At 66.7% G+C, this 922,746-nt stretch carries 814 protein-coding genes, 3 tRNA genes, 1 other RNA gene and 24 pseudogenes (2 of these 842 cut by a window edge); 475 read left to right on the top strand and 367 right to left on the bottom strand.

Features of this window, described 5'->3' with window-relative positions; translation table 11 throughout:
* On the bottom strand, positions 1 to 3,464 hold the 5' portion of the coding sequence (locus C0J29_RS34470; protein WP_120793342.1) for a PE family protein. It extends 1,036 nt beyond the left edge of the window; the window shows 3,464 of its 4,500 coding nt (coding positions 1-3,464); it begins with the start codon at positions 3,462 to 3,464; the stop codon falls past the left edge of the window.
* Positions 3,465 to 3,602: 138 nt separating this feature from the next.
* On the bottom strand, positions 3,603 to 7,190 hold the full coding sequence (locus C0J29_RS33880; RefSeq protein WP_120793341.1) for a PE family protein: 3,588 nt from the start codon (positions 7,188 to 7,190) through the stop codon (positions 3,603 to 3,605).
* 305 nt (positions 7,191 to 7,495) lie between these two features.
* On the opposite strand from C0J29_RS33880, the gene C0J29_RS19985 reads away from it, so the two are divergent.
* The 4 genes and pseudogenes from C0J29_RS19985 to C0J29_RS34825 form a co-directional block, all read left to right on the top strand.
* Positions 7,496 to 17,527 (top strand): PPE family protein, encoded by a 10,032-nt coding sequence (locus tag C0J29_RS19985; protein ID WP_120793340.1) that lies wholly within the window; start codon positions 7,496 to 7,498, stop codon positions 17,525 to 17,527.
* A gap of 256 nt (positions 17,528 to 17,783) precedes the next feature.
* Positions 17,784 to 19,037: a cytochrome P450 gene (locus C0J29_RS19980; protein WP_120793339.1), complete on the top strand. Its 1,254-nt coding sequence runs from the start codon at positions 17,784 to 17,786 to the stop codon at positions 19,035 to 19,037.
* Positions 19,030 to 19,677 carry a TetR/AcrR family transcriptional regulator gene (locus tag C0J29_RS19975; RefSeq protein ID WP_120793338.1) on the top strand — a complete coding sequence of 216 codons (648 nt, stop codon included), beginning with the start codon at positions 19,030 to 19,032 and terminating at the stop codon, positions 19,675 to 19,677. The genes C0J29_RS19980 and C0J29_RS19975 overlap by 8 nt, the downstream gene beginning before the upstream one ends.
* A 92-nt stretch (positions 19,678 to 19,769) precedes the next feature.
* Positions 19,770 to 19,983 (top strand): annotated as a pseudogene (locus tag C0J29_RS34825) (hypothetical protein); the annotation flags it as partial.
* Here C0J29_RS34825 and C0J29_RS19970 read toward each other — a convergent pair.
* Genes C0J29_RS19970 through C0J29_RS19960 form a run of 3 tightly spaced genes read right to left on the bottom strand, consistent with a single transcriptional unit; the run spans position 19,982 to position 23,124 of the window.
* On the bottom strand, positions 19,982 to 20,884 hold the full coding sequence (locus C0J29_RS19970) for a hypothetical protein (protein WP_120793337.1): 903 nt from the start codon (positions 20,882 to 20,884) through the stop codon (positions 19,982 to 19,984). The pseudogene C0J29_RS34825 and the gene C0J29_RS19970 sit on opposite strands and share 2 nt — an antisense overlap.
* Positions 20,885 to 20,926: 42 nt before the next feature.
* Complete coding sequence (locus tag C0J29_RS19965) at positions 20,927 to 21,622, bottom strand: TetR/AcrR family transcriptional regulator (RefSeq protein ID WP_082994128.1); 696 nt, start codon at positions 21,620 to 21,622, stop codon at positions 20,927 to 20,929.
* A gap of 5 nt (positions 21,623 to 21,627) precedes the next feature.
* The gene (locus tag C0J29_RS19960) at positions 21,628 to 23,124 is read right to left on the bottom strand and encodes an FAD-dependent oxidoreductase (RefSeq protein ID WP_065162784.1); all 1,497 of its coding nucleotides are present in this window, start codon (positions 23,122 to 23,124) and stop codon (positions 21,628 to 21,630) included.
* A 108-nt stretch (positions 23,125 to 23,232) separates the two neighbouring features.
* Between C0J29_RS19960 and C0J29_RS19955 the strand changes: the two genes are divergently transcribed.
* Positions 23,233 to 24,444, top strand: coding sequence for a DUF7802 domain-containing protein (locus tag C0J29_RS19955; RefSeq protein WP_133434947.1), 1,212 nt, complete (start codon positions 23,233 to 23,235; stop codon positions 24,442 to 24,444).
* A 435-nt stretch (positions 24,445 to 24,879) separates the two neighbouring features.
* Complete coding sequence (locus C0J29_RS19950; protein ID WP_065162786.1) at positions 24,880 to 26,814, top strand: glycoside hydrolase family 64 protein; 1,935 nt, start codon at positions 24,880 to 24,882, stop codon at positions 26,812 to 26,814.
* A 269-nt stretch (positions 26,815 to 27,083) separates the two neighbouring features.
* Here the strand turns inward: C0J29_RS19950 and C0J29_RS19945 are convergent, their stop codons facing one another.
* On the bottom strand, positions 27,084 to 28,322 hold the full coding sequence (locus C0J29_RS19945; protein ID WP_120793335.1) for an HNH endonuclease signature motif containing protein: 1,239 nt from the start codon (positions 28,320 to 28,322) through the stop codon (positions 27,084 to 27,086).
* Between the two features lie 247 nt (positions 28,323 to 28,569).
* Between C0J29_RS19945 and C0J29_RS19940 the strand changes: the two genes are divergently transcribed.
* The 3 genes and pseudogenes from C0J29_RS19940 to C0J29_RS34815 all read left to right on the top strand — a co-directional run.
* Positions 28,570 to 28,854 (top strand): hypothetical protein, encoded by a 285-nt coding sequence (locus C0J29_RS19940; protein ID WP_240748627.1) that lies wholly within the window; start codon positions 28,570 to 28,572, stop codon positions 28,852 to 28,854.
* Positions 28,855 to 29,495: 641 nt separating this feature from the next.
* A pseudogene (locus C0J29_RS34820) lies at positions 29,496 to 29,714 on the top strand (PE family protein); the annotation flags it as partial.
* Between the two features lie 1,356 nt (positions 29,715 to 31,070).
* Positions 31,071 to 31,163, top strand: a pseudogene (locus tag C0J29_RS34815) (PE family protein); the annotation flags it as partial.
* A gap of 1,182 nt (positions 31,164 to 32,345) precedes the next feature.
* Here the strand turns inward: C0J29_RS34815 and C0J29_RS19930 are convergent.
* A complete protein-coding gene (locus tag C0J29_RS19930) occupies positions 32,346 to 33,191 on the bottom strand; it encodes a CDP-diacylglycerol diphosphatase (protein ID WP_065165938.1) in 846 nt (281 codons plus the stop codon).
* A gap of 190 nt (positions 33,192 to 33,381) precedes the next feature.
* Between C0J29_RS19930 and C0J29_RS19925 the strand changes: the two genes are divergently transcribed.
* Positions 33,382 to 36,132, top strand: coding sequence for a glycoside hydrolase family 2 protein (locus C0J29_RS19925; protein WP_242460491.1), 2,751 nt, complete (start codon positions 33,382 to 33,384; stop codon positions 36,130 to 36,132).
* A 9-nt stretch (positions 36,133 to 36,141) separates the two neighbouring features.
* Here C0J29_RS19925 and C0J29_RS19920 read toward each other — a convergent pair whose 3' ends face one another.
* Positions 36,142 to 37,359 carry an N-acetylmuramoyl-L-alanine amidase gene (locus C0J29_RS19920; RefSeq protein WP_371872416.1) on the bottom strand — a complete coding sequence of 406 codons (1,218 nt, stop codon included), beginning with the start codon at positions 37,357 to 37,359 and terminating at the stop codon, positions 36,142 to 36,144.
* A gap of 407 nt (positions 37,360 to 37,766) precedes the next feature.
* On the opposite strand from C0J29_RS19920, the gene C0J29_RS19915 reads away from it, so the two are divergent.
* Together C0J29_RS19915 and C0J29_RS32900 are read left to right on the top strand one after the other, a co-directional pair.
* Positions 37,767 to 38,090, top strand: coding sequence for a hypothetical protein (locus tag C0J29_RS19915; protein ID WP_133434952.1), 324 nt, complete (start codon positions 37,767 to 37,769; stop codon positions 38,088 to 38,090).
* Positions 38,091 to 38,258: 168 nt separating this feature from the next.
* A complete protein-coding gene (locus C0J29_RS32900) occupies positions 38,259 to 38,582 on the top strand; it encodes a hypothetical protein (RefSeq protein WP_065046814.1) in 324 nt (107 codons plus the stop codon).
* A 54-nt stretch (positions 38,583 to 38,636) separates the two neighbouring features.
* Here the strand turns inward: C0J29_RS32900 and C0J29_RS19910 are convergent, their stop codons facing one another.
* A complete protein-coding gene (locus C0J29_RS19910; RefSeq protein WP_120793330.1) occupies positions 38,637 to 39,830 on the bottom strand; it encodes a TolB family protein in 1,194 nt (397 codons plus the stop codon).
* Entirely contained in the window at positions 39,827 to 40,450 is a 624-nt protein-coding gene (locus tag C0J29_RS19905; protein ID WP_162951518.1) for a hypothetical protein, read from the bottom strand. The genes C0J29_RS19910 and C0J29_RS19905 overlap by 4 nt, the downstream gene beginning before the upstream one ends.
* A gap of 166 nt (positions 40,451 to 40,616) precedes the next feature.
* On the opposite strand from C0J29_RS19905, the gene C0J29_RS19900 reads away from it, so the two are divergent.
* Positions 40,617 to 40,925: a hypothetical protein gene (locus C0J29_RS19900; RefSeq protein ID WP_065046819.1), complete on the top strand. Its 309-nt coding sequence runs from the start codon at positions 40,617 to 40,619 to the stop codon at positions 40,923 to 40,925.
* Positions 40,926 to 40,947: 22 nt separating this feature from the next.
* Here the strand turns inward: C0J29_RS19900 and C0J29_RS19895 are convergent, their stop codons facing one another.
* Positions 40,948 to 41,877, bottom strand: coding sequence for a DUF389 domain-containing protein (locus tag C0J29_RS19895; protein ID WP_065162231.1), 930 nt, complete (start codon positions 41,875 to 41,877; stop codon positions 40,948 to 40,950).
* 97 nt (positions 41,878 to 41,974) lie between these two features.
* A complete protein-coding gene (locus C0J29_RS19890; protein WP_371872415.1) occupies positions 41,975 to 42,472 on the bottom strand; it encodes a glutathione peroxidase in 498 nt (165 codons plus the stop codon).
* Between the two features lie 77 nt (positions 42,473 to 42,549).
* Between C0J29_RS19890 and C0J29_RS19885 the strand changes: the two genes are divergently transcribed.
* Positions 42,550 to 42,945 (top strand): VOC family protein, encoded by a 396-nt coding sequence (locus C0J29_RS19885; RefSeq protein WP_120793328.1) that lies wholly within the window; start codon positions 42,550 to 42,552, stop codon positions 42,943 to 42,945.
* On the opposite strand, the gene C0J29_RS19880 is transcribed toward C0J29_RS19885, so the two are convergent.
* Positions 42,924 to 43,595, bottom strand: a complete 672-nt coding sequence (locus tag C0J29_RS19880) for a helix-turn-helix transcriptional regulator (protein WP_120793327.1) — start codon at positions 43,593 to 43,595, stop codon at positions 42,924 to 42,926. The genes C0J29_RS19885 and C0J29_RS19880 overlap by 22 nt on opposite strands.
* 78 nt (positions 43,596 to 43,673) lie before the next feature.
* Here C0J29_RS19880 and C0J29_RS19875 point away from each other — a divergent pair, with 78 nt between their 5' ends.
* Together C0J29_RS19875 and C0J29_RS33870 are read left to right on the top strand one after the other, a co-directional pair.
* Positions 43,674 to 44,630: an NAD(P)H-dependent flavin oxidoreductase gene (locus C0J29_RS19875; RefSeq protein WP_065046829.1), complete on the top strand. Its 957-nt coding sequence runs from the start codon at positions 43,674 to 43,676 to the stop codon at positions 44,628 to 44,630.
* Between the two features lie 305 nt (positions 44,631 to 44,935).
* Positions 44,936 to 45,337 carry a DUF2599 domain-containing protein gene (locus C0J29_RS33870; RefSeq protein WP_371872496.1) on the top strand — a complete coding sequence of 134 codons (402 nt, stop codon included), beginning with the start codon at positions 44,936 to 44,938 and terminating at the stop codon, positions 45,335 to 45,337.
* Position 45,338: 1 nt separating this feature from the next.
* Here C0J29_RS33870 and mddA read toward each other — a convergent pair whose 3' ends face one another.
* Together mddA and C0J29_RS19860 are read right to left on the bottom strand one after the other, a co-directional pair.
* Complete coding sequence (gene mddA, locus C0J29_RS19865) at positions 45,339 to 46,109, bottom strand: methanethiol S-methyltransferase (protein ID WP_242460490.1); 771 nt, start codon at positions 46,107 to 46,109, stop codon at positions 45,339 to 45,341.
* Positions 46,110 to 46,174: 65 nt separating this feature from the next.
* Positions 46,175 to 47,548, bottom strand: a complete 1,374-nt coding sequence (locus C0J29_RS19860) for an FAD-binding oxidoreductase (RefSeq protein ID WP_120793325.1) — start codon at positions 47,546 to 47,548, stop codon at positions 46,175 to 46,177.
* Positions 47,549 to 47,735: 187 nt separating this feature from the next.
* Between C0J29_RS19860 and C0J29_RS34460 the strand changes: the two genes are divergently transcribed.
* Entirely contained in the window at positions 47,736 to 50,639 is a 2,904-nt protein-coding gene (locus tag C0J29_RS34460) for an ATP-binding protein (protein WP_120793324.1), read from the top strand.
* Positions 50,640 to 50,642: 3 nt separating this feature from the next.
* Here C0J29_RS34460 and C0J29_RS19850 read toward each other — a convergent pair whose 3' ends face one another.
* A complete protein-coding gene (locus tag C0J29_RS19850) occupies positions 50,643 to 50,912 on the bottom strand; it encodes a DUF4242 domain-containing protein (RefSeq protein WP_065046835.1) in 270 nt (89 codons plus the stop codon).
* Between the two features lie 101 nt (positions 50,913 to 51,013).
* Here C0J29_RS19850 and C0J29_RS19845 point away from each other — a divergent pair, with 101 nt between their 5' ends.
* The 7 genes from C0J29_RS19845 (at position 51,014) to C0J29_RS19815 (ending at position 63,455) form a co-directional block, all read left to right on the top strand.
* A complete protein-coding gene (locus C0J29_RS19845) occupies positions 51,014 to 51,910 on the top strand; it encodes a TPM domain-containing protein (RefSeq protein WP_120793323.1) in 897 nt (298 codons plus the stop codon).
* A 352-nt stretch (positions 51,911 to 52,262) separates the two neighbouring features.
* Positions 52,263 to 53,513 (top strand): cation:proton antiporter, encoded by a 1,251-nt coding sequence (locus tag C0J29_RS19840; RefSeq protein WP_242460489.1) that lies wholly within the window; start codon positions 52,263 to 52,265, stop codon positions 53,511 to 53,513.
* 157 nt (positions 53,514 to 53,670) lie between these two features.
* Positions 53,671 to 55,434, top strand: a complete 1,764-nt coding sequence (locus tag C0J29_RS19835) for an NAD(P)/FAD-dependent oxidoreductase (protein ID WP_162951630.1) — start codon at positions 53,671 to 53,673, stop codon at positions 55,432 to 55,434.
* A 186-nt stretch (positions 55,435 to 55,620) separates the two neighbouring features.
* Entirely contained in the window at positions 55,621 to 61,188 is a 5,568-nt protein-coding gene (locus tag C0J29_RS19830) for a type I polyketide synthase (protein ID WP_120794850.1), read from the top strand.
* A complete protein-coding gene (locus C0J29_RS19825) occupies positions 61,185 to 62,036 on the top strand; it encodes an ABC transporter ATP-binding protein (protein ID WP_232004330.1) in 852 nt (283 codons plus the stop codon). Before C0J29_RS19830 ends, C0J29_RS19825 begins: the two co-directional genes overlap by 4 nt.
* Entirely contained in the window at positions 62,036 to 62,893 is an 858-nt protein-coding gene (locus C0J29_RS19820; RefSeq protein ID WP_120793320.1) for an ABC transporter permease, read from the top strand. Before C0J29_RS19825 ends, C0J29_RS19820 begins: the two co-directional genes overlap by 1 nt.
* Before the next feature lie 223 nt (positions 62,894 to 63,116).
* Positions 63,117 to 63,455: a hypothetical protein gene (locus tag C0J29_RS19815; RefSeq protein WP_065046844.1), complete on the top strand. Its 339-nt coding sequence runs from the start codon at positions 63,117 to 63,119 to the stop codon at positions 63,453 to 63,455.
* Between the two features lie 36 nt (positions 63,456 to 63,491).
* Here the strand turns inward: C0J29_RS19815 and C0J29_RS19810 are convergent, their stop codons facing one another.
* Positions 63,492 to 67,982: an amino acid adenylation domain-containing protein gene (locus C0J29_RS19810; protein ID WP_242460488.1), complete on the bottom strand. Its 4,491-nt coding sequence runs from the start codon at positions 67,980 to 67,982 to the stop codon at positions 63,492 to 63,494.
* A gap of 613 nt (positions 67,983 to 68,595) precedes the next feature.
* On the opposite strand from C0J29_RS19810, the gene C0J29_RS19805 reads away from it, so the two are divergent.
* Positions 68,596 to 69,735 (top strand): zinc-binding dehydrogenase, encoded by a 1,140-nt coding sequence (locus tag C0J29_RS19805; protein ID WP_120793318.1) that lies wholly within the window; start codon positions 68,596 to 68,598, stop codon positions 69,733 to 69,735.
* Between the two features lie 5 nt (positions 69,736 to 69,740).
* Here C0J29_RS19805 and C0J29_RS19800 read toward each other — a convergent pair whose 3' ends face one another.
* The gene (locus tag C0J29_RS19800) at positions 69,741 to 70,166 is read right to left on the bottom strand and encodes a nitroreductase/quinone reductase family protein (protein WP_065046848.1); all 426 of its coding nucleotides are present in this window, start codon (positions 70,164 to 70,166) and stop codon (positions 69,741 to 69,743) included.
* A 95-nt stretch (positions 70,167 to 70,261) separates the two neighbouring features.
* Here C0J29_RS19800 and C0J29_RS19795 point away from each other — a divergent pair, with 95 nt between their 5' ends.
* Together C0J29_RS19795 and C0J29_RS19790 are read left to right on the top strand one after the other, a co-directional pair.
* Complete coding sequence (locus tag C0J29_RS19795) at positions 70,262 to 70,816, top strand: TetR/AcrR family transcriptional regulator (protein WP_120793317.1); 555 nt, start codon at positions 70,262 to 70,264, stop codon at positions 70,814 to 70,816.
* Positions 70,817 to 70,931: 115 nt separating this feature from the next.
* Positions 70,932 to 71,762 (top strand): LLM class F420-dependent oxidoreductase, encoded by an 831-nt coding sequence (locus tag C0J29_RS19790; protein WP_120793316.1) that lies wholly within the window; start codon positions 70,932 to 70,934, stop codon positions 71,760 to 71,762.
* Positions 71,763 to 71,849: 87 nt separating this feature from the next.
* Here the strand turns inward: C0J29_RS19790 and C0J29_RS19785 are convergent.
* Positions 71,850 to 71,920 (bottom strand) — tRNA-Cys (locus C0J29_RS19785).
* A gap of 64 nt (positions 71,921 to 71,984) precedes the next feature.
* Complete coding sequence (locus C0J29_RS19780) at positions 71,985 to 72,833, bottom strand: DUF1707 SHOCT-like domain-containing protein (RefSeq protein ID WP_162951517.1); 849 nt, start codon at positions 72,831 to 72,833, stop codon at positions 71,985 to 71,987.
* A 262-nt stretch (positions 72,834 to 73,095) separates the two neighbouring features.
* On the opposite strand from C0J29_RS19780, the gene C0J29_RS19775 reads away from it, so the two are divergent.
* The 3 genes from C0J29_RS19775 to C0J29_RS19765 are packed head-to-tail and all read left to right on the top strand — an operon-like array spanning position 73,096 to position 76,662.
* Positions 73,096 to 75,615, top strand: coding sequence for a SpoIIE family protein phosphatase (locus C0J29_RS19775; RefSeq protein ID WP_242460487.1), 2,520 nt, complete (start codon positions 73,096 to 73,098; stop codon positions 75,613 to 75,615).
* Positions 75,615 to 75,935, top strand: coding sequence for an STAS domain-containing protein (locus C0J29_RS19770; protein ID WP_065046856.1), 321 nt, complete (start codon positions 75,615 to 75,617; stop codon positions 75,933 to 75,935). The genes C0J29_RS19775 and C0J29_RS19770 overlap by 1 nt, the downstream gene beginning before the upstream one ends.
* A gap of 34 nt (positions 75,936 to 75,969) precedes the next feature.
* Positions 75,970 to 76,662 (top strand): GAP family protein, encoded by a 693-nt coding sequence (locus C0J29_RS19765; protein WP_120793313.1) that lies wholly within the window; start codon positions 75,970 to 75,972, stop codon positions 76,660 to 76,662.
* A 65-nt stretch (positions 76,663 to 76,727) separates the two neighbouring features.
* On the opposite strand, the gene C0J29_RS19760 is transcribed toward C0J29_RS19765, so the two are convergent.
* Entirely contained in the window at positions 76,728 to 77,117 is a 390-nt protein-coding gene (locus C0J29_RS19760) for a DUF732 domain-containing protein (protein WP_133448131.1), read from the bottom strand.
* 234 nt (positions 77,118 to 77,351) lie between these two features.
* On the opposite strand from C0J29_RS19760, the gene C0J29_RS34455 reads away from it, so the two are divergent.
* On the top strand, positions 77,352 to 77,477 hold the full coding sequence (locus C0J29_RS34455; RefSeq protein WP_269323258.1) for a hypothetical protein: 126 nt from the start codon (positions 77,352 to 77,354) through the stop codon (positions 77,475 to 77,477).
* Positions 77,474 to 78,766, top strand: a complete 1,293-nt coding sequence (locus C0J29_RS19755) for a DEAD/DEAH box helicase (protein ID WP_120793311.1) — start codon at positions 77,474 to 77,476, stop codon at positions 78,764 to 78,766. Before C0J29_RS34455 ends, C0J29_RS19755 begins: the two co-directional genes overlap by 4 nt.
* Positions 78,767 to 78,790: 24 nt before the next feature.
* Here C0J29_RS19755 and C0J29_RS19750 read toward each other — a convergent pair whose 3' ends face one another.
* The 4 genes from C0J29_RS19750 to C0J29_RS19735 all read right to left on the bottom strand — a co-directional run bounded on the left by C0J29_RS19750 (position 78,791) and on the right by C0J29_RS19735 (position 83,045).
* A complete protein-coding gene (locus tag C0J29_RS19750; RefSeq protein WP_120793310.1) occupies positions 78,791 to 79,096 on the bottom strand; it encodes a hypothetical protein in 306 nt (101 codons plus the stop codon).
* A 185-nt stretch (positions 79,097 to 79,281) separates the two neighbouring features.
* Positions 79,282 to 80,388: an NDMA-dependent alcohol dehydrogenase gene (locus tag C0J29_RS19745; protein ID WP_120793309.1), complete on the bottom strand. Its 1,107-nt coding sequence runs from the start codon at positions 80,386 to 80,388 to the stop codon at positions 79,282 to 79,284.
* On the bottom strand, positions 80,385 to 81,656 hold the full coding sequence (locus tag C0J29_RS19740; RefSeq protein ID WP_120793308.1) for a cytochrome P450: 1,272 nt from the start codon (positions 81,654 to 81,656) through the stop codon (positions 80,385 to 80,387). Before C0J29_RS19740 ends, C0J29_RS19745 begins: the two co-directional genes overlap by 4 nt.
* 102 nt (positions 81,657 to 81,758) lie before the next feature.
* On the bottom strand, positions 81,759 to 83,045 hold the full coding sequence (locus C0J29_RS19735) for a sensor histidine kinase (RefSeq protein WP_242460486.1): 1,287 nt from the start codon (positions 83,043 to 83,045) through the stop codon (positions 81,759 to 81,761).
* A gap of 36 nt (positions 83,046 to 83,081) precedes the next feature.
* Here C0J29_RS19735 and C0J29_RS19730 point away from each other — a divergent pair, with 36 nt between their 5' ends.
* A complete protein-coding gene (locus tag C0J29_RS19730; protein ID WP_120793306.1) occupies positions 83,082 to 83,747 on the top strand; it encodes a response regulator transcription factor in 666 nt (221 codons plus the stop codon).
* Position 83,748: 1 nt separating this feature from the next.
* On the opposite strand, the gene C0J29_RS19725 is transcribed toward C0J29_RS19730, so the two are convergent.
* The gene (locus C0J29_RS19725; protein WP_065046895.1) at positions 83,749 to 83,943 is read right to left on the bottom strand and encodes a ferredoxin; all 195 of its coding nucleotides are present in this window, start codon (positions 83,941 to 83,943) and stop codon (positions 83,749 to 83,751) included.
* 46 nt (positions 83,944 to 83,989) lie between these two features.
* The gene (locus C0J29_RS19720) at positions 83,990 to 85,219 is read right to left on the bottom strand and encodes a cytochrome P450 (RefSeq protein ID WP_120793305.1); all 1,230 of its coding nucleotides are present in this window, start codon (positions 85,217 to 85,219) and stop codon (positions 83,990 to 83,992) included.
* A gap of 137 nt (positions 85,220 to 85,356) precedes the next feature.
* On the opposite strand from C0J29_RS19720, the gene C0J29_RS19715 reads away from it, so the two are divergent.
* The 3 genes from C0J29_RS19715 to C0J29_RS19705 all read left to right on the top strand — a co-directional run bounded on the left by C0J29_RS19715 (position 85,357) and on the right by C0J29_RS19705 (position 87,693).
* Positions 85,357 to 86,010, top strand: a complete 654-nt coding sequence (locus C0J29_RS19715) for a TetR/AcrR family transcriptional regulator (RefSeq protein WP_162951516.1) — start codon at positions 85,357 to 85,359, stop codon at positions 86,008 to 86,010.
* A gap of 101 nt (positions 86,011 to 86,111) precedes the next feature.
* Positions 86,112 to 86,840, top strand: a complete 729-nt coding sequence (locus tag C0J29_RS19710; protein ID WP_174814907.1) for an SDR family NAD(P)-dependent oxidoreductase — start codon at positions 86,112 to 86,114, stop codon at positions 86,838 to 86,840.
* 82 nt (positions 86,841 to 86,922) lie between these two features.
* Complete coding sequence (locus C0J29_RS19705; protein ID WP_065164124.1) at positions 86,923 to 87,693, top strand: SDR family NAD(P)-dependent oxidoreductase; 771 nt, start codon at positions 86,923 to 86,925, stop codon at positions 87,691 to 87,693.
* Positions 87,694 to 87,724: 31 nt separating this feature from the next.
* Here the strand turns inward: C0J29_RS19705 and C0J29_RS19700 are convergent, their stop codons facing one another.
* Positions 87,725 to 88,282, bottom strand: coding sequence for a nuclear transport factor 2 family protein (locus tag C0J29_RS19700; protein ID WP_120793303.1), 558 nt, complete (start codon positions 88,280 to 88,282; stop codon positions 87,725 to 87,727).
* A gap of 129 nt (positions 88,283 to 88,411) precedes the next feature.
* On the opposite strand from C0J29_RS19700, the gene C0J29_RS19695 reads away from it, so the two are divergent.
* Positions 88,412 to 89,275, top strand: a complete 864-nt coding sequence (locus C0J29_RS19695) for an SDR family NAD(P)-dependent oxidoreductase (protein WP_120793302.1) — start codon at positions 88,412 to 88,414, stop codon at positions 89,273 to 89,275.
* A gap of 13 nt (positions 89,276 to 89,288) precedes the next feature.
* Here the strand turns inward: C0J29_RS19695 and C0J29_RS19690 are convergent, their stop codons facing one another.
* A complete protein-coding gene (locus C0J29_RS19690) occupies positions 89,289 to 89,963 on the bottom strand; it encodes a sensor domain-containing protein (RefSeq protein ID WP_308494768.1) in 675 nt (224 codons plus the stop codon).
* A gap of 82 nt (positions 89,964 to 90,045) precedes the next feature.
* On the bottom strand, positions 90,046 to 90,693 hold the full coding sequence (locus C0J29_RS19685) for a GAF and ANTAR domain-containing protein (protein ID WP_308494745.1): 648 nt from the start codon (positions 90,691 to 90,693) through the stop codon (positions 90,046 to 90,048).
* Between the two features lie 305 nt (positions 90,694 to 90,998).
* Between C0J29_RS19685 and C0J29_RS19680 the strand changes: the two genes are divergently transcribed.
* The 10 genes from C0J29_RS19680 (at position 90,999) to C0J29_RS19635 (ending at position 100,712) form a co-directional block, all read left to right on the top strand.
* Positions 90,999 to 91,877: a helix-turn-helix transcriptional regulator gene (locus tag C0J29_RS19680; RefSeq protein WP_162951515.1), complete on the top strand. Its 879-nt coding sequence runs from the start codon at positions 90,999 to 91,001 to the stop codon at positions 91,875 to 91,877.
* Between the two features lie 53 nt (positions 91,878 to 91,930).
* Entirely contained in the window at positions 91,931 to 92,542 is a 612-nt protein-coding gene (locus C0J29_RS19675) for a MerR family transcriptional regulator (protein WP_120793298.1), read from the top strand.
* Entirely contained in the window at positions 92,539 to 95,403 is a 2,865-nt protein-coding gene (locus C0J29_RS19670; RefSeq protein ID WP_120793297.1) for a DUF4349 domain-containing protein, read from the top strand. The genes C0J29_RS19675 and C0J29_RS19670 overlap by 4 nt, the downstream gene beginning before the upstream one ends.
* Positions 95,404 to 95,460: 57 nt before the next feature.
* Positions 95,461 to 95,973: a hypothetical protein gene (locus C0J29_RS19665; RefSeq protein WP_120793296.1), complete on the top strand. Its 513-nt coding sequence runs from the start codon at positions 95,461 to 95,463 to the stop codon at positions 95,971 to 95,973.
* Positions 95,966 to 96,577 (top strand): RES family NAD+ phosphorylase, encoded by a 612-nt coding sequence (locus C0J29_RS19660; RefSeq protein ID WP_120793295.1) that lies wholly within the window; start codon positions 95,966 to 95,968, stop codon positions 96,575 to 96,577. Before C0J29_RS19665 ends, C0J29_RS19660 begins: the two co-directional genes overlap by 8 nt.
* Positions 96,578 to 96,665: 88 nt before the next feature.
* Entirely contained in the window at positions 96,666 to 97,529 is an 864-nt protein-coding gene (locus tag C0J29_RS19655) for a hypothetical protein (RefSeq protein ID WP_120793294.1), read from the top strand.
* 489 nt (positions 97,530 to 98,018) lie between these two features.
* On the top strand, positions 98,019 to 98,948 hold the full coding sequence (locus C0J29_RS19650; RefSeq protein ID WP_120793293.1) for a class I SAM-dependent methyltransferase: 930 nt from the start codon (positions 98,019 to 98,021) through the stop codon (positions 98,946 to 98,948).
* A complete protein-coding gene (locus C0J29_RS19645) occupies positions 98,945 to 99,571 on the top strand; it encodes a class I SAM-dependent methyltransferase (protein WP_120793292.1) in 627 nt (208 codons plus the stop codon). The genes C0J29_RS19650 and C0J29_RS19645 overlap by 4 nt, the downstream gene beginning before the upstream one ends.
* A 106-nt stretch (positions 99,572 to 99,677) precedes the next feature.
* Positions 99,678 to 100,154 (top strand): ATP-binding protein, encoded by a 477-nt coding sequence (locus C0J29_RS19640; RefSeq protein ID WP_162951514.1) that lies wholly within the window; start codon positions 99,678 to 99,680, stop codon positions 100,152 to 100,154.
* Between the two features lie 108 nt (positions 100,155 to 100,262).
* A complete protein-coding gene (locus C0J29_RS19635) occupies positions 100,263 to 100,712 on the top strand; it encodes an anti-sigma factor antagonist (RefSeq protein WP_120793290.1) in 450 nt (149 codons plus the stop codon).
* Between the two features lie 15 nt (positions 100,713 to 100,727).
* Here C0J29_RS19635 and C0J29_RS19630 read toward each other — a convergent pair whose 3' ends face one another.
* From C0J29_RS19630 to C0J29_RS19620, 3 genes are all read right to left on the bottom strand, one after another.
* The gene (locus C0J29_RS19630; RefSeq protein WP_242460483.1) at positions 100,728 to 103,013 is read right to left on the bottom strand and encodes a SpoIIE family protein phosphatase; all 2,286 of its coding nucleotides are present in this window, start codon (positions 103,011 to 103,013) and stop codon (positions 100,728 to 100,730) included.
* Between the two features lie 405 nt (positions 103,014 to 103,418).
* Positions 103,419 to 104,258, bottom strand: coding sequence for a hydrogenase nickel incorporation protein HypB (hypB, locus tag C0J29_RS19625; RefSeq protein WP_120793289.1), 840 nt, complete (start codon positions 104,256 to 104,258; stop codon positions 103,419 to 103,421).
* A 12-nt stretch (positions 104,259 to 104,270) separates the two neighbouring features.
* On the bottom strand, positions 104,271 to 104,612 hold the full coding sequence (locus C0J29_RS19620) for a hydrogenase maturation nickel metallochaperone HypA (RefSeq protein ID WP_065044708.1): 342 nt from the start codon (positions 104,610 to 104,612) through the stop codon (positions 104,271 to 104,273).
* Between the two features lie 175 nt (positions 104,613 to 104,787).
* Between C0J29_RS19620 and hypF the strand changes: the two genes are divergently transcribed.
* The 5 genes from hypF to C0J29_RS19595 all read left to right on the top strand — a co-directional run bounded on the left by hypF (position 104,788) and on the right by C0J29_RS19595 (position 110,078).
* Positions 104,788 to 107,079 carry a carbamoyltransferase HypF gene (gene hypF, locus C0J29_RS19615; RefSeq protein WP_120793288.1) on the top strand — a complete coding sequence of 764 codons (2,292 nt, stop codon included), beginning with the start codon at positions 104,788 to 104,790 and terminating at the stop codon, positions 107,077 to 107,079.
* A complete protein-coding gene (locus tag C0J29_RS19610; protein ID WP_065044710.1) occupies positions 107,070 to 107,345 on the top strand; it encodes a HypC/HybG/HupF family hydrogenase formation chaperone in 276 nt (91 codons plus the stop codon). The genes hypF and C0J29_RS19610 overlap by 10 nt, the downstream gene beginning before the upstream one ends.
* Positions 107,342 to 108,445: a hydrogenase formation protein HypD gene (gene hypD, locus C0J29_RS19605; RefSeq protein ID WP_120793287.1), complete on the top strand. Its 1,104-nt coding sequence runs from the start codon at positions 107,342 to 107,344 to the stop codon at positions 108,443 to 108,445. Before C0J29_RS19610 ends, hypD begins: the two co-directional genes overlap by 4 nt.
* On the top strand, positions 108,438 to 109,505 hold the full coding sequence (hypE, locus tag C0J29_RS19600) for a hydrogenase expression/formation protein HypE (protein ID WP_120793286.1): 1,068 nt from the start codon (positions 108,438 to 108,440) through the stop codon (positions 109,503 to 109,505). The genes hypD and hypE overlap by 8 nt, the downstream gene beginning before the upstream one ends.
* Before the next feature lie 252 nt (positions 109,506 to 109,757).
* The gene (locus C0J29_RS19595) at positions 109,758 to 110,078 is read left to right on the top strand and encodes a DUF3761 domain-containing protein (RefSeq protein WP_120793285.1); all 321 of its coding nucleotides are present in this window, start codon (positions 109,758 to 109,760) and stop codon (positions 110,076 to 110,078) included.
* A gap of 10 nt (positions 110,079 to 110,088) precedes the next feature.
* On the opposite strand, the gene C0J29_RS19590 is transcribed toward C0J29_RS19595, so the two are convergent.
* From C0J29_RS19590 to rpe, 3 genes are read right to left on the bottom strand one after another with little or no spacing between them, the layout of a single operon-like run.
* Positions 110,089 to 110,799, bottom strand: coding sequence for an HAD-IA family hydrolase (locus C0J29_RS19590; RefSeq protein WP_242460482.1), 711 nt, complete (start codon positions 110,797 to 110,799; stop codon positions 110,089 to 110,091).
* A gap of 6 nt (positions 110,800 to 110,805) precedes the next feature.
* Positions 110,806 to 112,812 carry a transketolase gene (gene tkt / locus C0J29_RS19585; RefSeq protein ID WP_120793283.1) on the bottom strand — a complete coding sequence of 669 codons (2,007 nt, stop codon included), beginning with the start codon at positions 112,810 to 112,812 and terminating at the stop codon, positions 110,806 to 110,808.
* On the bottom strand, positions 112,809 to 113,519 hold the full coding sequence (rpe, locus tag C0J29_RS19580; protein WP_120793282.1) for a ribulose-phosphate 3-epimerase: 711 nt from the start codon (positions 113,517 to 113,519) through the stop codon (positions 112,809 to 112,811). Before rpe ends, tkt begins: the two co-directional genes overlap by 4 nt.
* A gap of 164 nt (positions 113,520 to 113,683) precedes the next feature.
* Between rpe and C0J29_RS19575 the strand changes: the two genes are divergently transcribed.
* The gene (locus C0J29_RS19575; RefSeq protein WP_120793281.1) at positions 113,684 to 114,352 is read left to right on the top strand and encodes a response regulator; all 669 of its coding nucleotides are present in this window, start codon (positions 113,684 to 113,686) and stop codon (positions 114,350 to 114,352) included.
* Between the two features lie 2 nt (positions 114,353 to 114,354).
* Positions 114,355 to 115,536 (top strand): GAF domain-containing sensor histidine kinase, encoded by a 1,182-nt coding sequence (locus C0J29_RS19570; RefSeq protein WP_120794847.1) that lies wholly within the window; start codon positions 114,355 to 114,357, stop codon positions 115,534 to 115,536.
* Here the strand turns inward: C0J29_RS19570 and C0J29_RS19565 are convergent.
* The gene (locus C0J29_RS19565; protein ID WP_120793280.1) at positions 115,524 to 116,522 is read right to left on the bottom strand and encodes a class I fructose-bisphosphate aldolase; all 999 of its coding nucleotides are present in this window, start codon (positions 116,520 to 116,522) and stop codon (positions 115,524 to 115,526) included. The two genes, C0J29_RS19570 and C0J29_RS19565, sit on opposite strands and share 13 nt — an antisense overlap.
* 149 nt (positions 116,523 to 116,671) lie before the next feature.
* On the opposite strand from C0J29_RS19565, the gene C0J29_RS19560 reads away from it, so the two are divergent.
* The 4 genes from C0J29_RS19560 to C0J29_RS19545 are packed head-to-tail and all read left to right on the top strand — an operon-like array spanning position 116,672 to position 120,396.
* On the top strand, positions 116,672 to 118,102 hold the full coding sequence (locus tag C0J29_RS19560; protein ID WP_065044718.1) for a form I ribulose bisphosphate carboxylase large subunit: 1,431 nt from the start codon (positions 116,672 to 116,674) through the stop codon (positions 118,100 to 118,102).
* Positions 118,103 to 118,112: 10 nt separating this feature from the next.
* Complete coding sequence (locus tag C0J29_RS19555) at positions 118,113 to 118,538, top strand: ribulose bisphosphate carboxylase small subunit (RefSeq protein ID WP_065044719.1); 426 nt, start codon at positions 118,113 to 118,115, stop codon at positions 118,536 to 118,538.
* A complete protein-coding gene (gene cbbX, locus C0J29_RS19550) occupies positions 118,535 to 119,497 on the top strand; it encodes a CbbX protein (protein ID WP_065044720.1) in 963 nt (320 codons plus the stop codon). Before C0J29_RS19555 ends, cbbX begins: the two co-directional genes overlap by 4 nt.
* Entirely contained in the window at positions 119,494 to 120,396 is a 903-nt protein-coding gene (locus tag C0J29_RS19545; protein WP_065044721.1) for a LysR family transcriptional regulator, read from the top strand. The genes cbbX and C0J29_RS19545 overlap by 4 nt, the downstream gene beginning before the upstream one ends.
* A 54-nt stretch (positions 120,397 to 120,450) precedes the next feature.
* Here C0J29_RS19545 and C0J29_RS19540 read toward each other — a convergent pair whose 3' ends face one another.
* Positions 120,451 to 121,512 carry an AraC family transcriptional regulator gene (locus C0J29_RS19540; RefSeq protein ID WP_120793279.1) on the bottom strand — a complete coding sequence of 354 codons (1,062 nt, stop codon included), beginning with the start codon at positions 121,510 to 121,512 and terminating at the stop codon, positions 120,451 to 120,453.
* A 260-nt stretch (positions 121,513 to 121,772) separates the two neighbouring features.
* On the opposite strand from C0J29_RS19540, the gene C0J29_RS19535 reads away from it, so the two are divergent.
* The 12 genes from C0J29_RS19535 (at position 121,773) to C0J29_RS19485 (ending at position 133,845) form a co-directional block, all read left to right on the top strand.
* Entirely contained in the window at positions 121,773 to 122,324 is a 552-nt protein-coding gene (locus tag C0J29_RS19535) for a DUF1641 domain-containing protein (protein WP_120793278.1), read from the top strand.
* Between the two features lie 65 nt (positions 122,325 to 122,389).
* Positions 122,390 to 123,361, top strand: a complete 972-nt coding sequence (locus tag C0J29_RS19530) for an NADH-quinone oxidoreductase subunit B family protein (RefSeq protein WP_055580998.1) — start codon at positions 122,390 to 122,392, stop codon at positions 123,359 to 123,361.
* Positions 123,362 to 123,413: 52 nt separating this feature from the next.
* A complete protein-coding gene (locus tag C0J29_RS19525; protein ID WP_120793277.1) occupies positions 123,414 to 125,021 on the top strand; it encodes a nickel-dependent hydrogenase large subunit in 1,608 nt (535 codons plus the stop codon).
* 83 nt (positions 125,022 to 125,104) lie between these two features.
* On the top strand, positions 125,105 to 125,884 hold the full coding sequence (locus C0J29_RS19520; RefSeq protein ID WP_120794846.1) for a hydrogenase maturation protease: 780 nt from the start codon (positions 125,105 to 125,107) through the stop codon (positions 125,882 to 125,884).
* A 5-nt stretch (positions 125,885 to 125,889) separates the two neighbouring features.
* On the top strand, positions 125,890 to 126,165 hold the full coding sequence (locus C0J29_RS19515) for a hypothetical protein (protein ID WP_065165927.1): 276 nt from the start codon (positions 125,890 to 125,892) through the stop codon (positions 126,163 to 126,165).
* Positions 126,166 to 126,170: 5 nt separating this feature from the next.
* Positions 126,171 to 127,412 (top strand): hypothetical protein, encoded by a 1,242-nt coding sequence (locus C0J29_RS19510; RefSeq protein ID WP_120794845.1) that lies wholly within the window; start codon positions 126,171 to 126,173, stop codon positions 127,410 to 127,412.
* Positions 127,409 to 128,278, top strand: coding sequence for a NifU family protein (locus C0J29_RS19505; RefSeq protein WP_120793276.1), 870 nt, complete (start codon positions 127,409 to 127,411; stop codon positions 128,276 to 128,278). The genes C0J29_RS19510 and C0J29_RS19505 overlap by 4 nt, the downstream gene beginning before the upstream one ends.
* Entirely contained in the window at positions 128,275 to 129,453 is a 1,179-nt protein-coding gene (locus C0J29_RS19500) for an NHL repeat-containing protein (RefSeq protein ID WP_120793275.1), read from the top strand. Before C0J29_RS19505 ends, C0J29_RS19500 begins: the two co-directional genes overlap by 4 nt.
* Positions 129,450 to 130,283 carry a hypothetical protein gene (locus C0J29_RS19495; protein WP_065044727.1) on the top strand — a complete coding sequence of 278 codons (834 nt, stop codon included), beginning with the start codon at positions 129,450 to 129,452 and terminating at the stop codon, positions 130,281 to 130,283. Before C0J29_RS19500 ends, C0J29_RS19495 begins: the two co-directional genes overlap by 4 nt.
* A 99-nt stretch (positions 130,284 to 130,382) precedes the next feature.
* Positions 130,383 to 130,523 (top strand): hypothetical protein, encoded by a 141-nt coding sequence (locus C0J29_RS32890; RefSeq protein ID WP_162951512.1) that lies wholly within the window; start codon positions 130,383 to 130,385, stop codon positions 130,521 to 130,523.
* Positions 130,524 to 130,534: 11 nt separating this feature from the next.
* Positions 130,535 to 132,397, top strand: coding sequence for an NADH-quinone oxidoreductase subunit L (gene nuoL, locus C0J29_RS19490; RefSeq protein ID WP_120794844.1), 1,863 nt, complete (start codon positions 130,535 to 130,537; stop codon positions 132,395 to 132,397).
* Positions 132,394 to 133,845, top strand: a complete 1,452-nt coding sequence (locus C0J29_RS19485; protein WP_120793274.1) for an NADH-quinone oxidoreductase subunit M — start codon at positions 132,394 to 132,396, stop codon at positions 133,843 to 133,845. The genes nuoL and C0J29_RS19485 overlap by 4 nt, the downstream gene beginning before the upstream one ends.
* 203 nt (positions 133,846 to 134,048) lie before the next feature.
* Here the strand turns inward: C0J29_RS19485 and C0J29_RS19480 are convergent, their stop codons facing one another.
* From C0J29_RS19480 to C0J29_RS19465, 4 genes are all read right to left on the bottom strand, one after another.
* Positions 134,049 to 134,936 carry a phosphoribulokinase gene (locus tag C0J29_RS19480; protein WP_065044729.1) on the bottom strand — a complete coding sequence of 296 codons (888 nt, stop codon included), beginning with the start codon at positions 134,934 to 134,936 and terminating at the stop codon, positions 134,049 to 134,051.
* Positions 134,937 to 134,956: 20 nt separating this feature from the next.
* Positions 134,957 to 136,030, bottom strand: a complete 1,074-nt coding sequence (locus C0J29_RS19475; protein ID WP_120793273.1) for a class 1 fructose-bisphosphatase — start codon at positions 136,028 to 136,030, stop codon at positions 134,957 to 134,959.
* Positions 136,031 to 136,164: 134 nt separating this feature from the next.
* Positions 136,165 to 136,992, bottom strand: a complete 828-nt coding sequence (locus C0J29_RS19470) for an HAD-IIA family hydrolase (protein ID WP_120793272.1) — start codon at positions 136,990 to 136,992, stop codon at positions 136,165 to 136,167.
* A 125-nt stretch (positions 136,993 to 137,117) separates the two neighbouring features.
* The gene (locus C0J29_RS19465; RefSeq protein ID WP_120793271.1) at positions 137,118 to 137,768 is read right to left on the bottom strand and encodes a TetR/AcrR family transcriptional regulator; all 651 of its coding nucleotides are present in this window, start codon (positions 137,766 to 137,768) and stop codon (positions 137,118 to 137,120) included.
* Positions 137,769 to 137,818: 50 nt separating this feature from the next.
* Here C0J29_RS19465 and C0J29_RS19460 point away from each other — a divergent pair, with 50 nt between their 5' ends.
* The 3 genes from C0J29_RS19460 to C0J29_RS19450 are packed head-to-tail and all read left to right on the top strand — an operon-like array spanning position 137,819 to position 142,876.
* Complete coding sequence (locus C0J29_RS19460) at positions 137,819 to 139,177, top strand: glycosyltransferase (RefSeq protein WP_120793270.1); 1,359 nt, start codon at positions 137,819 to 137,821, stop codon at positions 139,175 to 139,177.
* 46 nt (positions 139,178 to 139,223) lie between these two features.
* Complete coding sequence (locus C0J29_RS19455; RefSeq protein WP_120793269.1) at positions 139,224 to 140,969, top strand: ABC transporter ATP-binding protein; 1,746 nt, start codon at positions 139,224 to 139,226, stop codon at positions 140,967 to 140,969.
* The gene (locus C0J29_RS19450; protein WP_371872413.1) at positions 140,966 to 142,876 is read left to right on the top strand and encodes an ABC transporter ATP-binding protein; all 1,911 of its coding nucleotides are present in this window, start codon (positions 140,966 to 140,968) and stop codon (positions 142,874 to 142,876) included. The genes C0J29_RS19455 and C0J29_RS19450 overlap by 4 nt, the downstream gene beginning before the upstream one ends.
* Before the next feature lie 332 nt (positions 142,877 to 143,208).
* Here the strand turns inward: C0J29_RS19450 and C0J29_RS19445 are convergent, their stop codons facing one another.
* Positions 143,209 to 146,376 (bottom strand): type 2 lanthipeptide synthetase LanM family protein, encoded by a 3,168-nt coding sequence (locus C0J29_RS19445; protein WP_162951511.1) that lies wholly within the window; start codon positions 146,374 to 146,376, stop codon positions 143,209 to 143,211.
* 196 nt (positions 146,377 to 146,572) lie between these two features.
* Between C0J29_RS19445 and C0J29_RS19440 the strand changes: the two genes are divergently transcribed.
* Positions 146,573 to 146,752 (top strand): hypothetical protein, encoded by a 180-nt coding sequence (locus tag C0J29_RS19440; RefSeq protein ID WP_065044737.1) that lies wholly within the window; start codon positions 146,573 to 146,575, stop codon positions 146,750 to 146,752.
* Between the two features lie 83 nt (positions 146,753 to 146,835).
* On the opposite strand, the gene C0J29_RS19435 is transcribed toward C0J29_RS19440, so the two are convergent.
* A complete protein-coding gene (locus C0J29_RS19435) occupies positions 146,836 to 150,003 on the bottom strand; it encodes a type 2 lanthipeptide synthetase LanM family protein (RefSeq protein WP_120793265.1) in 3,168 nt (1,055 codons plus the stop codon).
* A 244-nt stretch (positions 150,004 to 150,247) separates the two neighbouring features.
* Here C0J29_RS19435 and htpG point away from each other — a divergent pair, with 244 nt between their 5' ends.
* Complete coding sequence (gene htpG, locus C0J29_RS19430; protein ID WP_120793264.1) at positions 150,248 to 152,194, top strand: molecular chaperone HtpG; 1,947 nt, start codon at positions 150,248 to 150,250, stop codon at positions 152,192 to 152,194.
* Between the two features lie 151 nt (positions 152,195 to 152,345).
* Positions 152,346 to 152,561: a hypothetical protein gene (locus tag C0J29_RS19425; protein WP_065044740.1), complete on the top strand. Its 216-nt coding sequence runs from the start codon at positions 152,346 to 152,348 to the stop codon at positions 152,559 to 152,561.
* Position 152,562: 1 nt separating this feature from the next.
* On the opposite strand, the gene C0J29_RS19420 is transcribed toward C0J29_RS19425, so the two are convergent.
* Complete coding sequence (locus C0J29_RS19420) at positions 152,563 to 153,531, bottom strand: aldo/keto reductase (protein ID WP_120793263.1); 969 nt, start codon at positions 153,529 to 153,531, stop codon at positions 152,563 to 152,565.
* A 78-nt stretch (positions 153,532 to 153,609) separates the two neighbouring features.
* On the opposite strand from C0J29_RS19420, the gene C0J29_RS19415 reads away from it, so the two are divergent.
* Both C0J29_RS19415 and C0J29_RS19410 read left to right on the top strand, forming a co-directional pair.
* Positions 153,610 to 154,125: a VOC family protein gene (locus C0J29_RS19415; protein WP_120793262.1), complete on the top strand. Its 516-nt coding sequence runs from the start codon at positions 153,610 to 153,612 to the stop codon at positions 154,123 to 154,125.
* A 28-nt stretch (positions 154,126 to 154,153) separates the two neighbouring features.
* The gene (locus C0J29_RS19410) at positions 154,154 to 154,939 is read left to right on the top strand and encodes an MBL fold metallo-hydrolase (RefSeq protein WP_120794843.1); all 786 of its coding nucleotides are present in this window, start codon (positions 154,154 to 154,156) and stop codon (positions 154,937 to 154,939) included.
* 1 nt (position 154,940) lies between these two features.
* Here C0J29_RS19410 and C0J29_RS19405 read toward each other — a convergent pair whose 3' ends face one another.
* Positions 154,941 to 155,252 (bottom strand): hypothetical protein, encoded by a 312-nt coding sequence (locus C0J29_RS19405; protein ID WP_120793261.1) that lies wholly within the window; start codon positions 155,250 to 155,252, stop codon positions 154,941 to 154,943.
* A gap of 210 nt (positions 155,253 to 155,462) precedes the next feature.
* On the opposite strand from C0J29_RS19405, the gene C0J29_RS19400 reads away from it, so the two are divergent.
* Positions 155,463 to 156,233, top strand: a complete 771-nt coding sequence (locus C0J29_RS19400) for an SDR family oxidoreductase (protein ID WP_174814906.1) — start codon at positions 155,463 to 155,465, stop codon at positions 156,231 to 156,233.
* On the opposite strand, the gene C0J29_RS19395 is transcribed toward C0J29_RS19400, so the two are convergent.
* Together C0J29_RS19395 and C0J29_RS19390 are read right to left on the bottom strand one after the other, a co-directional pair.
* The gene (locus C0J29_RS19395; protein WP_120793260.1) at positions 156,230 to 156,760 is read right to left on the bottom strand and encodes a superantigen-like protein SSL4; all 531 of its coding nucleotides are present in this window, start codon (positions 156,758 to 156,760) and stop codon (positions 156,230 to 156,232) included. The two genes, C0J29_RS19400 and C0J29_RS19395, sit on opposite strands and share 4 nt — an antisense overlap.
* A gap of 145 nt (positions 156,761 to 156,905) precedes the next feature.
* On the bottom strand, positions 156,906 to 157,514 hold the full coding sequence (locus C0J29_RS19390) for a PaaI family thioesterase (RefSeq protein WP_242460481.1): 609 nt from the start codon (positions 157,512 to 157,514) through the stop codon (positions 156,906 to 156,908).
* Positions 157,515 to 157,601: 87 nt separating this feature from the next.
* On the opposite strand from C0J29_RS19390, the gene C0J29_RS19385 reads away from it, so the two are divergent.
* Positions 157,602 to 158,276, top strand: a complete 675-nt coding sequence (locus tag C0J29_RS19385) for a PadR family transcriptional regulator (RefSeq protein ID WP_371872411.1) — start codon at positions 157,602 to 157,604, stop codon at positions 158,274 to 158,276.
* Here the strand turns inward: C0J29_RS19385 and C0J29_RS19380 are convergent.
* On the bottom strand, positions 158,273 to 159,970 hold the full coding sequence (locus C0J29_RS19380; RefSeq protein WP_174814849.1) for a 3-ketosteroid-delta-1-dehydrogenase: 1,698 nt from the start codon (positions 159,968 to 159,970) through the stop codon (positions 158,273 to 158,275). The genes C0J29_RS19385 and C0J29_RS19380 overlap by 4 nt on opposite strands.
* Before the next feature lie 102 nt (positions 159,971 to 160,072).
* On the opposite strand from C0J29_RS19380, the gene C0J29_RS19375 reads away from it, so the two are divergent.
* Genes C0J29_RS19375 through C0J29_RS19360 form a run of 4 tightly spaced genes read left to right on the top strand, consistent with a single transcriptional unit; the run spans position 160,073 to position 163,281 of the window.
* Complete coding sequence (locus tag C0J29_RS19375; protein WP_065044831.1) at positions 160,073 to 161,209, top strand: 3-ketosteroid-9-alpha-monooxygenase, oxygenase component; 1,137 nt, start codon at positions 160,073 to 160,075, stop codon at positions 161,207 to 161,209.
* A complete protein-coding gene (locus C0J29_RS19370; RefSeq protein WP_120793258.1) occupies positions 161,206 to 161,484 on the top strand; it encodes a ferredoxin in 279 nt (92 codons plus the stop codon). Before C0J29_RS19375 ends, C0J29_RS19370 begins: the two co-directional genes overlap by 4 nt.
* An 11-nt stretch (positions 161,485 to 161,495) precedes the next feature.
* Positions 161,496 to 162,479 carry an NAD-dependent epimerase/dehydratase family protein gene (locus C0J29_RS19365; protein WP_120794840.1) on the top strand — a complete coding sequence of 328 codons (984 nt, stop codon included), beginning with the start codon at positions 161,496 to 161,498 and terminating at the stop codon, positions 162,477 to 162,479.
* Between the two features lie 4 nt (positions 162,480 to 162,483).
* Positions 162,484 to 163,281, top strand: a complete 798-nt coding sequence (locus C0J29_RS19360; RefSeq protein ID WP_120793257.1) for an SDR family NAD(P)-dependent oxidoreductase — start codon at positions 162,484 to 162,486, stop codon at positions 163,279 to 163,281.
* An 18-nt stretch (positions 163,282 to 163,299) separates the two neighbouring features.
* Here the strand turns inward: C0J29_RS19360 and C0J29_RS19355 are convergent, their stop codons facing one another.
* From C0J29_RS19355 to C0J29_RS19325, 7 genes are all read right to left on the bottom strand, one after another.
* Positions 163,300 to 164,373, bottom strand: coding sequence for a hypothetical protein (locus tag C0J29_RS19355; protein ID WP_120794839.1), 1,074 nt, complete (start codon positions 164,371 to 164,373; stop codon positions 163,300 to 163,302).
* Positions 164,374 to 164,460: 87 nt separating this feature from the next.
* Positions 164,461 to 165,375 carry an alpha/beta hydrolase gene (locus C0J29_RS19350; protein WP_120793256.1) on the bottom strand — a complete coding sequence of 305 codons (915 nt, stop codon included), beginning with the start codon at positions 165,373 to 165,375 and terminating at the stop codon, positions 164,461 to 164,463.
* A complete protein-coding gene (locus C0J29_RS19345; RefSeq protein ID WP_120793255.1) occupies positions 165,372 to 166,193 on the bottom strand; it encodes an SDR family NAD(P)-dependent oxidoreductase in 822 nt (273 codons plus the stop codon). The genes C0J29_RS19350 and C0J29_RS19345 overlap by 4 nt, the downstream gene beginning before the upstream one ends.
* Complete coding sequence (locus tag C0J29_RS19340; RefSeq protein WP_065162732.1) at positions 166,190 to 166,669, bottom strand: nuclear transport factor 2 family protein; 480 nt, start codon at positions 166,667 to 166,669, stop codon at positions 166,190 to 166,192. Before C0J29_RS19340 ends, C0J29_RS19345 begins: the two co-directional genes overlap by 4 nt.
* A 66-nt stretch (positions 166,670 to 166,735) precedes the next feature.
* The gene (locus C0J29_RS19335; protein WP_120793254.1) at positions 166,736 to 167,743 is read right to left on the bottom strand and encodes an acyl-CoA dehydrogenase family protein; all 1,008 of its coding nucleotides are present in this window, start codon (positions 167,741 to 167,743) and stop codon (positions 166,736 to 166,738) included.
* On the bottom strand, positions 167,740 to 168,879 hold the full coding sequence (locus tag C0J29_RS19330) for an acyl-CoA dehydrogenase family protein (RefSeq protein ID WP_120794838.1): 1,140 nt from the start codon (positions 168,877 to 168,879) through the stop codon (positions 167,740 to 167,742). The genes C0J29_RS19335 and C0J29_RS19330 overlap by 4 nt, the downstream gene beginning before the upstream one ends.
* Positions 168,879 to 169,664, bottom strand: coding sequence for a crotonase/enoyl-CoA hydratase family protein (locus tag C0J29_RS19325; protein ID WP_120793253.1), 786 nt, complete (start codon positions 169,662 to 169,664; stop codon positions 168,879 to 168,881). Before C0J29_RS19325 ends, C0J29_RS19330 begins: the two co-directional genes overlap by 1 nt.
* A 127-nt stretch (positions 169,665 to 169,791) precedes the next feature.
* Here C0J29_RS19325 and C0J29_RS19320 point away from each other — a divergent pair, with 127 nt between their 5' ends.
* Both C0J29_RS19320 and C0J29_RS19315 read left to right on the top strand, forming a co-directional pair.
* A complete protein-coding gene (locus C0J29_RS19320; RefSeq protein WP_120793252.1) occupies positions 169,792 to 171,684 on the top strand; it encodes a flavin-containing monooxygenase in 1,893 nt (630 codons plus the stop codon).
* Positions 171,681 to 172,568, top strand: coding sequence for an SDR family NAD(P)-dependent oxidoreductase (locus C0J29_RS19315; protein WP_120793251.1), 888 nt, complete (start codon positions 171,681 to 171,683; stop codon positions 172,566 to 172,568). Before C0J29_RS19320 ends, C0J29_RS19315 begins: the two co-directional genes overlap by 4 nt.
* On the opposite strand, the gene C0J29_RS19310 is transcribed toward C0J29_RS19315, so the two are convergent.
* From C0J29_RS19310 to C0J29_RS19285, 6 genes are all read right to left on the bottom strand, one after another.
* A complete protein-coding gene (locus C0J29_RS19310; RefSeq protein WP_120793250.1) occupies positions 172,565 to 173,221 on the bottom strand; it encodes a Dabb family protein in 657 nt (218 codons plus the stop codon). The genes C0J29_RS19315 and C0J29_RS19310 overlap by 4 nt on opposite strands.
* On the bottom strand, positions 173,214 to 173,561 hold the full coding sequence (locus tag C0J29_RS19305) for a hypothetical protein (protein ID WP_065165357.1): 348 nt from the start codon (positions 173,559 to 173,561) through the stop codon (positions 173,214 to 173,216). The genes C0J29_RS19310 and C0J29_RS19305 overlap by 8 nt, the downstream gene beginning before the upstream one ends.
* On the bottom strand, positions 173,554 to 174,477 hold the full coding sequence (locus tag C0J29_RS19300; RefSeq protein WP_120793249.1) for an alpha/beta hydrolase: 924 nt from the start codon (positions 174,475 to 174,477) through the stop codon (positions 173,554 to 173,556). Before C0J29_RS19300 ends, C0J29_RS19305 begins: the two co-directional genes overlap by 8 nt.
* Positions 174,474 to 175,274 (bottom strand): IclR family transcriptional regulator, encoded by an 801-nt coding sequence (locus tag C0J29_RS19295; protein ID WP_065044760.1) that lies wholly within the window; start codon positions 175,272 to 175,274, stop codon positions 174,474 to 174,476. Before C0J29_RS19295 ends, C0J29_RS19300 begins: the two co-directional genes overlap by 4 nt.
* Before the next feature lie 158 nt (positions 175,275 to 175,432).
* A complete protein-coding gene (locus C0J29_RS19290) occupies positions 175,433 to 176,335 on the bottom strand; it encodes a VOC family protein (RefSeq protein WP_197748216.1) in 903 nt (300 codons plus the stop codon).
* A gap of 9 nt (positions 176,336 to 176,344) precedes the next feature.
* The gene (locus C0J29_RS19285; protein ID WP_065044762.1) at positions 176,345 to 177,529 is read right to left on the bottom strand and encodes an acyl-CoA dehydrogenase family protein; all 1,185 of its coding nucleotides are present in this window, start codon (positions 177,527 to 177,529) and stop codon (positions 176,345 to 176,347) included.
* Positions 177,530 to 177,658: 129 nt separating this feature from the next.
* On the opposite strand from C0J29_RS19285, the gene C0J29_RS19280 reads away from it, so the two are divergent.
* The 3 genes from C0J29_RS19280 to C0J29_RS19270 are packed head-to-tail and all read left to right on the top strand — an operon-like array spanning position 177,659 to position 180,537.
* Positions 177,659 to 179,278 carry a flavin-containing monooxygenase gene (locus C0J29_RS19280; protein WP_120794837.1) on the top strand — a complete coding sequence of 540 codons (1,620 nt, stop codon included), beginning with the start codon at positions 177,659 to 177,661 and terminating at the stop codon, positions 179,276 to 179,278.
* Positions 179,275 to 180,066: an SDR family NAD(P)-dependent oxidoreductase gene (locus C0J29_RS19275; protein WP_120793247.1), complete on the top strand. Its 792-nt coding sequence runs from the start codon at positions 179,275 to 179,277 to the stop codon at positions 180,064 to 180,066. The genes C0J29_RS19280 and C0J29_RS19275 overlap by 4 nt, the downstream gene beginning before the upstream one ends.
* Positions 180,067 to 180,072: 6 nt before the next feature.
* Positions 180,073 to 180,537 carry a nuclear transport factor 2 family protein gene (locus C0J29_RS19270; protein ID WP_120793246.1) on the top strand — a complete coding sequence of 155 codons (465 nt, stop codon included), beginning with the start codon at positions 180,073 to 180,075 and terminating at the stop codon, positions 180,535 to 180,537.
* A 156-nt stretch (positions 180,538 to 180,693) separates the two neighbouring features.
* On the opposite strand, the pseudogene C0J29_RS19265 reads toward C0J29_RS19270, so the two are convergent.
* Positions 180,694 to 181,299, bottom strand: a pseudogene (locus C0J29_RS19265) (alpha/beta fold hydrolase); the annotation flags it as partial.
* A 222-nt stretch (positions 181,300 to 181,521) separates the two neighbouring features.
* Between C0J29_RS19265 and C0J29_RS19260 the strand changes: the two are divergent.
* Entirely contained in the window at positions 181,522 to 183,867 is a 2,346-nt protein-coding gene (locus C0J29_RS19260; RefSeq protein WP_120793245.1) for a heavy metal translocating P-type ATPase, read from the top strand.
* 7 nt (positions 183,868 to 183,874) lie between these two features.
* On the opposite strand, the gene C0J29_RS19255 is transcribed toward C0J29_RS19260, so the two are convergent.
* Positions 183,875 to 184,339 (bottom strand): hypothetical protein, encoded by a 465-nt coding sequence (locus C0J29_RS19255; protein ID WP_065165341.1) that lies wholly within the window; start codon positions 184,337 to 184,339, stop codon positions 183,875 to 183,877.
* Between the two features lie 191 nt (positions 184,340 to 184,530).
* Between C0J29_RS19255 and C0J29_RS19250 the strand changes: the two genes are divergently transcribed.
* Positions 184,531 to 185,970: a bifunctional lysylphosphatidylglycerol flippase/synthetase MprF gene (locus tag C0J29_RS19250; RefSeq protein WP_120793244.1), complete on the top strand. Its 1,440-nt coding sequence runs from the start codon at positions 184,531 to 184,533 to the stop codon at positions 185,968 to 185,970.
* Here the strand turns inward: C0J29_RS19250 and C0J29_RS19245 are convergent.
* Genes C0J29_RS19245 through acsA form a run of 5 tightly spaced genes read right to left on the bottom strand, consistent with a single transcriptional unit; the run spans position 185,946 to position 191,291 of the window.
* A complete protein-coding gene (locus C0J29_RS19245; protein ID WP_120793243.1) occupies positions 185,946 to 186,206 on the bottom strand; it encodes an acyl carrier protein in 261 nt (86 codons plus the stop codon). The two genes, C0J29_RS19250 and C0J29_RS19245, sit on opposite strands and share 25 nt — an antisense overlap.
* Before the next feature lie 3 nt (positions 186,207 to 186,209).
* Positions 186,210 to 187,523, bottom strand: coding sequence for a dihydrolipoamide acetyltransferase family protein (locus C0J29_RS19240; protein ID WP_120793242.1), 1,314 nt, complete (start codon positions 187,521 to 187,523; stop codon positions 186,210 to 186,212).
* Entirely contained in the window at positions 187,523 to 188,497 is a 975-nt protein-coding gene (locus C0J29_RS19235) for an alpha-ketoacid dehydrogenase subunit beta (protein WP_065165337.1), read from the bottom strand. The genes C0J29_RS19240 and C0J29_RS19235 overlap by 1 nt, the downstream gene beginning before the upstream one ends.
* The gene (gene pdhA / locus C0J29_RS19230; protein ID WP_120793241.1) at positions 188,494 to 189,468 is read right to left on the bottom strand and encodes a pyruvate dehydrogenase (acetyl-transferring) E1 component subunit alpha; all 975 of its coding nucleotides are present in this window, start codon (positions 189,466 to 189,468) and stop codon (positions 188,494 to 188,496) included. Before pdhA ends, C0J29_RS19235 begins: the two co-directional genes overlap by 4 nt.
* Positions 189,465 to 191,291 (bottom strand): acetate--CoA ligase, encoded by a 1,827-nt coding sequence (gene acsA / locus C0J29_RS19225; RefSeq protein ID WP_120793240.1) that lies wholly within the window; start codon positions 191,289 to 191,291, stop codon positions 189,465 to 189,467. Before acsA ends, pdhA begins: the two co-directional genes overlap by 4 nt.
* Positions 191,292 to 191,514: 223 nt before the next feature.
* Here acsA and C0J29_RS19220 point away from each other — a divergent pair, with 223 nt between their 5' ends.
* From C0J29_RS19220 to C0J29_RS19205, 4 genes are all read left to right on the top strand, one after another.
* Positions 191,515 to 192,492, top strand: coding sequence for an Acg family FMN-binding oxidoreductase (locus tag C0J29_RS19220; protein ID WP_120793239.1), 978 nt, complete (start codon positions 191,515 to 191,517; stop codon positions 192,490 to 192,492).
* 169 nt (positions 192,493 to 192,661) lie between these two features.
* On the top strand, positions 192,662 to 194,692 hold the full coding sequence (locus C0J29_RS19215; protein WP_120793238.1) for an erythromycin esterase family protein: 2,031 nt from the start codon (positions 192,662 to 192,664) through the stop codon (positions 194,690 to 194,692).
* A 51-nt stretch (positions 194,693 to 194,743) separates the two neighbouring features.
* Positions 194,744 to 195,718, top strand: a complete 975-nt coding sequence (locus tag C0J29_RS19210; protein WP_197748215.1) for a 1-phosphofructokinase family hexose kinase — start codon at positions 194,744 to 194,746, stop codon at positions 195,716 to 195,718.
* A 94-nt stretch (positions 195,719 to 195,812) separates the two neighbouring features.
* The gene (locus tag C0J29_RS19205) at positions 195,813 to 196,589 is read left to right on the top strand and encodes a universal stress protein (RefSeq protein ID WP_120793237.1); all 777 of its coding nucleotides are present in this window, start codon (positions 195,813 to 195,815) and stop codon (positions 196,587 to 196,589) included.
* Between the two features lie 6 nt (positions 196,590 to 196,595).
* Here the strand turns inward: C0J29_RS19205 and otsB are convergent, their stop codons facing one another.
* Positions 196,596 to 200,273: a trehalose-phosphatase gene (gene otsB, locus C0J29_RS19200; protein WP_162951509.1), complete on the bottom strand. Its 3,678-nt coding sequence runs from the start codon at positions 200,271 to 200,273 to the stop codon at positions 196,596 to 196,598.
* A 143-nt stretch (positions 200,274 to 200,416) separates the two neighbouring features.
* Between otsB and C0J29_RS19195 the strand changes: the two genes are divergently transcribed.
* From C0J29_RS19195 to C0J29_RS19170, 6 genes are all read left to right on the top strand, one after another.
* On the top strand, positions 200,417 to 201,319 hold the full coding sequence (locus C0J29_RS19195) for a universal stress protein (RefSeq protein ID WP_120793235.1): 903 nt from the start codon (positions 200,417 to 200,419) through the stop codon (positions 201,317 to 201,319).
* Between the two features lie 4 nt (positions 201,320 to 201,323).
* Positions 201,324 to 202,844, top strand: coding sequence for a bifunctional aminoglycoside phosphotransferase/ATP-binding protein (locus C0J29_RS19190; RefSeq protein WP_120793234.1), 1,521 nt, complete (start codon positions 201,324 to 201,326; stop codon positions 202,842 to 202,844).
* Between the two features lie 17 nt (positions 202,845 to 202,861).
* Positions 202,862 to 205,141: a phosphoenolpyruvate synthase gene (gene ppsA / locus C0J29_RS19185; RefSeq protein ID WP_120793233.1), complete on the top strand. Its 2,280-nt coding sequence runs from the start codon at positions 202,862 to 202,864 to the stop codon at positions 205,139 to 205,141.
* A 35-nt stretch (positions 205,142 to 205,176) separates the two neighbouring features.
* A complete protein-coding gene (locus C0J29_RS19180) occupies positions 205,177 to 206,280 on the top strand; it encodes a 3-oxoacyl-ACP synthase III family protein (protein ID WP_065044780.1) in 1,104 nt (367 codons plus the stop codon).
* A complete protein-coding gene (locus tag C0J29_RS19175; protein WP_120793232.1) occupies positions 206,264 to 207,166 on the top strand; it encodes a 3-oxoacyl-[acyl-carrier-protein] synthase III C-terminal domain-containing protein in 903 nt (300 codons plus the stop codon). Before C0J29_RS19180 ends, C0J29_RS19175 begins: the two co-directional genes overlap by 17 nt.
* 110 nt (positions 207,167 to 207,276) lie before the next feature.
* On the top strand, positions 207,277 to 208,149 hold the full coding sequence (locus C0J29_RS19170) for a universal stress protein (protein WP_120793231.1): 873 nt from the start codon (positions 207,277 to 207,279) through the stop codon (positions 208,147 to 208,149).
* 8 nt (positions 208,150 to 208,157) lie between these two features.
* Here C0J29_RS19170 and C0J29_RS19165 read toward each other — a convergent pair whose 3' ends face one another.
* From C0J29_RS19165 to C0J29_RS19155, 3 genes are all read right to left on the bottom strand, one after another.
* A complete protein-coding gene (locus C0J29_RS19165; protein ID WP_162951508.1) occupies positions 208,158 to 208,952 on the bottom strand; it encodes a glutamate racemase in 795 nt (264 codons plus the stop codon).
* Complete coding sequence (locus tag C0J29_RS19160) at positions 208,949 to 210,898, bottom strand: methyltransferase domain-containing protein (RefSeq protein WP_120793229.1); 1,950 nt, start codon at positions 210,896 to 210,898, stop codon at positions 208,949 to 208,951. The genes C0J29_RS19165 and C0J29_RS19160 overlap by 4 nt, the downstream gene beginning before the upstream one ends.
* 118 nt (positions 210,899 to 211,016) lie before the next feature.
* Positions 211,017 to 212,048, bottom strand: coding sequence for a cupin domain-containing protein (locus C0J29_RS19155; RefSeq protein ID WP_120793228.1), 1,032 nt, complete (start codon positions 212,046 to 212,048; stop codon positions 211,017 to 211,019).
* 172 nt (positions 212,049 to 212,220) lie between these two features.
* On the opposite strand from C0J29_RS19155, the gene C0J29_RS19150 reads away from it, so the two are divergent.
* Entirely contained in the window at positions 212,221 to 212,577 is a 357-nt protein-coding gene (locus C0J29_RS19150; protein WP_172834840.1) for a bleomycin resistance protein, read from the top strand.
* On the opposite strand, the gene C0J29_RS19145 is transcribed toward C0J29_RS19150, so the two are convergent.
* Positions 212,574 to 212,966 (bottom strand): DoxX family protein, encoded by a 393-nt coding sequence (locus C0J29_RS19145; RefSeq protein WP_065044838.1) that lies wholly within the window; start codon positions 212,964 to 212,966, stop codon positions 212,574 to 212,576. The genes C0J29_RS19150 and C0J29_RS19145 overlap by 4 nt on opposite strands.
* 75 nt (positions 212,967 to 213,041) lie before the next feature.
* Here C0J29_RS19145 and C0J29_RS19140 point away from each other — a divergent pair, with 75 nt between their 5' ends.
* From C0J29_RS19140 to C0J29_RS19130, 3 genes are all read left to right on the top strand, one after another.
* Entirely contained in the window at positions 213,042 to 213,869 is an 828-nt protein-coding gene (locus tag C0J29_RS19140; RefSeq protein ID WP_162951507.1) for a hypothetical protein, read from the top strand.
* A gap of 11 nt (positions 213,870 to 213,880) precedes the next feature.
* Positions 213,881 to 214,315, top strand: a complete 435-nt coding sequence (locus C0J29_RS19135) for an SRPBCC family protein (RefSeq protein ID WP_065044787.1) — start codon at positions 213,881 to 213,883, stop codon at positions 214,313 to 214,315.
* 127 nt (positions 214,316 to 214,442) lie between these two features.
* Positions 214,443 to 215,228 (top strand): SDR family NAD(P)-dependent oxidoreductase, encoded by a 786-nt coding sequence (locus C0J29_RS19130; RefSeq protein ID WP_065165050.1) that lies wholly within the window; start codon positions 214,443 to 214,445, stop codon positions 215,226 to 215,228.
* Between the two features lies 1 nt (position 215,229).
* On the opposite strand, the gene C0J29_RS19125 is transcribed toward C0J29_RS19130, so the two are convergent.
* Entirely contained in the window at positions 215,230 to 216,423 is a 1,194-nt protein-coding gene (locus C0J29_RS19125; RefSeq protein WP_174814848.1) for a serine/threonine-protein kinase, read from the bottom strand.
* Positions 216,424 to 216,537: 114 nt separating this feature from the next.
* On the opposite strand from C0J29_RS19125, the gene C0J29_RS19120 reads away from it, so the two are divergent.
* Positions 216,538 to 217,722, top strand: a complete 1,185-nt coding sequence (locus C0J29_RS19120; protein ID WP_120793226.1) for an acyl-CoA dehydrogenase family protein — start codon at positions 216,538 to 216,540, stop codon at positions 217,720 to 217,722.
* Positions 217,723 to 217,818: 96 nt separating this feature from the next.
* Here the strand turns inward: C0J29_RS19120 and C0J29_RS19115 are convergent, their stop codons facing one another.
* Positions 217,819 to 218,712, bottom strand: coding sequence for a haloalkane dehalogenase (locus C0J29_RS19115; protein WP_120793225.1), 894 nt, complete (start codon positions 218,710 to 218,712; stop codon positions 217,819 to 217,821).
* A gap of 121 nt (positions 218,713 to 218,833) precedes the next feature.
* Here C0J29_RS19115 and C0J29_RS19110 point away from each other — a divergent pair, with 121 nt between their 5' ends.
* A complete protein-coding gene (locus tag C0J29_RS19110; protein ID WP_120793224.1) occupies positions 218,834 to 219,568 on the top strand; it encodes a 3'(2'),5'-bisphosphate nucleotidase CysQ in 735 nt (244 codons plus the stop codon).
* 11 nt (positions 219,569 to 219,579) lie between these two features.
* On the opposite strand, the gene C0J29_RS19105 is transcribed toward C0J29_RS19110, so the two are convergent.
* Positions 219,580 to 220,410 carry a DUF3159 domain-containing protein gene (locus C0J29_RS19105; protein ID WP_120793223.1) on the bottom strand — a complete coding sequence of 277 codons (831 nt, stop codon included), beginning with the start codon at positions 220,408 to 220,410 and terminating at the stop codon, positions 219,580 to 219,582.
* Positions 220,411 to 220,506: 96 nt separating this feature from the next.
* Between C0J29_RS19105 and C0J29_RS19100 the strand changes: the two genes are divergently transcribed.
* Entirely contained in the window at positions 220,507 to 221,028 is a 522-nt protein-coding gene (locus C0J29_RS19100; RefSeq protein WP_120793222.1) for a PadR family transcriptional regulator, read from the top strand.
* Here the strand turns inward: C0J29_RS19100 and C0J29_RS19095 are convergent.
* A complete protein-coding gene (locus C0J29_RS19095; protein ID WP_242460479.1) occupies positions 221,025 to 221,492 on the bottom strand; it encodes a YkgB family protein in 468 nt (155 codons plus the stop codon). The two genes, C0J29_RS19100 and C0J29_RS19095, sit on opposite strands and share 4 nt — an antisense overlap.
* A 20-nt stretch (positions 221,493 to 221,512) precedes the next feature.
* A complete protein-coding gene (locus C0J29_RS19090; protein WP_120794833.1) occupies positions 221,513 to 222,760 on the bottom strand; it encodes a MalY/PatB family protein in 1,248 nt (415 codons plus the stop codon).
* Positions 222,761 to 222,840: 80 nt separating this feature from the next.
* Here C0J29_RS19090 and C0J29_RS19085 point away from each other — a divergent pair, with 80 nt between their 5' ends.
* The 3 genes from C0J29_RS19085 to C0J29_RS19075 all read left to right on the top strand — a co-directional run bounded on the left by C0J29_RS19085 (position 222,841) and on the right by C0J29_RS19075 (position 225,888).
* Positions 222,841 to 223,719, top strand: coding sequence for a hypothetical protein (locus C0J29_RS19085; protein WP_197748214.1), 879 nt, complete (start codon positions 222,841 to 222,843; stop codon positions 223,717 to 223,719).
* 132 nt (positions 223,720 to 223,851) lie between these two features.
* On the top strand, positions 223,852 to 224,808 hold the full coding sequence (locus tag C0J29_RS19080) for an LLM class flavin-dependent oxidoreductase (protein ID WP_120793220.1): 957 nt from the start codon (positions 223,852 to 223,854) through the stop codon (positions 224,806 to 224,808).
* A 9-nt stretch (positions 224,809 to 224,817) separates the two neighbouring features.
* Entirely contained in the window at positions 224,818 to 225,888 is a 1,071-nt protein-coding gene (locus tag C0J29_RS19075; RefSeq protein WP_120793219.1) for an NAD(P)H-dependent amine dehydrogenase family protein, read from the top strand.
* Here the strand turns inward: C0J29_RS19075 and C0J29_RS19070 are convergent.
* The gene (locus C0J29_RS19070; RefSeq protein WP_065044796.1) at positions 225,885 to 226,730 is read right to left on the bottom strand and encodes an SDR family oxidoreductase; all 846 of its coding nucleotides are present in this window, start codon (positions 226,728 to 226,730) and stop codon (positions 225,885 to 225,887) included. The genes C0J29_RS19075 and C0J29_RS19070 overlap by 4 nt on opposite strands.
* Positions 226,731 to 226,873: 143 nt before the next feature.
* Between C0J29_RS19070 and C0J29_RS19065 the strand changes: the two genes are divergently transcribed.
* Genes C0J29_RS19065 through C0J29_RS19050 form a run of 4 tightly spaced genes read left to right on the top strand, consistent with a single transcriptional unit; the run spans position 226,874 to position 231,152 of the window.
* Positions 226,874 to 227,902 (top strand): LLM class flavin-dependent oxidoreductase, encoded by a 1,029-nt coding sequence (locus C0J29_RS19065; protein WP_120793218.1) that lies wholly within the window; start codon positions 226,874 to 226,876, stop codon positions 227,900 to 227,902.
* A 3-nt stretch (positions 227,903 to 227,905) separates the two neighbouring features.
* Complete coding sequence (locus C0J29_RS19060) at positions 227,906 to 229,102, top strand: cytochrome P450 (protein WP_120793217.1); 1,197 nt, start codon at positions 227,906 to 227,908, stop codon at positions 229,100 to 229,102.
* Positions 229,103 to 229,138: 36 nt separating this feature from the next.
* On the top strand, positions 229,139 to 230,302 hold the full coding sequence (gene efeO, locus C0J29_RS19055) for an iron uptake system protein EfeO (protein ID WP_371872495.1): 1,164 nt from the start codon (positions 229,139 to 229,141) through the stop codon (positions 230,300 to 230,302).
* A gap of 43 nt (positions 230,303 to 230,345) precedes the next feature.
* Positions 230,346 to 231,152, top strand: a complete 807-nt coding sequence (locus tag C0J29_RS19050; RefSeq protein WP_120794831.1) for an MBL fold metallo-hydrolase — start codon at positions 230,346 to 230,348, stop codon at positions 231,150 to 231,152.
* A 6-nt stretch (positions 231,153 to 231,158) separates the two neighbouring features.
* Here the strand turns inward: C0J29_RS19050 and C0J29_RS19045 are convergent, their stop codons facing one another.
* Positions 231,159 to 232,142 carry an alpha/beta fold hydrolase gene (locus C0J29_RS19045; RefSeq protein WP_120793216.1) on the bottom strand — a complete coding sequence of 328 codons (984 nt, stop codon included), beginning with the start codon at positions 232,140 to 232,142 and terminating at the stop codon, positions 231,159 to 231,161.
* Positions 232,143 to 232,155: 13 nt separating this feature from the next.
* On the bottom strand, positions 232,156 to 233,454 hold the full coding sequence (locus C0J29_RS19040) for a M23 family metallopeptidase (RefSeq protein WP_120794830.1): 1,299 nt from the start codon (positions 233,452 to 233,454) through the stop codon (positions 232,156 to 232,158).
* Positions 233,455 to 233,479: 25 nt separating this feature from the next.
* On the opposite strand from C0J29_RS19040, the gene C0J29_RS19035 reads away from it, so the two are divergent.
* Together C0J29_RS19035 and C0J29_RS19030 are read left to right on the top strand one after the other, a co-directional pair.
* A complete protein-coding gene (locus C0J29_RS19035) occupies positions 233,480 to 233,902 on the top strand; it encodes a hypothetical protein (RefSeq protein WP_240743619.1) in 423 nt (140 codons plus the stop codon).
* A gap of 144 nt (positions 233,903 to 234,046) precedes the next feature.
* On the top strand, positions 234,047 to 235,057 hold the full coding sequence (locus tag C0J29_RS19030; protein WP_242460477.1) for a 5'-methylthioadenosine/S-adenosylhomocysteine nucleosidase family protein: 1,011 nt from the start codon (positions 234,047 to 234,049) through the stop codon (positions 235,055 to 235,057).
* 145 nt (positions 235,058 to 235,202) lie between these two features.
* Here C0J29_RS19030 and C0J29_RS19025 read toward each other — a convergent pair whose 3' ends face one another.
* A complete protein-coding gene (locus C0J29_RS19025; protein WP_120793215.1) occupies positions 235,203 to 236,024 on the bottom strand; it encodes a sulfurtransferase in 822 nt (273 codons plus the stop codon).
* A 22-nt stretch (positions 236,025 to 236,046) separates the two neighbouring features.
* Here C0J29_RS19025 and C0J29_RS19020 point away from each other — a divergent pair, with 22 nt between their 5' ends.
* Positions 236,047 to 236,514 carry a hypothetical protein gene (locus C0J29_RS19020; RefSeq protein ID WP_242460476.1) on the top strand — a complete coding sequence of 156 codons (468 nt, stop codon included), beginning with the start codon at positions 236,047 to 236,049 and terminating at the stop codon, positions 236,512 to 236,514.
* Here C0J29_RS19020 and C0J29_RS19015 read toward each other — a convergent pair.
* On the bottom strand, positions 236,511 to 237,233 hold the full coding sequence (locus C0J29_RS19015; RefSeq protein WP_120793214.1) for a hypothetical protein: 723 nt from the start codon (positions 237,231 to 237,233) through the stop codon (positions 236,511 to 236,513). The two genes, C0J29_RS19020 and C0J29_RS19015, sit on opposite strands and share 4 nt — an antisense overlap.
* Positions 237,230 to 238,120, bottom strand: coding sequence for a TIGR03619 family F420-dependent LLM class oxidoreductase (locus C0J29_RS19010; protein ID WP_120793213.1), 891 nt, complete (start codon positions 238,118 to 238,120; stop codon positions 237,230 to 237,232). The genes C0J29_RS19015 and C0J29_RS19010 overlap by 4 nt, the downstream gene beginning before the upstream one ends.
* A 46-nt stretch (positions 238,121 to 238,166) precedes the next feature.
* Between C0J29_RS19010 and C0J29_RS19005 the strand changes: the two genes are divergently transcribed.
* Both C0J29_RS19005 and C0J29_RS19000 read left to right on the top strand, forming a co-directional pair.
* Positions 238,167 to 238,709, top strand: coding sequence for a TetR/AcrR family transcriptional regulator (locus C0J29_RS19005; protein WP_120793212.1), 543 nt, complete (start codon positions 238,167 to 238,169; stop codon positions 238,707 to 238,709).
* The gene (locus C0J29_RS19000) at positions 238,706 to 239,956 is read left to right on the top strand and encodes a cytochrome P450 (protein WP_120793211.1); all 1,251 of its coding nucleotides are present in this window, start codon (positions 238,706 to 238,708) and stop codon (positions 239,954 to 239,956) included. Before C0J29_RS19005 ends, C0J29_RS19000 begins: the two co-directional genes overlap by 4 nt.
* Positions 239,957 to 239,965: 9 nt before the next feature.
* Here the strand turns inward: C0J29_RS19000 and budA are convergent, their stop codons facing one another.
* The 5 genes and pseudogenes from budA to C0J29_RS18975 all read right to left on the bottom strand — a co-directional run bounded on the left by budA (position 239,966) and on the right by C0J29_RS18975 (position 246,690).
* Complete coding sequence (gene budA / locus C0J29_RS18995) at positions 239,966 to 240,727, bottom strand: acetolactate decarboxylase (protein ID WP_082994428.1); 762 nt, start codon at positions 240,725 to 240,727, stop codon at positions 239,966 to 239,968.
* On the bottom strand, positions 240,724 to 242,388 hold the full coding sequence (gene alsS / locus C0J29_RS18990; protein WP_242460475.1) for an acetolactate synthase AlsS: 1,665 nt from the start codon (positions 242,386 to 242,388) through the stop codon (positions 240,724 to 240,726). Before alsS ends, budA begins: the two co-directional genes overlap by 4 nt.
* A gap of 10 nt (positions 242,389 to 242,398) precedes the next feature.
* Positions 242,399 to 243,898: pseudogene (locus C0J29_RS18985) on the bottom strand (FAD-dependent monooxygenase).
* Between the two features lie 10 nt (positions 243,899 to 243,908).
* Positions 243,909 to 245,504 (bottom strand): Na+/H+ antiporter, encoded by a 1,596-nt coding sequence (locus tag C0J29_RS18980; protein WP_120794825.1) that lies wholly within the window; start codon positions 245,502 to 245,504, stop codon positions 243,909 to 243,911.
* Between the two features lie 49 nt (positions 245,505 to 245,553).
* The gene (locus tag C0J29_RS18975; RefSeq protein WP_120793210.1) at positions 245,554 to 246,690 is read right to left on the bottom strand and encodes a DUF5685 family protein; all 1,137 of its coding nucleotides are present in this window, start codon (positions 246,688 to 246,690) and stop codon (positions 245,554 to 245,556) included.
* A gap of 152 nt (positions 246,691 to 246,842) precedes the next feature.
* Here C0J29_RS18975 and C0J29_RS18970 point away from each other — a divergent pair, with 152 nt between their 5' ends.
* The 4 genes from C0J29_RS18970 (at position 246,843) to C0J29_RS18955 (ending at position 250,305) form a co-directional block, all read left to right on the top strand.
* Positions 246,843 to 247,262: a protease inhibitor I42 family protein gene (locus tag C0J29_RS18970; protein WP_065044809.1), complete on the top strand. Its 420-nt coding sequence runs from the start codon at positions 246,843 to 246,845 to the stop codon at positions 247,260 to 247,262.
* A 26-nt stretch (positions 247,263 to 247,288) separates the two neighbouring features.
* A complete protein-coding gene (locus C0J29_RS18965) occupies positions 247,289 to 247,729 on the top strand; it encodes a hypothetical protein (protein WP_156296471.1) in 441 nt (146 codons plus the stop codon).
* A gap of 29 nt (positions 247,730 to 247,758) precedes the next feature.
* Complete coding sequence (locus C0J29_RS18960; RefSeq protein ID WP_065044811.1) at positions 247,759 to 248,454, top strand: mycothiol-dependent nitroreductase Rv2466c family protein; 696 nt, start codon at positions 247,759 to 247,761, stop codon at positions 248,452 to 248,454.
* Positions 248,455 to 248,628: 174 nt separating this feature from the next.
* A complete protein-coding gene (locus tag C0J29_RS18955; protein ID WP_120793209.1) occupies positions 248,629 to 250,305 on the top strand; it encodes a PPE family protein in 1,677 nt (558 codons plus the stop codon).
* Between the two features lie 10 nt (positions 250,306 to 250,315).
* Here C0J29_RS18955 and C0J29_RS18950 read toward each other — a convergent pair whose 3' ends face one another.
* Together C0J29_RS18950 and C0J29_RS18945 are read right to left on the bottom strand one after the other, a co-directional pair.
* Positions 250,316 to 251,461, bottom strand: coding sequence for an acyl-CoA dehydrogenase family protein (locus tag C0J29_RS18950; RefSeq protein ID WP_120793208.1), 1,146 nt, complete (start codon positions 251,459 to 251,461; stop codon positions 250,316 to 250,318).
* A gap of 25 nt (positions 251,462 to 251,486) precedes the next feature.
* Positions 251,487 to 252,029 (bottom strand): TetR/AcrR family transcriptional regulator, encoded by a 543-nt coding sequence (locus C0J29_RS18945; protein ID WP_120793207.1) that lies wholly within the window; start codon positions 252,027 to 252,029, stop codon positions 251,487 to 251,489.
* 32 nt (positions 252,030 to 252,061) lie between these two features.
* Between C0J29_RS18945 and C0J29_RS18940 the strand changes: the two genes are divergently transcribed.
* Together C0J29_RS18940 and C0J29_RS18935 are read left to right on the top strand one after the other, a co-directional pair.
* Complete coding sequence (locus C0J29_RS18940; protein ID WP_120793206.1) at positions 252,062 to 253,480, top strand: serine/threonine-protein kinase; 1,419 nt, start codon at positions 252,062 to 252,064, stop codon at positions 253,478 to 253,480.
* Positions 253,481 to 253,536: 56 nt separating this feature from the next.
* A complete protein-coding gene (locus tag C0J29_RS18935; RefSeq protein ID WP_120793205.1) occupies positions 253,537 to 253,845 on the top strand; it encodes a hypothetical protein in 309 nt (102 codons plus the stop codon).
* 300 nt (positions 253,846 to 254,145) lie between these two features.
* On the opposite strand, the gene C0J29_RS18930 is transcribed toward C0J29_RS18935, so the two are convergent.
* Positions 254,146 to 255,522, bottom strand: coding sequence for an FAD-binding oxidoreductase (locus C0J29_RS18930; protein ID WP_120793204.1), 1,377 nt, complete (start codon positions 255,520 to 255,522; stop codon positions 254,146 to 254,148).
* Between the two features lie 88 nt (positions 255,523 to 255,610).
* Between C0J29_RS18930 and C0J29_RS18925 the strand changes: the two genes are divergently transcribed.
* Entirely contained in the window at positions 255,611 to 257,011 is a 1,401-nt protein-coding gene (locus C0J29_RS18925) for a wax ester/triacylglycerol synthase family O-acyltransferase (RefSeq protein ID WP_120793203.1), read from the top strand.
* Here C0J29_RS18925 and C0J29_RS18920 read toward each other — a convergent pair.
* Entirely contained in the window at positions 257,008 to 258,255 is a 1,248-nt protein-coding gene (locus tag C0J29_RS18920) for a cytochrome P450 (RefSeq protein WP_120793202.1), read from the bottom strand. The genes C0J29_RS18925 and C0J29_RS18920 overlap by 4 nt on opposite strands.
* A gap of 65 nt (positions 258,256 to 258,320) precedes the next feature.
* On the opposite strand from C0J29_RS18920, the gene C0J29_RS18915 reads away from it, so the two are divergent.
* From C0J29_RS18915 to C0J29_RS18905, 3 genes are read left to right on the top strand one after another with little or no spacing between them, the layout of a single operon-like run.
* The gene (locus C0J29_RS18915; RefSeq protein WP_244218044.1) at positions 258,321 to 259,565 is read left to right on the top strand and encodes a M24 family metallopeptidase; all 1,245 of its coding nucleotides are present in this window, start codon (positions 258,321 to 258,323) and stop codon (positions 259,563 to 259,565) included.
* A complete protein-coding gene (locus C0J29_RS18910) occupies positions 259,562 to 260,713 on the top strand; it encodes a M24 family metallopeptidase (RefSeq protein ID WP_120793201.1) in 1,152 nt (383 codons plus the stop codon). The genes C0J29_RS18915 and C0J29_RS18910 overlap by 4 nt, the downstream gene beginning before the upstream one ends.
* Entirely contained in the window at positions 260,713 to 261,165 is a 453-nt protein-coding gene (locus C0J29_RS18905; protein WP_120793200.1) for a VOC family protein, read from the top strand. Before C0J29_RS18910 ends, C0J29_RS18905 begins: the two co-directional genes overlap by 1 nt.
* Positions 261,166 to 261,254: 89 nt before the next feature.
* Here the strand turns inward: C0J29_RS18905 and C0J29_RS18900 are convergent.
* A protein-coding gene (locus C0J29_RS18900) for an IS3 family transposase (protein WP_120793199.1) occupies positions 261,255 to 262,414 on the bottom strand; the annotation gives its coding sequence in 2 pieces (ribosomal slippage) (positions 261,255 to 262,123 and positions 262,123 to 262,414; 1,161 coding nt in all).
* Between the two features lie 69 nt (positions 262,415 to 262,483).
* Between C0J29_RS18900 and C0J29_RS18895 the strand changes: the two are divergent.
* Positions 262,484 to 262,885, top strand: a pseudogene (locus C0J29_RS18895) (amino acid transporter); the annotation flags it as partial.
* A 20-nt stretch (positions 262,886 to 262,905) separates the two neighbouring features.
* Here C0J29_RS18895 and C0J29_RS18890 read toward each other — a convergent pair.
* The 5 genes and pseudogenes from C0J29_RS18890 to C0J29_RS34810 all read right to left on the bottom strand — a co-directional run.
* Positions 262,906 to 264,093 carry an MFS transporter gene (locus tag C0J29_RS18890; protein WP_120794823.1) on the bottom strand — a complete coding sequence of 396 codons (1,188 nt, stop codon included), beginning with the start codon at positions 264,091 to 264,093 and terminating at the stop codon, positions 262,906 to 262,908.
* 114 nt (positions 264,094 to 264,207) lie between these two features.
* Positions 264,208 to 265,029: pseudogene (locus C0J29_RS34985) on the bottom strand (alkaline phosphatase family protein); the annotation flags it as partial.
* 738 nt (positions 265,030 to 265,767) lie between these two features.
* Positions 265,768 to 268,119, bottom strand: a pseudogene (locus C0J29_RS34980) (PGRS repeat-containing protein); the annotation flags it as partial.
* 51 nt (positions 268,120 to 268,170) lie between these two features.
* Positions 268,171 to 268,395 (bottom strand): annotated as a pseudogene (locus tag C0J29_RS34975) (PE family protein); the annotation flags it as partial.
* Between the two features lie 303 nt (positions 268,396 to 268,698).
* A pseudogene (locus C0J29_RS34810) lies at positions 268,699 to 272,763 on the bottom strand (PE domain-containing protein); the annotation flags it as partial.
* Positions 272,764 to 272,948: 185 nt separating this feature from the next.
* Between C0J29_RS34810 and C0J29_RS18875 the strand changes: the two are divergent.
* A complete protein-coding gene (locus tag C0J29_RS18875) occupies positions 272,949 to 273,212 on the top strand; it encodes a hypothetical protein (protein WP_065161851.1) in 264 nt (87 codons plus the stop codon).
* A gap of 17 nt (positions 273,213 to 273,229) precedes the next feature.
* Here C0J29_RS18875 and C0J29_RS18870 read toward each other — a convergent pair whose 3' ends face one another.
* From C0J29_RS18870 to C0J29_RS18855, 4 genes are all read right to left on the bottom strand, one after another.
* On the bottom strand, positions 273,230 to 274,816 hold the full coding sequence (locus C0J29_RS18870; RefSeq protein WP_120793196.1) for a serine/threonine-protein kinase: 1,587 nt from the start codon (positions 274,814 to 274,816) through the stop codon (positions 273,230 to 273,232).
* Between the two features lie 87 nt (positions 274,817 to 274,903).
* Positions 274,904 to 276,625, bottom strand: coding sequence for a GMC oxidoreductase (locus C0J29_RS18865; RefSeq protein WP_120793195.1), 1,722 nt, complete (start codon positions 276,623 to 276,625; stop codon positions 274,904 to 274,906).
* A 23-nt stretch (positions 276,626 to 276,648) separates the two neighbouring features.
* Positions 276,649 to 278,205 carry a succinic semialdehyde dehydrogenase gene (locus tag C0J29_RS18860; protein ID WP_120793194.1) on the bottom strand — a complete coding sequence of 519 codons (1,557 nt, stop codon included), beginning with the start codon at positions 278,203 to 278,205 and terminating at the stop codon, positions 276,649 to 276,651.
* A 190-nt stretch (positions 278,206 to 278,395) separates the two neighbouring features.
* Entirely contained in the window at positions 278,396 to 279,616 is a 1,221-nt protein-coding gene (locus tag C0J29_RS18855; RefSeq protein ID WP_120791834.1) for an IS110 family RNA-guided transposase, read from the bottom strand.
* Between the two features lie 227 nt (positions 279,617 to 279,843).
* Between C0J29_RS18855 and C0J29_RS18850 the strand changes: the two genes are divergently transcribed.
* From C0J29_RS18850 to C0J29_RS18835, 4 genes are read left to right on the top strand one after another with little or no spacing between them, the layout of a single operon-like run.
* Positions 279,844 to 280,404: a hypothetical protein gene (locus C0J29_RS18850; protein WP_065161847.1), complete on the top strand. Its 561-nt coding sequence runs from the start codon at positions 279,844 to 279,846 to the stop codon at positions 280,402 to 280,404.
* Positions 280,405 to 280,409: 5 nt separating this feature from the next.
* Positions 280,410 to 280,904, top strand: coding sequence for an SRPBCC family protein (locus tag C0J29_RS18845; protein WP_120793193.1), 495 nt, complete (start codon positions 280,410 to 280,412; stop codon positions 280,902 to 280,904).
* A 12-nt stretch (positions 280,905 to 280,916) separates the two neighbouring features.
* Positions 280,917 to 282,086, top strand: coding sequence for a zinc-dependent alcohol dehydrogenase (locus tag C0J29_RS18840; RefSeq protein WP_120793192.1), 1,170 nt, complete (start codon positions 280,917 to 280,919; stop codon positions 282,084 to 282,086).
* A gap of 17 nt (positions 282,087 to 282,103) precedes the next feature.
* On the top strand, positions 282,104 to 282,355 hold the full coding sequence (locus tag C0J29_RS18835; RefSeq protein ID WP_120793191.1) for a hypothetical protein: 252 nt from the start codon (positions 282,104 to 282,106) through the stop codon (positions 282,353 to 282,355).
* 6 nt (positions 282,356 to 282,361) lie between these two features.
* On the opposite strand, the gene C0J29_RS34430 is transcribed toward C0J29_RS18835, so the two are convergent.
* From C0J29_RS34430 to C0J29_RS18820, 3 genes are all read right to left on the bottom strand, one after another.
* Positions 282,362 to 284,326 carry a serine/threonine-protein kinase PknD gene (locus C0J29_RS34430; protein ID WP_120794822.1) on the bottom strand — a complete coding sequence of 655 codons (1,965 nt, stop codon included), beginning with the start codon at positions 284,324 to 284,326 and terminating at the stop codon, positions 282,362 to 282,364.
* A gap of 462 nt (positions 284,327 to 284,788) precedes the next feature.
* Positions 284,789 to 285,190, bottom strand: coding sequence for a DUF6636 domain-containing protein (locus C0J29_RS18825; RefSeq protein WP_162951506.1), 402 nt, complete (start codon positions 285,188 to 285,190; stop codon positions 284,789 to 284,791).
* A gap of 113 nt (positions 285,191 to 285,303) precedes the next feature.
* The gene (locus C0J29_RS18820; RefSeq protein WP_242460473.1) at positions 285,304 to 288,582 is read right to left on the bottom strand and encodes a helix-turn-helix transcriptional regulator; all 3,279 of its coding nucleotides are present in this window, start codon (positions 288,580 to 288,582) and stop codon (positions 285,304 to 285,306) included.
* Here C0J29_RS18820 and C0J29_RS18815 point away from each other — a divergent pair.
* A complete protein-coding gene (locus C0J29_RS18815; RefSeq protein WP_120793190.1) occupies positions 288,581 to 289,186 on the top strand; it encodes a hypothetical protein in 606 nt (201 codons plus the stop codon). The two genes, C0J29_RS18820 and C0J29_RS18815, sit on opposite strands and share 2 nt — an antisense overlap.
* Positions 289,183 to 289,962 (top strand): hypothetical protein, encoded by a 780-nt coding sequence (locus C0J29_RS18810; RefSeq protein WP_065162095.1) that lies wholly within the window; start codon positions 289,183 to 289,185, stop codon positions 289,960 to 289,962. Before C0J29_RS18815 ends, C0J29_RS18810 begins: the two co-directional genes overlap by 4 nt.
* Positions 289,963 to 290,026: 64 nt before the next feature.
* On the opposite strand, the gene C0J29_RS32885 is transcribed toward C0J29_RS18810, so the two are convergent.
* The gene (locus C0J29_RS32885) at positions 290,027 to 290,212 is read right to left on the bottom strand and encodes a hypothetical protein (RefSeq protein ID WP_162951505.1); all 186 of its coding nucleotides are present in this window, start codon (positions 290,210 to 290,212) and stop codon (positions 290,027 to 290,029) included.
* Positions 290,213 to 290,384: 172 nt separating this feature from the next.
* On the opposite strand from C0J29_RS32885, the gene C0J29_RS18800 reads away from it, so the two are divergent.
* From C0J29_RS18800 to C0J29_RS18790, 3 genes are all read left to right on the top strand, one after another.
* A complete protein-coding gene (locus C0J29_RS18800; protein WP_120794821.1) occupies positions 290,385 to 291,068 on the top strand; it encodes an Rv3717 family N-acetylmuramoyl-L-alanine amidase in 684 nt (227 codons plus the stop codon).
* A gap of 109 nt (positions 291,069 to 291,177) precedes the next feature.
* Positions 291,178 to 291,924, top strand: coding sequence for a serine hydrolase (locus tag C0J29_RS18795; protein WP_242460472.1), 747 nt, complete (start codon positions 291,178 to 291,180; stop codon positions 291,922 to 291,924).
* 48 nt (positions 291,925 to 291,972) lie between these two features.
* Positions 291,973 to 293,550 carry a serine/threonine-protein kinase gene (locus tag C0J29_RS18790; protein ID WP_120793188.1) on the top strand — a complete coding sequence of 526 codons (1,578 nt, stop codon included), beginning with the start codon at positions 291,973 to 291,975 and terminating at the stop codon, positions 293,548 to 293,550.
* Between the two features lie 10 nt (positions 293,551 to 293,560).
* Here C0J29_RS18790 and C0J29_RS18785 read toward each other — a convergent pair whose 3' ends face one another.
* Both C0J29_RS18785 and C0J29_RS18780 read right to left on the bottom strand, forming a co-directional pair.
* Entirely contained in the window at positions 293,561 to 293,872 is a 312-nt protein-coding gene (locus tag C0J29_RS18785; RefSeq protein WP_120793187.1) for a DUF202 domain-containing protein, read from the bottom strand.
* Positions 293,869 to 294,252, bottom strand: coding sequence for a YidH family protein (locus C0J29_RS18780; protein WP_065043640.1), 384 nt, complete (start codon positions 294,250 to 294,252; stop codon positions 293,869 to 293,871). Before C0J29_RS18780 ends, C0J29_RS18785 begins: the two co-directional genes overlap by 4 nt.
* 15 nt (positions 294,253 to 294,267) lie before the next feature.
* Between C0J29_RS18780 and C0J29_RS18775 the strand changes: the two genes are divergently transcribed.
* Both C0J29_RS18775 and C0J29_RS18770 read left to right on the top strand, forming a co-directional pair.
* A complete protein-coding gene (locus C0J29_RS18775; protein WP_242460471.1) occupies positions 294,268 to 294,990 on the top strand; it encodes a haloacid dehalogenase type II in 723 nt (240 codons plus the stop codon).
* A 5-nt stretch (positions 294,991 to 294,995) separates the two neighbouring features.
* Entirely contained in the window at positions 294,996 to 295,751 is a 756-nt protein-coding gene (locus C0J29_RS18770) for a potassium channel family protein (protein ID WP_065043642.1), read from the top strand.
* 121 nt (positions 295,752 to 295,872) lie between these two features.
* Here C0J29_RS18770 and C0J29_RS18765 read toward each other — a convergent pair whose 3' ends face one another.
* A complete protein-coding gene (locus tag C0J29_RS18765; protein WP_242460470.1) occupies positions 295,873 to 297,168 on the bottom strand; it encodes an MFS transporter in 1,296 nt (431 codons plus the stop codon).
* A 94-nt stretch (positions 297,169 to 297,262) separates the two neighbouring features.
* Between C0J29_RS18765 and C0J29_RS18760 the strand changes: the two genes are divergently transcribed.
* Complete coding sequence (locus tag C0J29_RS18760) at positions 297,263 to 297,859, top strand: class I SAM-dependent methyltransferase (protein ID WP_120794819.1); 597 nt, start codon at positions 297,263 to 297,265, stop codon at positions 297,857 to 297,859.
* On the opposite strand, the gene C0J29_RS18755 is transcribed toward C0J29_RS18760, so the two are convergent.
* Positions 297,849 to 299,144, bottom strand: a complete 1,296-nt coding sequence (locus tag C0J29_RS18755; RefSeq protein ID WP_120793185.1) for a cytochrome P450 — start codon at positions 299,142 to 299,144, stop codon at positions 297,849 to 297,851. The two genes, C0J29_RS18760 and C0J29_RS18755, sit on opposite strands and share 11 nt — an antisense overlap.
* A 120-nt stretch (positions 299,145 to 299,264) precedes the next feature.
* On the bottom strand, positions 299,265 to 299,621 hold the full coding sequence (locus C0J29_RS18750; protein WP_120794818.1) for an MmpS family transport accessory protein: 357 nt from the start codon (positions 299,619 to 299,621) through the stop codon (positions 299,265 to 299,267).
* A gap of 159 nt (positions 299,622 to 299,780) precedes the next feature.
* Here C0J29_RS18750 and C0J29_RS18745 point away from each other — a divergent pair, with 159 nt between their 5' ends.
* The gene (locus C0J29_RS18745) at positions 299,781 to 300,866 is read left to right on the top strand and encodes an NAD(P)H-dependent amine dehydrogenase family protein (protein ID WP_065043646.1); all 1,086 of its coding nucleotides are present in this window, start codon (positions 299,781 to 299,783) and stop codon (positions 300,864 to 300,866) included.
* Positions 300,867 to 300,958: 92 nt separating this feature from the next.
* Complete coding sequence (locus C0J29_RS18740; RefSeq protein ID WP_120793184.1) at positions 300,959 to 302,791, top strand: Hsp70 family protein; 1,833 nt, start codon at positions 300,959 to 300,961, stop codon at positions 302,789 to 302,791.
* Here the strand turns inward: C0J29_RS18740 and C0J29_RS34805 are convergent.
* The 3 genes from C0J29_RS34805 to C0J29_RS18725 form a co-directional block, all read right to left on the bottom strand.
* Positions 302,788 to 303,486: a putative sodium/potassium/calcium exchanger gene (locus tag C0J29_RS34805; RefSeq protein ID WP_120793183.1), complete on the bottom strand. Its 699-nt coding sequence runs from the start codon at positions 303,484 to 303,486 to the stop codon at positions 302,788 to 302,790. The two genes, C0J29_RS18740 and C0J29_RS34805, sit on opposite strands and share 4 nt — an antisense overlap.
* Positions 303,487 to 303,567: 81 nt before the next feature.
* Positions 303,568 to 304,626, bottom strand: coding sequence for a class I SAM-dependent methyltransferase (locus tag C0J29_RS18730; protein ID WP_120794817.1), 1,059 nt, complete (start codon positions 304,624 to 304,626; stop codon positions 303,568 to 303,570).
* A 55-nt stretch (positions 304,627 to 304,681) separates the two neighbouring features.
* Positions 304,682 to 305,635, bottom strand: a complete 954-nt coding sequence (locus tag C0J29_RS18725) for an SDR family oxidoreductase (protein WP_120793182.1) — start codon at positions 305,633 to 305,635, stop codon at positions 304,682 to 304,684.
* A gap of 82 nt (positions 305,636 to 305,717) precedes the next feature.
* On the opposite strand from C0J29_RS18725, the gene C0J29_RS18720 reads away from it, so the two are divergent.
* On the top strand, positions 305,718 to 306,434 hold the full coding sequence (locus C0J29_RS18720; protein ID WP_120793181.1) for an SHOCT domain-containing protein: 717 nt from the start codon (positions 305,718 to 305,720) through the stop codon (positions 306,432 to 306,434).
* 281 nt (positions 306,435 to 306,715) lie between these two features.
* Here the strand turns inward: C0J29_RS18720 and C0J29_RS18715 are convergent, their stop codons facing one another.
* The gene (locus C0J29_RS18715; RefSeq protein ID WP_065043651.1) at positions 306,716 to 307,339 is read right to left on the bottom strand and encodes an MBL fold metallo-hydrolase; all 624 of its coding nucleotides are present in this window, start codon (positions 307,337 to 307,339) and stop codon (positions 306,716 to 306,718) included.
* A complete protein-coding gene (locus C0J29_RS18710) occupies positions 307,339 to 308,424 on the bottom strand; it encodes an S-(hydroxymethyl)mycothiol dehydrogenase (RefSeq protein WP_065043652.1) in 1,086 nt (361 codons plus the stop codon). The genes C0J29_RS18715 and C0J29_RS18710 overlap by 1 nt, the downstream gene beginning before the upstream one ends.
* 32 nt (positions 308,425 to 308,456) lie before the next feature.
* Here C0J29_RS18710 and C0J29_RS18705 point away from each other — a divergent pair, with 32 nt between their 5' ends.
* The 3 genes from C0J29_RS18705 to C0J29_RS18695 all read left to right on the top strand — a co-directional run bounded on the left by C0J29_RS18705 (position 308,457) and on the right by C0J29_RS18695 (position 311,015).
* Positions 308,457 to 309,527 carry a class I SAM-dependent methyltransferase gene (locus C0J29_RS18705; protein ID WP_120793180.1) on the top strand — a complete coding sequence of 357 codons (1,071 nt, stop codon included), beginning with the start codon at positions 308,457 to 308,459 and terminating at the stop codon, positions 309,525 to 309,527.
* Positions 309,528 to 310,373, top strand: coding sequence for a serine hydrolase domain-containing protein (locus C0J29_RS18700; RefSeq protein WP_120793179.1), 846 nt, complete (start codon positions 309,528 to 309,530; stop codon positions 310,371 to 310,373).
* Positions 310,374 to 310,502: 129 nt separating this feature from the next.
* Positions 310,503 to 311,015: a DUF3145 domain-containing protein gene (locus C0J29_RS18695; RefSeq protein WP_055577186.1), complete on the top strand. Its 513-nt coding sequence runs from the start codon at positions 310,503 to 310,505 to the stop codon at positions 311,013 to 311,015.
* Between the two features lie 95 nt (positions 311,016 to 311,110).
* Here C0J29_RS18695 and C0J29_RS18690 read toward each other — a convergent pair whose 3' ends face one another.
* The 3 genes from C0J29_RS18690 to C0J29_RS18680 are packed head-to-tail and all read right to left on the bottom strand — an operon-like array spanning position 311,111 to position 314,170.
* Positions 311,111 to 311,623, bottom strand: a complete 513-nt coding sequence (locus C0J29_RS18690; protein WP_065043747.1) for an Rv2253 family sensor-like surface protein — start codon at positions 311,621 to 311,623, stop codon at positions 311,111 to 311,113.
* 31 nt (positions 311,624 to 311,654) lie between these two features.
* A complete protein-coding gene (locus tag C0J29_RS18685) occupies positions 311,655 to 312,572 on the bottom strand; it encodes a diacylglycerol kinase (protein ID WP_120794816.1) in 918 nt (305 codons plus the stop codon).
* 17 nt (positions 312,573 to 312,589) lie between these two features.
* A complete protein-coding gene (locus C0J29_RS18680) occupies positions 312,590 to 314,170 on the bottom strand; it encodes an FAD-binding oxidoreductase (protein ID WP_120794815.1) in 1,581 nt (526 codons plus the stop codon).
* Between the two features lie 47 nt (positions 314,171 to 314,217).
* Here C0J29_RS18680 and C0J29_RS18675 point away from each other — a divergent pair, with 47 nt between their 5' ends.
* Genes C0J29_RS18675 through C0J29_RS18665 form a run of 3 tightly spaced genes read left to right on the top strand, consistent with a single transcriptional unit; the run spans position 314,218 to position 317,924 of the window.
* Positions 314,218 to 314,790 (top strand): TetR/AcrR family transcriptional regulator, encoded by a 573-nt coding sequence (locus C0J29_RS18675; protein ID WP_065161970.1) that lies wholly within the window; start codon positions 314,218 to 314,220, stop codon positions 314,788 to 314,790.
* Positions 314,790 to 316,325: a glycerol-3-phosphate dehydrogenase/oxidase gene (locus C0J29_RS18670; RefSeq protein WP_120793178.1), complete on the top strand. Its 1,536-nt coding sequence runs from the start codon at positions 314,790 to 314,792 to the stop codon at positions 316,323 to 316,325. Before C0J29_RS18675 ends, C0J29_RS18670 begins: the two co-directional genes overlap by 1 nt.
* Positions 316,326 to 316,364: 39 nt before the next feature.
* On the top strand, positions 316,365 to 317,924 hold the full coding sequence (locus C0J29_RS18665) for an FAD-dependent monooxygenase (RefSeq protein WP_120793177.1): 1,560 nt from the start codon (positions 316,365 to 316,367) through the stop codon (positions 317,922 to 317,924).
* Positions 317,925 to 318,012: 88 nt separating this feature from the next.
* Here C0J29_RS18665 and C0J29_RS18660 read toward each other — a convergent pair whose 3' ends face one another.
* The 7 genes from C0J29_RS18660 to aceE all read right to left on the bottom strand — a co-directional run bounded on the left by C0J29_RS18660 (position 318,013) and on the right by aceE (position 327,751).
* Complete coding sequence (locus tag C0J29_RS18660) at positions 318,013 to 319,434, bottom strand: acyl-CoA carboxylase subunit beta (protein WP_065043660.1); 1,422 nt, start codon at positions 319,432 to 319,434, stop codon at positions 318,013 to 318,015.
* 59 nt (positions 319,435 to 319,493) lie between these two features.
* The gene (gene kasB, locus C0J29_RS18655; RefSeq protein ID WP_197748213.1) at positions 319,494 to 320,747 is read right to left on the bottom strand and encodes a 3-oxoacyl-ACP synthase KasB; all 1,254 of its coding nucleotides are present in this window, start codon (positions 320,745 to 320,747) and stop codon (positions 319,494 to 319,496) included.
* Positions 320,748 to 320,785: 38 nt separating this feature from the next.
* Positions 320,786 to 322,036, bottom strand: coding sequence for a 3-oxoacyl-ACP synthase KasA (kasA, locus tag C0J29_RS18650; protein WP_120793175.1), 1,251 nt, complete (start codon positions 322,034 to 322,036; stop codon positions 320,786 to 320,788).
* Positions 322,033 to 322,374: a meromycolate extension acyl carrier protein AcpM gene (gene acpM, locus C0J29_RS18645; RefSeq protein WP_065043663.1), complete on the bottom strand. Its 342-nt coding sequence runs from the start codon at positions 322,372 to 322,374 to the stop codon at positions 322,033 to 322,035. The genes kasA and acpM overlap by 4 nt, the downstream gene beginning before the upstream one ends.
* A 74-nt stretch (positions 322,375 to 322,448) precedes the next feature.
* Positions 322,449 to 323,357 carry an ACP S-malonyltransferase gene (locus C0J29_RS18640; RefSeq protein WP_065043664.1) on the bottom strand — a complete coding sequence of 303 codons (909 nt, stop codon included), beginning with the start codon at positions 323,355 to 323,357 and terminating at the stop codon, positions 322,449 to 322,451.
* Positions 323,358 to 323,497: 140 nt separating this feature from the next.
* Positions 323,498 to 324,814 (bottom strand): PucR family transcriptional regulator, encoded by a 1,317-nt coding sequence (locus C0J29_RS18635; protein WP_120793174.1) that lies wholly within the window; start codon positions 324,812 to 324,814, stop codon positions 323,498 to 323,500.
* A 135-nt stretch (positions 324,815 to 324,949) separates the two neighbouring features.
* Positions 324,950 to 327,751, bottom strand: a complete 2,802-nt coding sequence (aceE, locus tag C0J29_RS18630) for a pyruvate dehydrogenase (acetyl-transferring), homodimeric type (RefSeq protein WP_120793173.1) — start codon at positions 327,749 to 327,751, stop codon at positions 324,950 to 324,952.
* Positions 327,752 to 327,911: 160 nt separating this feature from the next.
* Here aceE and C0J29_RS18625 point away from each other — a divergent pair, with 160 nt between their 5' ends.
* The 4 genes from C0J29_RS18625 (at position 327,912) to C0J29_RS18610 (ending at position 329,570) form a co-directional block, all read left to right on the top strand.
* Positions 327,912 to 328,496, top strand: a complete 585-nt coding sequence (locus C0J29_RS18625; RefSeq protein ID WP_120793172.1) for a hypothetical protein — start codon at positions 327,912 to 327,914, stop codon at positions 328,494 to 328,496.
* 84 nt (positions 328,497 to 328,580) lie between these two features.
* Positions 328,581 to 328,991: a DUF3052 domain-containing protein gene (locus tag C0J29_RS18620; protein ID WP_065043668.1), complete on the top strand. Its 411-nt coding sequence runs from the start codon at positions 328,581 to 328,583 to the stop codon at positions 328,989 to 328,991.
* Positions 328,991 to 329,452 (top strand): peroxiredoxin, encoded by a 462-nt coding sequence (locus tag C0J29_RS18615; protein ID WP_055577201.1) that lies wholly within the window; start codon positions 328,991 to 328,993, stop codon positions 329,450 to 329,452. Before C0J29_RS18620 ends, C0J29_RS18615 begins: the two co-directional genes overlap by 1 nt.
* 46 nt (positions 329,453 to 329,498) lie before the next feature.
* Positions 329,499 to 329,570 (top strand) — tRNA-Val (locus tag C0J29_RS18610).
* A gap of 82 nt (positions 329,571 to 329,652) precedes the next feature.
* On the opposite strand, the gene C0J29_RS18605 is transcribed toward C0J29_RS18610, so the two are convergent.
* The 3 genes from C0J29_RS18605 to C0J29_RS18595 form a co-directional block, all read right to left on the bottom strand.
* Positions 329,653 to 329,892 carry a hypothetical protein gene (locus C0J29_RS18605; protein WP_120793171.1) on the bottom strand — a complete coding sequence of 80 codons (240 nt, stop codon included), beginning with the start codon at positions 329,890 to 329,892 and terminating at the stop codon, positions 329,653 to 329,655.
* On the bottom strand, positions 329,855 to 332,281 hold the full coding sequence (locus tag C0J29_RS18600; protein ID WP_120793170.1) for an FAD/NAD(P)-binding protein: 2,427 nt from the start codon (positions 332,279 to 332,281) through the stop codon (positions 329,855 to 329,857). The genes C0J29_RS18605 and C0J29_RS18600 overlap by 38 nt, the downstream gene beginning before the upstream one ends.
* An 86-nt stretch (positions 332,282 to 332,367) precedes the next feature.
* A complete protein-coding gene (locus tag C0J29_RS18595; RefSeq protein WP_120793169.1) occupies positions 332,368 to 333,570 on the bottom strand; it encodes a cytochrome P450 in 1,203 nt (400 codons plus the stop codon).
* 149 nt (positions 333,571 to 333,719) lie between these two features.
* Here C0J29_RS18595 and C0J29_RS18590 point away from each other — a divergent pair, with 149 nt between their 5' ends.
* The 4 genes from C0J29_RS18590 (at position 333,720) to C0J29_RS18575 (ending at position 340,494) form a co-directional block, all read left to right on the top strand.
* Positions 333,720 to 336,998, top strand: a complete 3,279-nt coding sequence (locus tag C0J29_RS18590; RefSeq protein ID WP_242460469.1) for a LuxR C-terminal-related transcriptional regulator — start codon at positions 333,720 to 333,722, stop codon at positions 336,996 to 336,998.
* A 78-nt stretch (positions 336,999 to 337,076) separates the two neighbouring features.
* Positions 337,077 to 338,165 carry a phosphotransferase family protein gene (locus C0J29_RS18585; RefSeq protein WP_065043677.1) on the top strand — a complete coding sequence of 363 codons (1,089 nt, stop codon included), beginning with the start codon at positions 337,077 to 337,079 and terminating at the stop codon, positions 338,163 to 338,165.
* Positions 338,166 to 338,192: 27 nt separating this feature from the next.
* Positions 338,193 to 339,410 (top strand): acyl-CoA dehydrogenase family protein, encoded by a 1,218-nt coding sequence (locus tag C0J29_RS18580; RefSeq protein ID WP_065043678.1) that lies wholly within the window; start codon positions 338,193 to 338,195, stop codon positions 339,408 to 339,410.
* Positions 339,411 to 339,441: 31 nt separating this feature from the next.
* Positions 339,442 to 340,494: an esterase/lipase family protein gene (locus C0J29_RS18575; RefSeq protein ID WP_065163858.1), complete on the top strand. Its 1,053-nt coding sequence runs from the start codon at positions 339,442 to 339,444 to the stop codon at positions 340,492 to 340,494.
* A 15-nt stretch (positions 340,495 to 340,509) separates the two neighbouring features.
* Here C0J29_RS18575 and C0J29_RS18570 read toward each other — a convergent pair whose 3' ends face one another.
* The 3 genes from C0J29_RS18570 to C0J29_RS18560 are packed head-to-tail and all read right to left on the bottom strand — an operon-like array spanning position 340,510 to position 343,264.
* Positions 340,510 to 341,031: a NifU family protein gene (locus tag C0J29_RS18570; RefSeq protein ID WP_065043748.1), complete on the bottom strand. Its 522-nt coding sequence runs from the start codon at positions 341,029 to 341,031 to the stop codon at positions 340,510 to 340,512.
* Between the two features lie 2 nt (positions 341,032 to 341,033).
* Positions 341,034 to 342,974: a ferrous iron transporter B gene (feoB, locus tag C0J29_RS18565; RefSeq protein WP_120793167.1), complete on the bottom strand. Its 1,941-nt coding sequence runs from the start codon at positions 342,972 to 342,974 to the stop codon at positions 341,034 to 341,036.
* Positions 342,971 to 343,264 carry a FeoA family protein gene (locus C0J29_RS18560; protein WP_082977845.1) on the bottom strand — a complete coding sequence of 98 codons (294 nt, stop codon included), beginning with the start codon at positions 343,262 to 343,264 and terminating at the stop codon, positions 342,971 to 342,973. The genes feoB and C0J29_RS18560 overlap by 4 nt, the downstream gene beginning before the upstream one ends.
* 275 nt (positions 343,265 to 343,539) lie before the next feature.
* Between C0J29_RS18560 and C0J29_RS18555 the strand changes: the two genes are divergently transcribed.
* From C0J29_RS18555 to C0J29_RS18545, 3 genes are all read left to right on the top strand, one after another.
* A complete protein-coding gene (locus C0J29_RS18555; protein ID WP_065043681.1) occupies positions 343,540 to 344,169 on the top strand; it encodes a pyridoxamine 5'-phosphate oxidase family protein in 630 nt (209 codons plus the stop codon).
* 87 nt (positions 344,170 to 344,256) lie between these two features.
* Positions 344,257 to 344,451: a hypothetical protein gene (locus tag C0J29_RS18550; RefSeq protein ID WP_065043682.1), complete on the top strand. Its 195-nt coding sequence runs from the start codon at positions 344,257 to 344,259 to the stop codon at positions 344,449 to 344,451.
* 10 nt (positions 344,452 to 344,461) lie between these two features.
* Positions 344,462 to 345,598, top strand: coding sequence for an epoxide hydrolase family protein (locus tag C0J29_RS18545; RefSeq protein WP_120793165.1), 1,137 nt, complete (start codon positions 344,462 to 344,464; stop codon positions 345,596 to 345,598).
* Positions 345,599 to 345,684: 86 nt separating this feature from the next.
* On the opposite strand, the gene C0J29_RS18540 is transcribed toward C0J29_RS18545, so the two are convergent.
* The gene (locus C0J29_RS18540) at positions 345,685 to 346,500 is read right to left on the bottom strand and encodes an oxygenase MpaB family protein (protein ID WP_065043684.1); all 816 of its coding nucleotides are present in this window, start codon (positions 346,498 to 346,500) and stop codon (positions 345,685 to 345,687) included.
* 98 nt (positions 346,501 to 346,598) lie between these two features.
* Here C0J29_RS18540 and C0J29_RS32880 point away from each other — a divergent pair, with 98 nt between their 5' ends.
* Both C0J29_RS32880 and C0J29_RS18535 read left to right on the top strand, forming a co-directional pair.
* Complete coding sequence (locus C0J29_RS32880; protein WP_156298238.1) at positions 346,599 to 346,772, top strand: hypothetical protein; 174 nt, start codon at positions 346,599 to 346,601, stop codon at positions 346,770 to 346,772.
* A 34-nt stretch (positions 346,773 to 346,806) separates the two neighbouring features.
* The gene (locus C0J29_RS18535; RefSeq protein ID WP_082977846.1) at positions 346,807 to 347,799 is read left to right on the top strand and encodes a cobalamin biosynthesis protein; all 993 of its coding nucleotides are present in this window, start codon (positions 346,807 to 346,809) and stop codon (positions 347,797 to 347,799) included.
* Here C0J29_RS18535 and C0J29_RS18530 read toward each other — a convergent pair.
* Genes C0J29_RS18530 through C0J29_RS18520 form a run of 3 tightly spaced genes read right to left on the bottom strand, consistent with a single transcriptional unit; the run spans position 347,796 to position 349,796 of the window.
* On the bottom strand, positions 347,796 to 348,632 hold the full coding sequence (locus tag C0J29_RS18530; protein ID WP_065043685.1) for an SURF1 family cytochrome oxidase biogenesis protein: 837 nt from the start codon (positions 348,630 to 348,632) through the stop codon (positions 347,796 to 347,798). The two genes, C0J29_RS18535 and C0J29_RS18530, sit on opposite strands and share 4 nt — an antisense overlap.
* Positions 348,632 to 349,126, bottom strand: a complete 495-nt coding sequence (locus C0J29_RS18525; protein WP_120793164.1) for a low molecular weight protein-tyrosine-phosphatase — start codon at positions 349,124 to 349,126, stop codon at positions 348,632 to 348,634. Before C0J29_RS18525 ends, C0J29_RS18530 begins: the two co-directional genes overlap by 1 nt.
* Positions 349,119 to 349,796 (bottom strand): HAD-IA family hydrolase, encoded by a 678-nt coding sequence (locus C0J29_RS18520; RefSeq protein WP_172834790.1) that lies wholly within the window; start codon positions 349,794 to 349,796, stop codon positions 349,119 to 349,121. Before C0J29_RS18520 ends, C0J29_RS18525 begins: the two co-directional genes overlap by 8 nt.
* 143 nt (positions 349,797 to 349,939) lie before the next feature.
* On the opposite strand from C0J29_RS18520, the gene cobC reads away from it, so the two are divergent.
* From cobC to C0J29_RS18500, 4 genes are read left to right on the top strand one after another with little or no spacing between them, the layout of a single operon-like run.
* Positions 349,940 to 351,010 (top strand): Rv2231c family histidinol phosphate aminotransferase CobC, encoded by a 1,071-nt coding sequence (cobC, locus tag C0J29_RS18515; protein WP_065043687.1) that lies wholly within the window; start codon positions 349,940 to 349,942, stop codon positions 351,008 to 351,010.
* On the top strand, positions 351,007 to 352,128 hold the full coding sequence (locus C0J29_RS18510) for a Nif3-like dinuclear metal center hexameric protein (protein WP_120793163.1): 1,122 nt from the start codon (positions 351,007 to 351,009) through the stop codon (positions 352,126 to 352,128). Before cobC ends, C0J29_RS18510 begins: the two co-directional genes overlap by 4 nt.
* Before the next feature lie 22 nt (positions 352,129 to 352,150).
* Positions 352,151 to 352,888: a zinc ribbon domain-containing protein gene (locus tag C0J29_RS18505; protein WP_065043689.1), complete on the top strand. Its 738-nt coding sequence runs from the start codon at positions 352,151 to 352,153 to the stop codon at positions 352,886 to 352,888.
* Entirely contained in the window at positions 352,885 to 354,015 is a 1,131-nt protein-coding gene (locus C0J29_RS18500; RefSeq protein WP_065043690.1) for a bifunctional RNase H/acid phosphatase, read from the top strand. Before C0J29_RS18505 ends, C0J29_RS18500 begins: the two co-directional genes overlap by 4 nt.
* Here C0J29_RS18500 and C0J29_RS18495 read toward each other — a convergent pair.
* Positions 354,006 to 354,428, bottom strand: coding sequence for a DUF1398 family protein (locus tag C0J29_RS18495; RefSeq protein WP_065043691.1), 423 nt, complete (start codon positions 354,426 to 354,428; stop codon positions 354,006 to 354,008). The genes C0J29_RS18500 and C0J29_RS18495 overlap by 10 nt on opposite strands.
* A gap of 66 nt (positions 354,429 to 354,494) precedes the next feature.
* On the opposite strand from C0J29_RS18495, the gene C0J29_RS18490 reads away from it, so the two are divergent.
* Positions 354,495 to 354,923 carry a MarR family winged helix-turn-helix transcriptional regulator gene (locus tag C0J29_RS18490; RefSeq protein WP_065043692.1) on the top strand — a complete coding sequence of 143 codons (429 nt, stop codon included), beginning with the start codon at positions 354,495 to 354,497 and terminating at the stop codon, positions 354,921 to 354,923.
* A 1-nt stretch (position 354,924) separates the two neighbouring features.
* On the opposite strand, the gene C0J29_RS18485 is transcribed toward C0J29_RS18490, so the two are convergent.
* Positions 354,925 to 355,635, bottom strand: coding sequence for a 2OG-Fe(II) oxygenase (locus C0J29_RS18485; protein ID WP_120793162.1), 711 nt, complete (start codon positions 355,633 to 355,635; stop codon positions 354,925 to 354,927).
* A 103-nt stretch (positions 355,636 to 355,738) separates the two neighbouring features.
* On the opposite strand from C0J29_RS18485, the gene rnpB reads away from it, so the two are divergent.
* Positions 355,739 to 356,166: RNase P RNA component class A (rnpB, locus tag C0J29_RS18480), an RNA gene on the top strand.
* A 43-nt stretch (positions 356,167 to 356,209) separates the two neighbouring features.
* Here rnpB and C0J29_RS18475 read toward each other — a convergent pair.
* Positions 356,210 to 357,745 carry a CYTH and CHAD domain-containing protein gene (locus C0J29_RS18475; protein WP_120793161.1) on the bottom strand — a complete coding sequence of 512 codons (1,536 nt, stop codon included), beginning with the start codon at positions 357,743 to 357,745 and terminating at the stop codon, positions 356,210 to 356,212.
* A gap of 197 nt (positions 357,746 to 357,942) precedes the next feature.
* On the opposite strand from C0J29_RS18475, the gene C0J29_RS18470 reads away from it, so the two are divergent.
* Positions 357,943 to 358,302: a heme-binding protein gene (locus tag C0J29_RS18470; RefSeq protein ID WP_065162509.1), complete on the top strand. Its 360-nt coding sequence runs from the start codon at positions 357,943 to 357,945 to the stop codon at positions 358,300 to 358,302.
* A gap of 176 nt (positions 358,303 to 358,478) precedes the next feature.
* Here the strand turns inward: C0J29_RS18470 and panB are convergent, their stop codons facing one another.
* Entirely contained in the window at positions 358,479 to 359,333 is an 855-nt protein-coding gene (panB, locus tag C0J29_RS18465; protein WP_065043695.1) for a 3-methyl-2-oxobutanoate hydroxymethyltransferase, read from the bottom strand.
* Positions 359,334 to 359,464: 131 nt separating this feature from the next.
* Here panB and C0J29_RS18460 point away from each other — a divergent pair, with 131 nt between their 5' ends.
* The 8 genes from C0J29_RS18460 to C0J29_RS18425 all read left to right on the top strand — a co-directional run bounded on the left by C0J29_RS18460 (position 359,465) and on the right by C0J29_RS18425 (position 370,506).
* Entirely contained in the window at positions 359,465 to 360,856 is a 1,392-nt protein-coding gene (locus C0J29_RS18460) for a WS/DGAT/MGAT family O-acyltransferase (protein WP_120793160.1), read from the top strand.
* 111 nt (positions 360,857 to 360,967) lie between these two features.
* Positions 360,968 to 362,527, top strand: coding sequence for an alpha/beta hydrolase (locus tag C0J29_RS18455; protein ID WP_120793159.1), 1,560 nt, complete (start codon positions 360,968 to 360,970; stop codon positions 362,525 to 362,527).
* A 167-nt stretch (positions 362,528 to 362,694) separates the two neighbouring features.
* The gene (locus C0J29_RS18450; RefSeq protein WP_120793158.1) at positions 362,695 to 364,260 is read left to right on the top strand and encodes an alpha/beta hydrolase; all 1,566 of its coding nucleotides are present in this window, start codon (positions 362,695 to 362,697) and stop codon (positions 364,258 to 364,260) included.
* Between the two features lie 77 nt (positions 364,261 to 364,337).
* Positions 364,338 to 365,678, top strand: a complete 1,341-nt coding sequence (locus C0J29_RS18445; protein ID WP_065043699.1) for a glutamine synthetase family protein — start codon at positions 364,338 to 364,340, stop codon at positions 365,676 to 365,678.
* A gap of 98 nt (positions 365,679 to 365,776) precedes the next feature.
* Entirely contained in the window at positions 365,777 to 368,758 is a 2,982-nt protein-coding gene (locus tag C0J29_RS18440; RefSeq protein WP_120793157.1) for a bifunctional [glutamine synthetase] adenylyltransferase/[glutamine synthetase]-adenylyl-L-tyrosine phosphorylase, read from the top strand.
* A complete protein-coding gene (locus C0J29_RS18435; RefSeq protein WP_120793156.1) occupies positions 368,755 to 369,405 on the top strand; it encodes a PaaI family thioesterase in 651 nt (216 codons plus the stop codon). Before C0J29_RS18440 ends, C0J29_RS18435 begins: the two co-directional genes overlap by 4 nt.
* Positions 369,402 to 370,262, top strand: coding sequence for a TIGR03619 family F420-dependent LLM class oxidoreductase (locus C0J29_RS18430; protein ID WP_120793155.1), 861 nt, complete (start codon positions 369,402 to 369,404; stop codon positions 370,260 to 370,262). Before C0J29_RS18435 ends, C0J29_RS18430 begins: the two co-directional genes overlap by 4 nt.
* Before the next feature lie 22 nt (positions 370,263 to 370,284).
* A complete protein-coding gene (locus C0J29_RS18425; RefSeq protein WP_120793154.1) occupies positions 370,285 to 370,506 on the top strand; it encodes a hypothetical protein in 222 nt (73 codons plus the stop codon).
* Between the two features lie 2 nt (positions 370,507 to 370,508).
* Here the strand turns inward: C0J29_RS18425 and C0J29_RS18420 are convergent, their stop codons facing one another.
* On the bottom strand, positions 370,509 to 371,405 hold the full coding sequence (locus tag C0J29_RS18420; protein WP_120793153.1) for a class I SAM-dependent methyltransferase: 897 nt from the start codon (positions 371,403 to 371,405) through the stop codon (positions 370,509 to 370,511).
* 80 nt (positions 371,406 to 371,485) lie between these two features.
* Between C0J29_RS18420 and pdxR the strand changes: the two genes are divergently transcribed.
* Positions 371,486 to 372,871, top strand: a complete 1,386-nt coding sequence (gene pdxR, locus C0J29_RS18415; protein WP_120793152.1) for a MocR-like pyridoxine biosynthesis transcription factor PdxR — start codon at positions 371,486 to 371,488, stop codon at positions 372,869 to 372,871.
* On the opposite strand, the gene C0J29_RS18410 is transcribed toward pdxR, so the two are convergent.
* A complete protein-coding gene (locus C0J29_RS18410; RefSeq protein ID WP_065043706.1) occupies positions 372,858 to 373,349 on the bottom strand; it encodes a DUF2231 domain-containing protein in 492 nt (163 codons plus the stop codon). The genes pdxR and C0J29_RS18410 overlap by 14 nt on opposite strands.
* Before the next feature lie 172 nt (positions 373,350 to 373,521).
* On the opposite strand from C0J29_RS18410, the gene C0J29_RS18405 reads away from it, so the two are divergent.
* Positions 373,522 to 373,779 (top strand): hypothetical protein, encoded by a 258-nt coding sequence (locus C0J29_RS18405; protein ID WP_120794813.1) that lies wholly within the window; start codon positions 373,522 to 373,524, stop codon positions 373,777 to 373,779.
* Here C0J29_RS18405 and C0J29_RS18400 read toward each other — a convergent pair.
* The 4 genes from C0J29_RS18400 to glnA form a co-directional block, all read right to left on the bottom strand.
* Complete coding sequence (locus C0J29_RS18400) at positions 373,766 to 374,701, bottom strand: alpha/beta hydrolase (protein ID WP_120793151.1); 936 nt, start codon at positions 374,699 to 374,701, stop codon at positions 373,766 to 373,768. The two genes, C0J29_RS18405 and C0J29_RS18400, sit on opposite strands and share 14 nt — an antisense overlap.
* A 57-nt stretch (positions 374,702 to 374,758) precedes the next feature.
* Positions 374,759 to 376,354: a protein kinase family protein gene (locus C0J29_RS18395; RefSeq protein ID WP_162951503.1), complete on the bottom strand. Its 1,596-nt coding sequence runs from the start codon at positions 376,352 to 376,354 to the stop codon at positions 374,759 to 374,761.
* Between the two features lie 121 nt (positions 376,355 to 376,475).
* Entirely contained in the window at positions 376,476 to 379,154 is a 2,679-nt protein-coding gene (locus C0J29_RS18390; protein WP_242460468.1) for an ATP-binding protein, read from the bottom strand.
* 167 nt (positions 379,155 to 379,321) lie between these two features.
* Complete coding sequence (gene glnA / locus C0J29_RS18385) at positions 379,322 to 380,758, bottom strand: type I glutamate--ammonia ligase (RefSeq protein ID WP_065043709.1); 1,437 nt, start codon at positions 380,756 to 380,758, stop codon at positions 379,322 to 379,324.
* Positions 380,759 to 380,986: 228 nt separating this feature from the next.
* Between glnA and C0J29_RS18380 the strand changes: the two genes are divergently transcribed.
* A complete protein-coding gene (locus C0J29_RS18380) occupies positions 380,987 to 381,409 on the top strand; it encodes an RDD family protein (RefSeq protein WP_065162507.1) in 423 nt (140 codons plus the stop codon).
* Between the two features lie 3 nt (positions 381,410 to 381,412).
* Here C0J29_RS18380 and C0J29_RS18375 read toward each other — a convergent pair whose 3' ends face one another.
* The 4 genes from C0J29_RS18375 to lipB form a co-directional block, all read right to left on the bottom strand.
* Positions 381,413 to 383,749 (bottom strand): PE family protein, encoded by a 2,337-nt coding sequence (locus tag C0J29_RS18375; RefSeq protein WP_120793149.1) that lies wholly within the window; start codon positions 383,747 to 383,749, stop codon positions 381,413 to 381,415.
* 377 nt (positions 383,750 to 384,126) lie between these two features.
* Positions 384,127 to 384,879 (bottom strand): DUF4191 domain-containing protein, encoded by a 753-nt coding sequence (locus C0J29_RS18370; RefSeq protein ID WP_065043711.1) that lies wholly within the window; start codon positions 384,877 to 384,879, stop codon positions 384,127 to 384,129.
* A 26-nt stretch (positions 384,880 to 384,905) separates the two neighbouring features.
* The gene (gene lipA, locus C0J29_RS18365; RefSeq protein ID WP_065043712.1) at positions 384,906 to 385,841 is read right to left on the bottom strand and encodes a lipoyl synthase; all 936 of its coding nucleotides are present in this window, start codon (positions 385,839 to 385,841) and stop codon (positions 384,906 to 384,908) included.
* Positions 385,838 to 386,527 (bottom strand): lipoyl(octanoyl) transferase LipB, encoded by a 690-nt coding sequence (gene lipB, locus C0J29_RS18360; RefSeq protein ID WP_120793148.1) that lies wholly within the window; start codon positions 386,525 to 386,527, stop codon positions 385,838 to 385,840. Before lipB ends, lipA begins: the two co-directional genes overlap by 4 nt.
* A gap of 60 nt (positions 386,528 to 386,587) precedes the next feature.
* On the opposite strand from lipB, the gene C0J29_RS18355 reads away from it, so the two are divergent.
* Complete coding sequence (locus C0J29_RS18355; RefSeq protein WP_065043714.1) at positions 386,588 to 386,944, top strand: DUF1622 domain-containing protein; 357 nt, start codon at positions 386,588 to 386,590, stop codon at positions 386,942 to 386,944.
* Between the two features lie 13 nt (positions 386,945 to 386,957).
* On the opposite strand, the gene C0J29_RS18350 is transcribed toward C0J29_RS18355, so the two are convergent.
* From C0J29_RS18350 to sucB, 4 genes are all read right to left on the bottom strand, one after another.
* On the bottom strand, positions 386,958 to 387,617 hold the full coding sequence (locus tag C0J29_RS18350) for an RraA family protein (protein ID WP_120793147.1): 660 nt from the start codon (positions 387,615 to 387,617) through the stop codon (positions 386,958 to 386,960).
* 47 nt (positions 387,618 to 387,664) lie between these two features.
* Positions 387,665 to 388,417, bottom strand: a complete 753-nt coding sequence (locus tag C0J29_RS18345) for a flavodoxin family protein (protein ID WP_065043716.1) — start codon at positions 388,415 to 388,417, stop codon at positions 387,665 to 387,667.
* A 110-nt stretch (positions 388,418 to 388,527) separates the two neighbouring features.
* Entirely contained in the window at positions 388,528 to 389,439 is a 912-nt protein-coding gene (locus C0J29_RS18340) for a TIGR01777 family oxidoreductase (RefSeq protein ID WP_065043717.1), read from the bottom strand.
* Between the two features lie 16 nt (positions 389,440 to 389,455).
* Entirely contained in the window at positions 389,456 to 391,285 is a 1,830-nt protein-coding gene (gene sucB / locus C0J29_RS18335) for a 2-oxoglutarate dehydrogenase, E2 component, dihydrolipoamide succinyltransferase (protein ID WP_120793146.1), read from the bottom strand.
* Positions 391,286 to 391,515: 230 nt separating this feature from the next.
* Here sucB and C0J29_RS18330 point away from each other — a divergent pair, with 230 nt between their 5' ends.
* Positions 391,516 to 393,297, top strand: coding sequence for an SDR family oxidoreductase (locus C0J29_RS18330; RefSeq protein WP_065043719.1), 1,782 nt, complete (start codon positions 391,516 to 391,518; stop codon positions 393,295 to 393,297).
* On the opposite strand, the gene C0J29_RS18325 is transcribed toward C0J29_RS18330, so the two are convergent.
* Positions 393,294 to 393,638: an aminopeptidase gene (locus tag C0J29_RS18325; RefSeq protein WP_065163906.1), complete on the bottom strand. Its 345-nt coding sequence runs from the start codon at positions 393,636 to 393,638 to the stop codon at positions 393,294 to 393,296. The genes C0J29_RS18330 and C0J29_RS18325 overlap by 4 nt on opposite strands.
* Before the next feature lie 166 nt (positions 393,639 to 393,804).
* Between C0J29_RS18325 and C0J29_RS18320 the strand changes: the two genes are divergently transcribed.
* Positions 393,805 to 394,269, top strand: a complete 465-nt coding sequence (locus C0J29_RS18320) for an SRPBCC family protein (RefSeq protein ID WP_120793145.1) — start codon at positions 393,805 to 393,807, stop codon at positions 394,267 to 394,269.
* 148 nt (positions 394,270 to 394,417) lie between these two features.
* Here the strand turns inward: C0J29_RS18320 and C0J29_RS18315 are convergent, their stop codons facing one another.
* Together C0J29_RS18315 and C0J29_RS18310 are read right to left on the bottom strand one after the other, a co-directional pair.
* The gene (locus C0J29_RS18315; RefSeq protein WP_371872408.1) at positions 394,418 to 395,968 is read right to left on the bottom strand and encodes a leucyl aminopeptidase; all 1,551 of its coding nucleotides are present in this window, start codon (positions 395,966 to 395,968) and stop codon (positions 394,418 to 394,420) included.
* Between the two features lie 115 nt (positions 395,969 to 396,083).
* Positions 396,084 to 397,238: an adenylate/guanylate cyclase domain-containing protein gene (locus C0J29_RS18310; RefSeq protein WP_120793143.1), complete on the bottom strand. Its 1,155-nt coding sequence runs from the start codon at positions 397,236 to 397,238 to the stop codon at positions 396,084 to 396,086.
* A 13-nt stretch (positions 397,239 to 397,251) separates the two neighbouring features.
* On the opposite strand from C0J29_RS18310, the gene gcvT reads away from it, so the two are divergent.
* On the top strand, positions 397,252 to 398,355 hold the full coding sequence (gcvT, locus tag C0J29_RS18305) for a glycine cleavage system aminomethyltransferase GcvT (protein ID WP_120793142.1): 1,104 nt from the start codon (positions 397,252 to 397,254) through the stop codon (positions 398,353 to 398,355).
* A gap of 53 nt (positions 398,356 to 398,408) precedes the next feature.
* Entirely contained in the window at positions 398,409 to 399,527 is a 1,119-nt protein-coding gene (locus tag C0J29_RS18300) for a branched-chain amino acid aminotransferase (RefSeq protein WP_120793141.1), read from the top strand.
* A 69-nt stretch (positions 399,528 to 399,596) separates the two neighbouring features.
* Here C0J29_RS18300 and C0J29_RS18295 read toward each other — a convergent pair whose 3' ends face one another.
* From C0J29_RS18295 to C0J29_RS18275, 5 genes are all read right to left on the bottom strand, one after another.
* The gene (locus C0J29_RS18295) at positions 399,597 to 400,802 is read right to left on the bottom strand and encodes an IS30 family transposase (RefSeq protein WP_065048717.1); all 1,206 of its coding nucleotides are present in this window, start codon (positions 400,800 to 400,802) and stop codon (positions 399,597 to 399,599) included.
* Positions 400,803 to 400,897: 95 nt separating this feature from the next.
* The gene (locus tag C0J29_RS18290) at positions 400,898 to 401,638 is read right to left on the bottom strand and encodes an adenosylcobinamide-GDP ribazoletransferase (RefSeq protein ID WP_120793140.1); all 741 of its coding nucleotides are present in this window, start codon (positions 401,636 to 401,638) and stop codon (positions 400,898 to 400,900) included.
* A complete protein-coding gene (cobT, locus tag C0J29_RS18285; protein ID WP_120793139.1) occupies positions 401,635 to 402,717 on the bottom strand; it encodes a nicotinate-nucleotide--dimethylbenzimidazole phosphoribosyltransferase in 1,083 nt (360 codons plus the stop codon). The genes C0J29_RS18290 and cobT overlap by 4 nt, the downstream gene beginning before the upstream one ends.
* Positions 402,714 to 403,247: a bifunctional adenosylcobinamide kinase/adenosylcobinamide-phosphate guanylyltransferase gene (locus tag C0J29_RS18280; RefSeq protein ID WP_120793138.1), complete on the bottom strand. Its 534-nt coding sequence runs from the start codon at positions 403,245 to 403,247 to the stop codon at positions 402,714 to 402,716. The genes cobT and C0J29_RS18280 overlap by 4 nt, the downstream gene beginning before the upstream one ends.
* A 14-nt stretch (positions 403,248 to 403,261) precedes the next feature.
* The gene (locus tag C0J29_RS18275; protein ID WP_065043730.1) at positions 403,262 to 403,936 is read right to left on the bottom strand and encodes a DUF3043 domain-containing protein; all 675 of its coding nucleotides are present in this window, start codon (positions 403,934 to 403,936) and stop codon (positions 403,262 to 403,264) included.
* A gap of 158 nt (positions 403,937 to 404,094) precedes the next feature.
* On the opposite strand from C0J29_RS18275, the gene C0J29_RS18270 reads away from it, so the two are divergent.
* Both C0J29_RS18270 and C0J29_RS18265 read left to right on the top strand, forming a co-directional pair.
* Positions 404,095 to 405,171: a glycerate kinase family protein gene (locus C0J29_RS18270; RefSeq protein WP_065043731.1), complete on the top strand. Its 1,077-nt coding sequence runs from the start codon at positions 404,095 to 404,097 to the stop codon at positions 405,169 to 405,171.
* Between the two features lie 88 nt (positions 405,172 to 405,259).
* Complete coding sequence (locus tag C0J29_RS18265; protein WP_065043732.1) at positions 405,260 to 405,616, top strand: iron-sulfur cluster assembly accessory protein; 357 nt, start codon at positions 405,260 to 405,262, stop codon at positions 405,614 to 405,616.
* Here the strand turns inward: C0J29_RS18265 and C0J29_RS18260 are convergent.
* The gene (locus C0J29_RS18260) at positions 405,613 to 406,287 is read right to left on the bottom strand and encodes an Rv0361 family membrane protein (protein ID WP_120793137.1); all 675 of its coding nucleotides are present in this window, start codon (positions 406,285 to 406,287) and stop codon (positions 405,613 to 405,615) included. The genes C0J29_RS18265 and C0J29_RS18260 overlap by 4 nt on opposite strands.
* 189 nt (positions 406,288 to 406,476) lie before the next feature.
* On the opposite strand from C0J29_RS18260, the gene C0J29_RS18255 reads away from it, so the two are divergent.
* Positions 406,477 to 407,451 carry a carbohydrate kinase family protein gene (locus C0J29_RS18255; protein ID WP_120793136.1) on the top strand — a complete coding sequence of 325 codons (975 nt, stop codon included), beginning with the start codon at positions 406,477 to 406,479 and terminating at the stop codon, positions 407,449 to 407,451.
* Between the two features lie 28 nt (positions 407,452 to 407,479).
* Here C0J29_RS18255 and asnB read toward each other — a convergent pair whose 3' ends face one another.
* Positions 407,480 to 409,465, bottom strand: coding sequence for an asparagine synthase (glutamine-hydrolyzing) (gene asnB, locus C0J29_RS18250; RefSeq protein WP_120793135.1), 1,986 nt, complete (start codon positions 409,463 to 409,465; stop codon positions 407,480 to 407,482).
* A gap of 292 nt (positions 409,466 to 409,757) precedes the next feature.
* Here asnB and ctaC point away from each other — a divergent pair, with 292 nt between their 5' ends.
* The 4 genes from ctaC to C0J29_RS18230 all read left to right on the top strand — a co-directional run bounded on the left by ctaC (position 409,758) and on the right by C0J29_RS18230 (position 412,998).
* Positions 409,758 to 410,753: an aa3-type cytochrome oxidase subunit II gene (ctaC, locus tag C0J29_RS18245; protein WP_240743656.1), complete on the top strand. Its 996-nt coding sequence runs from the start codon at positions 409,758 to 409,760 to the stop codon at positions 410,751 to 410,753.
* 8 nt (positions 410,754 to 410,761) lie between these two features.
* A complete protein-coding gene (locus C0J29_RS18240; protein ID WP_065043737.1) occupies positions 410,762 to 411,181 on the top strand; it encodes a cytochrome c oxidase subunit 4 in 420 nt (139 codons plus the stop codon).
* Positions 411,182 to 411,400: 219 nt separating this feature from the next.
* Positions 411,401 to 412,354, top strand: coding sequence for an MmpS family transport accessory protein (locus tag C0J29_RS18235; RefSeq protein WP_120793133.1), 954 nt, complete (start codon positions 411,401 to 411,403; stop codon positions 412,352 to 412,354).
* On the top strand, positions 412,354 to 412,998 hold the full coding sequence (locus C0J29_RS18230; protein ID WP_065045066.1) for a DUF2561 family protein: 645 nt from the start codon (positions 412,354 to 412,356) through the stop codon (positions 412,996 to 412,998). Before C0J29_RS18235 ends, C0J29_RS18230 begins: the two co-directional genes overlap by 1 nt.
* A gap of 220 nt (positions 412,999 to 413,218) precedes the next feature.
* On the opposite strand, the gene qcrB is transcribed toward C0J29_RS18230, so the two are convergent.
* From qcrB to ctaE, 4 genes are read right to left on the bottom strand one after another with little or no spacing between them, the layout of a single operon-like run.
* A complete protein-coding gene (gene qcrB, locus C0J29_RS18225; RefSeq protein WP_120793132.1) occupies positions 413,219 to 414,901 on the bottom strand; it encodes a cytochrome bc1 complex cytochrome b subunit in 1,683 nt (560 codons plus the stop codon).
* Entirely contained in the window at positions 414,898 to 416,124 is a 1,227-nt protein-coding gene (gene qcrA, locus C0J29_RS18220; protein WP_371872407.1) for a cytochrome bc1 complex Rieske iron-sulfur subunit, read from the bottom strand. The genes qcrB and qcrA overlap by 4 nt, the downstream gene beginning before the upstream one ends.
* The gene (qcrC, locus tag C0J29_RS18215; RefSeq protein ID WP_120794811.1) at positions 416,121 to 416,963 is read right to left on the bottom strand and encodes a cytochrome bc1 complex diheme cytochrome c subunit; all 843 of its coding nucleotides are present in this window, start codon (positions 416,961 to 416,963) and stop codon (positions 416,121 to 416,123) included. The genes qcrA and qcrC overlap by 4 nt, the downstream gene beginning before the upstream one ends.
* Before the next feature lie 40 nt (positions 416,964 to 417,003).
* A complete protein-coding gene (ctaE, locus tag C0J29_RS18210) occupies positions 417,004 to 417,615 on the bottom strand; it encodes an aa3-type cytochrome oxidase subunit III (RefSeq protein ID WP_065045069.1) in 612 nt (203 codons plus the stop codon).
* A gap of 136 nt (positions 417,616 to 417,751) precedes the next feature.
* Here ctaE and trpD point away from each other — a divergent pair, with 136 nt between their 5' ends.
* Positions 417,752 to 418,828, top strand: coding sequence for an anthranilate phosphoribosyltransferase (gene trpD, locus C0J29_RS33835; protein WP_242460465.1), 1,077 nt, complete (start codon positions 417,752 to 417,754; stop codon positions 418,826 to 418,828).
* On the opposite strand, the pseudogene C0J29_RS18200 reads toward trpD, so the two are convergent.
* Positions 418,766 to 420,586, bottom strand: a pseudogene (locus C0J29_RS18200) (DEDD exonuclease domain-containing protein); the annotation flags it as partial. The gene trpD and the pseudogene C0J29_RS18200 sit on opposite strands and share 63 nt — an antisense overlap.
* A 129-nt stretch (positions 420,587 to 420,715) precedes the next feature.
* On the opposite strand from C0J29_RS18200, the gene C0J29_RS18195 reads away from it, so the two are divergent.
* The 4 genes from C0J29_RS18195 (at position 420,716) to pimB (ending at position 424,459) form a co-directional block, all read left to right on the top strand.
* Positions 420,716 to 420,979: a hypothetical protein gene (locus C0J29_RS18195; RefSeq protein ID WP_065045071.1), complete on the top strand. Its 264-nt coding sequence runs from the start codon at positions 420,716 to 420,718 to the stop codon at positions 420,977 to 420,979.
* A 174-nt stretch (positions 420,980 to 421,153) separates the two neighbouring features.
* Positions 421,154 to 422,317 (top strand): peptidoglycan hydrolase RipC, encoded by a 1,164-nt coding sequence (ripC, locus tag C0J29_RS18190; protein ID WP_065045072.1) that lies wholly within the window; start codon positions 421,154 to 421,156, stop codon positions 422,315 to 422,317.
* Between the two features lie 32 nt (positions 422,318 to 422,349).
* Entirely contained in the window at positions 422,350 to 423,174 is an 825-nt protein-coding gene (locus tag C0J29_RS18185) for a hypothetical protein (protein WP_120793128.1), read from the top strand.
* 139 nt (positions 423,175 to 423,313) lie between these two features.
* Entirely contained in the window at positions 423,314 to 424,459 is a 1,146-nt protein-coding gene (gene pimB / locus C0J29_RS18180) for a GDP-mannose-dependent alpha-(1-6)-phosphatidylinositol monomannoside mannosyltransferase (protein ID WP_120793127.1), read from the top strand.
* Between the two features lie 56 nt (positions 424,460 to 424,515).
* On the opposite strand, the gene C0J29_RS18175 is transcribed toward pimB, so the two are convergent.
* Positions 424,516 to 426,318, bottom strand: coding sequence for an AMP-dependent synthetase/ligase (locus tag C0J29_RS18175; RefSeq protein WP_120794810.1), 1,803 nt, complete (start codon positions 426,316 to 426,318; stop codon positions 424,516 to 424,518).
* A gap of 184 nt (positions 426,319 to 426,502) precedes the next feature.
* On the opposite strand from C0J29_RS18175, the gene C0J29_RS18170 reads away from it, so the two are divergent.
* The 5 genes from C0J29_RS18170 (at position 426,503) to C0J29_RS18150 (ending at position 429,928) form a co-directional block, all read left to right on the top strand.
* Positions 426,503 to 426,892: a polyketide cyclase / dehydrase and lipid transport gene (locus C0J29_RS18170; RefSeq protein WP_065045076.1), complete on the top strand. Its 390-nt coding sequence runs from the start codon at positions 426,503 to 426,505 to the stop codon at positions 426,890 to 426,892.
* A 110-nt stretch (positions 426,893 to 427,002) separates the two neighbouring features.
* Positions 427,003 to 427,437, top strand: a complete 435-nt coding sequence (locus C0J29_RS18165; protein ID WP_065045077.1) for an SRPBCC family protein — start codon at positions 427,003 to 427,005, stop codon at positions 427,435 to 427,437.
* Positions 427,434 to 428,696 (top strand): ArsA family ATPase, encoded by a 1,263-nt coding sequence (locus tag C0J29_RS18160; protein ID WP_082978022.1) that lies wholly within the window; start codon positions 427,434 to 427,436, stop codon positions 428,694 to 428,696. Before C0J29_RS18165 ends, C0J29_RS18160 begins: the two co-directional genes overlap by 4 nt.
* Positions 428,684 to 429,082 (top strand): hypothetical protein, encoded by a 399-nt coding sequence (locus C0J29_RS18155; RefSeq protein ID WP_370530838.1) that lies wholly within the window; start codon positions 428,684 to 428,686, stop codon positions 429,080 to 429,082. The genes C0J29_RS18160 and C0J29_RS18155 overlap by 13 nt, the downstream gene beginning before the upstream one ends.
* 96 nt (positions 429,083 to 429,178) lie before the next feature.
* Positions 429,179 to 429,928: a lysophospholipid acyltransferase family protein gene (locus C0J29_RS18150; protein ID WP_065045079.1), complete on the top strand. Its 750-nt coding sequence runs from the start codon at positions 429,179 to 429,181 to the stop codon at positions 429,926 to 429,928.
* Between the two features lie 12 nt (positions 429,929 to 429,940).
* On the opposite strand, the gene C0J29_RS18145 is transcribed toward C0J29_RS18150, so the two are convergent.
* Positions 429,941 to 431,218: a glycosyltransferase 87 family protein gene (locus C0J29_RS18145; RefSeq protein ID WP_120794808.1), complete on the bottom strand. Its 1,278-nt coding sequence runs from the start codon at positions 431,216 to 431,218 to the stop codon at positions 429,941 to 429,943.
* 92 nt (positions 431,219 to 431,310) lie between these two features.
* Here C0J29_RS18145 and C0J29_RS18140 point away from each other — a divergent pair, with 92 nt between their 5' ends.
* The 3 genes from C0J29_RS18140 to C0J29_RS18130 are packed head-to-tail and all read left to right on the top strand — an operon-like array spanning position 431,311 to position 434,146.
* Complete coding sequence (locus C0J29_RS18140; RefSeq protein WP_065161522.1) at positions 431,311 to 432,174, top strand: hypothetical protein; 864 nt, start codon at positions 431,311 to 431,313, stop codon at positions 432,172 to 432,174.
* 43 nt (positions 432,175 to 432,217) lie between these two features.
* Positions 432,218 to 432,724 carry a polyadenylate-specific 3'-exoribonuclease AS gene (locus C0J29_RS18135; RefSeq protein WP_120793126.1) on the top strand — a complete coding sequence of 169 codons (507 nt, stop codon included), beginning with the start codon at positions 432,218 to 432,220 and terminating at the stop codon, positions 432,722 to 432,724.
* 33 nt (positions 432,725 to 432,757) lie between these two features.
* Positions 432,758 to 434,146: a class II 3-deoxy-7-phosphoheptulonate synthase gene (locus C0J29_RS18130; protein ID WP_065045083.1), complete on the top strand. Its 1,389-nt coding sequence runs from the start codon at positions 432,758 to 432,760 to the stop codon at positions 434,144 to 434,146.
* 24 nt (positions 434,147 to 434,170) lie between these two features.
* Here C0J29_RS18130 and C0J29_RS18125 read toward each other — a convergent pair whose 3' ends face one another.
* On the bottom strand, positions 434,171 to 435,406 hold the full coding sequence (locus C0J29_RS18125; protein ID WP_120793125.1) for a protein kinase domain-containing protein: 1,236 nt from the start codon (positions 435,404 to 435,406) through the stop codon (positions 434,171 to 434,173).
* 83 nt (positions 435,407 to 435,489) lie between these two features.
* Between C0J29_RS18125 and C0J29_RS18120 the strand changes: the two genes are divergently transcribed.
* Positions 435,490 to 435,894 (top strand): Rv2175c family DNA-binding protein, encoded by a 405-nt coding sequence (locus tag C0J29_RS18120; protein ID WP_065045084.1) that lies wholly within the window; start codon positions 435,490 to 435,492, stop codon positions 435,892 to 435,894.
* Between the two features lie 10 nt (positions 435,895 to 435,904).
* On the opposite strand, the gene C0J29_RS18115 is transcribed toward C0J29_RS18120, so the two are convergent.
* Together C0J29_RS18115 and idsA2 are read right to left on the bottom strand one after the other, a co-directional pair.
* On the bottom strand, positions 435,905 to 437,428 hold the full coding sequence (locus C0J29_RS18115; RefSeq protein WP_120793124.1) for an alpha-(1->6)-mannopyranosyltransferase A: 1,524 nt from the start codon (positions 437,426 to 437,428) through the stop codon (positions 435,905 to 435,907).
* A 3-nt stretch (positions 437,429 to 437,431) separates the two neighbouring features.
* Positions 437,432 to 438,493, bottom strand: a complete 1,062-nt coding sequence (idsA2, locus tag C0J29_RS18110; RefSeq protein WP_174814904.1) for a bifunctional (2E,6E)-farnesyl/geranyl diphosphate synthase — start codon at positions 438,491 to 438,493, stop codon at positions 437,432 to 437,434.
* Between the two features lie 227 nt (positions 438,494 to 438,720).
* Between idsA2 and C0J29_RS18105 the strand changes: the two genes are divergently transcribed.
* Positions 438,721 to 439,614 (top strand): mycobacterial-type methylenetetrahydrofolate reductase, encoded by an 894-nt coding sequence (locus C0J29_RS18105; RefSeq protein WP_065161519.1) that lies wholly within the window; start codon positions 438,721 to 438,723, stop codon positions 439,612 to 439,614.
* A 49-nt stretch (positions 439,615 to 439,663) separates the two neighbouring features.
* Here C0J29_RS18105 and lppM read toward each other — a convergent pair whose 3' ends face one another.
* Together lppM and C0J29_RS18095 are read right to left on the bottom strand one after the other, a co-directional pair.
* A complete protein-coding gene (gene lppM, locus C0J29_RS18100; protein WP_120794806.1) occupies positions 439,664 to 440,311 on the bottom strand; it encodes a lipoprotein LppM in 648 nt (215 codons plus the stop codon).
* Positions 440,312 to 440,430: 119 nt separating this feature from the next.
* Positions 440,431 to 441,030: a GNAT family N-acetyltransferase gene (locus tag C0J29_RS18095; RefSeq protein WP_065045087.1), complete on the bottom strand. Its 600-nt coding sequence runs from the start codon at positions 441,028 to 441,030 to the stop codon at positions 440,431 to 440,433.
* A 281-nt stretch (positions 441,031 to 441,311) separates the two neighbouring features.
* On the opposite strand from C0J29_RS18095, the gene C0J29_RS18090 reads away from it, so the two are divergent.
* The 21 genes from C0J29_RS18090 to C0J29_RS17990 all read left to right on the top strand — a co-directional run bounded on the left by C0J29_RS18090 (position 441,312) and on the right by C0J29_RS17990 (position 465,370).
* Positions 441,312 to 441,716 carry a DUF3040 domain-containing protein gene (locus C0J29_RS18090; RefSeq protein WP_065045088.1) on the top strand — a complete coding sequence of 135 codons (405 nt, stop codon included), beginning with the start codon at positions 441,312 to 441,314 and terminating at the stop codon, positions 441,714 to 441,716.
* A 400-nt stretch (positions 441,717 to 442,116) separates the two neighbouring features.
* Entirely contained in the window at positions 442,117 to 442,548 is a 432-nt protein-coding gene (mraZ, locus tag C0J29_RS18085) for a division/cell wall cluster transcriptional repressor MraZ (protein WP_065045089.1), read from the top strand.
* A gap of 1 nt (position 442,549) precedes the next feature.
* Positions 442,550 to 443,704 (top strand): 16S rRNA (cytosine(1402)-N(4))-methyltransferase RsmH, encoded by a 1,155-nt coding sequence (gene rsmH / locus C0J29_RS18080; RefSeq protein WP_120793123.1) that lies wholly within the window; start codon positions 442,550 to 442,552, stop codon positions 443,702 to 443,704.
* The gene (gene ftsL, locus C0J29_RS18075) at positions 443,701 to 444,957 is read left to right on the top strand and encodes a cell division protein FtsL (protein ID WP_120793122.1); all 1,257 of its coding nucleotides are present in this window, start codon (positions 443,701 to 443,703) and stop codon (positions 444,955 to 444,957) included. The genes rsmH and ftsL overlap by 4 nt, the downstream gene beginning before the upstream one ends.
* Positions 444,954 to 446,975: a peptidoglycan D,D-transpeptidase FtsI family protein gene (locus C0J29_RS18070; RefSeq protein WP_120793121.1), complete on the top strand. Its 2,022-nt coding sequence runs from the start codon at positions 444,954 to 444,956 to the stop codon at positions 446,973 to 446,975. The genes ftsL and C0J29_RS18070 overlap by 4 nt, the downstream gene beginning before the upstream one ends.
* Before the next feature lie 133 nt (positions 446,976 to 447,108).
* Positions 447,109 to 448,752 carry a PE family protein gene (locus C0J29_RS18065; protein ID WP_120793120.1) on the top strand — a complete coding sequence of 548 codons (1,644 nt, stop codon included), beginning with the start codon at positions 447,109 to 447,111 and terminating at the stop codon, positions 448,750 to 448,752.
* Between the two features lie 167 nt (positions 448,753 to 448,919).
* On the top strand, positions 448,920 to 450,440 hold the full coding sequence (locus C0J29_RS18060; RefSeq protein WP_120794805.1) for a UDP-N-acetylmuramoyl-L-alanyl-D-glutamate--2,6-diaminopimelate ligase: 1,521 nt from the start codon (positions 448,920 to 448,922) through the stop codon (positions 450,438 to 450,440).
* Complete coding sequence (locus C0J29_RS18055; protein WP_120793119.1) at positions 450,437 to 451,957, top strand: UDP-N-acetylmuramoyl-tripeptide--D-alanyl-D-alanine ligase; 1,521 nt, start codon at positions 450,437 to 450,439, stop codon at positions 451,955 to 451,957. The genes C0J29_RS18060 and C0J29_RS18055 overlap by 4 nt, the downstream gene beginning before the upstream one ends.
* Positions 451,954 to 453,033, top strand: a complete 1,080-nt coding sequence (gene mraY, locus C0J29_RS18050; RefSeq protein ID WP_120793118.1) for a phospho-N-acetylmuramoyl-pentapeptide-transferase — start codon at positions 451,954 to 451,956, stop codon at positions 453,031 to 453,033. Before C0J29_RS18055 ends, mraY begins: the two co-directional genes overlap by 4 nt.
* Position 453,034: 1 nt before the next feature.
* The gene (gene murD, locus C0J29_RS18045; RefSeq protein ID WP_120793117.1) at positions 453,035 to 454,480 is read left to right on the top strand and encodes a UDP-N-acetylmuramoyl-L-alanine--D-glutamate ligase; all 1,446 of its coding nucleotides are present in this window, start codon (positions 453,035 to 453,037) and stop codon (positions 454,478 to 454,480) included.
* A gap of 5 nt (positions 454,481 to 454,485) precedes the next feature.
* Entirely contained in the window at positions 454,486 to 456,051 is a 1,566-nt protein-coding gene (ftsW, locus tag C0J29_RS18040) for a putative lipid II flippase FtsW (protein WP_065047793.1), read from the top strand.
* On the top strand, positions 456,048 to 457,226 hold the full coding sequence (gene murG, locus C0J29_RS18035; RefSeq protein ID WP_065047791.1) for an undecaprenyldiphospho-muramoylpentapeptide beta-N-acetylglucosaminyltransferase: 1,179 nt from the start codon (positions 456,048 to 456,050) through the stop codon (positions 457,224 to 457,226). Before ftsW ends, murG begins: the two co-directional genes overlap by 4 nt.
* Positions 457,223 to 458,677 carry a UDP-N-acetylmuramate--L-alanine ligase gene (murC, locus tag C0J29_RS18030; RefSeq protein ID WP_065164033.1) on the top strand — a complete coding sequence of 485 codons (1,455 nt, stop codon included), beginning with the start codon at positions 457,223 to 457,225 and terminating at the stop codon, positions 458,675 to 458,677. The genes murG and murC overlap by 4 nt, the downstream gene beginning before the upstream one ends.
* A 41-nt stretch (positions 458,678 to 458,718) precedes the next feature.
* A complete protein-coding gene (locus C0J29_RS18025) occupies positions 458,719 to 459,681 on the top strand; it encodes a cell division protein FtsQ/DivIB (protein ID WP_120794804.1) in 963 nt (320 codons plus the stop codon).
* 271 nt (positions 459,682 to 459,952) lie between these two features.
* The gene (ftsZ, locus tag C0J29_RS18020) at positions 459,953 to 461,092 is read left to right on the top strand and encodes a cell division protein FtsZ (protein WP_065047804.1); all 1,140 of its coding nucleotides are present in this window, start codon (positions 459,953 to 459,955) and stop codon (positions 461,090 to 461,092) included.
* Between the two features lie 100 nt (positions 461,093 to 461,192).
* A complete protein-coding gene (gene pgeF / locus C0J29_RS18015) occupies positions 461,193 to 461,909 on the top strand; it encodes a peptidoglycan editing factor PgeF (protein ID WP_197748212.1) in 717 nt (238 codons plus the stop codon).
* Positions 461,906 to 462,682, top strand: coding sequence for a YggS family pyridoxal phosphate-dependent enzyme (locus C0J29_RS18010; protein ID WP_120793116.1), 777 nt, complete (start codon positions 461,906 to 461,908; stop codon positions 462,680 to 462,682). The genes pgeF and C0J29_RS18010 overlap by 4 nt, the downstream gene beginning before the upstream one ends.
* A 64-nt stretch (positions 462,683 to 462,746) precedes the next feature.
* Positions 462,747 to 463,424, top strand: a complete 678-nt coding sequence (locus C0J29_RS18005) for a cell division protein SepF (protein ID WP_065047784.1) — start codon at positions 462,747 to 462,749, stop codon at positions 463,422 to 463,424.
* Positions 463,425 to 463,594: 170 nt separating this feature from the next.
* Complete coding sequence (locus C0J29_RS18000; protein ID WP_065047802.1) at positions 463,595 to 463,885, top strand: YggT family protein; 291 nt, start codon at positions 463,595 to 463,597, stop codon at positions 463,883 to 463,885.
* A 258-nt stretch (positions 463,886 to 464,143) separates the two neighbouring features.
* Entirely contained in the window at positions 464,144 to 464,947 is an 804-nt protein-coding gene (wag31, locus tag C0J29_RS17995) for a DivIVA-like cell division protein Wag31 (protein ID WP_065047782.1), read from the top strand.
* A 96-nt stretch (positions 464,948 to 465,043) separates the two neighbouring features.
* On the top strand, positions 465,044 to 465,370 hold the full coding sequence (locus C0J29_RS17990) for a hypothetical protein (protein WP_065164030.1): 327 nt from the start codon (positions 465,044 to 465,046) through the stop codon (positions 465,368 to 465,370).
* Positions 465,371 to 465,377: 7 nt separating this feature from the next.
* Here C0J29_RS17990 and C0J29_RS17985 read toward each other — a convergent pair.
* The 6 genes and pseudogenes from C0J29_RS17985 to C0J29_RS17955 all read right to left on the bottom strand — a co-directional run.
* Positions 465,378 to 466,070: pseudogene (locus tag C0J29_RS17985) on the bottom strand (phosphoribosyltransferase); the annotation flags it as partial.
* Positions 466,071 to 466,383: 313 nt separating this feature from the next.
* The gene (locus C0J29_RS17980) at positions 466,384 to 466,818 is read right to left on the bottom strand and encodes a type II toxin-antitoxin system VapC family toxin (protein WP_012394840.1); all 435 of its coding nucleotides are present in this window, start codon (positions 466,816 to 466,818) and stop codon (positions 466,384 to 466,386) included.
* 3 nt (positions 466,819 to 466,821) lie between these two features.
* Positions 466,822 to 467,276, bottom strand: a pseudogene (locus tag C0J29_RS33830) (type II toxin-antitoxin system Phd/YefM family antitoxin).
* Positions 467,277 to 467,762: 486 nt separating this feature from the next.
* Entirely contained in the window at positions 467,763 to 468,341 is a 579-nt protein-coding gene (locus C0J29_RS17965; RefSeq protein WP_012394838.1) for a carboxymuconolactone decarboxylase family protein, read from the bottom strand.
* Positions 468,304 to 469,476 carry a zinc-dependent alcohol dehydrogenase gene (locus C0J29_RS17960; RefSeq protein ID WP_012394837.1) on the bottom strand — a complete coding sequence of 391 codons (1,173 nt, stop codon included), beginning with the start codon at positions 469,474 to 469,476 and terminating at the stop codon, positions 468,304 to 468,306. Before C0J29_RS17960 ends, C0J29_RS17965 begins: the two co-directional genes overlap by 38 nt.
* A pseudogene (locus C0J29_RS17955) lies at positions 469,473 to 469,841 on the bottom strand (hypothetical protein); the annotation flags it as partial. The pseudogene C0J29_RS17955 and the gene C0J29_RS17960, both read right to left, overlap by 4 nt.
* Positions 469,842 to 470,116: 275 nt before the next feature.
* Here C0J29_RS17955 and C0J29_RS17950 point away from each other — a divergent pair.
* From C0J29_RS17950 to C0J29_RS17930, 5 genes and pseudogenes are all read left to right on the top strand, one after another.
* The gene (locus tag C0J29_RS17950) at positions 470,117 to 470,641 is read left to right on the top strand and encodes a TetR/AcrR family transcriptional regulator (RefSeq protein ID WP_008256180.1); all 525 of its coding nucleotides are present in this window, start codon (positions 470,117 to 470,119) and stop codon (positions 470,639 to 470,641) included.
* Positions 470,642 to 470,694: 53 nt separating this feature from the next.
* Positions 470,695 to 471,132, top strand: a complete 438-nt coding sequence (locus tag C0J29_RS17945; protein WP_041325313.1) for a PaaI family thioesterase — start codon at positions 470,695 to 470,697, stop codon at positions 471,130 to 471,132.
* The gene (locus C0J29_RS17940; RefSeq protein WP_012394833.1) at positions 471,132 to 472,043 is read left to right on the top strand and encodes an alpha/beta fold hydrolase; all 912 of its coding nucleotides are present in this window, start codon (positions 471,132 to 471,134) and stop codon (positions 472,041 to 472,043) included. Before C0J29_RS17945 ends, C0J29_RS17940 begins: the two co-directional genes overlap by 1 nt.
* 92 nt (positions 472,044 to 472,135) lie before the next feature.
* Positions 472,136 to 472,714: a TetR/AcrR family transcriptional regulator gene (locus C0J29_RS17935; protein WP_174814903.1), complete on the top strand. Its 579-nt coding sequence runs from the start codon at positions 472,136 to 472,138 to the stop codon at positions 472,712 to 472,714.
* A gap of 147 nt (positions 472,715 to 472,861) precedes the next feature.
* Positions 472,862 to 473,287: pseudogene (locus C0J29_RS17930) on the top strand (IS1380 family transposase); the annotation flags it as partial.
* Positions 473,288 to 473,356: 69 nt separating this feature from the next.
* Here the strand turns inward: C0J29_RS17930 and C0J29_RS17925 are convergent.
* Entirely contained in the window at positions 473,357 to 474,322 is a 966-nt protein-coding gene (locus C0J29_RS17925; RefSeq protein WP_046188922.1) for a helix-turn-helix transcriptional regulator, read from the bottom strand.
* A 162-nt stretch (positions 474,323 to 474,484) separates the two neighbouring features.
* On the opposite strand from C0J29_RS17925, the gene C0J29_RS17920 reads away from it, so the two are divergent.
* From C0J29_RS17920 to C0J29_RS17900, 5 genes are all read left to right on the top strand, one after another.
* The gene (locus tag C0J29_RS17920; protein ID WP_012394830.1) at positions 474,485 to 474,805 is read left to right on the top strand and encodes a 2Fe-2S iron-sulfur cluster-binding protein; all 321 of its coding nucleotides are present in this window, start codon (positions 474,485 to 474,487) and stop codon (positions 474,803 to 474,805) included.
* Between the two features lie 71 nt (positions 474,806 to 474,876).
* Positions 474,877 to 476,217: a cytochrome P450 gene (locus tag C0J29_RS17915; protein ID WP_046188902.1), complete on the top strand. Its 1,341-nt coding sequence runs from the start codon at positions 474,877 to 474,879 to the stop codon at positions 476,215 to 476,217.
* A complete protein-coding gene (locus tag C0J29_RS17910) occupies positions 476,214 to 477,416 on the top strand; it encodes an NAD(P)/FAD-dependent oxidoreductase (protein ID WP_012394828.1) in 1,203 nt (400 codons plus the stop codon). The genes C0J29_RS17915 and C0J29_RS17910 overlap by 4 nt, the downstream gene beginning before the upstream one ends.
* Before the next feature lie 261 nt (positions 477,417 to 477,677).
* Complete coding sequence (locus tag C0J29_RS17905; RefSeq protein ID WP_016889191.1) at positions 477,678 to 478,088, top strand: SCP2 sterol-binding domain-containing protein; 411 nt, start codon at positions 477,678 to 477,680, stop codon at positions 478,086 to 478,088.
* A 48-nt stretch (positions 478,089 to 478,136) separates the two neighbouring features.
* Complete coding sequence (locus C0J29_RS17900; protein ID WP_081283115.1) at positions 478,137 to 479,753, top strand: fatty acid--CoA ligase; 1,617 nt, start codon at positions 478,137 to 478,139, stop codon at positions 479,751 to 479,753.
* A gap of 56 nt (positions 479,754 to 479,809) precedes the next feature.
* Here C0J29_RS17900 and C0J29_RS17895 read toward each other — a convergent pair whose 3' ends face one another.
* Positions 479,810 to 481,012 (bottom strand): IS110 family RNA-guided transposase, encoded by a 1,203-nt coding sequence (locus tag C0J29_RS17895; RefSeq protein ID WP_174814885.1) that lies wholly within the window; start codon positions 481,010 to 481,012, stop codon positions 479,810 to 479,812.
* A 242-nt stretch (positions 481,013 to 481,254) separates the two neighbouring features.
* On the opposite strand from C0J29_RS17895, the gene C0J29_RS17885 reads away from it, so the two are divergent.
* Positions 481,255 to 482,361: an NDMA-dependent alcohol dehydrogenase gene (locus C0J29_RS17885; RefSeq protein WP_012394825.1), complete on the top strand. Its 1,107-nt coding sequence runs from the start codon at positions 481,255 to 481,257 to the stop codon at positions 482,359 to 482,361.
* Positions 482,362 to 482,638: 277 nt separating this feature from the next.
* Positions 482,639 to 483,739: a BtrH N-terminal domain-containing protein gene (locus C0J29_RS17880; RefSeq protein ID WP_042789224.1), complete on the top strand. Its 1,101-nt coding sequence runs from the start codon at positions 482,639 to 482,641 to the stop codon at positions 483,737 to 483,739.
* A gap of 335 nt (positions 483,740 to 484,074) precedes the next feature.
* On the opposite strand, the gene C0J29_RS34675 is transcribed toward C0J29_RS17880, so the two are convergent.
* Positions 484,075 to 484,359, bottom strand: a complete 285-nt coding sequence (locus C0J29_RS34675; protein WP_012394823.1) for a hypothetical protein — start codon at positions 484,357 to 484,359, stop codon at positions 484,075 to 484,077.
* On the opposite strand from C0J29_RS34675, the gene C0J29_RS34425 reads away from it, so the two are divergent.
* Complete coding sequence (locus C0J29_RS34425) at positions 484,327 to 484,704, top strand: PaaI family thioesterase (RefSeq protein ID WP_016889187.1); 378 nt, start codon at positions 484,327 to 484,329, stop codon at positions 484,702 to 484,704. The genes C0J29_RS34675 and C0J29_RS34425 overlap by 33 nt on opposite strands.
* A gap of 162 nt (positions 484,705 to 484,866) precedes the next feature.
* On the opposite strand, the gene C0J29_RS17860 is transcribed toward C0J29_RS34425, so the two are convergent.
* Positions 484,867 to 485,556: a TetR/AcrR family transcriptional regulator gene (locus C0J29_RS17860; protein ID WP_012394821.1), complete on the bottom strand. Its 690-nt coding sequence runs from the start codon at positions 485,554 to 485,556 to the stop codon at positions 484,867 to 484,869.
* 73 nt (positions 485,557 to 485,629) lie between these two features.
* Here C0J29_RS17860 and C0J29_RS17855 point away from each other — a divergent pair, with 73 nt between their 5' ends.
* Positions 485,630 to 486,499, top strand: coding sequence for a metal-dependent hydrolase (locus tag C0J29_RS17855; RefSeq protein ID WP_012394820.1), 870 nt, complete (start codon positions 485,630 to 485,632; stop codon positions 486,497 to 486,499).
* 166 nt (positions 486,500 to 486,665) lie between these two features.
* Here the strand turns inward: C0J29_RS17855 and C0J29_RS17850 are convergent, their stop codons facing one another.
* Complete coding sequence (locus tag C0J29_RS17850; protein ID WP_074319847.1) at positions 486,666 to 487,298, bottom strand: TetR/AcrR family transcriptional regulator; 633 nt, start codon at positions 487,296 to 487,298, stop codon at positions 486,666 to 486,668.
* Between the two features lie 129 nt (positions 487,299 to 487,427).
* Here C0J29_RS17850 and C0J29_RS17845 point away from each other — a divergent pair, with 129 nt between their 5' ends.
* The 10 genes from C0J29_RS17845 to C0J29_RS17800 all read left to right on the top strand — a co-directional run bounded on the left by C0J29_RS17845 (position 487,428) and on the right by C0J29_RS17800 (position 499,890).
* Complete coding sequence (locus tag C0J29_RS17845) at positions 487,428 to 488,294, top strand: SDR family NAD(P)-dependent oxidoreductase (protein WP_012394818.1); 867 nt, start codon at positions 487,428 to 487,430, stop codon at positions 488,292 to 488,294.
* Position 488,295: 1 nt separating this feature from the next.
* Positions 488,296 to 489,219: a hypothetical protein gene (locus C0J29_RS17840; protein ID WP_012394817.1), complete on the top strand. Its 924-nt coding sequence runs from the start codon at positions 488,296 to 488,298 to the stop codon at positions 489,217 to 489,219.
* The gene (locus C0J29_RS17835; protein ID WP_012394816.1) at positions 489,216 to 490,715 is read left to right on the top strand and encodes a flavin-containing monooxygenase; all 1,500 of its coding nucleotides are present in this window, start codon (positions 489,216 to 489,218) and stop codon (positions 490,713 to 490,715) included. Before C0J29_RS17840 ends, C0J29_RS17835 begins: the two co-directional genes overlap by 4 nt.
* Positions 490,716 to 490,762: 47 nt before the next feature.
* The gene (locus C0J29_RS17830) at positions 490,763 to 492,280 is read left to right on the top strand and encodes a flavin-containing monooxygenase (protein WP_012394815.1); all 1,518 of its coding nucleotides are present in this window, start codon (positions 490,763 to 490,765) and stop codon (positions 492,278 to 492,280) included.
* Positions 492,277 to 493,242 carry an alpha/beta hydrolase gene (locus C0J29_RS17825; protein WP_012394814.1) on the top strand — a complete coding sequence of 322 codons (966 nt, stop codon included), beginning with the start codon at positions 492,277 to 492,279 and terminating at the stop codon, positions 493,240 to 493,242. The genes C0J29_RS17830 and C0J29_RS17825 overlap by 4 nt, the downstream gene beginning before the upstream one ends.
* Before the next feature lie 61 nt (positions 493,243 to 493,303).
* The gene (locus tag C0J29_RS17820; RefSeq protein WP_012394813.1) at positions 493,304 to 494,839 is read left to right on the top strand and encodes a flavin-containing monooxygenase; all 1,536 of its coding nucleotides are present in this window, start codon (positions 493,304 to 493,306) and stop codon (positions 494,837 to 494,839) included.
* Positions 494,840 to 494,954: 115 nt separating this feature from the next.
* Positions 494,955 to 496,412, top strand: a complete 1,458-nt coding sequence (locus tag C0J29_RS17815; RefSeq protein WP_012394812.1) for a cytochrome P450 — start codon at positions 494,955 to 494,957, stop codon at positions 496,410 to 496,412.
* On the top strand, positions 496,409 to 497,062 hold the full coding sequence (locus C0J29_RS17810) for a transglutaminase-like domain-containing protein (RefSeq protein WP_012394811.1): 654 nt from the start codon (positions 496,409 to 496,411) through the stop codon (positions 497,060 to 497,062). Before C0J29_RS17815 ends, C0J29_RS17810 begins: the two co-directional genes overlap by 4 nt.
* Before the next feature lie 14 nt (positions 497,063 to 497,076).
* Positions 497,077 to 498,702, top strand: a complete 1,626-nt coding sequence (locus tag C0J29_RS17805; RefSeq protein ID WP_016889183.1) for a fatty acid--CoA ligase — start codon at positions 497,077 to 497,079, stop codon at positions 498,700 to 498,702.
* Between the two features lie 66 nt (positions 498,703 to 498,768).
* Positions 498,769 to 499,890 carry an acyl-CoA dehydrogenase family protein gene (locus C0J29_RS17800; protein WP_016889182.1) on the top strand — a complete coding sequence of 374 codons (1,122 nt, stop codon included), beginning with the start codon at positions 498,769 to 498,771 and terminating at the stop codon, positions 499,888 to 499,890.
* Positions 499,891 to 500,026: 136 nt separating this feature from the next.
* On the opposite strand, the gene C0J29_RS33815 is transcribed toward C0J29_RS17800, so the two are convergent.
* Complete coding sequence (locus C0J29_RS33815) at positions 500,027 to 500,341, bottom strand: transposase (RefSeq protein ID WP_231973737.1); 315 nt, start codon at positions 500,339 to 500,341, stop codon at positions 500,027 to 500,029.
* A gap of 521 nt (positions 500,342 to 500,862) precedes the next feature.
* On the opposite strand from C0J29_RS33815, the gene C0J29_RS17790 reads away from it, so the two are divergent.
* On the top strand, positions 500,863 to 501,399 hold the full coding sequence (locus tag C0J29_RS17790) for an HD domain-containing protein (RefSeq protein WP_012394808.1): 537 nt from the start codon (positions 500,863 to 500,865) through the stop codon (positions 501,397 to 501,399).
* A 10-nt stretch (positions 501,400 to 501,409) separates the two neighbouring features.
* On the opposite strand, the gene C0J29_RS17785 is transcribed toward C0J29_RS17790, so the two are convergent.
* Together C0J29_RS17785 and C0J29_RS17780 are read right to left on the bottom strand one after the other, a co-directional pair.
* On the bottom strand, positions 501,410 to 501,877 hold the full coding sequence (locus tag C0J29_RS17785) for an NUDIX hydrolase (RefSeq protein WP_012394807.1): 468 nt from the start codon (positions 501,875 to 501,877) through the stop codon (positions 501,410 to 501,412).
* Between the two features lie 5 nt (positions 501,878 to 501,882).
* Positions 501,883 to 502,701 (bottom strand): hypothetical protein, encoded by an 819-nt coding sequence (locus C0J29_RS17780; protein ID WP_012394806.1) that lies wholly within the window; start codon positions 502,699 to 502,701, stop codon positions 501,883 to 501,885.
* 239 nt (positions 502,702 to 502,940) lie between these two features.
* Here C0J29_RS17780 and C0J29_RS17775 point away from each other — a divergent pair, with 239 nt between their 5' ends.
* From C0J29_RS17775 to C0J29_RS17760, 4 genes are all read left to right on the top strand, one after another.
* Positions 502,941 to 503,285, top strand: coding sequence for an SCO3933 family regulatory protein (locus C0J29_RS17775; protein WP_011893911.1), 345 nt, complete (start codon positions 502,941 to 502,943; stop codon positions 503,283 to 503,285).
* A gap of 89 nt (positions 503,286 to 503,374) precedes the next feature.
* Entirely contained in the window at positions 503,375 to 504,808 is a 1,434-nt protein-coding gene (locus tag C0J29_RS17770; RefSeq protein ID WP_012394805.1) for an FtsK/SpoIIIE domain-containing protein, read from the top strand.
* Positions 504,805 to 506,310, top strand: coding sequence for a replication initiator (locus C0J29_RS17765; RefSeq protein ID WP_012394804.1), 1,506 nt, complete (start codon positions 504,805 to 504,807; stop codon positions 506,308 to 506,310). The genes C0J29_RS17770 and C0J29_RS17765 overlap by 4 nt, the downstream gene beginning before the upstream one ends.
* Before the next feature lie 186 nt (positions 506,311 to 506,496).
* A complete protein-coding gene (locus C0J29_RS17760) occupies positions 506,497 to 508,143 on the top strand; it encodes a recombinase family protein (RefSeq protein WP_012394803.1) in 1,647 nt (548 codons plus the stop codon).
* On the opposite strand, the gene C0J29_RS17755 is transcribed toward C0J29_RS17760, so the two are convergent.
* A tRNA-Leu gene (locus C0J29_RS17755) sits at positions 508,125 to 508,210 on the bottom strand. The genes C0J29_RS17760 and C0J29_RS17755 overlap by 19 nt on opposite strands.
* A 239-nt stretch (positions 508,211 to 508,449) precedes the next feature.
* On the opposite strand from C0J29_RS17755, the gene C0J29_RS17750 reads away from it, so the two are divergent.
* From C0J29_RS17750 to C0J29_RS17730, 5 genes are all read left to right on the top strand, one after another.
* Positions 508,450 to 509,808: a M20/M25/M40 family metallo-hydrolase gene (locus C0J29_RS17750; RefSeq protein WP_120793113.1), complete on the top strand. Its 1,359-nt coding sequence runs from the start codon at positions 508,450 to 508,452 to the stop codon at positions 509,806 to 509,808.
* 19 nt (positions 509,809 to 509,827) lie between these two features.
* Positions 509,828 to 510,355: a YbhB/YbcL family Raf kinase inhibitor-like protein gene (locus C0J29_RS17745; RefSeq protein ID WP_065048747.1), complete on the top strand. Its 528-nt coding sequence runs from the start codon at positions 509,828 to 509,830 to the stop codon at positions 510,353 to 510,355.
* 11 nt (positions 510,356 to 510,366) lie between these two features.
* Positions 510,367 to 510,951: an alpha/beta hydrolase gene (locus tag C0J29_RS17740; protein WP_240749009.1), complete on the top strand. Its 585-nt coding sequence runs from the start codon at positions 510,367 to 510,369 to the stop codon at positions 510,949 to 510,951.
* Positions 510,944 to 512,275: a hypothetical protein gene (locus C0J29_RS17735; protein WP_120793112.1), complete on the top strand. Its 1,332-nt coding sequence runs from the start codon at positions 510,944 to 510,946 to the stop codon at positions 512,273 to 512,275. Before C0J29_RS17740 ends, C0J29_RS17735 begins: the two co-directional genes overlap by 8 nt.
* Positions 512,276 to 512,406: 131 nt before the next feature.
* Entirely contained in the window at positions 512,407 to 513,051 is a 645-nt protein-coding gene (locus C0J29_RS17730) for a response regulator transcription factor (RefSeq protein ID WP_065163564.1), read from the top strand.
* A 66-nt stretch (positions 513,052 to 513,117) separates the two neighbouring features.
* On the opposite strand, the gene C0J29_RS17725 is transcribed toward C0J29_RS17730, so the two are convergent.
* The 3 genes from C0J29_RS17725 to C0J29_RS32875 all read right to left on the bottom strand — a co-directional run bounded on the left by C0J29_RS17725 (position 513,118) and on the right by C0J29_RS32875 (position 523,156).
* Positions 513,118 to 514,329 (bottom strand): sensor histidine kinase, encoded by a 1,212-nt coding sequence (locus C0J29_RS17725; protein WP_065163565.1) that lies wholly within the window; start codon positions 514,327 to 514,329, stop codon positions 513,118 to 513,120.
* Between the two features lie 99 nt (positions 514,330 to 514,428).
* The gene (locus C0J29_RS17720; RefSeq protein ID WP_120793111.1) at positions 514,429 to 522,969 is read right to left on the bottom strand and encodes a PPE family protein; all 8,541 of its coding nucleotides are present in this window, start codon (positions 522,967 to 522,969) and stop codon (positions 514,429 to 514,431) included.
* A gap of 1 nt (position 522,970) precedes the next feature.
* Positions 522,971 to 523,156 carry a hypothetical protein gene (locus tag C0J29_RS32875; RefSeq protein WP_133450518.1) on the bottom strand — a complete coding sequence of 62 codons (186 nt, stop codon included), beginning with the start codon at positions 523,154 to 523,156 and terminating at the stop codon, positions 522,971 to 522,973.
* Positions 523,157 to 523,366: 210 nt separating this feature from the next.
* On the opposite strand from C0J29_RS32875, the gene C0J29_RS34420 reads away from it, so the two are divergent.
* Complete coding sequence (locus tag C0J29_RS34420; protein WP_120794803.1) at positions 523,367 to 527,062, top strand: PE family protein; 3,696 nt, start codon at positions 523,367 to 523,369, stop codon at positions 527,060 to 527,062.
* A 20-nt stretch (positions 527,063 to 527,082) separates the two neighbouring features.
* Here the strand turns inward: C0J29_RS34420 and C0J29_RS17710 are convergent, their stop codons facing one another.
* Genes C0J29_RS17710 through C0J29_RS17700 form a run of 3 tightly spaced genes read right to left on the bottom strand, consistent with a single transcriptional unit; the run spans position 527,083 to position 529,468 of the window.
* On the bottom strand, positions 527,083 to 528,168 hold the full coding sequence (locus C0J29_RS17710; RefSeq protein WP_120794802.1) for a quinone-dependent dihydroorotate dehydrogenase: 1,086 nt from the start codon (positions 528,166 to 528,168) through the stop codon (positions 527,083 to 527,085).
* 5 nt (positions 528,169 to 528,173) lie between these two features.
* Positions 528,174 to 528,380 carry a DUF5703 family protein gene (locus tag C0J29_RS17705; protein WP_065162776.1) on the bottom strand — a complete coding sequence of 69 codons (207 nt, stop codon included), beginning with the start codon at positions 528,378 to 528,380 and terminating at the stop codon, positions 528,174 to 528,176.
* A 53-nt stretch (positions 528,381 to 528,433) separates the two neighbouring features.
* Entirely contained in the window at positions 528,434 to 529,468 is a 1,035-nt protein-coding gene (locus C0J29_RS17700; protein WP_370530839.1) for a YncE family protein, read from the bottom strand.
* Positions 529,469 to 529,578: 110 nt separating this feature from the next.
* Here C0J29_RS17700 and C0J29_RS17695 point away from each other — a divergent pair, with 110 nt between their 5' ends.
* The 10 genes from C0J29_RS17695 (at position 529,579) to C0J29_RS17650 (ending at position 538,605) form a co-directional block, all read left to right on the top strand.
* Positions 529,579 to 529,881, top strand: a complete 303-nt coding sequence (locus C0J29_RS17695) for a hypothetical protein (RefSeq protein ID WP_162951502.1) — start codon at positions 529,579 to 529,581, stop codon at positions 529,879 to 529,881.
* 68 nt (positions 529,882 to 529,949) lie between these two features.
* Positions 529,950 to 530,780, top strand: a complete 831-nt coding sequence (locus tag C0J29_RS17690) for an undecaprenyl-diphosphate phosphatase (RefSeq protein ID WP_120793108.1) — start codon at positions 529,950 to 529,952, stop codon at positions 530,778 to 530,780.
* Entirely contained in the window at positions 530,777 to 531,478 is a 702-nt protein-coding gene (locus tag C0J29_RS17685; RefSeq protein WP_065162764.1) for a histidine phosphatase family protein, read from the top strand. Before C0J29_RS17690 ends, C0J29_RS17685 begins: the two co-directional genes overlap by 4 nt.
* 132 nt (positions 531,479 to 531,610) lie before the next feature.
* Positions 531,611 to 532,198 carry a DUF3090 domain-containing protein gene (locus tag C0J29_RS17680; RefSeq protein ID WP_065048537.1) on the top strand — a complete coding sequence of 196 codons (588 nt, stop codon included), beginning with the start codon at positions 531,611 to 531,613 and terminating at the stop codon, positions 532,196 to 532,198.
* Positions 532,182 to 532,997 carry an SCO1664 family protein gene (locus C0J29_RS17675; protein WP_120793107.1) on the top strand — a complete coding sequence of 272 codons (816 nt, stop codon included), beginning with the start codon at positions 532,182 to 532,184 and terminating at the stop codon, positions 532,995 to 532,997. The genes C0J29_RS17680 and C0J29_RS17675 overlap by 17 nt, the downstream gene beginning before the upstream one ends.
* Before the next feature lie 31 nt (positions 532,998 to 533,028).
* Complete coding sequence (locus C0J29_RS17670) at positions 533,029 to 533,850, top strand: 3'(2'),5'-bisphosphate nucleotidase CysQ (protein WP_120794801.1); 822 nt, start codon at positions 533,029 to 533,031, stop codon at positions 533,848 to 533,850.
* 216 nt (positions 533,851 to 534,066) lie between these two features.
* On the top strand, positions 534,067 to 535,302 hold the full coding sequence (mshC, locus tag C0J29_RS17665) for a cysteine--1-D-myo-inosityl 2-amino-2-deoxy-alpha-D-glucopyranoside ligase (RefSeq protein ID WP_120793106.1): 1,236 nt from the start codon (positions 534,067 to 534,069) through the stop codon (positions 535,300 to 535,302).
* Positions 535,303 to 535,326: 24 nt separating this feature from the next.
* Positions 535,327 to 536,205, top strand: a complete 879-nt coding sequence (locus C0J29_RS17660; RefSeq protein WP_065048543.1) for an SDR family oxidoreductase — start codon at positions 535,327 to 535,329, stop codon at positions 536,203 to 536,205.
* 8 nt (positions 536,206 to 536,213) lie between these two features.
* Positions 536,214 to 537,428 carry an FAD-dependent monooxygenase gene (locus tag C0J29_RS17655; RefSeq protein WP_120793105.1) on the top strand — a complete coding sequence of 405 codons (1,215 nt, stop codon included), beginning with the start codon at positions 536,214 to 536,216 and terminating at the stop codon, positions 537,426 to 537,428.
* A gap of 94 nt (positions 537,429 to 537,522) precedes the next feature.
* Positions 537,523 to 538,605: an IS110 family RNA-guided transposase gene (locus tag C0J29_RS17650; protein ID WP_425272096.1), complete on the top strand. Its 1,083-nt coding sequence runs from the start codon at positions 537,523 to 537,525 to the stop codon at positions 538,603 to 538,605.
* On the opposite strand, the gene C0J29_RS33375 is transcribed toward C0J29_RS17650, so the two are convergent.
* Entirely contained in the window at positions 538,583 to 538,723 is a 141-nt protein-coding gene (locus tag C0J29_RS33375) for a hypothetical protein (RefSeq protein WP_162951401.1), read from the bottom strand. The two genes, C0J29_RS17650 and C0J29_RS33375, sit on opposite strands and share 23 nt — an antisense overlap.
* A 606-nt stretch (positions 538,724 to 539,329) precedes the next feature.
* Positions 539,330 to 540,181, bottom strand: a complete 852-nt coding sequence (locus tag C0J29_RS17645) for a PAC2 family protein (protein ID WP_065049926.1) — start codon at positions 540,179 to 540,181, stop codon at positions 539,330 to 539,332.
* 406 nt (positions 540,182 to 540,587) lie between these two features.
* Here C0J29_RS17645 and metH point away from each other — a divergent pair, with 406 nt between their 5' ends.
* The 8 genes from metH (at position 540,588) to C0J29_RS17605 (ending at position 549,869) form a co-directional block, all read left to right on the top strand.
* Entirely contained in the window at positions 540,588 to 544,349 is a 3,762-nt protein-coding gene (gene metH, locus C0J29_RS17640; protein WP_120793103.1) for a methionine synthase, read from the top strand.
* 40 nt (positions 544,350 to 544,389) lie between these two features.
* Positions 544,390 to 545,331, top strand: coding sequence for a cytochrome c oxidase assembly protein (locus C0J29_RS17635; protein ID WP_120794800.1), 942 nt, complete (start codon positions 544,390 to 544,392; stop codon positions 545,329 to 545,331).
* Between the two features lie 36 nt (positions 545,332 to 545,367).
* Entirely contained in the window at positions 545,368 to 545,649 is a 282-nt protein-coding gene (locus C0J29_RS17630; RefSeq protein ID WP_120793102.1) for a phosphoribosyl-ATP diphosphatase, read from the top strand.
* A 2-nt stretch (positions 545,650 to 545,651) separates the two neighbouring features.
* The gene (gene hisG, locus C0J29_RS17625; protein ID WP_120793101.1) at positions 545,652 to 546,497 is read left to right on the top strand and encodes an ATP phosphoribosyltransferase; all 846 of its coding nucleotides are present in this window, start codon (positions 545,652 to 545,654) and stop codon (positions 546,495 to 546,497) included.
* Positions 546,498 to 546,602: 105 nt separating this feature from the next.
* Positions 546,603 to 547,085: a hypothetical protein gene (locus C0J29_RS17620; protein ID WP_055579740.1), complete on the top strand. Its 483-nt coding sequence runs from the start codon at positions 546,603 to 546,605 to the stop codon at positions 547,083 to 547,085.
* Positions 547,082 to 548,458 (top strand): FAD-containing oxidoreductase, encoded by a 1,377-nt coding sequence (locus C0J29_RS17615; RefSeq protein WP_120793100.1) that lies wholly within the window; start codon positions 547,082 to 547,084, stop codon positions 548,456 to 548,458. The genes C0J29_RS17620 and C0J29_RS17615 overlap by 4 nt, the downstream gene beginning before the upstream one ends.
* A 167-nt stretch (positions 548,459 to 548,625) precedes the next feature.
* A complete protein-coding gene (locus tag C0J29_RS17610; protein WP_120793099.1) occupies positions 548,626 to 549,174 on the top strand; it encodes a CsbD family protein in 549 nt (182 codons plus the stop codon).
* Positions 549,175 to 549,176: 2 nt separating this feature from the next.
* Positions 549,177 to 549,869, top strand: a complete 693-nt coding sequence (locus C0J29_RS17605) for an IF2 family translation initiation factor (protein ID WP_242460463.1) — start codon at positions 549,177 to 549,179, stop codon at positions 549,867 to 549,869.
* A gap of 14 nt (positions 549,870 to 549,883) precedes the next feature.
* Here the strand turns inward: C0J29_RS17605 and C0J29_RS17600 are convergent, their stop codons facing one another.
* A complete protein-coding gene (locus tag C0J29_RS17600) occupies positions 549,884 to 550,759 on the bottom strand; it encodes a RecB family exonuclease (protein ID WP_120793098.1) in 876 nt (291 codons plus the stop codon).
* An 84-nt stretch (positions 550,760 to 550,843) separates the two neighbouring features.
* Here C0J29_RS17600 and trmI point away from each other — a divergent pair, with 84 nt between their 5' ends.
* Positions 550,844 to 551,686: a tRNA (adenine(58)-N(1))-methyltransferase TrmI gene (gene trmI / locus C0J29_RS17595; protein ID WP_120793097.1), complete on the top strand. Its 843-nt coding sequence runs from the start codon at positions 550,844 to 550,846 to the stop codon at positions 551,684 to 551,686.
* On the opposite strand, the gene C0J29_RS17590 is transcribed toward trmI, so the two are convergent.
* From C0J29_RS17590 to lppK, 3 genes are all read right to left on the bottom strand, one after another.
* Positions 551,683 to 552,672: an IS481 family transposase gene (locus tag C0J29_RS17590; protein WP_120793096.1), complete on the bottom strand. Its 990-nt coding sequence runs from the start codon at positions 552,670 to 552,672 to the stop codon at positions 551,683 to 551,685. The two genes, trmI and C0J29_RS17590, sit on opposite strands and share 4 nt — an antisense overlap.
* Before the next feature lie 123 nt (positions 552,673 to 552,795).
* The gene (locus C0J29_RS17585; protein WP_065049901.1) at positions 552,796 to 553,089 is read right to left on the bottom strand and encodes a DUF503 domain-containing protein; all 294 of its coding nucleotides are present in this window, start codon (positions 553,087 to 553,089) and stop codon (positions 552,796 to 552,798) included.
* 4 nt (positions 553,090 to 553,093) lie between these two features.
* Entirely contained in the window at positions 553,094 to 553,720 is a 627-nt protein-coding gene (gene lppK / locus C0J29_RS17580) for a lipoprotein LppK (RefSeq protein ID WP_120793095.1), read from the bottom strand.
* Between the two features lie 342 nt (positions 553,721 to 554,062).
* On the opposite strand from lppK, the gene C0J29_RS17575 reads away from it, so the two are divergent.
* From C0J29_RS17575 to C0J29_RS17565, 3 genes are all read left to right on the top strand, one after another.
* On the top strand, positions 554,063 to 555,283 hold the full coding sequence (locus C0J29_RS17575) for an IS110 family RNA-guided transposase (protein WP_120791834.1): 1,221 nt from the start codon (positions 554,063 to 554,065) through the stop codon (positions 555,281 to 555,283).
* Positions 555,284 to 555,452: 169 nt separating this feature from the next.
* Positions 555,453 to 557,282, top strand: a complete 1,830-nt coding sequence (gene arc, locus C0J29_RS17570; protein WP_065049903.1) for a proteasome ATPase — start codon at positions 555,453 to 555,455, stop codon at positions 557,280 to 557,282.
* 44 nt (positions 557,283 to 557,326) lie between these two features.
* Entirely contained in the window at positions 557,327 to 559,123 is a 1,797-nt protein-coding gene (locus C0J29_RS17565) for a hypothetical protein (protein WP_120793094.1), read from the top strand.
* Here C0J29_RS17565 and C0J29_RS17560 read toward each other — a convergent pair.
* Together C0J29_RS17560 and C0J29_RS17555 are read right to left on the bottom strand one after the other, a co-directional pair.
* Positions 559,105 to 559,746 (bottom strand): hypothetical protein, encoded by a 642-nt coding sequence (locus C0J29_RS17560; protein ID WP_120794797.1) that lies wholly within the window; start codon positions 559,744 to 559,746, stop codon positions 559,105 to 559,107. The two genes, C0J29_RS17565 and C0J29_RS17560, sit on opposite strands and share 19 nt — an antisense overlap.
* A 10-nt stretch (positions 559,747 to 559,756) precedes the next feature.
* Entirely contained in the window at positions 559,757 to 560,950 is a 1,194-nt protein-coding gene (locus C0J29_RS17555) for a hypothetical protein (protein WP_197748211.1), read from the bottom strand.
* A gap of 116 nt (positions 560,951 to 561,066) precedes the next feature.
* Between C0J29_RS17555 and dop the strand changes: the two genes are divergently transcribed.
* The 4 genes from dop (at position 561,067) to prcA (ending at position 564,532) form a co-directional block, all read left to right on the top strand.
* A complete protein-coding gene (dop, locus tag C0J29_RS17550) occupies positions 561,067 to 562,563 on the top strand; it encodes a pup deamidase/depupylase (RefSeq protein WP_065049904.1) in 1,497 nt (498 codons plus the stop codon).
* Between the two features lie 93 nt (positions 562,564 to 562,656).
* Positions 562,657 to 562,851, top strand: a complete 195-nt coding sequence (locus tag C0J29_RS17545; protein ID WP_065049939.1) for a ubiquitin-like protein Pup — start codon at positions 562,657 to 562,659, stop codon at positions 562,849 to 562,851.
* Entirely contained in the window at positions 562,848 to 563,708 is an 861-nt protein-coding gene (prcB, locus tag C0J29_RS17540; protein ID WP_120793093.1) for a proteasome subunit beta, read from the top strand. The genes C0J29_RS17545 and prcB overlap by 4 nt, the downstream gene beginning before the upstream one ends.
* Positions 563,705 to 564,532 carry a proteasome subunit alpha gene (gene prcA / locus C0J29_RS17535; protein ID WP_120793092.1) on the top strand — a complete coding sequence of 276 codons (828 nt, stop codon included), beginning with the start codon at positions 563,705 to 563,707 and terminating at the stop codon, positions 564,530 to 564,532. The genes prcB and prcA overlap by 4 nt, the downstream gene beginning before the upstream one ends.
* On the opposite strand, the gene C0J29_RS17530 is transcribed toward prcA, so the two are convergent.
* Positions 564,529 to 565,938 (bottom strand): GAF domain-containing SpoIIE family protein phosphatase, encoded by a 1,410-nt coding sequence (locus tag C0J29_RS17530; RefSeq protein WP_242460462.1) that lies wholly within the window; start codon positions 565,936 to 565,938, stop codon positions 564,529 to 564,531. The genes prcA and C0J29_RS17530 overlap by 4 nt on opposite strands.
* 214 nt (positions 565,939 to 566,152) lie before the next feature.
* Between C0J29_RS17530 and pafA the strand changes: the two genes are divergently transcribed.
* The 7 genes from pafA to C0J29_RS17495 all read left to right on the top strand — a co-directional run bounded on the left by pafA (position 566,153) and on the right by C0J29_RS17495 (position 574,434).
* A complete protein-coding gene (gene pafA / locus C0J29_RS17525; RefSeq protein ID WP_120793091.1) occupies positions 566,153 to 567,511 on the top strand; it encodes a Pup--protein ligase in 1,359 nt (452 codons plus the stop codon).
* 17 nt (positions 567,512 to 567,528) lie between these two features.
* On the top strand, positions 567,529 to 568,533 hold the full coding sequence (locus C0J29_RS17520) for a helix-turn-helix transcriptional regulator (protein WP_120793090.1): 1,005 nt from the start codon (positions 567,529 to 567,531) through the stop codon (positions 568,531 to 568,533).
* Entirely contained in the window at positions 568,530 to 569,510 is a 981-nt protein-coding gene (locus tag C0J29_RS17515) for a helix-turn-helix transcriptional regulator (RefSeq protein WP_120793089.1), read from the top strand. Before C0J29_RS17520 ends, C0J29_RS17515 begins: the two co-directional genes overlap by 4 nt.
* A 100-nt stretch (positions 569,511 to 569,610) precedes the next feature.
* Entirely contained in the window at positions 569,611 to 569,874 is a 264-nt protein-coding gene (gene tatA, locus C0J29_RS17510) for a Sec-independent protein translocase subunit TatA (RefSeq protein ID WP_065049913.1), read from the top strand.
* 26 nt (positions 569,875 to 569,900) lie between these two features.
* Positions 569,901 to 570,854 carry a twin-arginine translocase subunit TatC gene (gene tatC, locus C0J29_RS17505; protein ID WP_120793088.1) on the top strand — a complete coding sequence of 318 codons (954 nt, stop codon included), beginning with the start codon at positions 569,901 to 569,903 and terminating at the stop codon, positions 570,852 to 570,854.
* A complete protein-coding gene (locus tag C0J29_RS17500) occupies positions 570,838 to 573,609 on the top strand; it encodes a DEAD/DEAH box helicase (RefSeq protein ID WP_120793087.1) in 2,772 nt (923 codons plus the stop codon). The genes tatC and C0J29_RS17500 overlap by 17 nt, the downstream gene beginning before the upstream one ends.
* A 90-nt stretch (positions 573,610 to 573,699) precedes the next feature.
* Positions 573,700 to 574,434 carry a DUF4333 domain-containing protein gene (locus C0J29_RS17495; RefSeq protein WP_065049919.1) on the top strand — a complete coding sequence of 245 codons (735 nt, stop codon included), beginning with the start codon at positions 573,700 to 573,702 and terminating at the stop codon, positions 574,432 to 574,434.
* Here the strand turns inward: C0J29_RS17495 and C0J29_RS17490 are convergent, their stop codons facing one another.
* Positions 574,435 to 575,385, bottom strand: a complete 951-nt coding sequence (locus tag C0J29_RS17490) for a 5'-3' exonuclease (RefSeq protein WP_120793086.1) — start codon at positions 575,383 to 575,385, stop codon at positions 574,435 to 574,437. It abuts the gene before it with no gap.
* Between the two features lie 41 nt (positions 575,386 to 575,426).
* Here C0J29_RS17490 and C0J29_RS17485 point away from each other — a divergent pair, with 41 nt between their 5' ends.
* Positions 575,427 to 576,545: a M24 family metallopeptidase gene (locus C0J29_RS17485; protein ID WP_065164972.1), complete on the top strand. Its 1,119-nt coding sequence runs from the start codon at positions 575,427 to 575,429 to the stop codon at positions 576,543 to 576,545.
* 76 nt (positions 576,546 to 576,621) lie between these two features.
* On the opposite strand, the gene C0J29_RS34970 is transcribed toward C0J29_RS17485, so the two are convergent.
* The 6 genes from C0J29_RS34970 to C0J29_RS17460 form a co-directional block, all read right to left on the bottom strand.
* Positions 576,622 to 577,206 (bottom strand): DUF5631 domain-containing protein, encoded by a 585-nt coding sequence (locus C0J29_RS34970; protein WP_162951501.1) that lies wholly within the window; start codon positions 577,204 to 577,206, stop codon positions 576,622 to 576,624.
* A 1,583-nt stretch (positions 577,207 to 578,789) separates the two neighbouring features.
* Positions 578,790 to 579,227, bottom strand: a complete 438-nt coding sequence (locus C0J29_RS32870) for a hypothetical protein (protein ID WP_162951500.1) — start codon at positions 579,225 to 579,227, stop codon at positions 578,790 to 578,792.
* A 116-nt stretch (positions 579,228 to 579,343) separates the two neighbouring features.
* Positions 579,344 to 580,411, bottom strand: coding sequence for an IS110 family RNA-guided transposase (locus C0J29_RS17475; RefSeq protein WP_197519083.1), 1,068 nt, complete (start codon positions 580,409 to 580,411; stop codon positions 579,344 to 579,346).
* A 332-nt stretch (positions 580,412 to 580,743) separates the two neighbouring features.
* Positions 580,744 to 581,691 (bottom strand): hypothetical protein, encoded by a 948-nt coding sequence (locus tag C0J29_RS17470; protein ID WP_242460461.1) that lies wholly within the window; start codon positions 581,689 to 581,691, stop codon positions 580,744 to 580,746.
* Between the two features lie 114 nt (positions 581,692 to 581,805).
* Entirely contained in the window at positions 581,806 to 584,175 is a 2,370-nt protein-coding gene (locus C0J29_RS17465) for a putative alpha/beta hydrolase (RefSeq protein ID WP_120793084.1), read from the bottom strand.
* Positions 584,157 to 584,474 carry a DUF2563 family protein gene (locus C0J29_RS17460; protein WP_242460460.1) on the bottom strand — a complete coding sequence of 106 codons (318 nt, stop codon included), beginning with the start codon at positions 584,472 to 584,474 and terminating at the stop codon, positions 584,157 to 584,159. The genes C0J29_RS17465 and C0J29_RS17460 overlap by 19 nt, the downstream gene beginning before the upstream one ends.
* 246 nt (positions 584,475 to 584,720) lie before the next feature.
* On the opposite strand from C0J29_RS17460, the gene C0J29_RS17455 reads away from it, so the two are divergent.
* The gene (locus C0J29_RS17455) at positions 584,721 to 586,181 is read left to right on the top strand and encodes a phosphoinositide-specific phospholipase C-related protein (protein ID WP_120793083.1); all 1,461 of its coding nucleotides are present in this window, start codon (positions 584,721 to 584,723) and stop codon (positions 586,179 to 586,181) included.
* Between the two features lie 33 nt (positions 586,182 to 586,214).
* Here the strand turns inward: C0J29_RS17455 and C0J29_RS17450 are convergent, their stop codons facing one another.
* A complete protein-coding gene (locus C0J29_RS17450; protein ID WP_065049231.1) occupies positions 586,215 to 586,625 on the bottom strand; it encodes a F420-dependent biliverdin reductase in 411 nt (136 codons plus the stop codon).
* Between the two features lie 35 nt (positions 586,626 to 586,660).
* Here C0J29_RS17450 and dprE2 point away from each other — a divergent pair, with 35 nt between their 5' ends.
* From dprE2 to bla, 5 genes are all read left to right on the top strand, one after another.
* On the top strand, positions 586,661 to 587,410 hold the full coding sequence (dprE2, locus tag C0J29_RS17445) for a decaprenylphospho-beta-D-erythro-pentofuranosid-2-ulose 2-reductase (protein WP_120793082.1): 750 nt from the start codon (positions 586,661 to 586,663) through the stop codon (positions 587,408 to 587,410).
* A complete protein-coding gene (gene cbiE, locus C0J29_RS17440; protein WP_120794793.1) occupies positions 587,407 to 588,579 on the top strand; it encodes a precorrin-6y C5,15-methyltransferase (decarboxylating) subunit CbiE in 1,173 nt (390 codons plus the stop codon). Before dprE2 ends, cbiE begins: the two co-directional genes overlap by 4 nt.
* Complete coding sequence (cobM, locus tag C0J29_RS17435; RefSeq protein WP_120793081.1) at positions 588,576 to 589,331, top strand: precorrin-4 C(11)-methyltransferase; 756 nt, start codon at positions 588,576 to 588,578, stop codon at positions 589,329 to 589,331. Before cbiE ends, cobM begins: the two co-directional genes overlap by 4 nt.
* Complete coding sequence (locus C0J29_RS17430; RefSeq protein WP_371872406.1) at positions 589,331 to 590,056, top strand: cobalt-precorrin-6A reductase; 726 nt, start codon at positions 589,331 to 589,333, stop codon at positions 590,054 to 590,056. The genes cobM and C0J29_RS17430 overlap by 1 nt, the downstream gene beginning before the upstream one ends.
* An 88-nt stretch (positions 590,057 to 590,144) precedes the next feature.
* Positions 590,145 to 591,071: a class A beta-lactamase gene (bla, locus tag C0J29_RS17425; RefSeq protein WP_120793079.1), complete on the top strand. Its 927-nt coding sequence runs from the start codon at positions 590,145 to 590,147 to the stop codon at positions 591,069 to 591,071.
* On the opposite strand, the gene C0J29_RS17420 is transcribed toward bla, so the two are convergent.
* The 3 genes from C0J29_RS17420 to cobG are packed head-to-tail and all read right to left on the bottom strand — an operon-like array spanning position 591,068 to position 594,258.
* Positions 591,068 to 592,534 carry a precorrin-2 C(20)-methyltransferase gene (locus C0J29_RS17420; RefSeq protein ID WP_120793078.1) on the bottom strand — a complete coding sequence of 489 codons (1,467 nt, stop codon included), beginning with the start codon at positions 592,532 to 592,534 and terminating at the stop codon, positions 591,068 to 591,070. The two genes, bla and C0J29_RS17420, sit on opposite strands and share 4 nt — an antisense overlap.
* A complete protein-coding gene (locus C0J29_RS17415) occupies positions 592,531 to 593,157 on the bottom strand; it encodes a precorrin-8X methylmutase (protein ID WP_065049218.1) in 627 nt (208 codons plus the stop codon). The genes C0J29_RS17420 and C0J29_RS17415 overlap by 4 nt, the downstream gene beginning before the upstream one ends.
* A 9-nt stretch (positions 593,158 to 593,166) precedes the next feature.
* Entirely contained in the window at positions 593,167 to 594,258 is a 1,092-nt protein-coding gene (cobG, locus tag C0J29_RS17410) for a precorrin-3B synthase (protein WP_120794792.1), read from the bottom strand.
* Between the two features lie 57 nt (positions 594,259 to 594,315).
* Here cobG and C0J29_RS17405 point away from each other — a divergent pair, with 57 nt between their 5' ends.
* From C0J29_RS17405 to C0J29_RS17395, 3 genes are all read left to right on the top strand, one after another.
* A complete protein-coding gene (locus C0J29_RS17405; protein WP_065049240.1) occupies positions 594,316 to 594,993 on the top strand; it encodes an alpha/beta hydrolase family protein in 678 nt (225 codons plus the stop codon).
* A 70-nt stretch (positions 594,994 to 595,063) separates the two neighbouring features.
* On the top strand, positions 595,064 to 596,479 hold the full coding sequence (locus C0J29_RS17400; protein ID WP_120793077.1) for an FAD-dependent oxidoreductase: 1,416 nt from the start codon (positions 595,064 to 595,066) through the stop codon (positions 596,477 to 596,479).
* A gap of 32 nt (positions 596,480 to 596,511) precedes the next feature.
* On the top strand, positions 596,512 to 597,969 hold the full coding sequence (locus C0J29_RS17395) for a flavin-containing monooxygenase (protein ID WP_065049216.1): 1,458 nt from the start codon (positions 596,512 to 596,514) through the stop codon (positions 597,967 to 597,969).
* Between the two features lie 6 nt (positions 597,970 to 597,975).
* Here C0J29_RS17395 and C0J29_RS17390 read toward each other — a convergent pair whose 3' ends face one another.
* Positions 597,976 to 598,878 carry an oxygenase MpaB family protein gene (locus C0J29_RS17390; RefSeq protein WP_277950725.1) on the bottom strand — a complete coding sequence of 301 codons (903 nt, stop codon included), beginning with the start codon at positions 598,876 to 598,878 and terminating at the stop codon, positions 597,976 to 597,978.
* The gene (locus C0J29_RS17385) at positions 598,875 to 599,702 is read right to left on the bottom strand and encodes an SDR family oxidoreductase (RefSeq protein WP_120793076.1); all 828 of its coding nucleotides are present in this window, start codon (positions 599,700 to 599,702) and stop codon (positions 598,875 to 598,877) included. Before C0J29_RS17385 ends, C0J29_RS17390 begins: the two co-directional genes overlap by 4 nt.
* 169 nt (positions 599,703 to 599,871) lie before the next feature.
* On the opposite strand from C0J29_RS17385, the gene C0J29_RS17380 reads away from it, so the two are divergent.
* Positions 599,872 to 601,413 (top strand): molybdopterin-dependent oxidoreductase, encoded by a 1,542-nt coding sequence (locus C0J29_RS17380; protein WP_120793075.1) that lies wholly within the window; start codon positions 599,872 to 599,874, stop codon positions 601,411 to 601,413.
* 3 nt (positions 601,414 to 601,416) lie between these two features.
* Here the strand turns inward: C0J29_RS17380 and C0J29_RS17375 are convergent, their stop codons facing one another.
* Positions 601,417 to 601,617 carry a hypothetical protein gene (locus tag C0J29_RS17375; protein WP_065049211.1) on the bottom strand — a complete coding sequence of 67 codons (201 nt, stop codon included), beginning with the start codon at positions 601,615 to 601,617 and terminating at the stop codon, positions 601,417 to 601,419.
* Between the two features lie 56 nt (positions 601,618 to 601,673).
* On the opposite strand from C0J29_RS17375, the gene cobN reads away from it, so the two are divergent.
* A complete protein-coding gene (gene cobN, locus C0J29_RS17370) occupies positions 601,674 to 605,258 on the top strand; it encodes a cobaltochelatase subunit CobN (RefSeq protein WP_120793074.1) in 3,585 nt (1,194 codons plus the stop codon).
* Positions 605,259 to 605,283: 25 nt separating this feature from the next.
* On the opposite strand, the gene C0J29_RS17365 is transcribed toward cobN, so the two are convergent.
* Genes C0J29_RS17365 through C0J29_RS17350 form a run of 4 tightly spaced genes read right to left on the bottom strand, consistent with a single transcriptional unit; the run spans position 605,284 to position 609,070 of the window.
* Positions 605,284 to 606,087 (bottom strand): SDR family NAD(P)-dependent oxidoreductase, encoded by an 804-nt coding sequence (locus C0J29_RS17365; protein WP_065163298.1) that lies wholly within the window; start codon positions 606,085 to 606,087, stop codon positions 605,284 to 605,286.
* 13 nt (positions 606,088 to 606,100) lie between these two features.
* Entirely contained in the window at positions 606,101 to 606,739 is a 639-nt protein-coding gene (locus C0J29_RS17360) for a TetR/AcrR family transcriptional regulator (RefSeq protein WP_120793073.1), read from the bottom strand.
* On the bottom strand, positions 606,726 to 607,871 hold the full coding sequence (locus C0J29_RS17355) for a sulfotransferase family protein (RefSeq protein WP_120793072.1): 1,146 nt from the start codon (positions 607,869 to 607,871) through the stop codon (positions 606,726 to 606,728). Before C0J29_RS17355 ends, C0J29_RS17360 begins: the two co-directional genes overlap by 14 nt.
* Positions 607,868 to 609,070, bottom strand: coding sequence for a DUF1214 domain-containing protein (locus C0J29_RS17350; protein WP_120793071.1), 1,203 nt, complete (start codon positions 609,068 to 609,070; stop codon positions 607,868 to 607,870). Before C0J29_RS17350 ends, C0J29_RS17355 begins: the two co-directional genes overlap by 4 nt.
* A gap of 170 nt (positions 609,071 to 609,240) precedes the next feature.
* Here C0J29_RS17350 and C0J29_RS17345 point away from each other — a divergent pair, with 170 nt between their 5' ends.
* Together C0J29_RS17345 and C0J29_RS17340 are read left to right on the top strand one after the other, a co-directional pair.
* Positions 609,241 to 609,630: a PPOX class F420-dependent oxidoreductase gene (locus tag C0J29_RS17345; RefSeq protein WP_065049200.1), complete on the top strand. Its 390-nt coding sequence runs from the start codon at positions 609,241 to 609,243 to the stop codon at positions 609,628 to 609,630.
* Between the two features lie 6 nt (positions 609,631 to 609,636).
* Positions 609,637 to 610,500: a type 1 glutamine amidotransferase domain-containing protein gene (locus C0J29_RS17340; RefSeq protein WP_120793070.1), complete on the top strand. Its 864-nt coding sequence runs from the start codon at positions 609,637 to 609,639 to the stop codon at positions 610,498 to 610,500.
* Here the strand turns inward: C0J29_RS17340 and C0J29_RS17335 are convergent.
* Together C0J29_RS17335 and C0J29_RS17330 are read right to left on the bottom strand one after the other, a co-directional pair.
* A complete protein-coding gene (locus C0J29_RS17335; RefSeq protein ID WP_065049196.1) occupies positions 610,497 to 611,021 on the bottom strand; it encodes a hypothetical protein in 525 nt (174 codons plus the stop codon). The genes C0J29_RS17340 and C0J29_RS17335 overlap by 4 nt on opposite strands.
* Entirely contained in the window at positions 611,018 to 611,710 is a 693-nt protein-coding gene (locus C0J29_RS17330) for a dienelactone hydrolase family protein (RefSeq protein WP_065049193.1), read from the bottom strand. The genes C0J29_RS17335 and C0J29_RS17330 overlap by 4 nt, the downstream gene beginning before the upstream one ends.
* Positions 611,711 to 611,782: 72 nt before the next feature.
* On the opposite strand from C0J29_RS17330, the gene C0J29_RS17325 reads away from it, so the two are divergent.
* From C0J29_RS17325 to C0J29_RS34795, 4 genes and pseudogenes are all read left to right on the top strand, one after another.
* The gene (locus tag C0J29_RS17325) at positions 611,783 to 612,298 is read left to right on the top strand and encodes an FxsA family protein (RefSeq protein WP_065049191.1); all 516 of its coding nucleotides are present in this window, start codon (positions 611,783 to 611,785) and stop codon (positions 612,296 to 612,298) included.
* A 107-nt stretch (positions 612,299 to 612,405) separates the two neighbouring features.
* Entirely contained in the window at positions 612,406 to 613,938 is a 1,533-nt protein-coding gene (locus C0J29_RS17320; protein ID WP_120794790.1) for an amidohydrolase, read from the top strand.
* A 100-nt stretch (positions 613,939 to 614,038) separates the two neighbouring features.
* Positions 614,039 to 615,736: pseudogene (gene lnt, locus C0J29_RS17315) on the top strand (apolipoprotein N-acyltransferase); the annotation flags it as partial.
* 113 nt (positions 615,737 to 615,849) lie between these two features.
* Positions 615,850 to 616,647 (top strand): annotated as a pseudogene (locus C0J29_RS34795) (polyprenol monophosphomannose synthase); the annotation flags it as partial.
* 109 nt (positions 616,648 to 616,756) lie between these two features.
* Here C0J29_RS34795 and rbpA read toward each other — a convergent pair.
* Complete coding sequence (rbpA, locus tag C0J29_RS17305) at positions 616,757 to 617,092, bottom strand: RNA polymerase-binding protein RbpA (RefSeq protein WP_065049184.1); 336 nt, start codon at positions 617,090 to 617,092, stop codon at positions 616,757 to 616,759.
* A gap of 176 nt (positions 617,093 to 617,268) precedes the next feature.
* On the opposite strand from rbpA, the gene C0J29_RS33370 reads away from it, so the two are divergent.
* From C0J29_RS33370 to C0J29_RS17285, 4 genes are all read left to right on the top strand, one after another.
* The gene (locus tag C0J29_RS33370) at positions 617,269 to 617,619 is read left to right on the top strand and encodes a hypothetical protein (RefSeq protein ID WP_082978322.1); all 351 of its coding nucleotides are present in this window, start codon (positions 617,269 to 617,271) and stop codon (positions 617,617 to 617,619) included.
* Positions 617,620 to 617,915: 296 nt separating this feature from the next.
* Positions 617,916 to 630,356 carry a type I polyketide synthase gene (locus C0J29_RS17295; protein ID WP_120793068.1) on the top strand — a complete coding sequence of 4,147 codons (12,441 nt, stop codon included), beginning with the start codon at positions 617,916 to 617,918 and terminating at the stop codon, positions 630,354 to 630,356.
* Positions 630,353 to 632,893 (top strand): NAD-dependent epimerase/dehydratase family protein, encoded by a 2,541-nt coding sequence (locus C0J29_RS17290; RefSeq protein ID WP_120793067.1) that lies wholly within the window; start codon positions 630,353 to 630,355, stop codon positions 632,891 to 632,893. The genes C0J29_RS17295 and C0J29_RS17290 overlap by 4 nt, the downstream gene beginning before the upstream one ends.
* Positions 632,894 to 632,942: 49 nt before the next feature.
* Entirely contained in the window at positions 632,943 to 634,544 is a 1,602-nt protein-coding gene (locus C0J29_RS17285; protein WP_120793066.1) for a PE family protein, read from the top strand.
* Positions 634,545 to 634,564: 20 nt separating this feature from the next.
* Here C0J29_RS17285 and C0J29_RS17280 read toward each other — a convergent pair whose 3' ends face one another.
* Positions 634,565 to 635,218, bottom strand: a complete 654-nt coding sequence (locus tag C0J29_RS17280) for a hypothetical protein (RefSeq protein WP_120793065.1) — start codon at positions 635,216 to 635,218, stop codon at positions 634,565 to 634,567.
* Between the two features lie 78 nt (positions 635,219 to 635,296).
* Between C0J29_RS17280 and C0J29_RS17275 the strand changes: the two genes are divergently transcribed.
* Genes C0J29_RS17275 through C0J29_RS17265 form a run of 3 tightly spaced genes read left to right on the top strand, consistent with a single transcriptional unit; the run spans position 635,297 to position 639,345 of the window.
* On the top strand, positions 635,297 to 636,802 hold the full coding sequence (locus C0J29_RS17275) for a carboxylesterase/lipase family protein (protein WP_065163289.1): 1,506 nt from the start codon (positions 635,297 to 635,299) through the stop codon (positions 636,800 to 636,802).
* Between the two features lie 18 nt (positions 636,803 to 636,820).
* A complete protein-coding gene (locus tag C0J29_RS17270) occupies positions 636,821 to 638,860 on the top strand; it encodes a DUF7064 domain-containing protein (protein WP_065049039.1) in 2,040 nt (679 codons plus the stop codon).
* Entirely contained in the window at positions 638,857 to 639,345 is a 489-nt protein-coding gene (locus C0J29_RS17265) for a gluconokinase (protein ID WP_082994189.1), read from the top strand. Before C0J29_RS17270 ends, C0J29_RS17265 begins: the two co-directional genes overlap by 4 nt.
* 9 nt (positions 639,346 to 639,354) lie before the next feature.
* Here the strand turns inward: C0J29_RS17265 and C0J29_RS17260 are convergent, their stop codons facing one another.
* Positions 639,355 to 640,347 (bottom strand): DoxX family protein, encoded by a 993-nt coding sequence (locus tag C0J29_RS17260; protein WP_120793064.1) that lies wholly within the window; start codon positions 640,345 to 640,347, stop codon positions 639,355 to 639,357.
* A gap of 74 nt (positions 640,348 to 640,421) precedes the next feature.
* Here C0J29_RS17260 and pncA point away from each other — a divergent pair, with 74 nt between their 5' ends.
* Both pncA and C0J29_RS17250 read left to right on the top strand, forming a co-directional pair.
* Positions 640,422 to 640,985, top strand: coding sequence for a pyrazinamidase PncA (pncA, locus tag C0J29_RS17255; RefSeq protein ID WP_065049043.1), 564 nt, complete (start codon positions 640,422 to 640,424; stop codon positions 640,983 to 640,985).
* Entirely contained in the window at positions 640,982 to 641,779 is a 798-nt protein-coding gene (locus C0J29_RS17250) for a nuclear transport factor 2 family protein (protein WP_120793063.1), read from the top strand. Before pncA ends, C0J29_RS17250 begins: the two co-directional genes overlap by 4 nt.
* Here the strand turns inward: C0J29_RS17250 and C0J29_RS17245 are convergent, their stop codons facing one another.
* Positions 641,780 to 642,130, bottom strand: coding sequence for a DoxX family protein (locus C0J29_RS17245; protein WP_120793062.1), 351 nt, complete (start codon positions 642,128 to 642,130; stop codon positions 641,780 to 641,782).
* An 84-nt stretch (positions 642,131 to 642,214) separates the two neighbouring features.
* Between C0J29_RS17245 and C0J29_RS17240 the strand changes: the two genes are divergently transcribed.
* The 15 genes from C0J29_RS17240 to C0J29_RS17170 all read left to right on the top strand — a co-directional run bounded on the left by C0J29_RS17240 (position 642,215) and on the right by C0J29_RS17170 (position 655,221).
* Positions 642,215 to 643,123, top strand: coding sequence for a sigma-70 family RNA polymerase sigma factor (locus C0J29_RS17240; RefSeq protein WP_120793061.1), 909 nt, complete (start codon positions 642,215 to 642,217; stop codon positions 643,121 to 643,123).
* A 110-nt stretch (positions 643,124 to 643,233) separates the two neighbouring features.
* Complete coding sequence (locus C0J29_RS17235; RefSeq protein WP_120793060.1) at positions 643,234 to 644,553, top strand: ABC transporter substrate-binding protein; 1,320 nt, start codon at positions 643,234 to 643,236, stop codon at positions 644,551 to 644,553.
* The gene (locus C0J29_RS17230; RefSeq protein WP_242460459.1) at positions 644,550 to 645,482 is read left to right on the top strand and encodes a carbohydrate ABC transporter permease; all 933 of its coding nucleotides are present in this window, start codon (positions 644,550 to 644,552) and stop codon (positions 645,480 to 645,482) included. The genes C0J29_RS17235 and C0J29_RS17230 overlap by 4 nt, the downstream gene beginning before the upstream one ends.
* On the top strand, positions 645,469 to 646,299 hold the full coding sequence (locus tag C0J29_RS17225; RefSeq protein WP_065163283.1) for a carbohydrate ABC transporter permease: 831 nt from the start codon (positions 645,469 to 645,471) through the stop codon (positions 646,297 to 646,299). Before C0J29_RS17230 ends, C0J29_RS17225 begins: the two co-directional genes overlap by 14 nt.
* A gap of 4 nt (positions 646,300 to 646,303) precedes the next feature.
* Positions 646,304 to 647,374: an ABC transporter ATP-binding protein gene (locus C0J29_RS17220; RefSeq protein WP_120793059.1), complete on the top strand. Its 1,071-nt coding sequence runs from the start codon at positions 646,304 to 646,306 to the stop codon at positions 647,372 to 647,374.
* Positions 647,375 to 647,448: 74 nt separating this feature from the next.
* Positions 647,449 to 648,282: a DUF3097 domain-containing protein gene (locus C0J29_RS17215; RefSeq protein ID WP_065049015.1), complete on the top strand. Its 834-nt coding sequence runs from the start codon at positions 647,449 to 647,451 to the stop codon at positions 648,280 to 648,282.
* Between the two features lie 78 nt (positions 648,283 to 648,360).
* Positions 648,361 to 648,885: an OsmC family protein gene (locus tag C0J29_RS17210; protein WP_065049013.1), complete on the top strand. Its 525-nt coding sequence runs from the start codon at positions 648,361 to 648,363 to the stop codon at positions 648,883 to 648,885.
* Between the two features lie 9 nt (positions 648,886 to 648,894).
* Entirely contained in the window at positions 648,895 to 649,962 is a 1,068-nt protein-coding gene (locus C0J29_RS17205) for an acyl-CoA dehydrogenase family protein (RefSeq protein ID WP_065049011.1), read from the top strand.
* Entirely contained in the window at positions 649,953 to 650,573 is a 621-nt protein-coding gene (locus tag C0J29_RS17200) for an RNA polymerase sigma factor (protein WP_120793058.1), read from the top strand. The genes C0J29_RS17205 and C0J29_RS17200 overlap by 10 nt, the downstream gene beginning before the upstream one ends.
* Positions 650,570 to 650,836, top strand: a complete 267-nt coding sequence (locus C0J29_RS17195; RefSeq protein ID WP_120793057.1) for a hypothetical protein — start codon at positions 650,570 to 650,572, stop codon at positions 650,834 to 650,836. Before C0J29_RS17200 ends, C0J29_RS17195 begins: the two co-directional genes overlap by 4 nt.
* Before the next feature lie 207 nt (positions 650,837 to 651,043).
* A complete protein-coding gene (locus C0J29_RS17190; protein ID WP_120793056.1) occupies positions 651,044 to 652,600 on the top strand; it encodes an HNH endonuclease signature motif containing protein in 1,557 nt (518 codons plus the stop codon).
* Positions 652,601 to 652,765: 165 nt separating this feature from the next.
* Positions 652,766 to 653,647, top strand: coding sequence for a universal stress protein (locus C0J29_RS17185; RefSeq protein WP_120794787.1), 882 nt, complete (start codon positions 652,766 to 652,768; stop codon positions 653,645 to 653,647).
* A 79-nt stretch (positions 653,648 to 653,726) separates the two neighbouring features.
* Positions 653,727 to 654,071 (top strand): ferredoxin, encoded by a 345-nt coding sequence (fdxA, locus tag C0J29_RS17180; protein ID WP_065042784.1) that lies wholly within the window; start codon positions 653,727 to 653,729, stop codon positions 654,069 to 654,071.
* 16 nt (positions 654,072 to 654,087) lie between these two features.
* Positions 654,088 to 654,984 carry a universal stress protein gene (locus tag C0J29_RS17175; RefSeq protein ID WP_120793055.1) on the top strand — a complete coding sequence of 299 codons (897 nt, stop codon included), beginning with the start codon at positions 654,088 to 654,090 and terminating at the stop codon, positions 654,982 to 654,984.
* 48 nt (positions 654,985 to 655,032) lie between these two features.
* The gene (locus tag C0J29_RS17170; protein WP_055580927.1) at positions 655,033 to 655,221 is read left to right on the top strand and encodes a hypothetical protein; all 189 of its coding nucleotides are present in this window, start codon (positions 655,033 to 655,035) and stop codon (positions 655,219 to 655,221) included.
* Here the strand turns inward: C0J29_RS17170 and C0J29_RS17165 are convergent.
* Positions 655,218 to 655,880, bottom strand: coding sequence for a PAS and ANTAR domain-containing protein (locus C0J29_RS17165; protein WP_120793054.1), 663 nt, complete (start codon positions 655,878 to 655,880; stop codon positions 655,218 to 655,220). The two genes, C0J29_RS17170 and C0J29_RS17165, sit on opposite strands and share 4 nt — an antisense overlap.
* Before the next feature lie 104 nt (positions 655,881 to 655,984).
* Positions 655,985 to 656,404, bottom strand: a complete 420-nt coding sequence (locus C0J29_RS17160; RefSeq protein WP_065042787.1) for an Hsp20/alpha crystallin family protein — start codon at positions 656,402 to 656,404, stop codon at positions 655,985 to 655,987.
* Between the two features lie 141 nt (positions 656,405 to 656,545).
* Here C0J29_RS17160 and C0J29_RS17155 point away from each other — a divergent pair, with 141 nt between their 5' ends.
* The 7 genes and pseudogenes from C0J29_RS17155 (at position 656,546) to C0J29_RS17125 (ending at position 660,283) form a co-directional block, all read left to right on the top strand.
* Positions 656,546 to 656,941 carry a MerR family transcriptional regulator gene (locus C0J29_RS17155; protein WP_120793053.1) on the top strand — a complete coding sequence of 132 codons (396 nt, stop codon included), beginning with the start codon at positions 656,546 to 656,548 and terminating at the stop codon, positions 656,939 to 656,941.
* Between the two features lie 331 nt (positions 656,942 to 657,272).
* A complete protein-coding gene (locus C0J29_RS17150) occupies positions 657,273 to 657,893 on the top strand; it encodes a flavodoxin family protein (RefSeq protein WP_120793052.1) in 621 nt (206 codons plus the stop codon).
* 32 nt (positions 657,894 to 657,925) lie between these two features.
* A complete protein-coding gene (locus C0J29_RS17145; protein WP_120793051.1) occupies positions 657,926 to 658,492 on the top strand; it encodes a DUF1360 domain-containing protein in 567 nt (188 codons plus the stop codon).
* Positions 658,493 to 658,508: 16 nt separating this feature from the next.
* Positions 658,509 to 658,922, top strand: coding sequence for a ChaB family protein (locus C0J29_RS17140; RefSeq protein WP_120793050.1), 414 nt, complete (start codon positions 658,509 to 658,511; stop codon positions 658,920 to 658,922).
* Between the two features lie 27 nt (positions 658,923 to 658,949).
* Positions 658,950 to 659,150, top strand: a pseudogene (locus C0J29_RS17135) (uracil-DNA glycosylase family protein); the annotation flags it as partial.
* 51 nt (positions 659,151 to 659,201) lie between these two features.
* Positions 659,202 to 659,597 carry a hypothetical protein gene (locus C0J29_RS17130; protein ID WP_242460458.1) on the top strand — a complete coding sequence of 132 codons (396 nt, stop codon included), beginning with the start codon at positions 659,202 to 659,204 and terminating at the stop codon, positions 659,595 to 659,597.
* Positions 659,598 to 659,599: 2 nt separating this feature from the next.
* Positions 659,600 to 660,283, top strand: coding sequence for an HAD family hydrolase (locus C0J29_RS17125; RefSeq protein ID WP_065042794.1), 684 nt, complete (start codon positions 659,600 to 659,602; stop codon positions 660,281 to 660,283).
* Between the two features lie 158 nt (positions 660,284 to 660,441).
* Here the strand turns inward: C0J29_RS17125 and mbp1 are convergent, their stop codons facing one another.
* Positions 660,442 to 660,675 carry a microaggregate-binding protein 1 gene (mbp1, locus tag C0J29_RS17120; RefSeq protein WP_055580950.1) on the bottom strand — a complete coding sequence of 78 codons (234 nt, stop codon included), beginning with the start codon at positions 660,673 to 660,675 and terminating at the stop codon, positions 660,442 to 660,444.
* 265 nt (positions 660,676 to 660,940) lie between these two features.
* Here mbp1 and C0J29_RS33805 point away from each other — a divergent pair.
* Positions 660,941 to 661,006 (top strand): annotated as a pseudogene (locus tag C0J29_RS33805) (hypothetical protein); the annotation flags it as partial.
* 4 nt (positions 661,007 to 661,010) lie between these two features.
* Here C0J29_RS33805 and mhpA read toward each other — a convergent pair.
* Genes mhpA through C0J29_RS17100 form a run of 3 tightly spaced genes read right to left on the bottom strand, consistent with a single transcriptional unit; the run spans position 661,011 to position 664,611 of the window.
* Entirely contained in the window at positions 661,011 to 662,546 is a 1,536-nt protein-coding gene (gene mhpA, locus C0J29_RS17110; protein ID WP_120793048.1) for a bifunctional 3-(3-hydroxy-phenyl)propionate/3-hydroxycinnamic acid hydroxylase MhpA, read from the bottom strand.
* Complete coding sequence (locus C0J29_RS17105) at positions 662,543 to 663,481, bottom strand: fumarylacetoacetate hydrolase family protein (RefSeq protein ID WP_065164607.1); 939 nt, start codon at positions 663,479 to 663,481, stop codon at positions 662,543 to 662,545. Before C0J29_RS17105 ends, mhpA begins: the two co-directional genes overlap by 4 nt.
* Positions 663,478 to 664,611 carry a VOC family protein gene (locus tag C0J29_RS17100; RefSeq protein WP_370530840.1) on the bottom strand — a complete coding sequence of 378 codons (1,134 nt, stop codon included), beginning with the start codon at positions 664,609 to 664,611 and terminating at the stop codon, positions 663,478 to 663,480. The genes C0J29_RS17105 and C0J29_RS17100 overlap by 4 nt, the downstream gene beginning before the upstream one ends.
* A gap of 110 nt (positions 664,612 to 664,721) precedes the next feature.
* Between C0J29_RS17100 and C0J29_RS17095 the strand changes: the two genes are divergently transcribed.
* Positions 664,722 to 665,354 (top strand): TetR/AcrR family transcriptional regulator, encoded by a 633-nt coding sequence (locus C0J29_RS17095; protein ID WP_082994359.1) that lies wholly within the window; start codon positions 664,722 to 664,724, stop codon positions 665,352 to 665,354.
* Between the two features lie 23 nt (positions 665,355 to 665,377).
* Here the strand turns inward: C0J29_RS17095 and C0J29_RS17090 are convergent, their stop codons facing one another.
* The gene (locus C0J29_RS17090) at positions 665,378 to 666,139 is read right to left on the bottom strand and encodes a universal stress protein (protein ID WP_162951499.1); all 762 of its coding nucleotides are present in this window, start codon (positions 666,137 to 666,139) and stop codon (positions 665,378 to 665,380) included.
* 66 nt (positions 666,140 to 666,205) lie between these two features.
* Positions 666,206 to 667,507, bottom strand: a complete 1,302-nt coding sequence (locus C0J29_RS17085) for an acyltransferase family protein (RefSeq protein WP_120794784.1) — start codon at positions 667,505 to 667,507, stop codon at positions 666,206 to 666,208.
* A gap of 41 nt (positions 667,508 to 667,548) precedes the next feature.
* Here C0J29_RS17085 and C0J29_RS17080 point away from each other — a divergent pair, with 41 nt between their 5' ends.
* Positions 667,549 to 668,523 (top strand): aldo/keto reductase, encoded by a 975-nt coding sequence (locus tag C0J29_RS17080; RefSeq protein WP_120793046.1) that lies wholly within the window; start codon positions 667,549 to 667,551, stop codon positions 668,521 to 668,523.
* Here C0J29_RS17080 and C0J29_RS17075 read toward each other — a convergent pair.
* Both C0J29_RS17075 and C0J29_RS17070 read right to left on the bottom strand, forming a co-directional pair.
* Entirely contained in the window at positions 668,520 to 669,275 is a 756-nt protein-coding gene (locus C0J29_RS17075; RefSeq protein ID WP_120793045.1) for an acyl-[acyl-carrier-protein] thioesterase, read from the bottom strand. The two genes, C0J29_RS17080 and C0J29_RS17075, sit on opposite strands and share 4 nt — an antisense overlap.
* A gap of 11 nt (positions 669,276 to 669,286) precedes the next feature.
* Positions 669,287 to 670,678: an NAD(P)-binding protein gene (locus tag C0J29_RS17070; protein ID WP_120793044.1), complete on the bottom strand. Its 1,392-nt coding sequence runs from the start codon at positions 670,676 to 670,678 to the stop codon at positions 669,287 to 669,289.
* Positions 670,679 to 670,751: 73 nt separating this feature from the next.
* On the opposite strand from C0J29_RS17070, the gene C0J29_RS17065 reads away from it, so the two are divergent.
* From C0J29_RS17065 to C0J29_RS17030, 8 genes are all read left to right on the top strand, one after another.
* Positions 670,752 to 671,555, top strand: coding sequence for an enoyl-CoA hydratase/isomerase family protein (locus C0J29_RS17065; protein ID WP_120793043.1), 804 nt, complete (start codon positions 670,752 to 670,754; stop codon positions 671,553 to 671,555).
* Positions 671,552 to 672,451: an alpha/beta hydrolase gene (locus tag C0J29_RS17060; protein WP_120793042.1), complete on the top strand. Its 900-nt coding sequence runs from the start codon at positions 671,552 to 671,554 to the stop codon at positions 672,449 to 672,451. The genes C0J29_RS17065 and C0J29_RS17060 overlap by 4 nt, the downstream gene beginning before the upstream one ends.
* A gap of 7 nt (positions 672,452 to 672,458) precedes the next feature.
* Entirely contained in the window at positions 672,459 to 673,478 is a 1,020-nt protein-coding gene (locus C0J29_RS17055) for a zinc-dependent alcohol dehydrogenase family protein (RefSeq protein WP_120793041.1), read from the top strand.
* Positions 673,475 to 675,127 carry a tetratricopeptide repeat protein gene (locus tag C0J29_RS17050; RefSeq protein ID WP_120793040.1) on the top strand — a complete coding sequence of 551 codons (1,653 nt, stop codon included), beginning with the start codon at positions 673,475 to 673,477 and terminating at the stop codon, positions 675,125 to 675,127. The genes C0J29_RS17055 and C0J29_RS17050 overlap by 4 nt, the downstream gene beginning before the upstream one ends.
* Before the next feature lie 88 nt (positions 675,128 to 675,215).
* A complete protein-coding gene (locus tag C0J29_RS17045; RefSeq protein ID WP_120793039.1) occupies positions 675,216 to 676,736 on the top strand; it encodes a PE family protein in 1,521 nt (506 codons plus the stop codon).
* A gap of 49 nt (positions 676,737 to 676,785) precedes the next feature.
* Positions 676,786 to 677,472 (top strand): DUF6629 family protein, encoded by a 687-nt coding sequence (locus C0J29_RS17040; RefSeq protein WP_120793038.1) that lies wholly within the window; start codon positions 676,786 to 676,788, stop codon positions 677,470 to 677,472.
* 36 nt (positions 677,473 to 677,508) lie between these two features.
* Positions 677,509 to 678,384: a glyoxalase III HchA gene (gene hchA, locus C0J29_RS17035; protein ID WP_120793037.1), complete on the top strand. Its 876-nt coding sequence runs from the start codon at positions 677,509 to 677,511 to the stop codon at positions 678,382 to 678,384.
* 26 nt (positions 678,385 to 678,410) lie between these two features.
* On the top strand, positions 678,411 to 678,929 hold the full coding sequence (locus C0J29_RS17030) for a cupin domain-containing protein (protein WP_242460457.1): 519 nt from the start codon (positions 678,411 to 678,413) through the stop codon (positions 678,927 to 678,929).
* Here the strand turns inward: C0J29_RS17030 and C0J29_RS17025 are convergent.
* The gene (locus tag C0J29_RS17025) at positions 678,842 to 681,085 is read right to left on the bottom strand and encodes a molybdopterin-containing oxidoreductase family protein (RefSeq protein ID WP_120793036.1); all 2,244 of its coding nucleotides are present in this window, start codon (positions 681,083 to 681,085) and stop codon (positions 678,842 to 678,844) included. The two genes, C0J29_RS17030 and C0J29_RS17025, sit on opposite strands and share 88 nt — an antisense overlap.
* Positions 681,086 to 681,156: 71 nt before the next feature.
* Here C0J29_RS17025 and C0J29_RS17020 point away from each other — a divergent pair, with 71 nt between their 5' ends.
* Both C0J29_RS17020 and C0J29_RS17015 read left to right on the top strand, forming a co-directional pair.
* On the top strand, positions 681,157 to 681,537 hold the full coding sequence (locus C0J29_RS17020) for a DUF1801 domain-containing protein (protein WP_120793035.1): 381 nt from the start codon (positions 681,157 to 681,159) through the stop codon (positions 681,535 to 681,537).
* Positions 681,534 to 682,400: a hypothetical protein gene (locus tag C0J29_RS17015; protein WP_120793034.1), complete on the top strand. Its 867-nt coding sequence runs from the start codon at positions 681,534 to 681,536 to the stop codon at positions 682,398 to 682,400. Before C0J29_RS17020 ends, C0J29_RS17015 begins: the two co-directional genes overlap by 4 nt.
* Before the next feature lie 95 nt (positions 682,401 to 682,495).
* Here C0J29_RS17015 and C0J29_RS17010 read toward each other — a convergent pair whose 3' ends face one another.
* The 7 genes from C0J29_RS17010 to C0J29_RS16980 all read right to left on the bottom strand — a co-directional run bounded on the left by C0J29_RS17010 (position 682,496) and on the right by C0J29_RS16980 (position 693,056).
* On the bottom strand, positions 682,496 to 685,411 hold the full coding sequence (locus C0J29_RS17010; protein ID WP_120793033.1) for an MMPL/RND family transporter: 2,916 nt from the start codon (positions 685,409 to 685,411) through the stop codon (positions 682,496 to 682,498).
* A complete protein-coding gene (locus C0J29_RS17005) occupies positions 685,408 to 685,836 on the bottom strand; it encodes an MmpS family transport accessory protein (protein ID WP_065043383.1) in 429 nt (142 codons plus the stop codon). Before C0J29_RS17005 ends, C0J29_RS17010 begins: the two co-directional genes overlap by 4 nt.
* 243 nt (positions 685,837 to 686,079) lie before the next feature.
* Complete coding sequence (locus C0J29_RS17000) at positions 686,080 to 686,688, bottom strand: TetR family transcriptional regulator (protein WP_065164652.1); 609 nt, start codon at positions 686,686 to 686,688, stop codon at positions 686,080 to 686,082.
* A 61-nt stretch (positions 686,689 to 686,749) separates the two neighbouring features.
* Positions 686,750 to 687,898 carry an AAA family ATPase gene (locus C0J29_RS16995; RefSeq protein ID WP_120793032.1) on the bottom strand — a complete coding sequence of 383 codons (1,149 nt, stop codon included), beginning with the start codon at positions 687,896 to 687,898 and terminating at the stop codon, positions 686,750 to 686,752.
* Positions 687,899 to 687,961: 63 nt separating this feature from the next.
* Positions 687,962 to 689,617 carry a PecA family PE domain-processing aspartic protease gene (locus tag C0J29_RS16990; protein ID WP_120793031.1) on the bottom strand — a complete coding sequence of 552 codons (1,656 nt, stop codon included), beginning with the start codon at positions 689,615 to 689,617 and terminating at the stop codon, positions 687,962 to 687,964.
* 452 nt (positions 689,618 to 690,069) lie between these two features.
* Positions 690,070 to 691,491, bottom strand: coding sequence for a Re/Si-specific NAD(P)(+) transhydrogenase subunit beta (gene pntB, locus C0J29_RS16985; RefSeq protein ID WP_065043377.1), 1,422 nt, complete (start codon positions 691,489 to 691,491; stop codon positions 690,070 to 690,072).
* 29 nt (positions 691,492 to 691,520) lie between these two features.
* Positions 691,521 to 693,056 carry a Re/Si-specific NAD(P)(+) transhydrogenase subunit alpha gene (locus C0J29_RS16980; RefSeq protein ID WP_120793030.1) on the bottom strand — a complete coding sequence of 512 codons (1,536 nt, stop codon included), beginning with the start codon at positions 693,054 to 693,056 and terminating at the stop codon, positions 691,521 to 691,523.
* A 174-nt stretch (positions 693,057 to 693,230) separates the two neighbouring features.
* On the opposite strand from C0J29_RS16980, the gene C0J29_RS16975 reads away from it, so the two are divergent.
* Complete coding sequence (locus C0J29_RS16975; RefSeq protein WP_120794782.1) at positions 693,231 to 694,244, top strand: CobW family GTP-binding protein; 1,014 nt, start codon at positions 693,231 to 693,233, stop codon at positions 694,242 to 694,244.
* Positions 694,245 to 694,280: 36 nt separating this feature from the next.
* A complete protein-coding gene (locus tag C0J29_RS16970) occupies positions 694,281 to 695,108 on the top strand; it encodes an acyl-CoA thioesterase (RefSeq protein ID WP_120793029.1) in 828 nt (275 codons plus the stop codon).
* 10 nt (positions 695,109 to 695,118) lie between these two features.
* On the opposite strand, the gene C0J29_RS16965 is transcribed toward C0J29_RS16970, so the two are convergent.
* Together C0J29_RS16965 and C0J29_RS16960 are read right to left on the bottom strand one after the other, a co-directional pair.
* Positions 695,119 to 696,015, bottom strand: coding sequence for a hypothetical protein (locus tag C0J29_RS16965; RefSeq protein WP_162951498.1), 897 nt, complete (start codon positions 696,013 to 696,015; stop codon positions 695,119 to 695,121).
* A 3-nt stretch (positions 696,016 to 696,018) separates the two neighbouring features.
* Entirely contained in the window at positions 696,019 to 696,879 is an 861-nt protein-coding gene (locus tag C0J29_RS16960; RefSeq protein WP_162951497.1) for a hypothetical protein, read from the bottom strand.
* A 137-nt stretch (positions 696,880 to 697,016) separates the two neighbouring features.
* Between C0J29_RS16960 and C0J29_RS16955 the strand changes: the two genes are divergently transcribed.
* Together C0J29_RS16955 and C0J29_RS16950 are read left to right on the top strand one after the other, a co-directional pair.
* Positions 697,017 to 697,358 (top strand): hypothetical protein, encoded by a 342-nt coding sequence (locus tag C0J29_RS16955; RefSeq protein ID WP_120793026.1) that lies wholly within the window; start codon positions 697,017 to 697,019, stop codon positions 697,356 to 697,358.
* A 161-nt stretch (positions 697,359 to 697,519) separates the two neighbouring features.
* Positions 697,520 to 699,298 (top strand): PE family protein, encoded by a 1,779-nt coding sequence (locus C0J29_RS16950; RefSeq protein ID WP_120793025.1) that lies wholly within the window; start codon positions 697,520 to 697,522, stop codon positions 699,296 to 699,298.
* Between the two features lie 89 nt (positions 699,299 to 699,387).
* Here the strand turns inward: C0J29_RS16950 and C0J29_RS16945 are convergent, their stop codons facing one another.
* Positions 699,388 to 699,957: a nuclear transport factor 2 family protein gene (locus C0J29_RS16945; RefSeq protein WP_197748210.1), complete on the bottom strand. Its 570-nt coding sequence runs from the start codon at positions 699,955 to 699,957 to the stop codon at positions 699,388 to 699,390.
* Between the two features lie 158 nt (positions 699,958 to 700,115).
* A complete protein-coding gene (locus tag C0J29_RS16940) occupies positions 700,116 to 700,466 on the bottom strand; it encodes a hypothetical protein (RefSeq protein ID WP_162951496.1) in 351 nt (116 codons plus the stop codon).
* A 508-nt stretch (positions 700,467 to 700,974) separates the two neighbouring features.
* Between C0J29_RS16940 and C0J29_RS16935 the strand changes: the two genes are divergently transcribed.
* Positions 700,975 to 701,184, top strand: a complete 210-nt coding sequence (locus C0J29_RS16935; RefSeq protein ID WP_065164661.1) for a hypothetical protein — start codon at positions 700,975 to 700,977, stop codon at positions 701,182 to 701,184.
* A gap of 140 nt (positions 701,185 to 701,324) precedes the next feature.
* Here C0J29_RS16935 and C0J29_RS16930 read toward each other — a convergent pair whose 3' ends face one another.
* Positions 701,325 to 701,570, bottom strand: a complete 246-nt coding sequence (locus C0J29_RS16930; RefSeq protein WP_120793022.1) for a hypothetical protein — start codon at positions 701,568 to 701,570, stop codon at positions 701,325 to 701,327.
* A gap of 369 nt (positions 701,571 to 701,939) precedes the next feature.
* On the opposite strand from C0J29_RS16930, the gene C0J29_RS16925 reads away from it, so the two are divergent.
* The gene (locus C0J29_RS16925; protein ID WP_242460456.1) at positions 701,940 to 703,031 is read left to right on the top strand and encodes a DUF2804 family protein; all 1,092 of its coding nucleotides are present in this window, start codon (positions 701,940 to 701,942) and stop codon (positions 703,029 to 703,031) included.
* Between the two features lie 113 nt (positions 703,032 to 703,144).
* On the opposite strand, the pseudogene C0J29_RS16920 reads toward C0J29_RS16925, so the two are convergent.
* The 5 genes and pseudogenes from C0J29_RS16920 to C0J29_RS16900 all read right to left on the bottom strand — a co-directional run.
* A pseudogene (locus tag C0J29_RS16920) lies at positions 703,145 to 703,261 on the bottom strand (TA system antitoxin ParD family protein); the annotation flags it as partial.
* A gap of 145 nt (positions 703,262 to 703,406) precedes the next feature.
* Complete coding sequence (locus C0J29_RS16915) at positions 703,407 to 703,829, bottom strand: type II toxin-antitoxin system VapC family toxin (protein ID WP_162951495.1); 423 nt, start codon at positions 703,827 to 703,829, stop codon at positions 703,407 to 703,409.
* On the bottom strand, positions 703,826 to 704,062 hold the full coding sequence (locus tag C0J29_RS16910) for a type II toxin-antitoxin system Phd/YefM family antitoxin (protein ID WP_082978099.1): 237 nt from the start codon (positions 704,060 to 704,062) through the stop codon (positions 703,826 to 703,828). The genes C0J29_RS16915 and C0J29_RS16910 overlap by 4 nt, the downstream gene beginning before the upstream one ends.
* Before the next feature lie 96 nt (positions 704,063 to 704,158).
* Positions 704,159 to 704,980 carry a PE domain-containing protein gene (locus C0J29_RS16905; protein ID WP_242460656.1) on the bottom strand — a complete coding sequence of 274 codons (822 nt, stop codon included), beginning with the start codon at positions 704,978 to 704,980 and terminating at the stop codon, positions 704,159 to 704,161.
* 154 nt (positions 704,981 to 705,134) lie between these two features.
* Complete coding sequence (locus C0J29_RS16900) at positions 705,135 to 705,959, bottom strand: hypothetical protein (RefSeq protein WP_120793019.1); 825 nt, start codon at positions 705,957 to 705,959, stop codon at positions 705,135 to 705,137.
* A gap of 76 nt (positions 705,960 to 706,035) precedes the next feature.
* Between C0J29_RS16900 and C0J29_RS16895 the strand changes: the two genes are divergently transcribed.
* Positions 706,036 to 707,277 (top strand): L,D-transpeptidase, encoded by a 1,242-nt coding sequence (locus C0J29_RS16895; protein WP_120793018.1) that lies wholly within the window; start codon positions 706,036 to 706,038, stop codon positions 707,275 to 707,277.
* Between the two features lie 17 nt (positions 707,278 to 707,294).
* On the opposite strand, the gene C0J29_RS16890 is transcribed toward C0J29_RS16895, so the two are convergent.
* Positions 707,295 to 707,948: a TetR/AcrR family transcriptional regulator gene (locus C0J29_RS16890; RefSeq protein WP_065164666.1), complete on the bottom strand. Its 654-nt coding sequence runs from the start codon at positions 707,946 to 707,948 to the stop codon at positions 707,295 to 707,297.
* 63 nt (positions 707,949 to 708,011) lie between these two features.
* On the opposite strand from C0J29_RS16890, the gene C0J29_RS16885 reads away from it, so the two are divergent.
* Both C0J29_RS16885 and C0J29_RS16880 read left to right on the top strand, forming a co-directional pair.
* Entirely contained in the window at positions 708,012 to 708,740 is a 729-nt protein-coding gene (locus C0J29_RS16885; RefSeq protein ID WP_240743914.1) for a hypothetical protein, read from the top strand.
* A gap of 76 nt (positions 708,741 to 708,816) precedes the next feature.
* Positions 708,817 to 709,647: an NlpC/P60 family protein gene (locus C0J29_RS16880; RefSeq protein WP_162951494.1), complete on the top strand. Its 831-nt coding sequence runs from the start codon at positions 708,817 to 708,819 to the stop codon at positions 709,645 to 709,647.
* Between the two features lie 27 nt (positions 709,648 to 709,674).
* On the opposite strand, the gene C0J29_RS16875 is transcribed toward C0J29_RS16880, so the two are convergent.
* Entirely contained in the window at positions 709,675 to 710,103 is a 429-nt protein-coding gene (locus C0J29_RS16875) for a cellulose-binding domain-containing protein (RefSeq protein ID WP_120793016.1), read from the bottom strand.
* Positions 710,104 to 710,288: 185 nt separating this feature from the next.
* On the opposite strand from C0J29_RS16875, the gene C0J29_RS16870 reads away from it, so the two are divergent.
* The 4 genes from C0J29_RS16870 (at position 710,289) to C0J29_RS16855 (ending at position 713,064) form a co-directional block, all read left to right on the top strand.
* Positions 710,289 to 710,918, top strand: a complete 630-nt coding sequence (locus tag C0J29_RS16870; RefSeq protein ID WP_120793015.1) for a hypothetical protein — start codon at positions 710,289 to 710,291, stop codon at positions 710,916 to 710,918.
* A 68-nt stretch (positions 710,919 to 710,986) separates the two neighbouring features.
* Positions 710,987 to 711,736, top strand: coding sequence for a HugZ family pyridoxamine 5'-phosphate oxidase (locus C0J29_RS16865; RefSeq protein ID WP_242460455.1), 750 nt, complete (start codon positions 710,987 to 710,989; stop codon positions 711,734 to 711,736).
* Between the two features lie 60 nt (positions 711,737 to 711,796).
* Entirely contained in the window at positions 711,797 to 712,396 is a 600-nt protein-coding gene (locus tag C0J29_RS16860) for a class I SAM-dependent methyltransferase (RefSeq protein WP_065045663.1), read from the top strand.
* A gap of 155 nt (positions 712,397 to 712,551) precedes the next feature.
* Positions 712,552 to 713,064 carry an FKBP-type peptidyl-prolyl cis-trans isomerase gene (locus C0J29_RS16855; protein ID WP_065045662.1) on the top strand — a complete coding sequence of 171 codons (513 nt, stop codon included), beginning with the start codon at positions 712,552 to 712,554 and terminating at the stop codon, positions 713,062 to 713,064.
* Here C0J29_RS16855 and C0J29_RS16850 read toward each other — a convergent pair.
* From C0J29_RS16850 to C0J29_RS34785, 4 genes and pseudogenes are all read right to left on the bottom strand, one after another.
* Complete coding sequence (locus C0J29_RS16850; protein ID WP_065161572.1) at positions 713,061 to 713,528, bottom strand: glucose-6-phosphate dehydrogenase; 468 nt, start codon at positions 713,526 to 713,528, stop codon at positions 713,061 to 713,063. The genes C0J29_RS16855 and C0J29_RS16850 overlap by 4 nt on opposite strands.
* 86 nt (positions 713,529 to 713,614) lie before the next feature.
* Complete coding sequence (locus tag C0J29_RS16845; RefSeq protein WP_065045646.1) at positions 713,615 to 713,872, bottom strand: hypothetical protein; 258 nt, start codon at positions 713,870 to 713,872, stop codon at positions 713,615 to 713,617.
* 25 nt (positions 713,873 to 713,897) lie between these two features.
* The gene (murQ, locus tag C0J29_RS34790; protein WP_371872493.1) at positions 713,898 to 714,788 is read right to left on the bottom strand and encodes an N-acetylmuramic acid 6-phosphate etherase; all 891 of its coding nucleotides are present in this window, start codon (positions 714,786 to 714,788) and stop codon (positions 713,898 to 713,900) included.
* Between the two features lie 117 nt (positions 714,789 to 714,905).
* Positions 714,906 to 715,595 (bottom strand): annotated as a pseudogene (locus C0J29_RS34785) (BadF/BadG/BcrA/BcrD ATPase family protein); the annotation flags it as partial.
* Between the two features lie 207 nt (positions 715,596 to 715,802).
* Here C0J29_RS34785 and C0J29_RS16835 point away from each other — a divergent pair.
* Together C0J29_RS16835 and C0J29_RS16830 are read left to right on the top strand one after the other, a co-directional pair.
* Complete coding sequence (locus C0J29_RS16835; RefSeq protein WP_242460454.1) at positions 715,803 to 716,426, top strand: Crp/Fnr family transcriptional regulator; 624 nt, start codon at positions 715,803 to 715,805, stop codon at positions 716,424 to 716,426.
* Between the two features lie 37 nt (positions 716,427 to 716,463).
* Positions 716,464 to 717,393, top strand: coding sequence for a GGDEF domain-containing protein (locus C0J29_RS16830; protein ID WP_120793012.1), 930 nt, complete (start codon positions 716,464 to 716,466; stop codon positions 717,391 to 717,393).
* Position 717,394: 1 nt separating this feature from the next.
* Here the strand turns inward: C0J29_RS16830 and C0J29_RS16825 are convergent, their stop codons facing one another.
* On the bottom strand, positions 717,395 to 717,625 hold the full coding sequence (locus C0J29_RS16825; protein ID WP_065045644.1) for a DUF167 domain-containing protein: 231 nt from the start codon (positions 717,623 to 717,625) through the stop codon (positions 717,395 to 717,397).
* 221 nt (positions 717,626 to 717,846) lie between these two features.
* On the opposite strand from C0J29_RS16825, the pseudogene C0J29_RS34965 reads away from it, so the two are divergent.
* A pseudogene (locus C0J29_RS34965) lies at positions 717,847 to 718,383 on the top strand (PPE family protein); the annotation flags it as partial.
* 2,170 nt (positions 718,384 to 720,553) lie between these two features.
* Here the strand turns inward: C0J29_RS34965 and C0J29_RS16815 are convergent.
* The gene (locus tag C0J29_RS16815) at positions 720,554 to 721,441 is read right to left on the bottom strand and encodes an HpcH/HpaI aldolase/citrate lyase family protein (protein WP_120793010.1); all 888 of its coding nucleotides are present in this window, start codon (positions 721,439 to 721,441) and stop codon (positions 720,554 to 720,556) included.
* Positions 721,442 to 721,547: 106 nt separating this feature from the next.
* Here C0J29_RS16815 and C0J29_RS16810 point away from each other — a divergent pair, with 106 nt between their 5' ends.
* Complete coding sequence (locus C0J29_RS16810) at positions 721,548 to 722,468, top strand: class I SAM-dependent methyltransferase (RefSeq protein ID WP_120793009.1); 921 nt, start codon at positions 721,548 to 721,550, stop codon at positions 722,466 to 722,468.
* 82 nt (positions 722,469 to 722,550) lie between these two features.
* Positions 722,551 to 723,399 (top strand): aldo/keto reductase, encoded by an 849-nt coding sequence (locus tag C0J29_RS16805; protein WP_120793008.1) that lies wholly within the window; start codon positions 722,551 to 722,553, stop codon positions 723,397 to 723,399.
* Positions 723,400 to 723,415: 16 nt separating this feature from the next.
* Here the strand turns inward: C0J29_RS16805 and zwf are convergent, their stop codons facing one another.
* Both zwf and hrpA read right to left on the bottom strand, forming a co-directional pair.
* Complete coding sequence (zwf, locus tag C0J29_RS16800) at positions 723,416 to 724,921, bottom strand: glucose-6-phosphate dehydrogenase (protein WP_120794778.1); 1,506 nt, start codon at positions 724,919 to 724,921, stop codon at positions 723,416 to 723,418.
* A 134-nt stretch (positions 724,922 to 725,055) separates the two neighbouring features.
* The gene (gene hrpA / locus C0J29_RS16795; protein ID WP_371872492.1) at positions 725,056 to 728,970 is read right to left on the bottom strand and encodes an ATP-dependent RNA helicase HrpA; all 3,915 of its coding nucleotides are present in this window, start codon (positions 728,968 to 728,970) and stop codon (positions 725,056 to 725,058) included.
* A 35-nt stretch (positions 728,971 to 729,005) separates the two neighbouring features.
* On the opposite strand from hrpA, the gene C0J29_RS16790 reads away from it, so the two are divergent.
* The gene (locus C0J29_RS16790; protein WP_120793006.1) at positions 729,006 to 729,473 is read left to right on the top strand and encodes a PPOX class F420-dependent oxidoreductase; all 468 of its coding nucleotides are present in this window, start codon (positions 729,006 to 729,008) and stop codon (positions 729,471 to 729,473) included.
* Between the two features lie 10 nt (positions 729,474 to 729,483).
* Here C0J29_RS16790 and C0J29_RS16785 read toward each other — a convergent pair whose 3' ends face one another.
* Together C0J29_RS16785 and C0J29_RS16780 are read right to left on the bottom strand one after the other, a co-directional pair.
* Positions 729,484 to 729,801 (bottom strand): hypothetical protein, encoded by a 318-nt coding sequence (locus C0J29_RS16785; RefSeq protein WP_065048681.1) that lies wholly within the window; start codon positions 729,799 to 729,801, stop codon positions 729,484 to 729,486.
* A gap of 27 nt (positions 729,802 to 729,828) precedes the next feature.
* Positions 729,829 to 731,658 (bottom strand): adenylate/guanylate cyclase domain-containing protein, encoded by a 1,830-nt coding sequence (locus C0J29_RS16780; RefSeq protein ID WP_120793005.1) that lies wholly within the window; start codon positions 731,656 to 731,658, stop codon positions 729,829 to 729,831.
* On the opposite strand from C0J29_RS16780, the gene C0J29_RS16775 reads away from it, so the two are divergent.
* Together C0J29_RS16775 and C0J29_RS16770 are read left to right on the top strand one after the other, a co-directional pair.
* The gene (locus tag C0J29_RS16775; RefSeq protein WP_120793004.1) at positions 731,657 to 733,123 is read left to right on the top strand and encodes an Rv1453 family transcriptional regulator; all 1,467 of its coding nucleotides are present in this window, start codon (positions 731,657 to 731,659) and stop codon (positions 733,121 to 733,123) included. The two genes, C0J29_RS16780 and C0J29_RS16775, sit on opposite strands and share 2 nt — an antisense overlap.
* Positions 733,124 to 733,201: 78 nt before the next feature.
* Positions 733,202 to 733,849 carry a cutinase family protein gene (locus tag C0J29_RS16770; RefSeq protein WP_162951492.1) on the top strand — a complete coding sequence of 216 codons (648 nt, stop codon included), beginning with the start codon at positions 733,202 to 733,204 and terminating at the stop codon, positions 733,847 to 733,849.
* Here the strand turns inward: C0J29_RS16770 and C0J29_RS16765 are convergent.
* The 4 genes from C0J29_RS16765 to C0J29_RS16750 all read right to left on the bottom strand — a co-directional run bounded on the left by C0J29_RS16765 (position 733,842) and on the right by C0J29_RS16750 (position 737,342).
* Positions 733,842 to 734,429 (bottom strand): TIGR03086 family metal-binding protein, encoded by a 588-nt coding sequence (locus C0J29_RS16765; RefSeq protein WP_120793003.1) that lies wholly within the window; start codon positions 734,427 to 734,429, stop codon positions 733,842 to 733,844. The two genes, C0J29_RS16770 and C0J29_RS16765, sit on opposite strands and share 8 nt — an antisense overlap.
* A 94-nt stretch (positions 734,430 to 734,523) precedes the next feature.
* Complete coding sequence (locus tag C0J29_RS16760; RefSeq protein ID WP_065048670.1) at positions 734,524 to 735,876, bottom strand: PPE family protein, SVP subgroup; 1,353 nt, start codon at positions 735,874 to 735,876, stop codon at positions 734,524 to 734,526.
* A gap of 220 nt (positions 735,877 to 736,096) precedes the next feature.
* Positions 736,097 to 736,531, bottom strand: a complete 435-nt coding sequence (locus C0J29_RS16755; RefSeq protein ID WP_065048668.1) for an SRPBCC family protein — start codon at positions 736,529 to 736,531, stop codon at positions 736,097 to 736,099.
* 1 nt (position 736,532) lies between these two features.
* On the bottom strand, positions 736,533 to 737,342 hold the full coding sequence (locus C0J29_RS16750) for a lysophospholipid acyltransferase family protein (protein WP_065048665.1): 810 nt from the start codon (positions 737,340 to 737,342) through the stop codon (positions 736,533 to 736,535).
* A gap of 449 nt (positions 737,343 to 737,791) precedes the next feature.
* On the opposite strand from C0J29_RS16750, the gene manT reads away from it, so the two are divergent.
* Genes manT through mmpH form a run of 3 tightly spaced genes read left to right on the top strand, consistent with a single transcriptional unit; the run spans position 737,792 to position 740,863 of the window.
* Positions 737,792 to 739,045 carry an MMP alpha-(1->4)-mannosyltransferase gene (manT, locus tag C0J29_RS16745; RefSeq protein WP_120793001.1) on the top strand — a complete coding sequence of 418 codons (1,254 nt, stop codon included), beginning with the start codon at positions 737,792 to 737,794 and terminating at the stop codon, positions 739,043 to 739,045.
* Positions 739,039 to 739,797: a class I SAM-dependent methyltransferase gene (locus C0J29_RS16740; protein WP_065048662.1), complete on the top strand. Its 759-nt coding sequence runs from the start codon at positions 739,039 to 739,041 to the stop codon at positions 739,795 to 739,797. Before manT ends, C0J29_RS16740 begins: the two co-directional genes overlap by 7 nt.
* Before the next feature lie 22 nt (positions 739,798 to 739,819).
* Positions 739,820 to 740,863 carry an MMP endo-(1,4)-3-O-methyl-alpha-D-mannosidase gene (mmpH, locus tag C0J29_RS16735; protein WP_231513425.1) on the top strand — a complete coding sequence of 348 codons (1,044 nt, stop codon included), beginning with the start codon at positions 739,820 to 739,822 and terminating at the stop codon, positions 740,861 to 740,863.
* Here mmpH and C0J29_RS16730 read toward each other — a convergent pair.
* From C0J29_RS16730 to C0J29_RS16720, 3 genes are all read right to left on the bottom strand, one after another.
* On the bottom strand, positions 740,841 to 741,527 hold the full coding sequence (locus C0J29_RS16730; RefSeq protein ID WP_120792999.1) for a class I SAM-dependent methyltransferase: 687 nt from the start codon (positions 741,525 to 741,527) through the stop codon (positions 740,841 to 740,843). The two genes, mmpH and C0J29_RS16730, sit on opposite strands and share 23 nt — an antisense overlap.
* 117 nt (positions 741,528 to 741,644) lie before the next feature.
* Positions 741,645 to 741,923, bottom strand: coding sequence for a hypothetical protein (locus C0J29_RS16725; protein WP_055576655.1), 279 nt, complete (start codon positions 741,921 to 741,923; stop codon positions 741,645 to 741,647).
* Positions 741,924 to 742,033: 110 nt separating this feature from the next.
* Positions 742,034 to 742,906, bottom strand: a complete 873-nt coding sequence (locus C0J29_RS16720) for a cyclopropane mycolic acid synthase family methyltransferase (protein WP_371872404.1) — start codon at positions 742,904 to 742,906, stop codon at positions 742,034 to 742,036.
* 180 nt (positions 742,907 to 743,086) lie between these two features.
* Between C0J29_RS16720 and C0J29_RS16715 the strand changes: the two genes are divergently transcribed.
* Complete coding sequence (locus C0J29_RS16715; RefSeq protein WP_120792998.1) at positions 743,087 to 743,779, top strand: DUF899 domain-containing protein; 693 nt, start codon at positions 743,087 to 743,089, stop codon at positions 743,777 to 743,779.
* A complete protein-coding gene (locus tag C0J29_RS16710) occupies positions 743,772 to 744,242 on the top strand; it encodes an SRPBCC family protein (protein WP_242460453.1) in 471 nt (156 codons plus the stop codon). The genes C0J29_RS16715 and C0J29_RS16710 overlap by 8 nt, the downstream gene beginning before the upstream one ends.
* On the opposite strand, the gene C0J29_RS16705 is transcribed toward C0J29_RS16710, so the two are convergent.
* Positions 744,199 to 745,068, bottom strand: coding sequence for an alpha/beta fold hydrolase (locus tag C0J29_RS16705; protein ID WP_120792996.1), 870 nt, complete (start codon positions 745,066 to 745,068; stop codon positions 744,199 to 744,201). The two genes, C0J29_RS16710 and C0J29_RS16705, sit on opposite strands and share 44 nt — an antisense overlap.
* Positions 745,069 to 745,175: 107 nt before the next feature.
* Between C0J29_RS16705 and C0J29_RS16700 the strand changes: the two genes are divergently transcribed.
* Both C0J29_RS16700 and katG read left to right on the top strand, forming a co-directional pair.
* Complete coding sequence (locus tag C0J29_RS16700; protein WP_065048650.1) at positions 745,176 to 745,610, top strand: Fur family transcriptional regulator; 435 nt, start codon at positions 745,176 to 745,178, stop codon at positions 745,608 to 745,610.
* A 47-nt stretch (positions 745,611 to 745,657) separates the two neighbouring features.
* The gene (gene katG / locus C0J29_RS16695) at positions 745,658 to 747,886 is read left to right on the top strand and encodes a catalase/peroxidase HPI (RefSeq protein WP_120792995.1); all 2,229 of its coding nucleotides are present in this window, start codon (positions 745,658 to 745,660) and stop codon (positions 747,884 to 747,886) included.
* Between the two features lie 90 nt (positions 747,887 to 747,976).
* On the opposite strand, the gene C0J29_RS16690 is transcribed toward katG, so the two are convergent.
* Positions 747,977 to 748,696 carry a C39 family peptidase gene (locus C0J29_RS16690; protein WP_242460452.1) on the bottom strand — a complete coding sequence of 240 codons (720 nt, stop codon included), beginning with the start codon at positions 748,694 to 748,696 and terminating at the stop codon, positions 747,977 to 747,979.
* A 14-nt stretch (positions 748,697 to 748,710) separates the two neighbouring features.
* The gene (locus tag C0J29_RS16685) at positions 748,711 to 749,583 is read right to left on the bottom strand and encodes a DUF1906 domain-containing protein (protein WP_120792993.1); all 873 of its coding nucleotides are present in this window, start codon (positions 749,581 to 749,583) and stop codon (positions 748,711 to 748,713) included.
* A 22-nt stretch (positions 749,584 to 749,605) separates the two neighbouring features.
* Between C0J29_RS16685 and C0J29_RS16680 the strand changes: the two genes are divergently transcribed.
* Positions 749,606 to 750,961, top strand: coding sequence for an MBL fold metallo-hydrolase (locus tag C0J29_RS16680; RefSeq protein WP_120792992.1), 1,356 nt, complete (start codon positions 749,606 to 749,608; stop codon positions 750,959 to 750,961).
* Positions 750,962 to 750,963: 2 nt separating this feature from the next.
* Here C0J29_RS16680 and C0J29_RS16675 read toward each other — a convergent pair whose 3' ends face one another.
* The gene (locus C0J29_RS16675; protein WP_120792991.1) at positions 750,964 to 751,542 is read right to left on the bottom strand and encodes a rhodanese-like domain-containing protein; all 579 of its coding nucleotides are present in this window, start codon (positions 751,540 to 751,542) and stop codon (positions 750,964 to 750,966) included.
* 83 nt (positions 751,543 to 751,625) lie between these two features.
* Positions 751,626 to 752,363: a glycerophosphodiester phosphodiesterase family protein gene (locus C0J29_RS16670; RefSeq protein WP_120794776.1), complete on the bottom strand. Its 738-nt coding sequence runs from the start codon at positions 752,361 to 752,363 to the stop codon at positions 751,626 to 751,628.
* Positions 752,364 to 752,576: 213 nt separating this feature from the next.
* Here C0J29_RS16670 and C0J29_RS16665 point away from each other — a divergent pair, with 213 nt between their 5' ends.
* Complete coding sequence (locus C0J29_RS16665) at positions 752,577 to 753,224, top strand: cutinase family protein (RefSeq protein ID WP_120792990.1); 648 nt, start codon at positions 752,577 to 752,579, stop codon at positions 753,222 to 753,224.
* A gap of 9 nt (positions 753,225 to 753,233) precedes the next feature.
* Here C0J29_RS16665 and C0J29_RS16660 read toward each other — a convergent pair whose 3' ends face one another.
* The gene (locus C0J29_RS16660) at positions 753,234 to 753,521 is read right to left on the bottom strand and encodes a hypothetical protein (RefSeq protein WP_120792989.1); all 288 of its coding nucleotides are present in this window, start codon (positions 753,519 to 753,521) and stop codon (positions 753,234 to 753,236) included.
* 754 nt (positions 753,522 to 754,275) lie between these two features.
* Between C0J29_RS16660 and C0J29_RS16655 the strand changes: the two genes are divergently transcribed.
* The 5 genes from C0J29_RS16655 (at position 754,276) to C0J29_RS16635 (ending at position 759,065) form a co-directional block, all read left to right on the top strand.
* Entirely contained in the window at positions 754,276 to 754,572 is a 297-nt protein-coding gene (locus tag C0J29_RS16655) for a PE family protein (protein WP_120792988.1), read from the top strand.
* Positions 754,573 to 754,604: 32 nt separating this feature from the next.
* Positions 754,605 to 755,789, top strand: a complete 1,185-nt coding sequence (locus C0J29_RS16650; RefSeq protein ID WP_120792987.1) for a PPE family protein — start codon at positions 754,605 to 754,607, stop codon at positions 755,787 to 755,789.
* A gap of 25 nt (positions 755,790 to 755,814) precedes the next feature.
* Positions 755,815 to 757,017, top strand: a complete 1,203-nt coding sequence (locus C0J29_RS16645; RefSeq protein ID WP_120792986.1) for a PPE family protein — start codon at positions 755,815 to 755,817, stop codon at positions 757,015 to 757,017.
* A gap of 70 nt (positions 757,018 to 757,087) precedes the next feature.
* Entirely contained in the window at positions 757,088 to 757,897 is an 810-nt protein-coding gene (locus C0J29_RS16640) for a glycoside hydrolase family 16 protein (RefSeq protein WP_162951491.1), read from the top strand.
* 16 nt (positions 757,898 to 757,913) lie between these two features.
* Complete coding sequence (locus C0J29_RS16635) at positions 757,914 to 759,065, top strand: serpin family protein (RefSeq protein ID WP_120792985.1); 1,152 nt, start codon at positions 757,914 to 757,916, stop codon at positions 759,063 to 759,065.
* A 6-nt stretch (positions 759,066 to 759,071) separates the two neighbouring features.
* Here the strand turns inward: C0J29_RS16635 and C0J29_RS16630 are convergent, their stop codons facing one another.
* The 3 genes and pseudogenes from C0J29_RS16630 to C0J29_RS16620 all read right to left on the bottom strand — a co-directional run.
* Positions 759,072 to 760,118 carry a M48 family metallopeptidase gene (locus C0J29_RS16630; protein WP_065164673.1) on the bottom strand — a complete coding sequence of 349 codons (1,047 nt, stop codon included), beginning with the start codon at positions 760,116 to 760,118 and terminating at the stop codon, positions 759,072 to 759,074.
* A gap of 143 nt (positions 760,119 to 760,261) precedes the next feature.
* A complete protein-coding gene (locus tag C0J29_RS16625; RefSeq protein ID WP_308494742.1) occupies positions 760,262 to 760,414 on the bottom strand; it encodes a hypothetical protein in 153 nt (50 codons plus the stop codon).
* A gap of 202 nt (positions 760,415 to 760,616) precedes the next feature.
* A pseudogene (locus C0J29_RS16620) lies at positions 760,617 to 760,862 on the bottom strand (class I SAM-dependent methyltransferase); the annotation flags it as partial.
* A gap of 118 nt (positions 760,863 to 760,980) precedes the next feature.
* Here C0J29_RS16620 and C0J29_RS16615 point away from each other — a divergent pair.
* Entirely contained in the window at positions 760,981 to 761,991 is a 1,011-nt protein-coding gene (locus C0J29_RS16615) for an NADP-dependent oxidoreductase (protein ID WP_120792984.1), read from the top strand.
* Here C0J29_RS16615 and C0J29_RS16610 read toward each other — a convergent pair.
* Positions 761,988 to 762,599, bottom strand: coding sequence for a TetR/AcrR family transcriptional regulator (locus C0J29_RS16610; RefSeq protein ID WP_120792983.1), 612 nt, complete (start codon positions 762,597 to 762,599; stop codon positions 761,988 to 761,990). The genes C0J29_RS16615 and C0J29_RS16610 overlap by 4 nt on opposite strands.
* 71 nt (positions 762,600 to 762,670) lie before the next feature.
* Here C0J29_RS16610 and C0J29_RS16605 point away from each other — a divergent pair, with 71 nt between their 5' ends.
* Positions 762,671 to 763,591 (top strand): haloalkane dehalogenase, encoded by a 921-nt coding sequence (locus C0J29_RS16605; RefSeq protein ID WP_242460450.1) that lies wholly within the window; start codon positions 762,671 to 762,673, stop codon positions 763,589 to 763,591.
* 3 nt (positions 763,592 to 763,594) lie between these two features.
* Here C0J29_RS16605 and C0J29_RS16600 read toward each other — a convergent pair whose 3' ends face one another.
* Positions 763,595 to 763,963 (bottom strand): hypothetical protein, encoded by a 369-nt coding sequence (locus C0J29_RS16600; RefSeq protein ID WP_065048617.1) that lies wholly within the window; start codon positions 763,961 to 763,963, stop codon positions 763,595 to 763,597.
* A 120-nt stretch (positions 763,964 to 764,083) separates the two neighbouring features.
* On the opposite strand from C0J29_RS16600, the gene C0J29_RS16595 reads away from it, so the two are divergent.
* The 6 genes from C0J29_RS16595 to C0J29_RS16570 all read left to right on the top strand — a co-directional run bounded on the left by C0J29_RS16595 (position 764,084) and on the right by C0J29_RS16570 (position 768,373).
* Positions 764,084 to 764,353 carry an EF-Tu/IF-2/RF-3 family GTPase gene (locus tag C0J29_RS16595; protein WP_120792982.1) on the top strand — a complete coding sequence of 90 codons (270 nt, stop codon included), beginning with the start codon at positions 764,084 to 764,086 and terminating at the stop codon, positions 764,351 to 764,353.
* A 144-nt stretch (positions 764,354 to 764,497) separates the two neighbouring features.
* Positions 764,498 to 765,949 carry an amino acid permease gene (locus tag C0J29_RS16590; protein WP_120792981.1) on the top strand — a complete coding sequence of 484 codons (1,452 nt, stop codon included), beginning with the start codon at positions 764,498 to 764,500 and terminating at the stop codon, positions 765,947 to 765,949.
* A complete protein-coding gene (locus C0J29_RS16585) occupies positions 765,942 to 766,373 on the top strand; it encodes a nitroreductase family deazaflavin-dependent oxidoreductase (protein WP_120792980.1) in 432 nt (143 codons plus the stop codon). The genes C0J29_RS16590 and C0J29_RS16585 overlap by 8 nt, the downstream gene beginning before the upstream one ends.
* A gap of 90 nt (positions 766,374 to 766,463) precedes the next feature.
* Positions 766,464 to 766,733: a hypothetical protein gene (locus C0J29_RS16580; RefSeq protein ID WP_120792979.1), complete on the top strand. Its 270-nt coding sequence runs from the start codon at positions 766,464 to 766,466 to the stop codon at positions 766,731 to 766,733.
* 72 nt (positions 766,734 to 766,805) lie between these two features.
* Complete coding sequence (locus C0J29_RS16575) at positions 766,806 to 767,627, top strand: hypothetical protein (protein WP_120792978.1); 822 nt, start codon at positions 766,806 to 766,808, stop codon at positions 767,625 to 767,627.
* On the top strand, positions 767,627 to 768,373 hold the full coding sequence (locus C0J29_RS16570) for an SDR family NAD(P)-dependent oxidoreductase (protein WP_120792977.1): 747 nt from the start codon (positions 767,627 to 767,629) through the stop codon (positions 768,371 to 768,373). Before C0J29_RS16575 ends, C0J29_RS16570 begins: the two co-directional genes overlap by 1 nt.
* Before the next feature lie 10 nt (positions 768,374 to 768,383).
* On the opposite strand, the gene C0J29_RS16565 is transcribed toward C0J29_RS16570, so the two are convergent.
* On the bottom strand, positions 768,384 to 769,289 hold the full coding sequence (locus C0J29_RS16565) for an NAD-dependent epimerase/dehydratase family protein (protein WP_120792976.1): 906 nt from the start codon (positions 769,287 to 769,289) through the stop codon (positions 768,384 to 768,386).
* A 95-nt stretch (positions 769,290 to 769,384) separates the two neighbouring features.
* Between C0J29_RS16565 and C0J29_RS16560 the strand changes: the two genes are divergently transcribed.
* Together C0J29_RS16560 and C0J29_RS16555 are read left to right on the top strand one after the other, a co-directional pair.
* Positions 769,385 to 771,085, top strand: a complete 1,701-nt coding sequence (locus C0J29_RS16560) for a sensor histidine kinase (RefSeq protein ID WP_174814847.1) — start codon at positions 769,385 to 769,387, stop codon at positions 771,083 to 771,085.
* Positions 771,067 to 771,747, top strand: a complete 681-nt coding sequence (locus C0J29_RS16555; protein WP_120792975.1) for a response regulator — start codon at positions 771,067 to 771,069, stop codon at positions 771,745 to 771,747. The genes C0J29_RS16560 and C0J29_RS16555 overlap by 19 nt, the downstream gene beginning before the upstream one ends.
* Here the strand turns inward: C0J29_RS16555 and C0J29_RS16550 are convergent.
* From C0J29_RS16550 to C0J29_RS16540, 3 genes are read right to left on the bottom strand one after another with little or no spacing between them, the layout of a single operon-like run.
* Positions 771,736 to 774,609, bottom strand: a complete 2,874-nt coding sequence (locus C0J29_RS16550; RefSeq protein ID WP_120792974.1) for an MMPL/RND family transporter — start codon at positions 774,607 to 774,609, stop codon at positions 771,736 to 771,738. The genes C0J29_RS16555 and C0J29_RS16550 overlap by 12 nt on opposite strands.
* A gap of 1 nt (position 774,610) precedes the next feature.
* Positions 774,611 to 775,984, bottom strand: coding sequence for a WS/DGAT/MGAT family O-acyltransferase (locus tag C0J29_RS16545; protein ID WP_120792973.1), 1,374 nt, complete (start codon positions 775,982 to 775,984; stop codon positions 774,611 to 774,613).
* Positions 775,985 to 776,015: 31 nt separating this feature from the next.
* Positions 776,016 to 776,342: a PE family protein gene (locus tag C0J29_RS16540; protein ID WP_162951490.1), complete on the bottom strand. Its 327-nt coding sequence runs from the start codon at positions 776,340 to 776,342 to the stop codon at positions 776,016 to 776,018.
* A 333-nt stretch (positions 776,343 to 776,675) separates the two neighbouring features.
* On the opposite strand from C0J29_RS16540, the gene C0J29_RS34780 reads away from it, so the two are divergent.
* Genes C0J29_RS34780 through C0J29_RS16520 form a run of 4 tightly spaced genes read left to right on the top strand, consistent with a single transcriptional unit; the run spans position 776,676 to position 779,015 of the window.
* A complete protein-coding gene (locus tag C0J29_RS34780; protein WP_120792972.1) occupies positions 776,676 to 777,320 on the top strand; it encodes a PE domain-containing protein in 645 nt (214 codons plus the stop codon).
* 60 nt (positions 777,321 to 777,380) lie between these two features.
* Positions 777,381 to 777,638, top strand: coding sequence for a hypothetical protein (locus tag C0J29_RS16530; RefSeq protein ID WP_065048593.1), 258 nt, complete (start codon positions 777,381 to 777,383; stop codon positions 777,636 to 777,638).
* Between the two features lie 32 nt (positions 777,639 to 777,670).
* The gene (locus C0J29_RS16525) at positions 777,671 to 778,075 is read left to right on the top strand and encodes an NYN domain-containing protein (protein ID WP_120792971.1); all 405 of its coding nucleotides are present in this window, start codon (positions 777,671 to 777,673) and stop codon (positions 778,073 to 778,075) included.
* Positions 778,065 to 779,015 (top strand): NAD(P)H-dependent flavin oxidoreductase, encoded by a 951-nt coding sequence (locus C0J29_RS16520; protein ID WP_120794772.1) that lies wholly within the window; start codon positions 778,065 to 778,067, stop codon positions 779,013 to 779,015. Before C0J29_RS16525 ends, C0J29_RS16520 begins: the two co-directional genes overlap by 11 nt.
* Positions 779,016 to 779,125: 110 nt before the next feature.
* Here the strand turns inward: C0J29_RS16520 and C0J29_RS16515 are convergent, their stop codons facing one another.
* The 15 genes from C0J29_RS16515 to C0J29_RS16445 all read right to left on the bottom strand — a co-directional run bounded on the left by C0J29_RS16515 (position 779,126) and on the right by C0J29_RS16445 (position 792,772).
* A complete protein-coding gene (locus C0J29_RS16515; protein WP_120792970.1) occupies positions 779,126 to 779,437 on the bottom strand; it encodes a DUF4333 domain-containing protein in 312 nt (103 codons plus the stop codon).
* A gap of 424 nt (positions 779,438 to 779,861) precedes the next feature.
* Entirely contained in the window at positions 779,862 to 780,503 is a 642-nt protein-coding gene (locus C0J29_RS16510) for a CAP domain-containing protein (protein ID WP_120792969.1), read from the bottom strand.
* A 1-nt stretch (position 780,504) separates the two neighbouring features.
* Positions 780,505 to 780,849, bottom strand: a complete 345-nt coding sequence (locus C0J29_RS16505) for a DUF732 domain-containing protein (RefSeq protein WP_065162644.1) — start codon at positions 780,847 to 780,849, stop codon at positions 780,505 to 780,507.
* Between the two features lie 10 nt (positions 780,850 to 780,859).
* Positions 780,860 to 781,342 carry a hypothetical protein gene (locus tag C0J29_RS16500; protein ID WP_120794771.1) on the bottom strand — a complete coding sequence of 161 codons (483 nt, stop codon included), beginning with the start codon at positions 781,340 to 781,342 and terminating at the stop codon, positions 780,860 to 780,862.
* A 5-nt stretch (positions 781,343 to 781,347) separates the two neighbouring features.
* Positions 781,348 to 781,923, bottom strand: a complete 576-nt coding sequence (locus C0J29_RS16495; RefSeq protein ID WP_242460449.1) for a mammalian cell entry protein — start codon at positions 781,921 to 781,923, stop codon at positions 781,348 to 781,350.
* Entirely contained in the window at positions 781,890 to 783,314 is a 1,425-nt protein-coding gene (locus C0J29_RS16490; RefSeq protein WP_120792968.1) for an MCE family protein, read from the bottom strand. Before C0J29_RS16490 ends, C0J29_RS16495 begins: the two co-directional genes overlap by 34 nt.
* Positions 783,314 to 784,456 carry a virulence factor Mce family protein gene (locus tag C0J29_RS16485; RefSeq protein ID WP_120792967.1) on the bottom strand — a complete coding sequence of 381 codons (1,143 nt, stop codon included), beginning with the start codon at positions 784,454 to 784,456 and terminating at the stop codon, positions 783,314 to 783,316. Before C0J29_RS16485 ends, C0J29_RS16490 begins: the two co-directional genes overlap by 1 nt.
* A complete protein-coding gene (locus tag C0J29_RS16480; RefSeq protein WP_120792966.1) occupies positions 784,453 to 785,706 on the bottom strand; it encodes a virulence factor Mce family protein in 1,254 nt (417 codons plus the stop codon). The genes C0J29_RS16485 and C0J29_RS16480 overlap by 4 nt, the downstream gene beginning before the upstream one ends.
* On the bottom strand, positions 785,703 to 786,935 hold the full coding sequence (locus C0J29_RS16475) for a virulence factor Mce family protein (RefSeq protein ID WP_120794769.1): 1,233 nt from the start codon (positions 786,933 to 786,935) through the stop codon (positions 785,703 to 785,705). Before C0J29_RS16475 ends, C0J29_RS16480 begins: the two co-directional genes overlap by 4 nt.
* Positions 786,932 to 787,960, bottom strand: coding sequence for a virulence factor Mce family protein (locus tag C0J29_RS16470; protein ID WP_120792965.1), 1,029 nt, complete (start codon positions 787,958 to 787,960; stop codon positions 786,932 to 786,934). The genes C0J29_RS16475 and C0J29_RS16470 overlap by 4 nt, the downstream gene beginning before the upstream one ends.
* Positions 787,961 to 787,994: 34 nt before the next feature.
* Positions 787,995 to 789,329, bottom strand: coding sequence for an MCE family protein (locus C0J29_RS16465; protein ID WP_120792964.1), 1,335 nt, complete (start codon positions 789,327 to 789,329; stop codon positions 787,995 to 787,997).
* Positions 789,330 to 789,334: 5 nt separating this feature from the next.
* Complete coding sequence (locus tag C0J29_RS16460; protein WP_065163193.1) at positions 789,335 to 790,150, bottom strand: ABC transporter permease; 816 nt, start codon at positions 790,148 to 790,150, stop codon at positions 789,335 to 789,337.
* Between the two features lie 9 nt (positions 790,151 to 790,159).
* Positions 790,160 to 790,933, bottom strand: a complete 774-nt coding sequence (locus C0J29_RS16455) for an MlaE family ABC transporter permease (protein WP_065048574.1) — start codon at positions 790,931 to 790,933, stop codon at positions 790,160 to 790,162.
* A gap of 169 nt (positions 790,934 to 791,102) precedes the next feature.
* Entirely contained in the window at positions 791,103 to 791,519 is a 417-nt protein-coding gene (locus tag C0J29_RS16450) for a nuclear transport factor 2 family protein (RefSeq protein ID WP_120792963.1), read from the bottom strand.
* The gene (locus C0J29_RS16445; protein WP_120792962.1) at positions 791,516 to 792,772 is read right to left on the bottom strand and encodes a cytochrome P450; all 1,257 of its coding nucleotides are present in this window, start codon (positions 792,770 to 792,772) and stop codon (positions 791,516 to 791,518) included. Before C0J29_RS16445 ends, C0J29_RS16450 begins: the two co-directional genes overlap by 4 nt.
* 116 nt (positions 792,773 to 792,888) lie before the next feature.
* Between C0J29_RS16445 and C0J29_RS16440 the strand changes: the two genes are divergently transcribed.
* From C0J29_RS16440 to C0J29_RS16430, 3 genes are all read left to right on the top strand, one after another.
* Positions 792,889 to 794,067, top strand: a complete 1,179-nt coding sequence (locus C0J29_RS16440; protein ID WP_065048567.1) for a LuxR C-terminal-related transcriptional regulator — start codon at positions 792,889 to 792,891, stop codon at positions 794,065 to 794,067.
* A 102-nt stretch (positions 794,068 to 794,169) separates the two neighbouring features.
* Positions 794,170 to 794,562 carry a limonene-1,2-epoxide hydrolase family protein gene (locus tag C0J29_RS16435; protein ID WP_065048564.1) on the top strand — a complete coding sequence of 131 codons (393 nt, stop codon included), beginning with the start codon at positions 794,170 to 794,172 and terminating at the stop codon, positions 794,560 to 794,562.
* 56 nt (positions 794,563 to 794,618) lie between these two features.
* Positions 794,619 to 795,797 (top strand): TetR/AcrR family transcriptional regulator, encoded by a 1,179-nt coding sequence (locus C0J29_RS16430; RefSeq protein ID WP_120792961.1) that lies wholly within the window; start codon positions 794,619 to 794,621, stop codon positions 795,795 to 795,797.
* Between the two features lie 41 nt (positions 795,798 to 795,838).
* Here C0J29_RS16430 and C0J29_RS16425 read toward each other — a convergent pair whose 3' ends face one another.
* From C0J29_RS16425 to C0J29_RS16400, 6 genes are read right to left on the bottom strand one after another with little or no spacing between them, the layout of a single operon-like run.
* Positions 795,839 to 796,609: a glucose 1-dehydrogenase gene (locus C0J29_RS16425; protein ID WP_120792960.1), complete on the bottom strand. Its 771-nt coding sequence runs from the start codon at positions 796,607 to 796,609 to the stop codon at positions 795,839 to 795,841.
* A 37-nt stretch (positions 796,610 to 796,646) separates the two neighbouring features.
* Positions 796,647 to 797,717: a 3,4-dihydroxy-2-butanone-4-phosphate synthase gene (locus C0J29_RS16420; protein WP_120792959.1), complete on the bottom strand. Its 1,071-nt coding sequence runs from the start codon at positions 797,715 to 797,717 to the stop codon at positions 796,647 to 796,649.
* Entirely contained in the window at positions 797,714 to 798,223 is a 510-nt protein-coding gene (locus C0J29_RS16415; protein WP_120792958.1) for a flavin reductase family protein, read from the bottom strand. The genes C0J29_RS16420 and C0J29_RS16415 overlap by 4 nt, the downstream gene beginning before the upstream one ends.
* Positions 798,224 to 798,225: 2 nt before the next feature.
* Complete coding sequence (locus C0J29_RS16410; RefSeq protein WP_120792957.1) at positions 798,226 to 799,281, bottom strand: alpha/beta fold hydrolase; 1,056 nt, start codon at positions 799,279 to 799,281, stop codon at positions 798,226 to 798,228.
* Between the two features lie 13 nt (positions 799,282 to 799,294).
* Positions 799,295 to 801,808, bottom strand: coding sequence for an FAD-binding oxidoreductase (locus C0J29_RS16405; RefSeq protein WP_120792956.1), 2,514 nt, complete (start codon positions 801,806 to 801,808; stop codon positions 799,295 to 799,297).
* 27 nt (positions 801,809 to 801,835) lie between these two features.
* Positions 801,836 to 802,945, bottom strand: coding sequence for an LLM class flavin-dependent oxidoreductase (locus tag C0J29_RS16400; protein WP_065043600.1), 1,110 nt, complete (start codon positions 802,943 to 802,945; stop codon positions 801,836 to 801,838).
* 238 nt (positions 802,946 to 803,183) lie between these two features.
* Here C0J29_RS16400 and C0J29_RS16395 point away from each other — a divergent pair, with 238 nt between their 5' ends.
* From C0J29_RS16395 to C0J29_RS16375, 5 genes are all read left to right on the top strand, one after another.
* Positions 803,184 to 804,134, top strand: coding sequence for an enoyl-CoA hydratase (locus C0J29_RS16395; protein WP_065043601.1), 951 nt, complete (start codon positions 803,184 to 803,186; stop codon positions 804,132 to 804,134).
* Positions 804,135 to 804,146: 12 nt separating this feature from the next.
* Positions 804,147 to 805,376 carry an acyl-CoA dehydrogenase family protein gene (locus C0J29_RS16390; protein ID WP_120792955.1) on the top strand — a complete coding sequence of 410 codons (1,230 nt, stop codon included), beginning with the start codon at positions 804,147 to 804,149 and terminating at the stop codon, positions 805,374 to 805,376.
* A 1-nt stretch (position 805,377) separates the two neighbouring features.
* A complete protein-coding gene (locus C0J29_RS16385) occupies positions 805,378 to 806,430 on the top strand; it encodes an acyl-CoA dehydrogenase family protein (RefSeq protein WP_120792954.1) in 1,053 nt (350 codons plus the stop codon).
* 2 nt (positions 806,431 to 806,432) lie between these two features.
* Positions 806,433 to 808,067, top strand: coding sequence for an AMP-binding protein (locus C0J29_RS16380; protein WP_120792953.1), 1,635 nt, complete (start codon positions 806,433 to 806,435; stop codon positions 808,065 to 808,067).
* Positions 808,068 to 808,184: 117 nt separating this feature from the next.
* Positions 808,185 to 808,379, top strand: a complete 195-nt coding sequence (locus tag C0J29_RS16375) for a hypothetical protein (protein WP_065163207.1) — start codon at positions 808,185 to 808,187, stop codon at positions 808,377 to 808,379.
* Here C0J29_RS16375 and tpx read toward each other — a convergent pair.
* Positions 808,349 to 808,843 carry a thiol peroxidase gene (gene tpx / locus C0J29_RS16370; protein ID WP_120792952.1) on the bottom strand — a complete coding sequence of 165 codons (495 nt, stop codon included), beginning with the start codon at positions 808,841 to 808,843 and terminating at the stop codon, positions 808,349 to 808,351. The genes C0J29_RS16375 and tpx overlap by 31 nt on opposite strands.
* A 109-nt stretch (positions 808,844 to 808,952) precedes the next feature.
* Between tpx and C0J29_RS16365 the strand changes: the two genes are divergently transcribed.
* Together C0J29_RS16365 and C0J29_RS16360 are read left to right on the top strand one after the other, a co-directional pair.
* Complete coding sequence (locus tag C0J29_RS16365) at positions 808,953 to 809,903, top strand: GlxA family transcriptional regulator (protein WP_120794768.1); 951 nt, start codon at positions 808,953 to 808,955, stop codon at positions 809,901 to 809,903.
* A 13-nt stretch (positions 809,904 to 809,916) separates the two neighbouring features.
* Positions 809,917 to 810,654: a DJ-1/PfpI family protein gene (locus C0J29_RS16360; RefSeq protein ID WP_065043606.1), complete on the top strand. Its 738-nt coding sequence runs from the start codon at positions 809,917 to 809,919 to the stop codon at positions 810,652 to 810,654.
* Here C0J29_RS16360 and C0J29_RS16355 read toward each other — a convergent pair.
* Positions 810,644 to 811,120, bottom strand: coding sequence for a nuclear transport factor 2 family protein (locus tag C0J29_RS16355; protein ID WP_120792951.1), 477 nt, complete (start codon positions 811,118 to 811,120; stop codon positions 810,644 to 810,646). The genes C0J29_RS16360 and C0J29_RS16355 overlap by 11 nt on opposite strands.
* An 18-nt stretch (positions 811,121 to 811,138) precedes the next feature.
* On the opposite strand from C0J29_RS16355, the gene C0J29_RS16350 reads away from it, so the two are divergent.
* Together C0J29_RS16350 and C0J29_RS16345 are read left to right on the top strand one after the other, a co-directional pair.
* Entirely contained in the window at positions 811,139 to 811,906 is a 768-nt protein-coding gene (locus tag C0J29_RS16350) for an SDR family oxidoreductase (protein WP_120792950.1), read from the top strand.
* A gap of 86 nt (positions 811,907 to 811,992) precedes the next feature.
* On the top strand, positions 811,993 to 812,346 hold the full coding sequence (locus C0J29_RS16345) for a hypothetical protein (protein ID WP_162951489.1): 354 nt from the start codon (positions 811,993 to 811,995) through the stop codon (positions 812,344 to 812,346).
* 87 nt (positions 812,347 to 812,433) lie between these two features.
* On the opposite strand, the gene C0J29_RS16340 is transcribed toward C0J29_RS16345, so the two are convergent.
* On the bottom strand, positions 812,434 to 813,201 hold the full coding sequence (locus C0J29_RS16340) for a YqjF family protein (protein ID WP_120792948.1): 768 nt from the start codon (positions 813,199 to 813,201) through the stop codon (positions 812,434 to 812,436).
* A gap of 57 nt (positions 813,202 to 813,258) precedes the next feature.
* Positions 813,259 to 813,627 carry a SpoIIAA family protein gene (locus tag C0J29_RS16335; protein WP_065043611.1) on the bottom strand — a complete coding sequence of 123 codons (369 nt, stop codon included), beginning with the start codon at positions 813,625 to 813,627 and terminating at the stop codon, positions 813,259 to 813,261.
* 76 nt (positions 813,628 to 813,703) lie between these two features.
* On the opposite strand from C0J29_RS16335, the gene C0J29_RS16330 reads away from it, so the two are divergent.
* Together C0J29_RS16330 and C0J29_RS16325 are read left to right on the top strand one after the other, a co-directional pair.
* On the top strand, positions 813,704 to 814,237 hold the full coding sequence (locus C0J29_RS16330) for a hypothetical protein (protein ID WP_242460448.1): 534 nt from the start codon (positions 813,704 to 813,706) through the stop codon (positions 814,235 to 814,237).
* 102 nt (positions 814,238 to 814,339) lie between these two features.
* Positions 814,340 to 815,080, top strand: a complete 741-nt coding sequence (locus tag C0J29_RS16325) for a peroxiredoxin (RefSeq protein WP_242460447.1) — start codon at positions 814,340 to 814,342, stop codon at positions 815,078 to 815,080.
* A 3-nt stretch (positions 815,081 to 815,083) separates the two neighbouring features.
* Here C0J29_RS16325 and C0J29_RS16320 read toward each other — a convergent pair whose 3' ends face one another.
* Both C0J29_RS16320 and C0J29_RS16315 read right to left on the bottom strand, forming a co-directional pair.
* Positions 815,084 to 815,755 carry a GAP family protein gene (locus C0J29_RS16320; protein ID WP_242460446.1) on the bottom strand — a complete coding sequence of 224 codons (672 nt, stop codon included), beginning with the start codon at positions 815,753 to 815,755 and terminating at the stop codon, positions 815,084 to 815,086.
* 2 nt (positions 815,756 to 815,757) lie between these two features.
* A complete protein-coding gene (locus C0J29_RS16315) occupies positions 815,758 to 818,082 on the bottom strand; it encodes an arylsulfatase (protein ID WP_120792947.1) in 2,325 nt (774 codons plus the stop codon).
* 69 nt (positions 818,083 to 818,151) lie between these two features.
* On the opposite strand from C0J29_RS16315, the gene C0J29_RS16310 reads away from it, so the two are divergent.
* Entirely contained in the window at positions 818,152 to 818,652 is a 501-nt protein-coding gene (locus C0J29_RS16310; protein WP_120792946.1) for a nitroreductase family deazaflavin-dependent oxidoreductase, read from the top strand.
* 10 nt (positions 818,653 to 818,662) lie between these two features.
* On the opposite strand, the gene C0J29_RS16305 is transcribed toward C0J29_RS16310, so the two are convergent.
* Positions 818,663 to 819,478, bottom strand: a complete 816-nt coding sequence (locus tag C0J29_RS16305) for an SDR family NAD(P)-dependent oxidoreductase (protein WP_120792945.1) — start codon at positions 819,476 to 819,478, stop codon at positions 818,663 to 818,665.
* Positions 819,479 to 819,510: 32 nt separating this feature from the next.
* Positions 819,511 to 821,337 carry a fatty acyl-AMP ligase gene (locus C0J29_RS16300; protein WP_120792944.1) on the bottom strand — a complete coding sequence of 609 codons (1,827 nt, stop codon included), beginning with the start codon at positions 821,335 to 821,337 and terminating at the stop codon, positions 819,511 to 819,513.
* Between the two features lie 218 nt (positions 821,338 to 821,555).
* Between C0J29_RS16300 and C0J29_RS16295 the strand changes: the two genes are divergently transcribed.
* Genes C0J29_RS16295 through C0J29_RS16285 form a run of 3 tightly spaced genes read left to right on the top strand, consistent with a single transcriptional unit; the run spans position 821,556 to position 823,490 of the window.
* Positions 821,556 to 822,395, top strand: a complete 840-nt coding sequence (locus C0J29_RS16295) for an SH3-like domain-containing protein (RefSeq protein ID WP_120792943.1) — start codon at positions 821,556 to 821,558, stop codon at positions 822,393 to 822,395.
* Positions 822,396 to 822,413: 18 nt separating this feature from the next.
* Positions 822,414 to 823,118 (top strand): thiocyanate hydrolase subunit gamma, encoded by a 705-nt coding sequence (gene scnC / locus C0J29_RS16290; RefSeq protein WP_120792942.1) that lies wholly within the window; start codon positions 822,414 to 822,416, stop codon positions 823,116 to 823,118.
* 3 nt (positions 823,119 to 823,121) lie between these two features.
* Complete coding sequence (locus C0J29_RS16285) at positions 823,122 to 823,490, top strand: thiocyanate hydrolase (protein WP_174814846.1); 369 nt, start codon at positions 823,122 to 823,124, stop codon at positions 823,488 to 823,490.
* 15 nt (positions 823,491 to 823,505) lie between these two features.
* Here C0J29_RS16285 and lipD read toward each other — a convergent pair whose 3' ends face one another.
* The 3 genes from lipD to C0J29_RS16270 all read right to left on the bottom strand — a co-directional run bounded on the left by lipD (position 823,506) and on the right by C0J29_RS16270 (position 826,849).
* The gene (lipD, locus tag C0J29_RS16280; protein WP_065043742.1) at positions 823,506 to 824,783 is read right to left on the bottom strand and encodes a lipase LipD; all 1,278 of its coding nucleotides are present in this window, start codon (positions 824,781 to 824,783) and stop codon (positions 823,506 to 823,508) included.
* A 67-nt stretch (positions 824,784 to 824,850) separates the two neighbouring features.
* Positions 824,851 to 825,984, bottom strand: a complete 1,134-nt coding sequence (locus C0J29_RS16275; RefSeq protein WP_120792941.1) for a serine hydrolase domain-containing protein — start codon at positions 825,982 to 825,984, stop codon at positions 824,851 to 824,853.
* Between the two features lie 4 nt (positions 825,985 to 825,988).
* Positions 825,989 to 826,849, bottom strand: coding sequence for a lysophospholipid acyltransferase family protein (locus C0J29_RS16270; RefSeq protein WP_120792940.1), 861 nt, complete (start codon positions 826,847 to 826,849; stop codon positions 825,989 to 825,991).
* 99 nt (positions 826,850 to 826,948) lie between these two features.
* Here C0J29_RS16270 and C0J29_RS16265 point away from each other — a divergent pair, with 99 nt between their 5' ends.
* Positions 826,949 to 827,416, top strand: coding sequence for an SRPBCC family protein (locus tag C0J29_RS16265; protein WP_120792939.1), 468 nt, complete (start codon positions 826,949 to 826,951; stop codon positions 827,414 to 827,416).
* A 26-nt stretch (positions 827,417 to 827,442) separates the two neighbouring features.
* Here C0J29_RS16265 and C0J29_RS16260 read toward each other — a convergent pair whose 3' ends face one another.
* Positions 827,443 to 828,606 (bottom strand): LLM class flavin-dependent oxidoreductase, encoded by a 1,164-nt coding sequence (locus C0J29_RS16260; protein WP_120792938.1) that lies wholly within the window; start codon positions 828,604 to 828,606, stop codon positions 827,443 to 827,445.
* A gap of 187 nt (positions 828,607 to 828,793) precedes the next feature.
* A complete protein-coding gene (locus tag C0J29_RS32860) occupies positions 828,794 to 829,219 on the bottom strand; it encodes a hypothetical protein (RefSeq protein WP_162951488.1) in 426 nt (141 codons plus the stop codon).
* Positions 829,220 to 829,998: 779 nt separating this feature from the next.
* On the opposite strand from C0J29_RS32860, the gene C0J29_RS16250 reads away from it, so the two are divergent.
* A complete protein-coding gene (locus C0J29_RS16250) occupies positions 829,999 to 834,840 on the top strand; it encodes a PPE family protein (protein ID WP_120792937.1) in 4,842 nt (1,613 codons plus the stop codon).
* A 107-nt stretch (positions 834,841 to 834,947) separates the two neighbouring features.
* On the opposite strand, the gene C0J29_RS34415 is transcribed toward C0J29_RS16250, so the two are convergent.
* Complete coding sequence (locus C0J29_RS34415) at positions 834,948 to 835,073, bottom strand: hypothetical protein (protein WP_277950724.1); 126 nt, start codon at positions 835,071 to 835,073, stop codon at positions 834,948 to 834,950.
* A 303-nt stretch (positions 835,074 to 835,376) separates the two neighbouring features.
* Positions 835,377 to 841,967, bottom strand: coding sequence for a PE family protein (locus tag C0J29_RS16245; protein ID WP_120792936.1), 6,591 nt, complete (start codon positions 841,965 to 841,967; stop codon positions 835,377 to 835,379).
* An 841-nt stretch (positions 841,968 to 842,808) separates the two neighbouring features.
* On the opposite strand from C0J29_RS16245, the gene C0J29_RS16240 reads away from it, so the two are divergent.
* On the top strand, positions 842,809 to 846,606 hold the full coding sequence (locus C0J29_RS16240) for a PPE family protein (RefSeq protein WP_120792935.1): 3,798 nt from the start codon (positions 842,809 to 842,811) through the stop codon (positions 846,604 to 846,606).
* Between the two features lie 77 nt (positions 846,607 to 846,683).
* Here the strand turns inward: C0J29_RS16240 and aceA are convergent, their stop codons facing one another.
* Positions 846,684 to 848,972, bottom strand: coding sequence for an isocitrate lyase ICL2 (gene aceA, locus C0J29_RS16235; RefSeq protein ID WP_065045149.1), 2,289 nt, complete (start codon positions 848,970 to 848,972; stop codon positions 846,684 to 846,686).
* A gap of 272 nt (positions 848,973 to 849,244) precedes the next feature.
* On the opposite strand from aceA, the gene C0J29_RS16230 reads away from it, so the two are divergent.
* Complete coding sequence (locus tag C0J29_RS16230; RefSeq protein WP_120792934.1) at positions 849,245 to 849,619, top strand: PH domain-containing protein; 375 nt, start codon at positions 849,245 to 849,247, stop codon at positions 849,617 to 849,619.
* A gap of 10 nt (positions 849,620 to 849,629) precedes the next feature.
* Here C0J29_RS16230 and C0J29_RS16225 read toward each other — a convergent pair whose 3' ends face one another.
* Together C0J29_RS16225 and C0J29_RS16220 are read right to left on the bottom strand one after the other, a co-directional pair.
* The gene (locus C0J29_RS16225; RefSeq protein ID WP_120792933.1) at positions 849,630 to 850,334 is read right to left on the bottom strand and encodes an MBL fold metallo-hydrolase; all 705 of its coding nucleotides are present in this window, start codon (positions 850,332 to 850,334) and stop codon (positions 849,630 to 849,632) included.
* Positions 850,334 to 851,605, bottom strand: coding sequence for an RsbRD N-terminal domain-containing protein (locus tag C0J29_RS16220; RefSeq protein WP_120792932.1), 1,272 nt, complete (start codon positions 851,603 to 851,605; stop codon positions 850,334 to 850,336). The genes C0J29_RS16225 and C0J29_RS16220 overlap by 1 nt, the downstream gene beginning before the upstream one ends.
* Before the next feature lie 89 nt (positions 851,606 to 851,694).
* Here C0J29_RS16220 and C0J29_RS16215 point away from each other — a divergent pair, with 89 nt between their 5' ends.
* Genes C0J29_RS16215 through C0J29_RS16200 form a run of 4 tightly spaced genes read left to right on the top strand, consistent with a single transcriptional unit; the run spans position 851,695 to position 853,943 of the window.
* On the top strand, positions 851,695 to 852,021 hold the full coding sequence (locus C0J29_RS16215) for an ArsR/SmtB family transcription factor (RefSeq protein ID WP_120792931.1): 327 nt from the start codon (positions 851,695 to 851,697) through the stop codon (positions 852,019 to 852,021).
* Complete coding sequence (locus C0J29_RS16210) at positions 852,018 to 852,422, top strand: SRPBCC family protein (RefSeq protein ID WP_120792930.1); 405 nt, start codon at positions 852,018 to 852,020, stop codon at positions 852,420 to 852,422. The genes C0J29_RS16215 and C0J29_RS16210 overlap by 4 nt, the downstream gene beginning before the upstream one ends.
* Before the next feature lie 30 nt (positions 852,423 to 852,452).
* Positions 852,453 to 853,457 (top strand): zinc-binding dehydrogenase, encoded by a 1,005-nt coding sequence (locus C0J29_RS16205; RefSeq protein ID WP_120792929.1) that lies wholly within the window; start codon positions 852,453 to 852,455, stop codon positions 853,455 to 853,457.
* Positions 853,458 to 853,499: 42 nt separating this feature from the next.
* Positions 853,500 to 853,943 carry an SRPBCC family protein gene (locus tag C0J29_RS16200; protein WP_065045155.1) on the top strand — a complete coding sequence of 148 codons (444 nt, stop codon included), beginning with the start codon at positions 853,500 to 853,502 and terminating at the stop codon, positions 853,941 to 853,943.
* Here C0J29_RS16200 and C0J29_RS16195 read toward each other — a convergent pair.
* A complete protein-coding gene (locus C0J29_RS16195; RefSeq protein ID WP_120792928.1) occupies positions 853,940 to 855,502 on the bottom strand; it encodes a phytoene desaturase family protein in 1,563 nt (520 codons plus the stop codon). The genes C0J29_RS16200 and C0J29_RS16195 overlap by 4 nt on opposite strands.
* 106 nt (positions 855,503 to 855,608) lie before the next feature.
* Between C0J29_RS16195 and C0J29_RS16190 the strand changes: the two genes are divergently transcribed.
* On the top strand, positions 855,609 to 856,196 hold the full coding sequence (locus C0J29_RS16190; RefSeq protein ID WP_120792927.1) for a TetR/AcrR family transcriptional regulator: 588 nt from the start codon (positions 855,609 to 855,611) through the stop codon (positions 856,194 to 856,196).
* A gap of 11 nt (positions 856,197 to 856,207) precedes the next feature.
* Here C0J29_RS16190 and C0J29_RS16185 read toward each other — a convergent pair whose 3' ends face one another.
* Entirely contained in the window at positions 856,208 to 857,074 is an 867-nt protein-coding gene (locus C0J29_RS16185; protein ID WP_120792926.1) for a LysR family transcriptional regulator, read from the bottom strand.
* Between the two features lie 96 nt (positions 857,075 to 857,170).
* Here C0J29_RS16185 and C0J29_RS16180 point away from each other — a divergent pair, with 96 nt between their 5' ends.
* Both C0J29_RS16180 and C0J29_RS16175 read left to right on the top strand, forming a co-directional pair.
* Complete coding sequence (locus tag C0J29_RS16180) at positions 857,171 to 857,578, top strand: tautomerase family protein (protein ID WP_065045159.1); 408 nt, start codon at positions 857,171 to 857,173, stop codon at positions 857,576 to 857,578.
* Positions 857,575 to 858,543: an NAD(P)H-dependent flavin oxidoreductase gene (locus C0J29_RS16175; protein WP_120792925.1), complete on the top strand. Its 969-nt coding sequence runs from the start codon at positions 857,575 to 857,577 to the stop codon at positions 858,541 to 858,543. Before C0J29_RS16180 ends, C0J29_RS16175 begins: the two co-directional genes overlap by 4 nt.
* Here the strand turns inward: C0J29_RS16175 and C0J29_RS16170 are convergent.
* Positions 858,540 to 859,979 (bottom strand): class I adenylate-forming enzyme family protein, encoded by a 1,440-nt coding sequence (locus C0J29_RS16170; RefSeq protein WP_120792924.1) that lies wholly within the window; start codon positions 859,977 to 859,979, stop codon positions 858,540 to 858,542. The two genes, C0J29_RS16175 and C0J29_RS16170, sit on opposite strands and share 4 nt — an antisense overlap.
* Before the next feature lie 6 nt (positions 859,980 to 859,985).
* Complete coding sequence (locus tag C0J29_RS16165; protein WP_231513352.1) at positions 859,986 to 860,675, bottom strand: hypothetical protein; 690 nt, start codon at positions 860,673 to 860,675, stop codon at positions 859,986 to 859,988.
* Positions 860,676 to 860,881: 206 nt separating this feature from the next.
* Between C0J29_RS16165 and C0J29_RS16160 the strand changes: the two genes are divergently transcribed.
* Genes C0J29_RS16160 through C0J29_RS16150 form a run of 3 tightly spaced genes read left to right on the top strand, consistent with a single transcriptional unit; the run spans position 860,882 to position 862,543 of the window.
* Complete coding sequence (locus C0J29_RS16160; protein ID WP_065045162.1) at positions 860,882 to 861,511, top strand: nitroreductase family protein; 630 nt, start codon at positions 860,882 to 860,884, stop codon at positions 861,509 to 861,511.
* Positions 861,511 to 862,005, top strand: a complete 495-nt coding sequence (locus tag C0J29_RS16155; RefSeq protein ID WP_120792923.1) for an SRPBCC family protein — start codon at positions 861,511 to 861,513, stop codon at positions 862,003 to 862,005. Before C0J29_RS16160 ends, C0J29_RS16155 begins: the two co-directional genes overlap by 1 nt.
* A gap of 49 nt (positions 862,006 to 862,054) precedes the next feature.
* On the top strand, positions 862,055 to 862,543 hold the full coding sequence (locus tag C0J29_RS16150; protein WP_065165970.1) for an Rv1352/Rv1906c domain-containing protein: 489 nt from the start codon (positions 862,055 to 862,057) through the stop codon (positions 862,541 to 862,543).
* A 1-nt stretch (position 862,544) separates the two neighbouring features.
* Here the strand turns inward: C0J29_RS16150 and C0J29_RS16145 are convergent, their stop codons facing one another.
* The 3 genes from C0J29_RS16145 to C0J29_RS16135 form a co-directional block, all read right to left on the bottom strand.
* Positions 862,545 to 862,967 carry an anti-sigma factor antagonist gene (locus C0J29_RS16145; RefSeq protein ID WP_065045165.1) on the bottom strand — a complete coding sequence of 141 codons (423 nt, stop codon included), beginning with the start codon at positions 862,965 to 862,967 and terminating at the stop codon, positions 862,545 to 862,547.
* Between the two features lie 207 nt (positions 862,968 to 863,174).
* Positions 863,175 to 863,573 carry a phage holin family protein gene (locus C0J29_RS16140; protein WP_120792922.1) on the bottom strand — a complete coding sequence of 133 codons (399 nt, stop codon included), beginning with the start codon at positions 863,571 to 863,573 and terminating at the stop codon, positions 863,175 to 863,177.
* A gap of 35 nt (positions 863,574 to 863,608) precedes the next feature.
* Positions 863,609 to 864,676, bottom strand: a complete 1,068-nt coding sequence (locus tag C0J29_RS16135; RefSeq protein ID WP_065165968.1) for an amidohydrolase family protein — start codon at positions 864,674 to 864,676, stop codon at positions 863,609 to 863,611.
* Positions 864,677 to 864,743: 67 nt separating this feature from the next.
* Here C0J29_RS16135 and C0J29_RS16130 point away from each other — a divergent pair, with 67 nt between their 5' ends.
* Positions 864,744 to 866,003, top strand: a complete 1,260-nt coding sequence (locus C0J29_RS16130) for a sialate:H+ symport family MFS transporter (RefSeq protein WP_162951487.1) — start codon at positions 864,744 to 864,746, stop codon at positions 866,001 to 866,003.
* On the opposite strand, the gene C0J29_RS16125 is transcribed toward C0J29_RS16130, so the two are convergent.
* Entirely contained in the window at positions 865,993 to 867,276 is a 1,284-nt protein-coding gene (locus C0J29_RS16125; protein WP_482808818.1) for a competence/damage-inducible protein A, read from the bottom strand. The genes C0J29_RS16130 and C0J29_RS16125 overlap by 11 nt on opposite strands.
* A 44-nt stretch (positions 867,277 to 867,320) precedes the next feature.
* Here C0J29_RS16125 and C0J29_RS16120 point away from each other — a divergent pair, with 44 nt between their 5' ends.
* Positions 867,321 to 868,667: an adenylate/guanylate cyclase domain-containing protein gene (locus tag C0J29_RS16120; protein ID WP_120792920.1), complete on the top strand. Its 1,347-nt coding sequence runs from the start codon at positions 867,321 to 867,323 to the stop codon at positions 868,665 to 868,667.
* Here the strand turns inward: C0J29_RS16120 and C0J29_RS34410 are convergent.
* The 3 genes from C0J29_RS34410 to C0J29_RS16105 all read right to left on the bottom strand — a co-directional run bounded on the left by C0J29_RS34410 (position 868,664) and on the right by C0J29_RS16105 (position 873,184).
* A complete protein-coding gene (locus C0J29_RS34410; protein WP_163761742.1) occupies positions 868,664 to 869,005 on the bottom strand; it encodes a hypothetical protein in 342 nt (113 codons plus the stop codon). The two genes, C0J29_RS16120 and C0J29_RS34410, sit on opposite strands and share 4 nt — an antisense overlap.
* 306 nt (positions 869,006 to 869,311) lie before the next feature.
* Positions 869,312 to 872,656, bottom strand: a complete 3,345-nt coding sequence (locus C0J29_RS16110; protein WP_120794763.1) for a PE family protein — start codon at positions 872,654 to 872,656, stop codon at positions 869,312 to 869,314.
* Positions 872,657 to 872,878: 222 nt separating this feature from the next.
* Entirely contained in the window at positions 872,879 to 873,184 is a 306-nt protein-coding gene (locus C0J29_RS16105) for an MTH1187 family thiamine-binding protein (protein WP_120792919.1), read from the bottom strand.
* 52 nt (positions 873,185 to 873,236) lie between these two features.
* Here C0J29_RS16105 and dtd point away from each other — a divergent pair, with 52 nt between their 5' ends.
* Both dtd and C0J29_RS16095 read left to right on the top strand, forming a co-directional pair.
* Complete coding sequence (dtd, locus tag C0J29_RS16100; protein WP_120794762.1) at positions 873,237 to 873,668, top strand: D-aminoacyl-tRNA deacylase; 432 nt, start codon at positions 873,237 to 873,239, stop codon at positions 873,666 to 873,668.
* 16 nt (positions 873,669 to 873,684) lie between these two features.
* Entirely contained in the window at positions 873,685 to 874,593 is a 909-nt protein-coding gene (locus C0J29_RS16095; protein ID WP_120792918.1) for a class I SAM-dependent methyltransferase, read from the top strand.
* A gap of 4 nt (positions 874,594 to 874,597) precedes the next feature.
* On the opposite strand, the gene C0J29_RS16090 is transcribed toward C0J29_RS16095, so the two are convergent.
* The 3 genes from C0J29_RS16090 to C0J29_RS16080 are packed head-to-tail and all read right to left on the bottom strand — an operon-like array spanning position 874,598 to position 878,494.
* On the bottom strand, positions 874,598 to 875,509 hold the full coding sequence (locus C0J29_RS16090) for a carbon-nitrogen hydrolase family protein (protein ID WP_162951485.1): 912 nt from the start codon (positions 875,507 to 875,509) through the stop codon (positions 874,598 to 874,600).
* 23 nt (positions 875,510 to 875,532) lie between these two features.
* Complete coding sequence (locus C0J29_RS16085) at positions 875,533 to 876,558, bottom strand: zinc-binding dehydrogenase (RefSeq protein ID WP_120792916.1); 1,026 nt, start codon at positions 876,556 to 876,558, stop codon at positions 875,533 to 875,535.
* Between the two features lie 4 nt (positions 876,559 to 876,562).
* Complete coding sequence (locus tag C0J29_RS16080) at positions 876,563 to 878,494, bottom strand: flavin-containing monooxygenase (protein ID WP_120792915.1); 1,932 nt, start codon at positions 878,492 to 878,494, stop codon at positions 876,563 to 876,565.
* A 135-nt stretch (positions 878,495 to 878,629) separates the two neighbouring features.
* Here C0J29_RS16080 and C0J29_RS16075 point away from each other — a divergent pair, with 135 nt between their 5' ends.
* The 3 genes from C0J29_RS16075 (at position 878,630) to C0J29_RS16065 (ending at position 880,808) form a co-directional block, all read left to right on the top strand.
* Positions 878,630 to 878,983, top strand: coding sequence for a hypothetical protein (locus C0J29_RS16075; protein WP_162951484.1), 354 nt, complete (start codon positions 878,630 to 878,632; stop codon positions 878,981 to 878,983).
* 118 nt (positions 878,984 to 879,101) lie between these two features.
* Positions 879,102 to 879,566: a hypothetical protein gene (locus C0J29_RS16070; protein WP_120792913.1), complete on the top strand. Its 465-nt coding sequence runs from the start codon at positions 879,102 to 879,104 to the stop codon at positions 879,564 to 879,566.
* 111 nt (positions 879,567 to 879,677) lie between these two features.
* Entirely contained in the window at positions 879,678 to 880,808 is a 1,131-nt protein-coding gene (locus C0J29_RS16065) for a nitronate monooxygenase (RefSeq protein ID WP_065044243.1), read from the top strand.
* Between the two features lie 2 nt (positions 880,809 to 880,810).
* On the opposite strand, the gene C0J29_RS16060 is transcribed toward C0J29_RS16065, so the two are convergent.
* The 4 genes from C0J29_RS16060 to C0J29_RS16045 all read right to left on the bottom strand — a co-directional run bounded on the left by C0J29_RS16060 (position 880,811) and on the right by C0J29_RS16045 (position 883,395).
* Positions 880,811 to 881,029: an Rv1893 family protein gene (locus C0J29_RS16060; protein ID WP_055578922.1), complete on the bottom strand. Its 219-nt coding sequence runs from the start codon at positions 881,027 to 881,029 to the stop codon at positions 880,811 to 880,813.
* Between the two features lie 79 nt (positions 881,030 to 881,108).
* Complete coding sequence (locus tag C0J29_RS16055; protein ID WP_120792912.1) at positions 881,109 to 881,390, bottom strand: hypothetical protein; 282 nt, start codon at positions 881,388 to 881,390, stop codon at positions 881,109 to 881,111.
* A gap of 14 nt (positions 881,391 to 881,404) precedes the next feature.
* Positions 881,405 to 881,812: a hypothetical protein gene (locus tag C0J29_RS16050; RefSeq protein ID WP_065044245.1), complete on the bottom strand. Its 408-nt coding sequence runs from the start codon at positions 881,810 to 881,812 to the stop codon at positions 881,405 to 881,407.
* Positions 881,813 to 881,949: 137 nt separating this feature from the next.
* Positions 881,950 to 883,395, bottom strand: coding sequence for a PE family protein (locus C0J29_RS16045; protein WP_242460445.1), 1,446 nt, complete (start codon positions 883,393 to 883,395; stop codon positions 881,950 to 881,952).
* 203 nt (positions 883,396 to 883,598) lie between these two features.
* Between C0J29_RS16045 and C0J29_RS16040 the strand changes: the two genes are divergently transcribed.
* The 3 genes from C0J29_RS16040 to C0J29_RS16030 are packed head-to-tail and all read left to right on the top strand — an operon-like array spanning position 883,599 to position 886,484.
* The gene (locus C0J29_RS16040; protein WP_120792911.1) at positions 883,599 to 884,894 is read left to right on the top strand and encodes a cytochrome P450; all 1,296 of its coding nucleotides are present in this window, start codon (positions 883,599 to 883,601) and stop codon (positions 884,892 to 884,894) included.
* A gap of 15 nt (positions 884,895 to 884,909) precedes the next feature.
* Positions 884,910 to 885,923 carry an alcohol dehydrogenase catalytic domain-containing protein gene (locus C0J29_RS16035; protein WP_120792910.1) on the top strand — a complete coding sequence of 338 codons (1,014 nt, stop codon included), beginning with the start codon at positions 884,910 to 884,912 and terminating at the stop codon, positions 885,921 to 885,923.
* A 3-nt stretch (positions 885,924 to 885,926) separates the two neighbouring features.
* Positions 885,927 to 886,484: a YceI family protein gene (locus C0J29_RS16030; protein ID WP_162951483.1), complete on the top strand. Its 558-nt coding sequence runs from the start codon at positions 885,927 to 885,929 to the stop codon at positions 886,482 to 886,484.
* Positions 886,485 to 886,489: 5 nt separating this feature from the next.
* On the opposite strand, the gene C0J29_RS16025 is transcribed toward C0J29_RS16030, so the two are convergent.
* On the bottom strand, positions 886,490 to 887,659 hold the full coding sequence (locus C0J29_RS16025) for a DUF7159 family protein (protein WP_120794759.1): 1,170 nt from the start codon (positions 887,657 to 887,659) through the stop codon (positions 886,490 to 886,492).
* A gap of 575 nt (positions 887,660 to 888,234) precedes the next feature.
* Here C0J29_RS16025 and ag85B point away from each other — a divergent pair.
* Positions 888,235 to 889,215: a diacylglycerol acyltransferase/mycolyltransferase Ag85B gene (gene ag85B / locus C0J29_RS16020; protein ID WP_065044249.1), complete on the top strand. Its 981-nt coding sequence runs from the start codon at positions 888,235 to 888,237 to the stop codon at positions 889,213 to 889,215.
* Positions 889,216 to 889,318: 103 nt separating this feature from the next.
* Here ag85B and C0J29_RS16015 read toward each other — a convergent pair whose 3' ends face one another.
* On the bottom strand, positions 889,319 to 889,885 hold the full coding sequence (locus tag C0J29_RS16015) for a hypothetical protein (RefSeq protein WP_082977915.1): 567 nt from the start codon (positions 889,883 to 889,885) through the stop codon (positions 889,319 to 889,321).
* A gap of 48 nt (positions 889,886 to 889,933) precedes the next feature.
* Between C0J29_RS16015 and C0J29_RS16010 the strand changes: the two genes are divergently transcribed.
* The 6 genes from C0J29_RS16010 (at position 889,934) to C0J29_RS15985 (ending at position 894,152) form a co-directional block, all read left to right on the top strand.
* Positions 889,934 to 890,515, top strand: a complete 582-nt coding sequence (locus C0J29_RS16010) for a chorismate mutase (protein ID WP_120792909.1) — start codon at positions 889,934 to 889,936, stop codon at positions 890,513 to 890,515.
* A 107-nt stretch (positions 890,516 to 890,622) separates the two neighbouring features.
* On the top strand, positions 890,623 to 891,039 hold the full coding sequence (locus tag C0J29_RS16005) for a transglycosylase family protein (RefSeq protein WP_065044287.1): 417 nt from the start codon (positions 890,623 to 890,625) through the stop codon (positions 891,037 to 891,039).
* A 51-nt stretch (positions 891,040 to 891,090) separates the two neighbouring features.
* On the top strand, positions 891,091 to 891,555 hold the full coding sequence (locus C0J29_RS16000) for an SRPBCC family protein (protein WP_065044250.1): 465 nt from the start codon (positions 891,091 to 891,093) through the stop codon (positions 891,553 to 891,555).
* Between the two features lie 23 nt (positions 891,556 to 891,578).
* Positions 891,579 to 892,409: an SDR family oxidoreductase gene (locus tag C0J29_RS15995; RefSeq protein ID WP_065044251.1), complete on the top strand. Its 831-nt coding sequence runs from the start codon at positions 891,579 to 891,581 to the stop codon at positions 892,407 to 892,409.
* A 7-nt stretch (positions 892,410 to 892,416) separates the two neighbouring features.
* Positions 892,417 to 892,833, top strand: a complete 417-nt coding sequence (locus C0J29_RS15990; RefSeq protein WP_065044252.1) for a lipoprotein LpqH — start codon at positions 892,417 to 892,419, stop codon at positions 892,831 to 892,833.
* A 2-nt stretch (positions 892,834 to 892,835) separates the two neighbouring features.
* The gene (locus tag C0J29_RS15985) at positions 892,836 to 894,152 is read left to right on the top strand and encodes a cytochrome P450 (protein ID WP_065044288.1); all 1,317 of its coding nucleotides are present in this window, start codon (positions 892,836 to 892,838) and stop codon (positions 894,150 to 894,152) included.
* Here C0J29_RS15985 and C0J29_RS15980 read toward each other — a convergent pair whose 3' ends face one another.
* Positions 894,153 to 895,082, bottom strand: a complete 930-nt coding sequence (locus C0J29_RS15980; protein ID WP_120792908.1) for a dienelactone hydrolase family protein — start codon at positions 895,080 to 895,082, stop codon at positions 894,153 to 894,155.
* Between the two features lie 84 nt (positions 895,083 to 895,166).
* Here C0J29_RS15980 and C0J29_RS15975 point away from each other — a divergent pair, with 84 nt between their 5' ends.
* Entirely contained in the window at positions 895,167 to 895,610 is a 444-nt protein-coding gene (locus C0J29_RS15975) for a limonene-1,2-epoxide hydrolase family protein (protein ID WP_065044289.1), read from the top strand.
* Positions 895,611 to 895,622: 12 nt separating this feature from the next.
* A complete protein-coding gene (locus tag C0J29_RS15970; protein WP_120792907.1) occupies positions 895,623 to 896,981 on the top strand; it encodes a phenylacetate--CoA ligase family protein in 1,359 nt (452 codons plus the stop codon).
* Here the strand turns inward: C0J29_RS15970 and C0J29_RS15965 are convergent.
* The 3 genes and pseudogenes from C0J29_RS15965 to C0J29_RS15955 form a co-directional block, all read right to left on the bottom strand.
* Positions 896,965 to 898,122: pseudogene (locus tag C0J29_RS15965) on the bottom strand (amidohydrolase family protein). The gene C0J29_RS15970 and the pseudogene C0J29_RS15965 overlap by 17 nt on opposite strands.
* Entirely contained in the window at positions 898,119 to 899,471 is a 1,353-nt protein-coding gene (locus C0J29_RS15960) for a type I glutamate--ammonia ligase (protein ID WP_120792906.1), read from the bottom strand. The pseudogene C0J29_RS15965 and the gene C0J29_RS15960 overlap by 4 nt, the downstream one beginning before the upstream one ends.
* Before the next feature lie 37 nt (positions 899,472 to 899,508).
* Entirely contained in the window at positions 899,509 to 900,003 is a 495-nt protein-coding gene (locus C0J29_RS15955; protein ID WP_065163075.1) for a carboxymuconolactone decarboxylase family protein, read from the bottom strand.
* Positions 900,004 to 900,147: 144 nt separating this feature from the next.
* On the opposite strand from C0J29_RS15955, the gene C0J29_RS15950 reads away from it, so the two are divergent.
* Positions 900,148 to 901,806, top strand: a complete 1,659-nt coding sequence (locus tag C0J29_RS15950) for a PPE family protein (RefSeq protein ID WP_120792905.1) — start codon at positions 900,148 to 900,150, stop codon at positions 901,804 to 901,806.
* Here the strand turns inward: C0J29_RS15950 and C0J29_RS15945 are convergent.
* Positions 901,790 to 903,856 carry an MDR family MFS transporter gene (locus C0J29_RS15945; protein ID WP_065044257.1) on the bottom strand — a complete coding sequence of 689 codons (2,067 nt, stop codon included), beginning with the start codon at positions 903,854 to 903,856 and terminating at the stop codon, positions 901,790 to 901,792. The two genes, C0J29_RS15950 and C0J29_RS15945, sit on opposite strands and share 17 nt — an antisense overlap.
* 76 nt (positions 903,857 to 903,932) lie before the next feature.
* Positions 903,933 to 904,412 (bottom strand): bacterioferritin, encoded by a 480-nt coding sequence (gene bfr / locus C0J29_RS15940; protein ID WP_065044292.1) that lies wholly within the window; start codon positions 904,410 to 904,412, stop codon positions 903,933 to 903,935.
* A 277-nt stretch (positions 904,413 to 904,689) separates the two neighbouring features.
* Here bfr and C0J29_RS15935 point away from each other — a divergent pair, with 277 nt between their 5' ends.
* Positions 904,690 to 904,911: a (2Fe-2S)-binding protein gene (locus C0J29_RS15935; protein WP_120792904.1), complete on the top strand. Its 222-nt coding sequence runs from the start codon at positions 904,690 to 904,692 to the stop codon at positions 904,909 to 904,911.
* A gap of 19 nt (positions 904,912 to 904,930) precedes the next feature.
* Here C0J29_RS15935 and C0J29_RS15930 read toward each other — a convergent pair whose 3' ends face one another.
* The 4 genes from C0J29_RS15930 to C0J29_RS15915 form a co-directional block, all read right to left on the bottom strand.
* Positions 904,931 to 905,686 carry an enoyl-CoA hydratase/isomerase family protein gene (locus tag C0J29_RS15930; protein WP_065163061.1) on the bottom strand — a complete coding sequence of 252 codons (756 nt, stop codon included), beginning with the start codon at positions 905,684 to 905,686 and terminating at the stop codon, positions 904,931 to 904,933.
* 68 nt (positions 905,687 to 905,754) lie between these two features.
* Positions 905,755 to 906,198, bottom strand: coding sequence for a PPOX class F420-dependent oxidoreductase (locus tag C0J29_RS15925; protein WP_065044260.1), 444 nt, complete (start codon positions 906,196 to 906,198; stop codon positions 905,755 to 905,757).
* A 4-nt stretch (positions 906,199 to 906,202) separates the two neighbouring features.
* Entirely contained in the window at positions 906,203 to 906,907 is a 705-nt protein-coding gene (locus C0J29_RS15920; protein WP_197748208.1) for an EthD domain-containing protein, read from the bottom strand.
* A 9-nt stretch (positions 906,908 to 906,916) separates the two neighbouring features.
* Positions 906,917 to 907,864: a hydrogen peroxide-inducible genes activator gene (locus C0J29_RS15915; RefSeq protein WP_120792903.1), complete on the bottom strand. Its 948-nt coding sequence runs from the start codon at positions 907,862 to 907,864 to the stop codon at positions 906,917 to 906,919.
* 102 nt (positions 907,865 to 907,966) lie between these two features.
* Here C0J29_RS15915 and C0J29_RS15910 point away from each other — a divergent pair, with 102 nt between their 5' ends.
* Genes C0J29_RS15910 through C0J29_RS15900 form a run of 3 tightly spaced genes read left to right on the top strand, consistent with a single transcriptional unit; the run spans position 907,967 to position 910,386 of the window.
* Positions 907,967 to 908,554, top strand: a complete 588-nt coding sequence (locus tag C0J29_RS15910) for a peroxiredoxin (RefSeq protein WP_065044263.1) — start codon at positions 907,967 to 907,969, stop codon at positions 908,552 to 908,554.
* Between the two features lie 9 nt (positions 908,555 to 908,563).
* Positions 908,564 to 909,100, top strand: a complete 537-nt coding sequence (locus C0J29_RS15905; RefSeq protein ID WP_065163057.1) for an alkyl hydroperoxide reductase — start codon at positions 908,564 to 908,566, stop codon at positions 909,098 to 909,100.
* 8 nt (positions 909,101 to 909,108) lie between these two features.
* Positions 909,109 to 910,386, top strand: coding sequence for an alpha-amylase family protein (locus C0J29_RS15900; RefSeq protein ID WP_370530843.1), 1,278 nt, complete (start codon positions 909,109 to 909,111; stop codon positions 910,384 to 910,386).
* On the opposite strand, the gene C0J29_RS15895 is transcribed toward C0J29_RS15900, so the two are convergent.
* The gene (locus C0J29_RS15895; protein WP_120792901.1) at positions 910,383 to 910,796 is read right to left on the bottom strand and encodes a DUF1810 domain-containing protein; all 414 of its coding nucleotides are present in this window, start codon (positions 910,794 to 910,796) and stop codon (positions 910,383 to 910,385) included. The genes C0J29_RS15900 and C0J29_RS15895 overlap by 4 nt on opposite strands.
* 33 nt (positions 910,797 to 910,829) lie before the next feature.
* Here C0J29_RS15895 and C0J29_RS15890 point away from each other — a divergent pair, with 33 nt between their 5' ends.
* Positions 910,830 to 912,062 carry an alpha-hydroxy acid oxidase gene (locus C0J29_RS15890; RefSeq protein ID WP_120792900.1) on the top strand — a complete coding sequence of 411 codons (1,233 nt, stop codon included), beginning with the start codon at positions 910,830 to 910,832 and terminating at the stop codon, positions 912,060 to 912,062.
* Here C0J29_RS15890 and C0J29_RS15885 read toward each other — a convergent pair.
* A complete protein-coding gene (locus C0J29_RS15885) occupies positions 912,031 to 913,158 on the bottom strand; it encodes a phytanoyl-CoA dioxygenase family protein (RefSeq protein WP_162951482.1) in 1,128 nt (375 codons plus the stop codon). The two genes, C0J29_RS15890 and C0J29_RS15885, sit on opposite strands and share 32 nt — an antisense overlap.
* A 90-nt stretch (positions 913,159 to 913,248) precedes the next feature.
* On the opposite strand from C0J29_RS15885, the gene lon reads away from it, so the two are divergent.
* From lon to C0J29_RS15850, 7 genes are all read left to right on the top strand, one after another.
* Positions 913,249 to 915,588 (top strand): endopeptidase La, encoded by a 2,340-nt coding sequence (gene lon / locus C0J29_RS15880; RefSeq protein ID WP_120792898.1) that lies wholly within the window; start codon positions 913,249 to 913,251, stop codon positions 915,586 to 915,588.
* A gap of 194 nt (positions 915,589 to 915,782) precedes the next feature.
* Positions 915,783 to 916,223: a hypothetical protein gene (locus C0J29_RS15875; RefSeq protein WP_120792897.1), complete on the top strand. Its 441-nt coding sequence runs from the start codon at positions 915,783 to 915,785 to the stop codon at positions 916,221 to 916,223.
* Positions 916,224 to 916,295: 72 nt separating this feature from the next.
* A complete protein-coding gene (locus C0J29_RS15870; protein ID WP_120792896.1) occupies positions 916,296 to 916,673 on the top strand; it encodes a nitroreductase family deazaflavin-dependent oxidoreductase in 378 nt (125 codons plus the stop codon).
* A 7-nt stretch (positions 916,674 to 916,680) separates the two neighbouring features.
* Positions 916,681 to 917,010 (top strand): TfoX/Sxy family protein, encoded by a 330-nt coding sequence (locus C0J29_RS15865; protein ID WP_120792895.1) that lies wholly within the window; start codon positions 916,681 to 916,683, stop codon positions 917,008 to 917,010.
* Positions 917,011 to 917,052: 42 nt separating this feature from the next.
* Entirely contained in the window at positions 917,053 to 917,688 is a 636-nt protein-coding gene (locus C0J29_RS15860) for an HhH-GDP family DNA glycosylase (protein WP_120792894.1), read from the top strand.
* 7 nt (positions 917,689 to 917,695) lie between these two features.
* Complete coding sequence (locus C0J29_RS15855) at positions 917,696 to 918,427, top strand: DUF72 domain-containing protein (protein WP_120792893.1); 732 nt, start codon at positions 917,696 to 917,698, stop codon at positions 918,425 to 918,427.
* A gap of 9 nt (positions 918,428 to 918,436) precedes the next feature.
* On the top strand, positions 918,437 to 919,654 hold the full coding sequence (locus tag C0J29_RS15850) for an NAD(P)/FAD-dependent oxidoreductase (protein ID WP_120792892.1): 1,218 nt from the start codon (positions 918,437 to 918,439) through the stop codon (positions 919,652 to 919,654).
* 3 nt (positions 919,655 to 919,657) lie between these two features.
* On the opposite strand, the gene C0J29_RS15845 is transcribed toward C0J29_RS15850, so the two are convergent.
* Complete coding sequence (locus C0J29_RS15845; RefSeq protein WP_120792891.1) at positions 919,658 to 921,742, bottom strand: Rossmann-fold NAD(P)-binding domain-containing protein; 2,085 nt, start codon at positions 921,740 to 921,742, stop codon at positions 919,658 to 919,660.
* An 87-nt stretch (positions 921,743 to 921,829) separates the two neighbouring features.
* On the bottom strand, positions 921,830 to 922,746 hold the 3' portion of the coding sequence (locus C0J29_RS15840) for an acetyl-CoA acetyltransferase (protein WP_120792890.1). Its footprint extends 583 nt past the window's final position; 917 of the gene's 1,500 nt are visible here — the last part of the coding sequence; its start codon lies off the right edge, out of view; its stop codon occupies positions 921,830 to 921,832.

The following is a 922,746-nucleotide window of genomic DNA, read 5'->3' as shown; positions in this document are numbered from 1 at the left end:
CCGTTGCCGTTGCCGCCGGCGCCGCCGTTGCCGCCGTTGCCGCCGGCGGCGCCATTGCCGCCATCGTGGCTGGCGTCACCGCTGCCGTTGCCGCCGCTGCCGCCGTTGGCGCCATTGCCCCCGGCTCCGCCTTTGCCACCGCCTGCGCCGCCGTTGCCGCCTTTGCCGCCGCTACCGCCATCGCCGGCGACGCCGCCGTTGCCTCCATCTGAGAACGTGGAGTTGCCGCCCGCACCGCCGTTGCCGCCGCCGCCGGCGTTGCCGCCGTTGCCGGCGTCTCCGCCGCCGCCGGGGACCCCGGCACCCGAGCCATTGGCACCCAACGCATCGCCGCCGTTGCCGCCAATGCCGCCGTTGCCGCCAACGCCGCCCTTCGCGCCCGAATATCCCTGACCACCAATATTCAAAGCGCCGGCGCCGCCTGCGCCGCCGCTCCCGCCGCTGCCGGCGTTACCGCCGGTGCCTGCGATTGCGCCGTAACCGTTGCCGCCGGCGCCGCCGTTGCCGCCAGCACCCCCGTCGCCGCCGGGGCCGCCGTTTTGGCCGGCGAAGTCACTGCCGGAGCCGCCAACCCCGCCGTTGTTGCCGTTGCCGCCGTTGCCGGCGTTGCCGCCCTTACCCCCGCCGAGGCCGCCATTGCCGCCGTTGCCGCCGGCGCCGCCGGTACCGCCGTTACCGGCGGTACCCCCATTGCTGCCCAGTCCGGGTGTGCCACCGTCGCCACCCGATCCGGCGTTCCCGCCTTTGCCCGCATTGCCGCCGTTGCCGCCGCCGACACCATTGAATCCGCTGCCGCCGGCGCCGCCGCTTCCGCCCTTGCCCCCGTTGCCGCCGTCGCCGCCGGCATATCCGTCCGCGAAGGCGGACCACGATCCCCGGGCACCATTTCCGCCGTTACCCGCGTCGGCGCCGTTGCCACCGTTGCCGGCTATGCCGGTTGCGCCGTTTGTGCCCGCAGTGCCGCCGAGGCTGTTGACGCCCGCGAATCCGCCTAAGCCCGCATTGCCGCCGGGACCGCCGCTTCCTCCGTCTCCGCCGGCTCCGCCGGCGGCACCGGCCCCGCTGCCCTCGCCGTACGTGGGGCCGTCGCCGCCGTGGCCGCCATTGCCGCCGTTGGCGCCATTGCCGCCTTTGCCACCGCTACCCGCGGTTCCGCCGTAGGAGGCGCCGCCCTGGCCTCCTTGGCCACCGTTGCCGCCGGCGCCGCCACCGCCACCGGGGTTGCCGTCGGCCTTCGCGTTGTCGGCGCCGTTGCCGCCGGAGCCGGCGTTGCCGCCGGTGCCGCCGTTGCCACCGGTGCCCGCCTTGCCGACGGTTCCCGCGGCGCCGCTACCCGTACCGGCCACGCCGGCTTTCCCGGCGTCGCCGCCTACGCCGCCCTTGCCGCCGTTGCCGCCGTTGCCGCTGTCGGTGTTCAAGTCGGACAGGCCGTTGCCGCCACCACCGCCGAGTCCGCCGATGCCGCCGTTGCCGCCGCTGCCGTTGGTGCCACCGGCGTTGGCCTTGCCGCCGGTTCCGCCCTGTCCGCCGTCCCCGCCGGCTCCACCGGTGGTGCCGTTGATCTGGACGCCCGCGCCGTCTTTTCCAGCGGCGCCGTTACCACCGTTGCCGCCGAGCCCGCCGGTGCCGCCGTCCCCAGATGTGCCGGCGGTACCCCCGGCGCCTCCGGACCCCGCGAGTCCGGCGGTGCCCGCGTTGCCGCCGGTACCGCCCATGCCGCCGGTGCCGCCGCTCTTGCCCAGGGTGACGGCGGTGCCGCCGGCCCCGCCGGTGCCACCTTTTCCGCCGCTGCCGCTGTTGCCGCCGCTGCCGTTGACGCCGCCGCCCCCGCTGTTGCCGCCGGCTCCGCCGTTTCCACCGGCGCCACCGTTAGGCCCGGGGTCGCCGTTCAGGCCGGCCCCGGCCGCGGCCCCGGTCCCACCGTTGCCGCCGAAGCTGCCATTGCCGCCGTTACCGCCGCTGCCGTAGCCGCCCCCGGTCCCGCCGATGCCACCGACGCCGTTGCCACCTCCGGCACCGGCATTACCGCCGTTGCCGCCATTGCCGCCGGCGCCACCGGCCAGGGCGCCGGTGGCATTGGCGCCATGACCGCCCTCGCCGCCGTCCGCGCCGCTGCCGCCCCAGCCGCCGTTGCCGTTGATGGCCAGATTGCTGCCGTTGCCGCCCACCCCGGCGGCCCCACCGGCACCGCCCTTGCCGCCGCTACCGCCGTTGTGGGCGCTGTTCAGCGACGCTCCGCCATTGCCGGCCTTGCCGCCACCACCACCGGCGCCGCCGTTGCCCGCGGCCGCAGTGAGCCCGGCGGCCGCCCCACCGACGCCGCCGTGACCGCCGGCCCCGCCGTCACCGCCGTTGGTCGCCCCGAAGGCGGCGGTGTCGTTAGCACCGGCCCCGCCGATACCGCCGTGACCGCCTGCCCCGCCATGTCCACCGTCGCCGCCCAACCCGAGTAGCGGCGCTTGCCCCGACTGACCGCCGGCCCCGCCGTCACCACCGGCCCCACCGTGGCCGCCGAGCTGGTTAACGCCGCCGGCTCCACCGTCGCCGCCGGCTCCACCGGCACCGCCGAGCCCGCCGACCCCACCGATGCCTATGACACCGGCCTTGCCGCCAAACCCGCCGGCACCGCCCGACCCACCGGCGACACCGTCCACACCGGCCCCGCCGTTAGCCCCGGCACTGCCCATCCCGCCGGCACCACCGGTGCCACCCACACCGATGAACTGCCCGCCGTTGCCGCCCACACCGCCGCTGCCGCCCGCACCACCGCCGGGCCCGCCCATACCCCCGGCACCACCGATGCCGCCGTAGCCGATCAGCGGAGAGACACCGCCGGCCCCACCGGCCCCACCGGTGCCTCCCGCCGTCGTGCTGTTGCCGCCGGCCCCGCCGGCCCCACCCGCACCCCAGACCTGCCCGCCAGTCCCGCCGGCGCCGCCGGATGCACCCGCACCTCCGGCACCACCGGCACCGCCCGCACCGAGCAGGCCGGCGTCCCCGCCGGCGCCGCCGACCTGACCCGCCGCACCGGACCCGCCGTTACCGCCGTTGCCCCACAGCAATCCACCCAGTCCGCCCGCCTGGCCGGTGCCCGCCGCGCCGTTGGTTCCATCACCGATCAGCGGACGTCCCAGTAGTTGCTGGGTCGGTGCGTTGATCAGATCAAGCACCATCTGCCCGACATTGAGTGTCTCCGCGCGCGCATACCCGGCTCCACCGGCGGCCAGCGTCTGCACGAACTGTTGATGCAGCACCGCGGCCTGCCCGGCCAGCTCCTGGTAGCCCAGCGCGTGCCCGGAGAACATCGCCGCGATCGCGTGCGACACCTCGTCGGCGGCCGCGCTGGCCAGCCCCGTCGTCGACTGTGCCGCGGCCGCGTTGGCCGCGGAGATCGTCGAACCGATACCCGCCACGTCCGAGGCCGCAGCCGCCACTATCTCCGGTGAAACCAGCAAAAAAGCCATCAGCGACCTCGCCGTCCCTTAGAGCAACCCGAAAAGCCCCCCGAAACAACCGAAAAAGACACCCACCGAGCTCGGCCCGGAGCATGAGTCGACGCTTCCACTCGAATGCCCGTCCTTTCTTTCACAACGGCCGTGGGACTAAGTGGCACCGCTACCGCCGGTGCCGCCGCTGCCCCCGCTGCCGCCATTCGGGGGTCTGTTGTTCTGCCCGCCGGTCGGGCCGCTGCCGGCCTTGCCGACGGTTCCGAAGTTGCCGAAGCTGCCGTCGGCGGAGTTACCGCCGGTGCCGCCCGTGCCGCCGGTGCCGCCCGTACCACCGAGGCCCGCGTAGTCGTCGTTGCCGAACGTGCTGCCGTTGCCGCCGGTACCGCCCGTGCCACCGTTGCCGCCCGAGGCTGCTTTGCCGCCCAGAGCAGTTGCAGTGCCGCCGGTGCCGCCCACTCCGCCGTTGCCGCCGTTGCCGCCGTTGCCGTTGTTGGTGAGCGGAACCTGGCTGTCGCCGCCGTGACCGCCGGTACCGCCGTTACCACCGGTGCCGCCGCCCCCGGCGTCGCCGCCGAGACCTTTGCCGGAGACGCTGCCGCCGAGGCCGCCGTTGCCGCCCGCACCGCCGGTGCCGCCTTTGCCGCCGTCATACCCGGAGGAGAACGGGGCAACGTTTGTCGCGTCGCCGCCGGTGCCCCCGGTGCCACCATTGCCGGCGAGGCCGCCGGCGCCACCGTTTGCGTCGCGGCCCCGCCCGCCGTTGCCGGCGTCGCCACCGGCTCCGCCGGCTCCGCCGACCCCACCGTTCTGGCCGAAGTCGCCGCCGCCGCCGCCGGTTCCGCCGGTGTTGCCATTGCCGCCGCTGCCGCCGGCGCCTCCCTTGCCGCCGCCGAATCCGCCGTCGCCCCCGATGCCGCCGATGCCACCGACGCCACCGACGCCGCCGGGCCCGCCGTCACCGAAAACGCTCGCTGTGCCGCCGCTGCCGCCGCGGCCGGCCAGGCCGCCGTTGCCGCCGTTGCCGCCGTCGCCGCCGCCGACGCCGGCGACGCCGTTGCCGCCAAGACCTCCGGCACCGCCCTGTCCGCCGCCGCCGCCGGCGCCACCGTTATAACCGTCACCGGTGATTCCGACGGCACCGTCGGCGCCGTTGCCGCCGATGCCGCCGTTGCCGCCGTCACCGCCACGGCCGGCGACGCCCGCGTTGCCCGCGGCGCCCGCGATGCCACCGCCGGTATTCGTGCCGGCCGCGCCGCCCGCGCCGGCGTTGCCACCGGCGCCGCCAGTGCCCCCGATGCCACCGTCGCCACCAGGCGGACCGTCGGAGCCATCGGGCGGCGGCGGCCGCACGCCGGCGACGCCGTTACCTCCCTGGCCGCCCTTACCTCCGTTGGCGCCGTTGCCGCCGGTCCCGCCGCTGCCGGCGGTTCCGCCGTTGCTGGCGCCACCATTGCCGCCCTGACCGCCGCTGCCGCCTTTTGTGCCGTTGCCGCCGGCCCCGCCATCGGTGTTGAAGTCGTTGGTGCCGTTGCCGCCCAATGCGCCGTTGGTGCCGTTGCCGCCGTTGCCGCCGGTGCCTGCCGTGCCGACGGTTCCGGCGGCGCCGGGACCCGTGCCGGCCAGGCCGGCTTTCCCAGCGTCGCCGCCGTTACCACCGTTGCCGCCGTTGCCGCCATCCACACTGGCCGTCCCGGGGAGGCCGATACCGCCGTTGCCGCCTTTGCCGCCGGTGCCGCCGTTGCCACCGCCGCCATTAGTGCCACCGGCATTGGCCTTGCCGCCGGTTCCGCCTTGGCCGCCGTCGCCGCCGCCGCCACCGGTGCCGCCGTTGATGTTGCCGACGGTGCCGGCGGTTCCATTGGCGCCGTTGCCGCCATTGCCGCCGAGTCCGCCTTTGCCGCCGTCGCCGGATATGCCGGCGGAACCCCCGCTGCCTCCGGTCCCGGCGGCGCCGGCGGTGCCGGCGTTGCCGCCGGTCCCACCAATGCCGCCGTCGCCGCCCTTGGTCCCAAGGGCGACGGCCGTGCCGCCCGCCCCACCGGTACCGCCGACGCCGCCGTTGCCGCCATTGCCGCCGCTGCCGTTGACGCCGCCGGGTCCACTGGCGCCGCCGGCCCCGCCGTTGCCACCGGCCCCGCCGTTGGGCCCGGGGTTGCCGCCCAGCCCGGCCCCGCCGGCAGCGCCGGTGCCACCATTGCCGCCGTAGCTGCCGTCGCCGCCGTTGCCGCCGGCGCCGTAGGCACCCGCCGTCCCGCTGACGCCACCGGTGCCGGCCGCCCCACCGGCTCCGGCATTGCCGCCGGCACCGCCGTTGCCGCCCTTGCCGCCGGCCAGAGCCCCGGTGGCGTTGGCGCCATGACCGCCATCACCGCCGTCCGCGCCGCTGCCACCCAGCCCACCGTTGCCGTTGACCGCGTTATTGCTGGCGTTGCCGCCCGCCCCGGCGGCCCCACCGGCACCGCCCTTACCGCCGCTACCGCCGTTGTGGGCGGTGTTCGTCGCGATCCCGCCATTTCCGGCCGCCCCGCCGCTACCGCCGGCACCGCCGTTCCCGGCAACCCCCCCGAGTCCGGCGGCCGCCCCACCGACGCCCCCGTGACCGCCGGCGCCGCCGTCGCCGCCGTTTGCTGCTAATAGCGCGGCGGTGTCGTTGCCGCCGGCCCCACCGATACCGCCGTTACCACCGCCGCCGCCGTTGCCGGCCGAACCGGCCAGCCCGAGCAACGGGCCGCCGCCCGCGCGACCCCCGGCACCGCCGTCACCACCAGCCCCACCGTCACCACCGAGTTGGCCATTGGCGCCGGCCCCGCCGTCGCCGCCGACCGCTCCGGCACCGCCGACCCCGCCGATCCCGCCGGCTCCCAGCAAACCAGCGCTGCCGCCGGCCCCGCCGCTGCCGCCGGACCCACCGGCGACACCGTCCACACCGGCTCCGCCGTTTGCTCCGGCGTTGCCCATCCCGCCGGCACCGCCGGTGCCGCCCACGCCGATGAACTGCCCGCCGTTGCCGCCCACACCGCCGGTGCCGCCCGCACCACTATTAGGCCCGCCCATACCGCCGGCACCACCGGCGCCGCCGTAGCCGATCAGCGGGGACGCCCCGCCGGCCCCGCCGGCCCCACCGGTGCCCCCCATAGTCGCGCTGTTGCCACCAATCCCGCCGGCCCCGCCGGAACCGAACACCCACCCGCCGGACCCGCCGGCCCCGCCGGCCGAGCCGGTACCCCCGGCACCACCGGCGCCGCCGGTGCCAATGAGACCTGCATCTCCACCGGCGCCGCCGGCCTGCCCGGCCGCCCCGGACCCGCCGTTACCGCCGTTGCCGTACAGCAAGCCACCCAGTCCGCCCGGCTGCCCGGTGCCCGGCGCCCCGTCGGTGCCATTGCCGATCAGCGGACGGCCCAAGAGCTGCTGGGTAGGCGCGTTGATCAGGTCTAAAAGCGGCTGCAACGGGCCGACATTGAGCGCCTCCGCGCGCGCATACCCGGCGCCACCGGCAGCCAGCGTCTGCACAAACTCTTGATGCAGCACCGCGGCCTTCCCGGCCAGTTCCTGATAGCCCAGCGCGTGCCCGGAGAACATCGCCGCGATCGCGTGCGACACCTCGTCAGCGGCCGCGCTGACTACTCCCGTTGTGGACTGTGCCGCGACCGCATTGGCCGCAGAGATCGTCGAGCCGATACCCGCCACGTCCGAAGCCGCAGCCACCACCAGCTCTGGTGAAACCACCATAAAAGTCATCAGCGACCTCGCCGTACCTCAGGACAACCCGGATAACCACCAGCAGCGACCAGCGCAGTCAAACACGGTAGCCCAACGTGGACGCACCGTTTACGTTTTCGCGCGAATGCCGTAAATGTTGTGACGCCGCTGAGCGAAGGAGCGGCGCTCGACAAATAAATTCATCGGGCGCTCGAAAATTTTGCGACGAATGTGTGTGAAACCGTCCGTAAAACCGGAGCCGGCCGTACGGTAGGTGCCGTTATACGCCGGTTGATTGGAAACTGACCGCCACCTCGGTGGGGGTTACCCGCGAAGGACAGCGTATGGATTTTGCGGTATTGGCACCCGAGGTCAACTCGGCGCGGATGTTCCTTGGCGCGGGGTCGGGATCGATACTGGCCTCCGCGGCGGCCTGGGATGGCTTGGCCGCCGAATTGTCTTCGGCGGCGGCCTCTTTCGGCTCGCTGACCACCGGCCTCCTGGATTCCGCTTGGCAGAGCTCGGCAGCGGTGGCGATGGCGGGCGCCGCCGCACCTTATCTGGGATGGCTGAGATCGGCTGCGGCCCAGGCCGGCGAAGCGGCGGGCCACGCCCGCATTGTGGCGGCCGCGTTCGAGGCGGCGCAGGCGGCGACGGTCCATCCACTGGTCGTAGCCGCCAACCGCGCTCAGCTGGTGTCGGTGGTGAGAGCGAATCTGCTGGGGCTGAACGCGCCGGTGATCGCGGCCATCGAGGCACAGTACGAGGGAATGTGGGCGCAGGATGTGGCCGCGATGTTCGGCTACTATTCCGGCGCTTCCGCCGTGGCCGCGGGCATGACACCGTTCAGCCTGCCGCTGTCGAATTTGGCGGGCTTGGTGGGGGGCGTGGCGAACGCCTCAAGTGCCATCGTCGCGGCGGCGAATGCCGCCGGCGCTCAGTTCGCGGGCGCGGTGTCGGCCGGCATGGGTACAGCTGCGGCCGGTGCGGGTGCAACTGCGGCCGCCGACGGTGCCGCCCTGCTACTCACCATCAATGTCGGCCTGGCCAATGTCGGCGTCGGCAATCTCGGCAACGCGAACATCGGCAACTACAACGCTGGTAGCGCGAACATCGGCTCGGGCAACCTCGGGCCGGCCAACATCGGTTTCGGGAATATCGGGTTCGGAAACAGTGGTCCCTCGCTGACCGCGGCCCTCCACAACATCGGCTTCGGCAACACCGGCAGTAACAACATCGGCCTGGGAAACACCGGCACCGGCAACATCGGGTTCGGTAACAACGGCAACGGCAATGTCGGTATCGGGCTGACCGGCGACAACATGAGCGGGTTCGGCGGGTTTAACTCCGGCACCGGCAACCTCGGCTTGTTCAACTCCGGCACCAACAACATCGGTTTCTTCAACTCGGGAACCGGAAACTTCGGTCTCGGCAACTCCGGCATCTTCAACACCGGTTTCGGCAACTCCGGGACCGCCAACACCGGCTTCTTCAACACGGGCATAGCCAACACAGGCTTCGCCAACGCGGGCAACTACAACACGGGCAATTTCAACTCGGGCAACAGCAACACCGGCGGTTTCAACCCCGGCAGCTACAACACCGGCTGGCTCAACAGCGGCAACTACAACACCGGCGTGGCCAACGCCGGCAATTTCGACACCGGCGCTTTGATTTCGGGCAACTACAGCAACGGCCTTTTCTGGCGCGGCGACTACCAAGGCCTGATCGGCGGTTCGCCGGGCTTCGGCAACTCCACCACCGTCCCCTCTTCGGGGTTCTTCAACAGCGGCGACGGCGGGGCCTCCGGCTTCCTGAACTCCGGAGGCAATGTTTCGGGCTTCTTCAACTCACCGTCGGGAACCCTCGGCGTCTCGGGCTTGCTGAACACCGGCGTGGGGCTCTCCGGTATCTACAACACCGGCAACACCATTTCGGGCATTTTGAACAGCGCCTACCCGGAGAACCTCACGACGCCCAACTACGTGTCGGGTCTCAACAACACGGGTCCCAACGTGTCGGGCCTGTTCAGCGGGTCCGACCCCACCAGCAACACCGGCTTGGCCAACGTCGGCGTCAAGAACACCGGCTTCGCCAACGTCGGCGACCACAACATCGGTATCGGCAACGTCGCCAACGGAAACACCGGCGGCGGAAACAACGGCCAGGACAACATCGGTTTCGGCAACACGGGTGCGTCGAATACCGGCATCGGCAACTCCGGCATTTCAAACCTCGGCAGCGGAAACCTGGGCAACTTCAACAAGGGTCTGGGAAATCTCGGCGACTACAACACGGGCCTGGGCAACCTGGGCACCAACAACCAGGGATTTGGCAACAACGGTTTCGGCAACATCGGCTTCGGTAACACCGGCAGCGGAAACATCGGAATCGGGCTGTCCGGAACGGGCCTGATGGGCTTCGGGGCCCTGAACACGGGCAGCGGCAACCTCGGCTTGTTCAACTCCGGCACCAACAACATCGGCCTGTTCAACTCCGGCACCGGAAACGTCGGGATCGGAAACGCGGGCATCGGCAACTGGGGCATCGGCAACCCCGGCATCGGCAACACGGGCTACGGCAACGCCGGCAGCACCAACACGGGCTGGTTCAACACCGGCCTCGCCAACACGGGCATCGCCAACGTCGGCAACTACAACACAGGTTTCCTCAACGTCGGCAACATCAACACCGGCCTCTTCAACCCGGGCAATTACAACACTGGCGGCCTCAACCCCGGCGGCACCAATACGGGCCTCCTGAACACCGGCAATTTCAACAACAGCATTCTCGCCTCGGGCGACGGATCGGGCCAGATCGCGATCGACCTTGCCGTCACCATTCCCAGCGTCACATTTGACCAACAAATGGTCATTCCGGTCAACGAAGTGATGCAATTCGGCGGAACCGTATTCACTTTGCCGGGCGGCATGCAACAGTTCTCCACCTTCCTCTCGCCGCCGCCCGACCCGATAACGCTGAACCTGGGACCCGTCAACATATCGAGTTCCACAATCAATCTGCCCCTGGTGACGCTCACTATTGGCGGACCGAACACCAACGTCGGCATCAATATCAGTGGCGCCTTCCAAGGTGGCACTATTCAGCTGCTCAAGGTCAACCCGATGCCGGGCTTCGGCAATGCGACCACCTTGCCGTCATCGGGTTTCTTCAACGGCGGGACCGGCCGCGCGTCCGGCTTTTTCAACGTCGGCTCCGACATATCCGGCATACAGAACTTCGGTGCGCTGTCATCCGGCCTGGCGAACCTCGGCAACACCGTCTCCGGCATTTACAACACCAGCACGGTCAACCTCGCGACGGCGGCCAACCTCTCCGGGCTGGCAAACGCCGGCCAGAACTTGGCCGGGGCCGTCCGCGACAGCGCCGGCGGCCTGATCGTCAACCTGGGCCTGGCGGATCACGGACAGTTCAACCTGGGTAGCGGCAACTTCGGCAGCGGCAACTTCGGCAACGGAAATATCGGCGGCGCGAATATCGGCAGCGGCAACATCGGCAGCACGAACTTCGGCAGCGGCAACATCGGCTTCGGGAACATCGGATTCGGCAACGCCGGCCCCGGATTGACGGCGGCCATTCACAACATCGGGTTCGGCAACACCGGCAGCGACAACATCGGGTTCGGCAACACCGGTAACGGCAACATCGGGTTCGGCAATACCGGTAACGGCAACATCGGCTTCGGCCTCAGCGGCGATCGCCTGCTTGCATTCGGAGACTGGAACACCGGCAGCGGCAATATCGGCTTGTTCAACTCGGGCAACGACAACGTCGGCTTCTTCAACTCGGGATCCGGGAACTTCGGCATCGGCAACTCCGGGAGCTACAACACCGGCTTCGGCAACACCGGCAGCACCAACACGGGTCTTTTCAATACCGGCATCGTCAACACCGGTATCGCCAACGCGGGTTCCTACAACACCGGCGGCTACAACGTCGGCAGCTTCAACACCGGCGCCGCCAACCCGGGCAGCTACAACACCGGATTGTTCAACGTCGGCAACTTCAACACCGGCTTGGTGAACTCGGGCAACTACGACACCGGCGCCTTCATCTCGGGCAACATGAACAACGGCCTGTTCTGGCGGGGCAACGAGCAAGGCCTGATGGGCGGGAGCTACATAATCCATGTGCCCGAGATGCCCGGGCACCTCAACTTGAATGTCCCGATCAACATTCCTATCAATGCGACGATCACCAGCGGTGTCTACAACGGGATCACCGTTGGCAGCATTCCCTTCGATATCACTTATGGATTGTTCTCGGGAATTACCTTGGTTTCCGGAACTATCAATTCGCTCACGATCCCGCCGATCACATTCAACCTGTCCCTGTTGAATGTCAGCATCGGCAATCCGAATGGAACGACGGCGCTGAATGTGCCCGCCACGTTCAGTATCGGCCCCGTCGACTGGACGATCTACAACCAACCGGCGATGCCGGGCCTCTTCAACTCCAGCATCGGTCCGTCATCGGGATTCTTCAACCGCGGTATCGGCGGCAACTCGGGCTTCGGAAACTTCGGTCTCAATAACTCCGGTTTCCAGAACATTTCTTCCGGGCTCTTCGGAAATTCGGGCTTCATGAATTACGGGGCCCTGCAGTCGGGTGTGGAAAACTTCGGCAACAGCGTGTCGGGTTTGTTCAACACGAGCTCGCTCAACCTGTCGACGGCGGCTCACATCTCCGGCCTGTCGAACACCGGCAGCAACCTGGCCGGCCTCTTCCGAAACACCTTCGACGGAACCATCGCCGGCAGCACGAACTTCAACCTGGGCCTCGGCAACGTGGGCGGGCTGAACCTGGGCTTCGGAAACGTCGGCGACTACAACCTCGGCCTCGGGAACCTCGGCGACTACAACATCGGCAGCGGCAACATCGGCAGCCAGAACTTCGGTAACGGGAACATCGGCAGCTTCAACTTCGGGTTCGGCAACAGCGGCCCGGGATTGACGGCGGCCTTAAATAACATCGGGATCGGCAACACCGGCAGCAACAACTTCGGGTTCGGCAACTTCGGTGACGGCAACATCGGCTTCGGCAACACCGGTAGCGGCAACATCGGTATCGGGCTCACCGGCAACAACCAGTCCGGCTTCGGTGCCCTGAACTCCGGCAGCGGCAACGTCGGCCTGTTCAACTCGGGCACCGACAACGTCGGCTTCTTCAACTCGGGCACCGGCAACTACGGCATCGGCAACTCCGGCAGCTACAACACCGGCATCGGCAACACCGGCAGCACCAACACCGGCTTCTTCAACACCGGGCTGGTCAACACCGGTATCGCGAACGCGGGCAACTACAACACCGGCAGCTACAACGTCGGCAGCACGAACACCGGCAGCTTCAACCCGGGCAACTTCAACACCGGCTGGGTCAACACCGGCGACTACAACACCGGGGTAGGCAACTCCGGAAACGTCAACACCGGCCTCTTCAACACCGGCAGCTTCAACAACGGCATCGGCTGGCGGGCCGACTACCAGGGCCTGGTCGACTTCAACGCGACCACGATCATTCCCGACTCCGCTATTCCGCTGAAGTTCGACGTGCCCATCTACCTGTCCGTACCGATCGGCGCGGTACTTCCGACCATCACGATCTCGAGCTTCACCATTCCGTCCCTGACGGTTGACGCCAGCACGATCCTGGGCGACGCGAACCTCGGCCTCGACTCGATCACATTCCCGAACCTGACGATCGGCCTGCCCTTCATCGGTATCAACATCGGCACACCCGTGGGGTCGACCGGACCGTTGATCGACATCACCGGTAACGGCCGGCTGCTGCCGATCACGTTCGCTGGTGTGAACATCAAGCCGGTTCCTGGCTTCGGAAACTCGACCACCAACCCGTCGTCGGGCTTCTTCAACTCCGGAAACGGCACCTCCTCCGGCTTCATGAACATCGGCACCAACGCGTCCGGCCTCTTCAACCTGGTATCCGGCACGTCGGGAATCTCCGGCTACAAGAACTTCGGTGACCTGATCTCGGGCGTCTCGAACCTGGGCAACACCGTCTCGGGTCTGTTCAACACCAGCGACGCCACCAACCTGTTCACCACACCCGCCAATCTCTCCGGGATCAGCAACGTCGGCACCAACCTCGCGGGCTTCCTGCGCAGCAGCGGCGGCGGATCGTTGTTCAACGTGGGCCTCGCCGATATCGGCCAATGGAACGTCGGCAACGGAAACATCGGCGATTTCAACCTGGGCAACGGGAACATCGGCGGCTACAACATCGGCAGTGGCAACGTCGGCATCCAGAACATCGGCAGCGGCAACATCGGCAGCTTCAACTTCGGGTTCGGCAACAGCGGCCCGGGATTGACGGCGGCCCTGAACAACATCGGGATCGGCAACACCGGCAGCAACAACTTCGGCTTCGGCAACTTCGGTGACGGCAACATAGGCTTCGGCAACACCGGCAGCGGCAACATCGGTATCGGACTGACCGGCAATAACCAGTCCGGCTTCGGCGCCCTGAACTCCGGCAGCGGCAACATCGGCCTGTTCAACTCGGGCACCGACAACGTCGGCTTCTTCAACTCGGGCACCGGCAACTACGGCATCGGCAACTCCGGCAGCCACAACACCGGCTTCGGCAATGCCGGAAATTCCAACACCGGTTTCTTCAACACCGGCAGCGTCAACACCGGGATCGCCAACGCCGGCAGCTACAACACCGGCAGCTACAACACCGGCAGCACCAACACCGGAAGCTTCAACCCGGGCAGCGTCAACACCGGCAGCTTCAACACCGGCAGTTTCAACACCGGCATCGGAAACTCGGGCAACGTCAACACCGGTGGCTTCAACGCCGGCAGCTACAACAACGGCTTCATCTGGCGGGACGACTACCAGGGCCTGGTCGGCTTCGACTACACCATCACCATCCCGGAATTCCCCGCCCTCAACCTCGATGTCAACATCCCGCTCAATATCCCGCTGAACATCGACCTCGGCACCCTGCGGGTTTACGGATTCCAGCTGGCGCCAATCAATCTCACGTTCTCGGGCCCGTTGTGGTCGGACGTCAACGCCACCGTCAGCGCTATCCAGATCCCGTCGATCACCGGCACCCTGCCCACAATCACCGGAAACATCGGCAACCCGGACGGTTCAACGGCGATCAACCTGTCCGTGCACAGCACCGCAGGACCCATCCGCGTCCCGCTCATCCACGTCCCGGCGACCCCGGGCTTCGGAAACACCAGCGCCACCCCGTCATCGGGCTTCTTCAACAGCGGCGCCGGTGGCGTATCGGGCTTCGGAAACCTCGCTGCCAACACATCCGGCCTGTTCAACTTCCAAGCCCTGGGAAGCTCGGGCGTCAACAACGTCGGCACGCTGGTCACGGGCTTCTCCAACCTGGGCAACACCGTCTCGGGTCTCTTCAACACCAGCGCCGCCACCAACCTGTTCACGACGCCGGCCAACCTGTCGGGTCTGCACAACGTCGGCACGGACCTCGCGGGCTTGTTCCGCAACGGCCCGAGCGCGTCGAACTGGAACGTGGGCCTGGCCGACATCGGGCAATTCAGCCTGGGCGCCGGAAACATCGGCGATTTCAACCTGGGCAACGGAAACATCGGCGGCCTCAACATCGGCAGTGGCAACATCGGCAGCCAGAACTTCGGCAGCGGCAACATCGGCAGCTTCAACTTCGGGTTCGGCAACAGCGGCCCGGGATTGACCGCGGCCCTGAACAACATCGGGATCGGCAACACCGGCAGCAACAACTTCGGGTTCGGCAACTTCGGCGACGGCAACATCGGCTTCGGCAACACCGGTAGCGGCAACATCGGTATCGGGCTCAGCGGCAATAACCAGGTCGGCTTCGGCGCCCTGAACTCGGGCAGCGGCAACATCGGCCTGTTCAACTCGGGCAGCAACAACGTCGGCTTCTTCAACTCCGGCACCGGCAACTTCGGCATCGGCAACTCCGGCAGCTACAACACCGGCATCGGCAACACCGGCAGCACCAACACCGGCTTCTTCAACACCGGGCTGGTCAACACCGGGATCGCCAACGCGGGCAACTACAACACCGGCAGCTACAACATCGGCAACATGAACACCGGCAGCTTCAACCCGGGCGACTCCAACACCGGCTGGTTCAACACCGGCGACTACAACACCGGGTTGGGGAACTCGGGCAAGGTCGACACCGGTCTGTTCAACACCGGCAGCTACAACAACGGCCTGTTGTGGCGGGGCGACTACCGGGGCGTCCTCACCGGCGGCTACTCCATCACGGTCGACGAGATTCCGATCAACTTCGACGTTCACGCACCGATCAATATCCCGGTCACCGCCACCATCACCAGCGTGAACATGTCGGCGATCAACGTTCCGCAGATCTACATCAGCGGCACCGCCCATGTGCTCGGCTTCATCGACGCTGCCAACTTCAACGTCACCGTCGGTCCCATCAGTGTCCACGGCGGCGCTGCCAACGCGCCCTCGACGACGCCCATCACGGTCGACTTCGGCAGCCAACCCCCGGTCAACACGGTGTCGTTCAACATCGGCGCCCTCGACGGTTCGACTGTCCTTGCCATCGTCGGCAACGCGGGAGTCGGTCCCGTCACGATTCCGCTCATCAACATTCCGGCGACACCGGGCTTCTTCAACACCACGACTTCTCCGTCGTCCGGCTTCTTCAACTGGGGCGCCGGCGGCGTCTCGGGCCTGTTCAACAACGGCGCCGGCAGCTCGGGCCTGGCGAACTTCGCCACCGGCCTCCTCGGAAACTCCGGCATCCAAAACTACGGTTCGCTGCAGTCCGGCCTAGCCAACCTCGGCAACAGCATTTCGGGTCTGTTCAACACCGGATTGGGCGTGCCGGCCAACCTCTCCGGCTTCAGCAACGTCGGCGCCGACCTGGCCGGGTTGTTCCAGAACGGCGCGACCGGAGGCACCACCTTCAGCCTCGGCCTGGGCAATGTCGGTTCCCTGAACTTCGGCAACGCGAACATCGGCGACTTCAACTTCGGTAACGGCAACCTCGGCGGCTACAACCTGGGTAACGGCAACGTCGGCGGAAACAACTTCGGCGGCGGCAACATCGGCAGCCAGAACTTCGGCAGCGGCAACATCGGCAGCTTCAACTTCGGGTTCGGCAACAGCGGCCCGGGATTGACGGCGGCCCTGAACAACATCGGATTCGGCAACACCGGCAGCAACAACTTCGGCTTCGGCAACTTCGGTGACGGCAACATCGGCTTCGGCAATACCGGCAACGGCAACATCGGTATCGGGCTCAGCGGCAACAACCAGGTCGGCTTCGGCGCCCTGAACTCCGGCAGCGGCAACATCGGCCTGTTCAACTCGGGCAGCAACAACGTCGGGTTCTTCAACTCCGGCACCGGCAACTTCGGCATCGGCAACTCCGGCAGCTTCAACACCGGTATCGGCAACACCGGCAGCACCAACACCGGCTTCTTCAACAGCGGCCTGGTCAACACCGGCATCGGCAACGCGGGCAACTACAACACCGGCTTGTTCAACGTCGGCAATACCAACACGGGCAGCTTCAACCCGGGCAGCTACAACACCGGCGACTTCAACGCCGGGAACTACAACACCGGCTGGTTCAACACCGGCAACTCCAACACCGGCATTGCCAACTCCGGCAACGTCGACACGGGAGCATTCATCTCGGGCAGCTACAGCAACGGCTTCCTGTGGAGGGGCGACTACCAGGGCCTCTTCGGTCTCAACTCCTCCTTCACGATCCCGGCGATCCCGTACCACTACGACGTGCCGCTCAACATACAGATACCGATCACGGGCGTCATCGATGCCGTCACAGCGGGCGCGTTCACGTATTCGATTCCGATTCACATCCAGGCCAGTACGATTCTCGGGATCCGAATCACGGACTCCGACAGCAACATTGGACCCGTCACCTTCAACCTGAACACCCTTCAACCGCAAACCCCGATCGATTACCTGTTCACCAATGTCACCAATCTCGCCGGCACCGGTGTTCTGGGCCCCTTCACAATCGGCTCCGGCTTCCAGTCGGGCCCCGGCTTCTTCAACACGGGCCCAGGCCCGTCGTCGGGCTTCTTCAACTCCGGCAATGGCGCATCCGGCTTCTTCAACACCGCATCCGGGGCCGTGTCCGGCCTGGCGAACCGCTTCGTCCAGACTTCGGGTTTGTTCAACGCCGGCGGGATCAACGTGTCGGGCCTGCAGAACTTCGGCACCTTCGAGTCGGGCTGGGCGAACCTCGGCAACTTCGTGTCCGGCGCGTTCAACACCAGTGCCCTCAACCTCGCCACGCAGGCCTTCGTCTCGGGCATCGGCAACTTCGGCACCCAGTTGTCCGGCTTCTTCGGTCAGTAGCGGGTCCGCGCCGGCTGTAGGGCGCGTTTCGTCGCGGTTGGTTGCTTTGGCTTGACAGGGGACGGGTTCCGCCGGCTTACCCTGCTGACGATCAGACGTTCGATCGCTTGAGTGTATGACCTTAGCGAGCCCCCGGGCCATCCTAGCTGGGAATACGTGACATTACCTTGACGTCTTTCGGGGATGGTCATACGCTCCAGTCATAGATGTCCGTACCACCGCCCCCGTCCGGGCGCTATCGGAAGGCGTGACACCAATGAGCGAGAACAGCCCTGCCCCAAACGTTTTCGACGCTGGCCTGCCCACCTTCAACTACAGTCTCACCGCCGCCCCGCAGGACATCCTCGAGGACCTCCGGGCGGCGCAATCGCGCGCACCCATCGCCATCGGGCCCATCGGACCGGAAATCCTGTCCTACGAGCTGGCTCGGGAGATACTGCGCGACAACAGGTTTCGCATGCCGCCAGGTATTACGCTGGCGGCGCAGGGGATCACCTCGGGCCCGTTGTACGACAAACTGATGAGCAGCCTCCTCGGACTCGACGGGCCGCCGCATACCCGCTTACGCAAACTGGTTTCACGAGCGTTCACGCCGCGTGCGACGGCGCGGCTTCAGGACACCATCAACGAGGTGGTGAATGGCCTGATCGATCAGGTAATCGACGCCGGACGTTGCGACATCGTGGCCGACATCGCGCGGCCGTATCCCACTCCCATCATGTGCGCGCTGATCGGTGCGCCGCGCGCAGACTGGCAGTTGTTCTCCCAATGGACCGACGAAGTGTTCAAAGCCTTCAGTTTTCAGACTGACGCCAATTTCGATGAGGCCGCGATCTTGGGAGCGTGGAGCGAACTCGATGCGTACGTCGATGACATGGTCGACGCACGGCGAAACCATCTGACCGATGACCTGCTCTCCGAACTCATCCGCGCTGAGAGCGACGGCGACCGGCTCAATCTCGACGAACTCCGCATGCTGGTGGCCGGCTTCTTGATGGCGGGAACGGACACGACACGGAATCAGTTGGCCGCGTCGGTGCAGGTGCTCTGCGACCATCCGGATCAGTGGGCGAAGCTGGGCGACCAACCAGAGCTCGCGATGCAGACGGTTGAGGAAAGCATGCGCCATTCGCCGGCCGTCTGTCTCGCGCCGCGCGCTGCCATGGAGGATGTCGAGTTCGCCGGTTACCTGTTCCCGGCTGGAACCTTCGTACTCGTGAATACCTTTGCGGCCAATCGTGATCCAGCGATCTACGACGATGCTGACCGCTTCGACATCGCGCGGCGGGACCTGCCCGCCATTCTGACCTTCGGCGGCGGCGCGCACTACTGCCTGGGAGCGAACCTGGCACGTCGGGAACTGGCAGATGCCCTGGCCATCCTCGCCCGGCGTCTCGCTGCACCCCATCGGGTCGGTGCGGCGCCGTGGAAATCCTTGCTGGGAATGTCCGGCCCGACGACACTGACGATCGAATTCGACGCGGAAAGGCTTGTGACAGCGGATGCGTAGTCGCGGCTGGGCGGGAGCGACGCCTGCCTCGGACGAAGAGGCGATCGCCCGCATTCTGGACGCGGTCGACGAGGTGGTCGCCGAAACCGGACCGGCGATACGCCTGGCCGACGTCGCCCGGAAACTCGGGGTCACGCGCCAGACGGTGTACCGGTACTTTCCTAACGCCGACGCGTTGCTGATCGCCAGTGGGATGCGTGCGGTCGACGGATTCCTCGACCAGCTCGCAGAACATGTCCGGGGACTCAACGACCCGGTCACCGCCGTCGTCGAGAGCGTGTCCTTCGGACTCGAAAATCTCAGCGGCGATCCGCAGCTGGAGAGCGTGCTGACGGATCGACGGGAGGGCCAGGCTGTCACGTCGCTGACCTCCGACACGGCAATTACATTTTGCTTGTCAGCTTTTCACCGCCTCGATGTCGATTGGAATCTGCACGGCTTCGATGACGCCGCGCTCGCTGAGCTTGCCGAAATGACCTTGCGTACCGTGCAGTCTCTGTTTACCGATCGCGGGCAGCGGCAGCGCGACGGCGTCGCACTACGCCGCTTTATTACCCGATGGCTCGGCCCAGCGATTCTGTATCAACGGCTGAAGTCGCTGCCGGGCTACGAACGGCATGCGTCCTCGGACCGTCGCTGAATATTTCCCCGGTAATCCCGGGTACAACCACGTGCCGGAGTTTCCGGTGGGTGCCTGCTTCGTCTCGTTGTTCTGAATAGGTTGTCTTGGGCGGCGTGCAGATCGCGATCAGTCCCTTCGACATCCTGGACATGACCCAACTCTCGGCACGCACCGACCGGGTACTGCCCAACGGGGTCTGTCTGCTGCTGCCGTTGAAATCGTGCGAACAAAGGCAATAGTTGCCTGAGTTGCGGACATTTCGCCACCGACGCCACTCACCAAGCAGAGTTGAGTGATCAACACGCCAAAACACTGGCCCTAGTCACTGCTGCGGGATGCCGCCCGTGACGAGTTCTGGTTCTGCAGAGCGGTTTTCGACGTATTCGTGGTGGTCGCGCATGAGGGTGACGAATCGGTAGCCGGTTAGGGCGGCGAAGAAACCGAGGGTCCATAGGGCGATGTTGCCGGCGGTGAGGTTGACCGGGTTGAAGTAGTTGAGCAGGCCCATTACGCCGAAGAACACGATGGGGGCTCCGTCGGACCAGGTCAGGGGACGATCTGCGTTGTGCTGCAGGGTGTTGCGGCCGAGTAAGGGCAGCATGACGAAGGTGAAGACGAGCATGGTGATGAACACGTACATGGCCCATCCCAGGGGGGCTGTGGGGTCACCGAGGAATGCGTCGTCGGCTGAGTAGGTGAGGCTTCGGCCTACCCAGTGGTAGATGTCGAATTTCACGCTGATCGCGTTGGTGACCAGCATGAGCCAGGAATGCACCATGCCGTAGAGCGCGCAGCGCCAGATGGTTTGCCACCAGGTCAGCGTGCGTGGGTCGACGACGACGCGGCCGTCGAGGATCAGGTTGACGGTGGCGTAGGTGGGCCACAGGATGGCGGCCATCATGACCGGGACGGCGACGGGGACGGCGCCCACGTGCACGGAGAACACGCCCAAGTGCCCGTAGCGGATATCGCCCCAAATGAATCCGCCGTAGCTGATGTTGGTCTGTTCGAAAGCCCATTCCAGCACTGAGGCGGTGGCGAAGAACGCGATCGTCAGTTTCAGAGCGAGGTGTTTCCACATATGACCCAGCAGCAGAACCATCATCGCAGCACTCATGACCATCATGGCCGCCGGCGGCAGTCCCATGCCCGCGGGTCCCGCGAGTGCCCATCCGCTCAGGGCCAGGTAGATCACACACGCCGCCAAGACTGCTTTGTCCAGCATTGTGATCGACTTCCTTTCCGTTGTGGTGGTTGCAGGGGTGGATCAGTGGGTGAACAACTCGCCGTCGAAGGCGGCGAGCAGGATGTCGACCATGGCGTCCATGTTGCTGTCGGGTAGGCCGTGGCTGAGCAGCCCGATGCCCATGGCTGCGCCGAGGAACGCCATGATCAGTTCCATATCGGTTGCGGTGGTATGGATTTCGCCGCGGCTGCGGGCAGCGGAGAACATGTCGACCAGCGAGGTCATCAGTTCGGTGCCCTCTTGCAGGGAGGGCAGCAGGTCGGGATGGCGCCGGATTTCGATCGGGATGGAGGCCAGAAACGGTGTGATGGCCGGGGTGTGTCGGTGCGTGCGGGCAGAGGCCCGGAAGATGGCCTTGATCTTGTCCCGGACCGGGCCGTCGAGGTCGATCGCGTCGCGGTAGGCGGGTAGCAACTCGGTCAGGGCGGCGTGAAACGCCGCTTGGTACAGCTCGCGTTTGGAGGCGAAGTATTGGTAGGTCGAGGAGTGGGTGATGCCGGCTGCGGCGGCGATCTCGGTCATCCGGGCACCGGCATACCCGTGCATCCCGAAATGCTGCTGAGCGGCTTCGACCAGGCGTGGGATGGTCTCTTCTGCTGAGCTACCCGGTGGGCGGCCGAGTTGTTTGGCTGCTCCGGTTCGTCGTCGCGAAACGTTGTGGCGTGCCGAGCCACTCATGACGGAGGCCGACGCGTTACGGCTGAGCCCAGCATTCATCGAAGCTACCCGACCGGTGCCAGCGGTTCGGCGGAGCTTTTGCCCATCGCCTTATTACGCAATGCGGTGTAATCGGTGTCAGGCGGCGGCAATTGCGGTGGCACCGGAGGCGGGATTTTGCTGAGCCCGAGCAGCGCTTTGACGGCATACCGCAACAGGCCGGCCACCACTCGCGGATTCCTCAGCAGTTCGAACACGGTTTCTTGCAGGTTGTAGACCCTGTCGAAATGGATCTGCACCGCTTCGTCCTCCCAGCACGCTTGTGACACGAAATGAAAGACCGGCCAGGTGGATTTGCGCATCAGCCGCTTGCGGGCGCCGTCGGGCAGCGCCTCGCTGCCGGTCGCCAGCGGGTAACCGCCGTCGCGGCTCAGCGCCAACGTCCATGCGCCTTTGAGGAATGTGGCTTGCTCGGCATAAAACGCTTTCGGAAACTGCGCCGAGGCCGGATCGATTGTCTGCGACAGGCGCCGCACGATGATTGCCGCGGTGGAGGCACACGACATCCCCTGGGCGTAGATCGGATTGAACGCGCACACCGCGTCGCCGAGGGCGATGAAACCGCGTGGGGGAGCCGCCAGACGGTCGAAGCGCCGCCACACATTGCGCGTCGAGCGGGTGTGGTGGACATCGGACAACGGTTGGGACGCAGCGAGTAATCGGGAGAATTCCCGCGTGCGCGTCTGGCGGGCCGCGGCCTCGTAGGATTCGACATCGGTCGGCATGCTCAGGCCCCACGACCCCATGACCGCGATGAAGCTGTCGTTCTCGATCGGGAAGACCGAACACAGATACTGATGCGGTTCGGGTGCAGCGGGATTCGGGTCCGGGAACGTGGTCAGGAAGCGGTACCACGGCAGGGTGTCTTTCGGCCACTGATACCAGCGCGAGGAATAGCTGACTTTGGCATCCAGGGTGAGTTCTTCAGGCGCCTGGCCGAACTGCTGCATCCATTTCGCGGCGCGGCTGCCCCGGCCACCGGCGTCGACGACGAAGTCGGCGCCCAGCTGCTGGGGTCCACCGTCGGCGTCGCGGTAGGCCACTCCGGTCACGATCGGCCCGCCGGTATCGCTGCGCGACAGCAACTGCTCCACTCGGGACTGCTCGATCAGGGTGATGTCGGGGTCCTCGGCTATGAACTCCCGGATCGTCATCTCGATCATCGGCCGCGAGGCGAAGAACATGCGCATATCGGTGCGCGAGCGGGGCGCCCAGCCGTTGATGAGGCAATTCGCGGCTTGCAGTCCCGGATCGATTTCGCAGCCGCCGTTGGCGAGCAGGCGAGCGGTGAAGCCGGGGAAGAGGCTTTCGATCGCTTCGCGGCCCGCGGCGAGCAGGAAGTGATTGTGCCAGGCCTGCGGGGTGCCGCGCCGGCCTTCGGGAACACCGGGCAGCGAATCCGCCTCGAGGATCGAGACGGTGGCGAAGCGGTGCTGCAAAGCGCGTGCGGCGCACAAGCCGCCGATGCTGGCGCCGATCACAACGGCGTGCCCTTGGCGCATGAACCCCTCCTGACGGTGGTGGAGCGCGTGTCCGGCGACTCTAGCATATCCAACAGACGTGTCTGATAGTTATAGTTGGGCAAGGCGGGACGACCGAAAGGGGTGGCGGTGAATACGTGCACGCCGGAGTTCGCCCGTCTGACCGCACCGATCGAGGGTGTGCGGTGCGACGGGAATCCGTTCCTGACCCTGCGCAATCCATTCGCTCTGCAGCACTGGACGTTTCCGGTGATCGAGGCGCTGTTGATCATCGGCGCGATCGCGTGCCTGGTGCATGCGCTGCGCTGGTATCGCCGGCGCGGGGACTCCTCGAACCTGGTGCTGTGGTGCGCGCTGGTGCTGGCGCTGCTGCTGGTCGAGCCGGTGACCTATTTTCCACAGTGGTTCGGCTTGCAGGATCAGATCGGACTGGTGTTCGCCCACGGGCAGTTCTCGGTGCAGTTCTTCTTCGACCGGTTGCCGGACTACATCGTCGCCATGTATCCAGTATTCGGTTACGTCGCTTACGCGTTGGTGCAACGGACCGGCATCTTCACCCGCTACAACGCCGTCGTCGGCGCAACGTGTGTCGCGTTCGGGTTTCTGTGTTTCTTCGAAGTCATCGACACAGTCGGCCCGCAATGGCGCTGGTGGGTATGGAACACCGAGATCCCCACGGCCAAACCCTCAATGGGAGTGGTTCCCTACGCCAGCCTGCAAGGCTTTTCGCTGATCGTGCCGTTCGCCATCGCACTCGTCACCAGGATTTCGGCCCGCACACCGGCCCACGGCTGGCAGATCGTCCGCAATGTCGTTCTGGCGAGTTTGGGGGTATGGCCGCTGATGGTGCTCAGCAACGTGCTGTCGCTGGCACTTGGCCTGGGCACCTCACAACAGACGGGCCGATTCATCGCGACCTGGCTGCTGATCAGCGCAGCCGCAGCGATCACCGCCTACGCCTTCGTCGGGGCCTACCGAACCCGGCTACATGACCCATCAATCACACCGAAAGATGTTGCCCGCGACCACTTTGCAGCCGTTTGCGCGATCATCTATCTCGCCTTCGGAGCCCTCTTCTGGATTGCTGCACTACCCGACTACCTCGCCGCACGCAACGGAGTCACACCCTCAGGAGACCCGACCGGCTCACTGACCTTCGCCGTCCTCAACTACCTGATGTCCATCGCCTTCACCTGGGGCGCCTACACACACAGCCATGGCCGCCGCGTGATCGGCCGCCAACCGCTGACAAATCACCGATCACGCCTCGCCCAAACGCGTAACGCGAACCGTCACATCCCCGACACCGCCACACACGGGGCATCCAGATCCGACCCATAGATAACACTGTTCCCCACGGCCGGAACTCCCCTTACCCAAAATCACGAGACACAGTCGGACACACCCCTCAATCACTTACAGATAAGCAGAGTTTTGCCGCGAACTCGGTCGCCGCGTCCGCGGGCGCGAGGCTGGTGCGCTGGGCTGTCGGCCAGCACGATGAGTCGCTCCCTCGGATTGGTTGTTCATTCACGATGGCGAAGGCCGCCGATAAATTCCGGCACGCGTCAGAACGATCGTCGGTTTCGTCTCACTCTTAGACACCGATGCCGATCCCTCTCACGAAAGTGGCAGGTCCCGATCCGTCCACGAGATCTCCTCGTCCCGACGCCGTCAAATATTTGTCGCAATGTGTGCGGCCCTGTTGACCTTTGGACATTCGCCGGTAAAGCTCTTTCGAGTATTTCGCGTGAATGGGTTGCCTGGAGGTGTGGAATGTCGTTTGTCTGCGCGGCGCCGGAGATGGTGGTCACGGCGGCCTCGGATTTGGTGCTGATCGGCTCGTCGGTCACGAAAGCCAATGCGGCGGCGGCGGGTTCCACGACAACGCTGCTGGCCGCCGGTGCGGATGAGGTGTCGGCGGGGATAGCCGCGCTGCTGGGCGAGCACGGGCAGGCTTATCAGGCGATCAGCGCGGAGATTGCGACGTTTCAGCAGCGGTTTGTGCAAGCCCTCAATTCTGGGGCCGGCGCGTATGCCGCCGCGGAGGCTGCCAGCGCGGTGTCCTTGCAGTCCATCGAGCAGAGCATCCTCGATGTGATCAATGCGCCCTTCAACCTCTTATTGGGGCGGCCGCTGATCGGCAATGGCCGCAATGGAGCCCCGGGGACCGGTCAGGCCGGTGGACCGGGCGGCATCTTGTGGGGTGATGGTGGTGCCGGCGGGTCCGGCGCGGTCGGACAAACAGGTGGTGCCGGGGGAGCGGCGGGCTTGTTCGGTCGTGGCGGCACCGGTGGCGCCGGCGGAGTCGGTGCTACCGGCAACACGACCAGCGTTGCGGGTCAGACCGGCGGTCCCGGTGGCTCTGGCGGGGCGGGCGGGGTCGGCGGTCAAGGCGGGCTGCTGTTCGGTATTGGTGGCACCGGCGGTGCCGGTGGAGTTGGCGGGACTGGTGGAGTCGGAGGGCCCGCCGATGCCGCAGGAAATTTCGGAGCCGGCGGTCCCGGCGGGACTGGCGGGCTGGGCGGTGCCGGTGGCGCGCCCGGTTTCTTGGGGAGCCCCGGTCATGCGGGTCTCAACGGAGCCAACGGCCTTCCCGGCGGATTTCGCGTTGGCCCTTTCATCAATAACACGGGTTTAAGCAACAGCGAGGTCTACCTGACCCTGCTCGGCCAGACGACACCCGGCCAGTGGTCGTGGATCGACCAGAACGGCATAGCCCACCACATCGACTCCAGTGCCGCGAACGCGCCTGGTCACCTCACCTACAACGGGGTGAATTACGCCAATATGTCGTTCACCCTCGACCAGACCGGTAACTTCTCGATCCCGTCGGAATTTCAGGGCGGCCGGATCTTCATGTCGATGAAGAACCCGCTCTACATCGGCATTGCCGCCGACAACTCGGGCTGGGCGGGTCTCGACCCCGCGAATCCTGCCGATCCGAACTACAACACGGTTTACGACTGGTACGAGATGACCTACAAGTACGGCTCAGTCGCCTTCGGTGGTAACACCACGCAGGTGGACCAGTTCGGGATGCCGTTCTCGTTCGAGCTGGGGCAGAGCTCCACCGGGTTTGACGCCACCCGCGGCATCACACTGACGCGAGCCCAAGTTTTCCAGCAGTACGCGGCCTCGGTCCCGGCCGAGTTCCAGGCATTGGTACTGCACGACGGCACCGGCGACCCGCTGCGGATTTTGGCCCCGCGCAGCGCCACGCCCGGCGGCCTGGCCAGCTGGCTCGATCAACCCATCAACGACTTCTGGTCGAATTATCAAGCCCACCAATTCATTTACGACGGTCCCGGATACACGGTGACCGGAAACATCGACGGCGGCGGACTGTTCCATTACAACGTCACCCCAGACGGCGGAGCCACCTCTACATACACCATGGTCAAGCCCACGACGGCGCAGGTTTTCGCTTCCAACGGCCCATTCGTCGGCGCCGATCAACAGGGGGCGTTCCTCGCCGAACTCAACGCGGCGTTCAACCGCGGCGTGGCGATTGCGCCGGATCAGTGGGCCAACGTCGCCGCCTACTATCCAACCGGAGGGCGGTGGAACAACTGGGCACAGTTCTTCCACACCAACAGCATTGCCAACCTCGCCTACGGCTTCCCCTTCGACGACGTCAACAACCAGAGTTCGGTGCTGATCCTCAACAACGCACAGCCGCCTACGCGTCTTTCATTCATCCTTAACTAGTGCGCCGCGTCTTGCCGGTGGCGAGCCGTCGTCACGGTATTGATGTGTACGCGTGCGGACGCGTCGGCCGGACGTACTCTGAACGCCGGCAGTTCAGCCAGGTATGACTGATTCCGTTGTGGCGCATAGTATTTCATCAGCTGAGTGGGACATGCATTGCTGCGGATGCCGTAAAGCGCAGCGGCGCCAGTGATGCTTCAACCGAACCCGACTTCCGACCTGCTCAGCTGCGGCCTGTCTCAGCCTCGACACGCGGCCGCCGAAACAAGCTAGTTGGTGGTGGGCGGTGGTTGGGGTTGGAAGGGGGTGTACCACATCCATTGGGCGCGTTCGCCGGTGGGCCCGGGGTAAGGCGCGACGTCGGGTGGGGTGCTGGTGGGTGGTCGGGCCAGGGATCCGAGCTGCAGGATGGCGCCGTCGCGGTCGGTGACGGTCAGGTGGTCGGCGTCGCCGGTGATGGTGATCTCCCCGCGGTGATGCTCGCGGTGGTGATACGGACACAGCAGGATCAGATTGATCAGCTCGGTGGGGCCGCCGTGTTCCCAGTGCCGGATGTGATGAGCGTGCAGGCCGCGGGTGGCCCCGCAGCCGGGCACCGCGCAGCAGGGGTGGCGGTGTTCCAGGGCGCGGCGCAGCCGCCGGTTGATCGTGCGGGTGGTGCGGCCGGCGCCGATCGGCTGGCCGTCGCGCTCAAACCACACCTCACAGGTGGCATCACAGGTCAGGTACTGGCGGTCGCCCTCGGTGAGCAGCGGGCCCAGGTGCAGTGCGGCGGCGGGCTTGTCGACGTCGAGGTGCACCACCACGGTGGTGTGCGCGGCGTGTGGGCGGGCGGTGGCCTCAGCGTCCCAGCCGGCCTCGATCAGCCGCATAAACGCATCCATCGTGTCAGGCATCGGCGGCGCCGACTCCGACGCACCCTCGGGGCGGTCGTGTTTCCACTGGGTGATCAGCGCCTCCCGATGCGACGCCAATGCGGCCTCGAACGTCGCCGCCTGCGGGGCCGCCAGGGTGATCCGCCAACACGTGGCCTCATCGGTGCTGGTTTTGCTGATCGCCGGGGGCGGGCGCCGATCCGGTTTCGGGCGCGGTTCGCCCTTGATCGCGGTGCGCAACTGGCTGACCGAGGCATAGCGGGCCAACTGCTCATAATGAGCGTCTGAGCCGTCCCCGGCCCGCGCGGCGATCACCCCGACCTGATCTAGCGACAACCACCCCTCGCGCAGGCCTGCCACACACCGAGGAAACTCCTGGGCCCGCCGCGCCACCGTCGCGATCGTCTCGGCATTGCCCCGGGTGGTGCCCAGCTTCCAGGCCACCACCGCGGCCACCGAGCGCGCCCCGGTCATCCCCCACAACCCGTCCCCGTCGATCTCCGCGACGATCTCCACGATCCGCCCGTCAATCGCGTTGCGCTGCCCCGCCAACTCCGACAACTCCTCGAACAACACATCCACACGCTTGACCGGAGGCCGCTGAAAAGAGCCCGCCAAGGCAGTCACCGACATAACCCCATCCTCCCAGCGGGGTACGACAAGTTAATCCGAGGCGTAACCGGCCGGGCAGGTCCGAGGCGTAATCCGGCCGGGCAGGTCCGGGGCCCGCGGGGCCGGCGGCGATCCGGGATGAGCGCACACACGCCTGACGGGCCCCTGAACGAGGGATGGCACGTGCGTGACGTTTCGGGGTGCCGTACCTGATTGTCGTGCGCGCTCGGGCCACGCGGGCTATGACATTACGGTGAGCAACCACCGTGTGAACCTGACCCTGCAGGAGAGCTCGTTGATCGGCGAAACCCATGCCGACGCTTTGGAGCGCATGGATGAGAAGCAGTTGAAAGATCTGCAGGGCCGGCTCAGGGCTGCGCGGGAGAAGAACTTCAGCCTGTTGCGGCGCCAAGGTGCGGCCCGAGTGGAGGCCGAAGGCGCGCGGGGGGCCGCCCAGCCGGCCAACGAAAGACGCGGTGAAAAGGTCGCGGTTTTCGACGAGGCGCTGACCCGGGTGAACCAGCGCCTCGACTCCATCCGTGAAATCGGCTGACCCGCCCGGTCGCGGGTGCTTCGACGCTTCCGCCGTTGCGGCGGTTGATTTTTCGAGTATGTAGGGCACGTCGCCCGACTTCGACACGCTCACGGCTGCCGCTCTAACCATCAACGGGCGCGCATATCGCCGGCCAGAGTTTGAGGCATCTGCCCCATGATCCAACACCCGGCCCCGGCGAACAATCAGCCTATGAAACGTTATGTGACAACTTATTACGGGACCCAGAGCCACCACTTCCTACGGCCAGCGGGCGGCGGACCACTGGCTGATTAGTCAGATCTGACTATCGCCGGGTGCTGGAAAATGCCTAGTTGTGGTCATGACGGGCCACTGTCTCGCCCCATAGCGTCATGGCATGACCAGCATCGCGTCAGAGGAGCCGGGGCATGAGCCACTCCATCGCAACCGGTGAACCGCTCGGAGACGTAATCCGTTCCGGCGAGTCGAAGTCCAAGAAGCCAGGGCTGACTACCCGCTGAAATTCGCACCCGCATGAATTGCTCCTTCGGCGGCGGCTGAGGCACACCAAGCCGGCCGCCGCTACAACACCAAATCTCTTCAAAGCTCACCAGACGGCGGTCTGGCGATCAAACCACCCGTCACGGCCGTGGGGTCATGACTCGCAGGAAGGTGTCGAAATGTCCTATGTCATCGCGCTGCCGGAGGCAATGAGCACGGCGGCAACAGATTTGGCCGGTCTCGGTTCTTCGCTTCAGTCAGCCAACGCTGCGGCGGCGGCCCGTACCACCGGTCTGCTGGCTGCCGCCGAGGATGAGGTTTCGATCGCCATCGCCGAACTGTTCGGGACGTTCGGTCAGGGTTATCAGAGCGCGAGCGCGCAGGTGGCGGTGTTTCATGAGCAGTTCGTGCAGGCGATGACCGGGAGCGCAAATTCGTACGCGACCGCCGAATCCGCTGCGGCACAGCCTCTGCAGAGCCTGCTCGATGTGGTCAACGCCCAATTTGTGGCACAGACCGGACGCCCGTTGATCGGCAACGGCGCCAACGGAGCCGCCGGGACAGGACAAGACGGTGGCGCGGGCGGATGGTTGATCGGCAACGGCGGGGCCGGTGGGTCAGGAACTTCGACCGCGGGCGCTGACGGCGGCAAGGGTGGTGCCGGTGGAGCCGCGGGACTGTTCGGCAGCGGTGGCGCCGGTGGGGCCGGTGGTACCGCCACGACGGCGGGCAAGGCCGGTGGGGCCGCCGGGTCGGGCGGCAACGCCCTGCTGGTCGGGTCAGGTGGCGCCGGCGGCGTCGGAGGGTCCTCGACCGACGCCGGAGGCGCGGCAGGCGGGGCAGGCGGACGCGGCGGCAACGCCGGCATGCTCTTCGGGGCCGCCGGCACCGGCGGCACGGGCGGATTCACCTTCGGCAACGCGACCGGCGGCGCAGGTGGAACCGGTGGAACCGGCGGGCTGTTCACCGACGGCGGTGTCGGCGGGTCCGGCGGGGCCGGCGCTTCGGGCGGGGCCGGCGGTGCCGGCGGCGATGGTGGAACATTCGGCGCCGGCGGCACGGGCGGTGCCGGCGGGACCGGCACGTCCACCACCGCCGGGACCACCGGCGGGGCCGGCGGCGCGGGCGGTGCCGGCGGAATGTTCGGAGCCGGTGGCACCGGCGGCAGCGGCGGTTCGAGTCTCGGCAGCACCGGTGGGGCCGGTGGGGCAGGCGGCAACGCCGGCATGTTCGGCTTCGGCGATGGTGGTGCCGGGGGCGCCGGCGGAGAAGGACTCAACAACGGCCAGACCGCCGGCGGGGCGGGCGGTGCCGGCGGCAATGCCGGCCTGCTGACCGGCAACGGCGGGGCCGGCGGTGCCGGCGGCCTGGGTCGCACCACCGGCGGCACTGGCGGCGCCGGCGGAACCGCCGGCCAGCTGATCGGCTCGGGCGGCACCGGCGGCAGCGGCGGGGCTGCCGTCACCACCGGCGGCACCGGCGGCGCCGGCGGCAAGTCCGGAGTACTCGGCAACGGAGGCAACGGCGGCAACGGCGGGGCCGGGGTGACCACCGGCGGCAACGGCGGGACCGGCGGCGACGGTGTGCTGATCGGCAACGGCGGCAACGCCGGCAGCGGCGGGACGGGCGGGGTTACCGCGGGCAAGGCCGGCCTCGGTGGCGTCAGCGGGCTGCTGTTGGGCGCCGACGGTTTCAACGCACCGCTGAGCACCAACCCGCTGCACGTCCTGCAACAGGATGCGCTCAACATCGTCAACCAGCCCGTCCAGGCACTGACCGGGCGTCCGCTGATCGGCAACGGCGCCAACGGAACTCCGGGAACCGGAGCAGCCGGTGGGGACGGCGGCTGGCTGTTCGGCAACGGTGGTAACGGCGCGCACGGCGCGACCAACACCGCCGCCGGCGGGGCGGGTGGCGCGGGTGGTGCCGGGGGTGCCGGGGGCATCCTGTTCGGCAACGGCGGCACTGGTGGCGCGGGCGGCATCGCCAACGGAGCCGGTGGCATCGGGGGGACCGGCGGCGCCGGCGGCTCAGCTTTGCTTAACGGCGCCGGCGGCACCGGCGGTGACGGCGGGCAGGCCTTGAACGCCGGTAAGGGCGGGGCAGGCGGGATCGGCGGCAACGCCGGGTTCTTCTCGGGCGCCGCCGGTACGGGCGGTCACGGTGCTGGACCCGGTGCCACCGGGGTGGGCGGGGCCGGCGGTACCGGCGGCCTGTTCGCCGACGGCGGAGTCGGCGGGGCCGGCGGAGCCGGGGCCACGGGCGGGGCCGGCGGCAAGGGGCTGGTGTTCGGCGATGGCGGCACCGGCGGATCCGGGGGCCTCTCCGGCAATGGCGGGGCCGGCGGCACCGGCGGGGTGTTCGGGGCGGGCGGTACCGGCGGCTCCGGTGGTTCTGGCGGCAACAACGGCGGGGCCGGTGGCGCGGGCGGCAACGCCGGCGCGTTGTCCTTCGGCGCCGGCGGGGCCGGCGGCAGCGGCGGGGCCGGCACCTCGACCGGCGGGGCCGGCGGCGCCGGGGGCAACGCCGGCGTGCTGTTCGGCTCGGGCGGCGCGGGCGGCAACGGCGGGCACGGTGGCGCGGGCGGTAGCGGCACCCAGCAGGGCGGCGCCGGGGGCGCGGGCGGCAACGCCGGCCTGCTGTCCGGCTCCGGCGGCGCCGGTGGTGCCGGCGGGTCCGGCGCCAACGCCAACGCCAACGGCAACGGCACGGGCGGTGCAGGCGGGAACGGCGGCAAGGCCGGCGTCACCGGCAGCGGCGGTGACGGCGGGGCCGGCGGATTCGGAGCCACCACCGCGGGCAAGGGCGGAAACGGCGGCGACGCCCAGATCATCGGCGACGGCGGCAACGGCGGCAACGCCGGCAAGGCCGGTGGCACGGCCGGCACCGGCGGCACCGGCGGACTGTTGCTCGGCAACAACGGAAACAACGGCAAGGCGTAAGCGCAGCGCGGCGGTCACAGAACTCGTCTTACGCACCAAATGCGTTGGCGGCGTAGGGGAATAGGCTGTGATCTCAGGAGCGCACGGTCAGCTCCGCGAGATGAGACTGTCGATCGCCTCGGTGCCGAAGTCCTTTCCGATCCGCAGTTCAGGGTTGTGTTCGGGTTCCCCGGCATCGGGTTTGCCCTGCGTACTGAGGATGTAGAAGCCCTTGTTAGGTGCGGCGGAGACGACAGCTATGGACTGCTGGAACATATCGTTTTGCGAGATGTTGTCCTTGACCAGTTTGAAGACGTTCGAGTCGAGGTCGTTCACTCGCACGATTCGGTAGACGTGGCCCATCACGACGTACATGCTCGTGTTCCACTTCGACAGATCCGTCGGGATCCCTTTGAGGCCGTTCAGGTCGGTCCTGGCCTGGTGCTGAAAGCCCGAGAGATGTATGTGTAACTGATCCTGCTTGCGGCCGTGGAAAGAATTGATGCCCAGCATGATGTCAACGCCCTGGAACCGCTTGACCGCCTCATCCCAGGCGGGCTTCCAGAGGTTGAAGGCCTTCGGGCCCCAGATCTCCGCGCATTCGACTCCGGTGACGCGCGCCCGCGGTATCGCCAACAGGTCGTGTTTGCCCTGCCCGCCGTCCTTCAGGGCCCATGATTCGTTGACGAAGATGTTGGGCGAGGGGTTGGCCGGCGGGGGATAGTGGTCTTTGACGGCCTTCCAGAGCTCGAGTCTGGGTCCGCTGTCGTTCGGGGATCCGCAGCTGTCAGGCGGGTGGAAACCCGGGTCGGCAAGAGCCGGCCACGATGACGTCCCAGCCGGCGAGAGACCGACGCCCAGGAGGCATGCAGCGATGACGACTACCACCCCGAACAGGCCTGCAGCAAGACTGATACGCCGTCTGCCGGTGCCGCTGACCGGTGAATCCCCCATGTGACTGCTCCTTGATCAGAATCAGCAGAATTACTGAACCAGCAATATAACTTTCGTCGACGCCTTCCGGCCCGTAATCGACCATGCCCGCGGTCCGCAGTCGTCTCGTAGTCGGCACCCGGCTCTGTTGGCGTCGGCAGACGGACGACGGCATGATGAGGCGAACACACGTGTCGAGGAGCCGAGGAGCATGCTGAAGGTCGCCGTCAAGATCTTCATCATGCTGGCGCTGTCCTCGCTGTCGCTGTGTGCGGCGGCGTACTCGCCACTGGCCACTCATGCTCCCTCCGCTGCACCGGACCGCCTTGAGCTGTCGAACAATTGGACGCTGTCTCCCGCGACGAAGACCTCGATGAACGGCGACGCCCTGTCTCTCGCCGACTATGACGCCACCGCCTGGTACAAAATCGCGCGCATGCCGGCCACCGTGCTGGAGATACTCCGGGAAAACGGTGTCTATCGAGATCTCTACGTAGGCAAGAACCTTCGAGACCACGTGCCGCAGGATCTGTATCGCCAAGATTGGTGGTACCGCACCGAGTTCACCGCTCCACCGGACCGGACGACCTACGTGTTGGACTTTCCCGGCATCAACTACCGCGGTGAAATCTGGTTGAACGGGCACCTGGTAGCCGACCGCACGCAGGTGGTCGGCATGTACGTGACTCACGAATTGGATGTGACGCGGTGGATTCGGCCCGGGCAGTCAAACGTCTTGGCGGTGAAGGTGACGCCCGAGCGTGCGCTTCAAGATGTGGACGGTGTCGAGCTGGCCGACAGTTGGAACGACTGGATCAATTGGGATTACCTCGGCCTACCGTCGCCAGATAATGATCCGGATCGGCGGGGAACATCTTTCGTCGCCGACCGCAATGCCGGCATCTGGAAGCCGGTGTACCTGAAATCGCTGGGAGACGTGGGAATCGGTGCCGCGACCGTCAATTCGGAACTTCCGTTGCCCCGCACCGACAGCGCGCGGTTGACGATTCACGCCGAGGTTCACAATTACTCCGCGCGACGCGCACGCGGCGTTCTGAGCGCCACGATCACCCGGCCGGACGCGTCGACGGTCCGCGTGGAGCAGGCGGTCACCCTGGCACCCGGCGAGAATCGTCAAATCACCGCAACACCGAATGAATTCGCACAATTGAACCTGCACCGGCCGGATCTCTGGTGGCCGTACACCATGGGCCGGCCGGCGCTGCACGATCTGCGGCTGGAGTTCCGCGTCGACAACCGGCCCAGCGATACCAGAGAACTTCATTTCGGCATCCGCACCGTCACCCAGCATCGCGACGAAGGATTCTCCGGCGACGGCGGAGACTTCTATCTCCAAGTCAACGGCAAGAACTTCCCGATCCGCGGCGCGGCTTACACGCCCGATCTGCTGTTCCGGTACGACCCGGACCGGGAGACCACGATTCTGCGATACGCAAAGGATCTGGGTCTGAACATGTTACGACTCGAGGGCAAACTCACCAGCGAACACCTCGTCGAAACGGCGGACGAGCTCGGCATTCCGCTCATGGCCGGCTGGATGTGCTGCAACCAGTGGGAGAAGTGGGCGCAGTGGGATCCCGAAGATGACCGGGTGGCAATGGCGAGTATGCGCTCACAGATCGAATCGCTGCGATCCCACGCATCGGCGTTCATCTGGGCGAATGGCAGCGACGGCCTGCCCCCGCCGGACATCCGGGCGCGATACCGGTCCATCCTCGATGAGTTGCATTGGCAGAACGCCACTGTCGACACTTCCTCCCTCCAGTCGAGGGACGGCGACGGCATGGCCCAATGGGACGGAATCGACATGACGGGTCCCTATACCTGGCGACCGCCCAGCTATTGGTTCAGCCGCCGCTACGGTGCCACCTGGGGCGCGTCCGCTGAACAGGGCAGCAATGAACAGATTCCGCCGTTCGCCAGCCTCAGGAAGTTCATCCCGCCCGACCAGCTGTGGCCGATCAACGACACCTGGTATTTCCACGCCGGGGGCCAACCGAAGAACGGGGCCCTGCTTAGTGCTCAACGGTCGATCGGCCTGCGGTACGGCCCGTCCGACAGCGCCGAGACGTTCGCCGCCAAAGCGCAACTGGCTCAATACGAGTCGGCCCGCGCGCAGTTCGAGGCCTTCGCCGCCACGGGATGGGACCGGCACAAGATGACCATATACTGGATGCTGAACAGTCACTGGCCGTCGTTCTTCGGCCAGCTCTTCGACTACTACCTGCGCCCGGGCGGTGCCTATTTCGGCGCCAAGAAGGGGCTGCGGCCACTGTCGGTCGTATTCGACTCCTACGCCGACGGCGACGGCAACTCGGGACGCATCAGCGTCGTCAACCAGACACAGCAGGACGAGCGTGATCTCCTCGTCCGGATTCGCATCTACGACCTGCAGGGAACACTGCAGGCCGAGCGAATCTCGCAGCGCACCAACGTATCCGCGGGAGGCGCCGCACAAGCCATGACGATACCCCGGGGGCTCGCCAATTCGCCCGTCTTCTTCGTCAGGGCTCAGCTGACTCGCAACACCGGCGAGGTCGTCACCGAGAACGTCTACTGGCAGTCCCAACAGCCCGATGACGTCGGGGATCCCGACAATGACCGTGCGTTCGACTCGATGCAGGTCAGTTGGGCGGACATGACCGCCTTGAGCTCCATGCCGCGGGTGCCGCTCGACGTCACTGCTCAGGCCGCCGACGGGAGCGTGGTCGTCCGGCTACACAACCCCACACACAACGTCGCGTTCTTCGAGCGCGCCGAGGTGATGTCCTCGCGCGACGGCGACGAGATCCTGCCGATCGAGTACGACGACAACTACGTGACGGTGTTTCCGGGGGAGACCGTCGACATCCGGGGAACCACCGAACACCAGGATTCGTCGGCGCTTTGGGTACGAGTGACCGGACACAACACGTCGCCGATCACCGTTCCTGTAGCGTAAGGCCGTGGGTCAGACCCGGTTGCGCGCAGGCGAGAACCGCTCCAGCTGCGTCGGCGGCCCTTCTGCCGACGGGGGCGCCACCAGTGCGGCGATGCCGTCGATCACGCTGGTGACCGTCCGGCTGTGCCGGTCCAGGTTCAGGGTGCCGTGCTGGAAATTCTGCGCGATCCACTCGGGCTCCTGGATTTCGGCGCTGGTCGGCAGCCCGAGTGCACTGTGTTCGTAGCCCAGGGCGCCCCACGCGGCGTAGAGGGAGCCGGTGACCGGCTGGGCCCCACTTGCCGGGGACCAGTACATCGCTCCCTTGTCGAAGATGACGTACCGCGTGCTCCCCGCGCCTTGCGATTCCGGTGATTTGGGCGCGCCGAGTGTGCTGTTCATGCCGCCCATCGCCCGCCACCGGTCGTAGATGGCAGTTCCCTCCAGCGATTGCGCCAGATCTGAGGCACTGGGTCGCGCGGTGAACTGCGCTGCGACGTCGCGAATCTGGCTCATCGAGACATACCCGATCTTGCCGGGGCAATCGGTATCGCTGACATCGCGGTGGGCGAAAATGTTCGGCAGGCTGATGGCGGTGTCGCGGGGGACCCGGGTGTAGGGTCCACCGTCCGATGTCAACGAGGTGCTGCCCCTGGGGTCGATGCCGTCCATGGCCAGCCGCCACCCGAGCAAGCGGCCGACGGTGCGCACCTGAATCGGCGTGGGCGCCATCGCATCGAACTCGCCGATCATGCACACCGCCCACGTGTTGCGGTTGAAGCCGCCGGTGTGCGTGCCCTGGACCGGTCTGGTCATCCCGCCGAACCGGCCCTCGAATACCTGACCGTACTTGTCGACCAGGGCGTTGTAGGCGATGTCCGGCCAGCCGAGGTTCCGGGTGTGGTAGGCGTAGATCGACCGCACGATTGCCGCCGAATCTTGCGGCGCGTACTCGTTCACGGTCGCGGTGTGATGCACGACGCCGGCCTTGATTCCGTTGTCATACACCGGTGGTCGGCTCCGAAGCGATTCCTGGGCGCCCCACTGCGCGCGGCCGACGATGTTAGGCGCCTGCCCGGGGGCTTCGACCGCCGCAACCAAGATCGGGTCCGCCGCCGCGCGGGGAGGTTGGGCCAGCCCGGGTGCGACGGTGCCTAAACCAAGCACGATCGGTGCGGCCGCAACGTATTTGAGAACGTTGCGACGTGAAACAGCGGCCGTCGCTGAGCACCCGCACCAATCCGGCACGGCAACACGGTAACTCGCGTCGGCGTTATCGGCGGCGCGACCCGCCGCAGTGGAAATCCTTTGAGCACAGGGGATTCGCCGTGCCACGAAAGGGTCTTGCCGGGACCAACTGGTCAGCCCGGGCGTCCGATGCCAATTCCGGTGCGGAGTTTTCGCTGAAGGGCCTTTCATTGCGCTCAATGGCCCGTCGGTCGCGCCGGAGAGGTCCCGGAATCTCGCAGACCCAAAGCCTCCGTCTTTGTGCTATAGCAAATCTATGGGGTAACGGCTGCTCTCAGAGAGGACATCAGACCATGACCGTTCCGCGACGCGTTGTCTCTGTCGCCGTGTTCGCCGGGTGGCTCGCTTTCGGGCCGGCTGGAATCGCGTCGGCTGAGCCGGCCATGAGTGGCCACTACATTTCGACGGTGACCTCCGCATCGGGTGAAACCACCACGAGCGACTGGTATTTCACGCCGTGTGGTGCCGGCTGCGCTTCGGTGGCCAACAGTCCCGGCGGACCGGGATTCGGGGAAGCGCGGATGTTCGACGGACAGTGGACGCTGGCCTGGCACTCCGACGCAGTCTGCTCGTCGGGTACCCGAGTGCCCGGGGCGTACGCCAGCTATGCCTCGTGGGATCCGATCACCCTGGAGGGCAAGAACGAATCCGGCATAACAAGGCCCGTATGCGGTTCCGATAAGGGATTGCCGCGCGTCACCCAACATCTGGGACTCACGCAGGCCGGATAGTTCCGTGGCACCGTCCGGGTGAGGCGACGGCGACGATCCGTTTCTGGCAGTCGCGAGGGCACTCGCGGGGGCATTCGCGGCCGGAGACGCCAGAAATTCGCAAGAATGCCGGATTACTTTTGCCCAGACACCGCTGACACGCGGACCTACCGAAACGGAGAACACGAAATGCGGCGAATCATCGCAGGCGCAGCGCTCTCTGGCGCCCTGACGCTGGCAACTCTGGGGCTGGGCACAGGGATCGCACAAGCCGACCCGGGAACGGGCATCTGCAATCAACTGGCGATGTGCAGCAGGGTCTGGTGCCCTGGCAGCCCGCTGCCTATGCCGGACGTGGTGTGGGACATGAACACATGTCATCACTACTACGGCGGCAGTCTCGGACATCCGGGAACCGAGGGCGGCATCCAAGTTGGTGCGCACATCCTCGAGGGAGACCCGTCCCCGGCGAACACCTGCGGCGGATCCCCCATCTGTTTGCCGGGCCTGTGAGAGCGGGTAGCAGAAGTTCCGGATAGCTCGCGCCGGGCCGGCCGCAACGAGTGCTCACCGGGGTGGCCAGGCGAAAGCGTCCACACCCGTGTCGATCTGCTTGGGCGCGTGGTTGTCCACGTCCGTCACGACCAAGTGCTTGCCGGAGTCGACGTACGCGACGATGTCGCCTGGCCCCCACACCGGCCCCTGGCTATCCGCCGTTACGCTCCCGGCCAGTGTGCGGGCCACCGACGAGTGCGCATCGAGAACCTGCATGCTCTTGGCTGATCCGTCCACACTGGTTTGCGTAAATGCCACGGCGCCAGACGAAAGCGCCGCGACGTCCCCGTACCACGCCTGCCCTTTGAGGACCGGTGTCGCCGCCCCAGGTGGGTTTGCGGGTGCTCCGCCGGGGGTGGCGACGGAGTAGATGCCACCGTCGCGGACCGCGAACGGGATCCCGTCGAACATCTCACCGGATGCGTTGCCGTTGGCGAACAAGATCGACTGACCCGCGACGTCATACGTCACGGCGAAGGCATTGGCGGCAGTCACGACAGGCGTCGAGGTACCGCCGACCGTGAGCACGCTGACGTCGACGGGCGAGACATCGCTACGTCCGCCCGTCCAGGCGATGTGTTGCCCGTCGGGCGCCCACGCATAGTTGTCGTCGGCGAACATCCGCTGCTTGTGCGGCACGGTCTGACCGTTCTGGGCGTCCGCGACCAGCAACAGGCCGCCCCCTTGACCGGCCTCGAGGAAGGCGATCCGGTTCCCGGTGGGGGACCAGCGCGGACGCCACACCCGCGGTGGCCCATCGCCGGCCTCCGGGGTCCCGAACCCCGGCGGAAGCGCGCCCGGGTCGACGAGTCGCCGCGGTGCGCCGAGGGGCTCATGCGCGGGCGAGAGATCGAGAACCCATAGTTCGCCGCCATAGTCGGCGGTAGCGGCCTTGTGGATGTAGGCCACGTGCGCGAGGTCGGGCGACGGCGCCGGCTCGGTATCCGCCGGTCCGTCGGTGAGCTTGCGGCCCGGCGTGCCGGCGGGGTCGCTGACGTAGAGCGAGCCGGCCTTGGAATAGAACAGCGAATCGAACAGCGCGCGCTGCGGGCCGCGAGAAAGGCTCGGTGCCACGGGTGTCGGGGAAGGCTTGGGCGACGAAGTGCAGGCGGCCGCCGCCAATGCCACCAGGATCGCCGCGATCCACCGGGTGGCGACGCGTACGCGGCGTCGGTGTTGTTTGTTGGGAACAGGGGCGCCGGTCATGCCTGCGAACGCCCCTGGTACGTCCCATCGACGTACTCGTCGCAGTGGTCGGTGAAGCAGCAGTTCGAATAGTAGATTTCGGCGTCACCGTGCCAGGCCGTGTACTTGCCGCCGGCGGCGGCGCAGTCTCTTTCGAGCTGCGGCCCTCTGACCCAATTGAACAGGCCGGCCGGATACAGCTGACCTTCGTACCTGACGGTTGCCACGCCAAGGAAGTGCTCGGCGTTCCGCGTCCACGCGAGGGCTCCGTTCCTGGCCTGCCAGTCGGCGCCTTCGCCGTGCGCGCAAGCGAAGAAACCCGTCGGTTTGCCGTCCGATCCCAGCACGGCAAAGGGTTCCGGCGACGACTTGCTGGGGCATGACATGGCGATCCATGCGGGATCCTTCAGGCTCTTGGTGAAGGCGTCATACATCCCGGTGTAATCGCGGAACAGCGAATAGGTCGCGAATGTCGGGCCACCGGGCAGGGAATTGTTACGGCACTCCACGGCGGCCAGCGCGCCCGGTGAACCGACAGGTTTGCAGGAGCCACTGCTGTAGCCCGATGGCAGCATGCTCATCAAATCGGCCAGCGGATCCGCGCCGGACCGCGGGGCAACGCCGAGGGCGGTCATCACCACGGTCGCGGCAACACATAACACGCGAAGCATGAAGGTCATATTCGCCCCGCGACGGATTACACGACAGGGACTTTCTACCCTCACGCCCGCGGCTAAATGCCCTACGGCGAGCAAAACCCCGGGCTTACCTTCTGAATCTCTGACACTCTCCCGTGAGGAGCCTTCGATGATTTCGATGACCGTCGCCCGGTTGGCGATTGCAACGGTCCTGATCTGCCCGGTCGCCGGTATCGTCGCCGGTCCCGCGGCGGCCGAACCGGAGACGACACCGTGCGTCACCGGAGAGGGAAACGACCCCACAGACGTGATTCCGGCGCCGGACGCACCGACGACCAGCTGCGACAGCCAGAAGCAGGCGTGTATGTCGGCGAACGTGCAGATAGGCATCTACGGCGAGCGGTACGTGCCGCCCGACGCTGTGGCGCAGTGTATGGAGGCCTATCGGACCTGCATCGCCAGTCGATCGGGGGGATAGGGACACCAGAGTCCGCTGACCCTCAGTGACGGTTCGCCCGATGCCGTGAGCTGGTCCGCAGGTGGACCCAGAGCACCAGGACTCCCGCGAGCACGATCCCGGCCAGGTTGACCCCGAGCTGTATGGCGGACTGCTCGGCGACCTCCCAGTCGCCGACAGTGGCGGCGACAACCGCGAAACCGGCCGCCGGGACCGTCGTCACCGAGATGAAGACTCCCACCAGCGCAGCGGATTTCGCGGAAACCAGGGATAGCATGCCGGCCGCGCCGGCGAGCAGCGCGACCACGAACGACAGCGGTCCGACCTGGAAGATGAAGTCAACCTGACTGAGCTGTCGGATGGTCCCCAGCTTGATCCAGCCGACCGCCTCACCACCCAGCACCGCGATCGCGGTGACGAGCATCGCCACCGGGAAGCCGACCAGCAAGGCCAGCGCGGCCCGCCGGGCAAGGTAGCCGCGGCGCCGCACGACGGCTACCGCGAGCGCGGCGAGCGGCCCGAACTCCGGCCCCACCACCATGGCGCCGACGACCGTCACCGGCGAATCCGTCACAACGCCGACCGCCGCGATGAGGCAGGCCAGGGTCAGGAACGTCAGGAAGGTGGCGTTCAGCGTGGACTCCTCGCGCGACCTCTCGGCCAACTCGTCCCAGACCACCGCGTCGGCGGGATCGCCGTCGGCCTCGTTCTCGGCGCGATAGGCCGCCGTGGACACCACCGTGTCGACCACGTCCAGGGTGATCGCGCCCCGCCGTTTCAGCCCGAGCGCCTTGAGGTCGTCGACGACGTCGTTGGCACTTTCTCGCGCGATGTCGGCCGTGATTTCGTCGCCGGGCGGGTCCAGCGCGGCGTCGCGGTGCACGACGATATGGGTCACCCCCACCTCCCGGCGAAGGACTTCGAGCACCGAATCACTGGACTCGGTCGGCGCGATCACCCGCAGATGGAGCATCACCGCACATTAGCGGCAAACCTGACCGCGTAAACGGCGCCGCTTAAAGGACCGCGTAAACGGCGCCGCTGAACGGACCATCTAAACGGACCACTGCCTATCGGGGCAGCACGGCCTCGATGGCGCTGATGACCTCGGGCGCGTCGGGTTCGGTCCGGGGACGGAACCGATTGACCACCGAGCCATCGGGGGCCACCAAGAATTTCTCGAAATTCCACTGGATGTCGCCGGCCTTGCCGTCGGCGTCCGCGGCCTTGGTCAGCTCGGTATACAGCGGATGGCGGTCCTCGCCGTTGACGTCGGTCTTCGCGAGCAGCGGGAAGGTCACCCCGTAGGTCGTCGAGCAGAACGTCTGGATCTCTTCGGCCGTACCCGGCTCCTGGCCCATGAACTGATTGCACGGAACGCCGACGACGGTCAGGCCCCGGTCGCCATAATCCTTGGCCAGCTTCTCCAGGGCCTCGTACTGCGGAGTCAGTCCGCACTTGGAGGCCACGTTCACGACCAGCGTTGCGCCGTCGGACAATTCGGCCAGCGTCGCCGGTCTGCCGTCGAGGGTGGTCAGGGCTATGTCTTTGAGGTCTGCGAGGGTCACGCCGTCGACGCTAACACTGCTGATGCTGTCCGATTTGTTCATGACGTCCGCACCGGGCGCGATCTACCGTCGCAGTCATGGACAACCAACTCGCATCTGCCGCAGTCGGGATCGTGGCGAGCGACCTCGCGCACTCGCTGGACTTCTACCGCCTGCTCGGTCTGTCGATCCCCGAGACCGACACTCCGCACGTTGAGATCGAACTGCCGGGCGGCAACCGCCTGTTGCTCGACACCGAGGAGACGATCGCCAGTTTCCATGCCGGCTGGCGTTCCCCGGCTTCGCCCGGAAGGGTGACGCTGGCGTTCGGGCTCGGCGCGCCCGCGGAGGTCGACGACCTGTTCAGCCGGCTCACCGCTGCCGGTCACCCCGAAGTCGTGAAGCCTTTCGACGCCCCCTGGGGACAACGCTATGCCACGGTCGCCGACCCGGACGGCATCTCGATCGATCTCTACGCCCCGCAGCCGAGCTGACTGGCACTCACCCCGGCCAGCTCATGCACTTGTCGCGACAGGTGCGACTGGTCGGCATACCCGGACATGGTTGCGGCATCGGCGGCGGACATGCCGGCCTCCAGCAACCGCACTGCTCTGCGGAATCGCAGAATCCGTCGCAATGTCGCCGGACCGTAGCCGTACACCGCGACGCACTGTCGCTGCAAATTCCTTGCTGACCAACCGATTTCACCGGCCACGGAGTGCACCGTGGCTCCGCTGCCCAGCCGCTCGGTGACGTGACGCAGAACGGCAAGTCGCCACGGTGCGGTCTCGCGGGAGGCCTCGTGCTGGAGCAGGCGGCCGGTCAGCGGCATCAGCCCGAGGCCACTGATGTTGGGCCGCAACAGTTCCAGGTCGACTCGGGCGTTGCGTACTTCAGCCGCCGGGATCCCCAGCAGCCTCGGCAACACACCCGGACGAAACCGGATCCCCGTTGCCACAGCGCAACTTTGGTCGCTGATGAATGCGGCGGTGTCCGGACCGGCCACCAGCACCCGACCGTCCATGTCGATGAGGTCCATGCATCCGTCGGGCAGGACCCGCGTGCGCCGCGGCGAGTCGCTGACCCACGTGCACTCCACCAACTCGCGCAGCCGGGCCGGAGCCGGTAGCTCGCGATAGCTCACCTGACCGAGTCTAGGACGCGAGCGAGAGGGCCTGTCGCGACCGACCGGGCAAACCCTCAGGCCGGTAGCCTGGTAGGAATGCCCGCCGTGCTCGATTTGCGCCGCATGGACGTGCCGGTCGTTCAGGCCGGTATGGGCACCGTCGCGGGACACGAACTGGCTGCGGCCGTCTCGGAGGCGGGTGGGCTCGGAACGATCGCGGGCGCGCGTGCCCCGATCGCCGCCGAACTGGCGGCCGCACGCAGGCTCACCGGCCGGCCCGTTGCGGTGAACCTCTTGCTGCCGTTCGTCCGTCCCGGCGATGTGGAGGCCGCGGCCGCCGCTGATGTGATCGTGACGTTCTGGGGCGTTCCCCGCCGGATTGCCGCCACCACCTGGATCCACCAGTGCGGGTCGGTGGCCGAGGCGACGGCGGCGGCCGCCGCGGGTGCAGACGCGGTGATCGCGCAGGGAGTTGAGGCAGGCGGCCATGTCCGCGGCACGACTCCCGCGCTTGAACTGCTCGACCAGGTGCGCCGGGCGGTGGACATTCCGGTCCTGGCCGCCGGCGGAATCGTCGATGCCGAGGGTGTGCGCGAGGCCCTGGACGCCGGAGCGGCCGCGGCCGTCGTCGGCACCCGTTTCCTGCTCAGCGCGGAATGTCGCGCCCACCCGGCGTATAAGAAGCGCTGCCTGGAAGCCAGCGAGACAGTGCTGACCGAACTTTTCGGATTGGGCTGGCCCGACGCCCCGCACCGGGTGATTCCCAATGAGGCCACCCGCCGCTGGCTAGGCGATGACGCCCGGGGCCCCCGCTGGATCCGCGCCGCTAACCGGATGATGTCGCACCTCGCCAACGCGATGCCGGTCACGGCCCAGGATCGTGCTGTCCGCGCGCAGCTGCCCTCGTGGCTGCCGTTCCCGATCGCCCAACCGCCCACCGCGGACGGGCCTGCCGAGTTGGTCGAGGGACGTCCGCTCTACGCGGGCGCCAATGTCGGCCGCATCCACGACATCCGCGGCGCGGCGGAGCTCGTAAGGTTGCTCACCCCTTGATGTTTGGCTAGTCGAGGCCTACGCGTTCACGTGGCGCGCGGCCCTCGAATCCGGGATCCCTCTTTCTCTTCAAGAACTTTCCAAGCGGTGCTGTCCAGACTCTGTCCATCGACACGTCCGACACGACAGCTGAGAGACCCATGACCGCCCCCGCATTCACCGCATCACCCGGAGCCGCGGCTTACGCCGAGCCGGGCCGGGTGACACCGTCGAACAACGGGGTGCGGGACGGCGTCTTCGTCTGGATATTGGTCGCCCTCAGCTCAATCGCGTTCTGCGCCTTCACCGGCATCCAGCACTTCGGCATCACCGGAACCCTTGCGAAGGCCGCCCCGTCACCGGTCGTCCGAGCACTGGCGACGGCGGCACACATCGACCTCGCGGCGTCCGGTCAGAGCTACGTCGCGCGCGCCGAGTGGAGCACGGTCGCGGACGCAGCCAGCTTGCGGGTGTACCCCACCGCCGCCGGCCGTCAGGCGTCGACCCGGCTCGTCGACCCCGGTCAAGCTTGGGCAGAGGTGCTCAGACTTGCTCCGGACGCGGACAAGCCGGGCATGCGCGAGCAATTCGTTTGCCACTGGCGCTTCGCGGAATTCGCCCAACCGGGCAAGGTCAGCTGGAACCTCGAACCCTGGCGGCCGCAGGTGGACACCGCCGCCATGATCACCTCACGCTGCAACCCTGGCGCGGCCGAAGAGTCCGCTTGAATCAGCGCCACACCCGCGGCAGCAGCATCGGCACGCGACCCTGGTAGCGGTGATACTGCTCGCCCAGCTCCTGCACCAGATCGCGTTCCTCGAACCGCACGGCGATCACAATGTAGACGGTGTTGGCCGCCGCGAACAGCAGATGCCCTGCCGTCATCGTCGGCGCGGCCCAGAACGCGATCAGAAATCCCAGCATCAGCGGATGGCGCACCAACCGGTAGAGCAACACGACGCGGAAGCCCTTCTCCACGATGGGCTTTGACAGCAGGTTGTGCAGCACCTGCCGAAGGCCGAAGAGTTCGAAGTGATCGATCATGAACGTCGACGCCAGCGCGATCAGCCAGCCGAGACCAGCTGCTGAATACACCGCGATCCGGGCCGGTGCGGAATCCACCTGCCAGACGGTGACGTCGATCGAACGCCACTGCCAATACATCAGCACGAATACGGCGCTGGACAACAGCACGTAGGTGCTGCGCTCGATCGGCTCGGGGACGAAGCGGGTCCACCACCGCTTGAAAGCGGGCCGGGCCATCACGCTGTGTTGCAGTGCGAACAACAGCAGCAGGCCGAGGTCGATGAGCACTGCCTGTGCGACCGGCGCGTGCAGGGCGCGGTCGACGGTGCGTGGGACCGCGACGTCGGTCACGAAACCCACCAGGTACAGGAAGACTCCGAAGAACACCAGGTAGCTGAGGCCGCCGTAGAGCAGCGCGACTACGCTGAGGAACCTGCCATTTGTCTGAGCGGGTGTCCCGGAATGGTGGAGCACGGGGCACCCGGTGCCTCTATCGTCAACGTTGACACAGTATTTCGGTGTGTTGTTCATGGTCCCGGTCACCTCGCAGGCGTGATATTCTGGTTGATACGGAAGGTGTTCTCAGGGTCGAATTCCGCCTTGATCTCGGTGAGCCGGCGGTAGTTCGGTCCATAGGTGGCGCGGACTCGTTCCTGGCCTTCGTCCATCATGAAGTTGATGTAGGCACCGCCCGCCGAGTACGGATGGGTCGCTTCCCAGTAGTCGGCCGTAAACCGCCGCAGGGCAGGGCCGTTCGCCGGATCGGGGTCGACACCGACGATGACTTGCGAGAAGTTCACGTCGCGGTAGGACCACGCGGTCTCGGTCTGCCCGACCCGGTGCACCGCCCCGTCGATCGGGTACAGGTGCATCGCGGAGTGCATCGTCGGCAGTTCCTCGACGAAGCGGGCGTGCGCACCGACCGCGCCGTCGTCGATCGTCCGGAAGAAGTCGCCGCGCCAATACCACTGCAGCCCTTTGGGATACAGACCGTCGAAGGTCGACTGCAGCGCCGGGTACGGAGCCGCGCCGATGCCGTCGAAGGCCGGCTTCATCTGCCGAACCGGCGCGAACACCTCGTCGGCCCGCGCCGGATCGCCGGTGTAACACCACACGACGGAGCACGCCTTCTGCAGGTGGAACTCCGGCGGGAAGGGATCGCCCGGCGGCACCGTCATCGTCGCGAAGAAGCCGTACAGGTCCTCGTCCTGAGCCGGGATGAAGTCCCGGAACCAGGAGAGGATGTCGGCAGTGGCGGCACCCGGCCACGCCGTCGGCCCACAGATGACCGACTGGACGGGATGCAGCCGGAACGTGAACGAGGTGACCACGCCGAAGTTTCCACCGCCGCCCCGCAGCGCCCAGAAGAGATCGGGGTGATCGGACTCCGAGGCGATCACCACCCGCCCGTCGGCCAGCACCACCTCGGCTTCCAGCAGATTGTCGATGGTCAAGCCGTACTTGCGCGACAGATAGCCGTGCCCCCCACCCAGGGTCAACCCTCCGACACCGGTCGTGGCGATGACACCGGACGGCGTGGCCAACCCGAAACCGTGCGTGGCGGAGTCGACCTGACCCCATGTCGCGCCGCCCTGCACCCGAACCGTGCGCGCGTCGGCGTTCACGTCGATCCGGTCCATCGGCGACAGGTCGATCACGATGCCGCCGTCGACGGTGCCGAACCCCGGACCGCTGTGGCCACCCCCGCGGACCGCGACCGCCAACCCGGATGCCCGGGCGAACGCCAGCGACGCGGTCACGTCGTCGACGGATCCGCACCGCGCGATCATCGCCGGCCGCTTGTCGATCATGGCGTTGTACAGTGCGCGCGCGTCGTCGTAGTCCGCGTCGTGCGGCAGGATCACTCTCCCGCCCAGCAGATTCGGCCGGCCGACCGCACTCGCAGTGGACATGTCCGCCACCTTCCTTGCTTTCTGGAACCCTTGCTTTCTGGAACCCTGGCTTTCTGGAATCGATGCGGTGACGCTACGTCGCTCCGGCGCCACTAGTCATGACCACAACGAAGCATTTCGCTTGCCGTCCAGCAATGGTCATTTCTGACTATCGACGAGGCGACCGCGGTGCCGTTACCTTGGGCAGATGGCGCAGTGGGTGCCGCCACCGCTTCCGGCCGAAGTCGTCGTACGTCGCCGCGGATCTTTCGTGGGCCGCGCCGGTGAACTGGCCGCCCTCGAGCGGGCCTGGGAGCTGGTCGAAAACGGGGACCGTCAGGCCATTTTCGTCGGCGGTGAACCGGGGGCCGGCAAGTCGCGTCTGGTCGCCGACGTCGCCGGATCCCTGGCCGATCACGGAGTCGCGGTCCTTATCGGCAGCTGCACCGCTGATGCCGGCGTTCCGTACGAACCGTTCGTCGAGGCGCTCGACCGGCTGCTGTCGTCAAGTCCCGCCGGATCATTCGCGGAAGCACTGGCCGAGTCCGGGCCGCAGCTGAGCCGGTTGTCGTCGCACGTGCAGCGGCACCTCGCCGGCACGGCGGTCACCGACCACGCGGGCACCGGCCGGCGGTTGCTTCTCGACGCGCTCACCGGTTTCTTTCGCCGGTTGACCAACGACCGGCCGATCGCGCTGATTCTCGAAGACCTGCACTGGGCACAGCTCCCGACGCTGGCGATGCTCGAACACGTGCTCGCCGGTTGCGCCGACGTACGCATGCTCGTGGTGGCCACCTTTCGCACCACGGCGCCGGACCGCTCCGACGAGCTGGTCAACCGGTTGGCGGAGATGCACCGTTTCGACGGCGTGCGCCGCCTGGATCTGGAGGGCCTCGACACCGAGGCCATCGCTGAATTCGTCCGCGGCACTGAGCGATTGAGCCGGTCAGCGCTGCGCACCGCGGCGGCCCTGTTGCGGGACAAAACCGGTGGCAACCCGTTCTTCCTGACCGAGCTGTGTAAAGACCTGGACAGGCGGGGCGGGGTGGCCGCGTTGGGCTCGCACCGGTCCGTTCCCAGCTCGATCGGTGACGCCATCGCCGGCCGGCTGGCCGGTCTGGGGGCCAGCGTGCGCGAGATCGTCGAACAGGCCGCAGTGCTCGGTGAGACATTCGACCTGCCCGCGCTCATCGCCAGCAGCGAGGCCGATCTGGCAGTGACGCTGGCAGCTGTCGATTCGGCCGAGGGCGTCGGCCTGATCAGGGCGGTTCAGGGATCCGACGTGGATTTCTCCTTCGTGCACGCGCTGACCCGGGAGGCCGTGGTCGCCAGGATGGCGGCATCGCGGCTGCGGATATTGCACGCCCGCGCGGCGAAAGGCCTCGAGGGCCGCGCCGATCCCTCGGTCATCCCTCGCCTCGCCAATCACTACCTGCTGGCCCACGTGCTCGGCTACCACGAGCAGGCGCTGCGGTATGCGCAGGAGGCGGCCCGGATCGCCGAGCACAGTCTGGCCTATGAGGACGCGGCGACGTGGTACGAGCGGGCCGCGTCGCTACCCGAGCTCAGCCGCGCGGAGCGGGCCCGGATGCAACTCGGCTCCGCCGCGAATCACGTTCGCGCCGGGGACTTCGCGCGCGCCCGCGGCATGTACGAGAACATCAGCGCCACCGACGACCCGCTGGTGCGACTGCAGGCGGCCATCGGCTACGAAGACGCGAATTGGCGCCCCGGGCTGGCAGATTCGAAGGCGGCCGATCTGCTGGCCGCGGCGCTGGAATCGTGCGGTTTGGACGCCGGTGACCCGCGCTACGTCCGGGCGCTGGGCAGTTTCGGCCGGGCGCTGGCGTTCGCCGGTGAGACGGCGCGCGCGCGGGACGTCAGCAGCCTCGCTATCGACCAAGCCCGCGGCGGCGACGATCCAGCGGTGCTCGTGCATGCCTTGGAGACAAGTCTGTGGCACGGTCTGACGCCGGACATGTGTGAGCACCAACTGGATCGGTCCACCGAGCTGTCGCGAGTGGCGCTGGCCCGGCGTGACTACGAGGCCCTGGGTTCGGCCTCGCACTTCCGGGCGCTGGCCAGTTATCAAGCGGGACGGCCCGAGGACCTCGCCGCGGCGACGGGCGACATGGAGCGCGCCGGCCAGACCTCCGGGCAACCCTTCTTCAGCTTCGTCGGCGCCTGCGCCCAGGGTGGGATGGCCTATCTGCGTGGCGATTTCGATGATGCCGAGCGATGGGCGGAGATCGCTGTGCGCACCGGGGGACTGCTCGGCAGCGACACGACGGAAGGCTCCTACGGAGTCCAGATGTTCATGATCCGGCGCGAGACCGGCGCCCTCAAACGCTTCAGCACGTTTGTCGACGGCAGTGAGACATTCGCCGGTCGCTGGCTGCCCGGACTGCTCGCCCTCTACACCGAGTTGGACTGCGAGCGGGGCATGAACCGTGCTCTGAATCAACTGCTCAGCCGCAATCTCGGGGAACGAACCGAGGCGGCGCGGTGGCCGATGGAATTGATCTTCATGGTGGAAGCGGCGCTGGCCCTGGGCAACCGGGAAGCGGTACACGCGCTACGCCCGTTCGTCGCACGCTACGAAGGCAAGAATGTCATGGCGGGCCAGTTCGTCGCGCTGTTCGGCAGTGCCGACCGGTACCTCGCCCGGATCGCGGCGCTCAATGGCGAAATCGACTCTGCTGAAGAGTATTTCACTTCAGCCCTGGAGATGGACCGGCGGATGGGGTCGGTGGTGCACGTCGCTGAGACGCTCGCCAGACGCACGCTGTTCGCGCTCGCGCACGGTAGTGCCGAGCAGGCCGGACAGTGGGCCGGTGAGGCGCGCGCCATCGCCGCGCCGATCGGCCAGACCCGCGTCCTGGACCTCATGGATGTCGTCATGACCGCCAATGGCCCGGACGGTCTCACCGAGCGTGAGGTTGAGGTATTGCGGTTGCTGGCGGAGGGACTGAGCAACCGCGCGATCGGGGAACGTCTCTACATCAGTTCGAACACCGCCGCCAACCATGTGCGCAGCATCCTGCTCAAAACCGGCGCCGCCAACCGCACCCAGGCTGCGATGTACGCCGCGGATCACGAGTTGCTGGGATAGCGGTCAGATCTCGGCCATTCCTCCCGTGTTCAGGACCCGGCCAGAGACTTCGACGATCACATCCGCCGGAAGGCCGGCCCGCACCGCGGCAGACCTGATCGCCTCGGGCGTCGGTGCCTCGTACAGGCAATACGTCTTGCGCTTATCGGCCGACAGGAAGGAGTACAGCCAGCGAACGCCTTCCTCGTCGTTGATCCGAGTGATGCCGTCGGCGGCTTCCAGGCTGGGTTCCAACTCTTCGGCGTAGTTTCGTTCGACCATGAATATCGGCATTGCGGTCTCCTTCGCACGCGGTCGAACCCCCCGCCACGACCCCTGAAATTCGGAGCCGTGCTTTCTCAAGATAGCCGCTCGCGGCGGGCTAGATTACCCGCATGCGCATTGTTCGCCTGTTCGGTGTAGTCCTGTCGGTCCTCGCGGCGAGTTTGCTGCTGGCGACCCCCTCCGGCGCGCAGCCGCCGTCCAGACTCACCGACCACATCACCGACACCACCGGGGCGCTGACGAACACCGATCGAGCGACGGTCAGCTCCGCGGTCGACCGGCTGTACCGCGATAAGCACATTCAACTGTGGGTGGTCTACGTCGACAACTTCTCCCGATTCAAACCCGAGAACTGGGCCGACCAAACCCGCAGCGCGAGCGGGATGGGCAATAACGACGCGCTGCTGGCCGTGGCGACGAATACCAAGAAATACACCTTCACGGCGCCTGGTGTCGCGGCGGACGAGTTGAGCAGTCTGCAAAGCCAACAAATCGAGCCGGCGGTGAACGCGAAGGATTGGAGCGGCGCCGCAGTGGCCGCGGCAGACGGGTTGAGCAGGACGGCCAGCTCGTCGAAGCGGAGCTGGTTGCCGATCGCGATCGGTGTTGTTGCGGTGGTTCTGGTATTGCTGGTGCTTCTTCTGCTCTACCGCAGGCATCGTCGGCGGCGCGCCGCACGGGGCATCGAAGCCGGCGACGGTCAGGTGAATATCGAGGGACCGGTCAACTCAGCGGGTCCCGCGTTGTCCACCGCGGACGCCCGATTGCGCCAGATCTCCGACTACGCCGCGAAATACCGTCAGCACATCGGAGCCGACGCCAAGGCCCGGCTCGAAGATGCGAAACGGCACCTGGCCGCCGCGCACGCCAAGGCGACAACCAACGAGCGCGAAGCGGTTGGTCATGCCAACCGGGCATCGATTCTGGCCGCTGAGGCGCAGACGCTGGCCAACTCCGACGTGCTGGCGGCACACCGGGCCCGCGGGCCCAGAGGTGCATCACGCTGACCGGCGGCCGCCGCGGTAATGCGTTGAACGGCACAGTCTTTCGTGACCGACTCCAGCATGGACGTCGATAGAAAACGTCGGTCGGCGTAGTCGTCGAGCAGGCCCGCATCCGGGTCGACCGGGCGCGCGATCAGGGCCACCGGAGGGCGCATCGTGGGCGCGTACCGTAGCCTCGATCGAGATGGCCCCATGCCCACGATTCACCGGTCGCAGCATCCGGCGTCCCGAGAGTCTGGCTTGCGCCCTGCCGCCGCCGCTGACCCATAGCTTGAACCTGAGGACCTGATCCATGCCAGCAGCAACCGCCATTCATTTCTTTCTCGAACTGGCCGTCATTCTCGGAGCGTGCCGGTTGGTCGGGTTTCTCGCCAAACGCATCGGGCAACCACAAGTCGTCGGCGAAATGATCGCCGGCGTACTTCTCGGCCCTTCACTGCTGGGCCGGTTCGCACCCGAAATACAACACCACCTATTTCCTTCGGGGCAGGCGAATACGGTGCTGTACACCATGGCTCAGATAGGCCTGGTGCTTTACATGTTTCTAATCGGGCTCAATTTCGATGTGAACCTGATCAAGCATCGCGCCGGAACCGCCGTTGCAGTTTCGGCGGCCGGGATCTTCACGCCGCTGGCCCTCGGAGCGTTACTTGCCATGCCGCTTTTGTCGGCAGGGGTCTTCTTCGACAAAAGCGTCACCCTCGCGATGGCGATGATGTTTCTCGGTGCATCGATCGCCACCACCGCATTCCCCATGCTCGCCCGAATCATCTTCGAACAACGGCTTTCCGGAACGCCACTGGGAACACTCGCTTTGGCATGCGGCGCGGCGGACGACGCGCTGTCCTGGTGCCTACTGGCGATAGTGCTCGCCATTCACCGCGGAAATCCGGTGTTGGCTGCGGTGGCGATAATCGGAGGAATCGTCTACACCGTGGTGCTGCTCACCTTCGGGCGAAGAATGTTCAGTGTGCTCGGCAGCATGTCCGAACGCCAGAATGCGATCACCCCGCCGGTACTCACCACGGTCCTGATATTGCTCATGGCCTGCGCTTGGTTCACCGACACAATCGGCATCTATGCCATATTCGGCGCATTCATCCTCGGCGTCGCCATGCCCTCCGGCTTCTTTGCGGACCGACTCACCGCCGTACTCGAGCCACTGGTCACCACGTTTCTGCTGCCCCTGTTCTTCGTGTATTCCGGACTGAACACTCAAGTAGGCCTGCTGAACAGCGCCTCGCTATGGGCGGTGACGCTCGGAATTCTTCTCGTATCGATCCTCGGCAAGGGGGTCGCGTGTACGTTGGCGGCGCGACTCAAGAAGGTGCCGTGGCGGGAGTCGGTCGCGCTCGGGTCATTGATGAACGCCCGTGGATTGATTGAGCTGATTCTGCTCAACATCGGCCTTCAAGCCGGGATCATCACGCCCGCGCTCTTCACCATTCTGGTGCTGGTCGCGATCTTCACCACGCTCATGGCGACGCCGGTCTTCGAACGGGTCTACGGGCGATACCGGGTCGACGAGGCGCCAGACCCCGAGGCGCCGGACCCCGAGGATCGCGTAACCGCGCCCTCGGACGACACGGCGCAGCTCAGGGGATGATTCAGGCCCGATACTGAGCGTGCCTGACAGGCCTAACAGGCCTAACAGGCTTCGGTGCTCCACCCCGACTTCAACGTTTGCCGGAGCTTGATTTCGTGTAACCTACTTAACTATTAAGCAACTTCGCCAAACGCACCGCGAAGGGGGACGTGTGGACGTGCGAGCGCAGCTGTCTCAACTGAGCTCGGAGGCACGGGAAGCCCTCGCGCGCAAGATCAAGACTCAGCTGTCATCGGCCGAGGCGGTGTCGGCTGACCACGATGTCGCCATCATCGGCGGTGGTACCGCCGCGATGACTCTCGCGCTGGAGCTTCGCAGCGCTCGTCCGGAGATTCGGATTCTGATCATCGAGCCGAACGCCCGCCCGGTGCCGGAGGTGACCCACACCGTCGGTGAGTCCACGGTCGAGATTTCCGCGCACTACCTGCGGGAACGCATCGGCCTCGGCGACCATCTGCAGACTGCGCAGCTCCGCAAAATGGGTCTGCGAATGTTCTTCTCGCACGATACGAACACCGACATCGCGCAGCGGATGGAACTAGGAAGCTCGTCGTTCGTCCCTCAGGTCACCTACCAGATCGACCGTGGACGGCTCGAGAACGAACTGAACCGACGCTGCCAGTCGGCCGGCGCCGAGATAGTCAACGGGCGGTTCAGATCGGTGGAATTCGGTCACGGAAACCAGCCACACACCATTTCTTTCCAGAGCGGTGAAGAGATCACCCACAGGACGGCTCGTTGGGTTGTTGACGCGTCGGGGCGAAATCGGGCGTTGCCCCGGCAATTGGAGCTGAGGCGGCCCAACGAGCACAATTGCAATGCCGTGTGGCTACGCGTAGCCGCCGACATCGATATCGGCCAGTGGAGCGACGACCCGAGTTGGCAGGCGCGCCTGGTCGAAGGCGACCGGTCGCTGTCCACCAATCACCTGATGGGTGAGGGTTATTGGGTGTGGCTCATCCGGCTCGCTTCGGGAGCCACCAGCGTCGGCATTGTCGCAGACCCCGCTTTCCACGCCTTTGACGACTTCAACACGCTCGCAAAGGCCAAATCCTGGCTACGCGAGCACGAACCGCAATGCGCGGCCGTCCTGGCGGAACTCGATCACCTGATCAAAGACTTCCGGGTGATGAAGAATTACAGCCACGGCGCCACAAAAGTTTATGACGGCAGCGAGCGCTGGTGTGTCACCGGGGATGCCGGGATATTCCTGGACCCGCTTTATTCCTCGGGACTGGACCTGATCGCAATCGGCAATGGCCTCATCACGGACATGATCACCCGTGAATTGGACGGGGAAGATGTCGTGGCAAGGGCCGGGATCAGCGATTCCCTTTTCCGGTCCCTGACCGACATGTGGCTGAACATCTACTGCGATCAATACCCTCTCATGGGTTCCGCAGCTGTTATGTCTGCCAAAGTCATCTGGGACATCGCGTTCTACTGGGGCTTCATAGGTTTGCTTTACAGCAACGGCCGATTCGTCAGCGTTGCCGACGATCCTGCGGTGGTCCCTCATCTGAACGGTCTCATCGACCTCAGCAACCGCATGCAGAGTTTCTTCCGGGAATGGGCTGCCATTGAGGATGCGAACCATTCCTCGACGTTTGTCGACTTATACGCGCCGCATAATTTCATGGTCACGCTGCACACCGCGATGATGGGAAGAGCCGCCGATTTCACCGCGCAATTCGACGAGAACACCCGACTGCTCCGGCAGGTCGCGGGTCAGTTGGTCGAGACGGTGGTAGCAGCGAAGTCGGAGAGGTTCTCCGACGACGACGTCATGCAGCAAGTACAGGCATGGCAACGGGATCCCCTGCTGCGGGAGCTGCGATCGGTCTACCGCCACGAGCAGCCGATCAACCCGATCGGCCAGGATTGGATCGTCGGCGCCGCACCCGCACTCGAATTCAGTTGACCCGCATCAGGATCCGCGCAACATGGGGTCTGGCTTACGGCGTGCACGTGACAGCGGTCGCCGCCGCCCGCACCAGTGGCCGGCCGCGCGGGTGACCGGCACACATCCGCAAACGACTCACAGATCCCAGTGGCCGGCCGCGATTCTCACTGACTCGCGACGGGTTGCCGGCGGGAAAGGATGAACATGCGCGCCGAACACGGCACACGAAAACCCTTGGCGATAGTCGGAATCGGATGCCGCTTCCCGGGCGGCGCCAACACGCCGCACGATTACTGGAACCTGCTGTGCGAAGGCACCGACGCCACCCGCGTCGTCCCGGAAACGCGTTGGAACGCCGCGAAGTACTACGACCCCAATCCGGCGAAAGTCGGAAAGATGGTCACCCGCCGCGGCGGATTCCTCAGCGAGATCGATCAATTCGACCCTCAGTTCTTCGGAATCTCGCCTCGTGAGGCGAACCTGCTCGATCCGCAGCAACGGCTGATGCTGCAGACGACATGGGAAGCGCTCGAGGACGGCGGAATCCCGGCGGAAAGCCTGGCCGGCAGTGACGTCGCGGTGTTCATCGGCGGCTTCACGCTTGACTACCAGCTTCTGCAGAATCAGGGCCGCACCAGTCGCTACCGGTTCAAGACTCATTCCGCCACCGGGATGATGATGACGATGCTGGCCAACCGCATCTCCTTCACCTATGACTTCCGCGGGCCGAGCATGACGGTGGACACGGCATGCTCAAGCTCCCTCGTCGCGGTACACCTTGCCGCGCAGAGCATCTGGAACGGTGAAAGCAATCTGGCGCTGGCCGGCGGCGTCAACATCATGATCGGGCCGAACACGGCGATCGCGGAATCCAAGAGTGGGTTTCTGAGTCCTGACGGACGCTGCAAGGCCTTCGATGCGTCCGCTGACGGCTACGCGCGCGGCGAAGGCGGTGCCGTGGTCGTCATCAAGCCGCTGGAGCAGGCCCTGCGCGACGGCGACGAGATCTACGCCCAGATCCTCGGCACGGCGGTCTCGCAGGACGGGCACACCGACTCCATCACCGTCCCCAGCGAAGATGCGCAGCGAGCAGCGATAACCACCGCCCTGCGACGAGCGGGCCTGCACCCCAACGAAATCGGATATGTCGAGGCGCACGGCACCGGGACCCCGGTCGGCGACCCCGTCGAGATGCGGGCCCTCGCCGGTGCGCTCGCCGCCGAGCGGCCGACGACCGAGCCGCTGCTGATCGGCTCGGTGAAAACGAACATCGGTCACCTCGAGGCGGGCGCCGGGGTGGCCGGACTCATCAAGGCCGCGTTGGTGCTCAAGCACGGGTACATCCCGGCCAACCTGCATCTGAAGAATCCCAGTGGGTCAATCCCACTGGCCGAGCTCAAGATCGACATTCCGCGAACCGGTCGCGAGTTTCCGCTAGGCGAGCGGCGGCTGGCGGGAGTCAATTCCTTCGGCTTCGGCGGCACCAACGCCCATGCCGTGCTGGCCGAGCCTCCGGCCCCGACCGCGGCCCCTGCCCACTCGCAGCGTCTGCCGCTGGCGGTCCTCCCCATCTCGGCGCGCAACGAGGACGCCCTGCTGGCGACGGCGCACAATCTGGCACAGCACATCAGCGCGCATCCCGACGTGTCGCTGCCGGACCTCGGCTACACCCTCGCCCGGCGCCGTTCGCATCTGAACTATCGACGTGCCCTCGTTGCAAGCAGCGTCGACGACGTCCGGGACCAACTTCAGGCACTGGCCGATGGCGGTCAGATAGCTGCGAACCGCATCCAGCCGGCCGCGCCGAAACTGGCGTTCGTCTGCACCGGTATGGGCCCCCAGTGGTGGAAGATGTGCCGGGGATTACTGGACGTCTTTCCCGCCTTCACCGACAGCATCCGGCGAAGCGATCGCGAGCTGTCCCGGCACGCCGACTGGTCGTTGTTGGACGAACTTCGAGCCGACGAGGCCGACTCCCGAATGGCGGAAACGGAATTCGCCCAGCCCGCCAACTTCGCCATCCAAGTCGCCCTCGCCGAACAACTCAGAGAATTCGGGATCACACCCGACGCAGTCGTCGGCCACAGCGCCGGCGAAGTCGCCGCCCACCATCTCGCCGGACTGCTCTCCTTCGAACAGGCAATCGAGGTGATCTACCACCGAAGTCGCCTGCAACAACGCACCAGTGGCCTGGGCCGCATGCTCGCCGTCGGACTGGGCGCCGACCTGCTGCTGCAGACCATCGACGACAAAGCCCGCGACGAGATCGGTCGGCGGGTATCCATCGCCGCGATCAACAGCCCGTCGGCCGTCACCATCGCCGGTGACAGCGAAGTCCTGGACGACATCGCCGCACAGCTGGAGGAAGCCACGGTCTTCAACCGGTTCCTCAACGTGCGGGTGCCGTACCACACCCACTACATGGACGCGGTCAAAGACGATCTCTACCACTCCCTCTCGGGGCTGTCGTCGGGCGACGGCGCCATCCCGCTGTACTCCACGGTCACCGGGGAACGCCTGGACGGCTACGCCGCGGGTGCCGCCTACTGGTGGCAGAACACCAGAGCCACGGTACTTTTCGAACCCGCAGCCCGGCGAATGCTCGAAGACGGTTACACCCACTTCGTCGAATTGGGACCCCATCCCGTGCTGGCATCCTCGATCATCGAGATCGCCGGAACCCGAGACCCCAAGACCGATCAGAAGACAGATGTCGCAGTCATGGCGGCCCAACGACGCGACGACGACGACGCGCACACCCTGATGAACTGCGTTGGCGCACTGCACTGTCACGGCCACGACATCGCTTGGGACAGCCTGTATCCGCGGGAAGGCGCGCGCCTGGTCAAACTTCCCACCTATCCGTGGCAGTCCAAACGCTTCTGGAACGAAACCCAGGAAGCGGTGGAGGACCTGCATTACAACCCGGTGCACCCCCTGCTGGGACAACCGGTCAGCGCCGTGCACCCAACCTGGGAAGCGGAGCTGAGCATCACCGCCGTTCCCTTCCTGGCGGACCACCAGGTGCAGGGCAGCGCCATCGTGCCCGGGGCGGTGTTCATCGAAATGGCCTTGGCCGCCGCGGAAGAAGCCTACGGATCCACCGACCACTGCGTGGAGAACCTGGTGCTCAAACGCGCCGTGATCCTGGACGACACCTGTGATCCGATTCTTCGGACCACCCTGAACCAGGACACCGGCGCACTGGAGTTCGCCGCCTTCACGGCAACATCCGACGGGGACGTGAAGTGGACGGTAACGGCGACCGCGGAACTGAACACGCTGCCGAGTTCGGTTGCGCACAGCGATAACCCGCAGGAAGCGGAGCTCATCACCACCCTCAGCGGCGAGGATTTCTACGCCCGTACCCAGGCGATCGGGTTCGCCTACGGTGAAGCTTTCCAGTCCGTCGGCAAGGTCAGGTGTGGGGACGGCTGGGCGGAGGCTCAGATCACCGTTCGGCCGCCCATCGCCGACGAAATCGGTCGATACCGTTTCCATCCGGCGCTCATCGACGGTGCCTTCCAAACGTTGTTCGGCGCCAACTCCGTCGGCCAGGATGCGGCCGACAGCCCTTACCTTCCCACCCGGATTCGGCAGAGCGTCATCTACGGTCCGCCGCAAGAGAACATGACCGTCCACGTAGACGTCGTGTCGGCCACCAGAGAACAGATCGAAAGCGACATCACCGTCACCGACGATTTCGGCGAGACACTGGCGGTCTTCAACGGCTTCACCGTCGAGTCCCTCAGCGCCTCATCCCGGATGTCGTGGGAACGTATCGACAAGGGCCTCTACGAGATGCAGTGGGTGGCAAGCGGCTCGGTGGTCGACGACGGCAGCCGGCAATATCCCGAGGATGGGGTCGGCGAGCGATCCTGGCTCGTTCTGGTGGATGACGCCGGCGTCGGCACCGCCGTTGTTGAGCGGCTCCGCGCCCGCGGTCAACGTGTCCAGGCGGTGCAACACCAGAACGTCGGCGCGCTCACCCGAATGGACGGGGGATACGCGGTCGACCCTCGCCGGCTCGAGCAGCTCCGCGAACTTTTCGCGGCGCATCTCGACATCGAGGGTGACCTCGCCGGCGTCATCAGCTGCTGGCCGCTGGACCTCCACGATGTGGCCGAAACCAACGACGAGCTGGGCGTTTTCGCAGTACTTCACCTCGTGCAGACGATCGCCGAACTCGACACCGCACGGCCGCGCATCTATCTGATCACCGGAAACGCCCAACCGGCACCGGGCACCGACAACCTGTCTGTCGACCAGGCCGCCATCTGGGGGCTCGGCCGGGTCATCGGCCACCAGGAATTCGCCGGTCAATGGGGCGGGCTCATCGACATCGACGATGCCGAGGACCACACACGGACCGCCGCGCACATCTGCGAACACATCCTCACCGACGACGCCGAGGATCAAATGGCCCTCCGCGGTGACACCACCTACGTTGCGCGTCTTCGACTGTGCGCCAACCTGACCAAACCCTTCCCCACCAAACTCGCCCAGGACGCGACTTACGTCGTCACCGGGGGAGCCGGGGCGCTAGGCCGCACCGTCGCCGTCTACCTCGCCGAACGCGGGGCACGACACATCGCGCTGCTGAGCAGGAGCGAAGTCCCGCCGAGGGACCGGTGGCCGGCGCTGGCCGAGGACAGCGCGCACTACGCGACCGTCAACACCATCCGCGCGATCGAACGCCTTGGTGCTCAGGTGATCACGGCAAGCGTCGATATCACCGCCGCCGACCAGGTCGGGTCCTGGCTGGATAGCCACACCCGGGCCGGCGGCCGGCCGGTCCGCGGAATCATCCACGCCGCCGGATCCGTTGACGATCAGCTCCTGGTGAATATGAGCGAAGCCGACTTCGTCAAGGTGATGGCACCCAAGATTGACGGCACCCGGGTGCTGCACAACGCTTTCGCCGGTCGCGAGCTGGACTTCTTCGTGATGTTCGGGTCCGCCGGATCGGTCATCGCCTCGCCCGGGCAGGGCAACTATGCCGCTGCGAACGCTTTCCTCGACGCGTTCGCGCACTACCGGCAGGCCCAGGGCTTGCCCGCGCTCACCATCGGTTGGGGCCCCTGGTCGGTGGGCATGGTCGAAGAACTCAAGCTCGAAAAGCTATACGCGCAGCGGGGAATCGAGCTGATCACGCCGGGAGCCGGTACCCGGATCCTCGATCGGCTCATCAACCAGAAGGTCGCCGGCGTCGTAGCCATCAGCGCGGACTGGAAGCGCGCCCGCAGCGTAGGACTCAGCGGGCAACTGCCGCCGATGTTCTCGGACCTGGGAACCGTCGACACGTCACTGGATTCTTCCGATGCCGACGCGTCGATTCTCGAATCACTCTCCGGGACCCCCGAAGCCGACCGGTTGGACGTCGTCATCGACCTCGTCCGTCAGATCGCGGCCACCGTTTTCGACATCGCGGCCACCGACATCGGCGTCGATGAGACTCTCAATGACATCGGCCTGGACTCAATGATGGCCATGGACTTCAGAGTTCGAATCAACACGATGTTCGCGATCGATCTGCCGGTCCTGGAACTGCTTCGAGGTGTGAGCATCAGCTCGCTCGCCGTTCGCGTGCTCGCCGAGCTGCAGTTGCCCGGATCCGAGGTTCCCGCCGATCAGCGATCGGAACCCGACGCGTCCGAGGACGGGGACGTAGACCGGCTCCTCGAGCAGTTGTCCGAAGCCGAACTACGGGCATTGCTGGCCGAACTCGAAGACGGACCCGCCGTGCCAGAAGAAGACGGGACACAGCCGTGATTGACGCGGAGCGGCCGCCTGCGGTGTACGTCCGCGGTTTGTCCAAGGCATACGGTCAGATCCACGCGGTGCGCGAGCTCGACCTCGACGTCGGGTACGGCGAGATCGTCGCAATCCTCGGGCCCAACGGCGCGGGCAAGTCGACCACCATCGAAATCCTCGAAGGGCATCGCAAACGCGACTCCGGTGACGTACGCGTACTCGGTGAAGATCCCGGCACCGCGGGCAGGTCCTGGCGCGCGAAGATCGGCATCGTGCTGCAGGAGGCCAGCGACTTCGGCATGCTCACGGTGTCCGAAACCATGCATATGTTCGCGAAATGCTATGGGGAGGCACGCATTCCGCAAGAGGTGCTCGACCTGGTCGGGCTCGGCAAGGTGTCCGGCTCCAAGGTGCGCACCTTGTCCGGCGGGCAGCGCCGCCGGCTCGACGTCGCTCTGGGCATCATCGCCGAACCTCAGGTGCTGTTCCTCGACGAACCGACGACCGGATTCGACCCGGAAGCCCGGCGCCAGTTCTGGGATCTCATCAGGCTGTTGGCGGCCGACGGCACGACCATTCTGCTCACTACCCACTACCTGGAGGAAGCCGCCGCACTGGCCGACCGCGTGGCCGTCATCGCCGACGGCAGGGTGGTCGCAGTCGACTCGCCGGCAAAGTTGACCGGATATGTGAACACGGCGGCGACGGTGCGGTGGTTGGAAGGCGACCGGGTCCACGTGGAGGAGACCGATCACCCGACGGATTTGATCCGCGAGCGGTCCAAGGATGGGACGGAATTGACTCAGCTGACCGTGACCCGGCCAACGCTCGAAGACGCTTACCTGCAGCTGATCGGTCGCGCCTGATGGCCATCGACCACGCCAGAAGCGCCCCACGTACCAGACACCGCGCGGCTCAGCGCGATTCAGCGCTGCCGTCGCCGCTGCGCATCGGGCTGTCGCGGGTCGTCCCCGAGCTGAAGATGTTCTACCGCCGCCCCGAGCAGGTGGCGCTGACGTTCTCCATGCCGGCTGTCATCTGCATCCTGCTGGGTTCGATCTTCTCCGCGAAACTTCCCGACAGCGACACCAGCACCGGCGCGGTGATCGCGGCAAGCATGCTCGCCTACGGCATTCTCTCGACATCGTTCATCAATCTGGGCATCAGCATCGCCGCCGACCGTGACACCGGCGCCCTTCGACGACTGCGCGGGACGCCCACGACGGCATCCTCGTACTTCATCGGAAAAATTCTGCTGGTCGCCGTCGCCAGCCTCGCGGAGGCCGTGGTCCTGCTCTCGGTCGGCGTGCTGATCTTCAAATTGCGGCTGCCGACAACCGTATTCGGGTGGTTCACGCTGACGTGGGTGTTCGTGCTGGGGATCATCAGTTGCTCGTTGCTGGGCATCTTCATCAGCAACTTCGCGAGCAACGCGGTGTCGGCGGCCGTTCTGACCAACGGCCCGGCGGTGGGATTGCAATTTCTGTCCGGCACCTATGTTCCGCTGATGGTGTTGCCGGCCTGGATGCTGACGATCGGCTCCATCTTTCCGGTGAAATGGATGGCGCAGGGATTCCGATCGGTGCTGCTGCCGTCGAACATGGTCATCTTCGAACCGGCCGGCAGCTGGGAGCACTGGAACACATTCTTCGTCCTGACGGCATGGAGCGTCGGCGGGTTGATCGCCTGCCTTGCCGTCTTCCGGTGGTCCGACAAGAGCTGACCGCAAGCGATACCCGCCACCGCTGGGCAGTTTGCCGGGTCCGGTTTCGCGGGCCGACCGTTCCCGATTCGGGCGTGACCCGGAATGCATTACGACGCCCTAATTAAATCGATGTTGACACAGCTAATCTGCGGCGTCGTAAACTACCGAAAAGCGCGGCATCCGCAAGTACTGATCACCGCTTGGAATCGGCTGTATTGATTGACCATTCAAGGGAGTCGAAATGGAATTCAAGCTCGCTCGCCGCGGTGCCGCGGTGTTGGGTTGTGCTGCGGCGCTTGCCTTTCCCACGGCGGTCGCCAGCGCTGATCCGCCTGATCCGCACCAGCCGGACATGACCAAAGGCTTCTGTCCCGGCGGACGTTGGGGCTGGGGCAATTTGGCGGTATGCGACGGCGACAAGTACCCCGACGGGTCGTATTGGCACCAGTGGATGAAGACCTGGATGGTCGGACCGCAGTTCTACTACGACTGCGTCAGTGGCGACGAACCGATGCCCGGCCCCCCGCCGCCCGGCGGCTGCGGCGGTGCGATTCCGCCCGAGGGGGCACCCGCAAGCTGACCCGCCGCGGGCGAACATCCGGCCCTGCGGCCTGGTTCACAGCGGCTGGTCGAGTTCGAGGATCGACGGCAACGGCCGCCGTGGGTCGGCGGTCACCACCGTCAAGAGTTTCTGCAACCGTTCGATGATGCTGTCCACGGCCGCCCGGGTGAACACCGAGGTGCGATACTCAACGACCCCGCTGATTCCGGCAGCTGCACCGGAATCTGTGAAGTGTTCCGCCAGCGACAACAAGAAGTTCATTCGCGCGGTCTCGGTATGCACCGGGATCGCCGTGATGTCCAAATCACCGAGTACCAACTCGGCGGGCTTGTTGTTCTGCCAGGCCAGCATGACCTGCGTCAACGGGCCCGGGGGGAACGAACGTGCCGTGTTGATCCGGTCGACGAGACTGCCGTAAGGCATGTCCTGGTGATCGAATGCCTGCAGGCTGCGGGTTCGCACCTGATCCAGCACCTGCACGAAATCCGAGTCGTCGGACAACTCGACGCGCAGCAGCACGGTGTTGACGAAGATGCCGACCAGCTCATCGAGCATCGGGTGGCCTCGCCCGGCCACCGCGATGCCAACGACGACGTCGTCGCTGGCGGCCAGGCGTGAGAGCAGCACGGTCAGGGCCGCCTGGACGACCATGAAGCTGGTGGCGTGGTGCTCACGCGCCAGCGTGGTTACCTTGCGGTGCAACGCCGCCGGCCACAGCACGTCCACCGTATCGCCGTGATTGTCGAACCCGGTGGCGCCGGCATCGGCGTCGGCGCCGACAAGGGACCCGGTTTCGACAAGGGACCTGGTTTCGACAAGGGACAGCGTGGACGGCGCGGGCATGTCCGCAAGCGTCTCTTCCCAATACCGAAATTCGGCGGCGATCATGCTGTCGGCGTCCGCCGGATCACCAAGGTATGCCCGTTGCCACAGGGCGTAATCGATGTACTGGATGGGCAACGGCTCCCAGGCCGGGGCCTGCCCGGCGCTTCGACTGCGGTAGGCCTCGCTCAGATCGGCCGCCAGCGGGGCCAGTGACCAGCCGTCAACGCCGATGTGGTGCAGCACCAGAGCCAGCACGTGGTCGTCGTCGGCCCGCCGATAGAGGCGCGCCGACAGGGGCAGCTGGGTAGCGATGTCGAAAGTGTGGCGGGCTTGGGAGGCAACGACTTCGCGCAGCCGGTCCGGCGCCCAACTGGTGGCATCGATGATCTCCCAGCGGAATTCGGCCTCGTCCACCGGCACGACCACCTGGTGCGGTACGCCGTCGACCGCAGGGTAGATGGTGCGCAACGGCTCGTGGCGACACACCAGATCGGCCAGGGCCTGTGCCAGCGCCTGCGTGTTCAGTTGCCCACGCAACTCCAGCACCCAGGGGATGTTGAACACGGCAGACGGCCCCTGCACCTGGATGACACTCCACATGCGTTGCTGGGCAAGGGATAAAGGTACCGTTTCGGGCCGCACCACGGACGTGAGCGAGAGCAGCGGAGCCGTTCCCGTGTTGACGTGTGGCGCGAGTTCGGCGACGGTCGGTGAGTCGAACAACACCCGCACGGACAGATTCGCGGCCACGGCGGCGTTGACCGCTGCCACGGCGCGCATCGCGAGCAACGAGTCGCCGCCCAGGTCGAAGAACGATTGGTCGGTGCCGACGCGTTCCAGGCCGAGAACTCGCGCGAAGATCCCGGCCACGATTTCCTCAAGCGGCGTGGCCGGTGGCCGATACCCGGTAATCGTGTAGTCGGGGACGGGCAGGGCGGCGACATCGAGTTTGCCGTTGACGGTCAGCGGCAACTTGTCGAGCGCCACCACGGCCGCCGGAATCATGTAGTGGGGCAAGCGTTCTTGGAGCCCGGCCCGCACCGCTTCGGGGTCCGCTCCACCGGTGATGTAGCCCACCAGGCGTTTGACGCCGGGACGGTCTTCGCGGGCGATGACGACCGCGCGGTCCACACCCGCTGACTGGACCAGCGCCGTGGCGATCTCGGTCGGCTCGATGCGGTAGCCGCGAATCTTCACCTGGTCATCGGAGCGGCCCTGGTAATGCAGCTGGCCGTCGGCACCCCAGCGCGCCAGGTCGCCGGTGCGGTACATTCGTTCTCCCGGGGCCGCGGTCCCGGCGAAGGGGCACGCCACGAAGCGCGATGCCGTCAGCCCGGGCCGGCGCCAATATCCAACTCCGACTTGGCTCCCGGCGACGTAGAGTTCTCCGACCACGCCGGTGGGCACCTGGCGTAACCGCCGGTCCAACACGAACAGTGCCGTCGCCGGAAGCGGTCGCCCAATGGGCGCGACCCTCGAACCGGCAGTCAGCGGTGCGCTGATGGACACGCAGACGGTGGATTCGGTTGGGCCGTAAGCGTTCACCATCACCCGCCCGGGCGCCCAGCGGTCCACCACCTCGGCGGTGCAGGCTTCGCCTCCGACGACCAGTGCCGTCTGGGTCAACCCTTCCGTCGGCAGAGCCGCAACCGCCGAGGGTGTCTGGGTCAAAGCGGTGACGTGTTCGGCCACCAGTAATGCGTGAAAGTCGTTGGGGGAGCGGGTCACGTCGTCGCCCACCACCACCAGACGTCCGCCGTGCAGCAGTGTGCTCCAGATTTCCCAGACGGAGAAGTCGAAAGCGTAGGAATGGCACTGGGTCACCACGAGTTTCGGCCGGTCGTTCAGCGGGGTCGGCGCCATCGCGAGTTGCGCGACATTGAGATGCGTGATCGCCACACCTTTGGGCGTCCCGGTGGTGCCGGAAGTGTAGAGCAGATAGGCGATCTGCTCCGCGGCCGGCGCCGGCAGGGCGGTGTCGGGCTGGGCGGCGATAGCGGGGTCGTCGACGTCGATGACCGGCACTTCGTAGCGAGCCACCAGGCGGGCCAACTCGCCGGTGGTGAGCACGGCCACCGGGTTGGTGTCCTGCAGGAGGAGGGTGACGCGGGCCTGGGGGTGGTCCGGGTCGATGGGCAGGTAGGCAGCTCCCACTTTCAGCACCGCAAGGATCGCGACGATGGCCCGGCCGCTGCGGGGCAGCAGCAGTGCCACCACGTCACCGGCACCGATAAGCCGTCCGGCCAGCAGCGACGCCAGTTGGTTGCTCGCGGCGTCGAGTTGCCGGTAGGTCAACGCCACATCGGCAGACGTCACGGCGACTGCTTCCGGGGTTCTGCTCACCTGTGCGGCAAACAATTCCGGAATTGAAGGGCCGGAGGTCACGGGGTGTGTCAACGCAGTGCGGTTGCTCCACGTCTCGAGGGGACGGTCCGCCTGCGGGTCCAGCAAGTCGATCGACGACAGCCGGCGTTCCGGGTGGGTGGTCATGCTTCTCAGCAGCGCAGCCAGGCGGCCGGCCAGCGCGGCGCCCGTGAAAGCGTCCGACGGTGCCCCGATGCCTGCGGTGCTGACCAGCAGCCGCTGCCCGGTGTTCATGAAGAACAGCCCGAACCGGTCCCCGCGGCCGAAGTTGGTGTACACCAGCGAGGCCGGTGCCTCGCCGAATTGCGGCACGCTGGTCGGCGGAAAGAAGTTCAGTGCAACTCCCTGGGCTGGACCGCTCAGGGTGTGCACCGGAAACCGTTGATGCCGAACGATTTCGCGTATTTGCGAGTCCGCGTGCAGGCATAGGTCGGCGACGGAGGACGTCGGCGGTGTGGTCAGCGTAAGTGGGACGACGTCGGCGATCATCCCCGGAATCGTCTTCAACTTCGCGCTGGTGCGTCTGGCTACCGGGAAGTCGAGTACCACCTGGGGCTCGCCGTCCCAGCTCTGCACGAGAAGTCCGCACGCCGCCGCGATGACCGACAATCTCCTGATGCCCAATGTCGCGGCCAGTTCGTCGGTCTGGTGCACGACGACGGGATCGAGCTCCACCGGTTGTGCGGCGATGTAGTAATCGGGCTCAGCGCCGGCGTCGGGGGATCGGTAGTCCACCGGATCTCGGTGCGGCGGAAGGTTGCCGATCCAGAAGTCGCGGTCTGCTTGATAGTCGCTGGACGCTTCGTATTCCGATTCGATGCTGACCAGATCGCGCAGCGTGCCGAACGAGGATTGCGGAACCGGTACGCCGGCGGCGACGGCGGAGTAGATCGCGGCGATTCGATTGACCAACAGCACCGTACTGAACCCGTCGACGATGACGTGATGCAGACAGAAGAACAAGAAGAATTGATTCGGGCCGGTGCGGTACAACGCGAATCGGAACAAGGGCCCGGCCCAGGACATCGGTTCGCGCTGTATCGAGAATGCGAGCCGGTAGGTTTCCGCGACCGGGTCTTGCGTGCCGCTCACGTCGAGGAACGGGACCACCACCGCCGGGTAGTCGACGACTTTCTGGTAGACCTGTCCGTCGGCCTCGAAAATCGCGGCTCTGAGCGGTTCGCAGTCGGCTATCGCCTGCTGGACCGCGCGTTCGATCAGAGCCGGCTCGATGACACCGTCGATCACCGCGAAAAAACTTGCCTGCCAAGGTATTCCCGAGCCGCTGGTCTCCTGCGCGAGCCAGATGTCCAACTGGCTCCGGGTCAACGGCAGAGGCCGCTCCCTATCGGCCATGTCGTGGCCTCCGCCCGTGGCGCCCGGCATCAGGCATCGTCATGTCGCCGAATGGCCAAGACGCGACACCTATCTCTCTTCCGGGGTCTCTTTCCGGGGTATGTGCGCTGACAAATCAGCGCAGCATTTGATCGAGAAGTTTACCCGCTGAACGGCTTCGTTCGTATGACTGTCGGGGCGCGCGGCCCGGGCGGTGGGCTTCGCCGAAGGTCGAAAATCGTGCGGTTCCGGTGTCCACTGTTTGGGGGACATCGCCGCCCTCCCAACGGTCGATTCATCAATCCACTCGATCGATGGCCATCGGGGGGATGTCCCGCTTCTCAAGATTGGGCAAACTTTGTTTTCAAGGATGGCAAGCGCCTCCGACAGTTTCGATCACAACCACCCGAGGAGACGTTCACATGGCCCACGAAATCCTGTTCTGCGAGGCAGAGGCCGCCTTCACCGCCCCCGCTTTCCACGCCGACAACGTCATCGACTGATCTCGGCGCCAAACCGGTAGGAGTTCCATCCGCCTGAAACCAGGCGGGATGGGACTCCTATTGTCGTTAGCGGCAAGGTGAAGACTTAATGGTCTGAGCATCCGTCGCGACACAGGAACGAGGCACCCGTCATGACCGCAGATCTGCCCGACACCGCACTCGAACTGCGTTCTTTGGTGAGTTCCGATGGCACGCTGGAACTTTCGCTACACGAGGTTCCTGTTCCGAAGCCAGGCGCGGACGAGGTGCTGGTACGCGTCGAGGCCGCACCGATCAACCCGTCCGACTTGGGCCTGCTGGTGGCGAGCGCCGACATGACCGCCGCGACGGTCTCGGGCACGTCGGAGCGCCCGGTGGTCACCGCCCCGATCGGGCAGTCCGCGTTGAAAGGACTGTCCGCACGACTTGACCAGTCGCTGCCGGTAGGAAATGAGGGCGCGGGCAGCGTGGTGGCGGCGGGGTCGTCCGAGGCCGCCCAGGCGCTCGTCGGAAAAAGGGTGGCGATCGCCGGCGGGGCGACGTATTCGCAATACCGGGTGGTCGCCGCCGCCGCGTGTCTGGTCCTGCCCGAAGGCGCCACCGCGCGAGACGGAGCGTCGTCCTTCGTCAACCCGATGACGGCCCTCGGAATGACCGAAACCATGCGCCGCGAGGGACATTCGGCCCTCGTGCACACCGCCGCGGCGTCGAACCTCGGTCAGATGCTGGTCAAGTTGTGCCAGCGGGACGGCATACCGCTGGTCAACATCGTGCGCAAGCCCGAACAGGAAGAATTGCTGAAATCAATTGGGGCGGACCATATCTGCAACTCGTCGTCGCCGTCGTTCGCGGCCGACCTGGGTGCGGCGCTCAGGGCGACGTCCGCGACGCTGGCCTTCGATGCCATCGGCGGCGGAACGCTGGTGAGCCAGATCCTCAACGGCATGGAAGAGGCGGCCAACGCAACCGCGGCGCAGTATTCCCGCTACGGCTCGAGTGTGCACAAGCAGGTCTACATCTATGGCGCCCTCGACACCAGCCCCACCGTGCTCACCCGGAACTTCGGGATGGCCTGGGGTGTCGGAGGGTGGCTGCTCACCCCGTTTCTGCAGCAGGCCGGCGGCGAAACCTTTGCGCGGCTGCGCGCGCGGGTGGCAGCGGAACTCACCACCACGTTCGCCAGCAAGTACACCCGCGAGGTGTCCCTGGCCGGCATGCTGCAGCCTGAGGCGTTCAACGAATACGTCAGGCGGGCGACCGGCGAGAAGTTCCTGGTGACTCCGCACGGTTAGTCGCGTCAACCGGTGAAGTCGATGCGCACCGACACCGGCGTCGTCTCCAGGGCCTTGACCACCGTGGCGCCCAGTCGGCCGAACTGGCGACCGCGGGCCACCACGTCGTCATCCGGCCGCAACGTCGCCACCCCGGTGCGCCACCGATTACCCTGGCGCAGCCGAACATTCGGGTTGTCGACGATGTTGCGACCCCAGCCGGAGCGGGTGCCGTGCTGACAGATCAGCCACGCGCCGTTGTCGTCGAATTGCGCGGACACCGGAACCCGGCGCAGCTGTCCCGTCTTGCGCCCGACGGTCTCGAGTTCGGTGGCCAGCGCGGTCCGCAGACCCAGTCTGCTCAACCCCTTCACCACCGGATTGAGCACGTAGCGTCCGATGGCGCGTTCCCGCCGGAACTTCTGCAGCGTCTTGTCTGCCGTCTTCGTCATGTCGACCCTCCGCGTATACCGATTGGTCTACCTGACGTTAGTAGACCAATCGGTATACTGCAAGCGATGAACCCACGGATCCCGGCGGGCAGCCGATGACCGCCCGCGAGCGCCTGATCGAGAGCGCCATCGAGATGCTGCGTCGTCACGGGGTGGCCGGTACCGGCCTGGCCGAACTGCTCGAGCACAGCGGCACGGCCCGCCGGTCGGTCTACGTCAACTTTCCGGGCGGGAAATCGGAGCTGATGACCGAGGCCACCCGGGCGGCGGGCCGGCTCATCGACCCGGCACTGCAGGGCGCGGGGCCGGACGGCGATGTGCGTGCGTCGCTGACGGCGTTCGTCGACTCGTGGAAGGAGACACTGCGCTCCAGCGACTACACCGCCGGATGCCCGGTCGTGGCCGCCGCCCTGGGTCGCACCGAGTCGCCCGCGGCCGCCGATGCCGCGGGCGAGGTATTCACCGCCTGGCAGCAGGTGATCGCCCAGCGATTACGAGACGAGGCGGTCGCGGCCGACGAAGCCGAATCGCTGGCCACCACCATCGTGGCCGCCGTCGAGGGCGCCGTCATTCTCTGTCTGGCCGCCCGGTCCACCGATCCGTTGGACCGGACCGCACGGATGCTCGACCGGTTGGTGCACCGCGGCTAGTGGTCCGGCTCAGTGCGACGGAGCATCGCCACGGGTCATCGGCGAATCTCCTCTCGGGCCGCACACAGCCTAAGGTCGATTAGGTTATGCGGCATCGACCGACAGGGGCAGCGGGATGAAGTTCGGGATCTCTACATTCGTCAACGACGACAGCATCGACACGGTGTCGCTGGCGCGGGCGATCGAAGAGCGCGGATTCGAATCGTTGGTGATCGCCGAGCACACCCACATACCCGCCAGCCGCGAATCCGCCTATCCGCTCGGTGGAGAGTTGCCGAAGATCTATTACCGCACTCTCGACCCGTTCGTCACGCTGGCGGCCGCGGCAGCCGTGACCTCCACGATCGAACTGTTCACCGGAATCGCGTTGCTCATCCAGCGCGACCCGATCATCACGGCCAAGGAGGCCGCGAGCATCGACCTGATTTCGGGCGGGCGGTTCGTGTTCGGGGTGGGCGCCGGATGGAACCTCGAGGAGATGCGCGACCACGGGACCGACCCCAAGACGCGCGGCGCACTGCTGGATGAACGCATCGAGGCGATCAAGGCGCTGTGGACCGACGAACCCGCCGAATATCACGGCAAACACGTGGACTTCCCGCCGTCGTACATCCGGCCCAAGCCGGTGCGACAGCCGCACCCGCCGATCTACATCGGCGGCAACTCCAACGCCACGATGAAGCGCGTGGTCCGGCACGAGGCCGGCTGGATTTCCAACCCGTTCCCGATCGAAGAAGTCACCCGGCGCGTCGAGCAGTTGCGCGGCGCCGCCGCATATGACGTCCCGCTCGCGATGTTCGGCACCCCCAACAACATCGAATACTGGCGTGCCGCAGAGGATTTGGGGTTCGGCCAGCTGGCCTTGCTGCTGCCCACCAAACCTCGCGACGAGTCGCTGCGCTTGCTTGACGATTACGCGGCCCGGGTCGCGCAGTACCGCGGCTGACACCACTTCCCGCGAGCAGTCGCGAAATCGCACCAGCGCCGACGATTTCGTGCGATTTCCCGACTGCTCGCGGGGCAGGGGGCGCGGAGCGAGTGACGGGATTCGAACCCGTGTGTACGGCTTTGCAGGCCGCTGCCTAGCCACTCAGCCACACCCGCGCGAAGCCCCACAGTGCCAGGACCGGGCCACGCGGCCCAGTGTTTGCCTCGCCCTGATCGCTAATTACCGCCGCGGACGGTCGATTTCGGTGACCGCGCCGTCCGCGGAGACCACGATCGATCCGCTTCGGCGGGTGTTGTCCGAGACGTGAACATTGATGTAGAGGGTGCCGTCCTTGCGGCTCTCGACCGCCAGGAACGTCTGCGGAGCGTCATACAACTGCAGAGTCTGCGGGGCGTCGTGCAGCACGCCCATCACCGCCTGCACGTCGAACTTGCTGAGATCGCCGACCCCCGAGCCGGAAGCGGCGGCGGTGCTGGGCCCCAGGTTCGTCCAGCTCCCGTTGCGCAGCATCCATTGCACCACCACGTGCGCATTGGCGGTGTCGGGCCGCAGCACCACCACCTTGTCTTCGTACACGTTGAGCTGATAGCCCAGGGTGTCCCCGAACTGGGTGCGCATCTGCGCGAACACTCCGGTGATTCCGCTCAGCGTCAGCAGCTGTGGGGGAGCCAAGGTCGTGCTCGGAGGCGGTGGCGAGGAAACGGTGATCGCCACAGCGGGTGAGGAGATGGGCTGCGACGTCGGCGGCGCCGACGGTGAGTCGCTGCCGGACAGCCCCCAGGCGAGCTGGATGCCGGCCGCGACAACCGCCAGGCCGATCAGCCCCAGCACCACCCGCCGTTTGTTGATCGGCTTATCGATCGGGTTAGACATTCCCGCCTCGGCGGGACGGATCTGCAAATCCGTTATCAGCGCCCGGAGCTGGCCCAGTGTCGTGGCCTTGGTCGCCGAGCTCACCCGCTGCCGATGCTCCTCGGTCGACAACTGGCCGTCACCGAGCGCCGCGTCGAGCACCTGGCAGGTGTCGTTGCGGTCCTTGTCGGTTGCACGAGTGTTTTCGCTGACCACGATGAATATCGTAGGAGGGGCTGGCCAGCTACCGGTCGCAAGTTTCGCGGCGCACCGGCCCCCAGGCCCGGCCGGGGCCCGAGTTTGCGGACCGGTGTTGGCGGGTAGGGGAGCGGGTGCTGTGATTGAACGGGCGCTTGATTGATGCGGGCAAGATTCGGGCACGGCGCACAATCACTGAATCGACGACGAACCCCGACCGACTAGGCACGAACACTATGAACAACGACCGGCAGTCACCAGGCAGCGCGGGCGTCAGCTGGTGAGCGAACTTCACGAACAGCTCGACGAGCTGAAGGCGGCACGCGACCAGCTGCAGCAATTGGTGCGGGTCATCGTCGAAATCGGGTCCGATCTGGACCTGGACATGACATTGCACCGGATCGTCAACGGGGCGATGGAGCTGACCGGGGCGAGGTACGGGTCGCTGGGGCTGCGGGCGAACGACGGTTCCCTGTCCTCCTTCATCCACGAAGGGATCGGCGACACCACTTCCCAGCGGCTCGGTGACCTGCAGGTCGGCGAGGGTATCCGGGTCGATGATCTGAGTGTGGATCCCCAGTCCACCGCCCTTCGGCCGGACGACCCGCCGATCCGGGCGCTGCTGGCGATACCGATCACCGTTCGGGCGGCCGATTTCGGCAACCTGTATCTCGCCGACGACCGGCCCGGGCGGGTGTTCTCCGATTCCCAGGAGGGCGCCGTGCGGGCGTTGGCCACAGCCGCGGCCGCCGCGATCGACAACGCGCGGCTGTTCGAGCGCGAGCGGGAAACGGCGAGGTGGACCAACGCCAGCCGCGAGATCACCACGGCGCTGCTGTCCGGCGACCCGCAGACCGGGCCCCTGCAGCTCATCGTGAATCGCGCGCTGGAGCTGGCCGATGCCGAGCAGGCGATTCTGTTGGTGCCCGGCGAGCCCGGTCTGCCCGCTTTCGAAGTGAACACCCTGGTCGTGGCCGCGACCGCGGGCCGCTACACCTCACAGGTCGTCGGTCAGCAGGTCCCGATGGACGCCTCCACCACAGGCGGCGTGGCGCGCCGGGGCCTCCCGCTGATCACCGACTCCTTCCAATATCCGATCGAGGGCTTCACCGATGTCGGTGAGCGCTCGGCCATCGTCATACCGCTAGTCGCCGATGAGGCGGTGCTCGGTGTCATCGCCGTCGCGCGCGGCCCCCAGCAGCCGGCCTTCGGCAGTGATTACCTCGAACTCGTCAGTGACTTCGCCCGGCACGCCGCTCTCGCTCTGGCGCTGGCTGCCGGTCGTCAGCACGCGCTCAATCAGGAACTGGCACAAGCAGATTCGGTTGATGACGCGGTGCACGCGGCAGCCGAGGAGCTGCGTCGGTTGTGGCGGGCGCGCCGCGTTCTGGCTGTCACCTTCCCGGCTCGCAGTGACGCCACCAAGTCGGTCGCCTACGGCGCTCCGCTGGTGGTCTCGGTCGGGGAGTCGGTGCAATGGGCGGACCTGCTGCCCGACGAGCGCGAGTTGCTCACCTCGTTGCGCGACGGCGACCTGCTCACCCCAGACACCACCAAGCCTGGGACGGCCGGCATCGCGCTGCGGCACCCCGAGGGGGTGCTCGTCGTGTGGATCGATCTGTCCGAACAGCGACCGTTCACCCTCGAGGACCAGACCCTGCTGACCGTGCTGGCGGGCCGCCTCGGGCAGGGCCTGCAGCGGGTCCACCAGGTCGACCAGCAGCGCGAAACCGCCCTGGCGCTGCAACACGCGATTCTGGGACCCGCGGAGTTGCCGCACGGTTTCGCGGTCCGCTATCAGGCCGCCAGCCCGCCCCTGCAGGTGGGCGGGGACTGGTACGACATCGTCGACCTGGACGACGGCCGCATCGCGCTGATCGTCGGCGACTGCGTCGGCCATGGCCTGGCCGCCGCGACGGTGATGGGCCAGGTGCGCAGCGCCTGCCGCGCGCTGCTGTTCGACAACTCCAGCCCCAGCGCAGTCCTGGCCGGGATGGACCGGTTCGCCGCGCGGCTGCCGGGAGCACCGTGCACCACCGCCGTCTGCGTGGTGCTCAACCCCGACACCGGTGAATTGGTGTATTCCAGCGCCGGCCACCCCCCGCCGATCGTCGTCGACGCCGATGGAACCATCCGCAAACTCGACGACGGCCGCACCATCGCCCTGGGCATGCGGCCCGGTTGGCCACGATCCGATGCCCACGCAACTATGCCGGCGCGCGCCACCTTGGCTCTCTACACCGACGGTCTCGTCGAACGGCGCCGCGTGCCGATCGAGCAGGGGATCTCGCGCGCCGCCGGCCTCATCCAGGACGGCCGGGCCAGCGAACTCGACGGACTGGCAAACCAGATCATGACCGGCCTGGCCCCGAACGAGGGCTATCAGGACGACGTCGTCCTGATGCTCTACCGCCACCCGGCGCCGCTGGAGATGACGTTCCCCGCCGACCCGGAGAACCTGGCGGCGTCTCGGTCCGCCCTGCGCAATTGGCTGTCCCGCGCCCGCCTGGACCAGGAGCAGGCGGCGAAGGTGCTGCTGGCCGCCGGAGAAGCCGTCGCCAACGCCATCGAGCACGGCCACCGCCACAGCCCCGGGGGCTCCGTGACCCTCGGCGCGACGGCTCTGGACGACCAGGTGCGACTGACGATCACCGATACCGGCTCCTGGAAGACGCCGGATCCGGACTCCTATCCACGACGTGGCCGGGGCATCACGCTCATGCGCGCGCTCATGCACGACGTCACGATCGCCTCCGACCCCGCCGGAACCACGGTTCATCTATCCGCGAGGATCTCCTGATGCCCACGTCGCTCACCCTGGACACCGCCCGTGGCAACGACGGCGAACTCGTGCTGACGGCTGCGGGCGAGATCGATTTGAGCAATGTCGACGCATTCGACCGTGCGCTGAGCGCCGCCGCGAACGAGGCGGCCGGGGGCGACCGTAAGCTCACGGTCGACCTCAGCGGCGTCGAATATCTGGATAGCGCCGCAATCAACGCCCTGTTCACCCACGCCGACTACATCCGTCTCATCGCGCATCCGCTGCTGATGTCCATTCTCTCGATGTGCGGCCTGACCGAACTGGTCTCTACCGAACCCGCGCCGGCAGGACACTGAAGCGGCTCGCTGCTAGGCGGTTTCAAGAGACGCTATGTGGATTCCCATCTTGGTGATGGCTCTGGCGGTGAGCCTCGAGCCGTTCCGGATCGGCATGACGGTGCTGATGCTGAACAGGCCCAGGCCGATGCTGCAGCTGCTGGCGTTCTTGTGTGGCGGCTTCGCGATGGGCATCTCGGTAGGGCTGGTGGTCATCTTCGTTTTCCGGCGCCGGCTGGTTGACTCTGCTCACCTCACCCTGCCCACCGTTCAGGTTCTGATCGGGGGGCTGGCCGTCGCGGTCGCTGCGGTGCTGGCAATTCGTCTGGCGGCGGACCACTTTCGGCGCGGGCGCCCACCCGCCGGCGATGTCGTCGAGCGCGAAACCTGGGTGCGGAAGCTGCAGATGTGGCTTCGGCAGCTGCTGACCGGACGGCAACTGTGGGTCGCAGGACTGGCCGGTCTCGGGATCGCGCTTCCCTCAGTGGACTACCTGGCCGCGCTGGCCGTCATCCTGGCGTCGGGTGCCGCGGCCGCCGATCAGGTCGGCGCGCTGCTGCTCTACAACATCGTTGCCTTTGCGTTGGTTGAGGTTTCGCTGCTCGCGTACCTGCTGGCTCCGGGAACGACGCGCCGGTCGTTGACCGCGCTGAACACCTGGGTCGGCTCGCGGCGCCGCGTGGAAGTCGCTGCGCTGCTCCTGGTCGTCGGGCTGGTCCTGATCGGCGCGGGTATCGCCGGCTCCTGACCCAATCCGCTGCCCGGCATGCCGTATCGCAACGGGCTGGGAACTTCTCATCGGCGACAGCCGGATCACTCCACGGGAATGTTCGGCACCACCGGCTCATTGATGGTTGCGTTGTACTGCGGGCAGTAAGCCAGTGTCGCCGCGTTGACGATGTTCAACGCCGTTCCCTCGTCTCCGGTTACCGAACCGGTGCCGAGACCTATGGTTTCGACGCCGTTGCCCTCCACCACGATGTTGGCGGCCTGCAGGTCGGTCTGACCTTGCGCCCGGGCATCGCAGACCTGTTGGGCCAGCGGAATTATCGCCCGTGCCGCGGCTTCCGACGTCGGGGGAGCGAACACACGCGTCATGTAGTCGACGAAGAAGGTCTCGCCGCTTCCCGGCCCTGGCTCCGCGGATGCCACCGGCATGACCGCGAGCGCTAACGATGCCAGACCCGCTATGACACTGCTCACTTTGCCTGACACCGCACCTCCAGCCGATCTGCACCGATTGCCAGGCGAAGGTAGCACCGCAAGGCTGTGAGCGGGGCGACTTCGCGCTGCATTAGGGCCGGACGCGTCGTTGAGATAGACTGACTACAACGTTGGCCTTTTATTGCTACTGCCAACACGTCGTGGAACGTTCCTCATCCCACCGGCGCCAGCCCGAAATTCGCGGCTCCGCGCGTCCGTCCAGATGATCCGTGCATGAAGCACTACGGTCTCGCGGCGATCGATTTTGCCCACCGGCAATCTCGCCAGCTTGTGCCAGCTCTGCGCGAACTCCTCGCGACGATCCGGCGCACCCGATGCCTGAAAGGCACCGAAAAGTGACTGATAACACGACCTTTGCCGACCTCGGCGTGAGCGCACCCTTGGTCGGCGTGCTCGCCGACGCCGGTATCACCGCTCCCTTCCCGATCCAAGTTCAGACCCTGCCTGACACGCTCGCCGGCCGAGATGTCCTCGGCCGCGGCAAAACCGGCAGCGGAAAGACGCTCGCCTTCTCGATTCCGTTGGTCAGCCGGCTCTCGCCGGCCAAACGGCGCCCGTCACGGCCGTCGGGTCTGGTGTTGGCGCCCACCCGTGAACTGGCCACCCAGATCACCGCGACACTCGAACCCTTGGCCGCCGCCCGCAATCTGCGCGTCACCACCATCTTTGGCGGCGTATCGCAGAACCGACAGGTAGCCGCGCTGCAGGCCGGCGTCGACATCGTGGTGGCCTGCCCGGGGCGGCTGGAAGACCTCATGAAACAACGCCTGGTCAGCCTGGACGCGATCGAGATCACCGTCATCGACGAAGCCGACCACATGGCCGATCTCGGGTTCCTGCCCGGCGTCACCCGCATCCTTGCCGCCACGCCGGCCGGTGGCCAGCGCCTGCTGTTCTCGGCCACCCTCGACAATGGTGTCGACAAACTCGTCAACCGGTTCCTGCGCGATCAGGTGCTGCACTCGGTGGACGAGTTGAACGCGCCGGTGTCGGCGATGACCCACCATGTGTTCCATGTCGCCGGCGCCGAAGCCAAGAAGGAACTCGTGCACCGGCTGGCCTCGGGCAGTGGGCGCCGAATCCTGTTCATGCGCACCAAACATCACGCCCGTCGGCTCGCCAAGCAGCTCACCGATGCCGGTATTCCATCAGTTGACTTGCACGGCAACCTTTCTCAGCCGGCACGTGACCGCAATCTGGCCGCCTTCACCACCGGTGAGGCCAGAGTCCTGGTGGCCACCGACATCGCCGCCCGCGGCGTGCACGTCGACGAGGTCGAGTTGGTGGTGCACATCGATCCGCCCGCAGAGCACAAGGCGTATCTGCATCGTTCCGGGCGCACCGCGCGGGCCGGAAATGCGGGCGACGTTGTGACTGTGGTGTTGCCCGAGCAGCGCAACGACACCCGGGCGTTGTTGCGCAAGGCCGGTATCCGGGTCGAGCCGCGGCACGTCACCGCGGATTCCGCCGAAGTGCAGGCGTTGGTGGGCGAGATTGCGCCGTACCGCGCGCCGGCTCCCAAAGCGACTGCGCCGCAACCGGCTAAGCCCGCCAGGCGGCGTGGGTCGGGTGCGGCCGGACAACGGCGTCGTCGCCGGCCGAGCGAGCTGCAACGTACCGCTCGCTAGGACGGCCGATCAGTCAGGCTGCGATCAGGCGGGCTCGCACTCCGGGATCGTGATGTTCTTCAGCTTGAGTTCGTCGCAATAGGCCTGAAAGTCCCTGCCCTGCTGCTCATCCTCGGCGATCTGGTTCTCCAGGCCGCAGGAGTTGTTCAGCAGGCAGGGGTCCTCCGGCGTCGCTGTGATGGAGGCCGGTGCGTTGCTGAGCGTCTGGGCCTCGGTCGCGCCGAAACTGACCGCTACTCCACCGATCACCGCGGCAACCCAGATCAACCGGATCGGCCGGCGCGCGCGCCGGGGCCGCGACTGCGCGGGTGCTGATTTTTCCTCGAACATCTACCACTCCTTGATAGTTGACGGGCCAATCTGGGGTTCCAGACGAGTCAGCGTCGCCGCCGCGGCGCCAACTTTCGGGATCGTAGCTGCTCAGGCGCCAAAGCGCCTGTCATAAGCGACCCATCTGCAACTATTGCACATGGCACTAATTGTGGTCAAGGAGCGTGCGAACGGACCGCGGTTGATCAGAAGCGGATCAGCCCCCGTAGATTCACCCCGGCGTGCATGTCGGCGTAGCCCTCGTTGATCTCCTCGAGCGTGTACTCGCGGGTGACCAGTTCGTCGAGCTTGAGCCGCCCGGCCCGGTAGAGGTCGAGCATCCGGGGAATGTCGCGGCGTGGGTTCGACGAGCCGAAAAGGGAACCGCGGACCTGCTTTTCGTAGAGAGTCAGATCGAAAAGCGACATGGCCACACTCGTGTCGGTGGGGTGGGGGATGGCGGTCATCACCACTCGGCCGCGCTTGCCGACCAGGCTCAAAGCCTGTGCCACATAGGCGCCCTCGGCCGAGTCGGTGCTGACCACGCAGACGTCGGCCAGCTGACCGCGGGTCAAATCGGTGACCAGGGACAGCGCTTCGTCGACGGTCGCCGCCGTGTGGGTGGCGCCGAATTCGAGCGAGCGGTCGCGCTTGTACTCGACCGGATCGAGCGCGACGATGACGCGGGCGCCGGCGATGCGTGCTCCCTGAACGGCGTTCATGCCGATGCCGCCGACGCCCATGACCACCACGGTGTCGCCGTCACCGGCCTCGCCGGTGCGCACCATGCTGCCGTATCCGGTGGTGACGCCGCAGCCGACGAGTGCCGCGGTGTCCAGTGCGGTGCCCTGATCGACCTTGATGACCGAGGCCATCGGGACCACCGTGTATTCGGAAAACGTTCCCAGCACGCACATCTGGCCCAGCCCCTGACCTTTGGCGTGAAACCGGAAGGTGCCGTCGAGTTGCGGGCCGGCGATGATCGCCGCGCCGAGCACGCACAGATTGCTCATGCCGCGCGCGCACGGTTCGCAGCGGCCGCAGGCCGGGATGAAACTCAGCACCACCGAATCACCCTCGGCGACTTCGGTAACGCCCGGGCCGACCTCGACCACCACCCCGGCGCCTTCGTGCCCGCCGACCACCGGCAACTGCATGGGCATGTCGCCGGTGATCAGATGATCGTCGGAATGGCACAGGCCGCTGGCGGTCAGCCTGACCATGACCTCGTTCTCCCTGGGGCCGTCGAGGTCGACCTCTTCGACCTCCCACTTCTGGTGCAGTCCCCACAGCACCGCGGCTTTGGTCTTCATCGTTCCGGCGTCCAGGTCGCGGGCAGGCTGTTGATGCCGTTGATGAAGTTGGCCAGCGCGTATTGCGGCTCCGGCGCCGAGATATCGGGGATGCGGGTGTATACCTCGGTCAGCAGGGCCTTGAGCATGGTGCGCGCCAGTGCGGCGCCGAGACAGAAGTGTGGACCGCCGCCACCGAACGCTATGTGCGGGTTGGGGTTTCGCAGGATATTGAAGGTGTGCGGGTCGTCGAAGACGTCTTCGTCACGGTTGCCGGAGTAGTACCACAGCACCACCTTGTCGCCGGCCTTGATCTCCGCGTCGCGCACGGTGATGTCGCGGGTGGCGGTGCGGCGCATGTGGAGCAACGGTGATCCCCAGCGCAGCACCTCCTCCACCGCAGTGCCGACCCGTCCCTCGACGTCCTCGGCCAGCAGTGCGCGTTGGTCGGGGAATTTCGACAGGGCGGCGATCGCGTGCGCCGAGGCATGCCGGGTGGTGTCGTTGGACGCCACGCCCATCAGGACGAAGAAGGCGCGCAATTCGTCGTCGGTCATCTTCTTGCCGTCGAACTCGGCCTGCACCATCCAGGTCATCAGATCGTCTCCCGGATTCGCGCGCCGCTGCGGGATCAATTCCGATGCCACCGCGTGCAGGTCGAGCACGGCACCCATGAACAGCTCCAGCTCGCTCTGTTCGCCGCGGATGTTCGGGTCGGTCCAGCCCACCAGCCGCTGGGCGGCGGTGACGGCTTTGTCGCGCAGATCGCCTTCGGGTAAGCCGAAGAAGCTGCCGAAGATCCGGCCGGGCAGCTTCACCGACACCAGTTGGACGAAATCACCCTCGCCCAGGTGAGCCATCTCGCTGACCAGATCGTGGGCGTGGCCGCGGATCCAGCTTTCCAATCGGCGCACGTTCTTGGGCTTGAACGCCTCGGTGGTGATCCCGCGCAACTGGGTGTGCCGCGGTGCGTCCATCGCGATGAACGACTGCGCGATCTCGACCGCTTCGGGGGCGAAGTCCTCCATCGTGATGCCCTGGGCCGACGAGAAGATCTCGGGGTGGCGGCTGGCCATCCGGATGTCGTCCTGCTTGGTCAGCGACCAGAAACCCCGGTTGTTGAGTTCGGGGGGCAGCAGGTCCGATTCGGCCGGCCGGCTCCACGACACCGGGTTCTCCGCGCGCAACACGGCGAAGGCAGCGTCGCGCTCCTCGGGCGGTTTGGCCCAGAACGCACGGGCGCTCAGGTCGATGTCCTGGTAGGTGGGATTGGTGGTGGGTGCGGTCATCCGTGGGGTCCCTTTCTCGCCCGATGGACCCAATGGTGATCAGCGCGGGGCGGCGGCGGCACCGGCGCGCGTGCCAATCACTGGCCTTCATGGGCCAATGGGTCAGCCCACCGGGGCGCGGAAGGTGGCGACCAGCCCGCCGCCGTCGCGGGCGGCGAAGTCCACGCGGCCGCCCATCGCCTCGACGATCTGCTGCACGATCCACAGGCCGAGGCCCGCGGTGCCGCGCTGGCCGCCCCGGCTGACGTACTTCGTGGTCAGTTCGCCCAGGTCGTCGGCCGGGATACCCGGACCGCGGTCGGCGACGGCGACCACCAGCTCCTCGCCGTCACGCGAGCACGTGACATCGACGGGCTCGTCCCGGCCGTGCCGGGCGGCGTTCTCCAGCAGATTGGTCAGTACCCGCCGCAAGGCCTGCGCGTCCACCGAAACGGCGCCGGCGTCGACCGTCAGACGCAAGCGCGGCGGCGCCAGGCCGACGGCGTCGGCGGCGGCGAGGATCAGGTCGGCGATTTCGACGCGCCGTACCCGGCCCGTCGAGAACGTCGGGCGACGACTCAACGCGACGTCGGACAGGGCGTCGAGCATGTCGCCGATGTGACGCACGTGCCGCGCGACCAGGTGCAGACTGGCCTCCCGGTCACCGTCGGACATCGGCTGCGGGGAGGTGAGCGCTTCGGTCAGCGCTTCCAAAGAGGTGACAGGCGTCCGGAATTCGTGCACCAGCACCTGCAGTCCGTCCTGCTGAGACTGGTAGGAGCGCAGCAGGCGCGCCCGCAGGTCGCGTTCCTCCTCAGCGGCGGCATGCTCGGCTTCGGCTTCGACCAGCGCCGTCAACCGGGAACGGTGCTCGCGCTCGGCGAGCGCAGACAGGCCGGCGGTGATGATCGCGACGAACAGCAGGTACAGCGCCGACCAGCCCGCCAACAGCGCCGGTGCCGCGGTGACGGGCTGCCGCGGTGACGCAGTCAACGCCACCGGAACATAGGCGGCACCCAAAAGCACTGCGACGAGTAATGTTTCGATCAGCGACAACCGGGCCGCGGAGGCGATGACCGCCAGCGCCAGCACCGACACCACCGGGCTGTACACGCCGCCACTCAAGGCGATGAGCGCGAGGGTGAACGCGGAGTCGAAAGCGGTGATCAGCCACGCGTACCGGGTGCGGCGAACCTCCAGTTGCGGATAGGCCATCAGCGCGGCCGCATAGGCCATCGCTCCGCCGAGCACCGCCACCGTGGCCGCGGCGTGTTCCCGTACCCAGTACGGTCCGATCGCCAACAGCGCGCCGATCGAGATCACCACGGCCACCCGTACCGCCACGACGGTGCGGGCCAGTCCGTAGTCCTGGCCGCCGAAGTCCGTTCTGAGCTGATCGAGCGGTCTCACCCGGCTGACCATAGGGTTTCGTCTAGCATCACGGCAATGACCCGCTCGCCGTATGTGGTGGTCATCGTCGACGACCACGAGCTGTTCGCGCAGGGCCTGGCCCTGTTGCTCACCCGCGAATGGGGCGAGCTGTTCACCGTCGGCGGCCAGACGACGTATGTCGAGGAGGCCGCGGATCTGGTGGCCCGCTGCAAAGCGGACGTGGCGATCATCGACCTGTCCATGCCGCCGCTGGGCGGGGTGGCCGCGATCCGGCACATCAGGGCGCGCCACCCGGAAACCCGAATTCTGGCGCTGTCCGGGACCGACGATCTCGGCCTGGCCGAGGAGGCGTTGCGCGCCGGCGCCGACGGCTTTCTGCCCAAGACCGCACGCCCGGAGGCGCTGGCCGGGCCGTTGTGGACGATCGCCGAAGGGTTGCGGGTGATCGACGGGGTGCTGCTCGACGCCCTGCTGAGCAACACCCGCAAGCCGCCGCCGGCGCTGCTGGAAACTCTGAGCGCCCAGGATCTTCGGCTCTGGACGTTGCTGGCCACCGGAATGGAGACCGGCGATATCGCCCACCGCATGCTGGTGTCCGAGCGCACCGCCAAACGGATGGTCGCCGCCCTGTTGCACAAACTCGGTGTCAACAATCGCATTGCCGCTGCCGCGCTCGCCGGACGTTTCGGGATCCTGGACGAGGCTGCCGAAACCGACTGACTCAGTTCAGGATTCGGATCGCCTGCGCGGGACACATGGCGGCCGCCTGAATCACCAACGGGCGCTGGGCTTCCGGCGGATCCGGGTTGAGCACCACTACCTGATCGGCGCCGTCCGGCAGGTCGAACACCTCCGGTGCGGCCAGCAGGCACTGCCCGTGACCCTCGCACACCTCGTAGTCGACAGTGACGTGCATGAACACCTCCGCATCCCGCTGTTGTCACCCAGTATCTGCGCCGGGCTCATGAAGCGGGCGGTCCGAGCGAGCCAGAAGTGGCCTGTGCGGGCCAGGGCACGCTTGACGGCATCGAGTCCCAGCCGCGCACCGTCGATGTGCGGGAGCGACGTGCGTTGTCGGTGTCGATCTCCCAGGTGGGGAAGCGCTTGAGGACCTCTTCCAATGCGACGCGTCCCTCCAGCCGGGCCAGCGGTGCTCCGAGGCAGAAATGTGCGCCACGCCCGAACGTGAGATGACTGCCGGGTCGACGATGAATGTTGAAGCGATCCGGTTCATCGAAGTGGCGCTCGTCCCGATTGGCCGAGGCGAGCATCAGCAGCAGTGCACTGCCCGCGGGGATTGTGTGGCCGTGATACTCGACGTCCTCTGCCACCCAGCGGGCGACGTGCGGCCCGGGCGGCTCAAAACGCAACAACTCCTCGATCGCACTGGGAATCAGCGCGGGATTGTCGACGAGATGACGGCGTTGATCCGGATTCTCGGCAAGCACCTTTCCCATCCAGCCGAACAACCGACCCGTGGTCTCCACACCGGCACCGGCCACTACGGCAAGAAAAATCAGCAGTTCGTCGGTTCTCAGCCGCCGGGTCTTGCCGGTCTGGTCCTCGAACTCGACGGCGAGCAGTTCGGTGATCAGATCGTCGGAAGGGTTCTTCGCGCGCCAGGCGACGTAATCGGCGAACATGTCACCGTCGAAATAGTGGTCTTTGTTGACCGGCAACGGTTTTCCTGGCTCGTTGCGCAGGACGCGATGAGCTTGCGCCCGCACGGATGGTTGTTCGGCGTCGGGGATACCGACCAGCATGCCGATGGTGCGCATGGGCAGTTCGGCGCCGAGGTCGGTGACGAAATCCAGCCGGCCGGTGCCGGCGACCGGCTCCAGACAGGCGACGCAGAACGCTCGCACCTTGTCCTCGACCTCTCGAATTCGCTTGGGCGTGAACGCACTCGACACCAGTGCCCGGTGAATGGCGTGCAGCGGTGGGTCCTCATTGATGAACACGCCGGGCGGCATCACCGGATCGGCCTTGACCACCTCGAGGATATCGCCCCTGGCGGAGCTGAGCCGGCGGGAATCCCGCAACGCGGCGTCGACATCGGTGTAGCGGCTCAGAGCCCAGAAGTCGTGACGAGCGTTGTAGTAAACCGGCGTTTCATCGCGCAGCCGGCGGTATGTGGGGTAGGGGTCGACGTCGATCTCTACGTCCCAAGGGTCGTAGTACAAGTCGCTCATCCGCCCTCCCAGGATCGCGCGGCACCTCTTCCAGCCCGCTATACGAACGTACAGGGGAGTCGCTGCGTCTCGCTATACATCCGTACAAATCGGGCGAGATGGGATTATGCTCGGGAAGCCGAAAGAGCGAGGTGACAATGGCAGCAGCGCCACGCCGTGTGGGTGCGGAGACGTCCAAGACGCGCGACTCACTGCTGGATTACGTGGAGACGATGATGCTGGAGGAGGGGTACGCCAGCGTCAGCTACCGTGCTCTGGCGACCAGGGCGGGCGTGACCTCGAGTCTGGTCCAGTACTACTTTCCCGCGCTTGACGACATCTTCCTGGCTGCCATCCGCCGCTATTCCGACCGCAATCTCGAGCTGCTGCGCTCCGCTCTGGCGACGCGCAAGCACGATCCCCTGCATGCCATGTGGGAGTACAGCTGGAATGAGGCGACCGGCGCGCTGATCACTGAGTTCATGGCGTTGGGCAACCACCGCAAATCCATTCGTTCGGAGATCGCGAAGGTGACTGAGCGGATGCGAAAACTACAGGTCGATGTACTGGCGGACGCGCTCGGGGCCGACGCGCACCTGAAAGGCGACCTCTCGCTGGATGCGGTGGTCCTGCTGATCACCGGATTGCCCAAGTTTTTGAACCTCGAACGCGGCGTGGGCGTCAAGAGAGCCCACGCCGACGTGGTGCAGGCGGCAGAGCGCTATCTGGACTCGGTGGAACCGCTTACCATCAGCCGCCCGCGCAAGCCTGCCAGGAAGACTCCGCGACCCCGTCGCCAGTCCGCCGATTAGGGGTCCTGTCGGGGGCGGCCGATTGTGCTATACAGATGTATGGCATTCAACGAGTGGCGGGCCCGCGGTATGACGGGGAGTGCGCCGTGAGTCGGGTGGCAATGGTCACCGGCGCCGGATCGGGCCTCGGTGAGTCCATCGCGAGGCAGTTGAGCTGCGACGGGCACCATGTTGCCCTGCTGGACATCAACCGGGACAGCGCCGAGAAGGTGGCCGCTGAATTGTGCGCCAACGGCCCCCGGGCAATCGCCGTCGAGACCGACGTGAGCGATTCCGATTCTGTGGCAGCGGCTTTCAACGTGGTGCGCAGTGCTTTAGGTGCGGTGGACATCCTGGTCACCAGCGCCGCGGTGGCCGGCTTCACCCGATTCGATCGGATCACGCTGGCCGAATGGAATCGCTATCTGGCGGTGAACCTCACCGGAACCTTTCTGTGCATGCAGGCCGCGCTGGCGGACATGGCCGGCAACGGCTGGGGACGCATCGTCACCATCTCGTCGGCGGCCGGCCAACAGGGAGCAGCACGGCAGGGACACTATTCGGCGTCCAAGGGCGGCGTGATCGCCTTATCCAAGTCCGTCGCACTGGACTACGCCGCCAGGGGTATCACGGTGAATTCGGTGCCGCCCTTCGTCATCGATACCCCTATGTTGCGCGAACAGCAGCGCGCCAAAATGCTTCCGGCAGAAGAATTCCTGGTCCAGGCCATTCCGGCGGGCCGACTTGGCGTCGCGGATGATGTCGCGGCTCTCTGCGGGTTTCTGTGTTCGGACGCCGCCGGCTACATCACGGGGCAGGTTATCGGCGTCAACGGCGGCGGAGTGATCTAGCGGGCTGGGTGGACCGGGCACGTTCGCTATTGCAAGGCGTACCGCACGCGACGCGCGGCGGTCCGACGAAGGGTGCGGTGTTGTGACGGACAGGTTTTCCGTGGAGGGCCGGGTTGCTGTCATCACGGGAGGCGGAACCGGTATCGGCCGGGCATCGGCCCTCGTACTGGCCGAGTACGGAGCCGACGTCGTACTTGCCGGCCGCCGGCCAGACCCGCTCAGCGTGACCGCGAGTGATATCGAAGCCCTCGGGCGGCGGGCAGTCGTGGTACCCGCCGACGTAACCCGCGCCGACGAATGCCAGAGCCTGATCGATTCTGCGCTGGCGGAATTCGGCCGCCTGGACATTCTGGTGAACCATGCCGGCGGTGGGCAGACAAAGCCATTGATGAAATGGACAGACGAGGAATGGCATCAGGTTCTCGACCTGAATCTGAGCAGCGCCTGGTATCTGTCGCGGGCCGCGGCCAAACCGATGATCGAGCAAGGCAAAGGCGCAATCGTCAACATCTCTTCGGGGGCCGGCTTGCTCGCGATGCCGCAGGCGCCCGTTTACGCCGCCGCCAAGGCGGGACTGAACAACCTGACCGGATCGATGGCGGCGGCCTGGACGCGCAAAGGAGTACGAGTCAATTGCATTGCCTGCGGCGCGGTACGCACACCAGGTCTGGAGTCTGACGCCCTGCGCCAGGGCTTCGATGTCGAGTTGATCGGACAGACCAACGCGTCGGGGCGCATCGCCGAACCTGACGAAATCGGTTACGGTGTATTGTTTTTCGCATCTGACGCAGCAAGCTATTGTTCCGGCCAGACCCTGTACATGCACGGCGGTCCGGGGCCCGCCGGAATCTGACTTCAGCGCCCGATTTGCCGCGTGTTTTGGTTCACCAGCGATCGACCGATTCGCCGTCCGTGAGCAGGGGGCGAAAGTAGGACGGGTCGGTACGGTCCCACTTTCCTTTGACGAAGCCGTCGATCGCCCCGGAAGTCATCACCGACGAGTCGCAAGTCGTCATCCATTCAACGGTGCACCGTCGAAGGGCGATCTTCCAGACGCCGTCCCGGCGCTCCAGGCGGTCAAGGTAACGACCGCCCATCAGTGACACGACCTTTCCGCCCTTGGCGCGCATCGCCCCGATGACGTAGCTCTCGGCGTGCGCTTCGTCGCCGTTGATCTCACACGTATGGGTGGTGATGTTGTGCAAATGGTCCTCAAACACCTTGCTGTGGACGTTATTTGCCCACTCTCCGTAAGCTGGGCCCGGGTTGACCACCGGACCGTGTTCGTCCACACCGTCTTCGAAGTAGACGCTTGCCATCAGGTCGGCATCGTGCCGATCATGGCCCCGCGCCTGATTCATCACGCAGTCGAGAATCGCCATCCGGTCCTCGATGTGCCGGAGTCGCTGGTGAAGTTGCGCGAGATCGTCAGCTTTGGTCATGACTGTCCCTTTGCCTGCGTGCCGTGCTAGTGATTTGTACAACTGTATAGCACATAGGCAGCGTTCGCTCGCTGTACGAACGTATAGTGTAGGCAGTTACCCGCCCACCTGACGAGGATGAGGTGCTGCATGCCGGACACCGGACCAGTCGCCGTCGTCACCGGCGCCAGTCGCGGCGCCGGAGCCGGCATCGCCCATGCGCTCGGCAGCCACGGTTGCACGGTGTATGTCACTGGTCGCACGCAAGCCGGCGCCGAGCCCGCGAACGCGGGCACCATTGAGCACACGGCCGAGACGGTGACTCGTGCTGGGGGAGAGGGAATCCCGGTTCGCGTCGATCATGCCGACGATGAGCAGGTCCGAGCGTTGTTCGAGCAGATCGGCCGACGGCACGAACGGGTCGACATTCTGGTCAACAATGCCGCGATCATCCGTGACGAGATGATGGGGCGCACCAAGTTCTGGGAGGAGCCGCTCAGCGTGATCGACACCCTTGATGTCGGTTTACGCAGCAGCTACGTCGCCACCGTCTATGCGATGCCACTGATGCTGCCGCAGCGCAACGGCCTGGTCGTGTTCACCTCGTCGTCCGGATCGGTCCACTACGCGTTCGGCCCGGCCTACGGAGTACCGAAGGCAGGGACGGACAAGATGGCCGCCGACATGGCAGTCGACTTCCGCGGCACCGGCATCGCGGCGATTTCCATCTGGATGGGCTCGCTGCTCACCGACCGGGTCCGCAAAATCATCGCGGGTAACCCCGAGAAGTTCGGCCACATCCTGGACAGTGCCGAAACCCCGGAGTTGACCGGTCACGTGATCTGGGCGCTCTACCGCGATCCGGGCATCGAGGAGCTCAGCGGACAGACGCTGATCGGAGCGGAGTTGGCCGTGCGTTACGCGATCACCGATGACGGCGGCCGCCAACCACCGTCCTACCGGGACCTGTTCGACGTCCACCCGCCTCGCCAGTGCTCCCACATCATGCGTTAGCACCAGCATCGAGTCACGAACGTGAGTTCAGCAATTCGTTGATCTTCTTGAGCCGCTTGGCCACCAACGCTCCGACATCCACCGAGCGGTCCGGTGAACAGGTCACGATCTCGGAAATCACATTGGCCTTGGCCAGCACCGCGAAATCACAGATCCATTGCTGCCCAGCCAGATTGGTCGTCCACTGCGCCGCCTCGGGCGGGCTCTGCGTCAGCGGCGCCGGGTTCACCGTCATCCTGCGCGCGTCGTCGCCCCAGGCGGAGACCGGACGCTGGCATCCGGACACGGTCTTTCGAACCGAGTCGAGAAATGCGGGGGCGTCGAGGGCGGCGGGATAGGTGGCGGACACCTCCAACAGTTGGTGCTGGTCGGTCCGATAGTCCTGCTGAGTTCGGGCTTCCCGGCCGGTGTAGTTGGTGGGGAACAGGGGATACCGCCCGAAGCCGACGACACCTTGGCACTGGGCCGGATCGGCGCCGATGAACAGCGCCGACTGCATGTCGTCCTCGGTGAGTGGGTTGCTTGGCACCACCGAGAACGAACCTGACGGCGTCAGCAGATCTTCGAGCAGTGACGGTTGAATGGGTCCGCCGGACGCCGGGCCTCTCCCCGCGGCCCTCGCGCTGCCGTCGACCACGCTGGTGCAACCGGAAAGTGCGACGCAGCAGGCAACCAGCAGCCACCTCACCGCAGCATTGGAGCCCGCGTCACCCACGATCCCAGCATCCACGAAGCGTCCGCCGAGTGCGCGACGAAGTGCGAAACCGACGTCACAAGTCGCTGAAGCTACGCAGGTTGGTGAGCTGGTGGGCCACATCGGCGAGCTTGATGTTGCGTTCCTGCGAGAGGCGTTTGAGCAGTTCGAACGCCTGAACGGCATCGATGTCGAACCGGGCCATCAGGATGCCCTTGGCCTGGCCGATGATGTCACGGCTGGCCAGCGCGCTGAGGAAATGGTCTTCGCGACGCACCGTGTCCCAGGCCAGCGCGGCATGAGTCGCGAGGACGTAGCCGATCTCTTCGGCCGCCTCGTCGAAGGCGTAAGGCTTGTCCGAGTAGAGATTGAGAGCGCCCATCGTCTGCTCGGAGGCAAAGAGCCGGAACGACAGAATCGACTCGATGGACGTCGCGGCCAGTGCGTCCCGCCGGTAGTTCGGCCAGCGTTTGTCGTTCTTGAGGTCGTCGATCCGCACGGTGTGCTGGTGCCAGGCGGCGACGAAACAGGGCCCCTGCCTGTGCCGCTGCTGGATGTCATCGAGCAGGGCGGGATAGCGATGAGTGGTCGCCGGCGTCTCGATGTCACCGGATGGTCTGGCCAGGGTGATGCCCGCGTATTGCGCGCCCGGTACCGCGTAGACAGCGTATTCGACCATGCGTTGAGCAACGACGTCCGCAGCATCTGACGGGCTGCTGTGCAAACTGCGGGCAAGATCGGCAATGCGGTGATGAACGTCCGTGCCGTCGGCGTGCTCAGTCAGCTTCCATCCCCCTGGGTAGATGTCTCTAAACCGAAGATATCGACGGATACCGCGCTGGTGGGGCCGCTATGCGAATGTGAGCGTGACTTTTGCCTTCGCGTAGTGGACACTGAAACACAAGATCGGCTCAACCACGATGCCGTGTGGTTTTTGCCGACTGAATGGAACGTCCGATGTCGACCGTTCTTCTTGATACCACTGACCCAACCGAAGCTGTGAGTGGCATTTGTGCCGCATATGAGCGGGTGCAGCTGTTTCGCCATCCCAGCAGTGAGGTGGGACGCACCTGCATCCGCCGGACTTCTCTGGGGTCGCTCGATGTCGACGAGGTCCGGCTGGGTTGCGAGCTTGGGTTCCGCTCGAATCCGCCCGATCGGATCTATGTCGCCCGGATGCACTCCGGCACCTTCGTCTACGAGTGGATGAAGCACGGGCAGTTGATCTTTGGTCCCGACGACGTCGCCGCCTATGACGGGCTGGAAAACGACGCGTTCACCGGCTGGGCCGCACGCACGCACTGTGACGTGCTCTCTATCGACCGGCAGGTGCTCAGCGAGGTCGCGACCGGCCCGAAGGACGCGCCGGTTCGGCTGACCGGAATGGTGCCGGTCTCGCCGGAAGCCAAACGGCATCTGGTGCGCGCCGTGGACTACGTCTGCCAGAGTGTGTTCGACGATCTGCGGGTGGTCCGAGACCCGTTGATCAGCAGCAGCATTCAGCGCTATCTCGCGGCGAGTCTGCTGGCTGCGTTTCCCAGTACCGCGGTACTCGACGCCAATGTCGCGGACCGGCGCGACAGCACCCCCCAATTACTGCGCCGCGCAATAACTTTCATCGACGACAACGCACATAACGACATCTCGCTGGCCGACATCGCGAACGCGATCTTCGTGACGCCCAGAGCGTTGCAATACATGTTCCGCAAGCACCGCAACTGCACGCCCACCGAGTACCTGCGGCAGGTGCGTCTGCACCACGCTCACCTCGAGTTGGTCGCCGGCACTCGCGACACCACGTCGGTGGGTGACGTCGCCCGCAAATGGGGGTTCGGCCACATGGGCCGCTTCGCTGCGTACTACCGGCAGCACTACGGCCGGAGCCCGCACGTGACGTTGCTCGACTGAGCGCGAGCACTGCACGTTGACAGTGTAACCGTAACAGTGTCAGTATTGGCTGCATGCCGATACAGGCGGCCTGGACGCTGGACGAGCTGGTGGGGCGGGTGTCCGCTGCGCTGGCCGGCGAAGCGTATCCGGGATCGCCCAACGGCCGGGTCCGCGACCTGCCCGACCGCCGGGCCGTGCGCTGGTACACGACGACTGGACTGGTCGACCGGCCGGTCATGCAGGGGCGTAACGCGATCTACCGCACCAGGCACCTGTTACAAGTTGTGGCCGTCAAACGCCTTCAGGCTCAGGGGTATTCGCTAGCCGAGATCCAGGCGAAGCTGGCCGGCGCCACCGACGAGACGCTGCGGCGGATCGCCGATGTGCCCGATGGGCTGCTCACGGCCGAGCCGGGACACGACTCGCCGACGGTGACGGCGAAAGCAGGCACGGGCCGGCGGAGCCGCTTCTGGGCCGAGTCGCCCGCGGCGGAGCCGCCGACCGACGGCGCTGACACTGTCACCGCACTCGCCGCGGTGAGCCTGCCGGGTGGGGCGATGCTGCTGCTGCCGGCACGGCCCGGTGACGGCGACATCCAGGCGATTCGTTCGGCCGCCGCGCCGTTGCTTGAACTACTGGCCGACCGCGGCCTGCTGTCCCTCGATGATCGGAGCCCGTTATGACCGTCCGCATCACGTCGATGACCGACGCTGAGCCGCAGCGCGCTGTCGACGACGCCGGGTTGGGCGCGCTGCGCACCGAGCGCGGCGGCCTCCCGCTCGAACGCATCGACATCCGGGCCGACATCACCGGACTCACCAGCCAGGTCGAGGTGACCCAGGACTTCGTCAACACCTTCGATGTACCGCTGGAAGCCAGCTATGTGTTCCCGTTGCCGGACCGAGCGGCGGTGACCGGGATGCGGATGACCGCCAATGGCCGCGTGGTGGCGGCTGCACTGGCCGAACGCGAAGCCGCCCGGGCGGCTTACGACCGCGCGGTCACGTCGGGTCGACCGGCATCGATCGCCGAAGAGGAGCGGCCCGACGTCTTCACCATGCGGGTCGGCAACATCTCACCGGGTGAAAAGGTCAGCGTGGCAATCACACTCGTGAACCCGCTGGCCTATGCCGACGGTGAGGCGACCTTCCGCCTTCCGCTTGTCGTTGCGCCGCGGCACATTCCGGGTGAGCCACTGGACGACTTCCCCGTCGGAGACGGTTATGCCGACGACACCGACGCCGTCCCCGACGCCTCGCGTATCACTCCGCCGGTGCTGCTGCCCGGCTTCCCGCACCCGATTGCGCTGACCGTCGACATCGGCATCGACCCTGCCGGGCTGACACTGTCCGACGTTCGGTCCAGCCTGCCCACCGAACCCAGCGGCGGCGGGCGCATCCGGGTGCTGCCGGGTCAGCGCGCGGACCGCGATCTGGTCCTGCGCCTGCGGTACGCGGTCGACGATTTCACCGACACGCTCCTGTTGGTCCCCGACGCCGACGGTGACGAGGGAACTTATCAGCTGACGGTGCTGCCGCCGGAGTCCACCAGCATCTTCCCGCCGTCCCGCCCGCGCGATCTGGTGCTGTTGTTGGATCACTCGGCGAGCATGAGTGGCTGGAAGATGACGGCGGCGCGCCGGGCCGCGGCCCGCATCATCGACACGCTCACTGGTGCCGACCGATTCGCGGTGCTGACTTTCAACGACCGGATACAGCGCCCCTCGGGCCTGCCCGACGGGTTGGCCGAGGCTACCGACCGCAACCGGTTTCGCGCGGTCGAACACCTCGCAGGAGTCGAGTCTGACGGCGCCAGTGAGCTTTTCGCGCCGCTGCGGGAGGGGTTGGCGTTGCTGCGGGACAGCGACGGCCGGGACGCCGTCGTCGTCCTGGTCACCGACGGTCAGGTGGGCAACGAGGACCAGTTGTTGCGCGGACTGGCCGCGGACCTGCGCGGGGTCAGGGTGCTCGCGGTTGGAATGGACCAGGCGGTCAACGCCGGTTTCCTGACCCGCCTGGCCGCTGTCGGCGGGGGCCGTTGCGAGCTGGTCGAAAGCGAGGATCGTCTAGACGAGGCGATGGAAGCGATCCACCGTCGCGTCGCCCCACCACGCGCGTATTCGCTGGCACTGCGTACCGAAGGGCTGGCCACCGTCGACGACACGATGACGCCGGCCCGGCTGCCGGACGCTTTGCCGGGGGTGCCGCTGGTGGTGAGCGGGCGATACCGGGGCACCGCCGAGGGCTCGATCGTCCTGCGCGGGAGCGATGGTGGCGGTGGTCACTGGTCGGTCGTCGTCGCGGGCCGGCGCCGCGAAGCACCGGCCGTGACCGCCGCATGGGCGCGCGCGCACCTGCGCGAACTCGAAGACCGTTATACGGCGGCCGCAGGAACCAGTTCCGCGCCCCAGTTGGCGAAGCGGATCGTCGACACGTCATTGCGTTTCGGCGTGCTGTGCCGGTTCACCGCCTACGCCTCACTCGACGGGCCGGTTGTCGCCACCGGTGGATTGCCGCATCGGGTGATGCAGCCGGTGGAAGCGCCGGCCGGCTGGGATCCGGCTTCGGTGGTGCGCCCCGCCGCCCCGTCCGAACTCAAGACGGCGCAGACGCGAACGGTCAAGCTGCGCAATGTGATTGTGGTGGCGGTGGTGAGCGTCCTGGTGCTCGGCGGGGGCTGGGTGTGGTCGCTGGGGCGGGGCGGCCCGTCGGTGGCGACCCGCGACGGCGTGGTGGGCGGCAAAATGACGGAGTCGCCGGAACAGAGCCGTTCCCGGCCCAGTGGTCAGATCCCGACGACGATGGGCGGTGGCATTGCCGACCAGACCACCCTCAGTCCGGCACCGCTGGCGCCTCCGGCCGACAACAACTTCAAGCGCGACATCGTCACCAACGGATCTCTGCACCTGGTCGTCGGCGATCCGGGCACCGTGGCGGACCGGCTCATCACTTCCGTGAATGATGCCGGCGGACGGGTGGATTCGCGATCGGAGCGGTCGGGGCAGTCGTCGCCGGTGGTCGATCTGGTGGTCCGCGTACCCGCGGACAAGCTGGACGGGGTGCTGGCCGACACCAAGAAGCTGGGGACGGTCGAGTCGATGTCGATCAGCCACACCGACGTCACCACCCAACGCGTCGATCTCGACGCCCGCATCGACGCGCTGCAGACGTCGGTCAAGCGCCTCATGGAGTTGATGAGCAAAGCCGGCGACGTCGCCGATCTGCTCGCAGCCGAATCGTCGCTGACTCAACGACAGGCCGAACTGGATTCGCTCAAAGCCCAGCGCAGCACACTGCATGACGAAATCGACTACGCCACAATCACTGTGAACATCTCTTCGCAGTCGACGGTGACCCAGCCGGGATTCTTCGGCGAGTTGGCACGCGGGTGGCACTCGGTGCTGGCGGCCGCGCATGGCGGCGGGCTGACCGTCGGGTTCCTGTTGCCGTGGCTGGTGCTGTTGGCTCTGCCGGTATTGGGCCTGGTGCTGGTGATGCGGCGGCTGTCGCCGCGGCAGGCGGCAACTCCGGCCACGGAAGGCTGACCGGGCCGAGTCTGTTTCAATTGTTTCAATTGCCGCGGCTCGGGATAGAATGTCGGCATGTCTCCCGTCAAGGCGCTCGTCAGCCAGGTCGAGGAACGCGTCCGGCGTGATCCGGATTTCGCCAAGCTCCTCGACACGCTGCTGGACGTGCCGACGGTGCCCATCGAGGAACTGGAACGCATCGCCGCCCGCAAGCTCAACAGCGAGCGCCGCGACGGCGTGCTGAGCGATTTCCGGGCCGGCGCCCTGCCGACGCGGGAAGTCCAGTCGCGGCTGGGTTACGAAACACCCCAGGCCGTCCACGAACTGCGCCGGCGCGGCAAGGTGCTCGGGGTGACGGTCGGCAACAACACCTGGTTCCCGGCATGGCAGTTCGACGGCGGCCGGTTGCGTCCCGACCTTACGCAGATCCTGGTCCTGCTGGCCCGGTTCACCTCCGACCCGGTCGTCGCCGATCGCATCATGCGGATCAAGCGTGACGAGCTGGCGGGCGCGTCCATCTCGGAGGCGCTGCGCCGCAAGAAGACCACGAACACCGCCTGGCAGCTGCTCAACGCCGTCGGTGCCTAGTCTTCCCGGCGGATACCGTCGTTCGCTGCCGTTGCGGCGCCCGCCCGGGCTGGCAAGCCGCACGGTGCCTGCCGGCGTCGAGCTATGGCGGGTCGAAGCGGCCGCACCCGCCGACTGGACCTGGAACGGCTTCCCGCAGCCAAGGTTCCGGTTCGACCCGGTGTCGGGCGCATTCCGCACCCGTTATGCCGCAACGGCTTCCGAGGGCGCCTTTCGCGAGCGCTACCGGGACACCGGCCGCACCATCCCCGCCGACCACGCGTCGCAGTACCTGATCCGGCTTGTCTCGACCCGGCCGCTGCGGATCTTCGACCTGCGGACCCAGCGCAACCTCGATGCACTCGAAGTGGACGACCAGATCAGCACCGGCCAACGCACGCGGGTGTGGCGGCAGTGTCACCACCTTGCCGACGCCGCCAGGCGCTGGTGGCCGGATATCGACGCCATCGTGTACCGGTCGCGCACCACTCCCGAAACCTCGGTCAACTACGCCTTCTTCGCCCTCGACGCGTTCGCCGCGGAGTCATGGGAGCTCGGCAGCCGCACCGATGTCCTGGTGGACCTGGTGCTGCGGCATGACTTCACGGTCAATTGGGAGATCTGACCCGGCACCACCGCCGCAGCCGGGTACCGTGCACGCACAGCCGTTTTGGTAGGGAGACATGTCCGAGACAGAGACGCCCGAGGCGCCCATGGGCCAGCAGGTACGCACTGCGCTGCGCGCCCTGGCCCGTGCGTCGGCCCCCCGTCCGACCGCGGCCCGGCGCGCCGCCGGCGACTTCGAGAAGCCGTTACTGTCCGCGGTGGGCGCCGAGATTCGCTGGGCCTTCCACCCGCCGCGCACCTGGTTGTCGGGTGTCATGGCCAACCTGGTGCTCGCCGCCGTCTGGTTGTTGTTTCAGCCGCTTTCGGTCGTGCACAGCAATCACATCACCCGCCACTTCCATCACAATCAGCTTGACTGGGTGGTCCTGGTCAGCACCTACTTCTCGTCGTTCGTCCTGGCCGACGTGACCACCACCAATCTGCTTGGCGGCGACCACTATCGGGTCGTCCAGGGTTTGGCTGACGGGGTGCCGCTGTGGCGGGTGCTGGTGATCAAGAACCTGGCGCTGATCGTGATTGTCGGGATGCCCACCCTGGCGGTGGCTGCGGCGCTGACGATGTGGAAAGAGGGGGTGCCGCAGATGGCCATGACGATCCCCAATGTCGCGGTGCCGATCGTGTCCTGGCTCGGTGTCGGCAATGTCATTTCGGTGATGCACCCGGTCGGCGCCGAGCCGCTGCTGCGGCGGTGGCGGCAACGGCGAAACCTGCGTCGCACGGCCGGCTGGCTGGTCGCGATCACCCTGCCCTACGCCGTCTACTACGTGGCCGACCCGATGGGTGGGGTCGAACACCGGGTCATGTGGACGCAGATTCCCGCGGCCATCGGACCGGTGTTCGGCCGCGACACCAAGAGCTTCGTGCACCTCGCCATGGCGTCGGGGGTGTGGGTTCTCGGAACCGCCTTCGCCGTCCTCTGGGCGCGCAAGCGTGGGTTGCGGTTCGGTTAGTCCTGGTTAGTCCGGCAAACGCCTACGCGCGGGGCGGCAACGGGTGGACAATTGACCGCGACGTCCGGCGGTCCGGTCGCCGGGCGACGGCATAGGGGAGGCGTGCAGTGGTCAGATTTCTCCGGCGTTGCGCAATCGGCGCGTTGGTTCTGACGTCCAGCGCGCTACCGGCATTCGTGGTGCCGGCAGTGAGTCGGGCAAACGACTGCGCCCCTGGCTGGGCGTGGAGCGTCGAGTTGAACGAGTGTGTGTTCGTGGCTCCGGCCGCGAACGGACCCGGGGGCCCCGGTGGGCCCGGCGGCCCTGGCGGACCCGGAGGTCCCGGCGGGCCGGGCGGTCCCGGAGGCCCGGGCGGACCTGGCGGCCCCGGCCGCTAGATTCGCATCGCACGGGTGAGCTGCTTCACATCTGTTTCCGGGACACGGTCATTAACCTAGCTAAGTGTTAAACTAGCTAAGTATATTTTGGCCGAGCATTTGGGAGACACGCGTGCCACGTACTGAGAACGACACCTGGGACCTGGCTACCAGCGTGGGGGCGACGGCGACCATGGTGGCCGCGGCCCGCGCGATCGCGAGCAACACGGACGACCCGGTCATCAACGACCCGTTCGCTGAGCCGCTGGTTCGGGCCGTCGGCGTGGACTTTTTGACCCGCTGGGCCACCGGCGATCTGGCCGCTGCCGACATCGACGACGAGGATTCGAGCTGGAAGCTGGAGCACATGCCCGCCGCGATGGCCGCGCGGACCCGCTTCTTCGACTCGTTCTTCCACGACGCGACGCAGGCCGGCATCCGGCAGGCGGTGATCCTCGCCTCGGGTCTGGACGCCCGCGCCTACCGTCTGAGCTGGCCGGACGACATGGCCGTGTTCGAAATCGACCAGCCGGAAGTGATCGCCTTCAAGACGGCCGCCCTGGCCGAACTGGGTGCTGCCCCGACCGTCGACCGGCGCACGGTCGCCATCGACCTGCGGCAGGACTGGCCCGCGGCACTTCGACAGGCTGGCCTGGACCCCACTCGGCCTACGGCATGGATCGCCGAGGGGCTGCTCGGGTATCTGCCGCCGGAGGCGCAGGATCTGCTGATGGACAACATCACCGCCCTCAGCGCCGCCGGCAGCCGGCTTGCGGTGGAGGCGATGCCGTCCCGGCCGGAGCGGGACTTGGAGGAAGCGCGGGAGATGATGCGCCGATCCACCGCCAAGTGGCGCGAGCACGGGTTCGAATTCGACTGGGAAGACGTCGGCTTCGAGGGTGAGCGCAAGGACGTGGCCGACTATCTCGACGGGCTGGGGTGGCGCTCGATCGGTACCCCGATGAGTCAACTGTTGTCCGACAACGGACTCCAGGGCCCGCCTGCCGACGACTCGGTGTCGATGGCCGACACCATCTACTACACGTCGGCGCTGGATAAGTGAGCGCACCCCGCCGCACCCTGAACAATGCGGTCACCGGCATGTGGAGCGTGCTGTCCCCGGCCTACGACCTGCCGTTCCTGCAGCACTGGGTCTACCGGCCGCCGCATGACGAGGTGATCGCCCAGCTGCGCGCCCATCAGTCCCGCAGAATCGCCGATATCGCCTGTGGAACGGGTGTGCTCAGTGCCCGGATCGATCGGGAACTGGATCCTGACGAGATCTACGGCGTCGACATGTCCGATGGCATGTTGACGCAGGCGCGCGCCAAGTCCGACCGCGTGCACTGGTTGCGTAGCCCGGCCGAGCAGCTTCCGTTCGACGACGACGCCCTGGATGCGGTGGTGACGACCTCGGCCTTTCACTTCTTCGACCAGCCGGCGGCGCTGCGCGAATTTCATCGTGTACTGGCACCGGGTGGCCTGGTTGCGGTGGCGACTCTGAGCGCTCGACAGCACTTGGTGCAGGTTCCCAGTCGCTGGAAACCGCAGCACAATCCGCCACCGGAGGAGATGCGGGCCCTGTTCGAGGACGCCGGATTCACCATCAGTGACCAGCACCGCGTTCGTCGTCCGATCTGGACCCAGATCATCTCGGACCTGATCACGGTCGGCACCAAAAGCTAGGTTCGCCGTAACGCGGCGGTCACGATAGGACGACAAGACCCCAAAATCTATGGGGGACGGATCACATCAGGTGTATCCGCAGAGCCATTCGGGTAGCCGACTAGCCGTGAGCGGTTCCACGTCAAATGATCCCGTCGGTATCGGAGATGCCGACGAATTATGGCACGCGCACACTGGCACTGCGGACGCGCGGACCGTGGCGGCCTTCCGCCACTCCTTCGGCGAATGGTTGGACCGTCACCTGGAGCTGGGCGAGGAGCGGGTAGCCGACATCGTGCTGGCCACCGACGAAGCGATGTCCAACTGCGCCGATCATGCTTATCGCGTCGTCAACCAGGTCGGGACCATGACATTGCAGATTGTCTACTACCCGGCCACCACCGAGTTGCAGGTCAATGTGGTCGACCACGGGCGCTGGTTGGAACCCGATTTCGACCCGTCCAGTGTGCGTGGTCGCGGCATCGTGTTGATGCGCGCACTCGCCGATGACTGCGCCATCGACGGCGGTCGTGACGGCACCACCGTCTGCCTCCGGTTTCACGGCTGCCCGCCCAAGAGTTACGTCTTCAGCCAGGCAAGTTGAAGCCGGGGTTTCAAGTACCGCGATTACGGCTAATCCTCGACAGGTTCCAGACAAGGGGCTGCCCAGCGTCTGTCCACAGCAGTGGGTCCTGATACCGAGGAGCGCGTGATGAGTCTTGCCGCCACCGAAGTGTTTGCCGCTCCCTTACGGTTGAGCGCAAAGCTGGTCTCCGAACTGGGCGCGGAAACCAGCACCCTGCGGGCGGCGGTCCAGGGCTTCGAAGCCGCGGTCATCGTGTACGTCGGCGGCGAGATCGATGCCCTGAACGACGAGACCTGGCGTTTGCTGCTGACGGAGGCTTCGGCATTTGCCAGCGCCCCCCAACTGTTCATGGTCGATGTCAACAGCGTGGATTTCATTTCGTGCTCGTCGCTGCTGGCCCTGGCCGAGGAGGCCAACCGGTGCCGGGAACGCGGTGTCGGGATGTGCCTGATCAGCCTGCAGCCGACCGTAGCGCGCACCATCGCGGTGTGCGGGCTCAGCGACGTGCTGCCCGTGCACGAGACCGCTCCGCAGTGTCTGCAACTCGTTGAGCACGGGCGCGAGCAGGCCAGCTAATCTGCTGATCGCGTCTTAGGGCCGGCGCAGGGCGACGACCGTTACGTCGTCGTCGATGTTGCCCGAGGCCATCTCCGTCCAGATCCAGGACGCCGGAGCGGTATTGGCACGGCCGAGGGTCTGAGCCAACCGATCCAGACCGTCGTCGATCGACTCGCCGCGCCGCTCCACCAGCCCGTCGGAGTACAGCACCAGCCCATGGCCCGGCTCCACGGTGAAAGCGCTCGGCTCATACCGCACGCCTTTGATGCCGATGGGCGGCGAAAGCCGAATCGGTGCTTGCGTCGCGCTCGGCGCGGCGTTCGTCAGGTAGGGCTTCAAGTGACCGGCGCAGGCCGCCTCCACGTACCCCGAGGAAAGGTCGACCCGGGCGGCGACGACCGTGGCGAACGCGCCGGGCATCATGTGCAGGCAGAAGTCGTTCAGCTGCGCCAGGGCGTCAGCGGGCGTGGCACCGGCGAACAACAGGGCCCGCAGGGCGTTGCGCAACTGTGCCATGGTCCCGGCAGCGGTGATGCCGTGTCCGGCCACGTCGCCGATCAGCACGACCAACCGGCCGTCACGCAGCTCGAACGCGTCGTACCAGTCGCCACCGACGTTGTCGCCGGCGGCGGGCTCGTAGTGTGCCGACAGGTGCCAGTCCGGCAATGCCGGGATCGACTCGGGGAGCAGGCTGCGCTGCACCCGCTCGGCTACCCGCAGGGCGCCCCGGGTGCGGCGGTACAGCGCTTCCACCAGGTGGCGCCGCAGCGACTCGGCAGACTCCGTTTCGCTCAGGGTCCACGGGTCGCTGCGGAGGCGGACGACCTCGCGCCAGCGGTCGAATGACTTACGCGGGCTGAGCCGGACTTCGTCACCCTCACCGCGGACGATCGTCTTGTTGTGCGGGTCGCCGCCCCAATCCACGGAGCGCAGCACCTCACGCCGGAACCAGATGGCGCACTGCCCGTCGGGCAGGTTCAGCGCGAGTGCGCCGGCGGCCAACTGCCGGTCGAGGTTGAGTTCGGGCAACTCGTGCGCCAGGCAGTCGGTGCTGGCGATTTCGTCTCCGGCACCGCGTGCCCAGGTTGCGACAGCGGACACGATCTGTTGCGGCGGGACCGAGCCATGCGTCCGGTAGTCGCCCGCAATGTCGACGACGACACCGTCGGCGGGCACCAGGTCCAGCAGGTCGGGCGCGCCGAGCAGCGCCGCGGAAAGCGGCTCTCCGTCGTCCAGGGCGGCGGCCGTGAGTTTGGCCAGTACCGCCTGGGCGGACAGTCGCTTGTGCAGTTGGTCGCCTTCGAACCGGTCGACCAGCCGGAGCGACAGGGTTGATCCGAGGAACTCCGCGGCCGCCCGCGTGCCGAACGGCGGCAGATGCGGACCGGCGTAGTGGTGGCAGGCGATGAGGCCCCACAACCGGCCGTGGCGCAGCAACGAAATCGACATCGACGCATGTACGCCCATGTTCTGCAGATACTCGATGTGAATCGGCGAGACGCTGCGCAAGGTGGCGTGGGTGAGGTCGAGGGGCGCACCGGAATCGGGGTCCATGGCCGGGACCAGTGGTGCGGGCGTGTAGTCGACATCGTCGATCAGCCGCAACCAGTTCTTTTCGTACAGCGCCCGCGCCTGAGCCGGGATATCGGTGGACGGGTAGTGCAAACCGAGGAACGAATTGAGGTCTTCGCGCTTGCACTCGGCGACCACCTCGCCGTTGTAATCCTGGTCGTAGCGGTACACCATCACCCGATCGAAGCCAGTGAGGTCACGCACCGCGCGCGCGGCGATCGCGTACAGCTCGGCCAGCGAGTCGGCCCGGTTGAGCTCCTCCACCGAGCTGCGCACCGCCTGATAGGTGTTGGGGAAGGAGAACGGCCGCTCGCCGTAAGCGATTTCGATCTCGACCAGCAGAACGCCGCCGGGTCCACGGTGCAAGATCGCGTCGAAGGCCCGGGACTGCCCGTTTACGTCGATGTCGCACTCCAGCGGGTTGCGCTGGCTCAGATCGCCGAAGGTAGCTGCGGCCTGCTCAACCCGGCTTGCCTGCTCGGCGCCCATCAGTACCGACAGGGGCCGGCCTACCACATCGGCGACCGACCGCCCGAGCACTTCGGCGACATTCGCGCTGACCTGGCGTACCTCGAAATCGGGTTCGCGCACCACCGCGAGCACGCCGCGCGGCTGGATGCTGCCGGGGATGTGAATGGGCTCGCGGGCGCAGTTGTCCAAATCGATCGGGGTGCCGACCGGAAGCAGGTCGGGCACCGTCTGACCGTCCGGTATCGACGGCGCGAGACGCGGCTGGCTGCTGGTCACGGCGCTACCGAATCGGTTCTGGTTACCGCCTGCTTGGCAGAGAGCCGACGCACAAGCACAAAATACTCCCGCGGCCCCGCGAGGGGCGTCGCTTTAGTCGGCGGAAAATAATTCGGGCGGATGCCCGCATCCGAGAATTCAATCCGCGCAATATCGACAGGCTGGTAACTCAACCTATAGACAATCTACGCATATGCACGCGTGCCCGCCACGCGGGCCGTCGGCGTTGCGCGTTCTTTTCGCGGGGTTCCGGCGTGTTACCCCGAACACGCCGTGCAGGAAAATTTGGATGAATATTGGGCGGACCAATGGCTTTCGCTGTCTGCCGGCGAATCTGCCACATATTTCAAGTGCCTTCAGGAGCGCCCGCTGACCGTCGGCAATCTCACACTGCTGCCGGCCGCGCTACCTCCTGTGCGCACCCAACCCGGCGAACTGGCGCAACCAGTCGAACCATGCCGCCATGCCCTCGCCGGTGCGTGCGCTCACCGGCAGAATCGTGGCGGTCGAATTCACCTGCCGAACATGGTCGATGTAGGTGTCCACATTCGCGTCCAGGTGGGGAACCAGGTCGATTTTGTTGAGCAACACCACGTCGACCGACCGAAACATCACCGGGTATTTCAGTGGCTTGTCCTCGCCTTCGGTGACCGAGTAGACCATCGCCTTGGCGTGCTCGCCGACGTCGAATTCGGCGGGGCAGACCAGGTTTCCGACGTTCTCGATGACCACCAGATCCAGCTGCGGCAGGTCGAGTCCCTGCAGAGCGCGGTTGACCATGGGGGCATCGAGATGGCACTCGCCGCCGAACCCGTTGTTGGTGTTGAGCAGCGAGATCTGGGCGCCGCGGCCGCCGAGTTTGGCGGCGTCGAGGTCGGTGGCGATATCGCCCTCGATCACGCCCACGGTCAGGTCGCCGGCCAATTCGTCGAGAGTCGCGGCCAACACCGTGGTCTTGCCGGAGCCCGGCGAGCTCATCAGGTTCAGGGCGCGGATGCCGTTGGCTTCGAAGGCTGCGCGGTTGATGTCGGCGCGGGTGTCGTTCTCGGCGAAGATCGACTCCAGCACCTCGATGCGCTGCGAGCCGGTCGAATAGCCACTGTGGTCGCCGTGGTCGTGGCCGTTGGAGTCGTGATCGTGGTGCTCGTGCTCGTGCGCGTGCTCGTGTTCGTGTTCGTGGTGGTCGTGTCCGTCGTGCTCGTGGCTGTGCACCGTGCCGTCGTCGTGCCGGTGAAATCTACCCATCTGCCTGACCTTTCATGACACCTGGACCGAGGTGACCAGAAACTCGTTGCCCCGGACCACCTCCACATCGGCACTCTCGCACTCCGGGCAGCACACCGACCAGCGAGACTCGATCGGCGACCGTTGACCGCAGCCACGGCACTGCACCTCGGCGGTGACGAATTCGAGTTCCAGCGCGGTGCCGGCCATCGTGTCGTCGAGGTGTTCGCACACCAGTGACCAGCAAAATTCCAGCGACTCGGGCACCACCTGGCGCAGGGCACCGACCTGGACCCGGACCACGTCGACGTGACGCCCCTCCGCATGCGGCCTGACCACGCCCGCGATGGCATGGCAGAGCGACAATTCGTGCACTACACCATGCTGCCCCCTCGGGGTTATCGGTGTCGCGAAGATTGGGTGCGGAAAAACGCAGACTTTGTGTGCGAAATTGTGATTGTCGGCACATTTGGGCCGGTCTAGCCTGAGCGAGACCGCCCGTGCCGCCAGCCCTGTAGGCACGGGGGTCCTTGCTGCTCAGGAGGTTCTGATGGGCAGTCGGAGTGGCACGGTGACAAGCGTGCGGTTGCGACTCGACATTGCGGGTGTGGTCCAAGGCGTCGGATTCCGCCCCGCTGTCGCGCGCATTGCCACGCGGCACGGCCTGTCCGGCTGCGTCTACAACGACTCCGGGTCGGTGCACTGCGAGTTGGAGGGCGCGCCGGATGCGGTTGACGCCGCGACGCTCGAGATCAGCACCGATCACCCGCCGATGGCCCGCATCGATTCGATCCGGACTACCCCGGTGGCCCCGACCGGTGAGCCCGGGTTCCGGATCGTCAGCAGCCGCAGCGGCGACGACCGCCGCACCCTGGTGCCACCCGACATCGCGATCTGTGCCGACTGCCTGCGCGAACTGCGCGATCCCGGTGACCGCCGGTACGGCCACCCGTTCATCACGTGCACCAACTGCGGCCCCCGCTACACGGTCATCACCGACCTGCCCTACGACCGCCCCGCGACCACCATGGCGCGTTTCCCGATGTGCGCGCGGTGCGCGACCGAATACCGCAACCCGCTCGACCGCCGCTTCCACGCGCAGACCATCGCCTGCCCGGACTGCGGGCCGACCCTGTCCTGGCACGGCCCCGGCGCCGGCGGCGATCCGATTGGTGCCGCCGCCGCCGCGATCGATGACGGCCTGATCGTCGCGGTGAAGGGGATCGGCGGGTTCCACCTCGCCTGTCGCGCCGACAGTCCCGCCGCGGTATCCGAATTGCGGCGACGGAAAACCAGGCCCGCCAAGCCGTTTGCGGTCATGGTCGCTGATGTCGCTGCGGCTGAACGTATTTGCGTGGTTGACGGGGAGGTGGCGAACCTGCTGCGGTCGCCGGCCGCACCGATCGTGCTGCTGCCCGGGCGGAGCGGTCCGGTGCAGGCCGCGGTCGCTCCGGGTCTGTCGGAAATCGGTGTGATGCTGGCATATTCGCCTCTGCACCACCTGCTGTTCGACCGGTTGGGCCCGGTTCCGCTGGTGATGACGTCGGCCAACAGCGGCGGATCGCCGATCGTCTTCCGCGATGCCGACCTGAGCTGGATCGACGGGCTCGCGGACGCGGTGCTCACGCATGACCGCCCCATTCACGTTCCGTGCGAGGACTCGGTGCTCGCTGTCGACGGCGACGGCAGTGTGGTGCCGATCCGGCGTTCCCGCGGCTATGCGCCACTGCCGGTCTCGGTGCCGGTGACGACGACCCGCGAGCCGATCCTGGCCACTGGCGGCGACCTCAAGACCACGTTCTGCCTGATGTCTCCCGACGGGCACGCGCACATGTCGTCGCACCTGGGCGACATGGCCGACCCGCGCACCCAAACCTGTTTCGAATCCGCGCTGGACCACCTGGCATTCATGACCGGCAGTCGTCCGGGCCTCATTACCTGCGACCTGCATCCGGCCTATGCGACCACCAATTGGGCGCGCCGGCAGGGGCGGCCGGCGGTGCAGATTCAGCACCACCACGCCCACGCCGTGTCGTTGCTCGCCGAGCACGGACGGCTGGGCACGCCGATGCTCGCGGTCGCGTTCGACGGCACCGGATACGGCACCGACGGATCCATCTGGGGCGGTGAACTCCTGATGGTCACTGACCCCGCATCGTTCACCCGAATGGGCCACCTCGCGCCGTTCGCCCTACCGGGCGGTGACGGGGCGGTCCGCCGGCCCGGCCGGATCGCGCTCGATCTGCTGCATCGTGCGGGGATCGACTGGGCGCCAGGCATTCCAGCGGTCGAGTGGATGACTGACCAGGAACTGCATGTGCTGGCTCAGCAGATACCGCGGGGCATCGGTTGTGTCCCGACCAGCAGCATGGGCCGCTTGTTCGACGCGGTGGCCAGCCTGCTCGGCGTCTGCCAGGAGGTGACCTACGAGGGACAGGCGGCCGTCGAACTGGAGCACCTGGCCCGTCGCGGTCGCGCGGTGCCGTTGGAATTCGGCGTCGCGGCAGGTGTTTTGGACCCGGTGCCGCTGATCGTCGGGTTGGTCCGCGGGTTGGGCGAGGGCACCTCGCCGGCCGATCTGGCCGCGGGCTTTCATGAAGCGGTGATCGCGGCGACCGCACAGGCGGTGTGCCAGTCCGCGGCAGGGATCGGCACCGTTGGGTTGACCGGTGGTGTTTTCGTCAACCGGATACTGCGCGAGGGATTGCGCAGTGAGTTGACCGACAAGGGATTTGAGGTTTTGACGCACGCGGTGCTGCCATGCAACGACGGCGGTCTCGCGTTGGGTCAGGCCGTCATCGCGGCGCAGCAACAAGAAAGGGGGACCAGCATATGTGTCTAGGAATTCCCGGCAAGGTAGTCGACACCTGGGAGGAGGCGGGGACGCGAATGTGCACCGTCGACTTCGGCGGCACCACCAAAACGGTGTGCCTGGCGTACCTGCCGGACATGCAGATCGGTGAATACACGATCGTGCACGCAGGGTTCGCGATCACCCGACTGGATGAGGCGTCGGCGCAGGAAACCCTGCGGATGTTCGAAGAACTCGGGGTGCTCGACGAGGAGTTGTCCGGCGACCAGGGTGAGATCAGGAGGGAACTGGCATGAAGTACCTGGACGAGTTCCGCGACCCGGCGGCCGCCCGCACGCTGGTCGACCACATCAAGAAGCGTGCCACCAAGACCTGGACCGTCATGGAAGTCTGTGGTGGACAGACGCATTCGATCATCCGCAACGGGATCGACCAGTTGCTGGAGGGTGCGGTGGAATTCATCCACGGGCCGGGCTGCCCGGTCTGCGTGACGCCGCTGGAGATGATCGATCGGGCCCTGGAGATCGCGGCGCGCGACGACGTCATCTTCTGCTCGTTCGGCGACATGCTCCGAGTGCCGGGCAGTCGCGAGGACCTGTTCGGTGTCCGGGCCCGGGGCGGTGACGTCCGCATCGTCTACTCGCCCCTGGATGCCACCCGGGTGGCCGCGGACAACCCCGACAAAGAGGTGGTGTTCTTCGGGGTCGGCTTCGAGACCACCGCGCCGGCCAACGCGATGGCGGTGGTACACGCTCAACGACTCGGACTCACCAACTTCTCGATGCTGGTGTCGCATGTGCTGGTGCCGCCCGCCATGACGGCGATCCTCAGTTCCCCGACCAACCGGGTCGAGGGTTTCCTGGCGGCCGGGCACGTCTGCACGGTGATGGGCACCGGTGAATACGGCCCGCTCGTCGACGAATTCCACGTTCCCATCGTGGTCACCGGTTTCGAACCGCTGGACCTGCTCGAGGGTGTCCGCCAGGTGGTCGACCTGCTGGAGGCCGGAACACCGGAGTTGCGCAACGCGTATCCACGCGCGGTGACCGCCGCGGGCAATGCCGTTGCCCAACAGACCCTTTCCGAGGTCTTCGTGGTGACCGACCGGCAGTGGCGGGGTATCGGCATGATCCCCAAGTCGGGGTGGACCCTGTCGCCGCGCTACGCGCAGTTCGACGCCGAGTTGAAGTTCGGAGTGGGACACCTGCGCGTGTCGGAGTCCGCCGAATGCCGTAGCGGGGAGGTGCTGCAGGGCCTGCTGAAGCCGAATGAGTGCCCGGCGTTCGGCAAATCCTGCACACCGCGGACGCCGCTGGGTGCGACCATGGTGTCCAGTGAAGGCGCCTGCGCGGCCTACTACCAGTTCCGGCGGCTGGAGGCGCCCGCACATGCCTGAGCCCCCCGTCGCGATCGATCCCGCGGACTGGGTGTGCCCGCTGCCGTTACGCGAGACGAAACGCATCGTGCTCGGTCACGGCGGCGGCGGTGTGCTGTCCGAGGAACTGATCGAAAACCTCTTCCTGCCGGCATTCGGCGGTGCGGCCGGTGTGGCGCGGGACTCGGCGCTGCTCGACGTCGCCGGCGGGCGCATCGCGCTGACCACGGATTCCTATGTGGTGCAACCGCTTTTCTTCCCCGGCGGCAACATCGGAGACCTGGCGGTCAACGGCACTATCAACGACTTGGCCTGCAGCGGAGCCCAACCCATCGGGCTGACGGCCGGGTTCATCCTCGAGGAGGGTTTGGAACTCGACGTGCTCGGCGCCGTCGCGGAGACCATGGGCAAGGCCGCCGCGAGCGCCGGCGTCGGCATCGTCACCGGCGACACCAAGGTGGTAGCCAAAGGCGGCGCCGACCAGATCTTCGTCAACACCGCCGGGGTCGGGGTGGTCCCACCGGGCGTGCACATCGGACCGGAACGGGCGCGGCCCGGCGACCACATCATCGTGTCGGGCAATCTCGGTGAGCACGGCGTGGCGATCATGAGCGTGCGGGAAGGCATCGACTTCGGCACCGTGGTCACCACCGACAGCGCGCCGCTGCACTTGCTGGTCGCGGCCATGCTGACGGCCGGGGGAGCGGCCGTGCACACGCTGCGCGATCCCACCCGGGGCGGACTGGTCGCGTCGGTCGTCGAGATCGCCCGCGCTGCGTCGGTGGGCGTCGAACTGGACTTGGCGGCGATTCCCGTACCGGAGACGGTGTCGTCGGCATGTTCCTTCCTGGGACTGGACCCGCTGCAGGTGGCGAACGAGGGCAAGATGGTTGCGTTCGTCGACCCGTCACACAGCGAGGCCGTGCTGGATGCGATGCGGGCGCGGCCGGAGGGTGCCGATGCGGCGCTCATCGGCCGGGTGGTGGCCGAGCACCCGGGCATGGCGGTGGGTAAGACTCCGTTCGGCACCACCCAGGTGATCGAACGTCAACTGGGCGAACAGCTTCCGCGGATCTGCTGAGCACCCGGGTCAGGCCTGGGCCGTCGTAGCGGTAGCGCCGGTAGCGCCAGGTAGGTGGCACAAGCTGCGGACTTTTGATAGCGCCGGTGATATCAACTTTTTTGAGGCGGTGTGGCCGGAAATTGAGGCACTGGCCATCCAGGTAGCTGCAGCGCCATACATTGGGCGAAGACATCCGGCGATTTCCCGTCCGGCCCCCACCGCTCTGTCTAGACTCCTCAAAGTCTGAACGAAGATTCAAGCGGGGGAAACATGTTTCGTGCACTTGCGGGGGCTGGAGTCCTGGCAGTGGCCATTAGTTGTCCAGTTGTCGCGAGCGGACTCGTTGCCACGTCCGGCCACGAGTCGCCGGCACCGATCGCCCAGTGCCAACCGGGCTACTACAAGAACAGCAGCGGGAACTGTGTCGAAAGGCCGGACCAGAATCCCAGCGGCGGCACGGCAATCTGCCGCGACGGTACCGAAAGTCACAGTCAATCAAGGAGTGGTACCTGCTCAGGGCACGGGGGCGTCTCTCATTGGAGCGGCTGGACTATGAGGCATGTTTCCAGTCCCGATCGGCTGGCGATCTGACCGGGTACGACTAGGCGCGCTCTGCCCACCACCGGTCGTGCACGTCGCGGCAGCTCTCCGCCAGGAGTTGACCTGGCCGGTCGAACCCGGGTCGAACCGCCGCCGCGCCGGTGAAGTCCTGGTCGACGGTGTACCCGTTGGTGACTACCAGCGTGGCCAGCCCGGCGCCCCGTGCCGCCCGCAACCCGATCGCCGAATCCTCAACCGCCAGAACATTTTCGGGAGGTAGGGCCAGCCGGTCCAGCGCCGTCACGTACGCCTCCGGGTCGGGCTTGAGCCGGTCGACGTCGTCGCCGGTGACGATCACCTCCGCCACACCTTCCCCGACCACGTGCCGGACCAGTGGCTCGACCCAGCGTCTGCGTCCGGTCGTCGCGATCGCCACCCGCATACCGGATCTATGCAGTTCGACGATCAGCTTGGACAGCCCGGGACGGGCGCAGATCGCGCCGTTGAGCACGCGCATGGTGAACAGGGCCGTCTTGGTCCGGTGGACGTCCTCGGCCAACCGGCCGGCCCGGGTGCCGAACCCCCGCGCCCGCAGATCATGGGTGATGCGGCGGCGCCCACCCGCGATGGCCAGCAGCCGGCCGTATACCTCTGGCGTCCAGACGATGTCGAGGCCGTGTTTGGCGAACGCGTCGTTGAACGCGAGCCGATGACCGTTGCGCTCGGTATCGGCCAGCGTCCCGTCGACATCGAAGATGACCGCTTGCAGCACCACACGTCACCCGGATGCGCGCGCGATGCTGTGCAGCGCCGCTTCAGCGACCGCGGACGCCGTCAGGCCCAGGTGTGCGGCCACCTCCGGACCCGGTCCGCTGGCGCCGAACTGCTCGATGCCGATCACCGTGTCGCACGGTCTGGCCAGCGCCCGCCACCCGGTGGTGACCCCGGCCTCGATCCACACCACTGGGAGATCCGGCAACGCCGCGATCCGTTCCCGCCACATCACCGAGACGACGATCGCGGCTATCCCGCGCTCCGCCAACAGCTCTGCGGCCTGCATCGCCAGCGCGACCTCGGACCCGCTGGCCGCCAGCATCACTTGCGGGGTTTCGGCGACCGGACGCACCACCCGCATGCCGTACTCGCGGACATCGTCCACGCCCGAGCCGCCGAGTTCCGGCAGGTCCTGCCGGCTCAGCACGAGAACCGTTGGGCCGTCGGTATTGTCGGCGGCGATCTGCCAGGCCAGTGCGGTCTCGGCGGAGTCGGCCGGCCGCAGCACGGTCAGTCCGGGGATGAGCCGCAGCGACTCCAGCTGCTCGACGGGCTGATGTGTGGGGCCGTCCTCACCGACATGCACCGAGTCATGGGTGAACACGTACACCACCGGCAGCTTCATCAACGCCGAGAGCCGCAGGGCCGGCCGCAGATAGTCGGCGAACACCAGGAAGGTGCTGCCGAACGGCCGCAGCCCGCCGTGCAGAGCGATCCCGTTCATCACCGCCGCCATCGCATGCTCGCGGATCCCGAAATAGATTGTGCGACAACTGAAGTCATCCGGTGTGACGTCCCCGCCCGGGATGGCGGTGTTGGTCGAGGCGGCCAGGTCCGCCGACCCGCCGACCAGACCTGGGTACACCGCGGCCAGCGCGTTGAGCGCCTTGCCGGAGGCCTTGCGGGTGGCTGATTTTCCGCCCGCGACGGCCCCGTCGGCCAGCGGTGCCAGTACCGACAGATCGTCGGCCACCGGAATGCAGTCCAGCGGGAAATCCGTGGACAGCTGCGGATGGTCGACCTGCCACGTGGCGTGCGTCCGGGCCCATTGCGCGTGCGCCGCGGCCCCGCGGGTGGCCACCACCGCCGCGGCCGCGCCGACCGCGAGGGGCACGTGGAACTGCTCGTCGGGCCAGTCCAGGCGGGTGCGCATCGCCTGGATCACCTCCGAACCCAGCGGGCTGCCATGGGCTTTCGGTGTTCCTTCGACTCCGGGTGCCCCGAAGCCGATGGTGGTGCGCACCCGGATGAACGTCGGCCGTCCGTCACCGTCGGACGCCTCGGTGAACGCCCGGTCGAGGGCGGGAACGTCGTTGCCGTCGGCAACGCTGAGCACCCGCCACCCGTAGGCGGCGAACCGGCCCTCGACGTCGTCGGCGCAACTCTGCGAGGCCGGACCGTCGATGGTGATGTCGTTGTCGTCGAAGATCACGGTCAGCTTGCCCAGCCGCAACCGTCCGGCCAGTGACGCGGCCTCGTGGCTGATGCCCTCCATCAGGTCGCCGTCGCCGGCCAGCACCCAGGTGCGGTGGTCGACGACGGTGTGTCGCTCGGTGTTGCAGCGCGCGGCCAGCATCCGTTCGGCCAGCGCCATGCCGACCGCGTTGGCAATGCCCTGTCCCAGTGGGCCTGTCGTGGTTTCTACGCCGGGCGTGTGGCCGTATTCGGGATGGCCGGGCGTCGCCGAGCCGAGCTGACGGAACCTGCGCAGCTCGCTGACCGGCAGGTCGTAACCGAAGACATGCAGCAGGGCGTACAGCAGCATCGAGCCGTGGCCCGCCGAGAGGACGAAGCGGTCCCGGTCCGGCCAGCGCGGGTCGGCGGGGTCGTGGCGCAGGTGCCTTGACCACAGCGTCCACGCGATCGCGCTGGTGCCCAACGGCAACCCGGGGTGACCGCTGTTGGCGGCCTGCACCCCGTCGGCGGCCAGGAACCGCAGCGTGTTGATCGCGAGCTGATCCAATTCATCGGTGCGGGTTGATGTTTCGTTGGCGAGCGGTGCGATCGTCATCGGGTCACCAGTCTTTCGTTGGTTTGACGGGCGGCGGCACGGAGCGCCTCGGCGCGCTCCGGCATGGAACCGGCGAACAATGCCGAACCGGCGCAGAACACGTCGGCCCCGGCCGCCGCGGCCCGGCCGATCGTGGACGGGCCGATCCCGCCGTCCACTTCAACCTCGATTTCCAGTCCGCGACTGTCGATTTCGGCCCTGGCGGCCGCGATCTTGGGTTCCATGCTGGCCAGATAACGCTGCCCGCCGAATCCCGGGTTGACGGTCATGATCAACAGCAGGTCGGTGAGGTCGAGCACGTCGACGACCGCGGCCAGGGGAGTGGCGGGGTTGAGTGCCACACCGGCGCGGGCGCCGAGGTCACGGATGCTGGACATGGTGCGGTGCAGGTGACGACACGCCTCGGCGTGCACGATGACGATCCCGCAGCCCGCCTCCACCCACCGCGGCAGCATCGGGTCGGGATCCTCGACCATCAGGTGCGCCTCGAATCCCATCGTCACCACGTCGCGGCAGGCGGCGATCACGTCGGGCCCGAACGTCAGGTTCGGCACGAATCGACCGTCCATGACGTCCCATTGGATGCGGTCGACGCCGGCGTGCTCGATCTCCGCCACGTCCCGGCCGAGTTCGGCGAAGTCCGCCGGCAGCACTGACGCGACCAACACTGGGTCCACCACTTTCACCACCACCTCCGTTACCTCCATGGCCAAACTACGGTGGCCCGGCGCTCGCCGAATCCCCCATCGCGGGGGTAATTCGGGGGTAGAGCGGCGGGCGAGTGTGGAAGGCGCGACGTTTCACCGGCGTGTCGCGCCGGACAATTCGCACTCGGCGGATAAAAAGTTGCTATTGCCTTTATCGTTAATGCATGACGGTGGTAACCGCGACACCTGTTCGCGTCGTTTTGGTCGATGACCATGAAATGGTCATCGAGGGTCTCAAGGCCATGCTCGCGTCTTTCAGGAACCGGGTACGGGTGGTCGGGGAGGCGGTCGGCGCGGAGAATGCGATCGGCGTCATCGAGAGCCTGCAGCCCGACATCGTGCTGTGCGACGTGCGCATGCAGGGCGCCAGCGGGCTCGACCTGTGCCGCGCCATCCGGGAACGCAACCCGGCGTCCAAGGTGATCCTGCTGTCGGTCTACGAAGACGAGCAGTACCTGTTCCAGGCGCTGCGGGTGGGCGCGTCCGGGTACCTGCTGAAGGGCATCAGCAGCGACGAACTGGTGCGCCAGCTCGAGTATGTCCAGGGCGGATCGACCGCCATCGACGCCGGCCTGGCGGCGCGCGCCGCCGATACGGCCGCCCGCCTGCAGCGCGACGAATTCTGGCCGGGGGCGCGCCAGGGCCTCAGTCAGCGCGAGAGCGAGATCCTGTCGTTCGTGGTCGCCGGACTCTCCAATCGGGGCATCGCCAGCAAACTCGTGATCGGTGACGAGACGGTCAAGAGTCACCTGCGCTCGATCTACCGGAAGCTGGGCGTCAACGACCGCACCGCCGCGGTGGCCGTGGCGCTGCGCGAGGGGATCTACCAGTGAACGTGCGCGGCCTGGTGGACGCCGACCGCGAGGTGGCACTGCTGCTCGACATCGTCGCCGCCACCGGTAGCGGGCCGGCGGTCGAACCGGTAGCCGCCGCCGTTGCCCGGCTGATCACCACCGCCACCGCGTCCGACGTTTGCTTCGTGCACGTGCTAGACGACTCCGGCGGCTCGCTGACGCTGGCCGGCGCGACGCCGCCCTTCGACGAGTACATCGGGCAGGTGCAGCTGCGACTGGGCGAGGGGGTTTCCGGCTGGGTGGCGCAGCATCGCGAACCTGTCGTCATCACCAGCGGAAAAGACGAGGACCCGCGCTACGTTCCGATCGCGGCGTTGCGCGGGTCGGACTTCACCTCGATGGCGTCGGTGCCGATGGAGACCGGGCTGGGCCGGCTCGTCGGAGTGCTCAACGTGCACACCGTGGCCCGCCGCGAGTTCACCGAACGCGACATCCAACTGTTGCTGGCCATCGGCCGATTGACCGCCGGGGCCCTCGACCAGGCCCGGGTGCACCGGCAACTCGCCGCCAAGGAACGGGTGCACGGGAACTTCGCCGAGCAGGTGATCGCCGCGCAGGAATCCGAGCGCAGGCGACTGGCCGGCGACATCCACGACGGGATCAGTCAGCGCCTGGTCAGCCTCAGCTACCGGCTCGACGCCGCCGCTCGTGCCGTCGAGATCGACGACTCGGCCGAGGCCACCGAACAGCTGGAGAAGGCCAGAGACCTGGTCGACCTCACGCTGGCCGAGGCCCGCTCGGCGATCGGCGGCCTGCGCCCACCGGTCCTGGACGATCTGGGCCTGGCCGGCGGACTGGCCAGCCTGGCCTCGACCATCCCCGAGGTCGATCTCGACCTCGAATTGGCCGACGAGCGGCTCTCCGAACACGTCGAGGTGGCGCTGTACCGCATCGCCCAGGAGTGCCTGCAGAACGTCGTCAAGCACTCGAAGGCGATGACGGCCATCGTGCGCTTCTCGGTCTCCGGCGGCGAGGCCCGCCTGCAGGTCGCCGACGACGGCGTGGGTTTCACGCCGTCTCCCGGCCGGGCGCCCACCAGCTACGGGATGCTGTCGATGACAGAGCGCGCGGAGCTGGTGGGCGGCCGGCTGACGGTGCGGTCCACCCCGGGATCGGGGACCACGGTCACCGTGACCGTGCCCCTGTCCGATCAGGCCGGCTGAAGCTCACCGCGCAGCCGCAGCGCCGCGGCGTTGGCGTTCACGTGGCTGGACAACGCGTCCTGCGCGGCACCGACCTTCAGCTCGTCACCCCGCCACGCCTTGAGCGCGGGCGACACCAGGGCCCGGCCGAACGAGAACGTCAGCGGCCACGGCGTCCGGTGGGCCTGCAGCGCGGTGAGGTTTGCTGTGGCGCGCTGCGGTGTCTGACCGCCGGACAGGAAGGCGATGCCGGCCAAGTCGCCAGGCCACGCGCGCAGCACCGAGACCGTCGCCTCGGCCACCTGCTGCGCGGTGGCGGTGACGGGGTGGTCCTCACCCTCGATCACCATGTTGGGCTTGAGGACGATGCCAGCCAGGTCCACCCGCAGCAAGCCGAGCTGTTGCCGGACCGCGGCGTGCACACTCGCGGTCACCTCGGCGCACCGCTGGATGCTGTGGTCACCGGTCATCAACACCTCGGGCTCGACGATCGGCACGATGCCGGCCTCCTGGCAGGCGGCGGCGTAGCGGGCCAGCGCGTTCGCGTTGCAGGCGATCGCGCCCCAGCTCGGGGTGTTGTCGCTGATGGTGAACACCGCGCGCCACTTGGCGAACGCCGCGCCCATCGCCGCGTACCGGGCCAGCCGGGCCGGCAGGCCGTCCAATCCTTCGGTGACGGTCTCGCCGGGCAGGCCGGGGCACGGCTTGGCCCCGGTGTCGACCTTGATGCCGGGCAACATGCCGAGATCGCGGACGGCCTGAGCGAACGGTCGCCCGTCGCTGAACACCTGGGCCAGGGTCTCCTCGCAGAAGATGATTCCGGAGACCCCGCCGGCCAGACCCGGTGTGCTGGTCAAGATCTCCCGGTAGGTGCGCCGACTGTCGGCGGTGGCGGTGACGCCCGCCTGCTCCAGCCGGCTCGACATGGTCGCCACGCTCTCGTCGGCGGCGAGGATTCCTTTGCCGGGAGCGGTCATGGCCTGGGCGATCTTCCTGCATGTGTTCATGCGGCACACCGTAGAAACCGCGTCGGCTAACGGTCCTCACCCGAACGGTGGAACCGGCGGGGGTACCTTCGATACTTAATAATTTACTTCAGGTTTGATGGTCTATTCTCGATAGACAGCTTCAGTATCGCAATGCCACGATTCGAGCCATGACACAGAGATGGAACGCGGGAGTGATCCCGTACGCAGAAATGGGTTACTGGCAGCCGGACTACGTGCCGAAGGACACCGACGTGTTATGTGCCTTCCGGATCACGCCGCAAGAGGGGGTGCCCCCCGAGGAGGCGGGCGCGGCCGTCGCCGGCGAGTCGAGCACCGCGACATGGACCGTGGTGTGGACCGACCGGCTCACCACCTTCGAGCACTACCAGGCCAAGTGCTACCGCGTCGACGCGGTGCCGAACACGCCCGGGCAGTGGATCGCCTGGATCGCCTACGACCTCGACCTGTTCGAGGAGGGCTCGATCGCCAACCTGACCAGCTCGATCATCGGCAACGTGTTCGGGTTCAAGCCGCTCAAGGCGCTGCGGTTGGAGGACATGCGGATCCCCACCCATTACGTCAAGACCTTCCAGGGTCCGGCTCACGGCATCGTGATGGAGCGCGAACACCTCGGCAAGTTCGGCCGGCCGCTGCTGGGCGCCACCACCAAGCCCAAGCTCGGGCTTTCCGCCCGCAACTACGGCCGGGTGGTCTATGAAGCGCTACGCGGCGGACTGGACTTCACCAAGGACGACGAGAACATCAACTCCCAGCCGTTCATGCGCTGGCGCGACCGGTTCCTGTTCTGCATGGAGGCCGTCAACCGGGCGCAGGCCGCGACCGGCGAGATCAAGGGGCACTACCTCAACATCACCGCCGGAACCATGGAGGAGATGTACGAGCGGGCCAACTTCGCCGCCGAACTGGGCTCGGTGATCGTGATGATCGACCTGACCATCGGCTACACCGCGATCCAGTCGATGGCCAAGTGGGCCCGCGACAACGGCGTCATCCTGCACCTGCACCGAGCCGGGCACGGCACCTACACCCGGCAGAAGACCCACGGCGTCAGCTTCCGGGTCATCTCCAAGTGGATGCGGCTGGCCGGCGTCGACCACATCCACGCCGGCACCGTGGTCGGCAAGCTGGAAGGCGACCCCAACACCACCGCCGGCTTCTACGACACGCTGCGGCTGGACAGCATCAAAGCTGACCCGGTCAAAGGGTTGTACTTCGACCAGGAATGGGCGTCGATGCCGGGCGTCATGCCGGTCGCGTCGGGCGGCATCCACGCGGGTCAGATGCACCAGCTCATCCACTACCTCGGCGAGGACGTGGTGCTGCAGTTCGGCGGCGGCACGATTGGGCACCCGATGGGCATCGCCGCCGGCGCCGAGGCCAACCGGGTGGCGCTGGAAGCCATGATCAAAGCTCGCAACGAGGGCCGCGACTACTACCACGAGGGTCCCGAAATCCTGAAGAAGGCCGCTTCCCGCAACCGGGCGCTGGACACCGCGCTGGCCACCTGGGGCGACATCACCTTCAACTACGAATCCACCGACACCCCCGACGTCGTCGCGACGCCGACGAGGGTTTAAGGAGCTGGCCATGAGAATCACCCAGGGCACTTTCTCCTACTTGCCCGACTTCACCGACGACGAGATCACCGCACAGATCAACTACGCGCTCGAGCACGACTGGCCGCTGTCGGTGGAATTCACCGACGACCCACACCCGCGCAACATCTACTGGGAGATGTGGGGACTGCCGATGTTCGACCTCAAGGACGCCGCCGGCGTGCTGCTCGAGGTCAACGCGTGCCGGGCGGCCAACCCGAACAGCTACATCCGCCTCAACGCCTATGACGCGAGCTTGGGCAGGCAGACGACGGCGCTGTCGTTCATCGTCAACCGGCCCGCCGAAGAGCCCGGCTTCCGGCTGGACCGTGCCGAGCGGGCCAACCGCCAGATCGGCTACTCCACCTTCGCCTACGCCACCGAACGACCAAGCGGGCAGAGGTACGAGTCGTCATGACCGCGTTCGGCTACCGGCCGGCGCCCGCCGAACCGGACCCCGAACCCGAGCCGGAGATCCTGGACCCGGATGCCGTTGTCGACCTGGCGGCGGCCCGGGCCGACTCGGGCGTCGACGAGGTGCTGTCCGCGCTGGACCGCGAACTGGTCGGCCTGGAGCCGGTGAAGACCCGCATCGCCGAGATCGCGGCGCTGCTGCTGGTCGACCGGATGCGGGAACGGTTCGGTGTGCGGGCCGCGCAGCCGACCCTGCACATGTGCTTCACCGGCAACCCGGGCACCGGCAAGACCACCGTGGCGATGCGGATGGCCGACCTGTTGCACCGGCTCGGTTACCTGCGCCGGGGACACCTGGTGAGCGTCACCCGTGACGACCTGGTCGGGGAATACGTGGGCCACACCGCGCCGAAGACGAAGGACGTCATCAAGCGGGCCATGGGCGGAGTGCTGTTCATCGACGAGGCGTACTACCTCTACAAGGTCGAGAACGAGCGGGACTACGGCGGCGAAGCCATCGAGATCCTGCTGCAGGTGATGGAGAACAACCGCGACGACCTGGTGGTGATCCTGGCCGGCTACGCCGACAAGATGGACCAGTTCTTCTCCGCCAATCCCGGGATGCAGAGCCGTATCGCCCACCACATCACCTTCCCCGACTACACAGTCGGCGAGCTCGAGGACATTGCCGGGCTGATGATCGACGAGCTGGGCTACCGGTTCTCCGACGAGGCGCGGGCGGTGCTGCACCAGTATCTGCACCGGCGGCGTGACCAGCCGTGGTTCGCCAACGCGCGCAGCGTGCGCAACGCTCTGGAACGAGCCCGGCTGCGGCACGCGCGCCGGCTGCTGGCCGCCGTCGAAGAAGGTGCCGCCGCGCCGGTGGGCCTGGCCGAGCTGACGACGATCGAGGCGGTAGACCTGTTGGCGAGCCGGGTTTTCGAGACACGGGAGAGCGCATGACCACGAACGCACGTTTGCGGGCCCTCGTCGAAGTCGCCGACACCGGCTCGGTGCGGGGCGCCGCCGAGCGCCTGGTGGTCACCGAGTCGTCGATCTCCTCGGCGCTGCGAGCACTGAGCCAGGACATCGGCATCACGCTGGTCGACCGGCACGGCCGGGGAGTGCGGCTGACGCCGGCGGGTTTGCGCTACGTCGAATACGCGCGCCGCATCCTCGGCCTGCACGACGAGGCGATCCTGGCCGCGCGCGGCGAGGCGGATCCGGAGAACGGATCGATCCGGCTGGCCGCGGTGACGTCGGCCGGGGAGCTGCTGATCCCGGCGGCGCTGGCGTCATTCCGCGCCGAACATCCCGGCGTGGTGCTGCACGTCGAGGTGGCCGCGCGCAGCGCGCTGTGGCCGATGTTGTCCCGCCACGAAGTCGATCTGGTGTTTGCCGGCCGGCCGCCCGAGGAGCTGCGCCAGAAGGTGCGGGTGCGCGCCATCAGCCCCAACACGCTGATCGTGGTGGGCTGTCCGTCGGTTGCCGACGGGTTCGTTCCGGCGGCGGCCACCTGGCTGCTGCGCGAGCAAGGGTCAGGCACCCGCTCGACGCTGATGACGTTGCTGGAGGACCTCGACGTCGCACCGCCGCAGCTGGTGCTGGGTTCGCACGGCGCGGTGGTGTCGGCGGCGGTCGCCGGCCTGGGCGTCACGCTGGTGTCGCGGCAGGCGGTGCAGCGCGAGCTGGACTCCGGGGCGCTCGTCGAGTTGCCGGTGCCGGGAACGCCGATCAAGCGGCCCTGGCATGTGGTCAGCCAGCCCACCCCGCCGATGGCCACCGAGCTGCTGATCAGGCATTTGGTGTCGCACCCCGAACTGGGCTGGCGGCAGGTCAGCGCGGTGCGGCGCGCGTCGTAGGCTCACCCCGGCCCGGCCACGCCCCCCGACACCCGCGCGGCCTGCGAGGGCAGTTCAACGCCGCAGCGTCTCCGACGGCGCCTCGCCCCACCGCTTGCGGTACTCCACCGCGAAACTGCCCAGGTGGTTGAACCCCCAGCGTTCCGCCACAGCCGTCACCGTCACGCCGTCGGACGGCATGGCGTCCATCAGCTCCTCGTGCACCCGCTCCAGCCGGCGCTCCCGGACGTAGGTCATCGGCGTCATGTTGAGCTCCTCGCGGAAGCCCTGCTGGATCGACCGGACGCTCATGTGCACCGCCTTGGCGAGGTCGTCCATCGTGATGCGCTCGGCCAAGTGATCGTCGATGTAGTTCATCGCGTCGTGCACCACCGCCCGGCGCGGATCCGGCTGCACCGGCTGCAGGAACTCCTCGTGGTAATTGGACGGCTGCAACTGCAGCAGCGTGCTCATCACCAACTCCTCGATCGCCCCGATGCCCTGCCCGCGCTGGATCAGCGAACCCGGATGGAAAACCTCGCTGTGGATCAGCTGCACCACCGTGTGCCAGCGCATCGCGGCTTCGGTCGCCAGGTCGAATTCGGGATCGAACTCGAGCGGCTTGGTCATGCTGCGGCCCAGCAGGCGGGTTAAGTGCGCCGCCATGGCCCGCTGCTCGATCCGGATCAGCAGCTGAGGCGAGTCCAGGTCGAACTGGATGCGCAGGGCCTCGCCGGGACTGGTCACCAGCGCCCGGATGGTGTTGGCCTCGAAGCTGTAACCCCGGTGGTCGACCAGGGCGCGGCCGTTCATCGGCATGTGCACTCCGAAGTACTGGCCCAGCGCCGGAATGTCGACTGTCGCCGCCACGTGGACGTCGAGGTACAACATGCTGACGTTGCGCAGCCGCACACCGTGCATCGTCGCAGCAAACCCTTCGGAGTCCTCCGGACCAACGTGTAACGACAGCGGAGCGAGCGCCTTGGCCATCAGCCGCACGGCCTCGGTCGGGTTCTCGGTATAGAAGATTTCGTTGTCCGCCAGCGCCGGCGGGACACCACGCGAGCGCACCTTGCGTCGCACCGGATGAGCGGTGCGGCGGACGTCGATGTACCCGAGCCTGGTCAGCCGCGACATCGCTCGGCACCCCGGTAACCGGCAGGTAAATCCCCTGGCAGCAGCCACCGAGAACGTGAAGCGTTCACTAAAGAATCGGTGGCGATCATGCAAGCCTCTCAGTCAGCCAGCGCGCGCCAACGCGCTTAACTGTTCGCAATCCTGACAGCTACTGCGCGAAAGCGATAGGCACAGTCCGAACCGGCGGCTAGTTTGTGATCGAGGCCACAGTCCCTCGGAATCGGGACCCAGCCCGCCCGATTCGCCTTAGGAGGTTTCCCATGTCGGCAAACGGTCAGGTTGTCGCGCTGTCGCCGGGCGACCAGCTGCGCGACCGGCTGGACGACCCCGCGATCGCCGCGTCGCTCAACAGCCTGCTCGACCACGCCGACCTGTTGGCGATCCTGGTGACCGGCCTCGACGGCCTGGTGCGACGCGGCGACCAGATCAGCGAGTCGGTGGCCTCCGCCGTCGGCGAGCTCAAGGGTGCCTCGCTGACCGTGCCCGGCTTCGACCAGGTGAAGGCCGAGCTGGGGGCGGTGGACGTGCAGGCGCTCGCGGCGACTCTGGCATCGCTGGCATCGGCGTTGGTGGCAGCGGCGCCCACCCTGAACAAGATCCTCAATTCGCCGCTGGTCGACCCGCAAGCGGCCGACGTACTCGCCGACCTGGGCGAGGCGCTCGTCGAAGGCAAGGCAGCAGCGGCAGCCGACCCGGGTGGCCCCAAAGGCCTGTTCGGCCTCTGGCGGGTCAGCAAGGACAAAGACATCAACCGTGGTCTGGGATTCCTGGTGCAGGTAGCCCGGGCATTCGGACGGCAACTGCCGAAATAACAAAAACTTCAGCCCAACATTAAAAACGTGGTCGCGCCCTCGGCCGCAATTCGAGAGGAGTTCTTATGGCTTCCGTTTTATGGTTTCAGGGCGGGGCATGTAGCGGTAACACAATGTCATTTCTCAATGCTGAGGAACCTAATGTCGTCGATTTGATCGTCGATTTCGGGCTTGATCTGTTGTGGCACCCGTCCCTGGGCCTCGAACTCGGAAAGAACGCCCAGAAGGTGTTCTGGGACTGCGCCAAAGGCGAGCGGCCGCTGGACATCTTCGTGTTCGAGGGCACCGTCATCGAGGCGCCCAACGGCACCGGCCGGATGGATATGTTCGCCGACCGCGCGATGAAGGACTGGGTCACCGACCTGGCCGCCGCGGCCCAGATCGTGGTCGCCATCGGCGACTGCGCCTGCTTCGGCGGGATCCCGGCCATGGAGCCCAACCCGTCGGCGTCGACGGGCCTGCAGTTCCACAAGCGGGAGAAGGGCGGGTTCCTGGGCCCGGACTTCCGGTCCAAAATGGGCCTGCCGGTGATCAACATCCCGGGCTGCCCCGCCCACCCGGACTGGATTACTCAGATCATCGTCGCGCTGGCCACCGGTCGGGCCGGCGATATCACCCTCGACGAGCTGCACCGGCCCGAGACGTTCTTTAAGACGTTCACCCAAACCGGTTGCACCCGAGTGCAATTCTTCGAGTACAAGCAGTCCACGATGTCGTTCGGCGAGGGCACCCGCACCGGTTGCCTGTTCTACGAGTTCGGCTGCCGCGGGCCGATGACCCACTCGCCGTGCAACCGCATCCTGTGGAACCGCCAGTCCTCGAAGACCCGTGCCGGCATGCCCTGCCTGGGCTGCACCGAACCGGAATTCCCGCACTTCGACCTGGCGCCGGGAACCGTGTTCAAGACCCAGAAGGTCAGCGGCATGATCCCCAAGGAAGTGCCCGAGGGCTCGGACCACCTCACCTACATGGCACACGCCGCGGCCGCGCGGATCGCGGCCCCGCAATGGTCCAAGGAAGACATGTTCGTGGTCTGACGACCAGCACGCCAACAGCCCTGGTAGTGCACGAAATCATTTGGGAGGATTCATGACCGCGCTCGACCTGTATGTCAGCCCGCTGGGCCGAGTCGAGGGAGACCTCGACGTCCGCGTCACCGTCGAAGACGGCGTCGTCACCTCGGCCTGGACCGAGGCGGCGATGTTCCGCGGCTTCGAAATCATCCTGCGGGGCAAGGACCCGCAGGCCGGCCTCATCGTGTGTCCGCGCATCTGCGGCATTTGCGGTGGCAGCCACCTCTACAAGTCCGCGTACGCGCTGGACACCGCCTGGCGAACGCACATGCCGCCCAACGCAACCCTGGTGCGCAACATCTGTCAGGCGTGCGAGACGCTGCAGTCGATTCCGCGTTACTTCTACGCGTTGTTCGCCATCGACCTGACCAACAAGAACTACGCCAAGTCCAAGCTGTACGACGAGGCGGTGCGCCGTTTCGCTCCGTATGTGGGCACGAGTTACCAACCGGGCGTGGTGCTTTCGAACAAGCCCGTCGAGGTGTACGCGATCTTCGGCGGCCAGTGGCCGCACTCCAGTTTCATGGTGCCCGGCGGAGTGATGTGCGCGCCAACGCTTTCCGACGTGACGCGCTCCATCTCGATCCTCGAGCACTGGAAGGACAACTGGTTGGAGGCCCGCTGGCTGGGCTGCAGCATCGACCGCTGGCTGGAGAACAAGACCTGGGAGGACGTGCTGGCCTGGGTAAACGAGAACGAGTCGCAGTACAACAGCGACTGCGGCTTCTTCATCCGCTACTGCCTGGACGTCGGCCTGGACAAGTACGGCGCCGGCGTGGGCAACTACATCTCGACCGGTACGTACTTCGACCCGTCGCTGTACGAGAACCCGACCATCGCCGGGCGCAACGCCGCGCTGATCGGCCGCTCCGGTGTGTACGCCAAGGGTCAGTGGCACGAGTTCGACCAGGCCAACGTCCGCGAGGACGTCACGCACTCGTTCTACGAGGGCAGCCGGCCGCTGCACCCGTTCGAGGGCGAGACCATCCCGATCGACCCCGAACAGGGCCGCAAGCAAGGCAAGTACAGCTGGGCCAAGTCGCCCCGCTACGCCGTCGGCGACCTGGGCAACATCCCGCTGGAAGCGGGACCGCTGGCCCGACGGATGGCCGCCGGCGGTCCCAATGCCGCCGCGCACCAGGACAACGACCCGCTGTTCGTCGACATGTACAACAAGATCGGGCCCAGCGTCATGGTCCGTCAGCTCGCCCGGATGCACGAGGCGCCGAAGTACTACAAGTGGACCCGCGGGTGGCTCGACCAGCTCAACCTCAAGGAGAGCTTCTACACCAAGCCCATCGAGCACGCCGAAGGGATAGGCTTCGGTTCCACCGAGGCCGCGCGCGGCGCGCTGTCGGACTGGATTGTGCTGGAAGACAACAAGATCAAGAACTACCAGGTGGTGACGCCGACGGCCTGGAACATCGGGCCCCGGGACAGTTCCCAGGTGCTCGGCCCGATCGAGAGCGCTCTGGTGGGCTCGCCGATCGTCGACCCGGAGGACCCGGTGGAACTGGGTCACGTGGCGCGGAGCTTCGACTCGTGCCTGGTGTGCACCGTACACGCCTACGACGGCAAGACAGGACGCGAACTGTCCAAGTTCGTCATCAACGGGATGGTGTGATCCTGACTGCTTACGACTGCGGACTGGGCGCCCCCGACGACACCCAGGACCTCGCTGAACCTGCTGGGTCATGCGAGGTCCTGGTGATCGGGTGCGGGAACCTGTTGCGCGGTGACGACGGCGTCGGACCCGTTCTGGTCCGGCACCTGTGGGAGCGTGGCGTTCCGGACGGGGCAAAGTTGGTCGACGGCGGCACCGCCGGCATGGACGTGGCCTTCCAGATGCGCGGCGCGCAGCGGGTGGTGATCATCGACGCGGCGGCCACCGGATCGGCGCCAGGGACCATCTTCAAGGTGCCGGGCGAGGAGCTGCAGAACCTGCCGCCGCTGCAGGGCCTGCACACCCACTCCTTCCGGTGGGATCACGCCATCGCCTTCGCCCGCTGGGCGCTGGGTGACGACTGCCCGACCGACATCGCCGTCTACCTGATCGAGGTCGCCGGCGTGGAGCTCGGCGCCGACCTGTCCGAAACCGTCGAGGCGGCAATGGAAATCGTCATCGAACGGATCGAAGCCGAGTATCTCGCCGACCTTCGGCCGGTGCCGGACACCGAAGTCACCGTGGAGTTCACCCCCGACGGCTACCTGCGTATCGACGCATCGCTGGCCGCCAGCCGGTTCCCGTCCGACGCGGTGGTCGCCATGGTCCGCGACGACGAGCTCTGGCTGATCCCGTTGCGGGGCCCGCGCAGCGGGGGATTGCTGCTGAAGCAACGCAACCCCGCCGGCGACCGGTCACTGCTGATCCGCGAGGTCATCGAAGGCAGGGTCGGCGTGACTGGTGCATTCTGGGACGATGCACAGAAGTCGCTGCGGATTCCCCTGCATGACGAATTGCGTGACGCACCGGAGCCGCCGGGGTGATTCTGATGGCTGAGCGTCCGACCGACGGGGGGCAACAGGAGGAGCCGGAGCGCCCGCCGACGGTGGTCCGTGCCGACAGTACGGCCGATGAAGCGCTGGACGTTCAGACCGTAGTCGTGGAAGACCACGGCCGTTGGGCCGTGGAGATTGTCGTGGTGTTCGCCGACGGAGTGGTCCGCCGGCGCATCGACACCCACCACACCAAACGGCGCGCCGAGATATCGGCGAGCCTGATCAAGCGCGCCGCCGAGCGCAATATCCGAGGACCGATCAATGGGTGAAAATCATGACCACCGCGCCTGAGCTGACCCGAGCGGCACTGGCTGTCCGGCCGCAACCGCTCGGTGCCTTCCCGCTGCCGCTGGGCTATCTGCTGGTTCCAGCGGCCGCCGAGACGGTGCGCACGGCACTGCTGGACGGCAACGAACCGGACGCCTGGCCGGAAGATCTTCGGGCGCTTGAACTTGCGCACGGCGGCGACATCGAAGCGGCGCTGGCGCATCTCACCGGTGCGGATCCCGTCACCCGCTACAACCGGTTCGTGCTGCGGCCCGAAGGCGTCGACACCGACACGTTGCGCACGGATCTGGGCGAGTTCGGTGTGCTGGTCGACCTGGTGCTCTTCACCGTCGGCCGCCGGGACACCCCGCCCGATGCCGATGGGGTCACCGGTGAGCTGGCCGCCCTCGCCTTGTCCGCGCAAGCGAGCCATGCTCTGGCCGAAGGGAACCCGCTCAAGGCCCGGGCCCTGCTGGAGCGTGCCGCCGAGGCCGCCGCGACAGTGTCGCGGTGCCTGGAGGGCTCCATGATCGCGGCGGCCGGATCGATCTGCCGCGACCTCCACGACCCGGCGGCCCAGCAGCATCTGGAGCGCGCGCTAGGGCTCCTCGACGGCGCCGAGGGTCTGCGCATCGCCCGCGCCGAGCTGCACCTCACCGTCGCCGGGATGATTCACGAACGCGCCCAAGACAATCCGGGGCTGCTCGCACAGGCCATCCCGCACTACCACTCCACGCTGCAGCTGGTGTTGCGGGAAGAGGCGCCGCTGCTGTGGGCGTCGGCGCATGCAAACCTGGCGACCGCCTACCTGACGATGCCGATGGTCGAGGCCTCCGGACAACTGCGCCTCGGTGTGGCGGCGCAATCGCTGCGGTCGGCCCTGAAGGTGTACACGCGCGAGGAGTATCCCGAGCAGTGGGCCAGTGTCCAACTGAACCTGGCCAACTCCCTGGTCTACACACCGTCGAAGCATCAGGCCGAAAATCTGATGGAGGCAGTGGAACTCTACGAAGGCGTGCTTGCCGCGCGGGACCGCGAGACCGACCCGCTGGGTCGGGCCAGGGTGCTGGCCAACCAGGGCAACGCGCTGGCCCACCTGGGGATCTTCGATCAGGCCAAGGCCAAGCTGTACGAGGCCCGGTTCCTGTTCGAGGAGCAGCAGGACGACGACTCCGTGCGGGCCGTGCGCGGTGTACTGGACGAAATCGCACGGCAGTCAGCACTTTTGCGTTCCGAAGGCGACCAATGACCACCGTCGTGGAACCGGGTCTGGAGGAACTGGCTAAGCGGGTGGACGACGCGGTCGCGGCACTGGCCGACCTCGACCCGAAGGCCCGGGCGGTCGCCGAGGAACTCAAGTCCGCGCTGGAAGCCGTGCACCGCGCTGGGCTGGTGACGATGGTGCGCCGCATGCGCGAAGACGACGGGGCGCGTGCGGTGCTGTTCGAGTTGGTGGATGACCCGGTGGTGCACCTGCTGCTGTCGCTGCACGAGATCATCCGGCCGGACCCGGTCACCCACGCCAACCGGGTGCTGGTCGGCGTGCGACCCCAATTGCAGAGCCACGGCGGCGATGTCACCCTGGTCCGCGTCGAGGACGGCATCGCCTACGTGCGGCTGGAAGGAGCCTGCAACGGCTGCTCGATGTCGTCGGTGACGCTGCGCAACCTGGTGCAGGAGGCATTGGTCGAGGGGGTGCCGTCGATCACCGCCGTCGAGGTGCTGCCGAACGAGCCGTCGCCGACGCTGATCCCCTTGGAGGCATTGCGGATCGGGCCGGCACGGGACGGCTGGGCCAAGTTCGGCGCCGCGGCCGAGGTCCAAGACGGTGACATCACCGTCCGCAACCTGACCACCGAGGCGGGGGAACGAGCCGATGTCCTGGTAGTCAGCGTCGAGCACCGGCTCTCGGCGTATCGCAACGAATGTGCCCACGAGGCAATGCCGTTGGACAATGCGATCCTGGACCTCGACAACGGCACCCTCACCTGCCCGTGGCACGGCTTCTGCTACGACGCATCCTCGGGCGAGTGCCTCAGTGCGCCCGGGGCGCAGCTCGAGCAACTGCCGCTGCGAATCGACAACGGAGACGTCTGGGTCCGAGTGCGCGGATGAGCCGCTACACCGTTCGGCACAACATAGCGGCGTTGCCACCCCGCGTTGATCCGGTCGCCACCACGGACCTCACCGACGGCTGGGCACCGGAGGTCTGGCTCGGCGCACCCGCCCCCGGCGGCTTGAGTCTCCCGGCCGCCAAACCGACCATGGCGTGGATGTATTCACCGCGGGGCGTGTTCCTGGGGGACGAGCATCTGGTGGTCGCCGATTCCGGCAACCACCGCGTACTGGTGTGGCACGGTATCCCGCGCGACGACGAGCAACCGGCCGACGTCGTGCTGGGGCAGCCGGACGGCGAGACCGAAGGCCGCGCGGCCGGCGGGCGGGGACCCGAACGCGGCATGAACCTGCCCACCGGGGTGCTGGTGCACGACGGGCGGCTCATCGTCGCCGACGCCTGGCACCATCGGATCCTGGTCTGGAACAACGTCCCCGAAACCAGCGACGTCGCGCCGGACGTCGTCCTTGGGCAGCCCGATGCGTCCGCCGTGGAGCCCAATGCCGGCGGCGAATGTTGCGCCTCGTCGTTCTACTGGCCGTTCGGCATCGCGATCATCGGCGACACGTTCTGGGTGGCCGACACCGGCAACCGGCGGGTGCTCGGCTGGCGCAACGGGATTCCTGCTCCGGGCCGGCCGGCCGACGTGGTGCTGGGTCAGCCGAGTCCCGCCCACCGCGAGGAGAACAGGGGAGGAATGCCCGGCCCGGCCAGCTTCCGCTGGCCACACGACATCGCGGGACGCGAGGATCTGCTGTTGATCGCGGATGCCGGAAACCACCGCATCCTGGGTTGGGCACCCGCGCCCGGCACTGACTGCCCCGCCGACATCCTGCTGGGCCAACCGGATTTCACCGGTGCGGAGGAGTGGCCGTACGGTCCCCACACCGGCGACCGGTTCCGGTTCCCCTACGCCATCGGACTGGCCGACGACCGCCTGGTCGTCGCCGACACCGCCAACAACCGAATCCTGTTGTGGGACGGCGTTCCCGCTGACGGCCGCGCGGCCGATCATGTTCTCGCTCAGCCGAGTTTCGGCACCAACGGCGAGAACCGCTGGACCTCGGTGCAGCGCGACACGTTGTGTTGGCCGTACGGTCTGTCGCTGCGCGGTGACCGGCTGGCCGTCGCGGACTCCGGCAACAACCGCGTCGTGATCTGGCGGCGGCGGTGAGACCGCGAATCGTCCAGTCCGACGGTCAGATCGGGTTCTTCTGGGCGACTGCGGCCGGCAGGCGCACCTCCCTTCAGTCGTTGGTGGAGGCTGACGACGAACCCGACCGGTTGGTGGCTACCCACCTGGAAGCACTCGATGACGCGTTGATCATCGCGGCAGAGCGGTTCGGCGAAATCTTGGGCGGGGGAAGGGGTCCCGCGAATGCCGACGAGCGCGACGATCTGGTCGACCTGCACCGCACTCTGGACCGGCTGTGCTTCGAGTACGCCGCGGCCGCCGAAACGACCGGATTGAAGCCCGACCTGCGGGCCGGAAAGATCGTCGGGACCGCCGCACTGTTCTCGATCCGCGCCCGCCAGCCGCTCGCTCTGCTGGGCCCGGCGCCCCTCGACGATGAACTCGATGAGCCGGGCCTGGGCGTGGTGGGTGGATTCGGCGAGATGCAGCAGGTGGATCCGGCGCGGCCGTGGCTGGGTGGCCGATGGGTGGTACGAACAGAAGCGGGGCAACGCTTTCCGCTGACGCTGTCGATGCTCATGTTCGACAGCTCGGGGGTGAACAAGGATGCCGCCCGCAAGGAGCACCTGGAAGCGTTGCAGTCCGTCATCGCTTCGGCGCAGCGCGCCGAAGCCGACCCGCTCGCCGTCACCTGTGCGGTGGACTGGCTGCTCTACGACTGGCTGATGGCCCACCGGGACGGACCCGACAGCGCCGAAATCGTCTTCCCGAAAGGTCATGAAGCCGACGCCGGCGTCGTGGTGGCCGCGGCCGCCACCTCGGTGACGGCCCGCGCGACCTTCGACCCGGGCTTAGTGGGACTGGGCTGACTCAGGCTGACTCCGGGCTGACTCGGGGCCCTCAATCACCTTGATGTTCCCCCGATTCGGGGTTCAGCGGGTCAGCGTCACACGGGCAGACTGTCAGGCGTGAACTTCTCTGTTGTGATCATGGTTTTGGCTGCCATCGCGGGGGCGGTCGGGTTCGAGGTACTGGTCGGTTTGACGGTGAACGTCATGCTCAAACGCGACCAGTCCGACTCTGACGCGGCCGGGCTGTTGGGGTCTTGAACGCCGTGGCTGTGTGGTTGCTCATCGCGCTGCCACTGGCCGGTGCGGCGGTGCTCTTGCTGGGCGGTAGATGCGCTGACGCGTGGGGGCATCTGCTGGCATGCGCGGCCGTAGCGGCATCGTTCTGCTGTGGCGCAATACTTTTCGCCGACCTGTTGCGGCGCGCGGCGCCGGACCGTGTCATGCACGAAACGCTGTTCACCTGGCTGCCTTCCCTGCAGATCGATTTCGGCCTGCAGCTGGACGCGTTGAGCGTGTGCTTCGTGCTGCTCATCACGGGCGTGGGTGCGTTGATCCACGTGTACTCGATCGGCTATATGCGAGAGGACCCCGGCCGCCGTCGATTCTTCGGCTACCTGAACCTCTTTGTGGCCGCGATGCTGCTGCTGGTGCTGGCCGACAACTACCTCGGGTTGTACTTCGGTTGGGAGGGCGTGGGTTTGGCGTCCTACCTGCTGATCGGCTTCTGGTCGCACAAGCCCGCCGCCGCCACGGCGGCCAAGAAGGCCTTCATCGTCAACCGCGTGGGCGACGTCGGATTGGCACTGGCACTGATGATCATGTTCGCCCAGCTCGGAACGCTCAGCTACGACGGTGTTTTCGCGCGGGCATCGGGAGCCTCCGAGTTCACTGTGACCGCAATCGGATTGGCGTTGTTGCTGGCCGCCTGCGGCAAGAGCGCGCAGGTGCCACTGCAGTCCTGGCTCGGCGACGCGATGGAGGGTCCCACACCGGTCAGCGCACTGATCCACGCGGCAACAATGGTCACCGCCGGGGTATACCTGATCGTGCGCTCCGGCCCGGTGTTCGACCTGGCTCCCGTCGCACGGACGGCGGTGGTGATCGTCGGCGCCGTCACACTGCTGGTGGGCGCCATCATCGGCTGCGCCAAAGACGACATCAAGAAAGCCCTGGCCGCCTCGACGATGTCGCAGATCGGCTACATGGTGCTGGCAGCCGGTCTGGGACCGGTCGGCTACGCGGTGGCGATCATGCACCTGCTGACGCACGGGTTCTTCAAGGCCGGACTGTTCCTGGGCGCCGGTTCGGTGATGCACGGCATGAACGACGAGACGGACATGCGGCGCTACGGGGGTCTGCGCGCACACATGCCGATCACCTTCGCCACCTTCGGCCTCGGCTATCTGGCGATCATCGGTGTGCCCCCATTCGCCGGCTTCTTCTCCAAAGACGCGATCATCGAAACCGCCTTCGCCACGCACTGGTTCCTCGGCGTCGTGAGCCTGGTAGGTGCCGGAGTGACGGCCTTCTACATGACCCGCGTCATGGTGCTGACCTTCTTCGGCGAAAAGCGTTGGCGACCTGGCAGTCATCCGCATGAGTCGCCGTCCGTCATGACCGCACCGATGCTGGTCCTGGCGCTGGGTTCGCTCGGCGGCGGGGCGGCACTCGCCGTCGGTGGCACCCTGCAAGACTGGCTGCAACCAGTGACCAATCCCAGCGACGCCGCGGAGCCACACCACGCCGTTTCCGGTGCGGCGCTGACCGTGGTCACCCTGGCTGTGGTCGGCATCGGCATCCTCGTCGCGGTCCGTAACTACGTCGCCAGGCCGGTGCGCAAGACCGCGTCCGAGTGGGCATCCGGCCCGGTGATCGCCGCACGCCAGGATCTGTTCGGGGACAGCATGAACGAAGCGGCGTTCATGCGGCCGGGTCTGCGCCTGTCGCGGGCAATGGTCGACGTGGACCTACTGGGCATCGACGGCGTTGTCGAGGGCATCGCCCGGGTTATCGGTAGGACCTCGACGGGTGTTGGGCGGATGCAGACCGGTTTTGCCCGCTCGTATGCCTTGACCGTCTTCTTCGGCGCCGCCGCGCTGCTGTTGAGTGTCGCCCTGGTGGGTTCGGCATGATCCTGACCGCGTTGTGGGTGGCGCCGCTGGCCGGTGCGATGCTGGTGGCGGCGGTGCCCGCCGGCCGGCAGCTGGTTGCCAAGTACACCGCGCTCGGCGTCTCGGCGGGGGTGCTGGTGATCGTGGGTGTGCTGGTGGCCGGCTTTGATCCGGCGGATCCGCAGTATCAGTTCGTCGAAAGTCATTCCTGGATCAGGTCGTTCGGCGCCGGTTACACCGTCGGCATTGACGGTGTCGCGATGGTCCTTATACTGCTGACCACGGTCCTGATGCCGCTGCTGTTGCTCGCCGGGTGGAACGACGCGGGCCGGCCCGGCGTGTACCTGGCGCTGATGCTGGCCGTCGAGTCGATGATGCTGGTCGCCCTGGTGACGTTGGATGTGTTGTTGTTCTTCGTGTTCTTCGAAGCGATGCTGATCCCGATGTACTTCCTGATCGGCCGGTACGGGGGAGCCGGGGCGCCACGTGTGGCACTGAAGTTCCTGCTGTACAACCTGTCCGGTGGGCTGCTCATGCTGGTCGCGCTCATCGGCCTGAATCTGGTCTGTGGGACGTTCGATTCACGCGCCATCGTAGCCGGGATGTCGTCGGGCGACATCGTGGCTAACCCGGACCTCATGCATCTGCTGTTTCTCGGCTTCCTGCTCGCGTTCGCCGTGAAGGCCCCGTTGTGGCCGTTGCACACCTGGTTACCCGGGGTGGCCGCGGAGGCGACGCCGGCGACCGCGGTGCTGATGATGGCCGTCGTCGACAAGATCGGCACGTTCGGCATGTTGCGCTACTGTCTGCGACTCTTTCCCGACAGCGCGGTCTTGTTCCGGCCGTTCGTGATTGCGCTGGCCGTGATCGGGATCATCTACGGCGCCTTGGTGGCAATCGGGCAGAGCGACATCATGCGCGTGATCGCCTACACCTCGATCAGCCACTTCGGATTCATCGTGCTGGGTGTCTTCGCCATGACCAGCCAGGGGCAGTCCGGCGCAACGCTGTACATGGTCAATCACGGACTGGCCACCGCCGCGCTGTTCCTGATCGCCGGATTCCTGGTGTCACGCAAAGGGACTCGGCTCATCGCCGACTACGGCGGGGTGCAGCAGGTGGCCCCGGTGCTGGCCGGGACCTTTCTGGTCGCCGGCATGGCGTCGCTGGCGCTGCCCGGCCTGGCGCCCTTCGTCAGCGAATTGCTGGTGCTGATCGGCACTTTCGCCCGGTATCCGGTGTTCGCCGTGCTAGCGGTGACGGGCCTGGTGCTCTCCGCAATCTATATTCTGTGGCTCTACCAGCGGATCATGACGGGGCCCCGCAGAGAGTCCATGGCCGACTTGGTGCCGCGTGAGCTGACGGTGGTGGTGCCGCTGTTAGCTCTCCTGATCGTGCTGGGCGTGTATCCCAAACCGGCGCTGGACGTCATCGACCCGGCTATCGGCCAGACGGTCGCCGGCCGGTAGCCGCTGACGGCTTGGCGCGATCCGGCGAGGGCGCGGGCAAGAGCGACTGGTCACATCCGTCACTTGGGCACCGGCAGGGCTCGGCACAGCGCCGTCTGAAAGCCGTCTGAAACGTGATATCGCATGTGATACCAGATTTCGCAGCTGGATGGGCCGCCGCTTGCGGGGGCGAGTGTGACTGATGTGACCAATCGGCCGCCGCGTCAGCGCGCCGCGGCCAACTGCGCCCTGCGGCGCTCGAGCAGCCGCAACACCATCGGGGTGAAGATCAACTGCATGGCCAGATCCATCTTGCCGCCGGGACACACGATGGTGTTCGGCCGCGACATGAACGAATCATGCAGCATGGCAAGCAGATACGGGAAGTCGATGCCGTGCGGGTCACGGAACCGGATGATCAGCATCGACTCGTCGGCGGTCGGTATGGACCGGGCGATGAACGGGTTGGAGGTGTCCACCACCGGCACCCGCTGGAAGTTGACATCGGTGTGCGAGAACTGGGTGCACATGTAGTTCACGTAGTCGGGCATCCGCCGCAGGATGGTGTCGGTCACCGCCTCGGAGGTGTAGCCGCGGGAGACCTTGTCGCGGTGCAACTTCTGGATCCACTCCAGGTTGATCACCGGCACCACGCCGATGCGCAGGTCCGCGTGCGCGGCGACATCGGCCTCGTCGGTGACGATCGCGCCGTGCAGTCCCTCGTAGAACAGCATGTCGGTGTCCTCGGGGATCTCCTCCCACGGCGTGAAGGTGCCTGGCTCCTGCCCGAACGGCTCGGCCTCTTTCTCGTCGTGCAGATAGCGGCGCACCTTGCCGGTTCCGGTCTCGCCGTAGGTCTTGAAGAGGTCCTGCAGCTCCTCGAACAGATTGGCTTCCGGACCGAAGTGACTGAAGGTGTGGTCACCGCGCGCGTGTGCGTCGGCGATCGCGGCCTTCATCGCCACCCGGTCGTAACGGTGGAAGCTGTCGCCCTCGACGAACGCCACGTTGATGTCCTCGCGGCGGAAGATCTGGTCGAAAGTCCGCATCACGGAGGTGGTCCCGGCCCCCGAGGAGCCGGTGACGGAGATGATCGGGTGCAGGCGTGACATTTTCGATTACCCCTTACGCTTCAGCCGGCCACGACGCGGTACAAGCCCCGCACGCCGTACAACGGTGAGGTGGAGGGCCGGACGTAGTCCTTGCGGTGGTATTCCTCGATCAACTCGACTTCGTCGGCCGCTCCGAAGATCAGCGGCACCCGCTGATGCAATCCGGTCGGGACCACCTCCATCAGGCGCCCACGCCCGGTGCTGGCCAGGCCGCCGGCCTGCTCGACCAGAAACGCGATCGGGTTGGCCTCGTACAGCAGCCGCAGACGTCCCGGCTTGGCCGGATCCTTCGCGTCCCGGGGGTAGAGAAACACCCCGCCGCGCGTCAGGATCCGGTGTGTCTCAGCGACCAGCGAGGCGACCCAGCGCATGTTGAAGTCCTTGCCGCGTGGTCCCGTTCGGCCCGCCAGGCACTCGTCGATGTAGCGCTGCACGGCCGGTTCCCAAAATCGCCGGTTCGATGCGTTGATCGCGAATTCACCGGTGGTGCACGGAATCCGGATGTCGGCGCGGGTCAGCACGAACTCGCCGAGCGACGGGTCCAGCGTGAACGCGTGCACGCCGGTGCCCACGGTGAGCACCAGCATGGTCGACGGGCCGTAGATCGCATAACCCGCACACACCTGCTGCGAGCCGGGTTGCAGGAAGTCCTCGACGGTCGGATCCGCACCCGGCTCGGCGGCACGCAGAATCGAAAAGATGCTTCCCACCGAGACATTCACGTCGATGTTGGAGGAACCATCGAGCGGATCGAAGATCAGCAGGTACTTCCCGCGCGGGTATTGGGTCGGCAGAAGATAGGGCTCGGCGAGTTCTTCCGAGGCCATCCCGGCCACCTGACCGCCCCATTCGGTGGCCCGCAGGAAGTAGTCATTGGCCAGCACGTCGAGTTTTTGCTGCACTTCGCCCTGCACGTTCACCACGTCCGCGGCGCCCAGCACGCCACCGAGTTCGCCCTGGGCCACCCGGGTGGAGATGGCTTTACAGGCCAGGGCGACATCGAGGATCAACGAGTTCAGATCGCCGCTGGCATCGGGATGACGGCGTCTTTCCTCGATGAGGAACTTCACCAGCGTCGTGTGGTGGGTGAGCATGCGGTACCTCCAACGGGCAGCAAAAGACCTGCACACATGCTCTGATCCAGCCGGCCACGGTCCATCCCCCTGATGGGTGGTCCGGTGGGGGTATCCCCGCGCGTCCGCTCGCGCCGCCGACGACTGGGGGGCTGTCAGCCGGCTGATGACAGGCGCAGCGACTCGAGCCGCAACGAGTCGCTGTCGGCGTTGATGCCGCTGAGGTCTGGCGCGACGAACGAAGGCCGCTGCGCCGCGGGTGCGGCCAGCGCTTCGGCCGCCGTCGTCACTCCGCTGAGCACCAGCAGACTGGGCAACCCGGCGGAATTGGCACCGGCGATGTCGGTGTCCAACCGGTCACCGACCACCAACGGCCGCTGAAAGTCGCCGCGCGACAGGGCGTTCCGGAAGATCGGTGCATACGGTTTTCCGACGATGCGCGGGGAGCGGCGGGTGGCGGCGTGCAACGCTGCGATGATCGAACCGTTTCCGGGGACCAGTCCGCGCTCGGAGGGCAACGTCACATCGGGGTTGGTGGCCACCCACAGCGTGTCCGCGCGGATCGCCAGTGCCGCCTCGGCGAGGTCGCGCCAGCGGATGTCGGGCGAGAACCCCTGGACCACGGCGACCGGTTCGTCAGCCCACCGTCGCACCGGGCGCAGGCCCACTCCGGTCACCTCGGCGGCCAAAGCCTCCGAGCCGACAACCAGAACCGGCGCGCCAGAATCCAATTCGTCACTCAAAGCCTGCGCAGCGCATTGCCCGCTGGTGATGATGTCGGCGGGGCTCGCATCGAATCCCAGCTCCCGCAAATGCTTGGCGACCTCCACCGCACTGCGCGACGCGTTATTCGTCAAGAACAAGGTGCGACAGGCTGTGCCGGAGAGTGTCTCCACCGCACCCGGGATCGGTCGCGAACCCCGGAACAATGTGCCGTCGAGGTCCAGCAACAGACAGTCGTACAGGCTGGCCAGCGATGCCATCAGCGTGCGGTGCTGGTGAGCACACCGGTGGACGTCACCATGCCTCCTAGCGGTGGGGGATGCGCCGACCATACGGTGCAGCAGCGCTACCCGACGCCCCCGGATGGGGGAGTGTGGATGGTAAATCAGCGAAAGACGTTCTCGGCCAACATCCGCCGGCACCAACTTCGGTACCGGTCCGTGGTCCAGCCGTCGCCGGTCACACGAAGATAGGTCTCGATGCTGCCGATCACCGCGGTGGTTTCTACGATCTCGTCGAAGGGCAGGTCCTCGCGAAGCCATCCTCGGTCACGTGCCACAGTGAGTATCCGCCGGATCTGTCCGTTGATGCTTGCGGTCAGACCTTTGAGGTACTGGTCCACTTCCGGGTCGTAGGTAGCGGCCCCGATCAATGCCGGCGCGATCCGTGCCGTCCGCAGGTGTACCTCCGTCTGCGCCTCGACGATGTGGTCCAGCGCCTCCTGGCGGTCCTGGCTCGCCACGATGCGTCGACCTGCGTCCAGATTAAGGACGTTCTCTTCAGCGGGTAAGCCGAACGCGGCGTACTCGACAGCGGCGATGAACAGCGCTGCCTTGGGACCGTGAATCTGCACGGTCTCTGCCGAAACACCGGCCGCTTCACCGATTTTCGCCAGTGTCGTCCGGGCGTATCCATGCTCGGCGAACAGCTCCGCTGCCGCGGCCAACACCCGGGCCCGCGTCTGCTCGGCCTGGCGCTGCCGCAACTCCGACCGATACGCCCGAGTGCCACCCTTAGATATTGACTGCTGTGACATAGTAATGAATACTACTACATCGTAGTGAAGCGAACCCGAGGGGGCGCACCATGGCATCGATCATCATCGGCAGCATCCCCGCGCAGGGCCATGTGACGCCCATGCTGGCGGTCGCTCGAAACTTTGTTGAGCGTGGTGATCACGTGCGGTTCATCACCGGCGCGCGGTTCGCCGACCGGGTGCGCGCGACGGGCGCTTCGCACATCCCGTTGCCGGCCGATGCCGACTACGACGAAACACTCTTCGACACGTTGCCCGAGCGGGCAAAACTCAAGGGCACCAGAGCAGTAGCCTTCGACGTCGAGCACATCTTCGTGCGTCCGGCCAAATCTCAATACGAGGCGGTAATGGCAGCCCATGCGTCCCGGCCCGCAGACGCAGTACTGATCGATCCCGCATTCAGCAGTGGGGCGATGCTCATCGGGCACCGGCGACCGGACAGGCCGGCGATTGTCGTGTGTGGAGTCGTTCCGCTGCCGATCCCCAGCGCCGACACGGCGCCCTTCGGCATGGGATTGCCGCCGGCGAAGTGGGCCAACCGGCCCCGCAATGCCGCACTTGCCGTGCTGCATCGCCGAATCCTGCGTCAGGCCAACATGGTTGGCGGAGAAATCTACCGCCAGCTGCACGGCGCGGAACTACCCCACTCGTTACTGGAGTGGTACTCCCACGTCGACGCCTTCGTGCAGTTCACCGTTCCGGCGTTCGAGTACCCGCGTTCAGACGCGCCCAAGACGCTGCATTTCGCCGGCGCGCTGTGCCCGGCCGGCTCGGACGTCGACCTGCCGGATTGGTGGTCCGACCTGGACGGCACCCGGCCCGTCGTGCACGTCACCCAGGGCACCGTCGCCAACGTCGACTACCGGCAAGTCATCGCGCCGACGCTGCAGGCCCTGGCCGGCGAGGATGTACTGGTGGTGGTGTCCACCGGTGGACGCCCGCTCGACATGCTGCCGCCGCTGCCCGAGAATGCCCGTGCGGCAACCTTCCTCCCGTACGACGAGTTGCTTCCTCGCACCGATGTCTACGTCACCAACGGCGGCTACGGGGGAGTTCAGTACGCGTTGCGCCACGGCGTGCCGATCGTGGCAACCGGGGGCAAGGAGGACAAGCCCGAGGTGGGCGCACGGGTGGCATGGTCGGGCGTGGGGCGCCGCCTGCGGACCGAGCGGCCCACACCGAGAGCGTTGCGCCGGAGCATTCTTGCGGTGCTGGAACAACCGCGCTACCGCGAAGCCAGTGGCCGCATCGCCGCCGAGATGGCCGCGGCCCCGGGCTTTGCCTGCCTGACCGACGTTGTGGACAAACTCATCCGGAGGCAGCCCGGACCGAGCCGGCTCGCTGGTCCGATTGGTCCCGGCCGGCCAAATCCGGCGGCGTCGTCGCCGCGGGTTCCCGAAAAGCGGTAGCACCGGTTTAGTGCCTACTGCCGGCCAGTTGTGCGACAGTAGCCCGATGCTGGCGGAACTGCTGCGGCAGTATGTTCGGCCGTATCGATGGCTGATAGCGGTGGTTGCGGGGCTCCAGATGGTCAGCGCGTTCGCGTCGCTGTACTTGCCGGCCGTCAACGCGTCGATCATCGACGACGGCGTCGCCAAGGGAGACACCCACACGATCATCCGGCTCGGTGGATTGATGCTGCTGGTCACCGGCCTACAAGTGCTGTGCGCCATCGGGGCCCTCTACGCCGGTTCACGCGCCAGCATCGGGTTCGGCAGGGATCTGCGTACCGCCATGTTCGATCACGTCACCGGGCTCTCCGAGCAGGACACGGCCGGCGTCGGAACGCCGTCACTGCTGACCCGCACGACCAACGACGTACGGCAGCTGGAGGTGGTGGTACAGACGACGAGCACCGTCCTGATCGCGGCGCCGATCATGTGTGTCGGGGGCGTCTTCATGTCAATACGCCAGGATGCGGGCTTGTCCTGGTTGTTGCTCATCAGTGTCCCGGTTATGGCGGTCGCCGAATACCTCATCGTCTCGCGCATGCTGCCGCTCTTTCACAACCTGCAGACCTGGATCGACAACATCAATCGCGTCATGCGAGAACAGCTCTCGGGCATCCGGGTTATTCGCGCGTTCGCTCGGGAGCCCTTCGAGGTGGAGCGGTTCGCGATAGCCAACCGCGACGTGTTCACGACTTCGCTCAGGGTCGGTCGCTGGCAGGTGTTGATGGCACCGGTCGCGATGTCGGTGATCAACCTGTCCAGTGTTGCGCTGGTCTGGTTCGGCGGCCTGCGCATCAACGTGGGTCAGATGCAGGTCGGTTCGTTGATCGCCTACCTGTCGTACTTCCTGCAGATCCTGATGGCCGTGATGATGGCTACGGCCTTCCTGGAACTGTTGCCCCGGGCGTCGGTATGCGCCACGCGCATCAGTGAAGTGCTGTCGACCTGTCCCGCAATCACCAGCCCGCAACAACACCGGTCCCCGGCAGCCGGTATCGAGGGCATGGTGGGCCTGAACCACGTGAGTTTCCGCTATCCGAACGCCGATGGTTGTGCATTGCGTGATGTTTCGCTGACCGCCCGACCCGGGACGGTGACGGCCATCATCGGCGGCAGTGGTTCGGGCAAATCGACGCTGGTATCGCTGATTTGCAGATTTTACGACGTGACGGCCGGTGCGGTGCTCGTGGACGGAATTGACGTTCGCGATTATGCGACCGAGCAGCTGTGGTCCGCGATCGGCTTGGTGCCACAGCGGGGTTATCTGTTCTCGGGCACCGTCGCGGACAATCTGCGCTTCGGCAAACCTGACGCGAGTGACGCCGAGATTTGGGAGGCACTCCGGATCGCCGCAGCCGACGAGTTCGTTCGCGAGCATGCGGACGGTTTGCAGATGCCGCTTTCCCAGGGCGGCGTCAACCTGTCGGGTGGGCAGCGGCAGATGTTGGCGATCGCGCGGGCGGTGATGAACCGTCCCGCCGTGTACTTGTTCGATGACGCGTTCTCGGCACTCGACGTGCAGACCGACGCGCGGGTACGGGCTTCATTGCGCGAAGCCGCCCCGGACTCGACGGTGATCATTGTGGCGCAGCGTCTTTCGACGGTCGCGGCAGTTGACCAGATTGTCGTACTGGACCAGGGCGAAGTAGTAGGCGCCGGTACGCACGACGCGCTCCTGCTGAGCTGCCCCGCCTACGCTGATCTCGCCGACCTGCAGTCGGTGAACTCCGATGTGGTGGACTGGCAGTGAGTCGTCCAGAGAGCCTGTCCAGCCCGGACACGTGCGAGGAACCCTCTGGAAGTTTTTCTGGCTTCCGGCGCTCGTTGATGCGGGTGGCGCGTCGCCTCGGGCCGCAGTCGCGGTTGATCGCTGCGGTGGCGGCGCTGTCGGTCGGGAGCATCGCTCTTGCGGTGATCGGTCCGCGCGTCCTGGGCCATGCGACCGATCTCTTGTTCAACGGCGTGATCGGGAAACAATTGCCGGCCGGGCTCACCAAGGACGAGGCGATCCAGACGCTGCGGGCGCGGGGCGACAACGGCTTCGCCGATCTGGTGTCGGGTATGGACGTGGTACCCGGCCGGGGCATCGACTTCGGCGCCGTGGCACGGACTTTGATGATCGCCATGGTGATTTATCTGTCTGCGGCACTGCTGGTTTGGGTCAAGGGACGGATGTTGAACGTCATCGTGCAGCGCACCATCCTGTCCCTGCGTGCCGACGCGGAAGACAAGCTGCACCGCCTCCCACTGTCGTATTTCGACGGTCATCAGCGCGGTGAGCTGCTGAGCCGGGTCACCAACGACATCGACAACATCGAGACATCGCTGTGGATGACGATCAACCCGTTGCTGACGGCACTGCTCACGGTCGGGGCGGTGCTGGCCATGATGATGTCCATTTCGCTGCTGCTCACCGCGATCACGTTGCTCACCGTGCCCCTGTCACTTGTGCTGATCAGGCTGATAGCGCCACGCGCGCAACGGTTGTTCGACGAGCAGTGGTCGGTCATCGGGCGGCTCAACGCTCATGTCGAAGAGACCTACAGCGGACTGGCTCTGGTCAAGACGTTCGGTCAGCGCGCCCGGGCGCAGCAGCGGTTCAGAGATCTCAACTCCAGGGTCTACCGATCGAATTTCGGTGCCGAATTTCTCTCCGGCTTAATCTCGCCGGCCACCGATTTCGTTGCGAACCTCAACTATGTCGTCGTCGCGGTGGTGGGTGGACTGAAGGTGGCGTCCGGACAGATCACGCTGGGCAACATCCAGGCGTTCATTCAGTATGTGCGCCAGTTCAATCAACCGGTCGTCAACCTCGCGTCGATGTACTACATCGCTCAGTCCGGGGTGGCCAGCGCAGACCGCGTCTTCGCGCTGCTGGACGCTTCCGAACAGCAGCCCGACCGCTTGTCGACCCTGCCGCCCGTTGCCGAGTCGGCACCACGGGGGCGGGTGGAGTTCGAGCGGGTCAATTTCAGCTACCGGCCCGGCGTCCCGGTGATCAAGGACCTCTCACTGGTCGTCGAAGCAGGCAGCAGTGTCGCCATCGTCGGACGCAACGGGTGCGGCAAGACCACGCTGGTGAACCTGTTGATGCGATTCTACGAAGTCGATTCCGGCCGGATTCTGATCGACGGCGTCGACATCGCAACGGTGAGTCGGCACTCGCTGCGCTCGCGGATCGGGATGGTGCTGCAGGACAGCTGGCTGCTCGGCGGAACGATCGCGGAGAACATCGGCTACGGACGCCCTGGGGCGAGTCGCGACGAGATCATCTCGGCGGCCAGGGCGGCGTGCGTGGACCGCTTCGTCGACAAGTTGCCCGACGGCTACGACACGATGGTGAGTGACGACGGTGGCAACATCAGCGGCGGGCAGAAGCAGTTGATCACGATTGCTCGGGCATTCTTGGCCCGCCCGCAACTCTTGATACTTGACGAGGCGACGAGTTCGGTGGATACCCGCACCGAGTTGCTGGTTCGGCAGTCGATGCGCGAGTTGCGTCGTGGACGAACCACTTTCGTTATCGCACACCGACTTTCGACTATCCGCAGTGCCGACCTGATCGTCGTGATGCAGGCTGGGGAGATCATCGAGCGCGGCACCCATGCCGAGTTGATGGCGCGGCGGGGTGCCTATTACTCGATGACGCAGGTGTGAACGAAAAGTGCCCCGCCGGGGGACTAAAGGCCCTAGCAGCCACTGCACCCGCGGCCGACAGTAGAGCCTGCAGTGCATGAGTCTGTTCGTTCGATATCCGGGTGCGCAGGCGTAGCGCTCGCTACCACTTACGGGAAGGAACTACGGCTATGGACGACATCAGGACTTCACCGGCCGAGCTGGACGTCTTCATGCGAGACGTCTCCGACGATGCCCTCGAAGCCGCGGCGGGTAGTAGGTGGATCGGATCGAAAAAGACGGATGCGGGTTCGGCATGGTGTTGTGGGGACGAAACGATTCTCCACACATGCGGCGGCTGACCCCCGTTTTGATCACTCCCAGATCAACACATCGGGCAGCGAGTCGTCGACCCGGCGCAAGGCGGTGTAGCCGACGCCTGCCAGCCCGCGGAACAATCCCGGGTTGAACCGACCGCTACTGGCACTCCACCGGTAGTCACCCCGTGAGGCAGCGGCGCAGATGATCCCGGCCAACTGTCGCGTTGCCAGCTCCCGAAGATCAGGCCGGCCCAACGCGGATCCTGCCTCGCTGAGGAATTCGACGCTACCGAGCGACCCGCAGCACAGGGTGTCCCGCAGATGACTTGACCATCCGCTTTCCACCGCTTGCAGAGCATTACGAACGTCGGCCGTGAGAGTCGCGGTATCCGCTTGCGGGAGTTTGGAAATGGCAATGCGTGCCAGACCGATACCTGGTGCCCCGTGGCACCACTGGCTGGGCCAGTGCATTCCTCCGTCGCCGCGCAGATCGGGCCAGTTGTGGTGCTCCCGGCTATAGCTGGAGTTCTCGAACGCGATGCACTCCGACGCTGCGACCGCGAAATCCGGGCGTCCCGTCGCGGCTGCCAAAGAGGACAGAGCATAGGCGAAACCTGCCGCGCCGTGAGACATCCCGTTGAGGGCCTTGCCGGAATTCGGCCTGCTCCAGCTGCGGCGGCCCTCGGGTCCGACCCTGGGCTCGGCAAGCAAATGCTCACCGCATCGAGTCGCGCAATCCAGCACATCGCCGGAACGGGTGTCGCGATACAGACGGAGCAGACCGAGGATCGCGCCGGCGCTGCCACCCATGACGTCCAACTGCTTGTCCGCCGCGATCAGATCGTCGGTGATGAGCGCCGCCACGGCCTGCGCATCGGCCAGCAGTGCTTCATCACGCAAGCATTTCGACATCACGGCAAGCGCATAGACGATTGACGCGAGGCCCGAGCCACCACCTAGTCCCAGCGCACGGGCCGCCGGCGCCGCATTGTGGCCACGCAATTCTTTGCGAAGGTGCGCAACCGCGGCCAGCGCAAGCTCGTGGGAAGGGGTGCACCCCGTCACGGCTGCGTGTGCGGCGAAGAAGAGCGCAATTCCTGATACGCCGTTGTAGAGGTCATGGCCCAGGCAGATCAACTCGAAGGTGTCGGAATCACTCGACCAGTCGAGAGCGATCCAGGCCGCGGCCGTTCCCCGGCGGATCGCGTAACGCGTCAGTTCAGTGGCGACCCGGTCGGCCTCGGCGATGAACATCTCCCGGGTCGGTTCGTTGACATCGCCCGAGCCCGGGCTCGGCTCGACATTTCCCGCCGAGATGCCGGCTGGGCCGCGGAATGACTCCATGTTCTGCCGAATGACCGTGAGTTGCCACGCTATTTCGCGCGGTTCGAGACCGCGGATGCGCGCCCTCGCGCGGTCTACTCCGGAGACCCCTGGCGAGCTGATGGAAATCCCGGTGTCATCGCGGAGGTCGGTGCCATCGCTGGGCGAGGTGAAAAACGGTACGTTCATCGTGAGAAGAGCCGAACGTTCTGCCTCCAGCAAAGGCCATCGTGGGTCGTTGTCGGTATCCCAATCGGCCAGCCTGGCGACGAAGTCGGCTTGCGCCGACCAGAGCACGCCGTCATTCATGGCCCGGTGGTCTCGCAGACGCGACAGCATCATGGCGTAGAACTTGGTCGGGCGGGGCACAATACGGACCGGTAGGCCGGCGAACCCGTCCAGCGCCGCGTCCACCGGCGACGCGGCGAGGAATCCCGCGTAGTCTTCGAAACCCGTCAACAGAGCGTCCAGATGGTCGATGAATCGGGCGTGGCAGCTACCGACACGTGGGAGGTTGGGCGTGGTCTTGCCGGCTTCGCGCGATCGTATGGGGCGCATGGCGTCGGTGTTGATGTCTGTCCAGCGAATCGACGTCTTAACGTTCCAGTCCGAAACCAACCCGCCGCTCGCAAAGACTTTGTTGTCCGCAGAACGTTCGTAGGAAGGGAGCAAGCCCACGCTCATGGCCGAATTTGCGACGATCTCCAGCGCGTCGTGAAACGCCTGGCTCTCGGGGGCCTGGTCCGCAGGCTCCTGCATTGCGGGCTGTAGCAGTGTCTCGACGTCGATCGGCACCGGGTGTTCGCCGGCGGCGATGATGTTCTCTTGGTGTATGTCGCTGGCGGCCAGACAGTGGAACAGGGCCAGCCACGCGCCGGCGCGGGCGAAGTAGCGCTCGAAGCCCTGCTGATCAGCGCAGGGCGCGTGCTCGATGAACTCAGTCCAGCCGTAGCCTGCGCACGCCAATGCGCGGACCGCCCTCAACTCGAGTGGCGGGGCGGCCCGGTTTATCCGGTCAACCAGGTCGCACAGAGCGACGTCGATTCGTAAGTCTTTGGGCTTGTAGACGATTCGTGCGCCATCTGCGAACATCACGATGTGTACCGAGCGGCCGCCCCGGTGTGGGTCGCCGAGATCGCCGTGGATGCCCGTGACGTGACCAGGGTCGGCCCCGCCGAGCAACTCGGTACGGATTGCCGGCAGGTCGGTGTCCAGACGCGTGACGAGTTCTGTTGTGGTGTCGATCCATTGGCGCGTCATGACGGCGATCAGCCGCGACAGCACGGGTTTGGCCTCGAACAGTCGCCGAAAGCCGGCTGCCCCCATCTCGGTGACGAAGTGCTGGTAGCTCGACGCCGCCCGGCTCGCGCGCGCGTTGTCGAACTCCGTATAGAGTGCCGGCGCACACAACTCGGACAGCTGCTGCAGCAGCGCCTGACGCAGGCTTGCGCGGGCTGTGTCGGCGAGCATACCGGCCGCCCGCTCAGCAACGCCGGCCCACATCCGGGCGTCCGCCTGGTGAACCACCGGCAGCAGAAGCTGTTCGAAGGCAACGGGTTTCCTCGATTCGGGGGCGGACTCCGCGGCGTGGCCGCCAGAAGAGCGCAGCGCAGCGTCGATCCAGACCGCGTCGCCGACCCAGGGCGGTGCGGGCGCCGAGGATGTGCGGCGGACGCTGGCGAATCTTTCCAGCACCATGGGAAAATCCCATCCGTCACGGTGCAGTCGTCGGGTGAATTGGCGCCAATCGCCGCTGGCGCTCGAGCGGCACCAGGCCGCCAGACGCAATGCGGCGCGATCGGTGTCGGTCTTCTGACCCGGCAACGGTTCGATGTTCTCGGACATCAACTCATCGATGGTCGACGCGGCTACAACCAGGCGCTCTGAGAATGTTTCCATCTCACCCCTTTCCCACCGCGACACGTCACGCCCATCCTGGCCGGACGAAGTGTAGGTCCCGTCAAAGTACTTCCCGCAGGGTTGACGCGCCGGGGTTACCCGACCTTGAGGACCAAAGCCCCTAGTAGAGAGGGGCGGTCGGAGTGAAAATCGAGGTCCAACATCTCTCATGAGGCCGCGCGAAGGGAATTACGCCATGAATCACATGACTATCGACTTTGCTCCGTCCGAGGAAGACATCTTCGCATTCGGATTCTCTGACGAGGCCATCGAAGCCGCCGCCGGCATGGGCAGCGGTGCCGAGGACACGTTGAACTGCACTCCGTCGAACACCTCGTTGTGTGCGACCTGTAAGTGTAAAGACGACTGGGCCTAACCTTTGGCGCAAGGGTCCGGCATATTGGCCGTCTCCTGGATGTTCACACCGCCGTTCTCTTGGAGCGGGCTGTAGAGCCGTTACTATTCCCAGACCAGGACATTGGGAAGCGTGCCATCGATTCGGCGCAGGATCGTATAGCCGACGCCGGCCAGCCCCCGGAACATGCCCGGGTTGAACCGCCGGGTGCCGCCACCCCACCGATAATCGCCACGGCGAGCGGCGGTTGCCACAACACTCATCAGCCGCTGCGACGAAACCTGTTGAAGCTCCTGCCGGTTCAATGCGGTGCCTGCGGCACTGAGAAATTCGACGCTGCCCAGCGTGCCACAGCACAAGGTGTCGCGATTGACACCGGCCCACCCGTCTTCCACCCCGATCACCGCGTTGGTGATGTCGCGCTGCAACAGCGGGAGGTCGGCGTGTGCGCATCCGGCCATGGCGATCCGAGCCAAACCGATGCCCGGCGCGCCGTGACACCATTTGAACGCCCAGACCTGTCGGCCGTCGCTATCAAGGTCGAACCAGTTGTGGTGCTCTGGGTCGTAGCTGGCATCCTCGAACGCGATGCATTCCACTGCGGCGACAGCGAATTCGTCGCGACCGGTCACCTGGGCCAATGATGCGAAGGCGTAGGCGTAACCCGACGCGCCGTGCGACATACCGTTGAAATCCAACGAGCTCGTACCCTTTCCACTCCAGGTGCGTCGCCCGTGCTCTCCGATCCTGGGCTGCTCCAAGAGGTGCTCCCCGCAACGGATCGCGCTGGCGAGCACCTCGCGAGATCCGCTGTCGCGGTAGAGACGAAGCAGACAGAGGATGGCGCCGGCACTGCCGCCGACGACGTCGAGCCGATTGTCGGCGGCGATCAGATCGTCGGTGAACAGTGCTGCCGCAACTTGCGCGTCGGACAGCACCTCGTTGTCCTGCAAGCATTTTCCTATCAAAGTCAGCGAATAAATGACGGACCCCAGGCCGTCGCCCCCGCCGATGCCCAGCGAGCGGGCGTACCGCGCGGCGTTATGGCTGTTCAGTACCTTCCGCAGGTGCGTCAGGCACGCCAGTGCCAGTTCGGCTGAACTGCTACGCCCCGTCACGGCCGCGTGGGCGGCCAGAAAGACCCCGATTCCGGACACTCCGTTGTAAAGGCCCGGCCCCAGGCAGACCAGTTGGAAGAGATCCGAATCGCCCATCCAGTCGAGCGCGATCCATGCCGCACCGGGTCCGCGGCGAACCGCGTACCGGGACAGGTCCTCGGCGATCCTGTTGGCCTCCACCGCGAACATCTCTGTCGTCAGCGTGCCGCTGTCGTCGGGATCGGGTTGCGGCTCGCCGAATGTTGCTGATTTACGTTCGGACGCAAAGGATTCCATGTTCTGGCGGATAATCGTGACCTGCCAGCGCGTCCCCGCATCGTCGAGGCTGTCGGCCAGAGCCGCCGCGTGATCCAGGCCGGATACTCCGCCGGCGCGAACCGAGATACCGACGCCATCGCGAATATCCATGTCATCGCTGGACATCGTGAAATATGGCACGTTCAACGCCGAAAGTGCCAACCGCTCCGCCCGCACCAGTGGCGACTGTGGATCGAGGTCGTTGTCCCAATCAGACATCCTCGCTACGAAATCCGCTTGTGCGGACCACATTACGCCGTCGTCCATGCGCCGCGGGTCTTTGAGGCGTTGCAGCAACATGGCATAGAACCTGGTGGGACGCAGTACCCTGCGGACCGGCAGGCCGGCGAAACCCTCCAATAGGCTGCCGGGCGCGGTGGAAGCGCGCCATCTGGCGAGAAATCCGGCATAGTCTTCGAATCCCGCGACGAAGGCGTCGACATGGTCGGCGAACTTGGCGTAGCGGCCGCCGACGTGGGGCAGGTTCGGCGTGACGGAACCGGTATCCGGGGCTCGGGTGGGACGCATCGCGTCGGTGTTGATGTCGGTCCACCGGATTCCGCCTCCGGCGGCCCAGCCCGACAGCAATCCGCCGATGGCCCCCACCTCGGTATCGTTCCAGCGCAGGTAGGACGGGATCAGGCGCACCATCATGACCGAATCGGCGATGGTCTTCATTGCGGCCTGATGGGCTTCACTGTCCGGAACGTCTGCATCAGGCCGGTCGAGTGCGGCCTGCAGGATGGTTTCGATGTCAATGGGCACCGGGTGGTCGCCGGCGGCAATGATGTTCTCGTGGTGCATGTCGCCGGCGGCGAAACAGAAGAACAGCGCCAACCAGGCGCCGGCGCGGCGGAAGTAGCGCTCGACGGCCTGCTCATCTGAGCAGCCGGCGTGCTCGATGAATTCGGTCCACCCGTAACCTCGGCGGGCCAGCGCGCGCGGGGCCCGCAGATCGACCGGTGGCCCGGAGCGGTTGAGTCGTTCGACCAGGGTGTGCCAGGCGACGTCGACGCCGAGATCCTTGGGCTTGTAGACGATTCGGGTGTCGTCGGTGAACGTGACGATGTGCACTGAGCGGCCACCGTTGTGTTGGTCGCCGAGGTCGCTGTGTATGCCCGTAACGCGAATTTCCGCGGTCATGACGACCAGATCAGCGCGAAGCACCGACAGGTCGGCGCCGAGTCGTTCAATGAGTTCTCTTGTCGCATCAATCCATTGGCGGGTCATTGTGGCGATCAGACGCAAGAACACCGGCTTGGTTTCGAACAGGCGCTGAAAGCCGTCTGCCTTCATGTCAGCCACGAACTTCCGGTAGCCCGTCGGGCGCACCGTGTCCAACAATGCGTAGAGCGCCGGCGCGCACAGGCCAGACAGGTGCTGCAGCAGCGCATCACGCAGGCCTGCGCGGGCGTGATCGGTGAAGAGAGCCGAAGTCTGCGCGTCGACCCCGGACCACAACCGAACCTCGGCCTCGTCGACCACCGGTAGCAGAAGCTGTTCGAAGGCAACGGGTTTGCCCGATCCGGGCACGGACTCTGCGGCCCGGCCGCCAGCAGAGCGCAGGGCCGCGTCGATCCAGACCGCGTCTTCGATCCAAGCCGGTAGCGGCGCCGAGGGCTTGCGACGAACGCTGGCGAATCGCTCCAACACGAAGGGAAAATCCCATCCTTCGCGTTGCAGACGACGAGCAAATTGACGCCAATCACCACTGGCGCACGAGCGGCACCAGGCCGCCAGACGCCGGGTCGCTTGGTCGGTGTCCGTTTTCTGACCCGGTAGAGATTCGAAATCGTCGGACAACAACTCGTCGATGGTGGCAGCACCAACGATCAGGCGCTCATAGGAAGTGTCCATACCGTGTTCCCTCCGCGCCTCGATCAAGGCTGCGGTCGGCGCGCCGATCCGCCCCAGCGGATGAAGTGTAAGCCCGCGTCTGCGATTCGCCGTTCGGTCCGGTGATGGACGCTTCGTCCAACCGGGGCCACCTTGCCGACCCCCGCCGCGCTCGCTTTCGGCGTCTCGCTACATTCAGGACCGATCGCCCTTACAAGGGGTGATCGCCCTTGGCAGGGCCGAAGTACGTCGCAGGAGGATTGGCATGAACGCGCAGGTCGAGCAGCTGGAATTCCAGGCAGAGGCCCGGCAACTGCTGGATTTGATGGTCCATTCGGTCTACTCCAATAAGGACTCGTTCCTTCGGGAGCTGATCTCAAATGCGTCCGACGCGCTGGACAAGGTGCGGATCGAGGCGCTTCGCAACAAAGAGCTCGATGTGGACACCTCCGACCTGCACATCGAACTCGAGACCGACAAGGGCGCGCGGACCCTCACCATCCGAGACAACGGCATCGGTATGACACGCGCCGAAGTGGTGGATCTGATTGGAACGCTGGCCAAGTCCGGCACGGCGGAGCTGCGTAAGCAACTCAAGGAAGCCAAGACCGCCCAGGACGCTCAGGCATCCGAGGAGCTGATCGGGCAGTTCGGCATCGGCTTCTACTCGTCGTTCATGGTGGCCGACAAGGTCGAACTGCTGACCCGCAAGGCAGGCGAGAGTGAAGCCACCAAGTGGGAATCCAGCGGCGAGGGCACCTACACGATCGAAGCCGTCGAGGGTGCCCCGCAGGGCACCTCTGTCACCCTGCATCTCAAGCCCGAAGACGCCGAGGACGAGCTGCACGACTACACCTCGGAGTGGAAGCTCAAGAGCCTGGTCAAGCAGTATTCCGACTTCATCGCCTGGCCGATCCGCATGCAGGTCGAGAAGCGGACCCCTGCCCCTCAGGAAGAGGGAGAAGAGGGCGGCGAGGAGACCGTCACGCTAGAGACCGAGACGCTCAACTCGATGAAGGCGTTGTGGGCCAGGCCCAAAGACGAGGTCTCCGACGAGGAGTACAAGGAGTTCTACAAGCACATCGCGCATGCCTGGGATGACCCGCTCGAGGTGATCGCGATGAAGGCCGAAGGCACCTTCGAATACCAGGCGTTGCTGTTCCTTCCCTCGCAGGCACCCTTCGACCTGTTCAACCAGGACGCCAAGGTCGGGGTGCAGCTGTACGTCAAGCGCGTGTTCATCATGGCCGACTGCGAAGAGCTGATGCCGGTGTATCTGCGCTTCGTGAAGGGAGTCGTCGACGCACAAGACCTGTCGCTCAACGTTTCCCGCGAGATCCTGCAGAAGGACCGGCAGATCAACGCGATTCGCCGCCGGCTGACCAAGAAGGTGCTGTCCACGATCAAGGACATCCAGTCGCAGCGGCCCGATGACTACCGCACCTTCTGGACTCAGTTCGGCAAGGTCCTCAAAGAAGGACTGATGTCGGACTTCGAAAACCAGGAAGCCCTGCTGGCCGTTTCGTCGTTCGCCTCCACGCACAGCGAGGAGGAGCCCACCACGCTGGCCCAGTATGTCGAGCGGATGAAGGACGGCCAGACGCAGATCTTCTATGCCACCGGGGCCTCCCGTCAGCTGCTGGAGAAGTCGCCGCATCTGGAGGCGTTCAAGGCGAAGGGTTACGAGGTGCTGCTGCTCACCGACCCGGTCGACGAGGTCTGGGTAGGCGTGGTCAACGAGTTCGACGGCAAGCAGTTGCAGTCGGTGGCCAAGGGCGAAGTGGACCTGGACTCCGGCGAGGAGACCTCCGAAGCCGAGCGCGAAGAGCAGCAGAAAGAGTTCGCCGACCTGCTCAGCTGGCTGAAGGAGACCTTGAGCGAGCACGTCAAGGAAGTGCGGCTGTCCAGCCGCCTGACCGACTCACCGGCCTGCCTGATCACCGATGCCTTCGGCATGACGCCCGCCCTCGCTCGCCTGTACCAGGCATCCGGGCAGGACGTCCCGATCGGCAAACGCACCCTGGAACTCAATCCGCACCATCCGCTGGTCAGCGGGCTGCGTCAGGCGCACGCGGACCGGCCGGACGACACCTCGGTCGCCGAAACCGCGGAATTGCTCTACGGAACGGCGCTGCTGGCCGAGGGTGGGGCGTTGGAGGATCCGGCGCGGTTTGCCGAGCTACTGGCCGACCGGCTCACGCGTACCGTGTAGCGGTTCCGGCTCGCGTGCCTCGCCGAGATAGAAGCTACGCACGCCCATCCCTTGAACCCAAGGGCGTGTCGTGTGCGTGGCCTCAGTGTTACGGCTGAGGTCAGGGCAGGTTGTGGGATTGAAAGCCGGCCGGAACGGATATCCGCATCTCATGGCTGTGTTTCGGGCGATCGATCCGCGGGGCGTGATCGTCGCGACCAGGAATTTCGATAACGCGGAGGCTGCGCACCGGTGGTTTGCTGACACCATTGCCGGTCGCTACCAGCTCGGCTGGCGCATGGAAGTGTGCGACGACGGGCAATGGGCGGGCTTCGACGACACGGGAGGCTTCACGGCCCCGTTGAGTCGCCGGCGCGTCTCCAGCTGACCTACCGGCCGAGTTTCTCGCGAACCAGGTCGGTGAGGAAGCGTCCCGTGGACGCCGGCTTGAACGCGCGCGCCGCCTCGGTGAGAGCGTCGCGCGACTCGGCGGGAAGTTCGACTTCGGCCGCCGCCACGTTGAACTCCAATTGCTCCACGCTGGACGCCCCGGGGATGGCGACCACGCCCGGCAAACTGATCAGCCAGGCCAGCGCGACCTGCGCGGGCTGAGCGCCGACGTCGGACGCGACATCGCGGAGCGTTTGCAGCAGCGGTTCGATGCGGCGCAGGTTTTCGGTACCGAACAGGGGGTTGACCGCGCGAACGCCGCCGGGGCGGTTGTCGACGCCGTACTTGCCGCCCAGCAGACCCTGAGCCAGCGGACTGTAGGCGATGACGATGCGGTTCTCCCGCTCAGCAAAGGGAACCATGTGGTCAAGAGCGCGTGGGTGAGCCAGGGAGAAATGCACCTGGTTGCTGATGACGGGGCGGCCCAGCGCCGCGTCGGCCTGCTGCCAGCGGCTGAGTGAGTAGTTCGAGACACCCGCGGCGCCGATCTTGCCCTCGTCGAGCAGGTCGCGCATGCCCGGCATGATCACCGTGTCCGGGACGACCGGGTTGGGCTGATGGACCTGGTACAGCGGAATGCGGTCCAGCTGCAGCCGCCGGGCGCTGGCGCGTTCGCGCTGCTTGATCACCGCGGGGAACGGCGCGACCGGGAAGATCTTGCTGGCGACCGCCACCTCGGCGCGTTCGTCGCCCAGTGCCTCGCCCAGGATCCGCTCGCTCTTGCCCAGGCCGTACACCTCGGCGGTGTCGAACAGGGTGACGCCGAGGGCGCGGGCGCGCTGCACGATGTCGCGTGCGGCCCCGGAGGCGTAGTTGTCTCCGTAACCCCACTCCCGCGAGCCGAACTGCCACGTGCCGAGCCCGATCCGACTGACCTGCCCGACGCCCTCGACCTGAACGTATTTCATAAGCCCCACCGTATATGGGCCGTCACCGGCACGCGGCCGTGGTAGAACTTCGGGATCCGCCTGACGAAGGGGAACCCGGTGAGCCGGATATTCGGCAACATCAGCCAGCTCGGCTACGTGGTGCGCGATATTCAGGCCGCCATGGATCGCTGGATTCAGCACGGTGTCGGGCCGTGGTTCTACATCGAATCGGTCATGCCGGAGCACTTTCGCTACCGCGGGACGGACTCCGACTTGAAAATGAGTGTGGCCCTCGCCAACTCAGGGGATCTGCAGCTGGAATTGATCCAGCAACGCAATGACGCGCCGTCGATGTACAAGGACTTCCTTGACTCCGGCCGCGAGGGAGCGCAACACGTCGCCTACTGGACCACCGACTACCAGGCCCTGTACGACCGTGCCTTGACGGCCGGCTACACGGTGGGCCAGGAAGGCGACATCGGCGGCCGGTTCGCCTATCTGGATACCGAGCACGAGCAGGGCACCGTCATCGAGATCAGTGACATCAGCGGGCCCAAGGGTCATCTATTCGCCTACATTCGGGAGGTCGCCGCCGAATGGGATGGCGCGGAACCGATCCGGGTGCTCGGGTGAGTGCGGCCGGCACGACGGGAAGGACGCGATGAAAGTCCACCACCTCAATTGCGGCACGATCAATACGCCCGGTGTGCCCATGGTGTGCCACGTCCTCCTGGTCGAGACGGACAACGCACTTGTCTTGGTGGACACCGGTTTCGGCACCCAGGACTGCCGGGATCCCGGCCGTGTCGGGCCGCTCCGGCATGTCATCCGGCCGGCGCTTCAACAGAGCGAAACGGCAGTGCATCAGATCGCACAACTCGGATTCCACCGGTCCGATGTGCGTCATATCGTGTTGACCCACTTCGACTTTGACCACATCGGTGGGCTTGCGGACTTTCCCGACGCGCAGGTGCACGTCACCGCGGCCGAGGCGCGCGGCGCTGTCCACGCCCCTTCGCTGCGCGAACGCCTGCGGTACCGCAGCGTGCAGTGGGCCCACGGACCCAAGCTGGTCGAGCATGGCCCGGAGGGCGAGTCCTGGCGTGGATTCGCCTGCGCCAAAACACTTTCCGCTATCAACGACGGCGTGGTCCTAGTGCCGATGCCGGGGCATACCCGGGGCCACGCGGCGGTGGCCGTCTGTGCCAGCGAGGGAGCCGGCGAGAAATGGGTGTTGCACTGCGGGGACGCGTTCTACCATCGCGGAGCGCTGGACCGGTCCGGTGTGCCGTTGCTGCTGCGCACGTACGAAGGCGCCTCGGCCTTCAACCGCCGGCAGTTGCGCGACAATCAGGCGCGGCTCGCCGAACTGTACGAGCGCGGCGAACCCGATCTGGACATCGTCTGCGCACACGATCCGAGCCTGTTCGAGCAAGCCTCCGGTTGAGTCAGCTGGTCGGCGGGGGCGCGGGCCGGTCGGAATGCGCGTCGTGCCAGCGCAGCTCGACGGCACGCACCCGGTTGTGGGTGCGACGCAGCCAAGCCAGGCCTGCGGCGGTCACCAACACCGCGATAACGACTGCTCCGGTGCCGACGCCGGGGTTGCCGGTGGCAAACGCGAACAAGCCGGTGATCAGCGCCGTCACTCCGATGCCGACCGCGGCGATGCCGACCGAATTGGCGCCGTTCTTCATCGCCCCGCCGGCATGCTGACGGGCGGTCCGATCGTGATCGACCGGGTCGGTCCTGGGGTCGTCCAATGCATGCTCCTCATGAGAGATGGTTCCAGCCAAGTTTATTGGCGGTGCCGGTCTTCTCGCGGTGATGGCATACCCGGGGTCTGGACCACTAAACGGGGCCCAACCTGGGACCCACTGTGGGCAACGCCATGCTCCTTAAACGGTAACCCCGTTCTCATTGGTCAGTGACAGTGTGTCATGCTCGGCGGGGAGGTCGCTATGGCAAGAACAGTGGTGATTGGAGCCTCGAGCGGGTTGGGGCGCTGCATCGGTGTCGGTTTGGCGCGGCGCGGAGACCAGGTTGCGCTGCTCGCTCGGCGCCGTGAGCGGATCGAGGCGGCCGCTCAGGAAGCAGGACCGGGCACGATGGCCGTCGAATGCGACATGACCGACCAGGCCTCGGCCCGGGCCGGCATCGACGCCGCCGCAGCGGCGCTCGGCGGTATCGACAATCTCGTTTATTCGCCCGCGATCAGTCCACTGGTCCCGCTGGCTGAGACCGATGCCCAGACCTGGCGGCGCGTCTTCGACACCAACGTGATCGGGGCGTCGCTGGCTACGGCGGCAGCCGTCTCGCACCTGACGGCATCCTCGGGCAAGGTGGTCTATCTGTCGTCCGACGCGGGTACGTTCGGGCCGCCCTGGCCCGGCCTGGGTGCTTACGGGGTCAGCAAGGCGGCGCTGGAACGGCTGGTCGAGGCGTGGCGGGCCGAGCATCCTGGCATCGGCTTCACCAACCTCATCGTCGGCGAGTGCGCGGGCGGCGAGGGTGACGCGCAGACCGGCATGAACTCCGGGTGGGACCGCGACCTGGCGATGCAGGCCTATCCGCTGTGGGTGTCGCGCGGCTGCATGCCGGGGAAGCTGATGCCCGTCGAGGATCTGGTCGAGGTGGTCCACACCATCCTGCGCACCAGCGCATCGACGTCGATGCCGGTGGTGGTTGCCAGAGGCGCGCCCGCCGCCGGGGGAGCGGTGCTCGAGTACGGTCAGCGGCCCTAGCTGCCGGGGCCGACCACGAAACAGCGGCCGCTGCCGCTGTCGAACAGCACTTCGGCGACCGTCGACTTGTCGATGGTCGGGAACTCGAATCGGTGCACCTGCTGACCGGCTTCGATTGTGGCGTCTTGGGTTTCGGTGCTGCCATCCTTCTTGCGGACCACCGCGGTCACCTTGACCGGCGTCGACATGTTCTGCGGCTCATGGAAATACCAGACCTCGATGCCGGCGCCGGACGAGGTGGCCTGCCAGCCGTCGGAGTAGAAACACGCCGGGTTGCCGTCGGCGTCCGGCGGCGGTGGCGGGCATATCGAGAGCCCGACACAGTCCGGTGCGCTGGTGGTCTTCGTGGTCGACGGTGTGTTGGACGACGGTGTCGGCGCGGCGGGTTTGGTGGCGGACGCCACCGGAGTGGCCGGCTTCGCGGAGGTGCCGGAGGAGGGGGCCGGTGCGGCGTGCGGCGATCCGCATGCCGTCAACGTGATCAACCCCGCCGCCAGGAGAGTCAAGAGTCGTGTTGCCTTCGACATCGATGTCCTTTCGCCACGGGTGCCCGGAACCCTAGGGCAGCCTAGGGAAGGCTCAGCGGATCTGTCCCGGAAACGGCGCGGGTTGTCGCTCGGAGGCTGGCCCGACGCCAGTCGGCTCCCCAGGAGACTGGGCGGGCGTCCGTGACTACGCGCTCGAGTTCCGCGGGTGGATGAAAATACCCTCCGCGGACACCAGGACGCCGTCGGCGCCGCTGATCTGACCCATCGCGAAAGTCTTGACGCCCTCCACCCGGTCCACCCATGCGTCCGCCCGCAACGGCTGCAGCAGCGGGGTTCGCTGGTGATAGCGCAACGTCAACGTTCCGGTGTAGGCCGGCCGGCCGGGCCGGTGCGCGGTGGCTCCGAGTATGTGGTCGAGGATCATCGCCGAGACACCGCCGTGCACGTGCCCCATGGGACCTTCGAACGCGGCGCCCAGATTGAACTCCGTCCACACCGATCCGTCGTCCTCATGGTGGACCACCAGCGGCGGAGCCGACGGATTGCGAACGCCGACAACGACATTCCCGGAGGCAATGCCCTGGCCGTCATCGATTCCGCGTTGGCCGAACGTTCCGGGCATCAATTCGGCGCTGAGTTCCGCTGTGACACTGTCGATCTTGGCGGCCGCGGCGGCGATGACCTCGTGGTCCACCTCGGTGCGTATCGTCGCGTCGATCAACCGCCGGACCGACGCCGCCAGCGACTCGTACACCGGCAACGAATCAGTCATCGACTCAAACGAATCCACCATGCCCGTCACCCTAGAGCAGCCACCGATGTCCCATTGAGCGGTCCGTCGTCAGCCGACACCGACCTGCGGGTTGTTAATCTTGGCGGCGTGAACGCGCCCAGCGACAAGGTGAAGTCGGCACTCGCCGCCACCAGCTGGGCCCTGCTCGGCATGATGTCCTACGAGGAGGAAGTCTCCGGCTACGACCTCAAGAAGTGGATCGACTGGAGCGTAGACCTCTACTACTGGAGTCCCTCGTACAGTCAGATCTATACCGAGCTCAAGAAGTTGGAAAGCCTCGAGCTGGTGACGTCTCGGGTCGAGCGTGACGAAGGCACCCGCAGCCGCCGGCTCTACAAGATCACGCCTGCCGGCATGGCCGCCATCACCGACTGGACCAACAACGCGCCCCTGGATCCACCGGTGCTCAAGCACAGCATGCTGCTGCGCGTGACGTTCGGGCACCTCAGCACGCCTGCTCGCTTGAAAGAACTTCTGGCCGAACATGTCGCGTACGCCGAAGCCAGGTACCGCAAAGCGATCGAGGACGCAGAGGGAGCCGAGGTGGAACCCGCCTGGGCCTACTCGGTGATGGCCCTGCGCTGGGCGGCCAAGTACTACGCCGCCGAACGCGAATTCGCACTGGAGTTGATGAAGGACATCGACGAGGCCGCCGCAACCATCGAAAAAGCCGCAAAGGGTGGCTTCGGTAAGCCGCGCCCCACCCCGGGTTATTGGCGCGAAGTCGAGAAGCAGGTGCAAGCCAAGCGCGAAGTGGATTAACGCGCAGCGTTCTGAGCCGCGATATAGCCGTACACCAGGCCCTGCGCGATCGTCGCGCCCGCGCCGGGATAGCTGGTGCCGAACGCGTTGGCCGCGGTGTTCCCGACGGCATACAGGCCGGCGATGACGCTGCCGTCTTCGCGCAGCACCCGGGCCCGCTCGTCGGCCCGTAGCCCGCCGCAGGTGCCCAGGTCGCTGAGCACCAGCTTCACCGCGTAGAAGGGCCCGTTGACCAGCGGGCGCAGGTTGGGATTGGGCCTGACGGTCGGGTCGCCGTAGTAGCGGTCATAGGCGCTGCATCCCCGCTGAAACTCGGGATCGATTCCGGCAGAAGCATTCTGGTTGAACCGCGTCATCGTCTGCACGAACTCCGGCACCGGAACGCCGATCTGCGCCCCCAGATCCGGGAGATTGTCGGCGCGGGCGGCGATCCCGGCCGCATACCAGGCCGACGGCACCCGCATCCGCGGAAATAGTTCTGCGCCAAAGACGTAACTGTTGCGGTACTGCTGGTCGAAAATGATCCACATCGCCTCGACGGCGTTGCCGGTCCGCTCCAGTTGCAGCAGTCGCTGACCGAACGTCATGTAGTCCGAAGCCTCGTTGGCGAACCGGCGACCATGCTGGTCGACGATCAGGGAACCCGGCAGCGACCGTTCGGCCAGCATTACGGCGGGCGGTTTGCCGGGCAGCGGGGCGATTGCCGGGAACCACCACGCCTGATCCATCAGCGCGATGTCGGCCCCCGCTTCCTGGCCCACCCGGATCCCGTCGCCGGTATTCGACGCGGCACCCAGGCTCAGGTTGGCGCCCAGCGACTCCGACTGGAATTTCCACCGCATGTCCATGCTGTGGTCGAAGCCGCCGGTGGCCAGCACCACCCCGCGGCGCGCTGTCACGGTCACGTCCCGGCCCGCGTGGTCGACCACCGCGCCGGTCACCCGGTCGCCGTCACTCACCAGGTGCCGCAACGTGGTGTCGGTCCATACCGGGATGCCGGCCCGCAGTACACCCGCGAACAGGCCCGCGGTCAGGGCCTGCCCACCGGCCGCATACCGGCGACCGATCAGCAACCCGCCGGCCCCCTGGACGATGCGTTTGGCGAACGTCGGAACTCCCTTGTGCGGCACCCGGGCGACCAGGTTCATCCACCGGTAGTCGGCACCCGTCGTGGGGATGGCGAACGCGACTTCCAGCACGCCGGGCCGCAACCGGTTGCGGTACTCGCCCAGCTTTGCGGTGTCGAACGGATAGCACTCGCAGGTACGGCCCTCGACGCTGCCACCGGGCTCCTCCGGGTGGTAATCGGAGTACTCGCGGGCCCAGAAGAACCGCAACGGTGTGGTGCGGCGCAGCATCTCGACCGTCGCGGACAGATGGTGCACAAATGCCGCTGACCGCTGCGGCGGCGCCGATCCCGCGACCACCGCGTCCAGGTAGGTGCTGGCCTTGGCCGGCGAGTCGCTCGCGGCCGCCTCGCGCAGCACCGGACCGGCCGGCAACCACAGGGCGCCGCCGGAGCGGGCGGTGGATCCGCCGACGTGCGAGGACTTCTCCACGATCAGCACCGACAAGCCGAGCTCACGGGCAGCCAGCGCCGCCGCCATCCCGGTGCCCGAGCCGACCACCAGCAGGTCCACGCTCGTGTCGGCGACGGGCAGGCCGGACGGGATGGTCGTGCTGTGCTGGCTCACGTCTGCTAACGCTAGGCCGATGCGGCACCCTCGCGGAATAGTTCTCCTGGTCAGTGGAACAGGTGATCGCACCGGCCTACGGAGAAGCGTTGAATGGACGCCATGAGGCATTCCGACGCCGACGCCGATCAAATACGGTTCATCGAGGCGCAGGCCGCGCCTGCCAGATTCGCCCGCGGATGGCACTGCCTAGGCCTGATCCGGGATTTCGGCGACGGTAAACCACACGCGGTCAACGCATTCGGGCAGAAACTCGTCGTCTTCCGCAGTGGGGACGGTCAGATCAATGTGCTCGACGGTTACTGCCGCCACATGGGCGGGGACCTGTCCAAGGGTGAGGTCAAGGGCGACGCGATCGCATGCCCGTTCCATGACTGGCGCTGGGGTGGCGACGGCCGCTGCAAACAGGTGCCCTACGCCAAACGCACACCGCGGCTGGCCCGTACCGCGGCGTGGACGACGCTGCAGCAGGACGGCATGTTGTTCGTCTGGAACGACCCGGAACGCAACCCGCCGCCGCCGGAGATCACCATCCCGCGCATCGAAGGCGCCACCAGCGACGAGTGGACCGACTGGCACTGGTACACCACCGTGGTGGGCAGCAACTGCCGCGAGATCATCGACAACGTCGTGGACATGGCGCATTTCTTCTACATCCACGGGTCGCTGCCCACCTACTTCAAGAACATCTTCGAGGGCCACGTCGCCACGCAGTACATGAACGGCGAAGGCCGGCCCGACATGGGCAGCGAGGGTGCAAAAATGCTCGGCACCACCTCGGTGGCATCGTACTTCGGCCCGTCGTTCATGGTCGACGACCTGACCTACCACTACGCGGCCGGCGACCAGCAGACGATCCTGATCAACTGCCACTACCCGATCGACGCCAATTCCTTTGTGCTGCAATACGGCATCATCGTCAAGAAATCTCGGGATCTGCCTGACCAAGAGGCCGTCAGGGCCGCGACCAGGCTCGGTGACTACGTCAAATTGGGCTTCGAGCAGGACGTCGAAATCTGGCGGCACAAGGCGCGGATCGACAATCCGCTGCTGGTCGAAGAAGACGGGCCGGTCTACCAGCTGCGGCGCTGGTATGAGCAGTTCTATGTCGACGTCGCCGACGTGCAGCCGGACATGGTGGACCGCTTCGAGTTCGAACTGGACACCAGCAAGCCCTACGAAGCGTGGATGAAGCAGATCGAAGCGAATATCGCGGCGAAAGCGGGCGCGCTGTCATGACCCGGCCGGCGCGCACCGACAACCGCCTGCAGGACATGCCGATGGCACCGGTCGACTGTCTCCGATGCGGTGCCCACGTATCGGTTCGCAAGAGCAGCTGGAACCAGACCAGCGTGCAGTGGAATGCCCAGGCCTCCGCGCTGTGCTGGGAACGGCGCGACACCACCCGGGCCGCCGGGAATCGCTGGGGGTTGTTTCTGGCGTGTGTGGCGTTGCGCGATTCCATCGAGGCCGCCGTTGCGGCCGGAGACCTGGCCGTCGTCGACACCGGATAGGGTTGCTGGCGATGCGAATCGCGGTGACAGGCGGCACGGGATACGTCGGTGCCCATATCGTCCATGCGTTGCTGGCCGCCGGCCACAGCGTGCAGCTGCTGGCCGAGCCAGGCTGGTCCAACGACCTGCTGTTGCACCGGCTGCAGGCCGTCGGAGACGTCTCGGTGGTGCGCGGCGACCTGCGTGCACCGGAGATTCCCGAGGGGCTGTTGGACGGATGCGACGCCGTCATCCACGGCGCCGGGGTGGTGGGCACCGATGACCGGCACGAGCAGTTGATGTGGGACATCAACGCCTATGCCAGCGAACGGATCATGCTGCGCGGTGTCAAGCTCGGACTCGACCCGGTGGTGCTGCTGTCCAGCTACAGCGCGTTGTTTCCGCCGCCGGGCCCGGTCATCGGCCCGGATTCGCCTACCGCACAGGGTAAATCGGCCTATGCGCGGACCAAGTCTTACGCCGACCGGGTGGCGCGCCGGCTGCAGCGCGACGGCGCCCCGGTCGTCGTCACCTATCCGTCCAGCGTCGTCGGGCCGGCGATGTACACCGCGCCGGGCATCACCGAGCAGGGGTGGGCGACCATCGTCCGGTTCGCGGTGGCGCCCAAGGTTGCGGATGCCGGGATGATGATGATCGATGTCCGCGACGTCGCCGACGTGCACGAGCGGTTGATGCGGCCGGGGCGGGGTCCGAAGCGTTATCTGTGTGGCGGGCAGTTGCTGACGTTCGATGACATGATCGCGGCGATCGAACGTGGTTGCGGACGGCGGATCCGCCGGATTCCGCTGAGCCCGGCCGCGTTTCGGTTGCTCGGCCGGGTTTCCGATCTCGCCGCGTCCGTGCTGCCTCTGGGCAGTGGGTTCAGTTACGAAGCGGCGCAGTTGATTACCGCTGCGATACCCACGGATGACTCGGAGACGCTGCGAGATCTCGGGTTGACGTGGCGCTCGGCGCGTGAGGCGATCGTGGCGACGTTTGCCCAGTCACTAGTCTGACCACATGAGCGGTCGGGTTGCGGTGGTGACGGGAGCCAGTCGCGGTGCCGGACGTGGCATCGCCGCCGCGCTGGCCGCCAAGGGCTGGCGGGTGTACGCGACCGGTCGCAGTATCACCGACGCGCCACCGGGCGGCGTCTCGGTTCGGGTCGACCACGCCGACGACGACGCCGTGGCGGGGCTGTTCGCGCGGGTGCGATCCGATGAGGGCCGGCTCGATCTGCTGGTCAACAACGCCGCGGTCGTCTCCGATGAGCTGGTCAGCCTAAACCCGTTCTGGGAGAAGCCGCTTGCGCTGGCGGAGGTGCTGGACGTCGGGTTGCGCTCGTCCTACGTCGCGTCTTGGTACGCGGCGCCACTGCTGGTGGCCGGCGGGCGGGGCCTGGTCGCGTTCACGTCCTCGCCCGGAGCGGCGTGCTACATGCACGGCCCGGCTTATGGGGCTCAAAAGGCCGGGGTCGACAAGATGGCCGCCGACATGGCCGTGGACTTCCGCGGCACCGGCGTCGCGACCACCTCGATCTGGATGGGCATCCTGCTCACCGAGAAGCTTCGCGGCGCGTTCGCCGGCAATCCTGAGGCGCTGGCCAAGACTGCCGAGCATGCCGAAACACCCGAATTCACCGGACTTTTGATTGACGCGCTGTACCACGACCCGGCGCTGCCCGAACTCAGCGGCCGGACGTTCATCGGCGCCGAACTAGCCGAGCGCTACGGCATTACCGACGAGGGCGGACGTCGGCCGCCCTCCCATCGGCACTTGGGCGTGCCGCGGGACCCGAGCAGCGTCGTCATCAGATAGCTCGTCTCACCTGATCGGTCAGAGCTGGAAAGCGCTGATCGGCGCTTCCCCGGGATAGACGCTCGGTCCGCCGATGTCGTAAGCACCATTCAGCGCGGCGATGAACCCCGGGTCGTGCAGCGGCTGGCTGGGGATGTCGAGTTTGGTGCCCCGGGAGTTGATGTCGTCGACCATGATGTCGATGGCCTTCTCGACGGTCAGGTCGTGGGAGCCTTCCATATTCTTCTTCAGTTCGTCGTAGTCGGTGAACACCTCAGCCGACCAGTGCACCAGGAAGCGTAGTTCGTCCGTGCGGTGGCGGGCGATCACATCGTCAGCGTTCTTCAGCAGCCACAGGTCGCGGTCATGGGGATCACCGGTGAATACGGTATCGAACGTCAGGCCGGGCGGAATCTGTTGCTCCAATGGGCCGTTCGCTTCCCCGCGGTGCACCATCATCTCGTTCTGCACCACCACGCCGCGGTTGTAAACGGGAGGCAGGACGCGCTTGGGGGCACCCAGCGGGCCTTCGGGCCAGTACGTGAAGCCGCTGCCACCGTCGAGCGAGAACCACGTGATCACCTGTGCCATCTTGATCAAGTAATCCCGAAACAGGCCCGACTTGCCCATGACGCTGGTCAACCAGGTCGGAGCGTTCTCGTGCCGTACCCCGCGGAAGCTGGGTGAATCCAGGTGCCCCGGATCGCGGTTGGCGCACGGCCCGTTGATGTTGAACAACATCAACTCGGGTTTGGCGTAGTCGGCGGCCCAATAGCTCTTCGCCATTTCAATGAAGCGCTCGTTGTAGAAGCAGTCGTGCAGTTGCGGGTAGAGCACCGCACCGTAATTGGCCAGGTAGCCACGGAAGGTCGGGGTGAGAAAGAGGTCCAGCGATGGTGTATAGCCCTCGGGGAAAAGCCCACTCATGGTGGCGATCAATTCGTCGGCCGACGCGAAGTGCTGGGCGATGATCAACCGCCAGGGGCCTTCGGTGCGCACTACGTCGAGCAACCGGTCATGCTGGTCGTCGGTGTAGACGTTGTCGACCTCGCGGGGTGGTGCGGCCGGCCGCAACACATCGGAAAGCTCCTTCCGCCGCTCCTCGGTGAGCATCATCTGTCTCCTTCTCCAGGTGCCGGTGCATGAGATTCTGCGCAGTTCCGGCACCATTCGAATGCAGGATGTCCGGTGACCGGGACGCTAAAATCCAAGGGGATGAGCGAACTTGGCGCGCAGCAACCCGCCGATCTCGGCGATAGCCAAGCGGCCGCGGGCCGTTGCCTCGGGGCGCATGAGAAATCCGTGGTAGGCGCCGGGATACCGGGTCAGGGTGGTCTGCACCCCGGCGTCACGTAGTCGCGCGGCGTATCGTTCGCCCCAATCCCGAATCGGATCGCAATTCGCCGTCACCACAACGGCTTGCGGCAGCCCCGCCAGGTCGGTCGCGGACGCCGGAATCAAATAACATCCGGTGCCGGGCTCGACGAGCGCATGCAGGTACTCGATGTCGTCGCGGCTGAGCATCGGTGCGTCCGCAAGCAAAGTGATTGAGGGCGCGGTCATGTCGCGGTCCAGGCCGGGATACAGCAGGACCTGGGCGCAGATGGCGGGCCCACGACGATCGCGTGCGGCCAACGCGACGCCCGCGGCCAGCGACCCTCCGGCGCTGTCGCCGACCACCGCGAGCCGATTGGCATCGACACCGAGTTCGGCAGCGTGGCGGGCGACCCAGTCGGTCGCCGTGTAGGCGTCGTCGAACTGCGCCGGTGGCGGGTGCTCGGGCGCCAGTCGGTAGTCGACAGCGACGACGGCTGCGCCGGATGCTGAGGCCAGCGCCCGCGCCAATGGTTCGAACGAGCGATTGCTGCCCATCACAAGGCCGCCGCCGTGCAGGTACACCAGCACGGGTTGGCCGGAATCCGTTGTGGGGTAGTAGATACGGGCCGCGACTGATCGGGGGATCATCACATCCGTGACGGCGGCCATCTCCGGCATGTCGTCTGGCAACTGCGCGGACTCGATGGCCGCCCGCACCGCGGCCAGCCCTCGTGTCCGCATCGGAGGGACCGGACCGAACGAGGCGACCCGCGCGGCGGCGTCCGGATCCAGGGTCATGGCAGAGCGGGGGGACGTTGCTCAGCAAGGACATCGGCGCGGCGCTTCATCGCCGACACGACCGACGGCTGGGTGACCAGATAGAACCGGCCTTCGGCAGCCTGCTCGAACAGCGTCTCGGCGGCCGACAGCGGATCCATGGCCCTGGCTTTCACGTTGAGCATGGCGACCCGCTGTGCCTCCGCGCTTGCGGTGTCACCACCGGATTCGGCACCGCCCGCTGATTCGAAGATGTTGGAAACCACCGCGCCGGGCAGCACGGCTTGCACATGAATGTGGTTGCCGTGCCCGGCGGTTTCCACCTCGAGGTGCAGACACTCGGTCATCGCAAGTACCGCGTGCTTGCTCATGATGTAGGGCGTCTGCAGCGGCATCGCCGCCACCCCACCGACGGACGACAGGTTCCACACCCAGGCCTCGTCCTCGGTGGCCATCATCCTCGGCAGAAACGCCTTGATGCCGTGGAACACACCGCTGATGTTGACGTCGACTACCCGCTGCCAGTTGACCAGCGGCGTATCCCACAGATAGCCGAACTGTTCCACGCCCGCGTTGTTCACCAGCAGCCGCACCGGGCCGATTTCCCGGTAGGTCCGGTCTGCCAACTCCCGCACGGCCTCAGGGTCACGTACATCGCAGACGAAATCCCTTGCCGCGGTGAGCTCCTCACGCAGCGCGGCAATGGCCTCGACATCGACGTCCGCCAGTACCACCGTCATACCGAGCCGGTCTGCGACACGCGCCAGCCCCGCGCCGATTCCGGCGCCCGCACCGGTGATGACGGCCACGCCGCCGGCGAAAACGTCGCGAGCGCTCACGACCCGGCGGTGCTGCCCGCGTGCCGCTCGGAGAGCAACACCGAATTGGTGGTATCGAGAACGACGACCATCTCGGTGAACTCCAAACGTTCTGCCGTCCGGCGCACGCTGACCTCAACGACGCCGCTGGAGACTGCGAACGGCACGAAGTTGGCGACTTGGTTGACGAAGAGGTAGAAGCGTGCGCGGGTGATGTCACCGGATGCGCCGATTCGATGGAGGTTCGTTGCATGGTGACGCAACGGGTAGGGACTTTGTTCGCGGTGCTCGGTCAGCCATTGCAAAACCGCATCGCGCCCGTGCAGTTCCGGTGACATGAGTTCCTCGAAAGGGCTTGCGCCATCGTCGCTTCTGCTGACATAGCGGACGTCCGCGGCATAACGGGCGGCCAGTTCGTCGTAGTGCGCCTCGTCGTAGTGGTACCAGAAGCCGGCGATGAACTCCTGCAAGTCCGACAGCGTGATGTCGTTGCTCATGGCAGTGAGTCAACCGCGGTCAGGCCCGTCGCGACACCCCTCTGCCCGGTCAGTGGAACGCCGGCGTTACCCGCTGATCAGACCCCACAGGCCGCCGGCGCTCGCGTACAGCGCCGCATCGGTGACCTGGTCGTCCCAGTACCGCATCGAACCGAACTCCGACCGCCACGCCAGCGCGGCCCGGGAGAATTCGTGCAATCGGTGCTCACGCGTGGTGCCGATCGCGCCGTGCACCTGATGGGCGTTTCGGACCACAATCGAGGCGGCATGGCCTGCGCAGGAACGGGCCACGGCGACAAGGAACTTCAGGTGGTCTGCGGACCACTGATGGGCGACGCCCGCGCTGAGCGCGGCCTCGGTTGCCGCCCGGGCGAGCGCGGCTTCGGCGGCGATGTCGGACACCAGGTGCTGCACGGCCTGAAATTTCGACAACGGACGGCCGAACTGTATGCGTGAGCCCACGTGCTCGATGCACAGCTGCACGATTCGGTCCAGTGCGGCGCACACCTGTATGGCCCGCACCAGCCCGGACTTCAGCCGCAGCTGATCGATCAGCGCCAGGGCAGCCGGCGCCGACTGCAGACCGACGAGGTCGGCCGTCACCGTGTCACGCGGTTCTCCGATCAGGTTGGTGCCCGGCGTGATGTCGAGCTCGCCGGCGGCGACATCGGCGACGCGGTGCTGGCCGTCAGCTCGCCACACCAGCACCACCCGGTCGACCGTGGCAGCCCAGGGCACGGCGGTCGCTCGTCCAGTTTTATCGAGCATGCAGACCGTGCGCACGGCGCCATCGGATGGAAGTCCGGTGACGTCCAGCAGCCAACAGGCCAATAAGTCGTGCTCCGCCAAAGGGATACGAATCCCGTGCCGCACCGTTGCAGACAGCAGTTCGGCTGCCTCGTACCACCCCGCCCCGCTGCCGCCGAGCTGTTCGGCGCCGGTGAGCCGTACCAGGCCGAGTTCGTCGAGGTGCTGCCAGAGGTCTCGGTCGACTGCCGGACTGGTCGGATGCTTCTCACGGTGGTTCGCGAAGACGGCGTCCATCATGTCGGCGAGTTCGTAATCGACACTCATCGCATGCCCAGTCCACGCGCGATGACCCCGCGCAGCACCTCATTGGTGCCGCCACGGAGGGTGAAACCTGGTCGCTGGTCGACGGCTGTCCCAACCAATTCGGTGAACACCGAATCGGGGGAGTCCTGCAGATCGGCGAACTCAGCGATGTCGCCCTCGGTGGTGGTGCCGAGGACTTTGACCACCGCAGCGGGAACGTCAGCGGGTTCGTGCCGCTCCAGCGCGCCGGCCACCGCGGTGGACATGTGGTGCAGGCCGGCCACCCGTGCGACCAACCGGCCCAGCTCCGCGTCGCGGGGAATGGCGTTCGCTGCCATCCGGTCGGCACAGGCAGCCAGCAGCACGAAGGTGGACAGGAACCGTTCCGGGCCGCTGCGTTCGAAGGCGAGTTCCGACGTCACTTGCCGCCACCCGTCGCCGATCTCACCGAACACCATGTCGTCGGGCACGAATGCCTCGTCGAAGATGACCTCGTTGAAGTGGTGGGCGCCGTTCATCGAGATGATCGGCCGGATCTCGATGCCGGGCCCGTGCAGGTCGACGAGGAACTGGCTGAGGCCGGCGTGCCTGTGCTGCGGGTCCACCGGCGCGGTACGGGCCAGCGCGATGAAGGCGTGCGCGAGGTGGGCACCGGAGGTCCAGACCTTCGTGCCGGACAGTGACCAGCCGCCGTCGACGCGCTCGGCGCGGGTGCGCACGCTGGCCAGATCGGAGCCGGAATCAGGCTCGCTCATGCCAATCGCAAAGAAACACTCGCCTCGCACGATCCGCGGCAGGAAGTGCTGTTTCTGCGCTTCGGTGCCGTACTTGAGCAAGGACGGCACGATCTGGCGGTCGGCGATCCAGTGCGCCGCGACTGGCGCGCCGGCGGCCAATAGTTCCTCGGTGACGACGAAGCGTTCCAAAAAGGATCGTCCGTGCCCGCCGTACTCGACCGGCACGGTCATGCCCAGCCAACCCTGCGAAGCCATCGCGGCGGTGAACTTCTCGTCCCATCGGGACAACCACGCGTCGACGGATGGGGTGAAGGTACGCGAACCCTGCTGTTCGGCGACGAACATGCGCACCTCGGCGCGTAGCGCATCGATCGCCGGATCCTCGATGCCGGCCGGCGGCACCAGTCTGGGCGCGACCATCAGCTTGTCCGCCATTTGGCGATGCGTTGCTCGTGCTCAGGGTCGCGGTGGGCCAGCGGTTGCATGGCCGCGGCCATCCCCAGTGTCGACTCAAGTGAACCGGTACGCGATTCCTGCAGCAGCCGCTTGGCCATCCGCAAGGCGTGCGAGGGGTTCTTGGCGATGCGTTGCGCGAGCTCCTGTGCGGCGGTGAGAAGCTCGTCGTGCGGCACCACTCTGCTGACGAGACCCCATTCCAGCGCTGTCGCGGCGTCGACCCGGTCGCCGGTGAGGGTCATTTCGGCGGCGCGCTGGTAGCCGGCGATGCGTTGCAGGAACCAGGTTCCGCCATCGCCCGGAATCAGTCCCAGTTGCACGAAACTTTCGGCGAATGACGCACGCTCAGAGGCGATTCGGATATCACACATCATCGCCAGGTCGCAGCCGGCGCCAATCGCGGCTCCGTTGACGGCGGCGATCAACGGGACTTCCAGTCGTGACAGAGCGCGTGGAATCCGCTGGATCCCGTCGATGTAGGCGTACCGCTGATCAAGGGCGCTCAAGCCGAACATGCCCGACTGGTCGGCCATCTCTTTGACGTTGCCGCCCGCGGAGAAGATCTTTCCCTCGCCGGTGAGGATGATGGCGCGGACTTCCGTGTCGGCGTTGGCGCTGTCGACGGCCTGCTCGAACCCGGAGATGACGTCGCGGCCGGTGATGGCGTTTCCGACGGAAGGAAGCGTGATGGTCCAGGTCTGGATCGGCCCGTCGGTGCTGATCACGAGTGGCTCTGCGGGATTGCTCATGCTCGCAACTGTAGGGACTCCGGTTGAGTTACCGAACGCGCGGGTGAACGGGATCCACTTGGATTGTTGTCCCGCTCAGAGGAAAGGGCCGTCGGACCGATCGCCGAGTCCCCAGATACTGACAGGCATGAACCGGCCGGATCCCGATGAGTTGCGGGCAAACCTGAGTCTGGGGGACCCGGGCGTGCTGGTCGCCGTACTGGCCCAACTCACCGGTGATCCCTCGGTTGTTGACACCTTCGGACCGCGGATTTCCCATATCCCGGACCCGCCTGAACGTAGGGGCGTCACCGACCCGGTCACCGCCGAAGCGTTAAGCGACGCGATTGTCGCCGCACTTGGAACGACCAGGACGCCCGGATCCCGCGCCGCCGACGACGCCGATCTGTTTCGGCGGTTGCTACCGCTGGCGCTCGGCTCTCCGGTCGACGACGAGTTCGTGCCGCTGCTGCTCGAGCAGGGCGGGTTTCAACTCTCACAGCCGACGTTGCCCCGTTCGGTGCCGATTCCCGATACCACGACGGTGGCCATCGTCGGGGCGGGTATCGCCGGCATCATCGCCGCGCTGGCGGTCGCCGACTCCGGAGTCGCGTACCAGATATTCGATCGCAACAACGAGGTCGGCGGTACCTGGCTGACCACGAACTACCCGGGTATCGGCGTGGACACGCCGTCGGCCTACTACTCGCTGTCGCGCGAGGTGAACCCGGAATGGACGAGCTATTACCCGCAAGGCGCTGAATACCAGGCTTACCTGACGAAACTGGCCGACAAGTACGGGCTCCGCGCGCACACCCGCTTTGGCACCGAGGTCGAGGGCCTGTGGTGGGATGACGATCGCGGCCAGTGGGAGATTCGGTCGGTGGACCGCGACGGCAACCGCGATGTCAGCTATGCGCGCGTGGTCATTACTGCCGCCGGCTATCTCAACCGCCCCCGCTGGCCGGATCTGCCTGGCCGGGAGGCGTTCGCGGGCAACAGTATTCACTCCGCGCAATGGGATCCTTCGGTGGACTTGGCCGGTCGGCGGGTCGCGGTGGTCGGCGCCGGCTGTACCGCGGTGCAGATCGTGGACGCCTGCGTCGACGAGGTCGAACACCTGACGGTGTTTCAGCGGCAACCGCACTGGGTGGCGCCTCGCAAGCGGTTGACCGACGACGTGCCGGACTACCGCCGCTACCTGGGCCGTCACCTGCCGTACTACGCCAACTGGAACAGACTCAAGTCATTCTGGGGCACGGCCGATAACAACTACCCCGTCATCCTGCGGGACCCGGAGTGGGCGTCGACTCACCTGTCGATCTCGCCCGCCAATGACGTGCTGTTGCAAATGTGTCTGAACTACATCGATCAAACCTTCGGAGCGGGTACAGAACTGGCGAAGAAGGTGACGCCGGACTTCGCGCCGTACGGCAAGCGGATCGTTCGCGACCCCGGTGGTTACTATGCGGCGCTGACGCGCGACCACGTCGACGTGGAGGCAAGCGAGCCGCGCGAGGTCAACGCGAAAGGCATTGTCACACAGTCGGGCACGCAGATCGACCTCGACGTTATCGTCTACGCGACGGGCTACCACCTCGATTTCCTCTCCACGATCGACGTAAGGGGACGCGACGGCCGGAAACTTGTCGACGAGTGGGGGGACAGCCCCGCCGCGTACCGGGGTGGCACCGTTCCCGGGTTCCCGAACCTGTTCATCAACTCGGCGCCCAATTACAGTCCCGGACACGGTGCGGGCGCGAACTTCTCGATGGAAGTGATGGCACATTACATCGTCGAATGTCTGCAACTGATGGCGCTGCGCGGTGCCGCCACCATGGAAGTGACCCGGCAGGCCTACGACGAATACGTGGCCGGCATCGACCGGGCCATGGCCGGGACCGTCTGGTGCCACACGCCCAGTGCGCACACCTACTACCGGTCGAATTCCGGTCGGGTCGTGGTGGCCACGCCTTACCGGCTCGTCGATCTCTGGAACGAACACCGGGCGCCCGTCGAAGCGCATTTCGAACTGCGATGACCGGGTTGCTTGCGGGAAGAACGGCTTTGGTGACCGGTAGCAGCCGCGGTATCGGGCGGGCGATCGGCCGCCGACTCGCCGCCGAGGGTGCCACCGTGGTGGTGACGGCCCGTTCACATCAGCCCTCACCGTCGGTCCGGGACCGCGTAGCCGCGGTGTTGCCGGGCACGATCGACGAAACCGTCACTCTGATAGAGGCCGCTGGCGGACGGGCGATCGCGGTACCGGCAGACCTGGAAATCGCTGCACAGCGCGAGCAACTGATCAACGAGGTGATCGGCCGCACGGGCAAAGTGGACATCCTGGTCAACAATGCCGGTTTTGCCGACTATGCCATGGTCGAGCAGATGTCCCCGGAGACCTTCGAAAGGACCATCGACCACTACCTGCGAATACCGTTCGCACTGACGAAAGCCGTTATCCCGCATATGCACAAGCAGGGTGGCGGCTGGATCGTCAACATCGGCTCGGTCACCGGTCTGGCGCCGGTGCGGCCGTACCGGGATTACAACAAGACAGCCGGCGACGTTATCTACGCATCCTGCAAGGCTGCGCTGCACCGCTTCACCCAGGGCGTGGCCGCCGAACTAGTGGACTCCAACATCGCGGTCAACTGTGTCGGTCCGTCCACTGCTGTGCGCACACCCGGTGCCGCCCAACTCATTCCAGATTCATTTCCGACCGAGCCGGTCGAGTACCTGGCCGAGACCGTGCTCGCCATGTGTCATCGGCCCGCGGCGGAGTGCACCGGGTTGGTGGCGTTCAGCCTGCACTATCCCTGGACGCAAGGCTTGCCAGTGCGCAGCCTGGACGGGACCTCGTTACTGCCGCCGCTGGCACCGCCGGACACCGCGAACCCGAACATCCGGCCCGCTGGTCTCTAGCCGTTTGCCCGTTGCTGAGACGACGGGAGATCATCCCAGTTGGCAGTCTCGGGCAGCGCGCAGAAGCTGTGGCATATCCGATCGCGGACAATCACGTCCGGGCATTCGGGATCGAACCAGCGGTCCACGACGGCCCAATGGATGGGGTGCATCAGATACGGGCCCGTGAGCCCATCGACACAGGTGAACGTCTGCTCGAACACATGGGTCCACGGCGACATCCCCACCGCCGAGTCGACGCGACTCAGTTGCCAAGCGGTGATCGTCTGCACATAGCGCGGCATCGATCGGAGTTCCTCTTCGAAGCGCGAGATCGTCCTGGTTGCGGTGTCGGGAGAGACGCGCAGCAGCAGGGTGCGGTAGACCGTGCCGATGGTCGTCCGGGTGCGAACCGGGCTGCCCGGATAGTTGGCGCCATTGATTCGTGTCACCGCGGCGTCAGCGAGGACAGCGGCGAATTCTGTTTCCGAGAAACGCCATTCATCTTCCGAGGCGAAACGCAGATGAACGAGAATGTCGCCGCCGTTACGTGAACCCGCCATGGTCGGCTGCACGATTGAGTAGGGCATGCGGGCCGCGACGACACGCAGGTCGCCGATGATCCGGTCGCGGTCGGGTTCTTGCACGTCAAGCAACCTGATGACGCTATACATCGCACAGACCGTCCACGTCATCTGCGGCTGCGGCGAATGAGCGTGACCGTTCCACTATCAGCTCGCCGATAGCCGACCACCATTCGGCCAAACTGGCATCCGTGCGGCCCTGCCACGTCATGTGCCACCAGGCGGTCACGCTGGGCAGCGTCCAGGTGATCGAGATGGTGTTGACTTCGTCGTCCAACCAAATCGGTGGACTCACCAGAACGTCACGCAGTGTCATGCCGCGCTTCCGTGCACCCGGTGCATAGTCGGCGAGATAGGTCTCGACGAATCTGCGCGCACAACCCGGCCGGGTCACCACGCGATCAATGACAAAGACCTGAGCGTCAGCCATCGGCCGACCCGAGGACCGAGCGGAGCAGCACGCCCACCCGCCGTCGTGCATCCCGAGCAATGTCGAGTGTTGGCATGCTCATGAAACCGTGTATGCCGCCGTCGAATTGAAGCAGCGTCACGGGAACTGCGGCTGAACGCAGGGCGGAGGCGTAGGCGAGCGCCTCGTCGCGAAACGGATCGTGGCCCGCGACGACCATGACGACAGGCGGCAACCCGCGCAAATCGGCGTGCAGGGGTCCGGCGTACGGGTGCGTGCGGTCGGCGGGCGAGGGAACGTATTGATCCCAATACCACTGCATCGCCGGCTTGGGGTTGTAGTAGCCATGGCCGAACAGGCGATAAGACTCCGTGGTGAAGTCGGCCGCAATCACCGGGTAAATCAGCAACTGCGCCGCCAGCTCTGGGCCGCCACGATCGCGTGACATCAGTGCGGTCACCGCGGCGAGGTTCCCACCCGCGCTGTCTCCTCCGACCACGAGCCGGCCGCGGTCTCCGCCAAACATCCCGTTTGCCGCCAAATCGGCAACCGTATACACATCCTCAGCCGCCGCCGGCCACGGATGCTCCGGCGCTAGCCGATAACCGACCGAAACAACCACGGCCGGAGTCGAATTCGCGATGCTGCGGCACAAGCCGTCGTGGCTGTCCAGATCGCAGAACACGAACCCGCCGCCGTGGGCGTAGATCAGGACGGGCAGCTCGTCGCCGGCAGGGCGGTAGATCCGGACCGGAATATCGCCACCGGGTCCGGGAACCAACTCATCCAGGATTTCGGCGATCGGCTCCGGCTCATCCGGCACCACCAGTCGCGAGCGGATGATCGCCCGCGCCTGCGCGCCGGTCATGGTGTGCACCGGCGGGAAGCCGCTGTCCAACTCTGCGATCATCCCAGCGATCTGAGGGTCGAGCTTCACGCGTACTGCAGTGCCGGGCGCAGCGGACGCAACGGCTGCAACGTCGGCGCCACGGAATCGCCCTCGACGCACCGCCAGATGCCCATCGCGGTCATACGTACCGGCGCCGTCAGTCTCTGGTCGAACCGCATGCGATTCATCGGACCGCAGACCGAGACCGCGGCGACGGCCTCGCCGATCTGGCCGATAGGCGCTGCGACACAACCGAATCCAAGCAGCGATTCCTCGCGTTCGAAGGCGACGCCGTGGGCTCGGACCTTGGCCAGTTCGGCGGCCAACTGCGAACCGGTGGAGATCGAGTATTTGGTCCTACCGACGCGCAGATCGACCTGCGAAGCGTCGTCGCAGTACGCCAGCATGGCCTTGCCGACCGCGGTGCAGTGTGCGGGCTGGCGGCCTCCGACGCGGGTGGGAAGTCCGTTGCAGATGCGGTCGCCGATCTTGTCCAGATAGACGACGTCGGTGCCGTCCAGCACCGCAAGGTGCACGACGAGTCCAGTGGCACGGTGCAATTCGTCCAAGAGCGGTTTCGCCGCGCGTACCAGGCGGTCCTGGTGGACGGCCAGTGATCCGAGTTCGACCAGGCGCATGCCGAGCTCGTAGTCGCGTCCGCTGCGGCGCAGCCACCGCAGTTGCACCAGCCGCTCCAGCATCCGGTGCGCCGATGACCGGGGCAGCCCGGTGCGCCGCACAATCTGCGCGAGCGTGAGGCGTCCAGGTCCGTCGAACGCATCGAGGACGAGAGAGATGCGGTCGATGACTGCGCTGGGGGTTGCGGACTCGACACTCGCTGACATGGGATCCTCCCGAACGTAGGCATATTCCTATTAGGAATATGCCTACTTGTATCACATCTATGTGGTCCGTGTCACTCACCGTGCTGCGTCGAGCAGACGCGAAATCGCACATTTCCTCCCGGATAGGTGCGATTTCGCGTCTGCTCGCGCAAGAAAACTCAGGGGCGCATGGCCGCGGGCAACTCGTCGACCCACTGGTGGCCCCAGTAACTGTCTGCGGTGATTTCCTCTGCGGTGTAGGAGTTTTCGTCCACCCGCATGCCGTCGGTGCCGAATTCGATGTCCCAGTCGCCGGGCGCACGGACGTAGAACGAGACCATCTTGTCGTTGGTATGACGGCCAAGGGTTGATGACACCTGAATGCCCTCGGCGTTGACCCGGTCCAGCGCCTGCCCGACGGCGTCGAGGGTGTCCACCTCCACCATGATGTGCACGACGCCGGGGTCGCGCTGGTGCATGGCCGGAGCGATCGCCAGGCTGTGATGGCGTGCGTTGATGCCCAGGAAGCGCACCCGGATCGGGCCGAACTCCGGCGGCGTCGGTATCCGGAACGCCCCGCGGGACCGGAAGCCCAGTATTTCGGTGTAGAAATCGAAGAGCCCGCCCGGGTCGGTGGCGGGCAGCACCACGTGGCCCAGTCCCTGATCGCCTGTTACGAACCGGGCGCCGAACGGTGTGACCACCGGGCTGTGGTCCAGCACCGCACCGTGGAACACCTCGAGGGTGATGCCGGCCGGGTCCTCGAAGGTGATGACTTCTTCGACGCGGCGGGCATCGGCCTCTCGCGCGGACAGTTCCTTGAATGCGATCCCGGCGCCGTCCAGGACTGACTTCAGCCGCCGCAGCGCCGGGCCGTCGCGGACCTCCCAGCCGACGGCCAGTACCCGTTCGCTGTCGCCGGGCACCAGGACGATCCGGGCCGCGCGTTCGTCCATGCGCAGGTACAGCGCGGAGGGATCCGGGCCGGAGCCCTCCGCGAAACCCAGCACACCGAACGCGAAATGCCGCCAGCGCTCGATTTCGTCGGTCGAAATAGTAATGTAGCCAAGGCTTTTGAACACCAGCCACTCCTAGATCAAGGCGCGCAGTGGACCCATCGGAGGCTCGGCGCCGAACGAGCTCAGCGCGGCGGCGTGGTAGGTGGAGCCGGGCACGTGGATGGCGTGCATCTGTCCGACATGCACGTCGCGCCAGTAACGCTGCAGTGGCTTGTCCATCCGCGAGGCGTTGCCCCCGGAGCGGGCGAAGATCTCGTCGACCGCCGAGACCGCGCGCCACACCGCCCGCACCTGAGTGCGCCGCCCGGCAGCGCGGTCGGCGAACGACACCTCTTTCCCGGCGGCGACCATGTCGTAGATGCGGTCGGCGTTGGCCAGTAACTCCTGGCGGGCGGCGTTGATGTCGGCGGCGGCTTCGCCGATCGCGTACATGACGTACGGGTCGTCCTTGATTGCGGTCCCGGTGGCCCCGACGCGCTCACGCTGGTAGTCCAGGTGTGCGGCCAGCGCGCCCTCGGCGATGCCGATCGTCGCCGCCGAGATGCCCAGCGGAAACATCGTCGACCACGGCATCAGGTACAGCGGCTCGGTCATCCCGGCCTCGCGCTGGGCGGTGCCGTCCATCACCTTCGTCGCGTCCATGGTCCGGTAGCTGGGCACGAAAGCGTCCTTGACGATGACGTCCTTGGAGCCGGTGCCGCGCAGCCCCACCACGTTCCACGAATCGTCGACGATCTCGTAGTCCTTGCGCGGCAGGATCATGTGCAGCATCCGGGGCGGCATCAGCGGGATGCCTTTGTCGTCACCGAGCATCGCGCCCAGGATGATCCAGTCGCAGTGGTCGGTGCCCGAGCTGAACTGCCAGCGCCCGTTGAAGACATACCCACCCTCTACGGGCCGGGCCACACCCTGCGGCGCATACGGCGAGGCCATCCAGGTGTCGACGTCGTCCGCCCAGATCTCGGCGGCGACCTTCGGGTCCGCATACGCCAGCTGGTACGGGTGCACGCCTACCACGCCGACGATCCAGCCCGCGGCGGGATCCAGGGCTGCCGTCGCCATTGTCGTCTCGGCGAACTCCCGCGGGTGTACCTCGAAACCCTGGTACTGCTTGGTCTGCAGCAGCCGGATCAACCCGGCCGCCTTCATCATCTTTACCGTGTCGTCGGTGAGCCGGCCGATGCGCTCCGCTTCCGGCGCTTGCTCGCGCAGTTGGTCCGCCATCTCCACGACTCGGTCGAGTACCCGCTCGCTCATGCTGTCGTCCTAACGTTGTCTGGGGCTGTCTTCTGGTCTACCGCAGTCGGAGCTCAAAATCGCCCCCACGGCCCGATGACCGGGAACCTGCTATCGGCAGACGGCCGCGACGCCCTACCGTGGGTCCTTGTGAATGGTGAGCAACCTTCAGACGTGGTGGTGGTGGTGGGTGCCGGCTTCGCCGGCCTGTACGCCCTGCACAAGCTGCGCGCCCAGGGCCTGCAGGTCCGGGTGCTCGAGGCCGCCCCCGAGCTCGGCGGCACCTGGTACTACAACCGCTACCCAGGCGCCCGTTGTGACGTCGAGAGCGTCGACTACTGCTACTCGTTCTCCGAGGAGCTGCAGCAGGAGTGGGACTGGACCGAGAAGTACGCGACGCAGCCGGAGATCCTGCGCTACCTGAACTGGGTCGCCGACAAACTCGACCTGCGCCGCGACATCGAGCTCAACACCCGGGTCAGCTCGGCCGTTTTCGACGAGGACGCGCTGCACTGGACAATCGCCACCGACACCGGGCAACGGCTCACGGCGCGCTACGTGCTGATGGCGACCGGCCCGCTGTCGGACGCCATGACGCCCCAGTTCCCCGGACTGGACACCTTCGCAGGCGAGATTTACCACACCGCGCACTGGCCGCACGAACCCGTCGACTTCACCGGTAAGCGGGTGGCCGTCATCGGCACCGGATCCTCAGGCATCCAATCGATTCCGCTCATCGCCGAGCAGGCCGCGCAACTGACCGTCTTTCAGCGCACCCCGAATTTCAGCGTCCCGGCCGGCAACAAACCGCTGTCCCCTCAGGAACTCGACGAGATCAAGAGCGGTTATGCGGAACGGCGCCGGCTGTCGTGGCGCAGCGGCGGGGGATCACCGCACATCACGGCGACCAAACCAGCCATGCATTTCAGCGCGGAAGAGCGGCGCGCGGCCTTCGAGAAGCGTTGGCAGTTGGGCGGAGTGCTGTACTCCAAGACCTTTCCCGACCAGACGACCGATCCGGCCGCCAACGAAGCGGCCCGCGAGTTCTACGAGGAGAAGGTCCGCGCGGTTATCGAGGACCCGGCCGTTGCCGACCTGCTGATCCCGACCGACCACCCGATCGGGACCAAGCGAATATGCACCGACAGCAACTACTTTCAGACCTTCAACCAACCCAACGTCACGCTGGTCAGCGTGCGGGCCACCCCGATCGAATCGGTGGACAGCAGCGGTATCAACACCACCGACCAGCATTACGACCTCGACATGATCGTTCTCGCAACCGGTTTCGACGCACTCACCGGAGCGCTGGCCAAGATCGACATCGTCGGGCGGGACGGCGCTACGTTGCGCGACCGGTGGGCGCACGGGCCGCGCAGTTATCTCGGCCTGGGCATCGACGGCTTCCCCAACCTGTTCGTGATCTCGGGCCCCGGGGCACCGGCCGTCCTGGCCAACATGGTGTTACACGCCGAGGCGCAGGTGAATTGGATCGCCGATGCCATCGAATACCTGGACGCTCGCGGTTATGCCGCAATCGAAGCCGGCGCCGAAGCGGTCGACAGCTGGGGCGCCGAATGCGCGCGACTGGCCGAGGCGACGCTGTTCACCAAGGCGAACTCCTGGTACATGGGGGCCAATGTGCCTGGAAAGCCAAGGGGCTTCATGTTGTTCATCGGCGGCTTCGCCACGTACAACCAAATCTGCGCAGAGGTTGCTGAGGCCGGCTACAAAGGGTTCGAACTCGTCAAGAAGCCAGGGACGACATGACCGATCCGGCACGGTACGGACCGTGGGCGGTGATCGCCGGTGGTTCCGAGGGCGTCGGAGCGGAGTTCGCCGCGCAATTGGCACGCGACGGGATCAACCTGGTGCTGATCGCACGCAAAACGGCCCCGCTGGACGAGACGGCGCGGCGCTGCCGTGACCTGGGGGCGCAGGTCCGCACGATCGCCACGGATCTGCTTGAGCCCGAATCAATCTCACGTATCGCCACCGACACCGCCGACCTGGAGGTCGGGCTGCTGGTCTACAACGCGGGCGCCAACACCTGCCGGGAACAGTTCCTCGACGCCGATCTGGCCGCGGTCGCGAAGGTGATCGACCTCAACGTGACCCGGATGCTGGAGCTGGTCCAGCATTTCGGCCGTCCGATGCGGGAGCGGCGTCGCGGCGGCATCATTTTGGTCGGCTCGCTGGCGGGCACCTACGGATCTATGCAGCAGTCGGCCTACGCCGGCGTCAAAGCCTTCGGCCGGCTGTTCGCCGAGAGTCTGTGGCTCGAGCTCCGCGAGTACGGTGTCGACGTGCTGGAGCTGGTCCTGGGCGTCACCCGCACGCCGGCCATGGAGCGCGCCGGACTGAACTTCGACATACCCGGCCTGGTGGTGTCGGAGCCTGCGGACGTGGCCCGCGAGGGATTGGCAAATCTGGCGAATGGCCCGGTGCTCATCGCCGGTGACAACGCCGCGGCGTTCGGGTGGGGCAATGGACCCGACCGGGCCGCGATCGTCCTCGGCGCCCACCGCCGCGTCCAGGCCCTCATCGGCCGGAAATAGGAAGCCATGACCGAGATCAAAGACCTGCTGGCCCGGCTGAACCGGCTGGAAGACGAGCGTGACATCGCCAGGCTGATCGCCTCCTACGGCCCAGCGGTGGATGCCGGCGATGCCGACGCGGCGGCGCGCTTATGGGCGGAAGACGGTGTCTACGACATCGACTTGATGCGCATGGAGGGCCGCGACGAAGTGCGCGCCATGGTCAACTCCGGGGCGCATCAGAGGATGGTGGCGCACGGGTGCAGCCACTTCCTGGGGCCGGCCGCGGTGACGGTCGACGGCGACACCGCGGTGGCGGTGTGTGAGTCGCTGGTGCTGGTGCGCGACGGCGACGGCTACCGCGTATGGCGTGCTACCGCAAACCATTTCGCGTTGCGCCGGATCGACGGGCGGTGGCAGATCGGCATCCGCACCAGCCGGGTGCTCGACGGCAACCCACAGGCACGTGCCCTGCTGACCCGAGACTCCTAGCGCGAAAGAAACGCCAGGACAGTACTTTCGAACGCCGCCTTGGCCTCGATCATCGCCCAGTGCCCACAGTTGGGAAACACATGCAGCTCCGCGTTGGGGATGGTGCGCATCGGGATGATGGCCATGTCCAGCGGGCTCACCCGGTCGTCGCGCCCCCACGTCAGCAGCGTGGGGGGCGGCCACCTTGTGCATGACCGCCCACGGCATCGGCCGGTCGGTCGCACCCATCGCCGCCATCATCGCCGCATAGGCGGCCTTGCCGTACATGCGGCGTGCGGCCGCCAGCGTCTCGGGATCGGTGGCCAACTGCCAGCGTTCCTCGATCAGTTCCTCGGTGACCAGTGTCTGGTCGTAGACCATCGACTTGAGCCAGTCGACCAGTCGTTGCCGGGTGGGGTCCTCGGTGAACTCCTGCAGCAGGCGGATGCCCTCGCTCGGACCGGGACTGAACGTGTTGGTGCCGATTCCGCCGATCGTCACCAACCGGTCGATGCGGTCGGCGTAGCGGATCGCGAAATTGATGCCGACGCCGCCGCCCATCGAATTGCCGACGATGTGGACGCGTTCCACCCCGAGCGCGTCGAGGAACGGCGCCACGACGCCCTGAGCGGTGATCATCGGGTGTCCGCCGAAGTCGTCGGTGACGCCGAAGCCGGGGAATTCGAGGATCAGGCACCGAAAGTGCCTGGCGAATGTCGGCAGCACTCCACGAAAGTTGCGCCAGCCGCTGACGCCGGGGCCCGAGCCGTGCAGGAACAGCACCACCGGTCCGTCGTCCCCGTGATCGCCGCCGTGATCGTAGTAGCGCAAAGTACCTACCGGCGTGTCGATTTCACGAAGGCTGTGCTCGGCTGATTCACCACTGTTGGACACGTGTCCACCTTCTCATGTCGGTGCGCTCGGCGGCAGTGGGCGTTCGGTCGCAACGCGACTAATGTTCGGAACCGACCAGCAACAGAGCCCGCGAGCAGAGAAGGATGTCCAGTGTCCGGCGCCCCAGGATCATCGCGAGAGCGTCTGATCTCACGGTTACGCCTGCTGATCGGACCGGCCTTGACCGGGTTCGTCGTCGTCGCCCTGGTCCTCGGCGGCGTTGCCTGGCTGGCCGGGCGGCGAACCGTCGCCGACGCGTGCTGGATCGCGGGGACAATCGCCGCGATCGGGCCCGCTCTGTTCTGGGTGTTGCTGGCGTTGCGGCGGGGGCGGGTCGGTGTCGACATCATCGCGGTGCTGTCGTTGGCCGGCACGCTGTGGGTGCGCGAGTACCTGGCCGGTGCGCTGATCGCGGTGATGTTCGCCGGCGGCAGGGCGCTGGATTCCGCGGCCGAGCGGCGAGCGACGCGTGACTTGCGGGCGCTGCTCGACCGCGCGCCGCGTTGCGCACGGCGACGGGTCGGAACGCAGATCACCATGATCGACCTGGCCGAGGTCGCGGTCGGCGACGTGCTGGTGGTCGGGCCCGGCGAGGTGGTGCCCGTGGACGGGCGGATCACCGACGAGGTCGCCGTCCTGGACGAGTCCGCACTGACCGGTGAACCGCTGCTGGTCGAACGTGCGACCGGCGACACGGTGCGCAGCGGTGTGGTGAACGCCGGCAACGCTTTCGAATTTCAGGCGCACGCCACCGCCGCCGACAGCACCTACGCAGGCATCGTCCGGCTCGCCCAGCAGGCCGGCGCGCTCAACGCGCCGATCGTAAGGTTGGCCGACCGTTTCGCGGTCTGGTTCCTTCCCCTGACATTGGTGGTGGCCGGCGCCGCCTGGTTCGCCAGCGGATCGGCGGTGCGCGCCGTTGCCGTGCTGGTCGTGGCGACTCCATGCCCCCTATTGCTCGCCGCGCCGGTGGCCATCGTCTCGGGACTGTCCCGCGCGTCGCGGGCCGGGGTGGTGATCCGGGGCGGGGGAGCGCTGGAGAACCTGGGTCACGCCAAGACTCTGGTGATGGACAAAACCGGCACCCTGACGATGGGACGCCCGACGGTGGTCGACGTCGTGGCGGAACCGGGGCGCGAGGCTGCCGAGATATTGCGGCTGAGTGCCTCGGTGGATCAATTCTCTCCGCACGTGCTGGCCGAGGCCATCGTCACCGAGGCACTCAGCCGCAAGCTCGAGCTGGCGTTACCCACCGACATGGTCGAGCAGCCGGGACGAGGTGTGACGGCGACGGTCGACGGGCACCGCGTCATGGTCGGCAAGGTGCCCGCCGACAAACTGGCCGGCGGATGGACCACAGCGGTAATAAGTCGCGCCCGCCTGGACGGCGCCGGTATCGCATGGGTCAGCGTCGACGACGTCCCCGCGGGAGCGGTGTTGCTGCGGGATCCGCTGCGCCGGCACGCGCCGCGGACCGTGCGCCGGTTGCGCGAAGCCGGCCTCGAGCGGCTGCTCATGCTGACCGGGGACCGCGCCGAACCCACTCGCGAAGTCGCCAACATTCTCGGACTGGATGAGGTCCGCGCGGACCAGACGCCCGAGGACAAATTCGCCGCCGTGCGCGAGGAGAGCGAACACGCGGTGACGGTGATGGTCGGCGACGGAATCAACGACGCTCCCGCACTGGCCGCGGCCACCGTCGGCGTCGCGATGGGCGCCCGGGGAGCCACCGCGTCCTCCGAGGCCGCCGACATCGTGCTGACCACGGACCGCCTGGACCGGCTTGCCGACGCGATGGACATCGCCCGCTGGTCGCGACGCATAGCCGTGCAGAGTGCCGTCGTCGGCATGAGCCTGTCGCTGATCGCGATGGTGATCGCCGCGCTGGGCTGGCTGCCGCCGGCCGCGGGCGCGCTGCTGCAAGAGGGTATCGACGTCGCGGTGATCCTCAACGCGCTGCGGGCCCTGCGCGGCAATCCGGCCAACGAGGTGCAGGTGGACGCGCAGACCGAACAGATGCTGCTCCGCTTCGCCGCCGAACATGACGCCTTGCGGGACACCATCGGTCTGCTGCGGGAGAGCGCCAATCGCCTGGCCGGCGGTCCGGACGCCCTTCCGCTGGAGTCACTGGCCGCCGTGCACACGCTGTTGGTCGACCGGATCCTGCCCCACGAAGAGGCCGAAGAGACTCAGCTGTACCCGGCCCTGGCCCGCCCACTCGGCAGCAGCGAAGCGACCGCCACGATGAGCCGCACCCACGCCGAGATCAGACGACTCGCCGATCGCATCGGCACGCATCTGGCCCAGGCGCAGGCGGCCGGGGCGATACAGCCCGATCAGGTCGACGACCTGCTGGCGTGCCTGTACGGGCTGTACACCCTGTTACGGCTGCACTTCGTCCAGGAGGAGGAGAATTACTTCATCCTCGCCGAGGACGATTCGGCCGCCAAGGAGTGAACGGCGGCTACGCCGCGTGTCGCAGATCCCGCGGCGCCACTTCGGTTTTCGGCTCGGGTGTCGCCGGTGTAGGACGCCAGCCGACGTAGGTCAGATACAACCCGGCCGCCGCGAGCAGGACGCTTGCCGTCATCCACATGTTGCCCATGCCGATCGTGGCGTTGGCGGCCGACATGAACGCCTTCGGAAAGGCGAGCAGCATCAGACCGCGGAGGGTGATAGCCCAACCCATCACCGAGATCGTGATCGCCGCCGCCCCCCGCCAGTACGGGTGCAGCCCGACGATGGCCAGGCCGACGAGCAGTACCAGCGCACCGGTTACCCAGAACCAGACCGGGCTGGATTCGAAACCGGTTAGCAGCGTGCGCATCTCGGATCCACGTGAGACGGTCGTGATGCCGATGATGGCGAAGTAGGGGCCGAGTACGCGGGCGAAGTCACGCGTGCGTGGTTGTAATTGTGTGGTGCTCATTTCTATTACCTCCCGCTGGGGGACGCGCGTCTCCCATACCACCATCTGAGCACTCGACCGGGGCCGACGGGAGGGACTGAAGTCCCGAACCACCCGGGACATTGGTCGCCGGCAACCGGTTTGGTGACTTAAGCCTCACGACCGGCACTGCCTGGGCGGATAGCGTTTCCACACGGGGCAAGGAGTCCGGCATGAAAGTGAGTCAGCGCGGTCAGCGCGGTCACCGTGCCACCGCCGCGCTCGCGTCCGAACGCATCATCCTGCGGACGGACCGTCGCGCGGCGCGGTTGGCCAGTTCGCTGCTGCTGCTCTGCGTGCTGACTTGGTTGACGGTACTGACCGTGCACGAGCACCCGGCCGCGAATTGGTATGCGGCGGGCCGGTTCGGGTGGTCGGTCGCGCTGCTGGCGGCCGTCGTCCTCATCGCGCGCGGGGTGTTCTTGGGGCGACCGGTGACACCGCGGCACACGGTGGCCTCGGTGGCGCTGCTGTCGGCGGGGCTCTTCGCCCACTTCCTGGCCTTCGGCGGGTGGGGCAATGTGCTGGTCGCCGCCAGCGGTCTGGCGCTGATGTGGCCCACTTCGGCTGAGCCGCAACCGGAGTTGCTGCAGCGGGTGTGGGCGCTTGTCGATGCCACACCCGATGACCCCTTGGCGCCCTTCGCAATGCATTCGCTCAAGGCCTACTACTTCAACGCCGCCGGAACCGCCGCCATCGCCTACCGGACCCGGCTGGGGTTTGCCGTCGTCAGCGGCGACCCGATCGGTGACAGCACGCAATTCGAGCGGTTGGCAATCGATTTCGCCGTCATGTGCCGTTCACGTGGCTGGCGGATCGTGGTGTTGGCGAGTGCGCAGCGCAATCTCGGGCTGTGGACCAAGGAGCTGATCGGGCAGGCGATGCTCGCGGTCCCGATCGGGCGCGATGTGGTGGTCGATGTCCCGCGCTTCAGCCTGGCCGGGCGTCGTTACCGGAACGTGCGTCAGGCCGTGCAGCGCACCCACAACCGCGGCGTCACCACTGAGATCATCGACGAACGCGATCTGGACGCCGGCCTGGTCGCCGAATTGAGTGAGGTGCTCTACGCCTCACACGGTGGGGTGCGCACCGAGCGCGGGTTCTGCATGAACCTCGACGGGGCGCTGCAAGGCCGTTGCCCCGGCGTACGGTTGGCCATCGCCCGCGACAGCGGTGGCCGCGCGGTGGCGTTTCACCGCTACGCGAGCGCCGGCGGCGGCTCGGAGATCACCCTGGACGCGCCCTACCGCCGGCCCGATGCTCCCAACGGGATCGACGAGCGGCTCAGCGTCGATATGATCGCTGCCGCGAAAATCTCTCATGCACAGCGACTTTCGCTGGCGTTCGCCGCCTTCCCGGAAGTCTTCGACGCCGCCGACCCGGCTCCGCTGCAACGCCTTGCCTATCGGTTGATTCATCTGCTGGACCCGCTGATCCGGCTGGAATCGCTCTACCGTTACCTGCGAAAGTTTCACGCGCTCAACGAGCGTCGGTACGTGGTGCTGTGCACGCACCACATCCCGAGCGCGCTGGTGGTGTTGTTGTCGCTGGAGTTTGTGCCGCGGCGCCGCCGGCTACGGCCGGCGCATCACGTCGCGGTGGCCGGTGCGTGAGTCTCGACGTAGCCGACCACGTCTGACAGGGTGCGCAACGTCGCGTAGTCGGACTCCGGGATGTCGACGTTGAACCGCTTGTGGATGCCGAGCAGGAAGTTCAGCCAGTCCATCGAGTCCAGGTCGACCTGGTCGCGCAGCAGGTCGTCATCGGTGATCTCGTCGGCATCGACTTCCGGGGCAATGGTGGTAAGCACGGACAGGACCACACCGCGGGTGTCTTCTTGCGTTGTCATTCTTCACTTCTCCAGGACGTCGGGTTGTTGCATCAGTTCGTTGATCGCGGCCAGGAACATGGCGCCGCGGTGTCCGTCACTGGCCCGGTGATCGGCGGCCAGGGTGCCCTGGACGGCGTTGACCACGCGGATGCCGCCGTCGATGACACACACCTTCTGCGTGGTCTTGCCGAAGCCGACCAGGGCGACCTGCGGCGGGTAGATCACGCCGAACACGGAGTCGACGCCCTGGTCACCCAGGTTGGTGACGGTGATGGTGGGGTCGGACATCTCTGAACTGCGCAGTGAACCCACCCGCGCCCGCGCCACCAGGTCGGTCAGGTCGTTCATCAGCTCGTCCAGCTTCTTTTCGGCCACATCGTGGATGGCGGGCGCCACCAGACCGCCGCCGCGCAGCGAGATGGCGACACCGACGTGCACCGCCGGGGCGGGCTGGAAGCCGTCTTCGCGCCAGAAGCCGCTGAATTCCTTGAAGCGCTGCGCCGCCAGGGCCACCGCCTTGAGTTGCAGGACGGCCGGCAGTACTCGTTCGGTGATGGGCCGCTGCGCATTTCGGGCCGTGAGCCAGGTCAATGCCGTGTCCATCAGGATCTCGTCGGCCAGGTAGTAGTGCGGGATCTCGCGCTTGGATCTGCTCATGGCGGCCGCGATCGACTGACGCATCGCGGCGCCCCGCTCGGCCATCGACATCCGTTCGCCGGCGGGTTTCGGTGCGGGTTTGCGGACCGGTTGCCGGGTTGCCGCGGCGTGCTCGACGTCGATGATTGTCACCGCGCCGCCCGGGCCGGTGCCACTGACCCCGTCGAGGTCGACGCTCAGGTTCGCGGCCAGCCGCCGCGCGGCGGGGGAGACCCAGCGGCGGTGCTGCGGCCCGGCCGGCCGGGTCGGTACCGGTGCCTCGGGGGCCCGCGCCGCGGCGGCCGGCTTGGGTGCCTTGCGCGGCGCCTTGGCGGCCCGTTTGCGGGGCTCCTTCTGCTGCGGTTCGGCGTCGGTCGAAGGGGTGGTAGAAGTGGTGGTCGAAGGGGTGGCCGAAGGCGTGGTGAGAGGGGCCGTCACCGGGGCGGTCGCGGCCGGGGCTTCACCATCGGCCCGCAAGGTGGCCAATACCGTTCCGACTTCCACGGTTTCGCCGACCGGGACCACGAGTGCCTCGATGATGCCTTCCTGCCAGCACTCGATCTCCACCGCGGCCTTGGTGGTTTCGATGACGGCGACGACCTGACCCCGGGTCACCTTGTCACCTGGCTTGACCATCCACTCGTTGAGTGTGCCTTCATCCATGTCGGAGCCCAGGGCGGGCATTTTGAACTCGATCATCATCGATCTCCGAACAGTTCGTGCACGGCGGCGACGATCTTGTGCGGCTGCGGAAGTGCAGCCTCCTCAAGGTGTTTCGCGTAGGGGATGGGCACTTCCTCGCTGCATACCCGGCCGACCGGCGCGTCCAGCTCGTAGAACGCGCCTTCCATGATCACCGCGGAGATCTCGGCGGCCAAACTGCCAGTGCGCCAGGCCTCGTCGATGGCGACCGCGCGGTGGGTCTTGCGAACCGATTCCAGAATGGTCTCGGTGTCCAACGGCCGCAGCACCCGCAGATCCACCACCTCGCAGTCGATTCCGGCCAGGGACAATTCGTTCGCCGCGTCCAGCGCCTTGCCGACGCACCCGCCGTACGCGATCAATGTGACGTCACTGCCCTCGCGGCGTACCGCCGCCCGGGTGATGTCCGTCGGTTCCAGAGTGTCGATATCGGTCGAGGTGTTGTAGAGCTGAACGTGTTCGAAGATGATCACCGGATCGGGATCGGCCAGCGCCGGTCCCAGCATGCCGTAGGCGTCCTCGACGGTGGCCGGTGCCAGCACCTTGATGCCCGGGATGTGGGCGTACCAGGGTTCGAGGCTGTGCGAATGTTGCGCGGCCAGTTGCCGCCCGGCTCCGGTGGCCATCCGTACCACGATCGGCACCGAGAACTGCCCCCCGGACATATGACGCAGGGCCGCAGCGGTATTGACGATCTGGTCCAGCGCCAGCAGGCTGAAATTCACCGTCATCACTTCGACGATGGGGCGCAACCCGTTGAGGGCCGCGCCGATACCGATGCCGACGAAACCGAGTTCGGACAGCGGGGTATCGCGCACCCGCTGCTCGCCGAATTCTTCCAGCAGGCCCTTGGATGCCGCGTACGTTCCGCCGTAGCGCCCGACGTCCTCACCCATCAGAACCACCCGTGGGTCGTCGCGCAACGCGTCGCGGATCGCGTCGTGAACGGCGGTGCGGTAGGTCGTTTTCATCGCGCCGCCTCCAGCGGGGTGAGCACGTCACGGGCCAGATCGGCCACGTCTTCCCGGGTTCCGGCCTCCGCGTAGGCCACCGCGTCGGCGATCTCGGCGGCAGCCGACTCCTCGATGTCACGCACGTCGTCGTCGGTCAGCAGCCCGTCGCCTTTCCGCCGCCGGATGAACAGTTCGATAGGGTCCCGCTCGCGCCAGTGTTCGATTTCCGCCTTTTCCCGGTACAGGTCCGGGTCGAACATCGAGTGCGGGCGGAACCGGTAGGTGCGGAACTCGATGAAGAACGGGCCGCCGCTGCTGCGGACGTGGTCGACACCTTTGCGGGTTGCCTCGTAACACGCTTCGACGTCCATCCCGTCGACGGCCAGCGCATCGACGCGGTAGGCGGCCGCCTTGGCGGTCAGGTCGGTCTGCGACTGTGCCCGATCCAGCGCGGTGCCCATGGCGTAAAGATTGTTCTCGCACAGGAACAACACCGGCAGGTTCCACAACACGGCCATGTTCAGCGATTCGTGGAAGGCGCCCTCGGCCACCGCTCCGTCGCCGAAGTAGCAGGCGGTCACGCGGTTCCGCTTCAGCTGGGCGTCGGCAAGCGCGATGCCGACCGCCAGCGGCAGTCCGCCGGCCACGATCGCATTGCCGCCGTAGAAGTGCCGGCCGGCGTCGAACAGGTGCATGGACCCACCGCGACCGCGGGAGCAGCCTTCCTGCTTGCCGAACATCTCGGCCATGATTCTGGTCATCGGGATGCCGCGCAGCAGTGCGTGGGCATGCTCACGATAGGTCGCCACCACCGCGTCGTCCTCGGTCAGGGCCCGCAGCGAGCCCGCGGCCACGGCCTCCTCACCGACGTACAGGTGCAGAAAGCCGCGAATCTTGGCCGCGCTGTACAGTTCCGCGCATTTCTCTTCCATGCGCCGCACCCGCACCATGTCGGACAACAGCGCGTGCGTCAGGTCCTTCTCCGTCACAGCGACGCTCCTTGAGGTTGGTTGTGTGCTTGTTCGTCCGCGTGTGGTTGTTCCGCCGCGTGTGGTTGTTCGATCGTGGACGTGTCTCCTTCGGGCAGACCCAGTTCGCGGGCCTTCAGCAGACGGCGCAGGATCTTGCCGCTGCTGGTGTGCGGCAGTGAATCGGCGAACTCGATCTCCTTGGGCGCCACGGCCGGTCCCAGCCGCTTACGCGCGTGGCCGAGCAGTTGCAGCCGCAGATCCTCACTCGGCGCGTAGCCGTCCTTGAGGGTGACGAAGGCTTTGATGACGGAGCCGACCGTGGGATCCGGCTTGCCGATCACGGCCGCCTCGGCCACCGCCGGGTGGTCGGTCAGCGCGCTTTCCACCTCGAATGGGCCGATCAGGTGCCCGGCGGACTTGATCACGTCGTCCTTGCGGCCGACGAACCAGAAGTAGCCGTCGGCATCCCGCTTGGCCAGGTCGCCGGTGAGATAGAGCCCGTCGCTGAAGCACTTTCGGTATCTCTCGTCGGCGTGCAGGTAACCGCGGAACATCGACGGCCACCCCGGTTTGAGGGCCAGTTCGCCTTCGACATCCGGTTCCGTGATGACGGTGACGGTGCCTTCGTCGCTAACGGTGTCGTTGTCGCGCACGATGCAGGCCTCGACCCCGGGCAGTGGGCGGCCCATCGAGCCGGGCTTGATGTCGAACGCCGGCGTGTTGGCGATCATGATGCCGCCGGTCTCGGTCTGCCACCAGTTGTCGTGAATCGGCAAGCCCAGCACCTGTTTTCCCCACCACACGGCTTCTGGGTTCAGTGGTTCACCCACGCTGGCGATGAACCGCAGATGCGGAAAACTGAAGCGGGCGGGCAGTTCCGGACCGGCCTTGATCAGCATCCTGATACCGGTCGGTGCCGTGTACCAGACCGACACCTGCTCGTCCTGCAGGATCCGGTACCAGCGCTCGGCGTCGAATTCGGCCTGGTCGATGATGGACGTCACCCCGTGCAGCAGCGGGCTGATGATCCCGTAGGACGTTCCGGTGACCCAGCCGGGATCCGCAGTGCACCAATAGATGTCATCGGGGTGGAGATCGAGCGCGTACAGGCCCGTGACGTAGTGCATGGCGACGGCGCCATGGACGTGGATGGCGCCTTTGGGTGTGCCGGTGGTCCCACTGGTGAAGTGCAGCAGTGCCGGGTCGTCGGCCGTGGTCGGCTCGACCGGGGCGTTGGCGTCGGCGGCGTTCATGCAGTGCCAGAAGTCCAGCGTTCCGGATGGCGGCTCGCCGTGCGTGCCGTCGTCGACCACGATGACGTGTCGCACCGAGGTCAGCCGGCTGTGGATCTTGGCGATCTTGCGTTGATAGATCGCTTTCGTGGTCACGAGTACGTCGGCCTGCCCGATGTCGACCCGGGTGGCGATCGGTTCGGGACCGAAGGCGGAGAACAGGGGGGAGACGACGCTGCCGTTTCGCAGGGCGCCCAGCATGGTGATGTACAGCTCGGGGATGCGGCCCATGATGGCGAAAACCCGGTCGCCTTTGCCGATGCCCAGGGCGCGTAGCACGCCGGTGAACCGGGTCACCCGGTCGCTCAGCTCGGCGTAGGTCAGCTCGTGCGCCCCGTCCTCGGTGAGGAAGCGAAGTGCGGTGTGGGTGCTCTCCGGGCCGTTCGCGTGCCGGTCGACGGCGGCGTAGGCGATGTTGCATTTCCCTTCGCCCATGCCTGCGCACAGCTTCGGCACGTCGGACCACTGGAAGTGCGCCCGGGCTTGCCCGTAGTCGGTGAGATTAGGTGAAACGCGGAAGTCGCGGGGGGTCTTGTGAATCACATCCATGTGCGGGTCCTCATCCCCAGGGGTTGGCTACCTAAGCCTGTTGCGCCAGCCCCGGGCGCAATAGGGAACAAGGTCACCGATCACCCGGTCGTACGTCGATTACTTGTGCCCTATGACGCGACGATGGTGACCAAGGACTCTGGCAGCGGAGCGTCTGGGTGGCGGAGCGTCGTAGTCAGAGCAGACAGTCAGAGCAGACAGTCAGAGCGGAAAGGTGGCTGCGATGACCCGAACGCTGGTCGAAACTGCGGTGATCACGAACGCAGTGGAGTTGGCGTGCCACGCTCCTTCGCTACACAACACGCAGCCGTGGCGGTGGGTGGTCAGGGGCGCCAGCGTCGACCTGTTCATCGACCGGACCCGCATCGTGACCTCAACCGACGGCTCGGGCCGGGAGGCCGTCCTGAGCTGTGGCGCCGCCCTCGACCATCTCCGGGTCGCGATGGCCGCCGTCGGCTGGGACACCCACATCGAACGATTTCCCAACCCGAACAATCTCGACCACCTGGCCTCGGCCGACTTCACGCCGATGGCCTATGTCGGTCGGGCCCGGCGCGACCGAGCCGAGGCGATCACGGTCCGTCGCACCGACCGGCGCCCGTTCCGCGCTCCCAACGATTGGCCGTCGCTGCAACCGCTGCTGCGTAACTGTGTGGACCTGGACCGGGTGGGGCTCGACGTGTTGAGCGACGACGCGCGGCCGCGGCTGGCGGAGGCCACCCGGCTCAGCGAGGCGCTGCGGCGCTACGACGACAGCTACCAGTATGAATTGAGTTGGTGGACAGCACCTTCCAGGGAGCATGACGGTATACCGCAGGCGGCTCTGGTATCCGGGGCCGAAGCCCGGGGTGTCGGCGTCAACCGGGAGTTCCCCACCGGCGCCGACGGCGAGCACACCAGCAGACACGACCAGGCGAAGATCGTGTTGCTGTCGACGCCGGAGAACGCCCGAGCCGATGCGCTCAACTGCGGGGAAGCGCTCTCGGCCGTTCTCCTGGAATGCACCGTGGCCGGCCTGGCGACGTGCCCGATCACGCACGCCACCGAACTGGAGCCCGGTCGTGCCATCCTTCGCGACCTCACCGACGGGCGCGCGGCCGTTCCGCAGGTTCTGATCCGGGTCGGTATCTCCCCGTCCGGTCCGATCCCGGAGGCGACCCCGCGGCGTCCGCTGGATGAGGTGCTCGAGGTGCTCGGCTGATCCTGGTCGGTCTATGGGGGCAGATGGCTCTCATTCGTCGAGATGGCTTAGGTACACCTCAGCCTGGGACTTCGGTCCCTACCGGCAGTGCATGGGGGATTGGTCGAATAAAGCATCGCCACACAGGAGTCGAAGCCGCCGGGGCGATCGGAGATATAAGGAGTACGTCATGACCAGTGCAGCCGAGGCCGGCCGTCCCGCACCGCGGCGAGTGTTCCGCGACCGCCGTGAAGCCGGCCAGGTACTGGCGAACCTGCTGGGCGCCTACCGGGACAACCCGAACGTGATCGTGCTGGGCCTGGCCCGCGGTGGATTGCCCGTCGCCTGGGAGGTGGCGGCGGCGCTGCGCGCCCCGCTGGACGCTTTCATCGTGCGCAAGCTCGGCGCTCCGGGCCACGAAGAATTCGCCGTCGGCGCACTGGCCAGCGGTGGCCGGGTGGTGGTCAACGACGATGTGCTGCGCGGGTTGCGGATCACATCCGCGCAACTGCGCGACATCGTCGAGCGGGAGGGCCGCGAACTGATCCGGCGCGAGGCCGCCTACCGCGGCGGACGCCCACCGGTGCAGGTGGCCGGCCGGACGGTGATTCTCGTCGACGATGGATTGGCCACCGGCGCAAGCATGTTCGCTGCCGTGCAGGCTCTGCGCGACGCCGAGCCGGCGCACATCGTGATCGCCGTGCCCGCCGCCCCGGAATCAACCTGCCGCGAATTCGAGGGCCTGGTCGACGAAGTGGTCTGCGCATCGATGCCGACACCGTTTCTCGCGGTGGGGGAGTCGTTCTGGGACTTCCGTCAGGTCAGCGACGAAGAGGTGCGTGACCTGCTGGCCAAGCCCACCACGGGTCTTACGCTGATCAAGCCCGCGGCACCGACGGCAGCCGAGATGATTGCCGAGGTGGCCGTCGATGCGCCACGGGGCATTCCGCCGCGCGACATCCTCGAACAGATCATCGGGGACGCGCGAGTAGTCCTGATCGGCGAGAGCTCGCACGGCACCCACGACTTCTACGAGGCGCGCTCGGAAATCACCAAGTGGCTGATCGAGGAGAAGGGCTTCTGCGCCGTTGCGGCGGAGGCGGATTGGCCCGACGCCTACCGGGTTAACCGCTATGCGCGCGGCCTGGGCAAGGACACGACGGCCGAGCAGGCGCTGAGCGGTTTCGAGCGCTTCCCGGGGTGGATGTGGCGTAACACCGTCTGCCGCGACTTCGCCGACTGGCTGCGGGAGCACAACAGGAGCGCGCAGCGCCAAGCCGGGTTCTACGGGCTCGACCTCTACAGCCTGCACCGGTCGATGCACGAGGTGATCAAATACCTCGACACCGTGGATTCCGCCGCGGCGGCCCGGGCCCGGGTCCGCTACGCATGCTTCGACCACCCCGCCGGCGACGACGGACAGGCATACGGTTACCAGGCCGCGTTCGGCGCCGGGCCCAAGTGTGAGCACCAGGCGATCGAGCAATTGGTCGAGTTGCAGCGCAACTCCCTCGACTACCTGCGCGCCGACGGCCTGCTCGCCGAGGACGAATTGTTCTACGCCCAGCAGAACGCGCAGACGGTCCGCGACGCCGAGGTCTACTACCGCTCGATGTTCAGCGGCCGGGTCTCCTCGTGGAATCTGCGGGACAAGCACATGGCGCAGACCCTGGAAGCACTGCTGAAGCACCTGGACCGGCACGGCAACAACCCGCCGGCACGAATCGTGGTGTGGGCACACAATTCCCACGTCGGCGACGCCACCGCGACCGAGGCGTGGGCCGACGGCCAGCTCACGCTCGGGCAACTCGTCCGGCAGCGGTACCACGGCGACGCGCGCCTGATCGGACTGAGCACCTACACCGGCACGGTCACTGCGGCCAGCGAGTGGGGTGGCATCGCCGAACGCAAAGTGGTTCGGCCCGCGCTTCCCGGCAGCGTGGAAGACCTGTTCCACCAGAGCGGCAAGGACGCCTTCCTGGTGTCCGCGCGGATCGACGAAAAGGCCGCCGAGCCGATGTCGGCCGTACGGTTGGGCCGCGCGATCGGGGTGATCTATCAGCCCGCAACCGAGCGGCAGAGCCACTACTTCCACGTCCGGCCCGCCGATCAATTCGATGCGATGATTCACATCGACACGACCCGTGCGCTGGAGCCGCTCGAGACGACGAGCGTGTGGATCGCCGGCGAGACGCCGGAGACGTATCCCAGCGGTCTTTAGTTTTACCAAATTCCTAGTCGCAGAAGTCCACACTGACGAGCGGAGTTCACCATGCACGCCGGTTTCGCACCGGGGCTACCGCGGATCGTCACGCTGACGATGAATCCCGCCCTCGACATCACCACCAGCGTGGAAGTGGTGCAGCCCACCAGCAAGTTGCGTTGCAGTGCAACGCGATACGACCCGGGTGGGGGTGGTGTGAACGTGGCGCGGATAGCCCACGTGCTCGGGGGGTCGGCGTTCGCGGTGTTGCCGTCGGGCGGGTCGCACGGCGGTCTGCTGACCAGGCTGCTCAGCGACGCGGGGGTGCCGTTCGGTGAGATCCCGATCGCCGGCGCCACCCGGGAGAGCTTCACCGTCAACGAGACCAGTACCGGACGGCAGTTTCGGTTCGTTCTGCCCGGCCCCGTGCTCACCGCGGCCGAACAGGACAGATGCCTGCAGGAGCTGCGGATGGCCGCGCGGTCCGCTGACTTCGTGGTGGCCAGCGGCAGCCTGCCGCCCGGTGTTCCCGCCGACTTCTATCAGCGGGTGGCCGACGTAGCTCGCGACGTGGGTGCCCGCCTCATTCTGGACACTTCTGGTGGCGGACTGCACGGCGTGTCGTCGGGGGTCTACCTCCTGAAGGCCAGCGTGCGGGAGCTGCGCGAATGTGTGGGACGCGAATTAGTCACTGAGGCAGAACAAATCGCCGCCGCGCGCGAACTCGTGGACAGCGGTCGCGCCGAGGTCGTGGTGGTGTCGTTGGGTTCGGCGGGCGCGCTGTTGGCCACTGAGCACACCTGCCAGCGCTTCGCGGCGGTGCCCATGGAGGGCGGCAGCGGTGTGGGTGCCGGCGACGCGATGGTGGCCGCCATCGCGGTCGGACTGACCCGTGGATGGCCGCTGGCCAAGTCGGTGCGGCTGGGAATCGCCGCGGGCGCGGCGATGCTGCTGACGCCCGGCACCGCGGTATGCGAACGCTCGGACGTGGAACGGCTTTTCGAGTTGACCGGCGAGCCGGTGGAGGTGGGCGACAGCGCGTAGGGGACGAAGGGCATTGCGAACTCAGGCCAAACGACCCCTGCAGAAATGAGCGACCGCGCCATAGATTGATGGTGAGCGAAAGTCAGGAGCCGACATGAACCAGCTGGACGCAAAGTCGGTGGTGGTGGGTGTCAACGGTTCGCAGGCCGCGGTCAACGCGGCGAAGTGGGCGATTGACGAGGCGTTGAGCCGCCAGATGCCACTTCGGCTGGTCTACGTCATCACCGGCAAGGACACGGGGTCGACCCAGGCTTCGGACTGGGAACTCGAACGCGCCGAAATGGTGCTGTCGCAGGCGGAAAGCGCGGTGCTCAGCGCGGCGCAGGCCGAGGGAAAGCCAGTCGAGATCGAGACCGCGATCCGCTCCGGGGACCCGGCGCGGGCGCTGATCAACACCTCTCAGGACGCGGCCCTGGTGTGTGTGGGTACCTCCCGGCGCGGGTGGGCCGCTGATGGGCTGCTGGGTCCCACGGCCGCCGCGCTGGTGACGCACGCGCACTGCCCGGTCGCGGTGATCCGCACCAATCCCGACGGCTCACCCACCCAGGTGGGGGTGATCGCCGTCGTCCTCAATGACGATCCCGACAACGACGAGGTGGTCCGGCTGGCAATGGAGGAAGGTCGGCGCCGGCACGCGATCGTGCGGCAGATCGACCGCCGCCTGGACAGCTGGGTCCGCCGCTACCCCGACGTGCCGGTCCAGATCGTGGCGTCCGGAACCGGTGCCAGGGCAGACGAGAACCACAGTCGCGCAATCGATCTCGCTATCGTCGGAGAGTCCGAGGCGGCGGAGTTGCCGGGACTGGCGACCCCGAACTGCCATCCGATCCTGGGTTATCCGGACTGCTCGGTGCTGCTGGTCCGGCACTGAAAGCCCTTATCCGACTTCGATCGTGCTGCCCGGCAGCAACCGATGGATCCGGCCACGGCACTCGACGTCGATGGGTCCGGTGCTTCCGGACTCCGCGGTCAGTGTCGCGCTGCGCCCCTTGAGTTCGAGATGCAGCCGGTGGCCCCGGTACACGAACGGAAACTCGATGGGCCCCAGCCCTTCCGGCCACTGCGGGCTGAGGACCAGTCGGTCGTCGCGCGTTTCCAGTCCGGTGAAGCACCGCTGCAGCAGATCGATGCTGCCCGCCATGGCCGCCAGGTGGATCCCTTCCGCGGTGGTGCCGCCCTGGATGTCGGTGATGTCGGACCGGAGCACCTGCTGGAAATACTCCAGAGCATTGGCCCGGTTCGCACGCGCCAGCACCCAGGAGTGCACGACCGCGCTCAACGTCGACCCATCGGAGGTGCGGGCCAGGTAGTAGTCGACCGTCTTGGGGATCTGCGCGGGCGTGAAGTGGTAGCCGAGCCGGCCGAACAGGCCGAGCAGTTCTTCCGAGGACAGCAGGTAGAACAACATCAGCGCGTCAGCCTGCTTGGACGCCTTGTAGTTGTTGACGCTGTCATTCTCGGCTTCCAGGATACGGTCGAGTCGCTGAATGTTGCCGTACCGCCGGCGGTAACCCTCCCAATCCAGTTCGGCCAGTTCGGAATAGCCTTCGAATTGACTGATCACGCCGTCGTGGAACGGCACGAACATGCGCCGGCTCACGTGATCCCAGCGCTCCCGCTCCTGGGTTGTCAGGCCGAGCTTCGCGACGAGTTCGAGGCGGTCGCGCAGCGGCAACAGGTCCAGCGCCTCCATCGCCCGCAAGATCACCCAGACCGCCATCACGTTCGTGTACGCGTTGTTGTCGATCCCGTCGTATTCCCGGCCGGGGTAACCGGAATGGAACTCATCCGGCCCGATGATGCCGCGGATCGTGTAGCGGCCCAGGACGGCGTCGAAGTTGGCCAGACCCACCCAGAATCGCGCGATCTCGACCAGCATCTCGGTGCCGTAGTCCACCAGGAACTGGCGGTCCCCGCTGACCTGATAGTTCTGCCAGGTGTTGTAGGCAACGGCAAGACCGACGTGATGTGCCCGCGCGCTGGCGTCGGGCAGCCAGCGACCCGACTGGGGATTGAGATGGACTTCCTGGCTGACTTCGCGTCCGTCGCTGCCCGACTGCCACGGAAACATGGCGCCCAGATGGCCGGCGCGGTGGGCCGCACGACGGGCTTCCGGCAGCCGTCGGTACCGGTACAGCAGCAGCGACCGGGACACATTCGACATCCGCAGGCTCAGTACCGGCGAGATGAACAGCGAGTCCCAGAACACGTGTCCGCGGTAGGCCTCGCCGTGCAGTCCCCGGGCCGGGACGCCGGCGTCGAGTTCGGCGGTGTGCGGAGAGATCGTCTGCAGCACATGCACCAGGTGCAACCGCAGGATCCGCAGCGCGTCGTCTCCGTCGGAAAGGCCGACGTTGCACTGCTCCCACAGCCGCGCCCACGCCCGCTCGTGCGCCTGGTGCAGTTCGGCGTAGCGCCCGGCCGCGTCGAGGCATACGGCCGCGGCGGCGGCCGGTTCGGCGATCGCGGCATCCCGGCCGGTGAAGATGGTCACGATCTTCTCCAGGGTCACCGGCCGGCCGGACTCGACCGCAACCTCGATGCGTTGACCGCCGCGGTTGTGCTCGCGGATCATCGTGTGTTGCACGTCGGCCGGGGTGTCACCGTGCCACACGCTGCTGCGGGCGGCCATTGCGATCGCGATGCGCGACTGCGAGGTCTCGGTGCGCAGCACCACGCCACTGGGCGCGGTCTCGTCGATCACCGCTTCGGTGAGGTGTGCGCTGGACAGCGGCTTGTAGCGTTCGACCATGGTGTTGCGCACGGTCGCGTCCACCAGCGACTCGAACTCGACCGTCCCCGACCAGTTTTCGGGGTGGACGGTGGTTTTCATGCACAGTAGGTGCGGATCGTGCATCGACGCGAAGCGCTGCTGGTCCAGCGTCGTGATCCTGCCGGCGCCGTCGGTGAAACGCACCCTACGCGACAGCGTCGCATGGCGTAGGTCGAATACCTGTCGGTAAGAAAGGATTTCGGCCTGGTCGATGTCGAACCAGGGGCCACCGTCGATCCGCAATGTCAGGGACAGCCAGTTGGGCAGGTTGACCAGGCTCTCGTTCTCGATGGTCCGGCCCGCGATCTGGTCGGCGAGGATGTTGTATACACCGGTGGCGTAGGTACCCGGGTAATGGTGCTGCGACGCGGCGGCTTCGGGAGCGCAGCCGCGGGTGGCGACGTAGCCGTTGCCCACGGTGCACAGCGTTTCGCGCAGCCGTTCGCTCACCGGGTCGTAGTAGTCGTAGGCGAGCTCCCACGCATCGTGGGGAGCCTCCGACTCCTCCCTCAGGTCGTCGGCCAGTAGCTGCAGGAATTCGGTTACAGCAGAGGGGCTTTCGAGACTGAAGCTGGCGGCTGACGGCCGGTCGCCGCCCTCCAGGTGGCGAACCGCGATTCCCACACCGTCGAAGCGGATCGCGTCGAAAGCGTCCTCGTCGCTGATGTCATCGCCGATGAAGATCGGCAGTGTGGTGGCTGACCCCGAATCCCCCTCAGCGGCCAGGTATTCCAGAATCCAGTGCAGCGCCCTGCCCTTGTCCCAGGAGACGTTCGGCCGCAGCTCGACCAACTTGCGTCCGGTCGTGACACGGAGCCCCGTCGCGCGTCCCAGCCGGCGCACCGCCGCGATCACCCGGTCGACGGACTGCGGTTCGGCGTTGCGGTAGTGCACAGCCACCGCGAAACGTTTGCGCTCCACGATCGTACCGGGGACGTCTTTGAGTTCTTCGGCCAAATGTGTTGCCGCACGCACCAAGACGGCGACCGAAGCCGCGGCGTCGGTATTCTGGTGCAGCGTGCCGTCGGGCGCGACCAGTTCGAATCCGTGGCTGCCGGCGAACCACAACCCGTCGACGTCGATCTTGGCGCGGAGGTCGGCCAGGTCGCGGCCGCTGATCACCGCCACCGGGCATTGCCTGCTCAGTGCGCGCAACGCTTCGGCGGCGCCGGGCACCAGCTTCGCCGACTCCGGCTGGCCGACGATGTCGGCCAGGGTGCCGTCGAAGTCGACGAAGGCCACCGGCTGGCGGGCCGTGACGAGTTCCCTGACCTGGCTGTAGACCTGCAGGGCGTCGGTGATGGCCGAGATCACCGCGTCCCCGTTGCGCACCGAGATCTCGGCCAGGTCGGCGATGACGGCGTCAGCCCCGTGCAACGCGAGTTCCTCGGTGCCGTGGTCGAGCCCGATCACCAGGCTGAATCCGGCGGCACAGGCGTCCTCGACCGCGGCCGGATCGTGCTCGATGACGGCGCAGCGGTCGGGGCGGACCTTCAGCCGCGACGCGGTCCGGGTCAGCACCGTCGGGTCGTGCTCGTCGGCGAACTCCACCACGTCGACATCGACCAGATCGTCGATGAGTGCACCCGGCAGCTGCACTCCGCCACGGGCGGCCGAATAGACGGCCGTGCCGATGCCCGCATCACGCAGTCGGCGGAGCAGCGGTCCAGTGGAATCGGAGGCCCGGAAGCCACCCGAAACCGCCGCGGAGAGAACCCCGTCGATATTCAGGATCACCGCATCGTGGTAACGCCGGTCAATGGTGGCGGGCCAGTCGGTCACGTCAGTGACGATGCCACAGCGTGGGCCTCAATTGGCCGCTGAAAAGGCAATGAAGGTCGCACGTCACTGCACTTGGTGACTAAAGCCCCACGACCCAGCTCGGTTCGGGCAATAGCGTTTTCGGTAACGGAGGGAGTACGGAAATGGACGCGCTGGCTGAGCGCCGCGGCATCCTCGTCGGGGTCGACGGTTCGGAACCATCGAACGCCGCGGTGGTGTGGGCGGCACGTGAGGCCGCGATGCGCCATGTTCCCCTGACGCTGATCCACATGGTGAACGCGGCCGTCCCGATGTACCCCGAGATGCCGCTGTCGATGGGCATGGGGATATGGCGGGACGAGGACGGCCGGCGGGTGCTGCAACACGCGGTCAAGGTGGCCGAAGACATCGTCGGTTCGGCCCGGCCGGTGCTGATCTCCACTGAACTGAAATGCTCGCCGCCGGTGCCGACGCTGGTACAGCTGTCCGCGGACGCGGAAATGCTGGTGGTGGGCAGCCACGGTCGCTCGGCGCTAGGCCGGGGTCTGCTCGGCTCGGTGAGCGCGGGCGTGGTGCGACGCGCGAACTGTCCCGTGGCGGTGATCCGTGACGAGCACGCACCCGCGGGAGCTCCGGTCGTCGTGGGGATCGACGGGTCGCCGGCTTCCGAACTGGCGACAGCGATCGCATTCGAAGAAGCCTCCCGGCGCGGGGCCGAGCTCAAAGCCGTGCATGCCTGGAGCGACATCGAGGCCGTCGAACTGCCCGGCCTGGACTGGACCATCTTCAAGGAGGACGCGGACCGCATTCTGGCCGAGCGCCTCGCGGGATGGCAGGAGCAATTCCCGGATGTGACCGTGCGCCGCGTCGTGGTGTGCGACCGTCCCGCACGACAGCTGATCAAGCAGGCCGAGTCCGCCCAGCTTGTGGTGGTGGGCAGCCACGGTCGCGGCGCGGTCGGCACCATGTTGCTCGGGTCGGTCAGCAACGCGGTTCTGCATTCCACCAGCACACCGGTTATCGTCGCGCGACCGGTGCAGACCCCGTCCCGGCGACTGACAGTCTGAAGTCATGGAGTTTGCGATCACCGCCGAACGGTCAGCCGATGCGATGCCTGAAGTGACGTTCCCTTTCCTGGACGTGCGAGAAACCCACACCGGTGTGGTGGTGCTGGCCGGAGACCGGGCCTACAAGGCCAAGAAACCGGTGCTCACCGATTTCGTCGACTTCCGCACCACCGAGCAGCGCGAGCACGCCTGCCGGCGGGAGGTCGAGCTGAACCGCCGGCTGTCGCCGGAGGCATACCTCGGGGTGGCCCACCTGTCAGATCCGGCCGGCGGCGCCGCCGAGCCGATCGTGGTCATGCGCCGCTACCGCGACCAGGATCGGCTGGCATTTCTGCTCAGCCACAAGACGTCTGGTGAATGCGAGCGCCTACTGGACACCATCGCCGCCGTGCTGACGCAGTTCCACGACGGAGCCGAGCGCAGCCCGTTGATCAGCGCCCAGGGCGAGGCCGGCGCGGTCGACCAACGCTGGCGGGCCAACCTCAGGGAACTGCACCAGTTCACCGCGATTCCCGGTGTGACACAGGAAGTCATCGCACGCATCGAGCGTCTTGCCGCGGAGTACATCGCCGGACGGGGGCACCTGTTCGCAAGCCGCATCGACGAGGACAGCATCGTCGACGGCCACGGGGATCTGCTCGCAGACGACATCTTCTTCGTCGACGGCCACCCCGCCCTGCTGGACTGCCTCGAGTTCGATGACCAACTGCGTCATCTCGACCGCATCGATGACGCCGCCTTCCTGGCCATGGACCTGGAATTCCTGGGACGCAAGGACCTTGGCGACCACTTCCTGGCGAGCTACGTCGCGCTGACCGGCGATACGGCGCCGTCATCGCTGCGGCACTTCTACGTCGCCTACCGTGCGGGGGTACGCGCCAAGGTCGATTGCGTGCGGTTCGGGCAGGGCAGGCCGGAGTCCGCCGACGATGCCGCCCGGCACCTCGCAATCGCTGCGGAGCACCTGGCCGCCGGCGCGGTTCGGTTGGCGCTGATCGGCGGGAATCCCGGCAGCGGCAAGTCGACTGTGGCCCGCGGGCTCGCCGAACAGGTGGGCGCGCAGGTCATCTCGACCGACGATGTCCGACGGGAGCTGCGCGAGTCGGGCGCCATCTCCGGGAGTCCGGGAGTGCTGGACTCCGGTCTCTACAGTCCCGACAACGTCGCCGCCGTCTATGAAACGGTGTTGCGCCGGGCCCGTATCCATCTGAGCGAGGGGCATTCGGTGATCCTCGACGGAACCTGGCAGGACCCGGGTCTGCGCGCACAGGCGCACCGGATGGCCGGCGAAACCCGTTCGCGGATGGTCGAAATCATCTGCGCCGTACCGGTGGAGACAACCGCCGGCCGCATCGAGCACCGCGCGCCGGGCAACTCCGATGCGACCCCCGACATCGCTGCGGCGCTGGCCGCCCGCCGGGACGCCTGGGAGTCGGCGTACCGGATGGACACCTCCCAGCCCCTCGAAACCTCCGTGGCACAGGCAGTCAAGGCCTGGCGCCGCGTGACCGACGTCGATCTCTAGCACCGAAAGGAACCCGCATGACCACCAACAACAGCTGCGTCGCCGACATCTCGGCCCTACGTCTGACCGACGCGGAGGAGGCCGGCGGCAAGGGCGCCAACATGGGTGAGCTGGTCGCCGCGGGTCTGCCGGTGCCACCCGGGTTCGTCCTGCTGCGCGGTGGCTACCAGGCGGCGATGCCGGCCGGCGGAGTGGATGCCGAACTCGCTGCGCTGCACCGTGAGGCACTGGCGCAGGTCGACAACAGCGCCCGGTTGGCCGAGCTCTGCCAGCGGATGCAGAAGCTGGTGGGCAAGGCGGGGGTCAGTGACGACGTCCGCACGCAGCTGCTCGACTCCTACGCCAGGTTGGGATCGAACTGCGTTGTGGCGGTGCGCTCTTCGGCAACGGGCGAGGACGGCGCCGACGCATCCTTCGCCGGGATGAACCGGACTCTGACCAATATCACCGGTGGCGAGGACTTGATCGACGCCGTCACGCAGTGCTGGGCGTCGCTGTTCAGCCCACGCGTCATCACCTACCGGGCCAGCCGCGGCTTCACTGCCGACCCCGCCATGGCCGTCGTCATCCAGCAGATGGTCGCCTCCGAGAAGTCCGGCGTCGCGTTCAGCGCCGACCCCAGTACGGGGGAGCGGGACCACCTCGTCATCGAAGCGGCTCTGGGTCTCGGCGAAGTCGTGGTGTCCGGAAAGGTCCAGCCCGACACCTACGTCGTCGACAAGAAGACGCTGCAGGTGCGCGACTTCTCGATCGGCTACCAGGCTTTCAAGATCGAACGTGGTGCGGACGGCCACGACGTCATCATCGACCTGACGCCCGAGGAAGCACAGGCACGCGTCCTGGACGACGACGCGTTGCGCCGGGTCGCCGAACTCGTGGTCGCCGTGGAGAACCACCACGGCTGCCCGCAGGACGTCGAATGGGCGATCGCTGAAGGCAAGACCTGGCTGGTGCAGGCCAGACCCATCACCATGCTGTACGACGACGAGACGTCCGAGGATTCCGGCGAATCCGGCGTGTTGGTGCGGGGGCTGCCCGCGGCGCCCGGTGCGGCCTCGGGACGGATCCGGGTGCTGCGCACGCCTCAGGAGGGTAACCGCCTGCAGGACAACGAGATTCTGGTCGCGCCGATGACCAACCCGGACTGGCTGCCCGCGATCCGCCGCGCGGCGGCGTTGGTGACCGAGACCGGCGGCATGACCTGTCACGCCGCCATCGTCGCTCGCGAACTCCGGGTGCCCTGCGTGGTCGGCGCCCGCGACGCGACGACGATCCTGCACGACGGCCACATCGTCACCGTCGACGGCGCCCGCGGCACCGTCACCGCCGGAGCCGCGACCGCACCGGCGCAAGCTGTGGCGGCGGCCGCGCCCGCCCCGGTGAACACGGTCAGTGAAACCACCGGCACCAAGATCTACGTCAACCTGGCGATCCCGGACACCGCCGAGGCGGTCGCCGCGCAGGATGTCGACGGTGTCGGTCTGTTACGGGCCGAGTTCCTGCTCACCCAGGCGCTTTCGGGACGCCACCCGCGCGACCTGATCGCCCGCGGCGAGCAGGCCGGTCTGGTCGACGCCATGGTGGCCTCGATCGGCCGCATCGCCGCCGCCTTCGGTTCCCGGCCGGTCGTCTACCGTGCGACCGACTTCCGCAGCAACGAGTTCCGTGGATTGCAGGGCGGCGAGACCTACGAGCCGGTCGAGCACAACCCGATGATCGGTTACCGGGGCTGCTACCGCTACGTCAACGAGCCGGACCTGTTCGCACTGGAACTCGAGGCACTGGCGCGGGTCCGGGAACAGAACCCCAACCTGCACCTGATGATTCCGTTCGTTCGGACCCGGTGGGAGCTGGAATCCTGCCTGGCTCAGGTGGATGCGAGCCCACTGGGCAAGCAACGCGGCCTGCACCGGTGGGTGATGGCCGAAGTGCCGTCGGTGATGTTCTGGTTGCCCGAGTACATCGCGATGGGCATCGACGGGGTGTCGATCGGCAGCAACGACCTCACCCAGCTGGTTCTGGGCGTCGACCGCGACTCCGACATCTGCGCCGAACTGTTCGACGAATCCGACGGCGCGGTACTCGATGCGATCGGGCGAATCATCTCGACAGCCCGCAAGCACGGCATCACTTCGTCGCTGTGTGGCCAGGCGCCATCGACCAACCCGGCTTTCGCCGAGCACCTGGTCCGGATGGGAATCACCTCGGTGTCCGTCAACCCGGACGCGGTCACGGCCACTCGGCGCACCGTCGCGGCCGCCGAACGCCGGCTGTTGCTGGAATCGGTGCGCGGTTGACGATGTAGCGACCGCGCTCGCAAGGAGGTATCACGGTGACACGGCACTGGCTGGTGATGGAGACCGATGGCCAGGGCGCCAGGGCGCCCTACGTCGCCCGGCTGGCAGGCGCCGGCCGGCACCTCCCCGAGACCCGCTTGACCACAGACGATTTGATGGCCTCCACCCGCCATCACACGCATATCGATCTGGAGAAGCTGACCGGTATCCGTGAGCGCCGGGTGTCCACCGGCGAAGAGGATTCGCTGTCCCTGGCCACGGCGGCGGCGCTGAACTGCCTGGCTACCGCACAGCAGGATCCCGCCGACATCGATGTCGTGATCAGTTGCAGCATCACGAAGTTCCGCGGCGGCCTCACCCAGTGGCTGGAGCCGACCATGAGTGGCGCGGTGGCCCGCAACGTCGGGGCGTACCGGGCGATGACCTTCGACGTGTCCAACGCGTGCGCCGGAATGCTCACCGGGGTAACGATTCTCAACAACTGGATCCGCCAGGGCATCGTACGGCGCGGTCTGGTGGTCAGCGGCGAATACATCTCGCAACTCAGCCAGAATGCGGCCAAGCACATCCGCAACATCATGAGCAAGGAACTGGCCTGCCTGACGCTTGGGGACGCCGGCGCGGCCCTGCTGCTGGAACGGGCCCCGGCCGGTTCCGCGGGCATCGAACTCGCCGGCTTCACCACGGTCGCCGACTACAGCCGGCTCTGTCTCGCCTATCCGCAGGGCCACGACCCGGGTGCGCGGATGTTCACCAATTCGCGCGCCATTCAGAAGGCCGCGATCGCCAACACGCCGTTGCTGCTGCATGAAGTGCTTGACACCGTGGGTATTTCGATCCACGACATCGACCACGTGATCACCCACCAGACCTCGGCCCGTGCCATCCGCAAGGGGATGACGCGGATGAAGGAGTCGTTCGGTGACAGTCCGCAGCACGATGCGGTGATCACCGTCGACCGGTACGGCAACACGGCGTCGACGACACACACGGTGGCTCTGGTCGAGGAACTGGAGGCCGGCCGGATCCTGGCCGGCGAGCGGGTGGCGCTGCTGGCGCTGGCATCCGGCCTGGAGATCGGAGTGGTCCTGGTGACCCTGGACGAGGATTTGGTGAGCCGCTATGGGCACAGTGATTGACCGGGTCGACATTGCGCATCCGGGGCTGCGTGGCCGGCACAGCGCGCTGCACCTCGCCGTCGCCGCGGCGAAAGGTTGCCTGCGGCAGGCCGGATGTCGACCGCACGAACTGGATCTGGTGGTCAACGCGGGCATCTACCGCGACAAGAATCTGGGGGAGCCGGCGCTGGCCGCACTGATCCAGGACGACATCGGGGCCAACCCGGAGGATCCGCACGGAAGTGACGCCCACGGAAATGACGCACACGGCACCTTCTCCTTCGATGTGGCCAACGGCGTCTGCGGGGTGTTGACCGCGCTGCAGATCGTCGATGGATTCCTGCGAACCCGAACCGTGCGGCGCGCGCTGGTGGTGACCAGTGACGCCGACCCCGGCCACGGGATGAGCGAGCACTTCCCGTTCTCCGCGACGGGGGCGGCAATGCTGTGCGGCTGGACCGATGACGACTACGGTCTGAGTGGGGTGTCCTGGGCGAACGCCGGCGATGCCCTGGATGACCTCGAGACATCAGCTGCGACAGTGGGATTCGCCGACGGCCGCAATGTCCTGCGGTTCCGGCAGTCGGCCGACGCGGACGACAGGTTCGCGGCGGTGGCCGCCGACGCGGCGCGGGACTGCCTCGAACAACAGGGCGTGCCATTGGCGGACGTCGATCTGATCGTTGCCGCTCCGGCGCGTCCGCACTACCGGGAAGCGTTGAGCGCATTGCTCGGCGTGCCCCCCGAAAAGGTCTGCGTCGCAGACGATCACCGCATGCATACCGCGGCTCTGGCTGCGGCATTCGAGCAACACGCCGCCCGGGCGGGTAGTCAGATCCTGTTCGTCGCCGCCGGAGCGGGCGTCGTGGCCGGGGCGGCCCTCTACCGTCAGCCGCCCGCGCACTAGCCGTTCACCCGGGCACGACGCGATGTTCATGTAGTCGAGGACTTAAGGCCCACGACTGAGCGGCGTTCGCGCAATAGCGTTTTCGTGAGTCAAGCGCTGAGGAGAACGAAATGACGACATCAAACACGGGCCTCGTCGTCGGAGTCGACGGGTCGTCGGCATCGAATGCGGCGGTGACATGGGCCGCCCGTGACGCGGCGATGCGGAATGCCCCGCTGACGCTGGTCCATATGCTCAGCGCCTACGTGCCGACGTTTCCGCAGATTCCGCTGCCGGGCGGTGTCGCGGTCTGGCAGGAAGAAGACGGCCGGCTGGTGCTCGAGGAGGCCGCCAAGCTGGCCCGGGAATCGGCGGGTGGGGCCATCGCGGTAACGACCGAGCTGAAATCGTCCCCGCCGATACCGACGCTGGTGCAACTGTCCGAAGACGCCGACATGGTTGTGGTGGGCAGTCACGGGCGCGGCGCGGTCGGGCGGGTGCTGCTGGGTTCAGTCAGTTCGGGCGTGCTGCGCGGGGCGGCCTGCCCGGTCGCCATAATTCCCGACGAGGAGCAAGACGTTCGTGACGACGCCCCCGTGCTGGTGGGCATCGACGGTTCCCCGGCCTCTGAGCTCGCGACGGCCATCGCATTCGACGAAGCGTCACGTCGCGGTGTGGATCTGCGAGCGGTGCACGCCTGGAGCGACGCCGAGATACTCGACCTCGGTGGCCTGGACTGGCCCACACTGCAGATCGAGTCCGAGCAGGTCCTCGCCGAGCGCCTGGCCGGCTGGCAGGAACGCTATCCCGATGTCGCCGTGCAGCGCGTCGTGGTCTGTGACCGGCCGGCCCGCGAGCTGGTCAACCAGTCGAAGTCCGCTCAGCTGGTGGTCCTGGGCAGCCGCGGTCGCGGCGGCATCGCCAGGATGCTGCTCGGCTCGGTGAGCAACGCCGTGGTGCACTCGGTGCACCGGCCCATCATCGTGGCCCGCTCGGAAGACTGAGAGGCTTTCTAAGAGGCTAGAGCGCTGCGGTCCCGTCGCCCGACCGCCCGGGTGGTCAGCAGTGTGCCCCAGGCGTGAGCGGCGTTGTGGCGCATCGCATCCGGATCACCGGTGGTGAGGAACACCTTCCGGGCCGAGCGGCTCGCCCGGGCGGCTTCGGGATAGCGGTAGGCGATCGCCGCGGCCAGGTGCTCGGCCGGATCGATGAGCCGCGTGTCGGGCAGGGCGGCTGCGAACCAGCGGCTGGCCGCGGGGTAGTGCGTGCAAGCCAATACCAGCGCCTGCACCCGCCGGAGCGGCGCGACGATGTCGGTCAGGTCGGCGTGAAACTGCGCGGAGCCGGTACGGCCCGCCTCGATGTGGGCGGACAACGGTTGCGCCACCCGGGCCAACACCTCCCGCCCCGGTCTGGCCAGTCCGCGCTGGTAGGGCCCGGCGTCGATGGTGCGCTGGCCGCCCACCACGCCGACCGAGGTCAGTTCTTCGGGGACGGACGCAAGGCCGTGGGCGATGATTCCCTCCACGAGCACCGGTGCCGCCCCCAGTTCGGCCACCACCGTGCTGGCCGCGTTGCAGGCGAGCACCACCTCCGTCGCGCCGCGCTCGGCCAGCGCGGTAACCACCCGCATCAGGCGGTCGGTCAGTTCGTCGACGCCCATCCGGCCGTAGGGGGTGGCGCCGGCGTCGGACCAGTACACCACCGGCAGCCCGGGGACCAGCCGGTCCAGGGCGTTGACCAGGCCCACGCCGCCGATGCCCCAGTCGATGATGCCCAGGCAGGCTTCGGTATTCACGGCGGTCACGGGTAGGAGAGCGGGGTGGTCTGCCCCTTGGCCAGTGGACCGGAATCGAACGCCACCACGCGGGCTGACCTGGTGGTCGTCAGGGTCTGCAGCCCCCGGTCGGGGAAGCGGCTGCCGAAATACCAGCGGTATTCGTGTTCGGCACGGATCGGGTTGTGCTGCAGCATGTTCCGCCATTCCGGGTGGTTGGTCAAGGTGGCCAGGTCATGGGCGAACTGCGGACGCTGTCGCCGGGTGCGCAGGTGCGCGACGGTTGATCGGGCCAGCACGGGCAAGTCGCGGATCCGCACCGGACGCTCCACCATGTCGACGACCAACAACCGGCCGCCGGGGGCCAGGACCCGCCGGATCTCGGCCATCACCGGGTCCCAATCCAGGTAGCGGAACGACAGGAACGAGATCACCACGTCGACGTGGTTGTCGGGCACGTCGAGCACCGGCCCGTTCACCTTGCCGAAGCGCAGCCGGGACCGGTCGCGGTTGCGTTCGCGTGCCCGGGCCAGCATGCCGGCGGAACTGTCCATGCCGACTGCGAAGTCGATATCGTCATTGTCGTCCAGTGCCCGCAGCAAAGCCCCGTTACCGCAACCGATTTCCAATACCCGTACCCGGCGTCCGAGGTCAGCGTGGGCTGCGGCCAACCGGCCGGCCACCCACTGCCATTCGGCCTCCCGGACACGGATGTCGGAGTAGGCGCGGTCGTAGAGTTCGGCGACGCGATCGTAGGAGCGTTCGTGTTGTGTTGCGGCGGGCCGGCTTTCGACCATCGGTTCGGCGGCGCAACCCAGATATTTGCGCACGCTGCCGGTCAACCCGTGCGATTTCCGGCCGGGAGCGGCGATCAGATAAAGACTCGGGCGAGCCGTCGGTTGACGGCCCGCCCACGCAAACCGGTCCTTACGCGCGGACACGGTCGTGTAGTTGTGGTTGCCGAAGGCGGTGACGCCGAAGACGTCGGCGAAAAACGGTGCGAACCAGCGCGCCGTTCGGCAGGCGTGGAAATAGGCCCGGCCGCCGGGGGCGAAGGGGATCGTCATGTCCCGCCACTCGTGTGGCGAGAACTGTTCGGGCCAGTCCGTCGAACCGAACATCGGACCGTACATGCCGGAGTGGCTGATCAGGTGCAGCTGGCTGATCATCCGGCCCGACGACGCGAACGCGGCGAGTTCGGCGGTGAAGTCGGCCTTGCGGTGCAGACCGGACACCACGACTTCGGCGTCGGGGTGCGCGGCGGCGAGTTCGCGGCCCATGGTGGCCGCGGCAATCGCGAATTCGGCCGAACCACCGCGGTAATGAGTGGTGTTGGCCACCCAGATGACCGGCTTATGGGGCGCGCTTGCCGGCGCGCCGGGGGCCTTCAAGGCTGCGAACGGGATGCGCGGGTGCTCGCCCGGGGGGATCCAGGCGCCGTAGTTGCCGACAAGTTCGAGTACTTCGGCCCGCTCCATGTCGAACACGCGCATGCTCGCCGGCGGCGGACTGTAGAGATGCAGGGACAGCCCGCCCGATCGGGCGGACATGTCGTGAATCACCTCAGGCGAGATCTGAATGGCCGCACCTTGTTGTCGCGCAAGCTGTTCGGTGACGGCTAACCGCGTTCCTTCCCAGCCGAACCGGCGTTCGTCGAATGCGCCCTCGACGGCGATGACGAAACCGCCGGCGCCGCCGTGGTCGTGTGGCGCGCAGCCGTGGCCCGGACGCCAGCGGGCCAGCATGATCTCCACCTGATCGTCGACCCGCAGGATCGAACGCGAATACGGCTCACCGCCGCGGGGGTCGCCGGCCAGGGCCGACAGCGCTGCCCGGGCCGCGGCGGCGCGGGTCAGCAACTGCGCGTCGGGGACCTCGCCGCGCCTGGCGACGGCAGCCAGGTCGTCGAGCAAGGGGGCCAGCTCGGCGAGGTGCTCGCGCGTGGTAGCCGGCAGGTGGTGCGCCGTATCGGTCATGTTCTTCCCCCTTTGACGAGCCCGGCCGGGGAGCCGCCGTAATTGGTTTCGGTTTGGCAACCAAACGGTCTCGCCAGGCTCTTGGAGGATCCTTGGAGGATTCTTGGAACGCGCGAACTCACTCCCCGGCCGCGTGGGCGTCGAGCGGGTTGCGCCGGTTGACGATCAGCGGGTCGGCGCTGGTGAACGGGAAATCGGGCAGGTCGTCGAGGTGGGTGCCGAACGTGGCCGCGAGTACTTCGCGGGAGTAGGCGCTCACCGACGTGCGGTAGCCGATGTCGCCGGGAGTCGGCTGGTCGAAGAAGATGCAGAAGTGCATTTCGGGGGCGTCGAAGACCTCGATGTGGTGGGGGTAGGCGCGCGGGATGAAGTAGACGTCACCCTGGCGCAGGTACCAGGTGTCCAACTCGCCGCCCGGCCCCATGACGGTCATGCGTGCCGCGCCCCGGTTGACGTAGCCCAGCTCCGCGGTGATCGGGTGCCAGTGCGGTTCCCGCATCCCGTCCTCGCGGATGCGCAGCGAGTACATCGACAGGTCCTTCAGTGCCGGCCAGTACTGCAGGCGCGCGGTCCGGGCCGAGCCCACCGCGATGCTCACGGGCGGGGTCATCGCCTCGACCGCGAATTTGTGTGGGTCGTTGAAGAATGCCGAGGCTGGGACGTCGGGCGCCCCGGAGCGGGCCGCCAGCGCGCGGTCGGTGGTGCTGCGGCGCAGCGTCGCGAAGTCCGAGGCCGGCAGGTCGTAGGTGTTGCCCAGCACCGCATCGGTCATGGCGCCGAAGGCCGCTCCCAGGCCGAAGTCTTCGGGGCGTTCGTTGCGGAAGGTGATGATGAATTCGCACACGTCCGTGCCGATGTTCTCGATGTGGTGCAGCGAGCCCGAGTCGATGTGGAACATCTCGCCGGCGCGCACCACGAACGAGGTGAACTGGCTGCCGGTGTCGAGCACCGAGACCAGGGCGGTGCCCGAGACACAGTAGGTGAGTTCGTTGGCGTTGGCGTGCCAGTGCGGTGTCCGCATGGCGCCCGGGTTGATCAGCAGCCGCTTGATCGACATGCCCCGCAGGATCGGGAAGTTGTCGGCCGTCAGCCGCTGAATCGAACCGAGGTCGGACTCCTCCACGATCTCACCGTCGATCAGTGACGCCACGTGTGTGCTTGTCTGCGTGAGTTTCGTCCTCCTGAAACTTCGCGTCGAAAGTGTCGCCTTCAGGATCGCGTGGGGACGGCCGCACCGTCCAACACCCGTTTTGGATGTGTTGATCGGTGGTGGTTATCAACAGGTCCGAACCGGCGGGTGACAGACTCGTGGCATGTCTGACATCGAATTCACCTCTGCGGCAGCGATCGTGCCCGTGCGGAACCTCGACGCTGCCCTCGACCGCTACCGTCGGCTTGGATTCGACGCCCGCGGCTACGAGGGTCCGGAACGCTACGGATTCGTCGACCGCGGTCCCGTCCAGATGCATCTCACCGAGTGGGCCGAGCACGACCCGTTGACCACGTCGTCCAGCGTGTACTTCTACGTCAGCGACGCCGATGCCCTCTACGCGGAATGGAAGGCCCTCGCCGATCTCGGCGGACGGTTGCATCCGCCGCACGACACCCCTTACGGCTTAAGGGAATTCGCTTACGTCGATCCCGACGGCACGCTGCACCGGGTCGGCTCGCCGCTCTAACTGCTGCGGTAGACCTTGATCGCCGCGGTGATCATCGGGAATTGCAGCGGCAGGCGGGCCAGCGCGAGGATGCGCATCGGCAACGGCTTGTCCCACCACAACCGGACCATGTTGAGATTGCCCGGGTAGACGCCGATGAACAGCGCGGCGGCCGCGGCGGCCGCGGGTCGGCGGGTGCCGCGCGGCAACAACAGTGCCCCGATGACGATCTCGGCCACCCCCGACGCGTACGTGTAAAACCGCGCGCTGAACGGCAGTTCGGCCGGGATGATGTCGTCGAACGGCTTGGGTGCCACAAAGTGCAGGGTGCCCACGCCGAGCAACATCGCCGCGAGGCGGTAGGCCGTGGTCTGGGCGGGCGCGCGTTCCGCGAGCGATTCGGTGGTCATGGCGCTAATCATGCCCTGACCGTCCATCGCCACGGCGTGCACGTCAGACCCGGACGGCCGCGTTACCATCCCGGAATGTCTACTCGGCCCGGGGGAGCGGAGCGGCGCGTGGCCGGCTGGCAGCGGGCACTGCGATGGGCCGCGTGGCTGACATTCCTGGGCCTCGCGGTTGCCAACTCCGATCGGGCGTCCTTCGGCGCACCGGAATTTCTAAGCCTCGCGGTGGCGGTCGGCGTCAGCATCTGGTGCCTGGCCCGGCCGCTCGGTGGCCCGAAAGTGGAGATCGACGACCCGGCACAGGTGTCTGGCACGTTCGTGTCCCGCACCAGCTGGGGACTGGTGCTGTTCGGCGCGTTGCTCACCATCGGCGGGGTCGGGGCGATCGGCGCGATCGTCTACGACCTGACCTCCGGCCGCGCCACGGTACGAGATGTGCTGCACGACATGGCGATTTTCGTCGAAGGCTGGACAGTTGAGCTGTTCACCAACTACGCCTACGACGCGGAGCTGGAGAAGACCCACGCGTATGCGCTCTTCGTGCTGATCGTGCCCGGCTTGCTGCTCGTCAGCGCCAACCTCGTTCCGTTCATTCGGCGCGGTCGCGAGTTCCGGGTCGAGCCGGAAGGCATCTCCATCCGGGACAGGCAGGGCTGGTCGCAACTACTGGACTACGAATACGCCGCCGTCGTCGCAGACGGAACGACCATCCGCTACACGCCGGCCTCCGATGCGGCGGCCAGCGTCGTCCTTCCGCAAGCCCGGGTCTTCTGCCGTGAGAACGGTGCCCGGTTGCACCGCAACGTCAGCGGCGAGTTGTTCGGTCAGCGGCTGGCCCGGCGCGGGTTCACCGTCGACGACGTCGACGCGAAGCACGGCCGCTTCCGCGCCCGGCGCGGCGTTTAGCATGAGACCTCATGGTCGAAATTCATGTGCAGCGGACGATCGCCGCACCGGTGGAACAGGTCTTCGACTGGCTCGCCGATCCGGTCAATCTGGTTACGGCGCCGCTGGTTTTGAAGTCCGCCTGGACGAAAGACACGAAGGGGCCCGGTGTCGGAGCCGTTCGCGAGGTACTCGGCACCGGCATGTGGTTCCGGGAGGACATCACCGCCTACGACCGCCCGCACAGCTACACCTACCTCATCGTGCGCTCGGTTCCGGCCTTCGATCACGACGGCGGGACCCTGACGTTCACCCCCTCCGGGGACGGCACCCACGTCGACTGGCTGACCAACTACACCCACCCCCTCTATGCGGGAGGCAAGGTGATGGAGCTGGTCAGCCGACCGCTGCTGCGGTTGAATTTCCTCGCCATCCTGGCAGCCTGCGACAAAGCGCTTGTGAGTTAGCTGTGAAAGTGAATTTCTGCTTGGAAAAACTCGCGACCGCGCCGGGATGGGGTGTAGGACTACCCCTACCTGCCCAATGCGGTTGCCGAGGGGTCAGCCGTATGGGCAGGACAACTCGGGAGCCTCGATGAGCGCCGAACGCGCCGCGGGGCGCACTTTCGTGGTGACCGGCGCCGCCTCGGGCATCGGGCTGGCGACCGCCCGGCGACTACTGGACGAAGGCGGCACCGTCATCGGGGCCGATCTGGCGGCGCCGCCGGATCTGGGTCCGAATTTCCACTTCGTGACCGCCGACGTCAGCGACGAGACGGCGGTGGCCGCGATCTTCGCCGCGGTACCCGACCGACTCGACGGCGTGGTGCATTCCGCCGGGGTGGCCGGCGGGGGCCCGGTCCATCTGCTTCCGCAGTCCGAATGGGACCGGGTCATCAGGATCAACCTCACCGCCACGTTTCTGGTGGCCAAAGCCGCGCTGGCCACCATGATCGAACAGCCCCGGGTGGACGGCGAACGCGGTTCGATCGTGACGCTGGCCAGCGTCGAGGGCCTGGAAGGCACCGCGGGCGGTAGTTCGTACAACGCGGCCAAGGGTGGCGTCGTTTTGTTGACGAAGAACATCGCACTCGATTACGGGCCGAGCGGCATCCGGGCCAACGCGATCTGCCCCGGTTTCATCGAAACACCGCTTGCTGAAAGCGTTTTCGGCATACCCGGGATGGAGGGCCCGCGCGCCGCGATCACCCGCGAACACGCCCTGCAGCGACTGGGGCGACCCGAGGAAGTGGCGGCGATGGCGGCTTTCCTGGTGTCGACCGACGCCTCGTTCGTGTCAGGTCAGGCGATCGCGGTCGACGGCGGCTATCTGGCGGGCCGTGACCACGAGGTGGTCAAGTTGTTCGGACTGCCCGACTGAATCAGTCGCCCTTCGGGCCCTTCGGTTTCTTGCCGGGTTTGCCCGGGGGGCCCGGCGCCTGGGGCGGCGCAGGCGCAAGCTCCGACGTGCTGGCAATCGTCGACGTCTCGGTGGTCGGCGGCGGCAGCGGCGTGGTCGTGCCGGCCGGCGTCGGCGGTGGTGCGGAGAAGGGTGCGCCCAGCGCCATCAGCATGATCACCAGCAGGAGCACGGCGACGATGGCGGCGGCCCACAACTTGCGACTTACCCGGGTCGGCTCGGATTCCACCGGGATATACGTGGAGGGACCCGCCGGTGGCGTGGGCATGACCCGAGTGCGATTCGGCACCGGTGCGGGTACTGGCACCGGTGCGGGGCGGGAAGCGGGGGCGTTCAGGGCCTCCCGCATGGCGCCCGCCTGGTAGAACCGCGCGGCTGGGTTGCGCGTCATCGCCCGCTCGAACACCGCCGCCAACTCCGGGCGCACATCGGGGCGCAGCGCGGCGATCGGCGGCGGCGTTTCATGCAGGATCGCGTTCGCCAGCGCGGGGAACGCCTGCTGCGGGAACGGCCTGCGCCCGGTCAGAGCTTCATAGCCCACCACCCCGACGGCATAGAGATCGTCGGCCGGCGTGGCCGGCTTTCCGGCCAGCCGATCGGGACTCAGGTAAGCCATGGTGCCGACCACGTGGCCCGTCATGGTGCGCGCGCCACCGGCGGTCTTGGCGATGCCGAAATCCGCCAGCTTGGCCTCGCCGGCGGCGGTGAACAGGATGTTGCCGGGTTTGACGTCGCGGTGCAGAATTCCGGCGTCGTGTGCCGAGGCGAGCGCGGCGAGCACAGAATTGAGCACCGTCTGGACGAACGGTTGCGGGAGCGGGCCGCGCGCGATGTGGTCGGCCAGCGACACACCGGGCAGCCGCTCCATCACGATGAACGGCAGCCCCTGGTGCTCGCCGACATCGTGGACGATCACGATGTTCGAACTGCTGAGAGCGGCGGTCGCCCGCGCCTCCGTCTCGAATCGCAGCCGGGTGTCAGGCCCCTCCTCGTCGCCCGGACCTGACTGCAGCAGCTTGATCGCCACCGGGCGGCTCAGCTTGAGGTCCCAACCTTCGCGGACTTCGGACATGCCGCCACGGCCCAAGACCTTGCCCAGTTCGTAGCGACCACTGAGCACGCCGAGCGGCTGCGTCAACGTTTCGCGATACTCCATGGTCATTTCTCTTCTCAAATAACCACAGATATCCGAGCCGAAACTTGTGGCGTACGGTCGACGTGTCGTTATTCGGGGCCCGGCAGTGGTCGGCAATCGCGAATGGAAACACCAATGACGTCGACAACCGAGGTGAGTGGTCAGGTCGTTGCGCTGGCCCGGGGGATGCGGGACCTGGTCCGCGCCGAGGCGGGCGAGTCTGAGCGGGCGCGCACCTTGACCGGCGCCGTGGTCGACGAGATGTGGGACAGCGGCCTGATGACCGCACTGAGCCCCGCCCAGGCCGGCGGCATCGAGCCCTCGCTGGCCGAGATGATCGATACCTGGATCGAAATGGCTTGGCAGGACGGCTCTTTCGGATGGATCGGGATCGCGAACCTGCCGTCCCGATTCGCCGCGGCCAGCTACCTGAACGACGAGGGATTCGCGGAGGTGTTCACCGCCCACGACAATCACGTCACGATGGGCGGCCAGTTCTTTCCCAACGGACAGGGCGTCGTCGTCGACGGCGGTTACCGGCTGAGTGGATCGTGGAGCTTCGGTTCGGGGACCGGCCATTCGCAGTACGTGGCCGCGGGGTTCTTCCCGATGGACAACGGCGAGATGCGCTGGGTCAGCGAGGGCATTCCCGACATGCAGGTGGCCGTGGTGCCGCGGCAGGAGATTCAGTTCAACGACGGCTGGCATGTGCAGGGCCTCAAGGGCACGGGTTCCTACGACTACAGCGCCCAGGACGTGTTCGTGCCCGGCAGCAGGACGTTCGGGCTGTTCGACCGCCGGCCCTACCGGGGGACGTCGCCGGCCGCGCACATGGGACTGATGCCGGTGACCGCCGCCGGTCACGCCTCGTGGGCGCTCGGGGTGGCCAAGAGCATGCTCGATGACGTGGCAGAACTGGCCGCGACGAAGTACCGGATGAGTGACATGGCGTCGTTGGCCAGTCGCCCGACCTTTCAGAAGGGGCTGGCGCACCATGTGTCGGCCTGGCGGGCGGCTCGGCTGCTGGTGCTGGACGCGTTCGGCGCTGCCGAAGCGGCCGTTGCCGCCGGGGACGAACTGACTCCGATGCTGCGCGCGAACATGCGTGCCGCCGCCGTCTTCGCCACCGACACCTCCCGCGAATGCGCGGAATGGGCGCATCTGGTGGCGGGCACCAGTTCGATCCGAGAAGGCAGCCGGCTGGAGCGGGCCTTCCGGGACATCTACACCGGCACCCAGCACGCCTTCATCAGCGAGAAGGTTGCCATGGACTCGGCGCAGATCTGGCTCGGGATCATCGAGGACCAGTTCGGGCTCTAGCCTCGCGCTTTGGTCGCCGTAGGCTCGCGCCGAGCGTGACGTCACGGTGGAAAAATGCGCCGATTTCCGCCATGGCTTCACGCTGGGCGCACGGGTTCACTGCCAGGCCAGGATGCGTTCGGCGAGTTCCGGTCCGCTGTCCTCCTGAATGAAGTGGCTGGCGTTGATCCGGGCGTGTGGCTGCCCCTTCGCGCCGGGGATGTGCTCGATCAGCGGACGGTCCGCCCGTCCGAGAATCGGGTCGCGGTCCCCGAAGATGGCCAGGCATGGCTTCTGCCAACGGCCCAGCGCGTCCCAGGCGGCCCGGTTGGCGGGTATCGCCGGATCGTCGGACGAGGTCGGCACCAACTGTGGGAACACGCGGGCCCCGGCCTGGTACTTCCGGCCCGGGAAGGGTGCGTCGTAGCCGGCGCGCACGCGGGCCGGGACCTTGCGGACCGTGCCGGCCGCGACGATGCGACCGGCCGACAGCATCGGGGTGAAGCGGGCGAACGCGCGCCAGATGTAGAACGCGGGTGGAGTCGGCCGCGTCGCGGTGGGCAGGAAGCCGTTGGCCACCACCAGTCGTGCGACGCGGTCGCTCTGCTCGGCGGCGATGCGCAGCCCGATCAGCGATCCCCAGTCCTGGACGAACAGGGTCACGTCGCGCAGGTCAAGCTTCGCGAACCACGAGGTCACCCATTCCACGTGCCGCAGGTAGGTGTAATCCGTTCGGCTCGTTGGCTTGTCGGACTTTCCGAACCCGATCAAGTCGGGAGCCAGTACGCGGTGCCCCGCGCCGGACAGCGGCGGGATCATGGTGCGATACAGGTAGCTCCAGGTGGGTTCGCCGTGCAGCAGCACGATGGGGGAGCCGGTCGACGGTCCCTCGTCGAGGTAATGCATGCGCAGCGACGGGGTGTCACTTGCCGCGACGTCGACGTAGTGTGGGGCGAACGGGTAGCCCTCCAGATTCTCGAAGCGGGAGTCGGGGGTTCGCAGGACGTCCATGGCGTAGCTCCTTTGCGTTGACCGCGCGTGTTCACCACCGGTGATATCGCATCATGCGTAGCCGGGTAAAGTCGGTTAACATAGCCAACATTTCCCCGGGACATTGAGGAAGCCGCTTGCCATGAATGACCATGCACTGGCCGCTCAGTTGGCCTCGGAAGCCGGCCGGTTGCTACTGGGGGTTCGGGCGGAGTTCGCCGAAGCTGACGCGAGTGAGCGGAAAGCCGCGGGGGACAAGCGATCTCATGACTTTCTGATGGAGGCACTGGGCCGTCAGCGCCCGGGCGACGCGGTGTTGTCCGAGGAGGGCGCCGACGACCCGGTGCGATTGCGCAGCGAGCGGGTGTGGATCGTCGACCCCCTGGACGGCACCCGGGAATTCTCCGAACTCGACCGCGAGGACTGGGCGGTGCATGTCGCGCTGTGGCAGTCCGGCGAACTTGTCGCCGGGGCGGTCGCGCTGCCCGCGCAGCGAGTCACTCTGGCGACGCCGGACGTCCTACCGCCGCCGGAATCTTCGGGCCGGCCGCGCATCGTGGTGTCGCGCACCCGCCCGCCCGCCGTCGCACTGGCCGTCCGCGATGCCCTGGACGGGGAGCTGGTCGAAATGGGTTCGGCGGGAGCCAAAGTGGCGTCGATCGTGCAGGGCCTGTCGGACGTCTATGTGCACGCCGGAGGCCAGTACGAGTGGGATTCGGCCGCTCCGGTAGCGGTCGCGCGGGCCGCCGGATTGCACACCTCCCGCATCGACGGGTCGCCACTGGTGTACAACCGGGCCGATCCCAAGCTGCCCGATCTGGTGGTGTGTCGCCCCGAACTCGCCGAGTCGGTGCTGGGCGTCACCCGGCAGTCCTGACTTTCGGCTGTTCACGCCTGCGCGAGCCGTGCCAGGATGCCGGACACCACGCCGCCGCCCACGATCATCCCGACGGCCACGACGACGTCGATGGATCCGGTGACCAGTCCCACCACACCGGCGACGACGACGAAGTTGGGCAGCCAGTCGACGATCTGCAACACCGAGGGCACGTCCGCCTCCTCGCCGTTGTCCAGGGCGAACATCGCCGAGGCGTAGTCCGGGTAGAACTCGGTGAACGCGACCGCGAAGAAGATGGCCGCGAGTTGCAGGATCCAGCCCGTCCAGAAGTTCTCGGCGTCGTGCAGGATGAGGTTGCCGACCAGTCCGACGGCCGCGGCGAAGGTGAAAGCGCCGCCCCAGACGGCGGTGATCACGTTGTTGATCCGCTTGAACAGTGGGCTGTCCCAATGTTCCCGCGGGGTGCTGTCTTTCGCATAGGCCAGGGTGAACGGCCGGCGGAACAGCAGAGTCAGCCACACGAACAACGCCAGCGAGATGTTGGTCAGCTCGCCGGACCACATCTCGAGGAAGCGGATCACCGCGGCGGAGGCGAACAGGCCCACCACGGCAAGGGCGGCGAAGAAGGCCGCGCCGAACACTTCGAGAGCGTGAATCTTGATGCCGCGCGCCAGTCCGACCAGCATCACCAGCACCGAGAAGCCGAGGGCGGACACCACCGCAATCTCGAAGTGGCCGGGCGAGGCCAGGATCGACAACAGCGCCCACGGCGCGATGCCCGCGAAGGGTGAGGTGAGGAACCCGTCCAAGACGGACATGACGCGATTGGTGTTGTCCTTTGACGGCTGTGCGCCGCGGTCAACGTGTGCCGGCTGGGTCATCGTCGTGCTCCCTAGAATCCGATATTCCTAAATAGACAGGTCGATGTTGACATAAATTATCGTGACATGTCAATTGTGGAACGTTAGGATGGTCCTGTGAGTTTGCGACATGCCGCGTTAGGCCTGCTGTCCCAGGAGCCCGGAAGTGGCTATGACCTGCTGAAACGGTTCAAAGAATCGATGGACAACATGTGGCCGGCCACCCAGAGCCAGCTGTACGGCGAGCTCAACAAACTCGCCGACGCGGGGTTGATCAAGGTGTCCGACATCGGGCCGCGCGGTCGCAAGGAGTATGCGATCACCGATACCGGGCGGGCCGAGTTGCATCGGTGGATGCTGTCGCCGCAGGACGATCCGCCGGTGCGTAACGCCGCGATTCTGCGGGTTTTCCTGCTCGGCGAGCTGTCGCCGGAGCAGGCCCGTGAATATCTGAAGTCCTTGCTGTCGCTGTCCGAGCAGGAGCACGCGCACTATGCGCAGATCCTCGACTCCCACGACTGGACGGCCGACGACGCCTTCTTCGCCCGCGCCGCTCTGGAGCAAGGTCTGCGCTGGACGCAGCACGAGATCGAGTGGGCCCACTGGGTGATCGACGGCCTGGACAAGCGCGGGGGTTAGTCGTTGACCCGCAATGCATCACCCAGGGTCCAGACGGCCACGCCCAGCAGCACAACATCTTTGAGCAGAAACTGGCCCGGCTGGGCGGTCAGGACGGGAATGCCCGCGGCGTGTGAGGCGACCAGTCCGGGCGTCGTGAACAGGAAGCTCAATGTGCCCAGGAACAGCACGATGGCCAGTGCACTGCCCACCGCCGAGGCTCGTGGCCACCAGGGGCGGATCGCAATGAGCAGTGCCGCAACGATTTCCAGTGTCCCCAGCATCCGCGCGACTGTCGTCACGCCGGCGTAGTCGTAGATCCAGCTCATCAGCGGGCTGTGTTCGATCAGCACGCGGGCTTCCATCTTCACGTACTTGCCCAACCCGATCCAGGCCAATACGAGCACCAGTCCGTACCGGCTGATCAGTGCGCCGACGCGTTCGAGCGGAAAACTGCGGTAGGTGATTTGCACGCTGTCGTACACGGATTGCGGCTGTCGCGGGTTCAACCGCCGGCGTTCAAGGCACTCCGCATCCGCGATAGCGCCTCGGTCAGGATGGCTTGGGAGGTAGCGAAGTTCAGGCGCACGTGTCCAGCTCCGCCGGTGCCGAACACGTGGCCCGAGCTCAGTGCCACCCGGGCATGATTGACGAACCAGCGCGCGGGTCCGGACAGGTCCGATACCACCTTGATGCCCGCGGAATGCTCCTCGTCGAAGCCGAGTTCGCGGCAGTCCAGCCAGGCCAGGTAGGTGCCCTGTGGGCGCAACAGCCGGACGCCAGGCAGGTGCTCCTCGACCAGTTGCCCAAGCAGCGTGCGGTTTTCGTCCAGGCCACGCAACAGTGCGTCCAGCCAGTCGCCGGCGCTGCTGAAGGCCGCGGTATGCGCGATGAGGCCCAGATGGCTGGCGCCGTGGCCGACCTCTTCGGGCATGCGCCGCAGTTCGGCCGCGGACTCGGGGCCGGCGATGGCCAGCGCTGCCTTGAGCCCGGCGAGATTCCACGCCTTGGACGCCGACGTCAACGCCAATCCGTTCTCGGCGCCGGGAACGCTGAGGTAAGGGGTGAATCGGGCGCCGGGCATGATGAGTGGCGCGTGTATCTCGTCGGAGACCACTCTGATGTCATACCGTCTGGCGAGTTCGGCTGTGGTCTGCAGCTCTTCAGCGGTGTGCACCGCACCCGTCGGGTTATGCGGATTGCACAGCAGATAACCGACTTTGCCGCTGGGGCCGGCCGACTTGCGTGCCCGGGCGAACGCATCCTGCAGCGTGTTGAAGTCGATTCGCCCGTCGGTGCCCAGCGGCGCTTCGGCGACGTTGCGGCCGTCGTGCGAGACGAACGCGTAAAAGGGTGCGTAGACAGGCGAATTGACGATGACGGTATCGCCGGGGTCGGTGACCAGTCGCAGCATTTCGACCACGCCCAGCATGACGTCCGGCACTACCCGGGTACGTCCGACCGATAACCCGTCCCATTGCCAACGCCGCGTGGCGAATTCGCTGATCGCCTGTGCGTAGCCTTTGCCGTGCGGGTATCCGGTGTCGCCGGCGTCGACGGCGCGGTGGATGGCCTCGGCCACTTCCGGTGCGAGGTTGACGTCCATCTCGGCGACCCACAACGGCAGCACATCCGCCGGGTACGCGCGCCACTTCATGCTGGTGCGGCGGCGCAGCTGCTCCAGCGTCAACTCCTCGAGCGGGTTGCCCTCCTTGCGCGAGCAGTCGCAAACTCGCACAGATTTGTCGGCCATCATGCGATTTTGCGACTGCTCGGCAGCGGTGTCCACAGGGGTGACTGGTCAAGCACCGGTGCTGTGAGCATGCTCGCGCTGTGCTGGCTGACGCGATAGCGCTCATAGAGAAATGCGGGGGATTCGCCACCACCGCTCAACTCCTGACGATAATGACTCGCCAGCAACTCGATGTGCAGGTGAAAGCGGGCCGCATCCAACGGGTATGGCGCGGGGTCTACGCGGCACACGACCCGAATCTGTTGGGACGCTTGACCGCACTGGACATCTTCGCGGGCCGGCGCTTGGTCGTGTGCATGGGTACCGCGGCTCGCTTGTACGGGTTCGACACGGAGAACACTGCCGCCATTCACGTGCTGGATCCCGGTGTTCGCATGCGCCCGACTGTTGGTCTGATGGTTCATCAGCGTACCGGAGCGAGACTGCAGCGGGTTTCTGACCGTTTGGCAACGGCGCCGGCGTGGACTGCGGTCGAGGTTGCCAGACAGTTGCGCCGGCCACGGGCGCTGGCAACGCTGGATGCTGCCCTGCGGTCGAGGCAGTGCAGCCGCGACGAACTTCAGTGCGCGGTTGTCGACCAGAAGGGGCGTCGCGGCATTGTCGCGGTACGCGACTTACTGCAATTTGCCGACGGACGTGCCGAATCCGCAATGGAAAGCGAGGCCCGCCTAGTCGTCATCGACTTCGGGTTGCCGATTCCCGAACTGCAATATGAGATCCGCGGAATCGACGGCGATCTGTTCCGCGTCGACTTCGCCTGGCCCGCGCTGCGTTTGGCTGCCGAATACGAAAGCATCGACTGGCACTCGGGTCGGACCGCGATGCTTAGAGACAAATGGAAGTGGGGCCAGATTCAAGAGGTCGGGTGGACGATCATCCCGATAGTGGTAGACGACGTCAGGCTGTACCCGGCGCGGCTCGCCGAGCGGATTCGCAGCCACCTGAACCGCGCGGCCTAACCCCGGCGAGCAGACGCGAACTCGCACGATTTGCGAACAACATGTGCGAGTTCGCGTCTGCTCGCGCCACAAAGGTGACCGCTCGCACGGCTGGCGTCGAGCCCGGAACAAAGGTTAGGTTATGGTGCAAGGGTGTTCACGCTGCGGTTCGACCTGCGTGCGCCGGACTGGGGCGCCCCGGCCGCGGACCTCTACGCCGCCGCCGTCGACATGTGTGAGTGGGCGGAGACGAGGGGTGCGGTGCTGGTGGTGCTGTCGGAGCACCACGGTGCCGAGGACGGCCATCTGCCGGCACCGCTGATGCTTGCGTCGGCGATCGCGGCCCGCACCCGTCAGCTGGCGATTCTCGTTGCGGCGGTGCCGATTCCGTTGTGGGACCCGGTCCGGCTCGCCGAGGAGATCAGCGTGCTGGACCTGATCAGCCGGGGACGGGTGGCCTACGCCCTCGGCGTCGGCCACCGCCCCGAGGAATACGACCACTTCGGCATCGACATGAGCGTGCGCGGCCGGACCGCAGACGAAATCGTCGCGGTGCTGGGCCCGTTGGTGCGGGGGGAGCCCGTCACCTACCGCGGCCGCCGGGTCCGGGTGACGCCCCGCTGCGCCTCGACGGACGGACCGCCGATGCTGATCGCCGGGGGCAGCAGGGCCGCGGCCCGACGGGCCGGCACCCACGAGCTCGGGTTCATCTCCCAGACAGCCCAGCCCGGCCTCAAGGAGTACTACGAAGCCCAGTGCCGCGAACACGGGCATCAGCCGGCCATGTTTCAGGGTCCGGTACCCGGCTCGGCCACAACGGTTTTCGTCGCCGACGACGTCGATGAGGCCTGGGACGAGCTGGGGCCGCACCTGTTGCACGACGCTCGCATGGCGGCGTCCTACCGGCCGCACGACGACGCGGTCGCGAGCATCACCCGCGCCGACAGCGTGACGGCCTTGCGTGCTGAGGGCGCTGACGGCGGCCCCTACCGGATCCTGACACCGCAACAGGCCGCCGATTACGCGCAGCCGCTTCCGTTGCATCCGCTGTGCGGTGGCCTGGCGCCAGAGGTGGCCTGGCGGTACCTGCAACGCGCCACCGCCGAATGAGAGGGGACAATGCCCGTGCGTGTCGTCGTATGGTCCACCGGGGGAGTCGGGTCCCACGCGATCGAGGCCGTCCGGGGCCGACCTGACCTTGAACTCGTTGGCGTGTGGGTGCATTCGCCCGACAAGGTGGGCAAGGACGCCGGTGAACTCGCCGGCGGCGAGCCACTGGGCCTCCGAGCGACTCATGACGCCGAGGCGCTGATCACCCTGCGGCCGGACTGTGTGGTGTACGCGGCCAGCGGTCCGGAACGCGACGCCGCCGCGGTGCCCGACTACCTGCGACTCCTGCAGGCGGGCATCAATGTCGTGTCGACGTCATCGACGAGTCTGGTGTATCCGCCGTCGTACTTCTCTCCGCAGTGGCGCGACGAGCTGCAGCAGGCGGCGCTCGCCGGAGGGGCATCCTTCTACGCCTCGGGGATCTTCCCCGGCTTCGCCTCGGATCAGCTCGCGTTGATGCTCACCACCCAGTCGAAAAGAATCCGCCGCATTACCGTGAGCGAGGTGTCGCTCAACGACCACTACCCGGTGGCCGACGTGATGGTGAACGGCATGGGCTTCGGCCGCCCACTGGAATTCGAACCGATGCTCAAGACGCCCGGCTTCATCGAAATGGCTTGGAAAGCACCGCTATACCTGATTGCCGACGGACTGCAAGTCCAGATCGACGAGGTGCGCGGCACCCTGGACCGCCAGCTGACCACACGCGATATCGAGGTCGCGTTCGGCACCATCCCCGCCGGCACCTGTGGTGCCGTGCGGACCAGGGCCGCCGCGGTGGTCGACGGCCGGGAAGCCATCGTGATCGAGCACGTGATCCGGATGGCACGCGACGTCGCACCCGACTGGCCGGCCTCGGACAGCGACGCCACCTACCGCGTCGACATCGACGGCGATCCCGACGTGCACTGCGTGCTGACGCTCGGCGCGCCCGAAGGTCATGGCGCCGGCAGAGCGGCGATGGCGGCCACCGCCATGCGCGTGGTCAATGCCATCCCGTATGTCGTCGCGGCGCAACCCGGTCTGCTCAGTTCGCTGGATCTGCCGACGACGTTGCCGCGCCATGTGTTTGGCGGCTAGGCGAGTTGCACGCGGCCGGTGATCAGATCCATGATCGCCTTGCCCGGGGCGAAGGACCCGGTGATCGACGCCATGGCGTGTCCCTGGTCGACGTTCAGCGTGATCCCGTTGACCGAGGCCGCTGCGTCGCTGTTGAGCATGATCATCGCCTTGCCGATGTCCTCGGGAGTCAGGGTCGCGCTGCCGGTGTCGTCGCGGTAGTCCTGAGCGAAGGTCAGCCACAGGTCGGCATTCGCGCGCGCCAGCGGAGTGTCGGTGGGGCCGGGGCAGACCGCGTTGATCCGCACACCCTTCTTCTGGAACGGGTAACCCTGCCACGCGACATACCCGTTGATCGCCTTCTTGCTGAACCCGTAGTGGATGATGCCCTGCGGCTCGCGCTCCTGGCACCAGTCGTGCGCGGACTTGTAGTCCGGCGCGGCCAGGAAGTCCTGAACGAGTTCCAGGTCGTTCTCCCAGCCCATCCCGGCCACCGACGAGATGAAGCAGATGGCCGCGCCACGGGGGAGCAGGTCCTTCTCGAACAACCGCTCGATCAAATGGCGGTGCCCGATGAAGTTGACCCGCATCAGCTTTGGCCCGTCGGCCACACCGGCGGCGGAGAACAGCTTGTGCACCGGCCCGTCCAGCTCGTCGACAGCGCGGTCGATCGCATCCTGGTCGCTGAGGTCCAGTGAGATCACCCGATCGACATCGAAGTCCACCGGCGCGAAGTCCATCACGGTCACATGCGCTCCGAGCGACTTGGCGAGCTGTGCCGCTGCGGCGCCCATTCCGGTCGCGCCGCCGACCACCAGGACGCGCTTGCCCTCGTAGCCCAATAAGTCTGACGCCGTCGTCATCTTCAACCCCTTAATTCCCTGGTGGTTCGTGCACCGACGTTACAGTATCCGGACAAGATGTAAGTTTCAATCGGGTGGTTGACCGTTGTCGCAGATCCCACGTAGCCTACGTGGGACAAATTTTAGGTCAGGCGGAATCAGCTGTGTTCACCCTGCGCTTCGACATGCGGGCCCCTGCTTTCGGGGCCGATCCGGCAGCGTTGTACGCCACCGCGCCGCAGATGTGCGCGTGGGCGGAAGACCACGGCTGCCTGGCCGCCGTCATGCGTGAGCACCACGGCTCCGAGGACGGCTACCTGCCGTCGCCCCTGCTCCTGGCGTCGGCGGTGGCCGCAAGTACGCAGCGGCTGACGTTGAGCCTCATCCTGATCCTGCCGTTCTACGACCCGGTGCGACTGGCCGAGGACATCGCGGTGCTCGACATCCTCAGCAACGGGCGGGCCTCCTACATCATGGCGCTGGGCTACCGGCCGGAGGAATACAAGATCTTCGGGCTCGATCTCGGTGACCGTGGCCGGCTGGCCGACGAGAAGCTGGGCCTGCTGCGCCGGCTGCTTGCCGGGGAGACGGTGGTCCGGGACGGCCGGCAGATCTTCGTGACGCCCCGGCCGCTGACCGCCGGAGGGCCCGCGATGATGTGGGGCGGCGGAAGTCTGGCCGCGGCCCGGCGGGCCGGTAGGTATGGGCTGGGCATGCTGGCCAATGCCAATGTGCCGGGGATGCAGCAAGCCTACGAGGATTCCTGCCGCAAGCACGGCTACCAGCCTGGGCCGACGTTCTTTCCCGACCGCAGCACGCCGTCGGTGTGCTTCGTCGCCGACGATGTGGACGAGGCCTGGGCGGAGTTGGGCGAGTATCTGTTGCACGACGCGCGCACCTATGCGGCGTGGAATCCCGGCAACGAGGTGTCGGCGGGTTTCACTCATGTCGACACCGTCGACGAGTTGCGCGAGGCCGCGGCCTCGCACGTGATCTACTCGGTGCCGGAGGCGATTTCGCGGGTGCGCGCCGGAAAGATGCTGGCGATGTCACCGCTGTGCGGCGGGCTGCCGCCGGAGATCGCGTGGCCGTATCTCAAGCGGGTAGGGGAGGTCGTGCTGCCTGAGGCTTCCGGGACATCCGGAAACAGCGAGAGCACGCTCGGCGAATTGCTGTCGAACAAGAACGGGTGATTGATGACTGGGGCCAGCACCACCGAAATCTATTACGACCCTTTTGACTTCGAGATCGACGACAATCCGTACCCGATCTGGAAGCGGATGCGGGACGAAGTCCCGTTGTACTACAACGAGAAATACAATTTCTACGCGCTGAGCCGCTACGAGGACGTCGCCCCCGAACTGACGAACTGGGAGACCTACCGCTCGGGCCGCGGCACCACCATGGACATCATCATGAGCGGAATCCAGGTGCCGCCCGGGGTGATCCTGTTCGAAGACCCGCCTCTGCACGACCTGCATCGCCGTTTGTTGTCAAGGGTTTTCACGCCGCGGCGGATGGAGGCGATCGAGCCGCTGACCCGGGACTTCTGCGTGCGCGCGCTCGACCCGCTGGTCGGCTCCGGCCGGTTCGACTTCATCGAGAATCTCGGCTCGATGATCCCGATGCGCACCATCGGCTACCTGCTGGGCATCCCGGAAGAGGGCCAGGCGCACATCCGGGACCGCGGTGGGCGCGCCATCAACCTCACCGAGGGCACCTTCCGGGCCGTCGACCACGACCTGTTCGAGAAGAGCTACGAGGTGTTCTCCGACTACATCGACTGGCGGACCCAACATCCCTCCGACGACCTGATGACGCAGCTACTCAACGCCGAGGTCGAAGACAACGGGGTGACCCGGCGCCTGGATCGCACCGAGGTGCTGATGTACACCAGCATGATCGCCGGTGCCGGCAACGAGACGACCACCCGGCTGATCGGGTTCATCGGCCAGCTGCTGGCCGAGCATCCCGATCAGCGCGCCGAGATCGTGGCCAATCCGTCCTTGATCCCGATGGCCATCGAGGAGGTGTTGCGCTACGAGGCGCCGTCGCCGGTGCAGGCGCGCCACGTCGCCCACGATGTCGAGTGTCACGGCACGGTGGTACCCGAAGGCTCAATCATGTTGCTGCTCAACGGGTCGGCCAACCGCGACGAGCGCCGGTACGTGGATGGAGAGCGGTTCGACATCCACCGCGGCGGCGCGCACCTGAGCTTCGGGCACGGTCTGCACTTCTGTCTGGGCTCGGCACTGGCCCGCATGCAGGCGCGGGTGGCCCTCGAAGAAGTGATCAAACGCTGGCCGGAATGGGACGTCGACTACGACAACGCCGTCAAAGCGCACACCAGCAGTGTGCGGGGCTGGGCGAAACTGCCTGTCATCACGGGGTAATGTCGGCCGGTGTTTGCCTACCGGTTGCCCGCCACCATGGTGGCGCTGACATTGGCGGCGGTGGGGTGTAGTCACTCGAGCCAGGCACCGCGGACCAGCAACGCGGTCAAAGTGACGATGACCAACAACGGCGGCAGCAATCGCTGCGTGCTGGACACCACGACCGTTCCGGCCGGTCCAGTGACCTTCACGGTGTCCAATGCGGGCGCACTGGGCATCTCTCACGTGGAGTTGCTCAAAGACCAGCGCATCATCGGCGAGAAGGAAAGCGTGGACCCCGGCGAGGAACCCGTGTCCTTCACCGTCACCCTGGACGGCGGCGCCTACCAGATCTATTGTCCCAGCGCGGGCGTCGAATATCAGACCCTGACCGTGACGGGGCGGGCACCGGCGCCTGCTGACGGGCCGGTGGCAGCTCTATTCCTCAAGGCCGCCAAGGACTTCGCCCCGTACGTTGTCGATCAAATGGGTCAACTCAAAGGTGCGGTGCAGGCACTCGATGCGGCCGTGCAGTCGGGCAACGTCGACGGCGCGAAAGCGGCTTACGCGCAGGCGCGACCGTTCTACGGGCGCATCCAGTCGAGCGTGGACGGTTATCTGCTGCCAGGATTCACCGTCGGTGACAACGCGGGGAATCTCGATTACCTGATTGACATGCAGGAGGCCACTCCCGTCGACGCCAAGGTCGGCTGGAAAGGCTTTCACGCCATCGAGCGCGACCTGTGGCAGGCCGGTGCCATCACGGCCGGCACCAAGGCGCTCAGCACCGAATTGGTCAGCAACATCGGCACATTGAACACCACGGTCGCCACCCTGCGTTTCCGGCCGGAGGATGTGGCCAACGGCGCGGCCGATCTGATCGAGGATGTCTACAACACCAAGATCACCGGTGAGGAAGAAGCGTTCAGCCACCTCGATTTCGTCGACTTCGCCGCCAACGTCGAAGGCGCACAACAGGCCTACAAGTTGTTGCGGCCGGGGCTGAATGAGATCGACAGCAGCCTGGTGCAGCAGATCGATCAGCAATTCCAGGATGTCCAGGCCATGCTGGATCACTACCGTGATCCGACGAAGCTGGGTGGCTACCGGATCTACACGTCGGATGTGCGCGAGCGCGACACGCCCAAGTTGACCGCGGTCATCGCGCCGCTGCATCAGAGTCTGTCCGCCATCGCCCAGAAAGTCGTCACCGCGAACTGACCGGGCGACTGTTCAAACGGTGGTAAACGGGTACGGCAACCCGATGGAGATCACGATCACCTTCGTCGGCAACGCCACCACGTTGATTCGCAGCGGGGATATCACCGTGCTGACGGATCCGAACTTCCTGCACAAGGGCCAACGCGCGTATCTCGGCCATGGCCTGGTGTCCAAGCGCCGCCGAGAACCCGCACTGTCCGCCGACCAGCTGCCCCCGATCGATGCGGTCGTGCTGTCGCACATGCACGGTGACCATTGGGACCGCGTCACCGAAAAGCACCTGGACCGCCGGCTGCCGATCCTGACCACCCCGAAGGCGGCCGGCAGGCTGCGGCAGAAGGGGTTCGAGCAATCCTGCGCAATGTCGACCTGGCAGACGCACACCATCGTCAAGGGCGACCGGCAGCTGACCGTGACATCACTGCCCGGCCGTCACGCCCCGATGTGGGCCAGGGCGCTGGTCCCGCCGGTGATGGGCAGCATGCTGGAGTTCGGCCCGGTCGACGGCCCGCAGCGCCGCCGGCTCTACATCTCCGGCGATACCCTCCTGGTCGACGAACTCGGCGAGATACCTGTTCGGTTCGACGCCATCGACGCAGGCATCCTGCACCTCGGCGGGACCCGGCTACCCGCCGGATCCAGGCTGCCATTCGGACTCACCGTGACGATGGACGGCCAACAGGGAGCCGGGTTGGTCGAACTGCTCGACCTGCCGAAGACGATCCCGATCCACTTCGACGACTACACCGTTTTCGCATCGCCCCTGGCCGAGTTCACACAGGAGATGACGCGCCGCGGAATTGGCGATCGCGTCGTCGAGATCGAGCGGGGTGGTTCCGTCTCGATCTGAGACGATCTAAGCCTGATCGACCAGGACCGCGCCGTCGGGCCGGTCCCCGAGGGTCTGCAGCTGCAGCGCAAGGCTTTCGCCCTGCGCGGTGAGCCTCAGGATCTGGGCCAGCTCGGCGGGCGCGTCACACTGCATGTAGTGATCGGCGCCCGGCACCACCCAGTACCGGCTACGGGACGGCATACCGCGCAGATACGTCTGCCAGACATGGTTCGCGACCCGCAGCGGGGCCACCGTGTCGTGCAGGCCCCAGACCAGCGTGACGTTGACTGGAAGCTGGGAAAGTCTTTCCAGCCAACTCTTTTCATCAGCAGCACGCTCATGCAGATACTGGATGGTGTCCGGCAGCACCCGCATCCCGTCGTTGTAGGCAAAGCACTTCGCCAGTGCCGCGATCTCGGGATTGTCCGGGGTGCGGCGCGGCATGAAGGTGGTGAATCCGAGGCCGGCGGCCAGTAACTCCGGCGTCGTCTCCGCGGCGGTGGCGCGGGCGGTCTTGTCGTTGAGCAGCGCGGTCTGGAACGCCGTCAGGTTCGACAACGGCAGGTAGATATTGCCGTTGGTGAGAATCAGATCACTTGGCAGTGCCGACTTTTCGGCCAGCAGGCCCACCGCGATCATGCCGACGCTGCAGCCGCGGTCGTGCGTGATCATCTGGTAGTCGGTCAGCTTCCACACCTCGGTGATGGCGTGCACGAGCAGACGCGCATCGTCGTAGAGCGAATAGACGTAGGGCTCGGGCGGCTTGTCGGACACGCCGTAGCCGGGAAAGTCCAGGGCGAAGATCTCGAACTCGTCTTTGAGCTCCCGCGCCAACGGGAAGTAGTCGATGCTGGACGTCGGAAACCCGTGCACGCACACCAGTGCCGGCTTACCCGGCGTGCCGTAGCGCCGCAGAAACACCGTGACCGACTGCCCGTCATTGGCTTCGGTGGTTGAGCGCCAACGCAATTCCGTTCCGCCGTTGTTCCATTCGACGAAAATGTCCATGGCTGTGGCCTTTCTAGGCTAGAGGGAACGTCACGACGGACAGGAGGAGCGGTGACTGGTTGCCCTTGAGTTGAGGGGTCGCCAGCATGTCCGGGCCGAAGAACGAGCCGCTGAGGTAATTGTCGGCACTCCACACCTGGGCTGGATTGACCTGGCCCTGGTAGCTGAAACCCTCGATGACGTAGGGCTGGCCGTCGGCCTCGAACAGCGACGGTCCGTTCATCAGCTGGAAGTGCAGGTGCGGTGCGTTGGAGTTGCCGGTGTTGCCCAGCTTGGCGATCTGCTGACCCTTCTTGACCTTGTCGCCGGGCTTGACCAGCAGTGAGCCCTGGATGAGGTGGGCGTACATGGCGTAGAGGCCGTCGCCGATGTCCAGGATGATGTGGTTGCCGTCGACGTTGTCGACGGTCAGCTTGGCGGCCAGGACCGGGTCGGAGGCGGGCAGGATGCCGGGCACGTTGGCTTCGACATTGTCGAGCGTGGACACGACCGTGCCGTCGGCCACCGCGTAGATCGCCGACCCGTAGTCGATGAAGCTCTCGTTCCTGGTCTGATCGCCGGCGTAGAAGTTGCCCTGATCGTTCATCCGCATCCAGTCGATCGCGAAGCGCTGACTGTTGTTGAGCTTCATGTTCAGCGGCAGGATGGCGTCGCGGTGCGCCCAGCCCGGGTCGCAGCACCCGTTGAACGCCACCCAGTTGTTGCCTTTCAGCGGTGCGGCGATGACGCGCGGCATCCCGGCGGAGATGTTGAACGGCGCGCCCAGGGTGTCGAAGGGACCCGGCTCTTTCGACGCCGGGTTGGCCACACCGTTGCCGTGGAACCGGAGCATCACCGCCTTCGGGAAGTCGGACAGGTTGTCCTGGCGGAAATCGATGAGCAGCGACCGCGAAGTGCCCGGTGGGATGGTGAAGTCTGGCGCCGGGGCAGCGGGCAGCACGCGCAGCCGGTTGCAGTTGCCGTAGTTGCATGCGGGATCGACCAATTGGTTGCCGGAGAACGACGCGAGGACCTTGCCGGGCTCCTTCCCGTCGACCACGTCGACGCCGTTCAGCGTGGCAGGCTCCGAACTGGAGTTGGTGACCTGCATGTCGAACGCCAGATGATATTTGTCGTCGGTGCCGGGGAAGGGGAACGTCGGCCGGCTGATCGGGGCGACCGTCAACGGCGTGAAGGCATTGGGGACGGTGACGCCGTTCAGAGGGTCTGGCGGTGCGGGGGTACTCGTGGCGGCGGGTTGCTTTGGCGAGGTGGTACACGCGGCAAGGATGAGCACGAACCCCAGGACCGCCAAACTGCGCCGTTTCGCCATCGGGTGAGCATAGTATTCCCGCCCGGTGTTCCGGCTGCTTACCATGCTGGGCATGTTCAACACGCGGGTGATCGGGCTGGCCGAATACCGGATCCGCGCCGGGCATCCCGGTGTGCTCACCGCCCGCTACCTCACCGCGGGCTCCCGGTCGCTCGGCTCCGGTCGCGCCGCGGGGGATGTGGTCGATGGCTTCACCGGTCGGTACCGCGTCCAATATTTCGATGGCACAGGCAAATTCGCCGGCGACCTGGATCTGCAGATCCAGCCGGCCGGGGAAGGGTATCGACTGACCTGGCGGCACCGCGCCGAGAATGTACGGCTTCCGGTGGCCGTCGGCGAGGTGGTCTATGAAGGCATCGGATTCCTGACGAGTGCCGACACGATGGCCATCTCCTACTGGATGGCCGAAAAGCCGACATCGGCGATCGAGCTGCGGCCGCTGTTGTGAGGAACGGGTACGAATGAAATCGCAATGGTGTAACGACATGAAATCGCTAGTCAAAGAAAACAATAACGAATCTCCAACTATCGGTCGTGTCGCGCCAAAATCATTCGGAGATCGATTCGGCCACACCCGCGAGATAGGGGGATCGTGCTCAAACGGTTCCGCGCTGCTCTGGTGGTGGCCGTCGCATTGTGTCTGGGAGGGGGCTTGGCGACGGCCGATCCCGGGGGGTTCAGGAGTGTGGTGACCCCCGGCTGCGAGCAGCGGACACTGGTCTTGTCCGCGTTTCCAGCCGAATCCGACGCGGTGCTGGCTCATACCCTGCTCGAGCCGAATCCCGTTGGGGTTTATGACAGGCAGTACTACTACCGCGGTTCGATCGCCGGCAAGAAGGTGCTGGTGGCGATGACCCGGATCGGGTTGGTGAACGCGACGGCCGTCACCGAGGCCGCGTTGAGTCGCTTCACCTGCGCTTCGGGCACGTCCATTGGGGCAGTGATCTTTTCGGGGGTGGCCGGTGGTGCCGGCCGGACCAGCGTCGGCGACGTGGCGATACCGGCGCAGTGGACGCTGGACAATGGCGCCACGTACCAACCCGTCGATCCCGGCATGCTGGCGGCGGCGCAGACGCTGACCGTCCAACTCAGCAGCGTCAACAACCTGGGTAATCCGATGTGCCTGTGCCGCCACGTCCCCAACGTGAAGCTGAATGATCTTGGCCGCCAGCCACAGTTGTTCGTCGGCGGCAACGGGTACAGCCACGACGCGAACAACGGCCAGGCGTTTCCGTGTGTCCCCAACGCCGGCGACGTCTTCGGCTGCCAACCGTGCAGCCCGCCCGGTCGCTCGCTGCTGTATACCGGCAATTTCTTCCAGGCCATCGGGCCGTGGCTGGCCAAGGGCTTATTGAGCAACCTGAACATTCAGACCGCCGACAACCCGGCCTACGACGCGGTGGATCAGGAGACGGCCGCGTCACTGGCTGTCGCGACGGCACACGGCGTGCCGTTCCTGGGGATCCGTGGGATGTCGGACGGGCCGGGGGATCCGCTGGGGCTGCCCGGTTTTCCGTTCCAGTTCTTCTTCTACAAGCAGATCGCGGCGGAGAACGCCGCGCGGGTGGTGGAGGCGTTCATGGCGAATTGGGCGGGGCCGTAGCGCGCGGTGTTTGTCGCTCGAAGGCGGGCAGTCATGGTGCCGTCAGGCCGACTTGCGTGATGTGACGTGAGATAAAGGATCTGGGCCAGCCGGGGCCAGCTCGCTGGGAAAAGCGACTAACCACTTGCCCGCCTCGCAGCGACAACTACTCCGTCCCGCGGCCCACCGGGCGTGCGGGATCCGAACTCCACTCCGACCAGGACCCGGGATAAAGCGCGACCTGCCGGCCCGCGGCAGCGCACGCGGCGACAATCACAGCCGCGGTGACGCCGGACCCGCAGTAGACCCCGGTGCCGCCGTCGGGCAACCGATGTTCATCGACGACGAACGTCCCGTCGTCAGCCAACAGCGTCCCGAACGGCAGGTTCTTGGCGCCGGGGATGTGCCCGGCGACGGGATCGAGCGGTTCGACTTCGCCGCGGTAGCGCTCCGGCGCGCGAGCATCGAACAAGTCCACGCCCTCCGCCTGTTCCGCGGTCAACGTGGGTTGCGCGCCGGCGTACAAATCCTGATGCGCCACAGTCACATTGCCCGGTTCCGGGTGGACCTCGCCGGTCTGCAGCTCGCCGCCCGCGGACCGCCAGGCGCCGAGCCCCCCGTCCAGGATGCGGACATCGCCGAGCCCCGCCGCGGTCAGCACCCACCAGGCCCGCGCCGAAGCGGCCCGATTCCAATCGTCGTAGATCACCACAGGCTGCTCCGAGCGAACTCCCCAGCGCCGCAACGCTTCCTGCAGTTGGCTACCAGATGGCAGTGGATGCCGGCCCCGGCCCGCCACCGCGTGGTCGCTCAGGTCGTCGTCCAGCGAGACATACACCGCGCCGGGCAGGTGGCCGTCCAGGTAGGCCGGGTGACCGTCGGGAGCGTCGAGCCGCCAACGCACGTCGAGAATCGTCACCGGTTCCCCCGCGTCGATCCGGCGACCCAACTCGGCGGCTGAAATCAGAACATGGTCGCGCGCAGTCACGCACCAACCCTATCCTCGACTGATGGCGCGATGGTTTTTCCCGTACTGGGCCGCGATTGCGCTGGCCCTGAACCTTGCCACGGCGAGCCCGGCCGACGCCGTACCCAACACGAACTGCACGCTCACCACGCCGGTGCGGGAGGTGCAGCACGTGTCCGAGCTGCCGCCCGAGTTGCGCAGCCTGTTGCCCCCGATCGCCGACATCGGTGCGCCCTTCAACAGCACGGATTCGGTCAATGACCCGAATCTGCCGTTTCGCCGCCTGATTCGCGCCGGCAGCCGGGGCGGCGACTGGTTCGTCTGGTACGAGCACGGCGGAATCGGCTACTTCTGGCAGGCCGTGGTCGCCCGCGTCGCGCCCGGTGGTCAGCCAACCGTGTTGGCCAACGCCGGAACCATTTCCGACACGCTGTGCACGGTGACCGACGGGGCCTTTGCCGGCAAGGTTCCGCCCTACCCGCAAGGAGCGTGGGAGGCGAGTGCTTTTTAGCCGGGCCAGGCGTCCCACCGGATCATGCTGCGCAGCGGGCCGGCGAACACCGGCCGCACGACTCCAGACCGCCACCGTTGTTCGACCAACGGCGCCAGTGCGACGCTAACGGCCAGCGGGTCGTCATCGAGATAGATCACCGTCACGTAGTGCGGGTCGGTGCGCCACCCGCGCGGCGCCGGCGTGCAGATCGAGCCGAACGTCCACGCTCCAGCGACACCGGCGACGGCGAGCAGTGCCGGGTAGTGCTCGGCGCGCAACCACTGCAGCCAAGAATCGGGTGGCCCGCCGGTGGGTTCCTCGACCAGCAACAGCACGCCGCGGTGCGGCCGGAACGGCACCACCTCAGCCGACACCAGTGCCTGCGGCGCTGAATTCCATTGCAGCAGGCGAAGACCGGAGATCTGCAGCAATGGACGCATGGCCGGCATCCGACCGTTTTCGCGCAGCACGCGACCGAGTTCGACGAATTCGCGCAGGGTTTCGGTGACGGATTCGCCGACCAGGTAGTGGACGACGTTGCCGATGTCGCCCAGCGGTCCGTGCCCGACGATGCGGTGCGCGGGGTAGTCGCCGTCGGCGATCCAGCGCAGCCCGTGCACGATTCCGGGCAACTGGTACTGCTCGGGCATGTGGTCGAGCAGGTGCCAGCGCAGATAGCCGTCGTCGGTGGGCGCCGCGGCGGTGAGGCTGAAGACACCCGCCCGGACCCGGTTCATCCGGCGTTCAGTTCGGCGAGGGCGTGCAGGTTCTCCAGGTAGTGCTGCAGTGAATCGTGGCGGAAGGTGGCACTGACGATGGTGGCGCCGTGCGCCACGGTCTCGGCGATCAGCTCGCGGGCGCGATCGGGTTCGTTGAGTGGATCCAGCCGGTGCGCGGGTCCCAGCACCACCTCGAAATCCCGAGGAAGGTCGCAGCGGCCCAACCATTCTCGTGCCTGCGGCAGGCTCACGTTGAACGGCGCCCAGCCGTCGGCCAGGTTCACGGCCCGGCGCAACGACCGCAGCGTGCGGCCGCCGATCCACACCGGCACCCTAGGTTGCACCGCGCACGGGTCGACGACCATGCCGTCGAACGAATAGAACTCGCCATGATAGGCGGGCTCGGACACCGACAGGGCCGCGCGAAGCGCCCGCAATGCGTCGTCGCCGCGCACGCCGCGGTCCTCGAACGGGGCGCCGATTAAATCAAACTCCTCTTTGAGCGAGCCGACGCCGACGCCGAGGATGAGCCGCCCATTGCTGACCTTGTCCAGGGTGCCGTAGCGCTTGGCGATCTCTAGCGGGTGGTGGTAACCCAGCACCAACACGTTGGTGGCCAACCGGATCCGCTGGGTGCGCGCCGCCAGGTAGCCGAAGGTGGCCAGCGGATCCCAGTAGCGCGCGCCGCGGCGGGCCTGCTCGGCGGCGGGTAGCGCGATGTGCTCGCTGCAGGTCAGGTGGTGAAAGCCGAGCCGGTCCGCGGTTTCGGCGACCCGCGCGATCTCCTGGATTGATGCGTCGATCTCCCAGTCGGCGCTCACCCCGGGGAACATCGTCACCACGGGTGTGGCGATCGATATCCGGGGAGACAGCTTTGCGGTCGTCTTTGCGGGCACGGCACTCATCGCGCTAGATTCTAACAGTGCTCGAATTGATTCGAACATGGCTCGAATGACGGCGCGGCGCGCATACGGCGAGTTGGACCGCACCCAGGTGGTGTCCTCGCTGCACACGCTGGCGCGACGCGTCGGGGTGCAACAGGTGACCATGCGCGAGCTGGCCGCCGAACTCGGCGCCGCGGTGCCGTCCGTCTACTACCACGTACCCGGAAAACAGGCCGCGCTGGATCTGCTCGCCGAGTCGGTGCTGGCCGGCATCCCGGTGCCCGAGACCGGCCCGTGGGACGTCCGGCTGGGCGGACTGTACTGTGCGGCACGCGAAGTCATGCTCGATGTGCCAGGGATAGCGGGCATTCTGCAGACCCGCGGCGGCGGGGAGCGGGCCCGTCGCCTGGACCGGCTCAGCCGCTCGCTGCTGGCCGAAGCGGGGCTCACCAAATCCGTTGCCGCAGCAGCGCATACGGTGCTCTACACCTACCTGCTGGGCTCGGTCAGCTTGGACGAGGCGCGTGTCAAGCCAACATCCACCAAGCGTTTCCGCGCCGGTCTGGACGTCATTATCGCCGGTATCAAGGCATCCGAGGGGGAGTCATGACCGTTCCGAAGCTGGGGTCGCTGGTCGTCGAGAACCAGGACACGCAGTCCGATCGCGATGCCGCGGCGGTGCTCAACCCCGACACCTTCATCACCGGCGCGCCCTTCGACGCGATGGCCAGGCTGCGCGCCGACGCGCCGGTGCACCCGGTGCAGATGTCCGGCCTGCCGAGAGCTTGGCTGCTGACCAAGCATGCCGACGTCCGATTGGTCAGCCGCGACACCGACACCTTCACCAGCAACAGGGGTAACACGCTGGTCGAGGTGGAGGCCGGGCCGACCTCGGCGATGCTGCCGGGTATCGACCCGCCGCGACATGTGCACTACCGCAAGCTGATCAACCAGGGCTTCACCGCGCGCAACGTGCTGCGCCTGGAACCCCACATGCGCCAGGTCGCCCGCAACATCGTCGCCGACATCACCGAGAAGGGCGAATTCGACGCCGTGCCCGACATTTCCGCGGAGATGTCGCTGCAGGTGATCGCCGACGTGTTGGGTGTGCCCGCCGAAGACCGGATGGAGGTGTTCCGGTGGAGCAACGCGATCGGCACGCTGGGCATCGAGGACCCCGACTACGCGCCCACTCCGGAGGCGCTCGGGCAGGCGGCCGCCGAGATGTTCCGCTATTGCGGCGAACTCGTCAAGCACCGGCGCACTCATGGCCTGACCGACGACATCCTGTCGGCTCTGCTGGCCGCGGAGGTGGACGGCGAGAAGCTCAACCGTGATCAGCTCAACGAATTCTTCCTGCTGTTGGCCATCGCCGGTAACGAGACCACCCGAAACACGCTCAGCCACGGCATATTAGCGCTGTCCCGACACCCCGAGCAGCAGGCGCTGCTGGCCCGCGAACCGGACGCCGTCAAGCCGGCGGTCGAGGAACTGCTGCGCTGGGCGAGTCCGGTCATGCATTTCCGGCGCACCGTCACCCGCGACGTCGAGATCCGTGGCCGGCAGATCCCCGCCGGTGACTGGGTGCTGATGCATTACCTGTCCGCCAACCGTGACGAGGAGGTGTTCGACCGCGCCGACGAATTCGATGTCACCCGAACGGATGCCGGGCACGCCGCGTTCGGTGGCGGGGGAGTGCACTTCTGCCTCGGCGCCCAACTCGCCCGGCTGGAGCTGCGGGTGATGCTGGAGGAGCTGTATCCCCACGTGCCCGGGCTGACGGTCACCGGAGAGCCGGACCGGCTGCGGTCGTCGTTCTTCCATGGCATTAAACGACTTCCGTGCAGTACCGGCTAGTTACCTTTTCTAGTTGCCTTCAGCCTTCGTGATCTGATCGCCCAGGTCGTCCGCGGCCAACCGCGCCTGCAGGAACGCGCCGGTCGTCGGCAGGCTGAGGTGCAACTGCGAGGCCCCGCTGACGGCGACGTCGCCACGCTCCAGGGTGAAGTCCAGCACGTGGCCGCCGGCAGTGCGGTCGTCATTCAGAAAGTGCAGGTGGTAACCCGCGACGGAGATGCCTTGTTCGAAGTCGGGGGTGCGAAACCCGACCAGGGTGCCGTCGATGTCGGTGAACCGGGTTTCGGCCTGTCCTTCGGTCGCCTCGGTCAGCGGCGGATAGGGCTGCTGCTGTTCCATCACGGTGCGGGTGTGCAGGTCGGCGAATCGGCCGGTGACCCGGATCGCGTAGATCAGGTTGGTGCTGGTGATCTGCTCGTCGATGGCGGCGGTCACCGCGGCGCGGTCGGTGCGTTCCGTGATCGCGATGCCGAAGTCGCGGTGGAACCGGGTGATCGCCGCGAACGGGGTGCGGTCGGTTTGCGCTGCGCGCGTGGCGGTTCCGTCGGCGCGCAAGCGGTAGCAGACACCGTCCAGAATCACCATCTCGCCGTCGAGATGATTGAAGGTGCCCAGCCCGAAGTCGCCGTGCTGCAGGATGTCGGCCACGGTGGCGTCGCCGTCGTATACGCCGTCGAGCAGGGCGCTGATCGTGGAGTACTGGTACACCTCGGACTGGTGGCCGAGCAGCCCGGCCGCCCAACGGCGGAAGTGCTCGCGCGCGTTGCTCATTCGAACGTGTCGTCGTGTAGATGGGCGGCCAGGTCGACGTTGTGGCTGTAGTCGACCGGGACATCGATCAGCGACGGTCCGGGTTCGGCGAGCGCGTGTCGCAGCACGGAGCCGAACTCCTCGAGGCTGTCCACTCGGTAGCCGTGTGCGCTAAATGCCTTGGCATAGGAGACGACGTCGTAATCAGCCAGCTGCACACCGGATTTGCGGCCGTATTTCAGCTCCTCCTGAAAGCCCACCATGTCGTAGCCGTTGTCGCGAAAGATGATGTGGGTGAACGTCAAACCCAGCCGGGTGGCGGTCTCGAGTTCCTGCGCGGAGAACAGGAACCCGCCGTCGCCGGAGACCGATACGACGGGGGTGCCCGGCCGGACCAGGCAGGCGGCCATCGCCCACGGTAGCGCGACCCCGAGGGTCTGTTGCCCATTGGAGAACAACAGCCGGCGCGGCTCGTAGACCCGGAAATGCCGGGCCAGGTAGATGTAGACCGAGCCGATGTCGCAGGCGATGGTCGCGGTGTCGTCGAGTTCCTCGCGCAGCCGCAGCACGACCGCGACCGGGTTCAGCCCCGGGCCGGCCGGAGCCTGATCGCGCGCGGCGTTGTCGATGTGCGCCAAGGTCTTACGCTGAACCTCGATCTCGGCCTGATACTCGGGGGTCACAGCCAGGCCGGCCAGCGAGTCCGTCAGCGCGGTGAGCGTCGCCGCGATGTCGCCGCGCAGTTCCACCGTCGGCAGGTAGTGGTTGTCGACATCGGCCGGGACGGAGTCGATATGCACGATCGTGCGCCCGGCGTTGTTGTTCCACAGCACCGGGTCGTATTCCACCGCGTCGTAACCGATGGTGACGATGACGTCGGCGTGGGCCACGATCACGTCGCCGGGCTGGTTGCGGAACAGCCCGACCCGGCCCAGGAAATAATCCTCCAGTTCGCGGGATATGACGCCGGCGGCCTGGAAAGTCTCCACGACCGGCAATCCCGTCGCGGCCACCAAAGCCCGGAAGGCCGTGCAGGTTTCGGGATCGGCGCCGCGGATCCCGACCAGCAGTGCGGGTCGCTGCGCGGCACGGATCAGGTCGGCCGCCCGCGCCACCAGCTCGGACGGCGCCGCCGCCAGCGGGGGGATGGGCAACAGTGCGATGATGCCTGCGGTGGTCGGGGCGGCCAGCACGTCAGCAGGCAATACGACCGCGGCAGCGCCACGCGGTTCGGTCAGTGCCGCGCGGAATGCGGACACGGTTGCTTCGGCGGCGTTGTCGGGATGATTGATCTCGCCGGTGAATTTGGTGACGGTCCGCAACAGCGCCGCCGCGTCCATCGACTGATGGGTGCGTTTGAGCCGGTCCTCACGCTGCACCGCACCGCACAGCGCCACCACCGGGTCCTGTTCGGTGTTCGCGGTGAGCAGGCCGGTGGCCAGGTTGGCGGTGCCCGGCCCGGAGGTCACCAGGACGACGCCGGGGATGCCGGTCAGGCGGCCGATCGCAGCGGCCATGAACGCAGCGTTCTGCTCGTGCCGGCACACCACGACCTCGGGCCCGCCGTCGAGCAGCGCGTCGTACACCGCGTCGATTTTGGCGCCCGGGACCCCGAAGACGTGCCGCACGCCCTGGGCGGTCAACACGTCGACGATCTTCTGGGCGCTGCGCACGGACGTCACGTCAAGGACGCTACCCGAACCAGCGTTGCAGCGCCGTGTGCAGCGCCTCGCTTGACGCGAATTCGTCTGTCGCCTAGGCGATGTAGCCGTCGGGGCGGATCAGCATCGCCGTGGCGGGCCGGTCGGCGAGCTCCGCCTGGACGATGTCGACGCGGTCGCGCCAGCCGTGCGCCGCGTCCGCGGCCTCGCCGCCACCGAGGTCGAGCAACACGGGGCGCGCGCCGTGCAGTAGCGTGGCGACCCGCCGCCCGTCGTCCAGCGTCAGATCGGGCACCAGCCGGCCCGACAGCGGATGATCGTCGCCGACCTCATAGCGCACATCCGAGCCGGCCAGCAGTGCGGCCATGTGTCGTGCCACGTCCGGGAAGGCGAGGATCTCGCCCATCAACTCGCGCAGCGCGCCGACCTCCGGGCCGGGCGTCATCAGCGCGGTCTGCGCCAGGGAGTGCATCATGACGCGCCGGCCCACCGGGTAGCGCTCGGACTGGTAGGTGTCCAGCAGATCGGGCGGCGCCCAGCCGTTGATCTGGGCCGCGAGCTTCCAGCCGAGGTTCACCGCGTCCTGCAGGCCGAGGTTGAGGCCCGGCCCACCCATGGCGCTGTGTACGTGGGCGGCGTCGCCGAGCAGCAGGACCCGGCCGTCGCGGTAACGTTCGGCGTGCCGGGTGTTCCACCCGTTGATACGCCGAAGCGCATGCGGGCCAGGCCCTTTGGGTTCCTCCAAGGGCAGGTTGGCGCCGAGCAGCCGGCGCGCGCTCTCCCGCAGCTCTTGCAGGCTCATCGGCGGGTCTTCCACGGGCGGGCCGAATTCGAAGGTGCCGAACATGGATCGGCCCGGCTCGAACTCGGCGTAAATCAGCCCACCCTGGTCGACTCGGGTGTGGCCGAATACCAGCCGGCCGTACCCCGGAATGTTGAGTGCGCCAGGGCCGTCGCGGAACTCGTCGGGGATGTGGACATGCGCGAGCCGGCCCACGGTATCCGAGGTGCTGCCGGGAAACCCGATGCCCATCATCTTGCGCACCGGGCTGCGCCCGCCGTCTGCGCCCACCAGATAGTCTGTGGCGAGCACGTATTCGCGTTCGGGTGCGGACACCGTCACGGTCACCGGATCGGCGCTCAATTCGACGAGCCCGTGGCCCCAGCGCACATCGACGCCCAGCTCGCGGGCCCGGTCCGCCAACAGTCGCACCAGTCGCGGCTGCGGCATCAGCATCGCGTACATCGGATTGTCCTCGAGGCAAAGGAAATCCAGCGGCATCGCGGCAAACATCCAGCCGCCCGCAGGCCGCGGCGGGTTGTCGTCGCCGGTGAACGCCTGGTACAGGCCGCGCTGGTCGAGCATCCGAACGACCTGTCCGACAAGGCCGTTGGCCTTCGGCTCGAGGCTGGGTCCGGGCTGCAGGTCGAGCACGACCGGCCGGATGCCGGTCAGCGCCAACTCGCAGGCCAGCATCAGCCCGTTGGGTCCGGCGCCGGAGATGACGACCCGGGTGCGTTCGTCCGCCATGCGGCGCCCCCTATTCCACGTCGGCCGGACCGAGCAGTCGCACCTCTTCCAGGTCCATGGTCTCCTGGATTTCGCGCAGCACGATGTCGTCGATCTGGCGTTGGTTTCGCAGTTCGGTGATGGCCTGCCTTTTGCGTTCGAGCACCCGGAGGTGCACCTCTCGAATCTTGTCCCGCGCCTCTGTCAGGTGGTTGCTGTCGTCGGAGTCGTCGCCGTCGGCTTCGGCCAGCCGGGCCTTCTCCTCGTATTCCTTCTGCAGGCGGGCCATCAGCTTGGGCCCGACGCCGACCTCGGCGGCGACCTCCGGCAGCACCTCCAAAGCCACTTCGGCGCCGCGGGTGCGGGCCAGTTGCACCTCCTCGGCGCGGGCGACGTCTTCGGGCAGCCGCGCCCAGCGGACCACGATGGGCAGCGTGCTGCCCTGGACGAGGACGGTGATCAAGATGACGACGGAGACCACGAAGATGATCAGGTTGCGGTCGGGAAACGGTGCGCCGCTGTGCGTTTCCAGCGGGACGGCCAGCGCCGCGGCCAGCGAGACGGCACCGCGGAAACCGGCCCAGCTGGTGACGCTGCGCTGGCGGAAGGGAACGTGACGGGTGTCCCGGTGCGCGGATTTGTCGATGGCCAAACCCAGGACGGTGGTCAGCTCCACCCAGAGGAACCGGGTCGCGATCACCACACCGCACACGGCGAAGGCGAGATAGAAGGCGTGCCGGATTCCGCCGTGGACGTCGGCGATCCCGCGCATGGCGTTGGGGATCTGGACGCCGACGAAGACCCACAGCGAGCCGTTGAGCAGGAATGTGGTGATGTCCCAGAACGCGTAGGACTGCAATCGGGAGCGGGCCCGGATGACCCGCGGGCTCACATAGGTCAGCATCAGCGCGGACACCAGCACCGCGACCACACCGCTGCAATGGGTGCTCTCCGCGAGCAGGAACGCCGCGAAGGGGGTCAGCAGGCTCAGCGCGCCCTCTTCCAACGGTGCGTCGATGCGGCGGCGCAGCAAGGTCACGAGTCCGCCGACGATCAGCCCGGCGACGATGCCGCCCAGGTAGGAGTAGACGAATCGCAGCGTGAGCGCCATGGGCCCGACCTCGCCGCCGCCGACCGCGACGGACACGGTGACACCGAAGAGCACCAGGGCCGTGCCGTCGTTGATGAGGCTCTCCCCGCGCAGGATGGTCAGCGACCGCCGCGGCAGCTTCTTCGCCAGACCGGCGACCGCCGCGGCGTCGGTGGGCGAGAGCACGGCGCCCAACACCGCGGCAGCATGGGATTCCATGCCCATGGCCCGGGCCACCGTGGACACCGCGAACGCCGTCGCGATGACCAGGCCGATGCTGGTCATCACGATGACCCGCATGTTGGCTTTGATCTCACGGAAGCTGGTGTTCAGGCTCTCCCAGTACAGGATTGCCGGTAGGAACAGCAGCAGCACCAGCTCGCCCTCGATGTGGACATGCGCGAAGCGGGGGATCAGCCCGAGCAGCGCGCCGAGGAAGATGAGCAGGACCGGAGGACCGACGCGAAACCGGCGGCCCAGGAGCGTGCCCAGGACCACAGTGGTAACGAGCGCAACGATGAGAACAAGCGCAAACACCTGTCCCATCCTTGCTTAGGATCGCGCGGCGGGCGCGGCGGCTGGCCTTTCAGCTGCAGTCGCAGCAGTCTCCGCAGTCGCAGCAGTCTCCGCAGTCGCAGCAGCAGCTGTCGCCCTCGCAGCAGGTGTCGCAGCAGCAGTCACATTCGCACTCGCAGCAGCACGCGTCGGTGCAGCTGTCCCAGCATCCTCGTTTGGGCTTGGGCTGCATCTCCGGCGGTAGCTCCCCGGGGGCTCCGGGGTAGTTGCCGAAACCCTGCGGGCCCTGCGGGCCGAAGTTGATGCCGTCCTGCTGGCCGTGCGGGGTCCCGTAGGGGTCGTTGGGGTAGTTGCCTCTGGGGTCGAAGGTGCGCGAGACGGAGCGCTTGAGCTCCTTCGTCAACAGCCGCTTGGGCAGCCGGCCGTCGGTGAAGTCGACGTCGGCCAGCGCGAGTTGGATGCCGAGCACCGCATCGTCACACAGCGTGCGGGCTTCGGCGAGCGTTGTTCCGGTGGCGGCCAACGGATTCCACTTGCCGCGCGCCACGTCGTCGCGGTAGTCCTCGACGGCGTCGAGCAGATGCGCGACCCGTCCGAAGAGCAGGCCGATCTCGCGCAGCGGTGCCTCGTTGGCCGGGCGGCCGGCCAGGACGGCGGTGTGGGCGAACGCGGCGGCGACGGCGGTCTCGGTGGGTTCGGTCACCGTCAGCAGCGAACTGCCCGGGCCGGCTTCGGCTTCCAACTCGGTCTGCCGGTCCATCGCGGCCACCAGCACGCCGGCGTCGAAGCCCAGCTCGTGCCCGGTGTCGGTGCCCTGGCGCACCCAGCGTTCGGCGATGCGTCGCGCGGTGGGACGCACCGCGGCGACCCCGACCAGGCCGTCGCGGTCGTCGACGTGGTCGCGGACCTTGGCGGCGGCCAGTGCCAACGACACCACCGCGGCCAGTCGCACGCATTCGCCGGTCGCCACGTCCGCCCGCTTCATGCCGCGCAACGGGCAGGGTCCGGCCGTGCGTCGGGTGGGCTTTGCCGTCGACTGCGCTTCGACCAGCAGCGAGACGATCAGGCCGTCGTAGTTGGTCGCGATCCGCGCGGCCTGACCGTAGTCGTCGCGCAGAGCCAGACACAGGCCGCAGAGCTGGGCCCGCCAGGCCGCCGTGAGTTCGCTGCCGAGCCGGTGGCGGCAGGGCCGAATGATGCCAAACACGCATTGAAAGTACCGGACGGTTTGCTGGTGCGGGGGTATATGCGACACGTTTGCGTGTGCGGCTACCGCGCCGACTCGGCGATTTTTGGGCCGCCTGCGCACGCTCGAAGCAGTCAGCGCACACTCGGTGCGCAGAGGACTATGGTGCACTGATGAAGGTCAAGCTAATGGCCGTCCTTGCTGCTTTCGTGATGCTCGTGGGGTGTTCGAGCCCGAGCAAGGCGGCGACCAAAACCATCGATGTCTCGATGGACGATGTGTTGAACCAGAGCGCGATCACCCGCGATGTCACGCTCGCGGTCGGTGACACGCTGCAGTTGTCACTGGGCGCCAACCACAGCACCCCGTTTCGGTGGACCGCGGATCCCAAGGTGGGTGACGCGTCGCTGTTGAAACAGGCCAGCCACGAGTACGTGCGCCAGAACACCGACCGGACCGGCGCGCCGGGCACCGAGGTGTGGCAGTTCACGGCGCTCAAGTCGGGGAAGACGACGATCATCGCCAGCTACGGCAGCGTCGTCGGCGATGCCGCGCCGACGTGCGTCTTCACCGCGAACGTGACGGTGCAGTAGTGCCGCGCTGGCCGAGGTTTTCCAATGTGCCTGGCGCGTTGCGCACTGAGCTCGAGGCAGAGGGCATCATCTTTCTGGCGGCGCGGGTGCCGGTGCGCCGCAGCTTCAGCGGCCATGTGCCGGGTGTCTACTCGGCCGCCGGTGTGGCCCGCTATCGCGGCATGTTCGCGTTCAGCGAGCAGCGGATCGTCGCTACGTTCCCCACGGGCGCCGACCCGAATCTGCGTGCCGTCGACTGTCCGTGGGACACCGACCCCGGACCGGCCATCGCGACGATCTCCGCGCGCGGGCTGTCGATCGAGATTGATCTGCGCGACGTCGACCACGCGTTCAGCGGAACGATGAAACTGGATTACCGGCGCGAGATTCCCGACGAGGTGCTGCAGCGCTTGCCGGCCGCAACGGTGAAGTACCGGCTGGAGCCGATGTTCGTGTACCGCGCGGCCGGGGTGCGTCCCCGGCATTAGACGTCCCCGGCATTAGAAAGGAGCTAGCGATGAGCACCATCGACTTTCACTTCGATCCGATGTGTCCGTTCGCGTACCAGACCTCGGTGTGGATCCGGGATGTTCGCGAGCAGCTGGGCATCACCGTCAACTGGCGGTTCTTCAGCCTGGAGGAGATCAACCGCGTCGAGGGCAAGAAGCACCCCTGGGAGCGGGAATGGTCGTACGGCTGGTCGCTGATGCGGATCGGGGCGTTGCTGCGCCGCACCGACATGGAGCTGCTGGACCGCTGGTACGCCGCGATCGGCCATGAGTTGCACGACCTGGGCGGCAAGCCGCACGACCCCGCGGTGGCGCGCCGGCTACTCGGCGAAATCGGCTGTGACGCTGGGATTCTCGACGCCGCGCTGGCCGATCCTTCGACTCACGATGAGGTCCGCGCCGAGCACCAGCGCGTGGTCGATGCGAGCGGATACGGTGTTCCCACACTGTTTTTCGACGACGGACAATGTCTGTTCGGGCCGGTACTGGTGGACCCGCCCAGCGGTGCGGACGCCTTGAAGCTCTGGGATGTGGTCACGGGAATGGCTTCGCTGCCGCATGTTTACGAGCTGCAGCGGCCCAAGACGCCGGCCGACGCCGAACTCATCGGCCGCAGCCTGCGTCCGTATCTGGATGGGCGGGATTGGGTGAGCATCAATCGCGGTGAAGTGGTGGATGTGGAGCGGTTGGCGGGGCGGGCGTAGCCGGTAACGGCCACACGCGGGAAGTGGCAAGACAGCCTCCCAAAGCCACTGCGCATTAGGGCCATTGGGCCCTTATATCCATATCGGCGCGGCCTTAGCGTCTGCATCGGTGACTCGATCCGCTCGGGCATTGGTCGCATCGGGGCGGCCGGGGAATGGGTCAGGAGGTCAATCATGGTGAGTTTTCCGATGCTGCCGCCGGAGATCAATTCGCTGCGGATGTTCAGTGGTGCCGGTGCTGCGCCGATGCTGAATGCCGCGGCGGCATGGAACGGACTGGCCGAGGAGCTGGGTACGGCGGCGGAGTCGTTCTCCTTGGTGACTTCGGGACTGACCGGGCAGGCGTGGCAGGGGCCGGCCGCGGCGGCGATGACCGCCGCGGCCGCGCCGTATGCGGGGTGGCTGAGTGCGGCGTCGGCGCGTGCCGCCGGGGCGGGGGCGCAGGCCCAGGCGGTGGTCAGCGCCTTTGAGGCCGCTCAGCTGGCGACCGTGCATCCGTTGCTGGTGGAGGCCAACCGCAGTGCGTTCGTGCAGCTGGTCCGTTCCAATTTTCTGGGCATCTTCGGGCCGGCGATTGCGGCGTTCGAGTCTGACTACGAGGCGATGTGGGCTGCTGATGTCGCAGCCATGACGGGCTATCACGCGAGCGCGGCGGCGGCCGCCGCCGGGTTGAATCCGTTCGAGCAGTTGTTGCAGGCCCTGCCGTTCAACATCGGCATCGGCAACAAGCCCGGCAGCAACGGCAACATCGGCAACGGCAACTACGGCAACGCCAACATCGGTAGCGGGAACACGGGCAGCGGGAACCTCGGCGGCGGGAACGGCCGGGTCGGGCTCGCGGCCAATGGGAACATCGGCAGCGGGAACCTTGGCAATAACAACTTCGGCAGCGGAAATCGGGGCAACGACAACATCGGTTTCGGAAATCTCGGCGACCCTGCGACCAGCATCAACCCCGGCGCCAACTTCGGCGTGGGGAATTACGGCAACGGAAACTTCGGCATTGGAAACCACGGTGTCGAAAACGTCGGCGCGGGCAACACCGGCAACGGCAACGTCGGCTTCGGCCTTACCGGCAACAAGTTGGTCGGTGTCGGCGGCGCTTACTTCGACTCGGTGACCAGGCAATTCGTCTTCAACGGACTGAACTCCGGTACCGGCAATATCGGCTTCGGCAACTCGGGCACCGGCAATATCGGGTTCTTCAACTCCGGCGACGGCAATGTAGGCATCTTCAACTCCGGCTTCAATCAAATTCCCGCTGACCTGGGCAAGATTCAGGGCATTGGGATCGGACAGTCCGGCTTCGGCAACATCGGTATCGGCAATACCGGCAGTAGCAACTTCGGCCTAGGTAACTCGGGAGCCCTGGATACCGGGTTCTTCAACGCAGGTCAGGTGGACACCGGCTGGGGAAATGCCGGTGGCAACGCGCTCGGTGGCAACACCGGATTCTGGAATTCGGGAAATACCAACACCGGGTGGGGAAATTCAGGTAACACCAACACCGGATTGTGGAATTTCGGCAGCTCGAACACCGGCGTGGGCAGCGTGACCGACCAACCCGGCCCGAACTCGGGCTTCGGCAATACGGGTACCGGTTCGTCGGGCTTCTTCAATACGGCTACCGGCGGTGGCGGCGGATTATTCAACGGTCGCAGCTCGGGCTTCTTCAATTCGGCCAGTGGCGGCACGCTCGGGGACGGCCAGCTATCCGGTTTCTTCAACACGGCTGTAACGAGCGCCGCGAACCCCAACGTCGCCCAGCTGGTCACCGGCTTCCTGAACACCGGCAACCGGGTCGCGGGTCTGTTCAGCATCGTGTCGCTGTTGAGGCAACTGGGCGCGTAGCGGGTCGCCTTTACACCATCGCGGTCGGCGGGATCTTGAGCCCAATTGCCAAGGCGCCAGCCAGTTCTCGGCTGGTGTCGTAGTCGAAGATCACGTGCCCGCTGATCACGTCGACGTCGCGCTTGGCCCGTTGCAGTGGGTTGTCGAGGAAGTGTGCGCTGGCGCCGGATGCTTCGAGGAGGTCGGCGATGACACCGCGGGACTCCTTGACGATGTGCGCGGCGGCCAGGCGCGCGTCGGCGCGTACGGCGCGGGGCACGGTGTTGCCGCTGGCCAGGATGTCGTCGATGCGGCCGGTGGTTTCGTGCAGTAGCCCGTGCAGGGCGCGCAGTCTGACGCGGGCCTGGCCGAGGCGGGCCTGGGCGGCGGGCTTGTCCTTCTGGCTGGTGCCCTCGTAGGCGATGACTCGTTCGCTGAGGCGCTGCGTGTAGATCTCAGTGACTCGTTCGGCGGCGCCGAGCGCCGGCATAGCAGCGGTCAGCGCGAGTGCGGGCACCATGGGCCAGCGGTAGACGTCCGCGTCGTGCAGCCTGGCGCCCGGTGTGGTGCCGGCGTAGATGTCGGTGAGCTTGACCAGGCGGTGTTCGGGGACGAAGACGCTCTCGGCGACGATGTCGTTGGATCCGGTGGCGCACATGCCGTCGGTGTGCCAGACATCGACGATGCTGATGTCGTCCGCCGGGATGAGCGCGAGCGCCGGGTAGATGGCGTCGTCCGGGCCGCAGAGCGCGCCGACGATGGTCCAGTTGCCGTGCATCACCCCGGTGGCCCAGGACCAGCGTCCGCTCAGGGTAACCCCGCCGTCGGTGGGTGTGCCGCGGCCGGTCGGGGCCAGTGGGGCCGAGGCGAGGAAGGGCTGGGTCGCGAAGCCTTCGGCCTGGGCCTGCTCGTCGAAAAGGGACAGCATCCAGTTGTGGATGGTGTAGAACGCGGCGGTCCAGGCGGTGGAGGCGCAACCGTGCGCCATCCGGCGTACCGGTTCGAAAATCGCTGAGAATTCGGCTTGTTGGCCGCCGTAGCCTTTGGGCTTGAGGAGCTCGGTGAAGCCGGACTCGCGGAGCTCTTCGACGGTGGCGTCGGGTAGTCGCCTGTGCCGCTCGGCTTCCTGGGCGCGCTGCTGCAGGCGGCCGACGAAATCGTCGGTGATAGTCGTCATGCTCTTACCATACCTTTTGGTATGTTCACGCGCGAAGCAGGAAGTCGACTAACTTCTCGCGTTGCTCTTTGTCCGGCGTGCCCACGGACAGATGCAGCAGGCCGATGCCGGCGGCGAAGGTGGTGCCGGCGCGTAGGTCGGCTTCGTCGACAGCAAAACCGTAGTCGCGGAACGCTTGTCGTACCTGCTTGAACAACCGGCCGTCGGCGGCGCGGATCGCGGCGGCGATGTTCTCATCGGACCGCGCCCATTCGCGCATGGCGCGTTCCAGGGTCCAGTGCCGCGGCATGATGAGCAGCGCGATCATCTGGGACAGGCGTTCGCGTGGTTCGGTGTCGCCGAGTTCCTCGATCTCGCGAAGCTCGTCGTCTTTGAGCCGGGTCCAGGATTCGATCAGCGCCTTGCGGTAGGCCGCCATGTCGGCGAAATGCCAGTAGAAGCTGCCCTTGGTGACGTGCAGGCGGGAGCAGAGCCGGTCGAGTTTGAGGGCGTTGAGGCCTTCGTCGGCCACCGTTGCGTAGCCGGCCTGCAGCCAATCGTCCACCGTCAGACGGGTGCTGGTCGCCATAGACCGCAGCCTACGTGTGGAAGGATCGGGAGATGACTTCGCCGCGTGGCGGGTCGCGTGTGGGGACCCGATTTGGACCGTATGAACTGCGATCCTTGCTGGGTACCGGCGGTATGGGCGAGGTGTACCAGGCCTTCGACACGGTTCGGGGCCGGCTGGTGGCGCTGAAGCTGTTGCGCCCCGATCTGGCCGCCGACCCGCAGTATCAGCAGCGGTTCCGGCGGGAGTCGCAGATCGCGGCGCGGTTGCAGGAACCGCACGTCATTCCCGTGCATGATTTCGGGGCGATCGGGGGAGTGCTTTTCATCGACATGCGACTGGTCGACGGCGGCAGCCTTCGGGATGTGCTGCAGTCCCGGGGTCCTCTGTCCCCTGCGGATGCGGTGGCTGTGGTGGCCCAGGTGGCGTCGGCGCTGGATGCCGCCCATGCCGACGGTCTGGTGCACCGCGACGTCAAGCCGGAGAACGTGCTGATCAACGCCGAAGGTTTCGCCTACCTGGTGGACTTCGGCATCGCCCGCGGTGAAGGGGATCCCAGTTTGACGGGTGCGGGGTTGCCGATTGGGTCGTATCTGTACATGGCGCCGGAGCGGTTCAACGGTGAGCAGGTGGGGCCGGCCACGGATGTTTATTCGTTGGCCGGCCTCTTGTACGAAAGCCTCACCGGCCGGCCGCCTTTCGACTTCCCCGAACCCGCTGCGGTGATGAGCGCACACCTGTTCTCCGCCCCGCCGCGGCCGAGCATCATGCGCCGCGGGATTTCTCGGTCCTTCGATGGGGTGATCGCCAAGGGGATGGCCAAACAGCCTGCGGCGCGGTTCGTTTCGGCGGGGGACCTGGCCCGGTCTGCCGCGGCGGTGCTGAGCCCGCCTTCGGGCACCCGGCCGTTTGTCACCGATTACCCCAACCCCGAGGACACCGGCTTCAGTCCGTATCCTGCGCCGGCTCCGGCACCGGTGGCTGTGCGTCGCCGTAGTCGCCTGCCATTGGTGCTGGGTGGGTCAGCGGCGCTGATGCTGGTGATCGCCGCCGTGCTGGCGGCGATTCTGATATTCGGCAACCGGTCGAGTCCGTCGACGTCGGCGCTGCCTGGGACGACGTCTTCTGCCCCGACGTTGTCCGGTTCGGTCGACGGCGCGGACGGGTTGGGCTTTGTCGGGCATACGGCGCGCTGCGACCCGGGCAGCCCGCCCGCGGCCGTATTGCGGACCGCGAAGTCTCTGGTGGTGGTGTGCCAATCTGGGCCGGAGAGTTTCTACTATCGTGGCGAGCGGATCAGCGACGGCGCCCACATCGAATTAGCCGGTGCGGTAAGGGCTTCCGGCGGCTTCGACGTGGTGAACCCGGCGAACGGTGTGCGCTACCAGATTCGTCCGGAGATGCTTACCATTCTGAGTGGTAGCCATGTTGATTCGGCGGAACCGGCGCTGCAGTATGCCGGTGCGGGTTGAGGGTGGCGGTGACTCTCACTCGGCGGCGAATCAACGTGCAGAGGAAGGGTCGAGTCATGATCAAGCACATTGTCGGTGTTTGCGCCGTGTCTCTTGCTTTCGTTGCGGCGATCACTGCCGCCCCGGCGGCGAAGGCGGATACCTACTGCGGCAAGTCCAGTCGCGGGGCGTCGGTCTACGCCGGCAACTCGGACACCTCGTGCGAATTCGCGTTGAAGACCGCCGAGACTTACCACGCGGTTGGTAATGGCTCGGCGCCGTTCGACGTCTACAGCCCGGTGACCGGCCGGACTTACTCGATGACGTGTACGGCCGCCGGATCCGTATGCCAGGGCGGCAATAACGCGTTGGTGTACTTGCGCTAGGTCTCGTTGATCTCTTGTGCGAGGTGCGCTTGAGGGCCATCTCGTCGCAGGATTCGCTTGGGCCACGCGAGTCCCTGGCGGAGTCGACTAGTCGTTTGCCCGCCTTTGCGCGACAACACTATTGGGTGCGAGAGGCGCGCCTTGCCCCAGCGCCCGCCGTACTGGTCAACGATGCGGGCCCACCCTACTGGGGCAGTGGGATTGTGTCGCTATGAGGCGGGCACACAGGGCCCCGTCCCCGCCAGGGACGCATGTGACACGTGTGACCGCTGACATCCGCCCTTGGCGCGCCCTTAACCCTTACTCCCCGAACACCACCCCGGGATTGAGGATGCCCGCCGGGTCGAAGCTCTCTTTGATCCGGCGCATCAGCGCCACCTTGGCGGGGTCTTCGAGCTTCAGGTAATACGGCGTCTTGGCGCGTCCCAGCCCGTGCTCGCCGGAGATCGCCCCGCCCAATTCCATTGCCAGCGCGAAGATATCGGTCATCAGCTGCTTGCGGGCCACCTCATCCTTCAGCAGGATCGCCAAGTGCACGTTGCCGTCGCCGGCATGCCCGCAACCCGCCACACCACCACCGGCCGAAGTAGCCAAACCGCGCACCGTAGAAAGGAATTTGGGCATCGCCGAGCGCGGCACCACGGTGTCGATGATGTCGTCGGCGCCGATCGCCTTGGCCGTCCAGAACGCCTTCTCGCGCGCCTCGATCAACCGCCGCGCCGAGCCGCCTTCCAAGACGTACGCGTCCACCGCGCCCAGCTCGGCCAACAACTCACCGGTGCGCTCGACGTCCTCGTCCAGCCGGTCTGACGTCCGATTCTCAAGTCCCACAACGAGATATGCCGCGCAGCTGTCCCGGACCCGGTCCGGAATGCCCAGCTCCAGATTTTGGGTGTGGATGATCGCGGCCATCGTCAGGTTGTCGATGTACTCGAGGATGTAGGGCGCCAGACCGGCGGCCAGCACGGCCGGTACCGCCGTCATCACCTGGTCGAAGTCGGCGAACGGCGCCACCACCGTGGCGCTGTGGTCCAAACGCGGGTACAGCTTGACGGTCACTTCGGTAGCCAGCGCCAGGGTGCCTTCGGAACCGACGATCAGCTGCGTCAGGTCATAGCCCGTCGACACTTTGGCGATCTTGCCGCCGGTGCGGATGATCTCACCCGTCGGCAACACCGCCTGCAACCCGAGCACGTTGTGGCGGGACACCCCGTACTTGACCGCGCGCATCCCGCCGGCGTTGGTGCCAACGTTGCCGCCGACGCTGGCCGACAGTTCGCCCGGATAGACCATGTAGCGCAGGCCGTACTCGTCGGTGGCGGCGTCGAGTTCGGTCAGCGTGATCCCCGGCTGCACCACGGCAACCTGGTTGGTGGTGTCGACCTCGAGGACCTTGTTCATCCGCTCGAACGAGATCAACAGGCCACCCGCCATGGGACGCGCGGCGCCCGACAGGCCGGACCCGGAGCCGCGGGCCGTCACCGGCACCCCGCCCTCGGACGCCGCCTTGAGCAGTTGCGCGACCTCGTCGGCGGTCGCCGGCTTGGCGACGTAGGCCGGTTGCACCGGCGACTGCGTCAACTCCTCGTCGTGGGAGTAGTCCTCGGGGACCGCGTCGCCGGCCAGGAGGTGTTCCGCGCCGACGATCTCGGCGAACCGCGCTGTCATGTCGCTCATCGGCATCAATCTATCCTTCGTTCGGCCCTGGAAGGTGAGGACTTCTGACTCTCACCAGCGCACCCGTTTGGGGCGGATAGTAGCGGCCATGGAGCACCTGACTGCCCTCGACGCCGCATTTCTTGAAGTCGAAGACTCCGATCCCCACGTGAGCCTGGCGATCGGTGGTGTCTCGATCATCGAAGGGCCTCCGCCGACCCACGAGGAGTTCGTCGAAGCCTTCGCCGAACGCGTGCAATCCATTCCGCGCTGCACGCAGGTGCTCAAAACCCACCCGCTCGACATCGGCCCGCCGGAGTGGGTGGACGATCCGCACTTCGACATCTCGCGGCACCTGCACCGGATCGCGGTGCCGCACCCGGGCGGCGACGACGAACTGTTCGACATCGTGGCCGACGTGATGGAACGCCGCCTGGATCGCGAGCGCCCACTGTGGGACTGCTACATCATCGAAGGTCTGAGCGACGACCGGTGGGCGGTGCTCACCAAACTGCACCATTGCATCGCCGACGGCATCGCGACCACCCAGCTGATGGCGAAATTCAGCGACGAGCGCGGCGGCGAGTCGTTCGCCACGGAGATCCACGCCGCCCAGGAGCCGGAGCGGCGGTGGTGGGACGCGAAGGTGAGCCTGAATCCGGTGAGCTGGGCGAGGGCTGCCGCACGCACGGCCCTCGGCGCGGCATCCGCCGTCGAGCACGCCGCGTTGGGCGCGGCCGAGCTGACAGCCAGCATGCTCACCTCGGCGCCGGACACGTCGCTGAGTGGCTCTGTTACCACGAGGCGCCGCTATCGCGCGGCACGGGTCCGGTTGGCCGACCTGCACGAGGTCGGCGACGCGTTCGACGTGACGATCAACGACGTGGCGCTGGCGGCAATCACCGCCAGCTACCGGCAGCTGCTGCTGGGCCGCGGCGAGAAGCCCGGACGCAACTCGCTGCGCACGCTGGTCCCGGTGTCGGTGCGCGGGACGAACCACTTCAACATGACCGACAACGAGGTGTCGGCGATGCTGCCGCTGCTGCCCGTCGACGAGGCGGACCCGGTGACGCAGCTCGAGCTGGTACACAAGCGGCTGTTGCATGCCAAGGGCAGCGGGCAGAGCGAAGGCGGCAGCGCGATGCTCTCGGTGGTCGGCAATGTGCCATTCATGTTCTCGGCGTGGGCGGTTCGGTTGCTCAGTCATCTGCCGCAGAAGGCCGTGGTGGCGTTGGCGACCAACGTCCCGGGTCCGCGCGCCGAACAACGGCTGCTGGGTCGTCGGGTGGTAGAGATCCTGCCGGTGCCGCCGATTGCGCTGCAGTTACGCACCGGCATCGCGATGGTCAGCTACGCCGACCATTTCGTTTTCGGCATCACGGGTGACTACGACGCCGCCCCCGACCTCGAGGCGCTCGCTTCGGGCGTTGAGGACGGGGTGGCGCGGCTGCTCGAGATCAGCAGGGCGCTGCGGGTCAAACGCCGGAAGGCACGTAAGGCGTTGGCCTAAGCCACCTTCGGGGCGAAGGTGATCGGCAGCTTGCCGAGGCCGGTCATGGCGGGGTTGCCGAGGTAGACGGCGACGCCGTCCTCCTCGACCGCATAGTCGGGAATGCGGTCGAGGACGGCCTTGACCATCACCTCGGCCATGGTTCGGGCAAGGTGTGATCCGATGCAGCGGTGGGGTCCGAGGCCGAAGGCCAAGTGGCGGTTCGGGTTACGGTCCAACACGATTTCGCCGGGCCGATCGAACTCGGTTTCGTCGTGGTTGGCGGCCAGCCAGCTGATGATGAGTTTGTCGTTGGCTTTCAGGTGCTGGCCATTGAGCGTGACGTCTTTGGTGACGGTGCGGCTGAGTTGCTGGTTGACGGAGAAGTAGCGCAGGAATTCGTCGGTGGCGGTGCGGTAGAGCTCGGGGTGGTCGATGAGTTGCTGTCGGATTTCCGGGTGGGTGCCGAGGTGCAGCAGGGTCAGTGCGGTTTGTGAGGTGGTGGTGTCGACCCCGCCGCCGATGAGGTTCCAGATGATGTTGAGCAGGTGCTCGTCGGTGAGTCTTTGATTCTCGAACTCGAACTGGAGGAGGAAGCTGGTCAGGTCTTCCTTCGGGTCGCCGCGGCGCAGGGCCGCGTATTCGAGGACGCCTTGCATCATCTCCGGGACGGCGGCGATGGCGGTGGCGTATTCGGGGCTGTCCTGGGGGACGGCCATGACGGCGTGGAAGAGGTTGGCGTAGAGGTGCCAGTTGTCGTAGGGCAGGCCCATCAATTTCATGGTGAGGATGGCCGGCACAGGGCTGGCGAAGTCGAGCACCAGGTCCATGTGTCCTTCGGTGATGTGCTGGTTGAGGAACTCGTGGGCCTTCTCCTCCATGAATGGCCGTAGTTTGTCGACCGCGCCTGGTGAGAAGAACGGGGCCAGGGCGTGTCGTAGCGCCTGGTGGTAGGGGCCGTCGATTTCGCCGATGCCCAATGCAGGCTGCCCGTCGGGGCGCGGGACGCCCATCTCGCCCTGGTAGTCGATGCCGTCTTCGGCGTTCGGCTCGTACTTGTGCGCGAAAGTGTCGCCGTCTCTGGCGGATTCGCGCACCGCGTCGTAGCTGGTGAGAAACCAGAAGCCGCCGTAGTTCTCGTTCCAGGCGACCGGGCATTTTCGTCTGAGCTCGGCGTTGAGGGCGAGTTCGTTGAGATTGAACTCGTCGGAGTGGTGGTCGAAGTCGACGATGATCTCCGGTGGTATGTCGGGCCGGGCTGTCACTGGTCGGTGCCTCTCGGAGTGCGCGTCGGACTGCGCGGCGGAGCGCGGCGCTTTTTACGCTATCTTTGCATTATTACGCGTTAGAGAGGTGTGGGGCCATCGAGGACTGGGCTGCTGGGGCGACGATCGGCGGGCAGGTGATCCCGGCGTTGCCTGATCTGGCTCGGATGCGCCGGGAGCGTTTCGCTCGGTTGCAGGTCGGTTTGGCTTCTGCCAGCTTGGACGGGTTGGTACTGCTCGGGTCCAGCGCGGTGTCGTATGCAACGGGTGCGTTGACGCCGTCGATGGACGTTGACACGGCGGCGTTGTTCCGGGCGGTGGCGGTGTTGGTCGCGGGGGAGTCGGCGCCGCACCTGTTCACGATGTTCGCCGACGGGGCTCCGGACGATGTGGTGATGCATGGGCCGTTGTTTCCGGATCTGGACGGTGGGGCGTTCGGTTCGGAGCTGGCTTCGTTGTTTGGCGCCGGCGCGAGGCTGGGCATTGACCACTTGTCGCACGCCATGTTTCGCGGGCTGACGGGGTATGAGTGGGTGGACGCGTCGGGGGTTTTGGGTTCTGCGCGGTTGCTGAAGACGGTCGACGAGGTGGCGTGTATTCGGCACGCGCAGTTGCTGAATGAGTTGGCCATGGAGGATGCGCTGGCTTTGCTTCGGCCGGGCGTGCGGCAGGTTGACCTGAGTGCGGCGTTTCTGCGGCGGGTGTTCGAGCTGGGGGCGTCGGCGGGCGGGATCGATCCGATCTGGCAGGTGATGGCTCCTTCTCGTTCGTTGGGTCCATGGACGGTGCATGGTGATCTGGCGTACCCGACGGTGACATCGGATCGGTTTTTGCGGTACGGCGACGTGATCTGGGTGGACGCCGGGATCATGTATGAGGGGTATGCGTCGGATTACGGCCGGACATGGGTGGTCGGGTCTGCTTTGAATACTATGCAGCATAGGCAGTTTCGGCGGTGGCGCGGAGTGGTCGATGCGTGCCTGGAGGTGTTGCGGCCGGGAGTTTCTGGTCTGGAGCTGTGCAAGGTCGCGGTGGCGGCCAATGACGGGGTGCGGCCGTGGATTGAGCATTTCTATCTGGCGCACGGGGTGGGGACCGACAGCGCGGAGATGCCGCTTATCGGGACGGACCTCGGCGAGGATTTCGACTCTCGGCTAGTGGTGGAGCCTGGGATGGTGATGGTGTTCGAGCCGGTGATCTGGGACGAGGGATCGGCGGGATATCGGGCGGAAGACATTGTGGCCGTGACGGATAACGGGTGGGTGAAGTTGAGCGGGGATTCGTACTCGCCGTACGGGGCTTCGGTATGAGTCCGGTAGCGCGGGATTCCGGTGTGCGCGTTGGGGTGATGTCGCTGGAGGACTCAAGCCGGGTTGACTTCGCCGCGTTGCGGGCGGAGCGTCGTGCAAAGGTGTTCTCGGGCATGGATTCTGCCGGTATTGACGCGCTGATTCTCGGTGGTGCCGGCAATGTGCACTACGTGTGTGGCGCGCGGTTGTTGGGCCGCGCGGGGGTGTTGCCCTTTGCGCCGGTGTGTGTGGTGGTGCGGTCGACCGGGCGGGTGCATCTGTTGTCGACGTGGGACGAGGGGGTGCCGCCGGAGATCGAGCGCGAGGATTTGTATCCGCTGAGCTGGAACCCGGCGAATTTGATGGCGTCGGTGTCGGCGATTCCGGGGTTGCGGAAGTCGCGGCGGATCGGGACTGATGGCTTGACTGCTTCAACTAAGGCAATGATCGCGTCGTTGGCCTCAGGTGCGGAGGTTGTCGACGGGGGAGCCGTAGTTGAGGCTTGCCGGCGAGTAAAGACGGACGCCGAGATCACGTGTCTTGAAGTGGCGGCGGCGATTTCAGAGTCGGCGCTGAGTGCGATGTCCGCGGCGCTGGGACCGGGGGTTTCGGAGCGGGAGCTGCTGGGGGTGTACTCCGAGCATGTGGCGCGGCTGGGGGCGCCGGTGCCGCCATCGGAGAGTGTGTGTTTTGTTGCCTCGGGGACGGTTGGGCTTCGGTATGTGGCTGCGGACCGGGTTGTGGGGGACGGGGAGTTGGTGGTGTTGGCGCCGGGGGCGCTGTATGCGGGGTATGAGGCTGGGTTGGCGCGGACGCTTGTGGCTGGCTCTAGCGGGGCTGATTCGGCTTTGGATGAGCGTTGCACTGCTGGCCTGGACGCATTGGTGGGTGCTTGTCGTGCCGGGGGTGTCGGGGCTGATCTGTATCGAGCGTGGGAGCGGGCTGGTGTGGGCGCGGCCTCGGTGGTGCTTGCTCACGGGGTGGGGTTGGGCGCTGAGCCGCCGGTGATCGGGTTGGGCCTTGGGCGCGATGCGGTGTTGGAGGAGGGGATGGTGTTGAGCGTGCAGTCGTGGGTTGCTGAGGAAGGCGTCGGCGGGTGCCTTCAGCGTGACACGGTGGTGATTGGCGCTAGCGGCCCTGTGGTTCTGACGCGGTACGGGAGGCCGTAATGGGCTCGCAGCCGGTCGTTTTCAACCATGTCGGGTTGTGTGTGCGGGATCGCGCGGCGTCGCGGCGGTTTTACGAAGGGCTGCTGGGGTTTGAATTCTGGTGGGAGTTGGATGCGCCGGAAGAGGGGACTGCGGCGTTGCTGCAGCTTGAGCGGCCGGTGGGGTTGCACGCGACTTATCTGGTGCGGGATGGGTTGGTGATTGAGCTGCTGGACTATTCAGGTCGTGATGTTTCGGCCGGCGGCGATCGGGTGATGGATCAGGTTGGGCTGACGCATATTTCGTTTTCGGTATCGGATCTTCGTTCAGTGTTGGGGCGGGTGGGGGAGTTTGGGGGGTCTGTGGTGGAAGGGACGGTGTCGGAGGGGGCGGCTATGGTGCGGGATCCGGATGGACAGTTGTTGGAGTTGCTGGGGGATGGGTGGTTGGGAGGGTTGCCGCGGCGGAAGTAGCTGTGTTGTCCGCGCAACGCGGCCCTGCTATGGGGGCTATCGGGCGAAAGGGACTGCCCCGAGTTCAGTTGACTCGCGGGGTGCGAATTTCAGGCCGCGGTTGCGACTGGTGTGTGGAGCAGTTCAAACTCTATCGGGGTGAGCTTGCCGAGTGCGCGCTGTCGGCGGCGTCGGTGGTAGGTCCGCTCGATCCAAGTCACGATTGCCAGGCGCAGTTCGGCTCGGGTAGACCAGCGTCGCCGGTCGAGCACGTTGCGTTGCAGAAGGGCAAAGAACGATTCCATCGCCGCGTTGTCCCCGCACGCTCCCACGCGGCCCATCGAGCCATGTAACCCGGTGTGCGACAGTGCGTGGACGAACTTTCGAGACCGAAATTGGCTGCCCCTGTCGGAGTGAACGATCGTCGCAACGGGTGAGCGCAATGCCACGGCGTGATCCAGGGCAGCCACCGCGAGTGAGGCCTTCATCCGCGAGTCGATCGAGTAGCCCACAATCCGGTTGGAGTACACGTCTTTGATGGCGCACAGGTAGAGCTTGCCCTCCTCAGTGCGGTGCTCGGTGATGTCGGCCAACCACACCTGGTTGGCGGCCGCGGCGCTGAACTGACGCTCCACGAGGTCGTCATGGACCGGTGGGCCGGATCGACGGTTCAGTCCTCGCTTTTTGGCGAAGATTGACCAGATGCGCTCCTGGGAGCACAACCGTGCGACACGGTTTTCGCCGGCGGTGATCCCGTGCCGGGGCAACTCGTCGGCGATGAACCGGTAGCCGAAGGCGGGGTCATCGGCGTGGATGTCGCGGGCGACGTTGATCAGGTGCGCATCGTCCCAATCGCGCTGTGAGAGCGGCGCTTTGCGCCATTTATAGAACGCCTGGGTGGAGAACCCCAGGACCCGGCAGGTCACCGTGACGGGTACGCCGTCATCGGCAAGGTCGAGGACCAGCGGGTACATCATTTTGGGTTGGCGTCCCGGGACAGGTAGCCGACCGCGCGGCGCATCACCTCGGCCTCCTGCTCGAGGAGCTTGATGCGCTTGTGTGCTTCGCGTAGCTGCGCGGTCACGTCTTCAGCAGCGGCCGGCGACCCGGGCCGGTCGACACCGTCATCGCGATCAGCGATCTTGAGCCAGCGATGCAGGCAAGCCTCCGAGATCCCGAAATCCTTCGCGATCTGACGCAACGGCGCCTCGCCCTTGCGTGCCACCGCAATGACGTCAGCACGGAACTCGGCAGGAAACGGTTTGGGCACGAGATTGATCCTTCCAGTGAAGACGAATCCTCACAGGTCAGGAGTCAACCGAACCGGGGGCAGTCCCTGGTGTCCATCCCTTGCTACGTCCTGTTGACGCTCATCAGCGAGAACCTCCTGGTCGCGCTGATCGGATCGGTGGGGTTGATGATCGCGTTCTACTACGGGCTCAACGGGTTTGCGTGTGCGTGGTACTACCGCAAGACCCTCACCAGGTCGGTGCGGGACTTCGTGATACGCGGCGTCGTCCCGTCGCTTGGCGGTGTGGCCCTATTGATCGTTTTCAGTTGCGGGCTCATCCAGTACGCCAAGCCGGGCTGGCTGACCGACGGTGACGGCAACAACATCACGATCCTCGGAGTCGGCGCCGTCGCTGCGGTCGGTATCGGGGCGATGGTGCTCGGCGTGATCCTGATGGCGCTCTGGTGGGCGATGGCCCCCGGCTTCTTCCGCGGCCGCACCCTACCGCGCGCCGGCAGCTGACGGACCGTTCAGCGACGCCCGACACCGCGGACCAGCTGGCCGCCAATCAGCACGACCGCGAACGCACCGCCGGCGATCCCCGAAACCAACAGTGGCAGTTGGCCATTTGAGCCCCACAAGAATCCCGCCCACAAACCCGCCATCAGCACGCCCAGGCCGGTGCCGCCCTGAAACACGCCCTGCGCGCTGGCCTGATACTCCTGGCCGACGAGCCCGGATATCCAGGCCTTCCCGACGCCGTCGGTACATCCGGTGAACAGTCCGTAGGCGCCGATCAGCAGCCATGCCGTCACCATGTCGGTGGTCAGTCCCAGCCCGACATAGCCGATTGCAAAGAACGTCAAACCGAGGCCGAATAGAGCCGGCCTGCCGACGCGATCGGCAAGCGCTCCGGCCGGGTAGCTGGCTAGGGCATAGACCGCGTTGTAACCGACGTAGGCCAGAATCACCTCCACCACCGAGAAGCCGATCTCGTTGAGCCGCAACAACAGCAGCGCGTCGGGAAAATTCACCACGCTGAAGCCGATGAGCAGTGCGGTCACCCGCCAGTACGGCCGCGGCAACGTGCGCACACCAATCCACATGGATTGCCGCTCTGCTCGTGGCACGGGACGGCTGCGCTCGCGCACCAGGAACATGAGCGCCACGCTCAGGACTGCCGGCACGATCGCGACATACAGCAGCGGTTTGATCTTGTGGTCGAGCAGCTCGTAGCACGCCAGACCCAGCAGCGGACCGATGACGGCGCCCAAGGTGTCCATCGTGCGGTGAAAGCCAAACACCCGGCCGCGCAACGCCTCGTCCACCTGGTCGACCAGCAGCGCGTCCCGCGGTGCGCCGCGGATACCCTTGCCGAGCCGATCGACAACGCGACCCGCGAGCACACCCGGCCAGGCCCCGGCCACCGCGATGATCACCTTGCCGAGCGCCGCCATCCCGTACCCGGTGGTGATCAGTGGGCGCCGCGCAAACCTGTCGCCCAGCGGGCCCGCCGCAAGTTTTGTCAGTGAGGCCGCCCCCTCGGCCACGCCCTCGACGGCTCCCACCACGGACGGCGGAGCACCCAGCACGGCCGTGAGGTAGATCGGCAGCAGCGGATAGAGCAGCTCACTGGCGCTGTCCTGCAGGAACGACACCGCCGAGAGCACCCGCACGTTGGGAGTGAGCCAGCTGGGCCCCGAGCGTGTCGGTCGCATCACTTCGTCCCGGTTCACGGTGGTCAGCGTAGGCAACGACGCCGTCGTGACCGCCGTGGGACCGGTGCCGCTGCTTGCGCGCGGTGGGCCCACCCGTGGCCAGTTGTCAAAGCCCTACGACCAGAACCCATTCAACGGCGTCGCATACATATCATTCATCGTTAACGGGTTCAACGTATTTGGCGAACTGAGCGCCTGTTCGATCGTCGCCATCAAGCTGTACTGGTCGTAGTACTCATGGGTGACGAACTGCCCGGACAGCATCCCACCGTTTGTCACGGCGTACTGGTTGGGAATGACGATCATCGGGACGTGGTTGCCCTGGTTTCCGATGCCCAGTCCGAGGTTGTTGAAGTCCTCGTCCCAGGTGATGATGATCGCGTCGCTCTGGTTCGCGTTCCATGCGGGCGAGCTCTGAATGAGCGACACCTGCTGTTGGAGGAACTGATCGCCCGCGGCCACGTTGTACTGGTGGTTCGTGAGCTGACTGCCCACGAAGTTGAGGATGCCCGGAAGCGAATCAACCGGCCCTTCCATGTCATTGGCGTTATTGGCGACGATCCAGCTGAACCGCGGTGTGGTGGCAGTGTTTTGGAGATCGGTGGTCAACTGCGTCAGCGGCAGCAGATGCTGTTGTTGGTAGGCCACGGTGTTGTTGAAGACATAGCTGTACTGGGCCGCCGGTATTTGGAACGTGCTGTAGTCGCCCGAGGAGACCAGGGCGCCGGGGTAAGGCATGCTCTGCGCGTAGTTGGCCCACGTAACGCCAGCGCCGTCCATCTCTTGCATCAGGCTGGGTGCGTTGATGGAGGGCGGGTTGGGGTTGTAGGTCAGGCCGAAGTCCGAGCCGCCAAGGACGCGGAAATAGTTCGGGGCACTCGGGTGGCTGTTGGCGTAGAAGTTGTCGGCCGAGCCGTACGTGCCCAGCAGGCTGTTGATGTAAGGGGCGTTCACGCTGCCGACGATGTCAGTGAAGCCGTGGTTCTCCATGTAGATCAGGAATACGTGATCGAGATGGCCGACGTTGGAATTCGGCACGGTGAGCGCGGCCGGGGTCAGCCCCGGAGCACCCACAGTGAACGACAGATTATCGGCGTAGGCGTTGTTGTAGTGGTTGGTGATGGGGTTGGCATCGTTGAAGGTGGCGGTGACCACCGCGGAGGTGGTGCCGACCGGGATCGTTCCGGAGACCGAACGCGGTTGCAGCCCAGTCAATCCCAGACGATCGATGGCACTGACCGTGGTGGTCGAACCGGTGCCGAGCACGACGCCGTTCGAGTTCAGGAAGCTGACCTGCAGCGCGGTCGACGACGGGTCGATCATATATCCGCCGAGCAGTCCGCTCAGGGTGTAGGGCGTTGTGCCCGTGTTGATCTTGGCCGATGCGGCGCTGAGATCGACCGTTTGGTGGATGCTGGAGGTGGCCACGGGCCCGCCGCCCGCGAAATTGGCGCCGGCCCCCGAGGGAGCCGTTTGGGGGAAGCCCAGGAAACTCGGCAGATCCGGGAACGGGAACGCGACTCCCAAGACGTAGCTGACCTTCTGGGTGCCGTACGTGATGATGGTCGGGATGCCGCTTACCGACCAGCCCGGGTAGGTCACCGAGCTGGTGCCCGACGGTGACGGGGTGGCGATCTCGAAGTTCCCGTTGACCAAGAGGTTCGGGCTCATGGGCAACCCAGGAATCCCGTTGATGCCCAACAGAAGACCGCCGCTGCCCACGGTACCGGGGCCGCCCAGTAACGCCAGCGTCGTCGCATTGCCGGCATTGCCGCCGTTGCCGCCGTCACCGACCAGCAGGGCACTGCCGCCGATACCGCCGTTGCCGCTGTTGAAGCCGGGGGCGCCTTCAGCCCCCGTGCCACCGGGACCGCCATTGCCCAGCAGCGCTCCGCCGACTCCGCCATGGCCGCCCGTCCCACCGGTGCCGGTGGCGGCGAATCCGCCGATTCCGCCGGCCCCACCGACGCCGACCAAACCGGCGTTCCCGCCGAAGCCGCCCGGACCGCCGGGCGACTGCCCGACGATGACCACGCCCGCCGTGCCGCCCGCACCGCCGGCGCCTCCGGAGCCCAGCCAGCCCGCGGTGCCTCCGCCTCCGCCGATACCGCCGCCGCCACTACCGAGCACGGGGAGCAGCACCGATCCGCCGGCTCCACCGGAGCCGCCGGCGCCGGCGAATTGTCCACCCGCGCCGCCACTTCCGCCCGGCCCACCGGTGCCGTTCAGGCTGCCGCCGCCGTCGCCGCCTACCCCTCCGGCACCGACCACGGAACCGCCGATGGTGCCGGCTCCGCCGCCGAATATCGAACCGGCGATGCCTGCGGCCCCACCGGTTCCGCCTGCACCTCCGACGTCGCCGGCCCCGCCGACCCCGCCGTTACCGCCGCCGGCGCCGACCAGCCCGCTCAGGGCGCCACCGGCTCCGCCGGACCCACCGGCTCCGCCCAGGACACCGGGGATCGCCAGGTTGGCCATCGCGCCGGTCCCGCCGACCCCGCCTGAGCCGAAGATGCCGCCGGTCCCGCCGGCTCCACCGCCGCCGCCGTTGCCGTCGGACCCGACCGCGCCGGCGCCGCCGGCCCCGGCGTTGCCGAAGAACAAGCCGCCGTTGCCGCCCTGGCCGCCGGACCGGCCGACACTCGTCGCGCCGAACCCGCCGGCCCCACCGGTGCCGCCGCCGCCCAACAATCCCGCGGCCCCACCGGGTCCGCCGGGTATGCCGTTGGCGCCCGACCCGCCGGCCCCGCCGTCACCCAGCAGCCAGCCGCCCGGACCGCCGGCGGCCCCACTGCCGGCCGCGCCCGGGGCGCCGTTGCCGATCAGCGGGCGCCCGGTCAGCAACACGCTGGGGGCGTTTATCACGTTGAGCGCCACCGCCGGGAGCAACAGACCGTTGTCGCCGGTTACTCCGGTGGCGCCCGCCGGGGCGCCGAGTCCGCCAACCCCACCCGTCCCGCCGAGCCCGAACAGCGTGGCCTTTCCGCCGGCACCTCCGGCCCCGCCGGCGAACGTCGGCGCGCCCTGGGCGCCCGCCCCGCCGGACCCGCCGCTGCCGAACACCAGGGCGCCCGCGCCGCCGTTGCCGCCGGACCCGCCGATGCCGCCGGACGCGAATCCGCCGACCCCGCCAGCGCCGCCGAACCCGAACAGGCCCGCATCCCCGCCGGCCCCGCCGTGGCCGCCGGTGCCCGCGCCGAAGTTGTCGCCGCCGGCACCACCCGCGCCGCCCGAGCCCAACAACCAGCCGGCGTGCCCGCCGTTGCCGCCGGGCCCGCCGTTACCGCCGAAGCTGCTGCCGCCGGTTCCGCCGACGCCACCATTGCCGAACAGGGGACCGGCCGCACCGCCGGCACCTCCGGTACCGCCACCGCCGCTGCCGCCCAATCCGCCGGTGCCGCCCCCACCGCCGGCGCCGAACAACAGTCCACCGGCCCCGCCAGCTCCACCCGTGCCTCCGGTGTCCCCGACGCCGCCGACGCCACCGACCCCGCCGCCGGCGCCGACCAGGCCACTGAGCAGCCCTCCGGCCCCGCCGGTCCCGCCGACTCCGCCGGCCCCGATCGTCGCGAACCCGCCGGGCCCGCCTGCGCCGCCGCCACCGAACAATCCGCCGGCCCCGCCGGTCCCGCCGGCCCCGGCGGTCCCGACCGCCGAGAAACCACCTGCGCCACCGGTTCCGCCGGTGCCCAACAGCCATCCACCTCGCCCGCCCGGGCCGCCCGCCCCGCCGGTGCCGCCGGCTCCACCGGCGCCGCCGGTTCCGATCAGCCCCGCATCCCCGCCGGCACCGCCGCCGTAACCGAACGGAGGTCCGGACGCGCCGGATCCGCCAGCCCCGCCGTCACCGATCAACCAGCCGCCGGGCGCGCCGTTGGCACCGGTGCCGGGGGTCCCGTTGGCGCCATTGCCGATCAGCGGACGCCCGGTCAACGCCAACACGGGCACATTCACCGCGTCCACCGCCTCGAGCAGGACCTGGCCCACGGTCTGCTCTAAGGCTTGCAGCGACAGCTGGTTGGCGGCCTCGGCGACCCCGTACGCGCCCGCGCCCGTCAGCAGCGCCTGCTGAAATTGCGCCTGGTACAACGCAATCTGAGCGCCCACGGATTGATAGGACTGGGCGTATCCGCCGAACATCTGGGCGATCGCCGCGGACACCTCGTCGGCGGCCGCCGCCGCGATCCCCGTGGTCGACGGCGCCGCCGACGCCGTAGCTCGTTTGATCGCTTCCGCGATCCCGTTCAAATCCGCTGACGCCGCGGTCAGAGCCTCAGGTGCTGCGATTACGAAGGTCGACATCTGCGGCTCCCATCGATCACGGGGCGAGTGATCGGCTAACTCTATTCACATCAACTTCAGATGTGAACAGACACGACGTGTTCGTTGAAATGTTTGTGCCGCGGCACCAAAAGCCTGCCGCGCCAAGGCCGGTGGAGCGTCCGCTCTCTTTTGAGGCCGCATGAATTCAAAGTGGTTGCCAGCCAATATTTTTATTGAAGGACCCTAGGACCAGAAGTCGTTCATCGGAGTGGCGTACAGGTCGTTGTTGGTGAGCGTGATGAGAGGCGTTCCCGCCGTCGGGCTCAACGCATACTCGATCGTCGACATCAGGCTGTAGTGGTTGTAGTAGCTGTCCGTCACGAAGTGTCCGGACAGCATCCCCCCAGAGGTCACGGCGCCCTGATTCGGGATGACGACCATCGGAATGTGGTTGCCCTGGTTGCCGTTTCCGGTCGACAGGTTGTTGTAGTCCTCGTCGAACGTGATGATGATGACGTCCTTGGAGCCGCTGTTCCACGTCGGCGAGTTCATGATGGTGGACACGTTCTGTTGCAGGTACTGGTCGCCGGCCGCGATGTTGTACTGGTGATTGGTGAGCTGGCTGCCGAGCCAGGTGGCGATGTCGGTGGGTGAACTCACCGGGCCTTCCATATTGGTTTCCTCAGAGCCGCAGATCCAGGCGAATCTGGGAGCGGTGAGCGGGTTCTGCAGATCGGCGCCCAATTGCGTCAACGGCAGGAGGTGCTGCGCCAGGTAACTCGGGGAGTTGTTGTAGACGTAAGTCAAACGGGGGAAAGGCAATTGGTCGACGCTGTAGTCACCGGATGACACGATGGCGCCCGGGTAAGGCATGTTGGGCGTGTAGCCCGCCCACGATATTCCGGTGGTGTCCAGCTTTTCCACGAGGTTGGGCGCGGTGACGGTGTTCGCCGTCGGGTTGTAGTCGATCCCCAAGTCGGTGCCGAGCAGGATCCGCAGATAGTTGGGTTCGCTGGGGTGGCCCAGTGCGTAGTAGTTGTCGGCGTAGCCGTAGGTGTTGATCAGGCTGTTGAGGTAGGGGGCGTTGACGCTGCCGAGGATGTCGCCGGCGCCCTTGTTCTCCATGTAGAACAGGAACACGTGGTCGAGTTGGCCGACATTCGAGGTCGGGACGGCGAGCGTCGGCGCGGTGAGGGTGGGGTCGCCGACCGTGAACGACAGGTTGTCGACGTAGGCGTTGTTGTAGTTGCTCAGGATCGGGTTGCGGTCGGCGAGGGTCGCCGTCACCACCGCGGAGGTGGTGCCGACCGGGATGGTCCCGGATACGTCGCGGGCCTGGAAACCGGTGCCGCCCAACCGATCCAGCAATCCGACCTCGCCGGTCGTGCCGGTGCCCAGAACCACTCCGTTGGCGTTGAGGAAGGTGACTTTCAGCGACGCCGCGGAGGGGTCCAGCAGGTAACCGCCGAGCAGTCCGCTCAGCGTGTACGGGGTGGTGCCGGTGTTGATCTTGGCGGCTGCCGCGGTCAAGTCGACGGTTTGGCTGAGGGAACCTGAGCTCACCGGTCCACCACCGGCGAAGTTGCTGCCTGCACCCGGGGGAGGGGTGCCCGGGAAGCCCAGGAAGCCCGGCAGATCGGGCAAGGGGAAAGAGAACGGCGAGGGGTAAGCGCGCCCTGTGCCGTAGCTGATGATGGTCGGGGTGCCGCTGACCGACCACCCCGGGATCGTCACCGAGCTGAAGCCGGACTGCGACGGGGTGGCGATTTCGAAGCTGGGGTTGACCAGCAGGTTGGGGCTCATGGGCAGGCCGGGAATTCCGTTGTGGCCCAATAGCCAGCCGGCGGTGCCGATGGTGCCGGGACCACCCAGCAGCGTGGGCGTTGTTGAGTAGCCGCCGTTGCCGCCGTTGCCACCGTTACCGATCAGCACCGCACTGCCGCCGGCGCCGCCCGTGCCGCCACCGACAGTGGGAGCGGCCTCTGCGCCGGCCCCGCCCGCACCACCGTTGCCCAATAGCGCACCGCCCAAGCCGCCGTGCCCGCCGGCCCCGCCGATGCTCCCGGCACTCAGTCCACCGGTCCCACCGACTCCGCCGGTACCGAGGAGGGTGGCGTTGCCGCCTAGTCCACCCCGACCGCCGGGCATCGGCCCGAAGCCTCCGACGGTGCCGCCCGGGCCACCAGCACCGCCGGAGCCCACCGCGCCGGCGGCACCCCCGGTGCCGCCCGGACCGCCGCCGGTGCCGGGCGCGGCCTGCAGAACCGCGCCACCGGCTCCACCGGACCCGCCGTCGCCGGCGAGCTGGCCACCGGCCCCACCGGGCCCGCCGGCTCCACCTGGGCCGACGAGGCTGGCGCCACCGTCGCCACCGGCACCGCCGGCACCGAACAGCGAGCCGCCGATGGTGCCCGCTCCGCCGCCAAACAGCGAACCGCTGATCCCGGCCGGGCCGCCGGCCCCTCCGGCCCCGCCGCCGGACTGGTAGGACGCGCCGCCGACCCCACCGGTGCCGCCACCGGCCCCGACCAGGCCACTGAGCGCCCCGCCGGCGCCGCCCGCCCCGCCGGCGCCGGGTATCCCGGCAATCAACTGGCCGGTCATGCCACCCTGGCCGCCGACGCCGCCGGATCCGAAGAGGCCGCCGGTCCCGCCGCCTCCGCCGCCTCCGCCGTTCGCGCTGGTTCCGCCGTTGAAGCCGACGCCGCCGGCCCCACCGGGCCCGCCGTTGCCGAACAGCAAACCGCCGTTGCCGCCCATACCGCCGGCCCTGCCGGGGCCGGTCGCCCCGAACCCGCCGGCTCCGCCCGCACCGCCGCTACCCAATAGCCCGGCGGCTCCGCCGGGCCCGCCGGGGATGCCGTTGGAGCCGGACCCGCCGGGCCCGCCGTCGCCGAGTAACCATCCGCCGGGTCCGCCGGCGGACCCGCTACCAGCCGCCCCCGGGGCGCCGTTTCCGATCAGCGGCCGGCCGGTTAGGGCGATCACGGGCGCATTGATCGCGTTGAGCGCCGCCGCCGGCAGCAACGCCCCGTTGGCGCCGTTGGCGCCCGGCGTCGCGCTGAGGGCCCCACCGATCCCGCCGGTTCCCCCAAGGCCGAACAGCACGCCCCGCCCGCCGGCGCCGCCGTCTCCGCTGGCAAAGAGTGGGGCGCCCTGCGCGCCGTTCCCGCCTGCGCCGCCGTTGCCGAACACCATGCCGCCCGCGCCGCCGTTGCCGCCGGCTCCGGCTTGTCCGGCCGTGGCGAATCCGCCGGCTCCGCCCGCCCCACCGAAGCCGAACAGACCAGCGTCGCCGCCTGCTCCGCCATGCCCGCCGGTGCCGCCGAGCAGGCTGTTACCGCCGGCCCCGCCTGATCCGCCCGAACCCGACAACCAGCCGGCGTGCCCCCCGACCCCGCCGCTCCCGGCGTTGCCGCCAAAGCTGTTGCCGCCGGTTCCACCGGGGCCGCCGTTGCCGTACAGCGGACCGCCGGCCCCGCCTGCTCCGCCGGTCCCGCCGCCCCCGGTGGTGCCCGGCCCTCCCGTACCGCCGACGCCACCGGCGCCGGCCAGCGGGCCGCCGATACCGCCGGCCCCGCCCGCGCCTCCGGTGGTACCAACTCCGCCGGCCCCGCCGTTGCCTCCGCCGGCGCCGACCAGCGCACCGAGCAGTCCGCCGGCCCCGCCGGCACCGCCGCTCCCGCCGGTCCCGGAGTTGGCGAACCCGCCGGGTCCGCCGGCTCCGCCCGCGCCGAACAACCCGCCGGTTCCGCCGACCCCGCCGACGCCGCCGACCCCGTTGGCGATGAACCCGCCGGTGCCGCCGGCCCCGCCGGTGCCCAGCAGCCAACCGCCTGCACCGCCCGCACCGCCCTTGCCACCGCCGGCCCCGCCGGCCCCGCCCGTCCCGCCGCTGCCGATCAGACCCGCGGCGCCGCCGGCCCCGCCTGTCGCGCCCGCCCCTCCCGAGCCGCCGGCGCCGCCGTTGCCGAGCAACCAACCGCCGGCTCCACCGTTGGCGCCGGTCCCCGGAGCGCCATTGGCGCCGTTGCCGATCAGCGGGCGCCCGGTCAGGGCCAGCACCGGCCCGTTGATCGGCGCCAGTAGGGCCTCCAGGTTCACGGTCTGCAGCAGCGACAGATTTACCGCCTCGGCGCTCGCATACGCATTCGCGCCGGTGCCCAGCGCCTGCGACAGCTGCTGCTCGAAGGCCGCCGCCTGCGCGTCCAGCGCCACAAAGACCTGTGCGTAGTTGCCGAACAGTCCCGCGATCGCCGCCGACACCTCGTCAGCGGCCGCGGCCGGCACCGTCGTGGTGGCCGGCGCCCACGACGCCGTCGCCCTCCTGATCGCTTCTCCGATTCCGCTCACCTCGGCGGACGCGGCCGTTAAGGAGTCTGGTACTGCGAACAGGAACGTCGACATCAGCGCCTCCCGACGGGCGAATCGAACGGCTTAATGTATTTCAGAAAGGGTGGGAATGTGAACCACCATTCGGGTGGAATTTTGCGCCCGACTCGGTCGGCCGCAGTCGGTCCGACGGGGTTCGCCGCGCGGCCGCGCGCGCCTAACCGAAAAGTCTCAACTACAGGTTTACCCTTCAGTCCGTGATGGTCGGGGAGTGCGCACTACTGCCGGAGTTCGATGTCCTGTCGGCGCTGGATTTCGAAACCGAGATCCCATGCATCTGCCGGAAGTTCTGCGACGAGGCGGATCATGCGGCGGACTGGTGGATCACCTTGTCGTGCGGCTGCCGATACCCGTTCTGCAGCAAGGCATTACGGATGTCCAAGCTGCGTTTGAGGATCCGGCCGCTGACGTGCCGGCTGTGCTCGTCGCATGACATTGTGATCAGTAAGGTGAAGCGGACGTAGCCCTTAGCGGGGACTCGTCAGTTGTACGCGGTGCTCCCCGGCACCCCATGCGTCGTGCTCACGATCTTCGCGATGCAGTGATCCCGGTCGAATCCCTTGCTGCTGCACCACATCAGCGCGCCCCTGGAATCGTCGAAGGTGATCCCCGCGATCGTCACCCAGAAGTTCGGCTCGGAGAATGTCGACCAGTCACCCGACCACAGCAGCTTGGCGTTGTAGAGCTTGCGGAATTGCAAGTGCTCCTGCAACGCCATCGCGTTGTCCCACACCACCCCGTTGTCACGGATACCGGGTCGCTTGGAGCTGAGCTGCGGAACCCACTTGTCGGCGGCCTCCGTCGCGACCACGGAGCGGTCGAGGTTCACGTACTGCCGCAACTGCTGCTCGGCGTCCGGGACCGCGGATGCTGTCGTCGTCGGCTGCGCGACCGAGCGCGTGGTCGGGGGCGTCGTCGTCTGATACGTCGGCGCCGCGCCCGTCTCGTAGGACGGCTGGTACGTCGGTTGTCCCGACGGGGGATAGGCGACCCTCGAAGTGTCCGAACCGGACTTCTGGTTCCCGACGACAACCACCACCAGTACCACCGCTACGACGACCAGAGCGGCCGCCACCGCCACCAGCGTCGGCACCAGAAATCGCCGGGAGTCATCCCGCGGTGGATATGCGGGAACCGTTGGGGGAGAGGGGAAATACTGCGGTGGTGGGTACTGCGGCGGCTGATACTGCGGGCCGTAAACCGTATCCGCGGCAGTCGGCCCCGGAGCCGGCTCAGGAGCCGACTGCGGAGCCGACAAAGCCCGCTTGGCCGCCCGCGCCAGCGCTCCGGCACTGCCATACCGGTCATCCGGGTGCTTGGCCATTCCCCGGCTGATGACGTCGTCGAGCGCGGCCGGGACGCCCGAGCGAGCGACACTGGGCCGCGGCGGCAGCGCCGTCAGGTGACCGGCGATGATCTGCTGGGTGTCGCCGACGAACGGCCGGCGACCCGTCAGCGCCTCGTACAACACACACGCCAGCGCATACACATCGACGGCGGACGTCGCCGGTTCGTCGCTGTTGAGCCGCTCGGGTGCCATGTAGGCGAAGCTGCCCACCTGATAGCCGCTCATCGTCAGATGCGACTCACCCCGGGCTTCGGCGATGCCGAAGTCGACGAGATAGGCGAAGTCGTCTGGGGTGATGATGATGTTCTGCGGCTTGACGTCGCGATGGATCAGCCCGTTGGCATGCGCCGCGTCCAGCGCCGCGGCGACCTGGCCGATGATCTCGACGGCCCGCTCCGGCGTCAAGGCACGCCTGGCCAGGATGTCGTGCAATGTCTCGCCCCGCACCAGTCGCATATCGATGTACAGCGTGTGGTCGATCTCGCCCCAGTCGTGGATCGGAATCACATGCGGCTCTTGCAGAATCGCCGCCGCATGTGACTCGCGCAGGAAGCGCTCCCGGAAGGTCTGGTCGTCGGCGTACTCGTCGGGCAGCACCTTCAGCGCGACGGCGCGGCGCTTGTCGGTGTCGAATGCCTCGTACACCTCACCCATGCCGCCCTTGCCGAGCAGCCGACTGACTTCGTATTTGCCAAAGGTTTCACCGACGAGTGACTTCATGGCAACAACCCTGCCTTTCCTCCCTGTCGTCAGTATGCGACGGACGTCTGACAGGCCGCAGGCGTTTGCCGAGGACGCGGGGCGGGCTTAGCGCTCCACGACGGGCAACCGCAACGCCGCCGGAGCATCCCCCGGAACCACCGGCCGTTGCGGCGCCACCGGCACCAGCCGCTGATATCCGGTGCCAAGATCAGGCCGGGTATCTTCCTCATTCACGTTGGGCCAGAATGACATTGCCCGCTCGGCCTGCGCCGTGATGGTCAGCGACGGGTTCACCCCGATGTTGGCGGAGATGGCCGACCCGTCCATCACATGCAGCCCGGGATGCCCGAACATCCGGTGATACGGATCGATGACGCCGGTCTCCGGTGAATCCCCGATCGTGCATCCGCCGAGGAAGTGGGCCGTCATCGGGATGTCGAAGATTTCGCCGACGCTGCTGTAGGGCATCCCGCCGATGTCCTCGGCGAGCTGACGCACCGCCTCGTTGGCCTTCGGGATCCAGGTGGGGTTGGGCACCCCGTGGCCCTGCCGGGACGACAGCTTGACTCCGCCCAACCGCCGCCGCTTGGGGAACAGCGTCAGCGAGTTGTCCTCGGTCTGCATGACCAGCGCGATGACGGTGCGCTGCGACCAGGTCCGCAGACCGGCATACACCGACGCCGCCTGACCCGGGTGGCGCAGCACCTGTCCCAGCCACCGGGCCCACCGCGGCGCGCGCCCTCCGCCGTCGGTCATCACCGTGGTCAGCATCCCCATCGACTGCGGGCCCTTGCCGTAGCGGACCGGTTCGATGTGCGTCTTATCGTCCGGGTGGATCGACGATGTGATCGCGACTCCCTGATGGAACCCGGCGTCGCTGCCCTGCCGCATCCGCACGCTGGCACCACAAAGCGCTTCCGAATTCGTTCGGGTCAGCACTCCGAGGCGGTCCGAAATCCCGCTCAGCGTGCCGTCGGCTTTCATCCGGTGCAACAACTGCTGGGTGCCCCAGGTCCCCGCCGCGAAGATCACCTGCTGGGCGGTGATGGTGCCGGCGGTGCGCCTCGCCCGCCAACTGCCGCTGCGGACGGTGTCGACGGCATAACCGCCCTCGGCACGAGGACGCACCTTGACGACGGTGGTCAGGTCGTGCACCTTCGCGCCGGCCCGCTCGGCCAGATACAGGTAGTTCTTCATCAGCGTGTTCTTAGCGTTGTGCCGGCAACCGGTCATGCACTCGCCGACCTCGATGCACCCACGCCGGCGCGGCCCGGCCCCGCCGAAGAACGGATCATCAACCTCCACACCGGGTTTCGGCACATTGTCGTCGCCGAAGAACACCCCGACGGGTGTCATGCCGAACGTCTCGCCGACGCCCATGTCCTCGGCCACCTTGCGCAACGCAACGTCCGACGCCGTCATCGTCGGATTCCGCACCACCCCCAGCATGCGTTTCGCTTGGTCGTAGTAGGGGGCCAACTCGTCGCGCCAATCGGTGATGTGCGCCCACTGCCGGTCCCGGTAGAAGGCATCCGACTTTGGCTCGTAGAGCGTGTTGGCGTAGTTCAGCGAGCCGCCGCCCACGCCGGCGCCGGCCAGCACGATCACGTCGGGCAGCACGTGGATGCGCTGAATTCCGGTGCAGCCGAGCTTTGGTGCCCACAGGAAGTTCCGCACGTCCATGCTGTTCTTCGGGAACTCCGAATCCTCGAAGCGCCGTCCGGCCTCCAGAACGCCGACTCGGTAACCCTTCTCGGTCAACCGCAGCGCCGAGACCGATCCGCCGAAGCCGGAGCCGATCACCACTACGTCGTAGTCCACGGCCATGCCATCCCCCTCTAGTTGACGCTTTATTTGACGCCGGGCAGTCGTTTGAGCGCGCGCAGCCCGCCAGTCATCACCCGCGCATACCGGTCGGCCCGCAACCACCGCGGCGCCCCCACGGGCAGCACGCGTTCGATCGCAATGGTCTGGGATTCGGTGTATTTGAGGATTCCGTGCTCGCCGTGGCGGCGTCCGAGGCCGGAGTCCTTCATGCCGCCCATCGGCGCATCGACCGACGCCCAGGCGGCGGCATAACCCTCGTTGACGTTAACGGTGCCGGCTTGCAATCGCGCGGCGACGCGGCGCCCGCGTTGCGGGTCGGCGGTCCAGACGCTGAAGTTCAACCCGAAGTCGCTGTCGTTGGCCTTCGCGATGGCCTCGTCTTCGCTGTCCACCGGATACAGCGACACCACCGGTCCGAAGGTCTCGTCGGCAAAGGCGGCCATGCCTTTTCGGACGCCGGTCATGATCGTCGGCTCATAGAAGTAGGGACCGATGTCGGGGCGCGGCTTGCCGCCGGTCAGCACGGTCGCGCCCTGCGCCACCGCGTCCTGGACGTGATGGATGACGGTGTTCAACTGGGTCTCGTTGATCAACGAGCCCATGTCGGCCTTGTAGTCCAGTCCCGCCGACAACACCATGCTCTCCGTCGCCTCGACAAAAGCGGGAACAAAGCTGTCCCACAACATCTTCGGCACGTAGATCCGCTCGATCGAGATGCACAACTGTCCGGCGTTGGAGAAGCACGCGCGGGTGGCTCCGACCGCCGCCTTGGCGACGTCGGCGTCGTCGAGCACCAGCAGGGCGTTCTTGCCGCCGAGTTCCATCGAGCAGTCGATCAGCTGTTCGCCGGCCTGGGCGGCGACGAGACGGCCGACGCGGGTGGAACCGGTGAACATCAGGAAGTCGGACTGCTCGATGATCGGTGTCCCGAGTTCGGAGCCGGGGCCGGTGACGACCTGCACCAGACCGGGCGGCATCCCGGCCTCTTCGAGCAACCGCACCGCCCACAGCGTCGAAAAGGGCGTGCGCTCATCGGGTTTGATCAGCACCGCGTTTCCGGCGACGATCGCCGGCAGCGCATCGCTGATACCCAGGGTCAACGGATAGTTCCACGGCGCGATCACACCGACCAGTCCCTTGGGGTGGTGGTATTCCCAGGCTTCGGTGAGGACCAGCTGAACACCCTGCCGCCGTTGGGGTTTGAGGTAGTCCCCGGTGGTGTGGGCGTAGTAGCGGGTGGTCAGCGCGACGTCGATCACCTCCTCGAAGGCATGCCCGCGCGCCTTGCCGTTCTCGGACTGGATGATGTCGAGCACCTCATCCTGGCGCTTGAGCACCAGGTCATGCATGCGCAACAGCACCGCCGCCCGCTCGGCAATCGGCCTGCCGGCCCAACTCTTCTGCACCTGCCTGGCCCGGACGGCGGCGACGGCGACATCGTCGGCGGTGCAGTGTGGCATCCGGCCCAGCGGCTTGCCCGACATCGCGTTGGTGACTTCGTGATAGCTGCCCGGGTCGGCGGCAGGTACCCGCGCCGCCAGCGCGGCGAAGACGGGGTCAGTGTCAATCACGGTGGTCATAACTGTGCTGAATGCCCGCGAATGCCGGTGCCGAACCCTGCCCGAATACGAACAAACGGGACCTGACGCGAAGACGGCCAATCGTCGAGAACGGTTGGGTTTCAAAGCAACAGAACTGTGAACCCCAAACGAAGCGGGCACGCGTCAACCGCGTCACGCCCACAATCGAAAGGACTTCCCAATCGTGTTGTCAAGCCGCCGTCGTGATGGGGATGGGGGGTAAGTCGTGGTAGGTGGTGTGGTCGCGGAGCATGGCCCACAGGACGCTGATACGGCGCCTTGCCAATGCGAGTACGGCTTGCTTGTGCGATTTGCCCTCGGCTCTTTTGCGCTGATAAAAGGTGCGCGAGGCGGGGCTGGTGGTGATCGAGATTTGCGCCGAGAGGTACATCGACCGCAGCAGTCCGCGGTGATAGCGCTTGGGGCGGCGCAGATTTCCATGGATGCGGCCGGAATCGCGGGGTTGTGGTGCCAGCCCGGCGAACCCGGCGAGTTGATCAGCACCGGTGAACGCGGTCATGTCTCCGCCGGTGGCGGCGAGGAATTCCGCACCCAGCCGGGGTCCGATGCCTGGCAGGCTGATGATTACTTCGGCGTGTCGATGGTCGCGAAATCGGGCCTCGATGAGCTCGTCGAGTTCGGCGATTTCGTCACCGAGGGCGATCACCCCCTTGGCCAGCCGGGCGACCATCTGGGCTGCCAAACGCTCTCCGGGCAACACCACCGACTGGGAGCGGGCGGCCTCCACCGCGGTCTGGGCCAGCGCGGTGGCGTTACGCGCGCCCTGTTTGCGCAGCCACGCGTCCAGGCGCGCAACTCCCGCGCGGCGGATCGCCGCCGGGGTTTGGTAGGCGGTCAACAGCACCAGCGGACCTTTGTTGGTCAAGGTCAACGCCCGCTCCAATGCAGGGGATATCTCGAGCAGTTGCGCGCGCAGGCGGTTGATCTGGCGGGTGCGATCAAAGACCACATCCACGCGGCGGGTGGTCAGGATACGCAAATCCACGGCGATCTCATCGCCGGGCCGCAGCAAACTGATATCCCGGCGAAGGCGGGCCTGATCAGCGATGACGAACGCGTCACGGGCATCGGTTTTGCCCTCGCTGCGGTAGCTGGCCGACGCTCGGTGAATTGCCAGCCCGGTCAGATATGCCAGCGGCTGCTCGCGAGCAACGAGCAAGCCGATCAGCAGTGCCGCCGCTCCATGGTTGAGGTCGATCGCCCACAACACTTGGCCGCCGGCCAGCTCGATCACCTCGTCGAGCAGACTCGCCAGTTCAGGCTCGTTGTTGAACACTCGCCGCGACAGCAGCCGTTGCCCTTCGCTGTTGATCACCACGCAGTGATGGTGTTCTTTTCCCACATCGATTCCTGCCCAGACCTTTTCGGTCAACGCCACCTCCACACTCATAGCCGTCACTCTTTGCGGTCCCTGGCAACGACGTCCCGGCGTAGTCCTACAGCAGCGATCACATCGCGTATCCCAATCAGCAGTCGAGCCGTTGCCAAACTGCGGGCGGCCAAGTCCTTTGAGCGGTCCACACCGCACCCCAATGACAGCCATACCCGCAGTTCGTGGGGTTCTCCGATCCTACGAACGACCCGATCAAACCCACGCTTCGAAAGGTAGGACTCTCAATGCCATCACGCAGCACAGTCATTCGCTCACTCCACGACCTGGGCGCCGCGGCCTGGTTCGGTGGATCGCTCATGGGGGCCGTCGGCCTCAACGGCGCGAGTGCAGCCGTTCGTGACCCCCAGGACCGTGCGCGGGTCTCGGCTACCGGATGGGCGAAATGGGCGCCGGTCAACGCCGCGGCAATCGGCGCGCATCTGCTCGGCGGCGGCGCCATCCTTTACAACAACCGCAAGCGCGCCAAGTACCAAAGCGGCGTGACCTCCAATACCGCCGCCAAACTCGCCGTCACCGGCGCCGCGCTGGGCGCCACCGCCTACAGCGGCGCGCTGGGCGCCAAAGCCGCTCAGGGAGACGGCCATCCCGCGGAGGGCGCAACCGAACCATCCTCGTCGACCCCGGATCAAGCGGCCGCGGCACAGAAGCAACTGCGGTACCTGCAGTGGGCGCTGCCGGTTCTCACCGGGACGATCCTCCTCCTGGGCGCGCAGCAGGGCGAGCAGCAACGGCCCAGTCAGATGATCTCCGGGTTCGGAAACAAGCTGGCCCGCAAGGCAAGCTGACCGCGATGGTGCACCAGATACCGGAGCCGGTGAACAAAGTTGTCACCAAGGTGGTGAGCATGGTCGCCGACGCGGCGCCCAATGCTGCCAAGGCGCAAACCGTCACCATCGCCTGCCAACCCGAGCGCATCGAACAGTTCTGGCGGGATCCCGACCAGCTCTCGGTGGTGCTCGGCGACATCGCCGAGGTGGAAACCCTCGGCGAGGACCGGTATCGGTGGCGCCTGACGGAGGGACCGGCCTGGGAATCGCGACGCGCCGCGGAGCCCGGCCGCGTCCGCTTCGTCGGCACCGGCGACGACAACGAACTGGTCGTCGAGTATCGGCCCGCCTCAAACGATCTCGGCACCGAGGTCACCATGCGGGTGCAGGCGCCGACGCCCGGGCTGTTGTCCGGCGCGGCGGTGTTCAAGGTGCTCTACCGGCTGCGCGCGCTGCTGCAGACGGGTGAGGTGCCGACCATCCGGTCCAACCCGAGCGCGCGGAAGTCCGCGCGGTAAGAGAGGCGAACCATGCGCGCACTGTGCTGGAACGGAGTCAACGATCTGTCGGTGGAGACCGTCGACGACCCGAAACTCCTTAACCCGCATGACCTGATCGTCGAAGTAGGACTCACCACCACCTGTGGGTCGGACCTGCACTTCATTGACGGCTACCTGCCTGGCATGCGAGAAGGCGACGTCTTCGGCCACGAATTCATGGGAATTGTGGCGGAGACGGGCCACGAGGTGCGCGACATCAAGGTCGGCGACCGGGTGGTGGTGCCGTCATTCATCGCCTGCGACAGCTGCTGGTACTGCGAGCACGAGATGTATGCCTGCTGCGACACCACCAACCCCAATCCCGAGCTCCAGCAACCGCTGCTCGGCTATCCCTCCGGCGGAATCTACGGCTACACACACCCGTTCGGCGGTTACGCAGGCTCACACGCCCAGTACGTGCGGGTGCCGTTCGGTGACACCAACTGCTTTGTGATTCCTGGCGATATCACCGACGAACAGGCCCTGTTTCTGTCCGACGCAGCGCCCACCGGCTTCATGGGCGCCGACTTCTGCGACATTTCCGGCGGTGACACGGTCGCGGTCTTCGGTGCCGGCGGCGTCGGCCTGATGGCCGCCCGCAGCGCGCTGCTGCTCGGCTCCGAGCGCGCCATTGTCGTCGACCGGATTCCGGAGCGGTTGGAATTGGCGCGCAACGGGTTCGGGCTGGAGATCGTCGACTACACCGCGGTGGACAGCGTGCACGAGACGCTGCGTGAGATGACCGGTGGCCGCGGCCCGGATGCCTGCATCGACGCGGTCGGCATGGAAGGCCACGGCACCGGAGTCCAGCAGCTCTACGACAAGGCCAAGCAGCTGCTGCGGATGGAGACCGACCGGGCCAGCGCTCTGCGGCAAGCCATTCTCGCCTGCCGTAAGGGGGGAGTGGTGTCGGTGCTCGGGGTGTACGGCGTGACCGACAAGTTCCCGATGGGTGTGCTGACCAACAAGGGCCTGACCCTGAAAACGTCGCAGCAGCACGGTCAGCGCTACATCACCCGGTTGTTCGACTACGTCGAGCAGGGCGACCTGGACCCGGCCAAGCTGATCACCCATGACCTACCGCTCGAACAGGGTGTGCTCGCCTACGACCTGTTCAAGAACAAGAAGGACAGTTGCATTCGGGTCGCGCTGCGGCCCTGAGCCACGAAGGGAGAGCCATGACAGTCCAGGCCGACGATGTCCGCCAACTGATGGCACACGAAGATCCAGACGCCGCAATGGTTTTGATTCAGGGCCGCATCGAGGTCAAGACTCCGGCGGAACTGGACTCGCCGGACTGTAGGGGCGCGCTGCACATCGCGTCGCGCGAAGAGGTGGTGGGTCGTGCCGGAGCATCCGAATTGTCGGACCGGGAGCTCTCCGAGCAAGCGGAGACTCTCGACACCGCCGTGCGAAACCTGGGTGGCTGAGCCAACTTACTTGTGCCGCAGCGCCACAATCTTGTCGTTGCGGCCGCCCACGTAGACGGTGCCGCTGTTGTCGACCGACAGGCCCCACGGGTAGTCGAGGCCGGTGAACGGCAACTCCTCCTGCGTGGAGGATCCCACCGCGAGTTTCAGTGTGCGGTTGTGTCCGGTGTCGTTCAGGAACACATTGCCCTTAGAGTCCAGTGTCAGGCCGCCGGGCTGCTTGAGGCCCGAAAACGGTAGCTCCGCCTGCTTTTTGGTCTCCACCGGCAGTACCAGAACCCGATTGTTGCCGCCGTCGGCCACGTAGACCGTTCCGTTGCCGGTGACCACCAGACCCGTGGGATTGTTGAGTCCGGTGAACGGCACCTCGCTGATCGTGGTCGAACCCGGGGGAAGAGCGACCACGTGGTTCTTTCCCGTGTCGGCGACGTAGACGGTGCGGCTGCTGTCGACGGTGAGGCCGGTCGGGTTTTCCAGGTCGGTGAACGGCAGCACTTCCTGAGTTTGTGCGCCCGGGCGCAGGACCAGCACCCGCTTGTTGCCGGCGTCGTTGACGTAGACGGTGCCGGTGTTGTCGGCGGTGACACCCGTCGGCAGGTTGAGGCCGTCGAAGGGCAGTTGGTGGGGTTCGGTGGAGCCGGCGAACAACGCCAGAATCCGATTGTGTTCGGTATCAGCCACATACACGGTGCCGCCGATGTCCACCGACAAGCCCTGCGGATCACGAAGACCGCTGAACGGCAGGGTGATCTGCTCGTAGTCGCTCTTCGACCCCGAGCTGCCGAGCAGGACAACCGCCACCACGGTGATGATCACGGCGAGCACGGCACCCGCGGCGACCGCCTTCCGGCGCCACCACGGACGCGCCGACGCAGGCGGCGTCGCGGGGGGCCGAGGTATGGGCGGTTCATTCTGCGGGACGATGATCGGCCGCGCCATCGTCTGATTGAGGTTCTGCGGGGGCGGCGGTGGCGCCGGCGGCCGCGGCTGCGGAGGCGGTGGTTGCCGTTGCGGGGGTTGCGGGGGCGGGGGTTGCCGGGGCGGCGGGGGTGGGGGCTGAGTGGGCTGCGGGGGTTGGCGCCAGTTGGTGTCGGGGCGGGGCATCGGATTGGTGTAGGCGGCGGGAGCCGGCTGCATCCTGATGGTCGGCGTCACCGTCGTCGCGGTGAGCGCGCTGTGGGCGTCGCGCGCGAGCTCGAGGGCGGTGTCGTACCTGTCGCCCGGGTTCTTGGCCATGCCCCGCGCGATCACCATGTCCAAGCTGGCCGGAATGTCCGGATTGGTGTTCGACGGTCGTGGCGGCGGCGCACTGCGGTGGCCGGTGATCTGCTCCTGCAACGTGTCACCGGGAAACGGCGACTGCGCCGTCAGGCATTCGTAGAGCACGCAGGCCAGCGAGTAGATGTCCGAGCGGGAGTCCACGTCCGCCGCGGTGAACCGTTCGGGGGCCATGTAGTGGTAGGTGCCGATGAAGTTGCCGGTCGCCGTCAGCGACAGGTCGTCCGCGGCGCGGGCGATGCCGAAGTCGATCAGGTAGGCGAAGTCGTCGTGGTCCAGCAGGATGTTGGACGGCTTGACGTCCCGGTGCAGCAGTCGCTCTCGGTGCGCGGCGTGCAGGCCTTTGGCGACCTGGTCGATGATGCTGACCGCGCGGGCCGCCGGCAGCGGCCCCTGGTTCAGCACCCAGAGCAGGTCGTGTCCCTCGATCAACCGCATGTCCACATACAGCCGGCCGTTGATCTCACCGTAGGTGTGGATCGGAATCAGGTGCGGGCTGTTCAGCCGTGCGGTGGCGTGCGCCTCGCGCCGGAACCGTTGCTGGAACACCTCGTCGTTGGAGACCGCGGAGGGCAGAATCTTCAGCGCGACGACCCTGTCGGTGTCGGCGTCATAGGCGCGCCATACTTCGCCCATGCCACCCCGGCCCATCAACTCGATGAGCCGGTATTTACCGAACATCGTCTCCTGCAACAACGCCTCCCACAACCGTCACCACTGGCCCGACTGTAACGCGAGCACCTGTGACCACTCACAGCATTTCACCGGCCCCGCCGTCGCGCCAGGTTTGCTACGTGTTCGCCTTCCGTTAACCATCTTGGCAGTCCGCCGGAAATCGGGCACCGACGATCCTGGGTTCGGTGGTCGCCGGATCGCGTCGACTTGTCTGCAACGGGTGGTGCGACACGCGGAAGCGCTTCGCGCAGGTGGCGATTGGGCGGATCAGATCAACTAGGGAAAGCGGCTTGCGCGCCCCATGCGTCACATCGGCCACACCGGTGTCTGGAAATGTTGACGACTTGGCGTCCCGCTTATGCGCGACAACGGTAGGGAACATCCCCCTGTCGCGCTGAGGCGGGCAGGCGCGGTGCCGTCCCGGTCAAAGACGCACGGTGCGGAAGTGAACGCGCAGCGTCGTCCCGGTCTGAAACGCGGCTACCCGAGCTTGAATGCGTCCCGGGACACCTCGAAGTAATGCCCGCTGCTGCTGTCGGTGCACTTGACGCCGGACTGTTCGCTGATACAGCTGAGGGTTCCGGCTGAGGCGGTCTGGCCGTAGTTCAGGGTCCGTTCGCCCGGCACTCGCACGGTGTCCCCGTGGCAATGAATCGTTGCCGGTTTGCCAGGCTCGAGAACGAACCGGTCACCCCAGGCGAGGTGCTGGCCGCACTCCGGCGGCGGTGGGGGCGTGTAGGTGTGCTCATTGATGTCGCAGGCGACACCGGTGCTGGATAGCGAGCAGGCGATGTTGCCCGACGGGGTTTGAAAGTCCTGCCCGTCGGCGTGCGCGGTGGCAGGGAGCGCGAGGACGGCCACGGCCGCGATCGGGGCGAGCATGAGGATTCGCATGGTGTGGTCATAGCACCTTCGGCGCGGCCCGACCCGCCGAACAGACGCAAAATCACCGAGGAACGCGCGCTCCGCGGTGATTTCGCGTCTGCTCGCGCAGGTTAGCGACCCGCTTGCTGGGCGAGTTGGACACGCGACGTCACCCCGAGTTTGGCGTAGACGTGTGTCAGGTGGGTCTGCACGGTGCGCGGTGAAATGAACAACCGCGCACCAATGTCCTTGTTGCCCAGCCCTTCCTGAACCAAGCGGACCACGTCGAGCTCCATCGGCGTCAACGACCCCCAACCGGTCGAAGGCCGTTTGCGCTCGCCGCGCCCGCGCTGGGCGTACGCGATCGCTTCTTCGAGGGACAACGCGGCACCCTCCGCCCACCAGGTTTGAAAGTTGTCGGGTGGCAGTGCCTCGCGGGCCGAGGCCACCGTAGTGTCGTAGTCGGCCTGGTACATGGGAAAGCGTGGGTGCCCGATGCGTCGCCGCTGCGCGTCGGCGGCACCCAACAGGCGCACCGCGTACGGGTGATTCCCTTCGGCGGCCGCAAGGCAGGCGAGGCACTCCAGAATATCGTCCACCCGTATGAACGCCTGGGTATCGACGGCAACGGTCAGGGCTTCGTGGGCGTCGCGTTCGGCCTGTTCTGGATCGCCTTGTGCCATCGTGATATTGGCTCGCGCCAGCAGGGCCAGCATGCGATAGCAGCCCGGCACCACCGCCAACGTTTCGTCCGCTGATCGCCGGGCGGCCTCCAGATCCCCGCACGCCTGCAACGCTTCAGCCATGGGAGTGATGCATGTGGTGAACAGTTCGCGCATGGGATTGCTCTGCCGATAAGCCATTTCGGCTGCAGCCCGGGCCGCCGCGGCGTCGCCGGCCGCGAGGGCGGCGCAGGCGGATACCGCATACATCGCGTCGGCGAAATAGCTACCCATCGCATCGGCTATTTCCAGCGCAGCCCGCGCCGCCGCGTGAGACGCTTCTGGCTGGCCGTTGAGGGCCAGCGCCTGACCAAGGGTGACATAGCCGAAAACCGCCATGGTTGAGTCTCCGGCGGTCTCAGCTTCACGGGGCATGGAGTCGGCGATTTCGATGCCACGGGCGGGGTCGCCGTGCAGTGTCAAGGCGATGCACTGCCACGCACGGCAATTCCGGGAGAAGAACTTGTCGCCGATTGCATCGGCTTGTTGAAGCGCTTGCTGGTTGGCCGGGATTGCCAAACCCGGTTCACCGGCCATCAGAGCGCCAATCCCCTGGTAGCTGTAGATTTCGCACAGACTCCATTGGTCGTGGGCTACGCGGGCCAGTTCGACCGCTTCGGTGAGGTAGGGCTCGGCGGTGCCCGGCACGTAGAGCGCGATCATTCCGCATGCGATCAGGACCTCCCTGAGCAATGCGGAATCACCGATGTCGCGCGCGACCGCCAGCGCCTCCTGCGCTCGACTCAACTCCACCGGGAAGCCGACCCACGCAGCCAGAATGGCGTAACGCGCCACCGCGCCCACCCACACCGCGGGTGTCAGATGGGAGCGATCCTCGGCCAGGATTGCGGACAACCCGAACAGCGCCTCCTGAACACGGCCGCCCCGTAACCATAACGGCCGCAACGACAATAGGAGTTGCAACGCCGTCTCCAGCTCCCCGTTCTCGCGACTCCACGCGAAAGCGGCTCGCAGATTGTCGATTTCGACCTTGGCCCAGGACAGCAGCTGCTCATCATAGGAGTGGCCTCGCGCTTCTCTTGCCGCCGCGGTCTGCGCGTAGTAGTCACGGTGCCGGGTGCGCACCCGGTCTGCCTCGCCGGACTCGCCGAGTTTTTCCTGGGCGTATTGGCGTACGGTCTCCAGCAACCGGTATCGCATGCCGTCGCCGGTGTCATCGGCGACGACCAGTGATTTGTCGACCAGCAAGCTGAGTTGGTCAAGCAATTGGTAAGTTTCGACTTCGTTGCCCGCGCCGACGGCCGCGCCGGCGTCGAGGTCGAATCCGCCGGCGAAGGCCGCCAGTCGGCGAAACAACACCTGCTCGGGTTCGGTGAGCAGCGCATGGGACCAGTCGACTGATGCGCGCAGCGTCTGCTGTCTGCGCACGGCGGTGCGCGCACCGCCGGTCAGTAGCCGGAACCGGTCGTGCAGGCTGTCGGCGATCTGCTGCAGCGACAACGCCCGAATCCGTGCCGCGGCAAGCTCGATCGCCAACGGCATGCCGTCCAGGCGGGTGCAGATGTCTTCGAGAAGTTGGCGGTTCTGTTCGCCCACAACGAAATCGGGGCGCGCGCGTCGTGCCCGATCTTCGAACAGCTCGACGGCCGCGTCGGCGATGCCGAGTGAGGGCACCCGCCAACCCAGCTCGCCGGGCACGCCCAGTGGTTCACGGCTGGTCGTCAGAATGGTCAACTGCGGGCATACCGTCAACAATTCGGCGACCAGAGTCCCGCACGCATCGAGCAGGTGCTCACAGTTGTCCAGGATCAGCAGCATGTGCTTGTCCGCAATGAATCTCACCAGCAAGTCCGCATGGGAGCAGCCGGGTTGGTCGGCCAGTCCCAGCGTGCGCGCCACGGTGACCGGCGCGGCAAGCGGGTTGGTGACAGGGGACAGGTCGACGTACCAGAGCCCGTCGCCGAATTCGGCGGTCAGGCCGGCCGCGAGTTCGACCGCGAGTCGGGTCTTACCGGCACCCCCGGCGCCGGTCAGGGAAACTAACCGATTGCTCGTCACGAGCCGGCGCAGCTCCGTCATCTCGGCTGCGCGCCCGATGAAACTCGTCAGTTGAACCGGAAGATTATGCGCGGCAACGGCGTTGCGGACCCGCAGCGGCGGGAACTCGTTGCGCAAGTCGGGGTGGCACAGCTGCACCACGCGTTCGGGACGCGGCACGCCGCGCAACGGGTAACTGCCCAGATCGGTGAACCACACGCCGTCGGGCAGCCGGTCCATCACCAGCGATTCGGTCACGCCCGACAACACCGTCTGGCCGCCGTGGGCGAGGTCGCGTAGCCGGGCGGTGCGGTTGATGGTGGGGCCCGCGTAGTTGGCGTCGTCGCGCAGTTGGATCTCGCCGGTGTGGATGCCGATGCGCACCCGGATCGGGGCCAGCGGCGCCAGTTGTATGGCCAGCGCGCAAGCCACGGCGTCGGAGGCGCGGGCAAAGGCAGCGACGAAGCTGTCGCCCTCGCCCTGTTCGAGCGGGCGCACCCCGTCGTGGGCGGCGATGGTGTGGTTGACGGTGCGGTTGAGCTGGGCCAGCGCGGCGGTCATCTGCTCGGGCTGGGTTTCCCACAACCGGGTGGAGCCTTCCACGTCGGCAAGTAGCAGCGTCACCGTGCCGGTCGGCAGCAACTCGCTCATGCCCAAATCGTCCCAGGTCAGCTCCGCGTTTTGGCTCATGTTAGCCAGGATTGCCGCTTGTGCCGCGCACTACATCGGCGCAATCGCGCAGAAACACCGCCCGCGTCGCGTAGATGTTGGGATCGGTAGCGAGCCGGACCACATTGACTGGCCGAGCCTGATGACAGGACCCGATGAGAAGAGCAGCCGTATGAAGAGATTCACCATGCTGGCGATTGCCGCCGTCGCGGCGACGGTCGCTTTGCCGGCCACGGCGCAGGCCGACGCCGGCTATGAGTTCCAGTCACCGTCGGGAAACATCCGCTGCATGATGTACACCTCGGTCGGGGCCGACAAACCACATGCCCTGTGCGAGATCACCGATCACACCTGGACGGCACCGGCCCAGTCGATTTGGGGCTGCCCGCTGGCGCCGACCGCAAACCAGTTCCGGCTCAACGAGGGCGAACAACCCGGCTTTGCCTGCGCGACTCAGCACATGCCCCCGAGCCAGCGCCCGGTGCTCGAGTTCGGGCAATCCCGTACCACCGTGCCCTCACGTGCGAGAGCGAGCCATCCGGGATCACCTGCCGCGACGCCGGCACGAGTCACTTCTTCCTGGTGTCGCAGGAATCCTACGAGCTGGGCTGAGAGAAGCCCATGACGTCGCGCCGACTGATCACCGTTGTCGCCGCGTTGGTGTGTGCGGCCTGCTCGGTACACCACCCGGCGCCGCGACCCGCCGTGACGGGGGTTGCGGGGCCGAAAACCGTGCAGCAGCTCTGCGACGCGCAGACGTGGCCCCGCCCGGTGCCGAATGTTGTTGGGCGCCTTCTATATCAGGCCAAGGATGGGGCCCTGGAGTGCTACCAGCTCAAGTCGGTGGCGCCGGATGGACATGACCCCCTCAATCGTCCGGCCCGGCCCGCCGAAAAGACGTACCGCATCGTCGCGGTATCGCCCGCGACCGGAACCCCGGTCGGGCGCAGTGATGCGGTCACCGTTGAACTCGCCGAAGTAGACCCGACGGAGCCACCGGCGTTCCGGCCGTGTGACTGGGTGACCGCGACCGAGGCCGCAGGCATCATGGGCGGCCCGGTGAACGCCGAACCCCTGGGCGCGGAACCCGGCTCAGTCGATATCGCGTGCATCTACGACAAGCCACACGATGTCGGGGATGGTGTGGAAGTCGACCTGCAGACCGCGGGTGCGTTCGCCGTCGATGCGCCATCTGAGTTCGCGCTCGCGACCGGAACCGGTGACGCGGTCGACGGCATCGGCCTCAAGGCCTCCTGCGTCAACGAACTGACCACCACACCGCCCTCCACCACGCTGGTGGTCTTGCTGAGTGGCGAGCGGATACTTCGGGTCACCCAGGGGTTTGGTTCGTGTACAAACCTGAAACGTCTCGCGCAACTGGCGATCGGGCGCATCGGCTGACTTGTCGGTGGCCCGCAGTAGCTTGCGTCCCATGGAGCGCGGCGGATTCGGCGCGGTGTTCGGCCTACTGCTGATCATCGGCCTCATCATCAAGTTCATCTAGTGGATTCTGGGCGCGGCGGCACTCGTCGGCCTCTTCTTCCTGGCCCGGGCCATCGCCCGTTGGTACGCCGAACGCGAGGCCGAGAACGCGCGCTACCGCGCCGCCCTCGCCGCCCGCGCTGACCGGCAGCACTACTGGGTGCTGCACGGCGACGATCGCGGTATCTACGGCGTCGAGGGCGCCGAGCTGATGCGCCAGGTGCGCCGCCGCAGGTGAAGGGCGCCGAGCCTGCCAGGGTTGTTACCATCGCGCGGTGAGCCGATTTTCCAGGCGCGACGTGCTGAAATGCGCCGCCGCAGCACCGGTCCTTCTGGCCGCGATGGTCACCGTCCCGCCCGCCGCGGCCGCCGGTGTCGCCGGTATGAGCGTTTTCCTCGATCCGGGCCACAACGCCGTCGCCGACGCGTCGATCAACCAGCAGGTGCCCAACGGCCGGGGTGGTACGAAGCCGTGCAACACCTCGGGCACCGCGGCCGGCGACGGTTATCCCGAGCATGCGTTCACCTGGGACGTCACCACCATGGTCTCGGCTCAGCTGCAGAACCTCGGCGTCAACACCCAGCTCTCGAGACCCGACGATGGCTCCGTCGGCCCCTGCATCGACGACCGCGCCGCCCGCGCCAACGCCATGCACCCGGATGCGATCGTCAGCATCCACGCCGACGGCGGACCCGCGTCCGGGCATGGGTTCCATGTCAACTACTCCAGCCCGCCGCTGAACGACGCCCAATCCACCGGTGCGATGCAACTTGCCAACGCGATGCGATCCGCCCTGATCTCGGCCGGCTTCCAGCCGTCGAACTACATCGGCTCCGACGGTCTGTACGGTCGCGCCGACCTGGCCGGGCTGAACCTGGCCCAATACCCGGCCGTGCTCGTCGAACTCGGCAACATGAAGAACGCCGAGGATGCCGCCCAGATCGAAAGTGCCGATGGCCGAGCGAAATACGCCGCCGCCGTAACCCAGGGGATCGTCGCCTATCTACAAGCCAAGGCGGGCTAGCGTCCGCACCGCGATCGCGGTCTTCGCAACTCTGGTTGTGGCGGCCGCGATCGTCACATTGACCGCCGTGTACACCTACCGGCATGCCCCCGCTCCGCAAAGGCCACCGATGACGTCCCCCCGAAGCGCCCCGCCGCCACAGAACGTCGATCTCGCCGCGGAATTCACGCAACTGGCCGGCCGACTGAACGCCACCATGGGACTGGCCGTCACGGCCGTCGGGAGCAACGAGCCGCCCACGATCTACGGCGACTGGCCCCCGGGCCCGGCCTGGTCGACGATCAAGGTGCCGCTCGCGATCGCCGCCTACCGCCAGCAACACCACGTCACCGCCACCATGAAGGCTGCCATCACCGAATCGGATAACGCAGCGGCCGAAGCGCTTTGGCAGCAGCTCGGCGATCCCGTCACCGCCGCGGGCAAGGTGCAGGAGGTGCTGCGGGAAACCGGTGATCCCACCACGGTCGAATCGCGAAAGGTGCGACCGGAATTCACCGCATTCGGCCAGACCATCTGGTCGCTCGCGAATCAGGCCCACTTCACCGCTAAAGCGTTCTGCGACAAGCAGAACGAGCCCATCTTTGCACTGATGGGACAGATTGCGCCACAACAGAGTTGGGGCATCGGCGCGCTGCCCGGCGCCCAGTTCAAGGGCGGCTGGGGTCCGTCCCCGGCCGGCAGATATCTGGTGCGTCAGATCGGCGTCGTCAACGCGGGGAGACTCGCCGTCGCAATCGCGGCCGAGCCCGCGTCCGGGTCGTTCGAGGACGGCACGCGTGCCCTCGACCAAGCCACCGCCTGGCTGAGCGAGCATCTCGCGCAGCTGCCCGCCGGCCAGTGCCCGGGAAACACCTAGACATCACGGCAGGGTGCCGCATAATCCCTACGGAGGAGGGCTTCAGCGGTGGATCAGCGCGTCGGCACGACTTTCGGCAAATACACGATCACCGGTGTCGTCGGTAAGGGCGGCATGGGGGAGGTCTACGAGGCCTACGACAACCAGATCGGCCGGACCGTCGCCCTCAAGATCATCAACACCCAGTTCGCCAACGACCGAAAATATCGCACCCGCTTCGAGCGCGAATCGCACGCCGCGGCAACACTGCAGGAACCGCACGTCATTCCGATCCACGGTTTCGGTGAGATCGACGGCTCGCTGTTCATCGACATGCGCCTGGTCCGTGGCAAGGACCTGGAAGGACTGCTGGCCAACGGCCCGCTGGAACCCGCACGCGCTGTCGCCATCGTCGCCCAGATCGCGGCCGCACTCGATGCCGCCCACGCCGAAGGTCTCGTGCACCGCGATGTCAAGCCACAGAACATCCTGGTCACCCCGGCTGACTTCGCCTACCTGGTTGACTTCGGCATCGCCGAGACTATGGGGGAGCACACGCGGCTCACCGCGGTCAACATGCGCGTCGGCTCGTGGGCCTACATGGCGCCGGAGCGGTTCTCCGACCGGGACATCACGCCGGCCGCGGACGTCTACTCGTTGGCGTGCGTGTTGTACGAGGCACTGACCGGCCAACTGCCCTTCCCCGCCGAATCACAGGGCGGCTTCGTGGCCGCGCACCTGTCGGCACCGCCACCGCGGCCCAGCCTGACGAACCCGCGGGTGCCCGCGACGCTGGACGAGGTCATCGCGCGCGGCATGGCCAAGGAGCCCGACGACCGGTACGGCAGCGCCGGGGCCTTCGGGCGGGCGGCCGAACGCGCGCTGCGCAGCGGGGTGCGTACCGCGGTCGACCCGACGGACGAGTCACCGACCCGGCCGGCATCCTGGCCGCCCCCGCCACCGCAACAACCCCCGCCGCAGCCGCCGACGGTCCAGGCCGGGTACCCGCAGAACTACCCGCCGTCCGGGCCGCAGAACTTCCCGCCATCCGGCCCGCAGCCCGTAATCCCCAGCCCGGCTCCGGCGACGGCGAAGCAGCGTCGTTGGCTGGCGCCTGTCGGGATCGGGCTCGGCGCGGTGTTGATACTCGGCGGCGTCGGCGTGGCGGTCGGACTGCTGGCGAAGAAGGAGGACTCGGCGGGCACCTCGACGGCGACCGTGCCACCGACGGTCCCGCCGTACTCGGGCGAGACGTCCACGGTTTCCCCGGAGCCGATCCCGTCGCGGCCGACCAACGCCGCACCGCCGCTGGTGACCGGGCCCGACCAGAGCGCCAGCCATCAGAGCTGCGACCAGGGCTTCCAGATGAACCTCACCGGGTACGGTTCGCACGGCGGTCGCGGCTCGCCACAGACGTCGTGCTACTTCGCCAACGCGGTGTTGCATGCGTACTGGAACACCTACAACAACGCCACCAACGGCGCACGCACCGTGTCGTCGCCCGGCGCCGTCGACTGCTTCACTGTCCCTGGCGCGAACTGCGATCCGAAGAACACCGCGAACTTCCTGATGCAGTGCGCGGGCGACGGCGCCAACCCGTGGATCAGGTGCACGGGCGGAAAAGACGCCGTCGTCTACCTCTGGTAGTCCAAAAGCGTTACAGCAGTTGGGCAATCGCGGTGGTGATGGTGAGTGCCAGTGCCGCGTAGCCCACGACGTACACCTGCCGGCGGGCGGTGATGGGCGACGGCAGCGGGCGTTGCGCCAGGGTGTGTTGGCGTCGCCGCGCGATGACGTAGGTACCCAGCGCCGCCACACAGGCCACCCCGGCCGGCAGCAGTGCCCCCACTCGCTGTCCGGCGCCGTGAACATCCTTGAGCGCCAATAACACTCCGTTGACCAGGAACGCGAACGACGTCCGGGTCCAGGCCAGCGTCGTGCGCTCGGCGGGCCCCCCGGGCCCGGTCAACCCGCGACCACCTTGGCGATCACCATGGCGAGTGTGATCACGCCGAGCACGATGAGCCCGATCGCCAGCAGTCCGGGGGACGGGTGCCGGGGCAGCGGGGCCCCGCGCCGCATGGCGCGTTCGGACAGCCGCCAGCGCTGTAGGCCGGTCCAGCTGGTGGAGATCGCCAACACGGCCAGGCCGACGCCCATGATCCGCCGCGCGCCGACCACCACCAGCTCCGGAACAAAATTCACCAGGGCGACCGCGGCCGCGAGCAGGCCCAGCGAGGTGCGCTGCCAGGCCAGGAAGGTTCGCTCGTTGGCAAGGGTGAACCGGTAGTCGGGCTCCTGCTCTTCGATGACGTCTTCGGGGGGACCATCGGTAGCCACGGTGCACATCGTAGATTCGGTCGGGTGCTCAAGGCGCTGTTATTCGATGTCCAAGGGACCGCGACCGACTTTCACTCCACGGTGTGCGACGAGGCGCGCCGGATCAGCGCCGGCCGTGACGCGGGGGTGGATTGGCCCGACGTCGTCCGGCGTTGGCGGGCAGGCTACTTCGCGGCCTTAAAAATAGCCTCAGCAAAGGCCCCGGAGACGGCGCCGAGCCCGGGGTCCTGGGTTTCGGTGCACTCGATCTACCGCGACGTGCTCGACACCGTCCTGGCCGATGCCGGTTTCACCGGCCTGACGGCAGCCGAGCGCGACGACCTCGCCCTGGCCTGGCAGCGGCTGCGACCGTGGCCGGACGTCGTGGCGGGCCTGACCCGACTGCGCCGCACATACGTCCTGGCGACCCTGTCGAATGCCGACGTCAGCGCGGTCATCAACATCTCCAAGCGCGCCGGCCTGCCCTGGGACGCGATCTTCACCGCGGAGATGGCCGGGGTGTTCAAACCCGACCCGGCCGCCTACCGGATGGCCGCCACCTACCTGGGCCTGCCACCCGGCGACATCATGATGGTGGCCAGCCACAAGTACGACCTGCGCGCCGCCGCCCGACTCGGTTTCCGGACCGCCTTCGTCGCCCGGCCGCTCGAATTCGGCGCCGACGGCGTGGCGGACGTCGCCTATGAGGACGAGTTCGACGTCAACGCTTGTGATTTCGTCGATCTGGCCGACCAACTCGTAGGGTGAGGCACATGCACTCTCTCTCCAAGGAACAGCTGTGGAGGCAGCGCACCGAGTGGCCGCTGGCCGTGGTCGCCGTCGCCTTCCTGATCATGTACTCGGTGCAGATCCTGGCCCGGCCGCACGGGTCGGAGGCGCGCATTCTGTGGCTGTTGTGCTGGGTCGCCTGGGCCATGTTCGTCGGGGATTACTTCGCCCGCCTGGTCCTGGCCGACAACCGCCGGGAATGGTTTCTGCTGCACATCGTCGACCTGCTGATCGTCCTGCTGCCGTTCCTGCGGCCGCTGCGGATGGTGCGCCTGATCGTGCTGCTGGGCGTGTTGCAGAAGGCCGTCGGTCATGCCGTGCGTGGCCAGATCCTGATCTACACGGTTTCCGGGGTGCTGCTGTTGGTCTACACCGGCGCGCTGGCGGTGCTGGACGCCGAACGCCATCAGGCCGGCACCACCATCAACAGCTTCGGCAAGGCCGTGTGGTGGGCCATCACCACGGTGACCACCGTCGGTTACGGCAACCTGTACCCGCTCACCGTGACAGGACGCGTGGTCGCGGTCTTGCTGATGATGGGCGGCATCACGCTGATCGGTGTGGTGACCGGGTCGCTGGCCTCCTGGATCGTGCAACGGGTTTCCGAAACCGACACGGCCGCTCAGGTGGCGACGGCCGCTCAGATCGACGAACTGCGCGGTGAGATCCGGGACCTGGCCGAGCAGTTGCGGGCGACTCGTGCGGAATCGGGCGCCCAGGCTCGTCCCGCGGGCCGGTGATATCGCGGGCGCTATCACGATCGCAGCGGCATCATGCCTTGCCCTGCAGAGACCAGAGTGACGGTTGTGACTCGAGTCCACCGCACCTCGGTGCGGGTCTCAGACGATCGACCTCGTCACATCAGTCACTTGCGTCCCGGCGGAGCTCGGCATGACTGCCGCCGGAACGTGATATCGCCGGCGCTATCACGTCGTCCAGAGACGTCCCCCGGGTCTCCGGCAGCCGATACGTACACCACAGGCTGACCGCCACCAGCACCGCCAGCATGAGCCCGATGCTCCAGCTGCCGTAGCGCACGCTGAGCGGTTCGGCGATCAGCGGGGGAACCGCGCCGCCGAGGATGCCGGAGATGTTGATCGCCAGCCCGGCGCCGGTGTAGCGGTGTGACGTCGTGAACAGTTCGGGCACAAACGATGTCATGGGCGCGTAGGCGAAGGCCGCAATCCCGTACGTGGCGGCGATCGCCACCGCGAACAATGCCGGCTTATCGGCGTCGATCAACGGCAGCACGGCGAACGACCAGGGCAACGCCACGGCCCACCCGGACAGCATGACGGGACGGCGCCCGACCCGGTCGGACAATCCGGCCGACACCGGTACCACCGCGACCCACACCAGCCCACCGAGTAATCCGGCGAACAGGATCGCGGTGCGGGAGAGCCCTAACTGACTGTGGGCGTAACTGGTCAAGTAGGTGCCGGCCATGAAGACGAACGCGAACAGCGCCACGAAGCTGCCCGAGGCCAGCAACACGGTGCGCCACTGCTGGCGCACCACCTCGGCGAGCGGCACCCGCGGCGGCGCACTCTGGTTGCTGAACACCGGGGTCTCCTCGATGCTGACCCGCACATACAACGCGAACGCCACCAGTAAGCCGCTGAGCAGGAAGGGAATTCGCCATCCCCAGTTGAGGAACGACGGGCTCGTCTCCCCGACGGTGGCATTGACGAGCAGGAAGGTGACGCCGGTCAGCACCATCGCGATCCCGGCACCGACGGCGGTGAAGATGCCGTAGCGGCCGCGCTGGTGCGCCGGCGCGTACTCGGCGGCCAGCAACGCCGATCCGGCCCATTCGCCGCCGACCGCGATCCCCTGCAGCAGGCGCAGCGCGAGCATGATCAACGGCGCCGCCACACCGATCGTCGCCGCACCCGGCGTGAGACCGACTGCCACGGTGGACAAACCCATGATCAGCAGCGTGGCGACCAATGTCGCCTTGCGCCCGATGCGATCACCGAAGTGACCGAACACCGCTCCACCCAACGGCCGGGACACGAAGGCGGCGGCGAAGGTCCCCATCGAGGCGATCGTCGCCAGCGCCGGGCTGAGGTTCGGGAAGAAAACCGTCGGGAACGTCAGGGCCGCGGCGGTGCCGTAGATGTAGAAGTCGTAGAACTCGACGGTGGTACCTACCATGCACGCGAACGCAATACGCCTGACGTTCACGATGTCCCGTTGCCTCCTTCCGCGAACAACCGTCGTCCAGCGTCTCGTGCTACGTTTGGCCGAAATGTTCCGCCGCCGCCTGTCCGAAGCACAGCATGTCATGCAGCCTGCCGTGCGGTTACGCGAACAAGCCCGCGAACAAGCTGAAGCCCTGCGGGATTGCGTCGACGACGGCGACAGCGTGCTGGACGTCGGGTGCGGCACCGGGCTGCTGTTGGCTTATCTGCGCGACATGTACGGGGTGGTGCCGCAAGGCATCGACGTGCGGGACTTCCGGCAGACCGACCTGCCCTTCGCTGAATTCGACGGCACCTCAATCCCTTTCCCGGACAACTCGTTCGACGACGTCATCCTCAACGAGGTGCTGCACCACAGCAACGATCCGGTCGGGCTGATCGCCGAATGCGACCGCGTCGCGCGCCGGCGCATCATCGTGTTCGAAGACCTGCCCGAGGGACTGGTCGGCAAGCTCGCGTTGCAGGCGCACGTGCACCGCTCACACCGGTACCCGTTCCGCCCGGCACGCCTCGACGAGTATCGTCAGGCGCTGGCCTGGCTCGCCACCAAAGCCGTTAGTGTGCAACGGATTCCGCAATCACCGGAGTGGCTGACGGTATACCCGCGGGTGCTGATCGTCTACGACCTCAGCGCTACCACGTGACCGGCAGCACCTTGATGCCGTGAATGAACTGCGACAGCAGTCGCCGCGGTTCCGCCGTCGCCACGATATCGGGCATCTCGCGGCGTAACTCGTCGAACACCACCCGGATTTCGCGGCGGGCCAGGTTGGCCCCGAGACAGAAATGGGCGCCGCCGCCGCCGAACCCGACGTGTGGGTTGGGGTTGCGTGCCACGTCGAACCGCCACGGGTCGGCGAACTTCGACTCATCCCGGTTAGCCGAGCAGTACCACAGCGAAACCTTGTCGCCCTCAGCCAGTTTGGTGCCGGACAACTCGAAATCACGGGTCAGCGTCCGGCGCATGTATACCACCGGTGACGCCCACCGCACGATCTCCTCGGTGGCTGTGTGCGCCAGGCCGTCGTAGTCGGCCCACCACTTGTCCCGCTCCTCGGGATAGCGGGACAGCGCAAGCACCCCGTGACTGATCGCGTTGCGGGTGGTCTCGTTGCCGGCCACCACGAGCAGGATGAAGAACATCGCGATCTCCGACGACGACAACCGCTCGTCGTTAACCTCAGCTTCCACCAGGGCGGTGGTCAGGTCGTCGTGATGATTCACCCGCCGGTCCTCGGCGAGCGCAGTCGCATATGCGCCGATGTCCATCGAAACCTGAAGGAATTCACCGAAATCGGTGGCCAGGTCGGGGTCGCCGAAGCCAAGAATCACGTTGGTCCAGTGGAAGATCTTCTGGTGGTCGTCTTCGGGGATGCCCATCATGTCGCAGATGATCTGCAACGGCAGCGGCCCGGCGATCTCGCTCACCAGGTCGGCCCGCCGATCGGGATGATTGGCCATCATCGACGTCACCAGCTGGTGAGCGCGATCCCGCACCGAGGCTTCGATGCGGGCCACCACTTTCGGCGTGAACGCCCGGCTGACGATGGAGCGCAGCCGCTGATGGCGCGGGTCGTCCATCACGATCATCGAGCCGAAGTACTCGGCCAGTTCCGGCGTCTGATCGTTGATGGTGATGTTGGGGCTGGAGCTGAACACCTCGGGGTGGCGGCTGGCGAAGAACACGTCGTCCAGCCTGGTCAGCGCCCAGTGCCCGTTCCCGCCGGTGAAACCTTCCATTTCGATCGCGGGCCAGAACGAGATCGGGGCCTCGCGACGCAAGGTGGCGAAGGCGCCGTCGCGGTAGTCGTCATCGAGTGCCCAGAAATCCAGCGATCCCAGTGCGATGTCGGCCAGCGGAATCTCGGGCGGCGGTGTCCCGTTCGCCCTGGGCTTGAGGCCAGAGTGCGCGTCAGTCTTGAGGTCCATGCATCCTCCTTTGCCTCCTCACCGTTGAGGAGGTGCCACCGGCGAGCCTAGACCGCTTCCGTCGAGACCGCCTTCGTGCGAGACCGCCTCAGTGTGAGACCGCCTTCGTGCGAGACCGCCTCAGTGCGAACACATCGCGTGTCCGGGGGTCCCCGTCGAGTGCGCGTCATTGACCGTGTTGCCGTCCACCACGATCTTGCAGGCGATCGTGCCCTGCCCCTGCGCGCTCAGCACAAAGACCTGACCGCCGAAGCCCTGGAAGTCCGTGGACCACGGCAGCGGCACGTTCACCGCGCGTTGCTGGCCGTGTTCGGTTTGGTACGAGATGTATTCGGCCATGCCGGTACCGCTGACCTCATAGTGAACCTGGGGGAAGGCGCCCGGCGGTTTGAAAGGATCCGCGTGCGCCACACCGTAGGTGGCTCCGAAGGCGGTGCCGGTGGCAATCAGGATCGAAGCTGCGCGACGGATGGTCATGGTTGTCATCGTGTCATCACCCGCGGCGCCACACCAGAGGTTTGCCCGCTTTAGCGGCGCACCGAGCGCCCGCTCCGGTGCCGCCGGCACGGTCCGATGCTAGATGTCGCTTCGCCGCCCGCTTAGGGTGAAGCGATAAACGAAAGAGGTGGCTGATCGATGACGCAGCGCGGCGTTAAGCGAGTGGTGGTGTGGGGCACCGGCTTCGTGGGCCGGATGGTGATCCCCGAGATCGTCAAGCATCCGTTGTTCGAGTTGGTGGGCGTCGGCGTCAGCAACCCGGACAAGGTGGGCCGCGACGTCGGCGACATCTGCGGCATGGACGAACCGGTCGGCGTCACCGCCACCGACGACGTCGACGCGCTGATCGCCCTGAAACCCGACGCGCTGGTGCACTACGGCCCGACGGCGATGCACGCCAAGGACAACATCTCGCTGATCACCCGCTTCCTGCGCGCCGGTATCGACGTGTGCTCCACGGCGATGACACCGTGGATCTGGCCGACGATGCCGCAGAACCCGCCGAATTGGATCACCCCCATCACCCAGGCCTGCGAGCTGGGGGAGTCATCCTGTTTCACCACCGGCATCGACCCCGGCTTCGCCAACGACCTGTTCCCGCTGACCCTGATGGGCCTGTGCTCAGAAGTAAAACGGGTTCGCGCCTCCGAGTTGCTGGACTACACCAACTACGAAGGCGACTACGAGCGGGAGATGGGCATCGGCCGCGAACCCGAGTTCAGCCCGATGCTGGAGAACCGCGACGTGCTGATCTTCGCGTGGGGCGCCACGGTCCCGATGATCGCGCACGCCGCCGGCATCATGCTCGACGAGATGACCACCACCTGGGACAAGTGGGTGACACCGACTGACCGCAAGTCGGCCAAGGGCGTCATCAAGGCGGGCAACGTCGCCGCCGTCCGGTTCACCATCAACGGGCTCTACCAGGGCGAGACGCGGATCCAGCTCGAGCACGTCAACCGCATCGGCCTCGACGCCGCCCCGGACTGGCCGACCGGCCACGACAACGACGTGTACCGGGTGGACATCGAAGGCACCCCCAGCATCTTCCAGGAAACCGCGTTCCGCTTCACCGACGGCTCGGGCCGGGACGCCGCGGCCGCCGGATGCCTGGCGACCGGCCTGCGGGCGCTCAACGCCGTCCCGGCGGTCAACGAGCTGTCCCCGGGCTGGGTGACCGCGCTGGATCTGCCACTGATCCCGGGCGCGGGTACGATCCGCTGACCAGCGCTCATACAGCCGGCACATAGCCGATACTGAGAATGCCTATAGGTTTTACCGAGAAAATGAGTCGGGGGACACGGGGGTGAGGCCAGATGGCAGATGGAGCTAGGCCCGCGCTGGGTCTGTCGATCGGTGCCACGAACCTGGCCGCCGTCACGCCCGACCACGCCCTCACCCGCAAACCCGTCGTAACCCTCTACCGGCAGCGTCCGCCCGAGGTCGGGATCCCCTCGGAGAATCCCCGGCTGGACGAACCAGGTCTGGTGATCACCGACTTCGTGGACCGGGTGGGCGACCGGGTGGGCATCGTGGCGGCCGACGGTTCCGTGCACCGCAGCGAGGCCCTGGTCGCCGACGCGTTGCGGGCGCTGGCCTATGCGGCCACCGGGGGCCGCGCACTTCCCGACAACGTTGCGGTGACCTATCCGGCCCACTGGGCGCCGGCGGCCGTCGACGCGCTGGGCGGCGCGGTGAGCCGGGTGTCGGAGTGGTCGCACCAGGCCACGCCGGTCACCTTGATCCCCGACGCCGCGGCCGCACTGTTCGCGGTGCGGGCCAACCCCGGCATACCGGCACAGGGAACCGTCGCGGTGTGCGATTTCGGCGGCAGCGGAACCAGTATCACCCTGGTCGACGCCGCGGCCGACTACCAGCCGCTGGGCCCGACCGTCCGCCATCACGACTTCTCCGGTGATCTGGTCGACCAGTCTCTGCTGAGCTACGTCATGGCCGAAATGCCCGCCACGGGCTCCTTCGATCCGTCCGCCACCGCGGCGATCGGATCGTTGACCAAGTTGCGGGCCGCCTGCCGCGGCGCCAAAGAGCGGCTCTCGGTGACAACGGCGACCACGCTCGCCGAAGCGGTGCCGGGATCGCGCGGAGAAATCCGGCTCACCCGCAACGAACTCGAGGAAACGATCCGCGCTTCGCTGACCGGGGTGCTCAGCGTTCTGGAAGAATCGTTGCGCCGCAACGCATCTGGCTTGGTCGCGATCGCCACATTCGGCGGCGGCGCCAACATCCCGGCGGTGACCACCTCGCTGTCCGGACGGTTCGGGGTGCCAGTGATCACCACGCCGCGCCCGCAGTTGACCGCCGCGATCGGCGGTGCGCTGCGCGCCGCGCGCGGCCCCGCTGACATCAGCGCGACGACGTTGACGCCGGCCCCGCCCCTCGCGCCGTTGGTGGCGGCGCCGGAGCCGCCCGCGGAGGACTACCAGGACGTGCCTGCCGCCGCCCCGGTATCGGCAATGCAGCCCGCGCTGGCCTGGTCGGAAGCCCAGGACGAGTCGCGGGTGATGCCGGCAGTCGGGGCGGATTCCGGCTCCGGATCGGGCTCCGGCTACACGGCCGCCCGTCCGCAGATGAAGTTCGAGCACGAAGAGCGCCCGGAACCCGAACCGAAGGCCTCACCGATTCCGTGGTACCGGCTGCCCGCGGTGATCATCATCAGCACAATCGTGGCGGTGTTGCTGGTCGGCACCGCGGTGGCGATCGGGCTGACCTCGCACGACAACAAAGGCACCAAGTCGCCCGGGGTGAACACCACCCCTCGCAGCTCCGCGCCGCCCCCGCCGGCCTCCTCCGAGAGTCCCAGTCCCGAGCCGCCGCCGGCCTCGACGCCCGAGCCCGCGCAGACGACTCAGGCGCCCGCGCCGCCTCCGCAGACGCAACAGGCGCCACCGGCCACGCAGGCGCCGCCGCCGACGAGCGAGGCGCCCGCACCCGTGACCACCACGGTCCCGCCGCCGGTGACCACGCAGCCACCGGTGACCACCCAGCCACCGGTGACCACCCCGCCGGCGGTACCGCAGGTCCCGCAGCTTCCGGGTCCTGCGAACCCGAATCCTCCTGCGCCGCCGGCTATTCCGCAGCTGCCCCAGATACCGGGGCTACCGCAGATCCCGGGAATCAGCTTGCGCTAGGCCTTCGCTTTTTCGGATGTCTTTTCCGAGTCCTTTTCGGAGGCCTTCTCCCGGTCCTCGCGGTCCTGCTTGGTCGCCTCCAAGATCTCCTTGTTGAACTCTTTGTCCTTATCGAGGTTGTCTTTGACCCGTTGTTCGGCTTCTTCGTTCAGCTGTTCAATCGACTTCTGCTCGTCCTCGGCAGTTTCGTCGGCGTTGGCCGCCCGCTCGCTTTCCGCGGTGTTCTTGGCCCGCCCGCCGCCGTCGTTGTCGCCTGTGTCGTCCTGGCTGGTGTCGTCCTTGCCGGTTTCGCCCTTGCCGGCGTGCTCCCTCGACGAGGACTCGTCTGTCTCGTCCTTGTCGGTGGCCTTCGACCCCTCGGATTTGGCCTTGGCCGCAGGAGAGTCCTCGTCTTCGGCGTACTTGGGGTTGCCGTCGTCGTCGAGCCAATCGTTGACCGCGGTGCCGGTGATGGTCTTGCCGGACCCGGGCAGCACGAGTGTCGGCTTGTCCTCATAGGCCGTCATCATCTCGGCGGCCTTTTCTTTGGCCTCTTCGTCCGGCTCTGGCTTTTCGGAGGTGCCCTGTGCACCGGAGCTGTTCTCGTCGTCGGAGCTGTTCTCGTCGTCTCTTGTGTCGGCCTCGGCAGTACTCACGGCACCGTCATCCGTCTTGCTGGCGTCCTGACCAGCCGATTCGTCCTCGTGCGCGCTCATACGTGTGGCCCCCTTAAGGAGTTGCTATGCGACCCGACCCAAAGTGAGGGTTACCACACCGGCGTCGCGCCGAAACTCCCGTTACCGCGATTCCCGCTTGGCCAACACCAGGGACGCCAGCGGAATGCGCATCGGCTCCGGCGCCTTGGCCAGGCGCTCGGCGACACCGGCTTCGAGCCGGTCGATGAAGTCCGCTCCGCGCGGGTCGTTGAATCCGCCGCTCAAGCCCGCCCGCAGGGTCGGAAACAGCGCAGCCCGGGCGAACGCGGCCCACTGCGCGCCGAAAGCCTCTGCGTCCGAATCCTTTTCGTATCTGGCCCAGAACCGGTCATCGGCGTTGAACATGTCGAGATGCTCGATCGTCAGGCTCTCGAACCACCCGCGCGGTGCGAACGGAGCGCGGAAGTCTTTCTCGGTGCGGGCCACCACGGGAATCACCATGCGCCGCATCTCTTCCCGGCGCACCAGGCCGTGTTCGGCAAGCTCTTCCAGCGTCGCCATCAGGGCCTCGTTCAGCGGGCGGTAACCGAATTCGCCGTCGTCATCGAGGGCCATGGTGAGCACCACCAACCGGCCGCCGGGACACAGTTCCCGGCCCCGGAACGCGACGAAGTCATTCCAGTCCAGCGCGGATTGATGCTCGTAGGCGCGCCGCGCCTCGGTGTTGCTGCTGAACGCGATCTGTACGTGGTCGGCCACCTCTGGCGCGCCTTCGGGGACGCGGCTCAGCCACTGGATCGCCCAGGACGACCACCCGAGGTTGACGGTGCAGGTCGGCAGGATCTGCTGGTAGAACGACCGGCCGATCGCGGAGGTGAAACTGGCCGTGTCGTTGTTCAGATAGCTGTCCGGGTCGTCGGACAGCGTGTTGAAGAGTGCGGTGAAGTCGTTCTCCGGCACATCGGTGTGGGCCACCAGGATGGCGTGATCGTGGCGGGTGCGGCCCCGTAACACCTCGACCGCGGTGGCCATCGGCTTCAGCGAATTGTGGCCCGTGGCCGCGCCGTAGTCGGCGATGACGACCGGTTGCGGGGGTTTGGGCAACGGGACCTGGTGTGCCGCTTGTTCGAACAGCGCGACGGCAGGCAGCAACCCGGCCGCCTGCAGTCGCGACGACTGGCTGTAGGTCGCCGATTCCATCGGCTCCGGGCGCACCACCACGCTGGATTCGGGCAGGCGGACCTTGGGCTGCGGCTCAGTTCGGCGCGGGGTAGCTGACACCGGTGAGCCTTTCCGAAATCTCCCAAAGTCGTTGGCAGTCATCGTCATTGGCGGCCCGCTTGGGTACCTTGGCTTCGGTGACCCCGCCGCCGGCGGCTTCGGCGAACCCGCGCGGGCCGTAGAACGCACCGCCCTCGGCGCCGGGTGTGACCGCCGCGTACAGCGCCGGCAGGATGCCTTCGTCAATCTCCTGCCACATGAATGGGGCGTACTTCCACGACGTCGTGTACAGCCGCTGCATCAGCGCCGGTTTGTCGCGGCCGTGCGACGGTCCGCTGATCTGCAGGTTGGTCTTGGTGAGGCCCGGGTGCGCGGCGTTGGACATGACGCCCCAGCCGCTCTGGCGGCTGCGCCGGTCCAGTTCTCGGGCGAACATCAGGGTCGCCAGTTTCGACTGTCCGTAGGCCGCCATCGACGCGTAGGACTTCTCGAATTGCAGGTCGTCGAAGTGGATACGGCCGCGGCGCGCGGCAACGCTGCTCAGCGACACCACGCGCGGGGCCTGCGCCGCGCGTAGCAGCGGCAACACGTGCGCGGTGAGTGCGAAGTGGCCGAGATGGTTACAGCCGAACTGCAATTCGAAGCCGTCCGCGGTGGTGTCTCGCTCGGGTGGCGTCATGACGCCGGCGTTGTTGATCAGGATGTCGATCGGCCGGCCGTCGTCGGTGAGCTGCGCGCCCAGCGCGGCAACGGAAGCCAGCGACGACAGGTCCAGCGGCTTGATGGTCAGGCTGGCGTCAGGCACGGCTTTGCGGATCTCTTCGATGGCGGCCTCGCCCTTGCCCTGGTTGCGGATGGCCATCACGACGTCGGCGCCGCCCGCAGCGAGGCGCTTAGCCAGGCCGAACCCGAGGCCGCTGTTGGATCCGGTCACAACCGCCAGCTTGCCGGACAGATCGGGCACCGTGGCGACGAGATCGTTGGCCATGTCGAGAACTCCTTCTCCGGTTGCTTCGTCCGGGGTCGCAAACAGTGTCCCCTGTCGGCGCCGTGCGTGACACACTGCCTGGATGAATAGCAGACGGGTGGCCAAGATCTCGCTGATCCTGGCGATTGTGACGCTGGTCGTGTCGGTCGCCGGCTTCATCACCACGCTGGTGCTCAACGTGTTCTTCCTCGACGATTACGACGCCTACGGGGAGGTGCCCGTACCGGGAACCGGCAGCGTGCATCTGCCCAAAGGTCAGGCCACCGTCAGCCTGCACACCCTGGTCATCGGCGGGACCGACGGCGGCGGTCTGCCGGTGCCGCCGCTGCGCATCTCGATCACACCGCCCGATGGGGTGGCGCAACCGGAGGTCACCGAAAGTATCGGCAGCACAACGACTGTCAACAACGACGCGCACATCCGCGTGTGGAACGTCCAGGTACCGGCGGAAGGCACCTACAACGTCATGACCGACGGCCAGGTCAACGGGTACATCAACCCGCGACTGGCTTTTGGGCATCAGAGCTCGTACGGCTACCTGGTGTGGGTGTTCGTGGGGCTGTTCGTCGTGGGCCTGGTCGACCTGACGCTGTCGATCATCTGGCTGGGGCGGGTGCGCCGGCGTCCGGTGCCGTCTGTTGGCGGGGGCTATGCCGTCGCGCCGCCGGCGGCGTACGAGCCGACTGGTGAGGGCGTGCGGGTCGAGCGGTTGAAAACGCTTGCTGCGCTGCGGGATTCGGGTGCGCTGTCGGAAGATGAGTTCCAGGCGGAGAAGCGGCGGATCTTGGAGGGGAGGTAAGGGGCTGCTACGCCGGGGGCTGTCGCGGGTATTGCCATAGCTCGCCGAGCGCCCGCGTGTTGACGCGAACACGCCGCTGCGGCTGACATTTTGCGGTCGCTCGCGGGCGGGCCTGGGGAGGGGCCTCGGCCGTCGGTTGGCGAGCGCCCGCGTGTTGACGCGGACACGCCGCTACGGCTGACATTTTGCGGTCGCTCGCGGGTAAAAGCAAAGTCCCTCGCGGGCGAAAGCAAAGCGGTGGCATTTTGTGCACGCTCGGATGAACGGCAGGGGCAACCGGCCTAGTGCCCGCGCTCCACCCACTCCTCGTAGTGCACGATCTCGTCGCCGATCGTCGTGCTGTCCCCGTGGCCGGTGTGGACGACGGTGTCGCCGGGCAGCTTGCCCAGCCGCTCGGAGATCGACTGCAGGATCGTCGGGAAATCCGAGTAGGAACGCCCAGTTGCCCCCGGTCCGCCGGAGAACAGCGTGTCGCCGCTGAACACCACACCGAGGTCGTGGATGTACCAGCAGACCGATCCGGGGGAGTGCCCCGGCGTGTGGATGGCGCGGATCTCGGTGCCCCCCACCTTCAGCGCCTGTCCTTCTGAGATGGGCCGAAAGTCGCTGTCCGGGTGCGTCATTCGCCACAGCACCTCATCGGCGGGATGCAGAAACACCGGCGCGTCGAGCTCCTCACCGAGCTTGGGTGCCACCGTCACGTGATCGTTGTGCCCGTGCGTGCACACCACCGCCACCACATGGCGGCCGTCGACCGCCTCGATGATCGGCGCCGCGTCGTGAGCCGCGTCGAACACCACGACGTTGGAGTTGTCGCCCACCAGCCAGATGTTGTTGTCGACTTCCCAACTGCCGCCGTCGAGTTCGAAGGTGCCGTGGGTGACCAGCCGGTCGATGACCACCATCAGAGAATCACCACCGAACGCAATACCTTGCCGTCGTGCATCTTGTGAAAAGCCTCCTCGATGCCGTCTAGCCCGATTCGCTCGGAGACAAACTTCTCCAGCGGCAGCCGGCCCTGCAGGTACAGGTCGACCAGGGTGGGGAAGTCGCGCTCGGGCAGGCAGTCGCCGTACCACGACGACTTGAGCGAGCCGCCGCGGGAGAAGAAGTCCACCAGCGGCATATCCAGGCGCATGTCCGGCGTCGGCACTCCGACCAGCACCACGGTGCCGGCGAGGTCGCGGGCATAGAAGGCCTGCTTCCAGGTCTCCGGCCGGCCGACGGCGTCGACCACCACGTCGACCCCGAAGCCGTCGGTCAGGTCCTGGATGGTCTCCACCACATCGAACTCGCGGGCGTTGACCGTATGGGTGGCGCCGAACTTGCGCGCCCACTCCAGCTTGGTGTTGTCGGTGTCGACGGCGATGATCTTCTTCGCCCCGACCAGCGCGGCACCGGCGACCGCGGCGTCGCCCACGCCGCCGCAGCCGATCACCGCAACCGTGTCATCACGCGTGACGCCGCCGGTGTTGATCGCCGCGCCGAGGCCCGCCATCACCCCGCAACCGAGCAGGCCAACGACGGCCGGATCGGCCTCCGGGTTGACTTTGGTGCACTGGCCGGCCGCCACCAGCGTCTTGTCGGCGAACGCTCCGATGCCCAGAGCGGGCGTGAGTTCGGTCCCGTCGGTCAGCGTCATCTTCTGCTCGGCGTTGAAGGTGTCGAAGCACAAATGCGGCCGGCCCCTGCGGCAAGCCCGGCACTGCCCGCACACCGCGCGCCAGTTCAGGATCACGAAGTCACCGGGTGCGACGTGGGTGACTCCGGGGCCGACTGCTTCGACGGTGCCGGCGGCCTCGTGACCGAGCAGGAAGGGGTACTCGTCGTTGATGCCGCCCTCGCGGTAGGTCAGGTCGGTGTGGCACACCCCGCAGGCGGTGATGTCGACGACGGCCTCGCCGGGTCCGGGGTCGGGAATGACGATGTCCACCAACTCGACGGGTTGCCCTTTGCTCCGCGAAATGACGCCGCGCACTGTCTGACTCATGGCCTCCAAACTACGGTGTAGCGTCGCTTCGCATGACGGCACCCGAGACCGGCACCGAAACGGTGGAAGCCTTCACCGACCGAATGGTGTCGACGATCGACAACGCAAGCCTGACGCTGCTCTTGAGCCTGGGACATCAGACCGGGCTGCTGGAGACGATGGCCGATCTGCCGCCATCCACCAGTGCGGAGATCGCCGACGCCGCGCGCCTGGACGAGCGTTATGTCCGAGAGTGGCTGGGCGGCATGACAACCGGCCGTGTCGTCGAGTTTAACGCCGCGACCGGGACCTACACATTGCCCGCCCAGCGCGCAGCGGTGCTGACCAGTGCGGCCGGGCCGAACAACCTGGCGCTGGTCGCGCAGTTCGTGCCGCTGCTCAGCGAGGTCGAGCAGAAGATCCTCGGGTGCTTCCGGGCCGGCGGCGGACTGCCCTACAGCGAATACCCTCGCTTCCACACGTTGATGGCCCAGCAGAGCGGTGTGGTGTTCGATGCCGGGCTGGTCAATGTGGTGCTGCCATTGGTGGATGGCCTGCCGGAACGTCTTCGGTCGGGGGCCGACGTCGCCGACTTCGGTTGCGGCAGTGGGCATGCCGTGAACGTCATGGCGCAGGCGTTTCCGGCCAGCCGGTTCACCGGCATCGACTTCTCGGACGAGGCCATCGCCACCGGCCGCGACGAGGCGGCGCGGCTCGGGCTGCAGAACGTCACCTTCGAAAGCCACGACCTGCCGACGCTGGCCAAGGAAGCGGCCTACGACGTCATCGTGGTATTCGACGCGATCCACGACCAGGCCCAACCGGCGCGCGTGTTGGAGAACATTCACCGCGCGTTGAGGCCCGGCGGCGTGTTCCTGATGGCGGACATCAAGGCATCGAGTCACCTCGAGGACAACGTCGACGTACCGATGAGCACCTACCTCTACACGGTGTCGCTGATGCACTGCATGACGGTGTCGCTGGCCCACGGTGGCGCCGGGCTGGGAGCGGCGTGGGGCACGCAGTTGGCCACCTCGATGCTGGCCGACGCCGGCTTCGACAACGTGGTGGTAGCCGAAGTCGAGTCCGACCCGATCAACAACTACTACATCGCCCGTAAGTAGATGGCGGCCCTCGACATCCTCGACGTCCTCGACGACTGGCCTGTCCCCAACGCCGCCGCCGCGGTGATCGGCCCCGACGGAGTGCGGGCCACCCACGGTGACACCGCGCGCGTCTTCGCGCTGGCGTCGGTCACCAAGCCGATCGTCGCGCGAGCGGCGCAGATCGCCGTCGAGGAAGGCGTCATCGAACTCGACACCGAGGCGGGCCCGCCCGGATCCACCATCCGACACCTGCTGGCGCACGCCTCAGGACTGGCCATGCTCTCCGGTGACGTGCTGGCCCGGCCGGGAGCGCGCCGCATCTACTCGAACTACGGGTTCGCCGTGCTCGCCCAGACCATCGAGCGGGAGTCGGGCATCGAGTTCGGCCGCTACCTGACCGAGGCGGTGTGCGAGCCGCTCTCCATGACTTCGACGCGACTCGACGGGGGCGCCGACACCGCCGGCTACGGCGCGGCCTCGACGGTCGACGACTTGGCCCGATTCGCCGGCGACCTGCTGCGACCCGCGACGGTTTCGGCGCAAATGCACGCCGACGCGACCACCGTGCAGTTCCCGGGCCTCGACGGGGTGCTGCCGGGATACGGCTCACAGCGGCCCAATGACTGGGGACTCGGATTCGAGCTGCGGGATTCGAAGTCGCCGCACTGGACGGGTGCGGGCAACTCGGAGCGCACGTACGGCCATTTCGGTCAGTCGGGTGGCTTCATCTGGGTGGATCCCGAAGCGGACCTGGCGCTGGTGGTGCTCACCGACCGCGATTTCGGAGAGTGGGCGCTGCAGCCCTGGCCGGCGCTTTCGGACGCGGTTCTGGACGCGCACTCGTCAAAGGAAAATGCACACTAGCGCAACACAGGCATCACAGGGCACAATAGACACGCAGGACACAGAAAAATATATCGCGCAGTATCTGCTTGATCCGGTTCACCAGGTCGTTGGGGAAGACGTCCCTCGTGAAACCGAAGGAGCAAGAAGATGCGTGCGTCAAATCAGTTCGCCGACGTGACGGCTGGTGTGGTGTACGTCCACGCCTCCCCAGCGGCGGTATGCCCGCATGTGGAGTGGGCGTTGTCGTCGACCTTGCAAGCCAAGGCGAATTTGGTGTGGACTCCGCAGCCGGCCATGCCCGGGCAGTTGCGCGCGGTCACCAATTGGGTGGGTCCGGTCGGGACAGGAGCCCGTCTGGCGAACGCGTTGCGCTCATGGTCGGTTCTGCGGTTCGAAGTGACCGAGGATCCCAGCCCCGGCGTCGACGGCCACCGGTTCAGTCACACTCCGCAGCTGGGGTTGTGGAGCGGACCGATGAGCGCCAACGGCGACATCATGGTCGGCGAGATGCGGTTGCGGACATTGATGGCTCAGGGCGCCGACACCCTTGCCGCCGAGATGGATTCGGTGCTGGGCACCGCGTGGGATGAGGCGCTCGAGCCGTACCGCGACGGCGGTGACGCCGGTGAGGTCACCTGGCTGAGCCGAGGAGTCGGCTAGTCCCGAGGCCCCGCGAGCAGACGCAAAATCGCCCCGGAAACGCCTGTTCTAGTGCGATTTTGCGTCTGCTCGGCGGGGTTAGGTGACCGGCGGGGTTAGGTGACCGGACCGGACACGGGCTTCGCCGACACCGGCATATCGACATTGCCCGCGCAGGTGCCGCTGGCGATGTCGGTGTGAAAGACGCCGGTGAGAATGCCGTATTGCCCTGGCGTGTAGACCGTTATCGACTTGGCCGGCGCGTATTCGATGGTGCCGTCCGGCAGCAGGCAGTCCCATTTCCACGTCATCTCGCGCACCCACTGTGACCCGTTCCAGGTGAATTCGATTGTGCGCGGCATTGATTCGTTCTTGGGTACCGGAGGGTTGTCGACCGTGGCGACGCAGACGCCGGCGGCACAATTCGACGTGAACGAGACGGTGGACCGGTGGGCGAACTCGGGCTGACTGGCCGCCACACTGGTGCCGGATTTCGCGTTGGCCCCGAGCACGACGAGGTATTCGCCGTTCCAGGAAGCGACTTCACCCGCGTGCGCCACCGGCGCCACGCACAACGGAACCCCGATAGCCGCTACCGCGGCCAACCCGGTCTTGACGAACACTGACATGCTGAACATGTCGCGTCGCGTGACCGGTTCGTTACACCTTGTGGGCCGGCCTCAGCACCTGCAGCGCGGCCGGAACCGCGGAGATCTCGGCCGGCAGCGGACAGGCGAAGTCACCGTCGGCGTACACGTTGATGCCGGGGCATTCGACTTCGACGGTCTTGGCCCGTGCGGTGGTGACCTCGTCGAGTCCGACGTGCGTGCCCTTCAACGCGGTGGGGAAGAAGCGGATGAGCTTCGTCCGCGACTCCGATCTGACCATGGTGAGGTCGAGCAGGCCGTCCGACCGATCGGCGTTGGGGCAGATCAGCATTCCGCCCCCGTAGCTGCGGGTGTTGCCGAACGCCGTCATCGTCAGGTCGGTTTCGATCACCTGCTGACCGTCGAGCACCAGCCGGAACGGCAGCAGCCGCAGCTGCGACAGTTCGGCGAGCATCGCGATGTAGTACCGCACCCGCCCGTGCGGCCACGTCATCCGGTTGGCCCGGTCGGTCACCAGGGAGTCGAATCCCGTCGCCGCCACGGTGCCGAACCACTTGTTGACGCCGTGGTGGTCCTTGATGCGGCCCAGGTCAATGGTTTCCGTCCAGCCGTCCACCACGACGTCCGCGGCGGCCTCGGGATCCTTTGTGGGAATTCCGAATTCACGCGCATGGTCGTTTCCGGTGCCGGCCGGGATGACGCCGAGCGGCACGTCGGTTTGGGCCAGTACCTGCAGGGCGTTGGAGATGACGCCGTCGCCGCCGGTCACGACGACCGCGTCGGTGCCCTTTTCCAATGCCGCGGCGACCAGGAAGCGGGCGTCTTCGGCGCCGTCGCCGATGATCTCGACGACTTCGATCCCGCGCTTGTGGAACCGGGCGATCGCGCGCTGCGCCGCCTCGATCGCGGCGCCGTGCCCGGACAATGGGTTGGTCAGCGCGGTCACCTTGGCGATCTCGCGCCGGCTCAGGACAGGGGACTGCTGCGTCACGGAATCAGTTTGCCGGGGTTGAGAATTCCGGCTGGATCCAGGGTGGCCTTGGCCGCGCGCAACAACTGCACACCGAGGTCGCCGACCTCGTCGCGCATCCACGCCCGGTGGTCGGCGCCGACGGCGTGGTGGTGGGTGATGGTTCCGCCGGTGGCCATGATCGCGTCGCAGGCGGCCTTCTTGGCCGCCCACCACTGCTCGACCGGATTGCCGCGCTGCCCGGCGACCACGGTGAAGTACAGCGAGGCGCCGGTCGGGTAGACGTGCGACACGTGGCACATCACCAGCGCCGGGGTGCCCGACTCGGCCAGCGAACTGGTCAGCGCTTCGGTGACGGCGGCCTTCAGGGCGGGGATGTTGGACCAGTCGGTGGCGGTCTCCAGCGTCTCGCACAGCGCACCGGCGGCCAGCATCGAGTCGCGCAGGTAGGGCGCGCTGAACCGGCCGTGCTCCCAGGTCTTGGCCGGTCCCTCACCCAGCGAGGTTCCGCCGCTGGCTTCCAGCAGCGCGCGGGTTTCGGCGTGCCGACTCTCCGCGTGCTCCTTGGTGCCCTCGAACAGCGTCAGCCCCAAACACCCTCCGGTGTTCTGGTTTTCGCCGATCGTCTCGTGGGTGGCGAGGTTGACGCCGGTCTCCGCTTCATCGGAAAGGCGTACGACGGTCGGGCCGGTGCCGGTCTGGGTGATGGCCCGCAGGGCGGCGACGCCGGTCGCGAAATCCGGGAAGGACCATGCCTCGTAACGGATGGTCTCCGGGACCGGGTGCACCCGCAGCCGGACTTTGGTGATGACGCCCAGGGTGCCTTCCGAACCGATCGCCAGCTGGCGCAGATCCGGGCCGGCCGCCGAGGCCGCTACCCGGCCCAGGTCCCAGATGCCGACCGGGGTGACCATCCGCAGGCCCATGATCATGTCGTTGAACCGGCCGTAACCGGCGGAATCCTGGCCGGACGAGCGGGTCGCCGCAAAGCCGCCGATGGTGGCGTACTCGAAGCTCTGCGGGAAGTGCCCCAGGGAGAAGCCCTGTTCGCCGAGCAGGCGTTCGGCCTCCGGGCCGGTGACGCCACCGCCCAGTTCGGCTAGACCGGACACCGCGTCCAGCGAGTGCAACTGGTCGAAGCGACGGAGGTCCAGTGAGATCACCGCGGAGAACTGGCCGCGGGTGGGGTCCAGCCCGCCGGTGACGTTGGTGCCGCCGCCGAACGGGACGACCGCGATCCCGTGGTCGGAGCAGTAACGCAGGATCTCCAGGACGGTGTCGTCATCGCCGGGCAGCAGCACCGCGTCGGGCGCATCCTGGACGCCGCGGTCTTTGCGGCGCAGCATGTCGGGAGTGGACTTACCGCCGGCGCGCAGCAGCCGGTCCCGGTCGGCGGTGCGGAAGTATTCGGCGCCGACGATCTTGGCAAGACCGTCCTGGTCGGCCTGCGACAGGGCGCACGGACGCAGCTTCACCTCATCGGGCTGCAGCTCGGCCTCATCCGAATCTTCAAGGCCCACAACCTGCTTCAGCAGGCCGCGGATTCCATCGGAGAGAGGCTTGGCCGCGGCGGGATCCCCCCACGCGTTCCATTTCATTGGCGGAAGGAGTTCCTCGAGGTGCGTCATGCGTTACAGTATTACACATGGTGTCAATGAGTAATGACCCAAATGTGGATACCGGGGACCGGATATTAGCTGCGGCCGCAAGCTGCGTGGTCGATTTCGGCGCCGACCGGGTGACGCTCGCCGAGATCGCCCGGCGTGCGGGGGTGAGCCGCCCGACGGTCTACCGCCGCTGGCCGGACACGCAGTCGATCATGTCGACGCTGCTGACCGACCACATCACCAACGTGATGGGCGAGGTGCCGTTCGAAGGCAACGACCGGGAGGCGTTGGTCAAGCAGGTGGTGGCGGTCGCCGACCGGTTGCGCCGCGACGAGCTGATCATGTCGGTGATGCACTCCGAGCTGGCCCGGGTCTACATCACCGAGCGTCTCGGGGTGAGTCAGCAGTTCCTGATCGAGGGGCTGGCGCAGCGGCTTGCCGAGGCCCAGCGCGCCGGCAGCGTCCGGGCCGGTGACCCCCGTCAGTTCGCGACCATGATCCTGCTGATCGCGCAGTCGACCATCCAATCCGCCGACATCGTCAAACCGATCCTCGACGACGAGGCCCTGGCCACCCAACTCTCCTACACACTGAACGGATACCTGTCCTGATGGATAACCTGAGCGCTCTCAACGCTGCCCGTCGTACCGCGGACCTCACCGCCCTGGCCGATGGCGCCGAGGTGGACGTCGTCGTGATCGGTGGCGGCATCACCGGCGTCGGCATCGCCCTGGACGCCGCGTCCCGGGGCCTGCGCACGGTGCTGGTGGAAAAGCACGACCTGGCGTTCGGCACCAGCCGCTGGAGTTCGAAACTGGTGCACGGCGGGCTGCGCTACCTGGCCACCGGCAACATCGGCATCGCCCGGCGCAGCGCCATCGAGCGCGGAATCCTGATGGCGCGCAACGCCCCTCACCTGGTTCATGCGATGCCGCAACTTGTTCCGCTGCTGCCGGCGATGAACCACTTCAACCGCGCCATGGTGCGCGTCGGCTTCCTGGCCGGCGACGCGCTGCGGGTGCTGGCGGGAACGTCGTCGTCGACGCTGCCCCGGTCGCGGCGTATCTCCGCGCAGCGGGTGGTGGAGTTGGCGCCGACCGTCCAACGCGACGGCCTGGCGGGCGGGCTGCTCAACTACGACGGCCAGCTGATCGACGACGCCCGGCTGGTGACGGCGGTGGCGCGCACCGCGGCCCAGCACGGCGCGCGGATCCTGACCTATGTGGCCGCCTCGGAAGCCACTGCCACCTCGGTGCGGCTGACCGACCAACGGACCGCGGAGTCGTTCGTTGTGCAGGCCGGCGCGGTGATCAATGCGGCGGGCGTGTGGGGTGGTGACATCGACCCGGCCTTGAAGTTACGGCCAAGCCGCGGAACACATTTGGTGTTCGACGCGGCGGCGTTCGGCAATCCCACTGCGGCCCTGACGATTCCGATCCCTGGAGAGCTGAACAGGTTCGTGTTCGCCATGCCCGAGCAGCTCGGCCGGATCTACCTCGGGCTGACCGACGAAGATGCGCCCGGTCCCATTCCGGATGTGCCGGAACCTTCGTCGGCGGAGATCGCGTTCCTACTGGACACGGTCAACACCGCGTTGGGCACCACCGTTTCGTCATCGGACGTGATCGGGTCTTACGCCGGACTGCGGCCGCTGATCGACACCGGTGCGGGCCGGACCGCCGACGTATCCCGCGATCACGCGATCTTCGAGTCGCCGACCGGGGTGATCAGCGTGGTGGGCGGCAAGCTCACCGAATACCGTTACATGGCAGAGGATGTGCTCAACCGGGCGGTCAAGGTCCGGCAGCTGCGCGCCGGGGAATGCCGGACCCGTAACCTGCCGCTGATCGGGGCGGACGCCAATCCGGGGCCCGCGGCGGGCCCGGGTAACGTGCCGGCCTCCATGGCGGCGCGGTACGGGGCCGAGGCAGCCAACGTGGTCGCGGTGGCCACCTGTGAGCGGCCCACCGAGCCGGTCGCCGACGGTATCGACGTGACCAGGGCGGAGTTCGAGTACGCGGTGACCCACGAGGGTGCACTCGATGTAGGTGACATCGTCGACCGGCGTACCCGTATCGGGCTGGTACCGCGGGATCGCGAGAAGGTGGTCGCGGTAGCTGAGGAGTTCCTGGCAGGTGTGGGCTGACCCTCGCTATGCCAGGAGGCGAGTTGTAGTTTCGGAACCGTGACGGGGGAGGGCCCTCGGGTATTGATCGTCGGAGCCGGGGTGGGCGGCCTGGCGACGTCGGCGTTACTCGCACAGCACGGCGTGCGATCGCTGCTGGTCGACCGGCGGCGTGAGACGTTCGTCTACCCCAAGGCACGCAACCTGAGCTTCCGCAGCCTGGAAATCCTGCGGGGGCTGGGCCTCGGCGACGAGGTGCACGCCGTGGCCGCGCGGGTGTCCACCATGATGGTCAAGCCGGCACTGGCCAGCGCGGAACAACAGCCGGCCATCGACATGGACGCGATCTTCGCCGGGCTGGACGCGGTGAGTCCCGAGCCCGCCGCACAATACTGCCCGCAGAGCGAGTCCGAGCCGATGTTGTTGCGGGCGGCGCGGAGTCGCGGCAGCGAGGTCCGCTACGGCACGGAGCTCGTCTCCTTCGAGACGGACGACGACGGTGTCAGCGCCGTCCTCGCCGACCGGGACTCGGGGCGCTCGGAGACCTTGCGGGTTGAGTATCTGATCGCCGCCGACGGGGTGCACAGCCCGATCCGCACTGCGCTCGGGGTCGCCACCGCCGGCTACGGAGCGTTGCCGATCTTCGTGGTGTTCATCTACTTTCGCTGCGCGTGGCGCCGGTTCGCCCCGGATCTCACCAATGGCGATGCGGTGCAGATCAGCAACCCGGCTGCGCCGGGCATCTTCCTCGCGGTCGACGAGGACCGCGGCATGTTCATCACGACCTACTTCCCCGCCAAAGGCGAGACGGCTCAACAGTTCACGCCTGACAAGTGCACCGAATTGGTGACCGCGGCGATCGGTGATCGGGCCGACGTGCAGATCATCGAGGTCGCGTCGTGGCAGCCCTACGAACGGGTCGCCGACCAATTCTGTTGCGGCCGGGTACTTCTGGTCGGTGACTGCGCCCACACGATGCCGCCGTTCAAGGCCGGGGGCGCCAACACCGCGATTCAGAGCGCGCACAATCTGGCCTGGAAGCTGGCCGCGGTTCTGCAGGGACGAGCCGGGCCGGCGCTGCTGTCGAGTTATCACAGCGAACGGCACCCGATCGGCCGGTTCGCCGCCCACCAGTCGCTGAGCGGCCCGACGCTGGCCGCGCTCGAATTGGGTGACGAGCGGCCGCAATTGGCCCCCGACGAAGAATGCTCGATGTTCGAACTACTCATCGGCTACCGCTACCGGTCCACCGCGGTGCTGACCGACGACCCGGACCCCGGGACCCTGGAGCTGGTTCAGGAGTTGCGGGGCCAGCCCGGCACCCGGGTACCGCACGTGTGGCTGCGGCGCGACGGGAAGCGAGTGTCCACGCTCGATCTGCTGGGTCCCCGATTCACCGTGCTGTCGGCGGACGAGCGGTGGCGGGCGGCGACGGACGGCCTGGATGTCGCTATGCACCGGATAGACGACCGAGAGTGGTTGGATGTCACCGGATTAGGCGAAACAGGGGCCCTGTTGGTACGACCCGACGATTTCGTGGGATGGCGGGTCGAGGAATTGCCGAACGACCCGGCAGGTGCACTGCGACAGGCGGTCTCGCAGATCCTCAGCCACGGGTGAGCAGACGCAAAATCGCACGTTCCCGGAGGAAATCGTGCGATTTTGCGTCTGCTCGCGCAGGGGAGGTGCCCCCCAGCGCTCGCGCAAATTACAGCGGGATGTTCTTGTGGCGGCCGCGGCGCGCCGGCGCCTGAGCCAGTGCCTCGCTGAGCTTGCTGCGGGTGTGCGAGGGGTCGATCTTCTCGTCCACCACGCCGATGTCGATGGCGCTGTCCACACCACCGGCGATGCGCTCGTGCTCGGCGGCCAGCTCGTCGTGCAGCGCCTCACGCTCGTGGTCCGGCGCGGCGGCCAGCTTGCGCTTGTGCAGAATCCCGACGGCGGCCTTGGCACCCATCACCGCAACCTCGGCGTCCGGCCAGGCGAACACCTTCGTCGCGTTCAGCGAGCGGGAGTTCATCGCAATGTAGGCCCCGCCGTAGATCTTTCGCGTCACCAGGGTGACCCGGGGGACCGTGGCCTCACCGAAGGCGTGCAGCAGCTTGGCGCCGCGTCGCACCACGCCGCCCCACTCCTGGTCGACACCGGGCAGGTAGCCCGGCACGTCGACGATGACGACCAGCGGAATGCCGAACGCGTCGCACAGGCGCACGAAACGCGCTGCCTTTTCGGCGCTTTCGGAGTTCAGGCAGCCGCCCAGCCGCAGCGGGTTGTTGGCCAGCACACCGACGGTACGGCCCGACAATCGGCCCAGCCCGACCACCATCGACGGCGCCCACTTGGCCTGGAATTCCTCGAAAGGCGCATCGGAGTCGAGCACCGCGGTGACGATCGGGTGCACGTCGTAGGCCCGTCGCGACGACTCCGGCAGCAGCGCCCGGATGTCGGTGTCGCCGGCCTCAGCCTTGCTGCGGTCGAAATGCCCTTGCTGGCAGAACAATCCGACCAGCCGGCGACCGCGCTCGTAGGCGTCCAGCTCGTCGTCGGCGACGATGTGGCACACCCCGGACTTCTTGTGGTGGGTTTCGGGCCCGCCCAGGGAAGCCATGTCGACGTCTTCGCCGGTGACGCTGCGGACCACGTCGGGCCCGGTGACGAAGACCCGGCTTTCCGGTGCCATCACGATGACGTCGGTCAGGGCCGGCCCGTAGGCGGCGCCGCCGGCGGCGAAGCCGACGACCACCGAGATCTGCGGGATGTAGCCGGACGCCCGGATCATGGCCTCGAAGGTGAGTCCGACGGCGTGCAGCGCCTTGACACCTTCGGCCAGTCGCGCACCACCCGAGTGCCAGATGCCCACGATCGGGCACTGCTCCTCGATGGCGGTGTCGTAGGCGTTGACGATGTGCGCGCAACCCTCGACGCCCATGGCGCCACCCATCACGGTGCCGTCGGTGCAGAAGGCAACCGTGCGTACGCCGTTGACGGTGCCCGCCGCGGCCAGCACGCCCGAGCGGTCCCGCTCGTGCAGCAGCTCGAGGCTGCCGTCGTCGAGGAAGTTGCTCAGACGCAACAGCGGATCGCGGGGGTCGAGCGATTCGCCAACCGCCTCAGGGGCCATGATTGTCATCGCAGATCTCCTAGTTCGCCAGTGATGCTCTGGGTTTATCCCGTGATCCTTGGAGCTTTCTAGTAACGCCCGAAAGCGATCGCCACGTTGTGACCGCCGAAGCCGAATGAGTTGTTGATCGCGTACTCGTAATTGCCGGATCGAGGCTTGCCGGCCACCACGTCGAGGTCGATCTCCGGGTCGAGGTTGACCAGGTTCAGTGTCGGCGGGATGACCTGATCCCGCAAAGCGAGAACGGTCAGGATCGACTCGACCGCTCCGACCGCACCCACCGAGTGGCCGAGCGCGCCCTTCGGTGCGAACACCGCCGGGTGGTTGCTGCCGAGCGCGTTGTTGATTGCCCGGCCTTCGGCCACGTCGCCGACCTGAGTGCCAGTGGCGTGAGCGTTGACGTGGCTGATGTCGCTCGGTTGCAGACCGGCGAGCTGGATCGCCCGCGTGATCGCGTGCCCGGCCCGGATCCCGTTGGGGTCGGGCGCCACCATGTGGAACCCGTCCGAGGTGATGCTGGCGCCCATGATGCGGGCCAGGATGTTGGCGCCGCGGGCCTTCGCGTGCTCCTCGGTCTCGATCACCATCAACGCTGCGGCCTCACCGAACACGAAGCCGTCGCGGTCCTTGTCGAACGGGCGACAGGCACCTTGCGGGTCTTCGTTGTTGGTGGACATCACGATTCGCATGTTGGCGAACCCGGCGATCGGCACCGCTTCGATCTTGGTCTCCACGCCACCGCAGATCGCGATGTCGGCCTCGCCGAGGGCAACCTGCTGCCAGGCGCGGGCGATGCCCTCGGCCCCGGACGCGCAGGCCGAGATCGGCGTCATCACACCGGCTTTGGCGTGCCGCTCCAGGCCCACCGCCGCGGCCGCGCCGTTGGGCATGTACTTCTGCACGGTCAGCGGGGAGATCGCGCGGAACCCGCGCACCCGCATCTCGTCGTACCCGAAGACGAGCTCCTCGGCCGAACCCAACCCGGTGCCGATGGAGACCATCAACCGGTTGGTGTCGACCTCCGGCGAGCCGGCGTTCTCCCAAACCCGCCGCCCCAGGATGGTGGACATCCGCTGCAGGTAACCCGTGCGGCGCAGCTCGATTCGCGTGAGTTGGCTATCGAACTCCTCCAGCAGGTGCCCGCCGATCTTCACCGGCAGGTCGAACTCCTCGACGAAGTCGTCCTCGAGGACCCGGATCCCACTTTGGCCGTCGAGCAGACACTTCCATGTGTTCTCGGCGTCGGTTGCCAGTGCAGTGGTCATGGCAATGCCGGTAACGACAATATTCGGGAATGCTTTCCCGGTAACCAGCTCTGTCATGGCTTGTGCCACGTTCCTTCCGTGCTCAATAACGCCACTCAGTAGCGCCCGAAGGCGAGCGCCACATTGTGGCCGCCGAACCCGAACGAGTTGTTGATCGCGTAGCGGTACTCGCCGTAGCGAGGCTCGCCTGCGACCACATCAAGATCGATCTCTGGGTCCGGGGTCTCATAGTTCAACGTCGGTGGTATGACTCCGTCCCGAAGGGTCAGCACCGTGAGCGCCGATTCGAGCGCGCCGACGGCGCCGATCGAATGCCCGAGCGCCGATTTCGGCGCGTAGACGGCGGCGTTTTCGCATCCGGCGACCCGGATCGCGTTGGCCTCGGCAGTGTCACCGATCGGTGTCGCAGTGCCGTGTGCATTGACATGGTCGATGTCGCTGGGGGACAAGCCCGCCATCTCCATCGCCCGTCGCATTGCTCCGCCGGCACGCGTGCCGTCGGCAGCAGGAGCGACCATGTGGAAGGCGTCCGAGGTGATGCCGGCGCCCATCAGGCGGGCCAGCGGCTTGGCGCCACGTGCCTTGGCGTGTTCCTCGGTCTCGATGATCATCATCGCGCCGGCCTCGCCGAACACGAATCCGTCCCGGTCCTTGTCGAACGGCCGCGACGCCCGCTCGGGCTCGTCGTTGCGCGTAGACATGGCCCGCATCATCGAGAACGCGGCGATAGGCAGCGCCTCGATCGGTCCTTCGACGCCGCCGCAGACCGCGAAGTCCGCGTCGCCCATGACGATCTGGCGCCATGCGTGGGCGATGGCCTCCGAGCCCGACGAACAGGCCGACACCGGCGTGATGACACCGGCGCGGGCACCGAGCTGCAGGCCCACCACCGCCGCGGCGCCGTTGGGCATGATCATCTGAACGGCGAGCGGCGACACCTTGCGGGGGCCGCCCTCGTTCATCAGGTCATAGCTCTCGACGATCCGCTCGGCACCGCCGAGACCGGTACCCACCACAACGCTGAAGCGGTCCGGATCGACCTCAGGGCTTCCGGCGGACTCCCACAACTGGCCGCTCAACCACTTGGCCAGCCGCTGGACATACGACATGCGTCGCATGTCCAGTCGGCCCATGTGGATGTCGACCGGTTCCTTGAGGTGACCGCCGATCTTGGCCGGCAGGTCCCATTTGGAGACGAATTCGTCTTCGAGAACGTGGATGCCGCTTTCGCCGGCCAACAAGCCCTTCCACGTGCTCTCGATGTCCGGCGCGAGGCATGTCGTCGCCGCGACGGCGGTTACCACAACGCTGGGGTAACCGCCATTAGCAGTGGAAGGCTTGGTCACTTGTTTTCCAGCCTCGCCTGCACGTTGGCAGCGGCCTCGGGGTTCTCCGAAACGAGCTTGGAACGCAGCGCCTCGGCGGCCTCGGGGTTCTCTTCCTCGAGCTTCTGGATGTAGGCGACGACGTCACCGACGGTACGCAGGCCGGCGAGGTCCTCGTCCGGGATCTTCACGCCGTACTTGTCCTCGGTCTGCACGGCGATCTCCACCATCGACAGCGAGTCGATGTCCAGGTCGTCGACGAACGACTTCTCCGGGGTGACCTCCGACGGCTCGATACCGGTGACCTCTTCGATGATCTCGGCGATACCGGCGATGATTTCTTCCTGACTGACGGCCACAGTTAGTTCCCTTCGTAATGTGTTGTGTGTAAACCGATTTGACGTACTTTTAGCTTCTGGGGCGAAGCTGGCGGTTAGAGATTCGCCAACTCGTCCAGATCTGCGGGTGACTTGACGGCTCGCGTCGGAACCCCCCGAAGTTCACGTTTGGCGATGCCGGTGAGAGTGCCCGCGGGCGGGAACTCCACGATCGCCGTCAGATTGTGCTCACGCATGGTGGCAGTGCACAGATCCCAGCGCACCGGCCGGGTCAGCTGAGAAACCAGGGTCTGCATCGCCGCGGCGGCAGAGGTGACCGGCTTCCCGTCGTAGTTCGAGAGAAGCGTGGTGGTCGGCTCGGCGGTCGCGATGCCGGCAGCCGCTGCGGCGTAGCCCTCGAGGGCCGGCGCCATGAACTCGGTGTGGAACGCTCCGGCCACACCCAGCGCGCGGACCCGGGCCTTCGCCGGCGGGTCCTCGGCAAGCTTCTCCAGCGCGGTCAGCCGGCCGGCGGCGACGATCTGGCCGGCGGCGTTGCGGTTCGCGGGAACGAGGTCGAGCTGCTCGAGGCGGGTCAGCACCTCTGCTTCGTCTCCACCGAGCACGGCCGACATTCCGGTGGGCTCGGCGGCACACGCCTTGGCCATCTCGGCGCCGCGGGTGGCGGCCAGCATGACGGCGTCATCGGCGGCCAGCACTCCGGCGATCGCGTAGGCCGCGATCTCACCGACGGAGTGGCCCGCGACGATGAAGTCCTGACCAGCCAGCAGCCCGCGCCGGGTCAGCTCCTGGTGGGCCAGCAGGGTGGCCGCAACGATCAGGGGCTGGGCGATGGCGGTGTCGGTGATCTCCTCGGTCGATGCCGTGGTGCCGAGCCGGGCCAGGTCCAGGCCGCTGGCCGTCGACCATGCCGAAATCTGGTCCGCTGCGCCTGGCAGTTCCAGCCATGGCGACAGCATTCCCTCAGTCTGGGAGCCCTGTCCGGGCGCAAGCAAAGCGATCACGTGTCTAAGAGAACACTGTGAAGACGGTTTTGCGGGGTGTAACAGATTATGAACCTCGTCTTAGGTTTTTGTATACCTCCTACAAAATAGCTCCGTAAGCTACGTGTTTGAGATACACCCGCTATCTGTCATCTAAATCACTATCGGCCGGATCCGGCGCCGGAACCCCCTCTGACCGGCGACGGAAGCTGTGGCACGGCGATGTTGGCGGCGCTGGGACTCTGCGTCGGGTAGTTGAGCTGGCCCACCGTCGCCGCCACCCGCAGGACGTACGCATCTCGCGGTTGGGTGGGATCACGCCCGGTGAAGTCGGTGATCCGCTTGAGCCGGTAGCGCACGGTGTTTGGATGAACGAACAACTTCCTGGCACAAGCCTCAATAGCGCCGCCCGAATCTAAGAAAGCGTCCAGGGTTTCGACGAGGGTGGGGCCGGCGTCGGCCAGTGGCCGCATGACGTCGGTGTGCAGCGCCACGATCGCCGACGCGTCGCCCATCAGGGCCCGTTCCGGCAGCAGTTCCCGGGCCAGCACCGGCCGGGGGGCCCCGCGCCACCCGGCGACCGCGTTCATCCCGGAGATGGCCTCACTGGCGCTGTGGTAGGCCGCGGTCAGCATGGGCGCCGTCGGCCCGATCACCACCGGTTCGTCGGCGAAGGCGACCAATATGTCCTTGAGGAACTTGTCGGTGAGCGACAGCTGACCGGAGACGATGGCGACCAGCCAGGTGCCGTGCACGTCGGTCAGGGCCGCCCGGCCGTGTCGGGTGGCGATATCGCGGACATCCTGGCTGGCGCGCTCACTGCCGGCCTCGCCGTCGGCGCGTCCGGGCGCCGGGGTGCCGACGATGACGGTGGCCGGCGCCGTGGTGTCCCAGTTGAGTGCTGCCGCCCGGGAGAGCAGTTCCGGGCCGGTGTCCCCACGCACGATCGCGTCGACGACGCTGGCCTCCATCCGGCTGTCCCAGGTGCCGCGGGCCTCGGCGGCATCGGCGTAGGCGGTGGCGGCGGTGAAGGCCAGGTCGCGGCTGTACTTCAGGATGCCGACCGTGAGCGCGGTCAACTGCTCCTCGGTGCGGGCCAGCAGCGGCACCACTTCCTCGAAGAACTCCATGGTGACCCGCACCATGTCCACGGTGTGGCGCAGCGCGATGCGCCGCGTCAGGTCCTGAGGGACCAGTTCAAAGGCCTGGGCGGTGTAGCTGACGTCGCTGTGCGGGTCCTGCATCCACTCCACGAAGTGGACCACGGCGGTCTGGACCACCAGGGCCACGCTGGCGCGCTGGGAGGCTTCCAGGTCGGCGAAGAATGGCAGCCGCTCCTGCATGGCCGACACCGCTTCGGTGGCCAACCGGCCCGAGTATTGCTTCAACCTGCGCAGCAGGGAGTCCGGGACGGTGTCCAGCAGCTCCAGCGGCGACCGGGGACGCCCGAGTTGCTGCGCCAAGTTGTTGTCGCTCACTCCTAAAAGCTACGCCCTTTTTATGTCGGAGTCCGCTAAAGGTCCCGGCGCACCCGTCGCGAGCGTGCGGCTGGCCGCACACCCGGCACCGATGGTGCGGCGGGACGCACACTCGGCGAGGAGGACAGCAGGGTCCTAGGCGACGCCCGGGTCGGAGGTCTGCTCGGGCGCGGCCAGGACGTCGTCGATCTTGTACTGACGGGCGGCGGTGACCGCCACCGACGGGTCGATCTCGCCGTCGCGGGCCAGCGCCTCGAGCACCGCCACCACGGTCGATTCGGCGTCGGTGTTGAAGTAGCGCCGCGCGGCAGGCCGGGTGTCGGAGAAGCCGAACCCGTCGGTACCCAACGTCACGTAAGTACCGGGCACCCACGGCCGGATCTGCTCGGGAACCCCGCGCATCCAGTCCGACACCGCGACCACCGGCCCCCGGGTCTCCTTGAGCACCTTCGTCACGTAGGCCTCACCCGCGGGCTTGTCGGGGTGGCGCAGCCGCTGCTTCTCGATCTCCACGCCGTCGCGGTTGAGCTCGCCCCAGCTGGTCACCGACCACACGTCGGCAGCCACGTCCCACTCCTCGGCCAGCATCTCGGCCGCTTTGAGCGCCGAGGGCATCGCGACGCCGGAGACCAGGATCTGAGCCGTGCTCGAGCGTTTCTCCGAGTCCTTTTCCGAGGCCGCGCGGTAGCGGTAGATGCCGCGCAGCAGGCCCTCGGGGTCGAAGTTCTCCGGCTCCGGCGGCTGCGGGTAGGGCTCGTTGTAGAGGGTGATGTAGAAGTAGACGTTCTCCGGGTCCTTGCCGAACATCCTGGCCAGGCCGCTTTCCACGATGTAGGCGATTTCGTAGGCGAACGCCGGGTCGTAGGACACCACGGCCGGATTCGTCGCCGCCAGCAGCAACGAATGCCCGTCGGCGTGCTGCAGGCCCTCGCCGACCAGGGTGGTCCGTCCGGCGGTGGCGCCGAGCACGAATCCGCGGGCCATCTGGTCGGCCGCGGCCCACAGGCTGTCGCCGGTGCGCTGGAACCCGAACATCGAATAGAAGATGTAGAGCGGGATCATCGGCTCGTCGTGGGTGGCGTACGAGGTGCCGACCGCGGTGAACGAACCCACCGAGCCGGCCTCGTTGATGCCCTCGTGCAGGATCTGGCCTACTTCGCTTTCCTTGTAGGCCAACATCAATTCGGCGTCGACCGCGGTGTAGAGCTGGCCGTTGCGGTTGTAGATCTTCAGCGACGGGAACCACGAGTCCATCCCGAAGGTGCGCGCCTCGTCCGGGATGATCGGGACGATGCGGTGACCGATCTCCTTGTCCCGCAACAGTTCCTTGAACGTGCGCACCAGCGCCATGGTGGTGGCGACCTCCTGGTTGCCCGACCCCTTCTTCAGCGCCTTGTACACATCGCGGCTGGGCAGCTTGAGCGCCTTGGCCTTGGTCCGGCGTTCGGGGACGAAGCCGCCCAGGGTGCGGCGCCGGTCCAGCAGATAGCGGATTTCGGGGGCGTCCGGACCGGGGTGGTAGTACGGCGGCAGGTACGGGTCTTTCTCCAGCTGGGCATCGGTGATGGGTATCCGCATCGCGTCGCGGAAGTGCTTGAGGTCTTCGGCGGCAAGCTTTTTCATCTGGTGAGTGGCGTTGCGGCCCTGGAAGTGGGCGCCCAGCGAATAGCCCTTGATGGTCTTGGCCAGGATCACCGTGGGCTGGCCCTTGTGCGCGACCGCGGCGTGGTAGGCGGCGTAGACCTTGCGGTAATCGTGACCGCCCCGCTTGAGGTTCCAGATCTCGGAATCGCTCATCTTCTCCACCAGCGCCTTGGTCCGCGGGTCGCGGCCGAAGAAGTGGTCGCGCACGTAGGCGCCGTCGTTGGCTTTGTAAGTCTGGAAATCTCCGTCGGGCGTGGTGTTCATCAAATTCACCAGCGCGCCGTCGCGGTCGGCGTGCAGCAACGCATCCCATTCGCGGCCCCACACGACCTTGATGACGTTCCAGCCGGCCCCGCGGAAGAAGGACTCCAGCTCCTGGATGATCTTGCCGTTGCCACGCACCGGCCCGTCGAGGCGCTGCAGGTTGCAGTTGATGACGAAGGTGAGGTTGTCCAGCGCCTCGTTGGCCGCCACCTGGATCAGCCCGCGGCTCTCCGGCTCGTCCATCTCGCCGTCGCCCAGGAAGGCCCACACGTGCTGATCGGAGGTGTCCTTGATGCCGCGGTCCTGCAGGTAGTGGTTGAACCGGGCCTGGTAGATGGCGTTCATCGGGCCCAGCCCCATCGACACCGTCGGGAATTCCCAGAAGTCGCGCATCAGGCGCGGGTGCGGGTAGGAGGGCAGGCCGCCGCCGGCGTGGCTGTGTTCCTGCCGGAAGCCGTCCATGCGGTCCGAACTCAGCCGGCCTTCGAGGAAGGCGCGCGCGTAGATGCCGGGGGAGGCGTGCCCCTGGATGAACACCTGGTCGCCGCCGCCGGGGTGCGACTTGCCGCGGAAGAAGTGGTTGAAGCCGACTTCATAGAGCGCGGCCGAGGACGCGTAGGTCGAGATGTGGCCGCCGACGCCGACCCCGGGCCGTTGCGCGCGGTGCACCATGATGGCCGCGTTCCACCTGATCCAGGTGCGGAAGCGGCGTTCCACGTCCTCGTCGCCGGGGAACCACGGTTCCAGTTCGGTAGGGATCGTGTTGACGTAATCGGTCGACGTCAGCGCCGGGATCGAGACCCGCTGCTCGCTGGCGCGCTCCAGCATGCGCAGCATCAGATAGCGCGCCCGCGCGGGCCCCGAGCGGGCCAGCAGGTCGTCGAACGACTCCAGCCACTCGGAGGTTTCCTCGGGATCGATGTCGGGCAGATACGACGCGACACCTTCGCGAATCACCCGGACGCGATCGGGTTCGCTTGTGCTGCTTGAGGTTTTGGCCAGATCGTTGCGGGCGAACTCGGTGGTCAACTTCCGCTCCTGTAGTCGGCATGGATGATGCTCGAGGGATCGTCCCTCTATCGTGCCGCACCGGCGTCCCCGGCGGGTACCCGTGTTCCGCTGACGGGTGCCACACCGAAGTCGGTGCTAGTGGGGCAGATGGGATCGTGACCCGGTAACGTCAGATCCCGTGCTCATCGGATGGCGTGCCGTCCCTCGCAGGCGCGTGGAGGCGTTCCCCAGGCGAGGCGCCCTGGCTCTCGGGTCCGTCGCTGTGGTGGCGATCGGCATTGTCGGCTGTACGAAGGTGGCCGAAGGGTCCGGAGCGGCGGACACCAACGTCGCCCCGGCGTACCGGTCCTCGGTGTCGGCGTCGGTGTCGGCGTCGTCGGTGACGTCCAGCGTCCGGGAATCCCAGCGCATCGCGTCGGTCACCACCAGGGCGATCCGCACCTCGTGCGACACGCTGGCCACCACCAGCAAGGAGGCGATCGACAAGGTCAACGCGTTCGTCGCGGCTTTCAACGGCGGCAAGAACACCGGGCCCACCGAAGGTCCGGCGATCGACGCGCTCAACGCCAGCGCCTCGGCGGTGGAGAACAGCTACAGCGACGCGTTGCCCGGCCAGATGCGCGACGCGATGAACACCTACAACGACGCTGCCCGCCAGGTGGCCAACGCGATCGGCACGCACGCGCCGACCGGCGAGTTCAACAGGCGGGTCGACCGGCTCAACGACGCCAAGACCAAGGCGTTGAAAATGTGCGTGGGTTAGCCGTATGAAGCTAGCGGTGCCTGTGCGACGATTACGTTCGTCGCTCTCGGTTGTCTTGCTCTCGTTTGTTTAGGAGGTTCCACGGTGGTCGCGGCGGATCACGCTCGCAAACTGGGCATCCAACGGGACCAAGTCGTCCAGGAGTGGGGCTGGGACGAGGACACCGACGACGACATCCGCGCAGATGTCGAGGATGCCTGCGGTAGCGAATTGCTCGACGAGGACACCGACGAGGTCGTCGACGTCGTCCTGATGTGGTACCGCGACGGCGACGGGGACCTGGTTGACCTGCTGATGGACGCGATCTCCCCGCTGGCCGAGGACGGCGTGATCTGGGTGCTGACGCCCAAGACCGGCCGGCCCGGGCACGTGCTGCCCGCCGAGATCGCCGAGGCGGCTCCCACCGCGGGCCTGATGCCCACGTCGTCGGTCAACCTGGGCAACTGGGCAGCCAGCCGGTTGGTGCAGCCGAAATCGCGGGCCGGTAAGCGCTGATGCTCGACGTCGGAGCCACCGCACCCGACTTCACGCTGCGCGACCAGAATCAGCAGCCCGTCACGCTCAGCAGTTATCGCGGCGACAAGAACGTGCTGCTGGTGTTCTTTCCGCTGGCGTTCACTGGAATCTGCCAGGGCGAACTGGACCAGTTGCGGGACAACCTGCCGGAGTTCGAGAACGACGACAGCGCGGTGCTGACGATTTCGGTCGGGCCGCCGCCGTCCCACAAGATCTGGGCGGTGCAGAGCGGCTTTCTGTTCCCGGTGCTGTCGGACTTCTGGCCGCATGGCGAGGTCAGCCAGGCGTACGGGGTGTTCAACGAGGTGGCCGGCATCTCTAACCGCGGCACCTTCGTGGTCGACAAGGAGGGGTTCATCCGGTTCGCCGAGATGAAGCAGCCGGGCGAGGCGCGGGATCGTGCGGTGTGGACCCAGGCGCTGGAGGCGTTGCGCGTTTAGTTTTGGGTGGTTGGGCTTTCGGCGTGTAGCCTGCGCCGGGGCATAAGGGCGCGTAGCTCAGTGGTAGAGCTCTGGTTTTACACACCAGCGGTCGGCGGTTCGATACCGTCCGCGCCCACTTTCCAGTGGCGAGCAGACGCGAACTCACCCATTTCGTGCCGAAATGCGGTGAGTTCGCGTCTGCTGGCGCAGCTCAGCGGTCAGTTCACGGCGCCGCGGGTTACCTGCGGGGCGGCCGTGGCGCGATGTCGTGACAACAGTCGCGCTGCTTGACCCGGTGCACCGAGTTGCAGCATCGCGGCCAATGCCGTTTCGAGAATCACTTCCTGTTGCACACGGCTGCCGCCGATCGACGGCAACCCGGGAAGCGATTCGAGGAGATAGTCGAGCGCGGCGCGCGGATCACCAGCCGTCAGCGCGATGAGGCCGTCGCCGATCAAGCGCAACGTCGTTGCCTGTTCGTCGGCCGGGGACACTGATCGCGCGGATCGCGGCCGGGTCGTTCGCGGCGGCCAAGACAAGCAGCGCGTGAAACGCGATGAACGGCGTTTTCGGCGCATACGCCAGCGAGCCGACCTCTGCGAGTACCGGCATCGGATCGGGGGGAGTAACCCAGTCCGGATGCATGCGCGCCCGCCAGGCGAGCGAACCCGCATCAACCAGGCAGCGCACGTCCCGGGAATGAGGCGGCGCGAGAGACGTTGCGTACCGACGCGACGCCGCAGCGGCGTTGCCCATTGCGAGTTCGTGCAGCGCGGCGTGCCACTGGAAGTGCGGGAGGTAACGCTGCGTGCTGCCGTGCCCGGCGATCCATTCCGTCAGCCATTTCAATCCGGCTCGGTGCGCGTCGGTCTCGTAGTGCACGTGGGAAAGCGCGTGCGCGGCGTTGCCGTTGCCCGGATCGAGGTCCAGCGCGGCATCAGCGAGATCGGCTGCGTCATACCAAAGGCCCTGTTCGGTTCGCCCGAACGCGCGTAGCCCTAAATACCAGGGCGCCTCGCCGTGCACACCGGTAAACCGCTCGACGTACTGCCACGCGTCCGGCAGTGCGTCGCCGGCCCCGGCGAACGCAATCGACGGTGCGAGCACCAGCAATGCGACCGGATCATCCGGTACCCGGTCGAGATGGTCGATGAGTGCGTCGGTGCCCGCGGCGTTCCCTCTTTCGCACCACGTCGCAATGGCTTCGACGTGGCTGCGGTCCTCGTCGCTGCTGTGTGCGAGGGCCGCCCGGGCTCGCGCCAGATGGCCGTTGACCGCGTCGGGACCGCCCGCCCGGTCGGGTCGTTCCGTTGCAATCATCGCCAGCGCGACATGCGCACGCGCGTGGTGCGGGTCCTCCGCGATCGCGGAAGCGAAAGCTACCGATGCGCCGTCCTGGACGGCCAGCAAGCGACGCACGCCCTCGGCGTATGAAGCATTGGCACCAGTCACTTTCGAGGTGGTCGGAGTCAGGCGGGGTGCCCTTATCGGACTGTCGAGAGTGTTGTCGGCTAGCAGTTGCGCCGTGGCGGCGGCCTGAGCACGAATCTCGGGGATCGCAGTGGTCTCCCACTCCTCACCCTGACGGATCGACCCGATGCAGACGATGCCCTGGACCGTGGCGCCGGCCTCGTCGATGAGCCGGCCGTCGGTATCGAGGCGAACGCCGAGGCCGCAGGGGTGCATCGACGCGACACCCGACGCCAGCAGATTCGCCCACAGCGGAGAGCGCTGCAGCGACCGCCGGTCCCACGCCGTCCCGGTTGCGGCAACCACCGCGTCACCGCGCCGACGGACTGATCCCTCGCTGGTCGCGACGACCAGCTCGACGCCGCTTCCGCGCAGCGATACGTCGGCCACTTCGCCCGCCTCGATGATCAGTTGGCCACGGCCGATCGCGTCATCGATCGCGGCGGCGATCGTCGGCGGCATGCGATGGCGCAGGACCTCCCACTGCCGCAAGTCCTCGCGCAGGAAACGACGTTGGTCCTCCCACCCCAGCGAGCGCCACAGGCGAGCGGTGCGGGGTCGCACAGCGTCGATCACTTGTCGCCAATTCAAGCCGGCGTCGCGAGCACGTGCGAGATCCGTACCGAGTGCGGCACGCACCTGCTCCAGAGTGTTCGCGGCACCGAGCGCATCGAGTTGAGGTAACTCGGCCGGCGCACCGGTGTCGCGGAATGTATGTGGGAGTGCGCCGTGGCGCGACAACATTGTGACCGTGGCGCCGCGCGCGATGAGATGCAGCGCCACGTCGACCCCCGTGAGTCCAGAACCGATCACCAAGACGTTCTTGGGACGACGCGCACCAAGAGCCGCGAGCGCGCCGGGCGCCCAGGGATCCACGACGACCTTGTCGTCAGTGCCTGCGGCCAGCACCGGAGCGAAGGCGCGTTCCAGCGGTTCGGGCAGGCTACCTTCGGGGCGCCCGGGCGCGAGCACAACGGCGTCGGCCGATAACGACCGTCCGTCGTTCAGCTTCACCTGCGTTGACGTGCCGGGTACCAGTCCGACGACCTCGGCAGCCTCGATCCGAACATCGGCGCCCGCCAGCTGCTCCCGCAGGTAGCGGCTGTACGCGAGACGCGGTGCGAAGCTCTCCGCCGGCGTGACCGCGCGTTCGTCCAGCCAACTACAGAAGTGGTCGGGATCGTCCGGCCAGGCAGACATGCGATGCGCAGGAACGTTCAACAGGTGGGCCGGATCGTTAGTGCCGTACGCCGCACCGGTGCCGGGGCGACCGGACGCGTCGATGAGCGTGATCTGGATTTCGGGTTTACTCCGGCGCAGGTGTGCCGCGGCGAGCACGCCAGCGGCACCGCCACCCACGATCGCGACGCGGATCATAGCGGAAGGCTAACTCTTGCCGATGGGTTAGGGTGCTCAATCGCGCTGACGATGTTTGCCCTTGCGGAATGGCCTTGACATGCGGCTCAGCGGGCGTCGAACGCCAACGGAAGCGTGATCGGGCCGGATATGCCGGTCATCGGTTTCCACGGCGCCGGGCCCACGCGTCGGACGTCGGCCATCCGCGCAGTGATCACGCGCAGCGCTTCGGTCATCTCAATACGGGCCAGGTGTGCGCCGAGGCAGTAGTGCATGCCGCCGCCGAAGCTCAGCATCGCGGGCGCGGCCTTCCGCATGATGTCGAGGCGGTCCGGCTCGTCGTACACGTCCGGATCCCGGTTGGCCGCCGCGGTGTTGGCGATGACCAACGAGCCTGCCGGAAACTGCACGCCGGCCAGTTCCACGTCGACGCGGGTTATGCGCATTGCGCCGAGAACGATCGGCGAGTGCCGCATCAGCTCCTCGACGGCATGCGATGCCAGCTCCGGGTGCGCCGCGAGCAGCTCCCACTGGTCGGGGTGGTCAGCCAGAGTCTGCACGGCCGCGGCCAACTGGTTGCGGGTGGTGTCGGTGCCGGCGTTCAGCAGGATGACGGCGAGGTTGACCAGTTCTTCGTGGCTCAGCCGGTCGCCGTCGTCTTCGACGCGGATCAACTCGGAGATCAGGTCGTCGGTCAGTGACCGGCGGCGCGCGGCGATCAGCTCCTCGACGTAACCCTCCAGACCCGCCCACGCCCGCAGAATCGCCGACTCGTGCTCGGCGACACTGCACCCGAACGCCTTGCTGAGGTCGGCGGCCCAAGCCGAGAACAGATGCCAGTCCTCGCGGGGAGCGCCGAGCAGGGCGCAGATGATCGGAATCGGGTAGGGATCGGCGATGTCGGCGACGAAGTCACACCGGCCGGTGCCGGCGTGCCGCTCGATGAGCTCGGTGATGACCTCGACGCACGCACCGCGCATCCGCTCGGCCGCGCGCGGAGTGAAGGAGCGGGCGACGAGACGGCGCAGCCGCTGATGCTGGGCCCCGTCGATGCTGACCAGCAGCTTGGTGACCCGGTCCCAGATCGGGCCGGACGTGATGCCCTGTACGGCCAGCGACATCCCTTGTGGAACGACTAACCGGGAGTCCCGGAGCACGGTGCGCACCAGGTCGTAGGCAAGCACCTCGGGCCCGTACGGGCCCAGCGCGATCGGCCCGTTGAGCTGCGCCGCGGCGTGCAGCGCACGGAGTTCGTCGCGGCCGGTGTCGACGGTGTAGTTGAGGGTGGGCAGTGCGATGTCGATGGTCATGCTTTGACTATTCGTTTTCGGCGGTACCCGATCATCGGGCGAACTGCGTAAAACCGCGTGGCCCGGACGCGTACGTACGCATGCTGTAAGCGCAAACATCGGCGATTTCGCTGATGCGATGTGACGCAGGTCACCGCATTGTGGCTAGCATGAGCGAAACAAGCTGGAGCGACGTAACGATGAGCGAGCTTCCGACCGGAACCGTCACCCTGTTACTCGCCGACGTCGAGGGCTCGACCCGACTGTGGGAAAGTCAGCCCGAGGAGATGAAGGCTGCTGTTGCGCGCCTCGACCAGACGTTGTCGGACACGGTCACCAGCCACCACGGGGTGCGACCGGTCGAGCAGGGCGAGGGCGACAGTTTCGTGATCGCCTTCGCCCGCGCCGTCGATGCGGTCTGCTGCGCCCTGGCCTTGCAGCGGGCGCCGCTGGCCCCGATCAAGCTTCGTATCGGCCTGCACACCGGCGACATTCATATGCGCGACGAAGGCAACTACATCGGTCCGACGATCAACCGCACCGCCCGGCTGCGCGATCTCGCTCACGGCGGTCAGACAGTGCTCTCCGGTGCGACGGAACCCCTTGTCGTCGACCAGCTTCCGCCCGAGGTCACCCTCACCGACCTGGGCACGCACCCGCTTCGTGATTTGCCCCGCCCCGAACGGGTGATTCAACTGTGTCATCCCGATCTGCCCAGCGACTTTCCGCCCTTGCGGGTGGCCAGTGTCGTTGCTGCCGAACGACTCCCAGTGCAACTGACGAGTTTTGTCGGGCGCCGTGAGGATATGCGAGGCCTCGGTGAGGCACTCGCCGAAAATCGCCTCGTCACGCTGACCGGCGCGGGTGGAGCGGGAAAGACGCGTCTTGCGGTACAGGTCTCAGCTGCGGTCGCCCCGGAATACGCCGGCGGCGTCTGGTACGTCGACCTGGCGCCGATCACCGACCCCGATGTGGTGCCGATGACGGTTGCCCGCGCGTTGGGCCTGCCTGATCAAGCCGACCAGCCGACCAGCACCATCCTGCTGCGGTTCCTGCGGGATCGGCAGTCGCTGGTGCTGCTGGACAACTGCGAACACCTGCTCGATGCCAGCGCCGAGCTGATTACAGCGCTACTGGCCGGCTGCCCTGAGTTGACGCTGCTGACCACCAGCCGCGAACCCATCGGCGTGCCTGGCGAGGTGAGCTGGCGGGTCCCGTCGCTGTCGCTCGCCGATGAAGCCGTCGAGTTGTTCACCGATCGGGCTCGCCGGACCAAGCCCGAATTCCGTCTCACCGCAGAGAACACCGAGACGGTGACCGAGATCTGCCGCAGGCTCGACGGACTGCCGCTGGCCATCGAGCTGGCCGCCGCGCGGATCCGTGCGCTGTCGCCGACCGAGTTGCTGACCAGCCTGCATGACACCTTCCGGCTGCTCACCGGCGGAGCGCGCACCGCCGTGCGCCGTCAGCAGACACTGCGCGCGTCGGTCGACTGGTCCCACGCCTTGCTGAGCGACCCCGAGCAGGTGCTGTTCCGCCGCCTGGCGGTGTTCTACGGCGGATTCGACCTCGATGCCGCCCAGGCGGTCGCCGGTGCCGGGGCCGAGCGCTACCAGGTGCTCGACCAGCTCACCTTGCTCGTGGACAAGTCGCTGGTCATCGCCGACGACACCCCGTACGGCACTCGCTACCGGCTGCTGGAAACCGTGCGTCAGTATGCGCAGGAGAAGCTGCACGAGTCGCGCGAAGGCAACGAAGTACGCACCCGCCATCGCGACCATTACGCCGCGATGGCGCAGTTGCTCGGCGCGCAGGTGGGCGCGGAGCATGATCGCTGCATCAAACAGGCGGAGATCGAACTCGACAATCTGCGCGCGGCTTTCGCGTGGAGCCGGGAGATCTCGGACACCGATTCGGCGCTGCGCCTGGGTGCTTCGCTGCTCCCGCTGTGGCTGTCACACGGTCTCATGCTGGAAGGTTGGAACTGGCTGTCCGCGGCGCTCGCCGGTGCGGACGATGCCGGGACCGAGCCGCAGGAGACCTGGGTCCGGGCGTCCGTGGCCAGAGCCCTGCTGGAGTCTTTCCGGGCCATGACCGTCGATCGCGATGGCGCCGAGCGCACTTTGGCGGCCGCGCGCCAAGTGGGTGACCCCGCGCTGACGGCGCGTGCGCTGACCGCCTGTGGTTGTCGGGCCGCCGACGACCGCGAATCGTCGGTGGCCTACTTCACCGAGGCGGCCGAACTGGCCCGGAATTGTGGCGACTCCTGGTGGCTGGTGCAGACGCTGGCTCTGGAGGCCTCGTACGGATTGCTGTTCGGCGACCCGGTCGGGGTGCCCGTTGCCGCCGCGGAAGCATTGGAGATTGCCGGCGCAATCGGCGACACGTTCGTGGCGCGGCAATGCCGCTATATCTTGTGCTGGTCGCAGGTCCTGCGCGGCGAGCTGACCTCCGCGCTCACCGCGATGGGAGACGTCGACGAGGAGTGCACAGCGGCCGGCGACGCGTTGTACGCGATGATCACATCGTCATTGCGCGCGATGACGCTTGCCTACCAGGGGCAGATCACCGCCGCCCGAACCGCCGCCGACATCGCCTTCCAACGCCTCTCCGACATGTTCGACGCCTACATCGGAATCGTCTACGCCGCAGCGGCATTCGTGCATCTCGCGGCGGGCGAGGCGGCCAAATCGTGGCAGATGTGGGAGGCCGCGCAGGAGCGCACCAGGATGGATCCTCAGCTGGCGGCGATGCACCTCTGGTCGGCTCTCGCGCCGTTGGCATGCGGCGACCTGAGCGCGGCCCGCCGCTGGGCCGACGAGGTGGTGGCGGCAACGAAGGGCTGGAGTTTCGCGGCGGCCTTGCTGGCCCGCGCGCGCGTGGAAATCGTGCAGGGAGAGTTCGACGCCGCCGAACGAGACGCCTACGACGGTCTCGACCTGGCCGCCCGCCTACAGGGTGACCTCCTCCTTCCCATCGCTCTGGATTGCCTCGCCACCACCGCGGCCGAGAGTGACAACCATGTGCTGGCGACGCGGCTGTTCGGCGCCGCCGATGCGGCGTACCGGCGCATGGGCATGGTGCGCTTCAAGGTCCTCGAGGATGACGACACCGCCAGGATCGCGGCGTTACGGGAAGCATTAGGGGAGAACGACTTCGACGCGGCTTGGGCAGACGGCGCGGCGCTGCCGGTCCAGGACGCCATCGCCTACGCGCTACGGGGCCGCGGCGAGCGGCGCCGCGCCAGCAGCGGCTGGGCGTCGTTGACCCGCGCGGAGTTGGACGTGGTCAAGCTGATCGGCGAGGGACTCGGGAACAAAGACATCGCCGCCCGCCTGTTCATCTCACCGCGCACCGTGCAGGCGCACCTGACGCACATCTACACCAAGCTCGGGCTGGCCTCACGGGTGCAGCTGGCTCAGGAAGCCGGCCGTCACGTCACTAAGTGACGGGCAGGCGGCCGTCGTCGCTACGGCATCACCTCGGACGTAGTGTCGCTATGACGCTATCCGTCTCGAAGGAGCCCGATGACCGCACGCCAGGAGGACAGCGTCGTCGGTGCCGTCAGGGGAGACCAGGGCTTTCGTGCCGACTGTTCGCCGCAGAACTGGAAAGCGCTGAGCGAATGGCTACGCGGTCGCGGCATGGTGCTCGACGCCGTCGACCCCCGTCAGTTCGCCAACGGCCTGGCCAATCTGAACTACCTGATCTCGGTCGACGGCCGGCGTGTGGTGCTGCGCCGGCCCCCGGGCGGCCAACTGGCCGAGGGCGCCAGCGACATGGCCCGCGAATTCCGGGTGCTGAGTCGGCTGCACGCGCACTACCGCCGCGCGCCGCGGGCGGTGGCCTTCTGCGACGACGCGTCGGTGCTGGGGAGTCCCTTTCAACTGATCGAATACCGCCCCGGCACAGTCGTGTCGGACACGATTCCCGAGCAACTCGCCGCCATCCCCAGCGCCAGGCTCGCCGACGAATTCGTGACAGCCCTGGCGGACCTGCATGCGATCGACCTCGACACCCACCCCGAGCTCGCCGAGCTCGGGCGGCCCCAAGGCTTCATCGCGCGACAGATCGCCGGCTGGAACCGGCGGGCGCACAACGCGTTCGACGGATCCCCGCCGAGGACGGTCGAGCACATCGTGACCTGGCTGGGCGCCGCCGCACCCGACCCGTCGATCAAACCCACTGTGCTGCACAACGATTTCAAGTTCGACAACGTCATCTTCGATGCCACCGGCACGGCTGCCGCGGTGATCGATTGGGACATGTCGACGCTGGGAGATCCACTCTTCGATCTCGGCGTCACGCTGTCCTACTGGGCGCAAGCCGACGACGCGGACGTCATTCGCGACCTCGGTTTGGCTCCGTCCCTGCAGCCGGGCTTCCCGGACCGGAAAGCGCTCGCGGTGAAGTACTTTGCCGCGGCAGGACGCGAAGCCGTACCGGTCGGCTTCTACCTGGTGTTGGGCCGGCTCCGGCTCGCGATCGCCTGGCAGCAGTTGTTCGTGCTGCACCAACGCGGTGCGCTCGTCGGCCCGCAGTACGCCGCGTTCAATCGCATTGCCACATCTGTTCTGACGGTGACCGCCGATTCCCTTTCGGCAGAAGACATCTGATCGCCCACTACCCAAGAGGATGGCTCCGTGATCGACTTCTCCGTACCCCCGGAACTGACGGCACTCGGCGAACGGGTCCGCCGATTCGTCATCGACTCGATCGTCCCCTACGAGCGCGATCCGCGACTCACCCAGCACGGCCCCAACGACGAGTTGCGGCAGGAGCTGGTCGAACTGGCCCGCAAGGAAGGGCTGCTGACTCCTCAGGCGTCCACCCGGTTCGGCGGAAAAGGCATTTCGCACATTGAGCAGTCGGTGATCTATGAGGCGGCCGGGTGGTCCACGCTCGGACCCGTCGCGATGAACTGCGCCGCGCCGGACGAGGGAAACATGTTCCTGCTCGACAAGCTGACGACCGATGAGCAGGCTGAGGTCTTCCTGAAACCCGTCCTCGACGGCACCGTGCGATCCGTGTTCGCGATGACCGAGCCGGGGGGAGCGGGTTCGGATCCGTCGCAACTGCTCACCGAGGCGCGGCGCGACGGTGACTCCTATGTCATCAGCGGCCGCAAGTGGCTGATCACGGGCGCCAACGGGGCGGGCACCTGGATTGTGATGGCCAACGTGGTTGGCGACGAAAACCGCACTGGACCAACGCTTTTCCTGGCCAAGGGTGATGACCCAGGCTCTGGGGGGATCGTCATCGAGCGGGTGATGAACTCCATGGACCGCAACTACGTCGAAGGACACGGTGTCGTCGTCTTCGATGACCTGCGGGTGCCCGCGTCGAACGTGCTCGGCGAGGTCGGCGAGGCGATGCGCTACGCGCAGATGCGTTTGGCGCCGGCGCGCCTCACCCACGCCATGCGCTGGTTGGGGGCCGCCTCACGTGCCCAGCACATCGCCCTGGAGCACGCCAAGACCCGGACGGCTTTCGGCGCCCCGATCATCGACCATCAGGGCGTCGGATTCCTGTTGGCGGACAACGAAATCGCGCTCACCCAATGCCGCCTGGCGATCTGGCACACGGCGTGGATCCTGGACCAGGGTCACAAGGGGCGGCACGAGAGTTCGATCAGCAAGGCTTTCGTTTCCGAGGAGCTATTCAAGGTCGTCGACCGGTGCATACAGGTCATGGGCGGTATCGGCGTCACCGACGAAACACCGATCGAGATGATCTTCCGCGACATCCGTGGATTCCGGCTCTACGACGGGCCCACGGAGGTCCACAAGTACGCGATCATCCGGCGAATGAACCACGTCGGTTCCGCGGCGGCCCGCGTGCCGGGATCGGACACCGTCTGATTTATCGGCGCAGGGTCTAGCATCCTGTGGCGTGCGACGAGTCCTGGTGCTGACCGCTGTGCTGACGGTGGCGGCGATCCTGGCCGGCTGCGGAAGCAAGTCCGGAGAATCCCCCAAACGCCCGGCGTCACAGGCTGTGGTGATCGTGTCCGGCGGCGACGCGACGAGCCCGTTCACCACCCCCGACCAGGCGTGTGCCACCGGGCTGGCCGCGGGCAACACCGACACCGCGATCCGCGAATCCCTACTCAAACGCGGCTACACCGCCTACACCTCGCCGGCGATGGCCGGCCGCGGGCAGGTCGCCGATCAAACCGGCTTCGGACCTTTCGGCATCTGCCCGATCACGTTGCCGGAGAACATGACCGTCGACTCCACCGGAAGCATCGACACCGCCGGTGAGCACCTCGCCCGGTTCCTCAACTACCTGCACACCGACAAGGGCGTCACCGACGTTGACGTCGTCGCCCATTCGATGGGCGGGCTGTACGCACGTGCCGCGATCCGGGTGCTGGCCACCACCAATGCGCCCGTGCACGTCCGCTCGCTGACCACGATCGGCACGCCGTGGCAGGGCTCATACCTGTCCGACTACGCCAACGGCATCGTCCCGCTCACCGACTGCCTCGGCGACACCTTCTGCGAGAACGCGATGAAGGGATTCAAGGACGAGGTGCTGCGCCTGATGGCCGGCTCCGGGCGGGAGGTCAACCAGGCGTTCCTGATGGGCAAGAACGGCTGGAACGAGTTCCAGTCCGGTGTGCTCGACAAGATCCCGGTGGTGCTGATCGGCGGCAAGAAGTTCACCATGCCCGGTCAGGTCAACCCAGCCGTGTGGCCCAACGACGGTCTGGTGGCGCTGCAGAGCGCGCTGGCCAAGGATGTCACCGATCCGGTGTTGCCGCACCGGCGCTGCTACACCTTCGACGACACCCACAGCATCTACGTGTCCGACAAAGCCGGGCTGGACTGGCCCACCGCGCTCACCTGGGACCCGCGCGTGCTGGACGTCGTGCACAAGGCGATCGAGGACGCGCCGAAAGCGCTCGACGGGGCCAACCGTGAGGGTTGCCCAGCCGCCTGACTCGACGTCCGCGCGCTACCGTCGTCTCAGTTTCAGCCAGGTGCGGCGCGGCTGGGCCGCCTCGACCTCGCGGATCTGCGGGTAGCGCGCCTGCACGCTGCGGGTTATCAGATCGCCCAGAGTCCGCCCGCTCAGCGGGCAGCCCAGGCAGGCGCCGGAGAGCTCCACGGTGAGCACACCGTCGTGCACGGAATGCACCTTGATCGCGCCCCCGTGCGACGCGGCGACCGGCGTCACCTCGCGCGCCAGAATCTCGTCGATCCCGTCGCGCAACTCCTGCGCGCTGACGTCGACGGTCTGGCCAGACAACGCATCGAACAGCGCCGAGCGCACCCGGGGACCATCGGTCTCCCAGGATCGGTTGGCGCCCAACCACGTTCGCACCTCGCCCAAATCGACTTCGGCGCGCTCCAGCACGCCCTCATCGATCAGCGCGTGCACTTCGGGCGGAACAGCGGACAGGTGCCGGGTCCCGATCAGCCAGCGCAGCAGGCGGGGGTCGTCGGTGGTCTGCGGGTGCAGCAGTGGAACCGACACGCTCACCCCGTCAGCCACATCGTGATGTGCCGGGCGGCAAACGCCGCCACCCAGGCCAGCACGAACATGTAACCCCAGGCCACCAGCGGCCACCGCCACGAGTTGGTCTCGCGCCGCAGCGTGGCGATCGTGGACATGCATTGCAGGGCGTAAGCGAAGAACACCAGCAGCGCCATGATCGTCGGCGCGGTGAACACCAACTCCCCGTGGTGGGGGCCGGAGGTGAACACCGCCGAGTGGGTGGCCGAGACCAGGTCACCCGATTCCCCGGTGGCGAAGATCTGCCCCAGCGTGGCCACGAACACCTCGCGGGCGGCCATCGCGCCGATCAGGCCGACACAGACCCGCCAATCGAAACCCAAGGGGGCGAACAGCGGTTCCAGGATCTTGCCCAGGCCGGCGGCGAAGGAGTTGTTGACGACGTAAGCCGTGGCCGCGGCCTGGTCCATGCCGGCGGTTTCGGAGGTGCGCACCGGCAGATTGAGCAGAAACCACAACACGATGGAGGTGCCCAGGATGATCGTTCCGGCCTTGCGCAGGAACACCTTTGCCGAATCCCACACGGTCATCACCACCGACTTGACCGACGGGAACCGGTAGGGCGGCATCTCCATGTAGAAGGGCAGCAGATCACCGCCCAGCACCACCGATTTGAACAACCAGGCGGTCAGCATCGCCGAGACACCGCCCAGCAGATACATGCCGAACATGACCACGCCCTGCATCGAGACCGGCCCCCAGCGTTCCTGCGGGCTGACCAGCATCCCGATCAGCAGGATGTACACCGGCAGGCGGGCCGAACAGGTCATCAGCGGGGCGGCCATGCAGGTGGCGAGCCGGTCGCGCGAGGACGGAATGGTCCGGGTGGCCATGATCGCCGGCACCGCGCAGGCCAGCGACGACAACATCGCCACGAAGGCCCGGCCGTCGAGGCCGGTGGTCGCCATGATGCGGTCTACCAGGAAAGCGGCCCGCGTCATGTAGCCGATGTTCTCCAGCAGCGAGATCAGCAGGAACGTCAGCACGATCTGCGGGATGAACACCAGAACGGCACCGACCCCGCCGATCACCCCGTGACCGAGCAGACCCGCGATCGCGGTGTTGCTGACGTTGTCGTCCACCAGGGTGCCAAGCCAGCTGAATAACTTTTGGATGGCGTCCTGCAGCGGTGCCGCCAGCGTGAAGATGATCTGGAAGAACCCGAACATCACGGCGATGAAGAACAGCGAGCCCCAGACGGGGTGCAGTAGCATCCGGTCGATTCGGGCGCTGCGAAGGTCTGGTTCGGGTGCCCGGTACCGGCCGGCATGCAGGATCGACGCGATCCAGCTGTTGTATTCGGCGTCGTCCGACGGTGGTGGGATGGCGACGCGCTGCCAGGTCTGCGGCGCTGCCAGCAGTGCCCGTAGCGGTTCGAACCCTTTGCCGCGGCTGCCGATGACGCTGACCACCGGGACACCGAGCGCGGCGGCGAACTGGTCGGTGTCCAGCTGCCCGCCGCGGGCCGCCAGTTCGTCTCCCATGGTGAGGACGACCATGGTGGGTTTACCCAGCGCCAGAACCTGAGACACCAGGGACAGTGACCGCTCGAGCACGGTGACGTCGACCACCACGGCCAGCGCGTCGGGTGCGGGGATGTCGGGCAAGTCCCCGCGCAGCAGGTCGGCCACCACCTGTTCGTCCGGGCTGACCGGGTGCAGGCTGTAACAGCCCGGAACGTCCTCGACGATGAACGTCTTCGTCTCATACTCGCTGCGGAACCGTCCGGTGCCGACCCGGCGGGCGACGGTGACACCGGGATAGTTGCCGGTACGCGCCCGCATTCCGGTGAGATGGTTGAAGACCGTGGTCTTGCCGGCATTGGGACTGCCGATCAGAGCCGTGCGGGACAGGCCGGGCGGCGCGGCGACCGCGCCCCCGTCGTCATGGCAGGACGCAGTCATGACTGGTCGGCGATCTCGATCAGGGCTGCTTCGTGCCGTCGCAGGCAGGTGTCGTAACCCAGCAGGCGGTACACCGAAGGGTCGCCCAGGGGGGCGGTGCGTAGCTTGGTGACCTGGATCCCGGGGCGGAAACCCAAATGGCGCAGACGATTTGCCACGTCAGCCGGGATGGCCGCGTCGAACGCCACGATCTGGGCGCCGGTGCCGGGTGTCAGGTCGGCCAGCGTGGACCGGCGATCCTGACCGGGCCGGGTGTCCGGCGCCGATCGGTCCAACCGGCTGTTGGGCATTGTTGGTACCTCCGGATCGCCGACACGCCCGCACGTGGGTGCTACCCAGAGTATCCGTAGTTAGGTCAGCCTCACCAAGGGCAAGGGCGATATGGGCTCAGCGGTACCCGCAATGAGTTTCGCCGGCCGGTCCAGGGAGTGCGCTCGACGACATCGGATGCCGCCCGATCGTCGGCGCGTTAACGTTACCGGTGCCCCGCACGGGTTGTTGTGGGCCGACGCCGGTCGCGGGAACGAACGTCCTCCCGAGGCCACACAGAGTAGGCGGGTGCACGATGAGCAAACACTACGGCCTGATCGCGTTCACCGATGACGTTCGAGCAGTTCAGCATCAGTACGGCAGCGATGCCTTCTACGATCGCAAACGTGTTCAGGCCAAGGCGATCTCAGGCCCAGACCCGCTGACCGACGACGAGCGGGATTACCTCAACGAACGCGACAGCTTCTTTCTGGCCAGCGTCGGAGCAACGGGTTGGCCCTACGTGCAGTTCCGGGGCGGGCCTCCGGGCTTCCTTCGCGTTATCGACGACCGCACCATCGGATGGGCTGATTTTCGCGGCAACCTGCAATACATCAGCACCGGCAATGTCGCCGGCGACAACAGGGTCGCGATCATCGCAATGGATTACGCGCACAAGCGGCGGCTGAAAATCTTCGGCCGAGCCCGTGTCGTCGTCGCCGACGACGACCCCGTCCTGATCGCGCAGCTTGCCGAGGCCGGCTACGACGCGGTCGTGGAGCGCGCGGTCGTCGTCGATGTCGAGGCCTACGACTGGAACTGTCACCAGCACATCACCCCCCGCTTCACCGCCGCGGAGCTCGAACCGCGGCTTGCCTCCTTGCGCCAACAACTTTCCGCGCTCAAGGCCGAGAACGCGAAGCTTCGCGAACAGCTGCAACCTTGACCCCGATCTCGATCAAGCCAGCTGGCCCGGCATCACTAGATGCTCCCCTCTTGGACGTGTTCGACCGGGTATGGCACGCTCGACACCGTGGGTGACCTTCCTGGTTCTCAGAGCGACAGCGCAGCACGGAAGACATCGGGGCCGCCGGTGCGGCCGTTGTCGTCGGACCAGCAGCCGGCAACCAAAGCCGACCTGTACGCGGCGGTCGATGCCATGCGCGCCGACATGCGCGAACTGCTCGATCAGATCAGCACGCTGATCAAGGACGCGACGCAAAAGTAGGGTCGAGCGGGTGAAGCCGTTTCGCATCGACGTTTCCGACGACGTACTCGACGACCTGCGCTTGAGGCTGCAGCGCACCCGGTGGCCGGAAGCCGAGTGCGTCGACGACTGGAGCCAGGGCATCCCGTTGCGCTACACGCGGGATCTGGCCGCGTACTGGGCCGGCGACTACGACTGGCGGGCCCGCGAGGCGGCGCTGAACCGCTTCGACCACTTCATGGACCAGTTCGACGGTCTGGACATCCACTTCATCCATCAGCGCTCCTCGCACGAGGACGCCTTTCCGCTGCTGATCACCCACGGCTGGCCCGGGTCGATCGTGGAGTTCCACAAGGTCATCGAGCCGCTGACCAACCCCACCGCGCACGGCGGGCGGGCCGAGGACGCCTTCCACGTGGTGTGCCCGTCGCTGCCGGGCTACGGCTTCTCCGGGAAGCCGGGCCGCACGGGGTGGGGTGTGGAGAAGATCGCGCTGGTCTGGGAGGAGCTGATGCAGCGGTTGGGCTACGACCTTTACGGCGCCCAGGGCGGCGACTGGGGCGCGGCGGTCACCAGCCAGATCGGTCGCAATGCCGGTTCGGGGGGAGGTAACTGCGTGGCGATCCACCTGAACATGCCGTTGGTTACGCCCACCGCCGAGACCATGGCGAATCCGACCGCCGAGGAGCAGGAGGCCCTGGCCGCGCTGGCCGACCACCGCAAGAACGGAACCGGGTACTCGAAAGAGCAGTCGACGCGTCCGCAGACGGTGGGGTACGGGCTGGTCGATTCGCCGGTGGGCCAGTTGGCCTGGATCGTGGAGAAGTTCCACGCGTGGATGGACTGCGACGGGCACCCCGAGAACGTGCTCACCCGAGATGAGTTGCTGGACAACGTGATGATGTATTGGGTGACCGAAACCGCGGCGTCCTCCGCGCGGCTGTACTGGGAGAGCTTCAAGAAGTGGGGGGATACCACCCGGGTCGAATTGCCCACGGGCGTCGCGTCTTTCCCGAAGGAGATCCTGCGCGCGCCGCGTCGCTGGTGCGAGCCGAACTTCAACATCACCCACTGGACCACCATGCCGCGCGGTGGGCATTTCGCCGCGTTCGAGCAGCCGGAGCTGTTCGTGGCAGACCTGCGAAAGTTCTTCGCGACCGTACGCTGAATCGCGTTGCCGCCGAGCGTGAATCCGGCGACGCGACACGCCGCTCGGGTGTCGTGCATTCCCACTCGGCATGGGGCGGGTGCCGGCTAGACCACCCGCCAGCCGCGGCGTGCGCGAAACCTCATGTCCCACAGGTAAAGCCGATAGGTCAGGATCCAGGCCCGGTGCGGTATCAGCCGGTCTGCCACCCGCAGCGCTGAGAGCAGCAACTCGAACCGGGCCTGTTGGGACTCCGACCAGTCCAGCCGCATCATTGCCCGGAATTCCGGCGCCAGAAACCCCGTCGTCGCAAACAGGTTGAACGGTCCGGCCAGCGTACGGATCGGCCAGGGCAGGAACGCCATGGAGGCCACACCGTGCAGGTGTTCCCGCACCGGCGGGTCGATCTGAAGTTCGTCCAGCGAGCGCTTCCAGTACTCGTCGAAGGCGACGCGGTCGGACGGCCACATTCGTTCGGGCACCTGCAGGGTGGTACCCAGCCGTTTGGCGTCCTGATAGACGGCGTCGGCGGCCGCATCGTCGAGCGGCCCGTGCAGAAATTCGTGCTGCTCCACGAAGTAGCGGTACAGGCAGGCGGCGACCCACAGCTGCAACGCGGGATCGAAGGCGCGATAGGCCACCGGGCTCGTTGACGTGGAGCGGACCTGGCGGTGGGCGACGTCGACCGCTTTGCGGATCAGCTTGCGATCGGATTCCGTGCCGATGGTGGCCACCGCCAGGTAGGTGCCGGTGGTGCGGGCCCGCTTGAACGGGTGCTTGTAGACGTTGCCGCTGTCCACCGGGCTTTCCAGCACGCCGTACCCGACTCCCGGCAGCGACAATTGCATGATCACGTTCGCCGCGGGCAGCAACAGTGCCGCGGGATTCAGCAGGTCGGCAACCCTGGTGACCGGCCGCTTCATCGCGGGTCTCGTGTCATGTCACGAGTAGACCACATCACATGTGACCGACCTCACCGCAGATGAAGGTTAGACCGGCTAGAAACGGGCATCTTGCACACATGTCAATCGAACCGTCAGTCGGCGATCCCGAGATCTCGGCGGCCAAGTTGACGAATCTGTTCCAGATCGGACGCTCGCAGGCCGCTGTCAACTACGTCCCCGAGATGTGGTGGATGTTGGCGGCGCAGTTCATCGTCCTGATCACGCTGCTCATCGTCGTGGTGGTCATCTAACTGCCAGTCGCGGCCGGTGTGAGACGCTGCCCGGGTGTTTCCGACGGCGGGGCAGGCCCGACTCCTGGGCGTTGTCGCCGGATATCTCGCCGACCTCACGTTTGCCGACCCCACGCGGGGCCATCCGGTCGCTCTGTTCGGCACGGCGGCGGCCCAGGTGGAACGGGTCACTTATCGCGACGGCCAGACCGTCGGCGTAGTGCACGTCGGCCTGCTGGTCGGCGGGGCCGGACTGCTCGGTGTGGCCCTGCAACGTCGCGCCGGTCCGACCGCTGCCACTGCGCTGGCCACCTGGGTGTCGCTGGGCGGAACCTCGCTGGCCCGTACCGGGAATCGGATGGCCTCGTTCCTCGACGGGGGCGACATCGACGCCGCCCGGCGCTTGCTCCCGTCGTTGTGCGGACGCGATCCGGCCGCACTGGACGAGGCGGGCCTGGCGCGCGCGGCGCTGGAGTCCGTCGCCGAGAACACCTCCGACGCCCAGGTGGCTCCGCTGGTTTGGGCCGCCGCCGGTGGCGCGCCCGCGGTGTTGGGGTACCGCGCGATCAACACCCTGGACGCGATGATCGGCTACCGATCGCCGCGGTACCTCCGATTTGGCTGGGCCGCAGCACGATTGGATGATCTGGCGAACTACATCGGCGCGCGGGTGACCGCCGGGCTGGTCGTCGTGTGCGCCCCTTTGGCCGGCGGCTCGCCCGGCGGTGCGGTGCGGGCGTGGCGCCGCGACGCCGGCCGGCATCCCAGCCCCAACGCCGGGGTGGTCGAGGCCGCGTTCGCCGGCGCCCTCGGCGTGCGACTCGGCGGTCCCACCCAGTACCGCCACGAGTTGCAGATCCGGCCGACGCTGGGCGACGGTCGTCCGCCAACCGTGGGCGATTTGCGCCGTGCGGTGCGGCTGTCGCAGCTGGTGCAGGCGAGCGCCGTCGCGCTGACGGCTCTGGCTTGCGCTGCGCCGAACGTGTTCTCCGGGAGAGGATTTCGACGATTCCCCGCCCTCAGGGCACGCTCGGCGACCGGGTCCTAACGCCGGCGGCCGTAACGGTCGGCAAGCTTGTCCGCCACGGTCGGGGGCACTGGCTCCGACGGCTTCTCCTCGGCGGGTGCCCGACTTTGCTTGTCCCGGCGCCGCGCACGAACCTCGGAATACACGAAATAGCCAAGCGCGATCGGCGCCAGCACGCCGAACAGCACCCACTGGATGCCGTAGGAGAGATACGGTCCGGCGTCCAGGTGGGGCACTCCGATGACGCCGAGTCCACCCGGCTGGTTCTCGACCAGCTGCAGATAAGACCCCGCCAACGGCACCCCGGTCAAGGCCGCGACCTGGCCGGTGCTCACCGAATACACCTGCTGATAGCCGTCGCGGGTGAACGGGTCCTTGCCCTGCACCACCGGCTCGGAGTCGCGCAGCCGCGCCGTGATCGTCACCGGCTGCGTGGGGGCTGGTGGGATCGACGGAACGTGCGAACCCTGCTCGGGACGCACGTAGCCGCGGTCGACCAGCACGGTCGGCCCGTCGTCGACGACGAACGGCATCAACATCTCGAACGCCTGCTCGCCGTCCACCACCCGCAGCCGGGCCAGCACCCGAACGTCCGGCAGGTAGTGCCCGGTGGCGGTCACCTGCCGCCACTGAGCACCGGGCGCGGACGAATCCTGTTTCGGGAGAAGGGTTTTCAATGGAACCGGGGGCGTGTTCAGGGAGTCGCTGATCTGCTGGTTCTCCCGCGAGGTCCTGGTGTTCTTACCCAGCTGCCACGGCGCGAGCACGGTGAAACACAGGTAGGTGAACGCGATGCACACCAGAATCAATGCCACCCAGCCCGGCCGCAGCAGGAACCGCAACCACCTGGCCATCAGCCGTACCCGTTCTGCGCGAGTCTCTCGTCGACCCAGTCGTGCAGACCCGGCAGCGCGGCCTCGATGACGACGAACGCCGTCTCGAAGTCGCGGTGGTCTCCGTAGTAGGGGTCTTCGACGTCGGGGGTGTGCGCGCCCGAGCGGGGGTCGAACGAGCGCAGCATCCGCAGCCGGTCGTCCTCGACCCCGAGTTGTTGGAGCAGTCGCTGATGATTGCGCCCCAGGGCGATGACGAGATCAGCGGAAAGGTGGTCCTCATCTACCTGAGCTGCGCGGTGAGCGGTGGGGTAGCCGTGGTCGCGCAGCACCCGCTTGGCCCGCGTGTCGGCGCCCTCCCCGGCGTGCCAGTTGCCGGTGCCGGCGCTGGTGACGCGCACGAGGTCGTCCAGACCGCGTTCGGAGATCTGGTGGGCGAACATCTTCTCGGCCATCGGCGAACGGCAGATGTTGCCGGAGCACACGAACGTCACGTGCAGCCGTGGATCAGACACCTAACGCCCTCCGCAGTTCGTCGATCGTCTCGACGTGGGTCACGCCGGTGAATGTGATCGGTTCGGTGAAGTCGCCTCGCCCGTAGCCCCAGCCGACCACCACCGTGTCGATGCCGTGCGCGGCGGCCCCGTGGACATCATGACTGCGGTCGCCGACCATCAGGACACGCTCGGGCAGAGGCTGCAACTGCCCCAGAGCGTGCGCCAGGACGTCGGTCTTGGACTTGCGGGTGCCGTCGACGGTGGCGCCGGCAATGACCTCGAAGTGCTGGTCGAGCTCGAAATGGGCGAGGATGCGCCGGGCCGTCGGCTCTAATTTGGAGGTCGCCACCGCCAACCGCACTCCAGCGGCCTGCAGGTCGGCCAGCAGCGGCGCGATGCCGTCGAACAGGCTGTTCATCGCCCAGCCCCGGCTGCCGTACTCGGCCCGGAAGGCCGTGAACGCCTCGTCGGCGCGACCATCGAGTTCCATGGCGTGAAACGTCTCGTCCATCGGCGGACCGACAATCCGGGCGGCCAGATCGCCTTCAGGTATCTCGGCGCCGACGTGGGTGAGCGCATGCCGGAAGCTCGCCACGATGCCCTCGGCCGAATCCGTCAGGGTGCCGTCGAGATCGAAGATCACCAGTTCGGCCTTCGGGCCGGCAATCGAGCTTGTCACGGTCACCATTGTCGTTGATCGCGCGCAGCCACTGCCCACGAGGCGGCCACGTGGGAATCAAAGTGCCCCGGGTTTTCGGTTTGTCACAAGCGGCTGATGCCAGGAGGTACTCGGCGCTTGGGCGATACCCCGCGCGCACTAGTGTTTCTGTGATGGCGGGTCCTGATCCGAGCGCGTCGAGTCGTCTTGCGCGCGCGCGTTATCACGGCGATCAGGACGCCATGCCCGGCATGCTGGATTTCGCCGTCAACGTCCGTCGTGCCCAACCGCCGTCATGGCTGATCCAGGAGTTGAGCGCGCGGCTGCCGGACCTGGCCCGCTACCCCAGCGCAGCCGACGTGCTCACCGCGCAGGAAGCGGTGGCCGCGCGCCACGGCCGGGCCCGCGACGAGGTCCTGCCGCTGGCCGGCGCGGCCGAAGGTTTCGCGTTGCTGAGCAACCTGCGCCCGCGCCGCGCGGCGATCATCGCACCGTCCTTCACCGAACCCGAGGCGGCGCTGAGCGCGGCCGGGATTCCGGTGCACCATGTGGTCCTGCAACCTCCGTTCACCCTCGCCGCGGCCTCGCTCGCCACGATGGTGCCCGACGACGCCGACCTGGTGGTGATCGGGAACCCGACCAACCCGACGGCGGTCCTGCACACCCGTGAGCAGGTGCTGGCGCTGCGCCGGCCGGGACGGATCGTGGTGGTCGACGAGGCCTTCGCCGACTCGATCCCCGGCGAGCCGCAGTCGCTGGCCGGTGACGCGCTGCCGGACGTGCTGGTGCTGCGCAGCCTGACCAAGACCTGGGGCCTGGCCGGGTTGCGGGTCGGTTACGCACTCGGGTCGCCCCGTTTGCTGGCCCGGTTGACCGCACAGCGGGCGCACTGGCCGGTGGGCACGCTGCAACTGGCCGCCATCGCCGAGTGTTGCTCCGAGCATGCGGTCGCCGAGGCTGCCGCGGACGCCGTCCGCTCAGTGGCGATGCGCGCGGCCATGGTCGAGGGCCTGGAATCGGTGGGCCTCGACGTGGTCGACGGCCGGGCCCCTTTCGTGCTGTTCGCCAGCCCCGATGCTGATCGAATCAGAAAGCGGTTGCGCGACAAGGCAATCGCGGTTCGACGCTGCGACACCTTCGTCGGCCTGGACGAGCATTACCTGCGTGCGGCGGTGCGGCCCGAGTGGCCGGAGTTGGTCGAGTCGATAGCCCTTGCCGGGGCACACAGCGGGAGCCGCCAATGAGCGTGCGACTGGCCAATGTCATCGAGGTGCTCGACGAGGCGTACCCGCCGCGGCTGGCCGAGTCATGGGACTCGGTGGGCCTGGTGTGCGGTGACCCCGCGGAGAAGGTCGAGTCGGTCACCATCGCGATCGATGCGACGGCTGAAGTGGCGGACGAAGTGCCCGACAACGGTCTGCTGTTGGCCCATCACCCGTTGCTGCTGCGTGGGGTCGACTCCGTCGCGACAAGCACGCCCAAGGGTGCGCTGATCCATCGGTTGATCCGCACCGGCCGTTCGCTGTTCACCGCCCACACCAACGCCGACTCGGCCGCGCCGGGTGTGTCCGACGCGCTGGCGGACGCGCTGGGCCTGACCGTCGAGGCGGTGCTGGACCGCTCACCGGGCGTTTCCAATCTGGACAAATGGGTCATCTACGTCCCGGTGGAGAACGCAGAAGCGGTGCGCGAAGCGGTCTTTGCCGTCGGCGCCGGACACATCGGCGACTACTCCCACTGCAGCTGGAGCGTCACCGGCACCGGCCAGTTCCTACCGCACGAAGGTGCGGCGCCCGCGATAGGCAGTGTCGGTGCCGTCGAGCACGTTCCCGAGGACCGGGTCGAGGTCATTGCGCCCGCCAAGGCACGGGCCGCCGTGCTGGCGGCGATGCGTGCCGCGCATCCCTACGAAGAGCCGGCGTTCGACATCCTCGCGCTCGAGCCGCCGCCGGCCGGAACCGGCCTGGGCCGCATCGGCACGCTGCCACGCCCCGAGCCGTTGCGTGATTTCGTCGCGCGGGTCGCCGCCGCCTTGCCGCAGACGTCCTGGGGAGTGCGCGCCGCAGGCGACCCGGACCTGCCGGTATCGCGGGTAGCGGTGTGCGGAGGCGCGGGGGACTCGTTCTTGGGTGCGGTAGCCGCGGCCGACGTGCAGGCTTACGTCACGTCCGACCTGCGCCACCATCCCGCCGATGAGCATCGCCGGGTCTCACCGGTGGCTCTGATCGACGTCGCGCACTGGGCCAGCGAATTCCCGTGGTGTGCCCAGGCGGCCGATCTGTTGCGGTCCAGATTCGGATCGCTGCCCGTGCGGGTATCCACCGTCCGCACCGACCCGTGGAACCTCGGAACTGAGTGCTGAGAAAGAGACCTGGAGATCCGTGATGAAGGCCGATGTAGCACAGCAGCGTTCGCTACTGGAACTGGCGAAGCTGGATGCTGAGCTGTCCCGGCTCGCGCACCGGAGCAGTCATCTGGCCGAGCGCGCCGCATACGATCAGGTGCGCGGCGAGCACACCGCCGCCAGTGACCGGTTGGGTGCCGTGCGAATTGCGTTGGAGGACTTGGACGCTCAGATAGCACGCTTCGAGTCCGAGATCGACGCGGTGCGCAAGCGGGAGGACCGGGACCGCTCGCTGCTGAGCTCGGGGGCCACCGACGCCAAACATCAGGCCGATCTGCAGCATGAGCTGGAAACCCTGCAACGCCGCCAGGCCAGCCTGGAGGATTCCCTGTTGGAGCTGATGGAGCGCCGCGAGGAGCTGCAGGAGCAACAGGACGCCGAGTCGGAGACCACCGATGCATTGCAGGACGAGTTGACCACCGCCCAGCAGGCTCTCGACGCCGCACTTGTCGAGCTGGAGACGGTTCGCGCGGAACACGGGTCGCGGCGGGACGCCTTGGCCGCCGGTCTGGCTCCCGACCTGTCGGCGCTCTACGAACGGCTGCGGGCCGCGGGAGGGCCGGGAGCTGGGCCGCTGCAGGGTCACCGGTGCGGTGCGTGCCGGATCGAGATCGGTCGCAGCGAGCTGGCCCGCATCACCGCCGCGGCCGAAGACGAGGTGCTGCGGTGCCCGGAGTGCGGCGCGATTCTGTTGCGCGTCAAGGGTTTTGATCAATGAAAGTGGTCATCGAGGCCGACGGTGGGTCGCGGGGCAACCCGGGGCCTGCCGGGTATGGGGCGGTGGTCTGGAGCGCTGACCGCCGGACCGTGCTGGCCGAGACCAAGCAGGCCATCGGACGCGCCACCAACAACGTCGCCGAGTATCGCGGTCTGATCGCCGCCCTGGATGACGCCCTGAATCTGGGTGCCGGCGAGGTCCAGGTGCTGATGGATTCCAAGCTGGTGGTCGAGCAGATGTCGGGCCGGTGGCGGGTCAAGCACCCCGACCTGGTGGAGTTGCACGGCCAGGCCCGGTCACTCGCGGCGCAGTTCCGGCGGATCAGCTTCTCCTGGATCCCGCGCGAGCAGAACGCCTACGCCGACCGGCTGGCCAACGAGGCGATGGATGCGGCGGAACAGACCGATCGCCGTCCGGACAAGGTCGCCGTACCGGTCACCGAGTCCGCGCGCAAGGCCGCGGCAGAGGAAGTGCCGTCCGACCCGAACAAGGGCCCGGGTTGGACCGGCGCCCGCGGCACCCCTACCCGGTTGCTGTTGTTGCGGCACGGGCAGACGGAGTTTTCCGCGCAGCGGCGCTACTCTGGGCGGGGCAACCCGCCCTTGAACGAAATCGGTTGGCGCCAAGCTGGTTTGGCAGCGCGCTACCTTACCCAGCGGCGCGGGATCGCGGCTGTGATCTCATCGCCGTTGCAGCGGGCCTACGACACGGCGACGACGGCGGCCAGAGCGCTGGGCCTGGACGTCACCGTCGACGAGGACCTGATTGAGACCGATTTCGGGGCCTGGGAAGGCCTCACCTTCACCGAGGCCGCCAGCAGGGACCCGGAACTGCACCGTCGCTGGTTGTACGACACCGGAGCCCTGCCGCCGGGCGGCGAAAGCTTTGACGATGTGCTGCGGCGGGTCCGGCGCGGCCGCGACCGGATCATCGCCAACTACCCCGGCGACAACGTACTGGTGGTGTCCCATGTGACGCCCATCAAGTCGATGCTGCGGATGGCGCTGGACGCCGGGTCCGGAGTTCTGTACCGGCTGCACCTGGACCTGGCGTCGCTGAGTATCGCCGAGTTCTATCCCGACGGCGCCTCGTCGGTGCGGCTGGTCAACCAGACGGGTTATCTCTGAGTGACCTCGACGCGGGGGTAGGACTCGACGTACTGCTCGCCGGCTGCGCCCGCGTAGGTGCAGGTGCGGCCCAGTAGGTCGACGTCGTAATGCACGACCCCGGCCTCCCAACATGATTGGGCGAACTGCGGATAGCTGCTGTTGCCCGCCTGGTCGGTGCGGATCGCGGTGACCAGCGCCTCCCGGTTCCACGACGCCACGTCGGCCATGCCCGCGACGACCGGATCTCCTTGCATCACAACCGGACCTGCGTCGGTGAGATAGAGGGTGGTGCCGGACGGAATCGAGTGGTGGTAGCTGTTCACCCCCGCTTGGCGCAGCACCTCCGCGAGGTGGGGAAAGCCGTGCGACCGCGGCCGTAGTGCCGCCGCTCGTTCGTGCGCGGTCCGAAGATTAGCGATTGCGCTGCTCACGTTTCTGCTCCAATCTAGGTTAGACATCATATTGCTAAACTGACAACATATTGTCAAAGGAGCCCGATGGCCGAAGAGATGGCCCTGCTGGTTGCCGACATTTACGAAGCGGCGGGTGCGCTGCGCAAGTCCGGAGAGGCCGTCGCCAAGGCCGAAGGGCAGACCCAGGCCCGCTGGCAGCTACTCAGCGTGATCTCCGGTGAGCCGGCGTCGGTGCCCCGCGCCGCCCGCCGGCTCGGCGTTTCCCGGCAAGGCGTGCAGCGCATCGCGAACAACCTGGTTGACGACGGCCTGGCCCAGTGGCGGCCCAATCCCGACCACCGCGCCTCCCCGCTGCTGACGCTGACCGACGCGGGCCGACGGGCACTGACCGCCATCACCGACCGGGCGTCTGCCGCGCAGCGCGCCATCACCGTGGACATCGAGGATGCCGACATCGCTGCGGCCCGAAAGGTGTTGCAGCGCCTGACCGCTGCGGTTCGACAGCTCGAGTGAGCTAGGCGGCGTCGTGAAAGATCAAGCCCAGCGCATACCGTTCACCGGAACGCACGGTCGAAATGCCGTGGCGCACGGGCGCAACCGACCAGCCGCGACTGGAGCGCACCGGCCGGTCGCGGGTAGTGAAGACGTAGCCGTGACCCTGCGGCAATTGCGTTGCGACGCCGCGGGATTGCGCCCGGAATCGCTGTTCGACGAGGAGGAACTCGCCGCCGGTGTAGTCGACACCGGGAGCACTGAGGTTGATCACCACCTGGAGGGGAAAAACCAAGTCTCCGTACAGATCTTGATGCAGCGCATTCCAGTCGTCGGCACCGTAGCGCAACATCAGCGCCGTGGAGCGCGTCTGGCCGGCGCGGTGGCAGGTCGTCAGCCACTCGTCGAGGCTGTCCGGCCACGGCGTGGCCCGGCCCAGCCTGGTCCACCAGTCGCGTGCGATCGGCAGGAGCCGGGGGTAGAGCGCCTGTTTGAGGGCTTCGATCGGCTCGGTATACGGAGCGCTGAAGTACCGGTACTGCCCGGAGCCGTACCGTCTCGGGGCCATGTCGATCGTCTTGCGGAACAGGCTGTCGTCGACGTAGAGATCGCGCAGCCGGGCCGCCTCGCCAGCTGTCACCAGTCGCGGCAACAAGGCACCGCCGTACTCGTCGAGTTCGGCCGCGATGGAGTCCCAGTCCCCGGAGTCGACGCGGGTGTCCCACCGGGTCATTCGGCGCCTCCTGTCGTTGACTGCGTCGTCGAACCGCGCTGTCCACGATAGGAGACCGGACCTGGCTTGTGCCCTGTTCAGCGGGTACCGTGTTCGTCGCGGACGAGTTGGCTGGACGGCCGCGGCGCGCGTCGGGCTTCTGTTTTGCAGAGGTTCGGCGCGTGGTCGAGGAAAGTCCGGACTTCACAGAGCAGGGTGATTGCTAACAGCAATCCGAGGTGACTCGCGGGAAAGTGCCACAGAAAACAGACCGCCACCCGTGTGGTGGTAAGGGTGAAACGGTGCGGTAAGAGCGCACCAGCATCCCGGGTGACCGGGGTGGCTCGGCAAACCCCACCCGAAGCAAGGCCAAGAAGGCCGCACCGAAAGTGCGGTCGCGCAGACGTTCGAGGGCTGCTCGCCCGAGTCTGCGGGTAGGCCGCTCGAGGCACCCGGCAACGGTGTGTCCAGATGGATGGTCGTCGCCGTGCCGCCGTGGATTAAAGCCGCGGCGGTGGGGAACAGAATCCGGCTTACAGGCCAACTCGTCCGCCTTCTGCTCTCAAAGCCGCTGGCTTTCAATGCCGGCTTGCTCTCAATGCCGCTTTTTGTGCACCGCCTTGTCGAGCTTGCGCAGCGCCGAATCCAGTTGTTCTCGGCTGGTTTGGGCGATCTCGTTCTCCCGCTCGTAGAGCAGGCCGTAGGTGAAGGTGTCTTCCCCCGCTACGTGCGCCGCGTGGGCCTGCGCCAACAGGTGTTCGCGGCTGACCACGCTGTCCTGGTGATCGCCAAGCAGCGTCTGAATAGCTTTGGCCTGCTGCGCGACCTGACTCGCACCGGTGGCCGACGCGGTGTAGCGCAGCCGCTTGGCGCGCTTGCGGATCACGTGCAATGTCTCGTCGGCGTCATCGGTCTGCGCGGCTTCGGCGGCCTTGAAGGCTTTCGTGGCCTTGCGGACGCGCCGGTAGGCCGCATCGATGGTGACCGGGCGCGGCTCCTGACCGAGAGCGGCGACGGGCGGTTCCGCCACCATCGCATCGAGTGCGTCCAACAGGCGGAAATACCGCTTGGACCTCATGGCAGCCAGCGAGCGCCGCAGGCCGAGTTGGTAACGGCGCTGGGCCCCGTTGACGAGCCGTTCGGTCACCGGCCCGCGCACCAGGTCGGGTGTCAGCGAACTCAGCTGACGCTCGTAACGCTCGGCGAGCACCTCGGCGTCGCGCGCCACTCCCAGGATCCCGGCCAGCTCGCGCAGTTCGTCGAGAACCCATGCGCCGTCGGCTAATCCGAAGGAGTCCTGGGAGTCCTTGAGCAGGCTGCGGATCTTGCGGATGGTGACCCGCATCTGGTGCACGGAGTCGTGCGCGTCGGCGCGCACGGCGCGGTCCCAGACCAGTAGCTGCTCGACCTGCTGAGCCACCGCGCGGTGGACCGGATCCGCCGGGGGAGCGGCGCTGGCCTTGGCCGGACCATCAGAGTCCAGCACCCGGCTCAGCTTCGAGCCGTGTGCGGCGGGGGACGCGCCGGCGTCCATTAATCGGTTGCTCAGCCGATTCAGCAGTTCGTGCCCGGCCGAGCGCTTCTTGTCGGAGTCGGTGTCGAGGACCTCGACTTCCCATTCGCGCCAGCGTTGCTCGGCGGGGCCGGCGTCGGAGCCGTTGGCGGCCGACCAAGCGGTGACATGGTCGTTGGAGAACTCCGCCAGTGCATTGCCGCCGGCGTCATAGAGGATCTGGCTCTCGCGTCGGGTGGTGATGCGTGCGACGGGCTGCACGGGACGGTCGCGGACGATCGCGAGCACCACATCCAGCAACCCGGCCGGCACCGTGTCGGGGTCGTCGGACGCGTCGATCGGCGCGTGAACCTCGGTGCGGGCGTCCGCTCCGGCGGGTAGCTTCAGGTGCCAGCCGGCGTCGTGTCCGCCGGTTCGGCGCCGCAGGGTGATCCGGTTCCGCGCCAGGTCCTGCGCCGTGGTGTCGAAGTACACCGCGTCCAACTCCTGGACGGGGGACTTGTCGACGCGGGCCACTGCCGCGATGCCCTCGAACGAGGGTGACACTGTCGACTCGACCACGTCGAACTTGCGCTCGACTTCCAGATGTCGCGCCGTCTTTGGCGCTTTAGCAGGCATTTTCTTCTCCGTGGAAGCGCGTCGCTGCCGAGCATGGTGGTTTGTCGGCGCCGAACGATAGCCCCCATAGCGTGCCACACCAGGGTTACCGGGCCGCCCACGGCATGTTCGTATCGAACGGGCCGGCCGCACCACCTATCGTGTGCGATGTGGTACCGGTTCTCGGGGCACCGGTCGGGAGTGTGAAGGAGTCGTCCATGTTGAACACCCGCGTGATCGCCGGCGCAATAGCTGCCGGCGCGCTAAGTGGCGCAATGCTTTTCGGCGCCGCAGGGTCTGCCGGGGCGGACCCGGAGCCGGCGCCGCCGAACTGTACCGCGGCGGACCTGGCCGGAATCTCCTCCGGCGTGGCAGCGGCGACCTCCGCCTATCTCTTCGCCCACCCGGACGTCAACGACTTCTTCACGGGTCTGAAGGGTCTGAGCCGCGAAGAGATGCGCGACCGGCTGCAGCAGTACATGGACGCGAATCCGGATGTGCACGCCGACCTGCAGGGCATTCGCCAGCCGGTGACGGACTTCCGGGCTCGGTGCGGGGCCCCGGCACCGACGTCGTAGTTCGTCCCGGGGATTGATGGCGGCGACCCGCAGCGCGCGGCCCTGGCCGCGCTTGCGATCGCCGCGGGATTGACGGCGGCGACCCGCAGCCCGCGGCCTAAGCCGCGCTTGCGATCGCCACGGGATTGACGGCGGCGACCCGCAGCGCGCGGCCCTGGCCGCGCTTGCGATCGCCGCTAGAAGCAGTGCTCTTCCGCCGGGAACGCCCCGGTGGCTACTTCTTCGGCGTATTGCCTTGCCGCACGGCCTAATTCAGCACCCACGTCGGCAAATCGCTTGACGAAACGGGCGGACTTGCCGCCGCTCATCCCGGCCATGTCCTGCCACACCAGCACCTGGCCGTCACAGTTGGGTCCGGCGCCGATCCCGATGGTCGGGATGGTGAGCTTGCCGGTGATCTGGGTGGCCAGTTCGGCCGGCACCATCTCCATCACCACCGAGAATGCGCCGGCTTCGGCGACGGCGATGGCGTCGGCGATGGTCTGTTCGGCGGCGTCACCGCGCCCCTGAACCTTGAACCCGCCCAGGGTGTTGACGCTCTGCGGGGTGAAGCCGATGTGCGCCATGACCGGGATACCGGCCGCGCTCAGGCAGGCGATCTGCTCGGCGACCCGCTCGCCGCCTTCCAGCTTGACGGCGTGGGCGCCACCTTCCTTCATGAATCGGGTGGCGGCGGCCAGCGCGGCCGAGGGCCCCGCTTCGTAGCTGCCGAATGGCAGGTCGGCGACGACCAGCGCGTGCGGCGCGCCCCGCACCACGCCGCGGACCAGCGGGATCAGCTCATCGATCGAGATCGGCACCGTGGTGTCGTAGCCGTAGACGACGTTGGCCGCCGAGTCACCGACCAGCAGCACCGGAATGCCGGCTTCGTCGAATACCCGCGCGGTCGAGTAGTCGTAGGCCGTCAGCATGCCCCATCTGTGGCCTTCGGCCTTCCATTTCTGCAGGTGATGGGTGCGAATCTTGGGTCGTGGCGCGCCTGGGGCTGAAGCGGCGGCAGGGCTGGAACCGTAAACGTTCTCAGACATCATTGTCCTCAGTGATGGTCGGGTCGATCCTCGTGGCCCACAGCAGGGGTCCCCGGGTTCGTCTGACTTCCCCAGTCTGCCATCTTGTCCAGGCAGATGCACCGTGTGGTTCGCCACGGACATACCATCCTCGGATGCAGCGGCTCAGTGGGCTCGACGCCAGCTTCCTGTATCTGGAGACCGATACCCAGCCGATGCACGTTTGCTCGATCCTGGAGCTGGATACCGCCACGATGCCCGGCGGCTACACGTTTGACCGGCTACGGGACGCTTTGGCGGTGCGTCTGGCGGCGATGCCGGAGTTTCGCGAGAAGCTTGCTGACAGCCCGCTGAACCTGGACCATCCGGTCTGGGTGGACGACAAGAACTTCGACGTGGACCGCCATGTGCACCGCATCGGGTTGCCGCCCCCGGGCGGGCGTGCCGAACTCTCGGAAATCTGCGGGCACATCGCGTCGTTGCCGCTGGACCGCCGGCGACCCCTGTGGGAGATGTGGGTGATCGAAGGCGTGGCGGGCACCGACTGCCACCGGGACGGCCGCCTCGCGGTGATGATCAAGGTGCATCACGCCGGCGTGGACGGGGTAACCGGCGCCAGCCTGATGTCGCAGCTGTGCACCACCGAGGCCGACGCACCCGCACCGGATGCGGTGCGCGGCGTGGGCGACGCCAGCGAATGGCAGATTGCCGCGGGGGGCTTGCTCCGGTTCGCCACCAGGCCGCTGCAGTTGGCCAACGTGGTTCCCGACACCGTCAACTCGGTGCTCGACACCTTGCAGCGGGCGCGCGACGGGCTGACCATGGCCCGCCCGTTCGCAGCGCCGCGCACGGTGTTCAACGCCACCGTCAGCGGCCGTCGCAACATCGCCTACGCCGATTTGAACCTCGACGACGTCAAGACCGTCAAAGACCACTTCGGGATCAAGGTCAACGACGTGGTGATGGCCCTGGTATCCGGGGTTCTGCGGCAGTACCTGGCCGACCGCAACGTATTGCCGGCGACGTCGCTGGTGGCGTCGGTACCGGTGTCGGTGCACGGCAAGTCGCCGCGTTCCGGACGCAACCAGGTCTCGGCGATGTTCGCCAGCCTGCACACCGAGATCGCCGACCCGGTGCTCCGGCTGAAGGCCATTGCGGAGGCGAATTCGGTTGCCAAGCAACATAGTTCGGCCATCGGTGCCACGCTGCTGCAGGACTGGTCACAATTCGCCGCGCCCGCGGTGTTCGGCGCCGCGATGCGTGTCTACGCCATGACCCGGCTGACCGAAACCCTGCCGGTGCACAATCTGGTGGTCTCCAACGTGCCGGGACCGCAGGTCCCGCTGTACCTGCTGGGGTGTGAGGTCAAGGCCATGTATCCGCTGGGCCCGATCTTTCACGGCTCGGGGCTCAACATCACGGTGATGTCGTTGAACGGCCGCCTGGACATCGGGCTGATCGGATGCCCGGAGCTGGTGCCGGACCTGTGGGAGATGGCCGACGAGTTCAGCGTGGTCATGGAGGAACTGCTGACCGCGACCGGGTAGCCGGCGTACACCGCGTGCCATCGGGCCGGTGCATCAGCTGTGACGCGGATCGCGACGTGCTAATCGGCCGCTAACCTGCGTCTTGTGTCGGCTCTGGCAGCATATGGTGCCATGTGCCTGTCTCGCCGCGACAAGTTCGCGCGCATGCTGCTGATCTGCACCTCGCTGTTTTCCGTGGTGCTGGTCCTGTCGGGGTGCGTGCGCGTCGTCGCCGGTAAGGCGCACATGTCCGAGCCGCGCCTGGGTCAGCCGGTGGTGTGGACACCGTGCCGCAGCTCCAATCCGAACGCGAAGATCCCCGGCCATGCCATGTGCGGCAAGCTCGCCGTCCCGGTCGACTACGACCATCCCGACGGCGACGTGGCGTCGCTGGCGTTGATCCGGTTTCCGGCCAGCGGCGAGAAGATCGGCTCGCTGGTGATCAACCCGGGCGGGCCCGGCGAGTCCGGCATCGAGGCCGCGCTCGGTGTGTTCCAGAGCCTGCCCAAGCGGGTGCACGAAAGGTTCGACCTGGTCGGGTTCGACCCGCGCGGTGTGTCCAGCTCCCGACCCGCGATCTGGTGCAACTCCGACGCCGACAACGACCGCCTGCGCGCCGAGCCTCAGGTCGACTACAGCCAGGCGGGCGTGGCGCGGATGGAGAACGAGACCAAGCAGTTCGTGCAGCGCTGCGTGGACAAGGTGGGTAAGAATTTCCTGGCCAATGTGGGAACCGTCAGCGTCGCAAAGGACTTGGACACCATCCGCAAGGCCCTGGGTGACGCGAAACTGACCTACCTCGGCTACTCCTACGGAACCCGCATCGGATCGGCCTACGCCGAAGCGTTCCCGCAGAACGTGCGGTCGATGATCCTGGACGGTGCGGTGGACCCCAACGCCGACCCGATCGAAGCAGACCTGCGGCAGGCCAAGGGATTTCAAGACGCGTTCAACGACTACGCCGCCGACTGCGCCAAGGACTCGAGCTGCCCGCTGGGCAACGACCCGAACAAAGCCGTCGAGGTCTACCACAACCTGGTCGACCCGCTGGTCGACCCGGACAACCTGGCCGTGAGCAGGCCGGCGAAGACCAAAGATCCGCGCGGTCTGAGCTACAGCGACGCCATCGTCGGCACCATCATGGCGCTGTACTCACCCAACCTCTGGCACCACCTGACCGACGGCCTCAAAGAACTGGCCGACGAGCATCGCGGCGACACCATGCTCGCGCTGGCCGACATGTACATGCGCCGCGATTCCAAGGGCCACTACAACAACTCGACCGACGCCCGCGTGGCGATCAACTGTGTTGACCAGCCACCGATCACCGACCGCGCCAAGATCATCGACGAAGATCGCCGGTCCCGTGAGTTGGCGCCGTTCATGAGCTACGGCAAGTTCACCGGCGACGCCCCACTGGGCACCTGCGCGTTCTGGCCGGTGCCGCCGACCAGCCGGCCGCACGTCGTCTCCGCGCCCGGGCTGGCGCCGATGATCGTCGTCTCGACCACCCACGACCCGGCCACGCCCTATCAGGCCGGCGTCGACCTGGCCAATCAGCTCAAGGGTTCGCTGTTGACCTACAACGGAACCCAGCACACGGTGGTCTTCCAGGGCGACAACTGCGTCGACGACTACATCACGTCCTATCTGATCAACGGGACCACGCCGCCCAGCGGCGCAACCTGCTGATCGGCCGAGTGCGAATTCGGCGACAGCGCTTCGGCGTGTCCGGTCGGGAGATTCACGCTCGGCGCAACAGGCATGGAGATCGACACCCGGCACGACGCGCCGTCCGTATCGATTAGTGACCAAGGCGTAATCGTTCCGCGTCCAACCGCGCAATTTGAAGTGAGACGATTTCCGCCATGTTGCGCCTGAGACTGGTGAGCTCGGCGCTGTTGTCGTCGGGTCTGGTGCTCCTGCAGTCGGCGGCACTCCCGCTCGCCGCCGCGACCCCCGAACCCGACACCGGCACCGGTCAGACCCAGGTCCCCGCGGCGTCGGTCGCGACGCCACAGAGCTGGGTTCCCTGCAACGGCTTCGTCAGCGACACCGCCGACATACCCACCGCCCGCTGCACGACGGTGTCGGTACCCATCGATTACGACAAACCCACTGGGGCACAAGCGAAGTTGGCGGTGATCCGCGTTCCGGCGACCGGTCAGCGGATCGGCTCGCTGTTGGTCAATCCAGGCGGGCCAGGGGCATCGGCCGTCGACATGGTGGCCGGGATGGCCCCCGATCTCAAGAACTCCGAGATCAGCCAGCACTTCGATCTGGTGGGATTCGACCCGCGGGGGGTGGGACATTCGACACCGGCTCTGCGGTGCCGCTCGGACGCGGAGTTCGATGCCTACCGGCGTGACCCGATGGTCGACTACAGCCCGACCGGGGTCGCCCACATCGAGCAGGTGTACCGCGAGTTGGCTCAGCACTGCGCCGACCGGATGGGACTGCCGTTCCTGGCCAATACCGGCACCGCGTCGGCCGCGCGCGACATGGACATGATCCGCCAGGCACTGGGCGATGAGCAGATCAACTACCTCGGATACAGCTACGGCACCGAGCTGGGAACCGCCTACATCGAGCGGTTCGCCCCGCACGTGCGGGCCATGGTGCTCGACGGTGCCATCGACCCGACGATCGGTCCGATCGACGAGACGGTCAACCAGATGGCCGGTTTCCAAACGGCTTTCAACGACTACGCGGCCGACTGCGCCAAGTCGACGGCGTGCCCACTGGGCGTCGACCCGGCTCAGTGGATCGCTCGCTACCACGCCCTGATCGACCCGCTCGCGACCCGGCCGGGCAAGACGGCCGACCCGCGCGGTCTGAGCTACGCCGACGCGACCACCGGCACCATCAACGCGCTGTACACGCCGCAGCACTGGAAATACCTGACCAGCGGACTGCTGGGCCTGCAGCGCGGAACCGATGCGGGCGACCTGCTGCTGCTGGCCGACGACTACAACGGGCGCGACAAACAGGGCCACTACGACAACGGCCAGGATGCGTTCAACGCGATCCGATGTGTCGACGCGCCGACGCCGACGGATGCGGCGTCCTGGGTTTCCGCCGATCAGCGGATCCGTCAGGTCGCCCCGTTCCTGAGCTACGGGCAGTTCACCGGCGCGGCCCCGCGCGACATCTGCGCGCTGTGGCCGGTGCCGCCGACCTCCGCACCGCATGCCGCCGCACCCGCCCCGCCGGGCAAGGTCGTCGTGGTCTCCACCACCCACGATCCGGCCACGCCGTACCAGGCCGGGGTGGAACTGGCCCGGCAGTTGGGCGGCTCCCTGGTCTCGTTCGACGGCACCCAGCACACCGTGACGTTCGACGGCAACCAGTGCGTGGATACCGCGATCGTGCGCTACTTCGTCGATCTCACCCTGCCGCCGCCGAACCTGCGGTGTCAGGCCTGAGCATTCGCAACGTGTCTGGCCCAAGCCTGGCAAACATCGGTAACACGGATTTAACAGAGCGTGCCTAGTGTGCGGGTATGGATCGGCAGAAGGAATTCGTCCTCCGCACGCTGGAAGAGCGCGACATCCGTTTCGTCCGGCTGTGGTTCACGGATGTGCTCGGGTTCCTCAAGTCCGTCGCGATAGCGCCGGCTGAACTCGAGGGCGCATTCGAGGAGGGCATCGGCTTCGACGGGTCGTCCATCGAGGGCTTCGCGCGGGTTTCGGAGTCCGACACCGTCGCACACCCTGACCCGTCGACCTTCCAGGTGCTGCCCTGGGCCACCAGGGCCGGCCACCACCACTCCGCGCGGATGTTCTGCGACATCACCATGCCCGACGGTTCACCGTCCTGGGCAGACCCTCGGCACGTGCTGCGGCGCCAACTGCAGAAGGCCAACGACCTCGGCTTCTCCTGCTACGTGCACCCCGAGATCGAGTTCTTCCTAATCAAGCCCGGCGCCGAGGACGGCACCGAGCCCGTTCCGATCGACAACGCCGGCTACTTCGACCAGGCGGTGCACGAGTCCGCGTCGAAGTTCCGTCGCCACGCCATCGAGGCGCTGGAATTCATGGGCATCTCGGTGGAGTTCAGCCACCACGAGGGGGCACCCGGACAGCAGGAGATCGACCTGCGGTTCGCCGACGCGCTGTCGATGGCCGACAACGTGATGACCTTCCGGTACATCATGAAAGAGGTTGCGCTGGAAGAGGGTGTGCGGGCGACGTTCATGCCCAAGCCCTTCGGCCAGCACGCTGGTTCGGCGATGCACACCCACATGAGCCTGTTCGAAGGCGACGTCAATGCCTTCCACAGTGACGACGACCCGTTGCAGCTGTCCGACGTCGGCAAGTCCTTCATCGCCGGGATCCTCGAGCACGCGTCGGAGATCAGCGCCGTCACCAACCAGTGGGTGAACTCCTACAAGCGGCTCGTCCACGGCGGCGAGGCGCCCACCGCCGCGTCCTGGGGCGCGGCCAACCGCTCGGCTCTGGTCCGGGTGCCGATGTACACCCCGCACAAGACGTCCTCGCGGCGGATCGAGGTGCGCAGCCCTGACTCGGCCTGCAACCCCTATCTGACCTTCGCGGTGCTGCTGGCCGCCGGACTGCGCGGTGTGGAGAAGGGCTACGTGCTGGGTCCGCAGGCCGAGGACAACGTCTGGGACCTGACGCCCGAGGAACGCCGCACCATGGGCTACCGCGAATTGCCGTCGAGTCTCGACAACGCGCTGCGCGCCATGGAGGCTTCGGAGCTGGTCGCGGAGGCGTTGGGAGAGCACGTCTTTGACTTCTTCCTGCGCAATAAGCGCACCGAGTGGGAGAACTACCGCAGCAACGTGACGCCGTTCGAGCTGCGCTCCTACCTGTCGCTGTAGCCCGGGCGGCCAGCGCGCCGGACCGGTTGCGCTACCGTCAGTATCGTGGCCGCCTCTCTGTCTCATCGCTTCGCGATGCGTTGCCGTAGGCGCACGTCATGACCAAGCCCGCGACGCAGCGACCCAAGTTGCCCAGCGTGGGCCGGCTCGGCTTGATGGATCCCCCCGCCGGCGACCGGCTGGCACAGCTGGGCTGGGATCAGCACGACGACCAGGCGCACGTCGACCTGCTCTGGTCGCTGTCGCGCGCGCCGGATGCCGACGCCGCCCTGCGTGCGCTGGTCCGGCTGTCCGAGAACCCGGACACCGGGTGGGACGAACTGAACGTCGCGCTGCTCAACGAACGCAGCCTGCGCGGGCGGCTGTTCGCCGTGCTGGGCTCCTCCCTGACGCTGGGCGATCACCTGATCGCCAATCCCCACTCCTGGAAGTTGCTGCGGGGCAAGGTCAAACTGCCTACCCGCGAGCAGCTGCAGCAGACATTCCTGCGCTGTGTCGAGGAATGCTCGGGGGCTCCCGGCACGATCGTGCACCAGCTGCGTGCGGTGTACCGCGACCAGTTGCTGGTGCTGGCCGCACTCGATCTGGCCCCGACGGTCGAGGACGAGCCGGTGCTGCCGTTCGTCACGGTCGCGGCCCAGCTCGCCGACACCGCGGACGCCGCGCTGGCGGCGGCTTTGCGGGTGGCCGAGGAGTCGGTGTGCGGCGATCGCACCCCGCCGCGGCTGGCCGTGATCGCGATGGGCAAATGTGGTGCGCGCGAACTGAACTACGTCAGCGACGTCGACGTGATCTTCGTCGGCGAGCGCGCCGACGCGATCACCACCAGGGTGGCCAGCGAGATGATGCGGCTGGCGTCGTCGGCGTTCTTCGAGGTGGACGCCGCGCTGCGCCCGGAAGGCCGCCACGGCGAACTGGTCCGCACGCTCGAATCGCACGTCGCCTACTACCAGCGCTGGGCGAAAACGTGGGAGTTCCAGGCGCTGATGAAGGCGCGCGCCGCCGTCGGCGACGCCGAACTGGGCCGGCGCTACCTCGAGGCCCTGACGCCGATGGTGTGGACGGCGTGCGAGCGCGAGGATTTCGTCCCCGAGGTGCAGGCGATGCGGCGGCGGGTGGAGCAGCTGGTGCCCGCCGACATCCGCGGCCGCGAGCTCAAACTCGGCAGCGGCGGGCTGCGCGATGTGGAGTTCGCCGCCCAGCTGCTGCAGCTGGTGCACGGGCGCGGGGACGAGTCACTGCATGTCGCGTCCACGGTCGACGCGCTGGCCGCGTTGGGCGAGGGCGGTTACATCGGGCGCGAGGACGCGGCGAACATGATCGCCTCCTACGAGTTCCTGCGTCTGCTCGAACACCGACTGCAGCTGCAGCGCCTCAAGCGCACCCACCTGCTGCCTGAGCCCGACGACGAGGAGGCGGTGCGCTGGCTGGCGCGCGCCGCGCACATCCGGCCCGACGGCCGCCACGACGCCGCCGGTGTGTTGCGCGAGGAGCTCAAGCACCAGAACGTCCGGGTATCCCGATTGCACGCCAAGCTGTTCTACCAGCCGCTGCTGGAGTCGGTCGGCCACGCCGGGCTGGAGATCGTCGGCGGTCGCATGACGGCCGAGGCCGCCGAACGTCAGCTGGCGGCGCTGGGTTACGAGGGTCCGCAGACGGCGCTGAAGCATATGGCGGCGCTGGTGAATCTGAGCGGCCGGCGCGGTCGGGTTCAGTCGGTGTTGCTGCCGCGGTTGCTGGACTGGCTGTCCTACGCCCCCGACCCGGACACCGGCTTGCTGGCATACCGCCGCCTCAGTGAGGCGCTGTCCTCGCAGAGCTGGTATCTGGCGACGCTGCGCGACAAGCCCACCGTGGGCAAGCGCCTCATGCACGTGCTGGGCACCTCGGCCTATGTGCCGGACCTGCTGCTGCGCGCACCCGAAGTCATCCAGAACTACGGTGACCGCCCGAGCGGGCCCATGCTCCTGGAGGCCGAACCGACTGCGGTCGCGCGGGCGTTGGTTGCTTCGGCCGGCCGCCACGCCGAACCCGCCCGGGCCATCGCTGCGGCCCGTACCCTGCGCCGACGCGAGCTGGCCCGCGTCGGATCCGCTGACCTGCTGGGCATGCTCGAAGTGACCGACGTGTGCGCGGCGCTCACCTCGATCTGGGTGGCCGTGCTGCAGGCCGCGCTGGACGCGACGATCCGGGCCAATCTTCCCGAGGACGGCCGCGCTCCGGCGGTGATCGCGGTGATCGGGATGGGCCGCCTCGGCGGTGCCGAGCTGGGTTACGGCTCGGATGCGGACGTGATGTACGTCTGCGAGACCGCCAACGGCGCCACCGACGCCCAGGCGGTGAAGTGGGCCAACACCATCGCCGAGCAGGTCCGCAAACAGCTGGGACAGCCCAGCGTGGATCCGCCGCTGGAGGTCGACGCCAATCTGCGCCCTGAGGGGCGCAACGGTCCGCTGGTCCGCACCCTGGCCTCTTACGAGGCGTACTACGCGCAGTGGGCACAGCCGTGGGAGATTCAGGCGCTGCTGCGCGCGCACGCGGTGGCCGGTGACCTTGAACTGGGTCAGCGGTTCCTGCTGATGGTCGACAAGACGCGCTACCCGCCCGACGGCGTCTCGGCCGAAGCCGTCCACGAGATCCGCCGCATCAAGGCGCGCATCGAGTCCGAGCGGCTGCCGCGCGGCGCCGACCCCAACACCCACACCAAGCTCGGCCGCGGGGGACTGGCCGACATCGAGTGGACGGTGCAGTTGCTGCAGCTGCGGCACGCGCACGAGATCCAGGCCCTGCACAACACCTCGACGCTGCAATCCCTGGATGTCATCGCCGAATACGGCCTGGCCGACCAGGAAGAGGTCGACCTGCTGCGTCAGGCGTGGCTGACGGCGACCCGCGCCCGCAATGCCCTGGTGCTGGTCCGCGGAAAGCCGACCGATCAGCTGCCGGGGCCGGGGCGTCAACTCAACGCGGTCGCGGTCGCGGCGGGCTGGCACAACGACGACGGTGGGGAATTCCTGGACAACTATCTACGGGTGACAAGGCGGGCAAAAGCTGTGGTGCGCAAGGTGTTCGGAAGTTGACCCAGGATGCCGGCGCGCTGGGCGCCCTGTTCGAGGTGTTGAGCGCGCCCGAAGCCGACCGGGTGACCGCCCTGTACGCGCCGCTGGCCGACGCCGTCCGCGATCTCATCGACGCGACGGTCCGCACCGAGGTCGACGACGACACCGTCGCACAGGCACGAGCCGCGATCGAACGCGTCACCGAGTCGCTGCGGCAACGCAGCCGACCCGTCGGCGTGAGCTACCGCGTCGACGGCCGTCCGCTGCCACTGGGCAACGCCGTCGTGGGCGCGTGCAATCCGATCGCCCCGCCGCTGGTCGTGCACCACGACGGCGGGCGGTGCTGGGCCGACTTCGTGCTTGGCACGGCCTACGAGGGCCCTCCGAAGCTGGTGCACGGCGGCGTCAGTGCGCTGGTGCTGGACCACATGCTCGGCGAGGCGGCCAGCGAGGGGCTGTCCAAGGCGCGGTTCACCGGAACGATCTCGGTGAAGTACCTGCGCGGCACTCCGCTCGGACCGCTGCGCTCCGAAGCCTGGATAGACCGCAGGGAGGGCGTCAAAGTGTTTGCGCGCGGGTTCATTTCGGATGCCGAGGGGATCACGGTGGAATCCGAAGGGGTGTTCATCGAACCGGCCTGGGCGCGCGAGGGTGGGAACGGGCAGTGAAGTTCTACGTCAGCAGCGCCTTTCTGAACACCCCCGACATCATTGAGATCGCCAAAGCCGCAGACGAACTCGGCTACGACGGCCTCGGGATCCCCGACCACGTGGTGAACCTGGAGACGCTGCAGACGCCATACCCGTACACCAAGGACGGGTCGCGTCGATGGCAGCCGTTCACCGACTGGCCCGACCCGTGGGTTCTGGTCGGTGCCCTCGCCCAGGTCACGACGCGGCTGAAGTTCGTCACCACGGTCTACATCCCGGCCATGCGCAACCCGTACTCAGCGGCCAAAGCCATTGGGACCGCAGCACTTCTGGCGTCGGGGCGGATCGAACTCGGAATCGGCGTCGGCTGGTGCCGCGAGGAGTTCGAGTTGATGGGGGAGCAGTTCTCGGCGCGCGGCAAGCGCACCGAGGAAATGATCGACCTGATGCGGGAGCTGTGGTCGCCGGGCTGGACGGAATTCGACGGCACCTTCTACCACGCGCCGCGCCTGGAGATGCAGCCGACGCCGCCCCCGATTCCGGTGTACGTCGGCGGGCTCAGTGACATCGCATTGCGCCGCGCGGCCCGCTACGACGGGTGGATCGGGGACCTGATCAACACCGAACGCGCGATCGAGGCGGTGGACAAGCTGCGCCAGCTGCGCGCCGAAAACGGTTTGTCCATGGACGGTTTCACCATCCTGACCCCGTTGACCGACGCGTTCACCGTCGAGCACTACCGGCGCGCCGAGGAGGCGGGCATCACCGGCATCATCACCATGCCGTGGATGTTCTACGCCGGCCCGGAGGCAACCCTGGCCGAGAAGATCGACGGGCTGCGGCGCTTTCGCAAGGACCTCGCGCTCGACGGCTGAGGCCGCACGCGATACTCCCAGCATGGCTTTCACGGTCGTTTTCGCCAACGGAGAGGCGCGCGATTACGGCGCGTTCGACGCCTTGGAGGTGACAGACGCAGGCGTCCTGATCATTTCGATGAAGCGTGAAGATATCAGCCGGCACTTCGTGGCCCCGGCAGCCTGGCTGGAGGTCGTCGAGGTGGTGGACGGGACGCCGGTGCGGATGTCGCGCGGGATCATCGCGCACCGGCCCAAGTTCTGACGTCACTGCCGCCGGTATGCGGTCGCGATGGCCAGCCAGTCATCGGCGGCCAGCCGGCTGGTGTTCGTCGGGTCGTAGCGCCCCAGCAGTGCGGCGACTCCGAGGTGTTCGGCCGGCCGGAAACCATGGGCGTCGAGGACGGCGTCGAGGCCCCGGTCGGTGAAGTCACTGCGGTAGGGCTCGCCGCGCCGGGCCACCAGCCGGGTGATGCGGTTGGCGCCCGGCCATGGTGTGTGGCCCGCCACGACGCCGTCGCGGATGTAGTCGACCACCAGGCGGCTGCCCGGCGCGCAGAGCTGCGCGAGGTCGGACAAGGTCGCGTCGATAGCGCCGCGGGTGAGATACATGCTGACGCCGAGCCAGACGATCAGGCTGGGCCGGGCGGGGTCGAAACCCGCCCCGGTTAGCCGCTCGTGCAAGCTGTCGCGCTCGAAATCGCATGCCACCCAGACTGTTTGGGAGTCCCGCGCCAGCCGCTCGACGACCGGGCGTTTGTGTGCCTGGGTAGCGGGCGCATCCACCTCGAACACCGTCACCGTCGCATCGGGGATCCGCAGGCTGGAGGTGTCGAAACCCGCGCCCAGCAGCACCAGCTGGTCGATGCCCGCACTGATGGCCGCAGCGCAGGCGTCGTCCGCGTAACGGACCCGCAGCGCGATGTGAGCGTGCAACCCACCCCACACCCGATCGAATACCCGCAGCGCTGCGTCGGCCGGCCACGGGTGCGACAGGACGGCCCGCAGCGCCGGGTGCTCGACGAAGTGGCGGGACTGCGGGTCGTCGATGAGTCGCCGGTTGGGCGGGCGCATGGATTCCGCGGCGCGCTGCGCGGCGTTGACCTGCGCCGTGAGACTCGCGGTGCGATCAAGACGCCGGTGTGTTGCGGTGAGAGCCGTCATTTTTCCGACTTTACGAAGAAATCAGTTCATGGATAAGGTCCAATTCGATGGCAATTTCATGTACCAGTGAGCCTGGCGGATTGGATCTGCACCTGGAGCTCCCGCCCGGGCGGGGACGCCGAGCGGCCCTGGAAAGCGCTCTGCGGCAAGCTATCCGGGATGGGCGCTTGGCTCCCGGGCAGTGGTTGCCGTCGTCGCGGGCGTTGGCTGCGCAATGCCACCTGGCCCGAGGCACCGTTGTGGAGGTCTACTCGCAGCTGGCGGCCGAGGGATATCTGCGTACCCGGCCGGGCGCGGCGACCGAGGTGGCGCAGGGCACCTTGGCGCCGGCCCGGGTCAGCGCCCAACGTGCCGCGCCACACGTCGTGGCGGACTTCCGACTCGGCCGTCCGGACCTGAGCATGTTCCCCCGCCAGGAATGGCTGCGTGCACTGCGGCGGGCTCTGCAGGTCACCCCCCACACCGAACTCGGACCCGGCGATCCGCGCGGGTCGCCGCGCCTGCGTGCGGTGCTCGCCGATTATCTGGGCCGGGTGCGCGGCGTGCTCACGGACAGTGAGCACATCGTGATCTGCAGCGGTTTCACCCAAGGTTTGCGGCTGGTGTGCGATGCGCTGGCCGACGGTTCGGGCGGCTCGGTAGCCCTGGAGGATCCGTGCCTTCCCGACCACCGGGCGATCGTCGAAGCCGCCGGACTCAGAGTCCGTGCCTTGGACGTCGACGCCGGCGGTGCCCGGCCGGACACCTGGCCGGACGGATGGCCGGCAAAGGCGGCCGCGGCGGTCCTCACGCCGGCACACCAGGCTCCGCTCGGCATGACGCTGGATGCCCAGCGGCGCACCGAATTCACCCGGATGGCAGCCGTTCACGGTGCATATCTGATCGAAGACGACTACGACGGGGAGTTCCGCTACGACCGCCATCCCGTCGGGGCGCTGCAGGGGCTGGCGCCCGATCAGGTCGTCTACGCCGGGAGCGCCAGCAAAAGCCTGGCGCCGGGTCTGCGGCTCGGCTGGCTGGCGTTGCCAACCGAGCTGGTCGACAAGGTGGTCGAAGCCAAACGGCGGGCCGACCGGGGCACCGACGTGTTGGCGCAGTTGGCGTTCGCGGAACTGATCGAGTCGGGCGCCCTGGACCGGCACGTACGGCGCATGCGGCGCCGCTACCGCCACCGCCGCGACGCGCTGGTGGACAGGCTGGATCGCTACGCGCCGCAGGTGACGGTCCAGGGGATCTCCGCCGGGCTGCACGCCGTGGTCTCGCTTCCTGAGGATCGGAGCGAGGCTGATGTCTTGAATCTGGCGCGCGACCGCAACGTCGCGCTGACGGGTCTGGCACCGTTCTGGCACGGCACCGGTCGGCGTATCGCAGGAATCGTCGTGGGTTATGGAACGCCGGCCGAACATGAATACGCCGGCGCGCTCGAGCATCTCGGTCAGCTGCTGCGCGAACTCACTTGTTCGTGACCTGCCGCAGGTGCGCTATTTCATTGCCCCACACCGACCGCGCGCCGGTGTCACCGACGCGGTAGATCTGGATCATCGACGCAACACCCACCACCACCGCCAGCACGGCGACCGCAATTTTCGCGGGCTGCCGCGGCTGCTCGGATCGACGTTCGACGACGTGCAGGACGGCCAGCGCGATCGCCACGACCAACAGGGCCACCGCGAGGTAGGTCATCCAGCCGCCCCGCTCCGCGTGCTGTTGCAGGATCGGGTCGGGTTTGCGGCGCAGATCGTAGAGCCACTCGCCGGCCTCGACGGTGATCGGCGTCAACACCATGGTGACCGTCGCCAGCGCCAGCGTCAGCCAGACGATCTGCCCGCGGCGCACGGCGGGCCACAGGGCGCAGATGATTTCCAGCACCGCGGTCAGGGGCACCAGAACGACCAGAAAGTGCACGAAAAGGACGTGCGTCGGCAACCCGCTGAAGACGGTCATGAGACTCCTGCCGCTAGGGTGTGGCTGCCTCTCGATCCTGTCAGCCGCCGCTGTGCAAAACCTGTGCGGGGTCGAGTGCGTGACTTAGGACTCTTGGCGAGCCTTCCACCGCCGCGGACGATTGATCTGCCGGCAAGAACATTGTGGCGGGAGGATGGCGAGAGGACTGGCCATGAATCGTGAAGTGTGCAAATTCTTATCGGGCTTCTTCGGGGCATTGGGCTGGGCGCACGCGGGGTACGCCGTGGCAACCTCGCTCGGCGTCGTCAACGAGCCGACTTTCCTCGGACGAAGGTGGGGCGTCGGCTACATGTGGACCGAGGCCGCGGTCTACACCACCATCGGTGCTGCCCTGGGATACGCCGGTTGGTTGGCGACGGCGGAGGATGCGCTGTCGGAACAGGCCGACGAGCTGGCTAGGACCCGTTAGCTCCTGATCCGGCGGCGCTGTTGGTCAGCAGCTTCCGGCGCAGGAATTCGGCTTGCGTGGAAGCGATTTCGTCGAACCGAGACCCGAGGTAGACGTCGAAGTGCCCGACCGGGTAGTGATGGATCTCTACGTTCGGCATGCGCGCCGCCACTTTGGCAGCGAAGAGGGCCGACGCCTGCAAGTCCCGGTCGGCGAGACACATCAGGACCGGCATGTGCAGGGCTTCGGCGGTGCCGTTGCGGTAGTGGGGCAGGTCGAAGATCATCCGCGGGGCCAAAGCGTTTCGCCAGCCGACGGATTCGCCGCCGAGTGCCTCGAACGCCGCTTTGGCGTCCGGCTCGGTGAACACCGCGATACGGCCGGGTTCGGCGACCACCGGCACCAGGTAGGGCGCCCGTCCGGCCCGCTCGTTAACCGCGTCACGCAGTGCCGCTACGGTGAATTGTGCAGTGCGCCAGGCTATGTCCCAGTGGAGCCGTTCGCGTAACCCGCGGCCGCGATGCCAGCCGTCGATAAGGGGCACCTGCGCTACCACGGCAGCGACGGCCGGATCGTCAGCGGCCACCGCCAGGACGTGTCCACCGCTGAGCGAGGTGCCCCACAAGGCGATCCGCTGTGGGTCGATGCCGCGACGGCTCCGCACATAGCGGAGCGCCGCCCGATAGTCATCGTGTTGCCGTGCGCAGCTGATCACCTGCCGGGGTTTGCCCGCACTGGCGCCGAAACCGCGGTAGTCGAACGCCAGAACCGCCAGGCCGGCGGCGGCGAACCGTTCGGCGTACTTCGGCAGTCCCAGGCGCTTGGTCCCGCTACCACCGTGTCCCATCACCACGCACGGCACCAGGTCGTCATCGCTGTCCGGGTGATAGAAGTCAGCCGCGCAGCGCACACCACCGGATTCGAAGAAGACGTCCTCAGGCATCCGCAGGTCCGTTCCAGCCAGGATTGGGCTGCGACGGCCTGATGGTCGCCGTCGCCGCTACCTGAACTGTACTGCGCTCTGCAGCGTCAACTCGGAGATGTCGGAACGACTTTTACCCCCGGTGGAGCCCAGCGTGCTGATCCAGAACAACGCGAAAGTTGTTGGCGCGGAGGATGTTACGGGTATGACATGGTGGCCGGGTGACAAAGCGGCCGGCGGGCTGAGTTCAGTGGTGTCGCTGAGTTTCGCCGGGGTCGCGCTCGCTGATGCCCGGATCTGTACCACGGTGCCGGAGCTGTTCAGGTCCACAGCGACGGCGCTGAGCGACGTCGGCTCGGCGAGCTGCAACAGGAGTCCCACACCGTCCTTGAACTTCGGAAATGGTTGGGGATCGAAGTAGGTATCGGTCGACCAGACGGTGCCGGGGTCACCGTCGATCGCCAGTGCGGCCGCGCCCGGGTTGTCCGGCGCGCCGCCGGGCGAGAACACCGCGGCTTTGAGCACCTTGACGGTTGCGGGATTGGCGGCTACCAGCGAGGGGCTCGCTGAAGGTGACGGCGCGGTCGGCTGAAGTCCGAGTTTGTCACCGTTCATCGCGACCTTGGTATCGAAGGTGCCAACCACGTGGCTGATGGTGGTGGCGAATGAGATGAGCAGGACCAGGGCCACGGCCGCCGCGGTTCCCAGGCATGTCTTGACGAGTTGGCGGCGGGCGTATTCGGCCCGCTCGGCCGGCCCGAAATTGCGAAAGGCGGCGTAGTGGCCAGGGGCCGGAAGGGCCGGCAGTTCGCGAGTCGTGTTGGGATCAGCCGAGTTCTTTGCCTCGGCGCTGGCCTCGCGCAGCAAGGTCGTGATGGTCTTGGCGCTGCGAATGTTTTCACCATCGCGAACCAGGGCTGCGGCTGTCGATGACACCAGGAACGGAATCCGCGGACTGACCACCGCGGGTTCTTGGATGCGGCCTTGCGAATCGATCGCGGTGGGCTGCCAATCCTTGCGTACCGCTTCGCTTTCGAACGGCCAGCGGTTGAGCAGCAATGCATACATGACCGCTCCGATACCCCGGAGATCATCTCGTGGCCCCGCGTTCGGCATGGTCGCGGGAAATGCCAGCGCGGCGCGCCCGTCGACGCTCACCCGAATCCGGGCGGGATGGTCGATTGACAGCGTCACCCCGGCCCGGTGGCCCGCTTCGGTGGCCTCGGCCAGCGACAGCACCGCGTCCGCGACCCCGATGGGGGATGGGCTGGTATTCGCGACCTCCTTCAACGTGGCGCCCCGAATCCAATCGGACACCACCACGCCGCCGCAGTAGTCGCGGCCCACGTCGATCACCGTCGCCACCGACGGCGACTCGATGCCCCGCAGCCGCGCTGTGCGGGAAAGGATCCCGTCGACGGTCGCCTTGGGCAGCTCGTTCTCCGGGTCGACGACGGTGATGGCCAGATGTTGTCCGGTCATGGTGTCGGCGGCCTGCCAGAATTGCAGATGCGCTGACTCGCCGTAGAACAGCAGGAGCCGAATGCGGCCGCTGGCGATCGTGGCACCGGCGACGAGCGGATTCTTTGCGCCGCTGGGTGAACGCGGTTCGGTCCACAGATAGGGAATGTGTGCCGTCGCGACGTCTGCCGCGATGGGTTGGCTGGCGGTCATCACTTCGTCTCGCTCCCCGCAGGGCACCGACCGCATCGGCACAGACGCGACCGGATGCTGACACTGGTCGTCAATCAAATAGCCGCGCCGGGGGCCACTCAAACCCGCGGCATGGTGCAGCTCAGCCGGAGTGTTCGAGTTCTGCTCGGGCCTGGTCGATTTGGTCAGCGGCGAACGTCACCATGGCGGTAGTGGTCATTTCTCGGCCTTGCTGGGACAGCAGTTCGTAGGTCTGGTCCCCGAGGGCCTCACGCAGGTGCGTCATCAACGCTTCGATCTCGGGCAAGGTCACTGCGGCCATGGGGTAAACCGCTGCGAACCCGGCGACGGTAGTGGCTGGTTGATAGCGCCCGAGGCGGTCGAGCACGAAGGCGAGAGTCGCCAGTGCGTTAGGCAGCATCGCGATGTTGCCCGACTCATGGTTTTTACGGACGGCCGCCGCCAGGTGCGCCAACGTCGTCACGGGGTCCCCTTGCTCGGCTTCGAGTCCACACAGCCAGTACCCGAATTGGGTTTCGAAGAAGCGGTTGCCGCTGTCTTGCGCGATGCGCACGCCGCGCCGCATCGCAGCCAGCGCGCGGTCCGGATCGGTTTCGCGGAGGGTGTACCCACACGCGAACAATGTGAACGACAGCACCCATGGATTGCTGATCGCTTCGGCGCCGTCCAGAAGGGTATTGGCGGCGACGATCGCCTCGTCACTCGAACCCGAAACGGCTAATGCGAACGTGAGGTTCGCTTTTGCCATGGCGTTGGTCTCGCCGGTGCGCCTCAACTGGTCGCGACACAAATCGACATAACGCGCGGGTTGGCCGACGAACAGATACGCACTGCCGAGCCAGGCCTCGCCGAAGTACGCCACCTTATCGCGGGCAGCGGCGATGACTGGCCGGCCGATCTGGCTGTAGAGCACGGCCTGATCGAAGCGTCCGACCAGACAGCACAGGGATGCCCCGACCGATACGGCGGCGAGCCGCGAATGATCTACGGCGCGAAGGGGTTCCATCAACTCTTCGGCCCAGGTGATTGGTTCGTAGTTCTCGAGGAACGGGCCGAGCAACGCCGCCAGCGCAGCGATGGGTGCCGCCGCGTCCAGGTCGTCGTGGTCGGCGGCCCACCGAAACGCGGTACGCAGATTGGCCAGCTCGACGCTGAGCCATTCGTACGCTTCCCGCTGCCGCGGGCTGTCCCACACCGCCATGACGTCGGCTTCCCGCGCGGCGAAATATCGGCAATGTGCTGCGGCGATCGCGACACTCGCACCGGTGGCGACGAGTTGCTCCTCGGCGAACTGACGGATCGTCTCCAGCATCGAAAAGCGTGTGCGAGAAGCGGATTGGTCGGCGACGAGCAGCGACTTGCGCACCAGAGCATCGAGTATCTCGAGCATGCGGTACTCGTCGAGGTCAGCTGATCCGGCAATGGTGCAGGCGCTGGGCAGGTCGAAGCCGCCCGCGAACACCGAACAGCGGTTCAGCACAGCTCTTTCGGTGTCGTCGAGGAGGTCGTACGACCACGCCACGGCATGGCGCAGTGTGTGGTGGCGTTCCAGGCCGCGTCGGGAGCCGACCAGCAGCCGGAAGCGGTGGTCGAGACGGTCACGCACCTCGCCTGCGGTCATGGACGCCATCCGGGAAGCCGCGAGTTCGATGGCCAAGGGAATCCCATCGAGGCGCTGACAGATCTCGGTGACTGCGGCGGCCTCACGGCCGTCGGATATCGAAAAGCCCGACGCGATACCGCGGGCGCGTTCGACGAACAGGGTCACTGCCGCAGAGCCGGGTCCCGCGGCCGCATCCAGCGGCCGCACCGGACACACCTGCTCGTCGGGGACTCCGAGTCCTTCGCGGCTGGTGGCGAGGATGCGTACGGTCGCCGACTGTCCGAGTACGGCTTCGATCAGGTCGGCGGCGGCGTCGAGAACGTGCTCGCAGTTGTCGAACACCAGCAGCCGGACCCGGCCCTCCAGCGCGGCTGCCACGGATTCGGTGACGGTCTTGCCGCGTTGCTGACTGATGCCGAGCACCGCCGCCACCGCGTCGGGCACCGCCACCGGATCGGTGACCGCGGCCAGCTCGAACAGCCACACCCCGTCCGGGAACACCTCTGCCAGGCGCGTCGCGACCTCCACGGCCAGCCGAGTCTTGCCGACTCCGCCCACGCCGGTCAGGGTCACCACCCGGTGCGTCTTGACCGCCGCTCCGACGGCGGCGACCTCGGCATCGCGCCCGACCAAGCTGGTGCCCGCCGGCCGCAGGTTCCCCGGACTGGTATCCAGGGCCCGCAGCGGCGGAAACTGCGTGCGCAAACCCGCGGCCCGGATCTGGAACAGGCCGATCGGCACTGGAATGTCCCGCAACCTGCGTGGCCCCAGATCCATCAGATCGACGCCGCTGAGCAGACCCGCCGTCGACTCGGCCAGCAATATCTGGCCGCCATGCCCGGCCGCCATCACCCGCGCCGCACGATTGAGCACGGCCCCGAAGTAGTCGGCTTCCCGCAGTTCGGCTTCGCCGGTCGCCAACCCCATGCGCACCGGCAACTCCAGCTTGTGTTGTGCCGCGACCGCAGCGTCCACCGCCGCGCGGGGCGAGGCGAATGCCGCACATATGCCGTCACCGGTGTGCTTGAACAGAAATCCGCCGTGCGCCTCGATCGCTTGGCGCAGCACCCGGTCGTGAGCGGCCAGAGCTGCCCGCATCGCATCGGCGTCCGCCTCCCACCGACGTGTGGATCCCTCCACATCGGTGAACAGGAAGGTCACCACCCCCGAAGGAGCAGCCGCCGGCGCAGCTGACACACCGGCAGAATCTCACAACCGAGGCGCTCGCACCACGATGCGGGCCGGCCGGTTCGCCCAAGACGAAACCACCCGCGCGGCAATCGCAGATGCGATCGCGGCGCGGGTGGCTCGGTCTAGTCAGGCCCTACCGCAGACGTTTGCTTCAGACGTCTGCTTAAACGTCCTTAAACGTCGTAGTACAGCGCGAACTCGTACGGGGTCGGCCGGATCTGGACCGGCAGGATCTCGTTCTCCCGCTTGAAGTTGATCCACGTCTCGATCAGGTCCGGGGTGAACACGCCGCCCTCGGTGAGGTATTCGTGGTCGTCCTCGAGCCGGTCGATAACCGCCGACAGCTGGGTCGGAGCCTGCGGGATGTTGGCAGCCTCCTCCGGCGGGAGCTCGTAGAGGTCCTTGTCGACCGGTGCCTGCGGCTCGATCTTGTTCTTGATGCCGTCCAGGCCGGCCATCAACATCGCGGAGAACGCCAGGTACGGGTTACCCGAGGAGTCGGGGCAGCGGAACTCCAGGCGCTTGGCCTTGGGGTTGCTGCCGGTGATCGGGATACGCACACACGCCGAACGGTTGCGCTGGCTGTACACCAGGTTGATCGGGGCCTCGTAGCCCGGCACCAGCCGCTTGTAGGAGTTCACCGTGGGGTTGGTGAACGCCAGCAGTGACGGCGCGTGGTGCAGCAGGCCACCGATGTAGTGGCGGGCGGTGTCCGACAGGCCGGCGTACCCGGTCTCGTCGTACATCAGCGGGCTGCCGTCCTTCCACAGCGACTGGTGGGTGTGCATGCCGGATCCGTTGTCACCGAACAGTGGCTTGGGCATGAAGGTGACGGTCTTGCCGTTGGCCCACGCGGTGTTCTTGACGATGTACTTGTACAGCTGCATGTCGTCGGCGGCGTGCAGCAGCGTGTTGAACTTGTAGTTGATCTCGGCCTGCCCACCGGTGCCCACCTCGTGGTGGCCCTTCTCCAGGCTGAAACCGGCCGCGATCAGGTTCTGCAGCATCTTGCTGCGCAGGTCGACGTAGTGGTCGACGGGCGCCACCGGGAAGTAGCCACCCTTGGGGCGCACCTTGTACCCGCGGTTGGGGCTGCCGTCGGCCTCGGTGGCTGCACCCGTGTTCCACCAACCCGAGATGGCGTCCACCTCGTAGAACGAGCCGTTGGTGCGCGAGTCGAAGCTCACCGAGTCGAAGATGTAGAACTCGGCCTCGGCGCCGAAGTACGCGGTGTCGGCGATGCCGGTGCTGATCAGGTAGTTCTCGGCCTTGCGGGCGACGTTGCGCGGGTCGCGGGAGTAGGGCTCGAGGGTGAACGGGTCGTGCACGAAGAAGTTCAGGTTCAGCGTCTTGGCCTGGGTGAACAGGTCGACCTGGGCGGTCTCCGGGTCCGGCAGCAGCAGCATGTCGGATTCGTGGATCGACTGGAAACCGCGGATCGACGAACCGTCGAACGCCAGGCCGTCCTCGAACACGCTCTCGTCGAAGAACGAGATCGGGATGGTGAAGTGCTGCATGATGCCGGGCAGGTCGCAGAAACGGACGTCGACAAACTCGACGTTTTCGTCTTTGGCAAGTTTGAAGACGTCGTCGGGCGTCTTATCCGTCACGTGAAAGCTCCTTTACTTGGTGATTCGCGGCCGACGCTAGGGAGCAGTTGTTGCCCGTCAGTCAACCCCGTGTTGCGCAGAGGTTACGTACCACAGCGGCCGCAACAGCACCCGGGTGACCGCCGGGCCCTATTGTGAAGCCATGGCCCGCAAGATCGTAACTGGTCCGCCGCCGATGCTGAATGGGCTGTACCGACGGCGGGTGCAGCAGATCAGCGGATGCCGTCGATGACACAGCAATCACCTGCCGGTTACCCGGGCGAAACGCTGGGCCTGCCGCGCACCGGCCCGCGTTCGGTGGCACCGATGGGCCGCCGCCTGGCGGCGTTGCTGATCGACTGGCTCATCGCGGGCGGGCTGGCGCTGCTGGCGCTGACATTCGGCGCGATCTCCGACACGTTGTTGTCGACGGTCCAGGCCGTGGTGTGGCTGGTGATCGGCGCGGTGTCGGTGCGACTGTTCGGATTCTCGCCGGGGCAACTGGCGCTGCGGTTGCAGGTGGCGGCGGTGGACGGCCGGCTGCCGATCGGCATCGGCCGCACCCTGGCGCGCGGCTTGCTGATCTTCCTGGTGATCCCGCCGCTGTTCACCGATTCGGACGGGCGAGGCCTGCAGGATCGGCTGACCAGGACCGCGGTGCTCCGCCGCTGAGGCTCACCCGTTGGCGCCGGCGCTGCCGGATGTGCCCGGCAGCGCGCTGCCCTGGCCACCAGCACCCCCGGTGCCGCCGCCGGCGCCCGCGTTGAGACCACCGCTGCCGCCGTTGCCACCGAAACCGATGCCCGAGGCGGCGCGACCGCCGTTGCCGCCGTTGCCGCCCTTGATGACGCCGTTGTCGCCGGCATAGCCGTCACCACCAGCACCGCCGTTACCGAACCACATCCCGGCGTTTCCGCCGTTGCCACCGGCACCGCCGAGTTGGCCGCCACCGCCGCCGTCACCGCCGTTGCCCCACAGCACGCCGCCGTTGCCGCCGCTGCCACCGTGGGCGCCGCCCTTGAAGCCGAAGCCGCCCAGCCCGCCGTTGCCGCCGTTGCCGATGATCCCGACCGCGCTGCCGCCGTCACCGCCCACCCCGCCGAACCCGGCCACGCCGCCGCCAAGTCCGCCCAGTCCGCCGTTGCCGCCGAAGCCGAACAGGAGACCGCTGGTGCCGCCGTTGCCGCCGGCCCCGCCGCTGCCGAACACGCCGTAACCGCCCACCCCGCCGGCTCCGCCGTTGCCGACGAGCGCGACGGAGTTGCCGCCGCTGCCGCCGGCCCCGCCGGTGCCGCCGGCGGCGATGGCGGTGCCGCCGTTGCCGGCCAGCCCGCCATTGCCGAACAGGCGCCCGCTGACGCCACCGCCGCCGCCGGCGCCGCCCGTTCCGTTCGTAGTGGCGCCGCCGGCGCCGCCGGCACCGCCATCACCGATGAGCCCCAGCACGCTGCCGCCGCGACCGCCGACGCCACCCGCGCCACCGAGGGTGTTGTACCCGCCGGCGGCCCCGGCGCCGCCGTTGCCGAACAGCAGGCCGCCGGTACCGCCGTTGCCACCGCCCGCCGCCTGGGCGACGGCTGAGGCGCTCTGCCCGCCGACGCCGCCCGCTCCACCGTCGCCGATCAGGCCGATCGCGTTTCCGCCGTTGCCGCCGACACCACCGACGCCCGCGGCACCCAGGCCACCGGCCCCGCCGTTGCCGCCGAAGCCGATCAGCAGGCCGCCGTTGCCGGCGCTGCCGCCGGCTCCACCGCTGCCCGCGACACCGTTGCCGCCGAGACCGCCGGCCCCGCCGTTGCCGATGACGGTGAGCGCGTTGCCACCGGCGCCACCGGAGCCGCCGGTGCCTCCGACAGCGGTCGCCATGCCGCCGTTTCCGCCGATTCCGCCGTTGCCCAGGAGATGTCCGCTGCCGCCGCCGGCACCGCCGGCTCCGGCCAAGCCGGTCGTGGTGTAGCCACCGGCGCCACCCGCGCCGCCGTCACCGATGAGGCCGAGCACGTTGCCACCGGCCCCACCCGCGCCCCCCGGGCCGCCGAAGATGTTGTATCCGCCCGCGCCACCGGCCCCGCCGTTGCCGAACAGCCAGCCGCCGGTGCCGCCACTACCACCTGCGGGTGCCGCCGCGGCCCCGTCGGCGGTTTGTCCGCCGTAGCCGCCCGCACCGCCGTTGCCGACGAGCCCGAAGACGTCGCCGCCGTGACCGCCGGCCCCGCCGACGCCGCTGGCGCCCACTCCGCCGGCCCCGCCGTTGCCGCCGACGCCGAACAGCAGGCCGCCGCTGCCGCCGGCGCCGCCTGCGCCACCGACATTGCCGAGTCCTCCGGTTCCACCCGCCCCGCCGGTGCCGATGAGCCCGATCGCGTTGCCGCCGGCGCCGCCGCTGCCGCCCGCCCCAGGCAGGCCCAGTCCACCGATGCCGCCGGATCCGCCGTTTCCGTAGAACCACCCGCCGGTGCCCCCGGCACCGCCATTCGCCCCGGTGCCGCCGGCGCCTCCGGACCCGCCGTTGCCGAACAGGCCGGCGGCGCCACCGCTGCCGCCGTTCTTGCCGGCCGCCCCAGAACCGCCGTTGCCGCCATTGCCGAAGAGCAGGCCACCAGCTCCGCCGTTCTGGCCGGTGCCCGGCAACCCGTTGGCGCCGTTGCCGATGAGCGGGCGGCCGAGCAGCGTCTGGGTGGGGGCGTTGACGGCGCCGAGCAGGTTCTGCTCGATCGTCTGCAATGAGGCGTTGACCGCGTCTGCGCTGCCGTAGGCGACTCCACCCGCAGTCAGGACCCGCACGAACTCGTCGTGGAATGCCGTTGCCTGGGCGCTGACGGCGCGATACATCTCGCCATGCCCGTTGAACAACGCCGCGACGGCCGCCGACACCTCGTCGGCGCCCGCGGCCAACAGCTCCGTGGTGGACGTCGTGGCCGCTGCGTTAGCCGCGCTGACCGCCGACCCGATGCCTGCCAGATTCGAAGCCGCCGCCGCCACGATCTCCGGCGACACGATCACAAACGACACTGCTGTCCTCCCACCGTCGGGACCCGCCTATCGACGAGTCGCTACGAATTGCCCGAAATAACAGGCGCAAACGTACGGGGAAATATGATGGGATTCACACATGTTTATCAAAACGTTATAAACAAAATATTTTGCGGAGCGGTCAATGTGAAGCGGCTATACAGAATGGCATTTATTGCTATTCGACGTGCTCTTTGTACATCGGCTTTACAAAGCCATGGCTGCAAAACCGGCGCTGAACATGCTGGCAGCGGCGCTACCCGGGCACTTGTCACTTTCGGTGAGTGCCCATTGGGTCAAGCGGCCGAATTTCAGGGAAATGCTGCGGATTGAATTCAAAAACCCAATTGCCGGGGGTCGTAGCGACCCGGTGGTGATTACCGGCGGCGCACGGTGCGCTGCACTCCGCGCATCTTTCCGGAGTTGGGTAGCGGCCCTTTAGGCATCATGGCGGCCCCGGCCCGCGAACCGAGGGCGGCCAGCCGTGATTCCAGCGTGTCCATCTGCTTGACGGTGATGTTGGCCGGTAGGCGATTCAGGTGACGCTCCAGCTTGGCCAACGCGACCTCGCCGTCACCGTTGCCGACAATGATGTCGTAGATCGGGACTTCTCCGACCACCCGGGCCGTGCGCTTCTTCTCCTGCGCGAGCAGCGGTTTGACGCGCGTCGCCGAACCCTCACCGACCAGAATGACGCCGGGCCGGCCGATCACCCGGTGCACCGCATCGAAATGTCCGGTTGCGGCCACCCCGGGGGTCACCCGCCACTTACCCCGCAGGTTGTCCAGCACCCAGGCCGCGGCGCCGGTCTGACCCTCGGCCTGTTGAAAGACGCTGCGCTGGGCCCGGCGGCCGAAGATGATGAACGCCACCAGCGCGCCCAGCAGCAGACCGATCGGGATCATCATGATCATGGTCAGCCCGCCGGCCCACACCCCGACCGCGACGCTGACGGCCACGATCAGCACGAACGCGCCGATCATGTACGGCAGCAGACGCTTGTCCTGCTTGCGCTGCATGTTGAACGCCTGCCACAGCTGAGCCCGGCGTTGTTTGGAAGCAGCCTTGCGGGCGGCCGCCGCCTCGGCCTTGGCGGCCTTGTTCTCAGCAGCAGTTCGGGATTTCGCCATAGTCACTAAGGATACGTACGCGCCGGTTAACCGGACGCCGAGGTTCGCGCCACGCGGGCCTGCTCGTAGAGCCGGCCGGCCCGGTAGGAAGAGCGAACCAATGGCCCGGCCAGGACCCCGGCAAAGCCCACTCCTTCGGCGAACCGGGCGAACTCGACGAACTCGTCCGGGGTCACCCAGCGTTCCACCGGGTGGTGACGGGCGGTGGGCCGCAGGTACTGGGTGATGGTGACGATGTCGCAGCCGGCCGCATGCAGATCGGCCAGCGCGGTGTGCACCTCGTCGGGAGTCTCGCCCAGGCCGAGGATGAGGTTGCTCTTGGTGACCAGGCCGAAGTCGCGTGCCGCGGTGAGCACATCGAGACTGCGCTGGTAGGTGAAGGCCGGGCGGATCCGCTTGAAGATGCGCGGCACGGTTTCGACGTTGTGCGCCAACACTTCCGGACGGGACTCGAAGACCTCGGTGAGCCGGTCGGGCTCACCGTTGAAATCCGGAACCAACAGTTCGACGCCCGTCGACGGGTTGAGCTCCTTGATGGCCCGCACCGTTTCGGCGTACAGCCAGGCGCCGCCGTCGGGCAGGTCATCGCGGGCGACGCCGGTAATCGTGGCGTAGCGCAGTCCCATGGTCTGCACGCTCTCGGCCACCCGGCGCGGCTCGTCGCGATCGAGTTCGGCGGGCTTGCCGGTGTCGATCTGGCAGAAGTCGCACCGCCGGGTGCACTGGTCGCCGCCGATCAGAAACGTCGCCTCCCGGTCCTCCCAGCATTCGAAGATGTTGGGGCAGCCGGCCTCTTCGCAGACGGTGTGCAGGCCCTCGCGCCGGACCAGGCTCTTGAGCTCGGTGTACTCCGGTCCCATCTTGGCCCGGGTCTTGATCCACGGCGGCTTGCGCTCGATCGGAGTCTGGGCGTTGCGCACCTCGAGGCGCAGCAGCTTCCGACCCTGAGGAGCGACAGTCACGTAGTCGATGCTACGCGGCCGGCCAAGTGATCCCGTACCGGCAGCAACCCGTCCAGAGCCTCACACACGGCGATAGCCACAGCGGTTCTGACGTCATCCGGGGCGATGCGCCGGCCCAGTTCGGCGGACAACGAGGTGACCCCGGCGTCGGTGATGCCGCACGGGACGATCGTGGTGAAGGACGCCAGGTCGCAGTCGCAGTTCAGGGCGAACCCGTGCAGCGTCGTCGAACGCGCCACCCGAACCCCGATCGCGGCGATCTTGCGGGCGGGCCCGCCCGGAACCCAGACCCCGGACCGTCCGTCCACCCGCCCGGTTTCCAGGCCGACATCGGCACACACCTGGATGAGCGCCTCCTCGAGGACTCGCACGTAGTTCACCACGTCGAGCGGTTCGGCCAGCCCGATGATCGGATAGCCGACCAGCTGTCCGGGGCCGTGCCAGGTGATCTTGCCGCCGCGATCGGTGTCGACGACGGGAGTGCCGTCCTGCGGCCGTTCGTGCGGTTCGGTGCGCCGGCCGGCGGTGTAAACGGCGGGATGCTCCAGCAGCAGCAGGGTGTCGGGTCCGCCCGCGACCCGGGCGTCGGCCAGCTCGCGCTGCAACTGCCAGGCGTCGCGGTAGTCGATCGTGCCGAGCTGCCGCACATCGATCGGGGCGGCACTGGACCGGATTGAACCCGTCACCTCAGCGACGTTACGCCAGGCGCCCGCCCAACGGCTCTACCAGCCGCTAATCTGCCTGCCATGAATCTGCTGCAGATCGTGGACCACGTCGGCTCGGCCATCGATGTCGCAGGTGTCTCGGTGATCGTGATCGGCTGCGTGATCGCCTGTTCGCTGTTCCTCACCCGTGTCGCGCGCGAGCCCGGCCAGGCTTACCGCGACCTGCGCAACAACCTCGGACGTGCGATCTTGATCGGCCTGGAATTCCTGGTCGCAGGCGACATCGTGAAGACGATCGTCGTCACGCCCAACACGCAGCACGTCGCCGCACTGGCCGGCGTCGTGGCCATCCGGACCTTCCTCAGCCTCTCACTGACCGTAGAGATGACCGGCAAATGGCCCTGGCGGGAAGCGGATTCGAAGGCGCAGGCCGGCTAGCCCGCGGCTTCGTTCACAGCTCCCCGCTGCCCTGACTGAGCACGGTCGCGGGGTCTTCGTTCTTCAGGGTCTCCTTGACGGCGTCCATCTTGTGCATGATGTTGCGCGCCCTGGTCAGGATCGCCTCGGCCTGCGCACCCGGGATCACCACGGCCGTAGAGCCTTTCGCGAAGATGACATCACCGGGCACGACGGTGACCCCGCCGACGGCGATCGGAACGTCGGCCAGGTAGGGCTGGATCTCGTTGCCGCCGGCGCGCACGGTTTCCCCACGGCTGTAGGTGGCGAACCGGTACGTATTGAGTTCTTCGTAGTCGCGCAGCATGCCGTCGGCGAGAATGCCTGCCATCCCAAGGTTTTCCACCCTGCTGAGCTTGGTGCCACCGCCCAGGGAGGTGTGCGGGTAGCCGTTGGACGCCATCACCAGTACGGCGCCGGCGGGGTCATGCGTGCCAACGGCCCGGTAGATGGCCGGGCCGAGGCTGTGCTTCTCCGGATCCATCAGGTCCTTGCGCACGGGAAGATATGAAATCGTCAGGGCCGGGCCGATGAGGACGCGGCTCGGATCCGGGCTGTCCAGTTCGATGATGTGTGCGCGGTGCTGGTGCGTCATCGTCATCGCGTCGACCACATCGGCGACACCGAGACCCGCGACCAACTCGGCCAGTCCCATAACACCGACCTTTCTCGTTGACTGACAAAGCTTTTCGAAACGATCGATCAATCCGGCATGTTTTCGCGCAGGTAGCCGATGGCAAGCTTCATCGCGGCGGCCTTGACTTCGTTGCGCTGCATCATGATTGCGTTGTGCCGTGCGATGTTGATGGTGTACGGGTTGTCCCGCAGCAGCTTCGCACCGAAGAGCAGGTTGAGCGCCGTCAGTTCGGCGTTGCGCCGCACGTAGGGCGACAGTTCGCCACCTGCTTCGATATAGCTCGCACCCGGCCCGGCATCGCCCACCCAGTAGAGGTCGGTGTTGGGTGGCACCGTCACCCCGAAGTGCAGCAGGTTCGCGAAGGTATTGGCGACGCAGTCATGGCTGCCGTCCTCGTTGCCGGTGACCACGCACCCGGCGACCGTTCCGTAGAGCGGAAACTGACCGGTGCGCTCGCACATCACCGTCTTAGTGGTGCCGTCCAGACGTTCGATAACCCGCTGCATCACCGACGAGCGCACCCCCATCCAGATGGGCATGGCGGGCACGATGATGTTGCAGCGCTTGACTTTTTCCAGAATGACCGGCCACTCGTCGCCGTCGCCTTCATCGTTGCCGATGCCGGGCTTCACGTCGTAATCGACGACGCGGACGATCTCTGTTTCTATGTCCGGTTCGTGGGCCCGCAGTCTTTCGATGAGCAAATTGCACAGCGCCTCGGTATTGGAAACCTCCGGCCCCTTCTTCAGGGTGCAGTTGAGGAAGAGTGCGTAGAGCGGCCCCTCCTTTTTCACGTCATGAAAAACCGAGGCAGTCACTGGTCTCCATTGGTCTCACTTGGTCCGTAGCTCCGAGGCGTCGGCTGATACACGCCGGAAAGGAAGATACCGCAGAAGCCGCTGGTGCGAAATGGGTTCGGCGCGGGTAGTTAATCCTGCTCGCGACGGGCCGTGGCGTAAGCGAGTGCCTCGCCAATCGTGTTGTGGTGGAACTGAAAACCCGCCTGCTCCAAGGCCGTCGGAATGGCGCGTTGGCCCGTGAGCAGACCCTCGTCGGCGAATTCCCCCAGCGCCGCGCGCACCGCGAAACCGGGCACGGCCATCGGCGTCGGGCGATTGACCGCACGGCCGAAGGCGGTGGTGAACTCGGCGTTGGTCACCGGCGCCGGTCCGGTCAGGTTCACCGGGCCGGACAACGTCGGGTGGGAGATGGCGAACAGCAGCGCGCGGACCTCGTCTTCCAGACTGATCCACGACATGTACTGACGACCACTGCCCAGCCGGGCGCCGAGGCCGACCGAGAACACCGGTCGCATCATTCGCAGTGCGCCGCCCGAGGGGGCGAGCACCAAACCGGTGCGGGCCAGCACCACGCGGACACCCTCGTACTGGGCCGGCAGGGTGGCGGCCTCCCAGTCCACACAGAGTTGAGCGAGGAACCCCCGACCGGCGGCATCGGATTCGTCGACCACGCGGTCTCTGGTGTGGCCGTAGTAGCCCACCGCGCTGGCGTTGATCAGTGTGCCGACCCCCGCGTCGGCGACGGCGGCGGCCAGCACTTCCGTCGGCGCGAGCCGGCTGTCGCGCAGGCTCTGTTTGAACGCGCCCGACCAGCGGCGCTGGCCGATGTTGACGCCGCACAGGTTGACCACCACGTCGACGTCGGTGAGCGCGTCCGGATCGAATTCACCGCTCTCCGGATTCCAGTGCAGCTCTTCGGAATTCGCCGGGGTGCGACGCACGATGCGCAGAACGTCGTGGTCGGCCGCGCGCAGCGCCGCGGTCAGCGCCGAACCGATCAAGCCAGACGAACCCGCAATCGCGATCACCGCTTTGGCCACGGTTCGGGAGTCCTCCTTACAGCCCCAGGTCGGCCTCGAAGGCTCCCTCTTCGAGTCGGTGCTTGATCGTGGTCACAAAGCGTCCGGCGTCCGCACCGTCGATGAGTCGGTGGTCATAGGTCAGCGGCAGGTAGCTGACCGACCGGACTCCGATGGACTCGTTGCCGAGTTCGTCGACGATCACCCGGGGGCGTTTGACGATGGCCCCGGTGCCCAGCATGGCCGCCTGCGGCGGCACCAGGATTGGGGTGTCGAACAGTGCGCCCTGGCTGCCGATGTTGGTGATGGTGAACGTGCCGCCGGACAGCTCGTCGGGCTTGAGGTTGCCGGTGCGTGCGCGGTTGGCGATGTCGGCGATCGCGCGCGCCAAGCCGGCCAGGGACAAATCGCCGGCGTTGTGGATGACGGGGGAGAGGAGGCCCTGCTCGGTGTCGACGGCGAACCCGAGGTGCTCGGCGTCGTAGTAGGTGATCTCCTTGGTTTCCTCGTTGTAGCTGGCGTTGACGTTCGGGTGGATCTTGAGGGCATCGATCACCGCCCGCGCGATGAACGGCAGGAAGGTCAGGTTCACCCCTTCCCGCTCGGCGAACGCCGCCTTCGCCCGGTTGCGCAGCGCCACGATCTTGGTCATGTCGACCTCGTGGGTCTGGGTGAGCTGGGCGGTGGCCTGCAGAGACTCGCGCGTCTTGGCAGCGGTGATCTGCCGGATCCGGCTGGCCTTCTGCTTGGTTCCGCGCAGGTGTGCCAGCGATGGGGCCGGAGCGGCCGCGGCCGCGGGCTTGGCCGCGGGAGCCGCAGGCTGGGCGGCCGGCTTGGCTTCTTCCTTGGGTTGCTGCTTCTTCTCCGCTTCCCTTTCAGCAAAAGCCAGCACGTCCTGCTTGCGGATCCGGCCGCCGACGCCGGTGCCGGTCACCTCGGCCAGGTCGACGTTGTGTTCGGTGGCCAGTTTGCGCACCAGCGGCGTCACGTAGGGGCCGCCGTCAGACGAAGACTCGGGTTCTGGCTCCGGCTTGGGTTCCTTCTTGGGCTCGGGTTTGGGTTCTTCCTTGGGCTCCGGCTTGGGTTCGGGTTCCTTCTTGGCCGCGGGCTCGGGTTCTGGCTCCGGCTCCGGCTCGGGTTCGGGTTCTGGTTCGGCCGCCGCCTTTTCCTCGCTGGGCTGGGCTTTCGGCTTGGTGGTCGAGGCGGAGCCGGAATCGGAACTGCCGACCTTGGCCAGTTCGCCGCCGACCTGAACCACGTCGTCTTCCTCGGCGGTGATGCTCACCAGCACGCCCGCCACGGGTGAGGGGATCTCGGTGTCCACCTTGTCGGTGGACACTTCCACCAGCGGCTCGTCCACCTGGACCGAGTCGCCGACCTTCTTCAGCCACCGCGTCACGGTGCCCTCGGTCACCGACTCGCCCAACTCCGGCATCAACACCGGCGTCGCGTCGCCGCCGCCGCCCGACTTCTCCTGCTCGGGTTCGGGCTCGGGCTCCTCCTGCGCCGACTCCTCGGCTGCGGAAGACTCCTCGGGCTCCTCCTGCGACTCTTCCTGGGCCGGCTCCGAGGAGTCCTGGCCGGCGTCTTGACCGCCGTCCTGGCTGGAGTCCTGCCCAGAATCATCGCCCGGGTCGCCGATGACGGCCAGATCGCCGCCGACCTCTACCGTGTCGTCTTCCTGGGCGATGATCTTGGTGAGCACGCCGGCGGCCGGCGACGGGATCTCGGTGTCAACCTTGTCGGTCGAGACCTCGACGAGTGGCTCGTCGACTTCGACCGTGTCGCCTTCCTGCTTGAGCCAGCGGGTGACCGTTCCCTCGGTGACGCTCTCACCAAGTGCCGGCATCTGGACGGAGAAGGCCATCTGAGTTGACTCCTCGAACGGTCGTCGGATCGGCGCAGGTCGACCTCTGGCTTACCACACCGTCAGGAACCGGGTGGGCAACCCATGTCGAGGTCAAAACTTATCCTTTCACTCTGCCACCGGCCACCCACATTCAGGGCGCGGCGACTTCGAGTGCGTGTCGCGACAGTCGCTCTTGCTACGGTGTGGCCACTGGTTCCCGAGGACAAGTCGCAGGTGGCGGAGGTTTGATGCCGGCAACACAACATGCACCCCAGCAGTTCGTCGACAGCGCGGACGGTGTCCGGATCGCCGTCTACGAGGAGGGCAACCGCGAGGGACCGACGGTCGTGCTGATGCACGGCTGGCCGGACTCACATGTGTTGTGGGACGGCGTTGTTCCGTTGCTGGCGCAGCGATTTCGGGTCCTGCGGTTCGACAATCGCGGTGTCGGTATGTCGTCGGCGCCCAAACCGGTGTCCGCGTACAGCACCGCCCGGATGGCTGACGACTTCGCTGCCGTGATCAGCGAGCTGAGCCCCGGCCAGCCGGTCCACGTGCTGGCCCACGACTGGGGTTCGGTGGCGGTGTGGGAGTACCTCAGCCGGCCCGGCGCTTCGGACCGGGTGGCGTCGTTCACCTCGGTGTCCGGCCCGGCCCAGGATCAGCTGGTCGGATTCATCTTCGGTGCCCTGCGCCAGCCGTGGCGGGTCCGCAAACTCGCTCAGGCGATCAGCCAGGTCCTCCGGCTGACCTACATGGCCTTCTTCTCGGTCCCGTTGCTGGCGCCGCTGCTGCTGCGGCTGGCGCTGTCGAGTGCCGCGGTGCGGCGCAGCATCGTCGACAACATCCCGGTCGAGCAGATTCGCCACTCCGACAAGTTGCCCAGCGACGCGGCGACCTCGGTGAAGACCTATCCCGCCAATTATTGGCGCTCGTTTTCCGGCAAATTCCGCCGTCAGGGTGTGCGCGTCATCGACACGCCGGTGCAGCTCATCGTCAACACGAAGGACAAGTACGTGCGGCCGCACGGCTACGACGAGACCGCCCGCTGGGTGCCGCGGCTGTGGCGTCGCGACATCCGGGCCGGCCATTTCTCGCCGATGTCGCACCCGCAGGTGATGGCCGCCGCGGTGCACGACTTCGCGGACCTGACCGAGGGTAAGCAGCCGAGCCGGGCGATGTTGCGGGCGCAGGTGGGCCGCCCCCGCGGCTACTTCGGCGACACGCTGGTATCGGTGACCGGGGCGGGCAGCGGCATCGGCCGCGAAACCGCGCTCGCATTCTCGCGCGAGGGCGCCGAGTTGGTGATCAGCGACATCGACGAGGCGACCGTTAAGGAGACCGCCGCGCAGATCGCCGCGCGCGGCGGGGTCGCCCACTCCTACGTGCTGGACGTCTCCGACACCGACGCCGTCGAGTCATTCGCCGAGCGGGTCTGTGCCGAGCACGGGCTGCCCGACATCGTCGTCAACAACGCCGGCATCGGCCAGGCGGGCGGATTCCTGGACACTCCGGCCGAGCAGTTCGACCGAGTGCTGGACGTCAACCTCGGCGGGGTCGTCAACGGTTGCCGTGCGTTCGGTAAGCGCCTGGTCGAGCGCGGCACCGGCGGGCACATCGTTAACGTGTCGTCGATGGCGGCCTACGCCCCGCTGCAGTCGCTCAACGCGTACTGCACCTCCAAGGCCGCGACGTTCATGTTCTCCGACTGCCTGCGGGCCGAACTCGATGCCGCCGACGTGGGTCTGACCACGATCTGCCCCGGGGTCATCGACACCAACATCATCGCGACCACGCAATTCCACGCCGGCACACCAGACGACGAGAAGGTCGACGGACGTCGGGGACAGTTGGACAAGATGTTCGACCTGCGCAGCTACGGGCCGGACAAGGTGGCCAACGCGATCGTGTCCGCGGTCAAGAAGAACAAGCCGATCCGGCCGGTCACCTTCGAGGCCTACGCGCTCTACGGCGTGTCGCGCGTGCTGCCCCAGGCATTGCGCAGCACGGCGCGGATGAAGGTGATCTAGACGCCGGCCGGCGCGCCCCTGGTGCGCCGTACCAGCAGCGCCCCGGCGACACCGACGATGCCGATCACCGTTAACGGGATCGTCCACATCCGCCGGCTCGACACCGCGGAATCACACTGGGCGACGAAGTCGGTGTGGGGGATGATCTCGTTGAGGATCGGGATATTGGCGCCGTTACGGTTATTGGCGGCCCGGGCTGCGGAGAGGTCCGTGGCGAACCCGTTTCCGCAAGACACCGTTCCGCCGTTGCTGTTGGATACCTGGACCGGCACCAGCAAGCCAATGACGCCGGCTACCAAGAGCACGGCACTCACCGCGATGATTAACCGTCGTACAGTCACTTTTCGGCCTTTACCGAGGAGGATCTTGCTGCTGCTGTAGTAGCCGCGGCGGTTTCCAGCTAAACGCTGCGATGTTTGCCAGACCTCGTTTGCGGTACTTTCCGGCGGCCGGGGTACCCCGCGGTGGTGATTCCAACGTAGAGAGACAACGCGGGAAGGACTTGGCATGACTTTGACGAAGGAATTGACCACCATCCGAGACGTGTCGGCGTCCCGCCAGGCGGTGTGGGACGTGATCGCCAACGGCTGGACGTACACGCAATGGGTGGTCGGCAACAGCCGGACTCGCGCCGTCGACTCGAACTGGCCGGAGCCCGGCTCGGCCATCAAGCACTCGGTCGGGGTGTGGCCGCTGGTGATCAACGACAAGACGGAGGTCGAAAGCTGCACGCCGGGTGAGGAACTGGTGTTGAAGGCCCGCGTCGGGCTGTTCGGCGCAGCCCGAATCACACTGCGGCTCAGCGATATTCCGGATGGTTGCCGGATCGAGATGATCGAGGTGCCGGTCACCGGGCCGGCCAGCCTGCTGCCCGACCGGATGGCCCTGGCGGCTGTCTATCCGCGCAATCGTGAGTGCCTGTGGCGCCTCGCGGCGTTGGCCGAACGCCTCAAGACCAGCCAGGTCAATTAGCCGTGACGCGGCTGATGCGGGCGGCTCGGTGCACGGCGCCTGCGGCCGCAACGCGGCCAACGCGGCGCTGGCGGCCGACGTCTGGCACGGGTGGGCCCGTCGCCAGGCGAAGCGGGTCGTGCGGTCGCTGCTGGCGAGTCGACGCGCTTTACCCGTTGCTGACGATGTCCTCGAGCACGGCGAACATGGTGCGGGTCGGGACGCCGGTTGCGCCTTTGGGCGTGCATCCCCACGGGCTACCGGTGTTGTAGGCCGGACCGGCCACGTCGATGTGCGCCCACTGGACCGCGTCGGCGACGAACTCCCGCAGGAATACCCCGGCCACCAACATGCCCGCGAACCGTTGTCCGCTGACGTTGGACAGGTCGGCCACCGTCGACTTCAGGTCGTCCTTGAGCTCGTCGGGCAGCGGCATCGGCCAACCGTTTTCGCCCACCCGCTGTGAGATCACGGCGACGCGGTCGCGGAACTCGTCGCTGCCCATCACCCCCGGGATACGGGCACCAAGGGCCACCGTCTGCGCGCCGGTCAGGGTGGATGTCTCGATCAGATAGTCGGGATTGTCCTCACACGCCCGGACAATGGCGTCGGCCAGGATGAGCCGGCCCTCGGCATCGGTGTTCTGCACCTCGACGGTGATGCCGCCGTACTGGGTCAGCACGTCGCCGGGGCGTTGCGCCGTGCCCGACGGCATGTTCTCGGCCATCGGCACCGTGGCGATGACATCGATCGGCAGCTGCAGCTGGGCGGCCAGCGTCACCGTCGCGATCACCGCGGCCGCCCCGCCCATGTCGGAGGTCATGTGGTGCATCGACGCGGCGGGCTTGATCGAGATCCCGCCGGTGTCGAAGGTGACGCCCTTGCCGACCAGGGCCACCTTCTTCGCCCGCTTCGGGTTCTTGGCCAGTCGCGAGCCTCGATGGATCAAGCGCACCAGCCGGGGCAACCTTGACGAACCCTGACCGACCGCGATGATTCCGCCGAAGCCCGCCTTCTTCAGCGCCTTATCGTCCAGCACCTCTACTTCCAGGCCCGCCGATTCGCCCAAAGCCTTTGCCCGCGCCGCGAATTCGGCTGGGAAAAGGTGGCTCGGCGGGGTGTTGACGAAATCGCGGGCGGTGGCCACCGCGGTCGCGACGGCCGTCCCGTATGCGCTCTGCTTCTTCGCGTCCCGAGCCGTCGACAGCACGGTGAGCTTGCGAAGCCCCGGGTCTTTGGGTGCGGTCTTGGCGCTGCGGAACGCGCTGAACCGGTAGCTGCCCAGGATGAGGCCCTCGACCGCGGCCGCACAGCTGCCATCACCCGGCAGTTCGGCCAGGGTGGTGATCACGGCGTCGGCGGTGCCGAGTGATCGCGCCGCGGCGCCGGAAGCCCTGCGGACCAGGTCACTCGGCCATTCGTCACGCTGCTTGCCCAGGCCGATCGTCAGCACGCTGGCCACCGGCAGCGACGACACCACCAGTCGGTGGACCTGCTCGCTCCCGCCGGTGGCGCCCAGCGCCTTCAGGCCGGCCTCGATTTCGGCCACCGCATCGGCCGGCAGCAACGCGGTACCGGCGGCGACGGTGGCGCCCGGTTCGTCCTTGCCGCCGGTCGATGCGACCGGTACCAGCAGAACCGAGGAACCCACACCGCGTTTGGGCAGGGATGTCGCGACGTTGACGGTGGGAGCCTGAAAGCCCGAAGAGGTGGTGGTCACGGCCAATAACCCTAGTCGGGCGACGATGCCGGATGAGTGAGCGGCCGGAGGTGAGGGCGCCTCCCAGCTCGGGGGAGAGTGCGGGTCGGGCGATGATGCGGGGCCGACGATGTGGCTACGTCGCGCACCGCAGACCGGCCGGGCCGACCTCTCCGCCGCCACCGGCGCGGAGTTCGAAAGCCGGCACCGGTTCGTCAAAGCCCTTCAACACCAGCGGGCCATGCGGTTTCGCGGGCCAATCCGGCAGCTGCTCGTGCAGCACCGCATCCGTCAGGATCTGGCCCGGGGCCGCAGCGGCCACCAGGCGCGCGGCCAGATTGACCGCATTGCCGAAGTAGTCGCCGTTGATCGCCAGGACGGTCCCGAAGGCAAGACCGGCGCGGACCTGCAGGCCCTCCGCGCGCGCCTGCGGGTGCTCGACGAGGTCAACCGCGGCCTGCGCCAATTGCTCGGGGGCCGCGCTCACCCACATCACCTCGTCGCCGATGAACTTCACGACCCGGCCGCCGTCGGCATGGACCACGTCCGACACCGCTCCGGCGAACTCGTTGAGCAACTCCGACAACTGGGCCGGGGTCAGCGCCTGGGTGAGCGCCGTGAAACCCGACAGATCGGCAAAACCGATGCCGCACACCACACTCGACGACGTGTCCCGGATGACACCCTCGAAGTGGGTCCGCGCGCTGGTCAAATGGTGGCGGTGGACGATGTCGATCAGCGCCCCGATCCGCGGGACGAACTCGGCGACGGAGCGGTAGGCCTGCGCGGTGGCGAACTCGTCCTTGGTGTGTGTCATCTGGATATCCGGGGTGCCGGCGCGGATCAGCGTCGACTCAGCCTCGGCGAGTCGGGCCATCGCGGCGCCGAGTACTCGCAGCAGGCCCAGTGCGCCCTCCTCGCCCACTACCGCCTTCAGTCCCACCCAGGTCGCCAGCGCATCGACGTCGGCCTGGCTGAGCGCCGGAACGTCGGGACCGGCGAAGGTCAGACCCAGCAGCCCCCAGGCGTGCGCGACCTGTTCGGCGGTCAATCCGAGTTGCTCGGCGGCCGCCGCCACGGTGTAGATCGGGGGGCCCGACCACTGCAGAACATCGCCGGCCAATCCGAACAGCCGGCCTCGCCGTTCGGCCTCCACCATCTGGCCGAGGGTGAAGCCGAGGTCGTCCAGATACTTGATCAGGTCGGCGCGCTCGCGCGGGTTGGCGATTCCGGCGGCCTCCATCGCATCCCAATCGAACACCTGCCCAAGTGTGCCAGCCGTCACGAGCATTAGGGTGACGCCCGTGACCGATGCGTCGGAGTTGCTCAAGGGACCACTGGAAGACCGCCATCGCGAACTCGGAGCGAGTTTCGCCGAGTTCGGCGGCTGGCTGATGCCGGTGTCGTACGCCGGTACCGTCGGCGAGCACAACGCAACCCGCAACGCCGTCGGTCTGTTCGACGTGAGCCACCTGGGTAAGGCACTGGTGCGCGGTCCGGGCGCCGCACAGTTCGTGAACTCCGCACTCACCAACGACCTACGCCGCATCGGTCCGGGCAAGGCGCAATACACGTTGTGCTGCAACGAATCCGGCGGCGTCATCGACGACCTCATCGCCTACTACGTCGACGACGACGAGATCTTCCTGGTACCCAATGCCGCGAACACGGCGGCGGTGGTGGAGGCGCTGCAGGCCGCGGCGCCAGCGGAGCTGACCATCACCAACCTGCACCGCGACTACGCCGTGCTCGCCGTCCAGGGACCCCGCTCCACCGAGGTGCTCAGCGCACTGGGGCTGCCGAGCGAGATGGATTACATGGGCTACGCGGACGCGACGTATTCGGGTGTGCCGGTTCGGGTTTGCCGCACCGGCTACACCGGCGAGCACGGGTATGAACTGCTGCCGCCGTGGGATTCGGCGGGAGTGGTGTTCGACGCGCTGGTGGCGGCGGTCGCTGACGCCGGCGGACAGCCCGCGGGTCTGGGCGCGCGCGACACCCTGCGCACCGAAATGGGATACCCGCTTCATGGTCATGAGCTGTCGCTGGACATCTCACCTCTGCAGGCTCGCTGCGGCTGGGCGATCGGCTGGAAGAAGGACGCGTTCTTCGGCCGTGACGCGCTGCTGGCCGAGAAGGAAGCCGGCCCGCGACGGCTCCTGCGCGGACTACGAACCACTGGCCGCGGGGTGCTGCGAGCAGGGCTGACGGTGCTCGACGGGGACAAGCCGGTGGGCACCACCACGTCGGGCACCTTTTCGCCGACTCTGCAGCTGGGTATCGCGCTGGCCCTCATCGACTCCGACGCCGGAGTGCAGGACGGCCAGCAAATCACCGTCGATGTCCGTGGTCGCGCCGTCGACTGTGAAGTGGTACGTACACCGTTTGTCGACCTGAAAACGCGTTAGCCGCCGATGCGCGTGGCAAAAACCCGTTCGCGCAAGGTTATAGAATCAGCCCCATGACCAGCGGCCCTCTCGAGTTCACGGTGTCACGCGCGGCGAACCCCGCCACCGAGGCCGAGCGGGTAGCGATTCTCGCGGACCCCGGTTTCGGCAAGTACCACACCGACCACATGGTCTCGATCGATTACACGGCGCCGGATTCGGGAGGCAAGGGTTGGCACAACGCGCGCGTCCTCGGATACGGCCCGATCGAGCTGGACCCGTCGGCCATCGTGTTGCACTACGCACAGGAAGTGTTCGAGGGGCTCAAGGCCTACCGGTGGGCCGACGGTTCCGTGGTCGCGTTCCGGGCCGACGCCAACGCTGCCCGGATGCGGTCGTCGGCGCGGCGGCTGGCGATGCCCGAACTCCCGGACGACCTGTTTCTCGAGTCGTTGCGCCAGCTCATCGCCGTCGACAATCAGTGGGTGCCCAGGGCCGGCGGCGAAGAGGCACTTTACTTGCGCCCCTTCATGATCGCCACCGAGCCCGGCCTGGGCGTGCGGCCGGCCAAGGAATACCGCTACCTGTTGATCGGTTCGCCGGCCGGTGCGTATTTCAAGGGCGGCATCAGTCCCGTCACGGTCTGGGTGTCGACCGAGTACGTGCGGGCCAGTCCGGGCGGTACCGGATCCGCCAAATTCGGGGGCAACTACGCGGCCTCGCTGCTCGCCCAGGCGCAGGCCGCCGAGCATGGCTGCGACCAGGTGGTGTGGCTGGACGGAGTGGAACGTCGCTACGTCGAAGAGATGGGTGGGATGAACCTGTTCTTCGTGCTCGGCAGCGGCGGCTCGGCACGGCTGGTCACCCCCGAGCTGTCCGGTTCGCTGCTGCCCGGCATCACCCGAGACTCGTTGTTGCAGTTGGCCATCGACGCCGGCTTCACGGTCGAGGAACGCAAGATCGACATCGAGGAGTGGGAGAAGAAGGCCGCCTCCGGTGAGATCACCGAAGTGTTCGCCTGCGGCACCGCGGCCGTCATCACCCCGGTCTCGCGGGTGAAGTTCGGCGACGGCGAGTTCACCATTGCCGACGGCGAATCCGGCGAGGTGACGATGGCGTTGCGCGACACATTGACCGGGATCCAGCGGGGCACGTTCGCCGACACGCACGGCTGGATGTCCCGACTGGGCTAGTACGCCCTGCCGAGCGTGCGGCCAGCTTCACGCTGGCGCCTCATTGTCAAGTGGTCAGTGCAACATGGCCTAGGCGGCTTGGTGGAGTAGGACGTAAAGGCGCTGGGCGGGGGTGTCGAGGTTGAGGGTGGGGCGGGGTCGGCGATTGAGGGTGTCTTGGATGTGTTTGAGGTCAGCTTTGGTGTAGCCGCTGAGGTCGCTGCCTTTTTGGAACCAAAACCGTAGGAGGCGGTTGGTGTTTTCGTTGCTGCCGCGCTGCCAGGGTGAGTGGGGGTTACAGAAATAGACCGGGGTCCCCAGCTGTAGCTGAATGTCGCGCCAGTTGGCCATTTCGCTGCCTCGGTCCCAGGTGATCGAGCGCCGCAGATGCTCGGGCAATTCTTTCATCGCCTCGATCATTGCGGTGGCGACGGTTTCGGCGCTGCGATCGCCAAGCAGGTGCAGCAAGATAGTGAATCGGGTGCTGCGCTCGACGAGGGTTCCGATAGCGCTGTTGTTGGGCCCCACAATCAGGTCGCCTTCCCAATGACCAGGCACCGCACGGTCGGCGACCTCGGCAGGGCGGTCGCTGATGGTGAATTCCTCACCGCTGCTGTAGACCCCACGGCTGGTGTTGCGACCGCGCGGTTTGCGGCTGGCTCGTTTGGTGGACAGGCATTTGTTGAGGTCAGCGCGCAAACTGCCACGGGTCTGCACATACAAGCATTGGTAGATGGTCTCGTGGCTCACCCTGGCCAGCTTGTCACCAGGATGATCACGAGCCAACACCTCAGCGATGAGCTTGGGGCTCCAACCTTGCTCCATCCAAGCCTCGATGGCCGCGCACAGTGGATGATCAACCAGTTTGAATCCCTTGGGCCGGCGCGCTCGTTCAGCAGCTCGAGCATGCGCCATCAACGCGTGATAATCCCCATCAGGCAAGCTGTTCCGCTCGAACTCACGACCGATCGTAGAGCGATGGCGCCCCAGACGCTGTCCGATCTGAGCAGCGCAGAGCCCTGCATCACGCAACCGCATGATCTCGATGCGTTCCTCGCCGCAGATCCTGCGACCCGGACCTCCCGGCCGCCTTGACCAATCACCTGGGTTTGCTAAACCGCAAGCATTCCTACCGCCATTGACGAGCTGCATCGCCCCAGCATCACGCCACCAAATCCACGCACGCGTTGTCGACACGCCCATCGCCTTGGCGGCACGGTGCACCGGCACACCGCCGCACACCCGATCAAAGAACTCCCGACGCACCCACTTCGAATGCGGATATCCACTCGGCATCGCAACCCCTAAATCCACGGATGTTGCACTGACCGTATGAATCCACCCGCACGAGCGTGAAGCCAGCTTCACGCTCGGCGCGAGCGGACCCGCCGTCAGAAGCGCACCAACCCGGCCAGCGTCACCGCGCACACCGTCGTGGTCAGCTCGATCGTGGCACCCAGCACGTCGCCGGTGATGCCGCCGAATCGGCGCACACAATGCCGCACCAGCACCGCCCCGCAGCACACCGCCAGCGCCGCGGCTGCCGGCCCCTGCCAGGGCCGCGGGCCGACCGGCACCGAGACGGCGAGCAGCACGGCCAGCCACGCCACCACCGCCCACACCGGCTGGGAACCCGCGACCTGGACGCCCAGTGTGCTGCCTTCGGCCGCCGGGACCGACCGCCGGCCGGCCAGCACCGCGCTGACCCGGCCGGCAAACACCGCCAGCACGATCGACGGCGCGCTCAGCGCGGTGAATGCGGCCGCTTGCAGAGCAATCACCAGCACGACGGCCGCAACCCCGAACGGCCCGGACGAGCCGTCCCGCATCACCGCCAGCGCTCGCTGCGGCGGCCCGTAGCAACCCAGCCCGTCGGCCGTGTCCGCGACGCCGTCAATGTGCAGTCCGCGGGTGGCCAGCAGCAGGACGGCCACCGCGAGCAGTCCCGGCAGCGCGCTGGAATGGCCGAACGCCGCCACGGCGCCCCACGTCACGGCCGCCGCCAGTACGCCGAGCGCGGCGCCGACCACCGGCAGCGCGGTCAGCGCACCGCGACCCATCGGGCCGGTCGCGGCGCCCGGAACCGGCAGCACGGTACCGAAGGCGAAAGCTGTTGTCAGTGAACGGATCACGCGGGGTCCGGCGGAGTGATCGCACCCGACACCCCGGCCTCGGTGAACGTCGACATCGAGGACAGGGTGGCGACCGCGGCCCGCAGCACCGGCAGTGCCACCGCGGCCCCGGTGCCCTCACCCAACCGCATGCGCAGGTCCACAATCGGCTCCAAGTCCAGGGCCGCCAGTGCCAGCGAGTGGCCGGGCTCGGTGGACCGGTGGCCGGCCTGCCACCACTGCCGTGCGCCCGGTGCCAGCCGTTCGGCGACCAGCGCCGCGGCCGTCACCGCCATGCCGTCCAGCAACACCGGCGTGCGCCGGATCGCGGCCTGCGCACAGAAGCCGGCCATCGCAGCAAAGTCCGCCCCGCCGCAGCTCCGCAGCAACGCCACCGGGTCGCCGGCGATCGGCTGCGCCCGGTACAGGGCGTCGCGGACCGCAGCCGTTTTGCGTGACCAGGCGGCGTCGTCGATCCCGGTCCCGAAACCGATCACCGCGACCGGTTCGGTGTTGGTCAGCGCCGCCACCAGGACCGCGGCCGGAGTGGTGTTGCCGATGCCCATGTCGCCGGCGATGAGCAGGTCGGCGCCGGCGTCGACCTCGTCGTCGGCGATCTGCTGCCCGGCCACGATCGCCCGCGCCGTCTCGTCTTCGGACAGCGCGTCCTCGACCGCGATGTCGCCGCTGCCGCGACGGACCTTGTCGCTGAACTTGGCCCCGAAGTTTTCCGAGGCCCCGATCAGATGCTCCTCGCAGTCCACGGCCAGGTCGACCACCCGCACCGTGACGCCGGCGACGTCAGCCAGCGCATTGATCGCCGCTCCGCCGGCCGCGATGTTGGCGACCATCTGCGCGGTCACCTCGGGCGGATACGCCGACACCCCGGACCGGGCCACACCGTGGTCGCCGGCGAAGACCACCACCCGCGCCCGGTCGAACTGCCGCGGCGGGCACTGGCCCTGACAGGCCGCGACCCAGACTGACAGGTCCTCGAGGCGGCCCAGCGCGCCCCGGGGCTTGGTCAACGTGTCCTGTCGGGCGCGGGCCGCGGCCTCGGCGTCCGCGTCGGGCGCCGAGACCGGCGCGAACCCGATCATGCCGGCGCCTTGATCATCAGCGGCTGCCCGGCGACCACCAGCACCACCTGCTCGCACAGGTCCGCGACCCGCTGGTTGAGGCTGCCCAGCTCGTCGGCGAACCGGCGCCCGGCTGCGGTGGCGGGCACGACCGTCAGCCCCACTTCCGGACTGACCAGCATCAGCGTCGACTCGAACGCGCGCACCGCGCGCAGCAGCTGTGCCACCGGTTCGTCCACGGAGCCGCCGTCCCAGCCCCGGTGGCGATCCAGCGCGCCGGTCAGCCAGGTGCCCAGGTCGTCGACCAGGGTCGGGACCGAGGGGGGCTGTTGCAGAACGCGGGCGACGTCGCCGGTCTCCTCCGTCGTCCAGTGCCCGGGACGACGGTCGCGATGCCTGGCGATCCGCGCCATCCAGTCCGGGTCGGCCCGGTCCAGCGAGCCCGCGGCTAGATAGCGGACCGGTTGATCTGGTGCCAGCGCGTTAGCGATTGCGTCCTCCGCCCATCGGGACTTGCCCGACCTGATGCCGCCGAGTACCAGCGTGCGCACGTCAGATCAACTGGTCATTCGACACGGGCACCACGTTCGACCTGGGGTCGGGGAGCGCGCATCCGGCGCATCTGCGAGGCGCGACCAGCAGCGTAAATGCCTAGCTTCCAATGGCTTTCGGTATTCTTCGGGAATTTCGCGTCCACCAGCCGGCCCACTTTGCGGCCCAGGATGATCCCGTCGAGGGTCATCAGCGCCATCAGCGCCAGCATGATCGGCGACATGTAGAACTGCAGCTGCGGCAACGCGAACATGAACGCGAGCAACGCCAGGGCCGACGGCATGAACAGGCCGAGCACATTGCGCCGGGCATCCACCACATCCCGGACGTAGCGGCGGACCGGACCCTGGTCACGCGGCAGCAGGTAGCCCTCTTCGCCGGCCATCATCCGCTCCCGGCGATCCGACATCTTGGCCCGGCCGGCCAGGCGATCGGCGCGGCGTTCCTCCCGGCTGAGCTTCGGCCTGGCCATTGACTTGCGTCGGGCCCGCGCCTCGGACGCCGTCATCGGCGCCGGGGCGACCGGACCCTTCCGGCCGCGAGCTTCGTTGCGCTTGGGTGTGGGACGGCCCTTGGGGCCGGTCCGCCCCCCACGAGCCGCCGTCTCCGCCGCCACGGATCCCTGGTCCGGCGCGGCCGGCGCGTCGTCGCCCTCGTCATGATCGTTGTTGCGGCCCAGCAGCTTCACAGTCGTCAGGTTACTTCGCTTGTGTGAGCCTGCTTAATTGCGGCTGTATTGCGTACGGCGAACAGCGTGTACACCTACGCTGGCCTGTGATGAACGGGGCGCAGGCGGGGGGTGGTGCTGCCGGTGGCTTCGGGCCCGGCAGGCTGCAGCTGCCCGCTATGCGGGTGTTGGTGGCGCCGGACTGCTACGGCGACAGCCTGTCCGCGGTGGAGGCAGCGGCCGCAATCGCCACCGGCTGGACCCGGTCGCGCCCCGGCGACTCCTTCATCGTCGCGCCGCAATCAGACGGCGGCCCCGGCTTCGTCGAGGTGCTGGCCAGCCGGATCGGGGGATTGCGCAGGCTGCGCGTGTCCGGACCGCTGGAGGCCGAGGTCGACGCCCAGTGGGTGTACGACGAGCGGTCCCGGACGGCGTACCTGGAATGTGCCCAGGCCTGCGGCCTGGCGCTGCTGGAGGGCCCGCCGACGCCGGAGACCGCGATGGCCGCCCACAGCAGGGGCGTCGGACAACTCATCGCCGCCGCGTTGAAAGCCGGCGCGGTACGCATCGTGGTCGGCCTGGGCGGCAGCGCCTGTAGCGACGGTGGTCAGGGGATGATCCACGAGCTGGGCGGCCTCGATACCGCCCGCCAATGGCTGGCCGGGATCGATGTGATCGCGGCCTCGGACGTGGAATATCCGCTGCTCGGACCCTGGGGCGCGGCCCGGGTGTTCGCGCCGCAGAAAGGTGCCGACGCGGCGACGGTCGCCAAGCTGGAAGAACGCCTGGAAGCGTGGGCGCAGGTGCTGGACACCGTCGCGGGACGCGACGTGAGCGCCGAGCCGGGCGCGGGTGCCGCCGGCGGGATCGGGGCCGGCCTGCTCGCGCTGGGCGGCCGGTGCGAATCCGGCGCGGCGATCTTCGCCGAACTGACCAACTTCGACGATGATCTCGAAGACGCGGACATGATCGTCACTGGTGAGGGCCACTTCGACGAACAGTCGCTGCACGGAAAGGTGGTCGGCGAAATCGCGGCCGCGGCCCGCCCCCTCGGTATCCCGGTGATCGTGCTGGCCGGGCAGGTGTCGGTGGACAAGTCCACCACCCGGGTGTCCGGCATCATGTCCGCCCTGGCGATGAGCGAATACGCGGGCTCGGTGCGGCTGGCACTGGCTGACGCGGCCAATCAGCTGATGGGACTGGCCTCCGAGACTGCGGCGCGACTCGGGAATAGCGGCCCGCCGGGGTACCGTTGACGTAGTGGGTTCCCATGAGCAGGCCCCAGACTTACACCTGGCTTAAAGCTGGGTAGGCCCACCCGACAATGAGCATGTAGGAGAAGCAATGACGGTGCAGAACGAGCCGACCGCCGCGACCCACGGCGTGATCCTGACCGAGGCCGCTGCTGCGAAGGCGAAGTCCCTGCTGGACCAGGAGGGACGTGACGACCTGGCGCTGCGCATCGCCGTGCAGCCGGGCGGATGTGCCGGCCTGCGTTACAACCTGTTCTTCGACGACCGGAGCCTGGACGGCGACCTGACCGTGGAGTTCGGCGGGGTAACGCTGACGGTGGACCGGATGAGCGCCCCCTACGTCGAGGGTGCGTCGATCGACTTCGTCGACACCATCGAGAAGCAGGGCTTCACCATCGACAACCCGAACGCCACCGGTTCGTGCGCGTGCGGGGACTCGTTCAACTAATACTGCCCCGCGGTGCGCAGCACGTAGGAGCACACCAGGATCTGCCCACGCTGGAACAACAGCTGGGCGATGCCCTGAACCTGGCCTCGTGACGGGCCGCCGGCGGCAGGTGTCGCTTGCATGCTGAACAGCACCTGCGCCTGGTACTGCGAGAGGTAGACGATCTTGTCGATCCCCGTCACCTGGACCTCGGAGAACTGTTTGCGGAACGCGTCGCTGCTGAGTTTGGCCAGGGCCTGATCCGAGCGCTTGTCCTTGACGGCGTCGTAGAGGCCGCAGAGCGTGTTGCGCATGATGTTGTCAATGTCTTTGTGCGCCAGCGCATTGAGATAACTCTGGATCGAGGTCTTGGCCGAGGTCTCCGACACGGCGCTGCCGGTGTTGGCACCGTTGGTGCGCACTCCGAACACGATGGCGGTGGTCAGCGCCGCGACCAGGGCAACAGCCAGCAATAGACCGATGAGCAGGCGTTTGTGCGAGCGCTTCGGGGTCTGGGGCGGCGGACCGGGGTAGCCGGCCGGTGGGCCGCCGGCATTGCCGGGCCCGAAACCCGGTTCACTGTGCGGAAAATCCACCGTTCCGGACGCGTTCTGCCCGGCCTCGGGATAGGGCTGGGGCTGCTGCGGCCCATCGGCACCCACGGCAGGGTTCGGCGGGTGCGGACCGGCCATCGTTGTTCTCCTACGCTGGGGGACGATGCGACGAGCGGGTTGCCGTCCGAATGTCCAGCCGCGGCAACCGGGTGAGTCTCTAGGCAGGCTAGCGCAAGGGGTGCGGGCCGCCTCGGACGTCGGCAGCGTTCGTCGCCGGCTGACGTTCGTGAGAGGCTAGACGACTGACAAACGAAGGGTGGATTTTTCGTGACCATCGCGGTGACCGGTTCGATTGCGACAGATCATCTGATGCGCTTTCCCGGCAAGTTTTCTGAGCAACTGCTGCCTGAGCACCTGCACAAGGTGTCGCTGAGCTTCCTGGTCGACGACCTGGTGGTGCATCGCGGGGGAGTGGCCGGCAACATGGCCTTCGCCATCGGCGTGCTGGGTGGTGACGTTGCGCTGGTCGGCGCCGCCGGCGGCGACTTCGCCGACTACCGCGACTGGCTGAAATCCCACGGGGTCAACTGCGACCACGTCCTGCTCTCCGACACGGCGCACACCGCGCGGTTCACCTGCACCACGGACGTCGACATGGCCCAGATCGCGTCGTTCTACCCCGGCGCCATGTCCGAGGCCCGCGACATCAAGCTGGCCGACGTGGTTTCGGCGATCGGCACACCCGAGCTGGTGATCGTCGGCGCCAACGACCCCGAGGCGATGTTCTTGCACACCGAGGAGTGCCGCAAACTCGGGCTGGCCTTCGCCGCCGACCCCTCCCAGCAACTGGCCCGCTTGTCGGGTGAGGAGATCAAGCAGCTCATCGACGGCGCCGCCATCCTGTTCACCAACGACTACGAGTGGGACCTGCTGCTGTCCAAGACCGGCTGGACCGAGGCCCACGTGATGGCCCAGGTGGACCTGCGGGTGACCACCCTGGGCGCTGACGGTGTCGACATCTTCGAACGCGACGGCGCCAAGGTGCACGTCGGCGTGGTCCCGGAAACCAGCCAGACCGACCCCACCGGTGTCGGCGACGCGTTCCGGGCCGGTTTCCTGACCGGACGCAGCGCCGGCCTGAGCCTGGAGCGGTCGGCGCAGCTCGGGTCATTGGTCGCGGTGCTGGTGCTGGAGTCCACCGGGACCCAGAACTGGGAGTGGGACCGTGCCGGTGCCACCGCGCGGCTGGCCGGCGCCTACGGCGACGAGGCAGCGTCCGAGATCGCCGCAGTACTCGCCTGAGTCCAGCGATCTGACTCCCGCGCGCGAGCTACAGCTCGACCGGGTAGACCGGTTCGCTGATCTGCGGTACGACGCTGTGCTCGACGAAGATCGCGTGCCACAGCATGAAGATCAGCATCGTCCACAGCCGACGGCTGTGGTCGCTGGTGCCCACCCGGTGTTCATCGAGCATCCGGCGGACCGCGGCCAGGTCGACGAGGTGGCCGGCCTGCGACTTGTCGACCATCTCGTAGGCCCATTCCAGCAGCTCCCCGGCGCGCAGCCAGTGCCGGATCGGCACCGGGAACCCGAGCTTGGGGCGGTTGAGCACGTGTGCGGGCACGATGGGCTCCAGCGCGCGCCGCAGCGCGTACTTCGTGGTGGTGCGGGTGATCTTGGCCTGATAGGGCAGCCGCGAGGCCACCGCGAACACTTCGGGGTCCAGGAACGGCACCCGCAGCTCCAGCGAGTTGGCCATCGTCATCTTGTCGGCCTTGACCAGGATGTCGCCGCGCAGCCAGGTGAACAGGTCGATGTGCTGCATCCGCGCGACGGGGTCCCAGCCCGCGGACTCGGCGTACACCGGCGCCGTGACGTCGGTGTGGGTCCAGTCCTCCCGAAACCGGGGCAGCACGTCGCGCAGCTGCGCGTCGGAGAAGCTGCGGGCGTTGCCGTAGTAGCGCTCTTCGAGCGTCAGCGAACCCCGGTGCAGCAGGCTCTTGCCGCGCATCCCTTCCGGCAGCGGCTTGGACACCCTGCCCATCGACCGTCGCACCGACCGGGGCAGGTAGTCGAACGGTTTGAGCGACAGCGGCTCGCGGTAGATCGTGTAGCCCCCGAACAGCTCGTCGGCGCCTTCACCCGACAGCACCACCTTGACGTGCTTGCGCGCCTCACGGGCGACGAAGAACAGCGGCACCAGCGCCGGGTCGGCGACCGGCTCGTCGAGGTACCAGACGATCTCGGGCAGCGCGCCCACGAATTCCTCGGCGCTGACCACCTTGGCGATGTGACGCGCGCCGATCGCCTCCGCGGATGCCACCGCGACATCGAGCTCGGAGAAGCCCTCCCGCTCGAAGCCGGTGGTGAACGTGATCAGGCGCGGATTGTGCCGGATCGCCAGCGCCGCGATGGCCGTGGAATCGATGCCGCCGGACAGAAACGACCCGACGGTGACATCGGCGCGCATGTGCTTGGCGACCGAATCCTCCAGGACCGCGGTGATCTCGTCGTAGCGGGCTTGTTCGGTGCCCGACGTGATCGGCACCGCGGCGAACCGCGGAACGAAATAGCGTGTGACCACCGGAGCTGAACCAGGCCGGATCCGGGCGTAGCAGCCCGATTCCAGCCGGCGCACGCCGCGGTGCAGCGTCTCGGGTTCGGGCACGTACTGCAGGACGGTGTAGTGCTGCACCGCGCGTTCGTCGATCCCGGAGCCTCCGGTGTCGAAGCCGATCAGGTCCGCGAGGTCCAGCAGGCACTTCTTCTCGCTGGCCACCGCGGTGCCGCCGGCGCCGGTCGCCATGAACAGCGGCTTGATGCCGAACGGGTCGCGAGCGCAGAACAACTCCCGCGTGACGGTGTCCCACAGCGCGAACGCGAACATGCCGCGCAACCGCTTGAGCAGGTCGGTGCCCCAATGGTGAAAGCCCGCGACGATGGCTTCCCCGTCGCCATCGGTGGCGAACACGACGCCGTGCTCGGCGCGCAGTTCCTCGCGCAGTTCCAGGTAGTTGTAGATCTCGCCGTTGAACACCAGTACGTAGCGTCCAGGCACCTCCGGCGGGCCCCAGCGCAGCGGTTGATGGGAATGCGCGATGTCGATGATGGAGAGCCGGTTGAAGCCGAAGACCACCGAACCGTCCGCGTCAGGGTCGGCCCAGGTGCCCGGTTCGTCGGGTCCGCGATGGCGCATCAGGTGCGACGCACGAGCGATCGCACCGTCGGCCTCGGCGGCATGCGCTGCCGCGGCATCGGCTCCGGCAGGGCCGTCCGGGCCCGGGGGAGCGGCGACAAAGGCCAACAATCCACACACGGCGCCCCAGTATGCCGCAGTCCCGGAGACCGTGTCGGATCGCCGTGCGCCCCGTGCCCGGCGGGTCGCGGTGACCAGGCAGTCGCCCCTCGAAGCGGCGTGGTCTACGCTGCGTAGTATTCGACATCCGAGTTAGCCGATTCGGCGAAAGCCAATCGGCCCAGCTTGCGATACAGGAGGCGTCAACGTGGCACGTCGCGGGCACGATAGTTCGCAGAGCTTGTCGCAGAGCAGGTCTCGGCACCGTTCCGGAAAGGGACGGGGCCTGTCCCGTCGTCTCCGCCCGGTCGCGATGGCCGTGACGCTGGGCGTGCTGGCGGTCACCCTGAGCGGATGCTCGTGGGAGGACGCGCTCGCGCTCGGCTGGCCGAAGGGCATCACCCACGAAGGCCACGTCAACCGCGAATTGTGGATCGGCGCCGTCATCGCGTCGCTGGTCGTCGGCGTCATCGTGTGGGCGCTCATCTTCTGGGCCTGCACCTTCCACCGGAAGAAGAAGGGCGACGACGAGTTCCCGCGGCAGTTCGGCTACAACATGCCGTTGGAGCTGGTGCTGACCGTCACACCGTTCCTGATCATCTCGGTGTTGTTCTACTTCACGGTCGTGGTGCAGGAGAAGATGCTGCACCTGGCCAAGGATCCCGAAGTCGTCATCGACATCACCTCGTTCCAGTGGAACTGGAAGTTCGGCTACCAGCGCGTGGCCTTCAAGGACGGGACGTTCAACTACGAGGGCGCCGACGAGGCCAAGAAGAAGGCGATGACCTCCAAGCCGGAGGGCAAGGACCGCCACGGTGAGGAACTCGTCGGACCGATCCGCGGTCTCAACACCGAGGACCGGACCTACCTCAACTTCGACAAGGTCGAGATTCTGGGCACCAGCACCGAGATCCCGGTCCTGGTGTTGCCCGCCCACAAGCGCATCGAGTTCCAGATGGCGTCGGCCGACGTGATCCACGACTGGTGGGTGCCGGAATTCCTGTTCAAGCGCGACGTGATACCCAACCCCGAGGCGAACCACTCGGAGAACCGCTTCCAGGTTGAGGAGATCACCCAGACCGGCGCGTTCGTCGGCCACTGCGCCGAACTGTGCGGCACGTACCACGCGATGATGAACTTCGAGGTGCGGGTGGTGGAGCCCAACGACTTCGTGGCCTTCCTGCAGCAGCGCATCGCCGGCAAGACGAATGCCGAAGCGTTGCAGGCGATCAACCAGCCACCACTGGCGACCACCACCCATCCGTTCGAAACCCGCCGCGGCGAATTGGCCCCGAGCCCAAGAGGTTAGGACAACTCATGCATATCGAAGCCAGGTTGTTCGAGTTCATCGCCGCCTTCTTCGTCTTGGTGACGGTGCTGTACGCGATCCTGACCGCAATCTTCGCGAACGGTGGGGTCGAGTGGGCCGGTACCACGGCGCTCGCGCTGACCGGCGGACTGGCGCTGATTGTCGCCACCTTCTTCCGGTTCGTGGCACGCCGCCTCGACACCCGTCCCGAAGACTACGAAGGCGCTGAGATCAGCGACGGCGCAGGGGAATTGGGGTTCTTCAGCCCGCACAGCTGGTGGCCGATCTTGATCGCGCTGTCCGGATCGGTGTGTGCGGTCGGCATCGCGCTGTGGCTGCCGTGGCTGATCGTTGCGGGCGTCGTTTTCATCCTGTCGTCGGCGGCCGGGCTCGTCTTCGAGTACTACGTCGGACCCGAAAAACACTGAGTGGGACCCGATACACACTGAGTCGGACCCGATACACACTGATTGCCCCGGAAAAGGTCACAATCTGGTCACCAGTTGACCGATGGGCAGTTTGCCGTGGGACCTCTGCACCGGCCGGTTGGGTAGGGTTTGCCGGGGCACGATGAGTTTTCACGGAGTGCACGGACGCAGCCGCGGAGCCCCGCGCGCTGGCTGGGCAGTTGGACAGGGTAGGCAGACATGAGCGGGCCGAATCCGCCGGGACGGGATCCTGACGAACCCGACCTTGCCAGCGAGCCTGCCGAACCGGACCTTGCCAGCGAGCCTGCCGAGCCGGGATCCGACAGCGATGAGTTCGGCCACGCCGATGGCCTGGAGCCCCTCGACGGCGGCGAGGTCGAACCGGCGGCAGAGACCGACGCCTACTCCCGGGCCTACTCAGCGCCCGAGTCCGAGCTGTTCAGCAGCCCGTACATGCCGGGGGATCTGGCGCTGTACGACTACGACAGCTACGACGACGCCGACCGTGACGACGACCGTTCCCCGCGTTGGCCGTGGGTCGTCGGGGTGGCCGCGATCCTGGCGGCGATCTCGCTGGTAGTGGCGGTATCGCTGCTGGTGACGCGCACGGGGACCAGCCAGCTCGCCAACCCCGCGACCACCACCACCTCGTCGTCGCCGCCGGTGCAGGACCAGATCACCACCACCAAGCCGCCGCCCTCATCAGAGCCGCCACCCCCGTCCTCCGAGCCGCCACCGCCACCCCCGCCGCCCGAAACGCCACCTCCAACGGAGACGCAGACAGTAACCGTGACGCCCCCGCCGCCACCACCGCCACCGCCGCCGTCGACCACTGCCGCGCCGCCTCCGCCGAGCAGCACCGCCGCCGCGGTGCCACCCCCGGCGACCACGACGCCGGCCGGCCCGCGGCAGGTCACCTATTCGGTGACCGGCACCAAGGCCCCCGGTGACATCATCTCGGTCACCTACGTCGACGCGTCGGGCCGGCGCCGGACGCAGCACAACGTATACATCCCGTGGTCGATGACCGTCACACCGATCTCGCAGTCGGACGTGGGTTCAGTGGAGGCGTCCAGCCTCTTCCGCGTCAGCAGACTCAACTGCTCGATCATCACCAGTGACGGGACGGTGTTGTCCTCCAACACCAACGACGCAGCGCAGACGAGCTGTTGATGGTCGGCAGGTATTCGTCGTACCGGCGTGGGCCGGACCCTGTCGTCAATCCGAACATCATCGACCGCGTCATGATCGGCGCCTGCGCCGCGATCTGGCTGGTGCTGGTGGGTGTCAGCGTCGCGGCCGCGGTCGCGCTGGCGGACCTAGGCCGTGGCTTCCACAAGATGGCGCGCACCCCACACACCACCTGGGTGCTTTACGCGGTCATCGTCGTCTCCGCGCTGATCATCGCCGGAGCTGTCCCGGTGTTGTTGCGGGCCCGCCGGATGACGCAGAGCGAGCCGGTGGTGCGCTCTCGTGCCCTGCAGGGCGGTGCCGTCAGACCGATCAAGCAGGCCGGACGGTCCGGTTCCCGCATCCCGATCGAGCAGTCACGCCGCGAGCAGGTCAAAGCCTATGGCGCACTTGACGAATGGTCCGGCGAGGTGGTGGACCGCATTTGGCTGCGCGGGGCACTGGCGCTGACCAGCGCTATCGGGACGTCGCTGATCGCCGTCGCGGTGGCGACCTACCTGATGGCTGCTGGGCACGACGGCGCGTCGTGGGTCAGCTACGGGTTCGCGGGCGTGATCGCCGCGGGTCTGCCGGCGATTGAAATTCTCTATGTGCGCCAGCTGCGCCGTGGCCAGGTAGCGCACTGAGTTCTTGCGCTTCTGTTGTGGCGCCGCCGTCCCGGCCAATTTGTTCGAGTGTGCGTCGACTGCTTTGAGTGTGCGGTGAGGATGGGTTTCTCGCGCCGTGGAGACCGCTGCAGGCGCACACTCGAAGCGCCGAACGCACAGTGGGACAAAGCAAAGCCGTCTGACAAAGCAAAGCCGCCGCCCCCGAAGGGACGGCGGCTCAGCGCTTCGCTGCGGCTTCCTAGTGGTGCCCGCCGTTGGAGGACCCGTTGGACCCATTGGAGCCGTTGGAGGAGCCGTTAGAGCCCTCCTGGTGCTCCCGCAGGGCGGTCAGGGCACGGACTTCGGAGACGTGTCCCGCCTCGCGCAGTGCCGCGTCCTCCGAGGCCGGGTCCGCGAACAGGAAGCTGCCGCTACCGGGTGAGCCGGCCGAGCCCAGCTTGTTCATCTTCTTGGGCAGTGCCGCGCCCTGGTACTCCAGCGGGAGCGGGTGGCCGTGGTCGTCGACCGGTCCCAGCGGCTGGTGCAGCTCGATGTAGGCACCGTGCGGCAGTCGCTTGATGATGCCCGTCTCGACGCCGTGCTCGAGCACCGAACGGTCACTGCGCTGCAGACCCACGGCCCACCGGTAGGCGATGAAGTAGACCAGCGGCGGCAGGATCACCATGCCGATACGCCCGATCCAGGTCGTCGCATTCAGCGAGATGTGGAACTTGAACGCGATGATGTCGTTCATCGCGCACAGCGTCAGCACCATGTAGAAGGTGATCGCCATCGAGCCGATCGCGGTGCGCACCGGAGCGTCCCGCGGCCGCACCAGCAGGTTGTGGTGGGCGTAGTCCTTAGTGAACCGCTTCTCCAGGAACGGGTAGACGACCAGCAGCCCGAAGACCAGGCCCATGATGATCGCGACCCATACGACGGCCGGAATGGTGTGGTGCCAGAAGTAGAACTCCCATGGCGGCCAGATACGGGCCAGGCCTTCCGTCCACATCATGTAGAAGTCCGGCTGCGAGCCCGCCGACACCTGAGAAGGCTTGTAGGGGCCCAGGTTCCAGATCGGGTTGATCTGCAGCAGCCCGCCCATCAGGCCCAGCACACCGACGATGCAGGCGAAGAAGGCGCCGGACTTGACAGCGAAGGTCGGCATGACGCGCACGCCGACGACGTTGTGTTCGGTGCGGCCCGGTCCGGGGAACTGGGTGTGCTTCTGGAACCACACCAGCGCCATGTGCGCGCCGATCAGGGCCAGGATGATGCCCGGGATCAGCAGGATGTGCAGCGCGTAGAGCCGGGGGATCAGGATGGTGCCCGGGAAGTCCCCGCCGAACAGCGCCCAGTGCAGCCAGGTGCCGATGATCGGCATGCCCAGCGTGATCGATGAGAGCGCCGCGCGCAGGCCGATACCGGAGAGCAGGTCGTCGGGCAGGGAGTAGCCGAAGTAGCCCTCGAACATCGACAGGATCAGCAGCAGCGACCCGATCACCCAGTTGGCCTCACGGGGCCGCCGGAACGCGCCGGTGAAGAAGATGCGCGCCAGGTGCACCATGATCGACGCCGAGAACATCAGCGCGGCCCAGTGGTGGATCTGGCGGACGAACAACCCGCCCCGCACCTCGAAGGAGATGTTCAGCGCCGTCTCGTAGGCCCGCGACATCTCCACGCCGCGCAGCGGCTGATAGACGCCGTTGTAGGTCACCTCGGCCATCGACGGGTCGAAGAACAAGGTCAGGTACACGCCGGTGATCAGCAGCACGATGAAGCTGTAGAGCGCGATCTCACCCAGCAGGAACGACCAGTGCGTCGGGAACACCTTGTTCAGCTGACGACGCACCGCCGCCGACGGGTGGTACCGGGAATCCACGGCCTCGCCCTGGCCGGCCAGGACATCGCCGATTTTCGGGGGTTTCAGATTAGGACTCATGTTGTTGTGCGCTCCCAGAATGCCGGTCCCACGGGTTCGATGAAGTCACCGCTGGCGACGAAATACCCGTCGGAGTCGATTGTGATGGGCAGCTGAGCCAACGCACGGGCCGCCGGGCCGAAGATCGGCTTGGCGAAGTGCAATGCGTCGAACTGCGACTGGTGACACGGGCACAGAATTCGGTAGGTCTGTTGTTCGTAAAGCGATGCGGGGCAACCCAAGTGCGAGCATACCTTCGTGTAGGCGAAGAACTCGCCGAAGTTGAAGCTCTCCTGGCCCTGACGCTTGACCACCTTGTCCACATCGCCGGGCTTGATGCGGATGAGCATCACCGGGTTGCGGACGCCCAGCGAGATCGCCGACAACTTCTCGTGCGACTCGACGGTGGTGCCGTCGCCGTCGGACTCGCGCCAGGGGAAGACCGTCTCCATGCCGCCGGCGTCCATGTCCTCGGGACGCATCTTGGTGTAGGGAGGCCCGTCGTGGGCCCCGGTGGCCCGCGCCAGGTAGATTGTCTCGCCCTTGAAGCGGGGAGTCCAACCCGACGTCCACAGCACCGCCTTCATCCCCTCGGCGGTGGGAACGACCGGCTTCCACGGGTTCTTGATCAGGCCGCCGGCAAACGCGACCAGGGTGCCCAGGCCGAACGCGCCCAGGCCGATCCCCAACGACGCGCCGATCAGCTTGCGCCGTCCGACCGTCGAGCCCTCGTAGGCGTCGGCGAGGTTGGCCACCACCGTCTTGCGGTCGATCTCCCGGGAGGCGCCGTCGTGGCGGTCCTGAATCGTAATCTCTTCGGGGATAAAGCGTTTCTGCAGCAGGACCGCGCCGATGGCGATCGACAGGATCGACATCCCGAAGGTGAAGCCGTACAGCGGGGTGGCCAGCGAGTACAGGAAATTGCCGGAGCTGCCGTTCGGCTTGTACTCCCACGGCCAGAACAGGAAGACCAGCAGCAGAGCCAGCCCGAAGAAGCCGCCCAGCAAAAGCCAGGAGGCGACGCCGCGAGCGGCGCGCTTCTCGGCCTTGGTGCCCTCGACCGGCCAGCGCGGTTCCTTGTAGACGATCTGGACGCCGTCGATCTTGCTGCCGAGTGCGAGCAGTTCCTCGCGGGACATGCCGGCCAGCGCCGCGTCGTCGGGCTCCGTCTGGCCCGCGTGCGTGCTGGTGTCGGTGTCGGAACCGGTCTTCGCGGTTTGTGTCACTTCCGGCTCATCGCTCATGATCGCGCCCCAATCCACAGTGCCAGCCCGATGGCGGCGACCATGCCGATGATCCATGCCGCCATGCCCTCGGGCGCGGGTCCGAATCCACCCAGTCCGTAACCGCCCGGGGAGCGTTCCTCGGCCGCGGTCCGCACGTAGGCGATGATGTCTTTCTTCGACTCGAAGGACAGCTGGCGGTCGGCGAACTTCGGCATGTTCTGCGGGCCGGTCAGCATCGCGGCGAGAATCTGCTGCTCGTTGGCCTCACCCAGGTCGGGTGCGTACTTGCCGGACGACAGTGCGCCGCCCTTACCGGTGAAGTTGTGGCAAGACGCGCAGTTGAGCCGGAACAGGTCGCCGCCGCGACCCAGGTCCGAGCCGCGCAGCGACTGCATCGCCAGGCTGCCGTCCGGGTTGCGCACGACGGTGGGGCCGCCACCGTTGGCCTGCACGTAGGCGCCGATGGCGTCGACCTGCGCCTCGTCGAAGATCGGTTCCTTGCGCGGTGCCTGAGCCTCGCCGCGCATGGCGGGCATCCGGCCGGTCGACACCTGGAAGTAGACGGCCGCCTCGCCGACGCCGATCAGGCTGGGCCCGTGATCGGGCACCCCCTGCAGGTTGGCGCCGTGGCACGACACGCACGACGTGTCGAAGAGCTGCTTGCCGGTCCGCAGCAACGCCGAGCCGGACTCGTCGGCGACCGCGACCTGCGGTGTCGGCGTCAGCACGGCCGCCAGCCCACCGGCGATGGTGAGAGCGATCAGCAGCAACAGCCCACCGGACAGCCGACGGTGCAGACGCCGCCTGGACCGGTCGCTCTTACCGGCACCGAATCGGGTGAACCCCATTTTCTTCAACCGAGCACTCCTGTTCATTGGTGTATTCGGAGCCGCGGGCTCATCGGATGAAATAGATCACGGCGAACAGCGCGATCCACACGATGTCAACGAAGTGCCAGTAGTACGAGACGACGATGCTGGCGGTGGCCTGCGCCGGAGTGAACTTACTCATCGTGGTGCGGACCAGCAGGAAAATGAACGCGATCAGACCGCCCGTGACGTGCAGACCGTGGAAGCCGGTGGCCAGGTAGAACACGCTGCCGTAGGCGCTGCTGGGGATGGTCGTTCCGTGCGTCACCAGGTGCACGTACTCATACGCCTGGCCGCAGATGAAGAACAGCCCCATCAGGAAGGTGATCACGTACCAGCGCCGCAGGCCGAAAACGTCGCCGCGTTCGGCCGCGAACACGCCCATCTGGCAGGTGAACGACGACGCGATCAGCACCAGTGTCACCGGCACGGCCTGATACAGATTCAGCTCGGTCGGCGGCGGCGGCCAGTTCCCGCCGGCCTGCGCTCGCGCCGTGAAGTAGAACGCGAACAGGCCAGCAAAGAACATGAGTTCGCTGGAAAGCCACACTATGGTGCCAACACTGACCATATTGGGCCGATTCAGCGAATGCACTCGCGACGTAATCGCAGTACCCGAGGTCCCTACAGCACTCGTCACATCCGCAAGTATGACGCTTTGTAGTTGTCGAAGACTACCCGGGTCACAAATTTCTGAGATTTCGTGTCGCGCGGGCTCTTCGGTGCTCTGGGGCGCGCGGTTGGGAGCAGGGGATTCTCGTGGGACCATCGGCGACGTGGCTGCGTCGTCTGAGGATCGTTCGTCCGCCGCGCCGTCGTGGCCGCGGGTGCTGGGGCGCCTGACTGACCGGCAGGACCTGCTGCGCGGTCAGGCCGCCTGGGCGATGGACCAGATCATGGCCGGCGCGGCGCAGCCGGCCCAGATCGCGGCGTTCGCGGTGGCGATGAAGATGAAGGGCCCGACGTCCGACGAAGTGGGCGAACTGGCCGGCGTGATGCTCGACCACGCCCGTCCGATGCCGCTCGGAGCGATCCCCGACGACGCGGTCGACGTCGTCGGCACCGGCGGCGACGGGGTGAACACGGTCAACCTGTCCACCATGGCCTCGATCGTGGTGGCGGCCGCGGGCGTACCGGTGGTCAAGCACGGCAACCGGGCGGCGTCCTCGTTGTCCGGCGGCGCCGACACCCTCGAGGCGCTCGGGGTGCGCATCGACCTGGGGCCCGAAGAGGTCGCCCGCAGCCTCGCCGAGCTCGGCATTGGCTTTTGCTTCGCGCCCCAGTTTCACCCGTCCTACCGCCATACGTCGGTGGTGCGCCGCGAGATCGGGGTGCCGACGGTGTTCAATCTCCTTGGGCCGCTGACCAATCCGGCTCGACCGCGGGCGGGGCTGATCGGCTGTGCGTTCGCTGAGCTGGCGGAGGTGATGGCCGGTGTGTTTGCTGCACGCCGGTCCAGTGTGCTGGTGGTGCACGGCGACGACGGTCTCGACGAGCTCACCACCACCACCACGAGCACCATCTGGCGGGTGCAGGCCGGCACCGTCGACAAGCTCAAGTTCGATCCCGCCGGATTCGGGTTCGCGCGCGCCGAGCTCGACGAGCTGCGCGGCGGTGACGCCACGGCCAACGCCGCCGAGGTGCGCGCCGTGCTGGCCGGCGCCCAGGGGCCGGTGCGCGACGCCGTGGTGCTCAACGCCGCAGGGGCACTCGTGGCCCACGCCGGGTTATCCAGCCGCGCTGAATGGCTGCCGGCGTGGGAGGACGGGCTGCGACGTGCCGCCGCCGCGATCGACAGTGGCGCGGCCGAGCACCTGCTCGCGCGATGGGTGCGGTTCAGCCAGCAGCTCTGAGTGCGTTTCGGCCTGGCGGCCGGCCAGCCGCGCCGACCGGGCGGTGGCCGCCCACTCCGCCCAGGCGCCGGCCGCGCCCCGCGGTGACGCCCAGCCGGCGGCGTCGTCGGCGACTGCCACCCGGACGATGCGGACCCCGGGTGCGGCCAGCCAGCGTGCGATGAGCGCCGTTTCCTCGACCAGCGCCCCACCCAGTGGGGCCTGCGTCGGCAGGACCGTCTGGGCGCCGGCCTGGATTGCGTCCACCACCGGCATCGGGGGCACGCCGCGCCGGGCGCCGCCCGCAGCCGCGAGTTGGCCGTGACGGATGACCGCGAACTGGTAGCCGCCTTCTGAGTCGGGTGCCGCGGCGATCAGTTCGGGCAGCGCGCTCAGCGCCCGCAGGCGCTGGCCGCGCCACAACGCCTCGACCGCGGTGGCGATGTGGTCGCGCAGCCGGGCCGCGCTCTCGTAGTGGTGACGCCCGGCCAGCACCGAGACCTGGTCGACGGCCGCAGCCAGGGGGGAGTTGTCCGACCCGTCGATCAACGCCTGGGCGCGCCCCGTCGCGTCGGCGTACTCCGCGGCCGTCACGTCGCGGGCGGCGGGGCAGGGTGCCAGCTCCACCTCGGGGCAGACCGGGCCGTGCAGCGCCGAACGGCCCAGCCGCTTGGTGCAGGTCCGTACGCCGGTGAAGCGGGCCAGCAGTGCCGCGGTGTCGGCCGCGTCGGCGCGCGACCGGAACGGGCCGATGGCGCGATCGTGCCGTGGATTGCGGATCACCGAGAACCGGGGGAACGGCTCATCGGTCAGCACCACCCACCACCATCGGTGCGGGAACTTCGAGCGCCGGTTGTACGGCGGGGCGTGCGCGGCCAGCAGCCGAAGCTCGCGCACGCCGGCCTCCAGCGCGTGCGCGCACTCGACATGGTCCACACCGTCCGCGAGGCCCACCATCTCCTTCATCCGGCCACGCGGGTCGCTGCCGTTGAAGTACTGGCTCACCCGGCGGCGCAGGTCGACCGCGGTTCCGACGTAGAGCACCTCGCCCGCGGGACCCCGGAACAGATACACGCCCGGCCGGTGCGGCAGGCCGTCGGCCAGGACACGCTTGCGGCGCTGGGCGGGTGTGACGTCCGGCAGGTACGAGCGCAGGTCGGCGTAGGTGTGGATGCCCTGGTTGCCGACCCGCTCGATGAGTGCGTGCAACACGTCGACGGTGGCGCGGGCGTCGTCGAGAGCGCGGTGGGTGGGCTGGGTTGCCACGGCGAAGACGCGCGCCAGCTCGGCCAACCGCACGCTGGGAGCTTCCTCACGGCTCAGCACCCGGCGCGCCAGCCGGACCGTGCACAGGACCCGGGGACGGGGCCACGGCAGCTCGCACCGCTCGGCTGCGGCGCGTAGGAAGCCGATGTCGAAGCCGGCGTTGTGGGCTACCAGCACCGAGTCGCCGGCGAAGTCGAGGAACATCGGCAGGACGGCCTCGATGGTCGGAGCGTCGCACACCATGGCCGTGGTGATCCCGGTCAGTCGGACGATCTGCGGCGGAATGCTGCGTTGCGGGTCGACCAGGGTCGCGAATTCGCCGAGGACCCTGCCGCCGCACACCTTGACCGCGCCGATCTCGGTGATCGCGTCCGGGGTGACGCCCTCCCGGCCCTTGGCGCGTCCGCCGGTGGTTTCCAGGTCGACGACGACGAAGGTGGTCTCGCGCAGCGACAGCTCGTCGGGGGTGACCAACCCGGTGAAGCTGAGTTGAGTCCCACCGGTGGCGCCCATGGCGGTGACGTTAGGCATGCGCACCGACACCCGTGGATTCCCACGCCGGGCGATGTTGTCGGTGCCCACCGTTACCGTGCGGATGCAGCTGGACTTAGGGAGCTAGAGCACTAGGAGAGGACCGCCGAGATGGCATACAGCAACGGGACCGAAAGGACCGGTGGCGCCGCGGCCAGGCCGGGGGAGCCGGTGGTCATAGATTGCGACGACTGCGCGGTCCGTGGCCCGGGATGCCGTGACTGTGTGGTGAGCGTTCTGCTCGGGGTGCCCGAAACCCTTTCGTACGACGAACAAGTCGCGCTGGAGACGCTGGCCGAGGCCGGGTTGGCGCCGCGGTTGCGACTGGTGCCGATTCGGCGTGACCGCGCTGTGTCGCCTAAAGGAGTGGCCTGACGGGTCGTGTATGGTCGACCACGGCCAGAAACCCTGTCTCACATAGAAATGACATAAATCTTCCTAATTTCTTAACTCCCCCCTTTGGACAAACGTCGATATCGTTTCGTAACCTGTTTGAGACCTAAACCAGCTCGGCGCATTTACGTCGATGGCAGTTTAAGGAAGCAAATCTTGAGGCTCGACTGTAGGCATTCGATCGCGCGCGTAGTCAAGCGGTTCGCCATCGGTTCGTTCGCGAGCTTCGTTGTGTTCTCGGGCATTACGGCGGCCGGCGCGCTGGCCGATCCTGCCGATGACGCAATGGCGAAACTCAACGAGCTGTCCCGGCAGGCCGAGCAGACCACCGAGGCCATGCACAGCGCTCAGCTCGACTTGAACGAGAAGCTGGCGGCCCAGCAGGCAGCCGAACGGAAGCTGACCGACGACCAGGCCAAGCTGGAAGCCGCGCGAGCGCGCCTGGCCAACTTCCAGGGCGCGGTCAACAAGGTTGCCGCCGCGACGTACATGGGTGGTCGTACCGACGGCCTGGACGCCATCCTGACCGCCGCGTCGCCGCAGTCGCTGATCGACGGGCTGACGATCCAGCGGGTAATGGCCGGTCAAATGTCTTCGCAAATGGCCAGTTTCAAGGCAGCCGGCGAAGAGGCCGTGAAGGCCGAGCAGGCCTCCGCCCGCTCTGCTGCCGACGCCAAGGCCGCCGCCGAGCAGGCAGCGGCTGTGCGGGCAAACCTGCAGCACAAGCAGAGTCAGCTGCAAGTACAGATCGCGGTAGTCAAGTCGCAGTACCAAGCGTTGACGCCGGACCAGCGCACCGCGCTGGCCAACCCCGGACCAGCCCCCGACCGAGTACCGGATCGTGGACCCGGTGCGCCCGCTCCTGACGCACTGCCGCCTGGCGCGCCGGTGCCGCCGGAAGGCGTCCCCGGTGGTGAGGTTCCGGCTCCGGGCGGGGCGGCCAACGTGCCCTTCACGGGTGGTGGTGGCAGCGGCGACCGCGCGATGGTTGTGCAGGCCGCGTTGACTCAGATCGGCAGTCCCTACGTGTGGGGTGGCGCCGCTCCCGGCGGATTCGACTGCTCGGGTCTGGTGATGTGGGCGTTCCAGCAGGCCGGGATCTCTCTGCCGCACTCCAGCCAGGCGCTGGCCCATGGCGGTCAGCCGGTGTCCCTGGGTGACCTGCAGCCGGGCGACGTCTTGACCTTCTACTCCGACGCCTCGCACGCCGGCATCTACGTCGGCGACGGCATGATGGTCCACTCGTCCACCTATGGCCAGCCGGTTCGGGTGGTGCCGATGGACTCGTCCGGACCCATCTACGACGCGCGCCGCTACTGACGGTTTCGCCCAAGCGGCGTCGGCTTCAAGTACTGCTGGCGTGTGTTTTCACCGCTGAGCTGATCGCGGCGGTGCTGCTGCCTTCGCGAACGGGTTCGTCTGAGCCCGCTGTTTCACACGCCGATCCGGCTGCGACGACGTCGCTGATCCGTGATCGCTCGGTGCGGCTGGTCAGCCTGGGCGGGTCGGGCACCGATCAGCTGCTGTCGCGGGTGGCTGTCGATCTCGGCGGTGCCATCGATGCCGTCGTCGGGTTCTGGGGTGCGGACTGGACCCGCGACATAGTGGTGGTGGCCACCGGGTCGGACCAGCAGTTTCAGCAGTCCGCCGGTGGCGGTCCGGCCGCACAATGGGCCGACATTGCGGCGGTCACGGTGGCCGAGCGTGTGGATCCAGTATCCCGGACGATGGTCGACGCGCGGATCTTGCTGGCTCCGGGTGCGACTCACATGAGTGCGGGCGCGTTGCAGATCGTGCTCAGCCACGAGCTTTTTCACTATGCGGCGCGCGTGGACACCGCCTTGGACGCGCCGCGCTGGCTCACCGAAGGAGTGGCCGACTTCGTCGCCCGGCCCCGGACGGTCTTGCCCGCCGACGCGGCATCGGCTGCCCGGGCGTTGCCGACGGACACCGACCTCGACACCCCCGGGCCGCAGCGCTCCCTGGCCTACGACCGGGCCTGGTGGTTCACCCGATTCGTCGCCGACACCTACGGTCCGGGGAAGCTGCGCGAACTCTACGTGGACGCATGCGGCGTCGGGCACTCCGACTTGGCCGGCGCCGTCCGTCAGGCGTTGGGCGTGGACGTCGCCGGGCTGTTGCCGCGCTGGCAACGGTGGATGGTCAGCCACGCGTGATCCGGTTCGGCGCGAGCGTGCAGTGTTGTACACAGACACGCCGCGACCACTGGCATTCTGTGCACCCTCGTCGCCATCCAAGAGGCTCCTCAACGCGCCGCTGCCCGCGGCGCGCATCGTCGCCCGCTAACCTCACCCTGTGAGCCGGGTCCTGCTGGTAACCAACGACTTTCCACCGCGGCGCGGGGGCATCCAGTCCTACCTGGGTGAGTTCGTCAACCGACTGGTCGACGACAAGACGCACAGCGTGACGGTGTACGCGCCAAAGTGGAAGGGCGCCGAGGCTTTTGACGAAGCGGCCCAGTCGGCCGGCTACCGCGTCGTGCGCCACCCCACCACGCTGATGCTGCCGGTCCCCACCGTCGACACCCGGATGCGCCGGCTGATCGAAGAGCAGCACATCGACACCGTCTGGTTCGGCGCGGCCGCCCCGCTGGCATTACTCGCGCCACGCGCGCGGCAGGCCGGCGCCACACGAGTGCTGGCAAGCACCCACGGCCATGAAGTCGGCTGGTCGATGCTGCCGGTCGCCCGACCCGTACTGCGCAGAATCGGCGATCACACCGACGTAGTGACCTTCGTCAGCCGCTACACCCGTTCGAGATTCGCGCCGGCATTCGGGCCCAATGCCGCACTCGAATACCTCCCGCCCGGCGTGGACAGCGACCGCTTCCGACCGGACCCCGCCGCCCGCGCCGAGCTGCGCCGACGCTATCGGCTGGGCGAACGGCCCACTGTCGTGTGTCTCTCGCGGTTGGTGCCCCGCAAGGGCCAGGACATGTTGATCAAAGCCCTGCCGTCGATTCGCCGGCGTGTCGACGGCGCTGCGCTGGTCATCGTCGGCGGTGGCCCTTACCTCGAGACACTGCGCAAGCTGACGCGCGAGTACGAGGTGGAAGACCACGTCACCTTCACCGGCGGCGTCCCCGGCGACGAGCTGCCCGCCCACCATGCGATGGCCGACGTGTTCGCGATGCCCTGCCGCACCCGCGGCGCCGGCATGGACGTCGAAGGTCTCGGCATCGTCTTCCTGGAGGCATCGGCCGCCGGCATCCCGGTGGTGGCGGGCGACTCCGGCGGAGCCCCGGAAGCTGTGCAGCACAACAAGACTGGTCTGGTGATCGACGGCAACTCGGTGGAAGAGGTCGGCGAGGCGGTCACCGAGTTGTTGACCGACCGCGACCGGGCGGCCGCGATGGGCGCCGCCGGCCGCGAATGGGTGCGCACGCAGTGGCGCTGGGACCTGTTGGCCGCCCGGCTCGCGGGCCTGCTCGACGGCGGTTAACAGCAGGCTCAAGGGTCACGCGCGACGCCCAATGCCGGCGCGACGCCCAATACCCGTTAGTCCTTGGAGTAGATGGCCTCAATATCTGAGGCGAACTTCTCAGCCACCACGTTGCGTTTGACCTTCATCGTCGGTGTCAGCTCACCGGTGTCCTCGGTGAAGTCGACGGGCAAGATGCGGAACTTGCGGATCGACTCGGCGTGGGAGACCTGCAGGTTAGCTTCCTTGACCGCCGCATCGACCTCGGCGACCAGGTCCGGGTCGGTGGCCAGATCAGCCACCGTCGCGGCATCGGCCTTGTGGTGGTGATGCTTCCAGCCCTCGAACGCTTCGGGGTCGATGGTGATCAGGGCCCCGATGAACGGCTTGGCGTCCCCGACGACCATCGCCTGACTGATCAGCGGGTGGGCCCGCAGTTGATCTTCCAGCACCGCGGGTGCAACGTTCTTGCCGCCCGCGGTGACGATGAGTTCCTTTTTACGGCCGGTGATGCTGACGAACCCGTCTTCGTCGACTGCGCCGAGATCTCCGGTGCGGAACCAGCCGTCGGTGAAGGCTTCCGCGGTGGCCTGCTCGTTGCGCCAGTAGCCGGCGAACACCACGCCGCCGCGCACCAACAGCTCCTTGTCCTCGGCGATACGCAGGCTGTTGCCCGGCACCAGCTTGCCCACGGTGCCGATCTTGAGGCCGTTGATCTGGTTCACGGTGATCGCCGCGCTGGTCTCGGTAAGCCCGTAACCCTCGTAGATGGTCACGCCCACGCCGCGGTAGAAGTGCCCCAGGCGCGCGCCCAGCGGTGCCCCGCCCGACACCGCGGCATGGCACTCACCGCCCAGGGCCGTGCGCAGCTTCCCGTAGACCAGCCGGTCGAACAGCGCGTGCTTGGCACGCAGCACCAATCCGGGCTTGCCGTCGTCCTGGGCGCGGCTCCAATCGACCGCCGTCTGCGCGGCCGCCTTGAACACGGGACCTTTGCCGTCATTGGCGGCGTTCTGCTCGGCGGTGTTGTACACCTTCTCGAAGACTCGTGGAACCGACACCACCACAGTCGGTTTGAACTCTGCCAGCAACGGCAGCAGATTCTTGATGTCACTGGTGAATCCGACAGTGACTTTGCTGGTGAAGGCCGCCAGGGTGAGCGCCCGGGCCAGCACATGGGCCAGCGGCAGGAAGACCAGCAACCGCTGTCCCTCGCACAGCAACGTCGGCAGGCACTCGGCGGTACCGCGGATCTCGTGCAGCAGATTCGAGTGGGTGAGTTGGCAGCCTTTCGGCCGGCCCGTGGTGCCCGAGGTGTAGATGAGCGTGGCCGGCGCGTCGGCGGTCAGCCCCTTCTGCCGCGCCGTCAGTTCGGCTGCATCGACCGAGGCGCCGGCCTCCACCAACTGGTCCAGCGCCTTCGGGCCGGAGCCGTTGATGTGCAGCACCCGGCGCAGAGCGGGCAGGTCGCCGGTGAGCTCGGTGACGATCGCCGCATGCTCGTCGGTTTCGGCGAACGCCAGCACCGCCTCGGAGTCCTGCAGCACCCAGCGCACCTGCTCGGCCGACGACGTCTCGTAGATCGGCACGGTCACCGCACCCACCGACAGGATCGCCAGATCCAGGATCGCCCACTCGTAACACGTGGCCGAGAAGATCGAGACCCGGTCGCCGGCTTCCACTCCCATCGAGATCAAACCCAGTGCGGCCGAGCGAATTTGGTCAGTAGCTTCGGCGCAGGTGACGTCCGTCCAGGCCCCCTCGACACGGCGCCGGTAGATGACGTAATCGGGATCGTTGCGCTCGTGCTCGTACACCACGGCTGCGACGTGGTCGTGATCGTAAACGGAGAAGCGGGCCGGGACACTGTACTGACGCACTCTCATTACCTCGCTTGACCTTGACTGGCGCTTCTCGCCGGTTGCTTGCTGATACCCAGCCTATCGGGGACATTCACGCACTAGGGCGACGGCCGGTAGCCGTCCGGCACGATTGCCGGGAGGCCTCCCTGTGCATCGAAGGGCTGCACCCATCCCGCCCGGGTGGGTATGTGAAGCTGGGGCGATGAACAGCATCCAGATCGCCGACGAGACCTACGTCGCCGCCGCTGGCGCACTGGTCGGGGCCGCAATCGCAGATCGCTCGAAGTGGAGCCGGTGGTGGCCGGACCTGCACCTGCAGGTCACCGAGGACCGTGCCGACAAGGGGATCCGGTGGGCGGTCAGCGGCCCGTTGACCGGCACGATGGAGGTCTGGCTGGAACCGTCGATGGACGGGGTCATACTGCACTATTTCCTGCACGCGGAACCGACCGGCGTCCCGGCATCCGAGCTGGCCAGGCTGAACCTGGCGAAGATGACGCACCGTCACCGGGTGGCGGGCAAGAATATGGCGTTCGAGGTGAAAACGACCCTGGAACGCTCGCGTCCCGTCGGAACTTCTCCGGTAGTTTAACCGGGTCAAGAGTGGCATCAAGACAGGCGAGAGAGAGTACCGTTTCTGCCGGGAGATTTGGGGGCACTCCCGCAGTTGACCGGGGTTGACCGGGAAAGGGAAGCAGCCAAGTGGCGGACAAGACGAACCAGACGATCTACATCGACGCAGACCCAGCCGAGGTGATGAAGGCGATCGCCGACATCGAGTCCTACCCGGACTGGATCAACGAATATAAGAAAGTCGAAGTCCTCGAGGCCACCGACGACGGCTATCCGAAAAAGGCGCGGATGTTGATGGACGCGGGGATCTTCAAAGACACCCTGATCATGAACTATCAATGGCCGGACGACCGTGAGTCGCTGAGTTGGACGCTGGAATCCAGCTCTCTGCTCAAGTCGCTGGAAGGCTCGTACCTCTTGGCGCCCAAGGGTTCTGGCACCGACGTGACCTACGAGTTGGCGGTAGACCTGGCTGTTCCGATGATCGGGATGCTCAAGCGCAAGGCCGAACGCCGGCTGATCGACGGCGCCTTGAAGGATCTGAAGAAACGAGTCGAGGGCTGAGTGATTCCGTCCCGCCTACCCCGGCGCGGATCAGCCTTTTTGTCGGCAAGGGCGGGGTAGGAAAGTCCACTCTGGCGTCTGCGACCGCGGTCGGCGATGTCAGCGCTGGACAGCGCGTGCTGGTGGTATCCACCGACCAGGCCCACTCACTGGGCGACGTCCTGGGCATCCCGGTCCCGCCGACCGGTCACGGCGAACCCGTCCGGGTGCACGCCGACGACTCGGAGGCCGGCGGCGGCTTCCTCGACGCCCTGGCCCTGGACACCCTGGCCCTGCTCGAGGACCGGTGGCGCGACGTGGTGGGCGCGCTCGATGCGCGCTTCCCCGAATCGGAGCTGAGTCGCATTGCGCCCGAAGAACTTTCGGCGTTGCCGGGCATTCAGGAAGTCCTGGGCTTGCACGCCGTCGGCGAGCTTGCGATGTCGGGCCGATGGGATCGCGTCATCGTCGACTGCGCGTCGACGGCGGACGCCTTGCGGATGTTGACGTTGCCCGCCACGTTCGGCCTGTATGTGGAACGAGCCTGGCCGCGGCACCGGCGGCTCAGCATCGGCGTCGAGGACCCTCGTTCGGCCGCGGTGGTGCAACTGCTGGAACGCACCAGCGCCGGTGTCGACCGGCTCAACTCGCTGCTGACCGACGGCGACCTGGTCAGCGCGCACCTGGTGCTCACCCCGGAGCGGGTGGTGGCCGCCGAGGCGGCCCGCACGCTGGGGTCGTTGGCGCTGATGGGAGTGCGGATCGAGGAGCTGCTGGTCAACCAGGTCCTGGTCCGCGATGAAACCTACGAGTACAGCAGCCTGCCCGACCACCCCGCCTTCTACTGGTACGCCGAACGGATCGCTGAACAACGCGCGGTGCTCGAAGAACTCGACGCCACCATCGGCGACGTCGCATTGGTGCTGGTGCCGCACCAGGCAGGAGAGCCGATCGGGCCCAAGGCCCTGGGCGAACTGCTCGACAGCGCCCGCCGGCGCCGGGGTGCCGCCCCGCCCGGGCCGCTGCACCCGGTCGTCGACCTGGAATCCGGGACAGGTCTGGAGTCTGTGTACCGGATGCGGCTGTCCCTGCCTCAACTCGATGCCGGATCGCTGGCCCTGGGCCGCTCTGACGACGACCTGATCGTCAGTGCCGGCGGTGTACGGCGCCGGGTTCGGCTAGCCTCTGTGCTGCGCCGGTGTACGGTGCTGGACGCCCATCTGCGGGGCAGTGAATTGACTGTCCGTTTCCAACCCGATCCGGAGGTATGGCCGAAGTGAGTAGGGGTCATACCGAGATCGGTCCCGAGTTGCGCAGGCTCGCCCAGGCGATCCTGGACGGGATCGACCCGGCAGTACGGGCGGCGGCCACGATGGCATCGGGCGGCGCGCCCGGTAAGTGCCAGCAGGTGTGGTGTCCGGTGTGCGCGTTGGCGGCGGCGGTCAACGGCGAGCAGCACCCCCTGGTGACGGTCATCGCCGATCACAGTGTCGCCCTGCTGGAAGTGATCCAGGCGATCGTCGACGACATCGATCGCACGGCGACGCCACCGCACGACGAGGCCGGCGACAGCGACGACACCGAAGAGCAGCCCGCGCCGCGCACCAACGGCAAGGCCACCGCCAAGCCGGGCTACCAGGCCATCCCCGTGACGGTGCAGGAGTGAGCCGGCACCAGGGCGGGTCTCGCGAGGTGGTCGGAGTCAGCGCGGGTGGGTACAGTTGGCGCAGACACCAACGGGTGTGGGCGAGAGGGAGGGCCAATGTGGTACTACCTGTTTAAGTACGTCCTCCTCGGTCCGTTGCTGTCTTTGATCGGCCGTCCGAAAGTTGAAGGGCTAGAGCACATTCCCAGTTCTGGCCCGGTGATTCTGGCCAGCAACCACCTCGCGGTGATGGATAGCTTCTTCCTGCCGTTGGTGGTGCGTCGCCGGATCACCTTCCTGGCCAAGGCCGAATACTTCACCGGTACCGGGATCAAGGGCAGGTTCAACCGCTGGTTCTATACCGCCGTCGGTCAGGTGCCGATCGACCGCACCGATTCCGAAGCCGCCCAGGCCGCCTTGCAGACCGCAGAGCGGTTGCTGGGCCAGGGCAAGTTGCTGGGCATGTATCCAGAGGGCACCCGCTCACCGGACGGGCGGCTCTACAAGGGCAAGACCGGCCTGGCGCGGCTCGCCCTGCAGACGGGTGTCCCGGTGATCCCGGTGGCGATGATCGGCACCAACGTGGTGAACCCGCCCGGCACGACGCGGCTGCGGTTCGGCCGCGTCACTGTTCGCTTCGGCAAGCCGATGGACTTCTCCCGGTTCGACGGCCTGGCCGGGAACCACTTCATCGAGCGCGCCGTCATCGACGAGGTGATGTACGAGCTGATGGGGCTGTCCGGGCAGGAGTACGTCGACATCTACGCCGCCAGCGTCAAGGACGGCACCGCCGAGGACGGTGACACCGAGGGTTCCAAGCCGGAATCGTCGGTCGCGGCGCGGATCCCGGAGACCGCTGTCGGTTGAAGTCCGGCCGCGTTAGGCCGCCGGGACCGGCGTGCGCTCGCGCGGAGTCGGGCGCGTCGGTGCGATCGCAGCGGTGACCGTGACGCCGGCGACGACGATGACGGCCAGGGCCCACCAGACATAGGACATCCCGACTAACTGGCGCCACCAGTTCGCCGTGGTCTCGTGGTGCTTGGGTAGCAGGTCAATCGGCGACCAGTGCATCAAGGCCAGGCCCGCGACGCTGACCACGCCCAGCGCGATGTTGCGGCGGCGCCAGGCCAGGATTCCGGTCACCAGCACCGCGGGCAGCATCCACACCCAGTGGTGCGACCACGACACCGGGGAAACCACCAGGCCGAACAGCGCGACGCAGATCACCGCCAGCGTCGGCTCGCCGGCCTTGAGCACCCGGCGCATCGCCCAGATCGTCAGGCCGAGCACCAGCAGACACGCGAGCACCCACAGCGGGAAGCGCTCGTGTTGATCGAGCCCCAACCGGGCCAGCGAGCCCGCGATGTTCTGGTCGGTGTTCAGCGCCGCCTCACCGATGCGGTCGGTGTGGTGCAGCGTTTCGGTCCAGTACTCGCACGAGTCTTTCCAGGCGAGCACGAAGCCCAGCAAGGTCGCGCCCGCGAACGACGCCAGCGACGTCAGCGCGGCCCGCTTGTCGCGGCGCAGCAGGAAGTACAGCAGGAAGACCGCGGGGGTGAGCTTCAGCGCGATTCCCAACCCGAGCAGCAGGCCGCGCGGCCAGGGTGTGCGCCGCGGGAAGCAGTCGGCGATCACCAACGTCATCAGGATGGCGTTGATCTGGCCGAAGGCGAAGTTCGAGGCGATCGGTTCCAGCCAGATCGACGCCGGCGCGACGATCACGACGGCCAACCACACGCGACGCAGCCAGGCCGGACCGGGCAGCAGCGTCGACTCGGCCCACACGTCGAGGCGGCTCAGCACGATCGTCGTCGACACCAACAGGACCACCAGGGTCAGTGCCGTGATCACGACGCTGGCGACGGGCATGCCCATCCAGGCGAACGGGCTGAACGTGATGGCCGCCAGCGGGGGATAGGTGAACGGCAGATCGACGATCGGTGTGTGGAACATCACGTTGCCGGTATAGAGCGGGCGCCCGTCCAGCCAGGCCTGCCCACCCATTTGATACACGTCGATGTCGATGCGGTAGGGAATGTGGCCGAACAGCTGCCAGCACGTGTTGGCCAGAGCGAGGGCGGCCAGCAGCCAGAGCAGGCACCATAGCGAAACCCGCCCGAGTCGACTGCCCACTCCGGGCGACCGCCATTTACTCATGTCGAGCACAGCCTAATCGTTATTTCGGCTTGTCCTACCCGCGCAGCGCGGCTTGCCGGTGCGGCGCGTCGGTCCGGCGTAGCTTTTTCTAAGTGCACCACTGGTTCCAGCACGACATCGTCGATCGCGGTCACCTGCCGCTGCTGTGTTGTCTGGTGGCCTTCATTTTGACCTTCTTCGTCACCCGGTCCTGTGTGCGCTTCATCCGGCACCGGGCCGATCGAGAGCGGCCGGCGCGGTGGTGGCAGCCGCGCAATATCCACGTCGGAACCGTGCACATTCACCACGTGGCGTTCGGGGTGGTGCTGGTGATGCTGTCCGGGTTGACCCTGGTGACGCTGGCGGTCAACGGCCAGGAACCCCAACTCACTCTCGCGGCAGTGCTTTTCGGTGTCGGCGCGGCGTTGGTGCTGGATGAGTACGCGCTGATCCTGCACCTGTCCGACGTGTACTGGGAGGAAGACGGCCGCAGCTCGGTGGATGCCGTGTTCGCCGCGATCGCGGTGGCCGGGCTGTTGATGCTGGGTCTGCACCCGTTGATGTTCGTGCTGCCCATCCGCTACGACGGTGACTGGCTGACGCTGCAGAGCACGCTGGCGTCGGCGCTGGTGGTCACCCTGCCGCTGGCGGTGATCGTGCTGCTCAAGGGCAAGGTGTGGACCGGATTACTCGGCATGTTCATTGTGGTGTTGCTCATCATCGGGGCGGTCCGGCTGTCCCGTCCGCACGCCCCGTGGGCACGCTGGCGCTACACCGCCAGGCCGGCGAAGATGCGGCGCGCGCTGGCGCGCGAACGCAGGTGGCGGCGCCCGGTGGTGCAGGCCAAACTGTGGCTGCAGGGCGCGATCGCCGGAACTCCGCGGCTGCCCGACGAGCGCGTTGTCGACGCACAACTGGATCTCGAGGTGCACCCGGCGCCGCCGCCGGACACCGGCCCCATCCTGATCAGCGGGTAGCCAAGGGGCCGCTCGCGCAACTGAGGCGAACTAAGCTGCGGCGGTGCGGTACTTCTACGACACCGAATTCATCGAGGACGGCCGCACCATCGAGCTGATCTCGATAGGCGTGGTCGCCGAAGACGGCCGGGAGTACTACGCGGTGTCTTCCGAGTTCGACCCCGGACGGGCCGGCAACTGGGTGCGAAATCACGTGCTGCCGAAGCTGCCGTCGCCGTCGTCGCAGCTGTGGCGCTCGCGGCGGCGGATCCGCGCCGACCTGGAGCAATTCCTGGGCGTCAACAGCTCAGAGCCGATCGAACTGTGGGCCTGGCTGGGTGCCTACGACCACGTGGTCCTGTGTCAGCTGTGGGGAACGATGCCCAATCTGCCCAAGGCGATCCCTCGATTCACCCGGGAGCTGCGCCAACTCTGGGAGGACCGGGGATCTCCGCGGTTGCCACCCAGGTCTCCGGATGCGCACGACGCGCTGGTCGACGCCCGGGATCAACTGCGCCGCTTCCAGATAATCTCCTCGGTAGACGAAGCGGGCCAGCGTCGTTCGCCCTGATCAGCGATCAACGGCCACAGTTACCATGGACCGATGAACTGGACCGTCGACATTCCGATCGACCAGCTGCCGCCGCTGCCGCCGCTGCCTGCCGACCTGCGGGCGCAGCTGGACGCGGCGCTGGCCAAGCCGGCCGCCCAGCAGCCCAGCTGGGACGCCGACCAAGCGGCGGCTATGCGCAAGGTGCTCGAGAGCGTGCCACCGGTGACGGTGCCGTCGGAGATCGTGCGGCTGCAGGAACAGCTCGCGCAGGTGGCCAGGGGTGAGGCGTTCCTGCTGCAGGGCGGCGACTGCGCGGAGACGTTCACCGACAACACCGAGCCGCATATCCGCGGCAACATCCGCACCCTGCTCCAGATGGCCGTGGTGCTCACTTACGGCGCCAGCATGCCGGTGGTGAAGGTGGCCCGGATCGCCGGCCAGTACGCCAAGCCCCGCTCGGCCGACATCGACGCGCTGGGCCTGAAGTCCTACCGCGGCGACATGATCAACGGCTTCGCTGCCGACGCCGCCGTCCGCGCCCACGACCCGTCCCGGCTGGTGCGGGCCTACGCCAACGCCAGCGCCGCGATGAACCTGGTGCGGGCGCTGACCTCGTCGGGGTTCTCCTCGCTGCACCTGGCGCACGACTGGAACCGCGAGTTCGTGCGCACCTCCCCGGCCGGCGCGCGGTACGAGGCGCTGGCCTCCGAGATCGACCGGGCCCTGCGGTTCATGAGCGCCTGCGGGGTCGCCGACCGTAACCTGCAGACCGCCGAGATCTACGCCAGCCACGAGGCGCTGGTACTCGACTACGAGCGCTCGATGCTGCGGCTGTCCGACGTGGAGGACGGCGAGCCGCAGCTCTACGACCTGTCGGCGCACACCGTCTGGATCGGCGAGCGGACCCGTCAGCTCGACGGCGCCCACCTGGCGTTCGCCGAGGTGATCGCCAACCCGATCGGCGTCAAGATCGGCCCGACCATGACCCCCGAGCTGGCCGTGGAATACGTGGAACGCCTTGACCCGCACAACAAGCCGGGCCGACTGACCCTGGTGAGCAGGCTGGGGAACAACAAGGTGCGCGACGTGCTGCCGCCGATCATCGAGAAGGTTCAGGCCGCCGGCCACCAGGTGATCTGGCAGTGCGACCCCATGCACGGCAACACCCACGAGTCGTCGACCGGATACAAGACCCGGCACTTCGACCGGATCGTGGATGAGGTGCAGGGCTTCTTCGAGGTGCACCGCGCGCTGGGCACCCACCCGGGCGGGATCCACGTCGAGATCACCGGCGAGAACGTCACGGAATGTCTTGGTGGGGCACAGGACATTTCGGACACCGATCTGGGGGGCCGTTACGAGACGGCGTGCGATCCGCGGCTGAACACCCAGCAGTCGCTGGAGCTGGCCTTCCTGGTCGCGGAGATGCTGCGCGACTAGCGCTACCAGACCAGCGGAGCGCGACTAGAGCAGCGTGCTCAGGTGGACGCCGATCGTCCAGGCCGCGGACGCGACCAACCCGGTCAGCGTCAGCACCACGGCCACCCAGATCAGCACCATGCGACGGCGGCGTTGGCGCTCCCAGAGGAATTCGTCCATCGGGATACCGGCGAATTCCCCGGAATCGGGTTCGAACTCGGCCTCGTCGTCGAAGACGTCGGGTTCGTCGAAGACGTCGGGTTCCTGGAAGGGTTGCGCCGGAGCCGCGGGGGGCGATTCCGCGGGCTCGCGGGCGAACTGACGGGTCGGGTTGGGCGCCGGATTCTTGGCCGGACGCTCGGTCATGCGGCTGTGCTCGAGCGCGCGGTGCTGCGCTGAGTTGCGCGGCGCCGGGACCCGGAAGTCCGGCAATCCCAGCTCCTCGACAATCGACTCCAGATCAGCGGCCATCTCGATCGCGTCGGCGTAGCGCTGCGCCGGGTCACGAGCGGTCGCACATGCCACGAACTCATCGAATTGTGTTGGTACGCCGTCAATTACCGCGCTGGGCGGTGGCACATCGTTGTCCAGCCGCTGATAGGCGACCGACAACGCGGTATCGCCGCTGAACGGTGTCTCCCCGGTCAGCAACTCGTAAGTGAGGATCCCGGTGGAATAGACATCGCCGCGGGGACCGGCGTTGCCGTCGCGGACCTGCTCCGGCGACAGATAGGCCGCGGTGCCCAGGATGACACTGCTGGATGTGATTCCGGCTGCCGCGACGGCACGAACCAGCCCGAAGTCGGCGATCTTGACCTCGCCGTCGTCAGAGATCAGCACGTTCTCCGGCTTCACGTCGCGGTGGACCAGCCCGGCCCGGTGCGCGGCGGCCAGTCCGCCCAGCACCGGGCGCAGCACCGCCGCGACCGCGTACGGCGGCATCGGGCCCCGCTCGGACAGCAGCTCGCGCAAGGTGCCGCCCTCCATCAGCTCCATCACCAGAAATGGGTGCCTGCCGTCCTGCCCCTGGTCGTAGACCGCGACCAGGCCCGGATTCTTCAGCCGGGCGACCGTGCGCGCCTCGAGCTGGAATCGGTGCAGGAACTGCTGGTCGCCGGCGTAGCGGGAGTCCATCACCTTCAAGGCGACGGGGCGGTCCAGCCGCGTGTCCAAACCCCGATAGACGGTTGAGGTGCCACCGCTGGCGATCTTCGCCTGCACCAGATACCGGCCATCCAGCACGGTGTTCTCCAACCGGTCCCCTCCAACCACGTGGGCCATCGTAGGTGGGCGGGTAGGTGGACAGCGCAATTCGATGGCAGAACGCGCACACTTGGCCGCCCGGCAAGTTCTAGACTGACCTCGTGGGCAGCATCCCGGCCGGCGACGATGTTCTGGATCCCGATGAGCCAATCTACGACCTGTCCCGGGTCGCCGAACTGCTCGGCATATCGGTGAGCAAGGTCCTGCAGCAGCTCCGGGAAGGACACCTGGCCGCGGTGCGCCGCGACGGCGGCGTGGTGGTGCCGCAGGTGTTCTTCACCAACACCGGCCAGGTGGTCAAGAGCCTGCCGGGCTTGTTGACGATCCTGCACGACGGCGGCTACCACGAGACCGAGATCATGCGCTGGCTGTTCACCCCGGACCCGTCGCTGACCGTGACCCGCGACGGCTCCCGCGATGCGTTGAACAACGCCCGCCCGGTCGACGCGCTGCACGCCCACCAGGCCCGCGAGGTGGTCCGCCGCGCCCAGGCGATGGCGTACTGATCAGGACTGATCAGGGCGTACTGACGGCGACCTGTTCCTCGCTCGGCTCCGGTTCCTTGTAGAGCGAATACCAGGCCACTGCCGCGAATGCGGTCGCGAGCCCCACATGCAGCCAGGAGTACATGCCGTGGGACCCGTCGGGTTTGAAGATCACCATGATCCATGTCGAGAATCCCGCGATCACCGCCATCGCCCGACGAGACTGGGCCAGCGGGGCCAACACCGCCAGCGGCCAGGAGTAGTACCACGGCAGCGCGGCAGGCACGAACAGCACGACCACCAGCATCACGCCGAAGATGCCCAGCAGGGCGTCCCGGTCGTCGCGGCGGAATCGCCACCACAGCACCGGCAGCGACACCAGGATGACCAGGATTCCGACCAACCGGGCGATCCGCAGCACGGTGTAGAACTGCACCGCGAAGAAACCGCTGGTGGCGGCGTGGATGATGTTGGCCGCGGCCGTCGGGATGGTCAGCCAGTTGATGATTTTCACCGACCCGGCCAACGCGGTCAGCCAGCCCAGCCCGACCCCGGCCACCAGTGACAGCACCGCGAACCCGACGACACAGATCACCGAGGATGCCAGCACGGCCGCCAGGAACGCGCGGACGGGTCGCCAGCCGCGATCCTCCCGAAGATGACGCATCCAGACCCAGCACAGGAACGGCAGCGCCAACCCCGCGGTCGCTTTGACCGCGATCGCGATGGTGAGCAGCGTGATCCCAGCGACATGATGACGTTGCAGAGTCAGCGCGATACCGGCGGCCATCAGACCCACCATCAGCATCTCGTTGTGCACCCCGCCCATCAGGTGGATGAGCACCAACGGGTTGAGCACGCAGATCCACAGCGCCTTGGCGCCGTCGGTGCCAACGTGATGCGCCAGTCGGGGAGCGGCCCAGATCAACAGCGCCAGTCCGGGCAGCATGCACAGCCGCAGCAGCATGGTGCCGGCGACGACGTTGTTGCCGACGATAATCGTGACCAGCTTGGCGATCAGGATGAACGCCGGACCGTAGGGGGCGGTGGTGATGGTCCAGATGGGGGAGACGTCGTCCAGCAGCGAATTGGGGTTACCGACCGGCCCGACCGCATAGGGGTCCAGGCCGTCGCGCAACAACGCGCCCTGCGCGAGGTAGGAGTAGGTGTCGCGACTGAACACCGGCACCGACAACAGCAGCGGCGCCAGCCAGAACGCGGTGGTGGCCCGCATGGTGAACTCGGAGGCCGCACCCGCCAGGCACTGCCGGCCCAGCCGCAGCCAGGCGATCAGCATCAGGCCGACGCCGATCCACAGCAGGATCGAGGACAGCACCAGCCCGTGCCCAAAACGCAACCAGGACAGGTGGATCGACTCCAGCAGGGGATCGTGCTGACGGGTGCTGCCGGCGCCCAGGCCGCCGGCGGTGATGAGCACCGACCCGAGGAAACCGAGCCGCGCGGGTGCACCCTCGGCGGCGGTGGCGAACGTCCGCAATCGCGAAAGACGTTGCCGGTAGCTTTGTTTCGGTGCGGCGGCGGTCGCGTCTGTCATGGTTCAGGCGGTCCGATCGGTGGCCAGGCGGGCCAGTTCGGACAATCCGGCTTTGGCCGTGGCGCTGATCGGCGCCGCGGACAGCGTTGCCAACGCGCGCTGGGTGAGATCGGTGATGCGGTTCTCCGCCGCGGCCAGCGCGCCCAGATCCTCGATCACCGTGCGCAGTTCACGCACCTGGTCGTCGGTCAATTCGGTTCCGACCGAGGTGCGTAACAGGTTGGCCGCCAACGGGTCTGACTCGTCGGCCAGCTGGGTGGCTTCGGCCAGCAGCACGGTGCGCTTGCCGGAGCGCAGGTCGTCGCCGGACGGTTTGCCCGTCACTGCGGGGTCGCCGAACACGCCCAGCACGTCGTCACGGAGCTGGAACGCCACCCCGAGGTCGGTCCCGAACTGTTTGAAGGCGGCCATCACGTCGGGCCGGTCGGCGGCGGCGGCCGCTCCCAGTTGCAGTGGCCGGGAGACGGTGTACGAGGCGGTCTTGTAGGTGGCGACGGTCATGGCCGATGCCACCGACTCGGCGGCCGAGGCCGGCGTCGAAGCCTCCGCGACGATGTCGAGGAACTGGCCGCCCAGCACCTCGGTCCGGATGTCCGACCAGACGCGCTCGACGCGTTGCCGGGCCGCCGGGCACAAACTGGCGCGGGAGATGACGTCGTTCGCCCAGGCGTGCGCGATGTCACCGAGCAGGATTGCCGCGGACAACCCGAATTGCTCCGACGCGCCGCGCCAGTCGCGGTCGCGGTGCAGGGCCGCGAAATGCATGTGAGCGGTCGGCCTGCCGCGACGCGTCGCGGAGGCGTCGATGACGTCGTCGTGGATCAGCGCGAACGCGTGCAGCAGCTCCAGCGCGGCGAACAGCAGCAGCGTGTCCGCATCGGGTGCCTCGGTGCTGACCGCGTCCCAACCCCAGTAGGCGAACACCGGCCGCATCCGTTTGCCGCCGCTGAGGGCGAAGTCTTCGAGCCAAGCGGTCAACGTCCCGTAGTCGGCCCCGAGGAAGGCGGATTCGTTGCGACGGTCCTGCACGTAGCGGCGCAGTTGTTCGGTGATGGCGCCGGCCACCTCGACGGTTGCCGATGCTTCCAGGCTCACCGGAGGTGCCCCTTTCTGCTCGGCGTGCTTCTGGCCCGACAGTGTATGCCGCCCGGATGCCGGTGGCCCGCCGGCAGCCCCCAGCGCTGAGGTGGCCGCCCCATATGCGCTGAGGTGGCCGCACCGGCCGCCCCTATGCTGTCGTGGTGGCCCGGCACGGGGAGTCGGGGGACTCGTTGGAGGAAGAGAGGAGCCGAGTGACGCTCAACACCATCGCGCTGGAGCTGGTGCCGCCGAACGTCGACGGGGGTCGGGAGAAGGCGGCAGAAGACGCGCAGAAAGTGGTGCGGTACTCGGCAGAGTCGGGCCTCGACGGCCGCATCCGGCACGTCATGATCCCCGGCATGATCGCCGAGGACGACGACCGCCCGGTGCCGATGAAGCCCAAGATGGACGTCCTGGACTTCTGGTCGATCATCAGGCCACAGCTTCCCGGGATGCGCGGCCTGTGCACTCAGGTCACCGCTTTCATGGACGAAGCATCCCTGGGCAAGCGCCTGGCCGAGCTGACCGACGCCGGCATGGAGGGAGTGGTGTTCGTCGGCGTGCCGCGCACCATGAACGACGGCGAGGGCTCCGGCGTCGCGCCGACCGACGCGCTGTCGATCTACCGCGACGCGGTGACCAACCGCGGAGTGATCGTGATCCCCACCCGGGACGGGGAACAGGGCCGACTCAACTTCAAATGCAACCAGGGCGCCACTTACGGCATGACCCAGTTGCTGTATTCCGACGCGATCGTCGGCTTCTTGACCGACTTCGCCCGGGAAACCGATCACCGGCCGGAAATCCTGCTGTCATTCGGTTTCGTGCCCAAGATGGAGACCCGCGTCGGCCTGATCAACTGGCTGATTCAGGACCCCGGCAACGAAGCGGTGACCGGCGAGCAGGAGTTCGTCAAGCAGTTGGCCGGCAGCGAACCCGAGCAGAAGCGCCGGATGCTGGTGGACCTGTACAAACGGGTGGTCGACGGGGTGGCCGAACTCGGTTTTCCGCTCAGCATCCACTTCGAGGCCACCTACGGCGTTTCCGGTCCCGCGTTCGAGACGTTCGCCGAAATGCTTTCCTACTGGGCGCCCGACCGGGCTTAGCCAATGTCGCGACCCGCAGCGACCGGCTACGCCGCTCTTGCGATCGCGATTAAATGGAACTCGTCTTATCGCCCGAGGCGGTGAACCGGGGTGAGCGGTCCCGGCTGATCCAGGCCAGCAACGCCACCACGCCGGCTGCCGCGAACGAGGCGATGCCGAGCCAGATGCCCGCGCCGGTGAACGACCGGGTGTTGGGATCGGTGTAGCGGGCCTGCGCGGTCATAGTGCTGACCACGCCTGGCTTCAGCTTCCACTGCACCACTTCGGGTTCGATGCGGTCGCCGTTGGTCGAGGTGACGGTGCCGGGGAAGGCGACGGTCAACTCGACGTCGGCCTCGGCGTCGGTCAGCGAGGTCAGGTCGGCCCGGCCTTCCAGGATCACCAGGTTGCCGTTGCGGCGCAGTGACAGGTTCACCCCGGCGGCGTCGGGATTCATGTGGGCCAGCTGCGGCAACTCGGCGAACGTCAGATCGGAGAAGACGGCCTGGGATCCGACGTAGCCGTCGCTGTCGTAGTTGGAGACGGCAACCTTCTGGCTGAACGGCAGGTTCGTATCGAGCTGCGGCCCGGTGTCCTTGTTGTTCTTCGGTTTTGCGGCGGCGATGATCTCGCCGGACACCTGATCGTCGGGCGAGATCGTCAGAGACGCGCGCACGCGCAGGCAGCCGGTGGCCAGCGGCACCAACATCAGCAGCATCACAATGGCCAGCACGCGGCGCCGCCGGGCAGTAAATCCGCGGGCTGGAAGCGGGGGAGAGCTGGCTCGCACCAGGTCATCGTGCCAGACCCGGTGCCCCGCATGGGCGAGCCGCCCGGTTACAGGGGCAGAGCGCGGCCCAGAATCGCGAAAGGCCGCGGATCTCCGGCGAAGTAGTAGCTGCGGATCACGTCGGTGAAACCCAACCGCCGGTAGAGGCGCCAGGCGCGGTTGGCCTCGCCGTTGTTCTCCGGAGTGGACAGCAGAACGTTGTTCTCGTCGCGGCCCGCGAGCAAGCGCCGGGCCAGCGCCTCGCCGAGGCCACGCCCCTGAGCGCGGGGGTGGATGTGCAGCTCGGTCAGTTCGAAGTAACTGTTCATCAGCCGATCGATCGCCTGCGGCGGAAAACCGCTGCGTTGCAGTCCCAGGACGACCTGCTGTTGCCACCACTGACCGGGTGCTCCGGGATAGCCGTAGGCGATGCCGACGAGTGGCGCGGAACGCAGCTCGGTCTCCGAACCGGCGGTGGCCGCGTCGTCGGCGACCTCGACGGCCGCGACCGCCTTCCACCCCCGCCGCCGGGTGTGCTCCAGCCACATGCCGGCCCGCTGGCTCTCCGTGCCTCTGGGATAACGCATCGCATCGACATAGACACTCAGAGCGTCGCCGAGGCGGCGCTCCATCTCCTTGGCCGGCAAATCGATGAGGAATGTCGCCAACGTGCGGTGTCCTTTTCATCGTCTGCGGATGAGCTGTGGGTGGTTCCAGTATCGGACGCACCGTTCGGGAAGCCACGACTGGGCGCGGGACGGCCAGGCGACCGGTTGCATCATCCTCGTGCTGTGGCCGATCACGTCACACTGTCGCAGCCGGGATAGAATCGCCTGCGAACCAGTGGTACGGCGCAGATTGACCTCGTATCATTGTGGTTAATTGCTCTAACAAGGGCAGGCGCGTGCTACCGGTGGTTACGTGACAGTGTGTCGGCAAGGAGGGACGAATGCCACTCTCCGATCATGAGCAGCGAATGCTCGATCAGATCGAGAGCGCTCTCTATGCCGAGGATCCCAAGTTCGCGTCAAGTGTGCGCGGCGGGGGTTTCCGGGCGCCGACCGCGCGCCGCCGTCTGCAGGGCATGGCGTTGTTCGTCGTGGGACTGGGCATGCTGGTTTCCGGGGTGGCGTTCAAGGCCACGATGATCGGCAGCTTTCCGATCCTCAGTGTGTTCGGCTTCATCGTGATGTTCGGCGGCGTGGTGTACGCGGTCACCGGTCGGCGGTTGTCCGGCAGGCCGGACCACGGGGGACCGGCGGCCGGTTCATCGCGGCAGCGTCGCTCAAAGGGAGCGGGTGGCTCGTTCACCAGTCGCATGGAGGACAGGTTCCGGCGCCGCTTCGACGAGTAGTCGACGCGACAGCGTCGTAACGGGGTAGCCCAACGGCTGCCCCGTTTTTGTTTGTTCGTTTTGTTTGTGCGATGGGCAGTTGCCACGGTGGCAGACCTGGCCGCGCCGACACGCCATCCACGCCGGGTGAAGCCATCTCGTGCCCCACTTGTAGCGCAGTTGTGTCCATTCCTCCCCACCGCGCCCCACCCTGGCCCCACGGCGCCGAATATGGCTTCTGGCATGGCTTTTCACTCACCACCGTGGTTCCCACAGGACCCCCCTGGGCACCGTCCACCGGTGCCGTGGTGGGGAAACGCCACACCGGGACGCGCGGAGGGGGCATTTATGGGGCGAAGTGGGGGGTTGTGGGGTATGGTGGCCGAAGTGTTTGGGTGAGAAGCAAGTTGGAGGTGCCGCAGTGTTTCTCGGCACCTACACGCCCAAGCTCGACGACAAGGGGCGGCTCACGCTGCCGGCCAAATTTCGCGACGCTCTGGCAGGGGGGTTGATGGTCACCAAGAGCCAGGACCACAGCCTCGCCGTCTACCCGCGGGCGGAGTTCGAGCAGTTGGCGCGCCGGGCGAGCAAGGCGCCCCGGAGCAACCCGGAGGCGCGGGCGTTCCTGCGCAACCTCGCCGCCGGCACCGACGAGCAGCACCCCGACGGACAGGGCCGCATCACGCTCTCGTCCGACCACCGCCGCTACGCCGGCCTGACCAAGGATTGCGTGGTGATCGGCGCTGTCGACTACCTCGAGATCTGGGATGCGCAGGCCTGGAACGACTATCAGCAAATGCATGAAGAGAACTTCTCCGCGGCCAGCGATGAAGCACTCGGCGACATCTTCTGAGGTGCATGCCTGTGCACCGTGGTCTCTGCCCGAACCGACCCTGGCGTACTTCCCCAACGCCAGGTGCGTCTCGGACAGGGGCCTCGGTGCACGGGTGTCACGGCAACCAGGCCTGGATGGCCGCAGCGCGGGAGGTGTCGTGGTGCCTCAACCCGGTTCCGGCGCAGGTGATTTCGGACATGTCCCGGTTCTCGCCCAGCGGTGTGTCGAGCTGCTTACCCCGGCGCTGACCCGCAGCCACCCCGATGGCACCGGAGCCGTCCTGGTCGACGCCACACTCGGTGCGGGCGGGCATGCGGAGCTGTTTCTGACCGAACTGCCGGGACTGCGCGTGATCGGACTCGACCGCGACCCGAGCGCGCTGCAGATTGCCCGCGGCCGGCTCGCCCCCTTCGCCGACCGGATCACCCTGGTGCACACCCGCTATGACGGCATCGTCAACGCATTGACCGAATCAGGTTATGACACAGTGGAATCCGTTGACGGGGTGCTGTTCGACCTTGGGGTCTCGTCGATGCAGCTGGACCGTGCCGAGCGGGGTTTCGCCTACGCCAAAGACGCGCCGCTGGACATGCGGATGGACCCGTCGTCGTCGCTGACCGCGGCCGACATCGTCAACACCTACAGCGAAGCTGAGCTGGCTGACATCCTGCACCGCTACGGCGAGGAGCGGTTCGCCCGACGCATCGCCGCACAGCTCGTCCGCCGCCGCGCCCGTACCCCGTTCACCACGACGGCCGAACTGGTGGCCCTGCTGTACGAAGCGATACCGGCTCCGGCCCGGCGCACCGGCGGGCACCCGGCCAAACGCACCTTCCAAGCGCTGCGCGTGGCCGTCAACGACGAACTGGAGTCGCTGCGCAATGCCGTTCCCGCCGCGCTGGACGCGCTCGCGGTAGCCGGCCGCATCGTGGTGATGGCCTATCAATCGCTGGAGGATCGAATCGTCAAGCGACTGTTCGCCGATGCGACGGCTTCCCGCACACCGCCGGGGCTGCCAATGGAACTTCCCGGCCATGGCCCGCTGTTCCGGTCGCTGACCCATGGAGCGGAAAAAGCGGACGCGGCCGAGGTGGAACGCAACCCGCGCAGTGCCCCGGTCCGATTGCGGGCGCTGCAACGAATTGAGCACGCGAGGGGGAAGGCACAGGCATGAGCACAAAGCGCGAGGCGACGAAACGCCGCGAGAGCGAGCGCCGCGGGCGACGCACCGGTGCCGCCCGTCCCGGCGCCATGGACGCACCTTCGCGCCGCGGTCGGGGACGCTCCGGGAAGCCGGCGGCGCCCAGTCGTGAGGCGCGCGCTCCGCGGTCGGGTCCGCAGACCAGCCCGATGACCCGACCGGTCGACCGGCCGGCCCGCGCCAAGAACACCAGCCAGGCCAAGGCCCGGGCAAAGGCGCGGAAAGCCAAAGCGCCCAAAGTTATTCGGCCCAAGCTCACCGAGCGGCTGGCCACCCGGATCAGTCAGATCGATCTGCGGCCGCACACCCTGCTGAGCAGGATTCCGTTTGTCGTGCTGGTCATCGGGGCGCTCGGCGTCGGCCTGGGACTGACCCTCTGGTTGTCCACCGATGCTGCCGAGCGTTCCTACAAATTGAGCGATGCCCGCGAGCGGACCCGCATGCTGCAACAGCAGAAGGAGGCGCTCGAACGCGACGTGCGGGAAGCGGAGTCCGCGCCGGCGCTGGCCGAGGCGGCCCGCAAGCAGGGCATGATCCCCACCAGGGACACCGCCCACCTGGTCCAGGCGCCCGACGGCAACTGGGTGGTGGTCGGCACGCCGAAACCCGCTGACGGTGTCCAGCCGCCGCCGCTGAATGCCAAGCTGCCCGACGAAGCGCCGCCGGCGCCGCCGAAGCCGGCCGTGACTCCGCCGGAGGTGGCCGTGCGGGTACTTCCGCCCACGGGTGACCCGGCGCAGCCGGGCCGCGGAGGCCCGCAGGTGCTCCTGCGTGGGCCCGACGGTTCGGCGACGCTGAACCCCGGCCTGCAGGCCACGCTGCCGGGTCAGGTCCCGACGGTGCCGGGTCAGGTGCCGGCTGTGCCTGGTCAGGTCCCGACGGTTCCCGGGCAGGTCCCGACGGTGCCGGGTCAGGTGCCGACGCCGGCCGGTCAGCTCCCGACGGTTCCCGGGCAGGTCCCGACGGTGCCGGGTCAGCTCCCGACGGTGCCCGGTCAGGTGCCGACCGCGCCGGGTCAACTGGACGTGCACGGGCCGTTGTTGTCCTTCCCCGACCAGGTGCCGACCCAGCTGCCTCCGCCCCTGCCGCCGGCGGCGACCGCGCCCAATCCCTTGCGCGATGCCCCCCCGGCTCCAGGTTTATCGGCGCCACTGCCACCTAACACCGAACAATCCGTTCCCGTCGCACCCCCCGCGGCACCGGCGGCCCCAGGGATACCGCGATGAGTCGCGGCGAGCCGAGGCGCGAGCGCGGTCCCCGTCGGCCGCGTGAAGACCAGGGGCCGGCCAAGGGCCGCCGCGCCCGGTCCGCCACCGACGCGTCGGGCTCCAAGCGAATCCGGAAACCCAAGGAGACCAACAAGTCCCGTGCCACCGCACGACCCGAGACGGGACACGCGGCGACGCAGCGGCGCACCCGGCAGGTGATGGAAGTGACCAGCCGCGGTGCGTCCTTCGTCTTCCGTCACCGGGCCGGCAACGCGGTGATCCTCGTGCTGATGCTGGTGGCCGTCACGCAGCTGTTCTACCTGCAGGTGTCCAACGCCTCACAACTCAACGCGCAGGCGGCAAGCCAGCTCAAGGTCACCGACGTCGAACGGGCCGTGCGCGGGTCCATCATCGACCGCCACAACGACCGGCTCGCGTTCACCATCGAGGCGCGCGCATTGACCTTCCAGCCCAAGCGGATTCGCCAGCAGCTCGAGGACGCCAAGAAGAAGATCCCGAGCGCCCCGGACCCGGACCAGCGGCTCAAGGACATGGCCAAGGACGTCGCGGGCAAGCTGAACAACAAGCCCGACGCGGCGACCCTGCTCAAGAAGTTGCAGAGCAACGAAACGTTCGTCTATCTGGCACGCAACGTCGAACCTGCTGTTGCCCATGCGATTTCGGCCAAATATCCCGAGGTCGGTTCGGAACGCCAGGACCTCCGGCAGTACCCGGGCGGTTCGTTGGCGGCCAACATCGTCGGCGGCATCGACTGGGACGGCCACGGGCTGCTGGGCCTCGAGGACTCCCTGGACGCCATGCTGGCCGGCACCGACGGTTCGGTGACCTACGACCGCGGTTCCGACGGTGTCGTCATCCCCGGCAGTTACCGCAACCGCCACAAGGCCGTGCACGGTTCCACCATCCAGCTGACTCTCGACGACGACATCCAGTTCTACGTCCAGCAGCAGGTGCAGCAGGCCAAGAACGTGTCGGGAGCCCACACCGTCTCCGCGGTGGTGCTCGACGCCAAGACCGGCGAAGTGCTGGCCATGGCCAACGACAACACCTTTGACCCGTCGCAGGACATCGGGCGTCAGGGCGAGCGGCAACTGGGCAACCTGCCGGTGTCCTCACCCTTCGAACCCGGCTCGGTCAACAAGATCATCACCGCGTCCTCGGTCATCGAATACGGCCTGTCCAACCCCGACGAGGTGCTGCAGGTGCCCGGGACGATCTCCATGGGCGGTGTCACCGTGCACGACGCGTGGGACCACGGCGTGATGCCGTACACCACCACCGGCGTCTTCGGAAAGTCCTCCAACGTCGGCACCCTGATGCTGGCGCAGCGGGTGGGCCCGGAGCGCTTCTACGACATGGTCCGCAAGTTCGGACTGGGCCAGCGCACCGGCGTCGGACTGCCCGGTGAAAGCGCCGGCCTGGTGCCACCGATCGACCAGTGGTCGGGCAGTACCTTCTCCAATCTCCCAATCGGACAAGGTGTTTCGATGACCCTGCTGCAGATGGCGGGCATGTACCAGGCCATCGCCAACGACGGGGTGCGGATCCCGCCGCGGATCCTCAAGGCCACCGTCGCGGCCGACGGCTCACGCACCGAAGAGCCGCGTCCGGAAGGCGTGCGGGTCGTATCGGCGCAGACCGCCCAGACCGTGCGCCAGATGCTGCGGGCAGTCGTGCAGCAGGACCCGATGGGCTACCAGCAGGGCACCGGGCCGGCGGCCGCGGTGCCGGGCTACCAGATGGCCGGCAAGACCGGCACCGCCCAGCAGATCAACCCCGGCTGCGGCTGCTACTTCGACGACGTCTACTGGATTACCTTCGCCGGCATGGCCACCGTCGACAATCCCCGCTACGTCATCGGGATCATGATGGACAACCCGCAACGCAACGCCGACGGCACGCCGGGGCACTCCGCGGCGCCGTTGTTCCACAACATCGCGGGCTGGCTGATGCAGCGGGAGAACGTGCCGCTGTCGCCCGATCCCGGACCGCCGCTGACGCTGCAGGCGATGTAGCGACCGAGCCGCCCAAACGCTTCGCTGAAAGTATGCTGAAAGTATTACGACCTTTCGGCGAATGTCCGCACGAATTCTCCTGAACTCTGCATAATTGCAGCCGCTTACCCGTGGCCGAGGCAGGAGACGTTTGATGTCGTTTGTAAATGTTGTTCCGGAAGCGCTGGGAACAGCTACGCAGCAGGTGGCTCGCATCGGTACCACGCTGAACAGCGCGAATGCGGCTGCCGCGGCCTCGACCACCCAGGTGCTCGCGGCCGGCGCTGACGAGATATCGGCGGCCGTCACCGCGCTATTCAGCAATTATGGCGCCCAATATCAGTCACTGAGCGCGGCCGCCGCGGAGTTTCATCAGAGTTTCCTCCAGACGCTGAATGCGGCCGGCGGCGCGTACGCGGCGGCCGACGCCGCCGGCGCCTCGCCGCTGCAGGCACTGGAAGTCGGTGTCCTGAGCGTGGTGAACGCGCCCACCCAGGCGTTGCTGGGGCGTCCGTTGATCGGTAACGGCGCCAACGGGACGGCGGCGAGCCCTAATGGCGGTGCGGGCGGGCTGCTGATCGGCAACGGGGGCAACGGCTTCAGCTTCACCAGCGGGGCCACTGCGCAGAATGGCGGCAGCGGTGGTGCTGCGGGATTGATCGGCAACGGCGGAGCGGGGGGTACCGGCTACCTGGGTGGGTCCGGCGGGGGCGGCGGCAACGGCGGGTGGCTGATCGGCAGCGGCGGTAGCGGCGGTGCTGCGGGAGCGGTCAACCTCCTGGGTGCCATTGGCGGGACCGGTGGGGCCGGCGGCAACGCGACTTTGATCGGATGGGGCGGCAACGGCGGGGCGGGTGGGGACTCCGCCACTGGAACTGGTGGGGTCGGCGGCGCGGGAGGGACCGGCGGAAGGCTCATAGCCGTTGGTGGCGCCGGCGGAACAGGCGGTTTCGGTGGCACCGGCGGTGCTGGCGGCGCCGGCGGAGGCGCCAGCGGGCTGCTCTTCAGCGTGGGCGGAGCCGGCGGCGTCGGTGGGGCGGGCACGGCAGGGGGCGGTGGCGGTGGAGCGGGCGGCGCCGGTGGTGGTTACTTCTTCGGTCTCGGCGGAGCTGGAGGAGCCGGTGGCGCGGCCTCTTCGGCTGCCGGCGTCGGCGGGGCAGGGGGCGACGGCGGCGTGTCCGGCGTGCTGCTCGGCTACGCCCAAGGCGGTGCCAGTGGAATGGGCGGCTTCGGCGCCGCCGGGGGCGGTGCCGCCGGCGCGGGCGGCACCGGCGCTGCGGTCCTGGGTGTGGGCGTCGGCGGTGCCGGCAGCCTCGGTGGTAGCGCGAACATGGGTGGCGCCGGTGGCGCGGGCGGCGTCGGTGGCATCGGCGCCGCGGTCGCAGGTTTCGGTGTCGGCGGCTTGGGCGGCGGGGGCGGCTTCAGTGTCGCCGGGACGGGCGGCGCCGGCGGGGCGGGCGGCCAGGGCCTCCTCCTCGCCGGCCTGGGCGCCGGAGGTCTCGGTGGTGCGGGTGGCAACAGCCTCGCTGCAGCCGGCGGCCACGGCGGCGCGGGTGGCAACTCGGGCGGCCTGTTGACCGTTGGACTAGGCGGGAACGGCGGCAACGCCGGCCAAGGCGTCGGACCGTCCGCCGGCGGCAACGGCGGCAACGTCGGGGCAATCTCCCAGGGCGCTTTCGTCCAGACGTTCTTCGGCAACGGCGGCAACGGAGGCAACGGCAACAACGGCGGCGCCGGCGGCACCGGTGGCACCGGCGGGTTGTTGCTCGGTGCTAGCGGGGTGGACGGGGTCCCGTAGCTCCGGAGCGCGCACCGATCCGTGGTCGGGGCTCACCGCGAGAGTGAAGCCGTTCCCGCCCGGGCGCGGCTCTGCATGGTGAACGGGTGCCGCTGGGTAGGGTGTCAAGGCCGAGCGATCTCTGGAATATCCGCGGCCGGACGGAGGTGGTGCCCGTGGCGGAGTCGATGCCCACCGGGTTACGGCCTCGCACCATCGTCGGCGTCCCGCTGACTGTGCTGGCCGCGCAGATCGGAGCGACGTGCACCGGCGACGTGTCGGTGACCGGCGTGACATTGCGGGCTCAGGACGTGCAGCCCGGTGACCTGTTCGCCGCTCTGCCGGGCGCCACCACGCACGGCGCGCGCTATGCCGGCGACGCCATCGGGCGCGGTGCCGTGGCGGTGCTCACCGACGCCGACGGGGTCGCCGCGATGGGTGCGCACGCGACGACGGTGCCGGTGCTGGTGCATCCGGCGCCGCGCAGCGTGCTCGGCGGGCTGGCCGCGACCGTGTACGGCCGCCCGTCGGACCGGGTCACCGTCGTCGGCATCACCGGCACCTCGGGCAAGACCACCACGACATACCTGGTCGAAGCGGGTCTGCGGGCCGGCGGTCGGGTCGCGGGTCTGGTCGGCACCATCGGTATCCGCATCGACGGCGTCGACATACCCAGCGCGCTGACTACGCCGGAGGCCCCCGCGTTGCAGGCGCTGTTCGCAGCCATGGCCGAGCGCGGCGTCGACACCGTCGTGATGGAGGTGTCCAGTCACGCGCTGGCTTTGGGCCGGGTGGACGGCACCGAGTTCGCCGTCGGCGGATTCACCAATCTGTCGCGCGACCACCTCGACTTCCACCCGACCATGGCCGACTACTTCGAGGCCAAGGCCCTGTTGTTCGACCCCGCCTCGGCCCTGCGTGCCCACCGGGTCGTGGTGTGCGTCGACGACGAGGCCGGTCGTGCGATGGCGGAGCGGGCGGGTGACGCGATCACCGTCAGCGTCACCGGGGAGCCGGCGCACTGGCGCGCCTATGACGTCACGCCCAGCGGTCCGGCCGGTCAGGAATTCACCGCCGTCGATCCCGCCGGCGCCGAGCACCGCGTCGGCATCAATCTGCCGGGTCACTACAACATCGCGAATTGCCTTGTGGCTCTGGCAATTCTGAATGAGGTCGGAGTTTCGCCCGCGCAAGCGGCGACGGGCCTGCGGGAGACCCGGGTGCCGGGGCGGCTCGAGCAGGTCGACCGCGGCCAGGGCTTCCTCGCGCTGGTCGACTACGCGCACAAGCCGGGTGCGCTGCGCGCGGTGCTCACCACCCTGGTGCAGCCGGGGCGCCGCCTGGCGGTGGTGTTCGGCGCCGGCGGTGACCGCGACCCGGGCAAGCGGGCACCGATGGGCGCGGTGGCCGCCGAACTCGCCGACCTCGTCGTCGTCACCGACGACAACCCGCGCAGCGAGGATCCCGCCGCCATCCGCAGCGAAATCCTGGCGGGCGCAAAGGAAGCCGGCTCACGAGCCGAGCTGGTCGAGATCGCCGACCGGCAACAGGCGATCCGCCACGCGGTCGGCTGGGCCGGCCCCGGGGACGTGGTGCTGATCGCCGGCAAGGGCCATGAGACCGGTCAGCGCAGCGCCGACGAGGTGCGTCCGTTCGATGACCGGGTGGAACTGGCCGCGGCTCTCGAGGCTTTGGGAGGTCGAGCGTGATCGACCTGACCGTGGCCCAGATCGCCGACATCGTCGGCGGCACCCTGGCCGACATCACCCCGCAGCAGGCGGCAGCCACCCGCGTCACCGGTTCGGTGGAATTCGACTCGCGCGCCATCGGCCCGGGCGGACTGTTCCTGGCCCTGCCCGGCGCCCGCGTCGACGGGCACGACCACGCCGTATCGGCGGTGGCCGCCGGTGCGGTGGCGGTGCTGGCCGCCCGGCCGGTCGGCGTACCCGCGATCGTCGTCAAACCGCAAGCGGCACAGGACGATCGGGCCTCGGTACTCGAGCACGACGCCGACGGCTCGGGTGCCGCGGTACTGGCCGCGCTGGCCAAGCTGGCCAAGGCGGTGGCCGCCGAACTCGCGGCCGGAGGGCTGACGATCATCGGGATCACCGGGTCGTCGGGCAAGACGTCCACCAAGGACCTGGTGGCCGCGGTGCTGCGGCCGCTGGGCGAGGTGATCGCGCCGCCGGGTTCGTTCAACAACGAACTGGGTCATCCCTGGACGGTGCTGCGGGCAACGCGGGACACCGATTTCCTGATTCTGGAGATGTCGGCGCGCCACCCCGGCAATATCGCCGCGCTGGCCGACATCGCGACGCCGTCGATCGGTGTCGTGCTCAACGTCGGCACCGCCCACCTGGGCGAGTTCGGCTCCCGGGAGATCATCGCCCAGGCCAAATCCGAACTGCCGCAATCTGTTCCGCCATCCGGTGTAGTCATCCTGAACGCCGACGATCCGATGGTGGCCGCGATGGCCGACGTGACCGCGGCCCGGGTGGTCCGGGTGAGTCGCAATGAAAGATCTGAGAATTCCGGAGGCGACGTGTGGGCCGGTCCGGTGTCACTCGACGAGGTGGCCAGGCCGCAGTTCACCCTGCACGCCGGCCCCGCCGAAGCCGACGTCCACCTTGCCGTCTACGGCGACCATCAGGTCAGCAACGCGCTGTGCGCGGCCGCCGTGGGCCTCGAGTGCGGGGCGAGCGTCGAACAGGTCGCGGCGGCGCTGGCGGCGGCGGGCCCGGTGTCGCGTCACCGCATGCACGTGAGCACCCGCGCCGACGGTGTCACCGTCATCGACGACGCCTACAACGCCAACCCCGACTCGATGCGGGCCGGTCTGCAGGCCCTCGCCTGGATCGCGCACGGTGACGAACATCCGCGGCGCAGCTGGGCGGTGCTGGGGGAGATGGCCGAGCTCGGCGAGGATGCAATAACCGAGCACGACCGCATCGGCCGGCTGGCGGTGCGATTAGATGTGTCTCGACTCGTTGTCGTGGGAACCGGGAGGTCGATGAGCGCCATGCACCAGGGTGCGGTGATGGAGGGCTCGTGGGGGGAGGAGGTCGTCAACGTAGTCGACGCGACCGCCGCCCTCTCCCTGTTGCGTGATGAGCTGCGACCCGGAGACGTGGTCTTGGTCAAGGCGTCCAACTCGGCCGGGTTGGGGGCGCTGGCCGACGCGCTGATCGCAGACGATGCCGGCCGCAAGGGAGCGGCGCGCCCGTGAGGCAGATCCTGATCGCCGTCGCCATCGCGGTGACCGTGTCCATCCTGCTGACCCCGGCGCTCATCCGGCTGTTCACCCGGCAGGGATTCGGTCACCAGATCCGCGAGGACGGCCCACCCAGCCACCACACCAAGCGGGGCACGCCCTCGATGGGCGGGGTGGCGATCCTGGCCGGTATCTGGGCCGGCTACCTGGGCACCCACCTGTTCGGGCTGGCCTTCGACGGCGAGGGGATCTCGGCGACGGGTCTGTGCGTGCTGGGCCTGGCCACCGCCCTCGGCGGGGTCGGGTTCATCGACGACCTGATCAAGATCCGCCGGTCACGCAACCTGGGCTTGAACAAGACGGCCAAGACGGTCGGGCAGATCACCGCCGCGGTGCTGTTCGCCGTGCTGGTGCTGCAGTTCCGCAACAACGCCGGCCTGACACCGGGCAGCGCGGATCTGTCCTACGTACGTGAGATCGCTACCGTCACCTTCGCCCCGGGGCTCTTCGTGTTGTTCTGCGTGGTGGTGGTCAGCGCCTGGTCGAACGCGGTGAACTTCACCGACGGGCTGGACGGCCTGGCCGCCGGCTGCATGGCGATGGTCACCGGCGCCTATGTCCTGATCACCTTCTGGCAGTACCGCAACGCCTGCGTCACCGCGCCCGGCCTGGGCTGCTACAACGTGCGCGACCCGCTGGACCTGGCGCTGATCGCGGCCGCCACCGCCGGCGCCTGCATCGGGTTCCTGTGGTGGAACGCCGCGCCCGCCAAGATCTTCATGGGCGACACCGGGTCGCTGGCATTGGGCGGCATCATCGCCGGACTGTCGGTGACCAGCCGCACCGAGATCCTCGCCGTCGTGCTGGGAGCGTTGTTCGTCGCCGAAGTCACCTCCGTGGTGTTGCAGATCCTGGCCTTCCGGACCACCGGGCGCCGGGTATTCCGGATGGCGCCCTTCCATCACCATTTCGAGCTCGGCGGCTGGGCGGAAACCACGGTGATAATCCGGTTCTGGCTGCTCACCGCGATCAGCTGCGGCCTGGGCGTCGCCCTGTTCTACGGCGAGTGGCTGTCCACGATCGGTGCCTGACGTGCTGGATCCGTTGGCGCCTGGTGCGCCCGTCCTGATCGCCGGCGCCCGGGTGACCGGCCGCGCGGTGCTGGCCACGCTGGCCCGGTTCGGGGCCGAGCCGACGCTGTGCGACGACGACCCGGCGATGCTGGCCCCACACGCCGCGGCGGGCGTCGGGACCGCCGACCCCGTAACCGCCATTGCGCAGATCGACCGGTACGCGCTGGTGGTCACCAGCCCCGGTTTCCAGCCGGACACCCCGGTGCTGGCGGCGGCCGCCGCGGCCGGAGTGCCGATCTGGGGCGATGTGGAGCTGGCCTGGCGACTGGACGCGGCCGGCCATTTCGGGCCACCGCGACGGTGGCTGGTGGTGACCGGCACGAACGGCAAGACCACCACCACCTCGATGCTGCACGACATGCTGATCGCCGGGGGACTGCGCAGCAAGCTGTGCGGGAACATCGGTGACCCGGTGCTCGACGTGCTGGACCAGCCGTCCGACGTGCTGGCGGTGGAACTGTCCAGCTTCCAGTTGTTTTGGGCGCCCTCGCTGCGGCCCGAGGCGGGGGTGGTGCTCAACATCGCCGAAGACCACCTGGACTGGCACCACACCATGGCCGACTACACCGCCGCCAAGGCCCGGGTGCTGACCGGCCGCGTCGCGGTCGTCGGCCTGGACGACAGCCGGGCGGCGGCGCTGCTGGACATCGCCCCGGCAGCCGTCCGCGTGGGCTTCCGGCTCGGTGAACCCGCGCCCGGCGAGCTCGGCGTGCGCGACGGGCAGCTGGTCGACCGGGCGTTCGCCGCGGACCTGCCGCTGCTGCCGGTCACGTCGATACCGGTGCCGGGCCCGGTCGGAGTGCTCAACACGCTGGCCGCCGCGGCGCTGGCGCGTGCGGTTGACGTGGCGCCCGAGGCGATCGCCACCGCCATCGCGGCGTTCCGGCTGGGGCGGCACCGCTGTGAGGTCGTGACCGTCGCCGACGGCATCACCTATGTCGACGACTCCAAAGCCACCAATCCGCACGCCGCCCAGGCATCGGTGCTGGCCTATCCCCGGGTCGTGTGGCTGGCCGGCGGCCTGCTCAAGGGCGCATCCCTGGACGCCGAGCTGGCCCGCATCGCGTCCCACCTGGTCGGGGCCGTACTTTTCGGGCGGGATCGTGCCGAGGTTGCCGAGGCGTTATCACGACACGCGCCCGATGTCCCCGTCGTACAGGTTGTTACAGGCGAGGATGTTGGGATGGATGCGGCTGGTGTGGTTTCTGTTACTGATGTGACACAAGTGAATAACGGGGATATCGGCGCTCGGGTGATGACCGCGGCCGTTGCCGCCGCCCGTGACCTGGCCAAACCCGGAGATACGGTGCTGCTCGCGCCGGCCGGCGCATCGTTTGACCAATTCACCGGTTATGCCGCACGGGGTGACGCCTTCGCGGCCGCCGTCCGCGCCGCGGTCCGGTAGGCGGTGTGGGTATCGCAGTGACCCGGCTGTTCCGCCGGGACAAGGGGGAGACGTCCGACGCCGCGGAGGTGACGGACAAGGCCGACCAGCCTGACGCTGCCGCCCCCGGCGAGAAGGCCGCCGCGCCCAAGGCCGAGCCGGGCGGGCCGCGCACCGCGTTCGGTGCCTGGTTGGGCCGGCCGATGACCTCGTTTCACCTCATCGTCGCCGTCACCGCGCTGCTGACGTCGCTCGGCCTGATCATGGTGCTGTCGGCGTCCGGCGTGCACTCCTACGACAACGACGGATCGGCCTGGACCATCTTCGGCAAGCAGGTGCTCTGGACTATCGTCGGGCTCGTCGCCTGCTACGCGGGATTGCGCATGTCGATCCGGTTCATCCGGCGCATTGCCTTCACCAGCTACGCAGTCACGATCATCCTGCTGGTCCTGGTGCTCATCCCGGGTATCGGCAACCTGGCCAACGGGTCTCGCAAGTGGTTCGTCATCGCGGGTTTCTCCATGCAGCCCTCCGAGCTGGCCAAGATCGCGTTCGCGATCTGGGGTGCCCACCTGCTGGCGGCCCGGCGCCTGGAGCGGGCCTCGCTGCGCGAGATGCTGATTCCGCTGGTGCCCGCCGCGCTCATCGCGCTGGGTCTGATCGTGGCCCAGCCCGACCTCGGACAGACCGTGTCGCTCGGCATCATCCTGCTGGGCCTGCTCTGGTACGCCGGACTGCCGCTGCGGGTGTTCGTCAGCTCGCTCGGCGCGGTGTTCGCCGCCGGTGCGGTGCTGGCGATGTCCGCCGGCTACCGCTCCGACCGGGTGCGGTCCTGGCTGGACCCCGAAGACGACCCGATGGACACCGGGTACCAGGCGCGGCAGGCCAAGTACGCGCTCGCCCACGGCGGCATCTTCGGCGACGGCCTGGGGCAGGGCGTGGCCAAGTGGAACTATCTGCCCAACGCCCACAACGACTTCATCTTCGCCATCATCGGCGAGGAGCTGGGCCTTGTCGGCGCGGTGGGCCTGCTGGGGCTGTTCGGGTTGTTCGCCTACACCGGCATGCGCATCGCGCGCCGCTCCGCCGATCCGTTCCTGCGGCTGCTCACCGCCACCACCACGCTGTGGGTGCTCGGACAGGCCTTCATCAACATCGGCTATGTGATCGGTCTGCTGCCCGTCACCGGCCTGCAGCTGCCACTGATATCGGCTGGCGGAACCTCAACGGCAGCAACACTTTTCATGATCGGGATCATGGCCAACGCGGCCCGGCACGAACCCGAAGCGGTGGCCGCGCTACGCGCCGGACGCGACGACAAGGTGAACCGGCTGTTGCGGCTGCCGCTGCCGGAGCCCTACGTGCCCAGCCGAATCGAAACGTTCCGGGACAGGAAGCGCCCGCAGCCGGCACCCAAGCCGCCGTCGGCCCGCCGGGCCGCCGGCCCTCCGCAGAAGCCGCAGCCGCGCACGAGTCGGCGGTCTGCGGGAAGCGGCCACGGGCGCGACAGGCATCATAGATCTGGCCAGCAACACGCCGGCCGGCGCCAGACACGGCGCGTAGGTGCATTGGAAGGTCAGCGTTACGGGTGAACGACAAGGTCACGGAGTCGACCGGCGGGCCAGGGGACAGTCCTCTGCCCGCCGGTGGTGCGTTCTCGGTCGTGCTCGCCGGCGGCGGGACCGCCGGCCATGTTGAGCCCGCGATGGCCGTGGCCGACGCGCTGACCGCCCTGGACCCCGGGATCAGGATCACCGCCCTGGGCACCGCCCGCGGTTTGGAGACCCGGCTGGTACCCGAGCGCGGGTACCACCTCGAGCTGATCACCCCGGTGCCGCTGCCGCGCAAACCCAGCGGCGACCTGGCCCGGCTGCCACCACGGGTCTGGCGCGCCGTCCGGGAGACCCGGGCGGTGCTCGACAGCGTCGCCGCCGACGTCGTCATCGGTTTCGGCGGTTACGTGGCACTTCCCGCCTACCTGGCCTCCCGCGGCAGGCCAGGCCGCCGCCGCGTCCCGGTGGTGATCCACGAGGCCAACGCCCGCGCCGGCCTGGCCAACCGGGTGGGCGCCCGGACCGCCGACCGGATTCTGTCCGCGGTGCCCGATTCGGGGCTGCGGCGCGCCGAGGTGGTGGGAGTGCCGGTACGGGCGGCGATCACGACCCTGGACCGCGGCGCCCTGCGCGCGCAGGCGCGGGCCCACTTCGGATTCGCCGACGACGCGCGCGTCCTGCTGGTGTTCGGCGGATCCCAGGGCGCGGTGTCGCTGAACCGGGCCGTCTCCGCCGCGGCCGCCGATCTGGCCGCCGCCGGAGTGTCCGTGCTGCACGCGCACGGACCCAAGAACACCCTCGAACTGCGCACGCCCGGTCCCGGCGACCCGCCGTATGTGGCGGTGCCCTACCTGGACCGGATGGACCTGGCCTATTCCGCCGCCGACATGGTGATCTGCCGCTCCGGCGCGATGACGGTGGCCGAGGTCTCGGCCGTCGGGCTGCCCGCCATCTACGTGCCGCTGCCGATCGGCAACGGTGAGCAGCGGCTCAACGCGCTGCCGGTGGTCAACGCCGGAGGCGGCATGATCGTCGCCGACGCCGCGCTGACACCGGACCTGGTGGCCCGCGAAGTGTCGGGCCTGCTCAACGACGCGCCCCGACTCGCGGCGATGACGGCGGCGGCAACCCTGGTCGGGCACCGCGACGCCGCGCAGCAGGTGGCCCGGGCGGCGCTGGATGTCGCCCGGCAGACGCGGGGAGCGCGCCGGTGACCGCCGAACAGCTGCCGCCGGAGCTGCAACGCGTGCACATGGTCGGCATCGGTGGTGCCGGCATGTCGGGCATCGCCCGCATCCTGCTGGACCGCGGCGGGATGGTGTCGGGCTCCGACGCCAAGGAGTCGCGCGGCGTGCACGCGCTGCAGGCGCGCGGCGCGCTGATCCGCATCGGGCACGACGCGTCGTCGCTGGATCTGCTGCCCGGCGGGGTCACCGCCGTCATCACCACGCACGCCGCCATCCCGAAAACCAATCCGGAGCTGGTCGAGGCGCGCCGCCGCGGCATCCCCGTGGTGTTGCGACCGGTGGTGCTGGCCAAGCTGATGGCCGGGCGCACCACCTTGATGGTCACCGGCACGCACGGCAAGACGACGACGACGTCGATGCTGATCGTCGCGCTGCAGCACTGCGGGCGCGACCCGTCGTTCGCGGTCGGCGGCGAGCTGGGCGAAGCGGGCACCAACGCCCACCACGGCAGCGGCGATCTGTTCGTCGCCGAAGCCGACGAGAGCGACGGCACGCTGCTGGAGTACACGCCAAACGTCGCGGTGGTCACCAACATCGAGTCGGACCACCTGGATTTCTACGGCAGCACGGACGCCTACGTCGGGGTCTTCGACTCGTTCGTCGAGCGGCTGGCACCCGGCGGTGCGCTGGTGGCGTGCACCGACGACCCTGGCGCGGCCGCGCTGGCTCAACGCACCGCCGAGCTGGGCATCCGGGTGCTGCGCTACGGGTCGGGAGACGAATCGCTCGCCGCCCGATTGTTGTCCTGGGAACAACACGGCACCGAAGCCGTTGCCCACGTCCAGCTGGCCGGGGAGTCTCAGCAGCGGGTGATGCGGCTGTCGGTGCCGGGACGCCACATGGCGCTCAACGCGCTGGCTGCGCTGCTCGCGGCGGTGGAGATCGGTGCTCCGGTCGACGAGGTGCTGGACGGGTTGGCGACCTTCGAAGGGGTGCGGCGCCGTTTCGAACTGGTCGGCACCGCCAATGCGGTGCGGGTGTTCGATGACTACGCCCATCACCCGACCGAAATCGGCGCCACCCTGGCGGCGGTCCGTTCCGTCGTCCAGCAGAGCGGCAGCGGCCGTTCGCTGGTCGTGTTCCAGCCCCATTTGTATTCGCGGACAAAGGCATTCGCGCAGGAATTCGGGCAGGCCCTGGACGGCGCCGACGAGGTGTTCGTGCTGGACGTCTACGGCGCGCGCGAACAACCGCTGGCCGGCATCAGCGGCGCCACCGTCGCCGAGCATGTCAGCGTCCCGGTGCGCTACCTCCCGGATTTCTCGGCGGTGGCTGATGAGGTGGCCGCCGCGGCGGCGCCGGGCGATGTCATCGTCACCATGGGCGCCGGCGACGTGACATTGCTGGGACCCGAAATCATCACCGCGCTGCGGGCGCGGGCCAACCGCAACGCACCCGGTCGGGGAGTGCCGCAGTGAGCGGACCCGACCCCGACGCACCTGGGGCTCGGCCCACCGACCTGGCGGGTGAGGTTTCCGACGCCGCCGGCGCCGGGGAGGCGGCGACTGAGCCGATCAACCCGCCCGCCCCAGAAGCCCCGGCCAGTCCGGCCGGCCCGGACGCGCCGGAGTCCCCGGACGCCCCCGAAGCCCCTGACGAGGAGGACTTCGAAGGTCCGCGCCGCCGTGCCCGGCGGGAACGCGCCGAGCGCCGGGCCGCCCAGGCCCGGGCCACCGCCATTGAGGAGGCGCGTCGCGAGGCCAAACGGCGCGCCAAGGGGGCCGTGCTGCCCGAGCCGAAACCCGTTGCGCGCGGGGTCGTTCGGGGTTTGAAGATGCTGCTGGCCACGGTGCTGCTGGTGGTGGTCGGCGTGGGGCTCGGCCTGATCCTCTACTTCACCCCGGCGATGTCGGCACGCAGCATCGTGGTCACCGGCACCGGCGTGGTGACCCGGGAGGAAGTGCTCGACGCGGCGCAGGTACGGATCGGGACGCCGCTGCTGCAGATCAATACGAATCAGGTCGCCGACCGGGTTGCCGCGATTCGGCGGGTGGCCAGCGCCCGGGTGCAACGGCAGTACCCGTCGGCGTTGCGCATCACCATCGTCGAGCGGATCCCGGTGGTGGTGAAGGACTTTCCGGACGGACCGCACCTCTTCGACCGCGACGGCGTGGACTTCGCGACCGACCCGCCGCCGCCCGCGGTGCCCTATATCGACGTCGAGAACCCGGGTCCCACCGATCCGGCCACGCTGGCCGCGTTGAAGGTGCTCAGCACGCTGCGTCCTGAGGTCGCGGGGGAGGTGGGGCGGATCGCGGCGCCCTCGGTGTCCTCGATCACCCTCACCCTGACCGACGGCCGGGTGGTGATCTGGGGCACCACCGACCGCGCGGCGGAGAAGGCCGAGAAGCTGGCAGCGCTGTTGACCCAGCCCGGACGGACTTATGACGTGTCCAGCCCGGACCTGCCGACCGTCAAGTAGCTTGACCCACCGCGGCGAGTGTGCGGCTGCCCGCACGTTCGACGCCGAGTGTGCGGCCAGCGTCACACTCGGCGCAAAGAAAAATGCCTGCGGCGCGTCGGCGCGCCTGCACGGCTAGTGCCCGTCGTACCCATACGGTTCTGGTTACGCGGAACTACTTGACATAACTCTAACTCTATGGTTGAGGTTGAGGGTTTTGCAAGGAGACACACCGCAGGCACACCCACGCAACACAGGGGAACTGAAAGCCCATCAGGGAGGAAGACGAATGATGACCCCCCCACACAACTACCTGGCCGTCATCAAGGTCGTGGGCATCGGTGGTGGCGGCGTCAACGCCGTCAACCGAATGATCGAGCAGGGCCTCAAAGGCGTGGAGTTCATCGCCATCAACACCGACGCGCAGGCGTTGCTGATGAGCGATGCCGACGTCAAGCTGGACGTCGGCCGCGACTCGACCCGCGGACTGGGCGCCGGCGCCGACCCCGAGGTCGGCAAGAAGGCCGCTGAGGACGCCAAGGAGGAGATCGAGGAGCTGCTGCGCGGCGCCGACATGGTGTTCGTCACCGCCGGGGAGGGCGGTGGCACCGGCACCGGTGGCGCTCCCGTCGTCGCCAGCATCGCGCGCAAACTCGGCGCGCTGACCGTCGGCGTCGTCACCCGGCCCTTCTCGTTCGAAGGCAAGCGGCGCAGCAATCAGGCCGAGAACGGCATCGGACAGCTGCGGGAGAGCTGCGACACCTTGATCGTGATCCCCAACGACCGCCTGCTGCAGATGGGCGACGCGGCGGTGTCGCTGATGGACGCGTTCCGCAGCGCCGACGAGGTGCTGCTCAACGGTGTCCAGGGCATCACCGACCTGATCACCACACCGGGCCTGATCAACGTCGACTTCGCCGACGTCAAGGGCATCATGTCCGGCGCCGGCACCGCGCTGATGGGTATCGGCTCGGCCCGCGGCGAGGGACGCTCGCTCAAGGCTGCGGAGATCGCGATCAACTCGCCGCTGCTGGAAGCCTCGATGGAAGGCGCCCAGGGCGTGCTGATGTCGATCGCGGGTGGCAGCGACCTGGGCCTGTTCGAGATCAACGAGGCCGCCTCGCTGGTGCAGGACGCCGCCCATCAGGACGCCAACATCATCTTCGGCACCGTGATCGACGACTCGCTCGGCGACGAGGTGCGCGTCACCGTGATCGCGGCCGGCTTCGACGCCGGCCCGGGCCGGAAGGCCGTCAGCAGCAACGAAACCGGTGGCGCCCACCGCATCGAGACCGCCAAGGCCGGCAAGCTCACCTCGACGCTGTTCGAACCGGTCGACGCCGTCAGCGTCCCGTTGCACACCAACGGTGCCACGCTGAGCATCGGCGGTGACGACGACGACGTCGATGTGCCGCCCTTCATGCGCCGCTGAGGTCTCAGTTTGCTTGCCACTGCGCGACAAACCGGCCTCGAAACTTGATGGCCCGACGTCGATGCAGCCTGACAGGCAACACCATCCAGATACTGGGGACGTGAGCGTTCGGATCCGTCGGGTGACCACCACCCGGGCGGGCGGCGTGTCGAAACCGCCGTTCGACACTTTCAACCTCGGCGACCATGTCGGTGACGACCCCGGCGCCGTGCGGGCCAACCGGTCCCGACTGGCCAAAGCCATCGGCCTGCCCGGCGACCGGGTGTTGTGGATGAACCAGGTGCACGGCACCCACGTCGAGGTGGTCGACGGGCCGCAGCGCACAGCGCTGCCAGACACCGATGGAATGGTTACGGCGACAACGGGATTGGCGTTGGCCGTGGTGACGGCCGACTGTGTGCCGGTGTTGCTCGCCGACGCACGCGCCGGTGTCGTCGGCGCGGTGCACGCCGGTCGGGTCGGGGCCCAGCACGGCGTGGTCGCCCGCACGGTCGAGGCGATGCTGGAGTTGGGCGCCCAGGTCGGTGACATCTCGGCGCTACTGGGCCCCGCGGTCAGCGGTCCCAATTACGAGGTGCCCGAGGCGATGGCCGCGGAGGTCGAAGCCGTCCTGCCCGGCAGTCGCACCAAGACCCCCGCAGGCACCGCGGGTCTGGATCTTCGCGTCGGCATCGCCGGGCAACTGCGCCGGATGGGGGTGACCTCCATCGAGGCCGATCCGCGCTGCACCGCGGCCGACCCGGCATTGTTCAGTCATCGGCGCGACGCGCCGACCGGCCGGCTGGCGTCTCTGGTCTGGATGGAAGCACCACGATGACCGAGACAGCGGCGGCCCAGGGCGAGCGCCAATCGGAATTGACCCGCGCCTTGGCCTCGGTGCGTTCCCGCCTTGCGGCGGCTGCGGAGGCGGCCGGCCGCAACGTCGGCGAGATCGAACTGCTGCCGATCACCAAATTCTTCCCGGCGTCCGACGTGGCGATCCTGGCCCGATTGGGAGTCCGGGCCGTGGGCGAGTCGCGGGAGCAGGAAGCATCGGCGAAGGTGAAAGAGGTGGCACGGTTGCTGGGTGCGGCCCGGGGCGGGGAAGCCCGGGATATGCAGTGGCACATGGTCGGCCAGATCCAGCGCAAGAAGGCCAAAGCGCTGGCCCGTTGGGCGCACACCGCCCACTCGATCGACAGCGGGCAGTTGGTGACCGCGCTGGAGCGGGCGGTAACCGGCGCCCTGGCCGAGCAGCGCCGCAGCGCACCGCTGCGGGTCTACGTTCAGGTCAGTCTGGACGGCGACGTGTCGCGCGGCGGGGTCGATATCGGCGAGTCCGGCGCGCTGGATCGGGTCTGCGAACAGGTGGAGGGCGCCGAGGGTCTGGAACTGGTCGGCTTGATGGGCGTTCCGCCGCTGGACTGGGACCCCGAACAGGCCTTTGAGCTGCTGCAATCCGAGCACTGCCGGGTGCGCCAGGCGTTCCCCAACGCGGCGGGGTTGTCGGCCGGCATGTCGGGCGATCTGGAAATCGCCGTCAAACATGGATCGACGTGTGTGCGTGTCGGTACCGCGCTTATGGGCGAACGGCGGTTACGGTCACCGTGAATAGTCACTCGAGTCACACCTTCATCACAAACAACAAATGTCCCAGGCTAGAAGGGGTCGCACGATGAGCACTCTCCACAAGGTCAAGGCCTACTTCGGTATGGCTCCGATGGAGGATTACGACGACGAGTATTACGACGACCGCACGCCGTCCCGGGGTTATTCACGGCCCCGATTCGACGACGAATACGGCCGTTATGAAGGGCGCGATCGGGAATACGACGAGCCTCGCCGCGACCCGCGCGGTGACATCCGCGGGGAGCTGCGGGGCGAGCCCGCCGACTACCCGCCGCCCAGCAGCTACCGCGGCGGCTACCCCGACGAGTCGCGGTTCCAGCCGCGCGAGTTCGACCGGCCCGACATGGCCCGGCCGCGGCTGGGGTCATGGCTGCGGGGCTCCACGCGTGGTGCGCTGGCGATGGACCCGCGCCGCATGGCGATGATGTTCGAGGACGGCCACCCGCTGTCCAAGATCACCACGCTGCGTCCCAAGGACTACAGCGAGGCGCGCACCATCGGCGAGCGGTTCCGCGACGGGACCCCGGTCATCATGGACCTGGTGTCGATGGACAACGCCGACGCCAAGCGACTGGTCGACTTCGCCGCCGGCCTGGCGTTCGCGCTGCGCGGTTCGTTCGACAAGGTGGCCACCAAGGTGTTCCTGTTGTCGCCCGCCGATGTCGACGTGTCCCCGGAGGAGCGTCGCCGCATCGCCGAAACCGGTTTCTACGCTTACCAATAGGCGAAATCTCCGCTGCACAGCCCGGTAGGTCACTCGGTGGCCGACCGGGCTGAGCGCATCTCGGGCGTCCCTTGCGATGTGGGCGCCGGGGTCGGGTCGGTAGGCTTGCTGGTGCCGCTGCGGCGGCGACGGACATTCCTCTCATCGTCATCGTGAAGGTCGGGCTCTCGTTGGTGCTGTTCTTTCAGATCCTTGGTTTTGCGCTGTTCACCTTTTGGCTGTTGCTCATCGCGCGGGTCGTCATCGAGTGGATCCGCTCGTTCAGCAGGGACTGGCGGCCGACGGGGGTGACGGTGGTGATCCTGGAGATCATCATGTCGATCACCGATCCACCGGTGAAGTTGCTGCGGCGGCTGATCCCGCAGATCACCATCGGCGCCGTCCGATTGGACCTGTCCATCCTGGTGTTGTTGCTCGTGGCATTCATCGGGATGCAGTTGGCGTTCAGCGCTGCGGCGTAGCGGCCGCTCGCCACAGACCGGATGTAGCTAGGAGACGGTTCGGCCACGATTCGGCGACAAGTGTGATGCGCGCGATTTTTCTCATCTAAGAAATGTGATTTATTTGCCTTAGAGATTGAAATTGCTCCTTATTTATTAGTCCAATCGGCAACCGCCGAGTCTGGTGTGACAGGATGGGCGGCAGTTGCCAGACGGCTACCGCACCGTTTTAGACTCTCCAGATCGCTTGACCGTCCAGGAACTTTGAGGGGACAAAGAATGCCGCTTACACCTGCCGACGTCCACAATGTGGCGTTCAGTAAGCCGCCCATCGGCAAACGCGGGTACAACGAAGATGAAGTTGACGCCTTCCTCGACCTGGTGGAAAACGAGCTGACCCGGCTGATCGAGGAGAACTCCGATCTGCGTCAGCGGATCGCCGAGTTGGACCAGGAACTGGCCGCCGGCGGTGGTGGGGGTGCCGCCGCGCCTACGGTTGCCCAGCCCGTCCCGACGTTCGAGCCCGAGCCCGAGCCGGTCAAGCCCGCCCCGGTGGCGGCCCCGGCTGCGGCGCCGTCGAGCAGCAGCAACGAGGAACAGGCCATGAAGGCCGCGCGGGTGCTCAGCCTGGCTCAGGACACCGCTGACCGGTTGACCAGCACGGCCAAGGCGGAATCGGACAAGATGCTGTCCGACGCCCGCGCCAACGCCGACCAGATCCTCAGCGAGGCTCGCCACACCGCCGAGACCACGGTCGCGGAGGCTCGCCAGCGGGCCGACGCGATGCTCGCCGACGCCACGTCGCGGTCGGAGACGCAGCTGCGCCAGGCGCAGGAGAAGGCCGACGCCCTGCAGGCCGACGCCGAGCGCAAGCATTCCGAGATCATGGGGACCATCAATCAGCAGCGCACGGTCCTGGAAGGCCGGCTCGAGCAGCTGCGGACGTTCGAACGCGAGTACCGCACCCGTCTCAAGACGTACCTGGAATCCCAGCTCGAAGAGCTCGGCCAGCGCGGGTCCGCGGCTCCGGTCGACTCCAGCGCCGATTCGGGTGGGTTCGACCAGTTCAACCGAGGCAACTGACGCACTGCGGGGGGCAGGACACGTGCGGGGTGCCGCTCCGGCACCGTCGGCCCTGGTAGGTTGGGCAGTCGCACCGAGGCGGCCGGAGGATGACCAATGCTGATCATTGCGCTCGTATTAGCCCTGATCGGGCTTGTCGCCCTGGTATTCGCGGTGGTGACCAGCAACGTTCTGGTGGCGTGGGTGTGTATCGGCGCCAGTGTGCTCGGCGTCATCCTGCTGATCGTTGACGCGGTACGGGAGCGCCAGCAGCGCGACGCGAGCGGGGACGAGAAGGACGCGACGGACGAGGACGAGGACGACGGCGAACCCCTCGACGCCGTCGACTATCCCGACGAGGCCGACGCTGCTGAGGAACCGGCCGCCGACCCCGCCTCCGAGCCCGCCGACGCTGCGGGCGTCGACGAGAATTCCAAGAAGTAGCGCCTGCTCAGCGCCGCGGGACGTCGCCGGCCGGGGTGGCCAGCAGCGTGCGCACCTCATCGTCGGTGACTTGATGGAAATCGGCGTAAACCTGCCCGACGGCGTCGAAGTCCACCGGCATCGTCGCGCACACCACATCATCGGCTTCGGCGGCGAGTTGGCGGCAGGCCGTGCGGGGTCCCACCGGCACCGCGACCACCACCGACCGCGCCCCGGCGGCGCGTACCGCCCGCACCGCGGCCAGCATGCTGGCTCCCGTGGCGATGCCGTCGTCGACGAGCATGACGGTGCGACCACGCAGGTCGGCTTCCGGCCTGTCGCCGCGGTAGGCGAGTTCGCGCCGGCGTAGTTCGGTCGTCTCGCTGTCGATGACCGAGCGCACCTGGTCCTCGCTGATGTGCAGGTTGGACACCACGTCGTCGTTCATCACCACCCGGCCGCCGCTGGCCAGCGCGCCCATCGCCAGTTCGGGCCAGCGCGGGACGCCGAGCTTGCGCACCAGAAACACGTCCAGATCGGCGCCCAGCGCCGCGGCGACCTCCCACGCGACGGGCACGCCACCGCGGGCCAGACCGAGCACCAGCAAGCCGGGGTTGCCGCGGTAGTGCGCGAGCTCGGCCGCGAGCACGCGACCGGCTTCACGGCGGTCGCGATATCTGCGCGCCGGCATCCGCCGGAGAAAGCCCCTGGCTGGGGTCATGTGACACTCCCGACTGCAGGTTCTTAAGCCTACGGCCCGGGCACGTTTGGAATCGAGCCTGCGGCTGCGGGGCCTTTGGCGTCGAGTTTGCGGCGCCTTCCGCGTCGAGTTTGCGGTGAGGGTTGTCAATCGTCGAGAAAAGCAGCCCTCCGCGCAATCTCAACGCCGCCGGCGCAGACCCGGCAACGGGCCGTGTCACTTGGGTGTCCGAGGGGGGACTTGGCCACTTACGACACGGGTTCTGACCTGGCGAATCGGTACCTGATCGTCATCCATGCCGGGGTCGACCCACCTCTGACGTCGAGCGGTCGGATTAGGGGTCGAGTTGGGCGGGGGCGAGTCGGCACCCGGCGGCTTGGGCTCCGGCGTGCAGGCGTCGGTCCCAAACGGCGACGATCAGGCCGGGTTCGCCGACTGCCAACGCGCTGGCCAGATGGACAGCGTCGGCTTCGCGCAAGGCATGGGCGCGGGCGAGGCGGCCGGCGTGCTGTTCAACCGTGGCGGTGAGTTCGATTGGGCGGGTGGCGGCCCAGAAGTCCTCCCAGTCACGCTCGGCGTCGGCGAGCTCGGATTCGGTTAGGTCGTGATTGCGGGCTGCTGCAGCGAGTGCGGCGCGGACTTCGGGGTAGGCCAGGCGGCTGGACAATGCGGCGTCGCAGCCGTCCCACAGCGCGGATGCCAGCGAGCTTCCTGTCTCGGTGGTGAGAAGTTTAACGAAGGCGCTGGCGTCGAAGTAGACGAGCGGCACCGGTCAGCGCCGCTGGTCGCTGACCTGGTCAGACACCGGCCGCCGCGGTCGGGGCCGGGACCGTCCCGCAGCGACGGGCCGCTGCGCGGTGGCCCTGGCAATCACGCCTTCGGCCGTGAGACGCTCCAAGGTGCCTGCGCTGTCCAGCGCAGCGAGTCGCGCGACCGGAATCCCGCGGTCGGTGATGACGACCTCATCACCAGCCCGAACTCGATCGAGCCAATCGCTAAGGTGCGCGCGCAACTCGGTCACGGATACCTCCACACCGTGAACTGTACACTCGCTGAACCGTGATTTGTACATGTCACTTCTGAGTGTGGCAACGACGACCTGAGAGATTGACCCGCGCAAGCCGGAGGCGAGGTGGCAACGGGCCGGTACACCGATTCGTCCGCGGTGCTGGCGACGCCGAGACGGTCGATATTATGGTGGCTGGTGGCCTTCCGTCCAAGCTGCATCCGAAGGTGTTGCGGCGGAAGGTGTTTGCCGTCCCCGGTGGGACTTCGGCGCGGCTGGCGTTCGTGGTCAGCTGTATGAAGACGGCAGCGCCTCGGTGTCGGACGCCGGGTCTAGCTTGCAGCAGCGGGCTCTTGAATTCTCTGCGTGAGGTGCTGTGTGCGGTGACTGCCGACGATCGCCTTCATTGGCGTTCTGTTGCCAGCGACCCGATTGAACGACTCTCCCAGTAGTAACAGTTGGCCTGAGTCGCGAAGAACCTCGACATCCCTTGGATCGTATTCGTATGACGGAGCGTGCTTCAAGCTGGTGTAGGCGTCCCAGAACAGTTGGCTCCACATGTCCAGTTGGTGGCATTACCCCGAGACCGTGGCTAAGAGACCGAAATCACAACTACCCGTTTGAAATTCAATAGCCCACAACTGACTAGGAACATAAGGGGTAACCGAGCTTCAACTTGGGTGCGATTGCTGAACAACCGTTTTTACTCAATCGTCACGTCGAGGGGCTCGCCCATCGGGCGGCCAGGAGTCGGTACCCGACTCAAGCGGAATATTCAAGGATCGAAGCAGGATCGAAAAGAGCCGCCAATTGGCGATCGCTCCGACAAGTTCGACCAAAACCGCGTGATCGCCATTGAATGCCTTGTGGCACGCGGCCCAGTTTTCCTCGGCAATGACCCCGTCACGTACCACATCATCGGTCGCCGCCAGGACCGCACGCTCGGCATGGCCCAGACGATTGGAACTCTGCCAGTCACGCACCGCCAGAAGGTCATCCGAAGCCACACCGAGCAGCGTCGCGATTCGCCAATGCTGTGTCCACTCATATACCGACCCCGTTACCCAGCCGATGCGCATGATGATCAATTCGCGTAGCCGGGCGTCGAGCACACCGTTAAATAGCAGCGCCTCAAGCATTCCGTACAGGGCCACTGCGAGGCTCGGCTGGTGAAGTGCCACGCGAAATACTGACAGTTCTGCCATCTCTGCGGGCAGCCCACACTCGGCAGCCCGCAGCCGGGCCTGCTCAAGGTCGAGCATCGGTACGCGTTCCGTTCTCGTCACGTGTGACCTTCCTCTGTTGAAGCTCCGCATGCTGTGAGGGCGTGGGCACGAAGACGTTGTGCAGGGCCGCACTCGATTTGGCATTTTCATCTGCAAGCGAACTGAGCAGCGGCGCGAGACCAGCGAATCCGGTTGATTCTCTTGTGATCCGGTCGAACGGCCAGCGGCGCGTGGCCAGAATCTCGAGGGCTGCCCGGTAGGCGGGATACTCCACGCCGAGTGCACCGGCGATGTGTAATTCCTTATACACCAGCGTGTCTGGTTCAAAGCCGGGCGCGCCGCCTCCGCCGCGGGTGCCAGCAACCACGACCCTGCCGCCAGGCCTGGCAAGGGCGACGGCGTCGGCGAACGCGGAGGGTGCTTTGGCGGTGACATCGATGACCACGTCGGCAAGCTGTCCGCCTGTCTCACGCTGGAGCGCTGTCACTGCATCGTCCTGCGATACGTCGATGGGCAGGTCGACACCGAATGATCTGGCTATGGCCAGTCGCTGATCGTCGCGTGGACCGATGCCGGTCATCGCGACGAAAGCGGCTCCCGCCTCTTTCGCCGCCACCGCCGCGCAGATCCCGCGGATGCCCGGTCCCAGTATCGCTACGATACCCCCCGCCTTGGTGTCGGGAAGAGTTTTCCCCCATTGGATACCGGCCCCGAGAGGGTTGAACAACGTGGCGAGAACGGGGTCCATGTCTTCGGCAATCGGGAGTAGCATCGCGTCCCACGGAAGCTCCACATGGGTGGCGTATCCGCCCCATAACCCGGCGCCGATCTCCACGTCGACGAACCCGAACATGGTGGCGATGCCGTTCACCGCACATCGCCGGTATTCGCCGCGGCGACACTCCGGGCAGTCTCGGCAGGACCGGAACACCTCGACGGCCACGCGCTGGCCGGCCCGGACGCACCAGCGTTCGCTGGCCGCATTGCCGACATGTTCGACGATGCCGACGATTTCGTGACCTGGAACGAATGAGAAGCCGGCAGGCAGGTGTCCGGTGAATTGTTCGTGATCTGTACCGCATAGACCACATGCTTCAACTCGCAGGATCGCACCGCGGTCACCGACGTCGGGGATGGTCATCTGGCGCCGCTCCAGATTCCGCGGTCCGGTCAACACCATGGCCTCGGCGATCATGGAAGCTCGAATCCCGTGGACGACCCTGTGTTTCGGAGGCAAACCGTTCTGCCAACGTACATCTCGCCCGCCATCGCCTCGGCAATCTGCGGATCGTCGCTGCGTGCGACGACTCTTCGCCCGTCGGACAGGTGCGCGATGGTCGGTGTCCATCGAGGTCGCCCGTCTCGGTCGTATTCGACCGTGTACCCGTCCACTGTCGCGCGACCGGTCGCCTCGTCGACGCCTGCGACGGCCAGCCGCGATGAATCGATCGGAGTTTGTTCGTCTGCCGTGTCGATCAGTCGCCACCCGGTTGGTGGAGGGGTGGCCGACCACACACCGACCGAATGTTTCGTCGAATACCAACCGAGGCCGGTGACGACGTCGTCCCCGCGATGGGTGACTTCGCCTACGCCGACCGCCACCGGAGTACGCGCTTCTACCGACAATCGATCACTCGCTCAGGGCCACGGGCTGTTGTGAGACACGAATGCGATGGTGTCATATCTGCAGTCAAGCCACAATGGTGTGCGCCCGCGGCATACTGGCTGTTGTGTCGACGAAGTTGGTGCGATGGGGTGCCGCCGCGCCGTCAGATCGTGATTCCGCTCGCGACCGATTGCTAGATGCTGCCGAGCGGTGCCTAGAGAGTTGCGGCGTGGTAGGCACGACCATGGAGGACATCGGCAGAACAGCGGGTGTCTCCAGGGCAACGGTGTATCGCTACTTCCCTAATCGGGAGGCGGTGATGTCGGGCGTCATCATTCGCGCCGCCGAGCGCTATCTCGATCGCATCAACCCCCGGATCGCGGAGCACACCGATCTGGGCTCCGCTCTCGTCGATTTCGTGGAATACACAGTTGAGGCCGCGCGCCGCGAAGAGATCATCGGATTGTTGTTCGGCAGCGACGAGGAACTCGCCGGCGTTGGCCTCGCGGCGGGGACCTCGACGTCACTCTTCGAACTCGTCACCGAGTTTCTCCGTCCCATCTTCAGGAGACACTGGAGTTACGTAGAACCGGGCGTCTCCGTCGACGACGCCGCCGAGTGGGTTCTCCGCACGATACTGAGCCTGCTGACTGTTCGAGGACCGCGGGAGCGCAGTCGTGACGGGCTCCGGACATTTCTTTCAAGGTTTCTCCTTCCCGCAATCCTGGCGAGCGACCATTGTCGACCGATGTGACAGACAAGGCGTAATGTCTCAACCACAGCTGAGGTAGGAGGCCGGACATGTCTGTGCAGTTCACCGCGTTCAACCAGCAGGTCGCTGAACAACTGCAGAGCGCAGCAGAAACCACGGGCGGGCTGGCCGGTTACCTCGGCTTCCGGCACACTGAATTCACTGCTGGACGGCTCGTCGCGGAGATGGACGCACGCGACGACCTGAAGACGCCTTTCGGCAACTTGCATGGCGGCTGCTTGTCGGCCATGGTCGACCATTGCCTTGGAGTGGTGTTTTATCCCGTGATTCCGATGGGATCCTGGGTCGCGACGACGGAGTTCAAACTGAATTTGCTTCGTCCAGTCTCCAGCGGAACCTGTGTAGCCACGGCTGAGATCATCTCGCTGGGCAGAACCAGCGGTGTGGCACGTATCGACATCTGCAACGACGGCAGAGCGGTGTGTGCGGCGCAGGGCACCGTCACCGTCGTCGCACCGAAGGCCATCTCTTGATGTCTGCAAACAGAGCACATGATTCGTCCGCTCCTGTCGTCGAGCGCGTGCCCACGGTGGATGGGCTCTCGCTGGCGGTCGACTTCTACCGCTGTGACGGACCGCGGGCGGTCGTGTTGCTCCTTCACGGCGGTGGTCAGAGCCGGCACGCCTGGGATGTCACCGCCCAACGATTGCATCAGCGGGGCTACACCGTTGCCGCCTACGACGCAAGGGGACATGGTGACAGCGACTGGGATCCAGACGGACGCTATGACATCGAACGGCTGGGGTCCGACCTGTTGGCCGTGCGCGCGTACGCCGGCTCCGCCCGCCCAGTTGCCGCGATCGGGGCATCGTTGGGCGGTTTGACCATCCTCGGCACGCACTTGCTCGCCCCATCGGAGCTATGGCAGGCCGTCGTCCTGGTTGACATCACTCCGCGAATGCAGATGCACGGCGCCCGCCGAGTCCTATCGTTCATGTCGGCCCATCCCGAAGGTTTCGACAGCCTAGAGTCGGCCGCTGACGTGATCGCCGCCTACAACCCGCACCGCCCTCGCCCCGAAAACGTCGACGGCCTTCAAAAAGTCCTCCGCCGACGTGGAGACGGTCGCTGGGCCTGGCGATGGGATCCGGCGTTTGCGACGTCGAATTTTCAGTTCCTGCAGAGTGATTCAGACGACGGCGCAGAGGAGTTCGAGATGATGAGCGCATTCCTTGTCGATGGCGCGCGACAGGTGTCCGCGCCGGCGCTGCTGGTCCGCGGCCTGCTGTCGGACATAGTCTCCGAAGAGACAGTGAAGGATTTCCTCACCTTGGTTCCCCACGCGCAAACCGTTGACGTGTCGGGCGCGGGCCACATGGTTGCTGGCGACAACAACGACGCATTCTCGACGGCGGTCGTCGACTTTCTCGACCGTACCGTTTGACGCCAGTCGTCGGGCTGCGCGGGAGATCCCAGTTCGCCACCTATTCTGCTCGTATGCCAACTGATTCGGCGCGGATGTCGTTTCGCCGACATATCCGCGAGCAGGTCTTGAGGGCGACACGGGAACTCACCATTGAGAAGGGCTGGGAACAAGTCCGAGTGAGTGAGGTCGCCGAACTTGTCGGCGTCTCCCGACCGACGCTATACAAGGAGTTCGGCGATAAGCAGGGACTTGGTGACGCGCTCGTGGTGGCCGAGGGTCAGCGCTTCCTGGAGGGTATCCACGCCATCCTCGCCGAACACACCGGCGACGTTCAGGGCGGCATCACCGCAGCGGTGCGGTTCACCCTGCGTGAAGCAGAAGCCAGTCCGCTCCTGAAGTCGGTGCTGACGTCCAGCCACTCAGGGGATGATCGCGCCGGTGCGCCGACGACGGGCGTTCTTCCTCTCCTGCCGACATCGGCGTCCCTGCTCCAGCTCTCCTCCGCGGCTTTGGTCGCGTGGTTTCACGACCACTTCGCCGATCTCGACTCCGAAGACGTCGAGGAGGTCGCAGACGTTCTGGTGCGGCTCACCGTGAGTCACGTCGTCCTTCCCTCCGCGGACATCGCCACCACGGGTGCGCGGATCTCGCGGGTGGCGCTCCGCTACCTCGGCGATGGTTATAGATAGCTGTGACTTGAGCGGTCTTAGCCTCGATCCACTGACAATGGACTGTTTGTCGGGGTGTCGGGATAAGGAAAGTGCGTTCTGAGCTGGGAAGATTGATATTGTTCAGGCAACAATCGGTCCAGTTCGAGAACGGCACTTCCGGCGCGAGTGTCCCACACGTTCACCCCGCGGTCCGATGTGTTCGATGAGGACATCTGGTGTCGTGCGCGGGCCTGGTGCCGGTGATGGCGCTGGCTGAGCAGGCAGGCCTATCGGAGTTGTTGGCCAACAAGATTCACATCGCAGCTCCCAGGGTCAAGTCGAGGTCGGCCAATCCGGCTCCGAAACTGGCCACCCTGATCGCGAGCATGTACGCGGGCGCGGATTACATCGATGATGTCGACCTGGTCCGCGCTGGCGGCATAAAAACCCTTTTTCCGCCGGGTGTATCCCCCGTCAACGATGGGAACGCTGTTGCGGGAGTTCACTTTCGGTTATGCCCGCCAATTGGATTCGGTGCTGGCCGAGCATCTGGCCGGCTTGTGTGACCGGGTGAATCTGCTGCCCGGCGCGCAGGCTCGGGCCTTCATCGAACACCCGGGGAGAGGCGACGCTGCAGAAAGACGCCGCAAAGGTCGGGATCTCCGGACCCGCCGGGACAGCTCAATGTGGTGAGAGCCGAAACTCGCTCGGAGAGCGGCCGGTCCATCGCTTGAAGGCGTGTGAGAAGTTGGCGAGGTCGCTGTATCCGAGATCCGTGGCGATCTCACTCACCGATAGGGATCGGTCGAGTAGCTGCAGCATCGCGCGCTCGCGCAGGAATGCTTGGCGCAACTCGCGAAAGGTGGTCTCCTCTTCGGAGAGGCGCCGCTTGAGTGTGCTGGTGGACATCGACAGCTCATGTGCGAACCAATGTTTACTTCGGCGTCCGGGCTCCTTCTGCAGCAGCCGTCTCACCTTCTCCGAGAACGACGTGGTTTCGCTCCGCTGGTCGAGAGTTCGCTGCAGATCGACGATGGCGAGTCGGTATGCGACGGGATCGGAGAACCGGCACACCTCGTTGAGCGTGTCCGCGGGAACATGGAGGAAGGACATCGGAGCGTCGAAGAACAGGCGCCCGGCGGTAAGGTCGTCCTCGCGATCTTTCAAGGCGGCGGGCGCTGGCCAACTCAAGTGGAGTGTGAGGGTCGGCGCCGCACGGACGAGCATGTCCAGCAGTCGCAACAACGCCAACCCGGCGTACGTGACGGCGAGGCAGTCCAGGGCACGATCGCTGGTGTGTCCCCAGAGCCCGACGGTGAGGCCTTGGTCATCTGGATGAAACTGTGCTTTGACAGCCGTCGTGATCAACGGCAGATAAGTCAGCAGCTCTACGATCTCGGCCACTGAGCCCGCGCTGACCAGCGGAACACTCAGCGGGCCGAAGGACGTCAACTGTGCCTGTTCGGCTAACGCAAATCCGAGCAGCGTTGCCTGATCGATGTCTAGACCGGGGTACGCCTCACGAAACCACCGTAACGGGGCCTGGATATCACGCTGAATCAGCGTCGCCTCGTCGGTTCCTTCGCGAGCCATGATGTTGCGAAGCCGCGCGACGGCGTCTGGGTCAAACGCCGGGCTCTCGAGCATTTGCACGAATGCGAGTGGGGGCACACCCGCGTCATTGGGGTTCACTGACCATGGCCCCTTTGAGCCGAAATCACAAGTTTCTGACTCCGGCGAACATAGCCGCAGCGCTCATCTGGCGCAAGACTTGTGTCAAGTAACTGAGGACACGCAAGGAGCCTGGCTATGGCAGTTGTCACATTTGTCTCCCACGGCGGCGAGAAGTATGAGGCGCCTCTCGAGGAAGGTCAGTCACTGATGCGGGTCGCGACCAACAATGCGGTGCCCGGCATCGACGGCGACTGCGGAGGCGAAGCCGCGTGCGGCACCTGCCATGTGATCGTCGATCCGCAATGGTCCGATCGGGTCGGCCTCTCCGGGGCCAATGAAGAGGAGATGCTCGCGATGAACCCCGAGCGTCAGCCGACCTCCCGGCTGTCCTGCCAGATGCAGGTCTCTGAGGCGTGGGACGGTTTGATCGTCCATCTGCCCGAGTTCCAACTGTGATGACGAAAGAGAGGTGAGACGTGAGCAATATTCGCGAGGCAGTCACTGCCAAGGCTCAGGCAACAATTCCGATGGACCGAATAATCCAGGGCGCCCACCTCTACGACAGAACGCGGCGCTGGGTCACCGGCACCAACGGTGAAAAAATCTTCATCGAGCGACCGATCCCGCCGGCTGACGAGGTTGAACTGACCGACATCGACCTTAGCAATCCTTTCCTCTATCGTCAGGGTCGCTGGAAGTCCTATTACGAGCGCCTACGCAACGAGGCTCCCGTGCACTATCAGGCCCACAGCGCGTTCGGCCCGTTCTGGTCGGTGACGCGGCATGCCGACATCGTGGCCGTCGACAAGAACCACGAGGTCTTCTCCTCCGAGCCGTTCATCGTCATCGGGAGCCCGCCGCGCTTCCTCGACATTGCGATGTTCATCGCGATGGACCCCCCAAAACACGACCGGCAACGGCAGGCTGTCCAGGGTGTGGTCGCACCGAAGAACCTGCGTGAGATGGAGGGCCTCATCCGCGAGCGGGTGGTAGACGTGCTCGACGCTCTGCCGCTTGGCGAACCGTTCAACTGGGTGCAGCACGTCTCGATCGAGCTAACCGCGCGCATGCTGGCCACGCTGCTGGACTTCCCGTTCGAGCAGCGGCGCAAGCTCGTCCAATGGTCCGATCTCGCCACCTCCATGGAGCAAGCCAACGGTGGGCCCTCGGACAACGACGAGATATTTCGCGGCATGGTCGATATGGCTAGAGGTCTCAGCGCTCACTGGCGGGACAAGGCAGCCCGGACAGCTGCCGGAGAGCTGCCCGGCTTCGATCTGATCACCATGTTGCAGAGCGACGAGAGCACCAAGGACCTGATCGATCGCCCGATGGAGTTCTTGGGCAACTTGGTATTGCTGATCGTGGGTGGCAACGATACGACCCGCAATTCCATGAGCGGTGGTGTTCTGGCGCTGAACGAGTTCCCTGACCAGTTTGAGAAGCTGAAGGCGAACCCCGAGCTGATCCCCAACATGGTCTCGGAGATCATCCGGTGGCAAACCCCGCTCGCGCATATGCGCCGGATCGCCAAGGCCGACACTGTGCTCAACGGGCAGTTCATCCGCAAGGGCGACAAGGTCCTGATGTGGTACGCCTCGGGCAACCGCGACGAGCGCGTGTTCGATCGGCCCGATGACCTGATTATCGATCGGGCCAACGCCCGTAACCACATCTCCTTCGGTTTCGGCGTGCACCGCTGTATGGGTAACCGGCTGGCCGAGATGCAGTTGCGGATCCTGTGGGAGGAGCTGCTTCCGCGGTTCGAGAACATCGAGGTCGTCGGTGAGCCCGAGTACGTGCAGTCCAACTTCGTGAGGGGGATCAGTAAGCTGATGGTCCGCCTCACCCCGAAAGGTGGCGCATGACCGTGCAGCGAGCGGTCATCGCGGGGGCCAGCCACGCGGGCACCCAGCTCGCCGCCAGTCTTCGCCGAGAAGGGTGGGACGGCGAAATCGTCCTCGTCGGCGATGAGTCGGCGTTGCCCTACCAGCGGCCCCCGCTGTCCAAGTCGTACCTGGCCGACAAATGCGAACTGGCCGAACTCGCGATCCGCAACTCGGATTTCTACGCCAAGCAGCGGATCCGACTCCTGGATGCGACGGTGGCGGCGGTCGACCGCTCGGCTGGTCATGTCGTGCTGAGTACCGGCGACGCACTGCCCTACGACAAGCTCGCGCTGTGCACTGGCGCCCGGCCTCGTCGGCTCCCCACCCCGGGAGCGGACCTGGCCGGAGTCTTCTACCTACGCACCGCCGCGGACGGCGAGATGATCCGAGAGGCCGCCGGCCCCGGGCGTCGGGCGGTGATCGTCGGCGGCGGCTACATCGGACTGGAGACAGCCGCCTCGTTGCGTGCACTGGGTCTGGAGGTCACCCTGCTCGAGGCGACCGGGCGCGTCCTTGAACGGGTCACCGCCCCGGAGGTATCGGAGTTCTTCGACCGGATCCACCGGGAGGAGGGCGTCAACATCCGGACGGGCACGCTGGTCGAGGCTCTGTCCGGCGACGGCAGGGTCCGCGAAGTAATCCTGGCCGGTGGCGAATCAATTCCCGCCGACCTCGTCATTGTCGGCATCGGCGTGGAGCCGAACACCGAGCTCGCCGCCACCGCGGGCCTGGTCGTCGACAACGGCGTCGTGATCGACGATCAGGCCCGGACTAGCGACCCCGACATCGTGGCCGCCGGGGACTGCGCCAGCCACGACATGGCCCGTTACGGCCGTCGCATCCGCCTGGAGTCCGTGCCGAGCGCGGCCGAGCAGGCCAAGGTCGCCGCCGCGACCGTCTGTGGGAAGTCCAAGAAGATAGCGGCCCTTCCATGGTTCTGGTCAGATCAATACGACCTCAAGCTCCAGATCGCCGGTCTCAACACCGGGTACGACGAGGTCGTCCTCAGCGGCGACCCGACCCGGGAGCGCGACTTCACCTGCTTCTACCTCCGTGCCGGCGAGCTTCTTGCCGCCGACTGCATCAACCGTCCCCGCGACTTCATGTTCAGCAAGCGGGTCATCACGCAGCAAGTCGCCGTCGAACGGGCCGAACTGGTGCTCGCCGGCTCGGACTGAGGTGCCGGCGGTGCGTAGGCGGTGGGAACGACGACGGCGGATGCGACGCGTGTCTTGGAGAGGTACTTCAGTGACAATTGCCATCCAGCCCCGCTGGCAAAGGAACGCTAGCGGCTGCCCGGCGGTCGCCTTGGCGCAGCGCATCAGGACCTAGTGGGGTTTCCCAACGAGCATGACGATTCTTTCCGGAGGAGCAGCGTCAGAAGTCGGTGCCTGTTCTGTTCTGTTCTGTTCTGACAATGAGGTTAGTTGAGGTTGACGGTGGCGGTATTTAGGGACGAGGACGAGGTCTATGCCTTCCTGGGCGGGATCTTTCGGCGGGGTTTGGAGAAGGAGGGTCTGGCGGACAAGCTCGCGAATTCGGGTGTGGTGTTGCGGGTGCATTACACAGATCCGGATGCGGTTGTGACGGTGGACATGCCGAACAAGGTGGTGGAGACCGGAGCGGCCAGTACCGCGGTGCCCAACGTGGAGTTGTTCATGTCGGCAGACACGGGGAACAAGTTCTGGTTGGGGAAGGTGAACTTGACGATGGCGATGGCCAAGGGAACGGTACGTGCGAAAGGTCCGGTGCCGAAGTTGATCAAGTTGATCCCGCAGGCCAAGAACCTGTTCCCCGAGTACCGGTTGATGCTGGAGAGCCAGAATCGGCAGGACCTCATCGATGCGTGACCCTCGCCTCACCGCGGGCTGTAGGGCGGGTGTGCGATGAGGAGCACGATGCAGGACGTTGCGTTGACTGTGCCCGCGATCGTGGCCCATGCTTCGGCAGTCCATGGCGATCGCGAGGTGCTGACTGCGCGCGGACCCCGGCAGATCTCTGGGGTGTCCTATCGCGAGGTGGGTGAGCGTGCGGCACGGTTGGCAAATGCTTTGCGCCAGATCGGCATCCGTGGAGATGAGCGTGTCGCGACGCTGCAATGGAGCAACCAGGAGCATCTGGACTGTTACGCGGCGGTGCCGTCGATGGGCGCGGTGCTGCATACGTTGAACCTGCGGCTGCCGCCGGAACAGCTGACGTGGATCGCCAATCATGCCGAGGATCGGGTGATCATCGTCGACAGTACGGTGCTTGCCCTTTTGGCGGCGGCGTTGCCGTCGATGACCTCGGTGCGCACGGTGCTAGTGACCGGAACCGGCGATCTTGCCGCGGTCGAGGGGTGCGGAAAGGACGTCCTACGGTACGACGATGTGGTGGCCGCCCAGTCGAGTACGTTCGAGTGGCCCGATGTCGATGAGCGGTCGGCTGCAGCGATGTGCTATACGAGCGGTACCACCGGGCACCCGAAAGGTGTTGTCTACAGCCATCGTTCGACGTGGTTGCACTCTCAGGCGGCGTGCACCTCGAATGCCTTGGGCATCGGTCATGACGACACGGTGTTGGCGATCGTTCCGATGTTCCACGCCAACGCGTGGGGGTTGCCGTATGCGGCGATGATGGCCGGCGCGCAGCTTCTGCTGCCTGACCGTTTCCTGCAGGCGGGGCCTTTGGTGGAGATGATCGAGGCGGTGCGGCCGACGATGGCGGGGGCGGTGCCGACAATCTGGACCGATGTTCTGCATTACTTGCGCGACAATCCTGGCCATGACGTGAGTTCGCTGAAGATGGTGGCCTGCGGTGGTTCGGCGGTTCCGCGGTCGTTGATGACCGCCTATGACGAGCTGGGCATCCGCATTGTGCAGGCTTGGGGGATGACTGAGACTTCCCCGCTGGCCTCGGTCGCTCTGCCGCGGAGTTCTGATACCCCGGAGAGGTCGCTTCACCTGCGCGCAACCCAAGGCCGGGTGGTGGCCGGTGTGCAGGCCCGCATCGTCGATGACAGCGGTGCAGAACAACCGTGGGACGGAAAATCGGTGGGGGAGATTCAAGTCCGCGGCCCGTGGATCACTCAGTCGTATTACGAGAATGACAGTCCGGCGGCGTCGCCGGACGGGTGGTTGCGTACCGGGGACGTCGGGACGATCAGCGCGGACGCGCTCATCGCGCTGACCGACCGCTCCAAGGATGTCATCAAGTCCGGGGGCGAATGGATCTCCTCGGTGGAATTGGAGAACGAGTTGGCCGCTCACCCTGCGGTGCGCACCGCCACGGTGATTGGAGTGCCCGACGACAAGTGGCAGGAACGGCCGCTGGCGGTGGTCGTCCTGGCTGCCGCCCGCACCGCCACCGCGGCGGAGCTGACCGAATTTCTGCGTGCGCGGGTGGCCAAGTGGTGGCTACCGGAACGGTGGGCGTTCGTCACCGACATTCCGCTGACTTCCACTGGCAAGTTCGACAAGAAGAAGCTGCGCCGCCAGTTCGCCGACGGTGACCTCATCATCGAGACGCTGGCGTGAATCATCAATCCACTGCGACCGAAACACTGACGTTAAGGAGATTCTCAATGACGTTGTCAAGCCGCCGCGGCAGTAGTTGCGGTGGGTTGATATGGCGTGTGGTCGCGGAGCATTGCCCACAGGACGTTGAGGCGTCGTCGGGCCAGAGCGAGCACGGCTTGGGTGTGGGTTTTGCCTTCGGCGCGTTTGCGGTCGTAGTACGTGCGCGAGGCGGGGTCGGTGCGGATGGCGATTTGTGCCGACAGGTAGCAGCTGCGCAAGAGTCGGCGGTCGTAGCGTCGTGGGCGTTTGAGGTTGCCTGTGATGCGTCCGGAGTCGCGGGGAACCGGTGCCAGGCCGGAGACGCCGGCGAGGCGGTCGACGGAGTCGAATGCGCTCATGTCGCCGCCAGTGGCGGCCAGGAACTCTGCGGCGAGGGTGACGCCGAATCCGGGCATGCTCAGCAGGATTTCGGCGTGGCGGTGGCGGCGAAATCGCTCCTCGATCATCGTGTCGGTGTCGCCGATTTCGATGTCGAGGGCCATCACCTCCTTGGCCAGGCGAGCTACGACGGTGGCGGCCAATTGTTGTCCGGGCATGATGGTGTGCTGGGCGTTGGCCGCCGCCAGCGCTGTGGCTACGACGGCATCGACATTGCGAGCCTTCCGTTTGCGCAACCATGCAGCCAGGCGAGCAGCACCTGCACGGCGCAGCCCGTCGGGGGTCTGGTAGCTGCTGAGCAGCAGCAGCGCCGCCTTGCTGTTGCTGTAGTCAAATGCGCGTTCCAGGGCGGGGAAGTAGTCCAGCAGCTGGGCACGCAGCCGGTTGATTGCCCGCGTGCGATCGGCGACCAAATCAGCGCGTCGACTGGTCAAGATGCGCAGTTCGACCGCGATGTCATCACCGGCCCGCAACGGTTGCAGGTCGCGGCGCATCCGTGCCTGATCGGCGATAATCGCGGCGTCTTTGGCGTCGGTCTTGCCATCTCCGCGGTAACTAGCCGAGGCGTGGTAAATGGTTCTGCCGGGGATGTAGAGCAACCGCTGTTCAGCGGCCATCAACAAGCAGATCAACAATGCCGCCCCGCCGCCGTTGAGGTCGATCGCCCAGGTGAGCTCACCCCCATCGGCCAACGCCGCAACCGCCTTGATCAGCGCCAGCAGTGCGGCCTCGTCATTGGCGACCCGCTGGGAGAGCAATCGACTTCCCTCAGCATCAATGACCACACAGTGGTGATCAGACTTGCCAGCATCTACACCGGCCCACAGTTGTTGCGCCACAACCACCTCCGTCCTCGTCATAGGTGCCACCAACCCAACAGACGACCACGCCGGCGTGTCCTTACACAGCGATCACATCGCATCTCTCAATTAGCGGTCGAGTCGTCGCGGAACGCCGGGCGGCCAATCTCCTTCGGCCATCGAACACAGCAACCACATGAAAGCCATACCCGACGTCCCTGGGCAAATCGAAGCCTAAGGCAATACGCCCCGATCACCCTCCAAGAAAGGTAAGGACACACATGAAGACACGTGCTGCAGTGCTGTGGGGCCTAGGAGAAAAGTGGGAAGTCGAGGACATCGAGTTGGATCCTCCCGGCCCCGATGAAGTGCTCGTCCAGCTGACCGCGACCGGGTTGTGCCATTCCGACGAACACCTCGTGACCGGCGACCTGCCCATTCCGCTGCCCGTCGTCGGTGGCCACGAGGGTGCCGGCACCGTGGTCGAAGTGGGTGCGGGTGTCGAGAACGTCGCCGAGGGCGATTCGGTGATCCTGACGTTCCTGCCGTCGTGCGGGCACTGTTCCTATTGCGCGCGGGGGATGGGGAACATGTGCGACTTGGGTGCCGCGCTCATGATGGGACCCCAGATCGACGGCACTTACCGTTTCCATGCCAGGGGTGAGGACGTCGGCCAGATGTGCCTGCTGGGCACGTTCTCGGAATACACCGTGGTCCCCAAGGCGTCTCTGGTCAAAATCGACCAGGGGACACCGCTGGACAAGGCGGCGTTGATCGGGTGTGGTGTGACGACCGGGTACGGGTCGGCGGTGCGCACCGGTGAGGTGCGTGCCGGGGATACCGTGGCGGTGATCGGAGCCGGTGGCATCGGCATGAATGCGATTCAGGGTGCCCGCATCGCGGGCGCGTTGAACATCGTGGCTGTCGATCCGGTGGCGTTCAAGCGTGAACAAGCCGGCGGTTTCGGTGCGACGCATGCCGTTGCCACGATCGACGAGGCCTGGTCACTGATCAGTGACATCACCCGCGGCAAACTCGCCGATGTCTGCGTCTTGACCACCGATGTCGCCGAAGGGTCCTACATCGGCGAGGCGCTGTCCTTGGTCGGTAAACGCGGCCGTGTGGTCGTTACCGCGATCGGGCACCCCGAAGACACCTCGATGTCGGGTTCACTGCTGGAATTGACGCTGTATGAAAAGCAGATCCGCGGCGCTCTGTACGGTTCTTCGAACGCCGCCCACGACATCCCGCGGCTCGTCGAGCTCTACAACGCCGGACACCTCAAGCTGGATGAGCTGATCACCCGTGAGTACACCCTCGATCAGATCAACGAAGGCTACGCGGATATGCGATCGGGCCGCAACATCCGAGGACTCATCCGATTCTGATAAAGCAGCCGAAGCGCGGGAGCGCGACCACGGGAGCAAGCGAGCTGAGTACAACGGTTGAGTGCTGCGCGTCTGTGGCTCTTACCGTTGACGTGTTGATGCAGGACTAGCGATCGAAAGTCAATGTGCCCCATCGCCATAGGCTGTCGAGATGCGCGGCTGAGGTTGGCTGCGGTCACGCGTGTTGGTGTTGGCACCTACTGTCAGCCGGGAAGCCGTGATGAAACGTAGCTTTTGACGAGTCTCAACAGTGCTACTGACAAGGAAGGAAGCGGCGATGACGAGGATTCAAGTTCCCTATCCCCATAGGAGGGGAGGGCACTGTGGTTCCGGTGCGCTTCGTGACCTTACTGAATGGGCCCAACTCGGATGGGGGACAGAAGCACTCAGTGAAGGATTGGTCTTCACCCTCGGCGGAGTCTTGGACTTCTCGTACGTCCGCTCTACGCAGTTGTTCCCCCAGGTGTACCTGGTAGGACGAGGAAGCGACCTGGAACAGGATTACCTCTCCCGGGTTGGCGCAAAGTTCGTCGTGCGATCGACCGATGACCCGGACGTGGGATGGGCATTTGTGACCGACGAAATCGACAAAGGTCGACCCGTCATGGTCTGGGCTGACATCGGCGAACTTCCTTACCTGCGCGTCCGATTGCACATGAGCCGTCACGACATTGTCATCACCGGATACGATGACGAACAACGGGTCGCCTATGTGGTCGATAATGACCGCGAGACAACCCAGACGGTGGCCTACGACGACCTACGCCGGGCGCGGTCCTCGGTCGGGTTTCCCACACCTACCCGGCACACCACATATCACGTCGACTGGCCAGAGCGAGTGCCAGACCTTGGGCCGATCGCGGCCGCTGCACTCGCCGCGAGCGCAGCGTTCATGCGCGGCGGTGCCGTAGGTGCGCCGCTACTGCGCATCGAGGCAGCTGAAGTCGAATCTTCCGGTTTGAAGGGTGTGCAGGACTTCGCCGATGACGTAGGGCATTGGCCAACGCTGTTCGATGACGATGCCCTGACCGCGGCATTGTTCGGGCTCGGGGCGTTCATCGAGAAAGCCGGTACCGGCGGCGGGCTCTTTCGTACGCTGCAGGCAGACGGTTGCCAGAACATCGCCGATCTCCTAGATGACGCCGCCACTGCCGAAGCGGCTGCCGCGGCCCGACATGCTTCCAAAGCGTGGTCTACGCTTGCGGCCGCAGCCACGGATGCCGGCACATCGCTACGGAGTCGTAGTCTAGCTGCGGCCAAAGTCGCCGCGACGATCCCGGACGCCGAAACGCGCCTCGTCGAAGCCCTCGAAACGGCCAGTCGATCCGTTGGCACTGTCGATACCGGCATCGAAGCTCATCTGAAAGGCTATCTGTGAGTGGCACTTCAAATCAATCGAGTTTCCTGAAGACTACTGGTTTCTCGATTGGCAGCATGACGATGTTCAGCGCTTCGCCCAGAACGCGGTCGGTGACGTTCGTGACCCTTGTGCAGAAGGCGAGGTTGACCGTCACCGCTGTGGGGGACAGGATTTGGTATGACCCCTATAGCACCGACGACGACCCCGAGCATTATCGGGCGAGCTATGCGGCGACAGCGTCGAGGGCGTATTGCGGGGCAGGACCAAATGGCTGATAGTGACGGAACTGGAAGGTGTACCGCAGCGATGATCTCGGCGGGCTAACGAGTCCTTTACATACTGTCTTCGGGCGATCAGCCCAGCCGACGTCGGCGCAGTTCTTCAGTCGCATGGTGGTCCATGCACTGCGTGGTCCTATTTAGGAGGATTTCGTCATCGACGAGCAAGCGGAAGAAGATTCGGCCATCGCGTGGTGGCATAACTTTCAGAATCGTGTTATCGCCGCCGACGGCGACTACCTCGATGCGCACCATCCGTGGTGCCTTGGTTGCGGCACAGACAATCCGCACGGTCATCGCCTGCGAGCGCGTCGGCGTGGCGACGGGGTGGGCGCCAGGCATATCTTCGACGGCCGACATCGCGGCGCACCCGGGATCGCACATGGCGGCGCAGTCATGACGGTTCTTGACGACACGGTGGGCATGCTGCTCTACGTCGTCGGTGAGATGGCCGTCACCCGTAAGCTCGACACCGAGTTCTTCGCGCCGGTATTGCTGGGGGTTCCCTACGAGGTCAGCGCGGAGCTCGTGTCCAGAACCGGCCGGAAACTCGAAGTGCGGACAGAATTGCGCGAGGAAGCCACCGGCCAGCTGGTCGCGTCCGCGTCCGGGTTATTCGTCGTCGTCACGCTGGATCACTTCACTAGCTCCATACAGAAGGCGTCGTCAATACGCTGCACTGCGCGACCACCCTGGGAAGGATGACTCAACCCGTAAATCTGCTCATTTTTCAACCGGCGCAGGCTGCTCAGGATTGAACCGGGGCCGACAGGGGGTTTGCTAAGCAAACGCGTACTCGACCACATCGTGGTGTACCAGCCTTCGGTAGCGTGACGCCGCAGCGTGTCGGCGAAAATACCGCCGGTCTCATCTGTTGTGGCCCGCCGGGGAGTTGATATCGACCTGGATGTGCGAAGCGGCCGGGTCAGGTTTCTGGCCGAGGGTATACAGGCCAAGACTGCCGAGAAAACCCGCACAATGCTCGATAAGCACTTCGGTCGATAGGTTTAGTTGTCCGTCTATCCAGCGACGGAGAATCTCGAACAGGCCCCCGACACCGTAGGTAGCGGCGAGATCTGCGACCTGAATCACCTCGCTGGGTATATCGAGATGCAGGCGGGCCTCTCTGAGGACGAGCTCCGCAAATTCGGACATCAGTTCGCTTCGCAGCTGCCGAAGCAGGGGTTCAGCGCCCGATTCGACAAACAATATGCGGGCCATGCTGGGATCGTTCTCGATCATCTGAACCAGGGCCTTTATCGGAGCGTAAGCGAGTTCTTGAGGAGCAACGGTGTCATCCGGTATCGCCTTGGTGATCACGGCTTGGAAGGTGGTGGAGATCTTGGTGAACATCGCACGCAGGAGCGCGTCTCTGTCGCGAAACTGCTGGTAGAAGTACCGGCTCGTCACTCCTGACTCCGTACACACAGCGGTCACGGTGCACGCGGCGGCTCCCTGCTTGCCCATGAGCGCGACCGCGGCGTCAATCAGCAGTGCGCGGCGCTGCGCATCGCGTTGAGTTGCGGACAGCCCGCCATAAACACGTGCTGGACTCATGCCCTACATTCTGGCAGTCTCATGTGACAAGGCCTAAAGTCAGATCACGCAACGGAGGAAGGACCCCGTCAAGATGCCGGAAGATCGAGCCTCGACCAAGAGCCGTGTATTGCCAAAACCCCGGCGCGTTCGTTTCCCCATGCCCACCTCCACGAAGCGGCGACACTTCGTGGATGGCGACCTGGTGATGAGCCATTTCATCTCGGTGCTTTCTGCGACCTTCCCGGAAGGGGAAGACTTCTTCATCCGCTCGGTCAAGTATTTCCAGAGTTCCATCGACGATCCCCAATTGCTGACAGCGGTCAAGGGTTTCATCGGGCAAGAGGCCACACACCGACACCAGCATCGGCTCCTCAACGAACGGCTCCAGGCCATGGGTTATCCGACCGCGCGGATCGACCGCCACGTCGCACGCCTGATCAAGCGATTGGAGCGGCGCTTTTCGCCAGAAATGCGGCTGTCGATGACCTCTGCATTGGAGCACTACACCGCGACGCTCGCTGAAATCATTCTCACCAGCGATGACGCGCAGAAGCTCATCGGACAGACAGAGGTTCGACCGATTCTGCTGTGGCATGCGTTCGAGGAGTCGGAGCACAAAGCCGTCGCCTTCGACGCCTATCGGCTGATTGGAGGCACCGAGCGCACCCGCGTACGGGGCATGCGGATCGCCTCTGCAATTCTGTTCGGCGAACTCATTCTGCAGACTGCGCTGTCGATGGCCTCTGACAAGGCCTCGTATAACCCGGTCACGTTGGTGCGTAGCCTACGTCGCTTCAGTCGCACCCCGATGTTCACCGCCGATGCGCTGCAGCGATTCCGTTCGTACAACCGCCCCGGCTTCCACCCTGATGATTGGGACAGCACCGCGGTCCTGGAGCGATGGAGCAAGGAACTGTTCGACCAAGACGGCTCACAGAAGGTCATCGCTCAGCCGGGGTAGCAAAAGTGCGTGAGGAGGGCGACGCAGAAAGACACTGTTTCTGCGTCGTTCCTCCAAACAATCGACAGCGCGCCTGTCGTCACGGATTGGATGCCCGGTGGCGGGTCAAGGCGACAGTCATACAGACAAGTGCAGTCGGCCTCGAAACTCACGGAAAGGTTAAGCCTCAGCCGCTGACGACGTAGCGTTGAGCCAAGGTTTCAGCCAGTCGGCTCGTGTGCGCGACCACTTCCTTTTCGGTCACCGCGAGCAAACCGGAGTGCCAGGCCGTGATGACTTCGACGAACCCCCCCACCGCAACCAAAGTGTCCATACGAAGGGCCGTCTCGTCGGCGTCTTCTCTGAGATGTGGCCGGCTTGCCTCGACGACCAACTGCGTTGCCTCCTGCAGCGCCACAGCGCGGCGATCTTGCAGCGGTGAGCTACCTACATGCTGAGCGAGGAGGATGTGCGCCCGGCCAGGATCGCGTGCGATCCGGTCGACCACGATGGCGATCGCCGCGGTGATGGTTTCGATCGGCGGCCGATCCACACGCTCGTCGAAGAGCGCGGAAACCTCGCCGAGCATGTCATTGCGAACGCCATCCCACGCTGCGACGAGAAGATCCTCGCGCGTCTTGAAGTCCTCGTAGAAGTATCGATCGTTGAGCCCTGTCCGGGCGCACACGCCGCGCATAGTCACTGCGGCCCAACCGCTCTCACTCCAAATCTCGGTCGCAGCCTCGATCAATTGCTGCCGTCGCTCTGCTCGACGCTCAGCACCGGTCCGACCACCCCAGCGCGTGTTTCTCGACCGCACATCAAACATCTTGACAAAACGTCGGGCTCACGACCAAACTGGTGGCATGCGACACCAATGGTGGCTGATGCCCCCAAATCAATGGTCTCCCGCACCGGAAATCAGTGTCGCGATCCGAAAGGCAAGCAGATGAGGTTCTTGCCGTTCGGTAGTTCACCAGGTAGAACCCACCGCGCCCACGCAGTAGTCACAGGCGCAGGGAGCGGTATCGGCCGCGCGTTCGCCGTTGAGCTTGCACGCCGAGGTGGACGTGTTGTGTGTGCGGACAAAGACCCCATCACTGCGAAAGAGTCGGCCGAGTTGGTGAGGCAGGCCGGCGGCGAGGGTTTCGACGTCGTATGCGACGTCACCGACCTTGAGCAGGTCCGTAACCTCGCTGATGCCAGTGAAGACTGGTTTGGCAAGGCGGCGAGCCTGGTGATCAACAACGCCGGAATCGGTGCGGGCGGCAATCGCATCGGCGCTACGTCGGTCGAGGACTGGAACGCTGCGATTTCTGTCAACCTTTGGGGTGTTATCTACGGGTGCGAGACTTTCGTTCCCCGGCTCCGGAGCAACGGCCGTGGCGGAGTGATCAATGTGGCGTCCGCCGCGAGTTTCGGCTCGGCGCCCCGAATGGGGGCATACAACGTGAGTAAGGCCGGAGTGCTCGCTCTGTCCGAGACCTTGGCGGCCGAACTGAGCGGTACTAACGTCAATGTCACAGTGCTTTGCCCCACCTTCGTCAAGACGAACATCGCCAAAAATCCTCAGATTGAGGAGTCGGCGGCGAAACTCGCGACCAACCTGATGAGGTGGACCGGCATTTCGCCGGATCAAGTGGCTCGAACGACCTTGAACGCGCACGATCGCGGACAAATCTATGTAGTGCCCCAACTGGACGCGAAAATTTTGTGGCAACTGAAAAGAGCTTTACCCGGTCAGTTTACGCGGGCGTTGGGGCTGGTGGAGCGCGTGGCCTCATGGAACGATCCAGCCGAACAGAGGGAGCAGTGAAATGGCGTTCGCATATAGCGACATGCTCGAGACGATCAAGAACAAGCAATGGGCTCTCGCCGATATCGATTGGGGCGCCCCTGGTGCGGAGTTGATCACCGACGAACAGCGTCCCAAACTCAAGCAATTCATGTCCGACGTGGTGTGGATTGAGCATGTCGGAGCGCGCGCCTTTGCTGCGATGGCCCCGAAGGCGCCCTTCGAAGCGCTCGGAGACATTTACCGTTACTTTCACGCCGAGGAGCAGCGTCACGCCAACGCCGAACTTGCTCTGATGCGTCGCTGGGGCATGATCGAGGAAGGCGAAAAGCCTGTACCGAATAAGAACATCCGTCTCGTGATCGAGTGGCTAGATCGGTACGCTGAGGCTCTTCCTCTGACTGTCATCGGCGCCGCGATTCCCGCACTGGAGACCGCGCTGGACGGGGCCCTGCTGAAATTTCTCCTTGATGAGGTCGACGACCCAATTTGCGGGGAAGTATTCAATAAGGTCAACAGCGACGAATCGCGGCACCTTGCAGTAGGTTTTCAAGTCCTGAATGACCTCGGCGCCAGTCCCATGCGAATCCATGCAATCCAAACGGTCGGCGCTGTGATGGACCCCCGTATTCTCACTGGCGCGTTGCTGTATATACCGCTTCTCACGCGCATGTTGATGAATCTCAACGCGATGGGGCTATCCGAAGAGAAGCTGTACAACGCGGTGACGCGATATGGCAATGTCGGGGACCGCAGTGAGCACACGCGGAGGGTGCCTGGATATCACATCTTGAAGGCCCACATGTCCTCCTCGATCAAGCGGTCCCAACCCCTTCACTTCGTTTCCCAGCGCTTAGGCAATGCGATCGACATCTTCCCCGTGCAAGTACTCGGGCGACCGCCTTCATGGACGGATGAACTGACCTATGAACCGGTCGCTAAATGACGGACACGGTAACGACTTTGATCGTCGGCGCCGGCTTCGCGGGTATCGGTACGGCGATGAGAATGCTTCAAGCGGGCGTTAACGACTTTGTCATCTTGGAGCGATCACATCGCGTCGGGGGCACCTGGCGTGACAACACTTACCCCGGCGCCGCCTGCGACATTCCGTCATTGCTGTACTCCTACTCGTTCGAGCCGAACCCAGGCTGGACTCGCGCATACTCGGGGAGCGCAGAGATCCTCGCCTATATCGACGCGATTGTCGCGAAATACGATCTTGGGAGGTTCATTCATTTCGGTGCGGACGTGAGTGCACTGGAATTCGACGAGGATGCCGGAGAGTGGGTTGTCGACACGACCGGCGGCAGGCGGTATCGGGGCCGTTCAGTCGTGATGGCTAGCGGACCACTTGCTGACGCCAGTTTCCCGGATATTCGTGGCATCGAGTCGTACGAGGGGAAAAAGATTCACAGTGCTCGGTGGGACCACTCCTATGACATGAGCGGTAAGAGGGTGGCGGTTATCGGGACCGGGGCGAGCGCTGTGCAGATCGTTCCCGAATTGGTCCAGTTGGCGGCGTCGGTCAAGGTGTTTCAGAGGACGCCCGGCTGGGTCCTACCGAGGGTGAATTTCCGGCATCCGGCCTGGGCGCGTTCGACTTTCAAGCGCATGCCGGCAACCGAACAGGCCCTACGAGGTGCGTGGTTTTGGGCGCATGAGGTCATGGCCGTGGGCATGGTTTGGGATACCGCTGCCACATCTGTCATCCAAGCGGCCGCGAAGGCGAATCTGCGTCGGCAGGTGAAGGATACCTGGTTGAGACGTCAGCTAACACCGCAGTTCAGACCTGGGTGCAAACGCATGCTTATGACTAACGACTATTACCCTGCTCTCCAGGCCGATAACTGCAAACTCGTCAGCTGGCCGATCGCCACACTGGCTCCGAACGGAATTCGAACCGCCGACGGCATCGAGCATGAGGTGGACTGCATAGTATTCGCGACAGGCTTCGATGTGTGTAAACGCGGTACGCCATTTCCGATCCTGGGGCGCGACGGGCGAAAACTCGAAGACGCGTGGTCTGAGGGGAGATTTGCCTACAAGAGCGTGAGTGTGGCCGGGTATCCGAATTTGTTCTTCACTTTCGGGCCTAATTCCGGTCCTGGCCACAACTCCGCTCTTCTATATATGGAGGCGGCAATCGATTACATCGTAAAAGCGATCGAGCTCTTGCGCGACCAAGGTAACGGAGTCCATACCCTGGATGTGAAAGAGAATAGCCAAAACGCGTACCACTCCAATATTCAGCGGCGGTTACGACGCACGACATGGAACTCGGGTTGCAGCAGCTGGTATTTAACAGAGGATGGCTATAACGGCACGATGTATCCGGGCTTTGCGACTCAGTTCACCAGGGAACTGTCCCGTCTGGATATGCGGGATTACGATATCACTCGGCGTGACGATGCTGACCTGAAGTTGACACAAACACGCTGAACTGCAGCAGCGGATAGGGTAAACATCAAAGCGCACGTGAGGAAGTAATGGGTTCTGAGTCTGGGCAGCACTACGAAATTGTAATAGTCGGAGCCGGGTTTTCTGGGATTGGTACAGCGATCAGCCTGTTGAAGGCCGGATTTGCGGACTTTCTTATAGTCGATGACGCCGATGGCGTCGGCGGTACATGGCACTGGAATACGTATCCGGGAATAGCGGTCGATATTCCGTCCTATAGTTACCAGTTCTCTTATGAGATGCGAACATCCTGGTCACGTACTTACGCTCACGGGGATGAGTTGAAGGCTTATGCAGAGCGGTGTGTAGAAAAATACGGACTCCAAAATTACATCCGGTTCAACACGACTGTGGACGAAGCCTGTTTCGACGAAGGCGCCGCACTATGGCGGCTGAGCTGCTCCTCTGGTCAGAATCTGACCGCGCGTTTTGTGATAAATTGCTCTGGCGTTCTCAGTCGGCCGAAGTGGCCTGATATTCCAGGAGTGCGCGACTTCGCCGGCGTGACGCTGCATACGGCCAGATGGGACCATACGAAAGATCTCACCGGTAAGCGGGTGGCGGTGATCGGGACTGGGGCATCTGCGGTGCAGCTGATTCCCGAAGTCGCGAAGATCGCATCAAGTCTGACGGTCTTCCAGCGAACGCCGATTTACTGCTTGCCGAAGCCGGATTTCTCCATACCGAGCTGGGCCGCGACAGTGATGCGGTTGGTGCCAGGGGCACAACTGATGACGCGCACTGCGAGTCAGGCGTTCGTCGAGTTCACATTTCCCATCGCAGCTCATTTTCACTCGTTGATCCCTGTGTCGGACCTCATGGAAGAGGCGGCGAAACGCTATATGCGTCGGGCGGTCGACGATCCGGTGACTCGAGACCAACTCATTCCTCGCTATTCGTTGGGTTGTAAGCGACCGAGTTTCCACAATTCCTATCTCGCAACGTACAACCGTCGCAATGTTTCGCTCGAGACCAGCGGCATCACCCATGTCGACCATGCCTCGGTTCACACTGAAGATGGCAAGAGTTATCCGATCGATGTCATGGTCTTGGCCACCGGGTTCAAAGTGATGGAGTCGGGCAATATGCCGACTTATGTGCTGAAGGGACGCGGTGGAGTGGAGCAGTCTGCCTGGTGGGATGAGCACCGCCTCCAAGCCTTCGAGGGTGTGAGCGTCCCAGGGTTCCCGAATCACTTCAATATCTTCGGTCCCTATGGTTACAACGGCTCCTCGTACTTCACACTCATCGAGGCGCAAAGTCGGCATATCGTCCGCTGTCTTCGTCGTGCGCGCACGCTGAAGGCTGATTACGTAGAGGTCAGACAGCAGGCGAACGATCGCTACTTCGGTGACATGGTTAGCCGCCGACATCGACAGGTTTTCTGGCAGCCGAGCTGTTCCAATGCCAACAGTTACTATTTCGACAAACACGGCGATGTTCCGTTGCGTCCGTCAACTACCCTGGAGACTTACTGGCGTAGCCGCACCTTCCGGCTCTCCGATTACCGATTTGAACGTCGCGCAGAATCCGTTGGCGCACGGTGACCAACACTGATGCGGCGGACCGGCGCCCCAGTCTTGCAAGTCATTTCGTGGCAATGACTTCGCGAAACACACTGCGTCCGCTGTCGCAACTCATCCCGTCGAGCGCCCACGGCCTCGCGGTGATGGATCGCGTACTCCGGATGGCGCTTGTGGGATCGCGGCCCCGCCGAAGCGTGGCGGTTCGCACAATAGATACCGAGTTCGCCGGGAATCAGATACGCGGGGATTGGATCACTTCTCCTGCAGTCGATCCACACGCGGTTCCGTTGCTCTACATTCATGGCGGCGCCTACTCCATGTGCTCACCGGCTACCCACCGCGGCCTGCTCGGTGAACTTGCCTCCGCGAGCGGTCGGCCCATCTTTGCGGTGAGGTATCGGCTAGCTCCACGCTATCCCTTTCCCGCTGCCGCCGACGATGCACTGAACGCATACCGCTGGCTCGTCACAGGGCAGCCTTCGGCTTCCGGCGAACGCGGTGTTGCGGTGGCCGGGGACTCGGCGGGCGGCCAGCTCACGATGGCCACCGCCCTTGGCGCACGTAGTGACGGACTGCCGCTGCCGGATTCGATGCTTCTCATGTCTCCGGTCCTGGATCTGACATGTGAACTCGCGAGGGCACGCGAACTTCGCCGCCGTGATCCTTTCGCCTCTGCTCGGTCCGCGGCCCGCGCTCTTGACCTGTACGTGGCTGGTGCAGATCACCGCAATGAGCGAATCAGCGTGCTCGACGCAGACCTCAGGTCCATGCCACCGATCCTGATTCAGGTAGGCGGAAGAGAAATGTTGATCGATGACTCGAGGCATCTTGCCGACCGCCTCCGATCGGCCGGATCAAGCGTTGAGATACAGGTGTACCGGGGACAGATCCACGTGTTCCAAGCCATGTTCCGAATCCTGCCCGAGGCTCGTGAGGCGATCCACCGCGCTGGAAACTTCCTGAAAGCTTCGGCCCACCGGTGAAAGTGTTGGGACCGTGGATGCTCCACTGCCACCGCGCCATCAACTGCTTCTTAGCTGTCTCATGACAGGCGGCTTTGCGAGGGATCCTCGAGGACACGATCCGTCGATAGTGATCATCGGGGCCGGCGTCGCGGGTATCGCCATGGCCCATCAGCTGAAGAGGGACGGATTCACCAACTTCACCATGGTGGAAAAGGCTGCAGACATCGGCGGCGTCTGGCGCGACAACACCTATCCAGGAGCGGCTTGCGACGTGCCGTCAGCGTTGTACTCACTCTCGGACAAGCCCAACACTCGTTGGTCGAGACGTTATGCAGAACAGCCCGAGATACTCCAATATCTTCGCCGACTCGTCCTGGCCGACGGAATGGACCTGCATTTGCGCACGCGGACCGAAGTCGTCGAGATGACCTTCGATGAACAGGCCGGCCGTTGGCGTTTGGTGACCGGATCCAGCGAGACGATCTGGTGCGATGTCGTGATTTCGGCCGTGGGGCAGCTCTCGCGACCTCATACGCCGAATATTGCCGGCGAAGACACCTTCGAGGGGCCGCGTTTTCATTCGGCGCGTTGGGACCATTCGGTATCGCTGCGCGGCAAGGAAGTAGCCGTCATCGGGACAGGCGCAAGCGCGATACAGTTTGTGCCACGGATCGCACACGAGGCACAGCGCGTAACGCTGTATCAGCGCACGGCGCCTTGGATTTTGCCGAAGTGGGACAGCAGGTACGGACGTCTTCACCAACAGCTGATTAAGGTTCTGCCGCTGTGGCTGCGTCTTGAGCGTTTCGCGGTATGGCTGATTTTTGAAGTGCTCGCAGTGACGTTGGTCGACGCGAAGCCCTTGTCACGCATTCTCGGCGCGGTCGCCCGCTACCACCTCCATCGGCAGGTTGCCGATCCAATGCTGCGCCGGCAACTCACGCCATCAGATGCGCCGGGGTGCAAGCGGGTGTTGTTCTCGAATGATTACTACCCCGCGATTGCCAACGGTGAAGTCTCGTTGGTGACCAACGCGGTTGCGAAGCTTTGCGACAAGGGAGTCGTGACCGACGATGGCGTACTCCATCGCGCGGATGTCGTCATTTACGGAACAGGTTTCCGCGCTACCGACTTCCTCGCCCCGATGCGTGTTCGCGGCTGGGGCGGAGTGACTCTGGACGAGGTGTGGGGGACGCAGGCGCACGCATACCTGGGCATTACAGTCCCGATGTTCCCGAATCTCTTTCTCCTCTATGGCCCGAACACGAATGTCGGTTCCGGGTCGATCATTTACATGATCGAGTCTCAGGTCCGCTATGTCGGTGCCCTCATCAAGATTTTGGCGAGTGACCCAGGGCGTACGGTCGACGTCAGGCCAGACATCGAGCAAAGCTACAACACACGATTGAGCCGGCGGCTGCGAAGGTCGGTGTGGGCGCTTTGCGCGAGCTGGTACACGACCTCGAGTGGCGCGATCCCGACGAACTGGCCTGGGCCTACATTTGCCTACCGGATCCTCACCCGCAAACCACGCAGTCACGATTATCTATTCAGGCACGTTGAACGCCTTCAGTTAGACGGCCCGAGTGAGAACCGCGCGAGGCTGCGCAGATGATCCGGGTCGCAGGCGGTGTCTAACATTTCACTGTTAACTGTTCGAATATTGACATTCAGCACATCTATGTAAACTATTACCAGATACCCGTGCAGCAGAGCGCCCAGGAGGCATCGTGGCTAATCAGCTTCTCGCAATCACGCGTCACCCCAAGGAGCGGTTGACGTCTGTCCTGTTGGCGCCCGCCCCCCGCGTCGTCGATGACAAATGGCGACAGTGGAGTCGGGACTGGAGAGTCCGGGAACTTGCGCCGGCCCCCGCCGGATCTGGGCTGAGAGCCGTCCTAGGGGACGCTGGACTCCCGTTGCTGGGGCACACTGTCGACTACATCCGATTTGGTTCAGAATTCAGTCGGGAGCGTTACGAACGTTTGGGCTCGGTGTCGTGGATGGGCGCATTCGGTACCAAAATGGTGGTCATCGCCGGTCCAGACGCAACGCGTGAGGCGTTCACAAGCGAAGCCAAGGCCTTTTCTCAAGATGGCTGGTCCTTCCTGATCGATGCTTTCTTCCATCGCGGGTTGATGCTCATGAGCTTCGACGAACATTTGATGCACCGGCGCATCATGCAGGAGGCGTTCACGCGTCCTCGCCTGACCGGATATGTCGGGCAGGTGGCCCCGTGCGTTCGCGCAGCCGTGCCCGCGTGGCCGACCGGTCCGTCGGTCCGGATCTACCCGTTGTTGAAGAATCTCACCCTCGATATTGCCACGGATGTCTTCATGGGTGGCCGCGGCAAGGACGAGAGCGCTGCTGTCAACGAGGCGTTCGTGTCCACTGTTCGCGCGGCGAGTTCCTTTGTGCGAGTTCCACTCCCGGGCACCAGGTTCCGCGCCGGCGTGCATGGGCGGCGCGTGTTGGAGGACTACTTCTCCCGACACCTGCCGGCCGCGCGTGCAGGCGAGACCGACGATCTATTCGCCGCCCTCTGCCAGGCGACCACAGAAGACGGTGAACGGTTCTCCGACGAGGATGTGATCAACCACATGATCTTTCTCATGATGGCCGCCCATGACACCTCCACGATCACCACCACTGCTGTCACCTACTTCCTCGCTAAACATCCTGAGTGGCAGGAGAAGGCAGCGGCGGAGGCGCGGTCCTTCGGTCACGATTCGCCAGATATCGACGAACTGGAGCGGATGACGGTCCTCGATCTGATCCTCAAAGAAGCTCTGCGTCTGCTGGCGCCCGTTCCGCTGGTGATGCGCAAGACCGTCCGCGATGTCGCCATCGACGGCTATCACATCCCCCGTGAAACCTTGTGCGCAATCACACCCGCCGTAAATCACTTCGACCGCAGAATATGGAGCGACCCGGACCGTTTCGATCCGTCGCGCTTCGATGAGCCCCGGCGCGAGGACCAACAGCACCGATTCGCCTGGGTGCCGTTCGGCGGGGGGGCGCACAAATGCATTGGGATGCAGTTCGGCACACTCGAGGTGAAGGCAATCCTGCACCAGATGTTGCGTACCTACACTTGGACGGTCCCAAACGACTATCACGTGCGTTGGGACAACACCTCGCTGCCCATTCCCGTGGACGGACTGCCTGTGACGTTGCGGCACCGATGAGCGGTGAGAACTCGCCTTACCTGGAGCCCACGGAGTTCCTCGATTGGCAACATGAATCGGTACGCGACTTCGTTGCATCGGCGACCCGCGGCGCGGTCGACGACACCACGAAGGCCATAGCCATCTTCACTGCGGTCCGCGACTCGATTTGGTATGACCCCTACACCGTGACCGATGACCCGCATGCGTATCGCGCCAGCACCATCGCAACTGCAGACCGCGCTTACTGCGTCCCGAAGGCGGTGCTCTTGACGGCGGCCTGCCGAGCAGCAGGCATCCCAGCGCGGCTGGGGTTCGCCGATGTCCGAAACCACCTTCAGACCGAGACATTGCGTGAGCGGATGGGCGGTACCGACGTCTTCGTCTACCACGGATACAGCCTCATGCATCTCTGCGGTGTCTGGGTCAAGGCAACTCCGGCGTTCAATCGCGAGCTATGCGCACGGTTCGGCGTCCCGCCAATTGATTTCGACGGGCGCACAGACGCCCTGCTGCACGGGTTCGCCGGTGACGGCACACAACACATGGAATATCTGAGGGATCGAGGCGCCTTCGACGATCTACCGCTGGCAGAGATCCTGCAAGCGCTCAGAACCCACTACGGGACGCTCATAGGCGATGCGAGTCGCCATCCAGACCTGTTCGCCTGAAGGGCCGATGCGTAATGCACAGCACGATGCAAGACGTCCAGCTCACAATCTCGGCAATTGTCCGCCATGCCGCCTCCATTCACGGAAACAGCGAGGTGATCACCCCCGACGGAATTGGATACCGAAGTATGTCCTACCGTAGCGTCCTGGGGCGAGCGGGCCGACTTGCCAATGCGTTGCGCGGGCTCGGAATAACGGCAGATCAACGGGTGGCCACTTTTCAGTGGAGTAACCAAGAACATCTCGAGGCCTACTGCGCGGTTCCCTCCATGGGCGCGGTGCTGCACACCCTCAACATTCGTTTGGCTCCAGAGCAACTCGCGTACATCGCCAACCATGCCAGCGATCAGATCATCCTGGTGGATGCGTCGGTTGCGCCATTGTTGGCTAGTGCGCTACCAGCGATGGAGTCGGTGCATACGGTCATCGCCACCGGGGGCGGCGACCTCGCTCCGCTGCAGCGATGCGGGAAGACGGTGTTGCGTTACGAGGAGATCCTGGCGCAGCAACCGGAGACTTTCGATTGGCCCGAGATCGATGAGCGTTCCGCCGCGGCCATGTGCTACACCAGCGGGACTACTGGAAATCCCAAAGGTGTTGTCTACAGCCACCGTTCGACCTACCTACATGCACTGACCGCCTGCACGTCGAACGCCCTGGCAGTGAGCGAGGCCGACCGTATCCTGGCCATTGTCCCGATGTTTCACGCCAATGCGTGGGGACTGATCTACGCGGCGTTGATGTCTGGTGCGGACTTGGTATTACCCGATCGCCATCTGCAAGCCGCGCCGCTGGTGTCGATCATCGAAGAGACTCAGCCGACTATCGCCGGTGCAGTGCCGACGATCTGGAACGATGTCGATCGATACCTGGAATCGAATCCCGCCCGGGACATCTCCTCACTTCGGCTGGTTGCCTGCGGGGGATCGGCAGTCCCCGTCTCGCTGATGCGGGCATTCGAAGACAAGTACAACGTGCCTATCGTGCAGGCATGGGGCATGACCGAAACCTCGCCGCTGGCTACCGTCGCACGCGCAGCGCACGGAGTAGGCGAGACCCGTGCGTGGGAGATGCGCGAAAGCCAGGGTCGGCCGATGTGCGGTGTCGAGATCCGGTTGCGTGACGACCACAAGAAGACAGTGCCGTGGGACGGTCGATCAGCGGGTGAAATACAGGCGCGAGGCCCGTGGATCACCGGCGCCTACTTCGGCGACGATGATCCGGACAAGTTCGACGGAGGGTGGCTGCGCACCGGCGACGTCGGCCGGATCGACCCGGACGGGTATCTCACGCTGACCGATCGTGCGAAGGACGTCATCAAGTCAGGTGGAGAATGGATCTCCTCAGTCGAGCTGGAAAACACGCTGATTGGTCACCCGGCGATCTACGAGGCTGCGGTGGTGGCAGTTCCCGACGACAAATGGCAGGAAAGACCGCTCGCCCTGGTCGTGGTTCACCGTGGAGCCGAGGTCGACATCGACCGACTGCGCGCGTTTCTGTTGGACAAGGTCGCCAAGTGGTGGATCCCGGAGCGGTGGAGCTTCGTGTCTGAGATTCCCCGAACAAGCGTCGGGAAATACGACAAGAAGGCCATACGCGCGCGTCACTCCGCCGGCGAGTATCAGATCGAAACGTCCTAAGAAATCAAACCCATTGATATTGAACAGCCGAGAGGGAATCCTGTGACAGCATCAATTTCTCCCTGGATGAGCGCCGAATTGCTCGAGCTTCGTGACCTTGCCGCGAAGTTCTTCTCGACCGAATTGGCCCCACATGCGCAACGTTTCGCAGACCAGCACCAAGTTGACCGAGAATTGTGGCACAAAGCCGGCGAACTAGGCCTGCTCTGCATGTCCATACCCGAAGAATACGGCGGGGGAGGCGGCACATTCGCGCACGAAGCCGTCGTACTCGAAGAGCAAGCCCGAGTCGGGGACAGCTCATGGGGCGCAGGGCTGCACAGCGGAATCGTCGCGCACTACATCCTCCAGTATGCGGCCGAAGAACTACGGAGGCAGTGGCTGCCCAAGATGGCCTCAGGCGAAATGATCGGTGCTATCGCCATGACGGAGCCAGGGACCGGTTCTGATCTGCAGAGTGTCAAGACCAAAGCAATTCTTGACGGTGACGAGTACGTGATCACCGGCGCAAAGACCTTCATCACCAACGGTCAGCAAGCCGACCTGATCATCGTCGTCGCCAAGACAGATCCAAGTCAGGGCGCCGCCGGCATCTCGCTGATCGTCGCCGAAGCCGATCGACCCGGATTCCGGCGCGGCAAGGTCCTCGACAAAATCGGCCAACGCGGACAAGACACCTCCGAGTTGTTCTTCGACGACGTAAGAGTGCCCCGCTCGCACCTCCTGGGCGAGACCGAGGGTCAGGGTTTCATTCAGCTGATGACGCAGCTACCTCAAGAGCGGCTCATCGTCGCGGTTGGGGCGGTCGCGGCGATGGAACTTGCCGTGGAGCAGACACTCAAATACACCCGTGAGCGGGAAGCGTTCGGACGGCCCGTCTTCGGCTTCCAGAACACGAAATTCATCTTGGCCGAAGCTGCAACCGAAACGCGCATCGCACGAGTATTTTTGGACTACTGCATCGACCTACACCTCGCGGGCCAACTCGACGTCCAGACCGTCGCCATGGCGAAATGGTGGACCACTGAGCGAGCGATGAAGGTGCTCGATGACTGTTTGCAGCTCCACGGCGGATATGGGTACATGACCGAGTACCCCATCTCGAGATTGTGGGTGGACCAGCGCGTGCAGAAAATCTACGCCGGCACAAATGAGGTGATGAAGGAAATCATCTCGCGTTCCCTATGACCCTGAACGATTAGCCACCTGCACATTACTCACCTGGGAGGATTGATGGCATCTACAGAGGTGCCATATCGCCACGAAATGGGTGGACATTGCGGATCGGGTGCCCTTCGGGAGTTGATACCAGATGCTCCTATCTTCAGGCAATGAGTTCTTCAGGCAATGAGTTCGTTGGTTCTTCTGCTGGGTTGGCGGAGGGCGTGGTAGATCTCGCGGGCGATGTACGCTTGATGCAGCGCATGATCTCGTTCTTGGTTTTGCCTTCGGCCAGGCGGTGAACGAAGTAGTCGCGGGTGGGCTGGTGACGGCGCATGCGCACCACCAGGATGACGTGCAGGGCACGGTTGGCGTCGCGATTGCCTCCCCAATTGAGCCGGTGGCGGATCGTTTTGCCGCTGGAGGCTTCCAGTGGGCTGACCCCGCAGAGTTTGGCGAAAGCGGCGTCGCTGCCGATCCGAGCGGGGTTGTCGCCGAGGGCGGTCAGCAGCGTGGCAGCGGTGTCGGGCCCGACGCTGTAGCTCGGGTGCGGCGGTGGCGGTGATGGTGTCGACGTGGCGTTCGAGTCGGGCGGCTGCGGTGTCGAGCTGGTGGCAACGTGCCGCCATCGACTTGATAGCAGTAAAGAAAGTTCTCACATCGCAGGCCAGCGGCGGTCAGGCGGGCGTTGGTCGCGCCTGCTGCCCGCGGCGTCTCGATGCGGCGAGGAGCGAGGACAGTCCTGGCTTGTCGTGGTGCCAGGATGCCGTGGCCGTTGAGATGTACAGCGCTCGTCGTCGTGTGCAAGCTTGTGTGGCGGCGGACGGAGGGCGAAGCGTAGCGAGCGGCGCGGACGGGAGCGCCAGCGGACGGGAGCAGAGGGAGTGTAGCGAAGCCCGCAGGTAGCCGCCGGTTCCTCGCGGGCTATGGCGGCCCGGGCTCCGCTGAGCATCAGTTGCGGGTCTGCGCCATGGCGATGGGACTCGTAGGATGGCGGTTGTGAGCGGGATGCTGGCGCAGCGTGCACGGCGAGAGGCCGAGACGCGACTGGTGGGGCAGCTGCGGCGGTTGGCGCATGTGCGGGGTGTCGCGACGACTGCCGAGCGGCTGAGTCGGCGGTTCGATGCCCAGACAGCGGACTCTTTGGTGGCAGCGGCGTGGCTGCACGATATCGGCTACGCACCGTCGTTGCGCCGGACCGGGTTTCATCCGCTCGATGGCGCAGAGTTTGCCCGGGCGGCGGGTTTTCGGGAGCTGGTCGCCTCCCTGGTGGCGTTCCATACTGGGGCGCACGCGGAAGCTGCCGAGCGCGGCTTGTCAGGTTTAGCGGCGTTCAGCGATCCGCCCAGCGATGTTCTGGATGTGTTGACCTTTTGCGATCTGACGACCGGGCCGGACGGGGCGCCGGTATCACCGCGAGATCGATTGATCGAGGTGTTGGGCCGCTATGGACCCGAGGACCCGGTGCACCGCGCGGTCGACGCGGGGCGCGACGAACTGTTGGCGGCGGTCCGACGGGTACGCGATTGGCTGTAAACCCAGCCGGTTAGCCGAGGTAGGGGCTGTCGCGGTGTTGCAGGTAGTGCTCGATGCGCAGTCGCATCGACGGGTGCATGTCCAGATTGGGGATGTCGTCGGGATCGGTCCAGGCGATGTCGGTGCTTTCGTGATCGATGGCCAGGGTACCGCCGAGAACCTTGGTGGTGAAGGACAGAGAGAACTGTTGGCGGACTTCGCCATCGGTGAACGCGACGACATGCTGCGGGTTGGTGTAGACACCGACAAGGCCGGTGACTTCAATGTCGAGCCCGGTTTCCTCTTTGACTTCCCGGACGGCGGTGTCGGCAATCGTTTCGCCGATGTCGTGTCCGCCGCCGGGTAGCGCCCACAGGGTGTTGTCGCGGCGTTTGATCAGCAGGATACGACCCTGTTCGTCGGTGACGATGGCCGAGGCTGACGGAACGACGCTGTTGGGCAGCGGGGCGTTGGGGTCGTTGTAGTAGTCGGTTCGCATAGGGTTCAGCCTTTCGCGCTGAGCGGTCTGGCGCGATCCCAGACCTGGGTGAAAGCGTCTTCGAGGGTGGCCCAGAGCCGTGGTTCGTGGTGGCGCGACAGCACAAGCACGGGGTTGTTGCGCCCGGGTGAGCCGTAGATGTGGAAGTTGACGATCATGGCGTCGTCGACCCGGAAGATCGACGTGTAGAGCGTGGTGTCGTGGGTGCGGATATCCAGCCCCGGGGTATCGGCATGCGGGGCGAGCAACTCCACGGACGTGCGGCAGCGGGCGATGACGGCCTCGCCGATGCCTTCCTCCTTGCCGCGCAGGATCGTGGTGGCAGTGTCAGGATCCCCGACGAGAAACCGCACCGCCACACCGCGGGCGGCGGCGTCGAGCAGAATGTCGAGGAAGCCGTCGAGGGTGTCAAACAGGAACGTGGCCGCCAGGACGAGGATGTCGATGCCGGTGGTGGCGTCGCCGAAATGCTGCTGCCACGTCGTGATCGGCAGCTGGGTGCGGCTGGCATACAGCGTCGCGGTGAACGGACCACCCAGCGACGTCGTCGCCAGCGCGCTCGCGGTAGGGGCAGGATACTGGTTGGGCCACAGGTTGTGCGGTGTGCAGCCAAGCAGCTTAGCGGCGCGGCGGGCGTTGTCCTCGCGGACGTTGTAGTCGATGTTGGCCAGCCAGCGGCGCACCGTCTTGATATCCACGCCCACCGCAGTGGCGAACCTCTGTGGGGAGAGTCCCTTGGCGTGCAGCCGTTGGGTGAGGCGATCGTTGGGGATCGTGGCGGCCTCGGCGTCGCCGTCCTGATCGCCCGTCGTCTCAGCGCACATCTTTCCGTGTCATCCCTGTCCATCCTCAGCGCGTGGTTCCTAGTTTGCCATGCGACTGCCGCCGCCCCGCGGCGGTGATGCCCGTCCGATGCCCACGGGCATGTCCCTGTCGTGTCCGAAATGTCTGCGGCAGTGTCGGCAATGCCTGCCAACGTCCCTCGCTACGTCCGCGATGTCCACGTGAACTGAGCCCAGCGCCGCAACGGGCGCAAACAGATCACGAAAGGAACAGCGGGACAATGCGTTTAAGAATCGACACATCAGGCACACGGTTCATCGTCACCCGAGCGGCCGAGCCGCGGCTGAACTTCGAGACCGGCAGCCCAAAAGTGGACACCGCCACCGGCGTGCCACTGTATGCCGCGCAGCTGTTGGCGTTGGATGACACCGGTGGTGAAGTGCTCAACGTCACCGTCGCCGGGGATCCGAAAGTGACAGTCACCCAACCTGTTTCAGTCGCGGGTCTGGTTGCTATCCCTTGGGCTCAAGGTGATCGCAGCGGCGTGGCGTTCCGTGCCGACGCCATCACCCCCACCAACCCCGCGGCTGCGCCGAGCGATCAAGCGTCCCGCGCGCAGAAATAACCCCATTTGCTGGGGCGCGGCGCTCGTGGGTGTCGCGCCCCAGCACGTGAGCTGCTATCGACCATTCACTCACCAGAGGGACGCCTGTCATGGCATCAAACTACAAAAACAGCAAGAACTCTCAATCCAACGACGACGACTGGATCACCGACCTCATCCTCTCACTGTTCAAAGCGGCCGGGTATCTGCTGTGGTGGGCGGTCCTGTTCCCGGCCATCAGCATCCCGATCATCGCCAGCGTGGCGATGGCCATTACCCATGGCTCACGCGCGGGTCTGATCATCGGTATTGCTTTCGCTGCCGCGTATGCGGGCTGGGCGTGGCTGGACCCGCGATCGTTTCACGGATGGGTCACCGAGCCGGTGCGGCGGCGCTGGTTGACCTGGTCGCGCTACACCCGCACCTGGCAATCGGTGTGCACCCTGCACGGCCTGACCGCCACACTTGGCGAACGCACCTTGGTGCCGACCTTGCAGTCGGTGCGCATCGGCAAGACGACCGACGTCCTGGCGCTGCGAGTGGTCACCGGCCACTCCCTGGCTGATTGGCACAAGCAATCCGAGGCGCTAGCCGCCGCCTGGCGTGCCGACCGGATCGCCATCCGCGCGACCGCGCCCGGAGAGCTACGCATCACCCTGATGCGCGGCGACGTGCTGGCCGACCCGATTGCCCTGCCCATGCCCACGACGGCGACTGCGGTGGATGTGGGGTCGGTGCGGGTCGGGATCACCGAAACCCGCCACTGGTGGCACCTACCTCTGCTTGGCCACCACCTGCTCGTGGCTGGCGCGACCGGCGCGGGGAAAGGTTCAGTGTTGTGGTCACTGATCGCTGGCCTCGCCCCCGCCGTGAAAACCGGACAAGTGCGGCTCTGCGTCATCGACCCGAAAGGCGGCATGGAACTGGGCGCCGGAGCACCCATGTTCACGGTGTTCACCCACGACGCCACTGGCACCACCCTGTACCTGCTGCGGCAACTAGTGGAGGTGATGCACGCCCGCGCCAATCGGTTACGGGGCAAGACGCGCATGCACACCCCGACTCCGACTGAGCCGTTATTCGTGGTGGTGATCGATGAGATCGCCGCGCTGACTGCGTATGTGACCGACCGCAAGGTGCGCAGCGAAATTGAACAGCTGTTGGGCCTGCTGCTCTCCCAAGGCCGGGCCGTCGGCATTTCGGTGGTGGCAGCGGTGCAAGATCCGGCCAAAGACACCCTGCCGGTGCGGCAGCTGTTTACCGTGCGAATCGGGTTGCGGTTGACCGAAGCCACCCAAACCACCATGGTTTTGGGCCAGGGCGCCCGCGACGCGGGGGCCGACTGCGATCACATCCCCGACACCACTCCCGGTGTGGGCTACATGATGATCGATGGCACGGCCCAACCGGTGCGGGTACGGGCATTTCACGTCGCCGACCACGACATCGCCACTCTGGCAGCACGATTCCGGCCACCTCGTGCCGCGACCCGAACCAACCAGTCCAACAGCGGGCGCACCGACACCGCCCGGGGTCAACGGTGACTACTGCAACGACAGCCCCCACGCTGGTGTTGCCCGGGGTTCCCGGCTCGATCGACACCAATGCGGTGGTGGATCAGATGGTGCGCCGCGCGTCCTCGACGGGGTTCGAATCGTGGTGGCGGCGCGCGGAATCTGTTGGCTTCTGCGCCCACCCCATCCAACTCAGAGGTACCGACGAGATAGGCCGCGATCGGGTGGTGTGGACACGGTGCAACAACCGCCGCGCACAGGTATGCCCATCGTGCTCAGACCTGTACGCCCGCGACACGTGGCAGCTCGTGCACGCTGGCACCGCCGGCGGCCACCACAACATCCCCGCAGCAGTGGCCGATCGTCCGCAGGTGTTCGTCACCCTCACCGCACCTAGCTACGGGCCTGTTCACGCCGCCGCGCGTGCAGGCGACAAGAAGCAGCGTGTGTGTCGCGACCACCACCACACTGGCGGCTACCGCCGATGCCCGCATGGAAAACCACTGTGGTGCAGCACAACCCACGGCGAAGGTGATATCTATGCGGGACAGCCGATCTGCGCGGACTGCTACGACTACACCGGGCATGTCCTGTTCACATGGCACCTGCCCGAACTGTGGCGACGCTTCACCATCACCCTGCGACGCACACTGCGCCGAGAGCTACGTGCTTCGGGCGCCGACCCGGATGCGGTGCAGGTCAGCTTCATCAAAGTCGTCGAACTGCAAGCCCGGCTCATCCCGCACATTCATGCCCTGATCCGCCTCGACCCGCCCGACAGCGATGACTCTGGCGGTCATGACTGGCATGCGCCCCTTGCGGCAACCGAACTGGCCACCATCATCCAACAGGCCGTTCGAACCGTGGCCGTGACGGTCACCGACTCATCCTCAAATACAGCGACACGGGTGATCAGGTTCGGCACACAAGTCGACACCCAACCCATCGACAACCGGCACGCCGGCACGGACGGCTCTGCTGTGCAGGAGGATTCACCACACGGCGGGGTTCTTCCAGGCCGCCGCGTAGCTCGCTACCTCGCGAAATACGTCACCAAATCCTTAGCTGACGTCGGGATCAGCGCGCGACGCATCTCCACCGAGGCCATCGCTGACCTCGATGTCTGCGACCACGTTCGGGCGATCCTGACCGCCATCAGCCAACTCGCCGATAAGGGACTGGCCGGTGTCGGTCGGTGGCTGCACACCCTGGGCTACCGGGGCCACATCACCAGCAAATCCCGCCGCTATTCCACCACGATGACCGCGCTGCGCGAACGTCGCGCGGCCTGGACCCGTGAACAACGTTTAAAAAGCACTGCGCACCAACATGATCTCGGCCTCGACTCCACCGATGGCGATGATCTGGTGGCATGGGAATTCGATCGTGCCGGCCCCACCAGCCTCGGCGACCGGACCCTCATCTACTCCGCGGCCGTCCAACACATCCACACCCGCCGCATCGGACTGATCGAAGTCCGTGGCCAAGCCCGCAATCAACAATGGGATCCGCCAGGGGGAAGCGATGGCTGACAGGTCCCGAGCAGCACGTGCTCGCTCCGGGTGTGACGCTCGTCCCGATGCGCCGACGGTGTCAGAGGGGGGTGTTGAAATTGTTGTGCCCAACCAATATCGACTTCCGTCCGAGGCCAACCGCGCGCTGGTACACGTGATAATGGCTGTGCGGGACCGGATGCTTGGATCAGGGAGGGGAGTGGCGTGAGCCTGAGGTTCGCCTTCTATGGCCGAGTGAGCACGGAGGACGCTCAAGACCCGGAGGCGAGCCGCAGCTGGCAGAAGCGGCGTGCCATGGACCTGATCACTCCGCACGGCGGATTCATCGCCGCCGACTACTTCGATGTGGGACAGAGCCGTTCACTGCCGTGGAAGCGCAGGCCAGAGGCGTCACGTCTGCTTGCTGATGTCGCTTGTCGGGACCGTAGCTTTGATGCCGTAGTGATTGGGGAACCCGCCCGTGCGTTCTACGGGCCGCAGTTCGCGCTCACCTTCCCTGTCCTCACGCACTACGGAGTTGGCCTGTGGGTACCCGAGGTCGGCGGAGCGGTCGATCCCGGCTCCGAGGCACACGACCTGGTGATGACTCTGTTCGGCGGCATGAGCAAGGGAGAGCGCGCTCGAATCCAGATGCGCGTCCGTACGGCGATGTCAGCACTCGCGCACGACACCGCCAGATATCTCGGTGGTCGACCACCCTACGGTTACCGGCTCGTCGATGCCGGCCCGCATCCAAACCCTGCCAAGGCCAATCTTGGGCAGCGGCTTCACCGCCTCGAACCCGACCCCGCGACATCTTCGGTCGTCGAGCGGATCTACCGCATGTACGCCGACGGAGCGGGCCTGCGCTATATCGCGCAACGGCTCACCGACGATGGTGTACCGTCACCGAGCCAGTACGACCCGGCACGGAATCGGCATCGTGACCCACGAGGATGGTCCCATTCGGCGATCCGCGCGATACTCGACAACCCGGCGTACCGCGGTATCCGTGTTTGGGGCAAGCAGGAGAAATACGAGGTTCTGGTCAACCCCGATGATGTCGCTGCGGGGTATGAGACTCGTATGCGGTGGCGTGATGAGGCCGACTGGATCGCACCAGAACGCCGCACGCATGAAGCGCTGATCCGTGACGAACTAGCGCAGGCTGTTCGTCTTCGGATGCAGGCGCGGCGGGGTCCCGGTCTTGTTTGCAGCAGAGAGTCAACAGTGCCATATGCACTGCGTGGGCTGCTGTTCTGTGCCGCATGTGGACGGCGGATGCAGGGCGCTGCCCGCGCCGGGAAGCGAACAACACGCATCCTCTACCGTTGTGAGCTCGGTAAGTCGCGTTCGGTACCCGCGGACCTGAGTGATCACCCGCGCACCGTCTACCTCCGTGAAGATGAGGTGACTGCGCGACTTGACGAATGGATCGCCACCCTGGCCGATCCGGCCGACTTGGCACGCGGGCAAGACGCGGACCCGGTAGCAGGGGCTGGCTACGCGGCCTTGCGGCGCCAGCTCAGCGAGGCGAATGCGAAGGTTGCTGCTCTGGTTACCGCCGTGGAGTCTGGTGTGGCCGTTGAGGATTTGACTGTTGCATTGCGCCGCCGCACCGCCGAGCGCGACGAGCTGAAGGTCCGTCTTGAGCAAGCGGAGCGACCTCGCGTCATGACTGCCGCACAAATCAGCGAGTTGGTTGAGGAATTGGGCGGGCTGTCAGCAGTGCTTGGTGAGGCAACCGGGGCGGAACGCGCTCAGGTATACGCAAGCCTGGGCCTGCGCCTCGACTACGACCCGCATCTTCAGCGAGTCACGGCGACTGCCGACTTAAGTCGTGTCGCCGGACGTGTCCGAGGGGGGACTTGAACCCCCACGCCCATTAGTAGGGCACTAGCACCTCAAGCTAGCGCGTCTGCCATTCCGCCACTCGGACTCGACCAACCACATGAGTTGGCAGCTAAGGCTATCGGATCGATTCGCGTCGGCCCAATCGGCCTCGCGGCGCGGCGGAGCCGGGCGCTGCGGGTCGCCACCCTACGACCCCGTGGCGATCGCAAGCGCGGCGGAGCCGGGCGCTGCGGGTCGCCACCCTTCGACCCCGTGGCGATCGTGAGCGCGGCGTGGCCGGGCGCTGCGGATCGCCACCCTTGGACCGTGGTAGGAAAGGTGACTGTGACCGGTGCGAGCGCGTCTGAGCCGAACGACCCATTCGATCCGGCAGACGATGTGGCCGAAACCGTCAGCAAGCTGATCCGGTTCGACACCAGCAACACCGGCGAACTCGAGACAACCAAGGGCGAGGCCGAGTGCGCCCAGTGGATCGCCGAGCAGCTCGCCGAGGTCGGGTACGAGACCGAGTATGTCGAGTCCGGCGCCCCCGGCCGGGGCAATGTGTTCGCCCGCCTCCCCGGCGCCGACCGCACCCGCGGCGCCCTGATGATTCACGGACACCTCGACGTCGTCCCGGCCGAACCGGCCGATTGGAGCGTGCACCCGTTCTCCGGCGCTATCGAGGACGGCTACGTGTGGGGCCGCGGCGCCGTCGACATGAAAGACATGGTCGGCATGACGCTGGTGCTGGCCCGGCATTTCAAGCGAGCCGGCATCGTGCCGCCGCGGGACCTGGTGTTCGCGTTCGTCGCCGACGAGGAACACGGCGGCAAGTACGGGGCGCAGTGGCTGGTCGACAACCGGCCGGATCTGTTCGACGGCGTCACCGAAGCGATCGGCGAGGTCGGCGGGTTTTCGCTGACCGTGCCGCGCCGCGACGGCGGCGAGCGACGGCTGTACCTGATCGAGACCGCCGAGAAGGGCATCCAGTGGATGCGGCTGACCGCTCGCGGCCGCGCGGGGCACGGGTCGATGGTGCACGACAACAACGCGGTCACCGCCGTCGCCGAGGCCGTGGCCCGGCTCGGCCGCCATCAGTTCCCGCTGGTGGTCACCGACATGGTCGCCCAGTTCCTGGCCGCAGTCAGCGAGGAGACCGGCCTGCCGTTCGACGTCGACTCACCTGACCTCGACGGGATGATCGACAAGCTGGGGCCGATGGCGCGGATGCTCAAGGCGGTGCTGCACGACACCGCAAACCCGACCATGCTCAAGGCGGGTTACAAGGCCAACGTGGTGCCGGCCACCGCCGAAGCGGTGATCGACTGCCGCGTGCTCCCCGGCCGGCTGGCCGCGTTCGAGGCGGAGGTGGACGCGCTGCTCGGACCCGACGTGAGCCGGGAGTGGATCCGCAGCCTGAGCTCGTACGAGACCTCGTTCGACGGCGATCTGGTCGATGCGATGAACGCGGCCGTGCTGGCGCTGGACCCGGGTGCCCGGACGGTGCCCTACATGCTGTCCGGCGGGACGGACGCAAAGTCGTTCATGCGCCTGGGAATTCGTTGCTTCGGCTTCAGCCCGCTGCGGCTGCCGCCGGATCTGGACTTCACGTCGCTGTTCCATGGCGTCGACGAGCGGGTACCCATCGACGCGCTGAGGTTCGGCACCGAAGTGCTGGCGCACTTTCTGACTCACTGCTGATGACACGAGAGGACTGACTATGACAGTGCCCAACCCCTACGACGCGCTGCCCGACCTGCCGTCGTTCACCCTGACCTCGGAGTCGGTGACCGACGGACAACCCCTGTCCAACCCGCAGGTCAGCGGGATCATGGGCGCCGGGGGCGAGGACGTCAGCCCGCAGCTGAGCTGGTCGGGCTTCCCGGCGGAGACGCGCAGCTTCGCTGTCACCGTCTATGACCCAGACGCTCCGACGGCTTCCGGTTTCTGGCACTGGGCGGTGGCCAACCTGCCCGCCGATGTCACCGAGTTGCCCGCCGGCGCCGGTGACGGCGGCGAATTGCCGGGCGGCGCGCTCACGCTGGCCAACGACGCCGGGCAACGTCGCTACATCGGGGCCGCACCGCCCCCCGGCCACGGTCCGCATCGCTACTACATCGCCGTTCATGCGGTCGATGTCGACAAACTGGATCTGCCGGAGGACGCCACGCCCGCCTACCTGGGCTTCAACCTGTTTCAGCACGCGATCGCCCGAGCGGTCATCCACGCGACATACGAGCAGACGTAAGCAACCAACCCGTGCGCGCGTGCGTGCTCGTCCTCCCGGGCGGCAAAGTGCGCAGTGACGAGCCGTCGCACTGGTGGCAGCCGGCCAACCTCCGGATGGTGTTCATCGCGCGCGCTCTGCGGCGCCGACTCGGTTCCGACGTCGCCGTCCGACAAGTCCAGTACCGGCTGCGCGGGTGGAACAGCCCACGGCGGGATCCGGTGCTCGACGCCGGCGAGGTGCTGCGTAGCTGTCGTCACCGGTGGCAGCCGGAAACCGTTGTGCTGGTGGGGCATTCGATGGGTGGCCGGGTCGCCGCGGAACTGGCGGCCCGGGGTGACATCGGCGCTGTGGTGGCGCTCGCGCCGTGGTGGGACGGGAACAAAGCCGATCTGATCCCGCCGGGTACGCGGCTGCTGGTGCTACACGGCACCGACGACACGCGGACCGATCCGGACACCTCGCGGGCGCAAACCTGGCGGGCCGCCCGGCGCGGACTGGATGCTCGGTGGGTGGGTATCGCCGGCTCGGGGCATTCCATGATGCGGAACTGGCGCGAATGGCACAATCGCACAACGACTTTCGTTGCGGAGTGTCTGAGGGTGCCCGATGAGTGACGTTATCGACCTGTTCGACCAGGCCATCTTTCTCGGCGAGCGGGCGACCGGAGTCACCGATGTGGTGCAGTGCATTTGGGTATACAACCGCGCCGTCGATGTCGAGGGTCTGCGGCGATTTCACGCAAACCTGCGGGGCGGCAAACTGTCCCGCCTCATCGAACGATCACCGGTCCCGTTCGGCCGTCATCGCTGGGTGGCGTCGGACACCCCGAACGACATCGAATTCGTGCCATCTGCGCGGCCCCGCACCGAATTCGACGACTGGCTCACCGAGCAAGCTCATGCACCGATCGACCCCGAGCACGGCCCGGGGTGGCATCTCGCGGTCGTCCGGTTCACCGACGGCGGCACCGGGATCAGCCTGGTCACCTCGCACAGCCTCACCGACGGCGCCGCGCTGCAGGAGGCACTGGCGGCCGCGGCGGCCGGGTGCCGTGACGACGCAAGCTGGGTCGCCCGCGGGTCGCGGCCACGGTGGCGTGCGGCGTGCGAGGACACCTGGCGTACCGCGCGGGAGGTCCCCGGCATCAGCCGTGCCGCGCTGGCCACCATCCGGCGGGTTCGCAATACCGGCGGGCGGACCGCAACCGTCGCCCCGGCACCGGTTCCGGCGACAGCCGGGCCGGACGTCCCCGTGACAACCCCCACCGCGGCGATCTTCGTCGATGCCGCGGAGTGGGACGCGCGCGCGCAATCGCCCGGGGGCACCAGCAATACGCTGCTCGTGGGACTCGCCGCCCGGCTGGCGCAGCGACTGGGCAGGGTCGCCGCCGACGGATCGGCCGAGCTGACGATGCCCGTCAATGAACGCGGCGATCAGGACACCCGCGGAAACGCGGTCGTGCACGTCAGCTTCGCCGTCGATCCCGAACCGGTCACCCGGGATCTGAGCGAAGTACGCGCCGCGATCAAGCAGGCACTGGCTCGCCGCGACGAGACGCCCGACGAGCGGCGGGCGCTGCTGCCCGTCATTCCGCTGATCCCCACCTGGCTGTTCCGGCGCATCGTCAGCGCGGCCGCGGTGAGCCCGATCGGCGTCAACTCCTCCAACCTGGGAGCCGTCCCTCCGCACCTCACCCGGCCGGACGGCACCCAAGCCGATTTCTATGCCCTCACGGTGTGCTACGCCGGCGTGACACGAGCCATCATGCGACGCATCGGCGGGCGGTTGGAATTGCACTCCGGCCGAGCGGACGGACGTGTCTTCGTGACGGTCCTCGCCTACCAACCCGGCGCCGAAAACACGAATAATGCTCTTCGCCAGGCACTTTCGGATGCACTCGGCGACTTTGCCCTGCCGTTCAGATCGGGCTGGCAATAGCCCGACCGCGCGCCACGCGAAACTAAGGCCGCAAATCATCGCCACGAGCGGTCCCGGCAGCAACAATGAGGTGGCACCCGCCGCGGCCGGCGGACGGGCCGACGACTTCGCCGAGAGCGCATGGAGAGCCGATGACCACCACCGACCGCGTCACCGTCGTCGTAGCCGACGATCACCCGGTAATGCGACAGGGCGTCGTGCGGGCCCTCAAGGCCAGCGGTCGGGTCGACGTGGTCGCGCAGGTCGCCGACGGACGGGCGGCATTGGACGCCATCAGGAAGTTTCGGCCCGCGGTCGCACTTCTCGACTACAAGATGCCGGGTCTGGACGGCCTCGAGGTAACCCACGCGATCGTCCGCGACGGCGTGCCCACCAGCGTGGTACTACTGACCGCTTTCGACGACAGTCCGGTCGTGTTCAAGGCCCTGGCCGAGGGCGCCTCAGGGTTCCTGACGAAGGAATCCGACGCCGACGAGATCGTGAACGCCGTGCTGCGGTGCGCCGACGGCGAGTCCTACCTGCCCGCCGGGGTAGCGGGCGGCCTGGCCGGTGAAGTCAGACGGCGCGGCCGGGGAGCGACGACCTCGCTGACCGAGCGCGAGACCCAGGTGATCACGATGATGGCCGAGGGCATGTCGGTACCGCAGATCGCCGCGCAACTCCACCTGGCCCGCAGCACGATCAAGACGCATGTGCAGACCCTGTACGAGAAGCTGGGCGTATCCGACCGCGGGGCGGCCGTCGCCGAGGCGATGCGGCGCCGGTTGCTGGAATAGCGTCCGGGCCTGGTCTCTTTCGGGCCCAACCTCTTTCGGGGTCCAGTTCCATTCAGGCTTAGTTCTTTAGGCGAAGACACGCTCCGGCGTGACAGCCGCTCGCAGCGGCAGCTCCACCCGCACGTGCGCGCCGCCGGGTTCATCGACGAGCGTCAACGCCCCACCGGCCGCCTGAACGCGTGCCCGGTGTGAGGCAAGACCGATGTGTCCCTCGGCGAAGCGGCGGGCGGCGATGTCGGCGGTGACCCCCATCCCGTCGTCCACCACGTCGACGCGCGCGACGCCACCGTCCACGGCCAGTTTCACTGTCGCCGAACCTGCTTGCGAATGGCGGGCCACGTTGGAAACCAATTCGCGGATGACCCCGAACAGGATCGGGTCGATCGGGTTGGGGTCGGGATAGTCGATGTCCGTCGACATCGCGATGCCCGAGCGGGCCGCCGCGACGGAGACAAGCTTGTCCACGGCCGCGGCCAGGCCCACCTGCTCGAGTAGGGCCGGGTGCAACTCAAAAGTAGCCTCACGCAACAACTGTGACGCTTCGCGCAGACTGTCCAGGGCCTCTTGCAGCGGCGCATCCGGGGACACCTTGAGGAAGCCGGCGAGGTCACGGCGCGCGGCCAGCACGTCCTGCAGTGGCCCGTCGTGGATGAACTCCGATATCTGCCGGCGCTCCGTCTGCGAGGCGGTCATCGTCTGAGCCAGCAGCTCCTCGCGGGAGGTCGTGAGTCTGGCCATCTCGTCGACATTGCGCAACCGGAACACCACCATCAGAAACGCTGTGGCGCAGACAAAGCCGTACATCATCACGATGAGCGCCACTTCCCAGGCGCCGACCCGGGGCATGATCACCGGATCCTGCAGCAGCGACGCCGTGAATACCGCCAGGCTGGTGGTCAATACGGCCGCCGCGCGGCGCAGCGAAAGCTCGCCGGCCACCAGCCGCGGCAGCAGTGCCATCACCAGCAGCGGCATGTAGCCACCGGGTGAGAGCAGCTTGAAGCCGAACACGGTTGCGACATCAGCCAATCCGAGCGTCATCAACGCCGTGTCGTCATCGAAATGGTGCGGACCGAAGAACGCGACCAGCAGCGCGGCCACCGTCACCGCAGCGTAGATGCCGAGCAACACCGCCTTGGCCGGCAGCCGAGCGGGATCGTCGGCGACCAGCATCGCTACGACCATGATGACCAGGACGCCGACCCGAAGCAGTGATCCGCCCTGCAATGACCGTAACCGCTGCCTGCGCAGGACCTGCTCGATATCCGGGCTTCTCATGAACTCACCTAACGTAGCCGCGCACATTGCTTTTGCGAAATGTACAACGGCCTGGCGCCAATTCACTCCGGTGAAAGCCGAATCACGTAGGCGCACGGCTCACCGCGAGAAGAAGTTGTCGAAGAAGCCGGACAGCTCGGTGCCCACGTTGCCGACACCCGAAAGGGTGTTGCCGACATTGACCAGGCCCGATATCAGACCGCCGTCGTTCAGGTAGCCCGAGTTTCCGGGTCCGCCGTCGTTGCGGAATCCCGATGTGTCCGCGAAATCGTTGAACAGACCGGAGACCGCGCCGTCCGCGGAATTGAAGAAGCCTGACGCGCCGCCGCCGCCGGAGTTGAAGAACCCCGACGAGGGGTTCGTCGAGGAGTTGAAGAAGCCCGGATGCTGCTGATACTCGAAGCCGAACGTGTACGGGCCCACCGTGCCGCTGCCCGGGAAATCAAAAGTCTGGCCGAAGGTTTCGTCGATCGTCGTTTCCGAGAGCAGCGTGGTCGGGCTGATCGTCCAGCCGCCGATGCTGTCGTTGTAGACCGTCGTGGTCACCGTGGAGCACCGGTAGAACGGATACTCGTACCAGGGGTAGCAGACGGTCTGCTGCAGTTGCGCCTTGATCGGGACCTCGGAGATGTTGAACTCGTCCAGGGTGACCGCGTTGATATGGCCCGTGACCGGTACTTCGAGGGGCGCGTTCACGTCGTAGTGCCAGGGGATCGCGGGAATGGTCGACGAATACCCCACCGAGGCCAGGCCTTGATAGTCGCCTCTCCACAACACGCCGTTGCTGTAACTGCCGGTGATGAAGGCGCCGGTGTCGACGTTGCCGGAGTTGGCCAGGCCGGTGTTGGAGTTGCCCGTGTTGAGCAGTCCCGTGTTGAAGCTGCCGGGGTTGAACAGCCCGGTGTTGTAGTTGCCCGGGTTGAAGCTGCCGGTGTTGGTGGAACCGACGTTGTAACTCCCGGTGTTGTAGTCGCCGATGTTGGCGATACCGGTGTTGGCGGTGCCGACGTTGAACAGGCCGGTGTTGTAATCCCCGGAGTTCGCGATGCCCCAGTTGCCGTCGCCGGAGTTGAAGAAGCCGACGTTGTTGTCGCCCGAGTTGAACAGGCCGAAGTTGCCGCTGCCGGAGTTCAGCGGGCCGAGTCCGACCTGCCCCGTGCCGGTGAGGCCTATGCCGATATTGCCCTGACCGCTGTTGCCGAATCCGATGTTGGAGTTGCCGACGTTGCCGCTGCCCAGGTTGTGGCTGCCGAGGTTGCCGCTGCCCAGGTTGTGACTCCCGGCGTTGCCGTTACCGATGTTGAGGGCGCCGACGTTGGCGAAGCCCAGGTTGCAGTCGCCGATATTGGCCGCGCCCACATTGATTTGACCGACGTTCGCCAGTCCCACGTTCAGCACCGTGCCGGTGGGGCCGTCGCGGAAGATGCCGGCCAGATCGGCGCCGACGTTGGCGACGCCGGAGACGTTGGCCGGCGTCGCGGTGTTGAAGACGCCCGAGACGGAGTTTCCGACGTTGAGTAACCCCGATTGCAGCGCTCCGACGTTGCGGTAACCCGATACGTCTCCGGACGAGAGGTTGCGGAAGCCCGAGCTGTCGAAGCCGACGTTGCCGAATCCCGAGGTGGCGCCCGTGCCGGAGTTGAAGAAGCCGGAGGACGGACTGGTGGTCGAGTTGCCGAACCCGGGTGCCGCGGGCGCGTTGATCAGCGGGATGCTGATCGGACCCACACCACCCGAGCCGTGGATCCCCAGCACCGTCGAGCCGTCCGGGTTGCCGATGTTGATCGCCATTGCCGGCTGGTCGCCGAAACTGATGAGGATCGGGTCGCCCGGCTCGGCGCCGTAGACACTGAAGGGGCCGATGTAACCGACGACCTCTCCGCCGAGACCGTCGTCCAGTCCGCTGAACGAGATCTTCGGAATCGTGACCGGGTTGATTTGAATATCGCTGAGACTCATCGTTATTGGAACGTTGAGCGGGATGTCGACAGTGAAGTACGCGGGGATCTCCGGCACGGTGATCGCGTAGTAGGCGCCGGTTTGGCCTTGGTTGTCGCCGCGCCAGAGTAGTCCGTTGTTCATGGTGCCGGTGTTGGCCAGGCCGGTGTTGGTGTTGCCGGGGTTGGCGAGGCCGGTGTTGTAGTTGCCGGGGTTGGCGGGGCCGGTGTTGTAGTGGCCGGGGTTGTAGCTGCCGGTGTTGGTGTCGCCGGTGTTGGCCAGGCCGGTGTTGTTGTTGCCGCTGTTGGCGATGCCGGTGTTGTTGGTGCCGGTGTTGAAGAGGCCGGTGTTGGTGTTGCCGGGGTTGGCGATGCCGGTGTTGTAGTTGCCGGAGTTGGCGATGCCCCAGTTGCCGTTGCCGGAGTTGAAGAAGCCGATGTTGTTGGTGCCGGTGTTGAACAGGCCGATGTTGTTGCTGCCGTTGGTTAGTGGGCCGAGGCCGTGTTGGCCGGTGCCGGTTAGGCCGATGCCGATGTTGTTGTCGCCGGTGTTGCCGAAGCCGATGTTGTGGTTGCCGGTGTTGGCGCTGCCGAGGTTGTGGTTGCCGTGGTTGCCGCTGCCGAGGTTGTGGTTGCCGAGGTTGCCGTTGCCCCAGTTGTGGTTGCCGGTGTTGCCGAAGCCGGTGTTGTAGATGCCGGTGTTGGCTAGGCCGGCGTTGACTGCGGTGCCGGTGGTGCTGTTGCGCAGGATGCCGGCTAGGTCGGTGCCGGTGTTGAGGAGTCCGGAGACGTGGCCGGTGGCGGTGTTGTAGATGCCGGAGGTGGTGGTGCCGTAGTTGGCCAGGCCGGATTGCAGGGTGCCGGTGTTGCGGTAGCCCGAGAGGGTGGTGGTGGCTTGGTTGCGGAAGCCGGAGGTGTCGGTGCCGGTGTTGGCGAAGCCCGATACCGCGCCGGTGCCGGTGTTGAAGAATCCCGAGGACGGGGTGGTGGTCGAATTGCCGAACCCCGGCGCCGCCGGAATGTCGATGAACGTGATGTCGATCGGGCCGATGCCGCTGTTGATGGCAATCGGGATGGACGTGTCCGGGCCGCCGATCTGAACATTGACGATCGGCAGGACTCCGGTGATCGCCGGGATGGAAATGGTGCTGAATGTGATGCTGAGATACGACGATCCCAAGGCACTGATCGTGATCGGTTTGATGGTGAACGGATTGACGACGATGTCGGCGAATCCGACTGTGATGGGGATATTGACCGGGATTTCGAAATTGAGGTCCAGCGGCGAGAATTCGGGGATGTGGATGCCGGCGTGGAATCCGTAGAGCCCCTGATAGTCGCCTCGCCAGAAGAAACCGTTGTTGTAGTTGCCGGCATTGAACGCGCCGGTGTTGACCCCGCCGGTGTTCAACAGACCCGTGTTGTAGTCGCCGGGGTTGACGAAACCGGTGTTGTAGTCGCCTGAGTTGAAGCCGCCGGTGTTGGTGCTGCCAAGGTTGTAGCTGCCGGTGTTGTAGTTGCCGGGGTTGGCCAGGCCGGTGTTCGTGGCGCCGACGTTGAAGATCCCCGTGTTGTAGTCGCCAGGGTTGCCGATGCCGGTGTTGCCCGTGCCGGCATTCCACCAGCCCGCGTTGTGGCTGCCGGCGTTCTCGATGCCGTGGTTGCCGACTCCCGCGTTGCCGATGCCGCGATTTTCGTTGCCGGAGTTGCCAATTCCGATGTTTCCGGTGCCGGAGTTGAACAAGCCGACGTTTCCGGTGCCGGAGTTGAACAGCCCGAGATTGCCGGTGCCGGAATTCAGGGCGCCGAACCCGACCTCGCCGGTGCCGGTGAGGCCGATGCCGATGTTCCCGTCGCCGGTGTTGCCGAAGCCGATATTGGCGTTGCCGCTGTTCGCGAACCCGAAGTTGTGATCGCCCGCGTTCGCGAAGCCGCGGTTGTAGTCTGCGCTGTTCGCGAACCCGAGGTTGTGCTCGCCCACGTTGCCGGAACCGGCGTTGTGCATCCCGTGGTTTCCGAAGCCCAGGTTGAAACTCCCGATGTTCGCGCTGCCGACGTTGTGGCTGCCGATGTTGGCGCTGCCGAGGTTGAAGTCGCCGACGTTTCCGCTGCCCAAATTCATGCTGCCGTCGTTGGCGAAGCCGAGGTTGGAGACCGCGAAGGTGCCGAACAGTCCCGCCACGTCGCTGCCCCGGTTGGCCACACCCGACACGTCGGCGGCCGTGCTGAGGTCCAGCGTGCTGGTGTTGAACAGACCCGACATGGTGTTTCCGAGGTTCGCCATGCCCGATAAGAGGTCGCCGACGTTCTTGGCGCCCGACATTCCGGTGCCACCGGTGCCGACGTTGAAGAAACCCGAGTTGTTGGCCCCGATGTTGGCCAATCCCGAGGAACTGCCGGCGCCGGAGTTGAAGAAGCCGGACGACGGGACGCTGGTCGAGTTGCCGAAGCCCGGGGCCGCCGGGATGTCGATAATCGGGATGACGACGGGGCCGATCTGACCTGTCCCGTTCAGGCTGAGAGCGGTTGTCGGTCCGCCGATCGTCATCTCGATAGCGGGAAGGGAGATGACGATGTTTCCGAAGGTGATGGGGCCGATGCTCACAGCCTGCGTCTCTCCGGTGCCCAGGACGTTGATATCGGCGGTGTATTTGGGGATGGTGAAGCCCTGCACGGTCAGGGTGCCCAGGGTGGCGCTGATCGGAATGTTGATCGGGATGGTGATGCCGGCGTCGATGGGAATGGCGGTGTCCGGCAGGGAGAAGGTGTAGCTGTAACCGATCAGACCCTGGTAGTCACCGCGCCACAGCAGACCGTTGCTGTAGTTCCCGGCGATGAATATTCCGGTGTTGACGTTGCCCGCGTTGGCCGCGCCGGTGTTGTAGTGGCCGGTGTTCGCCAGACCGGTGTTGTACGAACCGGGGTTGAATCCGAGGGTGTTGAAGCTGCCGGTGTTGAAGCTGCCCGAGTTGTAGTCGCCCGCATTGCCGAAGCCGGTGTTGACGGCACCGGGGTTGACGACGCCGGTGTTGATGTCGCCGGAGTTGAGCAGACCCGTGTTGAGGTGACCGCTGTTGCCGATTCCCCAGTTGCCGGTGCCGGAGTTGCCGATGCCGACGTTACCGGTGCCGGAGTTGAACAGCCCGGTGTTGCCGGTTCCCGAGTTGAACAGGCCGCTGTTGGCACTGCCGGAATTCATTGCGCCGAAACCGATTTCACCGTTGCCGGTGAGCCCGATGCCGATGTTGCCCGAGCCGGTGTTGCCGAAGCCGACGTTGAAGTCACCGGTGTTGGCGACGCCGCTGTTCTGGTTGCCCGCGTTGGCGAATCCGCGGTTGTAGTCACCGAGGTTGGCGCGGCCGATGTTGTGGTCACCGAGATTCGCCGAACCGAAGTTGTGTCCGCCGAGGTTGCCGAAGCCGCCGTTGAGGGCGCCGGCATTGCCGCCGCCGAGGTTCAGGTCCCCGTCGTTGCCGACGCCGAGGTTGTAGTCGCCGAGGTTGCCGAAGCCCACATTCAGCGAGCCGACGTTGGCCAGGCCGAGGTTGTAGGACGTCGTCCCGGTCACGCTGTCGCGGTACCAACCGGCGAGATTGGTGCCGAGGTTGGCCACCCCTGAGACATCAGCCGGCGACCCGACGCCGGTGTTGAAGACTCCCGAAACGGTGTCGCCCAGGTTCGTCACGCCCGACAAGAACGAGCCGACGTTGCGGAACCCCGACACCTCGCCCGACGAGAAATTGCGGAAACCGGAACTGTCCGCGCCGACGTTCGCGAAACCCGATGCGGCGCCGGTGCCGGAGTTGAAGAAGCCCGACGACGGACTGGTGGTGGAATTGCCGAATCCCGGGCCGCCGCCGAAGTCGATCAGGGTCAGGTCGGCAGGCCCGAGACTGGCAAAGGCGGGGATGACGATCACGGTGGAGCCGTCGGGGTTTCCGATCTGGATCGCCGGTGTGGGCCCGGTCGCATACACGGGCGGAATGGTGAGGGAGTTGATGGTGCCCTCGAGCACCGGGATGGGGCCAAGGGCGACGGTGGTGCCGAAGGGAATGTCCTCGATCGTGATGCCGTGGTAGACGGTGGTCGTGAAGCTGCCGCTGATTGGGACGTTGACAGGAATGGTGGCGGTCAGGTTCAGGGCGATCTCGGGGACATGGATCGCGTAGTAGGCGCCGGTTTGGCCTTGGTTGTCGCCGCGCCAGAGTAGTCCGTTGTTCATGGTGCCGGTGTTGGCCAGGCCGGTGTTGGTGTTGCCGGGGTTGGCGATGCCGGTGTTGTAGTTGCCGGGGTTGGCGGGGCCGGTGTTGTAGTGGCCGGGGTTGTAGCTGCCGGTGTTGGTGTCGCCGGTGTTGGCCAGGCCGGTGTTGTTGTTGCCGATGTTGGCGATGCCGGTGTTGTTGGTGCCGGTGTTGAAGAGGCCGGTGTTGGTGTTGCCGGGGTTGGCGATGCCGGTGTTGTAGTTGCCGGAGTTGGCGATGCCCCAGTTGCCGTTGCCGGAGTTGAAGAAGCCGATGTTGTTGGTGCCGGTGTTGAACAGGCCGATGTTGTTGGTGCCGTTGGTTAGTGGGCCGAGGCCGTGTTGGCCGGTGCCGGTCAGGCCGATGCCGATGTTGTTGTCGCCGGTGTTGCCGAAGCCGATGTTGTGGTTGCCGGTGTTGGCGCTGCCGAGGTTGTGGTTGCCGTGGTTGCCGCTGCCGAGGTTGTGGTTGCCGAGGTTGCCGTTGCCCCAGTTGTGGTTGCCGGTGTTGCCGAAGCCGGTGTTGTAGATGCCGGTGTTGGCTAGGCCGGCGTTGACTGCGGTGCCGGTGGTGCTGTTGCGCAGGATGCCGGCTAGGTCGGTGCCGGTGTTGAGGAGTCCGGAGACGTGGCCGGTGGCGGTGTTGTAGATGCCGGAGGTGGTGGTGCCGTAGTTGGCCAGGCCGGATTGCAGGGTGCCGGTGTTGCGGTAGCCCGAGAGGGTGGTGGTGGCTTGGTTGCGGAAGCCGGAGGTGTCGGTGCCGGTGTTGGCGAAGCCCGATACCGCGCCGGTGCCGGAGTTGAAGAATCCCGAGGACGGGGTGGTGGTCGAATTACCGAACCCCGGAGCCGCCGGAATATCGAGGATTTCGATGGTCCCGCCCTGCAGGGCACCGACGACAGCGGCGTCGATGGACGTGGTCGCGCTGCCGATGACCACGGTGACCGTCGGGGCGGTGAGAGTCGACGGCGAGATGTCGACGGGTCCCACGTAGAAGGCACCGTTCAGGAAGTACGTCAGGGGATAGGTGTAGCCGGGGATGATCCAGTCCTGGCCGCCCACCACCAGTGTCTGGTTGACCGGATTGTTCGATGCGATGTCGATGGGAATGGTCGGGATGTCGATCGCGATATGGGCGCTGATCTGGCCCTGGTTATCACCGGTGACGAAGAGGCCGTTGCTGTAGTTGCCGCGGATGAACGCGCCGGTGTTGACATTCCCGGTGTTGTAATAGCCCGTGTTGTAGCTGCCGGAATTCAGACCCCCGGTGTTGAAGCTGCCCGAGTTGTAGCTGCCGGTGTTGGTGCTGCCCGCGTTGAAGAACCCGGTGTTGTAGTTGCCGCTGTTGCTCAGCCCGGTGTTGACGTTGCCTGTGTTGAAGAATCCGGTGTTGTAGCCGCCGGTATTGCCGATGCCGGTGTTGCCGGCGCCCGGATTCCCGATGCCCCAGTTCCCGGTGCCCGAGTTTCCGATGCCGATGTTGCCGGTGCCGGAGTTGAACAGGCCGACGTTTCCGGTGCCCGAGTTGAACAACCCGAGATTGCCGGCGCCGGAATTGATTGCACCGAAGCCGATTTCGCCGTTTCCGGTGAGCCCGATGCCCAGGTTGTTACTGCCTGTGTTGGCGAAACCGAAGTTGGAGTCGCCGGAGTTCGCGAAGCCGGTGTTGGCGCTGCCGGCATTCCAGCCGCCCCGATTTCCGCTGCCGAGATTGCCGGGCCCGATATTGCGGTCACCGAGGTTCCCCAGGCCGAAATTGTCGTCGCCGCGATTTCCGAAGCCGCGGTTGCCGTCGCCGATGTGCCCGCTGCCGATGTTCGCATTGCCGAAGTTCGCGGATCCGATATTGAAGTTGCCGATATTTGCGCGCCCGATGTTGCCGGTGCCCAGGTTCGCGAAGCCCAGGTTCGCGAAGCGCGGGTCGGCCGCCGCGGCGGTACTGCCCGAATGCGCTGGTGCGAAGGGAGTTAGCGCCGAGGCAATCGTCGCAGCCTCGGCGTGATAGGCGAACAATGCGGACACATCTTGGGCCCACATCTGCTCATATTCGGCCTCGACGGCGGCGATCGCCGGCGCGTTCAGCCCGAACAGGTTCGCCGACACCAACCGGATCAGTGCGGCTCGATTGGTCGAGATGATCTGCGGGGGCACGGTGGCGGCTCGCGCGGCCTCGAAAGCGCCCGCCGCCAAACGGGCTTGGGTGGCCGCCTGCTCGGCGTCGACCGCCGCCTCACTCAGCCACGCCACGTAGGGCGCGACCGTGTCCAGCATCGCCGCCGATGCTGCGCCCTGCCAGGATGAACCGGCCAAGCCGGCCGTCAGCCGGGCAAAGGCCGTTGCGCACGAACCCAGTTCAGTGGCCAGGCCCCCCCAGGCCGCGGCGGCCGCGAGGATGGGGCTCGGTCCGGGACCGGCGAACATCCGCCAGGAATTGCGCTCTGGCGGAAACCTCGCGAAATCCATCTCATCTCCTCAAGCCGCCCCGTTCGGTCGGCGCCGCGGTGGGGGCCTGCGGGCAGGCGCCGAGCGGAATCACCGTCATTCGAGGGGAATTCGGTGAAATCCGCAAACGCCCGACAGCACGGTTCTCGGCATCGGTGAACACGGCCGACAGCCTTGCGCCCAGCCGCTCACGGAAGACGAAAACCATTCAGACAGTGCGCTTTCCAACATCGCAGCGGCACCGCATTAGCCGTCGGAAACGGTATGACGCCGCGAGTGGTCTCCCCCAATAGGAGGAGGAAATTTCATCCCGCAAATCGACCAGCCGCCCGAGGGTGGTGCGGTGCCAATCGGTCAAAGGTGGTCAATGGAGCACTGGCTCGGCATCGAAACGCAATCGAACGCAAGGGATTCAATGATGTCCTTCACGATCGTCAGTCCAGAAGCGTTGGCAGCGGCGGCATCCGATGCCTTGAGTATCGGCTCTGAACTGCGTGCGGCGAACGCCGCGGCCGCCGCTTCGACGACTCGCATCCTGGCTGCCGGCGCCGACGAAGTCTCGGCCGCGGTGGCCGCGTTCTTCGCCGGCCATGGCCAGGACTACCAACGCCTCAGTGCCCACTTGACGGACTATCACGACCAGCTGGCCGGGGCCCTGAATTCGAGTGGCCAGGCGTACACCGCCGCCGAAGCGGCGAACGCGGCGCCGTTGCAAACCATCCTCAACGTGATCAATGCGCCGACGGAAGCAGTGTTCGGACGGCCGTTGATCGGCAACGGCGCCGCCGGGGCCAGCGGGCCGGTCGGTCAGCCCGGACAGGACGGCGGCATCCTGATCGGCAACGGCGGCAAGGGCGGCAGTAGCAGCGACGTGAATGCCCCTGGCGGTACCGGCGGTTCGGCCGGGCTGATCGGCTCCGGTGGCACCGGCGGAACCGGCGGCTCAGGCGGGGTCGGCGGCACCGGCGGCACCGGTGGCTGGCTGCTCGGCTCGGGCGGTGCGGGCGGAACGGGCGGTGCCGGCGGGTACGGCGGCCAGGGCGGTTCGGCGCTGTTTCTCGGCAATGGCGGACAAGGCGGAACGGGCGGGGCCGATCCGCTCGGCAGCGGTGGGCATGGCGGCAGCGGTGGCAGGGCTGGGTCGTTCATCGGCGTCGGCGGCGCCGGCGGTACCGGCGGGGTCGGCGCGGTAGGTGGTACCGGGGGAGACGGCGGCACGGCCGCGTTGGCCGGCGTAGGCGGTGCCGGTGGTGCCGGCGGTGCCGGCGCCGTAGGAGCTACCGCCATGACCGGCGGGACGGGTGGGACCGGCGGAATGGGCGGCACCGGCGGCGTGTTCGGGATCGGTGGCCACGGCGGGGCCGGCGGTGATGGCGGTGCCGGTGGCACGGGCATCGCCGGACCGCAGGGCAGCGGTGCTACCGGCGGCACGGGGGGCGCCGGCGGAGCCGGCGGACAGGCGCTGTTCGGCATCGGCGGCCAGGGCGGAACCGGCGGGGCCGGAGGTATCGGCGGCACCGGTGGCGCCGCAGTAGGCACGGGGGCGCAGGCCGGACAGGGCGGCACCGGAGGCGTCGGAGGTACGGCCGGGGCGGGCGGTGCCGGACTTGTCGCCGACGGCAGTGCCGGCCGGGGCGGGGTCGGCGGTGCCGGCGGTACCGGAGGCGCGGGCGGCAGCGGCGGGGCCGGGACCAGCAGCGCGAGCGCTCCCACGGCCGGTCTGCAGGGTGGCCTCGGCGGCGACGGCGGGCAGGGTGGCGCCGGCGGTGCCGGAATCGACGGGGTGGGCGGTGGCCAGGGCGGCCAGGGCGGTGTCGGCGGCCAGGGTGGTGCGGGGGGTAACGGCGGGGCCAACACCGGAACCAAGACCGGCATGGGTGCAGTGGGTGGACAGGGCGGTGCCGGCGGTGCCGCAGGAGTCGGCGGTTCCGGCACCGACGGCGGAGCGGACGGGTCGATCGGAGTCGGCGGAAAAGGCGGCACCGGGGGCACCGGCGGTGCGGGGGGCGGCGCACAACCCGGCCAGTCGGGCAACACACCCACGCCCGGCGCGCACGGTGGCCAGGGCGGCGCCGGCGGGCGGGGTGGTGACGGTGGCGCCGGCATCGGCGGCGTCGGCGGTGGCCAGGGCGGCACGGGCGGCGTCGGCGGCCAGGGCGGTGCCGGGGGCGATGGCGGCGCCAGCACCGGGGGCAAAGCGGGCATGGGCGCTGCGGGTGGTCAAGGCGGCACCGGCGGCACGGCGGGCGCGGGTGGCTCCGGAACCGACGGGGGAGCCGACGGGTCGATCGGCGTCGGCGGGAAGGGCGGCAGCGGGGGTACCGGCGGGGTGGGAGGCAGTGCACCGGCCGGCGCGTCGGGCACGGCGCCGACGGCCGGCGTGCAGGGCGGCCAGGGCGGCGCCGGCGGGCAGGGCGGCGACGGCGGTGCGGGGATCGGCGGCGTCGGCGGGGGCCAGGGCGGCATAGGCGGCGTCGGCGGCCAGGGCGGTGCCGGCGGTGCCGGTGGATCCGATACCGGCACCAGCGCTGGTATCGGCGCGGCGGGGGGACAGGGCGGCACCGGCGGCACCGCCGGTGCCGGCGGCCAGGGAACCGACGGCGGTGCGGCAGGTGCGGTCGGCGCCGGCGGCAAGGGCGGCACCGGGGGAGTCGGCGGCACCGGCGGCACCGGGCAGGCCGGCGCGTCGGGCACGGCGCCCACCGCCGGTGTGCAGGGCGGCCAGGGCGGCGCCGGCGGGCAGGGCGGCGCCGGCGGCGCGGGCATCGGCGGCGTCGGCGGTGGCCAAGGTGGCCAGGGCGGCGTCGGCGGCCAGGGCGGCATCGGCGGTACCGGCGGCAACAACACCGGCACCGGAGTCAATGCCAACGCAGCCACCGGCGGCAAAGGCGGAACCGGAGGCACTGCCGGTGCCGCCGGCCACGGCACCGACGGCGGGGCGGCGGGCGTGGCCGGCAGCGGTGGCAACGGCGGAGTCGGTGGCACCGGCGGTAGCGGCGGCACCGGTCAATCCGGCGTCTCGAGCTCCGCACCCACCGCGGGTGGCCAGGGCGGCGCCGGCGGTACTGGTGGGCAGGGCGGCGCCGGCGGCGCCGGATTCAACGGCATCGGTGGCGGCCAAGGCGGGCAGGGCGGTGTCGGAGGCCAGGGCGGCAGCGGCGGCGCCGGTGGCAGCACCACCGCCACCGGGGTGAACGCCAGCGGAGCCGCCGGCGGTAAAGGCGGAACCGGCGGCCTCGCCGGCGCCGCTGGGACGGGCACCGATGGTGGCGCCGCCGGGATATCAGGCAGCGGAGGCAGGGGCGGCACGGGCGGGACCGGCGGCACCGGCGGCACCGGCCAAGCCGGCGTCTCGAGCGCCACACCCAGCGCCGGTTCTCAAGGCGGCCAAGGCGGCGCCGGCGGTCAGGGCGGCAGCGGCGGCGCGGGCATCGGCGGCGTCCGCGGCGGTCAGGGCGGCGTGGGCGGTCTGGGCGGCCACGGCGGCACCGGAGGCGCCGGCGGCAGCAACACCGGTAATACCTCGGCGAACGGCGCCGTCGGCGGCAAGGGCGGCACCGGCGGGGTGGCCGGGGCTGGCGGGGTCGGTGGAGACGGCGGAGGCAGCGGCGGTGTCGGCGGCCAGGGCGGGACCGGCGGCACTGGCGGGGGTGGTGGCGCCGGCATCATCAGCGGTTACGGCGCTCAAGGCGGAGCGGGCGGCACCGCCGGCGCCGGGGGAGTCGGCGGTGCGGGCACCGGCAGCGGCAGCGCCGGTAACGGCGGCACCGGTGGTTTCGGTGGCGACGGCGGCAACGGGGGCGATGGCGGCCGGGGAGACGGCACCAAGCAGAGCCAGGGCGCCGGGGGCAGAGGCGGCGACGCCGCCGCAGGTGGCACCGGCGGAACCGGCGGCAACTCGGCATCCGGGCCGGGCGGGACGGGTGGCACCGGAGGCACCGGCGGAACCGGCGGCACCGGGGGCACCGGCCGCGACACCGGCAGCGCCGGCACCGGCGGTGGTAGTGGTAAGTCCGGCCAGGGTCCCGTCGGAAATACGGGCGGCAATGGCGGTGCCGGCGGTTCCGCGGGCACCGGTGGGGCCGGCGGGCTACCCGGTGGCGCTGCCGGCTGAAAGGGCGGCGTTCCCGCCGTTCAACCCGGCGGCCTCTTCCGGTTGCCCACCGCCGAGCCGACGGCTTCGCTCAGCGACGCGAATCGGCCGTCGTGCAAGCGGCGGGCGATGCCGTCGTGAATCTCCTTGGCCCACAAGCCTCCGCCGTAGATGAACCCGGTGTAGCCCTGCAGCAGCGAGGCACCCGCGGTGATGCGTTCCCAGGCATCGTCGGCCGTCTCGATACCGCCGACGCTGATCAGCACCAGACGATCGCCGACCCGGTCGTAGAGCCGCCGCAGTATCTCCACGGCGCGGCGGGCCACCGGTGGCCCGGAGATTCCGCCGGCACCCAGCGCGTCCACACCCGGGGTGCGCAGCCCGTCCCGCGAGATGGTGGTGTTGGTCGCGACGATGCCGGCCAGACCCAGCTCGACGGCCAGGTCAGCGATGTCGTCGACATCCGAATCGGACAGATCCGGGGCGATCTTGACCAATACCGGGGTGCCCGCCGATTCGGCCAGGACGCCCACCAGGATCGGCCGCAGCGATTCGACGGCCTGCAGATCACGCAGTCCGGGAGTGTTCGGCGAGCTGACGTTCACCACAAGATAGGACGCCAGCGGCGCCAATAGTCTTGCGCTCCAACGGTAATCGTCGACAGCTTGCTCAGGCGGGGTCTTCTTGGTCTTACCGATGTTGACACCCAATGGAACGTCGGGCACGTGCTGGGCCAGTCGTGCCGCCAGAGCGCCGGCACCGTGATTGTTGAAGCCCATCCTGTTGAGCAACGCCCGGTCCTCGGGCAGCCGGAACAACCGCGGCGCCGGATTGCCCGGCTGCGCGTAAGCGGTGACGGTGCCGATCTCGGCGTACCCGAAACCCATTGCGCCCCAGACGGACAGCCCGGTCCCGTCTTTGTCGAAGCCGGCCGCCAGCCCGAGCGGCCCCGGAAAGCGCACACCGAACACGGTGCTGGCCAGCACCGGGTCGGTGGGCCCGAGCCATCGGCCCAGCCGCCGGCGCACCGGACCCGGCGCCGTGACGCCGCGCAATCCCGCGAACACCGCAGTGTGGACGCGCTCGGCCGGCACCGTGAACAACAGGCCGCGCAGCAGCCCGTACATCGAGGTCACGATTCCGACTGTTCAGGCAACCGGTTATCCAGGCGAGTCTTTTTGCGGCGCAACAAGACTCGTCTACTGCCATCGGTGTAAAGCCGCACTCTGGTCAGCTCCCAGCCGCGGTACTCGGCCTCGATGGACAGCCGGGTGGACGCGCTGAGCCGCGTTACATCCGGCGGCAGCCGCAAGGGCGCCCACTCGTACTCGTCGGACATGTCGGCTTCCCAGCCGGCCGGCAGCCGGCTCCACCGCGGCGCGGGTCCCGGGCTCACGGCTTGCCCCCGGCATGCTCGATGATCTGCACCCCCGCGCCCGACCCCGACACCACGTACAAGGTGTCTGAGGCCTCGTCGAAGGCCAGCGAGTTCGGTTGCTGCACGGTTGGGTAACGCACCTTTTCCACGGGTATTCCGGTGCTCAGATCGTAACCAATGACGGTGTTGGATGCCGTCTGGGACACCCACGCCAGTGCGCCGGACCCGGTCAGGCCGTACGGGGACTGCCGCACCGGGAAGGCCTGGCGCAGGATCAGCGGGTCGACCCCGTACACCAGCAGCTGGCCCCCGCGCGTATCGGCGACCAGCACCCTGCCCTGCGGATCGGCGGCCAGCGTGGTGGCACCTTCGCCGGCCCGCAGCGACTGCGCGGCGCGGCCGTCGGCGCCGATAGTGGTCACCGAAGTCTGGCCGCGATCCAGTACCACCGTCGTGTTCCCTTGGGCGGCAAGGGCATCCACGCGCGCAAAGATCTTGTTGCGGTTGGCCACCGTGCCGTCGGGGGCGAGCGCATACACCGCACCGTCCGCGCTGCCCAGCATGAGTCTGCCGTCGGCGCGGCGGGCGATGGCGGTGAACTCCTGACCGCCCGCGACCGTCGTCCGGACGCTCTGGCCGGTAGCCAGGTTCACCGTGAGGTAACCGTCACGTGCCGCCAGATAGACCGTGCCCTGCCCGTCGCCGGTCACGGCGGTGGCGGGCCCCGGCAGGGTGATCGCGCGCGCAGCACCCTGCGCGCCGAGCACAGCGATGCTGGCCGGTGCCGCGGCATTGACGCCGGGAGACAGCACCACCAGTTGTCGGGAGCCGGCGTCGAACAACGCGCTCTGCGGGTGACCCTCCAGGGGCCGCACCACGCCGGCAGGGTTCTGGGCAGGCGGAGAAACGGCCGGTTGCGCGGGTTCGATGGTCGGTGGCCCGGAGTCGAGGGGATTCGATGAACACCCCGAACCGAGCCCAGCCAGAGTGAGCAAACTCACAAATACAACAATCCGCTGATACAAGCGATTTCTCCGCCTCGTCAGCAATCCATATCTCCCAAGTCTAGCGAGCGCATACCAAATTCTAAGGACCGTTATCGCGCTCAATATCGCCATGTTCGACGTGTAAACCGGTGCAGCGGAGGTATTCTCACCGCATGACCGTCACCGCTGACCGGCATACCGCAGACCAGGAGTTTGCTGTTGAGGACATGACTCCTGGCATTTTCGCCAGCGGTTATGGACAAGTCGGAGATGGGCGCACTTTTTCCTTTCACATCGAACACCGCTCACTCGTCGTAGAAATTTACCGGCCGCGTCTGGTGGCTCCGGTTCCGCAGGCGGAAGATGTCGTCGCGCGCGCCGTCCGCAGCATTCGCGACATCGACCTCACCGACGAGCGCAGCTTAACCGCTGCCGTGCGCGACTCGGTGGCCCGCGCGGTGCCCGTCTCGCGCTAGCGCGAACGCGGCCCGGCCGCCGTTCGGGCGCACCAGGTACGGTCGTCGTCGTGTCTGCGGTAGCGCCGATGTCCTGGGGGCAAGTCATCGTGTTGTCCGTGGTGCAGGGTCTGACCGAGTTTCTGCCGGTTTCCTCCTCCGGCCATCTGAACATCGTGTCGCGGATTTTCTTCAGCGGCGACGCCGGCGCGTCCTTCACCGCGGTGAGCCAATTGGGCACCGAGGCCGCAGTTCTGGTCTACTTCGCTCGCGACATCGTGCGCATCCTGCGCGCCTGGTTCAACGGGTTGTTCGTCAAGTCCCAACGCGACGCCGACTACCGGCTCGGCTGGTACGTCATCATCGGCACCATCCCGATCTGCGTGCTCGGGCTGCTGTTCAAAGAGGTCATCCGTTCCGAGGTGCGCAACCTGTGGGTGGTGGCCACCGCGATGGTGGCGTTCTCGGCGGTGATCGCGCTGGCCGAGTACGTCGGTCGCCGCAACCGCGACATCGAGCAGTTGAACTGGCGCGACGCCGTCGTCGTCGGCAGCGCCCAGTGCCTGGCCCTGGTGCCCGGGGTGTCGCGCTCGGGCTCGACGATCAGCGCGGGGCTGTTTCTCGGGCTGGACCGCGAGCTGGCCGCCCGCTTCGGCTTCCTGCTGGCCATCCCCGCGGTGTTCGCCTCGGGGTTTTTCTCGCTGCCAGACGCGTTCAAGCCGGTCACCGAAGGGATGAGCGCCACCGGCCCGCAACTGCTGGTCTCCGTTTTGATCGCGTTCGTCATCGGGCTGGCCGCGGTGTCGTGGTTCCTGCGTTTTCTGGTGCGCCACAACATGTTCTGGTTCGTCGGTTACCGGGTGATCGTCGGCAGCGTGGTGCTCGTCCTGCTGGCGACGGGGACGGTCGCCGCCACATGACCGTCCTGCTGCTGCGTCACGGCCGGTCCACGTCCAACACCGCGGGCGTGCTGGCCGGCCGGTCGGAGGGTGTCGACCTCGACGACAAGGGCCGCGAGCAGGCCACCGGCCTGATCGACCGGATCGGTGACCTGCCGATCCGGGCCGTGGTGACCTCCCCGCTGCTGCGGTGCCGCCGGACCGTCGAGCCGCTGGCGCAGGCGCTGTGCCTCGAGCCGGTGGTCGAAGAACAGCTCGCCGAGGTCGACTACGGCGAGTGGACCGGCCGCAAGCTCAGCGAGCTCGTCAACGAGCCCCTCTGGCGGGTGGTGCAGGCGCACCCCAGCGCCGCGGTGTTTCCCGGCGGTGAAGGCCTGGCGCAGGTGCAGGCGCGCGCGGTCGCGGCCATTCGCGAGCACGATCGCCGGCTGAGCGAGCAGCACGGCGGCGACGCGCTGTGGGTGGCCTGCACCCACGGCGACGTGATCAAGTCACTGATCGCCGATGCCTACGGCATGCACCTGGACAGCTTCCAGCGAGTCAACGCCGACCCAGCATCGGTCAGTGTGATCCGCTACACCCCGCTGCGGCCATTTGTGCTGCACGTCAACCACACCGGATCGCGGCTGTCGGCCGGCCTGCGTGCCGTACCCACGCCCGCACCCGAAGCCAAGGAGCAGCCCTCCGGCGACGCGGTGGTCGGCGGGTCGACCGACTAAGGCCTTCGCCGCGAACGTGCACTCCGGCACGCCGACACGCCGAAGCTTCTGTACAACTGCGCACCTTCGCCGCGCGGTCAACGGAGTACGAGTAGTACGCCGGGGGCGCCTGCACGGTATTTTGGAATTGCCATGGCCCGCGCAATCCACGTATTCCGTACACCCGACCGCTTCGTGGCCGGGACCGTCGGGCAGCCCGGAAACCGCACGTTCTACATCCAGGCGGTGCACGACGCCCGAGTCGTCTCGGTGGTTCTGGAGAAGCAGCAGGTCGCGGTCCTCGCCGAACGTATCGGCGCGCTGCTGCTGGAAGTGAACCGCCGATTCGGCACCCCGGTACCGCCCGAGCCCACCGAGGTGGACGACCTCAGCCCGCTGGTCATGCCCGTCGACGCCGAATTCCGGGTCGGGACAATGGGGCTCGGTTGGGATTCCGAGGCCCAGACCGTGGTCGTGGAACTGCTGGCGGTCACCGACGCGGAGTTCGACGCCTCGGTGGTGCTCGACGACACCGACGAGGGGCCCGACGCGGTGCGCGTATTCCTGACCCCGGAGTCGGCGCGGCAGTTCGCCACCCGGTCCTCCCGTGTCATCTCGGCCGGCCGCCCGCCGTGCCCGTTATGCGAGGAACCGCTGGACCCCGAGGGCCACATCTGCGCACGCACCAACGGCTACCGGCGCGAGGCGCTCTTCGGGTCCAGCGATGACGCCGAGGAATGACCAGCACGAGGCGCTGCGCGACGGCGAGCTGACTGTCCTGGGCCGAATCCGTTCGGCGAGCAACGCCACCTTCTTGTGCGAGGCAGCGCTGGGCTCACAGAGCGTCCACTGTGTCTACAAACCCGTCTCCGGTGAGCAGCCGTTGTGGGACTTCCCCGACGGTACGCTGGCCGGCCGGGAACTCGCGGCGTATCTGGTGTCGCGGCAGCTGGGCTGGAATATTGTGCCGCACACCATCATTCGCGATGGACCGGCGGGCCCGGGCATGCTGCAGCTGTGGGTGCAGCAACCGGGTGACGCCGCCGACTCCGACCCGCGGCCGGGCCCCGACCTGGTCGATCTGTTCCCCACCGGAAAGCCCCAACCCGGCTATCTGCCGGTCCTGCGCGCCTACGACTACGCCGGTGACGAGGTCGTCCTGATGCACGCCGACGACAGCCGGCTGCGCCGGATGGCGGTGTTCGACATCCTCGTCAACAACGCCGACCGCAAGGGTGGCCACATCCTCTACGGCCTGGACGGCAACGTCTACGGGGTCGATCACGGGGTCAGCCTGCACGTCCAGGACAAACTGCGCACCGTGCTGTGGGGGTGGGCCGGCAAGCCGATCGACGACTCCACCATGGAGCCGGTGGCTGATCTGGCCGGTGCCTTGCGCGGCCCGCTGGCCGCCGAGCTCAGGGACCTGATCACCCGCGCGGAAATCGCGGCGCTCAGACGCCGCACCGAGGCGTTGCTCGACGACCCGGTGATGCCCGGACCCAACCGCCATCGCCCCATTCCCTGGCCGGCGTTCTGAGCCGGTGTCGGCCGTCGGCGATACTGGGGCGGTGAACCCGGCCGCGCGTGACCTGACCGATGCCGCGCTGGCCGCCGATCTCGCCGCCGAGGCGGGGGAGTTGCTGCTCGAGGTGCGCGACGAGGTCGGCTTCGACTACCCGTGGGAATTGGGCGACGCCGGCGACCGTCTGGCGAATGCGCTGATCCTGCGCCGACTGCGGGCCGAGCGGCCCGGCGACGCGGTGCTCAGCGAGGAGGCTCACGACGATCTGGTCCGGCTCAAGTCCGACCGGGTGTGGATCGTCGACCCGCTGGACGGCACCCGCGAATTCTCCACCCGCGGGCGTGACGACTGGGCGGTGCACATCGCGCTGTGGCAGCGTCCTGTTGGGGGTTCGACGGCGGGTGCTGCCAACGGCGCACCCCAGATCACCGACGCGGCGGTGTCACTGCCGGCCCGCGGCAACATCGTCTACCGCAGCGACACCGTCACGGACTTGGTGGATCAGGCCGTGCCCGCCGGCACCCCCGGCGTCATCAGGATCGCGGTCAGCGCCACCCGGCCCCCGGCGATCCTCTACCGGATCCGGCAGATCCTGGACATCGAGCTGGTGCGCATCGGCTCGGCGGGCGCGAAAGCCATGGCGATCATCGACGGCGTCGCCGATGCCTACCTGCACGCCGGCGGTCAGTGGGAATGGGACTCGGCCGCGCCGGCCGGGGTCATCCAAGCCGCCGGAATGCACGTGTCGCGCCTGGACGGGTCGCCGATGATGTACAACCAGCTCGACCCGTACCTGCCCGACTTCGTGATGTGCCGCGCCGAGCTGGCGCCGATCCTGCTGGACGCCATCCGCCAGTCCTGGTGGTGACCGGGCACATCGGGTGTGCGCCCACGTGCGCATTCGGCTCAGCGGCCGCGGTACCCGCACAGTCGAAGCAGTGGGCGCACGCCCCGCTGCGCGGGGCGCATCGTCACCGGGCCTAAATCGATTGCCCGGCTCGCCCCCTCGCCGCTTCGCGGCTGGGGGGACCCCCACTGCGCCCCGCTGCGCGGGGCGCATCGTCACCGGGCCTAAAGTCGACGCATGCGGTCGTGGTCTTCTCCGCCGGTCCCGGCGTTGCCCGGACGCGGCCCCGAATTGCGGCTGTACGACACCGCTGACCGGCAGATCCGTCCCGTCACCCCCGGTGACAAGGCCACCATGTACGTCTGCGGCATCACGCCCTATGACGCCACGCATCTCGGCCACGCCGCCACCTACCTGACCTTCGACCTCATCCACCGCGTGTGGCTGGACCTCGGCCATCAGGTGCACTACGTGCAGAACGTCACCGACGTCGACGACCCGCTGTTCGAGCGCGCCGACCGCGACGGAGTCGACTGGCGCGAGCTGGCCGACCGGGAAGTCGCGCTGTTCCGTGAGGACATGACGGCCCTGCGGGTGCTGCCGCCGCAGGAGTACGTCGGGGCCACCGAGGCGATCCCGGAAGTGGTCGAGCTCGTCGAGAAGATGGTCGCCTCCGGGGCGGCGTACGTCGTCGACGGCGAATACCAGGACGTCTATTACCGGGCCGACGCCACCCTGCAGTTCGGCTACGAATCCGGCTACGACCGCGAAACCATGCTGGACCTGTTCGAACAGCGTGGCGGTGATCCACACCGGCCCGGCAAGACCGACGGGCTCGACGCGCTGCTGTGGCGCGTCAACCGGCCCGGCGAGCCCAGTTGGCCGTCCCCTTTCGGACCGGGCCGCCCCGGCTGGCACGTCGAATGCGCCGCCATCGCGCTCAGCCGGATCGGCAGCGAACTCGACATCCAGGGCGGCGGCAGCGACCTGATCTTCCCGCATCACGAGTTCACCGCCGCGCACGCCGAATGTGTCAGTGGCGAACGCAGATTCGCCCGGCACTACGTGCACGCCGGGATGATCGGCTGGGACGGGCACAAGATGTCCAAGAGCCGGGGCAACCTGGTGCTGGTATCGCAGCTGCGCGCCGAGGGCGTCGACCCGTCGGCGGTGCGGCTGGGCCTGCTCGCCGGGCACTACCGCGCCGACCGCTCCTGGAGCCGGCAGGTGCTCGACGAGGCGCACACCCGCCTACACCGCTGGCGTAGCGCGACCTCGCTGCCTGCCGCGCCCGATGCCGCGGACGTCCTGGCCCGGGTCCGCCGCTATCTGGCCGACGACCTCGATACGCCGAAAGCGATTGCGGCACTGGACGGTTGGTCGATAGACGCGTTGGAATACGGTGGTCACGACCAGGCGGCGCCCGCCTTGGTGGCCACCGCGGTTGACGCACTGCTGGGAGTGGGCCTGTAAGCCTGCGGTGGTACCTTTTGCGCCATGACATCGGTGCAGGACAAGGTCGTTTTCATCACCGGCGCCGGGCGCGGTATCGGCGCCGAGGTCGCCCGCAGGCTGCATAACAAGGGCGCCAAGCTCGTCTTGACCGACCTGGGTGAAGCCGAGCTCAAATCGATCGCGGCCGAACTCGGCGGAGACGGCCGGGTGCTGACCGCGGTCGCCGACGTGCGCGACCTCAAGGCCATGCAGGCAGCGGCCGAGCAGGCCGTGCAGAAATTCGGCGGCATCGACGTGGTGGTCGCCAACGCCGGCATCGCCAGCTACGGCTCCGTGCTCACCGTCGATCCCGAGGCGGTCAAGCGGGTGATCGACGTCAACCTGATGGGTGTCTTCTACACCGTGCGCGCGACGCTGCCCTCGGTCATCGACCGTCGCGGCTACGTGCTGATCGTGTCGTCGCTGGCGGCCTACGCGGCCGCGCCGGGGATGGTGCCCTACGACATGTCCAAGGCCGGCGTCGAACATCTGGCCCACGCGCTGCGGCTGGAGGTGGCGCATCTGGGCGTCAGCGTCGGGTCTGCGCACATGTCCTGGATCGACACCGCGCTGGTGCGCGACACCAAGGGCGATCTGCCGGCATTCGACGAGTTGTTGTCCAAGCTGCCGCCGCCACTGAACAGGACCACCTCGGTCAACAAGTGCGCCGCGGCGTTCGTCAAGGGGATCGAGGGCCGCAAGACCCGGGTGTACTGCCCGAATTGGGTGGCGGCGATGCGCTGGCTCAAGCCGGTGCTCTCGACCCGCATCGGGGAGTCCGCGATCCTCAAGACGGCGGCCGAGATCATGCCGAAGATGGACGCCCAGGTTCTCGCGCTCGGCCGCTCCACCAGCGCATACACCCAAGAGCTGGAGAAGTAGCCGCCGGCGTGAAAGTCGTCGTTTGCGGCGCGGGCATCGCCGGGTTGGCCACCGCGGAGCGCATGTCCTCGCTCGGCGCCGAGGTGGTGCTGCTCGAACGGGCCTCCGGTCCCCGCGCCCATGGCTACCTGATCGACTTCTTCGGCGCCGGCTATGACGCGGCCGAGGCGATCGGCGTGTTGCCGGCCATCCGCGACGCCGGTTACAACTTCGACGAAGCCCGCCTGGTCGACGAGCAGGGCCGCCGCCGCGCCACCTTGTCCTACGTCAAGATCGACCGGGCTCTGCGCGGCCGCCTGGTCAGCGTGCTGCGCCCCGACCTGGAAAAGGTGCTGCGCGACAACCTGCCCGACAACGTCGAACTGCGATACGGAGCCGCGGTCACCGGTGTCGATGACCACGGCGACGGTGTCACGGTCACGCTGGACGGCGGGGAAACGCTGCAGGCCGATTTGCTGGTCGGCGCCGATGGAATCCACTCGACCGTGCGCGCCCTGGTGTTCGGCGACGAAGCGCAGTACCTCCGCTACCTCGGATTCCACACCGCCGCCTTCATTTTCCACGCTCCGGCCATCCGCGAGGCGGCCGGCGACGACGTCGCCCTGACCGACACCATCGACCGCCAGATCGGCTTCTACGGTTTGCGCGACGGGAAGGTTGCCGTCTTCGCCGTGCACCGCGCGCCGGATCGGCAACTCCCGGAGGACACCCGGGCGGCGATACGTGCCGCCTACGCGGACATGGGCTGGCTGGTGCCCGAGGCGCTGCAACTCTGCCCACCCACACCGGAGATCTACTACGACGAGGTTGCCCAGGTCGTCATGCCGCGCTGGCACAAGAACCGGGTGGTGCTGATCGGTGACGCCTGCTCGGCGGTGTCGCTGTTGGCGGGCCAGGGCGCCTCCCTGGCCGTCGGTGCCGCGTACGTCCTTGCCGAGCAGCTGCGCCGGACCTCGTCGATAGAGCGGGCGCTGGACTTCTATGAGCAGCTATGGCGACCGGAGGTGGAGGAGAAGCAGCGGGCGGGCCGCGACGCGGCCAACCGATTCCTGCCGTCGTCGCCCTTCGAGTTGTGGAAACGCCGCACCATGTTGCGGCTGGCATGGCTTCGATCGGTCAACCGGCGCATCACCGCGGCGATGGTGGGCCCGCCGTCGCCGGTGGTCGCCATGTTGCGTACCGGCTCGGAGTCCGACGCAGACCGCGAGGCATCCCCGGGTTAGACGGTATGGGGGCTGGGGCCCCACTCACATGTGAACGTGGGTTGCCGACAGGAAATGGGTCCTGGCGGTAGAGCCACAGATGTGGGAGGCCCCAGTGAAGGTTCAGCGTACGAGTGTTGGTCTGGATGTGCACGCGCGATCGGTGGTGGCGTGTGCTTTGGACGGTGATACCGGTGAGGTTTTCGAGCGCAGGTTGACCCTAGATCGCGGTGAGATCCTCGCGTGGTTGGGTGATCTGCCGGGTCCTGTTGCGGTGACGTATGAGGCGGGCCCGACGGGATTCGGGTTGGCTCGGGCGGTGGATGCGGCGGGCATCGCCTGTGTGGTGGCCGCGCCATCGAAGTTGATCCGCCCGGCTGGCGATCGGGTCAAGACCGATGCCTGTGATGCGGCGCATCTGGCTCGGTTGCTGCATCTGGGTCAGATCACCGAAGTGACGATTCCTAGTGTGGAGCAGGAAGCGGCGCGTGATCTGGTGCGGGCCCGCGAGGACTGCCGCGGGGATCTGATGACTGCACGGCACCGGTTGTCGAAACTCTTGCTGCGCCAGGGCATTGTCTATTCCGGCGGAAAGACCTGGATCCGCGAGCATGAGCGGTGGTTGCGTGCCCAGCGGTTCGACAACCCGGCGCTGCAGCTGAGCTATGACACCGCGTTCGAGGCGATGCTGTCCTGCGTGGACCGTCGTAACCGTCTTGACGAGGCGATCGCGGCGATGGCGAGCGACAGTGAGTTCACCGCGGTCGCACGTCGGCTGGGTTGTATCCGCGGGATCGCAACGTTGACCGGATTCGGGTTGGCTGTCGAGATTGGTGACTGGAATCGTCTGACCGGCCGCAGCATCGGGGCGTATCTGGGGCTGGTGCCCTCGGAGTATTCCTCGGGAGCAACACGTGCCCAAGGTGGGGTAACCAAGACCGGCAACGGCCATGCTCGGCGACTGCTGGTAGAGGCGGCCTGGCATCACCGCACCCCGTATCGGCTCAGCGAAACTCTGCGTCGTCGATGGGAGTTGGCGCCAGCCGCGGCTGTGGCTCGTGGCCAAGCCGCTAATCGGCGCTTACACGACCGCTGGCTGAGGTTCGACGAACGTAAGAAAGGCTCGGTGATCGCCAACGTCGCTGTCGCCCGTGAACTGGCCGGCTGGTGCTGGTCTATGGCGGTCCTTCCGGACTGACCACCCCCATATTGCCCAGATGAGCAACGACGATGTCGGCAAGCGTCTTGGAGTTACCCGCGCCGCCACTATGAGCAGTCTTGTTGTCACACCACAGATCACGCTCGACGTTAGACACGCTGGCCAAACTCCGACTCGAAAGTTCCGTCCTGCGGTAACCAACCCGCGCATATCAGACTGACACGCGTCGATACGACACGCTCGATACCTCAGCGCTCACCTGGCTAACGAAGCGGCGGCCATGACGACGGTTGTGGCCGCCGCTTCACCCTGCCCCCTTGACAAAGGGCCCTACATATCAGCGGCCGGCGAGCGCCGCCGACCGCTCCGAGCGCCGCCGACCGCTCCGAGCCGCCGACCGCTCCGAGCGCCGCCGACTGCTCGACCCCCGCCGCGAGCGACCGCAAAATGCCGCCCGCGACGGCGTGTCGTTGGCAAAATGCGGGCGCTCACTCGGGGGGCCCCGCCGCGAGCGCCCGCAAAATGCCGCCCACAACGGCGTGTCGTTGGCAAAACGCGGGCGTTCACTCGGGGCCCTGAGCGAGCGACCGCAAAATGCCGCCACAACGGCGTGTCGTTGGCAAAACGCGGGCGCTCACTCGGGGCCCCTGAGTGAGCGCCCGCACAATGTCGCCCACCACGGCGTGTTGTTGGCAAAACGCGGGCGCTCGCCCGCGGGGTCCGGCAGGCCAAGGCCGCCAAGGGCTAGAGGCCGCGCCCAGGCTTAAAGCCCGAAGCCCGGCCGGCGGCGCCGCAGGTACCGCTCGAACTCAGCGGCCAGCGCGTCGCCGTCGATCTTGCCCAGCGCCTCGTTGACGTCCACCGCGGCGTCGCCGTGCTGCTCCAGAGACTGCACGTACTCGGCCAGCTCCTCGTCGTCGGCGGCCATCTCTGTGATCTCCTGCTCCCACGCCTCGGCCTGGGCCGGCAGGTCGCCGAGGGGCACCTCAACATCGAGCACTTCCTCGACCCGCCGCAACAGCGCCACCGTCGCCTTCGGGTTGGGCGGGTGCGAGACGTAGTGCGGCACCGCGGCCCAGAACGTCACCGCCGGAATTCCGGCGGCCACACACGCGTACTGGAACACCCCGGCAATGCCCGTCGGCCCCTCGTACCGCGTCTCTTCCAGCCCGAACAGGCGCGCCGAGTCGGACGAGTAGGCCGCGCCCGAGACCGGCACCGGCCGGGTGTGCGGCGTGTCGGCCAGCAGCGCCCCGAGAATGACGACGGTGTCGACGTTGAGCTTGTCGATGACGGCCAGCAGCTCGTCGCAGAAGGTGCGCCAGCGCATGTTCGGCTCGACCCCGTGCATCAACACCACGTCGCGGTCGCTGTCCGGCGGTCGGCAGTGCGAGATCCGCATCGCCGGCCACTCCAGCTCGCGGGTCACGCCGTCGACCTGGCGGATCACCGGGCGATTGACCTGGTAGTCGTAATAGGCCTCGTCGTCGATCTCGACAATCGGCAGCGCATCCCAGATCGCCGCCAGGTGGGTCACCGCGTCACTGGCCGCGTCGCCGGCGTCGTTCCAGCCCTCGAAAGCCGCCACCACGACGGTGTTCTGCAGTTGGGGCATGTCGTCGTCACCCGGCCCGCGATCCGGCAAAGTCACCCAGTAAGCCTACGGCGTGATGAAGCGGCACCAATGCGGGCGTGGCCGTGCCGGAACCGTCACATCGTCGACATGGCCGCAGCGGTCGTGCTTTCGCCCACCGGGCGACCGTGGCGGCAATGTCGCCACGTGCTCCAAGGACGTGAAATAGGTTCGGTTGAAATCTCGTTTACCGTGGTAACTACGAGATTGCCGACAAGATTCGCTGGCTGGCGCCCGAGGACGCCGCGTTCGGCGAGCGGGTCGAGTCGATCTGGGCGTCCAGACGTCGGGTGACGACGTAGACTTTTCTGGTCGAGAGGCGTTGCAACGGTTGTCCGGTTCAACCCGGTGGCCGCCACGCTCGGCAGAGTTAAGGACGCCTTCCGCTATGGAAGGAACGTATGTGAGCGCCTCTGACACCGACACCTTCGTGCCGAACATCCGCCCCGACTGCACCGATGAACTGACGGCCGCGCTGAGCCAGCGGATCATGGTGATCGACGGCGCGATGGGCACCGCGATCCAGCGGGACCGGCCCGACGAGGCCGGTTACCGCGGCGAGCGGTTCAAGGACTGGCCGAGCGACCTGGTGGGCAACAACGACCTGCTCAGCCTGACGCAGCCGCACATCATCGAGGGAATCCACCGCGAGTACCTCGAGGCTGGCGCCGACATCCTGGAGACCAACACCTTCAACGCGAACGCTGTCTCACTCGCCGACTACGAAATGCAGGAGCTGGCCTATGAGCTGAACTACGCCGGCGCCGCGCTGGCCCGCAAGGCCGCCGACGAGTTCAGCACTCCGGAGAAGCCGCGCTACGTGGCCGGTGCCCTCGGTCCGACGACGCGGACAGCGTCGATCTCGCCGGACGTCAACGACCCCGGGGCCCGCAACGTCTCCTACGACCAACTGGTCGCCGCCTACCTCGAAGCCGCCAACGGCCTGGTCGACGGTGGCGCCGACATCATCATCATCGAGACGATTTTCGACTCGCTGAACGCGAAGGCCGCCGTGTTCGCCGTCGAGACGTTGTTCGAGGACCGCGGACGCCGCTGGCCGGTGATCATCTCGGGCACCATCACCGACGCGTCCGGGCGGACGTTGTCCGGTCAGGTCACCGAAGCATTCTGGAACGCGATCAGGCACGCGAAGCCGCTCGCGGTGGGTCTCAACTGCGCGCTGGGCGCGCCCGAGATGAGGCCCTATATCGCCGAGGTGGCCCGCATCGCCGACACCTACGTGTCCTGCTATCCGAATGCCGGCCTGCCCAACGCCTTCGGTGAGTACGACGAGTCCCCGGAGCGCCAGGCCTCCTATATCGCCGAGTTCGCCGATGCCGGCCTGGTCAACCTGGTCGGCGGTTGCTGCGGAACGGCGCCGCCGCACATCGCCGAGATCGCGAAGGTCGTCGAGGGCAAGACTCCGCGCGAGCTGCCGGACATCGAGGTGGCCACTCGCCTGTCGGGTCTGGAACCGCTCAACATCACCGACGAGTCCCTGTTCGTGAACATTGGTGAGCGCACCAACATCACCGGTTCCGCCCGGTTCCGCAACCTGATCAAGGCCGAGGACTACGACACCGCGCTGTCGGTTGCGCTGCAGCAGGTCGAGGTCGGTGCGCAGGTCATCGACATCAACATGGACGAAGGCATGATCGACGGCGTCGCCGCGATGGACCGCTTCACCAAGCTGATCGCGGCCGAGCCCGACATCAGCCGCGTCCCGGTGATGATCGACTCCTCCAAGTGGGAGGTCATCGAAGCGGGCCTGAAGAACGTGCAGGGCAAGCCGATCGTCAACTCCATCTCCATGAAGGAGGGCGAGGAGAAGTTCGTCCGCGAGGCACGGCTGTGCCGCAAGTACGGTGCCGCCGTCGTCGTGATGGCCTTCGACGAACAGGGGCAGGCCGACAACCTGGAGCGTCGCAAGGAGATCTGCGGGCGCGCCTACCGGATCCTGACCGAGGAGGTCGGCTTCCCGGCCGAGGACATCATCTTCGACCCGAACTGCTTCGCGCTGGCGACCGGTATCGAGGAGCACGCGACGTACGGGATCGACTTCATCGAGGCCTGCGCCTGGATCAAGGAGAACCTGCCGGGGGTGCACATCTCCGGCGGTATCTCGAACGTGTCCTTCTCCTTCCGCGGCAACAACCCGGTCCGCGAGGCGATCCACGCGGTCTTCCTGTTCCACGCCATCAAGGCCGGCCTGGACATGGGCATCGTCAACGCCGGTGCGTTGGTCCCCTACGACTCCATCGACGTCGAACTGCGGGACCGCATCGAGGACGTCGTGCTCAACCGCCGCGAGGACGCGGCCGAACGGCTCCTGGAGATCGCCGAGCGGTTCAACAGCAAAGAGAAGGCCGAAGATCCGGTTGCGGCCGAGTGGCGCAACCTGCCGGTCCGGGAGCGGATCACGCACGCCCTCGTCAAAGGCATCGACGCGCACGTCGATGAAGACACCGAGGAACTGCGGGCCGAGATCGCCGCGGCCGGTGGTCGCCCGATCGAGGTGATCGAGGGCCCGCTGATGGACGGCATGAACGTCGTCGGTGACCTCTTCGGCTCGGGCAAGATGTTCCTGCCCCAGGTCGTGAAGTCGGCCCGGGTGATGAAGAAGGCCGTGGCGTATCTGCTGCCGTTCATCGAGGCGGAGAAGGAAGAGTCCGGCGTGTCCTCCAAGGAGACGAACGGGACGATCATCATGGCGACCGTCAAGGGCGACGTCCACGACATCGGCAAGAACATCGTCGGGGTCGTGCTGCAGTGCAACAACTACGAGGTGATCGACCTCGGGGTGATGGTGCCAGCCGAGAAAATCCTGGCTGCGGCAGAAGAATACGACGCCGACATCATCGGATTGTCCGGCCTGATCACCCCGTCGCTGGACGAGATGGTGAACTTCGCCGTCGAGATGGAACGCAAGGGGCTGGAGATTCCGCTGCTGATCGGCGGCGCGACCACCTCGCGCGCTCACACCGCCGTGAAGGTGGCGCCTCGTCGCAGCGGTCCGGTGGTCTGGGTCAAGGACGCGTCCCGTTCGGTGCCGGTCGCTGCCGCGCTGCTCGACGACAGGCAGCGGCCCGGCCTGCTGGAGGCCACCGCCGCCGACTACGCAGCCCTGCGCGAGCGTCACGCCCAGAAGAACGAGCGGCCGATGATGACGCTGGAAAAGGCCCGCGCGAACCGGACGCCGATCGAGTGGGACGGCTACACCCCACCGGTCCCGGCCCAGGGCCTCGGCGTACGCGAATTTCTCGACTACGACATCGCGGAGTTGCGCGAGTACATCGACTGGCAGCCGTTCTTCAACGCCTGGGAGATGAAGGGCCGTTTCCCCGACATCCTCAACAACCCGGCCTCGGGCGAAGCTGCCCGCAAGCTGTACGACGATGCCCAGCAGATGCTGGACACCGTGATCAAGGAGAAGTGGCTGACCGCCAACGGGGTGATCGGGTTCTTCCCTGCGAACGCGGTCGGTGACGACATCGAGGTCTACACCGACGACACCCGCACCGAGGTGCTGACCACGTTGCACAACCTGCGCCAGCAGGGTGAGCACCGGGAGGGCATCCCGAACCGGTCGCTGGGCGACTTCATCGCACCGAAAGACACCGGCCTGGCCGACTACGTCGGCGCCTTCGCCGTCACCTCGGGCCTCGGCAGCCAGGAGAAGATCGCGGAGTTCAAGGCGGCCATCGACGACTACAGCGCGATCCTGCTGGAGTCGATCGCCGACCGGCTGGCGGAGGCCTTTGCGGAACGGATGCACCAACGGGTTCGCAAGGAGTTCTGGGGATTCCAGCCTGACGAGCAGTTGGACAACGAGGAACTCATCGGCGAGAAGTACCGGGGCATCCGCCCGGCCCCCGGCTACCCGGCCTGCCCGGAGCACACCGAGAAGGCGACGCTCTGGAAGTTGATGGACGTCCAGGAACGGACCGGCATCGAGTTGACCGAGTCAATGGCGATGTGGCCCGGTGCCGCCGTCAGCGGCTGGTACTTCTCGCACCCGCAGTCGCAGTACTTCGTGGTCGGCCGGATCGCCCAGGACCAGGTCGCCGATTACGCGAAGCGCAAGGGTTGGACGATGCAGGAAGCCGAACGCTGGCTCGCCCCCAATCTCGGGTACAACCCGGAGGACTGACTCTCCGGGGCCGGGCGCGCCGGCGTCTACGCTGGTGGCCATGCGCGCTGATCCGGCGCCGATGACGGTGTCGAGCTTCGTGCACACCTGGCATGCCGACCCGCTGGCCGCGGTAGCAATCGTGTTGGTGCTCAGCGCATTCGCGTGGTGCTGCCGACGCGCCCGCGACCGTGAACGACCGGTGGAACGGGCGCGGCTGTGGTGTATGGCCATCGGCACGATGCTCTGGCTGTTGAGCACGATGAGTGCCATCGGCAGCTACGCGCAGATCTTGTTCTGGGTACGTGCGCTGCAGGTAGTGACGTTGCTCTATGTGGTCCCGTTGTTCCTGGCGCTGTCCAGACCGGTCACAGTTGTGCAGGATGCGCTGGGCCCTGAAGGCCGTCGACGTGTCGACCGTCTGCTGAACGCTCCACTCACTCGGATACTCGCCCATCCGGCGACCACATCACTGGCCATGCTGGGCACACCGTGGCTGTTGTACCTCACACCGTGGTACACCGCCGGCCTGGAACACGAGTGGATCGCCGCAGTCACCCGTATTGCTCTGGTGTGCATAGGTTTTGGCTATTTTTATGCCCGACTGCAGGCAGACCCGGTGCCGCGTCGGTACCCCCAGCTGTTATCCCTGTTGATCACCGTCGGCGAGGCGATCGGCGATGGAATTCTCGGGCTGGTCATATGGCAGGGACCCCTGATCGCGCCGACGTACTATGCGGCGTTACACCGCACCTGGGGTCCCGATCTGCGGCTGGATCAGACGATCGGCGCCGGGGTTCTGTGGGTCCTTGGCGACGTGGTCGGGGTGCCGTTCGTCCTGTTGTTGATGCGCGCGCTGTCCCGTGACGAGAAGTCACACGCGATGCTGGTCGACGCCGAACTGGACAAGTCCGAAGCACCCGCGGGGGACAGCGCCCCGGCATCGGGTTTGTGGTGGGAGAACGACCCCGAACTGAGCCGGCGCTTCCGCCGGGAGAAGTAGACGGACCAAAACCGCCGTGACGTCGCTGTCGGCCATCTGAAACAATCGCTGGTCGTGAAGACCTTCGAGGAGCTGTTCGCCCAGCTCGGTGAACGTGCCCGCACCCGACCGGCCGGCAGTAATACCGTCGCCGCGTTGGACGCGGGTGTGCACACGCTGGGCAAGAAGATCCTGGAAGAGGCCGGCGAGGTCTGGTTGGCCGCCGAGCACGAACCCGACGACGCACTGGCCGAGGAGATCAGCCAGCTGCTGTATTGGACGCAGGTGCTCATGATCTCGCGCGGGCTGTGTCTCGACGACGTCTACCGGAAGCTGTGAGCATGTTACGAATCGCGGTGCCCAACAAGGGGGCGCTGTCCGAACCGGCCAGCGAGATCCTCTCCGAGGCCGGTTACCGCCGCCGCACCGATCCCAAAGACCTCACCGTCATCGACCCGCTCAACAACGTCGAGTTCTTCTTCCTTCGCCCCAAGGACATCGCCATCTATGTCGGATCCGGAGAGCTCGACTTCGGGATCACCGGGCGAGATCTGGCGCTGGATTCCGATGCACCGGTGCGCGAGCGGCTGGCTCTGGGCTTCGGGTCCTCCAAATTCCGTTATGCCGGACCGGCCGGACGGGAATGGACGGTGCGCGATCTGGCCGGCAAACGGATCGCCACCGCTTATCCCAACTTGGTGCGAAAAGATTTGGCCGCCAACGGAATTGATGCCACGGTGATCAGACTCGACGGCGCGGTGGAAATCTCGGTGCAACTCGGCGTCGCCGACGCCATCGCCGATGTCGTCGGTTCGGGCCGCACCCTGAGCCTGCACAACCTGGTGGCCTTCGGTGAGCCGCTGTGTGATTCGGAGGCGGTGTTGATCGAACGCGCGCAGGAGCAATCCAGCGCGGCCCGTGATCAACTGGTGGCGCGGGTTCAGGGCGTCGTGTTCGGCCAGCAGTACCTGATGCTCGACTACGACTGCCCGCGTTCGGCCCTGGACCAGGCCACCTCGATCACGCCCGGACTCGAGTCGCCGACCATCGCGCCGCTCGCCGATCCGGACTGGGTCGCCGTGCGCGCGCTGGTGCCGCGCCGCGGCGTCAACGGCATCATGGACGAGCTCGCCGCCATCGGGGCCAAGGCGATCCTGGCATCCGACATCAGGTTCTGCCGTTTCTGAACCTGTGCCTTGGCCGCAGCTGTGTTAGCGTCCCGCTGGGACGGCCGCGCGCAAGCTTTCCCGTAATCGTCGCCAGGCTGTACGTCTGTCCCAGGAGGGATCGCTGTGACGCAGGTTCTCGTTCTTCTTCTCGCTCTGTTGATCGGTGTCGTCGCGGGGCTGCGGTCGTTGACCGCGCCCGCGGCGGTCTCCTGGGCGGTCTTTCTCAGCTGGCTCAACTTGCACGGGACATGGGCGTCCTGGGTGGGAAACCTGGTGACGGTGGTGATCCTGAGCCTGCTTGCGGTCGCCGAACTGGTGAACGACAAGCTGCCCAAGACACCGCCGCGCACCGCCCCGCCGGTCTTCGCGGTCCGCCTCATCATGGGCGGGTTCGCCGCAGCGGTCATCGGCACCGCCTGGGGACATAAATGGGCTGCGCTGGGCGCCGGCATCGTCGGCGCGGTACTGGGCACGATCGGCGGGTTCCAGGCCCGCCGTGCGCTGGTCGCCAAGAACGGCGGTCACGACCTGCCGATCGCGCTGCTGGAAGACGCCGTCGCCGTGCTGGGCGCGTTTGCCATCGTCGCCGCGGCAGCCGCACTGTGACGGAACCACTCCGATTCGACGCCATCGTCGTCGGGGCCGGCCAGGCCGGACCGCCGCTTGCGGGCCGCCTGAGCGCGGCCGGGCAACGGGTAGCGGTCATCGAGCGCCAACACGTCGGCGGAACCTGCGTCAACTATGGGTGCATCCCGACCAAGACCCTGGTGGCCAGTGCGCACGCCGCGCACCTGGCGCGTCGGGGCGCCGAGTATGGCGTCGGGACCGGACCGGTCACCGTCGACATGGCGAAAGTCAAGGCCCGCAAAGACGACATCATGCTCAAGGACCGCCACGGCGTCGAAAAGTGGTTGGACGGCATGGACGGCACCACGTTCTTCCGCGGGCACGCCCGCTTCGAGGACCCGCACACCATCAGGGTCGGTGACCAGCTTCTGCACGGTGACCGGATCTTCCTCAACGTCGGTGGACGAGCGGTGATACCGAACATCCCCGGCCTCGCGGATGTCGACTACCTGACCAATGTGACCATCATGGATCTCGACACGGTGCCCGAGCATCTCGTCATCGTGGGCGGAAGCTACATCGCGCTGGAGTTCGCGCAGATGTACCGCCGGTTCGGTGCGCGCGTCACCGTCGTCGAGCGGGGACCTCGGCTCGCCTCACGTGAGGACGAAGACGTCTCGGCCACCATCCGGGAGATCTTGGAAGACGAGGGCATCGACGTGGTCACCGGCGCCGACGATGTGCGAGTCACCAAGGTGGACAATGGTTTTGAGCTCACGCCCGGTTCCGGAGCCGATCCCGTCGCGGGCAGCCACCTGTTGCTGGCGGTCGGGCGTCAGCCCAACACCGACGACCTGGGTCTGGACGCGGCCGGTGTGCAGACCGACGCCCGGGGCTACGTCGTGGTCGACGATCAGCTCAAGACCACTGTCGACCACATCTGGGCGATGGGCGACTGCAACGGCAAAGGCGCCTTCACCCACACCTCCTATAACGATTTCGAGATCGTCGCGGCCAACCTGCTCGATGACGATCCGCGCCGGGTCAGCGACCGCATCACCACCTATGCGCTCTACATCGACCCGCCGCTGGGGCGGGCCGGGATGACGGTCGAGCAAGCCCGCGCCGCAGGCCGCAAGGTGCTGGTGGGCAAGCGGCCGATGACCCGCGTCGGGCGAGCGGTCGAAAAGGGTGAGACACAAGGGTTCATGAAGGTCGTCGTCGACGCGGAGACCGATGAGATCCTGGGTGCCGCCATTTTCGGTGTGGGCGGCGACGAGGCCGTGCACTGCGTTCTGGACGTGATGTCGGCCAAGGCGCCCTACACGACGCTGTCGCGCACCATGCACATTCATCCGACAGTCAGCGAGCTGATTCCCACCGTGCTGCAGGAGATGTCACCACTGGACTGATCTCCATCGCTTGATGGACATCGCCTCGCGGAAACGAAGGACTTTGCGGGGCAATCGAATTAGAATCGAATTAGAAACGCGCCAGAGGTTTCGGCTGCCCCGCGCGTGGAATCACTCTTTGTGACACCAGCAAACGTTAACGGCGAGTTGCCGCAAGGAGATGTTCGATGAGTGAACCAAATCCGGCCAATCAAGCACGAAAGGGCTTGGTGGACTCGGTAAAAGGCAAGGCGAAAGAAGTGGTCGGCGCGATCACGAACAACGATTCGCTGACCGCCGAGGGTCAACTCGAGCAGACCCAGGCAAAGGAACGCAAGGAAGCCAACACCGTTGCGGCGGTCGCCGACGCCGAGGCCGAACAGGCTCGCATTCAGGAGGCCGACGCGAAAACCAAGGCCGCACAGGAGCGCATCGAAGCGAATGTGCAGACCGCATCGGCCAAGAACACCATCGCGGCGCAAGAGGCCGAACAGAAGCGGGCCGCCGATCAGGCTGCCCGGCAGTCTGCCGCCACCCAGCAGACGCAGGCGGAAGTGGATGCCCAGCGCGCAGCCCAGCACGCGAAAGCCGAAGAGCGCGAAGAGATCCGGGACGCAGCCGAAGACGTCGTCGACGCGGCCGCCGAGCATCGCAGCGACGTGCAGGTGGCGGCCAACGACCAGTCCGAGGCGGAACGCCTCAGGCGCCATGCCGAGAACGTCTCAGACAACGTCTAGGAGTGGATGAAACCATGACGATTTCAAACGTGCCGTTCGCGGTACTGCGGTTCCAGTACCAGCTCGCGCGCTATCCGCTGCAATTCGTCGAGGACCGGTTCGTCAATCGGATCCGAAGTGAGGCGCCCGCGCGCCTCTTCTATGAGCGCGCGCTGGGGATGCTCGACAGCACCGTCGGCAACGCGCTGCGCGACCCGGAACTGGTCCGGCGCGGCGCCGCGCTCGTGGAGCGCACCGACACGCTGGGGCGGGCCGCGGCCCTCGACGCGCGGGCAACCACTCGCAAGCAGCAGGCGGACGCCAAACTCGACGAAGCCCGCCAGCAAGCGGTCGAGGATCAGAAAGAAGCGCGCGCCGCTACCGCGCAGCAGATCGACGAGGCCCGCAGCGCCGCCGAGGAGCGCAAGCGCGAAGCAACGCAGTCGGCTCGTCAACGCAGTGAGTCGGCCAAGAAGCGCGTTGAATCGGTCGCCGACAACCGCAAGCAGGCCGCGGAGTCGGCCAGGGATCGGGTGGCGGAGCGAACTAAAGCCGTGGAGAAGGTCGCCTCGCGGGCAGCCGAAAACAAGCTGGCGGACGCGAGCGAAAAGCGCAGCGAGGCCGCCGCCAAGCGCAGCCAGGCGAATCGAGTCGAGGACCTGGCGGACGCCGAGAAGAAGAAGCGACAGGCCGAGCGCTCGAACGGGTCTTCCTGAGCGGAAACCCCGGCTCAGGCCGCCGGCTCGGTCGGCCGCGGAATGGGCTGGCGCGCGTACTGAGGCCAGCCCGGGTAGGGCGGGGGAGTCCCGCCGAAAGCGGGGCAGTGCGCCTGGTGCGGGCACCAGTCGCACATCCGCGACGGGCTGGGGCGGAAATCACCGGTCTGGCCGGCGGTTTCAATCGCGCGCCAGATCGCCTTCAGCGTCTTCTCGAACCGCAGCAGCTCGTCATGGTCCGGCGCATAGTCGAGCATCTGGCCGTCGGCCAGATAAATGAGTCGCAGCCGGGCGGGAAGCACGTCGCGGGAACGCAGTAGCGCCACCGCGTAGAACTTCATCTGGAACATCGCCTTGAACTCAGCCCTGGAATCGAACCCAGCCCGCGCGGCCGGCGGCGCCTTGCCGGTTTTGTAGTCCACCACGCGCAGTTCGCCGGTGACCGCGACGTCGATCCGGTCGATGTAGCCACGCAGCAGCGTCCCGTCGGCGAGTTCCACCTCCACCCGCTGCTCACAACATTGCGGGTCGAACCGCGTCGGGTCTTCCAACCGGTAGTACCCCGACAGCAGGGCACGTGCTTCGCTCAGCAACTCGGTGCGCAGGTCGGGAGGCACGTCCTCGGCCAGACCCGGCTCGGCGGCCACGACCCGGTCCCACGCGCCGTCCAGCAGCGCATAGGCGGCGTCCGGGCCGCGCTCAGGCGCGGGCAGCCCGTACAGCTGCTCGAGGGCGGCATGCACCACCGAGCCGCGCAACTGTGCCGTGGAGGGCGCCTCCGGCAACCGGTCGATGGCCCGGAACCGGTACAGCAGCGGGCACTGCTTGAAGTCGGCGGCCCGCGATGGTGACAGCGCCGGCCTGGGGCGCGTCTCCGGCTGGTCCGTCATATTCGCAGCCTAGGACGGGGCTACGACAAATCACGGTCAACCCCGACCACCAGCTTCGGCGCGTCGGCTGGCACGCTGTACGCCGTGTCAGCAACCGGTCCGTTCACCGTCGGCGAGCGCGTCCAGCTCACCGACGCCAAGGGCCGTCACTACACGATCACCCTGACGCCGGGCGCCGAGTTCCACACCCACCGCGGCCGGATCGCGCACGACGCCCTGATCGGGCTCGAGCAGGGCAGCGTCGTCAAATCCAGCAACGGCGCGTATTTCCTGGTGCTGCGGCCGCTGCTGGTCGACTACGTCATGTCGATGCCCCGCGGACCGCAGGTGATCTACCCCAAGGACGCCGCGCAGATCATCCATGAGGGCGACATCTTCCCCGGTGCCCGGGTGTTGGAGGCCGGTGCCGGGTCCGGTGCGCTGACCCTGTCGCTGCTGCGGGCGGTGGGACCGCAGGGTCGGGTGGTCTCGTACGAAGCGCGCGCGGATCACGCCGAGCACGCGCGCCGCAACGTCTCGAATTTCTACGGCCAGGCGCCGGAGAACTGGCAGCTGATCATCGGCGACGTCGCCGATTCGGATTTGCCCGACGACTCCTTCGACCGGGCGGTGCTGGACATGCTGGCGCCGTGGGAGGTGCTGGACTCGGTGTCGCGGCTGGTGGTCGCCGGTGGCGTGTTGCTGATCTACGTCGCGACCGTCACCCAGCTTTCGAAGGTGGTCGAAGCGGTACGGGCCCAGCAGTGCTGGACCGAGCCGCGGTCGTGGGAGACGATGCAGCGCGGCTGGAACGTCGTCGGCCTGGCGGTGCGGCCTCAGCACACGATGCGCGGGCACACCGCATTTCTGGTAGCCACCCGCCGGCTGGCTCCGGGGGCGGTCGCCCCGGCGCCGCTGGGCCGCAAGCGCGAAGGTAGGGACGGCTAGCTGTACTGACCTGAGAGGTTAGGTACGCGGCTGGCGGGTGGTTGACCCTTGAGTGCTGTGTGGCCGCGGTGGTGATTGTAGGTGTGTAGCCATCGCGGGAACTCAGCGCAGCGGTCTGCATCGCTGCGGTAGAGCCGGGCGTAGGCCCATTCGTCGGCGAGGGTGCGGTGGAATCGCTCGACCTTGCCGTTGGTCTGGGGGCGGTAGGGGCGAGTGCGTCGGTGTTTTATGTCGCCCAGGGCCTCACGGAATGCGTGCGATCGATAGCAGGCTCCGTTGTCGGTCAACACGTTTCGGACTGTGACGCCGCAGTGGTTGAACCAGGCATTAGCCCTTAACCAAAACTCCGCGGCGGTCTCTTTGCGCTCGTCGGTCAGCAGTTCGGAGTAGGCCAGGCGCGAATACGCATCGATGGCAGTGTGCAGAAAGTGATATCCACGCACCGGATGGCCTGGCGCGCGAAACAGTCCTGAGCTCTTGTCGGCCTGGGAGTTGTGTCTACCGCGGCTACGCCCGAGTGCACGCCATCCACCGCCGGCAGGGATCTTGCCGAGTTTCTTGACATCGACGTGGACCAAGTCGCCGCAGCCCTGGGCTTCCATTCGTCGAACTACCCGTCCGGTCGCACGGTCGAGCCAGCGGAGTTTGGCCACGCCGTAGCGGCGGAGCACGCGATGAACCGTGGACACGTTGAGCCCGAGCAAATAGGCGATACGCGCTGGTCCCCAACGACGGATGACCCGCACCTTGATGATGCGCCGCTCAGTGCGCGTGGGCGTCCGATTAGGGCTGCGATGCGGGCGTGAACTGCGATCGCACATACCGGCGAGACCAAGTTCGCGGTAGCGGCCAGCCCAGCGCGCTGCAGTGTTCACCGACACCTGGAAGCGTTCGGCAGCGCGTCGCAACGGCCAACCGTCATCGACGATGCAACGGGCCAGCCGCAGACGACCGGTTTCGGACAAGGGGGCATTACGGTGGACCACGAAGACCTCCGGAGTGAGTAGTGCGTTCCTAAGCAGCTCGCACTTCACCCGGAGGTCTTCGTTAAGTCACCACGCCACGCCGTACCTAACCTCCGTGGTCAGTACAGCTAGCGCGCGCTCAAGCTAGTCGTCGCTGCGGTTCAATCCCCGCCGGACTGAGAGCAACTCGAACTCCGGATGCCCGGCGACCAGTCTCTCCGCCGCATCGAGCACATCGACGGCGTGGGCCCGGTCGCGGGACACCATGGCCACACCGATGCCGGCCCGCCGGTGCAGATCGTGCGAATCGGTCTCGGCCGCCGACACGCTGAACTTGCGCTGCAATTCGGCGACGACCGGCCGGATCACCGACCGCTTCTGCTTGAGGGAGTGCACGTCGCCCAGCAGCACGTCGAATTCGAGCCAACCGATCCACATCTGCTCAGGGCGTCGGCGACGGGGAAACCGGCGGTCCAGCCGCCGGGCTGGGGGACGGAGCGGGGCTCGCCGGCGGGGCCGGTGGGGCCGGTGGAGCCGGTGACGGCGCCGTTGTCGAACTCCGGGAGTTCTGCAGAGCCAGCAGCATCTCCGCGGTCTTGCGGGACAGCTGCCAACCTGCCAGGTACGGCGTGAACTCCATCGGGAACGTGAATTCCCGCCGGTCAGGGTTGGCGGTCGTGACGACGACTGTGGCCATCACGCAACCGGGGTCCGTGGCCGACCACGCAATGTTGTTGGCGGCGAACGTCATCGGCAGGTAACCGCCGTCGCGCGCGGCGTTGGTGAACCGGTCCAGCGCCGCGGCCGTGTCCGGCGTCGAGCCCTGGACAAGGGCCAGTTTGTCGCCGCTCGGCATGGCGGGATCGGCGAGATGATTCAGCACATCGGTAAGCGCCTCGGGCGGAGGCAGGGGAGCGGTCGGCGGAGTGACGGCGGTGATCGAGGTGGGCGGCGGTCCCGGCGTCTGCGCCGAGTCCAGCTGTCGCGCCGTGTTGTGCGTACAACCCGTGGCCAGGAGCACCACCGCCGTGGCGGCGGTGCCCAGTGTTACGCAGACGTTGCCGGACATGCGGGGCACGCTCAGCTACGGGCTGCCGAGCCGATTGCGTTGCAAGTCACATCGGGGTCCGCGGTAGGGGTGTGGGTGGCGATCAGAACGCCTGTGGCTAGGGATTTCACGGTCACAGAAGTCCTACCTTTCGAAGCGTGGGTTTGATCGGGTCGTTCGTAGGATCGGAGAACCCCACGAACTGCGGGTATGGCTGTCATTGGGGTGCGGTGTGGACCGCTCAAAGGACTTGGCCGCCCGCAGTTTGGCAACGGCTCGACTGCTGATTGGGATACGCGATGTGATCGCTGCTGTAGGACTACGCCGGGACGTCGTTGCCAGGGACCGCAAAGAGTGACGGCTATGAGTGTGGAGGTGGCGTTGACCGAAAAGGTCTGGGCAGGAATCGATGTGGGAAAAGAACACCATCACTGCGTGGTGATCAACAGCGAAGGGCAACGGCTGCTGTCGCGGCGAGTGTTCAACAACGAGCCTGAACTGGCGAGTCTGCTCGACGAGGTGATCGAGCTGGCCGGCGGCCAAGTGTTGTGGGCGATCGACCTCAACCATGGAGCGGCGGCACTGCTGATCGGCTTGCTCGTTGCTCGCGAGCAGCCGCTGGCATATCTGACCGGGCTGGCAATTCACCGAGCGTCGGCCAGCTACCGCAGCGAGGGCAAAACCGATGCCCGTGACGCGTTCGTCATCGCTGATCAGGCCCGCCTTCGCCGGGATATCAGTTTGCTGCGGCCCGGCGATGAGATCGCCGTGGATTTGCGTATCCTGACCACCCGCCGCGTGGATGTGGTCTTTGATCGCACCCGCCAGATCAACCGCCTGCGCGCGCAACTGCTCGAGATATCCCCTGCATTGGAGCGGGCGTTGACCTTGACCAACAAAGGTCCGCTGGTGCTGTTGACCGCCTACCAAACCCCGGCGGCGATCCGCCGCGCGGGAGTTGCGCGCCTGGACGCGTGGCTGCGCAAACAGGGCGCGCGTAACGCCACCGCGCTGGCCCAGACCGCGGTGGAGGCCGCCCGCTCCCAGTCGGTGGTGTTGCCCGGAGAGCGTTTGGCAGCCCAGATGGTCGCCCGGCTGGCCAAGGGGGTGATCGCCCTCGGTGACGAAATCGCCGAACTCGACGAGCTCATCGAGGCCCGATTTCGCGACCATCGACACGCCGAAGTAATCATCAGCCTGCCAGGCATCGGACCCCGGCTGGGTGCGGAATTCCTCGCCGCCACCGGCGGAGACATGACCGCGTTCACCGGTGCTGATCAACTCGCCGGGTTCGCCGGGCTGGCACCACAACCCCGCGATTCCGGCCGCATCCATGGAAATCTGCGCCGCCCCAAGCGCTATCACCGCGGACTGCTGCGGTCGATGTACCTCTCGGCGCAAATCTCGATCACCACCAGCCCCGCCTCGCGCACCTTTTATCAGCGCAAAAGAGCCGAGGGCAAATCGCACAAGCAAGCCGTACTCGCATTGGCAAGGCGCCGTATCAGCGTCCTGTGGGCCATGCTCCGCGACCACACCACCTACCACGACTTACCCCCCATCCCCATCACGACGGCGGCTTGACAACACGATTGGGAAGTCCTTTCGCTCGGCCCGAATAGAAGGCGAGATTACCAGCGTGACCCAACTTGTAACTTTCAAACGGCATTTGACTGCCCACATCAATCGTGGTTGACCGGTAGCGTTGGGGGTATCCGCCACACCTATTCCTGGTGCGGGAAAGGAGCGCAACATGGGTGACTCAGAGCGTTCTGAAGCATTCAAGACCCCTCGCGATATCCCCCTGTCCAGCGACGATGCTGCCGAACTCGAACAGCTCCGGCGTGAGGCCGCGGCCCTGCGCGAGCAACTCGACAACGCGGTCGGCCACCAGAGCCCGGCCCGTTCCGCGCGCGACGTGCATCAGCTCGAAGCCCGAATCGACTCGCTCGCGGCCCGCAATTCCAAATTAATGGAAACTCTTAAAGAGGCCCGCCAACAGCTATTGGCGCTTCGGGAGGAAGTCGACCGGCTGGGTCAACCGCCGAGTGGCTACGGCGTGCTGCTGGGAGCTCACGACGACGAGACCGTCGACGTGTTTACCTCGGGCCGCAAGATGCGGCTGACGTGCTCGCCGAACATCGACACCTCCGTCCTGAAAAAGGGCCAGACGGTCCGGCTCAATGAGGCGCTGACGGTCGTCGAGGCTGGGACCTACGAGTCGGTCGGCGAGATCTCGACGTTGCGCGAGGTGCTGGGCGACGGACACCGTGCCCTCGTGGTCGGCCACGCCGACGAGGAGCGCATCGTGTGGCTGGCCGAGCCGTTGGTCGCCGAGGACCTGCCCGAAGGCCACCCCGACGCGCTCAACGACGACACCCGTCCGCGCCGGCTGCGCCCGGGCGACTCGCTGCTGGTCGACACCAAAGCCGGATACGCCTTCGAGCGCATCCCGAAGGCCGAGGTGGAAGACCTGGTGCTGGAAGAGGTTCCCGACGTCAGCTACGAGGACATCGGTGGCCTGACGCGGCAGATCGAGCAGATCCGCGACGCCGTCGAACTGCCGTTCCTGCACAAGGAGCTCTACCGCGAGTACGCGCTGCGTCCGCCCAAAGGCGTGCTGCTCTACGGCCCGCCCGGTTGCGGTAAGACGCTGATCGCCAAGGCCGTCGCCAACTCACTGGCCAAGAAAATGGCCGACCTGCGTGGCGACGACGCCCGCGAGGCGAAGTCGTACTTCCTCAACATCAAGGGCCCCGAGCTGCTTAACAAGTTCGTCGGTGAGACCGAGCGGCACATTCGGTTGATCTTCCAGCGGGCTCGCGAGAAGGCGTCCGAGGGCACCCCGGTGATCGTGTTCTTCGACGAGATGGACTCGATCTTCCGCACCCGCGGTACCGGTGTCTCGTCCGACGTCGAGACCACCGTGGTGCCGCAGTTGCTCTCCGAGATCGACGGCGTCGAAGGCCTGGAGAACGTCATCGTGATCGGCGCCTCCAACCGCGAGGACATGATCGACCCGGCCATCCTGCGGCCCGGCCGCCTGGACGTGAAGATCAAGATCGAGCGGCCGGACGCCGAAGCCGCGCAGGACATCTTCTCGAAGTACCTGGTCGAGACGCTTCCGGTGCACGCCGACGACCTCGCCGAGTTCAACGGCGACCGTGGTGTCTGCATCAGGGCGATGATCGAGAAGGTCGTCGAGCGGATGTATGCCGAGATCGACGACAACCGGTTCCTGGAGGTCACCTACGCCAACGGTGACAAGGAAGTCATGTACTTCAAGGACTTCAACTCCGGGGCGATGATCCAGAACGTGGTCGACCGCGCGAAGAAGAACGCGATCAAGTCGGTGTTGGAGACGGGCCAGCCGGGTCTGCGCATCCAGCACCTGCTCGACTCGATCGTCGACGAGTTCGCCGAGAACGAGGACCTGCCCAACACCACCAACCCCGATGACTGGGCGCGGATCTCGGGCAAGAAGGGCGAGCGGATCGTGTACATCCGCACGCTGGTCACCGGCAAGTCGTCGAGCGCGTCGCGGGCCATCGACACCGAGTCGAACCTGGGTCAGTACCTGTAGATAACAGCAGACACGTGTCGGCGCGACCGATTAAAGTCGCGCGGGTGCGCTTGCGCTTTGGTCCCGGTGATGAGGACGCCTACGCTGGCGCCCGCAAGGTGTTGCTTCAGGAACTCGACGGGTGGTTGGACCTCCCTGAGATCGAGCGGTCCGGAACGGTCGCGAATGTCGGGTTCGTGCTCGATTGGCGCTACCACGACTCCAACGGAGTGTTGGACGACTTCGCACCGAGCGATATCGCCGAGCTGATGTTGCAGTGGTGTCCGCCGCGGCTGACGGGGCGGCCCGAGATCGTCCCCTTTGTATGCGACGCCGTCCGGATCTACCTCGACTTCATGGCGGCCACCGGACGTCTGGTCGGCGGACGCAAGCGCGCCACCCGATTGATCGAGCTGGTCGGCGATCTGACGCCAGCATTGCTGGCGGAGGTGCAGGGCTCTTCGAGCGTCGGGGACGACCCCGAACAACAACAACACACCTACGAGTTGCCGTTCGTATACCTACCACCACCGGCAACCGAGGTGGAGGTTGCCGCAGCCGGCGCACCATTGCTGGCGAAGTTCAAGGCGCTGTGCGCTTATCTGGGTAGCGACGGCAAGCAACTCACCGAGAACGGGAACTTGAAGCTGGCGGATGGTCGGGCGTTGGTGGACCTGCTGGAGACCGGCGACGAGATGGACATGCAACTCGGCGACACGACGATCAGTGCGAAATCCACGAGGTCGTTGCGCCGGCTCAGTTTCATCGTCTTCTTTGCCCGGGAAGCGGGTGCGGTCCGGGTGCGTCAGGGTCGCCTGGTACCAGTGAAGGCATGGGCGTCGCGCCGACCGGTCCAACAGGCCGAGGCGCTTTTCGCGGCACTCGTTGAGCGGGGCCCGCTAGAGGTCGAATTCTCTGGTCCCTCGCTGTACTCGCTTGACCTCCGCGAACTGCTCGACGATGGAATCGTGCACTGGCTGGCGCCTCTGCTCGCACCGGGTGCCGCCGAGCGGTTCGACGCCGTCGTCGAATGGGCGGAATCGGCGGCGACCACGAAACATGAACTGCTCGATCCCGACGATGAATGGAACTGCGAGTCCATCGAGGAGGACATGAGCCGCATCTTCGAGGTGCTTGAGGATGCAGGTGTGGTGCGTTGGATCGATCGGCAGGAAGTGCCTGAGCCGTTCGGCCCTACTTTCTGGAACGGCGGCACGGTCGCGCTCACGGCGTTCGGCCGCCATGTCCTGCCGGACTATCTGGGTGCGGCGGGATACGTGCTGCGGCGCGCCGAAGATGTGGTCCATGCGGACGCCGCCGCGTTGATCGAGACGCTGTTTTCAGCCAGCGACACGGACCGGGAGACGTTGATCGCGGCTTGGCAGGCGGAGCGGCCGACCGCGGAGCGGGTGCAGATGCTCACCGAAGCTATCGTCGCGGCTTCCGACGGAGCGAGTCGCGGAATGGCGCTCTCGGTGCTGGAGCACTTCGACATCGACGTGACCGAGCCGTTCGTCCGTCAACTGCTGGACACACCGGTCGCCGGCCACGCGGCACTGTGGCTGATGTCGCAGGGGCGGGCCGATGCGGAGACGCTTGGCAGCTTCATCGACGTGGCAGTCATCGTGGATGTGCTTGCGGCCGGCGTAGACGACCTTAAAGAGCTGTGCGAATTCTTCGGCAGCTTCACCGAACCGTTAGGGCTACTTGAGGACATATGGCGGCATCCAGCACCTGAAACTGCTGTGGTGCTGGACGCGTTGGGTAACAATCTGCAGGACAAAACGCTGGCAAAAGCCGCGCGGAAGGCGGCGGTCAAACACCGCAGTTGGATGGCGAACCGTCAGGTGATCAATGAATAGCTGTTGGTGAGGTCGTCCTGCAAGACCTGGGCGGCCGTGGTGGTGGTGTCCACCCGCAACGTCTCGGGAAGCACCCGTGAGTGATACGACCAGCCCGCCGGCAGTTTGAGCCGATCGCCCAGCTTGGGAAGGTCCGCGCGCGACAGCGTGGGGTCGGCGACCTGACTCCACGTCTGCATGACCCATTGCCGGCCGTGCGGGTCCTGAAGTTCGTAGATCTCTTGACCGGCGTCGAAGACGAACACCGTGTTTCGGCTGACCTGATTCACGGTGTACGGGTTGGGGTCCATCGACGAGAGCAGCACCGTGGCCTGCAGAATCATGTCGATGCCGCCGAAGTTCTTGATGATCTGCGGCCCCTGCTGAGTCTTTTCGATGCTGTTCATCAGCCAGTAGCGCGGACCGTTGAGCAGTGCCGTCGCGGCACCGTGCTCGGTCGCGATGGCGTGGGCGTCCAGCGCCGACCACAACTCGGCGGGGCAGTCGTTGAGCGGAAAGCTGTTATAGACGGTGGCTTGGGGGCCTGCCTCGCCAGGCGTTACGAGAAGCACTTCCCCGTAACGTTTTCCGGAAAGGTCGCCCGAATCTTGGTGGGCTGCTGAGGGCGATTGAGGGGCTGACACCAGGGTGAACCTAATCACCCAGGTCAGCGGCGTCAACACTGGTCACCGGCGCGTTCGCCATCCGATTGCGGTAGCGGTTACGGGCGGTCAACGTCGCATGCAGATCGCCGATCAACGGGTCGACGAAATTGGAGCGGTAATCGTCGTCGCCGGCTGCCCGGGCGCTGATGTACATGAACGTCAATGCGCCCAGAAACAGGCACAGATGGATCAGCGAATCGGGCACCGGCACCGTCAGGCCCAGCATGGTCGCGTCAAAGTCGGTGGTGTGCGCCCACTCTTTGAGCAGGGCGGGCGTCAGCACGATCAGGCCGAGCAGCACGTAGATCCCGGCGGTCAGCGCCGCGACCACAGCAATCTGCGCCAGCTGCGAGGCAGCCAACACGAAAACCACGTTGACTCGCTCGGCCCGCGTCAGCCGGGGACGGCCGGGCGGGTCGGCCATCGTCTCGAACGGCGTACCGGCCAGGCGCTCAGCGTCTTCGGGCGCCGGTGACGACGACCGCAGCATCGGCTTCACCCGCTCGGCGGTCGCGGAGACCACGAACGCGGCGGCGATGCCGACGAGGAAGAACACCGCCAGCGCCAAGCGGTCAGCACTGATCGTCGCCGACATCAGCCAGACGTTTCCGTTGAAGAACACCAGCGTCGTCAGCAGCACCACGGGCAGGGCCCGGACCGCGAGGCTGCCGATCGACGCCAGGTGCGACAGCGTCATGCGCGTCGTCCAGCCGACCACGGAACCAACACCGCAGCCGGTCAACACCATGAAGACGACCGCCGTGATCACTGTGTCCGGAAGATGGGCCGCGCCGGATTCGATGACGACGACGATGCCCACGATGGTGACCGCCGCCGTCGCCGCCAGCGCACGGTACCGGCGATTGGCGATGCGGGACACCGACCACCCGGCGGCGGCCATCACCACGGGTGCCAGCCCGATGAGCCCGAGTAGCGCCCATTCCCGGGCCGACGGAGTCCCCTCGATGACGATGTCCTGCCTGCCGTCGGTGAGGAACAGCACTGGCAGGCTCCAGCAGTGCAGGCCCGCATAAGCCGCCAGGACGGGCGCGGACCGCGACCACAGCCGCCGCCACCTGCCTCGCGTCGTCAGCACCGACGGCAGACCGCGCTCCAGGAACCAGCTTTCAGCCTCGTCGGTCACCGTCGCCCGGCGTACCAGCGAGCGCAGCAAAGGGCTCATGGCGGCTCACACTAATGGCGGACAGCCGCAGTCCGCGCGTTTGCCGGGAAGCGGAATTCCAGCGCGAGCCACCCGCTCCTGATCGGGGGTCACGGCGGGACCGTAGTCTTTAACTCATGCAACGGATTATCGGGACGGAGGTCGAGTACGGCATCTCCTCGCCGTCGGACCCGACCGCCAACCCGATCCTCACTTCCACCCAGGCGGTATTGGCTTACGCCGCCGCCGCCGGCATCCAGCGCGCCAAGCGGACCCGCTGGGATTACGAGGTCGAGTCGCCGCTGCGCGACGCCCGCGGTTTCGATCTGAGCCGCTCGGCCGGCCCCCCTCCGGTCGTCGACGCCGACGAGGTCGGCGCGGCCAACATGATCCTGACCAACGGCGCGCGACTGTATGTCGACCACGCGCATCCGGAGTATTCCGCGCCCGAGTGCACCGACCCGATGGACGCGGTGATCTGGGACAAGGCCGGGGAGCGGGTGATGGAGGCGGCCGCCCGGCACGTCGCCAGCGTGCCTGGGGCGGCCAAGCTTCAGCTCTACAAGAACAACGTCGACGGCAAGGGCGCGTCCTACGGGTCGCACGAGAACTACCTGATGTCGCGGCAGACACCGTTCTCCTCGATCATCGCCGGGCTCACCCCGTTCCTGGTTTCCCGCCAGGTGGTGACCGGTTCCGGCCGGGTAGGCATCGGCGCATCCGGGGACGAGGCCGGCTTCCAGCTCTCGCAGCGCTCGGACTACATCGAGGTCGAGGTCGGCCTGGAGACCACTCTTAAGCGCGGCATCATCAACACCCGCGACGAACCGCACGCCGACGCCGACAGGTACCGCCGGCTGCACGTCATCATCGGCGACGCCAACCTGGCCGAGACATCGACGTACCTGAAGCTGGGCACCACGGCCCTGGTCCTCGATCTGATCGAAGAAGGCATCGACCTGACGGACCTGGCGCTGGCGCGCCCGGTGCATGCGGTGCACGCGATCAGCCGCGACCCGTCGCTGCGTCAGACGGTGGCGCTGGCCGACGGCCGGGAACTGACCGGGCTTGCGCTGCAACGGATCTACCTCGACCGCGTAGCCAAGTTGGTCGACAGCCGTGACCCGGATCCGCGTGCGTCCCACGTGGTGGAAACCTGGGCCGAGGTGCTCGACCTGCTCGAACGCGACCCGATGGAGTGCGCGGAGCTGCTGGACTGGCCGGCCAAGCTGCGGCTGCTCGAAGGGTTCCGGCAGCGGGAGAACCTGAACTGGTCCGCTCCCCGGCTGCACCTGGTGGACCTGCAGTACTCCGATGTCCGGCTGGACAAGGGGCTGTACAACCGCCTGGTGGCGAGGGGGTCGATGAAGCGGCTGGTCACCGAACCGCAGGTGCTGGCGGCGGTCGACAATCCGCCGACCGACACCCGGGCGTACTTCCGTGGCGAGTGTCTGCGCCGGTTCGGGGCCGACATCGCAGCGGCGAGTTGGGACTCGGTGATTTTCGATCTGGGCGGCGACTCGCTGGTGCGGATCCCGACGCTCGAGCCGCTGCGGGGCAGCAAGGCACACGTCGGTGCACTGCTCGATTCGGTGGACAGCGCGGTCGAACTGGTGGAACAACTCACCAGCTGAGCCGGGAAACGTCGGTGCTGACCGGTAGGGTAGAGAAAAGCCATCGGGCGAATGGACACACGCCCGCGGCGCATGACGAAGCAGGAGGCGGCGATGGCGCAGGAGCAGACTAAACGTGGCGGTGGTGGCGGCGACGACGATGACGTCACCGGCGCGGCGGCCGCGGGTCAGGAGCGTCGCGAGAAGCTGACCGAGGACACCGACGATCTGCTCGACGAGATCGACGACGTCCTGGAAGAGAACGCCGAGGACTTTGTGCGCGCTTACGTGCAAAAGGGCGGACAGTGACCTGGTCGTTGCCCGATCGTCTGTCCCTGAACTCAACACAACCCGGATCCGTAGACCTGTCGTCCTTCGCGGACTTCCTGCGTCGCCAGGCACCCGATCTGCTCCCCGCACGCCTCAGTGGCGTAAGCGTGGGTGACCAGTTGCCGCACGGCACCACCATCGTGGCGCTGAAGTACCCCGGCGGTGTTCTGATCGCGGGCGACCGCCGCTCGACGCAGGGCAACATGATCGCCGGCCGCGATGTCCGCAAGGTCTACATCACCGATGACTACACGGCCACCGGCATCGCCGGCACTGCGGCGATCGCGGTCGAGTTCGCGCGCCTCTACGCGGTCGAACTCGAGCACTATGAAAAGCTGGAAGGCGTTCCGCTGACCTTCGCCGGCAAGGTCAACCGGCTGGCCATCATGGTCCGCGGCAACCTGCCGGCCGCGATGCAGGGTCTGGTGGCGCTGCCGCTTCTGGTGGGCTACGACATCCACGCCGCCGATGCCGACTCGGCCGGCCGCATCGTCTCCTTCGACGCCGCCGGCGGCTGGAACATCGAGGAAGAGGGATACCAGTCGGTGGGATCGGGCTCGATTTTCGCCAAGTCGTCCATCAAGAAGCTGTATTCCCAAGTGTCCGATGCGGATTCGGCACTGCGGGTCGCCGTGGAGGCGCTGTACGACGCCGCCGACGACGACTCGGCCACCGGGGGACCGGACCTGGTCCGCGGGATATACCCGACCGCGGTCACCATCGACGCCGACGGGGCGATGGAGATCCCGGAGCGGCGGATCGCCGAATTGGCCCGCGGAGTCATCGAAAGTCGCTCGCGCACAGATACTTTCGGCCCCGACGGCGGTGAGAAGTGAGCTTCCCGTATTTCATCTCGCCTGAGCAGGCGATGCGCGAGCGCAGCGAGCTCGCACGCAAAGGCATCGCCCGTGGCCGCAGCGTCGTCGTGCTGGCCTACTCCGGCGGCGTGCTCTTCGTGGCGGAGAACCCATCGCGGTCGCTGCAGAAGATCAGCGAACTCTACGACCGGGTGGGATTCGCCGCGGCGGGCAAGTTCAACGAGTTCGACAACCTGCGCCGCGGCGGAATCCAATTCGCCGACACGCGCGGCTACGCCTACGACCGCCGCGACGTCACCGGGCGCCAGCTGGCCAACGTCTACGCGCAGACGCTGGGCAGCATCTTCACCGAACAGGCCAAGCCGTACGAGGTCGAGTTGTGTGTGGCCGAGGTGGCGCACTACGGCGAGACGAAAGCGCCGGAGCTGTACCGGATTACCTACGACGGGTCGATCGCCGACGAGCCGCACTACGTGGTGATGGGTGGCACCACCGAACCAATCATCAACGCGCTCAAGGAGTCCTACACCGAGAACGCCGACCTGGGGGACGCGCTGAAGGTGGCGGTCAACGCGTTGCGGGCCAACAGCAGCGACAACGCCACCAACGGTCAGCCCGCCCTCAGCGAGGCCAATCTGGAAGTCGCGATCCTGGACGCCAACCGGCCGCGGCGGGCATTCCGCCGGATCAACCGGGCGACTCTGGAATCGCTGCTGCAGGAATCGGATTCCGGCGACGGTGACGGTGACGGCGACAGTGAGGCCGCGCAGGCGGCAGAGGGCGCCGAGCAGCCCGAAAGCCCGGAGAAACAAGCCGAACCCGACGGCGACTCGTCGGCCTAGCCCTGGCGGGCGCTGATAGCCAGCAGGGCGATGTCATCCTCCGGCCCCAGCTTGGGGATAAGGGTGGCCAACTCGTCGATCAGTCCCGCGGCATCCGGTCCGGCGTGCTCGGCGGCGAAGGCAGCCAGGCTGTCCTCGTTGAAAGGGTTCGCGCCGCGCCGGGCTTCGACGATGCCGTCGGTGTAGAACAACAGCGTCTGACCCGGATGCAAAACGACTTCGCAGGTATGGAACGTGGCGTCCGCTCGCAACCCGACCAGCGTTCCCTCGTCGGAGCGCACCTCGGCCGCCGTTCGGCTGGCGGGGTCGAGCAACAGCGCCGGCGGGTGACCGCCGGTGGCGATGGTGATCGAGAAGCCCTCGTCGTCGGGCCGCCGCTGCAAAGTCCCGAACAGGACCGTGCAGAAGCGTCGCGGATCCAGTTCGCGCAGCAGGACTTCGTTGAGTTCAGTCAATCCGTCAACCGGGTCGCTGTAATGCAGAGCGGCGGACCGCAACGTATACCGGATCAGCGAGGTCACCACAGCGGCATCGACCCCGTGTCCCTCGACGTCTCCGATGAAGAAGGCCCACCGGTCGTTGCCGAGGGCGAACACGTCGTAAAAGTCGCCGCCGACCCGACGGGGAGAGGCCGGGTGGTAGTGCGCGGCCAGCGAGGCGCCTTCGACGGTCGGCAACATCGGTGGCAGCAGGGTCCGCTGCAGGACCGCCGCGTACTCCTCGGTCAGGTCGCGGTCGTACTCGGCGATGTTGCGGTCCCGGATCGCGACGTCACGATCCTGGCGCGCGTCATCACGATCCTGCCGGGCGTCATCACGTTCGCGCTGCGCCTCATCACGGTCGCGGCGCGCTTTGTCACGAGCCTGCTGGGCGTGGTAGCGCTCGAAACGAGCGTCGTCGCGGGCGTATTCGGCGGCGCTGCGCAGGCCGCGTTCGACTCCCAGCGCGTCCAACGAGGCCAACCGCAGGTCGAGTTGTTCCATCACGATGGCCGCCAGGTCCGCCAGCACCGACAGTTCCACCTCTGACAAGTCACGCTCCTCGGTGTCCATCACGGCCACCGCACCCAGGCTGTGTCCGTCGAGGGTCACGATGGGAGCACACGCGTAGAACCGAATTTGGTGGATGCGCACGAACCGGTTGCCGGCGGTTCGGGGGTCGGTGAGCGCGTCCTGCACCACGTAAGGCTTGTCGCTCATCACGGCAGCCGAACACAAACCGTCGTCCCGGGGGACCTGCTCGGGAGCCGGCAGGCCGTGCGCGGCCATCAGGTAAATGTCGTCCTCGCCGACGATCGACACCGTCGCCATCGGCATATCGAGGGACCGTGCGGCTAACCCGGGAATCCGGTGCACAACCCGGTCGGGGGGCATGTCGAGCACGCGATAGCGCTCAAGCGCTTGCACGCGAGCTCTGTCCGTGTCACTGCCCGGAAGCAGATTTTCTGAAATGGTTCGCCACATTCCACGCCGGAGAATTATCTGACACCCCGAGGCCCGAGGGGGGCACGCGCCATCATATCCAATCCACAGCTGGGGAGGTGGCGGTCAACCACGCCAATGTGGACCGCGGGCGTGGCTTGCGCACCGCGGCAATTGGACAACAAGTACCCTCGATTACGTGCAGCGACGAATTATGGGCATCGAGACTGAGTTCGGTGTCACCTGCACCTTTCACGGGCATCGCCGACTGTCTCCGGACGAGGTGGCCCGCTACCTTTTCCGGCGGGTGGTGTCGTGGGGTCGCAGCTCAAATGTTTTCTTACGGAATGGCGCACGCTTGTATCTCGACGTGGGCAGCCATCCCGAGTACGCGACCGCTGAATGCGACAGCCTGGTGCAGCTGGTCACTCATGACCGCGCCGGAGAATGGGTACTCGAAGACCTCCTCATCGACGCCGAGCAGCGGCTTGCCGATGAGGGCATCGGCGGCGATATCTACCTGTTCAAGAACAACACCGACTCGGCCGGCAACTCCTACGGCTGCCACGAGAACTATCTGATCGTTCGGGCCGGCGAGTTCTCCCGGATCTCCGATGTGCTGTTGCCGTTCCTGGTCACCCGTCAGCTCATCTGCGGGGCCGGCAAGGTGTTGCAGACTCCCAAGGCCGCCACGTTCTGTTTGTCGCAACGCGCCGAACACATTTGGGAAGGCGTGTCGAGCGCGACCACCCGCAGCCGTCCGATCATCAACACCCGCGACGAGCCGCACGCCGACGCCGAGAAGTACCGGCGACTGCACGTCATCGTCGGCGACTCCAACATGTGCGAAACCACCACCATGCTCAAGGTGGGTACCGCGGCGCTGGTGCTGGAGATGATCGAAGCCGGGGTCGCGTTCCGGGACTTCTCGCTGGACAACCCGATTCGTGCCATCCGCGAGGTCAGCCACGACACCACCGGCCGCCGGCCGGTGCGCCTGGCCGGCGGCCGTCAGGCCAGCGCGCTCGACATCCAGCGCGAGTACTACAGCCGTGCCGTCGAGCACCTGCAGACCCGCGAACCCAACGCACAGATCGAGCAGGTGGTCGACCTGTGGGGCCGCCAGCTCGACGCCGTGGAGAGCCAGGACTTCGCGAAGGTGGACACCGAGATCGACTGGGTGATCAAGCGCAAGCTGTTCCAGCGCTACCAGGACCGCTACAACATGGAGCTGTCCGACGCCAAGATCGCTCAATTGGACCTTGCCTACCACGACATCAAGCGCGGCCGCGGTGTCTTCGACCTACTGCAGCGCAAGGGTCTGGCGGCTCGGGTGACCACCGACGAGGAGATCGCCGACGCCGTCGACCGTCCACCGCAAACCACTCGCGCGCGGCTGCGCGGCGAGTTCATCAGCGCCGCGCAAGCCGCCGGCCGCGACTTCACCGTCGACTGGGTGCACCTCAAGCTCAATGACCAGGCCCAGCGCACCGTGCTGTGCAAGGACCCGTTCCGGGCCGTCGACGAGCGGGTCAAGCGGCTGATCGCGAGCATGTAGCCCCTAACCTGAACCAGATGCCAATCAACAAAGTCGAGCGACTGGTCAACCTGGTCATCGCCCTGCTGTCCACCCGTGGCTACATCACCGCCGACAAGATCAGGTCAAGCGTCGCGGGGTACGCCGACAGCCCGTCGGCAGAGGCGTTTTCCCGCATGTTCGAACGCGACAAGAACGAGCTGCGTGACCTGGGCATCCCGCTGGAAGTCGGCAAGGTCTCCAACCTGAACCCCACCGAGGGCTATCGCATCAATCGCGACGCTTACGCGCTGCCGCCCGTCGACCTGACCCGGGAGGAGGCGGCCGCGGTTGCGGTGGCCACCCAGCTGTGGAAGTCGCCCGAGTTGATCACCGCGACGCAGGGCGCGCTGCTCAAACTGCGTGCGGCCGGCGTGGATGTTGATCCCGTCGATACCGGGGCGTCGGTGTCGATCGCCTCCCCGGCCGGCGTCCCGGGACTGCGGGAATCCGAAGAGGTTCTCGGAATCCTGTTGTCCGCCATCAATTCCCGGCAGGCGGTCCAGTTCCCGCATCGATCGTCGCGCTCTGCGCCCTTCACCACGCGCACCGTCGAACCGTGGGGTGTGATCACCGATAAAGGGCGCTGGTATCTGGTCGGCCATGACCGCGACCGCGACGCCACCCGGACGTTCCGGCTCTCGCGCATCGGCGCCGAGGTCACCACGATCGGTCAGCCCGGGGCGGTGCGGGTGCCCGCCGACGTCGACCTGCATCAGATCGTCGCCGACGCGGTCGCCGAAGGACCGACCGGAGCGCTGGCCAGTGTGTGGGTGGCCGACGGGCGTGCCACAGCGCTGCGCCGAGTCGGACAGTCCGTCGGACCCCGGCAATTGGCCGGCCGCGACGGTGAGGTGCTCGAGTTGGACATCGGATTCAACGATCGGCTGGCACGTGAGATCGCGGCCTACGGGGCCGACGCGATTGTGCTGGAGCCGGCATCGCTGCGTGAGGACGTGCTGAACAGGCTGCGGGCAGCGGCCGGCTCGGGGGAGCGCCAGTGACACCCGTATCGGACCGGCTCGTCCGGCTGCTCAACATGGTGCCCTACCTGCAGGCCAACCCGAGCATCACCAAGGCCGAGGCAGCCGCCGAACTCGGCGTCTCCGAAGACCAGCTGCAAAAGGACCTGGAGCAGCTGTGGATGTGCGGCCTGCCCGGTTACGACCCCGGTGACCTCATCGACTTCGAGTTCTCCGGCGACACGGTCAAGGTGACGTTCTCCGCCGGCATCGACCGGCCCCTGAAGTTGACGTCGCCGGAGGCCACCGGATTGCTGGTGGCGCTGCGGGCTCTGGCCGACATTCCCGGGGTGGTCGATCCGCAAGCGGCACGCAGCGCGATCGCCAAGATCGCCGCGGCAGCCGGCGCCGCGGGTCACGACGATGCCGCGGCCGCCGTTGATGAACCTGCCCCCTTGGAGAGCCGAGCGATCGCGACCGTGCGCGCTGCGGTTCGCGACAAGCGGGCGTTGACCATCGACTATTACGCCGCCAGCCATGACTCGCTCACCACTCGCATCGTCGACCCGATCCGCGTGCTGCTGGTCGGCGACCACAGCTACCTGGAGGCCTGGTCCCGCGAGGCCGAGGGGGTCCGGCTGTTCCGCTTCGACCGGATCGTCGACGCCGACGAGCTGGGCGAGCCGGCCGCGCCGCCCGAACCGGTGTTGCAGTCGCCGCCCGACACGTCGCTGTTCGATGGCGACCCGGCGCTGCCGTCGGCGACGTTGCGGCTGGACCCGTCGGCGTCCTGGATGTTCGATTACTACCCGCTGCGCGACGCGCGGGAACTGCCCGACGGCTCCTGTGATGTGACCATGACCTATGCCTCCGAGGACTGGATGACGCGGCTGGTTCTCGGTCTCGGGTCGGCCGTGCAGGTCTTGGCGCCGGATTCGCTGGCGCAGCGAGTCCGCGCGGCTGCGGCAGCGGGCGTCGAGGCTTATCAGGCGTTGCAAAGCAGCTCTGAGCAGGCCTGACGCGCTGGTACGATCGGCGCGCGGTGCTGCAACCGTTCGCTTGTCCCGGGCAGGCCCCTGCGCTGCGGTAGCATCGGGTGAACGTCTGGAGGTAATCAAAGTGGGCAGTCTTCAACCGTGGCACTGGCTGATCCTCGCTGTCGTGGTGATCGTTTTGTTCGGCGCAAAGCGGCTTCCCGATGCTGCGCGCTCGCTGGGCAAGTCGTTGCGCATCTTCAAGTCCGAGGTCCGTGAGCTGCAGAGCGAGAACAAGTCCGACTCATCGGTGCAGGCCCCGGCGGCGTCCCCCACCCCGGTGCAGTCCCAGCGGGTCGAACCGCCGGCCGCTGCCGAGCAGGGCCACACCGAGGCGCGGCCGGCCTAGTCCGTCCTCACTTCTGACCGAATGTCGTGAAAGGTCCCAGGGTTTCAGCGCGCGCTTTTGGTCCTCTCAAACGCCTCAACCCGCGTAATCGGCGTAGTCGGGTCAATCCTGACGGGACGATGTCGCTGGTCGACCATCTGACCGAACTGCGCACCCGCTTGTTGATCTCGATGGCGGCGATCGTGGTCACCACGGCCTTCGGCTTCATCTGGTATTCGCACCCGATTTTCGGGCTGGAGAGCCTTGGTGAGTGGTTGCGGCACCCCTACTGCGCGTTACCGCAGTCCGCCCGGGCCAGTATCAGCGCCGACGGCCAGTGCCGGCTGCTTGCCACCGCGCCGTTCGACCAGTTCATGCTGCGTCTCAAGGTCGGAATGACGGCCGGGATCGTGTTGGCCTGTCCGGTCTGGTTCTACGAATTGTGGGCGTTCATCACCCCCGGTCTCTACAAGAAAGAGCGCCGCTTCGCGGTGGCGTTCGTCATTCCGGCGGTGCTGCTGTTCGTCGCCGGAGCCATACTGGCGTACCTCGTGCTGGCCAAGGCTCTGGGTTTCCTGCTGACCGTCGGCTCCGATGTGCAGGTGACCGCGCTGTCGGGCGACCGGTATTTCGGCTTTCTCATCAATCTGCTGGTGGTATTCGGGGTCAGCTTCGAGTTCCCGTTGCTGATCGTGATGCTCAACGTCGCCGGCATGCTGACCTACGAGCGGTTGAAGTCCTGGCGGCGGGGGCTGATCTTCGCGATGTTCCTGTTCGCCGCGGTGTTCACGCCGGGCTCCGACCCGTTCTCCATGACCGCGCTCGGTCTGGCGCTGACCGTGCTGCTGGAATTCGCCATCCAGATCGCCCGGATACACGACAGGCGGAAGGCCAAGCGGGAAGCCGCCGCCATACCCGATGACGAGGCATCGGTCATTGAACCACCTTCGCCGATCCCGGCGCCGTCGGTGATCGGCGGAACGCATGACGACGTCACCTGAGTTGTCCGTCCCCGAGGCCCTGCCCGAACTGGCCCGGTTCGCGGCCGAGCTGGCGTTCCCCCTCGACGACTTCCAGCGGCGGGCCTGTGCCGCGCTGGAAGGCGGTCACGGTGTGCTGGTCTGCGCGCCCACCGGTGCGGGCAAGACGGTCGTCGGCGAGTTCGCCGTACACCTGGCGCTGGCGGGCGGCGGCAAATGCTTCTACACCACGCCGCTGAAGGCGTTGAGCAACCAGAAGCACTCCGACCTGACGGTGCGGTACGGCAAGGACAAGATCGGGCTGTTGACCGGTGACCTGTCCGTCAACGCCGACGCCCCGGTGGTGGTGATGACGACCGAAGTGCTGCGCAATATGCTGTACGCGGATTCGGCTGCGCTACAAGGTCTTTCGCACGTGGTGATGGATGAGGTGCACTTCCTGGCGGACCGGATGCGCGGTCCGGTCTGGGAGGAAGTCATCTTGCACCTGCCCGAGGAGGTGCGGCTGGTCAGCCTGTCGGCGACGGTGAGCAACGCCGAGGAATTCGGTGGCTGGATCCAGACCGTCCGCGGCGACACCACAGTGGTCGTCGACGAGCACCGGCCCGTGCCCCTGTGGCAACACGTCCTGGTCGGCAAGCGCATGTTCGACCTGTTCGACTATCGCGGCGGCGGCCAGGCCGCCGGCGCCGGCACGGACAAACCCCACGTCAATCCCGAACTCCTGCGCCACATCGCGCACCGCCGCGAAGCCGACCGGATGTCGGACTGGCAGCCGCGCCGGCGCAACCCCGGGCGGCCCGCCCGGCCACGCTTCTACCGGCCGCCGGCCCGCCCGGACGTCATCGCTGCCCTGGACGCGGCCGGGCTGCTGCCCGCCATCACATTCGTGTTCTCCCGGGCCGGCTGCGACGCCGCCGTGCAGCAGTGCCTCCGCTCGCCGCTGAAGCTGACCACCGAGCAGGAACGCGCCCAGATCGCGGAGGTCATTGAGCACCGCTGCGGCGATCTGGCCGACGCCGATCTGGCCGTGCTGGGCTACTACGAGTGGCGCGAGGGGCTGTTGCGCGGGATAGCCGCCCACCACGCCGGCATGCTGCCGGCCTTTCGACACACCGTCGAGGAGCTCTTCACCGCCGGGTTGATCCGGGCCGTATTCGCCACCGAAACGCTGGCCCTGGGCATCAACATGCCGGCCCGCACGGTCGTGCTGGAGAAGCTCGTCAAGTTCAACGGCGAGCAGCACGTGCCGCTGACCCCGGGGGAGTACACCCAGCTGACCGGGCGTGCCGGCCGCCGCGGGATCGACATCGAGGGACACGCGGTCGTGCTCTGGCACCCGGATGTCGAACCGTCGGAGGTCGCCGGCCTGGCGTCCACCCGCACGTTCCCGCTGCGCAGCTCGTTCGCGCCGTCCTACAACATGACGATCAACCTGGTGCACCAGCTGGGTCCCGAGCAGGCGCACCAGCTGCTCGAGCAGTCCTTCGCCCAGTACCAGGCGGACCGGTCCGTCGTCGGTCTGGTGCGCGGCATCGAGCGTGGCAAGACGATGCTCGACGAGATCGTCGCCGAGTTGGGCGGGCCCGAGGCACCCGTCCTGGAATACGCCCGGTTGCGGGCGCAGATCAGTGAGGCGGAACGTTCTCAGGCCCGGGCGTCCAGACTGCACCGGCGGCAGGCAGCCAGCGACGCCCTGGCCGCCCTCAAGCGCGGCGACATCATCAACATCAATCACGGCCGCCGGGGCGGCCTTGCCGTGGTCCTGGAAACCGCGCGCGACCGCGACGACCCGCGGCCCCTGGTGTTGACCGAACATCGGTGGGCGGGCCGGATCTCGTCGGCCGACTATTCCGGCGCGACACCGCCGGTCGGGTCGATGACGTTGCCCAAGCGGGTCGAACACCGCCAGCCGCGGGTGCGACGCGATCTGGCCTCCGCGCTGCGTTCAGCGGTGGAGGGCCTGACGATTCCGGCGGGCCGGCGTCCCAAAGACGATTCGCACTACGATCCGGAACTGACCTCGTTGCGCGAGAAGCTGCGTCAGCACCCCTCACACAATTCGCCCGGTCTGGAGGAGCAGGTCCGCCAGGCCGAGCGTTACCTGCGCATCGAACGCGACAACGCGCAGCTGCAGCGAAAGGTGGCCGCCGCCACCAACTCCCTGGCCCGCACCTTCGATCGGATCGTCGGCCTGCTCACCGAGCGTGAATTCATCAAGGGACCGCCGACGGATCCGCATGTCACCGACGACGGCCGGCTGCTGGCGCGGATCTACAGCGAGAGCGACCTTTTGGTGGCCGAGTGCCTGCGCACCGGCGCATGGGCCGGGCTGAAACCGCCCGAGTTGGCGGCGGTGGTTTCGGCCGTGCTCTACGAGGCGCGCGGCGGCGACGGTCCGGGGGCCCCTTTCGGCACCGACGTCCCGACGCCCCGGCTGCGGCAGGCGCTGGGGCAGACCGCGCGGTTGTCCACGGCGTTGCGCGCCGACGAGCAGACCCACCGCATCGGTCAGACCCGCGAACCCGACGACGGCTTTGTCCAGGTGATCTACCGCTGGGCGCGTACCGGCGACCTGGCCGCAACGCTGGCCGCGGCCGATGCATACGGGTCTGGATCTCCACTGTCAGCAGGGGATTTCGTCCGCTGGTGCCGCCAGGTGCTCGACCTGCTGGACCAGGTCCGCAACGCGGCGCCCGACCCCGACGTGCGGTCGGCGGCCAAGCGCGCTATCAATGACATTCGGCGCGGCGTCGTCGCAGTTGACGCCGGGTAGGCTAGGCCGGAGCTACGGTTACATCCGAAACGCGTACAGGGGCCACCAGGGGCCGACGGTGGCGAGGATAAATCAGACTGAGGAGCAAGAATGAGCGGACCGCAGGGGCCAAACCAGTCATGGCAGCCGCCAGGGGGTTCCTCGGACCCGACCGTGGCGGGCTCGCCGTGGCAACAGCAGTCGGGTGGTCAGGACGCGACCTGGCACGCCCAGTCCTACCCCGCCGCGGAGTACCCCGGATATCAGCAACCGGGCGAGTCCGCGTACCCGCAGCAGTCGCCCGGGTACGGTTCGGACTTCGGTTCGCAGGCGACCCAGTACGGCGCGACCCCGCAGTACGGGCAGCCGCCGCAGTACGGTCAGCCACAGCAGTACGGTCAGCAGCCTCAGTACGGTCAGCCGCCGCAGTACGGGCAGCCGGGACAGCCGGGTCAGCCGGGTCAGTATCCGCAGCAGCAGCCCTACAGCCAGACTCCTCAGGGGCCGAAGCGTTCCAAGGCGTTCCTCGGCGCCGTCATCGGCGGGATCGCGCTGCTGTTCGTGATCGTCATCCTGGTGCTCGGTTTTGTTGTGCCCGGGTTCTTCGTCACCACCAAGCTCAATGTGAACAAGGCCAATTCCGATGTGCAGTCGATCCTGACCGACGAGACCAACGGATACGGCGCCAAGAACGTCAAAGACGTCAAGTGCAACGGCGGTTCGGACCCGGTGGTGAAGAAGGGCGGGACCTTCGACTGCACGGTGAGCATCGACGGCGCCAACAAGCACGTGACGGTGACGTTCCAGGACGACAAGGGCACGTACGAGGTCGGTCGACCGCAGTAGTCAGAGGGCGTCGAGCGCTTTCTGAAGGCGCGAGATCGAGGATCCGACGCCGTAGCGGGTGGCGAGGTCGGCAGTGCGCTTCGGGTCGGCGGCATGCAACGGCAGCTCGTCGGTGGGCGTGGAGAGGCTGACCGGCGCGTCGGTGGCCACTCGCACCACCGCTCCGGCCGCTTCGATGTAGTCCGTCGCCGACTTCAATTTCGTGCGAATCCCCTTGGCCATCTTCGACTTTGGGTCCTCGGCGGCTGCCACGATCTGCTCCAGCGAGCCGTGCTGGGCGAGCAGCGTGGCTGCGGTCTTCTCGCCGACCCCCGGTACTCCCGGCAGCCCATCGGACGGGTCGCCGCGCAGCAGCGCCAGCTCCGCATAGGCCGGTCCGGCCCTCTCGACCGGTACGCCGTACTGTTCGGCGACCTGCTCGGGTCCGAACAAGGTGGCCTTGGACAGGCCCCGGCCCAGATAGAGCACGCGGACCGGGACGGGTTCGTTGGCGACCACCTGCAGCAGATCGCGATCTCCGCTGACGACCACGACCGGGTCCTTGCGTTCCTGGGCGGCGAGGGTTCCCAGCACATCGTCCGCCTCGAACCCCGGCGCGCCGGCCGTCGGGATGCCGAAGGCGTCCAGCAACTCCATGATCATGTCGACCTGTGGAGTGAGTTCGTCGGGAACTTCCTCTACGTCAGGCTCGCCGGCCGGTTCTATCTCAGCCACGCGGTGCGCCTTGTAGGACGGGATGAGGTCGACCCGGAATTGCGGGCGCCAGTCCAGATCCAGGCACACTGCCAGCCTGCTGGGCTTGTGCTGGGTGATCACCACGGCCATCGAATCGATGAATCCGCGGATGGCGTTCACCGGCCTGCCGTCGGGGGCCTTGATCGAGGATGGCACGCCGAAGTACGAACGAAACCACATGCTGGCGCCGTCCAACAGCAACAAGGGTGCGGGCATGACGATAATCCTGCCAGGCCGTCCGGGTTAGCCTGGCTGGCATGGACGCTGACCGATTCGAAGCCGCGGTTTATGCCCGGCGCCTGGGTGCTGCCGCTTCGCTGGCGGGGCGGGCCGGCCTGGCCGGTCTGGTGATCACGCCGGGTTACGACCTGCGCTATCTGCTCGGGTCCCGTGCGGAGACGTTCGAGCGTCTCACGGCACTGGTGGTTCCTGCGGTCGGTGAGCCGACGGTGGTGCTGCCGCGATTGGAGTTGGCCTCGTTGAAGGAGTCCGCGGCCCTGGAATTGGGTTTGAGCGTGCGGGACTGGGTCGACGGCGAAGACCCGTATGCGTTGGTTCGTGGTGCTCTGGGCGGGGCTGCCGCGGTGGCGGTGACCGATGGGATGCCTGCTCTGCATCTGTTGCCGCTGGCTGCCGAGCTCGGGGTGCTGCCGGTGCTGGCCACCGAGGTGTTGCGCGAGTTGCGAATGGTCAAGGAGGAGGCGGAGATTGAGGCGTTGCGTGCGGCCGGGGCCGCGATTGACCGCGTGCACGCGCGGGTGCCTTCGTTTCTGGTGCCAGGCCGGACCGAGGCCGAAGTCGCCGCTGACATCTCGGAAGCTATTGTCGCAGAGGGCCATTCGGAGGTGGCCTTTGTGATTGTGGGGTCTGGTCCGCACGGCGCCGATCCGCATCATGGATTTTCGGACCGAGTGTTGGCGGAGGGCGACATTGTCGTCGTCGACATCGGCGGTATGTATGCGCCTGGGTATCACTCGGATTCGACCCGCACTTACAGCATTGGCAAACCTAGTCCTGTTGTTGCAGAACAATATTCGGTATTGCAGCAAGCGCAGCGCGCGGCTTTCGATGCGGTCCGTCCGGGCGTGACGGCTGCGCAGGTGGACGCCGCCGCCCGTGATGTGCTGGACGCGGCCGGCCTGGCGGAGTATTTCGTGCACCGCACCGGGCATGGTATCGGGTTGTGCGTCCACGAGGAGCCCTACATCGTTGCCGGCAACGAACTGCCCCTGGCCGAGGGTATGGCGTTTTCGATCGAGCCGGGCATCTACTTCCCGGGGCAGTGGGGTGCTCGAATCGAGGACATCGTGGTGGTGACGTCGGACGGAGCTATGTCGGTCAACAACCGGCCGCATGAGCTGGTCGTGGTTTCCTGAGCTGTCACATCCGTACCGAGATTCGTTGGCACAACCCCGTCTGAAACGTGATATCGCATGCGATATCACTAGATCACTAGCCGGCCTTTGCTGCCAGAAACCATGCGAGGTGGTAGTTGGCGGTCGCCTTGTCGCCAACAACCAGAGCATCGAGTGCGGCGAGCAGCTGCCAGTTGCCCACGTCGTGGGTGTCGATGTGGTTGGGATAATCGTCCAGGACGCGCTTGCTGGTCTCTGCGAGATGCTCGTGCAGGAGGTCGATCTCGGAGTCCAGTACGCCGGTGCCGGCGGAGGCTGCTTTGGCGAGGGTGTGTGCCAGCCGAGGTAGACCGTCGCGCCACTGGGTTGCTTGGCTGAGCTCCCAGCCGAGGTCGCTGACGTCTGGGACGGACCGGGGTCGCGGTGATGTCGAAGTCTGTTCGCCGTCGTCGGCCAGATGGTGTGTGGGGGTGTAGCTTGCGGTGACGGTGACGTCGCCGAGTAGGACCTCCACCTTGCCGCGGCGCCGCGCAGGCGGTAGCAAGGTCACGGCGGACGGTAGGTCGATGCCGGGCGGGATCCAGCCGCTGGCCAGATCGGTCACCAGCAGGGTCGTGTTGTCGGCGCGGTCGCCGGCAGCCCAGGCAAGGCGAGGTTGTTGGCGGGCGACGGTGTTGACCAAGCGCTGCAATCGTTTCCGCGCGGTGGCATCGGCTGAGGCGGTTCCGATCGCGGCTCCTGTTGCAGTGGCGGCGACTGCCTGGGTTCCTTGCGTTGGCGGTGTTGGCGGGGGAGTGGAAGAGGCCGTCTGGCGCACGAGTGCTGGCTGGTTGGCGGCAGAGTGTCCTGACGAGGGCGTCACCGGCGCGGAAGATGGCGTGGCAGAAGGGGGTAGGGGTGTGCTTTGCGGTGGCGTCGGGGTGATTGTTGTCGCGACGGGAGGCCGCAGATCGGAGCCGTAGGTCGGCAAGGGGCCGACGGCCTGCGGCGTAACCGGAGGCGAAATAGGTTGTGCCGCAGCGACTATTGGGGTGGTTGCAGGCGTCTCTACGGCCGTTACGTGGTGGACGGGTTGCGGAGAATCAACTACCGGAACGTGCACCTGTGGGTTGGGGGCCGCGGACGGGATCGTCTGCGCGGCATGGGAAATCTGCGGTTCGGTCGATGTGACTGAGATCGGCGGCGCCGCGTGCGCGGCCGCGGAGAACGGGGCGCCCGACTCAAAGCCTTTGTTGAAGCTTTGGGCTAGTTCGGTGGGGGTGATGGTAGGGGTGTGGGGTAGGGAGGCTAGCGGTGGTTCGGTTGGACCGTTATGACCGCCGATTATCGGAGCCATGGGCGAGCCAATCGGATTCACCGGCGCTGCAGGTGCTCTGGTGGCAGCAGCGACTGGGGTTGGCGGTAGCGCCGCAGATGGGCTTGCCGGCGGATCCTGAAGAGTGTGTCCGGACCGTATCGGTCCCTCGTGCCCAATCGGCAATGGCCTCACCACTTGCCCCCCGCTAATTGGCGGCTGGTAAGTGGTCGGGAGACTGCCGTCACCCAGAGCGTGTGGGTTGACATGCTCTGGTGCGTCTATTGTTGGTCCGCCCGACGTCGGGGCGCTAGCCGTCGGCAGTTGGCCGCTCCCCAGGACGTGCGATGACGATCCTTTCCCAAGCATCGCGGTTACGTCATTTCTTAGATCCTCTTGACCCTGGGTTTGGCGGAACATCTGGCCGATGTCGGCACCGTGGGCCTGCGCAAATTGACGGGCTACCTGACCTGTCCCCTGAGTGTCGAGAATTCTTTGCATCGCATCCAATACATTGCTGGCATATTTTGCTGCAGCAATGTAGGCCAAAGCTCTGTAGTTATGTATAAGATCTAGAATGAGCGTGATTCTGGTTTCAAGCGGCTGCTCGGATCTTTCGACGCTTTCGATTCGCTGGTTGCCCTCGCAGGCCAAATTAGTGAGATCGTCCTGTAGGCTCAGCATGCTGTCGTAAGCGGAGTCGTATGCGCCGCGCTTAATTGCGTTTTGAGTGCCTACTGCGCGAGCTTGTGCTTCACCAGCATCAAATGCAGCGCCAAGATCCTCGACCGTATACCCCCGCTGCTCGGCCAGATGCGTTGTTCTTCCGGAGTGCAGCGCGTCCGCAAAGTTGTTGAACCTCACACGTATGGCTTCCCGGTTGGATCTGGCCTGTGAGAGAGCGGCAATATCCTGGTCAGACGGCCATTGATCACCTACAAGAATCTGTGACCACTTCCCGGGCGGAAATGTCATTGGCACAGCTTGTCGACTTTGGACCCAGATGTCTCTATGGCGTCGCGAGAACTCTGGATCTTTTGATCGTTCGCCTCGGCGAGGTAGTCGAGTGCGAGCTCTTGGTATGCCTCGGCGAGTGCCGTAGTCGCCGCCGCTACATCGGCGGGTGTGGCAGGGGCCTTCCCGAGCACCCGCAATAAATATTCACCGCTGTCGAATAGAGCTATCCGAGCATTCGCGGCCAACGCTAGCTGCGTCGGTGAATCGTTACTTCCGCTTCGCCCGGTATTAGCCAGGACCGCATGATTTACCCGCTGGTAAGCCGCGCACACCTTCGCCTTCGCGTCCGCGACCTCCTGACTCGAGTAAATCGGCGCCCGAGGAGGCTCATTCTTCGGCAACGGCCGAAACCAAGCACCGACCGCGATGCCGATAGCCACAAAAGCAATCACAAGCGACACAATCGCGAGCCCGCGCGAAGGGCGGCTGCCTGCAGGCGACGCCGCCGTTGCCCACGCTGGGGGCGGAGGTTGCGGAGGAGGCACATTCGACACGCGTTTCTCCTATGTCAAGCCGCTGCCATTTGGCAAGGCTTTTGGCGGTTGTTGTGGTCGGTGTGCAGGTGGCCGAAGACGACGCGGGCTAGGCGGCGTTTGAGGCAGCGCAGGGCTTCGGGGGTGGAGTCGCCTTGAGCGAGGCGGTGTCGGTAGTAGGTGCGTCCGAGGCCGTCGAGGCGGATCTGGGTGACCGCGATGCGGTGCAGCGCGGCGTTGAGTTGGCGGTTGCCCGAACGTGTCATGCGGACCTGTCCGCGGGTGTTACCCGACCACACCGGTACCGGGGCTACCCCGGCATGGCGGGCGAAGGCGGCTTCGCTCTTGAACCTGCTCACCCCGGCGGTTTCGCCGACGAGTTTGGCCGCGGTCAGCTCGCCACAGCCCGGCAGGGCCAGTAGCACCGGGGCGACCGTGCGGACACGCTCACCGATGCGTTTGGCCAGTGCGTTGATCGTCTCGGTGAGCCGGGTGACGTCGGCCAACTCGTCGCGGGCCAACTCGGCCACGATCCCGCTCTGAGTGTCCAGCCAATCCCGAAGAATGCCGCGGTGTTTGGCCAAGTCCAACGAGCGGGCCTTGGGGGCGTGCGCGGGGTCGAGCTCGTGGACCCTCCACAGCAGCCGGTTGATGGTCGCAGTCCGTTGTGCGACAAGGTCTTCGCGGCGATCCACCAACAGCTTCAACTCACGCGACACCTCGTCATGGGACGCCACCGGTAGATCCGATTCGCGCAGGAATCCCCGCGCCACCGCCAGTGCGTCGATCGGGTCGGACTTGCCTCGGGTGCGGGCCGAGGCGCGGGTCTGGGCCATCAACTTTGGTGGCACCCGCACCACCTTCTGACCCAACGCGAACAGGTCGCGTTCCAGGCGCGCCGAGAGATGCCGGCAGTCCTCGATCGCCCAGACAACGTCGGCCCCGAAGTGTTCGCGGGCCCACATCACCGCCTCGGCATGCCCGGCGGTGATCGCCATGACAGTCTTCTCGCCGAGCTTGCGGCCCGCCTCGTTGACCGCGACGAAGGTATGCGTGCGCTTGTGTACATCGGCTCCAACAACAACCATGGTGGTTGCCTCCATTCACTGTGAGGTGACGGTTGGGCCGGTCGGCGGACATACCTCAGTCGGGGGCGGTGCCACGCTCCTATCAAGTCACGCCGGCCGGTCCTTCACACCCGATGCCGACAAAACGCATGCACACCAACCCGAAGGCGGCAAGGATCGTACGAGCCAGACACCAGGTGATCAGGATCCAACCACCGCTACATGCGGCAACCCCACCCTGACACTGAGTGGATCGTATCGTTCCTGCGGGAATTCGCCAGTCAGGATTTGCCTCGTATCGAGACGCAGTCGCATGAGCAGCGCTTAAGTCAAAGAACGTCAGTGAAAAATATTTGCTGCACCGACCATCAGCGTCCCTCGTCATCGCGCTTGACCTCCGGCAGCGCAATCCGCCGTGTCGCGACCGGCTTCCCGTCAACATGCTTGGTCACCGCCGGCGCCGGCGGCGGAACAGTGATGCGTCCCTGCACCGGCGCACCGTTCTTCACTGTCGGCCCCACGATGCGCTTGGTGTCGGGCTTGGTCTCACCGCTCGCACCACCCGCCCCCTGCATGCCTCCCGGCGGCACCATCGGCATCGCGCCCATCGTCCCGCGCTGCGCAGGCGCCGGATCCGGTGCGGCAGCAGGCGCCGACGTCGTTGCTTGCGACGAAGCAGGCACGGTACCGGCGGATGGCGTCGGCGGCGGACCCAGCATTGCCGTCGGCGTGGTCCCCTCGACACCCCCACCGCCATTGCCACCACCGCCGCCGGCACCGGTGAATTCACCACCCCCGCCGCCGATTTCGCCATCGGCGCCGCCGAGTTCTTCGGGTGCCTCTTCAGCTGCGCCGGCTCCGTGCTGCATCATGCCCATCCCAGCCTGCATGGCCTGTTGGCCGGCTTGGGCGAGTTGCTGGGGGATCTGACTCAGTGGTTGCAGCACACCGCCGAGGACGCCCGCAATTCCCCCGGCGATGCCGGAAGCCATCTGCGGCATCTGCTGCAGCATCTGGCTCATCTCGCCGGAGCCGCCAACGCCGGCCAACTGCGCGGCGGCCTGCTCCTCATTGGCCGGAAACTTGGCCAGCGCATCGGAGGTCTTGGCTTCGCGCTCGTCGTGCCCGGCCAACGCTTCGCCGTAGTCGCCGGCGTCGCCCGCATTGGCCGCTGCACCAAGGGCACGCAGCAGTTGGCTGATGCTCGAGGCGCCGGTCGCCAACTGGTCGGGAGTGATCATCGGCGGCGGCGGGATCCCCAGCAGCTGCGACAGCTGGCCGAGGATGATCCGCAGCTGGTCGTCGTCTCCGCTCATCGAGTCCTTCCAAACGCCTGGCCTGCGTCAGGGCGGTGGTCAACCAGTGACGCGTTCGGCACTCGGGGATGCTATCGCCGTTCGCGTGTTTTGGTTACTCACCCTTCGTGAGGTCTAGCGGCCCGGTGGACTCGAATCCTTCGCGAACTGGTTGTAGCGGTTCATCATGTCCTGGTCGGGTATGAACGGTCTGCCGTGGGCATCGCCGAAACTCTGCGCGAACAGATCCGTCAAAGCCTCGTTCAGAACGTGGTCGTAGTGGGCCGACGTCAAATTCGAGATTCCGCCGGCCAACTCGTCCGGCGTGCCGATCCGGCCATCAACCAAGAAACTAGGGTCGATGGCGACCGGTTGCCCGGACGCGATCACGGCATTCAGTAGTTCGCGGTCGGCCGAACCAATGGACATGTACGGCATGGAGTAGTCGCTCGGGGACGACGCCGTGGGGGCCTCCCCAAGGAAGTCTTTTTCAGCAACGATGGCAAGGACCCCGAGTCCGGTTCCGATGATGGGCCCGCCCTCGGGTACCAGGCCCACCGCGCCGGTGATCGCCCTCGCGGCGGCTTCGTACGCGGTCTTGCGATGGTCGTATGCGGCCTGCTGGGCCGCTTCTTGGCTCACCGCATGGTTGTCCACTTCGGCCCGTGTTGCGCTGTCGATGCCGAAGTTGACTAACCCGCGCAAAGTCATGGCATTGTGCAGGTTTTCGTTGTAGCTGTTGAGATCTGCTGCGTGACTTGTGAATTCCCGGGCATATGCCGCTTCGGCAAGTAGGGCCTGGCGGTCGGCCGCTCCATTGAAGTAGTCCGACGCCACCTTGTCCGTACTGAGCACCGAGAAGACGCGTTTAGCGAAAGGCATCTTTCCGCTCTCCACCTCATTCGGGGAATCATGAAAGTCGCCGAAGTCCGGCGAACCACCTGGAAGCCCGGCGATATTGCTCAGGTAGGGCGCCAGCCCGTGTGCCATGCTCCGAATCAGATGCGGGTTCACCTCGCCCATCGAATGGCCTCCGGGTAGACGCAACAGGTCGGCACCGTGCTCACCGAGATACAAGCCGTAGCACCTGGCTGTTTCGGCGGCGAGTTTCGCCTCGGGTCCACGCGCGGCACCTTCAACCCAATCGAATAGCGAGGCGGCGCTCGTTCCCCCGTCCGACCAGAAGTGCCGAGACATGTTGTCCAAGAATACCTTCCCCTGCGAACCGGCTACCATGTCGTGTACCGCGGGATGATCGGGCGATACTGCCTTGAAGAGATCTGCGACGACCGAGCCCATGATTCTGTCCGTCTCTCGGTGATCATCGGTGCCGGCAAGGTCGAGCTGCCATGGCTGTAGGTTCATCACCGCAGCAGCATGGCGAATCATTCTCCGGTCCAGATCCGTGTTGGTCTGCAACGCCGGATTTCCCGCTTTCACGATGTTTGCGAGCAGGTCGAGCTGGTTGAGGTACGTCGGCCAAGCCCAGTTCAGGGCCTGCAAATACTCCGGCAGTTGCGCCTCACCACCCCGCACCACCTCCGTCCCCTGCACCGCACCGGGTTTGAGGTTGGTCCGAGGGAATACCAGCGCAGGGTTGCTCATCAGCTGCCAGGAATTGGCGATCATCTCCCGCTGGTCACCCAATCTTTGGGTAGCAGTCCACAGTTCATTGATCGACATCCCATGTTGTTGCGCCTGCAGCTGACTCAGCACCGCTGCCTGCTCCGGTGTCAGCGGTTGCTTGCCGGCTAGCTGTTCAGCGCTAACCGAATTCAACACGGCGTTCACCCGCGACGCCGCCGACTGATCACCGGCAAGCGCCGCATGAACGTCCCTCTCGGCTTGTTCCGGCGATTCCGGCGACTCGGCTTCCGAGCCGTCCAGCGCCGGAACGGCGCCGTCGTATCCACTTTGCGTACGCATCCGAGTCTTCAATCGATGCAACAGGTCTGAATACATCCCCCGGATGTGCTCGATCTGGCGAAAGGCCGCAGCTGTTTGATCAATGGCCCGGTGTTCGAGGTCGCCGATGATCTCTTCGAGAGCCATCTCGTGTGACATAGGCAGGTGATGCGAATGCAACAAAGTATGAGCTTCGCCGAGTTCACGCTCGGCGGCCTCCAGTTGACCCTCCAGCACCCGGATCTGGCCCGCGGCCGCTCGCTGCGCCTCCGCCAGAATCGCCGCAACGCGTTCCAGGGCGACGGCGACCTGAGGCAACTGCGCAGCCTGCACGCCAAGTGAGCCCGTCGCGCGCTGGACTTCGGCCGCATCGTTGATCGGATGATCGCCGTTCTCTCGGTTCCACGCCGCTTCGAATCGGCGCCGCGCCTCGCTGAAGGCCGACTCAGCCTCGCTGGTCAGCTGTCCTGCATCGTGAAAAGTCCTGGCAAGTGCCGAGATCTGCGCCGGCCGACCGCGCTGCAGGGTCGCATTAATGGCCCACGGGTCGCCGCCGGCCGCGGCGACTAAATGGGCGACGCTTATGTATCGGAGTTGCACCGCACCGCCCGCAGGCTCGCCGCGTTGTTCACTTCCATGTCGGTGAATTGCGCCGCGGCAGCCACAGCGCCACGGCCGACATTGCCAAGTATCTCTCTGTGCCGCAACAGAAGTCGCGCGTGATGGATCTGGACCGACCCCGTCGCCTCCTGGAACGACTCGGCGGCGGAGAAGTCACCGAACATCTGCGGCAGCAATACCGCCCCCGAAAGGTGTTCTGCCGCTTGGTGTGCGTGGCCGCTTGCCTGCTGAGTTTCGTTAGCGCCCGAGCGCAACAGCGCTGCGTCCACGAACATCATCGCCCTCTCCCGGTCGTCGGATGGTGGCGAGGCTAACCGGACCCAACGTGACCGGCAATTCACCGACCAGGTGTCGCGGAAAGGCGGGCAGACGGAACCGCCGTCCCATCCAGTGACCAACGGAGCGCGAGAGGCGGATGAGACAGAAGAAACCCCAGTGACAAATGTTAACGAAGTGATTTCAACACACCCACAGTTCGACAACATTTCTCGTACGAACCACCCAGCCGTGTCAATCTTTCGCGCATGTCAAGCGCCCCATGCGCCCGGTGGCTGCAAACCGCCGTCACGATTTGTGCGGTCATGCTGGCGGTGGCGTCGGCGCCGCCAGTCACGGCCGACGTCAACGGAGTGCCGACCCCTCCTTCTCCTACGGCACCCTGTAATGCCATCAGCCCGTTCGCATTTCCGTGCGTAGGAACGGGGAAGTTCGCCGACGCGGTCGCCGCGGAATGCCGGCGTATCGGGGTCAACGACAATCTCTGCCTGGTTCCGCTCGCCTCGAAGGTGACCCAAGCGGCAACCGTTGCCTACCTGCAGTCCTGGGTACATCGCACGGCGCAGTTCCAGTACGCACTCGGAAATCCGGTCGCGTTCAAGGATGCGCAGTGGATCGGCACCCACAACTCCTTCAACAGTCTGGTCAGCCAGTTCACGCCTTCGCACGCCGACTCCAACCAGCAACTGTCAATGCCGCAGCAGCTGGACATCGACGCCCGCAGCATCGAACTCGACCTGCACTACATCCCACAGATAGGCCAGCTCGGCAATCGCGCTGTCACGGTGTGCCACGGGCGTGGGCCGGATCAAGCGAATCTTGGTTGCACCACCGAACCGGTCTTCACCAAAGTGCTTCCGACGATTACGGATTGGTTGAACACGAATCCGAACGAGGTAGTCCTGATTCTCATCGAGGATCAGTTGAAGGATGCGACGGCTTACGCGTCGGCGCTGGACACCATGGAGCGACAGCTGCGGCGCCCCAACGGCACCAGCCTCATCTACCATCCAGCGCCGGCCGACATTACCGCGAATGGTTGTGCCAACTTCCCGCGGACCATTTCACGCGACGACGTGCGCACCGCAGGCGCGCAGGTCGTGCTCGTCGGCGACTGCGTGCCGAGCTGGGGGACCACGGTCTTCAACTGGGAAGGCCAGGAAGTGCAGAGCGGCTCAACTTTTGACTACCAGCCCTTTCCGAAGTGCGACGCCACTTACGGCCCGGCCGTTTACGCCTCGAACATCGTGCGCTACTACGAGGACTCCACCTTCATCTCGGCCCTGATCAACCCGAGCCGACCGCCCACCAATCCGGCGGCCCTCACACCGCCGAAGGCACAGTCCATGACGAACTGCGGCGTCAATCTGTTCGGCTTCGACCAGCTTCTACCCGAAGACGGACGCATCCAGGGCACTCTGTGGAGCTGGGCGCCGGACGAACCGCGCGTCAGCGTGGGCACCTGCACCTTGCAGGGCACGGACAGCCGTTGGGTGGCGGCACCGTGCGGGGCCGCACATCCCGCGGGCTGCCAGGACGGCTCCGGCAACTGGCATGTGACGGCCGCTGTCACGTTCGCGAATGCTCCGGCGGCCTGCGCGGCGGCGGGCTTCACTTTCGGGTTGCCCCGCACCGGGGTGCAGAATTCCGGTCTGCATACCGTTGCGGGACCGGCCGGTGGTGCCTGGGTGAACTACATCGTCACGTGAGATCGTCACGTGAGATCGTGACGTGAGCTAAGGCTAATCACCTCGGTCCAGCAGATCCGACGAGCCCAATACCCGTTCGATCTGGACCTCGATCACCACGCGCCGAGGATTGGCTCGCGGCGTCCGGTAGCGCTGGGCGTAACGCAGCTCGGCGTCACGAACGGCGTCGAGCTCCTTGTTCACCAGGGCCCGGCCTTCCAGTGAGAGCCACCGGGCTCCATCGACCTGGCTGAGGACGGCCACTCCACCCCGTTCGGCGTTGAGTGCCTTCTGGGATCCACCGGTGGTGATCACCCGGGCAATGTGAGTCTTGGGGTCGAAGGTGAATCCCACTGCCACCACGTGCGGCGAATTGTCGGTGCGCAGCGTGGTCAACATGGCCAGATGGCGTTCGGAAAGGAACGCCAGCGCATCGTCGGTGAGACGGGTCGTGGTCTTGGCCATCGCCCTTCACGCTAGCGCAGGCCATAATCACAGCCGTGGACGACACCCGCGTTGGTCCGCTGGTAATTTTCGGCGGTCGCAGCGAGATCGGAATTGAACTCGCGCGACGCCTGGCGCCAGGAGCGACCGTGGTGCTGGCGGCGCGCAATGCCGACGGACTCGAGCATGAGAAATCCCTGCTGCTCGCCGCCGGCGCCGATGCCGTGCACACCCGAGAATTCGACGCCGACGACGTGGCCTCCCACGGCCCGCTGGTCGACGCTCTGATCGCCGAACACGGCCCGATCGGCACCGCGGTGCTGGCCTTCGGAATCCTCGGCGACCAGAGCCGCGCCGAGCACGACGCGGCGCATGCCGTCGCCATCGTGCATACCGACTACGTGGCCCAGGTCAGCCTGCTCACCCATCTGGCGGCGGCCATGCGCGCCGCCCAACGAGGATCTCTTGTGGTGTTCTCCTCGGTGGCCGGGGTGCGGGTCCGTCGCGCCAACTACGTCTACGGCTCGGCGAAGGCAGGCCTGGACGGCTTCGCCAACGGATTGGCCGACGCACTGCACGGCACCGGGGTCCGGTTGTTGATCGCGCGGCCGGGATTCGTCATCGGGCGGATGACCGAGGGCATGACGCCGGCGCCGCTGTCGAGCACCCCCGAACAGGTGGCCGCCGCGACCGCGCGGGCGCTGGCCAGAGGCCGGCGCAGTGTCTGGATCCCGTGGGCGCTGCGGCCGATGTTCTTCACGCTGCGACTGCTGCCGCAGCCCGTGTGGCGCAGGATGCCGCGATGATCATCGTGGTCGGTATCGGCGCCGACGGAACGCCGGGCCTGTCCGCCACTTCCAGATCCGAATTACAGAGAGCTGCAATCATTTACGGATCCAAACGGCAGCTCGACCTGATCGACGACACCATCGCGGCACCGCGACGGGAGTGGCCGTCCCCGATGCTGCCGGCATTGGAAGCGCTCCCCTCAGAAGGTCCCGACGTCCACATCGTCGCCAGCGGTGACCCGCTGCTGCACGGCATCGGCGGCACGCTGATCCGCCTGTTCGGCGCGGAGAAGGTCCGAGTTCTGCCGCACGTATCGTCGGTAACCCTGGCCTGCGCCAGGATGGGCTGGAACGTCCACGAGACCGAGGTGATCAGCCTCGTCACCGCGGACCCGCATACCGCGATACGCCGCGGCGGACAGGCAATTGTGCTGGTACGCAACCGAAACACACCGAAGGCGCTGGCAACCGCGCTGGACGCCTACGGTCGCGGTGAGTCGGAATTCACCGTCCTGGAACTGCTCGGCGGACCGAACGAAAGACGCCGCGACGGCACCGCCCGGGAGTGGGCGCACGCCGTGACCGAGGACGTCGATGACCTCAACGTGATCGCGATCCGCTACCTGCCGGAAAGCCGCATGGCATCGCTGCCCGACGACGACTTCACGCACGACGGGCAGATCACCAAGCACGGAATCCGGGCGGTGACGCTGGCCGTCCTGAACCCACGGCCGGGCCAGCGGTTGTGGGACGTCGGCGCGGGCTCGGGCAGCATCGCCGTCGAGTGGTGCCGCAGCGCGCCGGGTTGCACCGCGGTGGCGTTCGAACTCGACGAAGGGCGCCGGCTCAACATCGGATTCAACGCCGCTGCCAGCGGCGTCAGCGTGCAGGTGCGCGGGTCCGCGCCCGATGAGTTCGCCGATGCGCCGCCCCCGTCGGCGATCTTCGTCGGCGGCGGTCTGACCCGACCGGGCCTGCTCGACGTGTGCCTGGACCACCTGCCCGCAGGCGGACACCTGGTAGCGAACGCGGTCACAGTAGAGTCCGAAGCCGTTCTAGCGCAGGAGTATTCGCGACGCGGCGGGGAACTTCGGCGGTTCCAGCACTACCAGGGTGAGCCGCTGGGCGGCTTCACCGGCTGGCGGCCCCAATACCCCGTGACGCAATGGTCGGTGACTAAGCGGTGACGGTCCACTTCATCGGCGCCGGCCCGGGTGCCGCCGACCTGATCACCGTGCGCGGTCAACGGCTCCTGCAACGATGCCCGGTGTGCCTGTACGCGGGCTCGATCATGCCCAAAGACCTTCTCGCGCAATGCCCGCCGGACGCCAAGATCGTCGATACCGGCCCCCTGACGCTGGACCAGATCCTCGCCGAGTTTGTCGAGGCCGACGCCGCCGGCCATGACGTGGCGCGGTTGCACTCCGGCGACCCGTCGCTCTACAGCGCACTCGCCGAGCAGTGCCGGCGACTCGACGCGCTGGGCATCGACTATGAAATCGTGCCGGGGGTAACCGCTTTCGCCGCCGCGGCGGCCGCGCTCAAGCGGGAACTCACCGTTCCCGGCGTCGCGCAGACCGTCACGTTGACCAGGGTTTCGACGCTGTCGACCGCCATGCCGCCCGGCGAAGACCTCACCACCCTCGCCCGCTCCGGCGGCACCCTGGTTCTGCACCTGGCCGCAGCGCAGATCGACAACATCGTCCCGCAACTCCTCGCCGGCGGGTATGCCGCCCAAACCCCAACGGCAGTAGTCGCTTTCGCGAGCTGGCCACAAGAGATCGTGCTGCGCGGGACGTTGTCCGACATCGCCGGGCAGATGCATCAGGCCAACGTCACCAAGACGGCCGTCATCGTCGTCGGCGACGTGCTCGGCGCCGAAGGCTTCACTGACAGTTATCTGTATTCCGTCGCACGGCGCAGCAGGGGCGCCCACTGATGCGGGTATTGCTGCTCGGCGGTACCGCCGAGGGCCGGGCGTTGGCGAAAGCCCTGCACCCACAGGTGGATATCGTCAGCTCACTGGCTGGCCGGGTGCCCGATCCCGCACTGCCGGTCGGCCCGGTGCGCGTCGGAGGGTTCGGCGGCGTGGCGGGACTGCGCAGATACCTGCACGACGAACGCATCGATGCCGTCGTCGACGCCACCCACCCGTTCGCGGCCACCATGACCGCGCACGCCGCGCAGGCATGCGCCGAGTTGCGGGTCCCGCATCTGGTGCTGGCCCGCCCGGCGTGGGATCCCGGCTCGGCCACCGTCGTCGCATCGGACGGCGCGGCAGCGAAAGAAGTTGCTGAGCAGGTCTATTCGCGAGTATTCCTCACGACGGGACGATCCGGTGTCGCGGCCTTCGCCGACAGCGACGCGTGGTTTCTGATCCGCGCGGTCACCCCGCCCGACGACACCGCGATGCCGCGCCACCACCAACTGCTGCTGTCGCGCGGCCCGTACCGCTACAACGACGAACTGAGAATCCTCAACGAACACCGCATCGACGTGCTGGTGACGAAGAACAGCGGTGGCGAGATGACCCGCGCCAAGGTGGATGCGGCCGCGGCACTCAAGGTTCCGGTGGTGATGGTGGCGCGACCGCCGCTACCCGAGGGCGCCAGGACGGTCGGCACCGTCGAAGCTGCCGTGCACTGGGTCACCGAACTGCGCTAGGCCGAAGCGGATAGCTCCAAATACCCCTTTGCAGTGGGGTTTCGGGTGAGGGTGCGCCGGCCGCAGACGCGGATGGAATACTGCGGCCATGCACCCAAGGCAGAGCTCCTACATCGGCCGCCGCGAATTTCTCGGCGCCGCAGCGCTGCTGCCCCTTGCGGCGTGTGCGCACGGAACCCCTCGCGCGCAACCGACAACGTCGAGAACGACATCGAGCGCAGCGCCGGATCTGACAAGTCGGTTCACTGAAATCGAGCGACGATATCAGGGCCGGTTAGGTGTCTACGTGCCGGCCAGCGGCGCGACCCCGGCGATCGCCTATCGTGCCGAGGAACGGTTTGCGCTCTGCTCCACATTCAAAGCGCCTCTGGTGGCGGCGGTGTTGCACCAGTATCCGCTCTCCTACCTGGACCAGCGCGTGACGTTCAGCAAGGCCGACATCAGTTCGCCGTCGCCGATCGCCGAGCAGCACATCGACACCGGAATGACCGTCGGCGAGATGTGCGATGCCGCCATCCGCTACAGCGACAACACCGCCGCCAACCTGTTGCTCAACCGGATCGGCGGACCCGCCGGCTTCACCGCCTATCTACGCAGCCTGGGGGACAGCACAAGTCGGCTGGACCACGCCGAGCCGGAGCTCAACCGGGACCCGCCGGGGGACGAGCGGGATACCACCACTCCGCATGCGATCGCGGTCACCATGCAGCAACTCGTCCTCGGCGATGCGTTGCCCCAGGACAAGCGACCGATGCTCACCGATTGGATGGCCCGCAACACCACCGGCGGAAAGCGGATCCGTGCCGCGTTTCCCGCCGACTGGAAGGTGAGCGACAAGACCGGTTCGGGCGACTACGGGCGGGCCAACGATGTCGCGGTCGTCTGGTCGCCGGCCGGCACCCCGCACGTCATCGCGATCTACACCGATATCGCCGGCGGCGGATATGACGCTCAGCCCAATGAGGCATTCGTCGCCGATGCCGCCCGCATCGTGGCCTCCGCTGTCGAAAACTAACCCGGATAGCGTCGCGGCGTGAACACCCGGTCGCCGGAATCTGTTGTGTGCCATTGCGTTTGGGACGAGCCGATGATCAGCAGGCAGCGCATGTCGACATCAGCGGGGTCCAGGTCGGCCAGCCGCACCACGCGCACTCGCTCGTCCGGCCCGGACACGTTGCGCCCGATCACCACCGGCGTGCCCGGTTCGCGATGGGCCAGCAGCAGATCGCGCATGGCGCCCACCTGCCAGGTCCGCGACTTCGACGCCGGGTTGTAGATCGCCAGCACCAGATCGGCGGCCGCCGCGGCCGCCAAGCGGGCAGCGATGACGTCCCACGGTTTGAGCCGGTCCGACAACGAGATCACCGCATAGTCATGGCCCAGCGGCGCGCCGACCCGGCTGGCCACCGCCTGGGCCGCGGTCATCGCCGGGATCACCCGGACCTGCACGTCGGGCCATTGCTTGGCCTCTTCGAGAACCGCCGTGGCCATCGCGAACACGCCCGGGTCGCCGGACGACACCACGGCCACGGCGTGACCCTGCTCGGCCAGCGAGCAGGCCAACCGGGCGCGGGCCGGCTCATCGGTGTTGTCGCTGGCGTGGCGGCGCTGTCCGTCCCGCGGCGGGACCCGGTCCAGGTATCCGGCGTAGCCGATCAGGTCGGTGGCGCCGGCCAGTTCGCGGCGGCTCTGCGGCGTCATCCACTCGGTGCCGCCGGGACCCAGCCCCACTACGGCGACGGTGCCGGCGACCCCCGCCCGGCGCCTGCCACCCGGCAGCATGGCCAACGAAAAGTACGGCACGCCCGTCTCATCGACGTCGGCGGCGGGCAGCACCCGTTGGCCCGGGGTGCTGGCCCGCTCCACGTAGAACGTGTCATCGAGTTGTCCGGAGGCCGAAAGCGCCTCGCGCACATTGCGATACGAACGACCGAGTTTGAGTATCACCGCGGCGTCGGCATCGGCGAGTCGGCGGGTCAATTCGGCTACCGGCAACGTGCCGGGCAACACCGACAGCACCTCGTCACCGGCCACCAGGGGAGTGGCGACGGCGGCCGAGGCGGCGCTCACCGACGTCACGCCCGGCACGATCACGGCGTTGAACCGCTCCGTCAGGCGGGTGTGCAGATGCATGTAGGAGCTGTAGAACAGCGGGTCACCCTCGGCCAGCAGTGCCACGTTGCGCCCGGCGCTCAGGTGCGCGGCGATCCGCTCGGTGGCCGCGACGTAGAAGTCCTCCAGGGCGCCCGCGTAACCCCCGGGATGGTCGGTCGTCTCGGTGGTCACCGGATACACCAGGTGCTCTTCGATCTGGCCGGGCCGCAGATACGGTTCGGCGATGCCGCGTGCGATGCTGCGACCGTGCCGGGCGCTGTGATAGGCCACCACGTCCGCCTCGCCGATGAGCCGCGCCGCCTTGACCGTCACCAACTCCGGATCGCCCGGGCCCAGCCCGACCCCCCACAGCGTGCCCGTCATTCGCGTTCGTTCGCTATCGCGTTAACGGCCGCGGCGGCCATGGCGCTGCCGCCGCGGCGGCCCTGCACCAGCAGATAGGACATGCCGCGCGGGCGTTCGATGAGCTCCTGCTTGGACTGGGCGGAGCCGACGAACCCGACCGGTCCACCCAGTACTGCCGCGGGCGGGGCAACTCCGTCGTCAACCAGCTCCAGCAGGCGGAACAGCGCGGTCGGGGCGTTACCGATAGCGACTACGGCGCCGGCCAACTCGTCGGCCCACAAATCGACGGCGGCGGCCGAACGGGTGGTGCCGTGCTCAGCGGCCAACGCCGCTGCACGTGAATCGGCGACCAACGACACCACCTCGTTGCCGACGGGCAGCCTGGCCTTGGTGATCCCGGCGGCCACCATCGAGGAGTCACACAGCACCGGCGCACCGTCGCAGAGCGCGGCCCGGGCCCGGGAGACGACGTCGTCGGTGTAGGCGACGTGCTCGGCGACGTCGACCTGGCCGCAGGTGTGGATCAGGCGGACCACCACGCGTTCGACGTCGGCGGGAAACCGGGCGAGGTCGGCTTCGGCGCGGATGGCCGCGAACGACTGCCGGTAGATCTCCGCAGCGTCGCGGATGTAGTCGAGCACCCGCCCACCTTAAGACCTCAGCAGCCGGTACCCCGTGCCGGTGGCGACCAACACCTCGCCGTCGACGGGACTGCCGCACGCCCGTTCGCAACCGACGAAGTGCCGGTGCACGGCATAATCGGCGTCCAGCGCTTGCTCGGCGTCTGCCCGCACGTCGGCGACGGAGTGGGCGCAGCCGGGACTGCCGGTGCACGCGCTGACGGCCAGCCACGGGGAGTTCTCGTCGAATACCAGGCCCAGTGGCGCCAGCACGCGGAGGGCCGCTTCTGCCACTTCTTCGATGAGATCGCACACCAGCACCGACCGCCACGGTGTGATCACGATCGGGGCCTCGATAGCGGCCAGGAACTCGGCGACGCGGGCGGGCAGGATCCCGAGTGGCACGGCGGCGCCGAGGCTGACCCGGCCATCGTCCTGCGGTATCCAGCCCACCGGCGCCCTGCCGAGCGGGGGCAGGGCGGGACCCAGTTTCGCCCCCGGCAACAGATCGTCGAGACTCTCGAGTTCGGTTACCCGCCAAGCCTTTCCGTGGATCTCGAGAAACCTCAGGGCCACGTCGATCAGGCTCTGGCAGACATCGGTCACGGCGACGTTGGTCTCGCGACCGGCCAACAGCAGTCTGGGGCCGTCGGAGAACACCTGCACCCCGACGTCGGCGTGCAGACCCGACACGTCACCGCGGCCGTCGTCGAGGCTGAACCAGAACCGGCCGCCGAGGTCGACCAGCTTGGGCTCGGCGCAGATCGCCGCGTCCAGGTCGGCAACCCAACCCCGCACATCGGCGCTCCCGCCGACCCGACCGGACAACGGCGACGCCACGATGTTGCGGACGCGTTCGTGGGTGGCCGAGGGCAGCAAACCGGCCTCGGCGATCGCCTCGGCGACCTTGACGACGTCGGTGACCGCCCGCAACTGCACGTTGCCGCGGCCGGTCAGCTCCAAGGTCGCCGACCCGAATTCCTGGGACAAACCGGCCAGCGTCGCCAACTGGGCGGCTGCGAGCACCCCGCCCGGCAACCGAACCCGAACCAGCGCACCATCCGCGGCCTGGTGCACCTGCAGCGCACCCGGGCAGGCGTCGGAGTCGCGGATTCTGGCCACCCGTCCACGGTACGGCGCGGCGGGTTTGGCCAACGGCCTGGCGGGCAACCGGTGACCGTGCAGACGCTCGAATACGCCCCAGGACGGTCGGCCGATGTCTTCGGCGACCAGGCGCAACCCACCATCCTGCTCTGGCACGGCATGCAGAGCGACGCCCGCGCGGCCCTCCGGCCACTTGCGCAGCGGCTGGCCGACCGCGGCGCCGCTGTCGTCGCAGCGGACTGGAACTCGCATGCCGACGACGGCGGGCGCGCGGATTTGCTGCGGTCGGTCGACTTCACCCGCGAGCGGGCAACCGGCGCAATCGTGCTCGTGGGATGGTCCATGGGCGGTGCCGCCGCGGCGGGCCTGACCCTGGATGCGCAGCGCCACAACGTGGCGATCGCACACACGGTCTGCCTGGCCGGAGCTTTCATAGCCAACGACCCCATCTCAGGACGGCCGGTCACCGACCTCCTGCCCGCTGCCCAGGGGAGTTCACCGTTCACCTTGCTGCACGGCCTGGCCGACGACGTGGTGCCGCCAAGCGCGAGCGAAAAGTTCGCCGCGGCGCTGCAACGCGCCGGCCGGCCGGTGGAGTTGGTGACTCTGACGGCCGATCACGGGACGATCGCCGGCGCCGACTACGACGCGGCCGCCGACCGCTACGTGCCGGGTGAAAGCGACGACGCGCAGCGGGTGGCCCGGGAGGTTGCCGAGCGGATTGCAGTGCTCGCCCACGTCGGAATTAAGTAGTCGACTACTCTAAGCGCCCGCTCGGCGCCGCAGCACACTTCGTCACAGTCGATCGACGAAGGGGTGTGCAATGCAGCGACGCGGTGGTCATGCGGTGGTGTTGGGTGCCAGTATGGGCGGCCTGTTGGCGGCCCGGGTGTTGGCCGACCACTACGACAGGGTGACGGTCGTCGAACGCGACGTCCTGCCCGACGATCCGGTCAACCGGCGCGGTGTGCCGCAGGGCCGGCTGATTCACGCCTGCCTGGCACGGCTCATCCGGGTGCTGGACGAACTGTTCCCCGGCATCCGGGACGATCTGCTGGCCCAGGGCGCCACCACCTGGGACGACGGCGACTTCGCCAAGCTGGACTGGTCGTTCAACGGGCATTCGATGGTGCGCTCGGGCAGGTCGGCGGACGCGCCCCAGATCGTGTCGCCGAGCCGACCGGTACTGGAATGGAATGTGCGCCAACGGGTCCGGGCGATTCCGAAGGTGACCTTCTGCGAGAAGCACGACGTCGTCGGTCTCACGGCGACGCCGGATCGTCGGCGTGTCAACGGAGTACGGGTGATCGACCGCTCGAGCGACCACGAAAAGACGCTGGCCGCCGACCTCGTCGTCGACGCGACCGGACGCGGGTCCCGCACGCCGGTCTTCCTCGAAAACCTCGGCTACGGACGCCCGCCCGAGGACGAGGTGAAGGTGCAACTCGCCTACGCCAGCCAACTCGTTCGGATGCCTTCCGGCGTCATCAAGGAACACATGATCGCCCACTTCCCGCGGCCGGGTCGGCCGCGAATGTTCGCGATGATCGGGTACGAGAACAACTCCTGGATGATCGCCGCCGGCACCATGGCCGGACTCGAACCGCCTCGTGACTACGCCGAAATACTCTCCTACGCAGCAGAATTAGCCCCCAATGTCGCTGCGGTGATGGGCCAGGCCGAGCCGGTCGGCGAGGTCATCCACCATCGGGTGCCGTCGAACCGCTGGCGGCGCTACGACAAGATGCGTCGCATCCCCGACGGTCTGCTGGTCCTCGGAGACGCGGTGTGCAGCTTCAACCCGATCTACGGGCAGGGCATGACGGTCGCCGCCATCGAAGCCACGGTGCTGCGGGACTGCCTGCGGCGCGGAGGTCACGGCCTGGTCCGCCGTTTCACCCACATCGCCGCCAAGAAGGTTCGGGTGGCCTGGCAGACCGCCGTCGCGTCGGACCTGTCGCTGCCGGAGGTGCCGGGCCCGCGACCACTGTGGATCCGCGTCAACAATGCATGCCTCGAGCCCGTCATGACCGCGGCCGAATCCGATCCCGTGGTCGCCGCGCAGTTCATGCGGGTCACCGCGATGATCGACCCGCCGGCTCGATTGCTGCGGCCCGCCATTCTGCTGCGGGTCGCGCGGGCACAGCACCGCCGGACGGGCATGCGGTCCGTCGATGAGGGGTCCGGCGGAGATGTGGTCACCCGCGAATCTCTGGGTACGCCGGCCCGATCGGCGTAACGTGCACGTCAGCGAAAGACGGGGAGGCTGTCATGGCGCAGCAACGTGCACTTAAGGTCGCGATCATCGGTGCCGGAATGTCCGGCATCTGCATGGCAGCCAAACTGCAGGACGCGGACATCGACTCGTTCACCATCTTCGAGAAGGCCGATGACGTCGGCGGTACCTGGCGCGACAACACCTATCCCGGCCTCACCTGTGACGTGCCGTCGCGCTACTACTCGTACTCCTTCCGGCCCAACCCGAACTGGTCGCACTGGCTGCCGCCGGGTGGGGAGATTCAGAAGTACTTCCAGCAGGTGGCCGACGAACGTGGCATCCGTCCGCACATCAGGTTCGGCACCACCGTCAGCCGGGCCGAATACGACGACGGAAAGTGGCGGCTCACCACCCCTGACGGGGAGGAGACGTTCGATGTCTTGGTCACCGCGACCGGGGTGCTGCGGGTGCCGCGATACCCGGACATCCCCGGACGCGACACGTTCGCTGGGCCGGCGTTTCACTCGTCGCGCTGGGATCACTCGGTGTCGTTGCCGGACAAGCGGATCGGCTTGATCGGCACCGGATCCACCGGTGTGCAGATCACCGCGGAACTGGGCGGCACGGTGCGTCAACTCAAGGTCTTCCAGCGCACCGCGCAGTGGATCTACCCGCTGCCCAATCCCCGTTATTCGAAGCTGACCCAGGCGGTGCTGTCGCGTTTCGCAGGGCTGAATCGAGTGCCCTATCTGTTTTGGGGCTGGTTCTTCCGGCTGGTTTTCGGCCGCGCACCCATCCAGCCGGGCTGGCAGCGGCGGCTGGCGCAGGCCGAGTGTCGTTGGAATCTAAGGCTTTCGGTGCGAGACCCGGAGTTGCGCGCCAAACTCACCCCGAACTACCAGCCCATGTGCAAGCGGCAGGTAATGGCCGGGCGTTTCTACAAATCCGTCCAGCAGCCGGGTGTTGAAATTGTCACCGACCCGATCGATCACATCGAAGCCCGCGGCATCGTCACAGCCGACGGCACCCTGCACGAACTGGACCTGCTCGTGTTCGCCACCGGTTTCGACGCTCGGGCCTATGTCCGGCCGATGGAGATCATCGGGGAGGGCGGGCTCACGCTGGACGAGGCCTGGGCCGACGGCCCGACGGCGTACCGGTCCATCGCGGTGCCGGGCTTCCCCAATCTGTTCATGATGATTGGACCGCACTCGCCGATCGGGAACCAATCGCTGATTCCGATCGCCGAGGACCAGGCGAACTACGTGATGTGGTGGATCGAGCAGTTGCGTGCCGGACGGGTGGTCGCCGCCGCACCGACGGAGGCCGCCACCAAGCAGTACAACGAAGACATGAAAGCAGCGATGCCACAGACCATTTGGGTCAGCGGTTGCAACAGCTGGTACCTCGGCAAAGACGGCTTGCCGGAACTGTTCCCGTGGACGCCGGAGACCCACCACGAGTTGCTGCGCCAGCCCGAGCTCGCCGACTTCGACGTGCGGAGGGTCTGAACCCGGCTACACGCGGCGGGGTACGCTGCCCAGTTCGCGCAGCCAGCCCTTCCGGGCAGCGTCGTGCCACTTCAGTGCTGCCGGTACGGCGCGCCATCCCTGTCTGATGGTCGCGCGCACCGCGCGGTAGCTGGTCTCGTCGACGCCGGACCAGCCAATCCCGAAGCGCTCGCGCACAATTGGGGGCAGGCCGCCGAAGATCACCAGGCGCATCGGCGGGGCCAGCGCGGTGCGCACGGGCATGGTGGGCAGCAGTGCGTCCATGATCGGTTTGAGTAGGGGAGTGCTGGGATAGTCCGGCGATGCGCTCATGTCAGGGATCGCCGAGCGCTGGATGAACTCGATCAGGAAGTCCGAAGCCGCATTGGGCTGCAGCACTTCGGCGCAGTAGCGCTGGTATTCCCGGTTGAACTCGCTCAGCGTCGGGGGCAGCAACGAATCCGACATGCCGTAGCGCCGATACCATTCGCAGCCCTCCTGGTAGAGCTGCTCACGCTCGCGGTCGGTGAGGCGGTGCACGTCCCAATACTCGGCGAGGCGGTGCACCATCACCTGGAAGGTGGCGTGCGCCCACCAGTACGTCTCCGGCTTCAGTGCGTGATACCGCTGCCCGTCGGGCAGCTCTCCCTTGATGTCGCGGTGGAAGTCCCGCACCTTCAGCCCGGTCTCGTCGGCCTCGGGCCCGTCGTAGATGGTGCCGAGAATGCCCGGCAGAGAACGAAATACCCGGTCGACCGGATCGTCGAAGAAGTTCGAGTGATCGATGAGTCCCTGGCCAATGGCGGGATGCATCGTCTGCATCAGGCCGGCCGTACCCCCCTCGAAGGCGATCCGCATGTCCCCCGCCCAGCGCCACAACAAGGACTGCGGGCCCAGGGCGATGCGCGTGTGCAAGGTGCGCTCGCTCACGACAGGCCGGTGCGCCGGGTATAGACGTCGTGCTGCTCGCGTTGCAGGTCGCTGGTGAAGACGCGCCCGGTACCCAGAGCGCGTCCGAGCGCCTCGGCCAGGCCCATCGGCATGAGTCGCTGAGCCCACACCGTGAGCCCCAGCGAACGAGGTATGGCCACCCGGGGCTCCGGCTTCTCGATCACCCCGACGACCGCTCGTGCGACGTCTTCGGGCTCGGCGTTCTTGAAGCCCTTCGCGTGCCCCACGCCGGCGACCATGTCGGTATTGGTCAACGTCGGCATGATCACCGTGAAGTGCAAGCCGCTGCCACGGTTCTCCATGCGGACCGCATCCGTGTAGCCGAGCACGGCATGCTTTGTGGCGCAATAGGTTGCGATACCCTCGGTGGGTAGCACGCTGCCCAGCGAGCCGATGTTGACGACATGCCCGCGACGTCGGGGCAGCATCCGTTGCGCGGCCAACTTGGTGCCCAGGATGACGCCATGGACGTTGACGTCGAACAGACGGCGGGTGGCGTCGTCGGCTTCCTCGACCGCGCTGCCCACCGTGATCAGGCCGGCGTTGTTCACCACAACGTCAAGCGGCCCGAGTTGGCCTTCTACGGCGTCGAGGAACTCGGTGAACGATGGCCTGTCGGTGACGTCCAATCTCATGGCAAGCGACAGACCCAGCCGCTTGCCCGCTGCTGCGGCGCCGGTTTCATCGATGTCGCCGATGGCGACCTTCGCGCCAGCACTGTGCAGGGCGGTGGCGATGGCCAGGCCGATTCCGCGCGCGCCTCCGGTGATGGCGACGACTTTTCCGGCAACCGAGGATGTCATCGCTACACGGTACGACGTCGCAGCCCTCGCCGTCCCCGCAATCCGCAGTTGATTTGCGTTCGGCACCGCGCACCCGCCCGAATGGCAGCCGGCATTGTGGGTGCTGATCCTATTCGATTGCTTTACAACGGTTTACGCTGTTATGGCGGCGACGCTGTAAAGTAGTCCGATGGTCGGGAACCCTTCGAATGAGCGGATGCTTGCCGGGGTCGCGGCCGCGGCCGTCGCCCTCGGTGTCGCCCAGCTCGCGAGCATCCCGTTCGGTGGGCGGGCCGATGCGCGGACCGCGGTCGGTTCTGCAGTCGTCGACCTGACACCCGGACCTGTCAAAGAGTGGGCGATCCAGACCCTCGGCACGATGGACAAGCCCTTCCTGGCCGTCGTTGTGCTGATCGTGATCGCGGCACTTGCGGCGATCGCCGGGACCCTCGAGACTCGGCGCCGTCCGCTCGGCAGCGCTCTGATCGCCGCCGGGGGTGTGCTCGGATGTGTCGCCGTGCTGTCGCGGCCGGGTGGGACGGCACTGGACACCATCCCCACCATCGTCGGCGCCGCCTGCGGCGTGGTGACCCTGCGCCTGCTGACCCGTCGGCTCGAGCCGGACGCGCAGGGCCCCGAAGACGGCACCGACCAGGCGGATGCCGGCAGGCGCAGGCTGATCGTGCTGGGTGTCCTCGGATTCGGAGTCGTCAGTGGGGTGGCGGGTGCCGTCATCGCGCGGTTGGCGCACTCGGTGGCGGCCGACCGCAGAACGTTCGTCCTCCCCACACCACGCTCATCGGCACCACCGATACCCGCGGAGGTGCAACCGAAAGGGGTTGCGCTCCCGAGCTTTATCACACCGAACACCGACTTCTACCGGATCGACACCGCACTCAGCGTTCCGCAACTCGGTCACCGCGACTGGCGCCTGCGCATCCATGGCATGGTCGACCGCGAAACCACTTACAGCTTCGACGACCTCGCCCGCTTCGACATCATCGAAACCGTGGCGACACTGACCTGTGTATCGAATCCCGTTGGTGGAAAACTGATTTCGACGGGAATCTGGACGGGTTACCGGGTGGCGGATCTGCTGGCGGCGGCCGGTGTGCACAAGGACGCCGATATGGTGCTCTCGACTTCGATCGACGGCTTCACCGCGGGTACGCCGGTAACGGCCCTCACCGACGGCCGCGACGCGCTGCTGGCGGTCAGCCTCAACGGTCAGCCGCTGCCGGTCGAACATGGCTATCCGGCCCGCCTGGTGGTGCCCGGACTCTACGGCTACGTCTCGGCCACCAAGTGGGTCGTCGATCTGGAGCTGACTCGTTTCGACAGGGCGCAGGCCTACTGGACACGGCAGGGCTGGGCCGCGCAGGCGCCCGTGAAGACAGAGTCCCGGATCGATGTGCCGAGAGGCGGTCAGCAGGTGCCACTTGGGCCGGTGGTTTTCGGGGGAGTCGCATGGGCGCAGAACCGTGGCGTGCGGACTGTCGAGGTGCGCATCGGTGACGAGGATTGGCAGCCCGCCGAGCTGGGCGCGAGCTACTCCAACGAGACCTGGCGGTTGTGGAGCTACCGGTGGCTGGCGAAACATCCCGGCAAGCAGACCATCACCGTGCGGGCGACCGACAACACCGGGGCGGTGCAGACACAGCAGCGGGCTGATCCGGTTCCCGACGGCGCAACCGGTTGGCACTCGGTGAGCTTCTCCGTCTCGGAGAAGTAGCGCCTACTTGGAAGACAGCTTGCGCCAACTGAATACCGCAATCGCGACGCCGATCAGCGCCGTGATCGGACCGATGACCGACCAGGTGGTGGTGTTGCTCATCGGACTACCGCCGAGCACTCCGAATCCCTGCAGGGCCCAGATCAGGCCGAATAGCGCGACGATCAACCCGACCGCGAAGGTGACGATGAAACCCCTGCTCATACCGGAACCCTACGTGCCGATTCGGTCGCCGAGGGGCGCTGCGGTACGAATGAGGGGTGGCTGAGCCGACCGTCCTGTTGCTGTCGACGTCCGACACCGACCTGATCAGTGCCCGCTCCAGCGGAAAGAACTACCGGTGGGCCAACCCGGCGCGACTGTCCGAGGTCGAGTTGCCCGAGCTGCTCGCCGAAGCCTCCATCGTGGTGGTGCGGATCCTCGGCGGCTACCGCGCCTGGGAGGACGGCATCGAAACGGTGCTGGCCAGCGGGGTGCCCACGGTGCTGGTCAGCGGCGAGCAGGCCCCGGACGCCGACCTGACCGGTCGCTCCACCGTTGCGGCGGGCATCGCCGTGCAGACGCACATCTACCTGGCGCACGGGGGTGTGGACAACATCCGCCAGCTGCACGCGTTCCTGTCCGACACCGTGCTGATGACCGGATTCGGGTTCACGCCGCCGGTGGCGACACCCACCTGGGGGGTGCTCAAACGCCAAGACGTCGACAGCGACGGTCCGACGATCGCCGTGCTCTACTACCGCGCCCAGCAGCTGGCCGGCAACACCGCCTACGTCGAGGCGCTGTGCCAGGCGATCGAGCGGGCGGGCGGGCGTGCGCTGCCGGTTTACTGCGCGTCGCTGCGCACCGCCGAACCAGCGTTGCTGGACACTCTCGGTGCGGCGGATGCGATGGTGGTCACCGTGCTGGCCGCCGGCGGAGTCAAGCCGGCCGCGGCGTCGGCCGGGGGAGAAGATGACAGCTGGAACGTCGAACACCTTGCGGCGCTGGATGTTCCGATCCTGCAGGGGCTGTGTCTGACCAGTTCCCGGGCGCAATGGAGTGACAATGACGACGGCCTGAGCCCGCTCGACGTCGCCACTCAGGTCGCGGTGCCCGAGTTCGATGGGCGCATCATCACAGTCCCGTTCTCGTTCAAGGAGATTGACGACGACGGGTTGATCTCCTACGTTGCCGACCCGGAGCGCTGCGACCGGGTTGCGGGCCTGGCGGTCCGGCACGCGTTGCTGCGCCGTATCGGCCCCGCCGACAAGCGGGTGGCGCTGGTGTTCTCGGCATATCCCACCAAGCACGCGCGCATCGGCAACGCCGTCGGCCTGGACACCCCGGCGAGTGCGGTCGCCCTGTTACGGGCCATGCGGGACGCCGGTTACCAGGTGGGGGATCTGCCCGGTGTCGAAGCCGGCGACGGCGACGCGCTGATCCACGCCCTGATCGAGCGCGGCGGACAAGACCCCGACTGGCTCACCTCGGAGCAGTTGGCCGCCAACCCGATCCGGGTGTCGGCGGCCGACTACCGCAAGTGGTTCGCCACGCTGCCCGCTGAGCTGACCGACGCGGTGACCCGGCACTGGGGTCCGCCGCCCGGGGAGCTGTTCGTCGACCGCAGCAGCGACCCCGACGGTGAAATCGTGATCGCCGCAATACAATCCGATAACCTGGTGCTGATGGTGCAGCCGCCGCGCGGATTCGGCGAGAACCCGGTCGCCATCTATCACGATCCCGACTTGCCGCCCAGTCACCACTATCTGGCCGCCTACCACTGGCTTTCCCAAGACTGTCCGGGCGGCTTCGGGTCGCACGCGATCGTCCACCTGGGCAAGCACGGCAACCTGGAATGGCTCCCCGGCAAGACGCTCGGCATGTCGGCGGCCTGCGGATCCGACGCCGCGCTCGGCAACCTGCCGTTGATCTACCCGTTCCTGGTGAACGACCCCGGCGAGGGTACCCAGGCCAAGCGCCGCGCGCACGCGGTGCTCGTCGACCACCTCATCCCGCCGATGGCCCGCGCCGAAACTTACGGCGACATCGCCCGTCTGGAGCAGCTGCTCGACGAGCACGCCAACGTCGCCGCCCTGGATCCCGCGAAGCTGCCCGCCATCCGCCAACAGATCTGGACCCTGATCCGGGCGGCCAAGATGGACCACGATCTGGGCCTCACCGAACGTCCGGAAGAAGACACCTTCGACGACATGCTGCTGCACGTCGACGGTTGGCTCTGCGAGATCAAAGATGTGCAGATTCGCGACGGCTTGCACATTCTGGGCCAGAAGCCGACGGGCGAAGGCGAACTCGATCTGGTGCTGGCCATCCTGCGCGCCCGCCAGCTCTTCGGCGGCACACATGCGCTGCCGGGCCTGCGCCAGGCGCTGGGCCTGGCCGAGGACGGCACCGACGAGCGCACGTCCGTCGACCAGACCGAGGCCGCCGCGCGCGGACTGATAGCAGCCATGCAGGAATCCGGCTGGGACCCGGAGACGGCCGATCGACTCACCGACAACGCCGACGTCGCGGCGGTGCTGCGCTTCGCGGCTACCGAGGTGGTTCCGCGCCTGGCCGGCACCGGATCCGAGATCGAACAGGTGTTGCGGGCGCTGGACGGGCGGTTCATCCCGTCGGGCCCCTCGGGGTCACCGTTGCGCGGCCTGGTCAATGTGCTGCCCACCGGCCGTAACTTCTACTCGGTCGACCCCAAGGCGGTGCCGTCCCGGCTGGCCTGGGAAGCCGGTGTGGCGCTGGCTGATTCGCTGCTGCAGCGCTACCGCGCCGATCACGGACAGTGGCCGCAGTCGGTCGGCCTGTCGGTGTGGGGCACCTCGGCGATGCGCACCGCGGGCGACGACATCGCCGAAGTGTTGGCGCTGCTGGGGGTCCGGCCGGTGTGGGACGACGCGTCGCGACGCGTCGTCGACCTCGCTGCGATCCCGTTGGCCGAGCTGGACCGGCCCCGGATCGACGTCACCGTGCGGATTTCCGGGTTCTTCCGGGACGCGTTCCCACACGTCGTCACCATGCTGGATGACGCGGTCCAACTCGTCGCCGCGCTCGACGAGCCGGATCAGGACAATTATGTCCGCGCGCACGCGCAGGCCGATCTCGCCCAGCACGGTGACCAACGGCGATCCACCACAAGGATTTTCGGGTCCAAGCCGGGCACGTACGGCGCGGGACTGCTGCAGCTGATCGACAGCCGCAACTGGCGCGACGACGCCGATCTGGCGCAGGTGTACACCGCCTGGGGCGGATTCGCCTACGGCCGCAACCTGGACGGCCGTGAAGCGGTCGACGACATGAACCGGCAGTACCGCCGAATCGCGGTGGCCGCCAAGAACACCGACACGCGCGAACACGACATCGCCGACTCCGACGACTACTTTCAGTACCACGGCGGCATGGTCGCCACCGTGCGCGCGCTCACCGGACAGGCCCCGGCCGCCTACATCGGCGACAACACCCGGCCCGACGCCATCCGCACCCGAACACTGTCGGAGGAGACCACCCGCGTGTTCCGGGCCCGCGTGGTCAATCCGCGCTGGATGTCCGCCATGCGGCGGCACGGCTACAAGGGCGCGTTTGAAATGGCCGCCACCGTGGACTATCTGTTCGGCTACGACGCGACGGCCGGGGTGATGGCCGACTGGATGTACGAGCAACTCAGCGAGCGGTATGTGCTGGACCCGGAGAACCGGAAGTTCATGAACGAGTCCAATCCGTGGGCGCTGCACGGCATGGCGGAGCGACTGTTGGAAGCCGCCGGCCGGGGCATGTGGGCCGAACCGCAACCCGACACCCTCGACGGGCTCCGGCAGGCACTGCTGGAAACCGAAGGCGACCTCGAGGGTTAACCCGCGTCTGCTCGCGCAGGGAAAGTCACACGAAGTCGGAGCCGCCGTCCACGTTCACCGTCGCCCCGGTGACATACCCGTTACGCCGCGACGCCAGATAGGCGGTGATTGAGGCGATCTCCTCGGGCAGCCCCGCGCGACCGAGGTCGCAGGGTTGATGGAAGTTGTTGTCGATCCAGGTCATCACGTCCCACGGGTTGGTCGCATCGAGACCGTCGGCGGCCAGAATATCCTTGAGGTTCTCGGTGAAGCTGGCCGTCACAATCGTCCCCGGGCACACGCAGTTCACCAGAATGCCATCCTTGGCAAGGCTTTTCGACAAGTTCTTGGTGATACTGGCCAGCGCTGCCTTCGACGCGGTGTACGCGACCAGCCGCGGGCTCTGCCGTTGAATGGAGTGCGCTGCCAGGGTGACGATCCGGGCCCAGTCAGCAGACCGCAGCAGCGGCAGCGCCGCACGGATCGATCGCACCGCCGACATCGTTCCGAGCGCAAACGTCGCGTCCCAGTCGGCGTCGTCCATCTGCTCGAAATAACCGTCAGCCGGCCCGATGGTGTGTACCACGCAGTTCAGTCGTCCCCAGCGCTCGGCGACTTCGTCGAAGCCGGCGGCGATCGAGTCGGCGTCGGCCATATCCACGCTGATCCCCACCGCCTCCGGCGCGCCGGCTGACTTTAACGACGCCACGGCCGCGTCGAGCGCCTGCTGACCGCGGGCCATCACCGCCACCCGGGCGCCCTCGGCCGCCAGCGTCTCGGCGATCGCCAGCCCCATACCTTTACTGCCGCCGGTGACCACCGCGGTCGATCCGGCAAAACCCAGATCCATAACGCCTCCTTCGTTAAAGGTCCACACCCAAGCCGCGCAAACAGAACCGGACAATGCGATCGCGGAGGTCGCCGGGCTCACAGTCACCGGCTGTCCAGTGCCGGTCGATACCCGCCCACACCACGCCGTGGATGAACTGTGCGCCGGAGTCCGGTTCCACGCCGCGAAACATCCCGCGCCGCAGCCCGCTTTCGATCACCTCGCGCAGCGGTAGCAGCATCTCGGCGTAGGCGGATTGAATGAGGTGCGGTGCGCCCGATGTCTGGGCCTGGGCCTCCAACGACAGGCGCCTGAGGTCGGTACGCACCGTATCATCGAACGCCAGGTCCAGGCGTCCGTCGACCCATGCCCGCACCGCATCGATTTCCGTTGCGGCAGAACCCATTCGGTCCCGCAATCGCTGCGCCTCGGCCCGCGCCGAGTCCAGGAACACCGCGGCCACCAGTTCGTCCTTGGAGCCGAAATGCCGGTAGAAGGCGCGGGTGCTCAATCCGGCTCGGTGCAGCACCGCGGCGATGCTGATGCCCCCCACGCCGTCCTCCCGTAACGCGGTCGACGCGGCGGCCAGGATTGCGCGACGCATATCCGGGTCAGGGGCCAGCTTGTCCCGCCGCCGCGTTCTCGCGGCCGTCGTCTGATCAGCCGGTGGCATCGTAGGTGGCGAGATAGTCCGCGAACCGCTCCCGCACGCCTTCGGGAGTCAGGCCGTAATCGGTCAGGTCGTAGTCGTGGGCGCCGCGCGAGCCCGGCCGGTGTCCCTGGGCCCACTGCTGCACTGCCGCCGGCGAAGCGTCGGTGAACGTCAAACCCAGTGACTGGTAGCTGTTTTGCACGGTGGTGACCGGGTCCGTCTGCAGGTCGGAGAATGAGACGTCGGCGAATCTGTCATCGCCCACCCGCCGGCGGAAATCCATCGCGCGGCGCACGGCTTCGGCCCAGCTGTCGACCTGCTCCGTGCCGAGTTCATGGGCGTCGTCGCGGTCGCTGCTCCAACTGCGGACGTAGTGGATCAGGCTGCACACCGAACCCATCACCTTCGCCGGATCGCGATGACTCCAAAGGAATTTCGCGTTCGGATACGCCTCGACCAGCGCGTCAAGGGCGAACATGTGCACCGGCGTCTTGAGGTGCCACAGGTTCGGCGGGCAATGCCACTGCAGCAGCTTTAGCACCCGACGGTGAAAGACATACGTCTCGCCCATGTCACAGTCCATCAGCCACGCCAGGTAGGCCGGCGCGCGTACGGCACCGTCGAAATGGAAGGTCCGAAAACTCATCCCCATCAGGTCCTGGCATTCGGTGGGCGCTGTGGCTTCGGAGTTGTAGAGCGTCTTCATCAACGGGAACATGTCGTCGAGCATCTTGAGTCCCGCCTCGGCCTGCGCGATGCGCGGATCATCATGCTGCGTAGCGGATTCCGGCGGCGGAGTAGGAGCTTGGGATTCCCACATCCGCAACGAGCGGAACTGCGGATCGGCCGCCACCAGTTGGCTCAGCGCGGTGGTGCCGGTGCGGGGCAATCCGATCACGAACACCGGTCCGCCGACCACCTGCTCGTCGATTTCGGGATGCTGTGCGTAGGTGTCCTCGACCTTGAGGCGCTGGATCAAGGCGTTGCTGATGGTCGCGTGCTGAATGACGCGACCGATCTCGTTGAGATCGGCCTCGGCGTTCAGCGCCTCGACGATGCGTTCCAGGCCCTCCCGGTAGTAAGGCGAGCCGAAATCTTCCAAACCCGTTGCGGCGCGGGCGCCGTCTTCCAATTCGTCCGCGTTGAACGTCACCGTCCGAACCTCTCCAGTACGGCGGTTCGCCGCGCCGCCAGCACGGCTGCCCGCTGTTCGATGGTCACTGTCGCGGTGTCCGGTGGCAGCGCCGCCAGCACCTCGCCGACCGGCACGACGCGAGTCGTCGGCGTCGGCGCCGTCTCGGTCCGCACGCAGCGCAGAATGATCGGGCCGTTGCTGTGTCCCGCGGTGTCCAGCCAGTTGAACACCCCCGGGTCCTCGGCGCACAGCACCACCCGGACGCGGCCGTCGGAATCCACCGCCGCCTGATAAGCGTTCAGACTCGACTGGTGCCGGCCGTAGTGAATGGTCTCCCACCACGGGTTGCCGATCGAGAAGCTCCAGTAAATGCCTTCGGGCGGTTCGACTTCCACGATCAGCGCCTCGCCCGGTTGCAGTTCCCACCGCCCGATCACCGGCCGGTTCTCCGCGGCCGCCCCCATGTCGCTGCGGTCGATGGGCGGCAGGAATCCGTTCACCGGCGCCGCCGCGCCGAACTGCAGAAAGAACGCCAGGTTCTCGGTCACGAAGTCGCCGAGCGCCACCACCTGCCGCGACAGTGCGCCTTGCGCATCAACCGGGCCGCCGTGAGCCGCGACCGGCTCACCAAGCCGCTCGATCCGCAGCGACGAGGCCACCTCGCTGTCCCAGTCGTAAAAGAAGTGCCGCACCGTGAAGGTGGGATGGTCGCCCTCGATGCGCATCCAGTTTCCGGGCCGCTCCTCAGCCGACAGCACCACCTCGAAATTGCCGTCGGCATCGGCGTCCAGTTCGTCGACCAACGTGTTCGCGGTCGACGCAATGCCATTCATGGTCTGCAGGCCCACGTAGCGGGCGGTGCCGCGGTTCCCGGACACCCGGTAACTTTCGCCGCCACGCAGGACCGCCCGGGTATAGATGCAGTCCGGGCACTCCATGCCCCAGGTCAGTACGTCATCGGTGCTGGTGCGCTGTACCCGCAGCACCGGATCCGGGTCGAACCGCAGCACTTCGTCGATCCCGGCGGTGAGCAGAACCAGCAGATGCCGCATGCCGGCGGTGAGATCAGCCCGATTCCGGTTCGCGGCATCGGACTGCACCTTGTCGGCGGCGGTGCCGAGCCGGTCCAACAGATACGACCAGGCCTGCCCCAGGCCCCGGGTGTCGCCGTTTTCTGACGATGCCGCCTCTGCGATGGAAAACGGCAACCACGCCACCGAACCACTCCTTAAATGAAAATATTGTTTTCACTTAACGCGACTATCGCAGTCCGCCCAAGCGGCTGTCAACGGCCGATCCCGCGAGCAGACGCGAAATCGCACCCGGAAGGCCCTCCGAGTGCGATTTCGCGTCTGCTCGCCAGGCGACCGCCAGGTAAATTGACACCGTGACACCCACCTTCGCCGACCTGGCCAAAGCGCAATACATCCTGCTCACTACGTTCACCAAAGACGGCCGGCCCAAGCCGGTCCCCGTGTGGGCGGCATTGGATAAGGACCGCGGCGACCGACTCCTGGTTATCACCGAAGGAAAGTCGTGGAAGGTCAAGCGAATTCGCAACACGCCGCACGTGCAACTGGCCATCTGTGACATGCGCGGCCGCCCCAAGAGCGAATCTGTCGACGGGACCGCGGCCATACTCGACAAATCGCAGACCAAGGTCGTCTACGACGCGATCGGTCAGCGCTACGGCATCATCGGCAAGGTCTTCAACCTGTTCAGCAGGCTACGCGGCGGCATGGAAAACAACGTGGGCCTCGAGCTGCGAGTGCCCTAGCAATCCGTGAGCACGATCCTGGTCCCCATCCCGGACCGCGACTTCGACCCGACTGAGGTCGCGGTCAGCTGGCAGGTTTTGACCACGGCGGGACACCGGGTGGTCTTCGCCACCGAGAGCGGCAGACCGGGCGTGGCCGACGACATCATGGTCACCGGGCGCGGGCTTGATCTCTGGTCGCGGCTGCCCCTGGTCGGTGGTGTGTCGGTGGTCGGTCGCGCGTTGCGAGCCAACAAAATCGCTCGCCACGCCTACGACCAGATGCTGCGCTCCGAAGAGTTTCAGCACCCGACCAGCTGGGCGCACGCCACGCTGGATGCGATTGACGCGCTGTTATTGCCGGGCGGTCATCGTGCCCGCGGGATGCGCCGCTACATCGACAGCGCCGTCCTGCAAGCCCTTGTCGCCGAGGCGTTCAAGCGCGGGGTGATCGTGGCCGCGATCTGCCACGGCGTGCTGCTCGCCGCCCGCAGCGTCGATCCCGACACCGGGCGTTCGGTGCTGTACGGACGCAAGACCACGGCGCTGACGTGGACGATGGAGCGCACCGCCTGGCAGCTCACCCGACGCACCCGGCTGTGGGACCGCGACTATTACCGCACCTACACCGAGCAACCCGGCCAAGGCGCCGGCTATATGTCGGTGCAGGCAGAGGTCACCCGCGCGCTCGAAAAGACCGGTGACTTCCGCGATGTCGAACGCGGCTCACCGCGTTGGTGGCTGAAGAGCTCCGGTTTGGTCCGCGACACCGCAACCGATTCCAGGCCGGCATTCGTCGTCGACGACGGCAACTATCTGTCAGCCCGCTGGCCCGGCGACACGCACACCTTCGCGCGGGCCCTGTCGGCCAAGCTCAAAGCCTCGACTTAACCCGTAGCGGCGCCGTAGCGCTGCCACCACTGATACAGCTCGCCCAGGTCCGGCCCGCCGTTGACCGTTGCCAACAACAGCTGGGAGTCGCGGGTCCATGCGATAACGGTCTGGTCGTCCACGGTGCCGCACGCAATCTTGCCGCCGGGGTTGGTCAGGTGAGGTCCGTAATTCCAGGTGCCGGGCGATGCGTTCCCGTCCGGACACGGTGATAGCGACATGCCCGCGGCGCTCACGTAGAAGTCCGCCGTCAATGCGTCCATCGAGTCGTAGTGGGTGAAACGCGCGTAATCCGGCGTATCGGTGTGCATGTCATCCGTGCAGTCCAGACTCGCGAGCGCGGCGGGAAAGGCATTGTCTGCCCGGGTGCAGGAAGCGGCGGTATATCCCGGCGGCAGCAGGGCGATGACCTGCTGCTCGGCTTCGGTGAACTGCTCGGCGCCGGCCCGGCCGGGTGCGATCCCGACCAAGACCGTGACCAAAGCCAGGGCAACCGAGCCGGCCCACCGCGTCCGGGTCATCCCAGGTGCTCGCCGAAGAACGCGAACACTCGGCGCCAGGCGTCTTCGGTCGCGTCGTCGTCGTAGCCGAAACCCGTGACGCGCAGCAGCGGCTGACCGGGCAGCTGGTTGGCGAAGCTGTGCCCGGCGCCGCGGTAGGACTTGATGTCGGCGGTGATGTTCTTGGCCGTGGTCACTTTGCGCAGTCGCTCGGCCGCGCCGATCCCCAGCGGGTCGCGGCTGCCGAAGCTCGCCACGATCGGGCACGCACCGTCCAGCGTCTCACTGAGCTTGCGCGGCAGCGGGGTGCCGTAGAACGGCGCGGATGCGCCGAAACCCTTGGGCGACAAGACAAGAGCAAACTGCCCGCCCATGCAGAAGCCGGCGATGCCGACCCGTCCGGAGCATTCCGGCAGGCCCAGCAGATGCTCGCGCGCCGCCATCACGTCATCGATGGCGGGGCCGTGTTTGGTCAGCACGTCACGCATCACCCGGGTGATGCACCGCGCCCGGCCGCCCCGCGCATACAGGTTCGGAGTGAGCGCCACGTAGCCCGCTCGAGCCACCCGTTGTGACACCGCCTCGTTGTCCGGCCCGTAGCCGATCGCGTCGTGGACTATCACCACGCCGGGCCAGGGACCCTCACCGGAAGGAACATTCAACAGGGCATCGATCGGTCCGGCGGGTGTGTTCAGCTCAATCGTCGTCATAGCGTCATCTAACTGCAGCCGGGGCGCGACCGTTCACGGAACTCCATCGTGCGTCGCAGACGTTGGCCTCACATGGTTGGACGGCTGTTTCTCATTTACGCCGTCGTCGAGCTCATGGTCACTATCGGGCTGGCGGCGGCGATCGGCGTCGGCTGGACGGTAGTGGTGCTGCTGGGCACCCTCGTCCTGGGACTGGGTCTGGGGGCCCCGATGGGCGGGCTGCAGCTCACCCGGCAGTTCATGCAGCTGCGAACCGGCGTCCAGGAACCGCGCACCGCACTCAGTGACGGCGCGCTCACCGCGCTGGCCACCGGGCTGGTCGTGGTCCCGGGTCTGGCCACCACCGTGTTGGGCCTGTTGCTGCTGGTGCCGCCGATCCGGGCCGCCGCGCGGCCGGCTCTCACCACCGTTGCGCTGCGTGGGTTCCTCCGCCGAGTCCCGCTGCTCGGTGCGGACGCGACCGGTCTGGCCGATCGCCGCACCACCCCGGACGACCGGGACTACATCGACGGCGAGGTGATCGACGTCATCGACGGCGAACCACCGATCCTGACTTACTCTCCGCGCCCGGACCAGCCGCCCCGCTAGCGCGGTCCCGGGGCTTCCCGCCCGGCATCTAGGGTTTTGCCGTGACGTCTACCACGCTGCTCGTGAACGGCCGGGTGCACAGTCCGAGTCATCCCGACGCCACCGCGATGGCTGTGCGCGGTGATGTCATCGCCTGGCTGGGCAGCGATGAGGTGGGGCGTCGTCAATTTGCCGATGCCGACGTCCAGGATCTCGACGGTGCGTTCGTGGCGCCCGGCTTCGTGGACAGCCACATCCATGTCAGCGCAACGGGTTTGGCCATCAGCGGACTGGATCTACGGGCGGCCGGTTCCCGGGCTCAGTTTCTGCAGATGGTTGCCGACTACGCGGCGGCTCACCCGGGACGTCCGGTGTGGGGCCATGGTTGGGACGAGTCGGGGTGGCCGGAGAACACCGTGCCCGGCACCGACGACCTGGACCGGGTGCTGGGTGACCGTCCCGCCTATCTCACCCGGATAGACGTGCATTCGGCGCTGGCGTCCACCGCGTTGCGGCGGCTGGTCCCCGACCTGCCCGCCGCGGCCGGGTTCGCCGCCGAGCAACCGCTGACCGGTGATGCGCACCACCGGGTCCGGGCGGTCGCCCGCAGCCTGCTGAGCGACGACCAACTCACCGAAGCCCGCGTCGCCGCACTCGAGGCGTTGGCCGCGTCGGGCGTCGTGGCAGTCCACGAATGCGCCGGACCGCAAATCGGCGGGCTCGACGATTGGCTCGCACTGCGCCGTCTCAACGCAGGGGTCGAGGTGATCGGGTACTGGGGAGAGCCAGTGACCACCGCCTCCGCGGCCCGCACCCTGATCGCCGAGACCGGCGCCCGCGGGCTGGCCGGCGACCTGTTCATCGACGGCGCGCTGGGGTCCCGCACTGCCTGGTTGCACGAACCCTACGCCGACGCTCCCGGCTGCACCGGCACCCGCCATCTCGACCCGGCGGCGATCGACGCGCACGTCCGCGCGTGCACCGAGGCCGAGGTGACGGCCGGTTTCCACGTCATCGGCGATGCCGCGGTCTCCGCGGTGGTGGACGCATTCGAACGGGCGGTGGACGACTTCGGGGTGGCTGCCGTCGCTCGTTGCGGACACCGGTTGGAGCACCTCGAAATGGTCACCGCCGACCAGGCCGCCAAGCTTGGAGCCTGGGGCGTCATCGCCAGTGTGCAGCCCAATTTCAACGCGCTGTGGGGCGGCAGGGACGGCATGTACGCCCAGCGACTTGGCCCGGCCCGAGGTTCAAGGCTCAACCCGCTGGCGCTGTTAGCATCGCAAGGCGTGCCCCTCGCCTTCGGCTCTGACGCGCCCGTCACCGGTTTCCAGCCGTGGGCCGGAGTGCGCGCCGCGATTCATCACCGCACACCCGGCAGCGCGGTCTCGGCCCGGGCGGCATTCGCGGCCGCCACCCGCGGCGGCTGGCGGGCCGGCGGCGTCCGCGACGGCGTGTCCGGCACCCTGGTCCCCGGCGCTCCCGCCTCGTATGCGGTATGGGACGCCGGCGTGCTCGACGTCAGCGCGCCCCGCGACGCCGTCCAACGGTGGTCCACCGACCCGCGTTCCCGGGTCCCCGCGCTGCCCCGGCTGGACGAGAACGAGCCGCTGCCGCAGTGCCGGCAAACCGTGCACCGGGGTTCGGTCATTTATGGCTGACGGCACGCCAGACCCAGAGCAAACAACGGATGATTCGCTGGACCCCGAACCGGACCAGTTGCCAGCGGCTCGCCCCGGCGTTCCGGCCCGGCTGCGGGGGCTGGCTCGCCGCGGGCTCGCGCGGACGCCGGCCGTCTGGGACCGGTTGCGCCCGAGGCTGGCGCGACTGGTCGGCGCGCTGGCCAGCGGCCTGCTCATGTACGCGAGCTTTCCGACGCTGAATTGCTGGTGGGCCGCCATCCTCGCCATCGCGTTGTTGAGTTGGGTGCTCAAGCATCCGGCGACTACATCGGCCGGCGGGCTGGGCTACGGCGTGCTCTTCGGAGTGGCGTTCTACCTGCCGCTGTTGCCGTGGATCAGCACGCTGGTCGGTGACGTGCCCTGGCTGGTGCTGGCCGCCGTCTGCGCGGTCTACCCGGGTTTGTTCGGCCTGTGTGCCGTGTTGGTGCGAGGCCTGCCCGGATGGCCGATCTGGTTCGCGGTGCTGTGGGGGGCCCAGGAGTGGCTCAAATCCACCTTTCCGTTCGGCGGTTTTCCCTGGGGATCGATCGCCTTCGGTCAGGCCGAGGGCCCGCTGCTGCCGTTGGTGCAGCTCGGCGGCGTTCCACTCTTGTCGTTCGCGGTGGTTCTGGTAGGTGCCAGCGTCACGGCCATCGCCCAGGAGATCGGCAAGTGGTTCGAAAGCGGAGGGACCCGGGCGACCGAAAACAAGTCGGAACCTCCCGCCGTCCTGTTGCCTGGAATCAGCATCTGCCTGGTGTTGCTGGCCGCCACCCTGGTGTGGCCGCAGGTCCGGCACGCAGGTGTCGGATCCGGCGGTGAGCCGACCGTCTCCGTCGCCGTTGTGCAGGGCAACGTGCCCCGGTTAGGCCTCGAATTCAACGCACAGCGGCGCGCGGTGCTGGACAACCACGTCAGCCAGACCCTGCGGCTGGCCGAAGACGTGCGCGCCGGTCTGGCCCCGCAACCCCGTTTCGTCGTCTGGCCGGAGAACTCATCGGACATCGATCCGTTCGTCAACCCCGACGCCGGTCAGGAGATCTCAAAGGCTGCCGATGCGATCGGAGCGCCGATCCTGATCGGCACGCTGCTGGCGAAGCCCGGCCGTCCGGACGACAACCCCGAATACACCAACACGATGATCGTCTGGAATCCCGGCACCGGGCCCGCCGACCGGCACGACAAGGCGATCGTGCAGCCGTTCGGCGAGTACCTGCCCATGCGGTGGCTGTTCCGGCATCTGTCGGGCTATGCCGACCGCGCCGGCTACTTCGTCCCGGTGCCCGGCACCGGGACCGTGCGCATCGCCGGCATCCCCGTCGGGGTCGCCACCTGCTGGGAAGTGGTCTTCGACCGCGCGGCGCGCAACTCGGTGCTCAACGGCGCGCAGTTGCTGACCGTGCCCAGCAACAACGCCACCTTCACCAAAACCATGAGCGAGCAACAGCTGGCGTTCGCCAAGGTCCGTGCCGTTGAGCATGACCGATACGTTCTGGTGGCGGGCACCACCGGGATCAGCGCAGTGATCGCGCCGGACGGGGCGGAGCTCAAGCGCACCGACTTCTTCACCCCCGACTACATCGACACCCAGGTCCGCCTCAAAACCAAGTTGACGCCGGCCACCCGGTGGGCTCCGATCCTGCAATGGGTGCTGGTCGGGACGGCTGGGGCGGTGATTCTCTTCGCGATACGGCACAATAGTTCTTCCTCCGGCTGGTTCCCACGTCCGAGGCGCCCTCGGTTGCGAAGGCGAGGGCGGTCGGAGCCGGCGGGCGAACCTGACAATTCCGATACGCCGTCAGCTGAAACGGATGACAAGGAAGTTGCGAACGAATCAGCGACGGCACACGTTGAGACTGCGAACGAAGGCCAGTCCGACGAGGGCGACCGAACGTCTATCGGGCGAAATGAAGGAGCTACATGACCACCGGCCAGTCTGGGCCCGAGGTTGCGGGCAACAGTCCCAGCCAGCGCGTCCTGGTGATCATCCCCACCTATAACGAGCTTGAGAACCTGCCTCTGATCCATCGGCGCGTCACCGACGCCTGCCCCGACGTGCACGTCCTCATCGTCGACGACAACAGTCCCGACGGCACCGGGCGGCTCGCGGACGAACTGGCGGCGGCCGATCCCAATCGGATCCATGTCCTGCACCGGACCGTCAAGAACGGCCTCGGCGCGGCATATCTGGAAGGTTTCGCCTGGGGACTGAGCCGGGGCTACGAGGTTCTGGTCGAGATGGACGCCGACGGCAGCCATGCGCCCGAGCAGCTCTACCGCCTGCTGGAGGCCGTCGACGCCGGCGCCGATCTGGCGATCGGCTCACGCTACGTGCACGGCGGCACCGTACGGAACTGGCCGTGGCGCCGCTGGGCCTTGTCCTGGACGGCGAACACGTACTCGCGCCTGGCCCTGGGCGTCGGGGTGCACGACATCACCGCCGGTTACCGGGCCTACCGCCGCGAAGTGCTCGAGACCATCGACCTGGCCAGCGTCGACTCCAAGGGCTACTGCTTCCAGATCGAGATGACCTGGCGCACCGTGAACAACGGGTTCGTCGTCGTCGAGGTGCCGATCACGTTCACCGAGCGTGAAATCGGCGTCTCGAAGATGAGCGGCTCCAACATCCGTGAGGCGCTGGTCAAGGTCGCCCAGTGGGGGATCGAGGGCCGGCGCGACCGCACCCGGTCCAGCCGGGCTCACACGTAATCCGGCGACCCGCTTCGCCCGGCTACGCCGCGCTCGCGATCGCCGGGCTCACACGTAATCCGGCGACCCGCTTCGCCCGGCTACGCCGCGCTCGCGATCGCCGGGCTCGCTAGCCCCGGCGCTTGGACCGGATCAGTTCCATGCGCTCCTTGAGTAGCTCCTCGAGCTCCTCGACCGAGCGGCGCTCCAGCAGCATGTCCCAGTGGGTACGCGGCGGCTTGACCTTCTTCGGCTCGGGCAGGTCACCTTCGATCAAGGTGCCTTCCATGCCGTTGCGGCACAGCCACGTGCCGGGAATCTCGGCGTCATCGGCGAACGGGACCTCGAACTCCTCGCCGTTCTCGGTGCGGTACCGAGCGATCTGGCGCGGCGCCAGGTCATGATTGCGGTCGGTCTCGTAGCTCACGGCTCCGAGGCGACTACCTCGTAGGACACGATCGGCCATTGGTACTGCTCCTTTGGGTCCGGCGAGCTGCTGCTGCTCCCGTGATTCTGGATCTGTCTAAGCAAACGTTAAGACCGCCTGCACAAGTTCCCGGTTCCTCGCGTTGCTGCGCGATGCGCGACGCGATTGTCCATGATACCGGGATCACAGCCCGGATCGGACTAAAGTCGTCAGGCGTGAGTCGTCGCATCCGGCCCCAGCCCTGTCGCTGGTGTGGGCGCGATGTCGCCGACGTGGGAATGGGCCGCCGCCGCCAGTACTGCCGGCAGTCGTGCCGGCAGCGGGCCTACGAACAGCGGGCGATGATTTCTCGCGGCGAAGTCGCCGCCCTGCCCACCGATGCGGTGGTGTTGTCGGCCGAGGAGGCCGCCGACCTGTCCGATCGCGTCTATCAGGTCAGATGTGCGGCCGAGGACGTCGTCACGGCGCTTGATGAAGGCGCGGCGGCGACCGAACTGCGGGAATTGTGCGACGAGTTGCTGCGCGCGGCCAGGGCCGCGGACGGCTGGCGTCGCGTGGGAGTCTGAGGCGCGCGCGGAACGCATGTCCCGCCCGGACCGGTACAGTCGCGCCATGAACGGCGGGCCGGGTGTACAAGGGAGTGCAGAAGGCTCACGGTACGCGGGGTGCCCGGCCGGTCTTCGGCTAGCTACTGGGAGTAGTCGACGTTTTTGAAATCCTGCCGGAGTTGGCGATACTCACGAGCGAGATTCTTGGGTCGGAAAGCTGCGCCAAGCAATCGCTTCGCGCAGCGACTTCTATGACTCGGCGAGAGCCGCATCCGGCGGGTCAGAGACGACCAAATTTAGGCGAGGGGTTAGTAATGAGTGATCAGCTCCAGCATGCGACTGAAGCATTGCGGAAAGCGCTGGTCCAGGTTGAACGCCTGAAGAAGACCAACCGTGCGCTGCTGGAGCGGAACAGCGAGCCGATCGCCATCGTCGGAATGTCCTGCCGGTTCCCGGGCGGCGTCGACTCCCCGGATGGCCTGTGGCAGATGGTCGCCGAGGGCCGCGACGTGATCGCCGAGTTCCCCACCGATCGCGGCTGGGACGTCGGCGAACTGTTCGACCCCGACCCCGACGCCGCGCACAAGACCTACGCCAACACCGGCGGCTTCGTCGACGGTGTCGCGGACTTCGACGCCGCCTTCTTCGGCATCGCGCCCAGCGAAGCGCTAGCCATGGATCCTCAGCACCGGATGCTGCTGGAGCTGTCCTGGGAGGCCCTGGAACGGGCCGGGATAGATCCCGGCGGGTTGCGGGGCAGCGCCACCGGCGTGTTTGCCGGCATCATCGCCCAGGGCTACGGAATGTTTGCTGAGGAGATCGAGGGCTACCGGCTCACCGGTATGACGTCCAGTGTCGCCTCCGGCCGGGTTTCCTATGTGCTGGGTCTGGAGGGGCCGGCGGTCTCGGTGGACACCGCGTGCTCGTCCTCGCTGGTGGCGCTGCACATGGCGGTGCAGTCGCTGCGGTCGGGAGAGTGCGACCTGGCGCTGGCCGGCGGTGCGACGGTCAACGCCACCCCGACGGTCTTCGTCGAGTTCAGCCGTCACCGGGGTCTGGCTCCGGACGGCCGGTGCAAGGCCTACGCGGGTGCCGCCGATGGAGTGGGGTGGTCCGAGGGCGGCGCCGTCGTTGTGGTGGAACGACTTTCGGACGCTCAGCGGTTGGGGCACCCGGTGCTGGCCGTGGTGCGTGGCACCGCGGTCAACCAGGACGGCGCCTCCAACGGGCTGACCGCGCCGAACGGTCCCTCCCAGCAGCGCGTAGTGCGCGCGGCACTGGCCAATGCCGGCTTGTCTGCGACGGACGTCGATGTGGTCGAGGGCCATGGCACCGGCACCACGCTCGGCGACCCGATCGAGGCGCAGGCGTTGTTGGCCACCTACGGACAGGGACGCACGGAGGCCGGCCGGCAGCCACTGTGGCTGGGGTCGATCAAGTCGAACATGGGGCACACCCAGGCCGCGGCCGGCGTCGCCGGCGTGATCAAGATGGTCCAGGCCATGCGCCATGAGGTGTTGCCGGCGACCCTGCACGTGGATGCGCCGTCCCCACACGTGGATTGGTCGGCGGGGGCGGTGGAGTTGTTGGCCCAGCCGCAGCCCTGGAAGACCGAGCCCGCCCGGGCCCGCCGCGCGGCGGTGTCCTCATTCGGGATCAGTGGCACCAACGCACATGTCATCATCGAGTCGGCACCGGCCGAGTCGCCTCGCCAGGCGGGGCCGCAACGCCCGGCAGTGCCGTGGACGATCTCGGCCAAATCGGCCTCGGCCTTGACGGCGCAAGCCGCCCGATTGGCCGAATACATCGGCGGGCGTGACGATCTGGACATCGCCGACGTGGCCTGGTCGCTGGCCGGCCGCACCTCGTTCGAGCATCGCGCCGTCATTGTCGGAAGCGACCGTGACAAGCTGCTGGCTGGATTGGCCGACCTGGCCCACGATGAGCCGGGGGAATACATCCGCGGCGCGGCCCAGCCGACCGGCAAGACGGTCTTCGTCTTCCCCGGCCAGGGCTCCCAGTGGGTGGGCATGGCCGTCGAATTGCTGGACACCGCACCGGTATTCGCGCAGCAGATCGAGGCGTGCGCCGAAGCTTTCGCGGAATTCGTCGACTGGTCTCTGGTCGACGTACTACGCGGCGCCCCGGGCGCCCCGGGGCTGGACCGCGTCGACGTGGTGCAACCGGTGCTGTTCGCGGTGATGGTGGCCCTGACCGAGTTGTGGCGGTCGATCGGGGTGCGCCCGGATGCGGTCATCGGTCACTCCCAGGGCGAGATCGCCGCGGCCTACGTCGCCGGCGCGCTGTCGTTGCGCGACGCCGCCAAGGTGGTCACGCTGCGGAGCAGGTTGCTCACCGGGCTGGCCGGACCCGGCGGCATGCTGTCGATCGCCTGTGGCGCCGAGCAGGCACGAGAGTTGTTGGCGCCCTTCGGTGATCGGCTCGACATCGCCGCTGTCAACGGCCCGTCGGCGGTCGTGGTGTCCGGTGACGTGGCGGCGCTCGACGAACTCGCTGCGGTCTGCGTCGACCGGGAGCTACGCGTTCGCCGAATCGACGTCGACTACGCGTCACACTCGGCGGAGGTCGAGGCGATCCGCGCCGAACTCACCGAGGTGCTGGCCGGACTCGAGCCGTCGGCGTCCCGGATCGCCTTCTTCTCCACCGTTACCGGAAGTCGCTTGGACACTGCGGATTTGGGCGCCGATTACTGGTACCGCAACATCCGCCAGACCGTGCAACTCGACCAGGCGGTACGCAGCGCCTGTGAACACGGATACCGGGTGTTCATCGAATCCAGTCCGCACCCGGCGCTGATCGCGGGCATCGAGGGCACCGCGAGCGCCTGCGACGTCGAGCCTGTCGTGGTGCCCACCCTGGGTCGGGAAGACGGGGGACTGCACCGGTTCCTGTCCTCGGCGGCCACCGCGTTCGTTGCCGGGGTCGCCGTGAACTGGCGTGGACTGCTGGACGGTGCCGGGTTCGTCGAGCTGCCGACATATGCCTTTGACAAGCGCCGGTTCTGGTTGTCCAGCGATGCCACCGGCGCCGACGCCTCGGGTCTGGGACTCACTGCCAGCGAACACCCACTGCTGCGCGCGGTGGTTGAGTTGCCCGACTCGGGCGGCGTCGTCCTGACCGGTCGGCTCTCTTCAAGTGCGCAGGGATGGTTGGCCGACCACGCCGTCTCCGGCATGGCGGTGTTCCCCGGCACGGGTTTCGTGGAATTGGCGATCCGGGCCGGTGACGAGGTCGGCTGTTCGGCGGTCGACGAGTTGACGTTGCGGTCACCGCTGGTGATCCCGGCTTCGGGATCGGTTGCGGTGCAAGTGATCGTCGGAGCGGCTGCCGACGACACCGGGCAGCGCGGCGTGTCGATCTATTCGCACGCCGACGGCGACGGCGGTTCGGTGTGGGTGTGTCATGCCGAGGGCACCTTGCGTCCCGGCGCCGTCGAGCCCGGCGCGGATCTGTCGGTCTGGCCGCCGCAGGGTGCTGTGGCGATCGACCTGGCCGGCGGCTACGAGCGGTTGGCCGAGCACGGCTACGGGTACGGTCCGGCTTTCCGCGGCTTGACCGCGTTGTGGTCTCGGGGCCAGGAGCTGTTCGCCGAGGTGACGCTGCCCGAGTCGGCGGGCGGTTCGGCGTCGTACGGGGTACATCCTGCGTTGCTCGACGCCGCCCTGCACGCCGCGGTATTGGCAAACCCGGCGGCCGAACTCGTGCTGCCGTTCTCCTGGCAGGGTGTGACCCTGCACGCCGTCGGCGCTTCGGGGGTACGGGTGCGGGTCGCGCCCGCGGGTGAATCCGCTGTCTCTGTCGAGCTGGCCGACGGCCTGGGTCTGCCGGTGCTTTCGGTGGCTGCCATGGTGGCCCGCCCGGTGAACGAAAAGCGGCTGCGCGCCGCACTTTCCGGGTCGGGACCCGACCGGCTGTTCGAACTCGTCTGGACGGCGGCGACATCCACCGGTGGCGCCGCGACTGAATCCGGTCAGATGCCCTATGAGATCTTCGAATCCGGTGTCACCGAGGAAGATCCGGTCACGGCAAGCTACGAACGTACGCACGCCGCGCTGGCCGCACTGCAGTCCTGGCTGGCCGAGCACGAGACCGGTGTGCTGGTGGTGGCGACCCGGGGCGCGATGGCGCTGCCGGGTGAGGACGTCACCGATCTGGCCGGCGCAGCCGTCTGGGGTCTGGTGCGCTCGGCGCAGACCGAGAACCCTGGCCGCCTGGTGTTGATCGATTCTGATGCGCCACTGGATGATTCGACGCTGACCGCGGCGCTGGCGATGGGTGAGCCGCAGCTGCTGTTGCGTGCCGGGCAGATCTATACCCCGCGGGTCCGCGGCAGTCGCGCGGCGGACCAGATTCTGGACCCGCCGGGTGACGGCCCGTGGCGGCTGGGTCTGAGCAGTGCGGGCACCTTCGAGAACCTGCAACTGGAGCCGGTGCCGAATGCCGGTGCGCCGCTGGAGCCCGGCTACGTCCGCGTCGCCCTGCACGCCATCGCCGCCAACTTCCGCGACATCATGATCACGCTGGGCATGTTCACCCACGAGGCGCTGCTGGGCGGCGAGGGCGCCGGCGTGGTGGTCGAGGTCGGACCCGGCGTCAGCGAGTTCGCGGTCGGCGATTCGGTCTACGGCTTCTTCCCCGACACCAGCGGCACCCTGGTCCCCGGTGACGTCCGGTTGCTGCTGCCGATGCCGTCGGACTGGTCGTACGCCGAAGCCGCTGCCATCTCAGCCGTTTTCACCACCGCCTGGTTCGCGTTCATCGACCTGGCAGCCGCCAAGCCGGGTCAGCGGGTACTGATCCACGCCGCCGCCGGCGGTGTCGGCATGGCGGCCACCCAACTGGCCCGCCACCTGGGCCTGGAGGTGTTCGGCACCGCCAGCAAGGGCAAGTGGGACACCCTGCGCGCCATGGGCTTTGACGAGGACCACATCTCGGACTCGCGCAGCCTGGACTTCGAAGAGAAGTTCCGGACTGTTACCGGTGGGGCCGGGATGGATATCGTGTTGGACTCGCTGGCCGGCGAATTCGTGGACGCCTCACTGCGTCTGGTCGCCCCCGGCGGGGTGTTCCTGGAGATGGGCAAGACCGACATCCGTGACCCCGGGGTGATCGCTCAGGAATACCCGGGCGTGCGCTACCGCGCCTTCGACCTCTTCGAGCCCGGTCGTCCGCGGATGCACCAGTACATGCTCGATCTCGCCGAACTGTTCGACGCGGGGGTGCTGCGCCCCTTGCCGGTGACGACATTCGACATCCGGCGCGCGCCGGCGGCGCTGCGCTACCTCAGCCAGGCCCGCCACGTCGGCAAGGTCGTCATGACTCTTCCGGGCCTGTGGGCCCGCGGCACGGTGTTGATCACGGGCGGCACCGGCATGGCGGGTTCGGCGTTGGCGCGCCATGTCGTGACCCAGCACGGGGTTCGCAATCTGGTGCTGCTCAGCCGGCGCGGCCCGGACGCACCCGGTGCCGCCGAGTTGGTGGCCGAACTCGAGGCCGCCGGCGCGCAGGTGCAGGTGGCGGCCTGCGATGCCTCCGATCGTCCGGCGCTGGCCAAGGTGATCGCCGACATTCCGGTCCAGCGGCCGCTGTCCGCGGTCATCCATGCCGCGGGCGTACTGGACGACACGGTGGTCACCTCGTTGACGCCCGACCGGATCGACTCGGTGCTGCGGGCCAAAGTGGACGCGGCATGGAACCTGCACGAGCTGACCCGCGACTCGAATGTGTCTGCGTTCGTGATGTTTTCGTCGATGGCCGGGCTGGTGGGCTCGTCGGGGCAGGCGAACTACTCGGCCGCCAACTGCTTCCTGGACGGGCTCGCCGCACACCGCCGGGCACACGGGCTGCCGGCGATCTCGCTGGGCTGGGGGCTGTGGGATCAGGCCAGTGCCATGACCGGCGGCCTGGACGAAGCCGACCTCGCCCGGTTGGGGCGCGAAGGTGTCCTGGCCCTGTCCTCGCACGAGGCGCTGGAACTGTTCGACACCGCGCTGATCGTGGACGAGCCGTTCCTGGCGCCGGCCCGGATCGACCTGGCTGCGCTGCGTGCCCACGCGGTAGCGGTGCCGCCGATGTTCCGGGACCTGGTCAACGCACCGACCCGGCGGCAGGTCGACGAGTCGCTGGCCGCGGCGAAGTCGAAATCGGCGCTGGCGCACCGGTTGCACGGGCTGCCGGAGGCCGAGCAGCACGCCCTGCTGCTGGATCTGGTGCGCTCCCACATCGCCACGGTGCTGGGCAACGTCGCGCCCGAGGCGATCGATCCCGACAAAGCCTTCCAGGACTTGGGATTTGACTCGCTGACCGCGGTCGAAATGCGTAACCGGCTGAAATCGGCCACCGGACTGTCGCTGTCCCCGACGTTGATCTTCGACTACCCGACCCCGAGCGGCCTGGCCACTTACATCCGCACCGAACTCGCCGGTGTGCCGCAGGAAATCACCCACAGCCCGGCCGTGCGGGTCACCGGCGAAGACCAGATCGCGATCGTCGGCATGTCGTGCCGTTACCCGGGCGGGGTGTACTCGCCGGAAGACCTGTGGGACATGGTGATTCAGGGCCGCGACGTGCTCTCGGCTTTCCCGGTCGACCGTGGCTGGGACCTGGCCGGGCTCTACAACGCCGATCCCGACGTCACGGGCACCTGCTACACCCGCACCGGCGGTTTCGTGGACGGTGTCGCCGATTTCGATCCCGCATTCTTCGGCATCGCACCCAGCGAAGCGCTGGCGATGGACCCGCAGCAACGCCTTTACCTCGAACTGTCCTGGGAGGCACTGGAACGGGCCGGCATCGAGCCGGGCTCGTTGCGGGGCAGCGCGACCGGCGTGTTCGCCGGGGTGTACACGCAGGGCTACGGCATCGGCGCCGCGCAGGCGGCGGAAGGCTTCCGGTTGACCGGGCAGTCGTCGAGTGTCGCCTCGGGCCGCGTGGCATATGTGCTCGGGCTGGAAGGGCCTGCGGTGTCGGTGGACACCGCGTGCTCGTCCTCGCTGGTGGCGCTGCACATGGCGGTGCAGTCGCTGCGGTCGGGGGAGTGCGACCTGGCGCTGGCCGGCGGGGTCACCATCAACGCGACACCCGACATCTTCATCGAGTTCAGCCGCATGCGGGGCCTGTCGGCCGACGGCCGGTGCAAGGCGTTCGCCGGCGCCGCCGATGGCACCGGATTCTCCGAGGGCGGCGGAATGCTGGTGGTGGAACGGCTTTCCGACGCGCAGCGGCTGGGCCACCCGGTACTGGCGTTGGTGCGCGGGTCGGCGATCAACCAGGACGGCGCGTCCAACGGGCTCACCGCGCCCAACGGCCCCTCCCAGCAGCGGGTGGTGCGGGCCGCGCTGGCCAGCGCGGGCCTGTCGGCGGCTGACGTAGATGCCGTCGAGGGCCACGGCACCGGCACCATGCTGGGTGATCCGATCGAGGCGCAGGCGTTGCTCGCCACCTACGGGCAGGGCCGCGACGAACCGCTGTGGCTCGGATCCATCAAGTCGAACATGGGCCACACCCAGGCCGCCGCCGGTGTCGCCGGGGTGATCAAGATGGTGCAGGCGATGCGCCACCAGGTGTTGCCGGCCACGCTGCACGTGGATGCGCCCAGCCCGCATGTGGACTGGTCGACGGGATCGGTTGCGCTGCTGACCGAGCCGCAACCGTGGCCGAACGAACCGGCCCGGGCCCGGCGGGCCGGAGTGTCGTCGTTCGGGATCAGCGGCACCAACGCGCACGTGATCATCGAATCCGGACCCGCCGCGCCTTCAGCCGAACCTGCGGGGCCGAAACCCGCAGTGCTGCCTTGGGTCATCTCCGCCAAGTCCGCACCGGCGTTGCGCGCCCAGGCAGGCCGACTTGCCGAATACCTGGGCAGGCACGCCGAACTCGCGGCCGCCGACGTCGGCTGGTCCCTGGCCGGCCGATCATTCTTCGAGCACCGCGCCGTCGTCATCGGTGCCGACCGCGACGAGTTGCTCAGCGGATTGGCGGAGCTCGCCGACGACGATCTCGGCGCCGCCATCCGCGGTGTGGCACAACCGGGCGGCAAGACCGTCTTCGTCTTCCCCGGGCAGGGTTCCCAGCTGCTGGGCATGGGCATGGGCCTGCACGCGACGTACCCGGTGTTCGCCGAGGCGTTCAACACCGTCGTCGGCGAACTGGACCGCCATCTGCTGCGGCCGTTGCGCGAGGTGATGTGGGGGCACGACGAAAGCGTGCTCAACACAACCGAATTCGCCCAGCCCGCGTTGTTCGCGGTGGAAGTCGCGTTGTTCCGGTTGCTGGAATCCTGGGGTGTGCGGCCCGACTTCGTGATGGGGCACTCCGTCGGTGAACTGTCCGCCGCGCACGTCGCCGGCGTGTTGTCGCTGGAGAACGCCGCGGTGCTGGTCGCCGCGCGCGGGCGGTTCATGCAGCGGCTGGAGGCCGGCGGCGCGATGGTCGCCGTGCAGGCCACCGAGGAAGAGGTGCGGCCGCTACTGACCGCCGAGGTCAGCATCGCCGCGGTCAACGGCCCGGCGTCGCTGGTCATTTCGGGTACTGAGGATGCGGTGCTCAAGGTGGCCGAGCAGCTGCGGGCCGAGGGCCGCCGGGTGCACCAGTTGGCCGTTTCGCATGCCTTCCATTCCCCGTTGATGGATCCGATGATCGACGAATTCGGCGCCGTGGCAGCCGGGCTGCCGATCGGGACGCCCACCATCCCGATCATCTCGAATCTGACCGGGCAACCGGCCGGCGAGGACTTCGCATCGGCCGCCTACTGGAAGCGTCACGTCCGGGAAGCGGTGCGCTTCGCCGACAGCATCCGTTACGCGCATTCTGCCGGCGCGACAAGGTTTTTGGAGGTCGGCCCGAGTGGCGGCCTGACCGCGTCGATCGAAGAGTCGCTGCCCGACGTCGCGATCACCACCAGCTCAGCGCTGCGCAAGGACCGACCCGAGCCGACCACGCTGACCAACGCGGTGGCTCAGGTCCATGTCGCGGGTGCGCCGGTCAACTGGCGGGCCGTGCTGGGCCAGGCGAATTTCGTCGAATTGCCGACGTATGCCTTTGAGCGACGCCGGTTCTGGTTGTCCGCCGGCAGCACCGCCGTCGATGCCGAGGGCCTGGGCCTGGCGGCCGGCGATCACGCCTTGCTGGGGGCGGTGGTCGATCTGCCGTCCTCGGGCGGTGTGGTGTTGACCGGCCGGCTGTCGGCCGCGACGCACGGCTGGTTGCGCGACCACTCGGTGGGCGGCGTCGCGATCTTCCCGGGTGCGGGCTTCGTGGAACTGGCCATCCGCGCCGGCGATGAAGTCGGCTGCACGACGGTCGACGAACTCACCCTCGCGGCGCCGCTGATCCTGCCCGAGTCGGGTTCGGTCGCCGTGCAGGTCGTCGTCGATGCCGCCGACGAGTCCGGCTCTCGCGGCGTATCGATCTTCTCGCGGGCCGAAAGCGGCTGGCTGCTGCACGCCGAAGGATCCGTCAGTTCCGCCCCGGCGCAACCGGTCCCGGATATGTCCACCTGGCCGCCGGCTGGGGCCGCCCAGGTCGACGTCACTGGAACCTACGAGAGGCTGGCCGAACAGGGCTACGGCTACGGCCCGGCCTTCCAGGGCCTGACCGCGATGTGGCGCCGTGGCGACGACCTGTATGCGGAGGTGAATCTGCCCGAGGTGGCGGGATTGTCGCCCACCGGGTTCGGCGTGCACCCGGTGGTCCTGGATGCCGCGCTGCACGCGATCATCGTGGGCGCCAACGACAGCGTGGAACGCAGCGACGGCGTGCTGGTGCCCTTCGCCTGGCAGGGCGTGTGCCTGCACGCGGCGGGCGCATCGGCGGTGCGGGCCCGCATCACACCGACCGGACCGTCGTCGGTGTCGGTGGAGTTGACGGACGCGCTGGGTCTTCCGGTCCTGTCGGTGGCCTCCATGGTGGCCCGCCCGGTCACCGAGCAGCAACTCAAGGCCGCCCTGTCGGGCTCGGCCGGCGACCGGCTCTTCGAGGTGAACTGGTCACCGGCACCGGCATCGGGAGCGATAAGCACTCCGCCGTACCACCTCTTCGAGTCCGAACCCGTTGCCGGCGACACCCTTTCCGGGGTGTACACCGCGACGCACCGCGCGTTGGCCGCCGTACAGGCCTGGCTGGCCGAACACGACGCGGGGGTGCTCCTGGTATCGACGCGGGGCGCAATGGCGCTGCCCGGTGAGAGCCTCACCGATCTGGCCGGCGCCGCGGTCTGGGGTCTGGTCCGTTCGGCTCAGACCGAACACCCCGGACGAATCGTGTTGGTGGACACCGATGTCCCGATCGCCGAGGATGAGGCGGCAGCGGTCCTGGCGGTCGGCGAGCCGCAGGTGTTGTTGCGCAACGGCACTCCGCACATCGCGCGGGTGCACGGCAGCCGCGCGGTGCGCGGGCTGTTGGCGCCCCCGGGCGATGTACCGTGGCGACTGGGTATGAGCAGCCCGGGAACGTTCGAAAACCTGCGCACAGAGCCCATTCCCGACGCGGACGCCCCGCTGGGTCCGCGCCAGGTGCGCATCGCGACGAGCGCCATGGCCGCCAACTTCCGCGACGTCATGATCGCCCTCGGTCTCTATCCCGATGAAGCCGCGGCCATGGGTGTCGAGGCGTCCGGAACGGTCATCGAGACCGCCTCGGATGCCGGTCTTTTCACCGCAGGGGAGCGGGTCACCGGGTTGTTCCCGGAAGGCACCGGCGCGGTGGCGACCACCGACGAACGGTTGCTGATCAAGATCCCGGCCGGGTGGTCGGACACCGACGCCGCCACCGCGCCGGTCGTTTTCGCCACCGCGTACTACGCGCTGAAGGTGCTTGCGGATGTGCGGCCCGGGCAGCGGCTGCTGGTGCACGCGGCTGCCGGAGGCGTGGGTATGGCAGCCGTCCAGCTGGCCCGGCACTGGGGCGTCGAGGTCTTCGCCACCGCCAGCAAGGGCAAATGGGACACCCTGCGTGCCATGGGCTTTGATGAGGCCCACATCGGCGACTCACGCAGCCTGGACTTCGAGGACTCCTTCCGCGCCGCCACCGGTGGACGCGGAGTGGATGTGGTGCTGGACTCGCTGGCCGGTGACTTCGTCGACGCCTCTCTGCGATTGGTGGCCCCGGGTGGAGTGTTCCTCGAGATGGGCAAGACCGACATCCGCGACGCCGCCGAGATCGCCGAACAAGGCGTGCGCTACCGCGCTTTCGACCTGTTCGAAGCCGGGCCCGACCACATCCAGCGGATGCTGGCCGAGCTGGCCGAACTCTTCGACGCCGGTGTGCTGAAGCCGTTGCCGGCCACGGTGTTCGATGTGCGCCGGGCGCCCGCGGCGCTGCGCTACCTCGGCCAGGCCCGCCACGTCGGCAAGGTCGTCATGGCCGTGGACTCCGTGGACTCCGGCCTGGGCGGCGGCACGGTGCTAGTCACCGGCGGCACCGGCATGGCCGGCTCGGCACTGGCCCGGCATCTCGTGCACCGGCACCAGGTGCGTCGGCTGGTGTTGGTGAGTCGTCGCGGTCCGGACGCGCCCGGCGCCGACGAGCTGACAGCCGAACTCGAGGCCGCCGGTGCGGCTGTGCGGGCGGTTGCCTGCGACGCGGCCGACCGGACAGCCCTGGCCAGGGTGATCGCCGATATCCCGGCGCAGCACCCGTTGTCGGCGGTGATCCACGCCGCGGGAACGCTGGACGACGCGGTGGTGACGTCATTGACGCCGGAACGCGTCGACGCGGCGCTGCGCGCCAAGGTGGATGCGGCGTGGAACCTGCACGAGTTGACCAGCGACCTGAAATTGTCGGCGTTCGTGATGTTTTCGTCGATCGCCGGGCTGGCCGGTGCTTCAGGACAGGCCAACTACGCGGCGGGCAACTCGTTCCTGGACGCGCTGGCACTGCACCGGCAGCAGCGCGGGCTGCCCGCGGTCTCGCTCGGATGGGGCCTCTGGGATCAGGCCAGCAGCATGACCGGCGCGTTGGGCGCGGCCGATCTCGCCCGGTTCGCCCGCGACGGGATCGTGGCGATGGGGTCGGAGGAAGCACTCGAATTGCTCGACACCGCTTTGCTTGTCGACGAGCCGTTCCTGCTCCCGGCCCACATCGACCTGGTGGCGCTGCGCGCCAAATTCGACGCCGGAACGTTGCCGCCGATGTTCGTCGACCTGATCAACGCGCCCGCGCGCCGTCAGGTGGACGACTCACTGGCCGCCGCCAAGTCCAAGTCGGCACTGCTGCAGCGGCTGGAAGGCCTCGACGAGGAGGAACAGCACGCCGTCCTGCTGGACCTGGTCCGGTCGCACATCGCCACGGTGCTGGGCAACACCACGCCCGAGGCGATCGACCCCGATCGGGCGTTCCAGGAGCTGGGCTTCGACTCGCTGACCGCGGTCGAGATGCGCAACAGGCTCAAAGCCGCAACCGGCCTTGGGTTGTCGCCGACGCTGATCTTCGATTACCCGAACTCGGCGGCGCTGGCCGGCTACTTCCACCAGGAACTGCTCGGCGCGGCGCACCAGGATGCGCAACCGGCGGCGGCCCCCGGCGAAGAGGAGTTGCGGCGCGTCGTGGCATCCATCCCGGTCAAGCGGCTGCGCCAGGCCGGCGTTCTGGATCTGTTGCTGGCGCTGGCCAATGAGAGCGACGGCGACCGCAACGGCGCTGCCGCAGCCCCGCAGGACGAGTCGACCGGCAAGGACCTCGCGGATATGGACCTCGACGACCTGGTCAACGCCGCCTTCATGGACGACGACGAGTGAGAGTCACCGTCACCGGCGCCGGCGGTGTGCTCGGCCGCGGCCTGGTTGCCCGACTGCTCAGCGAGGGTCACGAGGTCACCGGTATCGCCCGTCGGCGCCCCGAGAGTTGGCCCAGCGCTGCCCGTTTCGTCACCGCGGACATCCGGGACGCCGACGCGGTCCGCCGCGCGGTCAGCGGCGCGACTGTCGTCGCGCACTGCGTTGCGGCGCGCGGCAGCGACGATATCCAGGGAGCCGCCAACCTGCTGGCGGCAATGGCCGAGAACGGCAGCGGGCGCATCGTTTTCACCTCCTGCGCACAGATCTACGGCGCTGGATCGCGCCCGGCTACCGAAGACGGCCCGCTGAACCCGACGAGTTCCGTTGGGCGGCACACGGTTCGGGTGGAGCGGATGCTGGCAGACTCCGGTTTCGAGTGGGTGGCGATCCGCCTCCCGCTTGTTGTGGGTCGCGGTGTCGACAATCGACTGCGCGCGATCGCGGCATCACCGGTGCTGTTCACCGGGTCCGCCGACGGCCGCATCCAAGTCGTGCACACCGACGACGCGCTGCGCCTGCTGAACCGTGCGGTCCTGCAGGACGAAATCATCAGTGGCGCGGTAAATCTCGCGGCACCCGGGGCGCCCACGGTGCGACAGGTCGCGGCGGCGCTGCGTCGCCCGATCGTCCCGATCGGCCCCAAGTGTGCGCTTCCGCTGATGGACACCACCCGATTGCGCGACGAGTGGCATCTCGAACCGGCCTGGACCGCCGAAGAATGCCTGCAAGACTTCTCGCTTGCCGTGCGCGGCCGGGTCGCACTGGCCAACCGCGTCCTAGCACTGCCCTGGCGGCTGGCCCCTGTCCAGGATCTGCCCGCGGTCGACACCCCGGCCGACGACGGCGTCGAGCCGAAACTGGCTGGGCCGGAAGCCGAAAACGGTGAGTTCGACACGCCGATCGATCCGCGCTTCCCCACTTTCCTGGCCACCAACTTGTCCGAGGCGCTGCCCGGCCCCTTCTCGCCGTCGTCGGCCTCGGTAACCGTGCGGGGCCTGCGCGCCGGCGGGGTCGGCATCGCCGAGCGGCTACGACCCGGCGGTGTGGTGCAGAAGGAAATCGCGATGCGCACCGTCGCGGTGTTCGCTCACCGGCTTTACGGCGCTATCACCTCAGCGCACTTCATGGCTGAAACGGTGCCGTTCGCCAAACCCGCGACCATTGTCAGCAACAGCGGGTTCTTCGGTCCCAGCATGGCGTCGCTCCCGATCTTCGGCGAAGAACGCCCGCCGTCCGAAACCAACCCCGTCCGCAGGCGCCTGCGCACCATCCGCAACATCGGCGTGTTCGGCGTGAATCTGGTCGGGCTGAGCGCGGGATCCCCGCTGGACACCGGCGATTACCGCGGCGACGTCGAACGGCTCGAGCAACTCGTCGGCGACGACGTCACCCGCCTGGACGACCGTCGCCTGTTGAGTCTGATCCTGCTGGCCCGCGACCACGTGGTGCACGGCTGGTTGCTGGCGTCGGGATCGTTCATGCTGTGCGCGGCCTTCAACGTCTTGCTGCGCGGGCTCTGTGGGCGCGAGACCGCCCCGTCGGCCGGACCGGAACTGGTCAGCGCCCGATCGGTGGAAGCCATGCAGCGACTGGCGCTGGCGGCCCGCCGTGATCCGACCGTGCTGCGGGTGCTCGCCGAGCCTGGCGAGCGCCTGGACAAGCTCGCCGTGGAGGCGCCGGAGTTTCATCGCGCGGTGCTCGGCGAACTGGCACTGATGGGCCACCGCGGCCCGGCCGAGGTGGAGATGCTCTCGACCAGCTACGCCGACGATCCCGAGTTGCTGATCCGCATGGTCACCAAGGCGTTGAGCGCCCCGTCGGCCCCGGAGCCGCGTCATGCACCGATTCCGTTGCGCGCCAAGCTGGTTGCGTTGTTGGCGGCGCGGCAGCTGCGTGATCGGGAGGTGCGGCGCGACCGGATGGTGCGGGCGATCTGGGTGTTGCGCGGACTGCTGCGCGAGTATGGTCGCCGGTTGACCGAATCGGGGGTGTTCCAAGCTGCCGACGACGTGTTCTACCTGTTGGTCGACGAACTCGACGCGTTGCCCGCCAACCTTTCCGACCTGATTGCCCGGCGCCGCGCCGAGCAGCGCCGGCTGGTGGCCGTCGTCCCGCCGACCGTGTTCAGCGGCCAGTGGGAGCCCACTACATCGGCGCCGGTGGTCCTGGGCGGCGGGGACACCCTGCGCGGGGTCGGCGTGTGCGGCGGGCGGGTGCGTGGCCGGGTGCGGATCGTGCGTCCCGAGACCATCGACGACCTGCTACCCGGCGAAATTCTGGTGGCCGAGGTTACCGACGTCGGATACACGGCCGCGTTCTGTTACGCCGCCGCGGTGGTCACCGAACTCGGCGGACCGATGTCGCATGCCGCGGTGGTCGCCCGCGAGTTCGGCTTCCCGTGTGTGGTCGACGTCCAGGGCGCCACCCGGTCACTGCCGCAAGGTGCGTTGGTCGAAGTGGACGGCGCCACCGGCGAAATACGGCTGCTGGAGCCCTGACCGCGATACCCTGTGCTTCACATCGGGCCGGGCCCGGGGGAGGTGCGCAATGTCGTCTGTATGGGTCACGCCGGAGATAATCGATTCTGCCACAACAGAATTGATGACCATCGAAGCAGCGGTCAACGCCGCCAACGCAATTGCCGCGATCCCCACCGTACAGATACCCGCCGCCGGCGCCGATGAGGTGTCCGCGGCGATCGCCACACTCTTCGGCCGGTACGCATCGGGCTACCAGGCGTTGGGGGAGCAGGCGCAAGCCTTCCATGCCCGGTTCGTGCAGGCCCTCGCAGCGAGCGCCGCGTCCTATGCCGGTGCCGAAGCCCTCAACGCGGCTGCGCTGGGCCCCCTCAACGATCTGCTCAACCTGATCAACCTGCCGACCGAACTGCTGCTGGGTCGCCCCTTGATCGGCAACGGCACCAACGGCGCCGCAGGGACGGGCGCGGACGGTGGGGCCGGTGGTTTGTTATTCGGTAACGGCGGCTCCGGCGGGTCCGGCGGCGGCATCCATCCCGCCGGCGGAAGAGGCGGCGCCGCAGGGCTGTTCGGCAACGGCGGGGCCGGCGGGGCCGGCGCCACCGGCGGCGTGGGCGTCAATGGCGGCGTCGGCGGGACCGGTGGTAACGGCGGCTGGCTCTTCGGCAACGGTGGGGCGGGGGGCGTCGGCGGTGACGCTCCGACAGGCTTCGGTGGGCTCGGCGGTGCGGGCGGGCAGGCGATCTTGCTGGGCGCCGGCGGGGTCGGCGGTGCGGGCGGCCTCGGGTCCACCGGCGGTGGTATCGGCGGCGCCGGCGGTTGGGGCGGGTTACTGGCCGGCAACGGCGGCGCCGGCGGTGCCGGTGGCGGCGCGAGCACGGCGGGCAACGGCGGGGCCGGCGGCGCCGGCGGCAACGCCTGGCTGATCGGCGACGGCGGGGCCGGTGGGGCGGCCGGGGCAGCGACGGCCCCGGCTGCGACCGGCGGACTCGGCGGAACCGGCGGGGGCGGAGGCAGCGGCGGGCTGTTGTTCGGCAATGGCGGCAGCGGCGGCGCAGGCGGATCCAGCGCGGCCGGCGGCACCGGAGGCACCGGCGGGTTCGGCGGCAACGCCGGACTGATCGGCGCCGGCGGCGCCGGCGGCTCGGGCGGCCTGGGCGGCGGTCACTTCAGCGAGACCGGCGGTGCCGGTGGCAACGGCGGTGCGGGTGGCTGGGTGTTCGGCAACGGCGGTGCCGGCGGGGCGGGCGGGGACGCGCTGGCCCAGGCAACGGGTGCCGGCGGTGCCGGCGGCGTGGGGGGCAATGGTGGTGGCGCGAGGCTGTTGGGTGACGGCGGCGTCGGCGGGGCGGGTGGTACCGGAGGACGGGCCGACGGCGCCGGTGATGCCGGCGGCGCCGGAGCCCGCGGCGGCCGGGGCGGACCCGGCGGCTGGGTGTTCGGAAACGGCGCGGCCGGCGGACGCGGTGGCGACGGCGGATCGGCAGCTACCGGCCCCGGCGGCACCGGTGGGGCAGGCGGCGGCGGTGGTTCCACCACCCTGATCGGCGACGGCGGTGATGGCGGCAGCGGAGGCAACGGCGGGTCGGGCACGCCTGACGGTTCGACCGGAGCCGGTGGCGCCGGTGGCGTCGGCGGATTGTTGTTCGGCAGCAACGGCACGGTCGGCTGAGCCGAAAAAGGTTGGGGCGGTCAGCAGTTGAACGCGATCCCGACGCCATCAGGCGGCGGCGCCGACCGTAGGCACCCGTACGGCTGGATGCCGGCCGCGCTGAACCGGGCAGCGGACTGGTGGGCATAGTTGACGCAGAACAGGCCCGCCTGGTCGGCGCGACAGCGAAAGTCACCGAAGGACAACGAGTCCCCGTCGGCCAACGGCGTTCCGGTGCCGGCCAGGAACGGTCCCGGATCGGCGCGGGCGGAGCCGACCTGCAAGTTGGTGCCGTTGAAGTCCACCCAGCCGCCCTTCCACTCCCCATAGGCCGTATCCGGCCGGGGCGGGGGACTGGTCAGCTCGACCAGACACGACAGCAAGCCGACAGTGTGCTTGGCGTCCGTCGTACATCTCGCTTTGCCGCCGGTCGCGCTGAACGCGACATTCCCGTCGAGTTGATAGCGCGCCGGGTCAGCGGGATGAGCTGCCTCAATCCAGGTGATGACCGCCGCGATCGGCGCCCCGGCGGCCGGCGCACCCGACGCCTGGGCAGGCGTCGAGGCCGACGCGGACGGCCCTGTCTGAGTAGCTGGCTGGGTTGAGGACGGCTGGGGCGGCCCGGAACCCCCGGCGCCGGTGTGCGAGCACCCGGCAACCAGTATCGGGATTGCGACCAGCGCGGCGATCCGCATCCCGTCAGGCTAGCCGCCGCACCTCGGATTTTGGCGCTGCGCACGCCGTCCCGTCGGTGCGTCGGTTAACGTCGAGTTATGCACGAGCGCATCGTCCGCGCCCGCACCACCGCCGGAACCGTCGAAGGCTTCACCCGCGACGGGGTCAACCGCTGGCGCTCGATCCCGTATGCCAGGCCGCCGGTGGGGCCGCTGCGCTATCGGGCGCCGCAGCCCGTCCAGCCCTGGTCGGGCGTGCGGCACTGCCACGGATTCGCCAACTGCGCCCCTCAGCAGCGCCGTTACACGATGCTCGGGGTCGGGCGTTATCAGCCGATGAGCGAGGACTGTCTGACCCTCAACGTCGTCACCCCCGAAGCCGGCGCACCCGAACCGTTGCCCGTCATGGTGTTCATCCACGGTGGCGGCTACATCCTCGGCAGTTCCGCCACGCCGCTGTACGACGGCGCCGCGCTGGCCCGCCGGGGATGCGTGTACGTGTCGGTCAACTATCGGCTGGGCGCGCTCGGCTGCCTGGATCTGTCGGCGCTGTCGACCCAGGACGTCATTATCGACGGCAATCTGTACCTGCGTGACCTGGTGATGGCACTGCGCTGGGTCAAGGAGAACATCGCCAACTTCGGCGGCGACCCCGACAACGTCACCATCTTCGGCGAGAGCGCCGGCGCGCACATCACCGCGACGCTGCTGGCCGTGCCCGCGGCGGCAGGGCTGTTCCACCGGGCCATCTCGGAGAGCCCGGCGGCCGGCATGACGCGGTCGACGGAGGTGGCCGCCGAGTTCGCGACGCGGTTCGCCGAACTGCTCGGCGCGCGCAGCAAGGACGCCGCCAACGCGGTCATGCGGGCTTCGGCGGCCCAACTCATCGAGACCCAGCACCGGCTGATCGACCAGGGCATGCAGAAACGGCTGGGTGCCTTCCCGATCGGCCCCGTCTTCGGCGACGAGGTGGTGCCGGTCGATCCCGTGGAGGCGATGCGTACCGGCCAGGCGCACCAGGTACCGCTCATCGTCGGCACCAATGCCGAAGAGGGGCGCCTGTTCACCCGCTTCCTCGGCATGCTGCCGACCAACAAAGCGATGGTCGAAGCGCTACTCGCCGAAGTGGAACCCGCTGCGCGCGAACGTATTACCGCCGCATACCCGAAGTACCCCAAGCCGGAGGCGTGCATTCAGCTGGGTGGCGATTTCGCGTTCAGTACGGCGGCCTGGCAGATTGCCGAGGCGCACACCCACCACGCGCCCACCTACCTCTACCGCTACGACTACGCCCCGCGGACCCTGCAGTGGTCGGGCTTCGGGGCCACCCATGCCACCGAGTTGTTCGCGGTCTTCGACATCTACCGCACCCGGTTCGGTGCGCTGCTCACCGCGGCGGCCGACCGCGGGCCCGCCCTGCGGGTCAGCAACGACGTGCAGCGACGCTGGCGGTCGTTCAGTCGCTCGGGTGTGCCGGGGGACGACTGGCCGGTCTACACCCACGACGACCGCGCGGTGATGGTCTTCGATCGCAAGTCGCGCATCGAGTTCGACCCACACCAGCACCGCCGGTTGGCCTGGGACGGTTTCACCCTCGCGCGCTGACCTGGCACGCTGACCCCCATGGTTTCCAATACCGACCAGGCCATCGAGCGGCCCGGCGACCTCACCCCCGAGTGGCTCACCGCCACCGTCCGCGCCGGCACCGTCTCGGAGTTCACCGCCGACCGCATCGGCACGGGCCAGATGAGCGAGTGCTACCGCATCGGGTTGAACTATGCCGACGCCGATGCTGCCGACCCCGACGATCCCGACGCCGAACGCGCGCCCGGCCCGCCGTCGGTGGTGCTGAAGGTCGCCGCGACCGACCCGGTGAGCCGGCAGACCGGGCTGGCGCTCGGGCTCTACGAGCGTGAAGTTCGCTTCTACCACGACATCGCGCCGCGCCTGGGCGGGGCGATCGCACCGTGCTATCACGCCGCGATCAACATCTCCACCGGCGTGTTCGACCTGCTGCTCGACGACGCCGGACCCGCCACGGTGGGCGACGAAATAGCCGGCGCCACAACCGAACAGGCCCTACTCGCGGTCACCGAGCTGGGCCGCCTGCACGGCCCGCTGCTGGGCGACCCGGCATTGGCCGACGCGCCGTGGCTGAACCGGGAATCACCGCTCAATCAGGCGATGATCACCCCGCTGTACGCCGGTTTCATCGATCGGTACGCCGATCGGATTGCCCCGGAACACCGCACCGTCTGCGATCGCCTGATCGGCGCGTTCGACGGCTACCTGGCGCAGGAGGCCGCCCGCGGCGGCATTCAGGGACTCGTGCACGGGGACTACCGCCTGGACAACTTGCTGTTCGGAGCCGCCGGTGCCAGCCGGGCACTCACGGTGGTGGACTGGCAGACGGTTTCCTGGGGCCCGGCGTTCACCGACCTGGCCTACTTCCTGGGCTGCGCGCTGCCGGCGCACGATCGTCGCGAACAGTATGACCGCTTGTTGCAGGCCTACCACGAGGCGCTCGGGCCTCAGACTCCAGTCAGCCTCAGCGACGTCCGCGACGGGGTGCGGCACCAGAGCTTCTTCGGGGTGATGATGGCAATCGTCTCGTCGATGCTGGTCGAGCGCACCGAGCGGGGCGACCAATTGTTCATGACGATGCTGGAGCGGCACTGCCAACATGTGCTGGACATCGACGCGCTGGCGATATTGCCGGCCGCCGCCGCTCCCGAGCCGTTGCGGCCGCAACCGGAGGACGAGGGAGCCCATCCGGCCACCGACGAACCCCTGTGGAGCGAGAGCTGGTACGCCGACTTCGTCGACGCCGCAGAGGGATTGGGCGGCTGGTTCCGTATAGGCTTGATACCCAATCAGCAGATCGCATGGATCCACGCGCTGGTATGCGGGCCCGATCAGGCAACGGTCGCCGTCGACTACCAGATACCGCTGCCCGCGGATGCCTGGACGGCGCACACCGACAGCCTCGAACTCGCGCACTCCAGCGACGCTGCTCTGCAGACCTACCACGTCGACATCAAGGCCAAAGGCCAGTCCTACCAAGACCCTTCGGCGCTGCTGCGCGGCGAGCCAGGCGAGCCGGTCGACCTTGCGATGAACCTGGTGTGGACCACCGACGGCATCCCGTACCAGTACCGGCTGACCACCCGGTATGAGATCCCGTGTACCGTCTCGGGCACGGTCACCGTCAAACATGCTCGCTACCAGATCAATTCGGTGCCTGGGCAGCGTGATCACTCGTGGGGCGTGCGCGACTGGTGGTCCATGGACTGGATGTGGACCGCGCTGCACCTGCAGGACGGTAGTCATCTGCACGGCGTGCGAATCCAGATTCCGAACACCCCGGCATTCAGCATCGGCTACGCCCAGGACCGCACCGGGAACATCACCGACCTGACCACCGTGGACATCCGGGAAGCGTTCAGCGCCAACGGTTTACCCGAAAATCAGACGCTACAGCTCGCCCCGGCTGAGATCACCGCGGACGTGCGGATCCGGGCGCACGCGCCGGTCCGGTTGGTCGGCGTCGACGGACGGGTGAGTCACTTTCCGCGCGCCTGGGTTGACGTCACGACCACCGACGGCCGCAGTGGCGCCGGCTGGATGGAGTGGAACCGCAGTCAGGTCGACCAGAGTCGGTGACCCGCCCAGTCGTGGTGATCGGGGTATCCGGGTCGGGCAAGTCGACCATCGGGGCCGCACTGGCCCGGCGACTGGGAGTGCCCTTCGGGGACGCCGACCACCTGCACCCGCCCGCCAACATCGCCAAGATGGCGGCCGGCGAACCACTCACCGACGACGACCGCTACCCCTGGCTGGACAGCGTGGGCCAATGGCTGGCGGCGCACCCCAGCGGTGTCATGAGCTGTTCTGCCCTCAAGCGGGCATACCGTGACCGGCTTCGACGGCACAGCCCGTCGACTTACTTCCTGCACCTCCGCGGCCGACCGGAGCTCATCGCCCAGCGCGTGGCCGCCAGGCCCGGACATTTCATGCCCGCGACCCTGCTGCAGTCGCAGCTCGACACGCTGGAGCCGCTTGGGGCCGACGAACCCGGCGTCACCGTCGACATCGACGACCGCGATGTCGACGCGGTCGTCGATGCCTTCCTGAACTGGGGCGGCTAACAGGGGCGGCTAACGTCCCCAGCGCTTGCGGGTGGTGGTGAGCTGGTCGTCGAGGCGGTCGCGCGCCGTCTCGGCGAACTCGTTGCCGCGGGTCACCGCCGTGTCGGCGAGCCGGGAGCCGCGTTCACGAGCGGTTTCGGCCAGTTCCAAACCACGCTCGCGGGCCGTGTCGGCCAACTTCTCGCTGCGCTTGCGGGCGAGTTCGGCGTAGTCGGCACCGCGGTCGGCGGCCACCTGAGCCAGCTTCTCGCTGCGCTTGCGCGCCTTCTTGGCGTACGGCTTGCTCTTCTCCGCCGCGGTGGTGGCCAAATCGCGGCTGCGTTCCAAGGCGGCTTCGGCGTAGGGCGCGCTGCGCTCGGCGGCCGTATTGGCCAACTCGCGCCCGCGTTCCAGGGCCGCTTCGGCGTACGGGGCGCTCTTCTCGGCGGCGGTGCTGGCCAGTTCGCGGCCGCGCTCGGCGCCGGCCTGCAGGCCGTGCACGATCTTTTCGCCCAGCTCCGAGTCCAGCACGTCATGTGAGGAACCCGGCAGCGCTCCGGACACCCGGTCGGACAGCCGCTCGGCCGCACGGCGTCCCCGCCAGCCCAGCGACGGCTTGCCCGCGGTGTCAGCAGACGCGATGAGCAACCCACCCAGCAGGCTCACATCGGCCAGGAATGCGCGCCGCTTCTCGGCCTTGCGCTCGGGGTCGGGCTCGTTCCAAAACATGTGCGTGCCAAGGTTTCCCGGAACCACCGTCAGCGCCAGCGCGGCCGAGGCCAGCCGGGGCAGCTTGCCGGCGGCCAGCAGCACACCACCGCCGATCTGGACGGCGGCGTTGATCTGAGCGAACGTCTCGGCGTCCGCGGGAATGTTGCTGCTCACCGAATCCGGCAGAGACTGCAAACCGCTCACCGTCGGTTGTGCCGCTTGAGCTGCGGGTTTCGGGTTCAGCAGGGCGTCCACTCCCTGGCCGATAAAGACAGCTGACAACATGGGTCGGGCGATTCTGCGGATCAACATGGGCGCTGTGTTCCCCGGCCGGCCAGCCCACAAACCCGCCGGATCCTCGGTAATTCGGCGATATGGTGTACGGCGTGCGAGCGTTGATCATCGTCGACGTGCAGAAAGATTTCTGTGAGGGTGGCGCCTTGCCCGTCCCCGGTGCGCACGCTGTAGCCCGCTCGATCAACGACTATCTTGCAGGCGATCCCGGCTACCACCACATCGTGGCCACCAAAGATTTTCACATCGATCCCGGCAGCCACTTCGCGCACGATCCCGACTACTCCTCGTCCTGGCCGCCGCATTGTCGAGCCGGCAGCACCGGGGCGGAGTTCGCCCCCGGCCTCGACACCGGCAAGATCGAAACCGTCTTCCGCAAGGGCGCCTACGGCGCGGGGTACAGCGGGTTCGATGGCGTAGACGAGAACGGGACGTCGCTGCTGGACTGGCTGCACCAACACCACGTCGACGAGGTCGACGTGGTGGGAGTGGCCACCGACCACTGTGTGCGGCACACTGCGCACGACGCCGCCCGGGCCGGCCTGGGCACCCGGGTGTTGCTGGACCTGACGGCGGGCGTATCCGCCGATTCGACCGCCCGGGCACTGCACGAAATGCGAACCGCCAGTATCGAGTTGATCGGAAAGCAAATATGACGACCTCGCACAGAAACGACCTGCTGGCCGCGGTAGAGCGCTCACCGCAAGCGGTTTCGGCGCACGACCGCGACGGGTGGGTCCAGGTCTTCACCCAGGACGGCCGCGTCGAAGACCCGGTGGGATCGAGCCCGCACGTCGGGCACGACGAGATCTACCGCTTCTACGACACCTTCATCGGCCCGCGCGGCATCACCTTTCACCGCGACGTCGACATCGTGTCGGGTGACACCGTGCTCCGCGATCTCGAACTCGAGGTGGCGATGGGCGACGCCGTGACGATGTTCATTCCGGCTTTCCTGCGCTATGACCTGCGAGAGGTGGGCGGGGAGTGGAAGGTTGCGCGCCTGCGTGCCTATTGGGAATTGCCGGCCATGATGGTGCAGTTCCTGAAAACCGGGACCCGTGCGTTGACACCGGGTGTCCAACTCGGCAAGGGCCTGCTGGGCAACCAGGGTCCTCGGGGCGCCGTCGGCTTCATGACCGGGTTCCGGCGGGTGGGTGCACGGCACAAGAGATTGGTCGAGGGCTTCCTGCGGGCCGCTGCCCGAGGCGACGAATCGATCGCCCGGCAGATGTTATCATCCGATGCCGCAATAACTTTGGGTGACAGCCAGCCGTTGGAGCTTGCGGAACTCGGCGAGCACCTGCGTGGCGCCAACTGGGCCAAGGTCATCGGTGCCGGGTCCACCGTCGTGGTTTCGGTGGCCTCCGATCACGGGCGGGGCATCGTGTTCGCCGACGTCGCCTGGCGCGGCAACCGGATCAACGCCGTCCGTTACTTCGCCGCCTGATCAGTGGGACGCCGATAGCGCCAACGAGAGAACCGACAGCAGCAGGTAGCCGGCGGGGAAGGCGATGTTCGAAAAGACGCGCGCCCGGACGTGCACGATGACGGCGCCCGCGAAGTACAGCACCAGCCCGACAGCTGCGGCAATTCCGATGTGCCGCAAGCCAAGAAGACCGACGAACAGGCCGCCGGCCCCGGCCAGCTTCAGCACGGCCAGCGTCGGGAGCCAGGAGCGCGAGACGCCGACGCGGGCCGAATTCGCCAGCACGAATTGCGCGGGAACCAGGTCCGGTATCGCGATTGCCGCGGTGGCGGCAATGGTGGTGACGACGACCGGTACATAGGCGATGTGCATTACAGTCATGGGAAAGGTCTCCTTCGCAGGTCGAACAGATGCGCTCAGCTTCTTGACGATTTCTGCCCGGGAAAGGTGACCCCCGTGAACACAGCAGTGGACCTTGTCGATCTGGCCCAGCGATTCGAGGCGGATCGAGGGCGCCTGAAGTCAGTGGCCTTTCAGCTGCTCGGCTCGCTTTCTGACGCCGAGGATGCGGTGCAAGCGGCGTGGTTGAAGGCCAGTCGCTCCGAATACGCGGCCGTCGCCAATCTGACGGCGTGGTTGACCACCATCACCGCACGTGAGGCGCTCGACCAACTCCGTGCCCGGAAGCGTCGCGCGGAACAGCCCTTGACCGACGCCGACGCTGATGCCGCCGTCGGCGAACGTTTCGTCGCGGCCGCAGCCGACGAAGAGGTGCTCATGGCGGAGTCGGTGAGCCGCGCGCTGCTGGTGGTGCTCGATCGGTTGCCGCCCGCGCAACGCGTCGCGTTCGTCCTGCACGACGTGATCGCCGTGCCGTTCGAGACGATCGCCGACCTGCTGGACCGCTCGCCGGCCGCCGCCAAAAAACTGGCAAGCCGGGCGAGGGGACGCCTGCACCCGGCCCCGTCCGCGCCCGCGCCGCGCACGGCTGAGCACCTCGAGGTGGTGCGGGCTTTTCTGGCGGCCTCACGCGGCGGTGACATCGATACGCTGGTGAGACTGCTGGCTCCCGATGTGGTCCGCACGGTCGACCCGGCGCTGGTTCCCGCCGATGTGCCCGTCGAAATGCGCGGTGCCAGAGCCGTTGCGGAGGAGACCCGTCGATTCACCGATCGGGCGCGCGCCGCAGCGGTGGTGCTGATCGACGGGCGGCCCGGCATCGCCATTGCCCCGGCCGGGCGGCTGCAGGCGCTGTTGCGCATCGCCCTGGGCGCGGACAACTTGATCCAGGTCGTCGACATCACCGGCGACCCCGAACGGCTGCGCAACGCCGTCCTGACCCTGCCGCCGGCGCGGTCGTCCTGAGAATCGGCTCTGGGAACTGGCGCATCCCAGGCGGCGCACAGAACTGTCGACTATGAAGAACATCAGACACCGCCGCGGGAGGGCGGCAACGGGCCGGTTCCGGGAGCACCATGATCGACAAGCCGTTTGGACGGCGCAGCCTGCTACGGGGCGCAGGGGCGTTCGCGCTGACACCGTGGGCGGCGGCATGCGCCGCTGACGACGACGCGCTGACCTTCTTCTTCGCCGCGAATCCCGACGAGATCCGGCCGCGGATGCGGGTGGTCAACGAATTTCAGCGCCGGCACCCCGACATCAAGGTCCGCGCGCTGCTGTCGGGACCCGGCGTGATGCAGCAACTGTCGACGTTCTGTGCGGGCGGCAAGTGTCCGGACGTGCTGATGACGTGGGAACTCACCTACGCCGAACTCGCCGACCGCGGTGTGCTGTTGGACCTCAACTCGCTGCTGGCGCGCGACCAGGACTTTGCCGCGCAACTCCACGCGGACAGCATCGACGCGCTGTACCGGACGTTCACCTACCCGGCCGGTCCGGAAGGCGGGCAGTACTCGTTCCCGGAGCAGTGGTCGGGAAACTACCTGTTCTACAACAAGGCCATGTTCGAGGCCGCCGGGGTGCGTCCGCCGCCGGGCACCTGGCAGCAGAGCTGGAGTTTCGCCGAATTCCTCGATGCCGCAAGGGCTCTCACCAAGCGGGAGGCGTCGGGACGAGTCACGCAGTGGGGATTCGTCAACGCCTGGGTGTCCTTCTACTCGGCGGGCCTGTTCGCGATGAACAACGGCGTGCGGTGGTCATCCCCGCGGACCAATCCGACCCATCTCAACTTCGACGACGAGGCGTTCGTCCAGGCGGTGCAGTTCTACGCCGACCTGATCAACAAACACAAGGTCTCGCCCAGCGCGTCGGAGCAGCAGTCGATGTCCAACGCCGACCTCTTCTCCGTGAACAGGGCCGCGATCGCGCTGGGCGGGCACTGGCGCTACCAGACCTTCGACCTAGCCGACGGCCTGGATTTCGACGTCGCACCGCTGCCGCTTGGCCCGGGCGGGCATACCGCCTGCTCCAACATCGGTGTCACGGGCCTTGGCATCGCGGCGACCAGCAAACGCAAGGAACAGGCGTGGGAGTTCGTGAAGTTTGCTTGCGGACCCATCGGTCAGGCCCTGATCGGTGAATCTCGATTGTTCGTGCCGGTGCTGCGATCCGCGATCAACTCACCCGGATTCGCCGACGCGCACCGCAGGATCGGTAACCTCGCGGTGCTCACCGACGGGCCGGTGGTGTCCGAGGGTCTGCCGATCACCCCGGCCTGGGAGAAGGTGGTCGCCCTGATGGATCGCAACTTCGGACCGGTGTTGCGAGGTGCACGGCCCGCGACCGCACTGGCCGGGCTGTCGCATTCGGTCGACGAGGTGCTGCGAAACCCGTGACCGCAACCGACACGCCCACCCCCGCGAAGACACCCCCGTGGCGCCGGCGCGCCTGGGCCGGAAGGCTTTTCATCGCACCCAACCTCGCCGCGGTGCTGCTCTTCATGCTGTTCCCACTGGGCTTCTCCCTGTACATGAGCGTGCAGAAGTGGGACATGTTCACTCCGGCCAAGTTCGTCGGTCTGGACAACTTCCACAATCTGTTCACCTCGGACCCGCTGTTTCTGATCGCCATGCGCAACACGGTGATCTACACGGTGGGGACGGTGCTGCCGACGGTGCTGATCAGTCTCGTCGTTGCCGGTGTGCTGAACCGGAAAGTGAAGGGGATCGGCGTGTTTCGCACGATCGTCTTCCTGCCGCTGGCCATCTCCTCGGTCGTGATGGCGGTGGTGTGGCAGTTCGTGTTCAACACCGACAACGGGTTGCTCAACATCATGCTCGGCTGGGTCGGGATCGGCCCGATACCGTGGCTGGTCGAACCCCATTGGGCCATGGTGTCGTTGTGCATGGTCAGCGTGTGGCGCAGCGTTCCGTTCGCGACGGTGATCCTGTTGGCGGCGATGCAGGGTATTCCGGAAACGGTGTATGAGGCCGCCAGAATCGATGGTGCGGGCGAGATCCGGCAGTTCGTGTCCATCACGGTGCCGTTGGTCCGCGGTGCGATGTCGTTCGTGGTGGTCATCTCGATCATCCACGCGTTTCAGTCTTTCGATCTCGTCTACGTCCTGACCGGTGCCAACGGCGGACCAGAAACCGGCACCTACGTGCTGGGCATCATGCTGTTTCAGCACGCGTTCTCGTTCCTGGAGTTCGGTTATGCGTCCGCGCTGGCGTGGGTGATGTTCGCCATTCTGTTGGTGCTGACGGTGTTGCAGCTGCGCATCACCCGCCGTCGTACCTGGGAGTCGTCCCGTGGTCTCGGCTAAGCGCGCCGTCTTCCGGGCCGTCGCGTCCTACGCGGCGCTGATCTTCGTTGCCTGGTGCGCCTTGTTTCCCATCCTGTGGGCGATCTCCGGGTCCCTGAAGAAGGAGGGCGAGATCAGCGAACCGCGGCTGTTGCCGTCCAGCCCGCGCTGGTCCAACTACACCACGGTGTTCGATCTGATGCCGTTCTGGCGGATGTTCTTCAACACCGTCCTGTATGCCGGATGCGTCACGGCCGGCCAGGTGATGTTCTGCTCATTGGCCGGATATGCGTTCGCGCGGTTGGATTTTCGCGGCCGCGATACCTTGTTCCTGTTGTATCTGGGCACCTTGATGGTGCCGCTGACGGTGACAGTGATCCCGCAGTTCATCGTGATGCGGACCTTGGGATGGGTCGACACGCCCTGGGCTATGATCGTGCCGGGTTTGTTCGGCAGCGCGTTCGGCACTTACCTGATGCGGCAGTTCTTCCGCACCCTGCCGACCGATCTCGAGGAGGCGGCGATTCTCGACGGATGCTCGCCTTGGCAGATCTACTGGCGCATTCTGCTGCCTCACGCCCGGCCCGCGGTGATGGTGCTCGCCGTGCTGACGTGGGTCAGCGTGTGGAACGATTTCCTGTGGCCGCTGTTGATGATCCAGCGCGGCAGCCTGGCCACCCTCACCCTCGGGCTGGTCCGGTTGCGCGGCGAATACGTTGCCCGCTGGCCGGTTCTGATGGCGACCTCGATCCTGATCCTGCTGCCGTTGGTCGTCATCTACGCCTTCGCCCAGCGCTCGTTCGTCCGCGGCATCGCCGTCACCGGGATGGGCGGTTAGCGCAATGGCTTCGGTGAGTTTCGAGCAGGCGACCCGGCGCTATCCGGGCAGTGACCGGGCCGCCCTGGATAGCCTGGATCTGGTGGTCGGCGACGGCGAGTTCATGGTCCTGGTAGGGCCGTCCGGATGCGGCAAGACAACGTCGCTGCGGATGCTGGCGGGATTGGAAACCCTCGACTCCGGGCGCATCCGCATCGGCGACCGCGATGTCACCAACCTCGATCCCAAGGACCGCGACGTCGCAATGGTCTTCCAGAACTACGCCCTCTATCCGCACATGACGGTGGCGCAGAACATGGGCTTCGCGCTGAAAGTGGCCAAAACACCGAAAAACGAGACCCGCGAACGGGTATTGGCGGCGGCACGCATGCTCGATCTGGAGCAGTATCTCGAACGCAAGCCCAAAGATCTCTCCGGCGGGCAACGACAGCGGGTGGCGATGGGACGGGCGATCGTACGCCGTCCGCAGGTCTTCCTGATGGACGAACCCCTGTCGAACCTGGATGCCAAACTACGCGTGCAGACCCGCAACCAGATCGCCGCGCTGCAGCGCCAACTCGGCACCACCACGGTGTACGTGACCCACGACCAGGTCGAGGCGATGACCATGGGTGACCGCGTCGCGGTGCTGCGCGACGGGCTGCTGCAACAGTGTGCGACACCAAGGGAGCTCTACCGCAACCCGGGCAACGTGTTCGTCGCGGGATTCATCGGGTCGCCCGCCATGAACCTGTTCACCCTGCCGGTCGTTGACTCCGCTGTCTCGCTGGGGGATTGGAATATTCCGGTGCCACGGGAGATCGCCGGCACTGCCGCCGAACTCGTCGTCGGGGTCCGCCCCGAACACTTCGAGCTGGGTAGCGTCGGCGTCGAGATGGAGGTCGACGTGGTCGAGGAGTTGGGCGCCGACGCCTACCTCTACGGCCGGATCACCGGGGCCGACACGGTCATCAGCAAACCGATCATCGCCCGAACCGACGGCCATGACCCGCCCGGCAAAGGCAGTCGGGTGCACCTGCATCCGCAGCCCGGCCATCTGCATTTCTTCGCCACCGACGGGCACCGAATATCGTGATGGACAACCAATTTCGCGCGTTGCTGCGGCGCGCCGCGCCGGTGATCCCTGCGCCGGCTCCCTAGTATGGCCGGGTGGTCGATCGCTATGGAACCGATGTGCTGGCAGGCGGCGGGCGGCGCAAGCCCCGTTCGGTAGAGCACCCGGTCGAGCTGGGCATGGTCGTCGAGGATGCGCAGACGGGCTATGTGGGTGCGGTGGTCCGCGTCGAGTACGGCCGCGTCGAGCTGGAAGACCGGCACGGCAAGACCCGTCCGTTCCCGCTGGGACCCGGGTATCTGATCGACGGTCAGCCGGTGATCCTCACCCCACCACGCCGATCGGGGCCTGCCGTCCCGGCACGCACAGCGTCGGGATCGGTCGCCGTGCCGGGCGCCCGCGCCAGGGTCGCCCGCGCCGGGCGGATCTACGTCGAGGGCCGGCACGACGCCGAGCTGATCGCGCAAGTTTGGGGCGACGACCTGAAGATCGAGGGCGTCGTGGTCGAGCACCTCGGCGGGGTCGACGATCTGGTGGGGATCGTCGCCGAATTCCGGCCCGGCCCGGGCTGCCGTCTCGGCGTGCTGGTCGACCACCTGGTGCCCGGCTCCAAAGAGTCGCGCATCGCCGAGGCGGTGCGCACGGGTCCCGGGGGAGCGGACACCCTGGTCGTCGGGCATCCCTACGTTGACATCTGGCAGGCCGTCAAGCCGCAACGGCTCGGCCTGCAGGCCTGGCCGAAGGTGCCCCGGAACATCGAATGGAAACATGGCATCTGCGCGGCGCTCGGCTGGCCGCACGCGAACCAGACCGATATCGCCACGGCGTGGCGGCGGATCAGGTCGACGGTCCGCGACTGGAACGACCTGGAACCGGCCCTGATCGGACGGGTGGAGGAACTGATCGACTTTGTGACGCAACCGGTGTGACTGAGGTCACCGTCACGTTTCTCGATGCGGCGGCACTAACTTCCTGACCGGCTCTTCGCAGAGAAATGGAGGAAGTGCATGACCGACGCGCTCGTCATCGACGCTCAGGGTCTGGACCGGCTGTCCTGTAACGCCAAGGCCGACCCCGCCACCGGCAAGAAGACCTTGAAGGCCAAGACCGTGTGCGAGTCCGGCTTCCGCAACATGACTTATGTGCGTGATCTTGCGCCGATGCTGGTCGGCGAGCCGCCGGCACTGCTGGGTGACGATTCGGCGCCCAATCCTTCGGAGACCTGCCTGGCCGCGCTGGGATCGTGCATCTCGGTGGGCCTGCTGGCCAACGCCACCCATCGCGGCGTCACCCTGACGAAGATCGAGGTGGAGATGGAAGGCGACATCGACATCTCCGCGGTGTGGGGTGTCGGCGACACTCCCGCCGGCAAGATCCTCGGCTTCACCGCGGTGCGCTGCAAGGTGACTCTGGCCGGCGACGCTGAGGACGCGACCCTCAAGGAGATCCACGACAGCGCCATTGCGTGGTCGCCCGTGGTCAATACATTCACGCGTCCTGTAACTGTCGACTCCGCACTGTCCATCGGTTAGGCAGGCAGAATGACCACGACGACCGATGCCGTGATCGGCTTGCTCGATTCGGAGCTGATAACAGACATTCGTGCCCACGCCGGCGCTCTGGACCGGGGCGAGGCCACGGCCCGCCGTAGCTTCCCGGGTCTGGGGGCCGCGGGACTGCTCGATGTCGGCGCGCCCGGCAATGCCGACGGCAGGCTCGCCGAGATGGCCGACGTGATCAGGCTGATTTCCGGGGAGTGTATGAGCACCGGGTTCTCGGTGTGGGCGAACCGGATGGCGCTGGAGTATCTGCTCACTGCCGCAACGCCTTTCAGCTTGGCGACTGCGGAGTCGCTGTCGGCCGGGACGTCGTTGGGAGTGACCGGCATGGCGGCCGCCTTCAAAACGCTGGCCGGTTGCGGTCAATTGGAGTTGGCGGCGACCGCGGTCGGGGGCGGTTACCGGATCAGCGGTCCGATCCGCTGGGCGTCCAACCTGTACGACGATTCGCTGCTGGTCACTGCCGCTGCTACCGAACCCGGCGCGAAGGTGATCGTCGCGTTGCCGTTGACGAGCCCCGGGGTCACGGTGGGTGATCACTTCAAGTTGTTGGCAATGGACAGCACAGCCTCGTCGTATTTGGAGTTGAAGGACGTTTTCGTCCCGGATGGGCAGGTGTTGTCCACCGACTTCGAGGGGTTCCTGGGCGCGGTCCGGCCCACTTTCCTTGTGCTGCAGTCGGCCATGTGTGTCGGTCTAGCCGAGACGGCGGCGCGGCATGCCCGGCTCGGGCTCTCAGGGGTGAATGAGATCTTCGCCTCCGAGGTCGACGAGGTCGCGGAGAGATTGGTCTGGGCGCAAACCACTTTGGCGAGATTGGCTGCCGCAGTCGGGGGACATCAACCGCCGAGCAAGAAGGAGTTGCTGTCGCTGCGCCTCACCGCGGCCGAGATTGCCAGCGCCAGTGCCGCATTGGAGGTTCGGACCGCCGGCGGCAAAGGATACGCGAGCAGGACGCCCGCCAGCCGCCGCTACCGTGAGGCGGCCTTCATCCCGGTGCAGTCGCCGTCGGAAGCCCAATTGCGTTGGGAACTAGGCGGATGCGCTTGACGCCATTGGCGTCGTTCGAGGGTGCGGAACCCCGGCATCTGGTCGGTGGGGTTCCGTTGGCCGCGTTGGTCCGCGACCACCAACGCCCGATGGTGAATTTCGCTCGCACCATGGTGAATTCACCGGCGGTGGCCGAGGAGGCGGTGCAGGAGGCGTGGGTACAGGTGCTCAAGTCTTCGGCAGCGTTCGAGGGCCGCTCGTCGGTGGCCACTTGGCTGTTCGGGATCGTCAAGAACACCGCGTCGCGCCACCGGAGCCGCGAGTCGCGGATCCGGGAGCACGAAGTATTGGGCACGTCGGAGGGTGACCCGCTGGCCGGACGGATGCATCCGCCCGGACACCCCGACGCCGGCCACTGGAGTGTGCCGCCGTCACGGCGATTCCTTCCCGAGGACCACACCGTGGCAAACGAATTGGTGGGATACGTGCGCGCCGCGCTGGACGCGCTGCCGGCGCGGCAACGACAACTGATCATCCTGCGGGATCTCATCGGCATGTCTTCGGACGAGGCATCGGAGATCCTGGAACTCTCGCCGGACGCACAGCGGGCGTTGTTGTACCGCGCCCGGGGGAATCTGCGGAATCAACTGGAAAGGCGGTACCAACGATGACCGTCTACGACAACACCGTTCCGGCGGTCGACTGCATCGAATTCGTCCGGTTGGTGGACGATCTGGTCGAGTCGGATCCGGGGCAGTGGGGCGCGATCGTGGCCAGACACCTCGACGAGTGTCCGCCGTGCCTGGTGTATCTGCAGCAGATGCTGGATCTACAGGTTCTGCTGAACCATGTCTTCGATGGCGAAAAGCTCAGTGACGGAGAGATTTCGGGCGTGATCAACGCTATCGGCGCCTTTCGTGAAGGCGATGCCTGAGCCGAGAAATGTGCTCGATTTGCGAAGACTTCAGTTGAGCGATCACGACGGAATCGCCTGCGAGTCAGAGTAATCCAGCATGGTCGGCCGGCACGTGAGCTGAACTTTCGCTACCGGAGCTCTGTCTTTATCCACAGTTGGAGGTTTGTCCACAGCCGGGTCCTTCGGGGCGGCGAGTGACGGCGTCCGCCGACTAGATTCGAAAGTATGTTCGATGATGTCGCGGAAGCCGACGACGCCGGGGTGGTGGCCGTCATGGCCGCGGCCAACCGGGATGAGGCCGTGGCCGCCGCGCGTCGCTTCGCCGCGATCGCCGAGCTGGTGGCCCGCCACGCGGTAGGCGCCACCGATTGCGGACGCTGGTCGTGTGACAACTGGGACGCCATCGCCGCCCAGGTCGGAGCGGCCCTGAACATCAGTCACAACCTGGCGTCGCACCAGATGTATCAGGCGCTGGCTTTGCGCCAGCGCCTGCCCGCGGTCGCAACGCTGTTCGCCGAAGGGCGGCTGAGTCTACGGCTGGTCACCACGATCATCTGGCACACCGAGTTGATCAAAGACCCCGCCGTGCTGCGCGTGGTCGACGCCCTGTTGGCCAACGACGCCCTGCGCTACGCGCCGCTGTCGCAGCCCAAAACCGCCCGCGCCATCGACGCCCTCATCGAGCGCTATGACCCCGCCGCGGTTCGGCGCGCCCGCATTGGCGCGCGGTCTCGTGAGGTGGTCATCACCTCCGCCGATGACGGCTCGGGGACCGCCCAGATATGGGGCACGCTGCTGGGCACCGATGCCGCGGTGCTGGATCGCCGGTTGTCAGATATGGCCCGCCAGGTATGTGACGCCGATCCGCGGACGGTGGCCCAGCGCCGTGCCGATGCTCTAGGTGCCCTGGCTGCCGGCGGGACGCAGCTGGCCTGCCAATGCGCGGACCCCGACTGCTCCGCCCGGATCCCTGACTCCCGTGCCGGTGCGGTGGTTATCCATGTGATCGCCGAGCCCGCCACCGTGTCTGCTCCGCCCGATCCGTGCCTGAACGGCGAGCAACCCCCGCAGGTAGATCCCGCCGACCCGCTGCGCCCGGTGCCTGACCCGGACCCGCCCGCGACTTGCCTGCCGGCCGCCCAAATCCTGGGCGGACAGACCATCCCCGCCGCCCACCTGGGTGCGCTCATCGCCGCCGGCGCCCGCACCGCCGCGATCGACTACTGCCCCGAGCCCACCCCGGGTTATCGGCCCAGCGCGGCGTTGGCCCGCTTCATCCGTGCCCGCGACATGACCTGCCGATTCCCGGGCTGTGATTGCCCTGCCGACGTCTGCGACATCGATCACGCCATTGCCTACCCGTTCGGACCAACTCACCGGGCCAACCTGCGTTGCCTGTGCCGAAAACATCACCTGCTCAAGACATTCTGGGGCGGACCCCACGGCTGGCGCGACCGGCAACTACCTGACGGCACCATCATCTGGACCGCGCCCACCGGCCATACCTACACCACCCGCCCCGGCAGCCGACTGCTCTATCCCACCCTCAACCAGCCCAGCGCACCCCTGCCCGCCTGCACGACACCACCCCAAGATCAGCCCCGCACCCTGATGATGCCCACTCGTACCCGCACGCGCGCTCAGGACCGCCAGGCCCGCATCGACGGCGAACGTGCCTACAACCTCGCCCAACTCAGTCCGCCCGAAGCCACCGCGCACACCGCCCAGCCCGCGCCCCAACCCCAACGCCCATCCGGCCCCGAAGAACCCCCACCCTTTTAACGCAGTCGGTGAAATACATTGTGCGCCAACATGTATATGCCGACATCTGACACGGCGCCGCCCTGCGACGCGCCGGACCCGCCCCGAAACGTAGAGTCTTTAGACCTCTACACCGACGACGCCACGCCTCGTAGGATGAAGGCTGCAAACGGCAAGGAGCATGGAATGTCAGCGGAACCAACAAAATACGGAATCCTGGTGGCTGTCGACGGCTCGGAGGAATCTGATGCGGCGATCGCTTGGGCAGCCCACGAGGCCGCTCTGCACCGGGTGCCACTCACCCTGCTGCATGTGGTCGCGCCGATCGTCGTCGGCTGGCCGGTCGGGCAACTCTATAAGGACATGCCGGACTGGCAGAAAGACATAGCGGACAGCGTCCTTTTGCACGCCCGCAAGACGGCGTCGGAAAGCTCCGGCGGATCCGACGAACTTGAGGTGCGCACCGAATTAGCCTATGCCAACGCGGTTTCCACGCTCATCGAAGCGTCAAAGCAGGCGCAGCTGGTGGTAGTCGGGAGCCAGGGCATCGGCGCCCTGGGCCGTCTGTTGTTGGGCTCGGTCAGCTCCGCCCTCGTCCAGCACGCCCACTGCCCGGTAGCCGTCATCCGCTCGGGAGAGGATGCCGTTCCAGTACCGCAGGGCCCGGTCGTCGTGGGAATCGACGGCTCACCCGCATCGGAAGCCGCGACGGCCTGGGCGTTCGACGAGGCTTCCCGGCGCGGCGTTGACCTGATCGCCGTGCATGCGTGGAGCGACGTCGGCGTGTTTCCGGCACTCGGGATGGATTGGCAGGACCGGGAAAATCAGGGGCAAGAGGTGCTTGCCGAACGCCTGGCCGGGTGGCAGGAGCAGTATCCGGACGTCCACGTGCAGCGGTCGCTGGTGTGTGACACGCCGGCGAAATGGCTGCTCGAGGCGTCCGAGCGGGCACAGCTGGTGGTCGTCGGGAGTCGCGGTCGCGGCGGATTTCCCGGCATGCTGCTGGGTTCGGTCAGCTCCGCGGTCGTCCACTCTGCCAAAACGCCGGTGATCGTGGTCCGTTCGTAGCCGATAAAGGCCTTTGGTCCCTGACGCAAGTGGCTTTCGACCGACGCCACCGGCGGCGAACGCTTTATAACTTGGACGCATGACCTATGTGATCGGCAAGGAATGCCTGGACGTGGCTGAAAAGTCTTGCGTACAGGAATGCCCCGTTGACTGCATTTACGAAGGCGCCCGGACGATGTACATCAACCCGGAAGAGTGCGTGGACTGCGGCGCGTGCAAACCGGCATGTCGTGTTGACGCCATTCACTGGGAAGGCGATCTTCCCGAGGACGAACTGCAGTTCCTCGACGACAACGCCGCCTTCTTCCAGCAGATTCTTCCCGGACGGGACGCCCCGCTCGGGACGCCGGGCGGCGCAGATGCTCTCGGGCGCATCGGCGTCGACACCCCGATGATCGCGGCAATGCCGGCCAACTGCTCCTGACCGGAGGTATCACGAAATGACCTCAGCAACAACAGGAACCGATAAGGGCCTGGGCATCCTCGTCGGGGTGGACGGCTCACCGGCGTCCAACGCTGCCGTCGTCTGGGCGGCCCGGGACGCCGAGATGAAGCACCTCCCGCTGACCGTCGCTCATGTCGTGAACACGGATGTGGCGACCTGGCCGCCGATGCCCTACCCGGAGACCTGGGCGGTTTGGCAGGAAGACGAAGGACGCAAGGTCATCGCCGAGGCGGTGAAGATCGCCGAAGAGGCGGTGTTGACCGACCGCAAACTGACGATCAGGACCGAGCTCGTGCACTCCACTCCGGTGGCCGCGATGATCGAAATGTCCAAGAACGCAGCCGTTCTGGTGCTCGGAGCGGCCGGCAGGGGAGCGGTGGCGCGGTTGCTGCTCGGGTCGGTGAGTGCCGGCGTCGTGCGGCACGCGGATTGCCCGGTGGCAATCATCCACGACGAGGACCCGTTGATGCCGCACCCGTTGCGTGCCCCCGTCCTGCTGGGCATCGACGGATCACCGGCTTCCGAAGCGGCCACCGCAGTGGCTTTCGACGAAGCCTCGCGCCGAGGTGTGGAACTCATCGCACTGCATGCGCGGAATGACCTCGAAGTCGTTGAGCTACCCGGTTTGGACTGGGAGAAGGTGAAGGCGGAAGCCGAAATCACGCTCGCCGAACGGCTGGCGGGGTGGCAGGAAACCTATCCCGACGTCAAAGTCTGCCGCGTGGTGGTCTGCGATCGCCCGTCACGCCAGCTGGTGGCGCGCTCGGAGTCGGCGCAACTGGTCGTGGTGGGCAGCCACGGTCGGGGTGCCTTGTCCGGCATGCTTCTCGGTTCGGTCAGCAACGCGATCGTGCACTCGGCCCGGATGCCGGTAATCGTCGCGCGCGCCTAGCGCGTTGGAACGCGGTTGAAAAACGGCCGCCGGGGAAACCCAAGACGCATGGCTGAATACAGAGTTATCGACCCACGGGGCGAAGTCGTTGCCACCAAAGAGATCGAAAGCGCCGAAGACGCGCACGCATGGTTCGTCGACTCCCGTGCCGACAACTCCGAGCTCGGGTGGCGCATGGAGGTGAACGCCGACGGCGATTGGGCATTCTTCGACGACACTGAAGGTACGTCGAACTAGGCCTCGGTCATGCGCGTATGCGCCGTCAGCAGTAACTGGTCAAACTCCGGTTGCGCTGTAACAGCGTGCCGCACAGCGCGGAAATCCTGCACTATCTGCTCGGCCAGCGGCCGCAACTTGACGTTGGATTCCTGGGACAACCACTTCAGTAGGTTGAAGGCCGCGTCGTCGTCGATGTCGTAGACCAGCATGAGCATGCCTTTGGCCTGTTCGATCCCCGCCCGGTTTTCGGCGATCTCCGCCAGCCGCTGGGTGACCTCATTCTGGTCGGGTGCGCTCGACACATCGACGTAGAAGCCATGCGTCCCGACCACCGCACCGTGCTCGTCGACGATGCGGTCGCCGACCACCACCACGTGGTGCACCTGTCCAGCAGTGTCGATGATGCGGTGACGAGTACTGAAGGCCTTATGGGTGTGCAGGATGTCGTCGATGGTCGCGGCGACGTGACCGCGGTCATCGGGGTGTTTGTGGGACAGCACCAGGTCGGTGGTCGGCGTGATGCTGCCGGGTTCATAACCGTGCATCTGCTCAACCTGCTCAGACCACTCCCAGCGCTGGTCGGCGAGGTAGAAACGAAACGAACCGACCCGCTGCGGGGCACCGCCGGCCAAGGCTTCCTCCACCGCGGCCGACTGGCCGTTGAGATCCCATGTCATCGCGAATCGGCCTCCTCGGGTCGGTCCCGGTGCGTGACCGCGGTACTAGGCGGGCGGCCGCGGCGCGTGGCAGATGGCCGCGGCCGCCGCCCGTTCACCGCCGGTCAGGCGTTGATTGCTTCGCGGCTCTCGCTGCGGCCCACGGAAATTTTGCGGGGCTTCGCCTTCTCGGCCACCGGCACCCGCAAGCGCAACACCCCTTCGTCGTACGAGGCGGCGATCCGCTCGGTGTCGAGATTCTCGCCGAGCACCAACTGGCGGCTGAACACTCCCCGCGGCCGTTCCGAAGCCAGCATCTCCCGGTTGGGGTCGACCCCCGGCCGCTCGGCGCGAACTGTGACCACGTTGCGTTCGATGTCGATGTCCAACGAATCGGCGTCGATACCGGGCAGGTCGAATTCGACGACGAATTCCTCCCCTTCGCGCCAAGCGTCCATCGGCATGACCGCTGGACGTGCGGCGGTCCCGAGCACTTGCTGGGCGAATCGGTCCAGTTCACGGAACGGGTCGGAACGCATCAGCATGGCAGTCACCTCTCAACTCCAATCTCTCGTCTGCGGTTCTAATTTTCCTATGTCTGACGACATAGATTTTGTATAACACTGTCGACACCTCAGCGCAAGTGTGGTAGATAGGTTTTCTAGCGACAGCTGAGGAGATGCTCGATGACCGAACGTGCAGGCGACGTGGACCCGCCGGCGTCTGATCACGGCGTGTACGGAATCTCGGTGGCTGCGGAACTCTCTGGTGTCGCCGTGCAGTCACTCCGCCTCTATGAAAGATACGGACTGCTCACGCCGGCCCGCAGCGACGGCGGCACGCGGCGTTACAGCGCGGATGACCTGGCCCGCTTGCGTCGCATCAGCGCGCTGGTCGACGCCGGTGTCAACCTCGCCGGCATCGCGAGGATCCTCAGTCTCGAGGACGACAACGCGGAGCTGTCGGCCGCCAACAGTGACCTTCGATCTGCCAATCGAACATTGAAAGGCGCGGCCAAACAGACTGCGGCAGCTGACAACTCGAAGACATCCGCCCGAAAGCCCATGCCTCGCAAGGTGTAGGCCAGGTTCAGGCCTCTGAGCCCGCACGGTCTAGGCCGGAGAAGAACGCCGCGGCGCGCTGCGCGACTACCACCGTCGTGACCGTTACGGTTTCACGCCGCCCGGCCACCGGCAGGGCCGCGGTGCCGACCCTCGCGTGCTCGAAGTACTCGGCAAGGAGCCTTTTCGCGACGACGTGCAGGCCAGCAGCGGTCTCGATGACCGGCAGTCCCGCGCCGGATTTCTGGCCCGGGCAGCGGAACTGATAGCCGACGCAGTATCGGGGCCTGAGACAGGTCCATCAGCGCCGCATACCCGGTTTACCGGTCCCTATGCCGGGTATGGATTTCCCATGAGCGATCAGCCCCTGCGCGCCGCCGGCTTGGTGTGCAGCCTCAAACCCAGTCCAGCGGCGTCCAGCAGTGCCCTGATCGCCGAACACGTTGTCGGCGAACTGAAGAAGGCCGACGTCGAGTCCGAACTGATCCGGAGCGTTGACTACAACATCGCGCCGGGCGTCGAGGACGACATGGGCGACGGCGACCAATGGCCGGTTATCCGGCGCAAGGTCCTTGACGCCGACATCCTGCTGATCAGCACGCCGATATGGCTCGGACACGCCTCCAGCGTCACCCAGCGCGTGCTGGAACGCCTGGATGCCGAACTGTCCAACACCGACGACAACGGAACACCCGCGATGGTCGGCAAGGTCGCCCTGGTGAGCGTGGTCGGTAACGAAGACGGCGCGCATAAGGTGGTCGCGGATCTTTTTCAGGCGCTCAACGATATTGGGTTCAGCATCCCGGCCCAGGGTTGCACCTACTGGAATGGTGCTGCCATGCAGGGCACCGATTTCAACGACCTCGACAAGGTACCGGACGAAATCGCGTCGGCCACCGCTGCGGCGGCGCGCAATGCGGCCCATCTGGCACGCACGCTGAAGGCGCAGAGTTACCCCCCATACGAGACGTAGAACACGTCTCCCCAACGCTCTCAAGGAGTTTCATGACCGAACTGGCCACTGAGAAGAACGTCACCGGCCTTCGGGACCGCGCTCGGCAGGAAGCCGAGGAATACCGCGGCGACGATCCGCGTCCGTTGGGTGGGTACTTTGCCGTGTTGGTGATCTACTGCACGCTGGTGGGCGCTACGACGCTGGTGGCGGTGCTCACCGGCCGCCGATTGCCCGTGCGGTGGCACGTGCAGGATCTGATCACCGTCACGCTCGGCACCCACAAGTTGTCCCGAACGCTCACCAAGGACGCCGTCACCAGCCCGCTGCGCGCCCCCTTCACCCGGTACGCGGGCACCGGGGGACCCGCCGAAGTGCACGAGGAGACGCGGAACGAAAGCCAGTTCCGGCACAGCATGGGCGAATTGCTGACCTGCCCCTTCTGCCTGGACATGTGGGTGGCGACGGTGTTCGTGATCGGACTGGTCTTCGCACCCCGATTCACCCGCCTGGTCGCCGGCACGTTCACGGCGCTCACCGGAGCCGATTTCCTCCAGCTTGGCTACGCGATAGCCCAGCAATGGGCCCAGAATCCCCCCCAGAAACACCGAGGCCGCTGAATCCTGAGGTGATGTGATGCCGAAAACGAACAAGAGCGGTGCCGCGAAGAAGGACGAATTGCCAAGCACGCTGCGGCGTTCCAGCGCAAAGGCGCAACGCACTTTCGCCAAGGCCCATGATGCGGCTGCCGAACAGTACGACAGCGAGGAGCGGGCGCATCGGGTCGCCTATGCCGCCGTCAAGCACAGCTATGAAAAGGTCGGTGACCACTGGGAAGCCAAGGAGGAGAAGGGTCCTTCCGATGCGCACGCCGAACGGGGCGGCTTGAACAACCCCGTGCCATCGCAGGAAGGCGTCAACGCCAACGCCAGCAAAAAGCACCTGTTGGAGATCGCGCGCCGGTTGGAGGTGCGTGGCCGGTCAACGATGACGAAAGCTGAACTGGTGGAAGCGATCAAGAAATACAATCGCCGTGCGCAGAGGCGTTGACCAACCCGGCGCGCAGCAGTTTGTGCCGGCCGATCGCTGATGCTGGTCGGTGAACAGCCAGGCGATTACGAAGACCAGCAGGGTGTGCCCTTCGTCGGACCGGCGGGCCGGTTGCTGAACCGAGCGCTCGACGACGCCGGGATCGACCCGGCGCTTACGTACCAGACGAACGCCGTCAAGCATTTCAAGTTCAACCGAGTGGGAAAGCGGCGCACACACGAAAAGCCCACCGGACTGGCGGCCATGTTTCGGGAAAACCAGCCTGGGTAGTCGAAATTGATGAGTGTGCGCAGCGATGGAGACACGCGGGTAGACGACAACGTCACCTCGGGAGATGCCACACATGTGCCGGCGGCCGACGCCGGCCATGGGCGTGGTCGTCGGGGTGTGGTGAATTGGATTCTGGCGGCGCTGACGGTGCCGGCAGCCGCGCTGGTCATGATCTTCGCAGTCGGCGCAGCAATGAGTATGGCCGCGTGCAGCAGTGCGCAATGCCCTGACCTGGGGCCCGGCGGCGTGCTCTACGGAGTGCTGTTCTACGGCGCTCCGGTGATCGCCGGCCTGACGATAATCGCCTCGTTCTTCACCGCGCTGCGGCGCCGGGGCTGGGTCGTTCCCGTGGTCGCGCTGGCTCTGCTGGCTGCCGACTTCGCTGCTATCGCGATCCTGTTCTGACCTTGACTGCCAACGAAAGCGCGGCCGCGGTGCTGTTCGACATCGACGGCACATTGGTTGATTCGAACTATCTCCATATCGACGCCTGGCAGCGTGCGTTCGGTGAAGTCGGGATCGACGTGGAGACGTGGCGTATTCACCGGTCCATCGGAATGGATGGTTCGACGTTGGTGAAGTCGCTGTCCGATAACGCACCGGAGGACACACAGAAGCAGTTGAAGGACTTGCATTCCCGGTATTACCGGGAAGTCGCGTCGCTGCTGCGTCCGCTGCCGGGGGCTCGTGCACTGCTGCGCCGGGTGGCAGACCTTGGCCTGCAGGTGGTGCTGGCGACCTCGGCGCCCGACGACGAATTGGAGCTGCTGCGCAAGGTGCTGGACTGTGACGAGTTGGTCGCCGCGGTCACCTCGTCAGCCGATGTGGACACCGCAAAACCCAAGCCCGACATCATCGAAATCGCACTCGAACGGGCCGGGGTCACCGCGGAGCGGGCAGTCTTCGTCGGAGACGCGATCTGGGATGCCGAAGCCTGCTCCCGTGCGAAGTTGTCATGCATCGGCGTGCTCAGTGGTGGAGTGTCGGCCTCGGAGCTACACGATGCCGGCGCGGCCCAGGTTTTCGAGAACACCGAGAAGCTGCTCGCCAACATCGAGCAGACTCGGATCGCGGCGCTGGCCGCGGAGTAGTCACCGCAGGCTCGACCCGGCGCAATCCAGGCAAATTGAAGCTGCCCAGGCAAACTAAAGGGACCCAGGCAAATTGGAGGGGCCCAGGAAACTTCAAGGGCGCCAGACAAGCGAATGGGCCCAGTCCGTTGCCGGTCTGGGCCCACTCTCGCATCAAGCTACTGGTTGGCCTTCTGGCGCTGCTCGGCCGCTTCGGCGCCACCGCGCGCGGCTTCCGCCTCGGCTTCCTTCTTGGCGGCGTCACGCTGAGCGTCGGCCTTGTCCTGCTGGGCCTGACCCTCGCGCTTCACGTCGTCACGGCCCGTGACCGCGCCGATGACTTCCTTCGCCTTGCCCTTAACGCCCTCGACGACGCCTTCGACGCCCTCTTGCGGGCCACTCTTATCCGACATGGATTCCTCCTGCATAACTTGCTCGCTTGCATGGCAACTTCACGCATCGCTCTCGTGCGATCAGCCAACAAGGGGTTTGGACCAACGTCCGCGTCGTTCCAGGAGCCCCCCGCAGCCACAGAGTTGCCGAACTGCCGAAGCCTCAAACCTGTGGGCTGGCTCACCCGAAAACCGAACTTCGTTTAGTGTCTTTGGATTTCGCTCATGTTTGAGCAGAGGAACAGCGGGCAACCAGACGAGCTTCAAGGCACGCTAGGAGAGATAGATGATTGCAGGCCACGCCTTCACGAAGATCGTAAACTTCGCGCGCGCCGGCTACCCCAAGGGCTTGCCGACTACTGACACCTTTGCGGTTTTGGCAGTGTTGGCGCCGGCGCGGCCACCAGTGCCGCATCGCGACCGGCACGCATGACCGTTCGATCCGGACGGATCAGCGCGGCCGAGGCCTGCCCTTGGCGCAGCCATGCGTCGAGTTGACTTCCGGGCTCCGCCCGGATGATCGGCACGTCTCGTTCGAGCAGCAGGGCTTCGGTAGCCGTCTCGAGCGGAGCCCGGGTGACCAAGAAAAATCCGGTACCGGCGACGTCGTCGAGCCGTTTGCCGTTCGGCAGCAACGGATTCGGGCACAGGGTTCCGGCGAGCTGACGGGGCCGGCGGGATTTGTGTACCAGCTCAGAGCGGCGCAACGGGGGCGTGGCGGAGTCCACGATCTTGTTCCGCAGTCCCGGGATGAGGCCGGCACGGGGCAGTACCGCCCTCCGGGTGAGATCACCCAGACTGCCGCCGCCGGTCATCGACCACCCGACGGTGAGCGCCAGGCGGATCAGCGCGCGGCAGTGTGGCTTTCGCTCCTGTTGATAACTGTCCAGGATGTGGGCGGGCAACGTCCCGTTGCACACCGCCGCGATCTTCCAGCTGAGATTCATGGCGTCGCGCAGTCCGGCGCCCATGCCCTGGCCGATGAACGGGGGAGTGAGGTGCGCGGCGTCACCCAGGATGAAGATGTTGCCCCGGCGCCATCGATCGGCGATCTGAGCCCGGAAGGTGTACTCGGCGACGCGCAACAAACTGAGTTCGCTATCGGCGAGATGGCTGGTCCACGGAGAGATGAGCGGACGCAGCGCGGCCAGGTTGTCGAAGTCGCCGGCGGTTTCCCCGTCCAGCAACCGAAACTCCCAGCGGTATCGGGATTCTCGGATGCGCATATAGGTGCCGGCGCGCGCCGGGTCGCAGATCTGATAGACGCCTTCCCACTGCCTGAGGTCCGCGTCGGTAGCGACATCGACGACCAGCCAACGCTGTTCGAACTTCAAATCCCGCATGGTGGAGCCGATGTGGCTTCGCACCAGGCTGTTGGCGCCATCGCAGCCCAGCAGGTAGTCGGCGTCGACCTGATGAATGGTCCCGTCGGTCCGGTCGGTGTAGGTGATTCGCGCACCATCGCCCCGCGCGGCGATCGCCGTGACATCCGCGTTTCCGCGCAACTCGGCGTTCGGATACCGCTTGAGGTTGGCCCGTAACAGCCCCTCGAGTTCCGGCTGGTCGAACATGTTCGCCTGGGGGTAACCGTGAACGCTGTGCTCGGGATTGCGGTGAAATTCGGCGAATACGTTGAACTTGTTGTCCAACAGCCGTAGTCCGAGCGTGGGCCGCGAGATTGCCGCGAACTCGTCGGCAATGCCGAGGCGTGCGATGACCCGGAAGATTTCATCGTCGAGGTGCACGGCCCGCGGCTGCGGGTAGACCCCGGGCCAGCGCTCCAGAACAAGGCTGTTGACTCCGTACTGCGCCAGCAGAGTGGCGGCGGTGATGCCGGTGGGTCCGGCCCCGACGATCACCACCGGCACACGCCGAATCGCTTTGGCGCTCATGCGTATCGAACAGGATTGTGCTGGGTCCCCAGGTCGATGGCCCCGTCATCGGTGGCTACCGACGCCTCGACGATGTCGCCGTTCTGCAGATACTTCGGGTTGCCGGCTTGACGCTTGAAGAAGGCCTTCCACTTGACGGCCGGTGGCAACAGGTTTCCGATGATCTCCACCGGCTTCGACGGTGCACTCAGCGCCGTGCCGACCGGCGTTCCGGTGAGAATCAAGTCACCCGGCGCCAGTTCCTGAAACTGGGTCAGCGACTGCAGTGCCTGCAGTGGCCGGTACAGCATGTCGCCCTCGACGAGGGCGTTCTGGCGCTCCACTCCGTTGACCCGCAGCCGCAGTCGCAGATCCCCGAAGCGCTTGAGCTCATCGGCGTTCAGCAGCACCAACCTCGGGCCCACCGGCGTGAACGTCGGATAAGACTTGGCTTCATAGAACTGGGTTTGCGGCAGCTGGATGTCGCGTGCCGACACGTCGTTCGTGACGACCAGGCCGGCGATGTAGTCGGCGAGGTTGGTGTCGGAGATGCTGGTGCCGACCGCGATCGGGCGCCCGATCACCAACCCGATTTCCACCTCATAGTCGAGCAACTGCACATGCGCGGGCTTGACGATGTCGGCGGACGGCCCACAGATCGAGGCGGATGCCTTGCGGAAGAAGGTCAGCGGAATCGATGTGGGGTCCATGCCCGCGTCCCTGACATGCGATTCGAAGTTCGTCATCTGCGCGACCACCCGGCACGGCCTGGTCACCGGGGAGATGAGGTCCAAGCTCGCCACAGGAACGGTGTCCGCGGCCGAAGCGGCGGCCTCGATGGCGGCCCGGTCGGACAGCAGTTGCGCCGTGGTGGTGGCATCGGTGGCGATTCTGGCGGCGCCGGCGGGGGTCTCGACCCACCAGCCATCGGTGGTGTGTAGTACGGAAGTCGTCATTTGCCAGCCACTTTCAGTAGACCAATCATGCGGTTGAAGTCGAACTCATTGTCTGTCCGGAGCGCGCCGATCATCGAAACCAGCTCGTGGCGTGCCGATTTGGCATCAGTACCGAGGAAGTCACGCGTGGCCGGAGGTCCCCACTGGGCCAAACCCGAAGCGGTCAGCGGTGCCCAGCCCGGTTCCAGGGTGTTGTCGAACATGTCACCGTCGGTGAAGTGTTCGACCAGGAAGCCGTCCGGATCGCGCCAATAGTCGAAGATCTGACTGCCCTGAATGTGTCTGCCGATTCCCCAGGAGCGCAGATAGCCGCGCTCTCTGAGGTATTCGCCGCCGGCAGCCAGCGCGTCGAGATCGCTGACCTGATAAGCCGAATGCAGGTAGCGGTTGACCGGACCCAGCGCCAACGCCAGGGTGTGGTGGTCGGCCGGTGTCGACCCGCGATCGCACCGGATGAAACTCATCGTGGGCCCGCGCTCGCGCTGGCCGGGAAAATACTGGAAGTCGCTGACGATCATCCCGAGGTTGTCCAGGTACCAGTTCAGCGACTGTAGGTACTTCGTCGACTGCAACACCAGGTGTCCCAGCCGCTGAACCCGTGCCGGCACCCGAGCCGGGCGCTGAGTTGCATTGGTGCGCAACGGCTTCGGTCCGAAGTTGAAGACCGGCGGCTGCTGGGCGGGCAACTCCGGTAGTTCGTGCATTCCGGCGACCACCCGCACCGGCGTACCGGTGGGGTCCCGCAGATCGACCGACAGGCCACCGATGGCTTCCGGCAACGGACGGGCGGCCGCACCGGACTTGTCGGCCAGTCGCAATACATCGACCTCGTCACAGGCACGAAATGCCACCGCGGTGAATCGTGACCGTTGGCCGCGCCGCACGATCACGCAGGGCGCGCCGGCGTCGGTTCCGCGCAGGGCGATTTCGTCGGATCCACGGTGCGCGGTCTGGAATCCGAAAGCCCGCGCGAACGCCTCGCAGCGGGTGAGGTCGGGCTTTTCGAACTCCAGCCAGGCGAGGTCGGCGACTTTGATCACCGGATTGCGGGACCGGCCGCAATGTTCGTCGGACCGGGCGCCCTGCTCGCTGTGCAGGCCGCGGTGCGCTTCAACCGGGGAGCCAGGCACATCCATCACCACCTCTGATTAGTAACTGACGAAATCGTCACATACGTATGGCACACAGTCAAGCAGTTCTGACGAATTCCTCAAATCTGAGGCATACTGCTGGTGTGGAGATGCCAAGTGACGGCTCCAGCCGCTTGGAGCGACGCAAGCAGCGCACCCGGTCAGCGCTGGTCAAGGCCGCGCAACGGCTGATCGCCGAGGGCAAGGTCAATGTGCCCGTCCTCGAGATCACGCAGGCCGCGGACGTGGGGATGGGCTCGTTCTACAACCACTTCGACAGCAAGGAGCAGTTGTTCGAGGCCGCGGTGGCCGACGTGCTGGACGCCCACGGAGCCCTGTTGGACCGGCTGACCGAGTCGATCGAGGATCCGGCGGAAACGTTCGCGACCAGCTTTCGGCTCACCGGTCGGCTCTTTCGTCAGCGCCCGCAGGAGAGCGAGATCTTGTTGGCCAACGGACCGGCGCTGTTGTGGTCGGATCGTGGCCTGGCGCCCCGGGCGCTGCGCGACATCAAGGCGGCCGCAGCGGCCGGCCGGTTCCAGACCGACGATCCGGAGTTCGCCCTGGCCATCGCCGGTGGTGCGCTCCTGGGCCTCGGAGCGTTGTTGCGCAACGATCCGGATCGGGATGGGGCAGTGGCGGCCGACACGGCCACCGAGAACGTGCTGCGGTTGTTCGGACTTTCCGCCGAGGAGGCCCACGCCGTCTGTCAACGGCCGCTGCCGGACTTCGCCGCGGATTAGTCGCGATACGCGGGGTGAGCCTGCTAGTTCATGCCCGCTCTGGCCGGTGACGTCCTGGCCACGATGATCGGCACGCCGGTCACCGCGATTGCGCCGCTACCCTGACTGCCCACCACCACAAGCTGAGCCTTCTTGGCGTGATCCACCAGTTGCGGCACCGGGTCGGCCGGGGCGGGTTCCCGTTGCACCGGGACGCCCGGATAACGGTCGGTCCATCCGGCAACCGCGGCCAGAGTCTCGTCGAGATTGGTGGAGGCATCGCAGTTATGCACGGCCACCAGCCCCACTCCGCGTGTTGAGGCTTCGTCGAAGGCGATTTCCATCGCCAGCTCCGCCTCCGGCGACCCGTCGATGCCCACCAGCACCGGCGCCCCGAGGCTCTCGGGAGTCAGTTGGACGTCGTCGGGAATGACGGCGACCGGGCAATGCGCGTGATGGATCAGGGTCGAGCTGACCGAACACAGCTGAGTTTCCCGCAATGCGCCGCCGCCAGGACAGCCGACCACCACCAGATCAGCGTGCTCCGACAGGTCGGCCAGCGCAAAAACGGTCGTGGCACAGGGCATTTCGCATCGCACCCGCACCTTGGCGGTTACCGCCCGAAGAGCCTCGTCGAGCACCTGTTGTCCGCGCTGGCGCTGGCTGCGGGTCCGGGCCGCGTGAACCAGGGTGAGTGGCACGTCGCGCAGCACCGCGTCCTGGGCGGCCCATTCAACGGCGATGGCGGAGCCCGCAGAGCCGTCGACGCCCACGACGATTCCGAGATGCGTACTGCGGTTCGCCATCCCACGGCTCCTTCCGCTTCGCCTCGGAGGGTAGGTAGCCGACGGCGTCCGCGGATGGGCCATAAGTCACTGATGCGATGGTCTTCTGGCCCTAACGGTGACCAGCGCCGCTCCTAAAACGAACACGAGCGCGCGAAACCACGGGAAGCGTCCGTCGGGAGCGAAGCCGTCGGCCGCGAAGCACGCCAAGGCATAGGTGGTCATCGCCGCCCCGGCGAGCAGCACCGGTTCGGTCCAGTGTTCCGGGATGGGCGAGGTCAACATGGGCAGTGTAGCGGCGAAAAATCCTCGCCCCCAGGACAACAGCGTGATCTCGCCGGCGGTGACGACGATCAGGATGCCGATCCACTCCAGACGGAACAACCACCAGTCCACGGTGCCTTCGGCCGGCTGAGGAAACAGCCCGCCCGGGTAGCCGACGACGGCTACCAGCACGACAGGCACCATGTGCCACAGGTACAGCGCCATCACGTTGTCGTTGACTATCGACACCACCCGCCGCGCTCGCGAGGCGCGGAGTACGCGGTTGAGAGCCGGAACCAGCGCGGTGCCGATGCCTATCTGCGTGCAGCCGAACGCGAGCAACGCCACGGTCGGTGGCGTCGTGTTCTGCACCTGCTGGCCTGGCACGCCGATCATGCTGATCGGGTAATGCCCCAGCCACACCAGCAGCGCCAGCACAGTGCCCGATCCGGCAGCCAGCAATACCGGCCGCAGACCGTTCAACTGGCCTGCACGCCAGGCAATTCCGATTTGATAGAACGCACCCCAGCAGAACAGATAATTCAGCAACCCGATATGGGGCACCTGGTACATCATCGTGGCGACGTCGACGAGGACGGCCCCGGTGGCCAACAAGACCGGTGCCCAAAGGCCCCAACGGCGTTGAGCGGCAAGCGCAATGGGTGTCAACGACACCACCACCACATAAACCGCCAGAAACCACAACTGCATCGCCACGGCCCAGCCCGCGTACTGCACCACCGAGCCGGCCATGCCGGTGAGCCGCAGCACGGCGACCACGGTCAGAATCACGCCGACGTAGACCGCCGTCGGACCCAGAACCCGCGCCAGGCGGTGGCGCAGCCAGTTCTGGCGCGAGAACCCCTCGTCGTCGCGCCGGTGCGCCCAGGACACCGCGGTCGCATAACCGGCCACCATGAAGAAGGTCGGCACGGCCTGAAAACCCCACGTCAACCATTGCGTCCAAGGCTGATCCACGAGCGGGTTCTGGCGGCCGAACCGGCCGTTCTGATAGGTCACCGATGACGCCAGCCAGTGCCCCAGCACGATCAGGATCACCCCGGACGCCCGCAGAAAATCAACCGCGACATTGCGTGCGGGTCGAGCGGCATCCCGGTGGTCCACCAGCGCGAGGTTACCCGGCACAATAACCGAATGAGGACCGTATGAAACCCGCGCAGCTTGCATACCTGACCGTCGGACGGCTCGGACTGGGCGCCATGGGGATGTCCGTGGCGTACGCCGGCGCCGGCAGCGACGATGCCGAGTCGATCCGAACGGTGCACCGCGCCCTGGAGCTCGGGGTGACCCTGATCGACACCGCCGAGGTGTACGGCCCCTACGCCAACGAAGAACTGCTCGCGCGCGCGTTGCACGGCCACCGGGACCGGGTGGTGCTGGCGAGCAAGTTCGGCATGATTTCCCACACGGGCCGCAACGGCCTCGATAGCAGTCCCGCCAATATCCGTATCGCGGTTGACGGTTCACTGCAGCGCCTGCAGACCGATCGCATCGACCTCTACTATCAGCACCGCCTGGACCGCGATACCCCGATCGAGGACACCGTCGGAGCTCTCGCAGAGTTGGTGCACGCCGGCAAGATCCGGCACATCGGTCTCTCGGAGGTAGGCGCGCAGACCATCCGACGGGCGCACGCCGTGCACCCGATCACCGCTGTGCAGTCCGAATACTCGTTGTGGACGCGCGATCCCGAGGAGTCGGTGCTCCCGGCACTGCGCGAGCTGGGCATTGGGTTCGTCGCCTATTCCCCGCTGGGACGCGGTTTCCTCACCGGCGCAATACGATCCGCCGAGGGGCTCCCCGACACCGACTTCCGCAAGACGAATCCCCGTTTCACTGCTGAGAACTTCGAACACAACCTGCGCAGCGCCGATGAATTGCGCGAAATCGCCGGAGACATCGACGCCACACCGGCGCAGGTCGCGCTGGCCTGGTTGCTCGCCAAAGGCCCCGACATTGTGCCCATCCCGGGAACGAAACGCGTTGCACGCCTTGAGGAGAACGTTGGTGCCGACGCTGTGGAACTGTCCGCCGAACAGCTGGCCAGGCTCGATGGTCTCACCCCGGCGGCAGGGGAACACCACAGCGCGGCGCAGCTGAAATGGATTGACCGCGACTAGATCTTGCGAACCAGGGCCGCCGCGCGGACGTCCTCACCGACGGTGAAATCCATGCGTACCGCTTCGCCGGTGCGTTCGGAACGGATGGTCAATGGTTCGCCGTATTTGATGGGACTGCGGTATTCCAGTACGGCTCGGTACGGGTTGTTCTCCAGCTCGGGGAACTGGGTCAGTATCTCATGTACGCCATGCCAGTAGATGGTGTTGTTGACGTGCTCGAAAAGGTCGATATCGGTGCGGCGCAGTGGAAATGGGGTCTCGCTGCCGGCTTGGACATGCTCGGTGACCCACGGGCGCCACTTGAGCCGATGGTTGGCGGTGGTGCTGCCGAAGCGTTCGACGCAGTAGTCGGTGAGCCGCGACGGCGTCAGGGTGTCCTTATTCATGCAGATCCAGAAGCCCTGCGTCTCGATGCGGCCGCCCTGGTCGCCCTCGAGTTGCACCCGCATGTCACACCACCGGCTGGACAGTCCCGCGCACCAGCGGCGCAGGGTGATCTCGCTGGGTATTTCGATCGGTTCCAGCACGTCGATCACGGTGCGCAACACGATCCAGTGCGGATGGACCTCCGCCAGCCCGGCATCGGCCAGATGCAGGGCGCCGGCCTCCTGGATGTAGCGCGCGACGCCGTCCAACCGAAGTCTGCGGTGCTCGTCGATGTCCGATGTGGCCAGCCGCCAACCGGTTTGGAAGACGTAACCCTCGTCGGGAACGGCGACCAGCGGTGCGTCAGCCTCTGGGTTATGCGGCACGCCCGCTCCTCCTACGCGTCACTGAGCAGCTTTTCCAGCTGCTCGCTGGCCGTGTTGAGCTTCTTCTGGAACATCGACACCACCCGGTCACGCAACCGCGGCTTGTGTGACAGCGGTGGCAGCAACTCGGCGAGCAGATTCAATCGCGCCGAGCTGAGCCAGTCGGTGAGGTCAGGGTCGTCGAGCCACCGAGCGAAATTGCGGAGGTCGGAGCGCGTCAGGCGCAGCCAGTCAACGTCGCGGTCGGGGTGCGGAATCGGTGGGCAGAGTTCGTTTTTCAGCGCGTCGCCCTGGTAAGCGAACTCGACGTGCGCGATGAACGCGGCGCTGAACACCTGCTGACAGCCACGCACCGCCTGCAGGGTCATCCGGTCGCCGTCGAAGACGGGTACCGCGGGTCGTTCCGGGGCCCCATCCGCGGTGCAGTCGATATAGAGGGCCGACGGCGAAGAGGTGATGGATCCCTCGTCCAGCACGATCGCGGTCGGCTCGATGCGCTGGACGTGGCCCATCCTGACCACATCTTCGATGCGGCGCAGCTGCTCGAATTCTTGCTCTGACACCGTCGCGCAGCGATACATGCGTGGGCGGACCGATGGGTCAAGTCGAAGCAGCGTGCCGGCCGCTTCCAATCGGTCGAACAGGTCCTCGATCGACGTGGCTGCCTCGATGGCCTCGAGAGTCGCGCCATAGTTGTCCCGGAACCGCTTGATGAAGGACGGACCCGGCTGCAGGGTGGCCCGGTCCATCAGCCACGAGTCGCGGGGTTTGATCCAGGTCAGCCGGCCGGCGTCGACGCCGTGCCGCAACAGCCAGAGGCACACGTCCATGCCGGTCTTGCCCGCGCCCACCACGACGTAGCGGTCCCGCGCGCCGAACCTGGGTAAGTCGTTGGGGGGAATGCAGTCGATGCCCGGGGCCACGGCGTACGGGGCCGGGCGCATGGACGGCACGATCGCGCGCAGATAGGTGGAGTCGACGACGCGCTGCCGGACATTCACGGTGTACTCGGCTCCGGCAAGGGTGCGGAAACGGCCGTCACCCAGGTACTCGGACATCGGGAAGTACTGGACGCGACCCGTGGGCAGGAACTGCTGCTGCATGACGGCATCGAAATAGGCGCAGACTTCGCCGACGGGGGCCAATTCGTTCAGTCCCTGATTCCAGCCCACGGAGTCAATCGTGTTGTTGCCCAGCGCCCTTGAGTTGACGCCGTAGTACGCCGACGGCTGGTGCAGGCGTACGAAAGGGTAGGCCGTGGTCCAGTGCCCACCCGGCTGGTGGGCCTGGTCGACGATGACCACCCGCGCGTCGGATTCCGTGATGACGGTGTCGGTGAACGCCATCCCCATGGCGCCCGCACCGATGACGAGGTAGTCGGTGTCCAAACTGTGGACACTCATTGCGGCTGCTCTCTCATGCGCCCACGATAGTGCCTGCGATTTGAGCCACGACCCACCCGGTAAGTTCCCTGGGATGGGAGCCGATCTCACCGTCGCAATCGCCGATGGGGTCGCGCTGCTCACCCTCAACCGGCCGGAACGGCGCAACGCCTACACCGCCGACATGGGCGCCCTGCTGAACCAGGCGTATCGGGAGTGCGACGCCGACGACGCGGTGCGAGCGATCGTGCTCACCGGCGCCGGGGACGCGTTCTGTGCGGGGGCCGACTTCTCAGCTCCGACAAGCCCTTTCGACTCGCCGGCGGGCGATGCTTTCACCGCGTCGCCGACCGACCCCGCGGCATTCGAGTTGCGCACGCCGGTGATCGCGGCGGTCAACGGACATGCCATCGGGATCGGGCTGACCATTGCGCTGCAGGCCGATATCCGGGTCATGGCTCAGGACGCCAAATATGCTGTGGCGCAAGCGCGCCGGGGCGTCATCGGGGACTGCATGTCGCACTGGACGCTGCCGCATCTGGTGGGCGGCGCGGTAGCGGCCGAGTTGCTGCTCACCGGCCGCACTTTCGACGGCCATGAAGCGGTCGGTTTCGGGCTCGCCTCCCGGGCCCTGCCCGGACCGCAGGTCCTGGAGCACGCGATGACCATCGCGCGCGACATCGCCGTCAACGTGGCACCGGTGTCGGCGGCGCTGAGCAAGCGACTGCTCTGGGACACCATGATCAAGGGCTATCCGCCGCGCCAGGTCGCCGACCTGGAAACGCAGCTACACCACCGGGTGATGGGCAGCGCGGATGCGCGGGAGGGCGTCGAGGCGTTTCTGCAAGGCCGCCCCCCGCGCTGGACCGGTTCAGTGGCAGGAGAGTGTGACCGATGACCAGCTGGAGAAGCCGGGCCATGCCCGCACTGCTTCGCCTGACGGGTAGGCACCGGCCGTACGCCAGCGCCGAGGCGGCCCGGGCGCACCTGGAACAGAGAGGGCTGCACCCTGTGCCGTTCGGTCCGCCGCCGCGATTGCGGCCCAAGGTGGACATCACGTTGCAGCATCGATCCAGTTGGCCGATCTATACGTTGACACCGCTCGGGTCGGCGCCCGACCTCACGGTGGTCTACCTGCACGGCGGTGGCTGGGTCAACGAAATCACAGGTCAGCATTGGCAATTGGCGGCCCAGATCGCGCATCAGGCGGGCGCCACGGTGATCGTGCCGATTTATCCGCTGCTGCCGTCCGCCACCGCCGCGGAGGTCCTGCCCGTGATCGTCGACATGGCGGCTGAGCACGCCGATGTGTGCCTGGCAGGCGACTCCGCCGGCGGGCAGATGGCTCTGTCGGCGGCACTGTTGCTGCGCGACGAACGTGGCGTCACCGCGGCGGGCACGGTGCTGATCTCGCCCATCGTGGACGTGGCGCTGCGCAACCCGGCCATCGCAGCAGTCGAGCCGACGGACCCGTGGTTGGGGCGCGACGCGATACAGGTTTACGCCGACGCATGGCGCGGCGATCTCCCGGTCGACGACCCGCGGGTCAGCCCACTGCAGGCCGACCTGACCGGATTGGGCCCGCTGACCGTCTTCAGCGGAACCCGGGACCTGTTGAACCCGGACGCGCGATTGCTGGTCGAGAAGGCCACCGCTGCGGGCGTCGACATCGAATACCACGAGGAGCCGGGGCTGCTACATGTGTACCCGTTGACTCCCACCCCGGAAGGCCGCGCCGCGCGGCGGATTATCGTCGAGCGGATCGGCGGCGCAACCGGATCGACCAGGAGGTAGTCGGCACATGAACATTCCCGACCGTCAGCAGGCCTTGGTGATGAACGGACCCGGCATCGCACCGGTGGCGGTGGAACGACCCGTTGACGAACCCGGGCCGGGACAGGTGCTGATCAAGGTCAACGCCTCGAGCCTGAACTTCCACGACAACGTCAACCTGATGGGTCTGCTACCCGGGCCCTGGCCGCGGGTGCCGATGAGTGACGGTGCGGGCGAGGTGGTCGCGGTCGGCCCCGACGTCACGGACCTGGCCGTCGGGCAGCGGGTGATGGGCGCCTTCAACCCGGGCTGGCAGGACGGCCCGCCGACCCCGGAGAACAAGCGCGACCTGCCGGGCGACAGTTGCGACGGATGGCTGCAGCAGTACCGGGTCGCCGACGCCACCGGGGTGGTCGCGACACCCGAGCACTTGAGCGACGTCGAAGCCGCAACGATTCCGTGTGCCGCTGTGACGGCCTGGGCGGCGCTCAAGGAGGCGGGAATCGGCGCGGGGGATGTGGTGGTGACGCAGGGCACCGGCGGGGTTTCGCTGTTCGCCGTGCAACTGGCCCAGACGCTGGGTGCCACGACCATCCTCACGTCCTCCTCGGACGACAAACTCAAAATCGGATCTGATTTGGGCGCAACACATCTCATCAACTACCGCACCACCCCAGGTTGGGACGCGGAGGTGAAGCGGCTCACCGACGGGCGCGGCGCGAACCTCGTCGTCGAACTCGGTGGTCCCGCCACCCTGGCGCAGTCGCTGCATTCGACGCGGATGGCCGGCACGGTCGCGGTGATCGGCGTGCTCAGCGGCTTCGACACGACGCCCATCGCGGTCGCCGAGGTGATGCTGAACAACCTGCGCATCATCGGGATCACCGTCGGCAGCGTGCGTACTCACCGGGAGGTGTGTGAGGTGATCGGGGCGTCAGGAATCAAACCGCACATCAGCCACGTCTTCGGCTGGCAGGACCTGGATGAGGCCCTACGGGTGATGCGGGCCGGCGAACACGTCGGCAAGATCGCTCTCACCATCCCGTGACCTCCGAGCGGTCGTACTTCGACCTCGGCAATTATCATCGCCCGGTCGAAACCGTTGCGCCGCAAGCACAACTGTGGTTCGACCGCGGTCTGGTCTGGGCGTACGCGTTCAACCACGAAGAAGCGGTCCGCTGCTTCGAGCGCGCCCTCGAACACGACCCGGATCTGGCGGTCGCGCGGTGGGGCATCGCGTATTCGGTGGGTCCGAACTACAACAAGGCGTGGGAGGCGTTCGATCCGGTTGAACTGTCGGCATCGCTGTCCCGCGCCCGTGCGGAACTCGCCCTGGCCGACCGGGGGCGGGCGAGCGCTGTCGAACAGGGACTGATCGCTGCACTGCGCATGCGGTTTCCGGAGGATCTGGACGCGGGTCGGTTCGCGTACGCCGACGCGATGAAGGCATTGGCCGCGGAGTATCCCGACGACATCGACGTGCAAGCCCTGGCCGCTGACGCGCTGGTCAACGTCACGGCCTGGGCGCTGTGGGACACCGCCACCGGTGAGCCGGCCGAAGGCTCGCGGGCACTGGAAGCGCGGCGGATCCTCGAGGACGCGCTGGCCGGGCCGCAGGGCCGTGCCCACCCGGGGATCCTGCACCTGTACCTGCACACCATGGAGATGTCGTCGACCCCTGAAGTTGCCCTGCCGGCGGCGGACCTGCTGCGCGGCCTGGTGCCCGACGCCGGCCACCTGCAACACATGCCGAGCCACATCGACGTGCTGTGCGGCGACTACCGCAGCTCGGTGGAGGCGAATACTGCTGCGGTACAAGCGGATCGACGTTTCGTCCAGCGGGCGGGACCGCTGAACTTCTACTCGCTCTATCGCGCGCACGATCTGCACTTCATCGTGTACTCGGCGATGTTTCAGGGGCTGTCGCAGATCGCGTTGCGTGCCGCCGACGAACTGGCCGCACAGCTGACGCCTGAATTGCTGGGAATCCAGTCCCCGCCGATGGCCGACTGGCTGGAGGCGTTCGTGCCGTTGCGGACTCACGTGCTGGTGCGATTCGGGCGCTGGGACGACCTCATTGCCCAACCGCTGCCGGCCAACCCGGAGGTGTACTGCACCACCGCGACGACCGTCCACTACGGGCGTGGCGTCGCTTTCGCGGCTACCGGGCAACTCTCCGAAGCGCATGCCGAGCGTGCCGCGTTTGCCGAGGCCTACGCGCGGATTCCGGACTCCCGTTATCTGTTCAACAACACCAGCCGTGACATCCTTGCGGTTGCCGCTGCCATGCTGGATGGCGAGATCGCCTATCGGGAAAGGTCTTTCGACGACGCGTACAGATACCTGCGGCGTGCCGTCGAGCTCGACGACGGGTTGCCGTACGACGAGCCGTGGGGGTGGATGCAACCGACCCGGCATGCCTACGGCGCGTTGCTTCTCGAGCAGGGGCATGTCGAAGAGGCGGCCGCAGTGTATGCCGCTGATCTGGGTTTGGACCCTACGCTGGCGCGGTGTTGCCAGCATCCGGGCAACGTGTGGAGCCTGCACGGCTATCACGAGTGCCTGCGTCGGCTCGGGCGTAACGAGGAGGCGGTGATCATCGGCCAGCAGCTCGCCCTGGCCGCCGCGCGTGCCGACGTGCCGATCCGTGCGTCCTGCGCTTGCCGACTGGACGTGGAGTCCTGCTGCGACGGCTGAATTGGCAGCGAACTCACAGCGACGACCTCCGGCAAAGGTGATCTGCTTGAGCCAGCGGTGATTTGTCGCTGCTGTCGGGAGGTCTGAAATGTCGCTGGTAGTCGCGTTCCCGGAAGCCCTGCAAAGCACCGCCACGGACCTTGCCGGCATCGGCTCCGCGCTCGGTACGGCCAACGCGGCCGCGGCGGTTCAAACGACGGGCGTGCTGGCAGCGGCCGCGGATGAAGTGTCGGCGGCCATCGCGGGCCTGTTCTCCGAACACGGCCAGGGATACCAGGCGCTGAGCGCCCAGGCGGCGGCGTTCCATGATCAGTTCGTGCGGGCCCTGTTGGCGGGTTCGGGAGCCTATGTCAGCGCTGAGGCGGCGAACGCGTCGCCACTGCAGCAACTTCTGAACGCGATCAACACCCCCGTACAGGCATTGACCGGACGTCCGCTGATCGGCAACGGCGCCAACGGTGCGCCGGGTACCGGGCAGAACGGCGGAGCGGGCGGCTGGTTGGCGGGCGACGGCGGAGCGGGCGGCTCAGGCGCGGCGGGCCAGCAGGGCGGTAACGGGGGAGCGGCGGGTCTGTTCGGCGTTGGTGGCGCCGGAGGCGCGGGCGGTGTCGCATCGGCCGTTACCGGTGGAGCCGGCGGGACCGGCGGTGCGGGCGGGTTGTTCGGCGGCCTCGGGGTCGCCGGCGGCGCCGGCGGGGCCGGCGGGGTACTGGGTGTGGGCGGCACCGGCGGAGCGGGTGGCGCCGGGGGACTCCTCGGCGGCGTCGGAGGAGCCGGCGGGCTCGGCGGTGCGGGCGGCCTGTCGGCAAGCGGCGGAATCGGCGGGACGGGTGGCGCCGCCGGGCTGTTCGGTGCCGGCGGCGTCGGCGGAAACGGCGGGCTCGGCGGAACCAATGCGGGCGGAGTCGGCGGTGCCGGTGGAGCGGGTGGGTCGGCTGCGATGTTCGGCACCGGCGGGGCCGGTGGCACCGGCGGGCTCGGTCCCAACGCCGTGGGTGGCGTCGGTGGAGCCGGTGGCAACGCCGGCATGTTCTTCGGTGACGCCGGTGCCGGCGGGGCCGGCGGTGGCGGTGCCAGCGGCGGTGCCGGCGGGGCGGGTGGAAACGGGGGCATGTTGTTCGCTGCCGGTGGCGCCGGTGGCGGCGGAGGAAACGGCTTGAACGCCGGGGGTGTCGGCGGGGCGGGCGGCAACGGTGGAGCGCTGTTCGGCTCCGGGGGTGCCGCCGGCGGCGGTGGCACCGGCGGGATCAACGGTGCCGCCTCGGGGCCGGGCGGGGGTGGCGGCGCCGGCGGCAATGCCGGCATGTTCTTCGGGTCCGGAGGATCCGGCGGCGCCGGCGGACAGAGCATCGGCGGCACCGGGGGAACCGGTGGGCTCGGTGGCAAGGCCGGACTGATCGGCAATGGCGGCGCCGGGGGTGCCGGCGGCGACAGCGGGCTCAACGGCGGCAATGGTGGCAATGGGGGCAACGCCGGATTGCTCGGCTTCGGCGGGAACGGCGGGAACGCCGGACGTGGCGTCGTTCCTCCGGGCACTAATGGCACCGCGGGCGCCGGCGGCACTGGCGGACAGCTACTCGGCCAGAACGGGATCAACGGGTTGCCCTAGCGGCGGTTGTTCGTAGTTTGCGCCGACGCCGAGCGGGAACACCGCAGCGGTGTGCTTCTCGGCAACAGCCGACCTGGTGGTCGGTGTGGCCCTGGTGCCCGTCGCCATCGCCGCGCTGCACGAGGTAAAACATTGGCGCGAAATACCTTTCGCGCTGTTGCCGACCGTGTTCGCGGTGCACCAATTCATCGAGGCGGCGGTATGGCCCACCGCGCACGGCGTGATCTCGCCCGGGTTGGTCTCGCTGGCGGTACGTGCCTATCTGTTCATCGCGATGGGTTTGTTGCCGACGCTCATGCCGATCTCGGTCCTCATGCTCGAACCCCGCGGCGCACGGATGCGGGTGGTGCCTTTCGTGGCGCTAGGTGGGGTCGTGTCGACCTATCTGACCTACGTCGTGCTGAGCAGACCCGTCACGGTCGTCGAGCACCCGCACGCGCTGGAATACCAGAAAGCCGTGCCGAACGGCATTGTGTGGGCCGTGCTCTACATCGTCGCGGTGATCGGACCGGCGGTGGTGTCGGGTTATCCCTCGATTGTGGCGTTTGGACTGCTGAATCTGGTCGGCCTGGTGGTGGTGGCCGTCGTGTACGTCCAGGCCTTCGCATCCTTGTGGTGCGTCTATGCCGCGGCCGCCTCGGTGCTCGTGCTCGGTCACATGATTCGGCGTCGCCGGCTTGCCGACCCGCACCGACTGCGCGGTGATCCGTTGAACTCCGCCGTGCCAAGCATCTGACGTTTGCCACAGCCACCGGCCGGGCAGTTCTCTTCGATGCCCACCGATGCGGACCACCTGAGTAAAGACCCCACGCCCGACGAGGCCGAGGACAACGCGTTTTTTCCGTCGGCGTATTCACTGAGTCAGTACACGCAGCCGAAGACCGACTTCGACGGCGCGCAGCACCCAGGGGAGTACACCGGAGGCCGGTGGAAAGTCCTGATGATCGGCGCCGAGGAGCGCTACGTTCTGCTGAAGAACGGCACGATGTTCTCCACCGGCAACCATCCCGTCGAGACATTGCTTCCGCTGCACCACCTGATCGAGACGGGATTCGAGGTCGACGTCGCAACCGTCACCGGCTATCCGGTCAAGCTGGAGCTGTGGGCGATGCCAGGCGAGGACGAAGCCGTGCTGGCCACCTACGAAGCGCTCAAGCCAAAGTTCAAGCAGCCCAAGAAACTTTCCGAAGTGGTGGCCAATGAGCTGGGTCCCGATTCCGACTACCTTGCCGTGTTCATCCCCGGCGGGCACGGCGCGATGGTCGGCCTGCCGGACAGTCCCGCCGTGGGGGAGACGCTGGAATGGGCGCTGACGAACGACAGGTTCATCGTCACGTTGTGCCACGGCCCGGCGGCCCTGCTCGCGGCCGCGGCGGACAAAGCCGAATCGCCCTTCGAGGGCTACTCGGTGTGCGTGTTCCCCGACGCGCTGGACTCCGGCGCGAACATTGAAATGGGTTACCTGCCAGGCGAATTGAAATGGCTCGTCGCAGAGCAGCTGAGCAAGCGGGGGCTGACCATTCTTAACGACGACATGACCGGCAAGACGCACCAGGACCGCAAACTGATCACCGGAGACAGCCCGCTGGCCGCGAACGAACTCGGTCGCATCGCCGCCGACGCGTTGTTGGAAGCGGCTCGTCGCTGAGGTTGCTGCGGCTAGAGTCCTAACGCATGTCAGAAGACTCAGCGCGCGCCTTCGTTTCCTTGCCGGAAGGGTCGCAAGGCCCGCTGTCCGCGCCCGGTGGGCGGCTGCTGGTCACCGGCGTCGACGCCGCGGGCCGATCGTGCGCGGAGCAGGACGGGCCGGTCACGCTGGACGGCTTCCCGGGTTTCGAGGGCATCCTGTACTCCGTGCTCTATGCGACGCCGTCGGCACCCGCGATCTCCCATGGGGGTCGGAGCGCCGACACCCTGGACCTGGGGGTCCCACCCGGCACCATCAACTGGAAGATCATCGATTACGGCCCAGGCGTGGCCTTTTCGATGCACCACACCGACACCGTGGACCTCGATCTCGTGCTCTCCGGCTCGGTCGAACTGATCCTGGACGACGGCGCGCATCCGCTGAAAGCTGGTGACGCCGCCGTCGTCACGGGCGTCGATCACGTCTGGCGCACCGGACCGGACGGGTGCCGGCTCTCGGTCATGTCGGTGGGTGTGGCGGCAGCGACCAGTTCCACCGCCACGTAGCCGGAACTCATCGCGGGAGTCTGAGACAGCGGATCCACGGGTTCAGCGTCGATGAGCAGATTGCGGTTCACCCCAAAGACCTGTGGCGCCGCCGCACCCTGCGGGTCGAAGATCCGCGACCCCCAGCCGTGAGCCATCACGAGCAGGCCGCGCCGGGGCCGGTCGTTGAGTGCAGCTCGCACCTCAACCGCGCCGACGGGGGAGTGCACCCGCACCAGGTCGCCGTCGGCGATGCCGAGATCGGCGGCATCTGCTGGGTGGATGAGCACCACGCTGCCCTTGCCGCCCGGGTGCAGACCGGGCAACTCGTTCAGAAACGAATTCATCGAATGCCGATGGCGGCGGTTGCCCAGTTGGAACGGGTATCCGTCGGGGGCCGCCGGCGCCGGTGCCGCCAGCAGTTCGCGGGCGCGGGCGACCAACGCGGCAGGCGCGATATGCACGCGCTTGTCAGGGGTGCGCAGCGCGTCCTTGAAGTGACCGTACTCGCGGGGGCCGAGCACCATGCCGTGCTCGCTGGCCACCAGTTCACGCCATTTCAGCTTGTGGCCGTTGACCTTTCGCGACATGAGCAGCAGCAGCCGGTTGACCCAGCGCGGCGAGAATTCCAGAGCCGGACGACCGGTGACGCGGGCCAGCCGCCGGCTGGCCTTGATGAACGCATTGATCCCCTTGGCGCCGAACAGCGGGACGTCCATGGCCAGCGTCAGGTCGACGAACATCCGCCAGGCCTCGTGCGCCCCCGGCGGGGGTTCGACCGCCCGCCGGCCGTACTGCACATACGGCTCGTCATGCAGACTGCTGGTGAGCGCCAGCAGGTCATCACGCTCGAGCCAGTGCACAGCGGGCAGCAACCAGTGCGCATGGCGGTGGCTTTCGCGCTGGACCATGTCGATGACCACCAGCAGGTCCAGCTGCGCCAGGGCGTCGTCGAGGGCGGACCCGTCCGGCCCGGAGATCACCGGGTTGCCGGCATTGATCAGTAGGGCGCGGATCTGGCCGGGGCCGGGTGTGGTGATCTGCGCGGGCAATTCGCTCAACGCGTGCACACCCGCCACCATCGGGCGGCTGGTCAGCCGGCTGCGGTGATCCGATGCCTTGACGGCGCCGGCCAGTTTAATCGCATCCAGGTAGCCGGGTTCGAACCGCCGGCCGCCCGGGCGATCCATCCGCCCGGTGATGACGTTGAGCACCTGACCGAGCCATTCGCCCACCGTCCCGGACAGGTGCAGTGACACGCCGGTCCGCGTCACCACCATGGCGGCCGGTGCGTTCGCGAATTCCCTTGCCATGTCTTCTATCTGGTGGCGTGGCACGTCGCATCGCCGGGCCAGGTCATCCAGGTCGGCTTCGTCGATCAGCGCTCGAAGCGCCGGCATGCCGGTGGTCAGGTGTGCGCAGTCGGTCCGGTGTTCGAGGCTTTCGTCGAGAATGACTTTGACCATCGCCAGCAGCAGTGCCCAGTCCTGGCCGGGACGCACCGCGATTTGGACGTCGGCTTTGTCGGCGGATTCGGTGCGTACCGGATCGACGACGACGATGGTGGCGCCCTGCCGTTGTCGGTCCAGCGCCCGCTGCCAGCCGCCCGGTGCGCTTTCCAGCCAGTTCCAGGCGCTCACCGCGGGATTGGCCCCGACCAGAAGGAAATAGTCGCAGTGATCGATGTCGGAGACGGGCACCATGATTGAGGATCCATACATCGCTTCCGCGACGACGTGCACCGCGTTCTGGTCGACGGAGCCCACCGCGTAACGGTTCTGGGTGCCCACCGCATCCAGCCAACCGTTCATGAACATCAGATTCGACGCCGAGTATCCGGCCGGGTTGCCGTAGTAGGCGCCGACGGCATCGGGGCCGTCGGCCTCGATCAACGCCGTCATCCGCGCCGCGATGTCGGAAATAGCGTCATCCCAGGTGGATTCGACGTACCGGTCGGCCACCCGCCGCATGGGAGTCAGGATCCGGCGCGGGTGTTCGACGAGTTGTGCGGCGTTCCGGCCTTTCGCGCAGAAGTCGCGCCAGCTGTGCGGGTTCTGCTTGTCAGCGGCGATCCTGGACACCCGGTTGCCCTCGACGGTGACCTCGATGCCGCAGGAGGCCAGGCAATAGCGGCAGAAGGTGAACACCGTGCGCGCGTCACCCGAGGGATGTCCCATGGTCCTTTTGTCCAGCAGTATCGACGTTACAATCAGCCCTGCAACTGTATCGCGATGCAGATGGGGGCGACATGGCTGAGGCACCGTCGGAGTTGATCGACGCGCGTATCGCGGAACTCGGTGACTGGCGTGGGGAGACACTGGCGCGCATCCGTGCGCTGATCAAGCAGGCCGACCCGGACGTCGTCGAAGAATGGAAGTGGCGGGGCGTCCCGGTGTGGTACCACGACGGGATGATCTGCACCGGCGAGACGTACAAGAACGTCGTCAAGGTGACCTTCGCGCACGCTGCCGCACTGAACGACCCCAGCGGGCTGTTCAACGCAAGCCTGGACGGAAACACCCGCCGTGCCATCGATTTCCACGAGGGCGACACGATCGACGACGAAGCGCTGATGGCGCTTATCCGGGATGCTATGGCGCACAACGAGTCCAGGAAGGCCGGAAAATGAGTGGTCAACCGCGCGACATCCGGGAGTTGCTCGACGACCCGGACGCCTACCGGGATGAGTTGCACCGGCGCTGGACCGGCCTGCTCAGCTATCGCTACATCGGGCGCAACCACTCATCGATGAACCTTGGTGAGGTCGACCACACCGTGACCATCCGCCGCGACATGCGCAACGAGGCCGGCGGCATCATGGTTGCGCCTCTTGCCATCTCGTCGCCGGAAGGGTGCCAGACCGACATGGTGGCGGTACCCAACCCGGTGATCGCCTCGGTGCAGATCATCGACCCGGGCTATGACGTGGCCCGAATCGAGATCGTGGATTCGGGCATCGTCCACCAAGGCCGCACGATGGGCTACGGGCGGTGCAAGATCGTCGATGCCGACAACCCGGACCGGGTGCTCGCCTTCAACGAGGGGCAGGGCGCGATCATCGGCATACCGCCGGAAGGCCTTGACCGGATGGATGTTTCGGGCACCGAGCTGGTGATCGAGGATTCACCCGACCTGCCGCCCCTGTGGGCGGCCTTCGGCGCCGCCAAGCGTGGCGACGGGCACTGGGTGTTGCCCGCGCTGAGCGCCGAGTACGCCTCCCCGGATGCGGCCCTGCACATCGGTCCGCAACACGTGGTGCTGGAGACCGCCGCGACCGACCTCGCCGCGGAGGCCGCCGGGACGCGGCGGCTGCAGGTCGTCAGCTGGCACGTGATGTTCATGTCCCGCGGCAAGGTGGGCCCGTTCCGGGTGGAGGGTTCGGCCTACCCCGGTGGACCCGGACGGGTCGGCGTGCGCATGCTGCTGCACGACGAGGGCAACGCCGATAAAGCGGTCACGTCGGCCGCGGCGGTGTTCGACGTCGTGAACTGAGCGCTGCCTACCGTCTGTCGCCCGTCACCCCCGCGGCGAGTGTGAACTTCACGACGCGACACGCCGCGGAAGCGTCGCGGAATTCGCACTCGGCGTTAGACCGACGTCAGTGAATCCCTCTCCGCCGGTTGCTCGCTGGGCTTCGGCCAGGGGGAGGCGACCGGGCGCTGCCGCACGCGCTGCGGCCACCAGAACCACTTGCCCAGCAGCGCGGCGATCGACGGCGTCATCAACGACCGCACGATCAGCGTGTCGAACAACAGACCCAGACCGATCGTGGTGCCCACCTGGCCGATCACGATCAGCTCGCTGACCGCCATCGTCATCATCGTGAAGGCGAACACCAGTCCGGCAGAGGTCACCACTGACCCGGTGCCACCCATGGCCCGGATGATGCCGGTGTTCAGGCCGGCATGGATCTCCTCCTTGAACCGGGACACCAGCAGCAGGTTGTAGTCCGCGCCGACCGCCAGCAGGATGATGACCGACATCGCCAGCACCATCCAGTGCAGTTCGATGCCGATCAGGTGTTGCCAGATGAGCACCGAAAGCCCGAAAGATGCACCCAGCGAAAGCAATACCGTTCCCACGATCACTGCGGACGCGACCACGCTGCGGGTCAGGATCAGCATGATGATGAAAATCAGGCACATGGACGCGATTCCGGCGATCAGCAGGTCGTAGTTGCTGCCCTCCTGCATGTCCTTGAAGGTGGCCGCCGTGCCACCGAGGAGGATCTTGGAGCCCTCCATCGGGGTGCCCTTCAGCGCCTCGTAGGTGGCCTTCTTGATCGCGTCGATGTGCGAAATGCCCTCCGCGGACATCGGATCACCGTCGTGGCTGATGATGAAGCGCACGGCGTGGCCGTCGGGGGAGATGAAGTTCTTCATCCCCTTCTTGAACTCGGGGTTGTCGAACGTCTCCGGCGGTAGGTAGAACGAGTCGTCGTTGCGGGACGCGTCGAACGCCCGGCCCATGGCCGAGGAGTCGCGCTGCGCCCGCTGTTGCTGCTCCAGCATGCCCTTCTGGGTCGAATACATGGTCAGCATCATGGTTTTCATGTTCTTCATGTTCTGGATCATCTCGGGCATCAGCGCCACCATCTTCGGCATCAATGTGTCGAGGTGATCCATGATTGGCAGCAGGCTCTGGATGTCGTCGGTCATGGTGTCGATGCCGTCGAGGGCATCGAACACCGACCGCAGCGAGAAGCACACCGGTATGTCGTAGCAGTGCTTCTCCCAGTAGAAGTAGGAGCGGATCGGCCGGAAGAAGTCCTCGAAATCGGCCATGTGGTCCCGCAATTCGGCGACATCGATCGTCATCGAGTGCATCTTGCCGACCATCTGGTGCATGTCGGCGGCCATCTGCGTGGTGATGCTCTGCATCTGCTCCATGCTGTTGATGGTCGTCTGCATCTCATCCGACTGCTTGAGCATGTCGGCGATCTGATCTTCCTGATACTTCTGCGTCATCTGCTGCGAGACGCCCTGCATGCTGATCTGGAACGGGATCGACGTGTGCTCGATCGGCTTGCCCTCGGGCCGGGTGATGGCCTGCACCCGACTGATTCCGGGCACCCGGAAGATGGCCTTGGCGATCTTGTCGATGACCAGGAAGTCGGCGGAGTTGCGCAGGTCGTGATCGCTTTCGATCATCAGCAACTCAGGGTTCATCCGCGCCTTGGAGAAGTGCCGGTCCGCGGCCGCGTAACCGGCGTTGGCCGGCAGGTCGGCGGGCAGGTAGTTGCGGTCGTTGTAGTTGGTCCGGTAGCCGGGCAGCGTCAACAGACCGACCAGGGCGATGCCGATCGTCATGACCAGGATCGGTCCGGGCCAGCGCACGACGGCGGCGCCGATCTTGCGCCAGCCGCGAATTCGCTGGGCGCGCTTGGGCTCCAGGGTCTGGCGGAAGCGGGTGGCCACCGAGATGACCGCGGGCCCGAGCGTCAGGGCCGCGAGCACCACCACGACCATGCCGATGGCCAGCGGGACGCCGAGTGTCTGGAAGTAGGGCAGGTTGGTGAAGTGCAGGCAGAAGGTGGCGCCGGCGATGGTCATGCCGGATCCGAGCACGACGTGCGCCGTGCCGTGGAACATGGTGTAGTACGCGTCTTCTCGCGATTCGCCGACGGCTCTGGCTTCCTGATATCGGCCGATCAGGAAGATCGCGTAGTCGGTCGCGGCCGCGATGGCCAGGGTGACCAGCAGGTTGGTCGCGAACGTGGAGAGCCCGATGATCTCGTGGTAGCCGAGGAACGCGACCACACCCCGGGCGGCCGCCAGCTCGAACACCACCATGCCGAGCGTGAGCAGCACCGTGACGATCGACCGGTAGACCAACAGCAGCATCGCGATGATCACGACGAACGTTGCCATCGTGATCAGCTGCAGGCTGCGGTCTCCGGCCAGGTGCTGGTCGGCTTCCAGGGCTGAGGGGCCGGTGACGTAGGCCTTGACCCCGTTGGGCGGCTTGGCGCTGTCGACGATGTGCTGAACGGCCTCGACCGAGTCATTGGCCTTCGTCTCACCCATGTTCCCGACGAGATAGACCTGCACGTAGGCGGCCTTGCCATCGTTGCTCTGCGCACCGGCCCCGGTGAGCGGGTCGCTCCAGAAGTCCTGAACGTGCTCGACGTGCTGCTTGTCGGCCTCGAGTTTGCGGACGATCTGGTCGTAGTACGCGTGTGCGTCGGCGCCGAGCGCGTTCTGGCCCTCCAGCACGATCATCACCGAGCTGTTGGACTTGTACTCCTTGAACACCTCGCCGACACGCTTGGTGGCGATCACCGACTGTGCGTCGTCGGGGCTCATCGAGACCGAGCGCAGCTTGCCGACCTCGTCGAGCTGTGGGACCACGGTGTTGAGGACGGCGATCAGCGCGATCCAGCCGATGATGACGGGCACCGCGAACTTGCGCAGGAACCGCGGAATCGCCGGACGCGCCGCGTGTTTGGGGATGGGAGCGGTGTCGAAGTTGTCCGGCCGTCTGTCTTCGAGGGTGGTGCTCATGCTGATTTCACCAGGCAGGAGGTCAAAGCGTGCACGCCGTTTGAAATTTTCTCGTCCTTGATTTCGTCGTCGACGGTGATGCGGCAGCCGAGGTAGTCACCGTCGCTCTGCGCCGAGATGTTGGGGAAAACTGAGGGGGCGGTGGTGCTCAGGACCAGGGTCCAGGGCAGCGGCGCGTCGTCCAGGCGCCGCGGCTCCGCACTGAGATCCAGGTAGTTCACGTTGGCGCTTGCCGCCGAACCGAAGATCTCGTACTTGACGACCTTGGGCTTGAACGGTTTTGAGTCGTCCACCTTCGGGCTGGTCAACGTGTCCGCGTTCTCCGCGGTGAAATACGACTTGACCCGGTGCACGGTGAACCCGCCGATCGCGACCACGGCCACGATCAACAGCGGCAACCAGGCGTTGCGCACCATCTTCGCCATCTGCACCTACGCGATCCCTTCCCGGTTAGGCGATCCGATCAGCTGATTCGAGTTGCGTTGCACTGCAGGAGGTTCGAACGTCAGGAGCCTCGACCGGGCCTCCCGCAGCCCAAAACGGCCCGACATGAAGCGGGCGGATGTCTCGATCAACCGAGGCATAGTCGAGTTCCGCCGCCGGACCATGGATACATAATCTGCACTTTTTGCAGATCATGCAAGTTTATGTGTTTTCGGTCACGCCAATTACTTGCTGAAAATGCTGTTGACCAGCGCTGCGGCCCGCTCGACGTAGGGCATCGGCGTGTCGTCCGCGTCCTCCGGTTCGCTGCTGGACCAGCGCTCGATGCCCGAACGGACCGCCGTCAGTGCCAGCGCGGAGATCAGCGCCGGGATCTCGTCATCGGACGGCATGCCCTGGCGTTTGGCGACGATGTCGGTCAGCTGGGTCTGGAAGCGCTCCAGGTCGGCCAGGAACGCCGCCAGCACCGCGGGGGTGGTTTTGGCCAGGTCCAGCATGCACACGGCCTGCTCGCGCTGCGGCGGCATGTCGCGCAGATGGTGGGCGGCCAGGGTGATCAGATCCGCCAGGACAACCGAGAGCGGTGCGGGGCCGGCGGCGACGAACTCCTCGGCCAGCTCTGGTGGTAGGTCCGAGGGGCCGTAGGCGATCGCCGCTTCCTTGTTCGGGAAGTAGTTGAAGAACGTGCGGGTCGAGATGCCGGCCTGGACGCAGATCTCCTCGATGGTGACTTTGTCCCAACCGCGTGCTTGCGCCAGGCGCACGGCGGCCCCGCGGATGTCCGCGCTGGTCTGCCGGCGGCGGCGCTCGCGAAGGCCCAAGTGATTGCCCATGCCCACATATTTGCACAAACTGCACACTTTGCACGCAAATAGAGACTGGTCGCACCTTTCCTCAGCGTTTGCCCCAGTCCCACGGCGGTGTCGTCAGCAAACTCTGTCCGGTGATCCGGGTCTCGCCGAAATCTTTGTAGAGCTCGATCTCGGTAGCGTCGTTGAGAAGCTGCCGAAGTGCATCGGAATGGGTGACCACCACAACCTGGGTGTGCTCGGCCGCGATGCGGATCAGGGCGGCCAACGGGCCGACGAGCCTCGGGTGCAGCGAGGTCTCCGGTTCGTTCAGCACCATCAGCGACGGCCGTTGCGGGCTGAGCAGCGCAGCGGCCCACAACAGGAATCGCAATGTGCCGTCTGACAATTCGGCCGCGCGGAGCGGCCGTAGCATGCCGGGCTGTTGCAGTTGCAGGTCGAACAGACCGTTGTTGACGTCGACGGCGAGGGTGGCGCCGTCGAATGCGTCGGCGACGATTCGGCTCAAGTCGTCGAATCCGGCTTCGATGATCGTCTGGATCGCGGCGGCCAGATCCTTGCCGTCGTCGGAGAGCACCGGTGTGCGGGTGCCGACTTGCGGTAGCCGGGCCGGGGCGGCGGCGTCGACCCGGAAACCGTCGTAGAAGCGCCACCCACGGAGCCGTTCCCGGACGGCCGCGAGCTCTGGAAGTGCTTGTGGGTGGGCGTATTCGGTGAGCACGCTGCGGTAGGCCGGCAGCGTACGGCTCAGCTCGTCGAACCCGGAATCGCCACTGACTTCGGCGAAGTCGCGGGTGCGGAGTACCAGGGTGGTGGCGCGCCGTAGGACCGGACCGGCGAAGATCGCCTCGCGCTTGATCTCCGGATCGCGGGAGAATGCCGAGCGGATGCCTGCCATCTGCGGGATGCCGAGGTCGACGAGGTAACCGAAATCGTCTGCGGCGAAACCGAGTTCGAGCGATAGCGGGCGGCTGCGGGTGGTGCCCTGGGCTTTTCCCTGTTTGCGGGCTCCGGTTAGCTGCTCCGGACCTGCCCACAGCACCGATTCCAGACCACCCTCTCGCGCCAGCGAGCCGATGACGTCGCCGCGGCCGCAGTCGGCCAACAGGCGCAGTGCGCGGTACACCGACGACTTGCCGGTGCCGTTGGCCCCGGTGACGACGGACAGCCGGCCCAGTGGCAGCACGATGTCGCGGAGCGAGCGGTAACCGCGCACGGCGATCGTCTGCAACATGGGGCCGACTTTAGCGGCGGGGGGTGACAGGAGTGAATTTAGTGATGGGGCAGAGGGATTGGATTAAGGGGTGTTGACGACTGTGGTGCCGACCCCGCCTGGCGAGTTGCTGATGTAGATGGGTTGGGTTGCGAATGGCAGGTAGCCGGTGTTCATCAGGCCGGACGAGATCACCGTCGGTGTGTACCAACTCGTGTTGTAGTGGTAAAGCTCCTTCGTACCGGCGGCGTCGCCGTAAACATATATATCTGTCCCTGCGGGTAGACTCCCCGCTCCACCGATCACGGAAGACGGCATAGTGCCAAGCACGCCGCCAGAATCGACAATCGACGGGACCGCTTGCAACGGTCCGGCCCCAACTTTCACATACAGCGTGGAGATCGGGGAGCCGTTGATCGAGAACCCGGGCGTCGGGTCCGGGTTCGGACCGAACGTCAACTTTTGATTCTGCATGTCGATCTGCAAGCCCTGGGCCAGCGCGCCCGGCAAAGCCTGGGTCGGAATGTTCGGGCCTGGGCCGACCGCGTTCGGGCCTACGCCCAACACCCCGTCCACGCCGGCGGTCGCGAAATACGCGTCGAACGGCGTCGTGAACGGGTTCTTCAAGAACTCGGTGAAGTATGCGTTGATCGCAAACGGCGAAGTTGGCAGGGAGAACAGCACAACATTTACTGCGGTGGGTGAGCTGACGATGCCGTTGCCGAAGTCCACCGACGTGGGGTAGCTGGCGTAGAGGTAGGTCAGGCCACCGCTGTAGGCGCTGATGTTGAGTCCGTGCGGGATGCCGAGCTTGAGCAATCCCGGCAGCCCGCCGATGTCCTTGATCTGCATGACCAGTCCGGCGGATCCGGTGTCGACCAGGATCGGGCCGCTGGTTTGGCCGTTGACGGACAGGTTGACTATCGGTTCGGTGGTTTGGACGGTCGGCATCGAAATCGTCTTGCCGTCCCAGCCCGCGCCGCTGAAGCCCTGATTGCCCCAGATCATGCCGCCGTGGCCGCCGGTCCCGCCGTAGCCGAGAGGCAGTAGCGGATCGTTGCCAAGGCCGCCCGCGCCGCCGTAGCCACCATTGCCCAGCAAATAGGCAATTCCGCCGGCACCGCCGTTTCCGCCGACGCCCCCGGCGTTTGCACCGCCCCAGCCGCCGTAGCCGCCATTCCCGTACAACCAGCCGCCGTTGCCACCGGCGCCACCGACTGCGCCGATCCCGCCGGTGCCTCCCGCGCCGCCGTTGCCGACGAATCCGGCCGAACCGCCCGCACCTCCCGGCCCGGTCGCGGGCGAGTACCCGGCCCCGCCATTGCCCCACAGCAACCCGCCGGCCCCGCCGTTGGGCGATGCGGCAGTGCCCGCCGCTCCGTCACCGATCAGCGGACGTCCCAGCAGCAGCTGCGTGGGCGTATTGATGATGCCGAAAACGGGGTCGAGCACGGACGCGGCCGTCGCCTCTGCGGTCGCGTACGAGCCGGCCGAGCCGCCGAGCAACAGCACGAACTGCTGCTGGAACGCGCTGAGCTGGGTGTTGATGGCCTGATATTCCTGGCCGAACCCGGCGAACAGGGAAGCGATCGCGGTCGAGACTTCATCGGCCGCGGCGGCCGCGACCCCCGTGGTCGGAAGAGCTGCCGCGGCGTTGGCCGCGGCCAGCGCAGAACCGATGTTCTCCAGATCCGCTGCCGCCGACGTGACCCAGTCAGGAGCCACGGCTAGAAACGACACGTCGCCCCCTAAGCGTCAATCACCGGTGTGTGCGCCAAGCGTATCGAGTTCGCTGCCCGGCTTCCGGGCTTTCGGCACACCGGTTCGTCATCACATCGAATACTCACACGGATCATCCCCCGCCGCAGCGCGACTGCAGTTGCCCCGCGAGATGGCGGTGGTGGTTGTGCTCGGTAGGCGATCCGCGACCGTAGGGGCAATCTCGGCGAGCCGACCTGCCGTCGCCGCAGCTGCGACGGCAGCGCCCCCCGCGAGACGGCGGTGGTGGTTGTGCTCGGTAGGCGATCCGCGACCGTAGCGGCAATCTCGGCGAGCTGAACCGTTGACGCCGCAAGTAGCGACGGCAGCGCCCCCCGCGAGACCGCGGTGGTGGTTGCGCTCGAACGGCAAACCGCGACCGTAGCGGCAATCTCGGCGAGCCGAACCGCCGCCACTACAAGCGCGACGCGACGCTAGAGCGCCGCGAGGATCGCCTCGACCCGGTCGCGCGCGTCGCCGAACAGCATCGCGGTGTTCTCCCGGAAGAACAGCGGGTTCTGCACGCCGGCGTAGCCGGAGGCCATCGAACGTTTGAACACGACCACGTTGTCGGCGTCCCAGACGGTCAGCACCGGCATACCGGCGATGGGGCTGCTCGGGTCTTCGGCGGCCGCCGGGTTGACGGTGTCGTTGGCGCCGATGACCAGGACGACGGCGGTGTCGGAGAAGTCGTCGTTGATCTCGTCCATTTCCAGCACGATGTCGTAGGGCACCTTCGCCTCGGCCAGCAGCACGTTCATGTGGCCGGGCAGGCGTCCCGCGACCGGGTGGATGCCGAACCTGACGTTGACGCCGCGGGCACGCAGTTTGCGGGTCAGCTCGGCGACGGCGTTCTGGGCCTGCGCGACAGCCATCCCGTATCCCGGCGTGATGATCACCGAGTCGGCCGAGCCGAGCAGTTCGGCGGCTCCTTCGGCGGTGACCTCCCGGTGCTCGCCGTAGTCCTTGTCCTCGGCCGGACCCGCCTCGATGCCGAAGCCGCCGGCGATCACGGAGATGAACGAGCGGTTCATCGCCTTGCACATGATGTAGGACAGGTACGCACCGGAAGATCCGACCAGGGCACCGGTAATGATCAGCAGGTCGTTGCTGAGCAGGAAGCCGGATGCGGCCGCGGCCCATCCCGAATAGCTGTTAAGCATCGACACGACAACGGGCATGTCGCCGCCGCCGATGGACGCGACCAGGTGCCACCCGAGCAGCAGGGCGAGCGCGGTGACGGCGGCGAGAAGCCAGATCGTCGGGTTGATCACGAACCACACCGTGAGGGCGCCGAACAGCACCAGCGCGCCGACGTTCAGGAAGTTCTTGCCCGGAAGCATCATCGGCGCCGACTTGATTCGCGCCGAGAGTTTGAGGTTCGCCACGATCGAGCCGGTGAAGGTCACGGCACCGATGAAGACGCCGATGACGACCTCGGCCGAGTGGATGCCGCCCAGGCCCTCCGCGCGCAGGGTGGCCGCCTCGGCGCCACCAGGGTTGTGCTCCACGAACAGGTAGCCGTTCCAGCCGACCAGCACGGCGGCCAAACCGACGAACGAGTGCAGCAATGCGATCAGTTCGGGCATGCCGGTCATCTCGACCACCCGGGCGCGCCACAGACCAATTGCCGCGCCTACCGCGACGGCACCGGCCAGCAGCGCCACTCCCAGCGACTCGATGTGTCCGTTAATCGCCAGGGCGATGGTGGCGGCCAGTGCTACGGCCATGCCGAAGATGCCGAACGTGTTTCCGGCCCGCGACGTTTCGTGCTTGGACAGCCCGGCGAGCGCCAGGATGAACAGCAGGGCCGCGACGACGTATGCCGCTTTGGCGGCGGTTTCTATCGTGAACAAGGGATGATCCTCCGATTGGGTGCGCAGGCTCAGCTGCGGGAGAACATGGCCAGCATGCGTCGCGTCACCGCGAAGCCGCCGAAGATGTTGATGCTGGCCAGCAGGATCGCCGCACAGGACACCACGGTGATCGGGAGGTTCTCTTTTCCGATCTGCAGCAAAGCGCCCAGCACGATGATTCCGGAGATCGCATTGGTCACCGACATCAGCGGAGTGTGCAGGGCGTGATGGACGTGGCCGATCACGTAGTAGCCGATCACAATGGCCAACGCGAACACCGTGAGGTGCACCTGCAGGGCGGCCGGTGAGATCGCGATGAGGCCGAACAGCACCGCCGCGGCGATCAGTGTGGTCGTCAGCCGGCGCTTGTTGGACATCGGTTGCTTGGCGTGCGACTCCTTGACCGGCGCGGCGGCCGCCGGGACGGCAGGTGCTGCCGAGACCTGCACCGGCGGCGGGGGCCAGGTGGACTCGCCGTCGCGGACCACGGTCATGGACCGCTGGACCACGTCGTCGAAATTGAGGACGAGTTGTCCGTCCTTCTCCGGCGTCATCAGCTTCAGCAGGTTGACCAGGTTGGTGCCGTAGAGCTGGGAGGACTGGGCGGGGAGCCGTCCGGCCAGGTCCGTGTAGCCGATGATGGTCACGTCGTTGTCGGTGACGACGAGCTGGTCCTTGACCGTGCCCTCGACGTTGCCGCCGTTGGACGCGGCCATATCCACGATGACGCTGCCCGGGGTCATGCCGGCGACCATGTCCGCCGTGATGATCCGCGGTGCCGGTTTGCCGGGGATCAGTGCGGTGGTGATGATGATGTCGACGTCCTGGCACTGTTCGGCGTACAGCTGCGCCTCACGGGCCTTGTAGTCCTCGCTCATCTCCTTGGCGTATCCGGTGGCGGACACTTCGGCCTCGCTGTCGTCGACCGAAATATACTCACCGCCAAGGGATTTCACCTGATCGGCGACCTCTGGCCGTGGGTCGGTGGCACGCACGATGGCGCCCAGGCTGCCCGCCGCCCCGATTGCGGAAAGACCGGCTACCCCGGCGCCCACGACGAGCACCTTGGCGGGCGGCACCTTGCCGGCGGCCGTCACCTGACCGGTGAAGAACCGGCCGAACGCGTGCGCCGCTTCGATGACCGCGCGGTACCCGGCGATGTTGGCCATCGACGACAGGACGTCCAGGGACTGGGCGCGCGAGATGCGGGGCACCGCGTCCATGGCCAGCACGGTGATCTTGCGGGTGGTCAGCTTTTCGACCAGCTCGGGGTGCAGCCCGGGGGAGATGAGGCTGACCAGGGTCGCGCCGTCGCGCAGGGCGGCGATCTCGTCGTCGTTCGGGGCATTCACCTTCAAGACGATGTCGGCCGTCCAGGCCTGCTCGGGCGACCCAATGTCGGCGCCGGCCTCGTCGTAGGCGCTGTCCAGGAAGCTCGCGGCGGCTCCGGCTTCGGATTCGACGACCACCGAGTAGCCGAGCTTGATGAGTTGCCCGACGGTCTGCGGCGTGGCGGCAACACGCGTCTCACCGGAGAGAGACTCGCGTGGTATTCCGATGATCACTTGCTTGAAGTCCGTTCGGTTGGTTGAGCGCCGAGGGGTGCGCGTCTGCGTTCACAAATCGCCGCAAAGCCTACGGCACCGATAGCCAAACCTAAGAAAACGGCTAGGACGAACGGCCCGCCTGACGCTCCGGTTAGCCTTGCCATGACCTGGTGCCGACGTCGGGAGAGAGTGTTGTCTGCGATTCCTGTGATCGCGCTCACCGGGCATCTCGGCGCCGGCAAGACGACCCTGCTGAACCATTTGCTGCGCAGCCCTGGTACGCGGCTCGGGGTAGTGGTCAACGACTTCGGCGAGCTCAATGTCGACGCCGGGCTGGTGGCCGGCCAGGTCGACGAGCCCGCCTCGATCGCCGGTGGATGCATCTGCTGCCTGCCCGACGACGGTGGGCTCGACGACGCCCTCGCCAAGCTCGCGGACCCGGCCCGTCGCCTCGACGCCATCGTCGTCGAAGCCAGCGGGCTGGCCGATCCGGTGTCGATCGCTCGGATCATCGGTTTCAGCAAGTTGTCCGGGGTTCGCAGCGGCGGCCTGGTCGACGTCGTGGACGCGGTCAACCACTTTGACACCGTCGACCGCACCGAACTGCCCCCGGTGCGCTATGGCGCGGCCTCGCTGGTGGTCGTCAACAAGCTCGATCAGGTGCCCGATGCGGAGCGGGCGGACGTGCTGGAGCGTGTCAGGCAGCGTGTGGCGCAACGCAACCCACGGGTTCAGGTGGTGGGCACCACCGGTGGCCGGATCGACCCCGCGCTGCTGTTCGACCCGTTGGAGTCGTCGGAGGAGGCTGGGCAACTTTCGTTTCGGGAGCTGTTGCTCGATTCGGAGCTTGAGCACGACCACGTCCATGCCGACGCCGTCACGGTCACCAGCACCGGTTGCATCGACCTCGACGCGTTGTTTGACCTGCTCGAACGCCCGTCAGTCGGAGTCTTCCGGCTCAAGGGCGTGGTGGCGGTCCGGCACGGGCGTTCGGTCCGCAACTATGTCGTCAACCTGGTGGGCAGCGCCATCCACATCGCCAAGGCTCCGCCGCGGGCCGTCGGGAACTGTCTGGTGGCCATCGGCATGCATCTCGACGTCCCCGCCGTTCGGGCTGACCTCATCCGGGCACTGCAACCCGTCACTGCTCCGGCGTCGGCGGCGGCGCTGCGGCGGCTGCAGCGGTACCGGCGGCTCAGCTGCTGAGCCTGCTCGGGTAGTGATCGGGCAAGATACGTTGCGATGTCATCCTCTCTCGGCGACGTGCTTGCCACCATGGAGCTGGCCCGCGTCGAGCCGTGGCTCTTCGCCGGTCGACAGCTGCCCGCACCGCACCACCACATCCTCGGTGGGCATATCTCGGCCCAGGCGTTGTTGGCTGCGTCCTACACCGCGCCCGGCCGCGCGCCGCACAGTGTGCACACGTATTTCCTGCGCCCTGGTGACGCTCGCCGGCCGGTGGACTTCGAAGTGGTGAATCTGCAAGAGGGACGGACCTTTTCAGCGCGCCGGGTCACCGCGCGCCAGGACGACAAGATTCTGATGGAGGCGATGTCGTCGTTCAAGGTTGCCGATCCCGCGTCTGCTCGGGTCGTTTATCAGCCGCCGATCCCGGCGGCGCCCGAGCCCGAGACGTTGCCGTGGGTGGCGCCGCACCTCGCCGAGTCCGACCCGAATTCACAGGGGCAGTACGCAAGCCTGCGCTGGTTCGAGCGGCGGGTCATCGACAGCGAAAGTGTCCCTCCGGCACGGTCGGCGATGTGGTGGCGGCCGGACGGCGCGGTGCCCGACGATCCGGTGCTGACCGCGAGCCTGGTGGCCTACCTGTCCGCGGTGACGCTGACGGAGCCGGCCTTCGCGGCGTACGGGGGAGTCGGGGAGTCGTCCCAGCGCGACCATTCGATGTGGTTCCATTCGCCGGCGGTGTTGTCGGATTGGCTTCTGTTCCAACGGTCTTCGCCGAGTAGCGCCGACTCGCTCGCGCTGGCGAGCGGCACGATGTTCAACCGCAACGGCGACCTGGTGTGCACGGTGCGACAGGAGATGTACTTTCCGGCGCCGCGAGCTTAGGACGTCAGACCTAAGAAGGAAGAATCGTCACTTCCGCGGGTAGGTTCTGCGCACGGGTGGTGAACCGGTCCAACTCGTCCTGGCTGAGTGCGTCGCCGGCGAGAACGAGGCCGATTTTCGGCAAGTGTCCAGTGGCACTTACTCTTACGTCCGCAACACAACGGAACGTTTCGGCAAGCGCAACGACTGCGTTGGTGGTCTCGGTGATATCAGCCGAGTCTTGCCGTGACGCTCCCCGGCCGTCGATGTGTGAGCGGGAAAGCAGGGCAGGACAGTTCAAAATCTCGGCACCTGCGGCGAGGAACTCCTGGCACCACATTTCTCCCACCCGCTCCGACCAAGAGGGCAGCCCGATCGAGGTGTCGGCGCGCGAATTGTTCAGTGCCGTTTGAATCAACGGCCCAAGGACGTCACCGAATGCCGCAGCACATTGCGAGTCCAGATCCGCAGTGGACACCAGCCACGGCGCCACCACACTCGCCAGGTCCGCGGCGCGCTCATCGGCCGCGAGGTGTTGCCCGACCGCCAGAGGTGCCACCGGCCGACTGGCGACACCGGCGTACTCGAGAATCCTCGTGCCCTGTGCGGTATTGCGCCGTGCTTCCACCTCGCGGAGGTCAAGCGAGCAGGACGCCACTCGCCGATAATCGGAAGCCACCTGTTCCAGGAACAGCTGCGATGTCATCGCCGGGTTCGCGCGCTCCTCATTCAGGGTGGCCGACGGCAGCAGCGGGCGAGAGAACCGATCAACCCGGTCGAGTTGGCCATCCCAGGCGAGCGAGGCGGCGGAGACGACCCGAACCATCTCCGATTCCCGTGGGTCGCGCGTCGACGGCGGTTGCCGGACGATGCCGGCGCGCAGTCGGCGCACCTCGTCTTCGAGGGTCCGCGGCCTGTCTTCCGGCATCATTCAGAGTCCCAAAATCGTTGCTACCGCAGCAGCCAGCTCAGGCAGGCCCGCTCTGAGAAAATCCAGTTGATCCTCATCGCGTTGATCTACCTTGTTGGTCAACGCATCTGATGCGACGCGCAGCACAAGCACGCGCTCACACAAGCCCAACGCGCGCATGGTGGACGCTATACCGAAGGACTCCATGTCGACGAGTATGGGTGTGGTGGCCAACTGAGAATGGAGGGCAAGTGCGAGCGAGTAGGTCCAATTCTCTTTAGCGTAAACGGGATAGCCCGATGGTGACTCCAAGGGCGCCGGTGCAACACCTGGCGAAATCTTGATCACCTTGTCGGTGGCGAGAACGTGAGCATCGGGAATGTCCAATCCCCATACCGAACCGGGCGCGCCTGCTGACCCGGCCCGCAGTTCGATCGCATCGAGCGGGGCTTGCTCGCTGGGCTGCGTTCGGACGATCCACTTGTTCTGCAGCTGAACGACTTCGCCGTCCGCGGTGGCGGCCACCACTCCCAACGACAGGTACGACACCTTCTCAGCCCGGAACACCTGGCCGATCAGCCCGGGATCGAGTGTTCCGCAGCAGCCGTAAAAGACGTAGTAATCGGCGCGATTCTCGCGGGTTGATCTGCTGAGCGCGGCCGCAGCAACGACATTCCCTTGGGCGCTCAGCGCATGGTGCTCCAGCCGGGCTGTCCTGCCGTCCGACAAGCGGCCTGCTAACGCTTCTTCGCCCGATTTGGTCGGCGCCCAGACCGATGTGCCGAAGGCAGGTAGGTCGACGCAGAGGCGTGTCAGCAACTCCGTCACGGCCGTCGCTTCGTTCTTGGTGAAGGTGAATATCGCCACCGTCACATCCGCCACAGCGTCATCGTAAACCCACGCGATCGGCTGTTTGCTGGTCAACGCCTGGGTCTAATCTAGAGGCAGCACGCCTTGGTATGCCTCGCGACAGGTCAGAAAAGAGGGCAGTCGAATTGTCCATTCCAGTGAGATCTGCAATGGGTGCATTGCTTGCCGCAAGTGCGTTGGCCCTGGCGCCGCTGGCACACGCCGACATCATCAGGATTCCCGTGCCTCAACTGCCCTGCGATCTGCCGGTCTCGAGCGGCTTCATCGTCTGGCAGCACGGCCCAGGTGTGCCGGATCGTTCGGTGTTCGCCAACGAGGCCGACATCTACAACTGCCGGCCCACGCTCGAGACTTGGCGCGCAGGTCAGCCGACCGGCCCCGGTTACTGTTCCAAGATTGCTTGGTCTGCCGACAATCCCGGCTACGCCCCGGGCGTCACGCCCGCGGCTCCGCTGAAGAAAGTCATCGACCAGGTGGGCGACTGCTCCTAGCGTCGGATCGCACTCGCGTGCGAACCCCTTTTAGCTATTAGCTGGCAGTTTGTTGTGGGGTTGCTGTCACCCCTTGCGGTTTGACCGCCGAAGACCTCATCGAGTGGATACCGTCAGCCCGGCAGTGTGGTTCGGGCCGCGCTGTAACCAAAGGGAGCGCAATGTCTTTTGTGGTATTCGAGTCGGCAATATTGACGTCGGCGGTCCCAGAACTGGCGGGCATCGGTTCGGCAATTGCGTCGGCGAATGCGGCGGCACTGGCCCCGACGACGGAAATACTGTCCGCTGGTGTCGATGAGATATCGACTTCTGTCGCTGCGCTATTCGGGTCGTATGCGGAGACGTATCACGCGCTCAGTTCGCAGGTTTCGGCCTTCCACAACGACTTTGTGCAGCGTCTGAGCGCCGCTGGTATCGGTTATACGAGCGCCGAGGCTGCCAACGCTTCGCCGCTGCAAGTTCTTCTCGACGCCGTCAACGCGCCGGCGCAGGCGTTTTTCGGCCGCCCACTGATCGGCAACGGCGCCAACGGGGCGCCCGGTACCGGGGCAACCGGTGGGGCCGGCGGCATCCTGTACGGCAACGGCGGGGCCGGAGGTTCGGGAGCGGCCAATCAGGACGGCGGCGCCGGTGGGGCAGCGGGGTTGTTCGGCAACGGCGGCCCCGGTGGAGCGGGCGGCAGCGGCGGAGCGCTTAACGGCAAGGGGGGCAACGGCGGAGTCGGCGGCGCTGCAGGCTTGTTGGGAGGCAACGGCGGCCACGGCGGAGCCGGCGGACTCGCGTCCGGCTTCAATCCGGGCGGCACAGGCGGCGCTGGCGGCGCAAGTGGTCTGCTCTGGGGCAACGGTGGCGCCGGTGGTACCGGCGGCGCCAGCGGCAACGGAACTGCCGGAGCAGGCGGGGTCGGTGGAACGGGTGGACTTCTTCTGGGTGCCGGCGGTGCGGGGGGCGCCGGCGGAGCGGGAGAGCTAGGCAACGGTGGTGGTGGGGGCGCCGGCGGTGTTGGCGGTCTACTTGGCGGTGCGGGCGGGGCTGGTGGCAGCGGCGGCGGGGGCACTGTCAACGGCGGGTCCGGGGGCGCCGGCGGCACCAGCGGGCTGCTGTTCGCCAGCGGCGGCGATGGGGGTAATGGCGGGGCGGGTCTGACGGGTGCGGGTGGCGCAGGCGGAGACGGGGGCAATGCCGGCATGCTGATCGCCAACAGTGGTCACGGCGGCGTTGGTGGTGGCGGCGCCACGGTGGGCGGCGTTGGCGGGGCCGGCGGAAGGTCCGACACGCTGATCGGCAACGGTGGCGCCGGTGGGAACGGGGGCGCGGGTGCCACCGCCGGAGCCGGTGGGCTCGGCGCCGCGGCCGGGATTCTTGCCGGCAACGGCGGAGCCGGGGGCAACGGCGGGGATGGGTTGGGCATGGTCACGAATGGCGCGGTCGGCGCGGCCGGAGGTAAGGCGGGGCTGCTGTTTGGTAATGGAGGTGCCGGCGGATCCGGCGGAAGCGGCACGCAGAGCGCCGGTGCGGGTGGGTCCGGTGGCAATGCGGGCGTGCTCGTCGGCGACGGTGGGACCGGTGGCCAAGGTGGCCTCGGTGGTCTCATCGGCGGCAAGGGCGGAGCTGGTGGCGCCGGTGCCTCGTTGATCGGTAACGGCGGCGACGGTGGCGACGGCGGAAATTCGTTTCAGAACATTGCCGGAGACGGCGGCAATGCTGGAAACGCGGGACTGATCGGCAACGGAGGAACCGGTGGTGCCGGTGGCACGAGTGGCACTGCCGGTGGGCCCGCGGGCCCTGGAGGGAAAGGCGGCGCCGGCGGCAACGCCGTCGTGGCCGGCAACGGTGGCAATGGTGGCAACGGCGGGCTCGGGGCGACACCTGGAGGCCCGGGGACCGCTGGCACCGGCGGGCTGTTGTTCGGCCAAACCGGCAATAACGGAGTGACCTGATTAATACGAATGTCCGTGTCGTGCAGTGTAATCCGTCACTGTGACGTTTTACGGGGTCAGGGCTGGGTGTTGGATAGGGGCCGGTGTGATCATTCTGGGCGGGCAGGGCGGCTGCTGTCGGAGCAGACCCTTCCAATCAGCTGGAAGAACTTGTGGGATGGATCATCGGGACCAGCGCTGCCCGTGGGCGTATCGCGCGTCATCGGGTGGCTGAAGTCCACGATGGAGGGGTTGTTCACCTGAGCCCAGTCGGTGACGATCTGGCGCTCGGTGATTTTCCAAGCACCGAACCGCTTCTCGTATTTGTCGAGATAACGTCCACCGATCACCAAGTCGGATTTTCCCTTGCCGGTCGCGAAGGTGTGCGTAGCGATGCTGTAGATCTCGCCCTCCGCGTAGCTCCCGCTCACCGCGAAGTTTGTCGTGGTGATGTGATGCTGCATGGACAGGATGAATCGGCGGGAGTCCGCGAGTGTCTGAATGAAGTCGGCCACCGAACCCGATGAGAACGCGCCGTGTTCGTCTTGCGCGTCGTCGTGGTAGAGACTTCGCAGCGTTTCCAGGTCGCCGCGGTCCACGGCGCGGCAGTACGCGTGCACAAGCTTGTTCAACGCGTATTCATCCAGCATCGCGGCAAAAACATCTTCAGGTGATGGCATCGACATAAGTCGTGTGTCCGTTCTCCACTTAATTTGAGGCGATTTTCGTACTCGATGAAAATACCCGCTACTTCTTCATTAAAATTTGGTGCAACCGGGCTTTATTTCGAGTAATGGGGGTCATCATAATTTGGCAGCGTGAACCATTAAGTGAGTCCCTAGTTGTTCTGCGGGAATTCATTGATCAGTCGACGGACGCAGTGGGGTATCGCAGTCTTCAAGAATGGTATTTCCAAGATGATTGCAGTGCTCATGGCATGCTCCATTCTCGCTGGGCCGGGATGACCGTTGCCCCAGGTGAATGCCAGCAGATCAAGGCTTTGTGCAATTTTGACGCCATAGCCCCCGTCCAAATCTCCATCGTCCGGGCGAATAGTGCCGCTAAGCGGGGATTCTTGATCGAGGCCAGTCACGCACCATCCCGGCGGGAGCGAGCGCTCTATCTCCGTGCGGACGAACGCGTCCGCTTCACGCGGCGTGCTGCCGAGCGGGCCAAATTCGAGGTCCATCATTCGATACTTGCAAACTGTCGATCAGGCACAAGTTGTCGGCCCCGCGACGGCGGTGTGGTCCGGCAGCGTCTGCAGCTTCCGATTAGCGAGAGACCTAATCGCCCTGCGCGGCCTGAGATTTCGTCACAGTGACGTTTTAGTGTCGTCGAGGCGTAAGCCGGAGTTGCGGGCCGTTGCCCGAGTGGGCCGGCCATCCGGGTGCTCGTGTGCGCGGCCGCCGCACGTACGGCCCTGAGTGCTCGAGCGCCTGGGCGGGGGCAGTCATTGCGTCTTGATGTTCGAGGGATGAGACCCGCGGAACCGTTGCTTGGATTCGGGCAAATGACCTGGTCATCCCGGTTGGCGCGCAGGGTTCGCCGATAACCCCAGATCCCCGTTTTGCCGATAAGCGACATTATGTCAAGTAATACTTAGCTTCACCGGGTGAATGACGGCCCTCCGGTCGCCAGGATCCGGGCGGCCCATAATCGGAGCGATGCTTCCATTTGCGCCGTAGGCTCACGTCGTGCGCAGCGTGACCCTTGCTAGCGCCGCGTCAACGGCGGCGTTGACGGTGGGGCTGGCGGCCTATGCTGGGTTGATCTTGGCCGGCATCGCGATGGCGATCTACGACGCTCGGCGGCACCGACGGAACCGGGCGATCGCCGCCGCAGTAGTAGTTGGGGTGTTGACCCTGGGCGGGCTGGTTATCGCGATCGTCAGCAGTGTCGCGTAAACCGCCACAACGCGGTAAATACCAGATCGGCCAGCTACCGCACCACGGACCGCTTCCACCACGCGATGCACACCTGGCCCGCGCTGCGCACCTTTCAGCGTTGTCGGTGAACTACGCAACGAGATCGAAATCAGGCGCTGCTAACCCATCGTCAAGATCGCGCCCGCGGCCAGGCCCATCAGAACCATGAGGGATATCAAAATTACCGCGATCGCGGCGCGCACAATCTCTTCTTCGGTGAGTCGCCACCGCGGCTTCAATTCGACGAGAGCGCCATCCCCCCGGCGGTCAATTGCGTTGATGCTTGCAACCGCCGACATGAAATCGTCATGCTCATCAATCGCGTATGACTTCATTGGGTTGTGCGTGCCGATTGCGGTGGTCATTTCTCAGCCCCCAAGACTTGCAGACGCCGACAGGCGTAATGTGGTTCGAGCGCTCCGGTTAGGCGTTCTCGTATGTCCAAAGATACGAGCGCGAAATCGCGATTGCGGTAACGATCCCTAACGGTCACAGCACAGAGTGGTGGTCTGAGCGCACCATGCTTAGCGAGCGTCACCACTACCGCCGCGCCACGCCGAAAATACGTCTCAGGTCCGTAACTTCATTGCCACCCGGACATGAATTGGAGCCGGGCCGGCGTCGTCAAGGCCGATAGGTAGGCCGCTCCCCTCGCCGCTCCTTGACGGGTTCACGGATCGTGTCGGAGAAATATTGCGGAACCCTAGGTGCTGCCTCTCCGGTACGCTCCGGCGGTGGACACCGAGACCTCGCCGACCGGTCCGCCCAGCCTGTTGCGCACGCACGAGCCGCCACCCGCACAGTTGGTTTCCGACGGTCGCTACCAATTCGGCACCTACAACGGCCCGATCGCGCAGATCAACCCACTCGACGTTGTCACCGCCACCGGAATTCGTGGTCGCCTGCAGCGCGCCGCGCGCAACGCCCGACTCAAAGAGTGGGAGGCGTTCCAGCTTGGTGACGACGCGGTGTTCGTGCTTGGCGCCGTCTACGACACCAAGTCGATCTCGCTGCTGCAAGTTCTGGTCGTCGACAAGCAGGCGGCGACGATCCGTCGGTGGGAGCAGAAGGTGCCGACCTCGATGGTGCACGTCGCTCGCGGCCTGGACCACACCCGGTCCCACGGTCATATTGGACGCTTCTCGCTGCAGCTGACCAACGAGATGCACTCGGGCCTGGTCGCGGTGGACGCCAGCCACCCTGGGCGTGGCGCGCTACCGCCGCTGGAGTTGCACGGCGCCGGGCGCTGCGGACCCGGAGAGGCCGGACACCTGGTGATCTGCCACCCCTTCGCCGACGATCGGGCGCTGTACTCGCACAAGACGATGATGCCGTTCGCCGGCACGCTCCGCGCCGGGGCCGAGCTCACCGTGTTCGACCCCGACCGTTCGTTCATGATCCTTGACGACCACCACGGGGACTACCCCTCGCCCATGCGGTACGACTGGGTGACCGCGGTGCGCCGCAGCCCTGAGGGCAGGGTCGAGGGCTTCAACCTGACCGACAATCAGGTGCGCGACCCGCAGCGCTACAACGAGAACGCCGTCTGGTTCGGCGACCAGGTCCACCGCCTGCCCGCCGTCCACGTGGAACGCCCCGACGGGCCCTGGCGTTGTTGGATCGTGCGCGACGCCGACGGCTCGGGCCAGGTCGAGGTGCGATTCACGCCGACTGTCCGTTCCGAGATGCACGTCGGCCCGCGCCGATCGCTGGCCGAGTATTACGCCCCCTTCGGCTGGTACGAAGGTCGGATCCACACCGACGACGTCGACCTTTCGGTCGATGGGATGTTCGGCATGGGCGAACAGAAGTTCATCCGCGTCTGAATTAGCGGACTGCGGATTCCTGCCGGGCCTCTTAGCGGGGCCAGCGTCGGGTCAGTTCCTCCGACGCCCAGGACGGCCACGCCAGTGCACCGATGACGTAAATCCTTGCGGTGTCGGCTATCTCGATCGAGTTGCTGTTTGGCTGATCGGCTCTGGCGCGCCCCTTCGGCAGCGGCGCTGTCTACCAGGTCGGCCGCGATCCTGGTGACGCGGTCGGAGACGTTCGTCATGGCCGTACCTCCTGTAGCAGGGTGCTACAAATTCCAGCGGAATGCTACAAGCGCGAGGGTGATGCTTTTGCCTACGGCGTCCAAAGCGCCCTGCTCTTCTCTAGGCCAATGTCGGCGACCTCCGCACCCCCTCGCGTCGGGGCTCCTATCGACGGTGTGGGTGGGTGACCGGCCGAAGGTCCAGCCGTGCGATACCGGCGTAGTCGCCGGGGTTGCAAGTGTAGAGCGGAACAGCATGTGCGATTGCGCTGGCGGCGATGAGCGCATCGTATGCGCGCGCCGCCGGCTTGCGTCCCGATGCCCGCAGCGTCGCGGCAACGCCACCAAAAGCCCGCGCGCAATCGCTGTCGAACGGCACTACGTCAAAGTCTGATTCAGCCTGCTGCAGGTGCTGTTGACGCGCGCTGCGCTCGGCATCATCGTGCGCGACATGGGGACCCAACGAGAGCTCCGCCAGAGTTATCGCGCTAATGACCGATTCGTCAGGCAGTTCGGTCGAATCGGTTATCTCACCGAGGAGTATCACCGTGGAGGTGTCCAACATCCCTTTTCGTGGGGCCTCGGTCATAGGGACGGATCAATCAGGTTGTCGATGTCGCGACGTAGGTAATCCGGGTTCACTCGCGGAAGATTCTTCCGGCGACGAATCAGTTCGGTCGGGCTGGCGCTGGAACGGGGCAAGGGACGCAACTCGGCCACCGGCGCACCATCCCGTGTCACCACGATCCGCTCGCCGTGCTCAACGCGGCGGAGTACTTCCCCCCCGTTATTGCGCAAATCGCGCACAGTGACGGTATTCATGTTGCTCACTGTATCACCGGTGAGACGCAACTGAATCTTTCGTTACGGACCGTTTGGCGGCTCAGGCAGCCGGCGCCTCCCGCTAGCCGGGACGGGTCAGGAAGCGTACTGGGGGGTCGGCGTGATCGGCCCCCAAACGCCCAGGGAAACAAGCTGTCCCGCGAGTTGCTGATACTGCTGAGGCGCAATGAACTGGTCACGCGTCAGGACGTAGCCGCTGAAGCCTGTGGGATCGCTGACCAGGACCCAGCTGTAGTCGGGCGCGCGCGCGACGATGATGTAGTTGCCAGTCGGGCCGCTGAGGCTGAACGGCAGTTTGAACGGCAGGAAGCTGACGTCCAGCGCGGTGTTGGTCGCGTTGAGCGGCACCGCCGACCCGGTGATCGACGACAGCAGGCCGTTGTTGAAGAAGTAGTTACCCGAATTCTGGACGCGGATCGTGCCGTCCGGATTGAGGCTGTACGTCGCCTTGGTGTTCACCAGGCCGAGCGAGAAGAACTGCTTGACGCTGCCTTGCTCGTAGTAGGTGCCGGCGAACTGGGCGGGATCGACGGGCACCGGGGAGGGCACCGGTCGCGGCCCGAAGATCGGCGGGAGATGCAGCGCGGCGGTGGCCGCCTGCAGCTGTCTGACGATCGCGGTCTCGGCGGCCGCGTACCGCTGGCCGGCGTTGTTGAGCGCCTGCACGAACAGGTCCTGGAACGAGGCAGCCTGCGCGCCGAGCGCTGCGAAGGCATGTCCGTGGCCGGAGAAGAACTCGGCGATTGCGACAGATACTTCGTCCGCGGCCGCGGTCGCCACCGATGTGGTCGCCGGCGTCAGCGCTGTGTACGCCTGGTCAAGCGCAGCGCCGACGCCCGCGACGTCCTGGGCCGCGGCCGTGACCACATCGGGCACAACATTGACAAACGCGTTCACCTCAGACAATGGCTTCTCCCCTACTGTCGATGAACCCGCTGCGACCGCCTCAGGTTAGTGGAGGCCGCCCGGGAACTGTTCGCGGTTTCAGGCGGCGCAGCCGCAAACAGGACACGTGCAGCACGGGATCTAAGTTCAATGCAGCACTGAAATGCTACGACCGCTTCAGCCGTGCCCTGGCCTCCTTCAGCGCCTGCGCAGCATCGCGGCCAATCCGGCGCGCCTCTTCGTACTTTCTCTCAGCGTTGGTCAACGCACGCTCTGCCTTGCTCAGGTCGGCGGCTGCGTCGTCACGCCGCGTCCGGGCGGCGTCGCGCTCGGCTCGCCGGTCGGAAAGCAGGCCGTCGGCCTTCGTCGCTGCCTGCTCGGCTGCGGTCACCGCTGACGCCAGCCTTTCGCGCTCCCGCCGGGCGGCGTCGGCTTCCTGGTCGCGCTGCGGTGCGTTGGACGACCGGGATGGTTTGGCCGGCGCCGCCGTCCGCTTGGGTCCGGTGGTAGCTGACACCGCCGCACTGTCGCCGAAGTCACCGAAGCCTGACCAACGTTCGGCCTTGGTCAGGTGACCAAGGCGTGCTCGGACTTCAGGGTCGGCGATGGCGGCTTGCAGCGTGCTGGCGATATCGTCGCGCACCGTCGATGACGGATTCTTCACCTCGGCCGCATCGAATGCGGCTTGGGCGAGTTCGTTGATCAGATGGTGTTGGCGGGCAGACAACTCTCGAATCTGCACGGCGTCCATCGCGGCGTGCGCGGTGCGCAGCTTGTCACCCAGCTCGGCCAAGCGGGTCTTCGTCTCCCGGTGCTCGATCACCGATCGGTTGACAATCCACGCCGCTGTGGTGGGTTTGCGGGCTGCTGAGATCCGTTGGGCCGCATCGGTATCTCCTCGCTTTTTGGCCGCTGCGGATAATTTCGCCCGTTCGGTGGTGAACTGATTCGGAGGAACCCGGTACAAGGCGTCTAGTTCGTCGTCGGCCATAAGTTCATCATCACCCGCGTTCAGGTGAGCAATCCAACGGTTTGAAGCTCACGCCCGTTGGCTACCTCATTTGGCGATGAAAGCCAACATGTTTCATGGCAGGCGGCGCCGCCTTCTACTGTCCGTGCTGTTCGTGCTAGGGGTGCTGGGCGCGGCGGTCCCAGCGTGCTCCGCGCGCCATTCACTGGGCGACGCGCCGACGACAGGTCCCGCGCGGGTGACGATCACGCCCAGCCCGAATGCGCGTGACATCCAACCGACGGCACCGGTGGAGGTGAAGGCCGACGCGGGAACGCTGGTCGAGGTACGCATGGTCAACGACGGCGGCAAGCAGATCGACGGCGTCATGACGCCGGACAACACGGTGTGGAAACCGACGGGTCCGCTGGGATACGCACACACCTACACCCTGACCGTCACCAGTCGCGGGACCAACGGCGCTGACAGTTCACAGGTTTCGAAATTCTCCACCGTTCGGCCGTCCAATCAGACCAAGGTGTCGTTCACCATGACGTCAGAAGCTGCCTTGCGGGAAGGCGGTACCTACGGGGTCGGCACAGTCGTCGTCGCGCACTTCGATGAGCAGATCTCCGATCGGGCAGCCGCCGAGCGTCAGCTGGTTGTGACCACCAATCCCCCCGTCCAAGGTTCCTGGTATTGGGTCGACTCTCAGAACGCCCACTGGCGGCCCGAGCACTACTACTCGCCCGGCACTGCGGTGACCGCAGAAGCCAAGATTTACGGTATTGCGTTGGGCGGCGGCATGTTCGGGCAGGACGACAGCAAGGTGTCGTTTCGCATCGGCGACGCGCACGTGTCCATCGCCGACGATGCGACCAAGCTGGTCAGCGTATTCGACAACGGGAAACTGGTCCGGACCATGCCCACGTCCATGGGCATGGGCGGCACCGAGACCGTCGGCGGGCGCACCTTGTCGTTCTGGACTCCCCCGGGTGTCTACACCGTGCTCGACAGGGGGAATCCGGTGGTGATGGATTCGTCGACCTTCGGGCTGCCGAAGAATTCGCGGCTCGGATACCGCGAGACGATCAATTACGCCACCAGAATCAGCATCGACGGCATCTACCTGCACCAGCTCGATTCGACGGTATGGGCTCAAGGCAATACGGACACCTCGCACGGCTGCTTGAACCTCAACGGCGAGAACGCCAAATGGTATTACGACTTCTCGGTGCCAGGTGACGTTGTCGAGGTGCACAACACCGGTGGGCCGCCGCTGAAGATCGAGCAGAACGGCGACTGGACGCTCAGCTGGGACGACTGGCGCAAAGGTAGCGCGCTACCGCGTTCCTCGTAGCGATTTGGGCCCAATTATCAACCGGCACTGTTCTTTTCGCCCGGGTCCAGTTGAGATTCAGCGCTCTGCGCCAGTTCTCCCATCGTGACGGTACCGCGCACTATAAGCGCGGCAAGCGCATCTGCCCCGGCCTCCAACTGCTCCGAGAGATTAGCTGTCAGAGCCAGGGTTGCAAATCCGTGCGAGGTCGACCAGCCCGCCAGTACCAACCCCCGCACTTCGTCGTCTGAGACGGGACCTCCGCGATGCGCCTCAAGACTGGCTCTGGCGCTTCCGTAGAGGACTCCAAAGGCGGCAGCTCTCGCCTCCGCGAGTTGAGCATCATCGCCGCGATAGAGGTTCGGCCGGAACATCACCTCGAAATACCCTCGATGGGTCAGCGCGAATGCGATGTAGGCCTGGCCGCCGTGCACAAAACCGTTGGGCCCAGACGCTTTTGAGCCAATAGCCGCCGCCGCGAGGCGAAATCCTTCGGTCGCTACAGCGGTGAATATCCCGGCCTTGTCGCCGAACCTGTAGGACAGAGCGGCGTGTGACACGCCCGCCCGTCGTGCGATTCGACGCATGCTCACCGCGGCCACTCCGACCGACTCGACTTCCTCCACAGCCCCGTCGATGCCGGCCCGGCCAAGTTGTCCGTGGTGGTAAGGCTTGTCGGACTCCGTCGTCATGCACGGCACTCTACCGACGAAACTGACCATTGATAAGTTCTGCCATATCCTGCAGTCTTACCAGTGGAAGGTATCTATCCACTGGTAAGTGAAGTTGCTCGGGAGGGGAAAATGACTCAAGGAACGCGCCTTGAAAAGCACCAAGACGGTTCTGCATCCCTGGCACGGTGGACCGGCACGCTGGGCGTTGTCGTCCCAGCGGTCGCCATTCCCATCTACCCAATCTGGTTGGTACCCGCGACGCACACGTCGGGTGCCGACATCGCGCGCTGGGCAGCAAACCACCATGACCGACTGGTTGCGACCCAGGTTCTTTACACCGTGGGTGTCGGACTCTGGATCGTCTTCGGAGCGGCACTATGGACTCGTCTCCGCAGCCAGTTGCCTGCCGAATCGCCGCTACCCACCGGGTTCAGCCTCGGGATCATCGGAATGGTGACGCTGATACTCAGCGGATTCACCGCGTTCAATCTCCTGTTGTATCGACCCCGCGGTGCCGAAATATCAGCATTGCTGTACGACCTCACCCTGGGTCTCCTGGCAATGTCAGGGATCCCCGCCGCGGTGGCTCTGGGATGCTTTGCCATTGCGGTCTACCGATATCGGGTGCTGCGGCGATCAACTGCGCACATCGCAGCCGTCGCGGCCGCCGGACATGTTCTCCTCATGATCGCGTTCATCGCACCCAGCGGTCCTCTGTCGCTGCAAGGTCCTCTGACGGTCTGGGCTATACCCCTGCTGCTCTTCACCTGGATCGGCCACACCGCAAGGACTGTTCGGCCACTCCCCTGAAAGAAATGCGTCGACGCCCAGTTCGTCCCGCCTAGCATTGGTCTGCTGGGTGATGGCTCGATACGCAGGGGATCTGATGACGCGTCGGAGACAGCTTCTCTGCTCGGTTCGGTCGGCGCTTTCTGTCGCGCTGTCGGCCATCGCCGTCTTCTTACCCGTCGGGCTCGCCAGAGCCGGTAACGGAGATTTTGCCTACCCGTTCTCCTGCTCGTGGCCTTCCTTGACGGCGGATTTCGCCGGCCGCGACCAACTGCCTGAGTCTCACGAGCCTTCAGCCGACTGGTATCGGACCGATGCCCAGGGCCACTACGCCAACCACGGATGGGGACCGGCGGCGGACAATCTGCCGGCGCCGGTGATTCCGCAAGGTGCGCAGTGCAATTCCAGAACGTGGAAGCAGGAACGCGTCCTGGCTGTTGCCATGCGCTATATCTACGCACCCGGCAACGCGCTGGGATTGCAGTACCGGCACCACCACATTCCCGGGTGGGACCCGACGACCTCGACGTATGCCGGTGCCCCGGAAGATAATCCAGACCCTGACAACCCCGATGGGCCAACCGCTTGGAGTCCGGGCAGAGGATTGGATTGCTCGAATTTCACCGCCTGGGTCTACAACTACGGTCTGGGAATCAAATTCGGTGGTGACGTCCACCGGCAGGCAGACGGAACGGCCGGTCCCATGGGCGGGCGCATTCCCCAACAAGGTCCGTTCGAACCCGGAGATCTGGTTTACCTGCATCCCAACGGCGATGCCGGCCGTGCTTCGCACGTGGTGATCTACCTCGACGACGGGCACATCCTCGACAGCCGAGTGAACGCCCAGAATCGCGTCGGGGTGCAGATTCGCGATCGAGTGGGCTGGTACCGGGAAGCTGTCGTCGGCGCGTGGCGGCCGATCGGCTGACACATCAGCGCAGCCACCCCAGCGGTGTTAGCTGCAGGGAACCTGCCCGTTGAGCACGCAATTCGACGGAGCCGTATACGTGCCGCTCAGCACGCCCCTCATACCGCCCGTAGCTGAACCGCCGGGTGCAATCATGCGATTCCAATTCGCGGGGGTGATCACCCAGTGCGTACCGGCTTGCGCAGCGGCGCTGTTCCACGTGTGGATGACGGACTGCCCTGCGGGCATGTCGAATTCGAGCCTCCAGTCGGAAAGCGGCGCCATGCTCATGTTGGTGATCGTGAAGCTGGCGATAAAACCGGTCTGCCACGTCGATGTCACCCTCAGCGTGGCCACTGCCGCCGCCGCATGAGCCACCGGCGCAATGGCGACTCCCGAGATGGCTACCATCAATGCCGACACGGTCACGTGAAGCGCTGTGCGCCAGCGCTTCGCACGTCTGCCCAGTCCGGCCATAAGAAATAACCCTAAAGTCCAGTGGGCGACATCGGCCGTCGCCTCGCGGCTACGGTGCAGCACCTTTGCGCAACCGAGACCGTAGTGAAATGTTCTGGGCCGTCGGCAGTTGAGCGGTCCCGCGTAACACCCGGACCGGCCGGCGGCGGCGTTGCATTTTGTAGGATTCGCGGGTTACTGACACCATGAATTCTGAGATACTGCGGACCCAGTGCTGGTTGTTCGCGATCGGTTCGTCCTTGTTTGCGATCGCCACGGCTCCGGGGTTCGCCATGGTCGGCGGAGCCGGCGCCACCAATCTGCTCTGCTACGTCGGCTCGTGGTTTTTCACCAGCGCGGCACTCCTCCAGCTGGTGCTCAGTCGGCCGTCGATGGATCGGTCCTGGGCAACACCATCGATACGTGCTGAATGGCTCTCCGCGGCAACGCAGTTCGGGGGCACCCTGTGCTTCAACGTCAGCACGGGCGCAGCGTTGTGGGCGCATCGACTGCCCTCCCGCCGGCACTTCGTCTGGGGGCCGGACGCGGCCGGCTCGGTCGCCTTTCTGGTAAGCGGGGTCCTGGGGGTTGGGGCGGTATCCCTCGTGGTCGGCATCTTTCAACTGAAGTCACGTGATTGGTTGGCCGCATGGATCAACATGATTGGCTCGATCGCATTCGGTGTTTCGGCAGCCGGCGCCTTCATCACAAAGAAGGGCATCACCGAGGACGCCTGGCTGGCCAACATCGGTACGTTCGTCGGGGCACTGTGTTTCCTGATCGCGGCTTTACTGGTGTTGCCGAAACACGTCTCACCCAGGACCGCCCCAGCCTGAATTTCCACGAGCTAAACAGGACGCCATTGCCCGACAACCGGCACGCCCCGACGCGTAACCTCGCCTGCGTGACGGTTCAAGCGCAGGGCGGTGGCCCGTCGGCAGCGGAGGCGGCGCGCACCATCGCTGCCGCCGCGAATGCCGCGACGCTGGCCACGCTGACTGCTGACGGCGACCCTTGGGCTTCACTGGTGGCCTACGGACTCGTCGGTGGGACGCCGGTTCTGTGCGTATCGAACCTTGCCGAGCACGGCCGCAACCTGGCCGGAGACCCGCGGGCAAGCATGTCGATCGTGGCGGCTAGCGACGACACCGACCCGTTGGCCGGCAGCCGCGTGACCCTGGCCGGGACGGTCACCCGTCCCGCGGTCGCTGAATCGGACGCAGCTCGCCAGGCATACCTGGACGCGGTGCCGGGCGCCCATTCCTATCTGGACTTCAGCGATTTCACCCTGTGGCTGCTTCAGGTCCAGCGGGTGCGCTGGGTGGGCGGATACGGCCGTATGGAGTCGGTCACCGGCAAGGACTACCACGCTGCCGCGCCGGATCCGGTTGCGCTCGGGTCAGCCCGCGCCCTTGCGCATCTCAATGCCGATCACGCCGACGCTCTGGTGGCGATGGCCCGGGCTTTCGGGGGCTATCCGGACACCGATTCCGCGGAATGCGCCAGCATCGACCGATACGGATTGCACCTGCGGGTGCGCACTGCGCGCGGCGAAGCCCGCGCCCGCGTCGATTTTCCCTCGGCGCTGGACTCTCCCGATCAATTGCGTTCGGCGACAGCAGATTTGGCGCGCGCCGCGCTACGGCGGCGTTAGCCCGCCGAACATGGTCGGTCGCGGACGGGTCCCGCCGTGCCACTTGGGACAATGAGTTACATGGCCGATCAAAGTCTCTGGATGCAAAAGGTCGCGGCGGACCCCGGGCACTCGCACTGGTACGTCGAACGCTTCCGGTCCATGGCGCGCGCCGGTGACGATCTGGTCGGTGAAGCACGCCTGGTAGACGCGGTGGCGCCCCGCGGTGCCCGCATCCTCGACGCCGGCTGCGGCCCCGGCCGCATCGGCGGATATTTGGCATCGCTCGGCCACCGGGTCGTCGGCGTCGACGTCGACCCCGTCCTCATCGAGGCCGCCCAGCAGGACCATCCCGGACCCCGCTGGGTGGTCGCCGACCTGGCCGAACTCGACCTACCGGCACAGGGCATCACCGACCCGTTCGACGTGATCGTCTCCGCCGGCAATGTGATGACCTTTCTCGCACCGAGCACCCGGGTCCGCGTGCTTGCCCGATTGCGGGCGCATCTGGCCGGCGGCGGCCGAGCGGTGATCGGCTTCGGCGCCGGTCGCAACTACGAGTTCGGTGACTTCCTCAATGACGCGCAGGAAGCCGGATTCACCACGGACCTGCTGCTGTCCACCTGGGACCTGCGACCGTTCGGCGACGACTCGGACTTCCTGGTCGCGATCCTTCGTTAAGCCCGCAAGGCGGCATCTGTAGCGTGGCACCGGTGAATCTTCCTCGGGTGTCTCCGGTCCTCACGCTCGCTGTCTGCGCCGCTTCCTTTCTGACAGTCACCGCATGCGGCTCCCCTACCAACACATCGTCGTCTAACTCGCCGACTACGTCGTCAATCTCCGACCTGTACACCCGTCCCTCCGCGCCCGCCACACCGACGGTCGCCGGCGCCTGCCCGACGGTCGCTCCGCAAAACGGCGGCACACCCGAGTGGACGCTGGCCGGCACCACCGGCAGCGTCGCCGTCACCGGGTCCACCGATGCGACCGCTCCACGCGTCACGGTGACGGCGCCGTTCAGCGTTGCGCAGACTCAGGTTCACACGCTGCGGGCGGGAGACGGTCCGGTGGTCTCCAACACCGCCCGGGTTTCCGTCTGCTACATGGGCGTCAACGGGCGCGACGGGTCGGTGTTCGACACGACCTACGAGCGCGGCGCCCCGGTTGACTTCCCGCTCACCGGGGTCGTGCCCGGCTTCCAGAAGGCCATCGCGGGCCAGAAGGTCGGCTCTACGGTCGCCGTCGCGATGACGTCGGCGGATGGCTACCCCGATGGTCAGCCCAGCGCCGGGATCCGGCCGGGCGACACCCTCATCTTCGCCATCAAGATCCTCAGCGCCTCGAGCTAGACCGGCAGATCCACCCGCAGCGCCAGGTGCTCGTCGAGGATTCGGCGCAACGCGGCGTCCATCGGGTGAGCCGACGCGAGGTCGCGCTCCATCCGGTTGTCCACCAAAACGGTTGTTTCTGAGGGCAGTTCGGCTGTGTCGACTTGCTCGACGAACGGATCGAACAGCCCGTGCGGTGTCGCCAGGTAGTACAGCGCCCGTCGCGACTCGGTGAGCCGGGCCGCGTACATCAGTCCGTGTTGGGTCGTCACGAACAGCTCCGAGGTGATTCTGGCGCCAGGGGTCTCGGCCCTCCCCCACGCGATCGCGGCGTGTCGGCTCTGCGCCAGCCGGTCCGGGACGTCGTCGGTGAGGGCCAGCAACTTACCGACGAGGGCGCGTCCCTTCCGTGGATACGTGTCGATGGCGGGGATGAAGTACCGGCGGAAGATCTCGCCGAAAAAGTCGTTAAGTTGCTCGCTCATCGCGGCTCCCCAGATCAAACGGACACCCCAATTGTGCGCCGAAGTTTCAGCTGGGTACAGGGTTTGATCGGGAGGGCGCGGACGAGTCAGGCGCAGGGCGCGTCGCCGGGCGTGTAGTACGGCACGCCCTCGCGGGTGTAGCAAGGCGGCCGGCCTTGCCAACGCTGTCGCGCCTCATCCAGCGCGTCCGCCGCAGCGATGCTGCCGATCGGGCAGTCGGCGAGGTTGACCGACGCCCCGTTTTCGGCGGCCGGACAAATGTTCGCGCTGGCCGAGGGCGCGACCGCCAACTGCAAAGCGGTAGCGGTGGCCGTGGCCAGGAATGCAAGTGCGAGCTTCTTCACGGCGGTAACTCTATCCAGCCTCACCTCAATCCCGGAGCGCTTCGCGCAGACGGCCACTGGCCCGGTCCAGTCGGCTGGCGGCCTCAGCAGCGTCGACCCCTGCCAGCAGCGCGACGATTGCGGTCTTGGCGTGGCCTCCCGCGGCGTCCAGGGCCGCGGCCGCGATGCCCTCGTCGACCCCGGCCGTGTCGCGGACCATCCGCACCGCACGGCGTCGCACCTTCTCGTTGGTCACGCGTACATCGACCATCCGTGGCCCGTATGCCTTGCCAAGAGCGATCATCACGCTCGTCGACAGCGCGTTGAGGACCACCTTCTGCGCCGTTCCAGCGGTCAGCCGCGTGGAGCCGGCCAGCACCTCAGGGCCGGTCAGCACTTCGATCATCAGGTCGGCGGCCGCTTCGGCGCCCGGATTGTTGACGACCGCGACGGTTAGTGCCCCCAGCGACCGCGCGTACTCGAGCGCCCCCAGCACATACGGGGTGCGGCCGGACGCCGTGATGCCGACAAGCGCGTCGGCGGCGGTCAGATCGGCCAGATCGACCGGATCGAAGTGGTCCTCGGCGCCTTCGATCGCGTCGGTCAAAGCCGTTGGCCCGCCGGCAATTACGCCGCGCACGAGGTTGGTTCCGAACGTCGGTCCGCATTCGGCTGCGTCCAGTACGCCGAGCCGCCCGGGCGTCCCCGCGCCGGCGTAGATCAAGCGGCCGCCACTCGCCAACCGTGCGGTGATCAGCTCAGCTGCCACGGCGATCTGCGGGACTGCGGCTTCGACCGCCCCGTGGGCCTCGCCCTCGGCACGGACGAGCAGAGCGACGAGCTCGCCGATGGGCCGCGTGTCGAGGTCGTCCAGGCCAGGTCGGGCGGCCTCGGTGCTGAGTGCGTCGAGCGTGTGCCGGACGGTGGGCGTACGCAGGCGGACCAGATGCGGTTCGTGGATCTGTCCAAGCCGTAATGCTCCGTCGAGCGCGTCGCCGGCAGCCGGTTGGAGATCGAGTCCGTCACGCAATGAGTCGAACCCGGCAAGTCCCCCTACCATCGCCAGCGGCCCGTCGCCCAGGGCACGGGCGGTTGCGGCGAGCGCCTCGGCGGCGGCCCTGACAATCGCGCGCGCGACGGTGTCGTCCTGCGCAGCAAGAACATCCGGCGCGAAGGAACCCAGCGTGGCGGCGTCGGTGAAGTGCGCGGGCCAGGACCGCGGTGCGCCGAACCGCACGACGGCGGCTTCCAGCAAGGTAGTAGCCGGACCGCGACCGTCGCTGGCGCGGAGCGCGGCCCTCAGGCCCGCCGCGCCGATCCACGCTCCACCGCCCTCGTCGCCCAGCCACGGACCCCAGCCGTCAGCCGTGCGGAGCGTGCCGTCGGCGCCGATGGCGAGTGCCACGACACCGGTGCCGACGACCAGCACGCCGCCCGGCTTCCCGTCCAGCGCACCGGCGTGCGCGAGCACGGCGTCGCTGGTGACCGTGACGCGCTTTACCGGCATCGAATCCAGCAGCGCAAACCCCAACGCGCGCACGGTATCTGGTGCCGTCAGCGCCCCGGCGGCACCCACTATCACCTCGTCGGCCGGAGCGAGTTCGCGAGCGACCGCCAGGATCGCGGACTCGGCGGCGCGCGCCCCGCCGGGCGACGCAAGCCCGGGAGCACCCGGCCCGACGGCCCTGCGACCGTTCACCGCGGCGCGGCACGATGTCTTGCCGACGTCAACCGCGAGAATCACCGCTGCACTCGGTGACCGCGTCACATGCCTCCCTGCCTCGGTTGAACCAATAGGTGAAAAGCCATCTGCCACAAACGAACTCGATTATATGGTGCCACGGGTCAGAAGCCGGCTCAGGCCGTCATCCGCTGATTCTCCATTCTCGACCATTTTTCCCCAAATTCTTTGGCGGAATTGCGCCGAAATCGCGTTAGGCTCCACCACGTCATGGTCACCGTCGATCAGGAGCCGGCAATGAAGGAAAAGGAAGAGGACGAGGAACTGCAGCGCGACATCGAGCGAGATGTTCGGCGGTTACGCGAATTCAATACATTCGAGAAGTTCTCCGACGCTGATCTGGAGCGCCTCGTACGCTCCGCGCGCCACACGTCGCAGTCTCAGCCCTGGCCTTTGATCCGCGAGAAGACGCCGTCGGACGCCTGCTTCATTCTGCTCAGCGGTGAGGCCGGGGTATACGTCGGTGCGGACCGGGTTGCTGTGGTTGGCCCGGGTGAAGTGATCGGCGAATCCGTGCTTCGCCGTGGACAATTGCGGTCCGCAACCGTCACCACCATTGGAGCGTCCGAGGTGCTGCGTATCGACCGCGACGACCTCGCCCGCCTGCTAAAAGAGATGCCGGCCTTACGGGAAACCATGGAGTCGACCGCGGCCCAGCACGTGGCGGCCGCTCCGCCCGCCAAGGCCAAACCTTCGCATTCGAGATTGAACGTGTCCGTGTCGGCCGACTTGCTCGAGCGGTTCGAGCAGGCTGCCGAAGCTGCCGGTGTCGGAGTGCCGGCGGCGACGGAGGACGCCCTGTCCCAATGGATCGAACGGAGCGGCAAGGCATAGCCGGGTAGGGCGCCGTCATCGCACTTATCCTTGGCAGGTGCCCTGGCAGGTGAACCCTCAGCCCTCAGCGGGGCGTTGGCACCTCATCGGTCTGGCGGGATACCTCGCCATGCTCGCCATCTACGCCGCAGGCGCTGGAACGCGGCTGCGTTGGATACTCGCCGGTGCAGCCGCTGCGGGATGTCTCGCCCTGCTGGTCGGCTGGTTGCTCGGTCGGCAGGAACGACGCAGGTTGCTCATCGGGTGGTCGGTGGCGTCGCTGATCGTCACGGTCGTCGCTGGGGTGATCGATCCGCACGCCACCCGTGACTTCCCCGGGACGATCACCATTGCCTTCGCTTTTATCGGCCTTACCTGCACGCGCTGGTGTTCGCTTGCGGTCGTTCCGCTGGGCGTGGTGGCCTTCGTGATCGGCGGGTCCAAGCAGCTTCCGGCTGACCTGCCGAAAGTGGTGTTGACCGCGGTCATGTGGGTGCTGGTCGCTGAGGTGCCGGCTTGGCTCATCGCGCGGCTCGAAGCCCAGAGCGAGTTGCTGAAGAAAATCGCACAGACCGATGCCCTGACCCAGCTACTCGACCGGAGCACGCTCGGGCCGCGGCTGTCGTTGCACGCCAGCGAATCCGCTGTGGTGCTCCTCGACCTCGATCGATTCAAGCGCTACAACGACGACCACGGGCATGAGGCCGGTGACGAACTTCTGGTCGCCTTCGCCGATGCGCTGCGCTGGTCGGTCCGCAAGGAAGACATCGTCTTTCGGATCGGCGGCGACGAATTCCTGCTCATGCTGATCGGTGCCGATCGCTCGGAAGCCGAACAGGTCGTCGACCGGCTTCGGCGTTACTGGGCCGATCGCGGCGGGCCGGTGGGGTTCAGCGCGGGGATTGCCGCAGGTGAAGACGATCTGCTGCGACTGGCCGACGAGCACATGTACGCGGCGAAGAGGGCGCGCGGCCTACCGGCCGACTGAGCTACCGGGTGATGCGGAATCGCTTCAGCCGCGACGTCGCTCCCGAGACCAGCTCGATTCGGTTCCGTGGCACGTCAAAGTAATTGGCCAAAACTCGCGTGACCGCGTCGTTGGCCTTGCCGTCGACCGCCTGTTCCCGGACATAGATGGTCAGTTGCCCGTCTGCGCCGACTTCGACCAGAGGTCCTTTGCGGCTACCGGGCTTGACCTTGACGACAACGGACTCCGTCATCGGCCCAAGGCTACGTCCTTGCCACCGGAATCTGGCACCGGTATCTGAGAGGAACCTGAACGCGCCTGAGAGAAACCTTACGGCTACGTGAGCAGATCGTATGTATTGGTAAATCGCATACGAAAAAGCATGTAAAGCGTTTCGCCATCGGATAGATTCGCGCATCACAAGCGAAATCGGCCTCGCAAACTGGCCGGCAGTGGCGAGAAAGGCACAGGTAGATGAACTTTTCGGTGTTGCCCCCCGAGGTCAATTCATGGCGGATGTTCACCGGCGCCGGTTCCACACCGATGCTGGAGGCGGGGGCCGCTTGGAGTGCACTGGCCTCGGAACTCGACGCCGCCGCAGAGTCGTTTTCGTCGCTCACCTCGGCGTTGGCGGCCGACGCCTGGCAGGGCCCGGCGGCGCAGGCGATGCTGGCAACCGCTGTCCCCTACGCGGGGTGGCTGAGCACCGCCGCGGAGCAAGCGTCAGGCACCGCGGCACAGGCACAGGCGGTGGCGGGCGCTTTCGAAGCTGCCCTGGCGGCGACGGTGCACCCGGCGGCAGTAGCCGCCAATCGTTCCGGCTTCGTAAATCTGGTGCTGTCCAACATCTTCGGGCAGAACGCCCCGGCGATCGCCGCGGTCGAAGGCCTCTATGAGGAGATGTGGGCGCAGGATGTCGCAGCGATGGTCGGCTACCACGCTGAAGCAGCGGCGGCAGTGGCGCGGTTGGTGTCGCCGGCCGCGGCGGCGTTGCCCAGCTTCGGTTACGGCAATGTCGGTGAGGGCAATATCGGGGTGCTCAACACCGGGACGCTGAACCTGGGGTTCGGCAATGTCAGTCCGCATTTCACCCCGACCGATCCGATCAGCACCTTCGGTGGGTTCGGGATCGCGAACAACGGCATCAACAATGTCGGGCTGAGCAACACCGGCTCAGAGAACGTGGGTGCGTGGAACACCGGGCGGTTGAACCTGGGTCTGGTCAATCAGGGCATCGGCAATAGTGGTTTGCCGTTGGGTCCGTTGCAGTTGTTCGGTATCGGTAACGAGGGCAACTTCAACCAGGGTCTGCTCAACACCGGCAACTACAACCTGGGCATCGGTTTGACTGGCGATCACCTGATGGGCATCGGCCCACTGCACCTACCCAGGACCGGTGGGTTGTTATCGGCCGCGGCTGCGGCGGCGTTGCCGAACTATGGCTACGCCAATGTGGGTGAGGGCAATATCGGGGTGCTCAACACCGGGACGCTGAACCTGGGGTTCGGCAATGTCAGTCCGCATTTCACCCCGACCGATCCGATCAGCACCTTCGGTGGGTTCGGGATCGCGAACAACGGCATCAACAATGTCGGGCTGAGCAACACCGGCTCGGAGAATGTGGGTGCGTGGAACACCGGGCGGTTGAACCTGGGTCTGGTCAATCAGGGCATCGGTAATAGTGGTTTGCCGTTGGGTCCGTTGCAGTTGTTCGGCATCGGTAACGAGGGCAACTTCAACCAGGGCCTGCTCAACACCGGCAACTACAACCGGGGCATCGGTTTGACCGGTGATCACCTGATCGGGATCGGGCCGTTGCACATCAGCAGCAGCGCGCTGCCGGCCGCGGCTGCGGCGGCGTTGCCGAACTACGGGTACGGCAATGTCGGTGAGGGCAACTTCGGGTTCTTCAACACAGGCACTTTGAACTTCGGGTTTAACAATATGAGCCCGACCTTCACTCCGACCGATCCAATCACTCTGTTCGGGGGTGTGGGGATCGGCAACAACGGGCTGGACAACGTCGGCGCGTTCAATACCGGCAGTGTGAATATCGGGATCGGTAACGTCAGCCCACACTTCACCCCGGCCGATCCGCTGACCACCTTCGGCTCCTTCGGTATCGCAAACCACGGTTTACAGAACGTGGGCATCGGCAACGTGGGGGTCGGAAACAGTGGTCTGCCTGCGCCGTTGTTGGGCCTGCTTGGGGTGGGTAACCAGGGCAACTTCAACCAGGGCCTGTTCAACACCGGCAACTACAACCTGGGCATCGGTTTGACCGGTGATCACCTGATCGGGATCGGGCCGTTGCACATCAGCAGCAGCGCGCTGCCGGCGGTGGCTGCGGCGGCGTTGCCAAACTATGGCTACGCCAATGTGGGTGAGGGCAATATCGGGGTGCTCAACACCGGGACGCTGAACCTGGGGTTCGGCAATGTGAGTCCGCATTTCACCCCGACCGATCCGATCAGCACCTTCGGTGGGTTCGGGATCGCCAATGACGGCATCAACAATGTCGGGCTGAGCAACACCGGCTCGGAGAATGTGGGTGCGTGGAACACCGGGCGGTTGAACCTGGGTCTGGTCAATCAGGGCATCGGCAATAGTGGTTTGCCGTTGGGTCCGTTGCAGTTGTTCGGCATCGGTAACGAGGGCAACTTCAACCAGGGTCTGCTCAACACCGGCAACTACAACCTGGGCATCGGCTTGACCGGTGATCACCTGATCGGCATCGGGCCGCTGCACATCAGCAGCAGCGCCCTGCCGGCCGCGGCTGCGGCGGCGTTGCCGAATTATGGCTACGCCAATGTGGGTGAGGGCAATATCGGGGTGCTCAACACCGGGACGCTGAACCTGGGGTTCGGCAATGTGAGTCCGCATTTCACCCCGACCGATCCGATCAGCACCTTCGGTGGGTTCGGGATCGCCAATGACGGCATCAATAATGTCGGGCTGAGCAACACCGGCTCGGAGAATGTGGGTGCGTGGAACACCGGGCGGTTGAACCTGGGTCTGGTCAATCAGGGCATCGGCAATTCTGGTTTGCCGTTGGGTCCGTTGCAGTTGTTCGGCATCGGTAACGAGGGCAACTTCAACCAGGGTCTGTTCAACACCGGCAACTACAACCTGGGCATCGGTTTGACCGGTGATCACCTGATCGGCATCGGCCCGCTGCACATCAGCCGTTGACAGCACCTTCGAGATCGGAGATGAGATCGGCCAGAGTAAGGATCCGCTGGGCGTCGCGCACGTGCAGGTTTTCGATCATGCGACCGTCAACCGTGATAACGCTGCGCCCCGCGGCCCGCGCCTCTTCATAAGCCGACACGACTTTGCGGGCGTGCGCCAGTTCCTTCTCCGACGGGCCGAACGCGTCATTGGCCGGGGTGATCTGCGACGGGTGAATGAGGGTCTTGCCATCGAAGCCCATCTCCCGTCCCTGTCGACATTCTGCTGCGAAGCCGTCCTCGTCGGTGATGTCGTTGAACACCCCGTCCAGCACGACCTTTCCCGCGGCACGGGCACCCAGAACCGCGAGCGACAACGCCGGCACCACGGGAGCCCGCCCCGGTACATGCAGGCCGTGCAACTCGTTCACCAGATCGTTGGTGCCGACTACCAGGGCGGCCAGGCGCTCGCTCGCCGACGCGATCTCCTCGATGCGCAGGAAAGCCCTGGGTGTCTCGACCATCACCCACAACTGCAACGATTCCGGCGCCCCCAGGTCGCCCAACGCGCCGACCAAATCCTGAACCTGTTGGCCTGTCTCGACTTTCGGCACCAGAACCCCGTCGGCGTTCGTACGCGCCACGGCAGCCAGGTCGTCGTCGTGCCAATCGGTGTCCAAGCCGTTGATACGAATGACCACTTCGCGGGGCCGGTAGCCGCCGGACGAAACAGCCTCACAGACTGTGGTCCTCGACTCGGCCTTCGTATCGGGGCCGACGGCATCCTCGAGGTCGAAGATCAACACGTCCGCCGGAAGCGTGCGCCCCTTCTCCAGTGCCCTGCTTTTGTTGCCAGGTAGGTACAGCGCGGATCGACGTGGGCGCAGTGTTGGTGCCATGGTGCGTCCATCATTTCATCCGACACCGCCCGTGGACTGCCTGGCCGGCGCACCGCAGTTACGCTGAGCAGGTATCGACACGGCCGGCCGGGGACGGGAGCAGCGGATGTCATCGTTTGGTTCGGCGCGCGCCGATGGGGACAGTTGGGACCTTGCCTCCAGCGTCGGAGCCACCGCCACCATGGTGGCGGCCGCCCGGGCATTGGCCTCCCGGGAACCGGGTCCGCTGCTGAACGATCGGTTCGCCGAACCGCTGGTACGCGCCGTCGGGCATCCGTTCTTCACCCGCATGCTGGACGGTGAGATTCCAGAAGATCCCGACCTTCCGATGACCTACCAGCAACGGCGTGAGCAGATGGCGGTGCGCACGCGGTTCTTCGACGACTTCTTGACCACTGCCACCAACGACGGCATCCGCCAAGCGGTGATCCTGGCCGCCGGACTCGATGCGCGGGCCTACCGTCTGTCGTGGCCGGAGAGCACGGTGGTCTTCGAGGTCGATCAACCCGAGGTCATCACCTTCAAGAGCCTGACTCTGGCCCAGATTGGCGAAGAACCCGCCGTCGAGCGTCGCCCGGTCGGCATCGACCTCCGGGAGGACTGGCCGAAAGCGTTGCGGGACAACATGTTCGACACATCCGAACCGACCGCATGGATCGCTGAAGGTCTCCTCCCCTACCTTCCTCCGGATGCTCAGGACCGGCTGCTGGACAACGTCACCGCACTCAGCGCGCCCGGCAGCCGGCTGGCAACGGAAAACATCAGCGACATGAGTGTCTTCACCGATGAGCGCGCCCGCAACATGCGCGCCGGCTGGCGCAAGCACGGACTGGACATCGACGTCGCCGAACTGGTGTGGCTGGGTGACCGCCGGCAAGCCGCCGAGTACCTCACTGCCACCGGCTGGACAGTGACCCGCTACCCCACCGAACAGTTGTACGCCCAATACGGCTTTGCGCTGCCGGACAACGAGATTCTCGCCAAGTTCCGTGACACCGTCAGCTACATCAGCGCCGAATTGAGCTGACCCGCCCGAACCCCGGTGTTGGGTTCGGGCCAGAAGTGGGCATCCCCTCCAGCGATCCCCCGACAGACCAGGAGGCTGGAGCATGAGCACTGTCCCGTCAATCACGCTCAACGACGGGAACTCGATCCCGCAGTTGGGGTTCGGCGTCTTCCAGATCGAGCCAGATCAAACGGCCGCGGCCGTGCGCGCCGCACTCGAGGTGGGCTATCGGCACATCGATACCGCCGAGATGTACGGCAATGAGAAGGAAGTCGGCCAGGGCATTCGAGACGCCGGTCTGGACCGCGGCGAGGTGTTCATCACCAGCAAACTCAACAACGGTTTTCACCGGCCGGACGACGCGCGCACGGCATTCGATGCGACGCTGTCCGCACTCGGATCAGACTACGTGGACCTCTTTCTCATCCACTGGCCGTTGCCGACGCTGTACGACGGTGACTTCCTCTCCACCTGGAAGACGCTCGAGGAATTCGCGGCCGACGGACGTGCTCGCAGCATCGGCGTATCGAATTTCCAACCGGCCCATCTGGATCGGCTCGCAGACGGCGCGCAGACCGTGCCTGCGGTCAATCAGATCGAGGTGCACCCGTATTTCGCCAACGACGAGGTGCGGGCATACGGCAGGGCGCACCACATCGCCACCGAGGCATGGTCTCCGATCGCTCAGGGCAAGGTCCTCGACGACGAGGTCATCACCGGCATCGCGAAGGCGCTGGGCAAGACGCCGGCGCAGGTGGTGTTGCGCTGGCACATCCAACGCGGTGACATCGTCTTCCCGAAGTCGGTTTCCGCCGAACGGGTGAGGTCTAACTTCGAGCTCTTCGATTTCGAGCTCTCCGATCAGCATGTCGCATCGATCAGCGCGCTGGATCAGGGCGAGAACGGCCGCACCGGGCCGCATCCGGACAAGTTCGACTACATCCCCGACTGAACCGGCCCGGGCCTGCCTACGGCTCGCTCCTGCGTTCCCGCCACTCCCGTTCGAATGGCAATCGCCACGCGTTGGGCGCGATCAACTGGTGAATGGCGTTGGGGCCCCAGGTGCCGGGCTGGTAGAGCTTGGCCGGCGGCGGGTCGTCGAGCAGATCCTGCGATCTCTCCCACAGGGATTCAATGCCCTCAGCAGTCGTGAAGAGAGTGTGGTCGCCGCGCATCGCGTCCAGGATGAGCCGCTCGTACGCCTCCAACACATCTGCGGCGGAGTCGATCTCCTGCGTGGAAAACTGCATGGACAGCTTGTCGAGTTTCATTCCCGGGCCCGGCCGCTTTCCGTAGAAGGACAGCGACACTTTCGAGTTGTCGGCCAGGTCGAAGGTGAGGTGATCGGGGCCCTGTGTTCCCACTCCAGACCCGGGCGGGAACATGGTTCGTGGCGCCTCTTTGAACGCGATCGAGATGATGCGAATCCCCTCGGCCATCTTCTTGCCGGTGCGTAGATAGATCGGCACCCCGGCCCAACGCCAATTGTCGACCCCCACCTTGAGTGCAATGAAAGTTTCGGTGTCGGAATCCTTTGAGACACCGTCTTCTTGGTGGTATCCGCTGTACTGGCCGCGCACCACGTTCGACGTCTTGATCGGCAGCATCGATCGAAAGACCTTGTTCTTCTCTTCGCTGATCGCGCGGGGTTCCAGCGCCGTGGGCGGTTCCATCACGACGAACGCCATCACCTGAAGCAGATGGGTGACGACCATGTCCCGGAAGGCGCCGGTGTTTTCATAGAAGTTCGCCCGCTGGTCGAGTCCGAGTGTTTCGGGAATGTCGATCTGAATGTGGTCGATGAAGTTGCGATTCCAGATCGGCTCGAACAGCCCGTTGGCGAAGCGAAAGGCCAGGATATTCTGCGCTGCCTCTTTGCCCAGAAAGTGGTCGATGCGGAAAATCTGTGATTCGTCGAAGGTTTCGTGCACAAAGTCATTGAGTGCGACCGCGCTGTCGAAGTCGGTGCCGAACGGTTTTTCCATCACCACTCGCGAGCGGTCGACGAGGTCGGCTTCGCGCAGCATGTCGATGACGTCGCGCGCGGCTTTGGGGGGAACCGACAGGTAATGCAGTCGCCGCACGTTGTCGCCAAGGGTTTCCTCGGCTTTCGCGACGGCCTCGGCGAGTGCCTCCGCCCCGGAGTCTTGCGGGACATAGGTGAGTATCTTGGCGAATTCGTCCCACTGTTCGGTTGTCAGCTTGTGGGCGCCGAACTCGTCGATCGCGTTCTTGGCGATCTCGCAGAATTCGTCGTCGGTCAGATCTTCGAGCGACGTCGCGATGATCTGAATGTTAGGGGCGAGGTCAGACTGGTCCAGATGCGCAAGCCCGGGGATCAATTTACGTTTAGCCAGATCCCCTGTCGCGCCGAACAACACAATGACGTGCGGTTCCAGCGGGGCATTGTCGTGACGATGCGGACGCGCCTCGGGCGCCGGATACGAGATGGTCTGCGGTTTCTTGGTGGCCACTCTCGCGATACTTCCATCGTGCGGCGCGATCTGCACGTGTCGGCACGCGGTTGGTGACGAAGCATTGCGGTGAACCGGCTTGGAAATTGGCTCGGCTCAGGCGCGCTACCGCATCGTCGGTGCTGCAGCCGCTTTCAGGATCGCTCCTGGGCAGCGTCAATTGCCCGATAGATGCGCTGTTCGCTCACCGGACGTGGGGTACCGAGTTGCTGCGCCCACAGGCTTACCCGCAGTTCTTCGATCTGGCGGCCGATGTCGCGGATCTCTGTCGCAGCCACCCGACTGGTAGGCAGCGTATGCAGCAGCCGATCGAACGCTTCCTGCACGCCATGCACCCGCTGCATCCGCTCCCGGTCGCCCTGTGTTGCCTGCGGCAGCTTTTCCAGCCGGCGCTCGATTGCCGTCAGGTAGCGGGCCAGGTCTTCAAGATGCGCGGCGCCGGTGGTGGTGACGAAGCCAGCAGGAAGGAGTCGATCGAGTTGTCTGCGCACATCGGAGATCGCCTCGGCCTGCGCCGCCGGCGGGTCGTTGGGCAGCCGTAGTTGGACTTGTTGCGCGGCTGACAAGGCTTTGGCGGTGCGGCCCACGATGTCGAGGGTGGTAGGCGCCAGGTTGGCCGCGACCCGTTCCCGCAGCGCGGTGAACGCATCGCGCGTCCACACCGGCTGCGGTGTCAGGGCATCCGTGGCCGCGTCAGCACAGTCGTTGAGGAGTGCCGAGAGCGAGCCGTCCGGGTTGGTCCCAAGAATCAGCCGGGTCCGTGGATCAATCTGGCGTTCAACCGATTTGATCGGCGACGGCACACCGAGCCGGACCAGCCGGCGTAGACCGGGACCCATCGCGGTCTGCTGCTCGACAGCGCTGGTGAACACGCGCAGGTCTACGGCAGCGCCCGCGTCGACGAACGCCGGAAAACCTCGAATGGATCGACCGTCGACAACGCGCTCGACGAGCCGGGGCAGTTCTGCCATCTCCTCTGGCCAAGAACGCAATCCGGCTCGTTCCAACTCGGCGGCGACCACGTGAGCGACGGCTTGACGCGCCGGCGCCGCGAGTCGCTCCTGCAGCACACGCAGATCCTTTCCCCGCGCGACTTCGGCGCCGTCCGCGGACTCGACGGCGAATGTCACCCGCAGGTGCGCCGGGAGCTTCTCCAGGTCGAAGGCCTCCACGGGCACCACCACGCCTGTGCGCCTGCGCAATTCGCGCTGTAACGCGGTGAGCAACGGTTCGCCGGCCGGGTTGATGCCGGCCAGCACCGCCCGGGCGGTGTCGGGCGCGGGAACAAAGTTGCGCCGCAGGTCTTTTGGTAGCGAGCGGATGAGGGCGGTCACCAATTCCTCGCGCAGAGCCGGTACCTGCCAGGCGAATTCGTCGCCCCCCAGGCGGGCCAACACGTCGATCGGGACATGCACGGTGACACCGTCGTCAACGGCGCCCGGTTCGAACCGGTACGACAACGCGAGCGCCGCATCGCCCGTCCTCCAGGTGTCCGGGCGGTCTTCGTCGGCGGCCGTTTCCTCGGTCCGCAACAGATCATCACGACCGAAGGTCAACAGGTCCGGAGTCCGGTGCCGCTGTTTCTTCCACCACCCGTCAAAGTGCCGGGCAGATACGACGTCTGCGGGAATGCGGGCGTCATACAGCGCGAAAATTTCTTCGTCACCGACGAGCAGGTCGCGGCGGCGCGCCCGCTCCTCCAGCTCCTCGAGTTCCATGCGAAGCCGCGCGTTGTCGCGAAAGAAGTGGTGGCGAGTGTGCCAGTCGCCTTCCACGAGTGCGTGCCGGATGAACAACTCCCGCGCCACCGCCGGTTCGACCGCGGCGTAACCGACCCGCCGGCGCGCGACCAGCGGCAGGCCGTAGAGGGTTACCCGCTCGAAGGCCAGCACTTCTCCGCGCTTTGCGTCCCAGTGTGGCTCGCTGTACGTGCGCTGCACGAGCTCGCCTGCGACTCGCTCGACGATCTCGGGCTGAATACGCGCGGCGGTCCGGCCATACAGGCGGCTCGTCTCCACCAATTCGGCCGCGACGACCCACTGCGGCGGACGTTTGGTGAGCACCGAGCCGGGCGCGAGCACAAATCGCGCGTTGCGTGCGCCCAGATACTCGCGGGTGTCCTCACGGCGCATACCCACGTGCGACAGCAACCCGGCGAGCAGTGCGGCGTGCACCTGGGCCGGATCGGCCGGTTCGTCGGACTCCACGACGCCCAGGTCGCGGGCGATGCTGCGCAGTTGCCCAACCAGGTCCTGCCACTCGCGGATGCGCAGATAGTGCAGAAACTCCTTGCGGCACATCCGGCGAAAAGCGCTGCCGGACAATTCTTTCCGCTGTTCCCGCAGATATCGCCAGAGGTTGAGGTAAGCAATGAAATCGGAGTGATCGTCGGCGAAGCGGGCGTGGCTCTGGCGGGCAGCTTCCTCGCGGTCGACGGGCCGTTCCCGGGGATCGGGGATCGTCAGTGCCGCTGCCAGCACCAGGATTTCGCGCACGCACCCCTCCGTGTCGGCCTGCAGAATCATCCGGCCCAGCCGGGGGTCGATAGGCAACCGTGCCAGTCGACGGCCCAGGTCGGTGATCATGCCCTGCTGGTCGAAAGCGCCGAGCTCCTGCAGCAACTGCACCCCGTCGCGGATGCTGCGCCGGTCCGGCGGGTCCAGAAAGGGGAACTGCTCGATATCCCCGAGTTGCAGAGCCGCCATTTGCAGGATGACCGAGGCAAGGTTGGTTCGCAGTATCTCCGGTTCGGTGTAGCGCGAACGGTTTTCGAAGTCCTCCTCGGAGTACAGGCGGATACACACCCCCGGCGCGACCCTTCCGCACCGGCCGGCGCGCTGCGCGGCGGAGGCCTGTGAGATAGGTTCGATGGGTAGTCGCTGGACTTTCAATCGGCGGCTGTACCGGGATATCCGGGCGTTGCCCGGGTCGACGACGTAGCGGATTCCAGGCACGGTCAACGACGTTTCGGCGACATTGGTCGCCAGCACGACCCGCCGCCCGGTGTGCGGTGCGAACACTTTCTGCTGCTCAGCCGTCGGCAGGCGGGCATAGAGCGGAAGTACTTCGGTATGTTTCAGGCCCGCCAATGCCTCTGCGGTGTCTCGGATTTCGCGCTCGCCCGACAGGAAGACCAGGACGTCGCCAGGTGGCTCTGATTCCAGTTCTGTGATGGCGTCCGCTATCGCCTCGATCTCATCGCGGGTTTCGGTGCGGATGATTTCGTCGTCCGGGTCGTCGGGATCTTCCTGTGCGCTGTGCGAAATGGGCATCTCCAGCGGCCGGTAGCGGATCTCGACCGAATACGTCCGCCCGGAAACCTCGACGATCGGTGCTCCGGCGAAATGTGCCGCGAAGCGCTGCGGTTCGATGGTCGCCGAGGTGACGATCACCTTCAGGTCGGGGCGGCGGGGCAGCAACTCGCGCAGGTATCCGAGTAGAAAGTCGATGTTGAGGCTGCGCTCGTGAGCTTCGTCGAGGATGAGTGTGTCGTACCGCAGCAGCCGGCGGTCGCGCTGGATCTCGGCAAGCAGAATGCCGTCGGTCATCAGCTTGATCAGGGTGCGGTCGCTGACCTGGTCGGTGAACCGGACGGTGTAGCCGACGACGTCACCGAGCGGGCTGTGCAGTTCGTCGGCGATGCGCTGCGCGACGGTCCGAGCGGCCAGCCGACGAGGCTGGGTATGGCCGATGGTGCCGCGCACGCCCCGGCCGATGTCGAGGCAGATCTTGGGTAGCTGGGTGGTTTTACCGGAGCCGGTTTCACCGGCAACGATGACCACCTGATGCGCCAGCACCGCCTCGCTGATCTCCTGGCGTCGCTCGGTGATCGGGAGGTCGGGGTAGCCGATGGTGGGCACGGCGGCCTGCCGGGTGGCCACCAGCGATTCCGCGGAGGCGACCTGCTCGGCGAGTTGCCGGATCTTGTCGGCCTTGGCGCCGCCGCGCAGATTCTGCAGGCGCCTGCGCAGGCGTGTGGCGTCCCGGATCGTCAGCTCGTCGAGACGTCTGCGCAACTCGCTGACGGTCGGATCGGCCACTCGGGCCAGAGTAGTGGTCGCCCCAACCGGGTTAGGTTGGTCTCATGGCGCCGAAAATTGCGACAGCGGACGTAGTGGGCTTTGCCGAGTTGCTGGATTTCATCCGCCCCCGACACCGGATGATATTGACCACCTTTCGTGCCGACGGCTCGCTGCAGAGTTCGCCGGTAACCGGTGGAGTCGACGCGGAAGGCAGGGTGGTGATCGCGAGTTATCCCCAGCGTGCCAAGAGCGCCAACATCCGGAAGACGGGCAGAGCGAGCGTGGTCGTGATCTCCGACGAGTTCAACGGACCCTACGTGCAGCTCGATGGCGACGCCGAGGTGATCGACGGGCCGGACGCAGTGGAGCCTCTCGTCGACTACTACCGGGCGATCGCGGGCGAGCATCCGGACTGGGACGACTACCGCCGCGCGATGCGAGACCAGAACAAGTGCCTGCTGCGCGTGACTGCGCGCCGGTGGGGGCCGGTGGCCACGGGCGGTTTTCCGCCTAGCCAGAGCCTCAAGTAAGGGCGGTGGGTCACCCGGCGGGTACCAACGGCGGGCGGCACACATTGGCGGCCGGGTCCCACCACTCACCGTTCTGGCAGTTGAGCGGCTGTGGGCCGACACCCAAGGGGCGACATACGTTGGCCGTCGGATCCCACCACTGACCCGCCTCACAGTCCAGTGGCTGCGGCCCAACACCCAAGGGGCGGCACACTTTACCGGTCGGATCCCACCATTCGCCGTCGGCGCACTGCGCCGAACTGATCGCGGGGGTCGCGATCGTCACGACCGCCATGGGTGCCAACACCATGGCGGCAACGGATATCAGCCGACAGATGGTCGTCCACATTGCACACCTCGTATCACGCGAGCCGATTCAATCCCGGTCTTCCCCTTCTCGGGGAGATCCCAAACTCACCAATCGGAGGAAACCGACCGGTTCCGCGAAGCCTTTGAGCGTGACCTTTTCCCGACGTTGGGGCACGCCGGCCAATATCTCGCGTACCGCCGGGTCGGACGCGATGGCCTCAGACAGCACGATGTCCGCACCGGCGCTCTGACCTTGCAGGCGCGCAGCCATATTCACGGTCGAGCCGAAATAGTCGAGGCGGTCGTTCAGCGTCACTACGACGCTGGGTCCGGCGTGGACGCCCACTTTCAACACCAGATGCTCGGTGCCGCGCGCCGATGAGGCGATCCGGGCCTGCATCGCCAGAGCGGCGCGCACCGCTTGCGCGGGATCGTCGAACGACGCCATCACCGCGTCGCCGATCGTCTTGACGACCGCGCCGCCATGGTCGCGCACGACCTCAGCAAGCAAGGTGAAGTGCTCGCGCACCAAGTTGTAGGCGGTGGAATCGCCGACCCGTTCGTAGAGCTCAGTCGAACCCCGGAGATCGGTGAACAACAGCGCGACCTGGCTGATGCCCGCGTCGTCACCGGGCCGCAGCGTCGCCTCGGCGAACATATCGCGAAACGCTTGCAGGGAAATCACTTCCGGTGCGGTCAGAGCCTGACGGGTCCACGTTCGTTCCTCGATCAACGCCGCCAGTTCGAAGCCGGCGTCGTTGACGAACGTCACCTTTCCCGGCTCGTCGTTTGCCGGCGCCGGGAGCAATTCCACGCCGGAGGCCGTGATGCGCACGCTGGGAAAGGCGCCGGCCGTGTGTTCGACGTCGACGACGGCGCCGGGGTGCAAGGTGCGCAGGCGGTAGGGGCCGGCAGGCAGGTCGACGTCGACCGTGCGCCGCTCCCCCGGGCTCAGCAGAACCTGCACCGCCACATGCTCGGTGCTCATCGGCCCGGACAGGCAGAAGTCGCCTTCGCGCAGGGGACGCACCGTCGGTGAGGGCGTGAACGTCAGCTCCACGTTGCGTTCGAATTCGCGGTCGTAGTCGATGTTGCACGATGGACAGTGCGCGCCGTGGGGTAGGTCGGCCAGCGACGAGACACTGACCTTGGCTCCACGACAGTTGGGGCACAACAGATCCCATTTCATGGCGAGCAAACCGGCCTGGACTGCGGTGAAACACGCCTCGGTCACGGCGCGCGGCGGCTCTCCCAGCTCGTTCGCCAGGACCTTGGGCCGCACCCGGTGGAGATCGGCCGCCATGGCGTTCAGCACTTGGTTGGCGAGGCGGTCGCCGAGTCCGTTGCCGTAGGGGCTGCGGTCGATTTGACGCGCCATCGCGGTGGCTCGCTCGCGGGCGCCCTGGGGCAGTATCGGCTCCGGAATCACGAAGGGTGTCGGGCGCCCGGGTTGTCGGTCGGCCTGGACGAAGGCAACCGCTTCCAGGACGCGCCGCCGCACGTTCTCTCCCGCCTGCGCCGCAAGCCGGGCGCCGAACAGGCGACCCGCCATGTTCAGCGGCTCCCATTCCAAGATGTAGGAGACGCGCGAGCCGCCCTGGTCGTCCGGCTCGATTTCGAAGACCGGGCCGAAGCGACGGAACGGCCCCCGGCTGAACACCCGGGACTGGCGAAAGTGCCGGCCGACGACCCACTCGTACGGCTTCTCTTCCCATTCCAGTGCGAAACCGGCGGCCTTACCCCGCCCCCGGCGCAAAACCGTCCCATTGGCTTGCGGTGTCTCGTCGAGCGTGTAGGGCGGCAGGCCCAGGGCCTCGTTGAACCGGTTGGTGTCGGCCAGTACCGGCCAGAGTCGATCGGGTGGCAGGTCGAATGTCCAGGTCCACGTGCGACGCATGGATTGGAACTTTAGACCCGGCAGGGCGGCTCCGGGGCCGGAAAAGCCCTGTTGGCAGTCATTTAATACACAAGAGTATAAGATGCTTGACTGTATACGATACGCTGATGTAGCCTTTGGAGAGGCCGGTCAAGGACCAACGCCTGTCGATCCGGAACTCCCCCCACCTCACCGAGAGAACTCGATGAAAGTACAAACTGCGCCTACGACCGAATGGTTTTTCGTGGATAGCAAATTGTCGCCCCAAGTCCGTGAGCTGATCCGCCAAGGAGCCTGGATCGCTCTCAATCCCTCCCCGGAATGGCTGGACGAACTGGACCGGGCCACCGTGGCCAGCAGCCCCGCGATCGCCGGGGATCCCACCTTGGCCGCGGCGGTCAGTTCTTCCAACCGTGCGAGCCTGGTGCACTTCGCCACCAGCCACCTGCGTGACCCGGGTGGCGTCGTGTCGCCATACCTGGGGCCTGAGCCGCTGCGCATGGCCCGCATTCTGGTGCGCCGCGGCCTCGGCGCGTCGGCGCTGGACGTCTATCGCATCGGCCAGAACGTCGCTTTGCAACGGTGGATGGACATCGTGTTCGACCTGACGTCCGATCCTCACGAACTCCGCGAGCTACTCAATGTGGTCACGCGCTCGGCCGGTGATTTCGTCGACGTCACGTTGGCCGCGATCACCAGGCAGATGAAACTGGAGCACAACGAACTGGCTCAGGGAGCAATCGTCGAACGACGCAAGATCGTCGAATTCATCCTCGATGGCGAGTCGATGAACCACAAACGCGCGGAAGCGCGACTTGGCTACGCGCTCAATGGATCTCACACCGCGGCCATCCTGTGGTGCGACGAGGCCGACGGTGACAATCGACTGCTGGACCGGACAGTCGCCGCCCTGGGTCACGCCGTCGGATGCCCCCAACCCTTCACCGTGATCGCCAGTGAAGCGGCCCGTTGGTTGTGGCTCAAGGACATTGCCGAAATCGACAGTGAGCAGATCCGTCGGGTGCTCGAGGACGCGCCCAAGTTGCGCATCGCGATTGGAGCCAGCGCGCGCGGCGTCGACGGTTTCCGCGACAGCTACGAACAGGCCCTCACCGCGCAACACATGATGGTGCGATTGCGGGCACGACAGCAGGTCGCTTTTTTCGAAGACATTCAGATGGTCGCGCTGCTCACGCAAAAGCAGGAGCAGGCAAGCGATTTCATCAATCACACGCTCGGGGCCTTCGCCTCGGCCGGCTCCGTGTTGCGCGACACCCTGCTCACCTACATCAATGAGCAATGCAACGCCGCCCGTGCGGCTCAACAGCTTTACATTCATCGCAACACCTTGTTGAGCCGACTCGATGCCGCACAACGACTGTTGCCGCGGCCCTTGGAACGCACCACCGTTCGGGTCGCGGTGGCCCTCGAGGCTCTGAAATGGTTCGGCAACCACGATCAGGACTCCGGCGTGACGGCTGAGTGAACGCCGCTTGGCGAGCGAGTGGGTGGGTACCTGAGCCGCCGGCTACGCCGTCGCCGCCGGTATGCCAGGATCTGGGGCATGACTGCACGCAGCCTCGCACGGATCTCCGGTGTCTTCGTCATGACGACGTGGGCTCTGCTGAGCGTGCCCATCACCAGTACGGCCACCGCCTCGGCCGACCCCTGCGCCGACGTCTCGATCGTCTACGCCCGCGGCACTCACCAGGAACCGGGACTGGGCAACGTGGGCCAGGCGTTCGTCGACTCGCTCACATCGCAGTTGGCCGGCCGGTCGGTAGAGGTATACGCGGTTAATTACCCCGCCAATGACGACTACCACAACAGCGCGACCAGCGGCGCCGACGACGCGAGCGCCCACGTCCAGGGCACCGTCGCCAGCTGCCCCAGCACCAAGATCGTGATGGGTGGATATTCCCAGGGCGCCACGGTGATCAACCTGGCCAGCACACAGATGCCGGCCCCGGTTGCCGACCATGTCGCTGCGGTCGCCTACTTCGGCGAGCCGTCCAGCGGATTCTCCAGCGCCCTGTGGGGCGGTGGCCCGTTGCCGACGATCAGCCCGCTTTACAGCGGCAAGTTGATCAGCCTGTGCGCCACCGACGACCCGATCTGCACCGGCGGCGGCAACATCATGGCGCACGTCTCCTACATCGAGAACGGAATGACGACCCAGGCCGCGACCTTCGCCGCCAACCGGGTCAAGTAGCGCTGCCGACCGAGCGCCCGAGGTAGGCCATCAAACGGGCGGTCGGTGTCGCGTTCTGGGGTGCCGGTTGTGCCGGCCCGAAGGCGCCCGGCCGACGCAGTCTGTCTTCCGGCAGCGACTCCACCAACTGGCGGCACAGTCCCAGCAAACGGGTCGGTAGTTCGACCTCCCGGCCGAGGGATCGGTGCACGTCCCAACTGTGCAGGGCAAGGTCGGCGACGGGGAAGGCCATCGCTTGCCCGAGGGGCGCCTCGCCCGCCGGCGATGTGCGCGGAGCGGCGAAGTCGGCTTCCGGCAGCACTTGTTGCAAGCGGGTGGCCAACTCGCGAAGCCGGGCTGCCGGATCGTCGCTCGCCCAGTCCGACGGCTCTGACGGTGCCGCCCAGATCTGTCCGCCCTCGACCAGCGCAACGACCTTGGCCGCGCTCCCCGTGGCATGACCGACCAGGTCGCGAATGCTCCATCCTGCGAGGTTGGACGCCTGTGCCCAACTTTCCGCGGGGATCTGCTCCACGGCGTCCAGGAACAGCTTTAGCGCGTCGGTGGCCATCGTGCCCATGGGATCGGCCGACTCATTCATGCACCTATCGTACGAACGGCGAGCAGACGCAAAATCGCCTTGGAGCAGCCGCTCCAAAGGCGATTTCACGTCTGCTCGCGCAGAGTAGGTGACCCTAGTGCGGGAGCAGGCGTTGCTTCTGCTCGGTGAACTCTTCCTCGGTCAGGATCCCGGCGTCGCGCAGCGAAGCCAGCTCGCGCAGCTCGGCGGCGATGCTGGTGATCGGGCCTCCGGGCAGCACCGGAGGTGGCGTCGCAGGCTCTTCCGTCGCGTCGGCGGCGGCCGGTGTCCCGCGCTGGGCCACCCCGACCCGCTCCTTGGTGCGTGCGCCGCCGGACCCGCCCGTGCCGACGCTGCCGGCCAGTGCCCGCCCGGCCATGCCGGCCACCGCCATCTGGCTGAACAACGCTCCGGCACCCTCCGCGGAAGCCTCCGCCGCAGCGCCCACACTGGCGGCCGGCGAGGTCAGCGCCGCCAGCCGGAAGCCCGGAGCGGCCGTGGTCCAGCCCGGCGGTACCCTCAGCCCGCCGACGGATCCCGCCTCGCCCAGGCCCGCCGACACCGGCGAGCCGAGATTGGTGATCACCGGGAACTGGGTCGGGGGGACGGGCGCCGATCCGGGCCAGGTCTCGATACCTGCCCAGCCACTGACAATGTCATCGGTGTGAACCCCGATGTGGTAGCCGCCGATGTCGTAGGGCAAGGCCGTCGTCCCGACGACTCCGTCCAAGGTCCCGGCGATGAGACCCGCGCCGAAGTCCAGAAGTGTCACGATGTCGAACGGCGAAACGGCCGCGGCGGGGGCGGGAGCGGCGAGACTGGACAGCGCCGAGGGCACCGCTGCCAACGCCTGCTGCGCCGACGACACGAGGCTCTGCACCTCCCCCGCGGCGGTGCCGGTGGCCTGGCTGACGGCGGCCGCCTGCGCCGGCAAACCGCTCGAATCCGTGATGGAAGAAGGCTCGGCGAACGGAGTCAATGTGGTCGCGGCCGCCGATGATGCCGCATAGCTCTGCATGGCGGCGGTGTCCTGCGCCCACATGTCGGCGTACTGGGTTTCGGTGAGTGCGATCAGCGGCGTGTTCTGGCCGAAGAAGTTCGTCGCGATCAGCGCCATCAGCAGGCTGCGGTTGGCCGCGACCACCGGCGGCGGGACCGTCTCGGCGAACGCGGCCTCGTACGCGACAGCCGCCGCTTTAGCCTGGTCAGCGGTGTGCTCAGCCTGCAGCGCGGTGACTCCCAGCCACGCCACGTAGGGGGTGGCCGCGGCAGCCATGGCAGCCGAGGCCGGACCGATCCACGGTCCGGCGGTCAAGGCCGTGATCACCGATTGGTAGGAACTGGCGGTTGCGTACAGTTCGGCGGACAGCGCGTCCCACGCCGCGGCAGCGGCCAGCATCGGTCCAGCGCCAGGGCCGGCGTACATCAGCGCCGAGTTGATCTCTGGCGGCAACAACGCGAAGTCCATCACGCCTCCTCCGATCGGTGTGGTCGGCTGGCAGCCGCATTCCGGGTGACGCTCAATGGACGCTCGGCCCGAATCCCCCATCCGGGCCCTGAGCGGACATCACCTCGTAGCGTTACGCCAGACAACAGCTCGTTGCCTGCTGTTTGCACAGCCTTTACCAATAAAGCACATATTCAGCCCGCGACCGAAATGCCGGTCCGACGGCCGGCACTCCGCGGTGTTATCTCTCGAACTCCAGGAAGTGCCGGATTTCCTCGGCCGCGGCCTCCAGATTCCGCGAGACCAGCCCGCGTCCGAGCCACTCGCTGAGCCGGGCGACTCCCAGGCCGGTGGTGGAAAACGTCAGCGTCAGAGTGAGGCGGCTACCGTCGCCGTCGGGTTCAACCAGCGCGGCGAACGAGTGGCGCGTTCCCTGCACTGCCCGCCACTTCAACAGGCTGCCCGTCGGAGGCGTGATCAGCACCCGGCCACCGAGCTGAATGGTGCCACTGTCCATATAGACGTCCCACAGTTCGCCGTCGTCGCGCGACTTGACGAACCCGCATCGGCTGAAGGTGGAGACCTTGGGGAACAGAGCGTGGGGGTCGGTGATGAAGGCACCGCTCGTTTCGAGCGGGCAGTCGATATGGCGGACGACGGTGACGGTCTGGGTCATCTCACCGGACCATCGGGACGATGGTCTTGCTGGCCAGCTTTGACAATCCAACCTGCATGACGCTGGTGACATAGCCCAATGCGCGGTCCCAATCCGGATCCTCGCCGAACCTGTCCCGCACATCGATCGGCTCGAGCACCTGCATGCGGATCTTCGCCGGAAGGGGAAAGTGCGGCAGTGGGAGCGGCGACAGTCCCCACGGAATGCTCAGCGTCATCGGCATGCTCTTCACCCGCGCCAATTTGTCCAGCCGCAGCAATTGCGCGGTCCGGCGGCCGTCATTGAGGACAATCAAGGTGTCATGGCCGCCCGTCGCCACCACCGGCACGATCTTCACGTTGCACTTGTGCGCCAGCCGCAGGAAGCCTTTACGGCCCGAGAAGATGATCTTGTTGCGATCGCGCCACGGGCGCAGGGCCTCCACGTCGCCGCCCGGGTAGACCAGCGCCGACCCACCGCTGTCGAAGATGCGCTCGGCGAAGGAATTGGCTGCCGGGACCACGCCGAGCTTGCGGGTCAGTCCGCCGATGACCGGTGCGGCGGTGACCGTGTCGTGCGCCAGCGCGTAGAGAGGACGGCCCTCGACGGTGAAGTAGGTGTTGTAGGCCAGCAGGAAGACGAACGTGTCCGGGGTCGCGCCCCCGCCGCTGTGATTGCCCACAAACAGCACCGGCTCGTCGGGCACATTCTCGAAGCCGTGAACCTCGGCGCGGAACCACACCGTCGAGGCCAACCACAGCGGAGGCAGCACGGCGCGAATGAACTCCGGGTCGCGGTGGCGAAGTTCTTTGGGGAGTCGTTGCCGAGTCATCTCGATGAGACTAAACCGATTTGGCGCGTTTTAACGGAACTGTCCGCAAACTGAAAGCGCGCCCGGCATTCGCCGGCGGAGCATTCGGAGCGGGCGGGTTCGCGCTGACGTCGTGGTTGTCGTAGCTTGAGACGGGATTGTCGTAGCGTCGGCCGGTTCAGCAGAGCAGCCGGTATCGAGCTCGAATGGGGAGCCTCGAATTGGGAGCGTTGTCACGCGGCGGAACGGCGGTGTGCGCGGCTCCCCGATCGGTCCGGGGTTCGATGCGCACCGTGGACAGCGGGAAGCGGTGATCTGGTGGGGGTGCGTTTGCGTCAATTAGCTGACCGAACTATAATCTGGACACATGTCCAGTTTGCTGTCCCGCCGTTCACGGGTGCGTTGACAGCAATGAGATTGGCGCCTTCGTCCCCTTTTCCTGGTCGATCGCTGGCGGCGAAGGGTTGAGTATGCGAATTGCTCTGCTGTCCTACCGGAGTAAGGACCACTGCGGCGGACAGGGCGTTTATGTGCGGCATCTCAGCCGCGGACTGGTCGTCCTCGGCCACGAGGTGGAAGTGTTCTCCGGCCAGCCGTATCCGGAGCTGCTCGATCCGCGGGTTCGCCTGACCAAGGTCCCGAGCCTCGACCTGTACCGCGAGCCGGACCCCTTCCGGGTGCCACGGCCGAGCGAGATCCGCGACTCCATCGACCTGCTCGAGTTGGCCACGATGTGGACGGCCGGGTTCCCCGAACCCCGAACCTTCACGCTGCGTGCGGCGCGGCTACTGGCGGACCGGGCGGCCGATTTTGACGTCGTGCACGACAATCAGAGCCTGGGAACGGGACTTCTCACCATCGCGGATGCGGGCATGCCCGTCGTGGCCACCGTGCACCACCCGATCACGCGCGACCGATTGCTCGACCTTGCTGCCGCGCGATGGTGGCGAAAGCCGTTGGTGCACAGGTGGTACGGGTTCTCCAGCATGCAGAAGCAGGTGGCCCGGCAGATCCCCGACCTGCTGACCGTCTCGTCGTCATCGGCTACCGACATCGTCGCGGACTTCGGTGTCTCCCCCGATCAACTGCATGTGGTGCCGCTGGGGGTGAATACCGAACTGTTCCAGCCGGGTTCGTCACCACGGCAACCCGGCCGGGTGATGGCGATCGCGAGTGCCGACACTCCGCTCAAGGGCGTCAGCACCCTGCTGCACGCTGTCGCCAAACTGCGCACCAGCCGCGACCTCGAGTTGCGGTTGGTCGCCAAAGTGGAAGCCAACGGTCCCACCCACAAATTGATCGCCGAGTTGGGAATCTCCGACATCGTCCACATCGCCAGCGGCCTGCCTGACGCCGACCTCGCCGCTCTGTTCGCCTCCGCCGAAGTTGCGTGCATTCCCTCGCTCTACGAAGGCTTTTCATTGCCCGCGGTGGAAGCGATGGCCAGTGGGACGCCGATCGTCGCCAGCCGTGTCGGCGCGCTGCCCGAGGTCCTCGGGACAGATGGTGCTTGCGCCGAGTTGGTGGCTCCCGCCGACGTGGATGCCCTGACCCAGGCGATCGGAAAGCTCCTGGACTCACCGGAGCGGCGCCGCAGCCTGGGCGAGGCCGGACGCAGGCGGGCGGTCAACGTGTTCAGCTGGGACGCGGTGGCCGCTCAAACCGTGCGGGTGTATCAGCAGGCGATTGAGCGACGGGCCGTCGAGGGCGGACCGCGATGCTGACGGTCGATTTCGAGAGGCTCGGAATCGGTCCTGCTACCAAGGTCATCGACGTGGGCTGTGGCGCCGGTCGGCACGCCTTCGAAGCCTATCGGCGAGGCGCCGATGTGGTCGCCTTCGACCAGGACGCCGCCGAACTCCGGTCGGTGGACACCTTGCTGCGTGCGATGGCAGAGACCGGCGAGGCGCCGCAAGCCGCCGCAGCGAAAGTGGTTCGTGGCGACGCGCTCAATCTGCCCTATGCGGACGAGACGTTCGACTGCGTGATCGCTTCGGAGATCCTGGAACACATCCCCGACGACGATGCCGCCATCGCGGAACTGATCCGGGTACTGAAAGTCGGTGGCATCCTGGCGGTCAGCGTGCCGCGATGGCTTCCCGAGCGAGTCTGCTGGCTGCTGTCCGAGGAGTACCACAGCAACGAGGGCGGCCATGTGCGGATCTACCGGGCCAGTGCGCTGCGCGACAAAATCGCCGGTCGCGGAATGGAATTGACGCATACCCACCACGCCCACGCGCTGCATTCGCCGTTCTGGTGGCTTAAATGCGCAGTCGGGCCGTCGAATAACGACCATCCGGCGGTCACCGCATATCACAAGCTGCTGGTGTGGGATCTCATGCAGCGGCCCAAGATCACTCAGCTGGCCGAGCATGCGCTGAATCCGCTTGTGGGCAAGAGCGTAGCCATGTATTTCACCAAGCCCGAGCCGGTACAAAGCCTTCGCGCGCAGGGGTATTCAGTTGCTTCGCGATGACGGCGCACCGGGTGTCGCCGGGGTGCTGAGCCCCGAGCAGTGCCGGCAGACGGCAGTGTCCATCGCGGCCGCCCAGGAACCGTCGGGGGCGATCCCCTGGTTCGCCGGCGGGCACACCGATCCGTGGGATCACGTGGAAAGCGCCATGGGGCTTACCGCCGCGGGTCTGCTGGAGCCGGCGCGCGCTGCGTTCGACTGGTGCCGCCGCATTCAGCGGCCGGACGGCTCCTGGCCGATCCAGGTCCGGGCCGGGATCGTCGAAGACGCTAACAGTGACAGCAACTTCTGCGCTTACGTCGCGACCGGCGTGTGGCACCACGTGCTGGTCACCGGTGACCGGAAGTTCGCCGCGCTGATGTGGCCGGTGGTGCAGAAGGCGATCGACTTCGTCATCGACCTGCAAGTCGGATTCGGTGAAATCTGTTGGGCGCGAAGCGAAGCTGGACCGCTGGAGGAGGCACTGCTGACCGGTTGCGCCAGCATATTCCACAGCATCCGGTGTGCTCTGGCGCTCGCTGCGCTGATCGGGGAACCGCAGCCGGAATGGGAACTGGCACTGGGCCGGTTGGGCCACGCGATCGTTGCCCATCCTGAGGCCTTCACCGAAAAGGACCGCTACTCGATGGATTGGTACTACCCGATCCTCGGCAGTGCGTTGCGCGGCCCCGCCGCTGCGGCGCGGATCCGGCAGCGCTGGGACGAGTTCGTGGTGGGCGATCTGGGCATTCGCTGTGTGGTCGACCGGCCCTGGGTCACCGGTGCGGAGACGTGCGAACTGGTCATGGCTCTGGACGCCATCGGTCACCGGTCTGCGGCGCACCGGCAGTTCGGCGCGATGCAGCATCTGCGCGAAGGTGACGGGTCCTATTGGACCGGTTTGGTTTTCGCCGACGGCAAGCGGTGGCCGGAAGAGCGCACCACCTGGACCGGGGCGGCGATGATCCTGGCTGCCGACGCGCTGTCCGGCACGACGGCGGGCAGCGGGATATTCCGTGGCCACACGCTACCGGTGGGCCTGCAGACCGATTTCGACTGCGAGTGCGTTACGGCCGGCCCTGGCCGTTAGTCTCGACGGGCTCTCCGGCCTGCCCGCCGGTGCGTTCCAGCACCCGCAGCGACCCGGTCGCCCCGACTTCCCGGAATTGACCGGAAGCCATTGCACGACAATAGATCTGGTAAGGGGGTCGCCCTCCGTCGTCCGGGTTGGGAAACACATCGTGGATGACGAGTGCCCCGCCGGGGAGCACCCATTTCGCCCAGCCTTCGAAGTCGCGCGCAGCCGCGGCCTCGGTGTGCCCGCCGTCGATGAAGAGGAACTGCACCGGCGAGCGCCATCCCCGGGCAACGACGGGTGATTTGCCGACGATGGCCACGACATGGTCGTCGAGGCCGGCGGCGTCCAGCGTGCGGCGGAATGTCGGCAACGTGTCGAAGAGCCCGGTCACCTCGTCGACCAATGAGGTGTCGTGGAATTCCCAGCCGGCCTGATGCTCTTCGGATCCGTGATGATGATCGATCGTGTAGAGCACGCTGTCGCGCTGTCGGGCGGCAGCCCCGAGCAGCAGCGCGGATTTCCCGCAATACGTGCCGATCTCCACACCGATGCCACCGTCGAGGTAGCGCAGTGCGGCGTCGTGCAGCGCCTGCCCTTCGTCGCTGGGCATGAAGCCGCGCACCTGCTCGGCAAGCGCGAACAAACGCTCGGTGGAGCCCGTGTCGTCGTCGCTCATCAGCTGAACTTATCGGGCGGAGAAGCGGCGCCGGCAACCTGGTCGGCGTCCTTGCTGGATTGTCGGGGGAACGGGTCCCGCTGGACAGCCGTCCGGCCGTCCAGCAGGACCGTTCGGTCAGCCGTGCGGCGCTTCGGAGATCTTGCTGTCCGGCTTGCCCAGCGTCTGGCAGTACGTCTGCGCCGAGAGGCGGGTCGCGTTGATCTCCAGGGAGCTGGGCTCTGCGCCGTTCTTGTCCTTGAGCATCTTGCTGACTTCTTCGCTCTGCTTCTTCTCGTCCTGCGTCGTGAAGTCTTTGCACTTGGTGTCGCCACCGGTATTGATGACCTTGGAAGCCGAACATCCGCTGAACATCAGCGCGGCGATGACAATTGCGGCAGGTGCGAGGGGTTTCATCACTAGCCCTTTCTAAGGTCGGAGTCGTAGCTATCTATACACCGCAGCGCGCATTCCCAAACACGGGTCGAATTGCGCGCCGCGACCCGAGCGATCGAACCGAGCGGGGCCTATTTTTCCAGGGTGAACTGATTGACGTCTATATAGCCGGTGCGGAAATGGTCGGCGCAGCCGGTCAGGTATTTCATATACCGGTCGTAGACCTCTTGGGACTGAATTGCGACGGCCTCGTCGCGACGCGACTCCAGGGCTGCGGCCCAGCGATCGAGCGTCTTGGCGTAGTGCTGCTGCAGCGACTGGCGCCTGGTCAGCGCAAAACCGGCCGCTTGCGAGAACCCCGCCACCATATCGGTATCCGGCAACTGACCGCCCGGAAAGATCTCCGTGAGAATGAATTTCACGAACCGGATGTGATTCATGGAGATGGGCAGACCAGTCTCGGCCAGTTGCTCCCGGGTCAATCCGGTGATGGTATGCAGCAGCATCACACCGTCTGCCGGCAGCAGTTTGTAGGCCAGCGAAAAGAAATCCTGGTAGCGATCGCGGCCGAAGTGCTCGAACGCGCCAATCGACACAATGCGGTCCACAGGCTCGGTGAACTGTTCCCAGCCCTGCAACAACACCCGACGGTTACGTGCGGTGTCCATTTCGTCGAACTTCTGCTGCACGTGCGCGGCCTGGTTCTTGGACAGAGTCAGGCCGATGACGTTGACGTCGTACTTCTCGATGGCGCGACGCATGGTTGCGCCCCAGCCGCAGCCGATGTCGAGCAGCGTCATGCCCGGCTGCAGGCCCAGCTTGCCCAGCGATAGGTCGATCTTGGCGATCTGCGCCTCTTCGAGGGTCATGTCGTCGCGCTCGAAATATGCGCAGCTGTATGTCTGGGTGGGATCCAGAAACAGCCGGAAGAAGTCATCGGACAGGTCGTAATGTGCCTGCACATCGTCAAAGTGCGGCTTCAGTTCCTCGGACAAGCGGGTCATGCCTTTCGTGGCGCCGGAGCTCCGACGGGAGTCCGGCATGGCATACGCCGGCGGGTTACTAGTTCCCCGCGGGTACCGAACGAAACCCCTGTCCCCGTCACACCGGCCGCGACGGTGAATTTCGGGAGCACGGCGGGTCATACCCAGAGACTGGACACATCACAGGAGAAGGTGGATCCCATGCTTGAAGCCAAGCCGCCCATCGTCGATCAGCAGACCTGGCGCGCGGAGCTCGACGAGCTGCGCAAACGCGAGAAGGCCGCGACCCGGGAACTGGATGCGATCGCCGCCCAGCGTCGCCGCCTGCCGATGGTGCGATTGCCCGACTACACGCTGATCGGCGCCGACGGCCCGGTCCGCCTGGCCGAGGTGTTCGGCGGCCGCTCGCAGCTCATCGTCTACCACCACATGTGGTCGCCGGGTGCGGAGTGGCAGTGCCCGGGATGCACCGGGTTCACCTCGCAGTTCACCCGGCTCGAGTTCCTCGACAACTACGACGCCCGCTTCGTCATCGTCACCAACGGACCGATCGACGAGGCGCTCGAGTACCGGCGCAAGGTCGGCAACCGGATGCAGTGGTACTCGTCTTCGGACAGCTCGTTCGGCGCCGACATGGACGCACCGCCCGGCGGCGGCTTCGCCGTCAACGTGTTCTTGCGCGATGGTGAGACCGTCTACCGCACCTGGCACACCAATGGCCGCGGAACCGAGCAGCTCAGCCACTCTTTCGCGTTGATCGACATCCTGCCCTGGGGGCGGCAGGAGGAATGGCTCGACTCGCCGCCCGGGTGGCCGTCGCGGCCCACCTACTCCGGCTGGTCCGGCTCGTCCGACATTGCCCGCGCCTATGGACCGGAGGACGGCGATGAGTAGCGAGCGCTTCGAGGTCACGCGACCCATCTCGGCCACGCCGACGGCGATCTTCGCGGTGCTGGCCGACCCGGTGCGTCATTGCGACACCGAACCCACCGACTGGGTTCGCGACGCCGTGGACGCCGAGCCGATTACCGGAGTCGGCCAGATTTTCGCCATGAACATGTATCTCGAGGCGGCCGGCGGGGACTACGTCACCTACAACCTGGTCACCGAGTTCGAGAAAGATCACGCCATTGCCTGGATGCCGGGCCGGCTCGACGATGCGGGCAATCATGCTGCGGGCGGCTGGTTCTGGCGCTACGAACTCGCCCCGAAAGGCGACCACACAGACGTCACACTCACCTACGACTGGACCGGTACGCCCGGGGAGTTCCGGGAACAGATCGGCGGCATGCCGCCTTTTCCGGAGGATTACCTCAGCGCGTCGCTGGCCGATCTGGAGCGCTCGGTGACCGGTTGACGCCGATGCGTCGTGCCAGTTCGGCGAAGGCGTCCCGTACCGCGTCGGGTTGCTCTATCCACGGAAAGTGGCCCGCCTCAGGTACGACGCGCCAGATCACGTTGTCGGTGTGAAAGCGCTTAGGCTGCCACAGCGCCTGCGTGACGATCCGGTCCGCCGATCCGCTGACGATCAGAGTCGGCAACGTGGTCGGCCACCACGCCAATCGGTAGTCGCGGTCGAAATGTTTGGCTGACCACTGCACGGCGCCGAGGTTGTACGGCATCCGCCGCAGCATTTCCGCTCCGGCGGTGACGCTGTCGGCCAGGAAGTTCCACGGGGCCGATTGCACCGCAAGCTCGCGCAGGTGTTCGTCCGTGGGTTCCGAGTCGTATCGCGCCGCGGCACGTTCGACACCCGGTAATGGTTTTCTGGTGGTCATCTCCTCGTACACCGGCATCCACGACGCGTCAGGAGCTGTGCTGACCAGCACCAGGCCCTCGAGCACCCGGGCCAACGCGGGGGTCACCAACAGGTATTCGCCGCCGGTCGAATGTCCAACGTAGACCGGATGGTCGACGGCTTGAGCCGCCTCGAGCAGAACTTGTGGCCACAGGCGGTAGGGATCCGCTGGGGCGCCGGGAGCGTCCGTGTTGGAGCCGTCGCCGGGTAGGTCGACCAGCCACGAGGATCCGGACACCGCGACGGCGTCGACGAGTTCTTGCAGAGATTCCGATCCGATACCCGGGCCACCCGGGAGAAAAAGCCAGTTCGCGTCGCCTTGGCTACGGCGGTGTAGACGCATCCGGACGCCCGACGGCGTCCAGTGGACATGTTGGGCAGCCATGGGCCTCTTCGTCCTCAGGCGGTCCCTGCAACCGCAGGCTGGAGAATACCTGCGGCGGTGTATGACAAAGTCTTGACTGACTCCAGATAAGTGCGCAGGATGGCTGTGTGTCCTCGGATCACGCCGAGCAGTTGCGAACGGCCGATTTACGGGTAACGCGGCCACGAATTGCAGTGATGGAAGCGGTGCATGCGCATCCGCACGCCGATACCGACACGATCTTCTCCGCGGTGCGACTCGGATTGCCCGATGTGTCCCGACAAGCCGTGTACGACGTGCTCAATGCGCTGACCGTGGCGGGCCTGGTGCGGCGTATTCAGCCCTCCGGTCTGGTCGCGCGCTATGAGTCGCGCGTCGGCGACAACCATCACCACGTCGTGTGCAGATCCTGCGGTGTGATCGCGGACGTCGATTGTGCCGTCGGCGATATGCCGTGCCTGACGCCGTCGGACGACGACAACGTCTTGGATGGCTTCGTCCTCGATGAGGCCGAGGTCATCTATTGGGGCTTCTGCCCCGATTGCTCGAGAACTGATTCCTGATCACAACCGTGATCACAGCCCGTTTCAGATAACCCGGAAGGAATGCTGTGTCATCCGATACATCCGATAGCCGACCTCCTCACGCCAGCGACTCGGCGAGCACGAGCGAGAGCGAGAACCCGGCGATCCCGTCTCCGACGCCGAAGTCAGACGCGCCACGGACCAACCAGGACTGGTGGCCCAACCAGGTCGACGTGTCCAGGCTGCACCCGCACTCACCGCAGGCCAACCCCTTAGGTGATGGTTTCGACTACGCCGCCGAGTTCGCCAAGCTCGACGTCGACGCGCTCAAGGCCGACCTGGTCTCGGTGATGACCACATCCCAGGACTGGTGGCCCGCCGACTACGGCCACTACGGCGGCTTCTTCATCCGCATGAGCTGGCACGCGGCCGGCACCTACCGCATCTACGACGGCCGCGGCGGCGCCGGACAGGGCCTGCAGCGGTTCGCGCCACTCAACAGCTGGCCCGACAACGCCAGCCTGGACAAGGCGCGGCGCCTGCTGTGGCCGGTTAAGAAGAAGCACGGGAACAAGATCTCCTGGGCCGACCTGCTGGTGCTGGCCGGCAACGTGGCCCTGGAAGACATGGGGTTCCAGACGTTCGGCTTCGCCTTCGGCCGCGAAGACGTGTGGGAGCCGGAAGAAGTCCTGTTCGGTGAGGAAGACGAATGGCTGGGCACCAACAAGCGCTACTCGGGCGAGCGTGACCTTGCGCAACCCTACGGCGCGACGACGATGGGCCTCATCTACGTCAATCCCGAAGGCCCGGAGGGCAAGCCGGATCCGATCGCCGCGGCGCGCGACATCCGTGAGACGTTCGGCCGCATGGCCATGAACGACGAGGAGACGGCCGCGCTCATCGTGGGTGGCCACAGTTTCGGCAAGACCCACGGTGCCAGCGCCGACCCGGTCGGCCCGGAGCCCGAGGGAGCCCCGATCGAGCAGCAGGGGCTGGGCTGGAAGAGCACGTTCGGCACCGGCAGCGGCAAGGACGCGATCACCAGTGGCCTGGAGGTGGTGTGGACGCCGACTCCGACGAAGTGGGACAACACCTTCCTCGAGACCCTGTACGGCTACGAGTGGGAACTGGTCAAGAGCCCGGGCGGCGCGTGGCAGTTCACCGCGAAGGACGGAGCCGGCGCGGGCACCATTCCCGACCCGTTCGGTGGGCCGGGCCGCAACCCGACGATGCTGGTCACCGACGTGTCGCTGCGCGAGGACCCGATCTATCGGCAGATCACGCAGCGCTGGCTGGAGCATCCCGAGGAGCTGGCCGAGGCGTTCGCCAAGGCCTGGTACAAGCTGCTGCACCGCGACATGGGACCGGTCAGCCGCTACCTCGGGCCCTGGATTCCCGAGCCGCAGCTGTGGCAGGACCCGGTGCCGGCCGTCGACCACGAGCTGGTCGACGAGAGCGACATCGCATCCCTGAAGTCCAAGGTGCTCGCCTCGGGATTGTCGGTTCCTCAGTTGGTGAAGACCGCATGGTCGGCAGCCGCGAGTTACCGCAACACCGACAAGCGCGGCGGCGCCAACGGGGCCCGGCTGCGACTGGAGCCGCAGAAGAGCTGGGAGGTCAATGAACCCTCCGAGCTGGATAAGGTGCTGCCGGTTCTCACCCAGATCCAGCAGGACTTCAACGGTTCCGGCGGCAAGAAGGTCTCGCTGGCTGACCTGATCGTGCTGGCCGGCTCCGCCGCGGTGGAGAAGGCGGCCAAGGAGGCCGGGTATGAGATCTCGGTGCACTTCGCGCCGGGCCGTACCGACGCCACCCAGGAGAACACCGACGTGGAGTCGTTCGCGGTACTCGAGCCTCGGGCAGACGGTTTCCGGAACTACTTCCGTCCCGGCGAGAAGGCTCCGCTCGAGCAGCTGCTGCTGGACCGGGCCTACATGCTGGGCGTCTCCGGGCCGGAGATGACGGTTCTCGTCGGTGGCCTGCGCGCCATCGGTGCCAACCACGGCGGCAGCAAGCACGGCGTGTTCACCGACCGGACGGGCGTGTTGACGAATGACTTCTTCGTCAACCTGCTCGACATGGGCACCGAGTGGAAAGCATCGAAGAACTCCGAGAACGTCTACGAGGGCCACGACCGGGCAACCGGCGAACTCAAGTGGACCGCGACCGCGAATGACCTTGTGTTCGGGTCGAATTCGGTGCTGCGTGCGCTCGCTGAGGTGTATGCCCAGGACGACAACCACGGCAAGTTCGTCGAGGACTTCGTCGCGGCCTGGGTCAAGGTGATGAACAACGACCGGTTCGACCTGAAGTAGTCCCGCTCGGGTCTGACGACACCCCGCGAGCCGGGCGCTCGCGGGGTGTTCGTCGCTTCAGGCGGGCTTCACGCGGCCTTCACGCGGCCGTCAGACGGGCACAGTCACGACGATCGAGTCGCCACCGGTCTGCCACGCCGTCGTGAACGTCGTCATCGAAACCTGTTCGTCGGCATGGTCGGCCCCGGGGTCGTTGAGGTGAATGACTTCGGCGTTGGTGTCGATCCCGGTGACCACCAGGAAGTGATCGGCCGCGGTGCGCTGGTCGCTGGTGTTCCAGATGACGGCGGAATTCACCCACGCGATGATCTTGCGGTTGGCGGTGAGGTACCGCTCCAGCGCGGGCAGCCCGGTTTGATCGGGATGCGTTGTGGCGTCGGTCATCACCGACTTGATGCCGTAATGGTCGAGCAGGACCACCTCGTCCGCCATCTCGATGCCGCCCGTGCCGTTCGCGTGGCTCGGGTCGTTCACCGGCGCGTAGATGGGACCTGGGTTGGTCCCGGACGGCGTACTCACCGCCAGGGCGATCACCTGTTGTTCGGTCGGCGCATGCCCGGTGATCTCTCCTACCACGTCGGCTACCGAAACCAGCCCGCAATTGTCTTCGAGAGACTGCTGTTGCCAGTACTTGGCAGCCGCCGCGGGATCACCGTAAACACCCGTGCGCCCGGCGGTCGTCGACGTGGTCGTCGGTTGCGATGGCGTGCTGTTAAGTGTGGTGCTGGCGCTGCTCGCCTGCGCCTGCGGCGACGCTTTGGTCGACGGAGTCGCCGGTCCGCAGGCCGACAGCGCGACGATGCCGACCAAGCCGATCAGGGTGGTTAGCGGGCGAGATCCCATTGGCCGTAATCGGCTGCGAGGACGTCGTCGATGTCGATCTGGGTTCCGGCCAGCAGTGGACCGTTGACCACGCCCTGGTACAGCACTGCGGCCGGTTCGCGATCCCCGTTGGACCAGGACCTGGTCTGCCAGGCCCACCGGTGGCCGGGAGTGGTCGAGTTGCCGATGACGTTGTCGCCGATGGCCCAGCCGCACGCGCGGGAGTGGCCGTAAATTCCGGTGCGGCCCACGCCGAGTACCGAGTTGATGCCCCGAAACCAGGGCAGCGCAAGGCTGTTCCAGGTGCCCTGGTCGATGTTGTCGTCGACGCTGAAGAAGATCGGCGCCGAGGCTCCTCCCCCGGCCGCGTTGTGCAGCGAGAGCGCCGCCTGCGCGTCGGCTACCCCACCGTCATAACCGCGGGTGAAATCCGAGGGCGCGGATCCGCCCGGCTTGCCGTACTGAAAGTTGCTGACGATGTGCAGACCCGCGGTGCGCAGGGCGTCGGCGTACTGGCGGGTGATGGGCTTCGCTTCGAAGTTCATCCCCGGCCGCGATTCGGACACGTAATTCACCACGCCGTCGTAGCCGGCCGCCTTGATCTCGTCGGGCGGGATTCGCTGTAGAGCGAAGTCGATCAGTTGGCCGCCGGCGGCTGACGCTCTGGGGGCCTCGGCCGTGGCCGCGAGCGCACCGAGCAACACGGGCGCGAGGGCGTAGCCGAACGCGGCGCGCCGTGACAGGTGACGGGGTCCACCGGATGAAGCAGATTCGGGCACGGCGCGATGGTAGCAACCGCACGTTTGCGATCGTCGAGAATTCAATCCGATCCCAGCTGGCGGGGCTGCCGCTGGTCGGGCCGCCCCGCCGGGCATTCGGCCGGGGTACCTGGTGGACATGGGTGTCCACGTGGAAGTTATCGAGACGTCGAGTCTGGGCGACCGCAGTTATGTGGTGGCCGATGACCATGCGGTGGTGGTCATCGATCCGCAGCGCGACATCGACCGAGTGACGCGGCTGCTCGGTGAGCGCGCCGCACGCGTCACCCATGTCCTCGAGACGCACCTGCACAACGACTACGTCACGGGCGGGTTGGAGCTGTCCCGGTCGACGGGTGCGGAGTACGTGATCCCCCGCGGCGATGAGGTCGGCTACCCGGCTCGCCGGGTGGACGACGGAGACATCATCGACGTCGGAGGATTCCGTCTCCGAGTTCTCCACACACCGGGGCACACGCAGGAGCACGTGAGCTATGCGCTCAGCGATGAATTGGGCGAGGTGGTGGCTGTGTTCACCGGTGGCTCAATGCTTTTCGATACCACAGGACGCACGGATCTGCTCGGCGCGGAGCACACCCACCAGCTGACCATCGACCAGTTCCGCTCAGTGCGTCGCCTGGCCAGCGAACTCCCCGCCGACGCGCAGGTCTATCCCACGCATGGTTTCGGCAGTTTCTGTGCGGCCGGCGGTCAGGGCCGGGACTCCTCGACGGTGGGTGAGCAACGTGCGTCGAATCCAGCCCTGACACAGGATGAGGAGACGTTCGTCGAGGAGTTGCTCGCCACGTTGTCGGCCTATCCCGCCTACTACGAACACATGGGGGTGATCAACCGGGACGGTCCTGCGCCGGTGGATCTGTCGACGCCGGCACCGGTGGATCCGGCCGAAATCCGGCGTCGTATCGAGGCCGGAGAATGGGTGATCGACCTACGGTCCCGGACGGCCTTCGCGGCGGGCCATCTGGGGGGCTCCTACGGTTTCGAGTTGTCGGACTCGTTCGTCACCTACCTCGGCTGGGTGTACGCGTGGGGCGAGCCGTTGACGCTGATCGGAGACGACGCCAACCAGATCGCCACCGCACGAAGGGAATTGGTTCGTATCGGTGTTGACGATGTCCGCGGCGCGGCCACCGGCGACATCGCCCAGTTGGCCGTCGAGTCCGAACTGAGCTCCTATCGGGTCGCCGATTTCGCCGCGCTGGCCGCCGAAATCGGCCGCGAGCAGGTGGCGGTGCTCGACGTGCGGCGTGAGGACGAATTCCGGGACGGTCACGTGCTCAAAGCCGTCAACGTTCCCATCCATGAATTGACGCGCCGGCTCCGCGAGATTCCCGACGGTGAGATCTGGGTGCACTGCGCCAGCGGATACCGGGCTTCGGTAGCGGCGTCGATCCTGGACAAGTACGGGCGGGCGACCGTGTTGGTTGACGACAATTACAGCGCCGCTGAGGAACTCGGGTTGACCTGCCGGTGAGGCTAGCCGCCGGTTCCCAGCGCCGAGACGATGGTCTGCACATCGGCGCCCGCGCCCCGGTTGTACGGAAGCTTGGCAAGGCCCGTCGCCATCGCGCAGGTGTCGGTGACGGCCGCGAACGTCAGTCCGCCGCCGATGGCGGCGGCCAGCCACTTGAGCCGGGGTACCGCGACGCTGCCCAGAATCGAGGACAACACCACCGACCCCGCGACCAGCCGAACCTGCCGTTCGAGTTCCCACCGTGGCGTGCCGCGATCGACCGCTAACCCGTGACCTTCCCACGCGGTGAAGCCGTTTTCGAGGACTCGTCCCCCGGACGCCCCCGCGTCGTGCAGCAGGCGCGCGGCCTTGGCGGCGCGCTGGCCCGACTTGCACACCAGCACAACATCTTCGGTCAGATGTGGGGCGATGGCGGATCGGTGTTCGTTCAGCACGTTCAGCGGCACGTTGAGAGAACCGGCGATGTGCGCGGTCTCGAACTCGGCCGGGGTTCGCACGTCGACGACCCGGGGTGGGGCGGGTAGGTCGAGTTGCCGCCCCAGGTCGGTGACGGTGATGGTTTGAATTGCTGACTCGCTCATACCAGTACCGATACCCACCGCCGTCCAATCGGGCGTCGTTCGGATCGCGGCGACTTTTATCGCCCACCAGCTGAGCTTTGCTGTCAGCCGGGTAGCCACTGTCCTCGGGACACCAGCACGTCACGCAGCAGGTCGGCGCGATCGGTGATGATGCCGTCCACCCCCATGTCGAAAAGTGCGGACATCTCGGCGGGATCGTCGACCGTCCAGGCGTGCACCTGACGGCCCATTTCGTGCGCCGTGCGCACCAGGGCCGGCGTGATGACGGGCACCAATCCGAGTCGCGACGGTAGCTGCAGGCAGTCGCTGTCGCGCATGAGCCGCCAGGCATAGCCCTGATCGCGTGGTGTCCTGGCCGCCAGAACAGCCAGGAATGCGCCCGTTCCGGCCGCACTGGCGACCCGCCTCGACAGCAACCGCAACGCTCGCCTGCGCCGGCGCTCGGAGAACGATGTCACCAGCACTCGGTCGTGCACGTTCATCCGCTCGATGACATCGACGGTGGGCTCCACAGCCGAACCGACCTTGATATCGATGTTGACCCGGATCTCGGGATAAGCGGTCAGCAGATCTTCCAGGGTGGGTATCGACTCTCCAGCGCCCAGATCTGCCGTACGTACCTCGCGCCAGTCCAACTCGTCGACCGCACCACGGACGCCGCAGGTGCCGTCAAGTCGGCGGTCATGCAGGACCACCGCAACGCCGTCGCGGGTCGCACGTACGTCCGTCTCGATATATCTAAACCCGAGCCGCACCGCCTCCCGGAAGGCGGCCATGCTGTTCATCGGATACTTGAACGACGTAAAACCTCTGTGCGCCATGGCGATTGGGCCGCTTTCGCGGAGGAACTCGGCAACCCGGGTCCCGTCGTCGTCCACCAGGTAAGTATCGCCACCAAGGGGCGAAAAGCCAGCCGCGGCCGGGGCCGATCGCACATTGTTGTTAAGCGGCGCGCGACCGCACATCTCTCGCTACCATCATGTGCTGTGCGCCAACTAGTTTCCCGGAAATCCGTAGGACGCGGTCTAGCGGCGATGGTCACCGTTGCCGCGCTGCTCGTCGCCGGTGTGGTGTTGCCGGCCGGTACTACCGGTGCGGCCGGACCGGCCGTCGCCGCCAACTGCCCGCAGGTGGAGGTCGTCTTTGCCCGCGGCCGCTTCGAATCGGCGGGACCCGGCGCGCTCGGCAATGCGTTCATCAACTCGCTCAGTTCCAAGATCGGCGGCCGAAGCATGGGCACCTACGCCGTGAAGTACCCGGCCGACACCGAGGTGGACATCGGCGCCAACGACATGAGCCGGCACATCCAGTACATGGTCAACAACTGCCCCAGCACCCGGCTGGTGCTGGGCGGCTACTCACTCGGGGCGGCGGTGACCGACGTCGTCCTCGCGGTGCCCCTGTCGGCCTTCGGATTCGACAGCCCGCTTCCCGACGGCACCGATCAGCACATCGCCGCCGTTGCGCTGTTCGGCAACGGAAGTCAATGGGTCGGGCCCATCACCAATTTCAGCCCGCTCTACAACGACCGGACCATCGAGCTGTGTCACGGTGCCGACCCAATCTGCAACCCCGCCGACCCGAACACCTGGAAAGACAACTGGCCGCAGCACCTGGCCAGCGCGTACATCCAAGCCGGTATGGCTAACCAGGCCGCGGACTTCGTCGCGGGCAGGCTGTAGACAGCCTCGCTACCGACGCCGGAGCGGCCGGCGTGCGGGACGGCCGCGCGGCAGGAGAAGTTGCGCTGCGGGGAGATGTCCCCAAAGGTCTGCGGCGGCGGGTATCCGGCGCTGCGCGATCAGCATCCGCTGCACCCGACGGGCGACCACCAGCACGACCAGACTGGCCGTGAGCCTGCCCAGAGCGAGTCGCGAAGTCCGCTTCCGCCACGGCGGTGGCCGGGACCCGGTGCGTCGGCCGAGGTGATAGCCGGTGCACAGGGCCGATATCAGGGCGAGCCCAACCAGCACCGTCATAAGAGAAGAGCCTGCTTCGCCGTCGTCGCGGTTCGGTCACACGGGAGCTACGCCTCGGCCAATAAATCGGAACGTGCCCACCCCGCCGGCACCAGGTGTGCCGTCCGCGGCGGAGCCGGGCGATTAAAAATCAGCCTGAGAATTAATGCGGACCCAAGACCCCCGGGTTCTGGAATTCCACAGCCCAGAGATATGTTCACCGTGAATTTAATCGCGGGGCGCTGACATTCATATGATTAGCCAGCGCAATAGTATTTAGCGGGGCTTGATAGTGATGGTAGGCCGGTCGCCCCGGGCCGCCGCCGGCTGCGGGCCGTTCTAGCGCCAGAAAATGGGCAGCACTCCATTGTCGCCGGCCGGCAGACGTCCAGGTGACCGGGTAGTGCGGACGACACCGTTCGCCCGATGCGGTTCAAGCGTGCGAAAAGTGCTGTCGGGCCGAATTTTTCGGGGGCCTTGGGTCCATTCGATAGATACCTTCGGCACGGCCCTGCTTCGAGCGAGGTGACGCGGTCCGGTCCGCGCGTCGTGAGCGCGGCGATTATGCGGACTCTTACTGCACGGATGCTGCGCAGATTCTATGAAGATGGTGTGACTAAAAATCAAGGTGAATGTTGGCTAAACATCAAGATCAGGGTCTATTCGCCGGGGTTAGCCGCATTGAACCGGTGCTGGGACGGTCAATACCGTACCGAGATAACGGGAACACATTGAAGTGTGACGACCCGACCCCACAGCTTGTTCGGAGGAAACTATGTCTTTCGTACGCACGTATCCGGAGCACCTGGCAGCCGCGGCCAGCAATCTGCAGTCGCTCGGCGCGGCCCTGAACGTGGGCAACGCCGCCGCCGCCGTCCCCACCACCGGCGTTGTTCCCGCGGCAGCGGATGAGGTGTCGATCCTGACGGCGGCGCAGTTCGCCACCCATGCCGCGCGATTCCAGGAACTGCAGGCGAAGGCCGCCCAGATCCAGGCGGCGCTGGCCGCGACCCTCGGGACGAGCGCCGGTTCGTACGCCGCGACCGAAGCCGCCAACGCGGCTTCCGTCTGAGCGGTCACCAGAGACTTAGGGGAAAGAAACCAATGGCTGACTACGGCCTGTTGCCGCCCGAGATCAACTCCGGGCTCATCTACGCCGGCCCGGGTGCGGGCTCACTGCTGGCCGCCGCGTCGGCATGGAGCGGACTGGCCGCGGACCTGCAAGAGGCTGCGTCGGGTCATCGGTCGGTGATCACCGCGCTGACCAGCGGGCCGTGGCTGGGACCGGCAGCGGCGTCGTTGACCGCCAGCGTCAGCCCCTTCCTCACCTGGCTCGACAACAGTGCCGAGCAGGCCGCACAGGCGGCAAGCCAGGCGACGGCCGCGGTCACCGCCTATGAAAGGGCGTTCGCGGCCAGCGTCCCGCCGCCGCTGATCGCGGCCAACCGGGCCCTGCTGCAGGAGTTGGTCGCGTCCAACCTGCTGGGCCAGAACAGTTCGGCGATCTCCACCCTCGAAGCGCAGTACGCGGAGTTCTGGGCGCAGGACTCGGGCGCGATGTACACCTACGCGGGAAGTGCGGCCGCGGCCACCAAGCTGTCGGAACTGCCCGCACCGGCCGAGGTGGTCGATCCCTACGGACTGGCCGACCAGGCCATCGCCGTCTTCAAAGCCCAGTACAACACCGGCTACACCAACGTCACGAACGTGGCGTCGCAGGTCAACCCCCGGGTCTCCGACGTATTGAAGACGCTGTCTTCGCCAATCAACGGCACGGCGATCGACAAATTCCTGGTGGACAACACCCCGCTGGATGATGTGGTGTCCCTCTACAGCAAGTACCTCTCCCCCTACGTCAACTCCCTGGCGGCGATGATCCAGTCGACGCAGTCCTTCGGCCAGGTCAGCAATGGTCTGACCGCAATGGCCAACTTCGCCAAACCCGCCGCTTCAGCGGCCAAGGCGGCCGAGGGTGCGGCATCGGCCGCCGGCGCCGCCGCGGCGAGCGCCGGGCAGGCCGCGGCGGGCGCCGCCGGCAACCTCGGGGGCGTGGCCGCGGGCCTGGGCAAGGCGATACCGATCGGTGGCTTGTCGGCGCCGGCGAACTGGGTGCCGTGGCACGCCACCACCAACCCGGGGATTGCCACCGCGATTCCGGCCGCCGCCGAGGGCAACAGCTTCCCGATGGCCCCGCCGTTCGGGCAGTTCGTCAACGGAGGTTATGGCCGCAACCAGCCGACCTACGGGTTCAAGCCGTCGGTGATGGCCAAACCACCGGCCGCCGGATAACGGCCGCAACGACTCAGCACACGTAATGGTTGATTACGGCTTATTGCCGCCCGAGGTCAACTCGGGCCGCATATACACCGGTCCGGGGGCAGGCCCGATGCTGGCCGCCGCCGCGGCGTGGAGTGGACTGGCCGCCGACCTGCAGGCTGCGGCGTCGGGCCATCGGTTGGCGATTTCCGAGCTGACCAGCGGTCCATGGCTGGGACCGGCGTCAGCGGCGATGCTCACGGCGGCGACGCCCTTCGTCGCCTTCCTGGACAGCAGCGCGGCAGAAGCCGAGCAGGCGGCGAGTCAGGCCTTCGCCGCCGCCGCCGCCTACGAGGCCGCGTTCGCGGCCTCGATCCCGCCGCCCGTGATCGCGGCCAACCGCGCACTGCTGGCGGCACTGGTCGCAACTAACTTCCTGGGGCAGAACACCCCGGCGATCGCCGCGACCGAGGCTCTGTACGCGGAGTTCTGGGCTCAGGATGCCGCGGCGATGTACAACTACGCGGGCAGCGCAGCGGCGGCGACCCAGTTCGGGGAGTTGCCGGAGCCGGCCGAGGTGGCCAATCCCTATCAGCTGGCGGACCAGGCCATCGCCGCCTTCAAGGGTCAGTACAACAACGTGTTCGGCAACTTGATGAATGTCGGCTCGCAGCTGAACCCCAGGGTTGCCGACCTGCTCAAGACTCTGTCCACGCCGATCAACGGCACCGCGATCGACCAGTGGCTGATCGCCAACACGCCGCTGGACGACATCGTTCCGCTCTACAGCAAGTACCTCTCCCCCTACGTCTCTACTATCACCGCGGTATTCCAGTCGGGGCAGGCTTTCGGGCAGGCCAGCAGCGGATCGATCGCGATCACCAACTTCATGAACAACCTGGCTCCCGCCGCCAAAGCGGCCGAAGGGGCGGCTCAGGCCGCGGGGGCGGCCGGTGCCAACCTCGGGACGAAGGTCGGCAGCGTGACCGCGGGGTTGGGCCGGGCGGTTCCACTGAGCGGATTGTCGGTGCCGGCAAGCTGGACTTCCTCGGTGAGTACCGCGACCGGGCAGAGCGCCACCGCAATCGGCAACGCCACCTCGATCCCCGCGGCTCTGGAAACTACGTCGGCGGGTGCGGCGGCCGGCAACACCCCGGTGGCCCCCCCGTTCGGCCAGTTCTTCAATGCCGGCAACGGCCGCAAAACGCCCGCATACGGCCATCGGCTGACGTTCATGACCAGGCCGCCGGCGGCCGGATAGCTGCTGGTGAATTTCGGGAATTTTCGGGAATTTTTAATGGCCTCGCCGTGGCTGCTAGGGTCCCTTGCTAATGCTCGAGATTGATCGTCGCCGCATGCTGTTGATGGCGGGCCTGATGTCCGGAGCGGCCGCCCTCGGGGCAACCCCCGCTCCGAAGGCTCAGGCAGCTCCCAGCGGTGCAACAGGCCCGTACATATTCCATGACGAATTCGACGGGCCCGCCGGCTCCGCTCCCGACCCCGCCAAGTGGACGGTGTCCAAAGCCCGCGAGACGATCAAGGACCCGACCTACTGGGAACTCCCCGAACACGTCGGGCAGTACCGCGACGACCGGCAGAACGTCTTCATCGACGGAAACTCCAACCTCGTCATCCGCGCCGCCAAAGACGGTCCGACCTACTACGGCGGCAAGGTCTTCAGCCCGTGGCAGGGCGGCATCGGCCACACCTGGGAAGCGCGCATCAAATTCGACTGTCTGACCCCGGGCGCCTGGCCCGCGTTCTGGTTGTCCAGCGACGCACAGGGCGAAATCGACATCGTCGAGTGGTACGGCAACGGCAGCTGGCCGTCGGCGACGACCGTCCACGCGAAGGCCAACGGCTCGGAGTGGAAGACCCACAACATCGCCCTGGACAGCGCGTGGCACACCTGGCGGGTCCAGTGGGACGACGCCGGAATGCGGTTCTGGCAGGACTACACCGACGGCGCGCAGCCGTATTTCACCGTGGCGGCGAACTCGCTGGCGGACTGGCCGTTCAACAACCCCGGTTACCAGGTCTTCCCGATTCTGAACCTGGCGGTCGCCGGTTCCGGCGGCGGTGACCCCGGAGCGGGGCACTATCCCGCGCAGATGCTCGTCGACTACGTGCGGGTCTGGTAGCTACTACAGTTCGGGCATGAACGCCGCCCCGGGGCCGCTGATCACGCGTTACGCCCAGCGTTTCGGCCGGCTGCATGCCGGCGGGCACTCGGTGTCCTCGCCGCTGGGCGCCTGGCTGTTGCTCGCCCTGGCCGCACCACTGGCCAAAGGATCAATCCGCCGCGACCTCGAGAACGTGCTGGGCGTCGACGTCAAGGGTGCGCGGCGGGCACTGGACGAGTTGCTCAGCGATCCGCCGAAGGTCATTCGCAGTGCGCTGGCGGTCTGGGGCGTGCCCGCCTGGCCCGGAGACCTGCCCGCCGCGGTGGAAACGGGACCGGTCCCGACCCAGGCGCAAGCCGACGCGTGGGCGGCCGATCACACCGACGGCATGATCGACCGGTTCCCGGTCGACGTCAGCGAGATGACGGCGGTGCTGGCCAGCGCGCTGGCCACCCGCATCGCGTGGCTGCGGCCCTACGACGTCACCGAAGCCGCCGAGTTGCGCTCGCCGTGGAGCACCAGGGTCGTCGAGGCGCTCAGCGGCGCTGACGGTCACCTCACCGATGTCGCAGGACTGGGCACGGTGGCGGTGCACACCGCCGTCGGCGGCGATTGCCTGCAGGTGACGTCGGTGATGGCCCGCGAGGACGCTCCCGCTGAATTGGTCCTTGCGGCCGCCCACGACATTGCGCAGGGACAAGCCGCCGGGTCGACGCCGGGCCGGCGGAAACTCGCCGAGCTTCCGCTGGGCGACGGTCCGTTCTGGACGATCACCGAGGATCGGCGACCGGGTGGAGATCGGGTGCGGGTGGTGCTGCCGGCCTGGAAAGCGTCGTCGGACCACGACCTGACGGCCGATCCCGAACTGGGGTTCGGCGCGGTGGGAAGGGCTCTCGCGGAAGGGCTGGCGACCGCGCCGGACATGCAGGCCCGCCAGTCCGCGGTCGCTCGCTATAACCGGTGGGGCTTCGAGGCGGCCGCGGTCACCGCCGTCGCGCTGCGCAGCGCGATGCTGCCCACTGGCCTTTCGCGCACCGCGACACTGCGCTTCGGGCACCCGTACGCCGTGGTCGCGAGTGTCGGCAAGCGGCCCGGTCAGGCCCGCCGCGATCCGTGGACCGGCGTTCCGGTTTTCGCCGCCTGGGTAGCTGAACCCGCCGACGTCGACTCCAGCCCGCCGCGCTAGCCGAAGTTATTCGGGTTTCTGCCGCCACTCGGTGATCTTGCGTCCCAGGGAATCGGCGGCGCTCGTCGCCGCCCGGCCGACTCCGTCGACGATCCCGCCGAGTCCGTCGCGAATTCCCTTGATCAGCGGATCGTCGGATTGGTCGAAACCGTCCTTGTAGTGACGAGCGGCTTCGCTGACGTCATCCACGAACGACGCGCCATCGTCGTCGGCTCGTCGCGGATAGTCCCCGGCCATCACCTTGGCGTAGCCGCCGGTGTCCACCCACTGCGTCAGCGCCGCGGCCCGCAGCACCGAAAACGGATGCGTCTGCAGCTCCAGGTTGAGCAGCTTGAGCACCCCGTCCCGCATGTCCCCCGACTTTTCGTACTCGCGAGCCTGGGCCAGGAACGCTTGCGAGTCCAGCTTGTCCAGTCGGCTGCCGCCCGCGAGCTTCATCTCCACCCGTATGGCGGTGTCCAGATCCTGGCAGCACAACAGCCCGGCGCGGTCACCGGACAACTCTGACTTGCGCTGCCATTCCAGCAGCGCCGCCACGATGGCGCGTAGCGCCCAGCCGCCGATCGGCATGAATCCGAACGAGTTCGCCAGGCGCATGAGGTGCATCATCATCGTGCGATAGACCGCGTGACCGGACAGCGCGTGGCCGAGTTCGTGCCCCACCACAAAGCGCATCTCGTCATGCGTCATCAGGTCGTACAGGCCGGAGGTGAGCACGATGAACGGCTGGTCCATCCCGATCGTGTAGGCGTTGGCGATCGGCGACTGCGTCACGAAGAGTTCCGGCTTTTCCGGTGCATCCAGCACGTCCACGCACTCCTGAAGCAGCGCATCGAGGTCGGCGAACTGGCGCGGGCCCACCCGGGCGCCACTGGCCAGGTACAACAAGCGGTGTTGGCGTTCGCGCAGCATCCCGGAAAGCAGCTTCAGAATCTGATCGAACCCCTTGAGCCGGCGCAACGCCGACAAGGCGGTCCGGTCGGCGGGATGTTCCCAGGCGCGCGAACTGATCTCCGGGAAGACGGCCCGGGTAGCGGCAGGTGTTTGAGACATGTCGGTCCCCTCGTTGTCCGTATCAGGATAAGGGGACGGCGCGCAGTTAATTCTGCAGCAAAACATCCGCACGCGATCGGGATGCGTGCGGATGATTCACGATCGGGTCAGGAGCTGAGTAAGCCGATTATCGTGCGAAAACGTCAGGCCGGAGCGTCGGCGGTGGAGTACCGGCCGAACCCGTGGTGATCGGTCGCCATCGAACCGCCCGCGGCCGCGGCGCGCTGCCTGGCGATATAGGCGGGATGCCGGCGGATGGCCTCTTGGAGCTGACGCTCTCGCCGGTGTGCTGCCATCCAGACCGGGTGGGATTGGAGATAAATTACGTTCGCCTCTGTTTCATTCGCCACGATTGTCAACTCCTCTCCGACTTACTGCGCAAAAGCTGCAACCGTATGGTTTGCAGCTCTGTTCCTCAGGATGCCCAGCAAAGCTGTGACCTAACCGTGTCCCAAGATGAGAATTTGCCGTGAATTCGAAACCGGGCCATGACCTGCGTCACATATGGCGGTCATCGCCTCCCCGAGCCAGCAGCGCGACCGCGCTCCAGGGTCTGCCGCCGGGTCGCCGTGGATCGGGCTGGGGTAGCCAGGCGGCGGCACGCATGAGCATCGGCAAGCGGTGGAAACGGCGGGCGGCGGTGAACAGGGATTCGGCGTCGACGACCCGCCAGCCGAGATTCTCGAAGTACGCCAAGCCGTTCTCGGGCGCGAATTTGAACGGCGCGTTCTGCAGCATTCCCACTCGGTAGCGCGATGCAGCGCGGTCCATCGCGCGGTGTCCGAGACATGGGTGATGACGTGTCGGGTGCCTGCCATACCTGCGTTATAGCACCGGCCGCCGACAGGGGTACGGTTCGCTCATGGCCGACCGAAACCGCCGCTTTGTCCTGCATGAACGTCCGACCGGACGCATCGGGCCCACCACCTTCGAACTCAGCGAGGAGCCGGTCCCGTCGATCGGCGACGGCGAGGCGCTGGTGCGCGTCGACTGGATCTCGCTGGACCCGACCAACCGGATGTGGATCACCGACACACCGACCTATCTCCCCCCGGTCGGCATCGGCGAGGTCATGCGTGCGGGCGGTATCGGCGAGGTGGTGGAGTCGAACAATCCGAATTACCCGGTGGGCCAGGTCGTTCAAGGCCTGCTCGGCTGGCAGGAATACGTCGTGGCGTCCGACCAGAACCCGCTGATGCCGGTCCAGGTCGCCGAGGGCGTCTCGCCGAGCGCCTACATGGGTGCGCTCGGCATGACGGGGTTGACCGCGTGGATCGGTATCCGGGACATCGGCAAGCCCAAGCCGGGTGAGACGGTGGTGGTGTCGGCCGCGGCCGGCGCGGTCGGTTCGGTGGCCGGTCAGCTGGCCAAGGCGGACGGCGCGCGCGTGGTCGGCATCGCCGGCGGCCCGGAGAAGTGTGCCCTGCTGACCGAGCAACTCGGCTTCGACGCGGCCGTCGACCACAAGGCCGACGACTGGTACGCCCAGTTGGTGGCGGCCACTCCCAACGGCATCGACGTCGACTTCGAGAACGTCGGCGGCGACATCATGGACGCGATCTTCGCGCGCCTGAACATCAACGCGCGTGTCGCACTGTGTGGCCTGATCTCCGGTTACAACGAAGCCGACCCGCCGCCCGGGCCGCGCGCATTCGGCAACCTGCTGATTCAGCGCGCCACGGTGCGGGGCTTCATCGTGCTGGACCATTTCGGGCGCGCACCCGAGGCGATCGGCGAGATCGCCGGGCTCATCGGCGAGGGCAAGCTCAAGCCGCTGGAGACCGTGGTCGAAGGCTTCGAGCAGCTGCCGACGGCCATCAACATGCTCTTCGACGGCAAGAACGTCGGCAAGTTGATGGTCAAGGTCACCTAACCGCGGTTCGCGTTCGGGTGGCTCACGTAGCCATCGATGAATTCGTGCAGCGCCGGCGCCAAGTCGGCCACCGTCGAGCCGTGCAGCTTGGCGAGCAGGATCAAACCCTGGTAGTGCGCGAAAAGCGCGTGGGCCAGTCGGTCCGGGTCGACGTCGGCACGTAGTGTGCCGTCGTCGGCGGCGTCCCGGCAGATGTTCGCGAGATGACCCTCCAGCGCGGCCAATCGGGCGGCCAGGTGGCTCCGTACCGCCTCGTCGGTGGTCGACAATTCCGCGGCCAGGTTGCCGAACGGGCAGCCGACGAACCGCCCGAACTGCCTGTGCAATCCGGTCTGGATGCTCGCGATCGCATCGGGTATGGCCGACAGCCGCTCGGCGGGCGTGGACCCCGACTCGGTGGACAGGCGGGCCTGAAACACCGCCAGGTGCAGGTCGACAACCGCCTTCGCCAGATCGGCCTTCGACGAGAAGTAGTGGTAGAAGCTGCCTTTGCGCACATCGGCCACCGCGCACAGTTCCTCCACCCCCACGTCGTGGTAGCTGCGCTCGAGAAACAGCCGCGCCGCCGTCGACACGATGCGGTCGCGCGCGTCCGAGGTGCGTGGCATGACCTCAGGATACGGGGTAGTTGACTGGTCAGTCAAAAATCGGTTACGTTCGGGCCCGACCCTCGAATCGAATGGAGATCGCCGCGATGAGTTCGCCCACCCCCGAGGTCTTCCGCACACCCGACGAGCGATTCCAGAACCTGCCCGGGTACGACTTCGCCCCGAATTACCTCGAGGTCGACGGGTTGCGGATGCACTATCTCGACGAAGGGCCGCGCGACGGCCTGCCCGTGGTGTGCTTTCACGGCGAACCCAGCTGGGCTTACCTGTATCGCAAGATGCTGCCGCCGCTCGTGACGGCCGGACGACGCGTCATCGTGCCCGACCTCGCCGGATTCGGTCGGTCGGACAAGCCCACCGACCGCCGGTGGTACACCTACGACCGGCACAGCGATCTCGTCTCAAAGGTGCTGGGGTCTCTGGACCTGCACGACGCCACCGTGGTCGTCCAGGACTGGGGTGGGCCAATCGGTCTGCGATGGGCAGCGGAGAACGCCGACCGGGTGGGCGCCCTGATGATCATGAACACCGGATTGTTCACCGGCAACGTGTCCAAAGGCTTCATGGCGTGGCGCGACTTCGCCGAGAAAAATCCCGACCTGCCGGTGGGTTTCGTCATTCAGAGTGCCACCACGACGCAGTTGTCCGACGACATCCTGGCCGCCTACGACGCGCCGTTCCCCCACGCCGAGTCAAAGGCCGGCGCCGCCCAGTTCCCGCTGCTCGTTCCGATCACCCCGGACGGACCGGGCGCTGAGCGGATGCGGGCCATCACCGATGAACTCTCCCGGTGGAATAAGCCTGCGCTGGTTGCCTTTTCGGACTCGGACCCGGTTTTTCCCTATCCCAAGGCCGGTCAGCAGTTCTGCGACCTGATCCCCACCGCGGGCGAACAGGTGCGCATCGAAGGCGCGGCGCACTTTCTGCAGGAGGACCGCGGTGAGCAACTCGCCGACGTGCTGCTGGCCCGGCTCGGCGTGAACAGCCGGTAGGGACTACAGCGGCGCGACGACCAGGACCTTGGAATAGTCTGCCGGGTCGACGCGTACCGGCACCTGCGCGTCGAGCGCGATGTGCGGAGCAGACGAGAGTTCCAGCGCAACCCGGCGGGTGGCCCGGTACGAGTCGTGCCCGGGCAGCTGGACGTCGAGTTCCAGCTCATGCCAACCGCCCAACGACGTGGTCGTGACGTTCTCGCGGATGCCCACGATGGTGGCGACGCCCGCGATCCCGTCACGCAGCAACCGTTCCCGTTCGGCGTTCAGCGCGGAGAGCTCGGCCAGCGTATCGGCCGCCTGTTGGCGGTCGGCCCGCGTGACCCGCTGGCCGGCGCTGGCTCTTCTCGCTCGTTCGAACCAACTCACGTGCTCAGCGTACGCGTGCCGGATCGTGAAAGCAGTTGTTGCCAAGGGAAGTTGATGGTGGGTTGATAACCCGCGCGGCAACTGGTGGGAATTCGGGCACCGATCGACTAACGTGCCCTCATGTTTCGCATGACTGTTCAGGATGTGTTCGCGATCAAGGGGCGTGGGACGGTGGCGACCGGCCGGGTCGAATACGGGCAACTGAGCGTCGGCGACCAGGTCCGGATCAACGACGGACCGCCGGTGCAGGTCGATGCGATCGAGGCCTTCCGTAAGAAGCTCGACACGGCTGCGACGGGCGACAACATCGGGATCCTGTTCCGCAAGCTCACCAAGGGCGATGTGGCCGCGGGTGACGTGCTCACTTCGGGCGGCGTCTACCTCGCCTAGCATGAATGCCCAACTGGTTCAACAGCATTGCGCACAACTCGGTTACCGGCCACTGGCCGATCTGCCCGGACTCGGCCCCATTCCCGCGAATCCACCAGCAGCGCAGGGGCATTGCCCCTAATGTCGTGACCATGGTGCGCCCCGATGTCGGCTGATGAGCAGGACGCAGCCGCCGTCCGGCACCTGCATCGCGACCTGTCCAATCGGCAGATCCAACTGATCGCCATCGGCGGCGCGATCGGCACCGGCCTGTTCATGGGCTCAGGACGCACGATCACCCAGGCAGGGCCGGCGGTCGTCGTGGTCTACGCAATCATCGGGTTCTTCGTCTTCTTCGTGTTGCGCGCGATGGGTGAATTGCTGCTGTCGAATTTGAACTACAAGTCGTTCGTCGATTTCGCGGCCGACTTGCTCGGACCCGCAGCCGGTTTCTTCATCGGGTGGTCGTACTGGTTCGCCTGGGTGGTCACCGGTATCGCCGAAATAGTGGCAATCGTCGGCTATTCCAAGTACTGGTGGCCCGACCTCCCTGACTGGATCCCGGCCCTGGTGACCGTGCTGCTGGTGTTGGCCTTCAACCTGTTCAGCGTGCGCAATTTCGGCGAGATCGAGTTCTGGTTCTCATTGATCAAGATCGCGGCGATCGTGGGGCTGATTGCGGTCGGCATCGTTCTGGTTGCCACCGACTTCGTCTCGCCGCGCGGCGACCGCGCGGCGCTGGAGAACCTCTGGAAGGACGGCGGGTTCTTCGCGACCGGTTTCATGGGTGTCGTCGGCGGCTTCCAGATCGCGTTCTTCGCATTCGTGGGCGTGGAACTCGTCGGGACCGCCGCAGCCGAGACCGCTGATCCGCACCGCACGCTTCCGCGGGCCATCAACGCCGTCCCAATGCGGGTGGCCATCTTCTACATCGCGGCGCTGCTGGCGATATTGGCCGTCGTGCCGTGGCGGCACTTCGCCAGCGGTGAGTCTCCGTTCGTCACCATGTTCGCGCTGGCCGGTCTCGGTGCTGCGGCGTCCCTGGTGAACTTCGTCGTGGTCACCTCGGCGGCCTCGTCGGCCAATTCGGGGGTCTTCTCCACCGGTCGGATGTTGTTCGGACTGGCCGACGAAGGCAGTGCCCCATCGGTGTTCCGGCGACTCAACCGTGGTGGTGTGCCGGGGTCCGCCGTGCTGGTGACCGCTCCCCTGCTGTTGATGTCGGTCCCCCTGCTCTATGCGGGGGGTTCGGTGATGGACGTCTTCATCGTCATCACCACGGTGGCGTCGCTGTTGTTCATGTTCGTGTGGGTGATGATCGTGGCGAGTTACCTGGTTTACCGTCGTCGGCATCCCGAGCGGCACACGGCGTCGGCGTACCGGATGCCGGGGGGATCGGTGATGTGCTGGGCGATCCTCGCCTTTTTCGCATTCGTGATCTGGACGCTGTTGGCCGGACGTGACACCGCAGTGGCGATGGCCTGGTTCCCGGTGTGGTTCCTGCTGCTTGCGGTCGGCTGGTTGGTGGTCCGACGCCGCCCCGGACGCGCGGAGCAATACCGGATGTTCCAAGCTGAGATGAACCATCCGCAGATAGGAGTGACCGAACATGGCTGATCGCCCTCCGCGAGAAGAGTTGGTTTCCGGCAACGCCGAGATCATCGACGAATTCCGCGCCAACGGCGGAAAGGTCGGTGGTCCGTTCGAAGGGGCCACCTTGCTGCTGTTGCACACGACCGGCGCCAAGTCGGGCAAGAAGCGCATCAACCCGGTGATGACATTCGACATCGACGGCAAACTGCTGATCGTCGGCTCCTACGCCGGCGCCGATGTCGACCCCGCCTGGCTGCACAACCTGCGCGCCAACCCCGCCGCGCACATTGAAATCGGTACGGATGCCTACGACGTGCGTGCCCGCGAACTGCCGAACGACGAACGCGACGCCGTGTACCCGCGGATCGTCGAGCAGGCGCCGGGATTCGGTGGCTACCAGTCCAAGACCGACCGGGTGATTCCGGTGATCGAGTTGCAGCCCAGCTGAGTTTTTTGGGATCGGTAGCGGTGCGGCATCTGTGTACTTCGTGCAACGACGACGCCACCAAGGCGGCGCGACACGAAAGGAACACCGCACATGAACATCGTCCCCACCGGCATCCAGGAACAGATCAACCGTGTTGACCGGCAGTGGAGCCTGTGGATCGGCATCAGCTTGGCGCTGACGGCCGCCGGTTCCCTCTTCCGGTTGGTCTGGATGCTCTTCATCTCCGCGGCGTTCGGCGCTTTCGCACCCACCATGGTCGTGACCATCGTCTTCACGCTCGTGATCGGCGCTGCAGCGGCGGTTGGGGCGATCGGCTTCCTGACCCGCTACCACAAAGGCACCGAGGCTGAACGACTCTGACGAGCCGAGGCAATCGAATGGTCCCGAGTCATCGGGACCATTCGTCGTTTGAGGGGGCGTTAGGCTCCCGGGATGGGGATCAGCCGTTTCGCGGCGCCGGCACGACTTGTCTGGGCGGCTTCGGTCGCAGCATTGACGATCGGTATCGGCGGTTGCGCCACTTCGCAGCGTCCGGCGCCGAGCGCGTCCACCACCAGCAATACCGTTGTGGCACAACAGGTATCGTGCGACACGCTACACCTTGCCGCTGAACCGAAGCTCGCGGACCAGCACGTGCACTGTGTGCTGGCGCTCGAAAATCTGACCATCGACGTGTCCAGCGATCCCGCCTGGTCGTTCAGGTTGCAGAAGGGCGACAGCGTTATCCAGCGGTTTCAGGAGCCCGCAACGGAGATCGGTGAAACCGGAGTCGCGCCGCTGCTGCAGGACATCGACGGCGCCGGTGCGCCGGCGTTGTTGGTTGTCACCGACCGCGGCGGGACCGGCGGTGAGCCGATGGCGGTGTGGCGATTGAACGGCTCACGTGACCGGTTCGTGCGGGCCGGCGAGATGTTCGGCTTCCGGCAGTTCTACCGCACCACCGAGGGGTTTTTCGGAAACTACGCCCACTCCAGCGCGGCGTCGGGAACCGTGACGCTGTATCGGTGGTCCGACGACAAGTTGGTGACTGTGGCGGTGCTCGAAACCCAGGCGGCCGCCGCTGCGGGCGATGAGTCGCGCCCCTGGGTGCGCAACGGCGACGTGCTGTGCGCGCTGAGCGAAGACGACGATCCACCCGGTGCCAAGGCGCAACGGGCCGCGGCGCTGCAAGCCGCCGGACTGGACCCGGCCACCGCCCAGCAGCAGCTGTGCACGCAGTCCTGGGTCGCTTCCATCTACCGGGGAGGCCGTTGATGACTGGCCGTGTTGCGGTGGTGACTGGCGGCGCATCAGGAATCGGCGAGGCGACGTGTCACGAGCTGGGCCGGCGCGGCCACCGGGTGGCGGTACTGGACATCAACGGCGAAGCGGCACAGCGGGTGGCCGCCGATCTGGCGGCTGGGGGCGTCGCCGCCACCGGCATCGAGGTAGACGTGCGGAACCGGCCCGGTGTTGAGCACGCTTTCGCCACGGTACGAGAGCAATTGGGGCCAGTTGCCGTGTTGGTGACAAGCGCGGGGAAGGCTGCGTTCTCGCCCTTCGCGGACATCACCGTCGACTCCTGGGCCGAGATCATCGACATCAACCTGACCGGAACGTTCCACTGCTGTCAGGTCGCGCTGCCGGACATGGTTGCTGCTCGGTGGGGCCGGATCGTGATGATCTCTTCGTCGAGCGCGCAACGCGGATCACCGCGCATGGCTCACTACGCGGCGGCCAAGGGCGGGGTCATCGTGCTTACCAAGTCGCTCGCCAATGAATATGCGCCGCACGGGATCACCGTTAACAACGTGCCGCCGTCGAGTATCGACACGCCGATGTCGCGTCAGTCGCAGGCCGCGGGCCGGCTCGGCACACCCGAGCAGCTGGCGAAGCTTATACCGTTGGGCCACATGGGTTCTCCCGACGACATCGCGGCCGCGGTCGGGTTTCTGTGCTCCGACGAGGCGGGCTTCATCACCGGTCAGGTGCTCGGCGTCAACGGCGGCGCGGTGATGTGACGATCAGTGCTCAGGCACTGACCAGGTCGGGGTGGAATTTGGCCGCCATCCGGCGTAACCCGTCCCGCCAGTCGACCGTGCCGCCGGTGCCGATGAGTTCATGAAGCCGGCTCACGTCGACCGGATTGCCGCGCAATGACTGGGGGTTCTCGTCGAACACGGGCTCGCGGCCGATCAGCGTCCCGAGGTAGGCGCACCATTCCTGGATGCTGACGATCTGATCGCCGGCCCAGTTGACCGTCGTCGCCGGAACCGAGGCCGCCGCGAGCAATTTGGGGATGGTGGCGATGATGTCGTCCTGGTGGATGGGGTTGTAGCGAGCCGGTTCGCCGGGGGGAACCGGGATCGGGATCCCGGCCAGCATCATCTCCATGTGGTAAAACATCCACCCCCCGTTGTCGCCGTAGGGAACGTTGAGCCGGGCGATCGTGGTGGGTAGTCCGAGGACGCGTGACATCGATCGGGCGACGGCCTCCCCCGCGATCTTGGAGATCGAGTAGGTGGGAAACAGCGGCTTGTGGTTGTCGCCTAATGCGGCGCTCTCCGAACGGATTTCGTCGTCGGGCGGGTCGTAGACGGCAGCTGAGGAGCAGTGCAGGAAGGCTCGCGCGCCGCGACAGTGGCCCATCAGCAGGCCTACCGCGTCGGCGTTGGCCGCCAGATCCTTGTCCCACTTGCCGCTCTTGGCGACCGCGAGGTTGAGGACATAGTCGAAGTCGGACGGCAGGCCGCTGAAATCACCGCTGGCAAGGTTGACCGTTTCGCAGCGCACGCCCGCTTGCTCGAGGGCGGTACGCGCGGCGGTGTCGGTGAATCGGGCGACGCCCCACACTTCGTTGTCGGCCGCCAGGGCGGTGGCGACCGGGGTGGCGACCTGTCCGGTCACGCCGGTGATCAGGATCTTCGAGTCACGCATGCGCCGATGGTAACCGTGCCCCGCCGGCGCATTGTCCGGCGCATGAGGCCGGCGGTTTTGCGCATTCTGCTCATTGCCCGTGGTAGGGTCCCTGCATGCCCACCCGGGGTCGCATCGACCTGCGGCTCGCCAGCCGGGTGCTGTTGCTGCAACTGGTCGTTGTCACGCTGACGCTGATCGTTGCTTTCGTGTTGTTCGCCGAGTTCAACCGTCATCGTCTGGACCTCCAATACGGTGTGCACGCAATGGATATCGCCCGCGTCGTGGCGTCCTCCCCCACCGTGGTGAACAACATCGGACGCTACGAAGACATCCCGCTGACTCCGACCGTCACGGCGCCGCCCGCGCTGACCAATGAACTCGCGACCGGCCCATTGCAAACGGTGGCCTCCCGTGTGGAGCAGCGCACCCACGTGCTGTTCGTCGTCATCACCAACACACAGGGCATCAGGCTGGCGCATCCCCACCGCGAGGAGTTGGGGTTGCGGGTCAGCACCGACCCGTCGAAAGCGCTCAGTGGTCAGGAAGAGGTGGTCCACCAGTCGGGCACGCTGGGTAGGTCGATCGTCGCCAAGGTGCCGGTGGTGGAACCGGGGACGAACCGGGTGCTGGGCATGGTCAGCGTCGGCATCTCGACGAAGGAGTTCGACGAACAGTTCTCGCAGAATCTGCGGGTGCTGGCTCCGCTGGGCGGCGCGGCGCTGCTGATCGGCGTGGTGGGCTCGGTGGCGCTGGCCCGGCGGTGGCGCGGCATGACGCTGGGCCTGCGGCCGGCCGAAATGGCCGAACTGGTGCGCACCCAGGCGGCGGTGCTGCACGGCATCGGTGAGGGTGTGCTGGCCGCGGACGAGACCGGCAGCATCACCTTCGTCAACGACGAAGCCTGCCGGTTGCTGGAGATCGGCACCGACCTAGGCGGGCGTATCGACGAAATCGGTTTGACACCACGTATTCTCGACGTATTCGAGGCCGCCGACTCGACACCGGCACTGGCCACCGTCGGGCAGCGCATCGTCGTCGTCTCGGCCCGCAAAGTACAGCGCGAGGGACGCCCGTTGGGCACCGTATTGGTGGTGCGCGACCGCACCGATGTCGAGTCATTGACCCGCCAACTCGATGCCGTGCAGGTGATGAGCACGGCCCTGCGTGCCCAACGTCATGAGTTCGCCAACCGCTTGCATCTGCTGAACGGGCTGTTGCACACCGGGCACGTCGAGGAGGGACTGCAGTATTTGGAGGAGCTGCTCGGATCCGGTCCACTCGGTACGGCGCTACCGGGCATCGATTCCATCCGCGACAACCACCTGCAGGCGTTCCTGGGCGCGAAGGCGGCGGCCGCGCGAGAAGCCGGCGTGACGCTGAAGATCGGCGAAAACACCTGGGTGTCAGGCAGACTGGAGCTGCCCGTGGATGTCACTACCGTGGTCGGCAATCTGCTGGACAATGCGATCGACGCCGCCCGCACCGGTGCTAATCCCACCAGAGAGGTGGAAATCGAACTCCTGCAAGAGGGTTCAACGTTGCATGTCACAGTGGCCGACAGCGGTGACGGCGTCGCGCCCGGCTTCGTCGAGGAGTTGTTCACCGAGGGAACGTCCACCAAGCCCGATTCCGGCATACCCGGCGGGCGCGGCATCGGACTCGCGTTGTCGCGCCAGATCAGCCGCGCTCTGGGCGGTGAGCTCCGGTTGTCCAGTCCGGGTAACCCGGCCGCACGGGGGCTGGTGGGTGCGGAGTTCATCGCCCGCCTGCCAGGTGTGATGAGCGAGGAGGAGCAATGGGTGGAACAGACCTGACCGTGCTGGTGGTCGACGACGACTTCCGCGTCGCCAACATGCACGCCGGCATCGTCGAGGCGATGCCGGGTTTCACAGTGGTCGCCACCGTCAACACCCTTGCCGCCGCCCGCCGGGCCGCCCCCGTTGACCTGGCACTGGTCGATGTCTACCTGCCCGACGGGTCCGGCATCGACTTCGTCCGCGAATTGCACAGTGACAGCATGGTTCTGACGGCAGCCACCGAAGCCGACACCATCCGTGCCGCGATGGCTGCGGGTGCGGTCAGCTATCTGGTCAAGCCGTTCGCCACTACCGAACTGGCCGCACGGCTGGCAGGCTACGCGCGCTACCGCAAGATTCTGAGCGGCCCGAATCTCAGCGCAGCCGACGTGGACTCGGCGCTGGATGCGCTGCGCCCCCGGGTCGCTCCGGTTCAGTCGCCCACCACGGTCGCCTCGCCGACCAAAAAGCTTGTGCTGCAGGCATTGCAAGGGGCCGAAGCGCCGATGTCCGCAGCGGAGGTGGCCGGTGCCATCGGGATATCGCGAGCGACGGCGCAGCGGTACCTGGCGTCGCTGGCCACCACCGGGGAGGTCAGTGTCGGGCTGCGTTACGGGACGACGGGCCGGCCGGAACAAGAGTTCACCGCCGGCAGCCCGGCAGCGCGATCAAGGCGCTGAGCGTGGCGCTGAGCGTGGCCACCAGTTCGCCCGCCCGATGATCGCCGCCAGAGCGGGCACCGTGACCGTGCGCACCACGAACGTGTCGATCAGCAGGCCGGTACCGATGATGAACCCGGTCTGCACCATGATCGAGATGCTGCCGAACAACAGCCCGAACATCGAAGCGGCGAAAATGATCCCGGCCGAGGTGATCACTCCCCCGGTGGATCGGACGGCCCGGATGATGCCGGAGCGGACACCGACGCTGGACTCTTCCTTGATCCGGGTGATCAGCAGCAGGTTGTAGTCGGCGCCCACCGCGACCAGCATGATGAAGGCGATCGCCGACACGTTCCAGTACAGCGGCTGGTGGCAGACGAACTGGAAGAACACCACCCCAAGGCCGACGGCAGACAAGTAGGAAATCACCACGGAGGCAATGAGATACAGCGGCGCGACGACGGCGCGCAATACCGCGACCAGGATCAGGAAGACCACCAGCAGTGTCACGATGACGACCAACCGGATGTCGCCGTGGTAGTAGCTGCGTGTCGTGTCGTACATCGCGGTGGTGCCGGCCATCGAGATCGCGGCATCGGCGAGGGACGTACCGTGCTGCCCGCTGCGGGCCGCGTTGAGGATCGCGGTGTCCTGATCCATAGCCGCCGTGCTGAACGGTGCGAATTTCGACTCGACGAGGTAGCGCACCGAATGCCCGTCGGGCGAGATGAACATTCGGGCGGCGTTCTTGAAGTCGGGCGAGGCCAGCACCGCGGGTGGGATGTACATGCCCGCCATCGACGGTTGTGCGGCATCGTGCTTCATCGACAGCAGCAGATCGCCGGCCTGGTTCATGCCCATGCCCATCTGCCTGGTCTGATCGACCAGGGCGCGGACGCCCACGGCCAATCGCTGGCTGCCGGTGGCCAGCGCGCCGGCACCGTCCTGCAGCCGGGCGAGGTCGCGCTGGATGCCGGCCGGCCCGGTCGCCTGGGTCAGCAGGACGCTCAGCCGGTCCAGGGCGGCTTGCAACTGCTGCAACACCGGAATCGCCTGGGTGGCCGGTCCGCTGTTGTGGGTGGCGACGAGTTGCTGTAGCTGGCGGCGTCCGCTGCGGCAGCGGCTGTCGGCGTCACACTGCGCGCTGTTGTTCAGCGCGTCCAGCATTGGACCGGTGGCGTCCAGCACTCCGGTGAGCGGCTGGGTACCTGGCCCGGAATTGATCAGACCGCGCAGGGTCCCCAAGAGTCCGGCGGCGAGCTCGAGTTGTTGCTGAGCCTGGCCCAGCGTGCCGGAGAGTGCGGTCATCGGTCCTTCAGCACCCCGAACCTGGTCACGGACCCGGGCCAGGTTGTCCGCGAGCTCGTCAGCGCCGGTGCTCAAGGCAGTGAGATCGCTGTTGCGGTCCGCGATCTGGGTGGACACGGTCTGCAGTTTGGCTCCGACCTCGCCGGCCTGGAAGCTCAGCTTCGTCTGGGTGAGGGGCGCCCCGGCGGGCCGCGTGATGCCCCGCACCGCGGCGACGTCCGGTAGCGCAGACACCCGTTGCGCCATCTGCTCGAGGTCCGCCAGTGCCTGCGGGTTACGTAGGTCCCGGGGGGAATGCACGTAAAGATATTGCGGCAGTAGCGTGCTCGTGCCGAAGTGACGTTCCATGGCCGCGAAGCCGCGGTTGCTCTCCGCCGACGCCGGCAGCTGGGAACGGTCGTCGAAGGTCGGGCGCAGCACCGTCACGCAGGCGGCCAATGCGATGAGCACCGAAAGGCTCAACACGAGATGGATTTTGGGCCGCCGAACGATCTGCACCGCCGAGCGCCGCCACAACCGGTCGGTCAGCGGCCGCCGCGATGCCACCCATCCGCGTCGGCCGGTCAGCACCAGAATGGCGGGCAACAGCGTGACGGCGGCGCCGAACGACACCACGATCGAAACCGCAAGAGCCGGGCCGATACACGTGAAAGCCGGCAGCCGGGTGAAGACCATGGAGAAGAAGGTGACGGCCACGGTGGCGGCCGAGGCGGCGATGACCTTGCCGATCGAAGTCAACGCAGTGGTAACGGCAACATCGGAGTCCATACCGGACCGCAGATGCTCGTGATATCGGCTGATCAGAAACACGGCGTAATCGGTTCCGGCGCCGGCGATCACCGCTGTCATCATGACGATCGTGAGCGCCGAAACGCCGAGGCCGACCTGGCTGAGCGCGGACACGACCCGCTGGGCGCAGGCCACCGAGATTGCAATTGTGACCAGGGGCAGCAGCACGGTGACGGGCCGCCGGTAGATCACCATCAGGATGGTCAGCACCAGTAAGGCGGTGGCAATCTCGATCAGGTGCATGTCGTGCTCGGTGACGATCGACAGGTCGCCGAGCACGGCGGGCTGCCCGGTCACGTCGGCGCTCAGCGAAGTTCCTGCGCTGGCCTGCTTGGTAATTCGGGCGATCCGTTGATAGGCCTGTGAGGATTGCGGTGACCCGGTCGGCGCACGCAACGTCACCGCCATGAAGAAGGCCTTGTGGTCCGGGCTGACCATCACCTGGCGCAGCGCCGGAGCGCTGAACATGTCCTGCACGACGGTGACGTCGGCGGTGTCGTCGCGCAGCGCGGCGGCCAGCTTGCGATAGGCACCGTCGTCGGCGGCTTGCAGGCCGTGGTCGTCAGTGAGCACGACCACCAGGGTGTTCTGTGCGGATTCGCCGAAATCCTTGGCCATCTGCTCCGCCGCCGCCATCGCCTTCGGCGGAAGTGGCTGTACCGTGCGGCTTTCCACCACGTGAGTCAGGGGCGGGAACGCCACGATCAGCACCGCGAGCCCGGCGATCCAGGCGCCGATCACCAGCCACGGTGCGCGCACCAGCAGCCGGCCCAGCACCGCCATGCTAGGCGGCCTCGTCGACCGGGCCGGGGTGCGGCCAGTCGCAGGTGCCGGTCAGTGCGAACTCCCGCAGGGTACTCAGAACATCCTGCCGCAGAACGTCATTCGAGTTGAGGCGGTCGGGCTGATAGGCAAGCACCGAGATGAACAGGCGACCGTGCACCCGTCCGGAAGCCAGTGCCAACCGCCCACCTGTGCTGTTCATCATCGATGTCGTCACACCGGGAAACAGCGACATCATCGCGAAGCAGTCGGCGGGTGTGCCGTCGACGCGGGTGACCGAGGGGTCGATGGCGCCGACGTTGGAGGTGACGACGGTGCTCGGGGTACCGGCGGCGAACCCGACCAATTTCTTGACCAGTCGCTTCGGCAGGAAGGGAACCAACGGCATCAGTGCCCACCGCTCGTTGGGGATCTCATTGTGGCGGATCAGCGCTTCCTTGATCGTCGCCCGGATCTCGCGGAGGTCGGTTGCCGGAGGCACGCGCGGGACGGTGATGTCGGCATTGGTCACCGCGTTTGCGCGGGTGTCGCCGGGGATCCGCTCGTTGACGGGCATGGCCAGCACCAGTGAACCGTCTGCGGCCACCCGTCCCACCCGCTGAGCGAGCCGGGCCGCCACCGCGGCGAACAACGCGTTGCTGGTGCCGCCGATGGCCTGCGCGCGGGCATCCCACTCGTCGCCGTCGAGGAACACCGTCGTCATCGGCATCGCGATCGGTTCGTCCTTCACGGGCCGCCCTGCTGACGACGGCGTGGCGGTGCCGCGTTCGCGCCAGGCCAGCCGTGCGACAGCGCCGACGGCGCGGCCGGAGGCGGGAAGGTCGCGCGCCGTTTGCCGCATGTCGGCCCGCAGCACCCGAGAGCGCCGCCGCGACCCGGCCGCCGGCCAGCGGATCGAGTCGTCGCGGCCGCAAGCGGCATCGGCCAGCGCCTCGCACAATCCCAGCCCGTCGGCCAGGCAATGGGACAGCACCAGGCTCACACCCGCGCCACTCTCGGTGAACGGGAGCACCGCGAGATGCCACGGCGGCCCGTGTTCGGCGTCCAGTGGGGTGTGCGCCTGCTCGGCGAGCCAGACATCGAACTCCGCACGTGGCCGGGGGGCCGCCATCTCGATAGCCGAGAAGTGTTGGGGGGACACCCATCGGTGTCGGCCGAACGGCAATGGCGAGCGTTCGATGCTGCGACGCAGCCGTCCCTGCTGTAGATGCCGGTGGAACGTCCGCAGGCCGTCGAGGTCGATCGTGCGGTGGTAAACCCAGGCGCACTGCAGGAGGCCGGTGGCTCCGGTGGCCCGTTCACCCAGGAACATGGCTTGGTCGGCGAGATCGATGACATTGTCTACGGTTTTTCCGGAATTGTTATGGCCGCGCATTTGTAGCTCCTTCTTGTCGGGAAATGTCGGGTTATTCGCCGGCCCACGGATTCGACATCGGAAGCGCGCTGATAACCAGAGATTCAGCGGCCGATCGGTCGCTTTCCGTGTAGGTTTGCGCGATCTGAGTCAACGCCGTACCGGTCCGCATCAGTTCTTGCTGAGCGGCCTCGTGCAACTCCAATATCGATGTGGCGTCCTGTTGAAAAGCCACTATGGCCTGCATTGATACCTCGTCGGCGCCGGCGGGTGCCAGGTCGGTGATGGATGGTTGTGCCTGTTGGCCGGCCTGCAGACTGCTGATGCCGATCTGAACCATCTGTGCACCGATGTCGCCGACGACCGGATGAAATGTCATGGGTTGCATTTGGTGTTCTCCTCGTGCGTGCAGTGCCGGATTTGCGCCTCGATGTGAAAATCCGCAGACACTGCATTCCGCGTGATGAACCGCGTCATTTGTTGAGAGTGAACTTAGGGCCCGGCGGCGGCCGTGTCGCCGTTGTGGGCGATAGTCGGAGTAAGCGACGATTTCGTGGTTTTGCGCATTGTGCTCATCGCTGGTTCGGCCGCGTCAGAAAGTGCTTCGAGGGCCCCCTCGGGGACCTTAGAATTGAGGTGTTGTCCAGCGCGGCTGGACAGGCGGGTTCGCCGGGCAGCCGCGCACGAACACAGGAGCAGCACGCAGATGGCAATGGATTCCATGTCCCACGATCCGGCCGCAGGCGACATCGGTTCGCAGTTGGTCGACATCGGCAGCCAGGGCATCAGCGCCGGCTCGACCGCGGGAATGTCGGTGCTGACGGGGCTGATACCGGCCGGCGGCGAAGAGGTCTCGATGCAGGCGGTGATGGCGTTCGCGCAGGAGGCCGCCACCATGCTCGCCTCCAACACCGCGGCTCAGGAAGAACTGATGCGAGCCGGCAGCGCATTGACCGACATCGCCAGGATGTACGGCGAATCCGACGATTCGGCGGCCGGGGCGTTGGCCTTCAGCACCGCCACCATGTCGCGGTTCGGGTCGGCAGGTGGGTCGAGTATCAGTGGGGGCGGGCTGGGTGCCGCCGCATTGCAGAGCCAACTCGGCGCGGCGGCCAGCAATCCAGTGGTAGCCGGTTTCGCGGCTGAGGCGGTGTCTCCGGCGACGACGTCCGCGGTCGCCAACGCCGGCTCGTCAGCGATGGGCGGTGCGGCGCCGTTGGGCAGCGGCATGAGCGGCGCCGGTGCGGCCGGCGGCGCCTCGAAAGCAAGTCTGGCGTCTTCCACCGCACCCGCGGACGACCAGGACGAGCGTCAGCGCGATGGCGAGGAAGAGCAGGCCGGCCAGCGGCTGCTCTGACTTTTTCCCCGTCGAGGCATCTACGCTAACGCGTGACACTCGACGTGAAGGAGCGCTGTTGTGACCGACGAGCCCGAGATGGCCACTGTCCTGCGGCAGATGAAGGTCCCCGAGCGGATGAAGGGCAGTCAGGCGCTGCGGGACTTTCTGCTCATCTATGTCGACGATGAGGAGTCGGTTGCCGCCAACCCGGAGCGGCTCAAGCAGTTGAACGGGCTGATGATTCTGTCGCAACTGGAGATCATCAACGCCTTGGGAGCGCTCGAGGAGAGCGCCCAGAACTACAGCAGGACCACCCGCAGGCGCCGGTGGTTCTGAGCTTCGCCGTATCGAAAGTCGTACCGTGAGGTGTGCGATGGATCGTCGACGGGATGAACGTGATCGGGAGTCGTCCGGACGGCTGGTGGAAGGATCGCCAGCGCGCCATGGTGGTGCTGGCAGAACGGCTTGACCAGTGGGCTGACGCTCAGCGGGAAGCGGTCACGGTGGTATTCGAGCGACCGCCGTCAACGCCGATCCGCTCGTCGCTGATCGAGGTGACCTATGCGCCCAAGGCGGCGGCCAACTCTGCCGATGACGAGATCGTCCGGTTGGTGCGGGCCGATCCCCGGCCCGGCGAGATTCGGGTGGTTACTTCGGACAGGGCACTGACCGAGCGGGTCCAGTGCCTGGGTGCGTCGGTAGTACGCGCCGAGGGTTTCCGTGACCTCATCGACCCGCGCGACGCCAAACGTGGAGGGCGCCATGCCGATTGACCAAACCAACCGGCTGTGCGCGCTGGCCGGCATCGACGTGCCGATCATTCAGGCGCCGATGACCTACATCGCCGGCGCGCAACTGGCGGCGGCGGTGTCCAACGCCGGGGCGCTCGGCATCATCGAGACCACTTCGGAGCAGGGCCGTGCCGATGTGCAGCGGGTGCACGAACTCACCGACCGGCCCGTTGGGGCCAACATCGCGCTACTGTTCAATCGCGACCCGGCGGTGGTAGATCTGTTGGTTGCCAACAATATTCGTTTCGTGACCACTTCGGCCGGAGACCCCTCGCTGTTCACCGGCCTACTGCATGCCGCCGGTATCACCGTGTTCCATGTGGTTGGCACGCTGGCGGCGGCAAGGAAAGCCGTCGACGCCGGCGTGGATGGACTGGTGGTCGAAGGTGTTGAGGGAGGCGGGTTCAAGAACCGCTTCGGCGCCTCGACGATGGTGCTGCTGCCTTTGGTGGCCGCACATGTCGACGTGCCGATTGTCGCGGCGGGCGGCATCTGCGACGCCCGGTCGATGGCCGCCGCGTTGGTGCTGGGTGCCGACGGCGTGCAGATGGGTACCCGATTGCTGGCCTCCGCGGACTCGCCGGTGCACGGAAATCTCAAGCAGGCGGTGGTTAGTGCCGATGAGACGTCCACGGTGCTACTCCCCCTGGACGGCAGGCGGATGATGCGGGTGATCCGGACGGCTGCTGCTGAAAAGCTCGATGTGGCTGGGTCTTTCGAGGCGGGAGGCGCGGCGCTGCAGCGGGTGCAGCGGCTCTACTTCGACGGCGACATGGACGCCAGTGTCGCCAATACCGGTCAGGTGGCCGGGCGTATAGACGACCTTCCGCCGGCCGCCGACATCATCGCGCGGATGTGGGCGGGGTGCCGGGAGGTGTTGGCCGCCACGGCCGATCGGCTGGCTAGCTCGGCCGGGAGTTGACGCGGCTTGGCTGGGTCGGGGGTTGACGCGGCCTAGCTCGGCCGGGAGTTGGCGCGGCCTGGCTGGGTCGGGAGTTGGCGCGGCCTAGCTCGGCCGGGAGTCGACGCAGCCTAGCTCGGTCGGGAGTCGACGTCGTACAGCACTGTCTCGCCGTCGACCTTGATGACTCGCATGTGTGCCGTGTAGGGCTTGCCCTCCGGTCCGGTGAAATGACAGTTGAACTGTTGGCCTACTTTGGCTTCCACTCCCGACGGGCAGCTCACGTCCGTGGGGCGGAAACCGCTGCGTTTGGCGACGACGTCGACGACCGATTGTGCGGCCCCCTCGGGCTTGATGGTTGACTTGCTGCTGCACGCCGGCAAGGACAGTGTCGTCAGACCGGCTAGCAGGCCTGCGGCCACGCGGGTGGAAATGCTTGTCATCAACGAATCTCCTTCGCATTGGCGGCGAGTTGTTGCGATGAGCGTAAGCGCGCTGCCGAACGTGCACACAATGCCACTCAACTCGGCGTGTCGGCGGCATTCTCTGCACGCTCGCGACCGAGTGTCGTTTCGCGTACTGCGAACCACGATGCCGAGCGTGCACACAATGCCGTCACCCTCGGCGTGTCGCCGGCATTCCATGCACGCTCGCGATATGCACGCTCCACCGAATGCCGCAAAGGCACTATGCCCAGCGTGCCGCCGTCATTCCGCGCACGCCGAATGCTGTTGATATCACCGGCGATATCACGTTCCACGGCCCAGTGCCACTCCGCTTCCCGTTACGCATGTGACACCTGGGACTGGGCAGACGTGGCGGCAAGAAAACCACCTGCCGAGAAAAGGCGGCCCGGCGACTGCCGATCTATTCCGGCGGTATGCCGGGCGGCGGGTTCACGCCACGCAGGATCCACGGGAACCAGTCGAGGGCGTACTCGATCTCGTCGGTGGCGTCGTAATCCGGTCGAGGATCAAGAGGAACGTTCTCCTGCACGGGCACAACGGACGACGGCCTCGACGGTGGGACCGCAGCCACGTCCGGTTGCCCGTAGACCGCGACCACGACGGTGCGATCCGGACTGTTCTCCGACCACACCCCGATCTGGCTGTTGGCGCAATTGGACATGATCGCGAAATACGCCGGGTCGTGGTACCACTGATTGATCAATTCGACGCCGCTGATCGCCATGGCCGGATTGATCGCCACCGTTTCGGTGACTTTGCCACGATAGCCGGCACCGGCTGCCCGGTCCTGAGGTGTCGATCCGTCGGATCCGATATCGCCGTTGAGGTTTCGGTTGTTCAATACATCGACCGTGTGCCACTGTGCGGCGAGTTGCAGCTGCGGGTTGATCTTGACGTCGTTGGTGCAGCCGGCCTGGTGCTGGACGGTGAACACATTGGCGACCACGCTGTCGTTGAGTCGCTTGTTGTCCGCGTGCGCGCAGGGCACCCCCACCACGGTGGCAAGAGACAGTGCTGAGAGCGTGAGCATGAGGCGCCGCATGTCAGCCTCCAATCCGGTAGTTGGCCGCGGAGTTTCGCAGCTGCCAAATCAGCGCAGGGCACAACTCGTTGACGGCCTGACTCAGTAGGTACGACGCTTGGAATTCGTCGGCCGTATTGAAGTCGGTCTTGATGTCCCCGATCAGTGATGCATAACTGCGTCCCTGAGAAACCCTGTCGCAGAGGCTGTTTCCATAACTCAGCGCGTCGTCGGCATTGGCGAAGCCGTACCCGGGACGCATGGTGACGTTCACCAGGTAGGCGACCGCGTCTGCGCTGGCGTGTGGTGCGGCGCCCGCAACCAGCAGCGTGCCGGTGGACAACACCAGCGAAGCAAAGCGGCGCATCGCCATCACCTCAGACCGGGTCGAATTGCGAGATCAGCCAACGTCCGTCGCGTTTGTCCAGGGTCACCCGGACGTTGGATGCGGAGCTGGTCGGCGCGTCCTGGCCGACGGTAACCGTCTGGCTCACGAACAACAGCACCACGGCGTGGTCGGCGCTGGCCGAGACCGATGCGGCGCCCCCAACCGTGGCCACCGCGGAAATCTGCTTCTGCTTGGCGCCGGGAATCACCACGTCGTGGGTCAGCTGGCTGTAGGCAGTCAGGAACGTACCGGTCAACCGGCCGCGCGCGGCGTCGAGATCCTGCTGCACGGTGTCGGGCTTATAGGACAACAAGGCGACCGTTCCGTCGCTGGCGGCGCGCATGGATTCCGCGCGAGCCACGACCGCGTCGCGGGCGGAAGTGTCCTGCCATTTGAGCCAGCCGGCAGCGGCTGCCAGCGACAACGCCAGCGCCGGCAGCAGTCCGTAGGCGAGCACCCGCGACCACTTGATCGCGCTCATGGCACGAATCCTACGTTGGAAACCTTGACTTGATCGCCGATCTTCGCAACTGTGATCCGCATTCGCCACAACCGCGGAACCGGCTCGTTTTCGCCGGCATTTGACGTCTGTACTGACACCTCCACCAGCGCTTGAGCCGAATCGGCGGCCTGCGACTCCAGCCCGGCTTCGGTGATGGTGCCGACCGTGCTGGCCTTGGCCTGTTTCAGCACTTCGACGAATGGGCCTGACCGCCTGGCGAAGTCGTTGTAGAACTCGCCGGTCGCACCGTCCAATATCCGCCGGACGTCGACATCGGCGTGCTGCCAATCGATGGTCGTCAGGTTCAGCGCACCCTGCCTGGCCACCTGGAGAAACTGACTGCGTTGGGCCTGAGCCTGTTGCGACTGGTGGGCGCGCAGACCGAGCCACCACGTCAGCGTTGCCAGAGCAACGACCGCGACCAGACCGAAAACCGTCGCCCAGCCGTGGGCGGACAGTGATCTTCGTGCACGCACCGGTAAAGGCGTTTCCTCCTCGGCGACAACGGATTCGGCCGTCAACTGCCCGGCGGCAGCAGCATCGATTGCCATGTCTTGTCCTTCGGTGCGGGTTGAGCGAGATCTGACTGGGTGTACTGCCGACCGTCGGGTCCGGTATAGGTGCCCGTCGCAGGGTCGTACGGCGCGACAGCTGTCGGCGGAGTTCCGGGCGGCAACTGCGGGATCCCCTGGCCGGACAGCGTGGCGTTGGGATCGCCCTTCCAGTTGAAGCCGTCGTTGAGCGGGATGTACTGCTCGTTGCTCTCGCACAGTTTCACCGTGGGCGCTCGTTTGCCGGGCACCGTTTCACACGGGATGTTCCGTGCGCCACGCACATTGAGCGGTGACTCCTGCGGTACCCGGCAGTACAGGTCGCCGGGCGGGCGCCCCGGGTAGTCCTCGAAAGTCGGGATACGCTGCTGTTGGGCCGGCAGGAATCCGGTGGTGCACGGCGGCGGCAGGTTGAGGTTCAGGTTGAAGCTCAGATACTGCCCTCGATATCCCTGCTTGGTATTCAAATTGGCCAGAATGCCGGCCTGTTCGGCCTCGATCGACCGGGGGAAGACGACGAGCAGTTGTTCGATGTCGTTCTGATAGGTGAGTGCTACCTGCCCGACGCTGACCAGGTTCGCCAGCAGAATCGGCAGCGTCGGTTGCACCCGCTCGATCAACTGACGCACTTCCTGCAGGGCCGGACCGCCACGGTCGATGACACCGCTGACCGCCGCGTCATGCGCCTGCAAATCGGAGGTGACGGCGGCCAGGTGTGAGGCCCACCCCGCGATCGCGTCAGAGGTGTGTGTCTGCGAATCGAGCACCGGTGGCGCGCGGTCGATCAGGGCCACCAGCGGGTCGAGGTTCTTGCGGGCATCGATGGCCAGTGTCGTCGAACCGGTGACCAGCCGGGAAAGTTCGGGGCCCAATCCGCCTACGGCGGTGTATGACTCGTCGACAACGGTCTGCAGGTTGTCGCGCGGTATGGCAGCGATCGCGGAGTTCGCGGCGCTGAGTAAGCCGTTGATATCCGGGGGTACCGAGGTGTTGGCCAGTGCAATGACGTCACCGTCTTTCAGCGGCGGCGAGGTGGCGTTGCGGGGCAGCAACTCGACGTAGGACTCGCCGATCGCGGTGTGACTGTGCACCTCCGCTTTCAGATCGGACGGGATGTCAATGCCCGACTTCAAGGACAGCACCGCTTCGACGCCGGTGTCGGTGAGCCGCACGGATTCCACCCGGCCCACTTCAAAGCCGCGGTAGGTGACGTTGCCGGTGCCGTAGAGTCCACCAGATTCCGGCAGCTGCATCGTCACCGTGTAGCGGCCGACGCCGAAAAGCATCGCCGGCAGTTTGACGAAGTGCAGGAACGTCACGGCCAGCACGCTCAGCGCTATCACGCCGAAAACACTCAGCTGAATAATGATTCGTCGCGGAAGGTGTAACACTAGGGCCCCTGCTCGAAGTGGTACGGAGCCGTCAGTGGATTGCCCGGCGTGCCCCGGAAGCCTCCGGTGCACGGACTCGGGAATTGGCCGATGGTGCGGCCCCACTGCAGTTCGAGCTGGGTCAGATGGCACTCCCATCGGGTGCCGGTGAAGATCCCTTGGTCGATTCGGCTGAGCGTGAGGTCGACGATCGCCGTCAGATTGGCGTAGTCACCACGCTGAAAGTTCTGGAACGTCTCGTTCGGGAACGGAAAGGTGCCCAGCAGCGACAGCGACCGGGTCAGACTCGGGCCGGCGTTGGCCAGAGATTCCAAAACCGGTCCCAGTTGCGATAATTCGCTGAGCACGCTGACCTTGGTCTGGTTGACCGAGTCCGCCGTCAGCGCGCTGAACTTGCTCAGCTGGTCGGCGGCCTCGACGAGCTTGCCGCGCTCCTCGTTCAGCACCGCGAGCGCGTCGGGAATGGTCGCCAGCGCGCGGTCCAACACGGGTTGCTGGGCCGCGAACTTGCCGACGAGTCGGTTCAAACTGTCTGTTGCGGCGATGATGTCGCCGGACTGATCGTTGAGGTATGCCGAGAATTGGTCCAGCTGACCGATCAAACTGCGCACGTCATGCTCACGACCGCGGAACGCGGTGCTCAATGCCTCGGTGATGTCTTGAATCTGGCCCAGCCCGCCGCCGTTGAGTACCAGGGACAACGCGGCCAACGTCTGCTCAGTGCTCGGATAGGCACTGCCGCGAGACAGCGGGATCACTGCGCCGGCGCTCAGCTTGCCCTGCGGCGCCTGATCTTTCGGTGCCGACAACTCGATGTGGTACGAGCCGAGCAGGCTGGTGGTGCCGATCTTGGCCGTGGCGTTTGCGGGCAGATTGACGTCGCCATTGAGTTGCATCGTCACCAGGGCATGCCAGCCCTGGCGCTCGATCTTGGTGACATGGCCGACCGTGACGTCCGCGACGCGGACCCGCGAATTGGCCTGGATGTTGTTGACGTCGGGCATCTGCGCCGAGACCAGGTAGGAGCCGGGACCGTTGCCTTCCGTGCCGGGCAGGGGAAGTGAGTTCAGGCCGTGCCAGCCGCAGCCGGACACTCCGGCCACGACTGCGAGCGCAGCCACGAATGCCACCAGTCGGTTCATGAGCCGTCTCCGGGCGGCAGCATCAAGCCGGGCAGGCCCGCGGCGGGGTCGGGATGCACCGTCGGACCCGGGGGCACGAAGTCCGGTCGCATCCAGTCTTCGCTGTAGGTGATCTCGTTGGGCCGGGCCTGTGCGCCGACGAACAGGTTCTCCCCCAGCGGCGGGAAGTTGTATTGGCGGTTCTTGACGATCGGGGCCATGTACTGCGCACAGAGTTTCGCCGCTTGTTCGCCACCCAGTCGCGATGCCGCCTGAATTGCCCCGCACAGGAACGCAATCGGATTGGCCATGTTGGTCCCGGCCAGCGCTCCGGTCAGCGATCCGTTGGCCGGCTCGAAGATGTTGTTGAAGTTCTGCAACACGGTCGGGCTGATGTGCAGTGTCTGCTTGATGTCGTCGAGGCTCGCGACGAGCGTCTGGGTGATCGACGAAAGTTTGTCCGAGGCTGTACCGATCGCCTCGCGGTTGTCCGCGGCGAAGCTCTGCACGTCCGTGACGACGGCGTTGAGGTCCTCGGCCGCCGCGGCGACCTTGTGGGGGTCGTCGGCCAGGAGCGACGACACCGAGGCGAGGTTCTGGTTGAGGCGCTCGAGCAGATCCGCGCTGTCATGCAGCGCCGTCACCAGGGTCGACAGATTTTTCAGGGTGGCGAAGATGTCGTTGCTGTGGTCGCCCAGCGCCGAAACCGCTTGGGACAGTTTGATGATGGTGTCGCGGATGGTGGCTCCCTGGCCCCGCAGGTTGTCCGCGGCGGTATTGATCAGGGCGCCCAACGTGCTGACTCCGCCGGGGCGAGTGGGTTTCAGCAATTCGGTGAGCCGCTGCAACTGGTTCCGCAGGTCATCCCATTCGACCGGAACCGCCGTGCGGTCCTGCGGGATGACCGCGCCGTCGGCCATGGCGGGTCCACCGGAATACGGCGGCGTCAGCTGAATCGCCCGGCCCGTTACCAGTTGTGGTGACAGGATCGCCGCCTTCGCATTGGCGGGAACCTTGTGCCTGGGGTCGAACCAGAACGTGATCTTGGAGCGCAGCGGTTGCGGTTCGATCTTGATGATCTTGCCCACCGGCACTCCGCGGATGCGGATGTCGTCTCCGGCGAACAGGCCGCTGCTGTTGTCGAAGTAAGCGACCACCACCGTCCGTTCGGTTTCACCGGCGGTCCGCATCGCGACGATCACCCCGGCGACGAACACCAGCGCGAGGGTGGTCGCCAGCACCGAGCGCGCACGGCGCAACCTGGCCGTCATGGAGTGCCTCCCGGTTGCCGGGCCGGTGGCCCGGGCGGCGGCCCACCGGGCGGCGGGGCCGGCGGCTCCGGACGGTACGGGTAACGCGGATCGCCGGGGTTCCCGGTGATCGCGTCGGGCAGATTCAGACGCGGTTCGCCGCCCTGACCGGTCCGCGGGTACGGGACCGGCAACGCCGGGGTGCCCGGCTGACCGGTCGGGGGGTCCGTCAGTTGCGACGGCAGCAGGGTCGCCGGATCCAGTCCGAGATCGGAGAAGGCGGCGCCGATGAACGGCTGGACGAACTGGCCGGGCAACAGGTTGACCACATAGGCCTTGAAGAACGGGCCCGACGACAGTGATTCGCCGAGGGACATCACGTAGGAGTTGAGCAACGGAAGGGCTTGCTGCAGACGTTCTTTGCGGTTCTCGACGATGGCCAGCACGCCGTTGAGCTTGTCCAGCGCCGGGCGCAGCTGCTGACGATTCTCGGCGATGAAACCCTGCAACTGCTTCGACACCGCCGAGATGTTCCCCCAGATCTGATCCAGCGCCGCGCTCTGGGTTCGCAGTTGCGCGAGCACCGCGTTGGTGTCGCGCACCAGGTCGACGATCTGGTCGGTGCGCCTGGCAAGCACGCCCGTCGCCTTCGCCGCGTTGCCCAGCAGGCTGCGCAACTGGGCATCGCGCTCGTCGAGGGTCTGCGCGAGCCTGGCCACACCCTTGACCGCGTTCCGGAAGTCTGCCGGTGTGTCGGCGAAGGTCTGCGACAGCATGTCCAGCGACGCGGACAGCTGGCTGGTGTTCAGTCCGCTGATGGTGGTGGCCAAATCGCCCAGCGCGTCCGGCAATTGGTAGGGCGACATGGTGCGCTCGATCGGGATCGGGCCGCTGAGCCGACCGTCACCGCGGGGCAGGACGTCGAGGAACTTGCTGCCCAACAGGCCCTTGGTCTTGATCGCCGCCTCGGTGCGGTCGCCGAGCCGAACGTCGGTGTCGATGTTGAACGTGACCAGCACGCCCGGCCCGTCGAGCTCGATGCTGGACACCTTGCCCACCGGGTAGCCGGATACCTCGACGGTGTTGTCGGTCCGCAGGCCGCCCGCGTCGGCGAAATAGGCCGAGACGGTCTTGCCGTGGTCGAAGAACGGTAGCTGCTGGTACTGCAAGGCGCCCACCACCGCTGCGGTGACCAGTGCGATGCCCGTCGTCCCGATGACCAGCCGGTTGCGTTCGGCGAAGCTTTTCATTTCGGCGCGCACCGTCCCGTCGGCTGCGCGGCCACCTTGACGTACACCGGTTGGCCGCCTTTGCCGTTGACCTTGAGCACCACGTCGCACAGATAGAAGGCGAAGAAATCGCCGTACATGCCTTGGCGCACCAGCGCCTGGTATCTGTCCGGCAGTGTGTTGAGCAGGTTGTCGAGGTAGTCGTGGTCGGCCTGCGCGATGCCGGCGACCCGGTCGGTTTCGCGCACCACTTTGGTGAACGGCGCGCGAGCCTGGGACAGCAGATCGGCGATCGAACCCGACGCGGCGTTGGTGTATGCCACGGCGTTGGAGATGTCGGTCTTACGTTCGGCCAGGCCGTGCACCAGTTGGGAGAGTGCGACGACCGCCTGGTCGAGCCGATCGCTCTGTCCGCCAAGCGAACCCAGGACGACGTTCAGATTGTCGACGACCTGCCCGATCAACCGGTCGCGGTCGGCCAGCGTGTTGGTCAGGATCGCGGCCTGGTCGAGGAATGAGTTGATGGTGGGACCCTGCCCCTGGAACGCCTCTAGCAGTTGCTCACTCAGCGCGTTGACCTGGTCGGGGTTCAACGCGCGGAAGAGCGGTTTGAAGCCGCCGATCAGGGCGTCCAGATCCAGCGCGGGTTGGGTGCGCGCCAACGGAATCGTCTGGCCGGGGCGAAGTACGGCAAGGCCGCCGGCGCCCTCCTCGAGCGCCAGATACCGGTCGCCGAAGAGGTTGTCGTAGCGGATGACGGCCCGCGTGCCTTCGGTGAGCGTGACGGAGTCCTCTGCGGTGAACTCGACGCGCACCGTTGCGTCGGGGTTGATCGAAATCCTGGTCACCTTACCGACTTCCACGCCGGCAATGCGAACGAGCTTGCCCTGCCTGAGGTTTGAGACGTTCGTGAACTCGGCGTAGTAGGCCTTGCCGTCGGCGAACCGCACCTCTCCGAAGACAGCGATCAGCACGAATGCGGTCAGCAGACAAACCGCCAGAAAGACGCCGAGTCGCAGGACTACGCCTCTCAGACTGTCCCGCATGGGTGTTCTCCTGCTCTGGTGGTTGCTCGGTGACTCACGGCGGGCCCTCGGCCGGTGGTACCCCGGGCCAAAGCGGCACTCCCCCAGGCCCGTACAGCGCCGCCCCGTACGGTGGACCGCCCGGGTTGGGGCCGACGGCCGGGCCGGGGAGACACTGCCGGATGGACGGCGGTTCGGGCACCGCGCGGGTCACCGGAAAATAGTCGGCCCAACACGGATGTCCGAGGCCGGGATTGGGCCGGATGTCGATGCCGGTGCCCCAACCGGTGTTGGTGACGAGTTCGCGCACCGGGAAGTTCTTGCTGGCGTCGGGCAGTGAACCGCAACCGGGCCTGCCGCCGGGACCTCCCTTGGCGGCCACCAGCGGCAGGTTGTCGGGAAATACGTACGGGTCGTTGCCCAGCAGCAGGGCGACATCGAGTTGCAGGGTGCGGCCGTCGGCGCCACCCCACGCCTCGTAGCCGCCGTTGTTGAGGTACCAGGTGACGCCCTGCAGGAAGCAGGTGTACTCGGGGCTGTACTTGCCGAGCAGCCGGGTGGTCGGCTCCAGCAAGTTGACCGAGGCGACCAGGTCGCCGCGGCTCCTGCCCAACAGGGTGGTGCCGGAGTTGGACAATCCAATGACGTTGAGCAGCAGCGAATCCAGCTCCTTGGCGTGGCTGACGACGGTGGTGCTGGTGGTGCTGGCGGCGTCCAGGATGGTCAGGATGTCCTGTGCGGCCGCGTCATAGGTGTCGGAGAAGTTCTTCAGCGACTTCCAGTCCCGGCGCATGGGCTCGCTGCGGGCGTTGAGTGCCGTCAAGACTTCGTTGAGATCGGTGGCGGCCCTGCCGATCCGCTCGCCCTGCCCGCGTACGGCGTCAGCTACCGCGGTCAGCACCGCGTTGAGTTTGAGTGGGTCGATGACGTTGAGCAGGCTGACCACGTTATCGAAGACGGTATTGATCTCCGTGCTGACGTTCTTCGAGTGCAGAACCGCCCCGGCGGCCAGGCGTGCTCCGCTCGGTTGCGGCGGCGCCACCAATTCGACGAACTTGGCACCGAATGCGGTGGTTGCGCTGATCTGCGCCTCGACATTGGCTGGGATGTAACGCATTTGGCCGGGCTCGAGTTGCAGGGCGAGGCGGGTGCCCGATTTGTCGTCGGTGATGTGGCTGACCCGGCCGATCTGCACGCCACGCATCATGACCTTCGCGTCGGTGTCCATCACCAGTCCGGAGCGGTCCGCGGTCAGCGTCACCGGTACGTACGAGCGCAAGGTTCCGTCGAAGGACACCGCCGTCACGAGGACGACGCTTCCGATGGTGGCCAACAGGATCAGCGTCCACCACCCGTCGTGCAGACGGTGTCGACCTGGACCACGGTTCATCGCGACTAGCTCGCCAGGTGGAAGTTCGGGGACTGGCCATAGATGGCGAGCGTCATGATGACGATCGCGATCGACGCGATCACCATGGACGCGCGGACCGCGCGACCCACGGCCTCACCCACGCCGGCCGGTCCACCGTGCGCGGTGTAGCCGTAGTAGGTGCACACCAGCATGATCACCAGGGCCACCACGACGACTTCGAAGGATGACCAGAGCACGTCGGTCGGACGAAGGAAGGTGTTGAAGTAGTGGTCGTAAACGCCGGAACCCTGGCCGTAGACGACCGTGGTGCCCAGGCGAGCGGCCAGATATGCCGTCATGAGGCCGACGCAAAACAGTGGTACGGCGACGATTACGCCCGCCAGCACCCGGGTGCTCGCCAGATAGCTGACGCTGCGGATGCCAATCACCTCGAGCGCGTCGATCTCCTCGTTGATTCGCATTGCTCCCAGTTGCGCGGTGGCACCGGCGCCCACGGTGGCCGCCAGCGCGACCATCACCGTTCCGGGCTGGATCTCGCGGGTGTTGAAGAACGCGGATGCGAAGCCGGTCAGGGCCTCTACTCCCACCGATGCGAACTGGTTGTAGCCCTGCACCGCGACGATCGCCCCGGTGGTCATCGCCAGAAACCCGACGATGACGACGGTGCCCCCGATGACCGCGAGAGTGCCGACACCCAAACCCATCTGCGCGATCACCCGAAGCAGTTCACCGCGATAGTGCAGGACGGCATCCGGGATACCGGTCAAGGTGCTCACGTAGAACCGCATCTGGGATCCCAGCCGATTCCATTCGGCCGCAACGCTTTGAGTCATCGTCATGGCTTCACCTCACGACACCATGAAGGGCATGCCGACGGCGGTGACGATGATGTTGATAACGAACAGGACGATGAAGGCGAACACCACCGTCTCGTTGACCGCGCGGCCGACACCGGCGGGGCCACCGCCCACCGACATGCCCTTGTAGCAGGCGATCAGCCCCGCCATCAGACCGAACAGTGTCGCTTTGATCATGGAGATGATGACGTCGATGGTGTGGGTCAGCGTGGTGAGCCCGCTGACCCAGGCACCCGCCGAGACGTGCATGAGAAAGACCGAGCAGAAGAAGGCGCCGATCAGTCCGGTCGCGGTCACGATCGAACTCAGGGCCAGCGAGATGGTGGTGGCGGCCAGGACCCGGGGAACCGCAAGTGCCTGAATCGGATTGATGCCCATCACCCGCAGCGCATCGAGTTCCTCGCGGATGGTTCGTGCGCCGAGATCGGCGCACATCGCGGTGGATCCCGCGCCGGCGACCACCAGCACCGTCACGATGGGCGCGCTCTGATCCACCGTAAAGATCGCGCAACCCGTGCCCGAGAAATCGGCGGCGCCGATGTCGGTCAGCAGGACATTGAAAAGGAAACCCGAGATCACCGCCCATGGGATGGTCATCAAAATGCCTGGGAGCGTTGACACCCGGGCCACGAACCAGCACTGCAGCAGGTACTCCCGCCAGGCGAACGGCGGGTGGAACATGGCCAGGAAGGTGTCCAGCGACATCGCGAAGAAGTCGCCGATCGCGCGGACCGGTTTGGCCGCCTGACCGACCGCGATCACCATGTCGCCGCGTACCCCCCAGGCTGGTCGAAGTGGACGTGTGACATCCGCGAGGGTACGCGGAACGCGGCGCTCATGTCCATAGACGATACGCGCATAAATCTCCCTTGACGCAGTAAATAGCCAAGCAAATAACCACTTACTGCGGATGATGTATCTTGCTAGTATCGCTTTAGCGGTCGGTTTCGAGGGTGAACGCCGCCAGGGTGAGGGCCGAGTTCATGAAGTCGCGGAAGTGCAACCAGCGACCGTCGCGCAGGGTGATGATGTGGGCGAACTCCGATTCCCATTCGTGTCCGGTAGCCGGCCGGCGGAACCGTTGTCGCCCCCAGGTTGCGAGATCGTCACCCTGAGCGATGAACTTCCACGCTTGCATTTCGACGATCTCGATGTGCTGCCCAACCGTGGTGAAGAACCGCACCGCTTCCTCGATGCCCAGGTAATCGCCCGCGTAGGGAATGCTTTCGGTGCCGTAGTAGGTGATGCGGACGTCGGGATCCAGGTGTGCGAGCGCGGTCTGCAGGTCGCCTGCCGGAACCGCGGCGTAGACAGCCTTCGTCGCTGCGATGTTGCGTTCGATTTTCGTCATGAAAAGTGAAGCGGCAGGCGGACATACGCGTGGGTCAGCAGGCTGGCGGTCTGCTTGGTGCCGGGATCGTCGGTCACGGTGATCGTCGAATAGCGATCCAGCACGGCGTTGAGCACCGACATCACCTCCAGCCGGGCCAGCGCGGCGCCGAGGCAGAAATGCAGACCGTGGCCCAGCGAGAGCTGCTGGCGGATGTTCGGCCGGTCGAGGTCGAGGCGGCCGGGGTCGGGGAACACGGCGGGATCGCGGTTGGCCGAGCCGAAGAACAGTGCCACCCAGTCCCCGGCGCGAATCACCTTGCCGTCGATCTCGACATCGCGGGTGGCGATGCGGAACAGGCGCTGTGGCGGACCGTCGAGCCGCATCGTCTCTTCGATGAAGATGTTGAGCAGGCTGCGGTCGGCGCGAACGCGTTTCTGCACCTGGGGTTCCCGCGCCAGGGCGTGCAACAGGTTGCCGATCAGGAAGGTCGTGGTTTCGCTGCCGGCGACGACCAGTGTGACGCAGAACCGCACGATCTCCTCCGGCGTGAGCCGTTGCCCGTCGACCTCGGCGCGCAGCAGGGCCGAGATCAGGTCCGCTGCGTCTTCCACATCCTCGCCACTGTCCTCCTCATCGCCACTGGGCGGCCGTTGTGCCAGCCGTTCCGTGTGTTCGGCGAGCCGGGTGGCGAACGTCGCCACCATCTCCTCATTGCTCGCCATGCGCTCCTGCGGCGTCAGGGTCGACGACAGCATGAACGCGTTGGCCCAGCGCCGGAACCGGACATGGTCGCCGTCGGGAAGCCCCAGCAGTCGGACCATGGCCCGGGTGGGAACCTCGGCGGCGAACTCCATGACATCCACGTCGCCGGCGCCGAGATCGTCGAGCAGGCCTGGGACCAGTCCGGCCAGCCAGCCCTCGAGCCGCTTGACGCGCCGGGGCGAGAACGCCTGGCTGACCAACTTGCGCTCCACCTCGTGCTTGGGTGGGTCGGTATTGACCAGCATCAGGCTCGGTGCGGACGATGCCTCTTGCAGCGGATCCCGCGAGGAGAACGTGGTGCTGTCCCGGGCAGCCGCGTGGACCTGGTCGTAACGGAACAGGGCCCAGGCCGTCACGGGTTCGTCGGCGCCGGGCACTGTCCCCGGCGGCCAATCCCGGTATCCCGCAACCGGAGAGAGCTCCCGCAGCCGGTCGTACAGCGGATACGGGTTGGCGATGCCCTCGGGGGTGGTCAGCAGTTCGATGGCTGGGACGGTCGTAAATGACATGCCGATCAGCTTCGGCCGGTGGCGATCACAAAGCGATCCCCCGTTGGGGAGGACTCCTGCCCCCGTACGAGGGGAATTTCGGGATTCTCTCGCATCCGTGGGCCGGCGGGAGGACAGTGAGCATCGTGATCGATGACCAGCTCCTCGGGACGCTGGCCGACGGCGACCACCCCGGCTGGCAGTCGCGTCCGCTGCGGGAGACAGACGCCGCGCGCCGCTACCGCGATGCGTTCGACGGGTGCGGGGTAGATCCCACGGACGACCCGTTGGCGGTCGTGGCCGAGGCCATCGACGCCAAGGCCGCAGTGGTGCGCAACGCGCTCGAGGCCGCCGGGCAACTGCCCGCGACCGATGCGTTGGAGTCGCTGCTGGACCTGTGCGCACTGGAACGGGAGCTGATCGAGGACGGTGCTAAGCGGCGCACATTCGCGCTGTTGGCCGTGCAGGAGGCGTTGAGCAAATTGCGTGCGGTCGACGATGTGGCGACGATCGTCGACCGGGCGCCGCGCGAGCTGGTGGAGTCGTGCGGGTTCGACCGCGCCGTGCTGTTCCGGGTGCACGAGGGCCGAATGGTCATGGAATCGGCCTACTTCGGGGCCGACACGGTGGGTGCGGAGAAGATGGTCACCTTCGCCCAGTCGGTGGCGCCGCTACTGGATCACATGCTGATCGAGACGCAGATGATCCGCCGCCACGCACCCGCCATCGTGCGCGACGCGCGCAACGATCCGCGGGTCAACCGGCCGATCGTGGATTTCTCGCTGACGCACTCCTACGTGGCCGCACCGGTGATGCCGACGGGCAAGGTGATCGGGTTCCTGCATGCCGACCGGCTCTATTCGGGGCGCATCGTCGACGAGATCGACCGCGACACGGTGTGGGCATTCGCCGAAGGTTTCGGATATGCCTACGAGCGCACGGTTCTGCTGGAGCGGATGCGCCGGCAGCACAGCGAAGTGCTGCGTGCGCTGGCCTCCGCCGACGAGGCGGCCCGCGCCCTGCAGGACGCGGATCTGGACCTGCGCAAGATCGAACCGGTTGAACGCAGCCCCGCCGCAAGGTCTTTGGCGGAGGTGCAGACGCGGGTGATGGCCATGCTGACCCGCCGCGAGGTGGAAGTGCTGCGGCTGATGGCGGCCGGCCGCACCAACCAGCAGATCGCCGACGAGCTGGTGATCTCGGCGGGCACGGTCAAGTCACACGTCAAGAGGGTGCTGCGCAAGCTCAACGCGACCAATCGCGCGGAGGCCGCGTCGGCGTATGTCCGGTTGGCAAGTGTGCCCGACTTGGGTTGATGCTCCAAATTATGTCTATCGTCGATACTGCCCTGCCTAGCCAAAATCTGACGTAAACACAAGCAATAGCTTGTCTATACCTCACTGATGTATCTTGGCATTATGACCGAAACCACGGAAAACAGTGAGCAGATCGTTCGTGACTTCCTCGGGTCCTGGGGGTCGCGCAACCTCGACACGATCTGCGACGGCTTTGCCGACGACGCGGTCTATCACAACGTCCCGGTCCAGCCGATCGAGGGCATCGACGGCATCCGCGCCGTGTTCCAAGGTTTTCTGGACGCGTTCTCCGCTGCCAAACTCGATGTGGTCTCGTTGGCGGCAGCGCCCGGTCTGGTGCTGGCCGAGCGCATCGACTACTTCACCATGAACGACGGTCGCAAAGTCGTGCTGCCGGTCACCGGCGTTTTCGAAGTCAAGAACGGCAAGATCACCCGCTTCAGTGACTACTTCGACCTGGCGGACTTCGAAGCACAGAGCGGCCTGCGGCTCTAGGCCACACTTGTCTGGCAGGATTTGTAGTTCCGGCGCGCAGAAAGGGGTTCGGCGAGATGGAGACCGTCGTCCAACCCGTGCGCCGCCGGCCCAAAGACCGCAAGCAACAGATCCTCGACCAGGCAGTCGGTCTGTTCATCGATCGCGGCTTCCACTCGGTCAAGCTGGAGGACATCGCCGAGGCGGCCGGCGTCACCGCCCGGGCGCTCTACCGGCACTACGACAACAAGCAGGCCCTGCTCGCCGAAGCGATCCGGACCGGACAGGATCAGTATCAGAGTGCGCGCCGTCTCACCGATGGCGAGTCGGAGCTCGAACCCCGGCCGCTGAGCGTCGACCTGCCGGATCTCATCGCCGCGGCCGTGGCTTCGCGCGCGCTGACCGTGCTGTGGCAGCGAGAAGCGCGGTATCTCAACGAAGGTGACCGTGCCCAGGTGCGGCGGCGGATCAACGCGATCGTCGCCGGCATGCGCGAGAGTGTCCTACTGGAGGTGCCCGGCCTGAGCCCGCCACATTCCGAACTGCGGGCATGGGCGGTGTCCAGCACCCTGACCAGCCTGGGTCGGCACAACCTGACGCTGCCGGCCGAGGACCTCAAAACCCTGCTGTATCAAGCCTGTATGGCGGCGGCGCGGACACCCCCCACCGCCCGACTGCAACCGCTCGGGACGGGCGCGGAGCCGGACGTGCTGTTCTCCCGCTACGAGACACTGCTGGCTACCGGTGCGCGGCTGTTTCGCGCGCAGGGGTATCCCGCGGTCAGCACCAGCGAGATCGCCAAGGGTGCGGGCATCGCCGGGCCGGGACTGTATCGCTCCTTCTCGTCCAAGCAGGCGATCCTGGACGCCCTCATCCGGCGGCTTGACGAATGGCGCAGCCTGGAAGCCATCCGTGCGTTGCGTCTGGAATCTGAAGCGGCACAACGCCTCCGTCGACTTGTCGAGGGGCATGTCCGGATCAGCCTGGACGCGCCCGACCTGGTCGCGGTCTGTGTCACCGAATTGTCCTACGCCTCTGCCGAAGTGCGTGACAGTTACCTGCGCAATCAGGCCGACCGCGAGGCGGTGTGGATCGATCTGATTCCGTCCAGCACCGCCGTCGAGGCGCGGCTGTTGGTTGCCGCCGCGATCAGCTTCATCGAAGACGTCGCTCGGACATGGCATCTCACCCGCTACGCCGGAGTTGCCGACGAGATCACCGCGATCGCGTTGTCCATCCTGACCAGTCGGTCCTGAGGTCTCGCGATCGCCACGGGGGTTTGGTGGCGACCCGGAGCTCACCAGAGCGCGGCGACCGTTCCGCCGTCGGCGATCTGAGTGGTTCCGGTGATCATCGCCGCATCGTCGGAGAGCAGGAAAGCGACGATGCTCGCCATCTCCTCGGGGGCGGCCATCCGGCCCTGCAGGCGGGCGATCATCGTCCGGGCGCCGCCCTCGCCGAGGGCTTCGTCGAACATCGTCATCGCCGTCTGCTGCATCGGGGTGTCGACGAAGGCGGGCAACAGCGCGTTGGCGCGAATGTTGGACGCACGCAACTCGGCAGCGGTGATCCGACTCAGGTGGCTGATTGCGGCCTTGGACATGCCGTAGGCACCGGATCCACCCACTGCGATGTGGCCGGCCAGTGACGACATGTTCACGATGGCTCCGCCACCCCGCTTGATCATCTGCGGCGCAACATGTTTGGTGCACAACCAGGCACCGCGCAGGTTGATCCCGATGACCCGGTCGAAGTCCTCGACCGAAGTGTCGACGAGCGAGGCGAAATGAACGACGCCGGCATTGGCGACGAGTTTGTCCACGCCGCCGAACAACGTGACGCACACCTGCACCATGGCGATGACCTGCTCTTCATCGCTGACATCGGCTTGGTGACCGACCGCGCCATGGCCGATCTTGGTGGCCGCGGTTTCTGCCGCCGCGGCGTCGATGTCCGCGCACAGCACCTGGCAGCCCTCGCTCGCCAGCCGCTGCGCCACCGCCAGGCCTATTCCGGCGCCGGCCCCGGTGACGATCGCCGCTTTACCGGCCAGGTCGTTATGCGTCATTTGCTTCTTTTTGCGTCATGTGTGTCCACTTCAATTCTCAGCCGGCCGCTGCCCAGGGCTGAGCATCCACGCCGTGCTCGCGGATCGCCCCGAACAGCACCAGACCAAATCCTGGCATGTCGTCAGCGAGTTTGAGGGCATACACCCCGAGGTCACGGAGCATCCAGGCGACGGCTTCCGCGGTGGGGTCACCGGCGTCATCCCGCGCGAACAAGCCGCAGGCACGGGGTGATCCGGCCGGACGCAGGTACAGCACGACTCCGCTGCCCTGGGCCGACATCCGGTTCAGCGCACTGTTGAGTTCGCCGCTGCAGCGACAAGCCTTGGAGCCGAACACATCTCCGGTGAGGCACTCGACGTGGACATGCAGCGGCACAGGCACACCCGCATCGGCGGCGCCAATGATCACCGCCAAATGCTCGCCGCCGTCGTGCACGTCGCGGAAGCCGATGACGCGGGAATTCCCGGCCCAGGTCGGCAGCACGGCCTCGGCCAGCCGGATCACCTGTGGTTCGGTCCGGCGCCGATAAGCCACCAGTTCGGAGATGGAGACCACGGCGAGCCCGTGCTCCACCGCGAACTCGATCAACTCCCCACCACGGGCGACCAGCACGGGGTTGCGGCGCGAGACGATCTCACACAAGCCCGCGGCCCGTCCCCGCCCGGCCAGCCACGCCAGGTCGGATGCGGCTTCGGCTGCGCCGCGCCGGCCCAGCACACCGTCGGCGCCGGCCTGCACCGGGAGGACGTGGCCCGGGCGCCGCAGGTCCGATGCGACCGTGGCGGCAGACCCCAGTGCCGCAATGGTTTTCGCCCGATCCGCCGCGGAGATGCCGGTTCCTGTTCCGCGTACGTCCACCGAGACGCAGTCCGGGCTGTCACCATGGCACATCGGCGGAAGCTGCAGCCGCGCGGACTCGTCGGCTGGCAACGCCACTCGCACATAACCCGATGTGTGCCGGACGGTGAAGTGCAGCAGGCTCGCGGTGGCGGCGGCTGCCGCGAAAACCAGGAAACCGTCGCCGGCGGTCCCGTCGGTGAGAACGACGGGCTGCCCGGCGGCGATCGCGGTGACCGCACGCCGCACCCGGACGTCGGTGGTCTTCATGTGCGCTCCCCCGTGGTCGTGAGTCGGCGAAAACGGCTGCCGTGAAAGATTAGTGGCGATGCATCGGGATCGGCGTGCAGCGAGCATATTTCGAGCAGGGCGATGAGGTGGTCACCGGCCGGGATCTCGTCGCGCAGGCGGCAGTCCAGCTGGGCGGTCGACCCGTGGACCACCACGGCGCCACTGGGCCGCTCGGTCCAGCCGACGCCGGCGAACCGGTCTCCGGTCTTGCGAGACAGGCTGATACACGCGTCGTCGTGCCCCTCGGCCAGCACGCTGACGCCGAGGTAGGGCCGCTCCCGTAACCGCGGCCACGTCGTCGAACTGTGCTGGATGCAGACCGACACCAGCGGCGGGTCAAGGGATACTGCCGTGAACGAACTTGCGGCCATGCCGACCGGGAACCCGTCCAGCGCAGCGCAGACCGCGACCACCCCGGACGGGAAGCAACCGAATGCCCGTCGCAGCGCGGCGTCGTCGAGGCGATCGGCTGCCAGCCCGACCATGACTAGCGAACTCCGTCAAGGAAATTCAGCAGCAGCCGGTTGGTTTCCTCGGGCGCTTCCTGCTGAATCCAGTGGCCCACATCCGCGATCATGTGGGTGCCGTGGTAGTTCGACATCACCTCGTCGGCCCGTTCGACGGCTTCGGCTCCCCAGGTGGTGCCGACGTCGTACTGACCACCGATGAACAAGGCCGGCGGTGTGAGCGGTTTGCCTTCCTGGTCGGCCAGATCGTGCCAGTCGTTGTCGATGTTGTGATAGAAGCTCAGCGGCCCGCCGAAGCCGGAGCGCTCGAATTCCGCCGTATAGAAATCGACGTCGGCGTCGGTGAACCAGGACGGCATGGTCTCGGGATAAACGAACGCGTCCTTGAGCTTCGCGCCCTGCGCCATGCAGAGCGGGCCCGCGCGGATCACGTCAATGGGGTCCATGGCGGTCAGGTCGACGCCGGCATCGACGGCGGCCTTGGTCGCCGCGATCATCCCCTCGCCCGAGACCGTGTAGGTCAGACCGAGCAGCCAGGACCGTACGTCCTCTTCGATCTCGGCGATGATCCCGTCTTGCGCGGAGAAGTAGTCCTGGTACCAGACCCGGCCCTCGCCGGCCAGTTCCAGGTGGTAATCGTTGGGGCGGTGTTCGCCGAAAGGACTGCCCGGCAAGCCGATAACGCCGCGGCCGGCAAATGGAACACTGATGCCGACCACCCCGGCGCACCGCTCCGGGTGCAACCAGGCGAAGGTCCAGGCTACCGGCGCGCCCCAGTCGTGTCCGACGACGAACGCCGTGTCCTGGCCGTACGCGTCGATGACGCCGACGATGTCGCCGACCAGTTCTTTGATGCGGTAGGCGGAGTTCAGGAAGTACTTCGACGATCGTCCGTATCCGCGCTGATCGATGGCGACCACCCGGTAGCCGGCGGCGGCGAGGGCGGGAATCTGATGCCGCCACGAATACCACGACTCCGGAAAGCCGTGGATCAGCACCACCAACGGGCCCTCGGCTGGGCCCTGTTCTACCGCGTGGATTCGGGTACCCCCGCAGTTCAGATTCCGATGATCCATGCTCGACTCTCTTTCAGTGTCCGTCACCGGCGGCGGCGCCGACCAGCTCGTTGGCGGGCTGAGTTGGTACCGAACGGTTTTCGTAGTTGCGGGCGATGAGGGTCTTCTCTCCCGACAGCCGGGTGCGCGCCCACTTGCCGATCACGCGCCCGGCTATGCCCGGCTTCATCAACGCCGAGGGAGGCTTGACCAGATGGACGACGGCGAGGAACTCGCGGTAGGCGTCGAGGTCGTCGTGCACCAACTCCAGCAGGCGGTCCATGTACCAGGTCAGCACGCCGAAGTAGAACGGGCGCTTCTTGTCCACGTCCTTCATCCAGTCGAACCGCAGGTTCTGTTCGCGGATGACGAACCAGGCGGTGTCGGCCATCTTGGCGATCGTCCGGTAGTAGCGGCGAGGCAGATCACGGTGCCCGGGACCGTACTTGGCCAGCAGCTGCTGCATCTCCCGGACTTCCTTGAGCGCCAGGCTCATTCCCAGACCCGACACCGGGTCGGCGCTGGTGTAGGCGTCACCGACGGCCAGTAGGGCGCGCGGCAGATTGCGCTTCTTCTCGTAGTGCAGTCGCAGCATGTTCGGATAGCGGAAGTTGTAGATCGCCGACGCCGGTTCCAGGCCGTCGATGTTCTCCCCCACCACTGGCGAGGGCATCAGATCGGCGAACTCGCGAAACTCCTTGGCAGTCCGGGGCGGCGAATAGCAGTTGTAGGCCACCAGCGAGGTGGACAGCAGGGTGCGGGAGCTGTCGGTGTAGTACTGCGCCGCGTAGGTGTCCTCGAACGGGCGGTAGGCGTAACAGATCACCATGACCTTGTCCTGCCATTGCCGCTCGGGCGGAACATGGTGTTGCATCGTCGAGTAGAAGCAGTTGATGATGTCCTGCTCCACCTCCGGCGCGCCGATGCCGATGCGGTCCAGGAACTCTGGGACACGGGTGTTCTTGCCGGATGCGTCGACGACGAATTCTGCGGGGATCACCTCGGATTCGGCCCCCACGGCGACACCGATGACCGCATTGTTCTCGCGGTCGAACACCAGGTCGGTGACCTCCGACTCGTAGCGGAAGTCGATGCGAGGTTCGTCGTCCAGCCGGCGCCGCACGCACCACTCCAGCAAGGGCCTGCCGGCGCAGACGATTTCGATGTCGCTGGTGCCGGGCTTCTTCCAGGAGCCGCCAAGCCGGATCCGGTATTCGGCCGCCATGTCGACCTTGAAGGCGCCTTCGCGCACCATGTCGTCGACGATGCCGGGAAAGAATCGCTCCAGCTCGATCTGCCCGGCGGTGAGCAGGTGGTGCAGGTGCCAGCCCTGCGCGGCGCCGGGCCGGCCCTCGCGGCGTCGGTGCGGGTCGTCCTTTTCGAGCACGATGACGCGTTCGAAGGTCTCGCTGCACACCTTGGCCGCGGCGATGCCGGCGATGCTGCCGCCGATCACCACCGCGGTGCCGCGACCGCGCCGGCGCACTTCACCGATGTCCACGGTCGCGTAGTCGACCCGCGTCGCGGTGCGCCGGCGGGCGGCGCCGCTGGGGACGAATTTCTCGTAGTACAGGCCGACACGCTGGAACCCGTTGTTGTCCAGCCACGTTCGGGTCGCTTCGACCATCGCCGCCGGACCGCACAGGTAGACGTCGGCGTCACCACCGGCCAGCATGCGTTCGTCGAGCATATCGGTGACCAGGCCGGTGCGCCCATCCCAGCCGGCATCCGGATTGGCCACGATGACGTGTACTTCCAGGGCGGCGACACGGCGCCGCAACGCCGTGAGTTCGTCAAGCTTGCACAGGTCGTCCGCGGCCGTCACGCCGTACAGCAGATAGACCGGATGCTGCGTCTCGGCAGTCAAGCTTTCTGCCATCGCCAGGATCGCCGACAACCCGGTGCCGCCGGCGACCAGGATGACCGGTCGCACGATGGGACGCAGATAGAAGCTGCCTTTGCTGCAGCGCATGGCAATTCGGTCGCCGGGCTTGGCGCGGTCGCGCAGATAGTTCGACATCACGCCGTCGGGCAGCAACCGGATGATGAACTCCAGTTCGGTGCGGCCCTCGGGATGGGCGTAGGAGTAATTGCGCCACGTCTCGGTGCCGGGGACCTGCAACTGCGCGAACTGGCCGGCTTTGAAGCGCAGCCGCGTACCCAGGCCCGAGACGTCCAGCTTCAGGATGGCGGTGCTGGGCGATACCAGGTCGACCTCCGTCACCACACCGTCCCCGGTGACCAGTAGTGCGGCATTGTCGTCGGCCGGATACTGCAGCTCGATACGGCAATCGGAGGCGGCGAATGTCTGGCACGTGAGGATCTTCCGGGCCGCGCGCTCGACGTCGGACAGGCCCTCGGTCCGCCCCATCTCGTACTGGCCGGAGGCACAGCTGGCCACGCAGGTGCCACAGATGCCGCTCTGGCATTCGTTGACGATGGCGACGCCGTGTTCTTCGGCGGCATCCAGCATGGACTGGTCCGGTCGCACCGGCATCGTCCGGGTTGTTCCGTCCGAGTAGCCGACGGTGACTTGGCGAACCGACATTACGTTGCCCTTCCTCGACGGGGTGCGCTAGACGACCAGGGCGACCGGCTTCTTGGCGATGCGGGCGTTGAGCCTGGGCATGACCTCCTCGGCGAGCAGCCGCAGCGATTCTTTCCACGGGCCCGGGTCCTCCCGGTAGTCGAACCCGAGCACCAGCAGGTGGCCGAACCCGCCGACCTGGTCGTAGGTGGCTTCGAGTTTGTCCACCACCGTCTCCACCGAGCCGACCACAAAGGTGTTCTCGGCCAGGTATTCCGCGGTGACGTCGTCGTCGGCCACCGACGGGTGGTGTTTGTAGAACTTGGTCATGCCGAACATCCGGAAGGTGGGCAGTGTGTACTCGCGCATGGCCCGGCCCATGGCGCCGTCCACGGCGTAACGGAAGGCCTGTTCGTCGGTTTCGGCCACCAGCACCTCACGCACCAGGCGCCAGTCGCGGCGGTCCGGGGTGCGGCCACTGCGTTCGGCTCCCTCCAGCACCGCATCCCAGTGGGTGGCGACGTATTCGGTGTTGAGATCCAAACTCATTGGCAGATAACCCCGTTCGCCTGCCAACTTCAGCGTCTCGGAGCCGGCGCTGAAACCGGTGACCCCGATCGGCGGGTGCGGACTCTGGAACGGCTTGATGTGGCGTTTCATCAGCCCTTCGAACATCGGCGCAATCCCGTTGGCGTTCCAGTACTTTCCGCGGTGCTCCCACGGCTGGTCCTCGGTCCAGATTCGCAGCATGATCTCCAGTGCCTCGCGAGTCATCTCGCGGTGCTCGCCGTTCTTGCCGTCGACGTCATACAGGGCCCAGTCGCCGGGGATGCCGCTGGCGCCCACGCCCAACATGAAGCGGCCCTGGGCGAGATGGTCGAAATACGCCACCCGGTGCGCCAATTCGACCGGATGGTGATACGGCAGCAGGTGGGCACCGGGCGCGAGCTTGATGTGCTTGGTGCGCAACAGCGCCTGGGCCAGTAACAGATCGGGCGCGCAGATCGGCTCCCACGGCACCGTGAAGTGTTCACCCACCCAAGCTTCGACATACCCGAGCTGGTCGGCCAGCTCGATGATGTCGAGGTCCCACTGGGTCGCGTCGTACAGAGTGCGCTCCGGTGGATGGGCCGGCATGAGGAAGATTCCGATCTCCATCGTTAACCCTTCTTCGTCGTATGTGCCCGGGCCGGGATTCCGGCGCGCTGCGGTTGGCTCGTTTCTAGGTATACACAGTACTAGCAAGATACTTCGTTGTACACAAGATGCTTATTTCTTGGTAATTCGCCGGGTCAGCTATGACATAGCGGCGTATCGGCTATGGACATAATCACGAACTTCCGCGTAACCTCGCACACGTCACCGTTCTGCGCGCAGCCGGCAGCAAGGAGTAACCATGAGTGTCACCGGGGTCGGTCCGGTCGATCACCGGTCGAATGGGGAGCGTCCCGCGGGAGACTTCCACTTCATCCGGTACGAGACGCTTGACGATGGGCTGATCGCGGTCATCACCCTCGACCGCCCGAAGCAGCGCAACGCCCAGACCCGCGGACTGCTGGTGGAGCTGGGCAGCGCGTTCGAGCGCGCGGAAACCGACGACAGGGTTCGGGTGGTGGTCCTGCGCGGCGCCGGGCCCGCGTTCTCCGCAGGTCACGACCTCGGCTCCGCCGACGACGTCCGCGAGCGCAGCCCGGGACCCGGCCAGCACCCCACCTATCAATGCAACGGCGGGACCTTCGGTGGGGTGGAGTCGCGCAATCGCCAGGAGTGGCACTACTACTTCGAGAACACCAAGAGGTGGCGCAACCTCCGCAAAATCACCGTCGCCCAGGTGCACGGCACCGTGTTGTCGGCGGGACTGATGCTGGCGTGGTGCTGCGATCTCATCGTCGCGAGCCAGGACACCGTGTTCGCCGACGTGGTGGGCACGCGGCTGGGCATGTGCGGTGTCGAGTACTTCGGCCACCCGTGGGAGTTCGGACCGCGGAAGGCCAAGGAACTTCTGCTCACCGGGGATTCGATCGGAGCCGACGAAGCACACGTGCTCGGCATGGTCAGCAAGGTGTTCCCGCCTGATGAACTGGCGGACAGCACCATCGCATTCGCGCGCCGAATCGCGAAAGTGCCGACCATGGCGGCGTTACTGATCAAGGAGTCGGTCAATCAGACCGTCGACGCCATGGGATTCACCACCGCCCTGGACGGCTGTTTCAAGATCCACCAACTCAACCACGCGCACTGGGGTGAGGTCACCGGCGGAAAGCTGTCCTACGGAACCGTCGAGTACGGACTCGAAGACTGGCGCGACGCGCCCGAGATCCAGCCCGCCGACAAGCGACGACCCTGACGCGAGCCCGGCGTGGATGTCACCTACCCGCCCGAGGCGGAAGCGTTTCGCACCCGGATTCGCGCCTTCCTGGCCGAACGACTGCCCCCGGACTGGCAGGGGCCCGGCGCGCTCCCCCCGGACGCGCGGGAAGCGTTCGCCTGCGAGTGGCGGCGGGCACTGGCCGCGGCCGGCCTGGTTGCGGTGTCCTGGCCGCGCGCGTACGGCGGGGGTGGCCTGTCCCCACTCGAACAGGTGGTGCTGGCCGAGGAGTTCACCCGCGCCGGCGCCCCCGAGCGCGCGGAGAACGATCTGCTGGGCATCGACCTGCTGGGCAACACGCTGATCGCCCTCGGTACCGACGAACAGAAGGCCCGCTTTTTGCCGCGCATCCTCTCGGGTGAAGACCGTTGGTGTCAGGGCTTTTCCGAGCCGGAGGCCGGCTCAGACCTGGCGGCGGTGCGGACCCGCGCCGTGCTCGATACCGACGAGTGGGTGATCAACGGCCAGAAGATCTGGACCTCCGCCGGCACCTCGGCGAACTGGATATTCCTGCTGGCGCGCACCGACCCCCGCCTGCCTAAACATCAGGGCCTGTCGCTGCTGCTGGTGCCGATGGATCAGCCGGGGGTGGTGGTCCGGCCGATCGTCAATGCTGCCGGCGACTCGTCCTTCAGCGAGGTTTTCCTCACCGACGCCCGTACGGCGTCGGGCAATGTGGTGGGCGGCGTCGGCAACGGATGGCCGACCGCGATGACGCTGCTCGGTTTTGAGCGCGGATCCGCCGTGACCACCGTCGCGATCGAGTTCGGCCGGGACCTGGACCGGTTGTGTGCGCTGGCCCGTCAACGCGGCGTGGCCGGCGAGCCGCGCATCCGCGATGCGTTGGCGTGGTGCTATTCCCGTGTCCAGATCATGCGCTACCGCGGCTACCGGGGCCTCACCCTGTCGCTGCGCGGACAACTGCCCGGCGCCGATGCTGCGATCAGCAAGGTCATCTGGAGTGAATACTTCCGCCGCTATACCGATCTGGCCGTCGAGATCCTGGGACTCGACGCACTGAGCCCGTCGGGACCGGGCAACGGCGGCGCCCGGGTGGTGCCGGAGGCGGGCACGCCCAACTCCCCCTCGTGCTGGATGGCCGAGCTGCTCTACTCCCGTGCCGCAACGATTTACGCCGGGAGTTCACAGATCCAGCGCACCGTGATCGGCGAGCGGCTCCTCGGGTTGCCGCGCGAACCACGCCGGGAAGCGCTGCGCTGACATGGATTTCGACTACAGCATCGAACACGACGACTTCCGGGCGGCGCTGCGCGGCTTCCTGCGCGACCACGCGCCGGATCTGCGCGCGGCCGACGGCCACGACAGCGGGCTCTGGCGGCGACTGTGCAGCGAACTGGAACTGCCCGGTTTGCACATCCCGGCGGAATACGGCGGCGCGGGTGCCACTCTCGTGGAGACCGCGATCGCCTGCACCGAACTCGGGCGGACGCTGGCGCCGGTTGCCTTCGCGGCGAACATATTCGCGATGGAAGCGATTCTGCGGATGGGCGACGAAGAACAGCGCAAATCTCTGCTGCCCGGGCTGCTCTCGGGTGAGCGGATCGCGGCGTTTGCGGGTTATGGCCCGCAAGCGGCGGATGTCGTCGGGGACGGCCTGCTGACCGGGGAATGCGGCCCGGTGCTGCATGGTCATGTCGCCGACCTGTTCGTGGTGCCGGCCGGTCGTGACGGCGGGCTCTCCCTGCATGTGGTGCGGGCCGATGGGCCGGGGGTCTGCGTCGAGCGGCTGCCCTCGTTCGATCTCACCCGTCCCGTCGCCGCATTGCGGCTGTCCCACGCTCCCGCCGAAGCACTGGCTGCCGGCACCTCCGGAGACGTCGACCGCGTGCTGGACGTCGCGCGGGTGTTGCTGGCTGCCGAGATGCTCGGCGGAGCGGAGGCGTGCCTCGACATGACCGTCGACTATGCCTGTCGCCGAACGCAATTCGATCGCCCGATCGGATCGTTCCAGGCGGTCAAACACGCCTGCGCCGAGATGATGATCGAGATCGACGCGACCCGCGCGGCGGTGATGTACGCCGCGATGAGTGCCACCACCGGGGACGATCTGCACCTCGCCGCGCCCTTGGTGAAAGCGCAGGCGGCCGACACATTCGTGCAGTGCGCGGGCACGGCCATCCAGGTCCACGGCGGAATCGCGTTCACCTGGGAGCACGACCTGCACCTGTATTTCCGGCGGGCCACCACCGCTGCGGCACTGTTCGGCAGTAGCGCGCACCACCGCGCGCTGCTCGCCGACCGGGCAGGTATCTAGGCGTGGAGTCCTACGCGGCCGGGCCGGTCGACGCTCCCCTGCTGGAGCAGACCATCGGCGCCAACTTTGATTGCACAGCGCGCGGTTACCCGGGCGTCGAGGCGTTGGTCGACGTCCCGGGCGGACGGCGCTGGACCTATGCCGAACTCAATGCCGAGATCGACCGACTGGCAATGGCCCTGCTGGCCAGCGGCATCGAGCGCGGTGACCGGGTCGGCATCTGGTCACCCAACTGCCCGGAGTGGACCATCCTGCAGTACGCCACTGCCAAAGTCGGCGCCATCCTGGTGACGATCAACCCGGCATACCGCAGCCACGAGTTGTCGCATGTGTTGCGGCACTCGGGCATCCGGTTGCTGGTATCGGCGGCCGAGTTCAAGACGTCCGACTACCGGCGCATGGTCGACGAAGTGCGTCCGGAGACAACGGATCTGGATGACATCGTGTTCCTGGGTACCGGCGACTGGGACGGGTTGCAACGACGGGCGGCCGGCGTGGGGAGCTCAGCGTTGCGGGACAGGATGGCGACGCTGAGCCCGTCGGACCCGATCAACATCCAATACACCTCGGGCACAACCGGTTCCCCCAAGGGCGTCACCCTGTCGCACCGCAACATCCTGAACAACGGGTTCTTCGTCACCGAGCAGATCGGACTCGGCCCCGGCGACCGGTTGTGTATCCCGGTGCCGTTCTACCACTGCTTCGGCATGGTGATGGGCAACCTCGGCTGTACCAGCCACGGTGCCACCATGGTGATCCCGGCCGCTGGATTCGACCCGGCGGCCACCCTGTGGGCGATCGAGCGGGAACGCTGCACCGCCGTGTACGGCGTGCCGACCATGTTCATCTCCCTCCTCGGACACCCCGACCTCGCCGGCCGCGACGTGTCGTCACTACGCACCGGGATCATGGCCGGTGCCTCCTGCCCAGTGCAGGTGATGAAGCGCTGCATGGACGAACTGCACATGGCGCAGGTATCGATCGCCTACGGCATGACCGAAACGTCACCGGTGTCGTGCCAGACCACGGTCGACGACGACCTGGAGCGCCGCACCGAGACGGTGGGCCGGGCGCATCCCCACGTCGAAGTCAAGATCATCGACCCGGAGACCGGCCAGACGGTGCCGCGGGGAGAACCCGGCGAACTGTGCACCCGCGCCTATTCGGTGATGCTTGGTTACTGGCGCGACGACGAGCGGACCCGTGAGGTGCTCGACGGCGACGGATGGATGCATACCGGTGATCTGGCGGTGATGCGTGCGGACGGCTACTGCGTGGTGACCGGCCGCATCAAGGACATGATCATTCGTGGTGGCGAGAATCTGTCGCCCCGGGAGATCGAGGACTTCCTGCACAGCCATCCCGACGTCGGGGACGTGCAGGTGGTCGGCGTACCCGACGACAGGTACGGCGAAGAGATCTGCGCCTGCATCCTGATGCGTCCCGGGCGGCCGGCGCTGGATGCCGATGCGGTGCGGCGGTTCTGTGCCGGGCGGATCGCGCACTACAAGATCCCGCGCTACGTCCACATCGTTGACGAATTTCCGATGACGGCGACCGGGAAGGTCCGCAAGGTCGACTTACGTATACATGCGGCCCGGCTTCTGGGCCTGTCAGGGGCAATGTCTAACTCATAGACAATGTCACCAAAATGTCTGTACACCAATAGTTTTCGCGGCCAGGTACTTCCCGTCGCCGCATTTCGGCGCTAATCTCCCTGGCATTGCGATATTTCGCCGGCCTTGGAGCAAGCCATGAGTGACAGGAATAGGGTACGGACCGTCCGTGCGGTGCTGGCCTTGTTGATGACGGTGATGGGAGGGATGATGCTGGCCGGTTGCCCGGTCAGTGCGCAGCCTCCCCTGGCGCCGCGCGCGGCAGACACGGTGGCCGTGCCTGCCGACGTCTCCGGCAGCTGCTACCCCAGCGCCGCGAGCGCGGCGTCGTAGTCCGGCTCCTGCGCGATCTCGGGGACCAGCTCGGTGTGCGCCACTTTGCCGTCGGCTCCGATCACGACGACCGCCCGGGCCAGCAGGCCGGCCATCGGACCGTTGACGATAGTGACGCCGTAGTCCTTGCCGAAGCTGTCCCGGAATGCCGACGCCACACTGACGTTCTCGATGCCCTCGGCGCCGCAGAACCGCTTCTGCGCGAACGGCAGGTCGTTGGACACGCACACCACCGACGCGCCGCCGTCCGCGACGCGCTCGTTGAAGGTCCGCACGCTGGCGGCGCACACCGGGGTGTCGATGGACGGAAAGATGTTCAGCAGCACCGGTTTACCGTTGAACTGGTCGCTGCTGAAGGGGCTCAGATCGCCGCCGGTCATGCTGAAGGCGGGGGCCGGAGATCCGACGGCCGGAAGTTCGCCGACGGTGTTGATCGCATTTCCGCGCAAGGTTATCTGTGCCATAGGCACAGTCTGCCAAGGCGCCCGTAAGGACTTGCGCTCAGGTCCGATGTCCTGATTCGTGGGGTGCATGGCCTAGACGACATGACTGAACGTGGCCAACACTGTGTGCATGGCTCGCACAGTCGTGATCGTCGGCTTCCCCGGGGTCCAGGCGCTCGACCTGGTGGGACCCTACGAAGTCTTCACCGGCGCGTCGCTGCTTACCGAGGGCGGATATGACGTGATCGTGGCCGCGCGTGGTGGGCAACCGATCACCACCGCGGGCGGGCTGGGCTTCAGCGCCGTGCCGCTGCCCGACCCGCACGACGAGGTGGACACCGTGGTGCTGCCCGGTGGCTTCGGCGTCGAGGCCGCACGTGCCGACCCGGAACTGCTGGATTGGATCAAAGCGATCGCCGGCACCGCCCGTCGCGTGGTCACGGTCTGCACGGGTGCGTTCCTGGCTGCTGAAGCGGGATTGCTCGACGGGCACCGGGCCACCACGCACTGGGCCTTCGCCGATCAGCTGGCCGCCGAGTTCCCGCGCGTCGAGGTCGATCCGGATCCCATCTTCGTCCGCAGCTCCGAAAAGATCTGGACGGCCGCCGGCGTCGCCTCCGGGATCGACCTCGCGCTGTCACTTGTCGAGGACGACCACGGCACCGAGGTGGCCCAGACTGTCGCGCGCTGGCTGGTGCTCTACCTGCGCCGCCCCGGCGGGCAGACCCAGTTCGCCGCCCCGGTGTGGATGCCGCGAGCGAAACGACCATCGATCCGTGATGTCCAGGAAGCCATCGAAGCCGAACCCGGTGGCGTGCACAGCATCGACGAACTGGCCCGGCGGGCGGCGATGAGTCCGCGCCATTTCACCCGGATCTTCACCGACGAGGTCGGTGAGGCGCCCGGCCAGTATGTCGAGCGCGTGCGCACCGAAGCGGCCCGCCGTCAGTTGGAGGAGACCGACGACACCGTCGTCGCGATCGCCTCCCGCTGCGGCTTCGGCACGGCGGAAACCATGCGCCGCAACTTCATCCGTCGTGTCGGGATTCCACCCGACCAGTACCGCAAAGCCTTCGCCTGAAAGGAACACCGCAATGACGCAGATCGCATTCGTGGCCTACCCGGGTTTCACCGCCCTGGACATGATCGGCCCTTACGAGGTGCTGCGGCAGTTGCCGGACGCGGACGTACGGTTCGTCTGGCATGAGGCCGGGCCGATCACCGCCGACTCCGGCGTGCTCGTCCTGGGAGCGACCCACTCGTTCGCCGAAACCCCCTCTCCAGATGTCGTTCTCGTGCCTGGTGGCCCCGCGACGCCGGTGCATGCGCGCGACGAGAAACTGCTCGACTGGCTCCGGCAGGTCCACGGGACCGCCCAGTGGACCGCCTCGGTGTGCTCCGGATCGGTGATACTGGCGGCCGCCGGCCTGCTGCGGGACAAGCGCGCCACCTCGCACTGGGTCGCCCTTCCGGCGCTGAAAGCCTTCGGCGTCACTCCCGTCGGCGACCAGCGGATCGTGCACGAGGGCAACATCATCACCAGCGCCGGCGTCTCCGCCGGACTTGACCTGGCGCTCTGGCTGGCCGCACAGCTCGGTGGCGAAGGCCGTGCCAAGGCGATCCAGCTCGCCATCGAGTACGACCCGCAGCCCCCGTTCGATTCGGGTCACATGTCGAAGGCATCGACGACGACGAAGGCCGCGGCTACCGCGCTGCTGTCCAAGGACAGTCTCAAGCCGGCCAATATGAAAGCCACCACGCTGCTGGCGTGGAACCAGGCCCTGGCCGCCGCACGCTCACGGCGGCGCAAGCGGCAGTCCGTCAGCGTTTAGGCGCGGGAATCTCGTCGGTGGCTAGCTTGCCGCCGGCCTGGATCCAGGCTCCGACCACGCGCGGCGCGTCGCGGTTCGGGTTGTAGATGTCCTCCTCGCTGGAGAACAGGCCGTCGCCGGCGTACACCAGGCGGGTCCAGTTGGGGAACCAGAACGGCTCCCCGTCCGGGTCGGTCGGGTGGTCGAGCAGGTTCTTGATCATGATGACGACCGCGTCATTGTCTTCGTCGTATGCGGTCCAGTCCGACGGGAACCGCATGTGCGGGAACGGCGCCATGACGTCGACGATCCACTGCCGCACCTCTTCGCGGCCGTGGAAAACGCCGTAGTGGTGTTCGGTGTAGACGACGTCCTCGGTGAACAGGTCAGCGAAGGGGCGCCAGTCGCCGGAGGCGCTGCATCCCTCGACGACGGTGGTGTAATGCCGGACGGCCTCTTCGATCTCTGCTTTCGCGAACTTGCCCATAGCGGACACACTAGAGGCATGAGCGTGTGGGATCTGTTCGATTTGCGCGGCAAGAAGGCCCTGGTGACCGGGGCGTCCAGCGGCATCGGCCGGAAGGTGGCGCTGGCGTACGCGGAGGCGGGTGCCGAAATAGCGCTTGTGGCAAGAAGTTTGGATGTGCTGGAGGTGCTTGCCGGGGAGATCGCGGCAGCCGGCGGCAAGGCCGTACCGATAGCGTGCGACGTGACCCGGCAAGACCAGGTGTCCGCCATGGTCGATCGGATGACGGCCGAATTGGGCGGGATCGACATCGCGGTGTGCAACGCGGGCATCGTCTCGGTGACCCCGATGCTGGACATGTCGGTGCAGGAGTTCGAGCGGATCCAGAGCACCAACGTGACCGGGGTCTTCCTCACCGCGCAGGCCGCGGCCCGGGCGATGGTGGCCCAGGGCCGGGGCGGATCCATCATCACCACCGCGTCGATGTCGGGCCACATCATCAACATCCCGCAGCAGGTGGGTCACTACTGCACATCCAAGGCGGCGGTGATTCATCTGACCAAGGCGATGGCGGTCGAGTTCGCGCCGCACAACATCCGGGTCAACAGCATCAGTCCCGGCTACATCATGACCGAGCTCGTCGAGCCGCTCGCCGAATACCACCGGCTGTGGGAGCCGAAGATTCCGATGGGCCGCATCGGCCGCCCGGAAGAGCTCAACGGCCTCTACCTGTACCTGGCCAGCGCGGCGTCGAGCTACATGACCGGTTCGGACCTGGTGATCGACGGTGGCTATTGTCTCCCCTGAGCAAGCCCTCCCCTGAGCAAGCCTGCCCTGAGCACGCGGTTTTCAGCTGCGCGAGCTGCGGTGAGGTGGCCGGTCGCGTGCGGTGGGTGACCCCTTCCGACGCCGTTGCCGAAACCTCCGGGGCCGCCCTGCAGGCACTGGCCGAGTTGGATGTTCTGCAGCGTCCGGCCGATCAGGCCGCCGTCGCGGTGCATACGTTTTTCGGAATTGCCAGCGTGCCTGTGCGGGCGGAGCGGATCGGACCGGTGAGCCGCGCGATCGCCGACGCCGACGCGTCCGCGTTGTATCGCCTCGGCTACAGCTATGCGCCGTTTCACTGCCCGGACTGTGCGGCGTCTTACTGTGGCGCGCACTGGAATTGGCGGACGTTCGAGGACGACCCGTACAGCGGCGTGGAAGGTGACTGCCCCGGCGGGCACTTCCACGTGCTGGCCTACTGATTTGCGCTGATTTTCCGCGGCGACTGCGAACCTCACGACGCCATCACGGCGTGTTGCGTCGTGGATTTCACGCTCGGCTCCCCTGGCTTACTGAACCAGGCAGGGCCGGCCGAAATAGGTTTGCACACCCGGCGAATACAGGGCCCGCAAGCGGTGACCGGCCGGCTGTACCCCCGCCGCGTCCACCAATTCGTCATGCAGCTCGGAGATTTCGGCCTCATGCAACGGCCATACGTCGTGTTCGTTGGGGACCCACCAGGTTCGGCCCGCCTTGCGGGTGTGCGCACCCCAGCGAGCGGTGAGCCAAATCTCCAGTGGGGTCGGCTCGATGACATCGCCGACGGTGACCGTCATCAGGCTGCGCAGTCCGCGCCGGGGCCAGCGCCGCACGCTCCGGTAGGTGATCTGGCGCCCGGACCGGGTCATCCGCATCCTCGCCCAGGTGTAGGGGACGCCGAGCCCAATCCGGGTCACCGGCACAACGGCCAATCGCGCCGTTTCCAGGGACCGGAACAGCACGCCGTGGCGCCCGGCGTCGTCGACCGAATACAGCCGGACGTTGGTCTCCTGGAAGCGGCCGAAGTACGGAAGTGGAAGTGCCGTACCGAGTTTGGTGTAGGACATCGCGAACGGGATCAACCCCACATAGGTGGTTCCGTCGGCGAACACATCGGGACGGGTGCCGGGCGGGTACAGATGCGCGACAGTCTCCGGCGCCACCGGCCAGTGCGCGAAGGTCACGTCGCTCCAGTACTGGTCGAACGTGACGGGACGCGGCAGCGGCGGCGGGGTGACCGGGTAGCCGGCCAGCACCGGGTCCCTCTCGGCGCCGGTGTCCGAAGGGATAGCGCTCATCGCACTATCGTGACACGGACGGTCGATGATCGGTCGGCCACATTGTGGCGCAAGTTCCTACGCGCCGTCGAGAACCCATTGCCGCGCCTGGTCCTGCTCGCCGGCGGGAAAGTGGCGGATCTCGGCTGACACGAAGTGCGCCGCCAGATGTTCAGCGACATCGGCGAGGTGCGAGTCGGTCACCACCGCGACCTTCTTGATGTGCTTCTGATGGTCCCGAACGAAGCGGAAATGAGTGACCAACGCGCCGAAGCTGTCCCATCCCGGGAATTTCGCGGCGCTGATGATCAGACCGTTGAGGTCGCCGTTCGCCTCGATGTGCGGGTCGACGACCTTGGCAAGCGCGGCGAAATCGCTCTTGTCCAGCGCAGACTCCGGTCGTACCAGCAGCACGGATTGCGCCGCGTCCAGTTCGTAGGTGATCATGGTGCGCTCCTCGATAGTGGGCTTCGGTAATGGTCGCGCCCTTGACACCGGCGGATAAGAGGCCAAAGTCATCCATATGCTCGCGGAAATTCGTTTGTCACGGGACTCGCGACGGCACCTCGCCGCACTGACTTTGGCCGGGTGCATGTTCGCGCCGGCCGGCCATGCTGCCGCCGACTCGGGATGCGCCAACGGGCAACCCGACGCCCGGGCGGTCGGCAAGGGTCAGCAGGTCCTGGTCGACTACTTCGGCGCGGTCAACAGCAAGGATTACCTCACGGCGTGGGGCTACCTGGGCCGACAGGTGCGTGCGGTGTACGGCGCCGCGGCACCCGAACAAGATGCGGACGGACTGGCCAGCTTCTCCTCGATCATGCGTCAGCACGTCAAGTGCGTACGCCTCACGGCTATCACCGCCGCGACGACCAACGACCCGGACGTCTCGGCGTCGCTCGGAATTCAGTGGTATCAGGTGACATTCGACGCCGACTATCTCAGCCGGTTCGAGGCCGGCGCAGGCACTCTGCCGCCGTTCTACAAGACGCAAGCCGATCCGCACGAAGGAGCCGGGCCACCACCGCTCATCATCAACCAGTCGACCAGTCCCTGACGGTGTCAGACGACAGTTGGCCCCACGTCAGAGGGCATTAGTCCCTATCCCGTGGAGAAGACGGGTTGTGGAATGGTGCCAGATCACGTGAAGGGACCGTCCATGACCACCACCGAGAGCTCGCCTGCAATCGTCGGTATGCCCCGCATCGGGGACCCGGCGCCGCCGTTCACCGCCGTCACCACCCAGGGGTCGATCAACTTCCCGGCCGACTACGCCGGCAAGTGGGTCATCTTCTTCTCTCATCCGGCTGACTTCACCCCGGTGTGCACCAGCGAATTCATCACCTTTGCCTCGATGCAACAACAGTTCGCGGCCTACAACACGATGCTGGTGGGGTTGTCGGTCGACGGGCTCTACAGCCACATCGCATGGCTCCGCACGATCAAGGAGAAGATCTCCTTCCGCGGTATGCACGACGTGGAGGTCACCTTCCCGCTGATCGAGGACGTCTCGATGGAGGTCGCGCGTAAGTACGGGATGATCATGCCGGGTGAGGACTCCACCAAGGCGGTGCGCGCGGTCTTCGTCATCGACCCGGAAGGCAAGATCCGTGCCGTCATCTACTACCCGCTGAGCCTGGGCCGCAACTTCGACGAGCTACTACGGGTGGTCAAGGCGTTGCAGACCGCCGATCACTTCCACGTCGCGACGCCGGCCGATTGGCGCCCGGGAGACCGGGTGACCGTGCCGCCCGCGGGTTCCTGCGGCACCGCCAAGGAGCGGATGGACGGCCACGCCGAGGGCATCGAATGCGAAGACTGGTTCTTCTGCACCAAAGAGATCAGTGCCGACCAGATCGAATCGGCGATCCGGGTTGGCGGCCATCCGCGAGTGGGCTGATACTTACAGGATTCCGAAGCCGCGCAACGCTTTCAGCCCGAACCAGATGCCGAAGACCAGTCCGACGAGGACGACGATCGGGCGATTCTTGTCCTGCAGCCAGCGCAGCACCCGGTCCAGCACAGCGCGTGACCGGTCGCCGAATACGGCGGCGGCACCGATGATGATCAGGTTCCCGCTTGTCGCGAGCAGGACGAAGGCGATGTAAGAGGTCATGTGGCCGATTCGCCCCATGTCCGCGCTGCCGATCACGCCGATCGCGGCGAAGGTGAATACCCATGCCTTCACCGACACCGTGACGACACCCGCCCCGATGAAGAAGGCCTTGGTGGGTGTCGCCGACATCAGTACCTCCATCCATTTCGGTGGCGGCACATTCGGGTCTTCGTCACTCAGCAGCTCTCGCGCGGCGGTAACCAGCAACAGCACGGCAACAACGAGCAGTACGGTCGACACCACCCAGTGATAGGAGTGCTTCGAGTCGCCGCTGCGGGCGCCCCAGTGCAGGATGGTGCCGAAGACGAGGCCCTGTAGCAGCCTGGTGCCGACATGCCCGGAGATCCAGGCGCCGGCCGCCCGCAGGCGCGAAGGCGTGCCCAGCAACGTGATCGTGATCATGATTTCGATCGGTTCCAATGCGCCGCCGAGAATCAGCGGTACCAGGTCGCCCCACACGATTACTGCGAACCCATCGCCGAGCGCATCTCCGCCTCGGCCAGCGCTGCGGCCATATCGCCGGGCCGCGGCTCGATGGCGGCTTCGATTCGGTCGATACGCCCGGTGAATCGGAAGGCATGCCCGTACGGCGCCACCGGTGAACCGGTATCGATTCCGACGTCCAGTGTTTCGCCGCTCATCGAGAAGCGGAACGGGACGGTGCGCTCAATGCGGCCACTGGCCACGGTGCGCTCGCCGACCGACAGCGAGACCGTGGCCCCCTTGCCCAGTCCCCCGCCGTCATAATCGAACGAAACGCCCACGGTGGCAGGGCCTTCCGGCAACGGGTCCAGAGCACTCACCGTGGTGAGCCCATGGCCGAGATAGTTGTAGGTGAACATCGGGACGCCGTACTGCAGATACAGGCTCCACCCGGCCATCGCCCCACCGATGCAGATGACCACACCCTGCGCCCCGCCCGCCGGGATCACGACGTGCGCCCGCAACCGAAACGAGGTGCTGGTGTAGGTCAGGGTCGCCGTCTCGGGGATTCGCACGTGGCTGGGGTAATACGTGACGGAAGTGCGGTCGCCCAACAGGTTCGGCCTATTGACGGGTAGGGCCCGGGCCAGCGTGGCGTCGCTGAGCGGGTACACGTCGTACTTGCGGGCCTCCGAGTCGAACACGGCCTGCAGTTCGGCCAGTTTCTCCGGGTACCGGGTGGCGAGATCGACACCCTGGCTGAAGTCGTCGGCGAGGTGGTACAGCTCCCAGCGTTCGCCGTCGCCGAATGGGTGACTGCCGGTGCGCACCCAGGGCAGCCGGCCGTGAAAACACGACGCGATCCAGCCCCGATGATATATCGCGCGATTTCCGAATATTTCGAAATATTGTGTAGTTCTTCGGCTTTCGGCATCGGCATGGTTGAAGGAGTACTGCATGCTGACCCCTTCGATCGGTTTCTGTTCGACGCCGTTGACGCGCTCCGGCATCTCGATCCCGGCCGCCTCCAAGATCGTCGGCATGACGTCGATGACGTGGTGGAACTGACTTCGCTGCTCCCCCTTGGCTGTGATTCCGCGCGGCCATGACATGGCGAAGCCGTTGCGGGTGCCGCCGAAGTGGGAGGCCACCTGCTTCATCCACTGGAATGGAGCGTCGAGCGCCCACGCCCAGCCGACGTTGTAGTGGTTCTCGCACCGCGCTGTCCCGAAGTCGTCCAGATGGGCGAGCAGCCATTCGGGATCCTCGGGTAGACCGTTCTGGAACGAGGGTGAGCTCCATGCGCCATGGATGGTGCCTTCGGCCGAGGCGCCGTTGTCGCCGCAGATGTAGATGAACAGCGTGTTGTCCCACTGGTCCAGTTCGTCGATGGCGTCGATGACCCGCCCGATCTGCGCGTCGGTGTGGGCCAGGAAGCCGGCGTAGACCTCCATCAGACGCCGGGCCACCGGCTTGTAGCGGTCGTCATAATCCGCCCATGCCGGTATCTGTTGCGGTCGCGGCGTCAGCCCGGTGCCGGCGGGAACGATGCCCAGCTCGATCTGCCGCTGATAGATGCTCTCGCGCAGGGCATCCCAGCCGTCGTCGAACTGACCGGCGAACTTGTCGGACCAGTCCGGCCACACCTGGTGCGGGCTGTGTGTGGCACCCGGAGCGAAGTAGAGGAAGAACGGTTTACCGGGAGCCGAGGTTTGTTGACGTTGCATCCAGTCGATCGCGCGGTCGGCGAGATCCTCGGTGAGGTGGTAGTCGTTGCGGCCGAGATAGGGCTCGACCGGTGTGGTCTGGTCGAACAGGGCCGGCTCGTACTGCGAGGTGTCGCCACCCAGGAAACCGTAGAAGCGTTCGAAACCCAGCCCGGTGGGCCAGCGGTCGAATGGCCCGGTCGGTCCCAACTCCCAGGTCGGGGTGAAGTGTGCCTTGCCGAACAACGCGGTGTTGTAGCCGTTGCGTCGCAGGATCTCCGCGACGGTCGCGGTGCTCTGCGGCAGGATGCTGTCGTAACCTGGGAAACCATAAGCGATTTCGCAGATGGTGCCCATGTGCGCGCTGTGATGGTTGCGACCGGTCAGCAACGCGGCACGGGTCGGCGAGCACAGCGCGGTGGTGTGAAACTGGTTGTAGCGCAGACCGGTTCGGGCCACCCGGTCCAGCGCGGGCGTCGGCACCGGCCCCCCGAAGGTGCCTGCCGCCCCGAACCCGACATCGTCGAGCAGGACGACGACGACGTTGGGAGCGCCCTCAGGTGGATAGGTGACCGTCGGTTTCACCGGGGTGGACTCAGCGACCGAAGGCCCGATCACCCCGGCAAACGGTTCGGCAGTGCGCGGCAGATCGACCACTGTGCCTCCTTGTTGCCCGATGGCGTGGATAGTCTCACGCGGCAGGCCGGGTTCGGAGATAATTCGGCTATGCCCGTCAGCTCATTCGACGATGCCGGTGCTTTTCATCGTGCGATGCGGAGGCTCGCCGCGACGAAGGTGGGCCGGACGTTGTTCCGGCCGACGGCGCACCGGCTGGACCAGGTACTGAGCAAGCTCACCGCCGGGAAGTACAGCTTTGCCGGTGTCGCAGCCGGCCTGCCGTCGGTGATCCTTACGACCACCGGCGCGAAATCCGGCCAGCCCCGGACCGTTGCCCTGCTCGGCATCCCCCATCCCGACGGTGTCGCTGTGGTGGCCGCCAACTACGGCGACGAGAAGCATCCGGGCTGGTACTACAACCTCAAGGCGAACCCGGCCGCCACGGTGGTGATCGAGGGAGATAAGTGGACCGCCACCGCGCGCTTAGCGAATCCCGATGAACGCCAAGCAATTTGGTCCAGAGGCGTGGCGATCTATCCCGGTCTGGCCAAAGAGCAGGAGTGGGCAGGTGACCGTCGCATCGAGGCGTTCATCCTGGAGCGGCGCTGAGCCCCGTACCTCAACTGCGGCGGCCGGCCCAGTCGCACTGCGTCATTTCCGCTGACAGTTCCCACAGCTTCCGGGCCACCTCGGGATCGCGAGCTTTGCGGATTGGAACGGTGACCTTCGGCCTTCCCCATTGGTTGAACCGCGGCGCGAGGTAGGTGCCGCTGGGCCGATCCGTGCTCAGCGCCTCGATCGTGGCCCGTGCGCCGTTGGGCGCGCTCTGACCCAAGAACTCGAGTAAATGCTCTCCCAGCCAGTGCAATACGCCGGAGCTGTCGCGGGTGATGTCGGTATACGCCATACCCGGGTCGGACACGTACGCACGCAGACCACGCCTGGCCAGCTCGTCGGTGAACAACATGGTGGCCAACTTGGACTGGGCATAGGCCGGAAACATCGCGTACTTGCGGCGGCGCCAGTTGAGATCGTCGAAGTCGATCCGACCCAATACGTACAGCGCGCTGCCCACCGAGATCACCCGGTCGGTGATCTTGTCGGCCAGGCAGCAGGTCAACGCGAAGTGACCCAGATAGTTGGTGCCTATGTGCGCCTCGAAGCCGTCGGCGGTCCGGGTCAAGGGCAGCCCCAGCACTCCGGCGTTGTTGACCAACACATCAACGGATCGCATCGAGGCCGCGAAGGCTCGGATGCTGCTCAAGTCGGCCAGATCGAGGTGCCGCACTTCGACGTCGCCCGGCATCTCCGCGGCGGCCTGCTCGCCTTTGGGCAGCGTCCGGCAGGCAATCGTCACCTGGTGGCCCGCCGCGGCGAAGGCTGCGGCTGTCGCTTTTCCCAGCCCGCTGTTGCCTCCGGTTACAACGATTCGCATCAGTTGTACTTAATACGGCCTGTCATCAATTACTAGTGCACGCCCAGCGTGCCGTCGAGGTATTCGGCTCGGCAGGCTACTCGCGCCAGTTTGCCGCTGGTGGTGCGGGGAATAGCGCCGGCCGGCAGAAAACGCACATCGGCCACCGACAACCCGTGCCGGGCGAGCACCGCCGCGCGGATGGCGTCGATCGCGGGTTGCGGGTCGGCGCGGCTGGTTCCCGTGGCGCGCTCGGCGATGACGACCAACCCGGCGGGCACCGCGAACGCCGTCACATAACCCCGTCGGACCAGCGGCGACGCTTCGGCGACCGTGGCCTCGATGTCCTGGGGATAGTGGTTCCTGCCGTCGATGGTCACCAGGTCCGCCATCCGGCCGGTGACATACAACTCGCCGTCGAGGTAGACGGCCAGGTCACCGGTCCGCAGCCAGTCGCCGTCGACCTTTGCGCCGGCGGCGTGGCTGCCCTTGCCGAGGGTCGCACCCAACTTGGCGCCGAACGTCAGCCGCGTCTCCTCGGGCCGCCCCCAATAACCGCGCCCGACGTTGTCGCCCTGCAACCAAGGTTCGCCGATGCGACCGTCGGGCAGCTCGGCACCGGTTTCCGGGTCCACGATCACCGCCCAAAGGCTGCGTGCCACCTGGCCGCAGGACACCTGGCCGACGGCATTGGGCGCATCGGCGGCAACTTGAACAGCCCGGCCCGCGCCGAGTTGCTCGCGGTCGAGGTAGATCACCGACGTCTCCGCGGAGTGATCGATGGTGGCGATCATCAGCGTCGCCTCGGCGATGCCGTACGAGGGCTTGAAGGCTGTGCGCGGTAATGCGTAGGGAGCGAACGCTTTATTGAAATTCGCCACCGCGTCGATACTGACGGGCTCCGACCCGATGATCAGCACCACGTTGGAGAGGTCGATGTCCTCGCCGGGCGCCGGCAGTCCGCGCTGTGCCGCCCATTCGTAGGCGAAGTTCGGTGCGGCGGTGACCACTTGACCGATCCGCGAGCTCTCGGACAAGGCCTGGATCCAGCGCAACGGGCGACGCACGAACGCCGTCGGCGACATCAGTGTGGTGTGGCCGCCGTACACGGTCGGGAAGCCGATCATCGACAGGCCCATGTCGTGGTAGAGGGGTAACCAGCTGACGCCGTGGGTGTTCCGGTTCAGCAGGTCGATGGACAGGATCATCTGGGTGAGGTTGGTGGCGACCGCCCGGTGGGTGATCTCTACCCCGATCGGTGGCCGGGTCGCTCCGGAGGTGTACTGCAGATAGGCGACGGCGTCCATGTCCAGGTGGGCGGGGGCGAAATCGCGCTCCGCCTCGTCGGGAATCTCGTCGATGAGCAGCACCTGCGGGCGGTCCAGCTGGGCGAGCCCGGCCAGGAACTGTTCGATGGCGTCCTCGGCTGCCGCCGTCGTGAGGATGACCGTCGGTTGAGAGTCGCGCAGCGCGGTTTGCAGTCGCTCAGCGTGGCCGGGCAACTCCGGAGCGAACAACGGCACCGCGATGGTGCCGGCCTTGATCGCCGCGTAGTAGCCGATCACCCAGTCGATGCTCTGGGGTGCCAGGATCGCAACCCGGTCACCGGGGCCGGCGCACCGCTGCACGTGCGCGGCGACGGCTCGCAATCGGACCCCGAACTCGGACCAGGTGATCTCGTCGGCGCGCCCTTCACCGGAGCCGCCGTAGTTCAGGAAGCGGTAGGCGACGGTGTCGCCGACGTAGGTGATGTTGCGGTCGATCAGCGAGATCAGCGTCGTGTCCGGGGGCAGCGCGATGTTGCCGTCCGCGTCCAGGCAGTCCTCGATCTGCAGCAGCCCATCAGGTGCCGCGGGCGTCGGCCCGGTACCGCGATTCATGCGCGCATTCTATAAACGGCCGGGCGGCCGTTCGGGCAAGCCGTGGTGTGGTCCTGGCCACCTGGGCCGCATGAGGTCCTGTTCCGGGTGTGCCGGATTTTCGTGCTGTGAACGCGAAATCGCTTGAGCGATGAGGCTTTTTCCGCTAACCGATTTCGCCGGAAAGTGGTAATTTTGACGTTCGACCAGGTGGAAATCTCCATGCGGGAGGCGTCCAATTGAGCACAGCAGCGGAGCGCGCGGCGCAGCTGGCGCTGGTTTCCCGGCTCAAGACGATCTATCCCGAGGTTTCGGAGTGGCCGGCCCCGGACGAGATCACTCACGATCACTGGCTGGCGTATTTGAAGACCAGCCACGACGTCGGCGGTGAGCTTGACTACCCGCACCTGTACGAGAACAAAGAAGAAGAGCAGTGGGAGTTGATGACCTACGTGCTCTGCGAGGTTCTCGGCATGCGCGGCATCTGGGTCTCCGAGGAGCGGCGGCGACTGGGCAATGTCGATGTCGGCCGCGCCATCTACCTGGGCCTGCCCTACTACAGCCGCTGGCTGTGGTCGGTCGGCCGGCTGCTGATCGAGAAGAAGCACATCAGCTGGGGTGAATTGACCGACCGGCTCGCGGAAGTGCAGGCGCGGTATGCGGGCGGGTTGCAGGGGCGCCGCCCGGAGGCCCGGCCCAAGTTCGAAGGCGACGGCGCGAGTGTCCCCCGCAATAAACATCACATCGAGGCCGCCGGCATCGGCGATCCGCAGCGCTTCGCCGGTCAGGCGGGCGAGGCGAAGTTTCAAGTCGGACAACGTGTCCGGGTGCGGGAGTTGCCGGCGATGTTCTACACCCGCACACCGGAGTACGTCCGCGGTGCGGAAGGGATGATCGCTGAGGTCACCTACGAGAGCCCGGCGCCCGAAGACGAGGCGTGGGACCGCGAGGACGCCAAGCCCGAGTGGTTCTACATCGTGCGGTTCAACCAGGCGCAGCTGTGGGACAACTACACCGGGCACCCGAACGACACGTTGCAGACCGAGATCCCCGAGCGCTGGCTGCAAGCCGTGGGTTGAGAGGAGCCCGATCCGATCATGACCGACCACGACCACGAGCACCAGCGCACCGTCAAACCCATGGTCGACGAGATCACCGACTTCGAAGTGCTCGAGATCGCGCTACGCGAATTGTGCATCGAGAAAGGACTATTCACCGCCGAAGACCATCGGGTCTTCACGGAGTACGCCGAACAGATCGGCCCCACGCCCGCGGCCCGGCTGGTGGCCAAGGCGTGGCTGGACCCAGCGTTCAAGGACCTGGCGGTGACCGACGCGGTCGCGGCCGCCAGAGAGGTCGGCGTCGACTGGCTGGACCCGACCGGTTTCGGCACACCCAGCGACTTCGTGGCGTTCAAGATCCTCGAAGACACCCCGACGGTGCACCATGTCATCGTCTGCGCATTGTGCTCCTGCTACCCACGTCCGATTCTCGGCAACTCCCCCGAGTGGTACCGCACCCCCAACTACCGGCGGCGCATTGTGCGCTGGCCACGGCAGGTGCTCTCCGAGTTCGGCCTGCAACTGCCCGACGACGTCGAGGTGCGGGTGGAGGACTCGAACCAGAAGCACCGGTTCATGGTGATGCCGATGCGTCCGGCGGGCACCGAGGGCTGGACCGAGGACCAACTCGCCGAGATCATCACCCGCGACTGCTTGATCGGGGTCGCGTTACCCAAACCCGGGGTGACAACCAATGTGACTCCCCTGGTACGCCCCGCCGTCCGGCCCGTCGAAGCCTGACCCATGCGGGACGAAATCCCCTTGGCTGCAGGTGAATTCGCTGTCCTGGATGAGATCGCGGAGCATCGGCAGACCTGGCCGGTGATGGCGGCGAAGTACGGCGTCGACAACCCGCTTCCGCCGTGGAAGACCAGCCTGGATGGGCTGTGTGACGTGCTCGACCGCTCGTGTTACGGCGACGGGCGGATCGCGCTGACGTTCCAGGAACGCCGTGATGAAGAGGACGAGCTGTCGGCCAACCGTTACGCAGGTCTGCCGTTCCCGGAAAATCAGTTGGTCGCCTTGGCCTACTCGCTGCTCGCCCGCGGCATCATCAGCGAAGACGAGCTGCGTCAACGGCTCGACACGGTCCGCACCCGCCTCGAGGCGTAGACCGCGGCAGCTGGGTTACTCGCCGGCGGCCGGTTCGTAGTCGCCGGTGTCCTGGTACGACGCACCGAAGTGCGGGACCTCCAGCGGGCCGTCTTTCTTCGCGGCGGCGACCGCGCTGGTCAGCAACGGCGCCAGCCCCGCGAACGAGCCGACGTCGAACAGCAGCAGCGTCAGCAGGCGGTTGTGCACGTAGCCGAACGAGCTGCCGGACTCCGGATCCGCCCAGCCGACCGTCCCGCCCAGGCCGATGTGGCCGTAACCCTCCAAAAACCCTGGTAACGGCGATGATTGGTAACCCTGGTGGTAGGTGAAGGGCAGTCCGAGATTCAGGTCCGGCCACAGCTCGGCCTTGCCCTTCATGCCGGCCACGGCCTCCGACGACAGCAGTCGGGTGTCATCGATCATCCCGTCGTTGGCCAGCACCGCGTAGGTCTTGGCCAGCGCCCGGGCCGTCACCACCCCGTTGACCGCCGGCAGTTCACCGTCCAGGAACGGCATGTCGTCCTGCAGCATCCCCATGATGCCCGGGAAATAAATCGAACCGAGCAGCCCGGAGAACGAGAGGCCGGCCACCTTGGGTGCGATGAAATCCAGTAACGGTGTGGGGATCTTCGATTGCGGCAACAGCGTCTGCGCCGCCTTAGTGGGCGAATCGGCGGGTGGCCGGCCCAGGTGCAGCCCGTCAGTGTTCAGCGGGCGGGCAAGCTCTTCGCGGAACAACTCGCGCATGCCCTTCCCCGTGACGGCGCGGGCCAGACCCGACAGCAACCACCCGTAGGTGATGGCGTGGTAGGCCGTCTTGCCATGGGCATGGTCGACCGGGGCAGCCGCCAGCCGCTCCTCCATCTGCAGGTGATCCATGATGGTGTGCTTGTCGACACCCTTGAGGTGGGACAGGCCGGCGCGATGCCTCAGCACGTCACTGACCGTGATCTCGGACTTCCCGTTGGCGCCGAACTCCGGCCAGTACTCGGCGACCGGCGCATCGTAGGACAACAGCCCGCGATCGACCAGCATGTGAATGATGGTGGCCGCCAAGCCTTTTGTCGCGGAAAACACCATGGCACCGGTGTCTTCCGTCCAGGGCACCTTGCCCTTGCGATCGGAATAACCCGTCCACACGTCGACGACCGGTTTGCCGTCGATGAACACCGACAGACCGCCGCCTCCGAACATCTTCCCGGGGTAGAGGCCGGCGAACGCGCGAATGACATTGAGGAAGTGCGAATCGCAGGCTCCCTGCACGCCGGACGGGAGGCCATTGTCGGTGGTGAGGATGGTCGGTTTCGCCATACCGAGCATGATTGCAGCCTCAGGGCCACCCGGCGCACAGGATCGACAATTTTGTGGTACGCGTCCGCTACATCCAGATGCGGCCCAGCGAGTCGGCCAGGGCTTCCGGGTCCTGCTTGTCGACGTTGCAGCTGACTGCGACCGACGTGCGCCGGTCGGCGCTGACGCGAAATGCGGTGACGAACCCGGCCCAGGCACCGTCGTGGTCCAGCATGCCATTGGCGAGGGAGTAGATGCCGGCGCCGTAGCGATCGCCGCCGCCGGGCTCGGTCTGCACCGCTCCGGACAGCTGCGCGTCGAGGAGGCCGGGGCCGCCCACCTTGCCCGTGCGGTAATTGTCGGCCCAGCGAACCAGCTGGCTCGGCGTGGTCTGGATGCCGCCGTCGCCGACCTGCTCCCACTTGGAGTCAGCGGGCTGATACTTGGTGCCGCCCTGAGTTTCGGTATACGACAACGCTTTCGCAGGCATGTTCGCGATCGGGTCCATCACCATGACCAGGCTCAAAGGCGTGAATACCTCCGCACTCAGGTAGTCCGGGAGTGGCTTGCCCGACAGCCGGTGCACGGTTTCACCCAGGAGCAGGTAGTTGGAATTGGAGTACTCGAAACGGGCGCCGGGTTTGAACACCAGCTCCGGCACGGCGGCCAGAACCTGCAGGGCCTGTGCCTCGGTGGTCCGGTCGGCGTAGCTGAAACCCTGTTCCTGCAGCAGGCCGACGTAGTCGGGGATCCCGCTGGTGTGATGCATCAGCTGGGCCAGAGTGACGTCGGCGGCCCACGGCGGCATCTCCGGCAGGTACTGGGCGAGCGAATCGTCCATCGTCAGCTTCCCCGCGGCAGCCAGCAGCAGGACCGCGGTAGCCGTGAACTGCTTGGATACCGAGGCAATGTCGAACACCGTCTCCGCGGTGATCTTCGCTCCGTTGCTGATGTCGGCCAGTCCGGCGATCCCGGTCCAGGCAACCTTTCCCTCGACGCCGACCGCCGCCGAACAACCCGGGCCGTCGGCTTTGACCGCGGTGTCCAGCACGTTCTGGCTGCTGCTCGCCTTTACCGCCGACGTTGTGGTGGTGGCTGCGGGCGTGTGCGCGGGTGCTGTTTCGGTGCATGCGACGAGCGCCAGCGAAGACAGCAACGGCAGCGCCACCGATCGGAAGATCGTTCGGATGCCATGGGACAGGGTCGTCGGGGATACCGCCATGGAGTCAACTGTCGGAGCGCAGCAGCCGTCCGACCAGTGACCGGTTCGGGTCGGCTTCCCGCTCGGCGAGCATCAGCTCGATGCCGTGTTCGACCGCGGCCGCGGTGCGTTCACGCACCTTGCGTGCGGCGTTGTCGTTGGCTTCCTGTCCGCTGAACTCCGTGGTGTTGATCGGCTCGCCGAACCAGTAGTACTGGCGCTCGGGCCTGGGCACCGGCGTCAATCCGACACCACGCACCAGGGGCGGTCCGTCGGGCGAGCCGAGCAGCTTTTCCGTCAGGAATTTCATCGGCGCCATCAGCGGAGACTCGTTGTCCAGAATTATGTCGATGCCATGTTCGGCGCCCACCGAAGCGAACGGGATGATCGGATACCCGTATTGAATTGCCAAGCGCGCGAAGCCGAGTCGGTTCTTCCACACCAACTTGTACTGCTCGTTCTTGAGCTTGTTGACCTCGCGGCCGCCGCCGGGGAACACCATCACCAACTCGCCCCGCCGCATCAACTCGGATGCGTTTTCGCGGGTGCCGTCCACGACGCCCATGCGGGTCAGCGCATCGCCCCAGCCGGGAACCTTGAAGTGCGCGTGGTCGCCGAGGGAGCGGACCATCCTGCCCCGCTCCCACAGTTCGGCGGCCAGCAACGGAGCGTCCACCATGCCGAGCGTGTTGTGGTTGCCCACCAGCAGGGCGCGTTCGGTAGGCACGTTGTCGATGCCGTAGACCTTGGGCTTGATCAGCTTTCGCAGCGGCTTGATCAGGTTCAGCGCCGCGGTGACGTCGGCCTTCGTGGGGGTGGGCGGGACGGATACGGTGTCGGCGTTTGGCACACCGAGAGTATGCCTCTGTCCGCGGTTGTGCGGAATCGTTTTGGCCGGTCAGATCCCCGGCGGTACCGACCTGAGCCGGCCCGGTAGGGTACCCGGCAGCACATTCTCGGGCAGTCGTCACGGTGGGAGTCAGGCATGTCGGGTCGTAAGTTCACGTTCGAGGTCAACAAGACCACCAGCGCGCCGCCTGCGACAGTGTTCCGGTTGGTCGCCGATGGAGGCAACTGGTCGTCCTGGGCGAAGCCGATCGTCGTCTCCTCGAGCTGGGTTCGCCAGGGAAACCCGGCGCCCGGCGGGGCTGGCGCGATTCGTAAACTGGGCATGTTTCCGGTGTTCGTGCAGGAGGAGACTGTCGAGTACGAACAGGATCGCCGGCACGTCTACAAGCTGGTGGGTTCGCCGCAGCCGGCGAAGGACTACCAGGGCGAGGTGGTTCTCACCCCCACTGCGTCGGGAGGCACCGACATCCGCTGGAGCGGCTCGTTCACCGAAAAGGCCCGCGGCACCGGCCCGGCGGTCCGGGCGGCGATGGGCGGTGCGGTCAAATTCTTTGCCGGCAAGCTGGTTCAGGCCGCCGAACGCGAAGCCGGAACTGCCCGATAAGCGGTGGGGCGCAGTGCCTTTCGTTGCTACTTCGCGCTGAGCTCGTCCTGGTACTTCTTGGTCATGTGCTCGATGGCCTGCAGCTGGGTGGCGGCCAGGTCGTCGCGCATCTGCCCGGCGCGCGTCGCAGCGTCGAGCGTGGGTTGTCCCTGGCCCTGAAAATGCGGCATCACTTCGGCGGCGAACAGTTCGGCTGAGCGTCTGGTCGCGGCCGGATTCGCCCACTCGTGACCCATCTGCAGCATGCAGCCGAAACCGCCTGACTGATCCCACAACCGCTGCACCTGTTCGCGTGCCCGTTCCGGCGTGCCGATGACTCCGGCGCCGTTGTCGTTGATCATGTCGATCATTTCGTCGAGCCGATCCCCCGGCATCGTCATCTGCGGGAAGGCGGCGACCTTCTGGAAGTAGCGGAACCAGGGCTCGATGCCGAACTTCACGTCGGCGCGGGCCTGCTCGTCGGTTTCCGCGATGTGCATGGGGCCCACCAGACTCCAGTTGCTCCGATCGACTTGGGTGCCGAAGGCCTGGGCTCGCTCTTCGACGATGCCCCAGTGGTAGGCCAGCGCGTCGAAGCCTTCGATGGTCAGCGTGGCGCCGATCGACAGCAGGCCGATGCCGTGCTTGCCGGCCAGGCGGGCACCGGTCGGTGATGCGACCGCCGCCACCGCCAGCGGAATCCCGCCGTCGGAATAGGGAGCAAGTTGCAGTTTCGCGTCATAAAGCTGATGGGTGGCGGTCTTGGCGGAGACGGTCTCCCCCGCCAGCAGGCGGACGACGATGTCGAGATTGGTTTCCAGCAACTCGCGGGTGTCGGTGGGAGTCAGTCCGATCATCGACGAGTCGGTGGGCAGCGAGCCCGGCCCGACCCCGCCGATGATGCGGCCGTGGGTGAGGTGATCGAGCAGCATCAACCGGTCGGCAACCCAGAGTGGGTTGTGGTACGACAGCGAGATTACGCCCGTGCCGAATCGAATTCGCTTGGCGCGCTGGGCCGCAGCGCCGATGAACACCTCCGGGGAGCTGATGATTTCGCTGCCGGCGGAGTGATGCTCGCCGATCCACGCCTCGTCGAAACCGAGCGCGTCGAGGTGCTCGACGAACTCCAGGTCACGTTGCAGGGCGAGCGTCGGGTTGGTGCCGGCGCGGTGAAAAGGGGCGATGAAGTATCCGAACCTGAGCTTCGCCATTGGGGCTCCCTTGCAATTGCCGCTGTCCGAACACTAGCCCGATGACGATGCGCACCGGAATGGTGGGCTGAGGAGTCGGGCAAGACTTGCGAGCCCGATGACGATGCGCACCGAAATGGTGCCGGACGACAAACGAGGACCGGGTTGCCCCGGTCCTCGTCTGGAGATCGTCGGTTGTTGCGCGCGATCAGGGAATGCTGCCGCAGATGTTGCCGACGCAACCGCCGCCGCCACCCGGACCGCCACCGCCACCGCCGACTCCGGGAATGCTGCCGCTGCCGCCACCGGGGCCGCCGCCGCCGGTCGGGCCGCCCGGAACACTGCCGCCACCACCACCGGGGCCGCCGCCGCCGGTCGGGCCGCCCGGAACACTGCCGCCACCACCATTGGGTCCGCCGGTGCCGCTCGGTCCGGGTGCGCCACCGGGCTGGGTTTCCGAGGGCGCCGCGCCGCTGGAGGGAGCAGTGCTGGACATGGTCGTCGGTGTCGTCGACGACGACGGGGTGGTGCTGCTGCTCGGGCCTTTGTTATCTCCGCCGCCACAGGCGACGGCCATGACGAGCATGGCTCCACCGCCGAAGGTTGCGAGGGCAGTCCTAGCTCCAGTTCTCATCAGCTTCCAATCTCCACTCTCGTCTTGCAGGGATGCCTGGGCCGCATACCCCGTAACCTGCGCGTGGAAACTGCTGACGACGGCATCTTCCCGGCCCTTGGAAATCGAACGGCCTGAACGCGCCGCGAGCAGAGCCACGTAATGCGGGCAGGTGGCCCGAATCCTGTTAGCGCTCAGGAGCATTGGGAAGGCGGCTGGCAAACCGGCCCGGGCGCGCGGTCGGTGAGCTGCCGGCTATGTCTGGCGGGCGTCGGCGGTTTGATGCTGTGGTGGAGCCGTCGCCCGCGCCGTCCCTCGCCTACCTCGGGATGTAAAACCGCTGGAAGTGAACGGCTTTCTTGACTTTGAAGCACCCAGGCGAAGGCAAGAAAGCCGATTTAGCCGAATATGCACATTTGTGAGACATAGTAACCAGTTGTGCAGATTGTGTTTGGGCGTCTTCAAGATCATTCCACGACATGAGCGGTCCCGTCGCAGCGGCGACCGAATTCCCTTGCTGCACTGCGTGCTCCGCGTCAGAGCGACGGAGCCTGGCTTTGACAAAGCAGGCGGAACTCCCGCTCCGTCTTTGCCATGTAAAGTAATTTTTCACGCACGCTCATTAATTATCACAGTTCGATAACGTTTAGATCTCGGTTAGATAAATCGGCCGGTTTGCACCCCGGATCACCGCGTAACTTGTCCGCTACGAACACCAGTCTGTCGTCGTCCGTGGGTGGGGGGTCTCACCGGTCGTCAGGGGCTGTCATGGCGTGATGCCACCTTAGAGAGGTAAGGCGATGAGCTTTTTTGTGCTGCCCCCCGAGATCAATTCGGCTCTGATACATGCAGGGGCGGGAGTGCAGCCGATGTTGGCGGCGGCGGCCGCGTGGGAAGGGCTTGCAGACGAGTTGGGCACAGCCGCGGCGTCTTTTGAATCGGTGACGTCGGGGTTGGTCGGTGGTGCATGGCAGGGAGCGGCATCGTTGGCGATGGCGGCCACCGCCGCGCCGTATGCGGGGTGGCTCGCTCTTGCCGCATCGCAAGCCACGCAGGCGGCCACCCAGGCCGGAGCGCTGGTCGCCGAGTTCGAGGCGGTCCGGGCGGCGATGGTGCTGCCGGAGTTGGTGTCGGCCAACCGGAGTCAGCTGGTATCGCTGGTGTTTTCGAACCTGTTCGGACAAAACGCTCCCGCGATCGCCGTCATGGAGAGCTTCTACGAAGAGATGTGGGCTCTGGATGTATCGGCGATGTCGGCCTACCATGCCGGGGCCTCGGCAATTGCCGCGAGCCTGACACCGTTCGCGCAACCGGCGAATTTCCTGGCGCTGTTGCAGACCTCTATCGAGCCGAACTTCAACGTGGGCTTCGCCAACTCGGGCTACGGCAGCATTGGTGCGGCGAATTCCGGCAACGTGAACATCGGCAGCGCAAACATCGGTAACTACAATCTCGGTGCCGGCAATATCGGTAGCGGCATCCTCGGTTTCGGAAATCTGGGTGACAGCAACGTCGGCTTCGGCAACGTCGGCACCGGCAACCTGGGCTTCGCCAACATCGGGCCGGGGCTTACCGCGGGCCTGCAGAACTTCGGCTTCGCCAACATCGGGAACAATAACGTCGGTTTCGGCAATACCGGCAACGGCAACATCGGCTTCGGCAATACCGGCAACGGCAACATCGGCTTCGGACTCACCGGCGACAATCAGGTGGGTTTCGGTGCACTCAACTCCGGCACCGGGAACATCGGTATTGGTAACTCAGGTACCGGTAACGTCGGCTTGTTCAACTCCGGCACCGGAAACTTCGGCCTCGGCAACTCCGGCAGCTTCAACACCGGCTTTGGCAACGCGGGCATCGCCAACACGGGCCTGTTCAATGTCGGCAATGTCAACACCGGTCTTGCCAACCTGGGCAGCTACAACACCGGCAACTTCAACATCGGGGGCCTGAACACAGGCGATTTCAACCTGGGCAACTCCAACACCGGCTTCATGAACCCCGGCGACCTCAACACCGGCTTCGGCAACACCGGCGACGTCAACACCGGCGCATGGAATCTGGGCAATTACAACAACGGAATGTTCTGGCGGGGCGACTACCAAGGCCTGGGCGGCTTCTCCGGCACGATCACCATCCCAGCGGCAGGGTTGAACCTCGGTGGCCTGGGCAGTCTCGGCCCACTCACCGTGCCGCCCATCACCATTCCCCAGATCAGCTTAGGCATCGACAGCAACGGCGCGCTGGTCGGACCGATCGCCGTTCCTCCGATCGCGATTCCGCCGATCGGCTTGGGAATCAACAGTTCTGGCGCGCTGGTAGGTCCGATCACCGTTCCGCCCATCACCATTCCCAATATCGGGTTAGGTATCAACAGCAATGGTGCGTTGGTCGGATCGATCACGGTGCCGCCGATCACGATTCCCAAGATTGGCTTGGGTATCAACAGTAACGGTGCTCTCGTCGGCCCAATCGGCATCCCGCCCATCGGTATTCCTGCGATCGGCTTGGGTATCAATAGCAATGGTGCTCTCGTCGGCCCGATCAGCATTCCGCCCATCAGTATTAATCCAATAACGTTAGATTTGACGAGCCAGACGCTGTCCATCCCGATTCAGATTCCCCAATCACCCTTCAATTTCGCCTTGATCGGTCTGCCGTCCGCCCCGGGAACCATCGGTCCCTCCCAGATCGACCTGACCGTTGGCGGTATCAGCGTGGGCGGCAGCATCGGCGGGATCAACACCCCCACCATCAACCTTCCCGGGATTCCCCTGGGTATCAACGTCGGTGGCACCATCGGCCCGTTCAGTACTCCGCCGATCACGCTTCCCGGGATTCCGTTGGGTATCCAGGTAGGTGGTGATCTGGGTCCCGTAACGTTGTTCCCGAATGGTTTGACTCTTGACCCGATTCCGTTGGCTATCAACGTGGGTGGTGGTCTGGGTCCGCTGACGTTGTTCCCGAATGGTTTGGCTCTTGACCCGATTCCGCTGGGTATCAACGTGGGTGGTGGTCTGGGTCCGCTGACGTTGTTCCCGAATGGTTTGGCTCTTGACCCGATTCCGTTGGGCGTCAACGTGGGTGGTGTTCTGGGCCCCCTGACCACACCGCCGATCACCATTTCCCCCATACCGCTGGGTCTGCAAGTCACCGGCAGCGCCGGCCCTATCGAAATCCCGATCAACATCGGTGGCACTCCCGGCTTCGGGAACTCGACCGGATCGCCGTCGTCCGGGTTCTTCAACAGTGGCAGCGGCAGTACCTCCGGCTTCGGCAACATCGGGGCGGGTGCGTCCGGTTTCTGGAACGCCGCGTCGAACGCATTGGGGAGCTCCGGCCTCTTCAACGTCGGTCCGCTGACATCGGGCATCGCGAACCTCGGCAATTCTGTCTCTGGTCTGTTCAACACCGGCACACTCGGCCAGGCGACAGCCTCGTTCACCTCGGGTGTCGCCAATGTCGGTGACCACGTGGCCGGCATCCTGCAGGGCGGGTCAGCGGGCCCGCCCCTGAGCCTGGGCTTCGCGAACAACGGCAGCCTCAACGTGGGTGCCGCCAACGTCGGCAACTACAACCTCGGTCTCGGAAATGTCGGAAACCTCAACTTCGGCGCCGGCAACGTCGGCGGCACGAGTCTTGGCTTCGGCAACCTCGGCGACAACAATTTTGGCTTCGGCAATGTCGGTGCGGGCAACTTCGGGTTCGCCAACGCCGGTGCCGGGCTCACAGCGGGTCTGCAGAACATCGGCTTCGGAAATATCGGCAACCTGAACATCGGCTTCGGCAACGTCGGCAACGGCAATATCGGCTTCGGCAATACGGGCAACGGCAACTTCGGGATCGGGCTGACCGGCGACAATCAAATCGGGTTCGGCGCGTTGAACTCCGGCAGCGGCAACCTCGGCTTCGGCAACTCCGGAACCGGCAACGTCGGGTTCTTCAATTCTGGCACCGGAAACTTCGGCATCGGAAACTCCGGCAGTTATAACAATGGCGTGGGCAACGCGGGCAACGCCAATAGCGGCTTGTTTAATGTCGGCAGCGTCAACACCGGCTTCGCCAACACGGGTAGTCACAACACCGGCAATTTCAACGCCGGCAGCGTCAACACCGGCGACTTCAACCCAGGCAATGTCAACACCGGGGTGCTGAACCCCGGTGACATCAACACCGGCTTCGGCAACACCGGCAATGTGAACACCGGCGCCCTGATCCCGGGGAACTACAGCACCGGTATGTTCTGGCGAGGCGACTACCAGGGGATAGTGGGCGGCTCCGTCGCAATCACAATTCCCACAGTTCCGTTGAGTGTCAACGTGATCGGTGCTGCCGGCCCGATCACTGTGCCCGACATAACGATTCCGGGGATCCCGCTGGATTTGCTGGCTGGCGGCGGAGTGGGGCCTATCACGGTGCCCGCAATCGATATCCCCCCCATCCCGCTAAACCTCTTGGCTACGGGTGGCGTGGGGCCGATCACGGTGCCCAGTATCGACATCCCCCCCATCCCGTTGAGCTTGATGGCGACTGGTGGAGTGGGGCCGATCACGGTGCCGGCAATCGGCATCCCCCCCATCCCGTTGAACTTGTTGGCTGCCGGCGGTATCAACGGCGTGACTGTGCCTCCCATCACGATTCCCGCAATTCCGATAAACCTGAGTGCAGGCGGCACAATCGGCGGCGTCGTCGTCCCGGACATCAGCATCCCTGGCATCCCGGTGAAACTCAATGTGACGGTGCCCGTAGATGTCACCATTCGAGTCGTTCCATTCAGGGTTCCCGGACTCTCCGGCCTGCCGGACGTCCTCAATGGCAGCATCGGCCCTATCACGCTGAGCCACTTCGAGATCGGACCGGTAGTCAGCGGCACCACCGGCAACATCTTCGTCAACGGGTTCGGCATTCCCCGGTTCGACCTCAATATCCCGCTGGTGGGCGCGACATCCGAGTTCACCATCGCTCAGATCAACATCCCCGAGTTCGGGCTGAACATTCCACTGAGCGGCGCCACCAGTGAGTTCAGCATCGGTGGTTTCAGCATTCCCCGAATCGACCTGGGCATCCCGCTAAGCGGCACCACAGCGGGATTCAGCATCGGTGGTTTCAGCATTCCCCGAATCGACCTGGGCATCCCGCTAAGCGGCAGCACCAGTGGGTTCACCATAGGTGGCTTTAGCATCCCGAGGATTGGCCTCGACATTCCGCTGAGCGGCAGCACCGGCGCGTTCACTATTCCCGGGTTCAGTATCGGCGCCGCCCCGCTGAACGTCACGATGAACGGTGGGCTGGGCCCGATCACCATCCCGATCAACTTCAATGGCACCCCGGGTTTCGGGAACGTGACCACCGCACCGTCCTCCGGCTTCTTCAACAGCGGTGCAGGGAGTGTCTCGGGCTACAGGAATGTCGGGTCGGCCGCCTCGGGCTTCTTCAACCAGGTGCCGGCCACGCTGCTGGGCGCGGTGTCGGGTTACAACAACGTCGGCGAGTTCTTATCGGGCGTGTCGAACTGGGGTAACACCATGTCGGGGCTTGCAAACACGAGTTCGGTGGGTCTCATGACGGCGGCATTCAATTCGGGTGTCCGTAACATCGGCGAAAAGCTGGCGGGCTTCTTCACCACTGGCACCGGGCCGTAGCCGACCACTTTCGGTATTCGGCGAGCGCGACGAAGATGTCGCCCTCGCCGCGGTCGTTCAGACGCTGCCCGACTCTCGAGTGTGCGTCGTGGGTGGTCGGTGTGCATCTACCGCGGCGGCACGTCGGTGGGCGGCTTGATGAGCTCGCACTCGATGCCGCCTGAGCCCACACTCGGCCCGGCCCGGCCCGGCCCGGCCCGGCCCTCGGCGTCGGAGACACGGGACCTCTCCACGTGCAGCGCTCGTCGGCGCAGCGAGCGCGAGAACCGGTGAACCACCCTTCGACTCCACCGGGGGCAACACCGCCCCGGAACTGTCCACTGCAGAACTGTGGCCGGTAGTGCCCGCACTGGCAGGGCGACGAAAGGGCCGAATTCGATGCCGAATCCATCCATGGCGCACTCGGCATGCTTACGCCGGCGCGTGGGTCGCTCGGAATTTGCTCACAGCACACCGCGCACTCGGGACAGGTCTTTCAATGCTGGCGACCACCGGCGACAATGCCGACTCGACCCATAGCCGGCTAGCCGAGCTGGCTAGCCGTGAGCGCCGTTGCTCCCGGCGGTACCGTTGCCGCCAGCCGATCCTTGGGCCCCGGTGAAGCCTGGGGCACCGTTGGAGCCATTGAATTGACTGCTCCCGTTGTTCCACGAGGTGCCCGCGCCGCCACCACCACCGGTGCCGCCTGATCCGCCGGCGCCACCGGTACCCGCAGCACCGCCTACGCCGCCAGCACCGCCGCCGCCGAAGCCGCCACCATTGGCGCCCAGGCCGCCGGCTCCACCCGCGCCGCCGCCGCCGCCGTTGCCGCCGGTGCCGCCGGTGCCGCCGTCGCCGCCCCAACCGCCGTTGCCGCCGCTGATACCGCCCATCCCGCCGGTGCCACCCTGGCCACCGACTGCCCCGACACCGCCGTTGGCGCCGGCGCCGCCGTCGCCGCCGGCGCCTCCGACAGCGTTACCGGCGCCGTATCCGGCGTTGCCGCCGGCGCCGCCGGCGCCGCCGAATCCACCGTTGCCGCCGGAAACCCCTTGACCGCCGACGCCGCCCTGGCCGCCGGGGCTGTTGGTAGGCACCGCGGCGTTGCCGCCCTCGCCGCCCCTGCCGCCCGTGCCGCCGCCGAAGCCGCCGGTGCCGCCAGTGCCACCCGGGCCGCCTCCGGGATAGCCGGGCAGGGTGCCGGCGTTGTACCCGCCTTTTCCGCCAATGCCACCGGCTGCCCCGTACCCGCCGGTGCCGCCGTCGCCTCCGGTGCCGCCGATAGCATGTACGCCGTTCGATCCATTCCCGCCGGTACCGCCCATGCCGCCGGCCGCGCCGTAGCCGCCGTTGCCGCCCCGGCCGCCGGTCCCGCCTTGCGCGAATTGGCCGGCGTTGGCCAGGGTCGACCAGCCGCCGTTGCCGCCCATGCCGCCGATCTGGCCGTAGGCGCCGTCCACGCCCGGGTCACCGGTGCCGCCAAGTGCGACATTGCCAGGTTGATTCGGCCAAACGACGTCGTAGCCCTTCGGAGCCTGCCCCGGCGGTCCGATCGGGTTCGGGAAGGCGCTGGGGTTGACACCGAGTGCGCCGCTGGCTCCCGCGCCGCCTTTGCCGCCGTTTCCGCCGCTGCCGGCGTTGCCTAGGCCGCCGCTGGAAGCCCCGACCCCGCCGGCTGCGCCGCCGGCACCGCCGTTTCCGCCGTTTCCGCCGGCACCGGCTTTTCCGCCGTTTGCGCCGTTTGTCGCACCGTTGCCACCGTCGCCGCCGGCGCCGCCGCTTCCGGCATTTCCGCCCTTACCGCCGTTTCCGCCACCGGTGCCACCGACAACCGCCGGTGCCCCGCCGTCGCCACCTTTTCCGCCGTTGCCGCCGTTGCCGCCGACAGAGCCGGGCGCGCCGTTCGTGACGCCGCTGCTACCCGACGCGCCGAGGCCACCATTGCCGCCGATACCACCGTCTCCGCCGAGGCCCACGGCTCCACCCGGCCCCGCCGCTGCGCCGGCCTTGCCGCCGGTACCGCCGATACCGCCGTTACCTCCGTGGATGGATGCGCTGGTCCCAGCGCCACCGGCGCCTCCCGTTCCGCCCACCCCGCCGTTTCCGGCGGCGCCGAGTGCGCCGGCGTTGTAGCCGGCGGCAGTCGGGGCCCCACTGGCGCCGCCGGTCCCGCCGCTTCCACCGTTCCCGCCGGCGCCACCTGTGGCACCGGCGCCACTGGTACCGCCGGTACCACCGATGCCCCCGGCACCACCGGCGCCGCCACTGCCGCCGTCACCGGCGAGGGACCCGCCGCTACCGCCCTTGCCGCCGGTACCGCCGTTACCGCCGTTACCGCCAGTACCGCCGTTCTGGCCGACACCGCTCGCGTCAGTGCCAATGGCACCGATGCCGCCGGCGCCGCCGGCCCCGCCGGCTCCACCAGTACCGACTGGCCCGGCGTTGCCGCCATTGCCGCCGTTGCCGCCGTTGAGACCGCTGAATGCGGGTGCAGCTGCGCCACTGCCGCCGGTGCCGCCGTTACCGCCGGTACCGCCACTGCCGGACTTACCATTCGCGCCGGTACTGCCGACGTTGGCGCCGCTCCCGCCGCCTGCGCCACCCTTGCCACCGTCACCGCCGACCCCAGGCGTCCCACCCTTGCCGCCGTCGCCGCCGTTGCCGGTGCCGCTGTTGGCGAACGTTCCGGCACCGCCGGTCCCGCCGTCGCCGGCGGTGCCCCCGAACCCGCCGTTGCCCGCGGTACCGCCGGCGCCTCCAGTCCCGGTTCCCGAGGCTCCGGTACCGGGCGCGCCGCCCGCGCCACCGCTGCCTCCGAGGCCACCCTTGCCGCCGTTGCCGCCCAAGCCGCCGATCTGGCCCGCGCTTCCGGTGTCACCCCCGGCGCCGCCCCCGCCGGTGCCGCCGAGGCCGCCACGGCCGCCGACGCCGCCGTTGCCTCCGACACCCGAGATCGTGCCGCCTTGACCGCCCACGCCGCCGGCCCCGCCGTCGCCGCCGACACCACCGGTGTTGCCGTTACCGCCGGCGCCGCCAGGCTGGCCGGCTTTGGTCCCGTCCGTACCCTGGAGGCCCATAGCACCCGCGCCACCTGCCCCGCCGGTACCGCCGTTGCCATACGGTCCGGCATTGCCGCCGGCTCCGCCTTTACCGCCATTCAGGCCGCTGAGGGCGGGTGCGTCAGCGCCCGCACCACCCTTGCCGCCGTTGCCGCCGACACCCCGGGAACCGGCGTCGCCGTCCACCCCGTTCGCAGCCCCGGCGTAACCCGCGCCGCCCGTACCTGCGGTACCGCCGGCGCCGGGCGTCCCGCCCTTACCGCCATCACCACCGATGCCGGTGCCGTTGTTGTCGAAGGTGCCGGCCCCTCCGGTACCGCCGTTGCCGGCAGTCCCGCCGAAGCCGCCGTTTCCGCCCGTTCCGCCGACGCCGCCCTTACCGATACCCGAGGCGCCGGTGCCCGGTGCACCCCCCTGACCACCGCCGCCGCCGGTACCGCCCTGACCGCCGTCGGTGCCGTCACCACCGATCTTGCCCGTGCCTCCGGTGGCGCCGTCGGTGCCGGCACCACCGAACCCGCCGGTACCTCCGGTACCGCCGGCACCGCCGTTACCTCCGACACCGGAGGTAGTGCCGCCTTTGCCGCCACTGCCGCCGCTGCCGCCCGTGCCACCCGCGCCACCATTCTGGCCGTTGAGCCCTTGCGCTCCGCTGGCGCCAGCGCCGCCGGCCCCACCTGCACCGCCGTTGCCGACCGACCCGGCGTCACCGCCATTGCCACCGTTGCCGCCGTTAAGACCACTGAAGGCCGGCGCGGCCGCACCTGCGCCGCCTGCGCCGCCGTGGCCGCCAGTGCCGTTGCCTCCGAGTACGCCGTTCGCGCCTTTGGCGCCGGTAGTGCCGCCGCCGGCGCCACCGGCGCCGCCGGCGCCACCGGTCCCGACTGTTCCGCCGGTGCCGCCGTTACCACCGTTTCCGGTGCCGTTATTGGCGAAGGTGCCCGCCCCCCCGGTGCCGCCGCTTCCGGCGATACCGCCGAAGCCGCCGTCGCCGGCTGCGCCACCGGCACCATCAAGGCCCTTGCCCGAAGCGCCGATGCCCGCCGCGCCGCCCGCGCCGCCGTTACCGCCAGTACCGCCCTGGCCGCCGCTGGTGCCGTTGCCGCCGACCGCGCCGGCCGCGCCGGTGGCGCCGTCGTGGCCATTGCCCCCGAAGCCACCGAGGGCGCCGCCGCCACCGGCCCCGCCGCTGCCGCCGAACCCGGACGTAGTGCCGCCCTGGCCGCCTTTGCCGCCAGCCCCGCCGCTACCGCCGTTACCGCCGACGCCGCCGCTCTGGGCGGCGGTTGCCGCGTTGTTCCCATGGGTCCCAACAAAACCGTTCCCGCCGAGGCCGCCGTTGCCGCCGTTTCCGACCGACCCGCCGTTACCGCCATTGCCGCCTGCGCCACCGTTGCCGCCATAACTGGTGGCACTGGCACCGACCCCGCCGGCACCCCCGTTCCCGCCGACGGTCGGAGCGCTCCCCACCTTGCCGTTGACGCCGCTCAGAGCCCCGGTGCCACCGGCCCCGCCCAATCCGGCGAGCCCGCCGGCGCCCGGGTTGCCGCCGTTACCGCCGTCGCCGCCGTTGCCGGCCACACCGCTAACCACCACGCCATTGCCGCCGGCGCCACCGTCACCCGGCGCGCCACCCTGACCGCCGTTGCCGCCTGCTCCGCCCTGCCCGCTGGTGCCCTTGCCGAGCGCCGTGCCGCCAACACCGCCGACGCCGCCCTTGCCGCCAGCGCCGCCGCTGCCACCGTCGCCGCCTGTCAAGCCCGCACCGCCCGCGGCTCCCGCGATGCCTGCGCTTCCGGCGGCGCCGTTTCCACCGGCGCCGCCGGCACCACCGTTGCCCGAGACGGACCCACCGGCACCACCAGCCCCGCCGGCACCGCCGGCGCCGCCGGCGTTGCCATTAGCCCCGGCGCCGGCCACCTGCGCACCGGCCAGGCCGTTACCACCGGCACCACCGGCGCCGCCGTTGCCAACCGATCCTGCGGCACCACCTTTACCGCCGTTACCGCCGGCGCCACCGGCCACGGTCGCATCGGCGCCGACGCCGCCCGCCCCACCGTTACCGCCGAGGCCCGGCGTGCTGCCGGTCTTGCCGGTCGCGCCCGCCGTGGTGCCGCCACCGCCGGCACCGCCTGTTCCGCCGGCACCGGCGTTGCCGCCGGCACCTCCGTCGCCGCCGGCGCCCGCGACACCGCCGACGACCAGGCCCTTGCCACCGGCCCCGCCGTCGCCTGCCACACCACCGGCCCCGCCGTCACCACCGGCCCCGCCGACACCTGCGCCGAGCGCGACGCCGCCGGCCCCGCCAGCGCCACCCTTTCCGCCGCTCCCGCCCGTTCCGCCGCCCAGGCCCGGCGCCGCCGCCGCGCCGGCACTACCGGTCGCACCTGCGCCGCCGGCACCGCCCGCGCCGCCGTTGCCTGACGTCGTTCCGCCGTCGCCACCGGCACCACCGGCGCCTCCGGCACCGCCCGCGTTGCCGTTGGCGCCCGGCGCAGCGGCGGCAGCTCCGGCCATGCCGTTGCCGCCGTCACCGCCCTTGCCGCCGTTGCCGAACGCGCCCGCGTCACCGCCACGGCCACCGGCACCGCCGTCGCCGCCGGCCGACCCGGCGTCACCGCCGCGACCGCCGTCGCCTCCGTTTCCGTTAGGAGTGGTGGCGTTCGCGCCGCCACCGCCGGCGCCGCCGTTGCCGCCTCCGGGCGTGATGCCGGACGCGCCGTTGCTGCCCGCGTTGGCGCCGGCGCCACCGCCCAGTCCGCCGGCTCCGCCGGTGCCTGGCGTACCGCCCTTGCCGCCTGCGCCGCCCTGACCAGCGACACCGCCGACGACTACGCCCTTGCCTCCGACCCCGCCGGAACCGGCCACGCCGCCGTCACCGCCGGTCCCGCCGGAGCCACCGTGACCGGCGGGGCTGAACAGGGCGCCGCCCGCGCCGGGCGCGCCGCCGGTCCCGCCGGTCCCGCCCCCGCCGCCGTTTCCGCCAGCCCCACCGGCCAAGCCCGGGTCTCCGAGTGCGCCATGGCCGCCCGACCCGCCGATGCCGCCGATGCCGCCGGCACCTCCGTCACCACCGGTGCCGAAGACCAGTCCGCCGCGCCCGCCGATTCCGCCGTTTCCGGCGGCGCCACCGGCGGTACCACTCGTGCCGTTCTGCCCTCCCGCGATGCCGTCGGTGCCGTTGGCGCCGTGAAGTCCGCTACCGCCGGCTCCCCCGGCACCGCCGCCGCCGGTAATCCATCCCGCGTCGCCACCGGCTCCACCAGATCCGCTCTGGGCGCCTCCGGCACCCCCGGCCCCGCCGGCGCCGCCGTTGCCGAAGAGAAGACCACCACTGCCGCCAGCCCCACCGGCGCCTCCGGCGCCACTCGTTGACAGGCCACCCGTGCCGCCCACGCCGCCGGTGCCGAACAGTGAAGCGGTACCACCGGCGCCACCCGTTCCGCCGGTGCCCGACGCCGAGAACCCGCCTGCACCGCCGGATCCAGAGACTCCGAACAGTTGGGCCGCTCCGCCTGCGCCACCGGCGCCGCCCAGGCCCGTCGTTGAGGATCCGCCGGCGCCGCCGGCTCCGCCGGAGCCAATCAACCCGGACGCACCGCCGCTACCACCTGGTCCGCCATTGGCGCCGTTGAATCCGGTGACGCCGGAGCCGCCGGCCCCGCCGTTGCCCCACAGGATTCCGCCCGCGCCGCCGCTTTGGCCGGTGCCCGGCGCGCCATTGGCGCCGTCTCCGATGAGCGGGCGTCCGAGCAGGGTCTGCGTGGGTGCGTTAACCAGGTTGAGCGTCTGCTGCATTAGCGTTGTGCTGAAAGCCTCGGCGCTGGAATAAGAAACGACGCCGGCCTGTAATGACCGCACAAATTGATCATGAAAAGCCGCAGCTTCGGCGGCGAGATTTTGGTAGTTGGCGGCGTGTTCGCCGAAGAGTGCCGCAATGCGCGTCGAGACCTCGTCGGCGGCCGCCGACAGCACGTCAGTGGTGGACGCCGCAGCGGCGAGATTAGCTGCGCTGATTGCGGATCCGATGCTCCCGACGTCCGAAGCCGCCGCTGAGAGCGTGTTGGTTGCTGCAATCACATACGACATGGCGCCAGATCCCACTTCCATGCAAGTAGCCCGATCCGCCGATGTTATTCGCCGAGTGCGCGAATGAGCTGTTTTCTCGCGTTCGTTATCTAAACGTTATTGATGCCGCTGGCTATGTCGATGAGCTTTACACGGACTGTTCAAACGTGACAAATATGTGCATTTTGTATGCCTGCTGGGCAATGGGTCGTCAGGACGGTCCGTAGGTAGCGGATGTCCTGCGGGAGCCCTACTTTGGGGGCGCCGCGATACCGGGTGTGGGGTTGTCTCGGCGTACCCCAAGCGGCCGGGAGCCCGTCGGCTCTGCCCGAAGCAAGGTATTTCTCTTGTTCCGCCACTGCTGCGGACGCATCGCTGTAAGCTTCCGAACCGGGTAGGGGGGATACGGCCGTTCGGCGTCGTCATCGTCTCACCCCGACTTCGGGTATTTGAGTAGCCTTTGAAGTCATATGGGTCGAATGCGCGACGCCTGCGTTGTGTGTTATCGGCACATTTTTGCACGGCACGACGCCATTTTGTGGTGCTAAGGCCGGCCGTGACTTGATCGCGAATCTTGTTGACACGCTGTGGGTCTGGGCCCTGGCGGTTTACACCGGGCGGTGCATCCGTAGCGCATGCCGCCTGTGTAAAGCAATTTGGCAATAATCGGGTAGAAGAATAACGGAAAGATAACGTTTGCATCTCACCTAGATAAATCCGACGACTTCGCCCGTCGGTCATCGGCTAGCTTCTCCGCTACGAGATGCGTTTAGCGGCAACCGCGGGTTCGGGCCCTTGCCGGTTGTATCGCCCTTCATTGGCGTGATGCCAACACAAGCGATGCCACCTGAGAGGTCGGACCATGAGTTTCTTTGTGCTGCCACCTGAGATCAACTCTGCGTTGATACTCGCCGGAGCGGGGTCGGAGCCGATGCTGGCCGCCGCGGCCGCCTGGGAGGGCTTGGCCGACGAATTAGCCTCGGCCGCAGCGTCTTTCGGGTCGGTGACCTCGAGTCTGATCAGTTCGTCTTGGCAAGGTCCGGCGGCTTCGGCGATGGCGGCCGCGGCTGCCCCCTACGCGAGCTGGCTGAGTGCGGCGGCGTCGCAGGCCGGACGGTCGGCGGCACAGGCCGGCGTGATGGCGGCGGAGTTCGACGCAGTTCGGTCGGCGATTGTCCATCCCGAGTTCATAGCCGCAAACCGCAATCAGTTTGTGTCGCTGGTGATGTCCAACATCTTCGGCCAGAACGCCCCAGCGATCGCAGGTACGGAGGCCCTGTACGAGGAGATGTGGGCGCTGGACGTGTCGGCGATGTCGGCCTACCACGCCGGGGCCTCGGCGGTCGCGTCAGCGTTGGCGCCGTTCGCCCAACCGCTGCAGGCACTCGCCGGAACGCTGGCCGCCGGTGCTCCGGCCGCGGCCGCGACCCCCGCGGTGACGGTGGATCGATTGCTCACCATCAGCCTGGGACTAGGCAACATCGGTGGTGGAAACGTTGGCAATGGCAACGCTGGTTACTACAACTTCGGTGGCGGCAACTTCGGAGACTTGAACTTCGGGTGGGGCAACAACGGCGCTTCGAACCTCGGCTTCGCCAACCTAGGGAACGGCAACTTCGGCCTGGGGAATCTCGGCAGCAGCAACTTCGGGTTCGGCAATATCGGCACCGGTAACTTCGGCTTCGGCAACAGCGGTACCGGCAACATCGGGATCGGCTTGAGTGGCACCGGTCAAATCGGCATCGGCGGGCTGAATTCGGGCACCGGCAACGTCGGCCTGTTCAACTCCGGGAACGGAAACATCGGCTTCTTCAACTCTGGCAACGGCAACTTCGGTATCGGGAACTCCGGCAACTTCAACACCGGCCTGTGGAGCTCCGGGTCAGCCAACACCGGTCTCCTCAACGCCGGTTCATTCAACACGGGGATCTTCAACGTCGGCGACGCCAACACCGGCACCCTCAACGTCGGCAATTTCAACATGGGCAACTTCAACCCCGGGGCCTCCAACACCGGGTCTTTTAACACGGGCAATGCCAACACGGGCTTTCTCAACCCAGGAAATATCAACACCGGCATCCTGAACCCCGGCGACTTGAACAACGGTCTCTTCAACACGGGCCAGGCCAATAACGGCGTGTTCTACCGCGGAGTCGGACAGGGCGCCCTTCACTTTGCGGTCACCACACCTGACCTGAATCTGCCACCCCTCGAAATTCCCGGCACGACCATTCCGGGATTCAACTTGCCGGCGTTGAGTATCCCCGGTTTTGACGTGCCGCCGATCACGATTCCGGCGGGGACGGCGTTGGGTGCGTTCAATCTGCCGAAGCTGACGATTCCGGACTTGACGATTCCGCCGATTCAGGTTGCGGCGGGCACGGCGTTGGGTGCGTTCAATCTGCCGAAGCTGACGATTCCGGACTTGACGATTCCGCCGATTCAGGTTGCGGCGGGCACGGCGTTGGGTGCGTTCAATCTGCCGAAGCTGACGATTCCGGACTTGACGATTCCGCCGATTCAGGTTGCGGCGGGCACGGCGTTGGGTGCGTTCAATCTGCCGAAGCTGACGATTCCGGACTTGACGATTCCGCCGATTCAGGTTGCGGCGGGCACGGCGTTGGGTGCGTTCAATCTGCCGAAGCTGACGATTCCGGATCTGACGATTCCGCCGATTCAGGTTGCTTCGGGCACGGCGTTGGGTGCGTTCAATCTGCCGAAGCTGACGATTCCGGATCTGACGATTCCGCCGATTCAGGTTGCGGCGGGCACGGCGTTGGGTGCGTTCAATCTGCCGAAGCTGACGATTCCGGATCTGACGATTCCGCCGATTCAGGTTGCTTCGGGCACGGCGTTGGGTGCGTTCAATCTGCCGAAGCTGACGATTCCGGATCTGACGATTCCGCCGATTCAGGTTGCGGCGGGCACGGCGTTGGGTGCGTTCAATCTGCCGAAGCTGACGATTCCGGACTTGACGATCCCGCCGGTCACCATACCCGCAGGTACCGCCATCGGGGGATTCAGCTTGCCCGCACTGAAGACGCCACCGATAACTCTCGGCGGCGTCACCGCGTCAACTTTCTACACACCCGGCATTTCCACGGTGTCCAACACCGGCGTCATCAACTTGCCGTCGTTCAGCCTAAACGGCATTTCGGTAAATAACCTGATTTTATTCCTGCCGAATAACATCACAGCGCTGCAAACAAATATGGCTGGTGTGTTCCCACAAATTGGCGGCGTATTCATCAGCGGGTATAACCTGTTGCCGCCCTACAATCCCATCTACAGCACCACGCCCGCCTCGGTGAGCACCGGAACCATCAGCATCGGTGGCGGTCAGATCAACGGCTTCGGCTTCTCCCTCCCCCAGCTCCGAGTCGACGGATTCACCCTTCCTGAAATCGATATCCCAAGCATCGACCTCAGCCCGATCAAGGTCGACCCGTTCCTGCTGCCGGAGATCAAGACTCCGCCTGTCACCATCCCGGGGTTCACGGTGGATCCGGTCGGGTTGGGTGCGTTGACGTTGCCCAACATCAGCACGGCGGAGGTGCGGATCCCGGGGTTCACGGTGGATCCGGTCGGGTTGGGTGCGTTGACGTTGCCCAACATCAGCACGGCGGAGGTGCGGATCCCGGGGTTCACGGTGGATCCGGTCGGGTTGGGTGCGTTGACGTTGCCCAACATCAGCACGGCGGAGGTGCGGATCCCGGGGTTCACGGTGGATCCGGTCGGGTTGGGTGCGTTGACGTTGCCCAACATCAGCACGGCGGAGGTGCGGATCCCGGGGTTCACGGTGGATCCGGTCGGGTTGGGTGCGTTGACGTTGCCCAACATCAGCACGGCGGAGGTGCGGATCCCGGGGTTCACGGTGGATCCGGTCGGGTTGGGTGCGTTGACGTTGCCCAACATCAGCACGGCGGAGGTGCGGATCCCGGGGTTCACGGTGGATCCGGTCGGGTTGGGTGCGTTGACGTTGCCCAACATCAGCACGGCGGAGGTGCGGATCCCGGGGTTCACGGTGGATCCGGTCGGGTTGGGTGCGTTGACGTTGCCCATCATCAGCACCGCGGAGGTGCGGATCCCGGGGTTCACGGTGGATCCGGTCGGGTTGGGTGCGTTGACGTTGCCCAACATCAGCACCGCGGAGGTGCGGATCCCGGGGTTCACGGTGGATCCGATCGGGTTGAGTGCATCAACGCTGCCGAATATCACTACCGCCGCGTTTACTACTCCCGCGCTGAGCATTCCCCCGATCGGCCTAGCCGCATTCAACACGCCGCCGATCACGATTCCGAGTATTCATCTGCCCGGCACACTGATCACCGAGTTCAACATCCCCCCGGCGCCGGGTTACCTGAATTCGACGATCGGGCCGTCATCCGGCTTCTTCAACTCCGGCGCCGGCGGCAACTCGGGTTTCGTCAACAACGGTGTCGGCCTATCGGGCTGGTACAACTCCAACGGCCCGGGCCTGCTGGGCGGGTCGGGATTCCAGAACTACGGCGGTCTGATCTCCGGGTTCAACAACTTCGGCAGTGGAGTCTCGGGCTTCGCCAACACCGGGGTACTCGACCTCGCTGTGCGCAGCTTCGTCTCGGGTGTCGCCAACTTCGGCAACAACCTGTCGGGTCTGTTCTTCCGCACCGCGGCGTAACCGATCCCATAACCGCAATTCGCGCCTGTCCGTTTGGGCAGGCGCGAATTGCGTTGTGTTGAAAGAATCCGAGCGGGTCAGTCCTCTTTGAGGACCAACTTGCGCAGCGCCACCCGGTCCGGGTTCAGCAGCTCCTCGATGCGCGGCTTGTTCACGTCGGCGACGATGATCTCCCCGACTTCCTGATAGACCTCGCTGAAGATGCCGTGCGACTTCATCTTCTCGGTCTGGTACTGGTTGTCCTCCGTCGGCGTCACGTAGTAGACGGCGTCCGCCTTGAACCGGTGCACCAGCCACAGGTGGATCAAGGTCATCAGCCGCTTCTGCCGCAGCTTCTCGGCAAAGGTGTTCTGGTCGCGCACCTGCAGGATGCTGCGGCCGTGCCGGTCCTTGATCGGGTCGACCACGACATTGGCCAGCTGCTCGTCGCCCTCGCCGTAGATCCCGAGTTCCAGCACGTCCGAACCGGCGCGACGGGGCCGCAGCGTGACCCGCAGTTTTTCGCCCAGCTGGTAGTGCTCGCTCCACAGCGCCAGCCACTCCTCCAACAGCTTCTTGGGCACCTCGGTCTGAACCAGGTGCTGGTGCTGCGTGGAGCCCTTGCCCATGGACTTCGTGGTCGCCGTGCGGCCGGACGACGCGGCCAGTGCCGCGTCGCTGCGTGGCCCACCCACCAGAGTCTGCGGCGTGCGGTACGGCGATTCGACCAGACGCATCTTGCGCTGCAGGCGGGCCAGCGCCAGCATGCCGTCCTGCCGGAGGTTGGTCGCGAACTCCTCGGCCGCGACACCGTCGATCTGGTGCCCGCCGTAGGTGATGAAGTTGAAGACGAAGCCCATCTTGCCGAGCTCGACCGGGAACTGACGCATCTCGTCGTCGGTCATCCCGGTGGTGTCCCAGTTGAACGACGGCGAGAGGTTGTAGGCGAGCATCTGGTCGGGGAACACGGCGTGGATCGCCTCGGCGAACTGGCGCGCGTCGGCCAGGTCGGCGGTCTTGGTCTCCATCCAGAGGATGTCGGCGAAGGGGGCGGCGGCCAGGGACTTGGCGATCGCGTAGGGAATGCCGCCGCGGATCTGGTAGTACCCCTCAGGCGTCTTGGCCAGCTCGCAGTCCCAGCTGGCGTCGGCACCGAGTTCTTTGGCCTTGGCCCGCGCGGCGAACAGCGATGCGGTGCCGGCGAATTCCCGCCATTCCGCGGGGCTCATGCCGGAGGGTTCGCCTTCGCTCTCGCCGAACTCGAGTTTCTCGGCCACGGCTTCGCCGTAGGTCATTACGCCGGCGGCGTCCTCCCAGGCGGCGACGAACTTCGACTCGACCTCGTCGTACACGTCGTCGATCGACAGATCCGCGCTGTCGCGCCACTTGTTGATGGCCTCGGCAACGAGATCCAGGATGCCTTGGCGTTCCAGCCAGGCATTGGCGGCCTCGTATTCGCCGTCGCTGAGCGCATAGAGCAGGTGGCCGTTGATCTCCTCGACGCCGGAGTCATAGAAACGTCGCATCATCGCCAGGAAACAGCTCTTGTAGGACGGGATGCTCAAGTTCGTGGCGCCCAGCAGGAACGGCTGGTCACGCTCATCCCCGCGGCTGTCGATGAGGTTAGCGGCCTCGGCGTCGGTGCGCGCCACGATGATTCCGGGCACCCGCATGACGTCCAGCTGGAAGCGCGCGGCGTTGAGGCGCTTGATCTGCTCATCGGACGGCACCAGAACCTTGCCGCCCTGGTGGCCGCACTTCTTGGTGCCCGGGCGCTGATCCTCGATGTGGTAGCCCGGCACGCCGACCTCGACGAAACGGCGAATCAGGTTGCGCACGTGCGGATCCCCACCGTGACCCGTGTCGGCGTCGGCGATGATGAACGGCCGGAAGTCATACCGCGTGGCCGTCGCGCGCTGCCGCTCGCTCATGTTCAGCCGCTGGTACTCCTGATTGCGGTCGGCGGTGAGCAGCGCGCGCACCAGCACCGCGGCATCGTCGGGCACCTGGCTGAGCGGGTAACTGGCCAAGTCGGGCCCCGGGTCCTCCGTGGTGGACCCCTTGGCGGAGGTGGCCCAGCCGCCCAGGTAGATCCCCTCGATACCCATCCGCTTCATGCTCACGGCCTGCCCCGGCGAGTATGGCCCGAACGTGGTGATGCTCTTCTGCTCCGCATACAGCTCGCGCAGGCGCTCAAAAAACGCTGCCGCCGCTTCGCGCGCCACGGTGTAGTCGGTCGGGATCGTGCCGCGCTGCTCTACGACCTGCCGGGCGGTGTAGAGGCGGGTGATGCCCTTGAACCGCGAACTCTCGAAGTACCGCTGAGTGGCGGCGACGTCTTGCTCGAACGGTGATTGGACCGCGTTGTCCGTTTCAGCGATGGCCATGGCCTTCCGCTCCTCCTAAGCCCCGGTTCCCCTGACGCAGTGAGTGTATGCCCACCAGACGTGAGCTAAATCACCGGCTGAAACCTCGCCAATTCCACCACAACTCCGCCGCCCGGCGCCCCGACCGGGCTATCCGGCGCGCCCGATGGCGTGACGGTCGATCGGCCGTCTGGTCATGGCAGAAGCCGTTCTCGTGCAACAGGTTTTGTATTCAAGTGGGCCGTCGGTCAAAACTCTCGCCGGGACGGCCGGCCAGGCGTACCGTCACGTCTGTGCAGACGGAATTGCGCTTTGACCGGTGGTATCGGCCGTTGGCGGTGGCAGTCGGGCTCGGACCCAAGAACACCGAACTGCGGATCGAGGACGGCAACCTTCACGTCAAGATGGGATGGGCCTTCACCGCCGACATTCCCTTGTCGTCGATCAAGACCGCCGAGCCGAGCAATGAGCGGGTTTTCACCGCCGGAGTGCATGTCATGGGCTCCCGCTGGCTGGTCAACGGCTCGCGCAAGGGTCTGGTGCAGCTGACGATGGATCCGCCGGTACCGGCGAGTGTCTGGTGGAAGTCGATCACCCTGAAGGTACTGGTGCTCAGCGTCACCGACCCCGACGCGCTCGTCGCCGCGTGTACCGCGCCTGCCCATTGAATCGCGCTCTCTAGGCCTTCGATCGCAACCAATCCCGTTGGCGGTGGACGAACGCGGCGTCGACCACCCTCCCATGGCCCGGCACGAACACCGCATCGGGTCCGCCGATCGCCAGTAATCGGTCCAGGGTTTCAGGCCAGGCCGCCGCGTTGGAATCGGCGTCGATCGAGGGGTCAGCGGATTCTTCGACCAGGTCGCCGGTGAATACCACGGTCTGCTCACCCGGCTCGCGCGCGGGAGCCACCACGACCAGGTCCGAGCGGGTGTGGCCCGCACCGAGGTGAGCGATCGTGACCGAGCGGTCACCGAGATCGACCGTCTCCCGCAAGGTTCCGCGCGACGGCACCCGCAAGGCCGCAATCGCCTCGTCGATCGCCCCCACATCGGCGCCGTATGCCAGCGCGTCGGCCCGCAGCTGATCAGGGGCCGAGGCCAGATATTCGACAACCTCGGGTGCGCAGTAGATTTCGGCTCCTTTGAACACCGCGGATCCCAGCACATGATCAAAGTGCTTATGCGTCAACACAACATGAGTCACGGGCCGTGCCGCGAGCCGGCGGATATCGGCCTGCACGCTCCGTGCCTCCGCAAGGGTGGTCCCGGTGTCGACGAGCAGCGTCGCGCCGGACCCGCAAACCAGGCCGATGGTGACGTCGCAGAAGGCCAGCCGGCACCGATATACGCTGTCGACGAGCGTTTCCCAGACGTGATGCATCAGGCCGGCCGTAGCACAGCCGAGCCATACCAGTGGCAGACAAACAACGCGAGTTCGACCTCGGCCCTATCCTCGATCGGGCGCCCGCGGCGGGCGACCGCGCGCTCTACCCGACTCCGCAGGTCGTTGAAACTGACGTTGAGTTCCCGTGCCGCGGCTTCGTGCGTGGAGCCGCGGTGCAGAAACACCCGCAGTGTCTCGCGCAGGACCGCGTCGTCTTCGGTGGCGGACGTCAGATCCCCGAGGACGTCCGACACCCAGCCGCGGACCTCACCGATACCGGTGCTCAGCAGTGCCGCCGCCATCACCGCGGGATCGGTTGCCGCGACAAGTACTCGTCTGGACGCCTGCGGTCGTCGCTCCGCGGCCAGCGCGGCTTCTCGGGCACGCAGTGCCTGACGGTGGGATCGCCGGAAACCCTGGACGCCGGATCCCAGCGCGCCCATGGCGATGTTCAGTGACTCCGGTTGCGCGTTGGTGTAATCGCGGATCTGGGCGGTGAGTTCACCGGGTGCGGATCCGAACGGCAGCCAAATCCAGGCGCCGGCGCGGTCCACGGCGGCGAAAAGGGGTCTCGCTGAGGCGCCCACTGCCGCGGCCAAGCCGTCGGTGAACCGCTGCAGCTGGGCCAAGTCGTCGTCCACCGCGTGCCAGACGATGAGCGCAAGATGCTGTAGGTGCAGAGGGTAATCGATTGCCGCAGAAGCGGTGTCGACGGCGACGGCCGTATCGTCGCTGAGCAGGTCGCGTACGCGCATCGTCCGGATACTGTTCTGGTGCTCCAGCATCTGCACGTGCTCGGTTTCGTGCGCCCCGACCAGATGTTGTGAAACCCAGTCGACGTACTCGAAGACGAACGTGGTGATCGCCTCGATCACCGCCACCTGCATGGTCGGTTCGATCTGCAGACTGTGCAATTCGGTGAACAGCTGCTCGGTCATCTGACGCTGCCCGAGCCGGTAGGCGCGCACCAGCGTGTTCACCGGAACGCCGTGCCGGGCGAGACGGCGGGCGAAGTCCGTGGCCAGTTCGGGCACAGCGGTCTGGTTGACCGGAGTGTCGTGCAGCAGCGCCTGGAAGATCGTGTCGAGGTTGGCCGCGACGCCGGCGTCGAGCATCTCGAACGTACGGTCCTCGCCGCATAGTTCGGGTATCTCGGCGACGAGTGCTGTGCAGATCGTGAAGCTGATCTGGTCGACCCGTTGCTGCAGCCGGGAGGCGATCGTGAGGAGGTAGCCGCGTACAACGTCAGCTGTCGCGTCGTCGGTCACCTGGGAAACCTTAGAGGGCCGGCGCGGGGGTGGCCACTTCGTGTCGGAAGAAGTTGACATGTCGGGAATCTCCGACATATAGTGCGCGGGTGGCCAGCCCCGACCGCATTTGTGATCGCATCTTCACTGCGTTGGCAAATCCGGTGCGGCGCAAGCTTCTTGAGATCTTGAGTTGCCAGTCATTGTCCGCCGGGGAGCTCAGCGAACGGTTCGACCTGAGCCGGCCGGCCGTCGCCGAACACCTGAAGGTGTTGCGCGACGCCGGGTTGGTGGCCGACGAGGCGCAGGGCCGTCGGCGTATTTACCGGCTGACCGCGGAACCGCTGGCCGAGCTCGGTGACTGGTTGCATCCGTTCGAGAAGTTCTGGCGGGCAAGGCTTGCCGCTCTCGCCGAGACAGCAGAGGAGCTGGAATGACCGACGGGCCGACCATTGAGGTGGACCAGTTCGTGGCGGCTGCGCCGAGCAAGGTCTGGCGGCTGCTGACCGAACCGGCACTGATGCGGCTGTGGTGGGCGGAGGGCGACGTGGCACCAGTTGTGGGCCACCAGTTCACCCTCGACATGCCCGGTTACGGAAAGCAACCGTGCAAGGTCCTCGAGGTGGACCCACCGCACCGCTTTGTCTACACCTTCACCGAGACCTGGACGCTGGCCTGGCGACTCGAGGCAGAAGGCACCGGCACCCGAGTCTTCCTCGCGCACAGCGGATTCGACCTCGGCGACCAGCGGATGGCTGCCGCCTTCAGCCGTATGGGACCCGGCTGGCGCGATGTAGTGCTGCCCCGGATGGCCGGAGCAATCACGGCAACAGGCTGACCGGACGCTACTCAACCACGAAAGGCAACAATGCGCGCAGTCGTTATCACCAAGCACGGCGACCCGTCGGTCCTGAAGGTGCAGGAGCGGCCGGACCCGCCACCGCCGGGCCCGGGCCAACTCCGGATCGATGTTCGCGCCGCCGGGGTCAACTTCGCCGACCATCTCGCCCGCGTCGGCCTGTACCCCGACGCGCCCAAACTGCCGGCGGTCGTCGGATATGAGGTCGCCGGCATCGTGACCGCCGTCGGTGACGGCGTGGATCCCAATCGTGTCGGCGAAAGAGTGTTGGCGGGAACACGTTTCGGCGGCTACGCGGAAATAGTCAACGTCGCCGCGGCCGACTCCGTGGCACTGCCCGAGGCGGTCACTTTCGAGCAGGGCGCCGCGGTCCCGGTGAACTATGCGACCGCGTGGGCGGGCCTGCACGGCTACGGGTCGTTGCGCGCCGGTGAGCGGGTGCTGATCCACGCCGCCGCCGGGGGTGTCGGCATCGCGGCCATTCAGTTCGCCAAGGCCGCCGGTGCGGAGATTCACGGCACGGCGTCCCCGGGCAAACACGCCAAGCTCGCCGAACTCGGGGTGGATCGTGCGATCGACTACCGCCAGGACAACTGGTGGAAGGGCCTGGGCCCTTACGACATGGTCTTGGACGCTCTCGGTGGCACCTCGCTGCGCCGGTCCTATCACCTGCTGCGTCCGGGCGGACGGCTGGTGGGCTACGGGATCTCGAATATGCAGGAGGGTGAGAAGCGTTCGCTGCGCAAGGCCGCGCCGCACGCGCTGGCGATGCTGCGTGGGTTCAACCTGATCGACCAACTCTCCGAGTCGAAGACGGTTATCGGGCTCAACATGCTCAAGTTGTGGGACGACCGCGGTTCCCTCGAGCCGTGGATCACGCCCCTGAGCGAAGCGCTGCAGGACGGCACGGTGTCGCCGGTCGTACATGCGGCGGTGCCGTTCGCCGAAGCACCGGAAGCGCATCGGATTCTGGCGGCCCGGGAGAACATCGGCAAGGTCGTGCTGGTTCCTTAGCTGAATGGTTTCAGGCGGCGCCGGCATGGTTATGTGTGCGGCATGGCTGTCACCGAATCCCGCGAGGTCGTCATCGAGGCGACACCCGACGAGATCATGGATGTGTTGTTCGACATCGAGACTCTGCCGGACTGGTCGTCGGTGCATCAAAAAGTCGAAGTTCTCGAACGAGATGACCAGGGCCACCCGCTCAAGTCCCGGCAGGTTGTCAAACTCGTCGGGTTCAGCGAGGAGCAGGAGCTGGCCTACACCGTGTACGACGACGGGGTGGGCTGGACTCTGATCAAGGCCAAGCAGCAGAAGGCGCAGAACGGGCGCTACACCCTGACCCCCGACGGCGACTCCACCCGCGTGCGCTTCGACCTGACAGTCGAACTGAGTATGCCGGTGCCCGGATTCTTCGTCAGGCAGGGCACGAAGGTGTTGATGGACATGGCCACCAAAGGGCTGCGCAAGCGCGTCCTCAAGGTGAAAAAGGGCGGTTAGGTCGCGTCCTCGAGGGCTTGGTACGCCGCGTTGTAGCCGGGTGTGAAGGTGATGCCCGGTCCGCCGTGGCATCCGGCGCCGCCGAGGTAGAGCCCGGTGATCGGTATCGGGAAATCCAGGAAGCCCTTCGGACCCGGGCGGTTTGGACCCATCAGGTCCGGGTGCAGCAGGCTGTGGCAGAAGTCCCCGGCCGGAGCCGCGAACATGGTGTTCATGTGATAGGGCGCGAACGTGATGTGGCGAATCACGATGTCCTTGAAATTCGGGGCGAATCTGCTGATCTTGTCGATAACCCGTTGCGCCATCTCATTTTTGAGGTGTCCGTGCTGGTCGCGGGCGACCTCGACGGGGAAGGCGTACGCGTAGGCGCTGGCGGCGTGCTTGCCGGGCGGGGCGAGGCCCGGGTCGTGCACCGAAGGGATCTGCAGACCCATCGAGGGATTGTCCGGGACGATGCCGCGGCGACAGTTCTCCCAGTGCCGCTGCTGCTCTTCGGGCGAGCCGAAGATGCCGACCGACATCTGCATGCCCTCTTCGTTCAACAACTCATAGGGCGGCGCAAACTCGGGCAGCCCGTCGAGGGCGAAGTGCATCTGGATGAAGGAGGCGCGGTGATCGCGGCCCGACAGGCGCGAAACAAGTTCGGCTGGAACGTGTTCGGGATCGATCAGCCCGGTCAGGGTGAGATCGGGCGCCAGGTTCGAGACCACGATCGGCGCGGTGACGGCCGAGCCATCCCGCAGCCGAACCCCGGTCACGTTGCCGTGATCGACGAGAATCTGCTCGACCTTGGCGCGGAACCGGATCTCCCCGCCGTGGGAGACGAACAACTCGTGCAGATGTTCGGTGAGCGCGCCGATGCCGCCCTTGAGCTTGGTCATCATCGAGGTGCTGTTGTCGGGCACCGCCAGAGCGAAGGCCAGGCAGGTCGCGCTGCCCGGTGTATAGGGGCCGCGGTAGGTTGAGTTCACCGCCAGGAAGGCCAGCATGCCGCGCATCACCGCGTGCTTGTCCTTGTCGGGCAGATAGCGGTCGATCACGTCCATCGCCGAACCGAACAGCATCTCGTGGATGGCCCGTCGCTCCGCCTCATTGGCCGCGCACGCGTACATCTCGTCGAGGGTCTTCGGCGGTTTGCGAACATCGAAGCGGCCCAGCGCTTTTGCCGGTCCCCAGCTCCATCCGATCAGTTCGGCCATGCCGGTGACCGCCTCAAAGCCGTGCTTCTCCCCCAGGTGGGTCATCAACTGCATCGGGTCGCGGTAGAAGACCATCGGCTCTTCACCGTTTTCGCCGATGTTGGTGGACATCACCTCGGGTTCGACCGTTGGCAGCGTGTCCAGACCCAGTTCTTTGGTGATCTGGCTCGCCGTCGGGAACTGGACCGACCCCGCGATCTCATAACGGAATCCGTCGATCAACTCGACGGTGGCCGCCATGCCGCCGGCGTAGGTGTTGGCCTCCAGGCAGACGGTGCGCAGACCCGCCCGCTGCAGAATGGCCGCGGCGGTCAGTCCGTTGTGCCCCGCTCCCACCACGATCGCGTCGTAATCCGTCATCGCACTGACCTCCTGACCGAAGCGCTGTGGCAAGAATATGTCAGTACTGACATAATGGGAAGATGTCAGCACTGACAAGTCCGCGCCCGAACGTCCGATTGCTGCGATGAACGGTCACGAGGTTCGCCGCCGGTCGACGCACGAGGCGCTGCGGCTGGCGGCGCTGAAAAGCTTCGCCCATAAGGGATTCGCGAACGTCACCGTGACGGAGTTGGCGCGCGAGGCGGGCGTCACCGAGCGCACTTTCTTCCGGCATTTCCCGACCAAAGAGGCGGTGCTGTTCCAGGATTACGAGACGCAGCTGGAGTGGCTGGCCGAGGCGCTGGCCGGTCGGCCGGCTTCGGAGTCGCTGTTCGAGGCGGTGCTGGCCAGCGTCGCCACTTTCCCGCACGATCTCGAGGTGGTCCGCCAGGCCGCGACCGCCCGCACCGAGTTGATCAGTGCCGAGCGCATCGCCGGCCATCTGCGGGTGGTGCAGGCTTCATTCGCCGCCGTCCTGACCGATTTTGTCCGCACCCGGAATGCCGACGTGCCCGACATCGACCTGTTCGCCGAAGTGGCCGGCTCGACCTTGGCGGCGGCTCTCGTTGTGGCGGTGGAGAATTGGGGCCGCAACGGGTGTTCCGGCGATCTCGGCGAATTGGTGGCCAAGAGCTTGGATCTGGTGCGCTCCGGGCTGGCGCCGCTGGCCTGAGCGCGCCTGGCTCACCCGGCGGTGCTGCCGACGGCGGCTTCCACGAAGCGCCGCAGCGTTGCGTTACGAGCCCGCGGCAGAAAAACCAGGGAGACGGAACAGGGCGGCGCGCCCCGCAGCGGTATGAACTTCACCGCCGGGTGGATGTTGCGCCGTACCGCGACATCAGGGATGACGCCGATGCCGCGGTCGGCGGCCACCGATTCGATCCACTCGTCGAAGTTCGTTGTCTCGATTACTGTTTCGGGGCCCTGGGTGCCCGGCCAGGACCACGGGCCGGTGGTGCCGCTGGTGGTGTTGACGACGAGCGGCAATCCCGGGATCTCGGCCCAGTCCAACTCCGATCGCCGTGCCAGCCGGCACCCGACGGCGCATACCGCGACCCGCGACTCGTCGAACAGGTGCACCACCTGCACGGCGGTCGAGGTGACCTCGCCCCGCACCACGGCGACATCGACCCTGCCCTGCTGCACTGCGGCCAGCGCATCGTCGGTGCGGACCAGCTGCACCGTGGTGCCGGTGGTGCGCTCGAACCGGGCGACCGTCTGCTGCGCCCACGGATCGGGCAGCAGCCAACTGAAACCCAACCGGATGCTCGCTTGCCGCCGCACCGCATCCAAGCCCCGCTCCAATTCGGCGAGGACTCGCTCGACATGCTCCAGAAACGACTGCCCTGCCGGGGTAGCCGCCACGTGCCGCGAGCTCCGGTCGAGCAGAGGCACGCCCAGCGCGTCTTCCAACTGCGCAACCGTGCGGCTCAGCGCGGGCTGGGTGATGCTGAGTTCGTCGGCGGCGTTGGTGAACGACCGCAGTCGCGCCACGGCCTCGAAGGCGCGCAGGTGGCGCAACTCCACTCGGCCGCGCGCCACGTCCGTCATGCCTGAGAAGCATAGATGTTTCGCGACAGGCATTTCACGCCCGGATTGCCCCGGCCCGGCTTGGTGTTGACCAGGGCGAGGAGAACGGAGGACACCATGCCACTGCTGTACATCGACCTCATCGAGGGCCGCACACCGGCTGAGGTCCGGTCGCTGCTCGACGCCGTTCACGACGCGGTTGTCGATGCGTTCGGGGTACCCCCGCGCGACCGCTACCAGGTGGTGCGCAGCCATCCGGCCCACGAGACCATCGCGCTGGACACGGGTCTCGGCATCGACCGCACTCCGTCACTGGTGATCGTTCAGATGGTGAGCCGACGCCGTCCGCGCGAACTCAAGCAGAAGTTCTACGAGCTACTGGCGTCGACGCTCGCCGAGCGATGCGGACTCGACCCGGCCGATCTGATCGTCTCGATCACCGAGAATGAAGATGAGGACTGGTCTTTCGGCCACGGCCGGGCGCAGTTCCTCACCGGAGAACTGACCGCGGAGGCGCAACGATGACGCTGCACACCCGACTCACCGACTTCCTTGCCATCCGGCACCCGATCCTGCTGGCGCCGATGGCCATGGTGTCGGGAGGCCGCTTGGCGGCGGCGGTCACCGCCGCGGGCGGCCTGGGACTCCTCGGCGGCGGTTACGGCGACGCGGCCTGGTTGCGTTCCGAGATGGCCCAGGCCGGGGGTGCTCGCGTCGGCTACGGCTTCATCACCTGGAGCCTGGCGCAGGCACCCGAACTGCTCGACACCGTGCTGGCGCAGCAGCCGCCGACGGTCATGCTGTCGTTCGGCGATCTCGCGCCGTTCGCGGACCGTATCCACCGGGCGGGCGTTCCGGTGACCGCCCAGGTGCAGACCCTTGCCCAGGCGCAGCGGGCGCTGGACGCCGGCGCGGACATCATCGTCGCGCAGGGGGGCGAGGCGGGCGGGCACGGCATGAGCGTCCGTTCGACGTTCACGCTGGTGCCTGAGGTCGTCGACCTGGTCGCCGCACGCGCACCCGCGACGCTGGTGGTGGCCGCCGGAGGTGTCGCCGACGGTCGCGGCCTGGCGGCGGCGCTGGCGCTCGGTGCCGACGGGGTTCTGGTCGGCACCAGATTCTGGGCTGCTGCGGAAGCATTGGTGTCAGCGGGCGCGCACCGGCGCGCCATTGCGGCCGGCGGCGACGAGACAATCCGTACGGAGGTCTTTGACGTTGTGCGGCAACGTGATTGGCCGAAGGGCTTTGATCTGAGGCTGGTGAGCAATGCGTGGATCCAGCGCTGGCATGACAGCCCCGACGAGCTGCTGGCACGGCTGCCGGAGGCTGTCACTGCCTACCGGGAGGGGGTCGCCGCCGAAGACTTCGACGTCGACACCGTGCTGGTCGGCGAGGCCGTCGGGCTGATCCGCGAGGTCAGGCCGGCCGCGGATATCGTGACCGCGATGGTGCGCGACGCGGCCCGGATCCTCAACCGGGCCGGCGATTAGGACTGTTCGCAGATCAACTCGGCCAGCAGGCGGCGGTCGACCTTGCCGGTCGCGTTGTAGGGGATGTCGTCGACGACCGCCAGCCGTTCGGGCAGCTTGAAGTAGGCGATCATGTCCCGGCAGTGGGCCCGCAATTCCTCGAGTGTCACCGGCGCCCGCGTCACCACCGCGGCACCGACCCGCTGGCCCAGCTCGTCGTCGGACAGTCCGGCGACCGCGACGTCGCTGACCGCCGGATGCGAACGCAACGCCTCCTCCACCTCGACGGGGCCGAATTTCTCGCCACCGCGGTTGATGGTGTCGCGCAACCGGCCGCTCGGGTAGATGTAGCCGTCGTCATCCACCCGGCCCAGGTCGCCGGTGCGCAGCCATCCCGCGACGGTGTTGACCGGCGAGTTCACCCACAACTCCCCGACCGCCCCCGGCGGCACATCGGCGCCGGTGACCGGATCGACCACCCGCACCTGCACGCCCGGCAGCGGCCGGCCGACCGAGCCCGCCCGGGCCGGATCGTGGTGATCCTCCGGGGTGAGGTTGGCGAACGTGCCCAGCGTCTCGGTCTGGCCGAAAACGTTGGTGAAGGCCACATTCGGCAGTGCGGCTAAAGCCTTGCGCATCAACACGGTAGGAGCGGCGGCGGCGCCGTAGGTGATGGCGGCCAGCGACGACAGGTCGGTGGCGGTGAATTCGGGATGGTCCAGAATCCGGTGCAGCATCGTCGGCACCAGGAACATGCCGGTGACCCGGTGCCGGGCCACCAGGCGCAGCCATTCGCCGGCGTCGAACCGTCGCTGCACCACCAGGGTGTTGCCCGAGTACAGGCTGGCGAGCAAGCCCAGAGAACCGCCCACGTGAAAGTACGGCACACACATCATCACCGTCACCGCCGGCCTGGCCGGCGAAAACGGTTGTGACGTCCTGCTCAGGCGCGCCGCCAGTTGACGACTGCCGATCTCGACCGTCTTCGGCAGGCCGGTGGTTCCACTAGTGAACAGGACCATCGCCGCGCGATCCGCGTCGTCCGCGGCCGACCCCGCTGTCAGCGGCGCGTCGGCACCGATGAGTTCGGCGGCCGTCAGCACGGTCACCGACTCGGGGAGCCGATCTGCGAAGGCCTCCCCCGCCACCGCCACCGGGCAGCAACCGGCGTTGTCAAGCAGGGCGCACAACTCACCGGGCGTCAGCGCGGGGTTCATCAGTGCCGCGGTCGCCCCGACGCGGGCCGCGCCCAGCAGCGACGCGATCGACAGCAGGCTCGCCGTGTCGACGACAGCCACCCGGTCCCCGGCCGAGACTCCCGCGGCCGCCAACGCACCGGCGCACCGGCGCACGGCCGCGTCGAGTGTCCCGTAGCTGATCGCCGCACCGTCGATGATCAGGGCGGCCCGCTGCGGATCGGCGACCGCGGCGGCGTCGATGATCGTCCCGAGGTTCATGAATCCTTAGTACAGGGGCGACCAGGTAGAGGTGCGCAGCAGGCGGCTGGTCCACTGGTCACGGAGATCCAGCGCGTCGTGCAGCCAGGTCCCGGGTGTGCGGTACTCGGCCGGGATGTGGGTTCGGAGCAGGTCGAGCAGCGCCTCGGGCCGGCTGATCCGTTGCATCAGAATGACTTCGCGGCGCAGATGGCTGCCGAGGGCGGGCTGAAAGGAGGCGTCCATCTTCAGCATGGACGACGGCTGCTCGAGGCTGCGGGCGTACACCTCGCCACACCGGACGATGTACTCCTCGAATTTGTCCTCATAAGGCCACATGGTGTCTTCCATGTACAGGCTCATGTCGTGCTCGCGGCCGTCGACGGGGACCTCGTCGAAGGCCACCTCCTGCATCGGGGACCAGGGCAGCGGGACCAGCAGTTTGGCGTCGACGCCGTGGCGCAGTTCGTCGGTGTGATGCATCCAGTCGCGCAGGTCTCCGTGCTGAACTCGTTTGGTCAACCGCTCCCAGGCCGCTCCGTCGCGCACCGCCGTCACCGTGATGACGGTGTAGGCGGGTCCACTGCCTTGCGCCTGATTGGTGTACCAGAGCAGCCGCGCCTCGTCGCCGGCCGCCAGCATCGGCATCCAGCCGTCGCGGAATGCGGCCTCGAACTCGTCCTCGGAGCGCCCTCGCACCGTGTGGACTTCGTGCATGAAAAGCAACGCCCAAGACCTCCCACGCCGGCGCTGCCTTCTGAACGCCTGCTCCGTCACTTACTGGCAGGACGTTAATAGCAGGGCTTCATCCTGTCCACGGGGGGTCGACGGCGCCGTCAATTTCGGCCCGGGAGTTGCGGTGTTGGGGCGCTTCGGGTCTGCCGCGGTAGTTTCGTGACACAGAAGTTGGTGAAGGGGACGGGATGGATATCGCTTCGGTCGACGAACTGCTCACCACTACCCGTGCGGTACGCAAACGTCTCGACCTGACCCGACCGGTGGGTCGTGAGGTGATCCTGGAATGCATTCGCCTGGCGATGCAGGCGCCCACCTCCAGCAACGCACAGGACTGGCGCTGGGTCGTCGTCACCGACGCCGGCAAGCGCGCCGCGATCGCCGAAATCTATCGCAGCATCGGCGCGGAATACCTGGTCCACGCGGAGGCCAACGCCGACGACCCGCAGACCCGCCGCGTGTACCGCAGCGCGCGGAGCCTGACCGACACGCTGGCGCAGGTCCCGGTGCACGTCATCCCCTGCCTGCTGCAGCCCATCGACGAACGCAATCGGCTGGTCGCCGCGTCGGCCTGGGCATCGATCATCCCGGCGGGCTGGAGTTTCCTGCTTGCCCTGCGGTCGCGCGGCTTGGGCTCGGTATGGACGACGATGCACCTGGCTAAGGAGCGCGAGGTCGCCGAATTGCTTGGCATTCCCGACACCGTCACTCAGGCCGCCCTGTTCCCGGTGGCCTACACGATCGGGACTGATTTTCGGCCCGCCGCGCGGCCGCCCGCGGAATCGATCACCTTCTTCGATGAATGGGGCGAAGGCTGATGCAGTCCTACACCGTGCGGTTCCACGTGGATGCACCGCCGGCCAGGGTGTGGCGGGTGTTGCATCCTCCTGTGCCACCGGACGCGCCGCGGCCGCGCGTGTTGACCTGGCCCACCGGCAGCATGGAGATTCTCAACGAGGGCGACGAAGCCGGTGAGGGACTGGTCCGCACCTGCGTTTTCCCGGTGCCGAAATACCTGCTGTCCGGTGGCAAGGGGCGGTCGTGGGAGACCGTCACCGAGGCGAAAATCAACAAGGTGTCGCGTTATGTCGCGATCGGCAAGCCATTGTGGTCGCGGGCGGAGGGCTACCACCAGCTCGACGAACAGCCCGACGGCACCACCGTGCTGACCTTCCACGAGACCTACCACGCGTACAACCCGGTGCTGCGTCTGCTGCTGGAGCGTCCGGTGCACGCGCGCATTTCGCGTGACAATCTGGACACCTACGAACACGCGCTCGGTTATGCCGGCGCGGTGCGGCGACTGAACTGAACGGCGCACGGTTAGAAATGAGTTCGCCGGACCGCTAAACTAGTTACTTATGGGCTCTAAGCAAATGGCGGTTCGCTTCGGCGCCGCTGCGCTGATGATCGCCGGCTCGTTCGCATCGGTCGGCATCGCCGCCGCGGATCCCGACCCGACTCCCGAGCCGGCACCGGCTCCCGCGCCATCGGTCGCGCCGACGCCGGCGGGAGCACCCGCGGGAGCGCCCAAGACGATCATCGATCACGACGGCATCTACACCGTCGGTAAGGACATCGCACCGGGCACCTACGTCACGCCCGGACCGGTGGGCACCGGAACCTGCTACTGGAAGCGGACCGGGAATCCTGATGGCGCGCTGATCGACAACGCCATGACCAAGAAGCCTCAGATAGTCCAGATCGACCCAACCGATCAGACTTTCAAGACGAGCGGCTGTCAGCCCTGGCAGCCCACCAGTGAATCCCCGCCGCCGAATACCCCGGGGCCGCAGGTGCAAGCCGGCCTGGGAATTCTCAACGGCCTGCTCGCGCCACACGGGCCCTGATCTAGGCAGGCGGCGCCAGCGCCGCCTCGACCGTCGTGTACATCGGCAGCAGCCGGCGCAGTCCGCACGCGGCGATGGTGCGCGCGACGATCGGCTGATTGCTGACCAGGCGCAGGTTGACGCCGCGACGACGGCAGCGCACCGATTCCTGGGCGAGCACCGCGTAGGCGCAGGAGCCCAGAAAATCAAGCTCGCGGATGTCGATGACGAACGGGCCCGGTGCGATCGCGATCGCGGCGCTCCTGTTGACCAGCCGCTGCCAGATGATTTCGTTGCTGGCATCGATGTCACCGCCGACGTGGACGACCACCGCCGACCCGGTGCATTCGGTGACCGCCCGCAAACCACTGTTCGGGTCGGCGATTTGAGAACTCAGCCGCGTAGTCGAAGGACCTGGCGATGATCCGATCGCGACAGTGTTCATTCGGCAGTATCCCGTCTTCGTATGGATCTGGCATGTACAACGACGCCGGCTGGCACGGCACCCTCATACGTGTTCGTGCCGAGAGACAGCGTAATTGTTGGGCGGCGTTGAGAGGCGGTCTTCGTAAGCACGGCTTAATCAGCATATGTGCAACAGGGCCTGACAACATAGGATGTCCACACGAAATTTCCCGCTTTGCGGTGCGATTCAGCGGTTGCGGCGGCTGGCACGGCGGGTCAGCAGCGACAGCATCCAGCTAACGATCGACAAAAGGATCGCCGCCCAGATCGCCGTCCACCAAAAGTGGTCGATCTGCAGGCCCCAGTGGGTGGTGTCTTTGGTGATCTGCGCCGTGATCCACAGCATGAACGCGTTGATGACGATGTGAAAGAGACCGAGGGTCAGGATGTACATCGGAATCGACAGGATCTGCACGATCGGTTTGACGATCGCGTTGACCACTCCGAAAAGTACGGCGACGACGAAGATAATGCCGATCCGCTGGAACGTGGTGTTACCGCCGACGAAAGTCAGGCCGGGCACGAATAGGGTGACCACCCATAGCGCGAGTCCGGTCAATGCCGCGCGGAGCAGAAAAGCCACCATGCGCCGATCCTGCCACCGAACGCGCGTCGGGACGCTTAATTCAGGCCGTAGAAACGTTGGGCATTGAGGCCGCCGATTTTTTCGCGTGACTGCTCACTGATATCGGGGCGGTTCCGCAGATGCTTGGTGCTTTCCGGCCACTCCCCGTCCCAGTGCGGGTAGTCGCTGGCGAACATGATGAAGTCGTCGCCCAGCACGTCGATCACGCCGGGCAGGATCGGCTCTTCCGGTTCGCACGTCACCCAGATGTTGCCCGCGCGCAGGTACTCGTGCGGGTCGCGGCGCCAGCCACCCTCGATCCAGTCACCGCGCTTCTCGTAGTGCTCGTGCAGACGATCGATGAAGAACGGAACCCAGCCCGCGCCGGCTTCCAGAAACGCCACCCGAAGCCCGGGGTGGCGCTCGAAGACGCCGCCGGACACCAGCGCCGTCATCGCGGTCATCTGGTCGAACGGGAAGCTGATGCAGTGCACCTGGATGTAATTGGTGAAACGGTCGACGCCGATCTTGGGCAGATGGATGCCGGGCGCGCCGTGTATGCCCAGCGGCATGTTGAGATCCACTGCGGCGGCGTAGAAGCGGTCGAGGTCGGGATGGTCGAGGTTGCGGGTTTTCAGCGCCGGCGGAACCAGGGTCGCGACCAATCCCAGCTCTTTGGCCTCGGCCATGATGTCGATGGCCACCTCGCCGTGTTCGATCGGCGTCACGGCCACCCCGCGCAGCCGGCCGTGGGTCGGCTCGCAGAAATCCGCGATCCAATGGTTGTAGAGGCGCGCGAAACCGGCGGCGAAGTCGGGATCCTCGAGGCTCGGCACGCAAAGCCCGAGACTGGGATAGAGCACCATCGTGTCCAGATGATCGCGGTCGGCGTCGGCGAGCACGCCCTCGGCGCTCGAGCAGTTGATGTCGGGCGCCTTGGTGATGCCGTGCTCAGGCGGGCATCCGGCACCCGGGCCGGTGTCTTCGGGATAGTTGCGGCCCTCGATGGTCAGCCGGGGCCGCCGATCGTTACTCAGCTGCACGCGATCCGGCCAGCGCTTCAAAGCTTCGAAGGCGAGCGTCGAGTTCTCCGCGACGTGTCCATCGGCATCGATGATCCGCATGTAACCGGAACATACCCGCTCGCGCGCCGGACTCGCGGTATGGCGACACGTAGGCCACGATGCTCTCGTGACCAGACAGCGGTTGACCAGCGACCAGCGCAACTCCTTCCTGGCGGCATTCCTGGGCTGGACCATGGACGCCTTCGACTTCTTCATCGTCGTGCTGGTATACGCCGACATCGCCGAGACGTTCCACCGCAGCAAGACCGAGGTCGCCTTCGTCACGACGGCCACGCTGGTGATGCGACCGGTCGGAGCGTTGCTGTTCGGGCTGTGGGCCGACCGGGTCGGGCGCCGGCTCCCGCTGCTGGTCGACGTGCTGTTCTATTCGGTCGTGGGGTTCTTGTGCGCGTTCGCGCCGAACTTCACGGTGCTGGTGATTCTGCGGCTGCTCTACGGCATCGGCATGGGCGGCGAGTGGGGATTGGGCGCGGCGCTGGCCATGGAGAAAGTCCCCACCGAGCGGCGTGGCTTCTTCTCCGGTTTGTTGCAGGAGGGCTACTCGTTCGGCTACCTGCTGGCCAGCCTGGCCTCGCTGATCGTCATGAACGGGTTCGGTCTGTCCTGGCGCTGGTTGTTCGCGTTGAGCATCATCCCGGCGATGATCAGCCTGATCATCCGCTACCGGGTGGAGGAATCCGAGGTGTGGGAGGCCGCCCAGGACCAGATGCGGCTGACCAAGACCCGGGTGCGCGACGTGTTGCGGGACGCCAAAGTCATCCGCCGGTTCTTCTACCTGGTGTTGCTGATGACCGCCTTCAACTGGATGAGTCACGGCACCCAGGACGTCTACCCCACGTTCTTGAAGGCCTCCGTGGACCATGGCGCGGGCCTGTCCAGCGCAACCGCCCGCTGGATCGTGATCGTATACAACGTCGGCGCCATCGTCGGCGGCCTGATATTCGGAACCTTGTCGCAGCGATTCGGCCGGCGCTACACGATCGTCTTCTGTGCAGTCCTGGCGCTGCCGATCGTGCCGATATTCGCCTATTCGCGGACCGCGGCGATGCTGTGCCTGGGCTCGTTTCTGATGCAGTTCTTTGTGCAGGGCGCCTGGGGTTGCATCCCGGCGCACCTTACCGAGATGTCGCCGGACGCCATCCGTGGGCTGTACCCCGGCGTGACGTATCAGCTCGGCAACCTGCTGGCGGCGTTCAACCTGCCGATTCAGGAGCACCTGGCCGAAACCCACGGCTACCCGTTCGCTTTGGCGGCGACGATCGTGCCGGTGCTGGTGATGGTGGCGCTGTTGACGCTGATCGGCAAGGACGCCACCGGAATTCGGTTCGGGTCCTCGGAGAGCGCGTTTCTGCCGGCTAAGAGCTGAGCGCCCTCAACAGCAGGTGCATGGCAACCGTGGTCGAGCGTTCCCGGACGTCGGATCGGTTGCCGGGCAGCCTCAGGGTGCGGGTGATTTTCGGACCGTCTCCGAGCGCGACCGTGAAACACACTGTGCCGACCGGCTTTTCGTCGGTACCGCCGCCGGGCCCGGCGATCCCGGTGATGGCGACCGCGGTGTCGGCGTCGAATCGCTTGAGCGCGCCGGCCGCCATCGCTTCGGCCACCGGCTCCGAAACGGCACCGTGTTCTTCGATGAGTGCGGCGTCGACGCCGAGCAGTTCCACTTTGGCTTCGTTGGAGTACGACACCACCCCGCCGGTCACGTAGTCCGAGGATCCGGCTCGGTCGGTCAGCCGTGCCGCCAGCAGCCCGGCGGTGCAGGACTCCGCCGTGGCGATGCGGCGCCCGGCCAGCAGTCGCGCGACCAGATCGTCGACCTGAGAACCGTCCTCGGAGAAGACCTGGTCGCCATGCCGGTCGCGCAGCAATTGCGTGAGTTCTGAGTAGGTTTCGGCGGCGTCGGGCTCGTATCGTGTCACGATCTCCAGCTCGCCGCGTCGCAGGCAGGTGGTGATCTCCAGCGAAGCGAAGCCGGGAATGGCGGTCTCGGCTTCGCGCAGCGTCTCGGCCAGCCCCGACTCCGGCAGCCCGAACATCCGCACCATCTCCTGGCGGTAGACGGTTCGCCCGGCGATGGCTTCCTGCACTCCCGGGGTCTCAATTGCCTTGTGCCACATGGGTTGCAGCTCCCGTGGTGGTCCCGGCAGCACCAGCACGGCGGGCGTGCCGGGCACCACCACACCGGGCGCGGTGCCCACCGGGTCGAGGATCTGCGAGCCGACGGGAACCATGGCCTGCTTACGGTTGGCGGCGCGTACCGACTCGAACTTCCCTGGTTCCATCAGGGCGGCGAACGCGGGGTTGCGCGCCATCAGGGACTTGAGGATCTCGGCGATCCGGTTCTCCAGCGCTTCGTCCAGTTTGAGTTCGCGGCCGCAGAAGCGGGCCACCACTTCGACGGTCATGTCGTCGGCCGTCGGGCCCAGGCCCCCGCTGGTGATGATCAGGTCCACATTCTGGTCGGCCATGAAACGCAGCTGCGCCTCGATGTCGGCGGGGCGGTCGCCGCAGATGGTGATGTGCGCCAGCTCGACGCCCAGTTCCAACAGCCGGTCGGCGAGCCAGGGGCCGTTGCGGTCCTGTACCCGTCCGGTCAGAACCTCGGTGCCGGTGACCACGATTCCTGCGCGTGCGCTCACCGTGCTGAGCCTACGCATACGAGGGCATCAATTAGCCTGAGGTAGTGGCGCAGGCTCCGCGCACCCGCTATGCGCAGCGTGGCGATCTGGACATTGCCTACCAGATGATCGGAGGCGGTCCGACCGACCTTGTCGTGTTCCCGGGACCGTCGATACCGATCGACTGCATCGACACCGAGCCGTCGATGTACCGCTTCCACCGCCGGCTTGCGTCGTTCGGCCGGGTGATTCGCTTCGATCTGCGCGGAATCGGGATGTCCTCTCGCGTTGCCTCGCTGGAGATGGTTGGGCCGAAGTTCTGGGCCGAGGACGCGATCGCGGTGATGGATGCGGTCGGGTGCGAGCGGGCGGCGGTCGTCGCGCCGAGTTTTCTTGCCATGGGCGGTCTGGTGTTGGCGGCCGACTACCCGGAACGAGTACGAAGCTTGGTGATCATCAACGGGGCGGCGCGGTTGTTGTGGGCGCCGGACTACCCGATCGGAGTGCAGCCCAGCGCCACCGAGCCGTATACGTCGACCGCGATCGAACCCGACGCGGTCGAGCAGGGTTTCGACGTACTGCGCAGCGTCGCGCCGACCGTTGCCCACGACGACGCATTCCGAGCGTGGTGGGATCAGGCGGGGAACCGTGCGGCATCACCGAGTATGGCCCGTGCCTTGAGCAGAGTCGTGACCGATGCCGATGTGCGCGACACGCTGGCGCGCATCAAGGCGCCGACGCTCATCCTGCACCGCAGGGACGTGAAGTTCATTCCGGCGGAGCATGGTCGCTACCTCGGGGAGCATATTGCCGGATCCCGCTACGTGGAGGTGCCCGGCGCTGACTCGCTGTACTGGGTGGGCAACACGGGACCGATGCTGGATGAGATCGAAGAGTTCATCACCGGCGTCCGAGGCGCCGCTGATACGGAACGAGTGCTCAGCACGGTCGTCTTCACTGACATAGTCGGCTCCACCCAGCGCGCCGGCGCGCTCGGTGACGAACGGTGGCGGGACCTGCTCGACCGTCACGACGCGGTGATCCGCAGCCAGATTCAGCGATTCGGCGGGCGTGAAGTCAACACCGCCGGTGATGGATTCGTCGCGACGTTTGTCAGTCCGAGTGCAGCCATCGCATGTGCCCAGGAGATCGTCGACGCGGTGCTCTTACTCGGCATCGAGGTGCGGGTCGGCATCCACGCCGGCGAAGTCGAGGTGCGTGGTACCGACGTGGCCGGCATGGCTGTGCACATCGGCGCGCGGGTAGCGGCGCTGGCCCGACCCAGCGAGGTATTGGTGTCCTCGACCCTGCGCGAGATCGTCACCGGATCAAAGCGCACGTTCGTCGAACGAGGCGAGCACGAACTCAGGGGCGTCCCCGGGCGGTGGCGGGTGTATGCCGTCGGCGGTTAGCGCCCCGGTCCGGGGTAAGCCTTAGCGGCTGGATTGACCGGGCTCGCCGGGCTGCCCGGGCTGACCGGGTTCGCCAGGTTGTCCTGGTTGGCCCGGCTGCCCTGGTTGGCCGGGTTGTCCTGGTTGGCCGGGTTGCCCAGGTTCACCGCCGACGCCCCCGGGACCGCCTTGCCCAGGCTGACCGCCGGGGCCGCCGGCACCGCCAGGACCACCGTCGCCGCCCCGGCCGCCGTCGCCGCCCCTACCGCCGGCGCCGCCGCGACCCCCAGCACCGCCGGCCCCTCCGGCACCTCCCGCGCCGCCTGCGCCCCCGGCTCCGCCCCGGCCGCCGGGACCACCGGCTCCGGCCTGGCCCGGCTCGCCGGGCTGACCCACCGTCCCGTCGCTCATGGGACCGGTACCAATCCTGGATTTGCCTGACGAGCCATCTGTGTCCTCCGGTGGTCGAGTTCGGTGTCGCGGCAGCGCGTACGCATTAGCTGTGCCGATGCTATGCCTATCAGACGCATTCGCGGACGCCGGCCGTTTCGCCGGAACGGCCGACGAGTGGGCCGGGGAAGCGTTGCCGCGTTCGATGCAGCGGCAACCTTATTAGGGCTCGTCCGACCCTCGCCGACGGCCGCCGGCCCGCGCTAAGCGGCTCGTCAGGGCAGTGATCCGGTGATGCCGGGGTTGCCGTTTGTGGGTGCAGGCGGTCCTGAGCCTGCACCCGCCAAGCCGAAGGCCCCGGCCGTGGTTTGGCCCGGGTAACCGACCGCATATGCGTTGCCGCCGTTGCCGCCGCCGCCGCCTTTGAATCCGCCGTCCCCGCCGTTGGCGCCATTGCCACCGGTGGCCTTTCCGGGTCCATAGTTGTACGCCGACCCGCCGGACCCGCCGCCCCCGGCAAAGACGACGGCATCGCCGCCGCGACCGCCGTCGCCGCCGGTGGCGTTACCAGTGCCGATAGTTATGGTCGCACTACCGCCGTTACCACCGTTGCCGTAAATGACGACAAGGTCGTTGTAGGCGCTGCCGGCCGCCCCTCCCTTGCCTCCAGTGATGCTGTTCGCATTGAGGGCGTTAAGGATTTCCACACTGCCCCCGTTGCCGCCGCTGCCACCCGTGCCGCCTGAGCCCGGACTGCTACTGCTGCCGCCATTGCCGCCGTTGCCAGGTGTAGCGGTTCCGATGCCAAAGTTGCGGGCGGACCCGCCGGACCCGCCGGACCCTCCGCCCTGAGCGCCGGTGGCGCCGTTACCGCCGCTGCCGGCGGTGGCACTGGCCGAAGAGCTGTTGGCGGAGACACTCGCGTCGCCGCCGGTGCCACCGTTCCCGCCGACCCCGCCGCCGCCGGCCGCGCCATCCGCGCCGGCATGGCCGATTGCCTTCCCGCTTCCGTAGTTCCACGCCGAGCCGCCTTGGCCGCCGGATCCGCCGCCGCCACCGCCTATGTCGCCGTTGCCGGTGCCTCCGGCGCCGGGTGCGCCGCCGATAGCGTCGCCGGAGCCGTTGTTGGTCGCGGTACCGCCGCTGCCGCCGATCCCGCCGGTGCTGCTGGTGCCCGTGGCATTGCCACCCGCGGCACCGGCGCCGCCAATGGCCTTGTGCGTAGAGGAGGGGTGGCTGATATAAGCGTCGCCGCCGGCCCCGCCGTGGCCAGGTTGGGTGACGCCGGCGTTGTTGATGCCGTTCCCCCCGAGTCCGCCGGTGCCGCCGATCGCATCGTTCGGATTGGCGCCGTTGCCGATCTCCACGCCGCCGCCTTGACCACCGCCCCCGCCGCCGAAGATGCTGCCGGTGCCGCCTGCTCCGCCGGTGGCTGCGGTGTAATTTCCGGTTCCGGTGGTGTACGCATAGCCGCCAGACCCGCCGGACCCGCCGCTTTGACCATTGCCGCCGGCCCCACCGTTGCCGGGGGTCACAGTGGCCTTCGAGGCAGCGTTCAAGATGCGTGCATCGCCGCCGTGGCCGCCGCCCCCGCCGGTACCGCCGGGGTTGTTGATCCCCGGCGCGCCGTCGTGGCCGATGGCGTTTCCGGTGCCGTAGGCCCAACCACTCCCACCTGTGCCACCGGCCCCGGCAATGTTGCCACCCGTTCCGCCGGCACCGGGGGCGCCGCCGAGGGCGTCTCCGGTGCCGTTGTTGGTCGCGCTACCGCCACCGCCGCCTATGCCGCCGTTTTGGCCGGCGTTGCTGCCGTGTCCGCCGGTGCCGCCAATGGCGTTATGCGTGGAGAGCACGTTGTTGATGCTTGCGTCACCGCCATTGCCGCCGTAGCCGGAGCCGAAGTTGTTGGCCCCCGTACCTGCGTTCCCGCCGGTGCCACCGACGGCGTCATTCGGGTTGGCGACGTTGTTGATTTCCACGCTGCCGCCTTGGCCGCCGCTGCCGCCACCGCCGTTGATGCCGGTGCCCGTGCCGCCCGCTCCGCCAGTGCCGGGGTTGAGGTTTCCGATTCCGTCCATTCGTACATAACCGCCGGTGCCGCCGCTCCCGCCGGTGAAGCCATCGCCGCCGGCGCCGCCGTTGCCCGAGGTCGCGGTTGCCGTAGATGCGACGTTGAAAATGCGCGCGTCGCCGCCGTGACCGCCATTGCCGCCGAAGGTCCCGACGATTGCGCCGCCCGTGCCGCCGGTGCCGCCGTTACCGCCAGTGACGTTTGCGGTTCCGCTGGTGACCGCGTCGCCGCCGTCGCCGCCGGCGCCGCCGTTGTTGTTGCCGACGCCGTTGCCGCCGGCGCCGCCCTTACCGCCGGTGCCGCCCTGCGAACCGCTGTCGCCGCCGTCGCCGCCTCGACCACCGTGGCCGCCGGCCGCCGAGGCGTTCCCGCCGGCCCCGCCGATCCCGCCGTTACCGTAAACGCCGCCGCTGCCGCCGGCCCCGCCGTCACCGCCGTGAGTGGGCGAGCCTTCGCTGGTGGCGTCGTAGCCGGCCCCGCCGGTGCCGCCGGTGCCGCCGGTGCTTACTGTGCCCGCCGCGCCGGAGGCGCCGGCGGCTGCGCCGGCCCCGCCCTTGCCTCCGGTGCCCACGTTCCCGGGGTCACCGGCGGTGCCGCCGGTGCCGCCGTTGTGAACGCCGGCGTTGCCGGCGCCGCCGGCACCGCCGTCGCCGCCAGCCCCGGCGTTGCCGCCGGCTCCGCCGGCACCTCCATTGCCGTTGGCGCCCGCCTGGCCAAACAACGCCGAGCCTTTGCCGCCAGCCCCGCCGGCACCGCCGTCGCCGCCGAGTGCGCCGTTACCGCCCTTGCCGCCCGGGTCGCCCATCGCGCCCGCGGTGACGGCGGCCGCGCCGGTGCCGCCGTTGCCGCCGGTTCCGCCGACCCCGCCGGCACCGCCCACGCCACCCGGACCACCGTTGCCGTACAACGTCCCGCCGCTACCGCCAGCTCCCCCATTACCGCCTAGCCCGCCCGCGGTTCCATTGTTGCCGAGGGCGCCAGGTCCGACCGGGGCACCAATCGTGCCAGCCACACCGGCGCCCCCGGCCCCGCCCGCACCACCGTTGCCCCACAGCCCTGCGTCACCGCCCCGGCCGCCGGCCTGACCTGGCGCACCCGATCCGCCGTTGCCGCCGTTGCCCCACAGGATCCCGCCGGCCCCGCCGTTGGCACCGGTCCCCGGCGCGCCGTTGGTGCCGTCGCCAATCAAGGGGCGTCCCAACAGGAGGTTGGTGGGCGCATTGATCACGCCCAGAACAGCGTCCACGAGGGTTTGCAGCGGGTTGGCGGCAGCTGCCTCAGCGGCCGCATAAGCATCCCCTGCGCCGCTCAGCGCCTGCACGAACTCGCTTTGGAATGCCGCCGCTTGCGCGCTCAGCGCTTGGTACTCCTGAGCGTGCCCGGAGAACAACGACGCGATCGCCGCCGAGATCTCGTCACCGGCGGCAGTCATCACTTGGGTAGTGGGGACCGCAGCGGCAGCGTTGGCCGCCGTCAGCGACGAGCCGATGCCCGCCACGTCCGTTGCCGCCGCCGACAGAGCTTGTGGATACGCCAGTAAATACGACATGGGTGCCTCCCGAATGGCCACCATCGCCCGAATATTTGTGAAGTTTGTATGAGTTCTACTCTGGTATTGCGGGAAAGACCTGACTTTGGTCCAAGTATTCATTTTTTCTGTTATGAGCTTCGAACGCTACTCCAGCAGTTCCGCCGCATGCTGAAATAGCTTCGCGCACAACAATTCCGACGCAGCGAAGCGCACCGTGAGGCTGCCGCCCCAGAAATTCATCTACTTTTCTGACAGATACCGCTCGACGGATTGCACCTTCTGCGTCATCGCGTCTGTCGTTCCGGCCCGCATATCCGCCTTGATCACGGTGCTGACGCGGGGTGCCCGCGCGGCCACCGCCTCCACCGCCCGCTGCACCACGGCCATCACTTCCGCCCAGCTGTCGCCCTCGATCACGGTGAACATCGAATCCGTCTTGTTGGGCAAGCCCGACTCACGAACCACCCGGACCGCCTCGGCGACGATCTCGCCGACGGCCTCACCCACGCCCATCGGGGTGACCGAAAACGCAACCAGCACAGACACGTCACGAGCCTACCGAGCCTCGTCCACGAAAGGGCATGGCAGCATCATGGCGATGCGAGTTCTGGTGCAACGGGTTTCCTCGGCAGCGGTGGTGGTGGACGACCGGGTCGTCGGTGCCATCCGGCCGCCGGGCCAGGGCCTGCTCGCCTTCGTCGGCGTCACCCACACCGACGGACCCGACCAGGCCCGGCGACTGGCCGAAAAACTCTGGACGCTAAGGATTCTCGACGATGAGAAGTCGGCCTCTGACGTCGGCGCACCGATCCTGGTGGTCAGCCAGTTCACCTTGTACGCCAACACCGCCAAGGGTCGTCGCCCGTCCTGGAACGCGGCAGCACCCGGCGCGACGGCTGAGCCGTTGGTAGCGGCGTTCGCCGAAGCGCTCCGCGAATTGGGCGCACACGTCGAAACCGGGACCTTCGGCGCGCACATGCAGGTGGAGCTCGTCAACGACGGGCCGGTGACCGTTTTGCTGGAACTTTGACGGGTACGTTCGCTGTATGACGACACCTGATTTCGGATCCCTGCGTTCGGACGACGACCAGTGGGACATCGTCAGCGGTGTCGGCTATACCGCCCTGCTCGTTGCCGGTTGGCGCGCGGTGCACGCCCTGAGTGCACGGCCGCTCGTGCGCGACGAGTACGCACAGCACTTCATCAAGGCAACCGCGGACCCCTATCTGACCGGATTGCTCGAGAATCCGGGCAGTTCGGACGACGAAACCACCTTCCCGCGCCTGTACGGCGTGCAAACCAGGTTCTTCGACGACTTCTTCACCAACGCCGGCGAAACGGGCATCGAGCAGGCGGTGATCGTCGCCGCCGGCCTGGACACCCGCGCGTACCGCCTCGACTGGCCCTCGGGGACAACGGTTTTCGAAGTCGATCTGCCGAAGGTGCTGGAATTCAAGTCGCGGGTGCTCGACGACCTCGGCGCCCGGCCCGCGGCCCATCGGGTCGAGGTAGCGGCGGACCTGCGTGGCGACTGGACCGCCGAACTCACCAGGGCCGGCTTCGACCCGAAGGTGCCGACCGCCTGGTCGGTGGAAGGGCTGCTGCCCTACCTGACCGGCGATGCCCAGGAAGCCCTGTTCGCCCGGATCCACGAACACAGCGCACCGGACAGCCGCATTGCCACCGGTGCTCTGGGTTCACGTCTGGATCACGACCAGCTCGCCGAACTGGAACGGGCGCACCCCGGTGTCGACATGTCCGGGGATGTCGACTTCTCCGCGCTCACCTACGAGAACCCGGCGGATCCGGCGCAATGGTTCGAAGAGCACGGCTGGTCTGTCGAGCCGGTCCGCAACACCCTCACTCTGCAGGCCGGCTACGGGCTTACCCCGCCGGCCGTCGACGTGAAGGTCGACAGCTTCATGCGTTCGCAGTACGTGACGGCGACCCGTTGACCAACTAAGACGCGGCGACGTGGCGTCGGTAGTAGCGGCGGCCGTGCACGCGCTGATAGTGCCACGCCGCGGCTGGCAGTGCCCCACGCTGGTGCAGCCAAAACCCCTCAGGCGCAGCTAAACTCGGCGCGGAGCGCCCCACGGAGACGTCCGCGACGACGACCCCCTCACCGTCGTCCGCAGCGGCCAGCACCGTGCCGTCGGCGGCGACGATCATGGTGCCGCCCTCGAACCGGCCCGCGTACCCCAACGGCAACCACGGCATGCGGCACCGCAGGCTGCCGACGTGCGCCGCATGTAGGACGGGGGCACCCACGAAGCCCGCGAACGACGCCGCTGCCTGCCGGGCCGTCGCCGCATTGCGCCGTTCCATCCGCCGAAAGATCGTCCGGGGCCACCAGTCAGGGATCGACCACCAGCCCGAGCCCGTCATCGCCAAATCGATGCGGCCACGCAGGCGACGCACCGTCTGGGTGCGCATCAACTCCCAGCACACGGCCGCGCCCACCGTCAGGTCGCCGGCCTGAATCACCCCGTCATCGTCGCCGCCGACGTAGAAAGCGTTCTCCCACATGGTCGGAAGATCTTTGTCGTGCCGGCCGGCCACGCCGTCCTGCGTGACAAGCAGGTACGTATTGCGCACATTTCCGTCGGGGTCCCGGATCAACATCGATCCACCGATCAGCACCTGGTGCCGGCGCGCCAGAGCCGACAGCAGTTCGGTGGCCTTGCCGTCGACAGGCAGCGCGGCATCAGCCAATTCCGGCCAGAACCCGATACCGGTGGTGAAGAACTCCGGCAACGCGATGGTTCGCGCGCCTGCGGCGACGGCGTCCTCGACCAGACGCTCGACGGTGGCCAGGTTGGCGTCGACATCGGCCGGCACTGCCTCGAGTTGAATTGCGGCACAGCGCATGGAGGCCATGCTGCCACACGCCGCTAGGGCGTCAACAAGATCTTGACGTCATCGCCGGAACGAGCCGCGGCGGTCGCGTAGCCTTTCGCGGCATCGTCGAGCGGCATTGTCGTGGTGAAGATTCCGTCGACGTCCAGGCGGCCCGATTGCAGCAGGGGGATCAACTCCGGCCAGGTGCGCTGCACCGGCGCGGTGGTCCATCGCACCGTGATACTGCGGATCAGGCACGCCAGCGCCGGAAAGGGGAAGGGCTGCAGGTCGTGCACTCCGACCACCGATACGGTGCCACCCGGTCGCACCGCGTACAGCGCATCGGTCAACGACGCGTCCGTCGCGACGGCGTCGATCACCGCGTCGGCGCCGCGCCCACCGGTCGCGGCCAGGATCGATTCCACCGTCGAGGATGCGACCGGCGTGGCACCCCAATCAGCGGCCCGCTGCAGCCGCCCCGGCACCCGATCGACCGCGAAAACCGTTGCGGCGCCTTGGGCGAACGCGCTGCGCAGCGCGCACAGTCCGACCGCGCCCAGGCCGATCACCGCCACCGTGCCGCCGAACGGAATGTCGGCCCGCTGGGCCGCCGCCCACCCGGTCGCCAGGTTGTCGGTGAGCAGCAACGCCTGCTCGGTGCTGATGCCCTCGGGGATCTTGCGCACCTGGAAATCGGCGGCGTGCACGGCGAGCAGATCGGTCTGAGCGCCGGGAAGCGCGCCGCCGCCGAAGATCTGCAGACCCTGATGGCACATCACCGGGTCATTGGTGGCGCACCCCGGACACCTGCCGCACCCGGCCACCGAGGACACCAGAACTTCGTCACCGACCTGGACGGATCGCACCTCCGGGCCGGCCTCGACGATCGTGCCGACGGCTTCGTGGCCCAGTGGAACCGGTTCGGCCAGCGGATAGTCGCCCTCGTAGAAATGCAGGTCGGACCCGCAGATCCCCGCGGCCCGCACCGCCACGATCACGCCGTCCGGCCCGGTCAGCGCAGGGTCGGGCCGGGTGTCCACCCGGATGCTGGCAGGCCCGTCGATGACTACCGTGCGCATGGGCTCATTTCTCCTGTCGCAGAACGAAATCGGACCAGTCCGGATCGCGCACCGCGGCCCAGTATTCGTTGAGGCGCCACGGGCTGACGGTGTGGATCTCGCCGTCGGCGTTCTTGAAGTAGGAGTGCTTGACGGCGGGGTGCGACCACACCATCTGCTTGATCTCGGCCTGAGTCCGCTGATGCCACTGCTCGGCGGCCTCGGCGGTCGGCTCCAGCGCGACGATGTGGTCCTCGGCCAATTGCTGCAAACACAGGTTGATGTATCGCATTTGCAGTTCCGACTGGAAGATCAGGCTGCCGCCGTGCGCCAGGTGGGTGCCCGGCCCGTACACCAGGAAGAGGTTGGGAAACCCCGGCACGGTGATCCCCAGGTGCGCGAATGGCCGTCTCCCCCACAACTCGTGCAGGTCAATTCCGTTGCGGCCGCTGATCTTCAGTGGCCACAGCACATCGGTGTGCCGGAATCCGGTGGCGTACACGATGATGTCGACCTCGTGTGTCACCCCGTCTTCGGTGACGATGCCGCCCGGCGTGATCCGCTCGATCGGGGTCCGCGCCAGTTCGACGTTGTCGCGCTGCAGGGTCTTCAGCCAACTCCCGTTGTCCTGCAACGTGCGCTTGCCGGTGGCCGGGTAGTCCGGCATCACCTTGGTCAACAAGTCCGAGCCCTCGTCGACCTGGCTGGTGATCCACTGGCTGAACATCATCCGGGCGGCCGCATTGATGTCACTGACCGCGTAGTCGCGGTCCGCATAGTCCGGGTCAGCCCGGGCCGCATCCAGGCCCTTGTCGGCGCCCGGCCACAGCAGCAGGAATCGATACCACCGGCCGTAGTACGGCAGGTGCCGCATCGCCCAGCGCACACCGTCGCCGACCTCGTCGTGATACATCGGGTTGGGAAACATCCACTGGGCGGTGCGCTGAAAAACCGTCAGGTGCTCGACGATTCCGGCGATCGCGGGAGCGATCTGGAACCCACTGGCGCCGGCGCCGACCAGGGCGACGCGTTTGCCGGTCAGGTCCACCGAGTGATCCCAGGCCGCAGAGTGGAACGCCGGCCCCGCAAAGGACTCGGCCCCCTCGAATGCGGGGACATAAGGCCTGTTGAGCTGGCCGACTGCCGTGATGACCGCTCGCGCCTGCACCGTGGTGTCCACGCCGTCGGCACCGTGCAGCGCCACATTCCAGACGCCGGCGGCGTCGTCCCATTCCGCGCCGAGGACCTCGGTATTCCAGCGGACATTGCCGCCCAGATCATGCTTGGACATCACCGCGGTGAAGTAGCTCTGCAACTCGGGTTGTTCGGCGAAGAAATGCGTCCAGTCGTTATTGGGTTCGAAGCTGTAGCAGTAGAAATGATTCGCGACATCCACCCGGGCGCCGGGATAGCTGTTCTCCCACCAGGTTCCGCCGGGGCCGGCGTTCTTTTCGACGATGGTGAACGGGATGTTTGCCTGCCTGAGCCGGATTCCGGCCAGAATGCCCGATTCGCCGCACCCGATCACGACAACCGGGAGATCCGCCGTCATGTCGATCGGCAAGGCCGCCGGCCGACGTGGGTCTTCTCCCTCGAGGTCCATTTCCTCGCGGGCCAGCGGCAGGTAGTCGTCGGGAACGTGCTCGCAGGCCGTCCAATCGATCATTTCCCGGATGAGTTCGTCGCTCAGCGGCGGCGGTTCCGGACAGCCGCGATCACGGTAGTCGGTGAGTACCGCCAGCGCCTCGACCCGCGCCCGGGCCTTGTCCTCCTCAGACATGAACCCCTGCACCTCGTTGAGGAACAGGCCCATCTGCTTGAAGTCACGGATGAAGCGGGGGTCGCCGGTGATGTGTACCAGTGACAGCAGCAACGTCGGGATGCTGACGTCTTCGAGTGCGGCTGCGATTTCCGCTGTGGGCGTGGTGAAGGGTTCCCCGGCGTACCGGCTGCGCATCGCGGGTGATCCTTTCGGTGGATGCAATTACGCTACGCTTCGGTTCGTAATTGGCAGCCTTACCGTACCCGCGGTGCTGCGCCGCGATCAAGAGTGGTTCTGGCTGCCCACGCGGCGGCGTGCAACGATCTGCCGGTGAGGCACGCGGGTGAGACCGTCGTCAAGGTGGCGTTGGTAATCGGGATTTGTCTGGGCGGCGCGGCGGCGCTCACCTCGGTGTTTCCGGCCAGCGCTCGGTGGACGGAACCCTTCGTCTGCGACAACGGGTACGAGTTGGCCTACCGCACCTCGCGCTACACCCAGTCGTCCAATCGCACCAGCACCAGCGTGCACTTCCAGTGCCTGGCTGACGTCCACGGGTACGACGCAAACGTCCTCCTGATCGGCGCGCTGCAGACGATTTTGGTGGCGTTCGTGCTGGGCGTCGCACTTCTCACCGCGCGTGTCATCGCCAGCCGGCGTGACGGCCGCAACCAGGCCGACGCTTGACGACGCGTCGTAGTCGGCGCCGTTCCCGCACAACTGGGCCGGATTGCGAAAGAATACGGCGGTCACTTCCATTCGCAATGGCCTCGGTTCTCTCGCAAATGAGCTAGGTGGGCACCCGATGGCACCGCTTCTCACCGCCTGCAGCGCGTTCCTGCTGGCCGTGCTGTGGATGGACCTCATCTTCGACGTGCAGGTGTTCGAACACCGTGACGGTGACGCGGAACTGCCCGAGCCCGTGCTGGCGTCGATCGCGGGCTACTACCGCCGCGCCACCACGACCTCCCGGCCGATGAGTCGGCTGATCGCCCTGGTGATGCTGATCTTGTTGGGCGCGTTGGGCTTTCAGGCGTCCTACGGCCGCGACCCGGTATGGCTCCTGGTGATATCGGGCTGCGCCGCAGGGCTTCCGGTGGCACTGGCCCTGATGCACACCGTCCCCAGTGCGGTCCGCCTGGGCAGCCGCGTCGACGCTCCGGCAGAGCAGAGCCGCCTCGCTCGCGTGGTCTGCCGAGACCACCTCGTCTGCTTCGCCTGCATGCTCGGCTTCCTGGGTTTGTGGGTCGTGCGCGGCCTGTCGATCTGAAGGGGCCTAGTTCGAACAAACCGGACCTGGCTGGTCTCGTCGGCGATACTGGTAGTAAACTAGAACACGTTTCAATTTCTTGCATCGGTCTCGCGCCCCACAGGAGTAGGCATGCACACCGCCCTATGCGATCAACTCGGTATCGAGTTCCCGATCTTCGCTTTCACCCACTGCCGCGATGTCGTCGTCGCTGTCAGCAAAGCCGGCGGGTTCGGCGTGCTGGGCGCGGTCGGCTTCACGCCCGAGCAGCTGGAGATCGAACTGAACTGGATCGACGAGAACATCGGGGACCACCCCTACGGCGTCGACATCGTCATTCCGAACAAGTACGAGGGCATGGACGCTCACCTGTCGGCCGAGGAACTGGCCGACACGCTGCGCAAGATGGTGCCGCAGGAGCACCTGGACTTCGGCAAGAAGATTCTTGCCGATCACGGCGTTCCGGTCGAAGACAGTGACGGGGACAGCCTGCAGCTGTTGGGCTGGACGGAGGCGACCGCCACCCCGCAGGTCGAGGTCGCGCTCAAGCACCCGAAGGTGACGATGATCGCCAACGCGCTGGGCACCCCTCCGGCCGAGATGATCAAGCACATTCACGCCGAGGGCCGCAAGGTGGCGGCGTTGTGCGGTTCGCCGTCGCAGGCCCGCAAGCACGCGGACGCCGGCGTCGACATCATCATCGCTCAGGGCGGCGAGGCCGGTGGTCACTGCGGTGAGGTCGGCTCAATTGTGTTGTGGCCCCAGGTGGTCAAGGAGGTGGCACCCGTGCCCGTCCTGGCCGCCGGCGGCATCGGCAGCGGCCAGCAGATCGCCGCGGCGCTGGCACTGGGCGCGCAGGGCGCGTGGACCGGTTCGCAGTGGCTCATGGTCGAGGAATCCTCGAACACCCCGGTTCAGCAGGCCGCGTACATCAAGGCGGGCAGCCGGGACACGGTGCGCAGCCGCTCGTTCACCGGCAAGCCGGCCCGGATGCTGCGCAACGACTGGACCGAGGCCTGGGAGCAGGCGGACAACCCCAAGCCGCTCGGGATGCCGTTGCAGTACATGGTTTCCGGCATGGCGGTGCGGGCCACCAACCGGTACCCCAACGAGTCGGTCGACGTCGCATTCAACCCGGTGGGGCAGGTCGTCGGTCAGTTCCAGAAAGTGGAGAAGACCGCCACCGTCATCGAGCGGTGGGTGCAGGAGTACCTGGAGGCCACCACGCGGCTGGACGAACTCAACGCCGCCGCCGCGATCTAAGCTCAGTCCAGGTCGTCGTCTTTACCGGTGAAGACTTCCTTCACCCGGTCGACGGCGTGGGTGCCGATTTCGATCGAGTTCTGCACGATGCCGCTGGCGCCACCGGCGATGTCGCCGCGGATGATGTCGCTGGCGTGCTCGACGATGTCCGATGCCTTCTCGACGGCGTTGGTGGCGATGTCGCGGACGGCGTCGACGGCATCTTTGGGATCGAAGGCCATGGTGGATCTCCTGTTCGTTGGCTTGCTCTTAAATATCACTGCTGGATGTGACTGTTGGGTATGACTGTAGGTGCCGACGTCAGTAGTCGACGAGGGTGCGCCAGTAGTCCTCGGGAATCTCACCGCCGGAGCGCAATATCCGCGCCAGCCCCGCGGCCATCGCGATTCCGAGAAGACCCAGCCACAATCCTGCCAGCCCGATGACCCACCACAGCACAGTGGTCACCGCCGGCCACGGCGACACCACGGCCAGCACGGGGGCGAAGAAAAACCCGGTGCCGATGTACCACGCCGAGCCGGCGCGGTCAGACGCCAGCACGAACCGCAGCCACCGCGGAATCGGGGCGGCTTCGACGGACATCGGGATCAGCCGGGCTACGGCTCGGGCGGGAAGAAGCCGGCGCCGGTGAACCAGCCCTCCTGCCAACCCTGCGCGCCCAGGCACAGCATCGGCAGTCCGGCCGGCGACTGGGCCGCCACATTGGGCGCCGGACAAGGCGCGCCGATCTGTTGCACACCGCGAAGCGGGTAGGAGATGACCCAGTATCCGGTGGTGGCCGCCGGGAACTGGTTGGGCGGCGGGAAGTGGCAGGCCTCGGCCTGGCCGCTGGGGCCGCGTCCGAAGATGAAACGTTCGTAGTTGTCGCACGGCGCACCGAGCGACGCGTCGTAGTTCATCCCCGGTACGTCGCCCTCCCAGCGTCCGTTGTCGGCACTGGCGACCGGTGCTACGCCGATCATCGAACCCGTGATCGCAGCGGCGGCGAGCAATTCGCGAATCATGTCTTCGCTAGTCCTTTCCTGGCACCGGTGCCTCGTTCCTCAAGAGCATATCGTTTGCTGCAGTCGCCACAAGGGCGTATCGGGAGCCGGAATCCACGGTCGCCGGCGTAGCCACTCAGCGCGGCCGGACTGCGCGGCTAACCCAGGACCGGAGCCAAAAGCGGAGCCAGAACCGGGCAGGTGTTCGCCGGCGGGATCAGATGGAGTACCGAACCGAGCGCACAGCTCAGCACGGACGGCCCGGTGACGCTCGGCTGGCCAAAACTCAACGACAGTCCGGGATTCAGCGACGGGACGTAGGGATAGGTGTCCGGCAGATACGACGGCGGCAACAACCCGATGTCGACAAGGGCTGCCTGCGGTCCCTGTACCGCTCCCTTGGCCAGGTCGAAGGTGACGGTGAAGGGGTCGATCACCTGCCACAGCCTCGCCGGCGTAGGCACGTTCGGGTAGTCGGCGCCGATACCGATGTTGCCGTAGCCGAGGTCCACGAGCACCCGCAGGTCCGGCTGGATCAAGTCGGCGAGCGGCGGCCCGAGCAGGGGGATGTCGCGGATCGGCTGCAACAACGGCAGATTCTGTGTCAACCACATGTAGTACTGGGTATTGCCGGTGTATCCGGGCGCCGTCGGCAGCAGCAGGGCGCTGCCGACCTCGGCTGCCGTCAGGTACTGATAGGTCGGGTGCAGGTAGAAGTAGCCCATCAGGGCGTTGAGGTCTGACAACACGTGCAGCGGGTATTGCGGCGCGTTGGCCACGCCGTCGTACTGAATCGTGTACATGGAGGTCGGGTAGGGGCTGTTCGGTGGGGTTGCCCCGGTGAACGGCACGTCCAGGAACGGGATGTAGAAGCCGGGGAAGCGCGCGAGTATGCCGCCGTCGGGAGCGTTGGGGTTGCTCGCCAGCACGAAGGACAGTTGGCCGGCATGCGGTGCGCCCATTGCCATCAGCGCGTTGATCTCGTTGGTGGCGATGGCCGCGCTCTGCGAGTAGCCGAACACGACGACGGAATTGCCCAGCGTGTTGATCTGATGGTTGATCTCGTCGTTGAGCAGGGTGACGCCCTGGGCGACGGACTGGCCGAATGTCAGGGTTCCGTTGTTGGGCCAGAATTGCTCGGGCGTGTACAGCCCTTGTGGAACGGCCCCCGGGAATCGGGGCTGAATGTAGGCCTCGTTGATGGCCGCCACGTATTCGGGAATGGGTTGCGGATTGTCGTTGCCCCCCATGATCAGTGCCGTCAGTGGATCGACGGACGCGGTCTGCGCGAATCCGGTAAGCAGGGATGCGTTCGCCGCCTCCGCGTCCGCATACCACCTCGCGGCCGCCGCAAGCGCCGCATCGAATCGGGCCTGGAATGCCGTCGCCTGCTCGGCCACGGCTTGAAATTGGTTGCCGTACAACGACATTACGTCTGCAATCGCGAGTGAGACCTCGTCCTCGGCGGCGGCGAGCACTCGGGATATCGGTGCCGCCGCGGCCGCGCTGGCCCCGTCGATCGCCTCCCGGATCCCGGTCAGATCCGCGGCGGCGGTCGCCAACGTTTCCGGAGCGCTCAGCACAAACATGTCCACCTCGGTCATCTGCCTACGAGGTCAATGAAACGGCCGACCTGACGCTCCTGCTAGTGCCGAAAGTCCCCGTCGGACTGCCCGGTGAGGGGTCCGGCGTGAACACGTTTCAGTTCGGCTTCGGCGTCTTTTGTCCGCAGGCTTCCCAAGTGTGGTGTAGCAAGGAATTATTGGCACCGGACGACCACGCGAACACGGTTACGAGGAGTAGGCAATTGTCAACGACGCCAGCCGAACCGCAAGCAAAGCCGAACCTGCCGCCCGGGTTCGATTTCACCGACCCGGACATCCACGCCGAGCGTCTGCCGATCGAGGAACTGGCCGAGCTGCGCCGGACCGCCCCGATCTGGTGGAACGAGCAGCCCTACGGGGCGGGCGGTTTCGACGACGGCGGTTTCTGGGTGGTCACCAAGCACAAGGACGTCAAGGAGATCTCCCGGCGCAGCGACGTGTTCTCCAGCCTGGCCAAGACCGCACTCCCCCGCTACAAGGACGGAACCGTCGGCGAGCAGATCGAGCGGGGCAAGTTCGTCCTGCTCAACCAGGACGCACCACAACACACCCACCTGCGCAAGATCATCTCCCGCGGCTTCACGCCTCGCGCCGTCGAACGGCTGCGTGACGACCTTGCCGAACGTGCCCGCCGCATCGTGGAGGTGGCGGCCTCGCAGGGTTCCGGCGACTTCGTCGAGCAGGTGTCCTGTGAGCTGCCGCTGCAGGCGATCGCCGGCCTGCTGGGTGTTCCGCAGGAAGACCGGATGAAGCTGTTCCACTGGTCCAACCAGATGGTAGGCGACCAGGATCCCGAGTTCGCCACCAACGACGCCATCACCGCCTCGGTGGAATTGATCATGTACGCCATGCAGATGGCCGCCGACCGCGCGCAGAACCCCGGCGAGGACATCGTCACCAAGCTGGTCCAGGCCGACGTCGACGGCCACAAACTCTCCGACGACGAGTTCGGCTTCTTCGTCATCCTGCTGGCCGTGGCCGGCAACGAGACCACCCGCAACTCGATCACCCAGGGCATGATGGCCTTCACCGACTTCCCGGACCAGTGGGAGCTCTACAAGCGGGAGCGTCCGGTGACCACCGCCGACGAGATCGTCCGCTGGGCCACGCCGGTCACCTCGTTCCAGCGCACCGCGCTCGAGGACTTCGAGCTTTCGGGTGTGCAGATCAAGAAGGGCCAGCGAGTGGTGATGGTCTACCGCTCAGCCAATTTCGACGAGGACGTGTTCGACGACCCGTTCACCTTCAACATCAAGCGCGATCCCAACCCGCACGTGGGATTCGGTGGCACCGGTGCGCACTACTGCATCGGCGCCAACCTGGCCCGCATGACGATCGACCTGATGTTCAACGCGATCGCCGACGCCATGCCCGACCTGGAATCGGTCGGCAAACCCGAGCGGCTGCGGTCGGGCTGGCTCAACGGAATCAAGCACTGGCAGGTGGATTACCACACCGAGGGAACAGCTCCCGGCCAGCAATGCCCGGTGACCCACTGAGCGACAGAGAGCAACATGCCCACTCATAAGGCTGTCCATGTTCAGTCGGCCGGCGCGCCACTCGAGCTCGCCGAAGTCGAGACCTCCCCGCCCGGACGCGGCGAGGTGCGCATCGCGGTGACCGCCTGCGGCATCTGCGGTACCGACGCGCATTTCGTCAACGGCGGATTCCCGGGTATGTCATGGCCGCTGACCCCCGGCCACGAAATCGCCGGAACCATAGCCGAACTCGGCGACGGCGTCGAAGAATTCGCGGTGGGTGACCGCGTCGCGGTCGGCTGGTTCGGTGGCAACTGCAATCATTGCGACCCGTGCCGCAAAGGCATTCTGATCCACTGCGCCAACGGCAAGGTGCCGAGCTGGCAGTATCCGGGTGGCTACGCGGAATCCGTGACCGTTCCGGCCACCGCACTGGCCCGGATCCCGGACGGGCTCAGCGATGTCGAGGCCGCGCCGATGGGCTGTGCGGGCGTCACCACCTACAACGCGCTGCGCCACACCAGGGCGCTGCCCGGTGACCGGGTCGCGATCCTCGGTGTCGGCGGCCTGGGGCACCTGGGCGTGCAGTGGGCGCGTGCCATGGGATTTGAAACGATCGCCATCGCGCGAGGCACCGGCAAAGCCGAGGACGCCAAGAAACTGGGCGCCCACCATTACATCGACTCCACCAGCGTGAACGTCGCCGAGGCTTTGAGCACCTTGGGTGGGGCCGCGGTTGTGCTTGCCACAGCAGGCAATTCGCAAGCCATGGCCGATACGGTCGGCGGCCTGCTGCCACAGGGCGAGCTGGTCACCATCGGGGTGACGCCGGAGCCCCTGCCGATCAGTCCCGTGCAATTGATCACGCCCGGGCTCAGCATCATCGGTCATCCCTCGGGGACCGCGAAAGATGTCGAAGAGACAATGCATTTCGCGTTGCTGTCGGGTGTGCGCGCCTGGATCGAGGAGCTGCCGCTGGCGCAGGCCGCCGACGGTTACGCGGCGCTCGAACAAGGCCGGGCCCACTACCGCACCGTTCTCACCGTCTGACCCGTGGCCACCGACGACGACGCCGTGTGGACCTTCGATGCTGCCGACGGCGAGTTGACTCTGCACACCGGGGTTGCCGGTCGCGCGGCCCGAATGGGCCACCGGCTCACGATCGCGCTCACCCGGTGGCAGGCGAGCGTCAATTGGGTTGGTGGACAGCCTGATACGGCAACCCTGGTGGTCGAGGTGGACTCGCTCGAGGTGCTGCGCGGTGAGGGCGGCGTGAAGGGCCTGTCCGGGCCGGAGAAGACGCTGGTGCGGGCTAATGCCCTGAAGTCGTTGTCCGCGAGCAAGTTTCCCGAGATCCGCTTCGAAGCGGACTCCATCGACAAGACCGCCGACGGCTACCGACTGGCCGGGAAACTGCAGATTCGGGGTAAGCAGCGCGACCACGTCGTCGACCTGCACACCGAGGAACTGGACGACTCGTGGCGCCTGTCGCTGGAGTCCGCGGTTCGTCAGTCCGATTTCGGCGTCAAGCCTTATTCACTGCTGATGGGATCGCTGCAAGTGGCCGACGAGGTGACGGTGTCGTTCGCCGCGACGCGCCGCAAGGCCTGAACCGATTACTCCGGCGGGCGCCCCGGTTCCGCGAAGGTGCCGGGGATGTGTTCGAGCACTCGACTGAGCCGCAACGGGCCTTCCACGGGTTCCTCAGCATCCGGGTCGGGCACGGCCGCGGCGGACGGGCCACCCGGCGCCGATTCCTGAACCTGCTCGCCGGAGGTGAGCCGCACCGGCTCCTGCTGCACCGGTGGCGCGACCGGAATCGCTTGCGCGGGAGTCGGAACGGGCGGCTGTACGGGAGGCTGAACGGGAGGTGAGGCCACCGCCTCGGCCATCGGCGCGGTGGACTTGTGCACCGGCCGGGACGGGGCGGAATCCTGGCCGGGGGCGAGTTGCAGGCCCACCGCCAGCGAGACCGACGCCACGAACGTCACCGCGGCGGCGGCCAAGGTGGTCGCCGCGCCGGCGTACTGACGCGAGCGCACCGGAACGGCGGCGACGGGCACGGCAGCGCCGGCCGCCACCAGTTCGGCGTCGGTGAACTCCGTGCTCTGTGCGGCCGCCAGCGCGGCGCCGCGGGCGACGGTCACCTGCGCCATGGTCTGGGCGAAGACCGGGACCGGCAGGGCGTTCTCCAGCTGCCAGGAGAAGTCGCTGACGTCGTGCTGGGAACCGACCACCACCACGCCACCGGGGCGCCAGGTGCTGCGGTCGAACATTCCGGTGAGCCAGGAGGTCAACCCGTCGTAGCCGCCGCGCACGTGCTTGACGGCGGTCTGCGTCTCACCGTCGTGCGTGTCCACCATGACCACGGTCGCCCACTCGCGCTCGAGGATGCATACAGCGGTCTGCTCGTAACCGATCACCGGCGCGATGGCCTGCGCCAGCGTTTCGACGGCCTCGAGCTGGCGGATGGGCACAACGTTGTCGAATCCTGCGTCGGTGAGGGCCTCCTGCAGCAGTGCGGCCTGGGCCGAGGCTTCATCGCTCCAGGTCACGCCGACGACCCGCAACCGGTGGCCGTCGGTCTCGGCGACCTCGCGGGCCCGCAGTACTTCGGCGGTCACCTGCTGTGCGGTGCCGACGGCACGGATCCCGTGGCTGTGCTGCGACCCGTCCTGCAACTGCACTTCACGGTGGTCAAGGATGGCGCCGTCGGCTCCATGCCCTTCAGCAAGGACCCACCCGACGGTGGTCGGCGTCACCGATAGCCCAAGTACCGTGTCCAAATCTCGCACCTCAATCATTCCCGGAGCCGGCCGCGCGCTCGTCCGTGCCGCGGGCACCAAGGGGCAAGGTGCTGGGGCGCGGGAGTGCCGGAATTGCCCGGGATAGCTGTCTGCAGTCGGATTGCTCCGAGCGAGCCTACGCGCTCGAAGCGAGTACGTCTTGGCCGGTGTTCAACTTCCCGGGAAACCCGCAGGTGGCTCTCAAACACCGGTGATCTGCGCAATTGGGCCGCCAAAAATGCCTGCCTGCGCGGTGGTAAACCGCGCGATGGTTGCTCGGCGCGACGGCGACTGCGCGGGTGCCGAATGCGCCCAGGCCCTTGCGCGCTTGCGACTCCGCGGGATTTCAACTGCGTAACGCCTGCATAACGCCGCGGCGTGTGTCGCGTCCGGGCGTGTTCGCCGCGGGCTATAACGAATGCGGTGATCCGCCGAGGGTCCAGGTAACACAGTTGCTGTATCCGCGGCGGTAACCGATATGGAACTGAAATGTGATTGCGTCCGAATCGACATGCGGCCCAGTCACGAGGTAAGTTCTGCCGGGAACAAAAGACATAAGGACAAGGGGCACAGGTATGACAGACGTGAGCGGGAAGATACGGGCCTGGGGTCGCCGACTCCTGGTCGGTGCGGCTGCGGCCGCGACCCTGCCGGGCCTGATCGGACTCGCCGGCGGTGCGCCGACCGCGGGAGCGTTCTCCCGGCCAGGTCTGCCGGTCGAGTACCTGCAGGTGCCGTCAGCGGCAATGGGACGCAGCATCAAGGTGCAGTTCCAGAGCGGCGGCGACAACTCTCCTGCGCTGTACCTGCTCGACGGCCTGCGCGCCCAGGACGACTACAACGGCTGGGACATCAACACCCCGGCGTTCGAGTGGTACTACCAGTCCGGCATCTCCGTGGTCATGCCGGTCGGTGGCCAGTCCAGCTTCTACAGCGACTGGTACAGCCCGGCCTGCGGCAAGGCGGGTTGCTCCACTTATAAGTGGGAGACCTTCCTGACCAGCGAGCTGCCCTCTTACCTGCAGAGCAACCGCAGCGTCAAGCCGACCGGCAGTGCCGCGGTCGGGTTGTCGATGGCGGGTTCGTCGGCGATGATCCTGGCCGCCTACCATCCCGCGCAGTTCATCTACGCAGGCTCGCTGTCGGCGCTGCTGGACCCGTCGCAGGGCATGGGGCCGTCGCTGATCGGCCTGGCCATGGGTGACGCGGGCGGCTACAAGGCGGCTGACATGTGGGGTCCGTCCAGCGACCCGGCGTGGCAGCGCAACGACCCGACTCTCCAGATCCCCACGCTGGTGGCCAACAACACCCGCCTGTGGGTCTACTGCGGCAACGGCAAGCCCAGCGAACTGGGTGGCGCCAACCTGCCCGCGGAGTTCCTGGAGAACTTCGTCCGCAGCAGCAACATCAAGTTCCAGGACCAGTACAACGCGGCCGGTGGCCACAACGCCGTGTTCAACTTCCAGAACGACGGCACGCACAGCTGGGAGTACTGGGGCGCGCAGCTGGTCGCCATGAAGGGTGACCTGCAGGGCGCCCTGGGCGCCAGAGGCTGACCCGCACGAAACACTGTCACTACTGCGCCTGACGGCAACCGCCGTCAGGCGCAGTAGTGCGTTATCGGGGAATTCCGCGTGGGGCTTCGTCCGTAGGGGTTCATCACGCGCCGATCTCCCCGGCGACATCCACCCACCCTGTGGTGTCGGTGCGGTGGTCGCTGGTGTTGCGGCATTCGCCGTAGACCCGCGCCACCCCTAGATTCGCGTTGTCGTCGTCGCGGTAGATCAGCGCGGTGACCTGTCCCTTGGACATCGACCTGCTGTACGGGTGGCCGCCCGGCGACAGGCCTTCCGCCCAGCCGTCGGCTGCCAGCGCCTTGGTGACGGCCGGCAGGTAGACATCGGCGCGGGTATCGGCGGGAATCGTGAAGGTCAGATACACCGCGCCCTGATACGGCGGATTGTCGCGGTCCCGGCACGACATCAACAAGTAGCCGGCCGTCGTCGTGTGCAGCTGCGCGGCCGAGACGACATCCCTGGCTGCGCCCACGGCCTGGGCTCGGCTCTGCTGGTCGGACAGCGACGGTCCCGAGCGATGCAGGGCGTCGCCGGGTGTGGCGTGCAGCTGGTCCACCGCCAGGAATGCGCCGCCCAACAGCAGCGAGGTTCCGAGTGTGGCGGCGAGCAGCGACCGGGCCTGCCTCGAGCGCAACCAGTCTGCACGCATGCCACCATTGTTCGTCAGTAGGTGAACACCCGCCGAGGGAGGGCCGGGATGCTGCAAGTCGTGTCCCGCGCCGTGCCGGTCGCGGTCGCCGTCCTGATCGTCGGCTGCACCGCGCCGCAGGGCCGGGCCGAGGGTGCCGGCCCGCTGACCGCTCTGGTCGATGCGCTCGCCGAGCGGCTGACGATCGCCGAGCCGGTGGCCGCCTATAAGTGGGGTGCACACGGCGACATCGAGGATCCGGTGCGGATCCAGCAGGAACTCGCGACGCTGCGCGAGGACGCGGCGTCGGCACACGTCGACCCGGATTATGTCGCCCGCGTATTCAGCGACCAGATCGACGCCACCGAAGCCATCGAGTACCGCCGGTTCGCAGACTGGAAGCTCGAGCCGGCCGCGGTGCCGCCGCCCCCAGCCGACCTCGCGGGATCACGAGCCGTCATCGACGCCCTGAACACTAAAATTTTGTCTCACATATCGCTTAACTGGAGTTTGCTGCACTCTCCCGCATGTGCGGGTCTGCTGCACGACGCCCGGGCTGAGGTCACCCGGCAGCGCAACCTGGACGACCTGTACCGACGTGCGCTTACGGCGGCAACCGCGTCCTACTGCCCGACTCAGCCGTCCGCCTGAGACAGCCGCCGCAACGCCGTTTGCGCCAATCTCAATGCGGTAGACAACTGATCTCATAATTTTTTCTCTTGGGTAACGCTTTGAACACGCCCGGCGAAATGCCGGACATGACCCACATCACAAAGCCCCTCATCAAGTCAGCCATCACCGCGGGATTCATCGCCACCGGCATGTCGTTGTCCACCGGCACCGCCGACGCCGACGCGATGAACTGGGAGGCCGTCGCGCAGTGCGAGTCCGGCGGCAACTGGGCCGCCAACACGGGCAACGGCGCGTACGGCGGTCTGCAGTTCAAGCAAGCCACCTGGGAGGAATACGGCGGCGTCGGAAACCCGGCGAAAGCCTCCAAGCAGCAACAAATCGCCGTTGCGAACAAAGTCCTGGCGGGTCAGGGCCCGGGCGCCTGGCCGAAATGCGCCAGCGCGGGAGGCATGGGACCCGGGATCGCGCAACTGCCCAAGCCGGGTGGAACGCTGACCCAGACCATCAGTCAGATCATCGGGATGTTCACGCCCAAACAATGATTATCGGCGGGGCGCCGCGTTTCGTTACAGGCGGCGTGATTGGATCCTCCTATGGAGGGTTCAGCAACGGTTCATATGGCGGCGCCGGCAGACAAGATCTGGGAATTAATTGCCGATATTCGAAATACCGGACGCTTCTCACCGGAAACCTTCGAGGCCGAGTGGCTAGGTGAGGCGACCGGACCCGAACTCGGAGCGCGCTTTCGCGGCCACGTCCGCCGCAACGAGATCGGGCCGGTGTACTGGACCACCTGCGAGGTGACCGCCTGCGAGCCCGGTCGCGAATTCGGGTTTGCTGTGCTGGTCGGCGACCGGGTGGTGAACAACTGGCACTACAAGCTGGTGCCGGCCGGGCCAGACGGACAGGCCACGGATGTGACCGAGTCCTTCCGGCTCGCGCCGTCTCCGTTCAACAACGTCTACCTGGTGTTGGGAGGCTTCTTACGTAAACGTCGCAACATACGAGACATGACTAAGACGCTGCATCGCATCAAAGATGTGGTCGAAGCAGGCTGAGGGGCTGGGCGGAGATCAGATCGATGAAGACGATATTCATCACCGGTGCGGGCAGCGGGATGGGCCGGGAAGGCGTCAAGCTCTTCCACGGCAAAGGTTGGCGCGTCGGCGCCGTAGACCGCAACGACGACGGCCTGGCCGCACTCAGCGTGGAACTGGGTGCCGGGCTGTGGACCCGGGTGGTCGACGTGACCGACAAGGCCGCGCTGGACACGGCTCTGGCCGACTTCTGTGCCGGCAACGCCGGCGGCGGACTCGACATGATGTGGAACAACGCCGGCATCGGTGAAGGCGGCTGGTTCGAGGACGTGCCGTACGAGGCCGCCATGCGAGTCGTCGACGTGAACTTCAAGGCCGTGCTGACGGGCGCCTACGGGGCACTCCCCTACCTGAAGAAGGCGCCGGGCAGCCTGATGTTCTCGACGTCGTCCTCCTCGGGCACCTACGGCATGCCGCGCATCGCCGTGTACTCGGCGACCAAGCATGCCGTCAAGGGTCTGACGGAGGCGCTGAGCGTGGAATGGCAGCGCCACGGCGTGCGGGTCGCCGACGTGCTGCCCGGCCTGATCGACACCGCCATCCTCACTTCGACGCCTCAGCACTCCGACGGGTCGCAAACCCAGATGACCCACGACGAACTGCGCGCCGCGGCGCCCAAGCGGGGGATGTTCCGTCTGATGCCGGCCTCCAGCGTCGCCGAGGCGGCGTGGCGGGCCTACCAGCATCCGACCCGGCTGCACTGGTATGTGCCCGGCAGCATCCGCTGGATCGACCGGCTCAAGGGCGTCAGTCCGGAGTTCGTTCGAAATCGCATCGTCAAAGCATTGCCCAGGCTGGACCCCAACCAGCAATAATGTCCTGGTGCAGAACCGGATAGTGGTAACGGCAGGAATCGCATTGGCACTCACCGTGTCCGGTTGCGGCGGAACCCAGATCATGCCGCGCAAGGCCGCGCATGTGACCATCGACGGCGCCACCCACACCACGCGCCCTCCGGCATGCAGTCAGATCCAGGCCTACCGCACCTTCGACATCCATGATCGGGACGGCCAGGTGCAAGCCGTGGTCATGATCAGCGGTGACCGGGTGATCCCGCAATTCGTCAAGATCCGCAATGTCGATGGGTTCACCGGCAGCTATTACGAGGGCGGGGTGGGCGACGCCCACGTGGACGTCAACAAGAACGCCTACACCATCACCGGCAGCGCGTCCGGCATCAACAGCAACAACCCGAACAAGGTCGTGACAACGGACTTCAAGATCAGCGCCGAGTGCTGACGGTGAAGGACAGACTGCACTGGTTCGCGATGCACGGCGTGGTCCGCGGGGTGGCCAAACTCGCGGTCCGGCGCGGTGATCTGCAAGCCCGGCTGATCGCCGACCCAGCCGTCGCGGACGACCCGGTGCCGTTCTACGACGAGATACGGCGCCGCGGCGGATTGGTGCGCAACCGGGCGAACCTGATGACGGTGGACCACCGCCTCGCCCACGATATTCTGCGTTCCGACGATTTCCATGTCATCAATTTCGGTGACAGCCTCCCGAAACCGTTGCGCTGGCTGGAAAGTCGTACTCGTGACGATCGGTTGCACCCGATGCGGCCGCCGTCGCTGCTGGCGGTCGAACCGCCCGATCACACGCGCTACCGCAAGACCGTCTCGGCGGTGTTCACCTCGCGCGCGGTGACCGCGTTGCGCGACCGGGTTCAGCAGACGGCGGACGAACTGCTCGATCGGCTCGTCGACCGGCCCGGCGGGGTCGATATCGTCGGGCGGTATTGCTCTCAGCTACCGATCACCGTCATCAGCGACATCCTCGGTGTGCCGGAGTACGACCGCCGGCGCGTCCTGGAGTTTGGCGAGTTGGCCGCCCCGAGTCTGGACATCGGGTTGCCGTGGCAGCAGTACGTCCGCGTGCAGCGGGGCGTCGCGGGCTTCAACGCATGGCTGGTGCAGCATCTGCGGGAGTTGCAACGCAATCCGGGCGACGACCTGATGAGCCAACTGATCCAGACCGCCCAAAGCGGCAGCGCGGACAGCTATCTCGATGACATCGAGCTGCAGGCGGTCGCGGGTCTGGTCCTGGTCGCCGGCTTCGAAACCACAGTCAACCTGCTGGGCAACGGAATTCGGATGTTGCTCGACCATCCCGACCAACTGGAGAAGCTGCGGGACCGGCCGGAGTTGTGGCCCAACGCTGTGGAGGAGATTTTGCGGCTCGACTCGCCCGTGCAGCTGACCGCCCGGGTGGCCGGCAGCGACGTCGAGGTGGCGGGGATGCCGATTTACCGCGACGAGGTGGTGGTCGTCTACCTGGCCGCGGCCAACCGCGACCCGGCGGTGTTCGCCGACCCGCATCGCTTCGACGTCGAAAGATCAAACGCGGGAAGGCATCTCGCGTTCTCGACGGGACGCCACTTCTGCCTCGGTGCCGCGCTGGCCCGGGCCGAGGGGGAAGTCGGGCTGCGCACCTTTTTCGACCGCTTCCCCGACGTACAGATCGCGGGTAGCGGGAGCCGCCGCAGCACCCGGGTACTGCGCGGCTGGTCGACGCTGCCGGTGCAGCTGGGCCAGACCCGATCTATGGTCGCGCGGTAGTCAGGCCAGGTAACGGCCGAACCAGTCCAGGGTTCGCTGCCAGGCGTCGGCAGCCGCTACGGCGTTGTACCGCGGACCGGTGTCGTTGAAGAACGCGTGGTCGGCATCCGGTTCCACGATCAACTCGTGCACCAGTCCCGCCCGGGCCAGCGCTGCCTCGGCCGCCGGCTGCGAAGCCGTCACCCGGTTGTCGAGCGCCGCGTAGATCCCCAGCACCGCGGCCTTGGCCTCGCCGAAGTTCGCGTTGTCGGGTAACGGCCCGTAGAACGGCACCGCGGCGGACACCGACGGCGCGCCGGCCCCCAGCAATTGCCAGACCAGTCCCCCACCGAAACAGAACCCCACCACGCCGATCTTCTGGGTAGGGGCCAACTTCCGCAGTTGCCCGACGCCCGAGTTCAGGTCCCGCACGAACTGCTCGGGTGCGATGCCGGCCAGTGCTGCGGTGGCCTGGGCAGGATCACCGAACGCGCCCGTTCCGCCCTTCTCCGACAACAGGTCGATCGCCAGCGCCGTGAAGCCGGCGCCGGCCAGCCGCCCGGCCACCGACCGCACCCAGTCGGTCAGTCCCTTGTTCTCATGGATGACCAGCACCGCGCCCTTGGGTTCGGCCGCCCGCGCCCACGCCCCTTGGAGTTGGCCCTGGGGTCCCGGCCAGGTCACCGGTGAGGTGGCCAGCGCGCCGGCCATGCCCGGTGGTTGCGTCCCGGTCGTGCTGGCCGGGGCCCTGGAAATCTCGGCGGTGGGCTTGGAAGTCTGGGCGGTGGGCCTGGAAGTCTCGGCGCTCGCGCAGGCCGCGATCAGGGTCGCCGCCGCGGTCCCGCTTACGCCGAGCAGGCCCAGCCGGCGCAGGGCTTCGCGTCTGGTCAGCAGACCGTCGACATGGTCGGTGGCGATTTCTTCGGCGATGTAGCGGTGCAGGCCCGTCACGTTCCCTCCTTAAAGCGAGTATGCGCCGCCGAGCTCTGGTTGACACCCGTGCGGCGGCCGAGTTAATTGACGGGTATGACGGAAGTGATCACAGCCGAGAATGTCGTGACCGGAATGTGGCAGGCGCTCTCGCGGCGGGACTGGGATGCGGTCAAGGCATTCCTGTCCGACGACTGCCTGTACGTGGACATGCCGGTTCCGGCGGTTTCGGCCCGTGGTCCGGAGAACATCGTGACGCGGCTGAAGATAGGACTGGAGCAGCTGGCGGGTTACGAGAACCACGACGGCGTGTTGGTGTCCAACGGTTCCGACGTGATGTACGAGCACTCGGAGACCTGGACCTTCCAGACCGGCGAGCAGGGGGTGCTGAGGTTCGTCACGGTGCATAAGGTGGTGGACGGCAAAATCGCTGTCTGGAAAGACTATTGGGACATGAACAGCCTGGTGGCGTTCGCGCCGCCGCAACATTTCGAAAACCTGGCCGGCGGCGACACCTCCTGGATTTTCGACGCCACCGCCTTGGTGTAGACACTCCCGCCGATGCCGCCCGCGGCCTACCAGGCGACGCGCGCAGCGCATCTCGGGGCGGTGCAGGACGCCCTGAAAGATCATGTCGCGCGCCTGAACTGGTCACGCCCCCAGATCGAGAACTACCAGCAACACCGGCTGCGGGCACTGTTGTCCTACGCCAAGGAGCGGTCGCCGTTTCACGCGCGGCGGTTGGCGGCGCTGGACCCGTCGGGGGCCACCATCGCCGACCTGGCGTCGCTGCCCATCATGACCAAGCAGGACGCCCAACAGAATTGGGACACCATCAACACCGCGCCCGGGCTGGACCGGGCCACCGCCGAGCGGATCCTGGCCGAGCAGCAAGGGTTCTCCTATCTCGACGGATACCAGTTCTTCAGCTCCGGCGGATCCAGCGGGGTGCGCGGGGTTTACGTCTGGGACTGGGATTTCTACATCTCGGCGGCCTGTCTCGCGTGGCGGGTTCAGGCCCGCGAAGAACAACGGGCACAACCGCTTCCGGCCCGACTGGCGGTGTTGACCGCCGGCGTTCCCCCGCACGCCAGCACCCCGCTTTTCGACGTGCCGACCGCCCCGGGCATGCAGACCGTCGTGATCGCCGCCGGTGCCCCGTTCCACGAGGTCTTGTCGGCGGTGGCCGCCGCTGCGCCGACGCATCTGGTGGGTTATCCGACGGTGATCGGACGGCTGGCCCGCGCATCCCTGGCCGGTGACCTGCACATCGAGCCGGTCCGGGTGAGCACCAACTCCGAGCCGCTGCTCGACGAAGACCGCGCAGCGATCACCAGAGCTTGGCAACCCGTGATTCACAACCTATGGGGCTCAACCGAAATCGGCGTGCAGGCGGTCGGTTGCGGGCGCGGCGCGGGGTTGCACGTCTGCGAGGACGAGGTCGTGCTCGAGCGAGTGAACGCCGATGGTGTTCCGGTCGGTCCGCTGCAGCCCGCGGTGCGGACGCTCGCCACCGGACTGGCCAACCGGACGTTCCCCTTCATCCGTTACGACCTCGGCGATCAGGTGGCGCCGTTACCGGGCGACTGCCCCTGTGGCAGCGCCTTCGCCAGAGTCGCCGATATCGGTGGCCGCCGCGACGACGACTTCCGGTACCACGACGTCACCGTGCCCCCGATTATTTTTCGTCACGTGCTCGGAACCGACGCCCGCATCTCGGAATACCAGGTCGTCCAAACCCCCACCGGCGCCGACATCTTGGTGGTCGGCGCGCCGGATACCGAAACGCTCACCGCCGCAATGGTCGCGGCGCTGCGCCGGTACGGGTTGGCGCAACCGGTGATCCGAATCCGGTTGACCGACAGCCTGAACCGGCATCAGGCCAGCGGAAAGCTGCGCCGGTTCATCCCGCTACCGTGATCGGTCCGCGCGGGTCGCCGCTGGCGAGGCGGTAGATGCGGGCGGCGTTGTGGTGAGCGATCAGGTCGACCACCCGGATGGCGTCCGCCTCGCTCCAGTCACCGGCGTCGACGAAGCCGTGCAGCACCCGACCGATTGCGTTGCGCCACAACGCCGCTCCGAGATAGTGCAGTTCCGTCGGTCCGAAACCGTCGGATGAGTACAGGATCTTGCGGAACGGCGCGAGTTCGAGGAGCCGGGCGACGAATGCCGGTGATCGCGCGCCCAGCTGGTTCACGGTCAACCCGCCGTCCACATAGACGTTGTTGAAGGCCTGCGCCAGGTAGCCGGCTTGACGTTCGTAGGGGTAGCAATGCAGCAACACGATCGGGGTATCCCCCGAATTGCGCAGGAAGTCAAGCAGATACAGCGGGTCGGTCTTGTGCAGATCACAGTCGCGATCACCGAGACCGACGTGGAACTGCAACGGTTTGCCCAATCGCAACGCCTGATACAACCCGAACCGGAGCAGCACCCGATCGTGCAGCCGGACGCCACCCTCATCGCGCCAGCGTCGCGCGGCGGCCCTGACCTCGGCCGCGGACGGCTCACTCAGGTCGCCGTCGAACCCTCCCCGGTAGGCAAGGATCGACTTGGTGCCCACCGCGCCGGCGGCGCGGCGGATCAGGATCTCTTCGAACGCCGCCGTTTACTCGCCGTCGGCCTGCGCCGCCTCCTCCGCCACCTGCTCCAGACGCACCACTTCGTAGGCGCGGCGACCGGACAGCTCGCCGAACTCGGCGACGTCGGTGACTCCTTCGGCGAATCCGGTGTCGATCAGCCAGTTGCTCACCCCGGCGGCGGGCAGAAACCGCCGCGCCAGTTCGGATTCGCTGAATTGGCTCCGGCGCTCCCAGTACTCCTGCGCGTCCGCGTGTCTGGGTAGCCCGAGGACGGCGGCGCAATGATTGCGCACCGCGAAGCCGAGTTGGGTGTCGAAGCCGGAGTCGAAGTCGGCGAGCGGCTCCGTATTGGCCTCGTTGAGCGCATTCTCGAAACGCCGCCGGTCGCCGGCGGCCACCCAGCAGCCGTGCGCGTGCTGGTCGATCAGCGCTACTCGGCGAATATGTTGTGACAGCGCGGAATCCGTGGGCCGGGTCATAGGCTCCAGGCCATCCGGAACTTGTCGGCGAGCGCCGCGGGTTCGAGGTCGGCGTAGCGGTCGTGCTCCATCCGGCGCACCGCGGTCACCATGTCGACCACCGGATCGCCCAGCAGCTTCCGCATCAGCGCTGAATCCTGCAGTGCCGCAAGGGCTTGCACCTGATCATCGGGAAGCAGCCGGGTCCCGGCCCGGTCCCGGTCCGCGTCGGAAAGTTGTGCGGGGTCCACCGTCGTTTCGGGTGGCAACGTCGCCTGGCCGGTGACGCCGTCGAGCGCCAGGGCGAGAATCGCCGCGGTAGCCAGGTAGGGGTTGGACGAGGGGTCGACGATCTTCACTTCGACGTTGGCGCCGTGCGGATTGCCGGGGCCGCCCTCGATGAACCGCACCGCGGCTTCCCGGTTCTCGATGCCCCAGCAGGCGTAGGCGCCAGCCCAATTGCCGGGCTTCATCCGCAGGCCGGACACGATCGATCCGGACAGGATCGCCTGCGCCTGTGGTAGCCCGTGTAGTACCCCCGCTACCGCTGCCTGCCCCGCCGCGGTCATGCCGCCCGGGCCGCTGCCGCCGGAGAACAGCGGGCCCTCCGGCATGGTCAGCGAAAAGTGTTGATGCGCGCCCGATCCCACGCTCCCGGCGAACGGTGCCGGGGACAGGCTGACCCGCATCCCGTGGCGGCGGGCGGCACGGCCGATGATGATCCGCATCAGCACCAGCTGGTCGGCCGCGGCCACCGGAGACTGCGGTGCCAGCGAGAGCTCGAACTGATTGGGCCCGTACTCGGGATGGAACTGCTCGATCACCACCCCGGCCGACGTGGCACCGGCGATGACGTCCCGAACGAACGCCTCGTGTTCTAAGACCCCGGCCAGGCCGTACTGTGCCCACAACGTGGCGGGCAGCCGACCGCCGTCGGAATCCACCAGCAGGAACTCGATTTCGTGACCGACCGCGGCCTGGATGCCGGCGTCGGCCAGGGCGGCCTCGATCCGGCCCAATGTCCCCCGGCTGCAGACCGGAACGGGGGTCCCGTCCTGTTCGAAGAAACCGGCGGGTGCCCACGCCAACCCGTCACCGATGAGGCGCAGTGCGGACAGGTCGATGCGCAGGCGTTGATCCCCCACCACGCTGACGTCATCGGTGAATGCGATGCCGGTCTGGTCGATGGCGAAGGCGTGCCAGGTCGGGCTGGCGCCCAGACCCGGATCGGCGAACGTGTTCGTCCGGCGGATCGGCACCGTTTTGGCCAGGGTGAGTCCGGCGGGGTTCACCACGGTGCCGATGACGGTGTCGACGCCCTCGGCCTCGAGTTGGGCGATAGCCGCAGCAGCGAGCGGAGTGGCGGTCATGGCAGCCATTCTGCGGTTCCGGCTGATACGCCCCGGATCAGGCTCGGCTGGGCAGGGTCAGCTTGCACGCCTGCCCGATGTCCAGGGTGCGCAGCACCCGGCCCATGCCGACCCAGAGTGCGCACGAGATCGCCAGGTCGGCGAGCAGCTCGTCGGAGAAGTGTTCGGCGGCCCGGCTCCAGAAGTCCTCGTCGTCACGCAGCTCGGTGTGATCGGTGGAGAAGCGGTGCGCGAACTCGGCCGCCAGCCGCTCCTGCTCGCTGTACCCCGGCCAGGTCCGCCACTCGGTCGCGTGGTGGTAGAGGTCTTCGTCGACCCCGGCCGCCGGGCCGTCTGCGTCACGGGTATTGGCGCAAACGATGCATTCGTTGTTGTCGGCGATCACCGCCCGCGCGATCTCGCGGGTGCGCAGCGGCAACCGGTTGCTGGTGTAGACCGCTCGGCTGAAATTGGCCATCGCACCGCCGAGTTCAGGGGATTTCAGGACCCAGCCGGCGACATCGTCGTCCGCGAAACTTCCGATTCGGCTCATGGCGAGATGGTACGCCCGGCCGATTCGTACTTGAACCGAACACCACCCGCGCGCTACCTTGATGCAAATGAAAATCATGTTCAAAACATGTGGTTCTCATAGAAGGCCGGGTGGGGAGGGGTAGTGACGGGCTTCAGCGGGTGGATGGCCGCGCCTCCCGAGGTGCACTCGGCGCTGTTGAGCAGCGGCCCTGGGCCGGGTGCGCTGCTCGCCGCCGCTTCGGCGTGGTCGGCGCTCAGCGCTGAATACGCCACCGTTGCAGCCGAACTCGTCGCGGTGCTGGGAGCGGTGCAGGGCGCAGCCTGGGCGGGACCCAGCGCGCAGGCCTACGTGGAAGCCCACCTGCCCTACCTGAACTGGTTGACCCAGGCCGGCCAGAGCAGCGCCGAGAACGCGGCACGCGAAGAAGCCATGGCGGCGGCCTACCTGACGGCACTGGCCACTATGCCGACGCTGCCCGAACTCGCGGCGAATCACGCCGTGCACGGCGCACTGCTGGCAACCAACTTCTTCGGCATCAACACCATCCCGATCGCGCTGAATGAGACCGACTACGCCCGCATGTGGACTCAGGCCGCCGCCACCATGAGCGGCTACCAAGCCGCGTCCGATTCGGCGCTGGCCGCTGCGCCCCCGGCCGACCCGGCACCGCAGATCCTGCAGAACCCGCTGCAGGCCTACCAGGACTTCATGAGCAATCCGCAGCTCAACCCGTTCACGCAATTCGAGAATTTGATCAACAACCCGCAGCTCGATGCGATCCTGCAGCAGTTGGGCATTGGGAACGACACGATCGCCCACGATCCACTGGTCGACAACGCGCTGGACGACTTCGTCGCCAACGTCCTGCGGAACTTCGGCTACGACTGGAATCCCGCCGAAGGCACGCTGAACGGCCTTGAATACGACTACTACACCGATCCGACCGTCGCGGCTTTCTGGGTGGCCCGGACGCTGGAATTGGGCGAGGATTTTCAGCAGTTCTTCGTCTATCTGCAGACCAACCCGGTGCTGGCCGTGCAGTACCTCGTCAGCCTGGAGTTGTTCGACTGGCCGACCCACCTTGCCGAGGTCTTCACCCTGACCAGCCAGCCGGCTGCGCTGGCCGCCGCGCTCCCGGTGGCCGCTGCCCCGCTTGCCTCGGCGGGCGGCCTCGCCGGACTGGCCGGGCTGGCCGCGCTGCCGCAACCGGTCGCGGCGCCGGCGATGGTTCCGATCGCCGCCCAGCCTCCGCTACCGGTGGCAGGGCTGTCCTCGACCACCGCGCCGGCCGCGGCACCCGCGTCGGCGCCGGCGCCGGCGCCGCACACGACGGCGGGGCCGCCATCCCCTTCTCCCTCGCCGCCGGCATCGCCCGCCGCGGGTGGGGCCGGCTTCACACCGCCTTACGCGGTGCCACCCGGGATCGGATTCGGTTCCGGGCTCAGCGCGAAGGCGAGCTCCGCGGCGAAAAGGCAGGCGTCACAACCCGACAGCGCTGCCCAGGCGGCCGCTGCCGCGGCTCGCGAGCAGGGGCGGGCCCGGCGCCGCCGCGCGGCCAGAAACCGCGGGTTCGGCGACGAGTTCCTGGACATGAATGTCGACGTCAACCCACAATGGGACCCCCAACGGGACCCCCAGTGGGACGGGCCGCCGTCGGCCCAGGCCTCCGAGCGGGGCGCGCAGACAATGGGTTTCGCGGGCACGGTGTCCGACGAATCCCTCAGTGGCGCCGCCGGATTGACAACGCTGGCCGGTGACGGGTTCGGCGACGGGCCGAGGATGCCGTTGCTGCCCGGGAGCTGGCTCAACGACTCGCAATAGCCTCGGTCGCGGTGTCCTCGTTCCAATCGCGTTGCGCGATAACGCGATATGCGACCCGGCCCAGTGCGGCCTCCACTTGGCTGCGGTCGGGGCGGACGGCGAAACCGGGCGAGCGGGAGAGCTTGTCGATGATCCAGGCCAGCAGCAGTGAATACACATACTGCACCTGCTCGAAGCCCGCGGGTGTGAGCCAGAGCCGATCCCCCTCGCGCGTTACATAACCCGCGGCGACCAATCGGTTGAAGGTGGGTTCGAGCACCTCGAAGGGAATCTGCAGATTGTCGCCGATGTCGGTGAGGCGCGCGGAGCCGAAGAACTGCGTGTAGCGGTTGACCCGCAGCAACGCCCACAGCCCCGCAACGTCGAGCCGGCAATCGGGCCGCATCGCGATGCTGCGCAACCGCACCCCGGGCTCGCCGCGCAGCATGCGCGCAATCGCGTTCTCCAGCAGGCGTTCCGGCGTATCGGTGGTCGGCATGCCGAACCCGTCGCCGATGTCGACCGCGCTGTTGTGAATGTCGCGCAACGGGACCTCGCGCAGGAACAGGGCCAAGACGAAGCCGGCCGCCGCGACCGGTGCGGCCCACAGGAAAACCTGGGACAGCGACTCGGCGTAGGCGTGCACGATCGGCGCGGCCACGGCCGGCGGTTGCCGGTGCAGCGCCGCGGGCGAACTCACCGCGTCCGGAGTCGCCCCGGTCTCCGCCAGCGCCGCGGCCAGTCGCGAGCTGAGAAAGTTGACGAACAGGGATCCGAAGATGGCCGCCCCGAACGAGCTGCCGATGGTGCGGAAGAAGCTCACCCCTGAGGTGGCGACACCGAGGTCCTCGAAGTCCGACGTGTTCTGCACGATGAGCACCAGAACCTGCATGGACAGGCCGATGCCGGCCCCAAGAATGAGCAGGTACACCGACTGCAGCAGCGCCGACGTCGACTTGTCCATGGTGGACATCAGCAGGAAAGCGAGCGTCATCAGCGCGGTGCCGACGACCGGGAAGATCTTGTAGCGTCCGGTCCGGCCGACCACGGTGCCACTGCCGGTCGAGGTGATCAGCATCCCGACCACCATCGGCAGCGTCCGCAGACCCGACGTGGTGGCCGAGACTCCGTTGACGTACTGCATGAAGGTGGGCAGGAATGTCATCGCGCCCAGCATCGCGAACCCGACGACGAACGACAGCACACAGCAGACGGTGAATACCGGGCTGCCGAACAACCGGATCGGCAGAATCGGTGCGGCCGCGCGGTTTTCCACCCAGACGAACACGGCCAGGGACACCGCGGCGGCCGCGAAGAGCCCGATGATCGTCGGTGAACCCCAGGGATGGACGGTGCCGCCCCAGCTGGTGGCCAGGGTCAGGCAGGCCGCGCCCAGGCCGATGAAGACGATCCCGGCGTAATCCACCACGGGTTTGGTGGCCGACTTCAGCGCCGGAATCGCCGCGGCCGCCACGCAGATCACCACCAGCGAGACCGGCAGATTGATCCAGAACGCCCAGCGCCAGGTCAGGTAGTCGGTGAAATAGCCGCCGAGTAACGGGCCGACGACCGTGGTGACGCCAAAGACCGCGCCAAGAATGCCCTGGTAACGGCCACGCTCGCGCAGCGGCACCACCTCGCCGATCAAGGCGCTGGCCGTGACGGTGATGGCCCCACCGCCGATGCCCTGCAGGGCCCGCGCGCCCACCAGCATGGTCATCGACTGCGCCAGCCCGCACAGCACCGACCCCACGACGAAAAACAGCACGGCGACTTCGAAAACCCGTTTGCGGCCGAAGATGTCACCGAGTTTGCCGACCAGCGCGGTGACGATCGTCGAGGCCAGCAGGTAACTGGTGACCACCCATGATTGACGGCCGGCATCGCCCAGGTCGGCGACGATGGTCGGCAGCGCGGTGGCGACGATGGTCTGGTCGAGGGCCGCGAGCAGCATTCCGAGCGCGATCGCGGCAAAGATGAAGTTGCGTCGCCCGGGCGTGATCAGCGTGCTGCCGGGCGCGAGATCAGCGGCCGGCGCGGGTGCGGCGACCGTCGATCTCGAGCTTGTCATGGCGGCCTTCCCGTCGGCGTCGGATCCCTGTGGTTGCCGGTGCCGATCCGTGGAGGCGTAAGCGGGCGCTCCGGTATCAGCTCGGCGGGCGCGAGACGCACTGGGCGGAGTAGAGCTCCTCGCCCAGCTTGTCCATCAGCTCCAGCTGCGTCTCGAGATAGTCGACGTGCGATTCCTCGTCGGCGACGATCCCTTCCAGCAGAATCGCGCTGGTGCTGTCCTGCTTTTCGCGGCACATGATGATGCCCGGCTTGAGCCGGTTCAAAACTTCGTGCTCAATCGCCAGGTCGGCCTCGAATTGTTCGCGCAGAGTCTGGCCGATGCGCAGGGAGAAGATCCGCTGGTAGTTCGGCAGGCCGTCCAGCAGCAGGATGCGGTCGGTGATCGCTTCGGCGTGCCGCATCTCGTCGAACGACTCCGCCCGCGTGTGCTTCGCGAGTTCGGTGAATCCCCAGTTGTCCTGCATTTTCGAGTGCAGGAAGTACTGGTTGATCGCGGTCAGTTCGCTGGTCAACTGTTCGTTGAGGAGACGTAGAACGTCTGGATCGCCTTGCATGGTCACTCCTACGGTGTGAAGGCTGTCAGTCGATCCGCGGGCGCACTGGGCTGTAGCGCGCCGTACGGGTGGAGCAGCACCGTTGGGTGCCGTTTTCAATCTAGTGCAGCCAAGGCAACTGAGCCCACGCTTAACTGCGCCGTCGGCGCGTCTCGTCGTGGCGTAAGTGTGATCAGTCGTTTTTAGTTAGGTTAGACTCTGCTAACTCACTTAGGTTAGACTCCACTAATATGAGCACACACTACGCGCCCTCCGCATTTGCGGGTGGTGTCCGCTGATGTACGTGTGCCTGTGCGTCGGAGCCACCAACCACACGGTGTGTGACGCCGTTTCACGGGGCGCCTCGACCTGCAAGGAAGTGGCCGCGCTGTGTGGCGCCGGAGGTGACTGCGGGCGCTGCCGCCGGACGCTGCGGGCCATCATCTCCGCCGCGCGCGTCAATCAGGCTGAACTGGAGCCCGCGTCGTCTTCTTTGGGGTCCGCTCAGAAGTCCGCTTGACCGGTCCGCGCACGGCCGCTCAGCGCCGCCGGTTCCCGAAATCTGCCAGCGCCGCGGCGTTGGCCTGACCACCCATCAGCTCGGCGAAGTGTGCGTTCTCCCGTGCCGTCGCCGCAGCGATCTCCGGACGGATCGGTTCGACCATCGTGTGCTTGACCGCCATCAGGCTCGAAATCGGCCGCGCGGCAAGAATATCGGCGTGCCGGCGCGCCTCTGGCAACAGCTCGTCGGGCTCACAGACCCGCCACACCAATCCCATTCGCAGCGCCTCGTCGGCGTCGATCCACTCTGAGGACATCAGTAACCACGCCGCGTTCTGCCGACCCACCAGCTGCGGCAACAGATACGACGACGCCGCCTCGGGCGCGACGCCCAGGCTGGTGAACGGGCATTTCAACCGGGCGGTGGTCGACATGAAGGCAAGATCGGCGTAGCCGAGGATGGTGGTCCCGATGCCCAGCCCCAAGCCGTTGACGGCGCAGATCAGCGGCTTGGGAAAGGCGCTGAGGGTCTCGATCAGACCGCGGAACCCGTACTTCCCGGGGGTGAAGTCGGGGTCGGAGATCATGGCCTGCATGTCGGCCAGGTCGGTGCCGGCGCTGAAGGCACGGCCCGCGCCGGTCAGCAGGACGACGGCGACCTCGGGATCCTCGGCGGCATCCAACAGCGCCTGGGCGGTGGCGTCGTACAGCGCCTCGTTGAATGCGTTCAGGGCCTCGGGCCGGTTCAGGGTGAGAGTGCGGACCCGGTTGTCGTCATCGACCAGCAGCGTCACGCCTGGCAGCCTAGCCGGGGCGACGATGCGGGCCGGGACGGGCCGCTGAGGAGTGCGGCCAATCAGGCTCAGCTGTTGGTATATACGCGGGTTGGCTGGATCAGCACCACCGCGCGCCGCTCCTCGGCCATGACCCGGTCGTACTCGTCCCAGTTGTCGTGGGTGCCGCCGGCGGCGGTGAACACGTCGCGCAGCAACAGCCGCAACTGGTCAGGGTCCGACAACCAGTCCTGTCCGTCGTCCGGGCCGGCCAACTCCGCGCGGCCTTCGACGGTGGCCCATTGCCAACCGTTGCGGAACGTGACGGCCAGCTGGGGACGGGCCCGCAGGTTGGCCAGCTTGACCTTGCCGTAGGTGGTGAAACCGAGCACGGGCTCTCCCCCGGCCGGGTGTGGCAGCAGTCCGACGTTCACCAGCGACGCCTGCACGCTCCCGTCGGCGCGCACCGTGGATATCACCGCGAGTCCGCTTTCGGACGCTGCCAGCGCCACCGCATCCTGAAGTGTCGTCATCTGCCTACCCTTCCCGGAACGGCGTCCTGATCACGTAGCGGCTGGTGGGTACCGTGTCGATGTTCTCGTTGGCGCCGAAGGCCGAAGTGCTGGCCACCATCCGGCCCACCCGGTGTTGTAGGTCGGCGTCGTCGGCGGCGCCGAAGAACGCCTTCAAGTCGGTGACCGCCTCCAGCGGGAACAACTCCTCGACGATGGCCGAGATTCCCGGAGCGTCCGGGGTAAGGGCGCGCACCACCCAGTTCTGGGTGTAGCCGAATGTGGACTGGGTCTCGATGGCCACCTGGGTGTGGTTGAGTTGCCAGCGGTCAAGCCAGGTCGCCTGATCCAGGTCCTGCGGTCGCCGCAGCAACGCAATATTCGCCAAACCCGTTGTGCGCTCACCTGATTCGAATACCGGCCCAGGCATCGGAACCGACTCGGTGACCAGGTAGGCGGCGAGCTGCCCGCATTCGGCGGACAGCACCCGCAGGGCCGCCGACATCTGCTCGCCGTAACACTGCTGCGTCCACATGCTCACCACCGCGGCGGCCGGCGGGTCCAGGGTCGTCAGCGTCATCAGCGAGTCGCGCACCGCGCTGTCGCGGACGTTCACCGTCAGCCCGGGCAGGCCCAGTTCCGACAATTCGGTGGCCACCGGCCCCCGAAGACGCGCGCACCAGTCGTCGTCGTATTCGGCCCGCCGCAGCACTGCGATCACTTTCTCCATGCGCCGAACCTAACCCCCGTCGTCGTCCACGCGGTGCACCGACTGGTTGTCGGCGATCAGTTCGGCGATGATGCCGGCCAGCCGGCGATAGGACTCGTCGCGGCCGGACGAGGAACGAAACACCAGACCGATGCGCCGGTGCGGGCGCGGTGCGGCGAACCGGGCGAGACCGACACTGCTGCGCGCGGTTTCGACCGCGACGGCGGTCTGCGGGATCAAGGTCACGCCCAGTCCTCCGGCCACACACTGCACCGCCGTCGCCAGCGAAGCCGCCCGGGTGTCGGCCGGCTCGGCGCGCACCCCCGCCTCCCGGCACGCGTCCAGGGCCTGGTCGCGCAGACAGTGACCCTCGTCCAGCAGCAGCAACGGCAACTCCGCGAGCACGGTAGCGGGTACCCGCTGCTTTCCCGACAGCGCGTGGCCGGGAGGCAGTGCCAGCACAAAATCCTCCTCGTACATGGCGATTGCGGTGAGGCCCGCGGCGTCGGCGGGCAGCGCGATCAGGGCCGCGTCCAGCGCGCCGTCGCGCAGCAAGCCCAGCAGCCGCTCGGTCTTGTCCTCCACGACCCGCAACGTCAGGTCGGGCAGCCGTCGCGGCAGCCCGGCCAGAACCGCCGGCAGCACGTAGGGCGCGACCGTGGGGATCAAGCCGAGCCGGACCGTGCCGTCCAGCGGATCGCCGGTACCGGCGGCGGCGCGGGTGAAGGCCTCCGCCGCGTCGACGACGGCGCGAGCCAGCGGCAGCAGTTGTTCGCCCTCGGCCGTGATGCGAACTCTGCGAGTGGAACGCTCGACGAGGTGGGTCCCCAGCCCGGTCTCCAGCGTCGCCAGCGCCTGCGATAATGTCGACTGACTGAGGCCGAGAACCGTTGCGGCGCTGCCGAAATGCTGTTTCTGCGCCACCGCCACGAAGGCCCGGAGGCCGGCCAGGGTAGGTTGGAAACTCTTATCGGACATACCTATCAGTGTAGTGCGACAAATCACCTTTACTTCACAGCCGGTGCGGGGCAACATGGTGGCAGACCACCTAATCTTGAATGAATCCAGATAAGGAGCGATATGTCTTTGTTGACGATTGGCCAGCAATTCCCGGCATACCAGCTGACCGCTTTGATCGGCGGCGACCTGTCCCAGGTCGACGCGCAGCAGCCGGGCGACTACTTCACCACCATCACCAGTGACGACCACCCGGGCAAGTGGCGCATCGTGTTCTTCTGGCCCAAGGACTTCACCTTCGTGTGCCCCACCGAGATCGCCGCCTTCGGCAAGCTGAACGACGAGTTCGAGGACCGCGACGCGCAGGTGCTGGGTGTCTCGATCGACAGCGAGTTCGTCCACTTCCAGTGGCGGGCGCAGCACGAGGATCTCAAGAAGCTGCCCTTCCCGATGTTGTCCGACATCAAGCGGGAACTCTCGCAGGCCACCGGGGTGCTCAACGCTGACGGAGTCGCCGACCGCGTCACCTTCATCGTCGATCCGAACAACGAAATCCAATTCGTCTCTGCCACCGCCGGATCCGTGGGGCGTAACGTCGACGAGGTGCTGCGGGTGCTGGATGCCCTGCAATCCGACGAGCTGTGCGCGTGCAACTGGCGCAAGGGTGACCCGACGATCGACGCCGGCGAGTTGTTGAAGGCTTCGGCGTAAGGAGGCCTGATGAGCATCGAGAATCTCAAAGCCGCCCTGCCGGAATACGCCAAGGACCTCAAGCTCAACCTCGGCTCGATCACCCGCACCACGGCGCTGAACGAAGAGCAGTTGTGGGGCACCCTGCTGGCGTGCGCCGCGGCGACCCGCAACGCCCAGGTGCTGGGTGAGATCGGCGCCGAAGCGGCCGACATCCTCTCGGAGCAGGCCTACAACGCCGCGCTGGGAGCCGCGTCCATCATGGGAATGAACAACGTCTTCTACCGGGGCCGCGGCTTCCTGGAAGGCGCCTACGACGACCTGCGGGCCGGGCTGCGGATGAACATCATCGCCAATCCCGGTGTGGACAAAGCGAACTTCGAGCTCTGGAGCTTCGCCGTGTCCTCGATCAACGGCTGCGGCCACTGCGTGGTGGCCCACGAGCACACCCTGCGCGAGTCGGGAGTGGGCCGCGAGGCCATTCTGGAGGCGCTGAAGGTGGCAGCTATCGTTTCCGGTGTGGCACAGGCAATCAGCGCGGCCCAGACACTGGCGGCGGTCGGCTGATCCCCAAGGTGAGCGGACCCTCCTGGATCGAGCACTCGATCTGGTGGCAGGTGTATCCCCTGGGCTTCGTCGGGGCCTTCCCTTCGGAAGCCCCGCCGGACCCGGGGGAACACCGGCTACGCCGGCTCGTCGACTGGTTCGACCACGCCATCGCGCTGGGCGCATCCGGCGTCGCACTAGGGCCGATCTTTCACTCGCGCACCCACGGCTACGACACCACCGATCACTTCCGGATCGACCCGCGCCTCGGTGACGACGCCGACTTCGACCATCTCATCGAGCAAGCGCGTAAACGGGGCCTGCGCGTGCTGCTGGACGGCGTCTTCAATCACGTCGGCGCCGACTTCGCGCGCTACGGCGACCCGGAATCGGCACACTGGTTCAGCGGCGACACCTTCGAAGGCCACGCGGAGCTGATCACCCTCAACCACCAGGACCCGGGGGTCGCCGACTACGTCACCGACGTGATGTCGCACTGGTTGGACCGGGGCGCCGACGGCTGGCGGCTTGATGCGGCTTATACCGTGCCGCAACGATTCTGGGCCGAGGTGCTGCCCCGGGTCCGCGACCGCCACGCTGACGCGTGGTTCGTCGGTGAGTTGATCCACGGCGACTACGCCGCCGTCGTCGAATCGGCGCGGTTCGACTCGGCCACCCAGTACGAGCTGTGGAAGGCCATCTGGAGCAGCCTGAACGACGGCAATTTCTTCGAGCTGGACCACGCGCTGCAACGGCATAACGCATTTCTGGAAACCTTTGTGCCGCAGACGTTCATCGGCAATCACGACGTCACCCGGATCGCCAGCCGCCTCGAGAACCCCGCCCATCCGGCGCACTCGCTGGTGCTTCTGCTGACGATCGGTGGTGTGCCCAGTATCTACGCCGGCGACGAGTTCGGCTTCCGCGGGGTCAAGGAAGAACGGTATGGCGGCGACGACGCGGTGCGCCCCGAGTTCCCTTCACCCCCAATCTCGTTGGACGAATCCGGAGCACAGGTCTGGGCGTTGTACCAGTACCTGGTCGGGTTGCGTCGGCGCCACCCGTGGTTGCACCGGGCGACAACCAGCGCCGTGCGACTGGAAAACAAGCACTATGTCTACGAAACCCGCAGCGGCCAAGACGCGCTGCTGGTCGCCCTCAACATCGACGACGAGCCACTGCGTCTGTCGCTGCCAAAGCTCGGCACGCCGCGCGCCCGCCTGATCGCCGGCTCGACGGCGCCTCCGGATGAGGTCGTCGACCACGTCGTCATCGAACCGCACGGCTGGCGGATTCTGAGTCCCTAGCCCAGCCGCTCGACGGTCAGCGGGTCCGGCTCGCCGCCGTAGTACTTGTCCAGCAACGCCAGGAAGTCGTGGTTGTCGTCGGTGGCGTTGGCGAACAACGTCACCGACGAACGCAGCTTGAGATCATCGGGCCAGCCGAAAATTTGTTCGGCGGAGCGGCCGTGGATCTCGTTCACCAGTGCGACGCATTCGCGCAGGCGCGGCCCCAGCACCGGATGGTCCAGATAGGCGCGGGCCTCCTCCAGGTCGGCGATCGCGTACTGCTGCGCGGTCGGGCTATTGCCGAGTCCACGAATCTGCGGAAACACGAACCACATCCAGTGGCTGCGTTTGCGTGCGGCCCGCAATTCGTCGAGCACGCTGTCGTACACCCGGTCCTGCGCATCCACAAAGCGCTGCAAGTCAGACATCTCTCCACCGTCGCACACTGGTTAGATGAACTGATGGCGGTCAGGCGGCAGGTGCCCAAAGTTCGCGATCTGGCGCCGCTGCTGCAGTTCAAGAAGCCGCAGCTGGACCGCACCAAACGGCGCCTGGATGCCGCGCTCACCATCGAGGACCTGCGCCGCATCGCCAAGCGGCGCACCCCGAAGGCGGCCTTCGACTACACCGACGGCGCCGCCGAGGATGAGCTGTCCATCGCGCGGGCTCGACAAGCGTTCCGCGACATAGAGTTTCATCCGACCATCCTGCGCGACGTCACTACTGTGACGCCCGGATGGGACGTCCTGGGCCGGCCGGTGGCCCTGCCGTTCGCGATCGCACCGACCGGATTCACCCGCTTGATGCACACCGAGGGTGAGATCGCCGGGGCGCGAGCCGCGGCCTCCGTCGGCATTCCGTTCTCGTTGTCCACGCTGGGGACTACCGCGATCGAAGACCTGGTGGCCGCCGCACCGCAGGGCCGCAAGTGGTTTCAGCTCTACATGTGGCGTGATCGAGAGCGCTCGATGGAACTGGTCCAGCGGGCCGCCGACGCAGGCTTCGACACCATGCTGGTGACGGTCGACGTTCCGGTGGCCGGCGCCCGGCTGCGCGATGTGCGCAACGGCATGGCTATCCCGCCGGCGCTGACGCTGCGCACCGTGCTCGACGCGGTGCCCCACCCGCAGTGGTGGTTCGACCTGCTGACCACCGAACCGCTGTCGTTCGCGTCCCTCGACCGCTGGTCGGGCACCGTGGGCGAGTACCTGAACACCATGTTCGACCCGAGCGTCACCTTCGACGACCTGGCCTGGATCAAGTCGCGGTGGCCGGGCAAGCTTGTCGTCAAAGGCATTCAGACGCTGGACGACGCCCGGGCCGTCGTCGAGCGGGGTGTGGACGGGATCGTCTTGTCGAATCATGGTGGGCGCCAACTCGATCGGGCGCCGGTGCCGTTCCATCTGTTGCCCGTGGTGGCCCGGGAGCTGGGCAACGACACCGAGATACTGATGGACACCGGCATCATGTCCGGCGCCGACATCGTCGCCGCGATCGCCCTCGGGGCGCGCTGCACTCTGGTTGGGCGTGCCTACCTCTACGGGCTGATGGCCGGTGGTGAGGCGGGTGTCCGGCGCGCGATCGAGGTCCTGCAGAGCGGTGTCACGCGGACCATGGCGTTACTGGGTGTGACGTCCTTGCAAGAGCTTTCGCCCAGGCACGTCACTCAGCTGAGGCGGCTGGAGCCGCGATGACGCGGTTGCGCACCAGGTCGTTGAAGGCCTGACCCGGCCCCACGTAATCGAACAGGCGCGGTGGATAGTGCGTGACGTACATGGTGCGCCGCCCGCCGGCGTCGGTCGGCTCCGGTGAGGCGTGCATCAAGTCCTGGACATGCACGGTGACGTCGCCCGGCGCGGTGTCGATGCTCACGACCGGTACCCCGTCGAGCCGTTGTTCCCACCGGTAGTGGACGGCCTGACCATGGCTGCCGGGCACGACCTGCAAGTTGCCGCTCGAGGGGTCCGATCCGGTGAGCTGGATACCGACGGTGACCGCCGGGCACATGATGGCGTGGCCACCCATTCCGCAGTCCTGGTGCCAGGGAATGTTGGACAGCCCGGTCGTCTTTCCCGGCACCTTGAGCAGCACCGCGCTGCCCTCCATCCGGTCCGGGGCCGCGCGCAGGGCGGGGTCGAGCAGGGTGCCGAGCCTGCGCACCCGCGGATCGCTTTCCAGGGCGGCGAGTACCGGCGAGCGCAACGTTGCGTAAACCAACCGGCACAACGCTTGGGCACCGTCGTCGGTGGTGACCCACCAGGACTCGTCGTCCCCCGGGCGCGCCCGGGCCGCAAGCCGGTCGATCTCGCGGTTAGCCGCCCGCATCTCCTCGGCTGTGAACACGGAGCGGACGTGCAGGTAGCCCATGGTCTGCAGCTGAGAGGCCAGTTCGGCGTCGTCGGTATCGAGGGTGAACGTGGCGGCCGGGTCGCGGCCGGCAAAGTCGGCTCGGGAAGGGTCGTAGGGAGGTATGCCGGCATGCAGATATCGCAGGATCGGATCCCAGTCGGCCAGCTGCTCGAATCCTCCCCGCTCGAAGGCGAGTTCGTTGCTGAGCAGCAGGTTGATGGCGGTGCGTATCTGGCCCACCAGGTCGCCCCAGGCCTGCCGGGACAGGCGCACCACGACAGCTGAGTCGGTGCGGCCGCCGTCCACGCGGATCGTTGCACCGTCGACGGCGTAGGTGACCGCGTCATCGTCGACCAGGAAGGTGACCGCGGCCGTGGGGCCGAGGTCGATGGCCGCGGCCCGCAGGATTTCCGGGTCGAGGGCGGGGGGTGTGAGCGGCACCACCCGATTATCGCGCGGCGCGGCCCCGCATTCGGAACAAATCGGCGCCCGGCTGGGTTTAGCGAAGCAGACTCAACTTTTGGAGGATTGATGGCTGAAGCCAAATCGGTTCCCGTGCTGTTCGTTACCGACACCATCGTGTTGCCCGGCATGGTGGTGCCGATCGCACTGGACTCGAGCTCGCAGGCCGCACAAGCGGCAATCGATGCCGCGCGGGCAAGCGATTCAGGGCAGTTGCTGATCGCGCCCCGGCTGGACGACCGGTACCCCTCGCACGGTGTGATCGCGAAGATCTTGCAGGTGGGACGCATGCCCGGAGGGGGCAGCGCCGCCGTCGTGCGGGGTGAGAACCGTGCGCAGATCGGTGCCGGCGCTTCCGGCCCGGGCGCCGCGTTGTGGGTCGAGGTGACCGAGGTCCCCGAGGCCGAGGTGACCGACGAGATCAAGGCGCTGGCAGCGGAGTACAAGAAGGTGCTGCTGGCCATCCTGCAGCGGCGCGAGGCCTGGCAAATCGTCGACTACGTCAACAGCCTGACCGACCCGTCCGCGCTGGCGGACACCTCGGGATACGCCTCATACCTCAGCGACATGCAGAAGCGGCAGTTGCTGGAAACGGTGGATGTGGCCGAGCGACTGCGCGTGCTGATCGAGTGGACCGGCGAGCACCTGGCCGAGACCGAGGTCAACGACAAGATCGCCGAAGACGTCCGCGAAGGCATGGAGAAGACGCAGAAGGAATTCCTGCTGCGCCAGCAATTGGCCGCAATCCGCAAGGAACTCGGCGAGGAGGGAGCCGACGGACCAGGAGGGGTAGCGGACTATCGGGCGCGGGTCAAGGCGGCCGAGCTGCCCGAGAAGGTGCGGGAAGCCGCGCTGCGCGAGGTCGGCAAGCTGGAACGTTCCAGCGACCAGAGCCCGGAAAGCGGCTGGATCCGCACCTGGTTGGACACCGTGCTCGACCTGCCGTGGAACGTCCGGACCGAGGACTCGACGGACCTGACCGGCGCGCGGGCCATCCTGGACGCCGATCACCACGGACTGGACGACGTCAAGGACCGCATCGTCGAATACCTGGCCGTGCGGACCCGCCGTGCGCAACGCGGTCTGCAGCTGGTGGGTGGCCGCGGCTCCGGCGCGGTGATGGTGCTGGCCGGTCCCCCCGGGGTCGGTAAGACGTCGCTGGGCGAGAGCGTGGCCCGTGCTCTGGGCCGCAAGTTCGTCCGCGTCGCCCTCGGTGGCGTGCGTGACGAGGCCGAGATTCGCGGCCACCGGCGCACCTATGTGGGCGCGCTGCCGGGCCGCATCGTGCGGGCCATCGGTGAAGCGGGTTCGATGAATCCCGTTGTGCTGCTGGACGAGATCGACAAGGTCGGCTCCGATTACCGGGGTGACCCGAGTGCGGCGCTGCTCGAGGTGCTCGACCCGGCGCAGAACCACACCTTCCGCGACCATTACCTGGACCTGGATCTGGACCTGTCCGACGTCGTGTTCCTGGCCACCGCCAACGTGATCGAGAACATCCCGTCGGCGCTGCTGGACCGCATGGAGCTGGTGCAGATCGACGGCTACACCGAGGACGACAAGGTCGCCATCGCCCGCGACTACCTGCTGCCCCGGCAGCGGGAACGGGCGGCACTGACCGAGGACGAGGTCACGGTCACCGACGCCGCGCTGCGCAAGATCGCGGCGGACTACACACGGGAACCCGGGGTGCGGCAGTTCGAAAGGCTATTGGCCAAGGCGTTGCGCAAGGTGACCACCAAGCTCGCGCAGGACAATTCGTCGATCACGGTCGACGAACCCGACCTGGTCGGCTACTTGGGCCGTCCGCGCTTCACGCCGGAATCGGCCGAACGCACGGCGGTGCCGGGCGTGGCTACCGGCCTGGCCGTCACCGGTCTGGGTGGGGACGTGCTCTACATCGAAGCCGGAAGCACCGACGGGGAGCCGGGATTGCAGCTGACCGGTCAGTTGGGTGACGTGATGAAGGAGTCGGCGCAGATCGCGCTGTCCTACGTGCGCTCGCACGCCAACGAGCTGGGTGTGGACCCGAAGGTGCTGGACCGGCGCATCCACGTGCACGTGCCGGCCGGCGCGGTGCCCAAAGACGGGCCGTCCGCCGGGGTGACCATGGTGACCGCCCTGGTCTCGATGGCCACCGGACGGCAGGTCCGCTCGGATGTCGGCATGACCGGTGAGGTCACGCTGAACGGCCGGGTGCTACCGATCGGCGGCGTCAAGCAGAAGCTGCTTGCCGCGCAGCGCGCTGGGCTCTCGACGGTCTTCATCCCGGCGCGAAACGAGCCCGATCTGGACGATGTGCCCGCCGAAGTCCTCGGCGCGCTGACCGTGAAACCGATGACGGATGTCGCGGAGATCGTCGCCCAGGCCCTGGAACCGGCGGCGCAGGAGGCCACGGTCGCAGCCTGAGACCCGCCGGGCAGCTTCCGGGCTGCCCGGCGAAGTCTGTCAAGTAGCTGGAAGGTTGCTGAAAAAAATCCGGGCACACAGGTTTTCGCGGTCGGGCGGCGGGTAACTCAAGCGGCGGGGGAAACAACAGAACAACACGTCAACGTCTGTTGCGCTGCCCGCGTGGCAGTCTCACCGCTCGACAAGGAGTTCTCATGAAGTTCAGCAAGATTGCAGCTACCGCCGCGATGACCGGCGCTCTCGGATCGGCCGCCCTCGGAATCGGCGCCGGTTTCGCGCAGGCCGATCCGTCCGGACCGGGTGGACCCGGACCCAACGTGCCTGGCCCGAACATCCCCGGACCCAACGTGCCGGGGCAGAACGTGCCTGGCCAGGAGCCGGGACCGGGCTACATCCCGGGCCAGCCGATCTGTAGCGGCGGACCGGGTGTCAACTGCAACGGCCCGGGCAGCCCGCTTCCTCCCGGGCAGAACGGATTCCCGCCGCCGGGGCACTACAACGACCCCGGCCGGTACGGCCTTCCCGCCACCTGGATTGCGCCGGGCACCGATGTCGCGCTGCCCGTCGTGTTCAACGCCGAGGTGGGCGCGTGGGGCGTCTACACCACCACTGGTTTCGTCGCCATCAACACCTAGAGCCCCTGCAACGAGACGGCCGCCTCCACCGGGGGCGGCCGTTCTCGTCTGCGGGGTGGCAAGATCACCGATGTGAGTCTGAAACGTCAGTTCGTGCACCGGGTACAGCGGCTGGTCGTCAATCCGCTGGGCCGCAAGTTGCCGGTCACCATGCTGGAGACGACAGGACGCAAGTCGGGTCAGCCCCGGCTCACCGCGGTGGGTGGCGCCCTGGTGGACAACCAGTTCTGGATGGTCTCCGAACACGGTGAACATTCGGACTACGTGCGCAATCTCAAGGCCAACCCGGCCGTCCGGGTGCGCATCAACGGCGAATGGCGCGCCGGTACCGCCCACCTGCTGCCCGCGGACGACCCCTTCCGGCGGTTGGGAAATCTGCCTCGGCTCAACAGTGCCGTCGTGCGGCTGATGGGCACCGAGCTGCTGACCATTCGAGTGGATCTGGACTGACGCGGCCGTGGGCTACGACACCGACCTCGCCAATCGGATCCGCGAACTGCTGGCCCCCGAGCCGACCGACGAGATGCAGATGTTCGGTGGGCTGGCGTTCCTGATCGGCGGCAACATGGCGGTGGCCGTCAGCGGTCAGGGTGGTCTGCTGGTTCGGGTGCCGCGGGAAGACACCGACAGGCTGCTCGGGCACGCGCACGTCAGCCCCATGGTGATGGCCGGACGGGAAACCCGCGGCTGGCTCCGTGTTGCCGCCGAAGGCGTGAAAACCCAACGCCAGCTTCGCACTTGGGTGAACCGCGGAGCCGACTATGCGCGCAGCCTGCCGCCCAAGTGACAGCGTGCGTTTGCCCGTAGCCGATGCGGGTACGCCGCCGCTATGGATGCTGCAGAGCAGCGGGTAGCACGGCTGCTCAAGGTCGCCGGCACCACCTACGCGGAGCAGGCCGGGATCCGGCTCGCCGACAAGCCGATGCCACTGTTCCAGCTGTTGGTGCTGTGCATGCTGGCCAGCAAACCCATTGACGCCGAGATTGCGACCCGGGCTGCGAAGGAACTTTTCACCGCGGGTCTGCGCACCCCGAAAGCCGTACTGGCCGCCGACCGGCGCACCGTGATCGAGGCGTTCGGTCGCGCCCACTACGTGCGCTACGACGAAAGCTCCGCCACCAGACTGCGCGATATCGCCGAGCACGTGCGCGACGAGTTCGGCGGCGACCTGCGCCGAATCGCTGACCGCAGTGACTACAACCCACCGCAGGCGGCCCGAATGCTCAAGCAATTCAAGGGCATTGGTGACACTGGCGCGGATATCTTCTTGCGCGAGGTGCAAGACGTCTGGACCTGGGTGCGCCCACACTTCGACGATCGGGCCACCGCCGCCGCGAAAGAGCTGCAGCTTCCCGCCGACCCGGCCAAACTTTCGGCCTTCGCGCCGCGCAGCAACGCCCGGCTGGCGGCGGCGCTGGTGCGTGCCTCGCTGGATGACCAGGTGGGCCTGCGAGTAACCGGTTGACGGACCGATGACCGTGGGGATCGGCACTTCCGGGTGGTCCTACGACCACTGGGCGGGCGGGCTCTATCCGGTGGGCCTGCCCTCCGCGCGGCGCTTGCACCGGTATGTCGAGGTCTTCGACACGGTCGAGTTGAACGCCAGTTTCTATCGCTGGCCCAAGGATTCGACGTTCGCCGGCTGGCGTGATCAGCTGCCGCCCGGCTTCACCATGTCGGTCAAGGCACATCGGGGTCTCACCCACTATCGCCGGCTCGCCACCGCGGGTCCCTGGGTAGAGCGGTTCGAGCGCTGCTGGCAGCTGCTCGGCGACCGGCGCGGCGTGTTGCTGGTGCAACTGCATCCGGACCAGCAGCGCGACGACGCCCGGCTCGACTCGTTCCTGAGCCTGTTGCCGGCCGCCATCCGGACCGCGGTCGAGTTGCGGCACCCGTCCTGGAACGACCCCGCGGTTTTCGAGTTGCTCGAGCGGCACCGCGCCGCGTACGTGGTGATGAGCGGTCCCGGCCTGACGTGCATCCCCCGCGCCACGACCGACCTGGTGTACGTCCGGATGCACGGACCTGGCCAGGACAGCATGTACGCCGGTTCGTATCCCGTGGACGAGTTGCGGTGTTGGGCCGAGCGCATCGCCGAGTGGACCGCGCAATCCCGCGACGTATGGATGTACTTCAACAATGACCTGGGCGGGCACGCGGTGCGAAACGCACTGTCGCTGAAGGAGATTCTCGACAATAGGTGAGGAGTGACCATGAGCTCGACAACGTTCGTCATCGTCGGCGGTGGGCTCGCCGCGGCGAAAGCGGCAGAGGCCCTGCGGGACAGTGATTTCGACGGGCAGATCGCGTTGTTCGCCGACGAGGAATTCCTGCCCTACGAGCGGCCGCCGCTGTCGAAAGACTATCTGGCAGGGGCCAAGTCGCTGCACGATTTCACCGTGCAGAACTCGGACTGGTACCGGGAGCGACGCGTCGACCTTAGGCTCAACACCCGGGTGGACTCGCTGGACACCGCCGCGCACACGGTCGGTTTCGACGACGGTGCGACGCTGCGTTACGACAAGCTGCTGCTGGCAACCGGATCGGTGTCGCGACGCCCTCCGATTCCCGGCTGTGACGCCGGCGGAGTGCACTATCTGCGCACCTACCGGGACGCCGTTTCGCTGAATTCGGTTCTCGCCGAGGGATCTTCGCTCGCGGTGGTGGGTGCCGGCTGGATCGGCCTGGAGGTGGCGGCCGGCGCACGGCAGCGCGGCGTGGACGTCACCGTTGTGGAATCCGCGGTGCAGCCGCTGTTGGGGGCGTTGGGCGAGCGGGTCGGTGCGGTGTTCGCCGATCTGCACCGCGACCACGGGGTGCAGTTGCGGCTGGAAACCCAGGTCGAGCAGATCACCGTCGAGGACGGTCAGGCCACCGGCCTGGCGCTGGCCGGTGGCTCCAGCGTCACCGCCGACGCGGTGCTGGTCGCGGTGGGCGCCAAACCCAATGTCGAGTTGGCCGAACAGGCCGGGCTGGAAATGGCCGACGGCGGGGTGGCGGTCGATGCGTCGCTGTGCACCAGCGTTCCGGATGTCTTCGCCGTCGGCGACATCGCCGCCGCGCAGCATCCGTTCTTCGGTGTGCGGATCCGCACCGAGCATTGGGCCAACGCGCTCAAGCAACCCGCCGTGGCGGTCGCCGGAATGCTCGGCAACCCGGGCGAATACGACGAGCTGCCCTATTTCTTCACCGACCAGTACGACCTCGGCATGGAATACGCCGGGCATGCGTCCGGCTCCGAGCACGTAGTGTTCCGCGGGGACGTCAGCGGTCGGGAATTCGTCGCGTTCTGGCTCGATGACGACAATCGGGTGCTGGCCGGTATGAACGTCAACGTCTGGGACGTGCTCGACGACATCAAGGGTCTGATCCGGTCCGGGACCCCGGTCGATGCCGAGCGCCTGGCCGACGCGAACGCCCCGTTGCGCTGACGCTCAGGGGTTCCAGTTGTGGTCGATGATGTCGGGCGGATGCTGGGCCTGTAGGCGTTCCCGTTCGGCACGCCGGCGCTTGACCCGAAGCCGGGCATCGACCGGCATGGCGACGAGCTCATCACACAGCAGGTAACACATGTCGTCCACGGTGTCGATCAGATCCGCCGCAACCCGACGAGTTCCCAACTCACGCAACGTCATTCGCAACTCATGGGTGAACCGCAGGGTGGTGTCGTGGGCCAGCTCCCGGGAGTTGCGGGCGCTGTCGGCCAATCGCTGAGCCAGCGAGCCGGCGGTCTGCGCCGCTTCGGGTTCAGCGGCGGCCGCGGCGGCGACCGCCAGCAGTTGTCCGGGTTCGTCGCCGAACGTCGGGTTGGCCAGCTCGGCTTCCCCGCGGCCGCGGTGGCCGAGGGCGGCGACGGCGGTGTCCAGCGCGGCCGCGGCCGCCGGGGACAAGGCCCGGATGCTGCCGACGTTGCCCTCGGCGGCCAGCGCCAACAACGGCGGGTCGGCTCGCAGCACCGCCGTCAACGCCTTGGTTTCGGCCGCGACGCGGTCGCTTTCCATGATGACGCCGACCCCGGAGATGCCCGCTCCCCTGCGCTCCAGGGCCGCCGCCGTGATTCCGGAGTCGATCACCCACAGGCCGGTCAGCACCCAGCCCTGGTGAATGCGGTCGCGCAACAACCGGATTCGCACTTCCAGAGCCGCGTCCGGTAGCGCGCCCAGTGCCTCGGCATCGAGATGTTCCCGGGTCGCGGCAGCCACATAGGCCTGCGTGTCGGCGCGCAGGTGACGCAGCAGCGCCAGCGATCGCGCCGTCACGACCGCCTTGGCGACCGACCCACGGGGACCGCCGGCCAGTTCGGGGCGCCCGAACGGTAGCAATTCCGCGGCCGGCGGCTCAGCACCGAGCGTGCGCCGGGTCACCGCATGCTCGTCCCAGCCCGGCAATTGGGCGGCGGCCACGATGTTGGCCGACACCCCGACATAGGGCCGGTGGCCGAATACCGCGATGGCCCGCTCCGCCCACTCCTGGGCCACCACGTCGCCCAGCGCCAACACCCGTCCCATTGCCTGCCCGGCAGCGCGCAGGCCGCTGCACTGCACGTCCAGCGTGATCGGAGTCAGTGGCCCCGGCAGCGCATCGGCGAGGCTGGCGGTGCTGAAGACCGGGAACCGCGGGTCGACGCGGTCGTCGAACTCGCCCTCGAGCCCCTCGGGAGCGACGCTGCGCAATGATTCGTCGGCCGGGGCCGGACGCGGCAGGGGTTCCACCGGTAGCGGGAATTGCCCCGCTCCGGTGGTCGCGCCCCAGGGATCGAGCTTGCGGCCGGCCAGCCCCCGGCCGGTGTCTACCACCGCGTCCAGTGCTTGCCAGCCATACTGGAAATTCCAAACCTCTTGTGCCGCACTGATATCCAGATCCGGGACAAGATTGTCCCAGCCGCGGACACCGTGCAGGCGCATTCTGGGGTCGACGGATCGCAGCACCCGCCACGCGGTGATCAGGTTGGTGGTGTCCGGGGTGGCCAGGTCGACGACCCCGCAGCGGTCGGTGCCGAGCGCCCCGACCAGGAACCGGACCAGGTCCTCGACGTGCAAGAACCTGATGGGGCGCGCGGATACCTTGGCGCGCATCAGGGTCGCCACGGTGCGGCAGGTCATCCAGTCCAGCTGCCGGCCGAGCAGCGGTGCGACGCGAACGACCAGGCTCGGTGCCCAACCGGTGGAAACCAGCGTCTCGGCCGGACGGTAGAGCTCCGCCCGCCCGGCCGCCTGCGACACGAACAGCAGCCGGGCCCCCGCGCGCGCCGCCGCATTCGCCACGTGCGCGACTCCGGTGATACCTGCGCCACCCGGTGCGCCGCTGTCGACCGGGGCCAGGTGGATCACGGCGTCGGCGTCGGCGGCCAGTTGCATCAGGACCGGGTCATCCAGCGGCGCGCACTTGAATTCGACGTGCGGATCCAGGTAGTCGTGCGGGTAGGGGGCGATGCCGCTGACCGTGTGGCCGGCGGCGACCAGCTGGCGCGCGACCAGCCGCCCGACGGTGCCTGCGGCGTCGGTCAGCAGCACGTGCACGTGGCGTCACCTCCCGGGGTATGCCAACGACAATAAGCACGCCCGACCGTGTTGCGCATTTTTGAGTCTGTACCGTGACCCGGCCGGTCAGTGCAGTTTCGCGGTGCCGTCTGCGGCGACGGCGACCTTTGCCCCGGCGATGTCGTCGCGCACGGTGTCAGCCGCGGCAGCGGGATCGGTGATCACCGCAAGGACGCGCGCGTCGTCGGGCGTGCGGACGGCCAGGAACGCTTTTTCCGGCTGTCCGTCCCGATCGAACGGCGTGGTCCACGATTCGACGGTTCCGGTCCCTTCCCAGTCCACCAGACCGACGGTGGTGGGTTCCCGATCCACCGCGGATTGAACGTCCTCCCAACGAAATTCGTGGCTGCCGGGCTCGGTGCTGTAGATGCCGAAGCTGTGTTTGGTCAGGTAACCGCCGTTCGCGGTGATCAGGCCCCGCCGTCCCGGGTTGGCGATGAGCAGTTCGGCCATCGTCGCGATGGAGTGCGTGACGTAGTTGCTCCACGGTCCGCCGGCGAAGGTGAGGCCGCCGGTGACGGTGAGCGGGCGGGCCGGATCGTCGGTGGCCAGGCCGAGTTCGGCCGCCGCGACCTGGACGGCCGACGGGAAGCACGAGTACAGGTCCACGTAGTCGACGTCGTCGACGGTCAAGCCGGCCAGTTCCAGGGCCGTGCGCCCGCCGATCCGGATCGCCGGGGAGCGGTGCAGTTCGCCGCGCTCGGCGATCGCCGACGTGTCGTGGGCATCGGTGCCGGCCTGCGGGTACACCCAGCGTTCCTCGGGCACCTGCAGCTTCCGGGCCTGCTCGACCGACGTCAGGATGAGCGAGGCGCCCTGGTCGACCATGTTGTTGGAGTTCATCAGCTTGGTATAGGGCCAGCTGATCATCCGGTTCTGCGGGCTGGCTTCCCGGATCTCCTCGGCGCTGTGGCGGCGGCGGATCCACGCGTGCGGGTTGTCCGCCGCGACGGCGCTGAACCGCGCCCACAGCTCGCTGACGC

It is taken from the genome of Mycobacterium paragordonae, assembly GCF_003614435.1.
Lineage (GTDB): Bacteria > Actinomycetota > Actinomycetes > Mycobacteriales > Mycobacteriaceae > Mycobacterium > Mycobacterium paragordonae.
The sequence above is the reverse complement of the archived record's forward strand: the minus strand, read 5'-3'. Positions and strand labels throughout refer to the sequence as shown.

Coding starts and splice junctions, on each gene's coding strand:
- C0J29_RS33880 (WP_120793341.1), bottom strand. CDS start 7,190: ATGACTTTTATGGTGGTTTCACCAGAGCTGGTGGTGGCTGCGGCTTCG.
- C0J29_RS19985 (WP_120793340.1), top strand. CDS start 7,496: ATGGATTTTGCGGTATTGGCACCCGAGGTCAACTCGGCGCGGATGTTC.
- C0J29_RS19980 (WP_120793339.1), top strand. CDS start 17,784: ATGAGCGAGAACAGCCCTGCCCCAAACGTTTTCGACGCTGGCCTGCCC.
- C0J29_RS19975 (WP_120793338.1), top strand. CDS start 19,030: ATGCGTAGTCGCGGCTGGGCGGGAGCGACGCCTGCCTCGGACGAAGAG.
- C0J29_RS19970 (WP_120793337.1), bottom strand. CDS start 20,884: ATGCTGGACAAAGCAGTCTTGGCGGCGTGTGTGATCTACCTGGCCCTG.
- C0J29_RS19965 (WP_082994128.1), bottom strand. CDS start 21,622: ATGAATGCTGGGCTCAGCCGTAACGCGTCGGCCTCCGTCATGAGTGGC.
- C0J29_RS19960 (WP_065162784.1), bottom strand. CDS start 23,124: ATGCGCCAAGGGCACGCCGTTGTGATCGGCGCCAGCATCGGCGGCTTG.
- C0J29_RS19950 (WP_065162786.1), top strand. CDS start 24,880: ATGTCGTTTGTCTGCGCGGCGCCGGAGATGGTGGTCACGGCGGCCTCG.
- C0J29_RS19945 (WP_120793335.1), bottom strand. CDS start 28,322: ATGTCGGTGACTGCCTTGGCGGGCTCTTTTCAGCGGCCTCCGGTCAAG.
- C0J29_RS19930 (WP_065165938.1), bottom strand. CDS start 33,191: ATGGGGGATTCACCGGTCAGCGGCACCGGCAGACGGCGTATCAGTCTT.
- C0J29_RS19925 (WP_242460491.1), top strand. CDS start 33,382: ATGCTGAAGGTCGCCGTCAAGATCTTCATCATGCTGGCGCTGTCCTCG.
- C0J29_RS32900 (WP_065046814.1), top strand. CDS start 38,259: ATGCGGCGAATCATCGCAGGCGCAGCGCTCTCTGGCGCCCTGACGCTG.
- C0J29_RS19910 (WP_120793330.1), bottom strand. CDS start 39,830: ATGACCGGCGCCCCTGTTCCCAACAAACAACACCGACGCCGCGTACGC.
- C0J29_RS19900 (WP_065046819.1), top strand. CDS start 40,617: ATGATTTCGATGACCGTCGCCCGGTTGGCGATTGCAACGGTCCTGATC.
- C0J29_RS19895 (WP_065162231.1), bottom strand. CDS start 41,877: ATGCTCCATCTGCGGGTGATCGCGCCGACCGAGTCCAGTGATTCGGTG.
- C0J29_RS19885 (WP_120793328.1), top strand. CDS start 42,550: ATGGACAACCAACTCGCATCTGCCGCAGTCGGGATCGTGGCGAGCGAC.
- C0J29_RS19875 (WP_065046829.1), top strand. CDS start 43,674: ATGCCCGCCGTGCTCGATTTGCGCCGCATGGACGTGCCGGTCGTTCAG.
- C0J29_RS19860 (WP_120793325.1), bottom strand. CDS start 47,548: ATGTCCACTGCGAGTGCGGTCGGCCGGCCGAATCTGCTGGGCGGGAGA.
- C0J29_RS34460 (WP_120793324.1), top strand. CDS start 47,736: ATGGCGCAGTGGGTGCCGCCACCGCTTCCGGCCGAAGTCGTCGTACGT.
- C0J29_RS19850 (WP_065046835.1), bottom strand. CDS start 50,912: ATGCCGATATTCATGGTCGAACGAAACTACGCCGAAGAGTTGGAACCC.
- C0J29_RS19845 (WP_120793323.1), top strand. CDS start 51,014: ATGCGCATTGTTCGCCTGTTCGGTGTAGTCCTGTCGGTCCTCGCGGCG.
- C0J29_RS19830 (WP_120794850.1), top strand. CDS start 55,621: ATGCGCGCCGAACACGGCACACGAAAACCCTTGGCGATAGTCGGAATC.
- C0J29_RS19820 (WP_120793320.1), top strand. CDS start 62,036: ATGGCCATCGACCACGCCAGAAGCGCCCCACGTACCAGACACCGCGCG.
- C0J29_RS19815 (WP_065046844.1), top strand. CDS start 63,117: ATGGAATTCAAGCTCGCTCGCCGCGGTGCCGCGGTGTTGGGTTGTGCT.
- C0J29_RS19810 (WP_242460488.1), bottom strand. CDS start 67,982: ATGGCCGATAGGGAGCGGCCTCTGCCGTTGACCCGGAGCCAGTTGGAC.
- C0J29_RS19805 (WP_120793318.1), top strand. CDS start 68,596: ATGACCGCAGATCTGCCCGACACCGCACTCGAACTGCGTTCTTTGGTG.
- C0J29_RS19800 (WP_065046848.1), bottom strand. CDS start 70,166: ATGACGAAGACGGCAGACAAGACGCTGCAGAAGTTCCGGCGGGAACGC.
- C0J29_RS19795 (WP_120793317.1), top strand. CDS start 70,262: ATGACCGCCCGCGAGCGCCTGATCGAGAGCGCCATCGAGATGCTGCGT.
- C0J29_RS19790 (WP_120793316.1), top strand. CDS start 70,932: ATGAAGTTCGGGATCTCTACATTCGTCAACGACGACAGCATCGACACG.
- C0J29_RS19770 (WP_065046856.1), top strand. CDS start 75,615: ATGCCCACGTCGCTCACCCTGGACACCGCCCGTGGCAACGACGGCGAA.
- C0J29_RS19765 (WP_120793313.1), top strand. CDS start 75,970: ATGTGGATTCCCATCTTGGTGATGGCTCTGGCGGTGAGCCTCGAGCCG.
- C0J29_RS34455 (WP_269323258.1), top strand. CDS start 77,352: ATGAAGCACTACGGTCTCGCGGCGATCGATTTTGCCCACCGGCAATCT.
- C0J29_RS19750 (WP_120793310.1), bottom strand. CDS start 79,096: ATGTTCGAGGAAAAATCAGCACCCGCGCAGTCGCGGCCCCGGCGCGCG.
- C0J29_RS19745 (WP_120793309.1), bottom strand. CDS start 80,388: ATGAAGACCAAAGCCGCGGTGCTGTGGGGACTGCACCAGAAGTGGGAG.
- C0J29_RS19740 (WP_120793308.1), bottom strand. CDS start 81,656: ATGACCGCACCCACCACCAATCCCACCTACCAGGACATCGACCTGAGC.
- C0J29_RS19730 (WP_120793306.1), top strand. CDS start 83,082: ATGACCCGCTCGCCGTATGTGGTGGTCATCGTCGACGACCACGAGCTG.
- C0J29_RS19725 (WP_065046895.1), bottom strand. CDS start 83,943: ATGCACGTCACTGTCGACTACGAGGTGTGCGAGGGTCACGGGCAGTGC.
- C0J29_RS19720 (WP_120793305.1), bottom strand. CDS start 85,219: ATGAGCGACTTGTACTACGACCCTTGGGACGTAGAGATCGACGTCGAC.
- C0J29_RS19715 (WP_162951516.1), top strand. CDS start 85,357: ATGGCAGCAGCGCCACGCCGTGTGGGTGCGGAGACGTCCAAGACGCGC.
- C0J29_RS19710 (WP_174814907.1), top strand. CDS start 86,112: ATGGTCACCGGCGCCGGATCGGGCCTCGGTGAGTCCATCGCGAGGCAG.
- C0J29_RS19700 (WP_120793303.1), bottom strand. CDS start 88,282: ATGACCAAAGCTGACGATCTCGCGCAACTTCACCAGCGACTCCGGCAC.
- C0J29_RS19695 (WP_120793302.1), top strand. CDS start 88,412: ATGCCGGACACCGGACCAGTCGCCGTCGTCACCGGCGCCAGTCGCGGC.
- C0J29_RS19675 (WP_120793298.1), top strand. CDS start 91,931: ATGCCGATACAGGCGGCCTGGACGCTGGACGAGCTGGTGGGGCGGGTG.
- C0J29_RS19670 (WP_120793297.1), top strand. CDS start 92,539: ATGACCGTCCGCATCACGTCGATGACCGACGCTGAGCCGCAGCGCGCT.
- C0J29_RS19665 (WP_120793296.1), top strand. CDS start 95,461: ATGTCTCCCGTCAAGGCGCTCGTCAGCCAGGTCGAGGAACGCGTCCGG.
- C0J29_RS19655 (WP_120793294.1), top strand. CDS start 96,666: ATGGGCCAGCAGGTACGCACTGCGCTGCGCGCCCTGGCCCGTGCGTCG.
- C0J29_RS19635 (WP_120793290.1), top strand. CDS start 100,263: ATGAGTCTTGCCGCCACCGAAGTGTTTGCCGCTCCCTTACGGTTGAGC.
- hypB (WP_120793289.1), bottom strand. CDS start 104,258: ATGGGTAGATTTCACCGGCACGACGACGGCACGGTGCACAGCCACGAG.
- hypF (WP_120793288.1), top strand. CDS start 104,788: ATGGGCAGTCGGAGTGGCACGGTGACAAGCGTGCGGTTGCGACTCGAC.
- C0J29_RS19610 (WP_065044710.1), top strand. CDS start 107,070: ATGTGTCTAGGAATTCCCGGCAAGGTAGTCGACACCTGGGAGGAGGCG.
- hypD (WP_120793287.1), top strand. CDS start 107,342: ATGAAGTACCTGGACGAGTTCCGCGACCCGGCGGCCGCCCGCACGCTG.
- hypE (WP_120793286.1), top strand. CDS start 108,438: ATGCCTGAGCCCCCCGTCGCGATCGATCCCGCGGACTGGGTGTGCCCG.
- C0J29_RS19595 (WP_120793285.1), top strand. CDS start 109,758: ATGTTTCGTGCACTTGCGGGGGCTGGAGTCCTGGCAGTGGCCATTAGT.
- tkt (WP_120793283.1), bottom strand. CDS start 112,812: ATGACGATCGCACCGCTCGCCAACGAAACATCAACCCGCACCGATGAA.
- rpe (WP_120793282.1), bottom strand. CDS start 113,519: ATGGAGGTAACGGAGGTGGTGGTGAAAGTGGTGGACCCAGTGTTGGTC.
- C0J29_RS19575 (WP_120793281.1), top strand. CDS start 113,684: ATGACGGTGGTAACCGCGACACCTGTTCGCGTCGTTTTGGTCGATGAC.
- C0J29_RS19565 (WP_120793280.1), bottom strand. CDS start 116,522: ATGAACACATGCAGGAAGATCGCCCAGGCCATGACCGCTCCCGGCAAA.
- C0J29_RS19560 (WP_065044718.1), top strand. CDS start 116,672: ATGACACAGAGATGGAACGCGGGAGTGATCCCGTACGCAGAAATGGGT.
- C0J29_RS19555 (WP_065044719.1), top strand. CDS start 118,113: ATGAGAATCACCCAGGGCACTTTCTCCTACTTGCCCGACTTCACCGAC.
- cbbX (WP_065044720.1), top strand. CDS start 118,535: ATGACCGCGTTCGGCTACCGGCCGGCGCCCGCCGAACCGGACCCCGAA.
- C0J29_RS19545 (WP_065044721.1), top strand. CDS start 119,494: ATGACCACGAACGCACGTTTGCGGGCCCTCGTCGAAGTCGCCGACACC.
- C0J29_RS19540 (WP_120793279.1), bottom strand. CDS start 121,512: ATGTCGCGGCTGACCAGGCTCGGGTACATCGACGTCCGCCGCACCGCT.
- C0J29_RS19535 (WP_120793278.1), top strand. CDS start 121,773: ATGTCGGCAAACGGTCAGGTTGTCGCGCTGTCGCCGGGCGACCAGCTG.
- C0J29_RS19530 (WP_055580998.1), top strand. CDS start 122,390: ATGGCTTCCGTTTTATGGTTTCAGGGCGGGGCATGTAGCGGTAACACA.
- C0J29_RS19525 (WP_120793277.1), top strand. CDS start 123,414: ATGACCGCGCTCGACCTGTATGTCAGCCCGCTGGGCCGAGTCGAGGGA.
- C0J29_RS19515 (WP_065165927.1), top strand. CDS start 125,890: ATGGCTGAGCGTCCGACCGACGGGGGGCAACAGGAGGAGCCGGAGCGC.
- C0J29_RS19510 (WP_120794845.1), top strand. CDS start 126,171: ATGACCACCGCGCCTGAGCTGACCCGAGCGGCACTGGCTGTCCGGCCG.
- C0J29_RS19505 (WP_120793276.1), top strand. CDS start 127,409: ATGACCACCGTCGTGGAACCGGGTCTGGAGGAACTGGCTAAGCGGGTG.
- C0J29_RS19500 (WP_120793275.1), top strand. CDS start 128,275: ATGAGCCGCTACACCGTTCGGCACAACATAGCGGCGTTGCCACCCCGC.
- C0J29_RS19485 (WP_120793274.1), top strand. CDS start 132,394: ATGATCCTGACCGCGTTGTGGGTGGCGCCGCTGGCCGGTGCGATGCTG.
- C0J29_RS19480 (WP_065044729.1), bottom strand. CDS start 134,936: ATGTCACGCCTGCACCCGATCATCTCCGTCACCGGCTCCTCGGGGGCC.
- C0J29_RS19475 (WP_120793273.1), bottom strand. CDS start 136,030: ATGCTCACCCACCACACGACGCTGGTGAAGTTCCTCATCGAGGAAAGA.
- C0J29_RS19470 (WP_120793272.1), bottom strand. CDS start 136,992: ATGGCATCGCTGGCCAGCCTGTACGACTGTCTGTTGCTGGACCTCGAC.
- C0J29_RS19465 (WP_120793271.1), bottom strand. CDS start 137,768: ATGTCACAGCAGTCAATATCTAAGGGTGGCACTCGGGCGTATCGGTCG.
- C0J29_RS19460 (WP_120793270.1), top strand. CDS start 137,819: ATGGCATCGATCATCATCGGCAGCATCCCCGCGCAGGGCCATGTGACG.
- C0J29_RS19455 (WP_120793269.1), top strand. CDS start 139,224: ATGCTGGCGGAACTGCTGCGGCAGTATGTTCGGCCGTATCGATGGCTG.
- C0J29_RS19445 (WP_162951511.1), bottom strand. CDS start 146,376: ATGGAAACATTCTCAGAGCGCCTGGTTGTAGCCGCGTCGACCATCGAT.
- C0J29_RS19440 (WP_065044737.1), top strand. CDS start 146,573: ATGAATCACATGACTATCGACTTTGCTCCGTCCGAGGAAGACATCTTC.
- C0J29_RS19435 (WP_120793265.1), bottom strand. CDS start 150,003: ATGGACACTTCCTATGAGCGCCTGATCGTTGGTGCTGCCACCATCGAC.
- htpG (WP_120793264.1), top strand. CDS start 150,248: ATGAACGCGCAGGTCGAGCAGCTGGAATTCCAGGCAGAGGCCCGGCAA.
- C0J29_RS19425 (WP_065044740.1), top strand. CDS start 152,346: ATGGCTGTGTTTCGGGCGATCGATCCGCGGGGCGTGATCGTCGCGACC.
- C0J29_RS19420 (WP_120793263.1), bottom strand. CDS start 153,531: ATGAAATACGTTCAGGTCGAGGGCGTCGGGCAGGTCAGTCGGATCGGG.
- C0J29_RS19410 (WP_120794843.1), top strand. CDS start 154,154: ATGAAAGTCCACCACCTCAATTGCGGCACGATCAATACGCCCGGTGTG.
- C0J29_RS19395 (WP_120793260.1), bottom strand. CDS start 156,760: ATGTCGAAGGCAACACGACTCTTGACTCTCCTGGCGGCGGGGTTGATC.
- C0J29_RS19390 (WP_242460481.1), bottom strand. CDS start 157,514: ATGGTGGATTCGTTTGAGTCGATGACTGATTCGTTGCCGGTGTACGAG.
- C0J29_RS19375 (WP_065044831.1), top strand. CDS start 160,073: ATGAGGCATTCCGACGCCGACGCCGATCAAATACGGTTCATCGAGGCG.
- C0J29_RS19370 (WP_120793258.1), top strand. CDS start 161,206: ATGACCCGGCCGGCGCGCACCGACAACCGCCTGCAGGACATGCCGATG.
- C0J29_RS19365 (WP_120794840.1), top strand. CDS start 161,496: ATGCGAATCGCGGTGACAGGCGGCACGGGATACGTCGGTGCCCATATC.
- C0J29_RS19360 (WP_120793257.1), top strand. CDS start 162,484: ATGAGCGGTCGGGTTGCGGTGGTGACGGGAGCCAGTCGCGGTGCCGGA.
- C0J29_RS19355 (WP_120794839.1), bottom strand. CDS start 164,373: ATGCTCACCGAGGAGCGGCGGAAGGAGCTTTCCGATGTGTTGCGGCCG.
- C0J29_RS19350 (WP_120793256.1), bottom strand. CDS start 165,375: ATGACCCTGGATCCGGACGCCGCCGCGCGGGTCGCCTCGTTCGGTCCG.
- C0J29_RS19340 (WP_065162732.1), bottom strand. CDS start 166,669: ATGAGCAACGACATCACGCTGTCGGACTTGCAGGAGTTCATCGCCGGC.
- C0J29_RS19335 (WP_120793254.1), bottom strand. CDS start 167,743: ATGAGTGTCGATTACGAACTCGCCGACATGATGGACGCCGTCTTCGCG.
- C0J29_RS19330 (WP_120794838.1), bottom strand. CDS start 168,879: ATGGTCGCGCCCAGACTGGTGCCGCCGGCCGGCATCGAGGATCCGGCG.
- C0J29_RS19325 (WP_120793253.1), bottom strand. CDS start 169,664: ATGAGCAATCCCGCAGAGCCACTCGTGATCAGCACCGACGGGCCGATC.
- C0J29_RS19320 (WP_120793252.1), top strand. CDS start 169,792: ATGAACCGGCCGGATCCCGATGAGTTGCGGGCAAACCTGAGTCTGGGG.
- C0J29_RS19315 (WP_120793251.1), top strand. CDS start 171,681: ATGACCGGGTTGCTTGCGGGAAGAACGGCTTTGGTGACCGGTAGCAGC.
- C0J29_RS19310 (WP_120793250.1), bottom strand. CDS start 173,221: ATGTATAGCGTCATCAGGTTGCTTGACGTGCAAGAACCCGACCGCGAC.
- C0J29_RS19305 (WP_065165357.1), bottom strand. CDS start 173,561: ATGGCTGACGCTCAGGTCTTTGTCATTGATCGCGTGGTGACCCGGCCG.
- C0J29_RS19295 (WP_065044760.1), bottom strand. CDS start 175,274: ATGTCAGCGAGTGTCGAGTCCGCAACCCCCAGCGCAGTCATCGACCGC.
- C0J29_RS19285 (WP_065044762.1), bottom strand. CDS start 177,529: ATGAGCGAGCGGGTACTCGACCGAGTCGTGGAGATGGCGGACCAACTG.
- C0J29_RS19275 (WP_120793247.1), top strand. CDS start 179,275: ATGACCGATCCGGCACGGTACGGACCGTGGGCGGTGATCGCCGGTGGT.
- C0J29_RS19270 (WP_120793246.1), top strand. CDS start 180,073: ATGACCGAGATCAAAGACCTGCTGGCCCGGCTGAACCGGCTGGAAGAC.
- C0J29_RS19255 (WP_065165341.1), bottom strand. CDS start 184,339: ATGAGCACCACACAATTACAACCACGCACGCGTGACTTCGCCCGCGTA.
- C0J29_RS19250 (WP_120793244.1), top strand. CDS start 184,531: ATGAAAGTGAGTCAGCGCGGTCAGCGCGGTCACCGTGCCACCGCCGCG.
- C0J29_RS19245 (WP_120793243.1), bottom strand. CDS start 186,206: ATGACAACGCAAGAAGACACCCGCGGTGTGGTCCTGTCCGTGCTTACC.
- C0J29_RS19240 (WP_120793242.1), bottom strand. CDS start 187,523: ATGATCGAGTTCAAAATGCCCGCCCTGGGCTCCGACATGGATGAAGGC.
- C0J29_RS19235 (WP_065165337.1), bottom strand. CDS start 188,497: ATGAAAACGACCTACCGCACCGCCGTTCACGACGCGATCCGCGACGCG.
- acsA (WP_120793240.1), bottom strand. CDS start 191,291: ATGGATGTGATTCACAAGACCCCCCGCGACTTCCGCGTTTCACCTAAT.
- C0J29_RS19220 (WP_120793239.1), top strand. CDS start 191,515: ATGACCCGAACGCTGGTCGAAACTGCGGTGATCACGAACGCAGTGGAG.
- C0J29_RS19215 (WP_120793238.1), top strand. CDS start 192,662: ATGACCAGTGCAGCCGAGGCCGGCCGTCCCGCACCGCGGCGAGTGTTC.
- C0J29_RS19210 (WP_197748215.1), top strand. CDS start 194,744: ATGCACGCCGGTTTCGCACCGGGGCTACCGCGGATCGTCACGCTGACG.
- C0J29_RS19205 (WP_120793237.1), top strand. CDS start 195,813: ATGAACCAGCTGGACGCAAAGTCGGTGGTGGTGGGTGTCAACGGTTCG.
- C0J29_RS19195 (WP_120793235.1), top strand. CDS start 200,417: ATGGACGCGCTGGCTGAGCGCCGCGGCATCCTCGTCGGGGTCGACGGT.
- C0J29_RS19190 (WP_120793234.1), top strand. CDS start 201,324: ATGGAGTTTGCGATCACCGCCGAACGGTCAGCCGATGCGATGCCTGAA.
- ppsA (WP_120793233.1), top strand. CDS start 202,862: ATGACCACCAACAACAGCTGCGTCGCCGACATCTCGGCCCTACGTCTG.
- C0J29_RS19175 (WP_120793232.1), top strand. CDS start 206,264: ATGGGCACAGTGATTGACCGGGTCGACATTGCGCATCCGGGGCTGCGT.
- C0J29_RS19170 (WP_120793231.1), top strand. CDS start 207,277: ATGACGACATCAAACACGGGCCTCGTCGTCGGAGTCGACGGGTCGTCG.
- C0J29_RS19160 (WP_120793229.1), bottom strand. CDS start 210,898: ATGACCGATACGGCGCACCACCTGCCGGCTACCACGCGCGAGCACCTC.
- C0J29_RS19145 (WP_065044838.1), bottom strand. CDS start 212,966: ATGACCACCGAATCGCTCGCGGAACGCGCGCCCGCCCAGACCACGGCC.
- C0J29_RS19140 (WP_162951507.1), top strand. CDS start 213,042: ATGTCTACTCGGCCCGGGGGAGCGGAGCGGCGCGTGGCCGGCTGGCAG.
- C0J29_RS19135 (WP_065044787.1), top strand. CDS start 213,881: ATGGTCGAAATTCATGTGCAGCGGACGATCGCCGCACCGGTGGAACAG.
- C0J29_RS19130 (WP_065165050.1), top strand. CDS start 214,443: ATGAGCGCCGAACGCGCCGCGGGGCGCACTTTCGTGGTGACCGGCGCC.
- C0J29_RS19125 (WP_174814848.1), bottom strand. CDS start 216,423: ATGGAGTATCGCGAAACGTTGACGCAGCCGCTCGGCGTGCTCAGTGGT.
- C0J29_RS19120 (WP_120793226.1), top strand. CDS start 216,538: ATGACGTCGACAACCGAGGTGAGTGGTCAGGTCGTTGCGCTGGCCCGG.
- C0J29_RS19115 (WP_120793225.1), bottom strand. CDS start 218,712: ATGGACGTCCTGCGAACCCCCGACTCCCGCTTCGAGAATCTGGAGGGC.
- C0J29_RS19110 (WP_120793224.1), top strand. CDS start 218,834: ATGAATGACCATGCACTGGCCGCTCAGTTGGCCTCGGAAGCCGGCCGG.
- C0J29_RS19105 (WP_120793223.1), bottom strand. CDS start 220,410: ATGACCCAGCCGGCACACGTTGACCGCGGCGCACAGCCGTCAAAGGAC.
- C0J29_RS19090 (WP_120794833.1), bottom strand. CDS start 222,760: ATGGCCGACAAATCTGTGCGAGTTTGCGACTGCTCGCGCAAGGAGGGC.
- C0J29_RS19075 (WP_120793219.1), top strand. CDS start 224,818: ATGCCCGTGCGTGTCGTCGTATGGTCCACCGGGGGAGTCGGGTCCCAC.
- C0J29_RS19070 (WP_065044796.1), bottom strand. CDS start 226,730: ATGACGACGGCGTCAGACTTATTGGGCTACGAGGGCAAGCGCGTCCTG.
- C0J29_RS19060 (WP_120793217.1), top strand. CDS start 227,906: ATGACTGGGGCCAGCACCACCGAAATCTATTACGACCCTTTTGACTTC.
- efeO (WP_371872495.1), top strand. CDS start 229,139: ATGGTGGCGCTGACATTGGCGGCGGTGGGGTGTAGTCACTCGAGCCAG.
- C0J29_RS19050 (WP_120794831.1), top strand. CDS start 230,346: ATGGAGATCACGATCACCTTCGTCGGCAACGCCACCACGTTGATTCGC.
- C0J29_RS19045 (WP_120793216.1), bottom strand. CDS start 232,142: ATGGACATTTTCGTCGAATGGAACAACGGCGGAACGGAATTGCGTTGG.
- C0J29_RS19040 (WP_120794830.1), bottom strand. CDS start 233,454: ATGGCGAAACGGCGCAGTTTGGCGGTCCTGGGGTTCGTGCTCATCCTT.
- C0J29_RS19020 (WP_242460476.1), top strand. CDS start 236,047: ATGGCGCGATGGTTTTTCCCGTACTGGGCCGCGATTGCGCTGGCCCTG.
- C0J29_RS19015 (WP_120793214.1), bottom strand. CDS start 237,233: ATGAACCGGGTCCGGGCGGGTGTCTTCAGCCTCACCGCCGCGGCGCCC.
- C0J29_RS19010 (WP_120793213.1), bottom strand. CDS start 238,120: ATGAGTGCCGTGCCCGCAAAGACGACCGCAAAGCTGTCTCCCCGGATA.
- C0J29_RS19005 (WP_120793212.1), top strand. CDS start 238,167: ATGACGGCGCGGCGCGCATACGGCGAGTTGGACCGCACCCAGGTGGTG.
- C0J29_RS19000 (WP_120793211.1), top strand. CDS start 238,706: ATGACCGTTCCGAAGCTGGGGTCGCTGGTCGTCGAGAACCAGGACACG.
- budA (WP_082994428.1), bottom strand. CDS start 240,727: ATGAGCAACGCGCGCGAGCACTTCCGCCGTTGGGCGGCCGGGCTGCTC.
- C0J29_RS18970 (WP_065044809.1), top strand. CDS start 246,843: ATGAAGGTCAAGCTAATGGCCGTCCTTGCTGCTTTCGTGATGCTCGTG.
- C0J29_RS18960 (WP_065044811.1), top strand. CDS start 247,759: ATGAGCACCATCGACTTTCACTTCGATCCGATGTGTCCGTTCGCGTAC.
- C0J29_RS18955 (WP_120793209.1), top strand. CDS start 248,629: ATGGTGAGTTTTCCGATGCTGCCGCCGGAGATCAATTCGCTGCGGATG.
- C0J29_RS18950 (WP_120793208.1), bottom strand. CDS start 251,461: ATGACGACTATCACCGACGATTTCGTCGGCCGCCTGCAGCAGCGCGCC.
- C0J29_RS18945 (WP_120793207.1), bottom strand. CDS start 252,029: ATGGCGACCAGCACCCGTCTGACGGTGGACGATTGGCTGCAGGCCGGC.
- C0J29_RS18940 (WP_120793206.1), top strand. CDS start 252,062: ATGACTTCGCCGCGTGGCGGGTCGCGTGTGGGGACCCGATTTGGACCG.
- C0J29_RS18935 (WP_120793205.1), top strand. CDS start 253,537: ATGATCAAGCACATTGTCGGTGTTTGCGCCGTGTCTCTTGCTTTCGTT.
- C0J29_RS18930 (WP_120793204.1), bottom strand. CDS start 255,522: ATGAGCGACATGACAGCGCGGTTCGCCGAGATCGTCGGCGCGGAACAC.
- C0J29_RS18925 (WP_120793203.1), top strand. CDS start 255,611: ATGGAGCACCTGACTGCCCTCGACGCCGCATTTCTTGAAGTCGAAGAC.
- C0J29_RS18910 (WP_120793201.1), top strand. CDS start 259,562: ATGAGTCCGGTAGCGCGGGATTCCGGTGTGCGCGTTGGGGTGATGTCG.
- C0J29_RS18905 (WP_120793200.1), top strand. CDS start 260,713: ATGGGCTCGCAGCCGGTCGTTTTCAACCATGTCGGGTTGTGTGTGCGG.
- C0J29_RS18890 (WP_120794823.1), bottom strand. CDS start 264,093: ATGCGACCGACACGCTCGGGGCCCAGCTGGCTCACTCCCAACGTGCGG.
- C0J29_RS18875 (WP_065161851.1), top strand. CDS start 272,949: ATGGTCGGGGAGTGCGCACTACTGCCGGAGTTCGATGTCCTGTCGGCG.
- C0J29_RS18870 (WP_120793196.1), bottom strand. CDS start 274,816: ATGAAGTCACTCGTCGGTGAAACCTTTGGCAAATACGAAGTCAGTCGG.
- C0J29_RS18865 (WP_120793195.1), bottom strand. CDS start 276,625: ATGGCCGTGGACTACGACGTAGTGGTGATCGGCTCCGGCTTCGGCGGA.
- C0J29_RS18860 (WP_120793194.1), bottom strand. CDS start 278,205: ATGACCACCGTGATTGACACTGACCCCGTCTTCGCCGCGCTGGCGGCG.
- C0J29_RS18855 (WP_120791834.1), bottom strand. CDS start 279,616: ATGAGTGTGGAGGTGGCGTTGACCGAAAAGGTCTGGGCAGGAATCGAT.
- C0J29_RS18850 (WP_065161847.1), top strand. CDS start 279,844: ATGCCATCACGCAGCACAGTCATTCGCTCACTCCACGACCTGGGCGCC.
- C0J29_RS18845 (WP_120793193.1), top strand. CDS start 280,410: ATGGTGCACCAGATACCGGAGCCGGTGAACAAAGTTGTCACCAAGGTG.
- C0J29_RS18840 (WP_120793192.1), top strand. CDS start 280,917: ATGCGCGCACTGTGCTGGAACGGAGTCAACGATCTGTCGGTGGAGACC.
- C0J29_RS18835 (WP_120793191.1), top strand. CDS start 282,104: ATGACAGTCCAGGCCGACGATGTCCGCCAACTGATGGCACACGAAGAT.
- C0J29_RS18825 (WP_162951506.1), bottom strand. CDS start 285,190: ATGCTCGCCCCGATCGCGGCCGTGGCCGTCCTCGCGCTCCCTGCCACC.
- C0J29_RS18815 (WP_120793190.1), top strand. CDS start 288,581: ATGTTAGCCAGGATTGCCGCTTGTGCCGCGCACTACATCGGCGCAATC.
- C0J29_RS18820 (WP_242460473.1), bottom strand. CDS start 288,582: ATGAGCCAAAACGCGGAGCTGACCTGGGACGATTTGGGCATGAGCGAG.
- C0J29_RS18810 (WP_065162095.1), top strand. CDS start 289,183: ATGACGTCGCGCCGACTGATCACCGTTGTCGCCGCGTTGGTGTGTGCG.
- C0J29_RS18800 (WP_120794821.1), top strand. CDS start 290,385: ATGGTCACCGTCCCGCCCGCCGCGGCCGCCGGTGTCGCCGGTATGAGC.
- C0J29_RS18795 (WP_242460472.1), top strand. CDS start 291,178: ATGACGTCCCCCCGAAGCGCCCCGCCGCCACAGAACGTCGATCTCGCC.
- C0J29_RS18780 (WP_065043640.1), bottom strand. CDS start 294,252: ATGTGCACCGTGGCTACCGATGGTCCCCCCGAAGACGTCATCGAAGAG.
- C0J29_RS18770 (WP_065043642.1), top strand. CDS start 294,996: ATGCACTCTCTCTCCAAGGAACAGCTGTGGAGGCAGCGCACCGAGTGG.
- C0J29_RS18765 (WP_242460470.1), bottom strand. CDS start 297,168: ATGGTAGGTACCACCGTCGAGTTCTACGACTTCTACATCTACGGCACC.
- C0J29_RS18760 (WP_120794819.1), top strand. CDS start 297,263: ATGTTCCGCCGCCGCCTGTCCGAAGCACAGCATGTCATGCAGCCTGCC.
- C0J29_RS18755 (WP_120793185.1), bottom strand. CDS start 299,144: ATGGACCTCAAGACTGACGCGCACTCTGGCCTCAAGCCCAGGGCGAAC.
- C0J29_RS18750 (WP_120794818.1), bottom strand. CDS start 299,621: ATGACCATCCGTCGCGCAGCTTCGATCCTGATTGCCACCGGCACCGCC.
- C0J29_RS18745 (WP_065043646.1), top strand. CDS start 299,781: ATGACGCAGCGCGGCGTTAAGCGAGTGGTGGTGTGGGGCACCGGCTTC.
- C0J29_RS18740 (WP_120793184.1), top strand. CDS start 300,959: ATGGCAGATGGAGCTAGGCCCGCGCTGGGTCTGTCGATCGGTGCCACG.
- C0J29_RS34805 (WP_120793183.1), bottom strand. CDS start 303,486: ATGAGCGCGCACGAGGACGAATCGGCTGGTCAGGACGCCAGCAAGACG.
- C0J29_RS18730 (WP_120794817.1), bottom strand. CDS start 304,626: ATGGAATCGGCGACCTACAGCCAGTCGTCGCGACTGCAGGCGGCCGGG.
- C0J29_RS18725 (WP_120793182.1), bottom strand. CDS start 305,635: ATGGCCAACGATCTCGTCGCCACGGTGCCCGATCTGTCCGGCAAGCTG.
- C0J29_RS18720 (WP_120793181.1), top strand. CDS start 305,718: ATGAATAGCAGACGGGTGGCCAAGATCTCGCTGATCCTGGCGATTGTG.
- C0J29_RS18715 (WP_065043651.1), bottom strand. CDS start 307,339: ATGGTGGTCATCGACCGGCTGGTCACCCACGGCACCTTCGAACTCGAC.
- C0J29_RS18710 (WP_065043652.1), bottom strand. CDS start 308,424: ATGAGTCAGACAGTGCGCGGCGTCATTTCGCGGAGCAAAGGGCAACCC.
- C0J29_RS18705 (WP_120793180.1), top strand. CDS start 308,457: ATGACGGCACCCGAGACCGGCACCGAAACGGTGGAAGCCTTCACCGAC.
- C0J29_RS18700 (WP_120793179.1), top strand. CDS start 309,528: ATGGCGGCCCTCGACATCCTCGACGTCCTCGACGACTGGCCTGTCCCC.
- C0J29_RS18695 (WP_055577186.1), top strand. CDS start 310,503: ATGCGTGCGTCAAATCAGTTCGCCGACGTGACGGCTGGTGTGGTGTAC.
- C0J29_RS18690 (WP_065043747.1), bottom strand. CDS start 311,623: ATGTCAGTGTTCGTCAAGACCGGGTTGGCCGCGGTAGCGGCTATCGGG.
- C0J29_RS18680 (WP_120794815.1), bottom strand. CDS start 314,170: ATGAAATGGAACGCGTGGGGGGATCCCGCCGCGGCCAAGCCTCTCTCC.
- C0J29_RS18675 (WP_065161970.1), top strand. CDS start 314,218: ATGGTGTCAATGAGTAATGACCCAAATGTGGATACCGGGGACCGGATA.
- C0J29_RS18670 (WP_120793178.1), top strand. CDS start 314,790: ATGGATAACCTGAGCGCTCTCAACGCTGCCCGTCGTACCGCGGACCTC.
- C0J29_RS18660 (WP_065043660.1), bottom strand. CDS start 319,434: ATGACAATCATGGCCCCTGAGGCGGTTGGCGAATCGCTCGACCCCCGC.
- kasB (WP_197748213.1), bottom strand. CDS start 320,747: ATGACAGAGCTGGTTACCGGGAAAGCATTCCCGAATATTGTCGTTACC.
- C0J29_RS18615 (WP_055577201.1), top strand. CDS start 328,991: ATGCTCGACGTCGGAGCCACCGCACCCGACTTCACGCTGCGCGACCAG.
- C0J29_RS18600 (WP_120793170.1), bottom strand. CDS start 332,281: ATGATCCGCGTCGCGATCGTGGGTGGCGGTGCCGCTGGCGTGCTCGCC.
- C0J29_RS18595 (WP_120793169.1), bottom strand. CDS start 333,570: ATGACCATCGACATCGCACTGCCCACCCTCAACTACACCGTCGACACC.
- C0J29_RS18590 (WP_242460469.1), top strand. CDS start 333,720: ATGAGCGAAACAAGCTGGAGCGACGTAACGATGAGCGAGCTTCCGACC.
- C0J29_RS18585 (WP_065043677.1), top strand. CDS start 337,077: ATGACCGCACGCCAGGAGGACAGCGTCGTCGGTGCCGTCAGGGGAGAC.
- feoB (WP_120793167.1), bottom strand. CDS start 342,974: ATGACTGCGTCCTGCCATGACGACGGGGGCGCGGTCGCCGCGCCGCCC.
- C0J29_RS18560 (WP_082977845.1), bottom strand. CDS start 343,264: ATGCCCAACAGCCGGTTGGACCGATCGGCGCCGGACACCCGGCCCGGT.
- C0J29_RS18555 (WP_065043681.1), top strand. CDS start 343,540: ATGAGCAAACACTACGGCCTGATCGCGTTCACCGATGACGTTCGAGCA.
- C0J29_RS18540 (WP_065043684.1), bottom strand. CDS start 346,500: ATGAAGCGGCCGGTCACCAGGGTTGCCGACCTGCTGAATCCCGCGGCA.
- C0J29_RS32880 (WP_156298238.1), top strand. CDS start 346,599: ATGTCAATCGAACCGTCAGTCGGCGATCCCGAGATCTCGGCGGCCAAG.
- C0J29_RS18530 (WP_065043685.1), bottom strand. CDS start 348,632: ATGGCCAGGTGGTTGCGGTTCCTGCTGCGGCCGGGCTGGGTGGCATTG.
- C0J29_RS18520 (WP_172834790.1), bottom strand. CDS start 349,796: ATGGTGACCGTGACAAGCTCGATTGCCGGCCCGAAGGCCGAACTGGTG.
- cobC (WP_065043687.1), top strand. CDS start 349,940: ATGGCGGGTCCTGATCCGAGCGCGTCGAGTCGTCTTGCGCGCGCGCGT.
- C0J29_RS18510 (WP_120793163.1), top strand. CDS start 351,007: ATGAGCGTGCGACTGGCCAATGTCATCGAGGTGCTCGACGAGGCGTAC.
- C0J29_RS18505 (WP_065043689.1), top strand. CDS start 352,151: ATGAAGGCCGATGTAGCACAGCAGCGTTCGCTACTGGAACTGGCGAAG.
- C0J29_RS18500 (WP_065043690.1), top strand. CDS start 352,885: ATGAAAGTGGTCATCGAGGCCGACGGTGGGTCGCGGGGCAACCCGGGG.
- C0J29_RS18490 (WP_065043692.1), top strand. CDS start 354,495: ATGGCCGAAGAGATGGCCCTGCTGGTTGCCGACATTTACGAAGCGGCG.
- C0J29_RS18485 (WP_120793162.1), bottom strand. CDS start 355,635: ATGACCCGGTGGGACACCCGCGTCGACTCCGGGGACTGGGACTCCATC.
- C0J29_RS18475 (WP_120793161.1), bottom strand. CDS start 357,745: ATGCCTGCTAAAGCGCCAAAGACGGCGCGACATCTGGAAGTCGAGCGC.
- C0J29_RS18470 (WP_065162509.1), top strand. CDS start 357,943: ATGTTGAACACCCGCGTGATCGCCGGCGCAATAGCTGCCGGCGCGCTA.
- panB (WP_065043695.1), bottom strand. CDS start 359,333: ATGATGTCTGAGAACGTTTACGGTTCCAGCCCTGCCGCCGCTTCAGCC.
- C0J29_RS18460 (WP_120793160.1), top strand. CDS start 359,465: ATGCAGCGGCTCAGTGGGCTCGACGCCAGCTTCCTGTATCTGGAGACC.
- C0J29_RS18455 (WP_120793159.1), top strand. CDS start 360,968: ATGTGCCTGTCTCGCCGCGACAAGTTCGCGCGCATGCTGCTGATCTGC.
- C0J29_RS18445 (WP_065043699.1), top strand. CDS start 364,338: ATGGATCGGCAGAAGGAATTCGTCCTCCGCACGCTGGAAGAGCGCGAC.
- C0J29_RS18440 (WP_120793157.1), top strand. CDS start 365,777: ATGACCAAGCCCGCGACGCAGCGACCCAAGTTGCCCAGCGTGGGCCGG.
- C0J29_RS18425 (WP_120793154.1), top strand. CDS start 370,285: ATGGCTTTCACGGTCGTTTTCGCCAACGGAGAGGCGCGCGATTACGGC.
- C0J29_RS18420 (WP_120793153.1), bottom strand. CDS start 371,405: ATGACGGCTCTCACCGCAACACACCGGCGTCTTGATCGCACCGCGAGT.
- C0J29_RS18410 (WP_065043706.1), bottom strand. CDS start 373,349: ATGACCGTCTTCAGCGGGTTGCCGACGCACGTCCTTTTCGTGCACTTT.
- C0J29_RS18405 (WP_120794813.1), top strand. CDS start 373,522: ATGAATCGTGAAGTGTGCAAATTCTTATCGGGCTTCTTCGGGGCATTG.
- C0J29_RS18400 (WP_120793151.1), bottom strand. CDS start 374,701: ATGCCTGAGGACGTCTTCTTCGAATCCGGTGGTGTGCGCTGCGCGGCT.
- C0J29_RS18395 (WP_162951503.1), bottom strand. CDS start 376,354: ATGACCGCCAGCCAACCCATCGCGGCAGACGTCGCGACGGCACACATT.
- C0J29_RS18380 (WP_065162507.1), top strand. CDS start 380,987: ATGACACAGCAATCACCTGCCGGTTACCCGGGCGAAACGCTGGGCCTG.
- C0J29_RS18370 (WP_065043711.1), bottom strand. CDS start 384,879: ATGGCGAAATCCCGAACTGCTGCTGAGAACAAGGCCGCCAAGGCCGAG.
- C0J29_RS18355 (WP_065043714.1), top strand. CDS start 386,588: ATGAATCTGCTGCAGATCGTGGACCACGTCGGCTCGGCCATCGATGTC.
- C0J29_RS18350 (WP_120793147.1), bottom strand. CDS start 387,617: ATGGGACTGGCCGAGTTGGTCGCGGGTCTCGGTGTCGCCGATGTGGTC.
- sucB (WP_120793146.1), bottom strand. CDS start 391,285: ATGGCCTTCTCCGTCCAGATGCCGGCACTTGGTGAGAGCGTCACCGAG.
- C0J29_RS18330 (WP_065043719.1), top strand. CDS start 391,516: ATGCCGGCAACACAACATGCACCCCAGCAGTTCGTCGACAGCGCGGAC.
- C0J29_RS18320 (WP_120793145.1), top strand. CDS start 393,805: ATGACTTTGACGAAGGAATTGACCACCATCCGAGACGTGTCGGCGTCC.
- C0J29_RS18310 (WP_120793143.1), bottom strand. CDS start 397,238: ATGCTCGTGACGGCTGGCACACTTGGGCAGGTGTTCGATTGGGATGCG.
- C0J29_RS18300 (WP_120793141.1), top strand. CDS start 398,409: ATGACCAGCGGCCCTCTCGAGTTCACGGTGTCACGCGCGGCGAACCCC.
- C0J29_RS18295 (WP_065048717.1), bottom strand. CDS start 400,802: ATGCCGAGTGGATATCCGCATTCGAAGTGGGTGCGTCGGGAGTTCTTT.
- cobT (WP_120793139.1), bottom strand. CDS start 402,717: ATGATCGGGTTCGCGCCGGTCTCGGCGCCCGACGCGGACGCCGAGGCC.
- C0J29_RS18270 (WP_065043731.1), top strand. CDS start 404,095: ATGCGGGTGTTGGTGGCGCCGGACTGCTACGGCGACAGCCTGTCCGCG.
- C0J29_RS18265 (WP_065043732.1), top strand. CDS start 405,260: ATGACGGTGCAGAACGAGCCGACCGCCGCGACCCACGGCGTGATCCTG.
- C0J29_RS18260 (WP_120793137.1), bottom strand. CDS start 406,287: ATGGCCGGTCCGCACCCGCCGAACCCTGCCGTGGGTGCCGATGGGCCG.
- ctaC (WP_240743656.1), top strand. CDS start 409,758: ATGGCCGTGACGCTGGGCGTGCTGGCGGTCACCCTGAGCGGATGCTCG.
- C0J29_RS18240 (WP_065043737.1), top strand. CDS start 410,762: ATGCATATCGAAGCCAGGTTGTTCGAGTTCATCGCCGCCTTCTTCGTC.
- C0J29_RS18235 (WP_120793133.1), top strand. CDS start 411,401: ATGAGCGGGCCGAATCCGCCGGGACGGGATCCTGACGAACCCGACCTT.
- C0J29_RS18230 (WP_065045066.1), top strand. CDS start 412,354: ATGGTCGGCAGGTATTCGTCGTACCGGCGTGGGCCGGACCCTGTCGTC.
- qcrB (WP_120793132.1), bottom strand. CDS start 414,901: ATGAGTCCTAATCTGAAACCCCCGAAAATCGGCGATGTCCTGGCCGGC.
- qcrA (WP_371872407.1), bottom strand. CDS start 416,124: ATGAGCGATGAGCCGGAAGTGACACAAACCGCGAAGACCGGTTCCGAC.
- C0J29_RS18195 (WP_065045071.1), top strand. CDS start 420,716: ATGGCATACAGCAACGGGACCGAAAGGACCGGTGGCGCCGCGGCCAGG.
- C0J29_RS18170 (WP_065045076.1), top strand. CDS start 426,503: ATGAACAGCATCCAGATCGCCGACGAGACCTACGTCGCCGCCGCTGGC.
- C0J29_RS18155 (WP_370530838.1), top strand. CDS start 428,684: ATGGCCGAAGTGAGTAGGGGTCATACCGAGATCGGTCCCGAGTTGCGC.
- C0J29_RS18150 (WP_065045079.1), top strand. CDS start 429,179: ATGTGGTACTACCTGTTTAAGTACGTCCTCCTCGGTCCGTTGCTGTCT.
- C0J29_RS18145 (WP_120794808.1), bottom strand. CDS start 431,218: ATGAGTAAATGGCGGTCGCCCGGAGTGGGCAGTCGACTCGGGCGGGTT.
- C0J29_RS18130 (WP_065045083.1), top strand. CDS start 432,758: ATGAACTGGACCGTCGACATTCCGATCGACCAGCTGCCGCCGCTGCCG.
- C0J29_RS18125 (WP_120793125.1), bottom strand. CDS start 435,406: ATGGCCCACGTGGTTGGAGGGGACCGGTTGGAGAACACCGTGCTGGAT.
- C0J29_RS18115 (WP_120793124.1), bottom strand. CDS start 437,428: ATGACAGACGCGACCGCCGCCGCACCGAAACAAAGCTACCGGCAACGT.
- lppM (WP_120794806.1), bottom strand. CDS start 440,311: ATGCTGCTGATGTTGGTGCCGCTGGCCACCGGCTGCCTGCGCGTGCGC.
- C0J29_RS18090 (WP_065045088.1), top strand. CDS start 441,312: ATGCCACTCTCCGATCATGAGCAGCGAATGCTCGATCAGATCGAGAGC.
- ftsL (WP_120793122.1), top strand. CDS start 443,701: ATGAGCACAAAGCGCGAGGCGACGAAACGCCGCGAGAGCGAGCGCCGC.
- C0J29_RS18070 (WP_120793121.1), top strand. CDS start 444,954: ATGAGTCGCGGCGAGCCGAGGCGCGAGCGCGGTCCCCGTCGGCCGCGT.
- C0J29_RS18065 (WP_120793120.1), top strand. CDS start 447,109: ATGTCGTTTGTAAATGTTGTTCCGGAAGCGCTGGGAACAGCTACGCAG.
- C0J29_RS18060 (WP_120794805.1), top strand. CDS start 448,920: ATGCCCACCGGGTTACGGCCTCGCACCATCGTCGGCGTCCCGCTGACT.
- ftsZ (WP_065047804.1), top strand. CDS start 459,953: ATGACCCCCCCACACAACTACCTGGCCGTCATCAAGGTCGTGGGCATC.
- C0J29_RS18010 (WP_120793116.1), top strand. CDS start 461,906: ATGACCGAGACAGCGGCGGCCCAGGGCGAGCGCCAATCGGAATTGACC.
- C0J29_RS18005 (WP_065047784.1), top strand. CDS start 462,747: ATGAGCACTCTCCACAAGGTCAAGGCCTACTTCGGTATGGCTCCGATG.
- wag31 (WP_065047782.1), top strand. CDS start 464,144: ATGCCGCTTACACCTGCCGACGTCCACAATGTGGCGTTCAGTAAGCCG.
- C0J29_RS17990 (WP_065164030.1), top strand. CDS start 465,044: ATGCTGATCATTGCGCTCGTATTAGCCCTGATCGGGCTTGTCGCCCTG.
- C0J29_RS17960 (WP_012394837.1), bottom strand. CDS start 469,476: ATGATCGCCGAGGCCATGGTGTTGACCGGACCGCGGAATCTGGAGCGG.
- C0J29_RS17940 (WP_012394833.1), top strand. CDS start 471,132: ATGTCTGCAAACAGAGCACATGATTCGTCCGCTCCTGTCGTCGAGCGC.
- C0J29_RS17925 (WP_046188922.1), bottom strand. CDS start 474,322: ATGCTCGAGAGCCCGGCGTTTGACCCAGACGCCGTCGCGCGGCTTCGC.
- C0J29_RS17920 (WP_012394830.1), top strand. CDS start 474,485: ATGGCAGTTGTCACATTTGTCTCCCACGGCGGCGAGAAGTATGAGGCG.
- C0J29_RS17915 (WP_046188902.1), top strand. CDS start 474,877: ATGGACCGAATAATCCAGGGCGCCCACCTCTACGACAGAACGCGGCGC.
- C0J29_RS17910 (WP_012394828.1), top strand. CDS start 476,214: ATGACCGTGCAGCGAGCGGTCATCGCGGGGGCCAGCCACGCGGGCACC.
- C0J29_RS17900 (WP_081283115.1), top strand. CDS start 478,137: ATGCAGGACGTTGCGTTGACTGTGCCCGCGATCGTGGCCCATGCTTCG.
- C0J29_RS17885 (WP_012394825.1), top strand. CDS start 481,255: ATGAAGACACGTGCTGCAGTGCTGTGGGGCCTAGGAGAAAAGTGGGAA.
- C0J29_RS17880 (WP_042789224.1), top strand. CDS start 482,639: ATGACGAGGATTCAAGTTCCCTATCCCCATAGGAGGGGAGGGCACTGT.
- C0J29_RS34675 (WP_012394823.1), bottom strand. CDS start 484,359: ATGTCGGCCGTCGAAGATATGCCTGGCGCCCACCCCGTCGCCACGCCG.
- C0J29_RS17860 (WP_012394821.1), bottom strand. CDS start 485,556: ATGAGTCCAGCACGTGTTTATGGCGGGCTGTCCGCAACTCAACGCGAT.
- C0J29_RS17855 (WP_012394820.1), top strand. CDS start 485,630: ATGCCGGAAGATCGAGCCTCGACCAAGAGCCGTGTATTGCCAAAACCC.
- C0J29_RS17845 (WP_012394818.1), top strand. CDS start 487,428: ATGAGGTTCTTGCCGTTCGGTAGTTCACCAGGTAGAACCCACCGCGCC.
- C0J29_RS17840 (WP_012394817.1), top strand. CDS start 488,296: ATGGCGTTCGCATATAGCGACATGCTCGAGACGATCAAGAACAAGCAA.
- C0J29_RS17835 (WP_012394816.1), top strand. CDS start 489,216: ATGACGGACACGGTAACGACTTTGATCGTCGGCGCCGGCTTCGCGGGT.
- C0J29_RS17830 (WP_012394815.1), top strand. CDS start 490,763: ATGGGTTCTGAGTCTGGGCAGCACTACGAAATTGTAATAGTCGGAGCC.
- C0J29_RS17820 (WP_012394813.1), top strand. CDS start 493,304: ATGACAGGCGGCTTTGCGAGGGATCCTCGAGGACACGATCCGTCGATA.
- C0J29_RS17810 (WP_012394811.1), top strand. CDS start 496,409: ATGAGCGGTGAGAACTCGCCTTACCTGGAGCCCACGGAGTTCCTCGAT.
- C0J29_RS17805 (WP_016889183.1), top strand. CDS start 497,077: ATGCACAGCACGATGCAAGACGTCCAGCTCACAATCTCGGCAATTGTC.
- C0J29_RS17800 (WP_016889182.1), top strand. CDS start 498,769: ATGAGCGCCGAATTGCTCGAGCTTCGTGACCTTGCCGCGAAGTTCTTC.
- C0J29_RS17785 (WP_012394807.1), bottom strand. CDS start 501,877: ATGCGAACCGACTACTACAACGACCCCAACGCCCCGCTGCCCAACAGC.
- C0J29_RS17780 (WP_012394806.1), bottom strand. CDS start 502,701: ATGTGCGCTGAGACGACGGGCGATCAGGACGGCGACGCCGAGGCCGCC.
- C0J29_RS17775 (WP_011893911.1), top strand. CDS start 502,941: ATGCGTTTAAGAATCGACACATCAGGCACACGGTTCATCGTCACCCGA.
- C0J29_RS17770 (WP_012394805.1), top strand. CDS start 503,375: ATGGCATCAAACTACAAAAACAGCAAGAACTCTCAATCCAACGACGAC.
- C0J29_RS17745 (WP_065048747.1), top strand. CDS start 509,828: ATGACAGTGCCCAACCCCTACGACGCGCTGCCCGACCTGCCGTCGTTC.
- C0J29_RS17735 (WP_120793112.1), top strand. CDS start 510,944: ATGAGTGACGTTATCGACCTGTTCGACCAGGCCATCTTTCTCGGCGAG.
- C0J29_RS17730 (WP_065163564.1), top strand. CDS start 512,407: ATGACCACCACCGACCGCGTCACCGTCGTCGTAGCCGACGATCACCCG.
- C0J29_RS17725 (WP_065163565.1), bottom strand. CDS start 514,329: ATGAGAAGCCCGGATATCGAGCAGGTCCTGCGCAGGCAGCGGTTACGG.
- C0J29_RS17720 (WP_120793111.1), bottom strand. CDS start 522,969: ATGGATTTCGCGAGGTTTCCGCCAGAGCGCAATTCCTGGCGGATGTTC.
- C0J29_RS32875 (WP_133450518.1), bottom strand. CDS start 523,156: ATGGTTTTCGTCTTCCGTGAGCGGCTGGGCGCAAGGCTGTCGGCCGTG.
- C0J29_RS34420 (WP_120794803.1), top strand. CDS start 523,367: ATGTCCTTCACGATCGTCAGTCCAGAAGCGTTGGCAGCGGCGGCATCC.
- C0J29_RS17710 (WP_120794802.1), bottom strand. CDS start 528,168: ATGTACGGGCTGCTGCGCGGCCTGTTGTTCACGGTGCCGGCCGAGCGC.
- C0J29_RS17705 (WP_065162776.1), bottom strand. CDS start 528,380: ATGTCCGACGAGTACGAGTGGGCGCCCTTGCGGCTGCCGCCGGATGTA.
- C0J29_RS17695 (WP_162951502.1), top strand. CDS start 529,579: ATGACCGTCACCGCTGACCGGCATACCGCAGACCAGGAGTTTGCTGTT.
- C0J29_RS17690 (WP_120793108.1), top strand. CDS start 529,950: ATGTCCTGGGGGCAAGTCATCGTGTTGTCCGTGGTGCAGGGTCTGACC.
- C0J29_RS17685 (WP_065162764.1), top strand. CDS start 530,777: ATGACCGTCCTGCTGCTGCGTCACGGCCGGTCCACGTCCAACACCGCG.
- C0J29_RS17680 (WP_065048537.1), top strand. CDS start 531,611: ATGGCCCGCGCAATCCACGTATTCCGTACACCCGACCGCTTCGTGGCC.
- C0J29_RS17675 (WP_120793107.1), top strand. CDS start 532,182: ATGACGCCGAGGAATGACCAGCACGAGGCGCTGCGCGACGGCGAGCTG.
- mshC (WP_120793106.1), top strand. CDS start 534,067: ATGCGGTCGTGGTCTTCTCCGCCGGTCCCGGCGTTGCCCGGACGCGGC.
- C0J29_RS17660 (WP_065048543.1), top strand. CDS start 535,327: ATGACATCGGTGCAGGACAAGGTCGTTTTCATCACCGGCGCCGGGCGC.
- C0J29_RS17645 (WP_065049926.1), bottom strand. CDS start 540,181: ATGCCCCAACTGCAGAACACCGTCGTGGTGGCGGCTTTCGAGGGCTGG.
- metH (WP_120793103.1), top strand. CDS start 540,588: ATGGAAGGAACGTATGTGAGCGCCTCTGACACCGACACCTTCGTGCCG.
- C0J29_RS17635 (WP_120794800.1), top strand. CDS start 544,390: ATGCGCGCTGATCCGGCGCCGATGACGGTGTCGAGCTTCGTGCACACC.
- hisG (WP_120793101.1), top strand. CDS start 545,652: ATGTTACGAATCGCGGTGCCCAACAAGGGGGCGCTGTCCGAACCGGCC.
- C0J29_RS17610 (WP_120793099.1), top strand. CDS start 548,626: ATGAGTGAACCAAATCCGGCCAATCAAGCACGAAAGGGCTTGGTGGAC.
- C0J29_RS17600 (WP_120793098.1), bottom strand. CDS start 550,759: ATGACGGACCAGCCGGAGACGCGCCCCAGGCCGGCGCTGTCACCATCG.
- C0J29_RS17585 (WP_065049901.1), bottom strand. CDS start 553,089: ATGTGGATCGGTTGGCTCGAATTCGACGTGCTGCTGGGCGACGTGCAC.
- lppK (WP_120793095.1), bottom strand. CDS start 553,720: ATGTCCGGCAACGTCTGCGTAACACTGGGCACCGCCGCCACGGCGGTG.
- C0J29_RS17575 (WP_120791834.1), top strand. CDS start 554,063: ATGAGTGTGGAGGTGGCGTTGACCGAAAAGGTCTGGGCAGGAATCGAT.
- arc (WP_065049903.1), top strand. CDS start 555,453: ATGGGTGACTCAGAGCGTTCTGAAGCATTCAAGACCCCTCGCGATATC.
- C0J29_RS17555 (WP_197748211.1), bottom strand. CDS start 560,950: ATGAGCCCTTTGCTGCGCTCGCTGGTACGCCGGGCGACGGTGACCGAC.
- dop (WP_065049904.1), top strand. CDS start 561,067: ATGCAACGGATTATCGGGACGGAGGTCGAGTACGGCATCTCCTCGCCG.
- C0J29_RS17545 (WP_065049939.1), top strand. CDS start 562,657: ATGGCGCAGGAGCAGACTAAACGTGGCGGTGGTGGCGGCGACGACGAT.
- C0J29_RS17520 (WP_120793090.1), top strand. CDS start 567,529: ATGCCAATCAACAAAGTCGAGCGACTGGTCAACCTGGTCATCGCCCTG.
- C0J29_RS17500 (WP_120793087.1), top strand. CDS start 570,838: ATGACGACGTCACCTGAGTTGTCCGTCCCCGAGGCCCTGCCCGAACTG.
- C0J29_RS17495 (WP_065049919.1), top strand. CDS start 573,700: ATGAGCGGACCGCAGGGGCCAAACCAGTCATGGCAGCCGCCAGGGGGT.
- C0J29_RS17490 (WP_120793086.1), bottom strand. CDS start 575,385: ATGCCCGCACCCTTGTTGCTGTTGGACGGCGCCAGCATGTGGTTTCGT.
- C0J29_RS17485 (WP_065164972.1), top strand. CDS start 575,427: ATGGACGCTGACCGATTCGAAGCCGCGGTTTATGCCCGGCGCCTGGGT.
- C0J29_RS17475 (WP_197519083.1), bottom strand. CDS start 580,411: ATGGAGGCAACCACCATGGTTGTTGTTGGAGCCGATGTACACAAGCGC.
- C0J29_RS17470 (WP_242460461.1), bottom strand. CDS start 581,691: ATGAGCGGAGACGACGACCAGCTGCGGATCATCCTCGGCCAGCTGTCG.
- C0J29_RS17460 (WP_242460460.1), bottom strand. CDS start 584,474: ATGATGTTCGTGGACGCAGCGCTGTTGCGCTCGGGCGCTAACGAAACT.
- C0J29_RS17455 (WP_120793083.1), top strand. CDS start 584,721: ATGTCAAGCGCCCCATGCGCCCGGTGGCTGCAAACCGCCGTCACGATT.
- C0J29_RS17450 (WP_065049231.1), bottom strand. CDS start 586,625: ATGGCCAAGACCACGACCCGTCTCACCGACGATGCGCTGGCGTTCCTT.
- cbiE (WP_120794793.1), top strand. CDS start 587,407: ATGATCATCGTGGTCGGTATCGGCGCCGACGGAACGCCGGGCCTGTCC.
- C0J29_RS17430 (WP_371872406.1), top strand. CDS start 589,331: ATGCGGGTATTGCTGCTCGGCGGTACCGCCGAGGGCCGGGCGTTGGCG.
- bla (WP_120793079.1), top strand. CDS start 590,145: ATGCACCCAAGGCAGAGCTCCTACATCGGCCGCCGCGAATTTCTCGGC.
- C0J29_RS17420 (WP_120793078.1), bottom strand. CDS start 592,534: ATGACGGGCACGCTGTGGGGGGTCGGGCTGGGCCCGGGCGATCCGGAG.
- C0J29_RS17400 (WP_120793077.1), top strand. CDS start 595,064: ATGCAGCGACGCGGTGGTCATGCGGTGGTGTTGGGTGCCAGTATGGGC.
- C0J29_RS17395 (WP_065049216.1), top strand. CDS start 596,512: ATGGCGCAGCAACGTGCACTTAAGGTCGCGATCATCGGTGCCGGAATG.
- C0J29_RS17385 (WP_120793076.1), bottom strand. CDS start 599,702: ATGACATCCTCGGTTGCCGGAAAAGTCGTCGCCATCACCGGAGGCGCG.
- C0J29_RS17380 (WP_120793075.1), top strand. CDS start 599,872: ATGGTCGGGAACCCTTCGAATGAGCGGATGCTTGCCGGGGTCGCGGCC.
- C0J29_RS17375 (WP_065049211.1), bottom strand. CDS start 601,617: ATGAGCAGGGGTTTCATCGTCACCTTCGCGGTCGGGTTGATCGTCGCG.
- C0J29_RS17365 (WP_065163298.1), bottom strand. CDS start 606,087: ATGGATCTGGGTTTTGCCGGATCGACCGCGGTGGTCACCGGCGGCAGT.
- C0J29_RS17360 (WP_120793073.1), bottom strand. CDS start 606,739: ATGCCACCGGCTGATCAGACGACGGCCGCGAGAACGCGGCGGCGGGAC.
- C0J29_RS17335 (WP_065049196.1), bottom strand. CDS start 611,021: ATGACCCGGACGCGGTGGGCCGGCTCGGTTGCCCTGGCTTTGGTCACG.
- C0J29_RS17330 (WP_065049193.1), bottom strand. CDS start 611,710: ATGACGACGATTGAGCTGAACACACCCGCCGGACCGATCGATGCCCTG.
- C0J29_RS17325 (WP_065049191.1), top strand. CDS start 611,783: ATGGTTGGACGGCTGTTTCTCATTTACGCCGTCGTCGAGCTCATGGTC.
- C0J29_RS17320 (WP_120794790.1), top strand. CDS start 612,406: ATGGCTGTGCGCGGTGATGTCATCGCCTGGCTGGGCAGCGATGAGGTG.
- rbpA (WP_065049184.1), bottom strand. CDS start 617,092: ATGGCCGATCGTGTCCTACGAGGTAGTCGCCTCGGAGCCGTGAGCTAC.
- C0J29_RS17295 (WP_120793068.1), top strand. CDS start 617,916: ATGAGTGATCAGCTCCAGCATGCGACTGAAGCATTGCGGAAAGCGCTG.
- C0J29_RS17285 (WP_120793066.1), top strand. CDS start 632,943: ATGTCGTCTGTATGGGTCACGCCGGAGATAATCGATTCTGCCACAACA.
- C0J29_RS17280 (WP_120793065.1), bottom strand. CDS start 635,218: ATGCGGATCGCCGCGCTGGTCGCAATCCCGATACTGGTTGCCGGGTGC.
- C0J29_RS17275 (WP_065163289.1), top strand. CDS start 635,297: ATGCACGAGCGCATCGTCCGCGCCCGCACCACCGCCGGAACCGTCGAA.
- C0J29_RS17270 (WP_065049039.1), top strand. CDS start 636,821: ATGGTTTCCAATACCGACCAGGCCATCGAGCGGCCCGGCGACCTCACC.
- C0J29_RS17260 (WP_120793064.1), bottom strand. CDS start 640,347: ATGTTGATCCGCAGAATCGCCCGACCCATGTTGTCAGCTGTCTTTATC.
- C0J29_RS17250 (WP_120793063.1), top strand. CDS start 640,982: ATGACGACCTCGCACAGAAACGACCTGCTGGCCGCGGTAGAGCGCTCA.
- C0J29_RS17245 (WP_120793062.1), bottom strand. CDS start 642,130: ATGCACATCGCCTATGTACCGGTCGTCGTCACCACCATTGCCGCCACC.
- C0J29_RS17235 (WP_120793060.1), top strand. CDS start 643,234: ATGATCGACAAGCCGTTTGGACGGCGCAGCCTGCTACGGGGCGCAGGG.
- C0J29_RS17220 (WP_120793059.1), top strand. CDS start 646,304: ATGGCTTCGGTGAGTTTCGAGCAGGCGACCCGGCGCTATCCGGGCAGT.
- C0J29_RS17210 (WP_065049013.1), top strand. CDS start 648,361: ATGACCGACGCGCTCGTCATCGACGCTCAGGGTCTGGACCGGCTGTCC.
- C0J29_RS17205 (WP_065049011.1), top strand. CDS start 648,895: ATGACCACGACGACCGATGCCGTGATCGGCTTGCTCGATTCGGAGCTG.
- C0J29_RS17200 (WP_120793058.1), top strand. CDS start 649,953: ATGCGCTTGACGCCATTGGCGTCGTTCGAGGGTGCGGAACCCCGGCAT.
- C0J29_RS17195 (WP_120793057.1), top strand. CDS start 650,570: ATGACCGTCTACGACAACACCGTTCCGGCGGTCGACTGCATCGAATTC.
- C0J29_RS17190 (WP_120793056.1), top strand. CDS start 651,044: ATGTTCGATGATGTCGCGGAAGCCGACGACGCCGGGGTGGTGGCCGTC.
- C0J29_RS17185 (WP_120794787.1), top strand. CDS start 652,766: ATGTCAGCGGAACCAACAAAATACGGAATCCTGGTGGCTGTCGACGGC.
- fdxA (WP_065042784.1), top strand. CDS start 653,727: ATGACCTATGTGATCGGCAAGGAATGCCTGGACGTGGCTGAAAAGTCT.
- C0J29_RS17175 (WP_120793055.1), top strand. CDS start 654,088: ATGACCTCAGCAACAACAGGAACCGATAAGGGCCTGGGCATCCTCGTC.
- C0J29_RS17170 (WP_055580927.1), top strand. CDS start 655,033: ATGGCTGAATACAGAGTTATCGACCCACGGGGCGAAGTCGTTGCCACC.
- C0J29_RS17165 (WP_120793054.1), bottom strand. CDS start 655,880: ATGACATGGGATCTCAACGGCCAGTCGGCCGCGGTGGAGGAAGCCTTG.
- C0J29_RS17160 (WP_065042787.1), bottom strand. CDS start 656,404: ATGCTGATGCGTTCCGACCCGTTCCGTGAACTGGACCGATTCGCCCAG.
- C0J29_RS17155 (WP_120793053.1), top strand. CDS start 656,546: ATGACCGAACGTGCAGGCGACGTGGACCCGCCGGCGTCTGATCACGGC.
- C0J29_RS17150 (WP_120793052.1), top strand. CDS start 657,273: ATGAGCGATCAGCCCCTGCGCGCCGCCGGCTTGGTGTGCAGCCTCAAA.
- C0J29_RS17145 (WP_120793051.1), top strand. CDS start 657,926: ATGACCGAACTGGCCACTGAGAAGAACGTCACCGGCCTTCGGGACCGC.
- C0J29_RS17140 (WP_120793050.1), top strand. CDS start 658,509: ATGCCGAAAACGAACAAGAGCGGTGCCGCGAAGAAGGACGAATTGCCA.
- C0J29_RS17130 (WP_242460458.1), top strand. CDS start 659,202: ATGAGTGTGCGCAGCGATGGAGACACGCGGGTAGACGACAACGTCACC.
- mbp1 (WP_055580950.1), bottom strand. CDS start 660,675: ATGTCGGATAAGAGTGGCCCGCAAGAGGGCGTCGAAGGCGTCGTCGAG.
- mhpA (WP_120793048.1), bottom strand. CDS start 662,546: ATGAGCGCCAAAGCGATTCGGCGTGTGCCGGTGGTGATCGTCGGGGCC.
- C0J29_RS17105 (WP_065164607.1), bottom strand. CDS start 663,481: ATGACGACTTCCGTACTACACACCACCGATGGCTGGTGGGTCGAGACC.
- C0J29_RS17095 (WP_082994359.1), top strand. CDS start 664,722: ATGCCAAGTGACGGCTCCAGCCGCTTGGAGCGACGCAAGCAGCGCACC.
- C0J29_RS17090 (WP_162951499.1), bottom strand. CDS start 666,139: ATGGCGAACCGCAGTACGCATCTCGGAATCGTCGTGGGCGTCGACGGC.
- C0J29_RS17080 (WP_120793046.1), top strand. CDS start 667,549: ATGAAACCCGCGCAGCTTGCATACCTGACCGTCGGACGGCTCGGACTG.
- C0J29_RS17070 (WP_120793044.1), bottom strand. CDS start 670,678: ATGAGTGTCCACAGTTTGGACACCGACTACCTCGTCATCGGTGCGGGC.
- C0J29_RS17065 (WP_120793043.1), top strand. CDS start 670,752: ATGGGAGCCGATCTCACCGTCGCAATCGCCGATGGGGTCGCGCTGCTC.
- C0J29_RS17060 (WP_120793042.1), top strand. CDS start 671,552: ATGACCAGCTGGAGAAGCCGGGCCATGCCCGCACTGCTTCGCCTGACG.
- C0J29_RS17055 (WP_120793041.1), top strand. CDS start 672,459: ATGAACATTCCCGACCGTCAGCAGGCCTTGGTGATGAACGGACCCGGC.
- C0J29_RS17045 (WP_120793039.1), top strand. CDS start 675,216: ATGTCGCTGGTAGTCGCGTTCCCGGAAGCCCTGCAAAGCACCGCCACG.
- hchA (WP_120793037.1), top strand. CDS start 677,509: ATGCCCACCGATGCGGACCACCTGAGTAAAGACCCCACGCCCGACGAG.
- C0J29_RS17030 (WP_242460457.1), top strand. CDS start 678,411: ATGTCAGAAGACTCAGCGCGCGCCTTCGTTTCCTTGCCGGAAGGGTCG.
- C0J29_RS17025 (WP_120793036.1), bottom strand. CDS start 681,085: ATGGGACATCCCTCGGGTGACGCGCGCACGGTGTTCACCTTCTGCCGC.
- C0J29_RS17020 (WP_120793035.1), top strand. CDS start 681,157: ATGGCTGAGGCACCGTCGGAGTTGATCGACGCGCGTATCGCGGAACTC.
- C0J29_RS17015 (WP_120793034.1), top strand. CDS start 681,534: ATGAGTGGTCAACCGCGCGACATCCGGGAGTTGCTCGACGACCCGGAC.
- C0J29_RS17010 (WP_120793033.1), bottom strand. CDS start 685,411: ATGAGCACCACCCTCGAAGACAGACGGCCGGACAACTTCGACACCGCT.
- C0J29_RS17005 (WP_065043383.1), bottom strand. CDS start 685,836: ATGGCGAAGATGGTGCGCAACGCCTGGTTGCCGCTGTTGATCGTGGCC.
- C0J29_RS17000 (WP_065164652.1), bottom strand. CDS start 686,688: ATGGGCAATCACTTGGGCCTTCGCGAGCGCCGCCGCCGGCAGACCAGC.
- C0J29_RS16995 (WP_120793032.1), bottom strand. CDS start 687,898: ATGTTGCAGACGATCGCCGTGCGCGGTTACCGCTCGCTCCGCGACATC.
- C0J29_RS16970 (WP_120793029.1), top strand. CDS start 694,281: ATGTCATCCTCTCTCGGCGACGTGCTTGCCACCATGGAGCTGGCCCGC.
- C0J29_RS16965 (WP_162951498.1), bottom strand. CDS start 696,015: ATGCCGGAAGACAGGCCGCGGACCCTCGAAGACGAGGTGCGCCGACTG.
- C0J29_RS16955 (WP_120793026.1), top strand. CDS start 697,017: ATGGGTGCATTGCTTGCCGCAAGTGCGTTGGCCCTGGCGCCGCTGGCA.
- C0J29_RS16950 (WP_120793025.1), top strand. CDS start 697,520: ATGTCTTTTGTGGTATTCGAGTCGGCAATATTGACGTCGGCGGTCCCA.
- C0J29_RS16945 (WP_197748210.1), bottom strand. CDS start 699,957: ATGCCATCACCTGAAGATGTTTTTGCCGCGATGCTGGATGAATACGCG.
- C0J29_RS16940 (WP_162951496.1), bottom strand. CDS start 700,466: ATGGACCTCGAATTTGGCCCGCTCGGCAGCACGCCGCGTGAAGCGGAC.
- C0J29_RS16930 (WP_120793022.1), bottom strand. CDS start 701,570: ATGACCACCGCAATCGGCACGCACAACCCAATGAAGTCATACGCGATT.
- C0J29_RS16915 (WP_162951495.1), bottom strand. CDS start 703,829: ATGACCGAGGCCCCACGAAAAGGGATGTTGGACACCTCCACGGTGATA.
- C0J29_RS16910 (WP_082978099.1), bottom strand. CDS start 704,062: ATGAATACCGTCACTGTGCGCGATTTGCGCAATAACGGGGGGGAAGTA.
- C0J29_RS16900 (WP_120793019.1), bottom strand. CDS start 705,959: ATGGCCGACGACGAACTAGACGCCTTGTACCGGGTTCCTCCGAATCAG.
- C0J29_RS16895 (WP_120793018.1), top strand. CDS start 706,036: ATGAAAGCCAACATGTTTCATGGCAGGCGGCGCCGCCTTCTACTGTCC.
- C0J29_RS16890 (WP_065164666.1), bottom strand. CDS start 707,948: ATGACGACGGAGTCCGACAAGCCTTACCACCACGGACAACTTGGCCGG.
- C0J29_RS16880 (WP_162951494.1), top strand. CDS start 708,817: ATGACGCGTCGGAGACAGCTTCTCTGCTCGGTTCGGTCGGCGCTTTCT.
- C0J29_RS16875 (WP_120793016.1), bottom strand. CDS start 710,103: ATGGCCGGACTGGGCAGACGTGCGAAGCGCTGGCGCACAGCGCTTCAC.
- C0J29_RS16870 (WP_120793015.1), top strand. CDS start 710,289: ATGAATTCTGAGATACTGCGGACCCAGTGCTGGTTGTTCGCGATCGGT.
- C0J29_RS16860 (WP_065045663.1), top strand. CDS start 711,797: ATGGCCGATCAAAGTCTCTGGATGCAAAAGGTCGCGGCGGACCCCGGG.
- C0J29_RS16850 (WP_065161572.1), bottom strand. CDS start 713,528: ATGAGCGAGCAACTTAACGACTTTTTCGGCGAGATCTTCCGCCGGTAC.
- C0J29_RS16835 (WP_242460454.1), top strand. CDS start 715,803: ATGGTCACCGTCGATCAGGAGCCGGCAATGAAGGAAAAGGAAGAGGAC.
- C0J29_RS16825 (WP_065045644.1), bottom strand. CDS start 717,625: ATGACGGAGTCCGTTGTCGTCAAGGTCAAGCCCGGTAGCCGCAAAGGA.
- C0J29_RS16815 (WP_120793010.1), bottom strand. CDS start 721,441: ATGGCACCAACACTGCGCCCACGTCGATCCGCGCTGTACCTACCTGGC.
- C0J29_RS16810 (WP_120793009.1), top strand. CDS start 721,548: ATGTCATCGTTTGGTTCGGCGCGCGCCGATGGGGACAGTTGGGACCTT.
- C0J29_RS16805 (WP_120793008.1), top strand. CDS start 722,551: ATGAGCACTGTCCCGTCAATCACGCTCAACGACGGGAACTCGATCCCG.
- C0J29_RS16790 (WP_120793006.1), top strand. CDS start 729,006: ATGGCGCCGAAAATTGCGACAGCGGACGTAGTGGGCTTTGCCGAGTTG.
- C0J29_RS16785 (WP_065048681.1), bottom strand. CDS start 729,801: ATGTGGACGACCATCTGTCGGCTGATATCCGTTGCCGCCATGGTGTTG.
- C0J29_RS16775 (WP_120793004.1), top strand. CDS start 731,657: ATGGATTGGAACTTTAGACCCGGCAGGGCGGCTCCGGGGCCGGAAAAG.
- C0J29_RS16780 (WP_120793005.1), bottom strand. CDS start 731,658: ATGCGTCGCACGTGGACCTGGACATTCGACCTGCCACCCGATCGACTC.
- C0J29_RS16770 (WP_162951492.1), top strand. CDS start 733,202: ATGACTGCACGCAGCCTCGCACGGATCTCCGGTGTCTTCGTCATGACG.
- C0J29_RS16765 (WP_120793003.1), bottom strand. CDS start 734,429: ATGAATGAGTCGGCCGATCCCATGGGCACGATGGCCACCGACGCGCTA.
- C0J29_RS16760 (WP_065048670.1), bottom strand. CDS start 735,876: ATGGACTTCGCGTTGTTGCCGCCAGAGATCAACTCGGCGCTGATGTAC.
- C0J29_RS16755 (WP_065048668.1), bottom strand. CDS start 736,531: ATGACCCAGACCGTCACCGTCGTCCGCCATATCGACTGCCCGCTCGAA.
- C0J29_RS16750 (WP_065048665.1), bottom strand. CDS start 737,342: ATGACTCGGCAACGACTCCCCAAAGAACTTCGCCACCGCGACCCGGAG.
- manT (WP_120793001.1), top strand. CDS start 737,792: ATGCGAATTGCTCTGCTGTCCTACCGGAGTAAGGACCACTGCGGCGGA.
- C0J29_RS16740 (WP_065048662.1), top strand. CDS start 739,039: ATGCTGACGGTCGATTTCGAGAGGCTCGGAATCGGTCCTGCTACCAAG.
- C0J29_RS16730 (WP_120792999.1), bottom strand. CDS start 741,527: ATGAGCGACGACGACACGGGCTCCACCGAGCGTTTGTTCGCGCTTGCC.
- C0J29_RS16725 (WP_055576655.1), bottom strand. CDS start 741,923: ATGAAACCCCTCGCACCTGCCGCAATTGTCATCGCCGCGCTGATGTTC.
- C0J29_RS16720 (WP_371872404.1), bottom strand. CDS start 742,906: ATGACCCGCTTGTCCGAGGAACTGAAGCCGCACTTTGACGATGTGCAG.
- C0J29_RS16715 (WP_120792998.1), top strand. CDS start 743,087: ATGCTTGAAGCCAAGCCGCCCATCGTCGATCAGCAGACCTGGCGCGCG.
- C0J29_RS16710 (WP_242460453.1), top strand. CDS start 743,772: ATGAGTAGCGAGCGCTTCGAGGTCACGCGACCCATCTCGGCCACGCCG.
- C0J29_RS16705 (WP_120792996.1), bottom strand. CDS start 745,068: ATGGCTGCCCAACATGTCCACTGGACGCCGTCGGGCGTCCGGATGCGT.
- C0J29_RS16685 (WP_120792993.1), bottom strand. CDS start 749,583: ATGCCCGGCGGGGCGGCCCGACCAGCGGCAGCCCCGCCAGCTGGGATC.
- C0J29_RS16680 (WP_120792992.1), top strand. CDS start 749,606: ATGGGTGTCCACGTGGAAGTTATCGAGACGTCGAGTCTGGGCGACCGC.
- C0J29_RS16675 (WP_120792991.1), bottom strand. CDS start 751,542: ATGAGCGAGTCAGCAATTCAAACCATCACCGTCACCGACCTGGGGCGG.
- C0J29_RS16670 (WP_120794776.1), bottom strand. CDS start 752,363: ATGGCGCACAGAGGTTTTACGTCGTTCAAGTATCCGATGAACAGCATG.
- C0J29_RS16665 (WP_120792990.1), top strand. CDS start 752,577: ATGGTCACCGTTGCCGCGCTGCTCGTCGCCGGTGTGGTGTTGCCGGCC.
- C0J29_RS16660 (WP_120792989.1), bottom strand. CDS start 753,521: ATGACGGTGCTGGTTGGGCTCGCCCTGATATCGGCCCTGTGCACCGGC.
- C0J29_RS16655 (WP_120792988.1), top strand. CDS start 754,276: ATGTCTTTCGTACGCACGTATCCGGAGCACCTGGCAGCCGCGGCCAGC.
- C0J29_RS16650 (WP_120792987.1), top strand. CDS start 754,605: ATGGCTGACTACGGCCTGTTGCCGCCCGAGATCAACTCCGGGCTCATC.
- C0J29_RS16645 (WP_120792986.1), top strand. CDS start 755,815: ATGGTTGATTACGGCTTATTGCCGCCCGAGGTCAACTCGGGCCGCATA.
- C0J29_RS16640 (WP_162951491.1), top strand. CDS start 757,088: ATGCTCGAGATTGATCGTCGCCGCATGCTGTTGATGGCGGGCCTGATG.
- C0J29_RS16635 (WP_120792985.1), top strand. CDS start 757,914: ATGAACGCCGCCCCGGGGCCGCTGATCACGCGTTACGCCCAGCGTTTC.
- C0J29_RS16630 (WP_065164673.1), bottom strand. CDS start 760,118: ATGTCTCAAACACCTGCCGCTACCCGGGCCGTCTTCCCGGAGATCAGT.
- C0J29_RS16625 (WP_308494742.1), bottom strand. CDS start 760,414: ATGGCAGCACACCGGCGAGAGCGTCAGCTCCAAGAGGCCATCCGCCGG.
- C0J29_RS16615 (WP_120792984.1), top strand. CDS start 760,981: ATGGCCGACCGAAACCGCCGCTTTGTCCTGCATGAACGTCCGACCGGA.
- C0J29_RS16610 (WP_120792983.1), bottom strand. CDS start 762,599: ATGCCACGCACCTCGGACGCGCGCGACCGCATCGTGTCGACGGCGGCG.
- C0J29_RS16605 (WP_242460450.1), top strand. CDS start 762,671: ATGGAGATCGCCGCGATGAGTTCGCCCACCCCCGAGGTCTTCCGCACA.
- C0J29_RS16595 (WP_120792982.1), top strand. CDS start 764,084: ATGTTTCGCATGACTGTTCAGGATGTGTTCGCGATCAAGGGGCGTGGG.
- C0J29_RS16590 (WP_120792981.1), top strand. CDS start 764,498: ATGTCGGCTGATGAGCAGGACGCAGCCGCCGTCCGGCACCTGCATCGC.
- C0J29_RS16585 (WP_120792980.1), top strand. CDS start 765,942: ATGGCTGATCGCCCTCCGCGAGAAGAGTTGGTTTCCGGCAACGCCGAG.
- C0J29_RS16580 (WP_120792979.1), top strand. CDS start 766,464: ATGAACATCGTCCCCACCGGCATCCAGGAACAGATCAACCGTGTTGAC.
- C0J29_RS16575 (WP_120792978.1), top strand. CDS start 766,806: ATGGGGATCAGCCGTTTCGCGGCGCCGGCACGACTTGTCTGGGCGGCT.
- C0J29_RS16570 (WP_120792977.1), top strand. CDS start 767,627: ATGACTGGCCGTGTTGCGGTGGTGACTGGCGGCGCATCAGGAATCGGC.
- C0J29_RS16565 (WP_120792976.1), bottom strand. CDS start 769,289: ATGCGTGACTCGAAGATCCTGATCACCGGCGTGACCGGACAGGTCGCC.
- C0J29_RS16560 (WP_174814847.1), top strand. CDS start 769,385: ATGCCCACCCGGGGTCGCATCGACCTGCGGCTCGCCAGCCGGGTGCTG.
- C0J29_RS16555 (WP_120792975.1), top strand. CDS start 771,067: ATGGGTGGAACAGACCTGACCGTGCTGGTGGTCGACGACGACTTCCGC.
- C0J29_RS16550 (WP_120792974.1), bottom strand. CDS start 774,609: ATGGCGGTGCTGGGCCGGCTGCTGGTGCGCGCACCGTGGCTGGTGATC.
- C0J29_RS16545 (WP_120792973.1), bottom strand. CDS start 775,984: ATGCGCGGCCATAACAATTCCGGAAAAACCGTAGACAATGTCATCGAT.
- C0J29_RS16540 (WP_162951490.1), bottom strand. CDS start 776,342: ATGACATTTCATCCGGTCGTCGGCGACATCGGTGCACAGATGGTTCAG.
- C0J29_RS34780 (WP_120792972.1), top strand. CDS start 776,676: ATGGATTCCATGTCCCACGATCCGGCCGCAGGCGACATCGGTTCGCAG.
- C0J29_RS16520 (WP_120794772.1), top strand. CDS start 778,065: ATGCCGATTGACCAAACCAACCGGCTGTGCGCGCTGGCCGGCATCGAC.
- C0J29_RS16515 (WP_120792970.1), bottom strand. CDS start 779,437: ATGACAAGCATTTCCACCCGCGTGGCCGCAGGCCTGCTAGCCGGTCTG.
- C0J29_RS16510 (WP_120792969.1), bottom strand. CDS start 780,503: ATGCGGCGCCTCATGCTCACGCTCTCAGCACTGTCTCTTGCCACCGTG.
- C0J29_RS16505 (WP_065162644.1), bottom strand. CDS start 780,849: ATGCGCCGCTTTGCTTCGCTGGTGTTGTCCACCGGCACGCTGCTGGTT.
- C0J29_RS16495 (WP_242460449.1), bottom strand. CDS start 781,923: ATGGCAATCGATGCTGCTGCCGCCGGGCAGTTGACGGCCGAATCCGTT.
- C0J29_RS16485 (WP_120792967.1), bottom strand. CDS start 784,456: ATGAACCGACTGGTGGCATTCGTGGCTGCGCTCGCAGTCGTGGCCGGA.
- C0J29_RS16480 (WP_120792966.1), bottom strand. CDS start 785,706: ATGACGGCCAGGTTGCGCCGTGCGCGCTCGGTGCTGGCGACCACCCTC.
- C0J29_RS16475 (WP_120794769.1), bottom strand. CDS start 786,935: ATGAAAAGCTTCGCCGAACGCAACCGGCTGGTCATCGGGACGACGGGC.
- C0J29_RS16470 (WP_120792965.1), bottom strand. CDS start 787,960: ATGCGGGACAGTCTGAGAGGCGTAGTCCTGCGACTCGGCGTCTTTCTG.
- C0J29_RS16465 (WP_120792964.1), bottom strand. CDS start 789,329: ATGAACCGTGGTCCAGGTCGACACCGTCTGCACGACGGGTGGTGGACG.
- C0J29_RS16460 (WP_065163193.1), bottom strand. CDS start 790,150: ATGACGATGACTCAAAGCGTTGCGGCCGAATGGAATCGGCTGGGATCC.
- C0J29_RS16455 (WP_065048574.1), bottom strand. CDS start 790,933: ATGGTGATCGCGGTCGGTCAGGCGGCCAAACCGGTCCGCGCGATCGGC.
- C0J29_RS16450 (WP_120792963.1), bottom strand. CDS start 791,519: ATGACGAAAATCGAACGCAACATCGCAGCGACGAAGGCTGTCTACGCC.
- C0J29_RS16445 (WP_120792962.1), bottom strand. CDS start 792,772: ATGTCATTTACGACCGTCCCAGCCATCGAACTGCTGACCACCCCCGAG.
- C0J29_RS16435 (WP_065048564.1), top strand. CDS start 794,170: ATGACCGAAACCACGGAAAACAGTGAGCAGATCGTTCGTGACTTCCTC.
- C0J29_RS16430 (WP_120792961.1), top strand. CDS start 794,619: ATGGAGACCGTCGTCCAACCCGTGCGCCGCCGGCCCAAAGACCGCAAG.
- C0J29_RS16425 (WP_120792960.1), bottom strand. CDS start 796,609: ATGACGCATAACGACCTGGCCGGTAAAGCGGCGATCGTCACCGGGGCC.
- C0J29_RS16420 (WP_120792959.1), bottom strand. CDS start 797,717: ATGAAGACCACCGACGTCCGGGTGCGGCGTGCGGTCACCGCGATCGCC.
- C0J29_RS16415 (WP_120792958.1), bottom strand. CDS start 798,223: ATGGTCGGGCTGGCAGCCGATCGCCTCGACGACGCCGCGCTGCGACGG.
- C0J29_RS16410 (WP_120792957.1), bottom strand. CDS start 799,281: ATGGATCATCGGAATCTGAACTGCGGGGGTACCCGAATCCACGCGGTA.
- C0J29_RS16405 (WP_120792956.1), bottom strand. CDS start 801,808: ATGTCGGTTCGCCAAGTCACCGTCGGCTACTCGGACGGAACAACCCGG.
- C0J29_RS16400 (WP_065043600.1), bottom strand. CDS start 802,945: ATGGAGATCGGAATCTTCCTCATGCCGGCCCATCCACCGGAGCGCACT.
- C0J29_RS16395 (WP_065043601.1), top strand. CDS start 803,184: ATGAGTGTCACCGGGGTCGGTCCGGTCGATCACCGGTCGAATGGGGAG.
- C0J29_RS16385 (WP_120792954.1), top strand. CDS start 805,378: ATGGATTTCGACTACAGCATCGAACACGACGACTTCCGGGCGGCGCTG.
- C0J29_RS16375 (WP_065163207.1), top strand. CDS start 808,185: ATGAGTGACAGGAATAGGGTACGGACCGTCCGTGCGGTGCTGGCCTTG.
- tpx (WP_120792952.1), bottom strand. CDS start 808,843: ATGGCACAGATAACCTTGCGCGGAAATGCGATCAACACCGTCGGCGAA.
- C0J29_RS16365 (WP_120794768.1), top strand. CDS start 808,953: ATGGCTCGCACAGTCGTGATCGTCGGCTTCCCCGGGGTCCAGGCGCTC.
- C0J29_RS16360 (WP_065043606.1), top strand. CDS start 809,917: ATGACGCAGATCGCATTCGTGGCCTACCCGGGTTTCACCGCCCTGGAC.
- C0J29_RS16355 (WP_120792951.1), bottom strand. CDS start 811,120: ATGGGCAAGTTCGCGAAAGCAGAGATCGAAGAGGCCGTCCGGCATTAC.
- C0J29_RS16350 (WP_120792950.1), top strand. CDS start 811,139: ATGAGCGTGTGGGATCTGTTCGATTTGCGCGGCAAGAAGGCCCTGGTG.
- C0J29_RS16340 (WP_120792948.1), bottom strand. CDS start 813,201: ATGAGCGCTATCCCTTCGGACACCGGCGCCGAGAGGGACCCGGTGCTG.
- C0J29_RS16335 (WP_065043611.1), bottom strand. CDS start 813,627: ATGATCACCTACGAACTGGACGCGGCGCAATCCGTGCTGCTGGTACGA.
- C0J29_RS16330 (WP_242460448.1), top strand. CDS start 813,704: ATGCTCGCGGAAATTCGTTTGTCACGGGACTCGCGACGGCACCTCGCC.
- C0J29_RS16325 (WP_242460447.1), top strand. CDS start 814,340: ATGACCACCACCGAGAGCTCGCCTGCAATCGTCGGTATGCCCCGCATC.
- C0J29_RS16310 (WP_120792946.1), top strand. CDS start 818,152: ATGCCCGTCAGCTCATTCGACGATGCCGGTGCTTTTCATCGTGCGATG.
- C0J29_RS16305 (WP_120792945.1), bottom strand. CDS start 819,478: ATGCGAATCGTTGTAACCGGAGGCAACAGCGGGCTGGGAAAAGCGACA.
- C0J29_RS16300 (WP_120792944.1), bottom strand. CDS start 821,337: ATGAATCGCGGTACCGGGCCGACGCCCGCGGCACCTGATGGGCTGCTG.
- scnC (WP_120792942.1), top strand. CDS start 822,414: ATGACCGACCACGACCACGAGCACCAGCGCACCGTCAAACCCATGGTC.
- C0J29_RS16285 (WP_174814846.1), top strand. CDS start 823,122: ATGCGGGACGAAATCCCCTTGGCTGCAGGTGAATTCGCTGTCCTGGAT.
- lipD (WP_065043742.1), bottom strand. CDS start 824,783: ATGGCGAAACCGACCATCCTCACCACCGACAATGGCCTCCCGTCCGGC.
- C0J29_RS16275 (WP_120792941.1), bottom strand. CDS start 825,984: ATGGCGGTATCCCCGACGACCCTGTCCCATGGCATCCGAACGATCTTC.
- C0J29_RS16265 (WP_120792939.1), top strand. CDS start 826,949: ATGTCGGGTCGTAAGTTCACGTTCGAGGTCAACAAGACCACCAGCGCG.
- C0J29_RS16260 (WP_120792938.1), bottom strand. CDS start 828,606: ATGGCGAAGCTCAGGTTCGGATACTTCATCGCCCCTTTTCACCGCGCC.
- C0J29_RS32860 (WP_162951488.1), bottom strand. CDS start 829,219: ATGAGAACTGGAGCTAGGACTGCCCTCGCAACCTTCGGCGGTGGAGCC.
- C0J29_RS16250 (WP_120792937.1), top strand. CDS start 829,999: ATGAGCTTTTTTGTGCTGCCCCCCGAGATCAATTCGGCTCTGATACAT.
- C0J29_RS16245 (WP_120792936.1), bottom strand. CDS start 841,967: ATGTCGTATGTGATTGCAGCAACCAACACGCTCTCAGCGGCGGCTTCG.
- C0J29_RS16240 (WP_120792935.1), top strand. CDS start 842,809: ATGAGTTTCTTTGTGCTGCCACCTGAGATCAACTCTGCGTTGATACTC.
- aceA (WP_065045149.1), bottom strand. CDS start 848,972: ATGGCCATCGCTGAAACGGACAACGCGGTCCAATCACCGTTCGAGCAA.
- C0J29_RS16225 (WP_120792933.1), bottom strand. CDS start 850,334: ATGCATCACGTCTGGGAAACGCTCGTCGACAGCGTATATCGGTGCCGG.
- C0J29_RS16210 (WP_120792930.1), top strand. CDS start 852,018: ATGACCGACGGGCCGACCATTGAGGTGGACCAGTTCGTGGCGGCTGCG.
- C0J29_RS16205 (WP_120792929.1), top strand. CDS start 852,453: ATGCGCGCAGTCGTTATCACCAAGCACGGCGACCCGTCGGTCCTGAAG.
- C0J29_RS16200 (WP_065045155.1), top strand. CDS start 853,500: ATGGCTGTCACCGAATCCCGCGAGGTCGTCATCGAGGCGACACCCGAC.
- C0J29_RS16195 (WP_120792928.1), bottom strand. CDS start 855,502: ATGACGGATTACGACGCGATCGTGGTGGGAGCGGGGCACAACGGACTG.
- C0J29_RS16190 (WP_120792927.1), top strand. CDS start 855,609: ATGAACGGTCACGAGGTTCGCCGCCGGTCGACGCACGAGGCGCTGCGG.
- C0J29_RS16185 (WP_120792926.1), bottom strand. CDS start 857,074: ATGACGGACGTGGCGCGCGGCCGAGTGGAGTTGCGCCACCTGCGCGCC.
- C0J29_RS16180 (WP_065045159.1), top strand. CDS start 857,171: ATGCCACTGCTGTACATCGACCTCATCGAGGGCCGCACACCGGCTGAG.
- C0J29_RS16175 (WP_120792925.1), top strand. CDS start 857,575: ATGACGCTGCACACCCGACTCACCGACTTCCTTGCCATCCGGCACCCG.
- C0J29_RS16170 (WP_120792924.1), bottom strand. CDS start 859,979: ATGAACCTCGGGACGATCATCGACGCCGCCGCGGTCGCCGATCCGCAG.
- C0J29_RS16165 (WP_231513352.1), bottom strand. CDS start 860,675: ATGCACGAAGTCCACACGGTGCGAGGGCGCTCCGAGGACGAGTTCGAG.
- C0J29_RS16160 (WP_065045162.1), top strand. CDS start 860,882: ATGGATATCGCTTCGGTCGACGAACTGCTCACCACTACCCGTGCGGTA.
- C0J29_RS16155 (WP_120792923.1), top strand. CDS start 861,511: ATGCAGTCCTACACCGTGCGGTTCCACGTGGATGCACCGCCGGCCAGG.
- C0J29_RS16150 (WP_065165970.1), top strand. CDS start 862,055: ATGGGCTCTAAGCAAATGGCGGTTCGCTTCGGCGCCGCTGCGCTGATG.
- C0J29_RS16145 (WP_065045165.1), bottom strand. CDS start 862,967: ATGAACACTGTCGCGATCGGATCATCGCCAGGTCCTTCGACTACGCGG.
- C0J29_RS16140 (WP_120792922.1), bottom strand. CDS start 863,573: ATGGTGGCTTTTCTGCTCCGCGCGGCATTGACCGGACTCGCGCTATGG.
- C0J29_RS16135 (WP_065165968.1), bottom strand. CDS start 864,676: ATGCGGATCATCGATGCCGATGGACACGTCGCGGAGAACTCGACGCTC.
- C0J29_RS16110 (WP_120794763.1), bottom strand. CDS start 872,656: ATGTCGTATTTACTGGCGTATCCACAAGCTCTGTCGGCGGCGGCAACG.
- dtd (WP_120794762.1), top strand. CDS start 873,237: ATGCGAGTTCTGGTGCAACGGGTTTCCTCGGCAGCGGTGGTGGTGGAC.
- C0J29_RS16095 (WP_120792918.1), top strand. CDS start 873,685: ATGACGACACCTGATTTCGGATCCCTGCGTTCGGACGACGACCAGTGG.
- C0J29_RS16090 (WP_162951485.1), bottom strand. CDS start 875,509: ATGCGCTGTGCCGCAATTCAACTCGAGGCAGTGCCGGCCGATGTCGAC.
- C0J29_RS16085 (WP_120792916.1), bottom strand. CDS start 876,558: ATGCGCACGGTAGTCATCGACGGGCCTGCCAGCATCCGGGTGGACACC.
- C0J29_RS16080 (WP_120792915.1), bottom strand. CDS start 878,494: ATGCGCAGCCGGTACGCCGGGGAACCCTTCACCACGCCCACAGCGGAA.
- C0J29_RS16070 (WP_120792913.1), top strand. CDS start 879,102: ATGGCACCGCTTCTCACCGCCTGCAGCGCGTTCCTGCTGGCCGTGCTG.
- C0J29_RS16065 (WP_065044243.1), top strand. CDS start 879,678: ATGCACACCGCCCTATGCGATCAACTCGGTATCGAGTTCCCGATCTTC.
- C0J29_RS16060 (WP_055578922.1), bottom strand. CDS start 881,029: ATGGCCTTCGATCCCAAAGATGCCGTCGACGCCGTCCGCGACATCGCC.
- C0J29_RS16055 (WP_120792912.1), bottom strand. CDS start 881,390: ATGTCCGTCGAAGCCGCCCCGATTCCGCGGTGGCTGCGGTTCGTGCTG.
- C0J29_RS16050 (WP_065044245.1), bottom strand. CDS start 881,812: ATGATTCGCGAATTGCTCGCCGCCGCTGCGATCACGGGTTCGATGATC.
- C0J29_RS16045 (WP_242460445.1), bottom strand. CDS start 883,395: ATGACCGAGGTGGACATGTTTGTGCTGAGCGCTCCGGAAACGTTGGCG.
- C0J29_RS16035 (WP_120792910.1), top strand. CDS start 884,910: ATGCCCACTCATAAGGCTGTCCATGTTCAGTCGGCCGGCGCGCCACTC.
- ag85B (WP_065044249.1), top strand. CDS start 888,235: ATGACAGACGTGAGCGGGAAGATACGGGCCTGGGGTCGCCGACTCCTG.
- C0J29_RS16015 (WP_082977915.1), bottom strand. CDS start 889,885: ATGCGTGCAGACTGGTTGCGCTCGAGGCAGGCCCGGTCGCTGCTCGCC.
- C0J29_RS16010 (WP_120792909.1), top strand. CDS start 889,934: ATGCTGCAAGTCGTGTCCCGCGCCGTGCCGGTCGCGGTCGCCGTCCTG.
- C0J29_RS16005 (WP_065044287.1), top strand. CDS start 890,623: ATGACCCACATCACAAAGCCCCTCATCAAGTCAGCCATCACCGCGGGA.
- C0J29_RS16000 (WP_065044250.1), top strand. CDS start 891,091: ATGGAGGGTTCAGCAACGGTTCATATGGCGGCGCCGGCAGACAAGATC.
- C0J29_RS15995 (WP_065044251.1), top strand. CDS start 891,579: ATGAAGACGATATTCATCACCGGTGCGGGCAGCGGGATGGGCCGGGAA.
- C0J29_RS15970 (WP_120792907.1), top strand. CDS start 895,623: ATGCCGCCCGCGGCCTACCAGGCGACGCGCGCAGCGCATCTCGGGGCG.
- C0J29_RS15960 (WP_120792906.1), bottom strand. CDS start 899,471: ATGACCGCCACTCCGCTCGCTGCTGCGGCTATCGCCCAACTCGAGGCC.
- C0J29_RS15955 (WP_065163075.1), bottom strand. CDS start 900,003: ATGAGCCGAATCGGAAGTTTCGCGGACGACGATGTCGCCGGCTGGGTC.
- C0J29_RS15950 (WP_120792905.1), top strand. CDS start 900,148: ATGGCCGCGCCTCCCGAGGTGCACTCGGCGCTGTTGAGCAGCGGCCCT.
- C0J29_RS15945 (WP_065044257.1), bottom strand. CDS start 903,856: ATGACAAGCTCGAGATCGACGGTCGCCGCACCCGCGCCGGCCGCTGAT.
- bfr (WP_065044292.1), bottom strand. CDS start 904,412: ATGCAAGGCGATCCAGACGTTCTACGTCTCCTCAACGAACAGTTGACC.
- C0J29_RS15935 (WP_120792904.1), top strand. CDS start 904,690: ATGTACGTGTGCCTGTGCGTCGGAGCCACCAACCACACGGTGTGTGAC.
- C0J29_RS15925 (WP_065044260.1), bottom strand. CDS start 906,198: ATGACGACACTTCAGGATGCGGTGGCGCTGGCAGCGTCCGAAAGCGGA.
- C0J29_RS15920 (WP_197748208.1), bottom strand. CDS start 906,907: ATGGAGAAAGTGATCGCAGTGCTGCGGCGGGCCGAATACGACGACGAC.
- C0J29_RS15915 (WP_120792903.1), bottom strand. CDS start 907,864: ATGTCCGATAAGAGTTTCCAACCTACCCTGGCCGGCCTCCGGGCCTTC.
- C0J29_RS15910 (WP_065044263.1), top strand. CDS start 907,967: ATGTCTTTGTTGACGATTGGCCAGCAATTCCCGGCATACCAGCTGACC.
- C0J29_RS15905 (WP_065163057.1), top strand. CDS start 908,564: ATGAGCATCGAGAATCTCAAAGCCGCCCTGCCGGAATACGCCAAGGAC.
- C0J29_RS15895 (WP_120792901.1), bottom strand. CDS start 910,796: ATGTCTGACTTGCAGCGCTTTGTGGATGCGCAGGACCGGGTGTACGAC.
- C0J29_RS15890 (WP_120792900.1), top strand. CDS start 910,830: ATGGCGGTCAGGCGGCAGGTGCCCAAAGTTCGCGATCTGGCGCCGCTG.
- lon (WP_120792898.1), top strand. CDS start 913,249: ATGGCTGAAGCCAAATCGGTTCCCGTGCTGTTCGTTACCGACACCATC.
- C0J29_RS15875 (WP_120792897.1), top strand. CDS start 915,783: ATGAAGTTCAGCAAGATTGCAGCTACCGCCGCGATGACCGGCGCTCTC.
- C0J29_RS15860 (WP_120792894.1), top strand. CDS start 917,053: ATGGATGCTGCAGAGCAGCGGGTAGCACGGCTGCTCAAGGTCGCCGGC.
- C0J29_RS15855 (WP_120792893.1), top strand. CDS start 917,696: ATGACCGTGGGGATCGGCACTTCCGGGTGGTCCTACGACCACTGGGCG.
- C0J29_RS15850 (WP_120792892.1), top strand. CDS start 918,437: ATGAGCTCGACAACGTTCGTCATCGTCGGCGGTGGGCTCGCCGCGGCG.